Raw genomic sequence first — 894,971 nt, 5'->3', positions numbered from 1 at the left:
TCCCTAAAGCTTTAATAGCTTGTATGGTTCTGTGTAAATGGGTGCAAGCCTCGTAATGTACGGTTAAGATATGAGCGCCTAAATTTGCAAACTCTTCTAGATATCTGTCTGGGTCTACAATCATTAAATGTACGTCTAAAGGCTTAGTGGCATATTTATGTATTGCTTTGACCACAGGCATACCGTAAGATATATTTGGCACAAAAACTCCGTCCATAACATCGATATGGTGATATGTTGCTTCACTGGCGTTTACCATTTCTACATCGCGTTGTAGATTTCCAAAGTCTGCTGCTAAAAGTGATGGCGCTATACTTGCCTTTTTCATGATATATAACCTTTGTAATTCAATACAAAAATACGGATTTGTATTTCGTTCAACAGTCGTTTTTAAATTAGCTTTAACTCTATTTAATCAATTTTACTTCCACCATATTTAGTGAGTATGGGATTAATTTTTGACTTGTATTGCTTCATAATAGTATTCAACTTGTTCAATTCAACATCTAGTTCTGCCGATAATTCTTTGTAAACTTTGTAAGCTCCGCTTGTAGGTTTTGCTTCACCTGATTCTACACTTCTTCTTAATGATGCTAATCTATTATTTAGTTTTATTGGAAAGTTTAATGGATCCTGACCTGATTGATTTTTTACTTGGTACAGACTTTCCTCGACTTCGGTTAACTCGTTTAAGAAAGGGGTGATGTTCTTATCGTAGTCCTTAATAGCATCTTTTGCATCACCAAGGATCTTTTTAATTTCTCTAATCTTAATAACCGCTTCATTGGCAGCCGAAGTTTTACCCATTATTTTGTTGGATAACTCAAATTGTTCATCTAAATCTTCTTTGGTAATCCCTTTAAGATTTGGATCCATTTTTATTTCAAACGCATATGTTTTTTCATAATCCCCTGATTTCATTTTTACTTTATAAGTCCCTAAAGGAGCTTTTGGTCCGCGTGCAGGTCTTGCGCTCCAAATGATCATTCCTTCAAAAGTAGTAGCACCTTGATACCTCATGTCCCAAGTAAAATTGTTTATTCCTTTTGCTGTGGTAGGTTTTGTAGATCCTCCTTTTAACCAATAAGGTATGTTAGGGTCAACTTCATATTTGGGTTTACTACCGGTAAACGTATTTATGAGTTTATCATTAGTGTCGTAAATTTCAAAGGTGATGGTGTCTTTTTCTTCCTTTAAATAATATTGAATAGAAGCATTTGTCAATCCTCTTAAAGCATTGGTTGGTTTAAAAAGTACGGCTTCTTGATTTTCCATTTCAGAAGTATACTGTCTTAAGGGTTGAATATCATCAAGAATCCAAAACCCTCTACCGTGGGTTCCTAAAACGACATCATTATCTTTTATGACTAAATCCCTAACTGGAGTATCGGGTAATTCCAATTGAAGACTTTGCCATAATTCCCCGTCGTTCATTGAAAAATATACTCCGTGTTCAGTTGCTAAAAATAGAAGTCCTTCTCTAACAGGGTCTTCGCGAACCGCTCTTGCAAAGTGCCCATCTTCTATTCCGTTAATAATTTTTGTCCAAGTTTTTCCATAATCATGTGTCTTAAAAACATAAGGTTGTCTATCATCTACTTGGTATCTATTTGCTGCAACGTATAATGTTCCTGGATTGTGAATAGATTCATCAATAATACTAACTCTAGAGAATTTTGGTAATTCTTTAGGAGTAATGTCTGACCAATTTTTACCGCCATCTCTAGTAATGTGAATTTTACCATCGTCTGAACCTGCCCATATAGTATTAATGTCGTGGTTAGATGGAGCAAGAGCAAAAACCGTAGCGTAAATTTCAGGTCCGTTCATATCCATGGTAATAATACCACCCGTTTTACCTAAGGTGGATGGGTCTGCATAGGTTAAATCTGGACTGATTTTCTCCCAAGATTGTCCATCATCCGTAGTTTTCCAAACATGCTGTGAACACGTGTACATTACATTTTCATCTTTTGGTGCAAACATGATAGGGAACGTCCATTGCCAACGTTCAGGTAATGCGCTAGCAGGCTCGCCCGAGAAAAATCGCGGATATACCTGTATGTCTCTAGATTGACCATTACTTCTGTCATATCGTGTCAATAGTGCACCTTGACTACCTGCATAAAATATGTCTAAATTGGTTGGGTGCTGGGTAATCCAACCACTTTCACCACCACCAACAGCGTATGCCCAACCATCACCTTGGCCTCTTGCTTGCATATGCCCCCAACCATCGCTTGGTACAGCAATGGTACTGTTGTCTTGTTGTGCACCTGCCACATGGTAAGGTACATCGTTAGTGGTCATTACATGGTACAACTGTGTTGTTGTGTAGTCTTCTTCTGTCCAGGATTCTCCTCCGTTTAAACTAACAACGCCACCGCCATCATTAGAAGAAATCATGCGGTCAGGATTATTAGGGTCTATCCAAAGATCATGATTGTCTCCGTGAGGTACCTTAATTTTTGTATCAAATGTTTCGCCTCCGTCTGTAGATTTCCAAAAGTTTACATTGAGTCCGTAAACTATATCTTTATTCAACGGGTCGGCATAAATTCTAGAATAGTAAAAAGCACGTTGTCTAAGTTTACGCTCATCATTTGTTCTTTTCCAAGTTTTACCCGCATCATCCGAACGAAATACTCCACCTTCATTAGCTTCAACAATTGCCCAAACGCGATTAGAATCTGCAGGAGAAACGGTTACTCCAATTTTTCCTAAAGGACCTTCTGGCATACCTGGATTTTTTGAAAGATCTGTCCAGGTTTCACCAGCATCTGTAGACTTCCATAGTTTACAATCTGGACCGCCGCCCCACATTTTCCAGGCTTTACGTTGCACTTGCCAAGTACTGGCATATAATACACTTGGGTTGTTGCGGTCAATGATCAAATCTACGGCACCAGCCTTATCACTCACATAAAGTGTTTTGTTCCATGTTTTACCACCGTCAGTACTTTTAAAAACACCACGTTCTTCATTATCGCCATATGGGTGACCTAATGCGGCGACATATACAATTTCAGGATTTGTGGGATGAATTCTAATTCTAGAAATAGCCTGAGTTTCCTCTAGTCCTAAATGCTTCCATGTTTCACCGGCATCAATAGATTTGTATACACCATTGCCTTGCGTTATGCTACCACGTAATTGTACTTCGCCCATACCGATGTATACGATATCAGGATTTGTTTCAGCTACCGCTACAGCGCCAACAGAAGAGCTGGTTATTTGACCGTCTGTAACTGGTTTCCACTCATTACCGCCATCAGTAGTTTTCCATAATCCACCACCAGTTGCACCAAAATAATATTCATTGGGTCTACTAGGGCTGCCGGCAGAACCTAAAGAACGCCCACCACGTACAGGTCCAATATTACGCCATTCTAAATTGTCATAAAAAGCTTTGTTGAGCGTTGTTTGCGAGTGGATTTTTTTATTTTTCTTTTTTTGAGCGATTAAAGAGCTGCTAATAAATAAAAGAGATAAAATAAAAAGGAGAGATGATTTTGAGTTCATTGTAGTCGTTGTTTGTTTGGTAGATTGATTTATTACTAGCTTGAAAATAATAATTTAATCTGCCAATAATAAGCGATAGAAAAATTTTAACGAGGATAGCACTCATTTAATATGGTAAGCTTATTAAATGATGTTTGTCTTAAGAATACTCTTAGAATACACTAATTATTTTGCTATTTCCATAGTTATGAAATGTAGCTATCAGCAAACAGCGAATAAATAATATGACTATAGAATTACCACGACAAAATAATCAAGAAGGTAATAGCTGCTATTCTATTTGTCTTAAACCTTCGTAAATTGAAATAGCAACTGCATTGGCTAAATTAAGACTGCGGATATGTTCACTGTATAAGGGAATTTTTACAGCTTTATCCGCATTGTCATTTAAAATAGATTTTGGCAAGCCAACAGATTCTTTGCCAAAGACTAAAAACATATCTTCCTCAAAATCAATTTCCCAATGATTTTTAGTTGCGCTGGCAGAAAAGAAAATCATTTTCTTTTCTTTATTCTGCTCAAAGAATTCATCAACATTCTCGTACATAATTACATTTAAATGCTGCCAGTAATCAAGCCCTGCCCTTTTTAAGCGTTTGTCTGTAAGTTCAAACCCAAAAGGTTTTACCAAGTATAGTGTAGAACCTGTGCCAAGTGCTAGTCTTCCAATATTTCCTGTATTATTAGGAATTTCAGGTTCTATAAGTACAATATTAAATCCCATTATTTTTTAAAAGATTGAAGGTATAAATGTTCCACTTTTTCACGTGCCCATGGCGTTCTGCGTAAAAACTTCAAGCTAGATTTTATGGAAGGATTACTCTTAAAACAGTTTATATTGACCTGACCGGCTAAATCTTCCCATGAATACTTTTCTGTAAGTTCTTCTAGAATAGTTGCCAATTTTACACCGTGGAGGGGATTGTTGGGTTGAGAATCTGAGCTCATGATAGTTTTTTATTTAGTAGGAATTACTTTTATTTTTGAAAAGCAATGTACATTGATAGTGCTGGAACCTTAATATGGTTTTTCAAAAAAGTTGAACCTTCAAAATCAAAGGTACTACCAGAAACCGCTTCTTGCCAAATTCCTTCTATTTTATAATCTATTATTTTGTTGGATGCATTGTATATGACTAAAATTTTCTCCCAGCTATCGGCATTTGCATTGTCTTCCAAAGTAAATGAAACCAGCGAATCATCAGTCTTTTGAAATATTAGGTGTTTACGAACATCTGAGCCTGTGGTCATATAAAAAGCCGGGTGTTCTTTTCTAAGTTGAATTAGATTTTTATAGTATTCAAAAACCTCCTTATGTTCATATTTCCTGTTCCAATTTATTTGGTTAATACTATCAGGTAAATTGTATGAATTGTGTTCGCCATTTTTTGTACGAAGCATTTCTGAACCCGCATGTAAAAATGGAGTTCCTTGTGATGTGAGAACAATGGCATTTGCCAATTTATCCATAGCAATTAAGGTCTTAGGATCTGTATTAGGTCTTGAGATTTTTAGTTTGTCAAAAAGCGTATGATTGTCATGACAAGAAACGTAGTTTACAGATTGCCAAGGTTCGTTAGCCCAGGGAGCTTCAGAATAGTTTACACTGTTATAATTAATTTGGGGATGTTGAATAGCACCTACAATCCCGAATTTTATTGATTCTTCCGTTTTTACAGCTCCACTCACAAAACCTAAGCTTTCATCTTCAAAAACAGAACCTTTTAATCCGTCACGTAAATCATCACTAAAGGCGGCAAATTTTGGAATTTTTTGCATGTGTTTTTTGAGCGTTCTTTTTTCTTCGGGTAATGGGGAATCTTTGGCAGTCCATCCTTCGCCATATAATAGTGCGTCTGGATTAATTTTTAAAATTTTCTCAGCAATGATGTTCATGGTTTCAATGTCATGAATGCCCATAAGATCAAAACGAAATCCATCAATATGATATTCTTTAGTCCAGTGTAAAACAGATTCAATAATGAATTTGCGCATCATTGGGCGCTCAGAGGCAGTTTCGTTACCACAAGCAGCAGCATCTGAATACGAGCCATCTTCCCAATGTCTGTAATAATAATTTGGCACTTCTTGATTAAAGTTAGATTCATCCGTTTTGCCAGTATGGTTATAGACAACGTCCATAATAACACCGATGCCATTAGCGTGAAATGTTTGAACCATTTGTTTAAATTCTTTAATACGAACTTCTGCATTAAAAGGATCGGTAGAAAAGGAACCTTCAGGAACATTATAGTTTTGAGGGTCGTATCCCCAATTAAATTGCGGGGTGTTTAAGTTGGCCTCGTCAATGGAATAATGGTCAAAAGAAGGTAAAAGATGTACATGAGTAATGCCCAATTCCTTTAAGTGGTCTATGCCCGTAGTAATTTGGTTAGGGCTTTTAGTTCCGGTTTCAACTAGGCCTAGATAGGTTCCTGGCATAGAAGACCCAGATTGGGGATGAATTGTCATGTCTCTAATATGAAGCTCGTAGATTATAGCTTCGTTTTGGTAATTGAGCGCTGGGGAGATATCACTTTGCCAATTCTTAGGGTTGGTTTTTTCCATATCAATAACCATAGCTCTATTTCCGTTTACTCCAACAGCTTGTGCGTAAATTCCTGGAGTTTCATTAAGCCATTTGTTATCTGATTTAACTTGAAAAGTATAGTAAATTCCGTTTAAATCGCCATCAACGTTAATTTTCCAAATACCCTCGTCTTCCTTGTTTAGGGAATATTTTGCATATGATTTGGACTTGTTTCCGGTTCTATAGAGTCTTAAGATAACTTCTTCTGCCTTAGGGGACCAAAGTTTAAATAAAGTTGATTTTTGACTGTATTGCGCCCATAAATTTTCTTTAACGGGGGTAGGGTAGCTGCCAAAATCAGTATTATTTTTATGGTGATTACAAGAATTAAAGCACATGAAAACTATTGAAATTAGTAGTGTGTATTTCATTGAAATGGTAATGATGCTCTAAGATAAGGAAAGAAATTTTGGAGATAATTATTGTTTAGGGTTAGCTAAGTAAATAATAATGAAACTATTATAAATGAAAAAACTCCGGTAATCAGCCGGAGTTTATTCATCAATCAAAAAACGAACAGTCATGATAAACTGTTGTTACCGTTAAAATTACAATTAATATGCCATATTACCAATTTAGGGAATATTTAACGTGTAATTTTTATAGCTTGAACGCTAAGGGTTTTTAACCCAAATACGTTTTTAATATTTTACTTCTAGAAGTATGCTTTAAACGTCTAATTGCTTTTTCTTTAATTTGACGAACTCTTTCTCTAGTAAGGTCAAAAGTTTCACCAATTTCTTCTAAGGTCATAGAATGCTGGTTAGCAAGACCAAAGTATAGACGAATTACATCTGCCTCACGTGGCGTTAATGTTTCTAAAGCACGCTCAATTTCTGTACGTAAAGACTCATGTAACAATTCTCTATCTGGATTAGGAGATTCACCACTACGAAGTACATCATAAAGGTTAGAATCTTCACCGTCAATAAGAGGCGCATCCATAGATACGTGTCTACCTGAGTTTTTCAATGATTGTTTTACGTCATCAACAGTCATGTCCAATTCTTTTGCAATTTCTTCAGGAGAAGGCATTCTTTCATGCGCTTGCTCAAGGAAAGCAAAAGTTTTATTGATCTTGTTGATAGAACCAATTTTGTTCAATGGCAAACGAACGATACGAGATTGTTCTGCCAATGCTTGTAATATAGATTGACGGATCCACCATACGGCGTAGGAGATAAATTTAAATCCCCGCGTTTCGTCAAAACGCTGTGCAGCTTTGATTAATCCAAGGTTACCCTCGTTAATCAAATCTGGCAAAGTAAGGCCTTGGTTTTGGTACTGCTTCGCAACTGAAACCACGAATCTGAGGTTGGCTTTGGTGAGTTTTTCAAGAGCGATCTGGTCGCCTGCCTTGATACGTTGTGCCAACTCTACTTCTTCATCAGCGGTAATCAAGTCTACTTTTCCAATTTCTTGTAAGTACTTGTCCAAAGATGCGGTCTCTCTATTGGTGACCTGTTTTGTAATCTTAAGCTGTCTCATTAAAATAAATTAAGTTCAGTTTGCATAGACTGCATATACTTATACGTAAAAAACTTCCGAATGTTACAATTCAATCAAAAAAAGTTCATTTTTCCGTTGAACTACATAAAAAAGCCTCGACTGATTAGTCGAGGCTTTAAGAATTACCTTACAAAAGAATTAATCTCTCCTTGGTTTTCTATCGCGATTACGATCGTTTCCACGACGGTCATCTCTTCTTTTATCATCACGTGGTGGTCTTTCAACAAAACCTTCTGGTTTTGGTAAAAGTGCTTTACGAGAAACTTTTTCTTTACGAGTACGCTTATCTATACCGAAATACTTAACGTCAAATACATCGCCCATGTTTACAACATCAGCTACATTTTCCGTACGTTCCCATGCTAGTTCACTTACGTGTAATAATACTTCATTACCAGGAGCATCCATATATTCTACAACTGCACCGAAATCAAGCATCTTAATAACTTTTACTTCGTAAACGCTACCAACTTCTGGCTTGAACAAAATAGAATCTATTTTTGCCATTACAGCATCAATACCTTTTCTACCAACACCTAATATTTCAACTATACCTTCTTCAGTAACTGGATCTTCGTTTATAACGATAGTTGTCTCAGTTTCTTTCTGCATTTCTTGAATCACTTTTCCTCCAGGACCAATTAATGCACCAATGAATTCATTAGGAACACGTCTAGATACCATTGTAGGAGCGTGATCTTTAACATCTTCGTTAGGTGTAGAAATAGTTTCAGTAATTTTTCCTAAGATATGTAAACGACCTTCGCGAGCTTGTTTTAAAGCATTAACAAGAATCTCATAAGAAAGACCTTTTACTTTAATATCCATTTGGCAAGCCGTAATACCGTCTGCAGTACCTGTTACTTTAAAATCCATATCACCTAAGTGATCTTCATCACCTAAGATATCTGATAATACAGCATACTTTCCAGAATCTGCATCAGAAATTAATCCCATTGCAATACCTGATACTGGTTTTTTCAATTGAACCCCAGCATCCATCATTGCCATAGTACCAGCACAAACAGTAGCCATAGAAGAAGAACCGTTAGATTCTAAAATTTCAGAAACTACACGTACTGTGTAAGGGCAATCTTCAGGAACCATTCCTTTCAATGCGCGTTGAGCCAAGTTACCGTGACCAACTTCTCTACGAGATGTTCCACGAATAGGTCTTGCTTCACCAGTTGAAAAAGGAGGGAAGTTATAGTGTAAATAGAAACGCTCTTCACCTTCGTAAGATGGCATGTCTATTTGGTTTGCTTCTCTACTTGTACCTAAAGTAACTGTAGCTAAAGCTTGAGTTTCTCCACGAGTAAAGATAGAAGAACCGTGTGTAGATGGTAAATAGTTTACCTCACACCAAATTGGTCTGATCTCATCAGTCTTACGACCATCTAATCTTAAACCTTCGTTCAATGTTAAGTCACGTACAGCGGCTTTTTCAGCTTTACTGTAGTATTTAGAAATTAATCCGCCAAAATCAGCTTGCTCTTCTTCAGAGAAAGAAGCTTTGATTTCTTCTTTGATTTCGCCAAAAGCAGCGCTACGCTCATGTTTTGCAGAACCTGCTTGAGCAACAGCGTATACTTTATCATAAGCCATGTCATGAATTTTCTTAGCTAGATCAGCATCTTCACGTTCTGGCTCGTACTCACGTACATCTTTTTTACCGAAAGCTTTCGCTAAAGCTTCTTGAGCAGCACATTGAACCTTAATAGCTTCATGGGCAAACTTAATAGCTTCGGTCATTTCTTCTTCAGAAATCTCATCCATCTCACCTTCAACCATCATTACAGAATCAGCAGAAGCACCGATCATCATATCAATGTCAGACTCTAATAATTGAGCACGGGTTGGGTTGATAACGAATTCACCGTTTACACGACCAACTCTAGCTTCAGAGATAGCACATTCAAAAGGGAAATCTGATAATTGAATAGCGGCAGAAGCTGCTAAACCTGCCATTGCATCTGGCATAACGTCTTCATCATGAGACATTAACTGAATCATCACTTGAGTTTCTGAGTGATAATCTTTAGGGAATAACGGACGTAAAACACGATCCACTAAACGCATGGTTAAAACTTCACCGTCACTTGGTCTTGCTTCTCTTTTGAAGAAACCACCTGGGTAACGACCTGCAGCTGCAAATTTTTCACGGTAATCTACCGTTAGTGGAAGAAAGTCCACATCACTTTGTTTGTAGTTGGAAACAACTGTACATAATAACATACATTTTCCTGATTGAACAACAACAGAGCCGTGTGCCTGTTTTGCCAATTTTCCTGTTTCGATAGAAATTTCTCTACCGTCACCAAGGTCTATGACCTCTTTAAATACTTTTGGAATCATAAAATTCGATTAAAATTTGCATCATGCAAATTTGTTAAACAATGGTCTTTCCGACTGAAATTTCTCTGGTCGGAGTTGTTGTGTTGTTGTGTTGACCAATGAAAAACCGTGTGTAGCTTTTTGTTCTCCTTTGCCAAATATTTGGCTTAAACTCCTAAGGCGGGAGTATTAAAAAAGGGGATAGCTAGCTATCCCCTTTTGCAATATTATTTTCTAATACCTAGCTCTTTAATTAGCTCTCTGTATTTTACAATATCATTTTTAATCATGTAATCAAGAAGACTTCTTCTTTTACCCACGAGCTTTACTAATGAACGCTCAGTGTTGTAATCTTTATGGTTCTTTTTCAAGTGACCAGTTAAGTGATTAATTCTGTGTGTAAACAAAGCAATTTGTCCTTCTGTAGAACCAGTGTTTGTTTCGCTACCGCCGTGTTTTTTGAAAATTTCGGCTTTTACTTCTTTTGATAAATACATTCCAATATTATTTTAAATGATTTTTATGTACGTGATTGATTTTCAATCAAGCCGCAAAGGTAAGATATTTTTTGAAATGTTTAATTTAAATTTTAAAAATTTAAAATCAAAAAGCACAACCATTTGGTAATGGTTCTACGTTTTCTAGTTCTTTAGCAAATTCAATATCCAATTCATAAGAAGAGAAGCCAGTGTCAATAGCACCTTTAAGTACCGCATTTGAATAGCTTGTAGTATTCATGTGTACTCTAATATATACTTCTGTGGTACTTTCTAGTGGAATGTTGCTTCCTGACCTTGTAAAAGGTTGTTCATCTACATGACTATGTGCCAAAACTCTTCTATAGATAAGATTACCTTCTAAATCTATAATTTCCCACCAGTCGGCATACTGATCACATCCTGTATCGGGACTTGAAACTGTAGTATTGATAGTGTATGCATTTGGTTCTCCTGATATGCTTACTTGGGTAACTTGTGCATTAGAATTAAAAATGCTCGCCGAATCTGATTCTTCGACGAGCACTTTTTCTTTATCTGTAGAACAGCATAAAAACCAAAAAGATAGTATAGTGAATACTAATGATTTCACGCTGTTGCTTTTTCTGCTCTTACGGGGTTGTTCTGAATTAAGTCGATATATAGGTTCACTTTTTTCTTTAAATCTCTTCTATGTGAAATGAAATCTAAAAAGCCGTGTTCCAATAAAAACTCAGATGATTGAAAACCTTCGGGCAAATCTTTACCAGTAGTATCTTTTACGATTCTAGGACCGGCAAAACCTATCAATGCTCCTGGCTCTGCAATATTAATATCGCCAAGCATAGCATAAGAAGCCGTAGTACCACCCGTTGTTGGGTCGGTACATAAAGAGATGTATGGTAAACCAGCTTCAGATAACTGAGCTAATTTAGCTGATGTTTTTGCAAGTTGCATTAATGAAAGCGCTGCCTCCATCATACGAGCTCCACCAGATTTAGAAATCATCATAAATGGTGTTTTCTTTTTAATGGCGTAGTCTATACCACGTGCAATTTTCTCACCAACGACACTACCCATAGAACCACCAATGAATTTAAAATCCATACAGCAGATTACGATGTCTTTACCGTAAGACTTTCCGTATCCTGTTCTCACAGCATCTTTAAGTCCGGTTTTTTTCTGCGCCGCTTTTAAACGTTCGCTATATTTCTTGGTATCCTCAAATTTTAAAGGATCTTTAGAACTAAGGTTTGCATCAAGTTCAGTAAACTTATTGTTATCAAACAAAATTTCAAAATACTCTTTACTGCCTATTCTTACGTGATAATCATCTTCAGGACTTACATAAAAGTTCTTTGCAAGATCGTCAGACTCTACTATTTTACCTGTTGGCGATTTATACCAAAGTCCTTTAGGTGTATCTTTCTTTTCCTCTGTAGAGGTTTGAATACCTTTTTCTTTTCTTTTAAACCAAGCCGTCATATCATCCATTTTTTGGTTATCCAATAAGGTTATAGTGTATCAACATTGTTTAAGTCTTCAAAGGCTTTTTTCAAACGCTCTATGAAAGAGGTTTCACCTTTTCTCAACCAAACTCTTGGGTCGTAGAATTTCTTGTTAGGTTCGTCAGCACCTTTAGGGTTGCCAATTTGTGCTTGCAAGTAGTCTTTATTATCTTGAATATAGTCACGAACACCTGCTAAGAAAGCATATTGTAAATCGGTATCAATATTCATTTTTATAACTCCGTAGCTAATACCTTCTCTGATCTCTTCAACTGTAGATCCAGAACCACCATGAAATACGAAATCTATATGGTTGTGCTCAACACCATACTTCTTAGAAATATATTCTTGAGAGTTTAAAAGGATTTTTGGAGTCAATTTAACGTTACCTGGCTTGTAAACACCGTGTACGTTACCAAATGCAGCAGCGATAGTGAATTTAGGGCTAACTTTAGAAAGCTCTTCATAGGCGTATGCTACTTCTTCTGGTTGTGTGTATAATTTAGAATCATCTACATCAGAATTATCAACACCATCTTCTTCACCACCAGTAATACCTAGTTCAATTTCTAGCGTCATGTTCATTTTGCTCATGCGTTCTAAGTACCCTTTACATATTTCAATATTCTCTTCTAAAGGCTCTTCAGAAAGATCGATCATATGCGAGCTGAATAAAGATTTTCCTGTTTCAGCGAAATGTTTTTCACTAGCATCTAAAAGACCATCTATCCAAGGCAATAATTTTTTTGCACAATGATCTGTATGAAGAATAACTGTTGCACCATAAGCTTCTGCTAGTTGGTGAACATGTTTGGCTCCGGCAACAGCACCTAGTATAGCTGCTTTTTGCCCATCGTTAGAAAGACCTTTACCAGCATTGAACTGTGCTCCACCGTTAGAAAATTGAATGATAACAGGAGCGTTTAAACTTGCAGCTGTCTCTAAAACACCATTAATAGTATCTGAACCTATAACGTTTACTGCAGGTAATGCGAACCCTTTTTCTTTTGCGTAGTTGAAGATTGCTTGAACTTCATCTCCGGTTGCAACTCCCGGTTTAATATTGTGAGCCATAATTATGTTGTTGTTTGTTTCTTAAAAAAATGAAAAACAAATGTAATAAAACAATTATATTTAAAAGGGATAGTTAATACCTATTTGCAACACGGAGTTCGCAAAATTATAATCTCTGAACCATCTTTTAGACTGAATTTCAGCAGGGTTATAAGTTTTGAAGCCCAAATCTAGTCTAAATAGGAAGTAGGTGAAATCGTATCTTATACCAATACCTGTTCCTAAGGCAATATCCTTTAAAGAACTAAATCCGTCAAAAGTAGCATCTGGATCTTCTACATTATCCAGCACGTTCCATATATTTCCTGCATCTGCAAATATGGCTCCGTTAATATCACCCGCTACCGGAAATCTGTATTCTAAGTTCAAGGCTAATTTTAAATTCGCTTCGTTAAAATCATTAATTGCTGAAGTGCTTCCTGGTCCTAATGAGTATGGGAACCAAGCTCTGTTGTCATTTGATCCACCACCAAAATAACTACGAACAAATGGGATGTTGTCAGAATTACCGTAAGGAATGGCAATACCGAAGAATGCTCTTGCAGCTAATACATTAGAGCGTTCTAGGTCCCAGTATTTTACGTATTCAAACTCATTTTTAATGTATTGTGAAAATGGTACTCCAAATACCAATAACTGATCATCGTCATTTTTGTTGAATGGTATAAAAGAAGAGAAAGCCGATAAAGCATTACCTGCACCTTCAATTTTCCAACGGAATTGATAAAAAGAATTATCTATAGGTCCGGTTCTATTTGTTTTGTTGAATGTGTAATTAGATGCGAATATTAAATTATTCTCGGTTAGTCTAATTCTTCTTTCTTCAATAGTGTTTACATCATCAAAATCGTCACTTGAAGAAGATACATCACCATCTAAGATTGCATTTGTAAATCCGGTTGTGCCTGAAGGAATTATTAAGTTAAGTTCATCATCATCGTCACCAGTTTCAAAGAATGATGCCAATTCTGGATACAATGTAGCATCTTCATAAGAGTCTGCGATGTCATCTAAAAGTTCATAAGTATTAGTATAAACATTATAGAATCTACTACTATTTACATTTCTTACAAACTGAATGTTCAATAACTCAACATCATGATTTACAAAATCACTAGGTACCCAGTTGTAGCCTAAAACGGTATTGAAAGTTTGTTTGTCCAGACCTATATTGTTTTGGAAATTAGTACCAATGGCAATTCTTGTTTTTGGTAAGGTATAGTTTGGTATTATTCTAGAGGTATTTATAAACGGAAACCAAATTCGGGGAAAATCTAAGGTAATGTCACCACCAAATTCAGAGAAGTAATTTGCTTCAAATGTATTACTGCTAAGAAGACCGTATGATCCATTTGCAGAGATACTTAAGTTTTCTGCACCTTTGAAAATATTTCTTATAAGTAGGGTAGTGCCCAAACCAACACCTAGTCTACGTAAGTTAGAACGACTAACTTCAAAGTTAGTACCAAGAGAATACTTTGTTTTGGGAGCGAGGTAAATGTTTGTGTTCACCTTATTGTCAACAGAATCAGCTTCAAATATGATATTTGGATATTTGAATACGTTCAGGGCATTTAACTGTCTAGATGTTCTAATTTTATCTACATCTCTATAGATACTGTCTTTTTTGAAAAAGATGGCATTAGCCAAGGTTTTTGGCTTAATATCAAAATTCTTGGAGTAATGAATAGTGTAATCTTGGTAGTCTATAGTGTACAGTGAATCTTGTGAATTTGTAGAAAGGTAGTCTGTGTAAATATGTATTTTATTGATTTTTTCTACTTTATATGCAGAGGTGGTCACTTCATTTTCTCCTCTAGTTTTTAAATCGCCAATATTTAAAGTGATGTTCATTTGCTGATCATCAGCAGCTTTAATAGTATCTCTTAAAATATCGAAGGTAATAGAGCTTTCTTGAAAATTACGAATTCCACTATTTCTAAAAATACCTGTTAATCGTTCACGCTCACCATTAAAATTACTTAGGTCAAACTGTTGCCCTTCTTTTATTAATGATTCTGCAGAGTTTAAAAAGTATAAGGAGTCTATTGCTCTAGATGAAATATTATTGCCAAGCGAATCTATTATATACGGGTCGCCAAGTTCAATATGATAATTTACCTTGGCTTTTTTACTTCTTGCGCTATCAATTTCGTACGAAGTGTTATTTGTAAAATAGCCTTTACTTTGATAGTATGCACTAAGTTTTGCTAAGCTTAAACGTGTTTTTGTAGTGTCTAAGATGGTTGGTTCTTCGCCAATATCCTTTAACCAATTACTAAGTCCTTTTACTATAAATGATTCGCCCAAGCGTTCCTCTTGTTTTTCTGAAAGTAGTTTGTCAAGTCTCTTTTTTCTATTCTCTTTTCTGTATAGCCATGCATTATAGGAAGAATCTGGATTTTCTTTTGCAAGGTTGTATAAATTAAGTCTAAGAGGGTAGCCTAATACGGTAGAATTGGATTTTTGGTAGATGAGACTTTCCAATTCTTCATTGTTTACTTTAACAGAATCGGCATAAACGGCGTTTTTGATCACTAAGTATTCATCATCCTCAACTTTCTTTAGCGAGTTACAGGATAACAAGACTATTGCCAGTAGGGATAATAAGCTTAATTTAGCCATGTTGTTTTTGGAGCAAAGTGCCATCCTCATAGAAATCAAAAATACATTATTTGAATGGTTGTCAAAAGTGAATTGAAACTTATCAAAAGTCTACAGCAAAAAAAGTGCCGAAATGAGCACGAACTATTTGTTGTGGAAGGAAAAAAGACTATTGAAGAAGTAGTGAATTCTGATATGAAAGTATATAAGCTTTTTGCAGTTGATCCTATTGGATTGGATGTGGGTGATCTACAAGTTGAAAAAGTAACAGCTAGGGAGCTTAGTCAAATGAGTAGCCTAAAGAACCCGAACGGATATCTTGGGGTATTCTATATTCCAAAACCAACCGAGAAAATAACTTCTGATTGGATTTTGGCGTTAGATGGAGTACAGGATCCTGGTAATTTAGGAACTATAATAAGGCTTTGCGATTGGTTTGGTGTCAGTGATATTGTATGTTCTACGGATACTGTAGATTGCTTTAATTCAAAAGTATTGCAAGCTACTATGGGGTCAATCACTAGAGTGAATATTCAATATTTATCTCTTGATGCATTCTTAACTTCAACCCAGTTACCTGTTTATGGAACTTTTATGGATGGTGATAATGTTAATACCACCGAGTTGCCGAAAAAAGGAATAATGATTATGGGTAATGAAGGAAAAGGAGTTTCTGAAGTTGTCGCAAAACTTTGTACCGATAGATTGGCTATACCACAGTTTGGAGGTGTGACTACGGAAAGTTTAAACGTAGCATCTGCAACTGCAATTTTATTACATGAAATTAGAAAGTAATCAGGTATTGTATACCTAAAAATTTAACTTTTGCTAATTGCTAATTGCTAATTGCTAATTGCTAATTGCTAATTGCTAATTGCTAATTGCTAATTGCTAATTGCTATTCAAAAGTGAAGTTGATGAATATTCCACGAGTTTTTAGGGACTCGATATTTCCGGTAAAAGGACTGTTTGGGTCATTGTCTGGAACTAGCTCATCGGTTATGGCAAAAACACCACGAATAGAAGGGGTGAATTTGAAATACTCTAAGTAAAAATCAATCCCAAAACCAAGTTCATAATTGTAGACCCATTTCTTCATTCTAAAGGTGCCAGATTCATTATCATCAAGACTTTCTTCATTACTTCCTAGGTTAAGTCCTGTAGATACACCACCCAAAAGAAATGGTTTAAAGTTTCCATATCTTCTTGTACTTGCTTTTAGGAGTAGGGGAAAGTTGATATAAGTAGATTTTACCTCTACCAAAGCATCATTTTCATCAATTAAAGGAGATGGGAAGCCTAATAGTCTAGATCCATAATGCAATCCAGGTTCAAAACGGACATCTAAGAATTCGTTAAGCCGCACTTCGCCAATTAACCCAACATTAAATCCAAAGGACTTTGCAACTTGGATAGTGGTTAAATCTTTACCTGTAGAATCAAATCCTAATTCTTCTTTGTAGTCAAATTTAAAATCATATTGGTTTAAACCAAGGAAGTAACCCCAGTTTAAGAGTTTCTTATCTTCGTTTTGTTTATTCAATATGGGACTTTCGTTGAATTGAGCACTCACTAAATTCGTAATCAACAACGTTAGGCTTATAAAAAACCACTTCTTCATATATCCTGGTTTACGATTGTAAAACGTCAAAAATATATTGTGAGTATGCTAAAGATATAGATTAGCCTTTTTTCGCAACATAAATTGATGCAACCCCAAATGTTTGAGGTTTATTCGTTACATCTATAAACCCAATTTCGCGTAAAATATTGTTGAAGTTTTCGCCATGTGGAAAAACAGAAGCAGATTCACTTAAATAGCCATAAGCAGAATCGTCTTTTGAAAATAATTTTCCAATTAAGGGAAGAATATTTTTAGTATAAAAATTGTAACCTTGTTTGTATGGGGTTTTAGTAGGTACAGAAGTTTCTAAAACAACCAGTGTTCCATTTGGTTTTAAAACACGTAATATCTCTGCCATACCGGTATTCAGCGTTTCAAAATTTCGTACTCCAAAAGATACAGTAACCGCATCAAAGGAGTTGTCTTCAAAAGTTAGTTTCTCACTATCACCAACTACCATTTCTATAGTGCTGTCCAATTTCTTGTCCGTTACCTTTTCTTTGCCAACAGCTAACATGCCTGGAGAAATATCTAGACCTACAATTTTTTTTGCGCCTGTTTTAACTAGGGCAATAGCTAAATCTCCGGTACCTGTGGCAATGTCTAAAATGGACTGCGGTTGTTCTTTTTTTAAGATTTCAACCACTTTTTTGCGCCATTTAATGTCTATTCCAAAAGAAATTACACGGTTTAGACCATCGTAATTTTTAGAAATAGTGTCAAACATTTGAGTAACCTGTTCTTTCTTACCTAATTCGGAATCTTTATAAGGAGTAACTTTTTGGGGCATTTTACAGCTATTTTTTTGGCAAATATACAATATAGCTATTGCTTAATTACTTTTTAATCAGTTAGGTTGGTAATTGATGGGTTAAAGAATTGAAAATAAAGATTAAACTAATTTAATTATGTAATTTTGCCCCATAATAAATGCTATTGTTTTCAAGACTACTTTTAAGTATAGGTAATAGTTAAGAGAAGAAAATTGGTGCTTGATGTTTAGCGGACTAATAAAATAAATGAAGATTATAATTGCTGGTGCTGGGGAAGTAGGCTTTCATTTAGCCAAGTTGCTCTCCTATGAGTCACAAGATATTACCTTAATCGATTCTAAAAAAGAAAGTCTTGCTTACGCGGATAATCACCTAGATATACGAGTTTTAAAGGGTGATGCAACTTCTATTGCGGTATTGATCGATGCTCAGGTGAAGGATTCAGATTTGGTTATTGCGGTAACTTCTTCTGAAACTACGAACTTGACCCTATGCATGCTGGCTAAGCAATTAGGTTGTAAGCGAACTATTGCCAGAATATCAAATACCGAGTTTATAAAGAATAAAGATCTGTTGAGGTTTTCAGATTTAGGTATAGATGAATTGATTTCTCCAGAAGCTTTAGCGGCAACTGAAATTCAGATGCTTTTAAATAAGTCGGCCTTTAACGATACCTACGAATTTGAAGATGGTGAGTTGATAATGGTGGGTGTATCATTATTAAAGTCTGCACCATTTGTAGGTAAACAAGTAAAAGAAGCTGCAAAAATTTTCCCGGAATTACACTTTATGCCAATTGCTTTACAGCGTACAGGTACACAGTATACAGTAATACCAAGAGGTGATACCCTTTTTAAAGAAGGTGATCAGGTATACTTTATAACTGTTAAAAAAGGTGTTGACGAACTATATAAATTAACAGGTAAGAAGAAAGCGGAAATCAAGAATGTAATGATTCTTGGTGGTAGTAAAGTAGGTTACAAAACCGCTAGAGATCTTTGTGCTAACAAATTCAATGTAAAGTTGATTGAGAAGAACAAAGAGAAAGCTTTTGATCTTGCAGATGAGCTACCAAATGCATTGGTGATCAATGGTGATGGTAGAAATGTTGAATTGCTAGATGAAGAAAGTTTGGAATCTATGGATGCCTTTATTGCGGTAACCGGAAATTCTGAAACCAATATTATGTCATGCTTGGTGGCTAAGTCAAAGTATATAAAGAAAACTATTGCCTTGGTTGAGAATATGGATTATTTTCAGTTATCTCACTCTATTGGTATTGATACGTTGATCAATAAAAAGCTTCTTGCCGCAAATAATATATTTAGACATATACGTAAGGGGGAAGTAGTAGCTTTAATGCGTTTGAATAATTTAAATGCTGAAATTTTAGAATTCATTGTAAAAAGAAACTCTAAGGTAACAGGAGCAACCATTAGGGAGTTGGATTTTCCTAAAGCTGCTACAATTGGTGGAGTTGTAAGAGATGGACAAGGTCATATTGCTCTTGGTGGGTTCAAAATACAGGAAGGTGATAGGGTAGTGGTTTGTTGTCTGCCTTCAGAGATACCTAAAATAGAACGAATGTTCCTTTAAGATGCGACTTAATTTAAGAATCATAATTCATATAATGGGGCTTCTGTTGTTATGCAATGGGGGCTTTATGCTTTTGGCGGCAGTGGTCAGTGGTATATACCAAGATGGCGCAACGTTAAGCATTGCACTTGCATCTATAACCACTATGTTCGTAGGGGTTTTTATGATGTACTATACTAGAGGTCATAAAAAAGAAGTAAAACAGAAAGAAGGCTATATTATCGTGACCTTTGGGTGGATTGTTATGTCCATTTCTGGGATGTTACCATATTTATTTTCAGGTGCATTGCCCACTGTAACTAACGCTTTTTTTGAAACTATATCCGGTTATACAACAACGGGTGCTTCTATTATGGATGATATAGAAGCAATGCCAGAAGGTATCTTGTTTTGGCGTAGCTTAACCCATTGGATTGGCGGTATGGGTATTATTGTTTTGGCGATTGCCATATTGCCCTTATTGGGAATCGGGGGAATGCAGTTGTTTTCTGCCGAAGCACCAGGACCTACGGGAGATAAATTGCACCCAAGAATTACCGATACGGCAAAACGACTATGGTTGATCTATTTTGGTTATACGGTTGCTGAAACTATTCTGCTTCAAGTTGCGGGGATGTCATTTTTTGATGCTATAAATCATGCAATGGCAACATTGTCCACTGGTGGTTTTTCAACCAAAAATGCGAGTGTGGCTTACTATAACGACCAGCCCATGATACAATATATCATCATATTCTTTATGTTTTTGGCAGGTAGTAACTTTGTATTAAGCTATTTTGCTTTCAAAGGAAAAGTACAAAAAGTAATACAAGATGAGGAGTTTAAATATTATTCCGGTTTTGTAATTGTATTTACCATCATAGTAGCATTGGTAGTTTATTTTCAGGCAAATATCACTGAGCTGACTCCTGGGTATCCTATGGTGTTGGGTAAGGCGGAAAGTGCATTCAGGCATTCCTTGTTTCAAATAATTTCGGTGATAACTACAACCGGATTCGTAAGTGCTGATTTTACGCAATGGACACCTTTCTTAACTGTGTTTTTCTTCGGATTGTTCTTCTTAGGAGGTTCGGCAGGATCAACAGCAGGTGGTATCAAAGTAATGCGTCACTTATTGATTATCAAAAATGGGGTATTGGAGTTTAAGCGAACATTGCATACAAATGCTATTATACCTGTACGATATAACAACAAGACCGTAAAGGAGAAAATAGTTTATAATATTATTGGGTTCTTTGTGCTATACATGCTGCTATTTATAATAGGGGCTTTGGTGTTAGGCTTTTTAGGGTTAGACTTTGAGTCTGCCATTGGTGGTGCGGCATCATCTTTAGGTAATGTTGGTCCTGCGTTGGGGAGTTTGAACCCTGTGAGCAATTTTAATAGTTTACCGGCTCTGGCAAAATGGTGGTGTGGATTTTTAATGTTGGCAGGTAGGTTAGAACTTTTTACGGTACTTATCTTATTGACACCATATTTCTGGAAAAGAACTTAAATAAACTAAAATGTTTCAAGCATAAAAAAGTCCCATCATTTGATGGGACTTTTTTTATGTTCTAAAAAGATGTTGAGGTTTATTTCAATGCTTCTTTTATTCTCGATATAGCTTCTTTAATTTCTTTTACTGATGCTGCGTAAGAAATACGAATACAGTTTCCGTTGCCAAAGGCGTCACCTGTTACGGTGGCTACGTTTGCAGCTTCTAATATGTACATTGAAAAATCTGAAGCGTTATTAATGGTAGTACCATTAAATGTTTTACCAAAATAAGCGGTTACATCTGGGTATACATAAAAAGCACCTTCAGGCTCATTACATTTAAAACCTTCAATTTCGTTCAACAGACCTAAAATTAATTTACGTCTTTCCTTAAATTCATCTACCATGTATTGGATACGGTCTGGTGATTCCTCTAAAGCGGTAATAACGGCACGCTGAGCAATACAGTTTGCACCACTTGTCACTTGACCTTGTAGCTTGTTTGTTGCACGTGCAATATATGCAGGGGCACCAATGTAACCAATACGCCATCCGGTCATTGCAAATGCTTTTGCAACCCCGTTTACGGTAACGGTACGATCATACATATCGTCAAACTCTGCCATTGAAGCATGTGCGGTAACACCATAATTAATATGCTCGTAAATTTCATCACTTACTACAATAATTTGAGGATGGTTCTTAAGAACATCCGCAAGTGCACGTAATTCCTCTTTGCTATAAATAGATCCGCTTGGGTTACAAGGGGAGCTATACCATAGCATTTTTGTTTTAGGTGTAATTGCTGTCTCTAACTGTTCAGGAGTCATTTTAAAATCGTTCTCTAAAGAAGTAGAAACTTCAACTGGTACACCATCTGCTAATTTTACAATATCGCTATAGCTAACCCAGTAAGGACATGGCAATATAACCTCGTCACCTGGATTCAAAATAACCTGGGCAACATTATATAGAGCCTGCTTTGCTCCTGTAGAGACTACAATTTGAGAAGGTTCATAGCTAAGGTTGTTATCTCTCTTGAATTTAGTGATAATTGCCTTTTTAAGCTCTACATAGCCATCAACGGGAGTATAGGAATTATAATCATCATTTACTGCTTGTATTGCAGCGTCCTTAATATAATCTGGAGTGTTGAAGTCCGGTTCCCCTAAACTCAAACCAATAATATCTTTTCCTTGTGCTCTTAATTCACGGGCCTTAGCGGCCATTTCCAAAGTAGCTGACGGTGTAACGCTGTTAATTCTGTCCGAAAGTTGATTGCTCATGGTTGCTTTAAATTTCTAGTATTGTAATGTAGGCTCCTTGCCTAATTCTTTTAAATGTTTAAAGTGCGAAATTATAGCTTTTCTAGTAGTTTTATACTCGTGATATGGTAAATTAAATTCTTGTGCCGTCTGTTTCACAATTTTCGAAATATTTGTGTAATGTACGTGGCTTATGTTAGGGAATATGTGGTGTTCAACTTGGTGATTTAAACCACCGGTAAACCAATTAACAATCTTGTTCTTAGTCCCAAAATTAACCGTGGTAAACAATTGGTGAATTGCCCAAGTATTTTTCATTGTACCGGATTCATCTGGTAAAGGAGTGTCTGCGTCATCTACAATATGTGCCAATTGAAAAACAACACTTAAGATTACCCCCGCAACATAATGCATTAAAAAGAATCCTATTAAAATCTTCCACCATGCGATGTCTAAAATCAACATTGGCAATACGATCCAAATAGTTATGTAAAGTAATTTTGTAATGATTAAGGTGCTCCAGTTCATAGTGGCGCTAGGCAATTTACCATAAGATAATTTGCGTTTCATATAACGGTACATCTGTTGAAAATCTGTTGTAATTGCCCAGTTGAACGTTAGTAGACCGTAAAGAAAAACAGAATAAAAGTGTTGAAATCTATGGTGTTTTTTCCATTCCGCATGTTTAGAAAAACGTAATATTCTGCCCGCTTCCATATCTTCATCATGTTCGTGAATGTTCGTATATGTATGGTGAAGTACATTGTGCTGTACTTGCCAATTATATACGTTACCAGCAAGAATGTAAATGCTGCTACCCATTAGTTTGTTAACCCACTTCTTATTGGAATAAGCGCCATGGTTACCGTCATGCATAACGTTCATGCCAACACCCGCCATACCAATACCCATAACAATGGTTAAAAGAATATTGGCCCAATTAGGTAGCCCTAAGGTCAGTATTAAAAAATAAGGAGCAAGAAAAAGCGCAAACATTACCACGGTTTTCAAGTGTAATTTCCAGTTGCCTGTTTTCTTTAATTTGTTCGTTTTAAAATAATCGTTAACTCTACTGTTCAAAGTTTTAAAAAACTTTGCAGAATCTGTTCTAGGGAAACGAATGATATTTTGTTCCATAATTCGGTAATCTTTTACTTAATATAATGTAATTGAATCTATAATAGTTTGATAGCTTAATTAAAAGCTAAATCTTTGCATTAGTGATAATACTAATAATATCTATTTACAAATATACGGATGACTGCTGAAATCATATTTGAAAATTTTCCCAATTTATCTGAACATCAGAAACAATTGTTTGAAAAACTAGAGGAATTATATAAAGATTGGAACCAGAAAATTAATGTGGTTTCAAGAAAAGATATAGATGAGCTCTACTTAAGGCATGTTTTGCATTCCTTAGGAATAGCAAAGTTTATAGAATTTAAGGATGGCTCATCTATACTTGATGTTGGAACAGGTGGTGGTTTTCCCGGTATACCATTAGCAATTTTATTTCCTGAAGTACACTTTACATTGGTGGATTCTATAGGAAAAAAAATAAAAGTTGTAAATGAGGTGGTTGATGGTCTACAATTAACAAATGTTACCACCATAAACGCTAGGGTAGAAGAGATACCTGGTAAATTCGATTTTATTGTCAGTAGAGCTGTGGCTGCTATGCCCACTTTTGTACATTGGATAAAAGGGAAAATTAAAAAGGAATCTAAACACCCTATTCGTAATGGGATATTGTATTTAAAAGGTGGTGATTTAAAGGAAGAATTAAAAGACTATAGAACGGCTGAAATTTATAATTTGACCGATTATTTTAAAGAAGATTTCTTTGAGACAAAGAAAATGGTCTATTTGCCGTTAAAGTATAAAGGGTAAGTCTTTTAAAGTAGAAAAGAACTGTAATAAGCTTTCTTGTATTTACGGGCAAACTCTTTTAAATAATTCCAAGTGTGAATCTGAATGCATGTAATGTGTAATCTAATACTATCGATAGTCATAAACAATTGATTTTAAGTGAGGTACAAATCTCGGGAAATTACCCTGAGTTTACAATTAATTAACGTTAAATTTACATTGATATTGTATTCGTTAGGTGTTAATGTTTCTTAATTAATATAAAATGCCCGTTAACTTTTTAGTTAACGGGCATTTTTTTAGGATTTATAAAAGCTTATTTACTCCATGGTGGTACCACATTATTACTTCTTGCATAGGCAATAAGTTGACCTTTGTGTTCTCCGTTATGCTCCATGATAGCTAATAGTCCGCCTAATTTGTTAGACTTCATAAAACCGAAATCAACTTCGTCGTTTAAAGTTCCATCTTCTACTTTAATGATATTTTCAAGAACGAATTCGTTTGATTTTTTAAGTGCTGCAATGATGTTTTCTTTTCCGGTGATTTTACCAAGATTCATAACATCAACATCTTCTGGTGGTGCAAATCCTAATTTAGAAGCTAAAAAATAATTACCACCCGCAACATGTAGCAAAGCTTCGCCCACGGAACTGATGCCTTCTGCTGGTCTCCAATCATATTTATCTTCAGGGAAAGCTTCGGCTAGTTGTATCACTTGAGATTGATTTCCAGCTAAAACTGCTTTAATCGTGGTTTGTGTTAGTTCTTCTTGTGCATAAGAAAAGCAGCCTGCAAATAAGACTACTACGAGTAATAACTTTTTCATAATTAGTGTGTTAAGGTTGTTAAAAGTAATTTGTAATACATGTAATTTAAGCTAAAAGTAGCGCTATATCAAAAAAAAGGCTGAATTTACATTCAGCCTTTAAAGTTGCTTTTTTTTATCCTAAAAACGGATACCTGTAATCTACAGGGGTAACAAAAGTCTCCTTGATCAATCTTGGAGAAACCCAACGTAAAAGGTTTTGAGCTGATCCAGCCTTATCATTTGTTCCAGATGCTCTTGCTCCACCAAATGGTTGTTGGCCAACAACGGCACCTGTAGGTTTGTCGTTAATATAGAAGTTACCTGCACAGTTTTGTAATGCTTTTGTAGCTTCGTCAATAGCATATCTATCTTGTGAAAGTACAGCGCCAGTAAGTGCGTACTCAGAAGTACCATCAATTAATTGTAATGTTTCGCTCCAATCTTTATCATCATAAACATAAATTGTAACTACAGGACCGAATAATTCAGTTTCCATAGTAGTGTATTTAGGATCTGTTGTTAAGATAACCGTTGGTTCAATAAAGTACCCTTTAGATTTGTCAAAAGAACCACCTGCATATATTTCGGCATTTTCATCTTCTTTAGCCTGCGTAATGTACTTTGCCAATTTGTCAAAAGAACCTTCGTGAATAACAGCGGTGATAAAGTTGCTCATATCTTCAGGCGAACCTGGTTTGTTGAAAGATGCAATATCCGCTTTAACAAATTCTAGAATCTCTTTAGAAGTAGATTTTGGTAAATATACTCTTGAGGCAGCACTACATTTTTGACCTTGAAATTCAAATGCACCTCTAGATATAGCCGTTGCTACTTGTTTAGTGTTAGCGGTAGGGTGTGCAAGAATAAAATCTTTACCACCAGTTTCACCAACTATTTTAGGGTATGTTTTGTAGGTGTGTATGTTGTTTCCTATCTGTTTCCAAAGTTCTTTAAAGACATGTGTTGAACCCGTAAAGTGTAGTCCGGCAAAGTCAGGGCTACTTAGTACAGTATCAGTAATCATAACAGGGTCGCCGTACACTACGTTTATAACTCCGTCAGGTAAACCTGCTTCTTTGAAAATATCAACAATAACTTTTGCTGAGAAAATTTGAGAATCACTTGGTTTCCATATCACAACGTTACCCATCATAGCAGCACTTGCAGGAAGGTTACCGGCTATAGCCGTAAAGTTAAATGGCGTAATAGCGTATACAAACCCTTCTAGTGGACGATATTCCACTCTGTTCCAAATACCTTCGGCAGAATCTGGCTGCTCGGCATAAATTTGAGACATGTATTCTACGTTAAAACGTAAAAAGTCAATTAACTCGCATGCGGCATCTATTTCCGCTTGGTGAATGTTTTTAGATTGTGCGATCATAGTGGCCGCGTTGATCTTTGCACGGTAAGGTCCGGCAATCAGCTCGGCTGCTTTTAAGAAAATTGCAGAACGCTGCTCCCAAGTTAAGTTTGCCCATGCATCTCTTGACGCTAAGCAATTATCAATGGCAGACTGTACATTTTCTTTGTTTGCGGTGTGGTAAGTACCAACAATGTGCTTGTGGTCGTGTGGTGGGGACATTGGCTTGGTGTTGCCAGTGCGTACCTCTTCAGAACCAATGTACATAGGTACATCTATCTTGTCGTTGAAATATGCTTTATATTGTTCCAAAACTGCTTCTCTTTCAGGAGATCCAGGAGCATAGCCTTTAATTGGTTCGTTAAATGCTGCAGGAACTTGAAAAAATCCTTTACCCATTGTCTAAATTTTTATATTAAAAAGTTAACCAAAGGTACTAAAAGGGTATTGGACTAAAAACTATTGGAGGTGTATTTGGATTTAGTTTAAAGCAAAAGGCGCGCTAAATTTGAAAGTAGGAATATAGACTCTAAATTTCTCCGCACTATCCATGGTAACCATGTTATAATGTCCTTTCATTGCGCCAATAGGCGAAGTAAGTAAACAACCAGAATTGTAAGTGTGAGATTCCCCTGGCTGAATTACTGGTTTCTTACCAATAACACCTTCACCGTCTAAAGTTTCCATATCATTTAGGGAGTCGTATATTTTCCAATGACGAGAGGTTAATTGTACGGCGTCTTTACTTTGGTTCTCAATAGTAATAGTGTACCCAAATGCATAATGCATTTTGTAGTTTTTGAAGAACGTGCCTTCAAAAGTAGTTTGAACCGAAATTTTTATGCCTTTAGTAACCTGTGTTATCATCATATTTAATATGTAAATACGCTTTGTGCTATTAATATGGTTATTGCTAATACCCCTAAGATAAAAAATATAGTGTTTAGGAAAAGATACTTTATAACCGTTTTAACTCTTCCTTGTTGATAGAAATTGCGCATTGCTTTGTAAAGGTAAATAGCGAATATTAAAATAAACAATCCTTCGCTACTAATATTGAACACTGCGTTGATCAAATTGCTAACAATGAGCAAGATAAATAATAATGACTGATTGTGAAAACTAAAGATTAAATGATCGGTATAAGTGTATTTTTTTCTGATATAGACCATCCATATGAAAAAAGAAAAGAACGGTAGAAAGAAAAACGTAGTGAATGGCAGTTTTGAAATTAAGGAGTTTACGAACGTCCCGGGTCTTTTTTCTATATCTACCAAACTATTGGCTAAATTAAAAGACATTTCATTTTCCCTGTTTTCAGGTATTTCAAATTTGGTTACACCTTGTTCAAAATAATAGATAGTGTCGTGTTTAATAATGGTATTGAAGAAGTCTATTTTTCCAAAAAATCTACGTGTTAATTCTTCGGTGTTTATTTCTTTAAAATATTTCTTCGGATTATTTAAAATGGTCGAATCTTTATCGCTGATTTCGTTTTTAAAAAACTTGTTCATTTTAAGCGAATCCATTTGAACTAAAGCTAATTGCCTTTCCTCTTCGCTGTCAAATTCAATTTTTTCAAACTCTTTGTTCAGGTCGAAAATTGGTTTTTGATTGTTGTAACCATACTTATTAAAAGATTCAAATTCGCTGTTGAAGCTAATAATCAAAAAATAAATAATAGATAAGCTTAATAGAAAGCGAAAAGGGTTGGTGTAAGTAAGGCGTTTGCCACTAATATATTCTCTTGTTATTTTACCTGGCCTTAGAAGTAAAGCGGTTAACGTTTTCCATAATTTAGAGTCGTAAGAGAAGTAATTTGCAAGAAATTCTTCAAAAAAATCTAAAAGAGTAAGTTTCTTTGTGCTGTTTGCTTGTGAGCAATTGGGACAGTACTTGTCACTTAATTCCAGCGGGTGACCACAATTTAGGCAGTCTACACCTCTGTATTTTAGTTCAAATCTTCCTTTGGGTTGAGTGGTTGGTTTGTTTTCCATAAATGATGAAAAACGTAAATATACAGCTAGTTGGTGATATTTCTAGAATTAGCAGATCCAATACCGATAATACTGTCGTACATGTCTCCAAAGTTTCGGTAATATACCAGTACCAAGTACGTGTTTTCGGTAAAATGAAAGTTCCCTCCAACGCCGTTTAATTTAATATTATCACCGCTTTTAACAGCGTATTTATAATTGTAAAATCCTTGTTTCATTTTTAAGGTAGCCTCTAACATCCCATTTTTTTCATTGTAGACCATCTTATTTTCATTGGTTAATGCATAGTTGTTGAATTTCCCAAAAATATAAACATCATCAAGGGCTATGAATTCAGTGTAGGGTAGGCTAAAATAAACATTGGTGTATTCAGCTTCTCTAGAGGCATTATCACCCTGTAAGGTTCTAACGACAAAATCACCATTAATGTCAGGAAAATAGGTGTAAGGTTTGTCGTTTCTGAAATTGTCAGAAAACAAGTAATGGTTGTAAAGGTCGGTCAGGTCAATACTTGATATTTGTGAGCTTGGTGCTCTAAGGTCACTAGTGTCAAAAAGTAGATATTCGTTACCACCATAAAAAGCAGTTTCTTGGTCGTATTTATAAACTAGTTCATTTCCCATGGTATATTGTGGTGCAATATCGGTAATGGCCGTTGGCCAATAATGATTTTGAAGAATGGCTACTTTTACTTCTTTCTTTGGGTTTATTAATCTTAACGAGCCAGAAGTAATACTGAATTGAACCACTTGTTTTTCATTGATAAAATTAAAATCTCTAGAACGTTTTACTTCCGTAGCTACAGAAACAATGTCTTTGTAAACTACAAACCTTCTTGAAAACTGCAGTTCGTTGTAGCTGTTGTAAATTTCTATTAAATAATTACCGCTAACTTTTAGTCTAACATTATCATTGGGTATAGTCAGTTGATAATTAGAATATGACTGTAAAGTGCTATAACTGTTTTCGTAATCTGTGATGCGTTGGTTGTCCACACCATCAATATATTGAGATTTCAATAGGGAAGAAGGTGTCCAGTCATAATCGCAATGTATTACCTTATAATAGTAGTCTTGCTCATTGGCTAAAATGTCATCGAACTCAAGATAAATAGGTTCTCCTATTTTAATTACGGGAAATTGATCTTCAGTAGGTCCTTTGAAAACAATGGATTTTATGTTTTCTGGCGGATTTATCTCTGTCTGAACTTGTGCAACTAAATTTTGTAAAAATAATAGACAAATAAAATGTTTGAAGAAAATGCGCATTATACCCCGTTTTTTTAAGTAAAGGTAAACAAAAAGGGTGCCTAAAAAATATACCTCGTTCTATTGTCTAATTTATGGGACAATAATTATGAAAACGAACTTTTTGTACTTAAATTTGCTCAAATTTTGATAACCTAAAGGTCTAAACGCACATGTCAAAAGACATTCGAATTAAGAAAGGGCTCAACATTAACTTGGTGGGCGCCGCAGAACAGACTACTTCAAAAGCTGTTTTAAGTAATGTTTACGCAATACAGTTAAGTGATTTTCACGGAATTACTCCAAAAATGATGGTAAAACAAGGTGCCGAGGTAAAAGCGGGAGAACCTTTGTTTTATAACAAGAACATGGAAAACATGCTTTTTGTTTCTCCTGTAAGTGGTGAGCTTATAGAGATTGAAAGAGGGGATAGAAGACGTATTTTGACCTTAAAGATATTGGCGGATAAAACTCAAGAATCGTTTTCAGGTTCAGCATTAGATGTTGAAAAGGCATCTAAAGAAGAGTTGAAGGAAGTTTTGTTGAAAAGTGGCTGTTGGCCATTTATTAAGCAAAGACCTTATGATGTAGTTGCTAATCCTGATACTACGCCGAAATCAATTTTTATTTCCGGTTATTCAAGTGGACCTTTACAGGCAGATTTGGATTATGTTTTGCAGGGTAAGGAAAAAGAATTGCAAACGGCAATTACTGCTTTGGGTAAGTTGACACCCGGTAAGGTTCATGTATCCGTAGGTTCAGGTAAATCACCGTTATCCTCAATGAATGGTGTTGAACTGCATAATGTTTCTGGACCACATCCTTCAGGTTTGGTTGGAACACAGATTAATAAACTAGATCCTATTAATAAAGGAGAATTGGTTTGGACAGTAACACCTCAAGATTTAATTATTATAGGTGAATATTTATTGACAGGTAAATTCAATGCGGAGCGTACAATAGCTCTTGCAGGTTCATCGGTTAAGGCACCTAAATATTATACAACTAAAATAGGAGCGGAGATTTCTACGTTTTTGTATGCTAGTGGTGTAAACGAAGAAAATTTTAGAGTTATAAACGGAGATGTGCTTACGGGGTCTAAAAGTAAGCCAGACGGTTATTTGGGATACTATAATAATACGGTAACGGTAATTCCGGAAGGAGACGATTATGAGTTGTTTGGATGGAATAAACCGGTTTTCAATAAGATTTCGGCAACCAGGGCATTGACTTTCTCTTGGATGCAACCAAATAAAAAATATGATTTAGATACCAATACCAATGGTGAGCATAGGGCTTTCGTGGTAACGGGACAATATGAAAAAGTTTTTCCGATGGATATTTTTCCAATGCAGCTTTTAAAGGCTTGTATGGTTAAGGATTTGGATGAAATGGAGCAATTAGGTTTGTATGAAGTAGCTCCAGAAGATTTTTCGTTAACTGAGTTTATATGTATTTCTAAACAACCACACCAGAAGATTATTCGTGAGGGGTTAGATTTATTGCAAAAAGAAATAGGATAAGAAATGAGTTTAAAAAGCAAATTACACGAACTTAAACTGAAGTATCAGGGTAAGAAAATGGCTCCTGCCTTTAATGCCTTTCATACTTTTTTGTTTTCGCCAGATGAGACTACTCATGCAGGTGGTACACATGTTAAATCTGCAGATGATTTAAAGCGTACAATGAACACGGTAATAATGGCACTAGTACCAGTGTTGATATTTTCTATGTTCAATGCAGGTTATCAACACTATTCTGCTATTAATGGTTTTCCGGCAGATTTTTCTTTAATGAACGATTTCCTTACTTGGGATAATTTCTGGATCGGAATAATCAAGGTATTGCCACTAGTAGTGGTTTCTTACGCAGTTGGTCTTATCGTGGAATTTATTTTTGCGGTAATTAAAGGACACGAAGTTGAGGAAGGATATTTGGTTACCGGTATGTTAGTGCCGTTAATAGTTCCTATTGATACTCCACTTTGGATGTTATCCGTTGCTGTGGTATTCGGTGTAGTTATAGGTAAAGAAGTATTTGGAGGAACGGGGATGAATATTCTTAATCCGGCATTAACAATTAGAGCATTCTTGTTCTTTGCTTATCCGACATGGATGAGTGGTGATAAGGTTTGGGTTTACGGAGCACGTGAACGTTCAGAAGAAATATTAGCTGGCGCAAACGTCGATGCGATATCCGGTGAAACTATTTTAGGATATTTGGCTCAGAATAAAGGAGCTGAAATGACCTATTCTGTTTCAGATATGTTTTTCGGTTTTATACCAGGTTCAGTAGGTGAAACATCGACATTTCTTATTCTATTAGGAGGTTTGTTTTTGATATTTACAAAAATTGCTAGCTGGAGAATAATGCTAAGTGCTGTTATAGGTTCATTGGTAATGGGCTTAATATTCAACCAAGTTGTTGATTTAGGTTGGGTTGGCGAATCAAGTAAGTTTTATGGTTTAATGAGTTTCGATTTCTGGAAACATTTAATTGTAGGTGGTTTGGCATTTGGTATCGTTTATATGGCTACCGATCCTGTAACTGGTTCACAAACAAATAAGGGGAAATGGTATTATGGTTTCTTTATAGGGTTTATCTCTGTGATGATTCGTGTATTCAACCCAGCGTACCCAGAAGGAGTTTTCTTGGCTATCCTTTTAATGAACGTATTTGCACCAACAATTGATCATTATGTTGTTAGGGGTAATATTAAGAGAAGAATGAACAGATTAAAAAATGCAACTATCTATCCAAAAGATTCAGATGGTAAGGCAGAAGAACTTAAAGCTGAAACAGTTTAATTATGGCACTAAAGACAGATAGTAACGTTTATACAGTAGTTTTTGCTGCTGTTATGGTTGTGGTAGTTGGGTCAATACTTGCGTTTTTGGCTTCATTTTTAAGTCCTAACATCAAAGAGAATGAACGTTTTGAGAAGCAGCAAAACATTCTTTACGCTATGGGTGTTAATGAAAATGGAGATGATACGGGTAGTGTTAACTTCATTCCAACAGATGTTGTTGAAAATGAGTTTGCTAGTTACGTCAAAGAGCAATTGGTTATACAGGGTGATAAAATCACTGAGGACAATGAAGCTTATTTGATTGATTTAAAAAAGCAATTAGCTGCCATGAAAAAGGGTGAGGATTATAAATTACCTGTATTCATTGGAGAAAAAGATGGTGAGAAGTTCTATATCGTTCCTATGTACGGTAAAGGTCTTTGGGATGCTATTTGGGGTTTTATCGCCTTAGATGATACAATGACTGTTCAAGGTGTATATTTTGATCACAAAGGGGAAACTCCAGGTCTTGGTGCTAACATTAAAATGCGTTATTTCATGGACGATTTTAAAGGGGAAACCATTCTTGATGGTGCCAAATATGCTGGTATCTCTGTTGCTAAGGGTAACAATGATCCATTGAACAAAACAAAAGATGATAATGAAGTAGATGCCTTAGCTGGTGCTACCATTACCGGTAACGGTGTTTCAGCTATGATCAGCGAAACTGTCAAATTATACAAACCTTATTTAGAAACAATTAGAGTAAAGTAATATGGCACTACTATCAAAAAAAGATACAAATCTTATTACGGATCCATTAGCGGACAATAACCCAATTACTATACAGGTATTAGGTATTTGTTCTGCATTGGCAATTACAGCAGAATTAAAAGCATCGTTGGTGATGGCAATTTCTGTAATGTTCGTATTAGGTGCAGGTAACGTGGTAATCTCATTAATGAGAAATATTATACCATCAAAAATTAGAATTATCGTTCAACTTATTGTTGTTGCAACGTTGGTAATTATTGTGGATCAGGTACTAAAAGCTTTTGCTTATGAGTTAAGTAAAACCTTAGCGGTATTTGTTGGTCTTATTATTACGAACTGTATTATTATGGGGCGTTTTGAGGCATTTGCATTGGCAAACGGACCATGGCGTTCATTTTTAGACGGTATTGGTAACTCTTTAGGTTATGGTGTAATCTTAATAATAGTCGGTTTCTTTAGGGAACTATTAGGTTCTGGAACATTATTCGGTATTCCTGTATTAGGAGATCCAATCGAGAAAACAGGACTATATGCTACAGGTTATGAGAATAATGGATTTATGATTATTCCGCCAGCGGCATTAATCGTAGTTGGAATCATTATTTGGGTACAACGTTCAAGAAACCCTGCGCTTGTAGAAGAAAATTAAACGACATTTAAGTAGAAATTATGTTAGAACATGTAGAATTATTTTTTAAGTCCATCTTTATCGATAACATGGTGTTTGCCGTGTTCTTAGGGATGTGTTCTTATTTAGCGGTATCCAAAAAAGTAGCTACTGCGGTTGGTTTAGGTGCAGCTGTTATATTCGTATTGGCGGTAACTGTACCAATGAACTGGTTGTTAGATAAGTATTTATTACAAGACGGAGCCTTAGTTTGGTTGGGTCCTGAATATGCGGATTACAACCTTAGCTTTCTATCTTTTATCCTATTCATTGCTACCATTGCAACAATGGTACAACTGGTAGAGATTGTGGTAGAGAAATTCTCACCTTCTTTATATAACTCATTGGGTATTTTCTTACCATTGATTGCGGTAAACTGTGCAATTCTTGGTGGTTCTTTATTCATGCAGGCAAGAGAAATTGAAACCTTCGGATTGGCATTTAATTATGGAGTTAGTTCTGGTATTGGTTGGTTCTTGGCAATTTTAGCAATTGCGGCTATTCGTGAAAAAATTAGATATAGTAATGTTCCTGCTCCTTTAAGAGGTTTAGGTATTACATTTATTATTACTGGTTTAATGGGTATCGGCTTTCAAAGTTTTGGAGGTATGTTAACCGGCGGTGGAGATGAAACTGAAGAAGCTAACGAACAAGTAAATCAGGCGGTTCAACCAGAAATAGTGACTCCTGTAGAAGAAGTAGTAGTAGATAAGAACGAAGAAATTGACGAAAAGGTGATTTCTTATAACGACGTAAACAAATAAATATGATTTTAGCTGCAAGTACTGGCGGAACAATACTAATAACTGTTGTCGCATTTCTAATACTGTTGATGGTGTTAGTGGCATTGCTTCTGTTTACCAAACAAAAACTTTCTCCATCTGGTCCAGTGACCATTACGATTAATGGAGAAAAGAAAATTGAAGTTGCATCTGGTGGATCTTTGCTATCTACTTTAGGTAACCAAAAAGTATTTTTACCATCTGCCTGTGGTGGTGGTGGAACATGTATTCAATGTGAATGTCACGTGCTTTCTGGTGGAGGTGAAGCTTTGCCTACGGAAACTCCTCATTTCTCTAAAAAAGAATTGAACCATGGTGCTCGTTTAGCCTGTCAAGTTAAGGTGAAGCAAGATATGGAGATTACCATTCCAGAAGAGGTGTTTGGTATTAAGAAATGGCCTGCAAAAGTTGTTCGTAATTATAACGTAGCATCTTTCATTAAAGAATTTGTAGTTGAGATTCCTGAGGATATGGGCTACAAAGCCGGTGGTTATATTCAAATTGAAATTCCTGAGTGTGAGGTTAAATATTCTGATATTGATATTACAGCACACCCAGAGGAACATGAAACTCCGGATAAATTCCAGGCAGAATGGGATAAATTCAACCTTTGGCCTTTGGTAATGAAGAACCCAGAAACGGTAGAAAGAGCGTATTCAATGGCTTCTTTCCCTGCAGAAGGTAGAGAGATTATGTTGAATGTTCGTATTGCTACTCCACCATGGGATCGTGCTAAAAATGGTTGGATGGATGTAAACCCTGGTGTTGCATCATCTTATATTTTTAACCTAAAGCCTGGTGATGATTGTACTATTTCTGGACCTTATGGTGAGTTCTTTATCAATGAGTCAGATTCAGAAATGCTTTACGTAGGTGGTGGTGCAGGTATGGCGCCAATGCGTTCTCACTTATATCACCTATTCAAAACATTAAAAACGGATCGTAAGGTAACGTATTGGTATGGAGGTCGTTCTAAAAGAGAATTATTCTATTTAGATCATTTTTATAAATTAGAGGAAGAATTTCCTAATTTCAAGTTCTACTTGGCACTTTCAGAGCCTCAAGAAGAGGATAACTGGAAAGTGAAAGAGAATATAGATGCTCCTGGTGATGGTTTTGTTGGTTTCATTCACAATTGTGTAATTGATAACTACTTAAGCCTTCATGAGTCTCCAGAAGATATTGAACTTTATTTCTGTGGACCTCCATTAATGAACAAAGCTGTTCAGAAGATGGGTGAGGATTTCGGTATTCCAGATGAGCATATACGTTTTGATGACTTTGGAGGATAATCTTTTAAGTCTTAAATAAATAGTATAAAAACCGATATGTAATGTATCGGTTTTTTTATAAAAAAGATATTTAAATGCATGTACTAACAGAACAAGAACTTCATAATTTAGCCATGAATATTGTTGGAAAACAATTGGAAGAAGCGGGATTTGAATTTTTAGCCGTTAATAGTGAATTGCGTAAGAATCCACAATTTGTGTGCACTAAGGACAAAAAGATGCGCTTTGTTGTTGTAAAGGCTATTGAATATCCTGGCGACCCAAAGGAAATGGACTTCTTTATGTCTGACCTTAAAAAAATGAAGGATCATGCCATTAAATTTGAAGCTACCACATTTTATGCAGGGGTAGGTTTGGTTAATGCTACAGATCACAATTTACCGGTTTACTTAGATGAAGAATATATAGTGGACTATGATGGTCTGGTTGAGATATGAAAAGATACATTTTAGCTATTTTAGTAACTGTAGGCTCTTTGCAGTCATGTAAACAGGATAAGGGAGATTATGTACGCAATCAGAATACTGGCGGAGCCCTTGGTACTTCTTACAATATTATCTCCATTACTTCTGAAAAAAATGATTTACAGAGTGAAATAGACTCAGTATTTGCTGTAGTAAATCAATCTTTGTCAACTTATATTCCCGAGTCCGATATTTCAAGAATTAATAGCGGAGATACTACCGTTGTTGTTGATAGGATGTTTCAAGAGGTATTGAATCTATCTAAATCCATACATCAAGAAACTGGCGGTTTCTTTGATCCTACAGTAGGTACGTTAGTCAACGCTTGGGGTTTTGGACCTGAACGCCAAATCTCTATGGACAGTTTAAAAATTGATAGTTTGTTGAACTTTGTTGGGTTGGATAAAATTACTTTAGATGATAATAATCGTATTGTAAAAGCTAATCCTAATATCTATTTGGATTTTAACGCCATTGCAAAAGGATATGCTATAGATAGGTTAGCGGCTATGTTAGATGCTAAAGGTATTGATAATTATCTTATAGAAGTAGGTGGTGAATTGGTTGCAAAAGGTAAAAATACAATTAAAGATAAGTTTTGGACAGTTGGTATTGATGATCCTGAAATGGAAGGGAGTAGAGCTACTAAAATACTAATTCATTTAAACGATAAAGCATTAGCTTCTTCAGGTAATTACCGTAAGTATAGGGTAGATGAAGAAACCGGTAAAAAGTTTGTGCATACCGTAAATCCAATAACAGGATATACACAGATTTCAAATACGCTTGCGGTTACCATTTTAGCTGATAATTGTGCTACTGCCGATGCGTATGCTACTGCATTTATGGCTATGAATATAGATGATGCTTTTAAACGTATTAATGAAAATGAAAAGTTAGAAGCTTATATCATTTATGTAGACGAGAATGGCAATACACAAGAGTTTTCAACAGAAGGTTTTAAATCGGTTGTAGTTAAATAGCTATTTTTTTACAAGCGGAATAATTTCTCCCTGAGCTAAACGATATCTATCTATTTTTTCTTGGCTCATAATTTTGGTAAAGTCTATTTCTTCTACCGTAAAACCTATATCTCTTAATTTATCAAAGTAATCTCTACCATAAATACGAACGTGATCATATTGGCCAAATATTTTAGCGCGTTCAACTTTGTCGGTTATGGTATCATCTTCATAAGTCGCTTCTCTGTTCAAATCTTGCGGAATTTGAAAAATACCCCAACCACCAGGTTTAAGAATTCTATATAATTCAGACATTGCTTTCGTGTCATCTGGTATATGCTCTAATACATGGTTACATAGAATAACATCAAATGTATTGTCTTCAAATGGTAGATTGCAAATATCTGCCTTGACGTCTGCCAATGGTGAATTAAGGTCTGTGGTAACGTAATTTAGATTCTTTAGTTTTCTAAATCTTTTATAGAAAGCTTGCTCTGGTGCAAAATGTAATACATGCAGCGGAGCTGTAAAAAAATCAGTCTCCTCTTTCAGGAATAACCACAGCAAGCGATGACGTTCTAAAGATAGAGTGGAAGGAGAAAGTACATTTTCTCTCGGACTTTCATATCCATAAGGTAAAAAGCTACGAAAAGTATTTCCGTCAATAGGGTCTTCGTAAGTGCTACCACGGTAATATGCTTTAAAGAAAGGCTTTACCAAATAGCTAAGGGAAATTAATACAGGCCTTGGAACAAGGTTAAGAAAAAATTTAAAAATTTTCTTCATCTGTATTTTCTAACTTTTCATGGTAGATGAAGTAAACTCATCTTCCTCATCACTAACAATACCTAATGCCTCATAAATGTATTTGAAGGTAGAAAGTAACTCTGGTTTTCCGTTTACAATAGCAACATCATGTTCAAAGTGAGCGCTAGGTTTACCATCTGCCGTTAGAATTGTCCAACCATCTTTAAGTTGTTTAATGTTCTTTGTTCCCATGTTTGTCATAGGTTCAATGGCAACGGTCATTCCCTCAACAAATTTCTTTCCTCTGCCACGTCTTCCATAATTTGGCATTTCTGGACCTTCGTGCATTTTTCTACCAAGACCATGACCTACTAATTCTCGTACCACACCATATCCGTGATCTTCAGTGAATTTTTGGATAGCATATCCAACATCACCAACACGGTTACCAACTTTAAATTCTCGTATGCCTACGTACAACGATTTTTTAGTGACCTCAAGTAGTTTTTCAATTTCAGGACTAACTTCTCCTACCTTAAAAGTATACGCATGATCTCCGTAAAACTCATTTTTTAAAGCTCCGCAATCAATAGAAATAATATCCCCTTCAACCAAAGGGGTGTTATTTGGAATACCATGTACCACCTGAGCATTTGGGCTCATACATAGAGAATTTGGAAAATCATATAAGCCTAAGAAACCTGGCACTGCACCATGGTCGCGGATAAAAGTTTCAGCCAAAGCGTCTAACTGTAGTGTGGTAACTCCTGGTTTTACCTCAGAGGCAATCATTCCTAATGTTTTAGAAACAATCAGTGCACTTTCACGCATTAATTCAATTTCTTCGGCTGTTTTTAATTTAATCATAAAACGAATTACTTTCGGTTGTGCCCAAATTTAAACCAATGAATTTTGGGTCATATATTTTGATTTTTCTACACCCATTAATTTTAAGATTGTAGGTGCTATATCTCCTAAAACACCATCTTTAATTTGGTGAATATCTTTATCCACTAAAATTAATGGAACAGGGTTAGTAGTGTGTGCCGTATTTGGAGTGCCGTCTTTGTTAACCATTGTTTCGCAATTGCCATGATCTGCAATAACAATAACAGAGTAATCTTTATCTATAGCTGCTGTAATGACATCTTTAGCACATTCATCTACCGTTTCGCAAGCTTTTATTGCAGCCTCCATAACACCTGTATGACCAACCATATCAGGATTTGCGAAGTTTAAACAAATGAAATCAACATCTCCTTTTTGAATTTCAGGAATAATTTTATCCCTAATTTCATAAGCACTCATTTCTGGCTGAAGGTCATATGTAGCAACTTTTGGCGACGGGCATAGTATACGCGATTCGCCTTCAAAAGGAACTTCTCTACCACCATTAAAAAAGAAAGTAACATGTGGATACTTTTCTGTTTCGGCAATACGTATTTGTTTTTTGCCAGCATTGGCTAAAACCTCTCCTAATGTCTCAACAATATTATCTTTATTGTAAACAACGTGAACATTATTGTAAGACTCGTCATAGTTTGTTAACGTAACATAATACAAGTTTAGTTTGTGCATGTTCTGTTCATGCATATCAACCTGACTTAATACTTGTGTTAATTCTCTTCCACGATCCGTTCTAAAATTAAAGAAGATAACAACATCGTCTTCTTTTACAGATGCTACAGGCGTACCATCTGTATTGGTCATTACAATAGGTTTTATAAATTCATCTGTGATATCGGCATCATAACTTTTTTGAATAGTTTTGCCAATGTCAGTAGATTTTTCTCCTTCTGCATTTACAATAACATCATAAGCTTCTTTAACTCGTTCCCATCTTTTGTCGCGATCCATTGCGTAATATCTACCAATAACCGTAGCTAGTTTTGTGTTTTTATCAGCACCAAAGTGTACAATATCCTCTAAAAAACCTTTTCCACTTTTTGGGTCAACATCCCTACCGTCTGTAAACGCATGTAGATACATGTTTTCAACTCCAGATTCTTTGCCCGCAGCAATTAACCCTTTAATGTGATTGGTATGGCTATGAACGCCACCATCACTTAAAAGACCTAAAAAATGAACATCTTTATTGTTCTTTTTAGCATATTCAAAAGCGCTCTTTAAAACAGGTTCAGAACTTAAAGTATTCTCTTTAACCGCCTTATTAATCTTAGCCAAATCTTGATAGACAATTCTGCCGGCACCTAAATTCATATGACCAACTTCGCTGTTACCCATTTGTCCTTCAGGTAGCCCTACATTCATACCATCTGTAAGAAGGTTAGAATTAGCATATTTGGTATATAAACTATCTATAAACGGAGTATTGGCTTTATCTACGGCAGATACGGATGGGTCAGGAGATTTACCCCATCCATCTAATATCATTAAGATTACTTTTTTGTTCATCTTCATAAGGTTTTAGGAGTACAAAAATACTATGATCTACCAAGTTAAGCTACTAGATGACCTACCTTTTTTATTTTGATAGCGTAACACAACATTTTTCCAATTTCAATGAAGATTTGTTTGTTAAAGTTTAGTTATAACATTGTTAAAGGATGAAACAATTTGTGCTGACCGGCGTCTTTTATTTGTACACTATTGTACTCATCAATTAAAATTAATCATCATGAAAAAAGTAATTCTAACATTATCTATGGTAGCTCTTACCATGGGCACGACAGTAATGGCTGCAGAAAATACAAATCTTTCAACAACAACTGAAATTGACCTTGTATCACGAGTTGATATCAGCTCATTTTGTAAAGCGGTAATAAAGGGCGATTTGGAAACTGTGAGTCGTTTAATAGATTTAGGGGAGGATGTAAATCAAAAATCTTTAGGAATGACACCTGTAATGTTTGCCGCACGTTACAATAAAGTTGAAATATTACAGATCTTAATTAAGAATGGAGCCGATTTAAAAATACAGAGTAGTCATGGACATACAGCAAAGCGATATGCTGAATTATCTAATGCCACAGAGGCTCTCAAATTAATCGAAACGTCGATAGGAAGTTAATTCTATTCTGATTTTTCTCTACTTGTACATACGAATCCTTATGCCTGGTTTTTAAATATAATGGGTCATAGGGATTTTTCTATATTTACGAATTGTTAAATATTTATTATTTCTTTCTTAAAATAGTGTTATTAATATAATTGTATACGTAAATTTACGTTATCAATAAAATTATTAATTAAAACAACATAAATATTATGAAAAATTCAATTTCAATTTTGTTATTCATTAGCGTGTTCACTTTAACTGGGGCTTATGCAAATACAAATAATCTTATCAATTTAAACGAAACTATATCAGTTTCGGCAAATGATGAAATTAGCTCATTGTGCAAGGCGGTAATGAAGGGGGATATTGACAAAGTTAGAAGTCTTATCGCTATAGGGGAAGAATTAAATGAAAAGTCTTTGGGGCTAACACCTGCAATGTACGCTGCCAGATATAATAAGTCAGAAGTTTTAAAGGTGTTATTGTTGAATGGTGCTAATTTAAGTATTAAAAGCGACCAAGGTTATACCGCTAAAGATTACGCTAAGATGTCTAATGCAAAAGATGTGTTAGAGGTAATAAAACAAGATTCTTAATTGTAAAGAACAAACTAAAGAAAGGCTCATTGAAATTTCAATGAGCCTTTTTTAATACTAATAATTCTACTCCAAATAGTGTTCAGGTAAAAGAGTAAAACGAATTAAAAATCAAATCCATTTGCCGCTCTGACAACAAATGCATACATTGCCGAAAATATCATTAAGGCACAAAATACAGAGTAGACTTTTAAAAGTGTAACCAATATTATTGGCCTACAGTTCTCAAACGCCTGCACGTACAAGTTTCTGAAATGTGTAATTGTTCCCATTATAGTGTTCTTCTATGATTAAATCATAGCTATAAAAGGTAAATGATAAATGGTAATATTAACTTGGGACTTCGGCAAATGTATACAAATATATGTACCGAGTATGGTCATATAGACCAAGTGTATAAAAAAACCGATTAACCTTGGTTTTTGTACTTGTCTATAGCTTCTTTAATTTTTTCGATTCTATTTTCAGGATCAGGGTGGGTACTTTGAAACTCGGGAGTACGGTTTGGACCACCTGCTGCCTTTAAAATTTCCATCACCTTGATCATTTCATAAGGATCATAACCAGATTGAATCATAAATAGTACGCCTAGTTCATCGCTTTCTAATTCATCACCACGACCATTTTTTAATAAGGTATTCTGACCTATGCTTCCTAGTATACTACCCATATCTCCAGCACCAACTGTGGCGCCCATAGTAGCGGTTTGCCATGTTTGGCTGTCTGCAATTCTTTCTGCGGAATGCCTACCTATTACATGACCGATCTCATGACCAAGAACTCCGGCTAGTTGAGCTTCGTTAAGTTGGGAAAATAATGCATAGGTTATAAAACACTGTCCGCCCGGTAAAGCAAAGGCATTTATAGTTTGGTCATCTGCCAACAAATGAAAATCATATTGATATGGTGTTTCTCGTGCTATGCTGTTTTCAACTAATTTATTACCAACAGATTCCACAAAAGCCTGTAAACGTTGGTCAGGGTAGAGCCCGCCATGTTGTTGTGCCATTTCTGGGGCACTTTGTAAACCAATAGCGATTTCTTGATCAGAAGACATGGTAATATGTTGCGAGCGACCTGTATATGGGTTCTCTTCGGTATTACTACATTTTTGTATAAATGCAAAGGCAACAATTGCCAAACCGATAAATATTCTAATTTTCCAACTTCCTCTTCTCATGGTAATGTGTTATTGTACAGGTTCTAATGTACGAAATGCTTATAATAAGTTTCTATTGATATCTAATATATTATTTTGAATGTACGTTTTTAAAAAGTTCATGGTAAAATGCTCTGCCCCGTAATAATCTTCTCTAATTATAATTGAAGCGACATTTTTACTTCTAAATTGTTCAAGCATTGGTACTGATAGAGGGGCGTAGCTGTAATGCCAAGGCTCATATTTAAAACCTCTTCTTTTTGGTTCGTCTGTGTAAACTAGAAAAAAGCCATAAGTTTCAGAATTTTCATCCATCCACTTTTTAAAATCTACGTAAGGGCCGTCACCTTCATATTTATGAGGCACCAATACATCCCCGTCCACTTTTCTATAGCCGTCTACTACATCAATGTCTGTACCCCAATGATGTCTGCTGGTACCAGGTATAGTAGAATATTCTATTATTTTATTAATAGCATCTATTGGGTTCATGCCATCGTCATCTGTATATCTTAAAAACTTACGTTCAAAAATAGCTGCTTGTCTATCATAACTTCTAAAACTTGAAACTATTTTTAGATCAATACCATCTTTATATGCGGCCTTCTTCATTTCCAGAAAAGCATCATGAGCTTCTTTTCTAAGATTGATGTCTTTACCGTACAACTTAATATCTTCTTTGCCCATGAGTTCTAATATACCATACTCGGTTTCTTCTTGTATAAAGAAATTAGGGGCAAGGGCAAGGGCTAAAGCTGCCGAACTACTTCTATTGATAAATGTTCTTCTCTGCATAATTATATGTTGTGTTATTCAATGCAAAAGATTTGCCAAACTATACCAAAAGAGAAAAACTTTTGAAAGTTGTAAATCATGCAATCTTAAAGTAAAAGTAATAAATATTGAGTGGAATAGAATTTAACATCAATTTTCCGCGTAGGAGGTAAGATATAAATAGCCTTGATGCTTATATTTTAAATCATTCAGTTTTACAATATAAAAATAGATGCCTGAAGGTAGGCCGGTATTTCTAGTTACTACGCTGTTTACATTAGAAATGCCGGTAAACTGATCCCTATATCCATTCATTGAAAAAACGAGTCTACCATACCTATTATAAATTTGTAATTCGTTATTTGGTGAACCTTCAATACCTTCAATCTCTAAGAAGTCATTTATACCATCACCGTTAGGAGTCATGTAATAATTATCTAACATAATGTTATCTAAGACTCCTAAAAGGTCAGCTTTACCGCCAATAGTTATAATTTCATAATCGCTAGGTATAAATTCTTCGGAAGTTATTGAACCATTGGTAAAATCACCTTCAACATTTGTATTGCCTAAATCAACCCAAATTTTATCATCAACACTCCAGCCTACCACTTTTATATCTGTAATGTCAACTCCAAATAAGTGAGCATAACTTTCTTCGTCCCAAGTTAAGGTCACTTTTGATGGGATCATACTTTCTAAATGCCAAAATTCATATTCACTAATAGCTAATGCTTCATTCTCTTTGATGAACGTACTAAAGCTTGTTGCAAATACACTTGGTGTATTTGGGTCTTCATAATAGTAAGCAGCTTTTGCGTAATCGTTAGCAGTGGTTGATTCTATGGTCAAAGGACGTATTTTATCAAAATGCCCTATTGGAAATGTAAATTTAGATTTATTACTAATGGCAGTGTAGCCATCAACCTTTGTGAAATTAGCTTCTCCTGTATAAAAGGAATCATTTATAAAATTTATATTTATTTCGGATGCTGCTCTTGATGTAACAATATCGCCCACAATAAAGTTTGCGTTATTTTGAACTCCTACAGTATTATCAATATACAGGTCATAATCTACTGCAACTTCAAAATCGTAAAAAATAGGATTAGACCCGCCTGAAATGGTCAAAGCCTTATCAAAAGAATAAAAACCTACTAGTCCTTTGTTTTGATTAAATGCACCATTATTGATAACATCCATATGAAAACCAACAATTCCATCATCATGAATTTGAATATTACCATGATTATGCACTGCATCTTGTGCTACAATTGTATTTTGTAGTAGTAAGAAGGCAAATATGATTTTGAATAATTTCATGATTTTAGTAGGTCATTGTTATATTAGAAATAGAGGCATCTACACCGTGAAATGACGAATCAAAATACAGTGGGTTGGTAGCTTTTTTAGATGAAGAAAATATGACAATATCGTTCTTCAAATAAGTTACGTTACCTAGACAATCTATATTTATGGTTAGCTTATCTCCTGCAGAATAACCGCTAACATAGCCTAAGCTTGCTCCGTTTTCTCTAATTTGAATATTGCTGTTCGTTACCATATACATGGCGTAATCTAAATTAGTATAGGATGCACTTGTAGAAGGGGTAGTACTTAAACCGATCATAACGTATTTGTTAGATTGATCGGCAATCCAGTCTAAGTGACCGCCAGTTGTTGCGCTAATTGCATGTGCTGGAGAATATCCTTGCGCATTCCAACCAGCAGTAGCTGTCTTTGTCAGTGTATTTCCATCATAGGTCATAGAGCCTGTCAGGACCATATCTGCAATGGCTATACTATTGGTAGTTAGATTTGTTGATGCCTGCAGTACAAACCCTCCAACTAATGTGCTGGCACCCGCATTGTTAGTTACTGTAATATCATAGTTGCCAAACGAAGAACCAGAAGTAACATTTGCAGTTATTTGAGAAGAACTGTTAATAACTACTGAATTTACTGTCTGTCCTGTAATAGCAACTGTAGAAGCACCGTCAAAGTAGGCACCTTGAATGATAACATTTCTGGTTTCATTAGTTCCGAATAAAGTACAATTGCCGGTTCCGGCATCAGAATTTGAAACAATAGGAGTATTACCTGGAACAGTTGGCAAGAAGTCTACATCTGGGTCAACACCATTAGAAAATGTAAAAGAACCATCAGGGTTGGTAGTAAAAGTTGGTTTAAATGACGATACAATATAGGGATCTGCCGAAGTCCCTGAACCGGATATGCTAACATTTCCGTCAGATATTATTTTAGTTTCATTCCCCTCTGGGGTAAGTTTTTGCCATGAACTACCTGTAAATTGATACAGAAAGCTGTCATCGGAATTGTAAATTAATGATCCCTCGTGCGGACTTACAATTGCATTTATTTCAGCTAAAGTAGCCGAGTGTATAGCTACCAAGTCACCTGCGGTAGGTGCTTGTGAAAAACCTAACCTGGCAATTGAAATTAATAATATAATCAGTATTTTTTTTATCATTTATAAGCTTCAAAAATTACAACTACACCATCAGCAAAATTGTCGGCATTTAAACTGAATCCATCAGCATTAAAACTAGTTACCGTTGCTGTGGTTAAACCTAAGTTATCTCCATTTTGATTTGAATATCGTAAACCTATACAGTGTGTACTAGAGGCGTATCTTGAAATGTCGTTTATAGAATTACCGCTACCTCCATTATATATAACCTGTTCAGCAAACGATCCATCGTCATCTCTTGCGAAACCACTCATGCTTCCATAAGCATTAGGTAAACCTGTTTCATTGTTTATGGTTCCATTATCAGCGTCTAAGTTGTAATCTTCAACATTGGCATACGCGGAAAATGTAATAGATGTAGGCTGAAAAGGGATTCCGGTAATGGTAATAGCTCCGGTACCAGTAATTCTGAAAGTTCCGGCATAGGTGTTTTTTCTCTCCATCGTATTCCACGAACTGCCATCAAAAACATACACTTTATTATCGTCTGTGTTAAAAACTAGAGCGCCTTGAGCAGCGTTTGTCGTTGCATTAATTTCGCTAGTAGTGCCCGTTGTTAAACCAACAAGTAATCCGCTATCTAATTGGGCGTAGGTTACTATGCTAAAAAGAAGTGTTATAGTATATGTGATATTTTTAAATAAACTCATATTATAAATCTAAAACAGTAAACATAAATTCAGAATCGAAACGACTTCTATCTGTGCCACCATTATCGTTATCACCAATGATTACCTCAAAACTGGTCGCGGTTTGGTTAGAGTAGGAGATACCTGGGTCATCATTACCTGCACCTGCTCTACCTGGTTGTGTTAATTGAATAATATAATCTGAATCAGACACTGAACCTGCTGGTAATGTTACTCTGTAATAGCCAATGCTTATTCTTGTAACCGTAACTCCGGTGGTTGCTTTAGTAATTGTACCGGTAGAACTAATTTTGCCTATTGCTTTAACAGGGTTGAAATTGTCTACCCATTCCGTACCTGTAGCGGTAGATGTCAGTACTTGTCCTGCAGTACCGGCAGAATCATTTTCATCTAATACTGCACCTTCTAATTCTAAAGTTTCGTTTACTATTACAGAAGTGTTGTTAGATGTTTCTTCAACTTTTAAAGCTTCAATACCGCCAACACTAAATGAAATTTCGTCTGCAGCCGGTCTGTACATACCCGTATTGGTATCATTTGAAAATCTGTAAGAAGGCTCGCCAACAGTTCCATTTGAATTAAGCATGCCCTGAGAACGAATTGCACCAGAAACCTCTAACTTATTTGATGGTGTATTTGTTCCAACACCAAAACTATTGCTACTATTATTCCAAAATAATTCCGAATTGTTTTCAGTGGCAGTTCCGTCAGTATCAGCAAAGAAAACAGAACCTGTAGTGCCGGTTAATTTAAATCCAGAAAGGTTTACACCTGTTGCTCCGGCTTCCGCATTGGTTAAGGTAAGAATGTTAGAAGTAGCATCTAAGTTCAGATCAGAAAGTTCGTTCGTTGCCGAGATATCTTTGTCGGCACTATCGTGCGCTGCAATTGCAGTTGCATTGGTCGAGATATCGGTAGCATTTGCAGCTATTGCGGTATTCTGTGTAGTTTGTTCCGCTTCAAGAGTATCTATATCTGTAGCATTTGCAGCTATAGCGGTATTCTGTGTTGTTTGTTCCGCTTCAAGAGCATCTATATCCGTAGCGTTTGCAGCTATTGCAGTATTCTGTGTTGTTTGCTCCGCTTCAAGGGTATCGATATCAGTTGCGTTTGCGGCGATAGCGGTGTTTTGTGTAGTTTGTTCCGCTTCAAGAGTATCTATATCCGTTGCATTTGCAGCTATAGCGGTATTCTGAGTTGTCTGCTCCGCTTCTAAAGTATCGATATCGGCAGTATTCTGATCAACATCCGCTCTTATTGCAGTGTCGTCATAAGCCAGACCGCTAATGTCTATAGTTTGGTCACCACCAAGATCCGTGACCGTAAGGTCAGTTCCGTCGAAACTGATACCTGTATTGTATTCGTTAGAATCACTTAAATCCCCATCTGCAGTATTGTGCGCTGCAATTGCAGTTGCATTGGTCGAGATATCCGTTGCGTTAGCAGCGATAGCGGTGTTTTGTGTAGTTTGTCCCGCTTCAAGAGTATCTATGTCTGTTGCGTTTGTGGCTATTGCAGTATTCTGTGTAGTTTGTTCCGCTTCAAGAGTATCTATATCCGTTGCATTTGCAGCTATAGCGGTATTCTGAGTTGTCTGCTCCGCTTCTAAAGTATCGATATCGGCAGTATTCTGATCAACATCCGCTCTTATTGCAGTGTCGTCATATGCAAGTCCGCTAATGTCGATAGTTTGGTCACCACCAAGATCCGTGACCGTAAGGTCAGTTCCGTCGAAACTGATACCTGTATTGTATTCGTTAGAATCACTTAAATCCCCATCTGCAGTATTGTGCGCTGCAATTGCAGTTGCATTGGTCGAGATATCCGTTGCGTTTGCAGCTATAGCGGTGTTTTGTGTAGTTTGTTCCGCTTCAAGAGTATCTATATCCGTTGCATTTGCAGCTATAGCGGTATTCTGAGTTGTCTGCTCCGCTTCTAAAGTATCGATATCGGCAGTATTCTGGTCAACATCCGCTTGGATAGCAGTGTCGTCATAAGCCAGACCGCTAATGTCTATAGTTTGGTCACCACCAAGATCCGTGACCGTAAGGTCAGTTCCGTCGAAACTGATACCCGTATTGTATTCGTTTGAATCACTTAAATCACCATCTGCAGTATTGTGCGCTGCAATTGCAGTTGCATTGGTCGAGATATCCGTTGCGTTAGCAGCGATAGCGGTGTTTTGTGTAGTTTGTTCCGCTTCAAGAGTATCTATGTCTGTAGCGTTTGCAGCTATAGCGGTATTCTGTGTTGTTTGTTCCGCTTCAAGAGCATCTATATCCGTAGCGTTTGCAGCTATAGCGGTATTCTGAGTTGTTTGTTCCGCTTCAAGAGTATCTATATCTGTAGCGTTTGCAGCTATAGCGGTATTCTGAGTTGTCTGCTCCGCTTCTAAAGTATCGATATCGGCAGTATTCTGGTCAACATCCGCTTGGATAGCAGTGTCGTCATAAGCCAGACCGCTAATGTCTATAGTTTGGTCACCACCAAGATCCGTGACCGTAAGGTCAGTTCCGTCGAAACTGATACCCGTATTGTATTCGTTTGAATCACTTAAATCACCATCTGCAGTATTGTGCGCTGCAATTGCAGTTGCATTGGTCGAGATATCCGTTGCGTTAGCAGCGATAGCGGTGTTTTGTGTAGTTTGTTCCGCTTCAAGAGTATCTATGTCTGTAGCGTTTGCAGCTATAGCGGTATTCTGAGTTGTCTGCTCCGCTTCTAAAGTATCGATATCGGCAGTATTCTGGTCAACATCCGCTTGGATAGCAGTGTCGTCATAAGCCAGACCGCTAATGTCTATAGTTTGGTCACCACCAAGATCCGTGACCGTAAGGTCCGTTCCATCAAAACTGATACCTGTGTTGTATTCGTTCGTAGCGCTCAAATCCCCATCGGCTGCATTATGCGTGGCGATGTCAGTAGCGTTTGTGGCTATTGCTGTATTCTGAGTAGCCTGATCCGCTTCAAGTGTATCGATATCTGTAGCGTTTGCAGCTATAGCTGTATTCTGTGTTGTCTGCTCCGCTTCTAAAGTATCGATATCGGCAGTATTCTGATCAACATCCGCTCTTATTGCAGTGTCGTCATATGCAAGTCCGCTAATGTCGATAGTTTGGTCACCACCAAGATCCGTGACCGTAAGGTCAGTTCCGTCGAAACTGATACCCGTATTGTATTCGTTTGAATCACTTAAATCACCATCTGCAGTATTGTGCGCTGCAATTGCAGTTGCATTGGTCGAGATATCCGTTGCGTTAGCAGCGATAGCGGTGTTTTGTGTAGTTTGTCCCGCTTCAAGAGTATCTATGTCTGTAGCGTTTGCAGCTATAGCGGTATTCTGAGTTGTTTGTTCCGCTTGAAGAGTATCTATATCTGTAGCGTTTGCAGCTATAGCGGTATTCTGAGTTGCTTGCTCAGCTTCAAGAGTATCTATATCCGTTGCGTTTGCAGCTATTGCAGTATTCTGTGTTGTTTGCTCCGCTTCAAGGGTATCGATATCAGTTGCGTTTGCGGCGATAGCGGTGTTTTGTGTAGTTTGTTCCGCTTCAAGAGTATCTATATCCGTTGCATTTGCAGCTATAGCGGTATTCTGTGTTGTCTGCTCCGCTTCTAAAGTATCGATATCGGCAGTATTCTGATCAACATCCGCTCTTATTGCAGTGTCGTCATAAGCCAGACCGCTAATGTCTATAGTTTGGTCACCACCAAGATCCGTGACCGTAAGGTCAGTTCCGTCGAAACTGATACCTGTATTGTATTCGTTAGAATCACTTAAATCCCCATCTGCAGTATTGTGCGCTGCAATTGCAGTTGCATTGGTCGAGATATCCGTTGCGTTTGCAGCGATAGCGGTGTTTTGTGTAGTTTGTCCCGCTTCAAGAGTATCTATGTCTGTTGCGTTTGTGGCTATTGCAGTATTCTGTGTAGTTTGTTCCGCTTCAAGAGTATCTATATCCGTTGCATTTGCTGCTATAGCGGTATTTTGTGTTGTTTGCTCAGCTTCAAGAGTATCGATATCTGTAGCGTTTGCAGCTATAGCAGTATTCTGTGTTGTTTGCTCCGCTTCAAGGGTATCGATATCCGTTGCATTTGCGGCGATAGCGGTGTTTTGTGTAGTTTGTTCCGCTTCAAGAGTATCTATATCCGTTGCATTTGCAGCTATAGCGGTATTCTGAGTTGTCTGCTCCGCTTCTAAAGTATCGATATCGGCAGTATTCTGGTCAACATCCGCTTGGATAGCAGTGTCGTCATAAGCCAGACCGCTAATGTCTATAGTTTGGTCACCACCAAGATCCGTGACCGTAAGGTCCGTTCCATCAAAACTGATACCTGTGTTGTATTCGTTCGTAGCGCTCAAATCCCCATCGGCTGCATTATGCGTGGCGATGTCAGTAGCGTTTGTGGCTATTGCAGTATTCTGAGTTGTTTGCTCCGCTTCAAGAGTATCTATATCCGTTGCGTTAGCAGCGATAGCGGTGTTTTGTGTAGTTTGTTCCGCTTCAAGAGTATCTATGTCTGTTGCGTTTGTGGCTATAGCGGTGTTTTGTGTAGTTTGTTCCGCTTCAAGAGTATCTATATCCGTTGCGTTTGCAGCTATTGCGGTATTCTGTGTTGTCTGCTCCGCTTCTAAAGTATCTATATCTGTAGCATTTGCAGCTATTGCGGTATTCTGAGTTGCTTGCTCAGCTTCAAGAGTATCTATATCCGTTGCGTTTGCAGCTATTGCAGTATTCTGTGTTGTTTGCTCCGCTTCAAGGGTATCGATATCAGTTGCGTTTGCGGCGATAGCGGTGTTTTGTGTAGTTTGTTCCGCTTCAAGAGTATCTATATCCGTTGCGTTAGCAGCGATAGCGGTGTTCTGTGTTGTCTGCTCCGCTTCTAAAGTATCGATATCGGCAGTATTCTGATCAACATCCGCTCTTATTGCAGTGTCGTCATAAGCCAGACCGCTAATGTCTATAGTTTGGTCACCACCAAGATCCGTGACCGTAAGGTCAGTTCCGTCGAAACTGATACCTGTATTGTATTCGTTAGAATCACTTAAATCCCCATCTGCAGTATTGTGCGCTGCAATTGCAGTTGCATTGGTCGAGATATCCGTTGCGTTTGCAGCGATAGCGGTGTTTTGTGTAGTTTGTCCCGCTTCAAGAGTATCTATGTCTGTTGCGTTTGTGGCTATTGCAGTATTCTGTGTAGTTTGTCCCGCTTCAAGAGTATCTATGTCTGTTGCGTTTGTGGCTATTGCAGTATTCTGTGTAGTTTGTTCCGCTTCAAGAGTATCTATATCCGTTGCATTTGCTGCTATAGCGGTATTTTGTGTTGTTTGCTCCGCTTCAAGGGTATCGATATCCGTTGCATTTGCAGCTATAGCGGTATTTTGTGTTGTTTGCTCAGCTTCAAGAGTATCGATATCTGTAGCGTTTGCAGCTATAGCGGTATTTTGTGTTCTTTGGTCAGCTTCAAGAGTATCGATATCTGTAGCGTTTGCAGCTATAGCGGTATTCTGAGTTGTCTGCTCCGCTTCTAAAGTATCGATATCGGCAGTATTCTGATCAACATCCGCTCTAATAGCAGTGTCGTCATATGCAAGTCCGCTAATGTCGATAGTTTGGTCACCACCAAGATCCGTGACCGTAAGGTCAGTTCCGTCGAAACTGATACCTGTATTGTATTCGTTAGAATCACTTAAATCCCCATCTGCAGTATTGTGCGCTGCAATTGCAGTTGCATTGGTCGAGATATCCGTTGCGTTTGCAGCTATAGCGGTATTTTGTGTTGTTTGTTCCGCTTCAAGAGTATCTATATCCGTTGCATTTGCAGCTATAGCGGTATTTTGTGTTGTTTGCTCAGCTTCAAGGGTATCTATATCCGTTGCGTTTGCAGCTATTGCGGTATTCTGAGTAGTTTGTTCCGCTTCAAGGGTATCAATATCGGTAGCGTTTGCGGCGATAGCGGTGTTTTGTGTAGTTTGTTCCGCTTCAAGAGTATCTATATCCGTTGCATTTGCAGCTATAGCGGTATTCTGAGTTGTCTGCTCCGCTTCTAAAGTATCGATATCGGCAGTATTCTGATCAACATCCGCTCTAATAGCAGTGTCGTCATATGCAAGTCCGCTAATATTAGTACTAACATCCCCACCGGCATCCGTTACTGTTAAGTTTGTTCCGTCAAAAGAGATTCCTGTATTGAAATCATCTGTAGCATCTGTGTCTAAATTTGCAGGTAGGTCATTTAAATCGTTGAAGCTACCTGAAAAATCATCAGCTGCATTTTGGTCAAATGCTGATAAATCAACTGTTGTGGCATTTGGATCGTTAGACAGTGTTAATACTCCCGAGGTATAATCTAAAGTCTGAATTTCGTTTTGGTCATCTGCATCTGCATCGTCTACATTGATTGCAATTGCATTACCATTGTCAATACTAATATTCCCAGGCGTATTGTCCGTTTGTAAATTTTGGTTGTCGGTTTCTGCAATGGCAATAATCGTTTCTAAACCGTTTTCATTGGTGTAAGTGTATGTACCGTCACCATTATCTGCAAGAGTGGATATAGTTTGTGCTGCTCCATTGAAAGTTACATTGTTTCCGTTTCCGTCAGAAAGTGTAATGGTACCATCGCCGTTATCAGTGAATGAAAATGACGGAGAAGAATTACCGTCGCAAAGGTTTGTCCAGATCAAACCGTTGTAATAATGAACACATTGGGTGTCGGTATTATAAACTACGGCTCCGTTCAGCGGGGTAATGGCTTGCATTTGTGCAGTAGTGAGTCTGGTAAGTACAAATGCTTTATCTGTACTTTCTAGCTCTACAATGGAAGCGGAATCAATAATATTGGGATTTTCGCCAATTTTTACCTGGGCATTTGCACAGAGGGAAATTAATACGAAAAATAGGAGCAATTTAATTTTTGTAGACATCGTAATATTAGGGGAATAGTTAACATTCACAAAAATAGAACGACTTTTGTAGGAAAATTAGAATTTGTTGTGTAGGTAGACAAATTTGTTGCCAAACAAGAAAGGTCTGTAGCTACAACGTTTATACTTGTATTTCATCGATTTAATATACTAGCAAAATCTTGTAGGAATTTAACAAAATAAGATAATTCTTACATTTATTTTGTAAGACTTGATTTTTAAATTGTGATTATTATCTTGTTAGATATAAGAATCCTTGATAGTTTAAATCGTCTTCTGGAATATAAATAGTATAGAAATATACGCCGGTTGGTAGACCTTCTGATTCACCAAAAGGGATGTTGTTTAAATTAGAAAATCCAACAAAATCATTTACGTAATCTGTCTTTTCGAATACTTTTAGTCCGTAGCGATCATAAATTTGAAGAAAGTTACTGTCATATTCTTCTAATTCTTCAATGTAAAAGTTATCATTAATACCATCTCCGTTTACAGAAACATAGAAATTATCTATAAAAAGTACATCTCTAGATAGCGGTTCAAACGGACTTTTAGATGATCCAAGCGTAATTGCTTCATAGTCATCTGGTATAAATGATTCCGTGGTTACAAAACCTTCGGTTAAAGTACCTACGGGTACACTACCCACTAAATTCACCCATTGCTGTGATGCTTTGCTAAAACCTACAGGAATGACTTCATCCACGTTATCCGTTAAACTTTCAATAGTGCTACGCAAATTCCAACTTAAGGTAACCGTTGAAGGAACGGTACCTTCTAACCTCCAAAACTCAAAGGTATTTACCAGTTCTACATCTAAATCTGTTGCGCTGGTATCAAAAGAGGTAAGTGGTGCAGGTGCGTTACTTGGGTTCTCGTAAAAGTAAGCGCATTTAGCAAAGAGGTTGACACTTTCTGAATTTATAATTAACGGTCTTAGAAATTGCACATCACCTACCGGGAAACCAAAATTCTGCTGATTGGTAATAGCAGCATACCCCTCAATTTTACTAAAGTCATTCTCGCCGCTGTAAAATGAATTGTCTACAAAATTGTAAAAAATATCTGGTTGTGCAGTTGGGGTAAGAATACTACCAAAAATGAAATTGGTGTTATTGGTATTGTCCATACCAAGGTTCAGCTGCATATTGTTTTCTAGGGCAATTTCCATATCATGGAACTGCGGAGTTACATTACCCGAAACAGTCAAAAGCTCAGACCCATAAAAACCTGCTAACCCAAGATTATTATCTAAAGGAGATTCATTAATGAGGTTGGTATGAAAACCAATTTGCCCACCTTCGTGAATACGTAAGTTGCCGTTATTGTATAATGCTGTTTGGGCAGTAACAGTTGCCGCAAATAGGATGAATAATATGTGTATGTATGCTTTCATTAGTTGTTCTCCTTTTCTAATAACATGGTTTTGATCTCTGCCATTTGAGCTTTTAACCCCTCTAATTCTGTACTCATGTTAGTATTGGCACTTTGTAATTCTTTAATTTTCTTTTCTTGCTCAATAGTATGCAAAAATAATTCTTCTATTTTTTCTAGGTTAACTCTAGAAGATTCACTCAAATTCCAAAAACCTTGTTCTTTTACTGCAGCAGCAGATTGAATACCTGGTAAGTGATTGTTCTCTTTCACAAAAGCTTCTATTTCAGCTAAATCATTAAACTCATAGTTAGGGTTTAAAATGGAATTGCCTAAAAAGTATTTTTGGAAAACGTAGTCGGGAACTCCAATTGCTGGGTCAATAGATAGGAAACTCATGTCCGTTCTAATATTACCGGCAACATGAAGGTTTTCTTCAGGAGCGGTGACGCCTATTCCTACATCTCCATTTCCAATTATTCTTAATCTTTCTAAACTATTTGTCGAAAATGCCAATTCAGATTCAGCAGGTAACCACATTCCAGAGTTTAAATCATCTTGAAAACGATAAGAGGGTAAACCTACAGAGCCATCACCATTTGCAATAGTACTCGCTCTAATTTGACCGTTTACATCAAGTTTTGAATCTGGGTCAACAGTACCTACACCTAATTTTAATGTTGAATTATCCCAAAAAAGTTGATTATTGTTCTCTGCAATACCTCCAGAACCATCTGAAAATAATATTGATCCTGTATTTGCTGGGTTAGTTAGGTCTTGCCATTCAACATTTGTTCCGTTAGTAGCAAGAATTTGTCCTGTAGTTATACTCGGTTCTATTTTTGCTGGAGTAACGGCTTCTGCCGCAAGTTCAGCTGTATCGATTCCTAATGGGGCAACGTCTAAAGCCAATGGGTCGGCATTTGTTCCTGCACCTGTAAGAACAAGAGTTGCATCTGCGGCTATAGAAACTTCATTACCAATAATACCATCTACTTCTGTAACAGTGGCCGTGATATCGGCTTCAGTAATATATACCCAATCATTTCCGTCCCATTGCAAAAGTTGACCCGCAGCGGTTCCGTCAGCCATTTTAGGCAATGTTACTGCACCTGCCGCAAGTTCAGCAGTATCGATTCCCAACGCGGATACGTCCAAAGTTAATGGGTCGGCATTAGTACCTGTCCCTGTAAGTTCAAGAGTTGCATCAGCTACAGCAGAAACCTCGTTTCCTAAAATACCATCGACTTCCGTTACTGCAATATCTGCCTCAGTTATATATACCCATTCAGTTCCGTCCCATTGTAGAAGTTGCCCAGCTGTAGTTCCATCTGCCATTTTAGGCAATGTTACAGCACCTGCCGCAAGTTCAGCTGTATCGATTCCCAATTCAGATACATCCAAAGTTAATGGGTCTGCATTAGTTCCTGTTCCTGTAAGTTCAAGAGTTGCGTCAGCTACAGCAGAAACTTCGTTTCCGACAATTCCATCAATTTCCGTAACTGTAGCCGTAATATCTGCCTCAGTTATGTATATCCATTCGGTTCCGTCCCATTGAAGAAGTTGCCCAGCTGTAGTTCCATCAGCCATTTTAGGTAATGTTACTGCACCAGCAGCAAGTTCGTCTGTGTCAATTCCAAGTGCAGCAACGTCCAATGTCAAAGGGTCTGCTGTTGTACCTGTCCCAGTAAGTTCAAGAGTTGCATCAGCCACAGCAGAAACTTCGTTTCCGACAATTCCATCAATTTCTGCTATTCCTGCAAGTTCATCAATAGCAGCCTGTGTTGTAATTGCCGTTAAACCGGAAGTGGTATTGTCGTAGTCAACTTCGCTAGCATTTTGGTCGGTACCACCACCGCCTCCAGGTGTGTAATCTGTCCATTCAACAACTCCGGAAACAGTTGTGATTAACACTTGGTCGTCAGTTAAAGGCAAAGTAGCCGGTGCTATTGTAAAGGGTGTAAGTGTAGTTCCATTACCAGATATTGTAACACCGTCCGCTATTTCGGTAGTTCCACCTGTAGCACCTGGAGGAGTTGCCCAAACAACATCTCCATCTACGTTAGTGCTAAGGAATTCTCCATTGGCTCCGGGTTCAATAGTAAAAGGACTTGCAGCTGTTCCTACACCGGTAATGGTAGTTTGGTCAGCTACTTCGGTTGAACCACCTCCAGTTCCGCCCGGAGCAGGTGCCCATGTAACTGCGCCACCTACAGTACTTAAGAATTGACCGTCTAGGCCTGGTTCAATTTTTAAAGGTGTTACTGCAGCTTCTTCAATAGTAAGCAAACCTTGATCATTCATAGTGGCATCGCCATTTATAAAAGCTTCAGCTGCTTCCCCGGTACCATTTCCAATAAGAATATTGCCATTATTTAATTCAATAACTTCAGAAGCATTAATAATATATGGGTCATCATTAGATCCGTCACCAGTAATGGTTACATTAGTTCCGTTTTGAAGAATTGTTTCGGTACCATCTACAACAGCTCCATCCGCAGCGTTTATTATATAAGGTGTGGCGGTTGTTCCGTTTCCGGTAATTGTTATATTGTTTCCTTCGGTCACTATTGTTTCGGATCCGTTAGCAACCACTGCATCATCGGTACTGATTATATATGGAGAGGCTATTGTTCCGTCACCAGTTACTGTGATATTGTCACCTTCTGTGACTTTAGTTTCAGAGCCGGTTGTTTGCGGTAAAGTTATAGTTCCTCCATTCGTCAAGCTAATTTCATTTGCCGCGGTGTCAAAACTTAGTTCTTGCAAATACGTAGATAAATCAACCGTATTTGGGTCATTCTCTATACTGAGAATATTGTCTGTAAGATCTAATTGTTGATCGTCAGAACCAATTAAAGCACCTAGGCTAATAGTAGAAACTCCCGCAATTGTAGATCTTGCAATAGTTAATGTGGTATCTAGTTTATTGAACGTTAGATCGTAAAGTCCGTCAGAATCTTCCCATTGTACAATTCCGTTTTCATCGGTAGTCAATACTTGTCCAGGTACAGAGTTGGCAATATCTGCTGGGGCAATGCTACCATCTCTAATCTCTTCAGACCCAACGGAGTTCTGTCTAAGTTCACTAGAGCCAACAGATTCGGCAGCTAGTTTTTCTTGTGTAATAGAATTGTCTTGAATATCATCTGGTCCTATGCCACCATCTATAATGTTATCGCCCAGAATACTGTTCTTTGCAACTTCTAAATTAATGCTTCCAGCAGTTTCGGTAATTTCAATGGTACTTCTACCATTTATTATGGGATCATTGGTAATAGAAAAATCAACAGCATCACATAAATTAACCCATTGGGTGCCGTCGTAATAATTTATACACTCGGTATCTGTATTATAGACCATACCACCACGTTGTGGCGTAATAGCTTCCATTTCTAATGTAGTAACACGGGTAATGACCAAAACTTTAGAGGTGCTTTCAAGCTCCAAAACCGATGAAGCATCAATATTTTGGGGATTATCTCCTATTTTAATTTGTCCATGTACAGTAGAAACCGTGAGTACCGTAAAAAAAAGAAAGAAAATTATTGCTTTCATACTTAGTGTCTTATGACGAGAATATAGTGATAAACAAAAATAGAATTATCTTATGAATACCCTTTATTTATAAGTTGAAATAATAGGGTAATGGGTTAAAGAACATCTAACCTCGTTGAACGGCTTATTTTATGGCGCCGAAAATAAGCAAAGCACTTCCAATAAATTTTTTCTAAAGATGAAGAAATTAACAAAAGTTTATTGGCGCAGTTTTTTTTATGAAGATTACAAATCTTTTCTTTATCTTTTGAATGCACTTTAATAAGAGTGTAATCAGTTTTAATATACACTAAATGACCAAAAAATTACTTTTTTTACTCGTATTATTTACCACAATATCAGGCTTTTCACAAGATGAAACCAGACGACCTTTGAGTGGTTCCGTAATTTATATGAACATTGGGGTGCCCAATGAAAATGTGATCAATGTCACTGCTGAACATGCCACCATAACCAATGATCAAGGTTTATTCAGAATAAATGTAAAGGTGGGTGACCAAATTGCTTTTTCTGCCGTTAATTACAAAATAAAAGTAGTGACCATTACAGAAGAAATTTTAGCCAATAATCGTTTGGTGGTAGAGGTAAACGAAAAGGTGACGGAATTGGACGAGGTAGTAATTACCCCAGAACAGCAAGAACGTTTTTTAGAAGTAAAGAACCAAGAGTTTAAAGAGTACGAATACGAAATTGATCGTGGTACAGGAGTAGATAATATAGCGATGTCAGATGCTGAAAAAGGGATGCAAGACGGTTTAAATTTTGTAAACATATTTAGGGCTATTTTTAAATCTCAAAACGAAAATGTAGAGGAAGCGCCTAAATTGAAGGTAAGCGAAGTGCTACGTCAAGTTTATGATGATTCTTTCTTTGTAATGGATTTACAGATACCACAAGATAAAATAGATGAGTTTCTATACTATTGTGATGATCAAATGCCTGCAACATCGCTCCTTAAAAAGGAGAATGAATTTCAGTTAATAGATGCGATGGTTAATCACAGCAAGACTTTTCTTAAAGATTTAAATGAGGAGTAGACTCCTTTTATTATTACTTTTTTCTAGTGTCTTTTCATGGGCGCAAATTGGCGAGTTTAAAAAATTAGAGGGTAGGGTGTATAGTGATGACGGTGATGTTGCCGCTACGCATGTACTTAACCTTACTTCTAAAAGAGCCAGTATAACAGATGAATACGGGTATTTTGCTATTCCAGTAAAATTATATGATACCTTGGAGTTCTCAGCCGTTCAATACAAAAAGAAAATTATAGTAATCAGTTCCGCAATTTTTGAAAGTAAGTTGATTTCTGTTGGGCTAGAAGATGCTTTAACGGAATTAGATGAAGTGACGGTAACACCATATAGTCTTAGTGGCAATTTATTAACGGATCTGTCTACGTTAGATATAGATCCAGTGGTTACGTCGTCTACATTGGGTTTGCCAAATGCATATGTAAAAATACCTACTAAGGCTGAGCGGGAATTAAAGGCTGCCACGGGAAATCCTATTATGAGTTTTGATCCCTTGATCAATGCCATAAGCGGACGTACCAAAATGTTAAAGAAAAGGGTAGAGCGTAATAAGCTTTATGATCGTACAGAACGTGTAAGAGCGTTTTATGCCGATAGCGTGTATGTAAAACAGCTATCTATTCCTGAAGATAAAATTGATGATTTCTTATATTACTGCGAGGTAGACCCTAGATTTCAACAAATAGTAGATACCCATAGCAAAATAGAGATTTGGGAATATTTACGAAGGAAAAGTTTGTTATACAGAGAAAATAATTCTTTAGATTAGTCGCCAAATCTTTGGCATATGCTTTGTAATAAGGTGATGAAACAAAACAATATGAAAATTTTTAAACCGGTACTACTATTATTTATACTTCCACTTTTTGCATTTGCCGGAGCACATAAATTTTACATTAGTGTTACCAATGTTGATTATTCTGAGAAGGATGAGGCAGTACAAATAATTACCCGTGTATTTATAGATGATATGAACCTGGTGCTGAAAGAGCGTTATAGTTACCCCGCAGTATTAGGTACAGATGAAGAGTCATCCGTAGATAAAGAGTTTTTGGAGAAATACCTACGTACCAAATTCTTGGTAGAGATCAATGGTAAAACTGTTACGTATGACTTTATTGGGCATAAGTACGATTCTGATATGGTCATTTGTTATTTAGAAGTGCCAAATGTTCCTTTAAAAACTTTAAAGCAAATAGGTATTACCAATGAGGTTTTGACCGATATATATGACGATCAGCAGAATGTGGTGCATATGAAGGTAAATGGCAAGAAAAAGAGCCATGTGCTCATAAAGTCACGTATTAAAGGAATGTTAAATTTGTAACATACATTAAGATATCCCTATAAAAACTTTATTTTTCCATCACTAAATAACTATGAAATGATAAGAGTAAAGTACGCGTTCGCGTCTGTTTTATTCCTTTTCGCAGCAGTATCTTTTGCACAAGAGGCTGTCACTAAAGAAAAGGAGCCTGGGCACTACAACCAGAGCAAGTTTAAACAATTATATGAAGAGTTCGCTACGCCGAACACCTATAGGTCGGCATCTGGTGCTCCTGGTCCTGATTATTATCAGCAGCAGGCAGATTATGTAATGGATATTCGTTTAGACGACAAGAATGCCAAATTGTTTGGTGAAGAAACCATTACATATACCAACAATTCTCCAGATGATCTAGAGTATTTATGGGTACAGTTAGATCAGAATGTGAGAGAAAAAGATTCTAAAGCTGCATTAAAGAACGGTAGCGGTATTTCATTAGGTGATTCTCCTGAAAAATTTGTTGGGAATTACATGACAGAGTCCTTCGATGGTGGATTCAATATCGATTATGTAAAAGATGCTTCTGGGAAAGCATTGCCATTTACGATCAACTTTACTATGATGCGTGTAGATTTACCAACACCGCTTAAAAGTGGAGATAAGTTTTCTTTTGATGTAAAGTGGAACTACAACATACCTGACCACACAGTAAATAGAGCTAGATCTGGTTATGAATTTTTTGAGGAAGATGGCAACAGAGCATATGTAATTGCTCAATTCTTTCCAAGAATGGCAGTATATAATGATGTAGAAGGATGGCAGAACCACCAATTTTGGGGTAATGGCGAATTCGCACTTCCATTTGGTGACTATGAAGTAAATATTACGGTACCTGCAGATCATATCTTAGATGGAACAGGTGTACTTCAAAATAGAAAAGAAGTTTACAGTAAGGAAATGATGAGCCGTTATGAAAAGGCTAAAAAATCTTATGACAAGCCTGTTATTATCGTTACTCAAGCAGAAGCGGAAGCAGCAGAAAAAGGATTTTCAGAGAAAACAAAAACATGGAAGCTAAAGGCTGAAAATGTTCGTGATTTTGGCTTTGCAACCTCAAGAAAATTTATTTGGGACATGCAAGCCGTTAAATTGGGAAACAGAGATGTAATGGCTGTTTCTATGTACCCTAAAGAAGGCAACCCTTTATGGGAAGAGTATTCGACTAAGGCAGTTGCGCACACATTGAAATCATATTCATCGCATACTTTTGATTACCCTTATCCTAAGGCAATTTCTGTACACGCTAAGCGTCAAGGAATGGAATACCCTATGATTTGCTGGAACTACGGTAGACCAAACAAAGATGGTAGCTACTCTGATAGAACTAAATACGGTATGATCAGTGTAATTATTCATGAAGTAGGTCATAACTTCTTCCCAATGATCGTAAACTCAGACGAACGTCAATGGGGATGGATGGATGAAGGTCTAGATACCTTTATGCAGTACATGGCAGAGCAGGAATTTGGCGAGGCATACCCTACGGCAATAGCTCCAAATGATAAATACCCATCTAGAAGAGGCGATCCAGCAAAGATCGTACCTTACATGAGCGGTGATCAAAGTACTATATCTCCGATTATGTCAAATCCTGAGAATGTATTTCAATTAGGTCCAAACGCGTATGGTAAGCCAGCAACAGCTTTGAATATATTAAGAGAAACTGTAATGGGGCGTGAGTTGTTTGATCATGCTTTTAAAACATATTCTCACCGTTGGAAATTTAAGCACCCTACCCCAGAAGATTTCTTTAGAACAATGGAAGATGCGTCTGCCGTTGATTTAGATTGGTATTGGAGAGGATGGTTCTATACTACGGATTATGTTGATATGGCCGTAAAGGGTATCAAGAAATATTATGTTAGTGATCAGCCAAACAAAAAAATGAAGGCGTATTTAGCTGAGCGTGGTATTCCAGAATCTAATTTGCCACCAATGGTATATTTAGAGGAGTATGATGATGCAGCTATGGTTTCACCAGAATTGAAAGATAACTTGCCATCTGAAACATCTAAAACTTTAAAAGAGTTTATGATGGATAACATGACAGCGGCAGAGAGAGCGGCAATAAAAGAGCCTAAGTTTTTCTATGAAGTAACATATAACAGTCCGGGTGGCTTACCAATGCCATTGATCGTAGAATATACGTATGCAGACGGTTCAGTTAAGAATGTTACCTATCCTCCAGAAATTTGGAGAAAGAATAGCAAAGAGGTAAGTATGGTAATTTCATCTACTTCTGAGTTAAAAGGAATTAACATTGATCCTAAAATGGAAACGGCGGATATTGATACAACGAACAATAGCTGGCCTAAGAAAGAGCAAGAGAGCGATTTCGATAAAATGAAGAATGGAGTAAAAGGAAAATAATTAAGAAAATAATTATTGTTAAAAGCCTCGTATAACTACGGGGCTTTTTTAATTTTGGTTGCGAAACTTGTTTATATTTGTAGTATGATTGCTATGTATTCATTATTTATTAGTGGCGCGGAAATTTTCTTCATTATGTTTATTGTAGTGATGGTTTTTGGCGCGGACAAGATTCCTGGTATTGCCAAGGGTTTAGGTAAAGGTATGCGTCAACTTAAAGATGCTACCGAAGATATTAAACAAGAAATTCAGAAGAGTGCTGACAAGCAGGGTATAGATACTAGTTTTGTGACCGATATCAAAAAAGATATCGACGATATGAAAAAAGACATTAGCTCTGGTTTGGGTAGTGATGTTAAAAAACAAATTACGGATGTCAGTAAAAATATCAATGAAGTAACGGGCAGCATCAAGCGAAAGTAAACTTCTATGTTAGATGACATTTTACAATGGGACCGAGATACCTTTGTCTATCTAAACAGTCTTGGTATTGAACAATATGATGCTTTTTGGTCAACGGTAACCAAATTTCCACCTTGGATTCCCTTATTTGCACTTATCGTTTTTCTTTTCTTTTTTAAGTTTCCAAAACGTGAGGCCATAACAATGATTTTTACCATTTTGGTCATGGCGGCTTTTGTAGCTACCATAACCGATTTAACAAAACATGTTGTTGCACGACTACGCCCTAATAATGATGAGGAACTAAATACCTTAATTCGCATATTGCGTAGTCCATCTGGCTTCAGTTTTTTCTCAGGTCACGCATCATCATCTTTTTCGATTATCACTTTAACGGTGCTTTTTCTAAGACATAAATTTAAGTGGGTTTACCTATTTTATACTTGGCCCCTATTATTTGCTATGAGTAGAGTGTATGTGGGTGTACATTTCCCCATTGATCTAATGGTGGGTGCTGTGGTAGGTATTGTATCAGCTTGGCTGTTCTATAGGTTATATTGTCTACTTATTTTACCCTACTTAAGGTCAAGCCGTCACGTATAGGCAACAAAACGGTTTCTAAAAGCGGGTGTTCGCTTAGTTTCTTATTGTAATCCAACAATACTTTTGTAGTAACATCCTTAGGGTCTAACGGTTCAACTACTTTTCCGGACCACAATACATTATCAGAAAGAATAACAGATCCAGATTTGGTTTTAGGTAAAACGGCCTCTAAGTATTTATCATACTGTTTTTTTTCGGCATCAATAAAAATAAGGTCGAAAGTAATATCCATTTTTGGGATGATATCTAATGCATTGCCCACGTGCTGAAAAATCTGAGAACCGTAATCGCTTCGGTCAAAAAAGGAACGCTGAATTTGTTCTAGTTCTGCATTGACATCAATGGTATGTAATTGTCCGTTTTTCTGTAAGCCTTCTGCCAAGCATAAAGCAGAATACCCGGTATAAGTGCCAATTTCAAGAATATTGGTGGGATTCATCAATTTAGAAAGCAAGCTAAGAACACGTCCTTGAAAATGCCCTGTAAGCATACGTGGTTGTATGACTTTTAAATGCGTTTCGCGTGTAAGCTCCTGTAATAATTTAGGTTCAGCTTGTGAATTATCGGCTAAATAGTTTTCTAAAAGGGGTGATAGAAAATGCATGCGTTTCTTTTTGCAAAAATAGGGTTTTAAGCCTTAATTTAAAGGACTGAAAAAGAGTAGAGCGATGAATACTGAAATTACGATTAGGGAAGCGGTAAAAAGTGATATACCTGTTTTGTTACAACATGAGCAGGAAGTTGTGAAAGCAGAACGCCCAATGGACCCTACCATTAGAAGTAGCGACGTTACTTATTATAATTTAGACATGTTAATGGAAAACCCTAGAGCAACAGTTATGGTTGCTTGTGACGGAGATAAAATTGTAGCAACTGGCTATGCCTTGGAAAAACCGGCTAGACATTACCTAGATCATGAAACATATGCTTACTTTGGATTCATGTATACAAAACCGGATTATAGAGGTAAGGGTATAAATGGTAAAATAGTAAGTGCATTGCAAGATTGGTCAACAAAAGCAGGTTTAACAGAAATACGGTTGCATGTGTACAATGATAATGATCCTGCTATTAGAGCTTATGAGAAAAAAGGATTTAAAAGGCATATGATAGAAATGCGCTTAAGAACAGAATCGTAGTACCCAATTATTGAATAGAGTCTATAGAATTATAGGCTTATGATTACTTTTATACAAAATTAGTTATGGAATTTAAAAATACGTTGGCGTTTGCACAGTCTTTAGATGCGCAAGACAACTTAAAAGCATATAGAGATGAGTTCATTTTTCCTAAAATTAAGGGGGAGGAAGTTATCTATTTTACAGGGAACTCTTTAGGTCTGCAACCAAAACGAACAAAGGCTTTTGTGGATGAGGTTATGAAAGATTGGGGGGAATTAGCGGTAGAAGGTCACTTTTATGCTGAAAAACCTTGGTGGGATTATCATGAGCGGTTAGCGGCACCTTTGGCAAAAGTGGTTGGAGCATTGCCGGAAGAGGTATCGGTAATGAATACCTTGACCGTAAATCTTCATTTGTTGATGGTTTCATTTTACAATCCCACAAAAAAAAGATTTAAGATTCTATGTGAGGAAAAGGCTTTCCCTAGTGATCAATATATGTTTCAAAGTCAAGTTCGCTTTCACGGTTTAGAACCAGAAAAAACTATCGTAGAGATTAAAAAGCGTGAAGGTGAGCATCACTGGAGAACAGAAGATATACTTGCAAAAATAGAAGAGCTAGGCGATGAGCTGGCACTTGTTTTAATAGGTGGGGTCAATTATTACAACGGACAAGTGATGGATATGGAAACCATAACAAAAGCCGGAAAAGCCGTTGGTGCCAATGTTGGTTGGGATTTAGCACATGCCGTTGGTAATGTGGAATTAAAATTACATGACTGGGATGCCGATTTTGCATCTTGGTGTAGTTATAAATACATGAATAGCGGACCAGGAAATGCATCGGGAATTTTTGTGAACAAGAAACACTTGAACAAAAAAGACATACAACGTTTTGAAGGTTGGTGGGGAACGAAGAAGGAAACCCGTTTTCTTATGAAGCCAGAATTCGAGCCTATGGAAAACGCTGATGCCTGGCAAATAAGTAATGTACCTATTTTATCTGTAGCACCATATCTAGCATCACTGACCATGTTTGAAGAAGTGGGCATGCAAAAGCTGATAGAAAAGAGAAAGTTAATTGTTTCGTATCTGGAGTTCATTTTACATGAAATAGATAAAGAAGTAGATAGTTCTTTTGAAATTATCACTCCCAAAGATAGAGGTTGTCAACTATCTGTTTTCTTACACGGGCAGGGAAAATCTTTGTTCAATTATTTAATGGAAAACGGCGTAGTGACCGATTGGCGAGAGCCTAACGTAATCCGTTTAGCACCGGCACCTTTTTATTCTACCTACGAAGATATGTATCGTTTTGGTCAGATCTTAAAAGCAGGGGTACTTGCAAATTAGATTTTATAGATTTTTAGAATATAGAATTTAGAGAATAGAAAATAGATTATTTTAATAGTTAACGGACACTTGTGCTGAGCGTAGCCGAAGTAACCAACAACCAACTAAAAGTGAAGTCATTACTATTAATTTTAGGGAATGCTAGATACTTTGGTCCCTCGTGGGTTTTCGCTAGTATAAATATTCTATTTGGTACATGGGCAATCTATATACCTACGGTAAAAGATGCTTTGGAAATTAGTAAATCTGAATTAGGTATAGCTATATTCTTTTTGGCATTGGGAGTGTTTACCGTATTTCCGTTTGCTTCTGGTATTGTCAATAAGTTTGGAGTAGGTAAGGTTACTTTTTATGGTGTAATGATGAGCTGTACCGCGGCTATTTTGCCCTTATTGGCACCTAATTATTATGTGTTGATGGTGGCATTATTTCTTTTTGGAGCGGCAAACGGTATTACCGATATCGCTATGAATACTTTGGTAACCGAGATCGAAAAAAAAGACAAGGTAAAATTTATGGCAGCTTCCCATGGTTTTTTTAGTCTAGGTGGAGTATTGGCTGGTTTGGGTAGTTTTTTAATTGGTCCGTTATCAATTCCCGTTTTACACATGTCACTTGCCGTCTTGTTGGTAGTATTGGTCAATTTAAAATTTAGGAGTCAGTTTTTTTCGGAAATAGCGGAGGAAATTGAAAATGAACCATTTAGCTTAGGGCTTTTAAAGCCATTATTGTTACTAGGTCTAATTTCATTTATAGCAATGGGTAGCGAAGGAGCTATAGTGGATTGGAGCGGATTGTATCTAAAGGAAGTAGCATTAGCTCCGGAAGCTTTATGGGGAATTGGGTTTTTGGGTTTTCAAATTACCATGACCTTAGGTAGGTTTTTAGGTGATGGTATTAGTGATAAAATTGGGTCTGTGAAAATTGTGGCTTTGGGAGCTGTTTTCGCGATACTAGGTTATTTTTTAGTGCTTTCGGCAGACATTACTTTAAGTATTATTGGTTTCACCTTAAATGGATTAGGTTTTTCTGTAATGGTACCCGAAGTTTTTAGAATAGGAGGGAATGTAAAAGGAATTGAATCTTCTAAAGGCATTGCATTTATAGCAGGTACGGGTTATGCGGGGTTTTTATGTGCGCCACCGATTTTGGGTTTTCTAGCAGAGAATTACAGTTTAACTAGAAGCTTCGTTGTGTTGTTAATCTGCGCATTTCTCATACTATTATTTACACTTTTGTTGAAGCGAAAAACTGCTTAGCTTTTCTTAATTTTTAATATTACTCTTGATTTTAAATTCACTGGCGGGATCTTGAACTATCTCAATAAATTCTAGCATCTCATCAGTTAAAAGCAATTGGTTTTGTGCATTCCAGTAACTTTGGTCATACGGGTAGTTTATCTTGAATAAGTCTTTGGATGTGCTCACGTTTTTCTTGACGTCAAAATCACCTTCGTTGTCAGATGTGGTTAGAATAAATGAAACATCGTAAAAAGAGGTAAAAGAGTTCTCTTCATCTGTCAGTTCTACTTTTACATCGTACTTAGCGGAAGCTATGTAATATTTACTCGTATTGGAAGATTTAGAAAGAGATATTTCCTTTTCATAGGACACTGTTCTATATCTAATATGCTTACCACTATTTTTAAAAGGCTTATCATAAAGTTCTACTGTCATTTTAAACCTTTCCATTGCGTAGTCTTCTGTATTTATAATATAATATCCATAAAAATCTTCATCTTTTATAGCGGATTTTGATTGAAAATTAATGCTGATTTTATTACCATTATCGAAACTAGATTCAGTCAAATCAAAATCATCTCCTGTTGCGTTCATAGGAATTAGATTCATGAATAGACTATTGAACGATTCGAAAATAAAGTAAACATCATTTTCATCTTTGACTAAACCAACTTTACGCATATTGGTTAACTCTACTTTAAAGTCTTTTTTATCAGGATCTATCTCTTTAGTGTATAGAAGTGTTCTCCTTTCCAACTTTCCTTGTAAATCTTGTATACGGGTAATTTCACCATTATACCGTAGTACGCCTCTTAACAAAAATTTCTCTTTATAAGGATAAATAGGGTAGTTTGATCTCACGGAATCTCCAACCTTTTGCCATAGCGTTTTTTCATTAGTTACGGTAACTTCGTTTAGTTCTAATACACTTTTGTTGAGGTGAATAGTATCTCCCACTTTTTGAAAAGTGGTGTTTAATTTATCATAGCCAACTCTGTAAATTGTAACGGAATCTAATGATGATGAAAACTGAAACCTTCCGTCAGCATTGGTCATAGTATGGTCTTTACTATTGTAAACGCCAACAAATTCTAATGGTGTATTATCTACACTATCCAAGACAATAGCGCTAGTACTGTATTGGGTATAGCCGAAAAAGGAAAAAAGAAGTAATGTGTAAAGTGATAATTTCATAATTGGTTAGTTAGTTCTGAACAATATCAAACTCCGTACCTAATTATCTCACCTCAACACCTGTAAAGAAAAGAGAGAAATCAGCATCTGGTCTTTTGTGCATCATACTAATGTGCAATCCATTTAGGGTTTTATAGTCTTCCCAAGTGGTCGTCATATTAGGTTCAGATTGATTTTCTTTTCTATACACCCATTCTTTAATAATATAATCATCACCAAAATAATAATCATAAGCATCACCAGGTGTATAACCGCCTTCATTATTATAGACAGTAGTCAATTTATGCATAGTAGCTTTGCTTATTGGCGCTTCTACATTTTCTGTAAGCTTGTGGGTAAAACTATTTTGGTCCCATACCAATTGATATGGTGCCAACAACCAAAACTTATCATTTACAAATCCGCCATCGGTCGCGGTCATAGTACTGTCCACAGATTTTCTGTTGTATGTAATGGTATCTTGTCTGGTCATCATGGTTACGTTGTTAGGTGCCGTTTCCCATAACCAGGTACGTTCAAAGTGCTCATCTTCACGATCTACATTGAAAGTGAATTTAATACTTTCTACATTTTTCCAGTTTTCAAAACCGTTCGCATTTGCGATTTTTTCAAGAACTGTCAATTGCGTATCTTCGGCAACAGCAATTTTAGGCTTTTTTTGGTCGGTTTTACATGCTGTGAAAACGCTTGATATAAGAACGGAGAGAATAATTAATTTTTTCATTTTCGGCAGATTTTCAAGTAAATATATCAATTACAGTATCTTTAACCTACTTTTATTTTTTGTAAACCATCTATCAAAGTGACATTTCTTAAAAAGCTATGTTTTATTATTATCGGAAACCAATTCAGTGGAAAATCGGTTTCTGGTGGTAAGAAGGAAGAATATACCGATTTAGAGTTAGTAGAACGCATTGTTGCTAACAATGACTCTATGCTCTTTGGTGTGCTCTATGATAGGTACTCGAAATTGGTTTACAATAAGTGTTTGGGTTTTGCCAAATCTAATAAAGAGGCAGAGGACTTGACCCAAGATATTTTTCTAATGCTTTATGTAAAATTGGGTTCGTTCAAAGGAAATTCAAAATTTTCTACCTGGTTATATTCTTTTACCTATAATTTCTGCGTTAATTACGTGAATAGAAATAAGGAGCGAAAAATAAATGATAATTCGGTTAAGTTTGAAACACATGAAGATGTTCCGGTAGAGGTGACAGATAATTTGTTGCTTGAAATGCAAGTGGATAAACTTAAGAAAGCCTTAGAACTTATAGCGCCTGAGGAAAAATCGATATTACTATTAAAATATCAAGATGGTGCATCTATTAAAGAGTTGGAAGATATTTTAGAATTAAAATCAAGTGCTATTAAAATGAGGCTCAAAAGAGCAAAAGCAAAAGTTACGGAAATGTATAAAACCCTACCTTAATGTTAGAACAGGACAAAAATCCATTTAAAAACTTACAAGGAGATCTTAAAGATGTTCCACCAGAACTACGTAAAAAAGTTATGGAAGACGTTGCTACGGCTAAGTTGATAATGGAGTTGTCTCATTTATTCACAGGTAGTTTTGCTTCTATTATTGAAGGTATGCTAAATACAAAATCGAAAAACGAATAAAAATAAAGTAGAAAAGTTATATGGAAACAATGGATAAGTGGAAAGACCTCACCTTCGATTCTTTAAGCAATATATTCAAGGATATTGCTTCTGCATTGCCAGGTATATTTGGGGCATTTATCGTAATTATTTTTGGGTGGATCATCATTAAGGTGGTCACCTTCGTATTAAAACGAATATTTAAAGCGATCAAATTAGATAAAGCTTCTGAAAAAATTAATGAAGCAAAATTATTTGGAGATGCCGATATCAAAATAGACTTACCTAAAATAATCGTCACTTTTATAAAAGTGCTATTATGGTTGGTATTTATAATCGTTGCATCCGATATTATGGGCTTAACCATTATATCTACCGAAATTGCTAACCTTTTAAGGTACTTACCTATATTATTATCAGCGATGATCATTTTTATGATCGGTCTGTTTTTAGCCAAAACTATAAAAGAAACTATAGTCAAGGTATTTGACTCTATAGGTTTAGGTGGTGGTAAGCTTTTAGGTAACGTATTATTTTACTTAATTATCATATTTGTAAGTATTACGGCTTTAAACCAAGCGGGTATTGATACACAAATAATCACTAATAACTTTACAATCGTATTAGGTGCATTTTTATTGGCTATAGCATTGGCATTAGGTTTAGGGTCAAGAGAAATTGTAGGTGATTTGCTAAGAACCTTTTACTCAAGAAAAATTTATGAGGTAGGGGATAAGGTGAAAATTGGAGATTTACAAGGTACGGTAATAGGTATCGATAATATTTCAATGATATTAAAAACAAAAACCGGTAAAGTAGTTATCCCGATTAAAAAGGTGGTAGAGAAAACAGTTACCGTAGAAGAACAATCCTAAACGAATATTAACGTTTTTTAATTTATAGAAACAGGTTTGGTAATAATCTAAAGGATTATTGCTAATCATGTTTATGATTTAATTCATTAATTTTGTTAGAGATAAATAAACTTAAAATATGAGTGCTAAAAAAGGAAAAATTCAGGAAGCCATAGATGAAAAAATGCTGGAGGAAAGAAAAGTCTTTCTATGGGGTATGGTTGATGACGATTCTGCAAAACATGTAATTGACAGGTTGTTATATCTAGATATGCAGAACAATAAAGAAATACAACTATATATTAATAGTCCGGGTGGTTATGTTACTTCTGGTTTTGCAATGTATGATACTATAAAAGCCTTAAAGAGTCCGGTTTCAACTATCTGTACAGGTTTGGCGGCATCAATGGGTTCTATTTTATTATCAGTTGGTAAAAAAGGTAGAAGATTTATTCAGCCACATGCACAGGTAATGATTCACCAACCAAGTGGTGGCGCAAGAGGTCAGGCTTCTAATATTGAAATACAGGCTAGAGAAATTATTAAGACCAAAGAGTTAAGTGCACAAATATTAGCAGATAACTGTGGTCAAGATTTTGACAAAGTTCTAAAAGATTTCGATAGAGATTATTGGATGAATGCAGAAGAGTCTATTAAATATGGTATCGTTGACGGTATAATGGAATAGATTACAAAAAGCTATTAAAATTAAAAAGTCCTTTACCAAAATGGTAAAGGACTTTTTTGTGGTTGGTAGTTAATTTTGGATAACAAAATACTATCCGGTCTTATCTTAAAAAGACAAGGTTGTTGTTGAATTTATGAGGTATGCTTAAAAAAATCATTTGGATGCCAAGACACCTTTTTTAATCTGTAATATTGGGAATTCCGTTCTTCTGTTCAGCTCCAATTCTTCAGGAGTACAATCTTCTTTACTCGTGCATTTATTAATAGGTACACGTTTACCAAAGCCTTTATAAGAAACAATTCTATCTTGTGATACTCCGTTTTCAATGAGATATTCATAGGTAGATTTTGCCCTTCTTTCAGAAAGGTCATCATTGTATGCATGACTACCAACGGGATCGGTATGTGCTTCTAGTTTTATTATCATATCTGGGTAGGTACTGTTCATAACACGTACCACTTTATCTAGCTCTCTTGCAGCATCTGGTCTAATATCACTTTTATTAAAATCGAAGTATATTTTATTTAGTCCCGCTAATAATTTAAGGTCAAGTACAGGTTCAAGAACAATATCTTGTCTCATTATCTTTTGTGCCTTTGGTGTCTTTGATGTATTGAAAAATACATTTTTATGAGGGTGCGTTTTACGTACGGCCTCAATCATATAAGCGGTCTTTCTATTGACAGGGAATCTGTAGTACCCATTTTCATCTGTAGTGGTCTGTGCAACCAATGTATTTGTTACTTGATCATATAAAGTTACTTTAACACTGTCTAACATTTGGTTGTTTACACCATCTACAACATAACCTTCAACATCTAAGGCAGGGGTAAATTTAAATTTGTAAATATCATCACTACCAACGCCACCTTCTCTATTAGAACTTACGTAACCGTCTAAACCGTTTGGTAAACCATAATACGCGAAATCATCACTAGAACTATTAATAGGAGTACCTAAATTAATAATGTCGATAACCTCACCGTCTTCATTAGAAATGGTTGAGAAAACGTCTAGCTGACCAAAACCAACATGACCATCAGAGCTGAAGAATAATTTGCCTTCTTCATTAATGAAAGGGAACATTTCGTTGCCTTCTGTATTTACAATAGGTCCGGCATTAATAGGTTCTTGTACACCACCACGCTCATGAATTTCAGCATAGTAAATATCGGTACCACCATAACCACCAGGTCTATCCGATGCAAAATAAATGCGTGTTCTCGCAAGATTCACAGACGGATGCCCGGTGGAATAGTAGTCACTATTAACCCTGAGGTTACTGTTTTCTTCCCACTTACCATCAATAAATTTAGCCGTGTATATTTTTAAATTAATTTCATTTGATACTCCGTACCCAGCTTTTTTGTCATAGAAGTTATTACGGGTAAAATACATAATTGTATCATTCTTGTAATCTGTAGAAAAGGCTACTGAGCTTTCATGGTACTTTGTATTGATATTCCCTTTTACGCGTTTAGGTTCAGACATAGGGTTGTCTTCTTGAACGGCAAAAAGGTCTAGCCAAGGTTCATCGTTCCAACCATAACTTTCACCTGTAACCACATCTCTTCTTGAAGAGCTGAAGTATAAGTTTCCCATAAACCGATACACACCAAAATCACTATCCGTAGAATTGAAAGCAACAGGTTCCACTTCGTAACGTTGTCTACTGTTAAAGACTACGGAGGCTAAATTGCCATCTTGTAAAAATCGTTTAACACGAGAATCGTTCTTATGGTATTTCTTATATTTTTTTAACCAAGCTTCAGACTCATCCATATCACCATTGGCATATAGCGCCATGGCATATTTAAAATAATAATCAGTAGGTAATGTTGCATTATTGATTACGGCACTAAAATGCGGAATAGATTTTTTATAGTCACGTATTAATAAATAACATTCCGCTAATTGCTGATGAGCATATTCTGCATTGAAATCTGTTTCCACCATTCTTTCATATTCTGGTATTGCCAATGAATATGAGAATTTACTGAAATAATAATCTGCTTTTTTTTGTGATGCTACCTGAGCAATAGATATTTCAGCTACTAGTAAAAGCAACATCAATACCACAATATTTTTATAATTTTTCATCTTATCGATTTTAAATTATTAGAAATATCTAGGAGACTTTACAGGGCCTAACACCTTTTTGAAAAGTTCATAGATCAATATAATTTCATGCGTACCACCAGTGTAAGGTCTTACCGTTGAGGTAGGCAGATCATAGGCATAACCTACTCTAAAATCTCTTGATACTTGGTAATCCATCATTGCACCAAAATTAGATGCGTCGTTAACGCGGTAAGAAGTACCGATCCAAAACTTTTCGTTGAATAAAAAGTTTATGGTAAAATCGTATGTAGCCGGTGCACCATTGGTGAATTTTGTAATAACGGTGGGTTTAAACTTTGTAGTTTCAGAAAGGTCAAATACCATACCGCCAATAGCATAATAGCTATTACGTTCTATAGCTTCAAACTCACCATCGTTTAAATCTGTATTCAGTATTCTTGGTGAGGATATACCAGCATACCATCTGTTAGAGCCGATATAAAAACCAGCACCAAAGTTAGGGTTGATACTATTAAAATTAGCATTGAAGAACTGATCGTTAGGATCAGGATTTTCTAAGTTGTAACTGGTGAAGCCACCTTTAAGTCCAAAACGCATATTTACTTTTTGACTTACTGGAACTGTATAAGAGAAGTCACCATAGAAATAGTTGGTACTTTCAAAACCTAGTTTATCATTGATATAAGAAACACCAATACCTACTCTTTCATTTTTCATTGGAGAATGAATAGATAGGGTACTAGTTCTTGGATTACCTTCAAGACCTGCCCATTGGTTTCTATGCAAAATTGTAGCATTCAGAGTTTCTCTACTACCGGCATATGCAGGGTTTACAGAAATAGTGTTATACATATACTGTGTAAACTGGGGTAACTGCTGTGCGCTTACAAAGGCACCTGTTAAAAGTAGAATGGCTAAAAGTAGATTAGCTTTTTTCATGGTTGTGTTTGGGTTTAGCTTTTAAGGCTATGTGTTAATGTATAAGTAGGTTATCTTAATAATTACAAATTTAATAGCTGTACTCAAGTATCTGAAAAATAACGGCTGACACCCCAGATTATTCGTTCTGAAACCGCAAATTCGTTCAATTGATGTATTTATCGGACGAATTAAATTGACCTTAAAAAGTCTCCTTTTTAGTGAATTTTAAAAGATCATATATGAGTGAAATACAAAAGCCTCACCATGAAAATGATGAGGCTTTTTAAATTTAATTTAGTTTTTATTAGTTAGTACCTAGATAGATATAACCATTGAATGGTTCTAAGATTGTACCACTGTTTTTATCTGTAGCTGTAATAATGTAATAGTAGGTACCTGTAGGTAACATTCCAGATTGCCCGAAAGAACCATCAGGAGATTCACCGCCCCAGTCGTTTTGGTAATCTTTAACCTCGGCAATTTTAGTTCCCCAACGGTTAAATATCATTACATCAAAACTAAAGGCACAATACTCCACTCCTGTAATTTCAAAGAAATCGTTAACACCATCACCATTTGCTGTAACCGCCTTAGAGATAATAATATCACCTTTTCCGCATGGTACACATTCCGTATCTACTATAACCGTAAAGTCAACATAGTATTTACATGTACCTTCGGTAGAGCTGTAAGCAATTTTATACTCGCCAGGTTCATGGTTCATTGGGTCAAATATGTTTTCCTCTAAAACCACATCACCTTCAAGAATCATAAATGTACCGTTGCTGTCAAAATCTGCCGGTAAGTAATTCAATAAATCAATTGGTTCCTCTTCAATACAAACGTTGATTGTAATTTCTTGCAATTGAGGCTGAAGAACAAAAATGATTTGTTCAAAAGAAGCAGTGTTGCCACAAGAATCTGTAACGTTCCAAGTTCTTATGATCATATAATCATCAGAATCATCAGCTTGTTGCGTTTCTTCGTTATAAATCACATCAAAGTCACCACAGCCACCTGTAAAGCTCATTTCTGGCGCTTCAGGAATATCATCACCACAAATTATGGTTATTTCTTCTTCATAAGGTTGACTCATGATAGGACCTGTTGGTTCTACGGTAATTACCTGAGTATGTTCTGTAGAATTGCCTGCGCAATCCGTAGCCGTCCATGTTCTGGTAACCGTATACCCTAAAGCACAGTTTTCGTCATTTGTAATCGTTTCTTCAAAAACAACATCAATATTAGGCTCACAAGAGTCTGTAGCGGTAAGTGTAGATGCATCTGGCACCATATTACACTCAACCGTCATATCTTGTGGAAGCGCTTCATTAAATGTTGGTGCAACCGTATCTTCGATTATAATTACCTGTGTATGTGTACGCACATTACCGACACAATCCGTAATGGCCCATGTTCTAGTAATAATATACTCTGTAGCACATTCATCATCTTGACCTTCAACTAACTCAGTGTAATCTACCGTGATAGCGCAATCGCTATCAGAAGTAATTAAAAAAGCATCAGGTATTTCATCACAAGCCTCAATAGTAATATCTGTTGGCCAGCCCTCGTCACCGTCATTATCGATTATGGTAACGGTAGCGATATTGTCAGATAAAATACCTACGATAGGACTTGAAATGTTCTCAAGAATTACATTGAACGTTTCTGGGTCTTCGATAAGAATATCATCTATTATAGGAATTACTATTGGCTGCATGTTAGGATTGGTACCACCAAATGTTAACGTCTGGGAATTACGAGGAACACCCGTGTAATCACTAGCTTCTGTAGCAGAACCGTCTACTGTATAGAATTCTACCGTAAATTCATCTTGCACATCTGCGTTAAGCACCACATTTAAGGTAACCGTACCAGCATCTTCATTTACCGTAACAGAAGCAGTATCAAATTGAACACCGTATAAAGATGGGTCAGCATCATTATCTATAATATTAACGGTCGTTGTATCATTTGAAAGAATACCTACGATAGGAGAGGAGATATCTTCCAGTACAATATTAAAGTTTTCTGTAAATTCAATTAGAGTATCATCAATAATAGGAATTACAATAGTCTGTGTATTGCTATTTGTACCGCCAAATGTTAATGTCTGCGTATCTTGAGGAACACCGGTGTAATCACTACCATCTGTAGTAGTTACGTCTACAGTATAATATTCTACCGTAAACTCATCTTGCACATCTGCATTAAGCACAACATCAATAGAAACGGTACCCGCATCTTCGTTTACATCAATTGAAGTAACATCGAACTCTACACCATATAAAGTTGGGTCAGCATCGTCGTCTGTTATAGTACCTATAGCAGTATCATCGATCATATTCAATAATGGATGCGATATAGCGCCTAACGTAATGGTTAGGTCTTCGCTAAATTCTATAAGCGCATCATTTACTATGGTAACAGCTACATTCTGTATATCTGAATCAGTTGTACCTGCAGGGAATGTTACATTACCAGAGGCAATAACAACAGAATAATCATCAGGAGAAATTGCCGTACCATCTGTTACGTTAAAGTCTACTGTAAATTCTTCTTGTATTGTTGGTCCTGTATAGGAAACTTCAAAATTAGCCGTTCCGCTTGTGATATCTTCGGCTACCGTAAAATCAGCAACAGAAATACCTTCACTTGCGTCTGGCAAGTCGTTATCCGTAATAGTACCAACGGCGTTATCATCAATCATATTTACCAATGGATGAGATATTGTACCCAACGTAATATTTAAATCTTCGCTGAATTCCAATACAAGGTCATTTATAATGGTCACCTCTACAACTTGCGTATCATTATTTGTTGTACCCGCAGGGAATGTTACATTACCAGAAGCAATAACAACTGTGTAATCGTCAGGAGAAATAGCGGAACCGTCCGTTACCGTAAAGTCTACGGTAAATTCATCCTGTATGGTTAATCCCGTGTATGTGATTACAAAATCTACAGCACCACTAGCGATATCTTCGGTAACCGTAAAGTCGGCCACGGAAATACCTTCACTAGCGTCAGAAGCATCATCATTTATAATTACTCCCGTAGCAGTATTGGTGGTGTCACCATCTACAAAACCTGTAACAAAGCCATTATCAGTAGTAATATTAGAAAGTACCACTGTGAAGTCTTCATCGGCTTCAATGATTGTTTCTTCGGTAACCTCAATAGTTATTGTCTGAGAACTTACGGTATCAGTAAAATCTAATGTACCATTTACCGGAGTAAAGTCTGCTAAATCTGCAGAGCCTATATTGGTGGTATATTCTACCGTTACCGTTTCACCTGCAGGAATAACGCCTGTATAGGTTACCTCAAAAGTAATTTCAGTAGCATCTGCAGCAATATCCCCTTCCTGTTCAGAAACTGTAAGTTGTGTAAATGAAATACCATCACCTGGTAAAGCATTATCATCGTTAAGAATGATTCCTGCCGCAGTGTTCGTAGTGTTTCCATCAACAAAACCTGTAACAAAACCATTGTCCGTAGTCAGGTTTGAAAGTACAACGGTAAAGTTCTCATCAGCTTCAATAACGGTTTCTTCAGTGATATCAACCGTTATAGTCTGTGATTTTACGTCCTCTGTAAAAGTAACCGTACCATTTACCGGAGTAAAGTCAGCATTATCTGCAGAACCTAAGTTGGTGGTATATTCTACTGTTACGGTTTCACCTGCAGGTATAGTACCTGTATATGTTACCTCAAAAGTAATTTCAGTAGCGTCAGCAGTAGTATCACCTTCCAGTTCAGAAACAGTAAGCTGGGTGAAAGAAACTCCATCGCCTGGCTGGGCATTATCATCGTTAATAATTACACCAGTTGCAGTATTTGTAGGATTGCCATCTACGAAACCGGTAACAAATCCATTATCTGTGGTAATGTTAGAAAGTAACACTGTAAAGTCTTCGTCAGCTTCTATATTGGTATCTTCGGTAACCTCAATTGTAATTGTCTGAGAGTTTACAGTATCTGTAAAGTCTACCGTGCCATTTATAGGTGTAAAGTCCGCAGCATCAGCAGTGCCTACATTGGTCGTATATTCAACCGTTACGGTTTCCCCTGCAGGTATAGCTCCTGTATAGGTTACTTCAAAATTGATTTCAGTAGCATCGGCAGCTGTATTACCTTCTAATTCGGAAACATCAACTTGTGTAAACGAAACCCCATCGCCCGGTAGTGCATTATCATCATTTAGAATGATACCTGTAGCTGTATTTGAAGTATCTCCGTCAACAAATCCAGTAACAAATCCGTTAGCGGTAGTTAGGTTAGAAAGAACCACAGAGAAATCTTCATCAGCTTCAATAACGGTGTCTTCAGTCACCTCAATAGTAATGGTATGACTATTAACACTATTTGTAAAGTCTATTGTTCCATTGACCGGTGTATAGTCTGTGATATCTGCAGAACCAACATTGGTAGTATATTCAACCGTTACGGTCTCTCCTGCAGGTATCACCCCTGTATACGTTACTTCAAATACTATTTCGGTTGCATCTATATTCGTATCTCCCTCAAGTTCAGAAACTGTAAGTTGTGTAAATGCTACCCCGTCTCCAGGTTGCGCATTGTCATCATTAAGGATAACACCCGTAGCAAAACCATCTACAATATTTATTAGTGTTGTTGATATGCTAGTTAAAGTGATGGTTAAATCTTCATTGGGCTCAATGATATTATCATTTATGATGGTCACCTGAACCTCTTGTGTAGCTGTGGTTGATGTACCTGCTGGGAATATTACGTTCCCTGAAGCCACAACAACAGTATAGTCGTCCCCTTCAATAGCCGTACCCTCTGTTACGGTAAAGTCTACCGTAAATTCATCTTGTACAGTAGGACCTGTATAAGTAATTACAAAATCTGTAGTTCCACCTGCAACATTTTCCAATACGCTGAAATCTGCAACAGCAATACCCTCACCGGCATTTGGAGCATCGTCATCGTTAATAATACCATTAGCCGTTGCGTTATTAATTGGGACAAGCGGATTGGTGGTACTATTAAGTGTAACCATATATGCTTCTTGTGGCTCTAGTATATCATCGTTTAAGATGGTTACTGCTATCTGTTTTACTTCATTATCGTTTCCGTCAAAAGAAATAGTTCCATTTGTTATGGCAGTGAAATCTGACGCGGTTGCACTATCAAAAGCAGTAGAGAAATCCACATCAAAACCAGCGGCGAAATCACCACTTAGGGTTACGTCAAAAATTGCTGTAACTCCAGGTCCTTCTGTAACTATTACATCTGTCTGAACTATAGATATACCTGTAGTTCCTGGGATGTTATCATTATCTGTAATACTGATTGTACCTTGGTCGTCATTAATATTTACCAGACTGTTAGAGAAGTTGGAAAGATCTACAAATAAACTTTCTAAGTTTTCTATGACGTCGTCATCTTCTATTGGAACTGTGATTGGCAGTATTTCCGTATCGCTAGTTCCGGTAAAGTTTAAGGTTCCGGATGTTGTTTGGTAATCGCCAGGTTCTATTGCAGAGTCGTTATTAGTAGTGTAATCCAAGCTTATTCCTCCTTGCACTTTTCCTGTTAGCATCACATTTATAGTTGCCGTACCATCTGCTTCACTAACAATAATATCATCATTCTGGAATGAAATACCATTACCGGCTAAGTTATCATTATCATTAATGGTACCTGTAGCAGTGTTTGTGGATTGTTGATCTACAAAGCCAACTCCAATATTTGATTGTACATTGGAAAGTGTTAGGTCAAAAACTTCTGTATTCTCTATAAAGGTGTCATCTATTATAGGTACATCAATATCAATTGAGCTTGTGTTTTCATCAAAGCTTAATGTACCTACAGTTTCGGTATAGTCATTAGGATTATCCGCAGAATCATCTGCAGTAGCATAATCAACAGTTACGGTTTCACCTGGTGCAATAGTACCGGTGAAGGTAACAGTGAATCTGGCAAAGGTATCTGTGCCTTCTGTAACTATGACGTTATTATCAGCAAAAGAGACACCTGTGCCGGCAATATTATCATTGTCATTAATTGTACCAGTAGCTGTGTTTGTTGGTTGCTCATCCAAGAAGCCAACATTAATATTAGATTGTATATTAGACAAGGTAATGGTGAAATCTTCTGATGGTTCAATAATAGTATCATCTAAAATTGGAACATCTATGTTCACGGAATTTGTTGTACTGTTAAATGAAACCGTACCTGTAGAAGATATATAATCACCTGGTGCTATGGCAGAATCATTATCTGTATTATAGTCCACGGTAACTGTTTGTCCTGGTGCAATATTACCTGTGAATGTTGCCGTAAATCTGGCGAATGTATCTGTGCCTTCAGTAACGATAACTACGTCATTGGCAAAAGAAACACCTGTGCTGCCAGGTACATTATCATTATCCGTAATTTGAACAATACCCTCATTGTCATTAATGGTAGGAGTGTTTGTACCGCTGGTAAGTTGTACAAAGAATTGCTCTGTAGTTTCTATAATATTATCATCATTGATGGTAATGGTTACTTCTCTTGTCTCATTATTAGTACCGGCGAACGAAACTGAGTTGCTAATTGAAACGTAGTCATCTGTTTGTAGGGCAGAATCATCTGCGGTAGCGTAATTTAAGGTGAAGCCTCCAGAAACCGTACCGGTATGTACTATTTCTAGAACTGCGGTTCCATTATCTTCATTAACCGTAACATCATTAATACTTATACCAATAGGGTTACCGCTCTCACTTACAAAAATGTTTTGCGTGTGACTTGTGGTGTTACCTGCACAATCATTAGTAGTCCATGTTCTAATAATTGTATAATCAGTACTTGTATTATCACCATCATAAGTTTCAGAAAAAGTAACCGTAGAATTAGAATCACAGTTGTCATTAGCAGAAAGTACAGGTGCTACAGGAATATTATCATGAGCAGCGTAAGAATCTTGTGGTAACGACTCGTTAAAAGTTGGAGCTTCATCATCTTCTATGGTTATAACCTGGGTGTATGTATCACTTACTCTACCACAAGCGTCTGTAAACGTCCATGTGTTGGTGTATGTACCTTCTGTAGGACATGCGCCAGATTGTACAAAGTTACCAGCTGTTTTATGTAAAGTGAAATCACAGGAAGCAGTTGCCGGTACCAATGAATTGGCATTGTTCAAAGCGGCAATGTCGTCACAGTCAATAGTTCTGTCCAAGGCATTTGGTGCAGTAGACCAGTTTACTTGTGCAGGTTGCTCAACATCTATAATGGTAGGTGTGTGCGTACCAATACCACAAGAATCTGTAGAAGAAGAACTATTGGTGGTAATTGGGTCGCCATTAATAACACCACTGTATGTGGCAGTAGCTTGTAATTCAAAACTCGCCGTACATGCAGTTTCTAGGAAATAGCAAGCTTCAATTATTTCTATATTAAAATCAAGGTCATAGTTGTCGCCCATATCGGTTAAACCGTTCTGAGCTGTAAATGTCAATGTTTTAGTTACAGGATCATAAGAATGTGTAATTCCTGTTGGTAAGGTACCTACACTAGAGAAATTAGCCTCAGCCGGTAAAATCGTGATGATTTCAAGATCTTGAATGTCATCATTACCAATATTTGTAACGTTTAAAGTTAATGGCACAATATCACCTGCGTTTGATGGACCAGTGGTATTTGCAGTTAAACTCAAAGCACCTAAACTTGGCTTATATACATCAACACTTAGTCCCATTAAATACAGACCGTATGATTCTTGATCGGTAGTAATTTTAAAACGGGCAAAAGTTTGATCGTTGTCAATATATCTGTTGGATGTATTCGCCAATGGAAATACGGTAGCATCATAACCTAAGGTATTGGTACTTGCGGCATTTCTATCCGTATAATCGAATCCGTCAATAGTAATACGGCTATTAAAGAAGTTATCTTCATCTCTTAGCGTAGTAGATAGTTTAGACCAGTTATTAGTAGTGTCAAAAATTAATAGTTGGTCACCGGTAAGGTCACGGTCCCCTTCTAGAGCACCTAGCATTACATTAGCATTAATAGTGCCGTTAGGGATAGTTTCAAAACCACTAAAGTTAAATTCGGTTTCACCGGCTCCATCAGAGGCAAATGTGTGTACATAACCGTCATATAGCGTAATATTCTTTGGATCTAAGGAAACATTTTCATAGACAAATACTATTTGCCATCCACCTGATGTACCTGTAATGTTAGCTATACCGTGAGAACGTAAATCCATTTCAGTAGCCTTTACATTACCAACTTGGTAAGAACCAAAAGGAGTAGAAAGTGCATTTATATCATCGGTAATATCTTTAACACATACATATGGGTCATTTTGGAAATGATCATCACGACCTCTATAGATTACCTCGTCCGCAGAAATAGTTGAATAAGAAGATTGTCCAGGTAACATTAATTTTACTTGGTCATAGTTCCAAGAAGGTTCAGTTGCACCACCACCAGTAGTACCATCATATTCTTTATCTGCGGCAGCCCAGTATAAGTAAGCCTTCTTAATATTTAAACAACTTAAGCTAGGCTCTGGGTTGGCTAAATTTGCACTTGTGGAATTAAAAGTGGTTGGGTCAGAATCTATATCGACAAATACATTATCATTAAAATCATGGTTACCAGCTTCTCCGTTATAGTTTCCGGTAGAATTTCTTGATAAGACATTATTGGCGATCATGGTAAAATCTCCATTAATACTACCAGAATAACGTATTTCAAAATCCTTTTTAAGATTGGTATCGTTTACGAATATATTAACAACGGCTTCATCTTCAGATCCATTGGAATCTACTATTTTATATCTGAAAGAATCGTTACCATTAAATGACGCACTAGGTTGATATTCAAAATAGTCATCTGTAGCATCACTAGGTGTACCGTTATTCATAAGGGTGACAGTACCGTTTATAGGGCTGTTCACTATTTGTAATGCATTGGCAGTTGCGGGTCCGTCAAAGCCATAATCATCATTGTCCAATACCGTTATATTGGCAGAACTTTGGTTCTGGAATACAACAAAAGAATCATCTACGGCAGTTGGTAAATGGTCAATATCTATAATTGTACCAATAGCAGTTGGGGTAGTTGCTGTAATTATATTAGGTGAAATTGAGGTTATGGTAAGTCTTAAAGTTTCATCTCCCTCAATTATTGCATCTTGAATTATAGTTACAGGAACTTGTATAGTTTCTGTTGCCGCGCCAGAAAAATTAAGTGTACCGGTTAAGGTTGCCGAATAATCACTGCCAGCTGTAGTGGTATTATCGGTTATTTCGTAAGTGGCAGTAAAACCACCATTTACTGGGTCACCTGTATAGGTAATATCAAAATAGGTAGTAGCGTTAATTTCATCTTCAGAAAAACCGGTTACTTCAATTGTACCCGTATCATCATTTGTAATAGTACCTATGGCTTCAGCATTAGTAATACTTATTTTTGAGGATACTGATGGGTCAGCGTCATTATGCGGATTAGAAATAACAATTCGCAAATTTTCATTATTTTCAATGAAATCATCACCTACTACATTAATTTGAACAGAACGTACCTCGGTATCAACACCGCTAAAACTTAATTCTCCTGTAGTAAAAGGGGCCGTGTTCAATGTATAATCATCGGTAACAGTAGTAGAAATATCAATTATGGCGTACTCTAAGTCAAAACCACCGTTTAATCTATCGCCCGAATAGGTTACATCGAAATTGATGCCGTTTGTTTGTTCAATAATACTAAAACCGGTTACTGAAACAGCACCGCCATCATCATCGGTAATAACCCCTCTAGCTTGGTTGTTTAATAAGTTAATACCAACATTAGAACGAATGTCAACTAAGTTTACAAAGAAATCTTCCTCATCTTCAATTACGTCATCACTAATGATTGGAACAATAATATCCTGCGTTTTTATAGCATTGGTGAAAATTAAAGTTTCTATAGTAGCATTAGGGTTGAAATCTGTCGCGTTATTAGCGGTACCATTGTTTACAAAGTAATCAACTTCCACAGTTTCGTCAGTATCAATATCGCCAGTGAATTCTACAACGAAAGTTGCATTTACATTGTCTGCAGGGTCTCCTTCAACAACGGTAATCGTAGCATTTTGAAAATCTATACCGCTTGTAGCAGTATTATCATTATCGGTTATTGCACCCGTACCTGTTGGTTCTACAATATTGATTAAAGCCGTGGATAAGTTTGAAAGCTGAATGTTCAAATCTTCCGTAGCTTCAATAAAACTATCTTCTAAAATATCAACGGTTACAGATTGATTGTCACCATCTTTTGTATTTGCGGGAAAAGTTAATTGTCCGTTTAATAATGTAGATGGCGTTGTGGTATAGTCCTTACCTTCAGAAGCTGTACCGTCTGTAATGGCATAATCTACTGTAAATTCATCCTGAACATCTGCACCTTCATAAGTTACGGTAAATGTGGTAGTACCTACATTTTCGTTAACACTGAAATTTGATACACTTAAACCTGTTGAGGTAGTTTTAATATCATTGTCAACAATAGTTGCAATAGCAGTCCCATCTACTAAATTTATAAGAGTTGTAGAAAGGTTGGATAATTCAATATTAAGGGTTTCATCATCCTCTATAATGGTATCGTCTTCTACTATAAAACTCACGTCAATAACTTGTCCGTTTGTTGTACCTGCAGGAAACGTAATGTTACCGGTAAGTTGTAAGTTACCTCTATAATCATCTCCGCTTGTTGCTGTGCCATCTGTAATGGTATAATCTACTATAAAAGATTCTTGAACAGTTGCACCTTCATAGGTAATTGCAAAATTGGCAGTACCTACGTTTTCATCCACATTTATATCTGCAACGGATAAACCTGTAGCTGGCGTCTTTAAATCTTGATCTGTAATAGTGCTGACCGCATCTGGATCAACCAAATTTATTAATGGGGTAGATGAATTTGATAATTGAATAGTTAAGTTTTCATCACCTTCAATAATATCGTCTGGTAAAAGAGTTATCGCTATATTTTGAGAATTACCTTCAATTGTTCCTGCAGGAAAGGCAACATTGCCTGTCATAGAAGAAACTGTGTAATCTAAATCTCTTATTGCGGAACCATTGGTTATGGTGTAATCTGCGTTAAAAGCATCTTTTACATTACCACCACTATAAGTAACTACAAAGTTAGCGGTACCAAGATCTTCGTTTATTGAAAAATCTGCAACCGATAAACCTGTTGAAGCATTAGTATCGTTGTCTTCTATAACTCCGGTGGCGTTACCGTTTACAATAGATAAATCTGTGTTTGAAATAGTGGTCAACGCTATGCTAAAACTTTCGTCACCTTCTACAATAGTATCATCTGTAATGGCAACGGTTAAGTTAACAATATCATTATTTTGCGTATTTGCCGGGAAAGTTATTTGACCGGTAGCAATATTAAAATCAGATCCAGTAGTTGCAGTATCATCTGTAATGGCATAATCTACTGTAAATTCATCCTGAACGGTAGGTCCCTCATAAGTTACGGCAAAGCTTGTGGTAGATATATCTTCTTCCACTGAAAAACCAGCAATTGAAATACCTTCACCGGCAGAAGGTGTATTTATATTTCTAATAGTTCCAATAGCGGTGTCCGTAATATCTCCTGCATTTGAAGATCCGTTGGTCATACCTAACGTAAAATTTTCATCCACTTCAATAGTGTTATCATCTAAAGCGGGTATAGCTATGCTTGTGTTTAGGGTATTGCTTGGTATTGAAAAACTGGGCAATGCCGTATAATCTGTATTTGTAGTAGAGTTATCCACGTACGTTAAATTAAAGCTTACTACTTCATTAACGGTATGAGAAAGACTAACGGCAAAAATAAGATCGTTACCTTCATCAACTGTAGCATCTGCAATGGTAACATTTGGTCTAATAAATAAATCTACAGCATTAGAATAGGTATATGGTGTACAAAGGTTTCCACTATCAAAAGCACTAAAACGATATTGATTTCCGCTTTCAGCCGTAGTAATATTGGTAAGGGTCAACGTTGTTGTGGTAGCACCAGAATAAACGCCGCCGTTAGATATAGGATTCCAAGTAGTTCCATTATCAGTACTAACATCCCATTGGTAAGTTAGTGCCGTACCGTTTACAGCTGTTGTATATGTAACGGTTTCACCTAAATTAGCTACTACATCAGTAGGTTGAGAGGAGATACTAACGTTTTGAAAAGCTGTTGTTACTTTACTATCGGTACCAGTATAACCACCTTGACCAATCACTCGACCAGTAGAAGCATCAACAGTACCATCAGCAACAGATAAAGGAGAAGTACCTAAATAATCATCGTCATCTGGGTCTGTATGGCCTGCTTCTACAGCATCTGGGCAACCGTCATTATCAGAATCGGAATCTAGGCTATCTATGATTGAATCGCCATCAGCATCTCCACTACCTTCGTTAACATCGGTAATACCATCATTATCATCATCTTCATCAACTAAGTCATTAACACCATCAAAATCAGTATCCAAGTCATCATCAGTAATTGTGATACGACCTTCACCAGCAACGAAAACGATATTCTGTGGCACATAATTGGTCATTGCATTAGCAGCTGGAGTATAAGAAGGAACTACGGTGAAAAACTCTGTAGGTTCAATAATTGCATCATTAACAATACTGAAATCTTCTATTAAATTCTGTCCATGAGATCCACTGAAGTTTAATGTTCCCGTAGTTATAACGTAATCTGAAGTTTGGGTAGCAGAATTATCTGATGTTGCAAAACCTATGTCAAAAGCATTCTGTACCTCACCATTTAAGGTAAATGTAATAGGGGTATTTGGAGCAGATTCTAAGACTGTTGCGTTACTCAAATTAACCGTAGCAATATCGTTATCATGAATACGTAATGCAGAACGTTCAGTATTGATACTTACCCTAGATGGGGAAGTGCCATATTTTGTAGCCTCTGCCGCATTTCTAGACTTAACTCCATTAAATTCTTCAGAAGGTTCAACTATAGTATTGTTAATTGTTGGTATAGGTATGACTATTTCAGTACCAGCGACAGATCCGGCAGGAAAAGTAACTGTAGTAGCAAAAGAATTAAAATCAGAACCATCTGTTGCCGGGCTTGTTGAGGTAGGGGCTGTTTCTGTAGTAAAATCAACATTATAGGCGTCTTCAATACCAACATATTGTTGTCCACCAGAATTTGTGCCGGTAGATAATCTTAAAACATACTGTATTTCATCACCCTCGGTAATATCGTAATTGCCGCCTGTAACATATGCTACATCGGTATCGATTACGGTACCGGTTGCGGTATCGTCTGAAAATGAATAAGTACCGGAAGGATCACTTAGGGTCAACGTAAATTCTTGTTGGGTATCTTCTACCCAGTCATCATTTAGAGCTTCAACTGTAAATGTTCTACTCGTACTTAATAAAAAGCTAAGGGTTACCGAAGTAGGTCCATTATAATCTGGAGCTATTGCAGTTCCAGGAGTATAAGCTATATCAAAAGTATAGTTACCGGTAAGTGGTGTACTAGAGGTAACAGTGAAAGTCATGTCAGATCCTTCGTCAGCACTTGCATCTGAAACTGAAAAAGTTTGTGCCATTACATTTGCAGACCCAATAAAGAACCACATGACAAATAAAAACAATGTCGATTTTATGAACGTTGAATTTTTCATTATAGGTTCTTTAGGTTATTTGAAAATGTATGATTTGAGAAAACAGAATAGTTTTTCTTCAATAAAATTGTAGAAGAACTATGGTGGAAATTCAGCATATTGTAAATACTAATACTAGAGCGGTCTGAGGAACGAACAAATTCATCTTTATTTGAAGTACAGAAAGCGTGATTGAAACAAGATGAATTATCTAATGTTTCATGTATTCCGGTAGTAGAAAGTACAGGAACTGATTCTCTGTAAAGGGTGATGATGTTGTTAGAAGTGTCAATTGACTTCATAATAATGGTTAAGTTTAATTCTTAATATTAATCCTTAACCTTATCAGAAATGATTGCAAGTAATATGCAAAAGATTACTGGCTAGCAGGTTAAGAAAAGTTTTTAGAACAGATTTGGGATCTAATTCTGATACAAAATTAGCACCTAACTGTTTAAAAACTAAATTTTATAGTCCACACGGTGTCATTCGTCGATGAACATACGTTGGCAAAATAACGTTGATACCTTATGAATATTTAATTCTTGTTGTGAAGCCCTCTTATTCTGTGGTAATTAGTTTGTAATCTGTTTCTTTCATTTATTATGTAATTTTGTTTTGTTTAAATATTTAGTAATTATAAAAGACTGAAAATCAATATTTTATAATTTATATTTCATTTAAAACAGTAAGAAGTTTAAACAAAAGTTATTTTTTACAATTCATGTATAATTGTTGTAGACTGTTAAAATTGTTGTTAAAGAAGTGATTGAAATCACTTAAAGTGGATAAATGTATTTCATCGATAAAATCAATGTATTCAACCTATTAGAGATAATCATAAGGTTGATAATGAAGATTGAAAAGTGTATTTGTTTTTATGATTTAAGACGAAACAAAAACACCTTTTCATTTAAATGAAAAGGTGTTTTCTTTATATAGGCGCTCTCGCGGAATGTTCTATTAATTTTCGCTTCAAAAGTATGAATTAGAACGTTTTACGATGTTAATTTTAGTTTAAATAACTATTAAAATGCATCGGGATTTTTAATTATTTCGGCAGCTCTTTCTTGAATTTCAGCTAGTTTGTTTCCGTCCATTTTATTTAAAAGAGCCATCATCATGTTCATACGTTGATTATCTTTAAAATGTTCCTTTTTATCAGATAGAAAATTCCAATATAACGAGTTGAAAGGACATGCTTTTTCACCAATTTTTTTGGTGTGGCTATAATGGCAACCACTGCAGTAATTACTCATTTTGTTTATATAATTAGCGCTACTAACATATGGTTTAGTAGCAACAATGCCGCCATCGGCAAACTGGCTCATACCTCTAGTATTGGTGATTTCTACCCATTCAATAGCATCTATGTAAACACCTAAATACCACTTATCAACTTCATCTGGGTCTATTTGGGTCAATAAAGAAAAATTACCGATAACCATAAGGCGCTGTATATGATGAGCATAAGAAACATCTAAACTTTGACCAATAGCCTTTTTTAAACAATTCATTTTTGTGTCACCTGTCCAGAAAAACTCAGGTAATTTATTGGTATTGTTTAATGTGTTCAGTTCTTTGTATTTGGGCATTTCTTTCCAATAAATACCCCTCATATACTCTCGCCATCCTAAAATTTGTCGTACAAAACCTTCAACTTGAGATATGTTTATATCGTTGGATTTATCGTAAAAATGGTCTAAGACAGTATTGATAACTTCATTTGGTGCTAATATCTTAGCATTCATTGCAAATGATAGGCGTGAGTGAAAAAGAAACTTCTCATCTGTATGCATGGCATCTTGGTAGTCACCAAAATGTGGTAGTAATTCATTACAGAAATAATCTAATGTATTCAAGCATTCTTCTCTTGATACCGGCCATGGAAATTCTGTGGAATCTATATTGCCAAATGTTTGAACATTTTTATCGTTCAACATTTGAACTATTTCATCTACATTTTTAGAAAACTCTTTTTCTTTAGGTATAGGTGTTTTGCCCTTCCATTTATTTCTGTTGCTCTGGTCATAGTTCCATTTACCGCCTTCAGGCTGGTCATTAGTTACCATAATACCATGTTTTTTTCGCATCATCCTATAAAAACTTTCCATGACCATTTGCTTTTTGCCGGTATAGAAATCTTTTAACTCATATCTGGTGGTGTAAAAATGTTCGGTATCAAAACTATCGGTAGCTATGGCTAGCGAACTGCAAATTTTTTGTAATTGTTGATCTAGTCTATATTCGTCTGGTAACTGATATTCAAATTTTTCAGCATTTGTTTCTTTGATAGTGTTTGAAATTATCTGTGCTAAATCTTGTGGATTGTTTTTATCGTCTAGTTTGTAATAGATAAATCGATGCCCTTTTTGAGAAAGGTCATTTTTAAAACTTCGCATAGCCAAAAAGAACGCGACCACTTTTTGAATATGGTGTTTAACATAATCGGTTTCTTGTCTCATTTCAGCTACTACATAGGTAATGTCGTCATTTACGTTTGAGAACCAAGAGTGATTTTGATTTAATTGATCACCTAATATTAAGCGTACTATTTTCATTATTTCGTGTCTTTTTGGAAGTTGTGATTAGAACAATGTTTCTTGTAACCACAACAGTTGATATTTACCGGAAGCATCATATCGTTCAGCTTGGCTTTTGATATTGAATTTTCGGTTTCTAGGGTCATTTCCTACACCGCTGTTGTACATCCAATTTCCCCAATTACTATGCACATCATAATCAATTAACATACTTTCAAAATAGGCTGCACCAATTCGCCAATCTTGTTCTAATTCTTTAGACCAAAAACTAGCTACGTTTTGTCGCCCTCTATTACTCATCCATCCGGTTTCTAATAGTTCTTTCATATTGGCATTTACGAAAGGTTCTTTAGTTAAACCATTGATCCAAGTATGTTTGGCTTTTTCGTTGGTTTTAGGATCGTAAGTATTATTTAATATACCATCCAACTTAAATATAGCATCGTGATGTTTAAGAGAAATATATTTAAAAAAATCTCTCCAAATCAATTCGAAAATTAACCAATAGGTATCTTGGTTTTTTACAATCTCTTTCTCGTAATTCTTTATTTCCCAGTAAATGGTTCTTGGAGATATACTACCGTTAGCCAGCCAAGAAGAAAGTTTTGAACTGTAATCCGTACCAATTAATCCGTTTCTGGTTTTCTTATAAAAACTCAGTTTTTTCGTTTCCCAAAAGTAGTTCTGTATTCGTTTCAACGCCTCTAATTCTCCGCCTTTGAAAGGGAATGCGGTATTTATATGGTTAGTATAATTGTCTAAACCTAAATCATTTAAAGTAGGGGTTTTGGTTTTAGTGTCAATTAAATTTTCACTAGGCATTTGATTAGGTAACGAGGTAATTGGTCTTACTTTGGAGTTTGCTTCGCACTTTTTTCTGAAGGTGGTAAAGACATTAGGAATTGAACTAAAATCATCATAAGGAATATCATCTGGGTGAAATAAAAATTGATCATATACTTCTTGAATATTTATATTGGGATCTAACCTCTTCTTTACATTGTTTAGTATAACCTGTTCATCTCTAGTCCATTCTTTTTGTAAGAAAATAGAATTGATGCAATGATTTCGAATTAAATCTGGTAAGTAATCTGCTGAATTACCGTGAAAAATAAATAATGGTATATTGATTTTTTCAAGTTCCTGTTTTAATTGCTGAACAGTCTCAATTAAAAATTTTGCCCTATACTTTTCAGTTCTTTTAAATCCGAATTCATCGGTTTCAAAAAATTTAGATTCAAAACAGTAAAAGCCAATAATATTAGACCCTTTCATTGCTTCAGTTAATGAAGAGTTGTCTTGCACCCGTAAGTCGTTTCTAAACCAAATTAGATTATTCATGAATTGTTGTTTTCAATTTATTTCGTCTACATTTTTCTCCGCAGTACTTTACATCGTCCCAATTGCGTTCCCACTTTTTACGCCATGAAAATGGTTTATTACACGTTGCGCAAATTTTTGTTTGCAGGTTTACTTTTTTATGAGCCACTATTATATAGGTTTACTGGGTTCATCTGGTTTTGCATATGCGAATCTTGCTAAAAGCTGAGGTAAGGCATAAGCATCCAATCCATTAATAGCGACAGTCTGCGCCTTATCTAATTGCAACCAACCGTCATTTTGTAAAATATCGTCTGGTAAATAGACATGCTCAATAGCACCGATTATCAGTAGGCAACCATTCTCTTTAATTTCATATTCGTTTACATAGCTGCACCCCAATTTTATAGCACTTTCTTTTACGTACGGAGCCTGAAAATTATCTAAATATGTTTCGGTTAATTTGGTTTTTGAAAACTCTGAAATATCTTCATCATAACTGGCCGCAGTATGATGCGCATCTTTTATGATAGATTCGTTTACCTGGTTTACTGTGAAGAATCCACTTTCTTTAAAGTTAGCATAGGTATTTCTTTTAACGGTTAAAGGTCTAAGAATAAACCCTAGCATAGGTGGTGTACTACCAATATGAACCACCGAATTGAAAATAGCCAAATTACTTATACCCGCTTCAGATTTAGAACCTAATAAGTTGGCAGATTTATAACCGGTACAACTATTGATTAAATGAGCTCTGTATCTACTAGGCATTTTGCCTAGTTCTTCTTTACCAAAATGTTTCAAATTGTATATTTTGTTTAACAAAAATAATTAAAAATTAAACAGATATGGACTCAATAAGGTAAATGATTTGCTTAGTTTATCTGTTTATACAAGAAATGAGGGCATAATTTCCTATTTTTAACATTGAATTAATGTTGGCTTAAAGCCATATACATGACGCAAGAAAAAAAGAATATTGCCATTATTGGCTCAGGCTTAGTAGGATCCTTGCTAGCCATTTACCTTAAGAGGTACGGACATCAAATTACCGTTTTTGATCGCAGACCAGATATTAGAAATGTTGAATTTTCTGGACGATCCATCAACCTTGCAATGAGTAATAGAGGTTGGAACGCGTTAAAGGCGGTTGGCATAGAAGAAGAGATTAAAGAAATAGCCATACCCTTAGATAAAAGGGCGATGCACGTCATTGGAAAAGAGCAGTATTTTCAAAAATATGGCAAAGACGGTGAGGCTATTTGGTCTATATCGCGTGGTGTGCTTAATAGACGCATGATTGATCTTGCCGAAAAGAACGGAGTAGAATTTCGTTTTGAGGAAAAGGTCTGGGATATTAATTTGCCCGAAGCAAAAGTTTATACGGGAGAAAGCGAAAAAGGGGAGTGGATAGAATACCCTTTTGATTTGGTATTTGGATGCGACGGTGCTTTTTCAAGAGTACGTCATAAAATGCAAAGGCGAAGTAGATTTGACTATTCGCAAGATTTTATTGACGTAGGATATAAAGAATTAACTATACCTGCAAATGCGGATGGTTCACATAAATTAGATAAGCACTCATTTCATATTTGGCCACGTGGTAAGTTTATGTTCATAGCAATGCCAAATTTAGATGGCAGTTTTACCTGTACTTTATTTATGCCATTTGAAGGTGATGTTTCTTTTGAAAGTCTGAAGACAAAAAAGGATGCGGTACATTTTTTCAATACGTACTTCCCTAACGTAATGGATGATATAGAAAATTTAACGGGAGACTTTTTTAAGAACCCTACCAGTGCCATGGTAACTATGAAGTGCTACCCATGGACCTATTGGGATAAAGTAGCTCTTGTGGGCGATTCTGCGCATGCTGTAGTGCCTTTTTATGGTCAAGGCATGAATGCTGGTTTTGAGGATATTTATGTCTTAGATCAGATTATACAGGAGTTAGGTGATGACTGGCAGCGTATTTTTGAAATCTATCAAGAAAGGCGCAAGCCAAACGCTGATGCTATTGCAGAGCTAAGCTATCGCAACTTTGTAGAAATGAGCAGTAAAACTGCAGATGTCAATTTCTTGTTACAAAAGAAAATTGAAAAACACTTTGCGGCAAAACATCCAGAGAAATGGATTCCTGCTTATAGTAGGGTTACATTTTCAAATAGACCTTATGCAGAAGCATTAGCAGAAGGAGATGCTCAGGAAGAGATTATGAAAAAAGTCATGAGCACAGCAGGAATAGCTGAAAAATGGGATAGTAAGGAGGTAGAAGAGCTAATGCTTAAGTCACTGGGGTAATTACTTATTGGACTTCATTTCACTTCTGCGCATGGGCATACTGTCAATTAAGTCAGTCAGCTGTTGTATTTTAAAAGGATAGGGGCTTTTGGCTTTAATGCCACCATCTTTTCCAATTAATATATAGCCATTATAGGATTTTGGTGGTGTGCTAGATTTTTTAATAGCTGTCGCTTTACCTTCCGTAGTATATAATACATTGTCTATATAGGTGAAAACAATAATATCTCTTTCATTAATTTTTGAAGCATTACTTTCAGTAGTTTCTAAGGCAGATTTTACTTCGGTAATATTACTCTCAGTTTCGTAAAGAATAACTATTCTATTTTTCCATTTGTAGTCCGATAAATCTTGAGCTTCTATATTAAGACTAGACATCATTATAAAAATTAAAAGGATTTTAAAAGATTTCATAGCCATGAATGTAAACAAAAAAAGCCATCTTTAAAAGATGGCTTTTTTAATATATGTTAGATGTTTGCTATTATAATTTAGCGAACATTTTTTGCATTTTTTCACTTTCCTCTTCAGCAAGGGTAGGGTCAACTAAAATACGACCACTATGCTCATCAGTAATAATCTTCTTTCTTGAAGCAATTTCAACCTGTACCTGAGGTGGAATAGTAAAGAAAGAACCACCAGAAGCACCTCTTTCAATTGGCACAACAGCTAAACCATTCTTAACATTGTTACGAATACGTGCATATGCCTTTACCAAACGCTCTTCAATTTTATCTTGAAATTTGATAGACTCTTCTAATAACGCTTTTTCTTCTTTCTCAGTTTCAGCAAGAATAGCGTTCAATTCGCTTTTCTTATGCTTAAGGTGAGCTTCACGTTCAGATAAACGTTCTTTAGTTTCAGAAATAACAGATTTCTTCTGATCTATTTGAGCTTTGAATTCTTTAATGTTCTTCTCAGCTAATTGAATTTCCAATTCTTGAAATTCCAATTCTTTACTGATAGAATTAAATTCTCTACTGTTACGAACATTCTTTTGTTGCTCGCCGTATTTTTTAATTAAAGTCTTTGCTTCCTCAATAAGGTTCTTCTTAGCACCGATTTCGAAATTGATATTCTCTAAATCAGTTTTAAGTTTATCCATTCTCGTTTTTAGGCCAAGGACTTCATCTTCCAAGTCTTCTACTTCTAAAGGAAGTTCACCACGAACGTTCCTTATTTCATCAACCCTAGAATCAATTAATTGCAAATCATATAATGCTCTTAACTTTGCTTCTACAGACGAATCTTCTTTTTTTGCCATATTAAAAATAATTGATGGGATTTGTTATACTTTCCGATAAATGGATTGCAAAATTAGGAATTTTTTTCGTAAGATAATCAACTAAAAGGTTTTTTGTAAACTGCTCAGTTTCAAAGTGTCCTATATCTGCCAAAACTATTTGGTTTTCAGCCTCGTAAAATTGGTGATATTTAAGGTCTGCAGTAACAAATACGTCTGCTCCGTCCGCTTTGGCAGCACTAATGGCAAAAGAACCACTTCCTCCCAGTACTGCTACTTTTTTAATCGGTTTATTTAAAAAATTTGAATGACGTACCAATTTGGCGTTCATTTTAAGCTTTAAATGTTCAAGAAATTGGGTTTCCGTAACCTCTTTGTTCAATTCACCTATCATGCCCATACCAATATGTTGGTTGGTATTTTCTATAGTTTGTATGTCATAAGCCACCTCTTCGTACGGGTGAGATGACAATAAAGCTTTGATGACTGCAGATTCCTCATTCTTGCCAAAAACACATGTAAACATTATTTCACTTTCAGTATGCGTGGTACCAATACTTCCTTTTGTAGGGTTGGCATCTTCATTTGCTTTATAAGTACCATTACCTTCAATAGTGAAACTACAGTCAGAATAGTTTCCTATGTTACCGGCACCAGCTTTGAACATAGCATTTTTTACCTCTTCTAAATTATCTTTAGGGATATAGGTGGTTAATTTTTTAATCGTATTTTTTTGAGGAAGTAATATTTTGGTATTAGAAAGTCCAAGTACTTCGCAAATTTTTGCGTTTACGCCTTCTTTTGCATTGTCAAGCGCCGTGTGGTTAGAATAGATGGCAATATCGTTTTTGATTGCTTTGATAACTACACGCTCCACGTAATTTTTTCCCGTTATTTTCTTCAACCCACCAAAAATAATAGGGTGAAAGCTAACAATCATGTTACACTTTTTAGCAATGGCTTCTTCTACCACATTTTCTAAAGTGTCTAATGTAACTAATACTCCGCTTACTTCATTGGACGCGTTGCCAACTAGTAAACCTACGTTGTCAAAATCTTCGGCATAAGTTAATGGGGCAAATTCTTCTAATATTAGGGTGATGTCTTTTACGGTCATTTTATAAGAAAATAAGATATTCAAAGATAAATTATTATAATTTCGTTCTAATGCAGGTGTTACGAAAACTTCTTTTTCCTATTTCATTAATTTACGGACTGATTGTCTTTCTTAGAAATCGCTTGTATGATATGGGTATTTTCTCTTCTCGATCATTTGCCGTAAAAACTATTTGTGTGGGTAACCTAAGTGTTGGTGGTACGGGTAAGACACCAATGATCGAGCTATTGATACGGGAGCTTTCTGAGAATTATAATGTAGCTATTTTAAGTAGAGGCTATAAAAGGAAATCAGAAGGCTTTTTGCTTTCAAATGAACAAACCACTGTTGAAGAATTGGGTGATGAACCATTTCAGATAAAAACCAAATTCCCTAAAATTACTGTTGCTGTTGATGCGGATAGAAGAAACGGAATTAGTCAGTTGGAGAAATTGATTAGTCCAGATGTTATTCTGCTAGATGATGCTTTTCAACATAGAAAAGTAAAAGCTGGGTTTTCAATTTTGTTGACTTCCTATGATAATTTGTATATGAAAGATTGGTACCTGCCAACGGGAGATTTAAGAGATTCTAAAAGAGAGGCGGGTAGGGCAGATTTAATTGTAGTAACTAAATGCCCTGCTAACTTGTCGCCATTAGAAAAAAATAAGATTAAGGAAAGTATACATCCTAAACCCCATCAAAAAGTATTGTTCAGTTATTTATCTTATAATAAAGAACTAAAGGGTGATATCTTGACTTTAGATACGCTAAAAGAAAAAAATGTGACTTTGGTAACCGGTATTGCCAATCCTACTCCGTTAGTAAAGTTTTTAAATTCCGAAGGAATTACGTTTGAGCATTTAAAATATAAGGATCACCATTTCTTTACTGATCAAGAAATTGATGTTTTAAAAGAAAAAGAATGTATTCTTACTACAGAGAAGGATTTCGTGCGTTTAGAAACTAAGCTAACGAACTTAAGTTATATAGAAGTAAAACATGAGTTTTTTGATAATTCCCGCGAACTAATGAAGAAGGAATTATTAAAATTTATGACAACGATTTCTTAGCTCTTTTATCAAAAATATTCTCACCTATCTTTTGGTAAAAAACATCTGGTTTAAATGGTTTGGTAACCACATCATCACAACCCGCGGCATAAAAACTTTCTAAGCTATCATCTAAAGAAATAGCCGTTAATGCAATTATAGGTGTGTCTTGATTGAACTTTCTAATTTGTATTGTAGCTTCTTCACCACTAATACCTGGCATATGAATATCCATTAATATGGCGTCATATACATTTTCTTGAGCGGCTGTTACGGCCTCATGACCGTTATTGGCTATGTCACTGGTCATATCTCGCTTAGAGAGCATTTTTTTGGTGATGACTTGGTTAATTTTGTTGTCTTCAACAATTAACAAGTGTAGTCCTTTAAAGTCGTAATCTTTAGGCGTAATCTCAAATGATACATCTTCTGATTCACTTTCAAGACTCTTCATTTTAACTTCAAAGAAGAAAGAGCTTCCCTCGCCTAATTCACTCTCAAGCTCAATTTTACTTTCAAATAAGCTCAATAAACTTTTAACAATAGTAAGACCTAGACCGGTACCACCATACTCTCTATTTATTTGAATGGAACCTTGTTCAAAACCTTCAAAAATACTTTTTTGCTTCTCTTTTGAGATACCTATACCATTATCCTTAACTTCAAAATAGATGGTGATATCATCTTCAACTTTGTTCAATAATTTTGCAATCACCTTTACCTCGCCACCTTTGGTAAATTTGATAGAATTACCAATTAAATTCATGAAAATTTGAGAGAGCTTTAATGGATCGCTCAATAAGCTATTTGGTATATCTGAGTCGTATTCTAAAATCAGGTTTGTTTTATTGGACTTAGCACTTTGACCAAGAGAATTGATAACTTCATTAATGACCTTATTAAGGTTGAACTCCATGTTAAGGGGTTCTAATTTATTCGCATCAATTTTGTTGATGTGTAGAATGTCATTAATAAAATTAAGAAGATAGTCGCCAGAGAATTTTAATGCCTTTAAATGTTCTTTTTGGTGCTCTTCTGGGTTTTCCTCTAGCAGTAAATGGGTAAGTCCGGTAACCGCATATAGCGGAGTTCTAAGTTCATGACTTACGGTAGATAGAAAGTTTGTTTTTGCTTCCATTGCCTGTACGGCACCATCACGAGCAATTTGTAGCTCTTTGTTCTTAGTCTGTAAAAGATCGTTGGTTTTTAATTTTATCTGGTTATTTCTATATAATGTAACCGCTAGTAATGAAATAATAATTAAAAATGCAGAGGTTAAAATTGCCGTAAGTTCAGACCTGTTCTGAGATTCTGTAAGTTCTTCTATTTTCTTTTCTTGGCGTGCAATCTCTTCCGTTTTATAATCATCTCTTATCTTATCAGCTGTTTTGGCTTCAATTATATTTTTATCAATATTAAATATGGAATCTTTTAATTGTACCAGATTTTGGGTATTTACAAGAGACTTTTGGTATAAACCCAGTCTTTCATAAACAGAAGATAACAAGGTGTTGGAGTTTTTAATGTCTTCTAAAAATCCATTATCAACAGCTAGGGTTAACGCATTTTCCCCATTTTTAGCAGCTTCGGATAAATTATCGATTTTTAAATTTAATTCAGCAAGTGTTAAGTAGGCTTGTGTTGTCAGGTATTCCTTTTCGTAAAGATCAGTATTTACAATAAGTGAATTCAAATTTTTTGTAGCACTGTCATATTTCTCTAAACTGAGATATACTTTAGCTTCTGTCAATAATAAGTTATTGTAAAAATTACGGTCGTTATTTAGTTGCTTAGCTTCGTTTAGCATAAACAGCGCTTGAAAGTTTCTGTTACTTCTATGTAAAAGAATAGCCTCTATATATTTATGCATACCATCACCGTAAGGATATTCAATGTCTTTTAACAGAACACTTGCGCGATCCCAATAAAATTCAGTGTCCCCTTCTTTATCTATTTTTAAATACAATAATGCTAGTTCGTGAAGGCTATCTATAAGTCCTTTTACATCTTCGCTTTTTTCGGCTTCGTTTGCGGCTGTATTCAGTGTTTCTAAGGCAAGTTCAATTTTATCTTGATTTCTGAATTTTCTTGCTTGATCAAAGTATGGCTGTATGTCTTTATGTGGAACCGGATTTTGCGAGTATAGGGCAGTGGTAGCCGCCAAAATTAGAATGGGGACTAGTAAAAATTTAAGCGTTTTATTTAAAAATAAAATCTTCAAATATAATTTTTAGTACTTATAAAATTAATCAAATCAATGATCCTGCTGCTATAGCCGGTTTCGTTATCATACCAGCCAATAATTTTAACCATTTTTCCTATTACGGAGGTCATCAAAGAATCAAACGTACAAGAATAACAACTATTGTTTATATCAATGGAAACTATTGGGTCGTTAGTATAATGTACTATATTTTTAAACTGGTTTTTAGACGCTTTTTCAAAAGTAGAGTTTATTTCCTCAATACTTGTTTCCCTTTTTACATTTAGCGTAATGTCTGTTAATGAGCCGTTTGGTACAGGGACTCTAATGCCACAACCACCAATGGTATCTGCTAGTTCAGGAAATATTTTGGTCAATGCTTTTGCGGCTCCGGTTGTAGTAGGTACTATAGATTGTGATGCTGCCCGTGCCCTTCTTAAATCTCTATGCGGTTGGTCATGCAAACTTTGATCTGTAGTATATGAGTGTATCGTTGTAATATACGCCTGCTCAATACCACATAGGTCATTGACTATTTTTATCATTGGTGCAGCATTGTTCGTAGTACATGATGCGTTGGATATAATATCGTCAGATGTGGTCAAGGTATTTTCATTAATGCCAAAGACAATCATTTTAATATCATCTTCAGTAGGCGGTACGGACAAAATAACTTTTTTGGCACCATTTTTAAGATGAAAAGATAAGGTTTTCCTATCCTTGAATTTACCGGTACATTCAACAACTAAATCAACTGCAGAAGAAGACCAATTTATTTTAGACGGATGAGATTCGTTAAATAGTGCTATGGCTCTATCATTAACGATAATGTGCTTATCGTCATGAGAGATGTTTAGCGGAGAAGTACCGTGAATACTATCATATTTTAATAGATGCGAAAGAGTACGGGTATCTGCCAAATCATTAATGGCAACCACATTTAAATTTTCATGTGCTTGCATAAGACGAAATAGGGTTCTGCCTATTCTTCCAAAACCATTAATGCCTATGTTTAGTTTTTGCATTGGTTACTGATGAATGTGTTCAGTTAATACAGATAATTCCACTTAAATTAGAACTATCAAATTATGTTAGCGTAGTAGCTAAGAAGTAAGTTCTTGAGATTTTATAGAATATGCTTGTGTGCTTTATAAGAAGATCTAACCAAGGCACCACTTTCAACATGTCTAAAGCCCATTTCAAGACCTATATCTTCATATTTCTTAAACTGCTCAGGAGTAATAAACTCTTTAACAGGGAGATGTTTTTTAGATGGCTGCAGGTACTGTCCTATAGTAACAACATCAACATCTGCATTGCGCAAATCTGCCAATGTGGTAATTACTTCATCTTCATGTTCGCCAAGACCTAACATAATACCAGATTTGGTTCTGTTGATACCTTGTTTTTTCAAGTAGTTCAAGGCTTCTAGGCTACGTTCGTATTTTGCTTGTATACGCACTTCTCTTGTTAGTCTCTTAACAGTTTCCATGTTGTGAGAAACAACTTCAGGAGAAACAGCAACAATTCTATCTAAATGCTTTTCTATACCTTGAAAATCGGGAATTAAAGTCTCTAGAGTAGTAGTTGGGTTCATTCTGCGTATGGCCTTTACGGTTTCTGCCCAAATGATAGACCCCATATCTTTAAGGTCATCTCTATCTACCGAAGTAATAACAGCATGCTTAATACCCATAATTTTTATGGATCTAGCTACTTTTTCAGGTTCTGCCCAGTCAACGTTCTCTGGTCTTCCGGTTTTAACGCCGCAAAAACCACATGATCTGGTGCATACATTACCTAATATCATAAAAGTTGCTGTACCTTCTCCCCAGCATTCTCCCATATTAGGGCAACTTCCGCTGGTACAAATAGTATGTAAGTCATACTTATCTACCAAACCTCTAAGCTGAGTGTATTTTTTACCCGTAGGTAATTTTACCCTTAGCCATTTCGGTTTACCTTTTGGTGGAGCAACATTTTCTTTTAAAACTGTAGACATGCTTTCAATTTTATTACAAATATACGAACTAATAAAGTGTGGGTAAAGTAGAATTACATCCTACACAAATGAGTTCCAAATTATGAGAAATTTACTATTAGTTTGTTGATTACTTTCGTTCCTTGATAATTTCTGAAAGTAATTTTTTAGCCCTTAGAAGTTTTACTTTTACACTGTTTATGGGCTCGTTTAATTGTGTGGCAATATCGGCATAACTTAACTCATTAAAATATCTTAGATTGATGACTGCTTGGTAGTGGGGCTTTAGTTTTTTAATATCCCTGAGTAAATCTGCTAAATTCTGTTCTTGGATCAATTGATCTTCCATAGAAGGCGTAGCGTCTAAAGCGCTGGTAATAGCATCAGAATTGCTGCTAGAATCTAACAAATTCTTTTTTCGCTTTCTAACTAGATCAATATGTATATTCTTTGAAATAGCTATTAGCCAAGTTTTAAATACGTAAGAATCGTTATAGGTATTAATCTTATCAAACGCCTTTGAAAATGTCTGAATGGTTATATCTTCAGAATCGTTTTCATTTTCCGTACGCTTTAATTGAAATCCATAAACATCGTTCCAAAACATATCTAACAAACGACTAAAGGCAATCTGTTTGCCTTGCTTCGCTTTAATGATTGTTTCTTCTAAAGTATCTATGTTGTTCAAATATTAATTTTGGTAAGCGTATGTTTTTGATTAGGTACTAAATTTATTCGGAGATTAAATCTTTCTTGCAATCTTGTTCGTTTGGCATTTTACCGCACATACCACAAGCTTGTCCGTCTTGATTTAAAAAAGGACTTTGACTTGCGCAAGTTCCTGCAAATTCCCCATCTTTTTTAGACCATATTTTAATTGCAATACCTGCAAAAGCCAATGCTAACAACCCAATGGTCAATAATACTAGTTTCATATGCTAAATTTTAAACAAAGATAAAAAATAAAGCCCCAAAAATGGGGCTTTAAGAATACTTTATGTGTGCAAGCTTAGTAAGCTATGTTCGCAACTATATTTTCTACGTTAGGGGCGTGGTTACCTCCCTTTTGTTCAATTGTAATATAACCAACGGCATTTTCAGCGTATGGTAGCGCTAGCAGCTTTTGCTGATCGCCAGCTTCTTCAATAATACCTAGGTTTATCATTTTACCGTTAACCTCTGCCCACATTTGAAAACATTGGCTTTCTGGAATATGAGGTAATTTGCTCACATTGATATATGATAATTTCTTAACTGGATTTATATAGGCCACAGCTTTTAAATCTTTTGCTTTCTGGTTCCCTTTAACATTATACTTTTTAGTTTGTGGGTTGTTTAGAACAATGAACTGATTACGTACATCTTCTAACTGCTCTTTCATGTTTTCCTCAAGCAATTTTATTTTATTGCTAACAACGCTGTTCTCTTCTTGTAAACTCTGGTTTTGGTTCCAGAAAAAAGTAGAGATACCTATGAACATGATAGCGGTAATACTTGCTGCAATAGCATAACTATAGAATCTTTTTCTGCCCTTACGTTCAGCTTTTATTCTAGAGTTGATTTTATCCTTTAAACCTTGTGGTGCTTCAATAGCATGAAGCTTAGCGAAGATTTCAAGATTATCCTGTAATTCGCTGTATGTTTCCCTAACCTCTGGGTACATGGCAATATAGCGCTCTACCTGAAGGCTTTCCAACTCGGTAGTTGTTCCCAAAAGATACTTTTCTAATAAATCAGAATCAAGGAAAATTCTTATTTTGTCTTTCATAATACGAAATTTAATAACATGGCAACTACGGCTGGGCCATAGATTTTGCCTAATTCGCGTAATCCAATTTTAAGTCTAGACTTAATAGTTCCTAAAGGTATATCCAACTCATCACTTGCTTCTTGTTGGGTCATGCCTTGAAAGAAAAGAGCTTCTAGAACAATTTGATATTTATCTTCAATTTTGTCTAGATGTTCTCTTACATCCATTAACTCTGGCCTTGTACTTTCCACGCCTAAAGTATATACGTCAGAAACGTCTATTTGGATTTCTTTATCGGATTTTGTGTTGACACTTCTTAATTTGTCAATGGCAGTGTTACGTGTAATTCTAAAAAGCCAAGTAAACAGTTTCGCTTTTTTAGGGTCATAAGAGTCTGCTTTTTTCCAAATCTTTACAAAAGATTCTTGAACAACATCTTGTGCTAGATCAGGATCACGCACTACCTTATTTGCCACACCTAATAGGGTATCGGCATAATTATCATACAAGAGAGAAATCGCTTTTTCGTTTCTTTCCTGTAGTAATTCAACAATATGGTTTTCTAATAGAGTGCTCATAATTTAAAAGATGTACATATTTTTTTTATGATGGACATCCAAATGCTAACATTGAACCGTATATGATTAAACGCTAAATTATAAAATTGATTGTTAAGGAAGCGTTTTCTGAAAATATATATTGAATAAGTGGTCAGCTGGTAACTGCCCACTTTGTTTTTGGTTGGTTTGGTTTGGTAATAACCCCTGTAATTTTTACAGGGGTTATTTTATTAAATTAACCTCAGGACTTATTTCAATATGGAACTTTGTTTTTACGGCATCAATAATTTTTGCCGCTAAGTCTAAAATATCTTTACCTGTTGCTTTATCGTAGTTTACAAGAACCAAGGCTTGATTTTTGTGTACACCTGCATCACCAAAACGTTTTCCTTTAAATCCGCATTGCTCAATTAGCCAACCTGCCGGAATTTTATAAAATTCATCTGATACTTTATAAAAAGGAGCTTCAGGATTTTTACGCGTAAATTCTTCAAATATTTCTTTATCAACTATCGGGTTTTTAAAGAAGCTACCACTATTACCTAAAACTTTTGGGTCAGGTAGTTTACTTTGTCTAATAGCAATAACCGCATTGGAAATATCTTTTATAGTAGGGTTGGTTATCGCTTCTTTTTCTAATTGTTGTTCAATTGCTCCGTAGCCAGAGTTGATTTTGTGGTCTTTTTTGGTGAAGGAAAAAGTTACCGACGTAATTACAAATTGATCTTTTCCTTCATTTTTAAAAAATGAATCTCTGTAGCCAAATTTACATTCCTCTTTGGTTAAGGTAATTAATTCTTGGTCTTCTATTCTAATAGCTTCACAACTAACAAAACAATCTTTTAACTCTACACCATATGCGCCAATATTTTGAATAGGTGCGGTACCGGTATTTCCAGGTATTAAGGACATGTTCTCCAATCCTCCAAAATTATTCTCAAGGGTCCACATGACCATATCATGCCAGTTTTCGCCTGCCATCACCTTCACTTGTGCGCTGTTTGCAGATTCTGATACAATTTTCTTTCCCTTTAAATCTACATGAATAAACAATGCTTCAATATAATCTGAAAGCAACATATTACTACCGCCACCTATAATGATTTTTCTGTCATAATCATGATTACCAAGAATATCCTGTAATTCTTCAATAGACGTAACTTCAACAAAGAATCTTGCTGTAGCATCAATACCAAAAGTATTATAGTTTTTTAGGGAAAAGTGTTCATGTACGATCATTAACCTTTGTAGCTTTTAAGTGCTTCTTTTAAAATTTGAACAGCTCTTTTTAAACTATCTTGGTCAAGAACATATGCAATTCTAATTTGATTTTTGCCTAGTCCTTCTGTAGCGTAAAACCCTGCTGCAGGTGCTACCATAACAGTTTCGTTGTCTATGTTAAATTCCTCTAGCAACCATTGAGCAAAGTGATCGGCATCTTTAATAGGTAGTTCTGCTATACAGTAAAAAGCACCTTGGGGTTTAGCAATTTTAATACCTTCAATTTTTTCTAATTCCGCAATAAGCAGATTCCTTCTTGCAACATATTCCGTCTTTACTTCTGCAAAATAGCTATCTGGTGTATCTAAAGCCGCTTCACTTGCAATTTGTGCATATGTAGGTGGTGATAGTCTAGCCTGTGCAAATTTCATTGCCGTAGCAATAAACTCTTTGTTCTTTGATACCAAGTATCCAATTCTAGCACCACACATGCTATATCTTTTAGAAACCGAATCAATAACTATAGCATGTTCCTCTAATCTTTCTTCTTTTAAAATAGAAGCATGGGTTTTATTGTCATATGTGAATTCTCTGTATACTTCATCTGCAACTAGATAAATATTGTGTTTTTTAACTAGGGTAGCTAATTTTTGAATTTCTTCCTTGCTATATAAATATCCTGTAGGGTTACCAGGGTTACATATTAATATAGCCTTGGTTTTAGGTGTAATTAGTTTTTCGAAATCCTCAATAGGAGGTAGTGCAAAATTATCTTCTAATTTAGAAACTACAGGTACTACGGTTACGCCACATGCAGTTGCAAATCCGTTGTAATTCGCATAAAAAGGTTCAGGGATGATGATTTCATCATCTGTATCTGCAATGGTGTTCATTGCAAAAGACAAGGCTTCTGATCCACCGGTAGTAACAATAATATCTGTAGCACTTACTTGAATGTCGTTTTTAAGGTAGTACTGCGCAATTTTGGTTCTAAAGGTCTCAGAACCTTCGGTACGGCTGTATTCCAATACATTTATATCATTATTTTTCACAGCGTCTAAAGCTTGCTGCGGAGTCTTAATATCTGGCTGCCCTATGTTCAAATGAATTACATTAACTCCTCTCTTTTTTGCATTTTCAGCAAACGGAACTAACTTTCTTATAGGTGATTGAGGCATGGTAAGCCCCTTATTTGATACAGATGGCATATTATTCGAATTTTTCACAAAAGTGATAAATGATTATGGTTCTTACAAAGTAATTAAGCTTTTATTTGGTTTTGCCTATCGTGTTAAAATTAGGTACTGTATCAAATTATTGTGTATCTTAAAAAGGGTTAACTAATTCATACATATTATGTTACGTAAATATAGGATGCTATTGATTCTTTTGTGTTGTTGTTTTTCCTTTTCAGGAATAGCACAAACCTATCAATTACCTGCCGGAAAGAAATTTCATAAAGTCAAGTTTCAATTGATTAATAATCTCATGGTCATACCTATTGATGTTAATGGCACGGAGTTATCTTTTGTGTTAGATTCTGGTGTTGGCACCCCAATTTTATTCAATTTGGCGGATCAAGATTCTATTCAATTAAATAATGTAACCGAAATTACAATTAATGGGCTAGGGGAAGGGGACCCGATCAATGCATTAAAATCTACCGGAAATTTTGTGCAGTTAGGTAATGTCAAGAATACTTCCCAAAACATTTATGTAGTAATGGATGCTGGTGTCAACTTCTCGCCAAGCCTTGGTGTGCCTGTGCATGGTATAATTGGATATGATCTATTTAGAGATTTTGTAGTTGATATAAACTATGTAAAGCAAACTATAAAATTTCATGATCCTGAACTTTATAGGTACAAAAAATCTAAGAACACTAGGGTTGTAGATATGTCTGTCATTAGAAAGAAGGCATATTTAGATGCATTTGTTATGATAAGTAAGAATGAGGAAATACCTGTAAAAATGTTATTGGATACGGGTAGTAGCGATGCAGTATGGTTGTTTGAAGATGAAAGAATTCAATTGCCCGAAAAGCATTATCAAGATTTTTTAGGAAAAGGGTTGGCAGGTGATATTTTTGGGAAGCGAACAAAAATCAGTCATTTAAAGATTGCAGATTTTGTACTGAGTGATGCAAAGGCGGCTTTTCCTGATATGGAGACGTTCACGACAATTTCAGATTTTGGAGGTAGAAACGGAAGCTTGGGCGGTGAGGTGATAAAGCGTTTTAATGTGGTATTCGATTATAGAAATGAAAAATTGATAATGACTAAGAATACCAATTTTGATAAACTATTTCAATATAATATTAGCGGTATTGATTTGCAACATGCGGGTATGCGTTATGTTTCAGAACGAATTACCGATTCAAACGGTGTGTTAAATAGCAGTGCCAAGACGTATGGAAATGTACAAATTATACTTCAGGGTGCCACAAGGTTAAGTTTGGTGCCAGAGATTATAGTTTCGGGCATACGTCAAGGAAGTCCGGCACATTCGGCGGGCTTACGAGAAGGCGATGTCATTCTGGCAGTGAACGGTAAGCGAATCCATCGATATAAATTACAAGAGATTATGCATATGCTTAATTTTAAAAAGGACAAAAAAATTAAGGTTTTGGTAGAAAGGTATGACAGCGACCTGCTCTTTAGTTTTGTCTTAAAACCTTTATTTGACGAACAGTAAAGCATAAAAAAAGCCCAACTTTTCAGTTGGGCTTTTAATTTTTAAAAAGTTCTTTTATTTGGTACCAGTAGTAGCTTGAACTTCTCCTTTGATTTTTAAAACCTTAGTAGGAGTGTCCGCGTTAGAAATAACCGTAATTGCTTTACGGATAGGACCAACTCTATTGGTATCATATTTCACTTGAATTTCACCTGTTTTACCTGGTAAAATTGGATCTTCTGGTTTTTTTGGAATGGTACAACCACAACTAGAACTAACTTTACTCACTATAAGTGGTGCAGTTCCTGTGTTTGTAAATTCAAAAACTCTTACTCCGTCAGATCCTTTAGCGATTTCGCCGTAATCCACAGTTTCAGATTTAAACTCTATTTTGGCAGCTGCGTCCTGTGCAGTTAAACTAAAACCTAGTAAGCCAACAAATAATACAAGTACTATTTTTTTCATCATTTATAATTTTGGGTGGATGTCAAAATTAAATCTTTTCAGATCAACCTCAAAATCCTTTTGTTATACTCTAACGTTACTTATTTTTGTTTCGTATTTATCTTTGGGTGAAATTTAGCTGAAATGACCGTTAGAATGTCAGTTCGGCTTTAATTTTTAATAACCCAGTTTATTATTATTCAAAAACTGTTCCAAAAAATGGAAATTCCTTCAAAATATAATCCGCAGGCCACAGAATCACAATGGTATGATTACTGGATGAAAAACGGCTACTTTCACTCAGAACCAGATGAAAGAGAACCATATAGTATCGTAATACCACCACCAAACGTAACTGGTATTTTGCATATGGGGCATATGTTGAACAATACAATACAAGATGTACTCATAAGAAGAGCCCGTCTTTTAGGAAAAAATGCATGTTGGGTACCGGGTACGGATCATGCCTCTATTGCAACCGAGGCAAAGGTAGTTGCGAAATTAAAAGAGCAAGGCATCAATAAAAACGATCTTACCAGAGATGAGTTTTTAAAACACGCGTGGGATTGGACAAATGAATATGGTGGAATCATTTTAGAACAGTTGAAAAAACTAGGTTGTTCTTGTGATTGGGACCGTACTGCGTTCACCATGGATCAAGAGCGTTATGATAGTGTTATTAAGGTTTTTATTGATCTCTATAATAAAGGGCTGATATACCGTGGGTATAGAATGGTGAATTGGGATCCTGAAGCACAAACAACCTTGTCTGATGAAGAAGTTATCTATGAAGAAAAACAAGGTCTTTTATACTATTTGTCTTATGCTATAGAAGGATCAGATGAAAAAGTAACCATTGCAACCACAAGACCGGAAACTATATTAGGGGATACCGCAATTTGTATTAATCCGAACGATGAGCGTTTTACACATCTAAAAGGTAAAAAAGTAATTGTTCCTATCTGTAATAGAGTAATTCCTATTATAGAAGATGAATATGTAGATGTGGAATTTGGTACAGGGTGTTTAAAAGTAACGCCTGCACATGATATCAACGATAAAGCATTAGGAGAAAAACATAATCTAGAAACTATCGATATTTTTAATGATAATGCAACCTTAAATAGTTTTGGATTGCATTACGAGGGTAAAGATCGTTTCGTAGTAAGAAAAGAGATTTCTAAAGAATTAGAAGATTTAGGTATTCTGGTTAAGACCGAGACCCATATTAATAAAGTAGGTACTTCAGAAAGAACCAAGGCTGTTATTGAACCTAAATTATCTGATCAATGGTTCCTGAAAATGGAAGATTTGGCAAAACCTGCTTTAGAAGCGGTGATGGAGAGTGGTGATGTAAAGTTGCATCCAAAGAAATTTGAAAACACATACCGTCATTGGATGGAGAATGTTCGGGATTGGAATATTTCTAGACAACTATGGTGGGGACAACAAATACCGGCATTTTATTTTGGAGACGGACAAGAAGATTTTGTTGTAGCGGCTAATGTAGCAGATGCATTAAAACTGGCAAAAGAGAAATCAGGTAAGTCAGATTTAAAAGAAAGTGACTTAAGACAAGATGCCGATGTTTTAGATACGTGGTTTTCATCGTGGTTATGGCCAATGAGTGTATTTGGCGGTATTATGGAGCCAGATAATGAAGAGATAAACTATTACTACCCAACAAACGATTTAGTAACCGGGCCGGATATTTTATTTTTCTGGGTAGCTAGAATGATAGTTGCCGGGTATGAGTTTAGAGGAGAGAAGCCTTTTGAAAATGTTTATTTCACCGGATTGGTAAGAGATAAGCAACGAAGAAAAATGTCAAAGTCATTGGGTAATTCACCAGATGCTTTAAAATTAATAGAGGATTATGGAGCTGACGGAGTTCGTGTAGGTCTTTTGTTAAGTTCAGCTGCAGGTAATGATTTAATGTTCGATGAAGATCTTTGTCAGCAAGGAAAAAACTTTGCCAATAAAATTTGGAACGGTTTCAGATTGGTGAGAGGATGGGAAATTGCAGATATTCCTCAACCAGAGGCTTCAAAACTTGGTTTAGAGTGGTATGAGTCTAAGTTAAATAAGACATTATTAGAGATAGAAGATCATTTTAGCAAGTTCCGTATTTCAGATGCTTTAATGTCAATATATAAATTGGTTTGGGACGATTATAGTTCTTCTTTATTGGAGATTATTAAGCCTGCATATCAACAGCCTATAGATAGAACTACTTTTAATAAGGTAATAGAGTTGTTTGAGCAGAACCTTAAATTGTTGCATCCTTTTATGCCATTTTTGACGGAAGAAGTTTGGCAACATATTGCAAAAAGAGATGAAACTGAAGCTTTGGTCATATCAAAATGGCCAACCGTTGGTAAAATTGATGAAGAGTTAATAGCTCAGTTCGATTTTGCTGCTGAGGTAATATCCGGTGTTAGAACTATAAGAAAGAATAAGAATATTCCAATGAAAGAATCATTGGAGCTGTCAGTTCTAAATTCTGAAAATGCAAGTAATCTTTGGGATGTGGTAATTTCCAAACTTACCAATGTATCTGAAATCAGTTATTTAGATGAACAGTTAGAAGGTGCATTGACTTTTAGGGTAAAGAGTAACGAGTATTTTGTGCCTATGGAAGGTGCTATTGATATAGAGGCAGAAATCATTAAGATCAATGAAGAGCTAAAATATACTAAAGGCTTTTTAACATCAGTTCAAAAGAAACTTTCTAATGAACGATTTGTAAATAATGCTCCTGAAAAGGTTATAGCTATAGAACGCAAAAAATTAGCTGATGCCGAAGCTAAAATAGAAACATTGGAAAAAAGTTTAGCTAGTTTAGGCTAACATTTCATTCCATAAATTACGAAAGCCTCATTCCTAAACAATTAGGAGTGAGGCTTTTTCTATTGTTAAAAGTATTTAGGTAGTCATGTTGTTTTCGTATTTTTAAATAGAACAAAAAAGCTAAGAAAATGAAACCACTAAAAAAAGAAGATATTAAGCAAGAGGTATTTGATTTATATGATGCCTATGCCCATAATAAACTAGAACGTAGAGACTTTGTGCAGAAACTGTCCATGTACGCCGTAGGTGGTCTTACAGTGCCATCGTTAATGAGTTTTCTAATGCCAGATTATGAGAATACTTTTTTGGTGGATAAAAACAATCCAGATTTGGATTCGGGTTTCATTACTTATAATTCTGATAAAGGAGGTGGTGAAATCAATGCATTACTATCCAAGCCAAAATCGGCAGAAGACAAATTGCCAGGTATCTTAGTGGTTCATGAAAATAGAGGTTTGAACCCCTATGTTGAAGATACAGCGAGAAGAGCAGCTTTGGCTGGTTTTATAACTATAGCACCAGATGCTTTGAGTCCTTTAGGTGGTTACCCTGGTAATGACGATGAAGGTCGAGCTATGCAACGTAAAAGAGATAGAAATGAAATGCTTGAAGATTTTATAGCGGCATTCGAGTATTTGAAAAATCATGAAGATTGCAATGGTAAAATCGGTGTAGTAGGTTTTTGTTTCGGTGGATGGATTTCTAATATGATGGCAGTAAAAGTATCGGATTTATCTGCTGCAGTACCTTTTTATGGAGGACAACCAACAGAGGGTATTGAAAACATTAATGCACCATTAATGTTACAGTATGCCGGATTGGATGAACGCGTGAATGCGGGTTGGCCAGCATATGAAAAAGCATTGAATGAATTAGGTAAAGAGAATGTTGCTTATTTCTATGACAATGTAAATCATGGTTTTCATAATACGTCTACACCTAGGTATGATGAACCAGCGGCAGAATTAGCTTGGTCACGTACCATGGATTTTTTCAAGAAAAAGTTAGTATAAAGCACTGGTTTTAAGGACTTGTAGGTGTGATTGTACTAGTGAAGTTTCTGATATAGAGCTAGTAATCAATTTGTTTGAGTTAAGCTAACACGGCTAATCCCTTTAGTTTTGTAGTATAAACAATCTAAAAACACACACATTATGAGAAGTCTATTATGGTTAGTAGCAGTTATTTGTATAATTATATGGTTATTGGGAATGTTAGGTATAGTACCTGGTCTTGCAACCGGTAGTTTAGTTCACATTTTATTAGTAATAGCGGTTATCGTTATTCTTTACAATATCATTTCAGGTAAAAAGGTCTTGTAAGTTCAATTTTACAAACCAATTTTATCAAAAAAATATATGAACCCTTGATTAATGTCAAGGGTTTTTTATGCTTAAATAGTATCTTTAGTACTATGATTAGACCTTATGTACTTGCCGAAACCAATTGGGAACATTTAAAAGATGAAAAAATAGAATTGGCAATTTTGCCGTGGGGAGCCACAGAAGCTCATAATTATCATTTACCCTATGGTACGGATAATTATCAAGTGCAAAGTATGGCTGAGTCTGCAGCTGGTGTCTCTTGGGAGAAAGGAAGAAAGGTAATGGTTTTGCCTACTATACCTTTTGGTGTTAATACAGGTCAGAGTGACATATATTTAGATATGAATTTGAATCCGTCTACTCAATTGGCTATTTTAAAGGATTTGGTAACCGTACTAAATAGGCAAGGCATAAAGAAATTATTGCTGTTCAATGGTCACGGAGGTAATAATTTTAAACCGATTATAAGGGAATTAGGTTTATTGTTCCCAGACATGTTTATCAGTTTTTGTTTCTTTCCTCCCATGTTCGATAAATCTAAATATTTTAAGGAAGAGGGTGATCATGCCGATGAAATGGAAACGAGTTTAATGCTTTATTTAAGACCTGATTTAGTATTGTCAAAGGAGAAATGGGGTAGTGGTAGTGCTAAAAAGTTTAGGATAAAGGCTTATAATGAAGGTTGGGCTTGGGCAGAAAGGCAGTGGTCAAAGGTTAGTAGTGATACGGGTATAGGTAATCCGGAGTTTGCTACTACAGATAAAGGAGAGCGTTTTTTTAATGATGTGTGTGCAAAGTTAGATGATTTATTTTGCTCACTTTGCGACGCTGATTTGGAAGATCTTTATATTTAATTTTTTATAACAATTAAATGTTCTGCTGTAGATTCTTTTATTGCTGCTCGTTTTAAGTGAATATCCAAATCAATTTTTAAAGAAAAAAGGGCACTTAGAATAATTATATTTTTAAATATGTATTGCCCTGCTAAAGTAAAAACCAATTCACCTTTTCCAAAAATCTCCTCTGGCATTAAAAATAGAGGTGTAAATGTGAATAGAATATGAATTATAGCAATACTGATAATAATTCTAGGTTTCCAATTAAGTAGAAGAAAGATGCCTATCAATGTTTCGCCTACTGCTAATAATAGTAACCCTAATTGAGAAGGTAGAAATCCTAATGTTAGTATACCAATAGTGTCTTTGGCTAAATCTTCAGCCGGACTCAAATGTGGTATAAACTTAATACATCCAAAAATTAGGTAAACAACTCCAATAGAGTTTCGAAGAATATTGGACTTTAATTTTTCTAATCTTTTCATCGAATGTTAGACATTTGTTTAATGATTATTTTAGACCATATATAGGCAGCATTTACTAAACACCAAGATAATGGTTAATTAGTATTTAATTCTTTGTTGGCTAAATCAATATAAGACTGCATGGCTTTTTTCTTGCTCATGTTCTTTGCCTGAATTAGTGCATTTGCTTTAAAAGCATTAATTAATGGAGTTTTACTGCCAGGATTGTCAAAATTGGCATTTGCAATCTTATAGTAAGCATATAGTTTTAAAAGTATATCTGCCGGTATTGGTTCAGTATAGTTATTGACCAAGGCAACGGTCTCCTCAAATTCAATACGTAATTTCTTCATTTTCGTTTGGGTCAACAAAAGTAGCTATACAAGTCTCATTACCTTTAACCTTTTGGTTTAGCTTTACATTAATTTGGCAATCTAAAGGTAAAAACAAATCGACTCTAGAACCAAATTTTATAAATCCTGCATCATCTCCCTGTTGTACGCTTTCTCCTTTTTCGGCATAATTTACAATTCGTCTGGCAAGTGCACCAGCTATTTGTCTGTATAGGATTTCGCCAAACTTAGGGGTTTTTATAACTACAGTGGTTCTTTCGTTTTCTTCACTTGATTTTGGGTGCCAGGCAACTAAGAATTTACCAGGGTGGTATTTGGAAAAAGTAATTAAACCACTAGCGGGATATCTAGTTACGTGAACATTGACCGGAGACATAAAAATAGAAACCTGTCTTCTTTTTTCATTAAAATATTCTTTTTCTAAAACTTCTTCTATAACTACAACTTTCCCATCTACAGGTGAAAGAATTTCATTGAAATCCTTTCTTGCCAATCTCTTTGGATTTCTAAAGAATTGCAAAATTATAATGAGTAAAACTAGACCAAGAATTTGTATAGCTAATTTTAGCCATGCTATGTCAATAAAGTAGTGGGCCAAGATTATACTTGAACCTATAATCAAAAAAGAAAACAATATTATTTTTTGTCCCTCTCTATGAAACATAACTGAATATATTTAAAGTTAAATAAGCAAATGGGGCGGCAAAGACCAAGCTGTCCAATCGATCTAACATACCACCGTGGCCAGGTAATATGGCTCCGCTATCCTTTACACCTGCAGCTCTTTTAAATTTAGATTCTATTAAATCACCAAGGCTTCCGGCTACTACAATAACCGTAGCAAGTATCATCCATTGAACAGGACTTATAAGAGCTTCAAAAGTAGCCATTAAATAAGCTGCCGCTAGTGCAAATATAAAACCTCCTAAAGTACCTTCAATGGTTTTTTTAGGAGAAACTGAAGGAAAAAGTTTAGTTCTGCCAATACTTTTGCCTACTAGGTATGCAAATGAGTCGTTTACCCATATTAAAATAAAAATACCCATAATCAATAGTTTGGCAAACGCATCGTTTTTATAAGGTATCATTGTTAGAAAAATACAACCTCCGCCTATGTAAAAAAGACCGATTAAGAATTTTAAGGTCGTATTAAGTTTTAAAGGTTTTTTAGCAAATAGATTATATAATAGATAAATATCTATTGCTATGGTAATAACCATAAGAATATTAATGATCTGCTGGTCTTTGACTAAATAAATATAGGCCCACCATAGTGCTAAATAGGCTGCAAAAATATGATAGCCTTTTAAGTGTACTAATTTTTTATACTCGTATAAACAAGCAAGTCCAAAGGTCATGAATAAAAAATCAAAGGCATCAGAACTTAAAAAGACTGCTGACAATAATAGGATTATGTACACAGCCCCTGTTAGTGACCTTCTTAGAATTTCTTTCATACTATAAATCTTCCAGAAGTAAAAGATAAAGATTTTTAGTACTACTACCATAGGTTAGAAAATCATCTGAATTCTCTGCGGTAGCTTTAAAGTGTTTTAATGTAGTTATATTGGCCGGTATTCTTTGGCCATATTTTTTCTTGATGGTCTTTAAACCTTCTCCTATAGATTCTATTAACTGGCTAGTAGTGGCAAACACCACAACATTGCTAGGTAGTTCGTTTACCTTTTTTTCTAATAGTTGGTTGGAGCAAACTAGAATACTGCCGTTTTGGGCTATAAGATGCTCACAAGTGGTAAAAAATACTTCGCTGTCGCGAGCATTATCAGTAAACGTAATAGATTCCTTAGAAAATTTTTGGGCTAGCCTTTCATTGAGAACAAAGAAAGGCTCACTTTCCCAATTATTTTCTGTAACAATATTTCTAATTGCTTTTGAAACTTCTGCGTCAGAATCGCAATAAATGAACTTACCTCCATTCTGCTTAAAATGAATTGTAAATTTTTCATCAACGGGAATATTTAAATCAGGCATATGATCGCCGCGCGTTTCTGCGGTTTCTTTCGAAACCTTCTTCTTGCCACCACCAAATAAAATATCTAAAAACCCCATTTATGTTGTTGAAATAATTGCTGATCTAAAGTATTGCAATATTACTTATTCTCTGTAATTTCTTGCTCTTCTGTAGATTTGTTGTTCTCTTCTTCTTTCAGTTTCTTTTCGTTTTCCAAGGCTAAAATATCCTTTTCGAAATTTCGCTTACCAAAGATTTTTTCTAAATCTTCCTTAAAGATAACTTCTTTCTCTAACAATCTTTCAGCTAAAGTTGTAAGTTTATCCTTATTGTCAGTTAAAACCTTGATAGCGCGTTGATACTGCTCTTCAATTATTTTAGAAATTTCAGCATCTATCTTACGAGCGGTGTCCTCACTGTAAGGTTTTGAGAAACCATAAGAATCTTGACCAGAAGAATCATAATAGGTAATATTACCTATTTCATCATTAAGACCATAGATAGTTACCATTGCCCTTGCTTGCTTGGTAACTTTTTCTAAATCACTTAAAGCACCGGTAGAAATTTTATTGAAAATAACTTTCTCTGCAGCTCTACCACCCATAGTTGCACACATTTCGTCCAACATTTGTTCAGGTCTAACAATTAAACGCTCTTCAGGTAAATACCATGCAGCACCTAATGATTGCCCTCTTGGTACAATAGTAACCTTCACTAAAGGAGCAGCGTGTTCTAACATCCAACTAGTAGTTGCATGACCAGCTTCGTGATAGGCGATAGTTTCTTTCTCACCCGGGGTAATAATTTTATTTTTCTTTTCAAGACCACCTACAATTCTATCTACAGCATCTAAGAAATCTTGCTTGGTTACCGCTTTTTTCTCGTTTCTAGCTGCAATTAATGCCGCTTCGTTACAAACATTTGCAATATCTGCACCAGAGAAACCAGGAGTTTGTCTAGCCAAGAAATCAAGATCAAGAGTCTCTGCCGTTTTAATAGGTCTTAAGTGAACTTCAAAAATTTCTTTACGCTCGCGAATATCCGGTAGGTCAACATAAATTTGTCTATCAAATCTACCTGCACGCATTAATGCTTTGTCCAATACATCTGCACGGTTGGTTGCTGCAAGTACAATAACATTTGTATTTGTACCAAAACCGTCCATTTCAGTTAATAATTGGTTCAATGTATTTTCACGTTCGTCATTAGAACCTGTAAAGTTATTTTTACCTCTAGCTCTACCAATGGCATCAATTTCATCAATAAAAATAATGGCTGGAGATTTGTCTTTTGCTTGCTTGAACAAATCACGTACTCTAGATGCACCAACACCTACGAACATTTCTACGAAATCTGAACCGGATAACGAGAAGAAAGGCACCTTAGCTTCACCAGCAACGGCTTTGGCTAAAAGGGTCTTACCCGTTCCTGGAGGTCCTACAAGCAATGCTCCTTTAGGTATTTTACCACCTAATGAAGTATACTTATCAGGATTTCTTAAAAACTCAACAATTTCTTCAACCTCTTCTTTTGCACCTTCTAAACCGGCAACATCTTTAAAGGAAGTTCTAGTATCTGTCTTTTCGTCAAATAATTTTGCTTTAGACTTACCAATATTGAAAATTTGACCTCCTGCGCCACCGCCGCCACCGCCGGACATTCTGCGCATTAAGTATATCCAAATACCAATAATCAATACAAATGGTAATAGAGATAACAAGAAATCTAAAATGGCTGTAGACTCTTTACCAAATTCAATAATAGTATCTAAATTATTTTCTTTTTTGATTTCGGTTATTTCATTCTGAAATATTTGAAGATCACCGTAGTCTAAGGTATACTGAGGAACATTACCAGAAGATGGTAGAAATGATTTCTCGTTCACATCTTTATGTACCTCTTTAGCAATAGCCTCATCGGTTAAAAATACTTTAGCCTGATTGGTGTTCGTTATAATTAAAATCTTCTTAACATCACCATTTCGCAAATACTGCTGTAATTCTGAAGTAGTCGTTTTTTGGGTACTAGCTAAATCATCACTATTGAATAATTGAAATCCAATTAGTAATACTGCTACCAATCCATAAATCCACCAAGAACTAAATTTTGGTTTTTTCGGATTTGTTTTGTTTTCTTTTGCCATTTTAATTTTTTATTAGTTTACGCTACTTTCTATGGTTGTGAATTTTGCATCTCCCCATAAACCTTCTATGTCATAAAACTCTCGAACTTGCTTTTGGAATATATGAACAACTACATTTACGTAGTCCATTAGTACCCATTCCGCATTGTCCTCGCCTTCTACGTGCCAAGGTTTATCTTGAATCGCTTTACTTACTGTTTTTTGGATAGAACCTACTATAGCATTTACATGCGTATTTGAAGTACCGTTACAAACTATGAAGTAATCACAAACGGTATTCTCAATTTCTCTTAAATCTAATAGGTTGATATTGTGACCTTTTACTTCGTCAATTCCCTGAATTATTAATGCAATTAACTCATCTTTGCTAGTTTTACTTTCCTGCATTCAAAAATTTTAGTTTTTACAAAGTTATTATTTTTTTGTTCTTTTAGGACTAGTTTTTAACAATACATTAAAGATTCACAATAAGAACAGTAAATGCAAATAATCAAACTTGATGCCACGCAATCTACAAACACCTATTTAAAAGACTTGTCATTTAAAAAAGAACTTGATGATTTTACTGTGATTACCACAAGTAATCAAACTTTAGGTAGGGGGCAAATGAGTGCTAAATGGGAGTCTGAACCGGGTAAAAACTTAGCATTCAGTATGTTGAAAAATAATATTAACATACCAATACAGCGTGTTTTTTTGGTGAGTGTTTGTGTATCTCTTGCCATTGTAGATGCTTTAAACCGTTTGGGAATACCTGATTTAAGCATTAAATGGCCTAACGACATTCTGTCAGGTAATTCTAAAATAGGGGGAATATTGATAGAAAATATTTTGTCTGGATCTAAAATTAAACGAACTATTATAGGATTTGGCTTAAATGTGAATCAAGAAGTGTTCAAAAACGCACCAAATGCATCTTCATTGAAAAATATTATGGATGTAGATTTTGATCTTGATTCGGTTTTTTATTCCTTAACAGAACAGTTGCATTTGTATTTAAACAAACCAATAGATTCTTTAGAGCAAGAATTGTACGCACAATATCATTCTTACTTATTTAAAATAGGAGATAGGAGTAGTTTTAAAAATCAAGACAGTTCACTATTTACCGGCACAATAGAAAAAGTTTCAATTGGCGGTAAACTTATTGTGAGACATGAAGATGGTGATCTTCAAGAATATGGGTTAAAAGAAATACAGCTAATGTATTAGACCTTTGCCAAATTCGTTGATAATGTATTGATGAAATTGGTAATAGGTTTTTTGATCATCATTGCCATCATAGCATTGAATTCACCTTTAAAACTTAAAACAACTTCACTCTTATTCGCATCTATTTCTATGATATCCGCTGTTAAAGTAAAAGGTAATTTTTCACTAGCGGCACCCAAAACAATTTGACTGAAAGGTGTTTGTTCTTTCTTTTCCAAAACAATTTCTGGCATACCTTTTAAAGCAAAAAGAAATCTATTCTCATTTAAAACTTCAAATTTGTCAATATTTTCAGGCATTAACAATCTAAAATTAGGCAGGTCATTTAAGAAGTTAAAAGTGTCTTCTGTATTTTTAGATATTTCTGCCTTAGGTGTTTCTATAAACATAATTATTTATTTGTCCATTTAGAAGGGTCTTTCCTCCATTCCATTAATGTAATCAACTGCTCTTCTTTTACGTATCCCGTTTCAGATGCTTGTTCAATTAAATATTCGTAGCTACTTAAAGTGTGTAGCTCTGTATTTTTTTCTTCAAAATTTTTGGTAGCGGTTTCAAATCCGTAAGTAAAGATTGCCAACATGCCCTTTACGTTCGCGTCAATAGCTCTTAGGGCGTCTACGGCATTTAAGCTGCTTTTTCCTGTGCTAATTAAATCTTCTATAACAACAACCGTTTGGTGCGCTTCTAAATGACCTTCTATCTGATTTTGACGACCGTGGGATTTAGGCTCAGGCCTTACATATACGAAAGGTAAATTTAGTTTGTCAGCGACTAAAGCCCCAATTCCTATTGCTCCTGTAGCTACACCTACAATACAATCTGGCTTACCATAAAGTTGTTCTACTTGCTTTGCCATTTCATCGCGAATATAGTTTCTGATGATAGGATAGGATAGTAAAATTCTATTATCGCAGTATATTGGAGATTTCCAACCCGAAGCCCATGTAAAAGGATTTTCCGGTGTCAATTTTATTGCATTAATTTGCAAGAGAAGCTCTGCTGTTTTTTTTGCAGTGTTTTTGTCTAAAACCATGACGCAAATGTATAAAGTTTTTGTTAATGAATTGCCTTTGATTTTGACAAATAAACTCTCTGATACAACAAATGGAGAGTATTTTTCATTAAATCAAGAATCAATAGAAGAGGCAATAAGTTCATTGAGGAAGGGGAAGTTGAGGGAAGCGTTTATTTATCATCCTAATTACGATGAAATTTTAAAAAAGTTTACTCAAGTTATACCCTTAGTGATTGCCGGTGGCGGTGTAGTAAGAAATAAAGAGGGAAAAGTACTTTTTATCTACAGAAACGATAAATGGGATTTACCTAAAGGTAAATTGGATAAGGGTGAGTCCATAGAGGAATGTGCCATACGTGAGGTAGAAGAAGAAACTGGTGTTAGAGGTCTTGTTATAGATAATTATATTAGAACAACGTATCATATCTTTAAGCGTAACGGAATCAATAAACTTAAACAGGTTTATTGGTATGATATGAGTACCGATTTTGATGGCAAATTAAAGCCAGAGAAAAAAGAAGGCATTTTTAAAGTACGCTGGAAAGGACCAGAGAAAATTAAAAAGGCCCTGGAAAATTCATACGTAAACATCAAAATACTATTCGGAGAAGATTAAAAGTTACTTTTTTATCTTATAAACCGGATATTGTAAATGTGCTTTTTCGTAAAGATCACTTTGCTTAAAAAGCCAATCTAATTGCTTGTACCAGTTTTCGTTGAAATCTGAGTCAAGCATTTTTTTATCCTCAAATTTTGCTTTAAGAATAGTGTCGTTTTCTAAAATTTTAAGGGCGGTATCTTCAAACACATAAGGGGAGAAGCCCTCTTTTTGTTGAAGAATGGTATCAAAGAAATTCCAGTTGAAAAATGAATCCACCGCAGATGGTTCTAATGTTTCTAGAATATATCTAAAACCAGGCTGATTTGTAGGTATTATGATGTCTCCTGCATGAAATTCTTTTGTTTCATACGATGTAGTCACAGTAGTATTATAGTGTGGGTAGTGGCCTTCATAAGGTGATGAATATGTTTGGTATTCATGTATTTTATAAGATTCTACAGATATGGTTGAATCTTTTTGAAGAGTGGTATAGGTTATCTTATTTAAATGTAATTTTTCAATGATATTATCCCACTGTCTTCCTATCACGTATGCTTTAGGAATTTTAATAGAATCTGAGGCAATGAAATAATCTTGATAGGCTACTTCGGTTTCTATTGGTACTTCTCGGTTGTATTTTAATCTTTTTAAACCTGTAACTTCACTAATTATGGTATCTGCCTTATAGCCCTTAAATATATACTTGCTAACATTAGTAGTGTCAACTTCATAGGCAATGGGGTAATATTCTTTTGTGTTGTTTTTTAAGAATGCGGCATCTCTTAAAGATTTTATTCTACTTCCGTCTTTTTCGGCAATGGCAATCATTTTTCGCATGAGTTCATAAGTGCCTTCTACACGCATGTCGTATGGCTTTAGCATATGAGTTTCTACCATCATACCAACAGTATTAAATAATGTAGTGTAGCCTGTAGAATATCTAGGGTGATCCATGAACTGTTTAAAACCTTTTTCTGGCGGACTATTGAAGACATTTACATAAGGTGTAATATCCCAATTAGATTTGGATAAAGAATCATGTAATTGAGGCATTAATGAACTATGAATATATTCACCTAAATCACCGCCCATTTTATTATGTTGTGTAAATAAATGTGTAAGGGTATATTGGTAATCTGCACCGTTGCTTACATGGTTGTCTATAAAAACATCAGGATTTATGAGGTGAAAGATTTCTGCAAAAGTTTCTGCATTCTTGGTGTCCGTTTTTATAAAATCTCTATTTAAATCGTAGTTTTTGGCATTACCTCTAAATCCATATTCCAAAGGTCCGTTTTGGTTTGCACGTGAGGTGCTATTCCTATTTAGTGCGCCACCAACGTTATAAATTGGTATAGTGGCAATTATAGTTTCTTTTGGAGTTTCAATCTCATTGCTTGCCAAATCGCGAAATAATAACATGGTTGCGTCAATGCCATCACTTTCACCGGGGTGGATACCATTGTTGATTAACATTATAGTATTGTTTTCGCTTAACTTTTTAAAGTCAAAATCGCCCTTTTCGCTGAAAGTAACTATATGCAACGGTTTACCGCTATCTGTAGTACCAATGGTTTGTATGTTGATTGAAGAAAATTCTTTTGATAATTTTAGGTAAAAATCTATGACCTCCTCATAGGTGGCAGTTTCTGTTTTGTTCGATACTTCATAAGGAGTAGGGAAATCTGTCTTTGTATTTTCAACTTTACTTTCACAAGAGAAAATTATAAGCGCTAAAATGAGGATTGATATATTTTTCATGTACAGACAATTATAATGGTGATGAATTCCATTCACTGAATGTAAAAATAATCAATACTTCTATTGGCTTAAGCTACTTGGGTAATTTCTGTAATTTTATTTCTGTCAATTGGTTTTTGGTTGAAAGTAATTAAGTGGTGGCTTTTGTTTTTGTAATATTCCCATTGTTTCTTGTCATAGGGGTCTATAGAAGAGGTTACAATGTTAATTCTGATTTTGTTGGTTATTGGAAGTTCAATAAAGGCCTCTAAAAACTCCCAGCCGTCCATAATGGGCATATTGATGTCCAAAAATATAACCTGTGGAATTGCCTTTTTATTTGTGTAGAAATCCGTTATTGCGTCTAATGCAATTTTACCGTTTTCATATGATTGTATTGAATTGCATTCAACACTTGAAGATATTAATTTACGTAAACCAAATACTGTTATAGCATCGTCGTCAATTATAGTGATGTCACTAATTTTTTTCATTAAAGAAAATTTTAAATTTTGTTCCTTTTCCTACTTCACTACTAACTTCTACTTTGCCGTTCATAGCGTCTATTTGGTTTTTTGTCAAGTACAGACCAATGCCTCTTGCATCTTTGTGGTCATGAAAAGTTTTGTACATGCCAAAAAGTTTTTCACCGTATTTATCTAGGTCAATACCTAGCCCATTATCCTTTATGGAAAGAATGGAGTAACCCTCCTTTTTTTCAGCACTTAGAATAACATGTCCGCCTCTTTCTGGATGTCTGTATTTAACTGCATTGGTAATAAAGTTGGTTATGATACTGTCTAAGTATGCCGGTACTGCTTTTATGTTGAAATTCGCAGGAATATTATTTTCAATTTTACTTTTGTTGTTAGAAATAAATGGAGATAGATTTTGGCATACATCAACAACCTTGTTATATAAGTTTATTTCTTTAATTTCAATATTGGTATTTGTATTAATTGAAACAACCTCGTTCAAATTATCTAAGGTTTCTAATAGATTATTTGAAGCTTTAGTTAACATTGAAACTATATTGTTCTTTTCAACTTCATCTTCTTCGCTTTCCAAAAAGTTTAAGAGCATGGAGAAATTAGCAGAGTGAGAACGTAGATTATGTGAAACTATATGCGCAAAGTTCAACAGTTTTTTATTTTGAACCGATGCAATGTTTATGATATTCCTAAGCTCTTTTTCTTTTTCTTTTAATGTTGAAATATCTAAGCTGATTCCTACAATACCATATGCTTCACCTTTATTGTTTAAAAGAGGTATTTTAGAACTTAGAAAAGAGGTTTCTTTACCATCTAAAGTGGTTTTTACAGTCTCTTTCCCTATTACAGGTCTAAGCGTATTCATTACCTTTAAATCTTCTTTCCTAGACTTTTTAGCGGCATCGTATGAATACAATTCAAAATCACTTTTTCCTATAATTTCCTTTGGGTCATTAATCCCTAAATACTCACATTCAGCTTTATTGACTAAAACCTTTCTAGATTCGGTATCTTTTATATAAACATTTACGGGTAGGTTATCAATCAGTGTTCTAAGTAATTTTTCATTGTCAATAGTCTTTAAATCCGCTTCTACTTGCTCATGAATATCTTGAAATGTACCTATTAAACCAACCATTTCGCCTTTATTGTAAATAGGTTTTCCGCCGGCCATTACCCATTTTTCTTTACCTGTGGCCGTTATGATTTGCAGCTTTAGATTGCTCCAGGATTTACCTTTGTTTTGAGCTTCAAATAATGCCATTGAAATAGCGTTTCTACTGTGACCTTCTTTATAATAAAAAAGGGCATTTTCAATATTTGGATGAAAATCTGGAGAAACCTCATGAATAGATTTTGTGGTGGAGCACCAAAATAATCGGTTGTCTACAATATTATATTCCCATCTTCCAATTTTGGTAATTTCTGCTTGCTGTTGCAAGAGTAACTCTTTCTTGTTGAGTTCTAGCTCATTGTTTACAGCTTCGGTAATGTCACTTAATTGAATTATAGCCCCAACTATATTTTCATTGGTGTCGTACCACGGCGCATTTGTCCATTCAAACCATAGCTCTTGACCATTGGCGTCAATAGTTTGGTGAATGCCCATAGGTTGTGGGTTTCCTTTAAAACAATTATCTAAAACCATTTTCCATTTATGACTTAATTTGGGAAAAACCGCAAATAAGCTTTTAAAGCTGTTACGCTCTTCATTTAAGTTGAAAATACTCGTCCACTTGTCAGATGTTTGAACAATATTATAATTAGTGTCAATGAATGCCGTTGGTGACGGTAATTGTCTAATTATGTACGAGGTATTTGATTTTAGGGGAACCTTTACCATGCTGATGTAATTTCTTACGAATGTAAGGGGATTACTGCGTTTTATTACATATTTGTTGTGAATACTATCATTAACGTTGTAAATAGATTATTACATTGCATTAAGTTTAGTTTTTTACTTTTTATTAAAATAGAACTTAAAAGTTGCACCTTGTCCAGGTGAGCTGTCAACAGTAATTTTTCCGTTCATGGCATCCATTTGGTTTTTGGTAATGTAAAGACCAATTCCACGAGATTCCTTATTTCTATGAAAAGTTTTATAGAGTCCGAATAATTGATCACCATATTTTTCCAAATCTATACCTAGACCATTATCTTCAATACTTAGTATGGTATAATCCTTGGTTTCTTTAGTACTCAGGATAATAATAGGTGGCTTGTTGTCGCTTCTATATTTTATTGAATTTGTAATGCAATTTGTTAGTATACTATTTAAATAGGCAGGCAGGGCCTTTACTTTAATATCATCTGATATTTCGTTTATAATTTTACCATTGGTTTGTTTTATTAGACCGGCTACATTTTGTTCAACAATAAAAACACTTTCATTTAAGGAGAGTAATTTTTTCTCGTTATTTAGATTTGATTTTACAGCAACGATTTCTCTTAACCCTTTTATAGTTTCTGATAAGTTGTCAGATGCGTTAAATAGCATTGTCATGTACTTATTACGCTGTGTTAGTCCTTTTTCATCGTTTAAGAAATTTAATAACAGTGAAAAGTTGGTAGCGTGTGTTTTAAGGTTGTGAGAGACCATATGGGCAAAATTTAGAAGTTGATCATTTTTCTCTCTAGAAGTAATTATGGTATTTTTTAATTTCTTCTCTAATTTAGTTTGGGTGGTGATATTTTCAATAGTACATAAAATACTTTTCTTATTATTTAATCCCTTAACTAGGTTGCCGGTAACCTTAAGGTTCAGTGTATGTTTTAATTTGTTTGAAAATGTAAATTTTACAGGATTAAAAGATTCCTTTTCTATTAACTGTGCTACCAGGTCTTGTTCTTTGTTTAGAAAGGATTTGCCTATAAATTCTTTAAAGTTCTTATTTATAAAGTATTCTTTTTCAAAACCGGATAGCTTTATGAACTGTTGGTTTACATTTAAAAAGTTACCATTTTCAAAATCTATAATAGCTAAACCTAAAGGCACTTTTTCAAATAAGGGGTATTCACTTAATTCAGCTTCAAGAACGGTTTTTTTAACTTCTATTTTATTTTCTTCATCAACCTGTTGTATCGTTCCAATTATTCTAGTGCAAGTGCCATCTTTAAATTTAGGTCTGCCTATGGTATTAACCCAAATAATGGTACCATCTTTTTGTCTCAATTGCGCTTTTACATTCCAAGGTTTTCCTAGATTAATAGCGTCATTTACAACATTTTTAATGACCTCTTGAGATTCATCTACATAAAATTCTATAGCATTTTCTAGACTAGGTTCAAAATCTATAGGTAGACCGTAAATCTTGTTTACTATTGGTGTCCAGAGCAAAGATTTATTTACAGCATCCAGTTCCCAACTACCAATCTTGGCTACAGAAGTTTTGTTGTTAAGTAATAACTTGGTCTTATTGAGTTCTATTTCTAATTCTTGAGTTTTGGTTATAGGTTCAATTTTTATGATTACACCTATAATATTGCCATACCCATCTTTCCATGGATTAAGGTGCCAAATAGAATCATTAGATGAATACTGGCAATCTTTAGCATTATATTTAAACTTTATGTCACGTAGCCCATCTAAACTATATTTTAACCTAGTTTTAAGTTCTTGAGCTATTTCGGGAAACAAGTCAACAATATATTTACCTTCTATCTGCTCTAAATTTAACTGAAAATTAGCCTCCCATCTTGGAGATGCGCTAATGAGCTTAAAATCGGTATCTATAATAACAATAGAAGATGGAATTTGCTTGATCCAATCTAGTGAAAATGATGAGTTATTTTGATATCTAAACATAGGTGGAAAGAATTTTCTTACGAATTTATAGGAAAATTGTAGTTTGCCCACCTAAATTGTTGTGTTTTTACAAAAAGTTGTGGTTGAAAGTGCTATTCCTGTTGTCAGGCCGACGAACTACACTTATTTTCTTACAGAATCGGGTACTAAACCCGTATAATCACCACCATTGCGTATAACGTCTCTAACAATAGAGGAGCTGATGTATGATTTGCCCGATGAGGTCAATAGAAACACGGTTTCTATCTCAGATAGTTTTCTGTTGGTATGTGCAATTGCTTTCTCAAATTCAAAATCTCCAGGATTTCGTAATCCTCTTAAAATAAAATTTGCATCGACTTTCTTACAAAAATCCACTGTTAGTCCTACATATGATTTCACGGTTATAGAAGGTACATCTTTAAAAGCTTCTTCAATAAATTGAATACGTTGTTCTAAGCTGAACATGTACTTTTTATCGGCATTTTTTCCTATAGCTATAATGACCTCGTCAAATAAAGTTATGCCACGCATAATTATATCATGATGTCCTAAAGTCAAAGGATCAAAAGAACCGGGGAAAATTGCGCGTCTCATAAGTGTATTTTTCTTTTTAAATATAGGCAATTTATGACAATGCCTCATTAATGGCGTACTCGAATAACATACCTAGCTCAATACCAGCTTCTTTTGCTTGTTGAGGTAAAATGCTCTCAGTAGTTAAACCTGGTGTAGTGTTCATTTCTAACAAGAAAGGTTCATTATCTATGAATATAAATTCACTTCTAGAGAACCCTGTCATTTTTAGTACATCATAAATTCTTTTTGATGCTATGGTTACTTTTTCTAATTGTTCAGCGTTTATTCTTGCAGGAGTTATTTCTTGAGATTTACCTTCGTATTTTGCTTGATAGTCAAAGAAATCATTTTCAGATACAATCTCTGTGATAGGAAATACCGTGGTTTTTCCATTTAGTTTCAATACACCAACTGAAACCTCTATACCATCAAGAAAACCTTCAATAATAATTTCATCATCTTCTTTATAAGCTGTTTCAATAGCGGCTTTAAGCTCTTCTGATTTATAGACCTTAGTAATGCCAAAACTACTACCAGATTTATTAGCTTTTACAAAACAGGGCAATTTGACTTTATCTATAATTTCGGTTTCATTTATTTCGTCGCCTAAGTTAAGATAGTAAGATGGTGCTGCTTTAATTCCGTAAGGTTTTAAAACGCTCAGCAAATCTCTTTTATTAAAGGTTAAAGCAGCTTGGTAGAAATCACAAGAAGTGTGTTTTATTCCCAATAATTCAAAATAAGCTTGCATGAGTCCGTCTTCCCCGGGAGAACCATGAATAGCATTAAAAACACAATCAAATGTTATAGAATTGCCGTTCAAAGGGATTGAGAAATCATTACGATCAATTGGCGTTTCGTTACCTGCATCATCTACAAAGACCCATTTGTTCTTGAAAATATGTATTCTATACAGATTGAATTTTTCTTTGTTCAGGTAATCATAAACCACATTTCCACTTTTAAGCGATATTTTATATTCACTAGAATAACCGCCCATTATAATTGCAATATTTTTTTTCATGTGTATGGTCTATTAAGAATGTTAAAGCAAAGATGGAGTATTGAAATAAAATAAAAAAGAAAACATACAGCATTCACTAATTAAGAATTAATTTTTATGATACTCATAACTATAAACCAATGCTGTAAAATGGTATGAGGGCATTTACTATATTTGTCGGGTCAAATAATACGTATGAGGAATTTTTTCAATTTTTTAAAAAGTAAGACTTTTTTAATTCAGCTTGGTCTTGCGTTGTTGGTATTGATTATAGTGATTTTTGTCACATTAAGATACCTAAACAGTACCACCAATCATGGTGAGTTTGTAGAAGTACCGGATTTTTCTAAAAAATCTGTTATGGATATGAGAAAATCAATTGAAGAAGCTGGCTTGCGATATGAAGTTTTAGACTCTGCAAACTACAATCCAGATTACCCTAGGTTCTCTATTATAGAACAAAACCCTTCTGCCGGATCAAAAGTTAAGGAGAATAGAAAAATATATTTCACTGTTAATCCATCGGGATATAAAAAAGTAACCGTTCCTAAAATTATTCAAGTAACCAAGCGTAATGCATCTTCAATGTTGAAAGCCGTAGGTTTAGATGTACAACGTGTAACCTATGTAGATGAATTGGGTAAGGATATGGTATATCGTATAAAGTATAAAGGAAAAGATATTAAGCCAGGCGACAAACTACCTAAAACCTCTAAAATAGAATTGGTTTGTGGTAATGGTAGTATTACAGAAAGAGCAATAATTAAAGCGGAATCTGAAGATTAGATGGAGGATAATATTGAGCGGCCGGAAAATGAAGATGGAGAACTTTTTGAGCATCATAAGGTTGTAGCTTCTAAAGGTCAAGTTCCTTTGCGTGTAGACAAATTTTTAATGAATTTCATTGAAAATGCAACACGAAATAAAATACAGCAATCGGCTAAAGATGGTCACGTTTGGGTCAATGACAAAATCGTAAAATCCAATTATAAGGTTAAGGCAGGTGATGAGGTTAAGGTGTTATTTGAACATCCGCCACACGAATTTTTGTTGGTGCCAGAAGATATCCCTTTAGATATCGTTTACGAAGACGATGTTTTAATGGTGGTGAATAAACCTGCGGGCATGGTAGTGCACCCAGGGCACGGTAATTATTCTGGTACGTTGATCAATGCATTGATTTATCATACGGATAATTTACCATCAAACAGCAATGAAAGACCGGGCTTGGTGCATCGTATAGATAAAGATACCTCTGGTCTGTTGGTAGTTGCAAAGACAGAGGCAGCTATGACACATTTAGCAAAGCAATTTTTTGATAAGACTTCTGAGCGTGAATATGTTGCTTTGGTTTGGGGTAATATTGAAGAAGATGAAGGTACTGTAATTGGTAATGTGGGTAGAAATCCTAAAAATCGCCTACAAATGCATGTTTTTCCTGAAGGGGAAGAAGGTAAGGAAGCGGTAACCCATTTTAAGGTATTGGAGAGATTAGGTTACGTCACCTTGGTATCTTGTAAATTAGAGACCGGCAGAACACATCAAATTCGTGTGCATATGAAATACATTGGGCACACATTGTTTAATGATGAACGTTACGGTGGAGAGAAGATTTTAAAAGGAACAACCTTTACAAAGTACAAGCAATTTGTAGAGAATACTTTTAAATTACTGCCAAGACAAGCATTGCATGCCAAGACATTAGGCTTTGTTCATCCCGTCACAGGAGAGCATATGAGCTTTGATTCTGAAGTACCAGAAGATATGACCAGTGCCATAGAAAAATGGAGGGGTTACAGTAAAAATAGTACAGAATAAGATTCTTCAATACCACTATTTAAACTCTTTTTTGTCTTTTGTAGGTCTTCCTGTTAATCCTGTTTATTTTTGGAGTATTAAAATTGCACTATGAAAATTGTTATTTCTCCGGCTAAGTCATTGAATTACGAAAGTGAGTTGCCAACAACTAAATATACTTCTCCAGAATTTATAGAAGATGCTGAAAAGCTGAATAAGGTTTTAAAGAAAAAGAAACCGAAAGCGCTTTCTGAACTAATGTCTATTTCAGATAATTTGGCGCAATTAAACTGGCAACGTAATCAAGATTTTACAGTACCGTTTACACCAGATAACGCAAGGCCTGCGGTTTATGCCTTTAGCGGAGATGTATACCAAGGTTTAGATGCGTACACGTTATCCGAAGAAAAAATTGAGAAGTTGCAACAAACCCTTAGAATTTTATCTGGACAGTACGGTATTTTGAAACCATTGGATTTAATGCAACCATATCGTCTAGAAATGGGTACTTCTTTAAAATTTGGGAGAAAGAAAAACTTGTACGAATACTGGGGAGAAAGACTTACCGATCATTTAAACAATGAGATGGTAGAAGATGAGTTGTTGGTGAACCTAGCAAGTAATGAGTATTACAGTGCTTTAAAACCTAAAAAAATAAAAGCGGAAATTATTACTCCGGTTTTTAAAGATTGGAAGAACGATAAGTTAAAGATTATAAGTTTCTTCGCAAAAAAAGCTAGAGGGGCAATGGTTAGGTATATTATAGATGCCGATGCCAAAACATTAGAAGATATTAAAGGGTTCAATTTAGATGATTATCAATTTAGTCAAGAACATACCTTAAAGGAAAACCAACCTGTCTTTATTAGATAAAATATAATCTTCTCTTTTTCGTTCTTAAGTATATATAAAATACGTCTATGAAAAGGGTTATTTTGCTTGCTGTTATTTGTGTTGTTGTATTGTTCTCTTGTACAGATAGAGATGATGAGGTTAACTTAGTCAATATTCGCGTTCAAAACAGTACAGAACTTTTTTTTAGCGAAGTGCGTATAGTTGAAAATGACACTGTTTATGAGAATATTGAAGCAGGTGAATTTTCAGAATATATGGAATTTGAAAGGGCGTATGCGTTTACGGCAATATCAATTCTTACAGATTCTACTAGCTTAAATTATGTGCCTGTAGAGATGTCAACAGACACTTTGCCAATAGGTTTTTATACGTACGAGATATCTTTAGATGAAGAGAATCAAGTAGACTTAACCTTTAGAATAGACGATTAGGGCTACTTCTTTTTATTGATTTTTATTTTTTCTTCAATTGTAGGTCTCTTTTTAATTTTACGTGGTCTTCTAGTACCATAAGAATTATTCGATATTTTTCCTTTTCTAGATTTCTTATCTCCTTTTCCCATATCTCGTTTTCTTTGATTTCTGTTTAAGTTAGTAAATTAGAGAAGATTTATCTGTAAAATAGGCTCATGAGAATAAAACACTAATGCAAAAGAAATTTCAACATACTCACCCGTATGAACCTTTTATAGATGAATTTACTGAAAAGTTAATTGTAGGAACATTACCGCCGCCCCGTTTTACCATTGGAGATTTAAAAGCGGGTGATGTCAATTTTTGCTATGGAAGTCGTGATGGTCAGCTGTGGCCTATTTTAGATAAAATATTTAATTTAAATCTAAAGTTTGAAACTACATTAGAAGCCATAGAACAACGCAAAACATTTCTAAGGGAAAGGAAAATAGGAGTTTGTGATATTGTTGCTTCTGCAGAAAGGGAAAAAATAGATGCTTCTGATATTGGTATGCAAAATATTCAATTAAGAAATGTTTTAGAGTATCTAGAAAAGTATACTAAAGTAACCACCTTATTATTTACTGGAGGCAACAGTAAAAATGGACCAAAGTATTTCTTTAGAAAACTTTTAAAGGAGCATAACGTAGTATTGCATTTAATTTCTAACAATGTGCCACGAATACATGAGTTTAAACATCCTACCACAAAAACTACAATTAGGACGGTTTCTTTAATTGCTCCTTCTGGAGCTGCAAATAGGGCAGTAGGTAGTCTTGAAAGTTATAAGAGGATGAAAAAAGAAATCCCTAAGTTCAATACATTGGATTTTAGGATACTTCAATATAAGAATTACTTCTAAGAGGTGTCTAGTTTTAAAACTTCTTAAAACTAAAAAGAGTCCTGTTTTTAAAACAAGACTCTTTTACGAGAACACTATATGAAAATGAAAATTTTTATTTCTTATTAACACTGTAAAGGTAGACAGCTTATACAGTATTTTGAATTATTTGTTGTCAATACACACAATTTTGTGGTATACTGCTAGGAATATGATATTTCACAAAAATGATTCTCTAAATTCTCTTGGAATAGCGATATTTATGTTCGAATTTTAGAAAGTTTGCCGTAATGGTACGGCGTAAAGTTTTTGATATATGCAACAACAAGAAAGGTTGGCAGAATTTAAGAAGTCTGTCCAAAATAAATTTAATGTTTATAATAGTCTATTCTTAAACCTACCTTACGAGAATATTGAGAATGTGGGTATGCTAATACCGTTATTACTCAGTCAATCTGAAAAGGGATTGAGTGATGGTCTTAACCCGAAGGAAATATTAGAGAATTTTTTCGAAAATTTTGTAGATATTAAATCTGAAAAAGAACAGATAGATTTCATGTTCCGCATTATACAATATGTAGAACGTCAGGTGGTACTTTATGATAGTGTAGAAGATGCTGCTTTCCCAAAACTGCAAAAGCATTCTAGCTCGTTATCATTGAAAGATTATTTTCAATTAGTCGAAAAAAATAATTCATGGGATACCATTTGGGATAAGTTGAGCACTTTCAGTGCGCGTATTGTTCTTACGGCACACCCAACTCAATTTTATACTCCAGCGGTTTTAGATATTATTACGAACCTTAGAACATTAATTTTAGAGGATAAAATTGATGAGATAGATGTTGGATTGCAGCAATTAGGATTAACTTCTTTGATTAATGCTAAAAAACCTACCCCTTTAGACGAGGCAAAAAATATTATTTATACACTAAGACATGTGTATTATGATGCTATTGGTGATATGTACGCGTATATAAAAGGAAGTACAGGTTCCCAACAATTTGAAAATCATGATATAGTAAAATTAGGTTTTTGGCCAGGTGGTGATAGAGATGGTAACCCGTTTGTAACAGCGGATATTACAAGAGATGTCATGAACGAGCTTCGTTTAACCTTAATGAAGTGTTATTACAATGATTTAAAAGGCTTAGTTCATAAACTTACATTCAAAGATGTCCAAGAACCCATTCAGAAATTGAGGTCTAACTTGTATACCGCAATGTTTGATAGTTCTAAGGATATTGGTTATGAAGATTTAATTATCCCTTTAGAAGAAATTAGATTAATTCTTATTGAAAAATATCAAAGCCTTTATTTAAAAGATTTAGAGAACTTTATTGATAAAGTGAAAATCTTCAAAGTACACTTTGCAACAATAGATATTCGTCAAGACCATAGTATGCATACCAAGGTTATGGTTGAGGTTTTGAAAAAGAACGGATTAATAAAAGAAGAGCTTAGTGAATTATCTGAAGAGAGATTAATAGATATTTTAATACATGAGAATTTACAGTTAGTTCCAGATGATTACAAGGAAGATATTGTAAAAGATACTATTAAGAACATACTACAGTTACAGACAATACAAGAGAAGAACGGTGAAGAAGGGTGTAATAGGTACATCATTAGTAATTCTGAAGATAAGTTCTCTATACTTTTTGTTTATGCATTGTTTAGATGGTGTGGTTGGGCAGATAAGAAAATTACTTTTGACATTGTGCCATTGTTTGAAACTATGAATGGCATGGACACTGCACAAGACACCATGCAGTTCTTGTTCAATTTACCTGAATATAAAGCACATTTAGAAAACAGAAATAAAAAGCAAACCATAATGCTTGGTTTTTCTGATGGTACTAAAGATGGTGGTTATTTAAAGGCAAACTGGTCTATATTAAAGACAAAAGAAGAACTTTCAGAAGTGTGTGATCAGCACGGTATAGCAGCAGTCTTCTTTGATGGTAGAGGAGGACCACCGGCAAGAGGTGGTGGTAAAACACATCGTTTTTATGCAGCACAAACAAATAAGGTAGCGAACAACGAAATTCAACTTACTATTCAAGGGCAGACCATTACCAGTACCTATGGTACAAAAGAACAGTTCATTTACAACAGTGAGCAGTTATTGACCGCTGGTCTTTCTAATACTATTTTAGAAAAAGAAATTGTTATTTCTGATGCCGATAGAGATTTGATCGAAGAATTATCTGAACTGAGCTTCAAGAAATATGATGACTTAAAACATCATGACAAGTTTATGCCATACTTGGAAAATATGAGCACCCTTAAATACTACACCAAGGCGAATATTGGAAGTAGACCTGGAAAAAGAGGGAACAAAGCTAAATTAGAACTATCAGATTTAAGAGCTATTTCTTTTGTAGGTTCATGGAGCCAGTTAAAACAAAATGTTCCTGGGTATTACGGTATAGGTACCGCTTTAAAAACGTTGGAAGATGATGGTAGATTAGAAGAAGCTAAAAGATTATATAAAGACGTACCGTTCTTTCAAGCTTTGATGATGAATAGTATGATGAGTCTTACAAAATGTTATTTTGAATTGACCAGTTATATGAAAGAGAATAAGGAGTATGGCGCATTTTGGGAAATTCTTCATGCGGAATATGAATTATCAAAATCAATGCTTTTAAAACTTTCAGGTATGGAGATACTAATGAAGAAAGAAGCAATATCTAGAGAGTCCATTAAAATACGTGAGAATATTGTTCTGCCATTATTGGTAATACAGCAATATGCGCTACAGAGAATTGGCGAGGGTACGGAGTTTAAGGAGTTGTACGAGAAAATTGTTACAAGATCTCTTTACGGAAATATTAATGCCAGTAGAAACTCGGCATAATAATTAATGTCATTAAAGTAAAAAGGCTCTGTAATTATAATTACAGAGCCTTTTTCATTACAAGTATTTATGTTTAATGAACTTTACGTACAACTTCTATGGAATTAGAAATATCAAAGCAACCATTGAATTCATCAAATGTCCAGCCAGGTTCCATACCTGTTAGTCCGTCTTCATATCTAATGTAATATATAAAACATGTTCCTTCGCCAGCAGCATTAAAGTCTACAGACTTAAGATCTGCAATAGTTGGCGGAAGACCAAGTATTTTACCAGTTTCATCGGTAATGATCCAAGAGCTATTGGCGCCAGAAGCATTTTCATTGTTTATAGCGATACCGGTTACAAAATCAGAAGTTTCATCGACTATAAACTCAAAAGGACCTCCAGTAATCGTTCCGGCGTGTGGGGCTGTTCTTACCACTGTTAATGGGTTGGATAAAGCAAAATTTCCAGAAACATTGTTTGCATTCATGTCAACCTCTAGTCCTGTAATTTCACCATCGTATCTAGCGTACCATATAAGACAAGTTCCAGCACCTGCTCCATCAAAATTAACTCCTTCAACAGCTGCAAGAGTAGGCGGTAATCCTAATATTTTTCCTTGGTCATCAGTAATTACCCAAGTACTCTGTGAACCTGTAGCATTAGAGTTATCTAGAGAAATACCGTAAACATTGTCTACTTCACCATCAACACAAAAGCTAAATGGACCGCCTTCTAGCGTACCTGCACTTACACCCTGTAATCTTTCTACTTCAATGGCGTTAGACAGATCAAAGCACCCTGTTAAGTCTGCCGCATTACTACCCATGGTAGCACCTTCTAAACCATCTTCATATCTTAAATACCATATAAGGCAAGTGCCAGCACCTGCAGCATCAAAATTTACACCCTTTACAGCATCTAAAGTTGGTGGAAGTCCAAGAATATTTAAATCTTCATCAGTAATTACCCATGTACTATTAGTGCCCGAAACTTCAGAACCATCTAACATAATATCGGTAACAAAATCAGCCTCGCCATCCACATAGAATTTGTATGGACCGCCTATTAATTGACCGGCTTCTGTTTTGCTACGTACTACTTCTATAGCGTTTGATAGATTAAAATTACCCTGTAGGTCGTTTGCATTCATGTCTACCGCTAGTCCGTTCAATTCGCCTTCATAACGTAAATACCAAATTAGACAAGTACCTTCGCCTGCTCCATCAAAATTAACTCCCTCAACTGCATCTAATGTTGGTGGCAATCCTAATATTTTACCTTGCTCATCTGTAATTACCCAACTACTATTGCTTCCTTTGGCGTTAGAACTATCTAAAGTGATACCGTATACATTATCTACTTCCCCATCAACACAAAAGTTAAAAGGTCCGCCAGAGATAGTACCGGCATTTGCTGCATCCAATCTTGTAACTTGAATAGAGTTCGATAAACTAAAACATCCTTCAAGTTCGCCTGCGTTCATACCGGCTTCTGCACCTACAAGACCATCTTCAAAACGAAGGTACCAGATGAGGCAAACTCCAGCTCCGGCCATATCAAAATCAACTTCTTTGACTGCATCTAGAGTAGGCGGTAATCCAAGAATGTTAAGTTCGTCATCGGTAATTACAAAAGTGCTATTCGTACCTAGTGCACCTTCGGAATTTAATGTAATATCAGTAACGAAATCTGCATTGCCGTCAACTGTAAATTCATATGGTCCGCCAGAAAGAACACCTGCAATGGTTTCGTTTCTTTGAACTTCTATAGAATTGGATAGATCAAATGAGCCTTCAAAATTATTGGTGTTCAAGCCCATTTCCAGTCCTGCCAATCCTTCTTCATAGCGCAGATACCAAATAAAGCAAGTGCCTGCTCCAGCAGCGTCAAAGTCAACACCGTAGACCGCATCTAAAGTAGGAGGAAGGCCAAGAATGTTATTTTGGTCATCGGTAATAACCCAAGTGCTTAAACTGCCTGCAGAGCTTTCGCTATTTAGGGCAATACCATTTACCATATCTGGTATTCCATCTATACAAAAAGTAAAGGGACCACCGGCAATATCACCAGATGCGGGTATGATAACATCGGCAACGGCATTGTCGTCATCTGAACAACTTGCCATAACTAGCAATAGCATTAAAAAGGATAAAAAGTTGAAATTTTTCATATGTTCTGTTTTTTTTGGTTACAGACAAATGAATGAAAATGGTATAACAGGGTAATCACAAGAATATCAACATGTTGTGATAACTTCTGTGATGTTTTTGTGATAATTGATGAAATTTTCCGAAGATACTTAGTGTGGTGCTAGCTTATTGAATTTGAGATCTTTAAAGAATATAGTTCTATAAGACATAAAATATTTAAGAGGTTTGCTTAAAGATTGTATTATTTAAAATAAACAAGCTGTAAGGCAGTTTATTTTGAAAGTAAAGAGGTAATCTTCTGATTATAGATGGCTCTTTTTTATGTTTAAAATATAGCCATAAGTTTTTTGTAACCAGACCATCTGCATGTACTGTCGCTATATTTAAAAGATTCGTAGTTGTTAGTAAGAACATAAGTGTCTACGGTTGTGCAGCCGCCTAATTGTAAATCTCTTAATTGAAGCTCAAAATTAATAAGTTCTTTTATGTCTGATGGAGACAAAAGTTTTCTTTTATTATTAAAGTGTGCAGTTAAAATACCTTCATTATTTATGATTGTAATAGTTTGGCGTTCGTTATGAAAACAGCCAATAGATTTAATTTGAATGGTAAAATGATTTCCATTTTGTAATGATTCTACCATGGTTGGAAATCGTTCTACTGAATATTTGTATTCTTCGATAGCTTTAGAATCACTTAATGAAAAGCTACTTGTTAGTATAAAGATAGAAAGAAGGAAAATGTTTAATTTAAATATCATAAAAACTTAGTTTCAAATATTATGCCGATAATTTTGCTGATGGTAGGCAAAAGAATCGGCATTTATAAAAAGACCGTGAAAAGTTTCTATTGTGGCAGAATATTACATTTTAGTGCTCAAGAGGGCATAAAATGTTTCGATACCATAAGCAATCTGACCTATTTTTAAATTCTCATTGGGGCTGTGTTGATTGTTATCTGCGTTAACCATTGGTACAATAAACGCCGGAATCTTCAGTTCGTTTATGAAAGGGGAAATAGGAACTGTACCACCCATTATTCTTATTTGAACAGGCTTTTCTCCAAATTTTGCTTCCATTGTTTTTACAATACTATTCCCAAACGGATTATTCAAATCTGTACGAAAGGCATCTGTAACCGTACCTTCTTTTATGGTAACAATTTTATCATATTTAAGTCGGTCTTCCATAGTTGGTTCTGTACTCATAACATAAAAGCCTTGATTTTTAATATGCTCTGTTACTAATTTTTTAAGTCTGTTGCCATCAGATTCTGGTACTAATCTTAAATCTAATTCTGCGGTTGCTGTAGCAGGTAAAATTGTTCTTGCCTGATCACCGATCCATCCAGAGCCCAAACCTCTTATGTTTAAAGAAGGGTATTGTAAAGCTTCTTGATAAAAACTACCTACTTTTTCAGGAGTTAAAATTGCTAGGTTTTTATTGATTTCTTCAATATTATCTGGCACACTCTTTAAAACTTCTAATGTAGTTTCATCTAAGGTTATTCCGTCATAATAACCTTTTATTAAAACCTTACCATCAACATCTTTCATAGTGGCTAGAAGTTGCGCTAATTGAAAACCGGGGTTTGGAGCGTAATTTCCGTAATGGCCACTATGCTGAGGTTTAATAGGTCCGTGCGTGGTAATGGATAATGTTGTAATTCCTCTGCAACCATAAATTACAGTTGGTTTGCCAGAAACATGAACCGGACCATCATTGATAACTAAAAAATCTGCTTTAAGTAAGTCTTTATAGGTGCGCACAGCTTGCGGTAATGGGGCACTACTTTTTTCTTCTTCACTATCTAAAATGACTTTTACATTATACGGTATGTCGATACCATCTTTTTTAAGCGCATCAATAGCATTTAAGAACATAATAATAGGTCCTTTATCATCAGAAGTAGATCTGCCAAAAAGTCGCCAATCATAATTAATATCATCATCTAATTCTGAAAATGATTCTTTTTTCCAACCATCGTTAGATTTAGATTTTAAAACTACTTTGTAAGGGTCCGGTTGGTCCCATTTAGTAGCATCAACAGATTGCCCATCTAAATGCATATAAAACAAGATGGTAGGTTTATTATCATCCATTGGTAAAGCTGCAAAAAATAGCGGTAGACCTTCTGTCTCTAAAATAGTACTGTTAAAACCTCGTTCTGTAAATTTCTTTCTAAGCCAAAAAAGGTTAGTATCTATATCATCTGCGTTTAAAGCATCATTAGGTATGGCTACAAATTCTCGTAATTCTGTAATAGCATTTGCTACTTTAGATTTTATTAAAATGGAGTCCTGTGAGTAGCCGGAATAAAGAGTTATAGTTAATAAAAGGGTAAGTAGTTTTTTCATGTTAGTTCTCGTGGATATATTCTTTAAATGTAAGCAAATTGAAGGGAACTGTACTCTAATTATAAGGTAGCATTTGTTAAGGTTTTCTATATAAAAAATGAATAAACTTGTTAAGGCTGTTTTAGAAGTAGGGTAGAAAATGAAAAAGGTTGCCCAATTAAGACAACCTTTTTCATTTTCTCAATATAGAATGAGCTAACAATTATGTAAATGACTAAAAATTGTCAATTTAATCCGAAGTTTTTGAGTTGATTATCTTCATGATAATTAAACGAATTAAAAGTATAAAAGGAAAGCCGTGTAAAACTACATCAAACCAATCCATGAAGACCATTCCTTTTGCTCCACCAAAAATCCATTTCAGTTTACCCCAAATATGGGGTTCGGGAAAAAACGGTGCTAAGCCCAAGGTAAGGCATAGTAGAATAATTAATTTCCAATTATTTAAAAACTCTTTCAAATTAGCGTATTAAATTAGTGAACTCAGCGGTTTTTTCGGTTCCATTAGCAGTCAAATGCTTAATAAAAGCAGAACCGATAATAGCACCTTTAGCAGTTTTAGTTGCCTGCTTAAAAGTTTCTTCGTCTTTAATACCGAAACCTACTATTTGAGGGTTCTTTAAATTCATTGCGGCAATACGTTCAAAATAACTTTCTTGTTCTTGCCCAAATCCGGATTTTGATCCTGTAACACTTGCAGAACTTACCATATAGATAAAGCCATCTGAAGCCTTGTCGATCTGATCAATACGTTCGTTACTAGTTTGTGGTGTAATAAGGAAAACATTTAAAAGTCCGTATTTTTTAAAAGTTTCTTCATAATATTCCTGATAAACATCTAACGGAAGATCGGGTAGAATAAGTCCGTCGATACCAATTTCCTGACATTTTTTGCAAAAAGCCTCAACACCGTATTGTAGCATGGGGTTAAAATATCCCATGATAATCAATGGTATAGAAACCGTTTTACGAATATCTTTCAATTGATTGAAAAGTACTTCGGTAGTCATTCCGTTTTTCAATGCAGCAGTAGAGCTTTCTTGAATTGTTGGTCCGTCTGCTAAAGGATCACTAAATGGTAATCCTATTTCAATCATATCAACCCCATTCTTTTCTAAATCTTCAATGATTTTAACGGTATCGTTGAGTGCAGGGTAACCAGCCGTAAAATATATGGAAAGAAGCTTTTTGTCTTCTTGTAATTTTGTTGTAATTCTATTGTTCATAATAGTATTATGCTAGCTTAAAATAATCTATATATGTATTCAAATCTTTGTCTCCACGACCAGAAAGGCTAATAACGACAACATCATCTTTTTTAAATTTTTTATGTTCAAAAATTGCAAACGCATGTCCCGTTTCAATAGCAGGAATAATACCTTCTAATTGTGAAAGTTCCAATCCTGCAGCCATAGCTTCATCATCTGTTGCCGAATAAAATTCTGCGCGACCAGATTTGTAAAGATGCGAATGCATTGGACCAACGCCAGGATAATCCAATCCTGCGGAAATAGAGTAGGGCTCCGTAATTTGACCATCTGTTGTTTGCATCAACATGGTTTTACAACCATGAATAATACCTACTTTACCAAGTGCGGAAGTTGCGGCACTTTCGCCAGAATTTACTCCTTTACCAGCAGCTTCAACGGCAATAATACCAACCTCAGGTTCATGTAAGAAATGATAGTACGTACCAGCTGCGTTACTACCGCCACCAATACAAGCCACTACGTAGTCAGGGTTTTCACGACCTTCTTTTTCTTTTAATTGCCATTTTATTTCTTCTGATATTACAGATTGAAAACGTGTCACCATATCTGGGTATGGATGTGGACCAATAGCTGACCCAATAATATAATGGGTATCTACCGGATTATTGATCCAATCTCTAATAGCTTCGTTCGTGGCATCTTTTAAGGTTCTACTTCCGGATTTTGCAGGTCTTACTTCTGCGCCTAACATTTTCATACGAGCCACGTTAGGTGCTTGACGGGCAATATCAATTTCACCCATATAAACAATACATTCCATGCCCATTAGGGCACAAACGGTAGCGGTGGCAACACCATGTTGCCCAGCACCGGTTTCGGCAATAATTCTTGTCTTACCTAGCTTTTGAGCCATTAGAATCTGACCAATGGTATTATTTACTTTGTGCGCACCAGTGTGGTTTAAATCCTCTCTTTTTAAATATATTTTACAGCCGTGCTTTTCAGAAAGACGTTTAGCAAAATATAGGGGAGAAGGTCTACCAACATAGTCTTTTAAAAGTTGATTGAATTCTTTCTGAAAAGAATCTTCATACATCAGTTTTAAATAATTTTGTCGTAGTTCTTCAACGTTTGGGTACAACATTTCGGGTATAAAGGCACCGCCAAATTCACCGTAGTATCCTTTTTCGTCAGCATTATAATTCATAGCGCTTCTTTAAACTTTTGTAATTCTTCAATATTTTTTAAACCCGGTTCTATTTCAAATCTGCTATTTACATCAATGGCATAGCAATACTTAGACTCGGGGCTTTTTATAAATTCATTAATCTTATCAAGATTGTTCAGCCCAATTCCACCGCTTAAAAAGAAAGGTTTGGTAGAAGGGTAATTTTTAAGAACAGACCAATTGAATGTGTAACCATTACCACCTGGTAATTTTCCTTTGGTGTCAAAAAGAAAATAGTCGCACACATTTTCATAAGGTGTTAGTACATCAAAATTGAATTCCTCTTTAATAGAAAATACTTTTATAATGTCGACTTTATGATTCAATTTCTTTAATTCAGCTGCAATTTTAGTACAATAATCTGGAGTTTCATGACCGTGCAATTGCAGTCCTTGTAATTGATATTTCTGAACTGTATTAATGATGTAATCTAACTCAGCATCAACAAAAACTCCCACTTTACTAATCGTATGTGGAAGTTCGGGGATTTTACCTTCAAAAAACCGAGAAGAAGGTTCCCAGAAAATAAAGCCCAAATAGTCTGGTCGCAATTGAGCAACTTCAGTCGTATTCAGTTTCATTCCACAAATTTTCAGTTTCATTAGTTTTTTAAGTTTTTGATGAATTCAATGGCGCTTTTGCCTGGGTTCTCTGTCTTCATAAAATTCTCACCAATTAAAAAACCTTCATAACCATAAGGTTTTAATTCTTTGATTGCATCAATAGAACTAATACCGCTTTCAGAGACTTTGACGAAATCATCTGGTATCAATTTCGATAAGGATTTGCTAGTATCTAAACTAACCTGGAAAGTTTTTAGGTTTCTGTTGTTAACTCCTAACATATCTAAGCTTGGCATTATAGATTTATGAAGTTCTTCTTCATTATGTACCTCTAATAAAACATCTAAGCCTAAGCTTTTAGCAAGTTCAGAATAGGTCTTAATTTCTTGTTTTGTTAGAATTGCTGCGATAAGTAAAATAACATCTGCGCCATATGATTTAGCTTCAATTATTTGATATTCGCTAATAATAAACTCTTTCCGCAATAATGGAAGTTGAGCCGATGCACGTGCTAGAATTAAATCTTCAATAGCACCACCAAAATATTTAATATCTGTTAGTACGCTCATTCCGCAAACTCCTGCTTTTTCATAACCCATTGCTACCTGACCAACATTTGCGTTCTGGTTAATACTTTCTTTAGATGGCGATCTGCGTTTAAATTCAGCAATAATACCCGTATCACTATTTTTAAGTGCTTGTGCTAAAGAGTTGGTTTTTCGATTAAAAAGTACAGATGCTTCATATTGCGACACCGGAATGATCGATTTTTTCAATTCAACCTCTTTGCGTTTATCGGCTACTATTTTATCTAGAATATTCATGAAATATATGTTCTTTATTCCCTCGTCATTCCAAGGTATGAAGTAATATGCTTAATTTCTGCTTAGTTCTTGTATTTTCTTCAAAGCCGCTAGTCCGTGTCCTCCCAATAAAGATTCTTTAGCTTTTTCAAAACCCTCAAGAGGAGTTAGGTTTTCTACCGTAGCAATGGCGATACCTGCATTGGCACATACCACATTGTTTTGCGGCTCAGTACCTTTGCCTTGTAAAACGTTCATGAAAATTTGAGCGGATGATTCTATACCATCACCACCAACAATATCCGATTGTTTAATTTCTGCCACACCAAAATCAGATGGTTTTAGCATTGCCTCGGTAGTATTTGAAATGGTCTTGGTGCTACCTGTCAATGATATTTCGTCATAACCGTCTAAAGCATGTAGCACAGTAAAATTCTTATCGGTTTTCTGATAAAGATAGCCATACATACGAGCTAGCTCAAGGTTAAAAACACCCACCATTTGGTTTTTTGGAAATGCAGGGTTTACCATTGGGCCTAACATATTAAAGAATGTTTTCACTGCTAGATCTTTACGAATAGGAGCCACATTTTTCATAGCAGGATGAAATAGGGGAGCGTGTAATACACAAATACCTGCTTCATCAATACATTTTTCAAGGAAGCCGGCATCGTTGCTGAATTTTATCCCTAAAAATTCCATTACATTACTACTACCGCATTTAGAAGATACACCGTAATTACCATGTTTAGTAACTTTGATACCAGCGCCAGCAGTAACAAAAGAAGAAAGTGTAGAGATATTAAATGTGTCTTTACCATCACCTCCAGTACCACAAAGGTCAATAGGATTGTAGGTGGATAAATCTACCGCTAAACATAAATCTAGCAATGCATCTCTAAATCCTTCAAGTTCTTCAATAGTAATACTACGCATCATATATACTGTTAAAAAAGCAGCAATCTGACTTGTGTTGTAATCACCTTTAGCAATATTTACCAAAATGCGTTTCGCATCTTCTTTGGAAAGTATTTCGTGATTAATAAGTTTATTAAGTGTCTCTTTCATAGGCCCCACCTAACCTCCCCAAAGGGGAGGAATAAAGGTCTCCTTATTTGTTTTTATTCGTGTTAGTCTTCATCCTTTTATTTAGTTTCCCCTTAAGTAGCTAGGAACGTAACCAATTTTCTAACATTTTTTTACCCTGTAGCGTAAGTACCGATTCGGGATGAAATTGCACGGCACGTACATCATATTCCTTATGGCGTAAAGACATTATTTGTCCGTTTTCATCAACCGACGTTGTTTCTAAAACTTCTGGTAAATCAGTATTTACCACCCAAGAATGGTATCTGCCAACTTCCATTTCATTTGGCAGCCCTTCAAAAATAATATCATCTTTTGTGATTTTTATTTTAGTTGCAATACCGTGATACACTTCATCCAAATTTATTAGGGAACCACCAAATACTTCAGCGATTGCCTGTTGCCCTAAACAAACACCAAAAATACTTTTAGTAGGTGCATACTTTTCTATGATTTGTTTTAATAATCCAGCTTCATCAGGAATACCTGGACCTGGAGAAAGTACAATTTTATCAAAAGCATCAACCTCTTTTAGGGTAAGCTGGTCATTACGTTTTACAATAACCTCGCAACCTAATTCCTCTAAATAATGCACTAGGTTATAAGTGAAACTATCGTAATTATCTATAACTAATATTTTCTTCATCTTAAATGTCTTCAGCTATTTCTAATGCCTTGGTCAAAGCGCCTAGTTTGTTATATGTTTCTTGTAGTTCGCTTTCTGGGTTTGATGCAGCGACCAATCCGGCACCAGCCTGATAATGTAGTTTATGATTTTTACTTAAAAAAGTTCTAATCATGATGGCATGGTTGAAATTTCCATAAAAATCCATAAAACCTATAGCGCCACCATAATACCCACGACTGGTTTTTTCATATTTTTCTATAAGTTGCATGGCCATGTGTTTTGGAGCTCCACTTAATGTGCCAGCAGGAAAAGTGTCAGCTACCACTTTCATGGTAGGTATATCACTTTTCTTCATTCCTGTAACCTTAGAAACTAAGTGTATGACATGGGAGAAGAATTGCACCTCTCTATAGTTTTCTACCTTCACAACACTACCGTTTCTACTAAGGTCGTTACGGGCAAGATCTACTAACATAACATGCTCACTGTTTTCTTTATCGTCGGTCTTTAGTTCTTTGGCAAGTTGCGCATCTTGTTCATCGTTTCCGGTTCTTTTAAAAGTACCCGCAATAGGGTGTATTTCAGCTTTACCTTCGCTAACGATCAGCTGCGCTTCTGGTGAACTGCCAAATATTTTAAAATCACCATAATCAAAATAGAATAAATATGGAGACGGATTAACAGAGCGTAAAGCTCTATACACATTAAACTCATCACCTTTAAAACCTTGAGAAAAACGACGGCTTAAAACTAGCTGAAAAACATCGCCACGTTGACAGTGTTTTTTAGCTAGTTCTACATGTTCCCTGTATTCCTCATCTTTTAAATTAGATTCTCTATTGCCCTCTATTTTAAAATTATAAGTAGCAAAATTTCTAATACTTAATAGTTGCTCTAATTCAGGAATATTATTCTCTGTATTGTAGCAATGTGCAAAAAGATAAGCTTCGTTCTTATAATGATTTATAGCAATGATATTTTGATATACGGCATAGTAAATATCTGGTATATGAACAGAGTCATCTTTAACCGATATATCTACATCTTCAAAATACCGAACGGCGTCGTAAGCCATATAACCGAACAAGCCGTTATTAATGAATTTATAGTCGTTGTTATCTGCTTTGAAAGTTTTACTGAAAGTATCTATAATCTCTACAACATTAGTATCTGCTGTAACCTGAATTTCTTCAGTAGCCCCATCAGGAAATTGTTTGACAATGATTTCATTCTCCACTTTAATAGAAGCGATTGGGTTGCAACATATATAAGAGAAACTATTATTGTTAGCATGATAATCGCTGCTTTCTAATAAAATACTATTCGGAAAACGGTCTCTTATTTTTAGATAAACACTTACCGGCGTCATGGTGTCGGCAAGAATTTTTTTGTGATATGTCTTAAATTGATAGGTCATAGGTACTTTTATAAAATAAAGAAGGCTTGTCGTGATGACAAGCCTTTATATAGTTTTACTACAATGATGCTTTGCTCACGATGTTTTTCGTAAGTTGTTCCACCACCAAGTATTTGCGATTAAATTTTTCATTGAGCATCAAATATAAAAAGGAAATTTAAACTATCAAACTTTAGCTTGTCAAAAATAAAAATCCCTTTGAAATTTATCAAAGGGATTTTAAATTGTTGTAATTTGATTGTATTAAAACGATTATAGTGCTAAGTCTACAACCAAATCAAAATCATCATAGATAGCTTTATCACCTAGGTTATCGAAAAAGCTTCCAGAACCATACTTGATGTCATATTTTGTTCTGTCTACCTTAAGAGTTGCAGTAGCTTTATTTTCAAACATAGAAACCACAAGAGTTACAGGCTTTGTAATACCTTTAATGGTTAAGTCGCCAGTTACGGTGTATGAATTGTCGTTCATGGCTTTAACAGAAGTAAAAACCATTTTTGCAGTTGGGTTACTTTCTACACCAAAGAAATCAGCGGATTTTAAGTGACCTTCAAGCTTTTCTTTTCCTTTACCGGCTTCTAGGTCAGTATTGGAAATTGAAGTCATATCAACAACAAATTCTCCACCTATTAATTTTTTGCCTTTCATTTCTAAATGACCAGATTTTAGATTGATGGTTCCTTCATGAGAACCAGTAACCTTATAACCTTTCCAAGTCACTGAACTTTCGCTGACTTTTACTTCTTTTTTCTCTGAGTCGATAGGATTAGAAGCTGTTGCTGTAAATCCAAAAACGGCAACGAATACTAAACTTAATAATGATTTTTTCATGTGTCTAATTTTAAAATGATTGTGTTTAATTTATATATGTGTAATAATTTGTTCTTTAGAATATCTCACTTTAGGGTAGTTTTGCGTCTCGTCTTCAGGAGATCTATAGCCAACAGCTAAAACTACCGCAGCATTTAAACCTTTATCGTTAAGACCTAAAATTTCGTTGTACTTTGCATTTTCAAAACCTTCCATTGGGCAAGTGTCTATTTCCATTTCTGCCGCTACCGTCATTAAATTACCTAATACAATGTATGCTTGGTTTGATGTCCAAGAGCTTTTTTGGGCATCTGGTAAATCTAATAAAGTTGATTTCATTGTCTGTGAAAAACCTTCAAGATCTTCTTTGGAAAGACCTCTAGTTGCCATAATATTAGCAATATATTCATCTATCATAGTGCTATCAAAAGTAGGTTTGTTGGCTAAAACAATGATGTAGGATGCATCTGTTATTTGAGGTTGGTCATAAGAAGCTTTTCTTAGTTGAGTTCTTATGTCCGCATTTTCAATAACGTATATGTGGTAAGGCTGAAGACCGTATGATGAAGCTGTCAATCTTGCTGCTTCTAATAAGGTTTCTAAATTCTCTGTGCTCACTTTTTTAGAGCTGTCGAATTTTTTGGTGGCATAGCGCCAGTTTAATTTATCTATTAATGTGTTCATTATAGTTCTTAAAATTTATTTAATAGTTCATTGAGTTCGTGTAATTCTGTCTCGTCAAAATTTTCAAGCATTTTCTTCTCGGCTTCAAAAAGTATTCCATCAATATTGCTTAGCATTTGTAAGCCACTTTCTGTGATTACAATTTCTACCTTGCGCCTGTTTTTTAGGCAGATAGTTCTATTGACTAAACCTTTTAAGATTAATTTATCTACTAGGCGAGTGGTGTTGCTCATCTTTGTAACCATTCTTTCGTTGATGGTAGAAAGATTAGCTGGTTTGCCATTTTGACCTCTAAGAATTCTTAAAACATTAAATTGTTGAATAGAGACATCAAAAGGTTTAAGTACCGTTGCTATTTCTTCGTCAATTTTATTAGCAACCAAAGCTATATGTATAAGCGTCCGTTTCTCTAACGGCATCTGTTGGTTGGTTTTAATGATTTCCTCTACATTCATGTTGATACAATAATTGTATATACAAATGTATAATTATTTTTAGTATTCCAGTTTAGGTGTAGATTAAAAATTTGTTAAATTCGTGTGTAGTATTCTAATAAATAAAAATCGATTATTTTTACTACTTATAATATATACTATGGCAGATTTATCACAACAAGATTGGGAAGAGCAATTAGAGAAAGATTCTAATGCAGTAATACTAGATGTTAGAACAGAAGAAGAAATAGAGGATGGGATTATACCTAATGCAATAAACATTGATATTTATAAAGGACCAGAGTTTGTAGCGGAAATAGAGAAGCTAGATAAAACTAAAAATTATTATGTGTATTGTAGGTCTGGCGCAAGAAGTGGTCAAGCATGTGCAATTATGAATAACTTAGGTTTTGACAAGACATTTAACCTTCAAGGAGGGTTTATGAATTGGGAAGGCGAAACAGCTTAGTTTTATTTCTTTTAAAAAAATGACCCGCTTAACGGCGGGTTTTTTATTTTTATAGAATGAAGGAAGACTTGCTTCATTTTATTTGGAAGTACAAGAAATACCCCTTAAAGGGACTTGTGACTACGTCTGGCGAAGTAGTGCATGTAGTATCTGCAGGTCTGCATAATCATTTGAGTGGTCCAGATTTTTTTAATGCTCAAATAGAATTAAACGGGCAATTATGGGCAGGTAATGTTGAAATTCATATAAAATCATCAGATTGGTATGCACATAATCATCAAGAAGATGATAACTACAATAATGTTATTTTGCATGTGGTATGGGAAGATGATGTAGCTGTTTTTAGAAAGAATGGAACAGAAATACCAACTTTGTCTTTAAAAGAAATCATACCCTTAAAGTTACTGCATACCTATCAAGGACTTTTTAATAGTAAAAATTATAAATTCATTAATTGTGAAAACGAGTTTAAAGATGTTGATGAGTTTTTAAAGAGCAATTTGCTTGATCGTTTATTTGTGGAGCGATTAGAACAGAAATCAATTTTTATTAATCAACTATTAAAGGAAACAAACAATGACTGGGAGCAGGTGTTGTTTTTAATGCTTTTAAAAACCTTTGGTTCTAAAATTAATAGAGAATCGTTTATTGAGATCGGAAAGTCAATTGATTTTTCAATTATCCGTAAGTTGTATGGAAAACCCATACAAATGGAAAGCTTGTTCTTTGGGCAAGCAAATTTATTGGATAGAAAAAATAGTAATGACACCTATTTGGCGGAATTAAAAAAGGAGTATGAATTCTTAAAACATAAGTTCGGTTTAAGCCCTGTTTTTAAGTCTCCAGAGTTTTTTCGTTTAAGACCATCAAATTTCCCAACTATTAGACTAGCTCAATTGAGCGCTCTATATTCAGAAAATAATAACCTATTTCATTTATTGATAGAAAGTGCTCAGACTGACTTTTCTGAAATCTTAAATATAGGAACATCTGAATATTGGGAAACCCATTTTAACTTTGGTAAGGTTTCGAAAAAAAGTAAAAAAAGAATTTCAACTTCGTTTTTGAATTTACTGCTTATAAATACTATAATTCCTTTAAAGTTTGCTTTTAGTAGGTATAAAGGTGGTTTAGATGATGAAAGGTTTCTAAAAATGATGTCAGAAATTAAAAAGGAAGAAAACAGTATTATAACTAACTTTGGTAAGCTAGGCGAAAGGCTTGAAAACGCTAAGGATTCTCAGGCATACCTTCAGTTATATACTAACTATTGTGTAAAAGACAAATGTTTAGATTGTGCGGTAGGGGCTTCATTAATGAATATAAAAGTCTAATTTTATAGCCCATGAACGTATTTTATAAATTACTACATTATTTTCAAAAACGGGGGTATGAGGTATGCGGTAGAATCGCGGAAAGATTAGGTATAAGGGCTAGAGTGGTAAGAACATCATTCATTTATCTCACCTTTGTTACCGTAGGCTTTGGGTTTGCACTTTATCTGTTCTTGGCTTTTTGGCTTAGAATAAAAGATTTGATTTATACAAAACGAAATTCGGTTTTTGATCTTTAGCATATGATGAAATTATTTAAGTCTAAAATATATTTAGCATTGACTTTAATGCTGATGGTTTTGGCTTTTGGGGTTTTAGGGTATCGTTTTGTGGCAGACTATTCTTGGGTCGATGCATTTTATATGACCATAATAACGGTAACCACTGTTGGTTTTTCAGAGGTTAGGCCAATGGGTCCCGAAGGAAAAATTTTTACCATAATTCTTATAGTTACAAGTGTATTTATAGTTGGTTTTGCTATTACAATAGTTACCGACTACCTCCTCTCTAGAAATTCTGTAGAACTACTTAAAAAGAAAAAAATGAAAAACGCTATAGCAAATTTAAATCAGCATGTTATCGTATGTGGTTTTGGTAGAAATGGTATGCAAGCTGCTGAAAGGCTAAAAGCATACAAAAGACCTTTTGTAGTTATAGAGAAAGATAAAGAGGTGATAGAGCGTTATGAAGATGATGTTTTATTTATTGAAGGCGATGCCAACGATGATGACATATTGTTAGAGGCGGGTATAGAAAGAGCTCAGTATTTAATTGCTACTTTGCCAGATGATGCAGCCAATCTTTTTGTAGTATTGTCCGCAAGGCAAATGAAAAAGAATCTTTTTATTATCAGTAGGGCCTCTTTGGTTAATTCACAAAAGAAATTATTCTTGGCAGGAGCTAATAAGGTAATTATGCCAGATAAAATAGGTGGAGACCATATGGCATCTCTAGTGGTAATGCCAGATCTTATTACATTTATGGACAAGCTCTCTATGGAAGGTGAACATACTACTAATTTAGAAGAGGTTGCTATAGAGGATTTTGCGGATCAGATTGAATGTAATTCTTTACGGGATTTAGATTTACGAAGAAAAACAGGATGTACCATTATAGGTTATATTTCACCTGATGGTGAGTATACTATAAATCCAGAAGCGGATATGGAATTACAGCCAAAAAGTAAGGTTATAGTATTGGGCAGACCAGAACAAATTAAGAAATTGAACGAAATGTTTAATATAGAATAATCATCTTTCTACCATATATATTTGATTGCATCCATTATTTTTAGGATATTGCTAGACAAACTAACTCAAAAATAAATTCTAAACTTATGAAGTATAAACTTCTAAACCTGTTTACCTTTTTATTTCCCTTTTTAATATTTTCTCAAGAACAAGGATTGGATCAACAAATTGATCAAGCTTTTCAACCTATTTCCGACTTCTTTTCAGCGGTAATTTTCTTTAATGTTTGGCATGATCCAGACATTCCATTTGTATTAGTGCTATTGGTAGGTAGTGCATTATTTTTTACTATCTATTTTGGATTTCCTAACATTAGATTCTTTGGTAAAGCCATTAATACTGTTCGTGGTAAGTATGAGGATATTGAAAAACATGGAGCGCAAAATCTTTATGGTGAAGATGGTATTGCTCAAGGTCAAGATTTGACCAACGTAGATATTGAAGACCATCTAGTTAGTATGGAAAATGATTTGGCTATAGATGGTGATATCATTGATACTATTAGAGATGAAAGTTCTGAAGGAGAAGTTAGCCATTTTCAGGCATTGGCAACTGCAGTTTCCGGTACTGTTGGTAACGGTAATATTGCAGGTGTAGCTTTAGCTATTGCTTTGGGTGGACCTGGAGCTACCTTTTGGATGATTGTATGTGGACTTTTAGGTATGTCCTCAAAATTTGTGGAATGTACACTTGGTGTTCAGTATAGAGATGTAGGTGAAGATGGTACCGTTTATGGTGGACCAATGTATTATATTAGTAAAGGTCTAAAGGAAAGAGGATTTGAAACTATAGGAAAAGTTGCCGCGGTTATATTTGCAATTTTTTGTATTGGAGGCTCTTTTGGTGGTGGTAATGCAGCTCAGTCAAACCAAGCTACAATTGTTATCAAAGAACTTTTTAATTGGCAGAGTACTGCTGCTGGGGCTATTGTAGGTCTTGTGCTTGCTATCCTTGTTGGGGTTATTATAATAGGTGGTATTAAGCGTATTGCCCAGGTAACAGAAAAAGTAGTGCCTTTCATGGCGGTAATGTATATTGTTGCTTGCTTGTATATTATTCTTAGCAACTTTACCCTTGTAGATGATGCAATTTCTTTAATAGTTGCAGAGGCATTTAAGCCTACGGCAATTGGTGTAGGTAGTCTTATTGGTGTGCTGTTGGTTGGTTTTAAAAGAGCGGCATTTTCAAATGAGGCCGGTGCTGGTTCAGCATCTATTGCGCATTCTGCGGTAAGAACAAAATATTCAGCTTCTGAAGGTTTGGTGGCTTTGTTGGAGCCTTTTATTGATACAGTTGTAATTTGTACAATGACGGCAATAGTTATTATCATCTTTAATTTTGGTGGCGCATTTACGTACGGTGGTGATGGTACAGGTGCAGTTTTAATAGATGGTATGCCTTATGAGGGTGCTGGTATTACTGCTGTTGCGTTTGCTGAGTATATTCCTTATTCTAATATATTCTTGACTATAGCGGTAGTATTATTTGCTGTTTCTACCATGATATCTTGGTCTTATTACGGACTGCAATCTTGGAAATATTTATTTGGTAGAGGTAAAACAGCTGATATGGTTTATAAATTGTTATTCTGTACGTTTATAGTGATAGGAGCTGCAGCAAGTATGAAATCTATTTGGGCTTTTTCAGATGCAATGATATTTGCGATGGTATTCCCTAATATGGTAGGTCTGTTCTTCTTGTTTCCAGTTGTGAAAAAGCAATTGAATAGATATTTAGATGCGATCAAACTAAAGTATGACGCTATAGAAGATTAAGAATTATCATGAATTCATTTAAATCCCACTTTAAGTTCAATAAACAAGAACGAAGTGGGATTTTCTTTTTGCTATTTTTTCTGATTAGTATACAATGTGGTTATTATCTGTACAAAGCAAAGGCAATAGATCGATCTACGCCCCTACAAATTGATAGTGTGCTTCAATCTGAAATTGATTCTTTGAAAATTGTGGCGTTAGAAAAAGATACTGTTCGCATATATCCTTTTAATCCAAATTTTATTACTGATTTTAAAGGGTATACATTAGGTATGTCTGTTGCTGAAATAGATAGGTTGCATGAATTTAGAAGTAAGGAAAGATTTGTGAACTCAGCTCAAGAATTTCAAAATGTAACAAAAGTTTCAGATTCATTACTAAATACCATTTCTCCATTTTTTAAATTTCCTGAATGGACTCAAAATAGAAAAACGAAATCTACATTCAAATCAAACACATTTACTCAAAATAATAAAGTAAAGAAAATAGTGTGGAAAGATTTAAATACTGCAACGGCAGAAGACTTGAGGCAAGTAAGTGGAATAGGAGAAAAATTGTCTGCTAGAATAATTAAGTTTAGAGATCGTCTCGGCGGATTTTTAGTTGAGGAACAGTTGCAAGATGTATATGGTCTAGAGGCAGATGTAGTTGAAAGGGCTTTAAAGGAGTTTAAGGTAGTTACGAAGCCTGATATTTTAAAAATAAATGTAAATACTGCGACTGCTGAAGAATTGTCTAAATTGATATATCTGCAAAAACACGTCGCTAAGAGCATTGTAAATTATCGTAATCTCAACGGAAGTATCAATTCTTTGAACGAATTAGTAAAAATTGAGGAATTTCCGTCAGAGCGTATTAATAGAATTGCTTTATATTTGTCATTATAAAAAAAACGCTATGCAAAGTATGTACTTCACAGAAGAACATCAATTATTTAGGAACAGCCTAAAAGATTTTTTACAGAAAGAAGTGGTCCCTCATATAGATAAATGGGAAGAAACTGGAACTATAGAAAGGTTCATTTGGAAGAAATTTGGAGATATGGGCTATTTTGGTCTGGCAACGCCTGAAGAAGATGGTGGTTTGGGTCTTGATCTTTTCTATACTATTATTTTGTTAGAAGAGTTGCAAAAGATAAATTCTGGAGGATTTGCGGCGGCTATTTGGGCGCATGCGTATTTGGCAATGACCCATTTGAATAAGGAAGCAGATTCTTTTTTAAAGGAAAAGTATTTGCGACCAAGTGTAAATGGTGATAAAATTGGCTGTCTTTGTATTTCAGAGCCTTTTGGCGGTAGCGATGTTGCTGCGATGAGGACCAGTGCTGTAAAGCAAGGTGATCATTATGTATTAAATGGTTCCAAAACTTTTATTACAAATGGGGTATATGCCGATTACATGATCGTGGCGGCAAAAACAAGTCCTGAGCTGGGTAATAAGGGAATTAGCATTTTTGCTGTTGATAGAAAAAGTGAAGGGGTTACAGCTAACAAATTAAATAAATTAGGTTGGCGAGCGTCTGATACTGCAGAATTGGCTTTCGACAATGTTAAGATTCCTGTAGAAAACCTAATGGGTGAAGAAAACATGGGCTTTTCATATATAATGGAGCATTTCTCTTTAGAAAGATTGATAATGGGGGTTAATGCGCATGCGAGAGCAGAGCATGTTTTAGACTACGCTTTAAACTATATGTCAGAAAGGGAAGCTTTTGGTAGGTCTATAAATAAATTTCAGGCACTTAGACATCGTGTAGTTGATTTGCATGCGGATATAGATATGTGTAAAGAGTATAATTATTCCGTAGCGTATCGTTTAGATAAAGGACAGTATGTTGTTAAAGAGGCGACCATATCTAAATTAAAATCTACAAAAGTCTCTGATGAAGTAGCTTATGAATGTTTGCAGTTTTTAGGAGGTTACGGATATATTGAAGATTACCCAATGGCACGTAACTTTAGAGATAGTAGGCTGGGGCCAATAGGCGGTGGTACATCAGAAATATTGCGAGAAATTATTTCTAAGATCATTATTGATAAGAAAGAATACAAACCAGCTACGGTATAGTTGGTCAAATTAAATTTTTAAATATTAGTTTAAAGGTTGTTGGTTTAAATATAGTTACTATATTTGCAGCCTTAATCACAAAAGAGAGGAGGTTTAGCCCATGTTAATAATACCAGTAAAAGAAGGAGAAAACATCGATAGAGCTTTAAAGCGTTTCAAGCGTAAGTTCGATAAGACAGGTACAATGAGACAGTTACGTAAGCGTCAACAGTTCAATAAGCCGTCAGTAGTTCGTAGAGCACAGATACAAAAAGCAGAATATATTCAAGGTCTAAGAGATCAAGAAGAAGTTTAGACTTTGTCGTATAAGATATGAAATCCCGCAATTTGCGGGATTTTTTTTGCTCAAATTTTACTAAACTCAAAACTTTGATACCTTTAGATAATGTTTTTAAGTGAATTTATTTCTTATCTCTCTTTGGAGAAAAATTATTCTAAACATACGGTTAAGGCGTATGAGAATGATTTGCTTGAATTTAGTAATTTTTGCTTATCAAGTTATGATATCCATGATATTGATATTATAGAATATAATATTGTTCGGTTTTGGATAGTTGAACTGTCTGAAAGTAAAATTAATAATAGGTCGATCAATAGGAAAATAGCATCGCTAAAAGCTTATTTTAAGTTTCTTCAAAAAATAGAAGTGACAGATGTTAATCCTTTGAACAAGCATAAGGCATTAAAGACTGCTAAGAAAGTTGAGATTCCTTTTTCTGAATTAGAGATGGAGAAGGTGTTATCGCAAATAGAGTATAAAGAAGATTTTGAGGGTAAAAGAGATGAGTTGTTAATACATGTATTGTATGTGACAGGTATGCGTAGGGCAGAGGTTATTGCTCTAAAAGTATTAGATGTTAATTTTGAAGCAATGACAATTAAGGTCTTGGGTAAACGTAATAAGGAGAGAATTATACCTATGCTTTTAGAGACCAAAGAGAAATTTATAGATTATTTAAAAGGGCGTGAAAGCTTGAGTGGAGTGGTTGACGAAGAAACTATGTTCTTAACGAAGTCAGGCAATAAATTGTATGAAACACTTGTTTATAGGTTAATAAAAAAGTATTTTAGAGAGGTTTCCTCAAAGGTGAAGACGAGTCCGCATATTCTGAGGCATACCTTTGCTACGCATCTTTTAAATAAAGGCGCGGATTTAAATGCTGTTAAAGAGTTGTTAGGCCATTCTAGTTTGGCTTCTACTCAGGTTTACACACATAATAGCATTGCAGAGTTGAAAAAAGTTCATGCAAAAGCTCATCCTAGGGGGAACAAATAATTATTGTTAAATCAGGCTAAATTCTTAAAGCCATAAATTTTCTGACTATGAAAGTAAATACGCAATCGGTAAATTTTAATGCAGACGATAAGTTGATTAATTTCCTTCAAAATAGACTTGACAAAGTGGAAACCTTTTATTCTAAGGTAATTAGCTCAGATGTTTATATGAAAGTGGAGAACACAAGTGCCAAAGAGAATAAAATAGTAGAGATTAAAATTTCTGTTCCTAAAGATAAATTTGTGGTAAAAAAACAATGTAAATCATTTGAAGAGGCTGTAGACTCTGCTTGTAGTTCGCTGGAACGTAGGCTGATAAAGCAAAAAGAAAAAATAAGATTACATGCTTGATAAAAATTTTTCAAAATTTGTTTTGAATAAACAAAAAATACTATACATTTGCAGTCCGTTAGAAATAGCGGGCTTTTTTATGACAGAAAAAGTCGTGAAATAAGCCGATGTAGCTCAGCTGGCTAGAGCAGCTGATTTGTAATCAGCAGGTCGTGGGTTCGAGTCCCTCCATCGGCTCTTAAGTTCTTTAAAATATTAGTTTGAGGGGAGATACTCAAGCGGCCAACGAGGGCAGACTGTAAATCTGCTGACTACGTCTTCGCAGGTTCGAATCCTGCTCTCCCCACTAAACTATTTTCTAAGGAATTTTATTGAAATATTGTAATATTATAAGCGGGAGTAGCTCAGTTGGTAGAGCGTCAGCCTTCCAAGCTGAATGTCGCCGGTTCGAACCCGGTCTCCCGCTCTATAAATTTGACAGTAATGTCATCCCTGCGAAGGCAGGAATCTATCTTTTGGGTGGGTTCAACACTTTACGCCGGTGTAGCTCAGGGGTAGAGCGTTTCCTTGGTAAGGAAGAGGTCACGAGTTCAATTCTCGTCATTGGCTCAATTAAGGTATAAATTTGTACACTAATATAAACTAAGAATAAAATACATTAAACATGGCAAAGGAAACTTTCGATCGTTCCAAACCGCACTTAAATATAGGTACTATTGGACACGTGGATCACGGTAAAACTACATTGACTGCTGCTATTACTACTGTTTTGGCAAATGCAGGTCTTTCTGAATTGAGAAGTTTCGATTCTATCGATAACGCTCCTGAGGAAAAAGAAAGAGGTATTACAATTAACACTTCACACGTAGAGTATTCTACAGCTAACCGTCACTATGCACACGTTGACTGTCCTGGTCACGCGGATTATGTAAAGAACATGGTTACTGGTGCTGCTCAAATGGATGGTGCTATATTAGTTGTTGCTGCTACAGATGGTCCTATGCCACAAACACGTGAGCACATCTTATTAGGTCGTCAGGTTGGTATTCCAAGAATCGTTGTATTCATGAACAAAGTGGATATGGTTGATGATGAGGAGTTGATCGAGCTTGTTGAAATGGAAGTAAGAGAATTGCTTTCTTTCTATGAGTATGATGGTGATAATGGACCTGTAATCGCTGGTTCTGCATTAGGTGCATTGAACGGTGAGCAAAAGTGGGTTGATACTGTAATGGAATTGATGGCTGCTGTTGATGATTGGATCGAGCTTCCTAAAAGAGATGTTGATAAGGATTTCTTAATGCCTGTTGAAGATGTATTTACTATTACTGGTCGTGGTACTGTTGCGACTGGTCGTATAGAAACTGGTATTGCTAACACTGGTGATCCTGTTGAGATTATTGGTATGGGTGCTGAGAAATTGAACTCTACTATTACTGGGGTTGAAATGTTCCGTAAGATATTAGATAGAGGTGAGGCTGGTGATAACGTAGGTATCTTGTTAAGAGGTGTTGAAAAATCTCAAATTAGCCGTGGAATGGTAATCTGTAAGCCAGGTTCTGTTAAGCCACATGCTAAATTTGAAGCTGAGGTTTATGTATTGAAAAAAGAAGAAGGTGGTCGTCATACGCCATTCCATAATAACTATCGTCCTCAGTTCTACGTAAGAACAACGGATGTAACAGGTAACATTGCACTTCCTTCAGGAGTTGAAATGGTTATGCCTGGTGATAACTTAACTATTACAGTTGAATTGATTCAGCCAATCGCATTGAGCGTAGGTCTTCGTTTCGCTATCCGTGAAGGTGGTAGAACAGTAGGAGCTGGTCAAGTAACTAAGATTATAGATTAATTTTAATCTAAAATAAGTATTGTGTATAAGGGTGTCCTGCTCAAGCGGGACACCTTTACATGCAAATAATAGAATACGTGATTTAATTATCGCTATTCATACGGGTGTAGCTCAGTTGGTAGAGCACTGGTCTCCAAAACCAGGTGTCGGGAGTTCGAGTCTCTCCTCCCGTGCCACAATAGAATTTGGAATATAGGTATCCTATTTGTTGAAATTGTAAAAAGCATTTAAATGTTCACATATATAAAAGAATCCGTTGAAGAGTTGAGGAATAATGTTACTCTTCCATCACGTGCAGAATCATCTAACTTGATGGTTATTGTAGCTGTGTTTTCTATCCTTTTTGCTTTGGCAACTTGGGGAGTGGATACGGTCTTTAGTAAAGTGATTAAATCTTATTTCAACTTCGTATTAAACTAATAGGACTATGTCAGAAGTATTGGATAAAAAGTGGTACGTTGTAAGAGCTGTTAGTGGTCAAGAGAATAAAATCAAAGGATACATTGAGAGTGAAGTAGAGCGTCATGGTTTCTCTGACTATTTAGAAGATGTTCTTGTTCCTACCGAAAAAGTTGTTCAGATCAGAAACGGAAAGAAAATAAACAAAGAAAGAGTTTATTTTCCTGGTTATATCATGATTAAAGCAAACCTTGGTGGTGAAATGGTTCATATTATAAGGTCTATTACGAATGTAATAGGTTTCTTAGGTGAAACTAAAGGAGGGGATCCTGTTCCTTTAAGAAAGAATGAAGTGAACAGAATGCTTGGTAAAGTAGATGAGCTAGCTGTAAATACAGATAGCGTTGCAATTCCATTTGTATTTGGTGAAACGGTAAAAGTAATTGATGGTCCTTTCAATGGCTTCAATGGTACTGTTGAGAAAATAAATGAGGAAAAACGTAAGCTTGAGGTTATGGTTAAGATTTTCGGAAGAAAAACACCATTAGAGTTAAGTTACATGCAAGTAGAGAAAGTATAAGTATTAGAATAAGTGTTACATACATATAATTAAAGTAGTGTTGCTTCCGTAAACACACTTTCAATTTAATTTTAAACAATGGCAAAAGAAATAGGTAAAGTAGTTAAACTACAAGTTAAGGGAGGTGCAGCGAATCCATCGCCACCGGTTGGACCTGCCTTAGGAGCTGCTGGTGTTAACATAATGGAATTCTGTAAGCAGTTTAATGCTCGTACGCAGGATAAACCAGGTAAGATATTACCAGTTGTTATCACCGTTTACAAGGATAAGTCTTTCGACTTCGTTGTAAAAACTCCACCGGCGGCAATTCAGCTATTGGAAGCGGCTAAGATTAAAAAAGGATCTGGCGAACCTAACAGAGTAAAATTAGGTAGTGTTACCTGGGACCAAATCAAGGCAATAGCCGAAGATAAAATGGTTGACCTTAATGCATTTACGGTAGAATCTGCTATGAGTATGATAGCTGGTACTGCGCGTTCTATGGGTATGAAGGTAGCAGGAAAAAAACCTTTTTAAAATCTTAAAAGTAATTAAATGGCAAAGTTAACTAAGAAGCAAAAGGAAGCGCACTCCAAAATAGAGAAAGATAAATTATACTCTGTTACGGAAGCTTCAGCTTTAATTAAAGAGATAACCAATACAAAATTCGATGCATCTGTAGATTTAGCTGTTCGTTTGGGTGTGGATCCAAGAAAAGCAAATCAAATGGTTCGTGGTGTGGTAACATTACCTCATGGAACTGGTAAAGATGTTAAGGTTTTGGCTTTGGTAACACCAGACAAAGAAGCAGAGGCTCAAGAAGCAGGTGCAGACTATGTTGGTTTAGATGAGTATTTGGAGAAAATTAAAAGCGGTTGGACAGATGTTGATGTAATCATCACTATGCCAAGTGTAATGGGTAAATTAGGACCTTTAGGTCGTGTATTAGGGCCAAGAGGTTTAATGCCTAATCCAAAAACTGGAACTGTTACTATGGATGTAGCGAAAGCTGTATCTGAGGTTAAGGCAGGTAAAATAGATTTTAAAGTTGATAAAACCGGTATTGTACATGCTGCGATAGGTAAGGCTTCTTTTACTGCTGATAAATTGGCAGATAATGCTAAGGAGTTGTTGGATACTTTGAATAAGATGAAGCCAACTGCGGCAAAGGGTGTTTATATGAAATCAATTTTCATGTCTAGCACAATGAGTCCTAGTTTGCAATTAGATCCAAAGTCAGTTTAACAACTGGTAGTTAAAAATTAATAGTATGACAAGAGAAGAAAAAGCAACGGTTATAAAAGATTTGACTACGCAGTTGGCAGATAGCAGCACTATTTATGTAGCTGATATCTCAGGTTTAGATGCAGGAACAACTTCTGATTTAAGAAGAGCTTGTTTTAAAGCTGATATTAGACTAGCTGTAGTTAAAAATACATTGCTTGCAAAGGCAATGGAAGCTTCTGATAAAGAATTTGGTGAATTACCGGAAATATTAAAAGGGAATACTTCTCTTATGTTTTCTGAGGTTGCCAATGCTCCGGCAAAATTAATAAAGAATTTCAGAAAGAAATCTGATAAGCCTTTATTGAAAGGAGCTTTTGTAGAAGAAGCAATTTACATAGGTGATGAAAACTTGGATGCTTTAGTTAGCATTAAGTCTAAGGAAGAAATGATTGGAGAAATCATTGGATTATTACAATCTCCAGCTAAGAATGTTATTTCTGGACTTAAGTCTGGTGGTGGAAAAATCGCTGGTATCCTTAAAACATTATCTGAAAGATAAGTACGCACAATAAACTAAGTATATTTTAAAAATTTTATTAAACGATAGAAAATGGCAGATTTAAAAGATTTCGCAGAACAATTAGTTAACTTAACAGTTAAAGAAGTAAACGAGTTAGCTGATATATTAAAAGATGAGTACGGTATTGAGCCTGCAGCAGCAGCAGTAGCAGTAGCTGCCGGTGGTGGTGGTGAAGCTGGTGAAGCAGCAGAGGAAAAAACTGAATTCGATGTAATATTGAAAGCAGCAGGTGCTTCTAAATTAGCAGTAGTTAAATTGGTTAAGGAATTAACTGGTTTAGGTTTGAAAGATGCGAAAGATATCGTTGATAGCGCGCCAAAAGCTGTTAAAGAAGCAGTTACTAAAGATGAGGCTGAAGGTATCAAAAAATCATTGGAAGAAGCTGGAGCAGAAGTTGAGCTTAAATAATAGCAACAACCATATTACTTTTGGTTTAGGTCTTTGCGCTTTTTGCGTTTAGACCTAAGCCATTTTATAGAATTAGGTATATTAAGAGGTATACTACTCATTTAGTACTCACGATCAAAACACTGTCCGTAGATGTTCACAAATAATACTGAAAGAATAAGCTTCGCTTCCGCAAGAAACACACCGGATTACCCGGATTTCTTAGATATTCAGATTAAATCTTTCCAAGACTTTTTTCAACTAGAGACTAAATCAGATGAAAGAGGTAACGAAGGTCTTTATAACACCTTCATGGAAAATTTTCCAATTACTGATACAAGAAATCAGTTCGTATTGGAATTTTTAGATTATTTCATAGATCCACCAAGATATTCTATTCAAGAATGTATCGAACGTGGTCTTACTTACAGCGTTCCTTTAAAAGCACGTCTTAAATTATATTGTACGGATCCTGAGCATGAGGATTTCGAAACAATTGTACAGGATGTTTATTTAGGTACGATTCCTTACATGACTCCAAGTGGTACCTTTGTTATCAATGGTGCTGAAAGGGTTGTTGTTTCTCAGTTACACCGTTCTCCTGGTGTATTCTTTGGACAGTCTTTCCATGCAAATGGAACAAAATTATATTCTGCTAGGGTAATTCCTTTTAAAGGTTCTTGGATAGAATTCGCTACCGATATTAATGGCGTTATGTATGCTTATATCGATAGAAAGAAAAAATTACCGGTTACTACATTGTTCAGGGCTATTGGTTTTGAGCGTGATAAGGATATATTAGAGATTTTCGACCTATCGGAAGAAGTTAAGGTTTCTAATGCCGGACTTAAAAAAGTACTTGGTCGTAAATTAGCGGCAAGAGTTTTGAACACTTGGCACGAGGATTTTGTTGATGAGGATACTGGTGAGGTTGTATCGATCGAGCGTAATGAGATTGTACTTGATAGAGATACCATTCTTGAAAAAGAGCATATAGCAGAAATTATTGATGCAGATGTAAAAACTATTCTTTTACATAAAGAGAATAATGCGCAATCTGATTATGCTATTATTCATAATACATTACAGAAAGATCCAACGAACTCTGAAAAAGAAGCAGTTGAGCATATCTATCGTCAATTACGTAATGCTGAGCCGCCAGATGAGGAAACAGCACGTGGTATTATAGATAAATTATTCTTCTCTGATCAACGTTACAACTTAGGTGAAGTTGGTCGTTATAGAATGAACAAAAAATTACAGTTGGATATTGGAATGGACAAGCAAGTCTTGACTAAGGAAGATATCATAACTATTATTAAATATTTAATTGAGTTAATTAACTCAAAAGCAGAGATCGATGATATTGACCACTTATCTAACCGTCGTGTTAGAACAGTTGGTGAGCAATTGTCTTCTCAATTCGGTGTTGGTCTTGCGCGTATGGCAAGAACAATCCGTGAGCGTATGAATGTTCGTGATAATGAGGTGTTTACACCTATAGATTTAATTAATGCGAAGACGTTGTCTTCAGTTATTAATTCTTTCTTTGGTACAAACCAATTATCTCAGTTTATGGATCAAACAAATCCGTTAGCAGAGATTACGCACAAAAGAAGATTATCTGCATTAGGTCCAGGTGGTTTATCTAGAGAGCGCGCAGGTTTCGAAGTACGTGATGTTCACTATACACACTATGGTCGTTTATGTCCTATTGAAACTCCAGAAGGTCCGAACATTGGTTTGATATCTTCTTTATCTGTATTTGCGAAAGTAAATCCGATGGGCTTCTTAGAGACACCATATAGAAAGGTTACAGATTCTGTAGTAGATTATAAAAACTTTACATATCTAAGTGCTGAAGAAGAAGAGGGAATGAAAATCGCGCAAGCGAATATTCCCATGAAAGAAGACGGTACTATTGATGCTGAAAAGGTTATTGCAAGAGAAGAAGGTGATTTCCCTGTTGTAGATCCATCAGAAATTCAATATACGGATGTTGCTCCTAATCAAATTGCATCTATTTCTGCATCTTTAATTCCTTTCTTGGAACATGATGATGCAAACAGGGCTTTGATGGGATCTAACATGATGCGTCAGGCAGTTCCGTTGTTAAAACCGCAATCGCCAATTGTTGGTACAGGTTTGGAGCGTCAAGTAGCTTCAGATTCAAGAGTATTGATCAATGCAGAAGGTGATGGTGTTATTGAGTATGTAGATGCACAAAAAGTTACTATTAAGTATGATAGAACTGATGAAGAAAGATTAATCAGTTTCGAAGACGATAGTAAGACTTATTTCTTGGTGAAGTTTAGAAAGACCAACCAAGGAACGAACATTAACCTGAAACCAATTGTACAAGTTGGTGATAGAGTTAAAAAAGGTCAAGTTCTTTGTGAAGGTTATGCAACTGAAAAAGGTGAATTAGCATTAGGTAGAAACTTAACAGTGGCGTTTATGCCATGGAAAGGATATAACTTTGAGGATGCAATTGTAATTTCTGAAAAAGTTGTTCGTGATGATATTTTCACGTCTATTCACGTTGATGAGTATTCTTTAGATGTTAGAGATACTAAATTAGGAGCAGAAGAGCTTACGCATGACATACCTAACGTTTCAGAAGAGGCTACAAAAGACCTTGATGAAAATGGTATGATTAGAATAGGAGCAGAGGTTAAGCCTGGTGATATTCTAATTGGTAAAATTACTCCTAAAGGAGAGTCCGATCCAACTCCAGAAGAAAAATTACTACGTGCTATTTTTGGTGACAAGGCTGGTGATGTAAAAGATGCTTCTTTAAAAGCTTCACCTTCGTTAAGAGGTGTTGTAATCGATAAGAAATTATTCTCTAGGTCAGTTAAAGACAAGAGAAAACGTTCTGAAGATAAAGAAGAGTTATCTAAACTGGAATTAGAATACGAAGTAAAATTCCAAGAATTGAAAGATGTTCTTGTTGAGAAATTATTTACTATAGTTAATGGTAAAACCTCTCAAGGTGTTTTAAATGATTTAGGTGAAGAAGTATTACCTAAGGGTAAAAAGTATACGATGAAAATGTTGAACTCTGTTGATGATTTCGCTCACTTAGTTGGTGGAAGCTGGACAACGGATAGTGATACTAATTCATTAGTAGCTGATTTGCTTCATAACTATAAAATTAAACTTAACGATTTACAAGGTAACTTGAGAAGAGATAAGTTTACAATATCTGTTGGTGATGAGTTACCAGCTGGTATTATGAAGTTGGCTAAAGTCTATATTGCTAAAAAGCGTAAGCTTAAAGTTGGTGATAAAATGGCAGGTAGACACGGTAACAAAGGTATTGTATCTAGAATAGTGCGTCATGAGGATATGCCGTTCTTGGAAGATGGAACTCCTGTTGATATCGTTCTTAATCCACTGGGTGTACCTTCTCGTATGAACATTGGACAGATTTATGAAACTGTATTAGGTTGGGCTGGGCTTAAACTTGGTAGAAAGTACGCGACTCCAATTTTTGATGGTGCTACTTTAGATCAAATTAATGCTTATACTGACGAAGCAGGTATTCCAAGATTTGGTCATACATATTTATATGATGGTGGAACTGGACAACGTTTTGATCAACCTGCAACGGTAGGTGTGATCTATATGTTGAAACTTGGACACATGGTAGATGATAAGATGCATGCTCGTTCAATAGGACCATACTCTTTAATTACACAACAACCATTAGGTGGTAAAGCTCAATTTGGTGGTCAGCGTTTTGGAGAAATGGAAGTTTGGGCACTTGAGGCATATGGTGCATCTGCAACTTTACGTGAGATTTTAACGGTTAAATCTGATGATGTTATCGGAAGAGCTAAAACCTATGAATCTATTGTTAAAGGTGAGACAATGCCAGAACCTGGTTTACCAGAATCTTTCAACGTTTTAATGCACGAACTTAAGGGATTAGGTTTGGATATTAGACTTGAGGAATAGTTCAATATTACATATTGAAGAACTATTAAGTAAAACAAATTAAAACATTATCAGCACGCTATTATGGCTAGAATAAAAGATAATAACCCAGTAAAAAGGTTCGATAAAATTTCAATAGGATTAGCTTCGCCAGAATCTATTTTGGCAGAGTCTAGAGGTGAAGTTTTAAAGCCTGAAACAATTAACTATAGAACTCATAAACCAGAACGTGATGGTTTATTCTGTGAGCGTATTTTTGGTCCTGTTAAGGATTATGAATGTGCTTGTGGTAAATACAAGCGTATTCGTTACCGTGGGATTGTATGTGACCGTTGTGGTGTAGAGGTTACAGAGAAAAAAGTTCGTAGAGATCGTGTAGGTCATATTAACTTGGTAGTACCGGTTGCTCATATCTGGTATTTCCGTTCTTTACCGAATAAAATAGGATACTTATTAGGTTTACCTTCCAAGAAATTGGATATGATAATTTACTACGAACGTTACGTAGTAATTCAGCCAGGTATAGCTAAAGGTCCTGAAGGTGAGGAAATCCAAAAAATGGATTTCTTGACTGAAGAGGAGTATTTAAATATTATTGATACTATTCCTCAAGAAAATCAATACTTAGAAGATTCTGACCCAAACAAGTTTATTGCTAAAATGGGAGCAGAGTGCCTAATTGATTTGTTAGGTAGAATAAATCTTAAAGAGCTTTCTTTTGAGTTAAGACATAAAGCGAACACAGAAACTTCCAAACAACGTAAAACGGAAGCTTTAAAACGTTTACAAGTTGTAGAAGCTTTAAGAGAATCTCAAGAAAATAGAGAAAACGAGCCAGAATGGATGATCATGAAAGTAATTCCGGTTATACCTCCAGAATTACGTCCATTAGTGCCATTAGATGGTGGTCGTTTTGCAACTTCAGATTTAAATGATCTTTACAGAAGGGTTATTATCCGTAACAACCGTTTAAAAAGATTAGTTGAAATAAAAGCACCAGAAGTTATTCTTAGAAATGAGAAACGTATGCTTCAGGAAGCTGTCGATTCTTTATTTGATAATACAAGAAAGGCATCTGCTGTAAAAACTGAATCTAACAGACCGTTAAAGTCACTTTCAGATTCATTAAAAGGTAAGCAAGGTCGTTTCCGTCAAAACTTACTTGGTAAGCGTGTTGATTATTCTGCACGTTCGGTAATTGTTGTTGGACCGGAATTGAACTTATACGAATGTGGTCTTCCAAAAGATATGGCTGCTGAATTATACAAGCCTTTTGTAATCAGAAAACTGATAGAAAGAGGTATTGTAAAAACAGTAAAGTCCGCTAAGAAAATTATAGACAAAAAAGAGCCTGTAGTTTGGGATATTTTAGAGAATGTATTGAAAGGTCACCCAGTTTTATTAAACAGGGCTCCTACATTACACCGTTTAGGTATTCAAGCATTCCAACCTAAATTAATAGAAGGTAAAGCAATTCGTCTTCACCCATTAGCATGTACTGCATTTAATGCGGATTTTGATGGGGATCAAATGGCGGTTCACTTACCATTAGGACCAGAAGCAATTTTAGAAGCACAACTATTGATGCTTGCTTCTCAAAACATATTAAACCCTGCGAATGGTTCACCTATTACGGTACCATCACAGGATATGGTCTTGGGTCTGTATTATATGACCAAAGAGCGTAAATCAACACCAGAAGTACCAATTATTGGTGAAGGTTTAACATTTTATTCAGCAGAAGAGGTGGAGATTGCTTTTAATGAAGGCATGGTAAATCTTAATGCAGGTATTAAAGTTAGAGCTAAAGATTTCAATGAAGAGGGTGAGTTGGTTTATAAAATTATACCTACTACCGTAGGTCGTGTATTATTTAATAATCACGTACCAGAGGAAGCAGGTTTTATTAACCAAGTATTAAATAAGAAAGCCTTAAGAAATATTATTGGCGATATTTTAGCGGTAACTAGTGTTCCTGTTACAGCTGCATTCTTGGATAAGATTAAGACTATGGGATATGAATTCGCTTTCAAAGGTGGATTGTCCTTTAGTTTAGGGGATATTATTATTCCTGCTGAAAAAATGGACATGATTGGTGAAGCCAATGTTCAGGTTGATGGTATTATGGCCAATTATAATATGGGTCTTATTACTAACAATGAAAGATATAATCAGGTTATTGATGTTTGGACATCTACTAACGCTCAATTAACAGAGTTGGCTATGAAACGTATCCGTGAGGATCAGCAAGGTTTCAACTCGGTGTATATGATGCTTGATTCTGGTGCAAGGGGTTCTAAAGAACAAATTCGCCAGTTAACAGGTATGCGTGGTTTGATGGCTAAGCCTAAAAAATCTACTGCCGGTGGTGGGGAGATTATTGAAAACCCGATTCTTTCTAACTTTAAAGAAGGTCTTTCAATTCTTGAGTACTTTATTTCTACTCACGGTGCACGTAAGGGTCTTGCGGATACCGCTTTGAAAACTGCAGATGCTGGTTACTTAACAAGAAGATTGGTAGATGTTTCTCAAGATGTAATTATTAACACTGAAGACTGTGGAACATTAAGGGGTGTAGAAGTTCAGGCGCTTAAGAAGAATGAAGAAATCGTTGAAAGCTTAGGTGAAAGAATTTTAGGTCGTGTATCATTACATGATGTTTATAACCCAATGACCGAAGAATTAGTACTTCAAGCAGGTCAGCAAATAATGGAAGCTGATGTGAAGAGAGTTGAAGCATCTCCGATTGAGAAAATCGAAGTACGTTCTGCTCTTACTTGTGAAGCTGAAAAAGGAATTTGTGCTAAATGTTATGGAAGAAACCTTTCAACCAATAAAATGGTACAAAGAGGTGAAGCCGTAGGTGTTGTTGCTGCTCAGTCAATTGGTGAGCCTGGTACACAGCTTACACTTAGAACATTCCACGTAGGTGGTATTGCAGGTAACATTTCTGAAGATAATAAATTAGAAGTGAGATTCTCCGGTGTTGCTGAAATTGAAGATTTAAGAACAGTTACTGGTGAAGGTTCAGATGGTAAGCCAGCTGAAATTGTAATCTCTAGAACTAGTGAGATAAAAGTTGTTGATGCCAAAACTGGTATTACTTTAAGTACAAGTAATATTCCTTACGGTTCTCAATTATTTGTTGAGAATGGAGCTAAGGTTACTAAGGGTGATGTTATTTGTTCTTGGGATCCATATAACGGTGTTATCGTTTCGGAATTCCCAGGTAAGATAGCTTATGAGAATATTGAACAAGGTGTAACTTATCAAGTTGAAATTGATGAGCAAACCGGTTTCCAAGAAAAAGTAATTTCTGAATCTAGAAACAAGAAGTTGATACCAACATTATTGATTCAAGATGCTAAAGGTGAAACTTTACGTTCGTACAACCTACCTGTAGGTTCTCACATTATGGTAGATGATGGAGATAAGATTAAGGAAGGTAAGACGTTGGTTAAGATTCCGCGTAAATCTGCTAAGGCAGGTGATATTACGGGTGGTCTTCCAAGAGTTACTGAATTATTCGAAGCAAGAAATCCTTCAAACCCAGCTGTAGTATCTGAAATTGATGGTGTAGTTTCTTTTGGTAAGATTAAAAGAGGTAATAGAGAAATTATCATTGAATCTAAATTAGGCGAGGTTAAGAAATATCTAGTGAAACTTTCTAATCAAATCTTAGTACAAGAAAACGATTATGTTAGAGCTGGTATGCCATTGTCTGATGGTTCTATTACTCCAGAAGATATCTTGGCAATTAAAGGACCATCTGCTGTTCAACAGTACTTGGTAAACGAAGTTCAGGAAGTTTATAGATTACAAGGTGTGAAGATTAATGACAAACACTTTGAGGTCGTTGTTAGACAAATGATGCGTAAAGTAAGAATTCAAGATCCAGGTGATACAATCTTCTTAGAGAATCAATTGATTCATAAAGATGATTTCATTAGGGAGAATGATGAAATCTTTGGTAAGAAAGTGGTAATGGAAGCAGGTGATTCTGATAACCTTAAACCAGGTCAAATTGTTACTCCTAGAGAGTTAAGGGATGAAAATTCTTTATTAAGACGTGGAGATAAGGCATTGGTTGAAGCTAGAGATGCTGTTTCAGCAACTGCAACTCCAATATTACAAGGTATAACAAGGGCATCGTTACAGACGAAATCATTTATTTCTGCTGCATCGTTCCAAGAAACAACTAAGGTGTTAAATGAAGCTGCTGTAAGTGGTAAGATTGATACATTAGAAGGTCTTAAGGAGAATGTTATTGTTGGTCATAAGATTCCGGCTGGTACGGGTATGAGGGACTATGATAGCATTATTGTAGGGTCCAAAGAAGAATATGATGAAATAATGGCCAGAAAAGAGGCATTAAGATTCTAATTTTATACTAACCCTCAAATTTAATTTGGGGGTTATTTTTTTAATAAAACTATAATATGAGTGACAATAAGAATCCGAGTCAAAAACAAATTAATATTGAATTGGATGAGAAGATGGCAGAAGGAATTTATTCTAATCTAGCTATTATTAATCATTCAGTTTCTGAATTTGTAGTTGATTTTATTAGTATGATGCCAGGAGCTCCAAAGGCAAAGGTTAAGAGTAGAATTATACTTACCCCGCAACATGCTAAGAAGTTTTTAAAAGCATTGAATGATAATGTACAACGGTTTGAAAAAGCTAATGGTACAATAAAGGATTATGAACAGCCTTCAATACCAATGAATTTTGGTCCGACTGGTGAAGCATAAAAAAAGCCCAACTTATAAAGTTGGGCTTTTTTTTATTCGAATTCAGAGGTAAAGTGTAGTTTTACAGAGGGATATTTTTGCTGCGTCATTTGCAGGGAGAATTGGGAATCTGCTAAAAACACTAATTGACCTTTTTTGTCCTTTGCCAAGAATTTTTGCTTTACACGTTCAAATTCTTTGAACTCATCTGTTTTTCTGTTTTCTGTGCCTACCCAACATGCTTTATAAACATTAAAGTTCTCGTAACTACATTTAGCTCCATATTCATGTTCCAGTCTATATTGAATAACTTCAAATTGTAAAGCACCTACAGTTCCAATAACTTTTCTGCCATTTAATTCTAAAGTAAATAATTGGGCTACACCTTCATCCATTAATTGGTCAATGCCTTTGTAGAGCTGTTTGGACTTCATAGGGTCGGCATTGTTGATATACCTAAAGTGTTCGGGAGAAAAGCTTGGAATGCCTTTGTAATGTAGACTTTCGCCTTCTGTTAATGTATCTCCAATTTTAAAATTACCTGTATCATGCAATCCTACAATATCTCCTGGATATGAAATATCTACAATTTCTTTCTTTTCGGCAAAAAATGCATTAGGACTCGAGAACTTTAATTTTTTACCATTTCTAACATGTAAATAAGGCTTATTTCTTTCAAAGGTGCCAGACACGATTTTAATGAAAGCTAACCTATCTCTATGCTTAGGGTCCATATTTGCATGGATTTTAAAAACAAATCCAGTCATTTCTTTTTCATTTGCTTCAACAAGGCGCTCTTCTGCATTTTTTGAACGTGGGGTAGGTGCTATTTGAACAAAACAATCTAATAGCTCTCTAACGCCAAAATTGTTTAACGCAGAACCAAAGAATACAGGTTGTTGGTCTCCTTTAAGATATAGTTCTTTGTTAAAATTTGGGTAAACACCCCAAACCAATTCTAAGTTGTCTCTTAATTCAGATGCTGCTTTACTTCCTATAATTTTATCTAACTCTGGATTTGCAACATCGTCAAAAGCAATAGTCTCTTCAATGTTCTTTTTACTATCGCCACTAAAAAGGTTTATATTTTTTTCAAAGATGTTATAAATACCTTTAAAATCGTAACCCATGCCAATTGGAAAACTCAGAGGAGTAACGGAAAGTCCTAATTTTTGTTCCAATTCATCTAATAGGTCAAAGGCATCTTGCCCTTCTCTATCCAACTTATTGATGAATACCAGCATTGGTATTTTTCTCATCCTACAAACTTCAACCAGTTTTACGGTTTGCTCTTCAACACCTTTGGCAACATCAATAACAACAATTACACTATCAACTGCAGTTAAAGTTCTAAAAGTATCTTCAGCGAAGTCTTTGTGACCTGGGGTGTCAAGAATGTTGATTTTCTTGTCCTTATAATTAAAAGCAAGAACAGAAGTGGCTACAGAAATACCTCTTTGTCTTTCAATTTCCATGAAATCACTTGTAGCGGTTTTTTTGATTTTATTGTTTTTAACAGCTCCCGCTTCTTGAATTGCACCACCAAAAAGTAATAATTTTTCAGTTAATGTAGTTTTACCTGCATCTGGGTGAGAAATTATTCCAAAGGTTCTTCTACGTGCTATTTCTTGCTTAAAGGTCATATTCAAAATTTGTGCAAAAGTAATACAAATTCAATTCTTAAGATTTATGAATTGCTGTAGGTAGGGGAAATTTATTTTATTGTGTATGAAACTGATTAACTGTGAGTTATGTGCGTGGGTATATATAAGGTTAGGATTATTTAATTTTTTATAATCTTTTATTCAGAATTTCTCGTAAATAATATTGAAATGTTAAATATTCTTAATTAATTATTGCGCGTTTTCTGCCGATTACCCCTTTATTTCCTTGGTTAATCGAAAAAGAATTTGAGTTGATTTAATAATGATATATCTTAGCACCGTTAAATAAGACAGCCCCACTTTCTTATAACGAACACGTAAAAACACTACAAAATGCCATGGTGATTAGTAAAACACTAACACTTATGGGTAAAATTACTTTTAAATTACGCTATCCTTTTTTGATAAAAGGTTTTCTTCTTATTACTACGTTATTTTTAACGTTTTCTTTCTCTTCCGTTAATACGGTAGAATACAATTCTTTAAATATGTATTCAGTGGATACCGATGGGGATGGGATTTTTGATTCGGAAGATATTGATGATGATGGCGATGGAATAATTGATTCGAAAGAAGACATGAATCTTGACGGTGATTTCAATCATCTAACAAATTCAACTGATACAGACGGGGACAATATTCCAGATTATTTGGATATAGATTCTGATAATGATGGAATATTAGATAGTATTGAAGCTCAGGTTTCAAATAATATAATTTTACCATCAGGTATAGATGTTGACCAAAATGGCTTGGATGACGGATATGAATCCTCGCCTGGAAGCGGTGAAGGTCTTGTTCCTGTAGATACTGATTTAGATAGTATTCCTGATTATTTAGATGTAGACTCAGATAATGATGGTATATTGGATAGTCTTGAATCTAGTAAGCTTAGTACAGATTTTGATTGTGATACGGTACCAGAGTTAAATTTTAGTAATGTTCCTACTTTGGAATCTGGAGAGAGCCTAAGTGAAGGTGCTATTTATAGGTTTTCAAATATATCAGAAAATCTTGATGCGTTGGTTACAATTGAAAAAATTGTAAATGGTCAAATAAGTACTTTAGATCAAAATTCTGTTGATCCAGAATTCTTCAAACCAGAAATCCAATTTACTACTACCGATTTGGTAAGAAGGCCTTATGTTGATTTACGTATTTCAATGGTAAAAACAGGAACTACTGAAAAAGCTTTTTTAGACGAATTGATAGCTAATTTTATTGATGTTGATGGTAATAATCAATATCAAGAATTTAATAGATTTGATACCCCGGCTAGTTATACTTACGACAATCCAACTGATGTTGGTATTAATTATACCTCAGGAGGTTTATTGATAAATGGTGGAATGAGTGAATATGATGGTATTTCAAATTTAAATCCTTCGGTAAATGTAGCAGTAGAATTTGTAAATATAAATACGTTTGTTTTTCGCTTTGGTATAGAAACTCAGACTTTAGATAATTTCACTACTAACGTGCCTAGGCAATCAGGAATTCAATTTTCTTGTTTAGATAATTTTGTAAACCCTCAAACGGTATCTTTTAGTGAAGATGTTGATTCTGATAATGATGGTTATCCAGATAGAGTGGATATTGATTCTGATAATGATGGTATCCCTGATAATGTAGAAGCTCAGACTACTGAAGATTATGTATTACCTATAGGTCTTGATGATGATGGTGACGGTCTTGATAATGCTTATGATACAAGCGATGTGGAAGGACTTACACCTGTAAATACGGATGGTACGGACAATGATGATTATATCGATCTGGATAGTGATAACGATTCTGTACCTGATAACAACGAGGGTAACGATTTCAACTTTGACGGAATTCCCGATCAGACCTTTACAGGTGTGGATACGGATGGTGACGGACTTGACGATGGTTACGAAGGTTCTGATGTCTACGATGGTTTCGATGTGAACGATGAGATAGACGATCCTGCGAACGACTTACCCGATACGGATGGTACGGAGGATGTTAATTACCGTGATCTTGATGATGATGGCGATGGTATCGATACTCCGGACGAGGACGCGAACAATGATGGCGACCCTACCAACGATGATAGCGATAATGATGGTATACCTGATTATTTAGATCCTAACAGTCCTGGACCTGATACCGATGGGGACGGGGTTCCTGACAGTGCTGACCTTGATGATGATAACGATGGTATCTTGGACAGTGTCGAAGACCCTAATTTAGATGGTGACAACGATCCGTTGACAGATCCTTTGGATACTGACAATGATGGAATACCGAACCATTTGGATATCGATAGCGACGATGATGGTATTCCGGATAATGTTGAGGCACAGACAACGGACGGTTATATAGCGCCAAACGAGGACGATGCCGCAACGTATGCTTCTAACGATGGTGTCAATAGTGCATATCCTGATGGACTTACACCTGTAAATACGGATGGTACGGACAATGATGATTATATCGATTTGGATAGTGATAACGATTTGGTTTTTGATAACAACGAGGGTAACGACTTCAACTTTGACGGAATTCCCGATCAGACCTTTACAGGTGTGGATACCGATGGTGACGGACTTGACGATGGTTACGAAGGTTCTGATGTGAACGATGGTTTCGATGTGAACGATGAGATAGACGATCCTGCGAACGACTTACCCGATACGGATGGTACGGAAGATGTAAATTACCGTGATCTTGATGATGATGGCGATGGTATCGATACTCCGGACGAGGACGCGAACAATGATGGCGATCCTACCAACGATGATAGCGATAATGATGGTATACCTGATTATTTAGATCCTAACAGTCCTGGACCTGATACCGATGGGGACGGGGTTCCTGACAGTGCTGACCTTGATGATGATAACGATGGTATCTTGGACAGTGTCGAAGACCCTAATTTAGATGGTGACAACGATCCGTTGACAGATCCTTTGGATACTGACAATGATGGAATACCGAACCATTTGGATATCGATAGCGACGATGATGGTATTCCGGATAATGTTGAGGCACAGACAACGGACGGTTATATAGCGCCAAACGAGGACGATGCCGCAACGTATGCTTCTAACGATGGTGTCAATAGTGCATATCCTGATGGACTTACACCTGTAAATACGGATGGTACGGACAATGATGATTATATCGATCTGGATAGTGATAACGATTCTGTACCTGATAACAACGAGGGTAACGATTTCAACTTTGACGGAATTCCCGATCAGACCTTTACAGGTGTGGATACGGATGGTGACGGACTTGACGATGGTTACGAAGGTTCTGATGTCTACGATGGTTTCGATGTGAACGATGAGATAGACGATCCTGCGAACGACTTACCCGATACGGATGGTACGGAGGATGTTAATTACCGTGATCTTGATGATGATGGCGATGGTATCGATACTCCGGACGAGGACGCGAACAATGATGGCGACCCTACCAACGATGATAGCGATAATGATGGTATACCTGATTATTTAGATCCTAACAGTCCTGGACCTGATACCGATGGGGACGGGGTTCCTGACAGTGCTGACCTTGATGATGATAACGATGGTATCTTGGACAGTGTCGAAGACCCTAATTTAGATGGTGACAACGATCCGTTGACAGATCCTTTGGATACTGACAATGATGGAATACCGAACCATTTGGATATCGATAGCGACGATGATGGTATTCCGGATAATGTTGAGGCACAGACAACGGACGGTTATATAGCGCCAAACGAGGACGATGCCGCAACGTATGCTTCTAACGATGGTGTCAATAGTGCATATCCTGATGGACTTACACCTGTAAATACGGATGGTACGGACAATGATGATTATATCGATTTGGATAGTGATAACGATTTGGTTTTTGATAACAACGAGGGTAACGACTTCAACTTTGACGGAATTCCCGATCAGACCTTTACAGGTGTGGATACCGATGGTGACGGACTTGACGATGGTTACGAAGGTTCTGATGTGAACGATGGTTTCGATGTGAACGATGAGATAGACGATCCTGCGAACGACTTACCCGATACGGATGGTACGGAAGATGTAAATTACCGTGATCTTGATGATGATGGCGATGGTATCGATACTCCGGACGAGGACGCGAACAATGATGGCGATCCTACCAACGACGATAGCGATAATGATGGCACTCCGGACTATTTAGATCCTGATAGTGTACCTATGGAAGATTTAGATACTATTGATGATATAGTTTCAACACCAGTAGACACTCCAATAGAAATCGATATTCTTGACAATGATTTTGGGATTCCTACGGATGGTACGTTAACGGTAACCGATCCGTCTAACGGAACGGTTGAAATCAACGACGGAGGTACACCTGATGATATTTCAGATGATACAATTACGTACACTCCAAATGATGGTTTTGAAGGAACCGATGTAATAGAGTATACAGTGTGTGATGCGGAAGGTAATTGCGATACTGCTACGGTAACTATTACTGTAGGGGAGCCTATTGCTCTTGATGTTGTAGATGATTCTGTTTCAACGCCAATAAATACTCCAATAATAATCGATATTCTTGACAATGATTTTGGGATTCCTACCGACGGAACGTTAACGGTAACTGATCCGTCTAACGGAACGGTGGAAATCAACGATGGAGGTACACCTGATGATATATCTGACGATACGATCACATATACTCCAAATGACGGATACGAAGGAACAGATACTATCGAGTACACTGTTTGTGATGCTGAAGGAAATTGCGATACGGCTACGGTAGATATATTAATTGTAGATAACGATTCTACAGAAACAGATGATAGTCCTATTGAAGTAAATCAAATGGTGACTCCAAATGGTGATGGTAGAAATGAATTCTTATTCATAAGAGGTGTAGATAAAATCCGTAGTAGTACCTTAAAAATCTTTAATAGATGGGGTGTTGCTGTTTACGAAGGTGAAAATTATAATAATCAAAATAACGTATTTGATGGTAGATCAAGAGGTAGGTCTACTTTAAGTACAGATGATTATCTTCCAGCCGGAATATATTTCTATATATTTGATTATACTACCTTTGATGGAAAAAGTAAAGTAGATAGTGAATATCTTTATATTAGTAGATAATAGTTTATAAAATATGAATATTAAAAATAAGTTCTTAATTCTATTTGGAGGTTTGTTGCTAATATTTAGTAGCGCCATTGCCCAACAAGATGCCCAGTATACTCAATATATGTTTAATACAATGAGTATTAATCCTGCTTACGCTGGCTCAAGGGGTCAGTTGAGTATAACAGGTCTACATAGATCCCAATGGGTAGGTTTGGAAGGTGCACCTTCAACACAGACATTTAATATTCAGTCTCCTATTAGAAATAGTAAATTAGGGTATGGATTTTCAATTGTTAATGATGAAATAGGGGAAGGTGCTGTTCAAGAAACTTATTTTGATGCTGTTCTTTCCTATACCATTGATGTATCTGCTGAAGGTAAATTATCATTTGGATTGAAAGCAGGTGGTAATTTAATGAATTTAGACTTTAGTCAGCTTCGAAATTTTGATGAGGAAGTTGTAAGAACTGATAATATTGAAAACCGGTTTTCACCAAATGTAGGTGTGGGTCTATACTACCATTCATCTAAGTTTTACGCAGGTCTTTCTGCACCTAACTTATTTGAAACGGAACATTTTGATAGTTCTCAACAAGATGCAAATGATACTCAGTTTTTATCTAAAGATAGAATCAACTTCTATTTAATTACGGGTTATGTATTTGATTTAAATGGAAATTTAAAGTTTAAGCCAGCATTATTGACTAAAGTAGTAGGAGGAGCTCCTTTGCAAGTTGATTTTTCTGCAAACTTTATGTTCAATGAGAAGTTTACTTTTGGCGCAGCCTATAGATGGGATGCCGCAGTTAGTGCAATGGCTGGGTTTCAAATTTCAGATCAATTCATGATTGGTTTAGCTTATGATAGGGAAACTACAGATTTAGGTGGTACACAATTTAATGATGGATCATTTGAAGTACTCTTAAGATATGAATTGGTAAAATCATTTCAAAGATTGGTTTCACCTCGTTTTTTCTAAATGGCAAACTTACATATGAAGTATACAGTAAAATTATTAATAGTAGCCTTATTGTCCATCCAAGGATTGGTTAATGCTCAAGAGCGATTAATTCAAAAAGGTAATGAAAAGTTTGACTCATATTCTTTCAGTCCTGCTATAGATATCTATAAAAAAGTGATGGATAAAGGGTATGTTTCAGCAGACTTACTAAGAAAGTTGGGTAATTCATATTATTATAATGCGGACTACACGGATGCTGCGGAGACATACAAGAAATTAGTGGCAGATTATGCTTTAGAGGTTACCCCTGAGGATTATTTTAAATATGCTCAGTCCTTAAAGACAATAGGAGAGTACGATACTTCTGAAACTATAATGGATAAATTCATAGAAGTAACCAAAAGTGATGGTCGCGCTACGGCATTTGATGAAGATCGAGATTTCATGTCAGAAATTGAAGAGAATTCAGGTAGATATAATTTAGGACCTTTTGAATATAATTCTCCTTATTCAGATTTTGCACCTTCTTTTTATAAGGAAGGATTAATTTTTTCTTCTGATAGGGATACAGGTAATTTTGCAAGATATCGTCATACTTGGAATGCAAAAGACTTTTTGGATTTATATGAAGTAAATGCAGATAGTTCATCGATAGATCATGTAAAAAAAATAGATGAAAATATAAATACACGCTATCACGAATCTACATCAGTAGTAACAAAAGATGGTCAGACAATGTATTTTACACGTAACAATTCTGAAAAGAGAAAAACTGTAAAGGATGATAAAGGTATTGTTAGATTAAAAATTCTAAGAGCTGTATTAACTGACGAAGGAGTATGGGGAGAAGTGGAAGAGCTACCTTTTAATAGCGATTCTTATTCTACTGCTAATCCGGCTTTAAGTCCAGATGAGAAAACTTTATATTTTGTATCTGATATGCCTGGTACCCTCGGTGCATCAGATTTATTTATGGTTGCCATTAATGAAGATCGTACCTTTGGTACACCTCAAAATTTAGGTTCAAATATTAATACAGAAGCTAGGGAGACATTTCCATATATAACTTCAGAAGAAATTTTGTATTTCTCTTCAGATGGGCATCCAGGTTTAGGAGGGCTAGATGTATTTGCAACCAAAATTAAAAGACAAGATTTTACAGGTAAGGTTTTAAATGTAGGTAAACCTGTAAATAGTAATAGTGATGATTTCACCTTTATTTTTAATGAGGAATTAAGAACAGGTTATGTAGCATCTAACCGTGAAGAGGGTATGGGTTATGATGATATTTATAGCTTTACAGAAACAAGACCTCTAGTTTTTGATTGTTTACAAAAAGTTACCGGTACAGTTAGAGATAAAATTTCTAATGAAGTTTTAGTTGGCGCGACTATTAAGGTTATCGACGAGAATAATGAAGAGATATTATCCACAATTACAGATTCTGATGGTAATTATTCTTTGGAACTTGATTGTAATAAAGGAAATTTTGTAAGAGCTTTAATGGAGGGTTATGTGCCTTTTGAAGAGTATATAGGAGTATCTGATGGAAAACCAAAAATCATAGATTTTTATCTTGAAAGAGATAATATTACGGCTGGGTTTGGAGATGATTTAGCAAAGCTTCTTCAATTGAGTACCATTTATTTTGATTTTGATAAATACAATATCAGAAAAGATTCTGAGGTAGAGATTGAAAAAGTGATTGCTGCTATGGAAAAATACCCTAGTTTAAAAATAAAAGTTAATGCACATACAGACAGTAGAGGAACAGAAGCTTATAATTTGTGGTTATCAGATAAAAGGGCAGAGTCAACTGTAAGTTACATGATTAAAAAAGGCATATCGAAGGACAGATTAATAAGTGAAGGTTTTGGTGAAACTAAATTACTTAATGAGTGTTCTGATGGAGTTAAATGTTCGGCAGTTAAACATGATGTAAATAGAAGATCAGAATTTATAATATTAGAATAATAAATATTTCTTACCATATAAAAAGCAACCAATAAATTGGTTGCTTTTTTAGTTTTATCATATGAGTGTTCGACTTTAAATAATCGAGTAGCTACTATCTATATTAGGTTGTAATCGATGAATTGCAGCTAAATAATAATGTTACTTGTTATTTTTAAACAGCACTATTAACCTACTACATGTGGTAATACCACCAGTTCACAACAAATATTAGTGGCGGGCTGTCCTTCTAGCTATTTTTACGGATGATATTGATGGTAGAAAGTTTTTACTTTTCAATACCCCCATTTTTTAGTTATGAGTTTAAGACAATTTTGTTATTTCATATTTTTAATGATTTCTACAGGTTTCTATGCCCAGGAAACCTATTTAGACACATTTACCAGTACCTTTTACGGAAGTAACGAAGGAACACAAAATTTCAGTTCAGATTGGATAGAGCAGAATGATGACGGTAATGCTTGGGGTGGAAATATTAGAATTACTGGTGGTCAGCTAAGATTTAGAAATAGTGATGCTGGTTGGATTTATCGTTTCGCACCATTATCTGGTGCAAGTTCTGCAACTTTAACATTGGATTACGATGCAAATTCCGCAGGGGGTGAAGCTATTGATGTATATATTTATAATGCTGATACTAATAATTGGAATTTCATTCAAAGATTAAATGCAGGTTCAGGATCTTTAACCTATAATTTAACCGCTGCTGAAATTGCTTCCAATCCTGCCGTTATATTTTATCCTAGTGATACTAATTGGCAGGGCACTGATACTATATTTATTGATAACGTGCAATTTTCTGCAACATTTGGTTCAGAAGTACTTGTTGATGATGTTACTGTAAATGAAAATGCCGGTACAGCAACCTTCACAGTAAGACATGGCGGTAGTGCTGCTAGCGGACCTTATAGTGTTAATTATACAACAACTAACATATCTGCAACCGCCGGTCAAGATTATACGGCATCAAGCGGAACTTTAAATTTTGATGGAACCATTTGGGATACAGAAACTATAACTGTTTTTATAACAGATGATACCATTTTTGAAGGCGATGAAACCTTTGAATTTTCGTTTACGTCAACTTCAGATCCCAATGTAGATATTACAGATACGGCTATTGGTACAATTTTAGCTAATGATGCCTTAATTATTACAGATGGGGGCTCTGCAAATACTTGTGATGATATATTTTTAGATTCTGGCGGTATCAGTAATTATTCGGATAATGAAGATTTGGTGTATACTATTTGTCCAGATATTGCTGATAATTATACTCAGGTAAACTTTGATCAGTTTGATGTTATACCTGGTGACATTCTCTATGTGTATGATGGTAATAATACTAGTGCTACTTTAATTGGGCAGTATGATAATGATAATATACCAACTCAAATTTTCGCCACAAATGCAAATGGTTGTTTGACGTTTAGATTTACATCTAATAACAATACTACGGGTAATGGTTGGCAAGCAACTGTTAGTTGTTCTCCTCCAGGACCAAAAATTGTGGTAGAAGATGTATACGTAGATGAAGATTCTGGTAGTGCTATATTTACAGTGACTCACGTTCGTGACCGTCATGGTTTTAGTTGGTTTTTTGGCTTCGTTGAAACTCCATTTACCGTAGAGTATATGGTGAGTGATGGTACAGCTACAAATGGTAGTGATTATATTTCCGTAAACGGTACACTTACATTTACAGGAGAAGTAGGTAATGTTCAAACTTTTTCAGTGCCTATCGTAGATGATGGGATACCGGAGTTAGTAGAATTTTTTACTGTTGGGTTCTCTGATGCTACAGCGCAGTATGCTACTGTAGATTATAGTGATACTGCCAATGGGTACATAAATTCACAAATTTTAGCCAATGATCCATTAACACTATTTCAAGAGTTTGATGGCTATTATGATTATTCTACAACAGGTGGTTCATTAAGAACAAATGATAACAATACGGATGCTTGTTCAATTACTACATCATCCTCCAATACACTTATTGCACCTATTCCAAACACAGGTACTATTAAAAAAGCATATCTATATTGGGCTCATTCAAGTACAGTAGTTGATGGTAGTGTAACTTTTGAAGGACAAACGGTTAACGCTAACTTTCAGTATCAAACAACACTTACCAATAGAAATTTTTATGGCTATGTTAGTGATGTCACAGATATTGTAGCGGGTGTAGCAGATCCGTCAACTAACGTTTTTGATTTTTCTGGTTTATCCATAGATAACTCGAATACATATTGTTCATCGGCAACTGTTTTAGGAGGGTGGACATTATTTGTATTTTATGAAGATCCTAATCTACCTGCGGTAAACATTAACTTATATCAAGGTTTTGATGGCTTAAGTAACGATGGAAATTCATTTACATTGGATGGTTTTTATGCCATTGCCGGTGCTGGTGCAAAAGCATCATTCTTATCATGGGAAGGGGATTCTACATTAGACGGTAATAGTTCAGGTACAACCAATCCTAATGGGGAAAGATTATCTATTACAAATCAGGCAAATCAACCTCCTTTTGTATTGTCAGGGGATGGTGGACAAACAGGCAATAATGCCTATAATTCAACTATGTATGATAATACTACAACACCAGATTATAATGTAAATACAACATATGGCGTAGATTTAGATACCTATGATATTTCAACATATATCTCTCCAGGTGATTCTCAGGTTACTGCAAATGTAGATGTAGGCCAAGATTTCTTGATATCTGCTGCGGTAGTGCTCAAAGTACCATCTAATCTAATTGCAGGTACTGTTTTTGAAGATGTTAATTATGGTGGTGGTCAAGGTAGAAATATGACGGATGCCAATGGTGTTGGTATAGCAAGTGCAATTGTAGAATTATATGAAGATGATGGTACTTTTGTAAGAAGAACGACTTCAAAAGTAGGTGGTGATTACAGTTTTGGTGGTATGGCCGATGGTGATTATTACGTTAAATTGGTGAATTCTACAGTTAGGTCTAACAGAGATAATGGTATTAATTGTACTACTTGTGTACCAATACAAACATTTAGAAGTTATGGTGATGTCACTAATAACATTGAAGTTTTAAATGAAATAGGAGGAGCTGACCCTACTGCATTTTCAGATTCTGCATTGGGTGTATTTTCAGATTCTCAAAGTTTATCTTTAGTTAGTATAGCAAGTAGTGGTGTTGCAAATATTGATTTTGGATATAACTTTAATACAATTGTAAATACGAATGTATTTGGTCAAGGTTCATTAGAACAGTTTATTTTAAATAGTAATACCTTGGGTGAAACAATTCTAGATATTGAAGCGAATTCAATTTTTGATCCTGGAGCAGGAGAAGATGTGTCTATTTTTATGATACCACCAACTGGTGATAGTTTTAGTAGAACCGCAGACGTTAATTTTACAAATGGTTATTTTGATATCGAAATTTCTAAAAATGATCCTCTATCGGTAATAACAGGTAGTACTACCATTATAGATGGTAGAACGCAAACTGCATATTCTGGTGACACAAATACAGGTGTAGTAGGTTCAGGTGGAGATGCTGTAGGTATTTCCAATACTATATTACCAACATATGAAAGACCGGAAATTCAAGTTCATCGAGAAGATGGCGACGTTTTCATTAATGAGGGTGAAAATGTGATGATAAGAAATTTAGCGATTTATTCAGATAAGTCCTCAGCCATAGTTGCAGAAGATGGTTCACTAGAAGTCACTCAAAATTTAATTGGCGTGAATGCATTAGGTAATAATTCGGGAGATATAGATGTTGGTGTAGAAAATAAAGATGGGCAAATTAATGTTAATGGAAATTATCTTGCAACAATTTTGGAATCAGCAGTATTAATAGATGGTGGCAGTTCAAGTTTAATTCAAAATAACCATTTTGAAAATAATGGTAGTTCACCATGTGATGACGCTATTTTACTGGAAGATGGTTCAGGTGTTGTTATTCAACAAAATCTAATAGAAGCATCAGCTTCCACAGCAATTGATGTAGAAGATAAAGTAACCGGTGTTTTAATAACAGAAAATTCCTTAACAACTTCAGGTCAAGATGGAGGTAATTGTCAAGGAAATCCACAACAAATGGCAATTAAGATAGAAAGTGATGGTTCATCTATTTCTAATAATGTTATTTATCAAAATGGTGGAGCGGGTATTGCAATTGTTGATGGTACGTCAAATTTAATAAGTCAAAACTCCATTTATGCAAATGGAACGGTAACACCAAGTTTGGGTATAGATTTAGATATGGACGGTGTAACATTAAATGATATTTCAGATTCAGATTCAGGTCCAAATAATTTAGAAAACTTCCCTGTGATTAACTCTGCTTTTATTTCTGGAACAAACCTAGTAGTAACCGGCTGGGCATCTCCTGGAACTTCGGTAGAGGTATTTTTCACGGATGTAAATGAAGGTACGGCGACCTTAGGTGATAATCAGTTAGGTTTAACACAAGACTATGGTGAAGGTCAAACATATATAGGTACAGCAATAGAAGGTAGTGGCGATGATCAAGATGGCACAACTTCTTCTTATGCGGATATTGATGGTAACGCTGATAACACCAATAAATACAAGTTTGTTTTTCCTTTACCTTCAGGAACTGTTGTAGGAGATTTAATAACAACTACAGGTACTAGAAGTAATTCAACTTCAGAGTTCTCACCAGAAATTATTATTAAAGCGTATACGGTAATTACCAACAGAAATATTACGTATCGTATCAAAGGAAATTAAAATTACGAAAGTAAATTCATACAAATAATTTTTGTTAGCTCTGTGTTTTACTAGGGTTTACAGCTTAGGCAACAGTTTATAGATTGTTGACCTTGTTCTGAATACCATTGGCAACATTAATTTTTAGACCTCACTTTATTGGCTGATTTTTATAATATCAAATCATGCTAAATAATTCCCCCATATTGGCAGTGTAAAAACTATTCAATGAGGGCGTCTCTCTTTACGAGGATAAAATCTAGATATGTAGGTTTAGTAGTTTTAATCTTATTATCTACTAAGGTAACTTTAGCACAAACGACTTTTACAGAAAGTGCAGCTTCGTTTGGTCTTGATTTAGGTCAACCCAAAGATGGTGGACACGCTTGGTCAGATTTTGATAACGATGGTGATTTAGATGTTCTCGTTCTAGAGAATAACAATAACCAAAATATAAAAAGCTTTTTAATGCGTAACAATGGTAACAATACGTTTACCAATGTACAAGCAACCTTAGTTCCCGGCATGTTGGGTGATTGGGCAGAAAGACAAGCGGTATGGGGAGATATTAATAATGATGGAAAACCGGACTTTATTATCAACTCATCTGGTAATAATAATGCCAGAAAAGCAATTCAAATATTTATTCAGAATACTAATGGCACATTTGGGGATGGTATAGGTGGTTCAGCTCCAATTACCATTGGTAGATCGGGAGCAACTATTGTTGTTCCAGGAGTAAATTCTGAAGGAGTAGGTTTCTTTGATTTTGAGGGAGATGGTGATTTAGACATTTTCTTTGATAATCATGATATGGGAATAGAATTGTTAAGAAACAACTTTATTGATCATACCAATCATGCAGTCGCCAATCCGGCGCCAAATCTATTGTTTACCCATATTACAACAGGTAATGGTAACAATGTAACGGAATATGGTTTAAATCAATTTGCTACAGATGGAGATTATGGTACCGCTGCCGATGTAAATGATGACGGTTGGGTCGATATTTTTATGCGTAAGCGTGATGAAAATGACTTTTTTTTAAATCAGGGAGGGTCATTTTCTAATGGTGCGGATTTAGGGCAGGCAGCAAATAATAACAAAGGTGGCAACGGACTTTGGGATTTGGATAATGATGGCGATTTAGATGCTGTTTGGACGGAAAATGGTCAAACTCAAATTCATAGAAATGATGGAGGCGGAATATTTACCGCTTTAGGTGCCGGCTCTTTTCCGGGTTTACCACAACCTGGTAATTTAAACAATGGTAGTTCAGGCGCTAGAATAGATGCTTTAGCCGGAGGTGATATTGATAATGATGGTGATATAGATATTATTCTAGTTGGTAATAGCAGAAGCTATTTATATATCAATCAATTGAACAGTCCTACACCAGCTCCAGGGGTAATAGGTAGTGGTTCGGCAATGAACTTTTCCTTAGACTCCCAACAATTCAATTCCGGTAGAGATGGGGAAGGTACTACCATGGTAGATGTTGATGATGACGGCGATTTGGATATTTACATCAATATCAATAATAATAGTAATCAATTATATATTAATAATTTACCTGCGGCAAATAGAAATAACCACTTACTAATAGATGTTACGGAAGATAGGGGAGCAAATGGTTCTACTGGCGGATTTTTAGGTAGAGTTGCCATTGGTACCAATGTGCTGATTAGAGATTGTTCTGGTAATATTGTTAGTGGTTTAAGACAAGTAAACGGAGTGTATGGTCATGGTACACAACAACCAGAAGAAGTTCATTTTGGGTTACCGTTAGGTGAAGGCGAAACCTATATTATTGAAGTGCATTATCCTAATTTTTATGATCCTTCTGACTCAAATGGATATTCAAGATTAATTGCAACTGCCATTGCACAACCAAGTACCATTGCAGGTACCAATCATTATACCCTGACCACTACAGATGCAGAGCTTATAGAGAATCCAAATGCCCCAATTGCAAAAGATGATGAGGTTGAGGTAGTTTATGGAAATTCTGTTTCTGTACAAATTCAATTATTTACGAATGATGAGGAACCAGATGGTGAAAATTTTTCAATAGAAAGTATTACGCAACCAGCTATAGGGTCAGTAGTAATCAATGATGCGGAAAACGGACTGGTAACTTATACCTATAGCGGTGCTAATCCATTTCCTGGGGAGACCACTTTTGACTATACTATTACTGATTCAACAGATTCGTTATGTCCATCTTTAGGTAAGAGTGATACTGCAACGGTTAGAATATTTGAACCATGTACAGATCCAACAGGTATAGATACTGATGGTGATGGTATAAACGATATTTGCGATTTAGATAATGACAATGATGGTATTTTAGATGCTGATGAATGTTCTCAATCTTCAGGTATAGTAAATAATCACGATTTTGGTTATTGGATTTTTAACTCGCCAGGTTGGACAGGTTCAGGACAACAGTGGAATAGAAATGCCAATAGAGCTTGGTTTCCAGAATGGAACGGTACCGGTACGGCAAGTTTTTATCAAACGATCAATGTTACGGTCGGTGCGGTAAACACCATAACTTTTGATGTTGGTGCAGATAATAGCTACGGTAAAGAAGTTACCTTAAATGTCTTGGTTGGTGGTATTACCCAATTAACGGAAACTTCAAATCAAATTGTAGTTAATAACGGTGGTCGTTCTCAAAATGGTAATGAAGCATTGAATATGACAACGCGTTCTTTTTCATTTGTTCCAACTAGTAGTACGGTAGAACTTCGCTTTAACGGTGTTGCCACACAAACAAACCACGACAGAATGTATATTGATAATGTGACATTAAATACGGGATGTAGTGATTTAGATGGAGATGGAATCATAAATATTTATGACTTAGATAGTGATGGCGATGGTTGTTTTGATGCATTGGAAGGAGATGATAATTTAGATTTTTCTGATTTAAACGGTAATGGTAGCATTTCTGGAGCTGTTGATGAAAATGGAGTTCCAACCTTGGTTACAGGTGGTCAGGGAATAGGTAGTGCTTCTGATTATACGGTTACTTCGGTGTTGTGTGATGATGATGGTGACGGAGTCAACAATGCAAATGACAAATGCCCATATTTTGATGACGCCATAGATAGCGATAATGATGGAGTGCCAGATGGCTGTGATGTAGATGATGATAATGACGGAGTGTCAGATTGCGAAGAATCAATAGATAGTGTTACCAATGAATTTGCGTGGACCTTAAATTCACCAGCAGGTAATTTAGAAATGGATACCGATTACGATGCAAAAATTAAAGATTGGGTGTTAAGTGACACTGAAACAATGCTATTGAACGGTTTAAAATTTTCAATATCAGGTAGTAATATTAGAATAGAGCCAATTACTTCTTTAACTAAAGAAGAGGCTGTTCAGAATGAAGATTATATAGAAGTTGCATTTACCACAAGTTCAGATATAGCTTCAATAGTTTTAAATGAAGTTAGATCAGGTTGGTACCTGCCAAATCAAGGTGATTCATATTATACGACCACGGCTTATACCAGAGTTGGTTCCAATGCTTGGACAACTTTATCATCAGATGTATTACATACGGATAATGGAGCTAGTTATGCATCTTTTCAACATTTGGATAATGGTCCAGTTTACTTAGATGGGAATACCCAATATATATTTAGATTCTATGTCTATGGGCAGATAAATGACTCTTCACAAGACTTTTCCATATTCGATGATATTGCATTTGGTATTACGGCATGCAGAACAGGTAATTTAGATGGTGACGAAAATCCTAATCATTTAGATGATGATAGTGATGGCGATGGCTGTAACGATGCTGATGAAGCCTATGCTGATCCAACTGCCGATTTGGATAATAATGGAATGTATGGCTCTGGTTTACCAACAGTAAATGTAGATGGTTCTGTAATTGCGTCAACTTATGATACACCGGCAGATGGTGATGGTAATGGCGACTATGATTTTTTACAAGTTACGGCAACTCTAGTTGTTACTGATCAACCACAAAATCAAACTGTATCTACAGGAGAAGATGCAATTTTTAATTCAACTGTTACTAATGCAGATATCTATCAATGGCAAGTGAGTATAGACGGTGTAAATTATACTAATTTGGAAAATAACTCGGAGTATTCAGGTACTGAAACTTCAACTCTGACAGTTTTGAATGTATCAAAACAAAAAGAAGGATATTCATATAGATTACTCGCTTCTAATTCTAGTAATATATGCGTGGAAATAGTTTCAAATGCAGCTTTACTTTTTGTAAAAGTTAGAACCGTAATTACAAATAGACGAATTACATATCGTATAAAGGCAAATTAAAAACAAGTATTTGGATACATAAAATTCTGTAATAAGTAAGTTAAATATTATTTAAATGTAGGAATAAACGTATTAAAATATAATAAGATTTCCACTAATATTAAATGATTTTTATCAATAAGGTTTTACATATTTTGAATTTTAATAGTGAAAAAAACTACCCGAATAACCGTACATCTTCGACGAACAACCGTCCATTTTTATAAAAAATTAACATACCTAAACCTCATCTTTATGCTTGTATATGGTGTTAATAATGCGTTACACAACATTTATTTTAATGAGCACTGCTTATAATCAATATTTGTGCATTGTGAATACCATAGATCCATCTTGTCGAATTTAATGACGAGTAAATTTTTGGAAAGCACATTTTGAAAATCCTATATGACCAACGAATTATTGAAGGTGGAATTGAATATTAAAAGTATGAAGAGTCAAGCTAATACAACCCTAGGTAATACCATAAAATTTATAATGGTGTTATTTACTTTACTAATATCAGGTATCTCTATGGCACAGACAACTGTGACTCTAGAAGATCAATGTAATTGTGAAGTATTGCAGGGGATAGATGTATCAGCGCCAGGGGTAACAACTCCAGCAGGTGCAGATTTAGGAGATTTGTATGTAAATACAGATACAGGAACTATTTACTATTGGAATGGAACCACCTGGGAGTTAACGTCTACGGATGATCAACAATTGCAAAATTTCACTTTTAATGATACGACAAATATTTTGTCATTAGAGATTGAAGATGGAAATGTAGTTACTACAAATTTATCAAGTTTGAATCTGGTTGAAACACTAACTACTATTATTGCCAACACTGACGGAACGTTCACATATACGGATGAGGATGGCGTTGATACGATCATCGATGTTACGGATCTAGAGACATTGACGACAATCGCTTTAAATGCGGATAATACAAATATCGATTATACGGACGAAGACGGATTAGTAACCCAATTAGATCTATCTGCGATCGTTGCGAAACTGGAAGCGTTGACTACGGTAGTAGCCAATACGGACGGTACATTTACGTATACGGATGAGGATGGCATTGATACAATCATCGATGTTACTGATCTAGAGACATTGACGACAATCGCTTTAAATGCGGATAATACGAATATCGATTATACGGACGAAGACGGATTAGTAACCCAATTAGATCTATCGGCGATCGTTGCGAACCTGGAAGCGTTGACTACGGTAGTAGCCAATACTGACGGTACATTTACGTATACGGATGAGGATGGCATTGATACGATCATCGATGTTACTGATTTAGAGACATTGACTACAATCGCTTTAAATGCGGATAATACGAATATCGATTATACGGACGAAGACGGATTAGTAACCCAATTAGATCTATCGGCGATCGTTGCGAACCTGGAAGCGTTGACTACGGTAGTAGCCAATACTGACGGTACGTTCACATATACGGATGAGGATGGCATTGATACGATCATCGATGTTACTGATTTAGAGACATTGACGACAATCGCTTTAAATGCGGATAATACGAATATCGATTATACGGACGAAGACGGATTAGTAACCCAATTAGATCTATCTGCAATTGTTGCGAACTTGGAAGCGTTGACTACGGTAGTAGCCAATACTGACGGAACGTTCACATATACGGATGAGGATGGCGTTGATACGATCATCGATGTAACGGATTTAGAGACATTGACGACAATCGCTTTAAATGCGGATAATACGAATATCGATTATACGGACGAAGACGGATTAGTAACCCAATTAGATCTATCGGCGATCGTTGCGAACCTGGAAGCGTTGACTACGGTAGTAGCCAATACTGACGGTACGTTCACATATACGGATGAGGATGGCATTGATACGATCATCGATGTTACTGATCTAGAGACATTGACGACAATCGCTTTAAATGCGGATAATACGAATATCGATTATACGGACGAAGACGGATTAGTAACCCAATTAGATCTATCTGCAATCGTTGCGAACTTGGAAGCGTTGACTACGGTAGTAGCCAATACTGACGGAACGTTCACATATACGGATGAGGATGGCGTTGATACGATCATCGATGTAACGGATTTAGAGACATTGACTACAATCGCTTTAAATGCGGATAATACGAATATCGATTATACGGACGAAGACGGATTAGTAACCCAATTAGATCTATCTGCAATCGTTGCGAACTTGGAAGCGTTGACTACGGTAGTAGCCAATACTGACGGAACGTTCACATATACGGATGAGGATGGCATTGATACGATCATTGATGTAACGGATTTAGAGACATTGACGACAATCGCTTTAAATGCGGATAATACGAATATCGATTATACGGACGAAGACGGATTAGTAACCCAATTAGATCTATCGGCGATCGTTGCGAACCTGGAAGCGTTGACTACGGTAGTAGCCAACACTGACGGAACGTTCACATATACGGATGAGGATGGCATTGATACGATCATCGATGTAACGGATTTAGAGACATTGACGACAATCGCTTTAAATGCAGACGATACGAATATCGATTATACGGACGAAGACGGTGTAGTTACCCAATTGGATCTATCGGCGATCGTAGCGAACCTGGAAGCGTTGACTACGGTAGTAGCCAATACTGATGGTACGTTCACATATACGGATGAGGATGGCGTTGATACGATCATTGATGTTACCGATTTAGAGACCTTAACGACAATCGCTTTAAATGCGGACGATACGAATATCGATTATACGGACGAAGACGGTGTAGTTACTCAATTAGATCTATCGGCAATCGTTGCGAACTTAGAAGCGTTGACTACGGTAGTAGCCAATACTGATGGTACGTTCACATATACGGATGAGGATGGCATTGATACGATTATCGATGTTACTGATCTAGAGACATTGACTACAATCGCTTTAAATGCGGATAATACGAATATCGATTATACGGACGAAGACGGATTAGTAACCCAATTAGATCTATCGGCAATCGTTGCGAACTTAGAAGCGTTGACTACGGTAGTAGCCAATACCGACGGTACGTTTACATATACGGATGAAGATGGCATTGATACGATCATCGATGTTACTGATTTAGAGACATTAACTAACATTGTTAATAATAACGATGGAACTATAACTTATACTAATGAAGATGGTGTAGATCAAACAATAGATTTAATAAGTAATGAAGCAAATAATGATATTGTAGTTGGTACAGACGGAGGTTTATATTTGAATGTAGCTTCAGTAACAATTTCAGAAACAATTACATCTCTAACAGATAATGGAGACGGTACTTTTACTTATGAAAATGAAAGTGGGTCTACAACTACGTTTGATGCAAAACGTTCAACTGTTTTGGATAATGGCGATGGTACGTTTACCATTACAGATGATTCAGGAAATTCAGCGACCGTAGATACAAACAATACGGTAACAACTTTGGTCGATAATGGAGATGGTAGCTTTACCTACACCTCAGAGAATGGTACGGTAACTACATTTACAGAGACCTTATCTACATTGGTTGACAATGCGGATGGAACATTTACGTATACCAATGAAGATGGTGTAGTAACAACATTCGATGCAAAACGTTCGACTATTTTGGATAATGGCGATGGTACGTTTACCATTACAGATGATTCAGGAAATTCAGCGACCGTAGATACAAACAATACGGTAACAACTTTAGTAAATAATGGCGATGGTAGTTTAACCTACACATCAGAAGATGGTACGGTAACAACATTTACAGAAACAAACTCTACATTGGTTGACAATGCGGATGGAACATTTACATACACAAATGAAGACGGCGTAGTAACTACATTTGACGCTAAACGTTCAACAGTATTAGATAATGGCGATGGTACGTTTATCATTACAGATGATTCAGGAAATTCAGCGACCGTAGATACAAACAATACGGTAACCACATTGGTAAATAATGGCGATGGTAGTTTAACCTACACATCAGAAGATGGTACGGTAACAACATTTACAGAAACAAACTCTACATTAGTAGATAATGCGGACGGAACATTTACGTATACCAATGAAGATGGTGTAGTAACAACATTCGATGCAAAACGTTCAACTGTTTTGGATAATGGCGATGGTACGTTTACCATTACAGATGATTCAGGAAATTCAGCGACCGTAGATACAAACAATACGGTAACAACTTTAGTAAGTAATGGCGATGGTAGTTTAACCTACACATCAGAAGATGGTACGGTAACAACATTTACAGAAACAAACTCTACATTAGTAGATAATGCGGACGGAACATTTACGTATACCAATGAAGATGGTGTAGTAACAACATTCGATGCAAAACGTTCAACTGTTTTGGATAATGGCGATGGTACGTTTACCATTACAGATGATTCAGGAAATTCAGCGACCGTAGATACAAACAATACGGTAACAACTTTAGTAAATAATGGAGATGGTAGCTTTACCTATACCAATGAAAGTGGAACTCCAGTTTTATTTCGAGCATCTACAATTACTGATAATGGAGATGGTACTTCAACAATTGTATTAGCTGATGGCGGAACAATTATTGTTGACAACGACGGAGTAGATAATGTTGATGATGCGGATAATTTAATCGGAAACGAATACAACACAGGAAGTGCTATTACCGACGGTAGTTTAGAAATTACAGATGGTGGCGGTACAGAATCAATCAATCTTATTAGTGGAAACGCTGATAATGATCTTGCTTTTGGTACGGACGGTGCTTTGTATTTAAACGTTGCATCTGTTACAATATCAGAAACGATTACAACATTAGCAGATAATGGTGATGGTAGCTTTACATACACGAATGAAAGCGGAGCACCAGTGTCATTTCAGGCTTCTACAATTACAGACAATGGCGATGGGACTTCTACAATAGCTTTAGCCGATGGTGGAACAATCACTGTAGATAATGACGGAGTAGATAACGTTGACGATGCGGACAACGATCCAAGAAACGAGATTACCACAGTAGCGGATAATGGCGATGGTACCTCGACTATTGAGGATATCGATGGTAACTCGGTAACGGTTGATAACGACGGAGTGGATAATGTAGACGATGCGGATAACAATCCAGCTAATGAAATACAGACAGTAGCATCTGGTGATGGTTCTGTAGCGGTAGTAAGAACCGATGATGATTTTGATTTATCGGTTACTTTCCCAACGAACAATGACAACGATCCAAGAAATGAGATTACCACAGTTGCAGATAATGGCGACGGTACTTCAACGATTGAAGATATCGATGGTAACTCGGTAACAGTTGACAACGACGGAGTAGATAATGTTGATGATGCGGATAACAATCCAACCAATGAGATACAGACAGTAGCATCTGGTGATGGTTCTGTAGCGGTAGTAAGAACGGATGATGATTTTGATTTATCGGTTACTTTCCCAACGAACAATGACAACGATCCAAGAAACGAGATTACAACAGTTGCAGATAATGGCGACGGTACTTCAACGATTGAAGATATCGATGGTAACTCGGTAACGGTTGACAACGACGGAGTAGATAATGTTGATGATGCAGATAACAATCCAACTAATGAAATACAGACAGTAGCATCAGGTGATGGTTCTGTAGCGGTAGTAAGAACGGATGATGATTTTGATTTATCGGTTACTTTCCCAACGAACAATGACAACGATCCAAGAAACGAGATTACAACAGTTGCAGATAATGGCGACGGTACTTCAACGATTGAAGATATCGATGGTAACTCGGTAACGGTTGACAACGACGGAGTAGATAATGTTGATGATGCAGATAACAATCCAACTAATGAAATACAGACAGTAGCATCAGGTGATGGTTCTGTAGCGGTAGTAAGAACGGATGATGATTTTGATTTATCGGTTACTTTCCCAACGAACAATGACAACGATCCAAGAAACGAGATTACAACAGTTGTCGATAATGGTGACGGTACCTCGACTATTGAGGATATTGATGGTAACTCGGTAACGGTTGATAACGACGGAGTGGATAATGTAGACGATGCAGATAATGACCCAAGAAATGAGATTACAACAGTTGCCGATAATGGTGACGGTACCTCGACTATTGAGGATATTGATGGTAACTCGGTAACGGTTGACAACGACGGAGTGGATAATGTAGACGATGCAGATAACGATCCAAGAAACGAGATTACCACAGTTGCAGATAATGGCGACGGTACTTCAACGATTGAAGATATCGATGGTAATTCGGTAACAGTTGACAACGACGGAGTAGATAATGTAGACGATGCAGATAACGATCCAAGAAATGAGATTACCACAGTTGCTGACAATGGCGACGGTACTTCAACAATTGAAGATATCGATGGTAACTCGGTAACGGTCGATAATGACGGAGTAGATAATGTTGACGATGCGGATAATCTAATCGGAAACGAATACAACACAGGAAGTGCGATTACAAATGGTAGTCTTGAGATTACCGATGGTGGCGGTACAGAATCGGTAAATCTTATTAGTGGAAACGCTGATAATGATATTGCTTTTGGTACAGACGGTGCTTTATATTTAAATGTAGCTTCGGTTACAATATCAGAAACGATTACAACATTAGCGGATAATGGTGATGGTAGCTTTACTTATACAAATGAAAGCGGAGCACCAGTTTCATTCCAAGCATCTACAGTTACAAATAATGGAGATGGAACTTCAACAGTAGTATTAGCCGATGGTGGTTCAATCATACTAGATAATGACGGAGTAGATAATGTAGATGATGCGGATAGCGATCCAAATAATGAAATAGAATTACCAACAGGTGGTACTAACGGACAAGTTTTGTCTACCGACGGTTCGGGAATATATTCTTGGGTTGACGCAGATACAGGTCCGGCTGGAACCAATGGAACAGATGGTGATGACGGAAACGGAATAGCATCAACAGCAGATAATGGAGATGGAACCTTTACGTTGACCTATGATGACGGAACAACATTTACGACATCAGATTTAACAGGACCTCAGGGAACTGCAGGAACAAACGGAACCAACGGAACCAACGGAACAGATGGTGATGACGGAAACGGAATAGCATCAACAGCGGATAATGGAGATGGAACCTTTACGTTTACCTATGATGACGGAACAACATTTACGACATCAGATCTAACAGGACCTCAGGGAACTGCAGGAACAAACGGTACAAATGGAACCAACGGTACAAATGGAACCAACGGAACAGATGGTGATGACGGAAACGGAATAGCATCAACAGCAGATAATGGAGATGGAACCTTTACGTTGACCTATGATGACGGAACAACATTTACGACATCAGATTTAACAGGACCTCAGGGAACTGCAGGAACAAACGGTACGAATGGAACAAACGGTACCAATGGAACTAACGGAACAGATGGTGATGACGGAAACGGAATAGCATCAACAGCAGATAATGGAGATGGAACTTTTACGTTGACCTATGATGACGGAACAACATTTACGACATCAGATTTAACAGGACCTCAGGGAACTGCAGGGACAAATGGTACGAATGGAACCAACGGAACCAATGGAACTAACGGAACAGATGGTGATGACGGAAACGGAATAGCATCAACAACAGATAATGGAGATGGAACTTTTACGTTGACCTATGATGACGGAACAACATTTACGACATCAGATTTAACAGGACCTCAGGGGACTGCAGGGACAAATGGTACGAATGGAACAAACGGTACCAATGGAACTAACGGAACAGATGGTGATGACGGAAACGGAATAGCATCAACAGCAGATAATGGAGATGGAACTTTTACGTTGACCTATGATGACGGAACAACATTTACGACATCAGATCTAACAGGACCTCAGGGAACTGCAGGAACTGCAGGAACAAACGGTACAAATGGAACCAATGGAACTAACGGAACAGATGGTGATGACGGAAACGGAATAGCATCAACAGCAGATAATGGAGATGGAACTTTTACGTTGACCTATGATGACGGAACAACATTTACGACATCAGATCTAACAGGGCCTCAGGGAACTACAGGAACAAATGGTACGAATGGAACTAACGGAACAGATGGTGATGACGGAAACGGAATAGCATCAACAGCAGATAATGGAGATGGAACTTTTACGTTGACCTATGATGACGGAACAACATTTACGACATCAGATCTAACAGGACCTCAGGGAACTGCCGGGACAAATGGTACGAATGGAACCAATGGAACTAGCGGAACAGATGGTGATGACGGAAACGGAATAGCATCAACAGCAGATAATGGAGATGGAACCTTTACGTTTACCTATGATGACGGAACAACATTTACGACATCAGATTTAACAGGACCTCAGGGAACTGCAGGGACAAATGGTACGAATGGAACAAACGGTACCAATGGAACTAACGGAACAGATGGTGATGACGGAAACGGAATAGCATCAACAGCAGATAATGGAGATGGAACCTTTACGTTGACCTATGATGACGGAACAACATTTACAACATCGGATTTAACCGGTCCAACAGGCGCACCTGGAGCAACAGGTCCTGCAGGTGATCCTGCAACAGATGACCAAACATTGGCAACAACAGGTGCTGCAGGTCAAATATCAATTACTGGAGGTAATGCAATTACTTTAAATGTAAATGATGCCGATTCAAATGCAACGAACGAGATTCAGACCTTAACTTCGAATAACGGTTCTGTTACCTTAACACCTTCAGGAAATGACTACGACTTAGCAGTTAATTTCCCGGCGAGTAGTGATAATCAAAATATTGAAAACCTTGCTATAAATACAAGTTCAAATGTGCTTACGGTTGGTATTGAAGATGGTAATAGTCAAACTGTTAATCTATCTCATTTAGATAATTCAGGGACTGATAACCAAAGTATTAGAAATCTAACATTTTCAGGTAATACTTTAACGGTAGGTATTGAAGACGGTAGTTCTGATACGGTAAGTTTAGCTGCTTTGGCAGATAATCAAAGTATACAAGGTTCTGGTTTGTCAGGTACTACGTTAACTATTGGTATTGAGGATGGTAGCAGTGAAACTGTTAATTTATCAAGCTTAGCAAATACAGATAATCAGCAAATAAGCCTATCTGGTGACATTATTACTTTGGCTAATGGAACAGGTTCAAATACAACTGTAGATCTTTCTAATTTATCAGACCATGATTGGTACGAAGTAGGTGGAACATCCGCGCCAGATAATATAAACGATAACATTTTTACCCAAGGCAATGTTGGTATTGGAACTACTACCATAACTAATAATAGAGCTTTAGATGTAGAAGGTAACCTTGAAATAAATGATTATTTGTACATGAATGGTAAGGAAACCCTTAGGGCATCTGACGATTGGTTAAGAATTAATACGAATAATTCCAATGGTTTTACTAATGGAAATCTATTTAATAAATACACCAGAATTGACAATAGGCTAACTATTAATGAAACTGCAGGTGATTTTGATTTTAGGGTTGAAGGTACTGCCGATACTCATTTATTATTCACAGATGCACTTAATAATGAAGTAGGTATAGGTACGAATACACCAGATGCTAAATTAGATGTTGAAGGTGGTACGGTAAGATTTTCAGATTATGGATCTAATGCCGTTTCAGGTACACCAACAACTTTATTAGGTGTTGATGCAGATGGAGATGTAGTGGAAGTAAATTCATTAAAATCTTCAAAAATTTTCTACCCACCTTCAATAGAAGTTGATGTAGCGACAACAGGTACGGGAAGAACAATCGATTTACATGATGAATACATTAGTCAATATGGTACGCCAGCGGTAGCTAGTGCTGGTGCACCAGCAGCAATACCAACATATATAAATACCGAACTGTACTACTATGTAACTTATTTTGATCCTACTGTATTCGCAAATGTAAGTGTTAGCGCAACAGGTGTAATGACCTATGATGTTATTGCGGCACCAACAGATTACAATACATTAATCAACGTAGTTTTTGTTGTTAAATAATTAGCGAATTAAAGCTTAGATCCCAAATCGATTTGAAAAAAACGCACATATATAAAACCATATTTCTCAGTATCGTTACTACGATACTGGGAGTGCTGGTATCTAACGCCCAATTCTTACTGCAGGCACCTACGGATAGTGATCAAAATAACTTTCGTTGGTATGAAGCTTCGGACACGGCAACGATACTCGGTACAGATTCTTTTTACGAAGTAACCCAACCGGGTATTTACTTTGCAACCTATGACGGTACCTTATGTGGCTCTAACGCAACAGGATATTTTATTGTAACAGATTGTAATAATCCAGACAATGAAGTAACTATGGATATCACTTCTAACGTACCAAGCACAGCCTCGGTAAGTTGGAGTCCGCCATTAACAGGGGATCAATTAAGTCCCATGGTAATTGCTACAGATGCAGTGGTAAAATATACTGCACTGGTAACAAAAGCAGGTAATACGTTTAGTCTACCAAATTTTACAGTGGTGTGTTTGCCTGAAGCTGCAGATTTAGAAGATGATTTAGTAACTACAGACGAAGAAGTACCGGTAATTATAGATATTTATGGTAATGATGCCGATTTACCAGATGTAGGTGCTTTGACAACCACAGATCCAGCAAATGGTACGGTAACTATTGATGATGGTGGTACACCAAACAATCCTATGGATGATATAGTAACCTATACTCCAGATATAGATTTCAATGGTACTGACACTTTCGATTATACCATTTGTAATGCTTACGGAGATTGTAGTACGGCAACTGTAACTGTAGAAGTATTACCAATATTAGATACTAATGATGATTCTATTGCAATTGATATCAATGCAATCACCGCAATAGATACATGGCAAATAAACGATAATGATTTACCTACAGATGGTACATTTAGCGTAACGCAACCAGCGAATGGTTCTGTAACTGTTGATGATAATGGTACACCGAATGACCCATCGGATGATATTCCGACATATTTCCCGAATAATAATTATTTAGGAACAGATGTATTTGATTATACGGTTTGTGATACAGTAGGTAATTGTAGCACATCGACCATAACAATTCTTATTAACCCGTTAGGTGTTGATATGGATAGTGATGATGATGGTATCGTTGATAGTTTTGAAGATTTGAATTTAGATGGCGATAATGATCCTTCTACCGATCCAACGGATTCTGATGGTGACGGCTTTCCAGATTATCTAGATATTGATGCTGACGGTGATGGTATACCAGATAATGTTGAAGCTCAGGCGACGGCAGAATACATTCCACCTTCTGGGATCGATGCGAATACCAACGGTTTAGATGATGCGTATGAAGCTAATGGTTTAACTGGATTATTCCCAGTGGATACAGACGGAGATAACCTACCGGATTACTTAGATGAAGATAGTGATAATGATAATGTACTAGATGCTATTGAAGCGCATGACTATGATCATGATGGTATTGCAGATGTTGTTATGATTGGTTCAGATAAAGATAATGACGGATTGGATGATGGTTATGAAGGTGCAATTGCTGTTGATACAGATGTAAATGATGAAATCGATGATCCTTACGCACAACTGCCAAATACGGATAATGATGAAGAGTCGGATTATAGAGATACCGATGATGACGACGATGGTATAGAAACCCGCGATGAGGATATCAACCTTAATGGAAATTATGTTGATGATGATTCTGATGGTGATGGTATACCAAATTACTTAGATTCAGATTTAGGTCAGCTAGAAGAAGAAATTGAAGTTTTCAACGTTATTACACCTAACGGTGACGGTATTCATGATGTTTTAAGAATTGACGGGTTAGAAAATTACCCTAACAATTCATTGAAAATCTATAATAGATGGGGTGTAGCGGTATACATGACGAAAGCATATGATACCGAGGGCAATGTCTTTGATGGAACATCTGAAGGAAGGGTGACTGTAGACATGGACAGTAAATTACCAGTAGGTACCTATTTCTATATTCTAGACTATGAATTACCTAATGGAGAAACAGAATCATTGTCAGGTTACATTTATATAAATAGATAATTAGAATGTTTAACACATATATAACCATACTTAAAAAGAATGTACTAAGGCAAGTAGTCGTTATCGCGGCAATTTGTTTCGGTGTATTTTCTTATGGGCAGCAAGATGCACAGTATACACAGTATATGTATAATACTATTAGTGTAAATCCAGCATATGCTGGATCAAGAGGTCACATAAGTATAGGTGCTTTGCATCGTTCTCAGTGGGTTGGTTTAGATGGTGCACCAACTACCCAAACAATTAATGTGCATTCGCCTATAGGATATAGAGGTGTAGGTTTAGGCTTGTCGATAGTGAATGACGAAATAGGTCCTACTTCAGAAACTAATTTTGATATTGATTTCTCGTATACGGTATGGACATCTACAGAGGGTAGACTAAGTTTTGGTTTAAAGGCAAGTGCTAACTTATTAGATGTTAGATTTTCTGAATTAAACCAGTATACCACTGATCCAACTTTGCAACAAGATATTGATAACAGACTTTCTCCCAACATTGGTGCAGGTGTTTACTATCATACAGAAAGATTCTATGCAGGTTTATCGGTACCTCGTATTCTAGAAACATCACATTTTCAAGAAACCAACCTTTCAACGGCTAAAGAGCAAATGAACCTTTACTTAATTACTGGTTATGTTTGGGATTTAAATGAGTCTCTAAAATTTAAGCCGGCATTATTGACAAAAGTGGTACAAGGAGCACCGTTACAAGTAGATTTATCGGCAAACTTTATGTTTAACGAAAAGTTTATTTTAGGAGCAGCCTACAGATGGGATGCGGCATTTAGTGGAATGGCGGGTTTCAATGTATCCAATAAGTTTTTAATTGGTTTAGCGTATGATAAGGAAACAACAGACCTTGGTAATACTGCATTTAATGATGGGTCGTTCGAGATAATTTTCAGATACGATTTCATTATGACCAAGAACAACTTAAAATCTCCACGTTTCTTCTAGATTTTTCTTTTTATATATTCATCATTACGAAAAATACCTAAAACGCCTTATTTTTACCTAATGAAGGAAGAACAGGTAATTCTCGTAAACGAAAATAACGAGCAAATAGGCACTATGGCCAAAATGGAAGCCCATGAAAAGGCAGTTTTGCATAGAGCATTTTCAGTATTTATAACAAATGGCAACGGTGAAATTATGTTGCAACAAAGAGCAGCATCTAAGTATCATTCTCCGTTATTATGGACAAATACATGCTGTAGTCATCAACGTGTAGGTGAAACCAATATTGAAGCTGGCAAACGTAGACTTCAAGAAGAAATGGGGTTTCAGGCAGAATTAAAAGAATTGTTTTCCTTCATTTATAAAGCTCCTTTTGATAATGGTTTAACCGAACATGAACTAGATCATGTAATGATCGGTAGTTATGATGCTGAACCAAACATTAACCCAGAAGAGGTAGAGGCATGGAAATGGATGTCGCCAGAAGATATAAAAGAAGATATCTCTAATAACCCCAATGAATACACAGCATGGTTTAAGATTATCTTCGATAAATTTTATGAACATTTATTTAAAATGCCAACGAAATAATGAAAGTTAAAGTAAGTAGAAAGGCGCATTTTAATGCTGCGCATAGGTTATATAAGAAAGATTGGGACGACACTAAAAACACTGAAATATTTGGAAAGTGTAATAACCCTAATTTCCACGGTCACAATTATGAATTAGTTGTAAGTGTTACAGGAGAGATAGATCCCATAACTGGTTTTGTTATGGATATGAAGGTGTTAAAAGATCTGATCAAAGTAGAGATTGAAGACTATTTAGATCATAAGAATTTAAATATTGAGGTTGAGGAGTTTAAAACTTTAAACCCTACTGCGGAAAATATTTCGGTAGTTATCTGGCAAAAGTTAAGACCACATATTTTAGAATCACAAGATCTGGAAGTGGTACTTTATGAAACGCCCAGAAATTTTGTAACATTTTCTGGATAATTAAAAGACTAATTTTGTAAGAAAAATCTTTATTTTACGTTGTTTAACTGATTAGCAAATACCAATACATAGAAAATACAATGATACATCCTTTAAAATTTAAACCAATATTAAAAGAAAGACTTTGGGGCGGTACCAAGCTTAAAGAAGTTTTTGGTAAGCCTATAGAAAGCGATATTACTGGCGAAAGTTGGGAGTTATCTACTGTTAAAGGCGATATCTCTGTCGTTGCCAATGGTAGTTTAGAGGGTAAGTCACTACAAGATCTTATAGATTCGAATGCAGAAGAATTGTTGGGTAAAAGTGTTGTGGAACGCTTTGGAAAAGAATTTCCTATTCTTATAAAGTTTATTGACGCTAAACAAGATTTGTCCATTCAATTGCACCCAAATGATGCTTTAGCGAAAGAGCGTCATGATTCTTTTGGTAAGACCGAAATGTGGTACATTATGGATGCAGATCCTAAAGCAGAACTAATTGTTGGCTTCAACAAAGATGTTACCAAAGAAGAATATGCTGAAAGTGTTGCTAATGATACCTTGCTTGATCTTCTTAATTATGAGCAAGTTAAAGAAGGTGATACGTTTTTCATAAATACCGGTAAAATTCATGCCATTGGGGCAGGGGTGATGTTGGCGGAAATACAACAAACTTCAGATGTTACGTATCGCGTTTTCGATTTTAATAGAAAAGATAAAGATGGTAACCTTCGTGAGTTGCATACAGATTTAGCTTTAGATGCAGTTGATTACGAAAAGAAAGATGATTATAAAGTTTCTTACGGTCAAGATAAGAATGAGGTGAATACAATGGTAGATTGCCCATACTTTAAAACTAACTTCATTGAACTAACGGAAAATTTAGATTTAGATACGGCTCAGCGAGATTCGTTTACCATTTTTATGTGTGTTGGTGGTGAAGCTACCATTAAAACCGCTGAAGGCGAAGTTTCAATTAAAAGTGGGGAGACAGTATTATTACCAGCGTCAACACAAAAGATTTCCTTACAATCAAAAGGGGCTAAATTGTTAGAGGTTACTATTTAAGGCCTAATTAACTTTACAGCAGTGTAAAAATTGTATTTTTGCAGAAAATAATTAGAGATGGCAAGTATTAAAAATTTAAAGAAAGATATAAATAATGTTCTCGGAGACATTATAGAAGGAGTTGATATAGTTGAGGCTACTAAAGGTCATACAACTTACTCTAAAGAAGGTAATGCTATTATAAATGAGGCGTTTACTACTTTTGACGAATTAGTTGCTAAAATCAACAAAAATGATGTTGAGAATAAAAAAGCACATTTCAAAGAAGTAAGAAAAGACTTAGAAACAAAAGCCACTAAATTGGTTGATGACCTGAACAAGTTGGTATAGTTTACAATTTCGTTATTATAAAAAAGCATCCTAATATTTAGGATGCTTTTTTATTTGATACAAATTCAGTTGTACTATTTATTTCTTTAAAAGAGTGGCTAACTCTTTACCATATTTAGATTCAGCTACCTCTGGTGATAGTACGCTGTAGATAGAATCTAAGTATTTGACGTTTGCATCAGGTATTTCTTTTAAAGCGATGTATGGGGCTACAAATGACGATTTGTTATTTAATGCAAAATTGATTGCGAATGCATAACCTCTTTGTGTATTTCTATTGCTGATATTCGCTAATGAATCTACACTTATTTGGCTCAATTCTCCATCTACTTGGGCGGCATTCATCATTATTTCAACATTTCGCTTGTTGATACCGCTCATGGTCTGTTTGTATTCTTTTAGTTTTTCGTTAGATTCCGAACCTGTAATTTTTGCCGTAGTATCAAACGTATTCCAATCGGTATTGATCGTTATAGTACCTGGTTCGGCAAAAAAAGTAATGCGGTCGTTGATATCGTTATTATCTTTTTTATCTAAGTATAAATAGAATATCTCGGGACTCGTTAATTTAGTTTTAAAAGAAAAATTTCCATCTCCGTTTATAGCAAGGGAATCAACAGTAATTAGTACTGAGTCTGGTACATGTTGTAAATATAGTGTCCCTTTTTTTAGTCCTTTTATTTTACCGTTTACAATCATCGTTTCTTCTGTATTATCTCCACATGAGCTCAATGCCAACAGTGCGGCAACAACAAATAGTATTTTTTTCATTCTTATTATTTAGGGCGCAAATATCTATAAAATTTGATAATAAAGAACGCCAACCCTTTATTTTGTTAGTAACTATGATTTTTTATAAGCTTGAGGCTACCTCCATTAAATAAGCACAAAGTAAGGCACCACCGGTACCTACAACATAGCCTAAAACAGCTAATAGGACACCAACCGAAGTTAATGATGGATGAAACTCTGCAGCAACCACAGGAGCGGAAGCGGCACCACCAACATTTGCTTGACTACCTACTGCTAAAAAGAAATAGGGAGCTCTTATGAGTTTTGCGACCAATATCATTAAACCTGCATGAATGGCAATCCAAATAAAGCCAACTGCTATTAAGCCTGGGTTTTCAAGTACCTTGTTTAAGTCCATTTTCATACCAATAGTTGCTACTAGAATATAAATGAACATACCTCCAATTTTACTGGCACCTGCCCCTTCGTAATTTTTGGCTTTAGTAAAGGAAAGCGCTATACCTAAGCCGGTTGCGATAACCACCATCCAAAAGAAAGCAGAACCTAAGAATGAAAGGAAACTTTTTTTGTCGCTTACAGCATCAAAATTACTTTCCAAATAAGTGCTTATATGGTCACCAAAAAAATGAGCTATTCCAACAGCTGTAAAGGCTAGGGCCAGCATAATCATATAATCGTTCAAAGTAGGTACACGTGTAATTTTTTCAGTAAACTCCGTCACCTTTACTTTTAAAGTTTCAATAGCTGAGGTATCCGCTTTTAACCATGCATCAATTCTTTTCGTTCTACCAACTCCTAAAAGTACAATCGCCATCCAAACATTCGCAACCACGATGTCTATCAAAACCATACCACCATATTTCTCCGGATTATATTGAAATATTTCTAACATGGCAGCTTGGTTGGCGCCTCCACCGATCCAACTACCGGCGATAGTAGAAAGTCCCCTCCAAATGGCATCAAAATCATTTCCGCCAACAGTATCTGGAGAGAAAATTGAAACAATAAGTATGGCAATGGGTCCGCCTATAATAATACCTGCACTACCGGTTAAAAACATGATAATAGCTTTAGAGCCCAAGTTTGATATTGCTTTTATATCAATGCTCAATGTCATAAGAACAAGCGCTGCAGGTAGTAAATACCTACTTGCCATAAAATATAAATTTGAGATCTCATCAGAAACAATACCGGTACTGGTCAATATTGCCGGTAACAAATAACACATAAGTACTGCTGGTACAATGGAATAAAATTTACTCCAAAAGCCAGTTTTTAAACTAGATGTATAAAAGATAAAACCTAGGCAAAGTGCCAATAGCCCGAATACTACGGTATCATTTGTAATAAGAGGTTGAGTAATAAGATATGGCATAAAATATAAGTAAGTTGTATTTTCAAATATAATTAATAAACCAAGTTGTTAGCTATGTAATGTGCTACTCCGTCTGCGGTATTTTCTAATGTGATATCATTTGAAATAGCTTTAACTTCATCTCTTGCATTGCCAACGGCAACACCGTAGCCTACGTTTTCAAGCATTTCAATATCGTTGTAATTATCACCAAAGGCAATGATATCTGTTAGTGCTTCATGTTCTTCCATAAGTAGTTTAATTGCAGAAAGTTTAGAAACGGATTTTGGGGCAATTTCTATTAGGGTGTCATTAGAACGATACAGATTAAGATCTTCTCCGAGTTTTTCTTGTAGAATTGGCATCAATATATCTGCACTTGTTTTTGTACACATCAACATGATTTTGTGAGCGCCGATTTTACGCTCTTGCCAATTTTGTAATGTTTGCTCGGTATCTTGAAATACGGGAGTAGATTTGGTGTATTTAATTTCTTTTTCTACACGTAGAGAAGTTTTAGGTACAAACCATTCATTACTATAATACAATCCTAAATCGGCTTCTAGTCCTTCACACAAATCACTGATGGTGTTTAAAATATCAATAGGGATAAACACAGAATTAAGTTCTTTATTACCTGATAGAACTAATGCTCCGTTATAGCAAATGATGGGCTGGTCCGTAATACCAAGATCTTCTTGTATATACCACATTGCACTGGGCATTCTAGCGGAAACAAGTATGATTTTGGTTTCATTTTTTATTTTACCTATTTGCTCTATAGCCTTTAGAGAAACATCACTTTTTGTAGAAAGTAGGGTTCCGTCTAAATCTGAACACAAAATTTTATACTTCATATTAGATATTTAACCAGTAGGTCAATTTAAGATTGATCGATCTATATTTTGGTTCAAAAGAGTTGACAAAGTAATTATCGTTATAAACGATAAATAAGTCAGATAAGGGAGCAAAACGCCATTGAAGTCTAGAATTAAAACCTAAATTATCTCTTTGATTACTATACTGTACTAGTGTTGACCAAAAAATAGACTTACTAAAGGTAACGTCTATTTTTGGACTAATTAGCCAAATATCTGTACTTGGATAGGGATCAGGTAGCGATATTTTATCATAGTTCATGGCTAATGATAAAAATACTTTTGGTTGAAATCTCAAATACATTTCTGCCCCTACCGAGAACCTATCGCCATTAAAAAAGCTTCCCATAGTAGGAGATATAGAATAGGCGAACCTTTTTCTACTATCAGATTGATATTCTAAAGAAACATAATTGTAATGATAACCTACCTCATTGGGTAAGGGTATGGCATCATCTATATCGGTTGGGTCAAATTCATCAAAAAGGTAGGTGTAGGTATGTGTATAGGACACATTGATTTCTGATTGGTCGTTAAATTTCGACTCCCAAGCACCCATTAAATCATAATCCGTATGAAGGAAGTCATTTTCAGGGCTCCAAGTTAAAACAGGGAAAAATTGAAAACTATGGTTTTGTAAGGCACTATCTTCTGGCCAGAAAACACGCTCAATCATTGTTGCCGATTTAAAAATATCCGTTCTACGAATAAAGCCAAGGTCTGACCTGAAATCTTCACCAATGTAAACCATGTCTTCAAAAAAGTTCCAGTTTCTAGAGTTATACTGCATAAATGCACCTGAAGAAAGATTTGCTTTGCCAGCGTTATGAGCAAAAGATTTATGCAGATAGAATTTACCGTTCCAGATATTATTATCTGATATTAAATTATAATCTATACCTGCAACCCTATTATAACGGTCTTCAGGATCTTGAAATTCATAATCCTCAAATGATTGTCTATTGATAAAGAAAATACCAATATTGGATCGCCCAAAAACATTTTGCTGCAGGGCGAACATGGTATTGTTATTAGATGCAATTTGTTCATCTAAATCTTCAGCCGTCTGTAAATTTAGAAAGCCCAATCTTAGACCTTTGTTCAACTTTCCACTTAAACGAACGCCACCTATAATTTTATTTTCAATAGCATTGTCAGCTGTGTCTTTAGCGATACCTATACGCCTAGAGAAAAACGGATTAGCATCTCTGCCGCCACCAAAACTGCCAAATAAATCGCTGTTATCTATGAAAAACTGTCTCTTTTCGGGCAGTGAAACTTCAAAACGTGTTAGGTTGGTTACCTGATCATCAACTTCTACTTGAGAGAAATCTGGATTTACGGTAACATCCAAATTCATGCTGTTGCCAATAGCTATTTTAGCATCACCACCTATATTAATTTTAGTTTCAGATTCATTCAATTCAAAGTCTTTTTGCGAACCAAAATTTACATAAGGGATTACGGTAAGCGGAGTACGGTATTTACCCAACGGTTTCTCAAAAACCATATCGCCCATAAATGTGAGTCCGTATATATTTTGATTTTGAGGGATATTCGTCCACGTACTGTTCTCGTTAGATTGGGTATCAAAACGGTAACTATTAAATCGCCATTTGGTTTCACCTTCTTTAAATTTAAAAGCGGTTAATGGTATAGTCATTTCAGCCGTGTAGTAGCCGTCATAAATTTTAGAATCTCCGCGCCATTTTACATCCCATGAAATGGTAAATCCGTTAAGGTTCAATCCACCGCCGGAAACTAGTCCTTCACGACGAACTCCATACGGATTGATGCCAAATAGAAAAGCATTATTGCCGTCGTTGAAGGTGTCAAAAAGTAAAGTGATATTATCACTGTTTCCTGCCCTAAAGTCTCGTTTTAAGGACTGAATGGAAAAATCTGAACCAGCAGTATGTACGGTAATACCAATATATAGGTTAGATTCATCATATAGCATTTTAATCTCTGTCTGCTTTTTAGATTGAACAGTATCTAGGGGGAAGTATTGCCAAAATTCATCAGCCTGATCTGCAGTTGCCCATACAGGTTCATCAAGAATTCCGTCAGGAGTAATCTTAGCGTTAGTTTCGTTTATAACGAAAGATTTATCTGAAATTTGCCCATGTAAAGAGTAGCAAAAAAGTATAAGTACAAGTGTACTTAAGTAATTGGTCATTTTGGTAAATGTTTGGTGGTCAGCCAAATTTAGGTGTTTGTTTTGTTAAATAAAATGCCAAAACGAAATAAACAGGCAAATTATATAACTAAATACCAAATCAAATTAAGATTCAATTATCCATTGAACTTTTTGCTTTTCTTTTTATTGGGATTTTTAAAAAGTCTTTTGAAGAATCCGTCACGTTTTACAGGGTCACAATTCAATGCTTCTTGAACGGTAGATGACGGTCTTGGAAATTTCGATTTGGTGTAACTGTCAAACTCGGTGTCCTTGTTCAATTCTTGCATCCATAGCCCAAATAGGGGTAGAGCGGCATTTGCACCTTGCCCGATACTCGTATTACTGAATCCGATTTCATGTTGATCAAGACCAACCCAAGTAATGTGAACCAACTTAGGGGTCAAGGCAACAAACCAAGCATCTTTATTATTTTGGGTAGTACCTGTTTTACCGGCAATGTCATTATTGAGTCCGTATGTATTTCTAAGTCGAGCTGCCGTTCCAGAATTGACAGTAGATTTCATCATTTCAATCATTATCTGACTAGTTTCTTTAGAAAAAGCGGCTTTTTCGTTCAATTTGGGCTTAAATTCGGCTAAAACGGAGTCTTTATGATTAGAAATGCTTTTGATCAAATTTGGTTGAATATGTTTGCCATTATTTGCATAACTGGAATACGCTTGTGCCAAATCGATGATTTTGATTTCACCAGTGCCAAGAGCAATAGAAGCTTCCTTTGGTAATTTATCTTCAATACCCATTTTTTTGGCCATGGTCAACACATTGTCAATACCGGCTTTTTCCAAAACTTTTACAGCAATGGTGTTGATGGAATTGCTAAGACCTTCTTCCATTGAATAGTTGAGGTACGCTTCGTCTTTATTACCAGAATTAGAAGGTGACCAGCCTTTTAAATTATCATATTCAATTTCTTCGGCAGAGAAATAGGTGCATGGAGAAACACCTTGTTCTACAGCAGTTGTGTAAACAATTGGTTTGAACGTAGAGCCGACCTGGCGTTTACTTTGTGAAATATGATCATACTTATATTGTTCAAAATTAATACCACCGATCCAAACTAAAATGTCTCCGTTCGTTGGGTCTACAGCTAAAGAACCCGTATTTAAGAATTTGGTATAATGTTGAATACTATCCATAGAACTCGCAGTTGTTTCTTCATTTTCTTGCCAAGATTTGAAAGTCCTTTTTTGTTTGTCTTTAGATAAGCTATCTATAATTTGCGCATGGGACAAACCCGAACTCTGCAGTCTTTTATATGTAGGTGTTCGCTTGGCTATTTTTTCCATTAACTTTTTATCTTTTAACCAAGGTGCTTTAGAACCGTAACTTTTTTCAAAACTATGCTGCAATTTGGTCATGTGGTCAACCATAGCTTCTTCAGCCAATTTTTGCATTTTGTAGTTTAGTGTGGTGTAAATTTTTAATCCTGAAGTGTAAATGTTGTAATCCGTATCAGCTTCGTTTTGTTCTGTGATCCAGTTTAGCATTTCCTTGCGGACCTCTTCTCTAAAATAAGGTGCAATTCCGGCATTGTAATCAAACTCCCTATAATCAAGACCAAGACCTTCTTGCGAGAATTTCGTTACCTGGTCTTCGGTGATAAAATCATTGTTATACATGGCACGCAATACTAAATTACGCCTGCCCAAACTTTTCTCTGGGAATATTCTTGGGTTGTAACCATAAGTAGCTTTAAGCATACCCACTAATGTTGCTGCTTGGGGGGCGGTTATATCTTTAGTTTTGGAATTGAAAAATTTTAGTGCGGCACTTTCAATACCAAAAGTATTATCGCCAAAGGAAACCGTATTTAAATAGTTAGTTAGAATTTCATCTTTAGTAAAAATCTTTTCCAGCCTTTTGGCAATGATCATCTCTTTGACCTTATCGACTACTATATTCGTTTTATTCCTTTCTTTTCTAGGATATAAATTTTTTGCCAACTGTTGGGTAAGGGTACTGCCACCACCAGAAGAATTATCGCCTAATAGTACGGTTTTAAAACCAACTCTAACCAGACTTCTGATGTCCACACCAGAGTGCTCATAAAAACGCTCATCTTCAATGGCAACTAATGCATGTATCAAATGTTCTGGAAAATCTTGAAAGGTAACAGGTTGTCTATCGTACAAATAATATTTACCGATCAATACACTATCTGCGGTAAAAACCTCAGATGCCATTTGATATTGAAAATTTGAAAGTTCTTTTTTAGAAGGGATTTTCCCCCACAAACCAATATTAACACTAACAATGAATAGAATGAACAGGGCAAAAAGACCCAGAATACCTAAGCCGATTATTTTGCGGATACTAAATTTTCGTTTAGATGATTTTCTCGTCTTCTTCTTCATGCCTGCAAGTTCAGATATAAATTTAATCTTACCAAGTTTTAACAATGCCTTAAAATTTGATGTACTATTTTTGGGCAAAATTTTAGTGATGAAAAATTATATTATTTTACTTTTTTTGGTATCGAATTTCACTTTTGCAAATGATATGTATTGGTCAAAAACCGGACATAGGGTTGTTGGTGAAGTTGCGGAACAGCATTTAAGTAAAAAGGCAAAACGTGCTATTGAAGATTTATTGGAGGGGGAGAGTTTGGCTGCTGTTGCCAATTTTGGTGATGAAATAAAATCCGATCGAACATACCGTAAATTCAGTACATGGCATTATGTAAATATTCCGTTTGGAAAAACCTATGAAGAAATAGAGAAGAATGAATATGGGGACTTGGTACAAGGGGTTAATACATGTTTGGAAATTATAAAGGACGAAAACAGCAGTAAAGAAGATAAAGCCTTTTATCTGAAATTCTTGGTTCACTTAATTGGAGATCTACACCAACCTATGCATGTGGGTAGGGTAGAGGACAAAGGTGGTAACGATATTCAGCTACAATGGTTTGGTAACGGAACTAACTTACATAGAGTATGGGATTCTAATATGATTGATGAAAACGGAATGAGTTTTACGGAACTTGCTACGGAATACCCAGAAATGTCAAAGGAACAAATAAAATTTCTACAGAGCGGAAGTTTGCTTGATTGGGTTGAGGAATCTCACCAATTGGCAGAGAAAGTTTATGCTTCTGTTGAGTCAGGTGAAAAATTAAGCTACCGTTATAGTTATGATTGGTGGCATACTGTAGAAGATCAATTGCAAAAAGGCGGAGTTCGCCTTGCTGCAGTATTGAACGAGGCATTTAAATAATTATCGTTTAGATATTTTATTTCCTGTAATGTGGCGTTGTCTAGAACATCTAAATCGGTCCATTTCATCGGATCTTAATTTAGCATGTTTTGTAGCGCGACCTTGAACACGTTTGCGCCACATTCTAAAACTACTTGGTTTCATTTCGCGACGCATGACTTCAATAGTCTCCTGTTCGCTAATACCAAATTGAAAAGTAATGGCTTCAAACGGCGTACGGTCTTCCCATGCCATCTCAATAATACGATCTAATTCTCTTTCTGTAAATTCTTTTATCATAGCGGTATAAAGGTACTACATGAAAATAAATTGTGAAGAACACGTATCCGTTTTTTTATAACTCAAAAAGAATAGGGCAAAAAAGAAAGCTTCTAAATGAGGTGGAAATTACCATTTAGAAGCTTTAAAATTTTAGTACTATATATAAGGTATAACTTTTACACCATAACATTCTTTAACTCGTTCCTGTACTCTGACGGATTTTGACCTGTAAATGCTTTAAAAGATTTATTGAAGTGAGAAAAGTTATTGAATCCGCATTCAAAACAAACCTCCGTAATACTCATAGGCTTTTCTGCAAGTAACTTAGAAGCATGTACCAATCTATATTCATTTACGAATTGTACGAAAGTCTTATTCGTAATCTTTTTAAAGTACCTACAGAAAGACGGTATAGTCATACTTACCATAGAAGATATCTCCTCTAGGGTAAGTTCTTCTCTAAAATTATTTTTAACGTGATTGAATACAATGTTAATACGGTCATTATCCTTAACGTCTGTGGTAAATGAAAAACCTTCCGCATTCAATAACCGCATATCATCTGAATTACCGAGTTCGTTTAATATATTAAGGATGGATAATAGTCTTTGAAAATCTGTCTGATATTCCAAAACCTCCATTTTATCTCCTATTTTTCGTTTTGTCTTCCCAGAAAAAGCAATTCCGCCACTAGCGCTATTAAACAAGCTTGCAATTTTTTTCATCTCGGGAAGGCTAAAGAAGTCTGGTCCTAAAAAATCTAACTTCATTTGAACAACCGTTTCACTAGTATTGCCGGTAAGGGCATCTGTAAAGCCGCAATGAGGTAGATTGCTACCTATTAATATAAGGTCACCATTCGTATAATATGATACATGACTACCAATTTGCCTTTTACCAGAACCACCGTTTACATATACTAACTCCAATTCTGGGTGGTAGTGCCAAAGGTTATTTTTATTCAATCGATGTTCATCAAACTTCTGATAAGTGAAAGAATGACCAAAATCTGGTTTAATAGCTTCGAATGTAGGTTTTTGTTTTACCATGATACTAGGGGATTATACTATAAAATTAAACCTTCTAATTTGTATGTTCTTTGCAAAATTAACTAAAATATGTGGAATCTTAACCATAGGGTAATAATGGATATATGAAGTGGTTAAAATAGCACACAAATAGGGAAAATATGATGTAGTGAGAGCTTTATAACGGCTGTATGTTTGTAGTGTAAATTATCATTAACCCTTAAATAATTTATATTATGAAAAACCTAGTAAAATTCACAACAGTTGTTGCCTTTATGTTAGCTACAGTAGCAGGCATGGCAAGAGAGCCAAAATTAAACCTATTATCTGCGGGTAAAGCCAAGAGTGTGGTTTTAACAATGGATGCATCTACAAATGGTGTACAGGTTAAGTTAATGGATTCTGATTTAAATGTTATTTATTCAGAAAAAATGACCGAAGGTCAGTTTAGCAAGAAATTAAACCTTAAAGATTTGACAGATGGAGTATACTTCTTATCTGCCGATGATAATATGACAGCATATTCATATACAATCGTTTTAGATAACGATAATGTGAAAATCGTAGAATCTGATGAAGAGATCAAGCCTTTCTTTAGAAAGACTGACAATATGATCTTTATGAACTATTTAAACTTAGATAGAGCAGATATGTCTATCAAGATTTACGATACAGAAAGTAGAACAGTATTTACACAAGAAGTAGCAGATGAGTTGATTGTTGAAAAAGCATTCAATTTCACAGATGCTTTCCCTGGTACTTACACGGTTACCGTTAAGTCTGCAGGTAAAACATATACTGAAGAGTTTGTTGTTAATTAAGTTGATTTAAGTTGATTTAAGAAGGGGACGGGAGCGTCCCCTTTTTTTTTGCTATAATTTTAAGTACATAAAAGCCCAATACATTAAAGCAAATTGTATTGGCAATCTCAGTAAAAGTGCCCACCTTGGTAATCCTGCACTTGCCTTTTCGCTAGACAACATATAAAAGTGCACCAATAAGAATACGGCAAGCATAGCAATAATGCCATAAATGGAAAAGTTTTTGGTCTCTTTAAAAAATAGACCAATACCTAGAACAATCTCTGCTACACCGCTTAGCAGAACCAAAGCTTTGTGAGCAGGTAAGTAGCGTGGCATAATTCTAAGATATATCTTAGGTTTTATAAAATGCATAAAGCCCGCAAAAATATAGATCGCGCCCATTACATATAAGTGCCACGGATAAGTCATACGTATTTTAAAGTTTAATATGTTAAGCTTTGGTGTTTGCGGAAATCCAATTCATGATTTTTTCTTCAAGTAACGCTAACGGTACGCAACCTACTTCTAAAACTTTCTCATGAAATACTTTAATGTCAAAATCTTTACCAAGATTAGCTTCAGCTTTAGCACGAAGTTCCATGATTTTTAGCTGACCTATTTTATAGGATAGTGCCTGACCAGGATTTGCCATATATCTTTCTATTTCTGCGGTAATACTAGCCTCGGATTCTGCTTCGTTATCTAAAGAATATTGAATTGCTTTTTCTCTAGACCATCCTTTAGAATGCAAACCAGTATCTACGACCAAACGAACAGCACGGTGCATTTCTGCCCCTAGCATTCCAAAATATTGATATGGATCTGTGTAAAGCCCTAATTCTTTACCTAAAGATTCTGTGTACAAAGCCCAACCTTCACCATAGGCGCTGTACCAAAGTGTTTTTCTGAATTCGGGTAAATTTTCATTTTCCTGTGTCAGTGAAATTTGAAAGTGGTGCCCCGGTATAGCCTCATGTAAGAACAAATCTTCATCTGAATACGTGTTGTAAGAGGTAACGTCTGGTATAGGAACATAAAATATTCCAGGTCTGGTACCATCTAAAGAACCAGGGTTATATTCTGCACTGGCAGAAGCTTCTCTAAAAGCCTCTGTACGTCTTACCTCAAAAGGAGTCTTAGGTTGTTTGCTAAATAAAGCATTTACCTTAGGCATCATTCTTTTGTGGATGTCATTGAAATTATCGATAACCTCTTGTGGGTCTTTAAAGGGCATCAGTTCCTTTTTGTTACGAACTTCATTAAAGAACGCTTTTAAGTCACCTTCAAAACCTACTTGCTTTTTAACGGCTTCCATTTCAGAGCTAATTCTAGCGACTTCTTTTAATCCAATTTCATGGATTTCTGAAGCAGTCATATTAGTTGTAGTGTATAATTTTATTTGATGTGCATAAAATGCATCGCCATTTGGTATTCCTTGTATACCACTAGTTTCTCTACCTGCATTTAAATATTCTGTAGCCATAAAATCATGAAGTTCTTTGTATGCAGGAATTATTTTATTGGTAATCACTGCTGTATAAACTTCGGTTAATCGTTGTTTGTCTGAGTCGGAAAAATCTGCAGGAAAGTTTTTAATCGGACTGTAGAATAAGTTGTCTACAAGTTCGGTGTTAGCAACACTGGCTAGTTGCGGTAATACTTTTTTGATAAGCGATTTAGGTAATACATTTTTAGATTTGATACCTTCTTGCATTTTAGATTTGGCTGAGTGTAACCAGACTTCATAGTCTTCTAAACGCTTGCTCCAGTTTATATAATCTTCCGTAGTCTTAAAAGGTTGTGCACTTGTGCCACCGGCTAATTGACCCATCATTAAATTCATGGACCACATTTGGTCTATTGGAGTGTACTGCTCAAAAGCCAGTCCCTCTAAATTTACTTCACATTCCCATTTTAATATAGATTTGGACATTAGCTCACTTTCAGAAAGTTGGGCATTGTCAAATTTCTCCGCTTTTTCTAAATAAGTTTGGTAATAGTTGACCAGTTCTTTCTTGTAATTATCAGAAAGGAAATTTGGTAAAGTATCATTGTATCTATTATCACCTTGAAAAGTAGCGTTTAATGGATTCAATTTTAATCCGTCATCATAATAATGAGCCAATAAGGTTATAAAGCCAATATTATGTACCGTGGGGTTGGTAGAAATTTCGCCGTTCGTTCTTAGTTGCGCTTGCGTATGTAGCCCAATAGTTAGGGCAAGTAGTATAACTAATTTTTTCATTGAATTGAATATTAAAATATTATAGGTATTTCTTGAACCTGTCCTTTTTGTATTGCGGTACAGCTTCGTTGGTCATGAATAGTTCCAGCAAATCTTTTGATTTTTCTTTTGCGAACATCAATTCATAAAATTGTTGAGAGGTAAATGTATTTTCAGATTGTTCCACTAATATCATTTCATCACCGGCAGCTACAAGACCTTCTTCTAGTATTTTTACGTAGGTACCTGGATGATTATGGGTAATAAATTCTTTAAGTATTTTTTGCGTTCCAAAACGGATGCCTAGTTTATAGCAAGGCTCACGTGGCTGAGAAACTTGTACGAGCGCTTTGCCTAATTTATAAATATCGCCGACGCGAATTTTAGATTCATCAAGACCTTCTACGGTTAAGTTTTCACCAAACATACCCCAATCCCATTCTAAATCTGGGTAAAGATTCTTCCAATAATCATAATAGTCGGCAGAGAAAAGATAGCATGCTTTATTGGTGCCACCATGGTGAACACGGTCTATTACAGTGTCATCTTTAACATCATTTTTAGTTAGAAATAAACTTTTAGAAGTTGGGTATTTGAAGATACCGGTTTGCTCTTTGGCGCCGTTCCATTCAAAAGTTACTGCATCTCCTATGTTCGTTGAAATCACCTTCATGTGGTGAAGATAAAAAAAGCACTAGTATTTATAATTAAAGGTTTACCTAAAGTTGACCAAACTGTTACTAAATTGGTTGAAAACAGCTTGTGTAAATGATTAACTATAGATTTTTATGCTTCATATTTGCTAATTTCTAAATTTAGAAATAAGACTATTTGTATTGATTAGTTGTCACAGTGTCTAGTAATATGCCAGTATTTTGAACATTTTGTGATGAGCTATTTTCTGGGAAGTACCAGAAGGGGATGGTGACTAAAACTTTCTCAATGGTTTTGGATTTTGGGTCTATTTGATTTTTTTTAGCAGGACCTGTTATGGTTAAAATGTGTTTTCCTTGATCTAATTTTTTGATATTTAAATAGGTTTCAAAGCCTAATCTTTCTTTAGTATTTGAGCTTATTATAAAATCACTTTGGTATTGATTTGAATCTATTTTAATAGTGTAAATTTCATTTACTGTTTTAAGATATTCTTTTAAATTTAATGAATCTTTTATTCCAGAAGCATCATTCATTCCTCTTTTAAAATCAATGGTTAATGAAGATTGAAAACCTCTTTTGTCGTCTTCAGGTTCTAGGTTGTTATTTTTGTCAAATATAAAATCTTCTATTTCTTCATTATATATTAAGAAAAGAGGTAGGTATTTAGTTTCTATAATTTTTGAAGGTATTGAGGCTGTGTTAATAAATTTCCCTTCTTCGATTGATAAATTATCATAGTGCTCACTTAATATCTGAAATTCAGAAGAATCATTTGTAGAATTCACATAATTCGAATTTCTATATTGTAACGAAGAAACAGTAACTATTATAAGATATACAGGGAGTATTATAAAACTTAAGCGTTTGCCTAATTTGTTATCTAAAAAATTATATGCTAAAGGTCGATATAAAAAGGATAACGTTAGTTTGCTGAATACCCAGTATATTGGAAAATATATTGTTGATGTCCATTTTTTCTTTTTCAAAAATCCTTGACCTAAAAAGTCAATAAAAACTACTAACGATGAAAGAATAAAAGGTATAACTAGTGCTATAATTAGAGTTCGTATTGCCCATTTTGGAAGAAAAGTAAGAAGTTCGAAACTTTGAGTAATTAAAACGAAACTAAATGTTACGGTAAAGAATCCGATAACATAAAATATCATTAAAAATGAAGCTGCAAAAATGATACTACAATAGGTTTCGAGATTGGCAATATATTGATCAAAAGACCCAACCTTTCTTTTTAAATAGGATGTAAATTTTTCCGAATAATTAAGAGTTTTATAATTAATATCACCAGATACATATCTTAAGCCTATGGCACCTATCCATAGCCCTCTTAATAGGACATGTACGACCAAGTTAAAAGTAAATATTTGACAGCATATAAGAATAACAGCCCATAGTATTCCAAATTGATCCGATTCTGTAACAGAGCTTGCTGCGGCTTTTAATTCTAAAGGTTCATTTGCAGCAAACAAACCATAAATAGCAAAACCAGAGATAATTAATTCTAATTGCCAACTTTCTTGTTGTAACTTATCAAGTAGCTTTTTGAAATTGACGCTGCGGTAGTTGGTGCTCATTTAATTCTAAGTTTCTATGCTGAAAGATAACAACATTTAACAAAAAAGCCACTACAAAAAATGTAGTGGCTTTTCTTAAGATTATAGGAAATGGAAATTACTTCACCATCTCGTAGCTACGCTTAATGAAATCTGTTAAAGCTTTACCTTTAAGTAAGCCTTTAGATAACTTCGCCAAGTCAAGTGATTGATTGATCAATCGCTCCTTTTTCTTCGCTGTCTTTGTATTTAAAAACTCACTAACCAATGGGTGATTCGTATTAACGATCAGGTTGTACATGTCTGGCATAGAACCCATACCAAACATACCACCGCCACCGCCAGTCTGTTGCATTTCTTTCATACGACGCATAAACTCAGGCTCTGTAATAGTGAACGGAGAAGAATCGCTATCCATAGCTTCTAATTGAACTGTAAAGCTTTTATCAGTAATAGCTTCTTCCAATTCTTTCTTCAAGGTTTCTTTTTCTTCTTCAGATAATTTAGAGATTTGAGTTTCTTCCTTTTGAATCAATTTGTCAATATGATCAGCATCTACACGAGCAAAAGAAATATTCTCTTTAGAACTTTCTAGCTTCTGCATTAAGTGACCGATAATTGGCGAATCTAATAACAACACTTCGTAACCTTTAGCCTTTGCAGTTTCAATATAACTGTGTTGTGCTTCTTTGTCAGATGCGTAAAGAATAACTGTTTTTCCGTCTTTATCTGTTTGTGTGTCTTTTATTTTCTCTTGTAGCTCTTCAAACGTAAAGTAAGAACCATCTACGGTTGGGTAAAGTGCAAACTTATCTGCTTTGTCAAAGAACTTATCTTCAGAAAGCATTCCGTATTCAATAACGATTTTAATATCGTTCCATTTTGCTTCAAACTCGGCACGATCATTTTTGAACAGCGAGTTCATTTTATCAGCCACCTTTCTAGTGATGTAAGAAGATATTTTCTTTACTGCACCATCAGCCTGTAAATACGAACGAGACACGTTTAACGGAATATCTGGAGAATCTATAACACCACGTAGCATGGTCAAGAATTCAGGAACAATACCTTCAACGTTATCAGTAACGAATACCTGGTTTTGGTATAGTTGAATTCTATCTTTCTGCTGATTTAAATCGTTAGAAAGTTTTGGGAAATATAAAATACCCGTAAGGTTAAAAGGATAATCTACATTTAAATGAATATGAAACAAAGGCTCCTCAAATTGCATTGGGTAAAGCTCTCTGTAAAAACTCTTATAGTCTTCTGGCTTTAAATCTGCAGGTTGCTTTGTCCATGCTGGGTTAGGGTTGTTAATGATATTGTCAACCTCTTGCGTTGGCGCAGGATCTTCTTCTTTTGCACCTTCAGGTTTTGGTAAAGTTTCAGTCTTCATTCCAAATTTGATCGGAATAGGCATGAACTTATTATACTTTGTTAAAAGCTCGTTTATTTTACCATCTTCTAAAAACTCGGTAGAATCATCTGCGATATGAAGAATGATTTCCGTACCACGCGTTTCTTTTTCAGCTGGTTCCATGATAAATTCTGGAGATCCATCACATGACCAATGAACCGCTGGCTCATCTTTAAAACTCTTGGTAATGATCTCTACTTTATGGGCAACCATAAATGCAGAATAGAATCCAAGTCCAAAATGACCAATAATTCCTGAATCTTTAGCAGAGTCTTCATACTTGTTCAAGAACTCTTCAGCACCAGAGAAAGCTACCTCATTAATGTATTTCTTTACTTCTTCTTCTGTCATACCAAGACCTTGGTCAATGATATGTAGTTTTTTGCCTTCTTTGTCTGCTTTAACCTCTATAATAGGGTTGCCATATTCAACCTTTGCCTCGCCAATTGTGGTCAAGTGCTTCATTTTTAAGGTTGCATCTGTTGCATTTGAAATTAATTCTCTTAGAAAAATTTCGTGATCACTGTACAAGAACTTCTTGATCAGTGGAAAAATGTTGTCTACGGACACATTAATTTTACCTGTTGCCATTTTTTATATTTTTTATGCCACAGTCAGTGCGGCCATTGTTAATAATGATTGTTCGTTGCTATTGGTCAAAAAAAATACCATAATAGCTTATTGTGACAAACTGACAGTTTACTGCCGATAAAAGTTTAACATATATTTTTGTTTATGAAATATTGAAAAACGTTAAACATAATGTATATTTGTATTGTGGTTATGAAAAAGTGCTATGAAAAAGAATTTTAAGCATAATCACATGTTGATTATTTATTGGTTAGGTTGTTTTGAAAACGTGCTATTTTTAAATAGCACGTTTTTGCTAAATAAAAGCTAATGTTTCATGAAAACTTCTAACTATGAAATCTGCATCGTACCTTATATAAAAATAATTTGATATGCCTGCAAAAGCCAAAAAAGTAACAAAAGAGACGATTATAACAATGTTTATGGACTACGTTTTAGAAAACGAGAAGTTACCTAAAACAGTCTACAAATTTTGTAAAGTAAATGCTATTGAAGAATCAGATTTTTATCTTCATTTTGGATCAATAGATGCCATCAAGAAAGGTATTTGGAATACGTTTTACACCAACACAGTTAGTGTAATAGAGAAAAATAAAGAGTATCAGGATTTTACAAATAGAGAAAAGATGCTTACGTTTTTCTATACCTTCTTTGAAGTATTGACATTGAATAGAAGCTATATTTTATTTATAATGGATAGTGCTTCTGGTCCGTTCAAAAATATGGAGCAGTTAAAAGGATTAAGAAAAAATATTAAGGAATTTTCTAAAGGCTTGATTGCAGATGGCAATGCAGACAAGAATTTAAAAATTACGAAACACAACCCGCAATTGTTTTCAGAAGGGGCATGGTTACAGACCATGTTTTTAATGAATTTTTGGAAATCGGATGATTCTGCCGCATTTGAAAAAACAGATGTTGCTATTGAAAAATCTGTAAACACCATTTTTGATGTATTCGATAATACGCCATTGGAGAATATTCTTGACTTTGGGAAATTTCTTTATAAGGAAACCTTTGCCTAATCTAAATCATACGATTTGAAAACACTTGATAAAATACCTACCGGAAAAATAGAGCGTGCAAGTAAGCTGGTGAAAACCGGAGCTAAGATTGGTGGTAATTATGCCAAGTATTTGGGTAAGAAAATCATAAATCCCGACACGACTAAAGACGAGTTGAACGAAGATAATGCCGCAGATATATATGACGGATTAAAATCATTAAAGGGTAGTGCGCTTAAGGTTGCACAGATGTTGAGCATGGAGAAAAATTTACTGCCTAATGCTTATGTAGAAAAGTTTTCACTTTCACAATTTTCAGTTCCCCCTTTATCGGCACCGTTGGTTAGAAAGACTTTTAAAAAGTATTTAGATAAGTATCCAGAAGAAGTTTTTGATACGTTCGATAAAAATTCTATTAATGCCGCTAGTATAGGACAGGTGCATAAAGCAACTAAAGACGGTAAAAATTTAGCGGTAAAAATTCAGTACCCAGGTGTAGCACAAAGTATAAGCAGCGATTTGGCGATTGTAAAGCCAATTGCTATTCGTATGTTCAATCTTCAAGGCAAAGATTCAGATAAATATTTTAAAGAAGTTGAAAATAAACTGGTAGAAGAGACAGATTATATTTTAGAAGTAGCACAAAGTAAAGAGATTACCGAAGCATGTTCGCTAATACCGAATATCAATTTCCCCAAATATTATACAGAATTGTCTAGTTCACGTATAATAACAATGGATTGGATGACCGGTAAGCACTTGAGTGAATTTACAAAAACTGATTTTTCTCAGGCAACAGGAGATAAATTAGGTCAGGCATTGTGGGATTTCTATATGTTTCAAATTCACGGATTAAGAAAAGTACATGCAGATCCGCATCCAGGTAATTTTTTGGTGAATGATAATGAAGAGCTTATCGCTATTGATTTTGGATGTATTAAAGAAGTACCGGATACTTTCTATGTACCGTATTTTGAATTGGCAAGACCAGAGGTGATATCAAATGATGAAAAGTTTACAGAAAAGTTATACGAGCTTGAAATATTGATGCCTAATGATACTCCAGAAGAAATATTATTTTTTAAATCGATATTTCATCAATTGCTAAGTTTATTTACATCACCTTTTCATAAAGATGATTTTGATTTCGGCGATGAGGTTTTTTGGGGTGAAATTGCGGCATTGGGAGAACAATTCTCTTCAGATAAGCAAATACGGAAAATGAATGGAAATAGAGGTTCAAAGCACTTTTTGTATATGAACCGTACCTTCTTTGGTCTTTATAATCTTCTTCATGATTTAAAATCAAATATCAAAGTAAACGACTACCAGAAATATTTGAGGTTGTAATTTCACGCTCCTTTGTAATAATAGATGATTGTTATATTTTCAAAAAAATTTCTTAATAGTTGTTTATATTGCAACACTAATTCAACCTGAGCTTTATCAGGATTAAAAAATTACTATGTATAATTCAAAAATAATCGGCTTAGGTCATTATGTACCTGAAAACGTAGTGACAAACGATGATTTGTCAAAAGTGATGGATACTAATGATGCTTGGATTCAAGAAAGAACCGGTATTAAAGAAAGAAGACATGTAGTTAGGGGTGATGGAGACACCACCACAACTATGGGTGTAAAAGCTGCTAAAATTGCTATTGAAAGAGCTGGTATAGATAAGGATGATATTGATTTTATCGTTTTTGCTACTTTGAGTCCTGATTATTATTTCCCTGGTCCTGGTGTATTGGTTCAACGAGATTTAGGTATTAAAACTGTTGGTGCATTAGACGTTAGAAATCAATGTTCTGGTTTTGTGTATGCTGTTTCTATTGCAGATCAGTATATAAAAACGGGTATGTATAAAAATGTACTAGTTATAGGTTCAGAACTTCACTCTCATGGTTTGGATATGACCACAAGAGGTAGGGGAGTTTCAGTAATTTTCGGTGATGGTGCCGGTGCGGCAGTATTAACTAGAGAAGAAGATACTACCAAAGGTATATTGTCAACGCATCTACATTCAGAAGGTCAGCATGCAGAAGAACTTTCTTTAATTGCACCTGGTATGGGTAATAGATGGGTGACCGATATCATTGAAGATAACTATCCTAATGACGAATCTTATTATCCGCATATGAATGGTCAATTTGTATTTAAAAATGCAGTTGTTCGTTTCAGTGAGGTTATTGTAGAAGGTTTGGAGAAAAATAAATTGAATGCGACCGATATTGATTTATTGGTTCCGCATCAAGCTAACTTGAGAATATCTCAATTTATTCAAAAGAAATTTCAGTTAAGTGATGACCAGGTTTTCAATAATATTATGAAATATGGTAACACTACAGCTGCATCTATCCCTATTGCACTTACAGAAGCATGGGAAGAAGGTAAGGTGAAAAGTGGAGACTTAGTTGTTTTAGCTGCATTTGGTAGTGGTTTTACCTGGGGCAGTGTAATTATTAGATGGTAAAAATAAAGCACCCATAGTTTTGGCTATGGGTGCTATATAGTTTTACTTAATAAGAAAAAACCAACCAATCTTCTTTATTGAACATCCCTATATAAAGTAATAGACGTAATTATGTTCTAAATGTTACTTCTTCATTCGTTATATCGAAAAAATGAAGAGCGGTTAATATGGTAAGTTTTTGTCAAGTGTAAAAAAGAAGAAACCCGAACATTCCAAAATAAATTGGAAGCCGGGCTTCAAATGCTGATAGGCTATACTAAACACTAACCATTAACTATAAACATATAGCGTTACCAACAATATTTTTAAACTCATAAGAGTATCTAACTTTACTAATAGACGAAATATTGTCTTATTAGTTACATATTAGCGCTCTTTTAACATTTTTTTATCATGAAAAAGACCCTAGTGTTCGGAGCCTCCTTAAAACCAAATCGATATAGCAATTTAGCGATACATAGACTTGTTGATTCGGGGGTTGAAACCTTAGCTTTTGGATTAAGAGAAGGTGAGGTTTCTGGTGTCAGTATCAATAACACTTTAGACAAAATTAGTGATATTCATACAATTACCCTATATATTAATCCAAAAAGACAAGAAGAATATTATAATAGTATTATTTCTTTGGCACCAAAACGAGTGATTTTTAATCCTGGAACGGAAAATCACGAGTTTTATAAGCTATTGGAAAATAGCGGTATAGAGGTGGATGTAGCTTGTACTTTGGTACTTTTAGGAACTGGTCAATACTAAGTAATATCGCTAATACTGGCTACAGCTTTTTTTTACGAATGAGCCATAATCCTACAAAGGTTAGCAGACCATTCAACGGTAAAAGTTCATATCCGAAGACATAGCCACCAAAATAGTCACTAGGTAGCTTCGCTAAAATGAGAATTATGGAGACGCAAACCAGAGCTACGACCCATACATATTTATCTTTTACTTGATGTTTGGTGAAAATCCCGAAAGAGAATAATCCTAGTAACGGTCCGTAGGTGTATGAGGCAACAGTGAGCAGCCCGTCAATTACATTTTTGTCCAATATATATTTAAAAGAAATAACCACTAAAATTAATAGAGCGCTCATGCCTACATGGGTCATTCTACGGGTCTTTTTTGCTACTTGTTCAGATTTTTTCTCTGTTCCAAGAAAATCTATACAAAATGATGTGGTCAAAGAGGTAAGTGCACTGTCTGCGCTACTGTAAGCAGCTGCAATTAAACCTAACATAAACGTAACTGCAACCGTTATGCCTAAACCACTATTTAGTGCTATTTCTGGAAATAAAAGATCAGACTTTGGTGAGCCGTCCATAAGAGGTAGTGCAATGTTATGCGCATCTGCATAAATAAATAACAGAGCACCAAGAAGCATAAAAACAAAAGTAACTACCACCAGTACAATACTGAAGCTAACCATATTTTTTTGAGCCTCACCTAAGTTTCTACATGTTAGGTTTTTTTGCATCATATCTTGATCAAGTCCCGTCATGCATATGGTAATGAACATTCCACCTAAAAACGATTTTACCAGATGGTTTTTAGAAGAAAGATCGTCAATAAAAAAGGTTTTGCTATACTGACCTAATTCAGGAGAGTTTAGAAACTCCATAAAAGTCCAATCCATTTTTTCGAGTATAAAATAAATGGATAACCCCACTGATATCAACATAAACAAAGTTTGCAAGGTATCGGTCCAAACAATTGTTTTAATTCCGCCTTTAAAAGTATAGATCCAAATTAGTAGTATGGATAGAATAACAGTAATTTCAAAAGGAACATTCCAAGCATCGAACACGAATTGCTGCAGAACAATAGCTACCAGAAATAAACGAAAAGCAGCGCCAAGAACTCTTGAGATGAAAAATGAAATAGCGCCCACTTTATAACTTACAAAGCCAAATCTATCATCTAAATACTGATAAATAGAGGTTACATTCTGCTTGTAATAAATAGGAAGCAGTACAAACGCGGTAACCATGTAGCCTAAAAAGTACCCAAAAACAACTTGCATATAGCTGAATTCAGAAGCTTTTACCCAACCTGGTACAGAAATAAAGGTAACACCAGATAAAGAGGCGCCCACCATACCAAATGCTACCAAATACCATGGCGACTGTTTACCTGCCTTAAAAAAATCTTCGTTAGAATCGTTTTTACCAGTGAAATATGAAATAATCAACAGCAAAACAAAGTAGCCAGAAATTAAAAGTAAAATATGAAAGGCGTTCATGGTGTAAAATTTGCGGCAAATTACAAAAAGTTAAAGGAGCTTGTGAGATAACTTAAAATCTTGGAGCTTAATTTGAGAATACTTTAATTAAGAAACGATAAAGGTGGTTTACATTTCATTACCGATTTAATTTTGATACCTTTTCGAATATCGAATTCTAAATAAAAATAATTATGAATAAGGGGCATTTTTTGAAAAATAAAACCTTTTTAGGTTTACTGATTTTCGGCTTGCTATTAAGTAATGTATTAAAGGGTCAAGAGAGTGTAGTTGCGGATAAGAAAATTGATAAGGCAGTCGGTAAGCTTCTAAAAGATAAAAAAATAAAAAATGCTTTTAAGATTATAGATGCTATCGAGGATGAAACAGAACGTGATTTAATTACGTTAACAGAAATTCCTGCTCCACCTTTTATGGAGGCTGAGAGGGCAGAAGCATTTAAGGAAATGTTTATGGAAGCAGGTTTAGATGAAGTTTCAATAGACGAAGTCGGTAATGTTATAGCAATAAGAAAAGGAACAATTGGCGGTAAAATAGTTGTTTTAGATGCTCATTTAGATACCGTATTCCCAGAAGGGACAAATGTAAAAGTGGTAAAAAAAGGAGATACTTTAGTTGCACCAGGCGTTGGAGATGATACCAGAGGGTTGGCAATGTTACTAGCTATTTTCAAAGCTATGAAGAAAGCTGATGTAAGTACTGAGGCAGACGTTTGGTTTGTTGGTTCTGTAGGTGAAGAAGGATTAGGAGATTTACGTGGGGTAAAGCATTTGTTCAGAGATGGGGCTACAAAAATAGATTCATGGATATCTATAGATGGTGGTACGGTAGGCAGAGTCAATAATGCAGGTTTAGGTTCTGTAAGGTATAAGGCGCTGTTTAAAGGAAAAGGAGGGCATTCATGGGGTGCATTCGGATTGGCAAATCCACATCACGCACTTGGTTTTGCTATTAAGGAGTTTACTGAAAATGCTAAAGCATTTACCGATGAAGGAGCTAAAACAAGTTTTAATATTGGTAGAATAGGAGGAGGTACTTCGGTTAATTCTATTCCTTTTGAATCTTGGATGGAAGTTGATATGCGGTCTGTTGATAGTGGTCGATTAAAAGAAGTAGAAGCTATTTTTAAAGAATCTATGGAAACTGCTTTAAAGGCATATAATAAAACAGGTATTGATGATGAAATATCATTAGAGCTTATAAAAATTGGCGATAGACCATCGGGCGAGCTTTCATTAGACACTCCTTTAGTACAACGTGCCATTAGTGCAACCAATTTATTTGGATATAAGCCAAGTCTTACTAGGGGTTCTACAAATAGTAATATTCCTATTTCTATGGGCATACCGGCAATTACTATTGGTAGAGGAGGTATTGGCGGTGGTGCACATTCACTTCATGAATGGTGGCTTAATGAAAATGGTGCAGAAGCTATTAAATTGGCAATGTTGCTTACTGCTATTGAAGCTGGTTATGTAAAATAGCGGTTGTTGGTAAGATTTTTTCGATAATTTTTAAATGTTAAATAATTTTATGAAAACCGTAAGAGTTGATTTTCAAGTTTAGTTGTAAATTTATCCCGACAAAAACTTATGGATTTCTCATCTAAATTATTGGAAAACGCAGTGTATGAAGTTTCGCAATTACCAGGTATTGGTAAGCGTACTGCATTACGTTTGGTATTGCATTTATTAAAACAGCCAGAGCAGCGTACAGAAAATCTTTCTACGTCTTTGGTAGATTTAAGAGGTAGAATTCAATTTTGTGAAAATTGCCATAATATTTCAGATACAACCATGTGCGAAATATGTGCCAACCCTAAAAGAGATGGCGCATTGGTTTGTGTCGTTGAAGATATTAGAGATGTCATGGCAATTGAAAATACAGGTCAATTTAGGGGTAAGTACCATGTTCTTGGTGGTAAAATATCCCCTATGGAAGGCATTGGTCCGCAAAATTTGAAAATAGGAACTTTGGTGGATAAAGTGAGAAAAGGCGTAATAAAGGAGTTGATTTTTGCGTTGAGTTCTACCATGGAGGGCGATACCACCAATTTTTATATTTTTAGACAGATAGAAGGATTGGATGTAAAAACGTCTACCATAGCAAGAGGAATAGCGGTTGGCGACGAATTGGAGTATGCAGATGAGGTCACTTTGGGTCGTAGTATCTTAAATAGGGTGCCATTTGAAGGGTCGTTAAGACAAGATTAGTACTTGATTTTCGTTTAAATATCAATAAAAAGGTATTTATTTTATTATTTTTGCAAAAAACATAAACAAAACAAGCTTTAAATTATCGATATGTCAAAATTTGAATTGAAACTACCACGTATGGGAGAGAGTGTTGCAGAAGCAACATTGACGTCATGGTTGAAAGAGGTAGGTGATACGATTGAGATGGACGAGGCCATTTTTGAAATTGCTACGGATAAGGTTGATAGTGAAGTGCCAAGTGAGGTTGATGGTGTTTTAATTGAAAAATGCTTTAATGTTGATGATGTGGTAGAGGTCGGTCAAACAGTAGCAATAATTCAAGTAGGTGGTGATGTTGATGTTAGTGATGCTACAGATACCGTTCAAGATATAGCAGAACCAGAGCCGGTTCTTCAAGAAATGGTTGCAGCGGCAGAATCAGCGGTGATGCATGCAAGAGCAGAGACATCTACGGCGCAATTAAATGGAACTTCTGATCGTTTTTACTCTCCTTTAGTTAAGAATATAGCAAAAGAAGAAGGTATTTCTTTTGAAGTTCTTGAAACAATTTCAGGAACAGGAAAGGACGGCAGAGTAACCAAAGATGATATATTAAACTACGTTAAAACCGGAGAAAGTAAGCCGGTTGCAAAGGTAGCGACTCCAGAAAGAGTTGTTGTACAAGATAGGGTTGAGGCACCGGTTAAGGTAGCTGCCCCTGCACCTGCACAGGAAAAAGTTGCAGCGCCTGCAGTGACGGCTAAGGCGGCACCGGCCGCTCCGGCAAGTGCTCCAGCGCCAACGCCAGCTAGTGCCCCTGCTCCAGAAAAACCAAAAATGCAGGTTTCTCGTGGCGATGAGGTAATACCTATGACAAGAATGGGCAAGTTAATTGCCAAACATATGACGGATAGTGTTACTACATCTGCACATGTACAGAGTTTTATAGAGGTAGATGTAACCAATATTGTTACATGGCGTAATAAAATTAAAGATGCATTCTTTAAAAGAGAAGGTGAGAAGTTTACGTTCACACCAATTTTTATGGAAGCTGTTGCTGTGGCATTGAAGAAATATCCTATGATGAATATTTCAGTTGATGGTGATAATGTTATAAAAAAGAAGAATATAAATATAGGTATGGCAGCAGCTCTGCCAGATGGTAATTTGATAGTTCCGGTAATAAAAAATGCGGATCAATTAAATCTATTAGGTATAGCTAAAGTTGTAAATGATTTGGCAGACCGTTCTAGAAATAATGCACTTAAGCCAGATGAGGTACAGGGTGGTACTTATACGGTAACCAATGTTGGTACATTTGGTAGTGTGTTTGGAACTCCTATAATCAATCAGCCACAGGTAGGTATTATGGCATTGGGAGCTATAAGAAAAATTCCTTCAGTTATTGAAACTTTGGAAGGTGATGTAATTGCAGTACGTAGTAAAATGTATTTATCTCATAGCTATGATCACAGAGTGGTTAATGGCGCTTTAGGTAGTATGTTCGCCAAAGCTGTTGCAGACTATCTGGAAGGTTGGGATGTTAATAGAGAGGTGTAAACCTAAAGAGATATTATAATTATAGTACCCCATTATACAAAATGTATAATGGGGTATTTTTTTTCTAATTGTATAGTTTGTAATTCATTGTACATGTTGGTTTAGGTAATATAAAATGGATTAACTATTTAGGTAAATCCGTATTTTCTTCAGCTTTTTGATTTGAAATAAAATTAATCCCAAGTAATTTTATGTGTCTAAAAAACGAAAGTGTATTTTTGTTAAAAGTTGAACACTTATGGAATTAAAGCTTACCAGACCTATTTGTTTCTTTGATTTAGAGACAACTGGGATCAATGTAGCAAAAGATCGTATTGTAGAAATAGCGATTTTAAAAGTATACCCTAACGGTAATAAAGAAAGTAAAACATGGCTGGTGAATCCTGAAATGGTGATACCGGAAGAGGTAATTGCCGTTCATGGTATTACTAATGAAAAGGTGGCTAACGAGCCAACCTTCAAAGAACTTTCTAAAGAAATTTATAAGATTATAAAGGATAGTGATTTAGGCGGATTCAATTCTGACCGATTCGATATTCCTTTGTTGGCAGAAGAATTATTGCGTGCAGATATAGATTTTGATATGAAAAATACGGTATCTGTAGATGTACAGACCATTTTTCATAAAATGGAAAAACGTACACTAGAAGCTGCTTATAAATTTTATTGCGATAAAGACCTTACCGATGCCCACAGTGCCGCGGCAGATACCAATGCTACTTATGAGGTGTTACTTTCTCAGTTAGATAGGTATCCTGACTTGGAAAACAATATTAAAAAACTATCAGAATTCTCAAGAAGAAAGCAATCTGTAGATTTCGCAGGTTTTATAGCAATGGATGAAGAAGGAGAAGAAGTTTTCTCTTTTGGTAAGCATAAAGGTAAAAAAGTACATGCGGTTTTAGAAAATGAACCAGGTTATTTTGGCTGGATGCTAAATGCAGATTTCCCATTGTATACTAAAAAGATTCTTACTCAAATTAAACTGAGCAAACTCAATAATAAATTAGGTTAAAATGCGAATTTGTTTAGTATTATTTTTATTGATAATGGGTATTGGTCACGCCCAAGAAGTTTTGGTTGAAGGTCATGTATATGATGATAAAACCAAAACCGCAGTACCGTATGCCAACATAAGTTTTCTAAAAACGCTCAAAGGAACTTCTAGTGATGAAGAGGGTTATTTTTATATAGATGTTCCAGAATCATATTTAGAGCGCGACGTGCATATTTCAGCATTAGGATTTAAAGACACCATAATGTCTGCCAGAGTTATTTCTGAAAAGAAGAAAATCTACATGAAAGAAGAAACCTTTGAGCTTGAAGAGGTGGTGGTTTCTCAAAGTTTGGGTGATTCACAGGTGTTAAATCCTGTGAGTTCCTATAGTATTAAAAGTGGATTCTCGTCTGCAGAGACCCCTTGGGTATTGGCTTTGTATTTTCCCAATATAGGTGCTGCCAAAAAGTATCTGCAGAAAATAACTATTCATGTACAACAGAATAGCAAGTTTAAAAGAGCTTCGTCTAAATTTAGACTTCGTGTTTATGATGTAGATAAAAAAACACGTAAACCAAATCACGATTTAATTCGTAAAAGTATCATATTAGAAAGCTCTACAAAAGAAGATTATGTTTCCATAGATCTTTCAAGCATGGGTATAAGAATGCCAGACGAAGGTGTGTATATTGGGCTTGAGTGGATTTTCCTTCCTTATAATTGGTATACAAATACGTACAAACACGCCATTACAAATAAGAATGTAGTGGAAGATCGTTTTGCACCTACATTTGCTGCGGTGTATCAAAAGAATCAGAATTTTAAAACTATGGTTTACGGTATGGGCGAGTGGAATGAATTTGGGATAAAGGCACCTGGTAATAATGAAAACTTAATACCTGCCATCAGTTTAAAATTATCTAAGAAAAAATAAGTCCGGATGAAAATTATATGCATAGGTAGAAATTATACAGCTCATATTGATGAACTGAAGAATGAGAGACCGGAAGAACCGGTGGTTTTTATAAAGCCAGATTCATCTGTTTTGCCTAAACAGCAAGATTTTTATATTCCAGAATTTACGGATAATGTGCATTATGAGGTTGAGGTATTGGTGAAAATTAAAAAAGTAGGTAAGCATATAGCTAAGGAATTTGCACCTACTTACTATGATGAAATAGGACTGGGTATAGATTTTACTGCAAGAGATTTGCAATCTAAATTAAAAGATAAAGGCTTGCCATGGGAAAAATCGAAAGGTTTTGATGGTGCTGCTGTGATAGGGGAATGGCTTCCTAAAACTGATTTTGAGGATATTAATAACCTAAATTTTAAGTTGTTAAAGAATGGTGAAGTCGTTCAAGAAGGCAATACCAGTTTAATGCTTTGGAAGATAGATGAAATAATTGCTTATGTTTCAACGTTCTTTATGTTAAAAAAAGGAGATATTGTTTTTACCGGAACACCTGCGGGTGTTGGGAAAATAAGTCCAAATGACTATCTTACGGGTAGTTTGGAAGACAAAGAGCTTTTTAACTTAAAAATTAAGTGATGATTTATAGCCTGGATAAGATTAATGAGATGGCAGAGGGGGATCAGGATTTTATAAATTCTGTTATATCTGTTTTTTTGGAAGAAGTACCTGAAGATTTAGAGGCTCTAGAAAAAGCCCTTCAAGAAAAAGACCATGATCAAGTATATAAACTTGCTCATAAAATAAAGCCAAATGTTGATCTGCTAGGAATGGAACAAACACGTGCCATAGCCTTGGAGTTAGAAACTTTAGGTAAGCAAGAGGCTAATATGGCGGAGATCGAGAAAAGATTTCCAATGCTAAAGACCGATATCAATCAGGTTGTGGCAGAATTAAAAAATGACTTCCAGTTATAATGCTTGCAGAAATTATTACTATTGGCGATGAAATTCTCATCGGTCAAGTTATTGATACCAACTCTGCATTTATAGGTAAGGAGTTAAATAAGATCGGTATCTCGGTTTATCAAATTACTTCTATTCAAGATGAACGTAAACATTTATTAAATGCTTTTAAAGATGCATCAGAACGTGTAGATGTAGTCATCATCACAGGTGGTCTGGGTCCTACAAAAGATGATATTACCAAACACACTTTATGCGAGTTCTTTAATGATACCCTTGTTGAGAATACAGAGGTATTGGCGCATGTAGAAGAGCTGTTCGCTAAATATATAAGTAATACCCCAATATCCGATATTAATAGGATGCAGGCTCTAGTACCTAGTAAGGCAGAAGTCTTGCATAATGCAAATGGTACCGCTCCTGGTATGTTGATAAGGGAAAATGAAGTTACGTTTATTTCTATGCCGGGTGTGCCTTTTGAAATGAAGCACCTAATGACAGAATCTGTGATTCCTAAACTGGCATCCTATTACAAAAGACCACATATTATCCATAGAACTGTAGTTACTTATGGTTTGGGGGAAAGTGCAATTGCCAAACGTATAGAGGCTTGGGAAGATGCATTGCCGGTTAATATAAAATTAGCTTATTTACCTAATCTAGGTAAAGTGAGGTTGCGTTTATCGGGTAAAGGACCTAGTCTTGATGAGTTGGAAACGGCGATGAACGCTGAAATTGAAAAATTACACCTTTTAATCGATGATATTATATTTGGTCTTGAAGATGACGAAAGTATAGAAGATATTGTAGCGAAATTATTGACTAGCAAAAATTTAACCTTATCCACTGCAGAGAGTTTTACAGGTGGTAAAATTGCCGAGAAGATTACTTCAATACCTGGTGCGTCCAATTATTTTAAAGGAAGTGTGGTCAGTTATGCTACAGAAGCAAAAATAAATGTATTGAATGTGTCTAAAGAAATTGTAGATGAATATTCTGTAGTTAGTGCAGAAGTTGCTACGGCAATGGCAAAAGGGGCAAAAGAATTGCTAAAAACCGATTATGCAATAGCAACAACTGGTAATGCAGGACCTACAAAAGGAGATTCAAATGCAGAGGTTGGAACGGTATTTATTGCGATCGATGGTCCGAAGTCAAAATATGTACAAAAATTTCAAATGGGAAGCACCCGTGAGAGAGTTGTGGAAAAGTCTGTAAATAAGGCATTTGAGCTTCTTCAAAAAGAAATTTTAAAAATGTGATCTTTATTGTTGTTGGAACGATAAAAAAGATATAAATTTGCACCCTGTTTAAAAGAAAAAGTCAGCACGATGTCAAAAGTTTGTGAAATTACGGGTAAGAAGGCGATGTTTGGAAACAATGTTTCGTTTTCCATTAATAAAACTAGAAGAAGATTTGATGTAAATCTATCTAAAAAACGTTTTTACATTCCAGAGGAAGACCGTTGGATAACTCTTAAAGTATCTACAAGAGCTTTAAAAAGTATCAATAAGAAAGGTATATCTGCTGTTTTAAAAGAAGCAAAAGCAAAAGGATTCGTTATTAAGTAATCTGGAAAATAGAGCGATAAGATGGCAAAGAAAGGTAATAGAATACAAGTTATATTAGAATGCACTGAGCATAAAGAATCTGGTCAACCAGGTACTTCAAGATATATCACTACCAAGAATAAGAAGAATACTCCTGAGAGATTGGAAATTAAAAAATTCAATCCTATTCTTAAGAGAATGACCCTTCACAAAGAAATTAAATAGATTTTCACTTTAGAGAATCACAAAAAATATAAGTCATGGCTAAGAAAACCGTAGCAAGTTTACAGACAAGTTCTAAAAGATTGACAAAAGCTATAAAAATGGTTAAGTCACCAAAATCAGGTGCTTACGTTTTTGTAGAACAAGTAATGCCACCAGAATTGGTAGATGCTTGGATTGCCAAGAAATAAGAAATATAACTTTTAGTAGTTATTGAGCCCCTTTCCTACGAAAGGGGCTTTTTAATTTTTTATATTTGACTAACCATACAATCAAAAATGAGTTTATTTAAAAAAATATTTTCTTCTCAGAAAAAGGAAACCTTAGATAAAGGTTTGGAGAAAACAAAAACTAGCTTCTTTTCTAAATTAGGAAAAGCAGTTGCCGGTAAGTCTAAAGTTGATGATGATGTTCTAGATAATCTTGAAGAAGTACTGGTTTCTTCAGATGTTGGTGTAGATACTACATTGAAAATTATTGAAAGAATAGAAGCAAGGGTAGCTCGAGATAAGTATGTAGGTACAGATGAGCTTAACTCTATTTTAAGAGCTGAAATTGCTGGTCTGCTTTCAGAAACTAATGACAGCGAAACTGGGGATATTCAGATACCAAAAGATAAAAAGCCCTATGTAATAATGGTCGTTGGTGTAAATGGTGTTGGTAAAACAACCACTATTGGTAAGTTGGCACATAGATATAAAAACCAGGGTTTAAAAGTAGTGTTGGGTGCTGCAGATACATTTAGAGCAGCTGCAATTGATCAGTTACAAGTTTGGGCTGATCGTGTAGATGTGCCCATTGTAAAACAACAAATGGGAAGTGATCCTGCATCCGTTGCTTTTGATACGTTGAGTTCTGCCGTTACCCAAGATGCAGATGTAGTTATCATAGATACGGCTGGGCGTTTGCATAATAAGGTGAACTTAATGAATGAGTTGACCAAGGTTAAACGTGTAATGCAGAAGGTAGTTGAAGATACGCCGCATGAAGTATTATTGGTGTTAGATGGTTCTACGGGTCAAAATGCATTTGAACAAGCAAAACAGTTTACAAAGGCTACGGAAGTAACTGCCTTAGCCATCACCAAATTAGATGGAACGGCAAAAGGTGGTGTTGTTATCGGAATTTCTGATCAATTCAAAATTCCGGTGAAGTATATTGGTGTAGGTGAAGGTATTGAAGATTTACAGGCATTTAATAAGCACGAGTTTGTAGATTCATTCTTTAAAATTTAAAATTGAGATACGGCTGGTTCATACTTCCTCTTTTAATATGTAGTCTGAGTTGGGGGCAAATGAACCACCCTAAAGCTAGTCCGTTTGCTAAGATTGAACAAGAAGTCGGGCTTTCAAAAATTACTATAGCATATTCAAGGCCATCTGCTAAGGGTCGCACTTTATTTGGCAATCAACCTAATGGTGAACCTGGTCTAGTACCTAACGGTCGTATTTGGAGGGTAGGAGCAAATGAATCTACCAAAATTACTTTTAGTACTGATGTTTTAATAGATGGAAATAAACTTTCTAAAGGTACTTATGCCCTATATGCTTTTCCTGAGGAAGAAGAATGGCAAATAGTTTTTCATAACAATACTACACATTGGGGAGATGGCAGGGCGAATTACAATGCTGAAGAAGATGCATTACGGTTTGTGGTTAAGCCCACACATAAAAACGATTTTCAGGAGACATTTTTAATTTCGTTCGATAATATTGATCACAACCAAGCATCAATTTTTTTAAATTGGGGAACTACTCAAGTAGTAATTCCTATTATGTTTGATACAACATCTATGATGCAAGAACAGATAGATGAATTATTATCAAAAGAACCCACTGCACAAACTTATTACGAAATTGCACGATATTATCAAGAGCAGGGTTTGTACCCCAAAAAGGCACTTGATTATGTTGATAAAGCAATTGAATTGGAAGGTGATACATACTACTTTCATAGGGTGAGATCTTTAATATTGGGAGATTTAAAAAAATATGAAGCTGCCATCAATGCATCTAACATTTCCATAAGTCTAGCCGAAAAAGAAGGTAAAGATGAATTTGTTCGATTGAACAAGAATGATATCATGAAATGGAAAACTATTCAAACAAATAAATAACAGTATGAAAAAACTTGTATTATTATTAATCATCATTGTTATAAGTGCATGTAAGAACAAGCAGGAAACGCAAAAAGAGGAAGTAGTTCTTTGGACTTCCTATAATGATTCTACTGAAGTTGCTGACAATGCTGATCACGAGAATGGACGTATGCAGTACAAGCTGATTCAATCTAAGGTATTAGATAAGAATGAGGTTTTTATGCCTTTGTATGAAGAGGTTTCTAAGTTTACTGAGGCTCAATATAAAGAGTTGCTTCCCATGATTTTGGAACAAGATATTTTTGTTATTAGAAATCATATAAAAGAGGGTAGGCTTACTTATGAAAATCTAGTGTTGTTTTATTTACATCGTATTTATAAGTATGAACTGGATAATACGACAACTTTAAATACTGTCATCGCTCTTAATAAAGATGTAGTAAACCAAGCCCAAGAATTAGATAGGCAGAATGAAAAAGGAATAGCGGCTCAAGTTCAGCACCCAATTTATGGTATGCCTATTTTGCTGAAAGACAATATTAATACATTGGGTATGAAAACGACAGCGGGTTCAATTGCTTTAATGGATAATGAAGTTGATGATTCGTTTATGGTTCAACAATTAAAAAAGAACGGAGCTTTAATCTTAGGTAAAGTTAATTTAAGTGAATGGGCGTATTTTTTATGCTCAGGTTGTCCAGTAGGGTATAGTGCTTATGGTGGTCAAACACTAAATCCTTACGGGAGAAGAGTCTTTGAAACAGGTGGTTCAAGTTCTGGAAGTGGTACGGCCGTTGCGGCAAATTATGCAGTTGCAGCAGTAGGTACGGAAACCTCGGGTTCTATTTTATCACCAAGTAGTCAAAATTCTGTAGTAGGCTTAAAACCAACTATAGGCTTATTGAGTAGGTCAGGCATAGTTCCTATTTCTAGCACATTAGATACTCCCGGTCCTATGACAAAGAACGTTAAGGATAATGCCATTTTATTGTCTGCTATGTTGGGTTATGATAAATTGGATGCCGCTTCTGTAGAAGATAATTTTCCGGGTGTATTATCTGCAGGATTACATCCCATACCTTTTTCAGAAATGAGATTGGGTGCTATCAAAGAACTGATGGAGACTGATAGTATTTATAAACAAACCATTGAAGATTTAAAAGAAGCTGGTGCAACAATTGTAACTTTTACACCGCCAGAAGTTGCCATGGATGGCTTTCTAAGTATTTTAAATATTGATATGCGGAATGATTTAAAGTCGTATTTAAAAGAATATACCAACCCTGAGTTAGTGAAAATTTCTTCAATTACAGATGCGGTGGCATTTAATAATACAGATTCATTGGTTAGAATACCATATGGTCAAGCATTATTCAATGGTATACTTTCAGATTCTACTACAACGACCGAATTAGAGGAGATAAAATCTAATCTTGAAACAAATGGACGAACTTTCTTCGATACAGCGATGGATAAGTACAAGCTGGATGCTGTTTTATCTATTAATAATTACCACGCAGGTTATGCTGCAGTTGCCAAGTACCCTGCTTTGACGATACCTATGGGGTATAAAATATCGGGCGAACCGATAAGCTTAACTTTTATAGGAAAACAGTTTTCAGAAGCGCAACTGTTAAGGCTGGGAAAATCATATGAAGACAAATTTCAAAAGCGTGTGACACCTAAAGACTATCAAAACTAAATTTATTCACTTAAAATGAAAAGAAGAAACTTTGTCAAAAAGACTTTTCAGTGGGTAGCAGGGCTAGGTTTGTTAACAGGATTGTACAGTTGGCAAATAGAGCCTTTTTGGATGCAATTTGTGTATGTAAATATGCCTTTGAAGAACTTACCGGATTCACTGGTTGGTAAAACGGTAATGCAAATAAGTGATGTGCATATTGGGAATTCTTTTGATTATCAATACATCATAGATTCATTTAAAGAAGCCCAAGAATTGAATCCTGATTTTGTAGTGTATACCGGTGACTATGTTACCTATGAAGACAATGAACAACTAAACCAGTTGCAAGAGGTATTAAAATTTGTGGTTAAAGGCACTTTGGGTACTATTGGTATATTAGGTAATCACGATTACGGAATTGATTTTGTAGAAGATGATGTCGCGCAAAAAATCACGAAGAGTTTAGAAGATGTAGGGGTAACGATGCTGCGTAATGATGCAATAGAAATAAACGGACTCAATTTTTTGGGTATGGATGACTTTTGGGGAAGTAATTTTTATCCTGAAAAAGCCATTGCAAAATACAATCCTGAGAAAGCAAATATTACCCTATGTCACAATCCGGATGTATGTGATCTTCCCGTTTGGAATAATTTTGAAGGTTGGATACTTTCTGGTCATACTCATGGCGGACAAGTTAAACCACCTTTTTTGCCGCCACTTATTTTACCCGTTAAAAACAAAAATTACGATGCTGGTATAAAAGATTTAAAAGACGGAAGAACACTGTATATTAATAGCGCATTAGGTTGTTTGCGTCAAGTGCGTTTTAATGTAAGACCAGAAATTACGGTATTTGAATTGGCTAAAGAAGTTTAAAATCTTAGACTAATCAATTGATTGAATCACGGTATCTGCAGCCAATCTAGATTTACCTATTAAATTAGGTTGTGTAGTATCATTTTCATCTCGGTAGCCAATTGCCACAGAAAATAAAACCTTGTGATCTTCGATACTAAGTATGTCCTTGTATTTAGTAGCGTCTATACCTTCCATAGGAGTCGAGTCTATTTCCATAGATGCACATGCGGCCAAAAAGAATCCTAACGTAATATACACTTGATGAGATAACCAATTAACCGTTTTCTCTTTTGATTGCGTTTTTATGTATTGCTTGTAAAACTTTATAGAATTTTCAAGTAAATTTTCTTCAACACGTTTTTCAAATTCCTCAAGATTATCCATAACACTAAAAACGACCAAATGACTAGCATTTTTTATTTTAGGCGCATTAGAATATGAAGCATCAGCTAAGGCATTTTTCACCTGTTCATTAGAAACGAATGTGAATAACCAGGGTTGACTATTAATAGAAGACGGACTTAATTTTAGAATGTGTTTTAAATCTTCAATATCTGAATTTGAGATTTTTCTAGATACATTATATTTCTGTGTAGTGTATCTTTTTTCTGCAATACTTCTAAAATCCATTTTACAATTTTATACAAAAGTAAGCATACTTATTTGCTAAGTGTAGACTACGAATATAAGATGTGTTTAAATAGAAAGAAAAACTAATCGATGATAGCATTGATTAGCTCCCATATTTCATTATCGAAACTAGAAGGTCCTAAAAGTTCTTCATTACTAGCACCGCCCATACGTACGACTACCAAATCTAGGCTTGGCACCATATATAATTTTTGGTCGTTTAATCCAAGTCCGGCATACATATCGGCAGGGGCATTAGGTATTAAGCTACCTGTAAATTCTTCTACAGTACTTGGTAGTCTAAAACTACTTTTACCGTTTAACCAATACAAATATCCGTAAGAAGGATTTAAATCTTGAGAACTATTGATCATGGCGTTAAAGTAAATCTGGTCAGATAGAATGGGTGTTCCGTCCCAGTTACCTTGATTCAAATTTAAAATTCCGAAACGAGCCATACTTCGTGCAGAACTAAAGAATACATTATTGTATCCTACTTTAAAGAACAAACCTTGCATGCCAATTGGTTCTTTGATTTTTTCTGAGAAATAGGAATTAAAATCGGTTTCGGTAGCATTGGCAATGACATCATCCAATAATGTATATGGTGCATTATGATAATACCAAAATGTGCCAGGATCATTTAAGTAAGACAGACATTCTGGTTCGGTACAGAAAATATCATCCCCTGTATAATCTAGACCAGTAGTCATCGTCAATTGATTTTTTATGGTAATGTTCAGTTCTTGTTCTAAAGACATGCTTGACCAGCCCTCACCTAAATAAGTAGATGTAGCATCTGTAATTTTAAGATATTCCTCTTCTTGTGCAATACCTGTAAGCATTGCCGTTAAATTTTTTCCGGCAGAGTTCCATGCATGATTGTCATCAGACTTAAAATCGCCAAAGTATTTTTCTATTACTATTCTGCCATCCTTTAGGATAATAAAAGCATCGGTGTTATTGTTTTCTAGGAAGAAATATAGATTACTTACTTCATCTTCGTTCCAACCTAAGGTTTCCATTGATATGGTTTCCCATTCGTTGGCTCTTGAAATTGGAGGGAAATAAGTTTCTGTAGGTATAGGTGATACCTCGGGTGGTACGCCACTTTTACCAGTTTCTGATGTAGGTTCAGAATCTTTGGAGCATGAAGCTACAATTAATGATAGGGCAAATAGCCTGAAATATTGGGAGAATTTCATGGTTAATTTAAGATTTGGGTCTTGATAAACTGTAATCAAATAAAGATTACAAGTAAATTTGTCCATATCTAACGTTTTTAAGTACCCAAATCGTATTTTTGCACCCCAATTTAAATTATGAGGACAAAAACCCTTAAGAAGAACAAAATCAACGTAGTAACTCTAGGTTGTTCAAAGAATGTATATGATTCTGAAGTACTCATGGGCCAATTGAAGGCAAACGACAAAGAAGTTGTTCATGAAGAAGAAGGAAACATAGTTGTAATTAACACCTGTGGCTTTATTGCCAATGCTAAAGAACAAAGTGTTAATACCATTTTAGAATATGTTCAAAAGAAAGAAGTAGGTGCGGTAGATAAAGTTTTTGTTACTGGTTGCTTGAGTGAGCGTTACAAACCAGACTTACAAAAAGAGATTCCTAATGTTGACGAATACTTTGGTACCAGTGAGTTACCAGGTTTGTTGAAAGCACTAGGCGCAGATTATAAACATGAGTTGATTGGTGAGCGTTTGACGACGACACCTAAGAATTATGCGTATTTGAAAATTGCAGAAGGTTGTGATAGACCTTGTTCTTTCTGTGCAATTCCTTTAATGCGTGGTAAGCACAAGAGTACTCCAATTGAAGAGTTGGTAACAGAGGCTGAAAAACTTGCTGCAAAAGGTGTAAAAGAGCTTATTTTAATTGCTCAAGATTTAACCTATTACGGGTTAGATTTATATAAGAAAAGAAATCTTGCCGAGCTTTTAGAAGCTTTGGTAAAGGTAGAAGGTATAGAGTGGATACGTTTACATTACGCGTTTCCTGCAGGTTTTCCGATGGATGTATTAGATGTAATGAATAGAGAGCCAAAGGTTTGTAACTATTTAGATATTCCATTACAACACATATCTGACCGTATTCTTAAAAGTATGCGTCGTGGTACCACAGAAGCTAAAACAACCAAGTTGTTAAAGGAGTTTAGAGCTGAAGTACCGGAAATGACCATTAGAACTACTTTGATTGTTGGTTACCCTGGTGAAACTGAAGAAGATTTCGAGATTCTTAAGAACTGGGTAATTGCCATGCGTTTTGAGCGTTTAGGTTGTTTTACCTATAGCCATGAAGAAAATACTCATGCCTATACTTTGGTAGACGATGTCCCAGAAGAAGTAAAACAAGAGCGTGCCAATATTATCATGGAAATTCAATCCCAAATTTCTTGGGAATTGAACCAAAAGAAAGTAGGGGAGACGTTTCGTTGTATTATAGATCGTAAAGAAGGTAATTACTTTGTAGGAAGAACAGAATTCGATTCTCCCGATGTTGATAACGAGGTTTTAATAGATGCAGCAAAGCATTATGTGAAGCAAGGTGAGTTTGTAAATATTAAGATTACAGAAGCGGCTGACTTTGATCTTTACGGTGAGCCTGTTGTATCATCTAATTAAATAGAAATCCTGTTTTAAAACCGCCCCATTTGGCAGAATTACCAAACGTGAACTCTTTGGTAATTGATGTTCGGCTATATTCTAGATATAATTTTCTGTACTTTATAATGAGTCCGTAGTCGATTTGTGCGGTTAACCTTTCTATATTTTTTGAAGATATGGTATAAGGATTGTCATTGGTGAAAATGCCGCCTTGCAAGGTGGCATCAAAACCAACGACATGAACTGTTGGCTGTACAAAAGCATAAAATTTAAACTTTGAAGGTGTACTGTTTCTAGAGAACGGATGATCTAATAGTCCGATAGTAGAATTAAATCCCACCGATGCATTTGTAAATAAAGTTCCTAGTTGTAGCGAAGTTATTGCTTGTGTATTTACTATGTTTTTATAATTGAATATTTGTTTCTCGTAGCCAATTTTATAGTTCAACACTAAATCGTTCTGAATTTGATTGTCCCAACCACCGGGAGTTTTGTTTTCAATAAGTTTATGAATTGCTGTTTGCATTTCTCTACCAAATGCCCCCGGACCAATAAGTCCTAAACTTAACGATTGAGATAATCTTGATTTTTTAATGGTATTTGCTGCAACAGCAAAACTCTTAAGGTATATAGCAGCAGCAAAGGGTCTATCATCAATTTGTATATCTGCACTAACAAAATCACTAGGTGTATAGCCGATATGTTCTAGTGATAATCCGTAAGTGAAGTGATTACCTTTAGGCTTGATGAAAATATGGTTTACTGGATTTTTCTTTAAGTTTGGATTTGCATACTCAAAACTATAGCCTTGCGTGTAATTTTTATCTGATGCAGCGAAGAAATCATTGTCATAATTAAATCGGAAATAGCTTTCACTACCCATATCTCTGAAAGAGGCAAGATGGTCTATTTTTTGACTTAAAAGAACTGTTGGAAGTAGAAGCAGTAATAGAATGTAATATTTCATCAAACTACTTACGATGTAATTTCATGAAGGTTTTGCCTATTGATAAGTTAAATTATATTAACCACTTTTACATCAGATTATAATTTATATAGCAATGGTTTAGTTATTGATTCCCAGATCAGAGAGATTTGTTTGAACTTAGTTATGTAACTAGTTAATATTTGATTTTAAAAATTAGTTGTGTCCACTTTATATAGTAAATCATTTGATAAAAACAATTAAAGCTCCTTCTTCATCATCCCAATAGTGAAATACCCTAGCAAAGCGATTACAACACCAATAATAACCCACAACCACCATTTGTTTTCAAATAAAGGATTGGTTGTTGCAGTTTCTGGTTTAGGTATTTCTACCACGCTACCAAAATCTAGTTTTGTAATATTATCTGGTAAAGTAACCGTGGTTTTTGATATATCATAATTAGGAAAGTTGCCATTAGGTTTACCGTAAACCAGATAGTAAGTAGCCGGTTCTGTAAAACGTGTGGTTAACGTGTGTAGGTATCCTTTAAGTTTCACATCAGAAATTTTTAAAGGTTGATTATCATTGTTTAAGATGATAACACGTAGTTTTTGTGTTAATGTACCAGGTAATTGAAAGCTGTTATCTTCCATTGAAGAAAGCGTCTTTGTAGCTAAAGGTCTGTAATTGTGGTAATAACCTTTTTCAGTCTTTACGCTATCAACCAAATACTGAATAGAAATTGATCGGTAGTAATCAATTTTATCATCGACCGTAAACTCTAGTAGGTTGAGGGGTACACGGTTTTTTAAATCAATGTCTATAATCGTTTTTTTGTCTTCTTTAGAAATTTTAAAATCACTAACCTCATAATCGCGATAAGTGGCCGCCTTTTTAGCCTTTTTGGTAATATGTACAGATGTCAGATTTGGCTTTTCTTTACTCTTTATCAATACTCTATAATATCTAAAGCTAGCATCTGGAAACTTTAATGTGGTAAACGAATAGTTTGTCTGGTCATTATTAATAGATAAAATACGATAGTCTTCTAGAATAGTAAACCATTGTTTCTGATGTTGACTACCTTCAAGTGTAATTTCCCAATTAAAATTAGGGTCCCCTATGTTTAGTAGTATCTCATTAATAGTTTCCTTTTGGGGTAGCTCATAAGTATAAAAGTAACCTTTAGAATTATTAACGCTATTTATTAGATTGAAAGAAACCTCTGAATTGGAAACTTCAGCTTTAGAAACTTTATGCAGGTACGGTGCTTCAATAGTATCGGTAGCGGTAACCCCATAAACGCGAATATCGCTCATGTTGGCATTTACATCTTCAAATACTTGATTAGGTACTTCAATAGTATGCCATTGATTTTCGATACCCATCAACGCTATCTTTTTAGAATAGGAATCCATCTGTCCGAAACAAACTGAAATAGATAAAAAGGCAAGTATTGTTAAAACGCTATTGTTCAGTCTCATCTGAAATAATGTATTTGTATTTGTTGTAAAGAAATGAAATAATCAATAATAAGACACCCAGTGATACAAATACGATTGTCTTAGAAATAGTATTCAAAGATGAAATATCATAGAAGAACAACTTAATTAACGTAATAGAAAATAGTATAATAGCACCAATTCGCAAGTATTTTTTCTTTTTCCAAATACCTAATGCGATTAGAAGTAGCGCATATACGCCCCAAAGAATACTAAGACCTAGCTTATAAGATTGTTCAGATCCAGATATATCCATCCAATTTAATAATTCACTACTTGCCACCCATATAATTGTGGTATGCATTAGAATTTCAAACGGAATTTTATAATTGAATTTTAAATACTCTTGCTGTGCTAATTTATAAATGGCGAATAGAAGAAGTGTAAGAAATGCAAATGAAATATAACGTATGTATATGTTATATGCTCCTATATTGTAAAATTCTGTAAGTTGCTGTGAAAGGTAATTTTCACGAAGCTCGCTTAAGGTATAAAGTCCGATAGTAAGGAATATTATAGTTATTAAAAGCGCGGAGCCTAAGGCTACAATTCCTAATATTTTGTTTTTGATTTTTAAAATATTTACGAAACTTAAAACGCTAATGAAAAACATAGTATATAGAATCAACCAAATAGCTTCAAAATCTATGAGATTGTAGTTGTACTCAGGGTATTCGCCAGAGGTACTTGATATCTCTATTTTAGATAACTGAAAGGCATTGTTCCAATATTGTTCAATTTCAAGATAGAAGGCAAAGTAGAGGGTTCCTATAAACAAAGCAGGAATACCAAATGTCATTATCTGTTGAACTATTGAAGGTTTTTCAGTGCTGAATTTAGTTTGAATCCAATTCATGAATCCGAAGACAGCAACACAAAGTATCGAAGTCAAAAACGTAGTGTTTAATATAAGACTCCATTCGTCTGTGGTATTCATATACGAGTACCTTGCTGCCCAGTCCATTGTTAAGCTTAAGAATGCTAGAGCAACCAAAATATAGGAAAGGTATTCATAGAATTTGACTTTTTTGGTGCGCCCGATCCAAAATAAAAGTGCGGCTTCAAAAGCCCAAAATAATGTTACCCAATTGCCATCTAATTGAACAGGTACCGCTATGGTAATAAACGTAAGTACAAACCCAGAGGTTAAGAAGAATAGCTTTCGATCGGCTAATTTTCTTTTGAAGATAATTACCGTTATCACAAAATGAATAAGTGCATTCAATAGGGTGAATAAACCTAAATAAAATTCTCCACCTTCATAATCATAGAGCCAGGCAATACCAAAGCCGTAAAATATGAACGAATTCAGCATGATCAGAATAATATCAGCAACTTGGAATTTTTCGGATTTTATTAATTTAAACGCTAAAAACGTAGCGTAGAACAATGTGAAGAATAGCACTAAAAAGCCAAAGCCAATATAGAAATCTACATCATTGCTTGAGAATATATACCAAGATCCATAAATAAGCCAGGTGAATGCAAAGGCTACGTAATAAAGTGCTTTCCAATATTTTTTAAACGAAATAACTAAGAGACCGATATTAATTAGGGCGATATAACTAAATAGTGCAGTAACATTGCCAGAATCATTGCTTAAAAGAAAAGGTACGGCGTAAGCCCCTACTAGACCAATATGAGCAATAATCTGCTTGTTGTAACTCAGTGCGGCTACAACCCCAAAAATGGTAAATAATAACATAATACCAAACGCTACCATCTGTGGGAATAGTCCATAAAGGTCGTAAGCGATATAGGTTAAGAAATAAAGGATAGCCAAAGCACCACTTACAAGAACAGCACTGTAGCTTACGTACTTTGCTTTTAACTTAAATCCGAATCCTAATAAGCCTATGCCTACTAAATACCCAAGTATAATTCTGGTTAGCGGACTAATTAAGTTATTTTCAATAGAATATTTTGCACCAATACCAACACCGATTACGGTAATAAGTATCCCAATTTTATTGATAAGGTTTTCCCCAATAAATTTCTCAAGATTAGATTTACCTTTTGGAAGTTTTATTTTCTTTTCAGGAATTCTCTTAGGTTCTTCTTGTATAGAAGCAATTTCTATTGGAGCTTGAACAGGAGCGGGAGTTTCAATTTCTACTACTTTATCAGTTATTTCAGCCTCTTTTTCAATACTTACCGCTTCAGGTTTAGTTGTTTGTTCGGTAGGCTCTTCGTTGAATTTTATTGCCTGGGTATTTCTAAGAATTTGAATATCCCTACGAATTTCATTTACCTCAATATTAAAGTCTTGCTGCTTTTTTAAAAGCAGTTCTAACTTTTGCATTAATGCATTTATTTGATCTTGATTGTTTGGCATTGGTGGTGGTTTTTGCACTAACAGGTTAGTGTCTCCTATTATAAACGCAAAAGATGCGAATTTGTTGGGAAAAGTACCATGTAGCAATAAAATAAAATATCCCTAAAACGATTTTAGCTGTTTCAGGGATATCTAAACTAGACGTTTATTTGTGTTATTTTACTTTTCAAAATACAGATAAACATACATATCCATACTATATTCTGTAGTATTGGTCGATACTAAACGCCATCCATTTTTAGCATACTCGTCTAGTTTTTCTTGAATTGCTATATTTGATGACTTCGCTAAATGATGTCTATCAAAAGTTAATTTAGAACGAAAAAGGAGGGTTTCAACTTTATATTCTTTCATATTGTTTTTATTTAACCATAAATAACGCATTGGCGAAAAATAGTTTTCCATTTTCCCAAAAACCTCTAAATAAAGGGTTGTCTACCATGTATATTACTTGTCCGCGACCCATATCTTCTGTCCCAAAGATCAAGGTTTCGGCAATCTTCTTCTTTGCTTCACTACCTGCAAATCCAGATACGGGTTCATTGGCACCTTCACTTAAATAAACAGCACTTCCGTTTTCTAAGTAATTATAAGCACGAGATCCTAGTTTAAGCGTGAAATAAGTGTCGTCATACCCATAAGCCAACGGATTTGTATTATCAACCGTTGCTTTAAAAATAGCGCCAGTAATTGCTGATTTGATCTGTTCTCTTTCAGAAACCTCAAAAGATTCAATAGTAGTAGAAGTATCTTTTGGCATTTCTTTTTCAGATAGTTCAAAATCTTTATCAGAAGCAGTAATACCATCAATTGCGCCACCCATGGCAATTAATTTTCCGCCACGTTTAACCCAGTCCATGATTTTCTCTTTATTATATGTGCTTAAGAAACTGTTGTAGCCACGTCCGTCAGGTAATATTAAAATATCATATTTCGCAAGGTCAACACGACTAAAATAAGCCTCGTCCAATACAGAAATAGGGTAATCTAGTTGTTGTTCAAAAAAGTTCCAGATTTCTCCAAAACGTAGGGTAGAGGTAGGCTCTCCAGATAGTACGGCAATTTTTAAATCTTGTAATACATCAACATAACCAGAACCAAAATCTTTACCGATTTCTACAAAACCTGTGTTGGTAGAAGTTAAATTTTTAGAGTGGTTGGTAGATGCAGTTCTAAGAATTTCGTTGAAATTCTTTAGATGCTTGTTATCTCCTTTTGTGATGATCAATGTACCACGATCATGAGAAATACCATCTAATGTAAATGGTTTGTGGGCATAACGCACACGTACCTTGTTGCGTAATAATTCAGCCAAGAACCTAGCGTCTTTCATACTGTTCCAGTCCGCCAAATAAGCGTACTTGTCTGCCTTGAAACTATTGACTTCAGATTTATTTAGTGAGGAAGCTGAACCGTTTAAATTGCTTTCACTTGCAATAGCATCTAATCCGTAAGCATAAGGTAAAGACCATGCGGTAATATCATAGGTGACAGAATCACTTAATTTCGCCATTGGCTCAAATAGTACTTTAACCAAGGTGCTTTTTGGCTGATTTGAAGAAATTACTAAACTCTTGTCAGTACTTTTTAATGAACCAGATTTGCCTGTAGCATAGTTGTAGCCTTTGACTGTAGCGTTTGAACCTGCTTGGTATTCAATTTTATGCTTGCTTAATAAATCTGCTAGAGCTTCAATTTTATCTGGATTACCGTTCAATACATAACTTTTGTATTTGAAGTTTTTGTTAAGATAGAATTTCTTGAATTCATCATTTAATTTGGAAATGTTTTTAGATGCTACTTCTACGGTAGATAAACCTGTAGTTAGATGATGCGCTATTCTATCTTTTAAAGAAAGGGTGTCTCCAATACTTGTTGTAATGGCTAAGCCAGCACGACCGCTACCACCTTGTTCATAAGTCATGCCAATACCACCATTGTAGGTTGGGTAGGTATCACCATAACTTGGGTAAAGTAAATCGAACACCTCTTTTGTAAAATAGAACCATCCGTTTTCGTCAAAATATTTAGCGTGGTTTCTACCTATGGTTTCTTGAAACTCTCTTTGGAAATCCGTAATTACTTCATGAAAAGGCTCTGCTGCTGGGGCAAAAAAATATGGGTTGTCAACTCCTTGCTCATGAAAATCTACGTGTACATGAGGCAACCATTTATTAAACTGCTTTAAACGTTGCTGACTTTCTACTTGTGTTAACCAAGCCCAATCTCTATTAAGATCGAACATATAATGGTTACTGCGACCACTCCACCAATTCTCATGATGCTCCTTGCTATTAGGATCTACCTGGTTGGGTGAATTTTTAAATTGGTTGTACCAATTTACATAACGATCTCTACCATCTGGATTAATACACGGATCGATCAATACTACTATATTATCTAGGTAACTGCTCTTAGTAGTGAAAAGGTCATATATAGTCTGCATTGACGCTTCTGTACTTACGCTTTCATTACCATGAACATTATAGCTAAGCCAAACAATTGCTTTATCTGGTGATCCTTCGCCATTAATACCTTTCATGTGCTCTTCCTTAATTTTATCAAGGTTTTGCATATTTTCCTTGGTAGAAATAGTAGCCAATAATAAAGGTCTTCTTTCATTAGTTTTACCGTATTCCATAAGGTTCATGCGCTGAGGTTCCGCTTCGGCTAAATATTGGTAGTAATCAACAACCTCATGATGTCTGGTAAATTGAGTTCCTAGTTCATAACCTAAAAATTCTGATGGGGATTTTAATTGGGATAAACCAAGAAAGGGAATTAAAAATAATGTGTAGCGTAGAATTAGTTTCATATAGCGTTGTTTGTATTCAGAGTCAGCCAAATCTATTAAAATAAATGCAAAATAATCTCCATTTGCAGCGTATTTTGACGAGAATTCGAGTATTTAATACTAACGGTAATTAACTTATATTTAGGAAATGTAAGACGAAAGGGTTTTATATTTACCAAGTATTTACTTTTTATATGGATATTGATTGTTTGCCCTTAGCAAAAACGGGTTATTTTTCGAAATTAATTTGCGATTACACTGCAGCGGATACTAAGCTTAAACCATTATATAATCGGTTTCCCGATATTGAAGGTTTTAAAGAGCAGATAGAAGAAAAAGGTGAGCATTTTACCCAAGCCCAAAGAGATGTGTTGCATTCTTCAATGCAAAATCAATATAAAAATACGGATACTTCTAAGGGTACGGCTGCTAATATAGCGTTGTTAAAAGAAAAGAATACGTTTACTATTGTTACCGGTCATCAGTTAAATCTCTTTACGGGTCCGTTGTATTTTTTATACAAGATCATCTCTACTATCAACTTGACCAAGCAATTAAAAAAGGAATTTCCAAATAGTAATTTTGTACCTGTCTATTGGATGGCTACGGAAGATCATGATTTTGATGAAATCAATTATTTTAATTTCAAAGGATTAAAATTTCAGTGGAATAAAGAAGCATCTGGGGCAGTAGGGCATTTACCTACGGATGGGCTAGAGGAGGTTTTTTCATTGTATTCAAGAACCATTGGTGATAGTAAGAATGCCAAGGTGCTGAAAGAGCTATTTGAAAACGCCTATCTAAAGCATGATAATTTAACGGATGCAACCCGGTTTCTGGCAAATGAAATTTTTAAGGATTACGACCTAGTCATTGTTGATGGTGATGATATAGATTTGAAAAGGACATTAGTGCCTTACATGAAGAAAGATATTTTTGAACAAACTGCGTTCAAGAAAGTATCTGAAAGTATAACTGAGATTGAAAATATATCATCGGATTATTCTGTACAGGTTAATCCGCGTGAAATTAATTATTTCTATTTAGTAGAGGGTGTTCGCGAAAGAATTATAGAAAGTAAGGGCAACTACCTAGTAAATGAAACGAATATATCATTTACAAAAGAGGAATTGGTTGCAGAGATGAATGCTCATCCAGAGCGTTTTTCTCCCAATGTAATAGCTAGACCTTTATACCAAGAAGTAATTTTGCCTAATCTATGTTATATAGGTGGTGGCGGTGAGATTGCCTATTGGTTTGAATTAAAAGCGGCATTTGAGGCTATGGATGTTCCTTTTCCAATTTTGCTGGTTAGAAATTCCGCGCTGATCATTACTGAGAAACAAGCCGAAAAGTTAGAGAAAATGAATATCTCTAAATCTGATATCTTTTTAAAGCAAAACAGTCTTATCAACAAAAAGATTAGAGAAATTTCAAATATCGATATCGATTTTTCGCCACAGAAGAAATTACTGGAAGAACAGTTTGAAGATATGTACGTACTTGCCGAAAAGACCGACAAATCTTTTCTAGGAGCTGTGAAAGCACAAGAAGTAAAGCAGAAAAAAGGACTGGATGCTTTAGAAAAACGCTTGTTGCAAGCGCAAAAAAGAAAGTTAAAAGATCACGTAGTTCGTATGACAGAATTGCAAAATGAAATATTCCCAAACCAGTCACTTCAAGAACGGCAATCTAATTTTTCTGAGTTTTATTTGGCTTATGGCGAAGACTTAGTGCCTATGTTATTTGAAGCTTTAAATCCGCTAGATTTAAGTTTCACGGTTATTACCCAAAAATAAGCGATGGGCAAGAACGCATCTCTAAATAAGATAACCGTCCTTGCTTTTTTATCATTTTCAGCTATAACCTTAATTACATTTTTTAAAAGTGCCTTAGAATTAGAAGACGCTGAACAGGCATATTACTCGCAATGGTTTCGTTGGGGGTATGATGATCAACCACCACTTTATACATGGTTGCAGTATGGCTTCAATACCATATTTGGTGTTAGTAAAATTTCATTCTCTATACTAAGGGGATTATTATTTGCTGGTATAATACTGCTATTGTATCAATTTTCAATACTTAGAATACCTGATAAGTATACATCAAAACTTCCTGTATTAGCATTGGTCTTCATACCAGTATTCATAGATTTTACTTTTAGAAGGCTTTCACATACCAGTCTATTATGTTTAAGCTTAGTTGCGTCTTACTATTGCATACAGTTATTGATGCAACGAAAATCCATATTAAATTATCTATTACTAGGTTTTGTTGTGGGTGTAGGATTCATGTCTAAATACAACTATGCATTTTTTCTGGTAGCGTTTGCTTTGGTTTCTTTATGGGACTCAAAATTGCGGGCTATAGTTTTCAATCCCAAAATACTGATAACTATGCTGCTTTCTTGCCTGTTAGTTGCTCCACATGTATATTGGCTATTGGGTCCTGACGGATTTCAAACTTTTTTGGCTTCTAGTATTGAAGAGAAAATAGGAATAGAAGATGTTGAATCGGGGTTTTCGTTGATACCGATTCTAATTTATGTAAAAGGATTATTTGCTTTGTCATTCCCTTTGTTATTGGTAATAGGTATCGGTTACTTCTCTAAGTTGGTCACTTTTAATAAGCAAGATTTAAACTGGTTTTCTAAAATGTTCTTGGCGCAGTTAGTTGTGGTTGGCTTGTTCTTTCTTGTTTTTCAAAGTCAGAAAGTAGAAACAAGATGGCTATTACCCCTTTTTATTCCTTTTGTAGTTTTATTATTAGAGTCAGTTAGTTTTAAAAATGAAAAGAAGTTTGTTACTGTTGGATTTTGGTTTTTTTTAGCTGTAATTTTTATCCAAACAATTAGAACGCCAATAGAGAAAGTGCTGAACATACCTTCGTCTGTTCATTTTGGTTTTGATCCTATTGCCAATAAGTTGAGCGAGAATTATGATCATTATCAATGGGTGCTTCCTAATGTAACCTATGCAGGTAATGTACGATTACTGGATCCTGAACGAACAATATTTTCGGCAGATGACTATTCGTTACCCCTTATAGAATTGAAACATGAAAGAGAAGTTGAAATAACGATTGATAGATCTGTAATGAAACAGACCGCACCAGTAGATAGTTTAATTGTTTTTGGAAAGGATATGGAAAATCTTTATTTCTATATCAATTAAGGAACAAGAAATTCCCCGTTCCAAGAACTATCTACATTTTTGAATAACGCTCTAATATGATTAGGACGTTTAAGCTTTAGGTATTCGATGTTTGTGGGTGTAATATCAATGATGCTGAAATAATTCTTCTCTTCAATATATTCAACATTATCTGGGTTTTTAATAAGGCTTCCAGGTGTAGTTTGGGTAATGTAGTCTTTTCTACTATTAGGCTGTATAGTTTGCCAAGTAGTTTTTAATCTCTCTGTATTGGTTACTATTTGTGCGGTACCTTCAACTTTTAACTGTAGCATTTTTTCAGGATGATAAAGTAGAAAGCTAACCTGATTGTTTTGGGTAATATGTTTCATTTTTTGCGTACGGCTATCGGTATATATTGTTATTCGCAAATCTTCGGTAATCTCACGTAACACTACAGTACGCAAACGAGCGATAGTTTCATTGCCAACTGTTGCCATGGTAATGAATCTGAACGGATGCCCTTTTTCATTTACTCCGTTTTGTAATTCAGTACTTAATTCTTCAAAAAATGAATGGATCATACAGTTAATTTATCTAAAGGTAAAAATAAATGAATTCTATAATAGGGTAGATGACTAGTTAGTTGTTAAATAAGTAATGATCTTGAAAAAAAATTAATTAAGGTCAATTTTTGAGCTTTAGCTTGAATTTGGTTTTTGATGTATTAGAAAGCTCAGTGTTATTCCTGAGTTTTTTTTTGAATGAATGTAAGGTAAATAGAAAAGTATCGACTTAAAGTTTGAATACAGATTGTTATGAAAAAGTTTTTTGAGTATTCGGTTTGATAATTGGTTGAATGAAAAGCCCGGGTGATTACCGGGCTTTTATATTTAAAGAATTAATATTATTTAAATTATTCTTTCCCAGATCACTATGTAATATTGATCAAAGTAACACTATTACTTTACTTTGTATTCTAGGCGCATGGTAATAGATGCTGTTTTATTTTTAGAAGAAGTATTGTATGCACCGCCCCAGCTATAATCTTCTCCAGAATTTTGACCTGTAATTTGAAAAACCCCCATATTGGCAGAAACTAGATCTCCCAAATTACTACCCGCATTTTCAGCTATTTTCTCGGCACGTATTCTAGCATCTTCGGTGGCTTTAGAGATCATTTCAATTTTAAGGTCGGCTAATTTTGTGTAGTAATATCTTGGTGGTGAAGAGTTGAATTGGACCCCTTTGTTCAATAATTCGGTAATTTCCCTAGATACACCTTCTATCAAAGCAACGTTTTCAGATTCTATTTTTAGAGTTTGAATTAATTGATAACCTCTAAAAATACTACCAACATAATTTCCATTCTCATATTGGTTATCTCGCATTTCTGTAGTCTGTACACTATTGAAAATTATGCTGTTCGCATCAATACCTTTTGAGGTTAAATATTTGCGAACAATATCCTTGTCGCGGTTTAATTGATCAAAAGCTGTTTTTAATACGGTACTGTTTGTAGAAAATTGACCTTCCCAAACAATGAGGTCAGAGGTGAAATTTTCATTGCCTAAACCGGTAACGGATATCATTTGTGGCGGGTTCGCCCTTTGTATATATGCGTTGCCTAAAAAATATGCAGCGATAACAATTGCTGCTCCAAAAATAATTGCACTAATGTGTTTCATGAAAAAATAGTATTGTCAAATCATCTTATGCTAAGCTAGTCATTATTTTTATGTTCAATAGAGGTATTATAGCAATAACTAATCTTTAAGATCAATAACCTTTTCAGTAACACTGTATCCAGAAAAAACACCAATGGCACCTTCATCTAAAATGTTGTTAGGAGCAATCACATATTCTACAAATGGATTACCATCTGCATCACTATTAGTTTCAGAAGCTTTTAGATTATCAAAAAGTACTTTCTCGGTATGGGCAACTTGTAAGGTTACCGATACATCAGAGTAGTATTCGCTATCGGCATAAATTAGGGTTTTGCCATTTAACTGTGTGCCATTGCCTAAATTGTCCGTTAAGAACTCATCGTCATCAAAAAATAATGGAAAAATATCTTCAAATGGTTCTTCATTCTCAAATTGAATGGTACTACTGATATATCCACCTAAAATGTAATAATTGTTTTCATCTGCAAAATCCATAAAGTTCAAATTAATAACAGCAAATTCATAGCCATATTCATCTTCTTGAAACTCAACGATTTCATTTATTGCCTCTAGCTGTTTAGGAATTTGGCAGGACGCATTAAACTCTTTTTCTGCTACAATTACTTTTAAGTTATAAGTATCACCATGTGTAATCTGTAAATTTGTAGCACTGGTTACATAAGTATTTATTTCATTATCATAATCTAAAACAACACTTTGTCCTTCGGTATTTGATAAGGTGACCAAAGCGTCTTTAATTAGAAATTCTTCGGGAAATTGATAATCTTGGTTTACTTTAACCGGAGTTCCTATGGCGGGTAGCGCTTTAGTGACAGATATTTTTAAGATAGTATCATGTGGTGAGATATACCCAATGATAGAAACCTGCTCTTCTGTGTCTAAAAGTTCATCGGCATCTACAACTTTTTGGCATCCTATTAATAAAAAATATAATCCTAATAATGCGAGTAATGCTTTTCTCATATCTTAAAATTTGAATATATAATTTATTGAAGGAATTAGAATAAGAACAGAAGTTCTTGTAAGCTCTTTTTCTTCTGTTGCGTTAGGGTCGTTAAAATCGTAGTTGTTGTAGTCCACGGTATAAATAAATGGGTTTTGTCTCGCATAGGCATTATATAGTGAAATAGCCCAAGTGCGTTCTCTTCCTTTCTTTTTCTTTTTATGAAATTGCCATCCTAAATCTAATCTATGACTTGTTTCCCCTCTAAAGTTATTACGTTGTGTAGTAATATCTTGTACGCCTCTATTAAAATAGTTAGAACCACCAATGGGGAAGGTGCCTTCTATTCTTTGTAAATTAGGTAAGGTATAGTTGTTACCCGTAGATAAGACCCAAGTAGCAGAAAATGTAAATCTATCGCTAGGTTTGTAAATACCCACCGCAGAAATATCATGTCTTCTATCGTAACGGTCATAAAATTTATTGCCAAAGTTCAGTTCGTCAAATTGTCTTTCTGACCATGAAAGTGTGTAACCTAACCAACCTGTTAGCTTGCCAGTTTGCTTTCTAAAAAGTATTTCTGCACCATAGGCCCAACCTTCGCCGGCGGTAATATTCTCTTCCCAATCTAAGTCTGCACCAGATTCTAGATTATCTAATGCTAAGAATGATGCGCCCTCTTTGTAGGCAATAATATCATTCATGTTTTTATAATATCCTTCAAGGGATAGGGAATAATCTTTTTCAAAAAAATCTTTGGCAATACCTACGGCAAATTGCTGGGAAGTTTGTGGTTTTACGTTATCTGTAGAGGAGACCCATAAATCTGTTGGTAGTCCAATTCCAGAGCTAGATAATAAATGAATGTATTGATTCATTTTAGCGTAAGAAGCTTTTAGTGCTAAATCTGGTTTTAAACTATATGATAAACCCAACCTTGTTTCTGGGTTAATATAGTTTGTGTTATTATAATTAAAATAACTTAGTCTTAAACCAAGCGAAGACCTAAGCTTATCGGTTATTTTCCAATCATCTTCCATATATAGAGCCCCTTCCAAAGAATTAAGTTCTTCTGTTTTATCTATATTATCAGCGAATGTATCTTTTAAAAGAACGCGTTGTGGTGTAAAGCTGTGATTAGTAATTTCTGCTCCAAAACGCAATGTATTTTTGCTGTTAGGGTAATAATCAAAGCTGCTTTTAAGGGTAAAGTCTTCTATACCGGAATTGGTCTTAAATAAATACTCAACTACATTATCATCAAAAGTGTCTGTATATTCATCAGAGATATTGAAGTCGTAATTACTATATATTAATGAGGTGTTTGAGAATAATTTATCGTTGAACTGATGATTCCAACGTAATGTAGAGGTGATGTTTCCCCACCCCAGCTTCACTTTTTCATCAGTAAACTGGTCTTTGAATGAACTATAAAATTTATCTCTGCCATAATAGTTGCTCCAATATAGTTTATCTTTTTCGCTAAAAATATGATGTATTTTAAAATTTAAATCGGCAAAATAGTATCCGCCTTTACCATTTTCCTCAGAAAGGAACGGTTGAGCCAAAACATCTGCATAGGTGCGTCTTCCACTAAAAATAAATGATGTTTTACCTTTATTAATTGGTCCTTCTAAAAGCATAGATGAAGATATAAGACCAATATTTACTTTACCCGATAGCTTTTCTTTATTTCCATCTTTCATGTCTATCTTAATGACAGATGATAATCTACCTCCAAATCTGGCAGGGAATCCTCCTTTAAATGCTTCTACAGATTTTATGGCATCACCGTTAAATACAGAGAAGAATCCAAATAGGTGATTTGAATTATATACAACTGCATCATCTAGAATAATTAGGTTTTGGTCTGGTGTACCACCACGTACAAAGAAACCAGAGCTTCCTTCAGATCCCGCTTGTATGCCGGGTAATAATTGTAATGTTTTTAATACATCTTTTTCACCCAGTAATGCAGGTATATCAGCTACCGTAGAAGGGTTAATCTGTATTTTGCTCATTTGGGTGACCTTACTTTCTTTTACTTTACTGTCAGCACTTACAGTAACTTCGTCAAGTGATTGTGTGTCTGTTTCAAGAGTGATATTTAAAGAGAGGTCATTGTTAATAACAATCTCTTTAATTATTGTAGTGTACCCAATTGTAGAAATGTAAACGGTATGCTTTCCTTTTGGCAGTGAAAGCGAATAAAAACCGTAGTCATTTGTAGTTGTTCCTCTTTTTAGCTCAGGAACATAAATAGAAGCACCTAAGAGATTTTCTCCACTACCGCTCTCGGTAATGTAACCACTAATGGTAAAGTTGTTTTTTGGTTCTTGATAATTGTTGATATCTACATTAAAGCGATTTTCAGTAGAACTTGTGTGGGCTACTTTTCCATAAGACTTGCAAATAAGTCCTAGGAAAAATAAGCTGTGGTATATCTTATTTTTCAAAAGGCTAGTGTTGTTTATTAATGGTGCCTAAAAATAAGTAGATTTTTCCTACACTGATTGTTAAGAAAAATACAATTCATCTTTTATTATGATTTGATGGGCTGTAAGGGAATTTCAATTTTAAAACTATTTGTTAAAAAATATAACCGAAATAAGATGGTTTCAACATTTGGTTTTTGCTATTTTTGCCCATGCAAAATAAAGTCCTGATACTAGATTTTGGTTCACAATACACCCAATTGATTGGAAGACGCGTACGTGAGCTGAATATTTTCTCTGAAATTAAACCTTATAATAAATTACCAAAAGACCTTTCTGAGTATAAAGCGGTGATTCTTTCTGGATCTCCTTTATCGGTTAGGGGCGAAGATGCCGTTCACCCGGATCTGTCTGAAATACGTGGTAAAAAACCATTATTGGGCGTTTGTTATGGTGCACAGTATTTGGCACATTTTCATGGTGGTAGTGTAGAAAAATCCAATACAAGGGAATATGGTCGTGCCAACCTTAGCTTTATTAAGGAAAACGAACCATTTTTTGATAACGTAGATACAGGCAGCCAAGTTTGGATGAGCCATGCGGATACTATTAAGCATTTGCCAGAAAATACAACCTTGCTGGCAAGTACCCATGATGTACAAAATGCAGCTTTTAAGTTTCAGGGAGAAGAAACATATGCAATTCAGTTTCACCCTGAAGTATATCACTCTAAGGACGGAAAACAGGTTTTGGAAAACTTTTTGGTGCATATTGCCGGAATGGAACAAACTTGGACTCCAGATGCCTTTGTTGACAAAACCGTAGCGGAGCTGAAAGAAAAGATTGGTGATGAAAAGGTGATTTTAGGATTGTCTGGTGGTGTAGATTCATCTGTAGCAGCTGTATTATTGCATAAGGCGATAGGGAAAAACCTTCATTGCATATTTGTAAACAACGGTCTTTTAAGAAAAAATGAGTTCACCGATGTATTGAAGCAATACGAGGGTATGGGCTTAAATGTAAAAGGTGTAGATGCTTCGGCACGTTTTTTGGATGATTTGGCTGGAGAGAGTGATCCAGAAACAAAAAGAAAAACAATTGGTCGTGTATTTGTTGAAGTTTTTGATGATGAGTCACATTTAGTTGAGAATGCAAAATGGTTGGCACAGGGTACTATTTATCCAGATGTTATTGAATCTGTGTCTGCAACTGGTGGTCCATCACAAACTATAAAGAGTCACCATAATGTTGGTGGTTTGCCGGATTATATGAAATTGAAGGTGGTAGAGCCTTTGAAGATGTTATTTAAAGATGAGGTAAGAAGAGTAGGGGCTAGCTTGGGTATCGATAAGGCATTGTTGGGTAGACATCCTTTTCCAGGTCCTGGTTTGGCAATTCGTATCCTTGGCGATATAACGCCAGAGAAAGTGGCTATTTTACAAGAAGTAGATGCCATTTTTATAGACGGATTAAAGAAATGGGATTTATACGATAAAGTATGGCAGGCAGGTGCCATGTTATTACCTGTAAATAGTGTTGGTGTAATGGGCGATGAGCGTACATATGAAAAATGTGTTGCACTTAGAGCTGTAGAAAGTACGGATGGTATGACTGCCGATTGGGTGAATCTGCCGTATGAGTTTCTGCAAAAAACATCAAATGATATTATTAATAAAGTCCCTGGGGTCAATCGTGTCGTATATGACATAAGTTCAAAGCCGCCAGCAACAATAGAATGGGAATAGTATGAAATATATGTTTAATCAAATTTACTTAATAGGGTCGTTTTGTTTATTGGTGTCTTGCACGGCAATGGCGCAAAAATTCGATACCCATCAAGTAAAATCAGGAGAGACTTTAGAAAGCATTTCTAAAATGTACGGAGTTTCAACATCAAGTATATTACAGTATAATAAAGAAATTAAGGAAGGTCAGAAGTTAAGATCCAATACCATATTGGTAGTGCCTGGTAAAAAGATTGTGGAGCAGACAAGTGCACCTATATCTAATACGCCAACTTCTACTACAGTAACGACGACTAGGAATACTACGGTTGTTCAGGACTCTGTTAAGGCAAGAGAACCTATAGGTTATACGGAGCATCGTGTCAAGAAAAAAGAAACCATTTTTGGCATCACTCAAATGTATAATATAACAGAAGATGAGCTGAAAAAATATAATCCAAAGTTGTACGCTTCACCACTTCAAAAGAAGATGGATTTACGTATTCCTAAATACCGCGCTCCTAAGGTGGAAGCGGTTACAGGTAATACTGATGATTTAGAAAAGTACATTGTTGCGGCAAAAGAAACAAGGTGGAGTATAGCGCATAAATATGGTATAACCATAGAGCGAATGCTAGAGCTAAACCCTGGGTTGTCTACGGCGAATAATTATTTATCAGAAGGCTACGAATTAATGATGCCTAAAATTGCGGGTAGTACCGTAAAAAATCAGGTAACTCAATTATATACTTCATATACAGTGCCTGCCAAAATGAATTTCTATCGTTTGGAAAAGGAATTCGGAGTTAAATCAGACGAGATAGTTCGTCTAAATCCTGAGATTACTGAGAGAGGAGGATTGAAAGAAGGTATGATTATTCGTATTCCTGAGCAAAAAGTAGAGACCGGGGAAATTAATACGGATAACTACATTTTTTATGAGGTGAAACCAAAGCAAAATGAATTTCGATTAACTAGAAAATTCGGAATGACTTGGGCAGAGTTGGTTGCTTTGAATCCTGATTTAAAAGATGGTCTAAAAGCAGGAATGGTTTTAAAATTACCAAAAGACAAGGTTGGTGATTTTGAAGTTAGAAATGCGTTAGTATTGGATAAGGTAAATTTATTGGATAGTATAAATGTTACTGTAAAACCAAAAGTATTGTTCTTATTACCTTTTAGATTAGATAAACTTGATCTAAGTAACAAAGCGGCAACTGAAAAAATCATTGATAATAGAAATAGCTTAAAATATAGTTTGGGGCTTTATTCTGGAGCATTGGTAGCAATTGATTCTATGAAATCATTAGGGGTTTCTATAGATGTTAAAACTTTTGATAATCAATTGGATTTAACTAGGACAAAGCAGGTTTTACAAGGCGAGCAATTAGGTGGTTATAGTGCTGTTTTTGGTCCTTTAGATATGCCATCTTTGAAAGAAACCGCGGTACAGGCATCTAAATTTAATGTTCCTGTTGTAGCGCCAGTACCTGCTAAAAGCGAGTTAAGTTTAGATAATGTTTTCTTTTCATATACCGATGAAGAGGTATTGTGGAAACATATGCTAGATTATGTAGAAGCCAACCATACGGAAGAAACACTTTTGATTATAGCGGATGAGGATAACAAAAAGGAGAAAGATGCTATTCTTAAAAGATTTCCGACAGCTAAAGTAGTTGTTGTAAAAGAAGAAGAGAAAAATATTGGTATTAACAGAGATAAATTGCAAACTCTATTATCTGATCAAGTACCTAACTGGGTCTTTGTAGAATCTGATAATTATAAATTGATTGCCAGTGTGGTATCTATATTAAATTCATTTAATAATACCGCTTTTGATCCATTATTAGGTAAGGATAAGGTGAGTGTACGTATGTTTACAACAGATATGAATTCGGCATTTGAAAAAGATGTAATTTCAAATACGCATTTATCTAACTTAAAATTTACATATCCTTCTGTAAATCGTCAGGTAGCCAATAATTCATTTGTTGAGCGATATAGAAAACGTTTTGGCGATGATCCAGATAAATATGCGGTAAGAGGATTTGATCTTACTTATGATCTTTTGTTGAAACTAGCATATAATAATAACCTAATAGATGTTTCAAGATTTATTGGTGAAACGGAATACAGTGGTAATAAATTCAATTACCAGAGAAAAGGAGTAGCTGGTTATTATAATCAGTCGTCTTATATAATGATGATGGATGATTTAAGAATAAAAACAATAGAGTAGAATGACATCAAAGGTTACTTACAACGGCGAGTTAAGAACAGAATGTATTCATTTACAATCGAACGATTCTTTTGTTACGGATGCACCGGTAGACAATAACGGATTAGGACAGGCATTTTCACCTACCGATACTGTTGCTGCAGGTTTGGCAAGTTGTATGTTGACAATGATGGGCATTAAGGCAAACGGATTGGAAGTAGACCTAAAAGGCACTACAGCATCTGTCACCAAACATATGGCAGCTTCACCAAGAAGAATTTCTAAAATAGAAGTTGAGGTTCATTTGCCAAAAGAAATATCAGATAAGAACAGAAAAATTTTGGTGCACACGGCAAACACTTGCCCTGTGCATTATAGTTTACATCCAGATATTGAGAAAGTAATCACTTATAATTGGGACTTATAAAAAAGGTACATTTTATTATATTTCTTTTAGCGCTACTGAGCATCTCTAATGTTCAGAGTCAAGAAGTAGTGTCTTGGGAACCTGATTTTAGATTTACTTGGGACGATTTTAAAGGAGCTGCTCCCATGACTTCAAGAGCAGCAGCAACCACGGCAAGTGGTATAACCTACCGTTTTTCCACTTTTTACGAGAATAATGAATTACAAGTAGATTATAAGGTATTTGCCTATTTTTATCCAACAAAGTCATGGTATAAACCGGCGCTCTGTAATGACATAACCTTACTACACGAACAATTGCATTTTGATATTACCGAACTTTATGCACGCAAATTGCGAAAGAAATTGGAAGAGACGAAATTTACCAAAAACGTAAAAGAAGAGATTCGTAAAATCTACAAGGCCACCATTCGCCAACTAAATGATTTTCAAAATAAATACGATTCAGAAACCAACTATTCTAGAAATCTACCTGTACAAGAACGTTGGGTAAAAGAGATAGAAGATGCTTTAAATCAATAAGACTTAAAATTTTTCGGTATAAAAAAGCACTTCTTAGAGAAGTGCTTTTTTATTGATTCGAGCATTTAGACTACACTCTAATTGATATTTTAGAATTAAGAAAAGTTATTATTAAAACTACACATCACAAATAGTAACGCCTTGTTTTAAAGCATCTATTTTGTTTTCCCAACTAGGTACAAATTCTTGTGCTACGTGACCGGTATAACCCGTTTTTAAAATAGCCTTCATTACGGCAGGGTAGAAAATTTCCTGTGTTTCATCGATTTCGTGTCTGCCAGGGTTTCCGCCAGTATGGTAGTGTCCGTAGTATTGGTGGTAATTTTCGATATTTCTTATAATGTCGCCCTCCATAATTTGCATATGGTAAATATCATATAGCAGTTTAAAATGTTCAGAACCTATAGCTTCGCAAAGAGTTACGCCCCACTCAGAAGTATCGCACATATAGTCTTTATGGTCCACCTTACTGTTTAAAAGTTCCATTTGTAAAACAACACCGTGCTTTTCAGCCAAAGGCATTAATTTTTTTAATCCAATGGCACAGTTACGTAAACCAACTAGGTCGTTCATTCCGTTTCTATTACCACTAAAGCATATAAGGTTGGTGTACCCGGCTTCAGCTACTAACGGAATAACACGTTCGTAGTCTGCAATTAATTCATCATGTAAAGAGAGGTCGTTAAAACCTTTTTCAATACCCATGCCAGCACCCCAACACATGGCAGCGTGGATATTATATTTTTTTAAAAGCGGAAATTCATCCGGTCCCACTAGATCTACAGAACGTATTTCTAGTTCTACCAAATTTTTAAGAAAATCTTCAAAAAGGATGCTACCATAGCACCAATAACAAACACTATGGTTAATATTGTACTTTAGTTTGGCGGTAGCTTCGTTTTTATTGTTATTTGCTACTGCAGCTGAGGTGGTTAAGAATCCGACAGAAGCAGCCGCCGAGGTTCCAATAAAATTTCTACGTTTCATGTTGTTGTGAGTTGTTGATTTTTTTAAAGATAATTTTTTTAGATTAAAAGATGGAAATAAATCCTGATAAGGAAAAATTAATAGAATTGGCACATTACAGAATGCCATTTGGTAAGTTTAAGGGGAGGTATCTAATAGATTTGCCAGAACCTTATTTAGTTTGGTTTAAACAAAAAGGATTTCCTGATGGTAAATTGGGAGATTTGTTGCAATCTATGTTAGAAATTAAAATAAATGGCTTAGAATCGATAATTCGAAAAATACAAAAACATTTTCCTAAGGAAACCCGTTAAGTTCTCACCTCAATTTGTAACTTTGTGTCCCGTAACATAGAAATTGATACATGGCACAAACCAAATACATCTTCGTTACGGGAGGCGTTACTTCTTCGTTAGGAAAAGGCATCATTGCTGCATCTTTGGCGAAATTACTGCAATCTCGCGGCTACAAAACTACCATTCAAAAACTAGATCCTTACATTAATGTAGATCCAGGAACTTTAAACCCTTATGAGCATGGCGAATGTTATGTAACTGATGATGGTGCGGAAACAGATCTAGATTTAGGTCATTATGAGCGTTTTTTAAATGTTCGTACCTCTCAAGCGAACAATGTTACTACAGGTAGAATTTACCAAAGCGTTATTGAAAAAGAACGTAGAGGGGAATTTTTAGGTAAGACCGTACAAGTGGTTCCCCACATTACAAATGAAATTAAAGAACGTGTTCAGGTTTTAGGTAAAAGCGGTGAATATGATATTGTGATTACTGAAATTGGTGGTACGGTAGGGGATATTGAATCTTTGCCATATATTGAAGCGGTTCGTCAACTTCTTTGGGAACTTGGAGATAACAATGCTATTGTAATTCATTTAACTCTTGTACCTTATTTATCAGCTGCAGGTGAATTAAAGACCAAACCTACACAACACTCTGTAAAAACACTTATGGAAAGCGGTATAAAAGCCGATATTTTGGTGTGCAGAACAGAGCATGAGATTTCTAATGATATTAAAGATAAACTAGCGCTTTTCTGTAATGTAAAGCGTGAAGCGGTCATACAGAGTATTGATGCATCTACAATTTATGATGTGCCGTTATTAATGCAAGAAGAAGGTTTAGATACCGTAACCTTACAGAAATTGGCATTGCCTAATGAAGTAGCTCCAGATTTAGGTCGTTGGAACGAGTTCTTGGCGAGACATAAGAACCCAAAAGATGAGGTTACTATAGGTTTAGTGGGTAAGTATGTAGAGTTACAAGATTCATATAAATCTATTCTAGAAGCTTTTATACATGCGGGAGCTGCTAACGAGGTAAAAGTAAAAGTAAAATCTGTTCATTCAGAATACATTACAGCTGCCAACTATGAGAACAAGCTAAAAGGATTGGATGCTATTTTGGTAGCACCAGGCTTTGGTGAACGTGGTATAGAAGGTAAAGTGAAGGCTGTTGAATATGCACGTGTAATGAATATTCCATTTTTGGGTATATGCTTAGGTATGCAGATGGCAGTTATTGAATATGCACGTAATGTGTTAGGTCTTGCAAATGCAAATTCTACAGAGATGGATGAAAACACTCCTGATCCGGTAATTAGTATTATGGAAGAACAAAAAAGTATTACCGATAAAGGTGGTACAATGCGTTTAGGTGCTTGGGATTGTGAATTGAAGGAAGGTAGTCTTGTTAAAGAAATGTATAATGGTGAGTCTCAAATTTCTGAGCGTCATCGTCATAGATATGAGTTTAACAACGCATATTTAGAGCAATTAGAGAATGCAGGTCTAAAGGCAACAGGTTTTAACAAAGAAACCAATTTGGTTGAAATTGTAGAGTTAGAAGATCATCCTTGGTTTATTGGCGTGCAGTATCACCCAGAATATAAGAGTACGGTAGCTAATCCACATCCTTTGTTTGTTGGCTTGGTTAAGGCTGCATTAGAGCATAAAAATGCACAAACTAATGCCACATTGGCATAAACATCATATTTGGACATATATTTGCTTTCTTAAAAACTCAAAATATTCCCAATTAATTAGAAATACCACATGGAAGAAAAGAAATTTGATGTACAATCCATAATTGGCTTCGTGCTTATTTTTGGAATACTCATCTTCATGTTTTACCAAAATCAACCAACTCCAGAAGAGTTAGAGGCAGAAAAGGCAAAGCAAGAACAAGTAGAGGCTGCAAAGGCATCAGAAAATTCAGGAACAGAAACTGTTATCAATGATGTACCGCAATTAGATTTACAAGATTCTACTGCAGTTGCCTATTACCAAGGTAAACTTGGTGCATTTGGTTTTACAAAACCTTCTAATGACATTACTACTTTTGAGAATGAAGTACTTTTATTAAAGATTAGTAATAAAGGTGGACAAATTGTAGAAGCGAAAATGAAACAATTCGTTACCTATGATTCTGTGCCTGTATATTTAATAAAGGATGGTAATGCTTCTTTCGGATTGGATTTTGCCACTTCTGATAATAGAACATTGAATACCCGAGATTTATATTTTGAGCCAACAATGTCAAATGACAATGGTAATAAGGTATTATCATTAAAAGCTAAGACATCTGGTAATCAATATTTAGAGTATAGATATGTTATTAAGCCGAACGATTATTTAGTTGACTTTACGATCAAGTCTAAAGGTTTGGACAATGTTATTAGCACAAGTAAGCCCGTAACCTTAGATTGGAAATTAAAAGGGATACGCCACTCAAAAAGTATTCAGTATGAAAACAGGTATACGCGTTTAACCTATAACCATGAAGATGGTAAAATAAGTAAACTTTCTGAAGGAAGTGATGACGAGGAAACTGAAGAAGATATAAAGTGGATTTCATACAGACAGCACTTTTTTAGTAGTATTCTAGCAGCTGATGAGCCTTTTAAAGGTGGTGATCTTACTTCTGTTAATTTAGTGGAAGAAGAAAGTAGAACTTTTGGTTTTACTAAAGAATATGCATCTGCTTTACCTGTGGAATTGGAAGGTGGAGAAATATCTAAAGATTTACATTGGTATTTTGGTCCTACCGATGTTGATACCTTATCTCAGTATGAAGATTTAGGTTTAGTAGATTCTATTCCTTTTGGTTGGGGTATTTTCGGGTGGATCAACCGTTATGTGTTTACACCTTTCTATGGTCTAATCAGTACCTATTTCCCTTACGGTATAGCAATTGTTATTATGACGATCTTAGTTCGTTTGGCAATGTCGCCGGTAACCTATAAGTCGTATTTATCTCAAGCGAAGATGAAGGTGTTGAAACCTGAAATCACGGAGTTAGGGGAGAAGTACAAGGACAATGCGATGAAGAAGCAGCAAGAAACCATGAAATTGTATGGTAAGGCTGGGGTCAGCCCCATGAGTGGTTGTATACCCGCGGTCATTCAAATGCCTATTTTCTATGCGCTTTTCATGTTTTTTCCAACATCGTTCGCATTACGTCAAAAATCATTTTTATGGGCAGATGACCTTTCGTCTTTTGATACTATTTATCAGTTCCCAGAAGGGTTCTCAATTCCTTTCTATGGAGACCACGTAAGTTTGTTTCCAATATTAGCTTCCATAGCAATTTTCTTTTACATGAATATGACTACGGGTCAGAACATGCCAACACAACCTGGTATGCCTAACATGAAGTTTATCATGTATCTAATGCCATTTATGATGTTGTTTTTCTTTAACAACTATGCGAGTGGTTTAAGTTTGTATTATTTTGTGTCTAACTTAATTACCATAGGTATTATGCTGGTCATTAAGAATGTTATCATAGATAATGATAAGATACATGCTCAAATACAAGAGAACAAGAAGAAACCTAAAAAGGAGAACAAGTTTCAAAAGAAAATGCGTGAAATGATGGAGCAAGCAGAAGCGCAGAAGAAGAATTAAAAAAACTTCATATACTCATATAAAAATAAAAGCCCTTTCAATTTTGAAAGGGCTTTTGCCATTGGTTAAGGCTTGGTTTGGTAAGATTTGGGATGTCAAAGATGTAATTAATTAAAGGTTCTATAAAAAGTTAGTTGTCAAGGTTGATTAATTGTATGTTAAAAGAGTGTATAATGATGTTAGCCATTTTAAGGCATAAAAAAACCTTCCTATTTCTAGGAAGGTTTTCTTTTGTGTTGAATTGAATCGTATTTATTATAGGGCATCAAGTGCTGCCTGTGGTAAAAGTACCTTGTTGATTACATGAACTACGCCGTTACTAGCTTCTACATCTGCCATAACTACAGTAGCATTATCTGCACTTGCATCCTCAACATGTACAGTACCATCTTCTTTAATATTAATACCTACATTTTCACCTTGAAAAGTTGTAATAGACTGTCCGTTACTTAAATCAGTTGAGAAAGCTGCAGTACCAGAAACAACATGATATGTAAGAATGGTCACCAATAAATCCTTTTCAGCTTCTGTGTCAAAATCCGCCAAACTATTGTAATCCTCACCTAAAGAATCTAATAAAGTAACAAAAGCATCGTTGGTTGGGGCAAATACCGTAAATGGGCCGTCGCCACTTAATGTTTCTACCAAACCAGCATCTGCTTGACCAAGAGCGTCTACTAATAAACTTAAATCGTCTGTTTCAACAGCAATCTCTACAATTGTTTTTAAACTCATTGCGGCTAACATATCTAAAACCTCTTGTGGCAAAATTACTTTATCAATAACGTGTACGACACCATTAGTTGCTGCTACATCTGCCAAAGCAACATTTGCATTGGTTTCGGTTGCATCCATAATTTGAACACCATTGTCGGTTAATACTACTGTTACGTTTTCACCTTGAACGGTTTCAATAGCTTGCCCGTTAGTTAAGTCAGTTGAAAAGGCAGCTGTACCGGCAACCACGTGATAAGTTAATACTTTGGTTAAAAGTGCTTTTTCCTCTTCAGTATCAAAATCTGCAAGACTATTAAAATCATCACCTAATGTTTCTAACAAAGCGGCAAAAGCGGCATTTGTTGGTGCAAAAACAGTAAAAGGACCGTCACCATTTAAAGTTTCTACTAAACCGGCATCAGCTTGAACCAGGGCATCTACCAATAAACTTAAATCATCTGTAGCAACAGCGGTATCAACGATAGTTTTTAATTGTAGACTGGTAACGAAATCTATAGCCGCTTGTGGTAATAAGACTTTATCTATTGTATGTGCAATACCGTTAGATGCCATAATGTCTACACCTGTAATATTTGCGTCAGTATCAGAAGCATCGCCTATAACAAACGTGTCGCCCGAAGCTATAATTTCAACGCTATTATTTTCCAACGCCGTAGCAACTTGCCCCGCAGCCAAATCAGTTGATTTTACTTCTGCAGCAACCACATGAAATAATAAAATATTCTTTAATAGAGCAATTTCTTCATCGGTATCAAAATCATCAAGACTATTGTAATCATTACCTAGAACCTCCAATAACGCAACAAAAGCATCATCGGTAGGAGCAAAAACGGTAAACGGGCCGTCAGAACTAAGAGTTGCAACCAAATCAGCTTTGATTACTGCAGCTTCTAATAGCGATAGTGGTTCTGTAGCTACTACTATATCAACTAAAGTTCCATTTTCCTCAGGCATTTCTTCGCCATTTAAGGCGTCGATAATAGCTTGTGGTAACATTACTTTATCAATAACATGAACCACTCCGTTACTTGCTTCCACATCAGCAATAACAACTTGGGCGTCTACCTCAGTTGCATCATCAATAAATACATCACCATCTATATTAATAGTCAAATCTTCACCTTGAACAGTGGTAACTGTCATTCCGTTGGTAAGGTCTGAAGAACTTGCCGCAACACCTGAAACAACGTGATAAGTTAAAATAGAGGTTAAAATTGCTCTTTCTTCATCTGTGTCAAAATCGGATAGTGATTCAAAATCATCTAATTGATTTAATAATGCTGTAAAAGCATCATTTGTTGGGGCAAAAACGGTAAAAGGACCTTCAGAACTCAATGTACCAACTAAATCTGTTCCTTCAGAATTATCTGCAGTAGTAAGTGCGGAAACCAATGAAGAAAGAGCATCTTCTGCCTGGGCAGTTTCAACAATGGTTAATTCGTCAGATGTCATAGGTTCCACATCATCATCGTCACTACAAGACCATGTAACCATTGCAATGGTGAGTAGCAGTAAAAAGTTTCGTAATCTCAACATTTTTTTCATAACTGTGTTTTTAAATATTGTTTAATTAAGTGTGAAAGATGTTTAACATTAAATGCAATAAAATACATTTATGGTAATAAATCATCTACAATGCTAAAAATACGACAGTTACTTATTGTTTAACTAAATTTTAAAAAAGTTTAACAAAATATTTTTAACTCAAAAAAATATGTAAGTAAAAAGGAAATTGGCTGAGCAACGAATTTTACTATGCTTATCGTTAAAGGTTTATGGGAAAAGCAGTGTTTGAAAAAAATAGACTTTGAAATGAAATTTCGTAATTTTGTATCGACCAAGAAGAAGAGATGAAAAAAGTAGTAATAGGACTTTCTGGAGGAGTAGATTCAAGCGTGGCGGCATACCTTTTAAAAGAACAAGGTTATGATGTCATTGGTTTGTTTATGAAGAATTGGCATGATGATTCGGTAACGATATCAGAAGAGTGTCCGTGGTTAGAAGATAGCAACGATGCATTAATTGTCGCTGAAAAATTGGGTATTCCATTTCAAACAGTTGATTTAAGTACTGAGTATAAAGAGCGTATAGTTGATTATATGTTTAAGGAGTACGAGATGGGACGCACCCCAAATCCTGATGTGCTTTGTAATAGAGAAATCAAGTTTGATGTCTTTATGAAAATAGCTATGCAGCTTGGAGCAGATTATGTAGCTACCGGTCATTACTGTAGAAAAGGCACTATCAAAAATACAGACGATACCGAAACCTACCAGTTGTTAGCGGGGAAAGATGGTAATAAAGATCAGTCTTATTTTTTATGTCAATTATCGCAAGAGCAATTATCAAAAACATTATTTCCAATAGGGGAGTTGACCAAGCCGCAGGTTAGGGAAATTGCAGCAAAGATGAATTTGATAACTGCTGATAAAAAAGATTCACAAGGTTTATGCTTTATAGGTAAGGTTAGATTGCCGGAGTTTTTACAACAACAGTTAAAACCAAAAACAGGTAAAATTGTTGAAGTTCCTGCCGGGTTTGATGCTTACGAACGTGTAACACCTCATTTCAATGATAAAAACTCGGAATTAGAGTTTTACGCGGAGAAACCTGTATACCATTTAACAGACGGTAAGGTTGTTGGTGAGCATCAAGGTGCACACTATTTTACCAAAGGGCAACGGAAAGGGCTGCACGTAGGTGGAACAAAAGAGCCTTTATTTGTAATAGATACCGATGTTAATGAGAATATCATTTATACAGGTCAGGGTAAAGCACACCCAGGGCTGTATAGAAGAACTTTATTTGTAAAGGATGAAGAAATACATTGGGTGCGTACAGATCTAGCCTTAGATATTGATGAGAAATTAGAAGTAAAAGCACGTATTAGGTATCGTCAAGAACTTCAAGAAGCTACTATTTATAGAGTGGAAGGTGGTATGTATGTAGATTTCAAAGAAATGCAATCCGCAATTACCGAAGGTCAGTTCGTGGCTTGGTATTTAGATGATGATCTAATAGGATCTGGTGTTATATCTTAGATAAGAGTTTACATTTTAAGAAGCATAATAGTATCTTTAAAATGAAAGCTTTTATGCGATATTCGAGATTTTTATAATTTATCAAATACATGCAAAATAGAATTACCGAACTTTTCAATATTGAATTTCCTATTATTCAAGGAGGAATGATTTGGACCAGCGGATGGCGACTAGCCAGTGCTGTATCAAATGCTGGAGGATTGGGAGTTATTGGTGCCGGGAGCATGTACCCTGATGTTTTACGAGAGCATATTCAAAAATGCAAGAAAGCCACCTCAAAACCTTTTGGAGTAAACATCCCTATGTTGTATCCTGATATTGATAAGTTGATGGATATTATCATTGCCGAGGGTGTAAAAATTGTGTTTACATCAGCAGGAAATCCTAAAACTTGGACCTCCTTTCTAAAAGAAAAAGGTGTTACCGTGGTGCATGTGGTAAGTAGCTTGAAATTTGCTTTAAAAGCTCAGGATGCCGGTGTAGACGCAATTGTTGCGGAAGGCTTTGAAGCAGGCGGTCATAATGGTAGAGATGAAACAACAACTTTGGTTTTGATTCCTGCAGTGAAAGAAAAAATAACTATACCTTTAATTGCAGCAGGAGGTATTGCCACAGGTAGCGCCATGTTAGCTGCAATGGTTTTAGGTGCAGACGGAGTGCAAGTGGGTAGTCGATTTGTAGCTAGTGAAGAAGCATCGAATCATATGAATTTCAAAGAGGTAGTAGTCAATTCCAAAGAAGGGGATACGCAGTTGACATTAAAAGAATTAGCTCCTGTTCGTTTAGTTAAAAACAAATTCTATAACGAAGTGCAAAAAGCATATGCTCACGGAGCAACTACCGATGAGTTGAAATCACTCTTAGGTAGAGGTCGTGCTAAAAAAGGTATGTTCTTAGGTAACTTAGAAGATGGCGAACTAGAAATTGGTCAAGCATCAGCTTTAATACACGAGATTAAACCTGCAGGTGAAATTGTAAAACAGTTGATGAGAGAATTTGAAAAGAGGAAAGCAGAACTTTCCTCTTTTTAGATAATCCTAATTTAATATTAGTAAAATTAGATTTTATTTTTTCAATATTTTACAAGTTGTTTAGAATCAATAATTGAAACTTCTTTTATATTTGATTACTTATCAAACCAATAATTATATGAATACTATAAAAACAGCTGCTTTCATTTTTTTGATGGCTTTCAATTTAAACCTACTACAAGCCCAAGAAGGTCATCCGTTAGAAGGAAAATGGAATTTGACAATTGATCAAGAAGGCAAAAAATTACCATCATGGTTAGAAATTAGACATTCCGGCACCAATACTTTGATCGGTAGATTTACGTATGCTTTTGGTAGCGCAAGACCAGTTGCTGAGATTGAAAAGCATGGAGAATTATTTTCATTTGAAATTCCGCCACAATGGGAGCCAGGAGCTTCTAATATGGAATTTGAAGGTAAAATAGAAGGAGAAGGTTTAACAGGAACCATGATTTATGTAGATGGAAAAACGTATAATTGGAAGGCTACAAAATCCCCAAAACTACCGTATTATGACAATGCGAAAGAGGGCAAGACCGTGAAGCTTTTTAATGGTAAAAACTTAAAAGGATGGGAGATGAAACCAGGAAATCAATGGGCGGTTTTAGATGGTATATTGACTAGCTCAAAACCCGGAGTAAACTTAGTGTCAGAAGAAAAATTCAAGGATTTTAAATTACATGCAGAATTTAGATACCCAGAAGGGAGTAACAGCGGTTTGTATTTACGTGGTCGCTACGAAGTTCAAATTGCAGATAATATAGGATTAGAGCCTTCTTCAATTTATTTTGGAGGGATTTATGGTTTGCTAACACCTAACGAAAATGCGGCTAAGAAAGCAGGTGAATGGCAAACGTATGACATTACTTTAATAGGTAGGAGAGTTACCATTGCCGCAAATGGAAAAACTGTAATTTCAAATCAGAATATTGAGGCGATGACAGGTGGCGCTTTAGACAATAATGAAGCTGAAGCTGGACCAATAATGATTCAAGGAGATCATGGTCCAGTAGAATTTAGAAAGTTAGAGATTACACCTTTGAGTAAAGGATAGATTTATAAGATATGTTTAATAAAAAAGCCTCCAATTTTGGAGGCTTTTTTATTCATTTTAGTTGATTTCGGTAATTATAGCCAAGGCTCTAACTTCTTCATCTTTATTCACAAATATTTCGACCAACTCGGGTAAAGGAGTACCAAAACCTGCTAAGCGTGCAGATTCAGTTTCATCTTTAAGAATAGGTTCAATATTATTTTCTTTTAATGCAAGTTCTACGCGTTGTGCTGCAATGCTATTGCCACCGAATACTTTTATATAATTTGAGTCCATTGTAATTAATTTTAGTTAATGGTTTTTAAGAACATTCTATTTTTTGAAATGAGTAAATAGTTTCAAATTCGAATCTAATGGTATGTTTTAATTAACACTAATAGTGTGTTCTTGAATGTCTTCTTGTTCTAACGAATTAGTATTAATTGTAAAATAAAAGGTACTACCTACATTCTCTTCTGACTCTACCCAAATTTTGCCTAAGTGATGGTCTACTATTTTTTTGCTACCGTACAGACCTATACCGGAACCTTCAAATTTAGATTGATTATGTAGTTTATGAAACGCATTGAAAATATTCGCTTGCTGTTCTTTTGGGATACCTATACCGTTATCAGAAACACTAAAAAGATATTCATTCTCTTTTTTCTCAGATGCTATAGTAATTACTGGGTCTTTGGTAGCGGTTCTAAATTTTAATGCGTTATGTATCAAATTTTGAAAGAGCATTCTAATATCATTTGATCTTGCCGTTATTGTCGGCAATTCACCAACGGTAATAGTAGCATTTGTCTCTTTTATTCTTTCTGAAAAATCATCTATAACATGTTGAACTATATTTGAGATATCCACACTTTTCATTTCGCTAGAATTCCCTATTTCGGCATATTTTAAAAGTCCCTCCACCAAATTTGTCAGTCTTGTAGAGCTGCCTTGTAAATGCTTTAAATAGCTGTTGAAATTTTCATAATTGGATAAAGCATGTTGTTTTTCCAACTCTGTAGCAATAACATTGATATTGTTTAGTGGTCCTCTTAGGTCATGTGTTACTATAAATGTAAACTCCTCAATATGAGTGTTTTTTAATTCTAGTTCATTGTTTAAAACGGCTAATTTACTGTTTTGAAGTTTTAAATCATTTTGAGCTTTTTTTAAATTTAACTCACTTTCTTTTAAAGCTTCAATATGATTTTCTAAATCTGTTGTGTATGTTCTGGTTTTATTTTGGTCATACATTCTAAAGGTTAATGAAAGCCAGCCTAAACAGGCTAAGAAAGCAAATATTTCATCAAAGGGTACATCAATAGTTCCTAAAATTGGTCCGTAAATAGAGATATAAACGGTAGGAATAATAAATGCTAGAATATCAAAAACAATTATCAGGTTTCTTAATCTAGGGTTTCTTCTAAAACCAATAAATGCTAAAAAACCCATAGTGGCAAATGCAACTGCCTGACCAAAAAAGCCTCCTATCAAAAATATTAAGGTCATGAACATCACCGGCGGAAACAACGTCATGTAAATTCTAGTTGCATGGTGAAGTTTTAAACGATTTAATAAGAACCCTATTCCGAAACCAATAGCAACGATACCTGCTAAAATCTGCTCGGTATATGAATGAAACATTAGCGTATATATAAACACTACAAAAGTGAAAATACTTGACACGATGGTTATAAGACCAAATTCGTCCAAAAAGTTTCTGCTTTTCTGACTGTTATTTTTTGAAGTCGTATTAAGTTTTGGCAAACTATTTAATTTAGTTTATAATGACGTTTTCAATTTTTAAGATTGATTTCTAATTATGTGTAGAAACTTGCTTAAGAATCAATTAATCTATGATTTAAGTTAAATCTGATTTAAAAAAATACGACTAGTTGGGGGAGATATTAATCACATCATATTTTACTTAAATATAAGAAAGTAGCAGCGTTTATTACTAAAAAAGACACCTTTATTTAGTGTCTTTTAGTATATAACCATTTAAAAAGAAGATTCTAAAGTACCTTTTAAAATGTCATAGGAACTTCCATGAGAAGTATTTTAGATTTTCTATTTATTTTGAAATTAAAAGTATCAGTTTCCCAAATTCCAAATCCGTCACGTTCATTTAATTTCTGATTTGCAATTTCTATTTCTCCATTTAGTACAAAAATATATACTCCGTTCTGTTTTTGTTTTAAATCATAAGAATCTGTTATTCCAGATTCATAATCACCAAGATAAAACCAAGCATTTTGATGAATCCATACACCTGCATCATCGGCGTTAGGTGAAAGTACTTGATACAAGCTGTTCTTGGTAGCAATATCAGCAATAGAGATTTGATCATAACGAGGTGTAACCTCTTCTTTATTTGGGATAATCCAGATTTGAAGGAACTTAACCTCTTGATCCTTGTTCTTGTTATACTCGCTATGTGAAATTCCTGTACCGGCACTCATTACTTGAACATCACCAGACTTTATAACAGTTGAATTACCCATGTCATCCATATGTTGAAGGTCACCTTCCAAAGGAATGGATATAATTTCCATATTTCTATGAGGGTGAGTTCCAAATCCTCGACCTGCAGCTACTGCATCATCGTTTAATACACGTAGTGCTCCAAAGTTCATTCGTTCTGGATTATGATAATTTCCAAAACTAAAACTATGGTATGAGTTTAACCAACCGTGGTCTGCATGACCTCTGGTGTTAGATGTATGTACTATAGTTTTCATTTTATTTACTTTTTTAGATAGATTTTTAGTCGTGATTTAGGAATAAAATTTACTATGGTCTACTGCTTTAAAATTACAATTAAATACTTGGGTTTTTATTAATGCCTTTTGTTGGCAAACATACTTTTCTTTAAATAAAAACGTTATTCACAAAAATCCCCTCGTTAAATGAAATACGTAATTAGTTTAATTTTAGTATTCTTTTTTTATAGTTCTTACGCCCAAACAAGTGCTGATGCTGCCAAACATTTAGGTGCAGGTATAGTAGTTGGTGGAGTAGGTGGATACGCAGCTCACAAGCTTTCTAATGGAAATACAGTTTGGCGATGGACAGGAGCTGTTGGCAGTGCTTTTGCTGCAGGTCTGGCAAAAGAGGCTATCTATGATTCTTCTAGAGGAGCAGATTGGGAAACAAGAGATGTTGTATTTACCACCTTAGGCGGAGTAATATCTGCTTTGGCTTTGGAGGTTTTTACTGGGAGCGGAAGTAATGGTAGAGGAGGTAATAGAAGAGGTAAAAGCTGTGGTTGCTTGGTGGCACAAATAGACCAAACCAATCAAATTCAGTTACCCGTATTCGTAGAAAACGGAACTGGTGATATTTCTTCAGAATTGCAGGCGGCTTATCTTCTTCGGTAGACTATAAAAGTCCCTTCGCTTTTATTTCTAAATATTTATTAATTGTATTAATGGTTAAATCCTCAGGTTTAGTTAAAATAGTCTGTATACCATACTTTCTTAGTTCATTTACTATTAATTGTTTTTCATAGATGAATTTCTCTGCAATAGCTTGTTCGTAAACTTCAAGAGTACTATTTGGTTTCTCTTGTGCAAAAGAAAATAACTCTGTATTCTCAAAGAAAATGACCACCAATAAATGTTGTTTGGCTATTGCCTGTAAATAAGGTAATTGACGATGTAAAGCATCTAAGGTTTCAAAATTAGTGTATAATAATAGCAGGCTTCTTTGAGGTAAATGCCTTTTTGTGTCAATGTACAATCTACTAAAATCACTCTCAACAAAATTAGTCTCCAGATTATATAGTGTTTCTAAAATAAGGTTCATTTGAGAACTTCTACGTTCGGCAACAACCCTATTTTCAATTTTATTGCTAAAAGAAAACATACCCGCTTTATCATTCTTTTTAAGTGCAATATTGCTTATTACCAAAGTGGCGTTGATGGCATAATCTAATAAGCTAAGGGACTTAAAAGGCATTTTCATTACTCTACCTTTGTCTATAATAGAATAAATAGGTTGCGATTTTTCGTCTTGAAATTGGTTGACCATTAACTGACCTCTTTTTGCCGTTGCCTTCCAATTTATATTACGAATATCATCACCTTGTATGTAATCTTTAATTTGTTCAAACTCCATCGTATGGCCAATACGTCGAATTTTTTTAATTCCGAATTCAAATAAGCGATTGCTAAAAGCTAAAAGGTCATATTTACGAAGTTGTAAAAAGGATGGATAAACAGGTACTTCTTTATCTTGGTCAAATGTATATTTCTTGGCCAAAAAACCAATGGGGGATGTAGCGAATACGTTTAAATTTCCAAAACTATAAACTCCACGTTCAACAGGTCTTACATTATAATTATAAAACTTTTGTTCTCCTGATTTTAATACGCTATGAAAATTAAAATCGCGTTTTTGAAATTGGAAAGGAAGTTCATCTATGATGTTTACATGGCTTGTAAATAGGTATTGATTAGTGACCTTGATTTTGATTTTATTTTCATCGCCATTAGAAAGTTTGTCAGGTACAATTCTATCGGCAATTATGGTTCCTTTAGACAAAAATAAAAGGATAATGTCTACAATTGTAAGGGCTAAAAATAGATAAAAGAGAAGCTTGGCTACAAAAGATATATTTTCAAAAATATAGGATACTAAAAAGCACAAGATGATTACTGTCAAAGCCAGAAAGAATCTTTTTTGAAGAAATATATTTTTGAAAACCTTTTTCACGATAATTATCTTGGAATTTCTATAGTTTGAATAAGGTCGCTAATCATCTTCTCAGCAGTATAGCCTTCCATTTCCCTTTCAGGGGTCAAGATAATTCTATGACCTAGAATAGGACCTACTACTTTTTTAATATCATCGGGAGTAATAAAATCTCTTCCGTTGATGGCTGCAACTGCTTTAGAAGCATCTAAAATAGCTATAGAAGCTCTTGGCGATGCACCTAGATATAAATTAGCATTTGTTCTAGTATTGTTGACAATAGCGGCAATATACTTTAGTAAGTTATCTTCAACGATAATATCTTTTATCACTAATTGATAAGCTGCAATCTGTTCGGCTGAAAGAACGGAATCTATTAGTGCTTCAACGTTCGTATTTTTCTGTTGATGTTTGTTTTCAAGTATCTGTATTTCTTCTTCTAAAGTTGGGTAGTGTACATTTATCTTAAATAGAAAACGGTCTAATTGAGCTTCTGGCAGTCTATATGTGCCTTCCTGCTCAACAGGGTTTTGTGTAGCAAAGACCAAAAATGGAGGCTGCATTTCAAATTCATTTCCATCAATAGTAATCTGTCGTTCCGCCATAGCTTCAAAAAGAGCGGCTTGGGTTTTGGCTGGTGCTCTGTTTATCTCATCAATTAGAATAATATTAGAGAATATAGGACCTTTTTTAAATTCAAATTCTGAGGTTTTTACATTAAAAATGGAAGTACCCAAAATATCGCTTGGCATTAAATCTGGCGTAAACTGAATTCTACTAAAATCTACGTTCATTGTTTTTGCCAAAAGCTTTGCGGTCACTGTTTTGGCAACACCGGGTACGCCTTCAATAAGTGAATGCCCATTTGCCAAAATAGAAACAATCAGTAACTCGATCATATCTTGTTGACCTATAATTACTTTTCCTAATTCAGATTTAACCTTGGCTACAGATTCTTGTAATTTAGAGAGATCAATGCGTGAATTAAATTCTACGTTGTTTTCATCCTGTGTATTATCTTCCATAAGATTGTTTAAATGTATTTATTTTCTGAACTAGGGTTAGAGAATCCTGTTCAGTATGTACCGTTTTGTTTTTTAGACTAAGTATGAGTTCAATTAAAGCTTTTGTTTCTTCTTTAGGTTTACCTGCTTTAGCACTTAATTGGGTTATTAGATTCTCATCTAAAACTGAAGTGTTTAGGTAGTACTTATTTCTAATGTGCGTTAAAAAATAAGTTATCTTTTTATTGTTCAAATTAGTATAATCCCTATGCTGATAATATAGTGATCCAACAGTTTTTGCAAATTCTACAGAAGAGTTTTCTAAAGGTTTAATAATAGGTATGATTCGCTGTTCTCGTTTTGCTCTAAATATTACAAAAAGCAGCAGACCTATAACAAGTAAGTAATAACTCCATTTTAATGCTGGCTGGTTCAATATAAACCGCATAGGTGAAGTAATAACTTTTCTGCCAGATTTCTTGTAATCGTCCCAATACAAAAGTTTGTCGTTTAGGTAGGAAAAACTTTGAACACTGTAATTACTATTATCACCCAAAACGTAAAAGTTGGTATAGGCAACTGGTAAGGTATTTATCAAGAAATTTCCCTTGCCAAAACTTGTTTTAATAAAGTTGGGTCTAACTTTAATTTCATCTACGTTATTTTCTAAAAAGGTAGAAGACTTAAACTGTAGGTGTCCTAGAATTTCTGTTTTTAAGGTATCTACACTTGCAAAATAACTAGGGTCAACACCTCTTGTAAAATAGAAATGTTCTTGTTCAAAATTTTGATTGGTAAACGAAGCTTTTACAGAATCTTCTTGAATGTCATATTGTTGTCTGATTTCAATATTTAATGTATCAGCTAATTGACCTGTAAGATTGTTGCTAGCTATAAAAACTTGATTGCCGTCAGCTACATATTTTAAAATTTGATTAGTCTCTTGCTCATCTAAATAGACAAAATCGTTGATGATTAAATAATTGGAGCGTATGGAGCTATCTCGTTGAATTAGAATATCGTACATGCTATTTTCGACAGATTCAATTTCGTTTTTCGAAAATATGTTTGGTAGTTCGTTAAACAGAACAAAACAGCCAAACGGAATTTTAGAAACCGATGTGTAAGAAGGTCTCCAATTTATGGGTCTAGGACGCACAATTTCTGTCACGATGATACCAATTAGCACCGCAATCAAAAGCCCAAGTATTATTTTAGAACGCTTACCCAAGTTATGTTTGAATTTGTTTGTTGATCGATTCAAAATCCAAAACCGATTTCGTGTATTTATTATTATCTATAGTTTGCTCGCCATACCATATGTAATCGTATAGGTAGGCTATTTGCTTAAATCTCTTTTGTATTTCTGGCTGTTCTATTTCAGAAAGGTAGTCAGAGTTTGTTTTGTCAAAATGCCATTCTATAATATCACTTTTAGATAATTTTTGTAATGTGAGTAGAAACTGGTAGCGTATAGCCAGTCTATAATCCTTGTTCTCAATAGCTGTGTTCAGTAACTTGTTTATGTCAATACCCTCTATATGCTCTTCTGTTAAGTTGATGTCATTAATGGTCTTTGCTTTTTTCTGAAAAAGTGAATTAAAATTTTCGTTGATCAGCACCTTAACGATGAGGTAAATGGCAAGAATTACCAGTAAAAAATAAATGAGATATTCAATGATTTGTAATACTTGCGGTGAAATGTTAATACCGAAAATATTACTTAATCCTTGTCCCACCCAATTTATGAATCGCGCCAGCAAGTTTTGAGATTCTCCAGTTTTAAATGTATAGTTAAACTCATCACCAGTATATTTTTTTGACAAATCTTCTTTATTGGTCCTAATGTTCAATATTGACGAAGAATCAATTTTTATGATACTATCATTTGAACCCTGCGCAAATGTGCAGAGAATGGTTAATTGGAAGAATGTGATGAGAAAAATATACTTCAATTTAATCGTTTTGACCTATTTGTTCTATGGTAGCTCTAGTATTTTCGTTGTATGTTTTTTCATAAAAGGCATAATATAAAACACCATTTACAAATTGACTAAGGCATTGACCGTACACCGCAATTATTAGTACAATACACGTGCCTAAGGTGTATACAATTGTTGAAACTATGGAATGTGAATAGTCTACGTTATTTTCAACAACATGAAAGGTATAGATACCTATGATAATACCAGGTACTATTAAAGCGATCATTAGTAAAATACCTAATAAGAGACCTAAGATAAAGTTGACACCTACAGATTTCCAGAAGTTAGTGGTTACTAATTTCCAACCTTCACCTAAAGCTTCTGTTACTCCTTTTTTCTTTTGTAGCATGTCAAAAAAAGAGACCCCTACCCATGCGGTTAAAAAGAATTGAACTATATATTGCCCAATAAACCCTACAATTGGGATTATAGCCAAAATAATGGCGGCAATGAGAAACACAAAATAAATAGGAATAAGTAATAATACGAATAAAAAGATATTTCCAAATTGACTCTTTGCCAGTTGCCAAACCACTTTTTTATCAACGTTTTTATCCCTAGTCTCAACGTATTTAATCATGTAACTAGTAGATAACGAATAGTTCAAGAAAGCGACACCTAAAAAAATAATGACGAATAAAAAGCCGCCAATGCCTAAGTAGATAAAATAGTCTTGTTCAAACTCTGTACCGTTGGCAAAAGAATTACTGCTAGATTCTTGTGCGATCATCCCTAAAAAACCAGATACCAATAGGTAACTAGTAATTAATAGACCTATTAAAAAAACACCATTGTAGCTTATAAAAACATTGGTAAAGTTTTTAATATTCTGTTTAAAAAAGTCGAAATAAACGGATACGATTCCGCCAAAATCACGGTTTACCCGTAACGGTATGTAATTGTCTTTCATGTTGGTGGTTGAGTATGATCGGGTATGCGATATAATAAAATATGATTAAAAATAAAGACACGCCTATAATAAGAAATGCCAACCAATTTGGCATACCTGTATATCGTGTAATGAAACCTTCGATAAAGCCGGCAATGATAAAAAACGGAATAGTGCTGACAACAACTTTTAGTCCATCTTTTGCACCTTTCATAAAGGAAACACGTCTAGAGTACGTTTTGGGAAATAGTATGCTATTGCCCATTATTAAGCCAGCGCACCCCGCAATGATAATAACTGAAATTTCTATGGTACCATGTAGCCATATTTGTTTATTAGCTTCAAAGAAAACCCCTTTTGTATAAAAGAAGGTGATGAATGCACCAAGCATTACTCCGTTACTGAAAAGAATATAGCCAGTACCAATACTGGTTATTACACCAAAAGCAAAGGCAAGAAATGCAACTCTTATATTGTTTATAGTAATACCTAAAAAAGAACCAATTTCACTACCACCTTTATAGATAGCTGCAGGATCGCCGTTGGCAATATTATTTAAGGTTTCATTTACGTATGCATCACCTAAAATTAAACGAACAAAGGTAGAGTCGTTCAAAGCAGATAATGAACCAATGGCAGAAGCTATTATAAATATTAAGAAAGCGATACCTAATGTGTAATGATATTGCTTGAAAAAAAGTGGGAATTCATAAAGCCAAAAGCTAAGAATTCGGTTTTTGCTTTCTTTTTTATTCTTATATATTTTTTGATGAGCTTGAGAAGCTAATTCATTTAAATACAATAAAGTCTTACTTTCTGCGTAATACGTTTGCGCGTAGGCTAAATCATTTGTTAGTTGAATGTAGCCATTGGCAAGTTCATCTGGGTTAGAAGCAGCACCAAGGTTGATAGCTTTTTCGAATGCTATCCATTTTTCCTTATTTTGCTTTACAAAAGCAGCTTCGCGCATAAACTATATTTACCTTGTTAAATTTAAGACTTAATGAATAACCTTCAAATCAATACAACGCAAAATGTTAACCTTAATTATACTATTGTTGGTATTGGTGAGCGAATTGTGGCATTTTTTATAGATGCATTTATATTATATCTCTATTATATTCTGGTCGATTTAATTGGCGATGCAGTGGGTTATGTTTATAATGATGGATGGACACAGAGAGGTATTGTGGGCTTAATTTCTTTACCAGCAATGTTTTACAGTTTATTGATGCATATTATATTTAATGGAAGAACTGTTGGTAAAATGATTATGAAGATGCGGGTAGTGTCAGTTGATGGCTCGCCGGTAAACTGGAGCAATTATTTAATTCGTTGGATGCTTCGTTTGGTAGATATTTGGATTTTTGTAGGCTCCATTGGTATACTTTCTATTTTATTTTCAGAAAAAAGACAACGCTTGGGTGATGCCGCAGCTGGTACTGTGGTCATAAGTACTAAGAACAAAACAAAGGTTTCTCATACCATTTTAGAAGAAGTAGAGGATACGTATGTGCCCACATTTGTTAACGTTACCATGTTGACAGATAAAGATGTAAGACTGATCAAAGAAACCTTTGGTATAGCTAAAAAAAGTAATGATTTTAAAACACTAAAAGCACTTAGAGACAAAGTAGATAGTATATTGCAGACCAATTCAGAATTGTATGATATTCCATATTTGGATACCGTGCTAAAAGATTATAATTACTTTACCCAAAAGATATAATCAATGTTTTATTCTATCATTGATATTTTAGGAACTATCGCATTTGCCATTTCAGGAGTTTTGGTTGCTATGGATAAAAAGCTAGATGCATTTGGTGTCTTTATCATTGCATTTGTAACAGCCGTTGGTGGAGGTACCCTGCGTGATCTATTAATTGGTATTAGACCTGTTGGTTGGTTGAATGCACCTATGCACTTGCTTATAATCGTAATTACAGTATTACTTGCGATTATTTTTGTAAAGCAATTGAAATATATAAGAAAGTCACTATTTCTTTTTGATACTATTGGTATAGGTTTATACACCATGGTGGGTATTGAAAAAGGTTTAGCAGCAGATTTACCAATTGTTATGTGTATTGCTTTAGGTACGATCACAGCTTGTTTTGGTGGAGTAATTAGAGATATTCTATGTAATGAAATACCGGTAATATTTAGAAAGGAAATTTATGCAACCGTATGTATTTTGGGCGGATTGGTTTATTTTCTTTTAATTCAATTTCCAATACAAAATACCATAGCCTATTCTATGGCAATTGTAACCATAATCATTATGAGGATATTGGCGGTACGTTTTAAAATTTCGCTCCCAAATATTTATCGCAAAGAAATGTGAGTTTTTTAGAGTATTTAGCTTCGCTAAATAATTGTATTTTAACCAACAACCAACAACCAACAACCAACAACCAACAGCCAACAGCCAACAGCCAACAACCAACAGCCAACAGCCAACAGCCAACAGCCAACAGCCAACAGCCAACAGCCAACTACTACTCTAAAATTTCGGCTTTTTCAATGTAAATGTTCTGTAAAGGCCAATCACCTTTTTCAACCGGTACATTATTAATTTTATCAACCACGTCCATACCTTCTATAACTCTACCAAAGGGAGTGTATTCGTCATCTAAATGATAAGACCCAGGATTGGTTACCACTATAAAAAATTCAAAAGGGCTGGCCAACATATGAGGGTTATCCATTTCGCTACTAGGCATAGAAACAGTACCTCTATGATGTTTATGACCTTTTCGGGTGTCAGGTGGTAATAAATATCTTCCTAAATCATTTCTTTTCTTTCCGGTTCGTTCATCATCAGAATTTCCACCCTGAATAATGAAATTTTTCACAACTCTATGAAATTGAGTGTAATCAAAATAACCTTTTTCGGTCAGATAAATGAAATTTGCCCTATGATAGGGCACGTTCTCAAATAATTCTATGGTAAAGCTACCTAGGTTTGTAGTGATTTTAACCTTATTCGATTTTAAAGTTTTTTCGTAGTTAAAAAAGAAATCTATAGCATTGTCTTCGGTCAGTTCAAAAGCTTCTTCTTGCTCCTCTATTATAACTTCTTTTTCTGTAATTTTAGTAGAGTCTAATGCAGTCGATGATTGAGAAGTTGTATTGTCAACCTTCTTAGGGGTATCTTTGCAGCTAGCAAAAGCTACAATAGCAACGAAAAGGAATATATTGAATTTAAGTGAACGCATGGATTTCAATTTTTTTGAACAACGAATATCAAAAATAAAGGATCTACCGCTACCTGGAGAAGCTTCACAGTACAAAATGGCACCAGAAAGTCGTATTGAAGATTTGCAGCGAATTAACCTTTCAAAGAAGAATCCAAGAAAGGCGGCAGTTATGGCATTGTTTTATCCAACGGTAAATCAAAATACCAATCTTCTGTTGATATTGAGAAAAACGTATGAGGGCGTTCATTCTAATCAAGTAGGTTTTCCAGGCGGTAAAGCGGAAAAGACTGATGATGGTTTGTTGAACACCGCACTACGAGAAACCTATGAAGAAGTAGGGGTAGAGCCAAATGATGTTACTCTGGTAAAAGAAATTTCAGAAATTTTTATACCGCCAAGTAATTTTATTGTGCAACCATATATAGGACTTTATAAAGAGCCTAAACCCTTTGTAAAACAAGAGACTGAGGTAGAGTTGATTCTAGAAGTTCCAATACTGGATTTCTTAGATGAAGCAAAAGTGGTCTCTAAAAAAATAACTACTTCTTATGCTGTAGATATTGAAGTACCTGCCTTTAAATTAAACGGTTATATTGTTTGGGGTGCTACGGCGATGATGTTGAATGAGATTAAAGAGTTATTAAAACAAGTGTTATAAGGCATATTTATTTATTTTAGCATTCTATGGGATTATTTGATAAAAACCCTTTTGGGCATAACTTATTCATTAAAAAATGGCTAATTCGTATTTTGGCCGTGCTTTCGCATCAGCGTTATAAGGGTTTTAATACCTTGGAAATTGAAGGCTCTGACATTATTAGAAATCTGCCTGATAGAAATGTGCTATTCGTAAGTAATCATCAAACTTACTTTGCGGATGTAGTAGCTATGTTTCATGTATTCAATGCTAGTTTAAGCGGTAGAGAAGATTCAATTAAAAACCTAGGTTACATATGGCAACCAAAATTGAATATGTATTATGTTGCGGCTGCAGAGACTATGAGAAAAAGTCTATTGACTAAAATTATGGCATATGCCGGTTCTGTTAGTGTAGAAAGAACATGGCGTTCAGAAGGGAAAGATGTAAAGAGACAAGTGAAAATGAGCGATATCTCTAGTATTGGTAAAGCTTTAAACGATGGTTGGGTAATCACCTTTCCTCAAGGAACTACAACACCTTGGAAACCTTTAAGAAAAGGAACTGCGCATATTATTAAAAAATATAAGCCGGTTGTGGTACCAGTAGTTATTGACGGATTTAGACGCTCTTTTGATAAGAAAGGTCTTCGTGTTAAGAAAAAAGGAATTCTTCAATCAATGGTCATTAAAGAACCATTACAGATAGATTATGAGAATGAATCTTCTGAGTCTATAATTGAGAAATTAGAATATGCCATTGAGCAACACCCTTCATTTTTAAAGGTGATTTCTAAAAAGGATTTATTGGCAGTTGAAGAAGAAAACAAGCAGCGAAAGTGGAAACAGTCTTAGATTGCTAAATGTTTTAATTCACTGTAGTTGTGCTTCAATTTTCTAAGTAATAGGCCATAAAGTAAAAAGTAGATTCCACCAACTGCAAGCGTTAAGATGACACCAAAAATACCTATAGATAGCATAATGGTAATTTTTAGCTTTTCTGCAGATATGTTTTCTAGACTATCTTTTAGTTCAGGGAAAGCTGAGATAATATTATCGTTCAGGTAAACACCAATAATCATTACTATTATTGTTACCATAATCATAGATAAAGAAAAGATGACGTAGTGTTTAACGGTTTTTCTGGTCTTTATTATTTTCTTCATCAGGTTTTTAGAATTATCTAAAACTGAGATTTCCTTAAATCTTTTATAGAATTGGAAGATGAAGTAAAATGCTACCAAATAGGTTAAGCCAGATAATACTTTTAAGTATTTGGCAATACCTATATTTTCATAAATTTCCATTCCATCTCTAAATGAAGGTACAAAGTATAAAAGTTGAGGTACGGTAAACTCTAATATGCTAATAATAAGTATCCATTTAACGATAGAGGAAGATTTCTTCCATATCATTTTATGAATTTCATCATAGCTCAATTTAGGAACGTTAAATTCCTTTTTCTGCCAGTCTTTTTTCAATAATTCCAGTTCGTCCGTCATACTCTTATGGGTTCAAAATGGTTCTTAATTTTGTTTTGATACGATTCATCTTCACTCGTGCATTTACTTCGGTAATACCCAAAGTTTCTGAGATTTCAGTATAATTTTTATCCTCCAGATATAAAAAAACCAATGCTTTGTCAACATCGTTCAACTGCTTTACCGCTTTGTACATCAGCTTTAATTGCAATTCTTCGGTTTCATCATACTCATCTGCCTTGATTTTAAAAATTATAGACTCATAATCGGCGGTATCAATTCTTCTTTTATTTTTTCGGTATAAAGTGATGGCGGTATTCAATGCCACACGATACATCCATGTACTAAACTTTGCATCGCCCCTGAATTTAGGGTAAGCTTTCCATAATTGAATAGTGATTTCTTGAAACAGATCATTGTGAGAGTCGCGGTCATTTGTGTACAGTGTACAGACTTTATGGACAATATTTTGATTGTCCTGTAGCTCGGTCACAAATTTGTGTTCAAGGTCTTTCTTCACTATTGGTTGGTTGTTGTTAGCATGTTAGTCTAATAAAAGTTTCATTTGTTACAAGAATTCTTTAATAAAATAAAAAAAGTGCCAAAATTGACTTTGGCACTTTTTATAGTATATTCTTTTAGAATTATTTTCTGTAATCTAGTGCTGGAGCTCTATCCCCCAAAAGCGGAATATACTTGAAATCTGCACCTCTTTTTTCTAAGAACTCAGCTTTGGCAGATGCTACCAATTTTTTATCCTTGAATAAATCAATTGCGGTCATCGTCAATGTTTTTGCAGCGATCATCATACCTTTGTTACCTATAGATGTTCCGCCAGCGGCAACTGCTTGCCAGCTATGCGCCGGCGTGCCTGGTACCCAAGTAGCAGTACTAAAACCAACAGTTGGTACGGTGAAACTAACATCGCCAACATCTGTAGAACCAAATGCTTTAGCTTCGGTTTTGTATGGTTGTACGTTCTTTGCCGTAGCAAGATCAGCCTTTTCTTGACCTAATGTTTTTGCGATTTTATCGGCAAAATCCTTTTCTTCTGTTGTATATTCCATTCCGCCTACTTCAGATAAGTTTTGGTGCATCACTTCCTGTAAAGTAAGATTTGGTAGTAACTCATGCGTACCACCGATCATTTCATAATCCATAGTGGTACCTGTACCTAAAGCAGCACCTTCTGCAGCTTTTACCATACGATCAAAAATTTCTATAACGACATCACGTCTATTGTGGCGGGCATAGTAATATACTTCTGCAAAATCAGGAATAACGTTAGGTGCTTTACCACCATCTGTAATTACATAATGTATACGAGCTTCTTGTGGTATATGCTCACGCATCATATTTATCATCATATCCATAGCTTCAACACCATCTAATGCAGAACGACCTTTGTCTGGTGATGCCGCGGCATGAGCAGAAATACCGTGAAATCTAAATTTAGCCGATTTGTTAGCCAAAGCTGCGCCGGCACTTGCTGCATTTTGTGCTCCAGGGTGCCAATGTAGAGCAATGTCTACATCATTAAAAAGTCCCTCGCGAACCATATATACTTTCCCTGATCCACCTTCTTCCGCTGGTGTACCGTAAAAACGTATAGTTCCTTTAGACTTGTTGGCTTCTAACCAATCTTTCGTTGAAATGGCAGCAGCTGTAGAAGCCGTACCAAATAGATGGTGCCCACATGCATGACCTGCCGCCGCACCGGCAGATTCCTTTTCAGAAACCGCTTTTTGAGAAAGACCGGGTAAGGCATCGAATTCGCCCATTATGGCAATTACCGGACTGCCACTACCGTATTCAGCTATAAATGCAGTTGGTATACCGGCAACACCTTTTTTTATAGTAAAACCAGCATCTTGTAACGTCTTTTGAAGAAGACCGGAGCTTTGTTCTTCTTGGTATCCCATTTCTGCGAATTCCCAAATATTTTGAGCTATAATTCCGTATTCGTCACTTTTTTGCTCTAAATTTTTAATAATATCTTTTTCGCTCTTTTGAGCATTCATCGAATAAAAGGAAGTACCGAGTACTGCCAATAAAATAAGGGTTTTACGCATTTTGGTGATTGTTTGAGTTAGATCTTAAAGATACTAAAAACACATAATTATTTTAAAGTAGAAGTCCATTTGTTTAATTTCGCATTTAAGTATTCATACTATGAACATACCTCTTTCGAGCTATCCTAGAATTGTGATAATAGGTGGTGGTTTTGGCGGAGTCTCTCTAGCTAAAAAATTAAGTAAACAAGAAGTACAGGTCGTTCTTATCGATAAGAACAATTACCATACTTTTCAACCATTATTATATCAAGTATCTACAGGCGGTCTTGAGCCAGATTCTATAGCATACCCGTTGCGTAAAGTTTTAATAGGATATGATAATTTCTATTTCCGTTTAGCTGAAGTAGATAATATAGACACGGCTGCCAAAAAGTTGAATACTAATATTGGAGAAATTAGTTTTGACTATTTGGTTGTAGCAACAGGTTCTGAAACCAACTTCTTTGGTAATAAGGAGATTGAAAAGAATGCAATGTCTATGAAGTCAATTCCGCAATCGTTGAATCTTCGTAGTTTAATATTAGAGAATTTTGAACAAGCGCTTCTTACAGATGATTATCATGAAAGAGATGCGTTAATGAATTTCGTAATTGTAGGTGGTGGTCCAACAGGGGTAGAGTTGTCTGGTGCCTTGGCAGAAATAAAGAAAGGTATTTTACCAAAAGATTATCCGGATTTAGATACTAGAAGGGCACAGATAAATTTAGTGCAAGGAGGAGATTGCTTATTGCCGGGTTTTAGTGCGCAAGCATCAAAAAAAGCAGAGGACTTCTTAGAAAAATTAGGAGTGCAAGTATGGAAAGGAGTTAGGGTTACCGGGTATAATGGTAAAACGGTTACCACAAAAACAGATCTTAAATTTGATGCAGCTACTGTAGTTTGGGCTGCAGGGGTAAAAGGAGCCGGTATAAAAGGTTTAGATGCAGAAGGTGTAATTGCTGGAGGAAATAGAATAAATGTAAACGAATATAATCAGGTAATAGGTCATCCAGATATATTCGCTATAGGTGATATAGCTTGCATGGCAACAGAAGACAATCCTCGTGGGCACCCAATGGTAGCGCAACCGGCAATTCAACAAGGAAATTTATTGGGTAAAAACTTAGTGAACCTAATAGAGAACAAGCCTATGAAGCCATTTGTCTATTTTGATAAAGGTAGTATGGCTACTATTGGAAGAAACAAAGCGGTTTGCGATATTAAGAAATTCAGGTTCCAAGGTATTTTTGCTTGGTTTGTTTGGATGTTCGTACACCTTTTTTTCTTGATCGGATTTAGAAACAGAATGGTCGTATTTATCAATTGGGTATATAACTACATTCGATTTGATCGTGAAGCACGTTTAATCATTCGCCCATTCAAAAGAGATTACAGTCAGTTTAAAGATTAGGAGTATTTTAATTTATGTAGGATAGAAGTTTTCTAAATGCTTGGAAGTTAAATTTTTGCCAAGTATTTCGTTGGTTCTTGTTTTTAAAATATCTTTTGTAGGAATTTATTTCAATAATCGATATTTGACCTATGAAAATTCTTGTACAAAGTTTTCTATTTTTGTTTGTAGTTGTTTCTAAAGGTCAGGCAGTAGAAGAACCGCTAGGAGCAAATTTACCATCGTCATTAACCGGATTATCTATAACTGGGCACGCATATCCTGCTTCTGTAATTGGTGATGTTCATAAGTCGTTTATGTTGCAATACGGAGTTTCAAAATCGTTTCAATTAGAACTTCAAGGTTTTTATGATACGTATATTTTAAGTGAAAGATTTAGATCCAGTGTATTAGCTAAAGTGTACTTGAATAAACGATTATATTTACTTGGTGGGCTAGAAGCAGAGATAGCTACGGAAAATGCAGGTGTTGGACAAACACCATATCGTATTGGTTTTGTTACCGGAATAGGATATGATGTTGATCCTGATTTTATGATTGAGTTGAAAGCTAATGTACAATTCAACAACTCGAGCATAGGTGCTTTTGGTGAAAAGCATGTAGTAACACCCGCTGCACTTACAATAGGTAGTAAGTGGAAATTTTAATGATTTGTTCTAGGGTGATACGTATTCATGACCTCTGCTAAATGCGAACGGTCTACATGCATGTAAATTTCTGTAGTAGTAATACTTTCATGACCTAGCATTTGTTGAATAGAGCGTAAATCAGCACCGTTTTCTAGTAAGTGAGTAGCAAAAGAGTGTCTGAAGGTGTGGGGACTAATACTTTTCTTTAAATTAATTGTTATGGCTAAGTTTTTTACGATGGTAAATATCATTGCTCTGGTAAGTTGCCTGCCACGTCGGTTAAGAAATAGAATATCTTGAAATCCTTCCTGTATTTTTAAGTGAACTCTAATTTCATTTCTATAAATATCAATGTATTTTTTGTTCACCGCACTAATAGGTACAAAGCGTTGTTTGTCTCCTTTGCCGGTTACCTTTATAAAATCTTCCTCAAAAAACAGATCAGATATTTTTAATCCAATTAGTTCAGAAACTCTTAGTCCGCAACCATATAAAGTTTCAAGCATAGCCCTGTTACGTTCTCCTTCGGCAGAGCTTAAATCAATAGCGCCAATCAATTTATCTATTTCATTTTCAGAAAGTGTATCAGGTAATTTGCGACCAATTTTTGGTGATTCTATTAAATCTAATGGGTTGTCTTTTCGGTAATCTTCAAAAATCAAATAGTTAAAAAAACTTTTGAGTCCAGATATAATTCGCGCTTGTGATCTAGGATTGACCATTTTGGCAATTTCATAAATGAATTGTTGAACAGTACTTTTGTCAATTAGAACAGGTGTAGCGTTTATATTGTGGTTTTCAAGAAAAGACATTAGCTTTTCAATATCCATCGTATAGCTTTGAATAGAGTTTTTAGACAGCCCACGTTCAAGTTTAAGATAAGTGGTGTAATCTTTAAGCGCATGTTTCCAATTCATAGTTTAAAGATAGAAAATACATTAATCTTGTAGTGTTATTATAAAAATGTAATCATTTAATATTTTTTTGATAACACTAAGAAAATGTAAAAATTATATATTTACTTAAGAGTAAATCATTGAATATTAGATTTTTAATTTTATTCATTTTGAAATTTAATTAAAGTCATTAAGATTGAACAAAAATGAATAGAGCATTAATTATAGTAGTAATTTTTATTTTAGATATGAATACTTCATATGCACAATCTGATTATACTATCGCTGTTGGCTTAGGTGTTGATACTTTTGTGGAGGATACGGCTACCTTGGTTGGACCAAGTGCAAAATATTTTTTGGAAAAAGCACATGCTGTTCAGGGAGAAGTGATGTTCGAATCTGATTTGACGACCATAACGGCATTATATGAATATCATGGTAATATTTCTATTGCGACCGGACTTAAATGGTTTGCAGGAGTAGGACCATCATTTCTAGTATATGGTGATGGCTATGGAACAGAAATAGCCATTAGACCAATTGCGGGTCTTGACTATAAAATTAATGGAATACCATTGGCATTATCTTTAGATTGGAGACCATTTTTAGGTTTTGGATCTTTTTTAGGAAATTATGCAGGTGCATTCGGCGTTGGTATTAGGTACGTAATCAAATAAAAATATTAAAATTCATAATGTAAAAAGGGAAGCTAAGCTTCCCTTTTTACATTTTTACAACCTATATTTTCTAATTTATATAACGTATAACCTACCTAAATGTAAAATGTACAACTACTTTCATGGTGTTCACAACAAAGATGCCTGTAAGCTTAGTCTTACCTTTATTTTTGAAGAAAATAAACCAACCATACCATGAATAAGTATTTCATTTTATTATTTGCCTTATGTCTTTCTACCGGAATTTTTGCTCAAGAAGGCTTTAAATTCGGTATTCAAGGAGGTATTCCGCTAGATGATTATAATGAAGCGGTAAGTATTGTGTTAGGAGCAGATTTTTCATACATGTATCCGCTTGGTGAAGTAGTGGATATAGGACCGGCAGTAGGTTATATACATGGTTTTGCGGAAACCTTTCAAACAACTATTATTAGAGAAGAGCAAGAGGCTGTTCAGTTTTTGCCACTGTCTGCAGGGGTTCGTTTTTGGACATCAAATTATTTCTCATTTGGAGGTAATGTAGGTTATGCAATGGGCATTAATGATGGTAATGAGGGTGGTTTGTATTACAGACCTACAATAGCTTATTTAATGAGTTCAAGCGTTGAGGTCAATTTTTCTTATACAGGTATTGATATTGAAGAGACTACATGGTCTACAGTAACCTTGGGAATCGTTTACAATTTTGAGCCTAAATATAGAACTCGTCGCTAGAGAAATACTTTAATTTACTTCTCATATTTCTAATTCATTGTAAGGTAACATTCGTTATTTTTGATATATGAAGATTATCATTATAAATGGTCCCAACTTAAATTTATTAGGAAAAAGGGAGCCAGAAGTATACGGTTCAGAAACTTTTGAAGATTACTTTTCAAAACTGCAATTCAAATTTAAAGATGTTGAATTGGAATATTTTCAATCAAATATAGAAGGGGAGTTGATTTCTAAAATACAGGAAACCGGCTTTTCTTATGATGGTATCGTTTTGAATGCCGCAGCGTACACACATACATCTGTAGGTATTGGTGATGCCGTAAAAGCAGTTGAAACACCTGTGATAGAAGTTCACATATCTAATACTCACCAGCGCGAAGAGTTTAGGCATATATCTTATATATCACCAGTAGCAAGTGGTGTTATACTTGGTTTTGGTTTAAAAAGCTATGATTTGGCTATTGAAAGCTTTTTATTTTAAGTAGCGTAATTATATCAATAGCACTTTTGGTACTTACTTCTATATTTTTAAAATGGTACACTAGTGCCATTTTTAATAGATTTTTATAAAAGTGAGTCGTGATTTAATTGGAAATGAGCCCTAAGCGTTGTCTTCAGGTCTTAAATATTTCTCTTCTACATAGAAAGTAGCAAAAGGTAGCAATGAAGCTATACCAAAAATAAATATCTTTTTAAAACTCCATTTGTGTGTAAACCCTACTATTAAAGTTAGAGCGATAAAGGCAATGAAAAGTACGCCATGTGCGTAACCAACCAATTTATTAGGTTCTGGTATTTCTGCCCAATATTTTAAAGGCATGGTTACTCCGAACAACGCCAAATAGGAGATTCCTTCTAAAATTGCCGTTGCTCGAAATAATTTTAACATGCTATAATTTATTGTAATTAATTATAAATGGATAACCTCGTCATAAGCTGCTGCAGTTGCTTCCATAACAGCTTCGCTCATAGTTGGGTGTGGGTGAATAGCTTTTAGTACTTCGTGTCCTGTAGTTTCAAGTTTACGACCAAGAACCGCTTCGGCAATCATATCTGTAACACCTGCACCGATCATATGGCAACCTAGCCATTCGCCGTACTTGGCATCATAAATTACTTTAACGAATCCTTCATAAGCACCGGCAGCTTTTGCCTTACCACTTGCAGAGAAAGGAAATTTACCAACTTTAATTTCAATACCTTGTTCTCTAGCTTGCTTTTCGGTTAAACCAACGGAAGCAATTTCAGGAGAACAGTACGTACAACCTGGTATGTTACCATAATCTAATGGTTCAACGTGCATTTCCGCTAATTTTTCAACACATAAAATACCTTCTGCAGATGCCACGTGTGCAAGTGCAGGTCCTGGTGTAACATCACCTATGGCAAAATATCCTGGTATGTTTGTTTGGTAATAATCATTTACCAAAATCTTATCTCTATCGGTAGCAATACCAACATCTTCTAATCCTATATTTTCAATATTGGTTTTAATACCAACAGCAGATAATACGATATCAGCTTCAAGAACTTTTTCTCCTTTTGCTGTTTTTACCGTAGCTTTTACACCACTACCAGAAGTGTCTACCGAAGTAACTTCAGCAGATGTCATAATCTTAACTCCCGCTTTTTTGAAGCTTCTTTCTAGTTGTTTAGATACATCTTCATCTTCAACTGGTACAATGTTCGGTAAATATTCAACAACGGTAACTTCGGTCCCCATAGAGTTGTAGAAGTAAGCGAATTCAATACCAATAGCTCCACTACCAACAACAATCATTTTCTTTGGTTGCTTTTCTAAGGTCATTGCCTGTCTATACCCAATAATTTTCTTACCGTCTTGTGGTAAGCTAGGAAGTTCACGACTTCTAGCGCCAGTAGCTATAATAATATTATTAGCACTGTATTCCGTAGTAGAACCATCTTCAGCCTTAACAGAAACTTTCTTTCCAGCCTTTAAAGTTCCGTAACCTTTAATTACTTCAATTTTATTCTTCTTCATCAAGAACTGAACACCTTTGCTCATTCCGTCAGCAACGCCACGACTTCTTTTTACAACCGCATCAAAATCTTTATCGGCACCTTTAATTTTTAAACCGTAATCTTCTGCATGTTTCAAGTATTCAAATACTTGTGCAGATTTCAACAAAGCTTTGGTAGGTATACAACCCCAATTTAAGCAAACGCCGCCTAAACTTTCTTTTTCAATAATGGCAGTCTTAAAGCCTAATTGTGCAGCCCTAATTGCGGTAACATATCCGCCAGGACCACTACCTAAAACGATAATATCGAAAGTGCTCATATTTTGATTTTTTGTAGTTTTTATTGAAGTGCAAAAATACAAAACCTAATTGAGATTGATTGTAGGATTTTAAAATATGACCTTTATTATGAAATTGTGATATTTTGAAATAGGTCTAGTAAGTTTGCTATGAATGTTATAGAAACGAAAAAGAGGCCTTTAAAGGCCTCTTGTATCTAATATATTTTGTGGAAAATTATTCTGCAGGAACAAAATTTAAAGCCACACCATTTATGCAATGGCGTAAACCTGTAGGATTTGGTCCGTCTTCAAAAACATGACCTAAATGACCTCCACAAGTGGCGCAATGTTCTTCGGTTCTTTTGTAGCCAATTTTATAATCTACATCATAGGCTACGTTGCCTTCAATCTCTTCATAGAAGCTTGGCCATCCCGTACCAGAATCGAATTTTGTATAACTTTTAAATAGGGGAGTGGCACAGGCGGCACAAACGTAGGTCCCTTTTTCTTTATTCTCTAAAAGCTCACTAGTAAATGGGTTCTCAGTAGCAGCTTCACGAAGTACGTAATATTCAGAATCTGTCAACTCTTTCTTCCATTCGCTATTCGTTTTCTGTACAGCAAATTCTTTCTTATCACTCGTTTTTGTTGCGCTGGCCATCTCTTTTTCTTGAGAGGTTCCTTTACAGCTTACAAAAAGTACCAATAGGGCAATTGCAATATTAATTTTCATCTTTTCAATTTTTTTAATTCTGTCGGTGAAATTACCTATTCCTTTCAAGGTAATATATCTACGAGGTTTTTTGAGTTAAAGTTTTAATAAATGGAAATAAAAAAGCCTTTGAGAAATGCTCAAAGGCTTTAGCTTAAATAGGTTAATTACCCAGGGATATTATTGTAATGTTACTTTCTGTACTTCTTGTTCCGTAACACCTAAATGTGCCATTACGGAATTAATGTTTGAAGTGTCTAATTTGCCTGTTGTTGATTCTGCCGGTAAAACTGCAATTCTAAAAACCTGATTGTCAGTATCACCTGCTTGTAAGGTGGATAGGTCGAAATCAGATTCTAAGAATATATTGACATCTAAGAAGGTATAATCAAAGTTGTATTGTAACAAACCTTGATCTAAAATTCTGGTTTGTGGCATTAATCTCCAAATATCAACAGATTCACCATTGCTGTCTTCGGTAACATCCCAAAGCATGTAAACCAAAACAACATCAGTTTCAAAAACTTCTATTGTTTGTGGAAACTCGTAAAATATGGAATAGTCATTATCTAAGGTAAAGGTACCTTCAATATCCACTACTTGCCCTAAGATATTAATCCCATCTGCACCATCCGCACCGTCTACTCCATCAAACCCATCAAATCCTTGTGGCCCCTGTGGTCCTTCACATGATATAATAAATAAAGCTGCAAGTGCTCCAATAAATAAATTTAGTTTTCTCATAATGTTATAATTTTTCGGTTTGAGTTTTAATTTTGAAATGTTGTTTCAAAAAGCGTTCCATTTTTGGTATTTAGATATTTAAATCGGATATTAACTGCTAAATTATCAACAAAAATGAATTGAAGTCGGTTGTCTTTAAAAGATGATTAGCTTTACAAAAATAAACACTCCATATGCCCAACGTTCAAGTTCACTCACTTTTTACTGATTTTGATATTGATCTTTTTAAAGGAGGTAAGCATTATCGACTTTATGAAAAATTGGGATCACATTTGGTAGAAGTAGATGGAATAGCCGGTACTTACTTTGCTGTATGGGCGCCGTCCGCAAAATCTGTATCTGTTGTTGGTAATTTCAATTCATGGAACGTGGAGGAACACCAATTAAATGTTAGATGGGATTCTAGCGGTATTTGGGAAGGATTTATACCTAATATTGGAAAAGGTGAAATCTATAAATATAAGATACAGTCTAATAACAATGATATTTGGACAGAGAAAGCAGACCCTTTTGCAAGATATTGTGAGCACCCACCAAATACAGCATCTATAATTTGGACTGCCGAGCATGATTGGAAAGATGATGCTTGGATGGGGTATAGAAAAGATAAAAACGGATTGGATAAGCCATACTCCGTTTATGAAGTGCATTTAGGGTCATGGAAGAAAAATGCCGAAAATAAGTTTTTGACCTATAAAGAGTTTGCAATAGATCTTGTTAATTATGTAAAGGAAATGGGGTATACCCATGTTGAATTTATGCCTGTTATGGAGTATCCTTATGATCCATCTTGGGGCTATCAGCTTACGGGTTATTTCGCACCAACATCAAGATTTGGTTCTCCAGAAGAATTCAAGTTTTTGGTAGATGCCTTTCATCAAAATGATATAGGAGTAATTTTAGATTGGGTACCTTCTCATTTTCCAGAAGATGCGCATGGGCTAGGTTTTTTTGATGGTTCAAATTTATATGAGCATCCAGATAGAAGAAAGGGGTATCATACAGATTGGAAAAGTCTGATCTTTAACTACGGTAGAAATGAAGTTAGGGCCTTTCTTATAAGTAATGCCATTTTTTGGTTAGATCAGTTTCATGTAGACGGTCTACGAGTAGATGCTGTGGCTTCTATGCTGTACTTAGATTATTCTAGGGAAGATGGAGAATGGGAGCCAAACATGTATGGTAACAACGAGAATTTAGAGGCGATGTCATTTATACGTGAATTGAATGAGGCCGTATATTCTAATTTTGAAGGTGTGCAGACCATTGCTGAAGAATCTACTGCATTTACTGGTGTGTCTAAGCCTGTGGAACACGGAGGATTGGGTTTTGGTATGAAGTGGATGATGGGTTGGATGCACGATACGTTGCAATTCTTTCAAAAAGAACCCATTTATAGAAAACACCACCAAAATGATTTAACCTTTAGTATGACCTATGCGTTTACCGAGCATTTTATGTTGCCTTTTTCCCATGATGAGGTTGTTTATGGTAAACAGTCATTAGTATATAGAATGCCAGGAGACGAATGGCAACGTTTTGCGAATCTACGATTGTTGTTTGGGTATATGTTTACACACCCGGGTACCAAATTAATGTTCATGGGTGGTGAATTCGGTCAAACGGCAGAATGGAATTTTGAGCAAAGTTTAGACTGGCATTTATTGCAGTACGATGGGCATAAAGGAATTCAAGATTTTGTAAAGGACTTAAACCATTTATATAAAAGCTCACCGGCTTTGTATGAAAAGCAATTTAGTCCAGAAGGTTTTCAATGGATAGATTACGGTGATCACGAAAATTCTGTATTGACTTATGTACGTAAAGGTCATGATGAAAAGAACGATTTAATTATAGCGTGTAATTTCACCCCTGTGCCAAGAGAAAATTATAGAATAGGAAACCCTAAAAAGGGAAAATTAACAGAGGTATTAAATAGTGATGATGCCAAATATGGTGGTGGCGGTAATGTCAACGGCAAAGTAAAATCATCTAGTAAAGCATCTCATGGTTTTAAAAAGTCTATAGAAATTACTATTCCGCCTTTAGGTATTGTAATACTGAAATAACTTAAGGCAATTGCACGATATTTGGGCAATTTTAAAGTGTTTCTGTAGTTCTAATAATTTGATATTTTTTAATTTATAAGTTCATGATTACAAATACAGAGCTTGAGTATAAAGGTAATTTATACCCAAACCATATCGTTGAATTTTCACAAGACTCAGATAAATTATACTTCACTACAGACAACGGTGTTGTCTTACAGATAACCATTTTAAGAGGTAGCATTATTCGTTTTAGATATGCTACAAATTATAATTTTGAACCAGATTTCTCATACGCTATAGACCCAGATGCTACTATGGGGTATAGTAAGCTAGAAGTTGTAGAGAATGACACGGAGTATATTATATCTACTGCAAGACTGAGTGTTTTGGTAGATAAGATGACCCTAAGAACCCAGATTTCTGATTTAGAGGGTAATATCATCTGTGAAGATGAGCTAGGTTTTCATTGGGAAGAGAATTATGAGTACGGTGGTAATACCGTAAAATTGAGCAAAATAACCCAATCAGGAGAAAGTTTTTATGGTATGGGTGATAAGGCCATGCATAGTAATCTAAAGGGTAAAAGAGTAGAGAATTGGGTAACCGATCAATTTGCATTTGCAAAAGAGCAAGACCCACTTTATAAGGCAATACCATTTTATGTGGGCTTGAATAAGGGTAAAGCTTACGGTATTTATTTTGATAACAGTTTTAGAACAGGTTTCGATTTTTCTCAGGAACGAAGAAATATAACCAGCTTTTGGGCAGATGGTGGTGAAATGAATTATTACTTCATTTTTGGACCGGATATGTCAAAAGTAGTTAGCTCATATTCAAGTCTTACCGGTACGCCGGAGTTACCGCCAATGTGGGCATTAGGTTTTCATCAATCTAAATGGAGTTATTATCCAGAAAGTAATGTAAAAGATATTACAGGTGAGTTTAGAAGATTGCAAATACCTTGCGATGCCATCTATTTAGATATAGATTATATGGATGGTTTTAGATGTTTTACTTGGGATAAAGAACATTTTCCTGATCCAAAGAGAATGATCTCTGAACTGGAAGAAGACGGTTTTAAAACTGTAGTGATGATTGATCCGGGTATAAAAGTGGATCGTGATTATTGGATATATAATGAAGCATTAGAAAATGATTATTTCTGTAAAAGGGGAGATGGTCCTTTAATGCATGGTAAGGTGTGGCCTGGGGAATGTAATTTTCCAGATTTTACAAATCCTGCCGTGCGTGAGTGGTGGGCAGAGTTATATAAAGAGTTTATGTCAGAATTAGGTGTACATGCCGTTTGGAATGATATGAATGAACCGGCAGTAATGGAAGTCCCCACAAAAACGGCACCTTTAGATACGCGTCATGATTATGATGGTCACCCCTGTACACACCGTAAAGCTCATAACGTTTACGGTATGCAAATGGTTAGGGCAACCTATGAAGGCGTTAAGAAATATGTATATCCAAAACGACCATTTGTAATAACAAGAGCCGCATTTGCCGGTACACAAAGATATTCTTCTACTTGGACAGGAGATAACGTTGCTACTTGGGAGCATTTATGGATAGCCAACGTACAGGTACAGCGTATGTGTTTAAGTGGATATTCTTTTGTAGGGTCAGACATAGGAGGATTTGCCGAACAACCAGACGGAGAGTTATTTGCGAGATGGATCCAGTTGGGTATTTTTCATCCGTTTTGTAGAGTACATTCAAGTGGCGATCATGGTGATCAAGAACCATGGTCATTTGGTACAGAGATTACAGATATCGTTAGAAAATTTGTAAATCTACGTTATCAATTGTTGCCGTATTTATACACTATGTTTTATAAATACACAAAAGAGAACATACCAATGATCCAGTCTTTGGTGTTCTTTGATCAAGAAGACAATCAAACCCATTTTAGAACGGATGAGTTTATATTTGGAGAAAAAATATTAGTTTGTCCTATACAAGAACCTAATGCGCAAGGGCGTAGAATGTACATCCCTAGAGGAGATTGGTATGACTTTTGGACTAACGAACATGTAGAAGGAGGAAAAGAGAAGTGGGTAACGGCGGAAATAGATATGATTCCTATTTTTGTAAAAGCCGGATCTATAATTCCTAAATACCCCATTCAACAATATGTGGGAGAAAAGAAGATAGAAGAATTAGTTTTAGAAGTGTATTATATTGAAGGTACTGAAGCTTCAGAGGTATATGAGGATGCAGACAATGGTTATGATTATAAAAAAGGGCGATATTCTTTAAGTAATTATAAGTTGACCGGAAAAGATAATTCTTTGACTATACAGTTATTCAAAGATGGTACTTATGACACGGAGTATTCTAAAATGAAGCTTAATTTTCATGGTCTTCCGTTTGAGATTGAAAAGGTGATGATAGATAATGAAGAGGTGTTGTTACATACCATATCAACCAATGATAATCACGATTTGCTAATAGACAAAAATTTTACGCTATTGCATTTATCCGGAAAACAATAACTTTGTAGCTTATAACCGTTAACTAAAAATAATAATATGAGAAAATTAGTATTAATACTTTTCGTCTTTATTGGCGTTTCTGCTTGTAAGGTAAACCCCTTTACAGGTCAAAAAACTTTGAACTTTTATCCAAATAGTCAGGTGTTTCCATCAGCATTTGCGCAATATGATCAATTTTTAACCGAGAATAAGGTGGTGACTGGGACAGCAGATGCTCAAATGATTACAAGAGTTGGTCAGCGTATCTCTAGTGCTGCAGAGCGTTGGTTGACAGCAAACGGACATCCGGGCTATTTGGCAGATTATAAATGGGAATATAATTTGGTGAATGATGAAACTGTAAATGCTTGGTGTATGCCAGGGGGTAAAATCGTTTTTTACACAGGTATACTGCCTATTACACAAACGGAAACAGGTGTTGCCGTGGTAATGGGTCATGAAGTAGCACATGCTTTAGCTGATCATGGTGCACAACGTATGAGTGCTGGTACTTTGCAACAAGTAGGTGCAGTTGCAGGTAATGTGGCAATCAAAAATCAACAAACTTTAGGATTGTTCAATCAGGCTTATGGTGTAGGAACACAGTATTTAGGTATGTTGCCATTTAGTAGAAGCCACGAAACGGAAGCAGATAGAATAGGCTTACAGATTATGGCCATAGCAGGTTATGATCCTTATGAAGCTGCGGAATTGTGGAAAAGAATGAAAGCTAACAGTGGAGGAGAGGCACCGCCAGAATTCATGAGTACGCACCCTTCTAATGACACAAGAATAAATAACTTAACAGCTTGGGCTCCAGATGCGGAAGCAGAAGCTGCTAAATTTGGTGTAACCAGTTTCAAGTAAACAATAAGGATTATTGTATATTGAAGCCGTTCAGAAATGAACGGCTTTTTATTTTTATATATGGGAAAAACTATAGTTGCAAAAGGGAGTAAAAAATTATTGAACGCATGGGCCTTTTATGACTGGGCAAATTCAGTGTATACCCTGACGATAGCCTCCTCTATTTTCCCTATTTATTATTCTACACTCTTTGCTTCTAAAGATGAGTTGGTTTCTGCTTTTGGTTTTGATATGAAACAGACCGTACTCATTTCTATAGTTACGGCCTTTACCTTTCTTGTCGTTGCATTTTTATCACCTGTATTATCAGGTATTGCAGATTATGTAGGCAACAAGAAAATGTTCATGAAGTTCTTCTGCTATACCGGCAGCATAGGTTGTATGGGTTTGTATTGGTTTGATCTTGAGCAAATTCATTTAAGTCTTTTATCTTATTTCATGGGATTAATAGGATATTGGGGAAGTCTTGTTTTCTATAATTCTTATTTGCCCGACATTGCTTTTGAAGATCAGCAAGATAGTATTAGCGCAAAAGGATTTTCATTGGGGTATTTTGGTAGTGTTCTTTTATTGTTGTTGAACTTGGCCATGGTCATGAAACCGGAATGGTTTGGATTTGATATAGGGGAAACAGAAGACACTTTAAATTTGGCTAAGGTAGAAGCAATGAGAATATCGTTTATAACGGTTGGGGTATGGTGGTTGCTTTTTAGTCAATATACATTTTGGGTATTGCCGAAAGGAGTAGGGAAAGGGCATAAAATAACGCGTGATGTTTTCTTTAATGGTATTAAAGAACTTAAAGTGGTTTGGAGTCAATTGAAACAAAATGAAAGACTAAAACGTTATTTATACGCTTTTTTTGTATTCAGTATGGCTGTTCAAACAATTATGCTCGTTGCGGTATATTTTGGAGAAAAAGAAATTGCTTGGGGTACGGAAAGCGAAAAAACTACAGGTTTGATCATTAGTGTATTGGTTATACAATTGGTAGCAATTGTTGGTGCTGTAATCACCTCTAGGGCATCTGATAAATATGGTAATATTAAAACCCTGATCGTAATAAATGCAATTTGGATGTTGCTATGCGTCTATGCGTATTTCATGGTTACACCTACGCAATTTTACATAGCTGCGGGTTTTGTTGGTTTGGTAATGGGTGGTGTTCAGTCGTTAGGGAGATCAACTTATTCAAAATTTTTACCGGAAACAGAAGATACTACCTCGTACTTTAGTTTTTATGATGTTGCCGAAAAAATTGGAATAGTCATTGGTATGGCACTTTTTGCTATAATAGATCAGGTCAGTAATATGCGATATGCCATTTTGTTTTTGTTCGTATTCTTTTTAGGAGGGATTTTGTTATTGTTACGTGTGCCAAAAGAAAAGGTTGAACCTGAAAATTATTAAGTATATTAGCATTAATAAAATAACCTAGTACAACCAGTAAACCATTAACAATGAAATATTTATTTACTCTTTTAAGTTTGTCGCTATTATTAGTCTCATGTGGTACGGATAGTGTTGATTTAGCTATTGATAATCCAACTACAGAACCTGTTATCATCAAAGTAGACACATTAGAGGTAGAAATACCGGCAGAGCAAGTAGTTTGGGTTGAGATGGGCAAAGGAATGCATTCATTGACCTTAAAAAACGATAGTATTGTTGATTTTAATTTTCAATCTGATGTTTACATGGTAAATCCGACTTTGACCGAATACTTAATGACGGGCGAATACTACGGTGATAATAATTCATATGAAATATACCAATTAACAAATAAAAGAACTGTAGAGTTTTTAGGTATTGAGCTTGAAGGTGATTACGCTATTGTAAATGGATTAATTAATCCTGTTACTTGGGATTATGGACCACGAGAAAGTTTACCTGAAACAGTACAAATGGAATCTACTGCAGGTTATGAGGTGCTTCAAAAATTATTTTCTCCTATAGAATTCATTAATTTGGTTTCTGCATCAAGAGAGCAAGAGTAATTAAAACTTAAATCTTTAAATTTTGTTTATAGGTATTCATGCTACTTGGGATGTTTATAATTGTAATGCTGAAAAGCTTTCTTATGTCCCTTACATAAAAGAATCATTACATACTATAACGGCTACACTTAACTTAGAAGAATTAAATGAAGCTTTTAAGCAATTTGAGCCTATTGGGGTAACAGGTTTTATTCTTTTGGCAGAAAGTCATATTAGTATACATACTTGGCCAGAGCATAATTATGCGGCTGTAGATGTATTTTCTTGTAAAGAATTTGATGCAAATGTAGTTACCGCTTTGTTGAAAAAGCTTTTTGAATCTAACAAAATAGAGCTAAACAAATTGAACAGAGGCTCGTTGGATTTGGTGAGATCTTCCAGTTTGGATATTAAATGATATAGTGAGAAATAAATTCACAATCATCTGATATTATTGGGTTTTCTTCGGCACGCAGGTTTAGGGCAGAAGGTTTATCTGTAAAGAACAAACCTGTTTGATAATAATAATTCTCCATATCTTTTTCTAAAGGATAATATTTTTGATATACTTTATCTTGATTTGCAAAATCACCTTTAGATTTAGAATTCAATTTGCCGTTAATGTCTATATTTTCACCTAATCTACCGTAAACTGGTTTACTTACAAAATCATTAAAATTAGGTGTGTTCAGATATGTCTTTGCTATAATATCATTAGGGAAGTGTTCCGTAATATAGCTCATGAATTTTTTATTTTGCCAAATAGCGCTATAAGGCGGATTCAAAACCGAACATAGGTCTTTACATATGATATTAGATAATTCTTTGGCTAGTTTGGGTTCTTCATTGAACATCCAATCCCATGGAATCATTTTAAACCAAACATCTACCATTTGGTATTCGCCATTTATTTCATATAGAATTCCATTTTCTTCAGAAAAAATAACATCCTCGAGATTTACATAAAATGCTTTGTACCCCTTTTCATGGGCTATGTCCAGTATAGAATTTACATTTAATACATCTTCTTTATAACCGAAGGATGAGCCAAGAATAAAAGGGTTTGAGTGATCTATGGTGCTTTTTAAATTGTGTAATATGTTGCCAATATCTTTAGATAAGTTATTGAATTGACTATCATTATTGCCCTTTAGTTCCTTGTTTTGTAAAGATTGCCAATGAATGGTTTCTGGTAATGTGCTACAGGTGTCTGCATTAAATTCTATTACATGCGTATCCCTTTGTTTAATACCGCCATTGATATCAAATCTTCCATATAGAAATGGATGCTTGCTTCTGTCTCTCCAAGTATGACGAATACAGTCATGAAAAAAGTCAGGGATACCTAAATCACCTAATTTATTCTCATTAATTATTTTCTCAGTTGCTTTTTCGAATAAGGTAAAAGTCGCTGTGCTAGTTTTTTTAAAATTTTCTACTTCAAAATTATAAAGTCCTAGTAATTCTTCAGTAAAATAATCTTGTTTTAAATACCAGAGTAAATGATGAGATACATCTTTTTTTTTAAGTCGTTTTATTTCTTTAAAACGACTATCCTCCAAACGATCTAAACGATCTTCCACTTCCGTATCCTTTTGATGATGCTCCTGCAACTCTAATTTTTCTAGAAGTGGCAGAGCTTTTTAAATCCTTTTTTAAATCTGTTGATTTGTTGTAAGCAGTAGAATTCTTGTAGTAACTTGAATTTGGAGTTACGTTAGATAGATTTCTATTAAAATAAGATGACGCTAATGAGTAGTATAAAATTGATCTTAATCCAGATCTGTTTCGGTAACTACTTTCATTAGAATTATTATCAATTTTCGCTAATGATAAAGTATCTATTTGTCCATCTAAACCATGCACTATGGCAATGGAATTTTCTTTTTTATCAATGATGCGTTCATCGATTATTTTATAATCATCACCTGGTTCAATTTCTTCAACTTCAGTTACGGTGCCTTTAGTAGCCTCGTATATTGTTTTTTCTTCAGAATCCTTAATTCTAGGGCTTCCATCATTATCACCACAACTGGTCAATAAAATAGAACTACTTAAAGCGGTGGTTAACATCAATTTTCTTGAAAATGCCAATCCAGTCATCATTTTTTTATTCATCTTTGAAACTGTTTTCTGTAGTAGAATGAGAATCAAACTTAACTAAATTTTATGAGAAATAGAGTACTTATTTCGTTTGCTGTTTTTATTGCTGGGCTTTGTTCTATTATATATGAACTTTTGATCAGTACAACGGCAACATATTTTTTAGGTGATGGTGTTAGACAGTTTTCTGTTATTATAGGTGTTTATCTGTTTTCAATGGGTATTGGAGCGTTCTTGTCCAAATATTTAAGAGACATGCCTTTAAAGTTTTTTGTGCATATCGAATTTTTGTTAGGTCTAATTGGGGGTATATCAGTTCCTCTACTTTTTTATTCCTTTGTTTCGGTTAATGCCCTGGCGTTACAAATTATATGTTTGGTTATTATACTGCTAATAGGTCTTTTAACGGGTATGGAAGTTCCGTTACTAACATTTGTCTCTAATGAAGTTGACTTTAAAAATAATTTATCTAATGTTCTGTCTTTAGATTACATAGGTGGATTAATTGCTACATTATTATTTCCATTTATTTTATTGCCTTTTGTGGGGTTGTACTATTCCTCGTTGATTTTTGGTATAATCAATATTGTTTTAGGTTTAGCATTAAATCATTTCCTATTACAGAAATCTAAAAAAACATTATTGTTAGGCTTAGCTTCAATGACCGTACTTATTGTGCTGGTCGTTTTTGGAGGTAAATTTTTAAAAATTTGGGATCAAGCAATTTACAAAAACCCAATAGTATTAAATGAACAAACACCATATCAGAAAATTGTTGTTACAAAAAAGCAGGAAGATGTAAGGTTATATTTAAATAGAGTTATTCAATTTTCATCTTCTGACGAGTATAGGTACCATGAGCCTTTAGTTCATATTCCAATTTCATTACATGATAACCCAAAATCTGTATTGATTCTTGGTGGAGGTGAAAATCTAGCTAGTAGAGAGGTTTTAAAGCACCCAGGTATCACACAGGTAGATGTTGTGGACATAGATAGTACAATGTTCCATTTGGCTAAAAGAAACCCTTATTTCATGAAAATAAATAATGGTGCAGCTAAGGATAAGCGTGTTAATTTAATAGCGGAAGACGCATTTACATTTCTTCATACAGAAGCTAAGGGTTATGATATTATAATTGCTGATTTGCCGGACCCTACAAACGAAGCTTTGGCAAGATTGTACAGCAAACAGTTTTTTTTGCTTGCCAAACAACGTTTGAATAAAAATGGATTATTTGTAACTCAGTCAGGCGAAATATACTTTTCAAATTCTGTTTTCAGTTGTATAAATAACACATTGTCGCCAATTTATAAATATGTAAAGCCATATCACTCTTATATACCGTCTTTTGGTGATTGGGGTTTTGTAATAGCCAGTGATGATAGAATAGAAGAGGAGAATATGAAATCAGCCCTACCAACGGATTTGAAATTTTTGACAGATAATCAGTTTCAAATGGCCTTTCAGTTTCCTAAGGATATTACGATTAAAGAAACAAAAGTGAATACTTTAGATAGTCCTATTATTCTAAATTATTTTATTGATGATTGGAATAAATGGAAAACCGATTTACAGTCTGGTACAAAATAAAAAGACTTCTTTTAAAAAGAAGTCTTTTTTAGCTGCTCGATTTTTGATTGCCTAGTATTAGTCTTTTGAAATATTACCAGACCCTGAAGTTTTGGTATTTATTTTTTCAGGATTGCCTCTGTAGGTAATGTCACCAGAGCCCGATACACGAGCTTTAATAGATTTTTTTGCTGTTACTTCTATATCTGCAGAACCAGAAACTGTGGCTTCTACGTTGTCTGCTTCCAGATCAAAAGCCTCTATATCTCCACTGCCAGAGATTGTAGCTTCAAAGTCGCCTGTAGTTCCGCTTAGGTTAATGTTTCCTGATCCGGACATAGATGTGGAAATTGAATTAGAATCTATATCTAAAGTAATATCTCCTGATCCTGACATTGCGGTACTGAATTTATCTGCTTTAATTTTTGTTTTTCCAACGATATCACCAGAACCAGACATAGCAACATGGCTAATTGATTCTACTGGTATTGTAATATGAATTCCAGATTTCCAATTACTTGATTTTAAGTTAACGCCTTTTTTTGTTTTAATGACCAATTTGCCGTCATTTACTTCGGTAATAATGTATTCCAATAGATTTTCTTCTCCTTCTAAGGTAATTTCTCCTTCGTTGCCAGAAACCAAGTCAACATCGAACCAGCCAGATACGGCTACCCCATCATAATCACCGGTGTTTCTTTCAATAGTAACATTGTTTCCATTTCCTTTAATGGTCTTTCCCCATTGTGCTGAACAGGAAAGGGATATGAATCCCGCACATAATAATAAACTTAATTTTTTCATGATTTTCATTTTTAATTGATTGATTGATATTTATTTTTTTGTAAAATTTATTCCACCATAATCACTGGACAATGTCATTCTATTACCACTTCCTTTAGAGCCGTAAAAGCCTTCGTAATGTTTATCGGAAGATTTTTCAGTACTGATGTTAATAGTAAAATCGTCTTTTCCGCTAACTCCAGAATAACTAGTAGATATGTCAAAATCAAAATGATATCCGCTGTTGTACCCAATTTTTATTCCCGTATAGTCTGTTCTTATTTCTACGTTACCGGCATCCGCCGCTAGTTCGTTGATACGTACAGAACCATAGTCGGCACGGATGGACACATCACCATGAACAACACCTAGTTTTACGGTTATATAGTCGCCGTTACCATCTATATCTTTTAATTCAGAAACATCCATATTTCCATAATTACTGGTGTATTCCAAATTATCCATAGTACCAATGTTGGCGTCTGTGTAATCGGCATTTATAGCAAGGTTTCCGGCTTTGTCAATAGTAAAACCAGAGTAGTCAGCTCTAATTTCGGCACTGTTGATATAGCCTATTGTAGATTTAGAAGTATAATCGAAATTTAATTTATTGTTGCGCCCTCTAAGCTCTCCTAATTCTAGTCTACCGTAGTCACAACTAATTCTGGCATGACCATCTATTCTATCTAATATGATATTACCATAGTCGTTACTAAGGTCTACATTGTTTTTAACCGGCACTTTAATAGTGTAGTTGATCTGCATATTAACATTGTTATTATTCCCCCAGCTCCATCCCCAGCCATTACTACTTTTGTTAAAAATAGTTTCTGCAGATACGCGTTCGCTACTAGCTTCAAAGTCAACAGATATTTCATCCAATTTTTTCTGAACTTTATCTTCGTTGTTTCCGTTGGTCTTAATATGAACTTCAATAACGACCCTATTCTCGTTCCATGAAGTAATATTTAAATTTCCATAAGAGTTATCTATTTTGAGTAAAGCGTTGGCGTTAACGTTGAACTCTTTTTTTATGGTTTTCTCTCTTGTATGCTTACCGTCAAAAGAGGTGTTATTGGCAGTAGCGACTGTTGTGAAGGCTAGCATTAATAGCCAAGTATATTTATATAGTAAAGTTTTCATCATTCGATTTTTTAATTGATTTAATATTTTCAATCTGTATCATTACCTCGTTTAAAAGGTCTATTCTAGTTTGGAAATTGGTGATCATAGCGCTTAGTATTAATTTACTGTTACCACCGTTTAAAAGGTCTTGTTCCATTTTTGTATAGTTCAATTGAAGTTTTTTCAATTGCGCCATAGTATCATTAATAATTTTTTCTGTTTCTGGTGATTTTTCAGAATTCAGTTCGTTGATTTGCTCTTCGATTAGGTTTGCAAAATAAAATTGGGTCTTAGAAGCTTCAGGTGAAATCTCTGCAACCTGATCTTCAATGCTACTAGCCGTATTAAGTTGAAATATTCCAACAGATAATAGAATAGCAAAAGAAGCGGCAACGGATAAAAATAGCACCCAAGGATTCTTTTTCTTAGGAGCAAGCGTTGCCACACCTTTAGATTCATTTAGTTTTTCTAAAAAACGTAGTTGGTGACCACTGGTGGGTTCCGCATAATCCATTTTGTCCTGTAGCTCAATAAAAAGCTCGTCAATAGTATCTTTCTTCATTAGACAGCGAGTATTAATTTTTTTCTAAGACTTTCTTTAGCTCTTGAAACAGTAGTTCTGCAATTGGCATAGCTAATGTTCATGATTTCGCAAATTTCATCATAATCAAACCCTTCAATTAGATGTAAGGTCAAAGAAATTCTGTAATTGTCTTTTAAATCTTTCATGGTTTCCATCACTTTTTGAGCCTTTAGTTCTGTAAACACATGGTCAGATGCAATTCCGTCATTATCTTCGACCTTGTACAATACTTCATCTAAAGCAACTTCATTCTTTTTTTGTTGCTTTCTATAATGATGAATGCTGTTGTTGATTACAATACGTTTCAACCAAGATCCAAAAGTTACTTCCCCTTTAAAAGTATGCAGTTTCGTAAATGCGCTTAAAAACGATTCTTGCATAATGTCTTCTGCTTGGGCAGTGTCTTTTACGATTCTTAGAGATGTATTGAACATAGCCTTGTAATACCTGTTGTACACTTCTAGCTGTGCACTCTGTTTACCGGCTAAGCACAATTGCACTAGCTCATCAATATGTTCCTTTTGTTGGCTCAAAAAGTGATTGGTTTATTGAAAGATGATTCAATTTACGGTTTGTTACAGTTTGTTAGAATTATTATCAAAAATTCTTTCTTTTTATAAAGTTCAATTTTTAAAATGAAATAAATCAGTTGGCACAAGAATTGAAATACATATGTGCAATTGAAGGTGTAAAAAGCTGTATTCGCTTAGTTTTCATTGCTATTACAGTATTTATGTATAATTTATAAAAATAAAGTTCTGTTCTTTTAATGACAGAATGACCGATATATGAGTATGGAAGATTCTAAATTTTCAAATTTTGACAATATGTCTTTACAAGGAATAGATCAAGATTCTGAGCTAATACCACTTTTGACCCCAGAAGATGAGGAGCAGATGAATAGTGAGACTTTGCCAGAAACATTACCTATTTTACCTTTAAGAAATACAGTACTTTTTCCAGGTGTGGTAATTCCTATTACTGCAGGTAGAGATAAAAGTATACAATTGATAAAAGATGCTAATAATGGCTCTAAGGTTATTGGAGTGGTTTCACAGAAAGATGAGGAAACTGAAAATCCAGATGTGCAGGATATCAATACCTTGGGTACTGTTGCAAGAATACTACGTGTGCTACAAATGCCCGATGGTAACACTACAGTAATTATACAAGGTAAAAAGCGTTTTGAGATTGCTGAGGTATTGACCAAAAAGCCATATTTTACAGCAACGGTAAGGGAGACGGAAGAAGTAAGACCGGAAAAGAACGATAAGGAATTTTTGGCGATAATAGAGTCTATCAAAGAATTGGCTTTAAAAATCATTAGGGATAATCCAAACATTCCTAGTGAAGCATCTTTTGCTATAAAGAATATTCAAAGTAATTCATTCTTGATAAATTTTGTGTCCTCTAATTTGAATTTAGATGTAAAGGCAAAACAGGATTTATTGGAAATTGGTAGCTTACAGGAAAGAGCATTGGCAACATTAAAGTATATGAATGTTGAAATGCAAAAGCTAGAGCTTAAGAATGATATACAGTCTAAAGTTAGAAATGACTTAGATCAACAACAAAGAGAATACTTTTTGCACCAGCAGATGAAAACCATTCAAGAAGAATTGGGTGGCGTTTCTTATGATGAGGAATTAGAGGAGATGAAAATCAAATCTAAAAAGAAGAAGTGGGGTAAAAAGGTAAAAGAGCATTTCGATAAAGAATTAGCTAAAATGAAGCGAATGAATCCCCAAGTTGCGGAGTATTCTATTCAAAGAAACTATTTGGATCTTTTGTTGGAATTACCTTGGAAAGAATATTCTAAAGATAAGTTCGATTTAAAAAGAGCACAGCGCATATTAGATCGTGATCATTATGGTTTAGAAGATGTAAAGAAAAGGATCATTGAATATTTAGCAGTATTAAAACTGCGAAATGATATGAAATCTCCAATTTTATGTCTTTACGGACCTCCGGGAGTTGGTAAAACATCTTTAGGTAAATCTGTTGCGGAGGCATTGGGTAGAGAATATGTACGTATGTCACTTGGTGGATTAAGAGATGAAGCTGAGATTAGAGGTCACCGTAAAACTTACATAGGTGCAATGCCAGGTAGAATTATTCAAAGTCTTAAAAAGGCAGGTACTTCAAATCCTGTATTCATTTTAGATGAGATAGATAAACTATCCAACAGCAATCAAGGTGATCCATCATCTGCAATGTTGGAGGTATTGGATCCTGAGCAGAATAGTGATTTCCATGATAACTTCTTAGAATTGGGTTATGATTTATCTAAGGTTATGTTCGTTGCTACCGCCAATAATCTAGGAAGTATTCAACCGGCACTTAGAGACCGTATGGAGATTATAAATGTTAGTGGATATACCATTGAAGAAAAAGTGGAGATTGCTAAAAAGCATTTATTACCAAAGCAATTAACAGAGCATGGTTTAGATGCTAGTCACTTAAAAATAGGAAAACCACAACTTGAGAAAATTGTTGAAGGGTACACGCGCGAATCTGGAGTGCGTTCTTTAGAAAAGCAAATAGCCAAAATGGTTCGTTATGCGGCTAAATCTATTGCTACGGAAGAAGATTATGATATTAAGGTGAGCAATGAGGATATTATAGAAGTATTGGGCGCGCCAAAAATGGAGCGTAACAAATATGAAAATAATGAGGTTGCAGGTGTGGTTACAGGTTTAGCTTGGACCAGTGTTGGGGGTGATATTTTGTTTATTGAATCTATACTGTCAAAAGGTAAAGGTTCTATGAGTATTACCGGTAACTTAGGTAAAGTCATGAAAGAGTCTGCTACCATTGCCATGGAATACATAAAATCTAATGCAGAACGTTTTGGTATAGATCCGTCTGTATTTGAAAAGTACAATGTACATATTCACGTGCCAGAAGGCGCTACACCAAAAGATGGACCAAGTGCAGGTATTACCATGTTAACTTCTTTAGTTTCTTTGTTTACTCAAAAACGAATAAAAAAGAGTTTGGCAATGACGGGTGAAATTACCTTACGTGGTAAGGTGTTGCCTGTAGGCGGAATAAAAGAAAAAATTCTTGCAGCTAAAAGAGCAAAGATCAAAGAAATTATTCTGTGTGCGGATAATGAGCGTGATATTAAGGAAATTAAAGAATCTTACTTGAAAGGACTTACTTTTCACTACGTAAAAGAAATGTCTGAAGTAATTGATATCGCAATCACAGATGTCAAAGTTAAGAACGCAAAGGAATTATAATCTAGCTTTTCTTTATATTTTTGATACAATGAAAAAAATCACCATTGCAATAGACGGATTCTCTTCTACGGGAAAGAGCACTTTGGCTAAACAACTAGCTAAAAAGTTAGAATATGTATATGTAGATACAGGTGCTATGTACCGTGCTGTTACATTATTTGCTATGAAGTCAGGTTTTATAGATGCAGGTAAAGTAAATGAAGATGCATTGGTAAAATCCTTAGGTGATATTGAACTGAATTTTATTTTTAATTCGGATTTAGGTTTTGCCGAAATGTATTTGAATGGTGAAAATGTAGAGAAAGAAATTAGAACCATGCCGGTATCCAAGAATGTAAGTCCGGTTTCTGTTATAAAAGCTGTACGCGAGAAGTTGGTTGCCATGCAACAGGCAATGGGTGTAGATAAAGGTATAGTTATGGATGGTAGGGATATTGGTACCGTTGTTTTCCCTGATGCGGAACTTAAAATTTTCATGACGGCTTCACCAGAAAAGAGAGCGGTAAGAAGATATAAAGAATTGCTGGATAGGGGAGAAGATGTAGAGTATTCAGATATTCTTGAAAATGTTCAAAAAAGAGATTATATAGATAGTAACCGTGCAATTTCACCTTTAAAAAAGGCAGAAGATGCTATTGAGTTTGATAATAGTGATTTAGGGCTAGAAGACCAGTTTCAAAGAATCTATGAACATTCGCTTCGGGTTATTGAGAAGCAGGCATAAAAAAAGAGGTTAGCATTGCTAACCTCTTTTTATTTATATTCTATTGAATATTATTTGTTTGGAATAACCAATACTTGATCTGGATGAATTACATCCGGATTTTTCAAGATACCCGTATTCGCTTCAAAAATATCTTTGTATTTCATTGCATCACCGTAATAGTGCTTTGCTATTTTACTCAAAGACTCACCGCCTTTTACAACGTGTCTATGATAAACAGAATCATCTTCAACAGAGATATTAGCTTTAATGTCAGAAGGACTTTCACCACCTAGTTGCTTAATTTTATCCCACATTAGGTCTTTTTCATATGGCGTTTTTGCTTGTCCTTTTACTTTAAGAACATCACCTTCAACAGTTACATTACCGTCTTTTATACCTAATTGCTCACCAAGATCCAATACACCTTGATATTTTGCCTTAACACTCATAATTTTACTTTTTTTTAATGGTTATTATAATACTTCTAAGATAAGCATATTTAAGATGTATAACTCTAAAATCATGCCATAATCCATAAATGAACGTGTAATAAGTAGTTCTGTTGTCTAATTTAAATAAAATGATTATTTTTGCACACCTTTTTTGCAAGGAAGTCAAGAGAAAAAGGGATTAGATAAGCAAATAAATATAACTACTTTCATAGTTGTTGCCTAAGTCTTGATAAGGTTATGGAATACAAATTATTAATCAGCAAATGGCTGAAGAAAAAACAAACGCAGAGGTAGAAGCTACTACCGAAGCAACACAACAAGCTGTTGAAACTCCACAGCAAGATCCAAAAGAATTCTTAGAAAACTTTAACTGGGAAAAATACGAGCAAGGTATTGAGCGTGTTGATGATTCTAAATTAAAGGAATTTGAAGAATTAGTTGCCGAAAACTTCGTAGATACTGCCGATGAGGAAGTAGTAGAAGGTAAGGTTGTTTATATTACTGATAGAGAAGCTATCATTGATATTAACGCAAAATCTGAAGGTGTAATTTCGTTAAACGAATTTCGTTACAACCCAGGTTTAAAAGTTGGTGATAAAGTAGAGGTATTGATCGATATTCGTGAGGATAAAAGTGGTCAATTAGTATTATCTCACAGAAAGGCGAGAACTATTATGGCTTGGGATCGTGTTAACGCGGCTCATGACAAAGAAGAAATCGTTAGTGGTTTTGTTAAGTGCAGAACTAAAGGTGGTATGATCGTTGACGTATTTGGTATTGAAGCTTTCTTACCAGGTTCTCAAATAGATGTTAAGCCTATTCGTGATTACGATCAGTATGTAAACAAAACAATGGAATTCAAGGTTGTGAAAATCAATCACGAATTTAAGAACGTTGTTGTTTCTCATAAAGCGCTTATTGAAGCTGATATTGAAGAACAGAAGAAAGAAATCATTAGCCAATTAGAAAAAGGACAAGTATTAGAAGGTGTTGTTAAAAACATTACTTCTTACGGTGTGTTTATTGATCTTGGTGGCGTTGATGGTTTAGTTCACATTACTGACCTTTCTTGGAGCAGAATCAACCACCCGAACGAGGTTGTTGAGCTTGATCAGAAATTAAATGTTGTAATTCTTGATTTTGATGAAAACAAATCTAGAATTCAATTAGGTCTTAAGCAATTAGAGAAGCACCCTTGGGAAGCTTTATCTGATGAAATTAAGATTGGTGATAAAGTAAAAGGAAAAGTAGTTGTTATAGCTGATTACGGCGCATTCATTGAAGTTGTTGAAGGTGTTGAAGGTCTTATCCACGTTTCTGAAATGTCTTGGTCTACGCACTTGCGTTCAGCTCAAGATTTCGTAAAAGTTGGTGATGAGGTTGAAGCAGTTGTATTGACATTGGATCGTGAAGATCGTAAAATGTCTCTTGGTATCAAGCAATTGACCCCAGACCCTTGGACTGATATTACTACTAAATACCCTGTAGGCTCTAAGCATAAAGGTATTGTAAGAAACTTTACAAACTTTGGTGTTTTCGTTGAACTAGAAGAAGGTATTGACGGTTTAATTTACATCTCTGATCTTTCTTGGACTAAGAAAATCAAGCATCCATCTGAGTTTACTAACGTAGGTGATACTTTAGAAGTTGAAGTATTGGAATTAGATGTTGATGGTCGTAAATTAAGCTTAGGTCATAAGCAGACTACAGAAAACCCATGGGATAAATATGAAACTGAATTCGCTTTGGGTACAGTTCATACAGCAACCATTTCTGATGTAGTTGATAAAGGTGCAACAATTGAATTTAACGAAGATATTACTGCATTCATTCCTCAACGTCATTTAGAGAAAGAAGATGGTAAGAAACTAGGTAAAGGCGATGAAGCTGAATTCAAGATTATTGAGTTCAATAAAGACTTCAAACGTGTAGTAGCTAGTCATACTGCTATATTCCGTGAAGAAGAGCAACGTAATGTAAAAGCAGCTGTCAAAAGACAAGCAGCTAGCGCAGATGAAGCTAAGCCTACTTTAGGTGATGCTAACGATGCACTACAAGCGTTGAAAGACAAAATGGAAGCTGATTCTAAGAAGAAGTAATTTCATTAGTATATATCCTTGAAAAAGGATAATAAGTAAAAGCCTGGATTTATATCCGGGCTTTTTGTTTTTCAAAATTATGGAGTTTGATAGCGCTATTGTACCTATTAAAACAATTTATATTGCCCAATAAGATGAAAATAAGAAGCTTGGAACAATAAGTTAGTTGCAATTTATAATTAGGAAATAACTAATGTATCTAGGCTCCTACAAGTAGATGTAAACAAAATTCTAAAAGCCTCCAAAGTTATGGATGGTTGGGTTTGATATGTGCCAAACTTAACTAATGTGCGCTTAACAAGCTTAAATACAAAAGCCCAGATTATTCATCTGGGCTTTTTTTAATATCCACAATTTCAGTTCCTATTAGGGTTCTAAAAAAATGAATTACTAATGGAGGTCTTAATTAACTTCAATTTTTATTTTAATCACTATTAGTTACGGTACTTAAATTAATACACTTTTTTCTTTACAAACCAGATGTCTTCTAAGCTCAAGTTTAAGGTTACTAAATGAAATTTCTCTTTCACCAATACATTTTGTAAAAGTCCTTTAGAGCCATAACTATACGAAAGATTGATCATGGAGTGTGTACCTCTACTTGTTGGTATACCTATACCTGCGGTAAAGTTGTAACCTTCCACTTTATTATCGCCTATTGCCAAGTAACCATTATCATAATTGTACCCTAATCTATAGGCAAGTCTTTGACCATATTTGTAGCTGGTAGGGTCTTGTATAAATTCTAATCCGAAGGCATAAATATCTTGGTCTACATAACTGCCAATGTTTTCAGATTGATTGGTGTCTGTCCAAAAGTTTTTCTTATAATCTGCACTAAATGTCAGTTCTTCAATAGGTTTTATGCTAAGACCAAAACCCATTTCAAGAGGTAGTTTAAAATCAGAAACATTATCAGAACTTTCATCTTCAACAGAAATATCTATTCCAGATATAGATTTGTCTACAGACCTTTTTAGATTACCGTTTAAGCTTGTAGGTAATTGAACGGTGCTACCAATGGTTATCTTGTCATTAATATCATATTGAAGACCAAACCCTAGTCTTGCTCCGCTGTAATTTGTTTTCTCAATAGATTCAAAGGTAGATGAGTTGTAGATGAAAGATTCGGTCTCTTCTATATTTCCAAATAGAAATGAAGCACTTAGGCCTAATCTTAATTTTGGGATGATTGCATAACCAACATTAAGTTTAATATCGTTAAGGCCTCCCAATCCAGTAACGTTACTTTTAAAAGAATCTGTTGATCCCTCAATATTGCTACTTACGCCAAGTATTGAATATCCAACATCGCTATAAGGAACCATGGTAATACCAGCACCTAAATTTTCCATTATTCTAAATCCGAAAGCTAGGTTGGAAAAGTTTACATTTGATTTCTCTTCCGCTGAAGAAGTATTACTGTAGCTATTAAACTCACCCGTAACTCCAATATCGTACAAGAAAGAGTTTTGAGGTATTAAGGCATAATTTGCCGGATTTAGATTGTTTAGCTCATAAGGAGATTTTATACCTATACCGCTGTAACCTAAGCTATTGAATTTGCCAATACTGGTTTGGTTGATTACTCCTAATCCGTAAAGCGAATATGGTGAGCTGGTTAAAGCTTCAGACTGTGCCGAAGACTGGTAAAAAGCTAACAGTGCTGCTATGGTAAAAAATATTATTTGGTTAATCTTCATCGTATATACCGTATGTTAATTCTAAAATTGTTTCGTTTTCTCCATTTCCATTCCCACTCATAATAAATCGATCAACAGAAGAATTATAGTCTACAGGAAGTAGAATTAATGCATCGTCTAAATCTCTATCTCTCAATTGTAGCTCCTCTAAATAATAGCTTAATGATATCTCATAGTAGATGTCATTAAATTCTTGATTATCCCTATTAAGAATAGCGTAAGAGGTAGAAGACAAGGTTTCTGTTAATTCATTGTTTTGGTCAACCACATAGACGGCAAGAGTGTCCCTTAGTTTTAGATTGTCATTGTAAGATTGTGCTACGGGTTTAATTTTAAGAGTACCATCTAAAATAGTGCCGCTGCCAGGTATATCATACAGGCTAAGTATACTTGGAAATTGTACCCGCATGGCAATACCTACGCCAGACTGTATATAGCTTTTGTTGTCAGAATCCGAGCTGGCTAAATTTACCTTACTATCTGTAAGCGTTTGTAAAGGTGTTATTGGGTCTTCTGCCGTAATTCTATTAAAGAAGGGGATAGGAGTCGTTGCAGCATTTATTTGCACATCTAAATAATCTTGCTCAGACTCATATTCGGTATCTGTACTGTAATACAGTCTTAAGTATGTGTTTTCTGAAGATTTGGAAAAACCGATGATAGAACCGTTGTCCGTTTCGTCAGGTATAATGCCTATACCTTTAAAATAATCTCGGTACTCGTCAGAATTTACAATGTTCTTTTCTTGAAGTTGAGAGAATACATCTGTTCCAAAATCATCTACAAGCTTTATGGTAATAGAATCACCTGCCAACGGTCTAGGAGTGTATTCATAAAACCCAAGATCAGCTTCGTCATAGCTTATACTACTTGTATTATAGAAGTAATCATCACTTTCTGGATTAAGGTTTTCGGTTATTTTTTTAATGTGTAAGGTGTTTTTCTGTAGTGTGTCATTGTAATAATAATTGTCATAGCCCAAGACCATAACTAAACTGTCAAATACCGCTTCTGAATCTATGGTATAGGTTTCTGGTAAAAATTGCATGTAACTAGAGGCGGTTACGGTTCCAAAAACATCATCGATATATTTTCCTGTTAGTATTCTGGTAGATTCTGAAGTAACAAGGCTGTCAAACTTCATAGTAGACGTATTAACCGTTAAAGTGTCTATTAGAATAAGGCGAATGTTACTGTCAGTGAAAGTTTCACCGGCAACAAACTCTGAATCATTATAAATATCGTCGCTGCAAGAATGAACAGCAATAGTGAGGAAACCGCCTACTATAATGATGTAGAGCGCACGTACTTTGTTTAATAACACCTTCATTTAGAAATTAATTTTTCTCAAAACTAAATACCAAGCGTGGTTGTAAAAACCTGAATAGACGAATCGTAAATGTTAAGGGATGAACTCTATTATTTGAACTATTAATGAAATGTTTGTGTTGGTAGATAAAAACTAGGGTTTGGTATGTTAAAAACCAATCTTAATCTATTGTGTTTTTTTGAACACTAGGGTCTCTAGTAGATTTGATCTTGAAAAGAAAGAACCTTAAAACAAAAAGTAATGAATAAAAGAAAATCGTATGTGTACAAAATTACTGGTATGGCGTTATTGGCCATGGTAATTACAAGTTGTTCAAGTGATGATGACGGTGACGATTTAGGAAACTGGGTAGATAAATCTGTATTTGATGGTAGCCCAAGAAGTAGCGTATCTGGCTTTACAATTGACAATGTTGGTTACATGGGCGTAGGATATGATGGTGACGATTACTTAGCTTCATTTTGGGCATATGATATTGAAGGTGATTACTGGTCTCAAAAAGCGGATTTTCCCGGTGTTGCTAGAAACGCAGCAGTAGGTTTTGAAATTGACGGTACAGGTTACATTGGATCTGGTTATGACGGTGTTGACGAATTAACTGATTTCTATAGTTATGATACCGCAAATAATACATGGACGGAAATTGCTTCTTTACCAACTGCAAGAAGAAGTGCTGTTGGTTTTGGTGTCAATGGTTTTGGTTATGTGGGTACGGGTTATGATGGAGAAAACGATAGAAAAGACTTCTATAAATATAACCCAGCGAGTGATACTTGGTCAGAATTAGTGGGTTTTGGAGGAAATAAAAGAAGATCAGCTACGACATTTACTATAGACGGGTTGGTGTACTTAGGTACAGGAATTTCTAACGGAGTTTATCTAGATGATTTTTGGGTGTTTGATCCTGCTACTGAAAGTTGGACCTCAAAACTGGATCTTGATGAAGAAGATGATTACGCTATACAAAGAAGTAATGCCGTTGGGTTTACTTTAGATGGTTACGGCTATATAGCAACTGGTGAATTAGGTGGCGCAACCAATACGGTTTGGGAATATGATCCGGTATCTGATGAATGGGGGCAAAAAACTTCTTTTGAGGGAGCAACAAGACAAGATGCGATAGCATTTTCTAATGGTAGTCGTGTATTTATTGGTATGGGTAGAACTGGTACTTTATACCTAGATGATTTAGATGAATTCTTTCCTCAAGATGAGTACGAAGAGGAAGATTAATTTTTCATAGTGAGTGCAATTGTTAATTTTTTGGGTCAATCTGTGTGGATTGACCCATTTTTAAACATTTATTTATGAGTTCTACTATAAAATACTCGATAGTTATTGTGCTATTTTTGGCACTTGGGCTTGGCTATTCTATTTATAATCAAATTACAACAGATAATAATCAACAATTTCATGGTCAGGTAGTAAGTCTAAATGATGGCTTTGGCTATCAGATAATGAGCGGAGAAAAGATTGTGATTTTACAAGAATATATACCTGGTTTTCCGGGCAAGCAAAAATTTGTGTCTGAGGAAGATGCCCAAAAAACAGTAAATCTGGTATTGTCAAAATTAGAGGATGGTAAATCACCTGTTTTATTGCCGTCAGATTTGGTGGAATTGAATATTTCTACTGCGGTAGTTCAGTAATTTCTTTATGGAATCAATCATTAAAAATAGGGTTCAAATAGTTGTCCATATTAGTTTATGGATATTGTTATACGGACTCACATTTTATCCTATTTTAAATGATGCAAGACCCATTCCATCAGACGTATTCCCAAAACTTATTGTAATTATCATTCTTTTTTACTTCAACTACTTCTATTTGGTGCCGGAGTTTTTGTTGAAAAAAAGTGTGTTGTCTTATTTGATGATTTCGTTGGGTCTATTAATTGTCTCTGCTTTGCTGTTGAATCATTTTTATGAGCCCAGATTTCCCGAGAATTTTTTTATGGATAGGGAACGACCAAGGGGTTTTATGATTATGCCTTATTATAGATCTTTCGTTAGCCTTGGTATACCATTTGTAATCAGTGCCATCTTAAGAATGTATGTAGAATGGAAGCGTAATGAGAATTTACGTTTGTCGGTTGAAAAAGAGAGTATTAAGTCAGAGTTACAGTTTTTAAAGGCACAATTGAATCCACATTTTTTATTCAATTCACTTAATACAATTTATGCGCTTTCCGTAAAAAAGTCACCAGATACATCAGAAGCAATTGTAGACCTGTCTGAGTTGATGCGGTATATGATTTATGAGGCAGATAAAGATTTGGTTCCTTTAAATAAAGAGCTAGACTATATTAAAAGTTATATACAGTTACAACGCTTAAGATTATCTGATAGTGAAAATGTATCCTTAAAAATTACTGGAGAAGATAGGGGTAGGGCAGTACCTCCCTTACTATTTATTTCGTTTATAGAAAATGCTTTTAAATACGGTACAGACTATAAAGGTAAGACTTATGTAAAAATTGCCTTGATCATTACGGATACATCTGTTTATTTAAATGTTAAGAATAAAATAGGAGTGTTTAAAGAGCCTACCAAAAATTCTGGTATAGGCTTGGAGAATATTAGAAATCAATTAGAATTGATTTATCCAGGGTTGCATAATCTTGAAGTTGATAATGACGGTAAAGATTATGAAGTATCATTAACTATTTACCAAAAACAATCAAGCCTATGAAATGTATAATTATAGATGATGAGCCATTAGCAATTGAAATACTTTCAAGCTACTGTGAAAAACTAGATTTTATAGAATTGGTAAATACCTATACCAATCCGTTAGATGCTATAACAGAAATTAAGGAGAAGAAAATAGATTTAATTTTCTGTGATATAGAAATGCCACAAATCAATGGAATTGATTTTATGGGCACATTAGACAATAAGCCCTTGTTTATTTTTACAACTGCATATTCTCAGTATGCCGTTGATGGTTTTGAATTGAATGCGGTAGATTATTTGGTAAAGCCAATACCATATCATCGTTTTATAAAGTCGGTATCAAGAGTACAAGATTTAATTTCTAAAAAACAAAAAACTATTATGGAGGCAAATGTTTTTTCATCGACAGGCGATAATTCAGTAGAAAAGAAGTTCATTTTTGTAAAGGCGGAATATGAGAGTATAAAAATTGATTTAGATCAAATTGAGTACGTACAGGGTTTAAAAGATTATTTAAAAATTCATATTGCCAATACTAATAAGACCATTCTTACCTTAATGAGTTTTAAAGAAATCATGAGTAAGTTGCCTTCTAATCAGTTTCTTAGAGTGCATAAATCTTATCTTGTTAATGTAAATTATATTAAAACCGTTCAGCGTAATAGAATTGTTATAAACGATATGCGCATACCCATTGGTGAAAGCCATAAAGAAGCTTTCTTTTCCATTTTGGGCTTATAGAATATGGTTTCAGCTCATTAAATTTAATTTTTCGAATTTACTTCATAATTTAAGCAACCAAAGTTTAGATAGAATTATCTATTTTTGTTTAGCTAAAAGCACGGGTGCCTATTATGAGTCAAAAAGTTTTACTCTCTTCCAAAGAAATAAATATCATCCTGCATCGATTGGCTTGTCAGCTTCTTGAGAATCATTTAAATTTTGAAAATACTGTATTAATAGGTATTCAGCCTAGAGGTAAATTTCTTGCTGAACGTTTAAATAAGATTCTTAAAGAGGAATATAAGGTAAAGCACATAGACTTAGGTTTTTTGGATATCACTTTTTATAGAGATGACTTTAGAAGAGGAGAGAAAACTTTAGAGGCAACAAAAACCAAAATCGATTTCTTGATTGAAGATAAGAATGTAGTCTTAATTGATGATGTTTTATATACGGGTAGAAGTATAAATGCAGCATTGAATGCGTTGCAATCTTTTGGTAGGCCCAAAGATGTAGAATTATTGTGTTTAATAGACCGTAGATTTAGCAGGCATTTGCCCATACAGCCTAATTACAGAGGTCGTCAGGTAGATGCGATTAATGATGAGAAAGTAAAGGTGATGTGGGAAGAAAATGACGGGGAAGATATTATATATTTAGTAAATAGATAAGAAAATGAGCGAACTGAGTGTTAAACACTTACTGGGAATTAAATACCTAAAGGAAACCGATATTCAGCTTATTTTTGAAACTGCCGATCATTTTAAGGAAGTGATCAACCGATCGATAAAAAAGGTTCCTTCGCTTAGAGATATTACTATCGCCAACATATTTTTTGAGAATAGTACCAGAACAAAATTGTCTTTTGAGCTTGCAGAAAAACGATTGTCTGCAGATGTTCTTAATTTCTCTGCCAGTCAGTCTTCTGTAAAAAAAGGAGAAACTTTAATAGATACCGTAAATAACATTTTATCTATGAAAGTAGATATGGTGGTTATGCGGCATCCAAACCCTGGTGCGGGTATATTTTTATCCAAGCATGTAAATGCATCTATTGTTAATGCTGGAGATGGTGCGCATGAGCATCCTACACAGGCATTACTGGATTCTTATTCTATACGAGAAAGACTTGGTGATGTTGCTGGTAAAAATGTAGTTATTGTAGGTGATATTCTTCACTCAAGGGTGGCGCTCTCAAATATATTTGCTCTCAAATTACAAGGAGCAAATGTTAAGGTATGTGGACCTAAAACTTTGTTGCCTAAACATATAGAATCTTTAGGTGTAGGTGTAGAAACCAATTTAAGAAAAGCTTTGGAGTGGTGCGATGTAGCTAATATGTTACGTATACAGAACGAAAGATTAGATATATCCTATTTTCCGACAACAAGGGAATACACCCAACAATTCGGAGTCAATAAAAAATTACTTGATAGTTTGGATAAAGAAATTGTAATCATGCACCCGGGTCCTATAAACAGAGGTGTAGAAATTACAAGTGACGTTGCAGATTCAAAACAATCAATAATTCTGAATCAGGTTGAAAACGGAGTAGCCATACGTATGGCAGTGATTTATTTGTTAGCATCTAAAATTAAATGATATGATTTTTACTAAAGAAGGATCGTTGATAATCGTCTCTCAGGAAGAAATTTCTATTGAGCGTTTTTTGGAAAATTTGGATAAGGAATATGCCAAATTAAAGAATGATAATTTGGTGTTAGATTTATTGAGTTTTTCTGAGCTTACGCCATATAATGTTATTTCATTTTTAGAAATAGCTAGAAAACATAAAGAGAATGAACAGTCTTTTGTGTTGGTTTCTGATAAGGTGTCTTATGATGATGTACCAGAAGAAATCAATTTAGTGCCTACACTTCAAGAAGCTAGGGACATTGTTGAAATGGAAGAAATAGAACGTGATTTGGGTATTTAAAACAATCCTGAATTGCAAATAGAAATACTTAAGTACTTTTTTATGCATCTTACTGTATTGGGTTGTTATGCGGCAACACCAAGAACACTTACTAACCCAACATCTCAAGTGCTAGAAATCAACAACCATATTGTGTTAATTGATTGTGGTGAGGGTACTCAAGTAGAGCTGAGAAGGCATAAAATAAAGTTCTCTAGAATCAATCATATTTTCATTTCTCATTTGCACGGAGACCACTTTTTTGGGTTGCCCGGTTTTATTTCTACAATGAGATTGTTGGGAAGGGAGAAAGAGTTGCATGTTTATGGTCCTAAAGGAATAAAAGAGGCGATAACTTTACTGTTAAAGTTGGGAGATTCTTGGACCAACTACCCTCTGTTGTTTCATGAACTATCAAGTAAAGAATCTGAACTTATTTTTGAGGATAGTAAAATTAGTGTTACTACAATACCGCTAGATCATAGAATTTATACAAATGGTTACTTGTTTCAGGAAAAAATTGGAAAGCGAAAACTGAATATTGAAGCTGCTGAGGAATATGGTATTGATAAGGCATATTATCAAAACATAAAAAATGGTAAGGATATTACTTTAGATAATGGAGAAGTGATAGCCAATAGTACATTAACTTTTGATCCGCCAAAGCCAAAATCATACGCTTTTTGTAGTGATACTGTTTATGATGAAAGCTTAGCTGAGAAGATTAAAGATGTTGATGTTTTGTATCATGAATCTACCTTCTTAGAGTCAGAGGCAGAATTGGCAACAAAAACTAAGCACGCTACAGCTATGCAGGCGGCAAAAGTAGCAAGAGACGCTAATGTAAGAACCTTAATATTAGGTCATTATTCTACTCGATATAAATCTATAGCCCTATTTAAAGAAGAAGCTACAACAATTTTCCCTAATGTACTTCTTGCCGATGATGGTAAGACTTTTGATTTTTAACCCATTAAATACATTTTTATAACGTTTATTTTCCTTTCTTTTTAGAACTTTGTTTATCTTGTTTTTAACACGAAAATGATGCAAAAAGATTTAGGCGATTACAGGAAATCTTACGAGAAAAGTGCGTTGATTGAAGACCGTATATCTGACAATCCAATTCAACTTTTTCAAACATGGTTCTATGAGGTTGAAAAATCTGATGGAGTAGATGAACCAAATGCCATGACGGTATCTACAGTTGGTTTAGATGGTTTTCCTAAAAGTAGGGTAGTACTTCTAAAAAAATATACTCACGAAGGTTTTATCTTTTATACGAACTACAATAGTGAGAAAGGTCGTGCCATTAGCGAAAACCCAAATATCTGTATTTCTTTTTTCTGGGCAAATTTAGAACGCCAAGTAATCATAAAAGGAATTGCGGAAAAACTGCCTAAAAATCTATCTGATGGTTATTTTGATTCAAGACCAGACGGAAGCAAGTTAGGAGCGATAGTTTCTAATCAAAGTACGGTAATAGACTCAAGAGCTGTTTTAGAGGATCAACTTACCAAATTGGAGAAGGAATATGAAGGTAAGGAAATTGAAAGACCAGACCATTGGGGCGGCTATTTAGTAAGACCGGTTTCTATGGAGTTTTGGCAAGGAAGACCAAATAGATTGCACGATCGTATTAGGTACACCCTTACAAATGAATATGATTGGAAAATTGAGCGATTAGCTCCTTAAATAAGTAAGATGAAAAATCTATTTTTAATGCGCCATGGTAAATCTTCTTGGGAGCTAAATGTTGGCGATGAAGACAGGGCATTATTGCAAAGAGGAATTTCTGACGCCCGTTTGGTAGGCGAAGAAATTTCCAAACTAAATTTAAAAATAGATCATGTATATACCAGTCCGGCAAACAGGGCGTTTCATACCTGTATGATTTGTTTGCGAATTCTGAATTATCCGTTAGAGAATTGTAGTGTAGATGCTCATCTGTATGATTTTTCAGGGAATCAAGTATTCCAGTTTATTAAAGATTTAGATGATAATTTAGATAATGTCCTTCTTTTTGGACACAACCATACCTTTACCCATTTAGCAAATTCTATGGGAGATAAGCATATTGATAATGTGCCAACTAGCGGATTTGTTCATTTGCAATTCAATGAAAATACCTGGGCTAATGTTAATAAAGGCTCAACAATACAAACCATTTTTCCGAAGCAACTAAAAGCATGATAAAAAATAACAACCAGTACGTAAATAGAGAAATAAGTTGGTTATGGTTCAACGAGCGTGTATTACAAGAAAGCGCGGATAAGAATGTTCCATTAATTGAAAGACTTCGTTTTTTAGGTATTTTCTCAAATAACTTAGATGAGTTTTTCAAAGTTCGTTACGCAACTGTAAAGCGAATAGTTGAAGCCGGTAAAACAGGTAAAAGTGTTTTAGGAGGTGAAAAAGCAAAAGACCTTTTAGAGGAGATTACAAATATTGTAATTGAGCAACAAACCAAGAGTTTGACTATTCTAAGAAGAATTGAGCATGAGCTTGAGGGTAAGAATATTTTTATCATCAAGGAAACGGAATTAAACGAAAATCAAAAAGAATTCGTAAAAGCTTATTTCTTAAAAGAAGTAAGTCCGCAGTTAATGACTATCATCTTAAACGATCTTACGCGTTTTCCTACTTTAAAAGATACGGCAGCGTATTTAGCTGTAAAAATGGTTATTAAAAGTGAGGAAAGTAAGAAAGAGAAACGCTATGCATTAATTGAAATACCTAAGGGGATAGACCGTTTTGTGGTGTTGCCAGATGAAGGAGATAAAAGTTATATCATTATACTAGATGATTTAATTAGATATTGTTTGGGGAATATTTTCACCATGTTTGAGTACGAATCTATTTCTGCTCATATGATTAAAATAACCAGAGATGCAGAGCTAGATATAGATAATGACTTAAGTAAAAGTTTTATAGAGAAAATATCGTCAAGTGTAGAGCATAGAAAAATCAGTGATCCCGTTCGTTTTGTCTATGATAAAAGTATAGGTAGGGATACTTTGACTTTTCTTAAAGAGAAGATGAATATAGAAGATACGGATAGTGTTATACCAGGTGGTAGATATCACAACCGTAGAGATTATATGGGTTTTCCTAGTTTAGGTAGAAAAGATTTACTGTACGATAAGATAACACCCTTACCGGTAAAAGGTCTTAGTGTTGAAGGTAGTATTTTGGAAAGCATAGCCAAAAAAGACTATTTACAGTATACTCCTTATCACACTTTTAACTATGTACTGAAGTTTTTGCGTGAAGCTGCATTAGATCCTAAAGTGCGTACTATTAAGATTACGGTATATAGATTGGCAAGTAATTCTCAAATTGCGGCCTCTCTAATAAACGCGGTTAAAAATGGAAAACAGGTAACGGTACAGATTGAGCTTCAAGCTCGTTTTGATGAACAGGCGAATATTGAATATGCTGAGCATCTCCAAGCAGAAGGGGTGAAACTTATTTTCGGAGTGCCAGGTTTAAAAGTACATAGTAAAATATGTTTGATTGAAAGAGAAGAAGGAAATTCTTTAAAACGCTACGGATTTGTAAGTACAGGTAACTTTAATGAATCAACGGCAAGAATTTATACTGATTTTACACTATTTACGGCAGATGATTCTATATTAAAAGAGTTGAATAAGGTCTTTGATTTCTTTGAGACTACTTATAAAATCAATAAATACAAACACCTTATTGTTTCTCCGCATTATACTAAAAATGCATTCATGAAATTGATTGATAATGAGATAGCAAATGCCAAGCAAGGTAAGGTAGCTTTTATCAAGATTAAAATGAACAGTTTTACCTCTTACAAGATGGTAGACAAGCTATATGAAGCAAGTAGGGCAGGGGTAAAGATCCAGTTGATCATAAGAGGTATATGTTGCTTAATACCAGGGGTTGAAGGTATGAGTGAAAACATAGAAGCGATAAGTGTTATAGATAAATTTTTAGAGCATACCCGCTTCTTTGCATTCGCTAATGGGGGTGATACAAAAATGTATATTTCCTCTGCAGATTGGATGACTAGAAATCTTGATTATAGAGTTGAAGTAGGTTGCCCTATTTACGATGAGGATATCAAACAAGAATTGATGGATACTTTTGATATCTGCTGGAAAGATAATACGAAAGCGCGTGTATTTAATGCGGCACAAGATAATGCATATAGAAAGACAACATTACCTAGAATAAGGTCTCAATTTGCTACGTATGAGTATTATGCGAATAAACAAGAATCTTAAAAAAGAGGTCTATTGAAGGTAAGAAAATTTGCAGCGATAGATATAGGCTCTAATGCCATTAGGTTGCTTACACACAATGTTATTGAGGATAAGGGTAAAAAGACTCAGTTTAGAAAAAGTGCTTTAGTAAGGGTACCTGTACGTTTAGGTGAAGATTCGTTTACAGTAGGTGAAATATCTGAAGTTAATGAAGCTAGACTCATTAAGACCATGAAGGCTTTTAAGCTTTTGATGGAAGTTGCTGGTGTTGAAAAGTATAGAGCCTGTGCGACATCTGCCATGAGAGAGGCTAATAATGGGAATGAAATAATAGAGAAGGTTGTTCAAGAATCTGGAGTTAAAATAGATTTAATAGATGGTAAGCAAGAAGCTGCCATTATTGCCTCAACAGATTTAAAGAATTTAATAAAAGATGATCAATGTTATTTATATATAGACGTTGGTGGAGGTAGCACGGAGTTTACCTTATTTTCAAATGGCAATATCAAAGTCTCAAAATCTTTTAAGTTAGGTACGGTAAGACTTTTGAACGATATGGTGAAACCAGAAACTTGGAAAAAATTAGAAGAATGGATAAAGGTGAATTTAAAGGACAAGCCTAAGTTATCCATCATAGGCTCTGGGGGTAATATCAATAAGTTGCATAAGTTATCAGGTAGAAAAGAAGGCGAACCATTATCTTATATATGGCTGAATGCCCAATACCATTTTTTAGATAGCTTAAGTTATGATGATAGAATATCAGAACTAGGCTTAAACCCCGATAGGGCAGACGTTATCATTCCGGCAACTAAAATATTTCTTTCAGCGGCAAAATGGAGTGGAGCAAAGAAAATTCATGTACCTAAAATAGGACTATCGGATGGTATAATTAAAGATTTATACAATTCTGAGAACAACTAAGTTAAGATTTAACCGTGAATAGATTCCTTAGTTCCTAGGTCTTTCATGATTTGGGCTTCATATTCTAAAAGGCTGTCCCATTTTTTGTTCACTTCTTCTAGTTCACCATATTTACGGGCAAATTTTAAGAACATGGTATAGTGTCCAGCTTCACTAATCATTAATTTATGATAGAAATCGGCTAATTTTTTATCTTCCAATTCTTCGGAAAGCAATCTAAAACGCTCACAACTACGGGCTTCAATTAGTCCGGCATAAAGCAATCTATGAACCAGTTGGGTAGTTCTACTTCCTCCCTTTGGAAAAAATTTAATGAGTTCAATTACATAATCATCCTTACGGTCTCTACCTAAAGTATTGCCACGTTGTAAAATAAGATCGTGTACCATTTTAAAATGACCCATTTCCTCCCTGGATAAAGCTACCATCTCTGTAACTAGCTCAGTGTATTCAGGAAAAGAGACTATTAAAGAGATTGCCGTACTAGCCGCTTTTTGCTCGCAGTACGCATGATCGGTCAATATTTCGTCAATATTTTTTTCGACAATATTAACCCATCTAGGGTCGGTAGGTAGTTTTAAGCCTAGCATAATTTACTTTTTTCCAAAATTAGAAAGATTTTGAAGACCTCACCAATTTTAATCAAAAACCTAGACGACTTACTGCTGAATAATAATTATTTTTGAAGTAAGATCAATCCTATTTTTAAAAATGCACAATCAAGAAGATATTCAGAATATATTAATAAAATATGGAAATGCAGAAAGTGTTGCTTGGTTAAAGGGTAAAATTGAAAAATTGGCAGATGATAAGTCTTCAAAAGACTTGTTTATGACTTACAGCCTTTTGAATGTAAAGTTTGAAGGGGTGAAACCAATTTCATTTAAAAGTCAAGATACTGAAAGTGCCCGTTATTTTAGCGCGCATAGCGCAAATATTCTTCAGGTTGCGCGTATTTATTTATTGTCAGAAGTTTTAAGGCATGATGAGGAATATTATACACCCAAAGTAGCGAATATTATACAGGTGGCTGATACAAGTGAGTTAGAAACATTTCTCAAGTACTTGATTTTATTACCAAATCCTGAGGCCTACAAACAAACAGCGGTAGAAGCTTTAAGAACAAATATTGCTACTATTTTTGATGCCATATCATTGAACAATCCTTACCCTGCAAGGTTTTTCAATGACCAGCAGTGGAACCAAATGTTTTTGAAAGCGGCATTTATGGAGCGTGACCTTTCTCAAATAGAAGCTGTTGACGAAAGGGCAAATCAAGATTTAACAAGAATAATATCTGATTATGCACATGAAAGATGGGCTGCGGGTAGAAAAATAGACCCATTATTTTGGAGGCCAGTTTCAAAGTTTTTGAATGAAGAACTTTTGAATGATATGAAGAAGCTTCTTAATAGTGATGATGTAATAGAAAATAATGCCGGAGCACTTTGTTGTTATCTATCAGAGAATGATAAAGCAATGGCACTTTTGAATAGTAGACCAGAGCTAAAACATAAAATAGCGGACGGGCAGATAACTTGGAATACGATTAAACAACATTAGAATGGAAGATAAAATGATGATTATTGACCCACATGTTCACATGACGTCAAGAACAACAGATGATTATGAAGCAATGGCGGCTGCGGGTGTTGTGGCGGTAATAGAACCTTCATTTTGGCTTGGTCAACCAAGAACTCAAGTAGGTTCTTTTCAAGATTACTTTAGTAGTCTGGTAGGTTGGGAGCCTTTTAGGGCTAGCCAATTCGGTATTAAACATTACTGTACTATTGGTTTAAATTCAAAGGAAGCCAACAATGAAGCCTTGGCAGAGCAGGTAATTGAATTATTGCCTTTATACCTTCATAAAGAGAATGTAGTAGCTATTGGTGAAATAGGTTACGATGATCAAACCCCTGCAGAAGATAAGTTCTTTAGAATGCAACTAGATATGGCTAAAGAATTGGATATGACTGTACAAGTACATACACCGCACCGAGATAAAAAAGCAGGAACCATAAAAAGTATGGAAGTATGTTTGGAGCATGGTTTAGATCCTGCCAATGTAATTATTGACCATAATAATGAAGAAACGGTAAAAGAAGTTCTTGACCGCGGATTTATTGCTGCATTTACTATTTATCCAAAAACTAAAATGGGTAATGAACGTATGGTAGAAGTAGTTAGAAAATTTGGTAGTTCTAACATTATCGTAGATAGCTCTGCAGATTGGGGTGTTAGTGACCCTCTAGCAGTGCCAAAGACAGCTAATTTAATGCTGAAAAGAGGTATTTCTATGGAAGATGTAAGAAAGACCTGTTACCAAAACGCTTTAGATGCGTTTAGTAAAAACGGTAAAATGAAAGAAGCACATTGGTTACAGCCAGATAGCATTAACCAATCACAACTATTTAATGATAATAGTGTTTTAAGAGGTCAGAAACCAAGAATAGACGAAGACCAAATTACCTAAAATGAAAGATAAATTATTGGGTTTTGCTCGTTTAGCGAGACCTGCAAATTTGCCAACTGCAGCAGCGGATATATTGGCAGGTATTGCCATTGCATTATATTTAAGTAACATAGATGTACTTGGTTTTCTAACCAAGCAAAGTGGAGATGTACTTTTATTGGTCTTTTCTTCGGTAGCATTGTACGCTGGCGGAGTGGTTTTTAACGATGTTTTCGATGCAGCGTTAGATGCTGTTGAAAGACCGGAAAGGGCTATACCTAGCGGACTGGTACCAAAACGTGAAGCTATTTATTTCGGTACTATACTAATGTTAATCGGGATTACTTTGGCATTTAAGTGTACTGTGTTATCCGGACTCATTTCAGTTGCATTAACCATTGCAATTTTAACCTATGACGGGTATTTTAAGCAATTTGGATTTGCCGGGCCTTTGAATATGGGTATTTGTCGGGGATTGAACCTTTTAATGGGAATGTCAATTTTAGGAACTCTTACAAATTGGTATATAATATTGGTACCAGTAGTTTATATTTTTGCCATTACATTAATAAGTAGAGGAGAAGTACATGGTAACAATAAAAAGCATATTGTTTGGGCTGGTATTTTGTATGCAATAGTTATACTATCTATTACGTTAATTGTAATGCAACAGAAAGACAGTATCGTGGTCTTATTGCCGTTCTTATTTTTATTCGGGTATTTGATTTATAAGCCATTATTACAAGCATACAAGGAGAATTCCCCTAAGAATATTAAGAAAGCGGTTATGGGAGGTGTTTTATCGTTAGTCGTAATGAATGCTTGCTGGGTAGCCGGTTTTTCTAATTGGTATCTGGCGTTAGCAGTATTATTGTTATTACCGATTTCAATGCTATTGTCTAAATTATTTGCAGTAACATAAAATTCGTATGCAATTAAAACCTATAAAACAGTCTTTTCAAGTACAATATAATTATCAATTGTATTTTACTTCGGGACTCTTTGATTTAGAAAATCTTTTGTTCGCAAACTTAATTGCAGACTATAAAGATTTTGAGCCTGTTAAGCTTCTTTTTGTATTGGATGACGGAGTTGAAAAGCATCATCCTGCATTAATAAATCAGATTGAAAAATATTGCGAAAAACATCAGCAAACTATAAAGTACAGTAATACGCTAGTTTTACCGGGTGGCGAACAGGTAAAGAACAGTGATGATGCCATTAAATCCGTTTTAAAAGGAGTCAACAAAAATAAAATTTGTCGTCATTCATTCGTTGTAGTTATCGGTGGTGGTGCGGTGATAGATATGGTTGGCTATGCTACAGCTATTGCACATAGGGGAGTAAAGTTGATCAGAATACCTACTACGGTTTTATCTCAGAACGATTCTGCCGTTGGTGTAAAGAACAGTGTAAATGCATTTAAGAAGAAGAATTTCTTAGGAACATTTGCTCCGCCATTTGCCATTATTAACGATAGCAATTTTTTGGAAACTCTAGAACAACGAGATTGGATTTCCGGTATATCCGAAGCTATAAAAGTAGCATTAATTAAGGATAAGACCTTCTTCAAATATATAGCAGATAATGCTACGGCTTTGAAAAATAGGGAAATGGAACCTATGCAATATGTCATTTATAAATGTGCAGAAATGCACATGCACCATATTGCCCAAGGTGGTGACCCGTTTGAATCGGGATCATCAAGACCTTTGGATTTTGGACATTGGGCTGCTCACAAGATGGAATTCATGACCAATTATGAATTGAGACATGGAGAAGCTGTAGCAAAGGGCATCGCATTAGACGTCACCTACGCACAACTTATTGGCTTAATTTCTGAAGAAGATTTACAATACGTATTAGATGTAATGATTGCTATAGGTTTTGATCTATCGCTTCCTGTTGAAAGTGAAGAAGAAATTCAGTCTTTATTAGATGGTATAGAAGAGTTTAGAGAGCATTTGGGTGGTCAGTTAACAATTACTCTAATTTCTGACTTAGGAATCAAGCATGATGTTCATACCATTGATATGATGCTAATGGCACAGGCGATTACAAAATTGAATCATCAATTCGCATTAAATTAAGTTCAATGCAGCTACTAGATAACTTTCATTTAACCTATTGTACTAACATTCACCCTGGGCAAGATTGGAAAAGTACTTTTGAGAGTATTAAAAGCCATGTACCGGGTATAAAGCAAGAAGTTTCAAAAGAACAACCTTTTGGTTTGGGACTGCGATTATCTAATAAAGCAAGTGAGGAACTTGATTTAGGTGATAATATGACTCATTTTAAAAGTTGGTTACACGACAATAATCTTTATGTATTTACCATGAATGGATTTCCTTATGGTAATTTTCACGATGAACGTGTAAAAGATATGGTGCATGCTCCAGATTGGACTACTAATGACCGTTTAAAGTATACAAAGAGATTGTTTCGTCAATTATCGGAATTGATACCAGAAGGAATGAATGGCGGAATTTCAACTTCTCCAATCACTTACAAATATTGGCATAAAACAGAAAGCGAAACACAAAATGCATTTGAAGTTGGTGCTAAAAATATGCTCAAAGTTGCTAAGCAATTATTTGAAATTGAACAAACTACAGAAACATATTTACATCTAGATATTGAACCAGAACCGGACGGATTACTAGAAAATAGCGATGAGGTATTACTGTTTTATTCTGATTATCTAGTGCCTTTAGGGATTGCATATTTTAAGCAGGAATTAGGATTAAATTCCGATGAAGCAGAAGCATTAATTAAAAAGTACATCACGGTTTGTTATGACGTTTGTCATTTCTCACTAGCTTATGAAGAGCCAACGGATACCTTTGCAAAGCTCAAGGCAAACAATATTGGGGTAGGAAAAATTCAAGTAAGTGCCGCATTGAAAATTCTTTTTAATGGAACCAATGATGAACGTATTTGGGAAGAATTATCCCAATTTAATGAACCTACCTATTTACATCAGGTAACCGAAAAGCTTAATGGCAAAGTAAAAACGTATAGTGATTTGCCTTTAGTTTTAGAAGGGGAGAGAAATCATAAAGAACTACGTGCGCATTATCACGTTCCTATTTTCTTGGAAAAATACGGCAAGTTGTTTTCAACACAGGACCATATTTTAAAAACTATGGATTATCTAAAAATTGATCCTATATCTGAACATCTAGAAATAGAAACCTATACTTGGGATGTTCTTCCGTCAGATTTAAAACAAGATTTATCAGTATCCATAATTCGCGAAATAGAGTGGTTTAAATCACACATGTAATATGAAGAAAACGGTAGTCATAAATGTAGTAGGATTAACGAAACGATTGATAGGTGAACACACTCCGTTTATAAAATCATTTTTAGAAAAAGGTCAGTCATCATATATAGAACCTGTACTGCCAGGTGTTACCTGTGCTGTACAATCTACCTATGTTACCGGTAAATGGCCGTCAGAACATGGTATTGTTGGTAATGGTTGGTATTTTAAAGATGAGTGCGAAGTAAAATTTTGGCGACAATCTAACAAATTGGTGGAGCAGTCAAAAATTTGGGATGATATTAAAGAGCAACATCCTAATTTTACTTGTGCCAATCATTTTTGGTGGTACAATATGTATAGCAATGTTGACTATAGTCTAACGCCAAGACCAAATTATTTGGCAGACGGCAGAAAAATTCCAGATGTGTATTCTCATCCCGCGCAGTTGCGTGACGATATGCAAAAAGCATTAGGTACTTTTCCATTGTTTGAGTTTTGGGGACCTAAAACAACTGTAAATTCATCAAAGTGGATTGCAGATGCTGCTTTATTGACGGATAAAGAGCATAATCCAGATCTAACCTTTATTTATCTACCGCATTTAGATTATAATTTACAGCGATATGGACTTGATTTTAATATCATATCCAAAGATTTAAATGAAATAGATGCTGTAGTAAAACAATTAGTGCAACATTATGAAGCACTTGATGCCAGAGTGATACTGCTTTCTGAATACGGAATTACAAATGTAAACAGACCCATTCATCTTAATCGCGTATTACGTAAAGAAGGTTTGATAGCTGTGCGTGAAGAAAGAGGATTAGAGCTCTTAGATGCAGGGGCAAGTGATGTATTTGCCGTTGCAGACCATCAAATTGCACATGTGTATTGCAAGAATACCCAAGACATTGAACGGGTTGTTACATTGATTGAAGCTGTCGAAGGTGTAGAGAAAGTACTTTACGGAGAAGATTTAAAAACTTATCATATAGATCATGAACGCTGTGGCGATATAGTGGTGGTGGCTGATAAAGATTCTTGGTTTACGTATTACTTCTGGCTGGATGATGCAAAAGCACCGGATTATGCAAGAATGGTAGATATTCATAAAAAACCAGGCTACGATCCGGTTGAAATGATGACAGACCCAAAAGATAAATTGGTAATGGCCAAAGTAGTTGGCAAGCTGCTAAAAAAGAAGATGGGTTTTAGAACCGTCATGAATATCATCCCTATTGATGCAACTCTAATTAAAGGATCACACGGTCGTTTAACTGAAGAAGAAGAAGATTTTCCTATCTTCATTAGTAACCATTTAACTGGTGATAACGATCAGATAATTAGTGCAGTACAAGTGCGTGATCTTATTGAAGATCACTTATTAAACTAAATTCAAATGAATCTATTATTTAAGATCTTAGGCTACGTTTTTGCCATTTTATTTTCTGTTGGCGCTGTTTTACAATACAATGATCCAGACTCGTTACATTGGATTATCATCTATGGCGTTGCGGCTTTAATGTCTTTGTTGTTCGCATTAAATAAAATAGGCTATACAGTACCGTTGATATTAGGAATATTTGCTTTTATTGGCTTCGTTTACCTTTATCCTTCAGATTTTCAAGGATTCGATTTAAATGATGGAGATATCGTTACTGTAGAACTAGGGCGAGAGGCTTTTGGACTTCTGATTATTTCAATAGTTCTTTTAGTATTTGCTTTTAGAATTAAGAGAAAGCTATAAGAACAAATCGAATTCCTGTCTCAATAAATCAATCACCGGATTTTTTTCTCTTAGTTTCTCGTATTTCTCTTCGGGTGTAAAAGCAAATTTAGTTGCTGTTGTTTCATTGACTTTAATAACTAAATGAACGAAATGGTTGTTCAGTTTAGCACGTAAATACTCCATTAATTCGAACTGTTCACGTTCTATTTCCTTTTTCATTGTACTGTTTGGAAGCTCTAAATGAATAGCGAAGCCCTCTTTTAATTTAGGAATATCTGAATGCAAGTTAGAAGCAAGGATTTTTTGACCCTTCTTATCTATGATTTCAATAAAATCTGCCCAATGTTTACGAAGTTGTTCTTCAGTAAATGGTTCTTTAGGTAAGTTATTTTCGTCAATAACAACCTCAATTTTGTTTAGTTCGTGTTGTTTTTTGGCGTTTAAGCTAGAAATTGAAAGTCCAGAAACCCTTTTGGTAGGACGATTAATAATTGGTTTTTTAACGTCAGTACTGGTTTCCGCTGATGTTGATTTTTCAATATTTTGTTGAGGTTCTTTAGTTTTAATCGGTGCCACTTGTGTCTCAACAGCTGCTACAGGTTTTTTGCCTTCTATCGTAGTTTCAGAAGTCTTGTTTACAACATTTGTTTCTTTAGGAACATTGTTTTGGGTAACAGCCGGTTGATTTCCGCTTACAGGCTTAACCTCAGATTCTTTTTTAGGCGCTTTTGGAGCTTGGTTGTAAAACGCGGAAGGGGCAATGAAATCAATAGTCTTATTGTTAAGAGCTACGGATTCAGGATTTTTTTTTTCTCCATCAAAATTGATAGAGGCAAGTTTCATAAGGGTAAGCTCAACAAGTAAGCGTTGATTTTTACTTGTTTTATATTTTAAATCACAGTCGTTTGAAATTTCCAAACCTTGTAATAAAAAGGAGGGAGCAGTCTTTTTACTTTGATCTCTATATAATTGTTGCGCTGCTTCGCCAACTTCTAACAAGTTAATGGTATCAGGATGCTGGCATACCATTAAATCCCTGAAATGAGATGCTAGTCCAGATATGAAGTGGTGTCCGTCAAAACCAAGAGATAATGTCTTGTTAAATAATATAAGTAAGCCAGGTATATTATGCTCTAAGATTAAATCTGTAGCTTCAAAATAAGTATCGTAATCTAAGACATTTAAATTTTCGGTAACTGCTTTACGAGTAAGTTCTGAACCGGAAAAACTGACTACTCTATCAAAAATAGATAAGGCATCACGCATAGCACCATCTGCTTTTTGGGCAATGATATGTAGTGCATCATCCTCAGCATTTACACCTTGGTTTTCAGCAATATATTTTAAATACTCGGCAGCATCTTTAACGGTAATTCTTTTGAAATCGAAAATTTGACATCTAGAAAGAATAGTAGGTATGATTTTGTGCTTTTCTGTTGTTGCCAAAATAAAAATAGCATGCTTTGGTGGCTCTTCTAAAGTTTTCAGAAATGCATTAAAAGCAGATTGGGACAACATGTGCACCTCATCAATGATATAAACCTTGTATTTACCTACCTGTGGTGGTATACGTACTTGGTCGATAAGATTACGAATATCGTCTACAGAGTTGTTAGAGGCAGCATCAAGTTCAAATATATTGAAGGCAAAGTCTTCATTTTCCTTTTCGGTACCATCAGAATTTATCTGTTTTGCCAAAATACGTGCGCAAGTAGTTTTACCAACACCTCTGGGTCCACAGAATAGTAAAGCTTGTGCTAGGTGATTTTGGTCTATTGCATTTTGTAGTGTATTGGTTATAGACTGTTGGCCCACAACATCTTTAAATGTCTGGGGTCTATACTTTCTAGCCGATACAATAAATGGTTCCAAAATTCTATCTCTAATTAAACTTATACAAATATAATTATAGCCATTAATTCTAACGAGAATAAAGAAAAGAGATCATCCTTAGTTATCAACAATTACAGTACATTTGCGCTCAGCAGGCCACCTTATCGCTGCCAATTAATTGGGAGAGGAAAGTCTGGACACCATAGTGCAGTATAGCGGGTAACGCCCGTCCGCAGAGATGTGAGGACAAGTGCAACAGAAAGCAAGTACAGTTCGGCTGTAGTGAAACCAGGTAAACTCTATACGGTGAAACGTCATGTAAATCGGTGTTTGAGGGCTGCACGCTCAAGCCGAAGGGTAGGCGGTTAGAGCTCTGGGGTAACCCATTGCCTAGATAAATGATAAGGAATTCTGATTTTTCAGAATACAGAATCCGGCTTATGGCCTGCTTTTTTTATTGAAATGGTAAGTGTGAAATTTACCTAATGGTAACAACCTTGAGTGTAGTTATGATTCTTTACATTTAAGAATTAAGGCTGGTCTTTTAAAAATTACTTCTCAAAAAAGCTAAAAACGCTTCCGCCGTATTTTCTAGAATTTTTATAGTGTGGAAATTCTGCTAAAATGGTACGGTTAGAATGTTCAATAATTAATACGCCGTCTTCAAGGAGAAGATCATTTTCAAAAATTAGTTTGGGCAATTTTTCAAAATCGGCTAATTCCATATCGTAGAAGGGATCGGCGAATATGATATCGAATTTCTCTGTATTTCTTTGAAGAAAACTAAACACATCACTCTTTAAAGTACGAATATTCATGTCTAGCAATTCAACTGTTTTGTCAATGAATTGAATACAGCCAGAGTGTGCATCAATGGCAAGTACATCTTCAACACCTCTAGAAGAGAATTCGTAGCTAATATTACCGGTGCCTGCAAAAAGGTCAAGAACTTTAAGGTCTGGAAAATAGTAGCTATTGTTCAAAATATTGAACAAGCTTTCTTTAGCCATATCTTTTGTAGGTCTAACAGGTAGTTTTTTAGGGGCCATTAAATGACGACCTTTATGTTTTCCTGATATGATGCGCATTATATAGTATTAATGAGAGTGAAATCTATTGAGCCTGTTGAAGGTTCTCCAAGTTTTAATAGTTGAGCTGCTGATGGTTCAAAAATGCTGATGTGCTGAATATACGTATAGCAAAGTTGATAAGTTTCATCATCTTCTTCAATATCTCCAAATAGTTTTACAACTACGGTTTTTGGGTCTAATTCTAATTGCTCGATTACGAATAATAGGTAATAGACAAAGTCTTCTTTTGTTTGATATTTAAAGCTGTTGTACAGAAGAAGTTTGCGTTGGTTTAGAACGGTAATATCTAGTTGCTCTTTGTTTACATGTACAAAACATGTAATTTCTTGATTCTGTGTTTGGTTGTTTAGCAAAGATTGTAATAACACCGTGCCATTATGCATAAAATCGAACTCGCCAAAAAGATCGTATATGTAATTGTTGATGTTCACATAGGGCACATACACATTTACCAAATCATGATTTTCTACCTCGTCATAAGCTAAAACATCATTTGCTAATACCTTGGTATTGAATTTAAGGTATTCATTTAAATGATTAGGGTTGAATAATGATTTTGGCACCAGACCAAAAAGTGTATTTCTATGAACAGCAACTACTTCATCAAACTGCATGTTTTCTATATCATGCTTCTGAAAAAGCTTTTCCAATTCATCTTTAGCGGTCATCGGGTTTTTTTCATCAGAAAAATCGATTCTGTCAGAAATCAACAATTTTTGCGAAACAGTATCTGCTACACAAAAAGAAAGTCCATTCAAGCTAACCTGAATGGACAATTTTTTAAAATTTTTATCCGCTATATTTAAGCTACTATTTTTTAACTTTTTTGTCATATATGGAAGGCCAGTTACCGCTTGTGCTAACTTCATCTAAAGAACCTACATAAATAGTTGGTCCATTTACTTCTTCTACACTTAAGGCTGCTTTTTCACGAGATAATAAATCTTTTGGCTGATCGTAAAGAACAACTTCCTTATCAACTTTTGCCTCAAAAACAGGGGCTTTATATCCACTTTTTTCTACAAATCCAGCTTTCATTGTAAATTTTTCACCATTTGCTGCTGTAGGTACATCCATTAAGCTTTTGTATCTACCATCAGATTTGAAAAGTGAATCTTTTACAGAAACAGTTCCTAGTGTATCAATGATTTTCATTTCTTTCAACATATCAATACCGTATGCTTTGTCAAACTCCATGAAAGAAGAATCTCTCTGCTGGGTAATAACATATTTACCAGTGTCGATAAAACGAATAAGACTATTGAAGTCATTTGCGTATTTGCCATTCACTGTTTTGTAAGCCTCTTGAGAGTTTTTGATGTCTTTCAATTTGGCGATAACCTGCGAATAACGCTCTATTTTTACTTCTTTAAATTTGATTGGTCCAGTAATGGAGTTGTAAATAAAGTATCCTAAAGCGATACATCCAATCCAAAGTACAATTTGTATTATGGTCTTCATTTCGTATGTGTTATTTTTATTTAGTGGTCTTCACAAATCTACAATTTTTTTTTAATCGTAAAAGTTTTTAGGCTAAAAATCATCTTTATCTTTGAAGGCACATGAAACCAACTACACCCGCATCATTCTATAGTATACTAGAAACCAAATTTCCTCACACACCAACTGCCACACAATCAGTGGCTTTGCAAAAATTGGCTGAGTTTACACTTTCAACGGTTAAGGATGAAGTTTTTTTGTTAAAAGGTTACGCAGGTACCGGTAAAACTACTTTAATAGGTACTTTAGTTAACAGTTTATGGAAGGTTCAGAAGAAAGCTGTGCTCATGGCACCTACCGGGAGAGCGGCAAAAGTGATGTCAAATTATTCAAAAACACAGGCATTTACCATCCATAGAAAAATATATTTTCCGAAGAAACAAAGTGGAGGAGGAGTACAGTTTGTTTTGGCACCTAATAAACATAGGGATACTTTATTTATAGTTGATGAAGCATCAATGATACCAGATACGGCTGCAGATTCTAAATTATTTGAAAACGGTTCGTTATTAGATGACCTAATGATGTTCGTATACTCTGGTCACAAATGTAAGTTGTTATTAATAGGAGACACCGCACAGTTACCTCCGGTTCATTTAGTTTTGAGTCCGGCTTTGGATGGCGATAAACTTTCACTTAATTATAATAAAGAAGTGGTTCGTTTAGAATTGAATGAAGTAGTTAGGCAAGCAGGCGATTCAGGAATTTTAGCAAATGCTACCTTGTTAAGAGAGCAATTACAAAGTGAATTCTTTGAAGATTTTAAATTTGATGTAGATCCGTTCACTGATATAATACGCTTAATAGATGGTAATGAAATTCAAGAAGCCATTGACAGTTCATACTCAGAAAACGGAAAAGAGGAAACGGCATTTATTGTACGCTCTAATAAACGTGCAAATCTTTACAATCAGAATATTCGAGAACGGATATTATTTTTAGAGAATGATATTGCCGTAGGCGATTTTATGATGGTCGTTAAGAATAACTATTATTGGTTAAAGCCAAGCACAGAAGCTGGTTTTATTGCAAACGGAGATATTATAGAGATTCTAGAAATATTCGATATCAAGGAGATTTTTACGTTTAAGTTTGCCGAGGTTAAAGTGAAGATGGTAGATTACCCTAATATGCCACCTTTTGAAACCGTATTATTGTTAGATACCATAACGGCAGAATCTCCGTCGTTGTCTTATGAAGATGGCAATAGGTTGTATCAAGAAGTCATGAAAGACTTCGCACATGAAAGTTCAAAGTACAAGAAGTTTTTAGGGGTTAAGAATAACAAGTACTTCAATGGTTTGCAAGTAAAGTTCTCGTACGCCATAACCTGTCATAAATCTCAAGGGGGACAATGGAATACCGTTTTTGTTGAGCAACCATATTTGCCTAATGGGATAGATAAAGAATACTTGCGTTGGTTGTATACCGCGGTAACCAGAGCAAAGAGCAAGTTGTATCTTATTGGTTTTAAAGATGATTTTTTTCTTGATTAAGAAAAGGTTATTTTAGTAATTATTGATACAACAAAAAAATTAGCAAATAGTATATAGGATATGACAACAGATACGGTTTTAAGTATTTTTTTAGGGATAGGATTAGCCGCATCTGTGGGTTTTAGGGTATTTCTACCCTTATTTGCTTTGAGTTTGGCTTCCTATTTTGGAGTATGGGAATTAAATGATAATTGGCAATGGATAGGAAGTTTGGTAGCTGTGCTAACTTTAGGTGTAGCTACATTGTTAGAGATATTCGCCTATTTCATCCCTTGGTTCGATAATTTGTTAGATAGTATTGCAGTACCCTTGGCGGCAATTGCAGGTACAGCGGTTATGGTTTCAACAGTTGCAGATTTAGATCCAGTAATAACTTGGTCATTGGCTATTATAGCTGGTGGCGGTACAGCCACGGCAATTAAAGGAGCAGGGGCAACAGGAAGATTGGCATCTACAGCCACAACAGGTGGTTTGGCGAATCCGCTGATTACCACAGTAGAAACAGGTACTGCCGCTGTAGTATCGGTCGCGTCGATATTTGCACCTATCTTAGCAGCGGTTTTGGTCATAATCATTTTGGTTGTCATTTTTAGGATATACAGAAGCTTAAGACCAAAGGCAAAAACATAAAATAAAAGTAGTTGAAGAAAATAGCAATGATACCTGCCCGTTATGCGGCATCAAGATTTCCTGCGAAGCTAATGCAAGATTTAGCTGGTAAACCGGTCATTTTAAGAACATATCAAGCTGCAGTACATACCAAATTGTTTGATGAAGTATATGTGGTTACAGATAGTGAGGTTATCTATGATACTATCGTTAAAGCAGGTGGTTTGGCGATTATGAGTAAAAAAGAGCACGATTGTGGTAGTGATCGTATCGCAGAGGCCGTTATGCAGATGGATGTCGATATTATCGTAAATGTTCAAGGAGATGAGCCCTTTACTGATAGGGAAAGCTTAGAAGGGGTGATGAAGGTTTTTGAAGATGATATTCATAAGGAAATTGATTTAGCTTCTCTAATGGTGAAAATTACAGATGAGGAAGAAATCAATAATCCGAATACGGTAAAGGTAATAGTGGATAACAGAGATTTTGCACTGTATTTTTCAAGGTCACCTATACCTTATCCAAGAGCAAAAAGTGACAACACCATATATTATAAGCACAAAGGTATATATGCTTTTAGAAAAAGTGCTTTAATGGATTTTAAAAGGTTACCTATGTTGCAATTGGAAGCAACGGAGAAAATCGAAGCCATTCGCTATTTGGAATATGGCAAAAAAATTAAAATGGTAGAAACGAATGTTCAGGGCATAGAAATTGATACTCCTGAAGACTTAAAGAAAGCTCAAGCAGCATGGAAATAAATTTTGACGGAATTAATGTAATCGGTTTTGATGCTGATGATACCTTGTGGGTAAATGAGACTTACTTTAGAGATACTGAAGATAAGTTTGCCAATTTATTGGAGAAGTACGAAACCAAGAATAAGATAGATCAAGAGCTTTTTAGAACGGAAATAAAGAATTTAGATTTATACGGATATGGGATAAAGGGTTTTGTGCTTTCTATGGTAGAATGTGCTTTAGAACTTTCTAATAATCAAGTTTCATCCAAAACCATAAGTGCACTATTAGATTTGGGAAAAGATATGATTACCCAGCCTGTAGAATTATTGGAAGGAGTAGAAGATGTTTTAAAAAGCTTAAAAGATAAATACCGATTAATTGTCTTGACTAAAGGAGATCTTTTAGACCAGGAACGAAAACTGGAACGATCGGGATTATCGGAATATTTTCATCATGTAGAAGTATTGAGCGATAAAAAGGAAAAGAATTACAGCGATCTTTTAGAGCATTTGCAAATAGCACCAAGTGAGTTTTTAATGATAGGTAATTCTCTGAAATCAGACGTTTTACCTTTAGTAGAATTAGGTGCACGTGCCATACATGTACCCTTTCATACTACATGGGAACACGAAGAGGTAAAAGGACCAATAGAGAATAAGGGATACATGACAATTTCTGCACTAACGGATATTTTGGAATATGTGTAATGGAGATGGACGTGAATAAACAAATGACATTGAAGAAAATACCAACAAAAGCATCGGAGGAGTTTAGAAATTTTCCAATGGTGCCAAGAGTAGTTTATGGAAAAGGAAGTTTTAATACCCTAGGCGATATTTTAATGCCTAAAAGAAAGCATTCAGAAGCACCAATGATTTATTTGGTAGATGATGTTTTTGAGAATACTGAACTTATAAGTAGGATACCCAGTATTTTCTGTGATCAGATTATATTGATTTCTGCAGAAGAAGAGCCCAAAACAGAACAAGTGGATGCTCTTGTTAAAATGATACAGGAAAAGTTTACAGAATTGCCATCGGGTATTATAGGTATTGGTGGTGGTACGCTATTAGATTTAGCAAAAGCAGTGGCTATTATGCTAACCAATAAAGGTAGTGCATCAGAATATCAAGGCTGGGATTTAGTGAATAAGCAATCAATTTACCATGTAGGTATACCCACAATAAGTGGAACCGGTGCAGAAGTTTCAAGAACTACCGTGTTAATGGGACCAGAAAAGAAACTGGGTATAAATTCGGATTATACCACTTTTGATCAGGTTTTGTTAGATCCAGATTTAACTAAAGGCGTATCAAAAGAACAATGGTTTTATACCGGTATGGATTGCTATATACATTGTGTAGAATCTTTGAACGGAACATTTCTAAATGCTTTTAGTCAAAGTTATGGCGAGAAATCATTAGAACTTTGCAAAGAAGTATTTTTAGAGGATATAGAAGAATCGGAAAGTAGAGAGAAGCTGATGATGGCATCTTGGCATGGTGGTATGAGTATTGCATATTCACAAGTGGGCGTAGCACATGCTATGAGTTATGGTTTGGGTTACGTTTTAGGTGTAAAGCACGGAATAGGTAATTGTCTTGTTTTTCAATACTTAGAAGAGTTTTATCCAGAAGGAGTGGAGGTGTTCAACAAAATGCTTGAGAAGCATGATATAGTATTACCAAAACAGGTATGCTCAAAATTGACAACAGCAGAAATGGATACTATGATTTCTGTTGCTATGGGTATGGAACCTTTATGGGAAAATGCGTTAGGGGAAGAATGGAAATCAATCATTACTCCTGAAAAGCTTAAGGCTATTTATCAAAAAATATAGTTTATTTCATTTATTTAATCAGTAGGTTAATTAATATCATAGCCTACATCTTAGTCTTATGCAGCAAATAGCAAAATTTATATATTTTAAAATGCTAGGGTGGAAACTTAATGGTGAATTCCCTTCACATCTAGATAAGTTTGTTGCTATTGTAGTGCCACATACTAGTTGGTGGGATTTTCTCTTGGGGTTGTTAATACGAGCCGTTTGGCAAGAAGAAATAAACTATGTTGGAAAGAAAAGCCTGTTTAAAGCCCCTTTTGGTTGGTTTTTTAGGTGGACAGGTGGTGCTCCAATTGATAGAACAAAAAATAGCGATACGGTAAAAGCTACAGCAGCCATATTCAGTGAAAGAAAAAAGTTTAGGCTGGCACTTTCTCCTGAAGGCACACGAAAGAAAGTAGAAAAATGGAAAACAGGATTCTACTATATAGCTAAAACTGCTAATGTACCCATAGTACTAGTTGCCTTTGACTATGGCAAAAAAGAAATAAAATTATCAGAACCTCTTATCCCAACAGAAGATAAAGAAGCCGACTTTAAAAAATATCATGCTTTTTTTGATGGGGTAGAGGGGAAGCATTGAATGAGAGGTTTTTAGATCATTTAAAATAAATACCCACCTATCGTAAACAATCTTAAATTGGGTTTGATTTTATAAAACAAAAATGCAAACATATCCTCTAAAGTGGAGATGGTATATAATAAGATTATGACTTTTGGATCTTAGTTTTTTAAATAGAATTATAAAGTGCAGACTTGGTTTTGAAGGTTTTAATGGTTTTTAAATAAAATTTAGTCTTATAGATTTGTGCATTTTGTCGATTTTTTTAAACGTTAGTCGTAAATAGATTTTACGAATGTTGGTTTCTAAACATAAATACATATTCTTGTCTTGAATATATTTTTTGAAATTTTAGCTACTCTTGCTTTAATTTCCCCCTTCAGAAAAGGTATTTATTTCGTACCCCACTTACGATAATAAATTAACCTTATAGTGCTTTGGTTATCCTTTAACCAAACCTATACAAATGACCAAAATTCATCTATTAAAAATTAGAGGACTAACCATTAGTTCTTTGGGTATTTTATTTCAAAAAAGTATTATCAAATATTTTTGGTATTCATCCTTTCCTTGCAAAAACAAGAGAATCTTTTCTTTTCGATCTAATACAATTATTTATTCATCCATCATCCTAAATTCCACACACTATGCTTAAGTTTTTACACAAACTTATTGGATCCTTAAATCCAATTAATTTAGTTCAAAATATTGGTTTTAAAAGAGAATTTGCTGTTGTATTAGTGTTATTTCTTTGCTATAGTACCTCTCTTTTGGGACAAGTTCAAATAGTTACTGATCCAACAGTTGTAATGGTGGCACCCAATCAAACATTTACTGTTACAGTGGGAGTCAATACTGATCAGAATGTAGACGCAACTGAAATTCATATGGGTTTTGATCCAAACATTATTGAAGTAGTTAGTGTTAGTTTACCTCAATCAAACCCTCTGCCAGTGCCTATTATAGGAGCTGGTTTTGATAATATTTCAGGAACTATTGATTATGTTGCGGGTACTTTTTCCGATTTCCCAAATACTAATTTTGATTTTCTGGAAATTGAATTTATTGCTCAAAATTTAGGAACTACCGAATTAGAATTTACTGGACTACCTTCAAAAGTCACCTATAATGGATTCAATATATTAAATGATAATACCGGGTCAACAATTACAGTAGGTGTTATAGATACTACTCCGCCTATAATTACATTAACAGGAGATGAAATTGTTAACCTGATTATTGGTGATGTTTATGTTGAACAAGGAGCAACAGCAATTGATGAAACAGATGGCGATATAAGTAACAATATTATAATCGGAGGTGATTTCGTGGATAGCAGTATAGAAGGTGATTATATAGTAACATATAATGTTTTTGATTTAGCTAGTAATGCAGCATTAGAGATATTTCGTACTGTAAGAGTTACTCAAGAGTCTATTAATACTTTTACCATAGCAACGAACTCAGGCTTAAATGGCACTATTTCTCCTGCGACTACCTTAATTGATCAAGGTGATAATATTGTATTTAATATAGTCCCTGATATTGGATTTGAAATAGAAGATGTATTCATTGATGGTAATTCAGTTGGTGCTGTTTCTATGTATGAATTTTTAAATGTTCAAGCATCCTCAACAATTAGTGCCACTTTCATAGAAGACGATACTTTTCAATTATGTATTGCAAGTGGAAATGAAAGCTTAACAGCTTTTGGTCGGTCTTTTGAGGGTGACCCTAATACAGATGCTCCAGATGGAGCTCCTTTTATTCGTACAAGCGGAAGTACTTATTTAGGCTATAATGGAGCAATAGATGGAATTTCTACTACCGCAGAACAGAATTTATTTCAAAAAGAGATTTATGGAGGTAAAAATGTAGCAAATCCTCCAGTTTCTTATGAAGTTCCTGTCCCTAATGGTTATTATCAAGTTGATTTATATTTTGCAGAGGTTTATCACACTAATCCTGGCGGACGAGTTTTTGATGTACTATTAGAAGAGAATATAATTTTAGATGAGTATGATTTAGTTGATCCAATTAAAGATGGTATTCCTAATAATAAGACTGCCATAGTTAGAACCTATTATGTTCAGGTTAATGATGGTAATTTAAATGTACAAATTGGACCTGCAACTGTAGATAATGGAAAAATATCTGGATTTTGTTTAACCAAGACACCAATCACAAATTTACATCCTACAGCAAACATAGCTAATCTTCAGTTTGAGGTAGGTGAGAGTGTAACTGAGATTATTGATATTCAAGAAGATAATGAGTTATTGGTTACGTTTAATAATTTACCAACTTCTTTGAGTTTTGATGCATCTAATAGTTATTTAGTGGGAACACCTTTAATTGAAGAAATAGGCGAGTATAAAGTTAATGCTATTATATCTGATGGATTTAGTTCTCCAATTACTGCAGAATTTACCATTACAATATATCCTTCTGGTGCTAATTTACCGCCTACTATAGAAACAATAGGTAATGTTGAAGTTGCTGAGGGATCAACTATAGAAACAAATATTGCAGTCAGTGACGACAAAAATATATTTAACACCAATATAGTCATATATGATAAGAGTAATGGTGGCTCTAATGATCCTTTCTTACCGTCTACTACAGTACCTGATAATACTTATACCTTGACAGATAACGGGGATGGTAATTACACATTTAATTGGAATACAGTTTCAGGAGATGGTCGTTCATATATAGCTGAGGTTATAACTGATGACGGCGTTAATTTACCTGTAAAGCAAACATTTTCAATTGATATAGCACAAACTATTCCTGCAAATATTTTAGCTAATACCTTTACAAATCCTTTACCATGGTATAAAGCATCTTCAGATACTGCTCCGGTGATACCTTTTACAGTTGCTATTGAAGATAATGTTGCGCAAAATGTAGGTTATATAGATGCAGGTGATTATATAGAATACTTAATAGACGTGCCAACGCCTGGTATATATGACATAGAGCTTTTAGCGGCTAAAGGAAACAATGGTACTACTGTCGTTAGTATTTCCGAAGAAATTGATGGTAATTATTTACCGGTTGGTTCGTTCAATGTTACAAAGTCGGCATGGCAGACCTACAACACATATTTTACTTCGGTAGATTTCAGTAATTCAGGTTTACAGTCTATTCGTTTTGATTTTAACGCAGGAGTAAATATCAAGAATTTTATTATTTCACAATCACCAATAGCTTCTTGCAATACAGCATTTAGAGTAAATGCGGGAGGCTCTTTATTTGGTTTAATAGGTGGTGATTTTGAAGCAGATCAATCTGCAGATCAAGCTGGTGGCACTGCCGAAACTGGAACTCCATCTATATATTATAAAGGAGCAATTGATAAAACTTTTGGGTCAAATGCAGCTTTAGTTTCTAATAATACAGGTTATCCGGATGCTATTTTTCAAACAGAAAGACATATTGAAGGCGGAACTTTAATGAATTGGGAGTTTCCAGCAAATGGTACTTATGAGGTTGATTTTTTGTTTAATGAAAATTGGACGGGCGAAAATAGTAACCCTAGAGTATTTGATGTAGAAATAGAAGGAGACTTGGTGTTAGATGATTATAGACCTTCAATAGCCGCAGGTGGTGTTAATATTGCCATAGTTGAAACCTTTACTGTTGTTGTTGAAGATGGTGTAATGAATATCAATTTCATCCAGGGTACTCAAAATCCATCAATTAAAGGATTTAGTATTTGCTTAATATCAGAACCTGAAAATACGGCACCAATAGTAACTATAAATTCACCGTCAGAAGATAACTCTATTGTAAGAGGTGTAAATGTTGATTTAGTAGGAACAGCTTTAGATTCTGAAGATGGAGACATTTCCGGATCAATTAATTGGAGTTCTAATGACACTAGGTTTACTACAGTGCCATTAAATGGTATTGGTTCTAATATTAACGGGATGTTTGTAACCCCTGGAATTCAGACACTAACTGCGTCAGTTACAGATAGCGATTCTGAAAGTAGCAGTTCAGAAATTGAAATTGATGTTTCTGGACCAGCAGTATCTATAGTTGCTCCTTTAGATAGTGAAGAGTTGTATTCTACTAACGTTAGGTTGGAATGGTCAGGTACAGATGTATTATTTGATTTGACCGAACATTATCATCTTTATATTAACCCGCCAGATATAAATAATATTAATACTGCAACCAGAATTTCAACAGCTTCACAAATAGGACAGGAGTTTTGGGAATTAAACGAATTGGACGGTATAATTGAAGGGTTAAACACTATAGTGGTGGTAGTTGCTGATCCAACTCATGCTGAGTTTACTAATTCAGAAGCAAAAGATGTTATTAATTTTACAGTTTCCTTACAAGACAATACGTCACCTATAATAACCTTATTGGATACTGACCCCTTGCAAATTGAATTAGGTTCTCCATATGTTAATTTAGGAGCCAGTGCTACTGATGATTTGGATGGAGATTTGACCGATGAAATTATAATTGGAGGTGATGTAGTCGATGTAAATACCATTGGCAATTATATTATCACATATAATGTTTCGGATGAAGCTGGAAATTTGGCAACAGAGGTTACTCAAACAATAACAGTATCGGATAATGTTGCACCTATTATTACTTGTCCGGCAGATATAATTACTTCCACGATCCAAGGTCTTTGCGGTGTGAATTTGAATATTTCGGATATGTCCGCAATTGATTTAAGTGGTGAGATTACTTATGAGTCCACTCGAAGTGATGGTTTGCTTATGTCCGAACCATATACCTTAGGAGAGACTACCATTACATGGGTAGCATTGGATGCATCAGGTAACATGTCTGATTCTTGTTTTCAGACAATTACGGTAAATGATGAGGTAGGACCAAGTTTTGATTGTCCTGTCAATATTAGTGCTACTAGTTTAAATGGAAACCCAATGGTACTTGAAATAGTAGCTCCAGCGGTATTTGATTCATGCTCAGAATTAGATATTATATTAAAAAGTACTCGTAACGATGGTTTAGAGTTGGACGATGCGTTTCCAGTTGGTGAAACCCAAATTGAATGGATAGCTTTTGATAATGCTAATAATCTAACTAGTTGTATACAAACCGTAACTGTCAACTACGCGGGCTCTTCTGAGAATAATATTGTGTTCTTCTCTTTTGAAGAACAATCTGAGCCAGAAATAATTGATTATTCTTCTGGACTAGTAGAGGTTAGCGTTGTTACGGGAACAGATTTGACCACGCTAGAACCAAATTTTGGTGTTTCTTCAAACGCAAATGTGAATCCAAATTCTGGAGATGTTATGGATTTTACCAATCCGGTAAATTATACAGTAACCGCCGAAGATGGATCACAAAAAATTTGGACCATAATAGTTACAGTAGACGATAATGACGATCAACTTAGTGTTAATGCATTTACATTAATAAACGCAGACACAGATCAAGACATAATGATATTGACCGAAGGGCAATTAATCAATGCAGCTAACTATGTAAACACAAATTTAGCTATTCGTGCAGATACCTCTTCTGACGTAGGTAGTGTACAATTAATGTTAAGCGGTGATAAGTCTAAAAATCAAACAGAAAGCTTGGCACCTTTTTCACTATATGGGGACGATGTACTAACAGGAGATTACGGGGGAGAGCTTTTTGCGATTGGTAGTTATACTATCACTGCAACACCATATATAAACGTAGGGCTAACTGGCGAACAGGGAGAAACCAAATCTGTAAACTTCCAATTTATTGATCAAGATCCTATATGTATAAATTTTGATGCTAGTATTGCAAATAAAGTTAATCCTAGTAGTTGTAATACTAATAACGGCTCAATAGTGATAAATACGATAGGGTTTGAAGGTTCACTAACCTATGATTGGAGTCACGATAGCAATTTAAATTCTTCTACAGCCGTAGGTTTAGAGGCTGGCGCATATAATGTTACAGTTTCTGATTCTAATGGATGCTACGAAAATTTGTTAATAACTTTAAATGAACCAGAACTTCCTTCTGTAACCTTAGAACCCTTTAGCGATATTCTTATTACAGATAGTCCGATAAATTTAATTGGTGGAATGCCATTAGGAGGTGAATACAGTGGGATAGGAGTTAATGAAAATATTTTTGATCCTTCAATAGGTGTAGGTGAGTTCTCTATAACCTATACTTATACAGATAGTAATGGTTGTTCAAATAGCATTTCTAACTCTATAAAAGTTTTAAACGCCCCAATAGACAATGCAACATTGTTTATATTGAATGCGGATAATGACAGTCAGTTGTATGTGCTGACCGATGATCTTCAGATCACCAAGTCCGATATCGGCGATACCCCATTGGGCATTATTTACAATGCAGATTTGAATCCGGGAAATGTTACGTTCAAGCTAACGGGTCCTGTAAATCAGAATAAGTCTGAAGGACCTTCCGCACCGTATTCCCTGTTCGGTGATATTGGGGTCGATATTCAAGGTAAAGAGTTCCCAGTTGGTGATTATACCTTGGCTACCACTACCTCTTCCGGGGTAAGCCAAACGGTTAGTTTCTCCGTTATTAGTGGACCACCTGCGAATATTCCGCCGTTGGTGTCTTTATCGGGTAATGCAGACGGTAGTATTCCTTTTAGATTGAATTTCACCAGTTCAGGGTCTACGGACAATGATGGTAACATCACGGGTTATTTATGGGATTTTGGAGACGGGAATACTTCAGACGAACAAAACCCATCTCATACCTATGCGACAGGTGGAGATTACGATGTTTCGTTGACATTGACCGATGATGATAATGCAACAGGTACTGAGAGTATTGTTGTTACTGCGGTTGATCCTACTATAAACCAGTTACCGAGTGCTGTAGTTAATGCTTCGCCTGCAAATGGTACTTCTCCATTGACAGTTGAATTCTCAAGTTCGGGATCTTTTGATCCTGATGGTAACATAGTTATGTACGAATGGGATTTTGGAGACGGATCAACTTCTACTCAGACCAATCCTGATCATATCTTTACAAATGAAGGAGATTTTATGGTAACCCTTACGGTAACCGATAATGAAGGGGCAATGGACACAACAAGCATAAATATCGCGGTAAACGCCCCAATAGACAATGCAACATTGTTTGTATTGAATGCGGATAATGACAGTCAGTTGTATGTGCTGACCGATGGTCTTCAGATCACCAAGTCCGATATCGGCAATACCCCATTGGGCATTATTTACAATGCAGATTTGAATCCGGGAAATGTTACGTTCAAGCTAACGGGTCCTGTAAATCAGAATAAGTCTGAAGGACCTTCCGCACCGTATTCCCTGTTCGGTGATATTGGGGTCGATATTCAAGGTAAAGAGTTCCCAGTTGGTGATTATACCTTGGCTACCACTACCTCTTCCGGGGTAAGCCAAACGGTTAGTTTCTCCGTTATTAGTGGACCACCTGCGAATATTCCGCCGTTGGTGTCTTTATTGGGTAATGCAGACGGTAGTATTCCTTTTAGATTGAATTTCACCAGTTCAGGGTCTACGGACAATGATGGTAACATCACGGGTTATTTATGGGATTTTGGAGACGGGAATACTTCAGACGAACAAAACCCATCTCATACCTATGCGACAGGTGGAGATTACGATGTTTCGTTGACATTGACCGATGATGATAATGCAACAGGTACTGAGAGTATTGTTGTTACTGCGGTTGATCCTACTATAAACCAGTTACCGAGTGCTGTAGTTAATGCTTCGCCTGCAAATGGTACTTCTCCATTGACAGTTGAATTCTCAAGTTCGGGATCTTTTGATCCTGATGGTAACATAGTTATGTACGAATGGGATTTTGGAGACGGATCAACTTCTACTCAGACCAATCCTGATCATATCTTTACAAATGAAGGAGATTTTATGGTAACCCTTACGGTAACCGATAATGAAGGGGCAATGGACACAACAAGCATAAATATCGCGGTAAACGCCCCAATAGACAATGCAACATTGTTTGTATTGAATGCGGATAATGACAGTCAGTTGTATGTGCTGACCGATGGTCTTCAGATCACCAAGTCCGATATCGGCAATACCCCATTGGGCATTATTTACAATGCAGATTTGAATCCGGGAAATGTTACGTTCAAGCTAACGGGTCCTGTAAATCAGAATAAGTCTGAAGGACCTTCCGCACCGTATTCCCTGTTCGGTGATATTGGGATCGATATTCAAGGTAAAGAGTTCCCAGTTGGTGATTATACCTTGGCTACCACTACCTCTTCCGGGGTAAGCCAAACGGTTAGTTTCTCCGTTATTAGTGGACCACCTGCGAATATTCCGCCGTTGGTGTCTTTATCGGGTAATGCAGACGGTAGTGTTCCTTTTAGATTGAATTTCACCAGTTCAGGGTCTACGGACAGTGATGGTGACATCACGGGTTATTTATGGGATTTTGGAGACGGGAATACTTCAGACGAACAAAACCCATCTCATACCTATGCGACAGGTGGAGATTACGATGTTTCGTTGACATTGACCGATGATGATAATGCAACAGGTACTGAGAGTATTGTTGTTACTGCGGTTGATCATATCGATATTAATAAAGTTGTAAGCTTTACATTAATGGATGCTACCAACCAAAGTGAGTTGTTCGAGATACAGAATAATATGAATATTAACGCTACTGATGCAATAGGCGTTAATATTCGAGCTAATACAAATCCTTTAATTGTCGGAAGTGTCAAGTTTGAGTTGTCTGGTACACTAGATAGGACTTGGGTAGAGACTAATTCTCCATATGCTCTTTATGGTGATTTAAATGGTGAGTTCATACCGGAAACATTTCCACTTGGATCATATACTTTGAAAGCAACACCGTATACCTTGGGAGGTGCTTTAGGTGAAATTGGGCAAAGCTTGACGGTTAAGTTTAATGTGGTACAATCTATTTCAACAGCGAAGACTGCTGAGACTACTATGAGTATTTTTCCAAACCCAGCCTCAGAAAGGACAACTGTTTCTTTTGATGAACCTACGCGTCTTACACAAATCTACATATATGACATTACCGGTAAATTGGTACAAACCTTAAATATGGATGCTAGTCAAGATGTTGGTACATATCTCCTCGGAGTTCAAGATTTACCTACAGGTTCTTATTTTGTCAGAACCATAGATACAGAAGGTAAACAATCACAACAGCAAATGGCAATTAAGAGATAATCTAGTCCCAAAAAAAATTAAAAGATGGAAAATTTCAATTTTAAACAAAACAGACTACTTGAAAAGACGAAATATTTTAGCTCATTTAGATTTAAGATGTTGCCATTGGCAAACGAAATTAATTCTGTAATCATAATCGTATTTCTATTGATATGTGGGGCTAATAATCTTAATGCGCAAAGCTTTGGTCAAAGTAATCTTGATTTCAATGGTAATGGTGCAGTTAGTCAAGGTACATCCTTAATGTATGGTCCAGATGGCAGATTATATGTGTTGAATTTAAATGGTACTATAGATATTTTTACTGTTCAAAAAAACGGGACTAATGATTATGTAGTGACAGCCTCTGAGAAGTTATTAGATGTTAAAAATATACCTAATCATAATGACGACGGAAGCTTTAATAGTGGAGATAATAGGGAAGCTACAGGTTTGGCAGTTGCAGGAACAGCTCTAAATCCAATAATCTATGTTACATCGAGTGATTCACGTGTGGGTGGACCCAGTGGAGACCTTAATCTTGATACAAATTCAGGTGTAATTACAAGATTTACTTGGACAGGAGAATCGTGGGACGTTGTTGATATTGTAAGAGGTTTACCTAGGTCAGAAGAAAACCATGCAACCAATGGATTAGAGTTTATAACAATTGGTGGGGTAGATTTTCTGATAGTAGCTCAAGGAGGGCATACCAATGCCGGATCGCCTTCCGATAATTTTGCTTGGACAACTGAATATGCATTATCTGCTTCAATACTTTCAATAAATTTAGACTTAATAGAAAGTTTAGGGATTAAGAATGATGGTAGAAACTATGTTTATGATATACCTACTTTAGACGACCCAACTCGTGATAATATTAACGGAATTGAAAATCCGGATGCTTTTGGTTATGATGGAATAGATGTTAATGACCCCTGGGGCGGTAACGATGGCTTAAACCAAGGTAAAATTGTATTAGGAGGACCTGTGCAAATATTTTCTCCCGGTTATAGAAATGCCTATGATTTAGTTATCACTAATTCTGGTGCCGTCTATGTTACAGATAATGGAGCCAATGGTGGCTGGGGAGGATTTCCCAATAATGAAGGAACAGCTAATGTTACCAATGAATATAATTCAAGCGAGCCAGGTAGTAGTTCATCTATTGGAGGAGAACAAGTTGATAATAAAGATCATTTAACCTTGATTACTAACAACATTCAAGGCTATTCTCATGGGACATTTTATGGAGGTCATCCTGCGCCAATTCGTGCTAATCCTTTATCAGCGGGACTTTATACTAATCCTTCGGTAAATAATACTAATAATGCAGTTTATAGAACTTTAATATATGATCCTACTGGTTCTAAGGGTGTTGGATATACCGCTGATAAAGATTTGGCATTACCAGTTGATTGGCCACCAGTTCCTTTGAGTTTGGCAGATGCTGACCAAGGTGATTGGAGGGGACCTACCGTATCAAATCCTGATGGACCAAATGATGCAATAGTTGCTATCTGGGACAATAATACTAATGGTATAGATGAATATACTTCTACAATATTCACCGGTTCAGAAAGTATGGAGGGAGACCTTATTGCGGGTGAAAATAATGGAGGCATTTTAAAAAGAGTTAAATTAAATCCGGATGGAAGTTTAAACGATTTAACAGATCCATTTGCTTCGGGTCTTGGAGGTAATGCATTAGGTATTACCTGTAATTCAGATAACGACCCATTTCCAGGAACGATTTGGATAGCCACATTTAATGGCACTATTAAAATTTTAGAGCCACAACCAACGGTAGTTTGTTATGATCCAACAGACCCTTTATACTCTAGTGCAGGAGATACAGACCAAGATGGTTACACAAATCAAGATGAGGTTCAGAATAATGTCGATTATTGTAACGGTGGTTCCCAGCCTAGTGATTTCGATAAATCTGCAGGAGGTGTATTAGTTTCGAATTTAAATGATAATGATGATGACAATGACGGAATTTTAGATGCAAACGATCCATTTCAAATGGGTGACCCTTTAGATGCTGGTAGCGACGGATTCGATTTACCAGTATTAAACGATTTATTTTCTGACAACCTAGAGTTGGGAGGTTATTTAGGACTTGGGTTTACCGGGCTTATGAATAATGGAGCTGCTAATCCTAATTGGATCAATTGGTTAGATATTAAGGATGCAGGTCCAAACCCTAATGATATTTTAGGAGGAGCTGTAGGGGCAATGACTATGCAAATGACTTCTGGTTCAGCACTTGGGTTTTCTAACAATCAAGAAAAGGCATTTCAATATGGTGTCAATGTGGATCAATCATCTGGTTTATTTACGGTATCAAGTAGAATATTTGGCTTTATGAATCCTACACAGATTTATGGTAATCTTTCGCCCGCTAATAGCGAATTGGGAATTTTCATTGGTGATGGTACACAAAGTAATTATATAAAAGTAGTATTAACCAAGAATGGAATTTTAGCGCTACAAGAAATTAACGATGTACCTCAAACTCCTTTAAATGTGACCTTTACCACACCAAATAGACCTTCAAATAACGTAGTCTTTTCATTTAATATTGATGCGATTACGGCAGATGTTGAGATATTATATAGTATTGATGGTAATACATCTATTTCATTAGGAACTATTGCAGCTTTAGGTTCAATTAAAACAGCCATACAAGAATCTTCAGAAATTTTGGCGGTCGGATTTATTGGCACGTCAAATGAAGTAGGTAAAGAGGTTGAAGGTACTTGGGATTTCCTAAATGTTACAGGTAGTAAACCAATAGTGTCTCAAACTTTAGCCGATTTAGATAAGCTAATTGATTCTCCAAATCTAGAGATTGATTTAACTCAATATTTTGATGATGATCAAGGTATAGGGAACTTAAATTTTACAGTTGAAAATAGTTCTAATAATGCTATCGGAAATAATATTTCAGGAAATTTATTGATCTTAAGTTTTCCTGATTCAGAAGCAAGTTCCACTATAACGATTAGGGCAACAGATTCTGATTTGTTATTCGTAGAGCAAATGTTTACGGTAAATGTAACCGAACAACCAGCGGTCTTATTTAGGGTAAATGCAGGTGGTACAACTTTAGTTGCTACAGATTTACCTAATCCTGATTGGATAGGTAATGATGTTGTAGGGGCCTCTGGAGGTGCTAATTTCAGTGTTAATTCAGGAAATATTTCTACATATACTGGTACTACTTTGCATTCTTCCGTTCCTGACTACGCACCTCAAGCGATATTTGATGGAGAAAGATGGGACCCAACAGGTCTGCCAGAAATGGAATGGGCTTTTAATACTGGTGATGGAACTTTTACTGTAAATCTTTATATGGCTAATGGTTATGCGGGAACTGGGTCTCCTGGTCAGCGTGTTTTTGATGTTAATATGGAAGGAGCTTTGGTCATAAATGACAAAGATTTATCTGCTCAATATGGGAATAAGATTGGTGCAATGGAAAGTTACCAAGTTACTGTGAATGATGGTGTTTTAAATCTAGAGTTTATACGCCAGACCGAAAATCCATTGATTAACGCTATAGAAATTTTAGGTGCCGGTAGCATTGTAAATTCACCTATAATGATTGATCCGATTGTAAATCAATTCAACAATCCTGGAGAAACGCCTAATCTGAATGTAACAGCAAGTGGTGGTGATCCCAATGAGAACTTTACATTTTCAGTAACAGGTCTACCTCCTGGGTTAAGTATAGAGCCTACACAAGGCGCAATTCTAGGAACGATTTCTTCTTACGAAACCGATGCTGGTCAATATGATGTTACAGTTACTGTTAGTAAGCCATCTTCTACACCTTCTAATTTAAATTTTGCCTGGACTGTCAACAATCCAAGTACACCCAATACGGTATTGTATCGTATTAATGCAGGAGGTAATATAGTTACCTCTAATGATTCGTCACCATTAAATTGGACAGAGGATCAAGCTATGACAGGTGCAAATGGAAATGCTGAAAATGGAACACCTTCTTCATATGTAAATACTGCTAATGACGATAAAACCTATGGAGTTGCATTACCAGGAAGCTTCCAGAATAATACAGGTTACCCTGATAGCTTATTTTCTACAGAAAGATATAATACGTTGGCTGTTCCAGAAAATTTGCAATGGGATATTCCGTTATCCCAAGGTACTTATACAGTTAATTTATTATTTGCAGAGATATATACAGGGGCGAATACAATAGGTGCTAGAGTCTTTGATGTGGCAATTGAAGGACAGATAGTTTTAGATGATTTTGATCAAACAGCTACATTTGGTTTTGCTACAGCGGGAGTAGAAAGTTTTACCATAGAGGTCAATGATGGTAATTTAGATATTGATTTTATACAAGGAATTGAGAACCCAAATATTAAAGGAATTGAAATTATTTCTAGTGATGGTAGTATAAATAGTAATTGGACTAATGTCACCAATCTAACGGAACATACACCAAGGCATGAAAATTCGTTTGTTCAACTAGGTGATAAATTTTACTTATTTGGTGGTCGTGAAAGTGCGGATAAAATGGATATTTATGACTATAACACAAATACATGGTCACAGGCAGCATCTACGGCACCATTTGAGTTTAATCATTTTCAAGCAGTTGCATATGAAGGATTAATTTGGGTGATTGGGTCTTTTAAAGATAATGGCTATCCAAATGAAACCCCTGCAGATAATATATTTATGTATGATCCTATTTCTGATACATGGATCCAAGGTCCCGAGATTCCGAATAGCCGAAAGAGAGGCTCGGCAGGGTTGGTTATGTATAATAATAAATTCTATGTAATTGCAGGTAACACTATTGGTCATAATGGAGGTTATATTCCTTGGTTCGATGAGTTTGACCCAGCTACTGGTCAATGGACTGCTTTAACGGATGCACCTCGCTCAAGAGATCATTTTCACGCGACTGTTGTAGATGATAAACTAATTGTCTTAGGTGGGAGATTAACTGGTGGTGAGGGAGGAACCTTTGCACCAGTTATTTCTGAAGTAGATGTTTACAATTTTACAACTGGCAGTTGGTCGACTTTACCATCTTCTTCTAATTTACCTACTCCACGTGCTGCATCTGCGACTGTCAATTTTAATGGAAAAGTAGTTGTGATTGGAGGAGAAGGAAATGGACAGGCGTATGTTAATACTGATGAATTGGATGTAAATACTAATATATGGTCATCTTTAAGCGATCTTAATTATCCACGTCATGGAACCCAAGGTATTGTTTCTGGAGATGGTATATGGATATCTTCTGGGTCTCCTAATCAAGGTGGGGGGAATCAAAATAATATGGAGGTTTACGGGGTAGATAATCCAACGGGAACATCTGTACTACCAAGCATTTTAACAGTACCATCTTCACTGGCATTACAAGAAGAAGGAACTGAGGATTTATCCATTGAAGTATCTGGTGGAAATCAAGGTGTTTATATTCAATCAATGACATTGACAGGTTCAAATACGGCTAATTTTAATGTAGTTGGGCCAAGTAGTTTTTTAATAGAGGCAGGATCAACTGAAATTATTCAAATTGAGCATACTGGCACCCAATCTGGAGATGCCGCTACTTTGGTTTTGACATACGGAAATAACAATACTTCAGCAATTAGTATCTCAAGCGGAGAGGGTAACCCAACCTCTGGGTTACCTCCAGTAGTTACTAATCCTGGAGCTCAAATGAATGTAGATGGTGATACTGTTAATTTGCAAATTGTTGCTAATGATGAAAATACAGATTCTTGTGGTTCATTAAGCTACTCAGCTACAAATTTACCGCCGAATTTAACGATTAATTCTGCTACGGGTTTAATTTCAGGGTCCATTGTAGGTGGATCTGGTAGTGGTACGGCCGGTGCTTTTATAGAAAATAATGGAATAGTCATTCTAGAAGCAGAAACCGATTTTGTCGATACTTCTGGGGGATGGAATATTGAGACTGAATCTGGGAATACCTATATGGTAGCAAGTACGGATCATTTTGGGAATCTTAATGGACAAAGTATAAATTATAATGTAGAAATAACCACTCCTGGAGTCTATCGCTTTCATATGAAATCTAAAATTTCCGGACCATCCTCTACAGATCAAAATGATACATGGTTCAAAATAGAAAATACTTCAGATGTTCATTTCTTTACAGTTCAGGGAGGAACACTATCTAGTACTCAACAATTTTTAAATGAATTGAATGATACTCAAAGTACATCTAAAACTCTTTATTGGCCTAAAGGTAATGGTGAAGGTAGACCAGATCATGGTGATGAGAATCCGGGCAATAATGGTTTTTTTAAAGTATATACCAATACTGTCTCTAACTCTTGGACAGCAAAAACTATAGATAACAATGGGTGGCCTATATATGCTTATTTTCAAAATCCAGGTACATACGAACTAATTATGAGTGAGCGTTCAGAGGGGCACATGATTGACCGTCTCGCATTAACATTAATAGACGGTAGTGCCGGAACGGGAGTTAACAATTCTATATTAAATGGCTCACCTTCGGAACAGAATATTGGTGCTACTCTTGGAGCCTCTGAAAGTAGTCCCTACAATGTTTCAATAACAGTAAATGATGCTTGTGAACCTTCTTCAAATACGGTAGTAGCTTTTAATTGGAATGTTACGGCACAACCCGTTGGAAATCCTGAAGCTATTGTTCAAGTAACTCCAGGGGATGAATTAGGAGCATCAACCTATGGTGATAACTCTTTTATTGTTAATAATACCGGTGACGACGATATTTTAAATGTTACTATTAATACAGCTTCTAGTTTTATGATGGATGTTGTATTTGATCCTGTGGGTACTGCAGGAGATAGTGTTGCAAAATGCTTATCTTCCGGAAGTTCAGGAAACACCCCAAATACCGTTGGTTTAACGGTACCTGGAAATGGCGGTTCTGATAGTGCTGATTGTATAAGTGTATTTGAACAACCTCATAATGGTGTTAATAATGCTGAAGGGTTTGATGTTCTAACTTTGAATTTTACGGATTTTAATCCTGGGGAATCATTTGCCTTTGGTGTTGATATTGATCCTACAACCATTAAAGGCGATTTATCATCGGGTGATGCTGGTTCAATTTCTGGATTTGAATTGATAGGGGCTACAGTTAATGTAGAATTTGCAAGTGGGGTGATTTATACTACCAGTTTGTTTGATGAAGGTTCTATTGGAGGGTCAGATGCAATAATTAATAGTGAAAGTAATAGTTTGGTAGCACCATCAATACTTGTTGAAGGGTCATCAAATTCGAGATTGGTAGCACAGGAAAATCAGGTGGTGCAAATCATAGGAGAGCCTAACGCAATGGTTAGTTTAATTCGTGTTGAAGGAAGATTACATATTGATGCGGGGAATCCTTCCATTGGTTATGATATTGATCCATTTGAGGCTAATGAAGCCATGGTCAAAGAGTTATATAAAGCTCAGCTTGATGCTTCTGGGATTGCAAATATTCCTGTGTTATTAACTGAAACAATAGGTGCTGTCGGAACACCTAATGGGGGAATTAATCATTTTATAGCTGTGGTTACTGGTGATAATGATATAAACAGTGTAGCTTCTAATTCTATAGTTCTAGATTATGACCCATCTGCTGCGCAATCTGATTTAACGGTTTCATATACCTTACAAGGTCGTACAGATTATTCAATTGACTTATCTGTCGGTATTTATGAAATAGGTTCTACAATTCCATTATTAGAATTTACACCAACAGGTACTATTAATGGAGAAGCTCAATTAACGGGGATTCCATTAGGTACTTATGAAGTAGCCATTAAGTCAGGGATGCATTTACAAAAAGTTTCGATTCTAGAGTTAGTTGCTGGTGAGAACAATTTGAATATTGGTGAACTTAGGGTAGGGGATGCTAATAATGACAATTCGGTAGGTTTAGAAGATTATTCTTTCTTGGTTACAACGTTTAATTTAAATACAGGTAACGGTAATTATAATCCTCAAGCAGATTTTAATGGAGACGGATCTGTCAGCTTGGAAGATTTTTCGCTTTTAGTAACTAATTTTAATGTTGAAGGGGAAATGCCAAGTGGGCTTTAAGTTTTAATCTAAATTAGCTATATAAAAAAAAGGAGACCAACTAGGTCTCCTTTTTTTATATAACTTGATAAATCTTATTCCTGCATAGAGTGATATACATTCTGTACGTCATCATCTTCTTCTAGTTTTTCTAGAAGCTTTTCAACATCGGCAGTTTCTTCTTCGTTAAGTGCCTTTGTTACTTGTGGTATACGTTCAAAGCCTGATGATAAAATTTCAATTTCACGGTTCTCCAATTCTTTTTGAAGTGCACCAAAACTTTCAAAGGGTCCGTATATTAGAATTCCATCGTCATCAACGAAAACTTCTTCTGCACCAAAATCAATTAATTCTAATTCTATTTCTTCAGGGTCTAAACCTTCAGCTGGAATACGGAAGTTACAAGTATGATCGAACATGAATTCAACTGAACCCGAAGTACCTAAATTACCGTTGCATTTATTGAAGTAACTTCTAACGTTAGCAACCGTTCTTGTATTATTGTCAGTAGCGGTTTCTACTAGAACAGCTATACCATGAGGAGCATATCCTTCAAAAAGAACTTCTTTGTAATCACCAAGACTTTTATCACTCGCTCTTTTTATAGCGCGTTCCACATTGTCTTTCGGCATGTTGACCGACTTGGCATTTTGTATAACCGCTCTTAATCGCGAATTTGAATCAGGATCTGGTCCTCCTTCTTTTACGGCCATCACAATATCTTTGCCAATACGAGTAAAGGCTTTGGACATTGCTGACCATCTTTTCATTTTACGTGCTTTTCTAAACTCAAAAGCTCTTCCCATGGTAAATTATTTTAAACAAATGTACAAAAACGGTCAATGTTCAGAAATCATTAAATAAATTTCATGAATACCATTTTTAACTATTAGTATTGGTTATTAAAATTCACTTTCTATAATATCTTCTATAGTTCTAGCTAGAACAAAATCTTTTTCGGTAACACCATTGGCATCATGAGTGTTTAAACGAATATTCAAGGTGTTGTACACATTGCTCCAATCTGGGTGGTGATCTTGAGCTTCGCACTCAAATGCAATTCTTGTCATTACAGAAAAGGCTTCTTTGAAATTTTTAAATTCAAATGTGGTTTCTATGGCACCATCCACATATTCCCATCCGTCTAATTGACCCAAATAATCCGCTATTTGCTGGTCAGTAAATTTTTCCATTTCTTTCATAATTGCTGCTAATTTAAAACATGATGGTCAATAATATCTTGAAAAGTAAACTGTAAATTTTTAGGTAATGTATTGGTCTTTGGTAAAACTGCCAAATATCTATCTTCATTGGTAGTATATACCCTTTTGATTATTGGGTTGAAATTGCCAACACGTTCTAATATTTCTTTAATAAAATCTTCGTGATGTGTTAAGTCATTACTTCCTAAATGATAAATACCTGTTTTGTTTCTATTTATAAGATAATGAATTTGCTGGGTTAGCTTATCATCATTAGAGACATTTAATATCAAATTAGGAAAGACCTCCACAGGTTCGTTAGCTATAATCGCTTTTTTCATATCCTTTACTCTTGGAGAGCTGTTACCAAAAACCATAGGAACTCTTAAAATAGCCATTTTATCTTTTGGTAACCTAAGCAGCATATTTTCAATCTTAATTTTCAGTCTGCCATACACACTTTCAGATAAAGTCTTGTCCATTTCATAGGATGGATATTTACTATAGGCATCAAAAACATTCGCAGAGGATATAAAGTAAATTTTGCAGTCTTCTTTTAAAACATACTCGGCTAAATGGCTGTGTGCAATAACAAGGGCTGCAAAATTACCTCTTAATGCGGAAACTATAACCTGTGGTTTCAGTTCTTCTAATATTTCAACAATATCATCTTCCTCTAAATTATAATGTATAAATTGTTTGTTAGATGAAAAAGAATTTGCGGCATGACAATAGGTGCCATAGGTGTCGAAATAATTACAAAGCTCTTTGTAAATTGCATTACCTATGAATCCGCTTCCGCCAAGAATCAGTATTTTTTTAGAGTCTAATTTCAAAAAATAGAAAGTTCAGTTTCTGTGGTTAATTTTTCTAGGGCAAGCATTCCTAATTTAGAATTTCCTTTAGGATTGAGACCGGGAGACCATGTAGCTACACAGAATTTATTTGGTAGTAATGCTACAATACCGCCACCAACACCACTCTTGCCGGGTAAGCCAACTTCAAAAGCAAATTCACCTGCTTCATCATAGAATCCGCATGTTAGCATTATGGCATTAATTCGTTTTACTTGAGATAATGTTAAATATGTTTTGTTTCTTCTACATTTACCATGATTCATGAAAACGTAGAATATATGTGTTAGCTGTGCACAATTCATGGCAAGTGAACATTGATGAAAATAGAAGTCTAGTACAACATCTACCTCATTATTTAAATTACCATAAGATTTTAATAAGTTGGCAGCTGCAAAATTTCGAAATCCTGTTTTCTTTTCGGAAAGTGCTACGGTTTCATCATAATCTATTGTGTTATCACCTGCAATATTCCTAACGTAGTTTAGAAAATCTTCTTTCGGATTCTTCAATTGTGAAACCAGGATATCTGCAATGACTATAGCGCCAGGGTTTATTAAGGGATTTCTTGGAATTCCGTTTTCTAATTCTAATAGCGATAAATGGTTAAATGGATCACCAGACGGTTCAACATCAACACGTTTCCAAACGTTTTCACCAATAAGGCTTAATGCCATAGATAATGTAAGAACTTTAGAAATACTTTGAATTGAAAACAGTTCGTTTGAATTTCCTGCAGAAAAGTCGTTCTGCAGACTGTCAATGAGGTGTATACCAAAATTGTTTACATCTACTTTTGCTAACTCTGGAATGTAATCAGCAATTTCTCCCCTTTCCTTCTCATTGGATGCAGCTTCATTTATAGCGGTAAGAATACGTTGAAAATCTATCATTTACTTTTTGTAAAATGGTAATTTAACTATAGTTGCAGATACAGCTTTCTTTCTTATTTGAATATTGATTTTACTACCTACTTCCGTAAATATCGGTGGAACATACCCTAGTCCGATTCCGGTACCCATAGAAGGCGACATCGTACCAGATGTTACTACGCCAATAGTTTTTCCGCTACCATCAACTATATCATAACCATGTCTTGGTATGCCACGTTCATCTAATTCAAAAGCTACTAATTTGCGTTCTGGACCGTGTTGCTTTTCTTTTGCCAAAGCCTCAGAGTTTACAAACTCTTTGGTGAATTTGGTTACCCATCCTAATCCGGCTTCAAAAGGAGATGTATTATCATCAATATCATTCCCGTAAAGGCAGTATCCCATTTCTAGACGAAGTGTGTCTCTAGCTGCCAGTCCTATTGGTTTAATTCCAAAATTTGCTCCGGCTTCAAAAACCTTGTCCCATATTTGTTTAATCTCTTCATTTTTACAATAAATTTCAAATCCACCAGATCCAGTATATCCAGTTGCAGAAATAATCACATTGTCTATTCCTGCAAAATCGGCAACTTCAAAATGATAAAATTTTATATCGGCTAAATTAACAGAAGTCAAAGATTGCATCGCTTCAACAGCCTTAGGACCTTGAATAGCTAAAAGCGAATATCCTTCAGAGATATCTCGCATATCTGCTTTTAAATCTGTATTATAAGATGAAATATGATTCCAGTCTTTTTCAATATTTGAAGCGTTCACCACTAGCAAATATTGTTCTTCTTTAATTTTATAAATGATAAGGTCATCTACTATACCACCAGTTTCATTAGGTAGACAACTATACTGAGCTCTACCAATGGTCAATTTAGATGCATCGTTAGAAGAAACTTTCTGAATCAAGGCTAAAGCATTTGGTCCAGAAATTAAAAACTCGCCCATATGCGATACATCAAAAACCCCAACATCATTACGAACAGTTTCATGTTCGGCATTTACACCTTCGTATGAAACGGGCATGTTGTAACCGGCAAATGGTACCATTTTGGCACCAAGTGATTCGTGTGTTGTGGTAAGCGCAGTATTTTTCATCTTATTCTATTTATTAGCGATACAAATTTATCGAAAATAAATAGAAGCAAATGTGGCTAAACCTTGATTTGGGAAAATATTGTAACCTTTAATTAGGGTCTACGATTTTAATAGAAAATCTTTGAGTCCTTCATAGGTTGAAATCTTAATTGATTTTTTCGTTTTACCCATTACTTTTTCAATTTGTGTTGGGATTTCCAATTTCTCATTTAAGGTTTCCTCAACAATATCTAAAAATTTAACTGGGTGTGCAGTTTCTAGGAAAATACCATAAGTGTCAGGGTGTGTTTCTTGATATTTCTTTAGACCCAAGTAACCTACAGCACCATGAGGATCGGCAATGTATCCGTTGATATTATAAATTTCCTTTAAGGCTTCTTTTGTTTGATTGTCATCAAAAGGATAGGAAGAAAGGTTCTCTTTTAATGCTTCAAAATTATCCTGAAACAAATGCCTGATTCTTATAAAATTACTAGGGTCGCCTACATCCATAGCATTGGAAATTGTAGCTGTGGATGGTTTAGGAGTGTACTCTTTTGTTAGCATAAACTGAGGTACGGTATCGTTAACATTCGTAGAGGCTACAAAATGTTTTACAGGCATTCCTAGACGTTGAGCTACTAATCCTGCGCAAATATTACCAAAGTTACCTGAAGGAACAGAAAACACAATTTCCTTACCTTTTGATTTCGCTTGCTTGTAAGCAAAAAGGAAATAGAATAATTGTGGCAACCAACGGGCAACATTAATAGAATTCGCAGAAGTCAGCTTCATATTGTCCAGAAGTTCTTTATCTAAAAAAGCATTCTTAACCATAGCTTGGCAATCATCAAAAGTACCATCAACTTCTAAAGCAGTAATATTTTTATCCAAAGTTGTTAGTTGTCTTTCCTGAATATCGCTCACTTTTCCGCTAGGGTAGAGTATAACTACGTTCACACCTGCTACTCCTAAAAATCCATTAGCTACTGCGCCACCAGTGTCACCAGAAGTAGCTACAAGTACGGTAACCTCATTTTTTGTAGACCTGGAAAAGTAACCTAAACATTGCGCCATAAAACGAGCACCAACATCTTTAAATGCCATCGTAGGACCGTGGAATAGTTCTAGTGTGGCAATATTCGGTGTAATTTCAACTACCGGAAAATCAAAGTCCAATACTTCTTTTAAAATATCTTTTAATACATCGTCAGGCACTATTCCTTCTACAAATTGTTGTATTGCCTTAAATGCGATTTCTTCGTTAGAGAAGCTTTCTATGTTCTCGAAAAAAGAACTTGGTAGCGGATTTATTTTTTCAGGATAGTACAAACCTTTATCAGGAGCAATACCATTAATTACGGCGGTATCAAAAGAAACCTGGGGCGCTGAATTATTTAAACTATAGAATTTCAAGCTGAATATTTTTAATTGTTATGATTGTAGTGATGTCCAACTTATAATAGTTTAACACCTTCCATATTAATTTTTGATACGTGTATTTCGTAAGCAATACCGATTTTATCGTAAACGGTTTTCATTGCATCACCAACTTTTATAGCTGTTTCGTTTCCTTTGCTAAATGCAAAAATTGATGGTCCAGACCCAGAGATGCCAGAGCCTAAAGCACCGGCTTCTAAAGAAACTTTTTTAACTTCATCAAAACCAGGAATTAAGATAGAACGGATGGGTTCTACAATATGGTCTTCTAAAGAACGACCAATTAAGTCGTAATCTTCTTTGAATAATCCTGCAACCAAGCCACCTACATTACCCCATTGTTTAATTCCGGTTTCCATAGAAATAGTAGTTTTTAAAATCTTTCTAGAATCTGAAGTTTTTATTTCTATTTGCGGATGGATTATGGTTACATATAATTCCGATGGTGCGGGAATGTCTATAACGTCTAGCGGACTATAGCTACGTACAAGTGTAAAACCACCGAATAGGGCAGGGGCTACATTATCTGCATGAGCAACATCACTTGCCAAACGTTCGCCTTCCATGGCAAATTTCACCAGTTCGGTCTTACTGAATGGATTTCCCAATAAATGGTTCATTGCCCATACGGCACCTGCAGAACTAGCGGCACTACTGCCAATACCACTGCCTGGTTTTATTTTTTTATCTATTTCAATTTCAAATCCCCCATCATAATCAGAAGCCAATAAAAAAGCGTTTCCGGCTACACCAGCTACGTTGTTTAAAGTTTCTTTTGGTAGATCTTGCCCGGTAAGTTTGGTAATATAAATACCTTTTTCAGATACCTTTCTAACGATCATGTCATCACCAACCGAGTCTAGGGCAACACCTAGAACATCAAATCCGCACGAAACATTTGCAACCGTTGCTGGGCAAAAAACTTTTATTTCATTCTGGTTCATAATGAATATATTATCTATGAAATTTAGAAATTACCAATTCGTATGATATCCGCAAATATACCTGAAGCCGTTACAGCTGCACCAGCACCAGCACCTTTAATGATCATTGGCTGGTCTGGGTATCTTTCAGTATAGAATAAAACAATATTATCGCTACCCTCTAGGTTGTAAAAATCGTGTCCCCTAGGTATTTCCTGTAAACCAACACTAGCCTTGCCATTATCAAACTGAGCAACATATTTCAATTTGCTATCTGCAATTTTTGCGCTAGTAAATAGAGATTGAAAATGAGCTTCGTTTTGTATTAAAGAAGCAAAGAACTCATCATTATTAGCTGTGTTTAAACTTTCTTCAGGTAAGAATGGATTGTTGGTAATGTCGCTGATTTCTAATTGATTTCCACTCTCACGAGCTAAAATTAATATTTTACGCATTACGTCAACTCCACTTAAATCAATTTTTGGATCAGGCTCCGTATACCCCTCTTCCTGAGCTTGTTTTACCACATCATGAAAGGTAGTTTTGTCATTGAAGTTATTGAAAACAAAGTTCAAGCTACCGGATAACACAGCCTGAATTTTCAATATTTTATCTCCTGATGCAATTAGATGTTTTAACGTATCAATAATTGGTAAACCGGCGCCAACATTAGTTTCGAATAAAAAGGGCGCATTATAAGTTCTTGCCAATGATTTAAGATTTGAATAGTTCTCGTAGGCAGAAGAACATGCAATTTTATTACAAGTAACTACTGATATGCTATTACCTAAATATTCGCTATATGTTTTAGAAACCTCTTCACTTGCTGTGTTATCAACGAAGATGCTATTTCTATAATTTAAACTATTTACTAATTCTAAAAACTTGACCTTATCGGCTTTTTCACCTTCGGCAAGTTTTGCTGACCAATCATTTAAGTCTATTCCTTTTTCATCAAAAAGCATAGTTCTGGAATTAGACATACCAATTACTCGAATATTCAATTTTAAATTCTCTTTCAAGAATTTACGTTGCTCTTTAATTTGCTCTAAAAATTTAGCCCCAACATTACCAACACCCATTACAAATAGGTTTAATTGCTTAATGTTTTCTTCAAAAAACTCTTCGTGCAATGCATTTAGTGCTTTTTTTACATCCTTTTCATCTATTATACACGAAATGTTTCTTTCAGATGCACCCTGCGCAATGACTCTAATATTTACATTGTTTTTACCAAGAGTGCTGAACATTTTACCGCTCAATCCTTGATGGCTTTTCATGTTGTCACCAACTAGCGCAACAATGGCTAAATCTTTTTCAGGAATTACTTCTTTTATACGACCTCTTTCAATTTCATATTCAAAGGCTTCATTTACTATGTGTACTGCATTTTCAACATCGTCCGCAGATATGGCTACACAAATGGAATGTTCAGAAGAAGCCTGTGTAATTAATACTACACTAATATCCGCTTGTGAAAGTACTTCGAAAAAACGTTTAGAAATCCCTGGTATGCCTACCATTCCTGGTCCTTCTAAGGATAGCAAAGCAATATTGCCAATATGACTTATTCCACGAACGGTCTTTCCTTTTTCGTTTTTAGATTTTGTAATTAATGTTCCTGCCTCATCAGGGCTAAAGGTGTTCTTAATAACAATGGATATGCCTTTAGATAACACGGGCTGTATTGTTGGTGGGTAAAGCACTTTAGCGCCAAAATGAGAAAGTTCCATGGCTTCCTCATAAGAAATATGTGGTATAGCTTTGGCTTGTTTCACCATTTTAGGGTTGGCAGTGTACATTCCACTTACGTCTGTCCAGATTTCTAGAACATCCGCATCAATGGCGGCGGCATAAATTGCAGCGGTATAGTCAGATCCACCTCTGCCTAGTGTAGTAGAAATTCCTTCTTCAGAAGTAGCTATAAATCCAGGGCAAACAGTTATTTTTTTATTTGAAACTTTAAAATAATCTACGCAGTTAGCATTGGTTTTTGCGAAATTAACCACATTTTTACCGTTAAGCTTATGCGTTATTATAAGTTCTCTACTATCTTTAAACTCAGCATCCAGTTTTTCACTTATTAGATATTCGCTAATAATATATGAAGATAGAAGTTCGCCGTAGCTAACTATTTTGTCAGATAATTTCGGAGTTATTTCTCCGATAAAAAAAGCACCTTCTAAAAGAGTTTCCAATACATTGAACTCGCTTTTTACTTTGCTAAGTACCTTGCTTTGTGCTGTAACCGGCATAAGTTCTTTAATGGTAGAAAGATGTCTTTCTTCTAATGTGCTTAGAATCTTTTTATAGGATTCATCTTGGACAGAAGCTAAGGATCCAGCCTCTAGTAAAAGATCCGTTACACCACCTAATGCAGAAACAACCAGAATTATAGGGTCGTTGTACTTAGAGATGATATTTTTAATTTTAATTATATTTTCAGGTTTGGCTACAGATGAACCACCAAATTTTAGAACTTTCATGATATGAAATATTGACTTTGTAATTTAAGATATGGTGTAATTAAACACGGGTACGGAGATATATAGTATTTAACCCCAAGGGGTGAAACAAGCCGTAGTAGTACCATAAGTAATAGTAGCTGAAGTGAAATCGAATGTTATGTCTGTTTTATAGCAGTCCATAAATACTAATGGTTGAAAATCAAAAGTAGTACATTTGATAACTTAAACAAATCATTCCACAATTTTTTACGGAATAGTTATTTTTTAGATATAAATACAATAAAGAATGAAATTATATAGCGCAAAACAGATTTATAAAGCAGATCAGATTTCTATTAAAAAAGAGGAGATAGAAAGTAATGAGTTAATGGAACGTGCTGCTTTACAACTCTTCAATTGGATGCATTTACGTATGCAAGGAGCACCCGTTAAAATACATTTATTCTGTGGAATTGGCAATAATGGGGGTGATGGTATTGCCCTTGCTAGGCATCTAGTAGACCATGGTTATAATGTAGAAGTATACGTTATAAATTACAGTGAAAAGCGATCAAAAGATTTTCTGATAAATTTAGATAGATTGAAAGATCGTAAGGTATGGCCTCATTTTATGAATTGTGATGATGAGCTACCAGAAATTGGCAGGGAGGATATTATTGTGGACGGAATTTTTGGAATTGGATTAAATAGAACACCAGACGCTTGGGTAACAAAAGTAATTCAGTATTTAAATAATTCTCAAGCTTTCATTCTTTCTATTGATATTCCGTCAGGATTATTTACAGATAAAGGTCCCGAAGATTTTGAATCTATAATAAAGTCAAATTATGTATTAAGTTTTCAAACTCCAAAATTGGTGTTTTTTTTACCGGAAACAGGTAGGTATATTGAACAATGGGAGGTTTTGGATATAGGTTTGGACCCAGAATATCTAAGAGTTACGGAAACCGATTATGAATTAATAGGTAAAAATGAAGTTCTAACTTTATATAAACCTAGAGAGAAATATGGTCATAAAGGTACTTACGGGCATTCATTACTAATTGGTGGTAGTTATGGTAAAATGGGTTCTATATGTCTTTCATCTAAAGCGGCATTGTATTCAGGTAGCGGTCTTGTAACGTCATATGTTCCAAAAATAGGATATAACATTTTACAGACCTCATTGCCAGAAATTATGGTTTTAACGGATACGGATGAAAATGAACTCACGGATATTAAGTTTGATTTAGAGCCGTCAGTTATAGGAGTAGGTGTTGGTATTGGGACAAGTGAACCTACAGTGAAAGCCTTATCTAATTTTTTAAAAGGTAATAAGGTTTCATTAGTAATAGATGCGGATGCGCTAAATATACTTTCTCAGAATAAAGAGTTATTAAAAGATTTACCTGAAGATGCTATATTAACTCCGCATCCAAAAGAGCTAGAACGATTAATTGGAAAATGGAAAGACGACTTTGAAAAATTAACCAAGGTCAAAAAGTTTTCAAAAAAATATAAGTGTATTATAGTTATTAAAGGTGCACATACTATTATAGTTCAGAATGACAAAGGTTATGTAAATACAACCGGAAACCCCGGTATGGCTACTGCAGGAAGTGGCGATGTCTTAACTGGTGTGATTACAGGTCTAAGAGCTCAGGGTTATCCTGCTTTAGATGCTGCAATATTTGGAGTCTACTTGCATGGTAGAGCCGGTGATATTGCTGTAGAATCTACAGGTTTTCAATCGTTAACAGCTTCTCATCTTATTGATAATATTGCTGGTGCATATTTGGATTTGTTTAAACTACCTGAACAACCTGTAGTGGAGGAAGAAAATCAACAAAGTTGATTCTCTTTAAGAATTAACTCTTCTTTTAACCCATTTTAATGCATTGTCAAATTCAATGAAAAACTTCATTGGTTTTTTGTAAAACAGTTTTTCAATCTTAAAGTTATGCATGTCTATTTCTTTTACAGAAACTATTGCAAAAGCTTTAAGGTTGTCTAATTGCTTAAGATAGTTATATATAGTAGGGTCTATGGCAAAAGAGTTTTTACGTAAACTTATGAAGCCAAAGTTTCTGTCTCTAAAATGAATTTCAGATATACCGATTATCTGATATGCTCTTTCTAAAGTTAGTGTAGCTCCCTCGTCAAAGATGGATACCATATAATTATCATAAACTTGAATTTTTCCGGTTTCTAATTCGTACTCCCGCACAATTACCTTTTTCTTGGTAGATCCTAACTTCATTCTTCTTGTATTATATAGTGTGTCTGAAGCGAAAGTAAAAGGAACTGCATTTTCTAGGTAAATTTTTAGTTTAAACGCGAAAATATCGTTCATACTGCGTATGCCTACCAATCAGTGTATTTGTATTCTTACAATTGAAATTGAATTGTACGAAAAAGGAGCCCTACAGAGGGCTCCTTTTTTATATGATAGTAAAGTAAGAATACCTATGTTTTAGGTGATTCTTCCTCTGCTTTTTCAATTTTTATAGTCAATTCTTCACTTTTCTTGTCAAGATCGATATAAATACTATCTCCTTCTTTAAGTTTAGAATTCACTATTTCTTCCGCAAGTGCATCTTCAATATATTTTTGAATTGCTCTTTTTAGCGGTCTAGCTCCATACTGTTTGTCAAAGCCTTTCTCTGCAATATAATCCTTAGCTTCATCAGTAAGATTCAAGTGGTAACCAATATCCTTGATTCTCTTGAATAACTTCGCTAATTCAATATCAATAATCTTATGAATGTCTTCTCTTTCAAGAGCGTTGAAAACAATTACATCATCAATTCTATTTAAGAATTCAGGAGCGAAAGCTTTTTTCAAGGCATTCTCAATAACACCTTTTTGATGCGCATCTTCTTGTGACTTTTTGGCAGAAGTACCGAAACCAACACCTTGTCCAAAGTCCTTTAATTGTCTAGCGCCAATATTAGAAGTCATTATAATAATGGTATTTCTAAAATCGATTTTACGACCAAGACTATCTGTTAAGAAACCATCATCCAATACTTGTAACAACATATTGAATACATCTGGATGTGCTTTTTCAACTTCATCTAAAAGAATAACAGAGTAAGGTTTTCTTCTAACTTTCTCGGTTAATTGACCACCTTCCTCATAACCAACATATCCTGGAGGTGCACCAACTAATCTAGAGATGGCGAATTTCTCCATATACTCACTCATGTCTATACGAATAAGTGCGTCTTCAGAATCAAAAAGTTCTTTAGCCAAAACTTTTGCCAATTGTGTTTTACCAACACCTGTTTGACCTAAAAAGATAAACGAACCAATTGGCTTGTTTGGATCTTTAAGTCCGGCTCTATTACGTTGTATAGCTTTAGAAACCTTGGCAACTGCATCATCTTGACCAATTACGTTAGATTTAATAAGTTCAGGTAAACCTGCCAACTTATTACTTTCTGTCTGTGCAATTCTATTAACAGGAATTCCACTCATCATAGAAACAACATCTGCAACATTGTCTTCACTAACGGTCTCTTTGTTAAGCTTACTGTCATCTTCCCAGCGCTCTTGAGCAATAGCAAGTTCCTTTTCTAGACTTTTTTCGTCATCACGAAGCTTCGCAGCTTCTTCATATTTCTGCTTTTTAACAACACTGTTCTTAAGCTCACGTACATCTTCTAATTTCTTTTCCAATTCAAGAATTTGTTTTGGAACATCCATATTTACAATGTGTACACGAGAACCAGCTTCATCTAAAGCATCAATAGCTTTGTCCGGTAAAAAACGATCCGTCATGTATCTATTAGTCAACTTAACACAAGCTTCAATAGCTTCATCAGTGTAAGTTACATTATGGTGATCTTCGTATTTACCTTTTATGTTATGAAGAATTTCAATTGTCTCATCAACAGAAGTTGGTTCAACAATAACTTTTTGAAAACGTCTTTCTAGAGCACCGTCCTTTTCAATATACTGTCTGTATTCATCTAGTGTAGTGGCACCAATACATTGAATTTCACCTCTAGCTAATGCTGGTTTAAACATATTGGAAGCATCTAAACTTCCGGTAGCTCCACCTGCACCTACAATAGTATGAATTTCATCAATGAATAAAATAACGTCGTCATTCTTTTCCAATTCGTTCATTACTGCTTTCATTCGCTCTTCAAACTGTCCACGGTATTTTGTACCGGCAACTAAAGAAGCAAGATCAAGTGTAACAACTCTTTTGTTATAAAGAATTCTAGAAACTTTTTTATCTATAATTCTTAAGGCAAGACCTTCTGCAATGGCACTTTTACCAACGCCGGGCTCACCTATAAGTAATGGGTTGTTCTTTTTTCTTCTACTAAGAATTTGAGAAACCCTTTCTATTTCTTTTTCTCTACCAACAACTGGGTCCAATTTATTTTCCTCAGCCATTTGGGTAAGGTCTCTACCAAAATTATCTAACACCGGAGTTTTGGATTTCTTGGTACCTTTTTGACTAGAAGAAGCACCGAAAGTACTTTCTTTACCTTCGTTCGTATCTTCAGAATCACTAGGGAAAGATTCGGCCGTTGGGCCGTCTACCATATCGTCATCGCTTGTAATCATAAATTTAAACTGTTCCTTAACTCCGTCATAATCCACCTTTAGTTTATGTAAAAGCTTCGTAGTAGGGTCATTTTCATTTCTAAGAATACAAAGTAAAAGGTGCGCTGTATTTATAGAAGAACTTTGAAAAAGTTTAGCTTCTAAAAATGTGGTTTTCAATGCACGCTCTGCCTGCCTTGTTAAGTGTAAATTCTTTTTATCTTTTTGTACGCCACTGGCGTTAGGGTTAGAAGGACTAAGTATTTCTACTTTTCTACGTAGGTGTTCCAGATCAACTTCCAAAGCATCTAAAATGCTTATAGCCTTCCCGTTTCCATCTCTAAGAAGCCCTAGCATGAGGTGCTCGGTACCGATAAAATCGTGACCAAGTCGCAATGCTTCCTCCTTGCTATAAGCAATTACATCCTTAACTCTTGGGGAAAAATTATCATCCATATACTATATTATCTACTATAAAATTACTAAATATGATTCAATCAATGGCAAATACCGTACCTATAATCGTTAAAGTTATTGTAAAACCCATTAAATGCGGCTTTAATAGTACCTAAATACTGATATAAAGTAAAAATTAACATAACTATGCCAAGTGTTAATAAAAAATAATATTATTAAATCCACTTATTCTTAAAACGCTTAGGATTTAAGTATATTGGCATGCTTTTTTACTAATTAAAAAACAGAAGATTTTAAAATGGCTGACGGTGAAAAATTGATTCCCATTAATATTGAAGAGGAAATGAAATCTGCCTACATTGATTACTCAATGTCGGTCATTGTGTCACGAGCCCTGCCAGATGTCAGGGATGGATTAAAACCCGTACACAGAAGAGTTCTTTTCGGAATGCATGAATTAGGAGTTAGAAGTAATAGCTCACATAAAAAATCTGCACGTATTGTTGGGGAAGTTTTAGGTAAGTATCACCCACATGGTGATACTTCTGTATATGATGCCATGGTACGTATGGCTCAAGAATGGAGTTTGCGTTACATGTTGGTAGATGGTCAAGGTAACTTTGGTTCTGTTGATGGTGATAGCCCTGCGGCAATGCGTTATACGGAAGCCCGTATGCGTAAGATAGCAGACGATATGCTAATTGACATAGAAAAGGAAACCGTAGATTATCAATTGAATTTTGATGACTCTTTAAAAGAACCAACGGTTCTGCCTACTAGGGTTCCAAGTTTGTTGGTGAACGGTGCATCTGGTATTGCTGTAGGTATGGCAACCAATATGCCGCCACATAACTTATCTGAGGTAATTGATGGTACGGTTGCATATATAGATAATAACGACATTGAGATAGATGAGCTCATAACACATATTAAAGCACCGGATTTTCCAACTGGTGGTACTATTTATGGTTATGATGGTGTAAAAGAAGCTTTTCATACAGGAAGAGGACGTGTAAAAATGCGTGCAAAAGCAACTTTTGAAGAAGTTCAAGGTCGCGAATGTATTGTTGTTACCGAAATTCCTTATCAGGTCAATAAGGCAGATATGATTAAGAAAACTGCCGATCTTGTCAATGATAAAAAATTGGAAAGTATAGCCAATATTAGAGATGAATCCGATAGAAACGGTATGCGTATCGTTTACATTTTAAAGAGGGATGCTATTCCTAATATTGTGTTGAACATGCTTTTTAAGTATACAGCATTACAAACATCTTTTAGTGTCAATAATATTGCATTGGTCAATGGAAGACCTCAATTGTTGAATGTCAAGGAAATGATCCATTATTTCGTTGAGCATAGACATGAAGTGGTAGTTAGGCGTACACAGTTCGAATTAAAGAAGGCTGAAGATCGTGCTCATATCTTAGAAGGTTTAATTATTGCATCAGATAATATCGATGAGGTAATTGCTATAATCAGAGCCTCTAAAAATGCGGATGAAGCAAGGGCGAACTTAATTGAACGTTTCAAATTAAGTGAAATTCAAGCGAAGGCAATCGTAGAGATGAGACTTCGTCAACTTACTGGTCTGGAGCAAGATAAGTTAAGAAGCGAATATGATGAAATCATGCTTCTTATAGCAGATTTAAAAGATATTCTTGATAAGAAAGAACGTAGAATGTCTATTATCAAAGATGAGCTTCTTGAGATTAAAGGTAAATACGGAGATGAAAGAAGATCTGTAATTAATATTGCAGGTGGTGATCTTAGCATGGAAGATATGATTCCAGATGAGCAAGTAGTAATTACTATTTCTCATGCGGGTTACATTAAAAGAACTCCTTTAAGTGAATACAAAACACAAAATAGAGGTGGGGTTGGTCAAAAAGCATCTTCTACAAGAAATGAAGATTTTTTAGAGCATTTATTTGTAGGTACCAATCACCAATATATGTTATTCTTTACCCAGAAGGGTAAATGTTTCTGGATGCGTGTGTTTGAAATTCCGGAAGGAAGTAGAACATCAAAAGGACGTGCAATTCAGAACCTTATAAATATTGAACAAGATGATAGTGTAAAAGCTTTCATTTGTACACAAGATTTAAAGGATGAAGAGTATATCAATGCACACTATGTTATTATGGCTACTAAGAAAGGTGTTGTTAAGAAAACATCTTTGGAGCAATATTCAAGACCACGTCAAAATGGTATTAATGCCATTACCGTTCGTGAAGGTGATGAATTGTTAGAGGCTAAATTAACTACAGGTTCTAGTGAAATTTTCTTAGGACTTAAATCTGGTAAAGCTATTCGTTTCGAAGAAAGTAAAACACGACCAATGGGTAGAAATGCTTCTGGTGTTCGTGGTATTACTTTAGCAAATGACGAGGATGAGGTAATAGGTATGGTTTCTGTACATAATTTTGAAGATGAAATATTAGTTGTTTCAGAAAAAGGTTATGGTAAGCGATCAAGTATTGATGATTATAGAGTTACCAATAGAGGAGGTAAAGGGGTTAAGACTATTAGTGTGACCGATAAAACGGGCGGATTAGTAGCAATTAAAAACGTTACCGATTCTGATGATTTAATGATTATCAATAAATCTGGAATTGCAATACGTATGAGCGTAGAAGATTTACGTGTAATGGGTAGAGCAACACAGGGTGTTAGGTTGATTAATATTAAAGGTAACGACTCTATTGCTGCAGTAGCGAAGGTTATGAAGGATGAGGATGATTTGGAAGAAGCTGAAATACTTGATATTGAGGTAAATGCAGAAGATGGCACGGAGATTGATAATTCTGATTCCGAAGAAAGTACAGACACGGATAATCCTGAAACTGAAGAGTAACATCATTTAAAAGTAAACACTAATAATTAATATATTAAAAATGAAGAATAGATTATTACTTGTAGCGGCACTGACATTTACAATGGTCGGTTTTGCTCAAAAGAATGAAATAAAAGCTGCAGAAAAGGCATTGAAAGCTGGTGATTCAGCTACTGCACAAACAGCTTTAGAAGCTGCTTCAGGTACAATTGCCGCTGCAGATGAAAAAACCCAGGCGCAGTATTATTTTACAAGAGGTAAGATATATAATGATTTAGCCAAAAAAGGAAATAATGATGCGTTTGAAAAAGCGGCATCTTCTTTTAAGAAAGTCGTAGAAATAGAAGAAGCTTCCGGTAAGCAGAAATATACTTCTGAAACCAACCAATACATGGCTGCATTGACTGCTGATCTTGTAAACTCTGCTGTTAGTGATAACGGTAACAACAAATTCAAAGAAGCTGCTGAGAAATTGTACATGAGTTATACACTTAGTCCAAAAGATACTTCATACTTGTACTATGCTGCAGGTAGTGCTGTAAACGGTGGACATTATGAAATGGCTTTGGACTATTACAACAAGCTTCAAGAAGTTGGTTATGATGGTGGCGGTATGATTTATAAAGCAACCAACGCTGCTTCAGGTGAAGTAGAGGAGATGGATAAAGTTCAACGTGACCTAATGGTTAAGTCTGGTACTTATTCTAATCCTGTAGATGAGAAAACGCCATCTAAAAAAGCTGAGATCGTTAAAAATACTGCATTGATTTATACGCAATTAGGTCAAGATGAGAAAGCTTTAGAGGCTTATCAAGAGGCAAGAAAGAATGATCCAGAAGATGTAAATCTTATTTTGAACGAAGCTAACTTATATTTCAATCAAGGAAATAAGGATAAGTTTAAAGAATTGATGGCTCAAGCAATTGCATTGGCTCCTGATAATCCAGATTTACACTATAACGTTGGTGTTATTAGCATGGAGCAGGAGAATTATGAAGATGCTCGTGTATCTTATAAAAAAGCAATTGAGCTTAATCCTGAATATACTAATGCTTATTTAAATCTTTCTACTACTTATGTTAACGAAGGAAATAAGTTAATTGATGAAATGAATTCTTTAGGGAACTCTAGAGCTGACATTGCAAGATATGATGAGTTAAAAGAAAAGAAGGATGGTTTGTTCAAGCAAGGTGCAGATGTATTGGAAGATGCGTTAAAGAACAATCCTGAAAACGAAAATATAATGACTCAGCTTAAGAATATTTACGGAGCAATGGGTGATACTGAAAACTTCACGAAGATGAAGAAGATGTTAGGAGAGTAATTGTAAACTTACCTATAAAATTAAAGGCCCTATCTAGGGCCTTTTTTTATACTATCTTTTTAATAACCCTTAATTGGTGGGTGTATGTTCTAAGGTCGTTGTTGAATATGCCGGTGTGATCTAAACGGTCAATTCTAACTTTTCCATTCACATGAATAACATAATTGTTTTCCATGATAATACCCACATGGTCAATTTCACCTTGTGCGTTATCAAAAAAAGCTAAATCTCCAGCTTCGCTTTCTTCAACAAAACTTAACGCAGTACCTTGAGTAGATTGAGTCTCTGCAGTTCTTAAAAGATGGTATCCATTTATTTGGTATACCATTTGTGAAAGACCTGCGCTATCAATCCCAAAAGGAGATTTTCCACCTTTTAGTTCGGGGGAATTTAAATAAAGCAATGCCGTTTTAACCAAGTTCTCTTTGGTATTAATTTCGCCACTCAAATTACCATCAAAATCAAACGGTAATGAAGGGGTTTCAAACAAACAGGAGCCAATTAGTATTGGCGTCAAAATTTTATTTGAATCTTCAACAAAAGATACTAATTGGGAGACATGCTTTGATTTTTTATTTGCTTGGATGGCATTAAATTCTTCTTCCGGTATAAAAACTAACTGGCTGTTCATTATCCATCCTTCGCATTTGTCAGCAACAGTCTTTATTCTAGACCAATTCTTCCTGCATTCAAGTATCTTATAATGTTCACCGAACAAAAGTTGGGTAATCAGTTCAGATGCCTCGTCTGGAGTACTTCTTACAGGAACAATGCTTAATTGACAAATACCGTATTGCATATACAAATTTTATGCGCTTATGCTTTTTCAACAATTATAGCTGAAGCACCTCCACCACCGTTACATATTGCGGCAGCACCTAGTTTAGCATTATTTTGTTCCAATACATTTAATAATGTAATTAGAATTCGTGCACCAGAGCAACCTAATGGATGTCCTAAAGAAACTGCGCCTCCATTTACATTGACATTTTTATCATTTAAGCCTAGTATTTTCATATTGGCAAGGCCAACTACAGAGAAAGCTTCGTTAAATTCAAAGAAGTTTATCTCTTCTAATTTTAGATTAGCTTTTGCCAAAGCTTTTGGTAATGCTTTTGCAGGGGCTGTAGTAAACCACTCAGGTTCATGAGCTGCATCAGCGTAACTTTTGATCACAGCCAATGGTTTTAGGTTTAGCTCTTCTGCTTTTTCTTTGCTCATTAAAATTAATGCAGCAGCGCCATCATTAATTGTAGAAGCGTTGGCAGCGGTTACCGTTCCATCCTTTGAAAATGCAGGTCTTAAATTCGGAATCTTATCAATATAAACATTACTGAATTCTTCATCTTTAGTAACCATTTTAGGTTCTCCGCGTCTTTGTGGAACAGCTACAGGAATAACTTCATTGTCAAATTTTCCGTTTTCCCAAGCGTCTGCAGATCTTTTGTATGATTGTATGGCATAAGCATCTTGATCTTCTCTACTGAATTCATATTCAGTAGCACATGCATCGGCACAAACACCCATAGCATTTTCATCATACGCATCTACAAGACCGTCTTTTTGCATACCGTCAATTAAGGAAGTAGGTCCAAATTTAGTACCTGTTCTCATGTGAACATAATGAGGTATTAAGCTCATATTTTCCATGCCGCCTGCAACAACAATTTCGGCATCGCCTAAAGCAATTGCTTGTGCACCTTGCATTACTGATTTCATACCAGAGGCACAAACTTTATTGATGGTTGTACAAGGAACAGTATTTGGTATGCCGGCAAATATAGCAGCTTGTCTAGCAGGTGCTTGACCTGTACCGGCTTGCACTACATTTCCCATTATTACCTCATCTACTAATGTAGGTGAAAGGTTGATTTTTTTTAATGCGCCTTCAATAGCAATTGCTCCTAATTTTGGAGCAGGAACTGTTGATAATCCACCCATGAAACTTCCTATTGGAGTTCTTACGGCTGATACGATAACGACTTCTTTCATGTTTTTAATTATTTGATTACACGAAATTACTAAATTCTATAGCAACCCAAGGGATATCGATTCAATTACTAGTTATCAGCTTATTATTTTCTATTTTTGAAGAACCTAATACAATTTTCTTTTGGATAATCTTTACAAACAGCAATCGCTCATATTCAAGTATATACTCTATTTTGTAGCAGTTGCATTTATTGTGTTTTTCTTGCCTAAGGGAGGAAAGTTCAAGTACGAATTTCAAAAAGGGAAACCTTGGCAGTTTGAAAATCTATATGCGCCTTTCGATTTTTCCATTCAAAAAACCGATGCAGAAATAGCGAAAGAAAAGCAAGTAATAGAAAGTAATCAGTTGCCTTATTATAGATATGATCAGGCTGAGGTGAGTAGTGTTGCAAAAGAATTTGAGCAAAAATTTGAAAATAAATGGGATAGAGCCACACTTGGTGAAAATCAAAAATCGCGTTTAAAGTACTTTTCAAAAGTGGTGTTAGATTCGGTGTACGCCAAGGGTATTTTGCAAAATAATGGTAAGCAAATTCAGCGGAGTTATATTTATTTGGTTAAAGATAATGAAGCAAGAAAAGTTAGGGTTTCAGATTTCTATAGGGTAAACGAAATCAATAACTTGGTAAGTAAAGTTCTTGCAGAGAATAATTTAGCTGCATTTGAGAAAGAAACTCAAGCACTTTTTTTTGATATTATTGCTCCCAATGTAAGTTTTGATAATAGTCTTACCCAAAAAGCTAGGGCAGAAGCATTGTCTAAATTATCATATACAAGGGGAACAGTAGATCAAGGAAGATTGATCATTGCTAAAGGAGAAGTTGTAGAGGCAGAAAATCTTAAGATATTAGAATCGTTAAAATCTGAATACGAATCTGAGTTATGGACTGCAAATAACTATTATTATATATTGATAGGGTATACTGTTCTGGTGGCACTAGTACTTATTATGTTGTTCTTGTTTTTGAAAAAATACCGAAGAACCGTTTATGATAATAATGTAAAGGTCACTTTTATATTTTTCAATATCTTATTGATGGTATTTATTACCACTATGGTTATAAAGTACAATGACCAATTAGTGTTTGTTGTGCCGCTATGTATACTTCCGCTAATCTTAAAAACGTTTTTTGATGCTAGATTAGGATTGTTTGTACATGTATTGACGATACTGATTTTGGGTTTTGTAGTACCGAATAGTTTTGAGTATATATTTCTGCAGATTATTACAGGTATAGTTACAATTTTGACGGTATCAGAACTGTATAAAAGAGCAAACCTTTTTGTTAGTGTCGGTCAAATAACTTTGATTTATATTATTGGATATTTAGCTTTTCATACCATACACGAAGGAGACTTAAGTGATATTGAATGGTACACATTGGGGCTTTTTCTGTTAAATGGTATGATTACCCTTTTTGTACAGCCTTTAATATATATCTATGAGAAAGTTTTTGGGCTGGTGTCAGATGTGTCGTTATTGGAGTTGTCAGACACCAATTCTAAGCTTTTAAAGGAATTATCTAACAAGGCACCAGGAACTTTTCATCATTCGTTACAGGTCGCCAATTTAGCTGAAGCAGCTGCTAATGAAATTGGAGCAAATGCTATGTTGGTTAGGGTAGGGGCATTATACCATGATATTGGTAAAATGAACGATCCAACTTACTTTACGGAAAACCAGGTGACAAATGTGAATCCGCATGATGAGCTTAGTCCTAAAGACAGTGCTCGTATTATAATAGATCATGTCATAAAGGGAATAGAGATAGCTAGAAAGAATAATATACCTGATCGTATTATAGATTTTATACGTTCTCACCATGGTACCACATTGGTATTTTATTTCTACAAGAAACAGAAAGAATTAGAAGAAGATGTAAATGAAGAGGATTTTAGGTATCCTGGTCCGTTGCCATTCTCTAGAGAGACTGCAATATTAATGATGGCAGATTCTGTAGAAGCGGCATCAAAGAGTTTAAAGAATCCTACTTTTTTAATTATTGATGAGTTTGTTGATAAAATAATTTCGGGTCAAATGAAGGCAAATCAATTTTTGAATGCAGACATTACGTTCAAAGAAATAGAAACAATCAAGAAAATATTCAAACAAAAGCTCATAAATATTTATCATTTGCGAGTGGAATATCCTGAGTAACAGTGATGTATTTTTTTATTAAAAAAAAACATTAAAAATAGTTGTGTATAATCAGTAATACTTACTACATTTGCATCCGCTATTTAGAGCAACAGTTCATTGAAGAATTACTGGAGAGGTGCCTGAGTGGCCGAAAGGAGCGGTTTGCTAAATCGTCGTAGGTGGAAACATTTACCCAGGGTTCGAATCCCTGTCTCTCCGCAACAATATGTTGAGAGACATATTTTTTGATAACCAATTCGGGGTGTAGCGTAGCCCGGTTATCGCGCCGCGTTTGGGACGCGGAGGTCGCAGGTTCGAATCCTGCCACCCCGACCAATTTTAATTACCCTCGTAAATCATTTGATTTGCGAGGGTTTTTTCATTTTAAGGATGTCTGTTGTATTATTTGTAAGATAAGTGCAGATATCCGCTAAAACCGGTTAAGTGTAGACGGTTAAACGCTTAAACTATACCTGACATTGCCAATTGAATAATAGTAATTAAAAAATTCCCATAAAGATTAGCGTAGTTCAAGTAAAACATGAACTACAAATTTTCTGTAGCGAAGGTTGATTCTTTGTTTTTCTATTGTTCAGCATAAATATCCATAATCTCAGTGCTAAACTTCTCTCTTATGACCCTACGCTTTAATTTAAGGGTAGGTGTCAATTCTGCAGCGGCACCATCTGCATGCACTGGTAACCATTCACGAGCAATGAGTTTAAATTTTTTAATTTGTTCTACATGGCTAAATTCAGGGTTGTATCTATCAATTATTTTTTGATATCGCTTTAGTACCTTGGGGTGCTTTGCTATTTCATCTAAACTGGTCCAAGGAATATCCTTTTTATGGCAGTAGCTTTTCAATGCTTCCTCTGCAGGGACAATCAAAGCGGATACAAATTTTTGTTTATCACCAATAACCATCATTTGTTCTACCAAAAACTCCTCTTTTATTCTATTTTCAATAGGTGCCGGTGCAACATATTTACCACCAGAAGTTTTAAGTAATTCTTTCTTTCTGTCAGTAATTTTTAAAAATTCTCGTCCCGTTGGTCCTTTTACTAGCGTACCAATATCACCAGTGCGAAACCAACGTTTACCATCTTTTATGCAAAAAACTTGAGTATTGACTTCTGGTTTTTTGTAATACCCCATCATAACATTTGGTCCATGGGCTAAAATCTCTCCTTCGCCTTCTCTATAATCTCCATCTTCTTGGTCTATTAATATTTCTACACCATCAATGAGCGGACCTGCAGAACCTAAAAGGGCTCCGTCTGGTTCCATAGTATTTACACTTAAAGTAGGTGAAGTTTCTGTTAGTCCATATCCTTCACGAATAGGTATACCGGCAGCACAAAAAACACGCATAACCTTAACCGGGCAAGGAGCAGCACCTGTAACTACTGCTTTTACATTTCCTCCAAGGGCATCTCGCCATTTAGAGAAAATCAATTTATCGGCAATTTTCCATTTTAGTTTGGTGACAAAAGATAATTTTTGATTTAGTTCATAATCATCGGTCAATGACAAAGCCCAAAAGAATAGCTTCTTTTTTGTACCATCTAATGCCAATCCTTTGTTGTAAATAGCTTCGTAAATTTTTTCTAGCAATCTAGGGACAGTAGTGAATGTTGCAGGTTTAACTGCAGCTAAGTCACCTTCAGGACCACTTAGATTGTCGGTGCCAGCAAAAAATATTTTAGCACTTTTGTAATAGTACACAAATGAAACAGAGCGTTCGTAGATATGGCACAAGGGTAAAAAACTTAATACATTGTCTCCTGGTTTCGCTTGTAAATGAGGAGAAGTATTTAGAACGATGTGCATTATGTTTTTGTGCGATAGCATAACCCCTTTTGGGTTTCCTGTGGTACCGGAGGTATAAATAATGGTTGCTAAATCTTCATTTGTAATCCCGCTTTTAATTTTTTCTATTTCGGTAATATGAGAATTGTCAAATACGTCTTCCCAATACGGAATATTAGATTGCTTATCTAATGTATAAATGTGCTCAAGGGTGACTACACTTTTTCGTGTTGCATTTAATTTGCTATATAAATCTCCGCCACCGCAAAAAGCTACTTTTACCTCCGCTTCGTTTAAAATATATTCATACTCGCCAACACTAATAGTAGGGTATAAGGGAATACTTATGATACCTGCCATTTGCATAGCAAAATCTAAAATCATCCATTCCGGTCTATTTTTATAAACAACTAAAGCAACTTTATCACCTGGTTTTAGACCAAGATTTAATAATCCTGATGCCATATTTTCGGCAGTTTCTTTAACTTCTTGCGAACTATACGATTTCCATTTTCCAGAGGCATCTCGACCATTTATGGAATTTTCTAAAGGATGATTTTCAAGTTGATGGTATAAAAGGTCAAAGAGTCTGGTCATTGCTTCTGTTTGTTTTTGCTAGTTTAAAATACGAAAAATTTACAAGAGATTTTATTTACATAACTATGATTATTAAGGTCTTATGAGAACATAAGACTGATAAATTCTGCTACACAGGCTGGTTTTTCTGAACCTTCAATTTCAACGGTACAGTTCCATGTAACTTTTAATCCGGTATCGCCGTATTCTTCAATGTTGGCAATATTGCCTACTAATCGAAGGCGGCTATCAACCAATACGGGACTAGGAAACCGAACTTTATTCAATCCGTAATTAACGCCCATTTTAACTGACTTTACCGAAATAAGATCTTCTAACATTTTTGAAAGCATAGAAATCGACATAAAACCATGTGCAACAGGTTTTTTAAAAGGGGAGTACTTTGTAGCTTTTTCAACATCTACATGAATCCATTGATGGTCACCGGTCGCTTTGGCGAAATCGTTGATCATTTCTTGGGTTACCACCATCCAATCACCTTCAGGAAGTGGTTTGCCCTCTAAAGTTCTAAATACCTTAAAATCCTCTATCTCTAATTTTGCCATGTTATTATCTTGAAGTTCCACCATCTATTGTTAAACAAATTCCTGAAACAAACCGAGCCTCGTCTGATGCTAGGTATAGATATCCATAGGCAATATCAATTGGCTGTGCAACGGTCTTTAACGGTATACTTGCTTCAATTGCAGCAAAATGTTCTTTTGGTATTTTGGCAACCATGTCTGTCATGGTGAAACCAGGCGCAATTGCATTGGCCGTTATCCCGTGTTTACCAAGTTCCATAGTCCATGTTTTTGACATTGCAATAACTCCTGCCTTTGTTGCGGCATAATTAGTTTGACCAAAATTTCCCCTTAAACCAACATTAGAAGCTGCACTTACTATTCTACCATATTTATTGGCTTTCATATAAGGTGCTGCAGCCTGGGTGCACAAAAAGACTCCTTTTAGATTTACGTTTACTACAGAATCAAATTCTTCTTCACTCATTTTTTCAAGAGTTTTATCTCTTGTAATCCCTGCGTTATTTATTAATATATCCAGTTTTCCGTGCTTTTCGTTTATAGATGCAAAAAGACTTTCAATAGCCGTTTTGTCTGTAACTGACACGGCGTGAAATTCTGCTTTACCGCCACTAGCGTTAATACCATCTGCTACGGTTTGTCCTTCTTGCAATAAATCAACTATTATTACGGTTGCACCTTCTTTTGCAAAAAGTTCTGATATTGCTTGTCCTATACCTCTAGAACCGCCTGTTACTACTGCTATTTTGTTTTCTAATCTCATGATGTTCTGTTTCTTTATTCTTATATTTTTAATAGAATTGTTATGTTAAGAATGCTTCGCTGTTTGTTACTTTCTCTTTCAGGTTTTAACAATCAATTTACCCTTCACTTTTCTGTCGGTCATTTCTTCAAGTGCCGTGGCAGTATCTTCCAAATTATAAATGGCGTGGATATGTGGTTTTAGTTTACCTTCAGCATGCCATTTCATTAAAGCCATTGTATTTTGCATATTCGCTTTAGCATCTTTCATGGCAAATGCACCCCAAAAAACACCGACAATTGAAGCTTCTTTTAAAAGCGGAAGATTAAGCGGAATTTTAGGGATATCGCCTGCGGCAAACCCTACTACCAAATACCTGCCATTTCGTGCTATACCTCTAAAAGCGGCTTCTGAATATGTTCCGCCAACAGGGTCATATATAACATCTACACCTTTACCATCTGTTAATTCCTTTATAGAAGCTTTAAGGTCTTGTGTGGTGTAATTTATTATTTCATCGGCACCATATTCTTTACATAAGGCCAACTTTTCATTAGTAGAAGCTGCTGCAATAACCTTGGCTCCCATAAGCTTCCCTAATTCAACAGCTGCCAAGCCTACACCACCAGAGGCACCTAAAACCAAAAGTGTTTCTCCTTCTTTCAAATTACCTCTGTCTTTTAATGCATGATATGACGTTCCGTAAGCCATCAAAAATGAAGCTGCAATAGGGAAATCCATTTGGGAAGGTTTTGGAAAGCATGCGTTAGCAGGTATTAATACCTCTTCTGCCAAGCCACCATGTGCTACAAAACCAAATACTTCTTGACCCACTTTTAAATGCGAGACTCCGTCGCCAACTTCTTTAACGATACCGGCTACATCACTACCCGGGGTAAAAGGTAATTCTGGTTTAAACTGATACAGACCTTGAATAATCAATGTATCGGGAAAATTTAATCCACATGCTTTTACTTCTACTAAAACTTCTTTTGCTTTCGGACTTAAATTATCGACCTCTTCTAGTGATAAAGAAGAGGGGGGACCAAATTTTTTACACCGTATTGCTTTCATACCTATTAAAATTCAAAATTTAAAAGTCAAACTCAACTACCAATTCAAATTTCAGCTTTTGTCTTTCTGAATTTGATTTTTGTATTTGTGCTTGTATTTTATTATTTATTCCTCTATTATTTTCAACACCAATTTACCCATCTTGTCACCAGAAAAAAGACGGCTATAGGTTTCGGGAAAATTTTCAATTCCCTCGTAGATGTCCTCTTTACTTTTTAGTTTGCCTTGAGCCATCCAGCCACCTAAAATTTTAGCACCTTCAGCATATCTATCCGCATAATCAAAAACAACCATACCTGTCATGCTTGCTCTGTTTACTAATAAGGATAGGTAGTTGCTAGGTCCTTTTATTTCGGTTTTGTTGTTGTATTGTGATATGGCGCCACAAATAACTATTCTTGCATTCATGCGCAATCTACCTAAGGCTATGTCAAGTATTTCGCCACCAACATTATCAAAATAGATATCTAACCCTTTAGGACATTCTTCCTTTAATCGTTGTTTAACATCTTCATTTTTATAATCAATACAGGCATCAAAACCTAGTTCATCAACAACGTATTTGCACTTATCAGTACCGCCTGCAATCCCTACTACTTTACATCCTTTTATTTTAGCAACCTGCCCAACAATACTACCAACGGCACCGGCTGCACCGGAAACTAAAACAATGTCACTTTCTTTTAATTTGCCAACCTCTGTAATGCCAAAGTATGCGGTCATACCAGGCATTCCTAAAGTGCCAATGTAAGTGGGTAATGGTGCCAGTTTTGGGTCTACTTTGTAATAGCTGTCTGCATTTGTAGCAATATATTGTTGCACACCGGCATAACCGGCAACATAATCACCTACTTTGAATTCTGGGTGATTGTTAGCTTCTATAACCTGACCAACAGAACCCGCTCGCATTACCGAATTTATTTCCATAGGTGGTATGTATGATTTTGCTTCATTCATCCAACCGCGCATGGCAGGGTCAAGAGACACAAAATGCTGTTGTATTAATACTTCTCCTTCTTTTATTTTAGGGATAGGATTAGACACTAACGACCATGTAGAAGCGTCTGCGTCACCTGTTGGTCTTTTTACAAATAATAATTGTTTGTTCATGAATTAGTAATTTTATAATCATTCTAATGTTAGTCAGAATCTGATTTACTTTAATTTAAGTTAGTTGCTTGTTTATTTTTTTTTGGAGGAAAAGCTTTCTACATAGGCTTTCATCTTTGCTCGTATTTCGGGTTTCCACCAAAGTTCTGCTGCTTCCTTTAGGGAGTTTTCTCCATTTACATCTAATTTTTCAAGAAGATGTTTTCGTATTTTCGCTTTGGTATTTCTCCAAATTTGCTGGTCTGCTTTCATGTAAAGTCGCATTTGCTTTTCAGCACGTTCCAAAACATTTTCTAACGGAACCAATTCATCTACCAAACCGGCAGAAAGCGCTTCTTTACCAGTTAACAATTTTCCCTCTAAAATATATCTGCTTGCTAATCCGTCACCCATCCAAAATGCATAGACCTCTGTCAGGTTTTGACTGATCTGAATATTTACGGCAACCTCGTTGAGTCCTATAACATATTTTTCCCCATCTGCCATGTACCGATTATCGCTGGCAACTGCTAAAACACATCCTCCAGCAGGAGAATAACCGGTTATAGCAGATATAAAAGGTTTTTTAAATTCTACCAGTTCTAAATACAAACTACCAAAGGCGGAAAAGAAATCACTAATTTGATTTTTGTCATATTGAAATAGTTCAATTAAGTCTAGCCCTGCGGAAAAATAGTGAGGTTGACCGGAAAGTATTACACCTTTTACCTGGTCATTTACAGCTATAGATTTGAAGGTTTCTCTCATTTCTGAAACCATTTCCGCATTAATAGCGTTTACCTTTCCACGGTTCATTTGCACTATAGCGTACTCGTCTTTATATGTAATTTCTAATGTTTCCATAATTGTTATAAGGATGTTCCTCCGTCTAGTGTTAATGTTTGTCCTGTCATAAATTTAGAATTATCAGAAGCCAGATAGCAAATGCCTTCTGCAATTTCATTGGCTTCACCAAATCTCTTCATAGGGATCATTCTTTTTAGCAGATCTCCCATGTCAGGTCTAACGCTTAGCAGTTGGTCTAATAATGCAGAATGTGTGTAACCTGGGCAAACCGCGTTAATGCGAATATTTTTACTACCATATTCCAAAGCTGCGGATTTGGTCATACCCACCACGGCGAATTTACTTGCACTGTAAGAAAGATTATTTCCGGAAGCTTTAAGCCCCGCTAAAGAAGCTACATTGACTATGTTGCCATGACCTTGCTTCGTCATTTGTTTAAGAGCTGCTTGCATGCAGTAAAAGACCCCTGTTTGGTTCACGGCAATAACATTATGCCAATCTTCATGTGTGTGCTCTGCAGTTTTTAATTGATGCTTGCCACCAATGCCGGCATTGTTTACAATAACATCAACACGGTCGTATTTTGATACTGTTTGAGATATCAGTTCTTCTACCTCTTCATATTTTGTAACATCGGTTTTAATGGCAAATGCTTTACCGCCGTTTTTTTTGATTTCTTCAGTAATTTTTTCGGCGTTATCCAGGTTGATGTCTGAAACCACTACGTTTGCTTTGCGTTCACCTAACAGTCTAGCCGCTGCTGCACCAATACCGCTTCCGGCACCAGTTATAATTACTACTTTATCTTCTAAATTCATTTCTTCTATTTTAACCTTAGTATTCTAAGTGCTTATATTTTAAATCTCAAATTTTCAATGGCATTGAATTAATCTGGAATCCTCTAAAGACTGATCTCTTAAATGTGCGGGATAGCCTTTTGCTGTAATCATTGTTAAAAAATCAACTGGAGTTTTATATCTTATAAGTAATATTTTGTCCCATAAAACTTCGTATTCAGGTCCAATCAATGTTCGTTGAGGTTTTCCCATATAAAGAATTTCAGCGTTCGCTTTTTGAAAGAAGGGCATGGCCGCTTTCATATACTCTTTATATGATTCTGCTCCAGATAATCCGGTTTCTGCAACCGTATCTTTAAATTTTAGCAAGTTCATCATCACCACAGGTTTACCGGCAGGTAATAGCGAAAAGGCTTTTAACTGTTCTAGATTAATTTTATGATATGATGTTGTTTTCAAATATTTTAAAATAAATTATCGATTTGTTTTTTTTGAATTGCTTCCCAAGCTGTTTTACAGCATAATTCAGATGCTTTGTTTAGGTGCGCAAATTTTGGGTCGCTCGTATGTCCATTTTTATAGCGATAGTAGATTTGCTGAGCGATTACGGCAATTTTGAACAATCCGTAGGCATAATAAAAAATTAGGTTATCTACATTTCGTCCACTTTTTACGGCATACTGCTGTACAATTTCTGCACGAAGAGGATTACCTTCCATAACCGTTGGAGACTGTAGACCTTGCTTCATAAAATCTGGGTCTGCATACGTGGTCCAATACCCCAAAGAAGTACCTAGGTCCATTAAAGGGTCACCAAGTGTACACATTTCCCAATCTAGAATAGCTGTAATTTCTTTCCAGCTATTGTCCTTAAAAACCACATTGTCATATTTAAAATCATTGTGTATTAAAGTGTGGTCATAGGATTTGGGTTGATTTTCTGCCATCCATTTCATGACTTTCCCGGCAGTAGGGACATCATCTGTTGCGGCAGCTACATATTGTTTGCTCCAATTGGTTACTTGTCGCTCCACATAACCTTCAGGACGTCCCAAGTTTTCTAATCCTGCTGCTTTGTAATCTATTGCGTGAAAAGCTACAAAAGTATCTAGCCATGTATTGGAAATGGTCTTAAACTCTAGTGGAGTAATTTGTAGTTTATGTGCTTCTCTAGCAGTCAGGATAATCCCTTTTACTTTACTCATGATGTAAAATGGAGCTCCAATAATTGTAGTGTCTTCAGTATATGTATATGCTTTAGGGGTTTTATCGAATACAGTATTTAAGTTTGAAATAACCTTGTATTCGCGACTCATATCGTGTCCTCGTTTTGGTGCAGCAAATGGAGGTCGGCGTAAGACGTATTCCTTATTTTCAATTTTTAATAAGTAAGTAAGATTAGAAAAACCATTGGCAAATTGTTCTACTTGAAGTGGACTATCAGTATGTGCAATTAAGTTGTGCTCAAGAAGAAATTTCTTAAGATTAATTTCTTGTAATTCTTCACCTTTTCTAACCGGTTTTATATTCATATTGTTATTTTCTTTCCCAAGTAGGAGGGAAGCTTTTAAATTTTGATTATCGTTTTATTTATTTGGCATATCTTTTTATGACATTTTTACCAAGTTGGCTCATATGCACCTCATCGGGTCCGTCTGCCAACCTAAGAGTTCTTGCAGCAGCATAAAAGTGTGCTAAAGGAGTGTCGTTGCTAACACCCATACCACCTAAAATTTGAATAGCTCTGTCAATCACTTTTAAGGTCATTTTTGGTGTAACAATTTTTATCATCGCAATTAGATCTTTTGCTTCTTTATTACCTAGTCTGTCCATTTTGTCCGCAGCAGATAGTACTAGTAATCGTGTTTGTTCTATTTCGCACGCAGAACTGGCAATATCTTGTCGTATGCTACTATAGGTGTCTAATGTTCTACCAAAAGGCTTTCGTTTTGTAGTGCGCTCTGCCATAATTTCTAGAGACCTTTGTGCCATACCGATCAGGCGCATGCAATGATGAATTCTACCTGGTCCCAATCTACCTTGAGCAATAGCAAAACCTTGTCCTTCACCTACCAATAGATTTTCTTTTGGTACACGAACATTTTCCAATAAAATTTCAGCATGCCCTTCTGGAGAATCAGAATACCCAAAAACAGGTAAGTGTCTAATTATTTTGAGACCTGGAGTATCCATAGGAACTAAAATCATACTCTGTTGCTGGTGTCTTGGGGCATCAAAATCTGTTTTTCCCATTACAATACTAATTTTGCAATTGGGGTCCATAGCACCTGACGACCACCACTTTTTACCATTTATAACATATTCATCGCCATCGGCAACAATAGAGGTCTCAATATTTGTAGCATCAGAAGATGCAACTTCTGGTTCAGTCATTAAAAAAGCAGAACGTATTTCACCATTCATTAAAGGCTTTAACCATTGTTTTTGCTGAGCGGGAGTGCCATACTTAGCAAGTACTTCCATGTTTCCCGTGTCAGGGGCATTACAATTAAATATTTCTGGAACCCATATGGTACGACCCATTATTTCAGCTAACGGTGCATATTCTAAATTTGTTAATCCTGGACTTAAATCGCCGTAAGCTTTAGGTAGAAATAAATTCCATAAACCAGCATCTTTTGCTTTTTGCTTTAAGCCTTCTAATCCTGGCCATTTTTTCCAGGCATTATCCGGATGGTGATGAAAAGCATCAACCTCAGCTTCTACTGGAAGAATGTGTTCATCAACAAAAGCTTGTACTTTTTTCTGTAATGCAATTGCTTTTTCGCTATGTTCGAAATTCATTAGCTTATTCTTTTATCAACTTAATATTGAGTTTTTTTATCCTGAGATTAAATAACCACCATCAACGGTATACTCTCCGCCTGTCATATAAGAGCCCGCATCTGAAGCTAAAAGCATGACCACTCCCGCTAATTCATCTGGTACCGCAATTCTTTTTAAAGGTACTACCGCTTTATAACCTGCAGCCAATTTATCATTTGACCAAAGTGCTTCACTAAGCTTCGTTTTCACCAATCCAGGGCAAACTGCATTAGAACGTATACCATGTCTTCCCCATTCTTTTGCTTGATTCTTTGATAGCATTATTAATGCTGATTTGGAAATACTGTATAATCCAAGATTAAAACCGGGGTGAATTCCTTCTACGGAAGAGATATTGATAATGCTGCCACCACCTTGTGTTTTCATATGCGGTTGTGCTAAGTTTGAAAGCAGCCAAGGCGCCTTTACATTTACATTCATGATTTTGTCAAAAACTTCGTTATCGGAAGCTTCTAAAGGACCATAGTATGGGTTGATAGCAGCGTTGTTTACCAAAATATCTATTCTGCCAAATTTCTCTATGGTTTTATTGATTAAAGCTTCACATTGGTCTGGGTCACCAATATGGCATGCAATACCCACTGCATCAAAGCCAGCTTCGTTCATTTCTTTTGCTATGGCATCAACAGCATCTTGTTTTCTGCTGCTGATGACTACTTTTGCACCGTTTTCAGCTAATCCTTTTGCTATAGAAAGTCCAATTCCTTTACTAGAGCCTGTTATTATTGCTACTTTGCCAGTAACATCAAATCTTTGTTTTATACTCATTTTATATTATTGGTTGCTACTTGTTTAATTAAATAATGATTGCAGAAGGGCACCTTGGTAAGATGCCTCTCTGTCTGCGTTCATGCTAATGGTTAGTGTAGTAAATTATGCAAATACTTCTTTATCTGTACCTATGGTTAAGGCTTCCCTATTATCTTTTAAAATTTCTGCTAGCCCTGAAGTTTTTGGTAGCTCATATTTAAAATAAAACTGCATGGTATGGATTTTACTTTCGTAGAATTCTGTGCTATTATCGGTATTGCCCGTTACTAGGGCGTTTTGCGCTTCCCTGGCTAAATCTAGCCATAACCAACCTATTAAAATGTTGCTGAAAAATTCCATAAATGGAGTAGCATCAGCTAAGAAACGTTGATAATCACCTTTCATGGCAAAGCCCATTAATGATTGTAATACCTCTTGTGTTAATTCTAATTTAGAAGCTAATTTCTTAGCGTAAGGTGCTAAAGAATCATGAGCCATGCTAGCTGTAATGGAGTTTTTGATTTCTTCGGATAATAATTGTAAAGCTTTACCATTGTTCATGGTAATCTTTCTGCCCAATAAATCTTGAGATTGAATCCCTGTAGTACCTTCGTAAAGTGCAAAAATTCTAATATCCCTTAGGTATTGTTGTAATACATAATCTGAACAGAAACCATATCCGCCTAAAACTTGTACGCCATTATCTACAGATGCTTTGCCCATTTCTGATGGATAGGTTTTAACAACGGGAGTCAAAATTTCCAATAGCAATCTATATTTCTCTCTGTCATCAGCTGTTGTACTTGATAATGAAAGATCTTGATATTTAGCAGCTAAAAAGATAAGGCTCAAAGAACCTTCTGATACTGCTTTTTGTAGCAATAACATTCTTCTTACATCCGGGTGGTTGATTATCAGTGTTTGCTCTTCATTGGCATCTTTTTTACCCGTACTTGTCAACTTACGTCCTTGAGGTCTTTCATTTGCATAATTTAAAGAAGCGTGGTAAGCTGCGGTTGCAATTGCTGCACCACCTCTACCAACACCAATTCTGGCACCGTTCATCATCAAGAACATATATTTAAGACCTTGGTGAGGTTCACCCACTAACCAGCCTTTACAATCCTCTTTATCACCAAAGAACAGGTGTGTAGTACAATAACCTCGCTGTCCCATTTTCTGAAAATCAGCCACTGTGGTCACATCGTTTGGAGTTAAGCCTCCGTCTTCTGTTGGTCTCTTTTTAGGTACTACAAACAGTGAAATTCCTTTAGTACCGGCCGGAGCACCTTTTATTCTAGCTAGAACCAAGTGAACAATATTTTGCGCACCAGTGTAATCTCCTCCAGAGATAAATATTTTTTGTCCGTGAATTTTATATGAATCACCATCTGGGGTAGCAGAAGTTACAATATCCGATAATGAACTACCAGCTTGTGGTTCTGTTAAACACATGGTGCCGCCCCAAGTACCTTCCATCATTTTAGGCACATAGGTTTCGTTTAATTCTTTATTTGCAAAATGGGTTATTAATTCGGCAGAACCAACCGTAAGTCCTACATAACCAGGTAGGTGATTGTTAGCTGCTTCTTGAATAAAAGCAGAAGCATTTAAGACCATTTGCGGTAATTGCATACCACCATCTTTATAAGAAAAAGAGCCGGAAATAAAGCCCATTTCACCAGCAGCCTTCATGTATTTGTTTACCTGTGGATGTACAACAATTTCACCATCTTTGAAATGGGCAGGTTGTTCATCCATTTCTCTGAAATATGGAAAGAGTTCTTTATCAGAAAAGTCCTTAACAGAATTCAAGAGCATTTCTATAGACTCTTTGTCATACTCTGCATAGCGTTCTTGATCAAGAACTTCTTGCACGTTATGTACTTTATATAATAAAAATTTAAGGGTTTCTAAATCTACATATTGGTTTGCCATATCTAATTTTGTCTTTGAAATTATCGTACGACAATTTAGAATTAATTCATATGAAACTTATTAAACCAGTTTAATAAAATAAAAATATTAAGTTAAAATTTTGCGATTATGATAATATAAAGGGTGTAAAACAGGCTTAAAATGAGTAGTTCTTAATATAATTGGCTTTATTGAGAAATGCTAATTCGCTTTCTAATCTTTGAAAGTCCTACAGGTGTTAGCCCTAAATATGAAGCAATTAGGTACTGTGGCACCCTTTGGAGTAAATCAGGTCTTTTCTCTAGTAAGCGCAAATAACGTTCCTCATTGGTTCTGTTGCTTAATCGCTCTACCCGAGTAAATATTTTCATAAAGGCTTCCTGCATTGACAGGCGACCGAAACGTTCCAGTTGATGGGATTTTTTAAAGGAGTTTTCACCATCGGTCTTTAGTATGGCATAAACGACTGTATTTTCAGAAGCTCTTAAATAATAGTCTGAAGGTTTTTCTTTTACGTAAGCGGGTAAGTCTGTAAAGAAGATATCCTCTGTATAGAATTCAAGCACTTTTTGCTCACCTTCTTCCAATTTATAATAGTAAATACAGCCTTTTGCAACATAGTAAAAGTGCTCTACCATTTGCCCGGGAGAAATTAAGGTATCACCCTTTTTAACATCTATTCTCTTATAATAGCGTAGCCAGTGATTCAAAAGTTCTTCGTCCACCTCTGTATATGAGAGAATTTTATTTTTAAGATTTTTAAGATAATCTATGGAAGCGGATGCAGTCATTATTTATAAATACCTTTTGGGACTTTATAAATATAAGAATTTTGTTGAATTTAGAAATTTCTTAATGAGAGCGGTTAAAGAAATAACATGTGTCCTACAAAATAATTGACCGATCCGTCAACCTATTACATTGAAAATAAAAAGATTATCAGCTAGTAATTCTACCGGTCTTTTTTTTAATTTTTATTGCCGCCGAAGTTATACGTTAATTTCGCAATAACTCTTCTACCGATTGCAGGCATATTGACCAAAGCTCTATATTCATTATCAAATAAGTTTTGAGCCGATACGTCTATAGCTAAACCGTTGTCAAATGCATAACCTATACCAGCATCTACTAAGTTTTTTTCTTGTACTTCCCCAGAAAATTGTCCGGCACTTGCGGTAAACGCATCATCATGTTGAAAAGATACGTTAGCTCTAATTCCTTTTTCTGCTCCATAATTTGCTCCTAATCGATATTTATTTGCAGGTGCGTTTAAAAAGGTAGTAAATGGGGCGGTACCGTCACCTTGTTCCCTTTCAAACTCAGAAGCGTTAACCCAAGAATAGTTGCCGAAGAATGTTAACTTATCCGATGCAAAATATTGCAGACCTAAATCTGCGCCATATCTCGTATAAGGAGCATCAAAAACTCTGTAACCTGCAGCAACATGTAAGATTCCATCATCTTGTGGCACTCTATTGGTTTCAACACTACCAGTAGAATAAAAGTTTGGGATTAAAGCGGCAGTACCTGCATATGCTTGCGAAACTAATCCAGTTGCTACTTCTTGAGATAATCCTGCTTCGACCAAAGCGCCAATTAATTCCCCGGTCTTAGCTAAGAAAGGGTCTTGGCTAAATTCGGTCAAACCAATTAACGGAGCAATTGCTGTAAAGTCAAAACCGCCTCTTTCTGTAATAGCATACAAATCAAGAGAAGCAGAAAATTTATCACCTATAATTCCTTTGTAACCAACTTCATAAGTCTTAGAAGTTGCTATTACCCCACGTACTGTATTGGTTAAATTATTATTAGGTGCACCGCCTTCCAATGCGTTGATTCCAAGAAATGTTCCGTTATTTCCAGTAGGGCTATTTGCCAACACGCCTTGAATATCATCAATAAAATCTTCTAAACCATTGGCTTGCATAGCTGCAAGTAATGAGCCTGACGCAAATTGATGTACAAATTCATTTGTAAGACCTCCAGTACCTAATAACTCCTTTGGTAATTCTTGTGGAAGTGCACCGGCAAGAGGTGTTAGGGACTCAATGGGTATACCGGTCGCCGCACTTATACCAGCAGCCGTTACATTATGATTTAAAAATTCGATACTTGTTGCATTATCAAATGAATGAATGTCATTTGACCCAGCTAACCAAAAATCAAAAAAGCCCGGAACAGGAGAATTTACTGGGAAATCGTAATTCCATTCAGAAGCAGAAGGAGAGAAGCTAGCATTATTAAAAGAAGCTCTAAAGGTATGTTTTGGACTTGCCTTATACACTAATGCAATTCTAGGAGCAATGGCAGTCTCGTCAGGAATATTAAATTTATCAAAACGTCCTGCTAAAACTAAATCTAACTTTTTCGCCAATTCAAATTTACCCTGAGCATAAATACCGAATACATTATAATCATCATCATCTTCATTTCTACCATGCACTAATCCTTCAGTATCTGTTTTAGTAAGTCGGTAATCTGACCCAACCGTAAAATTTGAATTTAAAAAATCAGGAATATCGAAGTTGTATTGCAATTGCCCTTCGTATTGTTTTAGAGCTAATGGGGTTCTATTTCCTGTTTGATATAAGAATATAGGTCTGTCTTCAGGACCAAAATTAGTGTGAGTAGTATAAAATTGAGCAAACAATCCACCTTTTTGCATTCTTGCCTGTCCCCAAATTTCTTGCGGTTGTGATAGACCTTCACCTAAATCATTATAAAACACAGAAGAAGATTGATTTAATCCACCTGCTACAATTATACTTAAATCATCTTGCGGACGGAATTCCAATGTGATATCTGAACCCATATTCCAATAATAATCTTGCATCACATTTCCATCTGCTCTAGGGGTTAATTCTAGTATTGTTTTACCAGGACTACTATCATCTACTACACCTGTAGATGTTAATGAAGGTTGTACAATGGTAGATTGAAACTTATCTATTTGCCTAGTAAATGTTCCATCAGCTGCGGTTGTGCCTTCAGAACCATCAAGTGTAAATTCATCACCTCTATTGTATTGGAGATTTATTTTGAAACCGAATTTATCAGAAACTTTGGTAGCATGTCTTAAGGCGGCTCCATATGTATTTAACTCACCACCATAAACTTGAAGAGTGGTACCAGGGTTGTCTATTGCGCCTTTGGTTATAAAATGTATTACACCAGAAGTTACTCCTGGTCCATAAAGTGCAGAACCTGCACCTCTAACCACTTCAATTCGTTCAATATCAATATTACTGAGTCCAGATTTGTCTGATTGAAAGGTATTATTTCCTGGAGCCACTAAACTCCTGTAATCTTTAATAGGAAAAACTCTTGTACTAAAGGTACTAGCAGCTGCCCTCATTTCAAAATTCATTCTAGAGCCAGATTGCTGTTGAACGGTAACACCAGGTACATTCACCAAATTTCTTGCGGCATCAATTTGTGGTGAGCCTACTAATTTTTTAGCTGAAAGGACGGTGACCGAAGCGGGTGCCTCCTGTACTTTTTCTCTTCTACGTGAAGCAGATATTACAACTTCATCTACAATAAAAGCTGTTTGTTTTAAATCATATTTTAAATTGGTGTTAGCACTTGTTACCGGCATAATTTTAGAAGCATAGCCGGCATAACTAATCGATAAGTTCCAAGGTAACGGTTCATTGCTGGTTATTGAAAACTTACCATCATAATCTGTACTTGCACCTATATTAGTTCCTTGAATTATAACGTTGGCACCAATTAAGGGTTCGCCTATTTCTGAATCTGTAATGACCCCAGAAATTGTGGTTTGCGCTGTAAGAGCGAGTGTTGAAAGTGCAAAAATTGCCAATGTTGTTAAGAGGAATTTTTTCATTTTGGTTGATTGGTTTAATGTTCGCCCTAATATATGTCAATTATTGAATAATTAAATTAAACTAGTTTAATAAATTAATTTAATAATTTTTATATTAAAATTTTATGTAAATGATAATTATAAGGTCTTTTTAGTGACATAAATTAAAACTGATGATATTGTAATTTGTATAAGGATTCACAGCTAAGCAATTGCTTTTGGAATCTATTTCATTGAGGAAAATAATTCTATTAACTAGAGGATGTGGAATTGTTTAAAATGTGGTTAGATGTAGAAAATCGTGTTATTAGTATACTTTTAAAGTGCAGAACAAAAAAGCTTGTCTCTGTAATTAAAGTATCATTTGTCTTCATAAAAAAACCTCGCTGAAGTAGCCGCGAGGTTTTTTTAATATCATAAATAAATATTGGTAGTATTAGTTACATTGTAGAATTGTATTATACCACCTCAAAAAGACCGGCGGCACCCATACCGCCACCAACACACATAGTAGAAACAACATATTTTGCACCACGTCTTTTTCCTTCTATTAATGCATGTGCGACCATTCTTGAGCCCGACATACCATAAGGGTGACCAATGGAAATAGCACCGCCGTTAACATTCATTAATTCATTGGGAATTCCTAATTTTTCTTGACAGTACAGTACTTGAACAGCAAAAGCTTCATTAAGCTCCCAAAGTCCGATATCACTCATTTTTAGTCCATGTGCCTTTAATAGTTTTGGAATGGCATATACAGGACCAATTCCCATTTCGTCTGGCTCGCAACCGGCAACCGCAATACCACGATAAATGCCCAATGGGGAAACACCACGTTGTTCTGCTAATTTTGAATCCATTAAAACACAGGCAGATGCACCGTCAGACATTTGGCTGGCATTACCTGCAGTTATAGTACCACCTTCATTCACTAAACGCAAACCTGCAAGACCTTCGGCAGTTGTTTCAGGTCTATTGCCTTCATCTTTATTTAAATAAGCAGGATGAAACCTCATTTCTTTGGTTTCCTTATCTACGATAGCCTTTACCGTTTCTATAGGAATGATCTCATCGTCAAATTTGCCGGCTTCTTGCGCAGCTGCGGTTCGCATTTGAGATTGAAGTCCGTAAGCATCTTGCGCTTCGCGGCTAATTTTATAACGTTTGGCAACCACTTCTGCTGTTTGCAGCATTGGCATATAAACATCTTTATGGACTGCCTTTAATTTTTTGTCTACCATATGAAACGTATTCATATGGTCGTTTTGTACCATAGATATGGATTCTACTCCGCCACCTATAGTAATACTCATGCCGTCATGTAAAATTTGTTTTGCAGCTGTTGCAATGGCCATCATACCAGAAGAACATTGACGGTCAATGGTCATGCCAGAAACGGTTACAGGTAAACCGCCGGCAAGTGCTGCCATTCTGCCAATATTCATGCCAGATGTTCCTTGAGGTAAAGCACAGCCCATAATAACATCATCTATTTCTGCGGGGTCTACACCAGCACGTTTTACTGCTTCGTGAATGGTCCAGCCTGCCATTGTTGGAGTTTGTGTGGCATTCATAGCGCCTTTATACGCTCTACCCATTGGAGTTCTAGCGGTCGATACAATTACTGCTTCTTTCATTTTTAGGATTTTAGTTTTTTACATATTTATTAATAGCGCTGAGACCAAATCTTTATGCGATATTTTAGAGATTAAATGAATTCACTTTTAATTAGTCATTAAAAGATATGCACTTGTAGATTTTTGTTTAGGTAGTCTAGACTTATTAATAACAATGGTATATAAACATTGATAATTAATCAATATTTTAACATTATATCATTGATTTAATATAATAGTTTAATGAAATCTTGTTTATTCATAAGAATTTTGTTCTTAGCTTATGCGTTATTTTTTTTATCAAAGTGTTTTTGAATGCATAGATTATCTCGTTTCCAAAATTAAAATTTGGTAATGTTTGCTATGAGTTTAGAAATGTAAAGTCCGGTTCTTCTAGATTATTTTCAAAAGGGAATAGGTTTAACCACGAACATTTGTTTTTTTTATACTTAAATTGTTCCACTTACAATCAGTTACTATACATGCAGACAATTAAGGAATTAGTAGAGTTGATAACTCTAAAAAAAATAGAAGAAACCATATTTGAAGGGCAGAACTACCAAGCACCTTGGGGAAGGGTTTTTGGAGGGCAAGTATTAGCACAATCTTTACATGCTGCTTATCAAACTGTTCCGGAAGATCGCATAGCCCATTCGTTACATGGTTATTTTATTTTGGGTGGAGACTTAAGATATCCTATCCGTTATGAGGTAGATACCATAAGAAATGGGGGGAGTTTTACTACCAGAAGAGTAGTGGCGAAACAAAATGGAGTAGCTATTTTTAATATGGCGGCATCTTTTCAGGTAAAAACTGACGGAGTAAACCATCAATTTCCAATGCCCAATTTAATTCCGCCAGAGAAGTTGACGACAAGTTTAGAACAGGTTGAAGAGATAAAAGAGCTACATCCTACAGCATATAAAAGACTTAAAGCGATACAGCCTAAGGTGTTCGAATTTAAGCCAGTAGAAAAATTTACCACACAGTTGGTAGAGAATGGTTCTCCATTCTTTAATACTTGGCTTAAAACTTCTGATGTTACTGAAATTAGTTTGCCTATGCAGCAACAGTTATTAGCCTATGCCTCTGATTATAATTTGCTGACGACGGCAACTTTGCCACACCGAGAAGAGTTGAATAAAGGAGAAACGTTTTACGCCAGTTTAGATCATGCCATCTGGTTTCATAGAGACTTTGATATTACAAAATGGTTGTTATATAGTATGGATAGCCCAAGTGCATCTAACTCTCGTGGTTTTGCAAGAGGTAGTGTTTATGATAGAAAAGGCGTTTTGGTTGCTTCTGTAGCCCAAGAGGGATTGATGAGGCAGAGTGTATAACTAAAATACTATTTTAGTTTATAGGTATAATTGAATTAGGTTTTTAATAAGATACTAAATTAGGATTGTGAAGATACTCATGATTTCAATTGATTAATTTACTCTTATACTTTTAATACGTTAAAAATACTACTTTGATAGAAGATAGTTCTAGGGTGGAAATGCTGAAAAAAAAGAGGAAAAACAATTTTGTTTTTCCTCTTTTTTTTAAATAATATCGGTAATCTAAATAATTATTGAACCTATACTAATACTTCGTTTTATCATGTTTAGAAGCCCAGTTATTGAAAACTTCGACAGCTTCGCCTTGTAACATTTGTTTAAAGTGAATTTGTCTGTCTTGCATTTCAACTTCTAGTTCATCATAAATAAATTGATCATCAAAATCAATGGCTTTTGCATCAGCTTTATCACAACCATAATACACAGCTTTAGGTCTAGCCCAATATATAGCACCAAAGCACATAGGGCATGGCTCGCAAGAAGTATAAATAATACAATCGGTTAGCTGAAAAGAATTCAGTTTTTTGCAGGCATCTCTAATCACCACCATTTCTGCATGTGCTGTGGGGTCATTGGTAGAGGTTACTTTATTATGTCCTTCAGCTATAATTTCTCCATCTTTTACAACAACGGCACCAAATGGTCCACCGGCGTTCGAGTTCATTCCCTTTGCTGCCATTTCAATGGCTCTTCTCATAAAAAACGCGTGATCTTTCATCATATTTATAAAATTCCAATGGTATGTATTCCATTATTTGGGGGTGCAAATTACGTCTTTTATATAGAATTCTAATCACATCTATTTTGAAAGAAAATGCCCTTTTTAGATAATTGTTAAAAAAATTATGAAAGATTTTGATTTTTATCCGACTTAATCTAGAACCAACCAATTGTAAAAAAATAGAAAAACTATTTATCAAAGCATTTTTTGCATTTATAACTACTAAAATCTACTCAACTGTCGTCTAAAGTAACTCTGTGAGTTTTATAGTTTTTGCATACTGTTGATAATCAGTAATATTGGTTTTTATTAAAAATAGATATTGAAAGCAATTACGAAATATTGGTTCTTAGAAGGATTTAGCCTTTTTCAAAAATTAGGAATGCCTTCTATGATGAAACTTTGTGATCTTCTAGAGATGGATCATGTAGATAAAGGCAGCATCATTGAGATAGGAGCAAGAGATAAAAAATGCATTTTCTTTTTAAAAAATGGTTCTGTTAAAATCATGGACTCTGAAAATGACATTGTAAAATACGTCGTTAAAAAGGGTAATATTTTTGGTGAGCTATCTATTTATGATAAGGATAACTCGTCTAAAGAAGTAGCCCTTGCTTTAGAAGATGTGGTAATCTGTTATATAGAATCTGACATGATGGAAGGCTTAATGGAAGAGTATAAGTCTTTAAAAAATGGTCTGTTAAAAATATATGGTCTTCGTATCAGAAAATTAGAAACAAGACTACAAGACCTTTTATATAAGGACAGTAAAACGAGAATCTCTGAATTTATAAAAGCTTTTATAGAGGAGTTTGGTGAAATAGAAAATAATAGGGTAGTGGCAAAAAACCTACTCTCTCATAAAGACATTGCCAACTTGACCAACACCTCTAGGCAGACAGTTAATAATGTATTAAGCATAATGCGAAAAGATAAGGTCATTGACTACGATTCTAAATGTATATCATATTCTAAGAAATTCATATAACTAAATAATGACACGTTTAAATAAACCAACTATAATGAAAAAGTTCTCCCGTTTTCTCCTAATATCTTCATTAGGATTATTTACAAGTATCGTTTTTTCTCAAGAAATAGAGCAGTCTATTTTTATTACTGGTAACACTTGGGATGCTACAAATACTGAGGTTCTCACTGAAATTTCAAAAGAATCGCAGTTAGCTAAGAAACCTACAGTATTAATAATAGGAAACACTGCACCTAAGACTGAAATAGAAAAGTCATTAGATAAGCAGTTGTCAATCATGTCTAACCTGGGTAATGATGTCATTTTTATATCTGGTAATAAAGAATGGGCAAATGGCCATAAAGGTGTTTCTGATATTGAGAATTATATTCAGAAAAATAGTAAAGCCAAATTTTCTCCAGATGATGCTGAACCTATTAAGCATCAAGATTTAGGAGAAAACGTAGAATTGATTACGGTAGATTCTCAATGGTTCTTAGAAAACTGGGACAATCATATTTATATCAATGAAGATTCTGAAATTCAAAATAGGAACTTGTTCTTTTTAGAATTTGAAAATCGAATTAAAAAAGCACAAGGTAAAATCGTATTTGTTGCATTATATCATCCAATAAAAACAAATAGTAGGCAGGGATTTTTTAGTAATATCGGTGGCTTCTCTACTCAAGAATTTCAAAACAAGCAGTACAGAACGCTTAGAAACAGGTTGAAAACAATAGCTAGAGGTGCAGACAACGTTATTTTCTTGTCGGGTCAAGGTAAAAATTTGCAATATATTAATGGTAGTGTTCCTCAAATTACAAGCGGTGCTGCGGGTAAAATCGAATCCGTTAAACATGGTGAACCAGATGATTTTTCTATTGCCAAAAAAGGTTATGTTCGCCTAGATGTTACTACCGCTGGTAGTGTAAAGGCAAATTATTACGCTTTAGAAAATGGTTCGTTTAATGAAGTTTTTAAGACTACTGTACTAAAAAGCGAAACTGAAGATTTACAGGTATACAACTTCGATAAAAATCTAGGAGCTAAAAAATCAGCGGCTATTTATACGAAAGAAGCTGCAACAAAAAGCGGATTCTATAAAGCGCTTTGGGGTAATCATTACAGAGAATTCTATGGTAAAGAAGTTAACGCACCAGTAGTTTTCTTAGATACTTTAATGGGAGGTTTAACCCCGTTGAAGCGAGGAGGCGGACAACAATCAAAATCACTTAGATTAGAAGATAAAGAAGGTAAGCAGTATGTTATGCGTGCCTTAAAAAAGAGTACCATAAAGTTTCTACAAGCGAATGCTTTTCAAGAAACTTATATTGGAGATGTTTTAGATGGTACAACCGTAGATAAATTTTTAGCCGATTTTTATACGACTTCAAATCCATATACTCCTTTTGTTGTAGGTGGGTTATCTAATGCCGTTGGTGTCAATCATACCAATCCTATTTTATACTATATTCCTAAACAAGAAACATTAGGTGTTTATAATGATGAGTTTGGTGATGAATTGTATATGATTGAAGAGCATGTAGGCGATACTCAAGTAGAAGCTGAAAGTTTTGGAAAACCGTTAAAAATATTAAGTACTGCAGATGTTTTACAAGAAATAAACAGATCGGGTAAATCGGTAGTAGATGAGTCTTCTTATATCCGTGCAAGAATATTCGATATGCTTTTGGGAGATTGGGACAGACATGAAGACCAATGGCGTTGGGCGCTTTATAAGAATGAAGACGGAACGGAGTATTGTAGTCCAATACCAAGAGATCGTGACCAAGCATTTTCAAAGTACGACGGTACTTTAATCAGTTTTCTGACAAGAGTAATACCAGGGCTACGTAAAATGCAAACTTATGATGAAGACCTTAGAAGTGTAAAATGGTTTGCATCATCTCCTTATCATTTAGATTTAACTTTTATTCATGCTTCTGGTTGGGAAGAGTGGGAGAAGCAAACCAATCATATTCAAAGCCAGTTATCAGATGCTGATATTGAAAATGCTTTTGAAGCAATTCCTGATGAGATAAAAGGACCGATCATAGATGATATTAAACAGAAATTAAAAGGTAGAAGAGATAATCTTAAAAAAATAACAAAAGCATATTATCTTTATTTGAACAAGTTTCAAGTTGTTACGGGAACACAAAAAGCAGATGATTTTACCATAACTAGATTAGCGGATGGTAAGACTACGGTAAAAATAGACCGTAAAGATTTAGGTCTTTTAAATCATACATTTTCGAATGACATTACCAAAGAAATTTGGCTATTTGGCTTGGATGGAAAAGATACGTTCACGGTAGAAGGTGAGGGAGACCATCCTATAAAAATTAAAATAGTAGGTGGAAAGAAAAATGATACATACGACTTTAAAAACACGCGAAAGGTAAAACTTTATGATTACAAGGATAAGGAGAATACCATTGTAAATAAAAGATCTAAAAAATGGTTGGTAAATGATTATGAATTAAATAATTACGATCATAAAAAAGTAAAATATAATTTTAATCAGTTGTTGCCTATAATAGCATTCAACCCAGATGATGGAGTAAAATTAGGAGTAATAAGCAATCATACATCATATAGTTTACAACGTAATCCATTTACGTATAAGCATAGCATTAATGCTGCATATTACGGCAGTACATCAGGTTTTGATTTGTCATATAAAGGGGAGTTTTCTAATATTTTTCATAACTGGAATTTTGGTTTAGAAGGTTTATACACAAGTCCTAGTTTTTCAGAAAATTTCTTCGGCTTTGGTAATGAAACGCTTTATGACGCTGATGAGGTTGATTTAGATTTTAATAGAATTAGAATTAGTAAATTTAAAGCAGCAGTATCACTACAATGGGAAGGTATTAACGGAGGTTCTTTCTATTTTAAACCTTTAATAGAATCTTTTGAGGTTGATAATACAGCTGATCGTTTTGTAGCACAACTACCACAGACGAATACAATTTTTGATAGGCAAACCTATGCAGGTGTAGAAACTGCTTATAACTTCAAAAATAAAAATAGTGCCGCTTTTCCAACCTTGGGGCTAGATGCAGGGCTGACTATTGGTTATAAAACGAATATAGATAATACCGAAGCAGATAATAGTTTTGCGTACATACAACCACAACTGGTCATAGACCACAAGTTAACTAAAAGTGGAAGTATCGTTTTTGCAAGTAAGATTGCAGGTGAAGCATTGATCGGTGATAATTTTGAATTTTATCATGCAGCAACTATTGGCGGTATCAATAGTTTAAGAGGATTTAGAAATGAAAGGTTTACAGGAAAACAGTCTTTTTATCAGAATACAGATTTAAGATTTCCTTTAGGAGGGTTACGAACAAGCCTTGTCCCTTTTAGATTCGGACTTACCGGTAGTTTTGATTATGGTAGGGTATGGGTTGAAGATGATACTTCAAATAAATGGCATAATTCAATAGGTGCATCGGCTTGGCTTATTGGGGCTGAAGCATTTACGGCTAACGTAGGATATTTTAATAGTGCAGACGGTGGTAGAATAGTTTTTGCATTAGGCTTCAGTTTTTAAGATAACGACTTACCAAGAAATATTATACTAGTTTCTACGTTTGTTAAAATGTAAGAAAAAAGATACAAGATGTAATTTTGTAAAAGCGTTAAAAAGATCAGATTAAAAAATTAAAAAGAGAGTAAAGAGAGAAGCAAATTAATTGAAAAAATGGCTTAAGCATTAATGGGCGTTATTTTCAGGCATAGCCTTATGCTTAAACAAGCATATGCAGTACAAGTGCTTATTTTGTCTCTTCAACTTTAATAATCAACAATTAGAAAAACTCATGAAAAAACCAATTGCAATTGCCCAAGTAGATACTTTAGAAAACAAAAAACCAGAACATGCATTAGTCAATGGTTTAGATTTAGTTATCGTAAAATTTGATGATGATATTTCTGTATTATATGGTAGATGTCTGCATAGAGGGGCATTAATGTCAGACGGTCATGTAGATGGTCATAACCTTATTTGTGGTGTTCACGGTTGGGATTATAGAGTAGATACCGGAGTGTCAGAATACAATAACGCTGAGGTATTACATAAGTTTACTACTAAAATAGAGGGTGGTAGTCTTTTTGTAGATGAAGAAGAGATAGATGCTTATTTAGTAGACAGTCCGCAACCTTTTAATAGAGATGCTTATTTGGGCGCTTACGCAGATACACATCCTGAAGAAACAGAACCATATACAGGGTATATAAAAGAATTAGCTACTAACGGACTTAAAAATTTAGGGCATCACGGATTTTCGGCATCCATGGGTGTAGATAGAAATACCTTACCTAAATGGAGCGATATTCAATTTCTGCCAGCGCAATTAGCTAGTAGACCGTTGCTAGATGAAGATGCTGTAGCAACAAAGGTTGTAATTGGACCTAAAGCCAAAAAGCCTTTACATTTAGACATTCCACTTTTTGTAAGTGATATGAGTTTTGGTGCTTTGTCACGCGAAGCTAAAATAGCCTTGTCTAAAGGAGCAGAACTGGCTGGTACAGGTATTTGTTCAGGAGAAGGCGGTATGTTACCTCAAGAGCAAGAAAATAATAGCAAGTATTTTTACGAATTGGCTTCGGCAAAATTCGGCTTTACTTGGGATAAGTTAGATAATGTACAGGCATTTCATTTTAAAGGCGGGCAAGGAGCAAAAACAGGTACGGGAGGTCATTTGCCAGGTGCTAAAGTAAGTAAGGAAATTGCTGAGGTAAGAGGTTTAAAAGAAGGAGAGACTGCAATTTCACCAGCCACTTTTCCAGATTTTCATGGTGTAGATGATTTTAAGTCCTTTGCAGCTCAGGTAAGAGAACGTACAGGTGGTATACCGATTGGATTCAAAATTGCAGCAAGTCATATAGAAAAAGATATTCAGTTTGCATTAGATGTGGGTGTCGATTATATCATTTTAGATGGTAGAGGTGGGGGAACAGGTTCCGCACCAACTATTTTAAGAGATAATATAAATGTACCTACAATTCCTGCTTTGGCAAGAGCAAGAAAATATTTAGATAAAGTTGGTGCTACAGATGTCACTTTGGTAATTACAGGAGGTTTACGTATTGCAGAAGATTTTGGAAAAGCCCTTATGTTAGGTGCGGATGCTATTGCCGTATCTAATTCGGCTTTACAGGCAATTGGCTGTTTAGGTATGCGTGCTTGCGGAAGTAACAACTGCCCTGTGGGTATTGCAACCCAAAAAGAATCATTGCGTAGTAGGCTGATAATAGAATCTTCTGCAAAACAATTACATAACTATTTTGATGCCACAAATAACCTTATTAAGGTTATTGCGAGAGCTTGTGGTCATGATGATATTTCAAAATTCAATTTTGATGACCTATCTACTTTTAATCATGACATGCATCGTTTAACAGGAATTAATTACGGCGGTGTTAACGCTTAAAAAAATATAAAGATGGATAAAATGATGCATTTAGCGGCACAGTATTTAGCTGCTGCAGGAATAAGTTTTGTAGAGAAGAAAGCAGATGATAGTCATACTAATCTTGGCTGGTCAACAGATAAGCAACGTTTAGAAACACACCCGTTATCAACAGATGGGGACGTTCTTTCTTTAAACTATAATAACTTTTCTTTAGAATGGAATTCCCCTAAGAACAATGCTTCTTTTGCTTTAGATGGTAAAACCCATCAGCAGGTATTGGAGTGGTTGACGAATTCTGCGGATACATTTTTGGGTAAGACATATACCTATGATTTTCATTACGACCTACCGTATTCAATTGATGATTCTTTCACCTTTGTATTAGATGCATCTAAATTAAAGGAACTTGCAGATTTAAGAAGTTTGACGCAATCTGGTCTAGAAAAGACGCTTGAGGTAAATGGTTTGGAATCGGACATTCGTATTTGGCCTCATCACTTCGATTCAGGTGCTTACGTTATTGTTTCAGATGATCTATCCATTGGTTTTGGCTTAGCTGTACCTGATACGATGATCAATGAACACTATTTTTATATCAGCGGATACAAAGGTCATAACGGTTTAGATACTTCTAAGTTTGATTCTCTTTCATTAGGTGAATGGAAAAACGACGGATTTAAAGGAGCAGTTTTACCTGCTACAAAAATTAATGAAGAACAAGTGGTACAGTTTTTCACGGAAGCTATCAATACCTACAAAAAGTAAATATGCAAGTAACCAGTCTTTCATTAGAAGCCTTTAAAGAGATGGATTATTGGGCGGTTGAAAAATTCAACCTGTCCATTGAATTGATGATGGAAAATGCGGGGCTTCAACTAGCAAGATTAATCGCCAAAAAGGCAACTGAGACCTCTGTTATCACTATTGGCGTTGGTAATGGAAACAATGGCGGCGGCGGTTTAGTAGCTGCTCGCAGACTTGCTGCTTGGGGGTTTAATGTGAATTTAGACTTGGTAGTTCCTATTACCAAACACCTACCAAAAGCACAATTAGAAAGAGCGTTGTTATTTGGAGCTAAAGAAGGTATTCCAGAAACAACGGATATTTGGGTAGATGCCTATTTAGGATTCTCTCAAAGATTACCGTTGTCAGATGCATTTGTAAAAAGTATTGCATTAGCAAACGCATCAACGGCATTTAGAATATCATTGGACATTCCCGTTGGTATTTCTAAAGATGGTGAATTATCAGGGTTTAAAGCACACCAGGTAATGACATTGGCAGCTCCTAAAATTCTTTTGGAAAAATTACCAAGCGGAGTAGAAGTATTTATGGCTGATTTGGGAATTCCAAAATTGGTTTATGAGCATTTCAATATTCAAATGCCAGATTTTAAAGAATACCAATTGATAAAAATTAAATAACCGGAAAAAAACCGACCCATGGAAAAGAAAGTAGTGTGGCATAAAGTGTTAGATAATAAAAAGAGATTGGCAGAAGGTCGTGTAATGACCGTTACTGCTGCTCATAAAGGTATTTGCTTAACACATTTTAAAGGCAAATTTTCTGCTCTAGATAATAAGTGTCCGCACCAAGGTGGTCCTCTAGGCGAAGGTTCTATTGAAAACGGATTGTTACGTTGCCCGTGGCACGGTTGGGATTTTGACCCATGTACCGGTGTCCCGCCAGGTGGTTTTGATGATGGAATAGAAACTTTTCCAACAAAGGAAGAAGGCGATGAAATTTTTGTGGGTATTGAAGAGGAAGAGAAGCACGCAGAAACTATTTCTGATGTGATGATAGAAACCATGATAAATTGGGGCGTTGATACCGGTTTTGGCATGGTTGGTCATTCAAACTTAGGGGTTGCCGATGCCATGATGCGTCAAGAAGAAAAAGGAAATTTCAGGTTTTTTGGAATACGCCATGAAGGCGCTGCAGCATTTGCGGCATCTGCTTATGGTAAACTAATGGGGAAACCTGCAGTCTGCTTTGGTATTGCAGGTCCGGGTTCTACCAATATGTTTACCGGTATGTGGGATGCTAAAGTAGACCGTTCACCAATGTTGGCACTTTCTGGACAGGTGAATACACAAGTACTGGGAACAGGTGCTTTTCAAGAAGTAGATTTGGTAGGTGCTTTTCAAACCGTAGCCAATTTTAACCATAGTGTGCAACAAAACTCTAAGCATAGTGAGTTAATGAGTTTGGCTATTAAAAGCGCATTGATAAATAGAGATGTATCTCATATTACTTTCCCAGATGAGGTAGCCTTTATGCCAAAGCCAGATAACGAAAAGGCACAGACTCCAGAAGATAGAATTACACCTTTTAATATTTCACCGCCAAGACAAATGGTAGCAAAAGCGGTGGGTATGATTACAGAATCTGAACGACCTGCAATAATCGTAGGGCATGGTGCTCGTTTTCAAATGGATGCTATAATCGCATTTGCAGAAAAATTAAACTGTCCGGTAATCACCACCTTTAAAGGAAAAGGACAAATTTCTGACCATCATGAATTAGGTTGTGGAGTACTTGGTAGAAGCGGAACGCCCATAGCTTCATGGTTTATGAACGAAAGTGATTTATTGATTGTTTTTGGAGCATCGTTTTCTAATCATACAGGTATTACCCCTAAAAAACCTATTATACAGGTAGATTATGACCCAGCAGCTTTAAGTAAATTTCACAAAGTTGATGCTGCCTTATGGGGAGAGATTTCAGAAACCTTGACCATTATAGAAGAACAAACGGAAGGGAAAATAAATACGGTAGATAGACGCCCAGAGATTGCAAAACGATGGGAGATATGGCAAGAAGAAAAAGCTAGTCGATTAAAAGATGAAAGTGCCGTGGGTCTAAGCTCCATTGCAGTATTTGATGCAATGAACAAAGTAGTACCAGACAATGCGGTTATTGCCGTAGATGTTGGTAACAATACCTATTCTTTTGGTCGTTATTTTGAGCCTAAAAATCAATCTGTATTGATGTCGGGTTACTTGGGTTCTATAGGTTTTGCATTACCTGCAGCAATGGGTGCTTGGGCTGCTCAAGGCAACGAAAGACCTATTTGGTCGGTCTCAGGTGATGGTGGCTTTGGTCAGTATTTAGGTGAGATGATGACTTTGGTGAAATACAATATGAACATTAAGCATGTGCTTTTAAACAATTCGGAAATCGGTAAAATTTCAAAGGAGCAAAAAGCGGCTGAATTGGATGTTTGGAAAACTTCTTTACACAATGCTAATTTTTCAAAGTATGCAGAGAATTGTGGAGCACTTGGTATTAGAGTTACCAAAATAGAAGAATTAATACCTGCTTTAGAAAAACTAAAAGCACATGATGGTCCGGCATTACTGGAAATAATCACTGACGCTAGTTTGATTTAAATAAGAAAACATGTTTCAATCATTTAGTATCATATTCTTAATTGCCGCCTTTTTTAGTTACGTTAACTATAAGTGGTTAAAATTACCATCAACCATTGGGTTAATGATTTTAGCTTTGTCAACGGTCGTTTTAATTACATTGACTCAAAATATATTTCCTGCATTTTACCTTTACTTCTGCGATGTGGTAATCAATACAGATTTTAGAAGTCTGTTAATGGACGGTATGTTGAGTTTCTTGCTTTTTGCAGGATCTTTACATGTTAACATAGATGACCTAAAAAAAGAGCGGAAATCCATATTATTGTTTGCAACATTCGGCGTGCTTATTTCTACTACAATAGTCGGTTTTTTAACCTATTATCTTGCTCAATCTTTAAGTATAGAATTACCGTTAATACATGCTTTGCTTTTTGGAGCATTAATTTCGCCAACAGACCCCATAGCGGTAATGTCAATTTTGAAAAAGGCAAATATTCAGAAAAGTTTGGGAGTAAAAATTGAAGGTGAATCTTTGTTTAATGATGGTATTGGTGTTGTAGTGTTTTCTGGTTTGTTAATTGTAGCACGTTTAGATGAAAATAGCAATGAATCCGTAAGTAGTGCAATTGGCGAGCTATTTTTAATGGAAGCCGTTGGTGGAATTGTCTACGGTTTAATTTTAGGTTATATAGGATATAGAGTTATCAAATCTATTAATGAAAATCCGCAATTAGCGGTTTTAATAAGTTTAGCCATTGTCATAGGTGGTTATGCAATAGCTTCGTTACTTCATGTATCCGGACCGTTGGCTATGGTAGTTTCGGGTATGGTCATTGGAAATAAAATTAATATAGCATCAAATAAAGGAATGACTCGCAAAATGCTGAATAATATTTGGGAAGTTCTAGATGATGTATTTAATGCTATTCTGTTCGTTCTAATAGGGTTGTCAATACACCTTCTTAAATTTGACTCGTTATATCTAACATTAGGCTTCTTGTCTATATTCGTGGTGCTTTTGGCTCGTTTTATATCGGTATTATTACCATATAGTTTACTAAAACATGAAGAAAGTAAACCTATAAAAACAGTGGCTATTTTAACCTGGGGAGGCTTACGCGGTGGTATATCCATAGCATTGGCACTTAGTTTGTCAGAAGACCTTTCTGCAGAAATTATATTGTATATCACCTATGTTGTGGTACTGGTGTCGGTACTTGTACAAGGGTTGAGCGTCGGTAAAGTAGCAAAGAAAATATATAGCTAGTAAAATTATTTAATGATGGAAGAATCAGAAAAAGTAATAAAAAAGCAAGAAAAAGCGATTGATAAGCAATTGATTGCCGAATTGGGTATTGATAAAGAGAAACTAAAAGAACTGAAGAAGAAACTAGCAAAAGTTGAACCTCGTTCTGAACGAGGTGCAGAAACTTTGTTTCGTTTGGTATCTAAAAATCAGTATACTTTGAACGCGATGATTGATAGAAAATCGAATATTCTTATTTCCATCAACGCACTTATTTTATCAATTATCCTGGGAACCGTATTAAGTCAGTTAGATAAAGATCCACATCTTATATATCCGGCAATCATAATGTTGGGAACCAATCTCATATCTATAGCTTATGCAGTATTTGCTACTAGACCAGAACTTACACATGGAGATAGAAGCACCAATAACCTTTTGTTCTATGGTAATTTTAATACTATGAATGAAGAAGAGTACACAGAAGAACTTACAGGTCTAATGTACAAAGGGGACGAACTTTATAAGACCATTGCAAGAGATACGTTTCACTTAGGGAAGACAATTGATAGAAAGTTTAAACTACTTAGAACTTCTTTTCATGTTTTCTTAGTAGGTATTATTTTGGCAGTGGTAGGCTTTATAGCTTGCCATATTATGTTTGCTATGTAATCTTAATTTAATGGACCAGCGTTCGTTTTAATTCTAAAGCAACGCTCTTCACCTAAGAAAAGCGGATTTCCATGTTTTTCAGACCAAAATCCGTCTAAAATATCTTTGCTGATACATTGATAAACAGCAACACCTTTATAAATATTACGGTCTTCACCAGTGTATCTAAAGTTGATAACTAGAATATTGTTTTTAAAAAATCCAGTGCCTGTTTGTTGTTGATTAGTGCCTATAGTCCAGTTGGCATTTATTCTGGCATTATCATCTAAAGACAAAATCAGTTTTCCTTTGTAAGAATGCTGTTCGGCATCTTGGTTGCCTCCTAAGATATTGTATTCTCCAACTAAATCTTCAATGGTCATATATGCTGTTTCCTTTTTCAAAAGTATTAAATATTAAATGGATTTATTTTCTGATTCTGTTTACTAAATGAATGGCATAAACTTAGTATACAACATATACTATCAACATGGCAATTTTAAGAATACACAATCAAAGTAAAAGCTTCAATTTATTTTGATGATAGTTATACTGGTAGTAGTTTATTATTTGAAGGAAATGACGATGCTGATATTCCTTTAGAATAAAATGTAAAATTTAAAGTTGTCGTAAAAACAAAAGGACACATTTGGTAGAAGTATATTACCAGTTATCTAATAGTGATCTATCGCTGATATCTACAAAAGAAACTAAGCCATCAACATCTACATTTAAAGTTCAAACTTTTCCTCACTAAAATGGTACTGAAGTATATGTTCATTTTACTTCTAATTATGAAAAAATACATCATAATTTGTACTATGTAAATGCTAAAAATGAAAAAGTGTGGTTGGGTAAAACTCCAGCTCAAGATTTCTATATTTCAGAAATTCTTACAAAAAATGGCATTATTTACTTAGAAGTTCAATTTGAAAGTTTTGAAGGTGCAAATGGTAAAATAATCAGAAAAAGGGTGAATTTGAGGAAGTGATCAAAGTTGTGGTTTAAGTGAAAAATATAATGCTTCGGTTAATGTGGTTTTAGCTAGTTAATTGAGGTAAAACTACTTAAGACATTGTTAATTTAATTAGAAAAATAACGTTGAGGTTCATAGTGGGTTATTATAAAAAATAACTTATGTAAAATCTCCAAAAAAAATATTTTAAAAAAGTTTTAGCTGAAGTATTTCTTTAAGGTTATTTCATATCTATATTCAAATAATTTATTTTAAAACATTGAATTACAGTATTTTATGTTTTATTTTTTAAAGAGATTTTGGCAACTGATTTTGGGCTGAATTTCAAATTGTTGATAACCCTGTTAAAAGCTTAACCGGGTAAATGTAAAATTAAGGTGATTAATTTTCGAACTTTACACCTCGCTTATTACCCACAACATTAACTTTATATTAACATGAAAATCACAGAAGTCATAAAAAGGGATTTTTCAACAAAACCCTTTCATTTACACAAGATAACAAATGCCATTTTAAAGGCTATGACAGCTGTTGAACATGGAGGTCCCAGTGAAGCTGAAACTATCTCTAATAATGTTCATTCAGCACTTTTAGAAAGAAAGGAAGCTGATATCAACTATATTCCTACAGTAGAGGAGGTTCAGGATTTCGTCGAGAATAAATTAATGGAAGCTGGTTTCTTCGATGTTGCTAAAGGATACATTCTTTATAGAAACGAACAAGCACAAAGAAGAAAGTCTAATGTCTTTGAAAAGCGTGTAAATCTTAAGCCATATGAATACCCTGCATTATATGAATATGTGTCTGCAATAAGGCATTCATATTGGATTCATACAGAGTTCAATTTTACAAGTGATATTCAAGATTTTAAAACAGGGTTGACGGATATTGAGCGAAATGCAATCAAGAACACCATGTTGGCAATTTCTCAGATAGAAGTTGCGGTAAAAAGTTTTTGGGGAGATATCTATCACAAAATGCCTAAGCCAGAAATTGGATCTGTAGGTGCAACTTTTGCGGAAAGTGAAGTAAGACATCATGATGCTTATTCACACTTGTTAGAGATATTAGGGTTGAACGAAGAGTTTAAGAATTTGAAGAAGAAGCCTGTTATAATGAAAAGGGTTCATTATTTAGAAACGGCTCTTAAAAACTCTAAGAGTGAGGATAATCAAGAATATGCAGAATCTGTTTTATTGTTCTCTTTATTTATAGAACATGTGTCTTTATTTTCTCAGTTCTTGATCATTATGGCTTTTAATAAGCATAAGAACATGTTTAAAGGTATTTCAAACGTGGTAGAGGCTACTTCTAAAGAAGAGCAGATTCACGGTGATTTTGGAATTGATATAATAAATATTATTAAGGACGAAAATCCTACATGGTTCAGTAAAGAATTCCATGGGTCTGTACAAGAAATGTGTAAAGAAGCATTTGTATCAGAAAGTGATATTATAGATTGGATTTTTGAAGCTGGTGAAATAGATTTCTTACCTAAGAATTTGGTGAAGGAATTCATTAAAAAGAGATTTAACGATTCTATTGAAAGTATAGGAATCGAAAAAATATTTGACGTAGACGAAGAATTACTGTCGCAAACAGAATGGTTCGATGATGAAATAATCGGAACTAAACATGGCGATTTCTTCGTAAAACGCTCTATCAACTATAGCAAAAGAACACAAAGTATAACCAGTGACGACTTATTTTAAATGAACGATTCAAAAATTAAATTAGAGACTAGCATACAAGAAGAAGTAAAACTGAATGGTTCAAATGAACTGGTACAGGCTAGGAAAGAAGCGCTTAAAAGCCTAAAAGAAGATAAAAAAGAAGGTTTTAAGTGGTTAAATGAAGATAGCCGTAACTTTTTAGGTTCTGGTTACTTATCACCGGGTATTTCTGCGGAAACTCGTATTCGTGAAATTGCTGATAGAGCAGAAAAGATATTGGGCATGCCTGGTTTTTCAGACAAGTTCTATGGTTATATGAGTGAAGGTTTTTACTCTTTGGCTTCACCGGTTTGGTCTAATTTCGGAAAAGAAAGAGGATTGCCAATTAGCTGTTTTGGTTCTAATATTGCTGATGACATGGGTAACATTCTGTATACACAGTCAGAAGTAGGTATGATGTCTAAATTAGGTGGTGGTACATCAGGTTACTTTGGTAATATTAGGCATAGAGGGGCAGAGGTGAAGAATAATGGTAAAGCTTCTGGAGCGGTACACATTATGCAGCTTTTTGAATCTATGGTAGATGTTGTTAGTCAGGGTTCTGTTCGTCGTGGTCGTTTTTCTCCATATTTACCAGTAGAGCATGCAGATATTAAAGAGTTTTTGGAAATTGGTACTGAAGGGAACCCAATTCAAGAGCTTACTCATGGTGTTACCGTAACTAATGAGTGGATGCAAGAGATGGTAGATGGCGATAATGAAAAGCGTTCTATCTGGGCTAAAGTATTACAGAGAAGAGGTGAAATGGGGTATCCGTACATTTTCTTCAAGGATAACGCTAACAATGGTGCTTCAGACGTTTACAAAGAAAAAGGACATAAAATTCATGCAAGTAACCTTTGTACAGAAATCATGTTACCATCAAGTGACGAATGGTCTTTTGTATGTGTATTGTCATCTGTAAACGTTCTACATTATGACAAATGGAAAGATACCGATGCAGTAGAAACAATGGTATTCTTTTTAGATGCTGTTATTACTGAGTTCTGTGAAAAATTAGAGGTATACCGTGATTCTGAAAGTCGTGAAGATCGCCAAACGTTCATGTTTATGGAGCGTGCTTATAACTTTGCAAAAGATAACCGTGCTTTAGGTTTAGGAGTATTGGGATGGCATTCATTGTTACAATCTAAGATGTTGCCTTTTAACAGTCAAGAAGCATACAACTTGAATAGTGAAATATTCAAAACAATTAAAGATAAATCATATAGTGCCTCTGCAGAATTAGCTGTTAAATTTGGTGAGCCAGAAGTATTAAAAGGATATGGTAGAAGAAACGCAACGTTGAATGCAATTGCACCAACAACATCTTCTGCGTTTATCTTAGGTCAAGTATCTCAAGGTATTGAGCCAATATGGTCTAATACATATGTAAAGGATATAGCGAAGGTAAAAACTACTATTAGAAATCCATTCTTGGTAGAGCTTTTAGAGGAAAAAGGAATGAATACCACAGCAGTATGGCATAGTATTCGTGATTTTGACGGTTCGGTACAGCATTTAGACTTTCTTTCAGATTTAGAGAAAGACGTATTTAAAACGTATTCTGAAATAGACCAGATGGATATTATCTATCAGGCAGCGAACAGACAAAATCATATTGATCAAGGGCAGTCAGTGAATATTATTGTTCACCCAGATATGCCGGTTAAAGAAATCAATAAGATTCACGTAACTGCATGGAAATTAGGTTTAAAATCATTGTACTACCAACATAGTATGAACGCAGCACAAAAGTTTAAGCAAAAGAAAGATTGTGCAAGTTGTGAGGCGTAGAGTCTTACAGGTTCAAAAATAGACTTTTAGAAAGTGGTGTATTGGCAAGGTGTTAAAGCTTTGTTTATACACCATTTTTTTATTTTTAACTATGAATTTATTTTATTTAAAAATCATTATAAAATTGATTATTTTTTCTTTTAATTAATCAAATTTACTGCACTACAAAACTTTGATTTTTTGTAAGAATTTTAAAATTTAACCCTTTTCTACATATTGAAATCCCAATTAATATTAGAGAAAAAACATTCTTTATCCGTTTAATAACATGATAAAGGCGGTATATTTTCTAATTTTTATTTGAAAATAAAAATTAGTCGTTAAGTATTGAATTTAAAGGGCTTATCGATAAAATGCTCTTTTTATCTTATTATTGGTATACAATAATTGCAGTTTTACATACACTTCTCTCTTATCTCACAACATTTTATCTTCTTATACATGTGTCGGTAAGTATCTTTAAAATAATAACATATTTTTTGTAGTCTAATTTATATTTTATTAAAAAACTATACATCTAAAAAATCCCCTGCTATGAATTTTTTCGATTTTCAATTATTATCATTTTTGTCCATTACGGTCAAAAGAAACTTTCAGTTTACTGGTCGATACAAAACGACATATTGGTCTTCAAATATAAATTACTTAAATAAAATTTGATTTTTTTTAAAAGGTCAAATTCTTCTAGCTGTTATGCTATTGAATGAATCTGACGTAATTAAAAGTTAGAATACTATAATATTTTACACATTACCAACAAGATTTTAGAATCTAGTTTAGGTCTTCAATAAATTGCCATGAATATAAAGACTTCCATAATTAAGAACTGTATAACATTTCTTTTTTTATTTTTTATAACTGCCGCATCTTATGCACAGCTTAGTGATTTGCATTACTTACCGCCTTTGAGACAAAGAGCTGCGGATATGAATAATCAAGCTGTTTATTTATCTACACCAGAAACGACACCTTTCGATGTATATATCTATCAAGGCACATCTACAGTACCGGTTATTGTCAGTGTATCCAATTCCAATCCATATGTTTATGCTTTGCCAAATGGTAATAATGATATCACAATGGTAAATGCAACCAATGTAGGAATTGTTTTAAGTGATAGTGGACTTCGATTTGAAGCTCCGGGAGGAGGAAAATTTTATGTCAACTATAGAGGAAGAAATAGTGCGCAAGGTGCGTCATTGACTGCAAAAGGTAGAGCCGCATTTGGTACGCATTTTAAATGGGGAGGGGTTCCATTAATACGAAATAGAAATATTCATAATGCCACTTTGGGTATTATGGCAACTGAAGACAATACAACGATTACTATTTCTGACTATGATCCAAATTGTGAATTTAGATTACAAGCGGATGTTTTTGGGCTCACAGATGACACTATTACAGTAACCCTTAACAAAGGTCAGAGTTATGTTGTTGAAAGTAGAGGTGCTGGTGTAGATGCCAATAAAGACGGTTGGCTTGGTGCAGATATTCTTTCTGATAAAGATATTGTTATCAGTAATGGTAATATTTTAGTAGGTGTAGTTGAAACGTCTAATGCTCAAGATGCGGGTATTGATCAACCTGTGCCCATAGAGAGTGTAGGTAGAGAATATGTTTTTGTAAGAGGTGGTGGTTCAGATAGATTAGAATTTCCAATAATAATAGGTACAGTTAATGGTACTGATATATTCGTTAATGGATCTTCAACACCAATTGCCACAATTAACGAAGGAGAATACTATTTAATTCCAGGTTCTAATTATTCAGGTTCAACAGCAGGTAGCAATATTACGGTCACAACTTCTAATAATGTGTATGCCTATCAGAGTTTAGCGGGTAGTACTAGTGTTGCAACTACAGGATTAAACTTTATTGCGCCTGTCAACTGTTTGTTGCCTAATACATTAAGCAATATAGTAAATATAGAAGATTTAGTTGGGGTTAATATTTCGGGAGGACTTACAATTTTGGCATCGACAACGACTTTAGATGAAAATATAATCGTAACAGATGGTACAGGTACAGTAACTATGCCTGCTGCTCAAATGGCTTCAGGGTTACCGTGGAAAAGTTTTTACTTACCTAACCTTTCAGGAAATGTTTCCGTAGAATCTACTGGACCTATAGCAGTAGGTGTTGTAGGTCTAAGTGGTGCATTGGGTTTAGGTGGATATTTTTCTGGTTTCGATACGGTTCCGGTAGTAGATTATACTATTTCAGGAGGCGGATGTTTAGGTGGCGAAATAGAATTACTTAGTAGTTTTGATACCTATCAATGGTATAAGGATAATGTACTGATTCCAGGTGCTAATTCATCGACAATCACCCCAACCGAAATTGGTGATTACTTCGTTAAGGTTTCAGCAGGTGGGTGTTTTTATGACTCTAATGTAATTAATATGTATTACTGCAACCCAGATATAGCGGTTGTAAAAACAGCTGATAAAAATGTTTATTCGGAAGATGAATCCGTAACATTTACAATTACAGTTGAAAGTTTAGGTATTAATGATGTTACAAATGTTGTTATAAATGATGTTTTACCTTCAGGTTTGTCATTAACTAGTGCAACGCCATCTTCAGGATCATGGACTTCTCCAAATTGGAGTATTGGTACCATGACAAAAGGAGAACAACAAACGTTGACCATTGTAGCCACACCAGATGTAATTGAGGCGACTACAAAAGAGATAACAGTAACTAATACGGTTTCTAATAGTCAAGATCAGGTAGACTCCAACGAGACATTAGACGATTTAGAAGAAACTATAATAATAGAAAATAGTGATGATGACGGGGACGGAGATCCAGATACAAGTGATCCTGACCCTAACGATCCTTGTGTATATAGTTCAAATCAAAATACAGCAAATGTAGATCCAATTTGGAATGCTACTGATTGTGATGGTGATGGAGAAACAAATGGAACAGAGGTTTCAAATGGTACAGATCCATCAGACCCTTGTTCGGTTACCAACGAAACAGTTCCTTTGACTACAGCTGAAAATTATGCAGTTTGGGCAGCTGCGGATTGTGATAATGATGGAAATATAAATGATACGGATCCAAATCCTTTTGCGCCAACTGCTACAGATGATTATACTAATGCAGATGTAGGGGTAGCAAAAGTATTCAATATTTTAAATAACGATGATTTTTTAGTTGGTAGCACTATTACAGATTTAGGTACAGGTACTGCAGCAGGTATTATAGCTATCAATCAAGCAACAGGTGAAATAACATATACAGCTTTAGTAAGCGAAAATCCTAGTACGGTTACCATAGATTACCGCGTATGTAACGGTAGCGTATGTGATACAGCTACATACTTCATTACTATTCCTGCTTGTGCAGATGCAGATGGTGACAATGTTTGTGATGTTGCTGAAGATGCATCTACTATCAACGATCCGTGTGCTCCTCAAAGTGATTCATATTGGCAACCTCAAGGTACCAATGATTGTGATGGTGACGGCTTAACAAATGATGAAGAAGCAACGGCAGGTACTGACCCCTATAATGCAGATAGTGATGGAGATGGTATTGATGACGGTACAGAAGTAAATACAGATAATACAGATCCAACAAACGATTGTGAGTCTATTGGTGGTACTCCTTTAAGTACAAGTGATTGTGATAATGACGGATTAACGGAAGCCGAAGAGGCAACGGCTGGTACAGACCCAACAAATCCGGATTCTGATGGAGATGGTGTATTGGATGGTACGGAAATAACCGTAGATGGAACCGATCCTTTAAACCTATGTAGTTATGATATTGCTAGCGCAACGGAAACTCCTTCTGTAGCTTGGAATACAGCAGATTGTGATGGTGATGGAATCGATAACCAAACTGAAGCTACCAATAATACAGATTCTCTTGACCCTTGTGATCCGGTTCAGGCCGCAGGTTATACAGGTTACGACGCTAGCAATGCCATTTGGGCAGCAGCGGATTGTGACGCTGACGGAGTTACCAATGGAACGGAAGATACCAACGGAACAGATCCATACAGTGGCGACACTGATGGCGATGGTGTTCCCGATAATACGGATTCAGCTCCTTTAGATCCTTGTGATCCAGTTCAGGCCGCAGGTTATACAGGTTACGATGCAAGCAACGCTATTTGGGCAGCTGCTGATTGTGATAATGATGGCGTGACCAATGGAACAGAAGATACCAACGGAACAGATCCTTACAATACGGATACCGATGGTGATGGTGTTCCCGATAATACAGATACAGATGCTTTAAATCCATGTGATCCGGTTCAGGTCGCAGGTTACACAGGTTACGACGCGAGCAATGCCATTTGGGCAGCAGCGGATTGTGATGGTGACGGAGTTACCAATGGTTCTGAAGTTACCAATGGTACCGATCCTTATAATACGGATACCGATGGTGACGGAGTTCCCGATAATACGGACAGTGATGCTCTAGATCCATGTGATCCGGTTCAGGCCGCAGGTTATACAGGTTACGACGCTAGCAATGCCATTTGGGCGGCAGCGGATTGTGACGCTGACGGAGTAACAAATGGAACGGAAGATACCAACGGAACGGATCCATACAGTGGCGACACTGATGGCGATGGTGTTCCCGATAATACGGATTCAGCTCCTTTAGATCCTTGTGATCCAGTTCAGGCCGCAGGTTATACTGGTTACGATGCAAGCAACGCTATTTGGGCAGCTGCTGATTGTGATAATGATGGCGTGACCAATGGAACGGAAGATACCAATGGTACGGATCCTTACAATACGGATACCGATGGTGATGGTGTTCCCGATAATACGGACAGTGATGCATTGGACCCTTGTGATCCGGTTCAGGTCGCAGGTTACACAGGTTACGACGCGAGCAATGCTATTTGGGCAGCAGCGGATTGTGATGGTGACGGAGTAACAAATGGAACAGAGAATACCAATGGAACGGACCCTTACAATACGGACACCGATGGTGACGGCGTTCCCGATAATACGGATTCAGCTCCTTTAGATCCATGTGATCCGGTTCAGGCCGCAGGTTACACAGGTTATGACGCTAGCAATGCCATTTGGGCAGCAGCGGATTGTGATAATGATGGAGTAACAAACGGAACGGAAGATACCAACGGAACGGATCCATACAGTGGCGACACCGATGGTGATGGTGTTCCCGATAGTACGGATACAGCTCCTTTAGATCCATGTGATCCGGTTCAGGCCGCAGGTTATACAGGTTATGACGCTACCAATGCCATTTGGGCAGCAGCGGATTGTGATGGTGACGGAGTTACCAATGGTTCTGAAGTTACCAATGGTACCGATCCTTATAATACGGATACCGATGGTGACGGAGTTCCCGATAATACGGACAGTGATGCTCTAGATCCATGTGATCCGGTTCAGACCGCAGGTTATACAGGTTACGACGCTAGCAATGCCATTTGGTCAGCAGCGGATTGTGATGGTGACGGAGTTACCAATGGTTCTGAAGTTACCAATGGTACCGATCCTTATAATACAGATACCGATGGTGATGGTGTTCCCGATAATACGGATTCAGCTCCTTTAGATCCTTGTGATCCAGTTCAGGCCGCAGGTTATACAGGTTACGATGCAAGCAACGCTATTTGGGCAGCTGCTGATTGTGATAATGATGGCGTGACCAATGGAACGGAAGATACCAATGGTACGGATCCTTACAATACGGATACCGATGGTGATGGTGTTCCCGATAATACAGATACAGATGCTTTAAATCCATGTGATCCGGTTCAGGCCGCAGGTTACACAGGTTACGACGCGAGCAATGCCATTTGGGCAGCAGCGGATTGTGATAATGATGGAGTAACAAACGGAACGGAAGATACCAACGGAACGGATCCATACAGTGGCGACACCGATGGTGATGGTGTTCCCGATAATACGGATTCAGATGCTTTAAATCCTTGTGATCCAGTTCAGGCCGCAGGTTATACAGGTTATGACGCTAGCAATGCCATTTGGGCAGCAGCGGATTGTGATAATGACGGAGTAACAAACGGAACAGAAGATACCAACGGAACAGATCCATACAGTGGCGACACCGATGGTGATGGTGTTCCCGATAGTACGGATACAGCTCCTCTAGATCCTTGTGATCCTGTGCAGGCTGCAGGTTATACAGGTTACGACGCGAGCAATGCCATTTGGGCAGCTGCGGATTGTGACGGTGACGGAGTTACCAATGGTTCTGAAGTTACCAATGGTACCGATCCTTACAATACGGACACCGATGGAGACGGTGTTCCCGATAATACGGACAGTGATGCTTTAGACCCTTGTGACCCGGTTCAGGCCGCAGGTTATACAGGTTACGACGCGAGCAACGCTATTTGGGCAGCAGCGGATTGTGACGCTGACGGAGTAACAAATGGAACGGAAGATACCAACGGAACAGATCCATACAGTGGCGACACTGATGGCGATGGTGTTCCCGATAATACGGATTCAGCTCCTCTAGATCCTTGTGATCCGGTTCAGGTAGCAGGTTATACAGGTTACAATGCAAACAATGCTATTTGGGCAGCAGCTGATTGTGATGGTGATGGAGTGACCAATGGAACGGAAGATACCAACGGAACAGATCCATACAGTGACGACACTGATGGTGATGGTGTTCCCGATAATACAGATTCAGATGCTTTAAATCCATGTGATCCGGTTCAGGCCGCAGGTTATACAGGTTATGATGCAAGCAATGCCATTTGGGCAGCTGCGGATTGTGATAGTGATGGAGTAACAAACGGAACAGAGGATACCAATGGAACTGATCCCTATAATACCGATACCGATGGTGATGGTGTTCCTGACAACACAGATGCTGATGCTTTAAATCCTTGTGATCCGGTTCAGGCCGCAGGTTATACAGGTTATGATGCTAGCAATGCCATTTGGGCAGCAGCGGATTGTGACGCTGACGGTGTAACAAACGGAACGGAAGATACCAATGGAACAGATCCATACAGTGACGACACCGATGGTGACGGCGTTCCCGATAATACGGACAGTGATGCATTAGATCCATGTTTGCCAGCACAAGCTCCTGGTTATACAGGTTTTGATTCTAGCAATGCTATTTGGGCAGCGGCCGATTGTGATGATGATGGAAATAATAATGGTACAGATCCTAATCCTTTTGCTCCAACAGCAACAGATGATTATACAACAGCCACAGTATTGGTTGAGAAAACAGTAAATATTTTATTCAATGACGACTTTTTACCAGGTAGTATAATTACAGACCTAGGTACAGGTAGTGCAGCAGGTATGATTGTAATAAATCAAACAACAGGTGAAATTTCTTATACGCCTACCAATGCAGAAAATAATACCACGGTAACTATAGATTACCGAGTTTGTAATGGTACAATTTGTGCAGATGCTATTTTCTCTATTGAGACGCCTGAATGTCAAGATTTGGACAATGATAATATTTGTGATTTAGCAGATATTGATGACACTGACCCATGTGTAGATAATGGGCATCCAGATTGGCGTCCTCAAGGGACCAATGATTGTGATGGAGATGGTCTTACCAACGATGAAGAAACTACAGCAGGAACAGATCCGGCAAATCCAGATACTGATGGCGACGGAATTTTAGATGGAACAGAAGTGAAAACTGATTTAACGGATCCGTTGGATGATTGTAATTCTAATGGAGGAAGTCCATTAGGAACAAGCGACTGTGATAATGATGGTTTAACAACAGATGAAGAAACTACTGCAGGTACGGATCCTACAAATGCAGATTCTGATGGCGATGGTGTCTTGGATGGAACTGAAATTAATATAAATGGAACAGATCCTTTAGACTTATGTAGCTATATTATCGGTAGTGCAACAGTTGCACCTTCAGCAGCTTGGAATACTGGTGATTGTGATGGTGATGGAGTGAATAATCAAACAGAGGTAACCAATAATACGGATTCCCTTGATCCATGTGATCCGTTACAGGCAGCAGGTTATACAGGTTACGATGCAAGCAATGCTATTTGGGCAGCAGCGGATTGTGACGGAGATGGCGTGACCAATGGAACGGAAAATACCAATGGTACCGATCCATATAATACCGATACCGATGGTGATGGTGTTCCCGATAATACGGATAGTACCGCTTTAGATCCTTGTGCTCCTGTTCAAGCAGCAGGTTATAAAGGTTACGATGCAAGCAATACCATTTGGGCAGCTGCTGATTGTGATAGTGATGGAGTAACAAATGGAACAGAAGATACCAATGGTACCGATCCTTATAATACAGATACCGATGGAGACGGAGTTCCTGATAACACGGATAGCGATGCATTAGATCCTTGTGATCCAGTTCAAGCAGCAGGTTACACAGGTTACGATGCGAGCAATGTTATTTGGGCAGCTGCGGATTGTGATAGTGACGGAATTGCAAATGGAACGGAGGATACTAATGGTACTGATCCTTATAATACGGATACCGATGGTGATGGTGTTCCCGATAATACAGATAGTGACGCTCTAGACCCTTGCGATCCAATACAGACAGCAGGTTATACAGGTTATGATGCAAGCAATGCTATTTGGGCAGCTGCAGATTGTGATAATGATGGCGTGACCAATGGAACGGAAGATACCAATGGTACGGATCCTTACAATACGGATACCGATGGTGATGGTGTCCCTGATAATACTGACAGTGATGCTTTAGATCCTTGCGATCCGGTACAGGCAGCAGGTTATACAGGTTATGATGCAAGCAATGCTATTTGGGCAGCTGCGGATTGTGATAATGATGGCGTGTCCAATGGATTAGAAGATACCAATGGTACCGATCCTTATAATACCGATACCGATGGTGATGGTGTCCCTGATAATACTGACAGTGATGCTTTAGATCCTTGCGATCCGGTTCAAGCGGCTGGTTATACAGGTTACGATGCAAGCAATGCTATTTGGGCAGCTGCTGATTGTGATAGTGACGGAATTGCAAATGGTACTGAAGTAACTAATGGTACCGATCCATATAATACAGATTCCGATGGTGACGGTGTTCCCGATAATACGGATAGTGCCCCTTTAGATCCTTGTGCTCCGGTACAGGCAGCAGGTTATACAGGTTACGATGCAAGCAATGCTATTTGGGCAGCAGCGGATTGTGATAGTGATGGAGTAACAAACGAAACGGAAGATACCAACGGAACAGATCCATATAATACCGATACGGATGGTGATGGTGTCCCCGATAACACGGATAGCGATGCTTTAGATCCTTGTAATCCAGTTCAAGCAGCAGGTTACACAGGTTACGATGCGAACAATGCTATTTGGGCAGTAGCGGATTGTGATGGTGACGGAATTGCAAATGGAACGGAGGATACTAATGGTACCGATCCATATAATACCGATACCGATGGTGATGGTGTTCCCGATAATACGGATAGTGATGCTTTAGACCCTTGCGATCCGGTACAGGCAGCAGGTTATATAGGTTACGATGCAAGCAATGCTATTTGGGCAGCTGCGGATTGTGACTCGGATGGAGTAACAAATGGAACAGAGGATACCAATGGAACGGACCCTTATAATACGGATACCGATGGCGACGGCGTTCCTGATGATATTGATTCAGATGCATTAAATCCATGTGATCCAGTTCAAGCGGCTGGTTATACAGGTTATGATGCAAGCAATGCCATTTGGGCAGCTGCGGATTGTGATAGTGATGGAGTAACAAATGGAACAGAAGATACAAATGGTACCGATCCTTATAATACAGATACCGATGGTGATGGCATTCCCGATAATACGGATAGTGACGCATTAAATCCTTGTGATTCAGTTCAGGCAGCAGGTTATACAGGTTATGATGCAAGCAATGCTATTTGGGCAGCAGCTGATTGTGATTCTGATGGAATAACGAATGGGACGGAAGATACCAATGGCACCGATCCTTATAACAATGATACCGATGGTGACGGCATTCTTGATGATATTGATTCAGATGCTTTAGATCCTTGTGATCCTATTCAAGCAGCAGGTTATACAGGTTACGATGCAAGCAATGCTATTTGGGCAGCTGCAGATTGTGATAACGATGGAGTAACAAATGGAACGGAAGATACCAATGGTACCGACCCTTATAATACCGATACCGATGGTGACGGAGTTCCTGATAACACGGATAGCGATACTTTAGATCCATGTGACCCAGTTCAGGCTGCAGGTTATACAGGTTATGATGCAAGCAATGCTATTTGGGCAGCAGCGGATTGTGATGGAGACGGAATAATCAATAGTATAGAGGTAACTAATGGTACCGATCCTTATAATACGGATACCGATGGCGACGGCGTTCCCGATAACACGGATAGTGACGCTTTAGACCCTTGTAATCCAGTTCAAGTAGCTGGTTACATAGGCTATGATGTTAGTAATGCTATCTGGGCAGCTGCAGATTGTGACGGAGATGGTGTAAGTAACGGAGTAGAAGATTCTAATGGTACAGATCCATATAATACGGATACTGACGGAGACGGTGTTCCTGACAATGCTGATGCTGAAGGAACCAATCCTTGTGATCCAATTCAGATTGCAGGTTATACAGGTTACAATGCAAACAATGCCATTTGGGCAGGTGCTGATTGTGACGGAGACGGGATAACAAATGGAACAGAAGATTCCAATGGAACGGATCCTTATGATACCGATACTGATGGTGATGGTGTTCCTGACAACACAGATGCAGATGCTTTGAATCCTTGTGATCCAGTTCAAGCTGAAGGTTATACAGGTTACGATGCAAGCAATGCTATTTGGGCAGCTGCGGATTGTGACGGAGATGGAGTCACTAATGATACTGAAGTGGCCAATGGTACAGACCCTTATAATAATGATACTGACGGCGACGGAATCCCTGATGATATTGATTCAGATGCTTTAGATCCTTGTGATCCAGTTCAGGCAGCAGGTTATATTGGTTATGATGCAAGTAATGCTATTTGGGCAGCTGCAGATTGTGATGGTGACGGAGTTACTAATGGTACTGAAGTGGCCAATGGTACGGACCCTTATAATACGGATACGGATGGAGACGGAGTTCCAGATGATTTGGATTCAGATGCATTAAATCCATGTGATCCGGTTCAAGCGGCTGGTTATACAGATTACGATGCAAGCAATGCTATTTGGGCAGCTGCTGATTGTGATGGTGATGGAATAACTAACGGAGTGGAAGATACGAATGGTACAGATCCTTATAACACGGATACCGATGGCGACGGAATTCCTGATGATATTGATTCAGATGCTTTAGACCCTTGTAATCCGGTTCAGACAACAGGTTATACAGGTTATGATGCAAGTAATGCTATTTGGGCAGCTGCTGATTGTGATGGTGATGGAATAACTAACGGCGTGGAAGATACAAATGGTACAGATTCTTACAATAATGATACAGATGGTGATGGTGTTTCAGATAATTTGGAAACAGTTAATGGCTCTGATGCATTGAATCCTTGCGATCCTATTCAAGTAGCTGGTTATACTGGCTATGATGCAAGCAATGCTATTTGGGCAGCTGCAGATTGTGATGGAGACGGAATTATTAATAGTACAGAGGTTACTAACGGCACAGATCCATATAATACGGATACCGATGGAGATGGTGTTCCTGATGATATTGATACTGATGCGTTAAATCCATGTGCTCCAGTCCAGGTTGCAGGTTACACAGGTTATGATGCAGATAATGCCATTTGGGCAGCGGCTGATTGTGATGGTGATGGAATTGATAATGGAACTGAATTTACAAACGGAACCGATGCATATAACACAGATACAGATGGAGATGGTATAACTGATGGTTTGGAAGATTCGAATGGAACGGATCCTTTAAATCCTTGTGACCCTATTCAAGTAGCAGGTTATGATGGTTACGATGTAAGTAATGCTATTTGGGCAGCTGCTGATTGTGATGGTGATGGAATCGATAATGGTACTGAAGTTACCAATGGTACCGATCCTTACAACAATGATACTGATGGAGATGGTGTTTCAGATGATTTAGAAACAACAAATGGTACAGATTTATTAGATCCATGTGATCCAGAACAAGCAATTGGTTACACAGGGTATTTCGAAAGTAACACCATTTGGGCTTCTGCAGATTGTGATGGAGATGGTATTGTAAATGGAACTGAAGTTACTAACGGTACAGATCCTTATAATGAGGATACAGATGGAGATGGTATTTCAGATAGTCAAGAAATTTCTGACGGCACAGATCCATTGAACGATTGTGATTCAAATGGAGGAGCTCCATTAGGGACTTCGGATTGTGATGAAGATGGATTGACAACTGATGAAGAAGCATCTTTAGGTACCGATCCTAATGATCCTGATTCAGATGATGATGGTATTTTAGATGGACAGGAATTATTGGATGCAACAAATCCTTTAGATGATTGTGACCATGTAGGTGGTACAGCATTGCCAGATAGTGATTGTGATGGAGATGGATTGACTACATCCCAAGAGGATGCGATAGGAACAGATTCTTACAATGCGGATACCGATGGTGATACTATACCGGATGGACAAGAAGTTGAGGATGGCACTGATCCATTGGACCCATGTGATTCAATTGGTGGTGTTCCTACCTTAGATGCTGGTTGTAATGCAGAAGTAGTTGACTCTGGTATAGCGGTTGCCAATGAGGTTATTACACCTGACGGTGACGGTACGAACGACTTTTTCAGAATAGAAAATATCGAGTCTTTCCCTAACAATACGGTACAGATTTATAACCGTTGGGGAATCGTGGTATACGAGATGAGCGGCTACGATAACAACACCAATGTATTCAGGGGAGCATCTGATGGTAGAGCTACCATTGGTCAAGATGAAGAATTGCCAGTGGGTGTCTATTTCTATGTAATCAAGTATAATAACAACGGAGATAACTTGGACAAGTCCGGCTACCTATACATCAACAGATAAAAAAATCCCCTTTAAAAAAGATACGATGAACAAATATTTTCTAACCATTATAATTACCGTTGCGGGACTCTTTATGGGTCATGCGCAGCAAGATGCGCAGTACACGCAGTACATGTACAATACGATATCGGTGAACCCTGCGTATGCAGGTTCACGGGGAGTATTGAGCATAGCGGCACTCCATCGTTCACAGTGGGTGGGGCTTGACGGCGCACCTACGACGCAGACACTTAACTTCCATACCCCGGTATCCGAACATGTAGGATTGGGATTGTCCGTAGTGAACGACGAAATCGGAAACGGTACCAACCAGGATACCTATATCGATGCGGCGTTCAGCTATACGGTAAAGACCTCAGAGGAGGGGAAGCTGTCGTTCGGTCTAAAAGCGGGCGGACACCTGTTCAACGTGGACTTTACGAAACTGAGGAACTACGGGGCGGAGAGCAACCTGCCGAATATCGACAACAAGTTCTCGCCGAACTTCGGTGCTGGTATCTATTACCATACGGACCGTTTCTATACGGGACTATCGGTACCGAACTTCCTGCAAACCGAACATTTCGACAGTTCCGATACGAACAGTTCCAGTTTGATCGCGCAGGAGCGTATGAACCTCTATCTGATCACGGGCTATGTGTTCGAACTAAAGAACGATGTAAAGTTCAAACCTGCGGCACTTGTAAAAGCTGTAAAAGGCGCACCGTTACAGGTAGACCTGAGCGCGAACTTCCTGTTCAACGACAAGTTCTCCTTGGGAGCGGCGTATAGATGGGACGCGGCGATCAGCGCACTGTTCGGTTTCCAGCTGAACGACCAGTTGATGCTGGGTCTGGCATATGACAAGGAAACGACGGACCTTGGAGCTACCACGTTCAACGACGGATCCTTCGAGATCATGCTGAGGTACGAGTTCTTGAACAAATACAAACGAGTGATCACCCCAAGATTCTTTTAATAAAAAACGACATGAAAAAAACAGGATATATTTTTTGTGGCTTGGCGGTAATGGCTATGATGGCAAACGCACAGGACAAGAAGATACAGAAAGCGGACACGAAATTCACGAACTATGCCTATGCCTCCGCGATACGATCGTACGAGCAATTGGTAAAGGACGGGAATACGGAGGAGGATATCTATAAGAACCTCGGCAACGCGAACTATCTGAACGCGAACTACGAAGAGGCATCTAGCTGGTACGGCAAACTGTTCGCATTGGAAGGCGCGGATATCGACCCGGAGTATATGTACCGCTACGCACAGACCTTGAAGTCATTGGAGAACTATACGGAATCCGACACATGGATGAACAAGTTCAAGAACGCAAAAGCGAACGATCAACGTGCCATCACTTTTGGAGAAAACCAGGATTATCTGGAACAGATCGAGGAACGCTCGGGCAGGTACGAACTAAAGAACATCGGGCTGAACTCGAAGGTATCGGACTTTGCGCCCTCTTTCTATGAAGACGGACTGGTGTTCTCTACGGCAAGGGACAGCGGACTGCTAACGAAGAACATCCATAAATGGAACAATGGTTCTTTCTTGAACCTGTACAAAGCGGCACAGGACGATCAAGGTAACTTTACCAATGTGGACAAGCTGAGCAAGCAACTGAACAAGAAGACCCATGAATCGTCGACGGCATTCACCAAGGACGGACAGACAATGTACTTTACAAGGAACAACTCCGACGAGGGCAAGTTCGAAAGGGACGAAGAAGGGGTAAGTAGGTTAAAGATATACAGGGCTACCAAAGAAAACAATGAATGGAAAAATATAGAGGAACTGCCTTTCAACGGTGACAGCTATTCGGTAGCACATCCTACGCTGAACAACGATGAAACCAAATTGTATTTCGCCTCGGACATGCCGGGAACGAAAGGGGAATCGGATATCTATGTTGTGGACATCAACACGGACGGTACTTTTGGTACACCGAAGAACCTAGGACCAAGAATCAACACGGAGGCAAGGGAGACCTTTCCGTTCGTAACGGAATCTAATAAACTATATTTCTCTTCGGACGGGCATCCGGGACTAGGGGGACTTGACGTCTTCGCAACGGACCTGAACAATGAAAGGGGAGAGATCTACAATGTAGGACGTCCTTTGAACGGGGAGGAAGACGACTTTTCATATATTATCAACGAAGAGACCAAGAAAGGCTTTTTCGCGTCGAACCGAAAAGGAGGACAGGGCAATGACGATATCTACGGTTTTGTGGAAATGACCCCGCTCGACTTCACCTGTCATACAAATATTACGGGAATCGTAAAGGACGAGAAGACCAATGCACTGTTAACCGATGCATCGGTAACGGTATACGACAAGGACAACAAAGTGGTATCTAGCTCGAGTACGGATGAGAACGGAGCATTCGAAATGGAAGGCAACTGCGCAGAAGGTAGTTACAAGGTAGTAGCTACCAAAGCGGACTATGAAGAAGGCAACAAGACCTTTATGACGGTAAAGGCTGAAGACGCCATGGGCATAGAGATCGTATTGGCACAGGTAGACCCATCGGCACCTGTAGGCACCGACCTTGCGAAATACCTGAACATAGAGCCGATCTACTTTGATTTTGACAAGTACTTCATCAGGGAAGATGCCAAGATCAGCATAGAAAAGGTATTGGCATACCTTAACGAATACCCAAGTGTAAACGTACAGGTACGCTCGCATACGGATTCACGTGCTAACGATGCGTACAACATGCGTTTATCCGCAAACAGGGCAAAGGCAACAGCCGATTACCTAATAGCAGCGGGCATCCCTAGCGATAGGATCTCATATGAAGGCTATGGCGAAACGGAGCTTACGAACGACTGTAGCAACAATGTACCATGTAGCAAAGAGAACCATCAACTGAACAGAAGATCGGAGTTTATTGTGGTAGAGTAACTCTTATAGCAAATAATAAGCTATTTTATAATATGAAGATAGTTAAGAGGACTTACTTAATAAGTAGTCATAAGTAGTATATAATAGTGAATCCGATATTTTAGAAAAACATAATCGTAATTCTAAAGTATCGGATTTTTTATGAATTTAAATTGGCTGAATTAACATTCGTAATTCGTTAAAAAAACATCAGAAATAATTCTCGGCAAATATCTAATGCTTTAGAATTTTGAAACAAATTCTATTTAATACTTAAATCAAGTCTAATGAAGAGTACTTAATTACAGAAAGTTTAAAATTCTTTTGTACTGCGCCTTCTTTTACTTTTAATAAAATCAAGTAGCTTACCGGAAAGGAAAGTAATAACTAAACTTTTAATAGTCCCTTTTTGACTAAAGGCAGCTCCTAGTCCCTGTCTTAGTTGATGTGGTACTAAATCTGTTTTAGCGCTATTAAATTGTAGTTTAATGCTTTCCTGTGCAATTAGACGCTGAAGATTAAGAACTTTCAAGCGTTCATCTATTTCTTCAAAAGAATGGTATTGCTTGCTCATAATCAGTCAAAATAATATTTGGATAATTTTTTAAGTACAGGTTTGTTCAGCTGCTCTCTAAATATATAGAGCATTATTGCTAAGACTATATAAAACCCGGCTACTATGATAAAGCCAATGAAATAACTATTCATTAGTTCAGACAGCCATAAACAGGCTGCAAATGACAAAAATAAAATTGCAAAAAGACTACTTAAACCTATTAAGAGAAACTTTAATATGCCGGTAGCATTTTTAGATAAGACTTTGAAAATTTTAAGTCTATAGTATTCGTCACTATGTTCTAAATATGACCCCATTTCGGTTTTTAGCCCCATGAGGTCATTTTTGAATTCTTCAAAAGCCATAACTGCTATTTATGTAGTTGAGCGTTTTGTGCTTTTAATTCTTCTAATTTTTGTTCTAACTTATCAATGATATCATCAGCTTTATAACTCATCGTTGAAATAGCCTCGTCTAATTTTTTATCAAAAGCATCTTTCTGTTCATTAGCGGTTTTTGTTAACTCATCTTTTGCGTGAGAAACTCTTTCAGCTATATCATGACTGGTGTCTTCAACCTTTCTTTTGATTCTATGACGTGTTTCAATTCCTTTATCAGGTGCATATAAAATTCCTATTCCAGCACCAATAGCAGCTCCAGTTAATATCGCTAATAAAGTATTTCCATTATCGTTTTGCATAGTATTAAATTTAATATTTCAAGATAAATTTAAACACTTAAAAATGCTTGACATATGATTTAAATCATATACAAAAATTATACTAGCATAAACAGAAAAATAAAATTGCGATTACATTTCACTGAAAATTAGTGAAGTAGCTCATAGACCTGCTTTGCAATTTCTAATTCTTCATTTGTAGGGATGACTAAAATTTTGACTTTGGAATCTTCTGTATTTACTTCTCTAGTATTTTTTGATCTCAGCTCATTTTTAGAATCATCTAGATGAAAATTAAAGTAATCCATATCCTTGCAAACTAATTGACGCATAAGGCTGGAATTTTCTCCAATACCTGCAGTAAATATGATGGCATCAAGTCCGTTCATTGTAGCAGTATATGCTCCGATATATTTCTTTATACGGTACGCATTCATTTCTAAAGCTAGAATACAATTTTTATTACCGTTACTAGCTTCCTCTTCAATATCACGCAGGTCATTAGAATTGGTAAGACCAAGCATTCCACTTTTTTTGTTTAATAATTCGTTGACATCACTTAAGCTATATCCTAAGGTATTCACCATATAATAAATGATAGAGTGATCGATATCTCCACTACGGGTACCCATTATAAGTCCGTTTGAAGGAGCGAACCCCATACTGTGATCAATACTTTTTCCGTCCTTAATTGCTGTAATGCTACACCCGTTTCCTAGGTGGATTGAAATTAACTTTGTGTTTTTTTTATGTAGATAGTCATTTGCTTTTTCTGAAACATATTTATGGCTAGTACCATGAAATCCATAAGCTTGAATTCCGTCTTTCTCATATAGTTCATTAGGAATAGCATATTTTTTTGCTTTAACAGGAACAGTACCGTGAAAGGCGGTATCAAAAACAACTACTTGTTTTGCCGTAGTAAAAATTTCTTCTGCCATAACGATACCTTGCAAATTAGCAGGGTTGTGTAATGGAGCTAAACTGGAGAGCATTTTAATCTTACTCTTAACCTCTTCGTTTATTAAAGTGGTTTCTGTATAATCGCTACCACCATGAACAACGCGATGCCCAATAGCATCAATTTCTTCGGTACTCTTAAGTACACCTATTTCAGCATCTAATAAAAGTGAGGTAATACGTTCTAGACCGGCTTTGTGATTTGCTATTTCATAAATTTTTTCAACTTTATTGTTATCGGTTCTATAGTTGGATATGGCATCTGTACTACCAATACGCTCTATGGAGCCAACGCAAATAACCTTGGTAGAAGGCATTTCTAAAAGTTGATATTTTATAGAAGAACTTCCGGAATTTATAATTAAAATATTCATGAAAATTGGTTTAAAATCCTTCTGCTTGAATAGCAGTTATTATTACGGTATTAAAAATATCATCTACGGTACAGCCACGACTTAAATCATTAACAGGTTTGTTTAAACCTTGTAACATTGGTCCGATGGCCAAAGCACCAGTTTCACGTTGTACGGCTTTATACGTGTTGTTACCTGTATTTAAATCAGGGAATATAAAGACGCTAGCTTGCCCTGCAACTTCAGAATCTGGCAATTTACTGAGTCCTACTTTAGCATCTACCGCAGCATCATATTGAATGGGACCTTCTACTTTAAGATCAGGTCTTTTCTCTTTAATAATTTCAGTAGCCTTACGTACACGATCAACATCTTCACCAACACCTGAAGCACCTGATGAATAGGAAAGCATAGCTACTTTAGGTTCAATTCCAAAGGCTGCACTTGTAGCAGCGGATGATATGGCAATTTCAGATAATTGTTCAGAATTAGGATTAGGATTAATGGCACAATCGCCAAAAACGGTAACCCTGTTAGGTAAGCACATAAAAAATATAGAGGATACTATAGAAACCCCTGGTTTTGTTTTAATGAACTGAAGAGCTGGTCTAATCGTATGTTGGGTGGTATGAACTGCACCGGAAACCATGCCGTCTGCGTGCCCTTTATGAACCATCATAGTACCGTAATAAGAAACGTCTTCCATTAAATCTTGAGCCATTGCCAAGTTTACATTTTTATGCTTACGCAATTCAAATAGGGTAGTGGCGTAATCTAAAAATTGTTCAGAGGTTGTTGGGTCAATAATATTGATAGTATTGATATCTAAATCAATATCTAGTTCAGTGATTTTTGAAATAATTTGCTCTCTATTTCCTAGAAGGGTAATATTAACGGCATCGGCATCAATTAGCATTTTGGTCGCCATTAAAATTCTTTCATCTGAACCTTCTGGTAGAACAATATGTTTTTTAGAAGATTTAGCTTTCTGCAGAAGATTATATTGGAACATTCTAGGGGTAATGCCCTTAGCCTTGAATGTAATTAACCGTTCAGCCAATTCTTTGGTAGGCACATGTTTCTCAAATTCTTGTATAGATGTTTGTATTTTCTCAGTGTTTTCAGCATATATACGCGGTCTAATAGTACCGATTTTGTTGGTAACATAGAATGTACCTCTTGCAACCGATAGAATTGGGATAATATCTGAAAGTCCTTCTATCAGTTTAATAATAGAATCTTCTGGAAGTAGACCGCCGGTTAGGACAATCCCGGAAAGGCTAGGGTAATTTGTTGAGATGTTCGCCTGTAGCGCACCTAGAATAATATCTGCACGGTCACCAGGTGTAATTACCAGGCTATCATCTTTTAAATGTGTAATGTAATTACGTAGTTGCATGGCACCAACGCTAAAGCTTCCTACTTGATTATTAATGTAACCTTCACCAAAAAGAACTTTAGCATCTAGCTCTTGTGCAATCTCTTTCAATGTTGGGCTGCCTAAAACATTGTTTACAGGTATGGTACCTACCAAAATATCATCAGGTAGTTTTTCTTTTAATCCATTAGAAACAATAGTTACATTTTCTGGTTGTACTTTATTGGCTACAATTAGCAGTACTTCAACACCTTTCTCTTTAAATGAATCGTAAGCCATGTAAAGGTTGCCAACTAACTCATCTAGAGTTTTATTTTTTCCACTTGCCAGGATAACTGCCGGTATACCTAAGTTTTTAGCGATAAGCACGTTTATATCCCACTCAATAATTGCACCTTCTCCAGAAAAATCGGTTCCTTCCACTAAAACGAAATCGAATTTATTTTCAATGGTTTTATACTTGTGTATAATATGCCCTACGATTTCGTCGTCTTTGTCCTGGTTTTTTAATTGGACCACTTGGCTACGCGTGTATGCATAAGCTTCTTCTGGTTTCATATCTACATTAAAGTAGCTTAGAACAGTATCAATGTGGTTATCAGTTTTACCATTGGGTACATCGTCAATAATAGGTCTGAAATAGCCTACTTTGGCAGTTCTACCTAAAAGAAGTTGCATTAGACCTAATGAGACAATAGATTTTCCACTATTGGGTTCTGTAGTAACAATATATATAGCTTTACTCACGTGTAAAAAGGATTAGTGTTTAACAAATTTATAGGATTCTTTGCGGATTGGGGCTTACATTGTAAAAATCTGACACTTTAGTTTAAAGTTGATAATTCTAAAGTTGTATTTGAAGTCATGGTTTTTACAATTTTAATAATACAAGAAGCTTAAGCATCACATTTAAGGTGTCAAAAATAGCTAGGATACGCCTGCTTAAAAATGACATATCTCATATTATAAACATGAGATAAGTCATTTTCACCGTTGGTCGTATCAACTACATTTGGTTTAATAATAATTCTTTGAACCAAATGCAGAGCGAAATAAAAACAAATTCTAATTCCTTCTTTTTAAGCGAAGAACGCGCTTTTCTTGACGGACCACGAAGTAGGTTTAAAGAATTATGGTTTACGTTTAAGGTACAATATCAGTTTATTAGGGCGTTTAGAAAACTACATTTTATTGGTCCGTGTGTTACCGTATTTGGATCAGCCCGTTTTAAAGAAGATAATCCATATTATAAACAAGCAGAGGAAGTAGGCAAAGCTTTATCAGAAATGGGCTTTACGGTAATGACAGGTGGCGGACCAGGTATTATGGAAGCTGCTAATAAAGGTGCTTACTTAAATAATGGCTATTCTATTGGGTGTAACATAATACTGCCGCATGAGCAAAAACCAAATCCGTATTTACATAAATGGATAAATATTCCCTATTTCTTTATTCGTAAATTTTTACTGCTCAAGTACTCCTTCGCATTTGTGGTGTTGCCTGGTGGCATTGGTACCTTAGATGAGCTTTTTGAAGCGGTTACCTTAATACAGACCAAAATGATTCAAGATTTTCCAGTGGTTATTTTCGGAAAAGAATATCATAAAGAATTATACCATCACATACAAACGATGGCAGAAAATGAAAGTATATCTAAAAAAGATATGGACTTAATGTTCTTGACCGATTCTGTTGAGGAGATGAAAGAACATTTAAAAGAACATGCCGTCAAAAGATTTAAACTCATTAAAAAACCAATGCGAACCAAGTGGTGGTTTGGCGAGAAAAAGTCAGTTAGAACTACTTAAAAACATTGTTCAAATCTTAATGTTTAAGAATTATCAAATAAGAATACCACATGCTTAAAATCAATAGTATAAAAATAGTTTTAATCATTTTCACCACAGTAGTGTTTATTTCTTGTCAGTCTAAGAAACAGACAGATATTGGAGCTTTACAGATAGATAGTACAGCAGTACTATTACCACCTAAAGAAGTGGCAAAAAAGATTGAGAGCGTAAAAATTTTAAAGAATATTAAGGTTGGAAACTATTTTGAATTCATGGATTCTGTAGTGAGCAAGTACGATACATTGGTGCCATATGCGCTATCTGAACATCTATTGGTACGTAATAATCCTTGGATTATTGATACTTTGGCGAATACGGATTATTATAGAATGATGGCGCGTGATTCTTTTGTTTATGACCAGAAGCAAATGATTGTTTTGCCAAAAGGTAGCGAGTTGATATTGCCAGATTCAATAACCGCTTGTAAAATATTAGAAGATTTTGCAACTACTGAAATTGATGTTAACATACCAGAATACAAATTACGTATTTATCAAGATTCTGTTTTATTGGAAACTTTTCCGGTTAGGGTGGGGCAATATAGAGAGCGGTATTTAAAGTTTGGAGATCGGGTAACAGATTTAAGAACAAAAACAGGAAAAGGTACCATAGTAAGGCATGCAAAGCATCCAGATTTTTATAATCCCGTAAATGGTAAACGTTTTTATGTAACCAGAAGAGATGATGGCAAAACGACCTTAATGCCACAAATACCTTGGATTGAAACTGAGATAAATAATATTAGAAATGGACAAATGATTCATCCCACTACAAATCCTAGAACCTTAGGCAAAGCATATTCTAATGGGTGTATAGGTATTGGTGAAGGGGATGCTTGGCGGGTATATTATTATGCACCATTAGGCACAAAAATTAAAATTAGGTATGATTTAAAAACATATGATGAGGGCATGGTCATTTCTGTGCTACGAGATGTGTACCATTTATCTAATAAGGATTGAAATCAAATTATGTTTTAATTCGCCATTTAGTTTAAACTGAGTTTAAATAATAGTACTTATAATTTTATTAATTTTACTAACGTGAACAAACTGTTTTCCATACTGTTATCATCGCTCATCATGCTGCAAAGCTTTGGTGTGCATTATGATGATATTGTTCAGTTAGATGAATTAATAGAGCACGCTCAATTTCATAATGAACAATATGGCGATAATATCATTGTTTTTCTTTCTAAACATTATGGTGAATTAAAAGCGGATCATCAACGCGAACATCAAGAAGAAAAGAAAGATCACGAAAAGTTACCTTTTAATCATAATGGAACATCGCATATTTGTGTTGCAGACATAATTTTCAACACGTATAAATCAGAATTAAACGAAGTAGATTTTTCAGATTACACAGACGCAAATTTCTATTACCAAGCACCATCTTCTTCATTACACTCACAAGGCATTTTACAGCCGCCCCGCATTTCATAATACAATCGATTTTTTAATTTATTAGTTCAGATTCATCTTTATGAATTTGAGCGCTTCACATTGATTTATATGAAAAGATGCTATCACATATCATTAATTTCAGTTTAAAGAATAAGCTTATTGTTCTTCTATTTACCGTATTTATTATTGGGTACGGTTTATTTGCACATTCACAAATACCTATTGGGGCTGTACCGGATGTTACCAATAATCAGGTTCAGGTAATTACGACATCACGTAATTTATCTACACAAGATATGGAGCAATTCATAACATATCCGGTAGAGCTTGAAATGGCAAACTTACCGGGAGTCAAAGAAATTCGTTCAGTATCTAAGTTTGGTTTGTCTGTTGTTACTATTGTTTTTGAAGATGATTTGGGAACGTATTTGCCCAGGCAGCTTATTGCCGAGAAAATTGCTTCAGCTTCAGAGAAAATACCTGCAGGTTTTGGTACGCCACAAATGGGACCTATTACAACTGGGCTGGGTGAAATTTATCAATACGTTTTAGAAGTGGAACCAGAGTACAAAAATGAATATACGTCTACTGAATTAAGGACCATACAAGATTGGATCGTAAAACGACAATTATCAGGTATACCCGGTGTAGTAGAAGTGAACACATGGGGCGGATTTCTAAAACAATATGAAGTAGCTATAAATACCCAAAAACTAAATGCCATGAATATCACAGCAAGTGATGTTTTCAAAGCATTGGAAACTAACAATAGTGTTTCGGGTGGCGGTTATATTGAAAAGGTGAATCAGGCTTTTTTTATTCGGGGTGAAGGGTTGCTTTCATCACTTGAGGATATTGGAAATATCGTAATAACAACTAAAAATGGACTACCCATTTATATTAAAGATGTAGCTACAGTTGACTTTGGTAGCGCAGTTCGTTTTGGTGCTATTACCGGTAATGGCGAAGGTGAGAAGGTACTGGGTCAAGTAATGATGTTGAAAGATGCGAACTCTAAAAAAGTAATTGAAGCGGTTAAAAAACGTGTTACTGAAATTTCAACTTCGTTACCTAAGGGAGTGTATATTAATCCGTTTTTAGAACGAAGCGAGCTTATTGCAAAAACTACATTTACGGTAAGCGAGAATTTAATTTTAGGGTGTTTAATTGTCATTTTTGTAGTGGTATTACTGCTTGGTAATTTTAGATCAGGTTTGGTGGTCGCCTCTGTAATTCCCCTGTGTTTATTATTCGCATTATCACTCATGTACATATTTGGTGTAGATGCCAATTTAATGAGCTTAGGGGCTATAGATTTCGGTATTATTATAGATGGCGCCGTAATTATTGTAGAATTTATAGCCTTTGAAATCACAAGAAAACAGCAGGAAATAAATGATTTGCATAAAACTGAGCAGCAGCAGCTAAAAGATAAAATTACATTTAATGGAGCTTCTAAAATGATGAATTCTGCCATTTTTGGGCAGTTGATTATACTCATTGTTTTTATTCCCATTCTATCGTTGAGCGGAGTAGAAGGTAAAATGTTCAAGCCTATGGCATTGACTTTTAGTTTCGCATTAATTGGGGCAATGATTTTATGTTTTACCTATGTACCTGTTGCGGCATCAATCTTTTTAAAACCATCAAAAGAGTCGGACAAAAATATATCTGTTCGTTTAATGAAATGGTTGAATAAGAAATATGAGCCTATTATAAACTGGGCTTTGCAAAGCAAGAGAGTTGTTCTGGGCATTGCGGCCATACTGCTTATTGGGGCTACAATTTTATATACGAATATGGGCAGCGAGTTTGTACCAACTTTAGATGAAGGCGATTTTGTTATTCAGCCCGTATTAAAAACAGGAACTTCATTAAGTAAAACGGTTGAAATTACGACTGAGATAGAGAAAATTTTACTAGATAATTTTCCAGAGGTTCAGCAGGTAGTCACTAGAATTGGAGCTGCCGAAGTACCAACCGATCCTATGTCTATGGAAGAAAGTGATGTCATCATAAAGTTGGCACCGAAAGGGGAGTGGACAAGTGCAAAATCTAAAGATGAGCTAGCCGATAAATTCAAAGAGGCATTAGCCATTATACCAGGTATGGAAGTAGAGTTTACGCAACCTATAGAGATGCGTTTTAATGAACTGATTACAGGTGTTCGTGCAGATATTGCCATAAAGATATTCGGTCCTGATTTAGATGTTTTGGCTAAAAAAGGAAATGAAATCGGAGCATTGATTAAAGACGTTGAAGGAGCTGCAGATATTAGTGTAGAGAAAATAGCAGGTTTGCCTGAAATGAGTGTTGATTATGACCGCGCAAAAATTGCACGTTTCGGATTAAATATTCAAGAACTGAACGATATGGTTTCTATGGGATTTGCCGGTAAAACTGCGGGTAATGTTTTTGAAGGTGAAAAGCGGCTCGATTTAGTCGTGCGATTAGATAAAGCAAAACGACAAGATATTGACGACCTTAAAAACCTGTATGTTGATTTGCCCGATGGAGGAAAGATTCCCTTAAGCGAGCTGGCAGATATCACGTATAAAAAAGGTGCTGCAAAAATATCAAGAGATGATACCAAGAGAAGAACAGTGGTAGGTGTAAATGTCCGTAATCGAGATTTACAATCGGTTGTAGATGATGTTCAAAAATTAATTAACGACAATGTAAAATTACCAGCAGGGTATACCATAACCTATGGCGGTCAATTTGAAAACTTACAAAGTGCCCGAGACCGACTTTTAGTGGCAGTACCTATAGCACTTGTACTCATTTTTGTATTGTTATACTTCGCATTTAAGTCGGTAAAAGAAGCCCTAATGATTTATTCGGCAATTCCGCTGGCAGCAGTTGGTGGCATATTGTTATTATGGCTGAGAGGATTGCCGTTCAGTATTTCTGCGGGAGTAGGGTTTATCGCGTTATTCGGTATCGCAGTATTAAATGGTATTGTTTTGATAGAGCATTTTAAAGAGCTGAAAAAATATTCTTTTGAGAGTTTAGACGATTTAATAAAACAAGGTGCAAAAGATCGGTTGCGAGCAGTATTATTGACAGCATCCGCAGCTGCTCTGGGTTTTTTACCTATGGCAATATCTACCAACGCAGGTGCGGAAGTACAACGACCATTGGCAACCGTAGTTATCGGTGGTTTGTTTACGGCAACCATATTAACTTTAGTAGTATTACCGGTGTTGTATTCCATTTTTGCTAAGCATGAGAATTCAAGAAAGCCAATACCAAAAACCACATTGCAAAATGGTATTGCTTTTATTGCATTGCTTATTTCAATTGGCGCATCGGCACAAGAACCGAAAGGGCAAAATCTCGATGAATTAATTCCCTTGGCTATCGAGAATAACATGAGGTTAAAAGCTGGTCGACTGAAAGTTGATGAATCTGAAGCATTGATCAATAGTGCATTTATGTTCAATAAAACCCATGTGTATTATGAATATGATGAAAATAACCTTGCCATCAATGATGTACCGTTAAAAGTATTTGGTGTTCAGCAAGATTTTCGTTTTCCAACTGCTTATTTTTCTGAAAAGAAAGTCAATAAGGTGAAAACTACTTTGGTGCAAAGTGAATATGATATTCAGAGTAAGGCAATTACTAGAGATGTTACCAGAGGTTATTACGAGTATCAAATTACACGAGAAAAAGTTAGAGTGTATAAACAGTTGGATAGTTTATATGCTAATTTTTCTAAGGTAGCAGCTCGTAGATTTGAACTTGGTGAAACCAATTATTTAGAGAAAATAACCGCAGCTTCTAAGCAGAGAAAAATCAATCTGGACTATCAGCAAGCTATTCAGGAAAAGTTTGCTGCGTATTCCAATTTACTGCAATTAATTCAGGTAAAGGATAGTTTGGTTATTTCTGAAGAAATGAACTTGAAAATTGACATTAATGAAGTAAATGTAGATGCTTCTCCAGAGTCTGTGTACTATGAGAATAATATGCAACTTATGGCTGCAGCCCATAAACTAGAAAAACAGCAACTATTGCCAGATATCAGTTTAGCCTATTTTCAAGGAACAAATTCAGAATTGAACGATAATCTTTTGGGTTATCAACTAGGGCTAAAAATTCCGCTAATATTCAGTGGTAATGCCTTTAGAATCAAGGCATCTAAAATTGCCAAAGAAAGAGCGGTAGCTGAGTCCGTTGCATATAAAATCCAGATAAAATCAAAACAAGAAATTTTGAGGCAACAAATCCTTCAAATTCAAAATTCACTGAATTACTATGAGAACGAAGGTGCAGAGCTATCAGATGAAATATTGAAGACCGCGAACATCAGCTTTAGAAATGGTGAAATTGATTTCTTTCAATATATACAAAGTTTAGAAAGTGCATATGATATAAAATTGGGCTATCTAGATGAGTTAAAAGCGTATAACGAAATCGCTACAGACATTAATTTCTTAACATTATAAATAAGGGCATCATGCAAAAATATATATTCAAAATAATAATGCTTTTCATGTTCATCATAATTTCAAGTTGTGGGGGTAAGGCAAATAAATCAAGTGAGAATGGCGTATCTGAAGTACAAACAGATGATCGAATTCGTATTACGCAAGCACAATTCGACCAGAATAAAATGGAGATTGCTAGTATGACTGAAAGTGATTTTCCAGTAATGGTAAAGACTTCGGGTATGATAGACGTACCACCAGAAAATAGAGCGGTGGTTAATGCAACTATGGGTGGCTATATTAAAACCACACCTTTGTTAATAGGAGACAAAGTACGTAAAGGGCAGTTGTTGGTTACCATTGAAAATCCGGAGTTCGTATCCTTACAACAGCAGTATATGGAGGTGAACGGGCAGTTAAGTTATTTAAAGGCAGAATATGAACGTCAGCAAACAATGGTAGCGGAAAATATAACATCACAAAAAAGCTTTTTAAAAGCAGAGAGCGATTATAAAACAGGAGTAGCAAAATATAACGGACTTCGAAAGCAATTAATCATGTTGAATATATCACCTGAGCAAGTAGAAAAAGGAAATATAAGTTCCGTAGCTACCATTTTTGCGCCTATTGCTGGCAGTATAACGAGTGTAAATGTTTCAAAAGGCACCTATGTTTCTCCCGCAACTTCTATCATGGAAATCATTAATAATGACCATATTCACCTAGAACTTTCGGTTTTTGAAAAAGATATTATGAAAGTGAAAAAAGATCAGGTGGTAGAATTTAAAATACCAGAAGCTTCAAAAGAGGTGTATATAGCAGAAGTCCATTTGGTAGGTACCTCAATTGGTGAAAATAGAACCATAAAAGTGCATGCACATATAGAAAATGAAGATGAAGCTAACTTTTTAACTGGCATGTTCGTAGAGGCGAATATTATTACAGAAACATCAAAACAAATGTCATTGCCTTCAGAGGCTATTGCAGTAGTAGATAACGAGGCTTATGTATTGGTATTAGATGAAAAAAAAGAAGGTAATTATTATTTTAAGCAAGTACCTGTCGAGTTATTAGGTAGTTATGGAAAAAGAACCTCGTTCAGTAATTCATCGACTTTTAAACAAGATGCACAATTTTTGGCAAAAGGTGCGTTTAGCCTGATAGGAGCGTAACTTTAATATAGTAGTAAAAAGAAAGTTATTGATGGAATAAATGACTTAGTTCAAGTTAATTTAATAAATAGATATGAAAAAATATATAGTGTTACTGTTATTTGCAGTGATTAGTGTTGGTACAATAACAGCGCAAGACTGGAATACAGATTTTACAACAGCTAAAAAGCTTGCCGAAACTAATGATCTGCCAATAATACTAGTTTTTCAAGGTTCAGATTGGTGTGCACCTTGTATAAAATTAGATAGAGCAATTTGGTCAACAGATGAATTTAAAGAATATGCAAAAGAGCATTATGTAATGTTACAGGCAGATTTTCCTCGTAGAAAAAAGAATGCGTTGGCAGAAGAGCAATTGAACAAGAATAAAGCATTGGCTGAAAGTTATAATAATCAGGGAATTTTTCCTTTTGTTGTGGTTATGAATGCCAATGGTGAAGTATATGGAGAAACCAGTTACAAGAAACTGACACCCAAAGAGTACATAGAAGAATTAAATTCATTCATAAAATAGATTGAAGAAACTAACTCTCATAGTATTATTTTTTTCTGTTGGTATGCTGTATGCTCAGGAGCCCTATAAGCGTACCCTTAAATTAATGGGTAGCCGTTTTGATATTACCGTAGTGGCTAAAGATCCTGTTGAAGGCAATGTATATATTGACATGGCTATCAGTGAAATAACAAGAATAGAAAAGCTGATTTCTTCTTGGGATCCAAACTCGCAGACATCAAAAATTAATAGAAATGCTGGCATTAAGCCAGTGCAAGTTGATATAGAATTATTCAATTTAATACAACGGGGAATAGGTATTTCTAAGCTGACCGATGGGGCTTTTGATATTAGTTATGCCTCTATGGATAAAATTTGGAAGTTTGATGGTAGCATGACCGTTATGCCTTCAGAAGAGTCCATTAAAGCGTCTGTAGTTAAAGTAGGGTATCAGAATATTATATTGGATAAAGAGAACCATACCGTTTTTCTGAAGTTAGCCGGAATGAAAATCGGTTTCGGAGCTATTGGTAAAGGGTATGCCGCAGATAAGGCAAAAGAGCTGTTGAAATCTAAAGGCGTTGTTGCAGGTATCATTAATGCATCTGGCGATATGAATACTTGGGGAAAACAGCCTGATGGTAAAGAGTGGAAGGTTGCCATAACCAACCCTATGAATAAAAATAAGGTTTTTGCATTATTACCAATACAAAATGGGGCAGTAGTAACATCGGGTAATTACGAGAAGTATGTGAATTTCAATAATATTCGATATACCCACATAATTGATCCTAGAAGTGGTTATCCGGCAACTGGGATTATTAGTGTTACCGTATTTGCTCCCAAAGCAGAATTAGCTGATGCCTTGGCAACATCGGTATTTGTTATGGGTAAAGAAGTCGGCTTAAATAGAATAGAACAATTACCACAAGTTGAATGTATTATTATAGATAATAAAGGAAATATTATCACATCAAAGAATATAGAAATAGAAAAGTCATGATGAAGAAGATTTTAATTTTTACATTGATAGCAGCTTCTTTTACTAGCTGTACCGTGCTGAAGGAGTATGAGAAAATTAATATTAATGATCCAGATATGGTTTTGCAAGATAAAAAGGCAGACCGGAATTTAACTACTGCTCATTCTTACAGAGAAGCTGCAGCAGGTGCAAACGGAGGTAAAACTGGTGGTGGCTGCGGCTGTAATTAGTATAGCATATAATTTTTGTAAAATGAAGATATTCAAAATAACAGTTTCTTTAGCTGCTTTATTCGTGTGCACGATGAGTTATGCTCAACAAACTCAAGATTCTGTAAAAACATACAAAAAGCGTGTTTTAGAAACTACTGAGGTAGATTTTTTAACAAGTTACTATTCCCAAGATGGGGACAATGCTGCGGTAAGTGGTGGTTTGGGTACGGAAGAGTTGACAGATTTCACAGGTACTTTCATAGTTTCTATTCCCCTAAACGATGACGATGTTCTAACCATAGACGCCGGTGTTTCAGCATATACCTCGGCTTCTTCAAGTAATGTTGGTCCTTTTGATGGTGGCGAGCCGGCAGATCCGTTTGTAGCAAGTTCTGGCGCTTCTAGTTCAGATACTTGGGCAAGTTTATCTGGTTCTTACAGTCATAGTTCAGATGATAGAAATACAATTGTGTCAGGTAAACTATCGGTATCAAGAGAATACGATTATTTCTCATTAGGTTTCGGTGGTGGATTAACAAAGTTGTTTAATGAAAAGAATACGGAGGTTAGTGTAAATGCCAATGTCTATTTAGATAGCTGGACGGTAATTTATCCTACTGAATTAAGACCTTTTGCAAGTGGAGCGAATGGTTTGGCGAATGGACTATTTAGTAATAATACAATTACGGGTAATACCAATTACAGCCCCATATTCAATGAATTTTCTGATGAAACGAGAAATTCTTATTCTGTGGGATTCGGTTTTTCTCAAATTTTAAGCAAGAATCTACAAGGTTCATTAGCATTAGATTTTATTCAGCAAGAAGGTTTGTTGTCCACACCTTTTCAAAGGGTTTATTTCAGCGATGTCGCAGATTCGTTTATAGATAATTTTCAATTGGCAGATGCCATAGAGCAATTACCGGATACCAGATTTAAGGTTGCTGCAGGCGGTCGTTTAAACTGGTATATTAATGAAACGGTGGTTGTAAGGAGCTTCTATAGGTATTACTATGATGATTGGGGTATAAACTCCCACACTGCAAGTGTAGAGGTGCCTATTAAGCTTACAGATAAGTTTACGGTTTATCCCTCGTATCGATTTTACCAACAAACTGCCGCAGATTATTTCTTTGGTTATGAAGAAGCACTTTCTACAGATACGTTTTATACATCAGATTATGATTTGTCAAAATATTCGGCAAACCAATTTGGTATGGGCGTTTCTTACACAGATATTTTCACGAAAATGCATATCTGGAAACTCGGACTTAAAAGTATTGATTTAAAGTTCTATAAATATGATAGGGATACAACCTTTAGTTCTAGTATCATCACCGCAGGGTTTAAGTTTGTTATGGATTAAAAATTATAATGATTGATATATAAAAAGCTGGTCTAGAGACCGGCTTTTTGTTTTTATAATATGGTTTTAATTTCTGGTTCGTTCAGAATTAACCAAAAGAAATAGTTAACTTTTCAAGCGTATAAAGCTGTAATAAAATTTGATTTTGATGGAATTGAGAAAAGAATATGATCTTATTTGTGTAGGTGCGGGTATCATGAGTGCTACGCTAGCATTATTGGTAAAACAGTTAAAGCCAGATCTTAATGTGCTGATCGTTGAACGATTAGATAAAGTGGCGCAAGAAAGTTCTGCAGCTTGGAACAATGCCGGCACAGGTCATTCCGCCTTATGTGAACTTAATTATACGCCAGAAGATGATGATGGTCATGTCAATATTAAAAAGGCAATAGACATTTGTACGCAATTTGAAACCTCTAAACAATATTGGTCTTTTTTAGTAGCAGAAGGACTTATTAAGGATCCAAAATCATTTATTACTCCGGTACCACATCACAGCTGGGTAAAAGGGAAAGATAATGCCGACTACCTTGAGAATCGATTTAAAGCTTTTAAAGAGCACTTCATGTTCAATACCATAGAGTTTACAAGAGAAGTTGAAAAGATGCAGCAGTGGTTTCCGTTGATGATGCACAATAGAACCGATGATGAGGTTATGGCGGCTTCTAGAATTGATAGAGGAACAGAAATGAATTACGGTTCGTTAACAGAGCAATTATTCGATATACTAGAAAAACAATATGATACTAAAGTCTTGTTCAATACCGAAGTAGAAGATATTGATCCCGATTATGATGTAGACTGGTTGGTAAAAATGGAAAATCTGAACACAGGTGCTAAGAATACGGTAGATGCCGAACATGTTTTTATAGGTGCTGGTGGCGGTAGTTTGTTATTATTGCAAAAAGTAGAGATTGATGAAAAGGATGGTTATGGTGGTTTCCCGGTAAGCGGGGAGTGGTTGGTATGTAAAAATCCAGATATAATTAATCAGCATAATGCCAAAGTGTATAGCAAAGCAGGTATTGGAGATCCACCAATGTCGGTTCCTCATTTAGATACACGGTTTATCAACGGTAAAAGAGAATTGTTATTTGGTCCGTTTGCAGGTTTTAGTCCCAAGTTTTTAAAGGAAGGCTCGTATTTAGATTTATTGAAATCTATCAATTTTGATAATATACCATCAATGTGGGGTGTGTTTTGGCACAATTTACCGCTAACAAAATATTTGGTAGAACAAGTAGCTATGAGCTTTGAAGATAGAATGGATTCGTTAAGAGTATTTCTTAAAGATGCCAAAAATGAAGATTGGGAAATTATGGTTGCCGGGCAGCGTGTGCAGACCATAAAGAAAGATGAGTTTGAAGGTGGCTCATTAGAATTTGGTACACAGCTAGTAAGTAGTAAAGATGGTAGAATTACTTGTTTGTTGGGTGCATCGCCGGGAGCATCTACATCGGTGAAGATTATGTTAGATGTACTTGAAAAGGCATTTCCAGAATTAACAACATCTGAAAAAGGAAAAGAACAATTGAATAAAATGGTGCCTTTTTATAAAAAAGAAGTTACCAAAGAATTGTTTGATGCTCAGCTTGAACGCGTAACCCAAGTTTTAGAATTGTAGACACCTTATTTTATTTAAGATAGTTTTATGCTTAATAGCACTAAGTCAACACAATAAAAAGATAGTACTTGCATTATCATTATTCAGAGCAGATACTTCAAATAGAAAATGCGGTTTAATTTCTTATTATTTTTTCTTTTCATAACTAGCTTTACGGCGCAAGCGCAATTAAGTGATTTGGCTCGTTTAGATTTTACATTTATTCCTAATAAAGGGTCAGATGTAGAATATACTCGATCAAGATTTCTTGTCAATTACCCAGTAAAACTTAAGAAAGAAGGGCAGTATTTATTTTTAGGAGTAGATTATAGTAATGTTCATCTTCGCTTTAAAGATGATGAGCTTCCTTTTGATAGGGAGTTATTAAATGATTTTAAACTTTTAGACTTTACTATTGGCTTTACCAAACCATTAGAAAATGGATGGCGTTTAGGAGTACGTCTACAGCCGGGTATTAGTACAAATAATGCAGCAAAACATTTATCAACAGAAGATGTTGTTTTTTCAGGAGATCTGGTTTTTATAAAAAAGTTTGAAAGAGATTTAGAAAAGCCCTCTCGTTTAATAGTAGGTTTATCTTATTCTCAAAATAGGGGGTATGTTTTCCCTTTACCGTTTATTAGCTATTACAAAAAGTTTAGACCTGATTGGTCGTTTAATATTGGTATTCCAAAATCAAATTTACAGTATCATCTTGCGGAAAAACATCGCTTCAAACTTTATACGCAATTAGATGGTTTTACCTCTAACATTCAAAATGGGGCATTGGTAAATGGCAACGAATATGCAGAAATAATAAATATGTCCTTAATTAATGGTGGTCTACAGTATGAGTATCATTTTACGGATCATTTACAATTAGACTTACGTGCTGCCTATAATTTTAGTCTAAATAATAAATTAAAAGACGGTAGCAACAATACCTTACTGACTATAGATAATGACTCTAGAAGTTATTTTAGAGCAGTTTTAAGATTCAAGATATAAATTTACTAAAGGAAAATAAAAACGCCGAAATCTAAGATTTCGGCGTTTTCGTTTACAATAGCATAAGGGTTTTAACCTATTACAGATTTCTCAGTAATAAACGGTTGATTATAATGTCTTTGACCTGTTGCTTTGTATAGGGCGTTTGCTAAAGCTCCAATTATAGGTGGCAAAGAAGGTTCCCCTAAGCCGGTTGGGTCTATTCCATTATCTACAAAAAAGCTTTCAATTTCTTTCGGTGCTTCTTTATGTCGTATTAAGCGATAAGTATCAAAATTCTTATGTTGAGGTTTACCGTCTTCAAATGTCATTTCACTATAGGTAGCGTGACCTATGCCATCAATGATTCCACCTTCAATTTGATTTTTTGCAGCCATTGGGTTAATGACAATTCCACAATCTACGGCACACCATACTTTATTGACAGTTGGTGACTTTGTATCGGTAGACATGTCTAAAACTTGCGCAACATAAGAGTTGTGGCAGTAGTAAGCTGAAACTCCTCTTGCGGTACCGTTCTTTTGACTTCCATCCCAACCAGCTTTATCTCTCACTAACTTAAGTACACCCGCATAACGTTCTGGATCGTAGTCGTTCTTTTCAGGTTCGCCAACAGGATCTTTTATCGCTCTGTCAAATAAGTTTAATCTAAACTCAATAGGGTCTTTACCTGCAGCTTCGGCAACTTCGTCTAAAAATGCTTGTTCAGCACCTGCAACAAAGTTAGAACGTGGCGCACGCCATGCACCTGTTGTGACATTTGTTTCTAAGCTGAATTTTTCAGCTAGGTAGTTATCGACGGCACCAGCCGGAAATCTATTTTCAAAAAGTAGATCATCATTAGATCCCGCACCCTTAACGTGCCATGCAATTAAATTACCTTCTTTATCTAAACCTGCTTTATATTTTACTTTATATGTTGGGCGGTAGGTACCCTGGGTCATATCATCTTCACGCGTATACACCAATTTAATAGGTGCTTTCATATGTTGTGAAATTACCGCAGCTTCTACACCGAAAGTTCCATAGAGACGACGACCAAATCCGCCACCCATACGACTCATTTTAATATCAATTTTTTCAACTGGCATACCTAATCTAGAAGCCAGTGTTTTTTCTAAAAACTCAGGAGTTTGTATAGGTCCGTTAAGCAAAGCTCTTTCAGCAGTAACATCTGCATAAAAGTTCATTGGTTCCATGGTATTGTGTGCTAAAAAAGGAGCACTATATGTGCGTTCTATAACCTTATCCGCTTTTTTAAATGCACTAGCTACATTACCATCTTTACGAGCTGGCTGTTTAGAAGAAGTATTCAATAATTTAGTCAATGCTTGATCATGTCCTTCTGTACTTTCCAAAGCCGAAGATTCTTCCCATTCCACATTCAATGCTTTTTTAGCCTGCATACATTGCCAAGTAGATTCACCAACAATAGCTACAAGTTTATTTATGCCTCCAGCATCAGACCATTGTTTTTCCGTATCATCTTTATACGCATCAATTGGGAAAACATCTTTAATACCTGACATAGATTTTACAGCATCGGCATTCATTGATTTATAGGTCATGCCAAACGCAGGCGGGTGAACGATCATGGCAATCATCATTCCTTCTTCTTGAATATCAATACCGAATAAAGGTTTCCCGGTAACAATATTTGGACCATCAACATTTCGTCTATCGGTACCTATGATATCAAAATCATTTGTTTCTTTAAGTTTCACCTCTTCAGGAACAGTCATCGTAGCAGCTTTAGAAGCCATATCACCAAATCCGGCTGAGTTGTTTGATGCGGTATGACTGATAAAACCTGCATCAACTGTAATTTCAGAAGCATCAACCTGCCATGCGTCTGCAGCTGCGGCAATTAACATATGTCTAGCAGTAGCACCGGCCATTCTTAGTCCAGACCATCCAACACGGATAGACTGACTACCACCTGCCAATTGTCTTTGAAAAATATCGGTATTCAAAGGAGCTTGCTCTACAATTACATTTTTCCAATCCACACCAAGTTCATCTGCCACGATCATGGGCATTGAGGTCTTTACATTTTGTCCTATTTCTGGGTTAGGCGACATAATAGTTACCATACCGTTATCGCCAATTTTAAGAAAGCTATTAATATCAAACCATTCTTTTGGTATGTTACTTACTTGCTCAGGGGTTGGTTTGCAAGATGCTAGCCAACTGAATCCTAAAATCATACCACCACCGGCAAGCGTACCGCTTTTTAAGAAAGAACGTCTATTATATGTTGTTTTAATGAGTGTCATCTGTTTGTTTTTTGAAGGTTAAAATCCCAACATTGTGGGGTTGTAATTACACGTTAGAAATACTTGAAGCATTTTTAATTGCTTTTTTGATTCGCGTATAAGTACCACAACGACAGATATTACCGTTCATAGCATCTTCAATTTCAGTATCTGTAGGATTAGGATTTCGCTTTAAAAACGCACTGGCATTCATAATTTGACCTGCCTGGCAATAACCGCATTGGTACACATCTTCTTCTAACCAAGCCTTTTGAACAGGATGATCTCCGTTTTCAGAAAGTCCCTCAATAGTAGTGATTGATTGTTCACCCACTGCAGAAACCGGAAGCTGACAAGAGCGAACGGCATTATCACCTAAATGAACGGTACATGCACCACATTGGGCAATACCGCAACCAAATTTTGTGCCTACCAATTTTAAATGATCTCTTAATACCCAAAGCATTGGTGTAGTGGGGTCTACATCTACTTCTTTGGTTTCTCCATTAACTTTTAAACTGAAATTTGCCATTCGTTTTTCCGATTTGTTTAAGTTGTCTGAAATTAGGTATTTTTTCAGAAAAATGACCGAGAAAAATTCTTAAAATTTATTTTATAAAATATAAATCACCATAATCTAAAGATTTGTGTAATCAATTGGTAATGAGATGTGTGTGGTATTTATTGGGAATTTAAATGAAAATGTCTTTTTCCGTTGTCTTTTTTAACTTAAAACCGAAAGAGTTATTTAATTATTGAATAGTGATATTTAAAAAGTGTCTATCCAAGTATTTTTAGTCAAGTTGACAATCCTTGTTTTTTACATAAATACTAATCTATTGAATATGATAACACAACATATAGCGGACACTGTATCTGAATCTATAATAAGCACCATTGGAAATACACCTTTGGTTCAATTAAATAAAATATTTAAACATAATAAGTTTAACCTTTTTGGTAAACTAGAAGCAGCAAACCCTGCGGGGAGCATTAAAGACAGAACTTCCCTTTTTATATTACAACAAGCACTTGCAGATGGTAGAATAAAAAAGGGAGATACAGTTATAGAATCAAGTTCAGGAAATATGGCGGTAGGTTTGGCTCAGGCATGTTTATACTATGGTCTTAAATTGATTGTAGTTGTGGATCCGAAATTAAATATACACACAGAGAAAATTCTTAGAACATATGGTGCTCGCATAGAAAAAGTTACAGAACCAAAAGAGGATGGCGGTTTTTTAGCGGCAAGATTGGCACGCGTACAATACCTGTTAATTAGTATTCCTAATAGCTTTTGGTCTAACCAGTATGGCAATAAAGACAACCCGTTAACACATCATAAAACCATGACAGAGATCATGGATTCCTTGGAAGGGGAATTAGATTACTTATTTGTGGCTACAAGTACCTGTGGTACATTAATGGGCTGTGCAGACTATATTAAAGAAAATAACCTAAACACTAAGATTATTGCAGTAGATGCCGTTGGTAGTGTATTATTTGGTGGTCCACCTTTAAAACGCTTAATTCCGGGGCATGGGGCTGGCGTACCATCCCAGTTTTTAGATACGAACAAGATTCACGATTATGTATATGTAGATGATGTTGACTGCGCAAGAGGATGCTGGTCATTGCTGGAAAATGAATCTATTTTATGTGGTGGTTCTTCTGGAGGTATGATAAGTGCCGTTAAAAAGTACAGTAAAAAAATAGAGGATGGTAGTAACTGTGCGTTGTTCTTGTGTGATCGTGGAGAACGCTATTTAGATACCATTTATAATCAAGAATGGTTATTAAAAGAATTGCCGGAAAGTAGAAATGCTTTTACTCCGTTAGGAGGGTGGAAGGTAGCCTAGTCTATGAATAACAATAGCAAATATAAAGTTGGTATTATAGGTTTTGGACCTAAGGGTTTTTATGGTTTTGAAAGATTGATAGCTTATTTAAATGAAGCCAAAATTTCGAGAACCGTACAAATTCATATTTTCAATAATACATCATTTTTAGCGTCAGGCGATGTATATAGGTCAGATCAGCCAGAATATCTCATAATGAATTACGCCAACCGTAATATCAATAGTTGGGTTTTAAAGGAACCTTTTTCATCGGCTACAGAAACCCCGGATTTTGTCACATGGCTAACGGATAATGGACATAACGCTGTTGCTTCTGGAACATATGCTCCAAGAGCTCTAGTAGGTGATTATTTGGTAGATTGTTATCAATTCGTATTAGAGCAATTGCCAATGAACATTGAGGTAGTTACCCACATTGGTACGGTAACTAATATGATAAAAAATAATGATGATTATCAGGTGTTTTATACGGATAAGACAAGCGGTGAACAAGAAGCTATTACTTGTGACAAAATCCTATTTACAACGGGTCACCATTCTTTTAAGACTCAAAAAAACCAAAGTGATAATTCAGATAATAAGATTGATTTTATTTATCCTACAAATGAAAAATTAAAGCATATATCTTCACCATCTTTGGTAGCAATAAAAGGTTTCGGGTTAACGGCAATAGATGCAATTTTGGCTTTGACAGAAGGCAGAGGGGGGAATTTTGAAAAAAATGATATCGGCAATTTAAAATATGTTTCTTCAGGGAGAGAGCCTCAAAAAATATACCCGTTCTCAAGAACAGGTTTACCTATGATACCAAGGAATGGTTCAGCTACGGCTGATACGGATTTGTATTTTTTAAACGAAGAGGTTATAGTGAGACTAAAACAAAATAGACCTATTAATTTTCATAGTAGGCTGTTACCCCTAATTAAGAAAGAATTTTATTTTTCATATTACACTGTACTGTTTAAAAATTATGGTCATCAGTTTTATTTTGATACCGATTTTTCTGTAATGGAAAAACAGGTGAAATATTTTCATGAGGACTATCCAGACGCTCCTGTTTTCAATTGGGAAACTATAGTAAATCCGTTTAAAGAGAAGTCTGTCTTATCAACTGATGAAATACAAAATTACATGCAGTATTTGATTGATGAGGTTAAAAATGGAGAAGAAAAAAGTCCGCTCATGTCAGCTGTTGCCACATGGCGTAAAATTAGTCCTGTTTTTAATGAATTGTATAGTTTCGGAGGTTTAGATGCGGTTTCGCACAGGGAGTTTGATTCGCATTATTTCGGCTTGTTCAATCGCATATCTTACGGTCCGCCAGTTAAGAACATGCAAAAAATGTTAGCCTTAAGTAGAGCAGGGGTTTTAGATTTTTCTTATGCTAAATCTGCAACTATTTCTACAGACGATTCCGATAATAATTTTAGTCTACAGATGGAAAACCGTCAGAGAACGGAGATAGATTATGTAGTAAATGCTACAATTTCAAGGTCAAAGGAAGGCAGATTTGAAAATGAACTTTATCAGAATTTATTAGAACACGGACTAATTCGTGAATTCGAAAATAAATCAAAGACTAGTTATAAACCAGGTTGTGTAGAAATTAATAAAGCAGGAAATGCTATTGAAGTTAATGGTTATGTCAACAACGACATTTCATTTTATGGAACCCCTACAGAAGGCATAACCTGTGATAACGATACCCTGTCAAGAACCCGAAACGATTTTGCATCTATTTGGGCAAAATATGTTTGTGAAGCAATTAAAAAGAAAGATGAAAGGATTGAAAAATATGAAAGACCAGAAAATGTATTTTAAGGGAAAACCTGAATATCAATTAACCCCAAAAACTTCTGACTGGATGCATGAACTATTTAATGACCAAGCGGTTGTTAGAGGTTTGGTGGAAAGATATGGTTCTCCTATAAATATACATCACTTACCATCTTTCAATAAAAATTGCGAAAACTATCAGCAGGTTTTTCAATCGTACGGATTAAACTATAGAATTTTTTATGCCAGAAAAGCGAACAAATCCAAAGGTTTGGTAAAACAGGCATTTGCATCTGGTATTGGTGTAGATACCGCTAGTTTTAAAGAATTGGAACAATCTCTGGCATTGGGCGGAAATGCTGAAAATTTAGTATTGACTGCAGCCATAAAAACCGAAGCACAGATAGTACTGGCAATCAATAATGGAGTACCTATTATCTTAGATAATGAAGATGAATGTAGATTGACCCAAACTGTAGCCGCTAAATTGAATAAAAAGGCAAATGTTGGCTTTCGAATTAGCGGATTTGAAGTTGATGGCGAGAAACTTTATAGTCGTTTTGGATTTGATGTAGATGAGGTGGTAGATTTTATTGCTTCTTACGTAGGTGACGGTAAAACTTTTGATTTACTAGAAGTAATTGGGCTTCATTTTCATTTAGATAGTTATTCTACACATCAACGTAGTATCAGTTTAATTGCTAGCACTCATATAATATCAGCTTTAAAGGAAAAAGGATATCCTGTCTCTTTTATTGATATAGGTGGCGGTATTTTAATGAATTATTTAGAGGATGAGGAAGAATGGACCAATTTCATCGAAAAATTAAAGGAAGTAGTATTAAATCAGAACAATGATATTACGTTCAATAATAACGGATTAGGCTTTAGATTGGAAGATGGTAAGTTAAACGGAAAGCTCAATACCTACCCGTATTATAATAAAATAAATAAAGGTTCCTTTATAAAAGAAGTACTGGATTTTACGGATGATGTATCCAGATTATCGGTAGCATCTTTATTGCTCAAAAAAGATATAGAAATACGCATTGAACCTGGTCGTTCTTTATTGGATCAAGTAGGTATGACGATAGCTAAAGTCATCCACAGAAAAAAAGATGCAAGAGGACAATGGTTGGTAGGTCTAGAAATGAATATGAGTCAGATGATGAGCTCTAGCGCAGATTTTCTATTAGATCCATTTATGCTCTATAATTCTGAAATTGAAGAAAATGAACATGTAGATGTATATTTTACAGGAGCTTATTGTTTGGAAAGAGATGTATTGTTGAAACGAAAAATAACCCTACCAAGATTGCCGGCAATAGGGGAGTATGTAGCCTTTGTAAATACGGCAGGTTATATGATGCACTTTTTTGAAACGGAAGCACATCTTTTTGAATTGACTACCAATTTAATTTTTACCGGGTCCAATGAAAAATTATCGTTCTTTCAGTTTATAGATGATAATAAGATTGTGCTAGAATAGTATTATTAAATGCATCAATAACTAAGCGTTTAAAGACAAAGCGAATATTGGGTATTAAGTAAATTGTATAAAAACAAATTATCATGAAAACACAAGCATATTTAGCCTTCAACGGCAATTGTCAAGAAGCATTGAACTTCTACGGAAACCTATTCGATGCAGATATTAAAAACAAACAAACATACGAGGATAAGAAAATAGATGTACCGTCATCTTTTCGTCAAAAATTACAACACGCAGAATTAAAAGGAAAAGGTGTGCATTTTATGGCATACGATGCTGCACCGGATACACCATTGAATAATGGAAATCAGATTAATATGAGTGTTGATACCAATAGCTTGGATGAAGGGAAACAGTTATTTGAAGATTTGTCTAGTGGAGGACAAATTCATCACGAGTTTAGAGAACGAGAATGGGGACATTTTGGTAGATGTACCGATCGCTACGGTATTGGGTGGATGGTCAACGTAGATAAATAGATTATTCTTTAAGAACATTAGAAATAAAAAAAAACTAAAGTATCGAGGCTAGGCTCTTAAAGGGTACAGTCTCGATTTTAAATTAAATATAATTATGGATATAATATATGAGTACGATGGTGTAACTGCCAGTGATAGATTAGAAGGGTATATAGAAGAAAAGGTAAATAAACTACACACAAAATTCGACGATATTATTAGAGCAGATGTTTTTCTAAAACAAGAGAACACATCATCAGATGAAACAGGGATGATTTGCAATATTAGATTAAGCTTACCTGGTCCAAGAATTTTCGCAGAAGCCAGCAATCAAAATTTTGAGGAGTCGGTTAATGAGTCCGTCAGTGAATTGGAACGACAGCTGAAAAAGCGAAAAGATAAAATGAAAGCTTATTAATGAACATAAAAAAGCCCTTGCAAAGTGCAAGGGCTATTAAGTTTACTGGGAAATGATTTTAGATATGAGTTTCTAAAATTTCAGTAGTTTCTAAATCATTTTGCAATAATTCTTTCTGTGCTCTAATGATTTCCTTTAAACGGTGTGGCATCATAGTTTCAGCTAAAGCCTTGTCGTAATCATCTATGGCTGCTTTATCGCCTCTTACAGCTTCTTCCAACATGGCTTCATCATTATCTTCTGCAAAGAATGCTTTTACATCCATCCATGTTCTATGCAAAGTACCTGCTGCACTACCTTCAATTTCGACTCTTCCTAAATCTAGTTCTGGAACCGCTGCTCTAAGTTCTCTTAAAAACTTCATGCGGTCCACTACTTTTTTTTCAAAGTAGCTTTTAATTCCTACTTGTTTAGAATTTTCAGATGCTTTCTCAAATCCTTTAATGGCATCTTCATTTTTACTTACCAAGTCTTTTAAATGGTCTTCAATTTTCTTTATATCAGTATTCATATATTAAATTTTAGTAGACGGTTACGCCTATGATTAAACAAATTTTCTATAAGCAAGATACAGGCATTAGACGGCATTGCTTAGTTATAAAAAATAGAACTTTTGCTGTATTGAATAAACAAGTAAATACTATAGTATTAAAGAGCTATTGACATACCATTTCAATGGATAGAGTTAAGCTAAAAAACGGTTGAATGTTATTTTGGACGAGAACAATAAAAAAATATTATGGGATTATCACCACTATTTGGAGTAGCAAAAATGTTAGTAAGAAGTAGAAAATTAAAAATGGCAGCTGTAGGTTTACAATTGGCTTATTTAGGATACACATACATTTCAGACAAAAGAAAAAATAAACAGGTAAAAAAATAAATTAATATTTTATGTAATTAACTGAATTTCAATAGTTTGATTTGTTTTTTGGATTTATTAGTTCATAAAATTTTTAAAAACCTATGAATTTTTATTAATAATCAATTGAATGAGTTACAAGACCTTTGGAGTATTAATCCCCAAAATCTAGTAACATGAACAATTCAATTAAAATTAGCCTTTTGTTTGCTTGTATGGCAACCATGGGTTATGGCCAAGATTTGGCCTACAATGACAACAGTACAAGTTTTCAACAAAGAAAGGTTGAAGAAGTAACTAACCGTACAGAGAACTACAATAAACTAAAGACGCTTGGTTTTACTGATGCAGAAATTTTTGAAGATTTAGGTAATGCCAATTTCCTGACCAAAAAATATGCAAATGCATTATACTGGTACGGTAGGCTTATGGAAATTTCTGAAGATGGTACATTGAAGAAGAGCTACCAGAAAAGATTTGATCATGCCGTATCTCAGTTAGGTAAAGAAGTACAAAATGAAATAGCCGATGAAAATTGGACGGAGTTGGTAAAAGATGATTACAAAATGACACGTTCAGTTGTGCCATCTAGACTTACCTCTAATAATAGAAGAAACTTTTTACCGTGGGATGACCAAGGTTCTGTTAAAGAGTTTGCATCTAACAATGCTACCCCAACAAAAACTACTGGTGAGTATGCACCACCGGTAGCATTGACAAATGGAGGAAGAACTGCATATTATAGTAAAAAAACATACCAAAAGCCCACAACAGGTATGTTCTCAAAAAAGAAAGAAATACACAAAATTTATAAAGCCGATAAAGTGGGTGGTGAGTGGAAAAAAATTACCGAAGTGGCTGTTTGCCCAGGTGATTATTCGGCAAAACATCCGGCGATATCACCAGACGGTAGTCGATTATTCTTCGCGTCAAACATGCCGGGTACTTTTGGCGAGTATGATATTTATGTAGCAACAATTCAAAAAAACGGTATGTTGGGTCAAGCTAAAAACTTGGGTTCAAAAGTAAATACAGCGAAGAATGATGTTCTTCCAAATCCTATTTCAAATGGTAGTTTGGTTTTTGCGTCAGATGGTAGAGATGGTTATGGTGGCTTAGATGTCTATATGGTGGAAGTTGGGCAACGTAGCGTTGGTCTAGCAGTAAATATGGGCAATACAATCAATAGTTCTTATGATGAGTACTCGGTAAATCTTTTACAGAGCGATGGTTCTGGTTATGTAGTGTCTAACAGAATGGCACAAGGTAAGCATACGCAAAATGTAGCTTTCAATTTAAGTGATAAGCCTATAAATGATAAAGATAGAGACGATCGCTTCTTAGAAGCCTTTAACTCAGATAGACAGACACAGTATTCTAGTTCTGTATTTGAAGATGAATAACCACCCATTATTCATTTCCCCCAATTCAAAGACAAATTCAAATTTAATCGTAAAAATCAATCGTTATGGAAAGTCCTTATAAAATCAATAGTTTTCTTATTGCTTTATTCTTATTGGCTCTTGTCCAAACAGTAAAAGGTCAAGAAACCAATGCAAATTTAGGATCAAGCAGTACGTACCACAACCAATTATTCTTCAACAGGTTTTTTATAAACCCAACGTTCTCTTTGGTACGTGAGAACAAATCATATTTAAACATTCTACATAGAAATCAATATGCAACCTTTGATGATAATAGCCAAAACTATTTTCTAGGGTTCAGCAACAAATTAAACGAAAATACCGCAGTAGGTATTGGTGTTTACAGTCAGTGGTCTGGCGTTGTGCAAGAATTTGGATTCAATGCCAACTACGCATCATCAGTACAATTAGGAGAGAAATCTGTTTTAACCTTTGGTACCAACGTTACTTATTTTAATCAGGGTTTGGATAAAAATAGAATTGTAGTGAGTGAAGACGATCCACAATTGGCAGATGCACGTAAAGAGAGTAAAATTGCCATACAGCCAGGTATGAACTTGTCTTTAGGTAAGTTCGATTTCGGTTTGTACGCAGAAGACCTTTTAAAATACAATCAAACAACGAACGAATTTTTAACCGAATTGTCTACCAAGAGTGTAAAGGCATCGTTACAGTATACTCATTCATTTGAACATTCAAGAGGACTATTTGAAAATGCCCGACTAATGCCAATGGCGCAAGTAGGTCAGAATTATGATGGTAGCCTGTATTACTTTGGTTCCTTGTTATTAGACATGCCAAACTACGGCTGGTTACAAACTACGATAGATGAAGAGTATGGTGTAGCGGCAGGCGTTGGTTTTAACCTTAGTGAGAAAATGTCTCTAGGTTATTTAATGGAGAAAGACTTATCAAATGAAGATGCCAATTTAGGTTGGAATCATGAAATAACTTTAGCCTATAAATTTAAAGATGATGATTTGGCGATATCGGTAGCAGATAATTCATCAGACAATCAAATAGATAATATAGTACGCAATTATGAAGAGCAGATAGCTCATTTAATTGAAGAACGTGATAATGCAAGAAAATCTGGTCGTAAGAGACAAGAGGCAACTGCTAACTCATCTGCTCCAGTTTCAGAAAGCAGCTTAGCCTATGAGAACAAGATTATATTAGATGAATTGATTCTACGTCAAGATTCTATAGAGGTAGAAAGAATAGCAGCATTTGAAGAACGATTCGAGTTAATTGTTAGAATGTTACGTAATGATATTGATACAACGATTAAAAGCTCTTTACAAGACTTTAGCGTAGAGGAAAACACATCCTATGCTTCAAATGATCTAAATGATGACGCCATGGATTTTGTAACAGAACCTGCAGATGCATTTGCAACGGCAACGGCATCAAAAGAAACTTCAGTAACAACTACAACCGCGGCGGCTGAAAAAGCTTCAAGAAGAGCGAATTTTAAAGAATTACCTTCTACAAGGGATAACTTTAAGCAGATGCCAGTAAAGATGATGGTAGATTCTGATGTTATAGATATGAACTCTGGTTACTATGTAATTGCAAATGTGTATAGCCAAACAAAGTATATGAATGCGTTTATGAAAGAATTACTTGAGAAAGGATTAGATCCTAAACAATTCTACAACAAGGAAAATGGTCTGTATTATGTATACTTAGCAGACTACGATTATAAGAACGATGCTCAAATGGCAGCAAGTACAGATTTAAACGGAAAATACAATCAAGAGAAATGGATCATGCAGGTTAGTGAAACAACAGCTACCGCGTCTAATACTTTTGAAGATGATGATATAAGTATAGAATAATATTTAAAATCTATAAGCCTTTACGGTTATATGGTTGATTTGAATTGTCAAAAAGGAGGGGTTGTTGTCCGGGGGGATAACTGGGTTCCCTCCTTTATTTTTTGGTTTACAATTGTGGTAATTCTCGGTTTTAACTTTATGTTAACTATCGACGAATTACCTTATTTTTTATAAAAAGTTGGTATTTGAACGAAAATTCTTATGTTTTCATCGGGTATATTATATTAATATATATATTTCGATCACCAAAAAGATTCAAACCCAATTGTATAACCCCAAATCCCCCCACAACCATGAATGAATTTTCCCTACTAAATTCCGGTTTCAAAACACATTTTTTTCTTCACAAGATTTCTATCATTTTAGAACTCCGAAATCTCATTAATCCAAAGTTTGGCAAACGCCTAGGTTTTCAGAATTGACTCATTAGCGGTAATCCGTTTTTTGATTTAATTTTTACTAAACAATTGCGAAGTACAATCTCCCTATTTTGATTGTTCTTCAGGGCATTCTTTGTCATTACATATGTAAAAGGTGAACGTATAGCATACACTATTGGTTCATAATACATGCCTATTGTTTAGTTATTTAATCCAGGTAAAAGAGGATTGAAATTACTCAAAACTAACTTTAGCTATTGTTCTTTTTTAGAATGATCGCTTCAAAAACTATGGAGATTATGAAAAATTCAAATATTAAAATAATTGTATTAGAAAAAGATACCTCATTACATTCCGTTTATAAAAATCACTTCGAAGAAATTGATGGTTATGAAGTGGTAGGCAGCTATACATCTGCCAAAAATGCTATTAAAGATTACAAGTTTACCAAACCACATATTGTACTTTCAGAAATTGAATTAGATGATATGAATGGGGTAGATGCTATTAAGCTTTTCAAGAAAAAAGACTGGGAAGTAAAAATCATTATGTTTAGTGAGATCAATGATTTTGACATTATTAAAAATGCGTTCAAGAAAGGAGCAAACGGTTATTTGACAAAACCATTGACCTTGGATAAATTGGAACATGCTTTACGTAGTATAGAAACAGAAGGTGCCGCTATGAGCAATGATATCGTTAAGAAAATCATTAGCAATTTTCATAGAAAGACATTTGCGTTTTTCTCGGAAAGAGAGAATCAGATTGTAGACTTTTTATGTCAAGGAGCAACTTATAAAATGATTGCGCAAAAGTTATTTGTAACGCCAAGTGCAGTGAATTTTCACATTCAGAATATTTATTTAAAGCTAGATGTAAATTCAAAATCTGAAGCACTTTCAAAATTAGAGCAGCTTCAAAATCAGTTAGAACAGTATTAAAAAACGAATTCTTATGTACTGATATTAAGGGTAGTACGAAAACCCTTTCGAAAATAATTAATTAATAATAAAGAATGTAATTAATTGATAATCAGTTTATTAAAATTTTAAATTATACGATTAGATTTTTTGAAAAATCTAATTACGATAATATTTCGTGATGCAAATATCGAATGGTCGGTATAGTAACTATTTTTGGTTTAACTTATTACAGCAAACCAATTTATACTATTTATGTACCATTTAGGATTAGATATCGGAAGTTCATCTATTAAGATTGCTTTGGTAAATGCTTCAACAGGAAAAAGTGTTGGAGTAGTAACAGAGCCAGAGACAGAAATGTCTATGGAAGCTGTGAAAAATGGCTGGGCAGAGCAAAGTCCAGGAGATTGGTGGCGCTACGTTTGTAGCGGTATTGAGAAATTATGTGAACAAGAAAATATTAACAAATCTGATATTTCAGGTATCGGAATATCATATCAAATGCACGGTCTAGTGCTTATTGATAAAGAAGGAAATGCCCTAAGAAAATCTATAATTTGGTGTGATAGTAGGGCGGTAGGCATTGGTCAAACAGCCTATGAGGAAATAGGTGCAGAAACTTGTGATACGCATCTTCTAAATTCACCTTCAAACTTTACGGCTTCTAAATTAAAGTGGGTCAAAGAAAATGAGCCCGAGATTTACGCGCAGATTTATAAGATGATGCTTCCTGGAGATTACATCGCCTATAAATTATCTGGTGTGGTAAATACAACCGTATCTGGTTTATCAGAAGGTATTTTTTGGGATTTTAAAAAGGATACAATTGCTGATTTGGTATTAGATGAGTATGGTTTGGATAAAGAAATGATTCCTGATATCGTAGATACTTTTTCAGTACAATCTAAAGTAAATGAAAAAGGGGCAACAGAAAGTGGATTATCAACGGGTACACCCATATTATACCGAGCAGGCGATCAGCCAAATAATGCATTGACATTAAATGTTTTTAACCCTGGTGAAGTGGCGGCTACTGGTGGTACCTCTGGTGTCGTATATGCCGTAACAGATAATCTTTCAGTAAAAGAAAGCTCTCGTGTAAACAACTTTGCACACGTAAATTATTCTCCGGGAAAACCAGCCAGAATTGGCAAACTACTTTGTATTAATGGAGCGGGTATTCAATATAGATGGTTATTGAATAATCTTAATGTTGTTTCGTATGAAGAAATGAATACGTTAGCAGATGAAGTGCCAATTGGCTCAGATGGTGTTACGTTGATTCCCTTTGGTAATGGTGCTGAAAGAATGTTGAAAAGCAAAGATGTAGGTACAAGAATTCTTAACCTAAATCTAAATAATCACGGTAAAGGTCATTTGTGTCGTTCTGCATTAGAAGGCATTGCTTTTTCATTTGTCTACGGAATGGAGATCATGGAGTCAGACGGTATAAAAGTGAATGTTATGCGTGCCGGTAACGACAATCTTTTTCGTTCAGAAATTTTTTCGAATACTGTGGCAACCTTAATAGGGTATGATATTGAAATTTATGATACTACTGGGGCAATTGGTGCGGCAAGAGCTGCGAATCTCTATAAAGGTGATTTTGAGGTATTCGGTAAGGCAATTTTAGATAATGATTACGTAATGACATTTAGTCCGAAGAAAGATAAAAAAGCATACCAAGAAGCATATGCAACTTGGAAAAAGGAATTGGAATTAATATTGAACAACTTATAAAATCAACATAATGGCAAACAAGGAATATTTTAAAGGAATAGACAAAATTAAATTTGAGGGCAAAGAATCTGACAATCCGTTAGCTTTTAAATACTATAATCCGGATCAAGTAGTGGCTGGTAAAACCATGCGTGATCACTTTAAGTTTTCAACGGCATACTGGCATACGTTCTGTGGACAAGGTTCAGATCCATTTGGTCCAGGTACGCAGAGTTTTGAATGGGACAAATCCTCTGATGCTATACAAGCAGCAAAAGATAAGGCAGATGCCGCTTTTGAATTTTTTGATAAAATCGGTTTTGATTACTACTGTTTTCATGATTTCGATTTAATTCAAGAAGGGTCAACATTTGCAGAATCTGAAAAAAGATTAGCAACGATTACTGACTACTTAAAAGAAAAGCAAAAAGAATCTGGTAAGAAATTACTTTGGGGTACGGCAAACTGTTTCTCAAACCCAAGATATATGAACGGTGCTGCTACCAATCCTGATTTTAACGTCTTGGCAAGAGCAGGCGGACAAATTAAATTGGCTTTAGATGCTACAATTGCTTTAGGTGGTGAGAATTATGTTTTCTGGGGCGGTAGAGAAGGGTATATGTCTTTGTTGAATACCGATTTAGGTCGCGAAGTAGATCATATGGGTCAGTTCTTGACAATGGCAAGAGATTATGCACGTGCTCAAGGGTTCAAAGGAAATTTCTTTATTGAGCCTAAACCAATGGAGCCAATGAAGCATCAGTATGATTTTGATTGTGCTACTGCAATTGGGTTCTTGAAAGAATATGGTTTGGAGAACGATTTTAAAATGAATATTGAAGTAAATCATGCAACATTGGCACAGCATACTTTTCAGCATGAAATTGCAGTAGCTGCAAAAGCTGGTATGCTAGGTAGTATGGATGCGAACCGTGGTGATTATCAAAATGGTTGGGATACCGATCAGTTCCCAAATAACATTCAAGAAACAACAGAAGCCATGTTGGTATTCTTAGCAGCTGGCGGATTACAAGGTGGTGGAGTAAACTTCGATGCCAAAATAAGAAGAAACAGTACAGACTTAGAAGACGTGTTCCTTGCACATATTGGTGGTGCTGATACTTTTGCAAGAGCTTTGATCACTGCAGATAAAATTATCGAATCCTCTTCATATAACAAGTTACGTGAAAACAGATACAGTTCTTTTGATTCTGGTAAAGGAAAAGATTTTGAAAACGGTAAATTAGATATGAAAGATCTTTACAATATCGCCAAAGAAAATGGCGAGTTAGAATTACAGAGTGGTAAGCAAGAGTTGTTTGAGAACATCATTAATCAATACATATAAATATTTTATCCCTTTAAGTATCGTAGCTTTTTGGGTATTAGAATTTATTCATAAGGAATTAAAATGTCCCTAGGTTTTTACCTCAGGGACATTTTCATTTTTATGTATAATTTAAATGTCAATTTAAATCTGTTATTTTGCAGTACAAATTATGAAAAAAGTAACCTTAAAGGATATTGCCGGGCATTTTGGCGTTTCTATCTCTACCGTTTCAAAAGCGATAAATGATAGTCATGAGATTAGCAATGACCTAAAGGTTAAGATTCAGGCATACGCAAAAGAAAAGCATTATAAGCCTAATAGGTTAGCACTTAATCTATTGAACAAAAGCACAAAGACCATTGGCGTTGTTGTGCCCAATATTTTAAATTACTTTTTTGTTCAGGTGCTATACGGAATTGAAAAAGTGGCAAATGAAAGTGGCTATAATATTATTAGTTGCATTAGTAACGAGTCTAAAGCAAAAGAAACAAAGACGCTAGAATTTTTTGATGCCGGTACTGTAGATGGTGTTATTATGTCCCTAGCGGAAGAAAGCCAGAATGAAGACACGCATGAAGCATTGATTGATGTAATCAATAATGATATTCCTGTAGTGCTTTTTGATAGGGTTTCGGACAATGTGCAGTGCGATAAAGTAGTTGTAGATGATCTTGAAGCAGGCTATAAAATTACTAAGCATTTAATTAATATTGGCTGTAAAAATATAGCGGTAGTAAATCCTATTTCTAGTTCAAGCGTTGGTAAATTAAGATTGCTAGGGTATAAGAAAGCGTTAGAAGAATTAGATATTCCGTTTGATCCTAAGTTGGTTATTAATTTGACGGTTAAAGATGATTTAGATTTATTGATGTCCTTTTTACTGAATTATAAAACCATAGATGGGATTATAGGTATAGATGAACTCATTGCTGTTCAAGTTTTAGAAGTGGTAAAGGCAAGAGGATATAACGTGCCAAATGATATTTCAATCATTGGTTTTACCAACGGACAGTTATCTAAATACGTAACTCCGTCATTGACAATGGTAAGTCAGCATGGTAAATATATAGGTGAGCAAACAGCTAAACTGCTGATAAACAGAATTAAAAATCCTGGTTTGCCATATGAAACTAAGGTTGTGAAAACCAGCTTATTGGTAAGGGATTCTACCAAAAAACTACAATAATTTAGATCGTATCTGGGTGTGGGTGTTCCCATTGTCCACGATAGTCTCGTTGCAATAATGCAGTAGCTTCTGGGTCGTTTATTACCGTTCTACTTTGAGGGTCATACACTAAAGGTCTTTTCAAATCCATCGATAAATTTGCCAAAATACAGCTAGCGGTAGAAATGTGTCCGTTTTCAATATCGGCAACGGGTTTTGTATTGTTTTTAATTGCATTTAAGAAATCTATCATATGCCTACGAGTTGCGGGTGCGGCATGTAATTCAATGTCTTTTTCAGATAAGTCTTCAGGGTATTTCTTTTTTTCATAAAGAACATCAAAAAGAATAGATTCACTGCCATCTACGGGTACAAATTCAGCCTTCATCACATCACCTTTTAGAACACCTTTTTCTCCATAGATTTTAAAAGCCCAAGGATATTCCGGATCATTAGGGTTTCCCCATGTTCTATGTTGCCAATTACAGTTAAGTCCGTCATATTCAAACACTGCAGATTGTGTGTCAGAGATGTTAGATTTACCATCCTTCTGAACAAATATTCCACCTTCAGAGCTAATACGTTTGGGCCATCCTAAATTTAGCATCCAACGAACGGTATCTAGCATGTGTACACACATATCACCTGTAATTCCGTTTCCATATTCTCGAAATGTACGCCACCATCTTTTGTGTGGTAGACCATCATAAGGTCTCATAGGTGCGGGACCTGTCCACATATCATAATCAAAGAAATCGGGTACTTCTTGCTCTGGCGGATTCCCATTTGCACGCATGTGATAATAGCAGCACATATCTACATGCCCTATTTTTCCAAGTAAACCCGTATCAATAATTTTCTTCTTAGCTTCTATTAAATGCGGTGTACTTTTTCGTTGAGTACCCACTTGTACAACTCTGTTGTATTTTCTAGCGGCAGCGACCATAGCCTCACCTTCCATAACATCAACACTTATGGGTTTTTGAACATACACATGAGCTCCAGATTTAAGTGCTTCAATACAGGTTAAGGCATGCCAATGATCAGGTGTGCCAATAAGAACAATATCTAATTGATTGCTTTTCAGCATTTTTCTGTAATCAGTATATAGCTTTGGTTTTTTACCATTTTTTTGCCGCTCAGAAACTAAATGTGCCGCAGTATTTAATTGATTGGCGTCAACATCACACAGCGCAATCACCTCTACATTAGCTACTTGAATAAGACGTAATACATCACCGGTACCATACCAACCAGTGCCAATAAGTGCTACTTTTTTTGGCTTTTCGTTCGCGAAAAATTTGAATCCGAAGGCGGGTAATGAAGTAAATAGTAAAGAAGCCGAAGCAGCTTTAATAAAATTTCGACGTTTTAGTAATGTTGGCTGGTTAGGCATGACAAGTTGAGTTTAAGTAGATTACAAACAAGACAAATAATGTAGTTAAGATAGCGAATACTTTAAAAATAGCATTGATTGATTATGAATTTGTTAATATGGTACATATTTAATTATATTTAAATCAAAATAGTATTGACTACATGAATTTGCGCTATACCTTGATGTTGCTGTGCTTGGTGATGACAACTTTTGCCAAGGCTGAAATTACACTTCCTAAAATATTCTCTAATGAAATGGTATTGCAACGCGAAACCGATGTGTTGTTGTATGGTTGGGCAGATCCTAATGAAGAAATTACGATTTATACAAGTTGGAACGATGAGATTGTTGACGTCAAAACAGGCAATGATGCAAAATGGGAGATTTCAGTAAAAACACCCAAAGCAGGCGGACCATTTCAAATAATCTTTAAAGGGAAAAGCAATGAAATTACTTTGAAAGATGTCTTAATAGGTGAGGTGTGGCTTTGTTCAGGACAAAGTAATATGGAATGGAGTGCAAATAGTAAAATTGCAAATAGAGATTTTGAAGTTGATAATGCCAATTACCCAAATATCCGATTGTTCACGGTTGCGAAAAGAACAGCTAAATATCCTCAAGAAGATGTAGCGGGAACTTGGGTAGCTTGTTCACCTGAAACCATGCAAGACTTTAGTGCTGTTGCCTATTTCTTTGCGAGAAAAGTCCAAAAAGAATTAAATATTCCCATAGGATTAATAGATAACGCATGGGGTGCATCAAGCGCTGAGGTTTGGACACCAGACAATGTTTTCAAAGCACACCCAGAACTGGTTGAAGCGCATAAAAAGGTTGAGACTAATAAATGGGTGACGGTAGAGAAATCTACTTTATATAATGGAATGACGGCACCTTTAACCAAGTTTAAAATAGCAGGTGTTCTTTGGTATCAAGGCGAAGCCAATACAGCAAACGCAGAAAGCTACCATGAACTTTTTAGTAAAATGATTACATCTTGGCGAGCAGAATGGAATGACGATTTTCCGTTTTATTACGTGCAAATAGCGCCATTTAAGTATAACCAAGAGTTTGCGGGTGGTATGGTACGCGACCAGCAGCGAAGAACTTTGGCGTTGAAAAATACAGGTATGGCTATGACGAGTGATATTTGTACGACCGAAAACATTCATCCTTTAAACAAACAAGATGTAGGTCTTCGACTAGCAAATATTGCACTTAAAAATGAATACGGATTATTACAAGATCAAGAAGTTTATGGTCCGCTTTACAAATCATTTGAAGTAGACGGTAATCAGTTAAAAGTGAGCTTCAGCAACGCGGACGGATTATATAATAAAGGAAAGAAAATAACACTTTTTGAAGTTTCAAATGCAGCCGGAGAATGGTTTCCTGCAAAGGCAAAATTGAAAAATGAAGAATTAATATTAAGCTCAAAAGAAGTGAAAAATCCGACAGGTGTACGATATGCTTTTAAAAGTACAGATATAGGAACTTTGTTCAATGCTGCTGTATTGCCAGCTTCAACCTTTGTAAGTGAATAACCAAATTGCTTTAAACGGACTATGGTGCTTAAAAAATATCCGTCCGTCCAGTAACACATGTTATTCAGCTAAAAACAAGGCTCTTATTTTAATAAAGAATTAAATTGTAATCATCAACTAATCTCAAATTATGCAAATAAAAGAATCTTCAGAAATCTTTGATGTTATCATCGTAGGTTCAGGAGCTGGTGGTGGTATGGCTACCAAACAATTGGCAGATGCAGGTTTAAATGTAGCTGTTGTAGAAGCCGGTCCATTTTTTGATCCTGCCGATCCAAAAACCATGACCCAACTAAAACAACCATATGATTCGCCAAGAAGAGGAGCGGGAACAACTCGTGCTTTTGGTGAATGGGATATGTCTTGGGGAGATTGGGAAGTAGAAGGAGAGCCATATACGCATGCAGAAGGCACTGAATTTAAGTGGTGGCGAGCAAGAATGCTTGGTGGAAGAACTAATCACTGGGGACGTATTTCTTTAAGATTCGGACCAAAAGACTTTAAAGGGAAATCCCGTGACGGTCATGGAGATGATTGGCCAATAGGATACGAAGATGTTAAACCATATTATGATAAATTAGACAAGTTAATTGGTGTATTTGGCACCAATGAAGGTAGAGAAAACGATCCTGACGGATTTTTTCTTCCTCCCCCGAAACCAAGATTGCACGAACTGTTTTATATCAATGGCGCTAAGAAGTCGAACATACCTGTAATTCCCGGGAGACTTTCAATGTTGACCAAAAGAATCAACGAAGATCGTGGAGTTTGCTTTTATTGCGGGCAATGTAGCAGATCATGTCAAATATATGCTGATTTCTCAGCAGGTAGTTGTTTGATCTTTCCCGCTCAAAAGAGTGGCGGTCAAGTAAAACTATTTGTCAATTCAATGGTACGTGAGGTTCTTACCAACGAAGAAGGTAAGGCTACAGGTGTATCGTACATTAACAAAGAAGATAGAAAAGAATATACACTAAGAGGTAAAGTGGTCGTGCTGGCTGCATCTGCATGTAGTTCTGCACGTATACTCTTAAACTCTAAAAGTAAGCAACACCCTAACGGATTAGGAAATAGTAGTAACCTTGTTGGTAGGTATTTACATGATTCAACAGGATCAAGTGCGTCGGGTGTAATACCTGGTTTAATGAATAGAAAGACTTCATATAATGAAGATGGTGTAGGTGGTATGCACGTTTACTCACCATGGTGGGGAGATAATTCTAAATTAAATTTCCCCAGAGGATATCACATAGAAGTTTGGGGTGGTATGGGTCAGCCAAACTACGGTTTTGGTTGGGACCCGAATGCCATGAACCAATACTTCGGATTAAAATCAGGAGGGTATGGAGATAGCTTACGTGATGATGTAAAGAAATATTACGGTTCTGTAATAGGATTTGGTGGTCGTGGCGAAGCGATTGCTTATAAGGACAATTACTGTGAAATCGACCCTACGACCGTAGATCAATTTGGTATTCCTGTTTTGAAATTTAACTATAAGCATTCAGAATACGAGGTAAATCAGGCGAAGCACATGCAAGATACCTTTGAAGAGATTATTCATAATATGGGTGGTCATTATTTAGGTGAAAAGCCAGGTAAAGATAAAGATTACGGATTAAACAAACCAGGTGAGATTATTCACGAGGTAGGTACCACTAGAATGGGAGATGATCCTAAGACATCGGTTACCAATAAGTTTCAGCAGTTACATGATGCGGACAATGTATTTATAGTAGATGCAGGAGTTTTTGTTTCTCAAGCAGATAAGAACTGTACCTGGACGATCATGGCGCTTTCTTGGAGAGCATCAGATTATATCATTGAACAATTAAAGGCACAAAATATTTAGGATGATGGATAGAAGAAAGAGTTTACAAACTTTAATTCTCGGTGGTGCTGCGGCAACATCTGGGCTAGTCTTCAATTCATGTAAGACTGAAAATGGAGAATCTGTAGATCAAGATATAGTATCGAGTAGCGAAAAGTATTTTGGTAGAACACCGGCAGAATTAGAACGTATAGAAAAGTTAAATGCAGAACAATTGTTCAACGAGCATGAGATTGAAACTATTGCAGCTTTAAGTGTAGTGATATTACCTCCAAAAGAGCCACATGGTGGTCCTATAGAGGCAGAAGTGCCCTCGCTTGTAGAATTTATGGGTAAAGATATTCCAGAAATGGCTCCTATACTATTAGGAGGACTAATGTGGTTGGATCATAAGAGTAATACTGAATTTGGTACTGAATTTAAGTCCGCCACCTTAGAGCAGAAAAAACAGATTTGCGATGAAATTTGCTGGCATGATACAGAGAAGCCTTTAAGCGAGCAACCACTGGAAATTCAGTTTTTCTATACCATGCGCGGTTTGACCGTTACAGGGTACTATACTTCTAAAGTTGGTATTGCGGATTTAGGTTATAAGGGAAATTCACCAAACGTTTGGGATGGTGTGCCGCAAGATGTATTAGACCAACACGGTGTTGCTTATGACCCAGAATGGATAGCCAAGTGCGTAGACCAAAGTCAGCGTAATGTTAAGGCAGAGTGGGATGACGAAGGAAATTTACTTACGTAATTGATAAATGATGATAAAAAAAATAATGATTGCCACTATCCTTTTGGGTAGTGGTTTTTTAGCGCAAGCCCAAGAGGTAGGTTTACAGTTATATAGCCTTAGAAATCAATTTAAAATGGATGTTTCTAATACCCTAGGATTGATTAATGAGTGGGGAATAACCAAAATTGAAGGTGGCGAAACCTATGATATGCCATTAGAAGATTTTAAAGCTTTACTAGATGAAAATGATTTAGAGGTGGTGAGTGTAGGTGCTGGGTTCGAGGACTTGGAGAATGATGTAGACAAGGTCATAAAAAATGCCAAAGATTTTGGGGCTAAATATGTAATGTGTGCATGGGTACCTCATGATGATAACAAATGGGATTTAGAAGAAACCAAACATGCCACGGAAGTCTTCAATAAAGCCGGCAAAATTCTAAAACAGAACGGACTCGTATTGGCTTATCATCCGCATGGGTATGAATTTAGACCATATAAAAATGGAACATTGTTTGACTATATGGCACAGAATGCTAAGGACTTTACTTTTGAACTAGATGTATTCTGGGCACAACATGGTGGTGCAGATCCGTTGGCGTTAATGAAGAAATATCCTAAGAAAATTACGCTGTTACATTTAAAGGATATGGAAAAAGGTATTGAAGGTAATAATACCGGTCATGAAGAAGATGATACCAATGTTGTCTTGGGAACAGGACAAATAGATATTGCCGGCATAGTTGCCGAAGCTAAAAAATTAGGTATTGAATACATGTTTATAGAAGATGAATCTAAAAATGTGGTGACCCAAGTTCCAAAGAGCTTGACGTATTTAAAAACCTTGAAGTAAACCAACTACCAACTTGAATGCAAAACCTTCTATTTTTAATTGAATAGGAGGTTTTTTTATTTATCTAGTTTTTAGAAAAACATACTAAAAAAACAATAGCAAGTAGTAGAAAGAATAAGTAGAATTCTCATTTTTAATAATTCTAATATAGTTATTTAGGTTAGCTCTGTTTTGTTATTTCTGCAAAAGATTATAATATAATTATTGAAGTAAGAATCTTGTGGTTACAATAGTTATCATGCATACTACGTTATTCTTTATCAATGAATCCATTTGGGTATTTTTAATCCTTAGGAAAATCATAATGGATTAATATTAAATAAAAAATCAATATTTCAAAGATGAAAATAATTAAATATATATCGGTTCTATTAGTATTGATTTTTACAAATTGTGACAAAATTGAAGAGACAAATCAAATAAGTCCTGAATTAGAGTTGTCAAATGAAATAACATATTTTACCTATAAGCCTAATTCTTATATTGAAACTTCGGAATCAGACAATTGGTTGGTTATTCACAATCAAAATGGAAAGTTATTAGATTATCAAGCTTATGAAAAAGACGATGTTTTAGTGTTTACCGCTCTTGATACTACTCTTATTGCAACTGAGAGTTTAGTAATAACTTCACTTACATTATCTCAGAATAATAATTCGACTATTAACAGATTACAAACTTATACCGATATTCCTATCGGTATGGACTGGAGTTTTGCAACCCATTCTGATTTTGAATTTAATGGTGCAATGGATAACTTGAAAAGTGATTATAATAACAAAAAGCTAGAAATTAATAGTTCTAAAAGTAAATCCTATTCAATTACCGTAACGAATATTCCTGGTGTAAAGAAATATAATATTTATGGCGAACAACGTGTGGTGACCGCAAATTACAATCCAATTGACTCAGATGAAATAATCCTCGAAAATATTGAACTTACCCCCAACAATAATTATTTATTTTATATTGGAGATAATGAAGGAAGTCAGAAATATATTTTTTTCGAAGTTGATGAAACAACTGATGAATTAGTTTTAGACTATAATGATTATCAGAATTTCACAAGTACTTTGGAAACACAATTACCTGAGAATTCATACTTGTTTAGTGTATCTAGAGGTTTCGAAACTAAGAGTGAATTTGGCAATAAATTTGAAATGGTAGTTGAGCTTGATTTTAGTTCACCTGAAATGTCCCGAATTGGTTATATTCCAGGTTTTGACTATTATACAACTTCTTTTCATCTTACCATGAATAGCGGATATGCTTATCGATATTATGAAAAAAGTCAATTGCCTTTAGAGAAAATTAGAATTTTGGAAAAACCTACTTTCTCGGTGAAAAACCAAACTGTTTATGACTTTAGTTTTGATACAGATATAAGTTTTATTAGGTCAGGAAGTAATTGGAAATACGAAGAAAATTTTCAAGATGGAAGTTATGTTTACACCGATTGGACGGTAAACACTACAAATAAAAAGATACATACAGTAGGTAAACTACCAGAAGAAATTATTGAAAAATATTCAAATCTTTTTTTAGATAAAATAAATTTATATTCCATTTCCCTTGAAATTCAAGGAAGAACTTACCAAAGTTTATTAGATAATATTTTAGATTCTTCTAATAATCAACCAGATATTTTAGAAACAATAGTCCTTTTTCCTCCAGATAATTAATAGTTAAAAATCTGTATCTTGAAACCTAAATAAAATTAGAACATGTTTAAGATTAGATTTTTAGGAGTATTGATATTGTCAATTTTTATGTTTAGTGTTGGGTGTAAAGAAGAAACAAAAGATACAAGTACAACTGCCAATACAAAGCAAATTTTAGAAACTGTAATAGATTCCATAATAGAACCTAAAGTAGAGAAACCTGTATTTAAAAGCTTAGAAGGAGTTGCAGATACTACATTCGTTCGTTTAGCAGACTATAGCGATGGCTTTGCGTATGACTTAAGATATGCTACAGATAATAATTTCTTGAAAGAGCAGGTATACGATTGTGGTGAATGCTATACAAGAGCAAAAACGGTAAAGGCATTATTAAAAGCAAATGAAGAATTTAAAAAGCACGGCGTAAAAATTAAATTTTACGACTGTTACAGACCTAATTCCGTACAGTATAAAATGTGGAAAATTGTTCCTAATCCGCAATACGTAGCAAACCCTGTAAAAGGCTCTATTCATAATAAGGGTGGAGCAGTAGATATTACTTTGGTTACACTAGATGGTGATGAAGTGAAAATGCCGTCGGATTTTGATTTTTTTGGTAAACGCGCATATCACGATAATTTTGACTTACCTCAGGAAATTTTAGATAACAGAAAGTTACTTAAGGAAACCATGGAAAAACATGGGTTTTGGTCCACCAGAACAGAGTGGTGGCACTATAATTTACAAGGAGCATCGCATGACCCTATAGCCAACTTTAAATGGGATTGCGAATAACCTAGTAGACTACATATGAAAAACACACTATTGATGTTAATGCTGATTGTTATGGGTGATGCCGCTGCGCAAGATACCATTATGCAATTATGGCCAAAAGATAAAATTCCTAACCAGATAAAGAGCTTAGAAAAGGAAGTACATGAACAAAATGAAATTTTACGAATTAGTAAAGTTCAAGTCCCTACTATTGAGGTGTATTTACCATCAAAACGAGATGCAACAGGAGAAGCAGTTTTAATTTTTCCTGGTGGCGGATATGGAATTTTAGCCTATGATTGGGAAGGTACGGATATTGCAAAATTTTTGAATAGCAATGGTATTGCCGGGATAGTGGTAAAATATCGTTTGCCGTCAGATGTATCACAGACCGACAAAAAGTACGTGCCACTTATAGATGCTCAAAGAGCGGTAAGGCTTGTTCGTGCTAACGCAGAACAATTTAATGTAAACTCTGATAAGATTGGAATAATTGGGTTTTCAGCTGGCGGGCATTTAGCATCTACTTTAGGTACCCATTTTAATGAAAAGGTTTATGAGCCAGTTGATGGTATAGATGAAGGAAGTGCACGACCAGATTTTATGGCGTTAGGGTATCCAGTAATATCATTTGGTGAAGTGACACACCAAGGTTCAAAGAATAATTTAATAGGCGAGAACCCTATGATTGATATGGTAGAGTATTTTTCGAATGAAAAACAAGTTACAGCACAAACACCACCAACTTTTTTACTCCATGCCACAGATGATACCGTAGTACCTGTAGAAAATAGCTTATTATTCTATAAAGCGGTAAAAGACAAAGGTATTTCTGCAACGATGCATATTTACCCAAAAGGCGGTCACGGATTCGGATTAGGTTTGCATGATGAGCATTTGAAAGATTGGGGAGATAGAATGATAGATTGGATAGTTTCGTTGAGATAACTAATTTAAGTTTTAGGAAAAGATAGATTTTAATTTATAGAACTTCTCTATTTTTGCAATCGGAATTTTCGGGATTTAGCACTTCGATTATGCTCAGGATAAACTGCACTACAGCGGATCTTAGGCAGTTGAAAAACTATATAAAATCAGGGAGATTTTCTTCCATTAAATTTTCGGGATGTAGCGCAGTCCGGTAGCGCACTCGGCTGGGGGTCGAGTGGTCGCAGGTTCAAATCCTGTCATCCCGACAAAAAGGGTGTCAAATGATACCAAAATTATATTAATCATATGAATACCAAGGATTTAAAAATCCCTTGGTTTCATTTGAATAGTTTTGAAACCATATATGTAGGTGTCCTAATCGGTGTCCTATTTTTTATTGATATTTTTGACTAATATTATATCGCAATAGATTTTTCACAGCGATTTGACTTTCGTTTAACTGATTTAATAATCTTTAAAAACGAGAGTTATGAAAACTTCAAAAACTTTTAGTTTACACTTTTGGCTTAAAAAGAAGTCAATAAAAAAGAATGGGGCTATGCCTATATATGCTCGGATTACCGTTGACGGTGTTCGAGCCGATGTTAGCATGAAGAGAAGTACATTTCTGGAACATTGGCGTTCGGAATTCGGAAGAGTAAATCCACGTATCTCTGGAGCAACATCAATCAACGATTACCTCGATGGTGCGTATTCAGATTTTTTGGAATGCCACAAACAGCTTTCTTTAGAGCATAAGCTGATTACTGCCCAAGCAATTAAATTTCGCTATCTAGGCGAGGATGAAAATTCTAAGACTCTGATGGATTTGCTTAAATACCACAGGGAAAAAGAGACTATTAAGCTTGAATCTGGAACTTCTAAGAATTATAAAGCCACAGAAAAGTATCTACAACGCTTTATTGAAAAGGAATTTAAAACGTCAAATATATTCTTAGTTCAAGTGGATTATCATTTTGTAGTTAATTTCGAGTATTTCCTAAGAACGGCTGCGCCTCTTCTAAAATCCAAACCATTAACCAATAACGGCGTTATGAAGCATATGGAGCGTTTTCACAAGATGATTAATATAGCATTGGATTTTGAATGGCTTATAAAAGATCCATTTAGTCGTTATAGATTAAGTTTTGTGCCGTTTGACAGACCTTTTTTGACAATTGAAGAATTGAAGAAAATTCAAGAACTGCCATTGTTCGACATTGGAATGAAAAGGGTCAGGGATGTTTTCGTTTTTGCCTGTTATACCGGTTTAAGTTATATTGATGTAAAGCTTTTGAAACCAAAGCAAATTGTGCTTGGAATAGATGGGGCGGAATGGATATTTATTAGACGAAAGAAAGGTAATACAACGGTTAAAGTCCCACTCTTAGATGAGGCGAAAGCAATTATTACTAGATATTCGGAATGTATACTTGCTAAAAAAAATGGTTCTGTTTTACCAGTATACTCTAATCAAAAATCCAATGAATATTTAAAAATATTAGTAGCTAAATGCAGAATTGAGAAGAACGTTTCTTTTCATGTTGCACGACACACATTCGCTACAACGATAACTTTAGCAAATGGTGTTCCTATAGAAACTGTATCGAAATTGTTAGGTCATACAAAGCTTTCTACTACTCAGATTTATGCAAGAGTATTAGAACAGAAAATCAGTAATGATGTGGCTGTTCTAAAAAGTATACTAAAATTAAGTAGCGAAAAATTGAGGGAAGCTACGTAAATAGGAATATCTCATTTTAAATATTTAAGTCCTACAAAAATGCGTAATCGATAGTTTTTGTAGGATTTTTTTGTATTTTAGAATAAGCACACTAACCTAATCTTCCTACCATTATGCTAATTTACATTGGCATATCTCTCTGTTGTAAGGTTTCACAGTAGTAAGTTTTATTGGTTTTAAAGTGCTTTGTTTAATACGTTTTAATAGCTCATGGTTTTTACCTTCGCTATTATTAAGGGCATTTTATGAAAATAAGAATAATCACAACAGGCGGAACTATCGAGGGTTTAGAATTTGAAAATGAGGACGATAGACTCCAAGAAGTGAATGTGGATTTAAGAGGGTTTTTGGAAGCTTCCAATGTCTCTTTTGAATATGTATTTGATTTTGCCTTCCAGAAAGACAGTCGGTTTATAAGTAATGAGGACAGAGCACTAATAGTTAGCAAAATAGTAAACTCACAAGAAGACAAAATATTAATTACCCACGGAACGCTAACTATGATTGAAACTTCTCAGTTTCTTGGCGGTCATAATTTAGATAAGGTAGTTGTATTGGTAGGATCGTTTATTTTGGGGTCAGCGGAGAATTCAGACGCATCTTTTAATCTTGGATATGCAATACATGCCCTTCAAACTTTAGATGTTGGTGTTTACATTGCTATGAACGGTCAAGTCTTCTCATGGAAGAATGTAAAGAAAAATAGTATCGCTAGTCAATTTGAAAGAGATCACTAATGCAGGAAAAATATGTTTGGAACATCGTTACATTGGACAACGTTCTTCTACCTTTTGGTAGATGTCTTTATTGTGCTCTTTGCTATATTCCAATCTAAAAGAATTCGGCATAACAACCTGAATAGGTTTATAGTTTTGGGTTTATTATTTATCTTTTATAATTTAACCGGTGGACTGCTTCCCATTAATAATTTCCCTGGCCCATTCATTTTGCAGTATATTATTACTTATGGTGTTGCTATAGCTATGTGTGTTTATGTAGTGCAATATCTGTATAATGAATATGATATTGTCTTTTTGAAATTTCATTTAACGGTAACCAATATTGCTTATTATGTCGTCGGATGTTTTGTTATTTTGTTTTTAACACCTTATTTCTTTACAAATTCTATTGACTTGGGTCGTGTTTATTTCTCGATTCCTGTATCTGCAATTTGCCTTTATATTTGTTGGGCATTTTCTAGACGTATCTCTAATCTCCCTAACGCGAATACTCATATTGTAAGGCGTAACAAACTTTCTTTACTAACCATTACTTGCATAGCTATTTTGCCAATCCTAACTGTTATTGGGGATTATCAATGGTTGACCTTTTCTGTAATAAACCTAGCTTTTTATACAATCACAGCAATAGAAATAGATCGTTACCTATATCTCTTGGAGCATAAAAGTAAACTTGATCAAGTGCTTTTGTTTTATCAGGATAATCAAGAAAAATTTCTAAAACCAAAATTTCTCAATAAAGGTTTAACTAGAAGGGAAATTGAAATTACGATGTCAATCTTAGATAGGAGAACATATAAAGTAATAGGAGATGATTTTTGCATTGCAGAAAGTACAGTTTCTAAACACGCATCAAATATCTTCAAAAAGATGAATGTGAAAAGTAGAGCTGAGTTTGAAACCCGTTTTATTTCTAAAAAATAACAGATTATGTCTCTATTTTAAAATCCGTAGGAAAAATACGGGGTATCCCGTAGTGAAATACGTATCGAATTATTGGGAGTTATAGTGGTGTTTTATAAATTGAAATGATTATTTGATTTTGCCATAAAAACTAAGTGTAGAAAGTGACCCCTATCAAACTGTAACATAAGCTTACCTAGTCGACCTCTCTATACATTTTGAAAAAAATTGTAACAAGATACGCTATGGACTTTAAACCCTTTATCGATGGCCTACAGAACGATTTAAAGGAGGCGAACCTTATGATTTCTAACCCTATTAAGCGCGCTAACAATGCCATTCGTCTCAGTCATACCTTACTTAGTCTTTTAAGGAAAAGTGTTGTAAAAGATGGATTTGAGTCCATCGATAAGGAGATAGCGTTTTTTAAGACCATCAAAACTGTGCCATCGGCTAAACTTATCTACCATTCTCAAATACGATCTTTCGAGTTGGAGTTCCCTAAAGGTAATACTAACACTCAGCGCAAATTCATTAAAAAACGGTTAAACAGATTAAATCGTTTCTATCACCAGCATATGGACTTTGGTGAATATATAGAGTCAGGAAGGACACATTTTGACGAACAGTATTTTACTAGAAAATATTTAAATTCTTTCCCAATAGTTTCCCCACATTTCTATTTTCACGACCCAGAATTTAACACGCCAAAAGATATGCTATTGGCAGAATTTATGGGGTTTAACTCATTTTTATCGTATTTGCAAAACAGAATGATTGACCAGTCTAAAATCGCAATAGGAAAACCTTTCGACTTAAATACGCAAATCAGTCTTAAATGGACAGCTACTAAGTCGGCACTTACAGAATTGATTTATGCTCTTCATTACAATAAAGTGATTAATAATGGAAACACCGACATAAAAGAAATAGCCTTGGCTATGCAACAGGTTTTTCATTCTGATTTGGGTGATTTCTATAAAATATTTTCTGAAATTAAGTCGAGAAAAATCAGCCGAACCAAGTTTTTAAATGATTTGGCCTCTGGCCTACAATCTCATATGGATAATGCCGAAGAATAAATTACTACAACCCCTTTATCTATTGATTTTTTTCACCGTACTCTGGTTGACCTCTGGTTATATCATAAATCAGCTCTAATTGGTCAAGATTAATCGATTTTCTGCTCAAGCAATAACAATAGCAATTGTGATGTCAAAATAGAACAAAACAGCACAAAACTTCAAATGTTAAATTTTCACCGTACTCTGGTCGTACTGGTGAACAAAATCAATTAAACCTGCTCAAATTTGTTTTCGAAAAGTCAAATTGCTGTAATCCCATCGCTCTTAAAAACTATAATCCAGCGGTGGGATTTTAAAAAACGAAAAACATGCCAACAAGTATCATCACAACTGACGATTTACGAGATTTTAAAATTGAATTGCTAGAGGAAATAGCAGAGATTCTTTTCAAACTCAATAACAAGCCGATGCCAATTAATTGGCTTAGATCGGTTGAAGTAAAAGAGAAACTGAAAATAAGCACTGGAACCCTTCACAATCTGAGAAAGAAAAAGATAATCAGGGGCCACAAGTTAGAGGGTATCATTTTCTACGATGCTTCGGAAATCGATAGGATTTTATTAGAAAATGTGGTTTTAAACGAGGAAAAGGATACATGAACTACATAAAACATTTAAATGCCGCTCTTCACGAATTTTACAAGGATTCTCGTTTGCATACCGGTCATATCAGCTTGTATTTAGCACTCTTTTTTTATTGGAACCTTCATCATTTTCCTGATGCATTTTATGCAAATCGTATTGAACTTATGAAGATGGCCAAAATTGGTTCACGATCTACATATCATCGTTTGGTTAAAGACCTGGCAGAATGGGAATACATTCAATATTTACCAACGCAAAGCCCTAATCAAAAAACAATGGTCAAAATGTCTCAATTCTGTACTAGTGGTAGTACAGAAACAGGACTTACTGGTACACTTATGCAACGTTACTGTCCTATACATGTACCACTCTCCTTATATAATAAACACCACAAACAATCTAAACTCTCTGAAAAGAGAAAGCCAAAAAATGAACTTGAAGTATTAAATTTTTTTAAAAGCAAAAACTGGGCATCTATGGATGCTTCTAAATTTTACAACCATTACCAAGGGGTAGGGTGGAAGATTGGTGGAAAAGTCCAAATCGAAAATTGGACTGCCATTGCAGAAAACTGGATGTTAAAAGCAAATGAAATAAGAAAAAATCCAGTTCTGAAGATAGTCGCTCAAACTAACGATCATCTTCAGACGAATAATCAAAAGAACTATGGCGAACCCCTCTAAAATTACCGAAGGCGGCGTTGTCTATTCCCTAGGGGAATTTGACGGGAAGAAGATGAACTATGATTTCTCAAAAATGATCATTTATCTAAATGCAAAAGGGAAACTTTTGTATGGTAAGAAATTTCATATCTGGGAAGAAAATATGGATATAGTATACAGATTGTGTTTGTATATGATAGGAGATGCTGAAGCATGCGAAAAATTTGAAATTGATGTTGACAAAAGTATTCTCCTTAGTGGTCCTGTCGGATGCGGTAAAACGAGTTTGATGAAGCTTATACGGCATTTAGTTCCCCATAAGCGGTCTTATGAAATAATTCCTGCACGAAATATCACTTTTGGTTTCAACAATATCGGATACAAGATTATCGAGGACTATGGGAATAATGGTTTTTACTGTTTTGATGATATAGGAGTTGAACCTATTGGAAGGCATTTTGGGAAGGATTGCAATGTCATTGGAGAAATTCTGCTTTCAAGGCATGAGCTGTTTCTAAAACATGGAACGAAAACCCATGGAACAACCAATTTAAATGCAGATGAAATTGAAGAACGCTATGGTAAAAGGGTGCGAAGTAGAATGCGGGAAATGGCCAACTTGATAGCTTTCAAAAAGGACGCAAAAGATAAAAGAAACTAAAATTTAATATACTTATGAAAATCGCAACGTTCAATATTCAAAACCTCTTTCATAGAAATAGGCAATTATTCGAGAATTTAAATAAGAAAAATGGGAAGGATTTAATTTCTGAACTCGACAAACTATTGAATAAACTGCACAAAGACCCAAATGATGATGCACGCATACGCGACTTGTCTTTTTTGCTTGGTTTTGAAAAAACCTATGATGTCCCGTATGCTATATTAAAACGGCAATCAGGTGAATTATATTACAAGAATAAGAGTTTCGAGAATTCTGTAAAAGCTTCTTTTTTATCCGACTGGGAAGGTTGGGTAAAGCTTGGGAACATCCCTTTAAATGATAAAGCACTTTTTGCCAAGGCCTACGTTATTGGTGATACGAATCCCGATATACTTATTCTTCAAGAAGTAGAGGATAGAGCTTCTTTAATGGAGTTCAATACCTCATTTCTTCCAACGATGAAAATACTTCCATATGAGGAAGTTATGGTTTTTGAGACCAATAATACGAACGGCTTGGGTATGGGCATACTCTTAAAGAATGGATACAAACTAGACGGCTTTAAAAACCACCTACACGATTTGGATGGTGAGGGATTTACTATTTTCGATATAGATTGCCAAGAATACTCGATTATTACTCCCGACGGAGATACCGTTCATATAATTTCAAACCAATTTTCTTGTAACGAAGCAGAACGAAAAGTACAAGCCAAAAGAGTTGCTGAAATTTATGCGAAAATGCGAGGAGAAGGGAAAGAAAACATTGTTGTATGTGGAACTCTAAACGCTGTATCGTATAGTGATTGCCTTTCTTTATTAGTACGAGAAACTGATTTAATGGACGTATCCAAACATGAAAAATTCAATGTTGATGTGGACTCAGGAAAAGATGCTGGCTATTTTAGATTAGGTGCATATAGTATGGGTGTGAATTTAAAACAGAAAGATTACTTGATGTTATGTCCAGACTTGTTTAAAAAGATAAAAAATACAGGCATGAATCGCAAAGGTACTTGGGATGATAAAAAACCAAACTGGCAGCTTTATTCTTCAATAATAGCTAAGAACCATGCGGCTAGTGAGCATCCCTTACTTTGGGCTAAAATATTCTAAGCTTGAATGTTCATTTCGGTTATTCTTTTCTTGTCATTTTCCAACCATCATTTGGAACGCCCCAAAAGCCTAAAACATCCATTATTTAAATATCGTACCACTAGGATAGCGATAATAAAGTGTAACTTTTTTGTTGTCTCATTCAACATAAAAACCATCTAACCCAATAGGCTTCATTTCTGACAGTCCTGCATTTTCTAATGTACATTCGTATCTCACCTTACCAATTTCTATCAGTAATTGCCGAATGGCATTATCGTTATTTTGAAATATTATTTTGGATTTAATCCAAAAAAAATACAATAATTCCTAATATTTAATTTTTAAGGATTCTAATTTTATTTAAAATTTCGAAAGGATTATTATTAAATATTACTTGTGCAATAGTATAAGATTTTTTTTTCCTAGTAATTATTTTCGACTTTAGATAAGTCATTAATTTTCTGAAAAATTCTTATTTGTAAGAATTTTATATAAGAATTCAAGGCAGGTTTTCAGTAAGATCCTAAAGGTGCTATCTGTAATAAACATAGTGGTGGAAAGAACATATGTTATATGTAAACTTGTTATAGATAATTATAAAAATAACTTGAATATTATGGAAACTATACTAAATGTTAAGTAATCTGAAAATCAATTACTATTTATATTAGAATACCATTTGGCAACGGAATTCTCAGCAGGTCTACCTTTGATTTCAAAATCGCTGTTATTCCATTGCCAAATGTAGGTTCCAGCGAACCATTTTTCTTTCCACAGTTCACTGTACAAAGCTTCAAAAGCCAGATACTGCGTCTTATTTGATTTTTTCTTAAAAAGACGCCTCCAAAAGACAGATTCCCATTCCCAAGGTTTCTTTGTTCCGTTTAAATCAGGTCTATAACCAACTTCTGTAAAAAGAATTTTCTTTTTATACTTTTCAGATAATTTTTGTAGCATCTCTTTATGAGATTGCCACCCTTTTTGAATTGATACTAAACTTGGATTCGATTCTTCAGTCAATGGAAAATATCCTTGAATTCCTATGTAATCTAGTTCATCCCAAAAATCAATATTATCGAAATTATCATCCCAATTAGCTGCATATGTCAATTCTCCAGAATAAATTTGCTTGATCTCTTTAATAAGTGTTTTCCACTTCTCAGGCTGATGTCTTACTGAACTTCTCAATTCGGTTCCGATACAATAAAGCTCTGTCTTTGTTTTTTCGGCCAATATAGCATAATGTAATATGGTTTTTCTGTAAGATTCAAACCAAAAATTCCAATCTTCTTCATTGTCAAAATTGATGTTTGAACGCCAACCAGAAGACATCCATAGATGCGGTTTTAATTGTACACGTATATTTTGAGTATGTAATTGCTGAATACTTTTAATAAATGCTGAATCTCTTCGAGACCAGACACCCAATTCTTTGATATTCTGAATCTCATTTGTCGTTTCACTTTCTTGATAGAAATAAGGCAAGATTTGAACCCATTCAATATTCGTTTTAATCAATTCATTATAGGTTGTTCTATTGCTTCTACCAAAGTCATACACGCCCATTCCTCGATGCTTTCCATCAATAGCATATAAATCTTGTACAGTATCTGTTTTATTCTCTACAGCATAATTCCATTGGTAATCAAAATCTTCATTATTGTTGATGTATAGAAGTGATTTTATTAAAACTATAATCAATAGAATGGGAGTAGCCAAACGAAAAGTAAATCGTTCGGTAAAAGTCTTTAATCCTTTTTTTCTATAAACTCTAATAAAATATTGAGTAATTAAAAAAATTATATAAAAGAGAAAAATGATGATATGTAGAAAAGTGAAACCTGAAGTACTTGATATAATTTGCACATAATTCTCCCAAAAAGCTTTAAATGTTACTTGTGGGTCTAATAGATTTAGTAAAAACAATAGAAATGTAAATATCCAAGTAAAAAGGTATACTATTAAAAAGGATTTAATTTCTTTTTTCAATGTTTGAATGATTTATTAGTATGACGCTTGTCGATGTGAAAAGTTACAGTTCCTTTTTTAATTCATAATTTGTTTTTTGAATTGTAGTGTTTTTGTAATGAAATTTATAGCAACTTCTAGAATAAAACTTATCCTATTTTTAGCTCCCGTTTTTATGAATACGATTCATTTAATCACTAAATTAAAAACTACAATTCAAGGAATTTTTTAAATGAAATAGGGAAAGATATGAGTATTACTAACATTGGTATTGTGGTTGATTTCTAAACTTAGAATTTATTTATTTTGAGATTAGCGTAAATAGAAACGTATTACTTTTATCTGTTTCAGATTTAATCCATATTTTGCCATTAAAGTTTTTACTATTTTTTGACAATACAATTTTAATATCAGGGATAATTCTAAAACTCAAGTTCTAGGATGTGTAAATTACTTGTAGGCTTACCTAAAAATAGGACAGTTCATAATTCGAATTTACTAAAGTTAAATTCAAACTGTCACGATGAAAAACAGTAAATTTAGCGAGAGCCGTAATCGAAACATTGGATTATTTAAAAGATGAAATAGAAACACCTAAATACGTGAGGTGCGATAATGGTCCGGAGTTTACCTCTAAGACTTTTATGAACTGGTGTAAAAAGAACTTTATAGAAATTAAATATACACAACCGGGAAAGCCAATGCAAAACGGATATATAGAACGATTTAATCGTTTTTTTAGGGAAGATATATGGATGCCTATTATTTCAATGACATTTATCAGTTTCAAAAGAAAAGCGATAACTGGCGAGAGGATTATAATTTTAACCATCCGCATAAATCATTAGGCAATATATCACCTAAAAAATTCAAGCCCAGATTTGATGAAGAATTTAAATACTTCATCAAATCTGACCTAAATAATAATTATTTATCGATTTTAGAGGTGTCCTAAAAAGGGGAAGCCTACACATGCAATAGATATATCTCCTAATATGATTGAAATTGGAAAAGAAAAAGCATCTGTAAGCAAAGTCAAAAATGTAGACTTCGTACAAATAGATATTTATGATACACGATACAAAAAAGAGTCGTTTGATGTGATTCTGGCTTTCAACATGTTGCACACAATATCTAATCCACAGAATATTCTGCAGAGAATATCTGAATTATTAAAACCAGAGAGCCTGTTTATTTCTGTGACACCTTGCCTGGGGGGTAAGCTATCATTTTTACTTACTATCCAGATTCTGCTTGTTCGGATATTGTGGAAAATTAGAATAATTCCCATTCCCATAAGAAGATTTAAAAGCGTTGAGTTAGATGATTTATTGGCAAATGGGAATTTTCATTCTATTGATACTGAAAAGATATATAAAGGGGCATCAAGTTATTTTATGGTAGCAAAGAAGAGACATGAATCATAGTCTAAAAAATTTTCTCAAAACACTTATGCAGTCTGTCCTATTCTGGACAACAGCAATGTTCTGTTATGCTATATTCCGTTATTTGGGTGTGGAAGATGAAAATGCCTTGACTTTAAACCCTGATGTTGATGCTAAAAGACTACTTATTGAACCTCTTATAGGAATAAGCGCTCTGGGGTTTGGGCTTGGCTTGATATATTCTCTTATTGACTTTCTGCTTGAAAAATATATGGTAAAAAAAACACCCTTGGGTATTAATCTATTGTTAAAGACTACATTTCATTTTATTGCGACCATCCTATTAGCAACTATTATTGGAATGGCTGCATCTCAGGTGCTTAAATTGAACTATGATTTTAAATTTGGATGGTGGGTCTATGATAAGCGATTTTGGAGTATTATGTTTTATATCATTATTTTCTCCATTATCTTTTCATTAATTAAAATTGCCGTCCAGCGATTTGGTAAAGGGCAGTTTTTAAAAACACTAATGGGCTCCTATAAAAATCCAAAAGAGGAAAAACGTATTTTTATGTTTTTAGATTTGAAGGGTTCTACTGCCATTGCAGAGAAATTAGGACATCATAAGTATAGTCAATTAGTTCAGGATTGTTTCTTAGACTTAAATGAAGTTGTCCTAAGACATGCTGCTGAAATATATCAATATGTGGGGGATGAAGCTGTTCTAAGTTGGCCATACAAAATAGGCTTGGCAAACAATAATTGCATAGGATTATTCTTTGCATTTCAAGAGCAACGCCTAAATAGAAAAAAATACTATATTCAAAAATATGATATTTACCCTGAGTTTAAAGCAGGTCTTCATGGTGGAATACTTATGGTAGCCGAAGTTGGTTTTGTGAAAAAAGAATTGGCGTACCATGGTGATGTTATAAATACATCGGCAAGAATACAATCAGAATGCAACGCCCATAATGTTAGCCTATTGCTTTCAGAAAGTTTATTGAGTGATTTAAATATTTTGGACTCCTTTACGGCTAAGTCATTGGGAAAAGTCTCCCTCAAAGGAAAACTCGAAGAAGTGAAAATTCATAGTATTGAAATGAATTTTGAGTAGACAAAAATCAATAAATGACGAAAGCACAACAAAGCATAAAACGGTCATGTGCCCGAAACGGACACACGTCGTTTATGCAAACCGTGATGCCCAATTAACCAAAAAATGAACAGACTAACTCGAATAACAGCAATTCTAATCCAATTACAGTCAAAAAAGATTGTAACTGCGAAAGAAATCGCGGAACGATTTGAAATTAGCTTGAGAACTGTTTACAGAGATATAAAAACACTTCAAGATGCTGGAATTCCAATAGGTTCTGAAAATGGAGTTGGATATTTCATTGTGAACGGTTATTCATTACCACCAATAATGATAACAGAAGAAGAAGCCAATGCTTTGATAATCTCTGAAAAACTCATTCAAAATCAAGGAGATTCTTCCTTAATTAAAGATTTTAATTCATTCTTGCTCAAAATAAAATCTACTCTTAAAAATTTTGAAAAAGAAAATATTTCAAAACTTGAAAACAGAATTGAACCTTCAACAAAGATTGATAAAAATAAAAGTAATTGGTTATCAAAAATTCAGAAATCCATCACAAACGCAAATGTGATACAAATCGATTACTTCTCAATTCACAAAGAAGAAAGTACTAAACGAAACATTGAACCTTTAGCCATTTATTTTACAGAAAACGCTTGGGTTTTAGTTGCATTTTGTCGTTTAAGAAATGAAGAGCGTGAATTTAGATTAGATAGAATCTTAAAACTAAATATCACTTACGAAATCTTTACATATCAACAGAATTTTACACTTAAACAATATTTAGAAAAATATAGTGAAGTATAGTTGACATAGGGTTGTCAGTCATCCGTTTTATTTTTGCATTATGAAAACAAAATTTATAATAGCAATAACGTTCTTTATTATTTGCAGTTGCAGTAATTCAGAAAATAAACAAAGCAAAATGACTAAAAAAGCAACAATTGTAGAAACGGTATTATTCAAACCAACCGAAGGAATAAATCGAAAAGAAGTAGAAAACCAAATGTCTGAACTGAATGAATTCATTAGTAAACAAGATGGATTTATTTCCCGAAAAACTGCTGTATCTGAAGATGGACAGTTTTTAGACCTTGTATTCTGGTCTGACTTGGAATGTGCAACAACTGCATCTGAAAAGGCAATGGAAAATCCGAAAACCTTAAAGGCATTTCAAGTAATTGATGAAAAAACTATGACTTTTAAGCATTTTTCAATCTTTAATGAAATTCAAGAATGAAAGCAATGACAACAGACGAAATTATTCAAGAGGTTCAGAATAGTTTCAATGGTCTTGTGAAAAATAAAAATTGGGGAGAAGTCGGACTTTTTTACAATCCTGAAAATAAATTGAGCAAAGGAATTTACCTATTGACATTTAAAGAAAAAGATGGAGCGAACGACAAAGCATCGAGCGTAAACAGAGAAGATGTTTATAGATTAAATTTAGGAATATCAAAAGAAAGTTTCTGTCAATTATTTGGCAATAAACCGAAAAGACCAACAGCAGGTCAAATAATCGATATGCCATTTGATTTTACCGAACTGAATAAAATAATGCCTCATCCTGTTTATGGCTGGATGAGTTGGATTTTTGTCTTAAACCCAACAAAGGAAACTTTTGACAAACTGTTTCCGCTAATTGAAGAAGCCTATAATATGGCATTGAAGAAGTATGAAAAGAAAATAACTGGGCATAACAAAGAGATAAAAAATAACCATTTGAAGTCTAAACAATAGCTGATAAAGTTTAAATAAAGGTGTTTTGCATTAAATAAACTAAGTTCAATAATACCCACCATTAAATAGACTATCATAAACTGATAACCAGAATATGAACTGCCATTACTACTTTTTATAGAATGTACCTTCTGTAAAAATTTTCATTATTGAAAATCATTTCCGTTTCAAAAGCTCCCAAACTATTTCAACCAACGCTATTAGCATATTCTTCAAAAGCAGAGCCAGGTTTTTAAAGATTTCAACCATTGCCAATTAATTTTAGTAGTGTTTCTAGAATCAAAAGCGCATATCCAGAAATAGTACTACCTTTTTCGTTGTGTTCCGCCTCTTCGTAATTCGACAAAAATCCTAATTCCAAGAGTACACTAGGATATGCTGTAGTCTCTCGAAGCACCTGAAAATTCCCATATTTAAGTCCTCTATTTTTAAAACTCAATTTTTGATTTAGTCCAGCAGCAAAAAGTCGGGCCAATTCTTCAGATTGCTTATTGGTTTTGTGAATATAAACTTCAATGCCTTGCGCTGCTTCACGACCCGCTTGGTTACAATGAATTGAAATAAAGACTTTAGGTTTCAATGCTGTTACAAGTTTTGTCCGGTGCCGCAATGAAATTAGCGTATCGTTATAGCGTGTACTATAGATGTCCAAAGTATCTGAGAACAGTTTTTTGTTCAGCCGTAGCACTTCTAGCGCTATTTTCAACACCACATCCTTTTCTTGTAGCCCATTAACGCCAATCGCACCAGAATCAGAACCACCATGACCTGGGTCTAATACAATAATAGGTTTAGGAATTTCCTTTTGTCCATAGACTGAATGAAAAGAGCTGGATAGCATCCAAATAAAAAAGTAAATACAGAATCGCTTCATCTCATAGAATTTTTAAGTGCGTGTTGCGCAATTTTTATCCTTTTCGACAATTCTGTCAGAATCCACGAAATTTTAACGTTGATGACTGTTAATTTTTAGTCAATTCTCTGCGTTTGCTCCTATTCTCCTCAAATTCGGCAACAATAATTCATCAACCGCCCTAATCAGGCATCTAAAACGAACAGTTATGAAAAGACTTAAAAAATCACTTTTTCTGCTACTATTGGCAACCGCCCCAACCTATGCCCAAATTGGAGGTATCGAAGATTCCGTAGCCGACATTTCGGATACTATTAGAACCATTTTTCCTATTATTTTAGGGGTTATTTTCCTTGTCGGTTTCCTTTTTAACGCCGGACACTTTTTTGGCGAGAATGCAGATTTAAAAAAGGGAATTACCCGAGTATTGGTCTTTGTACTGATAGCTGGTGCCGTAGTTGGCATCTTCACCTACTTGATAACTATTGTTGTATAATGAAGAGCTATCGAATTTATCGAAATATTCGTAAGCGGGCATTGATATTCGGGCTTCCGGTATCATTGTTCGCTTTGCAAATGTTAGGCGTTATCGGCTCTCTTTTGGTTGTTATTTTCTCTTTTAATCTTGTTTTGGTGCTAGGAGCTGCTCTTATAAACGGCATGCTCTACGTGGTGCTGTTAAAGCTTACGAACCGGCCTCATGTATTGCATATCGGCAATGTATTTCCTAAGGCAATCTCCAATAAGAAAACATCCGTTTTGAACTATGAGGATTAATTTGACACAACAGTATCCGATTGCGGATATCCAGGGTAATTTGGTCTTTGCGAACAATGGCAACATTGTACTGTGCTACAAGGCCAACCTTCCAGAAGTGTATTCCCTTTCCGAGAAAGATTTCGAGGATCTGCATGGTAGCTGGTTTCAAGCATTGAAATCACTCCCATCAGTAACGATCATCCACAAACAGGATCTATTTCAAAAATTACAATACGCCGCAGACCAGTTGCCCAACTCCACTTTTTTAGAGAAAGCCACACACGCACATTTTAAGGGTAGGGGACATATATCACATGAATCCTACTTGTTTTTTATCTGGCCAAAGAACAAAGGGCTTAACAAATCGAAATACGTCAATCCGTTTAAAGGTGTTCCAAAAAACCTACCTCAAAAAATGAGTGATGCCGTAATGAGTTTCACGGCCGCTGTACGAGATTCGGTAGGTTTTCTGAACAACAGCTATAAGTTCGATTTCACACCTCTTGTAGAAAAGGAAATCCTAGCCCTGACCGATGACTTTTTTAACGGGTTTAATGAAGGCTTTGATACTGATATTGTTCTGAACAAAGACCATGCGCAAATTGGAAATCACTTCTTTGATGTTTTAGCGGTCAATAATGAGCTATGTTTTGGTGAGGGTATCGCTAGCAGTAAGACTAATGAGGCATTTACCTCGGACGATTTCATTTTCCATCAAGGTTTTATAGATGGACTAGGGCTTAATTTTAACGAAAACCATATCGTCAACCAGATTATCTATTTGGACGACAAAAACAAATGGCGAAAACTATTGGAAAAGCGTATCGAGGAACTGAGTAAAAGCTCCAGTTTCGGTTCACAGAACAAGGTCGTTCACGAAAAGATAAATGTCATCCTGGATCAAATCAATCAGGACGATAATGCCAGAATTGTACGAGGTCATTTGAATGTCGTGTTTTGGAGTTCAAAAAAAGAAGCACTCCCTAGAATTGCCTCTAAAATCAAGACCGAATTCAAGGAGCTAGATATTGTTCCCTACTATCCAAAAGGGGAGGAGCGCAAAAATTACCTACTCAATAGTTACTGTTGTTTCTCTTCCAATTTTTCAGATGAAGATTTGTATGTAACCGATTTGAAACATGCACTTTGTCTATTGGTCAACAACACCAATTATAAATCGGATACTACGGGTATTATCTTCAATGATAGACAACATAACATCCCTGTTCTAAAGGATGTTTGGGACGAGAAAAAAAAACGCATTAAGGCACGTAATTTTGCCATATTCGCTCCCACAGGAGAGGGTAAGTCATTCCTAGCCAATAACATCCTTCGTCAATATTTTGAAAGTGGCGTTCGGCTGGTAATTATAGACCTAGGAGGAAGTTATACCAAGTTTGCAAAACTATATCCTGATGATTACATCACTTTGAGATATGAGCAGGGAAAGAACTTAGGTATCAATCCCTTTTACATTAGCAGTATACATGACCTAAGCCCGGAGCGGTTGGAAGACCTCACGGTCTTTCTTTTAGAGCTCTTCGCTTCGGGTCTTAAGGTCGCCAAAGCACAAGAGGTCGCTTTAAAGAAAATCTTGCAGTATTATTATAAAAGCAATGCCGATAAGACCCACTCGCTCGATGCGTTTTACAATTTTGTAAGGGACGAAAAAGATAGTTTATTACAGGATTTAGGTATTGATACCACCTACTTCAACACGTCCAATTTTCTACACATCATGTCGGAGTATGTTGGGGAGGGCTTATACAGTTTTCTCTTTGAGGTCAGCGAAGATCAATCGTATAAAATCGAGGACAAGCGCTTAATTGTTTTTGAGCTGGACGAAGTAAAGGACAATAAGGAAGTTTTATCCGTAATGCTCAAGCTTATCATGTCTGCTATACAACGCACCATTTGGCGCAATCGGGACGAAAAAGGAATCATTTTGTTCGATGAGTTTGCCAAGCAACTCAAATTCGACAACGTACTGGAAAGTGTCGAATTCTATTATCAGGCCATCAGGAAGCAGAACGGGGCTATTGGTATCATACTGCAATCCATCAATCAGCTTCCCGACAATTCCACAACGGCCAGTATTATTGAAAATACTCAGGTCATCTATAGCCTTAAAAACGAAAAGGGCTATGATGAACTAGTCAAACGGTTGAGCCTTTCAAGTCATGACTTAAATCAATTAAAGTCCATTAAAAACGATTTAAAGGGTGCACGAAAGTATACCGAAATCTTTATCAAGATAGGGAAGGAGAGCAACATTTTCCGATTGGAAGTACCACTAGAAGTATACGCCGCTTATCTCACGGATGGTGCAGAGAACGAGGCCATAATGGACAATTATAAAACAACTCAAAACATGGAAGCCGCCATAATCCAATTCGTCAAACAGAAATTTAATTCATCTAATTCACTCACTTAACATATAAAATCATGAAAAATACAAACCTAATTGTTCTATTTATTTTGGCTTTAGCCTTTTTGATACCTAAAAGCGCTCTTGGCCAAGGGATGCCCGTATACGATAATACAAGCTTTATTTCGTTGGTGAAGCAGCTGGTAGAGTCTGCCAAACAGACTTCAGAAATGATTAAAACCGTTCAATTTCTAAAAGATGCAAAGGAAACTATTGAAAAAGTCAATAATGCAGTTAGACAATTTGAAGCTGTCCGAGAAATTAATGAAAATAACCAAGCTTTAGTCGGTATGGTGCGAAATGATCTGAGAGGGATTTTAAACTCCCCATATATCCATACAGATGAAATAGATGCAGTCTCCAATGCTTTTAATACCATCATAGACGGTTCACTTCGAAACTTGGAGTTTATGAATCAGGTAATTTCCAATGATTTTTTAAAGCTAAACGATGCGGAGCGACTTGCCATTTTAGAAGGCCATCGAGCAGATTCAAAAAAGATGGTCGCCGATATCACCTTAAAAAGTAAACGATATAAGATGATTATCTCTTTTAGGGAAATGCAGGATAAGATTAACAATAGAGAAACCAACTACTAATTCCATTCCTTATGTTTTTGTCAATAGGCTTGGATTATGTAGATGCCGTCTTTCAGACCATAAAGGATAGCGACTTTGCCAGCTATACCATCGGTGGAATGAAGGGGCTTGCCGTATTATTTTTTTTATTAAATATTTTAAAGAAATACTATGAGGGAGGCGCTAACCGGGAAGGACTGACGTGGGGATTGACCCCTTCCGATTTGATTAAAAACTTTGCCGTTGTTCTGGTGGTCATTTTCTCGACCGAAGTACTTGGAGCTTTCGATTCGATATTGGTAGCTGTAGAAAATCAATACAGGGATACTGCGCCCATTTTGTTACCCTTGGAAATGCAGGATATCGCCGTTGAGGAAGATTTGGGTTTGTTGGATGCTACCGCCAAGGCAATGGGATTACTATATGAATACTTGGCTACCCCATTTTTAGGAATTCGGAGTTTAGCTTATGCCGTGGGAATGTTCTTGTGGATTCTTGACCTTTTCATTTATCCCTTGTTTTTGGCAGAGCGGTATTTTCTCCTAGGGATCATGCAGACCTTTTTTCCTTTGGTTATTAGCATGGCAGTTTTTGAAAAGTTTAGGGAAATGGGGTATCGGTTTTTTAAGCTATATGCTGCCGTATATATGATAGTACCAGCTTTCTTTCTGGTCAATGTTTTTGTAAATGAACTGTATAAGGAAATCACGGAAAATTTTTGGCCCAATCTGTTTGGAACCGATTTTGGCAGTGAACTTTTTGCACCTGTCATTGAACTCGCAGGAGTAGGCTTTATCATTCTTATAAAATTTAAACTGTATAAACGAGCGAGCACTTTTACTTTACGATTGTTTGTACACTAAACTAAAAGCAATGAAAAATAGAATAACACCTTATAAGAATATTTACAGCGTATTGAAAATTAACCGCTTTATAGTTTTAGCGGCAGTAGCGGCCTGTTTACTGACCTGCGTTTTCTCCATCATAACCGTGTATCGGTTTAACCGAAACATGTTAAACAGCTCTTTTGCAGTAAATACCGACGGTTCTATTATTCCGCTTAAACTGGTTTCGCAAAAAGAGAATATGGAAGTTGAGGCACTTTCACACCTAGACCTATTTCACCAATACTTCTACGGAATCGATGAAAGTAACTACGAGAAAAATCTAGAGAAAGCGTTGTGGTTGGGCGACAGTTCTGTGGATAATGTGTACCGGCAGAAAAAAGCTGATGGAGTATACAATAGATTACTCCAATACTCTCTGGTTCAAAAAGTTATTTCCGTCAATACAGAATTGACTTTAACTTCAGAAAGTACTTCATTTCGGTCAGAAGTTATTTTTGAGATCAACAGAGGGTCTATCGTTGACAGATACCAACTAATTACTTCTGGTACTTTAATTCCTGTAGACAGGAACTTTCCAAATAATACCCATGGACTATTAATAACCAACTTCTATGAAAATTCTCTTAAAAAGATTAATAATCAACAATAAATTTAAATGAAACTAGATAGAAATAAACTAATATTTATCACGGTAATCGCTTCAATGGTCCTATTCATTGTCTGCTATGCCGTTTTTGTTATGGACGAGGGAGAAGAAACGCAAACTGAACTGACCCAACCTTCGGTGCCGGAATTGAAAGAAGAACAAAAAAAGTATTCCTCTAAAATAGAAGCCATCGATGACCTAAAGGAGGTGCGTGAATCAAACGCCCCAAGTATCTATGATGAATCCCTTTTGGATTCTACAGGATTATACGACCCTTTATTTCAGGAAAAGGAACGACAACGAATTGTAGATAGTATTTATTCAGAAGGAAGAATAAACTACGAATCTGGTGATTATAGAAATGCTTCTAATAACAACCGTACTGTCACAATAAAAAACGCTGTTAAAGATGAAAATAAAAAAACTCCTATTGATTTTAGCAAGGCGCATCAAGAGTTTTTTGACTTTGAACCTAAATCTATTTCTGCAACTATATCTGAAGAATCAAACCGAACCACAGATGATTTTATAGTTGTTGAAGTCAACGGGGAACAAACGGTAAAAACCGATAGTAGATTGGAATTACGATTGGCGGTAGATGCGTTAGTTGACGGAGACTCTATTCCAAGGAATTCATTGGTCTATGGTTTTGTGAGTTTCAAGGCCAATCGGGTATTTATAAATATCAGCAACATCAATCATAACCCTGCTGATTTGAAAGCTTTCGACCTGTTGGATGGCAATGAGGGTATCCACGTTAAAAACAGCTTTACAGCAGAGGCTAGGGGTGAAGTCTTGGATGATATTGTCCAAGATATTAATATTCCAGGTGTTCCGCAAGTAGGTGGAATCAAACAAGTATTCCGCCGAAATAACCGTAATGTGAAAGTTATCATTTACAATCAATATCAGCTCATCTTAAAACCTAGTCTATGAAAACCATAGTAATCATTATCTCAATATTCTCATTAGGTCAATTAAACTCCCAAGGTTTAAAAACTATTTATACCAATGAAAACAAGGCTGTAGCCTTATTTTTTCCTGATGAAATTCAGCAGGCGGTAGTAGGGTCACCAAACTTTACTTTTAGTTATAATAAAGAAAAATCGCAGCATATAGGTTTGTTACAGGGGGTTAAGGGCAATGAAAGTAATCTCTTGGTCATTACCACCTCTGATGAGGTTTTTTCGTATGTGCTTAAGTATCGTAAAGCATTGGATACTTTAACGTATTTCATTCCCAGAAAAGAACGAATAGGCTTGGAAAAACCTATTATCATTTCACCCATTAATAATACGGTCTCGATAAAAATCGATTCTCCGCCAACTAAATCCCCACAAACTGATTCGCAGAATCGATCAGAGTATTTTAAAAAATTCAGCGAATTTCATTTAAGGCATAACCTAAACAGATTGCAGCGAAAGTGGAAGAATGGTATAATACTTCTCCTTAAAGAAATGATTTACGACCGAACGGAAGTATATGCCATTATTGAAATCAAAAACAAATCTGGGATTGATTTTGAAATGGATTACCTGAAACTTTTTAAGGTACATGGAAACAAGCGAAAGAAATCATCCTATCAAAAGATAGAACTAAAGCCTATTTACAAACATAATCTTCCAAAAATCATTAAAGAAGGGGAGAGCCGTAACTTCGTATTAACTGTACCCAAATTTACCTTTGGGGATGAGGAAAAACTACTGTTGGAACTTAAAGAGTATAGGGGTGGTAGATTACTGCAATTGCTGCATGATTGACACATTCTATAACGAATCATTTTGGGGAGGTAGTATACAAGTTAGCAATTTGAGTTTTAGATTTATTTTATTGTTTGATAGCTTCTTCGATTCAAAGAGGATAAACAATTCTAGTTAAAATTTATATTTTCCGTTCAAAGAAAAAAGGCTAGAGGTACCGTAAGTTCCAATTACCGACTTGTTGAAGTGCAGGTCATGTTCAATTTTTAAAAAGAAGTTTCGTTTCACATCATAACCCAATCCATTTTTAATTTTAAATTGTGGAGGAGGGAGATTTAGAAGCATTTTGTCGCTTTCTGATTTTATTTGTAGTACGGAAATGAGATAAACGTTTTCCGTAATGTAAAACTTGGTTTTAATAGGTAATTTAAAAACATCCGATATAAAGTCTTTGATAAATACTTAAATGCCATGTCATATGATTAGTTTATTGTTACTGATAGCCTAACAAAACTCCTTAATACTGTTTCCATAAATTTGTCTTTTTATGAGTTTATAAATTTGATTTATACTCTTTAGACAAAATTGGAGTTGCTAGTGTGACATGGTTTTGATGTTTTTTTAATTTCGGACAAAATCACGTTTATAAGAACTAGGAAGTTAGTATACACTAACTTCCTAGTTCTTTGTTTAAATATGCGTCGTTGTTATAGACTTTTATTTCTTTTTTTAGCTCAGTTCCTCTTAGTTACCAAAAGCTCTTGTCCATCCTATTCCAATCTGATATCCAGATTGCGCTTTGTCATTAATGAGCGGTAAAAAGCTGTAAAGCCCAATACTGTTAGAATTGTTAATTTTATATTTTGGAGAAAAAGAAAGACCGTAATTAAAAAAGGTTTCTTTGTTGGAATAATCTCTTTCAAAACCTATTCTTTCATTAACTAAAGTGCCTTTTGTATAGGCAAAACTTAATCCTACAGGAACTTCAAAATTTAGTTGTATTTTATTGAAATTTAACGAGTAACCGATATTTACTGTTGGTAGTATTCGCATATCTATATCATTCTTTAAATAAGCATCTGGTTCAGACTCTCCTTTAAAGTCAAAGTAAGCCGTCAGAGCAAAAGAAAGTGTAAAATGATGTTGGTTTTGCGATAGTGGTATGGTGTACTTTCCGTAACCACCATAATATAGGGCTTCATCTCCTGCCGCAAGTACGCCTATTTCCAATGAATTATTATTTGTTCTATCATTTTGAGAGTATAGAGTCGTTCCAATAAACAATAAACAAATGATTATAATTTTTCTAATTGCTAAAAACATAGTTCAATCCTTTTTTAAAATTTTTTTCTGCAGAACCACTATGTCCGCTTTCTTCTATTAATTCGTTTTTATGCATAAAATTTGGAAAATTTCTACTATCCATACGCACATTCATTTCTTCAAAAGAAGCCAGCATAACCGCTCCTTCTAAAGTCCCCATTCCATTGTAAAATTTCACTGCTAAATTTGTATTTGAATCCGCATAGGTTTGTTCATACTCGAAGATAATTCCTGAGTCAAACCAATACGATGTTCCGCTTGCTATAAACTTATTAAATGGATTTGATATCCTATCCTGAGCCATCACGTACTGTGTGAATAATCCACCAAAAGAATGGCCAATGAGTGTTTTATTATTAGTTGTATCTATATTGTATCGTGACTCTAGTTCTGGTATTAATTCATCTTTTATAAATTGATAAAAATTGCTAGCACCGCCAGTACCATGGGCATAAACTGTTGGTGTATAATCTCTATTTCTTTCTTTATTATTACCTATGGCAATAAAAATACAAGAAGGAATACTACCATTTAGAGCTTTTTCAGAAATGATATTGGCAATGGTATTAAATCTAGTGTCACCATCTAAACCAATTATCAATTGATTGGATGAATCATTTGCATAATTCTCGGGTAGATACACATATATGGGATAACTATCGTTTGTTATAGTGGATTCTATACTAAACTCTTCTGTGGTGCCTATGATACCGGGACTATCGTCATTTGAACAATTGCAAAAGACGATTGGAAATAATAAAAAGCGTATTAATTTCATGTTTTTGTTTTAAATTTTCGGCAAAGGTCTAGAAACTTTAAAACTTAAAACTTATTCTAAATCAAGAAATCACCCATTATTAACTTTTCTTTTTTAGGTACTCTTTTTTCACTCTACTATACGTTTCAGGTGTCATACCTAAATAATTTGCAATTAATTTTTGAGGTATTTCTTCAAGAAAATCTTTGGATTTGACAATCGTTTTAAAAAAAAGCTCATACCTGTTATAAGCATTTTTGTGTTGCAATAGTAAAGACCTTTTTTCACGTTCTAAATGAACTTGTTCAAATAACTTAGTATAGATATAACAAAACGGTTGACTTTCTAATAATAATTTTTGAATAGCTTTTTTTTCGAAATATAGAATGTCAACATCTGTTAATGCCACTTGTATTTGGTTTGAAGGTGAATTCTCCATATAACTAGTAAAGTTGTTAAAACTCATACCTGTAAGTGAAAAATCGATTGTAAATATCTCGTGTTCAATAATTACGTATTGATGAACCGTTCCCTTTAGGATGAAACTTGTTTTAGTTTCTATTTGTCCAATATTCAGAATAGCTTCCCCTTTTTTATAGCTTTTATTCTTTAAAACTTTAGAAATGGGTTCAAATTCCTCTTCAGTTATAGGGTAAACCTGATTAAAAAAATCAAATAAAATCCTTATTTCGTTTGGATAGGCCTTTTTCATATGTTTGATTGTTTTTACTGCCGATTAGTATATGTCGAGTAGGGCAGAAGTAAGCGGTTGGCTTTCAATATTGCACAGAGTCAAAGCGTTATATTTTGTTTTTAATTTATTCATGCTTAAAAAGCCATATTTAAAATTTGGAGGTAAATGAAAATAAGCACAAAGCTTCCGATTTGTACTTATTAGAAATGTTTTACACACCTTTGTTGCATAGTTTTTTTATTCAATCGGGATAAACAAATCTACAATGAATTTATTCTCTGGATGTTCTCTGTAATCATTTTGATAAATTTCAAAAGGGTTTTCCACGCTTTTTTTTTATCCATTTTCATTCATCCAAATAAAAAGACCTGTCCAAGATTTTTCAAATTCATTAGGCGTGATTTCAAAACGACCAACAATACATTTTCCTTTATTAATCGTCAACTTATTAATCTCGCCTTCTGCTTCAAAAGGTTCATTAGTTGTCAAAAAAATACTCATACGAACCTTGTCCGGCGCAGTAACTTTGAGACTGTCGTAAAAAATTCTACCCATCTTAGCTTCTGAATCCTTAAGTAAGCCTTTTGGTATTGCCCACATTGTAAGTTTTTCAAAAGCGTTTTCAATTCCGTTTATTCCAACATGAGTTACTCCGGCTATAGCCAATTTTAGATTATTTAAAATTTTAATTATTAAGTGTTGTCATTCTAAATATCTTATTCTTAGCAACTTCATAGATAACTATTGCTTCGTGACTACTGGTTTTATCAGATATTATTTCTTTATCTATAACAGTATTTCCGATGACAATTCGATTGGAGATTTCACAGAGCAAATTTGGGCTTCGTGTGAATAATTCAGAGAATAAATCATATAACTGCTTTTGACCATCGACATAAAGCTTTTTCCGAAATTCATAAACTTTTATTTCATCACTAAAAGTTTTTACAAAAGCATCAATATCCTTTTCATTCCATGTGTCAAATTGTTTTTGCACAATTGCTTCAACTTCTCCAGACCCCCGTTTTTCAGGAATAAGATACATTTTAATAATTTTGCCATTTTTTATTTCATAGAGTGTAGCTTGACGGTGCTCCTTACCATCAATAGTAACAAGTTGCTCATCAATTACAATATTTCTGTTACTAATTCTTTTCACGACTTTAACTTTGCATTTAGTGCTCTTAGAAAAGATGTTTTTATAGTTTGACTTTAGAGCAGAGTTACCCTTATAGAGTGTATCATTGGGGTAATTTATAACTACTACTTGTTCGGAATAACATGAAGTGAAAGTTTTTAAGTCACCTTTATTAAATGCCTCAATTTGTTTTTGAACTATAATCTTCGGGGATTCTTCTGAAACAAGAACCAAGTACTTATTGTCAGGACTTACTGAAATTCTTGAAATTTCGTTTATCTCCTCCTCTTTAAAACTATATAAGTTGCTTATACTTTCGTCACTTGTGTTTAATTGAGCAATGGTTTTACCGTTAGGTATTAAAATTATGCTTTTCGTAAGCCAATAAATATCCTCAATTGGAATAGGTAGCGATTTTATGGTTTTGATATTTCCAGTTATAGGATTTAAGGATTTTATTGTCGTGGAATTGTTTTCGATACTTATGAAACTAATTAAATTAGAATTTGGAATTTTTTGTAATGAACGACCTATGTTTTTATGCACTGTTAGATTAGTATTATCTTTTAAATTAGAGGTAACTAAGTCCATTCTGTCATCGACTAAAACTGATGAAACCAAGATGTCTTGATTGTGCCAGGCGTGATACCCTACTTTTAAATCATTTAAAATGACTTTAGACATTCCTGTTGAAAAATCATATTGATATAATCGTTGTAATCCGTTTTCATCTAAACGAATAGCGGAAATTGTTTCTTTATTGGGGATTTTTAAAGGGGAATATTCGCTCCCGAAAGGAGTATTTGTTTTCCAAGTAGTCTCGCCACTGCTAAGCGTATAACTTTTAATATCAGTTTGATTGTTTCTTTTAGAAGAGAATAGAACAGTATTATTATCATAAAATGAAGGTTGATTATCAAAGCCGTCATTATTTGAAATATTTTTAAGATTAATCAATTTAATTTTATCATTATTCTTTACTATGTCCAATAAAAAAATTTCTGTATTGGATTGAGCAAAAAAGTTTGTTGAAATTACAAGTAAAACTAGTACTGTTATTTTTTTCATTTTCTATTTAATTTGATTAATGAATTCATTATTAACGTTATCATGTAAATTAAATAACGATTCTTCCGTAATAATTGTTAGATCATTAGGTTCAATAGTGTAATCTTCGTTGGAGCAGTTAGTTAAAATCAGTAAGGTAATAATTGTTCTAAGGGCTAAAGAGACTTTTTTAGCGATAAAAAAATAAAAAATCAAGGCTGTACAAAACTTTTGAAGCAGTATACAGTTCAATCGCCATATTTTAGAAAGGTTTTGTTAGTTTTAATAAAGTTTTCGGAGACCAAATTTACCAACGTTACCAACAGTTTATTATTCTATTTTCCTAATTTACAGTTGCGATTTTAAAGTTTTTCAATACGATTCAACATCGCTCTGGCATTTTCTCCAACACCTTCTGGATCCATTTTAATTACTTTATTGTAATACAGAATTGCTTTTTCTTTATTATTTAAGCCTAAATAGGTCTCTGCGAGGCTATCCCAAGTATTAGCCGAATTAGGAAATAACAACGTATTACTTTTAAAAATAGATAAAGCAATTTGTGGTTTACTTTTTTGAATGTAAGAATAACCGAGATTATTTATTTCTGCTTCATCTATTATGTTTGCTTTAACTAGGATACCCAGTTTTTCATACAATCTATTATCTTTTTGATTTATTTCTTTTTTACTTTCTAAATCAGCCAAGACTTTTTCTAATGGTTTTAAAAATGAATCTTTATATTCTATGGCTTTTGCCTTTGCCAATTCTTTTGCTTTTTCTAAAGCATTATCTGCTTTTATTTTTATATCTGGTTGTACTCCTATACCTTCCCAATTGGTTTTTGTAATTGGGTTTATGGTTCTGGCAAAAGGTATTCCTATGCTATAACCTTTATTAAGTGGAAAAAGCTGTGTTGGATGTGCGCCACCTCCTGTAACCTCTCCTATTATTATTGCTCTGCCTTGACTTTGCATGGTATATGAAAAATCCTCAGCTCCAGAAAAAGTATAATCACTAATTAATATATACACAGGCACTTTAGGTCTTTTTAGTCCTTTTACTTCCTCAACCCATAATTCTTGAGTATGATTATTTACTCGAGTATAAATAGTATTTAGCAATAATTTTTCATTAAAAAAATAACTGCTTAAATAATTAACAATTCTTGGATACCCGCCACCATTTCTTCTCATATCAATAATTATGGCATCAGCAATTTGCATTGCATTCATAACCATATCTATACGCTCTGTAGAACCAGCAAAATTTGCAAAATCAATGTACCCTATATTTGATTCCAAAAGTTGAAAACCTCTTAACATAGGATTATACCTGCTTAGATTTTGTGTTAATGAAGTATTTGTATTTTCTGATAATTGTTTAGAACCTGATGATGAAAAGGAAAGATGTTTGTCTTTTGTGATTTTTTGAAGCTCTTTAGTCATTCGATATGCAAAATCAGTTGATGACAAATTATTAAAAACACCTTTTTTTATTAATACATCTAAATGAGCATTGGTTTCCTTTGCTTTATCTAAGAAAATATAATTTTCTTCCAGTAACTCCTGTGCTTGTTTTACGATATCATTATTTGACTGGGCAAAATGATGTGTAGTGGCGAAAAGAAATAAGATGAGTACTATATTTTTTCTTAATACTGTTTGTGTCATGAAAATTAAATTATAATTCCAAGCAATTACAAATTGCCTATATAAATTAAATGTTAATAATGATTCAAAGTAATGAAGGAAAAGTAATAGAAAATAGGATGAAATTAGCCCGTAGATACTATTATTACAAAAGTCTAAACTCTTTTGGTTTAAATCCTGTATTAAATTTGAACGTTTTAATAAAATGACTTTGGTCCGAAAAACCACAGAGAAACGCAATTTCTGTTAAAGAGATATTACTATTTTTTAGTAATAAAATTGCTTTTTCTATTTTAATCCTACGCATATATTCACCAAGAGTACAATTAAAATATTTTGAAAAGTATTTAGAAATGGTAACCGGATGAATTTGAAGTTCTTCTGATAGTTGTTTTAATGTAATAAACTCATCCCATCGATCACACAATAATTCTCTAATCGTATCAACCCATATTGGTTTCTGATCAACTATGTTTGCATTACCGGAAAAAAATGTTAGTAACGAAGAATGGATGGAATCTGAAGAAAACAGGTCATTAACTTTTAATTCTTTATATATTTTTAATAATTGAAACTGAACCGCTGTATTTTTATGTATTGAATCTTTAAAATCTGAGGTGGATAGTTCATTTTTTGTAAAAAAACTATCATTAATTTCTATATTCAAATTCTCAGATGGAAATACGGTGTGTCTATTGCGATGCACTTCGTTTTTATTATACAACATAATGCTACCAGGAAGTACTTCAATATCTTTTCTTTTTCGAGATTCTAAATTCCCTCCTTGTAATATTAAAGACAGATGGTACTTTTCATGTGAGTGCCAATCTTCTGAAACAGGTTTTTTATATTTCACCATAGAAATATCATAATCTTGTAGAGAAAATTGCTCCGTTGTTTTACCTAAAAATTCTTTTGAGCTTAATAGCATAATTTCTTACGTCATTGATAAATGAATTTAGTAAGCCTTCCCATTTGTTTATTCATTTAAATCAATATTTTTCTTGGGATAAAGTTATATTATAACAATCACCAAAGTTAAAACCGGGTAAAAGAAAAGAGTGAATCAGATTTTTTTATTCACTAATCATTAACGGATTCGACTCAATGACTTTGGCTTGATTCCAAGTTTTCGTCTATAAATTCAAAAACTCGGTTAATTCGATTTTTATAATCAGCTTGTATCTCTGTATTCATTATCATCAAATTTCTTGTCCTGAAATGTAGCTACAATTTAAAAAATGGACGTCTCTCCAAAGATGCTCGAACGTTTTTGTTGGCAAAGACTCACTCTATGTTTTTTGCCTCAGTGCATTGTTACTAAATCGCTTTTCCGTCCATTTATCAAACGAGCGAACAAATTTTTTCAATTCACTTACTGATGTTTTACTATAATCGACTAGTTCATCTGCTCCCCAGCTTCTGACGGCATTGGCTTTTTTTTCGGAACACATTGCCGTTACATGAGCACCTCGTGTCTTCGCAATCTGCACGGCAAAAGAACCAACTCCTCCTGTAGAACCATTAATCAGGACTCTATCACCTGGTTTAATGGCGCAGAGAATTAATCCCATCATTGCTGCTTGCCCTGAAATTGGTGTGGCTGCTGCTTGTTTAAAAGATACATTGGCTGGCTTTTTAACCAAATCTACAGCTCTTACAATAGCGTACTCTGCAAACCCTCCACCAAGTATTTTTCTGATATCGGCAGCTACTTCGTCTCCCAATTGAAATCCTTCAACTTCACCACCCACTTCCTGAATAGTGCCAGCAACATCCATTCCCAGAACGCTATTCTTTTTGGCTGGTCTAAACAACCCAAGAACTAATCGGACAATTAGAAAATTTGCTCTAACCATGTGGTTATCAGCAGCATTTATAGAAGAACACATTACTCTTACAAGTACTTCATTTTTTTTTGGTAGAGGAATTACCCGATTTTTTACAAACTTCATCACTTCTTTGGGTGAGCCATATCGGCGAAATTCAATAGCACGCATTATATTAATTTTATTTTTCAAGATTCTTTTTAGCATTTTCCTTGAACTCTACCGATTTATTATTTTCTTCATAATTCTATTGTTCAAGTTCCTCTTTATTAAAGAAGCAATAAATTAAATTGTCAACACGAGTCAAACCACTTGTAGAAGTGAAGACTTTTCTCGCTTTCGTTGCAATAATTAGTCCGGCAAAACTTCACATAAAAACCATTATTTTGCATTAATTGAATGACATCTTTCTCTAACAGTTTAGAGGAAAGAACGCGAAGTACATTGTCAATATCTTCGGTATCTACCGACCACTCTATAATGAATGGATGCGAGTTGAAATAGGGGGTTATCCATTCAATTAAAGGAGGGGAACTAAGGTTTGTTTTAAACACCAATACATTCATATTCGGTTACTTTATCTTAAGCTTTTTGATTTTTTCAAAACTCAGCGATCGCCTTGGAAATTTGTTCTGGAATACTGACTTTGATGTTTTTCGAAACATTTGTCGAAAAAGTAACTTCATTAGTTGTCAAAAACGTGTGCTGAAAATGTGAATAATTCATGATGGGCATAAATGGATGACCCAATAAAAGAGCCTTGCTTTGTGGCAAACCATACGTAATATTTTCCGTATCGAAGCCGAACCAGGTGTTGATTGTTAAGAAATCATCATTGCATTTACCCAACAACATAGCTAACATCGGACTTATAATTTCCTTTTTAAATTGTCTGACACCTTCATATACATAAAAATTGTCGTAGACTTTTTGATTTTTCAATGTTCCACGGATAGCGGAATGAATTGATTCAATCGTTTTAAATAGATTGTGAGGATAGATTGGAACCTCATGAATTTCAACGCCAGAAGCTCCATTGCCAATATAGTAATCTTCAAATACTATATTCCCTTCATCTGATCTCATTCTTGAACGTATATCAACAATCAAATTAAACCCAATCACTTTATCTTCTTGATACATTGACATATACACCATAGCCAACATCACTTCAAAACTAGAACACCATCTAAAATCGTTATTATAGGACTTTTTGATTTTATCGATTTCTTTGCAGTTTAATCGAAACTTAACTTCCCTAAACCTAATCCCAGCACCCCAGAGTAGACCATTAACAATCATTTTTGCTGAATAAAATCCAAGGTTCGAATTGTACGTGTTCACCTTTTTAGACAATTCCTTATCTGAGTCTATTTTATCAAATATTTGCTTATTATTCAAAGTGTGCGAAAAGGAAAGTCTATTATTAACGTCAGTGTACTTTTTTTTCAATTTTTCTGTATCATGTATACATGTACTCGTTTCTGACAATAATTTGAGAAAGATATTAGCTGAGTATGTATCAAAAACAGTGTGGTCCATGTAGAAAACGATAGAGAATTCTCCATACTTGACATAATGATGAATAGTCACCAAAACAATTGGGATATTCAACTTTTTTATTTTAGAAAAAGGGTTATGTGCAATAAAGCCAGGAAATTGCTTCCGTAGAATTTTTGAAAATCTTCTCTTATCATTAAATAGATCACTTGGCGGCTTTTCGTATGTTTTTTTATCTTCAAAGAATTGATACATAATGCCATCATTATTGGATTGGGAAATTGAGTACCCAGGAATTGATGTGGATTCAGTATCGTCCTCCCATCTTGATGAAACGAATTGGAATTTAGAGTTATCCACTAAAAACTGTAGAGAATCCTTGAGACAACTCAGGAAGTCTCTCATTTCCTCACTATTTTCAATATTGAATACCCATTGAAAAGGGGAATGAGCCCTAGAATTATTAGTATCTAATGCACATGTCTTTTTCTCAACCATAAATGCATTATTTCCTCTATGGATATAAGCCTCTTCCACTTTCTTTATCATTTTTACAACTTTTATTTACAAAAGATTTAAAATGCCAATACAAGTCTAATCACTTTTAAAAGTGAAGACTTTTTTGTTTTCATTTCAATTATTAGTCTGGCAAAGCTTCACATACAAAACCCTTACTTTGCATTAATTGAATGACATCTTTCTCTATTAAATTTAAAGAAACAACACGAAGTACATTGTCCACATCTTCCATATCTACCGACCACTCTGAAATACATGGATGTAAGTTAAATAAGGGGGCCATCCATTCAATTTTAGGAGGGGAGCTAAGGTTTGTTTTAAACACTAATACATTCATATTTGTTTACTTTTTCTTTCGCTTTTTGAATTTGTTATTTAACGGATAGTATGTGGTTATTTCGTCAAGATTTACATTAAGCATTAGCAATTCTAAAGGCTAATTGCAGAGTAGGGGAGTGCTTCCCACGCTCTACGGCTGTTATTGTTTATTTGGTAACCACCGCTTCATCTGCCATCTGCTGTCGAGTCATTTCACCTTTTTTAAAAAGGTACATTCTTATCTTATTTTCAACATGGTCTTTGCTTATGGCAAACCCTTTTTTTATAGAAATAGATTTTCCAAACTTCGCACATCACTCCCGACACAAATTGGAGGTTCAAAATCTTTAGAAATAACAAGAAGATTTAGTAGACTTGTATACAGTACTTCAACATAACTATTGGAGTTAGTCTTTTAACTGTTGAAGCGTTAATTTGCATATGAATATATTCTACATGACTTGATTATTATCCGCTATCCAAGTTCCGTTTAAAGCTACTTCTCGAAGGCTATTCTGTTTTATTCTTTAACGGATATAAAAGTTTCAACTTCGGCATTGTCTCCATCAAAGTATTTTTTTCCGTGAATCGTGAAATCATTATTATAGGTTCGTTTTAAGTCTATATTTTGCCAAATTTCCATCCAGGTTGCGAGGACAGCCTCTGGCATTTTGCCTTTAGAAACAAATTTTTCGTACATATCTCTTTCAATTGTAATGCCGACAAAATCTTCTGGAATATTTCCTAATGAGCTTACTGGTAACCCAATAATTAGCGTATAAGGTCCATTGAAGTCTGTTTCATAATCTGTGTAAACTGCGTAAATGTCATCATTTACTTTGTTGGGTATTTGCTTTTGAATTTCTTCGCCCCAAAATTTTACCCACAATGCCTCGATGTCTTTGGCAGACTGACCATTTTCATTGGTTGTTCTTACAGAAATGCCGATAACATTAAATTTTTGAATGATTTTATTGTTCATAGTTTTGGAGTTTTTTGTTTGTGTTACAGCTATGCTAGAGAATAGTAAAGATGTCGTAAGTATCAAAACCTGAAATTTTTTCATGGTAACTACTGTCGATTGTTGTTAGTTACTTTCATCTTTATCTAAAGTGATCGTAACATTCGCTTTTTCTGTTTTAATGCTCTTGATGTATGGTCTTATTTTGGTCTTAACTCATCAATAATTTCTGTACTCACCCAATACAAATTACCTGTCCCGTCTTCTTGGTCTCTTCCAAAAAACATATATTTCCCATCTGGCGTGATACTCGGGCATCCTTCGTTAAAATTAGAATTCACTTCATTTCCAAAGCTAATTGGCCTTGTCCATGTCCCGTCTTTTTCCTTAAAGCAGACATATATATCGTGGTCTTTTCTTTTTTCATTTTCTTTGTTTCGAGTATAAACCAGCAAATACTCTTGAGATGGGGAAATAAACCCGTGATGACCAAATTCAAGTTTAACTTCCTGTACATCGGGAAATTCACCGTTTTTGTTGGGTGCATAATACATTTTCCCGTTTGAAATACTTGTATAAAAAAGATTTCCGTTTTTAGCTTGATTAATATAAAAAACAAGGTCCTTATTAATAGGTGAATCAAGTTGCACTGCATCACTCCAGGAATCCTCTAAGCGGTTTACGTACCAAATTTTCTCATCCGAAAAAATAGAATCCAAAGCCGTGAAGTAAATCCTTTTGTCAATAAGGCTAACGAATGGATATAATTCCTCATTCTTCCCTCCATTGGTAAAATTTGCCTTTTTAACAGGAGTCCATTTATTACCTCTAAGTTTTGAGAAATAGATAGAGGATATATCTTCTTCTTTTTGATGAACTGAAAAATATACTTCATCTAAATTTGGTGAAAAAGAAATATTCGATGCATTCCTAACAATTCCAGGAGCAAAAACTTCTGGAACCAAGCCCGGCGGTTTTTGTCCAAAATAGGCGGTTTCAATATTTGTCGGATTATTGTCGTTCGCTTTTTTATTTTTAGTAATGCACGCATTTAATAATAGTGTGAATACAAGTATTAGAAACATATAATAGTAATTTCTCATTATTTAAATTTTTAAAATGTTTGCCAACGGGTTCGCATCTGATTATTTGCCTATCGTTTTAGTCTTTTATTTGAGCAAACAAACTCCTTCATTCGGTTACATAATATACAAGTTGTGATTCTTTAATTAATCCATCTTCTATAGTGGACCTTTCTGAACCAAGATTATTTTCTAAATCTTCTACATTAAATTTGCAATTATAAAGAACGATTGACCCATCATTTTCTGCAATTTTATAAACTTCTACCCAGTTAAAACTTTCCCTAACTCTTTTGTTGTTTCTAAAAACTCAGCTTTCGAATAATCTTCTTTTGTTTGATTTTCAAACTTCTCATCATAAGCCAATAGAGCGATTGTTACAGGTAGTTTTTCAGGATTGTTTTACCCACTTAAATATGTCTTTACTATTTTACTGTTTGCCTTGATACATTTGTTTTTTATGAATTTTTTTAAAGAGATAAAATTAAACTTCTGCAATCACAATATCATTAACTTAAGTTAAAACCGGGTTAATGAAAAAGAGTGAATCGGATTGTTTATTCACTAATCAGTAAAATGTATTGTGTGTTTTTTATTTGTTTAAGTTTTATGCGTTTTTTACTCGATCTTTTGACCTACTAACTCTTGTCCGCCTTGAAGTAGTGTTAAGCTTTTAACATTACCTCCTTTTAGTTGGAAAGAAATTTTAGCTTTAACCACGGTATAAAAATAATAGGGTGTCATTTTCAGGGTATATATTAAATCTCGCTTGACCGGTGGCTCTCGCAAATAACTGTGCGTTCTCTTTTATTATAGTTATTTTGAAATCTGGTAGCACTTCATAAACCCCCACATATTTCAATAGAGTGGATTCTGGTATTTCAACTGCATCACTTTTAAATTTTAAGTTTGCTAATTCAGATTCAGGGTCGAGTATATGAAAACCAATATCATCTGAGCTTTGAGATGAGTTTGTCAGAATTACAACGCAGGTCATTACCGACATGTACTCACGCAAAATAGTTGGGTATGACCTAAGTGATAGTTTAGAACTAAAAGGCTGTGTAAGGACCCTTAATAAAGCCATTTATAATGTCAAGAACATTGACCGGCTTATTCATCACTCCGACAGGGGTATTCAATATTGCAGTAATGTGTATACTCAAATATTGAAAAGAAAGAAAATAGAAATCAATATGACAGAAGAGAACCATTGCTACGAAAACGCCCTAGCCGAAAGAGTAAACGGTATTCTAAAAGATGAATTCTATCTTGACCAAACCTTTACCAGTGTGGTCCATGCTAAAAAAGCAGCCAAAAACGCAATCAAGTTATACAACTCTAAAAGATTGCATTTATCTTTAGATTATAAAACACCTAATTACGTGCATCAATATGCCGCTTAAAAATAATATTAATCTGTAGCCGTATTTTAGGACGTGACAAAATAGAAATTCCGAATTTGATATATTACTAAGGGTTGAAATTATATCCTATTCTGCAATAATTTGTGGGAATTCATTTGGAAAGCCATACCAGCTAATAATAATCACTATTAAATATAAAGGTCCAAGAATAAGGGCTATTTTTCTTGGGTTAGTATTAGTTTGAATTTTCAATACGTTTTTTGCCATAGATATTGTTGAATACTTTAAAGGTGTTTTGATTTCATATTAACAATGCGAATCAAGAGTTAAAAAATTAAAGTTATAAAAGCTGCAGCGATCCTTCCATAGGCATGAAGAATCAAACCTTTTGTAGACCTTACCTTGCTTGCTCTCTGTATATCAGATTTTTCAATCAGCCAACTAAATAAGGCTTCTATTGGCTGTCTAATTTTGGATACAGCTCTTGAGTACAAGTCATTGCAGGCTCTATCAAATTTTCTTAAAACATCGGCCATTCCTTTTACAGCCTTTACTGTAGTTAACATTTCAGAGTTAAAGTTATGCTTCATATTTTGAAAAAGCCCAGTGTCATTGTATATTTTATCTCCAAAAAATGTACGGTTTTCAATTTCAGACCAAGCCTCTTTATAAAGGCTAAGGTCATTGACACAAGCAGGTGTAAATATTATCTGTTCTGAATGTGGTAGCCTACCGGCATTGCAAAAACCAAGATCATGCAATTTCATTCCATAGTAATACATCCTTTTTGTTGAGCAATACCCTTTGGCCGTAATCTCTTGGGCTACTTTTCCTTGACGTTTTCCTGAGCAGGTAATAATTGGCATTGAATCTAGCACACTAAAATTTTTGGCGCACTCTTTTGGGGCAAACTCACTTAATAGTGTTTCTAAAAACAAATCCATTGCACAAGATATCCTATTGAGCCTATTGTTAAAGGCCTGATAGCTTCCCAAATCAGGAAACCAATCCAATAAATATTCTCTTGCAAACTGATGTATTTTGTTCATTTTAAAAATTCCGTGATGCTGCATCACGAACAGATATATAGTTATAATTTCTTGGTCAGTTAATTTAGGTGCGTTATTGTTGCTAAAACGCTGACATCTAAATTGTAGGTTGTCCTCGAATTTTTCACAGACATAATAATATATTTTCACTAAATTGTAATCCTTGTTATTGGTCTTTGTATTCAAAATAATCTTGTTGAAATTGATTATTAAAACACTTAAAATCAATAGCTTAAACAATTTTTAGGTGTTGTTTTTCAACAAATTAAGCTTGTTTTTTTATTGTTCTCAACCCATGATTCGCATTAGTAACAAATAATTAAAGATTAAAACCTTACTACATGGGAAGTATTATTTGTAATAAAAGGTTTAATGACCAGGATATTGCGTACAAGTACAGTTACTAATACCTTGTAAAAAGTTTACACCAATAGTTACAGCATGTGTGCCAGAATTAAATGCCGACAATTCGTTAGTTGTAATTTGGTAAGCATAACCAAAATAAAACATAGATTTTTGAAAGCCTACCATTGGCCCTACATTTAGAGGTTTAAGAAACTGGTCGTTTAAGATACGATAAGATATTCCTGCCCAGAAATAATCATCATTTCTGTTATATTTTCTGAATTTGAAGTTTAAATCTGTACTCGATCTTTTATCTCTACTAAACATTTGGTAGTATATAGATGGCTCATACTCTATTCTACTATTTTTTGGGCCTTGTATAGTCAAACCAGAATAAATTTGATAGTTTAAAAGTAAATTTGGTTCTGAAACCCGAATAGCTTCATCAAGTTTTTTCTCAAGAATATTATTAGCGTTAAAACTAAAAAAGAATCCATCATTTCTGTACAACACACCAACATCAAAATTATTGTTTGCAGTACGTCTATCATTTGTAACAAAAGGATCAAGTGTTGGGTTTTCTGTTGTTGTATTAAAATTATTAATGTCTATTCTAAAGGTATTTATGTTATATGAAATACCAAATGATAAATATTGTTTGGTATAATAATCTAGTATAAGGTGATGCGCATACGAAAACTTAACGCCCGTTTGTTTTGTGTTTCCATTTTTGTCATTGTATAATGACAATCCTATACCTGAACGATCAGCAATTCTAAAATCACCATAAAGCGATTGGTTTTGAGGTGCACCCTTTATGCCCACCCATTGCGTTAAACCGTTGGCTCTTATTTTTAAATTATCGCCTATTCCCGCGTAAGTTGGTGACAATACAAAGTTATTATCCGCCAAATATTGTGTAAATACAGGTAGATTTAATTCTTGACTATAGCTGTTAGCTACGACCAGAAAAAATAGATATATGATTATATTTCGCATGTTTTTAATTTTTTCGTAGTTCATCATTATCTATAAAGTGTAAAGTGTCCTACAAATTCTCTATTATCTCTTTGGTCATTTAGTTTTACTACATACCAATAATCTCCAGAAGGAAGTTCAACGCCGTTATACTTTCCATCCCATTTTTGGCTGACTCTTAATTTAGAGACCTCGCGTCCATATCTATCAAAAATATTAACTGTTAAATTTGGATATTGATCGGTACAACCCGGACCCCATTCATCTTGTCTACCATCATTATTAGGTGTGAAATAGTTGGTTATACATACATCTATATATTCAAAGAATGCTGTAGCTACAGCAACACAACCATTACTATCAGTTACGGTTATCGTATAATTACCAGATTCATAAATAGGAAATGTGCTTGTACTTCCTAAAAATTCACTACTTGATGAGTTTTCAAATTGAACTTCATATTCATAAACACCAGACCCTCCAGTTGAAGATGCTATAATTTCATTTATACTACCTTCTGCAATTACAAGTTGTAAAGGATCAAATTGTTCAATTTCAAAATCTATAATTGACTCACAAGTATTCGTGTGCCTAACGGTTATAAAATGATTCCCTGGAAGAATATCTATAAAAGTATTGTCACTTTGGAAGGTTCCTCCGTCTAACGAGTAATCTAAATCAGTAAGATCAACTAATGTATCATCTACCATGGCTGTTACCATGTTAATGGATGCATCGTTCAAATTATCTGTACAATAAGTAATATCTAGTTCTGTAACTATGCGTACAGATTCTGGGAATGTAATATTCCATTCAGATTCACAACCTAAATTATCACGTACATATATAATATGATCGCCACCAGCTAAACCAGTAAAATCAAATTGTGTTTGTGTTAAAGTTCCTGTTGTGTAAGTGCCATTAATATCATCTAAGCTTAGGCTGTAAGGCAAGTTTCCGCCAGTAAGATCAACACTAAAATCACCATCTAACTCATCTATACAAACCTCTGGAATAATTGAATTTGGCACTAAACTCAGTATTACTGGATCTGGCTGATCAATAACAAAATCTATAAGAACAAAACAGCCTAATTCATCTTGTGCGATAGCTTGATAAGTTCCGGCAGGTAAATCTTCAAAAATAGCTGTCTCAAAAAATTGATTCAATTGTGGTGAAATAGCATATTTAATTATACCTGTTCCACCTGTAGCTATAATTTCTAAAACACCATCATTACCTCCACTACAAACTACATCGGTAACTGTATAAGATACTTGTAAAGCAAAGTCTGGTGCGGTAACATCTAATGTTGTATCACAACTGTTTCCATCTGTGACTGTGATAGTAATATCTGTTCCTGAAGTAATAGCATCTATTGTCCAGTTATCTGAACCATTATCTGTCACTGTTCCTGAAGTGCTTGTTACTACGCCTCCTGAACTTACATCTATAATTATACTATAAGTTAATAAATCTACTGAGCATGTCGCGGCTGTAGATACTGTTATTGTTGGTAATGCATTGATCGTTACCGATTGGGTACTGCTGTTTGGACAGGTCCCTGCTGTGGTATAGGTTACCGTGTAAGTACCTGGGGTGGAAGCGCTCACATCGATAGCGCCTGTGCCTGCGGTTATTGATAAGCCGGCTGTTGAAGAATAGCTTCCTCCTGTCAACGTCGCTGTTGGTGTTGGGTCTGCAGCATCTACACAATAGGCTGCGGCATCATAATTAAATGTCGCGTCGTCCAATGCATTGATCGTTACCGATTGGGTACTGCTGTTTGGACAGGTCCCTGCTGTGGTATAGGTTACCGTGTAAGTACCTGGGGTGGAAGCGCTCACATCGATAGCGCCTGTGCCTGCGGTTATGGATAAGCCTGCGGTTGATGAGTAGCTTCCTCCTGTCAACGTCGCTGTTGGGCTTGGGTCTGCTGCATCGACGCAATACGCTGCGGCATCATAATTAAATGTCGCGTCGTCCAATGCATTGATCGTTACCGATTGGGTACTGCTGTTTGGACAGGTCCCTGCTGTGGTATAGGTTACTATGTAAGTGCCTGGGGTGGAAGCGCTCACATCTATGGCGCCTGTACTTGCATTGATACTTAAACCTGCAGTGGATGCATAGCTCCCGCCTGCCAAGGTTGCCGTTGGAGTTGGGTCTGCCGCATCTACACAATAGGCTGCGGCTGCGTAACTGAATGTCGCGTCGTCTAAAGCATTAATTGTTACCGATTCCGTACTGCTGTTTGGACAGGTCCCTGCTGTGGTATAGGTTACTGTGTAAGTGCCTGGGGTGGAAGCACTCACATCAATCACGCCTGTGTCTGTGGTTATGGATAAGCCGGCTGTTGATGAGTAGCTTCCGCCTGCCAAGGTTGCCGTTGGAGTTGGGTCTGCCGCATCTACACAGTAGGCTGCTGCACTGTAACTGAATGTCGCGTCATCTAATGCATTGATCGTGATCGTTACATTCTCTTCACTGAAACAGTTCGGAGTCGTTCCCGTCCCATCATAGATGAATAAGGTCGTGGTCGTGGTAATGGCTGTACCTGCTGCGATGGCCGTTCCTGTACCACCTGCACCTGTATAATAGGACTCGCCACCGGTTAAGTTTGTTCCCGTAATGGCTGGTAAGGTAAACGTATCACAAGCCGTGACATCGGCCAGGTCATTGACTACTGGCGTGTCATTGATCGTGATCGTTACATTCTCTTCACTGAAACAGTTCGGAGTCGTTCCCGTCCCATCATAGATGAATAAGGTCGTGGTCGTGGTAATGGCTGTACCTGCTGCGATGGCCGTTCCTGTACCACCTGCACCTGTATAATAGGACTCGCCACCGGTTAAGTTTGTTCCCGTAATGGCTGGTAAGGTAAACGTATCACAAGCCGTGACATCCGCCAGGTCATTGACTACTGGCGTGTCATTGATCGTGATCGTTACATTCTCTTCACTGAAACAGTTCGGAGTCGTTCCCGTCCCATCATAGATGAATAAGGTCGTGGTCGTGGTAATGGCTGTACCTGCTGCGATGGCCGTTCCTGTACCACCTGCACCTGTATAATAGGACTCGCCACCGGTTAAGTTTGTTCCCGTAATGGCTGGTAAGGTAAACGTATCACAAGCCGTGACATCGGCCAGGTCATTGACTACTGGCGTGTCATTGATCGTGATCGTTACATTCTCTTCACTGAAACAGTTCGGAGTCGTTCCCGTCCCATCATAGATGAATAAGGTCGTGGTCGTGGTAATGGCTGTACCTGCTGCTATGGCCGTTCCTGTACCACCTGCACCTGTATAATAGGACTCGCCACCGGTTAAGTTTGTTCCCGTAATGGCTGGTAAGGTAAACGTATCACAAGCCGTGACATCCGCCAGGTCATTGACTACTGGCGTGTCATTGATCGTGATCGTTACATTCTCTTCACTGAAACAGTTCGGAGTCGTTCCCGTCCCATCATAGATGAATAAGGTCGTGGTCGTGGTAATGGCTGTACCTGCTGCGATGGCCGTTCCTGTACCACCTGCACCTGTATAATAGGATTCGCCACCGGTTAAGTTTGTTCCCGTAATGGCTGGTAAGGTAAACGTATCACAAGCCGTGACATCGGCCAGGTCATTGACTACTGGCGTGTCATTGATCGTGATCGTTACATTCTCTTCACTGAAACAGTTCGGAGTCGTTCCCGTCCCATCATAGATGAATAAGGTCGTGGTCGTGGTAATGGCTGTACCTGCTGCGATGGCCGTTCCTGTACCACCTGCACCTGTATAATAGGACTCGCCACCGGTTAAGTTTGTTCCCGTAATGGCTGGTAAGGTAAACGTATCACAAGCCGTGACATCGGCCAGGTCATTGACTACTGGCGTGTCATTGATCGTGATCGTTACATTCTCTTCACTGAAACAGTTCGGAGTCGTTCCCGTCCCATCATAGATGAATAAGGTCGTGGTCGTGGTAATGGCTGTACCTGCTGCGATGGCCGTTCCTGTACCACCTGCACCTGTATAATAGGACTCGCCACCGGTTAAGTTTGTTCCCGTAATGGCTGGTAAGGTAAACGTATCACAAGCCGTGACATCGGCCAGGTCATTGACTACTGGCGTGTCATTGATCGTGATCGTTACATTCTCTTCACTGAAACAGTTCGGAGTCGTTCCCGTCCCATCATAGATGAATAAGGTCGTGGTCGTGGTAATGGCTGTACCTGCTGCGATGGCCGTTCCTGTACCACCTGCACCTGTATAATAGGATTCGCCACCGGTTAAGTTTGTTCCCGTAATGGCTGGTAAGGTAAACGTATCACAAGCCGTGACATCGGCCAGGTCATTGACTACTGGCGTGTCATTGATCGTGATCGTTACATTCTCTTCACTGAAACAGTTCGGAGTCGTTCCCGTCCCATCATAGATGAATAAGGTCGTGGTCGTGGTAATGGCTGTACCTGCTGCGATGGCCGTTCCTGTACCACCTGCACCTGTATAATAGGATTCGCCACCGGTTAAGTTTGTTCCCGTAATGGCTGGTAAGGTAAACGTATCACAAGCCGTGACATCGGCCAGGTCATTGACTACTGGCGTGTCATTGATCGTGATCGTTACATTCTCTTCACTGAAACAGTTCGGAGTCGTTCCCGTCCCATCATAGATGAATAAGGTCGTGGTCGTGGTAATGGCTGTACCTGCGGCGATGGCCGTTCCTGTACCACCTGCACCTGTATAATAGGACTCGCCACCGGTTAAGTTTGTTCCCGTAATGGCTGGTAAGGTAAACGTATCACAAGCCGTGACATCGGCCAGGTCATTGACTACTGGCGTGTCATTGATCGTGATCGTTACATTCTCTTCACTGAAACAGTTCGGAGTCGTTCCCGTCCCATCATAGATGAATAAGGTCGTGGTCGTGGTAATGGCTGTACCTGCTGCGATGGCCGTTCCTGTACCACCTGCACCTGTATAATAGGACTCGCCACCGGTTAAGTTTGTTCCCGTAATGGCTGGTAAGGTAAACGTATCACAAGCCGTGACATCGGCCAGGTCATTGACTACTGGCGTGTCATTGATCGTGATCGTTACATTCTCTTCACTGAAACAGTTCGGAGTCGTTCCCGTCCCATCATAGATGAATAAGGTCGTGGTCGTGGTAATGGCTGTACCTGCTGCGATGGCCGTTCCTGTACCACCTGCACCTGTATAATAGGATTCGCCACCGGTTAAGTTTGTTCCCGTAATGGCTGGTAAGGTAAACGTATCACAAGCCGTGACATCGGCCAGGTCATTGACTACTGGCGTGTCATTGATCGTGATCGTTACATTCTCTTCACTGAAACAGTTCGGAGTCGTTCCCGTCCCATCATAGATGAATAAGGTCGTGGTCGTGGTAATGGCTGTACCTGCTGCGATGGCCGTTCCTGTACCACCTGCACCTGTATAATAGGACTCGCCACCGGTTAAGTTTGTTCCCGTAATGGCTGGTAAGGTAAACGTATCACAAGCCGTGACATCCGCCAGGTCATTGACTACTGGCGTGTCATTGATCGTGATCGTTACATTCTCTTCACTGAAACAGTTCGGAGTCGTTCCCGTCCCATCATAGATGAATAAGGTCGTGGTCGTGGTAATGGCTGTACCTGCTGCGATGGCCGTTCCTGTACCACCTGCACCTGTATAATAGGATTCGCCACCGGTTAAGTTTGTTCCCGTAATGGCTGGTAAGGTAAACGTATCACAAGCCGTGACATCCGCCAGGTCATTGACTACTGGCGTGTCATTGATCGTGATCGTTACATTCTCTTCACTGAAACAGTTCGGAGTCGTTCCCGTCCCATCATAGATGAATAAGGTCGTGGTCGTGGTAATGGCTGTACCTGCTGCGATGGCCGTTCCTGTACCACCTGCACCTGTATAATAGGACTCGCCACCGGTTAAGTTTGTTCCCGTAATGGCTGGTAAGGTAAACGTATCACAAGCCGTGACATCGGCCAGGTCATTGACTACTGGCGTGTCATTGATCGTGATCGTTACATTCTCTTCACTGAAACAGTTCGGAGTCGTTCCCGTCCCATCATAGATGAATAAGGTCGTGGTCGTGGTAATGGCTGTACCTGCTGCGATGGCCGTTCCTGTACCACCTGCACCTGTATAATAGGACTCGCCACCGGTTAAGTTTGTTCCCGTAATGGCTGGTAAGGTAAACGTATCACAAGCCGTGACATCGGCCAGGTCATTGACTACTGGCGTGTCATTGATCGTGATCGTTACATTCTCTTCACTGAAACAGTTCGGAGTCGTTCCCGTCCCATCATAGATGAATAAGGTCGTGGTCGTGGTAATGGCTGTACCTGCTGCGATGGCCGTTCCTGTACCACCTGCACCTGTATAATAGGACTCGCCACCGGTTAAGTTTGTTCCCGTAATGGCTGGTAAGGTAAACGTATCACAAGCCGTGACATCGGCCAGGTCATTGACTACTGGCGTGTCATTGATCGTGATCGTTACATTCTCTTCACTGAAACAGTTCGGAGTCGTTCCCGTCCCATCATAGATGAATAAGGTCGTGGTCGTGGTAATGGCTGTACCTGCTGCGATGGCCGTTCCTGTACCACCTGCACCTGTATAATAGGACTCGCCACCGGTTAAGTTTGTTCCCGTAATGGCTGGTAAGGTAAACGTATCACAAGCCGTGACATCCGCCAGGTCATTGACTACTGGCGTGTCATTGATCGTGATCGTTACATTCTCTTCACTGAAACAGTTCGGAGTCGTTCCCGTCCCATCATAGATGAATAAGGTCGTGGTCGTGGTAATGGCTGTACCTGCTGCGATGGCCGTTCCTGTACCACCTGCACCTGTATAATAGGACTCGCCACCGGTTAAGTTTGTTCCCGTAATGGCTGGTAAGGTAAACGTATCACAAGCCGTGACATCCGCCAGGTCATTGACTACTGGCGTGTCATTGATCGTGATCGTTACATTCTCTTCACTGAAACAGTTCGGAGTCGTTCCCGTCCCATCATAGATGAATAAGGTCGTGGTCGTGGTAATGGCTGTACCTGCTGCGATGGCCGTTCCTGTACCACCTGCACCTGTATAATAGGATTCGCCACCGGTTAAGTTTGTTCCCGTAATGGCTGGTAAGGTAAACGTATCACAAGCCGTGACATCCGCCAGGTCATTGACTACTGGCGTGTCATTGATCGTGATCGTTACATTCTCTTCACTGAAACAGTTCGGAGTCGTTCCCGTCCCATCATAGATGAATAAGGTCGTGGTCGTGGTAATGGCTGTACCTGCTGCGATGGCCGTTCCTGTACCACCTGCACCTGTATAATAGGACTCGCCACCGGTTAAGTTTGTTCCCGTAATGGCTGGTAAGGTAAACGTATCACAAGCCGTGACATCGGCCAGGTCATTGACTACTGGCGTGTCATTGATCGTGATCGTTACATTCTCTTCACTGAAACAGTTCGGAGTCGTTCCCGTCCCATCATAGATGAATAAGGTCGTGGTCGTGGTAATGGCTGTACCTGCTGCGATGGCCGTTCCTGTACCACCTGCACCTGTATAATAGGACTCGCCACCGGTTAAGTTTGTTCCCGTAATGGCTGGTAAGGTAAACGTATCACAAGCCGTGACATCCGCCAGGTCATTGACTACTGGCGTGTCATTGATCGTGATCGTTACATTCTCTTCACTGAAACAGTTCGGAGTCGTTCCCGTCCCATCATAGATGAATAAGGTCGTGGTCGTGGTAATGGCTGTACCTGCTGCGATGGCCGTTCCTGTACCACCTGCACCTGTATAATAGGATTCGCCACCGGTTAAGTTTGTTCCCGTAATGGCTGGTAAGGTAAACGTATCACAAGCCGTGACATCCGCCAGGTCATTGACTACTGGCGTGTCATTGATCGTGATCGTTACATTCTCTTCACTGAAACAGTTCGGAGTCGTTCCCGTCCCATCATAGATGAATAAGGTCGTGGTCGTGGTAATGGCTGTACCTGCTGCGATGGCCGTTCCTGTACCACCTGCACCTGTATAATAGGACTCGCCACCGGTTAAGTTTGTTCCCGTAATGGCTGGTAAGGTAAACGTATCACAAGCCGTGACATCGGCCAGGTCATTGACTACTGGCGTGTCATTGATCGTGATCGTTACATTCTCTTCACTGAAACAGTTCGGAGTCGTTCCCGTCCCATCATAGATGAATAAGGTCGTGGTCGTGGTAATGGCTGTACCTGCTGCGATGGCCGTTCCTGTACCACCTGCACCTGTATAATAGGACTCGCCACCGGTTAAGTTTGTTCCCGTAATGGCTGGTAAGGTAAACGTATCACAAGCCGTGACATCGGCCAGGTCATTGACTACTGGCGTGTCATTGATCGTGATCGTTACATTCTCTTCACTGAAACAGTTCGGAGTCGTTCCCGTCCCATCATAGATGAATAAGGTCGTGGTCGTGGTAATGGCTGTACCTGCTGCGATGGCCGTTCCTGTACCACCTGCACCTGTATAATAGGATTCGCCACCGGTTAAGTTTGTTCCCGTAATGGCTGGTAAGGTAAACGTATCACAAGCCGTGACATCGGCCAGGTCATTGACTACTGGCGTGTCATTGATCGTGATCGTTACATTCTCTTCACTGAAACAGTTCGGAGTCGTTCCCGTCCCATCATAGATGAATAAGGTCGTGGTCGTGGTAATGGCTGTACCTGCTGCGATGGCCGTTCCTGTACCACCTGCACCTGTATAATAGGATTCGCCACCGGTTAAGTTTGTTCCCGTAATGGCTGGTAAGGTAAACGTATCACAAGCCGTGACATCGGCCAGGTCATTGACTACTGGCGTGTCATTGATCGTGATCGTTACATTCTCTTCACTGAAACAGTTCGGAGTCGTTCCCGTCCCATCATAGATGAATAAGGTCGTGGTCGTGGTAATGGCTGTACCTGCGGCGATGGCCGTTCCTGTACCACCTGCACCTGTATAATAGGACTCGCCACCGGTTAAGTTTGTTCCCGTAATGGCTGGTAAGGTAAACGTATCACAAGCCGTGACATCGGCCAGGTCATTGACTACTGGCGTGTCATTGATCGTGATCGTTACATTCTCTTCACTGAAACAGTTCGGAGTCGTTCCCGTCCCATCATAGATGAATAAGGTCGTGGTCGTGGTAATGGCTGTACCTGCTGCGATGGCCGTTCCTGTACCACCTGCACCTGTATAATAGGACTCGCCACCGGTTAAGTTTGTTCCCGTAATGGCTGGTAAGGTAAACGTATCACAAGCCGTGACATCCGCCAGGTCATTGACTACTGGCGTGTCATTGATCGTGATCGTTACATTCTCTTCACTGAAACAGTTCGGAGTCGTTCCCGTCCCATCATAGATGAATAAGGTCGTGGTCGTGGTAATGGCTGTACCTGCTGCGATGGCCGTTCCTGTACCACCTGCACCTGTATAATAGGACTCGCCACCGGTTAAGTTTGTTCCCGTAATGGCTGGTAAGGTAAACGTATCACAAGCCGTGACATCGGCCAGGTCATTGACTACTGGCGTGTCATTGATCGTGATCGTTACATTCTCTTCACTGAAACAGTTCGGAGTCGTTCCCGTCCCATCATAGATGAATAAGGTCGTGGTCGTGGTAATGGCTGTACCTGCTGCGATGGCCGTTCCTGTACCACCTGCACCTGTATAATAGGATTCGCCACCGGTTAAGTTTGTTCCCGTAATGGCTGGTAAGGTAAACGTATCACAAGCCGTGACATCGGCCAGGTCATTGACTACTGGCGTGTCATTGATCGTGATCGTTACATTCTCTTCACTGAAACAGTTCGGAGTCGTTCCCGTCCCATCATAGATGAATAAGGTCGTGGTCGTGGTAATGGCTGTACCTGCTGCGATGGCCGTTCCTGTACCACCTGCACCTGTATAATAGGACTCGCCACCGGTTAAGTTTGTTCCCGTAATGGCTGGTAAGGTAAACGTATCACAAGCCGTGACATCCGCCAGGTCATTGACTACTGGCGTGTCATTGATCGTGATCGTTACATTCTCTTCACTGAAACAGTTCGGAGTCGTTCCCGTCCCATCATAGATGAATAAGGTCGTGGTCGTGGTAATGGCTGTACCTGCTGCGATGGCCGTTCCTGTACCACCTGCACCTGTATAATAGGATTCGCCACCGGTTAAGTTTGTTCCCGTAATGGCTGGTAAGGTAAACGTATCACAAGCCGTGACATCCGCCAGGTCATTGACTACTGGCGTGTCATTGATCGTGATCGTTACATTCTCTTCACTGAAACAGTTCGGAGTCGTTCCCGTCCCATCATAGATGAATAAGGTCGTGGTCGTGGTAATGGCTGTACCTGCTGCGATGGCCGTTCCTGTACCACCTGCACCTGTATAATAGGACTCGCCACCGGTTAAGTTTGTTCCCGTAATGGCTGGTAAGGTAAACGTATCACAAGCCGTGACATCGGCCAGGTCATTGACTACTGGCGTGTCATTGATCGTGATCGTTACATTCTCTTCACTGAAACAGTTCGGAGTCGTTCCCGTCCCATCATAGATGAATAAGGTCGTGGTCGTGGTAATGGCTGTACCTGCTGCGATGGCCGTTCCTGTACCACCTGCACCTGTATAATAGGACTCGCCACCGGTTAAGTTTGTTCCCGTAATGGCTGGTAAGGTAAACGTATCACAAGCCGTGACATCGGCCAGGTCATTGACTACTGGCGTGTCATTGATCGTGATCGTTACATTCTCTTCACTGAAACAGTTCGGAGTCGTTCCCGTCCCATCATAGATGAATAAGGTCGTGGTCGTGGTAATGGCTGTACCTGCTGCGATGGCCGTTCCTGTACCACCTGCACCTGTATAATAGGACTCGCCACCGGTTAAGTTTGTTCCCGTAATGGCTGGTAAGGTAAACGTATCACAAGCCGTGACATCGGCCAGGTCATTGACTACTGGCGTGTCATTGATCGTGATCGTTACATTCTCTTCACTGAAACAGTTCGGAGTCGTTCCCGTCCCATCATAGATGAATAAGGTCGTGGTCGTGGTAATGGCTGTACCTGCTGCGATGGCCGTTCCTGTACCACCTGCACCTGTATAATAGGACTCGCCACCGGTTAAGTTTGTTCCCGTAATGGCTGGTAAGGTAAACGTATCACAAGCCGTGACATCGGCCAGGTCATTGACTACTGGCGTGTCATTGATCGTGATCGTTACATTCTCTTCACTGAAACAGTTCGGAGTCGTTCCCGTCCCATCATAGATGAATAAGGTCGTGGTCGTGGTAATGGCTGTACCTGCTGCGATGGCCGTTCCTGTACCACCTGCACCTGTATAATAGGACTCGCCACCGGTTAAGTTTGTTCCCGTAATGGCTGGTAAGGTAAACGTATCACAAGCCGTGACATCCGCCAGGTCATTGACTACTGGCGTGTCATTGATCGTGATCGTTACATTCTCTTCACTGAAACAGTTCGGAGTCGTTCCCGTCCCATCATAGATGAATAAGGTCGTGGTCGTGGTAATGGCTGTACCTGCTGCGATGGCCGTTCCTGTACCACCTGCACCTGTATAATAGGACTCGCCACCGGTTAAGTTTGTTCCCGTAATGGCTGGTAAGGTAAACGTATCACAAGCCGTGACATCCGCCAGGTCATTGACTACTGGCGTGTCATTGATCGTGATCGTTACATTCTCTTCACTGAAACAGTTCGGAGTCGTTCCCGTCCCATCATAGATGAATAAGGTCGTGGTCGTGGTAATGGCTGTACCTGCTGCGATGGCCGTTCCTGTACCACCTGCACCTGTATAATAGGATTCGCCACCGGTTAAGTTTGTTCCCGTAATGGCTGGTAAGGTAAACGTATCACAAGCCGTGACATCCGCCAGGTCATTGACTACTGGCGTGTCATTGATCGTGATCGTTACATTCTCTTCACTGAAACAGTTCGGAGTCGTTCCCGTCCCATCATAGATGAATAAGGTCGTGGTCGTGGTAATGGCTGTACCTGCTGCGATGGCCGTTCCTGTACCACCTGCACCTGTATAATAGGACTCGCCACCGGTTAAGTTTGTTCCCGTAATGGCTGGTAAGGTAAACGTATCACAAGCCGTGACATCGGCCAGGTCATTGACTACTGGCGTGTCATTGATCGTGATCGTTACATTCTCTTCACTGAAACAGTTCGGAGTCGTTCCCGTCCCATCATAGATGAATAAGGTCGTGGTCGTGGTAATGGCTGTACCTGCTGCGATGGCCGTTCCTGTACCACCTGCACCTGTATAATAGGACTCGCCACCGGTTAAGTTTGTTCCCGTAATGGCTGGTAAGGTAAACGTATCACAAGCCGTGACATCGGCCAGGTCATTGACTACTGGCGTGTCATTGATCGTGATCGTTACATTCTCTTCACTGAAACAGTTCGGAGTCGTTCCCGTCCCATCATAGATGAATAAGGTCGTGGTCGTGGTAATGGCTGTACCTGCTGCGATGGCCGTTCCTGTACCACCTGCACCTGTATAATAGGATTCGCCACCGGTTAAGTTTGTTCCCGTAATGGCTGGTAAGGTAAACGTATCACAAGCCGTGACATCGGCCAGGTCATTGACTACTGGCGTGTCATTGATCGTGATCGTTACATTCTCTTCACTGAAACAGTTCGGAGTCGTTCCCGTCCCATCATAGATGAATAAGGTCGTGGTCGTGGTAATGGCTGTACCTGCTGCGATGGCCGTTCCTGTACCACCTGCACCTGTATAATAGGATTCGCCACCGGTTAAGTTTGTTCCCGTAATGGCTGGTAAGGTAAACGTATCACAAGCCGTGACATCGGCCAGGTCATTGACTACTGGCGTGTCATTGATCGTGATCGTTACATTCTCTTCACTGAAACAGTTCGGAGTCGTTCCCGTCCCATCATAGATGAATAAGGTCGTGGTCGTGGTAATGGCTGTACCTGCTGCGATGGCCGTTCCTGTACCACCTGCACCTGTATAATAGGACTCGCCACCGGTTAAGTTTGTTCCCGTAATGGCTGGTAAGGTAAACGTATCACAAGCCGTGACATCCGCCAGGTCATTGACTACTGGCGTGTCATTGATCGTGATCGTTACATTCTCTTCACTGAAACAGTTCGGAGTCGTTCCCGTCCCATCATAGATGAATAAGGTCGTGGTCGTGGTAATGGCTGTACCTGCTGCGATGGCCGTTCCTGTACCACCTGCACCTGTATAATAGGACTCGCCACCGGTTAAGTTTGTTCCCGTAATGGCTGGTAAGGTAAACGTATCACAAGCCGTGACATCGGCCAGGTCATTGACTACTGGCGTGTCATTGATCGTGATCGTTACATTCTCTTCACTGAAACAGTTCGGAGTCGTTCCCGTCCCATCATAGATGAATAAGGTCGTGGTCGTGGTAATGGCTGTACCTGCTGCGATGGCCGTTCCTGTACCACCTGCACCTGTATAATAGGACTCGCCACCGGTTAAGTTTGTTCCCGTAATGGCTGGTAAGGTAAACGTATCACAAGCCGTGACATCGGCCAGGTCATTGACTACTGGCGTGTCATTGATCGTGATCGTTACATTCTCTTCACTGAAACAGTTCGGAGTCGTTCCCGTCCCATCATAGATGAATAAGGTCGTGGTCGTGGTAATGGCTGTACCTGCTGCGATGGCCGTTCCTGTACCACCTGCACCTGTATAATAGGACTCGCCACCGGTTAAGTTTGTTCCCGTAATGGCTGGTAAGGTAAACGTATCACAAGCCGTGACATCGGCCAGGTCATTGACTACTGGCGTGTCATTGATCGTGATCGTTACATTCTCTTCACTGAAACAGTTCGGAGTCGTTCCCGTCCCATCATAGATGAATAAGGTCGTGGTCGTGGTAATGGCTGTACCTGCTGCGATGGCCGTTCCTGTACCACCTGCACCTGTATAATAGGACTCGCCACCGGTTAAGTTTGTTCCCGTAATGGCTGGTAAGGTAAACGTATCACAAGCCGTGACATCGGCCAGGTCATTGACTACTGGCGTGTCATTGATCGTGATCGTTACATTCTCTTCACTGAAACAGTTCGGAGTCGTTCCCGTCCCATCATAGATGAATAAGGTCGTGGTCGTGGTAATGGCTGTACCTGCTGCGATGGCCGTTCCTGTACCACCTGCACCTGTATAATAGGACTCGCCACCGGTTAAGTTTGTTCCCGTAATGGCTGGTAAGGTAAACGTATCACAAGCCGTGACATCGGCCAGGTCATTGACTACTGGCGTGTCATTGATCGTGATCGTTACATTCTCTTCACTGAAACAGTTCGGAGTCGTTCCCGTCCCATCATAGATGAATAAGGTCGTGGTCGTGGTAATGGCTGTACCTGCTGCGATGGCCGTTCCTGTACCACCTGCACCTGTATAATAGGATTCGCCACCGGTTAAGTTTGTTCCCGTAATGGCTGGTAAGGTAAACGTATCACAAGCCGTGACATCGGCCAGGTCATTGACTACTGGCGTGTCATTGATCGTGATCGTTACATTCTCTTCACTGAAACAGTTCGGAGTCGTTCCCGTCCCATCATAGATGAATAAGGTCGTGGTCGTGGTAATGGCTGTACCTGCTGCGATGGCCGTTCCTGTACCACCTGCACCTGTATAATAGGACTCGCCACCGGTTAAGTTTGTTCCCGTAATGGCTGGTAAGGTAAACGTATCACAAGCCGTGACATCCGCCAGGTCATTGACTACTGGCGTGTCATTGATCGTGATCGTTACATTCTCTTCACTGAAACAGTTCGGAGTCGTTCCCGTCCCATCATAGATGAATAAGGTCGTGGTCGTGGTAATGGCTGTACCTGCTGCGATGGCCGTTCCTGTACCACCTGCACCTGTATAATAGGACTCGCCACCGGTTAAGTTTGTTCCCGTAATGGCTGGTAAGGTAAACGTATCACAAGCCGTGACATCGGCCAGGTCATTGACTACTGGCGTGTCATTGATCGTGATCGTTACATTCTCTTCACTGAAACAGTTCGGAGTCGTTCCCGTCCCATCATAGATGAATAAGGTCGTGGTCGTGGTAATGGCTGTACCTGCTGCGATGGCCGTTCCTGTACCACCTGCACCTGTATAATAGGACTCGCCACCGGTTAAGTTTGTTCCCGTAATGGCTGGTAAGGTAAACGTATCACAAGCCGTGACATCGGCCAGGTCATTGACTACTGGCGTGTCATTGATCGTGATCGTTACATTCTCTTCACTGAAACAGTTCGGAGTCGTTCCCGTCCCATCATAGATGAATAAGGTCGTGGTCGTGGTAATGGCTGTACCTGCTGCGATGGCCGTTCCTGTACCACCTGCACCTGTATAATAGGACTCGCCACCGGTTAAGTTTGTTCCCGTAATGGCTGGTAAGGTAAACGTATCACAAGCCGTGACATCGGCCAGGTCATTGACTACTGGCGTGTCATTGATCGTGATCGTTACATTCTCTTCACTGAAACAGTTCGGAGTCGTTCCCGTCCCATCATAGATGAATAAGGTCGTGGTCGTGGTAATGGCTGTACCTGCTGCGATGGCCGTTCCTGTACCACCTGCACCTGTATAATAGGACTCGCCACCGGTTAAGTTTGTTCCCGTAATGGCTGGTAAGGTAAACGTATCACAAGCCGTGACATCGGCCAGGTCATTGACTACTGGCGTGTCATTGATCGTGATCGTTACATTCTCTTCACTGAAACAGTTCGGAGTCGTTCCCGTCCCATCATAGATGAATAAGGTCGTGGTCGTGGTAATGGCTGTACCTGCTGCGATGGCCGTTCCTGTACCACCTGCACCTGTATAATAGGACTCGCCACCGGTTAAGTTTGTTCCCGTAATGGCTGGTAAGGTAAACGTATCACAAGCCGTGACATCGGCCAGGTCATTGACTACTGGCGTGTCATTGATCGTGATCGTTACATTCTCTTCACTGAAACAGTTCGGAGTCGTTCCCGTCCCATCATAGATGAATAAGGTCGTGGTCGTGGTAATGGCTGTACCTGCTGCGATGGCCGTTCCTGTACCACCTGCACCTGTATAATAGGACTCGCCACCGGTTAAGTTTGTTCCCGTAATGGCTGGTAAGGTAAACGTATCACAAGCCGTGACATCGGCCAGGTCATTGACTACTGGCGTGTCATTGATCGTGATCGTTACATTCTCTTCACTGAAACAGTTCGGAGTCGTTCCCGTCCCATCATAGATGAATAAGGTCGTGGTCGTGGTAATGGCTGTACCTGCGGCGATGGCCGTTCCTGTACCACCTGCACCTGTATAATAGGATTCGCCACCGGTTAAGTTTGTTCCCGTAATGGCTGGTAAGGTAAACGTATCACAAGCCGTGACATCGGCCAGGTCATTGACTACTGGCGTGTCATTGATCGTGATCGTTACATTCTCTTCACTGAAACAGTTCGGAGTCGTTCCCGTCCCATCATAGATGAATAAGGTCGTGGTCGTGGTAATGGCTGTACCTGCTGCGATGGCCGTTCCTGTACCACCTGCACCTGTATAATAGGACTCGCCACCGGTTAAGTTTGTTCCCGTAATGGCTGGTAAGGTAAACGTATCACAAGCCGTGACATCGGCCAGGTCATTGACTACTGGCGTGTCATTGATCGTGATCGTTACATTCTCTTCACTGAAACAGTTCGGAGTCGTTCCCGTCCCATCATAGATGAATAAGGTCGTGGTCGTGGTAATGGCTGTACCTGCTGCGATGGCCGTTCCTGTACCACCTGCACCTGTATAATAGGACTCGCCACCGGTTAAGTTTGTTCCCGTAATGGCTGGTAAGGTAAACGTATCACAAGCCGTGACATCGGCCAGGTCATTGACTACTGGCGTGTCATTGATCGTGATCGTTACATTCTCTTCACTGAAACAGTTCGGAGTCGTTCCCGTCCCATCATAGATGAATAAGGTCGTGGTCGTGGTAATGGCTGTACCTGCTGCGATGGCCGTTCCTGTACCACCTGCACCTGTATAATAGGACTCGCCACCGGTTAAGTTTGTTCCCGTAATGGCTGGTAAGGTAAACGTATCACAAGCCGTGACATCCGCCAGGTCATTGACTACTGGCGTGTCATTGATCGTGATCGTTACATTCTCTTCACTGAAACAGTTCGGAGTCGTTCCCGTCCCATCATAGATGAATAAGGTCGTGGTCGTGGTAATGGCTGTACCTGCGGCGATGGCCGTTCCTGTACCACCTGCACCTGTATAATAGGATTCGCCACCGGTTAAGTTTGTTCCCGTAATGGCTGGTAAGGTAAACGTATCACAAGCCGTGACATCCGCCAGGTCATTGACTACTGGCGTGGCATTGATCGTGATCGTTACTTATCTATCCACCATTGCTCATTTATGAAGTTAGCATTATCCAATCCTGTAATAAATTGAATACGCGTATTAGCCCCGCCTAAATGGACTGAGGAGGGTATAAGAATACTAACATTAACTGCAGGGTTTGGAGAAAAATTTGCTGTTGGTGTTATGGTTTGTAAGGTTACATAAGTGCCGTCATTTTCTGGATCAATTTGAATTAGAAGTTGCTCATCACCCTCCTTGTCATTATCATAATCATAATCAAAAGTTAGTCTAGCACAAGTTGCTGAGCTAAAATCAATTAATCTGTAAGCACCGGCATCATTATCATCTAATTGAAGTAAATTACCTCCAATATTATCGTTTCCCTGGGAAGTGGTGATTACTTGAACATCACCCGCGTTACCACTAGCTCCAAATCTTACCCAACTATCATTCGCCCAACCTGTACCACTAAAGCCACCACCAAATACATCTACTATAGGATCAAAATCTTCAGTTGCGGTTTGACCAAATACATTAGAAGAAAAAGAAATTACAAGAATTAAAAAAAGGTAAGGGTTTATTTTAGGCAATTTCCAGGTTTGTAAATTGATTTTCATAGAGTAAGAGATATGGTTATTCAGAATATCTTGGTTGTCTGATGTGACTTGTTTAACTTTTATATATTGCAACTATTAGTTGATGAGAAAAGAGCCTTTGGTTATCGCCCCATATGATACCTCTAGCTCTTTTTGTACCTAACAGTGAAAAGTTTCTTAAGAATTTTCTATTAAGTATTCTTCATCAATTTCAGGATTACCACTGCCAGATTGGATTAGCTTTTATTTATAATCAAACCTTTTAAATAATTTAGCGCGGTATACTATATATTATTATTTCTTTTGGTCATGGAGTACCTTTGCCTTAAATCTTTAAGACTTTAGGTCTTCCATTTTTATCATTTTTCAATCCTACAGCTTCGGACATTTATATCAAATAGAACTAACAATTTTGATTAATTTTTCTTCCATATTTTCTTTCCCTGCAACAATTCGAAGTACTTTGTCAATATCTTCTAAATGTATCGATCAATGATTTTTTTTTGGTAATAAAAATTCCGGTGATATTATTCCATTCAATGAAAAAATTAATATTTGCTTTAATTGCAAATATTTTTAAGTCACAATTCAGCATTATTAGAAGCAAATAAAAAACAGGTTTTTATTATTTTTGATTGTATAATAAACAAGCTCTCTCAACTTTTTGGTTAACTATTTTCATCCAGTTATTTTCGATTATATTTTCGTTAACAATTTCCCACTCTTACTTATCGTCTAGAAATGCTATTGTTCCTTTTAGTTGACCTATAGATTATTGGGTAAGCTTGGAATTTAGCAGAAAGAGTAACGGTTATTGAATGATTTTAAAATCCGGTCTTTAAAAATATTATTTGAGTTAATTTCTATTTTTCAAATTTCCAATAAAAACGAAAATTATAGTTATCTTAAAAGCTCAATTGTTTATCTGAAAAGTTTAAACGGTACTCGGTTGGTGGGACGCCATATTTAGATTTGAAAACTCTTGATAAATGTGGTAGGCTATTGAATCCACATTGATATCCTATTTCTGATATTGATTGATTAGATAGTTTCAGAAGATTTGCAACTTTTTCGGTTCTTTTATCAATTATATAAGCATTGGGAGTACTATTATATATTTTCTTGAATTCTTTCTTGAATGTAGAAAGGCTCATATTGGTTAATTGAGCTAAATCTTGAATCGAAACAGGCAAACAAATATGAGCATCTACTACTTCTTTAAAGCTAAATACTCTTTCCGAAAGCAAACTTCTAATAATATTGATAATTTCCGGAGAGCTTTTGGTTTGCAAAAGAATAAGAATGATTTCTTTCAATTTTAGAATAAGAATTTCCTCTGTAATGGCTTCTTTGTTCTGGAATAGATGTTTAATGCCTTCAAAGTAAGAGGAGACTAGATTGGTAGCAGCTGTTTGAACAATATACTGCGATACAGGGGATTCAATTTCCTCCCAAAATGGTGGCTTTGTACTATCATAAAGTTTTTTAAGTTGCTTAGGATGGAAATGGATTATAATAGAATTAACATGCCCTTCTTCCTGTTCATTGACTATCTGGCCCATAGTTTTTCCGCAAAGCGACAAAATAACATGTCCTTTTCGTGCATAAATTTCTGCTTCTTTATGAAATAAATGGTTGTCTCCCTTTATAATATAAGCATAGCAAGCTTCTGATGGAATTGGAAGAGCTTCATCTTCACCTAAAGGAGTTCTAAAAGTCAACCATGAGAATAATGGTAGACCGGATAATTCTATAGATTGGTGATAATTTATCATACTTAGTTATAATTTTATTTAGTCTTTGAAGAGTTTAATAATTATGCATATCGTGTTCGAATATGAATAGCAACAAATGATCATACACTATTTTAATTAATGATTATGGTATATGTTATGTAACTGTTAGTATAATAGCAGTAGCAGGTTTTTTACACTTACATTACAAATAGGGAGATATTTAAAAAAAGCAAAACGGTTTGAGATTAACCCAAAACCGCTTTCACCTTTACACTAATTTATTAATCGTTTTAATCCTTCATTTGAGCAAACACTTTCCACCATTTAGTTGCGTCATACACAAGCTGTGATTCTTTAATTAACCCGTTTTCTATTCTGAACCATTCCGAACCAAGATTATTCTCTAACCCTTCTATATTGGATTTAAAATTATAGAGATCGGCGACAGATTCATTATTTTCTACCATTTTAATAATTTCTATACCAGTTAAAACTTTCACTAACTCTTTTGCTGTTTCTAAAAACTCAGCTTTAGAATGATTTTCTTTCGTTGAATCTTTAAATTTGTAATCATCAGCCAATAGAGCGATTGCTTCAGGCAGATTTTTAGGATTATTAAATCCACTTAAAAATATTTCTACTATATTAATTTTTGTCAAGATGATATTGTTTTTCAACGAATTTTTTTGAAATGGTAAAATTAAATTCATAAAATAACACTGTTATTCACTTAAGTTAAAATCGGGCAAAAAAAGAGTGAATCAGATTTTTTTATTCACTTATCATTAGCATATGCGACTTAATGACCGTGACTTGATTCCAAGATAATAGGCTACTTAGTTTTGTAGAATACAACTTAGCAGAGGTGGCTTTCTTTGAAGTAAATTTCAAAACCTATCTTCCGGTAAAGAAGATATAAATTCCCTCTAAAAATTCAATTGTTTGTTTTAGTATCTAACTGAGTTTCTTTAGGTGGAGAATGGTGCTTTAACGTATAGTAAAATAGTAGTAGCTGATTGAATATACTTAGCTTAAGAATAGAAAGACATTTAAAAAAAGCAATAGCGGTTTGAGTTTTAACTCAAACCGCTATTGCTTTTATATCCTTGTTAGAAGTAGTTATTGTTTCATTTGCGCATAGAATTTTCTCCATTCAGCAGTGTCATATATTAAATTTGATTCCTTTATAAGTCCATCTTCAATCCTAAACCACTCAGTTCCTGTGTTTGATTCTAGACCTATTACAGATGATTTAAAATTATAGAAGACAGCTGTCCAATTACCCTTTTCAGCAATATTTACAATCTCTATTCCTGTAATTACAGCACCAATTTGTTCAGCTAATACAATAAATTCTTCTTTTGAATTAAGTTCAACCATCGGGTTTTTAAACCTATAGTCGTCTGCCAATAAAGCCAAAGACTCTTGAATCTCTTCTGGTTTATTAAACCCATTTAAAAACTTTGTTACAATTTCTTCATTTGTCATAGTAGAACTTTTAATTTGTTGTGCATTGCTTTGGATTGAAAATATGGTCAATCCAATAATAAATGCTTGTTTTAATAATTTCATCATTACATTTTAATTTTATGATGAGACAAAGTTGCAACAGATCAAAGGTTCTATTCTTGGTAAAAACCAAGATTTCTCAAATTTTAATTGTATTGATTAATTTACTGAAGTTTGTAGGGTCTATCCGTAAATATGAAGCAATATCTTTCTGTGAAAGCATATTTATCAAATGCGGACTTCTCTTTATAAATTTTTTAAAACGAGTTTCGGTGTTGAACGCCATTAATTGGTGATGTCTTTCGATAATACCTATTAAAAACTGTTCTGTGATTATTCTAAATAAGGTTTCAAGTTCCCTATGCTCTTTTATTAATTGAGCATGTTTAGAGTAAGGTATTCGTAAGAATGTGCTTTCCGTAATTGTTTCAAGATAGTATTTGGAAGGTGTCTGCGTAAGAAAAGATTCTACTATACCGCTAAACGATGGGGCATAGGCAAAAAACATAACGTGCTGTTTTCCGTCATTTAAGTAGTATGATTTTTGAATTCCATCCTTCACAAAATAGAGATAGTGTTCGGTTTTATCACACTCAGTCATTATCGATTTTTTTGGAACTGAATATTCTGACCAATGAGAGATGTATTCTTCTAGAATTTCTTCGCTAATATTATAAAATGATGCTAAAAATTTTTTCAAGATTATATTTAATTATTTCCAACGGCTGGGTTATGAAAAGTACAGGAGTAAAATAGCGTTTGCTTTCCACTACGAACATAGCATTTTTTTATTTTATTGTTTAAAGCGAAATCCCAAATATTTGGCGGACTACATAAAAGTACACAAACCTTTCGATTAAGCACGAAGCCCTTATTGTTTATTGGTTTTGTTGTAAAACTTTTTTTCTACACGGATGCTCCAAGTAGCTATTACTCTTTAAATTCAATACTTTTACTTTTCAGATATTCCCAGATTAACAGCATATCCTCAGTCTTTGATATTTCTGAAAAACCCTTTTGAGACATACAAAATGTTAGAAATCCGTCAATATTAACTTCAGGAATATCCAAATTTTCAGACATTGTTTTCTTTGAATATTTTGCGATTATTTCTTTTTCTAACTCCAAGTTAGCATCATTAACAACCATATTTTCAAATACTTCAGTTCTACCGGAAAATCTGTTTGTTATTTTGTCAGAGTTTATAATGGTGCCAATCATGAAAAGCCCTAAAAGAGATTGACTCTTAAGTTTCTCTTCAATTGTCATGAATCTTGTATATTCACCCCTATCTGCCACTAACAGCAACCGTTCGCTCTGGGATAATATCTTTACCTCTGCATTTGGCAGACCCAATGTTGAAGAAGTAATTGCGGGTTCAATACCTAACCTTGTAATATCTTGCTCTATTTTTCCTGATAAATTATAAGGCGTTACCGTAACTTCATTTAAATTTATAACGTTTTCTACAAGATTAACTTCTACTGAATTTTTGAGATAGATTCTCTCCGTAATAACAATATTTTTAGTTTGATATTGGACAGCTGTAAATTGAATTGAATCATTCAATTTAGCCTCAATGGTAAACACCCCCAAATAATCAGTAATTGTGGACTCGTCTGAATTTAAATTGATTATTAGTACGTTCGAAACATCATTGGTAAGGTTTTTTACCCTACCATGAATATGTTTGGTTATCGGAATATTAGTTTCTGTTTGAGCAAATCCTGAAGTATTAAAAAGTGCTAAAATGGAAATTAGAATGAGTAGTTCTATTTTCATAGTAAGTGATTGCATAGGGAACCAAATTATCGATATTCTTTTTTCTTATTCTTAAAATACATATAATTATCATGGTTTTAACGCAGTAAATTATAGCTTTTCTTCAAAAGGTGAAGACTCTTTCTATGGCTGGCTCAAAAGGTTTTACAACTGTTCATTACACGCATTGATAGTTTTTTTTTATCTGTAATATCCGCTTCATTAGGAGTAAATATTGTTTAAGCTTTAGAAGTTTCATTTCTGCTTGTAAGTCTTTCGCTACAATCAATCCTCACCCAAATTAAGGAAGATAAAACCCTATAATTTATTATCAACATTAATAAACCCAAATCCATTATTATGAAATTTGTTAATTAAATGAAACCTTTTCTCCAAATTGGTTTCCATGTAAATGTTCTCTTTTTTTTAATGAATTCAAGAGAAATTAATAGTGTAAAGCATGAGTTATTCCAACAGCATGCTTTATTATAAGAATTACATCGATATTTTTTGTTGATAAATTTTAAAAGAACAAATACAAGTAAAATAGAAAAACTGTATTGATTTTCGTGGGCAGTCTTGTGTTGGTAGTTAATTTTATCTGGTGTTAGCTCTAGTTTTTATTCATCTATTAGCCGTCTATGATAATTTATTTGTCCAAGATGATAAGCCAAATGTTTTATTAAATGAACTAGTAAGTACTCATTTGTTTCTACTTTGGAAAATTTCAAAAAAGGGTAATCATTTTTCAATTCTTCGTTTGTAATAGAGAGTAGTGATTTTTTAACCATCTCTAAGGTGGCATTTACATTGTTAATCAACTCAATTCTAGGAATATTTTTTTGAGTAAATTCAAGTTCTCTATTTCTAACATAGTTTGTTTTTCCAATTTCTTTTCCAATAAATGTGTGTAAGTTCCCAATTAAATGCAAAGTTAAATTTCCTGCTGAATTAGAGATGCTTTTTTCTATTTGCCAAATATTTTCTTCATTCTTATAAAGTCCTATTTCAGTTATTAAGTTGTTCAGATCACTTTCAAAAAAGGCTATTAATTCATTTTTATTCATATCTAAAATCTATTGATTTTAATTATTATTTAAGACTCATTTATCTAGAAGCGTAATTTAAATTCTGAAGTTGTTTAATTACACCAACAGTTGAGTAAACGTATTGGTAGGTTAATTTCTTTTTTATCCGCAATATCCGCTTCCATAGGAGTAAATATTATTTGGGACCCACTTATTCACTTCACCTAAAACCATTCTAGCACTTTTTTCACCTTCATTTAATCCCATTTCCTCCAGTAATTGTATTCCACTTTGATTTTCAATTGGCAACAATGTTCTTTTTCCTTTCTTGGAGTGTTTCAATTTTAGAAGTTCAATTCCTGCTTGTTTGTTTTTAGATATTACCAATCCTCGCCCAAATTCAGGAAGATAAAACCCTAATAATTCATTGTCATCATTAAAGAATCCAAATCCATTGTTATAAAATTTGTCAATTAAATGAGCCCTGTCTTCCATATTGGTTTCCAAATCTAATTTGTAAACGTTTTTTAAATCTGATAATTCTAGTTTCTGGATAGAATCAGATAAATTGAAATCATTATCTACCGTTGAGTCAAAGCTTTGATACTCTGTTAATTTTTTAAAGCCAAGTTTTTTATAGACAGATTCTCCAAGTTCAGTCGCTATTAATAATTGTGTTTCACATCCTTTTTTATCTAAAAAGTCAACAAGAAATTTGGTCATTTCATAACCTAATCCCTTTCCTCTGCAATTTTTGTCCACTATAATGTTTCCAAGCCACCCAACCTTACCTTTTAATAAAATGTTACCAGTTCCTACAATTTTATTATCTTGGATTTGGATAAAAGCATGAAAAAAGTCTTCATCAATAAATTCTTTTAAAAAAGTCTCATAGTCAATTTGCCATTCCTGAGGAGGAAGGTGGTTCAACTCTTTAATGTCTGACTTTTTTATTTTCTTTATCATGTAGACTGTCGTTATTTTTAATTGCTGTTGGTTAAAAAGGCTACTATTTTTAAGTATGGTTTGATTATCACGCTTGGAGGATTAGCCAATTCAAGTTGGTGAAACGGAATCTCCTTCTTGTCATCGCTGGGTCCAATGTGAAAGTCTAATTCTTGTCAATATGAGTACATTAAAACGTCGTTATATCAAAAGTATCCAAGCCTTGGAGTTTGCAAGAACTCGTTTTGCTTTTTATATGAATCTTTAATAGCACCTGTTTTTTATTTATAGATACTTTCAGTATTCAACTCTTCAGTTACCATTTCTTGCAGCGTTTTCAATTCCTTATTGTAATCTATAATATCTTCTTTTTTCTTTTTTAATTCTGATAAAACTTCAAACACAAAATTTTCCTCTCCATACTCATTCCAATCATTTTGGAAACTGCCATTCCTGTGATTACCGAATTTCAGCTCCATTTTATGTCTGTTCCATTTTGATTCCATATCTACACTATGGTCAATCAAAACTTTATTATTTTTAATATTTTTTATTTGAAATACTCCCATTGGAATATTCATTTGCTTATACTCTTCTTTAAGTTCTTTTTTTGTTTTCATATTACATAAATCCTAATTGTTTCATAACAGTTAATCTGTCAAAAACTTGAGTATGTCCATTAATTAAATTGTCTTTGAAATGATAGATAGTGAGCCCTTTTGTATTTATAGATTTTTTGGTAGGTGGATATCCGCCAATCATACCGAGGTTTGTTCCAGTTAATATCCAAGTTATTGCAACGTGATTTTCTTCTGGAATTGCAGATGTTATTTCAAAATTCATATCTGGAAATGAATTGAATGAAAATTTCAATCGCTCTTTAAATTCGGAATGGGTTAAGGTTTTTCCTTCCCATGGGTCAGTAGTGTCAAGATGAATTGTATATTCTTTATGAACATATTGTTCAACTTTTTCAAAACCCTGTTTATTCCAAATTTTGTCCATAAATTCCCGAAGGAATGATTCTTTGTTCATTGTGTTTATTTTTTTTTAAGTTTGTGCAAACGGTTTTGAATATGACCAGTCCGACCTTGGGTAAATTGGTTATATTCCTTGTTGTAAATTGGTTTTATTTTCATTGAATTTAATATCATCCAATACCCATTCTAAATTTGAATCTATTCCTTTTTTAAAGTCTTCCCAATTTGGTTTGATATAAATATCTGGAAGGATTCCTTTGGAAACAGTATCCTGAAACCTATAATATCTCCTTGAAAATTGTACTCGCAATTTTGAATTTGGTAATTGAAATGTCTGTGCATCTTGATAATCATTTGGGTTTGCTCCTGTGGGTTCTCCAATAATTTTTGCGTTCAATAATTGTTTAAAGTGAGCAGTATTGCTCATTCCTGCTGAATATGTTTTTCTGCTAGTTAAAACGTAAACACCATTCTCCCAGATAATTTGGTCGAGAAAAGACAACAATTTGACTAATTCTAAACCTACATAAAAATCACCTCCGCTATTATCTCTAACATCAATAATAATATTTTTGATGCCTCTTCGAATAATATCTTTGGAAATAGCTATCCCAAACCGCTTCATTTGCAAAGCATTTGGATAGCTTGAAAAATGGATATAACTGGTTTTTAGTTCATCATTTGGTTGATACCATAAATAAGATGTACCTATCAATGATTTTTCATATTGAAAAGGGCTTTCTAAATGCAGAGCATTTCCAAGATAACTGTCATATTCTGTATTTGGAAGTGCTTCTAATTTAACAGTTTTTTGAGTCCCATTTTCCAGTAAAAACTGAAAGTTAGCTGTCGATTCCTTATCCGCGATTCCAGTGTATTTGAGAATTTTAGAGTGCTTTAAATAGCTAGCCAATCGTTCCCTTTCGGAATGCCAATTGTCAGCACATTGTATAATGAGGAGTAATTCTTTTATAACCTCATTTAGCATCGTATTGTCTATACTAATTAATTTGCCCCCCACAAGTTCTGGATGATTTTTTGGAGCATGTAACACCCTAATTTCACTATCATCAAAAACAAAAAACTCTATAGGGTAACTATCATAAAATTTTGGTAGCGCCCATATTCCAGTATGACTATCATCCAAGGACCTGATAATTTTTGAAAGGCTTATAAAAACAGCATCGTCGGAAAGATTAGATAGGTTATTTACTAAGTTAGAAATATTTCTCCTTACCGTATCTTTGGAACTGCTGTGATATAGATTTATGTGTTTTCTTTCCAGATTTTGAAATAAGTAATCAATATCATTTTCCCATTTAGCAACACTCATACTTGAAAAGGATTCCCTTTTTTCCTGACAACCTATAAAAGGGAGTATGAAAGAAATTAAAAGCAAAACCTTAAATGTGTTCAATAGTTTATTCATCAGAGGTTTTTAGAAATAAAATGAAATTAGGGCATTAGGCAAATACACAATCATGAGAGCCAAAGTGATACTTAAAATAAATTCAATTAAATGTGTTTTTTTCCTTTGTAAATATTTTAAACCAAGGCTTATTATAGATATAAGAGAAGTGAAGAAGAGAATGTACTTTGTAGTATCGTCAATACTTTTGACAAAATAAATAGCCTCATTCGCGTATACTTCTAACAATGACGAGAAGCTAAGAATTAATAAAAAAAGAGGAGCTTTTTTCGATTTAAATAAGGTGAGAATTCCAGCTAGAAATATTAAGACATAAATTATCCAACTACTTATATAGAGCAATATCGAGTAATCCACATACCTTTCTTTAAACTCAAAATTTATTGGAAGGAGAAATAGTTTTTCATATTCAAGAAAGGCTAAAATGAGGGAAATTAAAACCAAAACACTACCATAAATCTTGTATATCTTATCTTTATTAATATTATTCAATTTTAGAGGCATTTTGTTTTCAGCTTGTTTACAACGTGATTGTTTATGGTTATTTTTATTTTATTAATAATCCATTTCCCCATGTTGCAATTAATAGTTTATTATTTACTTCTAATAGATTAGAAATCTCATAAAAAGGTAATGCAATTTTAGAATTCTGAATTTTATTGTTTGAAAGTTCATACAACCCTTTTTGCCCTCCCAAATAGATTTGAGTTTCAGTATTACTAATGCTTACAAAACTTCCAATTATATCGTCTACAAGATTCTCACGAAGTTCAAAACTATTTCCTGAGTCTTTGGAATGATACAATTTACCTGAATTGAAATTCGTACTAGAACACCAGATTTCATTTTCATCTACAAATCCAAATCCAAAAAATAACATTTTTGGCTCGTCGATAATCTTCTTCCAAGTTTTTCCAAAATCTTCAGATTTCTGGAGTCCTTGTCCTATGCACAATGCATACATCACATTTGGATTATATGGTGATTGAACAAGATTCCATAAGGATACAAAATTTGATTTAAGATAATCAGCACCTTTAACTTCCCATGTCTCTCCATTGTTCTGGGTTTCAACTATTCCATGAGAAGTAGTTGCTACCAGAATATGATTTCTATTTTTAGGGTGATAAATTATTGCTCGTACATCTTTACTAGGGAAATTCTCCATCTTCAAAAATGAGTTCCCTGAATCCGTACTTTTAAAGAGCCCATTTTTCCAAGTTCCAGCATAAATCAAATTTTTATCAAGAGGCGATGATTCTATCGTCTGAATATCTTCTGTTTCTTTTGATAAGGGTTTGCCTTGATTTAAATAAGTCCATGAGTACCCGTAATCCATACTCATTGCTGCCTTTCCGTCACCTGGGTTATTTCCTTTTAAACCTGCAAAAAGTATATTTTCGATTCGAGGATTTTTAGAGATGCTTCTGATTATCCTATTTTCTAATTTAGGTTTAACTACATTACCCTTTTTATCTCTAATAATAAAGTGATAGTTTTTATCTTTTAACGTAGAATCTGCTAATACTTCTTTCCAATTTTTAAACCTTTTCGTCTCTACTATCTTTTCTAAGCTATCAGTAACGTTAATATCAATATTTGAATACTCAGTTTGAGCATTTACATATTGTGAGATTATGATGAAAAAAGCTACTAATTTAGTCAATTTCATTATTTTCATTTTATTTCTTTTAATTGTACACAACGGTTTGTGTATGAAACGTAGCGTGTAAAAAGACGTTAACTTTTCGGATTAACACAGAGCCGAATTTTTATATTTTGTTTTACTTTTTCTATTTTAAAAGCCAAATTTTTAAATTTGGAGGTCTTTGTAAATAAGCACGAACCTTTCGATTAATCACTTACTAGCTATGTTTTATACACCTTATTATAGCAAGTATTTATTTTAATTCATTGTTATCGTTTAACTTCAAATTCAACTGCAAAGCAACATTCCATAAATCAAAATCACCGCTATAATACTGCAGTGAATTACCACAGTGAACAATCACAGTTTCTTTATGAGGGATAATATAAATATTCTGACCAAGATTTCCATTTGCATAGAAATTGAAAGTACCATCTTTATTTGCATGACCCCACCATTGATAATTATAATAAATTCTTTTGTCGCTTCTTCCAAACCATTTTGGGTAAATATCTCGAGGAATTGATTTGTTTTCTAACGTAGACTCCTGAATCCAATCTTTTGATATAATCTGATTGCCATACCAATCTCCTTCATTAAGCATAAGCTGACCAAAACGTGCATAATCAATCGCTCGGGCAATCAAACGACTTGGCATATATTCAAAATTCGATTCTTTGCTATCTATGGAGAAAAGCGCATCATATTCCATTATTCTTGACCACAATTTCTGCTCCAAATAATTGGATACAGTTACGTTAGTAGCTCTTTCAAGAATCAAACCCAAATAGCTTGTATTGTAATTAGAATATTGAAAATCTTTTCCTGGTTCAGATGAAATTTCTACATTTTCAAGTAGCAACTTTCGAACATTAGGGTGATAATAGCCAACTGCTTCATCATGCCAAGGAGAATGAATGTTAGTGAAAGGTATGAGGCTTGTATTGTATTTAAGCCCAGAACGCATTTCAAGTAAATGCTTGATGGTTATTTTTTTGAAACTTGAATCTCGCTCTAATAACTCAGGGATATAATTTGTTATTGGGTCATTTACACTTTTGATTAAACCATCATCAATGGCAGCTCCAATTAAAAATGATATAAACGACTTTGCCATAGATTGAGAATGAAAATAGGAATCTCTATTAAAACCATTAAAATATTTCTCATAAATGATTGTATCTTTTTGTATGACAATTAGTGCCGTAGTTTGAGACTCAATAGCCCAATCTTCAAAACTATTAAATCCAGTTTTTGTTACTAGTTCGTCAAATAGTGACTCAACATATTTCTCTTTAGGCTGAGAAATGAATGTATTGGTACTTTTTGCTCCCTGAATCTCGTGATTTTCAAAGTTCTTATAATCATAAACATCGGCTACATTCATTGTTATAAGTCGATAAACATAGGTAGGTGTATATTGAATGGAAAGAAGTACCAAGAGGAATAGAACAAATGAAATTATTGTAAGAATTGTAATTTTTAGTTTTTTTCTCATCTAAGTTTTTTACTATTGAAGAATGTTCAGGATAATTGGCTGTAAAAATTGGATAACATGATTAATCTTATCGCAATTAATTGTATAGTTTGTTAATTCGTTACAAAGTCAACTTAGTTATTTAAGTAATCTTTTTGATTTCATGTTTTGTAATTCAGTTCTTATTAACAGCTACTACACGGTGTAAAATCTTCATTCTTGTATTCGCATCCTCACTATTCCAGAATAACAATTAAAAAATAGAGGTACGTTTCTTTTTAGATTTCCTTTTTTTATTTTTTTATACCTAAGTTCAAATTTGAACTCCTCTAGTTTAAGAAAAGCCAACAAATAGTTGTAAATCAGCAAAAATTGTAAACCCTTTATATATTTCATTTGCTATTTATTACTGTTCAACAAGGTGATTTCCTCCCTTGATGCCCGATTGGTCGTAAAAAGATTATCTAATATAAATTGCTTGTAATCTGGATCAGTATGGTAAAAATAGTCCACCTTATTAGAAGTTTTAAAAGACTCGGATACCATTAGATAAGGTTTTACTTTTTTTAAGGACCATAACCGTGAATCATTTTTAAGCTCAGAAATTTGGACGGGTATATCCTGATACATCTGCATATAATCACTATTAATAAAGCTCCCTAGGGTAATGGCATCAAAAGGGATAAACCCTTCTGTAGACCCAATACCTATCCGCCAAATCTTCAGCCATTTACTCAGCTGTTTATATAACCAACGGTCTCCTTTATGTTCACTGTTCCTCAAAGGGGCAATATCAGTTTTCGATAAATATATGTTGGATGCAGGCTCATAACCGGCAAGAGTTACATTTATGTCCGCTGCAATAAGAACTTGTGCTGCTTTTGGATCTTCTTCAAAATTACAGTCGCATACATTCACCTTCCCGCTTCCTGGTGCAATTTTTTGACCAGGTTGCCTGCCAGCACACCAGACTACCTTCTTTATACGTGTTGCGAGTTCCGGATATTTTTGTAGCATTAATGTAATATTGCTCACCGGTCCTAAAGCTATTATAGTCATTTCATGCTTTCGCAGGGCTTCGGCCATGGCATCTACGGCTTCATTTTGGTCATAATTGGTTACATCGGCGGACGTAACTCCTTTATAAACAGGAATCTCAGGCCCTTTATTATACCAGCCCAAAATCTTTTGAGTAACCTTATAACCATAGTTTGGCCACCTTACCAGGCTAATACCCATTATCTCTAGTTTATCAGATTTAAGGGCCATAATTAAAGCAATGCCGTCATCTACATCTCGACCAAACTTGCCTATGGCAATATCTGTGTCTATCCATACCTTCTCTGCGTCTTGGACTTGGGCATTGCCTATTTCTGTAAGTATAAAACAGATTATTAGAAGTATATTTTTCATTATTAATTCACCTTTTATTTTAGTCCGCCAGATTTAATGGGTAGGTCAAGCATATGTAGCATGTGGTAATGCCGAACAGTTTGATTTACTTTTTGGATTCTCCCAGGTTTATAGCAACTTATTATTTTGGATAGAATATTTGTTGAATAACCCCTTTTGACACTCCTTATCTTAAAACACCCTATTTTCTATGCTATAGCCATTTTTCACATCTTTTCTTAAAATCTGATAAAAAATTATTTAACTCCCATCGAATCCTTCTTTTCTGGAAATAAGCGTGGTAGCTAGTCTCATGACTTTTATAGGAAATCAGAAGCTCTAACTCAGTTTGCGAATGCTCTCGATTGCTAGTTCGGATCATAATAGTAGCATATGAATCTAGCATTTTAAATTTTCCAATGTGGTTCAATTTTAGTGCAAATAATTGTTTATCAAGAGAAGACAGACTATAAGCAACACCATCATCAAAAGCTTCGAAACTATTTGCGATAGCATCAGCAACATCCTCAGAAGGCTTGTCAATCAATAGATATTCATGTATCAAGCGGTAATTGGCCATATTGCTATGAGTGGTATTCAATTGGTGGTCAAACTTAAAATAGGTGTCTATTTTGTTTGACAATTTTCACGTGGTAAAATTAGGATACGATTTGCACTATTTTATTCACTTAAGTTAATGGGGCAGAACTTTTTCAAACTACTGGAAGTATTATGAATATGAGTTTTAGTCGATTCAGTATAATGACATCACAATCAAAAAAGGAAACCTATCCATCTTCAAGGTCGTTTGTAACTTAAGTGAATAATAATGTGATTGTTGTAATATAATTTTGCTTGGATTGGTAAAACCTAACCACATAAAATCCTTAAAAAGAAAATTGGGTGATAGTAGAGAAATTAAGTTTGAGAAATCAATTAATATGATAAAAAACAAAACTCAAGCTCTTCCTATGCTACGTGAAGCTTTAATATTTTGGATTTCGAAATTTTTATACTAACTGAATCGAGTCAACTATGATACATCTAAAAAAATCAGAATGGTACATTTTGGTCGGATTACTACTATTGAGCCTGATACCGAGTGTCGGCGCAATATTAAGATTGGTGGAGTTGGGTAGTGGTGATTTAGAATTCATACCTGAAAACCCAAGGATACAATCGGCTCCAACTCCAGTGATTTTCCACCTATTTAGCGTTGTTCCATATTGTATTCTTGGAGCCTTGCAATTTCTTCCAAGCTTTAGAAAGAAGTATTTGAATTGGCATCGGTTAGTAGGTTGGTTATTGGTCGGTGCAGGTATTGTTTCCGCTCTTTCGGGATTATGGATGACCCATTACTACTCCTTCCCCAATCACCTTCAAGGAGACCTCCTATATGTTGTGCGTATTTTGGTAGGAATAGCTATGCTCACCTTTATAGTGTTAGGGTTATCATCTATTTTGAAAATGAGAATGATACAACACGAAGCTTGGATGATTCGTGCTTATGCCCTTGGGCAAGGAGCTGGAACCCAGGTATTAATTACAATTCCGTGGTTGTTAACTGTGGGAGAACCGATGGGGCTTACGAGAGATATTCTAATGTCGCTTGCGTGGTTAGTTAACATTTTTATAGGAGAATGGACTATTAAAAATATGCGGAAATATTGAGTTAGAAGCCATGTAAGTTGCGGTTAAGGCAATAGCATCGCTATCAGTTGAAGCTATATGTGCCATTTCATTCGGGATAGAAATATATCAAATTATATTAATGTGATGAGCATTTTTCAAACTAGAAGTAGAATTATTAATAGTTTTTTTAGTAGCAACAGTAAAATGATTTCATAACCAACAAGTGAACCCTTTCGTCTTCAAAGACGATTGTAACTTAAGTGAATGACTAAGTGATTGATGTACAATAATTTTGTGTCGACAAAACTATTGTTACTTATGAATATTAAAAAAATAACATTTACTAGACTCATTTTATTGTTTGGATTCGTGATTCTCTTTCTACAAAGCTGTCTGTCAGCGAGGGATAGAAGTATTAAAGAATGGGAAAAGCATGAGTGGCATGTAGTTAAAGTGGATAAAACAGAAGAACCTACCTGGAAGATCTATAAACGAAACCTTAAAGGGACGAATTTTTTAGAGTACAAAATTGAAGGGGATATACAATCATCTCCTGAAGCTTGTCTTGATGCCTTTAAGAATGATATTCATAAACTAGCTAATGGTTCTGAAGATAAAAAGTATCCAACCTATAATATTTCTGAGGAGTCTGAGCAGAGTCTCACGACCTATGTAATTCACAACGAACCTTTCCCTTTTAGAGATACAGAATTGAGTATCAGATATATGTTTCATGATAAAGCGAATGGAAGTAAAGGCGTAAGTTGGAAAGAATCGTGGGATGACTCGTATATTTTTTCTTCAAAAAAGCTAAAGCGCGTTGAGACTTTTAGGGGTTCATGGAGCTTCACCCCAATCACCGAAAACTCAAGTTATGCATATAACAGCGTACAATTTGACCCTAAAGGAATGCCACTATGGTTGGTTACTCCTATGGTTTCTAAATTTTTAAAAGAAGGATTAGAAGATATTAGAATTACTTCAAAGTAAATATAAATTAGATGATGAATAATAAAATTAAACCTCAAACGCTGCTGTCAACTTTATGGATTTTTGTACTGTTTAATATAATTTTTAGAGACCTGCATCAAATGGTAAAAGTAGACTTTATAGAAGAGGTGATAACTGGATCTGTCAACGGTATTAGAATAACAGACGAGTTAATGTTATTGGGTGGATTTTTAGCAGAAATACCCATTTTGATGGTACTTCTCTCCAGAATATTAAATAGAAATGCAAATAAATTTGCAAACATAATCGCTGGCGTAATCACAATTGCGGTATTTGCAACAGGAATACCTTACTTAGATATCGATGATGCATTTCATATGGCTATTGAGACTGCAGCCATTTTATGGATATTCCGAATTGCCTGGAAATTACCAACTCAGGATAATATGAATAATACAGAATCTCATGCCTAATATAAAAAAGATGAAAGCAGTTATTTGTACAAAATATGGAGATCCCGAAGTTCTAAAACTCAAAGAGGTTGCAAAATCTGCCCCAAAAGCTAATCAAGTTCTTATAAAAATTCATGCCACAACGGTAAGTGTAGCTGATAGCAGGGTACGAAGTTTTAATTTACCTATTTCAATCTGGCTTCCTGCACGATTGATGGTAGGGCTTAGAAGGCCAAGAAAGTCTATTTTAGGAATGGAACTTTCTGGTGAGATTGAAGCTATCGGAAAGGATGTTAAGTTATTTAAAAAAGGTGATAAAGTTTTTGCTGCAACACTACAGACTTTTGGCGCCTATGCAGAATACATATGTTTACCTGAAGACGGACCAATTGCATTAAATCCAATTAATATTAGCTTTAAAGAAGCTGCGGCTATACCTATTGGTGCTAGAACGGCATTTCATTATATTAAAACAATTGGAAATGTGAAACCAGGGCAAAAAGTGCTCATATATGGAGCTTCTGGAAGTGTAGGGACGTATGCAGTACAACTGGCCAAATACTTTGGGGCAGAAGTAACTGGTGTGTGTAGTACTTCTAATTTAGATTTGGTGAAATCTTTAGGAGCGAATAAAGTGATTGATTATAAGACTGTTGATTATATAAAAAGTTTTGAAACATATGACATCATATTTATTACAGTTGATAAATGCCCTTTTATGGTCTGTGAAAAAGCACTAAGTGACAAAGGAATCTATTTAAATGTTGGTAGACCAATGAAAAGTTTTCAAATGATATGGACTTCATTAACAAGCAGAAAAAGAATTATTGTAGGAGAAAATTCCCCTGAGACCGCAGAAGTACTAATTAAACTCAAGAATCTTGTTGAAGAAGGAAAACTTCAAGTCGTTATTGATCGGATATATTCAATTGATAAAATTGTAGAGGCACATCGATATGCTGATAAAGGACATAAAAAGGGGAATGTTGTAATAACCGTAAGTCAAGATTTTAGCTAACTAAATTACAACAAGTAAAAAAAAGGGTTGTTTGAATCTGCTTAAAGCAAGTTTTTAACTGAAATCTAATTCTGAATATTAGAATTTAAACATACAATTATAAATTTATGAAAGGCATTGTTTTCAAACTCAATGGTAAAGAGGTCGCTAGCAAATCGGACCACGATAAGCCACTACTTTGGGTCCTAAGAGATGAATTTAATTTGATGGGAACAAAGTACGGTTGCGGTATTGGTCAATGTGGCGCCTGTACCGTTCATCTAAATGGAAATGCCGTACGTAGTTGCCTACTTCCTATTTCTCAATTAAATGGTATGGAAATCACAACTATAGAGGGGCTTTCCAAGGGTGGTACTCACCCTGTCCAGAAAGCATGGAAAGAAGTAGATGTACCGCAATGCGGTTATTGCCAAGCTGGCCAAATTATGACCGCTTCGGCATTCTTGGAAAAAAAACCTGACCCATCAGTAGACGAAATCGATGATGCGATGCACGGTAACATTTGTAGGTGCGGCGCTTATCACCGAATTAGGAAAGCGGTCCGGATGGCTGCAAAGCAATAAATTATGTCAAAAAAAATAGATTCAAAATTTAGCAGAAGGGATTTTCTTAGAACTTCTTCTTTAGTTGGGGGTGGAATGCTCATTGGCTTCAATCTTTTTACGGCATGTAAGTCTGAGGCAGAGATGCCGGTAGATATAGTGTCTTTAGATTACAACGATTTTAATGCTTTCATCAAAATTTCGGATAGTGGAATGGTGACCATATTTTCACCAAATCCTGAAATCGGCCAAGGAATAAAAACGGCGATTCCCATGATAATTGCAGAAGAATTGGATGTTCCTTGGGAACACGTAAATGTGGTACAAGGTGCATTGGACACAAAAAATTATGTGCAACAAAGTGCTGGGGGAAGTAGGGCTATCCGATTGGGTTGGAATTCTTATCGAGAAACTGGAGCATTGGCCAAACAAATGTTGATCAATGCCGCGGCTAAAAAATGGGGGATTGACTCATCTCAATGTGTCGCAAGAGAGGGAAAGATTATCAATACAAATGGAAATATATTAGGTTATGGGGATGTGGTAAATGAAGCAGCTGCGCTAGAAAAAGAAAGAATGGCCAAGACTACTGAATCGGATAAAAAAGAGAATACTAATATTACCGAAAAACCTATATTGAAGAATCCAATGGATTTTACCATAATAGGCAAAGATGTTAGGAATGTAGATGTTGAAAAGATCATTACCGGAGTACCACTATATGGAATAGACCATACCGTAGAAGGGATGGTCTATGCGTCCGTTTTAAGACCACCTGCATTCGGAAAAGTATTAAAATCATTTGATGCTATGGAAGCATTGAAAATGCCAGGTGTAATAGATGTTATTAGAATCGGCAAGAAAGCGAGCAAGATAGTTGAACAGTTAGAAGAACCCAACGTATTGCTTACTAAAGGTGTGTTGAACAAGAGCGACAAAATCGCCGTAATAGCCAAATCAATCTGGCAGGCCATGAATGCAAAAAAAAGCATAAAAGCAGTCTGGGTCGATGATACAATTCCCGAAAGCACCGAAGATCATCATGAAATTTTAAATAGTCTTCTGAATGGTCCAAATTTTGTGACCCTGCGCAAAGATGGCGATATAGAAAAAGCTTTTCAAAACGCGGACCAGATCGTGGAGCGTACTTACGAATCGCCTTTTCTCCCCCACAACTGTATGGAACCAATGAATTTCTATGCCAACGTTACCGACGACAAAGTATATTTGGTCGGTCCTACACAGACTCCCGGATGGGCAGCTGATCTTGTGGCCCAATTGTTAGATCGCAATTCAGAGGAAATAGAATTGGACATTACACGTGCCGGGGGTGGCTTTGGGCGCAGACTATTTGGGGATTTCGTTTTGGAAGCTGCAGAAATATCCAATGCAATAAGAAAACCTGTAAAAATGATTTCCAGTAGAGAAGACGATATGACCACTGGAACATATCGCCCAGCAATAAATTATCGTTACAGGGCAAGTATCAAGAATGGCGAAATTACGGGGTACCATATTAAGGAGGCGGCCATAAATGGTAATATGCATCCAACGATACCGCATTTTTTTCCAGTAGGTGCCATCGATAATTATCAAGTTGATGTGGCTTACTACCAAAGCAATATAAGCACTGGGCAATGGCGTGCTCCTCACTCAAATTTTCTTGCATTTGCGGATCAAAACTTTTTTGATGAATTGGCCGAGATTCTGAAAAAAGACCCTGTTAAAATGCGTTTGGATATGCTTAAAAAAGTTGAGGGTAATACTGATGAAACCATAAAGTATTCGGCTGAACGACTTAAAGGTGTAATTGACCTGGTTATTGACAAATCAGACTATTACTCCGAGCAAAAGGGGGTCTATAAAGGATTTACTGCATATTATTGTCATAATACATATGTTTCGGAAGTTGTTGAATTGATAATGGAAAACAATAGTCCGCAGATTAAAAAGGTCTATGTAGCGGTAGATTGCGGAATAGTTGTGAACCCACTCGGTGCCAGGAATCAAATCGAAGGTGGTATCATAGATGGTATCGGCCACTCAATGTATGCTGATTTTGGGTTTCAGAACGGAGTTCCATCAAGTAAGAACTTTGATTCGTATAGACTGATAAGAATCAAAGAGGCTCCTGAAATTGAAACTTATTTTGTAGACAACAATTTCAATCCATCGGGTTTGGGAGAGCCATCTCTACCACCCGCAGGTGCTGCCGTTGGAATAGCCTTAAAAAAGGCGATAGGGATTAGAATGATGAAACAACCATTTATAAAATATATGCCCATTCAGAAATCTACAAACAAACAAAATTCATAGCAAGTATTCACAAAAATACTATCAATATCTGACTTAATATATTGTTGCAATTTCTCAATTGTGGGTACTAAAAGTTAAACCAAGTTCTTTGAAATTCACTGTATATCTTATCCTCGGCGATTTTTGATGGCGTAACGATTTGCGCGAAAATTAAAATTGAACATTTCCTCTCTTTCCAATCCCACCCCCCTTAAGGAACGGAACAAAGTGGAAACCCCGATGCTAAAGCATCGGGGAATTATTAGAAAAATATAGGAAAAAGAACTACAAAAAGGGGAGGGCTACGGTCAAAACTCAGCGATCGCCTTGGAAATTTGTTCTGGAATACTGACTTTGATGTTTTTCGAAACATTTGTCGAAAAAGTCACTTCATTAGTTGTCAAAAACGTGTGCTGAAAATGGGAATAATTCATGATGGGCATAAATGGAATACCCAATAAAAGAGCCTTACTTTGTGGCAAACCATAGGTGATATTTTCCGTATCGAAGCCGAGCCAGGTGTTGATTGTTAAGAAATTATCATTGCATTTACCCAACAACACAGCTGACATGGGACTTACAATTTCCTTTTTCAATTGTCTGACACCTTCATAAACATAAAAGTTGTCGTAGACTTTTTTATCATTCAATGTGCCACGGATAGCGGAATGAATTGATTCAATAGTTTTGAATAGATTATGAGAATAGATTGGAACCCCATTAATTTAAACGCCAGAAGCTCCATTGCCAATATAATATTCTTCTAATACTATATTCCCTTCATCTGATTTCATTCTTGAACGTATATCAACAGTCAAATTAAACCCAATCACTTTATCTTCTTGATAAATTGACATATAGACCATAGCCAACATAACCTCAAAACTAGAACATCATCTTAATTCATTTGTTATAAGACTTTTTGATTTTATCGATTTCTAGCCGATTTAAACGAAACTTAACTTCCTTAAACCAAATCCCAGTACCCCATAGTAGACCGTTAAAAACCATTTTTGCTAAATAAAATCCAAGGTTCGGATTGTACAAATTCACTTTTTCAGATAATTCCTTATCTGAGTTTATTTTATCAACTATTTGCTTATTATTTAAAGAGTGCGAAAAGGAAAGTCTATTATTAACGTCAGTGTACTTTTTTTTCAATTTCTCAGTATCAGACATACATGTGCACGTTTCTGACAATAATTTGAGAAAGATATTAGCTGAGTATGTATCAAAAACAGTATGGTCCATATAGAAAACGATAGAGAATTCTTCATGCTTGACATAGTGATGAATAGTCACCAAAACAATTGGGATATTCAACTTTTTTACTTTGGAAAAAGGGTTATGTGCGATAAAACCAGGAAATTGCTTCCGGAGGATTTTTGAAAATCTTCTCTTGTCATTAAATAGTTTACTTGGTGGCTTTTCGTATGTTTTTTTATCTTCAAAAAAAGTGAAACATAATGCCATCATTATTGGTTTGGGAAATTGAGTACCCAGGAATTGATGTGGATTCAGTATCGTCCTCCCATCTTGATGAAACGAATTGAAATTTAGAGTTATCCACTAAAAATTGTAGAGAATCCTTAAGAGAGCTCAGGAAGTCTCTCATTTCCTTACTATTTTCAATCTTGAATACCCATTGAAAAGGGGAATGAGCCCTAGAATTGTTAGTATCCAAAGCAAATGTCTTTTTCTCAACCATAAACGCATTATTTCGTCTACTGATATAAGCCTCTTCCACTTTCTTTATCATTTTTATAACTTTTTATTTGCTTTATTTTAGTGCAAAGGAAAGCGATTTGACAATTAAAATTGTTTACTTAAGTTACTAAGCATATTTTTCTTATTCACTGATTTTTAGCGAATTCTACTTAATGAAATTGGCTTGATTCCGAACTGACTGACCACCTACTTTTGCAGGATATTATTCAGCAGATATGGTTTTGTTTCCAAGTAATTTTAAAACCTATATTCTGGTGGAGACGATGTAGATTAAATATAAAAATTCTAACTTTTTTTTAAAGAATTAATAGAGTTTTTATAATGAACGTGGTACTTTAATTTTGTTGAGCCAAAACATCAATTGCATAAACTCTAAAATGATTACTTAAATTAGGAAATGTTTCAAAGGCAATTGGTACACATACATTAGAACAATGAATTAGTATAATTGGAGGATTGGTTGATTTTCCAGTTGTAATAATATTGGTATCTCCAAAAGAAGAATTAATCTTTAAGTATTAAAAGTCAATATTAAGTTCATCTAATTTTTGGTCATATAAACTTAAAATGTCCTTCTTTACTTTTTCTGTTTTAAAAAGGGACTTCATTGATTTCGTTTAAAGTTTTACAACGGTTTTGTTTAAGAATAAGAGGACAGAATAATTCTCAGTTCTTCGGATAGGATAATAACTTAAACTTTTTGATTTACCTAATTGGCAATAGTCAAATTTAGTTAGAACAATTATTATTAATTAAATCATCGAGTGTAGGGTTAAAATTATTAAATCTAGCTGAGTAATTAATTGTCTGACTAGTTTCTTGTGCAAATTGAACTAAAGAACAAAAATTAATAAGCTTATCATTAGAAGTTATACTTATGATATCAGAAGAACTAATGCCTTCTAAACCATTCAGACTAACTAAATTAATATTATTCAGAATTATTATTTGAGGGATTGTCTCTAAATTTTCTAAACTACTTATGCTGGTCAACGCACCATTGTTACCAAGAAAAAATTGAGTGCCAATTTTAGTTAAACTATATAAAGCGTTAAGAGTTTTTAATTTACGGTTCTGGGAAATACTTAAATTATTGGCTATACTAGTTAATTTCTCCATGCCAGATAGCGATAAAAGTTCAAGGTTGTATTCAATTTGTAAAAAATCTAATTCGGTAATATTTTCTAAACCTTTGAGAGATTTTAAGTTGTCATTATATCTGATGAATACACCACCATTAATTACTTCTAAATTTTCTAATGCGTTCAGGTCTTCAACATCATCTAAGTAGTTGATAATTAAATTTCCATTAATTGTTTTGTAACCCTTTATAACTGGGTCTTCCAAATCTTCAAGTGAGTTGATTTCTAAATCTCCATCCAGTTCAGTAATTAATTCCATGTTTTCATCATTTGAAGAACAAGAACTTATTAGAAAAATAGTCGCTACTACTAACAATTGTTTTTTTAGCATAAAAGTGTTTTTTTGAAAAGAAATTAGCAAATCATTATTTTCAAATTGTTTTCAATTCAATTTATATGGTTGCTGAAATTTTCTTTGATTAATGGATTATTCAAATTATAGCTGTTTTTGTCATCGCCATTAGTGCTAATGTTTTATTTCAATCGACTTTGTTCTAATAAAAACTAATGAAAGCAAGGCAATTAATGTTGGTACAATTAGAACGGAAGGAATTATCGCACTAGGTCTAAAAAGTGCTGATTGCGCTATGGCTGTGTCCTTCATATTTTTCAATTGTTCAGCGATTAAGTTGGGGTCAGTATTTACAGCAATTAGATTTGCTTCTTTAAGACTTAATACGGAACTAAACCAATCTGGGTTTAGAAAGTGATGATAAATGTATAAGAAAGGATCGTAAATAATAAACGAAATTATGCCGACAAAAATGGCGATTAAAATTCTTTTAAAAAGATTGATTTTTTGTTTTTGATTTTCCTGCTTTATCGCCCAGAATATCATTAAAACTGGTAAGATTATTATTGCCATGTCAAAATATTGGCCGATATGCAAATAAGTAGTGTCTAACCTCGTCAACCACATGAAAATCGTATAAAAACAGAAGGCTAAGCCCATAATGACACCCTGCACAAGGGTGTTTTCTAAGTGATTTTGAAGTTTCATATTGTCTAAGATTTAATTAGTTGTCTGGTTGCAGCAAAATTAGACACTAATCATTTTCATTTATTAACTAAAGTGAATGTGATTTTATTTTTTATTTTTTGAAGGATTAATAAATATTTAAAATTTTCTTCTTTCTTTACTCGGATTTGAATAATGACGCCAATTCACTGTTATTAGGAAAGGTAACAAATCTTTTAGCTCTTTAGTTTTCCAAGATGCTCAATGTAAGCTCTTATTTCTGAATATATAATTGTATTTAATTGGAAATCTAAAGTTCAGTCTCGTTTAAATCGTCATAGTCATTGTATAAGCAAGAGAAAACGCTCTAAATGATACTAGTAAAAATTACATTAGTTAGTTCTTTCTAACTTCTTGACCTCTTACTGGCTCTCCACGTTCTACAAAAATATCATCTTCATAGTAATTCAAAAATTGAGTAGGAAGTCCTAGCCCTCCTAATTGACCGGATGTCCCTTCTAATTGATAATGCAAGTGTGGTCTATCTGAAGCACCACTATTTCCGGCTTTACCAATTTCTTGACCCTTAACTACGTTATCACCTTGAGCAACTATAATTGACCCTTTTTTTAAGTGTGCCAGTATCGAGGTTTCCCCGTTTAAATGGTCTATAATAATATAATTACCGCCAGGTTGATCATTATTGGTAGAGCCTACTTGATTATCATCAATAGTATTTACAACTTCTAGTATTTTTCCATCACTTGGAGCATTTAAGCGTTTACCAAAACAATAATGGTTTTCATTTTGCCTAAAATCTCCTGCATAATTTTTCTTTCTTAAGGTTCCATCAGGTAATATTGTATCCTGTACGATAAGAAAATCAATTGCGTATCGTTCCCCTCCACCGCGACTAGTAAAATGGTGAGCACCTTCAAAATGCGTTTTCCCTCCATTAACAACAAACCATTCGTCTTCAAAAGGCAATTCTAAGTCTGTTACAGTTTGGTAATTTAGATAAATGTCTTCGTCTAGTTTTCCTTCATCACCCATTAAAGTATCTGAGCAAGATGTTATAACTAAAGTTAATAAGATATAGGCTACTGTTTTGAGATGTTTCATAATTAAAATTTATAATTAATTCCTAGGTTAATTTGATGTTGTAATTCTCTAAACGCATTAGATATTTGAAGCCTATCATAATTGAAGCTATAGTTTGCTTTTACATCTAAGTTTTTTGACAGCGTGTATTTATAGTCCGTAGTCCATAAAATACTTTGGTATTTACCTACTGAGTAAAAGTTTTCATCAAAAGTTGAAGTTCTAAACATAACCAATGGAATTGTTAATTTAGATGATAGCGATTGTTTGTCATCTATCTGATAAGTAAAACGCCCTGCAATTCCAAGTTTTTGTTGAAAATCATATTGTTTCCAATCGTTAAAAGAAGAGACGTTTGTTTGGGTCTGTAAACCTAAGTGTATTTTAAGCTTTTCATTTTTATAAATTTCTTTCAACGAAGAAATGTTAAGTACGATTTTTGAATATTGAGGATTTGGCTCTGGAATTATATTAGTTTCTAATTCCGTAGTTAGATAATTTAGTTCTACTTCAAAAAGCTTATCTCTTTTGGTAGTACGATTATATTTTAATTGATAGTTTAAACCACTATAGTCATAACGTGCAACAGGGGCGAAGGATAAATTTTTTAAATAGCCAATAGTATAACCAGTTGAAAATTCTAAACTGATTTTTTTAGGTATTAAATCTTCTTGAGAAAAGGTATATGTAATTGACAATAGAAAAATTAGGGATAAAATTATTTTATTCATGAGGCTTATGATATAAATTTAGATATAGATGTTTTTGATTTTACCTTTTTAAGTTATATTACTCAATTCCAAAGACCTCTTTTAATATATTTACTCCGGTTCCTATAGCGTCATCATGAGTTCCTCCTTCAACGTGGCCTATACTTGCGCCTTTTTCATTTAGAAATTCAAGTTCTTGAGCCGAAAGTGGTCCTGCTACTTCATCTCTATCACCATAGATATAGGTTACTTTTGAAAGGCTTGAAACATTACTGAGTTTATCAGTATATCGGTTAAAAGCTAATCCTGCTAGTAATCTTCCCATGTTTCTTTCTTCTATGGTGTCAAATTCAGGGTCATTTTCTAATTCAATAGTATAATTACCATCATTGTCATAAATATGATATGGAAATTTACCTTCACTAAGAGCTTGCCAAGCTGCGTCGTCCACATCTAGGCGATTACCCAGAATAAGGTAGCCATCAGCAACATCAGCTCCATATGTAGCTATTAATTCTTGAACAATCAAACTGCCATAAGAAACCCCAAGTATATAGACTGTTTTTGCTTCCTGATTATTAAAGAAATCAACAACACGTTTAATATTAGAGACACTCTGCAGATTATAATCTTTTGCTTGTTGAAAGGTGATATCAGAACTTGTAAATAACGTGGGGTTTTTTGTTTGAACCTGATGCACCATTACATACATTGCTGATTGAATTCCTAGTTCAGCTACTATTTGATTGGAAGTTTCAGCGTCATCAAGTTCTAGTCCGGGACCACCCTGAGCATGAATAACTACAATGTCTCCTTCTAAATTTCCATAGAATTCAGCAATATCTGAAATTTCATCAAGTGAGTTGGTAGGTGAGGTAGCGTCATCGTCATTATTACAGGATATAAAAGCCGTGAATACGATGATGTAAATAATTAAGTTTAAGCGATTCATGTTTATCATATTAGTTTATTTTGAAAACAAAAAAAAAGAAAAAGAAACTTCAATAAGTAATAATTTGATAACCGTAGGATAGTTGTTGATAAGCGTGGATAATTAACATAGCATTAATAAATAAAATGTTTCTTTGTGAAAACATTCGATATGAATACTTCCAAAATAACTGTAATTACAGGACATGTCTTGTTCTGGTTATTTAATTATTGGGTTATTGCCATGGGGTCAGAATTCAACTGGAATGGTTTTACAACTAATTCTGGTAGTTTTGGGTATGCCTACATTTACGGACTTTTTTTCAACGCTTTTCTATTTTACGCACAGGTTTTTTGGCTTTACCCGATAGTATATAGAAATAAAAAAAAGCTTAAATTTTACGTATTATCCATCATAACAATCATAATAATTACAATAATTGAAACATATTTTGATTACTTACTACTAGGTATTTACAATGTGCGAAGTGAACAGTTATTATCCGCAAATCTTAACACTAATTTTATAGTTCATATAATTTATACCATCGCGGGCTTTTATTATAGTCTTAAGTTTGCATTAATAACATCCAAAAAAGCTAATCAAAAACTTTTAGAAGAATCCTACAAGACGGAACTAAAATACTTGAAGGCTCAGTTAAATCCTCATTTCTTATTCAACGGAATTAATAGTGTTTACCATTTGATTGGAAAAAACAATGACTTAGCTAAAGAAACATTACTTCAATTTTCAGGATTACTGCGCTATCAATTATACGAAACTAACACCCATATTCCACTAGAAAACGAACTGGATTATGTTTTAAAATACATCAAAATTGAAGAAACTCGAAGAGGCTCAGATATTCGATTGGATTATAATATCCAAACAAATAGCCATCAATTGAAAATAGCCCCCTTATTGTTGATTCCTTTTATTGAAAATTCCTTTAAACATTGTAGCAATTATTTGGATAGTAATTTCAACACTATTAAAATATCAATAAAAGAAGCAGGAGGGGAGATTCATCTTAATGTTACAAATAGTTATGATAAGTCCGCCAATGAAGATCTAGTAGGCGGAATTGGATTATTTAATGTTAAAAAGCGATTAGTGTTATTATACCCAGATACGCATGAGCTTAAAATCTTTAAGGAAGAGAACAATCACATCGTAGACTTATCAATTCATTTATCAAACGCAAATCATGAAGCAACTTAACTGTTTAATTATCGATGATGAGCCCATCGCCCGAGAAGGTATTGAGTATTATTGTAGAGAGGTTACCTTTCTAAATGTAGTTGCATTATGTAAGAATGTCTTGCAAGCCAATCATTATCTAGAAAAGAATCAAATTGATTTAATATTTTTAGATATTAATATGCCTATAGTATCAGGTATCGATTGGTTAAAAGACTTAAAAAATGCCCCTTCAATTATTATGACTACAGCATACGAAGAGTATGCATTAGAAAGTTTTAGGTATAACGTTTTAGACTATTTAATTAAGCCAATTTCATTTGAGCGTTTTTTACGCTCAGTAAATAAAGTTTATCACTATTACAACCATAAAACTGAAAAAGCAGTCTTATTTATTAAAAGTGAAAACCAGTTAAAGAAGATTAAAATAGATGATGTATTATTTGTAGAAGCAATGCAAAATTACATCAAAATTGTAACTATGGAAGAGTCGTTGGTTACACATATGCCCTTAAAGGAAATCAAAGATATATTACCTGATGATTTTATTCAAACCCATAAATCATATTTGGTATCAAAATTCAAAGTAGATGAGATTATAGGGAATGAAATTATTATCGAGAATTACAAAATTCCAATAAGTGTACGCTTAAAAAAGGAAGTATTAAGTAATTTTTAATTGTAACTATTTTAGATTTTATGTAAATTATTATAATGTTGATTTTTACTTAGGTGAAGAGGTTGCAAAACCGTCTCAGGGAATATTTTTAAAACAATAAACATAATTATCGACTATTTGGTAGATATTTTGCAATGGTGGTGTTTATAATGTAACATCATTTAGTTTTTAACTTTATCCAATCAACTTTTGCATTGCATTGGCTTATCAAAAAGTTCAGATTTTTTCATTATTAAAGTATCACCGGAACTTATTCGAATAGATTAAATTCTAACATAATTATTTACTTCTTCTTTGAAAATAATTGATATTAAAACTACCGATGGACAGAAACTGGGGTTGTTTAATATTTTGATAGATTATCTAAAATTCTTTTACGTATTCTACTAAGCGACTGTGGTTTCATACCTAGATAACTAGCAATTTGGTGATGCGGTACTCTATTAAAGAGATTGGGTTTTGTTTCTAACAAGTGCACGTACCTTTCTTCTGGAGAAGAAGATATAAAATGACTCCATTCTGCTTTTGCATTATTCAATTTTTCTAATGCAATTTGGCTAAAAACGGCATCTAATCTCGGAAGTGCTGACCGAAGTTCATTTTCAAAACTTTTGTTGCTTATGGTCAAAACACAATCTTCGACACATTCCCAGTAATGGTCGGAGGGTATGTCCTTTCCAGCACTGGCTGCAGGTGAGAATGTATCTCCTTCAGTAAAGAAAGCTGTAGATTTTTCAGCACCGTCCTTAATTAAATATTCTCTTACACAGCCTTCTACCACCATATAGCATTTTTTAGGAATTTGTCCTTGCCGCAATAAGATATCATCTTTTTTAAATTGTTTAACAATTGTTTTTTTTACAATAAGATTTATTTCATCTTCGTTTAATAAATTAGTTCCACTAACTACTGCTCTAATTTTATCTTTTAAGTCTATGTCCATATCTAAAACTTCAAGTCCGCTTCTGCCTTAATTTTAAGTATGCAAGATATGCTATATATAAACCTATACATGTGAGAGGAACGTTAAAGTATCATTTTATTATAAAAATGATCAGTTAGTTGGATTAGGTTGCTGTTTTTTAAACCAATACAGATTTAAATAAACAAAAAACTTATAGAAATTAATTCATTTTCATGCCGCAAAACACTGCTAAAGATTAGTATTAGTTTTAAGCTACTTAAAATACATAAATCTTCAGTTTATTTTTATCAGCTTTTCTATTTTTCAGTTTTTGTTGGGTTTTTTAAAAAGATGAAAGCAAAGAGTAGCGCAAAAATCACATATACTATTGTGAGTGAAATAATAATTTCTTGATGAATTTGGATATTAGAAACAACTTTGACTAATGCAATTGCCCCAACTCCAAAGTGCATTAGATTTGCAATGGCAATTGGTCTATTATATATTCCTCCGATTATAGTTCCTTTAGCCATCCAATTTAATAGTGCAAAACCCAAATATAATGCGCTTATTAAATTAAAAAACAGTCTTGTAATGGCAATTGATTCTATACTTAGATAGTCCATTACCTCATTTGGTAGAAAGGAAAAAAGGATTCCAATACTGGCTAAGAATATGACACTTGAGGTCATTATTATTTTTGTATTCATGATTATATTTTTTTAATCTGTTAATTGTTCTTTCAAATCTTCTAATTGAGCTATTAATTTGTTTAATCTAGCTTCTTGTTTTTTTATGGCTTTCGGTCTAAAATAAAACGCATTTAGAGCGATCCAGAAAAGCACAAGACCATAAGATAAAATAGCCCAAGGCAGCGTCATTCTAACAGCATACTCGTACATATAAAGACCAAGGCCTAAAGAAAGTAGAAAGAAGTAACCATTTAAAAGCGTGGTCTGTTGAAAACGCTGCTTTTCTTTTAGTTTTAATAGTTGTAGCAACTGCTCTTTAGCGTTCGCCTGAATATTCTTGGTGAATAGAAGCGACGTTAACGAGCTTTGGAATACTACGTATATCAGAATAGCTATGATAATGATGATAATTCCAATTTTAGTTGTCAAGTACTCGGGTTGATAATAGAACCAAACAAAACTTATAACCATACAAGTTAAGAGTAAAGCAATGTTGGCTATAATGAGTTTAATTCGTGTTTTTCGTTTAAACTCATTAGCTTTTTCTATAAGTTCCTTTGGGGATTGAGTTTCAATCTTTTGCTTATTCCAGTATTTTTTAAAGTCTATATTATCTGTCATGTTTCTGGAATTTTTTGGTTAACTTTTCCTTAATTCGGTGAACTTTCACTCTAACATTACCTTCTGAAAGACCAACAATTTTTGCTATTTCTTTCTGGTTTAATTCTTCCAGTTCCAATGATATGATGATTCGTTCAACTTCAGGAAGCTCCGATATACATTTATACAAAAACGCTACTTGAGGTTCAATATTTACACTATTTTCTTCAAATATTTCATGTGGTAATTCAGATTTTGGCATCTTTTTATCTTTCCTAATTTGAACTAGGCAGGAGTTTACGGCAATTCTAAATATCCAAGTCCCTATTGAAGAACGATACTTAAATTTGGGTAATTGTTCCCAAACCTTTATGAAAGTTTCTTGAGCAATATCCTTGGCTGTATCGTGGTCGTTCATATATCCCATACATTGTCGATACACTTTTGGCCAATATGCTTTATGAATTTCTTCAAAAGTTAAAAGTGTATCCATGTTTTTAATGAGGTTATAAATTGATCTTGTTGATCAATAAAGACATTGTGAGAACAGTTCTCCATGTATATTAAATTATTTTTTGATAGTATTCCTTTGATTTTCTCAACATGTACTTTTGAATATAAACCATCTTCGGTACCGTAGAGTCCAAAAATTTCAATTTTATGTTTAAGTACATTTTTTAAGTTTTGTGTCAGATTTATTGAAGTATACTTTTCATTTTTCCAAAAGCCTGTTGGTGCTTCAATGGTCATTTTTGAATCCTCACCTTTAAATATAGTATCTGATTTAAATTTTGAGTAAATGGCTAAGGCTTCTTTAGATGCTGCTTTTGGCGTATAAAAACCATTTTGCATGGCATGTCCAAAACTGTACGAACTATATTCCAATGAGTTTTTATCCATGGTCTCAAGCATTCCAATGTATCTTAGGTTGGTACTATCATTATTGCTTTCGTAGATGCTTTTGGAAGTCTTTATAATGGTGCTTAATGTTTCTTTTATAGAAAGTGGAACGGCTACCAGTACTAAAGATTTTGTTTTATTTGGATATTTCTCAGCGTAAAGAGTTCCAACCACTCCTCCAAAACTGTGTCCTATAAGGGTCGCATCTTTTAAATTGAATTTTGCATAGATAGCATCCAAATCATCAAACGTTTCTTGAAATGTGAATTTTGCATTTTCATCTGAAGATCGCCCCTCGCCACGTCTATCATAAATAACGACGAAAAATCCATTTTCGCTAAGTTTTTTTGCCGTTGTTATTTCAAAACCTATTGAATTGTATCCAGGGCCACCATGAAGGTAAATTAGTGGTTCATTGCTTGGATCACCAAATGCTTTTGAATAAATTGTTTGAGAGCTAATTGAAAGTGTTGTTATTAGAAATACGAATACTACAATAGTTCGTTTCATTTTGTTTCTTATGTTTTCATTTAGATACCAGAAATAACAAAATGTTACAGATTATTTTTTGATTATGATTAATGAACACCTTTTATAAAACGTAGTGCAGTAAATAAATGGTTCCGTTTTGGGTTACACACAAGTTAGGTTTTATATAAGAATTAGTACTTACCACCCTAATTAAAAAATTAGCTTTAGTATTAGTTTATTGCTCGCTCCGGCACCCATATAAATATCACATTTTGCTTAATTGAACCACATTTAAGAAAGCCACTTTGATGACTTTAAAAAGTACGAAATTTCGAGAATATTTCAAAACAAGATTTGCTATTAATATATTATATATCAGTAGATTAAAAGTCTTAAAATAATTGCCTTACCTGTAGGTGTATACGTTGATAGTTCGCAAGTATTTCCGCATCGTTATAGGCGTATCTTGGCTTGGGTAACGCTCTTTGGATATCAGGTTTTTTAAACTTGACCCGTTTGTCTTTTCCGTCGGCAAAGGATATGAATTCCCCTCTTTTCAGCCTAAAGAATACATCTGAGCGTATCTTACTGACTTCCCTTTCTCCCTTGGTGACTCTGGCATCAAAATTCCAATTACTACTATTACTAACACTCTTGGTCTGTCGTTTTACGATTTCAAAAAAGCGTTCGTAATAGTTAGCCGTATCCGGGTCATTGGCCTTACCAAAAAATTGATAGGAGAGATTACTTAGAATTGCTTTACTGGCTTTATCACCATACATCAGATCGTTTTGAATTTTGTCCTGAAGTACATACACCGTTAGAATATCATAACTTCTTAACGTAGCAGGTATGCGTTGCATATTCAGTAATCGAAACGTAGATGCCTCTTCGGCCAGAAAAAAAGAAGGTAGGCGATTGCGTACGCTCATCTGTTTGGCGATGGTATGAAGTATTGTAGCGATAGCAGGGGAGTAGGCTGTCTCGAATTTGGGATTGTTAACCACGCAAACAACGGATGGATTTTCAGGATTATTAATATCCAATGGAACGTCATCTGCAGAAAGCGCCATAAAGAGACGCTGCGTACTTATTTTTTTTAGGGCATTGGCCAAGGTACTCATGACACCCGCAGTTTGACGTTCAGAATCTATACCAGAAATAAAGGCCTGCGCCATCGCTTTCGAAGTGAAATCAGAACTTAGAAAGGAAACTAGGTTTTCAGCATCCAAATATTGGTACATCGCAATTAAATGGGGGAGTGTACAATGATTAGGGAAAGCGGTTTTCATCTTCCAAATCATTCCTCCCAACAATCCTTCCACCGCATCGTTGAAAAATTTTGAAGGCCCTGAAGCTACTGCCTCTTTTTGCTCTAATAGGTTTTCCAGTAAAACCCGTGAAATTTCATTTACACTCTCTTCATCCTCCAAATAGCGAGGTGCAATAGGATTGACACGTTGGTATATAGCATCAAAGGAAATAATGTGCAAGGGTATTTTGGACTTTTCGAATAGGGGGTATACCATTTCCGTTATTTCAAAATGCTTGTAATCATGGATAACACCACAAAATTCATGGTGGCGAAAGTGTTTTAGTAAATTATAAACTACCGATTCGGTCTTTCCACTTCCTGCAGAACCAATGATGGATATGCCTCTTCGGATATTCTTTAGTTGGAGAATACCATTTTCAAGAAAAAATCGAACAAGGTATCTTTTATGTATAGCATCACTATCGATTTTATCCGATAAGGAAATGAAAAACAGAAAACTTAGGAGCTGTAAGGGGACTAGCCACTTTGATATGAACGCAATGGAATATAGAAAGCTGTGGGAATAGCATCCAATGAATCCCATGTACAAAAGTAATAGCGGTACTAAAAGCAATGCGTTTCGCTGATAGCGATATATCAAAAGAATACCGCCCGAAGCGGAAACGTAGTATAGTAGCATTGTAGCGATAGGGTGTATCATAGTTTAAATTCCGATAGAGCTGGAGGATCTGGCCACATCCATCGCTTTTTTAAATTGCTTAATTGTCTTTAAGGCTAATTGTACTTTGTTCGTGGGTATGTTCACTCGCGGTATAGGAACACCTGCCTTGCCTAAAATTTTGAAGGCTGCGCTTCTCTCATTGGTTGGAAGTTTCAATAGCTTTGCGAAATATTTGTATGGGTCTTTGATATAGTTCTTTCGTGCCTCGTAGGTTTCGACAAAATTCCTTTTGTATTTGAATAGTGTATCGAATTTCTTTTCGGCATTATCAAAAAACTGGTTTCGATTAAATCCGCGTTTGACCAGCTTACCATTAAGTTTTGATTCCGATTGCATGTATTTACTACCAGGGGAAAGGCTGTATTGGTTCGTGACATTCTTGCGGCTCACTACAATATGGATATGGGTTTGAAGACCTGGCTTCTTCATACCCTGTTCTATTATTTTTCCATCTACCCAATGCGGAACTAAGGATTTCACATCTTCCAATTCTTTTTTAATAGCGCTAACGTTTCCTCGAACTTCGCCTCTTTCAACCTTCCGAATCTGATTCTCCAATTTTGCTATTTGTCCTTTGAATGGTTGATTTTCTTTTACCTCTTTATCGAAGCCCTTATAGGTTCGTTCATACTCGATTTTTGCGTAGTATTTGATGTCCTTTACCAAAACGTCTCTGTCTCTATGGAAGGATGAAGCATAATCCTTCATTATAACACGAACATATTGCCTTAACTTTTCAGCGTCGTTGTTGATGTGTTTTAATTCTCTTTGACTTGGATTAATCGTCATGGAGTAAAACTTAGGCTCTGTTTTTTTGAGCTTGGCGGTATTCCCATCAATTTCTTTAACTACTTGTTCCCGGGGAACCTTGTCTTCGTTTTGGTTAAAAAAATGCTCCTGCAGTTCCGGCTCCTTTCCTTCGTTCTCCTTTTCCAGATAATCGACTAAATCAGCTGAACTTTGTGAAAAGGTCTTATCCAAATTCTGCGGCGTAATGGTGATATACATGTTATGCTGTTTTGTAGTTTGATTTGAGCAATTCAAAATCGGAATGCTTCATATCTAATTTTAAGGTGGTCTTTCCCAAACCACTTTTATGGATAGTTACTTTGGTCAGAAAGTGCACTAAATCCCCTTTAGTTTGAACCAGGTCTGTTTTTAGAATGGTATTCTGTTTTTGAAGCTCAATAGCTTCTATTGCCGATGTGAAAAAAGCATCGTCCCTTGGCTTTTCTTTTGATTTTTTATGTTCACCCAAACGCTGTTGTTTATCTTTTTGTGGCGTATGCTCAAAGAGTAATTGCATCATAGCGGTGGTTGGTTGGGTCTGGTGCTTCTCTATATCCCTGATAATGGATATCAGCGCATTGATTCGCTTTTTGATGTAGTTCTCCAAGGTTCGGGCATTTGGTCCTAGTGTTTCTTTTGGCGAAATCTCGTTATAGAAGAAGAAGTCTAGCATGGTCTGTAATGCTTCCGTATGGGTCTTGAAGAATTGCCTTGAAAATTCTTGGAATCTCCGAGCCGTATTTTTCTTGAAACGTATGTTGCTAAATGTGTTCACCTGATTCTTTTATTAATCTAGTTTGCCGCAAATTCTTGCCTGTTTACTGGGGTTTTGAGGCGATTTGCCGCAAAAAGTAAGTTCTTGATGAGTCGTATCTTCACCCTTACCACTCATAAACGTCTTATATCCATGTGTTTATATGAAAAGGTAATAATGCAAGAGCGCGTGAGCGTGTTGCCCTCTTGCTATTCCTTTTTTCCGCAGGAAACTTTTTAACCTTCAAATGAATTTAGTTTTCCGATGTGTAGCTGTAGTTTGAATGTGAAATTTTAAGAGTTTAGGAATTCTGTTTTTAGGGAATATGCAACGATTCAATTAAAACCATGGGAATTTCGAAATGTCCTTTTTCGTTTGACATCCTGATTTCACAAAAACTAGGGCATAAAAAAACCTTTGATTACTCAAAGGTTTATCGTCTGGATTAGAATTGGTTTAGACCGTAAATTTAAACTTATGGTTGTATAGGTTTTTAATGGCTTCCTCTTCCAAAAGTTCCTCGTAGACTAAATCATTTTCTTCGGCATAGGTTTTTATAGCTGAGCCATACGTTTGTTCTACTTCATGCATAGATTGTTGCATAAGTTTGTCCTGTGTTTCTCCATCCAAATTGTTGAAATTTAGACGAAAGGGTATGTCTATAGTTATATTGATGTCCATGATATTTTAATTTTCCATCATACCGTTATCCCTAAAACTAAAATAGGTACCATCGGGAAGAATTATGATGTGATCTAAAACTCGGATATCGAATAGCTCGGCAGCTCTTTTTATTTTCTTGGTTAAAGCAATATCGGCACCGCTTGCTTTGTTAGTTCCCGAGGGATGGTTATGGGCTAGGATTATACCTGTGGATACTGTTTTCAGAACTACCGCAAAAAGTAATCTCAAATCAACTAAGGTACCGGTTAATCCTCCTGTGGATGCTTGATAACTGCCTTTTACTATATTCGCATTGTTTAATAAAAGTACTTTGAAGGTCTCATGTAGTCCGATGGTGTTTTTATCCCAATTTTCAAACAGTATTTTCGCTACTCGGTCCGATGAGTTGGTAGGTTCGGAGTTAAGCACTCCCAATTTTTCGCAATAGCTTACTTGAATTTCATTAACTTCGTTTTTCATTGTTTTTCTATTAAGGTGAGACGATGAAAAAGAGGGCGTAACTTTCCACGGTGTCGCCCTCTTTCTTTTTAATATTCGCTAGGTAACATCAGCGTATTATTTGTAAAGAATAAGCGGATTGTTTCCAATGGAAAATCCGTTAGGTGGTACTTGTGCGTTTCTAGAATAGTGTCGTTACCATCGCTATATTCGATAACTGCTTCATATCCCAAAGTATCATGCATTTCTGCATTCAGCTTCTTAAAGTCAACCGTTATAAAGTGGCTTCGGTTCATCAAACTTTTTGCTATAACCGATACATCCGTAACTAACCAAAAACAGTCTGCTTCATTGGCTAGATATTGGATTCCGTCTGTTATGACCGTATTTAAAAGTGGTATTTTATGGAAAGATTCCGTTCCGCTAAATACAGCCAAGTGGTTCTTCAATTCCTGTGGTTTTATTTGTGTTTTCATATTTACTATTTAAGGTTTTAAAAAGCTGCTATCCTTTACAGACAACAGCTTTCGCAATTCGGATTAACTAATTTGACTCCCTATCGTTTTTCCCACCTAACAGCAGAATTTCATCGGCTACCACTTCGGTTACATAGCGTTCATTACCTTCTTTTGGATCGGTATAGCTTCTTGTCTTTAGCTTTCCCACCACAGCCACTTGCTTGCCTTTATGGGCATAATTTTCGACTATTTCAGCTGTTTTGCCCCAAGCTACGATTGTATGCCAGTCGGTGCTTTGCACTTTGTCGCCTTGTGCGTTTTTATAGTTTTCGTTTGTTGCCAATGAAAACCTGACTACTTTTTTACCATTTTCAAGATTGGTTACTTTAGGTTCGTCTCCTACGTTGCCTAACAAATGCACATAATTTTTGATACTACTCATAATTGAAAAATTTAGAATTAATTAATATTCCTGCCCGAACTCTTCGACCAGCTTTTAAAATCGATTTACTTATTACACCCATAGCGTTTTCCTTTTTGTTGTTTTTTAACTTTTGTTTCGCTTCATTTTTGAGGATTTGATATGATTTCATGATTTTTAGTTTTGATTTACTTCCCACAGAGCCGTCGCTGTTACCTTTTTTGTTGCTTACGATTTCACAATATTCAAGCTTGGTAAGAATTATAAAAGGAGTGAGTGTAGCCTGCGCTGAGCGCAGTCGAAGTGAGCCCGATTATGCAGTCGTCCATGAATGAATGTTGTTTTTTTGCCGTCAAAAAAGAAGAACGGTGGCGGTTGGGGCAGTAGGTTATAACGGGTATACGTGAAGTTTCAAACTCCTCTTGAAGCGGAACAAAACACTACATAATAATTTTAGTTCAAGCGAACTCTAGACCAGATTATTAGGATAGGAGTGGAGTGTTCCTGCCAAGCGGCAGGAGAAACGGAATGGAAACCCTAAAATTTGGGCTTGTGTTCAAGATAAATGGGTACGAAGGGTATTGCCCGGAATGGAGAGCAGCGGAATGAAGTGGTAATGTTCTGAGGGGTTTACTTATAATTCAGTTTATTGAAGCAAGTAGTTAAACTAAACTTGATTAAAATCGAGAAGATTTATTTTAGATTATAGACTATTAGTATAGGGTGGATTCTGATAAGAGTTTGTAAAGGATTTAGAACAAGTATTTATAAAATTTAATTAATTATCAACTTATATCTGTTTAATTGATTTGGTGCTTTAAACTTTATGAACTTAACGAATGTATTTTTCTTAGAGAATTTATAAACGATAGTTAAAATGAACTATTAATGAATCGACAAGTTGTCTATTGTAAATGTTTGTTAATACATCATAGTTTACTAATGAGTTAACATAGAAAAAAATAATAATTACCAACATTATTTATATATGTAGAATCACACTTAGCCGGATTGAGCAAAAGCCTTATACAGTGGTTTGTAGATTGATATATTTTACATGTTTTAGTTTCGGTACTATTGTTTAAATACTCTCGACTTCAACTTTTTTTCGATTCACTTTAATCCGATTTCATCAGGATACTATTTCCAATTTTACGTTTTAGTGTTTCACCGAAATAACCTTCATATATTCAAGTTTCCCAATTAATCCCCAACCATTTGCTTTCTCCAGTACTACGGCATGGATAATATTCAAACCTTTCTTTAATGGAAGTTCTACACTGTTTCGGTCTATAGCCAAATGCCCTTGGTAGCCGATGCCTTTGCTACGGAATGAGTTGTCTCCTTTGAAAATTTGATTGCCGTTGAGGTACAGCATTAACTTGTCACTAAAATCAAAAAATAATTTTTTGGATTGTACTTTAGTGGATTCTATTATTAATCTTGCGATAACATAATCTTCTTGATTGTTTTCAAAGGCGCCCTTCGAAGGCTTTACCACATATTTACTGATGGGTAGCAACCCTGATGCCTCAGTAGTTGCCCAAGTATATTCCTCACTTTTGAAATCTGACGGTTTAAATACCTTATCGCTTTCATATACGTGAGGCCTTGAAAGTTCCCAAGCGGTGACTACTCCTTTTTTTGGTTTTTTAGGATATAAAACTTTACTGTTCTTAATTGTTTCGGAACTTACGGTCATTCCAGAAAAAACATTGCCGAAAAGTGCCCAAAGTCCAATTGTGCCCTTACCATTTTCTGATTTTAGTTTTGGCACCTCTAACACGAATTCGTCGTTTACAAAAATACGCGCCGTGTAATTGAGCACTTCCACCCTCAGCATATTCCAGCCAGCACTCTTAAATGTTATATTGGCTTGATGTTCCTTATACAATTGCCAATTACTTTCTCCGTTGAATATTGGGGTATATTGCAATGCATCTGGCTTTCCACTCTTATGCATTCTCATATAGACTTCATCTCCGTGCCCTTTCTGATGTCTAAAAAAAATACCTGCAAAGCTTCTAGCCGTTTTGGCGTAAACAGCGACTTGTATACTTCCGTTTGTAAACGATACATCTTTTAAGGTAGCTCTCCCATCTAATTCTAGAGATTGACGTTCATCTACTTTTTTGAACTCATACTTTGCGTTTTGCGAAAAGTTCCATTTATCCAAAGTGAATTGGATTTCTTTTTCAATTTGCCCAAACGCAAAAACGCTGATGAATAAGCTGGTAATTAGAATGAAGACTCGTGTCATAGTATTTCTATTTTTTACAAAATTCGATTAGAAAAACTATTGGCTACCTATCACATTCGTGCCATTTTGGATCATTTTGCTTTTCTGAACTCAGAGGGCGATATATTTGCCAGTTTAACGAAGAATCTGGAGAGATTGTTGGGTTCGCTAAAATTCAAATCCATTGCAATTTCAGAAATAGTTTTATCGGTATACAACAGTTCTGTTTTAATTTCCTGTAATAATCTATGGTGAATCATTTGTTGTGCCGTCAATCCGCTGTACGACTTTAAAATTTTATTTAATTTATTGCGGTCAATATTCATAAGGGCAGCGTAGGCTTCAACCTTATGCATGCTTCTAATATTAATTTCGAGGACCTCTTTGAAGGTATATATTTCAGGATTCCCTTGGGTTTCTTTAGATAAACAATATTGTTTGGAGTAGCAACGATTCAGTTTGGTTAATACAAAATATAGTAGAGAACGAATAATATGTTTACTATCGGAGGTATAGTTTTTTATTTCGGCAGTTATTTCATTTAGACAAATCTTAATAAGTTCGTAATCTGCCGTATCTATTTGAAAAAATTGGGGCTGGGCAGCATTATAAAAATATTGCAATCTGTGTACGAATAATTTATCCGAAAAAAAGTTTGCCAAAAAATCGTCTTTGAATACCAAGTGGAATCCCCTTGCATTGGTGATTTTGTTTCTCTTTTTTTGATGTGGAGAAGCGAAAAGAATCATCAATGGGGTAAGTTGGGTTTTCTGATTGTTAAGTTCCACGATTCCTTTACTTTCCTCTAGGAACATGATTTCATAGAAGTCTATAGTGTGCGGTTTCGATTCAAAATCCAAATTAGGATTGGTCTCGAACCGGTGAAGGTCCATCATCAGCTCAAAACCGTATTTTTTACTATCGAATTCAAAAACTCTCATTTTCTTAAAGGATTACTAGCTTATATAATCATAGATTATCAAGTCAAATATAAAACAAACACTTGTTAGAGATATTGATTCTAGTAATTCCGTGCATCTTAATATATTCCATGGTGACCGTAACCTATTTTAAAATTATGAGTACTTTGTTGAGTGTTAATTTGAGTTTGGATAAGCCGGTCAGTTATTTCTTGCATATTCGAGTTGCTCTTTCAATTGAATAATTTTATCTTCCCATTCCTCCATAGATATTGCATCATCGTTTAAATCACTTGCTTCTCTTGTTGCCTCTTTTATTTGGTTTTGCCAAGCATCCAACATTTGATTTACAGAAGCTTCCGACATAGGACCATTAAGCAATTGAAGTTTTTTTTCTATGTATTTATCGGAGTACGACGCCCATGTAGCTGTGAGTTTGTCACAGGATGCTGACCGTTGTACTGCCAATAGGTGCTGAAAGGGTGCACAATTGTTGGAAGTCTCTCCCCATTCATCTGCAATTGGGGTAATTGGATTTGCATTGTTTATGATGTTTGCAAAAGCATTGTCAAGATCCCATGCGATTAAATGTAGTTTTTCTTCGTTTGGTTCTTCGTACCAGTAGTAATTATGATTACTACAATCGTTATCGCTACAGTACCAATGAAATGGGCCATCATCGTGTTTAATTGTTCTGTCCACTACCGAATAGGACATTATCTCATCCATATCCAAGAACTGCTCTACAACATCTCGCGCTGACGATAATGAGGCATCGGCTATCCCTTGCCCTAGATTTTTTATTAATGTAACACTAGGATTATTGTCCTCATTTGTTTTTAAAGCATCGATATACTCCTGATTACTGTACGGGACTCCATCGGCGTTTAATGGCCAAATTTCTTTGTATAGATTCCCTTTATCATGATCATAGTTCTCCTTTATGAATCTATTGTCTATTTGCTCTGTTAAAGCGAATAAGCCTATATAGTTACCATTAATATTCAGTTTCGCATGTACAGACCTTGGAGCGGGTACACCCATTTCTCGGAACAACCAATAACCAAGTCTTTCATGCATTTGTGAAGGATCACTGTTCATAGAATGGAACTGTAATTTTTTTAGCTTGAAAAACTTCTCATCCCTACCTTTCCAATTTATTTTAACCTTCATAGAGAGTTTAGTGCAGGTCTTAGTGCCTGAAGGATTAAATACATCAATACCGGAAACACAACCGACCCATGCCCCAATAGATCCCTTATATCGAATCCCTACTGGGCTTATAGTATCTCCTTCAAAGACCAATGCTCCTTCCACATACTCCTCAGCAGTTGGATCTTGATCTAATTCCGTTAATGAACTCTTTGGAAGTAATAAATTATAGGTCCGCAGTTTATCTTGGTCATATATATAATCCGATCCATTGTTCAGATAATATTCGTCGCCTGAGGGGGTCAAATTAGGCACTGTAAATTCAGATATGTTGTCGGTGTCCTGTTTACTGCAGCCAGTAAATACGAATAGTGCGGCCATTATTATAATTACAGGGTATAGTTTCATAGCATTATAATTTATATTTAACAGTAAATTGCTACTAGATTGTTGAGAATACATCCCAATTTCATGATGGGCAATTGTTTCAACTGTTTTGTTGAGCATTTTCATTTCGGTTAGCTATTCAGTATTGTGATTATTTCATTTAGGGAGGTTTGGGCCTCTTTCATTACAGGTAGTAAAGGCCAAATATGTGGCATGTTCTTTCCTTCAATAATTTCATGATTAACTTTAGCTTTAATCAGTTTTTTGACTGCCAATTTTTGATCTGGATATGTAATGTCATTTTCTGCAAGAAAAAGTATTGTTCTAGGGAAATTTTCGAAACTTCCGTATAACGGTGAAATCATTGGATTTTTCAAATCATTGGTTTCGGCACACATTTTTTTAGCACTCAATATGCCTTTTTTAGAAATCATTGGGTCAATATTGTCTACTTTTTCAATTTCAGGATTAGACATTGTGGCGTCCATAACTGGTGATACTAGAATTATTTTACTAGGTACTTCTATATTTTTTTTAACTAGGCGTTGCATTAAACTTATAGCTAAAGTTCCACCTGCGGAATCTCCTATAATAGTAATTTGATTTGGCACATAGGCTTTTAATGCTAATTCATAGACTGAATCTATATTTTCTGATATAAATGCTATTTTATTCTCTGGCGCTTTAGGATAATTACACATCCATATCTTATAATCCGTTTGTTGTGCGATTTTTTTAATAGTGTCCCAGTGATGTTGTGCTGGACCAGAAATAAAAGCACCTCCGTGAACGAATATCAATAGTTTTTCATTTTTTTTGATTAATCCTACTTCATGAATTACGGTATCTGAAACTTTAAATTCCCGAAGTAAATTAGTTTTAAAAAAAACACCTTTCGGATGATATACATCCTCTTTTCTAATTTTGGTATAATCGATAGGGTCTTTACTAAAATCTCTTTTAAGACCTTTTAGTTTAATAACTAGTAGCGTAATATAGTAGGTTAAGCTTTGTTTCATTTTAATTTTATATTTTTTTATTTAACCAAAACATTGTTAAGTTCATTAGCATTTTTTTTAGACGATACTTGGTAAATGAACCACATATAGAAAGTACGCTAGTACATTTGTAAATAGGCTAAAAACACGCAATTAATTATATACGTTATTAGTTATTGTTTATTTCAGATTCTATAATTTACCCATTTAACTTGCCAATTCTTTTCAAGATGTTCTCCAGTGGTAAAAAAAAATTATTATAAGGTGTTACATATGGGTTTCCTTATCCATAATTATTGATTTTTATATTCAGTTTTTTAGTATTTGTCCGTTCGCCTTTTTCGTCATTATAGCTAATCATTAAGTCAAGTTCGTTTCCAATTGAAGCAAATATTAGGTAATCTCCTTTAGGCGAAACATATGGCGTGCATTTTCCTAATTTTGAATTTATTCATGTACTTAGATAATGGCTTTTATCCTCGATATGACATGTAACAATCAATAAAAAAAACTGTCTTTTGGATAGAACTCAAGTCTTATTTCCAAACCTGCCTACCGGCAGTCAAGAATGGCAGAACCTCTATGTTTGATTATGAAACTGTTTCTTTTATTTTATGCTCATTTTTGTCTTTACGCAAAATTATCCAAATTAGACTTGCAGAAATTAAGGTCCATAAGGTAAAAACCTTTTCGAAATTAGTCTTAGCGAATAAATTTCCAATAGTATTCAACACGAATAACACCAAGAATATCCATAACGCAATATTGACAATTTTCATTGGTATAAACTCTCTTATATCTCTCCTTTTCATAAGTTAGGATGGCACATAAAAAAAGATTTATTAATATCGATATAGATTCAAAAACATACATCTCAGCGTCAGTTTTAAGCCTTCCTCCCCATGTTATTTCGTATGGAACTATTTTTAGAACAATACTTAGATGAAATAATATTACAGATATTAGCATCCATAACATTACTTTAATGGCAGTTTTTGAACTCATTCTTTTCTTTCTAATAATGTCACACTACAGCACTGATATAAGGTGAACGGCATGTTTTGTTTAATCAACTAATTGTGATAGGGCAAACAATTGATTATAAAAAGTTTAATATGCCTGCCTAATTTTGGTTCTTGCCTTAGATTTAAAATTTGTAACCCATTGAAATTTGAAACACACTATTTTTAATATCTGGATTTTCTACAACTGTTGTTATGCTATAATTATATCTAATTTGGGCGAATAGGTTAGAATTAATATTGTAAGCAAAACCTATATTAAGTCCGAAATCAAAACTTGAGGCATCTACATCAGCATCAGGAATTGAGCTATCATTAAACTCAGCTTTATCATTAACTAAAAATGATAATTGTGGTCCAGCTTCTAGACTAAATTTTTCAGTTACATAATATTTTGCCATCAATGGTATTGCCAGATAGTCTACTTTAATTTTTACAGAATTTTCAGCTTCTGAACCTTGTCTGGAATACAATAATTCTGGTTGAAGTGAAATTTTTTCAGTTATCTTAAATTCGGCTAGTCCGCCAATATGAAAATCAAATAAATTATTTCGACCTACATCACCTCCAGTAAAATTTGAAATATTAAGACCTGTTTTAAACCCAATATCAACATTTTGCGCGTTGATTAAATTGATGATTCCGAACATGGCAATAGTTAATGGAGTAATAAATTTTTCATAATAGTTTGTTTTTTAGAGACCTCTCCTAAATACCTTTGAAGGATATCACTTAATTAAGCATTTATTGTTGTTAAATATGTTTTCAAAATTAGCAATACAATAAACCTTAAATATTAACTTAAGTTAATATTTAAGGTTTATTGAAATAATTTAATCCTGTGCTTTAACGCCTAGATATTTATGTCACATTTTTTGATTGTGTGCTGATATATTTTAATCTAGCTTTATCAATGCGTCTTAATAAGATATTTTATCTGCTTTAGATAGTCGGTTATAATCATTCAAAAAATAAAAGCATGAATGCAACCTATTTCCAGTGGATTGAAAACAAATTAGTCAAAACCTTGATGAGTCTAAATACAGCGTTTAATTTTAGACTAATAAGGATGTCACCTATGATTTTAAAATACGTTGAATAAATTTGAATAGATTTAAATCAAATTGTACTGTTTTGATATACCTTTCTTATATTTATATTGCGAAAGCATCAAAACGCTGTTAAAGGTGCCTTAATCGGTGTCCTGCTTTGATATATTGCGATAAAGTATTGGTTTTTAGGGATATAGGAATAGGGTGTTAACTCTGTCATCCCGACCAAGCGATAAAGTGAACCATGTGAATGGTTCACTTTTTTGATTACAAAAGTGTCAAAAACATAGTTTTTGTAAACGATTGGAATCAAAAAAGTGAGAAGGCGTTAGCCTTCACTTTGTCATTTGCACCGAGGGTTTATTAGGATTATCTAAATCCTTTTATGTCCTGCTTATGTAAGCGATTGGAATCAAAAAAGTGAGAAGGCGATAGCCTTCACTTTGTCATTTGCACCGAGGCTTCATCAGAATTATCTAAAACCCACTTTTATCAATAAAACCTTTATAAAGGGCTTATTTGTCTTAAATAGCATTTTATTTCCTAATTGCTTATATTTCATTTATATGTAAACAAGTCGCAAGTGTAGCATTAATCACACACGATTTGTTCTTTGGATAAGAAGCCACAAATGAAAAATATTTTTCCGTTTTTAATTCTACTGGGTATCACTGTTTTATTAGGATGCTCAAGTTCAGAAAATTCAGTAAATAATGATTCTTTAGGTGAAATAGACACCGTTGAAACACCAAATGATAATAGTATACCAGATGAAGTCTTTAATGATGATATGCGAGATTTATCGCCCAAAGAATTTGTGCTGGACATGGGTTCTGGTTGGAATTTGGGTAATACTCTAGATACTGAAGATGTAGATAAGACAGCATGGGGAAATCCCATTACGACAAAAGCAATGATTGATGCAGTTGCTGAAAAAGGATTTAAAACTTTAAGATTACCTGTTACTTGGCGGTTTCATACAGGCGATGCGCCAGATTATATTTTAGAATCTGACTGGTTAGATAGGGTAGAAGATATTGCAAACTTTGCTTTAAGTAATGAAATGTATGTCATCATCAATGTCCATCATGACGATGAGTGGATCATACCTACGTATGAAAATGCACCAGCAGTAAAAGATCGATTAACAAAAACATGGACACAGATAGCCAACAGGTTTAAACCTTATGGAGACTATGTATTATTTGAAACTTTAAATGAGCCACGCCACGAAGGGTCTCCTGAAGAATGGGAAGGTGGTACTGCCGAAGGTCGAGATGTTGTAAATCAATATCACCAAGTAGGCGTTGACGCAATTCGTGCAACAGGTGGCAACAATGCTGTTCGTAAAATTATGGTTTCTACTTATGCGGCCGGCACTGGTGACAATGTCTTAGAAGATTATCTAGTTCCTAATAATGATGAAAATATAATTGTATCTATTCATAGTTATTCCCCTTATTTATTCTCTTTAGCGGGTACTGATCCAACATGGGGTACCGATACTGATAAAGCGGAGCTAACAGAAGAATTCAACATCATTCAAAATAAGTTCAATAACGAAGGTAGGGCAGTAGTAATGGGAGAATGGGGCTCTACATTTGCAAATAATGTGGCAGATCGTTTAGCACATGCAGAATATTATGCTGAATTATGCGCTGAGCGCGGTATTTGTCCCATTTGGTGGGACAATGGTAATGCCGATGAATTTGGTCTTTTTAATAGGAACACATTAGAATGGGTTTACCCAGAAATTGCAGACGCTATAGTCAATGCTACAAGGTGATGGTATAATCAGAAAAAGATTTTGACATTTAAATGTTATATGTAAAGCTTAAGCCTTTTTTTAAATAGAGCAAGAACATATACCAACAAATATTCTAACTCCGTCGTTTCTTCTCAACTCCCTGTTTACGGCTTTCGTACCCGCTATGTAAAGGCACTTCTTTAAGAGGGATTGCCCCGGCCTCTTCCATTTTATCAATAATAATTTCAAGATCTTCATCAGCCAATAAGGTTCTTATTTGGTCAATATTATCGCACCATGTTTCTTCTTCATTTTTATCGAGACTCGGCGATCTTTCGTTACTTCGGCTTTCATCAGCTACCACACGTGCTTGTATTCGGCTGAGGTTTGTTGGACTCATAATTTCAACTCCGTAAAGTGAATTTGATTCCTTTTTAACAACTAGGCGCCCGTCTTCAACCCAAGCAGTTTGCATATTATCATTTATAGTATATCCAGCTTTCTCTAAGGAAGATGTAATGGCAATTCTTCTTGCTTCTACAATTTGGCTTTCAGAGGTATTTTCATAAAATGTTCGGGCCTTTTCTGCTGTTTCTAATACAAGATCAAGTTCTAAAGATTGAAGTGTTTCTGTCCATTTTGGTACAAATTTAAAATCTTCGCCAAGTGATTTTATTAGGAGTAAACTATTGTTGAGGTCTTCACGAGCTTCACGAAGTGCAAGTTCATTTTTAGTAAAGTCCGCAGCATCTATAATAAGGGAATCTAATTGCACCTCATAATTAAAATCGTTGGCATCAAGTTGTCCACAACGATCAATTAACTCCTGTATTTTTACTTGAGACATTTCATGAACGTACATTTCTTTGAGCGTGTCTTCTAGTTTTTTAAGGCGAGATTTGGTTCTTGGTAGTTTGGCTTTCCAGTCAGTAACCAATAACATACTTTCGCCTTCAGACAAACGCTCCTGTAATTCCAGTTGCTCCTCAGATAACGCGTCAGCCTTGGAAATTGATTTTTGTAGCAGTTCATATAAGTTATCTACTTGTGACTTATATGTTTGTAAATGACTTTTTGTTAGGATACTAGGAGCATCAAAAGGGGCAAAAACAATTTTTTTTTCTTTCGAAAGCGCTTTCAACTCATTATGGGTGCTTTTAAGTTGCCTAAATCTATCCCAATCTGAAGTTCTTTCGCTGGCGACTTTATGTTTAAGTTTCTTAAGTTCTGCATTTAAGTAAGCTATCTGCTGCGGTACTTCTTGCTCAATTTGTCGGTAATCATCTATTGTTAATTTGGCATAATGTTCATGGGTTTCTAGAAGCCCTTTCTCCAAATCATTATCTAATAGATTATTTTTTTGAGCATAATCTTCAGTTCGTTTTAAGGCATGTGAGAGTTTCGTGAGCCATCGATCTTTTATAATTTGACGTTCTTGAGGTGTAACAATACGTACTACTTTAGGTCCGCTCATGTATTTTGAATAAGTGCCAATTCAATGGCGTTTTTTAATTTTAATTGCTCCTCTTGTGTATTCTCAAGCCACTGATAAGAGGTGGTTCTGTGAATATGTGGAATAGACCTTTTTAAAACTTTAGGTCGCCACAATTCTCTATAACGAGCCTGCTTTAAAAGACTGTCATACGGGGCGTCACATTCTATACCCAAAATAAAATGACCACGTTTTTTGTCTCTAATGGCAAGGTCCATATAGAATACGGAGTTCTCATTATCTTCTACAGTTTCATACCCTAAGCTTTCAACGAATGCTTTAACGATATTTTTAAATCCGTCATTTCTAACCTTTGTTATTTGCTGATGATCACTAGTAGATAAAAGACGTAAAGTTTTGGTAGCAATATCTATTTGCTCGTTAGAGTGTATTTCCGCGTAGTTAAGATAGGTTTGTATATAGTCCCGTGGTTTAGAGGCTAGTCTACCTGTAGACAAAATATCTGATATTGCTTGGGTAGGCATAGAGGTGGCAATTACCACTTTGTTTCTTGCTCTGGTAATAGCCACATTAAGACGGCGTTCACCACCGCGATGACCTAATGCACCAAAATTACGACGGAAAGCACCTAAAGGATTAATACCAAAAGTGGTACTGAACAAAATCATATCTCTTTCGTCTCCTTGAACATTTTCTACATTTTTAACAAAGAAGCCCATGTCTTCTCCATCTTGCTGCTTATTTCTTGCAATGGTAAGCGCACGACCAAAAGTGGCATTTTCTGCAGCGTATTCTTCAATAGTATCTTCTATGAGTTCCGCTTGTTTTTTATTGAAGGTAACAATACCGGTGCTTTGTCTTTCAGCTTCGGGTAGCGCCCAATGTTCGGCTAAATATTCAATTAGTGTATTTGCTTCTGCAACATTGGTTTGTTCGTCATAGATTCCGTTAACACGAAGAACTTCAATAGGCTTTACCACGGCAATTTCTTCTTTAGGGTGATATGCAGGAATATGTAGCATGGCATCATAGAATGCATAATTGGAAAAATTGATGAGCGCCTTGTATTTTGATCGATAATGAATTTGTAGGGTAGTGGTAGGCAAAACTGTTTTAGCCAGTGATAAAAGATCCGGACTGTCTTTCACTTCTTTCTTATTCCACGCATCTTCATAATTTTCAAGCTCCTCTTCAGAATGGTCTTCGTCAAGTTCTGCCTGATCTAGTTCATCATCATTCTCTTCTAATTTTTTAGTGAAAAATCCTGTTGGGGGCATTTGTTTTTCATCACCACTTATTATCACCCGTTTTCCTCTATAAAGTGCAGGTATGGCATGATCCACTAGCATTTGCGATGCCTCGTCGAAAATAACAACATCAAACATACCGGCTTGTAGCGGTAATGCCTGAGAAACCACTTCTGGATTCATAAGCCAAACAGGTCTTAATTCTAATAGGCCTAAAGGCTCACCTTCCGAAATAAATTCACGGAGTTTTTTGTAATTCTTACCTCTTAATCTGGTAATACTGTTCCATGCGGTTTGCGATTCTATATCATCAAAATTATAGTTAAGGGCTAAAATATTCCGATTAAGCACTTTCATTGCCTCTAGATTTTCTTCTAGATCACTAATTTTATTTAGTACCTCACTCTCGGCCATAAGCATAGATGGGTAAGACTTTTCTATACGCTGCTTCCAAGCCAATAAACCTTCACGATGTAGTGAAGTGGCAATGATAGTTGACCATTTTTCCTGAGAAAAACTAGATATTTCTTTTTCGTAGTTTCTTAGAACTGCGAATATTTCTATGAGCTTATTTTTAGACGGACTGTCATTGAAGCGTATTCTGAATTTTTGATAGAAAACAAAAACAGTCATATCAGCAATGATATTCTCCATTAGGTCTAGGTCGGTGTCGTTTTGCACTATTGCACCATTAAATGCTGAGACGGATTCTGGTGTTAACCATTTTTCTAGCACCTGTAACTTTTCAATAGATTGTTGCCTGTTTTTATAACGTTTGCTGGCACTTTCTAAAGCAACTGAAAATTCTGTATACCCATTTTCATTTCCGGTTTCTAAAACTATTCTTGCTTCTTCTTTCGCTGGGCAGCTTCTTAAAATGCGTACTAATGAGCTGGCTTGTTCAAGTTCACGCGCAGTTGATTTTATGTCTACGGCTAGTCGTCTTGGTTCTTCTATAACGAGCGAATTGGTTTTTAGCTTTACCAGATGTTGGGCATATTCATTACGGTAAGCTCTAAAATTGTTCTCATGGCTTACTGCAGTTTGTAATTCTCTAACGGTTTTTTCGGTTAATTGAAGATTGTGCTTATTCGCTACTTTTTTAAGTTGCGATTTAGATAGCCAATAGAAAGGATTGAGCACTTTTAAACTAGAAGTGCTCAAGTAGGTAGCACAAGCTTTATTTAATTTCAATACTTTTTCATCATCTAAAGAATCAAAATATTGAGCGAATCGGTCGTCTTGATAATTAGAGATGAGCTGTTCTACTTGCGCTAATAAATTGAGTAGTTTATCATGAATATCATCGCCTATAGAACGATTATCAAATTCATCATAAAGAAGGTCTAGCCAGAGTTGACTTTGAGAAGCCTGCGGTTTTGATACATTAAGTAATACTTCTTTATTTTCAGTTAACCATTCACTATAATGGGCGGCGTTTGGGGTGTCTAACTTTCCAGAGGTTTCTTTAATGAATTGTACACGCTCTTTCTCTGCTTCGTAAAAGGTCTTTAAGTCATTGTTCAATACATTTTCTGTAGTGCTGTCAAAAGAAGTGACTTGTAGGTTTTGAAGATGGTTGTTTTCATATTTAGACGGAACCCAGTCTGTTATTAAACTACTTATTTCTTCAATATGGATGTTAAGCTTATTTCTAGTACTGTTTTCAAAAAGCATTCTCAGCTCTGGAACTTCAATGTATTCTTTAGAGGTAATATCAATTAATTCTGAAAGTACATTGCGATAGCTTAAACCAGAAGTTTCATCTACAAGATGAATTTGATGCGATAGTACATCAAGATTAGTCTCTATTCGATCTATTTTTTTACCTAAATTTTCGCGTTTCTGAGCAAGGTTATCTAATGTATTTTGATTGTAAGGTTGAGAATAATAATGCGCTACTTGTTCTCGAATACCTTGTATGATGGGTTGGCGGTCTCTTGCTAAGTCTGTAATCAACAAAGCTCTCTTTTCTAGACCTACAGCCTGTAATCTTTTTAGAATAACTTGTATTGCAGCTCTCTTTTGAGAAATGACCAATACTTTTTCTTTACGACCAATACAATCTGAAATAATATTTACAATGGTCTGACTTTTCCCTGTACCTGGTGGACCTTCTATTACAATACCTGGAGCTGTTCTACTTTTTAGTACGGCATTATCTTGAGATGGGTCAATTGCCATTGTAGTGTAGCGGTCATTTTCTGTACTATCGGCAACCTGTTCTATAATTTCAGGTTCAGATATTTTTAAGATAGGCTCCATTGACGAACCTGTATGCGGTAATTTTTGTAATAGTCTTAAGTCTTCACTAATAGCCTGACCTGTAAAATTAGCATTAAAGAATACTGCAGATGCATGAAGCTCCGTTCCAACTTCATCTCTTTTAAAATTAACGCTAGGGTGGGCGGCAAGCTCGTTACTCTTGGCAGGAAAACATGCGCTAAAAGCATCTATAATTTCAGAACTATGCAGAGATTGTCTCCCAAGAATCTCACGGCTAATTTTTTCTATTTTTTTGTAACTATCAGGATCTAATGTATTTGCAAGAGCAGGATTCAGTCTTACTTCACCTTGGGCATAATCAAAACTTATTTTTAGAGATGTAGTTGCCCGTGAGCTAAAGTCTAGATGAACGGGCCATAATAAAATAGGCATTATGCGCGGCCTGTGGGTCATTTTCTGTTGTGCGATCAAAAAAGGAAAACCCATAAAGAGGGAATCTAGCCCCGTATCTCTTTTAAAATTGGCAGCTTTAAGCAGCATTCTTCTAGTGCGTCTTGCTAATAGTGCATTCTTATTGAAAGCCAAGGGGTCTACATTTTCAGTACCTGTAGACCTTTTAAGAATGTTTTGAACAAGTTTTTCCGTAGTTTTTAAACTTGTACCCAGTTCATTTAAATCTATACGAGCAGAGTGTTTTGATATGATTAACCTAACCAACGGTCCTCTAGAGGAGGCATAAACAACCTTTTTCTCAAAATGACGTAACAAGCTAGAGCCGTATTCATGTTTTGGAGGGGCGATCCATTGATTCTTGGGTACAGAAAGACACAATACCGAAGGTATTATGGGTAATCGTTTTTCAATTCTAAAACGATCTGCCCATCTATCTAGCGCTTCATTATTACAGCGAGAGAAACCTTCTAAATGGTTGTTGAGCATTTCAAAAATCTCTAATCTATACTTTACAAGGCATGCTTCATAAAAAGGAATATTGAGTTCTAGATCATGCTTTTTTGCAAGTTTTTTCGTTTTATTTAAAAGTTCTTCAAGTGTAATAAACTGATCACGATTGGCACTTAAAACAAGTATCATATCTTCTTCCCGCACACGTAGATTACTCATGACATCTGAGAGTCCACCATTATGAGCATCGGGGTAGAGTCGGCGTAAGAAATCTAATTCAGACTTAAGTTTAACTCGAGAAGAACTAAGGCTGTAGATTAAAAACTTATCGTTGTCTAATTGAATTGCCTGATTTTTGGCTTTACGCGCAATGTTAGCTTTTCTTTCTTTAAGTTGTGTAAGCCACTTTTCTCGTTGGATACTTGCCAGATAATCGGGCACTTGGCTTTCAACAAGTTTGATAGCTTCTTTTGTATTCCCCATTAGCCATGCCGGGATTACGATCTGTCCACGCCAAGTTAACGGTAATGACTCGTTTAGAACCATTAAGGCTAGGGGGTAGCGCCACTCTAGCTCAATGTCTTCTTTGTTTCTAAGATTACGTACGGCAGCAGATTTTTGGTCATTACCAAGTACTTCACTTACCCAACTTGCAAGAGAACCAGAATTAAAAAGCGATAAGCCTTCTTCCCAATGTTCTTCTTCGGCAGCGGCCAGTGCAAAAAAAGCAACATTGGTGTAGCTTTCAGAACCTAACGTAATCTTCTTTTCTTTTTTTGTAGTTGTTGTATGCTGTTCTACAGGAGCTAAGACCTCTTCATTTTTGAGCCATTTATCAACCTGTTCCCAATTCCAACGTTTAACTGGGTCTCTGTAAAGTAATCCCTTAAGTAAAAGTAAAATGCGCTTATCAATAGAAGGCGGAATATTCACACCCCTAGTGATTAAATGTATCATAAAGGCTTTGTCATTGATATTGTCAAAGAAAGCCCCTTTGGTAATGTGCTCAAGAACGATCATACCTAAACTCCACCAATCTGAAGCAGGACTAATGCCACCAATAATAGCTTCTGGTGCGGTATATCTTGTGAGTTCAATAGGGGTGTCGGTATCTAGGTCATAATCAGACAAACGTGCAGAACTGTAATCTATAATTACAACATCAAAATTTTCAGAATCTCTAAGTAGTAGATTTTTAGGACAGATATCGCGATGGCGAATACCAGCCTTAGAAAAATCGTGTATTGCTCTGCCAACTTCATCTACTAATTTTTCAATTTTATCAAGCTCTAGGTAACCGAGTTTATCTATGGACCCACCATCTATACATTCGGAAACTTCAAAAAAGCGACCGTTCCATTCGCCAGTTTTTATAAGTGTGGCAATATGGTCGCTATCCATTTTATCCAATACCTTATAAATACTTTTGTCGGGCTCGCTATTTTCAAAATATAAGGTGAGAAAGTACTTTTTACCTGCTGCATCTTTAACAATAAAACACTCTTTGGTAGTGCGTTCTGCTTGTACTGTTTTTACAACTTTATATTCGTCTATTTGCTTAGCATTATCATTTTCTTGTGGTACGGAAAGCGTTTCAATATCTGCGCCACATTCCATACACATAAAATCATTTGGCTGTACTTCGTGTCCGTTAGTACAGTGGCGTGCATTAACAACCTCAGGGGTATTTTCAATTTCTACCTTGCCGCCCTTTGGTGTTTGGGTAACGTTCATGAGCAGCCAACTACATGTGGCATCATTCACCGTATTTTGGCAGTACATTTCTTGAACCGAGCGTTCACTATCACAAGCGGGGCAGCGTCTTACAAATTCCATAACTATTAATTTTTAATCACTGCTTGACTGTGAGATAGGGTTACATTATTTTCTTTACTTGCTTGAGTTATCTCATTCATTCCGTCAATGGGTATGCCTGCCATCCATATAGTCTCTGGGGTTATATGAATATCTAGTTTTTTTTCTATGGGTTGTTCTAAGTACGTAGTAAATTCACTTTTTCCTAACGCTGTTAAAAAATTCACTTTTTGATTGTCACTACCAAGAAGCCTTTTGGTCTGATTTTCTTTGTGGTCATAAGGCTCAGAAATTAAAACATCTATTAATCCGCTTTGTACAAGTTTTTTATCCTTCAAAACATCAAAAGAATATCCACTATAAATCAATATGCTCTTGTTATAAGAATTTAAGAATACAAGTAGTTCTTTTAGTGCATTTTCTTGGTCAAAAGGTTCGCCACCAGTGATGGTAATTCCGTCACACTGCGGTAACCAAGCTTTTAAAACTTGCTTTAAATCATTAATAGCTACTTTGTTAATGTTAAATTGCCAAGTATCCATAGAAATACAACCTTCACAGTGTATAGAACAGCCTTGCAGCCAAATACCTATCCGTTTTCCAGGCCCTAGTGTTGTAACGGGATAGTGCACTCTAGATATATGAATATCCATAAAGGTTATTGTTTTTGCAGGGTGATAGTTGTGCCAGTATTATCTACGGTAATAGCAGTAGCTTCCAAAACATCATTTGGTGAAGGGTCAAGACTAAAAAGAGAGCGGGAAATAGGGGTAATGAAGTGATATTCTATTTTATTTCGAATACCTCTACCACCATTACTTAAGTCTTTTAAGGCTAATCCTTTGAGACTCTTTTTTACAGATTCGTCTAGATTCAGGGTGATATTTAGTTGCTTTTGAATGGCCTTTAAATGATTATCAAGCATCATATCAAAAATCATCTCGCCAACATGTGGTCTTATGTAGTCAAAAACGATAATATTATCACCAATACGATTTAGAAGTTCAGGTCTGTTCAGTTCAAACTTAAAATAGTTCTCTATTTCATATTTAATTTTTTCTTGAATGGTTTCAAAGGGATCTTCATAAGAAGTATGCGCTATACGACCACCAGTAGCTGTTTTCTTGTAAATACCAAGGTTAGAGGTAAAAATGATAAGTGTTTCTGAAAAATATACTTTATCACCACGACCACTGGTTAGAACCCCATCATCAAGGATTTGGAGAAATTTATCTAATATTCGCGGATGTGCTTTTTCAATTTCATCAAATAGAAGAACGCTAAAAGGTTTTTCGCGTACTGCATTGGTCAATTCACCACCAACATCATAACCCACATACCCAGGAGGTGCGCCTAAAAGTCGCTGATCAGAATGCTCTGCGCTGAACTCAGACATATCAAAGCGTATGTACGCATTCTCATCTCCAAAAAGCAAGCTGGTCAATGTTTTTGCCAATTCCGTTTTACCAACACCCGTTGGTCCTGCTAAAAATACTACACCTCTAGGTCGACTATTTCGTTTAGAAGAACCCACACCGGTAATAGCCCTTTTAACAATATCCATTATATGTTGCACGGAATGATCTTGCCCTTTTACACGGGTTTTAATAAAGGTTTCTCCCTGTACAATTTTCTCTCGGTCAATATTGATCCAAGGATCTTCTGTAACCCCAACTTTGTATCTACGTACTGCATCGGCAATATGGGTGATAGGTATAGATTCTGCCCTGGTAAGCTCAATTATCGCTACAAGGTCTAAAAGTAATAGACCTTCAGTTTCATTTACAAAATCGGTCACAATTTTATCTACATCTTCATCCTTTTTTCCAAAACCCTGTATCAATGTATCTACAAGTCTTCTACGTACAATGTGGTCTGGTTTTTCAATGGGAATGTGACGTATTTTAGGATTGTTTACCACCATCCAATCAGGTAGATCACCTTCTTTATCTACGATCCAAATTACCGAATTGTAAAATGGACAGGGAGGAGTACCGTGGGGTCTTGTATTTGTGGTTTGTGAAAGTACGTTTGCAAGACTAAAAGTATCGTGTTCCGCTTTTACCAAACTTTCAGGATTCATAAGCAGTTGCGATGCAAAATCTACAATCAATGCAATAGGACTTTCTTTAAAGTTGACTATAGATTGAAGTACTTTATTAAAAGTATCTAGGTTATTAAAACTAGCGGGACTGCTTAGCGGTATGTTCAGTTTGTTGAACAGGGCTTTTTTCTCATTGGCGTTCCCGGTAAAAAAAGGAATATCAAATCCGTCTAACGGATTGTAGTACAATACTTGGGCGTACCCTAAACTTTTGAGTTCAATATCTATTGCATTTTCTAGCCGATGCCAGTTGAAACCGCCAAAACCATTGTCAATAAGTTGTAAGTCTTTGGTGTTTCCAGAAAGTATAAATTGGCTCTTAAGTGTAACAAATCTTCTAAGGTCTTGTAGCCATCTTACTTTGGTATCTTTCATATATGTTTGACTTGAAATTTATGAAGCTGTATAAAAGCTTTTTAATTGAACGATATCAGTTGTTTAATATTTTAAATAAAAGACAATTACAACTACGCCGAGTGTACTCAAATATAATTGATTCTATTTGAAAATAGTTTGTGTAACGTAGTATTTAGGTTACGTTTTTGCGAAAGTGAAAAACAGTACAGTAATAACCAGTTAGAAGTAATCCACCTAATCAGGTACTGAATATGGCTTAATAAAGTATAAATAGTGGTGAAGGAAAATACTCTTTACTACGTTGTATGATTTTGGAGTCTCGCTAAATTTAGATAAGCGTTAAATACAAAAAGAGAGAATGCAAATTATGTTACTTAGTTACTTGTTATTAAGGTAATTAAGTTGAATTTTTTTAAGGATGATAAGTGATGTAAAAATCAGTGACGATATATAACACATAGGTATTCCTGAATCAGTTTTAGGGCATTCTGCATTACCTATAAACTGCATTACCGATGCCACTAAAGCAATTAGTGCTGCAATACCGGTAAATAAGAAATAAATGAGATTACATTTTTTAAGCAAATGCGAAATAAAGGGAAGTATAAAACATATTAAGATGATTAAACAAGCAGGCACAGCCCCAAATTTGGGGCAGCCATCACCTGTTGTAAATTCTGTAATAACTAGACTACCCGCACCAAAAAGACCGATGAGGAATAGTATATTTATAACCCAGAATAAAGTAGTACTAGCTTTCATTTTTAGGGGTTATATGACAAGTGGGGCACTCTAGACCGCTAACCTTACTTTTTAGCTGTATACCTGTTAAATGGGTAACCACAAAATTTTGAATAAAGGCATGTTTACTACTGTGATTATTAACTTCAATCTGTAAATCCTTATATTTTTTACGAACTACGTTTCCATATTCTTGGTCACCCCAACAATTAGGACAAACACCTTCCGGAACTTTATCGAATTCGTCTCGTCTTTTATTGAACATTCTTTTTAGAGATTCTATCATTTTTTTGTTTTCAAGGTTGTTACTACAGTATCATTTGCCATTTGTAGATTACGTTCTTTGATAACATCTACAACCGAATTAATTTTAGGCGAAATAATCTCGTCTTTATTACCATTTGAATAGGCTACCGTTATTTTATCTATATGCTGAGTTTTGCCTAATCCAAAGTGCAGTAATGCAGTTTGATCACTCGCTAATCCTTCACCGGTTACCAGCCAATCTGTATAAGTTTCATCTGGTGTAACAACGGTAACTTTAGCTCCCATAGCTTCTGCAGCATCTGCTAAATCTACTTGTACAAAATTGTTAGCATTTCCTTTATTGATAAAAGCATTTGAAGGGCCGTCTATATTGGTCCAAATAAGGTCTAAATGTCCATCAGCATTAAAATCACTTACAAGTGCGGTTATACCATACAAAGGATTCTCAACACCACTTTCTGTTTCTGTTGGTACAAAAGTGTGGTCTTCTTTTTGAATCAATAATCGCCCAGGTAGTTTAAATATTTTACTGAAAGGAAAATCGACATAATTTTCTGCAACTATCAAATCTTGTAGTCCGTCATTATTCATGTCGGCAAAAGTGCATCCCCATGAAAACTCATAATCAGCAATTTTAGCCTCTTCTGCGGCATCGGTAAATTCAAAATTGCCCTCATTTTTAAACAGAATCCATTTATCATTAAAAAGGGATTTATCTTTAATGTCACCGCTTGCCATAAAATTTGGGGCGGTAGTACCAACATTAGAGAACATAAAATCTACTAAGCCGTCATTATTATAATCACCAACTGCAAGTCCCATAGGGTAAGCGAACTTACCAGTTAACGGATTCGATTTCATAGTAAAAGTCAAATCACCGTTATTTTTATATGTTCTAGCTTCGCCGGTATCATGAACTACAACAAGATCTAACCAAGAGTCATTGTCTATATCTACTAAAACCCCTTGAAAAGTGTTATGTATGTAGTCTAAGCCAGCAGCTTTCGTAATACTCTTAAAAGTATTATCACCGTTGTTTAATAATAATTCACTTGTAGAGCCATAATCATAGCGTTCAAAAATGTTTTGCCCCTCCATCAGTTCTTTGTGCAGGTAGGTAGCTAAGAAAATATCTAAATCTCCGTCCTTATCAATATCGCCAAGGGTAATTCCTGCAGGAGATGATTTTTTATTTACAGGTGTATTAACGATTGTTTCTGTAAACGTTTTACCATCATTATAGTAAATACGAAGACCATCTTCGCGAGCAATAATAAGGTCAGTAAAGCCATTATTGTCCATATCTCCAGAAACAACTCCTAATGAAGTTGTGGTGTTGCCTTTTTTTGGTAAACCAACTTCTTCTGAAACTAGTACGAATTCATTATTTCGATATGCGTAAATGGCATCTTCTTGACTCATTCCTCCACCAAAAAATACTTCATCGATGTTGTCATTATCAATATCAATAAGTGCTGACGGAGCTAATGGAAGTGATTTTTCACCAGTGTATTTATGAATAAAGTCTAGGGGTACATTTGAAAATTCAGGTATTTTATCTGATTCAATACTAACATCGTATTTATCAGAAACAGAATCTCGCCAGAATCTGAAAAAGACTAAGATTATCATCATCAATAGGAGTGTACCTATTATTGTTAGTGTTTTTTTAATCATTATGTAAAGGTTTTATAAGAATATGTAGTTGGTATAGCGATAAGCTAAAAAGTATAAAATGAGTAATGTTCATAAGAATTGGTAAGGTATGTTGACCAATAGACGGGATTGCTAAACCAACAAGTGCCACAGCAATTAAGATAACAATTGGACTAAAAATTGCCATCCATTTTTTATAGTACGTACCGCCTTTAAGTATTGCAACGATGAAAACAATAGATAGCAATGCAACTATAACCCTTAGTGCTTGCACTAATACTTCCATATGATTTGTATAATGCGCTAGCAGATCTTTATAAACTTCTGGGTTCATGGAATCTTTAAGATGTACAATGTTACCTATAGAAGAGCGAGATCCAATCCATATGCCTCCAACGGCAAAGGCAATAAAGCCAATGGCGAGTACCAATCTGGCTAATATTTCATTACCTGATCTTAACATTAGATATATATGAATGTACCCAGCAAAATAAAAAGGTAGACCAATGACCGCTAAAAAGTGCCCTAAAGTCATATGCTCTAGGTCTACAAAGGCAAAGAATTCATAATTTTCTGAATGACCTAAAATATTAGTAGAGTAGTGGAGTAAATATTCTCCTATACCGACTAGAATTGATCCGATTAATCCTAGATATCCTAGAAATTGAATTGTTTTGTTTGTACTCATTTGGTTGATTTAGAATCTTTGACGAAAAATTTTAACATTTCTTTCAATAAAAAGTAAAAAAATATTGAAGCGGGTAAAATAGTTAAGCCCCAACCTACAAAACCACAGAGTAATTCATATGAAAGTGAACTTAGCGTATTCCAAAAACTAAGGTCATAACTTGCTTTTATAGCCTCAAAAGTTAATAGGGTATGTGCCGTTCCAAAAAGTGTTTCGCCAATATTGATAAAAGGAATAAAAAGAAGTGCCTTAATAGGCTCCACAACATAGCTCAATGCAATCATTATGGGTAGATTTAATTTGTACCTGACAGCAAGTGCAGTAAGAACTATTGTTGAAATACCAAAAATAGGAAACAGAGAAACAACTATTGCGACAGTAATACTTAATGACAATTGCTTAGGAGTAAGCCCTTGTTTAAAAAGTTCTGTGAACTTATTCCAAGTTTTTTTAATAAAATTCATTCCATAATTATATTCAGATGAGCTTTAAGTCGTAAAACGAACTCAAAACTTTTAATACAATTTTGAAAGTAGTATTAATTATATAGGAATCTTACTAAAGATTTTTGAGAAGTTACTACAGGCGACATTTGTAAATTATATAGTTTAATTCTGAAATTTAGAAGCAATAATTTCATTTAGCAATCACAGCATATAAAAAGCCAACTACAATAATACCTGCAAAAGTATAGCCCACTAATTTACCAGTTACTTTAGAACCTTTAAATAGGGCAATTCCTAATTTAACAAGCATATTACTCATTACGGCGGTAACAATTACAGAAGATGCCAGTTTGATTTTTTCTGGGTCAGAAGCAAATTTTGCTAAACTAATAGTGATGGCATCGGTATCTGCTAAACCGGCAATTAAAGCAGAATAGTACAATCCACTTTCTCCAAAATATTGATTACTATAAAAAACAGCAAAGAGTATTACCACATAAATAACACCGAAACCAATGGCATTAAGAAGATTCATTGGGTTGCCAAGGTTGATATTCGTGTCTGGTTTATTGGTATCTTCTTTAATTAGAATTAAAGAAACTATAAGACATATTACTGAAAACACAGCAAAGGGTATTGCTACATACATAAATAACGCACTATTAAAAATGTAAGTCAATAATGCGAGTCTTGGAAACATAATTGCCGATGCAATGATGATACCCGCAGCATATTTTCTAGACAATTCTGGAGATTCAACACTTCTAGATGCGTAGCTCCATGTCACTGCCGTACTTGAAATGAGTCCGCCAAGAATAGCAGTCAATAAAATTCCTTTTTTAGAGCCTACAAATTTGACCAGAAAATAACCAATGAAGTTTAAGAACGATACAATGACAATAATAGACCCAATCTCAAACGGATTTATCAACTCATTAGGACCGTAGTTGTTATTAGGTAAAAACGGTAGAATCAATAAAGCGATTATAGAAAATTTTATCAACGCAAAAAGCTCGTCAGAAGTAATGTTTCTAATAACGGTATGAAAACGAGTCTTAAGAGAAAGCAAGGTCACGATAATTACCGCAGTTGCAACTGCATTTCTATAATATTCGGCAGAAACCATTAAACCTAATATTAGGGTAGCAATTAAAGCAATGTTGGTAGTAAAGCTCCTTTCATACTCAACAGTCTCTTTATATAAATGATTGAAGCCTAAAAAGAAAATGAAGGCACCTAAACCAATAATAGGTAACCAGGTAGAGTAGGTTTCGGTTAGGCTACCTAAAGTAAAACCTATAATAGCAACGATAGGGAAAGCACGTATACCTGCAAACCCTTTATCTTCTTTTAAGTTGTTATACTCTCGCTCAAGTCCAAGAATTAGACCTATGCCAAGACTTAATAGTACCCCTAAAATATAAGGGTCAAATACTTTTAGTATTTTATCAACTTCATCCATTTATCAACTGTTAAAATTGATCATTTCTGAAAATAGAAATGATAATATAAAAACCCAAAATTGCAGATAGTACAAACCCAATAGCACCCAAAAGAGGTATGCCATTTATTAACGGTGGCATTTTTGCCATTACCAATAATGATGAGCCTATTGAAAGTGCAGCGATTATTACGGCGAAAACTAAACGGTTTACTGCCTTGCTAGTTGCTGTCTGAAATTCTTTAAGACCTTTGTGTTCATGTATAATTTCTAATTTACCATCTTTTATTTTTTTTACGATGGTGTTTATATCATCCGGCAGTGTATCTGCTAAGGCATTGATATCTTTTAAACGATTCAGATTCTTTTTGAACAGGTATTTTAAACTAAATCTCTTTCGTAAAATCTTTGCTGTATACGGTTCTAGATTTTCAGTGATATTAAATTCAGGATCAAGTTTAAGACCTACACCTTCAATAAGAATAATACCTCTAATAAGCATATAAAGGTAATGTGGTATTATAATTTTATTCTCGTACAAAACAATCTTAAACTGCGATAAGGTATCGCCAAGTTTAATATTTTGGATGGCGGTATTACTAACACCTTCAAGTAATTGATATAAATCTTGTTCTAGTTTTTTATAATCGGGTATGTTGGTTCTAATGGCAATTTTCTCTAGTAAAGTAATTATTTTTTTAACGTCTTTACTTAAAAAATAGAGCAATAGATCATTTATAGATTCTTTTTCATTTGGCAAAATAGTACCCATCATTCCGAAATCTAAAAAGCATATTTTTCCACTTTCCGGAAGTATAAATATGTTACCAGGATGAGGATCTGCATGAAAAAAACCAAAATCCAATATTTGTTCAATATAAAGGTCTACACCAATTTTGGCAACCGCTTTTGGGTCTATGTTTGCGGTAATCAATGCTTCTACATTAGATACTTTAATACCATCTATAAACTCCATACAAATAATTTTATCTGTAGAAAGTTCTTTATAGACTTCAGGAACATGAATAAACTCATTACCCGCAAAATTTTGGGCAAAACGTTCAGTATTGTCTATTTCCCTTGCAAACTGAAGTTCTTCTTTTATACTGCGTTCAAAAGATTCTATAATACGAATAGGTTGAAAAGCTTTTGCCTGTGAACTATATTTCTCAAGACTATCTGCAACCTGTTTCATGACCATAAGGTCGGCTTCAATAATCTCAGTGATATTCGGTCTTTGAATTTTTAAAATTACCGTTTCGCCGTTTACTAGTTGTGCACGATGTACCTGTGCTAAAGATGCGGCAGCTAATGGCTCTAATTCAATTGTAGCAAAATACTTGAACTTTTCAATACCTAATTCTTCTTCAACAGTAGCTAATACATCAAAGTCTTTAAGCTTGGGTACATGATCTTGTAATTTTTCTAGCTCATCTATGAGCTCCAGCGGCAGCATATCTTCACGAGTACTAAAAATCTGCCCAAGTTTTATATAGGTAGGTCCTAATTCCTCTAACACCATTCTTATACGTTCATATTTAGAAAAGGAAAGATTTGTTTTCGTTTCCGGATGTTTTTCTAAATATTTCTTTGGAATTATTTTAAGAATGGGACTATGAGATAACACATCTTCAAAACCGTATTTAACCAGTACATTGAATAGGGTAGCGTACCGCTTTATTTCTTTTTGAGTTGGAATTCTTAATATGGCCATTTAGTATTGGTCTATTACGGTCTGTTGTTTTTATAAATATAAAGTAAGAACAAAAATTTATCCAAGCATTAGCGGAGTATTCTTTTACTGTTACTTAGAACTTTTATGCTCTTCAAGATAATGATTCAGCATTTGTTTTAAGCTTTCTAAATATTCTTGCATTACAACCTTGTCCATATGTGGGTGTTGACTAACAGGCAAGGTCATTGGGTTTTCATCCAATGAGCGATAAAGCTCTGGGTAGTTGGTTTCAATATCTGTAGTCAGCGCTGTAATTTCATTTAAAACTTTATGTAATTGCTTCATATCCTTGATTTTAATTATTTGACTTGTGGTAAAACTAATAATGGAATTTTTGTTTTAGCACTTAGATTTTTAATGATATTTTCTCTTAACAGTTGTTTGAAAAAGCCATGTTTGGTTTTCAAAATCACCATGGTGTCAATACGCTGGTTTTCCTTTTCAATTTGGTAAAGAGTGTACGCCACATTGTCTTGAAGTTCAATTTCAAAAAAATGATTTTTGACTTCTTTCAATTCACTTTTCAATAATTCTTTGTTCGCTTTTTGTTCATCGCTTAAAACTTCTTCGGTTTTAACATGCGCGATATTTAATGTAGTTTTTTTTAAGTTAACCATTTTTAAAAGAGGAGATAACTCTGCATTTGTAAACGTATGTTTATAATCGGTAGCAAAAACAATTTCTTTTGAACTAGTGCTCTCATATTCTGGAGGAACAATAATTAAAGCCGAATTTTCTAGATGCTCAATTAAATCTAAAGCATTGCTGCCAATAAAGATCTGACTTAAGTTAGAAGCACCTCTTGTACCAATAATAATAAAATCTGCATTGATGATTTTTTGAGATTGGTTCGTTAAATTCAAAACAGATTCCGTTTTCAAAATACCTTCAAAATAGAACTCTTTATCAGCATTTTGCAATTCTAAACTTTTAACCAAAAGGTCTAATTTTTTTACAGTGGCAGATTTAGACATATCTGACGAAGGAGCATTATGGTAGCCATGAAGAATATAAAAGGTGCACGTCTCATTTTTAAAAAGATCAAGAGCGTAATCTATTGCCTTTAGCGCATTTAAAGAAAAATCTGTAGGAATAATAACTTTTTTCATAGTTGAAAAGCTTTGAGTTTTAATAGTGAATACTTTAATTTTTATACCCTTGTAATACCTAATCTTCTTACCATTTCTTCGCCATCGATAACATGTTCGGTAATAGCAAATACTTCTTTACGGTTTGCTCTAAATTGCTTTACAAATAGTGTAAGATCGTCTTCTAGCTGCTCATGTTCAGTTCTAAAGATGTGAGAATCGTAGGCAAAAGGGTTATCTATTAACTCAGCTAAATGATGTAGGTGCGTATCAATCTTTTTAACTAGTGTATCGCATTTTTTATCCGTATCAATAAGGCTTACTTCAATTTCTCTAACCATATCGATATTATCTTTCTTAGAAATCCACATAAAGTATTTATCTATTAAATGATGTAAAAACTTTAAGTCTTCATTGTAGAAAGCCAGATCAGATTTCCAATGCTCGGTCAATACATAGAGAGATTTCCAGTCTGCTTCATGAATATAATTGTCATTTGGTCTATTTCTAAAATTGCTCATTTCTACACTTTTAAATTAAAGTATAAAGTTATTGCCCTAAGGGTTGAAAATTTATGACCAAAATCATGATTACAATAAAGTTAACTATCATTCGTGCGTATTATAAGATAAATCATTCCTATTTAAGATGACTTCCAATTTACGTGATGAAATTTAGTAGACATGATGCTAATCATGTTTTTTTGTTTTGATAGTCAATACTTTAGATAAAACATTTAAAACAATTATCTCGTGAAGACTATACTATATTGTACTGATTATTCTGAAAATTCTATAGCAGCATTAAAATATGCGTACCATATGGCTAAGCAAATGGAAACCCGTTTGGTCATTAGTCATGTATTTGATTACCCCACCATATTGGGTACAGATAATCTTGACGAACCTTTTCCGCATCTAGACCAAAATGCACATAAATCACACAGGTTTAAACTTGAAAAATTCTGCGATGAGCATTTGGGGAGTTCTTGGCAAGATCCTAATGTTGTATTGGAAGCATATGAAGATAAATCTGTTGTACAAGGTATCATTTCAGTTGCAGTAGAATGGCATGCTTACCTAATTATACTTGGTATTAAAGGGGGCAGCGCCATTAGGGAAATGATAATGGGCAGTACTACTAGAAACTTATTAGAAAAAGCTCCTTGTCCGGTATTGAGTATACCGTCAGATGCTTCCTATATGCCTATTAAGAATATAGTATATGCAACTGATTTTGAAGAAGAAGATATATATGCCATTCGTAAGTTGGTAGAAATGGCTCAACAATTAAAAGCAGCTATAAAAGTGGTTCATATTTCTACTAAAGATGAATACAAAGGAGAAATGCAGCTAGAGTGGTTTAAAGAGATGCTCAATGAAAAAGTAAGCTATAACAAAATTGATTTTGAATTATTGTTTACAGAAGATGTATTTGAAACGCTTAGAATGTACCTAGGTGATACAAATGCAGATTTAGTGGTAATGCTTGAAAGAGAACATAAGGGAATTCTAAAAAACGTATTTCATAGAGATTTAGTGAAGAAAATGGAATCTTACGGTAGAGTACCGCTCTTAAGTTTTAGAGGATCAAATCATCAATTATTTTATTTCAAACAAGCACTTTAAAAAAGTAAGTCATGGCAAGAAGAATTTATAGTATTATAATAGCGATTGCATTAGGATTAGGTTTTTATTTGTTCGCCATTAGAGACACACATTCAAAAGCATATTTAATTACAATTTCAGCAATCATTTTCACTTTGTTTAGCATGGGTATTCACGGTCTGCTAGCTCATTCTTTAAAACCAAAAGTTAAAGGAGATATTATAATTTACCCACTTCTTATGGGGGTTCTATGGGCTGTTTTGTTCTTTTTGTTTGTGTTTGTATTTCTGCCGATTCTCTGCCCGGATTTCTTGCTGCAGTTATAGTTAAAAGGTTTAATAAAGGTTGACTTAAATAGTGTAAATCAATATTTAAGCAAATTATGCTTGATATAGAATACCCATAGATAGTATAACCTTAAGATAAATTAAAACGCGCTATAGATTTGTCTTATGTAAATTTAATGTTAATTTTGTGTATATAAATAGTAAATAGAATAATGGTGGTAGAGAATAATAATAGTGTGTCAAATAATGAACAACCATTATCAAAAGAAAGTACGGTGGTACAAGAGCAGGGTGTAACCATAGTTGATGCTATTGAAAATCTAGAAGCGGATTTAGATGCAGAGCTTACACCTGAAAATTTAAAAAAAGAGAAATCCAAGAAAAAAACTACTTCTAAAAAGAAGAAAGAAAAAAATAATAAGAGGAAATCAAGTAAAATTAAATTAACTAAAAAAATGAAAGCAGAGATTAAACAAGTTACAAAATCAGCTAAGAAGGTAGAAAGTCTAAAGAGCAAGTTGAAGAAAGCTAAAAAGAAAGACGCAAAGAAAAGTGAGATTAAAAAAATGAAAAGCAAGTTAAGCGCATCGGTCAAAAGACTGAAAAATAAAAAAGCAAAACTTAGAAAAGCTTTAAAATAATATAGAAAAAACCAACTTCATTATAATTTTAAGAGATTACTACTTTAATCTTCACGTGGTATATCTATAAAATTTTATAATGTTTATACCAAGATTCCTCTAGGTATGATTTTACTCATATAATACCACAAAGATTTTCTATTATTTTGAATTATAATAATCTATAATTCATGCGATATCTGAACCTTAGTGTACTATTTCTACTTTTTCTTTCCTGTGGAGAGAAACAAGAAAAGGTACTTCCGCAAAAATCTCAATTGATATCTTCGGTATATGCGTCTGCCACTGTTCAACCAGATAGTATATATCAAGTTTATGCTGTTGTAGCTGGTATTTTAGATGATAACCTAGTAGAAGAGGGAGATTTGGTCAAAAAGGGAGATCTTATTCTGCAGGTAAATAATCGCACTCCTAAATTAAATTCAGAAAACGCATATTTGACCTTACAGCAGTCCAAAGAAAACTTTCAAGGAAATGCCGCTATTTTAAAAAGTATTGAAGATGATATTTACGCAGCAGAACTAAAGTTCAATAACGATTCTATCAATTTTGCTAGACAAAAACGACTTTGGGAGCAGAATATAGGATCAAAAGCGGAGTTTGATACTCAAAAGTTGAACTATGAGCTTTCAAGAAATCAACTAAATCAACAAAGGTCTAGTTATGAAAGAACAAAAAATGATTTAGAGACTGCTTTACAGCAAGCTAAAAACAGTTATTCATCCTCTAAAATTATAGCAGAAGATTATACTATTAATAGCAAGATCAACGGTAAGGTTTATGCTTTGTTTAAAGAACCTGGTGAACTAATTAGCACGCTAGAGCCATTAGGTGCAATTGGTAGCGCTACCGACTTTAAAATAGAAATGTTGATAGATGAGGTAGATATCATTAAAATTAAATTAGGTCAGAAAACATTGATAACCTTAGATGCTTACCCAATGGAAGTTTTTACGGCTACGGTGAGCAAGATATATCCTCAAAAAGATGAAACATCGCAAACATTCAAGGTTGAGGCACTATTTAAAAATCCGCCCAAGGTATTATATCCCGGTCTTGCTGGCGAGGGTAATATTGTAATTTCAGAAAAAGAAAATGCACTTACCATACCCAGAGATTATTTAGTGGATGGTAATAAAGTAGTAACAGAAGAGGGTACCGTAACGGTAGAAGTAGGAGCTGAAAACTTAGAAAGGGTTGAAATTATTTCTGGTATTACCGAAAATGATATGATTTTAAAACCAGTTCAATAATGAATTGGCCAGTTATACTAAATATCGCTAAAACACATCTTCTTACGAAGATGAAATCTACAGCAACGGCAGCATTAGGGGTTACGTTTGGTATAGGTGCTTACATTACTATGGTAAGTTTTATGACCGGTCTAAACGATATGTTAGATGACTTGGTATTAAACCAAACACCACATATTCATTTGTATAATGAAATAGAACCCACCATAGATCAGCCAGTTTCGCTGTATGAGCAGTTTAATAACGCGGTTCAAATGATCAGTTCTATAAAACCGAAAAACGGACAAAAAAAGATTCATAATGCGCTTCCTATTTTAAATCATTTAAAGCAAATGGATGAGGTAAAAGGAGCAACGGCACAAGTACGCGCACAGATATTTTATTTATCGGGTTCTATAGAATTATCGGGTAATTTAATAGGTGTAGATATTATGGAGGAAACACGACTTTCTAATATGCGCGATTATATTGTTGAGGGATCACCAGAAGCTTTAAATACTATGGATAACGGAATTTTACTAGGTTCTGGTCTTGCCAGTAAAATGTCATTGAAGATTGGTGATAGAGTACAGATAAGTACCGCCCAAGGAGCTGTATTTCCTTTGAAAATAGTAGGTATCTACCAGAGCGGAGTAGCTGATATTGATAACTCTCAAAGCTATTGTAACTTAAAAACCGTACAGCGAATTTTAGGAGAGGCGCAAAACTATATCACAGATATAAATATTAAATTAAACAATATTGAAAATGCCCCGATATTGGCAAAGGGTTTCGAAAAACAATTTGCTGTTACAGCAACAGATATTAATGAGGCAAATGCCCAATTTGAGACCGGTACCAACATTCGTAATTTAATAACCTATGCGGTTTCAATAACACTTTTAATAGTAGCAGGTTTTGGAATATATAATATTCTAAATATGCTTATTTATGAAAAAATGAAAGATATCGCCATTTTAAAAGCTACCGGTTTTTCAGGTAAGGATGTGCAGTACATTTTCATGAGCCAGGCAATGATTATTGGTATAATAGGTGGCGTTTTAGGTTTGATTTTAGGTTTTATTCTATCTGTTATAATTGATGGTGTTCCTTTTAAGACAGAGGCTTTACCTACAATGACAACATATCCTGTTCATTTTAGTGCCATGTACTATATAATAGGTATTGTCTTTGCGTTAATTTCAACTTTTATAGCAGGATGGTTGCCCTCTATTAAAGCGAAGCATATTGATCCTGTAAAAATTATTAGAGGTACTTAATAAATAGTAAATGGACATTGTATTAGAAGCAAAAGATATAAATAAGCACTTTCATAAGCCTAAGGATTTTCATGTTTTAAAAGATATTTCCTTTAAAATATTTAATGGGGAATTTGCTTCTATTATGGGGAAGTCAGGTTCTGGAAAATCTACATTGCTGTATATTTTATCAACTATGGATACCGAATATACCGGCGAATTATTATTGAACAATAAATTGATAACCGGTTTGTCTGCAACTGAGTTATCACTTATAAGAAATGAGAATATTGGATTTGTATTTCAATTTCATTACCTATTATCTGAATTTAGTGTGGTTGAAAATGTAATGTTACCGGCAAAAAAATTAGCTCGTAAAAGTCACCAAGAAATTGAACACGATGCTATGCAGAAATTGAAAATGTTAGGTATTGAATCTTTGGCTAAACAAAAGGCATCTCGTATTTCTGGTGGGGAGAAACAACGTGTTGCTATCGCTAGGGCATTAATTAATAATCCCTCCATACTTATGGGAGATGAACCTACGGGTAATTTAGATAGTTACAATTCTGATAATGTTTTTAATATTTTCAAGCAATTAAAAGAAGAAGAAGGGTTGTCTTTGCTTATTGTTACGCATGATGAAGACTTTGCCAAACGAACAGATTACATCATTCAAATGGAAGATGGCCGTATTGTTGGTAAATCTAGTAACTTGTAACAAATCACATGTAGCATTTTTCAACTAAATAGCATTAAAGCCAAATGTGATTTCTAGAATACGAACTCTATGTGGACTTCAATTTTTATTGGTATATATGTATTAATAGCATTGTCTATAGTATTGTCGATTTTGTTATATGGGGCAAAGCCTACCAAAAGTCTGGCTTGGCTTTTAACCATTTTTGCACTACCTGTGGGTGGTATTTTTCTTTATTTATTATTAGGTCGAAATAGAAGAAGGTACAAACTTATTCAAAATCAAAAAGACTTATTCAAAAGATTACCTAAGCCAAATGCAGAACAGAAAAATGTATTTGAGGGTAAGTATGGTAAATTGATGACACTTAGTTATAAGAATTCTCATTTTCCACCAACTTCAGGTAATAATCTGAAAATATTGAAAGATGGCAGAACAACCTTTGAAACAATATTTGAGGCATTAGAAGGAGCAAAAGTCAGAATACATATTCAATATTACATTTATGAAGACGGAGATCTCGCTAATAGACTATTGGCATTATTTGAAGAAAAGATAGCTCATGGTGTATCGGTACGAATGATTTATGATGGTATTGGTAGCTTCTCCTTAAGTAAAAAATACCTAAAGAAACTTATAGAAATTGGTGTAGAAGTATATTCGTTTTTACCATTTAAATTTGGCAGGTATTTTTACTCATTGAATTTTAGAAATCACCGAAAAATAATCGTTGTAGATGGTAAAATTGCTTTTACAGGTGGTATTAATGTTTCTGATAAATATTTAAAAGGTCAAGTAGGTCTGGGTAAATGGCATGATATGCATTTAAGGCTTAAAGGTTCTTCTGCTACACAGCTAGATCAAGTTTTTATGACAGATTGGTACTTGGTGAGTACACAATTATTAGAACCTATAAAACTTCCATTACCTGCTGAATCAGATGCCAATACTAATGAATTGGTACAAATTGTTGCCGGTGGTCCGGATGATGATTTTCCAGTGTTAGAGCAGACTTATTTTTCTATGATAAATATGGCCAAGAACTATATTTATATTACCAACCCATATATTATACCAGGGCAGGCATTGGTAAGGGCATTGCAAACTGCAGCATTGAGTGGGGTAGATGTGAGGTTGCTAGTTTCTGAAAAGGCAGATAACCAGGTGGTAAGTTGGTCTGTACATTCTTATTTTGAGCTGTTTTTAAAAGCAGGTATTAAGATATATCTTTTCCCTGACGGCTTTCTACATAGTAAAATTATGGTGAGTGACGATGCCATTTCTTCCATAGGTACAGCAAACTTAGATGACCGAAGCTTTGAGCAAAATTATGAGGTAAATGCAATTATGTATCACAAACAAATTGCCAAACAATTGAAAGAAGATTTTCTAAATGATTGTCTTATCAGTAATGAATTAATCTATGATGAATATATAAAAAGACCTTGGAGCAAAAAGCTTAAAGAAGGTGTTGGCAAAGTACTGAGTCCGTTGTTCTAGAGTTGTTTATTCAACTTGAGAAGTAAAAACCAAATCTTGATCTTCCATCGCAACGATAATCATTTTAACGTAATCTTTAATTGCCTTATCAATATTGTTAGGTTCAGTGATTTCGATGATTCCCCTCCATATCATAGCTCTTTCTTTACCTTCACAAATGCAATATAAAGTAGTCTCTGCATGGTAAATAGTATATTGGTCATAGTAGTTGTCATCGTAATAAATACCTTGATGTTCTAAATAATCATCGTTGAATCTAGACTGGTGGTCATCCCATCTAGAGATTGATTTTACAAAGTTCTCACGATTTTCAGACCCTATAATTTTGGTAAGTAAAATAGCGTCAAAATCTTTGTCTAATAGACTTTGTTCCACATCGTCTAGTTCTTTTTCGGTCTTACGGGAATCGGTCAGGGACAGGTCAAAAATGTCTATACTGCGCCATGCTTCTACATCTCTGCTAGTAAATTCTTTTTGTAATTTGGTTTCAAAGTCTTCTCGTGTATCATCATTCTGTGCCATACCTACAATTAGAACCTTGTTGGCATTGAATATTACGATATCTGGGTTTTTCCAGTTTTCTACTAAACTAATAGAAGAACAACCCATAAACATCAATGATAATATTACAATTAACTTTTTCATAAGGCAGGTGTATTTAATACTAATATTTTTCGAAGATACTATTTTGTAAAAGTTAGGGATATGACGATTGTCAGTCTATATACTTAGCAAATTAGAGTAGTAATGGCTGCTATACAAGCAAATCTATTGTTTCTTCTAATTTGGGTATATGACAGTTCCACCCTTTGGTATCTCTTATTTTTACTTTAAAAGCATCTAAAGCCCCTGGTTCACCATGAATTAAGAAAACATTTTCTATGGTATTTTTAATACCATCAATAAAATGAAGAAGCTCAGCTTGGTCTGCATGTGCAGAAAGGCTCTCAATAAAATGAATACTAGCTTTTACCGGATAATATTTTCCGAATAATTTGAGTTCATGCGTACCCTCTAACAATTGTCTGCCACGTGTACCTTCTGCTTGGTAACCAACTAATAGAACCTTTGTTTTGGGTTCATCTATCAACTGTTTTAAATAGGTGAGTACGCGGCCGCCAGTAACCATGCCGCTACCTGCAATTACAATTTTAGGTCTTGGGTCATCTATAATTTTCCAAGTATCTGCGTATGATGATGTAATGGTAAAGTGATTGCACATAGCTTGGAAATCATTTTGGTTGAGCTTATGCCAATCTGTAAATTGCCCAAATACATCTAGAACATTACTACCCATTGGGCTATCTATAAATATGGGTATGTTGGGTATTTTGTTCTTTTTATATAAATCCCAAAACAAAAACATGAGTAGTTGTAATCTTTCAACGGCGAAAGAAGGTATAATCAACGTACCACGTTCATTAATGGTTTTTTGAACCAAATCACTTAAAATTTCAGTAATGTTTTCTTTAGGATGTAGTTTGTTGCCATAGGTACTTTCTAAAAATAAATAGTCTGCCCATTCGGGTCTTTCTGGAGGCATTAATAACTCATCGTTCAATCTGCCTACATCGCCAGAGAAAACGAACATTTTTCCGAATATCTCCAATTCAATAAAAGTAGAACCAATGATATGGCCGTTATATCTATATTTAAAGCGAATGTTTTCTGAAAGTTGAAACCATTCATCTCTTTTTCTTCCAGAGAATAATCTAATGGTTTTTTCAGCTTCTATAATATTATAAAAGGGAAGCGCTTTAGGGTGTTTAGAAAAGCCTTCTTCATTTGCCTTTTTAGCTTGTTCTTCTTGTATTTTGGCACTATCAAGCAAAATAACACGAGCAATGGCTAAAGTAGGGTATGTGCCTATGATATCTCCTTTAAAACCTTCTTTTACCAACCTAGGTAAGTAGCCGGTGTGGTCTAGGTGGCCATGTGTTAGCATTACCACATCTATTTTACTAGCGTCTATAGATAAAGGCTCCCAATTTTTTTCACGTAACTCTTTAAGACCTTGAAACATGCCACAATCTATCATGATATTCAGTTCAGGAGTTTCTAGATAAAATTTAGAACCTGTAACTGTACCAGAAGCGCCTAAAAATTTTATACGTACTTTTTTCATGTTATTGAGTTTTGCAAAGTTGTGAGATTTCGTCTAAAATTTTGGATTTTCGTTCGGTAGAAATACCAAGGTGATCTAGGTAAAATTTGTCTTTTACAAGTTGTCTACACAGTACCACATTTCTGCTTAATAGAAATTGTTTTTCTCTTTTAGATAACAAGCTAGAAACCGTAATAGGGTAGAGCCCAAGCCTATCAATTCTGTCTTTTAGTCCGTCGTCTTTTGGAAAATCCCAACTTAAAAGATAAAGACCTGCACATTTACCGTAGGTTAAGGCATCTTCAGTGAATCGGGTGTTTGTAACTACCCAACCTTTATTTAATGGTTTGTTATTTTTATTTGTTATCCAGTGTGCTTTTACATCATTATATCTAGAGTGTATGTAAAGCGGAATTTTAACGTTGCAATTACGCCCCTCTTCATTGTGAAATTTACATTCTATAAGAGTTGCCGAACCATTTTTTTCTGCAATAACATCAATTTCATGGGTAACGCAGGCACCATTTAATATGATGTCTACGTCAACTTCATAACCTGAATATTGTAATATAGCGGCTATAAAACGTTCAAAAGGAAAACCAGTTGGACCCAATTCATAGATAGCCTTTTTGAGTTTGTATTTAGAGGCGAATACGGACTTGTTTTTTTTAAGCAACGAATACGCTCTATTATAGATTTCATTAGAGGTAATACCTTCAAAAAGTTCATCATATACCTTGCTAACAATTTCTTCTACCAGTTCATGGTTTGCGCCACTGTGCTTAAGAGAGTTACGAAGTTTGTCTAACGAGAACTTCATTTTCTGCCCAGAAGATTTTATAATGTCAATAGATTCTTTAATATCCATATTACTTTTTTAAATTAACATTAAGCGGTGGTACCTCAAGTAATTGTAATGTAGTAGAAGCTAGGGTTACTTTACCATTTGTATTAGAAATCGCTTTTTCAATATGTTGAAATAGCGTGTGTTTTGTATTTCTTCTTCTTTTATAATCTGTTATATATCTTAAATTTAATTGTACCCAATTATCGGTAAGGCTCATGGCTATCGTTGGTTCGATCGTTGCATCTTCTATATAATAATGAGCTACCATTTGTTGCCAATTAGCTTTTGATTTTTCTGTGTAATCAGATAAAAATGCATTGGCGGTTTTCAGCATAATGGTTTTGGCAAGTTCAGTATCAGAATTATAAGTAATGAGAATATTTAGTTCATCCCAAACGAAAGGGAAATCCATTGAATAATTCTTTATCGGACCTTTAAAAACAAAAGCATTACTGATTTTTACTATTCTACCTGAATAGTTGTCACTGCTAACCCATTCTCCCATCTCCATAATAGTGGTGTAAATACTGTCAATATCAATAACATCACCTTTTATATTATTGATTTCAATGCGGTCACCAGGTTTATACACGCGAACAAAAAATATATAGAAAGAGCCTGCAATACTAAGTATCAATTCTTGTAGGGTAAATGTGATACCAGCGGTAAATAAGCCGATAATTATGGTATAATCTTTAATGCTATCAACAGTAAATGCCATTAGAACTAAGAAAATAATAAGTACATAACCTATAAGTTCAACACCTTTTTGCGCCTTGTACCTTATAGAAATATCTTCTATCCTTTTTTTAAGCGCTTTTCTGATAAAACTGATAATGAAAACTATAAAGAGAATCCACGCAATTAACTTGATTATTTTAATTAGCGTAGGGTTCTCTAATAAGTTAGAAATTGTATCCATATGAATTGTTTAAAAAAACCGCCAATGAAGCGAATTCTTTGACGGTTTAACTTTAGGCATCAACCAACCAAGGATGTCTAAAATATGTTATGATAATTTTATTTGTAGGTACGTATCAATTCTAAAGCATCTTAATGTAATGCTAGTATGGGAACATCACTATCATAACCAATCTCTTTAATTAATGGTCTAGAGAAAACATTTCCAAAAAAGAAGTGTTTACGGTTTATGAAAGACACCATGTCGCTTTCTCTACTTTCAACAAAGCTCTGTATACCTTTACCTAGGTTTTTTTCGGTAAGTGTGTGAAATTGGTGTGCGGTATCACTTAATATTAATGATAACAATTGCTTGTTGCTCTGTTGAGTTTTAGTAAGTTCTTTATTCTTTTCTAGATGTAAAATGGTAATTTCAGCATGATGCATATTAGCCAATTCTATAAGGTATCTAAATTCTGATCTTTTGTATACATCTTTATAATCTGTAGGAAAAACAATTTCTTTAGGAGACATAAATGATACATGCTCAGGTATTGCAAGCACAGGGCATTCCCTAATTTTTTCCATTGCCATTACAGTATTACTACCAAATAACACACCTTTAGATCCGGTAGCCCCTTTTGTTCCCATAGCCACCAAATCAATATCTTTTTCGCTTATAATTTTCTTTATTGCTTCTGATAGAAAATTAGATGTAGATTCGGTATAATAATTATGCTTTAGGTTTTCTGGGTGTAAGGACAAGGTATCTAATAGCTTCACAAAGTTTTTTTCAGAATCCTCTTTTGCCTGCTCATATACGGCGCTCCCTTCTTCTGGTATATTTAAGCTATTGGTAGTGTACTTTTCAAAACTGAATACATTTAAAAAATAAAAGTCACAGTTTAATTTGGCGTACAAATCAACAGTATATCTAATTGCGTTTAAAGCATTTTTAGAAAAATCGGTAGGTATTAAAATACGCTTGTTCATTGTTAAATGATTTAGATTGTTCTATAAATATATTGTCCAGTTAACTCAATTACTATGATAAATATCAGTCTTGTACCGGTAGAATCAGAAACGGAATAGTGGCATAGATACTTAAATCCATAATTACGGGCTCATGTAAAAAACGTTCAAAGAATTTTCTTCTATGATACGCCATTGCCAACATATTGATCTCTCTTTCAGCTATGAAATCTTGAATAACATTTGCCTTATCGGCATAGTTCCAAATCTCATCATAGCTGTGCGGTGTATTTAATAAGCAGGTATCTAATAGTTTTTGATTGGATACTTGTTTAGAAGTCATTAATTCCTCTTCATTAATATGCAGAACTGCAACTGAAGCATCTGAAATTGACGCGATATCTAACAGCATAGAAATAGAATTTTTAGTACATCCTTTTTTATAATCGGTAACAAAAGCGATTTCTTCAATAGGTTTAAAGGCAATTTCTCTAGGTATGGCCAGAATGGGGCATGTAGTAATAGTATTGGCAATTTGAATGGTATTGCTGCCCATAAATAATTCTTTGGCGCCCGTTTTACCTTTGTTACCCATTACTACCAAATCAATATCATGAGTATCAATCGTTTTGGATATTACACTGTCAAGACTACCATTACTAGAAATGGTATTGAATTTGTGTATTTCATTACCCGTGTCAAGTACAATTTTATGTGCTGTTTTCGTCAAGTTTTCTTGAGATTGGTTTTGTAAATGCTCCATCTCTTTCTTACCTGTAAATAGTGCGTTTTTAGCACTCAAAATAATATCATCATAGGCATGAACTATATGAAATGTGCATGCTGTTGACGCAAAAATTTGGGTAGCATAAAAAAGCGCGTTATAGGCTTCATTAGAAAAATCTGTTGCTACAAGTATGTTTTTGGTTTTCATAGTTATTATTGTGGAATTACTAAAAATGGCACTGTTACATGAAAGCCTATTTTCTTGATTACAGGCTCAATAAACAAACGTTCTAAAAAGGTATGTTTGTTTTGTACCATGACTAATAAGTTTATTTTTTGCTTAATCTGAAATTCATTTATAGCCGCAATAATCTCATTACATTTAACTTCATGGAAAAATCCGCTTTCAGATAATACGTTACTCAATTGTTTTTTATTATTTTCCTGCGTAGGAGTAAGAACGTCGCCAGTATCTACATGCATTACATTTACCTGCGATACGTGAGAATTGGTGATCTTTAATAATTGTGCCAAACTTTTTTTATCTAATGACACTTCAAAATCATTTGGGAAAAGTATTTGCGTAGGTGCTTCGTATTCAAATTTTGAAGGAATGACCAGAACTGGACATTTAGAATTTTTGATAACGTGCACTGTATTGGTACCTAACAAAATTTCTTTGGCACCTGTAGCGCCTTGGGTTCCCATTACAACAATATCTATACCCTCGGCTTCCACCGTTCTGGTAACTTCACTAGAAAGCACGTTTAGCGCAGAATGAGTAATGAAAGTATGTAAAGGATTATTAAACTCTTTTTGCAAATTTGCTTTAAGATTTTCAAGGTTGTCTTGAGAATTTTGTTGAACGATATCTCCTAGACCTATTTGTGCCGGGCTCCCCATTAAATATTCAGTATGGTATACAGGCGGCATGTAACTATTTAAAAGATAAAAAGTACATTTTAAATCTTTATACAATTTCAGCGCATAATGTATTGCCGTTAAAGAATTTTTAGAGAAATCTGTGGGTAATAAAATACGTGTCATAGTACTATAATTTTGATATCTTAAAATTAATCAGAGTAGATTACAAATAGTATGATATTCGTCATCAGGGAAGATTTTATTAATAGCTATTATTAAATAGTAAACAACCTTGAAGTAAGCCCACGAGGTATGGAAAAGTAAAATGATTTAAAATAACAGGTGTACCCACTTTAATATTCTTTAGAAACGGTACACACCTTTGGCAACATACAAGCGTATTGCCAGTTGAAAATATAAGAATAGCCATAAAAGAACATTTATGATTCTTTTATTTTAGCTGTTGCATATTATTCGTGAATGACTAAAAATGGCACTTTGGTATGGTAGCTAATTTTTTCAACAGTAGGTCTAAATAGAATACGCTCTAAAAAATTAAGGTTTTTGGCGACCATTATCAACATATCTAGATTTCTACTTTCTGTAAAACATTGAACGGACTCATCTATATGCTTGCCGGTAACTTCATGAAAAGTACATTCCGTTTCTTTATAATAGTCAAGTAATAAGTTTTTAATTTTTATTTGATTGGCATTTAGTTCTTCTCCTTTGCTAGACACATATAACAATCTCAAAGCAGATTTTTTCAAGAGAATGATATCTTTAATGGTGTCTAGTATTTTTACATCATAAGCCAAATTTAAATCAGACGGAAAGCCAATTTCTTCAATTTTTTCATAGGTAGCATCTTCTGGTACGGCCATTAGAGTACAGGGCACTTTGGTTATAACATTACCGGTATTACTACCTATAGAAACAGATTTTAGACCAGAAGCCCCTTTTGTACCCATTATGATAAGGTCAATATTCTTTTTTTTGACCAAATCTTTAAGTTGATCCGTCAAAAAACCATAAATAGCTTTAAAATGAAATTCATGCTTAACATTTAGTGGTAACTGCTCTATTCTATGACTAAGGACCTTAAGCTGTTCTCTACTTTCCGCCAATATTGTGGATTCTAAAATTTCTGGAGATACGTACATAGCAGCTTCTCCACTAGCATTGGTATTTATAGCATTAACGTGAACAATATGAAACGTACAGTGTGTCTTTTTAAAAAAGGAAATTCCGTAAACCAATGCATTCCAGGCATTATCGGAGAAATCTGTAGGTATTAATATATTTTTCATTGTAATAGTTTAAATATTAGAAAAGCTGCGATACTATTGGGGAAGGAATAGGACAGGTATTTTTGAATGAAATGCTATCTTGTTTACAACAGCCTCACCAATAACTTTTTCCCAAAAAGTATGCTGATGGCGTAATATGGCCAAGATGCTATCATCTTTATTTTCGGTATACATGTCAATACTTTTAGAAGTATTGATTTCAAAAGGTATATTCTTAAATTTAATATCAAACCCAGCTAAACGTTCTTTTAAAACTTCTTTATGAGCTTCTTGGTTATCGTTTAAATCATATTCCATGGCTACGTGGACCACTTCAATATCTGCTTTCCATATTTTGGCAAATTCAATAATGGAGTCAAATAAATTTTTCTTGTATGGCGCACTAAAATCAGTTGCAAAAAACAAAGTCTTTAAACTTTGAAAGTTATAACCGTTGGGCACTGCAAGAATGGGTATACTTTTTATAAGATTTAAAACCTTAACAGTATTACTGCCTAAGAAAACTTCTTTGGCGCCTGTAGCACCTTGTGTACCCATAAATAATATGTCAATGTCATTCTCGTTTATAACGGTTTCTACGGAGTCTTCTAGATTTCCTGGTTTAGACAATGTTGTAAATTGATGCTTTGGGTTTTTATGGTTTTTTTCTAGATATGAGAGCACCTCTTGGAGTTCTTCTACAGAATATTTTGAAAGAGAATCATATATAACACCCATCCTTTGTTGGCTTTTGGAGCCCATTAAATTTAAAGGTGTTGGTTCATAAGCATGCAGTAAGTAAAAATGACAATCTACTTCTGTGTACACTTTTAATGCAGTAAAAATGGCATTCCATGCATTATCTGAGAAATCTGTTGTAATCAGTATCTTTTTCATAGTAGAATAACTTTAGTTAGCGGGGAAGATTTTGCATTACCATAAACGGAATAGTAGAGGAAAGGCCCATTTCATCAATAGTGGATTGGTATAGTAAATCTTCTAAAAAAGAATGTCTTGAGTTAACCATTACTAGTAAATCTATATCATGCTCCTTTATATATTTGGTAATCGCATTTGCCCTGTTCTTGACACCGGTTCTTGTAAATGATAATCTAGCATGGGGTAAAGATTCTTCTAAGAATTTTTTGTTATCTAGTTGTCTAAGACTTAAATCTTCAAAGTCAGAGATGTATAAACTAATAACCTCTGCCTTGAATTCTCCTGCCATAATATCCAGCAGTTTTAATTCTCTACGTTTATAAGGGAGCATATAGTTACTTGGAAATAGTATTTTCTTAGGTTGGTTATAACTATATTGATCGGGTACGGCCAAAACCGGACATTTCACATACTTAAATACTTGCACGGTGTTACTGCCAAAGGTGATTTTAGAACTAGCGGTTTTACCTTTGGTACCCATAATTATTAAGTCGATATTTTTTGAATCGGCAAAATCGTTAATGGCATCAACCAGAGATTCAAAAGATGAAATTGCCTCGTATTTATGAAGTGGGTTATGTGTTTCTGTTTGCGTATCCGCAACAAGCTTCTGTAATTTATTCTCAGATTCCTCAGCAATACTATTTTTTTGTTTGTCGAATGTATCCTTGTCTACATTATGATATGGTCCATATACTTCATCTGCATATGCATGTATAAAATAAAAATTGGTACGCTCACACTTAAAAATATTAAGGGCATATGCAATCGCGTGATCAGCATTGCTCGAGAAATCTGTAGGAATGAGAATATTTTTCATAGCTTTCTTTTATTGATACTTTAAAAGTATTGGAGGGTGTGAAAAAAACCTATGATAAATATCATGAGGAGTAAAAGCAAAACATAACTTTTATTTTTAAGACATTAATTTTCAATATTTTAATAAAAATGAAAGACAATCGTAAATCTAGATGAAGAGGGTATGGGGAATATATTGTCGTCTACTATTTCATTATATTTTTATAAAACTTGAGGTCGTTAATAGTCATATTCATAATGACAAGTTTTATTTTTGAAAGCAGTACCTTAGAATTAAAATATAGCATTCATGATCATTCATAATTTAGGCGACGAAAATTCAGTTCTCAATCAGTTTATTTCAGAAATACGAGACACACAAATACAAAAAGATGCAATGCGCTTTCGTAGAAATATTGAGCGTATAGGAGAAATTTTAGGTTATGAATTTAGTAAAGAGCTTGCTTATAATTTTAAAAATATAGAAACTCCACTTGGCACAAAATCTATGCATTTAAGCCAAGATCAAGTAGTTATATGTTCTATATTAAGGGCAGGTTTACCATTGCATCAGGGACTTTTAAATTATTTTGATACTGCAGAAAACGGATTCATATCCGCATTCAGAAAACACGAAGACAATGAAGATGATTTTGAAGTTGTAGTCGATTATTTTGCTGCGCCATCTTTAGAAGGTAAGGTTCTTGTACTTACAGATCCTATGTTAGCAACAGGCAGAACCTTAGAAAATGTATTGGAAGGTCTAAAAAAACATGGAACGCCCAAACAAATTCATATTGTCTCTGTTATAGGCTCTCAGCAAGGTATTGACTTTGTAAAAAGTGTTTTCCCAACTGATACTCATTTATGGATTGCCGCAGTAGATCCAGAACTGAATGCTCGCGGTTATATTATACCAGGTATAGGCGATGCTGGTGATTTAGCATATGGCGAAAAGCTATAGTTATATCTTTTTCTTAGTGCGTTTTGCTGCTTTTACAAATTCGTACCAAAGAACGGAGATGGCACCTATAAGAATAGTCAAACCTAACTGAGATAGCGTTAGACTTTCAAATTCAAAAAAGGCGGCTAATACAGGTATATAGATTATCGCTAAGGAAATAATAATCGTTAGGCCTATAATTAACGGAACCAAATTATTCTTGTATTTCAAGGTTGTAAATATGGAATAATAGAAAGAACGATTGACCAAAGTCAAAAAGATATTGGCGACTATTAACACCGTAAAAACCATAGTTCTAGTCGTATTCTCAGAGAACCCAACAGCCACTGTATATTGATAAATTACTAATGCACCTATAGTTATTGCTAAACCCTGTAAAACACTTGTAAATAGTTCTTTGTAGTTAAAAAAAGTAGTAGAAAAAGGTCTAGGTTTTTTGAACATAAGATTTTTCTCTAGAGGTTCATTTTCAAAGATGATAGAGCAGGTGGGTCCCATAATCAATTCTAAGATAATAACATGGGAGGGTGAGAATATATTTGGATAGATCCATCGTAACGCCAAGGGTATAAATACAGTAAGAATGATGGGTATGTGTATAGAAATGATATACTGAATTGCCTTTTTTAAGTTGGTGTATATTTTTCTACCCATAGCAACGGCATCTACCATTCTAGAAAGGTCATCATCAACCAAAATAAGGGATGCCGCTTGCTTGGCAATTTCAGTACCTTTTTTACCCATGGCGATACCAATATGTGAAGCCTTTAAAGCAGGGCCGTCATTTACACCGTCGCCAGTCATGGCAACAACTTCATTGTTTTTCTTTAATGCATTTACAATTCTCAGTTTCGCATCGGGAAACATTCTAGAGAATACGTTGATGTGCTTTACTTTTTCTTGTAATTCGGTATCTGTTAGTTGCATTAACTCATCGCCAGAAATACATTTTTCATATCCTTTAAAATTAATTTGTTTGGCGATTGCCATAGCGGTATTAGCATTATCACCTGTAACCAGTTTCACTTGTATGCCAGCACTATCAAAGTCCTTCAAAACTTGTGTAATATTCTCTTTTGGTGGATCGTAAAAAGCGATAATTCCATTAAAATCAAATGTAAAATCTTGTTGTTCTTTTGGGTAATTTTCTCCTTCAAATATTGCCATGCCCACGGCAAGCATTCTAAACCCATCCTTACCTAATTCGGTAAGTGTGTTTTGTATCATTTCAATTTCAGAAGTACTAAGATTGGCTACTGCTATAATAGCTTCAGGTGCACCTTTAGCGGCAATAATTTGGTTGCCCTCATCATCCTGAAAAACATGGGTCATCATTGGCGGTTTACCACCTAAGGGGTATTCATGAACCATTTTATAATTGGGGCGCTCATCGTTATCTGTTAAGGTACCATATGCATTATGTATGGCAATTTCCATAGGGTCAAATGGTATTGGTTCACTTGCCCACATAGAAGTAGTTATAAGCTCTTTTTCATTATCGCCTAAAATATCTTTAGTGTTTACTATGTTACCGGTCTTTAATATGAACAGTTTGGCTAAAGCCATTTTGTTTTGGGTAATAGTGCCGGTTTTATCAGTACAAATAACAGTTGCACTACCTAAGGTTTCAACGGTCTTCATCTGTTTTACGACGATTCCCATTTTCATTAATCGCCACGCACCTAATGCCATGAAAGTGGTAAATGCTACAGGAATTTCTTCAGGTAAAATACTCATGGCTAAGGTCAATGCCTTTAGTAAACTGTCTAGTACAATACCAGAACGCAGGTAATTTATTCCCCAAACGAGTAGAAATACGACGCCGCCCAAGATGGACATTAATTTTACGAAGTTGAAAATCTTCAGTTCCAAAGGTGTTTTTTCTTCGGTGATGTCTTCAAGGCTTTTGCCTATTTTTCCCAGTTTGGTTAAGTTGCCAATTGCTGTAATTTGGGCAATTGCCAATCCGCTAGCAACGGTACTTCCTGTAAAAATTAAATTATCTGTACTTGTGGCGTCCTTATATACAGAAAGTGATTCGCCGGTTAATATGGATTCATTTACAGAAAAATCATTTGAGTGAACTATAACACCATCCGCAGAAATGGTAGTACCTTCTTCAACCATAAGAAAATCACCAACAACAATATCTTGGCTATCAATTTCTACAACGGCACCATTACGTATGACCTTGCTTTTTGGGTGGGTAAGGTTTTCGAGATTTTCTAGAGCCTTTCTACTTCTAGAATCTTGATATAGCGATATGGAGCCAACAAGAACAATGGCAGAAGCCAAAAAAACGCCATCACCATAATTACCGGTTATAAAATATATAGATGAAGCTATGAGTAATAATATAACCATGGGCTCTTTAGCAATGCTTTTTAGGGCATTTAAAAAGCTATTTTCTTTCTTATAATTAAAAGAATTTACGCCGTGTTTTTTTTTAGAAGCATCAACCTGTTGGTCTGTGAGTCCGGTAATTCCAAAGTCGGTAGGGTTGATCATACTATTGTTTTTCGGTATTAATTTGTAAAAGGCATATCAAGTACTAAATTATCTGAAATCTTTAGGCAACTCACTGACATTTATCATATGATTTACGCCTATAAGTTTGCAATTTTATAATGTAATAATCTTAAAAGTAAACTATTATGGAAGCTACCATGAATGATATAAGAATAATAATGAAAGAAACGTATTCTAAACTGGTCTCTTATAAACGAAAAGAGAATAGAGAATCTTTCAATACAGAACTATTAAAGGTACTCCCTCAAATTTACAGATATGTGTCTAAAAGGTTGAATAGTGCCATAGCAAATGGAAAGTTAAATAAAGGTATGTTTAACCCGAGCGATTTTACAGATCAACTTTTTATAGAAGTGTATGATCATATCGATGATATAAAAAGTGAAAATGAATTGCATGTTTTTCTATTCAAAAAAGTAGATGAGTTATTAGAAGATAGTTTGGTAGAGGAGGAGTTTGACCATGTATTTTTTGATAATATAGATACTTATTCTAAACCAGAATGGGATGCTATGGAAGAGAACTATACACAAGACGCTGATGGTGATTTTTTACTTTTAGATGAGATGGATGATAAGTCTTTAGATAAAAGCAACTATTCTCTTAATCATGTATTTATAACCGAGGAAGAAAAGAAATTGGCGGATAAGCTAGATGCTACATTAGATAAAGAACGTATATATAACCATGTACAATTGATTTTAGATAAAATGAACCTGCCAATGAGAACGGTATTTGAACTTTTTACTAACGAGGGTTTAACTACCGAAGAAATAGCGGACATACGTAAAACAACACAAGAACAGGTAGAAGAGTTATTAGCGTCTGCAAGACAACTGCTTAAAAATAGTTTCGAGAAACGATTTCTTATAGATAGCAATTAAAAGTAAAAATGCTCTCAACTATTGTTGAAGAGCATTTTTTATTTTTTACTCGATAATTATGATTTGAATGCCTCGAGCAAATTACTATGAAGGTATTCTAGTCGGTACTCCTTAATTTCCCAGCTAATTCATTGATTTTTATACGAAAGACAATAGATGATTCTTCAGTATCTATTTTTGCAGAAAACTCACTTATACATTTAGGGTTTTTACCGTAATTCTCTGATATTACTTCTTTAACGCCCTCAGAGAATTCATGAAGCATATGCTTGGCGTCAATACGCGAAAGTTCTTCAAAAGTGCCTTGAACCAACACAGATTTCCAATTAGAAATAGAGGTAATATTATCTATAGATAAACACACAGATGGGTTTTTTCTCATTTCTTGAATCTTATGACCTTCAGAAGAATAGCTTGTTAGGGTGTTGGTATCTGCATCATAGAAATAGGTGATAGGTACAATATGTGGGCATCCACCAGAAATATAGGCTAGTCTACCAATGTAGTTTTGCTTTAGTAATGCTGCACATTCCTTTTCATCTAAATTTCTTCTCATGACCTTATTGTTGTTTGTTGATGCGATAAAAGTATAAATCATTGAATTAGTGGTACATGATATTCGTCAGTAGTTGAAAAGCTATAGTGAACTACGAATTCTAGTTCATACCCAACGAATACTAAAAGGCACCCATTTTACGAGTAGTACGCAGTTAGATTTGACTTCAAATAATAATAATAATAATCTAAAACTACGATCATGAAACTACTTTACACCTTTTTACTGTGTTGCACCATCTTCACAGGCTTTTCTCAAGATAATGACAGTCCGTATTTATTGGTATCTACAGAAGATGCGGTTATTCCTTTAAAATCTTCAAAAACAGAAGTTGAAATATCTGGTACTATTGCTCATGTTCGGGTAACGCAGGTATATCAAAATAAGGGAGCAGGGGCAGTAGAAGCAAAATATGTATTTCCGCTTTCTACACAGGCAGCGGTACATAAAATGCAGATGACTATTGGCAATAGAATTGTCAATGCCAAAATATTTGAAAAGCAAGAAGCCCAAAAAGTATATGAAACCGCTTTGAGCGAAGGCAAGCGAGCAGCGAAGTTAGACCAAGACAGACCCAACGTGTTTAAAATGAATGTGGGTAATATTATGCCTAGTGATGAAATTGCCATAGATATCTATTACACAGAAATATTGGTACCTGTAAATGGGGAATATCAATTTATAGCACCAGGTGTTGTTGGTCCTAGGTTTACGGGAGAAAGCTCTAAAAATGAAGAGAGTTTCAATATGGCATATACGGCAAAAGGAATAGCTGACAGTTTTGATTTTGATATGACAGTAACCCTAAATGCGGGTATGATCATTCAGAATATAAAAAGTACAAGTCATAAAGTAACTGTAAGGCATCCTGATGCAAAAACAGCTGAAGTTTTTTTATCCGAAGGGAATAAGAATCCGTCAAACAGAGATTTTATCTTGAATTATAACCTAAGAGGTAACCAGATACAAACGGGATTGTTGATGTATGAGGGGGAAGATGAGAACTTTTTTACGTATCAAATGGAGCCAAGTAAAAATGTGGAGTTAGAAGATATTCCGTCACGTGAGTACTTATTTATTGTAGACGTATCAGGTTCTATGAACGGATACCCTTTAGAAGTATCAAGACAATTAATGCGAAACCTACTTTGCAATTTACGAATGAGCGATACCTTCAATGTTCAGTTATTCGCTTCTAGTTCAACTGTTTTTAGCCCCACACCGGTAGAATCGACCGAGCAGAATATTGAAGCAGCCATTCGTTTTTTATCCGATGGTCAAGGCGGTGGTGGCACCCAATTATTAAGTGCATTACACGAGGCATATAAATTACCTAGAAAAGATATGGGTAGTGCCCGTTCTATGGTCATTATTACAGATGGCTACGTAAGTGTAGAAAAAGAAGCTTTTGAGCTGATAAGTTCAAATTTGGATAAAGCCAATGTATTCACATTCGGTATCGGCTCTAGCGTCAATAGGTATTTAATAGAAGGTATGGCAAAGGTTTCTAATAGTGAATCTTTTATCGCAACCACATCTGAAGAAGCGGCAGAAGTAGCCAAAGACTTTGCGAAATATATTGCTACACCATTATTGACGAGAGTAAAAGTAGAGGCAAAAGGCTTTGAAATGTATGACCTAGCCCAAAAGAGTATACCAGATGTTTTTGCGGCAAGACCAGTTGTTATCCATGGAAAATATAGGGGCAAGGCAGAAGGGAAAATTATAGTTACCGGTTACCAAGGCAAGAAGCGATTTAGAGAAGTATATAATGTATCTGACGGACAATTAAGTAAGCAAAACAAAGCATTACGTTATTTATGGGCAAGAAAGAAAATAGCGGAGTTAGATGATTACAGCAACTTATTTAATGAAGACGTAAAAGCAGAAGTAATTGAATTGGGATTGAAATACAACCTACTTACCAACTACACTTCTTTTGTAGCGGTAGATGAAGCCATTGTAAATGAGGACGGCTCATTGACCAAAGTGAAGCAACCGTTACCAATGCCTAACAATGTAAATAATTCAGCCGTTGGTGCAGAAGCAGAGGTAAAAGAAAGTAGCAAATTCAAACGCACCTTTACCATAGATTTTGAAAACGAAATAGAGAAGAATGTAAAAAGACAATTGACGATGGAGTTCAAAGTGATGTATACCAAACTAATAACCGAGTACTTAAAAAAGTATGAAAGCTTACGCATAAAATTCAATGCACAAGGCAAGGTGATACGTGTAGAGAAATTAGAAAATGGTAGCTGGACGATAGATGAAACTATGCAATTGGAATTGGAGAAAATCAGTTTACAATCCGTTAAAAAAGAAATTACATTAACATTGAAAAAATAGGTAGTTAGTTTTTGTTAATTGGTTCTCCTTATGGAGAAGAAAACCTGTAAGATGTGTAACATTTTGCAGGTTTTTCTTTTACTATAATTCCAAGTTAGAACAGATCGTATCTGAATAAATACGGGTATTTCAACGAATTCTAGATGAGGTGCTACGAATACTAGAACACCCTCATAAAAGCGCTGTCTCTGCTGTAATTTAGTAGTGTAGAAAGAAAACAACTAAAAATAACAGTATGAAAAATTTAATCCTATTCGCCTTTTTATTCAGCATTTGTATCACCAATGCACAGGAGTTTCAATTAACGGATACCTACGATATCACGAACCAAAGAAGTAGTGGTCAAGAAGAGGAAGACACCTGGTTGGTAGACGTAATCGAATCAAACAATCCAGAAAGTCATGTAGCAACATTGTCCATTACAGATTTCGGTTTATTAGATGAAATACGCATTTCGGTTTTAAGTAATCCGGATCTAGAAGATATCAATGAAATCTTAAAAGTAACCCTAGAATATAACGCTTGCTGTTCAAGCACAGAAGAATTCTATTATTTGGTAAGTAATGACAATGATTTTATCGCGTTGCCAAGTATAAAAAATGAGTATGCCTACGAACCTATTTTAGACATACACTACATTTTTCCTAACCAATTATTCGGTAAAGAAGGAACCATACTAAGAGCAGCATTAGAATACACAGAAACAGCTACTATTAAAGATATTAAAGTACTTAGAAGCATTGCCTGGAACGACGATGATTTTGATACTGAAGACGCTATAACAGCAATTAATTATTAATAACCCTTAAAATTTAGAATTATGAAAAATTTAAAGAAAAGTGCCTTATTCCTATGCTTATTTGCATTTGTAAACATGTTCGCCCAAAGTATAGAACAAGTAGAATTTGAAGTGATGGATAAAGATATTCCTGCAGAAGAACTGACTTATGAGTATTTATTGGCTCACAAAGTATTTCTTCGTGAAAAGCCATCTGTTAGAAGTAAAAAAGTAACACTTCTAGATATTGGAACTAAAATGGTACTGTGGGAAAAAAGCATGTACTCTAAAGAAATAGATGGCATCAATAGCCACTGGTACCGAGTAACTACAGGCAACGAAACCGGATGGGTTTGGGGAGGTATGATCGCTCAGAAATCCTTCGGGAGTATTGCAGACAACCAAGTGAAGTTTGTGTATGGTTATGAAAGTAGTGCCAAAAACGAATCAGGTATTACAGAAGTAAAATACCAATTACGTGCCTTTAAAAACGGACAACAATTAGACAAAATGGTGTTAGATAGTTTGGCTGCGATTCCGGTTCATATTGAAAACCATGGTAGTTTAGGTCTGTTCAATGTAGAAGATGTGATTACAGTAGATTTAGCTGATAAAGACACAGGTTACCAAGTAGGTAAGAGCTACCTGTTTTGGAATAATGGTAGATTCAAGAAAGTGGCAGATTTAATAGATTATGCAGACACCAATTACTTAAAGACCGAGTCTTTTGTTTTTCCGTCGGATATGCAAGGCGTTAAGAGTACTATTTTACTGAAAACGACCATTACCAAAAACATCAAAACACTTGATGATGCATTGGCTCAAAACAACGTAGAATTCATTACCACTTCTTATGTGTGGAACGGCTCTAAGTTGACAGAAAAAGAACAAGTTCGTGAGGTTAAGGAAGATGCTGTAGTTAGTATAGACTTTTAAAAAATAATTATGAATAAGTGTTTAATTATAGTATTGGTTAGTGTGCTAATGCTAGGTAGTAAGAAGCCGTTTTCGCAACAGTCGGAGGCGGCACTTGCTTCACCTACCAAAAAAGAAATGGTACAAGAAGCTATTGTTTTTATTGCTGGTTTTGATGAAGGTGATAACACCTATTATAGTAATGCCAAGCAGTATTTTGAAAAACAAGGAATGCCAATTGTAGATAGTTTGTATGCTATTGATGAGATTTTAAGTTATCTAAATAGTGCAGGAGAAAATCAAGTGCGTTTTAAAGAAATACACATTGTAAGCCATAGCAATGCATGGTTGGGCATGTCTTTAAAGACTACAAAAATAGGAGAGCGAATTACTGTTTCCACTTTACAAAATGCAATACAAGATTATAGTATAGAAACGATGTGTGAGAACATTGCTAGTAGTTCTAAAATCATATTTCATTCGTGCGGATTAGGGGAAAATCAAACCTTACTTCAAGAATTGAAAAATACGTTTAAAGCAGAGCAAGTAGTGGCGTCCTCATATTTTAATGTATTCGGTGGTAAATATGCAGATCACTATTTGGCAAAGCCCTACTACGGCTATTATCCAACAGCAGAATCTAAAGGACCTGCGCATCTTGCAAAGGAGTTTAAGCAAGCATACCCTGATGTAGCTATCGATTGGTTTACTGCGTCAAAGACAAGGCAAGAATCTTCGTTTGGTAAAGCCTATAGTTTCAAGTTTAATATTCCGATAGATTGGGAGTTTACTTTTGATGCTGTTACCGATATTCCTACTTTAGAAGACAAAGAAGCAATTATGGATTGGATTTCAGAATCTCCAGAAATGGCTGAGGTACTGTTTAAATTGAACATTCCGATAGAAAAATTCCGTTGGAGAAGTAGGGTACAAGGAAATAAATTAATAATAAAAGGAAAAACAACCGTACTCTGCGTATTGGCACCTATTTTGCAGCCTAATGATACCACTGAGTACCAAAACACAAACATACAAGACCCTTTATTATATCAAATATTATAGGCATAACAACGTTAGATAATTACTTAAAATAGAACACATATTTGAATCTGCTTAGAACATACGTCTTATCGGTATTTTGTTTTTTAGGAACAATGTATGTAGCTGCGCAAAATAGCCAGTTACGAGCATATACCATTGCAGATGGTTTACCACAGTCTCAAGTCTATGATATTGTACAAGATGAAATGGGTTATCTGTGGTTGGCAACCCAAGGTGGCGGATTGGCAAATTTTGATGGCGAAACCTTTGAAGTATGGAATGAAAGTGACGATTTACTCTCTAATTATATTGATGCCTTATATACCGTAAATGACTCTCTTTTTGTGGGGACCAGAAAAGGACTTTCTATAAAAGTAAAGAACAACTTCCTAAATTTTAATTCCCCACAAATACTTGAATTCTACACAACTGAAAATGTGCTGTATGTAGGTACTAAAAAGGGACTCTATAGCTATTCTAAAAATAAAGAATTAAGTAAGGTTACTATTAATCCTGAAATAGATTCTAGCGAAATTAATTCCATTCTTTTTGATGGAAATTACTATTGGTTAGCAACCAATAATGGCTTATGGAAACTTAATGAATTAAGCGATTCAGCAACAGAAAAAACAAAATTAGAAGTCAATAATTTTAAGTCCGTTATTGCACATCAAAACAAAATTCTTGCGGCTACTTTTGATGATGGTGTATTTATCATCAATCAAGATAATAACGATGACAGGTTTCTAATGCCAGAACCATCGCGTATAAACTCCATGTCAATTCAAAATACAGATGAGTTATGGGTAGCTACTGACAATGAGGGTATTGCTATTGTAGAAACGAACAAATTTGCAGAGGTAAAACAATTGAATACAGCTAGTGGTTTAGCAACTCCGCATATTAGAAAAGTAGTAAAAGATGACAATGGCAATTTATGGATTGCTACATCTGGTGGCGGATTTTACAAGTACTTTCAGAATAACTTTAAGCACTATAATCAAAGATCAGGTCTAAAGGGAAATCGGGTTTATGCGGTACATAATGCTGCAGACGGATTATGGTTTTCTACATCAGAAGCTGGTTTGGCAAAAATCGATTCCTCGGGTATTCACGCATTACCAAGTAAGGGTACATTTTTCGATGTTAAGATCAAGACAATCGATAGCGATTCAAAAGGCAATATTTGGGCAGGATCAGACAATAGAGGGCTGTTATTTCGAGAAACTAAAATGGTAGACAGTTTGGTGTTTTTTTCAAGCGAAACCTTTTTAATACAGATTGATACCGTTTCCGTTGAAAGAACTACTAATCATATCATTGATGAGAGTAAAGGCTTTCCTTCAGATTGGGTGCGTACCGTAATTGCAGATGATGATTATATCTGGGCAGCTACCTATGCCAATGGTATAGTGAAATTCAATTACTATTCAGATAATGACAGCCTTGTGGTTAGAAAAACCTTTTCTAAGCGCAATGGTATTACCGATATGCTGATAAAAGGCATGGTAAAAGCACCAGATGGTAAGCTGTGGTACTCCACGCAAAACGGTCATTTAGGCTATATAGAAAAAAATAAGGTGACCAGTATTGAAACTGGTTTAGAACAACAAACTGCAGTTAATACGATTTTGTTTCATGATGATACTATTTTCTTAGGTACATCAGGTAAGGGTATTTGGTATGCGAACAGCACTAATCCTGTAAATTTTCAGCAATTAAAAGGAAGCAAGAATTTATTTTCCAATAACATCTATCAGCTCATTTTCGATGACCAAGGGTACTTGTGGGCAGGCTCAGAAAGGGGAGTGGATAAAATAGAATTAAATCCTGATAACGAAATTGTAGACGTCTATCACTTTGGTAGAAATGACGGATTTCTAGGGATAGAAACCTGTTTAAATGCCGTAGATAAAGATGACTATGGAAATCTATGGTTTGGTGCCATTTACGGATTGACTAAACATGTGCCAAGTGAAAGCAAAAAGGCATCGTTACCACCAACAGTTTATTTTACTGGAGTAGAGGAGCGGTATAAGAATATTGATTCCTTAATTTTAAAAGACTGGACAAATAGTAACAAGGTACTACAACTAACACCAGAGCAGACACAATTAGGTTTTTCATTCAGAACGGTAGATGTGGATCACCCAAATGAAATTGAGTACAGAACACGATTAGATGAAACGGAGTGGAGTCCGTGGGTAAAAGAGAACAAGCAAAATTTTGCAGGTCTGGCTTATGGATCCCATACTTTTCAAGTGCAATCTAGAAATTACAGATGGCAAGAAAGTGAACCTATAGAATTCGGTTTTTTTATTGATAGTCCGCTGTATAAAAAAGACTGGTTTCAATGGTCGGTTTTAGCATTGGCAATTTTTGTATTGTTAGGTGTTGGGTGGTTTTACATTCGTAAGATAAAAGCAAAGAACAAAGCGGAGCAAGAACGATTGAAAACACAAAATTACTTGTTGACCTTAGAGCAGAAAGCATTGCAATTACAAATGAATCCACATTTTATATTCAATGTTTTAAATGGGATAAAAGCGATGGCAGGCAACAAGCCAGAAAAGATGGATACCACCATTAATAGCTTTGCCATATTATTGAGAGAAACACTTCAGAATTCAAGGAAAGAACATATTAGTTTAGATCAAGAAATAAAGGCATTACGACATTATGTTGAAGTAGAGCAGTTAATGGCACAGAAACCTTTTGAGTATACTATCAGGGTAGAAACTAACCCTGATGCCGAAGAGATATTGATTCCGCCAATGTTAATTCAGCCATTTGTGGAAAATGCCATTAGACATGGTATTTTAAAAGGCGATAAACCGGGCAAACTTAAGATAGGTTTTAGTACTAGCGAGACCCATTTGCAATGTAGTATTATTGATAACGGATTAGGTATTTTTAAGTCGAAAAACGAAAAGCCGAAGACCGACCATCAATCTATGGCATTGACCGTTACCAAAGAAAGATTGGAATCTATTGCCGGGAAGAATACCTTGCAGATCAGTGAAATCAAAAATGAAGATGGTAGTATTGAAGGTACCAAGATTACTTTTAAAATACCTTTACTAACAGATTATTAAACACCTATGCATACAGCGATAATAGTAGAAGATATGATTGACGCGTTAACCCTTTTAAAGAAGGATATTGAGACGCAACACCCAGAAATTGAAATTATCGCAACGGCACAGAGTGTAGTGGAAGCCGCCAAGGTACTGCGTAAGAATCAGCCAGATATTCTGTTTTTGGATATTATGTTGGGTGATGGTACGGGCTTTGATATTTTAGAGATTTTTCCGGAATTAAAATCCAAAATCATATTCGTAACTGCAAGTGATGAATTTGCAATTCGTGCTTTCAAGTTTGCCGCAATCGACTATGTATTAAAACCTTATTCAAATGCCGATTTAAGCCTAGCCATTTCACGAGCAAAAGAGCAGTTACAACCCAATAAAGAACGTTTACAGATTTTAAAGGAGACTATTGCAGCGCCAGAGAAAAAGCCGAACAAGATTTCGCTACATACGCTAGATCAAATTATCATTGTCAGTTTAGATGATATTATTAGGTGCGAATCTGATAGTAACAACACCATTTTCCACCTTCAAGATAAACGCAAAATTTTCGTAACAAAGACCTTAAAGTACTTTGCAGACCTTTTAAGCAGTCACGATTTTGTTCGTGTGCACCAAAGTCATCTGGTCAATCTACAATGTATTAGTGCCTATATAAAAACCGATGGCGGTTATTTAATGTTGAAAAACGGAGAAAATGTACCAGTATCTGTTAGAAAGAAAACCGAGATTATTGAGATTTTAGATAAGATGCATAGGTAGGGGGTAGGTTGAGGAGAAATGATATTATATTTTGATAAATGTTTTATATGGGATACAACTTGACAATTAACCGTCTTAATGGTAACAAAATTACAAAAACTGAGTGGATAGAATTGATTGAATCTGATGCAGAATTTAAGCTAATTCAGGAAATTTCTGGAGAAATGCCTAATGGTAATATTCTTAATGTACCAACGCCAGACGCTGGACTTTGGGAGTATCAAGATAGAGCTATACCTTTTACCTTCAATGAAAATTGGGGAATTTCTGTGAAAAATCCTGATTTACAAATAATAATAAAAATGATTTCCATTGCTGATAAGCTTAAAGCTCAAGTGCAGGGTGAGGAGGGTGAATTATATGATGAAAAATTTTTACAAGAACAAATAAAAGAAGGTTCCTTAAATGAAAAAAAATGGTGGCAGTTTTGGAAATAAAGACATTTGCTAACATAATTTATAAATGGAAATGGCTTCAAGCTTAACCTTAAGGTTTGAGTTTTATATAAAAACTTTAAATTTTTAGAATACCTACTTGACATAAAAAAGGAAAAATACTCTTTACAACACAGGCTACATCCAATAAGTGGTTACTTGCTAACTTGAAAAGTTAATTTTCAAAGAGGTCTGAAATATAAATTGCTAGATGAATGTATTTAGCTTTTAAAAAGGTGAAAATAAATTAAAGTTTTAACTGTGAACAAAAAGCTATTTTATTTCATTCCTCAACATAAGGCTTTGATAAGTTGATACCAATCATTTCAAGCAATATCAATAATCACTGAACGTTAATTAATTGTATTTATTGGTAATAAACTTCAAAAATGAAGACTTCATCCCAACTTATTTACTTTGGCTTATTTATAACACTTTTAGGTTTTGGAGATAATTCAAGCAAATTAATACCATCTTGGATAACATTTTTAATTGGTGGTTTAGCTTTATTTTATGGTATTTATTTACACAATAAAGCAGAGAACAAACTTTTCTCACTTAATAACGATTGGAAATTTGATTGGAGAGCATTATCATCTAAAGTATATATTGTTATTGGAATATTGATTTTAAGGATGAACAGATTTATAGATTCAATAAATGAAAATTTTATTTTAGATACACTTCGCTTATTGATAGGATTTGCATTAATGCTTTATGGTTTGAATCTATTTTTGAAAGAAAAGAGAGAAAAGAAGGGTAGTGGTAATATTGAATAATATTTTAAATCAGTTGCATCGCTAGGGAGAGATTGAAAATTATAGCTATCTCAAATCTTTATAGCATTTAAAATAATTTTTATAATTGGTAGAAACACTTCATTTTATTTCCGAAATACTAAGAGTTGATATAATCATTGCATTCGGATTCTATACGGTAGCATTCTTTTTGGTTCGATACTTTTCAAAGCATAAAGGATTATTAAATGGCTTTGATAGAACCGCAATTAAAGTGGTAATATTTTCAGGTATAGTTTTCGGGATATTATGGATTTTTAGACTTTTTATTTCTTACTTAGAAATAGAAAATGAGATGGACAAAATTGCTTTTACTCAAAGATTAACAGGGAAATACTCTTTTGGGATTTGGCTACAACCACTATTCTGGGTGTTTTTAAGTCAGTTGTTGTGGTATAAAAAAATAGCCAATAATTTAATTTATAGATTACTATTAAGCCTAATGTTTTTGGTTTCATTTGAAAGGATGGTTGTTATAGCAACTTCATTACATCGAGACTAATTACCTAGTAGTTGGAGTTTAGGAATGAATTTTGGACAAGTATTAGTTGGAATAACTGGTAAAGTGTTAGTCTTTATTTTGATTGTTGGTGTAGTACATCTGTTGCTTAGTTGGAAAAAAAACGAACTAAAAAAATGAGAGAAATAGATATACTCTTTGTGGATTGGGGTTTTTCAAAAAATGATATTTCCAAAATTATTTCTGAAACTATGAACCTACAAATATTTAATATTCAAAACATAATTAGAAAAGAGTCTCAGAGTAAAAGTGAAATAGGTGGTGAAGTAAAGAAAATTATAAATAATGAAGAACTTCTTGATGGTAAGCTTATCGAAAAATTAATCACCAAAAATCTAAGAGAATCTTCTGAAAATTTATTGTTTATATTTTATCCCAATGTCTTGGAGCAGTTTTATGAATTACAAAAAATTCTTGTTAATGAAAATATAGTCTTAAACAAGATTTGGTTTTTTAGGCATAAAGACTACTTGGAATTTATGAAATATCATTTCGAGTTTCCAATCAATAAAAAGTACCTAGATAAATTCGGTAATAAACTAGCGGACGAATGGATAAACATGTTTCAAAAAAGAAGAGAAAATATAAATATCATTAAAGGTGTTGCTACATCGGTGGAATGGAAAGAAATTGAATTGGATTATTTATCTCTTTTAAATTCTGAATATATAAACAAGCGAATAAAAGAATGTATTTAACATTTACTCATCTAGAATGTTATCCTTAATTATGAAAAAACAGTTTCTGTTTTCGATTTTTGTATTGATTTGTATGCAACTATTTGCACAAGATACTTTAGTTTTTAATCAGGTTAAATCAGAGTATAAAAAGGAGACAGGCAAATACTTTGTTCACAAGGACTGCAAAGACTTATCAAATAGTTGGGATAATAATTCATGTTCGAAGAAAAAAATTACGGACTATATTTTCAAATACTTTGATTGGGAAATAATAGAAAGTAAAGAGATAGAATATAAAATTTGGTTTAAATTTTACTTTAATGAGGAAGGATTAATTTCCGATTATGAAATTCAAACTGATGAAATAACAGTAAAATCTCAAATTGTACATCTATTGAATCCATTGTTACCAGATTTTTCATTGGTTGACAAAAATAATAAACCGATTGCGGGTCAGTACGGCTTTCCTTGTCGAATCAGTTTAGTTAAATAATTATCCTTACATCCAATTTTCAATTTCCTTTCCTACCCTTCCGAAGAACAAAAAATCAATGCCCCATTTTTATATTATTCTCAAAAGCGGTATTGAATGTTATAATTTATGTTAAGGTTAACATAATAGTTTCAAAAGCCTAACTATTTTTAGAGGGCACGAATTCAGTTACATATTTCAAACTAACCGTAAAAAGGGATATTCGCGAGTTGTCCTTATTACATATGGTAAGCTTAGAAATAGTTGTTTTCTTAAAGAACAACGCTAACAACATTGAAACACTATAAAACTAACACATGAAAAGAAGAGATTTTGTACAGTACGCCGGGTTGGGTGCCGGAGCACTAATGATGCCATCATTATTGCTAGGAAATGACATCCCCACGGAGGCTTTACTAGAACCTGGTATGGATACCTTGGTAAAAAAGAGAATGGCAGATGTGGCATTGAACACAGCCAAATCTTTAGGAGCAACATATGCAGATACCAGAATTGGTAGGTACCTGAACCAATATGTATTCACTAGGGAAGATAAAGTACAGAATGTTGTAAATACAGAATCTTTCGGTATCGGTATTCGTGTTATTGCTAATGGAACTTGGGGTTTTGCCTCAACCAATAGCGTTACCGAAGACGGTATTAAAAAAGCAACAGAACAAGCTGTTGCAATCGCCAAAGCAAATTCTAAAATTCAAAAAGAGCCGGTAAAACTGGCTCCCGTAAATGCTTACGGAGAAGTTTCTTGGAAAACACCGATCAAGAAAGATTTTAAAGAAGTTCCTGTTTCAGAAAAGGTAGACCTTTTATTAAGCGCAAATGCAGCCGCTTTGGATAACGGAGCAAACTTTGTGAACTCCGCTTTATTCATGGTAAATGAACAAAAATACTTTGCATCTACCGATGGTTCTTATATAGATCAAGATATACATCGTTTGTGGCCTACTTTGAGAGTTACTGCAGTTGATAAAGCTGCGGGTACTTTTAAGACTAGAGAGAATATGAGTGCACCCGTAGGTATGGGGTATGAGTATTTAGACGGATTAGAATCTGAAAAACTTGAAGGTCCTGCAGGGTTACGTTTATACAGAAATAGTTATGACATGGTAGAAGATGCTACTATGGCAGCGAAACAAGCTAAAGAAAAACTAACGGCAAAGTCCGTTGATGCCGGTAAATATGATTTGGTATTAGAGCCGAATCACCTTGGATTGACTATTCACGAATCTGTAGGTCACCCATTAGAATTAGATCGTGTATTAGGCTACGAAGCAAATTATGCCGGTACTAGTTTTGCCTCTTTAGATAAGTTGAAATCGGGCAATTTTAAATACGGTAGCGATATTGTAAACCTTGTTGCAGATAAAACGCAAGTTGGTTCTTTAGGAGCTGTTGGATATGATGATGAAGGAGTGAAAGCCAAGAAGTGGGATTTGGTACGTAACGGAGTATTGACGAATTTTCAAGCGATACGTGACCAAGCACATATGATTGGAGAAGAGGAATCTCACGGTTGTTGCTACGCACAAAGCTGGGACGATGTTCAGTTTCAACGTATGCCTAATGTTTCTTTAGAGCCGGGCAAAGAGAAATATTCTATTTCTGAAATGATCAAAGATGTAGAGAAAGGTATTTATATAGCGGGTCGTGGATCATATTCAATAGATCAGCAACGTTACAATTTCCAATTTGGTGGTACTGTTTTCTATGAAATTAAAAATGGTGAAATCGTGGGCATGTTAGAAGATGTAGCATACCAATCAAATACCCAAGAGTTTTGGAATTCATGTGTTAAGATTTGCGATAAAGATGATTACCGTTTGTTCGGTACATTCTTCGATGGTAAAGGGCAGCCTTCACAGGTGAGCGCAGTATCTCATGGTAGTTCTACTGCCAGGTTCAATGATGTAAACGTAATTAACACTGGTAGAAACATTTAATTGTTTCACCCAAAAAAGAACAACAATGGCAATTTATACAAAAGAAGAAGCAAGAAAAATATTGGAGAAAGCATTGAGCTTTTCCAAAGCCGATACCTGCGAGATAAATTTAAGCGGTTATAACAGCGGTAATATAAGATATGCACGAAATACGGTATCTACATCTGGGTACAGTTCTAATCAAAGTTTGGCGGTACAATCTAGTTTTGGTAAAAAATCAGGTACGGCAACTATAGATGAATTCGATGATGCATCATTGGAAAAGGTAGTAAGAAGAGCCGAGGAATTGGCGCAATTATCTCCTGAGAATCCTGAGTTTATGGAACCTTTAGGTCCGCAAATGTATGATGAAGCAATTACATATAGTGAATCAACTGCCAATGTAACTCCGGAATATAGAGCAGAAGTAGCGAGCAGCAGTATTGTTCCTGCAGATGCAAAAGATGTTACTGCAGCAGGTTTTTTAAATGATTCCGCTGGTTTTAATGCAATGATCAATTCTAAGGGATTGTTCGCTTACAACCAATCTACAGATGTCGATTTTACGGTAACCATGCGTACCAATGACGGTACCGGTTCTGGTTGGGTTAAAAGAGATTTTAACGATGTTGATAAGTTCGATGCTGATGAAGCTGCAAAAACCGCAATCGACAAGGCAGTATTATCTAGAGAAGCAAAAGCAATAGAGCCAGGTAAATATACAGTGATATTAGAACCGGCTGCCTCGGCAGATTTGTTGCGTAATATGTTTAGATCATTAAATGCACGTTCTGCAGATGAAGGTAGAAGCTTTATGTCTGCACCAGATGGTAAAAATAAAATTGGCGAGAAAATAGTTGACGAACGCGTTAATATTTATTCAGATCCATTGAATCCGGAAGTGCCTACAGCAACTTGGAACGGCGAAGGGCAACCAATTAAAAAGACAAGCTGGATTGAAAACGGAGTCGTTAAAAACTTGGCTTATGATCGTTTTTGGGCAAAGGAGAAAGGTGTAGAGCCAGTTCCTTTTCCGTCTAACGCAATTATGACCGGTGGCGATGCAAGTTTAGAAGAATTGATCAAAAGTACCAAAAAGGGAATTCTGGTAACACGTTTATGGTACATACGTAGCGTTGACCCACAAACCTTATTATATACGGGACTAACAAGGGATGGAACGTTTTACATAGAGAACGGAGAAATTAAATATCCTGTAAAAAACTTCAGGTTTAATGAGAGTCCGATCATCATGTTAAACAATTTGGAAACCCTTGGGCAGCAAGTACGTATCAATGGTAATCTAATACCATATATGAAGGTTCGTGACTTTACGTTCACCAGTCTTTCAGATGCCGTATAAATGACATTATGAATATCTAAACTGGTTGTTTGTGACACGTCACGACAACCAGTTTTTTCTTTTTTCTATCGGAATAAAAACACAAATCAATTGCCCTTGAGCAACGAATTTTTCTTCACGAGATTACAGTATGAGTCCGGCGATTGGGATGTGGATCAACGTATGCCTTCTAATTTGTTGAATTCATTGGTAGAGTACACCACCTTGAAAGTAGACACCCAAGAAAAGATAATCACACTAGCGAGCGATGATATTTTTAAGAGTCCGTTTTGCTATATCTCAGGACATAAATTGGTGGAGTTCACTAAAAAGGAACAAGAGAATTTTGAGAAATATGTGCGTAACGGAGGTTTCGTTTTTGCAGATGATTGCAATCATGATATAGACGGATTGTTCGCTAAATCTTTTGAAAGGCAGATGGAAGAAATATTTGGTCCGTCCGCATTAAAAAAAATACCCAACGACCACGAAATCTATACCATATTCTTTGACTTTGAAGATGGACCACCAACCACATCACAAGAGCTGAACGGTTGGGGAGATGATTTAGTGCATGATTATTTAAAGGCAATTGTCATCAATGGAAGAATAGGGGTGTTGTACAGTAATAAAGATTACGGCTGCGAATGGGATTATGATTTTAGAAATAAACGTTGGTATAAAATAGACAATACACGGTTTGGGGTAAACATCGTCATGTACGCCCTAACCTCATAAACACATTTTTGAATGGATAAAGAATTACAGCGTATTGCAGATGAGGTAGAAATGCTTTCCGGTAAATTGAATGCTTTAAGGCAAGAAATAGGAAAGGTGATTATAGGTCAAGAAGAAACCGTATCGCAATTATTGATTACGTTTTTAGCCGGTGGTCATGCTTTGTTAGAAGGAGTACCCGGTTTGGCAAAAACCTTAATGATCAGAACTTTGGCAAATGCAATCGATTTAAATTTTAAAAGGATACAGTTTACGCCCGATTTAATGCCTTCGGATATTATAGGTACAGAGATATTGGAGGAAGATCATACCACAGGTAAAAAGTTATTTAAGTTCAATAAAGGACCTATATTTTCTAATATCATACTAGCGGATGAAATAAACCGTACACCGCCAAAAACTCAGGCGGCATTATTGGAAGCAATGCAAGAATTTGAGGTTACTTACGGAGATAAAACGTATCCCTTAGATAAACCGTTCTTCATTCTAGCAACACAAAACCCTATAGAACAATCGGGAACCTTTGTTTTGCCAGAAGCACAGCAAGATCGTTTTTTGCTATATATAAAAATTGGATATCCTACTCAAAAAGATGAGGAAACCATATTAAAGGCAACTACCGGAGGTATAAAAAAGAAACTGAATAAGGTTATTTCTGGTGATGATATTGTACGATTGCAGCAGTTAGTTCGCGAAGTTTCTATAAGCGATGCACTCATCAGTTTTGTGAGTGATATGATTCGTGCTACGAGACCGGAAACCACAACAGATTCTTATGTTAAAGACTGGGTAGACTGGGGTGCAGGTCCGCGTGCAGGTCAAGCAATGATCTTAACGGCAAAGGCTAATGCATTGTTATCAGGTCGGTTATCGGTTACGTTAGACGATATTAAAAGTGTAGCGTTACCAGTGCTTCGCCATAGAGTTTTGGTCAACTTTAGAGCAGAGGCAGAAGGCATAACTTCAGATAAAGTAGCATCACATTTATTGAATGCGATAGAAATAAAAGGCAAGTAACGAACGCTCCATTATCGAGTACATGGCAAAACAGGACTATCACAATTTATTAAAACCAGAGGTCATCAATACGGTTGAGGGACTTTCCTTGATATCACGTATTGTGGTAGAGGGCTTTACGTCCGGTTTAAATAGAAGTGCCAGTGTGGGTCCTGGTATGGAGTTTAGTCAATACAGAGGTTACGAACCCGGTGACGATTTACGATTGCTGGACTGGAAAATGTTGGCACGTTCGGGCAGGTATTACATTAAACAGTCAGAGATAGAAAGTCAGGTAACCATTAAGTTTATTGTCGATGCCAGTGCTTCAATGCTGCATAAAGAAAAGGACTTGTCTAAAGTTGACTTTGTACGCGTCTTGGTGGCTACACTAGCATATATGGCTCATAAGCAAGGAGATTCTGTTGGTCTATTTGCGCTCAACGATAGTGATGTGGTCAGTATTTACCCTAAAGCAGATAAAAAGCATTACAACAGGTTGCTGCTAGAATTAATTAATCTTTCTAATTCTGGTAAATGGCCAGAAACCCATATTTCTAATAAGCGAATTCCGAATAGAGGAGGAAAAGAATTGATTTTCTTTTTGACCGATATGTATGAAACAGGAGCGGAGATTTCAAAGTTTATCAAAGGATTAAAATCCGCCAGAAATGAAGTTGTGGTACTACAAGTGATGGGATCAGCTGAAATGGATTTTAATTACGGTCCAAACATCACTTTTGAAGATTGGGAAACAGGGGCACGAGTAAAAGTAGATACCGAAAAAGCTAAAACAGAATATTTGGCTGCTCTAGATAGTAGATTGAAAAAAGTTAAGGACGAATTACTTTCAAACGGCATTGATCACCATGTCTTTCGTATGGATGCACACTTGGGTGAAGCATTACAATTATTTTTAAAACAACGTAAAAGACTCGGTTAATATGTCATTCGCACAACCTTCGTATTTATGGGCTTTATTGGGACTTTTGGTTCCGATAGCCATCCATTTATGGAGTAAAAAGGAAGCGAAAACTATAAAAATTGGTAGTGTTCAACTGCTATCAGAATCAAAATCAAGACAATCTAGTAGTATTCAATTAAACGAATGGTGGTTGCTGCTACTTCGTATGGCAATTATTTCGCTCATCACTTTGGTCATGGCAAAACCGCAATGGCAATCAAAGGTGAACAATAGTAAACTGACCTATGTTATTGAACCTGAATTAGCCCAGAATGAAAATTTTATGGCTCGTTTTACTGATTTGCAAGCTAATCAAGAAATAAGATTGTTACAATCAGGTTTGCCTAAGAACGATGTTGAATATGCCAATTCACAAGATTTTAGAAGTGCAGATTACTGGTCATTAGCATCTGAAATGAATGCATTGAAAACTGATAGTATTATTGTTTTTACCCATGGATATGCAAAAGGACTAAAAGGAGCCAGACCAGAAACCAATCATGATATCAATTGGATAGTTTTGGATTATGCTAAAAATCTTGAGAAGCCTTTACTAGCATATCAGACTGAGGAAAGTGTTACATTATTTACAGCTAGCAATAGTTCGGTAATTTCAAAAATAGCAAAGAAGACTATTGAAATAGGAGATGCATACCAAGTGACATCAAATGGTGATAGTTTACAGGTTTTAAGTTCAGTAAAAATTCCTTTAATTCAACAATCTGCTTTAGAAGTTTCTTTGGTGTATACCGATAGTCTAAGTACAGATAAAAGGTATATTGAAGCAGCATTGGCAGCTTTATCGACTTACTTAAATAGAGAAATAAAAGTCGAAAGTTTTTTAGATAGCGAACTATTGGAGAATAAGGAAACGGATTTAATGATTTGGTTGAATACTAAGCCTGCTCCGGTTTCAGCTAGAAAGACACTTATATTTAAGAACGATTCCATTTCTAATTCACTTATAACAAATGGTGAAAATGAAAATACATTTTATATATCAAAAAGAATCACTACAGAAAATGCGTTATCTGGGCGATTAACAGAGAACCTACTAAGCATTTTAGATGTCGATGAAGAGCTACGTGAACTACAAGCTAATACTGATATTCGCTCGGTTACGGAAGCAGATTTAGAAACGAATTTTATAGAAAGTAGCACATCTAAAACCCACCAAGCCAGCTGGAGTTTGAATCCATATTTGTGGATTGTTCTGCTAGTATTATTGATTGTAGAACGCTTTGTGGCTTATAAACGAAAACAGTAATGGAATCAGGTAAACTACACTTGATGAAATTTCACAGGCGATGGCAAATCTTGTCATACGCAGAAGCTGTCTTGTATGCTGTTGGTATTGCCATTCTTTTTTATTTAGCATCTAAAAATCTATGGCTTGGCGTTTTAAGCTTTGTAGTTGCGGTAGTCGCAGTGCTTTTTATACAGAAGCCTTGGAAACATAATTTAGCTACCACAGGCACTTATGTGGATGCACATGTAGATGAAGCATCGTTTAGTACAGGACTATTGTTGCAGCCAGAAGATTCATTATCAAATCTCGCCAAATTACAACGCTATAAAGTATCAGAAGAGCTTAGCAAAAGGCTAGGTGCTATTCATCCGCCTAACAAATTAAAACAAGCGGTATTGGTTACGCTAGGGTTGGTATTACTTGGTATTGTGGTTCAGAAATTAGACTTGTTTAAAAGCGTAGAAAACGTTTTAGGGAATGCTACTAATGAAACACAAATTCAGTTTATAGCAACAGATAGTATTAGTGAGAAGTCCATCATTCCAAAAATTTCTAGTCAAGATATTAGTGTTACTTATCCATCCTATACCCGAAAAGGTACAATTGCTTTAAGTGACCCAAACATAAAGACGATTGCTGGTGCTACGGTTCAGTGGCTGTTGGAATTTGATAATCCTGTTCAAGAAGTCTATCTAGACCGAATGGGGGAGCTAATTCCGTTGCAAAAAGGTGAAAAAGGATATCGCATTAAGCAAGTGTTATCAGCATCGGGTTTTTATAGTTTTAAATTCAAGAATGAAGACAATATTGAATTTACTTCGGATTTGTTCTCGTTGGAAGCAATACCCGATAATCCGCCAGAAATAGAGATTTTAGGATTGGAGCAGTACACGTATTTTGATTTTTCTGATAAAAAGGTGGTACAACTGCAAAGCGCAATTACTGATGATTACGGAATTGACGAAGCTTATATCATAGCAACCGTAAGTAAAGGATCGGGAGAATCGGTCAAGTTCAGAGAAGAAAAATTGAATTTTAAGGAAACTATTTCAAAAGGTGTGAAATCGGTGAGGGCTACAAAAACACTAGATTTAAATGCCTTGAAAATGGAAATGGGCGATGAACTCTATTTTTATATTGAAGCCTTTGATGAAAAACAGCCTAAACGAAATGTGTCGCGTAGCGAAACCTACTTCGCTGTAATTAAAGATACGGTTGGTGAGCAATATGGTGTGGAAGGAACCTTGGGCGTAGATCAAATGCCCGATTATTTTAGAAGTCAGCGTCAACTTATTATAGATACCGAGAAGCTAATAAAAGACAAACCGAGCATTACGATGACCGAATTTAAGTCGAGAAGTAATGAACTGGGGTTTGACCAAAAAGCGTTGCGCTTAAAATATGGTCAGTTTATGGGCGATGAATCTGAAATGGAAGAAGCTCCAGCTGAGATCGAAAGCGATGAAGAAGGTGAGGATCATGATCATGCTGAAGATCAAGAAAATGTAATAAAAGAATTCATGCATGACCATGATGGCGATAACGAGCATAACTTGGTAAAACAGCATGAACATCATGAAGAAAATGATCCCGAAGAAACAGAAGATCCATTACACGACTATCTTCATAATCATGATGATCCTGAGGAGTCTACTCTGTTTGAAGAATCTTTGAAAACAAAATTAAGAAAGGCATTAAGTATCATGTGGGATGCCGAATTACACCTAAGATTAAACGAGCCAGAAAAGTCATTGCCATTTCAATATGAAGCTTTAAAATACATTCAAGAAATAAAGAATAGTGCCCGTATTTATGTACACAGAATAGGCTTTGATCCACCACCAATAAAGGAGGACAGCAGACTTACCGGTAAAATAAAGGATATTGAAAATTACAGAAAAAACGAATCTCAAGAGGTGGAAAATCCTTTTGAAGCACTTGAGAGTACAGTTGCTCGCTTAGAACAGTTTATACAGCAAGAAAGCACTTTTAATGAGGCTGATAATGCCCTTTTTGCAGCTGCAGGAAATGAATTGGCTCAATTGGCCATAGCTAACCCAAGTAAGTATTTACGAGTGTTACAGGGTTTAAAAAGAATTGAAAATAATACGGAGCGAACAATGGCTAATTATAAATTCGTGCAAAAAGGATTATTAGCAGCCTTACCCAAAACACCACAAATACCTGGGACTAAAAAAGAATATACAGATGAAATCAATTCACTATTTCTAAAACAACTAAAGGTGTATGATTGATGGCTTCTCATTTATGCAAAAAGAGCTCATGATCTCCATCTTACTTGGCGGATTAGTAGTTTTTAATAGCTATGTTTGGAAAGAATGGAAGACCAAGCGTAGTGGTCGGTTTGTAGTAAATACTATTGTTGCTTTAATGACTGTCTTAGCACTGGCTATGTTAATTCTAGAGCCTACACAAGAGGTGGAAATTAATGATAGTCAGGCAGTAGTGTTGACCAATAATTTTGATGCCGTAGTAAAAGACAGTCTTTTAAACCGTTATGAGGGATTAAAGGTTTTAGATTATAATCCTAAAAAATCGATTCGTAAAGAGCTTGATTCACTTACCAATGTTATTGTACTAGGTGATGGTATTGAACCGTATGATTTTTATTTGTTCGATAGTATTCCAACTACCTACATTCCTAATGCTGCTCCAATGGGAGTAACACAACTGAACTATACGGATCAGCTTGTATTAGGTGAAGAATTAAAGGTTTCTGGCAGTTATTCTCAACCAATTGAAAAGTCATTTTTAATACTACAAGATTCAAGGAATAACGGGTTAGACTCTATTCAGATTACTGAAGATAAGAATGCAGATTTTAACCTGAAGACTTGTCCAAAAGTAGCTGGAGCTTATATATATCAATTAGCTGTTAAAGATAGCACAGGCGTTGTTTTAGAAACGAATTCGATACCTATAGAGGTGATGAGAAAAGAACCGTTACGGGTTTTGATTTTAAATACCTTCCCCACGTTTGAGACCAAATACCTAAAGAATTTCTTGGCTGAATTTGGTCATGAAGTTATTGTTAGAAGTCAGTTGACAAAAGGGAAATATAAGTTTGAATATTTCAATACGCCTACGCGACCTATATATCAGTTTACGAAAGAGACCCTTAAAACTTTTGATATTGTAATTGTTGATGCTGAAACTTATACGGGATTTGGAAATACGAATAGAAAAAGGTTTGAAACAAGTATTGAAGAACAAGGTTTAGGACTATTTATTCAACCAAGTGATTTTCTGTTTAATAGCCGCAGAAGCGAGGCTTATTTTAAATTTAAACGTGATAGGATAAACACTGTGAAATTACCAGTTTATGCCGCAGAAACAGAAAAGTACCCGTATCAGTTTAATGAACAATTATTAGTAGAGCCAATTCATTTAGGTGGAACATCAAACTTGGCAGCGTATAGACAAATAGGAAATGGTAAAATTGCAACAACTACAGTATTAAATAGTTATCAGCTTTTGTTGAATGGTAAAAGTGAAGTATACCATGGTGTATGGACCACCATTTTAGATAAGATAGCAAAAAAGAAAGGGCAGGCAGTTTCATGGCAATCCAATACGAAATTACCTAGAAAAGACGAGCCTTTTCATTTTGAGATTCGAACAAATTTAGAGGAGTTCGGTATTATAAATGAAGATAGTATTTCAGTGTTGCTTGTTCAAAATGCATTGCTTCCTAGTCACTATTCAGGTACGGTTTATCCGAAGAAAACAGGGTGGAATTCAATACAAGTAGAAAATGATAGTACGAACTTCTCATACTATGTTTTTGAACATAAAGATTGGAAGGCTTTAAAAAGTACCGAGAACATAGCAGCAAATAAAAATCAATTTGAAAAAGAAACGCTAAAAAACAGAACGGTTGTTGTGGACCGTCCTGTTTCTCTATTAGTATTTTATATCCTCTTTTTATTAGGGGTAGGGTGGTTATGGCTTTCACCAAAACTATCCGCCGAAGGCTGAACCACTTTATTAATTTAATGAGGTAATTTATTTTTTACCAATCCGTAAACGAAAGTACCTAAAAGAGCTCCACCAATAACAACCAGAATAGAGTAGTAGCCAGCACCTACAAGTACATACATTGGTCCGGGGCAAGCACCAGCCAATGCCCAACCTAATCCGAAAATAATACCACCAATTAAATAACGGGCAATACTTTTAGTCTTAGGGTGTAAATTCATTTCATTACCACCAATCGCTTTTATCTTATATTTTTTGATGATTTGCACACCGATTACTCCGATAACAAGGGCAGAGCCTATAATCCCATACATATGGAAAGACCCAAACTGAAACATTTCATAAATACGAAACCACGATGCAGCTTCAGATTTATACATGATGATACCGAAAAAGATACCTATGGTCAAATAACTTATATATTTCATATTAACTGAATATTAGAGGGAATAACAAGTGAATCATGACTAGACCACCAATAAAGAAACCGATAACGGCAATTAGGGAAGGCAACTGTAAATTACTTAAGCCAGATATGGCATGCCCACTGGTACAACCCCCAGCATAACGAGCACCAAAGCCAACTAAGAATCCTCCAATAATTAAAACAGCCAATACAAAAGGGTCGCTAAGGTTTTCTGTAGCAAAAAGTTCAGTTGGTAAATATGCTTCGTCGGCACTTTCAATTCCGTAATCAGTTGAAAGTTGTTGCGCAACATCAGGGTTTATAATAACCTTGTTATTGGACATAAATTGAGAACCGATAAAGCCGCCAATTATAGCACCGATCACAACAACTAAATTCCATCGTTGAGCTCTCCAATCGAACTTAAAGAAATCAGAGTATTTGCCTGCACCGCCAATGGAACACATGGTTCTAAGGTTAGATGACATTCCAAATTGCTTGCCTATGTACAATAAGATAAACATGGTTAAGGCAATTAAAGGTCCGGCCACATACCACGGCCATGGATCATATAGTAAATTCATTCTCAATTTAATTCAAGTTCAAAACCGCTAAAGAAAGCGCAAAGAAAGTCATTCTTATGTAACTAAGGTTACATAAGAATGACATTAACTAAAATGAATTACTACTTTTTGAAAAGAAACCTTAGTGCGATATAAGGTTAAGTCAGTGTAAAATTCTGAAATATGGTATGTTATGAGAAGATATGTTGACTTGCGTTTTATTTTTTTAAAATAAAACGTGCATTGCAACTTTAACAAAGTACTAATCACATTTTATAGCACATGAAATAATACTACTACTAATTTTTAATCCCGAATTTTTTAAGAATTGTCTCTAATAAGCACCATTTCGTAAAAGCCGACTGTATAATATTTACACCTATAAATACTGTAAACCATAACCAGTTTATATCTACATAAACAGCTAATACAACACTTAATAAAACCATTGTACCTACTATAACTCTAAAATATGTGTTTAACATGTTGTTCTATTTTTAGAAGATTCAACAACACAATAGTTGCGCTGTTGAATCCTATTTTTTTTATTTATTAATTTCTGTGTTATCCGTTTCTGGATAGTTTTTCTTTTCGATCATATAATACACCAATGGTACCACCAATAATGTAAGAACTGTAGATACAATAGTACCGCCCATTAAAGAGATAGCCAGACCTTGAAAAATTGGATCGAATAAGATTACGAAAGCGCCAATTACCACGGTGCCGGCAGTTAATAGAATAGGAGTTGTTCTTACTGCACCAGCTTCAATAGCAGATTGCTTTAAGGGCACACCTTCGGCTAAACGAAGATTAATGAAATCTATAAGTAGTACCGAATTCCGCACCATAATACCTGCAAGGGCAATCATACCAATAAAAGAAGTAGCGGTAAAAAATGCTCCCATGATCCAGTGACCTAAAATGATTCCTATTAGAGATAATGGTATGGCAACCATCATTACTATAGGTGCTTTAAAGTTTTGAAACCATCCTACAATTAAAATATAAATTAAGATGATGGCACCCATAAAGGCAATACCTAAATCACGAAATACTTCAAGTGTAATTTGCCATTCGCCATCCCATTTAACGGTATAGTCATCTTCAAACTCAGGTTGACCTAAGTACATTTCTGTAATTTGATATCCTTTTGGTAGCACAATTTCTTTAAGCTTTTCTTCCATACCTAATATTGCGTATGCGGGACTCTCTAATTCTCCGGCCATATCTGCCATTACATATACAACACGCTTTTGGTTCTTACGGTAAATGCTCTTTGCGCTTATAGTTTCTTTAATATCTACTAAATCGGCAATAGGCACCATGTTACCCTGTTTAGAGGTAATTTTCAGTTGTGAAATATCTGTAATAGTAGATTTTTCTTTTTCATCTAAAGCCAGTACCAAACCAACTTGGTCTATTGTATTCTCATCATATAAATTTGTGATTGCTCTATTAGATAAAGCCATGTTCATAGTATAGGCAATTTGTTGTGGCGCCACGCCATAAAGCATTGCTTTCTCTTTGTTAATTTCAAATTTATATTCCGTTTGGTCAGCTTCCACCAGCCAATCGATATCAACAACATCATCAGTGTTTTTCAAGATATCTTGTACACTATTCGCAATTCTAATCTGTTCCTCATAATCAGGTCCGTATACTTCTGCTACAATGGTAGAAAGTACAGGAGGTCCTGGTGGTACTTCAACCAACTTAACATTGGCGTTGTATTTAGCAGCTATTTTTTGGATATCCGGTCTCAGTAAACTCGCAATATCATGACTTTGAGCAGAACGTTCGTCTTTATCAATAAGGTTTACTTGAATATCTGCCATATTGCTACCACCACGTAAATCATAATGACGTACCAATCCGTTAAAGGTAATAGGGGCAGAGGTACCAACATAGTTTTGATAATTAACAACCTCTGGTCTAGTAGATAGATATTGAGCAATTTCTTGAGCAACTACACCTGTACGTTCAAGGGTAGTACCCTCTGGCATATCAATAACCACTTGAAACTCGTTTTTGTTATCAAAAGGCAACATTTTAACAGCTACAGATTTGGTAAAGAATAGTACCATTGATCCCATTAGCATTAAAAAAGTCAAACCTAAAAACAACCAACGTTTGCTTTTGCTTTCAATAAGTGGGCGTTCATATTTATTATAAATTTTGAAGATAAATGTATCTTCTAAAGGTTTCTCTACCTTTTCTACTTCACCTTTTTTATCCTTTTCTCTCAAGAAAATATACCCTAAATAAGGTGTTATTGTCAATGCTACAAAAAGTGATAAAATCATGGCAATAGAAGCTCCTATTGGCATAGGTGCCATATATGGACCCATTAATCCAGATACGAATGCCATTGGTAGTACAGAGGCAATTACAGTAAATGTTGCCAAGATGGTAGGATTACCAACTTCGTTAATTGCATAGAGGGCTGCCTGTTTAAAGGGTAAGCGCTTCATTTTAAAATGCCGGTGCATATTCTCGGCTATAATAATGGAATCATCTACCACAATACCCGTTACAAAAACTAGAGCGAATAATGTAATTCTGTTCAATGTATAGTCAAGCATATAATAGCTTAACAATGTTAAGGCAAACGTAATAGGTACCGACAAGAATACTACCAAGCCACCACGCCAGCCCATAGCCAGCATCACAACTAATGTTACCGCAATTATAGAACCTATTAAGTGTAATAAAAGTTCAGACACTTTGTGGGATGCCGTTTCACCATAATTTCTAGTGATTTCTACATGAACATCATCAGGAATTAACGTAGTACGTAAGTGTTCAACTTTATCAATAACGATGTCGGCAATTTTCATTGCATCTGCACCTTTTCTTTTTGCTACCGATATTGTAACGGCAGGGTATTCAGATTTGTAATCTGATACCTTATCGCTTGCTTGACCAAAACCTAATGAAACATAACTTTGAGGAATTTCTGGTCCGTCGATAATGCTAGCAATTTGCTTTAAATAAATAGTTTGGTTTTGTTGAACACCAACTACAAGATTTTCAACATCAGTAACCGATGCCAAAAAATTACCTGTATTAACTAAGAACTCCGTATCATTTTTATCAAAACTACCAGAACTCAATTGAGCATTATTTGCCTTTATCATTTCAGAAACAGATAAGAAATCCAATCCGCTAGCGGCTAGTTTGTCTTTATCTAAAACCACGCGTAATTGACGGTCTTGATTTCCTATTTTATGAGTTATAGCAACATCATTTACTTTCTTGATTTCACCTTCTAGTTCTTGAGCCATTTGGCTTAACTGATACCCATCATAGTTTTCACTCCATAGGGAAAGTCCCAGCATAGGTACATCATCAATAGCACGGGTTTTTACCAACGGAAAGGTTACGCCTTGCGGCATAATATCCATATGCTTATTAATTTCGTTGTATAGTTTTACAAAAGAACGCTCTATATCTTCGCCCACATAAAACTGAACGATGACCATACCTTGTTCTTTCATAGATGTTGAATACACATACTCTACACCTTTGATGTTAGAAATTAATTTCTCTAAAGGTTTGATTACCCGCGATTCTACTTCTTCGGGACTCGCGCCAGGGTAGCCTACAAAAATGTCTGCCATAGGCACATCTATTTGTGGTTCTTCTTCCCTTGGAATCAAAAACGAACTGTACACTCCAATGACCATGAATACGATCATTAAAAGTACCGTTAACTTACTGCCTATAAATAATTTGGCAATTTTACCAGCTAAACCTTCCTTCATTATTTCTTAATTTTATTTGTGTGTTCCCACCTGTAAAAAACAGGCGATCGGGCTTTTTGCTCTTACTCCTCGGCATAAAAATGCTTGTGGGGTATTCGCTGTAACTTGCCTGCCGTAAGGCAGGTCCCTAACCCAGACTCGTTTATTGATTTGAGATTTTGGCGCCGTTAAATAATTTTCCTTCAGCAGAAACTATATATTGCTCGTCTGCCGATAACCCAGATAATACTTCAACTTGATCACCAAAAGTTCTTCCCAATCGTAACCAACGTAATAAGGCAGTATTGCTTTGGCTAACCGTATAAATGCCAGATAGTTGACCTTTCTTAACTATAGCTTCTACCGGAATCATTACAGCAGAACTTGTTGTTTTGCGTGCAATAGGAAATTGTACCGTAGCGTACATGCCAGAAAGTATTTGTACATCTGTTTTATCTAAAATGACCTTTACCAAGTATTGACCACCTGTGTTCTTAGAAGAAGTGCTTACTTCGGTAACTTTTCCTTTTATACTTTTATTCAAAGCTTTGATCTGTACGCTAACTTCAGTATCATTTTTAACAGCAAGAATTTCAGATTCAGGCACCATAGCAAGTACTTGGTAGGTACCAGGAGATTCTACTTCCATTAAAGACATACCTGGGTTTGCCATATCGCCTGCATTTATAAATTTATTGGTTACCACACCGTTAAAAGGAGCACGAATATTGGCATAGCCCATTTGAGCGTTGACACCGTTTTTCATTTGCTTGGCAGATTCTACTCTCGCTTTTGCCATATTGTAATTGGCGGTAATATCATCTAGCTCTTTCTGAGAAGCACTGTTTTCTTGAAATAAGGCCGTAAAACGGTTAAAATCTTTTTCTGCATTTGTATATGCAGCTTCAGCTTCGGTAATACCTGCATTTACTTGTGCCAGTTGTGCAGAAACATCTGCATTATTAACACTAATTAATAATTGACCTTTGGTTACTTTATCACCAACACCAACATATATTTTATCTACGTACCCCATCATTCTAGTGCTGATGTTTGCACTCTTGGCAGCTTCAATTTTACCACTAACCGTTAAAAACGGACTACTACTATCTTCCGAAACGGTTTTTGTTTGAACGGCAATAGCAGGTGAGTTGTCAACTACTGCTTTTTTATCATCGCTGCCACAACTAGCGAGCAAGATTGTAGCACCTAAAATAGCTGTGATTATATATTTATTATTTTTCATCTTTATGAATGGTATTTAGTGATATTAGGGTTTTATTCTTTTGTTAAAAACTGTACATACGCCAAGGCGTAATTATGTTGAAAAACTGTAGCATAATACTCTAATTGCTTTTGAGAATATTGCGTTTCAGAGAGTAATAGATCAGTAGTTTTTTCTAAACCTTGCTTAAACCTATTGGTTCGGATACGCAATGATTCTTCAGATTGTTCTAGTGCCAGCTTTGTCAGCTTCAGTTTATTTTGTGCATCTTCAAAACCTCTTTTCGCTTTGTTAAGTTCTAATTGACTTTCAGATTTGTACTGCTCTAATTGCAATTTAGATTTGTCATATTCAGCCTTGCTTTTTTGAGATTTGCCAAAACGCTTACTACCTTCAAAAAGGTTCCATTTTAATTCTGCACCAAATAGGTAACCTTGGGCTTGACCTTGAAAAATATCATCGTCATGTAACTCGTAAGTACCAAAAGCATTTAAACGAGGTAAAAAAGCCATTTGGTCTGCCTTATGCATTTGTCTATAGGCTTCGGTAGCAGAATTCATTGCTAAAATATCTTTTCTGTTTTCCGATAAGTTTATGTCCGTAGTACTAGCATAACTAGTAATTGAAAGTGAATCAGAAGGTTTTAAAATTTCACTTTCATCAGTATTCATTAGAACAGACAAATAGTTGCTGGCATTTAGAATGTTACTCTTTGCATATTGTAATTGATTATCGATTTCGGTAACTCTTACTTCTACAGAAAGAACATCAGATTTTTGTAAGTAACCTTGCTTGTAACTATTGTTAGCAATACGTTTATTTTCTAAAGCAGTTTCTTGAGCTTTCTCTAAGACCGATACGGTTTTATAAGCAAGTTGTAATTGCATGTACGCCTTTTCAACCTCAAGAGCCAAGTAATCTTCTGTTCTGCCAGACTGAAGTTCTGTAGCGGTCAATTTTGCCTTTGCCGCTTTACGCTGGTAGATGCCATCGAAGTTTATTAATGGTTGTTGAACTTCAACACGAGTTGCAAAATCTTCTATTTGACTTGGGTCATTTAATACATCAGGATTAAAATCTGCAGCGGTCAAAATTTCTTGATTAAGTTTAGATCCAAATGCCATTAATGGGTTAGTGGTAGCAATACCAGTATGGGATACGCTAATGTTAGGCAATAGAATAGCATTGGTCTGATTGAAATCACCCCTGGCAACTAACACATCTTGTTCAGCCATTTTTAGTGTGTTATTACTTTCTTTTACCTTGGTCAGCACTTCATCTTTTGTAATAGATTTTACTTCTTGTGCCAAGCCAGAATAAAAGACGAACAACAATATCCATCCTAATTTATATTTCATGGTATTCATTTATTTGAGACAAAATTAAGGTGGTAAAACAGCCTGCACAGTAACTAATGTTACCGAAGGAAATTTCTTTCTCAAAAAACAAATTTTTAAAAATGAAAAGGCACCCTTTTATAAAGAGTACCTTTTACTACCAATTGAAAAATAAATGTAAATTCAGTTTACTTTTTAGGAGATTTAATAAATGTATTAGCAAGTAAACCACCCATTAAGCTACCATATAAAGTGCTATTTAGGGGTTTAGATGTAATTGCACAAGTACCACTTAGACAGCCTATTTCAGTATAATATAAGTAACCGGCAATAGCACCAATGACTATGCCTATAGTGGTAATAAGAAGTGTTTTCTTATTCATTAATAATTAGCTTTCCTAGTACCGCCGTGACCACCGGCAACTACTAACATGATTTTTATACTTAACCAAATGAACTTAAAGAATTGGATTATGGGGTTCATCATATAAAAGCGTTTCGATTTCGATATTCTCTGTGTCATTATTCTAGATTTTAAGTTTTATTCTTTCAAATTTGAAAGATGTGGAATTTGAAATTATTCAGGAATTAGCCACCAAAAAGGCTTCATTTTTGCCTTGTAAATAAAAGCATAATGCAACGCTAGTTTTAGCCAGTGACCAGCTAGACCTATTTCTCCAAAGGTTTTACCTAATTTACGACCTTGGGTATCTGGGTATTTGTTGTAGTCAGGTACAATGGGGTAGGTGGTAATACTTACGCCACTACCTTTTGTCATGCCATAACCAGCAGAAGCAATACAAGCCGCACCCATATTACCTAGAGAACCTTTATGGTGTAAATCTTTTTTTCCGTTAATAGTATCGATGATATTGTCTGCAACCAGCTTTGCGGTAATACCAGAAGGCATGCCCGTACGCGGTGGCGCAGGAGATATCGAAGTACCATTTTTGCTTACGCGAGGTTTTGAAATTGCATGTGGAGGGGCAAATGCGATACCAGGTGCGAATATGTTTTTGTATGATGGATTTTGATAGGTTTCTGGCCAATCTTGTACGCTCCATTCTTCATATGGTTTAGCGGTATAATCGGCATCGACCAACATAAAACCTTTAAATAGTTTTTCGGTAATGTCTTCATTGTTCTTATCAAAGGCTTTAAAACCATGACCAGAAAATGCAGGTATTAACATGGCAAAATCATATGTTTCAGATTTATACTCTCCATCTAATGTTTCATAATGCGCTATACCATCTTCAATTTTATGTACTCCGGCACCAAGAATCCATTTAATTCCGCGGTCTTCAAAAACCATTTCAACCATTTCGCTAGATTTCATAATGTTGTCACCGTAACTAAGTAGCACACCATCCATACCAAAATCGCCCAACTGATACTCATTGGCAATCCATATTACTTCAGCCTGATCACGTACATTATGCCTTCTAAGTTCTTGTTCTACATTTAAAATATATTCAAAAGCAGCACCTTGGCAAGTAGATTTTGCATGCCCTGTACCAATTAAAATTTTAGCTTTTTTGCCCTGTTTCATTTGTTGAATCAAATCATCTAAAGCATGCCACGCATGTTCTGCATGACTATAGGTACAAACAGAGTAGGCTTTATTAGTGCCAGGGTTTAAACCCTCTGTCATGTTAAAAGCTAGTTTTGGTCCGGTGGCATTTATGAGATAGTCATAGGTGACATTTTCGGTTTTACCTTTTTGTTCACCGGTAACGTATTTAATCTTTACATATGCACTTTTAGTTTCTGCATCACCTTCTGGGTGAAATGTAGTAACAAGAGCTTGTTTAAAATTTATATTTTTTTTCTTGTATAATGGAGCCAAGGGAAATAGAATTTGGTCAGACTTCATACGACCGATACCTACCCATATATTAGATGGTATCCATTGGTAATTGCTATTTGGTGAAACAACCAGAACTTCATGTTCTTTTGATAGTTTTCTTCGAAGGTGCGCAGCAGCAACATGCCCTGAAATTCCAGCACCTAATATGACTATTTTTGACATTATGACAAGGTTTAAAGTTTACACGAAGTTCACTTTAAACATAGTGCTACACAGCAACATTTGTTACATATAGCACTTTATTTTACTTGGAGATTTTGAGTAAAATGGCGATGATCAATTTATAGTCTAAAATTGATTAATATCATATTTCTATTTCTATATGATGATTAGTTTTGATTGTATTTTTTAAGATAGATTTAAAATGAGAGGTAGTTCAAATACATTGATTTATATTGTTGCAGGTATTATAGTGCTTCATTTCGTTGTAGGTTTTATTTGGCTTATTTATAAGCTAAACAAGAAAAAAGAAGAGAAAGAATAAATCTGCCCTAAACTGAAAAGTTGGTTCTACAATAAATAGGTTGTGACGTTTAAGATTTATTGAATTTCTGATAGACCTTTTTTGCAATTATAAGACCTAAAACACCGCCAATAGCAGATACTACTAAATTTATGGCTAGGCGAAAACCATCAAAATCTCCATTGTTCATTATAGACCACGGGTTAAAGCCTAAACGACCAAAGGTTTTTATAAATAAGATACTTCCAAAAACACCAATTACAGTATTGCCGGTAAAGCCAAAAGAATACTTCTTTTTAAAATTACCAAAAACGTTAGCGGCAATAATACCTATAAGAATACTGATCAATGATATTAACGTACCTGTCATGATGGTCTCTTTATACTAATGCCCATAATCCATATTGTCGACTTTACCCTTCATCAATCTTTTTTGAATGATCATGTAAATTAATATAAGGAGGAACCCTAAAATACCCCAATAAATGCCCACAGACAACCCGTATTCTGATGCTGCAGTATTATAAATAGTTAACGGTTCATGAGTATCGTTCACTGAAGGTAATATTACAGGGAACAAAGAAGCCAACGACGATGTAATGCCACCAACAATCAATAAAGACGATAGTACAAATGCGTGACTGTCTTTTTTTATTTTTTTGATAAAAAACAATCCTACCAATCCACTTAAGTAAATTAATGGAAATATGAGTAAATATGGTTTGTCACCAAAGTTATCTAATGAATTCGGATTCACTACTTGCCATACAACTAATGAAAAAACGGTAAGAATAGCTAAAACAATATTTAGCTTAAAAATGACCCCTTTAAGCTTCGTGTTTATAGAGGAATTAGTTTTTAAGATAATCCAGTTTGCACCATGTATAGCTAGGGTTACCACAGCTATTAATCCTATAATAATTGTAAACCAATCTATAACTCCAGGGTGCTCGGTCAAAGGGCTAAAGCTACCATCCCATAACGGTAAAAAGAAATAATGTCCTTCGTGAACAGATATTCCATTATCGACACCACCTAGGTTAACACCTCTTACAATATTGCCTAAAGCAATACCAAAGAATAAGGCTAATAGTAAACTAGAAACTCCAAAAGATGTATCCCAGATATCTTTCCACATTTGAAATTTAAACTGACTCCTTAATTCAAGTCCGATAGCTCTAAAGATTATGAGCCATAAAACGAGTATTAATGGCAAATAGAATCCGCTAAAAACAGAAGCGTAAAATGTGGGGAAAGCCATAAAAAGCATACCACCGGCAGCGACTAACCAAACCTCATTAGAATCCCAGAATAAGCCAGCAGATTTTGCAATTACTTCTTTGTCTTTTTCAGTTTTAGCGAAGAATAAATGAATGATTCCTGTTCCGAAATCATAACCATCTAAAATAAAAAATACAGCTAAAACAACGGCTATTGAAATGTACCAGAATATTTCCATAATTAATGTAATTTAGATTTAGGACCTTCGTTAATAGTTTTACCGACTAAGACTAAAAATAGTAGTCCAAGTAGCATATATAAAGCAACAAAACCTAGTAATGTAAACAAGGTGTTACCAGAAGAAACGGTTGGTGAAATACCATCGCTAGTTCTTAATAAGCCATAAACCAAATATGGCTGTCTTCCTAATTCAGCAGTATACCAACCTGTTAGGTTTGCTATATAAGGGAACGGAACTAGAAACATAATTGTCCAAAGTAGTGGTTTTATATTGTATAATTTTTTACGCCATAATAAAAAGGCAGCCAATGCCATGATGCCCATAAACACGGTACCCAAACCAACCATAATATGATACGAATAATATAGGGCAGGAACGTTGTCTGGTAATTCCTCTTTTTCAAATTTATCCATTCCATCAATCTGTTTATCCCAATCTTGATAGGTTAAAAAGCTTAATATGTTTGGTACAGCAATTTTGTTGTCCAATTTTTTTTCAACCATATTAGGTTGTCCTATAAGCACAATTTCGGCACCAGCCTCTTCAGTTTCAAAAATACCTTCCATTGCCGCAAAAGCCGCAGGTTGGTGTTTAGCAACATTTTTAGCATTCCAGTCTCCCGTAGGAAAAGCAACCAAAATACTAGAAATTAAACCAAAAATGACTCCGGTTTTTAAAAACAGCTTACCATGTTCAACTTGCTTATTTCTTAGAATATAAAAGGCACCTATACTTGCTACAACAAACGAAGAAGTAACAACAGAAGCTAGTTGATTATGTAAGAACGCAGGTAAGAGCCACGGGTTGCTAAACAGTGCAGAGAAGTTTTCTAAAACGAATTTACCGTTTTCTAATATTTCGTAACCAACGGGGTGTTGCATCCAAGCATTGGTCGCTAAAATAAACCAACCACTTGCCCAAGACCCTAAGAATACCAGAAAGCCTGTTAAGAGATGGAGTTTTTGCCCCATTAACTTTTCACCAAAAATAAATAGTACTAAAAAGGAAGATTCTAGAAAGAAAGAAAACATGCCTTCCATAGCTAAGGTCTGACCAATTATGCCACCTGTAAGTTCAGAGAATTTTGCCCAGTTGGTACCAAATTGAAATTCCATAGGTATGCCGGTTACGACACCCATGGTAAAATTGATAGCAAAAATTTTCATGAAAAATTTAGCCGAATCATTATATTTTTCAATCTTATTTCTAAGGTATTTCCATTTAAAATAGACTATCATTAAAGATAGGCCCATTGTTAATTGTGGAAATATATAATGGAATGTGATAGTAAAAGCAAATTGCAATCTATCATAAAAAATCATGTCTTCCATAGTCTATATATTTTATAATATGTAGTATGATGACAAAAGTAAACAACACCTGATTTTTAAAGGTAACCAATGTTACATATTTGAAGAAAAACCAAAATAAATAAGAATTTAAATCAAAATATAAGAGCATATAGAATAATGCATTTAAATTCTTATTTGATGCTATGTATTTATGGGCAGAATTCTCCACTCACAAAATTGGGGGCAAAGAAAAATCCCTAGAAATTGAATGAACAAATTCTAGGGATTCAGAGATATCAGCGTTTGACTTAGTCTTTATATGCAGAAAGCATCCAAACTAATTTTTCTTGTTGTGTAATATAATCGCTCATTAGAGAAACGGTACCTTCATCTTCTGCATCGGCAGCAATTTTAAGGGTAGCTCTTTCTTTTTTCAATAAGATACTTAAGCTATCTAAAATATTGTCTACCGCCTTATCGCCATCTACTACATTTTCACTGGCTTTGATTTCAGAATTATCAATATACTTTGTGAACGTATGAATAGGAGTGTTGCTTAGTGTTAACACACGCTCTGCAATTTCATCGACTTTAATTAAAGCGTCATTATACAACTCTTCGAATTTAAGGTGAAGTTCAAAAAACTTCTTCCCTTTAATATTCCAATGAAAACCTCTTAGGTTCATGTAGAACATTTGATAATTAGATAGTAAATCATTTAAATGATTTGCGATATCGTTAGAATCTTTTTTATCTAGACCGATGTTTGATAAATTTGAATTTGCCATAATTATGTATTGTAGTTATTTATTTTTTCGCTTAGGTCGTACACCTGGGTGTTTTTTATTTCTTTTGATACGATACTTGAACCTGCGGCACTTCTATAGCCGCCTGCACAATGTATAACAATTGGTTTGTTTGTCGGAATTTTATCAATAGAATTACGTAATTCATTCAAAGGTATATTAATTGCGCTATCAAAAAAATGACCTTCATTGAATTCACTTTTGTTTCTAATGTCTACAATGGTATAATTTTCTTTGTTTTTATCAAAGTCCACGAAATCAAATTCATCTTCTTTTTCATAAACCTTATCTAACGTTAAAACTGCCTTTACTTGAGTTTCATAACCTATTTTGGCTATTCGTTCTAGTATAATTTGTCTATCGGCTATACTGTCTACAACCAAATAAAACGGTTCTTTAGGTTCAACAATAGACCCCAACCAAGTTTCAATTTTATCATCAATATTTCTAGCCATGATATTAATGGAATTTGGCAAATGATTTTTCTTAAATATAGCCTCATCTCTTGTATCTATGACCAAAATATTCTTTTCAATTTTAAAAGCTCCTATTTGTAGGGGTATCTGAGAAATAGTACTCATAAAATTTTCAGCACCTGTTTTATTAATAGCCACATCATAGCCAAAATACGATGGTATAAATGGCTGATCCTGCAGAATATGCGTTACAAATTCATCTTTGGTTAAGTTTTTAAAAGCCCAATTACCTATACGTTCATTACCTAAGGTGCTAGAAGAGTCACTACTCATATTTTTGCCACAAAGTGAACCGGCACCATGCGCCGGATAAACTAAAGTGTCATCAGGTAAATGATTGAATTTGGTTTGCATCGTGGTAAACATTGCTTCCGCCAGTTGCTCACGTTTTGCTTTCATGTTACCAACTTTCTCTCTTAAATCTGGTCTTCCCACATCACCTATGAATAAAGTGTCACCTGTAAATATGGCTTGTTTAGCATTTTTATCTTTTGCTAAAATAGTAATTCCGTCAGGTGAATGTCCGGGAGTATTAATTGCCGTGAAGGTTACCTCATTCATTTTAAAAGTAGCGCCATCGTCAAATGTTTTATGCGGATAATCAGCACCTACTAACTCACTCACATAAATTACGGCATCAGTTTCTTTATGAATTTGTAAATGGCCACTAACAAAATCAGCATGAGGATGCGTCTCGAAAATGGCAACAATTTTAGCATCGTTTTCTTCGGCAAATTTATAATACGGTTCTGGATCTCTAGATGGATCCACTAAAGCCATTTCATTACCACTTAAAATTGCGTATGAATAATGAGCCAACGGTTTATCTTCAAATTGTTTAATTATCATAAGAACAGTTTTTAACGATTAAAAAAGAATCGGTTTTGAAAACTGTTCAAAACCGATTTCTATATAATTATAAAGATTTTTTGGCAAGGTACCAATCAACTTTTTCTAAAGTATCATCTTCTATTCGAGCGTTAAGCTCATCTAATGTTTTTGGTGGTGATACAATAACCTTGTCACCTCTTTTCCAATCTAAAGGCATAGCAACTTTATACTTGTCAGAAGTTTGTAAAGCATCTAAAGCACGAAGTATTTCATCCATATTTCTACCTACGTTCAATGGATAATACATTACCAATCTTATTTTTTTCTTAGGATCGATAAAAAATACTGCTCTTACTGCTGCAGTTTCACTTTCGTTAGGTTGTAACATTCCGTAAGCTTTAGAGACCTTCATGTCAAGATCTGCAATAATTGGGAAATCGAAATAAACACCTGTATTTTCTCTTACGTTCTGTACCCATCCTAAGTGTGCATGAACACTATCTATACTTAAACCTAAAAGTTCAGTATTAAGTTCATCAAACTCACTTTTACGCGATGCAAAACCGCTCATTTCTGTTGTACAAACCGGAGTGAAATCTGCAGGATGCGAAAACATAACAATCCATTTATCTTTCGCAAAATCAGACATTTTAATTTTACCCTTAGTCGTTACAGCTTCAAAATCTGGTGCTATATCTCCAATTCTAGGCATTGAAATCACTTGTTCTTGTATATTATTTTCGTTATTCATAATAAATATAATTTATAGTTTTATAATTTTTGATAAAATTAAATTATCAAACAGAATTGTAATGTAACCTTGGTTACACATATAAATTTTTAACATTTTTTTACAAATACAATCAAGCATTACCTTATAGTATAGCTCTGGTAAATAAAAATTAGTACAGTAAAGTTTAAGTTGGCTATGTGACTAATGTCACATTAAAAACCAATTAGGGCACTTAATTTTGCGGCATGAAGTTGTCAAGCTTTACGATAGCAATATTGTTTACATTCATTTCTTTGGCAAGTAGTCTTAAGACTGCCAGCGTTATGGGCTATTATGCTATGTTTACAAATGATTTTGTAGAACGTTTTTGCGAGAATAAGGAACGACCAGAATTAAAATGTGATGGTAAATGTGCTTTGTCGCAAATGTTATCTCAGAAAGCTGATGATGAAAAGACGCCCATTAATTTAGATTTGCTTAAAAACGAAATAGTATTATTTATAGGATCGTTGACTACATACACGTTTGTACAACAACCTAGAAAAGTGCTGCATAATGTAGTGTATCGTGTTCTTTACGATTTTCATTTTTTTGAGCGTATCAAACATCCACCGGAAGTTTAAAATTTTTATTTCAATCTAATGTATCTAATGCCTAATTAATAGGATGTTTGATAGTATTTCAATTATTTAAAAATTTAAACAATGAACCTAAAATATCTTTGGGTGCTTGCGATATTATTATCGACACCCTTATTACACGCACAAAATTTATCAGGAAAAATCATCTCTGAAATTGACCAACAACCACTTGATGGTGCTCACATTTTAGCTAGTAACGGATTAGCAACATATACTAATTTTGATGGTGATTTTGTTCTGAAAAATGTTGAAGAAAATGTGATATTGACCATATCTTATGTTGGGTATAAGACCATACAACAGCAAGTACTTGACATTAATATTCCAATAGTAATCACTTTACAAGAAGCGCCCATTGCCATAAATGGAGTTTTAGTGACAGGAAATATGAAAATTGACCCTGTACTTACCATAGAGACCAATGATTATGTCAAGAGAATAGTTCAGCCTAGAAATGTAGCCGATCTATTTAATGATGTTAATGGCTTTTCGTTGATTAAAAGAGGTAATTATGCAATTGATCCTAGTTTTAGAGCCACACAGTATGAACAGTTAAATGTGCAGTTTGATGGTGGTACAAAAGCCATGAATGCTTGCCCCAATCGTATGGATCCCATTACTACCCATGTGATACCTGAAGAAATTGAAAAAATTGAAATTATAAAAGGACCATACTCCGTTAGATATGGTGCTACTTTTGGTGGTATTGTAAACATGGTAACCCAAAAACCAACTGTAGAAGATTATGGTCTTCATGGTAGTGTAAGTGGTGGTTATGAAAGTAACGGTAATTCTATGGTCTCCATGGCAAGGTTGCAACAGGCAACTGAGAAATATGACGTAGCAGGTAATTTTGGTTTTCGTGATTTTGGTAATTATGAAGATGGTGACGGTACAGAAATTCCGTCTTCTTTTAGAAGCTTGGATTATGGAATAAAAGCGGGTGTTAATTTTACTGAAAATCAAAGACTACAAGCACATTGGCGACAGTCTTTTGGGCGCGATGTTTTGCACGCAGGTCTACCTATGGATACCGAAGAGGATAATAGTAGTATTCTCTCTTTAGATTATAAATTAGGGAGTATGCCAGGTCTTGTTGAAAGCATAGATTCTAAAATTTATTATAGCTATGTAGATCATATAATGACTAATTACAATAGACCAAGCTTTATGATGACATCTGCCATTTCTTCAATTGACGCTACTACGGCAGGTGGTAAAGTAGAATTAAAATTAAAACCAACAGACAATTTAGCCCTATTTACAGGTATTGATGTTTTGCATATTGCACGAGATGGCAATAGAACACGAATAGTGAAAAGAAATGCTATGGGTGTTTTAGATACACCCTTAACATTTGAAGATAAGGTGTGGCAAGATTCATATATAAATGATATTGGATTATTTGCAGAAAGTAAATACCCCTTAACAGAAAAAACCATGTTAACTGCAGGTGTGCGTTATGACAATGTTACTTCTGAAGCTAAAGATCCAGAAGCTGATTTTGCTGCTTTATACACTGATTTAGATAAAAGAACGGAACATAATTTTAGTGGTACAACTTCAATTAAATATGTGTCTTCTCCACAATTTATTATGGAAGTGGCTTATGGTCGTGGTGTTAGATCAGCAAATATGATAGAACGTTTTATTAATCATTTCAGCGTAGGTCAAGACGCGTATGAATATGTTGGTAATCCTAACTTGGATGCAGAAATAAATAATCAATTTGAGGTAGGGTTTAAAGGGAAGATGCCTATTTCAGAAAACACTTCAGATATGTTTAGCTATAGTACATCTTTCTATTACTCGCTTTACGAAAATTATATAGTCGCTATCATAGATGAAACACAGACCAGAAAATTCATGCCAATGAATGAACCCTCTAATGCAAAAGTTTTTAGAAATTTAGATGATGCGTACAAGACAGGTTTTGAAATTATGGCTGGTGTAGACTTCTGTACTAATTTTAACTTTACAACTGAACTTGCTTATGTATATGCTAAGAATAATGACTTAAATGAGTCATTACCCTTGGTACCACCTTTAGTTACAAGATTTAAATTGGGCTATGAAAAAGAAAAGTTTTGGGTGAATGCAGAATATAGGCTCACTGCCCAGCAAGATAATATTGCGTATTCTTTTGGTGAGCAGGTTACACCAGGTTATGAAATAATGGATTTGCGTTTAGGTGTAATACCAATGAAGAACCTAACCTTAGGAGTTGCGGCATTGAATGTTTTTGATAAAACGTATAGTAATCACCTCAATTTTGCATTTAATAATCAGGCTGAATTTGGAACAGAGCCCATCAATGATCCAGGAAGAAATTTATCGGTTTTTGTTCAATATGAATTTTAATAGATGAATATAAAAAAGGGACCAAATATGGTCCCTTTTTATATTTTAGTGCCGGTAAAACGAATAATTGAAGCATTGCCAATATGGTAAAGTCCTTCGTTCAATTCTATATCCTTTTCTTCTAAAATTTTAAAATTTATTCCATTAAACTCATCTTCCACTTCATCAATATTATAGAGCATATCTATATTTTTTGGTCCGCCAGACGGTTTTCCAAGTTGATTTTTAGAGAACGCCTCAAAAATGATATGCCCGTTTGGTTTTAATGATTTTAAAAGATGTTGGTTTGCTTTTTTTCTAATAGCTGCAGGGAAATGCGCATAACAGAAGGCGATTACATCATACTTTTTAGTAGCATTAAATTTAAGGGCATCAATTACTTGATAATCCAAGTTCAAATTATAAGTAGCAGCTAGTTTTTTAGCTTTAACCATTGCAGATTCGCTAAAGTCGAAAGCCAATACTTCCCAACCTTTAGATAGTGCATAGACGGCATTTCTACCTTCACCTTCGGCAGGCAGTAAAAGAGAACCTACTTTTAACTTATCTAGTTGTTGTTTAAAGAATACATTTGGTGAGTTTCCGTAAGCATAACTTTCTTCGTCATAACGCTCGTTCCAAAAATCTTTCATGTGGTAATCATTTATGGCATAAAAATATACCCGTCCATTTGGTAATTGGCAAGTACCATCATTGCAGAAAGCCCTAATTCTGTATTCGGGTTTAAATCTTCAGCGGTAATATCTCTAGCAGCGGTAGCTTGTGCGCACACATAGAATTCTACCCCGTAATCCTTTAATAACTTTATTACCGCTTCATTTGGATTTTCCTTTTCGTATTTAGCCTTGTATTTAGCTTCGTTTAAAGCAGTAAAAGTAGCTCCACCATGCACAGCAGCGATTATATTTACTTTATCGGCAGAAACACCACCTGCACCTAGCATATTTATCATTCTAGCAATTTTAAAATAACCTACATTAATACCATCTAATTCACGTTCATCTTTAAGGTCAAATACAAGATTATATTCTTTGTTAGGGTCTGCCTGAACGGCAACATCCTTAAATTCTTTTATCTTCCCATAACCATCAATAATGGGTGTGGTCCAATCTTGGGCCGTTGTCATTTTTGCTGCCATAAGTACTATTGCAATTAGAAGTGCTTTTTTCATGTGTTCGTCAATTTTAAAAAGAATATAATTTGGTTAAAATAAAATGTTGATTACTACTAATGTCCGCTATTTTTGATTGGAATAAAAGTAAGTTAAAGTATTTAACGTTACTGTAACTAGGGTTACAGTAATAATCATGTGTAAATTATAGTTTCGTTATTTAAATTAGCTTAAGATTACAGTTCTATGAAAGATTTACGTGTATTTGCGAAATTACTTTTTAAGCTATTTTTAATAATCTTCGTTTTAGTCGGTCTTGTATTTATATGGTTATTAACCTATGAACCAAGCACTGAAAATGATGTAATTATTGAAGCTGAAGAAATAGTAGCTAACGATGATTGGCAACCTAAAGATGCCATGGCAGAATTGCCTACTATGTCTGCGACAGTGAAACAGGGGTATTACCTTATTGCAGAAACCTCAAAGTATTTGGGACCAAATGCAGCGCGTGCAGAAGATAGATATAGTGGTAATAATTTGGCTTGTGCCAACTGTCATTTACAAAAAGGGGCACAGGCGGGCTCTGGTTCTTGGGTTGGTATTATTGAACGATTTCCACAATTTGGTGGCCGAGGTAATAAAGTAGGTACTATTGAAGATAGAATAAATGGGTGTATGGAGCGTAGTATGAACGGCAAAATGCTTCCGGTAGATTCTGACCAAATGAAAGCGATTGTGGCATATATGAATTGGTTGAGCGAAGATGTACCCGACAATAGAAAGGCAGAGTTTAAAGGATATCCAAAAATAAAGATACCTGCTGTAGCAGTAAATCTAGAAAAGGGAAGTCAGGTATATAAAAAAGAGTGCATCATCTGTCATGGTGAAAATGGAGCGGGAGTTCTTAATGCGGTCGATGGTAAAAGCTACACTTATCCGCCACTTTGGGGTCCTGATAGTTTTAACGATGGTGCAGGTATGAATAGGGTGATAACATCTGCGGAATTTATTAAAAGCAACATGCCATATCTACAAGCTACTTGGGATAACCCCAAACTGACCGATGAAGAAGCGTATCATGTAGCAGGATATATCAATAGTTTTTCTAGACCGCACAAATTAAATACAGAAAACGATTATCCTGATAAGAAGTTAAAACCGGTTTCTACGCCTTATGGTCCGTGGGTAGACGATTTTTCTCCAGAGCAGCACAAATACGGACCTTTTTTACCGATAATGGACTTTTACAAAAAGGAATACGGAATTACCAAAACAAAGTAACCCCATGCGATTAGTATATCTGTTCATTTTTTGTTTGCCAATTTTTTCTATGGCACAAGATACTGTTGCGGTAAAGAAAAAAGGAACCCTATCTGGGCAATGGCGAACATATTACATGATGACGTCAAATAAAGGGGAATTAAAAGACTTTAATGCTTTAGCGACAGGAGGTAAATTAAAGTACCAATATAATCTACTAGAAAACTTAGCAATAGGTGCTGCATTATATAATGCTACCAATTTAGGATTACAAGATTTAACCATACCAGATGCAACAACCGGAAGAATTAGTAGATATGAAGAAGGATTGTTCGATAGGATAGATTTAGAAAATGATGTTGTTTTTTTATTAGGAGAACTGTATGCGAAGTATCAACTAGCTCAGCATTCATTTACGCTTGGGCGGATGAAAATCAATACGCCTTTAATTAATCCTGAAGATGGTAGAATGATACCCACTTTGGTACAAGGGTTTTGGTATAAATACAATAAACAAAAGACATCTTTTCAGCTTGGAATATTAAATGAAATAGCACCACGCTCCACAGGTGAGTTTTATGGTATTGGTGAAAGTATAGGTACATACCCTGTAGGTAGAAATAAGCTTGGTAGTGCATCTCAATATACAGACAACACGACATCTGATTATATTTTATTGGCAAATGTCGATTTTGAAGTAACTAACGATTTTAATGTGAAAATATGGAACCAATATGTAGACAATATATTCAATTCGTTCTATATAAAACCTGCTTATAAAATATCTAAATCGTTGACGTTAGAAGGGGAGTGGCTACACCAAAATAAGATGGGTGATGGTGGTAGCAGTGTAGACTCACTTCGCTATTATAATCAGAAAACTGCAGATGTCTTAGGGTTGAAAATTGGGTATAAAAATAAAGTAGGACTGGTTTCTTTGGCATATAATAGAATATTACCGCATGGTCAATTTATATCGCCAAGAGAATGGGGTAGAGAAAATTTATTCAGTTTTCAAAAGCGAGAACGTAGCGAAGGTTCAGCAGACAATCATGCTTTGGTATTCAATTATAAAAAAGACTTTACCATTTCAAAAGATTTAAATCTTATGTCGATCTTAAGTGTTGGAAAACATTGGAAACCAGATCCAACCGATGCAACTTTAAATAAGTATGCTATGCCAGATTATACGCATATTAATTTAGATGTTTTCTTCGATATTAAAAAGTTGAAACGCTTACGGCCAGAGCTGTTGTTGACCTCTAAAATTGGTAATGGTGATATACCGGACAATGCCAATCTCTATTTCAATAAGGTAGATATGTTTCACCTAGATTTCATTCTTAATTATAATTTCTAAAGGGCATAAAAAAATCTCTGTGTAAACAGAGATTTTTAAAATTAAACATCTTGACCTTTCATCATTTTGTTCCAGTATAAGTAGGGTAGTCCGTATTTTTTTAGCACCCATAATCTCCAGTGCTCTTTAGAAGAATCATTTATGAGCATTCTTTTTAATTTGGGATCTGGCGTAAAGTTATTGTCATAATCAAATTCTGCCAATACCATTTTTCCATAGTCCGTTACTAATGGGCAAGAAGAATATCCGTTATAAGATTTAGTTCCCATTTTATGACTATTCATTAAAAGGTTTAAGTTGTCAACTACAATAGGCACCTGCTTACGAATTGCGGCTCCTGTTTTAGCGGTAGGTAAGGCAGCGACATCTCCTAAGCCGAAGATGTTGGCATAGCTATTATGTTGCATAGTTTGATGGTTAACATCTAACCAACCCGCAGCGTTGACTAATGTTGAATCTTTTACAAATTTAGGAGCTACAGAAGGTGGAGCGGTATGCATCATATCATAATGAATTCCATAACGGTTGCCATCAACGCTAACTTTTACGTCCTTATAATTATATTGAAATTTTTCGTCTAATTTTAAGTCATCGACCTTGTTGCTAGAGATAACCACACAACCACCAGCGGTAATTTCTTGACCCATTTCATACCAGGCAATTTGTTTATCACCATCAACAGCCACAAGTTTGTGATGAAACCTAAGGTTAATATCCTTTCGGTCAACTACCTCCATTAAGGTTTTTGCTATTTTCTTTACGCCAAAAATAACAGTACCACCAGTAGCGAAAATGACATCGGTTTTTTTACGAATTCCACTTTTTCTAAAATGACTTTCTGCCAAGTACATTATTTTTTGGGGTGCTCCACCACATTTAATCGGGGTTGTTGGTTGCGTAAAAAGTGCGGTACCACCTTTGAAGTTTTTAATAACATCCCAAGTATGTTTAGGGTTTGTATAATTACTGCATACAACCCCTTTATCTATAGCTTTGCCTAAGCCAGGTACTAAGCTGAAATCATATGCAAGACCTGGTGCAACTACTAAGTAATCATATGTAATATCACCTTTTGTGGCAGTGTGTACAATATTATTTTCGGGGTCAAAACCTGTTGCCTTATCTTTTATCCAAGTAGCATTACTTGGGATAACCGATGACATTGGGCGGGCAGTTTTGTCAAAGTCATAGGTGCCGGCACCTACTAGAGTCCATGCAGGTTGGTAATAATGCGTATCTGCGGGTTCAATAATTGCAACGTCTTTTGCTTTCTTTTGAGTAAGAAGCTGTGCTGCTACCATGATACCTGCAGTACCTCCCCCAATAATTAATACCTGATGATGTGAACTCATTTTGCTGTTATTTTTATGAATTTGATAAATATAACAGATACAAAATAAATATTATGTAACAAATGTTACATAGAATAATGAAGCTCATAATTCATAATGATGTATTTCTACAATAAAACATTATGATTAGGCTAGCCTTATTTTTTTATTTTACAGGTATTAGCGCCAAATAGTGTATACAGAGGGCAAAAACTAACAAAAGAAGTTAAAATGAAAATAGCTGCTATTGCTAATGCCACATAACCCAAAACGCCTGTTATGGCTTCTGTGAAAAATGCAATCAGAAGTATCGCTGCAATAATAAATCTTATGAATTTGTCTGTGGTTCCCATATTCTTTTTCATGATACTAGTTTTTAAATGTTATTTGTAATGTTGACACTATATAGTAGACATACTCTATAGTTATGTACTTGATACATCTTATACTCTACCAAAGTACTATAAACTAAGAAATTGACATATGACATTGGTCAGCTCAAAACTAATGGCTGATCGTGGTTTTTAAAGTAACTTTAGTTACAGTAATGCCATAATTATTACATTATTTTTGCAAAAAGGGTTAGAGGAATGGAAGCATATATAGATGCGTTTTTAAATGCGATAACAGGAACTTTAAGTTGGACATGGAAATCAATCATTTTTCAAGTGCCCTGGTATCTTAATTACTTTTGGGGTTTAATATCTATATCGCTTATAGTTTGGCTGTTAGAAATTGTTTTTCCTTGGAGAAAACAACAAGGGGTGTTTAGAAAAGACTTTTGGTTAGACGGTTTTTATATGTTCTTCAACTTCTTTCTATTTGCTATAGCCATAAGTGGAATTTATAAATTATTACAAGTGTTTTTTAGTGATATAGGTGTAAAAGCAAATAGTTTGGCATTAATAGATATTTCTGGTTGGCCAATGTGGGGGCAGTTGTTATTGTTCTTTATCGTATTAGATTTTGTGCAATGGTTTACACATACATTATTACACAGGTACGCCTTTCTATGGAAATTTCATCAAGTACACCATAGTGTAAAAGAAATGGGCTTTGCAGCTCATTTGCGTTACCATTGGATGGAGAATATTCTATACAAACCATTAAAGACTTTTGGTGTAATGATTCTTGGCGGTTTTGAGCCAGAACAAGCCTATATCGTCCATTTTGCCGCTATAGCAATTGGTCATTTTAACCATTCTAATATTAAAATTACATGGGGACCTTTGAAGTATATTTTAAATAACCCGGTTATGCACTTGTACCATCACGCATATGATTTGCCAGAGGGTACTTACGGTGTAAATTTTGGAATTAGCTTAAGCCTGTGGGATTATATATTTAGAACCGATTATATTCCGGAAGATAGCGGAGATGTTAAATTAGGTTATCCAGGAGATGAGAATTTGCCGCAAGACTTTTTAGGGCAGATGACCCATGGGTTTAAAACAAAGAAGAAGTAATACGTAATTACTTCTTCTTTAGATTTTTAAATTTAGTCAGATAGTTTACCTGTAGCGCAGCTTACAAAGGACTTCGCTTTTGATAGTACCGAATTATCTTGATCTAGACTTGGGTAGCCAATAGCCTTTAATTTAGTTTTTGCAGTAGCAATATCTTCCTGTTTTAAAGCATCAAAAGAAACCGATGATGATTCTACTGATACCGATACATTGGTTATGGTAGGGATCTCTTCTAATTTAGAAATAATTGTTTTGGCACAGCCACCACATTTTAAATTTTGAATAGGAATTACTGATGTCATATCTTATTTATTTTATTCGTCTTTAAAACTTATACTCCAAATACCTCTAACCTCATTTTCTTTATAGCCTACAGCTTCGTCATATGGGTATTTATCGTTCAAAAGTTGGGTAACCTTTGGGTCGATATTTGTTTCTGGTAAACCATGGCAATTTAGGCACATGGTATTAGTAACAATAGGGGAATAGAAATTAGTTGTTCCATTCTCATTTGTTACTATAGGTTCGTAAGACTCGTTGTTATTAATTTTTGATTTAAAAAACTCAATATACTCAAGCTCTTTTTTACTTGCTTTATTATTTTGATTTCTAGGTTTATCGCTTACCCTTTTAATTTTAGCATGATGAACAATTACTATACTATCTGTTAGAGGATATGCCTTTTCATTACAAAACGCTACAGCACCTAATGGACCATTTTTTTGAATGTTGAGCATAAGATTCTTACCTAAAACTTTCTGGGTAGTTTGGGCATACATTTTACCTTTTTCTAAAAGTAGGCTATCGTTTATTTTAGTATCTATTTCAGTCAAAGAGGTATTGTCAGTATTTTCTAGAACTTCTTGCTTAACCTTTGGAGAATCTTTACAGCCAATTGCAAAAATAATCGCTAACATTAAAAAGATATTTTTCATAAGTATGACATTTAAACTATGTTGATTGGCTTTAAATTTTATGATCCTCAGTAGATAAAACTGCCAAAAGCTACCTATTAAAGATAGCTTTTGATTTTATTTCCAGGAAGTATAACCTCCTTTAAGATCATATACTTGTGTAAAGCCCATTTTTAATAGTTTACGAGCTGCTTTTTGGCTTCTTGCACCTGATCTACAATATACGTAAATCGGTTTTTCTTTATTTATTTTTTCAAAGTAAGCGTTAAAGTTACCACCGTTGAAAAAATCAACGTTTATAGCGTTTTTAATATGACCGCCATTATATTCAGACGGTGTTCTTACGTCAATAGGTTTGATATTATTAGCTATAATTTGCGTAGCATATTCGTTCTTGTTCAGTATAGTAATATTACCTGCGGTTTCTTCCTTTTTACCAAAGAGTGTACTTAAAAATGACATAGTATTTTATTTAAAATTAATATTCAACAATAGAAAGAAACGGTCTTGGTATATGACCGTTCCTTTCTTTAACCAACCAATAAAAATTATAATGTAGTAGGACAAACAAATTCAGTCACTGGTATACCAGCTTCCTTAATTTCTTTAAATCCGCCTTTTACATCTATAAGATTATGAATTCCTCTACTTTTTAAAATAGATGAAGCAATCATACTTCTGTAACCACCTGCACAATGCACATAAAATGAAGTTTTGCTTGGGAACTCAGCTAAATGATCATTTAGAAAATCTAGCGGTGTATTTTTAGCATCGATAATATGTTCAGAAAGGTATTCAGATTCTTTACGAACATCGAATACCGGTACGTGATCGGTTTCAATAGCTTTCTTAAGTTCAACTGCATCTACCTGGCTTACGGTATCATATTCCATTGCAGCTTTTTTCCAAGCATCGAAGCCGCCTTCTAAATATCCTAGCGTACCATCAAAACCAACTCTTGATAATCTAGTAACCGCTTCTTCTTCCATACCAACAGGAGTTACCAGTACAATAGGTTGTTTTACATCTGCAATCAATGCACCTACCCATGGGGCAAAACTACCATCCAAGCCTATAAATATGGAACGTGGAATATGGCCCTTAGCAAAATCATCTTGATGACGAACATCTAAAACTATGGCTCCGGTTTCATTTGCCGCAGCTTCAAAGGCTTTTGGAGAAAGAGCTCTTGTACCACGTACCAAGACTTCTTTTATATCTTCATACCCTTCTTTGTTCAATTTTACATTTAAAGGAAAATATTGAGGTGGTGGCAGTAAGCCGTCTATGACTTCATCAATAAATTCTTCTTTCGTCATATCTGCACGTAAGGCATAATTCATTTTCTTTTGGTTGCCCAAGGTATCTACTGTTTCTTTCATCATATTCTTACCACATGCAGAACCGGCACCATGAGCAGGGTAAACGATTACGTCATCTGCTAAAGGCATAATTTTTTCACGTAGACTGTCAAACAAGAATCCGGCAAGGTCACGCTCAGTTAGTTCGCCCATTTTCTGAGCAAGATCTGGTCTGCCAACATCACCTAAAAACAAGGTGTCTCCGCTAAAAATAGCATAGTCCTTACCTGATGCATCTTTTAATAAATACGTGGTGCTTTCCATTGTATGACCAGGTGTATGCAAAGCGGTAATACTAATATCTCCTAATTTAAATTCTTGATTATCTTTTGCAATAATAGCTTCAAAAGACGGATTCGCTTTTGGTCCATATATGATTTCTGCACCAGTTTCTTTGGCCAAGGTTACATGACCACTTACAAAATCTGCATGAAAATGAGTTTCAAAAATATATTTGATTTTAGCATTGTCTGCAGCAGCTTTTTTAATGTAAGGCTGTACTTCTCGTAGAGGATCAATAATGGCGACTTCGCCATTGCTTTCAATGTAATAAGCACCTTGCGCAAGACAACCAGTATATATTTGTTCTACTTTCATAAGTTCATATTTATTATTGATACAAAACTACATTGGTAAAAAGGACTACACAGTAACTTAGGTTACATAGGTATTTAGAAGTAAAACAGCACTGAAAAATCAGCGCTGTTTTAGTCTTGAATATTACAAAAGTGTTGATGGGCAAACATATGCGGTTTTAGGTAGTGTTGTTTTTGAAATAGCTTCAAAACCACCTCTAACATCAGTAAAATCTTGCCATCCTCTTTGCTTTAAAATTGAAGCTGCGATCATACTCCTATACCCACCGGCACAATGTAAAACAAAGGGCTTGTCTTTTGGAAACTGAGATAGATGCTGGTTAATTTCATTTAATGGCACGTTGATTGCCCCAACCACATGTTCAGAATCAAATTCGCTCTTTTTTCTAACATCAATGATTAAAGGTTTATCCGTTTTATATTCAGCTTCTAATTCATCGGCATTAATTCTTTTGCTTACCTCAAAATCTTTTCCTGAGTTTTTCCATGTATTAAAACCACCATCTAAAAAGCCAACGGTATGATCATAGCCAACTCTTGCTAAACGGGTAATGGCTTCTTCTTGTTTGTCTTTGTAAGTGACCAATAAAATTTCTTGTTTAATATCTGGTATCATTTCACCTACCCATTGCGCAAAACTACCTTCGAGTCCTATATTGATACTATTAGGAATAAAACCTTTAGCAAAATCTTCTGCATTTCTGGTATCTAAGACCAAGGCGCCAGTTTCATTTGCAACAGCCTCAAAAGCTTCGGGAGTGTATGGGGTAGTGGCACGATCCATAATCTTATCTAAACTCTCGTACCCTTGAATGTTCATTAAAACATTTTTAGGAAAATACCCAGGAGGCGTTGTGAGTCCTGTTAAAAGTTCTTTGATAAACTCATCTTTGGTCATATCTGGTCTTAAGGCATAGTTTACTTTCTTTTGATGCCCTAACGTATCGGTAGTTTCTTTACTCATCATTTTACCACAAGCAGAACCTGCACCGTGATTAGGGTACACAATTAAATCATCGCTCAGTGGCATAATTCTATTGCGTAGAGAATCGTATAGGTAACCAGCGAGCTTTTCTTCGGTTAAATCCGCTACTACGTGTTGTGCTAAATCTGGTCTACCAACATCACCGATAAACAAGGTGTCGCCAGTGATAATACCATGCTCTTTTCCTTTTTCATCTATTAATAAGTAAGTCGTACTTTCCATTGTATGACCAGGCGTATGAATCACTTTTACCTTGTAATCACCCACTTCAAAGATTTGATTATCCTTTGCCGTAGTAGCTTTATAATTAGGTTTTGCACCAGGACCAAATACAATTTCTGCACCTACCTTTTTTTGTAAATCTAAATGTCCACTCACAAAATCTGCATGAAAATGGGTTTCAAAAACGTATTTGATTTTCGCATTGTCTTTTTTTGCACGGTCAAGGTATGGCTGTACTTCTCTTAACGGATCAAATACTGCAGCTTCACCATTACTTTCTATATAATAGGCAGCGTGTGCCAAACATCCTGTATAAATTTGTTCTACTTTCATGTTGTTTTATATTTTGATTTACAACATAAAATTACCCTTTCTTTAAAACGTGTACAGTGACATTAGTCACATAAGCGAAATTTTATTTAAAGAATTCCATGTAGAAAATAAAGACCGCCATAACAAGAATAAAATAGCCGAAACCTTTCTTCAGTTTTTTACCATCTATGAAGTTACTGAGGTAACTGCCAATAAAAATACCAACAAAAGATAGCGATGTGAAAATGGCAAGAAACTTCCAATTGATAAGCATGTTCATTGCATCGCCTAAAAAGAAACCCATTAAAGATTTAATGGCAATTATGATTAAAGAAGTACCTACGGCAACTTTCATTTCAACATTCGCCAATATCACCAATGCGGGAATAATTAAGAATCCGCCACCAGCGCCAATTAATCCGGTTATGCTACCTACTATGAGTCCCTCTAATAAGATTAATGGATAGTTATAAGAGACATTTCCAACTTTGGTCGTATTCTTTTCAGTTTTAAGCATAGAGTAAGCAGCAGGAATCATTAAAATGGCGAAGAGTCCGAACATCGCCATTCTACGTGTAAATTGAAAGTGTTCAATTTGAAATAAAACATCGGGCATTGCAGGGACTACATAGTATCTTACCAGAGTAACACCAATAATAGCGGGAATACCAAATACGATAGCTGTACGCCAATCTACATAACCTTTTAAATGTTGTTGCCAACCGCCAACCAATGCACTTGCACCAACAATAAACAGAGAGTAAGCGGTTGCAGCTTTTTCATTAATTGAAAATAGATAAGCTAAAACGGGAACCGCCAAAATGGAACCGCCACCACCAATTAAGCCTAATGAAATAGCTATAATTAAGGCACTGATATAACCAAGAATTTGCAAAATTTCCATGTGATGTATTTGATATCACAAAAGTAGAACGGTGCGGAAACCTTCGCAGTAACATTGGTTACAGTGGCATTATAAATCTAATATTTCTAAATAGTTACGGTGAAGTTTAATTTTGCCCATTTCTTCAAGCTTCTTTAAAAGCCTGGAAATTACGACTCTAGAACTGTGTAGGTCGTATGCGATATCTTGATGGGTACTATGAATTATATTGTCTTTTGTTACCCTGGCTTTTTCTTTTAGATAGCCAATTAGGCGTTCATCCATCTTTTGGAAAGCGATATTATCTAAAGTGCTTAAAAGTTCATTTAATCTAACATGATAACTATTGAATACGAAGTTTCTCCAAGATTTATATTTGCCTGTCCATTCTTCCATTTTCTGAATAGGTACCATAATCAATTTGGCATCTGTTTCGGCTATAGCTCTTATTTCACTTTTTTTGTCGCCCATACAACAAGCCATGGTCATAGAACAGGTATCGCCTTTTTCTAGATAGTACAGCAATAGTTCATCGCCATCTTCATCTTCTCTTAAAATTTTAATGACTCCAGATATCAATAAAGGCATACCTCTAATGTAGTCACCTATTTCCATGAATTTATAACCTTCCGGAACTTCTTTAAAAGTACCTACCTGTACAATTTCATTGATCAGCTCTTCTTCAAAGATATCTCCGTATTCTTCCTTTAGGTCTTGAATCATTCTTGGTTAATTAATGTTCTTTGCTATTTCTTTATCAAATTTAAAAAATATATTCGCCCAAATAGATTTAGAAACTGCAGCGATCCAAGGCATTGCCAATACCAAAGCGGTAACTATCACTACAAATAATGCGCCTATAGAAAGCTCTAAACCAAAAATCAAGGTCAAAACATATGCAGCAACAGCTACAGCAATACCAACTGCATAAGACACGTACATGGAACCCGTGTAAAAACTAGGTTCAATGCTATATTTTAAATCGCATTTTGGGCAACGCTCCTTCACTTTATTGAAGTTACTTAATTTATAAGGATTAGCCTCAAAGAATTCACCTTTGTGGCATCGTGGGCATTTCAAAAAAATAATACTGTACAATTTAGAACCCTGTGGTAACATGCTTTTAAATTTAAAAACAAAATTATTAGATCTTACTTTTTAGTATTGTAACATTGGTTACATAAGCCGGTCTATTGGTGCTTTAGTTTCTCTGGAAAGTTATCTTTTTTCATAAATACCTGAACTGATATAAATCATATTTTTTACAGGCAATGACATGTATGTTTGTGACTAAATTAAAAGTTTATGTGTTCGCTTGTTCAAAAGTATAATGTACCAGGACCTAGATATACTAGTTACCCTACAGTTCCTTTTTGGGATATTAATACCTTTTCAGGAAAAAAATGGGAAGCTTCGGTGAAAAAGAGTTTTCACGTTAGCAATTCTGTATCGGGTATTAGTCTGTATATACATTTACCATTTTGTGAAAGTATGTGCACGTTTTGCGGATGTCATAAGCGTATTACAAAAAGACATGATGTTGAATTGCCTTATATAAAATCTGTTTTAAAAGAATGGAAACTATATAGTGCTATGTTTGATGAAAAGCCAATTATTAAAGAGTTGCATTTAGGTGGGGGAACACCAACCTTTTTTAACCCAGAAAACTTAAAATATTTAATTGACGGCATTTTGAGATTGGCGGATAAAGCAATTGATGCCGAGTTTAGTTTTGAAGGTCACCCAAACAATACTACCAAAGAACACTTACAAGCTTTGTATGGTGTTGGTTTTAGAAGAGTGAGCTTTGGTGTTCAGGACTACAATGAAACGGTACAGAAGGCAATACATAGAATTCAACCGTTTATAAATGTAAAGAATGTAACAGAATGGTCTAGAGAAATAGGCTATGAATCTGTGAGTCATGACATCATCTTTGGTCTTCCACATCAAAAATTAGAACATGTGGAATACACTATAGAAAAAACTAAGGAATTAAAACCTGACCGAATTGCTTTTTATAGCTATGCTCACGTGCCTTGGTTAGCAGGTAATGGTCAACGTGGATATAACGATGCGGATTTGCCGGCAGGAGATGAGAAAAGAATACAATATGAAGTAGGCAAAGAACTGTTGTTGAAATTTGGTTATCATGAAATAGGAATGGATCACTTTGCCTTACCTACTGACGGACTTTACAAGGCTATGGAAAATGGTGATTTACATAGAAATTTTATGGGTTATACCAGTTCTAACACTCATTTAATGGTAGGTTTAGGGGCATCTAGTATAAGTGACAGTTGGTACGGTTTTGCACAAAATGTAAAGAATGTTGAAGAGTACCAAAATTTAGTGGAAAACGATATTATTCCATTATATAGAGGTCATATTTTATCGGATGAAGACCAAATCATAAGAAGGCATATATTAAATTTAATGTGTCAGTTTGAAACCTCTTGGAACGAATATAAATTACATCTGCCGCAAATGAATAGTATTCTTGACAGATTAAAGGAAATGGAAGAAGACGAATTAGTGACCATTACCGCAGGCAGTCTTCAAATTACCGAAAAGGGTAGACCGTTCGTTAGAAATGTGTGTATGGCTTTTGATTTACCATTGCAAAAGAAAAAACCAGAAACCAAGTTGTTTTCTATGACAATTTAATAATAATAAAAAGTCTCTAATCTTAATAATCGCTAAATAAAATTACCATGAAAAAAATAATCGTACTTACAGATTTTTCACAACAATCGGAACAAGCACTTAAAGCAGCTGCAGATTTAGCTAAAAAACATGATGTTGAGCTATTGGTAGTTCATATGCTAGAACTAAATCAGGCTATTTTATCATCACCAGATGGTATGTATATAGAGCAGACCGTTTTTCTAGTGAAATTGGCAGAAAAGAATTTAAAAGAATTTTTGGAAAAGCCATATTTAGAAGGCTTATCTGTAACTCCGGTAATTAAACATTATAAAGTATTTAGTGAGTTGGATAGCATTGCAAAAGAACATGATGCAGACTTAATAGTAATGGGTTCTAATGGAGCTAGCGGACTGGAAGAAATGTTTATTGGTTCTAATGCTGAAAAAGTAGTTCGTAACGCTACCGTACCGGTTTTAGTAATTAAAGGAGAGATTACAAATTTAAGTTTAGATCGTTTTGTATTTGCATGCGATTTTAATGATGATAATTTACCTGCCTTTCAAAAAGCAAAAGAATTTGCGGAAATGTTAGGAGCTAGTATGGAGGTTGTTTTCATTAATACGCCAAACGATGAGTTCTTGAGCAATAGAGATGCCTATCAAAAAATAAATAAGTTTTTAACCAAGGCCAACTCGGCACAGCAAGTAGAAATTTACAACGATTACAGCGTAGAACAAGGTATTCTTAATTATGGAAATACCATTTTAGCAGATGCCATAGCGATGCCTACTCACGGTCGTAAGGGTATTTCGCATTTATTTAATGGCAGTATTGGCGAAGATGTAGTAAACCATGCTAGAATACCGGTTATCACTTTTAAAATATAGATACTAACCTAATCTGTAAACAAGAATAAACCCAAGGCGAAAGCTTTGGGTTTATTTATTTAAGGCGGTTTCTAGAAACACTTAATGTTTGCCTAAATGCTCATTATAGAATTTCCATGCCTGTGCCGCAACATCTCTGCCTAATTCTAAACCGGCTATGTTGTCCGCTTGAATATGATAACCGCCCATAACTCTAGATATACCAGCCATATTTGCTGCTTCTGTAAATGTGGGAAAAGTTATGGTTACTGGTTTTCCGAAAAAAGTAGAATCAATTTCAGTTAAAGTTCCAGGTGTTAATTCTACAGATTCACCAAAGTACTCATCTCCGGTAAATAGACGTAGCACTTCTGCGCAACCACCGCTTATGGTACTATGCCCAGAAGTGTAACTAGGGAAAGGTGGGCAAAGAAATATATCTGGAGAGTATGGTCTCCATTCTTGTCCTTTCATTTCTATAATTCCAACTCCGGGTCCGCCCCAAGCTTTTATAGTTTGATCTTTATAATATTCATGAACCAAAGCATAAGGGCGTGCATAGTCGTAAAACATTTTAGAATCCCAGGAAGCTATAAAGGCATCCATAGCGGTAATTTCAGTTAAAAAATACATTTTTACATCTTGATCAAGATTGTGATTATCACGACGAGAAACGTCCTGTGCAAACTTTAACCAATGTCCAGCTTGTTGAACAGATTGTGGTCCATCACGCATAAACTCTACCAACGCTTTATCTTCATCAGAAAGGTTGGCTTGCAGGTCAACCACTTCTTGAACCTCTTTTTTCAATTGCTCAGAACCGTACATTGGTGGTGGTCCTGGTCTAAACTGGTCGGCAGATGTCATTGTAATCGGTGTTACTTTTTGCCAGTAGGGCGTAAGGCATCCGGGTGCATATTGTCCACCATTTCCATCAGAAAAATATTTAGGTTGCCAACGGTTAATGTCGGTATTTTCATCTGCCGAATTTACTGGGGAATAATTGCTATAATCATAATATGGCATTCCTTTAGAACCTTCTACTTCACCATATTGGTTGCTCCCGTCATTTTTTCTAGCTTCAATAGTTGCTTTCGCAGCTAAGTTTCCTATGCCCTCAGGAGTAGTAGGATCTAGTGATGTATTATCAGGGTCTAAACCTAATTCAACCATAAACTTTCTAAACATTTCTGTATCAGAATAATAGTATTCTTTCATGGCCCCAAAAGCGGCATAACTAATAGCAATTTCTTTATTAGAAAGTGTTTGCTCTGCTATAGGTCTTCTTTCGGTATTTTTTAAATAAACCGGAATTGCGTTTTCGTCGTAGCGTGACCACGCGTCAAAAATAGATATGAAAATTAATCCTAAATAACGAGAAGTAATTGTTGGTCTGGGTTTAAATTTTTCAGTATCTGATGCTGTTGCATCCAAAGCCATTTTACCCCATTTATAGGCAACATTTTCAACACCTTTTGGTTCTTCTTTTTTTTGTTGGGCAATAGTAATTTCTACACTAAAAAATAGTAGTGTTAGTACTAATAGTAATATATGTTTCATTTGTTTGTTCATTAGTTATTCTGGTGTTTTAAATATAGTGAGGAGTTTAAAAAAATTAAAATTTATGCTGTAAGAACATTCTGCATTAAGTCCAGTAATTGCTGCATTTGTGGCTTGCCTTTCTTTTTACCGCTTCTACCGGCAAAATACAACACAAACCATATGAGTACCAATAGTACCATAAGACCAACTTGTATGTGGTAATTTTTATCTAAAGATGCACTTGAATATGCCCAAATACCTATAATTATAAATAAGGTAGCCACTATAAAGTGTACAAACATAAAGAAGGTCCATAGGGTAGGGTTAGGACCAAAGACACCATATAATTTACAGCTGATATCATCTACTTCATCTATTTCTAAATGTAATTGTGGCGACCAAAAGTGATGCTCTTTTTGATTGAATTTGATAAATACATGCTCATCTAGTCGTTTCACTAAAAAAGGGTCCTCTTTTAATCCTTCAAACTTGCTAAGAACATTTTCTTTATTTTTTGGTATCTGCAATTGAAACCTGGGGCGAAGTACAATCTCGTTCGGTAACGGTTTCATATGAATAGATTTATTTGGATATCGCCATTAATTATGACATTCTATGGCACTAGATACTAATTGTGTAACAGGAGCAGGGGATACATAAGGAATACCCAAGCCAAGACCTCTAAGGATAAAAAGTGAACCAATGATAATGACAAAAACAGGAATGGCTTTTTGTACTTTTTGTCGGATGCCTCCTTTCAATAGGTTACTAAAATATATGGCGGCCGTCATTAGTGGTAAAGTACCTACCCCAAATAGGATCATGTATAAACTACCTTGTAAAGCATCACCCATTGCAATAGATCCAAAAAGAGCCATGTATACAAGACCGCAGGGTAAAAATCCGTTTAAGAAACCTATGGTTAAGAAGGTATCTGGAGATTTTTTTTTAAGCTCTTTGCCTAATTGATTCTTAACCTTTGATATGACTTTGTAAATGGGTTTTGAAAGATTGTATTTATTGAAGGTGTTATACGGAATTAAAACAACCAGAATCATTATAATACCAATAGCGATAGAAAGTTTTTGTTGTATTCCAAAGATGGACAATCCTTTTCCTAATAGACCAAATACAAGACCAATGATACCATAGGCTAGTAAACGCCCAAAGTGATAGATAAATATCTGTCCGAATTTTTTGTAATTATTGGTTCTATCTACCGGAAGCATAAAGGCAATGGGTCCGCACATACCAACGCAGTGCAAACTTCCCATAAGACCTAATATGAGGGCAGATAATAACATAATTTAAAATGTAATACTCTCTTTATGAAGAAACTCTTTTTCTTCGTGTTCCCAAAAAACTTTTATATCCCAACGACCATCCAACAATTGATTGTCAGGTATGAGCAAATGTGAATTGGATAAACTAATGGGCAAGTTAAAATCCAAATTCTTGTTGGATGGTCTATATAGGGATATGATACCTTTAACATTGGTATCATCATATCCATCAGGAAAAATTACGAGTAAACCCTCTGGAGATTTTTTGATTTCTATTTGTGAAGCGGCAATACTGGCATTTCTTTCAGCATCTATTTCTTTCTGGTAACCAAGTTCGGCTTTATAATATTCTTCAGTAACCAAATCATGATTAGCATCATGACTGGTAGTCATTGTAATTACAAAAAACATAATAAAGCTAATGAATGCTACTATGGCAATTACAATACCGGTACCCCAATTAATCTTCATAATATTTCTGTTTAAGCATTATTTATAACTACGTGGTGCTAAAAAGCGAGCCGTAGTGGTCTCAATTAACTTATCATTACTGTACACCCCAATTTTAAGGTTGTTCTTATCTCCGCTTAAGGCAGACTGGTTAATCTCAATGAACAGGGTACCCTCTGCTAAAGCCTCTGCATCTACATCAAAATTCTCATTACGCACCAATTTAATTTCTCCTTTAGGTGAAATCAACTCAAAATGAACGTCTTCGACTGTCTTAGTAGTTTTATTCAATAATTTATAGGTGTATACATTACTAATGATATTACCTTCTTTGTGTTCGTAAAGTTGACCAGGTAATCTTAAAATATTAGCCTCTAAATCATTTCTCAAGAACATCATACCAACAAGAACTCCCGTTAAAATTACAAGAACAGCGGTATAGCCTTTTAAACGTGGTGTAAATTTGAACTTCTCTTTCTTGGTAATCTCATCTTCACTAGCATAGCGAATCAAGCCTTTTGGTAGATTCACTTTTTCCATAATAGTGTCGCACTCATCAATACAGGCAGTACAGTTTACACATTCTAGTTGCGTTCCGTTTCTAATATCTATTCCTGTAGGGCAAACGTTTACACATTGGTTACAATCTATACAATCGCCATTACCTAAAGCTTCACGATCTTCGTTTTTACGCCATTTTTTTCTGCCGTTTTCAGCTTCGCCACGTTCATAATCATAAGCAACTACGATAGATTTATTATCAAGAAGAACCCCTTGCATACGACCGTAAGGGCAGGCAATGATACAAACTTGTTCTCTGAACCAGGCAAATACAAAATAGAAAACACCTGTAAAGATTAATAAGGATACCATGGTGCTTAGATGCTGAGCAGGACCATCCGTTATATATTGTATTAAACGGTCACTACCTATAAGATATGCAAGAAAGACATTGGCAATAACAAATGAAATGATAAAAAATATAAACCATTTTAATACACGCTTACGTATTTTTTCGGCATTCCATTCTTGTCGGTCTAATTTTATTTGAGCACCACGATCACCATCTATCCAATACTCTATTCTACGGAAAACCATTTCCATAAAAATAGTCTGTGGACACATCCATCCGCAGAAAATACGTCCAAAGGCAACAGTAAACAGCGCTATAAAAATCACTCCTATAATCATTGAGATGACAAAGAGGTGAAAATCTTGAGGATAAAATGGAAACCCGAAGATGTTAAAACGTCTTTCCAATACATTGAACATCAAGAATTGGTTGCCGTTTATTTTTATAAAGGGAGACGCAATCAAGAAAATGAGTAACACGTAACTTACATACTTACGGTATTCATAAAGCTTACCACTTGGTTTTTTTGGAAAAACCCAAGCCCGTTTACCATCTTCTTTAATGGTACCGATGGAATCTCTAAAATTATCTTGATCTTGTGACATTGTTTCTCTCTTTATAAGCTTTGAGAGGTATTACCCTCTCACTTTACTCAGTTCATTGTAACCGCAGCAGAATCAATAACTACCTCTGTTGCTTCTACTTCAACCGGAGCTTCTTCTGCAGGCGCATTAGGGTCTACCCAAATATCACCTTCTGGAGCTTTAGGATTGGCCGGCGTAGTACCTTGAAAACTTAAAACATAACTAGCTACCTGAGCAATCTCGGCAGGTTTTAAGTTCTGTTTCCAAGCAATCATACCTTTACCGTCACGACCACCTTCAGAAATGGTATGGAAAACATTTTTAATGCCACCTCCAAGAATCCAGTTTTGATCGGTTAGGTTAGGACCAATACCACCGCCACCATCTGCCATATGGCAAGCAACACAATTACTTTCAAAAATACCTTTACCGGCACTTAAATCAGATGCGTCAGTTAATAACTCTACCGTATTGGCATCAACAAGGCCTTTTGCAGTTTTCTTATATGCTTCAATCTCTAATTGCGCCGCTGCAACTTCTTGTTCGTATTCCAATTTTTGATTGTAGTCGTTGAAGACATGAAAACGAAGCAGGTAAACTACTGCGAAAACAATAGAAGCATAGAAAAGGTATACCCACCAAGGTGGTAATTTATTATCTAGCTCACGAATACCGTCATAATTATGATCAAGGATAATTTCACCTTCGGCTTCCATAGGTTTACTGCCCAACAACTTGTTGTACATGTTTTTACCCCATGTCCATTCCCATTTCTCTTCTTTAGCTTCTAAGTAGCGCAGTTTTGCTTCTTCATCAAGCGTGTTATATAGTACATTCTCAATAGCTTGAACTATAAAGGCAATTGCTATTAAAAGCAATAAGATAAGTGCCATAAAGCCAAACATCATTGTTGGGTATGTTATAAAAGCTGGTTTATCACCACTATCAATGTAAACTTCCATAAGTACAATGACCAAGAAAAAAGCTACTGTTATTCTTAACCACCAGGCTGTATTGTTTTTCATAATTGGTTGTTTTGTTGGTTATCTTCTTCTAAAGGCAATTCGCTAACTTCTTTGATGTATGATTTTGAGGCTGTAATTACCCACCAAAATAATAAGGTGAAAAACACAAAGAAGATTAGTAATGATATCATGGGGTAGGTTGCTACGCCATCTATAGTTTCCATGTAACCTTTTACAAATTTGAACATGATTTTTTGTTTTAGTTATCAGATAATAATTCACCAGTTTCCTTGATCTTAATATCGGTACCCAAACGTTGTAGGTATGCAATTAAGGATACAATTTCACGGTCTCTCATTTCTATGAATTCTTCACCGTTTTCGGCAGCATATTTTTTATCTGCCTCGTAAGATTTTGCAAAATCGGGATCACTATATAAGTTCTTTTCAATTTTTTCTGCTTGTGCATCCATAAGAGCATCGGCATTTGCAATTTCTTCTTCGGTATATGGAACACCTAAAGTTACCATCGCTTCCATTTTGGTTTTTATATTGCTACGGTCATGCTCGTCACGAACCAACCAGGCGTAAGCAGGCATTATAGAACCAGATGAAGTACTTTGTGGGTCGTACATGTGGTTTAGGTGCCAGTTGTCTGAGTATTTACCGCCAACTCTTAGTAAATCTGGACCGGTACGTTTACTACCCCAAAGGAATGGGTGGTCATAAACGAATTCACCAGCCTTGGCATATTCGCCATAACGTTCTACCTCACTTCTAAAAGGACGAACCATTTGTGAGTGACAACTAACACAACCTTCACGAATGTATAAGTCACGACCCTCTAGTTCTAAAGGTGTATATGGTTTTACACTTGTAATGGTTGGTATATTGGATTTTACCAAAATGGTAGGTACAATCTGTATAAGACCACCAATTAAGATAGCTACAGTAGCCAAAATAGTTAACTGAATAGGCTTACGTTCTAACCAAGTATGAAAAGTTTCACCTGCAGTTCTTCGTTTAGAAACTGTTGTAAGTGCTGCTGCTTCTGCCAATTCATCTTCTATAACACTACCAGATTTAATAGTACGTACCACATTGTAGATCATAACACATGTACCAACAATGTAAAGGCTACCCCCAATGGCACGCATCCAATACATAGGCATAATTTCGTGTACAGTTTCTAGGAAGTTACCGTAAACTAAAGTACCATCTGGGTTAAAGTCTTTCCACATTAAGGCTTGCGTAAATCCGGCAACATACATTGGTAGCGTATATAGAATAATACCTAGTGTACCAATCCAGAAGTGGAAATTAGCCAACCCAATAGAGAATAATTTATTCTTCGTCATTTTAGGAACTAACCAATAAATCATACCAAAGGTCAAGAATCCGTTCCATGCTAAGGCACCTACGTGAACGTGAGCAATGATCCAATCACTAAAGTGTGCAATTGCGTTTACATTTTTAAGTGAAAGCATTGGTCCTTCAAAAGTTGCCATACCATAACCGGTAATTGCAACCACCATAAATTTAAGAACAGGATCAGTACGTACTTTATCCCATGCACCTCTTAAGGTTAATAGACCGTTGATCATACCACCCCAAGATGGAGCCAACAACATAATTGAAAAGGCAACCCCTAAATTTTGTGCCCAATCTGGTAAAGCAGAATATAATAAGTGGTGTGGACCCGCCCAGATATATATAAAAATCAATGACCAAAAGTGAACTATAGATAATCTATAAGAGTAAACCGGTCTATTTGCGGCTTTAGGTACAAAATAGTACATAAGACCTAAGAAAGGTGTAGTCAAGAAAAATGCAACCGCATTATGACCGTACCACCATTGTACTAATGCATCTTGTACACCAGCATATACGGAGTAACTTTTTAATGCGCTAACAGGTAATTCTAAATTGTTGAAAATATGCAGTACCGCTACAGTCACAAAAGTTGCTAGATAAAACCAGATAGCCACATAAAGGTGACGCTGTCTTCTTTTTATCATGGTACCTATTAGGTTAACACCAAAAGCTACCCAAATTACTGCGATAGCAATATCAATAGGCCATTCAAGCTCGGCATATTCTTTAGTACTAGTATAACCTAGAGGTAGGGTAATAGCTGCAGAAACAATAATTAACTGCCATCCCCAAAAATTAAGTTTACTAAGAAAGTCGCTGAACATACGCGCCTTTAGCAAACGTTGGGTGGAGTAGTAGACTCCTGCAAAAATTGCATTACCTACAAATGCAAAAATTACTGCATTGGTATGTAAAGGACGTAAACGACCAAAACTTAACCACGGTATACCATCGGTTACATTGGGGAAAATGAACATAAAGGCTAACAATAAGCCTACAGACATACCCACAATACCCCAAAACATAGTGGCATAAAGGAAATTTTTCACGATTTTGTTATCGTAATAAAACTGCTGTACTTCCATAATTATACTTGTTTATTTAGTTGGATTTTCTCTTGTTTGAGCTCTTTGGTACTGGTCGTTTTAGGTTTTACCAGTTCATCTTCAAAAAGCATACGTACAGAAGGTGTGTAAGCATCATCATATTGTCCTTGCCTGACCGATACGATAAAAGCGACAAAAAAGATAATTGCCACTACAAGGCTAATCGCCAATAAAATATAAATAACACTCATACCTACCTGAATTATGATGTAAAAATAAGAGGGTTGTCAACCTTAGAAAATGACAATTGTCATACTTTTATTATTTTCTTAAAAAAGAAAAAAGAATTAGTTGGCTATAAATTGATTTGGTATTTGTTAAGTGCTGATTTTGTTTGTTTTATGAGTGTGTGGAAAAGAGTGGTAAAGACTGATAAATTGTTAAAAAGAGCGATTTTTTTTTGGGATGTTATTTTATAATAACCAGATCATTTTGTTCTTACAAAAGATGATAATCATGTTGCTTAAAACCGTTTTAAGAAAGTTTTCTGCCAATTAGGTTTGTCATTAGCGTAGTGAAAATAACGATGCTGATAGAGCTTAAAGGCATTAAAATAGCGGCTATTACTGGTTCTAACTGTCCGGTAATGGCAAAATAAAGTCCTACACAGTTATAAAGTAAAGATAAAACAAAGCTCATTTTTATAATGCGCATTGCTTTTTTGGACGCAAGTATATAACTGTAAAGTTGCTGAAATTTAGAGGCATCTAATATGGCATCGCAAGCAGGGGAGAATACATTGATATTTTCAGATATGGCAATGCCTACGTTACTTTGTGCCAATGCTCCGGCATCATTTAATCCATCGCCTACCATTAAAACTTTTTTACCTTGTTCTTGTAACGATTTTATGAAGTCTAGTTTTGTTTCTGGTTTTTGGTTAAAGTATAACGGAGTCATTTTTGGTAGTAATGCTTCTAAGCGTTCTTTTTCCCCTTCGTTATCACCAGATAGTATGGCCAGATTCATTGATGCTGACATGTTTTTGAATACAGTTGAAAGTCCGTCACGATATTGATTTTGAAAAACATACCTTCCTTTATAGGCATCGTTAGAACTGATGTATATAGAGGTATCCAATAGATTTTCTGAACTGCCCTTACCTACGAAATTGGCAGAACCGATCTTCATGTTTATATCGTCTTTAGAGCTTTCAAGTCCTTTGCCTATATGTTCTTCGTACTCATCTAAAGTAATGATATTCTGATCTTTAAGTAGATCATATAAAGATCTGCTTAAAGGGTGGTTAGAAGCTCTTATAGTGTTCTTTAAAATAGATTCTTCTTCAGGAGATAAAGGCATACCTTCATAATGGGCCGTACTTTTTTGAGAAGTGGTAATGGTACCCGTTTTATCAAAAATGGCAGTATCTATTTTTGACAAACGCTCAATAGTTTGGGTGTCTTTTATATAGAATTTCTTTTTACCGAAAATACGCAGCATATTACCTAACGTAAATGGTGAGGCCAATGCTATGGCACACGGGCAAGCAATAATCAATACCGCTGTAAAAACGTTCATAGCTTTAGACGGATCATAGTATAGCCAAAAAGCGGTAGCAATAAATGCAATAGAAAGTACGGCAATGGTAAAACGTTTACCAATGCTATCTGTAAGATTTTGAAAAGCGGTTACCTTATCCGTTTTAAAAACAGCGTTGCCCCATAATTGGGTTAGGTAACTTTGAGAGACAGATTTTAAAGCAATCATTTCAATAACACCGTTCAGTTGCTTTCCGCCGGCAAAAACCTGTTCTCCAATTTCTTTGGCCACAGGTTCAGATTCCCCAGAAACAAAGCTATAATCTATTTGTGCGTTACCATATACCAAAGTACCATCAACGGGAATCATCTCTTCATTACGGATCAATATTCTATCGCCCTTTTCAATTTCCTGAACGGGAACGGTTTCTTCTTTCCCTTTTAAATTTAGTCTGGTAATTGCAATAGGGAAATATGATTTATAATCGCGCTCAAATGACAAAAAGCTATAGGTTCTTTGTTGAAAAAACTTTCCTAGTAGTAGAAAGAATACGAGTCCGGTGAGGGAATCAAAAAAACCGCTCCCCAAGTTAAAGGCGATGTCATACGTACTTCTTAGGAATAGTACTAAAATACCAAGAGCAATAGGTACATCTATATTTAAAAGCTTAGCCCGTAACCCTTTATATGCGGATACGAAATAATCCCAGCCGGCATAAAAGACAACGGGTAGAGAGAAGATGAACATCATCCATCTAAATACATCTTGATATTTATTTAGCCAATATTCGCCGCCAGAAGCAGCACTGGATCCAAGGTCAAAATAGTCTGGAAAAGATAAAAACATCACATTACCAAAAGCAAAGCCGGCAACGCCAAGTTTATAAATCAGACTACGGTCAGATACTTTCTTTTTACCTTCAAAATCTTCTAGTGAGATATAAGGTTCATATCCTATTTTTGCTAAGAGCAAGACTAAGTTCTTTAAGCTGAAATCTTCATTTTTATAAGTAACCCTAATGGTTTTCTTAGGAAAATCTACCTGAGAGTTAGTAACGTGCTTGTTCAGTTTATTCAAATTCTCTAAAATCCAAATGCATGAACTACAGTGAATGGTTGGTATATAGAGGTTAATGATTTGAATGTTACCATCATTAAATTCTGTAAGTTTAGCTATGATTTCTTCATTATCCAGAAAATCATATTTTCCTTCAATGGCTTTAGGTGTAGAGCCTGCGGCTTCTTGTAGTTCATAATAATGAGATAGATCGTTGGTAGAGAAAATTTCATACACAGTTTTGCAACCTGTACAACAAAATGATTTTTCATCAAATGTTATAAGTTGTCTATCACAAGGGTCACCGCAATGAAAACATGTATCTGCCTGCATAATTATTAACTAATATATTACAAAGGTGAAAATGAAACACTTTCTAAAACATGATAATTGTCACTTATTACAATTATGGGCTTGTGTAATTTTGCTTCATATTTAAAAATGTAGCCATGGAAAATAGATGTAAGAATTGTATCATTAGACAATTTAATTCTCTCCGTGCATTGAACAAAGACGAATTAAAAAGGGTATCGGACTCTAAAATATCCAAGAAGATTAAAAAGGGAGAAGCTTTATTTATAGAGGGGCAAAAGCTAGATGGCGTTTTTTGTGTTAGAGACGGTGTTTCAAAGTTATCTAAATTAAGCAGCAATGGTAAAGAGCAAATTGTAAAATTGACCAATAAAGGCGAGATAATGGGGCAACGTTCTGTTATTGCTGAAGATTTTACCAATTTAAGTGCTACCGCCATTAATGATATGGAAGTATGTTTTATACCAAAGGAAATAATATCCAATACCCTGAATACGAATCCTAATTTTTCTTTGGAAGTATTGCGTCATTTGGCTCATGATTTAAAAGAGGCAGATGATGTTATTGTGAATATGTCTCAGAAAACGGTAAAACAACGCCTAGCGGAAGCCTTTATATATTTAAAGAAAAACTACGGAGAAGATGAAAATGGATTTTTGTCATTGACCCTAAGTAGAGATGATTATGCCAATATTGTAGGTGCCGCAACAGAATCTTTAATACGTATGATTTCTGAGTTTAAGAAAAAGGGACTTATAAAGACAGAAGGCAAAAAGATTGGAGTTTTAGAAGAGGATACTTTACAAGAACTTGCCGATGGTTTTTAAATAATTGTGGAAGTTGATAAATGTCATAGTTTCAATTCATTGGTGAAACTATTTTTATCATCAAATGATGAGCCTCATTTATGAAAAATATTCTAATACCGACCGATTTCTCGTTAGCAGCATGGAACGCTACAAAGTATGCCTTGCAATTGTTTGCAGAATCTGAATGTGTATTTTACTTCCTAAATGCCTACACACCAGAAATGCACAGTAATCGCTTAATGGCAGGTAGGGTTTCAGATATGAACAAGGGTTGTTCTGCTAAATCCGCTTCAGAAAAAGGATTGCGTAGAACTATACATCGTATAAAAAAGGAATACAGAAATACGCAACATCAATACACCTCTATTTCTACTTTTTCAATGTTGGTAGATGAAGTACAAGAAGTGGTAGAAGATCGGAAAATTGATTATATAATTATGAGTGCTAGCGGTGGTGCTGATGATGAAACTATATTTTTTGGAAGAAATACGGTAAGAATATTAAATCATGGCTATCAGTGTCCTGTAATGGTGATTCCGCCAAGGGTTCCATTTGAAAATTTGCATTCCATCTCCTTAATATCAGAACAAAATCATTTATTTAAGGGAGATGAATTAAACCCTGTGGTACATTTAGCTAAGTATTTTAATAGCGCGGTACAAATTGCAAGTATGCAAAACACAACTGCTCAAGTAACGGAACTACAGCAGATAAATCATCAAATTATTACAGAAAAGTTAGGCGGTATCTCTCATGATTTCTACAAATTGGATACAGAAACTTCTTTAAGCCCTACTTTAAAAAGCTATGTTGATCATACTAATTGCCAATTACTTGTTATGTCTAACAATGCAAACAGTTATTTGAGAAATTTGTGCAATGATTATATAGTAGGTAGGTCTACATTTTGCTGTCATGTTCCTTTATTATCATTACAGCTTGTTGAGAATAACATCAGTATTAGCCGTTAAAACTTTTTTTGTTAGCGAGGTTTAAAAGGTCTAAATCGCAAAATTTTGAATATTACTTTATAGTTAGGGTAATGCTATCTATTATTTCTAAATATCTTTAGCACCAGATAAACTATAATTGATACTAAAAGTGAGCGTGGTAAACGAAAAAAAAGTAGCAGCATTAGAGGCGGTAAAATATGTAAAGTCAGGAATGACGGTTGGACTAGGAACAGGTTCTACAGCATTTTTTATGATTGAAGCAATTGGTGATATGGTGCAAAACGGCATGGAGATTAAAGCCGTGGCAACTTCCAACGAGACAGAGAAATTAGCAACTAAGCTGGGTATCAATGTAATAACACTTGCAGAAGCTAAAATACTGGATGTTACCATAGATGGTGCAGATGAGGTTGATGAGAATTTTCAATTGATTAAAGGAGGAGGCGGAGCATTACTACGTGAAAAAATCGTTGCCCATAATTCTAATTTGAATATTATAATTGCAGATTCCTCTAAAAGCGTTTCTAAACTGGGTAAGTTTAAGTTACCTATTGAGACCATACCGTTCGCAACCCAATTGATTATTGAAGAATTAAGAGGAATAGGCTTGAGTCCGGTACAACGAAAGAACGGCAATGATGACTATAAGACCGATGAGAACAACGATATTGTTGATATTGATATTTGGGACACCGATATAACGTTGACCGATTTAGAGCAACAATTAAAGACCATACCCGGTATAGTAGAAACCGGTTTATTCTTGACTTCGACTGATTTGGTAATTATAGGAAAAGGGGACCAGGCTATGGTGAAAAAGAGATAGCGATTAGGCTTCTTATATGCTGTCTGAATAAACATATACAGGTAAAACCAATCACAGGTTACGGTTTTCTGTACTTTGAACTGTATTCATTTTAGCATTCACATGTCATAGGTTTGATGTTGAAATAGCTGAAAATGCTTTTTTTCAAGGATACAGAATGTCTATATAATGTGATATTACTTTTTCAGATGATAATGACTATCATACTGCTTTAAACATTTGGGTACAATATTTTTCAAATCCCGTAAAATGAAAATCAACTAGTACTAACTGGTAACTCCTTAATTTATAGGAGCTAAACTACTATAGAGTCAAAATCAAGAAGATATTGCATTTTCCGAAAACCCTTTCGAGAGAGGTATTGTGTTAATTAAGAAGTAATCAGCGGTTTAATACTTGAATACTATAGAATTATGTTAGTTGAAATATTTTAATTAGCGCCTATTATAAAGTATCTTTGGGGGAGAATTTTGTAGATAGTAAAATAAACACGAACCTGAAAAATAATCTAATAATATAATGAACAAGGAACTAGATCAATTAGCAGCCGACAATATAAGGGCATTAGCTGTAGCGATGGTAGAAAAGGCAAATTCTGGACACCCAGGTGGGCCAATGGGAGGAGCAGACTACATGCACATTTTATATTCTGAATTTTTCAACTACGATCCTTCTGATATGAAATGGCCGTTCCGCGACCGTTTTTTCATGGATGCAGGGCACTTATCTACTTTGATGTACGCTCAATATTACCTTTTGGGTAATTACTCTAAAGACGATGTATCTAATTTTAGACAATGGGGGTCGGTAACTCCTGGTCACCCAGAAGTTGATGTTGCAAGAGGTATTGAAAATACATCCGGTCCTTTAGGTCAAGGTCATACCATGGGTGTTGGTGCAGCAGTAGCTGCTAATTTCTTGAAAGCACGTTTTGGAGATTGGATGAACCATAAGATATATGGTTTTATTTCTGATGGTGGTGTACAAGAAGAAATCTCTCAGGGTGCAGGTAGAATTGCAGGTCACTTAGGCTTAAGCAACTTTATCATGTTCTACGATTCTAACGATGTTCAATTATCATCTAAAACTGATGAGGTAACTTCAGAAGATACTGCCAAGAAATATGAAGCATGGGGATGGAAGGTAGTAACTATTGACGGTCATGATCATGATCAGATAAGAAAAGCACTTACAGATGCCAATGCAGAAACAGAAAAGCCAACTTTAATTATCGGTGAAACGATTATGGGTAAAGGTTGTGTAACTGCAGATGGTACTCCGTACGAAGGGTATACAGAACTACACGGTAAGCCAATTGGCAATACTGGTGCAGATTATGAGAAAACTTTAGTGAATTTGGGTGCAGATGTAGATAACCCTTTTGATATTTATTCAAAAGTAGAAGAGTACTACGAAGGCATTATCAATAAGAAGAAAGACGAAGCACAGGCTAAGAAAAGAGAGATCGATGCATGGCGTTCAGAAAATGCTGAGCTTTCTGCAAAATTAGATGGTTTCTTAGAAGGTAAATTACCTAACCTAGACTTCAGTTCTATTGAGCAAAAAGAAGGTCAGGCGACAAGAGCGGCTTCATCTAATGTATTGGCTTACTTGGCACAGAACGTAGAGAATATGATTGTTTCTTCTGCAGATTTATCCAACAGTGATAAAACAGATGGTTTCTTAAAAAAAACCAGTGTTTTAAAGAAAGGTGATTTCTCTGGAGCATTCTTACAGGCTGGGGTTGCAGAATTGACCATGGCAACTATGGCAAACGGTATCGCGCTTCACGGCGGGGTAATGGCAGTAGTAGCAACATTCTTTGTATTCTCTGATTATATGAAGCCAGCTATTCGTTTAAGCTGTATTCAAGAATTACCGGTGAAGTTTGTTTGGACACATGATGCCTTTAGAGTAGGTGAGGACGGACCAACACATCAACCAATTGAGCAAGAAGCACAAATACGTTTGTTAGAGAAATTAAAGAACCATAGCCACGAGCAAAGTTTCGTAGCATTGCGTCCTGCGGATTCTCAAGAAACCAACGTAGCTTGGAAAATGGCAATGGAAAACCAAAAAACTCCTACCGGACTTATTTTATCTCGTCAAGGGATAAAAGATCTACCAGCTAAGAGCGGTAACCGTTATGAAGAAGCATTAGGAGCGGAAAAAGGAGGTTATTTGGTACAAGAAGTAGCCGATCCAGATGTTATCTTAATCGCAAATGGTTCTGAAGTAGCAACATTGGTAGCTGCAACAAAATTATTGGAAGAAAAAGAAGGATTAAAAGTGAATATCGCTTCTATTCCGTCAGAAGGTATATTTAGACAACAGTCAGAAGCATACCAAGAAGCAGTGATTCCGCCAAACAAACCAGTATTCGGTCTTACGGCAGGATTACCTGTAAACTTGGAAGGTTTAGCAGGACCAAACGGAAAAGTATTCGGTTTAGAGCATTTCGGTTATTCTGCACCAGCAACGGTACTTGATGAAAAATTCGGATTCACCGGTGATCAAGTATACCAACAAGTAGTAGATTTTTTAAAGTAAACGATCTTTAGGGGGTGCCCAAAAGACATTCATAATAAATTTAAAATAAGACAAAATGAAATTTTTTATAGATACAGCGAATTTAGACGAGATCAAAGAAGCTCAGGATATGGGTATTTTAGATGGTGTTACAACAAACCCGTCTTTAATGGCTAAAGAAGGTATTACAGGTGCAGACAACATATTGGCACATTACAAGAAAATATGTGATGTAGTTGACGGTGACGTAAGTGCTGAGGTTATTTCTACAGATTACGAGGGTATGATTGCAGAAGGCGAGAAGTTGGTTAAAATTAGCCCACAGATCGTAATTAAAGTACCAATGATCAAAGAAGGTGTAAAAGCAATTAAATATTTCTCTGATAAAGGGTATAGAACAAACTGTACGTTGGTATTCTCTTCTGGTCAAGCATTATTGGCAGCGAAAGCAGGAGCTACATACGTATCGCCTTTCATTGGTCGTTTAGATGATATCTCAACAGACGGATTAGGATTAATTGCAGATATCCGTATGATCTATGATAACTACGGTTACCAAACTGAAATATTGGCAGCATCTGTACGTCACGTAATGCATATTATAGACTGTGCTAAAATTGGAGCTGATGTTATGACCGGCGGTTTAAGTTCAATTACTGGACTATTAAAGCACCCATTAACCGATAGTGGTTTGGCAAAGTTCTTGGCAGATTACCAAAAAGGAAACTAAATCGTAAGATTTAATCAATTTAATATTAAAAACCATCACCGAAAAGTGATGGTTTTTTTGTTTTATATTAGTAGGGATATTAGTGTATAATGAACATATGTTCATTATACCTACGTTGGCAATAATTTGGGTAATTAATTATCATCTATAGAACTTAATAAATAAATTTCTAATGAAAAAAACATATTTCTTAATTAGCTTTTTTATTTTGTCAATGTGCTTTTTTTCATGTGCAATAAAACAGCCTAATTCTAATTTAAATATTGAAAAATGTGAATGCACTCTTGATTCAGCTTCTGTTGATTCGGTTTCATTGGAACAACAAGAACTTGACCTTTTTTATTCCTTAATGGCATATGCAGTAGTTCATAAAGATTGGCAAAATAACGCTTTTGAAGGTAGAGGATATAACATTGGTTCTGTTTTAGTTGATAGTGATAAATATGTTGTTAACTGGGCGAGAAATTCGGTAAATATGAAAATGAATGGAACGCAACATGGAGAAGTCCGAGTGATACAATCCTATTTAGACAGTGTTCAATCCTTTTCTTTAAAAGGCTTTTCAATATATACAACATTAGAACCATGTGCAATGTGTTCTGGCATGATGAAATTGACTAATGTGTATAGAACCATTTATGGTCAAACAGATCCCGCCTACGGAAAGGCACTGGAAAGACTCCAATTAGAATCAGGCTCATGTTGCAGAGGTGGTTATTCCCCATATCCACGACCTGTAATTTCAGATAAATCACCTGACCCTGTATCAGTGGAAATAGATTCGGCATATGCAAAGTACAAAGGAAAATATTTAGTTGATTTTTTAATAACAGCTGAAGCTGAAAAATTTTTTAAGAAAGCATCTGAAATGTTTCAACAATATAAAAAAGCTAAATATGTAGAAAATCAAAAGTATATTGATAGTGCTCATAAATTTTATAATTTAGTTGGTACCTCCATTAATTAGCAAATAAAAAACTATTGCCAACACAGGCTATAATAAATAGGGCAAAAAGCACTATTCTTAAAGGCTTGGACGTGTTTACTGAGTCCGCCAAATCTTTTGGATTTGGCAATTAAAAGAAAAAAATAATTACAAAACAAAAAGCTCTGGCTCGTAGACCAGACGGAAACGAAAAGTTTCCTTACCTCCCTACTTGCCATAGCCGCGACCGTTGTCATTAATATATAGAAAATGAAAAAACTAATCGCCATAATCGTTTTGCCGTTACTTTTTATTAACTGTCAAAATAACGAACGGACAGCAAAGTTAGAGGCGGAAATCGATGGATTAAAAAGACGGAATGATTCACTCGTGAACATTGTGAATGGAATAAAGGAAAAGTATGTGTTCGATAATGTTGCGGTAAGAACAATTCCCAGCTATAAGAATACGGATAAGCTCAATTCAATATCCAGAAACGAAATTGTATTTATAGCGTATAATGATGAAGGAAAAAGCAGAGTTATGTTTAATGAATCCCAAGAAAAAGGGATTAAATACAAGGACACTCTTCAAATGGAAAATGGAGCTTTCATACTTGAACGCAAATTGACCGAAGAAAAAAACTTTTTTAGTGGATTCGTTGAAACTCAAAACGATTATGGAAAGGTCTTTGGGACTAACATATCGATAGGAGTTTTAGCGCAATAAAACTAATGACAACAAAACCTATAAACAATACGGGCTTAGGGCTTAAACGAAAGGTTTACGTATTTTTATGAGGTCGCAAAATCTTATGGATTTTGCTTTGGAATAAAAAAATAAAACTAAACAATAAGCTTTAGCTTCGTGCGCAGACGGAAACGAAAGGTTCCCTTACTTCCGCACTACGCTTAGCTCAAGCGGTGGTAATTTAAGAAAAATATAGACCATTACTTAGAAATTGACTTTCGCAAATAAGTCCCAAAATGACTACCTTTCTTTAATTAAACAGGCACTAAGATGTAATTGTTGTTGTTTTACTGTTTTTGTTCCCATAAACATTTCATAGTTCAATTTTCCATCATTAAAAATCCATTCTCTTTTAGAAGTTTGCATCCTTTCATCATTAATAATTAATCTTGATTCGAATAAAAGCTGATAAGAATCTTTTGATACCTTAATTTCATTCAAATTCATACACTCCATTCTACCATTTTCATGTACATTGTTCATAAAAAGTTGTTCATCATTTTCGAATGAAATAAACCCAGATTCCCAATGAGAGCTTCTTCTTTTTTGTGATGAACTTGGTTTAAGCCAAGTTCTTTGTTCATAATGAATAACAGCCCTTTCCTCATCCTTTTTAAACACTAAATGCTCTATAAACTCAAAATTTTTAATTGTTGGAAATATTCCTGAACCTTCACCTTTCCAAGTACCAACAATACTGTTAGCAAACGACTCAAAACTAAATTCGTTCATATCTAACTTTTATAAATTGTTGTTGCAGCGCTTTGCGCTGAAGGAAAAATGGTCATATCGGCAATTTGAACATGTTTCGGTAAATCAATACAATAAAAAATAGATTTTGCTATATCTTCGGCAACTAAGGGTTGGTAATTTTTATAAACAGCATCCGCACTTTTTTTATCTCCTTTAAAACGGGTTAATGAAAATTCTGTATTCACCGCTCCTGGAGCTATATTTGTAACCTTTATCCCAAATGGAACAAGTTCTAAACGCATGCTATTACTAATTGATTCTACAGCAGCTTTGGAAGCACAATAAACCATTCCGTTCTGATATGCTTGTTTTCCTGCAATCGAACTCATATTAATTATTTGACCTTTATTATTGGAAATCATATAGGGAATTATCAATTTTGAAATATAGAGTAGTCCTTTTACATTGGAATCAATTGTTTTTTCTAAATCAGTAATTTCACTATTAATAAAGCTACACAAACCATGAGCTCCACCTGCATTATTTACTAAAATGTCTACATTCTTAAAATATTCAGGTAAGCTATCGATGTTATCTTTTGTTTCTTCAAAATTTTGAACATCAAAACATAAGACATGTACTTTTACATGCTCGCTAAGTGTCGATGCTAATTGTTCTAGTTTTTCTCTGCTTCGACCACAAATAATTAAGTCTATATTATTCTTTGCAAAAATATTGGCAGTCGCCATACCAATACCTGATGATGCACCTGTTATAAAAGCTATTCTATTCATCTGTCTTAAAGTTTAAATTAAGTGCCAAAATTCTAACTTTTAAATAGAAAAAAACAGATTCAGATTTTTATATTTACACCATATCAGATTTACTGTTATGAATAATTTTAAGTTTGAAAAAATAGCACAATCCATTGAAGAAAAAATTCATCGTGGAATATTTGAAGTTGGTCATAAATTACCCTCTGTAAGAGCAGCCTGTAATGAATTTGCGGTGAGTCCATCTACTGTATTCAAAGCCTACTACGAACTTGAAGCTAAAGGTTTAATAGAAGCTAGAAATAAATCGGGTTACTATGTAAGTTTAAGTGCAACGCAATTAAAAAAAGTAAAACACTTAAATGAAAAAGTCACTAGCACTAAAAATTCAGCTACAAAGGCAAAAAATGTAGATGAAATGATAGAGGAAATGGAACGCTCAAAATTAGGTGATATTAAGGTCGATTTTAGCTCCGCAACTCCCTCAGTAGAAATGCTACCCATAAAGAAATTATATAAATCGCTACAAACTTCTATCTTACACGAAAAGTATAATTTAATTCCATATGAAAATCCCATTGGTTCTATTGAATTGCGCAAGCAAATAATATTGCAAACCATTAGAGGAAGTAAAGTCAACCCAGTTGATGATGTAGTAATTACAGCTGGTTGTTTAGAAGCGATTGGAATATGTATAAATATTTTAACTGAAAACGGAGATAATATTCTAATAGCAGACTCTAGTTATTATAATATCATTTCATTATTAAAAAACAAGAATGTTAATATACATACATATGACTTTAACCAATCATTGAATTTTGACAGTAAAGCTTTTGAACAGGTATTAATTGAGAAGAAAATTTCTTTATGTTTAATCACTTCTAATTTCCACAACCCTACCGGGGCAACCTTAGATACTTCTGCCAAACAAAAAATTGTATCTATAGCAACACAAAATAACATTAATATTATAGAAGATGATGTTTATGGCGATCTATATTTTGAAAAGAATAAGCCAACTACTTTAAAGCAGTTTGATACAGAAGGTATTGTCTATTATTGTTCTTCCTTTTCAAAAACTCTAGCTCCCGGATTTAGAATTGGGTATTGTATAACTGGACGAAAATCACAAGAATTTGCTAAGCAAAAACGCCTATTATCTTTAAGCACAAATAGTATTACACAAGCAGCTTTAGTAGATTTTATGAAAACAGGTCGTTTTGACTTGAATTTAAAAAATCTTAGAAAACAGCTGCATTTGAATATGTTAAAATATGGAAATGCAATTTTAAATTACTTTCCTTCTGAAATTAATATTGAAATTCCGAAGGGTGGATATGTTTTTTGGATAGAATTTTCAGCGTCTTTTGATGGTTACGAATTTTATAGAAAAGTGTTGAAAGAAAAAATTCTAATTACTCCAGGCGAAATTTTTTCAGCAAATGGATATTATAAAAATTTTATTAGAATAAGCTATTCTAAGCCATATAATGAAAAAATAGATGGTGCACTAAAACAAATTGGCAACTTAGCGAGAAAGCATGTGATAACAAAAAAAAACTACCACTAGCAATGTATAAAAAACATAGGGCGGTTTAGGCTTTTCGAAAGGTCTGTGTTTATTTATAAAAGTCGCCAAATATAAAACTTGGCATTTTCAACAAAAAAAGATAAAAGCAAAATATTATATTTGGCTTAGTACCAAACCGCAACGTATCGCTTATAATATGTCCTACGTTTCGTACATTAAACGTTGATAACAATTTCTGAAAACACCAAAATTTGAAAGAATTACACACCTTTTTTAATACCATTTCACCAATTGAAGAGTCTACTTGGCTTGCGGTGAAAAGTGTTTTTAGAGAACACTCATTAAAAAAAGGAGACTATTTTGTTAAGAGTGGTGATATCGCTACAAAAGTGGGATTTCTTAAAAGGGGTGTCATTAGAGCCTTTTATAGAAATAATGAAGGTTCTGAATACAACAAACATTTCTTTGTTCAAAATAATATGGTTGGAGGGTATTCCTCATTGGTAAGTCAACAACCAAACAAAATAAATCAACAAGCTCTAACAGATTGTGAATTGCTCATTGGTGACTACAAAAGGATAACTGCACTATTAAATCAACATCAAGATTTGGAAAGGCTTTTGAGAAAGATAGCAGAAGGCTATTTTGTTGACAAAGAAAAACGTGAAGTAGAAATAGTACTGCTTGATGCCAATAAAAGATATGCGATATTTCAAAAAGAATATCCACAATTAGAACAACTAATTCCTCAATACCAAATAGCATCTTACCTTGGTATTACTCCAACACAACTTAGCCGTATTAGAAGTCAGAAATAAGCTGGATAAGTTTTCTTTACATACGTAAATGTATTCCAATAAAGGGTGTACTTACTTTGTTTCATCATTTAAATAATAAATATGATACAAAGAATAGTTTCTATTCTAATGCTAACCGTTTTGTTGGCGTGTACAGCATCAGAAAATGTAACCTCTAAAAAAGCGAATACGATGGAAAAGGAAGAAATCAGTTTTATCAATCCTAATGAATTATTTAATCCGCAGCAAAACGGATTTTCACATGTTGTAAAGATACCACAAGGAAAAGAACACTATTATTTTTCTGGTCAATGGGCTTCAGATAGTGACGGTAAATTAATTTCCAAAGACTTTAAAGAGCAAGTAAGTAAAACCGTAGTTAATGTTAAAGCTGCTCTTAATGCTGCAGGATTATCATTAAATGACGTAGTAAAGCAGACGGTTTATATTGTTGATTTTACTCCAGAGAAAAAAGAAATATTGGTTCATGTTGCAGCTAAAGAATGGAGAGTTAAAAATTTTCCGGCTAGCACCATAGTCCCGGTGCCACTACTCGCTACAGCACCTAATTGTTTAATAGAAATAGAAATTATTGCTGCCAAATAGTTTTATGAAAATACTAATATTAATAACGACTTTTATGGCTAGTATTTCAATTGCTTCACAAAATAAAAAAGTATTGTTTGTTCTTAGCGCAGCTGATACTTTAGAACTTAATAATGGACAGAAAAAAAGGCAAACAGGTGTTTTTTTAAATGAGTTTTACTTGGCTTACAAATCTGTAGTTGCGCATGGATATAGGGTAGAGTTTGCAACGCCTAACGGACTCATTTCTACAATTGATGAAGAAAGTATAAATGACAAATACTGGAAGAACCAGATAGAAGTCAAGAATGAAGCTTTAGCGTTTGTCAAAAAAGACAGTGCTTATAACAACCCTATAACCCTTGAAAGGGCTATTGAAAATGAGAGTGATTATATTGGTTTGCTCATACCTGGTGGCCAAGGATTAATGATGGATTTAATGTATGATGCATATATTCCGATTTTGCTAAAGCAATTTGCAAAAGACAATAGACCTACGGGACTCATTTGTCACGCTCCAAGCTTACTACTTACTATACCAATTGATGAAAACCCGTATATAGGCTACAAGGTCAATTCCGTTTCTCCCATAGAAGAATTTGTTATTGAAAAATTTATAATGAAAGGTAAACCTTCAAATAGAAAAATAGCCAAACAATTGAAGAAACTAGGTCTTAAATATAAAAGCGGTCTACCGAAAGCAAATTTTGCGGTAAAGGATAGAAATTTAGTAACCAGTCAGAATCCATTTTCTAGTAGTAGTTTCAATAGGCTTTATTTACAAGCATTAGAAGAGTATTAAATAGGTATTATGTTCTCAAATATGAGCTTAAAGAAGTTTTTGATTTTATAATTATTCTATCAGTATATGCTAACTTATACATTACTTTTATAGCCTAAGCTGATTTCAAAAAATATTGCAACAAAAGCTTTAACTAGCTGGTAGATTTTAATAAAAAAATGAATAAGTACACTCTAGTTTTTATCCTATTGATATTCCTCTCTTGTTCTAATAAATCAACACCTAAACAAACGGTTGAACAGGATGAAAGTAGTGGTGTTGAAAATACCTCCATTGTAATTCTAGGTAATGTTCAAGATGCTGGTTCTCCTCAAATTGCTTGCAAAAAAGAGTGTTGTGCAGCGCTTTTTGAAAATCCGGATACTAAGAGACGAGTTGTGTCATTAGGTGTAATAGATACCGACAATCAGAAAACCTATCTTTTTGATGCTACTCCAGATATTGCCCAGCAAATGAAAATGCTTACGCAATATGAACCCAAAAGCGATAATGAAGTAGTAGATGGTATTTTTCTAACTCATGCCCACATTGGGCATTACACCGGTTTAATGTATTTGGGCAAAGAGGCTATGGACGCTAACGCGACTCCAATTTATGTTGTGCCAAAAATGGAGGAATTTCTTCTTAACAATGGACCATGGGATCAGCTTGTAAAAAGAGAAAATGTGGTTCTTAGCGCAATGGTTGATCAAAATGCGGTTGAGCTGTCGCAAGAAATTATGATAACGCCGTTTTTAGTACCGCACAGAGATGAGTATTCAGAAACGGTAGGGTATCGTATTCAAGGTCCGAATAAAAGTGCCCTATTTATTCCTGATATCGATAAATGGGATAAGTGGAAAAAAGATATCGTAGAAGAAATTCAAAAGGTAGACTATGCATTTTTGGATGCTACTTTTTATAGTGGAAAGGAAATTAATAGTAGAGATATTAGTGAAATACCGCATCCCTTTGTGGTTGAAAGTTTAGAGAAGTTTAAAGGGTTGAATGATAAGGAGAAAAGTAAGATAGTTTTTATTCATTTCAACCATACAAATCCGTTATTGAATCCTAATAGTGAAGAAACCCAAAAGGTACTTGATAAAGGTTTTAAAATAGGACGAATCAATGATGTGTTTGAATTGTAGGAACAGTGAAAATCTAATTTTCCGGTTTAGATAAAAATTTCAAAAAATCAATTTTCTCATATTGAATATACTAGCCCCAGATAGCCTTTGTTTTTGGTTATAATAAGTATATTTAAATCTATGAATAAAACCTTGGTTCAGCTTCGAAAACAACTACACCAAAACCCTGAGCTTTCAGGTAAAGAGCATAACACGGCAAAACGTATTATTGAATTTGTAAAAGAATATAACCCTTCGGAAATTATTAGCGGTATTGGTGGGGCAGGGGTAGCGGTTGTTTTTGAATTTGAAGAAAATGGACCAACCGTTGCTATACGTTGCGAGTTAGATGCCTTACCGATAATTGAAGCGAATACATTTGAGTATAAATCTGATAATTACGGAGTGTCTCATAAATGCGGTCATGACGGTCATATGACTATAGTAGCTGGGTTAGCTGAGTGGTTGTCGGTAGCTGAGTTTAAAAAAGGAAAAGTGGTATTACTTTTTCAACCTGCCGAAGAAACAGGAAAAGGTGCTGCTAAGGTTTTAGAAGATGAGCGATTTTTTAACCTCGATCCAGATTATGTTTTTGCACTGCACAACCTGCCTGGAGAAAAGATGCATTCTGTCATTGTAAAATCAGGTTACTTTACCGCAACGGTACAAAGCTTCAGCATTCAATTAACCGGAAAAAAATCCCATGCTTCTGAGCCAGAAAATGGAGTGAATCCTGCAATTGCAGTAGCTGAATTAGTTCAGGAAATACATGCTTTAGCAGATACGAATGTAAACAGTGAAAACTTTGCGCTGTTAACTCCCATTTGTATTGATTTAGGAGAAAAGAATTATGGTATATCTCCTGAAAATGCAGAACTACATTATACCATACGCACTTGGAGCGGTGCTGTAATGACAACTTTAGAAGAAAAAATAAAGCAGCTTGTAGGTACTATATCTAGCAAACACGAATTAAAAGCGGAAATGGGTTGGTTTGAATTTTTTCCGGCTTCGGATAATAACACCGAGTGTGTAACAATAATCAGAAAAGTAGCGAATCAACAACATATTACGTTAGTTAAACATCCGAGGGCATTAAAATTTGGAGAAGATTTTGGATGGTTTTCATCTAAATACAAAAGTGCCATTTTTGGTATAGGAGCAGGGGAGCATCAACCAGCCTTGCATCATTCCGATTACGATTTCCCCGATGAGTTAATAAATACCGGATTCTTAATGTTTAAAGGCTTGATTTCTGAAGTTTTAGAGAATTAGTCCAATACGTTAAATTCATATAAAATATCAGAATTTAAATAGGAGAAAGTATATTTAGGGTATGAATAAAAAAGTACAGTTTTTAGGCTTGGGTTTGCTGTTATTAAGTATGGTTAACTGTAAGCCAGAAACCAAGAAGAACGTATTAAAAGAAGAAGCAAAAGCCAAGGTAGAAAAGCGTGCTCCTACAGTTGAACATACAGTGTTAGGTGAAAAACCTGAAGGAGTTACCACGCCAGAAGGCATGGTCTGGGTTTCTGGGGCAACTTTTAAACAAGGAGCGGTAAACGGCGATAAAATTGCAATGGATCATGAAAAACCGGCTATAGATGTTATAGTTGACGGATTTTTTATGGATGCCACAGAAGTAACCAACGCACAATTTGCCGCATTTGTAAAAGCTACAGGTTATGTTACGGTTGCAGAAAGGGGAATAGATTGGGAAGAGTTAAAAAAGCAAGTGCCTGCTGGGACTGAAAGACCACATGACTCTATTCTAAAACCAGGTTCGTTGACGTTTAAAAAAGCAAAATCTTCGGTACCTAATTCATATGATTTCTCTCAGTGGTGGAACTGGACCATTGGTGCGGATTGGAAACACCCAAACGGGCCCAAAAGTAGTATTAAGGGCAAAGATAATTACCCGGTGGTACAAGTATCTTATGAAGATGCGCTGGCATATTGCGAATGGGCAAATAAACGTTTACCAACAGAAGCGGAGTGGGAATTGGCATCTAGAGCAGGTTCTTATGGCACCATCTACAATTGGGGCGATGATGTATCTGTTTTAGAAGAAAAAGCAAATACTTGGGAGGGCGAGTTTCCAGTAGAAAACCCAGTTGCGGACGGTTTTGAGTTGCGTGCGCCGGTAAAATCATATCCACCAAATGCATATGGACTGTACGACATGGCAGGTAATGTTTGGGAATGGACGAGTGATTGGTATAATACTAATTACTATAAAGAAACAAAAGCTACAAATACAGTATTGGTGAATCCTAAAGGAGCAGATAGTCCGTTTACACCAAATAATCCACTAGCAAAAGAACGTGTCATAAAAGGTGGTTCATTCTTGTGTAGTGAATCCTATTGTGCTAGTTACCGAGTATCTGCTAGAATGGGGTCTAGTATGGATTCTTCTTTAGAGCATACCGGGTTTAGAACCGTGGCAACAGTTGATATGATAGCTGAATAATACCTTAATCTAGACAATTTAATAGCTGGTCTAATTCTACAATTTTAGCTCGGCTAATCGGAATTTTCTTGTTTTTGATTTCAATGAATTCGTGGTTATAGCGCTCTACCATTTTTAAATTAACAATATACGATTTATGAATTCGTATAAAATTCTCAGAGCCAAGTCTTTTATTAAAAGCATTCATAGTAGAGAGGATAATGTAGTTACGTTCTTCTGTCACTACTTTTACATAATCGCCCAATGCTTCCACATATAAAATACCATGCACATTAAGTTCAACTTGTTTAAGATTGTGTTTTACTACTAATTTACTTTCCGGTTGTTTCTTTTTAATAGACTTTATCTTATCAATAGCTTTGGTAATAGCGGCATCAAATCTAGCAGTGCTGTATGGTTTTAAGAGAAAATCAGTAACATTGAACTCAAAGGCTTCAAGAGCATATTTTTGGTCATGACTGGTGATTATAACTTGTGGGGTTATTTTCAATCCGGCTAAAAACTCAAATCCGTTCATAACTGGCATTTCAATATCAAGAAACAAAAAATCTACCGTCAGCTCATTTACCTGAACCAAACTCTCACTAGTTGCACTTGAAGAATGTACAAGTTTCAAGTTTTTATTTTTATCAATAATTTGCTCTAGAAGTTTCCTTTGCGTGTTGGAATCTTCTATAATAGCACATTTAAAGGTTTTCATTCGATATCAATATAAGTTCTACTATACATACGTAAAGAATGGGGGAAAGTTCATTTTTTCTTAATTTAATACTATCTTAAAGTTAGAAAAACAGGCGAAAAATAGTAAATAGTTATCTTCATAGCTAATATTCGTATAAAAACTTTTGATAACTATATTGTAAGTTTTTAGCTCAAAAACCTACTTTTGTAGTAGAGAATTTAATACAACCACTTGATATTATGTCTGAAAAAATAGAACGTGTAAAAACATTGATTATAGGATCTGGTCCTGCAGGGTATACAGCTGCAATATATGCTGCCCGTGCAGATTTAAAACCTGTTATGTATACAGGTATGGAGCCAGGAGGTCAATTGACCACCACAACTGAAGTAGATAACTTTCCAGGATATCCAGAGGGTATTGACGGACCTACGATGATGGTACAATTGCAACAACAAGCTGAACGTTTTGGTACGGAAGTAAGAATTGGTATGATTACTTCGGTAGAGTTTTCAAAGGAAAAAGGAGGTATACATAAGGTAGTTGCAGATAATGACAAGCAAATAGAAGCTGAGACTATCATTATTTCTACAGGAGCATCCGCTAAATATTTAAATATACCTAGTGAGCAACGTTTACGTGGCGGCGGGGTATCTGCTTGTGCGGTTTGTGACGGCTTTTTCTATAAAGGACAAGATGTGGCAATTGTTGGTGCGGGTGATACTGCGGCAGAAGAAGCATCTTACTTGGCTAACATTTGTAACAAAGTAACAATGTTGGTACGTAGAGATGAAATGAGAGCTTCCAAAGCAATGCAACATAGAGTGCATAGCATTAAGAATATAGATGTACGTTACAATACAGAAGTAGACGAAGTTTTAGGAGACCAAGTTGTTGAAGGTTTACGAATGATAAACAATCAAACAGGCGAAAAAGAAGAAATAGCTATTACGGGTATATTTATCGCAATCGGTCATAAACCGAATACCGATATTTTTAAAGGTCAATTAGATATGGATGAAACAGGTTACCTTATTACACAAGGTAAGTCTACAAAAACTAATTTGCCAGGTGTTTTCGCAAGTGGAGATGCACAAGATAAAGAGTACAGACAAGCAGTTACGGCAGCTGGATCAGGTTGTATGGCAGCTTTAGATGCAGAACGCTATTTAGCTTCTATTGGTTCTGTTGAAGAAGCAGTTGCAGACCAATATAAATTGTAAAAGATAATTTTATATATAAGTAAGAGCCCATTCATTTGAATGGGCTCTTTTTTTAGATTGATTTTAGTTAGTCTATTCTTACGTAGTTTTCAGAAAAGGTTCTGTTTCCTTCTTCATCCAAGCTAATTTGACTGAACCTGTCATCACTAAGTTGAAGTTCAAAGGTGAAAATGCGCATGGTATCCATAGCTTGTATCATTTCGTTATCTCCGTATTCCAAAGTTTCCATGAGTTGGTCATCTGTGATATTATATGTGCCGTAACCAAATCTACCTACTTTGTCTACTGGTACATATCTAGACCACATAATCTTACCGTTGTAGTACATTTTAACCTGTCTATACCCATCTGCTGTAGGTACGGTGTCAATAACTTGTTGTCCGTCGTAATTATAAAAACTTTCTAGCTCCCAAGTACCTTGTATGGTGTGCATGTAGTTTTCATTGATAGAATTTGTAGAGGCTGCTGAAACCAATATGAGCATCAACAATACCAAACCTATAATTTTTTTCATAGTGATAAGGTGTTAGTTAATAAAAGAGTTGAATGTGTAGTAAAAAGATACGAATTAAATATCAGAATTTAATAAAAAATATACGCTAATATTAAGAATAACATAATGATATATAGGTAATTATAATAATTACTATAGATTTAGAGAGTGTGAGTTAAGAATAGCGCAAAGGTTTAAAATGTCTGTTTTTGTGTGAGAAGCGCTTAAAACTATACGACTCATGAGAGAATCATTTTCTGTAGGATATCTAAAGTTGGTTACTATAATACCATTATCCTCTAAATAATTGGCTAATGCTTCATTTTGAAAATTAAAGGTAGGGTGCCCTTTTGCAAATACAAAAATTGAGGAATCTGATAATTTTGATATGAAAAGCTCGGTATTCTTATATAATTGAGCTCTTTTAGAACTGATAAGTTCTTCAGCATCCTTCAAAGTTGCTAAAGAAGCAGGTGTTGCGGGACTTGCACCTCCGAAAAACTGTGTGTTTTTTAACGCATTAATTATATTATTACTGCCAAATATTGCACCAGCTTGAATACCGAACCCTTTTCCTAATGAGCAAGAAACCAATAGCTCTTTTGGTTGAAGTGTTTGTAAAAACCTAAAACTGCCACCGCCATCTTTTCCGGTAATTCCAATTCCGTGAGAATCATCTACGACAAGAATAATATCGGTTAAGTCGAGATTTTTAAGGAAAGTATAATCGGGATAATTATCGCCATGAAAGTCAATACTATCTAGAAAAAGTACGGGAGATTTCGAAGTTTTTTTATCGAGGGCAAATTCTAGGTCGTTCCACTGTTCAAATACCTTTTGTTTGTTTCTGTATAATGCCGAGTGTGTATTAGGGGCATAGAATAACTGATAATCGTTATTACTGAAATAATCACAAACCAATTGTCCTGCTAAATACCCAGAGGACACGGTTACACAACTTTCACTAACCGCTATTTCTGCTAGGTGGGCATCAACTTCATCAAAGATGGAAATTCTAATATTAGATTTACGGGAAGCACTGTAAGCTGTGCCATATTTTTTGATGTTCTTGATGAATATGGACTGGAAATCAGCATCGGTCTGTAATCCTAAATAGGAGGTACCACCAAAGTATAGGTATTCTTTACCGTTTATGACAATAGTTCTATCAGGAAATTCATCAATCGTAAACATCAATCTAACAATTGTATACCGCTACCGGCAAGTTTTGAGAAAATAACTTTACCGTTAGGTTCAATATGAACTCCCGTAGCAATATCACTTTTTAATAATAAAGCACCGTCCATATCTACATAATCTAATTGCGGAATCAACTGCGCTATAGCTGAAATGCCTACGGTAGATTCTGTCATGCAACCAACCATAACACTAATACCTAATTCCTTGGCCTTTTTTATCATACGTAGGGCAGGGGTGAGTCCGCCACACTTGGTCAGTTTAATATTTACACCACTAAAATGTAGCGCACATTTTTCTACATCGCTTTCTACAATACAACTTTCATCGGCAATTACGGGTAACACACTATGGTGCATAACCTCTTCCATACCAGACCAATCATCAGCTTTTAATGGTTGTTCTAAAAATTCCACTCCCAAATCTTTTAAGAGCGGAGCGTTAAAAATAGTTTCTTCTGCCGTCCAAGCACAATTGGCATCTATTCTAAAGATAGCATCTGTATGTTTTCGTAATTCGCGAACAATAGCAACATCATCACTAGTGCCTAATTTTATTTTATAAATAGGCCAGGGCATCTCCTGCATTTTGGCTAACATAATGTCAATTGATGCAATACCAATAGTGTAATTTGTAGTAGGGTATTTTTCAATACTGGTACCCCAAATTTCATATAGCGGCTTACCTAGTAATTTTCCATACAGGTCATGAGCAGCCAAGTCTAAAGCGCAGATAGCGAAATTAGATAACCCTTTACTTATTAAAAATGCATGAAAGACTTCTGGCTTTGTGAATTCAAATGCTGCTATTTCAGAGGATATGGCGTTAATTTCATCCATCATACTCTGCGTGGTAATTTTGTAATACGGATTAGAGGTCGCCTCTCCATATCCTGTTTTTCCGTCTAAAGTTAAAGAAGCAATCATAGTATCTTGAAAATCATGAGATTCTCTTGAAATACTGAAGGTGTGCTTTAATGGTAATGTATATTTTTTTAAGTGTACTTGCATACTACTAATATACAGATGAGTTCATTAACTAAAAAATGAAAACCCGCTGATATTTCAGCGGGTTTTAAAGTTGAATTGATTGATGTGATTTTTAGTATTTGTGCACGCTACCAGAAACCGATTTGTTCTTTTGAACAGAAGGATCACCTTTGTATGATATATTAGCGCCACTAGAAGCTTCAGCTGTTAAATTGTCTGTAACATCAATGCTAATATTTGCACCACTACTAGCATCTGCATTAGCAACTAAAGTTGTTAAGTCTTTGGCTCTAATATTTGCTCCGCTACTTGCGTCTACATAAACTTCTTTTGCTGTACCTTCTAAAGAGATATTTGCACCGCTACTGGCATCTATATCCATATTGGTAACAAGCACGGTTGCATTGATAATGGCACCGCTACTTGCATCTACCTCTAATTTATCTGACTGAATTTTATTTTCAGTAGTTAAGTGAGCTCCACTAGATGCACGTAAGCTGGTTACATTAGGCATGGTTACGTATACTTTTTTGGTTGCTCTACCAATATTCTCAATACTGTGAATTCTTAGTTTTCCGTTTTTAATATCGGTACCGATTAAGTCAATGATATTTTCATCTGCCTCAACTGCAATATCAAAATCAGATCCTTGGGTAACAAATACTTCTAAACCTTCTGAACTGGAAACTTCTGTGAACTCACCGGTAATTTCCCTAGTTTCTTCAACGACTACGCCATTGCCTTTTTCACCAGATCCAAAATCGCCGAAGTTAATGTCAAAGCCACAAGATGAAAGTAATAGGGCTAATACGAGTGCTACTGTTATTCTTACTAAAGTTGTCATGATTGTTCGTTTTTTGATTGATTAATATATTATGATGATGTAAAAATGATTGTTTTTCTATTCTCTTACTACTATTAAATACTGAATTGTTGTTTTAGAGGTCTGAATTGTAATTAATTGATACTATCGTTTGTGTCAACCTTTACACCGTTCTCGTCTAACTTCATTTTAAATGATTCTCCATTATCGTTAACGTCAATGTCTATTCCATTTTCGTTGATGATGATTTTTCCTTTATCACCATTATCGTTGATATTAATGTCTATACCATTTTCATTGATGTTGATGCGATTAGAGCTGTCGTCATCTTCATCTTCCATTTCAATAAATTCAGGACAGTCTAGACATTCAAGCTCTCCGCTTTCGGTCATTTTCCAGATATAGCCTTCTAGGCCTTCAACATCTCTATCAGTATTAACGGTCGTAATCCAATCTCTAGAATTTGTCTGGTCATAAGTTAGAATAGTTCCTACCGGTAAAAATATGTTTACACGAACTTCTTGATCTTTAAACTTAGGAACCTGTGTGGTTAAAAAGTCATCAAAAGAAATCGTATTACCACTTACTTCATATTCATATACGATCTGACTGGCGATATCCTTTGCTTCTCTATTAGATGGGCCGTCCGCTTCTTTTCTAACTTGAACACGAACTAGGGTATCTTTAGATTTACGAATACGAAATCTTACATCATCAGAAACTAAAATTTTATTTCCCGCTTCATCGTAAGAAAGGTAAGTATCACCCAAGTTCATATCATTTTCATGATCATACTCGTCCGTAGAAACCAATTTAATGTTCAAAGTATCAGTTGGTATTACTGTTGTAATCTCCTCTTCTACAGATGTGCTACCGGTATATGCATGTGCTGCAGCTTCTCTAATGCCAAAGATGACCAAACATATAATTGATATCAACCATAAACCCAACAAAGAGAATTTAGCAACCGTACCAATAGACTTTAAGTTGTTTACCAATATTTTTAATCCTAAATACATTAAGAAGAAAAACGGAATACCAATGGCAAAAAATGCCAATAACGATACTACCCAAATAGGTAGGTTGGTAGAGTTTACGACATTGTAAAAGTCAATACCAGGTACATGGATGATATCTAAAATACCAACGGTGAACATGCCTACAAAAAGACCGATCAATGTTGCGGCACCAATGATAACCAAAAGTATACCAATGAATTTACCAAAGATTTTGAATAGGAACATTACAATATCACCAAAGGTGTCAAAAATTGTTTTACCTCCTTTTTTGACGGTGTCGCCTACTTTTTCATAGTCCACACTTTTTACACGATCCGCTACGTCATCAAAACCCTCTTTAACTTTACGCTCAATATTACTGATATTGACCGTTTCACCGCTCATATCTAATTTTTGAGCCGTAGTTTTTGCTTCAGGAATAAGAATCCAAAGTAATCCGTAAATGAAGATGAATCCGCCCCATGTAAAAATGGTCAAGAAAATCCAAAGTAATCTAATCCATAATGGGTCAATGCCAAAGTAATGTGCTAAGCCTGCAGATACACCCGCAACGTATTTCTTTTCTGTATCTCTATATAATTTTTTTACTCTTTCTTTAGTATAAGCAGACTTGGTTTTAGGTTCATCTTCAAAGATGTCCTCATCTACCATATAATCTTCTGGTTGCCCCATTATGGCAATAACTTCATCTACTTCTTTTTGAGTGATAACCTGTCTTTCATTCTCTAATTTGTCATGAAAAAGTTCGGCTATACGAGCTTCTATATCGGCAATGATTTCATCGCTGCCCGGTGTGTTGGCAAAAGAACGTTTTACAGATTCTAAATACCTACGCATTATATTGTATGCCTCTTCGTCTATATGGAAGAGCATGTTCGCTAAATTTATATTTACTGTTTTGTTCATGATTAGCTGTTTTTTGAGTTGGTTACCAGGTTGGTGGCTTTTCTTAATTCGTCCCAAGTGGTATCTAATTCTTTAAGGAATATTTTACCGGTCTCGGTTAATGTATAGTATTTTCTTGGCGGTCCAGAAGTAGATTCTTCCCAACGGTAGTTTAGAAGTCCTGCATTCTTTAATCTGGTCAGTAGCGGATAAATAGTACCTTCTACTACAAGCATTTTAGCATCTTTTAGCGTAGCTAAGATTTCAGAAGCATATTTATCATGCCCATTTAAAATGGACAGGATGCAATACTCCAAAACCCCTTTACGCATTTGTGCTTTTGTATTTTCTACATTCATAATCTCTTTTTGCTTTTTATGCAGTCCCGCTTTCCCGGGAGATTGCTCCATTGTCTCTGTTGTCTGCATAGGTTAACTGTTCGTTTTTTGTTCGATGAATAAACATCCTGATTGATTTTTGATTGATTAATAAACTCTTAAGGGTGTGATGAATACCCAATATAATGTAAGCTGATGATGCTATTTAATAAATTTTATAGTGAAAGGATATTCAAAAACTTCTCCTTCATTTGTTTTTATGGTAGCCAGTATAGTATACACGATATTGATAATGAATAATGCCGATTGTGCAAGACCTAGTAGTGCAACAGGAACCATCCACGGACCAAATAGATCATCGGTGTCAAAATTGATGTTGATACTGTTGAAACTGTGAACATTCACTAAACCGAAATTATCAAAGTCGAAAATGTTAGGTAAAAATCCGCCTAAGAAAAATGGAATACTAACCATACCTACAAGAATAGAGTAAAGTAGTATACTAATTTGAAAATTTAAAGCTTGTTTACCGTTATGATCTACAAACTCATATTCTTTCTTGTTCGCTGTCCATAATACTAAGGGAATGATGAAGTTGCCAAACGGAATAAAGAATTTAGAAAACGTACTTGCATGTATTAATGCAGAGAGGTTTCTTTCGTGTTTTGTTACTGATTCTGTCATGATTGATTCGTTACTGATGATGATTGATTTTAATACTATGCGAAAGCCAATTACTTTGATTACCTATTAACTTCCTATGCAAATATATGTCTAAAAAAAGGTACTATGTAACGCATAGTACTAATATTTAACAATATTTTAACATTTTAGAATGGTGTAAATTATAGCTATTTTTATCCAAATTTTAGAATAAAATGGCGGTAACACCTAGTAAAATCAATATGTTCTCCTTTTTTAAACTACCGTCTGCATGGTGGTGCGGGGTACGTTTAAAGGAAATAGATAAAAACAGGTCAGTGGTGACGGTAAAGCACAGATGGTTCAATCAGAATCCGTTTAATTCTATGTTTTGGGCTGTTCAAGGTATGGCAGCAGAATTGACGACCGGGGCTTTAATGATAGACCAAATTGAAGCAACAGGAAAGAAAATCTCTATGTTGGTAGCGAACAATACCGCAAATTTTTCAAAGAAAGCAACAGGTAGAATTACATTTACTTGTGAAGACGGACACTTAATTAAAGAAGCTTTAGACAAAACGATTGCTACCGGAGAAGGACAAACCATTTGGATGAAATCTGTAGGAGTAAATACAGATGGAGTAGTGGTAAGTACCTTTAAGTTTGAATGGACGGTTAGATTGAAGCAGAAAAAATAGTAGAAATGAGAGCGGATTTACGGTTTAAGGAAACACAAAAATTCACGCAATGGTGGTTGTGGTTGATTATACTTGCGCCTATTGTCTTAACTGCTATAAGTATAATAAGTACCTTAATTAGTTTGTACGGTGGTTCTATTTCTAACGATTCAGGTAATGTCAGTATATCTTGGATATCAGGTAGAATATCAATGGTTCAATTTATATTCGTACTAATTTATGTGGCTACCATATTATTTTTGGCGTTATCAAAACTTAAAGTATTGGTTTCAGATAAGGAAATTAAAATTAGTCATCTATTATTCTTTCAAAAAGTAATCAACCTGAGTGATATTAATGAGGCTAAGAAAATCGATTATGATTTTGTGGGATACGGAATCAGAAAAACTAAAAAGTACGGTACGGTCTATAATGTAAAGGGTAAAAAAGGAGTTGCTTTAACTCTAACCAATGGTAAAAAATACCTTATTGGTTCAAAAAAGCCAACGGAGCTTCTAGCGGCAATTAGCAGTTGATTACTTAGTATTTTACAATGTTCTGATTTTAAATATTTTGATTGATTTTCATTGTATATTTCTTGATTTAAAAGAGTCTAAAACTTTCAGGTTTTAGATGTTTCTTAAGATTTATTAAAATATTTTGTTTGGTAGATTAAATCTACCCATTGCTCTATATACTATTTCTACATATATATTTAGATTGCTGATACTTTAGATAATGTTCACTTTTATGGTGTATAGAATGGCTAAGACCATTCTTGTAATCATAATATAAATATTGTTCAGAGTATGAAGAAAGTATCGATTTTTTTAATGTTGGTTATGGTAAGTTGGGTTTATGGGCAAGAGACGAATGATGTTTATATACAATCAGAGTTTTTGCCAAGTAGTGATGTAACTGATATTTATAGATGGCAAGCTGGTGCAGACATTCCCATGATCAATACTACTACAGAAAAATTTACAGTAGGAGGGAAATTACAAAACACAACATTAAGCTACATAGATATAGATGTACCCTTTGAAACAGGAGAAATTGAAACTTTCAATTCTTTTAGTCTACGATTTACCTATCAAAGAAATCTAAGAAACGATTGGAGCATATATGCCATGCAAGAATCTCAAATATCCTCTAATTTTAGAGATGATAATATTGCATCTGATGATTTGTTTTTTAATGCCATGCTTACCCTGAGTAAGTATAACGGTAGAGACAATAGTATATTAACCTTTGGTGCAGCTTATGATATTAAGTACGGGCTGTACTACCCAATACCAGTGATAACCTATGCTAGAAGATTAAATGATAATTGGGCTTACAAAGTTGGTGTTCCAGATAGCCGTGTTAAGTATACTTTGGCAGAAAATCATGATTTTGAAGGTTTTGCCACATTAAGCGGTTTTACAGGTAATATTAATGACGAAGTGGAGGTCTATAAAGAAGACTATAGTGGTACATTAAGACAAACAAGTGTATTACTTGGTCTTGGCTATAATGTTCGTTTATGGGAAAAGTTTACCGCAACCGCAAAAGGAGGATACACTGCCTATAACCGTATGCAGATACAAGATTATAGTAATAATGAAATTTACGATTTTGATATGTCTAATAGTTTTTACTTCAATGTAGGGGTTAAATATACTTTCACAAATAAGACAAACGACAGAGAGGTGTACTAAAACATACTTGTTGTAAAATTTAAAAGTAGGTTCTGTCATGCCACTTTGATAGTATTTGAGTGAGCTAGTTTTTTAAAGTAAGGTGGTAATTTGTAACAAAGTTGCCACTTTTGCTACTTATGAATTGAAATTAAATGGAGCATGGAATTTAAGGTGTAATAACTGCTTAAAACTATCTATCGGCTTCATTAAATAATTTTAAAACTATGCAGCTAATACAAAAACACAAGTCATTTATTTTGATAATACTTGTTATAGTATTAACTCGTCTACTTCATGGTTTGATAATTTTGTCAACAATGCAATTCGGGTTAAGAAACGAGGAAGTAGACATTATTTCTTTAATAACTATACCAATAGTTACGCTGATTGGCATAACTTATTTATTAAAACAATTCAGAATTCATTTAAACTTTTCATTTAAAAAGGTAAACCCGAAGTTGGTATTCTATATTATGCTTCTTGCGGTTTTTATAATAATTTTTCAATCAGCTTTAGATGTACCTTTTATAAAAGTGTTGTTACAATCTAAAGTTCGTTTTTTTACTTTTACTAATCCATTTCAATATGGTTTACATGGTATTATAATTTTTTTTATAACAGTAATTGCAGCTCCAATTACAGAAGAAATTTTATACCGAAAAATTATCTTCTTAAAGTTAAAGGAGCAATATGGGTTAGCTTTCGGTTTGGTTGTTTCTTCTTTCCTATTTGCTTTAGTGCATTGGAATCTTGAAGGCTTATTTGCTTATTTTGTAATGGGTCTTTTGTTCACGTATCTCTATCATTTAACTAAAGTATTGTGGCTTAATATTTTACTTCATGGTACTTATAATTTCGTAGTAAAGTTTACTGCCATTGAAATGTTTGATTCTTCACATAGAATGTACATGGGTATTTTGCTTTTATATTTAATTTCTGCAGCTGGTATCTATATGATTTTAAAAGAGGTGAAAATGCTTACTAATACTACTAATTGAATTTTAATTGTAACAAAACCTTCTTTTCGTCAACTAATAAGTATCAATCAAAAACAAAATATACATGAACGCACACGAAATAGATTATGAGATTTTTGGAGAAGAAATGCAATACGTTGAAATAGAGCTAGACCCACAAGAGGCAGTTGTTGCCGAAGCTGGTAGTTTTATGATGATGGATACCGATATTAAAATGAGTACCATTTTTGGTGATGGTAGCAATCAAGACAATAGCGTTTTAGGGAAGATTTTTTCAGCAGGAAAAAGAATGTTGACAGGAGAGAGCCTTTTCATGACGGCATTTTTAAATATAGGTCAGGGTAAAAAGCAAGTAAGTTTTGCTTCCCCTTATCCAGGTAAAATTCTACCAATTGATTTATCTGAAATGGGCGGTCGCTTTATATGCCAAAAAGATGCCTTTTTATGTGCAGCACAAGGAGTATCCGTAGGTATTGAGTTTTCAAAGAAATTGGGTCGCGGACTTTTTGGTGGTGAAGGTTTCATCATGCAAAAATTAGAAGGCGACGGAATGGCTTTCGTTCATGCAGGTGGAACTTTGGCTAAAAAGACATTAGCTCCAGGTGAAGTTTTAAAAGTAGATACCGGTTGTATCGTTGGTTTTACCAAAGAAGTAGATTACGATATTGAATTCGTTGGCGGAATTAGAAATACAGTTTTCGGCGGAGAAGGTTTATTCTTTGCAACCCTACGCGGACCGGGAACTGTTTATATACAATCACTACCATTTAGCAGATTAGCAGGAAGAGTACTAGCATCTATACCAAGAGGAGGAAAAGATAAAGGAGAAGGTAGTATTCTAGGTACACTTGGTGACATTGTTGGTGGGGATACTCGGTTTTAAGAATTAAAGACGCGGTACTAGGTACAAGGGAAAAAGTACAAAGTTTCGAGTATTAAGTATTAAGTAGTGTGTTTGTATTGTGAGAAGAGAATATAGAATATAGAGAATAGACTTGTTTTGATTCAGGCATTTTAGGAGAATTTAGCGAAGCTAAATTGTAGTTTTTGCAAAAGCCAAAAGCAAAAGCCAAAAGCAAAAGCCAAAAGCAAAAGCCAAAAGCCAAAAGCCAAAAGCCAAAAGCAGAAGGTACAAAGTATTAAGTACGAAGTACAAAGTTTAAAAACATTTGAATTTGATTTTTGAACTTGAGTTTGTATTTTAATTTTCCAACAACCAACCAATGAGTTTCAAAAATCAAATAGAATTTCTCAAAGAATTACAGAAAAATAATTCTAAAGAATGGATGGATGCCAATCGTAAATGGTACCACCAAGTTCGTGATGAGTATATTGAACGGTTAAATAGTATGAATAGTAGATTAGCTGCTATTGATGATGAATATTACGATACGCCTGGTAAAAAAGGGATTAACCGTATTAATAACAATCTGATGTTTCATCCAAACAAACCGGTGTACAAAGACCATTTTGGAGCCGGATTTGACAAAAAACCTAAGACGGCAGATTTCTATTTTGAACTAGGTATTGAACGTTGCATTTTCGCAGGCGGATTATGGCGACCTGAGTCTAAAGTATTGCGCAGTGTACGTGATGCTATTGATTATGACGGCGAAGACTTTGTCAAAATATTGAATAAAAAAACCTTCAAAACTCGTTTCGGTAATCTATACGAAGATGCAAAATTAACCAACGCACCTAAAGGTTTTGATAAAGATCATAAACATATAGAATTACTCAAAAATAAGACTTTTGCCGTATTCCAAGAGTTTTCCACAAAGGAAGCCAACAAGGCTTCTTTTGATGATGAATTAATAAACGCCTATAAAGAAATGCTTCCGTTTAGGCGTTATTTAAATAAAGCGATTACGGTTTAGTTATTTAGCATCAGCTGCAGGAATCCACCTTACTTTTAAATCTGGTTGCGTCATTAAGCTATCCAAAGGAAACATAGGTCTTTTAATTCTTTTATACCCTAAGCGGTTAAGGTCTTGGTCCACTCCTCCGGGAGTAAGCGCCATGGTCCAATCGCCACGCATATCGTATAACTCAGGAACTAGATAGCCAATTTTTACGACAACAACATCAGTATTTTTAGGGTCTAATCCTAAATTTGTAAAATCACTCATGTGGTGGTAAGGTTTTCTCTTTTTAGTTACGATAACATCAATATTTCCAACCTTAACGACCACTTCAACTTCCGCATTTACATCACCTTCTTCAATGGCTGTAATAGTTCCGTCTAACAATAAAGGTCCGGCAAACCTATGATCTACGGCGGCACCAGCTTCCGCTTTAATTTTCCCGCCAACACCAATTTCTAGTGCTTTTTCTACGAATTCTGGTCCGGGTATAGAAGCATAGATTAAAGACTTTCCGTTTTTGGAAGCAAACTCAGGTCTTGCCAAAAGCTGTTTTAAAGTCCACGTAACATCACCGGCACCACCAGCGGTAGGGTTATCGCCCATATCGCTTATCATATAGGGTTTTTTATCACTTGCCAAAGCAAGTTTTAAGCTTTCCTCCAAGGTTGTGGTTGGCGCTACAAATTCAAATTCATTACGTACATCCCAAAAACTTTGAGCTAATTTCTCGGCACCTTTTTCAACCTTTTCCTTATCATCGCCTGTAACCATTACAACTGCATGGTTACGTGGCTCATCTGCCCAGGCATAACCGATCCAAATGGCGGCATCGATTACACCTTCTTGATCGGCAACCGTAGGTACTTTGGCATAAAGACTTTTACCAGGTTCTATACGTGTACTTGTTTTTTCTCCGGGTAAAAGTATAGGAACGGGAACCCATGCTTTATAAGCAGGTTTTCCCTTGCCATTTTCTAAACGTTCTATTAAATTGGTAACCGCTCTCTTTTTAGACTCAATAGCATCTTCATGCGGCGCCATACGATAGCAAGTAATTAAATCGGTATGTTGAGCTAGTCGTTCAGATACATTACCGTGTAAATCCATTGATGTGGATATCAATACATCGTTACCGAGAACTTCGCGAATACGAGCTATAAAATCACCTTCAGGGTCATCTAGACCAACAACGCTCATTGCACCGTGTATGTCAAAGAAGAGTCCGTCATAGGGTTTGTTTGCCTCCAGTAGTTTTAAACTTTTAGTCACCAACGATTCATAAGCTTCACGGGTTACAGTTCCGCCAGGTAAAGACTTACCCACAAGTGTAGGCACCCATTCCGCTCTTTTTCTATTTATGGAGTCTGGTTGTAAAAATGGGTATCTAGAGAAAACAGAATCACCCACTTTTGCATGAAAAGCCTCTTCGGTGGAAAGAGCAGGAGAGAAGGTACTGCTTTCAATGCCCAAACCGGCAATAGCAATTTTTGGTAGTTCTTTGATTTCCTCAGATGACTTATCGTCTTTACAAGAGGTGGAACATACTAAAAGTAAAATGGCGTAGATGTAGAATTGTTTCAAGGTAGTGGAAGTTTATGTTAGCATTGAAAAGATAAAGAAAAAGAGATTTAAATAGCAAGAGTTTTTGCTGGATAACAATTCTCAGGCTATTAAGGATATATGCGAGAAGACAATACCCTTTTTATTTATGAATTGGAACGTACTAGTTATATCTTTATAATCGAATTATAAATTCAATTGAATTGAAAAACGGAAGCATAAAAGACGTAGAAAAAAAACTACTTTCTGATAATTGGTATACGCTACATAAATATACATTCAAGTATCAACGACCAGATGGTACTTGGGAGACACAAGAACGTGAAGCATACGACAGAGGTAATGGTGCGGCTATTTTGTTGTATAACTCTAAAAAGAAGACTGTTGTGCTTACCAGACAATTTAGAATGCCAACCTATGTGAATGGTAATGAAGACGGAATGATGATAGAGGTTTGTGCGGGACTTTTAGATGGCGATAATCCAGCAGATTGCGTACGCAAAGAAACGGAAGAAGAAACAGGTTATAAAATCAGTAATGTACAGAAGGTATTTCAAACCTATATGTCCCCTGGTTCGGTGACCGAGATAGTGTATCTTTTTGTAGGGGAGTATGATGAAAGTATGAAAGTCAGTGATGGTGGTGGTGCAGATGATGAGACTGAAAATATTGAGGTTTTGGAATTAGATTTTAATGATGCTATGAAGATGGTGGCTAGTGGAGAGATTAAAGATGCAAAAACCATTATGCTGCTACAGCATGCAAAGCTGACTTCGTTAGTTTAAAGTTTCATATGCGACTCTTCTAATATGCATAAAGTCTTTAAAGTCGGATTTGGAGGTGGTTGTCATTGGTGTACCGAAGCTGTGTTCATGGCACTCAACGGTGTTGAAAAAGTGGAACAAGGCTTCATTTCTCCGAAGGAGAACCCAACAGATTTTTCCGAGGCTGTAATCGTCCATTATAATGCTGCGGTTATAGAATTGAAAGATTTAGTAGCTGTTCATTTAGACACCCATAAAAGCACCGAAAATCATTCTATGCGAAAAAAGTACCGTTCAGGTATTTATTATTTTAATAAGTATGATAAAGAGACTTTAGCTGTTATTATGGAAGAGTTACAACAAGATTTTGAAACTCCGTTGATTACAGCAGTTATTCCATTTGGGGCATTTAAATCCTCTGAAGAACGGTTCCATAATTACTATTTTAAAGATACCGAGAAGCCTTTTTGTAGAACACATATTTCCCCTAAAATTCTGTTGTTGAAAGAGAAATATGCCAAACATGTTTCAGCAAAAGTTCAATAGTTAGTAGGTATCTCTAAGTGTTTGAAGCATTTGTTCAAGCCTATTTCGTTCTTCTGATGTAGATTGTTTAAAGTGATTGTTCATAAAACTGAAAATTAATACTTTTCCTGAGTTTGCAACTAAGTATCCGCTAAGGCAGTAGTTATTACTAAGGCTTCCAGATTTTGCATATATATAAGGTTGCTTGTCTCCTACAAATCTATTTTTTAAAGTACCCGATAAGCCCCCGGCAGGGAAAATAGAAAATAAACGTTCTTGAGGTACCATTTCATATAATAGGTCTAAAACCGAGACCATGTTTTGCGGTGTAAACAGATTGTATCTCGAGAGTCCCGATCCATCTACCCACCTAGGTTCTTGTTTTAAATTTTTCAGTTCATTTTCTAAAATATAACTTCTAGTTAGTTTTCCATTTAAGGTGTCTGTGAGAACACCTGCAGATACAAGTAAAAGCTGTTCTGCAATAAAATTATCGCTTTCGTGCATCATGCGCGCGTAGAGCGAATCTACATAACTACCGTATAGTGTTTGCTTTTCGCCTACAGGCATTGTTGTAGCAATACCAATCTTTTCGATAAGCAAATTCTCTAAAATTGATTTGGTAGTCTGATTACTTGTAATAAACGGAGTTTCTAATGTATCCTTTCTTGTTGGTGGATAATAAAATAAATTTGAAGTCTCATTTCTATTATTCTTATGGGTCAATTCTAAAACACTGTCCTTAAAATAAGTAGGAGAAACCAAAACCTCCGGATTCCTATACGTCATCACTACATTACCATTTATGGGTAACGCACTTTTCTCTGCAGAATAATACCACTGGTAATCGTCCCAAGCCCAACCTGGTCCGTATTTTTCATCTTGAAAGTTGTTAGCAACAAATACGAGGTTAGTATGTCTCTGAAGAAATTTCAAAGTTGTGGAATCTTTCATAAAAGGATGCAAAAAAGAAGGGTCTCCAGTACCTTCAAAATACAAAGTGTCATTTGCTTCAATATATTTCAAAGCCGGTATCTGAACTGGCAAGGTTTTAAGCGCTGCGTAAAGTGTAAAAATTTTGGTGTTACTGGCAGGAATAAAATACTTATGACTGTTATTGGTATATATAGTGTCTTTCGTTTCTGCATCTATTACCAAAACACCGGTAAACTGATTTTGATAAAATGAAGATGACAACTGTTGGTTAAAATCTTTTCGTATAATGGATTTTGTTGAGGTACAGGCGGAAACAAGTATTAAAATAACTATAATAAAAAGAAAATTCTTCATGAATTCGAAATTACAAAATTGCATACTTATGAATGTGATAAAAATTTAACATGTAGGTAATTACTTTAACTTTTTGTATACAATATTACCACTGCATTTCTGTTTACCTTTATACAACAACAAATCTATTAATCTAACAACAACATGTCTAAGTCTATGCTAGAGTATAGTAAAACAGTACTTAAAAAGGTTAGTTTTGATACCTTACTATTTTGTAAAGAGTTGAAAAAAGCCTTAACGACGTTACTGCCCGAAGAGGTAGAAGAGTTAAAAGTTTGGTTAGAAAGTTTTATAACTGATAAACCAGAATTACATCAAAGTTTAGTTTATTTAAAAGCATAATAGAGAGCCACGTAAAGTGGCTCTTTTTTTTTTGAGACAACCTTTTACCTATTTTGGTATCTAGTAATAAAAGGAACCGATGAAACTAAAGTTTACTATTATATTTTGTGCACTATTATGTATAGCATGTGAAAGTGATGATGCATTTGATGACACACCAATTGATAACCCAAGTTTAATAGGCGAGTGGCTTTTGACAACATCTTATGTAAGTCCTGGTGGTGCTACGGAATGGAAAGATGTTGAAGAAGGGTATCGCTATTTCTTCGATGAATTCGGTAATTATGAAAGAACCGATTTCAATAAAGAAGTACTGAATTCTGGAGTTTATGAAATTACAGACGACGAGCTTTATCTATACTTTATAACCGAAGGTGAAAAAGATACACTAGGCTATAGCGCAGACTTTAATGAGAGTAAAACAAGATTAACGCTATCGCCATCTTACCCAGGTATTTGCATTGAAGCTTGTTTGTACAGGTTTGAAAAACAATAGGTATTACTTGTGTATAGGACTTATGATCTTAACATCTTGAAAAGCGATTGCACCACGGACAATGCCTGTAATAACATCTCTTAAGGCTTCCGTAATCTGTACCTTTAGCTCTTTTTTGTGGTAAATAAGACTTACTTCACGTGCAGGCGAAGGTTCTTTAAAGTACTTCAAGTTTTTCTTTTTTACATCATCAAGTTCCAACGTATTTAAGTAGGGTAGTAGGGTCATACCCAATCCTTCATTAGAAAGATTGATTAGGGTTTCAAAACTTCCACTTTGTAGACTAAAATGGTCTCCGCCAATTTTTGGAGTTTTACAAAGATTTAAAACACCTTCTCTAAAACAATGTCCATCTTGTAGCAGTAAAATGTCTTCAATATCTAAATCCTCTGGTGTAATCTGTGTACTATTCCCTAAACGATGCTCTTTTGGTACATAACCAACAAAAGGCTCATAATACAACGGTCTTTCGGTAATGAAATCTACCTCTAATGGTGTTGCGGCAATGGCGGCATCAATATGTCCGTCTTCAATATTTTGAATTAAACTCTCTGTATTCTGCTCTTTAATAATAAGGTTTACCTTCGGATATTTCTGAATAAAATTCTTCAGAAACATAGGTAATAAAGTGGGCATTATTGTTGGGATGATTCCCAATACATAATCCCCACCAATATATCCTTTTTCTTGCTCTACAATATCTTTAATACGTGCCGCCTCGTTTACAATATTTTTTGCTTGTGCTACAATTTTTTTACCGACTTCGGTAATGGTAATTGGTTTTTTACTACGATCAAAAAGAAGGATATCTAATTCATCTTCAAGCTTTTGTACTTGCATGCTTAAGGTTGGCTGGGTTACAAAACTCTTCTCGGCAGCGAGTGTAAAATTTTTGTATTCAGCAACAGCAAGCACGTATTGTAATTGAGTAATAGTCATGTATATAGTATAAGGTTATAAAATTACTAAAAACCATTATTATAACCTATTGGCAACAGGTAATCAGACGTTAATTAACCACTAAAAACGAAGCGTTAATTCTTTATCCTCACCTTCTATGGTAAACTTTGCATCATTGAAAGTTGGCGGACCCATTGGTAAAGAATCACCGCTCATGGCATAATCTTCTGTAGGCATGCCATTGGTTGCAAAATCCATTCGGTTATTGTCGTTTGCATCGTGTAATACGGAAAATGCATAGTCTCCCGGTTGTATGTTCTCAAAAGTTAAAATCAACTCTCCTGCTTCAGCTTTGTCTTTACTGGTTTTAATACCTTCCGCTTTCATAAAAGTAGTTTCATTATGCAATCCACTTAATATATGACCTTCATTGTTCAATACATTTTGGATAACTACAGTTAGTGTTATGCCAGTTTTTTCTTGGGCATTCATTGTAAAACTCATTGCAAATACGGTAATTGTAAATAATAACTTTTTCATTTTATAAGGTTTTAAAGATTAATTGATACTTCAAAGATGTCTTATAAATGCATTTATTAAAAAAGCGATGAACCCAATTGTAGAAATGTGTTACTGAACTGTAAAAAGGGAGTGCTAGTATAAAAAACTATGATAATTAAATAGACTAAATTTCTATATCTTTTTGGTAATCAAATAATCAAGTCCAAATTTTCCAGAGCCGAAACCCATAAAAAATAAGCCTAAGCAGAAAAAGATAAATGTGGGCATTATATTCCAAGAACCGTCCCATGGCCTGCACACTATAGTAGTGAACATGGTTACGGTAATAAAGAAGGCGGTCATTCTAGTGTTTAACCCTAATATTAATAGAATACCACCAAGAGCCTCGGTTAATCCCGCAGACCAAGCAAACAGTTCTGGCATCAAGGAGAATGGAATTCCAAATTGTGTCACTAATGCAACAAACCAATCAGAAACCTCAAAATACGCTAAACCCACAGAAGCAGGAGTCCATGGAGTTCCAAATTTATTTATTGCAAAAACAAAAGAAAGAAGATAGCCAGTGATTGCCCTAGGTATCAATATTAGAACATTTGGCAATAATGCATCTACCTTAAACGGAATAATTAATTTTTTAATAGGTTGTAACTGGTGGTACATAGGTTTAAGTATTGGTTACTTAAACTTATAAAAATTTAAGGAATTTACAGATGATAAAAATCAATGTTTAATTTTTTTAAAATGATTAATTTAAATGTGAGTTTCGCATTATTTCAATGCAATACTATCTATTTCAAGCTTAAAATCTTCTTCAACACCATTTTTTATAATGAAAGCGATCTGAGCTAGATAGTCGCCGTGGTAGTTTGGTAATTTTAATTCTTCACCTCTAAAAACCGCTTCCATTTCAGCAAACGGAATCTCAATAGTTTGCCATTCTTTGCTAGATTTAAAATCAAAGCTATAGGTATGTCTTTGGTGTTCTCCAGATTTACAGCGGAAAGCATATTTTTTTCCATCACCCTTAATTTTGATAGTAAATTTAGAAAAGGCATCTACTGGTATACGAGCTAAATCATGTCTAACTAAACAAAAACCACCATTGTTCTCAAGAGATACATGTCCGCTGAAAACACCGTTACCTTCAGGATTCACTTGAATGAGCCCCATAGATAAACCGCCCATAACACCATCATTGACAATTTGCCATTCTTTACGGTTAGAATTTTTATCGAATTTATAAATGGGTTTCACTTTGCTCATTATTATAGGTTTAAAGAAATAATTACTTTAATTAAAAGTAGATGAAATGAGAATAGCATAAACACTCTAAACCATTTTATATTAACTGGTTTAAATGAGTTTAAAGCGTTCGTTTTTTCATTTCATCCGCGACAGCTTTTTCTGGGGCACCTTGTTTATCAAGTTCATTTATGATTTTTGGGTGATCATGCTCTCTACCTTGAGATAGTTTTTTGACAGCCTGTATGTCATTGATTTCAATTTCAAAACCAATGATACCAGTTACCTGTCGCATTGTTTTTTTGGACATGTCATTTAACGAGATAGGATGTTCTGACTGTTGTTCATACTTATCTACCAGCTCATGTAAGGATTGTAGCAACTCTTCTGATGTCTGGATTTTTATGGTACCGTAGACATGAACGGCTATATAGTTCCAAGTAGGAACCTCTTCTTCTTTATACCATGAGGAAGATATGTAGCTGTGTGGACCATTGAAAATACAGAGTACTTCGTCACCATCTACCAAGTTTTTGCTTTGCAAATTTGCTTTGGCAATATGGCCTACCAAGATATCTTTATCTTCTGAATTCTTTGATAGTTCTAAAGGAATGTGCGTACCCCAAGGTTTTCCTTCTATAGTATTGATGAGTATACCGAAACTATTATTTTTCAGAAAATCATGAATCTCTTTAGTGTCCGTATTTTTATAGTGCTCAGGTATAAACATGTGGTCTGGTTTTCTGCGTAAATATAACTGTTTTGAGCAAATGGTTTTAGGACCAATTTTTTACTGTTTCGTGTTACGTAATTAACGAGATACTAATTATCTTGTATGTGAATTTTAAAACGAGAATATGCCTTTTATAACAAATACAAAAGCAAAAGAACAAGTAGATATATTTTATGAAGATTACGGAAGTGGACAACCGGTGATTTTAATACATGGGTGGCCATTAAGTCGTAAGTCTTGGGAACAACAAGTATGGAAGATAGTAGAGGAAGGCTATCGCTGTATTTCGTATGATCGTAGAGGATTTGGAACATCGTCTTCACCATGGGATGCTTACGATTATTCAGCCTTGGCGAGTGATTTAAATGCGATTATAGAAGAATTGGAATTGAAAGATGCAATCATCGTAGGTTTTTCAATGGGCGGAGGAGAAGTAGTTCGTTATTTAACCGAATACGGACCTAGTAGAATTGCCAAGGCTGCATTGATAAGTTCAATAATACCATTGGTTAAAAAGAAATCTGATAATCCTGATGGGGTGCCAGAAGATGCTCTGGAAGGAATTATAGATGCACTTCAAAAAGATAGGGTAGGGTTCTTAAAAGAATTCAGTAAAGGTTTTTACAATTTTGATGAAAATGATGGGGAGAGAATAAGTCAGGCACAATTGGATTATGACTTTACCATTGCTTCATTCGCATCGCCAAGGGCTACGATACAAACAGCTTTAGCTTGGATGCATACTGATTTTAGATCAGAGTTGGAAAATGTTACGGTACCGACATTAATTGTACACGGTGATGCCGACGCAACCGTACCAATTGAAACGTCTGCAAAACAAGCGCATGATGGTATTAAGTATAGTACATTAAAAGTTATTAAGGGAGCTCCTCACGGTCTTAATGTAACCCACCCAGATGAATTAAATGAAATATTGATTTCCTTTTTAAAGAAATAATTTAATACGAATAAAATGTAAATCGGACCCGAACAAGGTCCGATTTTTCGTTTCTGAAAATGGTTTTTAAAAATAAATGAGTTCAAGTACAAAAATTAAAGCTTGTGTTTTTCTATTTCTTATAGTAATGGTGTTTAGCTGTAAGCAAATTAGAAAAGTTGCCGATGTAATTGTACAGCCTACGGCAAGAGAACTCTATGCGCGAGAATTTGAAAACTTAGACTCATTGCGATATAGCAGTTGGAAACTGGCGTTTAAAAATGCAAAGGACGATAGCTTGCAAATACGTCTACCATATTCTGAACATGGGGAATATTATAAAGAACGCATTACGGTGTACAGCTATACCGTTTTTTTAAATGAGGGAGAAATATTCAATGTTGCCATAGAAAATAAGGTTTTGGGAATTAGAAATTTTATTAACCTGATTAAAGTAAACCCAGATAGTAGTTTAACGGATATATTTCAGAATGAATTGGCTGAAAATGAAGTAAAAATATCTATTGATGAAACGGGAATTTATAAAATTACCATACAACCGGAATTAGCTTCGCAAGGGGCGTTCACCTTTCAAATGTATACGTCACCCAGTTTTGGCTTTCCTGTGCTTGGTAAAGATAATAATGCCATACAAAGCTATTGGGGAGCCGTAAGAGATGGCGGTGCACGTAGTCATGAGGGTATAGATATATTTGCACCAAGAGGTACACCCGTAGTAGCTGCCGTTGAAGGTATGGTAAGTTCTACAGGAGAAAGGGGCTTAGGCGGAAAACAAGTTTGGTTAAGAGCCGGACTCTTTGGTAAATCGCTATATTACGCGCATTTAGATAGTATATTGGTGTCAACGGGCAATAAAGTAACTATCGGTGATACTTTGGGTCTAGTAGGAAATACTGGCAATGCCCGAACCACGGCACCACATTTACATTTCGGAATTTATAAGTCTGGTCAAGGCGCAATTAATCCACTTCCATTTGTGAAGCTGACAGAAAAACCAGATGTTCAACGGTTGATTAGTATTTCAAAATTTTTGAAAGTATCGTCAGCGGTTGCCAATATTAGAAATGCACCTGAGGTTGCAGGTATTAAATTGGGTGAAGTTAAACGTAACGATACATTATCGCTTTTAGGATATACCGAAAATTGGGCGCACATAAAACTACCAAGCGGAAACAAGGCTTTTATATACAAAAGTCTGGTATCGGAACTTTAATTGATTTCACTATGTATAAAGAAAAAGCCTCTTATTCTTTAAGATTAAGAGGCTTTATTTATGATTCTATTTTGGATTGATTATTTATCTATTAAAAGCTTTGCAAATACCGGCAAATGATCAGAAATGTGTTTGTTGTTTTCCATTCTATCATCAATATGAATGTATTCTAAAATTTCAAAATTCTCCACAAAAATGTAGTCTATTCGGTTAGACAATACTCGGTTTTGGTCAAATCCGCTAAATGTCCCTGACGGTCCGTAGAATGGTTTTTGCGTACTATGTTGACCATCCGTCAATGTACCCTGTAAGAATTGAATAGGTTTTGTCGAAGGATTTAAATTTAGATCTCCCATTAATACCACCGGAAGCTTATCGCTATTGACCTCCTTTATTTTTGAAACAATAAGTTCGGCAGATTTCTCACGAGCTACAGTACCTATATGATCAAAATGCGTATTGAATACTAAAAATTTATTCCCTGTTTTCAAATCTTGAAATAAGCCATAAGTACATATACGTTCCATGGCGGCATCCCAACCCACAGAAATTTTGCTTGGAGTTTCAGACAGCCAAAAGGTTTCACTCTGTAACAGTTTGTACTTTTTGGTGTTGAAAAGAATAGGGGAGTATTCGCCCTTTTCCTTCCCGTCATCACGCCCAACTCCAATGTATGAATAATCAGAAAGTTGTTCATCTAAATAACTCAACTGATGATGTAAAACCTCTTGCAAGCCAATAATACTAGGGTTATAATGGTTCAATAAGTCTACCATAGCACCTTTACGGTCATTCCAATTGTTTACAGTATCGTTTACATTATCATATTTTATGTTATATGACAATACATCAACTTCTTGACCATATATATTAGACATCGAGATCAATAATCCCAATATTAATACTAATGTTTTCAAGCTATTATTCGGCATCTTTATACTTTTCAAACCAAGCTAATACACTTGCAATCTTTGCAACCAAATTACTAGGTCGGTTCGCAATACCGTGTCCTGCACCAGGTATACGTACCATAGCCGTTTCTACTCCCTCTAATTTTAATGCAGTATAGAATTGCTCAGATTCTGCAATAGGTGTTCTGTAATCTTCTTCTCCGGTTAATAACATGGTTGGGGTAGTTACATTGGCAACGTACATTAGGGGAGAGCGTCTAAAGTAGTTTTCTGGATCTTCCCAGGGTTTCTTACCGAACCAATATTTAGAGAAAAATGCGGCACCATCGGCATATAGTACAAAACTTGTCCAGTTGATAACAGGTTTTGCAACTACGGCAGCTTTAAATCGGTCTGTTTTACCAACGATCCAAGCAGTAAGCACTCCGCCGCCACTACCACCGGTGACATATAAATTATCGGTATCTACATACCCTTTTTCAATAACGGCATCAACACCGCTCATAAGATCTTCATAATCATGATTAGGGTAGTCGTGGTGAATAAGATTACCAAATTCCGCTCCATAGCTGGTACTACCACGTGGGTTACTATAAAGAACTACATAGCCTGCCGCAGCGTATGCCTGTATTTCTGCACTATACACAGAACCGTAGCTAGTAAAAGGTCCGCCATGAATTTCAAGAATAAATGGGTATTTCTTATTTGGGTCAAAGTTTGGCGGAGTCACCACCCAACCTTGAATTTTCTTTTGGTCAAAAGATGATTCCCACCAAATTTCTTCGGTTTTGCCTAAATCTCTAAATGAGAAAAGATCATCGTTTACAAAAGTCAGTCGTTTAGACCCTTTTTTATTGGCAGCTCCAAGGTCAGATGGGTGTTCGGTATTACCTAAAGTATAAGCAAATTTTGAATTGTTAGAAACCGTGAAATCTCCGGCGTTATATGGTCTGCCTAATGATAATCCGCCAAGTCCTTCAACAAGGGTAGTTACTTTACCTTCTAATGTAATATGCCCTATTCTCGTAGCCCCTTCCGTATCATACTGAAAATAAAGACCTTTACCATCATTTGCCCATTGTAAATTGGCAATATCTCGATCAAAATCTCCTGAAATTAACTTTGAGTTGCTACCATCGGTATTCATTACATAAAGGTTTGTGATCTGGTACCCTTGCAACTTATCATCGTTACCGGTGTAGGCAATCATTTTTCCATCAGGGGATACTTGTGGAGAACCATCAGGACCATATCTAGATGTTAATGGAGAAACTTTTGCCGTAGCAATATTCAAGGCATACACTTCGCTATTAGCAGGCTCAAAGGCTTCATCAGGATTAAAATTTGCAGAGAAATAAAGCGTTCTGTCGTTTTTTGCCCATACAGGAGCACCATGGTCAAACTTTGTTGTAGTCAATTGCTTAGGTGTGCCACCATCTATAGATAAGGTGAAAATTTGATTGTGTCCGCCTTTAATGTAACCTTGTCCGTCACCTCTATAATTTAATTTGTCTATATAAGTTGGCGGGGTATTCCACTTTGCGCCTTCTGGTTTTGCCGGTAGTTTTACAATAGATTGTTCAGCTTCTGGTACAAACATGGTAAAAGCTAAGTAGCGGTCATCATGAGACCAACTTACGGCACCAGGTGCTTTTGGAGTATTGGTTAATGGGGCAATCTCTTTAGTATCCATCCACATGAGGTACAATTTCATTTTTTCATCTTCTTTGTTCGATTTAAAGATGATTTTTTTACCGTCGTGCGACCAACGAGGATAGTAGTCGTTTTGGTTGCCAGTAGTCAAAGGTCTATTTTGCGAACCATCATAATTTATAATCCAAAGATTCGATAAATTTCTATCGGTCATAATATCCTTAAAGTTCCTAACATAGATAATTTTACTACCATCAGGAGAAATCTGAGGGTCAGAAACATACTCCATATTAAAAATATCGGTCAGCTCAAGGTTAGAAGAAACTTGGGCGGTAATAGATGTTGTAAAGAATAGAAGAAAGAGTGTTTTAATAATAATTTTCATAGTGTTGAATTTGGTTTGAAACGATGCTATGAAGATAGCGAAATACTTAAAAAAATGAATCGCTATTTTGCAGAATTGAGTAAGTATTAACATTCAGTTTTTTAATCCTTTTTGTATTTTCACAATATGGAAGAAAAAGGATTTTTACATCAAATTCATCCTGTACTGCCGGTTTGGGATGTTGTTGAGGCGCTAGACTTTTATGTGAATAGATTGGGCTTTAGAATTGCTTTTGCCGATGATGCTAAGAACCCTAAATACGCAGGTATATTAAGAGATGATATAGAAATTCATTTGCAATGGCACGATAAAAAAATGTGGGAAGTGGAAATGGACAGACCATTGTTACGTATTGTTTCTCAAAATATAGAAGCCTTATATAATGAATATTCTAGGGTAGATGTTTTTCATGCACATACTTTATTACGAGAAACAGCTTGGGGTACGCGTGAGTTTGGTTTTTTCGACCCATTCAAAAACGGATTGACATTTTATAGAGATGTGTAGCGTGTTATTAAATTGATTATCAGGATAAAAATATAAAAATGAAGGTATTATTTATAGGAGGAACAGGGAATATCAGTACACCAAGTAGCAGATTGGCTGTTGCTAAAGGAATAGAATTATATGTATTGAATAGGGGAAAAGCCAAAGTTGAGATTGAAGGAGCACATTCCATAATCGGCGACATTAACAAACCGGAAGAACTTACAGAACTTAAGAAGCACGACTGGGATGTTGTGGTGAACTGGATAGCTTTCACACCCGATGATATTGAGCGCGATATTAAATTATTCAAAGGGAAGACCAAGCAATATATTTTTATTAGTTCGGCATCTTGTTACCAAACCCCTTTAAGTTATCCAGTAATTACGGAATCTACTCCGCTACATAATCCGCTTTGGGACTATTCTGAGAATAAAATACTATGTGAAGACCGATTACAAAAAGCGTATAGAGAAGAAGGATTTCCAATCACTATTGTTAGACCTTCATTGACCTATGATACTGTAATACCAATTGCAATCGGAGGATTTGATAAATACAACACGGCACAGCGAATTTTAGATGGAAAGGAAATTATTGTTCACGGCGACGGTACATCGCTATGGACGGTTACCCATTCAGACGATTTTGCAAAAGGTTTTGTTGGATTATTAGGATTACAAACAGCAATCGGTCACGCATTTCACATTACTTCAGATGAGGTTTTGAGCTGGAATATGATTTATAAAATCCTAGCGGATGCCTTAGGAAAAGAAGCAAATGTAGTACACATAGCATCAGATTTTATATGTAAAGTAGAACCATCATTTACAGGAACATTATTGGCAGATAAAGGGGAAAGTGTATTGTTCGATAATACGAAGATTAAAACCTTTGTACCCGGTTTCAAGGCCACTATTCCGTTCTCGGAAGGGATAAAGAGGACCGTAAAGTGGTTGTTAGAGAATCCTGAGCATCAAAATATCGATGAAGAAACCGAGGATAAAATTGAGAAGGTATTAAAGGCTTATAAGGGTTTGTAGGTTTACGAGTAAACTAGTAGATTGATTCACCATTCGTATTACCCACCCCTTAATCCCCTCCCGGGAGGGGAGACTCACGTTTTTGATTGGGGTATTTGATTAAAAAGTAATGTAATATCGCCTAGAGAAATTTATCCCAAAGTTTAAATACATGCTCAAACTGTTCCCCTCTTGGGAGGGGCTAGGGGTGGGTTTCGAGTGTATAATTTCACAAGTTGTTCTATATGATTATTTAGGATATTTGTTTGAAAAGAATTAAAAGTTGGTAAGTGGATTTTTAGAATAACTCACCATCCGTATTACCCACCCCTTAATCCCCTACCAAGAGGGGAGATTTTCGTATTTGATTGCGAGTTTGATTAAAAAGTAATTTAAAATCGATTAGTGAAATTTATCGCGAAGGACTAAAAATATGTTCAAGCTATTCCCCTCCTTGGAGGGGCTAGGGGTGGGTTTCGAGTGTATACTTTCACAAGTTGTTCTGTATGATTATTTAGGATATTTGTTTGAAAAGAATTAAAAGTTGGTAAGTGGATTTTTAGAATAACTCACCATCCGTATTACCCACTCCTTAATCCCCTCCCAAGAGGGGAGATTCACGTTTTTGATTGGGAGTATTTAACCAACTATTAATTTGAAGTCGACTAGTAAATTTTTTCACGAAGGATTAAATACATGCTCAAACTGTTCCCCTCCTTGGAGGGGCTAGGGGTGGGTGTTTTATAGCATCAAACTTCTAATAAGTGAATTTATCAATTTAAAAGTATGTCATAAAATTCTAAGCACCACATAATAAACTGCTGTTAATAATAGTAGTATAAGACTAATAGCTAAAAATCGTATAGACCGCTGTACGTTTCTAAACTTCCATGCAGAGATCTTGGAATTGATATATATCTGCTCACCCAATTGCTCAAAAACTTCTTTTTCATTGATACTTACATCATAAAACTTCTGTGAAAACTCTTTAATGGTGCCAAACTTAGTAATGACATCCCCAAAATAAAATACGTTATCACTGTAATTCCCTTCAAGTTTTGGAATAAAGCAGCGTACACTATAAAAAATGGAAACTACGGTGGCTACAAACCACAGCCCAATTAGTATATAGAACAATATGGCATTTGAAACAGAATGCATTACAGGAGCAGCACTTTGATAGATGAAGTTTAGAATGATACCGTAGAAAGAGAGTATAAGTCCCGCCTTCAATTCCGAAGCCTTTATGAGTCCCGAAACATAATTAATGGTGCCCCAATAATGATCTACTAATTCTTCTGCATGTCCCTTAGATTTTAATTCATCTAACAGCCCTTTCTCGAAAGCCGTTAAGGTATTTTGAACTTCCACTTTTGTAGTTTTTTCCTTTTTATTGTTTGTTGGTTTGGTCATGGCTTTTCGTTTAATATCACAAGCTATTCTATCACATTGTACACGGTAAGCGGTTGCGATTTATTTTTCATATTGATACTTCCTAAGTTTTCACATTTAAAGGCTTCTTTCACTTGCTCATAACAACTTTCACAGATAATAATTTGATTTTCTTTTGCCGCATCTTGCAACCTGGCGGCAGTATTTACCGAATCTCCTATAACGGTGTAATCTAGACGCTTAAGAGTAGCCGAACCAATATTTCCCGAAATCATTTCCCCACTTTTAATACCTATAGAAACTTTTGGTTGGTAAGTTTCTTTGCCTTCCTCCTTGGGTAAGCTGTTCACTTGATTTCTAATGGCCAATGCGGCATCAATGGCACGGTCTAAATGATATTCACCTCTAAATACGGCCATAACGGCATCACCTATAAATTTATCTATTATTCCGTCCTGCTCCATGATTTCTTTTACCATAGTGTCGAAATAAGTATTTAGCATGGAAACGACGACATCGGGACTCGTGGTTTCGCTAATTTTTGTGAATCCACATACATCAACAAACATTACGGTTCCCTCAATACTTTCGTTAGCCATTATTTTAGACTCATACTCTTGACCTCCCATAAAATTGAGCACATTTTCGTCAACATACATTCTAAGAATATTATTCTCTTTTATTGCCTGTAAAGTCTTTCGAATTTCCATGGCATGTTTCAAGGTTTTCTCCATGGTCAATGTAAGATCTTCAAAATTGATAGGTTTGGTAATAAAATCGAAAGCACCACGATTCATGGCAACACGAATATTTTCCATATCTCCGTATGCAGAAACAATGACCGCTTTAATTAGCGGACTAGATTCATGTAGCTCAGAGAGTAAGGTTAGACCGTCCATCTCTGGCATATTAATATCGCTCAAAACAATATCTATTCCGGGATTTTTATCAAGCTTTTCAAGTGCGTCTCTACCATTAATAGCAAATACAAACTCGTATTCGTTTTGCCGTATTTGCTTTCTGAATTTCTGTTTGATGAGTATTTCTAAATCTGTCTCATCATCTACTACCATTATCTTTGCCATAGTCTTAGGTTAAGGTTATCAGCTTATTTTTTAATAGTGAAAAATCTAAAGGCTTGGTAAGAAAATCATCGGCTCCCAAGTTTTTAGCCATTGTTCTATTCTCATCATCTCCATAGGCAGTAATCATCATGACCATTGGTGGCGGTTTTACGTAATTTTTTTTGATATTTTCCAACAATTCCAATCCGCTCATGCCAGGCATGTTGATATCGGATAATATCAACACGGCTTCATGTTCCATGGTTTTCATGACTTTTAATGCATCTTCCCCAGAAAAGGCAAAAACAAATTCAAGTTCGTCTTTACGTATCTCTTTTCGGAAACGTTGTTGAAATAGCACTTTTACATCTTGTTCGTCATCTACAACTAATATTTTCATAATGTCTTTTTTTTATTAATTACTTATAATGAGGGAACATTATTTCATTGGTAATGCGATGGTGAAGGTGGTACCCTCTCCTTGTATTGTGTCAACCGTTAGTTCACCTCCATGTACTTTAACAATATCATAGCTTAATGATAGTCCTAGTCCGGTACCTTCCCCAGATGGTTTTGTGGTGAAAAAGGGCTGAAAAATTTTATCTAGCACTTCTTTGGGTACACCGTTACCGTTATCGGAAACTTTAATCAAAACCAAATTACCCTGCTTCTTTGTACTTACAGATACCGTTGGTTCATACCCTTTAGAATTTTGTTCTTTCTTCTTTTTTACCACATAAAAGGCATTGGTAATAAGATTAAGAATTACCCTGCCCATATCTTGAGCGACGATATTTAATTTACCGATGGAGTCATCAAAATCGGTATTTAACGTAGCATTGAAAGATTTGTCTTTTGCGCGTAGGCCATGATAGGCTAGGCGTAGATATTCATCTGATAAGGTATTGATATCGGTCATTTCTTTTTGACCGGTACTGCTTCGGCTATGTTGTAGCATCCCTTTTACAATACCATCGGCACGTTTACCATGAAATATAATTTTGTCTTCGTTGGCAGAAACATCTTTTGCCAGGGCTTTTACTTCATCATAATTTCCATTAACTATTTCTTCCTCTAGTTCTTCAAGAAGTTCTTTGTTTACTTCAGAGAAGTTGTTGACAAAATTTAACGGATTTTGGATTTCATGGGCAATGCCGGCGGTAAGTTCACCAAGGCTTGCCATTTTCTCGGATTGGATGAGTTGTGATTGTGTGGCTTTTAAATCATCTAAGGATTGATTTAATTCTAATGTTCTTTCTTTAACTAGTTGCTCTAAAGTATCTTTTTGTTGGGATAAAATGGATTCTTTTTCTTTAGATAATTTTTGAACACGTTCTAAATTTAACCTTAAATCTTGGCTACGTTTTCCAAAAGCATAACCTAAATAAATAGCTAAAACAACATTGGTGAGCATAAAAGCAAAAGGAATAAATTTCTCTATGCGCTGCTCTACTAAACCCATATATAAACATAGTATTAAAGTCCAAAAGACAAGTTCAATACAGCTAGAACTCAAAAATAAAAAGCTGGCAATTTTATTTTTATTCCAAGATTTTAAACTTAAACGTATTATAGCAGCATAAAATAAAATTGACCAGATTGGAGCCAACACGTCAGGGTCATATAAAAAATAACAACCTATAGTTAAAAAACATAAAACACTAATAGTTTTAAAAACAATGTCTATAGGCTGTTCTAAAATTTTATAAAAACAGAATAAAAGAATAAGGCATGATATAAGAATGCAAGTGTCAAAATAAAACGTTAGCCAAAAATAATTACCAGTGTTAGGATAGAATGACAGTACTCCTAAAGTAAATAGAATTAAGAATAATAAAGAGGCAGCAAAATAACCGTTAATTCTCTCTTTAGGAAAGAAGATGAAAAACGATAGGAAAATAATAAACATTAAAATAGCAAGACCTAGTGAGATATTATAATTATTGATAAATTGTCGATAAAAAGCTACACGGTAATTCTTTACAAGGTCAGTTGAATTGGCATTACGCAAAGACGATAAATAAATTCTAAATAGTCCGTTATAATGGAAATAGATAGGGTATTTGAATTGGGCATTGACAAAACGTACAGCTAAAATTTGTTCTTTGCTTTTCTCTATAGGTATATGAAGTATTTGTCGAAATGGATTATTGTAAATAACTTCATCTTTGTTTGAACTTACGTTACCCAATTGGTGAATTAGTTTGCCATCTAAATAAATTTCTGAAGCTCCTTCTTGATATATATTTAAGACTAGAGCATCATTTAACGACTGGTCTGCCATAATACGTTTACGAAACCATACAATCTCACCTCTATCTGCAATAACGTTTTTACCATCAAGAAGATTTAAGTTACTACTAGAGAATTCATTCCAGGTAGAATCATCAAATTCTGGGTTAGCCCATGACATATTATCTCCTTTTTGATAACGCCAATTGTCACCAAGAATCATCCATTTATCAGCAACAGTAGTATCTGTAATGACTAACACTTTGTCTTCTTGACTAAAAACTGTCAACGGTAGTAGAAAACCAATAATGTATAATATATGTTTCATTATCATTTAAATTATGGGAAAAATGATTTTAAAAGTGGTTCCTTCACCTTGTTGTGTTGTCATCAGCAATTCACCACCATGCCCCTTAGTAATAATATCGTAGCTCATGCTTAAGCCCAAGCCGGTACCTTGCCCAGTAGGTTTGGTGGTGAAAAAGGGTTGGAATATTTTCTCTTTAACGTTTTCAGGAATACCGTTACCATTGTCAGAAACACTAATGGTGATATGTTGATCAGACTTTTTGGTACTGACAGTAACTATCGGCTTAAAACTAACATCTCTTTGTTTTTTCTCGTTTACCGCATAAAAGGCATTGGTAATCAAATTGAGAATTACCCGCCCCATGTCTTGTGGTACAATGTTTACTTTTCCAATGCTCTCGTCAAAATTTGTAATGAGTTCGGCATTAAAAGTTTTATCCTTTGCCCGCAGACCATGATAGGCCAAGCGCAAATACTCATCTGCAAGGACATTGATATCAGTTGGTTCTTTTGTGCCGCTGCTGCTACGACTGTGTTGTAGCATACCTTTCACAATATTGTCCGCGCGTTTACCGTGATGGTTTATTTTTTCTAGGTTTTGTTTGATATCCAACGAAATAGCCTTCACTTCTTCAAGATCTCCTTTATCCAATTCCTCGTTCATTTCATCAATAAGTTCATTACTTACTTCAGAAAAATTATTAACGAAGTTTAACGGATTTTGAATTTCATGGGCAATACCAGCAGTTAACTCTCCAAGAGAAGCCATTTTTTCTGATTGGATGAGTTGAGATTGGGTGGCTTTTAATTCTTCTAAAGATTGATTTAATTCTGATGTTCTTTCTTTAACTTTTAATTCTAACTTTTCATTTTGAGAAGTAGTAAGCGCACTCTTTTCAGCTTCAACCTTTACAAGTTCCATTGCATTTTTACGCATATTCTCATTTTTCTCTCTCATGCGATAAGCGACAAATGCCAACATTCCAAAATAAAAAATTCCCTTACCAATTAAGTCACTATTTACAGAAACTAATCTTAAACTAAGATGATCACCAGAAGCGAGCCATCTAAATATAAGTCCTAGAAAAGAAGTAGTAAAAGATAAAAATAAACTAAACATGACTACCCTGACAGACATTACTTTTTTTCTGGATTTTAATGCGAAAATGAGTAAAAATATGGCAATCCCTATTACCGTAATTAGGTAGGAATAAGAACTGAAATACATTGCTAAAGATGCTATTATACAGAATAGAATCAACAATTTATGAAGGTTTCCATATAACATCCTATAGCCCAATAAAAGACATAATATAGGGAAGAAGAAAAATAAAATATTACTTACATAATCTAATGTAATCATGATGTTAGAAGGTAGGGTGAAAAATAAACTATCTCCACCAAAGAATGCCGATGCAATGGTTTCTAGTAACATTACAGTGCAAAAAAGAGCTATAATTAATAACTCCTTTTCATCTCTAATTAGAATATAGAGAAGCCAGAAAAGAATTGAGAATATAAAAGAGCTGATCAAGTCAAATAAAGCTTTAAAACTCAATAAACTCATATAGTCAAAATACGCGTTGGATACAATTCTGGTTGAACCCACTAGAGCTTTGGTTATGTTTCCATAAGTGCTATAGTCAACATAGTGTATCGTTAATGTATGTACTGTATCAGGTTCTAAAAATATTGGGGTTCTTATTTCAAAATCTTGAATGTGTTCTTTAAATGAGGCTCTATCGTTCCCTTTTTCGCCAAATTGGCGGAACAACTTTCCATTTAAATAAATATCCTCTGCAGCATGATCTTCTTTATCTAAATAGAGAGGAAGCTTTGCTATAGCACTATCAATAGTAAACTGCAATCTGAACCATCCTTCAAATTTTCCAGAATTATCTACCATATCATTAGTTATCTCAGAAGGACTTAATCGTTCCAAGCCAGCTAAATCAATCTCTACAGGAGATAAATCTTTTTCATTGCCCGATTTAAAAATCCAACCTTCTATATTTTTCAACGTTAAACCAAATAGTGGATCTACATCTGCTTTCGTAAAATGTATAATGGTATCGAGTGCCAATCCATTTTTATCTACCGGGTTTTCTTGCCCACTTGCCGTAAATAGCATACAGAATAATAGCGTGATGAATAGTAGGGATTGTCTAATCATTGATTTTTAAATTATTAGTTGAACCTAGTTCAAAAATGGTTCTAAAGAAATTAGAGGTAGAAGAACGAATTAAAAACACCTCTTTGACCATGGTACCGTTAAAACAAGTGTCATCATTAAAAATGGTAGCATAGGATTTTACATCGTCATTTAAATAACTTGGTAACCATGTGTTATAATCTTCTACGACTTGTTTTTCCCTTTTTACAGCTAATTTCATGCACAATTGGTGGTTGGTTAAAAAAAATAGCACTGATTACAACTTCATGTTCGCATTTAATGTTTTGAATTAAACACAAGACAAATCGGGCTGCACATCAGGGGGCGATGAGCAACATATTGTGAATCAGAAAAATAAAGGGGAATTTTACACCCTTAAAGTACGTAATAACTTTTACTTTAAAAGTGTTTTATTGAGAATCTTAGATGCAAGAGATGAACTAGAATTCTAAATAAGGAATTAGCACAAAAAATATAGTATTAGATTGAAGTTATGTAATAACGGTACTCGGTATCAACTCTTCAACAATTTCACCATCTTTTAAATACATGTAATAAGAATGGTTTTCTTCGTTCAAGGAAACGGAAGTATGAACTTCGCCATCTATAAAATGAATAGCAGAACGGTCGTCGCAGGCGTAACCGTCGGATAGTTTGCCGGTCTTTATGTTTTCAAAGTATAAGGGTCTACGTGAAGTTTCAGAGTTGTAATGAGGACAGTGGCTTTTGTCAATAAACGCCATACCACCAACGATACTTAATTCCTTGGGTCTAGAATCTGTAGTACCGCCATTAAACCAGCATAAAGAACCAGCGCTACCGCCACCCATAACTACACCATTGTCATAAGCTTTCTTAAGTGCAACATCAATACCTTGGGCTTTCCAGATGGCAAGCATATTTAAGGTGTTTCCGCCGCCAACTATAATAGCATCCATACGAGAAATGATTTCCTCGAACGATTCTTTTTGGTCGTAAGAATTAATCCAAACTGATAATACATGCGGAGTAACATCTATTTGCGAACACACTTCATGAAAAGAAGCAATATACTGCTCGTCTTCTCCACTGGCGGTAGGAATAAAACACATATTCGGTTTTTCCTTGCCAGTAGCTTTAGCAATATAATTTAAGAATGGTACGGTATGGCGACCGCTACCGTAAATAACCATTTGCTTTTTCATAATGAGAAGTATTAGTATGAATATGATGCTAACAGGAGCTATTCGCTTCTGCTAGAGTCATTTCTTTTTTTTGGTCTACTTGTATTTCTATTGTTCTTTCCTCTAAAGTTGTTACCACCAGGTCTATTTCTGTTTCTATTTTTGTTTCGCGAATTGCCTTGCTTTTTTTTCGGTGGCATCGGTTGATCATCAGAAGGCGTATCGGCATCTACAAATTGATGTTCTGGCATACGTGGTACAGATTGTTTTATCAATTTCTCAATATCACGTAAATAAGCTCTTTCTTCCTTATCGCAAAATGAAAGTGCTATACCACTAGCATTTGCACGCCCTGTTCTACCAATACGGTGAACATAAGTTTCAGATACATTAGGTAAATCGTAGTTTACTACTAGAGATAAGTCCTCTACATCTATTCCCCTAGCGGCAATATCGGTAGCAACTAAAACTTTAAGATCTCCTTCTTTAAAAGCTTTTAATGCCTTTTGTCTTGCCGTTTGTGATTTGTTACCATGTATGGCAGCAGAACGTATACCGCCTTGGTCAAGTTTCTTTACGATCTTATTAGCGCCATGCTTGGTTCTTGAGAATACGATTAAAGTATTTTCAGGATTCTCCTTTATTAGGTGAATTAAAAGTTTAGGCTTATTTGCTTTGCTAACAAAATAAACTCCCTGTTCAACCTTCTCTGCTGTAGCTTGTTCTGGCTTAATAGTAACGCGTTCAAAATCGCCCAACATTTTTCTAGAAAGTTCCACGATATCTTTTGGCATGGTAGCCGAAAAGAACAATGATTGTCTTTTAGGAGGTAATTTTGCAATGATTTTTTTGATGTCGTGAATAAAGCCCATGTCCAACATTTGGTCAGCTTCATCAAGAACTACGTGCTCTAAATCTCTAAAAGAAATAAAACCTTGATTCATTAAATCTAATAAACGACCCGGAGTAGCCACTAAAATATCTACGCCACCTCTAAGTGCGTTTACTTGTTTTCCTTGTTTTACTCCGCCAAAAATAACGGTATTTCGTAGCCCTGTATACTTACCATATGCGGTAAGACTTTCGCTAATTTGAATAGCTAATTCACGGGTAGGTGTTACAATAAGAGCTTTTACTTTTCGCTTTGTCTGTCTTAAGCTGATACCCTCGTATAACTGATGTAAGATCGGAATACCAAAGGCGGCTGTTTTACCAGTACCTGTTTGCGCAACTCCCAGAAGGTCTTTGCCTTGGAGTAATATAGGAATGGATTGTTCTTGAATTGGAGTAGGGTGAGTATATCCTTCAGCTTCTAATGCTTTTAAGATTGGTTCGGCTAGGCCGAGTTCTTTAAATGTCATAAAATATTAATAAGATGCAAAGGTACGGTTTAATGTGGAAGGAAATATAAAGTGAGATTAAAGTACGAAGTGCAAAGTGCAAAGTACAAAGTAATAAGTATTAAGTAAGTAGTGCTAGGTCGTTCAAAGTAAGAAGTATTAAGAGTTTAGAAAATAGAATAAAGAGAATAGACTTTTTTAATAGTTCTTGATCAAGCGTATTTAGCGTAGCTAAATTTTATAGTTTTCAACAACCAACAACCAACAACCAACAACCAACAACCAACAACCAACAACCAACAACCAACAACCAACAACCAACAACCAACAACTCACTCTAAACTTAAACGTGCTTTTTGAGTTTGCGCTTGTATTTGAACTTGTATTTAAAACATCATTTGTCGGTTAACGACATCAATTATCGGTAAGGTGTTTTTTGGGGTCTTGTCGTTTATCGATTCGATTTTACACTTTACCCGAACTTGTGTCAAGTAACGATTATTAGGGGTTTTTCAGCGATTCACCACCTAGTAAAACAAGGCCTGCAGCGTTCTATTATTGTAACAAACGCAAGTCATGAAAACAATAATCGCAACAATCTTTATCATCTTTTTAAGCTTCACTGCTCAAGCACAAAACAATACTGAAGAAGTAAAGGTTGAAACTATTGAAATGAGTATTGTTACAGAAACTGTCAATGAGGTAAAAGCTGAATCTAATACAGAAGTAGCTAGACTATACAAATTCAAAAACTCAAGAATCAAAAGAGATTTGAACTTTTTGACTAAAGCTAACAAGCCAAAGATGGCATAAGTTTTAGTGTTCAGTGTTCAGTGTTCAGTTGCCAGTTACAGTTTACAGTATTAAGTATTAGGTACAAAGTATAAAGTAGAAAAGAGAAAATAGAGTAGAGAGGAATGACTACAGGCAATAACAATTTAGCTACGCAAAATTTTATTTTCCAACAACCATCAACGGACAACCAACAACCAATTAAAGTCCTGCCATTGCAGCTTCGGCACAACGTTCTCCGTCCATAGCTGCAGAAACGATTCCACCAGCATAACCACCACCTTCACCACAAGGGAAAAGACCTTTAATAACAGGGTGTTCTAATTTTTCATTTCTTGGAATACTTACGGGAGATGAGGTTCTAGATTCTACTCCCACGATATTTGCTTCAGCCGTATAATAGCCATGCATTTTATCTCCAAAGGCTTTAAAACCTTGGCGTAATCTACTACCTATAAGTTTGGGTAATAGTGAATGTAGTGGAGCAGAGTTGAGTCCGGGTTGATACGAAGTCGGATTTAAATCTACAGAAAGGTTTCCTTCTACAAAATCTGTCAATCGTTGGGCGGGAGCAGTTTGTGTTCTTCCGCCGGATGTAAATGCTAATCGCTCTAAAGCTTTTTGATATTCTAGTCCTTTAAGCGCTCCAAATTTCTCGTACTTGGGAATATCTTTATCTACGTTAATTTCAACCACGATACCCGAATTGGCATATAGGTTGTTTCGTTTGGATGGAGACATTCCGTTCACCACGACCTCGCCAGGTGATGTTGCAGCAGGAACTATGAAACCGCCAGGGCACATGCAGAATGAATATACGCCACGTTCTTTTACTTGTTCCACCAAGCTATAAGAAGCCGCTGGTAGCAATTCGCTACGGTCACCAGAACAGTGGTATTGAATACTATCTATAATATGCTGCGGATGCTCTACACGCACTCCCATAGCAAATGACTTTGCTTCAAGTGCTATATCTTTTTTATGAAGTAAATCGAAAATATCACGAGCTGAATGTCCCGTTGCCAAGATTACTCGTTCCACAGCCATTTCATCGGTTTCGTTTAAAACAATTGCTTTTAAGGTATTGTCTTTAATAACGAAATCGGTCACCTTAGTATTAAAATGAATTTCACCACCGTGATGCTGTATCACTTCACGAATATTCTGAACAATTTTAGGAAGTTTGTTCGTGCCAATATGCGGATGAGCATCAACCAAAATTTGGTCTGTGGCACCGTGAAAAACTAAACTTTCAAATATGCGACGAACATCGCCACGTTTAAGGCTACGTGTATATAATTTTCCGTCAGAATACGTGCCGGCACCACCTTCACCAAAACAGTAATTGCTTTCAGGGTTTACCTGATGGTCTTGGTTGATGGCTTTCAAATCTCGTCTACGATCCTTTACATTATTACCTCGTTCAATAACAATGGGTTTGTAACCCATTTCTAAACAACGCAGCGCCGCCCACATACCAGCAGGTCCGAAACCAACAATATGAATTGGTTTTGCGTTCGAGACATCTTTGTATTTGAAGTCAAGGGCATCGCTAGGGGCGGGTTCATTAATATAAATTGCCAGTTTATAATTAAAGAAAATTTTAGGTTTACGAGCGTCTATAGATTTTCGGAGAACCTTAATTTTAAAGGTGCCATCTTCGAGTCCTAAGTACTTTGCCGCACGAATTTCTAATCCGTTAGGTGTGCCTTCTTCTTTTAATGTTAACCGCAACTGTACATTTCTGACCATGCTGCAAAATTAAATGAAATTATATTACTGATTTAATTATCCAGACATTCCTTTTTAGGTAATTTGAATTATAAATTTATTTAGATATTTCATTTAAAGCTTGTTTAAAAGAGTTTACGGAACGGGTAATATCAGATGCAGTTGTTGCCCAAGAACAAACACTGATTCTGATTACTTTCTTGCCATTCCAGACAGAACCGCCTGCCCAACACTCTCTTAGGTCTTGAACCCTTTTCATGACTTTATCCGTTAAGTCATCATCAGCACATGAAATTAGTACTTGATTAAAAACCACATCGTTCAAAACCGAAAATCCTGCTACTTCCATAATCTCCGTTGAAAATTGAACAGCCCGTTTGTGCATTTCCAAAATCATTTCATCAATACCTTTTTTACCCAAATATTTCATTGTTGCCCAAAGCTCAATAACTCTGGCTCTGCGTGACATTTCTGGCGTGTAGAACATTCCATCTCTTTTATCACTTGTAACAATATAACTTCCCGCCATGTGTAGGGCAGATCTAATTGCAACTTCATCTTCGCAAAGAACAATACCACAATCATACGGAGTGTTTAGGGTTTTATGTCCGTCAACAGCCCACGAGTTGGCTCCTTCAATACCATTTGTTAAATGCTTTAATTTATTTACGGCACCGGCCCACAGACCAAAAGCACCATCAATATGTACCCATGACCCTGCCTTTTTTGCAATTTTACATAGCTCGGAGAAATTATCAAAAGAACCGCTATTCACATTCCCAGCTTGTAGAATTAATATAGTTCTATCATCTAATTGGGGTAAACTTGATAGTTCTAGTCTACCTTGATCATCCACATCTACCCATTCAATATTTTCTTTACCAAATCCTAAAAGTCCGATTGCCTTAAGAATAGTTGAATGTGCATGTTTACCAGTAACAATTCGTAGTTGAGGAGCATTGAACAAACCTTTATCGTTAATATCCCAATTTAGGTTGGATAGTAACCTAAAGCGCGCAGCTGCCAATCCGCAAATATTAGCCGTAGATGTTCCGCTAACAAAACCAGCAACCGTACTTTCAGGAAGATTAAAAATCTCTTTTAACCATTTCTCAACCACAGTTTCCAGTGCAGATCCAATAGGTGAGAGCACATGCATGGCCGGTGCTTGATCCCAAAATGTAGATATAACTTTTGCGGCTAAACTTACAGGAATTACAGCACCAGAAACAAAGCCAAAATATCTGGCACCTGTTGTGGTAACTGTCGCAGGAGAACCGTATTCATTTAAAAATTGGATTACATCATTCGCATTGGTAGAATCTAGCGGCATAGATTCATCGAATTTATCTAAGTCGGCTAAAGCCTCTTCTGTGGGATATACATTTCGTTCAAAAACACTTTCTAGGTATTCTTTTGCAAATTGTGACGCTTTTTCAAAAATGATTTTCTCATCCACTTCTTTATACATTTGGTTCTGTACTAAATTTGTAATGCTCATTCTTATATGTTTTTAGAATTGTTACTTATTATCACATTCAAAATTGAACAATTTATAGATACCATAACAGATTCAGTTTTTGTAAATTTAACCAGTACAGATAAAAAAAATCATATTGAAATCAATACCCACAAAAAGTTATAAGTACATTGAAATCGCTAACAGTATAGAGCAACAAATTTATGACGGAGTTCTTAAGTTAGGCGATAAGTTACCTTCATTACGTGTATTGCAGCAAGAATACGGCGTTAGTATAAGTACCGTTCTACAGGCGTATTATCAATTAGAAGCAAAAAGTTTAATTGTGCCTAAAGCAAAATCTGGATATTTTGTCATTTTTTGCTCACCGGATATTCCAAAGAATCCTGTTAAGAGTAATCCGGATCAATCATCTGTAAAAAGTAGTTCAACAGAGATTATCGTTGATTTTTTTCAAAACCTTTCTATTGAAAAAGGCGTTGATTTTTCATTGGGTGTACCATCAAAAAAGTTGTTACCAATTGCGAAGTTAAACAAGGTAATGCATGAGGCAGTTATATCGTTGCCGCTAGGTGGCAGTGCGCAAGGCGATATTTTAGGACGTGAGAATTTACGAAGACAAATAGCGAGAAGGTCTATTTTATGGGGAGGTAAACTTACCGAAAATGATGTAATCATAACATCTGGTTGTACCAGCGCATTATCATTTTCTTTGATGACCGTAACAAAGCCAGGAGATACGATTGCGGTGGAAAGTCCTGTTTATTTCGGATTGTTACAACTTGCAAAGACATTAAGGTTAAGGGTTCTGGAGTTACCAACAGATCCCCTTACGGGTATAGACTTGAATGCCTTAGAAAAAGCGATCGATAAGAATGATATTAAAGCAATTGCAATAATTTCAAATTTTAATAACCCAATGGGGAACACCATGTCTGATGATGGTAAAAAGGCATTAGTGAAAATTATTCAAAAACATAACATTCCGCTTATAGAAGATGATATATATGGTGATATTTATTATGGCGAAAGTAGACCTACTACTTGTAAAACCTATGATGATACAGGTCTTGTAATTCTATGCGGCTCTTTTTCTAAAACTCTTGCTTCTGGTTATAGGGTGGGATGGCTGGCACCAGGTAAATACTTCGATGAAATCGTGAAACTAAAACTTTATTTGTCTTCAACCACGGCAACAATTACCGAAGAAGCATTGGCATTGTTTTTAGAAAAAGGAAGGTATGACCACCATTTAAGAAAGCTACGGCAAACACTACATGCAAACAGTTTAAAATTTTTAAAAGCTATTGTAGCATATTTCCCTAAAGATACACGAGTAAGCAAACCCAAGGGAGGGTTTTTATTATGGGTAGAATTAGCTTCAACTATAGACACAGAGGTACTCTATAAGTTAGCGGAATGTGAAGAAATTAGATTTTTTCCTGGAAAAATTTTTACACTCCAAAATCAGTACACCAATTGTCTTCGTCTTAGTTACGGACTGGTTTGGAATGAAGAAATAGATAATGCTTTATACCGTTTAGGAATGCTCATTAAAAACTATGAGCAGATAAAGAACTAAGTATTTATCTGTTTAAAATCACTTTTCTACAATTGTCCTAAAAGTCAAATTTACTCTAGGATTCTTGCTTTTAGTTGTTGGCGGCAATCGATGTAACCAATTTGTTTGCGTTTCATCTTTCATAATCAATAAGCTGCCATGTTCTAAAACCAATTCTACTTTCTCTTTAGTTTCTTTATGTTTAAAAGCGAATTTGCGTTCATCGCCAAAACTAAGAGAGGCAATGGCGCCGTTCTTCTTTAGGTCTTTTTCTCCATCGCTGTGCCAAGCCATGCCTTCGCTACCGTCGTGATATAAGTTTAGTAGGCACGAGTTAAACATTTCTCCCGTTTCTTGTTCTATTTTATGTTTCAGTTCCAGTAACTCCGTCGTCCACGGTAACGCCAGTTTTGTAGTATTAGAGTAAGTATATTCGAATGGTTTTTCGCCATACCAAGCTACTTTACGTTTGGTGATAATCTTTTTTCCAAAGATGATAGCTTCATCATTTTTCCAAACAATGTTGTTTAGTAGTTTATCTAGGTAATTCTCAGCTTCCTGTTGGGTAAGTATTTTCCCGTAGTAATTAACTGTTCCACCCTTCGGAAGCAAATTTTTACTATGGTCAACCTTTATATCAAATAATTTCATTTTCTAATTCATGCTCATGTGCTTTTACAAGCTAATAAAATTTTAATGCTTTAAAAAACAAAAGCGAATAGCTAACCTTTTTTTATAAGATTATCTACTCGCCTTTATAATTAAAGAGAACTCTGTTGATATATACTAATTGCTTTTAAGCAAGTTCTTAATCACCTTGTCCCATTTTTCTATAGACTGAAACTCTCCGCTCAATTGATAGTTTACTTCAGCATTATAGAATTCAAAAACAGTATCGGGTTCATTTGCCTTTTTAGAAAAAAGTTTTAAAAGTAAACGCTCTGTTATTTTCTCTTTTCTAGCATACGATTTGCCGATGTTGGCAATTTCAGAGGTCTTAATAGTAGATAAATCGGTGTATTGCTGATTTAAAACATCACCATTTTTAGAAATAAAGAATACGAATTTTTTCTGTGCATCAACGCCTATGGCGTAGTGACCAAAAATTTCATGTTCCGTTATTTTACAATTATGTTTACTGGCAACATCGTTTAGAGATGTCATCATTTGTTTTTCTTTCGTTTTTCTACTTCTGCTAGTTACAACAAAAGGCATTGCACAAAGTGCAACAGATGCTAAACCAATAGCGGCTATTCCTAATTCCATTTTCTAATTTTTAAAATATGATATATTGTTTTCTGTATGATGTTTTAAATAACACCATATCAAATAGTTACATGTGGTTACCAAAACGATAACCTTTAAAAAAATGGATTACCAGAAACTATGGAAAGGGAAGATGAGATCAGACTTTCTATGTCTTATCAATAACGTATTGGCGAACAGTTGGTACTGCTTTATTCTTGCTACAAAGCGTAACTCACTATTATTTAAATGTGAGCTGAAACTTGTGAACGGTAATTTGTAATTCGGTGATGATACTTCCGCAACATCAGAAACTGAAATTTCAGATTGCTGCGCATGCGGAGATAATGTCTTTGTAGATTCTTTAAATAAGGATTGCTTATTACTGCTAAGGCTTATTACAACCTCATTAGAAAAGGGTAACGTATTTGCAGAACTATATATCCCGAAACAATAAATTGTAACGAGTAAAAGAACTCTAAATATGTTATTTGTACTTTTCATATTAAGCAATAACCGCTTGGTTTAGAATTACATTTACTTCTTTTAAACTTTCGTCATTATCTAGCAGCAATACTAGAGTATCATTAGCTTCTATAATGGTAGAACCTCCGGGTCTAACAAAAGTTCCATCTCGTTTGATCATAACAATAAATGCAGCCCTTGGTAAGTGCAAATCTATTATACGTTTATCTACCGCAAAACTATTTGGCAAAATTATAACTTCTTCCATAGCAGATTTCGGTAGATTGAGAATATATCTATCATTTTCTGCTATAGGTTTTACTTCGTCAGGCAAAGCAACATTCAGCCATTTTGCAAAAATAGACAATGTAGTACCTTGAATTAGTACTGATGAAACCGATATAAAGAATACAATGCTAAAAATGATATTCGCCTTGTCAATACCTGCCAATAGGGGATAGGTAGCAAATACAATAGGCACTGCTCCACGTAAACCTACCCATGAAATATAAAACCGGCGTCCCATTTTCATTTTAAAGAACATGAGGCTCAATAAAACACTAACCGGTCTTGCTACTAGAATGAGGAATACTGAAATTAGTAATCCGATGCCTAAATATGGAATAATTTGTGACGGAAAAACTAATAATCCTAAGGTTAGGAACAATACAATTTGCATTAACCAAGCCATACCATCGAACATCTTTAAAATGGTCGATTTATGTATTAAATCTTGATTACCTAAATACACGGCGCAGATGTAAATGGCTAAGAATCCGTTACCACCAAAGGCATCTGTAGCTGAAAAGGTGATGAACATTAAAGCGATAACCAATACCGGATACAAACCTTCAAAACCAAGTTTAATTTTGTTGATGATAATCTCGCTCAATTTACCAAAAGCAAATCCACCTATAGCCCCCAGTATCATTTGTTGCAAAAATAGGGGTATGATGGAAAGTACACTTAAATCTTGATTAATGACCAAGGTTAGAAAAGCAAGTGTAAGTACATAGGCCATAGGGTCGTTACTACCACTTTCTAGTTCTAATGTAGGTCTAAGGTTGCTTTTTAACGCTAAGTTCTTTGAACGTAATATGGAGAAGACAGCGGCGGCATCGGTAGATGAAACTATAGATCCCAAAAGCATACTCTCGTAAATGGTGAAGTCTGTAATGTAATACACAAAAGTACCTAGTGTAAGTGCTGTAAGTAAAACACCTAAGGTAGAAAGTACCAAACCTTCTTTTAAAATCGGTTTTACAGCTTTCCAGTTGGTATCCAGCCCACCAGAAAAAAGAATGAAGTTAAGAGATACTATACCAATGAATTGTGCAAGCTTGGGGTCGTCAAACTGAATGCCACCAATACCATCAGAACCTGCCAGCATACCAATTGCCAAGAAAAGGATTAAGGTAGGCACCCCAAACTTGTAGGAGGTCTTACCTACTATAATGCTAATAAATAGCAGAATAGAACCTACTAAAAGTATGTTTTCTATGGTGAGATTCATTGATGGTTATTAATCTTGATTTTAACGTAACAAAGTTAAATCTTTTATTAAAAAACCAATGTAAATGCTAAGGTTTGGCACAATGTTAACATGTTGTATTAATACCTAACATTTATAAAAAAAATTAATTTGTTTTTCTGATTAGGGCAATTATAATATTTACGAGATACAAAGACTGTATACAACCTGCTACAAGTGCGGATAAAGTAATAGTTACTTGTGCATCAAAATATAAAGAGGTAATACCTTGATTGGATTCCGGTAAGAAAAATGGGGTCAATAAAATTAAGCATAAACTGATAACTGTGATGATTAAATGAATTATGGTAAGCCAATTTACCAACCTTCTGTTTAATTTAATTACTACCCAATAGCCTAATCCTATAATTCCACACATAATTGAAAGTAATACACCTAAATTAAGCATTGTGATTACAAAATAGGTATCATGAATATTGATGGCGATAGTTTCATTTGAATCTATATAGCCAATTAAAAGTAAAACGGGAATAAGAATCCAGAATACGAAATGAGGTTTTTGAGTAATTTTCTTCATCTATAGTTGTAGTATTATTCTTAAGGTCAAGTTAATCATTATTAAGGTCTTCCCAATTTGTATTTTAAATTAATATTTATAAATACATTTGCATGTATCAATATATTAAACACATCATGGAGCTAAAACAGGTTGAGAAAATTTCTAAAGCATTAAGTGATGTAAATCGGTTGAAATTGTTGCGGTACATGCAAAAGAATCAAGGTAAGGTAGAATGTACTAAAGCCTGTAATTTGCTTGATTTAGCACAACCATCTATTAGTCACCATGTAAAAAAGCTTGTAGAAGCAGGCTTGATAAACAAACACAAAATAGGTCGTAATTATAATTATACCTTGAATCATGAAGTGTGGGATAATTACTTGTTGAGGTTACAAAATCTGTAATTTTTTTAAATAGATATATAGATACTTTTAAATATATAAATGAATTTATCTACATGAAAAATATAAAATATTCTATATTGGATTTAGCCATAGTATCTGAGGGTACTACGCTAAAAGACACTTTTGATCATTCCGTAGCTCTTGCGCAAGCAGCGGAAGAATCTGACTATACCCGTTTTTGGTTGGCAGAGCATCATAATTCCATAGCTATTGGTAGTAGCGCAACATCTATATTAATAGGTAAGATTGCCGAAGAAACGAAAACGATACATGTAGGGTCTGGCGGAATTATGTTGCCAAATCATTCCCCATTAATTGTAGCGGAGCAATTTGGGACATTAGGAATTCTATATCCGAACAGAATAGATTTGGGTCTAGGTCGCGCACCAGGTACAGATCAGTTGACGGCACAGGCTATACGTTCAGATTTTTTTCAGGCAGCACAGTCGTTTCCTTTAGAAGTTGAAAAAATACAACGTTACTTTTCTACTGAAAATGCTAGTGCAAAAGTACGTGCTACTTTGGCGGAAGGGGTGGAGGTGCCCTTGTATATTTTAGGTTCAAGTACAGATAGTGCTCACTTAGCAGCTAAAAAAGGATTGCCTTATGCATTTGCCAGTCACTTCGCAACGACACACTTAATGAATGCCTTGCAAATTTATCATCAAGAATTTCAGCCATCGAGTGAGTTAGAAAAGCCATATACTATGGCAGGGGTGAACATTATCGTAGCCGATACTGATGAAGAAGCAGAACGTATTTCAACATCGCTTTACAAAATGATTGTCGGCTTGTTGACAGGAAATAGAGGTTTTATGCAGCCACCAGTAGATATGACTGAAGATATACGCGAGTTAAGTCAGAATCCGTCTGTACAACAAATGTTGAAGTATTCCTTTATTGGTAGCAAAGAGACCGTTAAAAAGCAGGTACAACAATTTATTGCAGATACCCAAGTAGATGAACTTATAGCGGTAACCAATATTTATGATGGCAAAGACCGCATTAAATCTTACCAATTGTTTGCTGAAATCATGAATGAACTGAATGGAGAGCAGAAATAACTGCTCTATGTTTTAATCTTTTATTTCAACGGTAGATTGTCGCTCTCTATTAACGGTAAGTTTTGTTACATCTGGTCGTGAATAATGCCCAACGGAATCAAAATTCTGTCTTTCTTGAAGCACCCTATTAAAATCTATTGTCGTTGTAATAAGACCTTCTTTGTCAATAACCGGTGGTAAGATCCATTCTCCATCCGGTCCGGCAATACAAGAACCTCCGTTTGCCAGAGTATCTGGACAGTTTTCAAGAATAGTATCTAAGTGCGGTATGTCTATAGGGAAATCGGTTTTGCTCATTAAACTAGAAACGGAAACTACAAACGATCTAGATTCCCTCGCAATAAATCGTGTAATATCAGCAGTGTTGTAATCGGAACCCGGCCAGACGGCAATATGCAAATCTTCTCCCAAACCGTATAAAGCGGTGCGTGGAAGAGGCATCCAATTTTCCCAACAATTTAATCCGCCAACGGTGAAGTTTTTTAACTCGTGAACTCGTAAACCATTACCATCACCAGGTGCCCATGTAAGTCGCTCTTCGTAGGTTGGTTGTAATTTTCTGTGAACAGATTTAATTTCACCATCACTATTTATGTAAACTAGCGAGCAGTAAATACTGTGACCACCTCTATTCTTTGCACGCTCCATTAATCCTAAGTAGATGGCAATTTTATGTTGCTTTGCAAGTGCACAAATGTCGTCTAATTCTCCCGCTTCAATTTGAATGGAATTTTTAATATAATGAGCGTGAATTTCTTTCTGCACTTTAGAATCAAACTGAGCACCATCCGTCATGGAAACCCAAAAAGGATAGCCAGGTAATAGAGCTTCACCAAAAACTACAAGCTCACAATCATCTTCACCAGCTTTAATGATATAATCCTTGATTTTATCAATAGTCTTCTCTTTATTTAGCCAAACCGGTGAGATTTGAGCCATACCTATTTTAAGGTTGTTTTGTTCTGGAGTATCTATTATTTTAGTCATTACTGATATTGGAGTTTAATTTAGTTTGGAGCTGTTTTTTAAATCGTTGTGCGAAAATATGATTAGGGTCTAATTCAAGTGCTTTATCAAGGTTTGAAGTTGCTAAAGACAAACTATCCATTTTTAAATAAATACTACCGTATAACACATAAGGTTGAGGTATATTCGGGTCATTGATCTGGGTATTAAATTGGTCGGCAATAGCGAGTGCTTTTTTGAAATTCCCCAAATCAGATTCCAAGGTAGCTGCATAGCTAATAAAAAATGGTATTTTCTTTTGTTTAGGTGTGGTAAGAATGTGTAACGAATCTAAGGCTAATTCAGGTCCGTAAATAGCATTCAATACCTCAATGTATTCTGCCTTTATATATGATTCGTTGGGGTATTTATGTATAAAAGTACTATAGTTTTTCTCAGCTGTTGACAAGAAATTTGATATAAAATCTTTCTCTAATTTTATTTGTTGTTCACGTGCATTAAATAGTTCTAGCGTAATCATGGTAACTTCTAAAATCAGTTGGTCGTCTTCACGAACCTTAATTTGAGAATTGTTTAGGTCGTTTAAAATTTGAATTCTTTCCTTGAGATTGGTCGTGTTTTTACCAACCAACGCCTGCCCGACAATAAAAGTAGAATCTACTGTTACGGCTTTTCTAAATGCTTTTTCAGATAGCGTCCATTGACCATAATCTAGAATATGCTCCCAACCTTTATTAAAGTAAAAAACAGCAGAATCGTTTTTAGCGCCGTAAGTGTAAACGGCCGGTTGGTTAGATGATTTATTTTGTTTTTGCTGACATGAAGTAAACAATACAAAAGCTAGTACATAAAGGGAATACTTCAATGACATGGAAAATAGGTTTAATCGAAAATATTGTTTTTAATTTCATTCGAGCCATTCCAAGATCTAAAATATATTACTGAATCGGCTTGCCCTACAATTTTTATTAAATCATCAATAGCTTCTGGTAAATATTGAGATTTATGACAATCTGATGCGGTATGACCAAGCAATAAATCTTCCTTGTTGAATGGTATTCTATAGGTTAGAAATCTCTTTTGAGTTCTTTTTAAATTATCGTTTAACCATTGTACTAAATCAGTATTAAAGCTAACATTCGTGTTACCTATTTCTTTCGGATACCCGTAATACAAAAGGTTTTGTAAAGATTCTGATGTTTCTCGTTGAAAAACCTCGGTAACCACGTTACTAACAATTCTATGGTCTGGGTGACCATATTGGCCACCAGGTCCAAAACTAATTACAGTATTGGGTCGGTATTTCGTAAAAAGGCTATCAATTTTTTCGTCTAAAGAATTAATGTTCTCTTTTTGCGCTAAATCTCCGTCTATATAACTAAGAAATATCGGTGAATTAATACCTAAGGTTTTTGTAACACATAATGCCTCTTCTGCACGTGTTTTTGCCAATAATTCACCCGCAGGAATATTTGCATGAGGTGTAACTCCTTTTGAGCCATCGGTAACAATTACCAAGTGAATATTTTCCCCTTCTTTTTGGTACTTCGATAGCATAGGGGATATAACAATCTCATCATCTGGGTGGGCAAATATTGCCATTAGTGTTTTGCCGTTGTTGGAAGAGATTTCATTTTTAATTGATTTCTTCTTATGATTGCCACAGGATGACAATAGTAGAATAGTTAAAAGAATCGGTAATAGTATTCTCATTATGTTGGTTAAGAACGATAAAGTTCAATTAACGAATTAATTCAATCAACTTCAAATTTAATTCCTCTGTCAATTCGGGTATGGTTCTTATATGATCCGTATTAGTTTCCCAAAATAGTTTTGGTTCTTTAGCAGCATTAAAAATGTTCTGTCCTCTTTCGAATGGAACTGCCCTGTCTTTGGCACTTTGTATAATAAGTTTAGGTATATTTTTAATTTCAGTTATGTCTCTAATGGCAATATAATCTTGATTATAGTCTTGGGCGTTATTGGTAAATGATCTTAAATAAAACGCTCTAAAATTATCTGTAATAAAGCTATGAGCAGATTCTAAAGAGCCGTCTAGAACTAACGCATCTACTTTAGGTTGATTTTCTTTGGTCAGCTTTGCTGCCAATTGACCACCTAAAGACATACCATAGACGATTGTTTTTATACTATCATTTTTTGTTCGATTCAAAAAATCAGCGAATGCTATTTCTGTATCTTTCATTAAACCTTTGTAAGTCGGTACTCCATTAGATTTTCCATAGCCTCTCCAGTCTGTAGAATACACCTTAAAGCCATTATCTACAAGAGGTTTAATTAGTTCTTTACTTTGGCTGGTGTTTCCACTGTTGCCACGAACTAAAAATATGTTTGCTTTTGCTTTAGTTGAGGGATGAAATAAATAAGTATGAATATTTATAGAATCTTCTACGGTAAGTATTTGTTCTGAAAAATTTAAATCATCTAAAGTCTCAATTTCTGAAGAAGGTCTATAGAAAAGTTTAGTTTCATTGTTTTGTACCAATGCTTTTATGTATGGATCTGATATGTAGATGAATAAACCGTAGGAGGTTGCTAGAATTACTAAAATTAAAATTGATCGGATGATAAATTTGATTGGTTTTTTCATATTGGGTGCAACGTATTTGTAGATGTTTTGTTGTTGAAAGAAGCTTTTTAGATTACTAATGGTCTTAGATATACCGTATATTCAATTGAATTGTAGTTTTACCTTTTTAAAATCAATTTAGAGCTTTGGTAAACACTAAATTTTTACATCAATTTTTACTACTTTAACTGACTACTAAATAGTAGCTACATGAAGTGTTTAAAGTATTTAATGGTATTTGTATTGTTTACAGCATGTAAATCATACGAAATAGGTAAAATAGACACTCCAAAAGGTGAAATTTTGGTATGGTTGCATGATGAGACTCCCAATCATAAAGCAAGTTTTATAGCATTAGCAAATGAAGGTTATTGGGATTCGTTGACCTTTAATAGGGTAATTCCAGATTTTGTAGCACAAGGTGGTTGCCCAGATACTCCGGAAGGATTTAATGACCCCGAATATTTGTTAGCGCCAGAATTTGATTCAAAACTTACACATACGTATGGTGCAGTAGGAGCAGGGCGAGATGGCAATGCCGAAAAATTATCGGCTCGTTGTCAATTTTATATTGTACAAAATAAAGATGGTCTACATCGCTTAGATGGTGATTATACTGTGTTTGGTAATGTTTTAAAAGGGATGAATGTAGTTGACGAATTAGTTGGTGTACCAAAAGATTCAACTGATACACCGATTACACCTTTATCATTAGATATTTCAATAGTAAAGATTTCTGCGAAAAGGTTAAAAGAGCTACGGTTAAATAATAACTAATTCATCAATAATTTTTATTTTGAACTAGCCTACAGAACAAATGCTTATTGCTTTATTCATCTACTTTTAATTCAATTTTACTGGTAGTTGTAACCAAGGTTTTAATTTGGTCATCAATACTTTTTTCAATTACAAATACTAACGTATCTCCAATAGCTAAGTTATTCTTCTCTTCTTTGAAAGTAATCATATAATCTTCAGATAATCGATAAGATTTTCTGTCATCTAGTTCTGTTTTGTTGATGTCTATACGGTGTGGAACTCCTTGGTAAACTAATTGTTTTGCACCATTACTATTTTCGAACCGATTAGCTTCTTCATTAAAGCACTCTAAATCTACAGAAGTAACTTCATCAGAAAAACCAATTATCTGTACATAATACTTGTACTTTTTTGAAAAATTCTTCCATTTTTCCATTTCTGGCGGAATGTTATTTTTTATGATACTATCTATTTCTTTACTGTTAGCATCAAAGTCTTCAGGTAAAGAATTTAAGAGTTCATCTCCAAAGGCATTCCAATTATAACTATCAAATTCGTTTGCCTGATACGTAGCAATCTCTTTTTGAAAATAATATTTACCCGATGCCCAAAGTGTCACCATGCCACCAGGCGCAATACCTACTCCAAATTCATATCCATAAACATCAGATCCACCGTATGGACTAAATGAGTGCATTTTTGATTTTTCTAACTTAAATAAACTATCTATTGTTTTATGCGGAAGCTCAAAAGTGCCTTTATATATTTTACGTTCACGAAGAGAAACCCAATGGCAGGATAAGGTATATGGCGGAGGGAAATTTTCAAATTCATAATTACCTGCAAACCCCCAGTATGCATTATCTTCTTTATAGTCCTCGGAAATAGTTATAGATTGATTTTTATTTTCAGTTACAAGTTCAAACCTGCCCATAATAGGGTGGTGTTCAGCTACACTAGCACTAAAAGAGTAATTTTCTCGAGCGTAGGTTTGGTATGCTACCATTCTCCATACATGCAATGCAATAAGGATTACGGTAATGATTAAAAAAGATAAAGTTAGTTTATGTATTCTCATATTTAATGCTTAAAAGCCGCTGCAAGCCCTGTTAAATAAGCTATAGCTAGTGCCACTAGTAATGAGATTACTACGGCTATTATACCAAGAATTTTAAATGTTTTTTTATTCTTAGAAGTATCGAAATATGCTATCAAAAACAGCTGAATTGCAACTACTACCCAAAATAAATTGAAAATATAGAATAAGTGGTTTTCATGACTACTCATTTCTAATAAAAAACTAAAAAGTAATATGGTGTTTACAATAGCTATTAGAAATGTCAAAGAGCTATTAAACTTTGGTATGGTTTTGATCATATTTTAAATTTTGATTGCAAAATTATTTTAGTTCACATCTTACATCTGCCATATACCCAGCTTTCTGTTCAAGCCAATCGTTTAATTCTAAGGTGTCATTATCGGACATTATAAAAACCCTGTCCCAAGATTTTCTTTGAATTAGTCCTTTAGCAATAAGTTCTTCGGTAGTTCTATCTAGAATTACAACCGTATCTCTTTCTTTTCCTTCAAAAAAAACATGATTATTTCTACCATAATAGTTTTCAATATCAAGCATATAAAGAAAACTGCCTATAATTCCCGTAACTACGAATACAAAAACAATGGCTAGTTTTGATAAACGTTTATAGAATAAAAAAGTGATAAATATAAGAATGAAAATCAGTGCAATTAGTGACATTAAAAAATGTTTTTTAGCTTTTTAGAAGGATTTGTTTTTTTCTCCAAAGCTAAATCTATTATCGATAGCTATTGGGGTTAGCGACTTTATAAACCCGTCTGCCGGCAAGCAGGTATACACAGACCTTTTGGTTTTGCCCTTAAGCCCGCATTACCTTTAGGCGGTGTTGGTAATAGCTTTTTATAGCAAAGTCCACCAAAATAACGTTGTGACCAAAAATATTATGACCAAATAAATAATTCCGCGTGTTTTTTGAACTTCGAATTTCTCTAAAACCTTTGCTCTGTTGATAAAAATCACAATTCCCAACAGAATGATAAATCGAAATATAATACTCAATATACTTGGTCTAGGAAAAAAACTATCCAATTGTTCAAATATTCCTCCATTTCCATCAATTGAATAACGATAGGAACTAATTCCAGAGTATATCGTTGAGAACGCATAATATGTCAAAAGTCCAGCAGTCAAATACCAACCATACTTTTTACTTTTCCAGAGTCCAAATATCCCAATCGGGAATAAGAAGTAGGGGACAAGAAACTCATATACACTGAAGTCCCAATCTCCAAAGTCCGAAAAGAATGATAGCAGTAATCTTAAGTCCCGAATAAAATAGAATAAGTATGAAAGAGTCAAGAAAATACAAAGGGATAAAAAAGTTTTAGAAAGTGTGTCTTTTTCAGTTGGCACGAAAAGCTTTCCTATATCCAAAACCTTTTTCTTCAGTTCAGTTTTTTGATTTTCCTTTTTCCTTTTTAGGTTGTTGGTAGATTCGATTTTTTGTTTAAACTCAGTGAGTTGGTCTTTATCTATTTTTCTAGATTCAAATTCCTTTTTTGCTGCTAATAAGGCTTCTGGTTTGTAGTTGTCTTTTTCGTGATTGATAATTTCAAAAAGCTCAAAATCCGATCTTTCGGACATTACTTTGTCAAATTCACTCATTGCGTGGTTATATATTTTTTAAATTGTGGCTAACGGTTGGGCTATGATTAGTGTGGGGCGGAAATCCGACGGATTTCCAACTACGCGCTAAGCAAAAACTTTTTGTTTTTATCTTTTTCATTTTAAAAGCCAAATCCAAAATATTTGGCGGTTTTAATAAGTAAAACCAAACCTTTAAATACAATACTTTATGCCCTATTTGCTATAGGTGTTGTGGTAATAGTTATTATGTTCTAGGTGATGTAAAGGAAATCCATCTATTATTTACTCTGAGCATTTCACCAAAAGAAACAGTGTATATTTTTTCATTAACTTTTATTTTGAAATAGAATTGAGTCGTTTCAAGAGCGCCATTACCTCTTGGAGAAATAATACTTGAATTTCCTTCATAATTTTTTAAGAACCCCAAATACTCTGTTCGTATGGTTTCGTTTTCTAGAAGTTCTATTTCTATTCTATCATTTTTATTAACTTTATTTAGTAAGTTTATAAAAGAAGATGCGTAGTTCTCCTTGTTCTGATTTAGAGCATTTTTAATTTCTTGTTCACTTTTCTTTTCAAACACCTCAGGAATTCCTCGATAGTATAGTTTATTTGTTTTAAAAAAACGAACTGTATTTATACTTGGACATAGTTCATAAGCTAGTTTTTTCAAATTTGCACTGTCTTTTGCTTTAAAATATATGATAAACTTATCTATAAGTTCTTCCAATTCATTTTTGTGAAATTTAATTGTTTTTTTAGATGGTATTTTTATTAATTTAAAATCACCAAGTACTGTTTTAGGAAGAATTTTGGATAATAGTTGGTCTATTTTAGGATTCAAAATTTGTTTTCCATTACAATACCAATAATTAGCATATTCAGCAGGGTTTTCTGTCCTTGATACCTTAATATTTTCGTTCCCTTTAATTAATTCAATCTCAAGGTCAAATGGAGTAGTTAAAACTTTTTGATTACTGTAATTATCTTTGTGTACTTCATTTTGAAACAACTCAAAGAGTTTTTGAAAATCTTTAAGTTTTACTTCACTTTTAGTATTGATTATATTTTTATCGCTATTAGATATTAGGATAGTATCTGAAGTCGCTTTGTAATTAGAACTATACTTAATTATTTCTGAGGATGTTAGATGATTGTTTAAGGACGAATTCTTATAAATTAATTCATACCTTATAGAATTATCTATTATTGTATCATTAGTATTAAGACTTTTAATAATTTCTGTTTTTCTATAATTAGAATTAACATTCAAATGCAAATCCACCTGAGCTTGAGAACTAAAAACGCAAAAAAATATAATTATTAGTATTATTCTCATTTTTGTCATAATTATTACGAACGTTTGAGCTATGAACAGTACGGTAGCAAACTAGCGTTTGCTTTCCGCCACGCACGTAGCGAAATCTTTTGGTTTTGTTTTTTCTTTTTTTGTGTCAAAGCGAAATCCCAAAGATTTCGCGACATTCTAAAAATACGCAGAACTTCGCATTTATAACCTAAGCCCGTATTGTTTATAGGTTTTGTTGTACACAGTTATTTTCCGACCAGCTCGCGAATTTCATTCAAGTCCGTTTCTTTTAAGTCTATTTCAATTTGCTCATCAGTAATCTCGGATAAGTTAATTTTGTCCATATAAAATTTCCCATCAGATTTTCCAACAATTATTAGATTGGTCTGGTTCTTTACTGGGATGTTTTTAAATACTAGATTGTCAACTGTCCGATGGTCAGAAACAAATGAATTAAGGTTGCTGTAAAGAAAATAGATGTTTAAATTTTCTAACTCATCATCTCTCGGTATTAGTTCGAAGTTTGCTAAACGGTCCGGAAATATGACAAAATCGATATTTATCCATTTAAAACGATTTAAGAAAACTGACCCTGTAATATTAAAAAAGTCATTTTCAGTTTGACCAGGAATCGTTTCAGGGATATCTTGATAATAAAACTCCAACGAATCACGTGGTATAATTTTTAATACTTCTATGGCATATTCCTGATTGTAGTGCTTAACACCAACAAAGATTTCCTCTTCATTCCAGGTGAATTGATTTAGTGTGTCTACAGTACCTGAATAAATATTGTTGTTTTTCAATCTATTATCGGGAAATGAAACACCAATTCGTCTATTCTTTTTTAGTTCTAAACTTTTTCCATCAGCTTTAAAATCCAAGTAGATTACTCCAGATGATTCTAATAATTCTCCTTTATTTGTGATAGTATTTATGTTATTGAAAATTAATTCTTTAAAATCATAAAACTCTTTTAGCTCTAATGTGATTTTTTGATTTTCCGCTACCTCAAAAGCTTCTCTGATAAACCAGATTTGTGTTCCATTTTTTCCTTTGATTTCGGAGAGTGAAATTGTGTCTAATTCAAAGGTTTGTAATTCAACCTCGCTTATTTGTTGTAAATAGTTTTCAGGTTTGAAGTCTACTTTTCTATCATCTTTACAGCTTATTGAAAAGATTAGAATTAATGAAATAATCGATATTGCTAGAAGGTTTTTCATAATTGTGCACAACAATTGTATATATAACATTAATGTTATATATACCTCCAATATAGAATATATCAAACATATGTTATATATATCTTTTATAAATTTTTAATGATCAAGTAGATTCTATATGAATTAGATAACAAAAGTTTCAGTTAGTTTAAAATACAGTTCAGCTAGTAGATAGTACAATTCAGAATATATTTTTATTAATTGAGTAGAAAAAGTTTCATGTTTGCTTTTATTAGGGCAAGTATAGAAATAAATAGACTTCTAAAAGTAAATCCCTAATTTTAAAAATTAGAAAGCAATCAATTTTAAGCTTACAAACATGAGTAGTTTTTTAAAGGTAGTAAGGACAGCAATAATCATAGCCTTGGTTATGGAACTAGTTCGGTTGCTTCTATCTGATTGGGAAAGCATAACATTATATGGCGAATTACAATTTACTGGTATAGCCTTACTGTATTCTTTTGTGCTATCTATGGTTAATATGTATTTCAGTGACTATATCTCTCAAAAGTATACATGGGAGAATGAAACGCAAAAACGGTTATGGTACGGTGCCGCTGGCTCTATTGTACTTACTGTATTGGCTTTTGGTGCTGTACGTGCGTTTACTGAAATCTATATATTTGGTAAAAGTTTTGAACAGTACGTAGCCGGAGAAAGGATACAATATTACTTCTATGCGCTGTTGGTTACCCTAGTAGTTTCATTGTTTTTACACGCTTTCTACTTCTATAAAGCCTTACAAGATACCAAGGTAAAAGAACAAAAAATTATTGCAGGTTCAGCATCTGCAAAGTTTGATGCTTTAAAGAATCAGTTAGACCCTCACTTCCTTTTTAATAGCTTAAATGTATTGACCAGCCTTATAGAAGAAGATCCTATGCAGGCGCAAAAATTTACTACTTCGCTATCTAAGGTGTATAGATATGTATTAGAGCAGAAGAGCAAAAATCTTATTTCTGTTGACGAAGAACTAAAGTTTGCAAGAACCTATGTGCGACTTCTAAAAATGCGTTTTGAAGATAGTATCGTATTTGAAATTCCTGATGAGGCACTGGATCCTGAGGCTAAAATAGTACCATTATCCCTACAGTTGTTATTAGAGAATGCAGTGAAGCATAATGTGGTAACTTCTTCAAAACCACTGCACATTAGAATATATGAAGAAGACGGGTACTTATATGTGGTCAACAATTTACAAGAAAAACAAGTAGTTAAAAAGAGTAGTGGTGTGGGGTTACAGAACATTCGTCAGCGTTATGCCATTCTTACAAAAAAGGAAATGCAGATTTTTAAGACCGCTAAAGAGTTTAAGGTGCGTTTACCTATGCTTACAAATACAATTTCTTTTCGAGAAACACAAGATTCCCATATAAGCGCCAAGCGCTATGAGAAAGCAAAAGAAAGGGTAGAACTCATTAAGGGATTCTATGGTAACCTTACTTCTTATTGTATTGTTATACCTTTTCTTGCCTATATAAATTTTAAGACTACCAGTTTTGTTTGGGTTATTTTCCCCGCTATGGGTTGGGGTATTGGTTTAATTGCCCATGGTTTAAAAGCATATGGTTATAATCCGCTGTTTGGTAAAGGCTGGGAAGAAAGAAAAATAAAACAGTATATGGAAGATGATAGATTCTGAATGAATTTTAAAGGAAAACACTATGAAGCTAACAAAAAAGATAAAAGCAGCTATAAGCGATAGTGTATTATGCTGGTTGGCAACATCTTCTGCTGATAACATACCTAATGTGTCTCCCAAAGAAATATTCAGTTGTTTTGGAGATAACATGATTATAGTAGCAAATATAGCTTCACCACAAACAGTAAAAAATATTCAACAAAATAAACACATCTGTATCAGTTTTATAGATATTTTAAAGCAGAAAGGCTTTCAACTGAAAGGAGAGGCTGAAATTATTACAGCAGCTAGTAAAGAGTACGCTGAGATGCAAAATGTATTGTTGGTGCTAACCGAAGGCAAATTCCCTTTTAGTTCAATAACTAAGATTAGTATTGCTAGTGCTAAGCCTATAATTGCTCCTAAATACATACTGTTCCCCGAAACTACAGAAGAGGACCAGATTGCCAGCGCAAAGAAAAACTACGGATTTTAAGGTCTCTCAATAGCCTAAGAACATGCTTTTTACAATTCAGTCGTAAAAAATTACAACTGGGTATTTCATTTTTTCAAAACCTGTATGATCTGCCGAAATTTGAAGTATAGAAATAAATTAGTAATCACTAAAACTTTAAAAAGATGGAATCAAACTTCACAACAGACAGCAATTATAAGTATGAAAAGGCAAAAGAAAGAGTACAAGCTATAAAAGGCTTTTACGGTAATTTATTGGCCTACTGTATCGTCATACCATTTTTGGCATATATCAATTATAATACTACAAGTTTTCTTTGGTTTATTTTTCCGGCACTTGGTTGGGGGTTTGGTCTATTAATGAACGGACTTTATGCCTTTGACTATAACCCATTATTCGGTAAGAATTGGGAAGAAAGAAAGATCAAAGAATTCATGCAAGAATAATAACCTAAAAGACTAAAGATCATGGAAAACACAAAATATACAAGAGCAAAAGCAAGAGTTGAAGAAATTAGAAAATTTTATAGAAAAGTAGCGTCGGCTATCGTAACCATTATAATTGTAGCGACAATCAATTATTATTTTAATGAATGGAGGAATGCCTGGTTTCTTTGGGTAGTATTCGGTTTAAGTATTAGCTTATTTTTTAAAGCAAATAAAATCTTTAACTTGAATCCGTTTACGGGCAGAGACTGGGAAGAAAGAAAATTACAAGAGTTTTTACAACAAGAGGAAAATACAAGAAGATGGAGCTAAACGAATTTGAACAATCAGATAAATTATTAAGAGCCCAAAAGAAGGTCAAAGAGATAAAGGGGTTTTATATTCACTTACTTGTTTACGTACTCGTAAATCTGTTTATTATGACAATTACCATTATGGGGATTATGTCTGGCGGAGCTTCGTTCACAGAGGCTTTATTTAACATCGGTACTTTAACTACTCCGTTTTTCTGGGGAATAGGTTTGGCATTTCATGCCGCTAAAGTATTTGGATATAGTCCTTTCTTTAGCAAAGATTGGGAGCAGCGCCAAATCAATAAATATGTAGAGCAAGATGAACGAGATGCTGAAAAATATAGATAATATGAAAACTGAACGATCAAACGATTATCTTTCTAATGGAGAGGACAGTAGTTTTTCTAAGTATGAAAGAGCAAAAGAGAAAGTGGCAAGTATAAAGCGCTTCTATAATCATGTATTGGTTTTTCTGATCATAAATATCATGTTGTACTTCTTAAGACATAAGTTCGTTTTCATTTTAGTAAGTAAAGAAGCATTCGGTAATCCTGAGTTTTTAGAATGGATAAACTGGAATGTCTACGGTACAACCATTGTTTGGGGGATGATACTGGCTATTCATGGAATTATTGTTTATGGCAATATCTCAGGGTACATGAAGAGGTGGGAGGAACGTAAGATTCAGAAATACATCAATTCATATAACGATTAAAGCATACAATTCTAGTAAACCATAAAACCAGACCATGAAGACCATTATAATAGAAGATGAAAAACCGGCAGCACGCAGGTTGGGTAGAATGTTAGATAGTTTAGATTTGACCGTTTCTACAATGCTACATTCTGTAGAAGAGGCCATAGATTGGTTTCAGACCAATGAACACCCAGATTTAATCTTCTTGGATATTCAATTATCGGACGGACTCTCATTCGAGATTTTTGATGTTATAGAGGTTCACAGTGCTATCATCTTCACTACCGCTTTTGATGAGTATGCCCTTAAAGCATTTAAGCTGAATAGTATAGACTATTTATTGAAACCTATTGATGATGAAGATCTAGAGCAGGCGGTCAATAAATATAGAAAGCTGTTTAAATCTGCCAATGAGCCTAGTAAAATCGCTTTAGATTTTGAAGATATCAAAAAATTATTGGTCAATCCGCTCGAGCGCGAGTATAAAAAGCGATTTACAGCGAAGGTAGGTCAGCATTTAAAAATTATAAATGCAGAAGATGTTGAGTCTTTTTATAGTGAAAACAAAGGTACATACGCGGCTACTAAAGATGGTCGCAATTATTTGTTAGATACTACTTTAGAACAGTTAGAAGAGGAACTAAAACCACAGATGTTCTTTAGGGTCAGTAGAAAGTTCTTTGTGAATATAGATCACATAAAGGACATTGTTTCATACACCAATTCTAGATTACAGATCAAGCTAAAGAACAATCCTGATCATGAAATTATAGTGAGTAGAGAAAAGGTGAAAGACTTTAAGCTTTGGTTAGAGTAGAATAATTAATATTCTGATAATAAGTTATTTACGATACAAATCTTCTTCTTCGTCAATTCTATTTTCATCAAATGCCGATGGTAATAGCTTGGGAATCAGTTTAATAAATATTGGAAGTAAGATAGCTCCACCAGGTAGTATGAATATAGCCAAAGACGGAATACTTTTAAAAATATCTAAAAGTTGATTCTGTACTTTTTTCTTTTCTTCATTACTTAAATCCCTAACCGTAGATTTTGATAACAGGGCAACTAACTCTGCACTTTGCGAAAGCTCCTTAAGCAGGCGTTTACTATTTCGTAGAATCAACTTCTTTACAATTTTACCCATACTGTCGTAAAACTGTTGTGCTAGGTTCTTTTCCTTTAAATAGGGTATAACATCAAAATTAAGTTTAAAGAACTCGGTAACATCGGTAATTGAAGTAGAGATAACAGTTCTATCGAATCCTAAGTCTTTTCCTATTCCGAAAATAAAATCAGATTCGGTGTAATCTAAAGAGTGATCTTCCCAAACCGTAAGGCAAGCCATATCTAACAGATAGCGATTCTCCCAATTCTCTTTATTCAATAAAAGTCGTTCTCGGTAAGAACCATCAAAACTACTCTCTGCACAATTAATATAGGTTAACGAAGAAGCCAATAACTGAGAAAGCTTATTGTCGTTTCTATCAATTTCTTTTGAGCTAAGGGCGTGGTAGGTAATATTGATAGCTAAATATTCTATTTCTGCAGCCTTTTCTTTTAAAGCGGAATGTTTATTTAGATAATGCTTAAAAAGCAAAACATCTATAAAAAGGAGGGAGTTGGTAATAAGGCTATTAAATGTTTTACTGATAATATTGTCTTCAATATAAATTCTTGAAGTCATTAACTTTTCAAGCTTGGCAGAAGTTTTACTTCCGGTAAACCATTTGTCAAAAAAACCTGCACGGCTAATATTCAGTATTTCGTAAAACTTAAATACTTCTTCGATAAAAGTGGTGTAGTCATTACCACCCTTAATTCTATAGGTGAAATAGAGTGCGTGCAGTAAATTAATTTTCGCCTTTTCGTCTTCAGATAAGGTATGCTCCAATTCAATAAACTCTGGTATACTAGAATTTAGCCCATATACGAATCCACTTTTTTTAAGCGTATCATACAAAGCTTCAAAGGTGGGGAAAGCGTCTTGGTGTTTTTGAACAACCGAACCATATTTCTCGATCCAACCAGAGGAAGACGGGTTCATATCTTAATTATTTAAGGTTGTAAAGTTAGCTAATTATTACTTTATAGATATTTCTAAATGGTTACTTAAAAGCTTAATAAGGATTTTTTAATAGTTCCTAATAAGGGAACAACATATAAAATGTAATTTTTTTTTAAGAAAAAATGAACCTTCTCTTTTTTACCTCGTAAGTAGGGGTGATTCTAATCTAAAAAAAGAGATAATGAAAAAATCAAAATTATTTACGGGACTTGGGGCTTTAGCCTTAGTAGGAGTTCTTTTAGTGGCAGCAGATCATATTGATGCGCCAGGTGCTATGGGAACATCGGCGGATATTGCCGACTTTTATGCTTTTGAACCTACAGAAGGTTCGGACAATACTGTATTCGCAGTAGACCTTCAATCTAATGTATTGCCAGATTTGGCCTATGGTACATTTGATGAAAATGTATTATTGGAAATCAATATCGATACCGATAATGATTTGGTAGAAGATTTAGTAATACAGGCAATACCAAGAGATGGTAAAATGTATTTCTTTGGTCCGGTTGCACCAAGCGAAACAGGATTAAATGGTGCTATAATGGCCGATGCTCCATTAGGATCGGTAGATATTTCTGCTGAAACTGCTATTGTTGAAACTACGACAAACGGAGTTTCTTTGTTCGCAGGTCCAAGACAAGATGCTTTTTTCTTTGATTTCTTTCAATTCAATGAAGTTATTGGCGGTACAGCTCCTTTAGGTTTTAAACCAGCTGGTGATCCAAATTCTACGGACGACGATGATGAAACAGCTGTTGATACTTTTGACGGTTCAAATACGATGTCTATAGTTGTAGAGCTTCCAAATAGTCTTTTAGGTAGTACAACAGGACAGAATGCACTTGGTTTAGAAGTGTACAAAACTTGGGTAACCACAAACGTTAAACAATAATCATAACCTTATAAAAATATTACGATGAAATATAAAAATATAAAATATACGTTTTTGTCTCTTATAGCAGTGGTAGCCTTGGTTTCCTGTAGTGATGATGATGACAATACACCAATAGTTGTTACAGAAACCTGTGACGATGGAATTATGAACGGAGATGAAACCGGAGTAGATTGTGGTGGTTCTTGCACACCATGTGAAGAGGCAATGGCACCAGATTTTACAGGAACTTATGCACAGGTTGATTTTATGGGTAGACCGGGTATCAACACCGTATTAAGTGCAGATGGTACTATTAAAGATGCTCATAACGTGTCTATTCCTTCTGAAATGGCAGCTACTTTTCAAGCAGATTTTGAAGCGAGATTAGAAGCATATCATGATGTATATGCAAATATATTAGGAGCTGATCCAGCTGCCGTAAATTATGAGAACAACATTTTAGGTTTAGATGCACCAACATTAACAGGTTATTTAGCTGCCGATGTTTTAGAAGTAGCTCCAAACTTACCGACTACATACTTTAACCCAGGTACAGATGCAGATGATGATGGTAGAATTTTGGTTCCAGATGGTGATGAGGTTGCTTTAACGGGTAGAACACCACAAGATGATGTTATTGATGTGTCATTGATATTACTGTTTGGTGGTATGGAAGGTGATCGTTTTAGTGGTCAAGATACCGATGGTGATGGTGTTGCAGATTTACCAAGATTAACCTCAGATGGCGTTGGGCTAACCGCTTCTGTAGGTACAACGTTCCCATACTTGGGCGCACCAGAATAAAAAGTTGCTTTCACCTTATCTATTGATAGGTTAGATAAGACAGGCACATCCCTAAATTGTTTATGAAAAAGAAGGGGAGTTAAATAACTCCCCTTATTTTAAACGATCCACAAAAAAACAACCTTATGAAATTATTGAAGCTTTTAATAGTAGTGATACTGGTATCATCATGTGGTACCAAAAATCAGGACGCAATTGCACATAAAAAAGATTACAACAAATTTTTAGTCTCCAACGAGATGAAGACCACATCAAAATATTTTGATCTCTGGAATTCTAAAATAAGACCAGATAGCATGCAGCTTACCAGTTTTGGTGTAGTAGGCGGGGAGTACAACAGATACTTTAAACAAACCGGAGATATTGAGTTTTTAAAGAAGGCAGAAAAGAGTTTAAAGAAAGCTGTTGATATCGCAAATATTGGAAAGCCTGGTTTTTACAGGTCTTTAGCTAGAAATTATATCTCTCAACATCGCTTTAAAGAAGCATTGCAATTGGCAGATTCTGCGGCGGCAATTGGCGGTGATAAAAGTGAAACACAAAGCTTATACTTTGATGTGCATATGGAATTAGGTAATTACCAACTGGCAGAAAGCTATTTGGACAGTTTAAAGAATATGTCAGATTTTGGTTATATGATCCGTGTAGCTAAATGGAACGATTATAAAGGAGATTTAGATACGACCATAAACTTTATGGAGAAGGCCAGAACTAAAGCCGAGTTGGCAAAGAATAAAGACTTAATGCTGTGGAGCTATACCAATTTGGGTGATTACTATGGTCATGCAGGTAGAATAAAAGATTCTTACTATCAATATATAAAAGCTTTAGAGATTGATCATAATAATGCATATGCTAAAAAGGGAATTGCCTGGATCGTATTTTCAAACGATAAAAATGCGGCTGAAGCAATCCGAATTTTAGATTCAGTGACCAAAACATATAATGCTCCAGATTATTTCTTGTTAAAAGCTGAAATAGCAGATTATATAGGTGATGATTTGGTAAGGACCAGAAGCTTAGATGAGTACTTTACTAGAGTAAAGAATACAGCATATGGTGATATGTACAATGCATACAACTTAGGCTTGTACATAGGCGAAACAAAACAGTATGATAGTGCATTGATTTTGGCACAGAGAGAAGTGGATAATAGACCAACGCCAGAATCTTACAGCTGGTTGGGGTATAGTCTTCTAAAGAACGGAGACAAAGAGAAAGCAATGGAAATTATGAACACCTACGTATATGGTAAAACATTTGAACCTGCATTGTTGTACCAAGCTGCTGAAGTATATAAAGCGAATGGAAAAGAAGAAAGAGTTAAAGAATTAAAAGGAGAATTAATAGGGGCTATTTATGAATTAGGTCCCGGTATGGAAAAGCAAGTCCATGATTTGTAATTGATTGCCCAATTATATTCATTTCATGTTTGTTTTAGGTTGGATTGTTTTATTTCAACGTCACGATATAAAGTCGTGGCGTTGTTATTATTACGCATTTCATCGAAAATTTGGTTTTTTTTAACAGGCGCATAGATGAAATGCATATATTTATCGACCAAATACATTTAAAATGCCCCAGCATCTTAAATAAGTGAACTAAAAATAGTAACCAAGTAAACCAATTAGTGTTATGGAATACCTACTCTTTACATTATGGATTAGCTTAATGATTTTAATGGTTGGCAAAACAATATTTGCCTACAGGTCTCTACAAAAAACATTGGACCGTACCAATAAGGCTAACTAAATCAGTTTTCTTAGTAATACCGGTAGTAATAGCAGATCTAGTATCAATGCTGTTACCAAGGTTACACTTATAATCAACCCTATAGTTACACTAGGTTGATGTATAGAAAATAACATTACCATAAACCCGAAGAAGAGGATAATGGTTGTAATAACCAATGCTCTACCGGTTTGTGCAAATGTTTTTTCAAGTGCAGCCTCTTTATCCAATCCTTGGCTAATACCTAGCTTATATTTTCCTAAAAAGTGAATGGTATCATCAACGGCAATACCAAAGACGATAGCAAAAACTACAGAAAGTGAGGCTTCTAATGGTATGCCTAAGAAACCTAACATACCGCCGGCAAATAATATAGGTAGTACATTTGGTACTAGTGATATTAGAAAGATTTTAATGTCTCTAAAGACAAAAGCCATAATTACTCCAATCAATAATAATCCGTAAAGGAGTCCTTCTAACAAACTACTTCTAATATATTCAGAGTTTTTATCGAGCAAAATACTTTTACCGGTCACCTTTATGGTAACAAGAGAAGTGTCTAATTGCGTTTTAGCAAAGTTATCTATATCGCTGTAAACCACTTTAAGCTTATCGGTACCAATATCTTGCAGTCTACCATTGATACGGGCAATACTTTCATCTGCATTTATAAACTTAGCAAGTTGTTTACGCCCTAATTTACGGGCATCTTTCTGATACTTTAAAAATGTTTTCTCATCACTAGGTAGGGTAAAATATGCAGCGCTATTTAAGTTGTTCGCTTTATTGAATATTTTATAAGGTAGATTGGCAGACTGCACGTTGCCTATACTTTTAAATGTTTTTAAATAAACTAGAAGTTTTTCTATTTCCTGAGCTACTTTAAAATCCGTCACCTTATTACCATCAGTACTCATAACGGCAATTTCTAAAGGTCTGAACCCTGAAAAGTTGTTTTGAAAGTAATCAAAGTCTTTGGCTATCTTACTCTCTGCAGGCAACGTATTTTTTAATTCTTGATTGGTTTGTACCATGTAAATACCTAACACACAAAGGGCAGTGAAAACAACTGTACCTACTATAATGGATTTGGGATAGTTCTTTGTAAACGTGTTCACTTTCAAAAGATAGTTTACCCAATTCTCAGAGATACTTTTACGGCCGATCAATGATTTTTCGGGTAAAAAGATCAATAAAGAACCCGTTAAGAAAATAACCGTTATATAAGCGACAAGTACACCGATAGCAGCGTTTATTCCAAATTCTTGAATACTTACCAATCTAGAGGAAAGCAAGGTGACAAAACCTACGGCTGTGGTTATAGAAGTTAGTAGGGTGGTCATACCTACTTCTTTAAGAGAAGAGGTAATTGCTTTATATCTTGCTATACCAGTTTGTAATTTTCTAATGTAACTATCCGTAAGGTGTATAACGTCAGAAGTACCCACAATAAGCATAAGTACAGGGTAGAATGCAGCCATGGCATTGAGTTCTTTACCTAGCCAACCCAATAGCCCCATAAATAACAAGAGCGACATTGCTATAGAAAAAACAGATATTAAAACCACGGGCATACTTCTGTATACCAGTAAAAGAATTATGAAAACTAAAATAGATGCTACTATAGTGGTTGTAAGTACCTCGCTCTTCTGCATTTCAACAATAGCTTCATAAAAAAAGGCTCTACCTAAAATATGGTAATCGGGTAAATTATGTTCTTTTAGAGAGGTTCTTATGCTATTTAAAAGAAGCTCGGACTGCTTGTAATCTAAGTTATCATCAGTCTGTAGAGCCAACACCAAAGAGGTTCTTTTTTCATCAACAAGTACATTTATAAAAAGGGAATCCTCTTCAATTTTTTTCCAATCTTTCTCGTATTGCGAGGGGTCGTTAATATGAATGATGGGTAAAGTGGTATAACCAAAAGAGGTTTTAAGCGGGTAAGAGAGTGAGGTCAATGAACTACTTTCTAAAACATATTCGAAAGTTTTACTCTCTTCAGAAAATGCTTGAAAACTTTTTAGAAAATCTTGTTGTAATACATCTGGCTTGTTCTTAACGGCAATTAGTAGAAAATTGTCATCAGTACCAAACTCTTCTACATATTTGTCATAAAAGGCTAGATCAGGATCTTCTTCTGGGAAAAACTGACTAAAATCGAAAGAAAACTGTAGCTCATCCAACTTAGAAGCAGCTAATACGCCTAACAGGACAAACAGAACAATGAAAAGCTTTTTGAGAAAGCCAAAGTTAACCTTCATAGAATGTATAAAATCTATTTCGGTTGCAAATTTACCACTCTACATTGTAATCATGGTAAAAAGAAACAATTAAGAGCGAAGTAAATTTCATTAAAACATATCTTTCGCTCTTAAGTGTCTAGTTCAAATTATAGATCTATGAAATTATCAAGATATAATGTCCAGTCATAATTGGTATATTCAATATCCACACCCTTAGTAGAAGGTATAATTTCGTTCTCTTTTAGAATTTTCTTGATACCGCCTTTTCCACCAAAATCGCCTCTAAACCAACTGAATAACGAAGTAACTTTAACCACATTTGTTTCGCTATTGTATTCACTGGTTTTCTCTAAAAGTCTTTTGGTACCTTTTTGTAATTGTTCTTGTAAACGTTCCCATTCGTAAATAGCCACTGGCGGACAATCTTTAGCGCCACAATTAAGGGCAAAATGTACATTAAAAACAGGCTTGTTTACTCTCAATTTACGTTCAAATTTACCGGGGAACCACTTACGTATATAGCCTAAGCCGTATTCCCATTGCGATTTTCTAATAATACCATGTTCTATTTTAGCAAATGAGACCATTTCACCAGCAATTTTTATTTGCTCTAATTTGAAAAAACTACCACGATCATCATACAATTCCGGATTTTTCTGTAAAATAACTTGAATGTAGCCATTATAAATGTTCAGCCAAAAAGCCAATCGCTTATCATTGGTATCTAAAGCGTTGTCTAATTCTTCAATAGATGTGTTGGCAAGAATATCTTGTATTTCTTGCGTATCTTTTTCATCTATTATTCGTTGTAAAAACGATTCGGATAATTCGTTAAAATCGGTTTTGGTTTCAGCTTCTGCTTGGGCCTGAAGATTGGTTTTTGCTGTACAGGATAATGCAAATAACGTAAGAAGAAAATAAAATTTAAGTTTCATAGTACTATTTTAGGTTACCTATAGCTACGTAATTATAGTCTAAAGGTTCGTGCAAGCTTGGTCGAATTTTTATTTAATAGATTACAGTAATTTATTTTAAAAGTTTTAAGGTGGTTTTAAAACTATTTTTCTCAATTTGCGTAAGTAAGGCGTAAAACTAGATACTATTCAGGTATTGTTTTACTTTTTAATATATATGCCTTAGCTATTGCCATGATAAGTATTATAATCCCAGCCCATAATGAATATGATAACTTGCAACGACTTTTTAAAGTTGCTTGTTTTATTGAGCATGAAAAGCTCTTGGAAATTATAGTTGCCGTTTCCCCAGGTAATTCTGATACCATTGAAAAGCTAGACTGTAGTCAGAAAGTTAAAATATTACATTGTAAGAATAAGGGTAGAGCAGCTCAAATGAACGAAGCTTCTCAAATTGCTTTGGGCAATACCTTTGTTTTTTTACATGCTGATGTAGTACCACCTGCTGGATTCGTTGATGATATTCTCATTAGTTTAAAGAATGGATATGATGCAGGTTTTTTTTCATATAAATTTGATAAAGACGCATGGTACTTACGGGTAAATGCTTCGTTTACGGCTAAAGACGGTTTATTTACCGGTGGCGGCGATCAATGCCTTTTCATTAAAAAAGATGCTTTTAATCAGCTGGGTAGATTTGATGAGGAGCAAGTATTGATGGAAGATTTTGAATTTTTCCGTCGGATGAAAAAAGAGAACGTACCGTATACAATCGTTAAAAATGACTTGATAGTTTCTGCTCGTAAGTATGAGTCTAATTCGTATCTCAGGGTAAATTTTTCTAACTTTCTTTTAGTGGTACTTTTTAAATTTGGGTATCCAGGTAATAAACTCAAAACACTTCATAATAAATTGATACGCACCCCATACAATGGTTGAGATTATAAACGGAATTCAGCAAATTGGGATAGGCGTTCTCGATGTAAAGAAAGTATTTAATTGGTATAGAAAGCATTTGGGTTTTGATATTTTGTTGTTTGAAGATGAGGCAGTTGCTTCGTTGATGACGAGGTATACCAATGGTAAGGCTGAAAAACGAGAAGCCTACTTATCGTTAAATATGACGGGTGGCGGCGGATTAGAAATTTGGCAGTTCAAAGATCGGACTCCTACTGCTGCTATTAATCCAATTCAATTTGGGGATTTAGGTATTTATGCAATGAAAATTAGATGTGAAAACCTGATTGAAATGCATTCGTATTTGAGGGATTTAAAAGTGTCTAGTCTCTCAGAAATCAGTCAGTCTTATCGTTCTAGTTTCTATTTTACCGATCCTTTTGGTAACCGGGTTCAAATGGTTGAAGATCATTATGTTTTTTGTGAGCAATCATCAAAAAATGGGGGAGTGCTAGGCGCTGTAATTGGCGTTGGTAATATGGAAAATTCAATCGACTTTTATAGTTCAATGTTAGGGTATTCAATTAAAAAGTACGATAGTATTGTAACACTTGAAAGCGATAATACCACAGGAAAATATAGAAGGGTAATTATTTCTCAAGAACGAAAGTCTGTTGGCGGATTCGGAGATCTTCTTGGTCCTACACAACTAGAGCTTATTCAGGTTTTAGATAGAACACCAATTAAGATATTTGAAAATAGATTGTGGGGAGACTTGGGGTATATACACTTGTGTTTTGATGTATCAGGTATGAGTTTGATTAGGGAAAAAGCTAAAACCAATGGTTATCCTTTTACCGTAGACAGTGCCAATAGTTTTGATATGGGCGATGCAGCGGGTCATTTCAGTTATATGGAAGATCCTGATGGTACATTAATAGAATTAGTAGAAACGCATAAAGTCCCTATTCTAAAATCATTAGGATTGTTCCTGAATCTTAAAAAGAGGAATCCGCATAAAACCTTACCGAAATGGTTGGTAAAAAGTTTAAGCTTAAGTCGGGTAAAAAAAGATAAGTAATCTAAAACATTTGCCGTTTTAGTTCTTACTGGTATTTCTGATCAACCCTATTCCTGAGAAGAAAAATATAGCGCCTAATACGCCAAAAACGATTAACTGTTTAGTGGTACCAGTGCTATTACCAAATAAAATTGCAGTATAAACAAGTCCGCCAATACCTAATAGGGTTAAAACGGTTCCGAAAAGTTTCTTTAAATCCATGGCGGCAAAATAGTAAAAAAAATGGGCAGTTTTTAAAAACTGCCCATTATACTTTAAATTTTAATGTATTATGAACTAGCTACAACACCTAGTGTATATAATTGCTCTAGGTTTGGCGATTCACTACCACCTGCCGGCTCTAATGTAATACCAAATGCTTCAGAATCGTTCGGATTATTCAGCGCGAAGACTTTGTTCTCATCGGTAGCAAAATCTTCTAGCAGCCCCATACTAGTAGGGGTAAGCGGAGAAAGTTTAAGAGACCAAACTTGGTATACAAAACCATCTGGTGGTTCAGGTAAACCTTTGGCATCTATGAAAACTTTTTGGTCTTCCTTGTTCCAATATGCTTTGGCGTAAGAAGTAGGTGATACTGCTTGACCACCTAATGCAATTACACTAATGTTTTGGTCACGCAGTGTATTCAAAAGTTCTTGAGTTTGTTCTAAAGAAGAATCGGTATCTGCAATTTGCTGTTCCAAATCTACATTCTGTTTTTCAACAACCTCTATATTAGATTTTAAATCTTGGTTCTGCTGATACATCCAAAATAGACCAACTGCCAATAGAACAGATGCTGCCCAACCAATATATGATAGGAACGGTGAACTACGCTTCTCATTAATATCAACTACCTTAACTTCACCGTTAATTCTATTCATTAATGCTGCAAATGAATAGTTATAACCAGGTGATGCCTTTCTTGATAACTCTAATATTGAGGCTTCAATAGCTTCAATTTCTTTCTGAATTTGAGGATACTCTTTAGCGTAGTTGGCAATTTCCAGATTTTCCTTCTCTGAAAGTGTACCGGCTACGTAAAGCTCCAAAATTCCCGATGCTATGTATTTTTCTACATCCATACTATCTTACGGCCATATTTTCCCTTAGTTGGGAAATGCAACTTCTATTTCTTGTTTTTACAGTACCGATCGGAATTTCCAATTCTTCGGCAGCATCTTTTTGAGTGTATCCTCTAAAGTATAACAGTTCAATGATCTGTACACATTTTTCCTTTAAATTTTTAACGAGGTTTCTTACTCCCTTGGTGTCCACATTAGAAGTTTCTTCTTCTTCCTTGTGCTGTAAAATATTTACGAAGTAATCTGCACTAAGGTTCTTTTTTTCATTTTTATACGACCTACTGCGTATTTCATCGATAGCAGCATTTCTTGCAATGTTCAATACCCAGGTAAAGAATCTTCCTTTAGATGAGTTGTAACTTTCACAGTTGTTCCATATTTTAATGAATACATCTTGACAAATTTCTTGGGAACGTGCATCGTTCTTAACGATGGTGTTTATTACACCACAAATATTTTCGCTATACATACCATATAGCTTTTCGAAAGCCGATTGGTCTTTCTTTTTAAACTGATCAACCAAAAGGTCTAGTTGCATACGTAATTTTTTAAAACGGTTAAAAATAGAAAAAGCTGTTCCAAGAACAGCTTTTATTAAAAAAATTATTAACCCTATTCAATTATACCGGCACAACTTACACGTGCACCAGCAGCACCGCTTGGTTGAGAAGTATAGTCATCTACACCTTGGTGTACAATAACACCTTTGCCCAAAATATTTTTGTTTTCATCATCACAGCCAATGCACCATTCTTCTGTTTCAAATTCAACTTTTGCATTACCATCGGCATCTGCGGTAAAGTTACCAATATCACCTTTGTGATACCCTTCAGAAGCTCCCCATTTACCATGTGGTTCATTGGTTGGGTTCCAATGACCGCCTGCAGAAGATCCGTCTGCAGCAGTGCAATCTGCCGTTTGGTGAATATGAATGGCATGCTCACCTTCAGATAAGCCAGATAGCATGGCTACCATTTCTACCTCGTCATCATCTTGGGTAAAGGTTACTTCACCTTTTACATTACTATCGCTTTTTGGTTCCAGCATAAATTTCACGACAGTTTCCTCATCGTTCATTTCTTCTTTAGCCTCATCCATTAGTTCTTCAACTTCTTCTTTAGCTTCAGACGCCTCTTTTTTTACCTCTTTGCAACTAAAGACAGCTAGTAGCGCCAATAGTGCTAATTCAATTTTAAATATTTTCATTTTGATAGTTTTTATTGTGAATAGGAAAATTATAATTTAAAACAGTCAATATCAAATATTTACATGATATGAGCAATCCTTTTAATCTTTAGGGCAAAAAAAAAGAGGTACTGAAAAGGACCTCTTTTTTAAATATGATAAAATTGAATTTTTATTTTGTCAATAGCACTTCTGCTTTAACGGCAACCTCGCTCCATGTTTTACTGACACCATCCTTACCTGTATGCAAAATTTCACACGCTTTGTTAATAGAAGCAACGGCATCCATTGCATTCCAATTTGCCAAATCCATAGTACCTGTGAAGGTGATTTTATAATCACCGTTCATTTCATATGCAAGCGGAATGTTTTGTGTTTCTCCGTTCAAGGTAACATCTATAGAACCTTGGTCTCCATCAACTTTAAAAACACCAGAGATTAATTCTGTATCCTTTAGTACGCCAAAGAAAAACTCTAATAATTTAGGATCTCTTGTTCCTGTTGGGTCGTTAGTGAATAAGCTACTAACAGGAATGCTAAATTCAGTTCCGTTTAAGGCTTCCATAGCAGTTGCACCGCTATTTGTTTTTGTGAAGTTGATCTTTTTGAACATGCCACCAACTGGTACTTTATCTGTTGTCTTGTAAGCGGTAAAACTTACTTTTGTTGAATCTTGTACTAAGCTGAACATTTCAGTTGCTTCGCTTGTTGCTTCAACGCTTTTAGACTCTTCACTTTTTTTAGCGTCTTTACAACTTGCAAAAACGATTAAAAGTGCACTAGCGAATGTAAGTGCTATTTTTTTCATGATAATGTGTTTTAATTATAGTATAAATTTACTTCTTCTTTTTAAAAATGCCACGTAAATCAGTGTTATAAAATAATCCTACTTGAAAACGATCAAAATTAGTCTCGCTAAAGTGATTTTTTAAATAGCCCACCTGCATGCTCAAACTCTCGGTAACATTGACACCAAGCGCTGCATAAGCTCGGTTTTGACCAAAAGCATCATTTTGTAGATTGATAAAAATTTCATCGTAAAAGTTTAGAAAAAAGATATCGGTTAGGGGCAAGGTCATTTGAATTCTATACCTCGCTCTGTGCAATGTATTACTGATTCCAGAAAAATTATTTTGAACAAACCGTTGTTCTAAACGATAGCGATGCTCGAAATTAAATTCCCAGATTTTGTTTTTAAGAATGAATTGCTCAAATATGCGATGTTCAGAAATGGAGTTATTTTTGATAAGAGCATCACCCCCAATAACGTCAAATTCACTGAAAGTTGGGTCGGTTTCAATAAATCCATAGCCTAAGGTCGCAATAGCATCAGGGTTAATATGATAATTTATACCTGTACGCAGCAATAACTGGTTAAAGTTAGAAGCCATTTCATAATATCTAAATTGTGCTTCGGTATGTATACTCCATTTATCGGCAATTTTATTGGTGCCAAAATACATAAACCAACTACCAAAATCATCTTCTCCTGTACCACCACTTTGTGCATTTGCTTGATTAATAGTAGCTAATAATACTAGTAACGTAATAACTTTCCTCATTCTTTAATTTAATGTGTAACTAAAATAGTGGCTTTACTTATCGCCGTCTTCAATAGGTGCTTCTTTATCCTTCTTTAAATACAAATCTAAAAAATCTAAAACCCTACTGTAAGCTTCGATCTGATTTTCTTTTTTGACAAAACCATGTCCTTCATCTTCAAAAAGAACATATTCTACAGGAACTCCGTTCTTTTTTACCCCTGCAACAATCTCATCAGATTCAACTTGTAACACACGTGGATCTTGCGAACCTTGCAGAACAATTAAAGGCTTGGTCACCTTATCGGTATGAAACAAAGGTGAGATTTCTTTTAAACGTACCGAATCTGCACTGTAGGGATCGCCCAATTCTAAATAAAGAGCATCTTTAAAAGATTCCCACCATGGTGGTATACTTTTTAGAGTTCTTATCCAATTGGTTACTCCGAACAAGTTAACACCAACTGCAAATTCTTCGGGAGTGTACGTCAATGCTGCCATGGTCATATAACCACCATAAGAACCACCTATGATCCCAATTTTATCGGCATCGATTTCAGGTTGCGCCGCAAGCCAGTTTTTACCTTCAACACAATCTTTTAAATCTTTATCGCCATGGTTTAGATCATCCATTTGGTAAAACGTTTTTCCATAGCCGCTACTACCACGGTTGTTTACAGCAAGTACTGCATACCCATGATTGGTAAGGTATTGAATGAAAGAACTAAAATTTTGTCGACTTTGTCCGCCCGGTCCTCCATGAACCCAAACCAAAGCGGGTACTTTTGCATCGGCACTTGCTTGGTGAGGCTTATAGTAAATGGCAGGTATTTCTACTCCGTCAAAAGACTTATAACGAACTACTTCAGCAGAAACAAGATCGTCTGCTTTAATTTCAGGATTTAAGACTTCCGTTAATTGTTTCTGTTCTTTCGTTTCTAGGTTATAGACATATAAATTACTTGGAGTATGCGAGCCACCTGCGTAAAAACGCATCCATTTTTCGTCTTTTGAGAAATCTACATTGGTTATTGCCATAGCATCAAACTCAGGTAAATCAATATTCTCCATAGTGGCTACATCCATCACTTCAATAGTGTTCTTTGCATCTTCATTGATATAGGTGACCAAATAACTACCATTATCTGTAAAATAACTACCCAAAATATCCCAATCACGGGTAATCACTTTTTCGGTCGTGCCAGATGCAATGTTATACTTCATTAAGTATGAAAACTCACTGCCTTCATCTGTGGTATAATAAAGTTCATCGCCAGAGGGAGAAAAATCTTGACTGCTATTCGCACTCTGCGTTTTATTGATCTTAATTTTCTTCTTTGTGGATAGGTCATATAGGTATAAGTCTGAATCGTTGGTATTTAAAGATTTGCCCAACGTCAAATATTTTTCATCCTTACTAAGGTTTCCAATTTCGTATCCTTCTTCATTCTTAAAAATTAATTTAGGCGAATAATTAAGAAAATCCATTTGATACAGGTCCATGTATTTAGGATCTCGCTTGTTCGATGTAAAAAAGAAACTTTGGTCATCTTCTGCCCATCCTTGAAAACTAGCCCTAGCACCTTTGGCAGGCGTAAGATCTGTAAGGCTACCATTTAGATTACGGATGTAGATATGGTATATTTCATCACCATTACCATCCATACTAAAAAGCATTCGCTCATCTCTAGGAAAATATGAAATTGCAAAAATAGAAGCACTGTCAGATTGTGTTATGGGCGTTAACTCACCACCTGTGGTAGGCACGGTGTACATGTTATATATACCAGACCTATTACTTGAAACCAATAATTTAGAATTATCACGATAAAAACTACCTCCAGAAATAGCTTCATTATCCATCATTTGTTTAATGGAATATTGATCTGGAATTTTGGTGATTTCTACTTCTTTTTGCTCTTCCTTTTGAACTTCTTTTTTTTCTGTACAACTCCAAATAAGAGCTATGGCAAAACAAGCGAATAATTTTTTCATAATTGATGGTTTTAAGTGAGTATGCCTAATATTATGAGAATTAATTTAAACTAAAGGTGTCTACTTCCTTGAATGGAGAAAGCTTTAAGCTTTCCATAGTTGATCTGTAAGCTTTCCAGTTAGTAGAGAAAAATGAATTCGTTTTTTCTAGAGCCCCTTCTAGTTCCTCTTTTGCAAATTGCATAAGCTGCTTTTCAGTAGCTGTCATACCTGCTTGTCTAGAACCAACATAACGTCTTGCAATTTGTAAACGCTGCATTACCGTCATCTCTTTGCTACGGGTAATACCTTGTCGCTTATCAACTTTGCCTAAATAGATTGCAGTTACAGAATCTATTTGTTTGATGATATCTTTTGAAGCATCTATCTGCTCTTTGTATTTTTTATCATCTTCCTTCTTTAGTTCTTTTTGAAACTTTTCTGCGGTTTCTTTACTTTTTGCTAATTGCTGTACGGCATCCGCAGCTTTTTGCATGTATGATCCTAGAACTTTTCCGTTGTCATACGCTTCGTTGATAGCTACGGTAGAAACGTTTAAACGAGGGTCAGAAGCTACTGTAATTTTAGTTTCTTCTTCCATGTCACCATAAAGCATTTTGATAGTGTAAGTTCCTGGTTTTACATCTAAACCGCCAGATTCTTTCTTTTTGGTAATTACTTTTCTTGAAGGTCTGTCTGCACCTTTTTCATCCATTCTCCAGTAAATTCTATGGAAACCTGCTTTTTCTGGAGTCTTGTATTTTAAGGTACGAATTAATCTATCGCCATCATAAATATCGAACTGGACGGAGTCTTTCTTTTGTACTCCGGTTAATTCTACTTTCTCTGTTTTTTCTTCGGATGTCTTTTCAGCATCTTTCTCTTTCTTATCTCCCTTTGGATTTCCTTTTTTAGCAGCTTTCTTACCTTCTTTTAGATAATAGGTAATCATAGCCCCAGACTTTTTGTTTTCACCTTGATATAGTCCGTCGCCACCAAAACGACTTCCTGTTGGTTGTTGATAAGCTGCTTGATATGCCGTTGGAGGCGTAAATAATTCGATATCTTTATTTAGAATGGTTGCATCAGCTGCCAAAGCGCGTAACGGACGAATATCGTCTAATACCCATGCAGCTCTACCAAACGTACCGATTACTAAATCATGTTCTCTTGGGTGAATAGCTAAATCTTTTGTAGAAACCGTTGGGAAACCTTCGGTCCATTTTTGCCATTTTTCACCTGCATTGAAAGAAACATATAAGCCATCATCGGTACCTAAAAATACCAAATTCGGATTCTCAGGGTCTTCTATGATTGATAACGTATAGCTTTCTACATCAGAAGCATCAACAATTCTTGTCCAGCTTTTACCATAATCTTTAGTGCGGTATGCATACGGAGTGTAATTGAATCTTCTATAATCATTAGCGATTAAAAGTGCTTCCCCTTTATTACGGGTAGATGCTTTTATTTGCGGGATCCAGCTTCCTTTTGGTAAGCCTTTAATATTTGCGGTTACCTCGGTCCAAGTTTCTCCACCATTTTGAGTGTAATGTACACGACCATCATCAGAACCTGTCCATAACATATCTTTTTCAACAGGTGATGGCTCAATTACCAAAATAGTAGTGTGGTTTTCTGCTCCCGTTGCATCCATGGACAATCCGCCACTTTCACTTTGTTTTTGCTTTTCAGGATCGTTGGTAGTTAAATCCGGAGAAATTACTTTCCACGTTAGTGCCTTGTCTGTACTCTTGTGTACAAACTGACTACCAAAATAAAGGGTACTATTATCAAAAGGGTCTTGGCTAATTGCCGAATTCCAGTTGAAGCGAAGTTCAGTTTCAGCATCTGGTGGAGTAGGGCGTACAATGTAATTATTACCCGTAACATGATCAAAACGCTGTACGTTACCTTGCTGACTCATGGTATAACCATATCTAGAATCTACAGGATCGGGTACCACATCAAAACCATCACCAAAACTTATTTCTTGCCAGTAGCTATTACGAATTCCTTGAGCTTTCCAAACATAAGCAGGTCCTCTCCAGCTACCATTATCTTGCATACCACCGTATACATTATAAGGATACTCATTATCAGTTGCTATATGGTAAAATTGCGCAACCGGTAGGTTACCTACAAAACGCCATGTTTTTCCACCATCTTTAGAAATATTCAATCCGCCATCATTACCGTCCATCATAAACTGTCCGTTTTCTGGGTGAATCCAGAATGCATGGTGATCAGGATGAACACCGTTATCTGCACGATATGCAGGCATTAATTGTGTAAAGTTCTTACCACCATCTTGCGAAACGTTCACGTATGTAAATACTGAGAAAACTCTATTTTCATTTTCAGGATCTACATATATTTCGGAATAATAGAAAGGTCTATTACCGATATCATTCTTATCATTAATTTTTTTCCATTTAAATCCGCCATCTTCAGATTTGTACAGCGCATTCTTTTTCGCTTCCACTAAAGCGTAAATAACATCGGGCTTACCAGGAGCAATGGCAACACCAATTCTACCCAAATCGCCAGCAGGCAGACCATCTTCTTTACTAAGTCTTTTCCAATTCTTACCACCATCATGGGTAATGTATAGACCACTACCAGAACCACCAGAATTAAAGAACCAAGGCTCACGCTTATGTTCCCAAATGGCAGCGATTAACTTGTTTGGGTTTGTTGGATCCATAATAAGGTCTGCAACACCCGTTTTATTATTTACGAAAAGCACTTTCTCCCAAGTCTCACCACCATCGGTAGTTTTAAAGACTCCGCGTTCAGGGTGCTCGCCCCAAGGAGAGCCAATGGCACCTACATACACGGTATTCGGGTTCATTGGGTCAATTTTAATTCTATGAATATGTCTCGTTTTTTCAAGACCCATAGATTTCCAGGTTTTACCGCCATCCAGAGATTTATATACTCCGTAGCCACCATTCAAACTATTTCTAGGATTACCTTCTCCGGTACCTGCCCAAATTACAGACGGGTTACTTTGCTGAATGGCAACGGCACCAATAGAAGCAGTTACTTCTTTATCAAATATAGGATTCCATTTTATACCACCAGATGTAGATTTCCACAATCCGCCAGAAGCGGTACCTACATACATAATATCAGGATTGGAATTCACGACATCAATACTGGTAACACGACCGCTCATACCACCGGGACCTATGTTACGGGGTTTCATGTCTTGTACCATGTCCATTTTAAATTCTTGAGCAGAAACGAAAAAAGATGCAAAAAGCACCAGCAAGGAGAGTAATCTTGAAGTCATTTGAGTGGTTTGTTAGTTATGTGCTTAAAAATAGCGGAAAAGAAAGGGAAGTATTCTTAAAAGGATGTTAACAGTAGTTAGTTTTGAAGAATCCGTAATCCTTTAACACTTTTGCGGTTCAGTGTTCATTTGGCAGTTACAGTTGGCAGTATCAGTTCTCAGTGTTCAGTTTTCAGTAGGCAGTAACAGTTCTCAGTGTTCAGTTTTCAGTTGCAGTTATACTATGTGATTATCGTAAACGTCTTTGCGAGGAGCTTTTTTCGATGTGGCAATCTGTTTAATTAATGATTTAATGATTATTGGTTACAGCATTGTCTAGGTCACTGAGCGTATTTCAGTAGGCAGTAACAGTAACAGTTTGCAGTTTTAAAGACGTCTTTGCGAGGAGCTTTTCGCGACGTTGCAATCTGTCAATTTGGGACACAAATAGTTCTCGACTGCGCTCGAACGGACACGATTTTAGTCAGGTCACTGAGCGAAAGCGAAGTGACCGGATAACCAACAACCAACAACCAACAACCAACAACCAACAACCAACAACCAACAACCAACAACCAACAACCAACAACCAACAACTAAATTTTTACAAAAATACCAAACAATTCATTGCCCTGCCTAGGCTTAATAGAGTTATAACAGGGATCGAAAGTGATCATTTTAAAATAGGGTGATAAATAATTGGTGTACAGATCTTTGTTTCCGCCAAATGGTCGTTTTTCCATATTGTCGGTTAAGGGAATATTAAACCAGAGTCCCACTAACTTACCAGTTGGTTTTAGTAGTTCGGCCATGTGTTTGGCATAGGTATTTCTATTTTCGTCAGTGGGTACAAAAGAGCAGAAAAAGGTCTGTTCTAGTATAAGGTCGTACTGTCCTTTGAACTTGAAAAAATCTGCTTGATGCATATTTCCGTCCGGGAAATCGGGATTCCTTTTTTTGAATTCTTTTAGCGGAATTTGAGAGATATCTAGAATATGAACATTTTTAAATCCTGCTTTCCACAGGTATTCCGCTTCATACGCATTTCCGGCTCCCGGTATTAAAATCTGAATAGTCTTGTCAGTTAACTGATCAATGTATTCTTTAATAGGGGTAGAAGGGTAGCCAATATCCCAACCTGTTTGTTTTTCGGTATAACGTTGCGTCCAATAATTTTCTTCTTCTTTCACTGTGGTATCATGATTATCTGCGATAGTAAATTTATACAGATTTGTTCGGTTTTGGCAAAGTATGTACAAAAGCATACCAATGACCATACATAGATTGTAGCAAACAATTGTAATCCTTATCTTTCGAAACTACTATAGACCAACTAACTAAACGTATGAAATATTCTTTTTTGACCGCCTTAACGGTATGCTTAACTTATGTATGCACGGCACAAACTAATCCTAAATGGGCACGTTACCCAGCAATTTCTCCCGATGGTACTACAATAGCATTTACTTATAAAGGCAATCTATTTACGGTACCTGCAGAAGGTGGTGTAGCAAGGCAGTTAACCTATCATTCTGCCTATGATTATAAAGCAGTTTGGAGTAAAAATGGAAAGAAGATAGCATTTGCCTCTAATAGATATGGCAATTTTGATGTTTATGTGATGGATGCCCAAGGCGGCGAAGCAACACGATTAACCTATCATAGTAATGACGAAACTCCCTATAGTTTTTCTGCCGATGATTCAGATGTGTTATTTGGTGCAAATCGGTTAGATATAGCGGAACATCGCCAATACCCAACAGGTTCGCAGCCCGAATTATATAGCGTTCCTGTAAATGGTGGGCGAGTTGGTCAAGTATTGACCGTGCCTGTAGAAGATGCACAAGTAAATACCGATGGTAGTAAGATGGTGTATCACGATAAAAAAGGATATGAAGATACCTTTAGAAAGCATCATACTTCTGCTATAACTAGAGATATTTGGTCGTATGACCCATCCACAGGAAAACATAAACAACTTACTGATTTTAAAGGAGAAGATCGTAATCCGGTATTTTCAAAAGATGGCAGTGCCATTTACTATTTAAGCGAGCAAGAAGGTACGTTTAATGTCTTTTCCATGTCGTTGACGGGAGCACCTGAAATTGCTGCACATACCAGTTTTAAGACACATCCGGTACGCTCCTTAAGTATTGGTGGCAATACTTTGGCATTTGGTTATGATGGAGAAATTTATACGCTAAAAGTCGGTGAAGGTGCTAAGAAGGTAGAAATAATAGTAAGAACACAAGAAGACAGTAATCCTATAAAATATGTATCTGTAAACGGTGGAGTTCAAGAAATGGATGTTGCACCTAATGGTAAAGAAATCGCTTTTATCAGCAGGGGAGAAGTATTTGTAACCTCGGTAGATGGTTCGTTGACTAAACGTATTACCAATACCCCAGAACAAGAGCGATTTGTAAAGTTTATGCCCGATGGTAAATCTATTGCATACTCTAGTGAACGCAATGGTAAATGGAGCATCTTTACATCTTCTAAAGTCCGAAAAGAAGAACCTTATTTCTTTGCGGCAACGTTGTTCAAAGAAGATACATTAGTCACTTCAAAAGAAGATATCTATTTGCCCGAATTCTCGCCAGATAGCACCTATGTTGCCTATGTAGAAGGTAGAAGAACGATAAAGGTGAAGAACTTGAAAACGAAAGAAATTATCACCTTAATGACTCCCGATAAAATGATTCACATGAGAGACGGTGATCAGTACTATCAGTGGAGTCCGGATAGTAAGTGGCTGTTGGTAGATTGGAGTGTTTCGTTGAATAATACCGAGTTACTGTTGATTTCTAAAGATGGTAAACAGCGTAAAAACTTGACCCAGAGCGGTTATTATGATTTTTCACCTAAATGGGTCAACGATGGTAGTCAGATTATCTATTTCTCGAATCGTGACGGATTAAAAAGTTATGCCACCAGTGGTTCTTTTGAAACAGATGTGTATACCATGTTCTTGAACCAAGAGTCTTGGGATAAGTTCAATAATACAAAAGAGGAGTACGATTTGTTGAAAATGATAGAAGAGGCTGCCAAAGAAAAAAAGGACGAAGCCAAATCTGATGATAAAAAGAAGAAAGATAAGAAAGACGAAAAAAAGGAAGTAAAATCGGTGAAATTCGATTTGGAAGATGTAGAACGCAGAAAAGCACGTTTAACCATACACTCCTCTAAACTGTCAGATGCTGTACTTTCTAAAGATGGAGAAAAACTGTATTACCTGACCAAGTTTGAAAAAGGATTGAACCTTTGGGAAACCGAAATACGTACCAAGAGTACAAAAATGCTTATAGCCTTAGATGCGAAATCAGGAAGTTTACAGTGGGATGCCAAGAAAGAGCAACTGTTCTTATTATCTGACGGTACCATATCTAAAGTTGATGTAGCCACTAGTAAGACAGAACCGGTAAAAGTAAAGGCAGAAATGGTTTTAGATGCCGATGCAGAGCGTAAGTATATGTTCGATCATATTTGGTTGCGTACCAACGGTATTTTCTACACCTCAAATTTTCACGGTATAGATTGGAAAGCGATGCGTACCGAATACGAAAAGTACTTACCGCATATTGGGAATGGTTTTGAATTCTCTGAAATGGTTTCAGAAATGTTAGGCGAGCTGAATGTGAGTCACGCCGGAGGTCGTTTCTCTGACAATATCGAAAACGGAGATCAAACAGCTTCGTTAGGTGTTTTCATGGATTACGATTATAAAGGTGACGGATTAAAAATTACGGAAGTCATTAAAGGCGGACCGTTAGATAAAGCAGGATTTGATATACAGCCAGGTACTATAATTGAGAAAATCAATGGTGTTTCTATAGGCGAGTCTACCGATGCCGCTTTCTACCTAAACCGTATTGCGGGCAATTTTACCTTGTTAGATATTGTTGATGAAAAAGGTAAGCGCAAACAGCTAACTGTTAAACCTATTTCTTTACGCGTAGAAAACGGATTGCTATATGATCGTTGGGTAAAAAATAATGAAAAAGAAGTATTGGCAAAAAGTAACGGTACCTTGGGTTATGTGCACATACCAGGTATGAGCGACGGACCATACCGTACCATTTATGAAGAAATGTTGGGTAAATTCAATGATAAAAAAGGAGTTATTGTAGATACCCGCTTTAATGGCGGTGGCGACTTGGTGGCAGATTTGGCTATGTTCTTTACCGGTATACCATTTTTATCGTATGAAACCGAGGCTAGGGTAGTAGGTGGCGAACCAACCTCTAGATGGACAAAACCGACCTTGGCAATGTTCAATGAATCTATGTATAGCGATGGTTCTTGTTTTGCAAGCGGCTATGTAGATTTAAAGATTGGTAAAACAGTGGGTATGCCTGTGCCGGGTACCTGTAGCTTTGCTGGTTGGGAGCGTTTACCCAATGGTGGTGTTTGGGGCGTAGTACCTGTAAGCGCTAAAAACAAAGCAGGCGAGTGGATGGAAAACAACGAAACCGACCCAGAAATTATGATTAAAAATCAGCCGGAAGTAATTACAAAAGGCATTGATGAGCAATTGGAGAAGTCTATTGAGGTGTTGATGAAGGAGGTGAAGTAGCCTTAGAATTTAGTAAATAAGAGACAATTACAATAGTACATATATAATAGTTGTGCATTCATTTCAAGAGCCGTAGTAAAATGAGATACTTTAGTATAACGATATTGATCATTTTGACTTTAATAAGTTGCAATTCACAAACGAATAAAAAGATGGAATCAGATTATACCATTTCAACAGCAAGTGAAAGTGATGAAAGAGCGAAAAAAGCATTACCATTTGAAGGAAAAGAGGATAAAAGTGATATTCTAAAACTTAATATTAGTGTTCCGAATTATCCTGAAGAGCCTGATTCGATTAAGTACTTTGCCAACACGAAATATGATTGGATAATTACAATTGAAGCAAATCATTCCAACTTGTTTCATAGAGATTCGGTTGAAAAATATATAAGTAACGATTGGCGCAAAAAGGTAATGTATCCTACAGTTTACTGTCTTCCTGAAAAAAGTAATAATTGGAGATATTTATACGCTGGAGATAACGAGGCTAATACTTTTAAGAAAATTGCATTAGCTTGGATGCTATATGACCCTATCGAAGAATCACCAACAATATATGACGAAAGGACTCTTTCGAAATTTGACAATTTGGTTAAAAAGAGAATTAAAAAAATCAAAGCAGATAAAATAGAATATAACTATTCAATTCAAGAAGCTTCTTCTGTCTCAAATGGGTTATCTGATTTTGTTACAAAAAATAACCAGTGGGCTATTATAGTTCTTAAAGCAGATAATAAATTTGATGGTAAAGAAATTTGGGATGTAATGATGTCACTTGGATTGAGGTGGGGTGATATGGATTTATTTCATTGGAACAATTCAGACCTTGAATTTGGAGACGACCAATTATTAAGCGTTTGGACAAGTACAGCCCCTGGATACTTTTTTCCAGAAGAAATTGCTGCCGGTAATGTTAAGACTGAGGACTTAATTTTTGGGTTTTCAATACCACGCTCAGTTGCACCACAAGAAGTCTTTAAAGTAATGTGCGAAGTGACAGATTATGCGCAAAAAAGACTTGGTGGGGAAATACTAGACGGAAATGGTAATAAACTTGACAAAAACACAGAGTTAGATAGAATTGATTTAATTCTTAAAAACTTGGATAAAGAATCAATTAATAGTGGAATTGGAGATGCATTATATCTATTCCAATAAAAAATGAAATGCCAACAATGGGTATAGTAAATAGCACCCTGCGGGATGCTAAGGCACCATACCCGTGTCGTTGGGTGTTGTTTGACAAACCCGACAAAAATAAAAATCAGAATGAAAAAACACAATTACGAAATAAAAGTTGAATGGACTGGAAACGAGGGAAACGGAACTCTTAATTATAAGTCTTATAACAGAAACCATACGATCAAAGCTGATGGAAAGTATAACGTTATTAATGGTTCGTCTGACCCTTCATTTTTAGGAGATAAAACAAGATACAATCCAGAAGACCTTTTTTTATCTTCCTTGTCTGCCTGCCATATGCTTTGGTATTTGCATTTATGTTCTGTACATAAAATTATAGTAACTGAATATATAGACAACGCTACAGGAATAATGGAAGAAACAAAAAATGGAAGCGGAAAATTTGCTGAAGTTACACTAAACCCAAAAGTAAAAGTTACAGAAGAAAATATGATTGCAAAAGCAAATGAATTACACGAAGAAGCTAATAAAATGTGCTTCATCGCAAATTCTTGTAACTTTAAAATTGGACATATACCGAATACAACAATTCAATAAAAACGGCATAAAGTAAGTTGTTTAGATAATAGCTAATTAGTGATAAACCAATAGATTATTGCCTATTTAAAAAGAGAAAATTAAGAACAAAGTATAAATACTCGGAACTGTGTTAATTTGAAAAGTTTGTGTCTTTATAGACGCTGCGTTACATACACAAGATCGTTAGCAGTAATAAGAAAAAATTATAGAACTAATTAAGAGCATATGAAAATAGTAAAGAAAATAGGGAAGTGGTTTTTGATTTTACTGGGAGCAATTGTTATGTTTATTTTAGTTGTATTGTTAATAATTAGAATCAATAGTTCTGGAGAAGAAGAACCTTTTTTAGACGAAAAGGGAGATGTACTACCAAATAGTATTGCCATGCATGAGGACATGACAATAAATGGAGTACCTCAAAGGATTACAATTAGGGGAAAAGACAAAAATAATCCTGTACTTTTAATTGTACACGGCGGACCAGGTGCGCCAATTTTACCAGTCATTTATAAACTGGCAGGGGTTGATTTGGAAGATTTATTTACGGTATGTTATTGGGATCAAAGAGGGGCTGGATTAGCTTATAATGATAGTATACCTGATTCTTCCATTACCTTAAACCATATAGTGGATGATGGTTTGCAATTATCGGAACATTTAAAAAAGACTTTTAAAAAGGATAAGATTTACATTGAAGGTTTATCATGGGGCACAGCTGTAGCTGCTTATATGGTTAAAAAACAGCCTGAGTTATACCACGCCTATATTGGTAGTGGTCTTATGGCGAATCAATCGCTTTCTGAAGAACTATCTTATGATTTTGCAATGTCAGAAGCTGAGAAATATAATGACACTCTTTCTATTACTCAATTAAAACAAATAGGACGACCACCTTATTCGAATAATATAAACAATACCGTAACAGAGGCCTTTGAAATAGAACGAAATATTGTACTGAAATATGCACCTTTTAAATTAGACACCGATTATTCATTTCTTAAAGATATGTTTATGGATAATGGCTTGACGTTTAAAGAAAAATTTACCGATATGCTGAATAGTCCTGAATCCTACTATCCTGCAGCCAAGATTTTACAACCTACCGCAATAGATATTAATTTAATGCGTGATATCCCAGAATTTAAAGTACCCGTTTATATATTACAAGGAAACAATGACCATTTTACCGAAACATCTGTGGCAAAGATGTATTTTGATTCCATTGTTGCACCATCCAAAAAATGGTTTTTATTTGAAAATGGAACACACGGTGTGCAGATTGAATATCCAGAAAAATATCGTTCAATATATATTAATGAAATATTGAAAAAATAACTGCTTGGAGATGAAAATGAAAGGTTTGCTTACTTTTACATTAAGCTAACAATTGCCCTACTTTTCTTACGGAGCTGTAAGTAATAATAGCATTTGAACGGAAATGGAAAAGAAAAAGATACATTTTGACAATATGAAAAGTTGGATTTGGATATTCATTCTATTCCTTTCTTTATTTTTTATTTTGGTGGGTATTTTTGAATTATTTGAATTTGTTAATCCAAAACTGAACAAAAGAATAAGTGCTATTGGTTTTTTTCTACAAGTGATATATTTCAGTAAAATGTTTTGGTATAAAAATTATGTTCAATGGAACAAAAAAGGAGCTGTAATAAGAATTAACTCTTGGGCTTCAAAATCTTTGAGTTTTAATCAAATCAAAAAGACAGAATTGTTTGAGAAAAAGTTAATAATAACAAAAGACAGCGGCATTACAGTTACGTTTGACTTGAATGAAATTAAGGAAGCTGATTCTCAAAAACTGAATGAAATAATAGTAAAAAATACTATTGCAAATAACGTATAACGCAAGTAACACAAATTGGACAATGTTTGAATCTGCTCGAAATGACTAACATTAGTTCTTTACCTAATCCACCACAAAATGAAAAACTTATTTACCCTTCAAAATTTAAAATTCGTATAAGGTTTCGCTACCGGTTTTATAATTTATGATGCCTTTGCAAAAGATGAAATCGACTGGGTTAAAGCAATTGTAGTGGCTATTCTGTCAGTGGTTATCATGTTTGTTATTGAGCGGGTGAAAAAATAAAATTGTGTCAGCCAACTGAGTAGACTAATATTTTAGCTCTGTTCTTAAACAAATATGAGTTTTATAAATTTAAAGTCAGAATTAGTCCGAAAAATAGCAGCTTAAATACCTTAAAAAACTGATAGAATGACCACAACTGACCTTTTCAGAGTTATAATTAAAATCTTTGGAATTTATTGTTTTACAACTCTTATATATCGATTACAGCCAAGAATGACGGTTAATTTTGGATTTGATTTTTTCGAATTTATAATTAGTATAATTCACTTGGTTCTTATGGGATTAATTGTTTTCTTTTTTCTGTTCAAAACGGATAGATTAATTAAACTCTTTAGACTTAGTAAAGGGTTTGATTCCCAAATAATTGATATGAAAAATCTAAACGAGGTTGGACTTTTCAAATTTGGAATAATAATAATTGGACTTTTAATGATCGTTGACAATATTGCTCCCTTTTTAAACTACTGTTTTTTAGAGTTTAAAAAGCAAGTTTGGACAAACAAAATGGACGAAAGTTCAAGGATAATCTTGAACTTATCTATCGACTATAACAGGTGGTTTACTTGTGGATTTAATATTTTTATTGGAGCTATATTTTTAACCAATAAAAATAGAATTTCAAAATTATTAATGAAAAAAGGGAAAAACTTTGGGTAAAAAACTAAACGTAATGTGGTCTTTAGAGTAAAACCAAAAACAAGTACATTTTAATATCTACTATACTTACCGTTACAATACACTAAAAAATGCTGCAATTTAAAACAAGGTTTGTTATAATATTTTCACTCTTTAGCACATTGTCTTTTTCTCAGACTAGAGATGCGATAACATTTGCTTATATGAGTGTTCAAAATTATGAAATGAATCTATCAGAAATCAAGAAAATAATTAACCCTAAAATGATGGATTATGAAGGTAGTTATCATTTCGGTGAGTCTGAGGGTGAATCTAATTTAGAAATAATCTTTAGTAACGGTAAATTGTATGCAAGAACTGAATATGTCGATTGGGAAAATAATACATGGGTTGGAAAATCTGATAGACGCTCTGTTGAGTATTCCAATTATAAAATTGTAATAGAAAAAACTGAATATGAATTATCAACTTCTGATAATGAAAAAGGATTAGTATCTCATTACTATGAAAGTGTAGAACAAAACATACAACACGATATTCAATTTAATCCGAATACTAATATAGAGAGACCCGAGGGCAAATATCCAGAAGCTAGTTTTGTAAAACTGACCTCAAAAGAACTATCTGAATTATCAATAAGCGAATTAAAAATAATGCGAAACGAAATATTTGCTAGAAAAGGATATGTTTTTAAAGCTGGTGGAAAAATGAATAACTACTTCTCAAAAAAAGAGTGGTATAAGCCTATAAAGAAAGATGTTATCGAATTTAGTGATATTGAAAAGCATAATATTGAGCTAATCTTGAAATTAGAGAAGTCATAAATGTATGGTAACAGAGTGTATAAAATATAGTTATCACCTGCTAGTCCGAAAGTTGATGTCAATTAATTGAGTCCGTCAGATGTGCCATTTGGTTAAGTAAAAAGCAGAAATTTATCAAATAATTAGAATTTAAAATTGAAAACCATCCTAAAGTCAATCTTAATTATACTTCTATTTGGGCTCTTAACCGTAATAACTCAAATTGGCGGAATTGTTTATGTATTAAGTGTATTGATTTCCAGAAATTGGAAGAAAAAACTGAGATTTAAAACCACTTTAATATTCATTGGCTTATATCTATTCTCAACGTTTTTAATAGTTCCTTTTGTAGCGCCAATCTTTGGGCGAGAGAAAGTGAAGCACGCTATAAATATAAGTGCAACAAACTGCATGACGGTTTTATTAAATAGAAATTATGTAAAACCTGAGCTGAATAAATTATTGCTGAATACAGCTAAAAATTTAGAAGGAACAAAAATTGAAATTCATTATTTAGATGCAAGTTTTCCTTTCATAAATAAATTTCCTTTACTGCCACACTTAAGCCATAATGACGTTAAGAAAATAGACATAAGTCTTATTTATGAATCTAAAGGAATCATTAAGAAAGGACAAAAATCTGTCAGTGGTTATGGGGTCTTTGTGGGTCCTAATTCAAATGAATTTGACCAAATTAGTAAATGCATAGACAACGGTTATTTTCAGTACGACTTTCCTAAATATTTGACCTTTGGAAGTATCAATGATGATTTCGTCTTCTCTGAAAAAGGAACAAGAAAACTGATTACTAATATCTTAAATAATCAAAACTTAGGGAAGCTATTCATTGAGCCACATTTGAAAAGAAGAATGAATTTAAAAGATAAGAGAATAAGGTATCATGGGTGCAAAGCAGTAAGACACGATGACCATATTCATGTACAATTAAAATAAGCGGTAATACACCACAAACCTTGGGTAATTATTACTTTAGTGCAATAATTATTTATAGTATAAAATTGATTTTTTTTTAGGAATATGAATATGTCTGAATCGAATATTTAACACATTGAAAACCATCAACTAAAGCACCCTCATGATTACATTTATTACCTCCATGGTCTTATTGGTATTGGGTTATATCATCTACGGTAGATTTGTGGACAAAACGTTTAAACCGAATGAAACAGAGGAAACTCCCGCACATACCATGGAAGATGGGGTGGACTTTGTACCCATGAACAGTAATAGAAATGCATTTATTCAAATTTTGAATATTGCAGGTGTAGGTCCCATTTTTGGTCCCATATTGGGCGCTTTATATGGTCCGATCGCATTTATTTGGATTGTGCTTGGATCTATCTTTGCAGGTGCAGTGCATGATTACCTAACCGGTATGATCTCATTACGTTTTGGTGGTGCACACTTACCGGCATTGGCATCTCGTTTTTTAGGAAAATCGTTTAGCCACGTTGTAAACTTCTTTGCGCTATTACTGCTAATTTTAGTAGGTACTGTTTTTGTAACTGCTCCCGCAAATATGATTAATGATGTTATAGGTTCAGAAACAAGCTATTTGACCATAGTACTTTTTGCCATATTCCTCTATTACATAGTTGCAACCTTATTACCAATAGATAAAATCATAGGTAAAATTTATCCTGTGCTTGGTTTGTTGCTCATATTAAGTGCCATTGGTATTTGCATAGGCATGTTCGTTGTAGGCAATCCTATTCCAGAGCTTACATTTCAAAATATGCATCCGCAGAACATACCTTATTTTCCGGTAATTTTCTTGACCATTTCATGTGGTGCCTTGTCAGGTTTTCATGCTACGCAATCTCCCATAATTTCACGTACCATCAACAATGAAAAAGATGGAAGAAAAGTGTTTTATGGTATGATGATACTTGAAGCCGCTATTGCCATGGTCTGGGCGGCGGCGTCTATGAGTATTTTAGATGGAGATTCTTTAAATGAGCTTTTGCAAAATGGCGGACCAACCGCTGTGGTGAATAAAATAGCTACCATTTCTTTAGGAACCATTGGCGGTACCATTGCCGTTTTAGGTGTAATTGTATTACCTATTACATCAGGAGACACTTCATTTAGAGCGGCACGCATGATTATTGCAGATTATTTGAATATAGACCAGAAAGTATTAAAGAATAGATTTATGGTGGCTATTCCGCTCTTTATCGTTTCATTTATACTTACAAATATGGATTTTCAGCTATTATGGAGGTACTTCTCATGGGCAAATCAAGTAACTGCTGCCATTGCTCTTTGGATCGGTGCTGTATATTTATATCAAAAGAAAACGCATTATATCATTGCTTTAGTTCCGGTATTTTTTATTACGTCCGTGGTTGGTTCCTATATTTTTTATGACCCTAATGTTGGTTTAGGATTGGACATTGAAATTTCTAATTGGATTGGTGTTGGAATTTCTACTGTACTAACAGTGTTATTTTTTAGAAAGTTGAAAGATGAAAAAAGTGCGACGTAATTACATGATATTTTAATACCAACTAAACTTACAATATGAATAAAACTATTTTAGAATTTTTCAAAGAGATACTTACAATTATTGTCGGTATTTTGATAGCACTTTTTATCAATAATTGGAATGAAGATCAAAAAGATACAAAGTATATGAATAAAATCTTTGTATCAATGGAAAAGGAACTGAAGGAAACCAACGAAGACATTAAGAAAAAAATACCTCAACAGCAGACACTTATCGACACTTTAGGTTTTTACAAAAAGAATGATACAATTTCTATTTTCGATGTCATGATGAAAGTCAATGGGGTTCAAATACCTCAAATTAGAATTAGTTCATGGAAAGCTATTTCTAGTTCAAAAATTGAATTGTTGGAATACGATAGAGTTTCCGCTTTGGTAAATATTGAAGAGCAAAAAGAGTTAATACTATCGAAAACGCAATATTTAATAAATTTCCTTTATCCAAATATAAAAGACACCAGTACTGACAAAAAAGAACTTGTAATGTTAATGATGCAAGATATTATGGTTTCAGAAAAAGATTTACGAGAGGAAATTGAGATGGTCATTCAAGAGTAATTATCAAGTAAGCATACTGTCCGTAACACTTGGACTTAAGATTTAAAGAATATAAATTGATTAAAATACTTAGAAAGCTATTCTGGTTCATACTTTATATCCTGTTCAATGCAGTGCTATTTCTTATTGAAATAAGAGTATTGTTCACTACGAATGACGGTTTTACGAGTGGTAGCGGATTTGAATTCGTAGATTCTATTTTAGAAGCTTTTAGTGCAATTTTTGAGCTTCTGGAAGGTGTAACAATTGTTTTTTATTTTTATGCAGCGATAGGTTTAGCGCTTATGGCATTGCTACTTTATATTCCGGTGCAGGTGTATTATATTAATCGGAAATTCAGTAACCACAGAAAGAAGTATTGGTACAGTTTATTGGCATCCTTCGGTGTAGTAGTGCTCTTGAAATTGTTGATGTATTCTTGGATGTATATTGATATGAATTATTTATAAAATTTTAAAGCAGACAGTTATAATAGCAACTTAAATAATTTAAGAATGGACATCACTCAAGACTGGAAAAAGATACGAACGCATTTCAATAAATGTTTCAGTTCTAATTTTCATATTTCTGTTGCATCTGTAGACGCAGAGAATAACCCTACGGTTACTCCCATCGGGTCCTTGTTTTTAAACGATAACCAAACAGGGTTTTATTTTGAAAAGTTCCCTAAGAAATTACCATTACACGCAAAAACGAATAAAAATGTATGTCTACTTGGGGTCAATAGTAGTCGGTTCTTTTGGCTTGGTGCATTGTTCAAAGAAAAGTTTTCAGACTATCCGGGTGTAAAATTATACGGAGAACTTGGCGAAAGAAGATTAGCGACCGAAAAAGAAACAAAACGACTGAACAGAAGAATGCGGATGACCAAAGGTCTTAAGGGAAACACCTACTTATGGGGTAAAATGGAATATGTACGAGACATCATATTTGTAAAGGCTGAGATGATAAATCTTGGTAAAATGACATCAGAATTATAAAACAATAATATAATAACCATTTGAATGGCTTTAACACCAATATGATTACGGATTAAAACATTCAACTAAAACAAAAATAATATTGAAACAATCCATAGCACGTATAGCACTAGTAGTAGATGACTACGATAAAGCCATTGATTTTTATACCAATAAACTTGATTTTTTACTTGTAGAAGATACTGACTTGGGCGATGGTAAACGTTGGGTTATTGTGGCACCACAAGGATCAAGAGAATGTTCTTTGGTACTGTCAAAGGCAGATGATGAAAAACAGCTGGCAAGTGTTGGAAATCAAACAGGTGGTCGCGTATTCTTGTTTTTGTATACTGATGACTTTTGGAGAGATTACTACAAGATGATGGAGCGTAAAATTAAGTTTGTACGTTCTCCAGAAAAAATGCCTTATGGTATGGTAGCGGTTTTTGAAGACCTTTATGGCAACCTGTGGGATCTGTTAGAACCAGTAGAAATGCAGCAACAACAGCAGCAACAATAGAATTGGCATTTCGTTGCTATGTGGAAATTTCTAAAAGACATATTTAATTTTAAGGGGAAAGAATCTTCATTGAATTCTAATAGGTCTTTAGAGTTTTTCAATGCTAAAAAACTACTATGTGGTATTGGGAAATCTGAAATACGGGAAAGTGAAATTGTAATTACTAAATATCCATTTGAACCATCCATAGCCTACCCAACAGCTATAATTTCTGCTAAGGATATAGATTGCATGTCGGTTGATTTTACAGTTTGCAAAGTGCATGTAAAAAACGATATCATATTTATTTCGTCAGAACTCAAAGAAAAACTAAAACAGTTTGCAGATAGTAACAATATTAGACTTATACCACAAAATTGGAATTGGGATTGGATTCTAGAGCCTTATCTAGATACAGAATTTACCAAAGAAAATGAGCAACGAGCTTTAGAACGACTTCTAGAAAACGGATTCACGGCAAATGAAGTAGATACTATAAGAGCCGAGGTGAAAAATCAAATGTACGCCTATAATTTTGACACCATGCTGTGGGATTGGTGCAGCCTTGGTCTATCTGATGTACTATCTGCTATGCGGGCAAAATATAGTAAAGAGCAATTCCGTGAGTTCTACAAAAGAGCTTTGGAAATAGAAATGCGAACAGGCAGCGGTACTAATTCTAGCCAAGTTTAATACAATACAAAAGGGCAAAAATCTTGATAGATTTTTGCCCTTTTGTATAACTAAAAATGTAGCTTATTCTAATGTAGATTTAAGCATCCAGATTAATTTTTCTTGTCCGGATATTAAATCACTAACTAAAGTTGCAGTACCTTCATCATTGTTATCAGAAGAGAATTCTAAAATTTCTCTTTCCTGAATTAATAACTCGTTCAAGTTATCTATAAGTAAAGAAATACCGGTAGCGCCATCAGACACTTCTTTGATAATTCTAATGGTTTTGTTGTCCAAATAATCTTCAAACGTATGCAAAGGCTGTTGGTCTAAAGTTAAAATACGTTCTGCAATCTCATCAACGGTTTCCGTAGCTTCAGTGTATAACTCTTCAAACTTCTCATGTAATAGAAAAAAATTGCTCCCTTTTACATTCCAGTGCATACCTCTCAAGTTCATATAATGAATTTGATAATTAGCTAAAAGAACATTTAGTTTATCACTGATTTCTATTTTATAATCTTGACCTAATCCCACGTTTTTATTTAAAGTTTCCATAATTCTGTTGTTTTAATTATAGTGTAAAATTACGCACAAAGTCAATGTTTATGGGTAACAAAAGTTACATAAGCTATATGTTTTGCTTATACTATTATTGAATTTTATGAATGATAATTGTTGCCTTTTAAAGTAATTGTAGTTCACAGATTAGATTCGTAAATTAGGGAGGTTAATATGACATTATATAAGCATGCAAATTCCTGAAATCCCTAATTTAATACACTATGCCATTCCGTTTTTTACGGTGACCGTTATCTTGGAAGTTATACTATCGGTAAAAATAAAATTACATGACTACGAGTTTAAAGATGCCGGTACATCTATTGTAATGGGCTTGGGTAATGTTGCTATAGGTTTAATTACCAAAGGTATTGCATTGGGGTTTTTCTACTTGTTGTATAATTTTTGGCATCTATTTGAAATCCCTTTTGCGTGGTGGTCTTGGTTAATACTTCTTTTTGCAGAAGACTTATGTTATTATTGGTTTCATAGAACTAGTCATGTTAGTCGTTTTTTTTGGGCGAGTCACGTTGTGCATCATTCCTCAAAAAATTACAATTTAAGCACCGCATTACGGCAATCGTGGTCTGGAGGATTTTACACCTTCATTTTTTGGACGCCATTAATTCTCATTGGCTTTCATCCGGTGATGGTTTTGGTGCAGATGTCCGTCAGTCTTATCTATCAATATTGGATCCATACGGAGTTCATTACTAAAATGCCCAAGTGGTTCGAAGCTGTTTTCAATACGCCAAGTCACCATAGGGTGCACCATGCTACCAATCCGCAATACTTAGATAGAAACCATGCAGGAATTTTCATTATATGGGACAGGTTATTTGGCACTTTTGAACCAGAGGTGGAAAAACCGGTTTACGGTTTGGTTACAAATATCGATACCTACAATCCTATAAAAATAGCTTTTGGAGAGTGGTACAAGATGCTGGGAGATTTTTTCACTTCTAAAACCTCCATTGTAAACCGCTTTAAGTATTTGACAAAACCACCAGGCTGGAAACATGATGGCACCAGTATGCTTTCTACAGATTTGAGAAGGGAGTGGGAAGAGCATAATAAGGCAGAAGTATAATTTTTATGTAACATAAAGGTCTTTTGAGCGTCATATAAAAAACCAACCACCAGTAGAATGACCAATAAACTAGTAGCATTTATAGGAATTTTAGGAGGAAGTTTATTTGCGATAGCCGCCATCGTTGGTCCATTATTAATAGAAGATTACAGTGTAGTAAGTCAGTACATAAGTGAATCTTTTGCAATAAACACTGAGTACGGACGATACTTGCAGTACTTCGGATATATACCTAGCGGAATTCTCATTACCATTTTCTGTTTTAGTGCCCCCAGAAAACTACCAAGTTCAAAACTCATCGTAGCCGGTTTTTTCGGGTTAGCATTATTCTACGGACTAGGAACTATTTTGGTAGGAATATTTCCGTGTGATGCCGGGTGCCCAACAGATGTCATCAACTCTAGTCTTGCACAACTTATACATAATGCAGTTGCTTCATTGACTTATATCTTTTTTCCAATTTGTTTAATTGGCATAGGATTAGGGTTAAAGAAATTTGAGAACTACGAGCGTTTATCTCAAATAGCAATGATCACGGGAATAATAAGTGGCATTTTTATATTCTCTCTATTTTCTGACCCCAATTCAGGTTACAGAGGAATTTTACAACGGATAATAGAAACCTCTTTTATTGTATTTATGGTTTGTAGTGCCTTGAGAATTGGAGTCGGTGCTGAGGTTAAATTGTAGTATTAGGTTTATTTCTTACGTATTGGTACCATCCATATTAAAATTTTTACTTTTGAATACCATTAATAATATTTGAGTATGAAAAAGTTAGCCTTATTACTTGCCTTAATTACATTTTCCATTTCGTGTAAACCTGATAAAAAAGTTGATGAAAAAACTGAGGAGGTATTAGCACCTACAACAGAAGATGTTGAAAAAAAACAAGAAGCTAAAGAACCAAATACTGATAAGCCAAAGGACGAATTATTTACTGATAATTTTGATTGGACTGTAATACCTGTATCGTCTGTTCATATTGGTGAGTTTCCTTACATGTCACCACCTAAAGGTTTCTTTGTAAAAACAAAACAAGGAAAGCCGGCAAAAGACGGAATGACCAAGTTTTCTGAATTTGGTAAGTTAATGATGTATACTGGCGATGCGTTTTATAATGCCGAAGGAAAAATGGCTAAAATGCTTTATGGAATGGCAGAAAAAGGAAAAGCTTTTAACAAATTAATATTTGATAAGAGTGTAGATGGTTATTTGGAAAGTATAGGTGCAGAATTGATATTTAAAGGAAGTGTACCTAGAAAAAAAATGTATGCACTTGATAAAATTAACCCAATGGCACAGAGCGATTATATTGTTGGTCGTGCCTATAATAGTGATCCAATTAGGCATTACGCATTAAATCACAAAAGCGGTAAAATAATGTTTCAGGTTTGGTCTAACAATTATGGGGCAGAGGTAGGAGTTGTTGAATTAGAAGACTTTGTGCAAACAATTAAAGCACCTACGGCATCTGAAATGAAAGAGGATATAGATACAAATGGTAAAGCTATTTTAAATATAAATTTTGATACGGACAAGGCATCTTTAAAACCAGATGCTCTAGAAATTATAGATAATATATTTATTCTACTAGATACCAACCCAGATTTAAAATTATCTATAGAAGGACATACGGATAACACGGGAACAGATGAAAGAAATAAGGAGTTATCCAAACAAAGAGCAAATACGGTAATGTATGCTTTAGCGGGTAAAGGAATTGATATTTCACGATTAAAAGCAGAAGGTTTTGGGTCAGAAAAACCAATGGTCGTAAATGATAGTGATGAAAACAAGGCTAAAAATAGACGTGTAGAATTAGTAAAGATGTAATGGGCACTGATTAAAATATAAAGTAATAAGTACAAAGTAATCTGTAGAAGATATGAAATTTAAAGGTCACTGAGCGAAAGCGAAGTGACAACCAACAACCAACAACCAACAACCAACAACCAACAACCAACAACCAACAACCAACAACCAACAACCAACAACCAACAACCAACAACCAACAACTAATCCAAATAAACTACCCCATCTTTCATTACAAAAGATACATTTTTCACAGAAGAGATATCCTCTACCGGATTCCCTTTTACGGCAATAATATCAGCTAAAAACCCTTCTTTAAGGCTTCCTAATTGGTCTAAATGAAACATACTGGCATTACCAGAGGTAGCAGATTTTAAGACCGCTAAAGGCTTCATTCCGTAATCTACCATCAATTCCATTTCACGATAATTTTCTCCGTGCGTAAAAACACCTACATCACCACCAAATACAATTTGTACACCAGAATCCAGCGCCATTTTAAAAGACTTGCGTTTCTGTTGAATACGCTCAGGCTCTGGGTCGGTCGCTTTGTTCCATCCTCTATACTGTGTTATGGCATCGCCTGCGGCTAGAGTAGGGCACAAGCCAATTCCTTTTTCTTTCATCATTTTAAAAATCTCCATAGTTCCTCCGTCACCGTGTTCAATGGTTTCCACGCCACCAAGAATAGCTCTTTTCATACCTTCAGGTGTACCGGCATGTGCAACTACATATTTACCTGCTGTAGTAGCGGTCGCAACCATAGCATTAATTTCTTCCTGTAAAAATGTCGCTTTAGAATCGGCACCAGGAGTCCAACGATAATCGGCATATATTTTTATTAAATCGGCACCGTTACCCATTTGTCTACGAACGGTTTCAATACACTGATCAACGCCACTTGCAGCTTCAGCACCTAAGGGCACAGTTACTCCGTCATGAAATCCTTTTGGGCCGTATGCTCCTGTAGCTACAATTGCAGGTCCGGCAACCAATAAACGTGGTCCGTCTATAATTCCCTTGTCAATAGTTTTCTTCAAATAAACATCAGTATAACCGGAACCTTCCGCACCCAAATCTCGCATGGTGGTTACACCGGCCATTAAAGAATTCTTTACATGAACAGTACCTCTAACTGCACGTTCAACAGGCGATTCTTTTAGAACCTGATCATTCCAATCGGTTTCGTTGTATGGGTGTAATAAAACATGGGAGTGACCTTCAATAATTCCAGGCATTAAAGTACTGCCGGTCAAATTTATTTCTCTGGTGTTGTTCGGCAGGGTTATTCCGTTAGCACTACCTGCATACGAAATTTGATTTCCTTCCACTAAAACCACCCAATCATTGTGCATTTCGGTACCATCGAATATGTGGTCTGGTTTTAAGAGTGTTTGAGCAAAACAAGCATATGAAGAGAAAATAAAAACAAATAAAAATGATTTCATAATTGAGTTGAATTTAGTTGGCAATTGCAGAGGTCAATAAATTATCTAAGTCGGTTTTTGTATGTTGATTTCCATTGGAAAGAACCATAAAGATGTCTTTGGTGCTTTTAATATCTTCTAAAGGATTCCTATTGAGTAAAACAATATCAGCAATTTTACCTTCAGAAATAGTTCCATAATCAGCATCTTGCTTTAAAAACGTAGCACCATTATATGCAGAAGATTTAAGCGCATCTAGTGGAGAAATTCCTGTAGCTACCATAGCTTCCATTTCTTTATGTAATGAAATACCAGGGTAGGTGTAACTATTGTAAGCACCACTATCGGAACCTGCCAAAAGAGATACTCCGTTTTCATTCAGTTTATAAGCAAGTTTACCAAAGAATTGGTCCAAAGCTTTTCTATCGGCAACTTGTTTATCTGTTGCATTTTTTACACGGTCAATTCTACCTTTATAGGTTTGCCGAATACCGTCGCTCATATACTTTAAATAGGCATCATTCGTATGATTAACTTCATCTAAATAGCTAAGCACTCCGCCAATATGTAGTGTAGGTACCGCAAATACGTCATTCGATTTTAAATGCTCGAATGTTTTTAAAGCGGTCGAGTCAGAAAATGAAGATTGGAGTAGGGGCATGGCATCCCAAAACCCTATTTCTTTAGCTATCAGTTTTTGGGTGATTTCTTTCTCATTGTTAGAACACCCTTTCATAATGTAATATAAATGTTCAACAGCATCAATACCTGCATCAATAGTAGCGTCAAGCTCCACTGTAAAGGGCATGTGTCCCGATGTAATTAAATTTCGTTTTTCGGCTTCTTGTATCACCTTTAAGTAATCTTCACCAGAAATACGACTATCATAAATCTTTACGAAATCAGAAGGTATAGATTGCAAAGAATCTAAAGCTTTAGTAATAGTTTCATCAGTATCTACTTCTAACGAGCCAGCCCAAGTACCTCCTGGTCCATCAATTTTTGGTCCCGATGTAAAAATGGTGGGTCCTACTAATTCATTGTTCGCAATAGCCTTTCGCCACTCTAAAACCGATGAGGTAAGATCACCACCAGCATCACGAACTGTTGTAATGCCATTTGCCATAAAGAGCTTTAAGAAGTTCTTATTTGCATTGATTAAAGAATCTCCACCTCTAAAATGAGTGTGATTATCCCAAAAGCCTGGTACTATAAATTTACCTGTAGCATCAATAGTAGTCTTTGCCACAATATTAGTTAAATTAGTATCAGTACTGATTTTGGTTATTCTGTTGTCATTAATCAGAATATTGGAAATAGATATAGAACCATCTTCCAGGTCTATAAGATTACCATTTTTTATTACAATATCATATGTTACGGTTTGCTTCTCTTTACAACTGGTAAATGCTATTAGTAATGAGAAAGCAAGCACTTTCATCACATTCAATAATCTCATAGTAGTATGGTAGTTTAGTAAAGGGAAGGTAAAAAGAATATGTGGTAAATTTTGGATTATGTCTTATTATCCAAATTGAATTATTGCATTGATAATGAACGTATGGTCTTTTTATAATGTAATAGTAAAAGACCTATAATTTTTATTTTTTAGCAGATTGCCAACCGCCACCATCTCGGTATTTAATATTTTCAGTGGCGTGTTGAATGATTCCCTCAATTCTTTTGTTTCTTGTTTCTTCGCGCTTTGCTTGGTTTAACCAATAGAGGTAGCTTTTACGTTGGCTTCGTGTAAAGTTGTTGAAGTTGGTAAAAGCTTTAGGGTTTTTATCAAATGCCATTTGTAGCTCTTGGGGAATAACACCGTTCTCAACATCATCTAAAGAAGACCAAGAACCGTTGGTTTTGGCAACGTTTATTGATGCTAGTCCTGCTGCGTGCATTAGTCCGCTAGATTTCAATTCTTTAATATGATCTTTGTTTACCTTGCTCCATACACTTTTAGGTTTTCTAGGACAGAAATATTGCCGTCTTTTGCCATCGCCTAAACTTTTAACCGTACTATCGATCCAGCCATAACATAATGCAACCCGTACAGCTTCTTCCCAACGCATACTTTCTTTTTCATGGGCAACGGAGTAAAAAATGAGATGAACACCTGTATATTCCGTATGGTTATTGTGCAACCAATCCTTAAATTCAATGTCATTTTTAAAATACAGCTCCGGTATTTTTAGCATAATAGTACCATATGGTTAATAATGTATCATAAAAGTACAATGATTAAAATAAAGTATTGGTAAATAAAGTAACTCGCCCTATTTTTAGCAATATTTTACTCAACTTAACAACAACTAACGTATGAAAAAAATCTTCAATGCGCTGCTTTTAGGCTTTGCGCTTATTATTGTCTCTTGCGGTGGCAATAAAAGAGAAGGAAAACCCAAGGTATTGATATTCTCAAAAACTATGGGATTTGAACACAAATCCATACCTGCTGGTGTTGCAGCCATTCAAAAGCTGGGAACAGAAAAAGGATTTGCAGTAGACACCACTAAAAATGCAGCTCTATTTACAGATGATAATCTAAAAAAATATGCTGCGGTAATCTTTTTAAGTACAACAGGTAATGTTTTAGATCAATACCAAGAAGCAGCTTTTGAGCGCTACATACAAGCTGGTGGTGGTTATGTAGGTGTACATGCCGCGGCAGATACCGAATATGATTGGGGTTGGTATAATGATTTGGCAGGAGCACAATTTTTGAGCCACCCAAAGGGAATGCCAACGGCTGATTTCATTATTAAAGACAAGAACTTTAAAGCTACACAGTTTTTTACCGACTCTGTGTGGACAAGAACAGATGAATTGTATAACTACAAAAACATCAATCCAGATGTAAATGTATTAATGACTTTAGACGAGTCTTCTTATGAGGGTGGGCAAAATGGAGATTTTCATCCCATTGCTTGGTACCATGATTTTGATGGTGGTCGTGCATTCTACACAGGTGGCGGTCATGCCGATGCCAGCTTTTCTGAAGATTTGTTTTTAAAGCATCTTTTAGGCGGAATCGAATATGCCATAGGTGAAAATTTGGAATTAGACTATTCTAAAGTGACCTCTCAAATACCACCGGATGCAGATCGTTTTGCAAAAGTAACTTTGAGCGAAGGTCAGTTTTTTGAACCTACTGAAATGACGGTTTTACCTAACGGAGATGTACTTGTGGCTCAGCGTAGGGGAGAAGTAATACTATACAATGATGAAACAAAAGAGCTAAGTGAAGTATTAAAATTAGATGTCTATAGCAAAACTTTAAATACGCCAGGTGTTAATGCAGAAGAAGGATTAATGGGATTGCAAAAAGATCCGGATTATGCGAATAACCATTGGATCTACTTATACTATTCCCCAACAGGTGATAAGTGGATTAATCGTTTGTCAAGATTTAAATTTGAGAATGGAAAGTTTGATGAAGCGTCTGAACAAGTAATAATGGATGTAGACAGTCAGAGAGAAATTTGCTGTCATACGGGAGGTTCAATAGCCTTTGGTCCAGATGGTTTGTTATATCTTTCTACAGGGGATAATTCAACACCATTTAATGAAAAAGGAGTGAAGTATGTAAATAACGGATTTGCGCCTTTAAATGATATTCCAGGTCATGAGCAGTATGATGCTCGTCGTTCTTCAGGAAACACCAATGATTTACGTGGAAAGATCTTAAGAATTAATGTGAAAGAGGATGGTACGTACGATATTCCAGAAGGAAATTTATTTCCGGTAGGAACAGATAAAACGAGACCAGAAATCTATACCATGGGTCACAGAAATCCGTATAGAATATCTATAGATATGAAAAGAGGATATCTGTACTGGGGAGATGTTGGTCCTGATGCTAGAGCCGATAGTTTAGGTGTAAGAGGACCTAGAGGGTATGATGAAATGAACCAAGCTAAAAAAGCGGGTAACTTTGGTTGGCCATTGTTTATAGGTAACAATTTTGCATATAATGCATACGACTATGAAACAGGTAAAACAGGTGAGGCATTTGATCCTGAAAAGCCTATAAATAACTCTCGTAATAATACGGGTTTAACAGAATTACCACCTGCAATGCCAGCGTATGTATATTATCCGTACGTAGATTCTCAAGATTTCCCGCAAACAGCTACAGGAGGTAGAAATGCAATGGCAGGACCTACCTACTATTCAGATATGTACCAAGGTGACGAAAAACTACCGAGTTATTATGACGGAAAGGTAATTATCTATGATTGGATGCGAGGTTGGATGTTTGCCGTTCATTTAGATGAAAATGGGGATTTCAGTAAAATGGAACCTTTTGCTCCTGAGATTAAGGTTAATAGTTTAATTGATATGGAAGTAGGTCCTAAGGGTAAAATCTATTTGTTGGAATACGGTAGCGGTTGGTTTTCTCAAAATGCAAATTCTTCTTTAGGATATATTGAATTTAACGGAGGTAATAGACCACCGTTGATCAATGAAGTAACCGTTAGCAAAACAGCGGGAAAAACTCCGTTGACCATTTCTGCTACTATAGAAGCAAGTGATCGTGAAGATGATGCCATAAAATATATATGGGATTTTGGTAACGGCGAGACCAAAGAAACTACAGAGCCACAAGTCAGCTATAACTATGAAGATGCAGGAGTCTATAAGTTAAAGGTAACTGTTGCAGATGATAAGGGAGAAGAGGCAATTAGTGAAAGTACTAGTATAGTCGCAGGGAACTCAAGACCAGAGGTTACTATTTCTTTAGGTGATAATGCACCGGCATTTTACTTACCAGGTCAGAAAATTGCATACGATGTTTCTGTAACTGATGCAGATGGTACTGAAATTGATGCCGACAATATATTTGTAAGTGTGGACTATTTGGAAGGAATGGATAAGGTGGCTATGAGTATGGGACACCAACAAGTCTCTGCCACCGTTACTGGAAAAGCGCTGACCCAAGCAATGGATTGTAAAACATGTCATAAAGAAGCAGAAGCTTCTATAGGACCAAATTATAAGGATATTGCAGCAAAGTACAAAGAGCGTAAAGATGCCTTGAAATACTTGCAAGGTAAAATGAAAACAGGTGGTTCAGGAGTTTGGGGAGAAGTAACTATGCCTGCACACCCAAATATTACAACGGATGAAACTAGACAGATCGGATTGTATATTCTTTCATTGAATGGAGATGATAAAAAAGAAAAATCATTACCATCAAAAGGTACTATAACGGCAGAATCATCTGCACCGGGTAATATGTTGGTGATTACGGCTAGCTATACAGATGCAGGTGCCGAAGGTACTATACCGCTTACAGGTTCTAAATCTGTTGTCATACCTGCCAAAAAGGAAAAATAATAACAATTTTAACCAATTAAAAAGCCCGCTAATCAGCGGGCTTTTCTTATTTATAAGAGTGAGAATGTTAGCTTAATTTTTTGCTTATTAATTCACCAATTTGCATGAGTAAGTCCATCTCGGTTTCGGTAAAATCATAAGGTACCGGTTTAGCAATACCAATAGTTCCGTATAAATTGTCATTGTACATTAACGGTGCAGCTAATGATCCTTCTACTTTGGTATCTTTTGCCGATGGTCTAGCAACACCAGAATCATCAGTCTGTAGATTACACATTTCAACAGGTTTTCTTCTTTCTGCCGCAATACCCGCCATACCTTTACCAATAGGAATAGTAGATAGTTTAGGAATTAAAAACTCAGGAATACCTACTTGAGATTGAAGCTGTAGTAAAGACGCTTTATCTAAAAAATGTAACGTACCGGTAGCGCATTTAAAATGCTCTAAAATCAATTTTAGAAGATTGTCCCAGTTGGGAGTATTCTCCTTTAGTTCGGCGCTAACAATAGCTAAGAATTCTTTAGAGTTGTTCATATGGTTTTATGCTAAGTATTTCTAAGTTCAAAATTAATGATTTCGCTGATTTCATTTGCGTTATCTACAATCATAAAATGTTCTCCACCTTCAATAAGCTTTGTTCTGGTAGTACCTTTGGGCGGAATCAATTTGTCTTTTGTACCGTTTATCTTAAGAACTTTTGAGGATCGTGCTGTGTTTTGCCATGCAGTAAATTCTTGTAACGCCCATTTTACAAAGCTAAAATCCGTATCATCCAATATTTCATAAAACAATTTAGAATTTTTAGCTCCCATGATATATTTAGCAAGAAACCTTGGTGGGTTAAATAGAAACTTAGGAATAAATTTTAAAATTCTAGATTTGCCGACCCATTTATAAATCGGTCTTAACTCATCTTTTGTTTGTGCAGAAGAAATAAGAATTACTTTTTTCGGTTGAAGCATTTTACTTATTTCCGTTGCAATTAATCCACCGAAACTAACACCTATCAAACAGAACGCTACATTGGTGTCAATAACACTACTAAGCCTTTTAGAATATTCTTTAATATGTTCGTTTTGGTGGGGAGTAATCCAATCTATAGTGATCAATTCAAAATCTAGAGTTAAATGATTAAAAACTCTTTGGTCAGCACCTAAACCACTAATAGCGTATATTTTCAAAAAACCTTTTATGTAACGATTATAAAACTATTGATAAAGGTACGCTTAATCTCTTTTTTAAGTAATCTACATTAAACTATATTGTCTTTACTGGGTAGTTCTCTATAGGCGTAATATGCTAAAACGGCATGGATGGCCTTCTCTATTGCAATTCTTATTGGGAACAATTCTTCTCCTAAAGATTCATCTATAGAGCGCAACTGCATATAGTAATTACTAATAAGTGGATAATTTTTATTAGCTGCAATATGAGCATTGGCCTTATTAAAAGCTTTGGTCTTTTGTTCTTTAATAGGTTTGCAAGTAACTAATATGGGTTTATTGTTTTTGTGCAACATAGCAGAAAAACCAAACAGTCTACAAATGAGTCCGCGATGCGCATATTCAGAACAATAGCCTTTGGAGTCAGGTGTGATGATTTCGTTTAATACAGGACATATTTTATTGTCTTTATTATTTTGAAGTTTTTCTAACCATCGCTCCGTCTCCCCATGTATTAATAGGTGATAGGCTAGTGGTAAAAACTCTAATGCAGTAGCATTGATGTCCGGTTTTAAACAACATAGACCACAATTGGCTACACAGCTAAGTCCTGTAGATTGCTGAAAGGAGCCTAACTCCTTATCCAATTGGTTGAAAATACGATCTACCGCTTGAACTTTTTGATATATTGTCACTTATGAGATTAAGGTTGTACGAAGGTAGTCTATGTTTTCACACCCCTAACAATTAAAAAAAATATTAATGATTTTAGGTAAAACGGAATTATTTAGCTCTGTTTAAAGAGCTGAAAATTTATGATGTAAACAGTATGTAATCCTAAAATTTTGAGGTTTTGAGTCGCAAAGGATTTTGATCGGTTCTAGTTTTTATTTCAAAGCCTATAACACCTAATACTTGTTCTTCTTCGGTAAGCACTTGAACTTCCCATTCACCAGGTGTAACATTGGTTTTATAAGTATATCCTCTAAAGCCACCATCTCTACCGCCAGTAATATCGTAACCAATATCATCAACGTTTTCCCATTCTTTGGTCTTTGTATTATACCTTCTCCATCTATGAAAAATGGACTTCTTTAAGTCCGTAGGCGCAAAAATGGAAGAAAAAATATACACACGCTGGTCTGGAGAATAACTAAAATCCAATTTATGTTTACGCCAAAAAATTAAAGATTCCTCAGACTCATAAGTAACCTCATAGTTTCCGTTTTTTTGAATGACTTCATGAGCCACAATTCCTTTATCTAATGCCAAAGGTACGGGCGGAATCAATTTTAGGAAATAGAATAGGTTAATAATAGCGTAAATGGCAAAGATGATAAAAACCATTTTACCCAGTTTAATCTCCTTTCTGGTACTTGGGCTTTTACCATAGATAATAGTGAGAAGAATTAATGTACTAATTAAACTGACTGCTCCTGAAATCAAGAAAATTGTAGTATTCAGTTCCTTTAAAAATACAGGAATCATAAATGTGAAAAACGTGAAGCTAATAAAGTAGTATACCCCAATTTGAAGGTATTTGTTTGAAATTCGTTTTTTTAAAAACTCATTTGCAATCAGTAGCAAAACAAGAATGATAAAGAACGATGCTGTTTTGGATAAAGAAACACTTCTTGAGAAATAGATGACATAGGCACTAGATAACCCTCCGAAAAAAAATTGAATGGCAAGGGGTAAATATTCTTCGTATCGTTCTAGAAAGGTATTTTTCCATTTTCCATCGTCCACAAGATTGTAGAGATATAGCGTAATCGATAATGAGGTCATATGCAGACATAATACCGTTAAGTCATAGGTACGGTCAATACGACCAAGGGTCAGGGTGTCAAATATAAATCCGCCAACGAAAAATATAATTGGCGCATATTTTGAGTGCCTTCTTATAAAATTTCTGAAGGTACTATTTCTATATCTGGCAAGTGCTTTTTTCATGTAGCGTTAAAAATGACAGCAGCAAAACTACTGTAATTAAAAAAAGAAATTGACCTTATATAAATTAAGATGAACGCTAAATATCAATACGAAACAAAAGGTAATCTAATTTTTGGTTTCAACATAGAAATTTGGATCTACTCGTAATGAAGTTAAATTGCCTTTTATTTTCTCGGTTTTCCATTCCGTACTAGGTTCTATCCAAACTGCGATGTCGTTGATGTACACTTTTAAGGGTATGGAAAAATTGTCAACGGTATTGGTAAAGCGATACGCTATTTTTTTGCCCTTTACATTGTATTCGAAAACAGGGATTTTTGTGGTTCGTAAATACTGATCGAAGAAAGGTTTTAAATCTCTTTTCATACCTATGGCGATGACATTTTCGATTTCATCGGTAGTTACGGTTTTATGGTAAAACTCTGAATTTAGACCGCGTAAAATGGTTCTCCATTTTCTGTCATCATTTACAATTTGGCGTAAGGTGTGCAGCATGTTTGAACCCTTATAATACATATCGCCACTGCCTTCATGGTTTACATTATAAATACCAATAATCGGTTTATCATTTCTGATGTTGTTTCTAATACCTTGTACATAGGCATTTGCAGCTTCAGTACCGTAATGGTAGTCTAAAAATAAACTTTCGGAATAACAGGTAAACCCTTCGTGGACCCACATGTCTGCAGCATCTTTATAGGTGATGTTATTGGCAAACCATTCGTGACCGGCTTCATGAATAATAATGAAGTCGAACTTTAGGCCCCAACCCGTATTGGATAAATCTCTACCCAAATAACCTTTTTTGTACTGATTGCCATAAGTAACTGAGCTTTGGTGTTCCATACCTAAATATGGTACTTCAACTAGTTTGAAAGAATCTTCGTAAAACGGATACGGACCAAACCAATACTCAAAAGATTTCATCATCTTCGGAGCATCTTTAAAGTGTTCTTTAGCTTTCTCTAGGTAGTCCTTTAAAACATAATAATTCATATCAAGAGCACCTTTTTCTCCTTGATATATTTCATCAAAATGAACGTAATCGCCAATATTTACATTAACACCATAATTATTAATAGGGTTAGAAACAAACCAGTTGTAAGTATTGGTTTCTTTGTCCACACTTCTAAGACGACCATTAGATACGTTCATTAATCCCTTAGGAGCTTTTACACTGATTAACATACTATCAACCTCGTCATACATATGGTCTTTGTTTGGCCACCATACACTAGCGCCCAGACCTTGGCAAGAGGTTGCTACAAAGTCTTTGCCATTTGAATCTTTTTTCCAAGAAAATCCACCATCCCAAGGAGCTCTCACCGCTTCTTTTGGGTGACCGGAATACGTAACAACAACTTCATTGTAATCGCCTTCTTTTTGGGGTTTTACAAGTTGAATAAAATGAGCATTTATGTTATGTACAACTTCCAATTCTTCACCATCTTGAGTTACTTTTTCAATAGCTAAAGGCGGTTGCAGATCCACTTGTAAGACTTGATGAGGTTCTAATACTTTATAGCGAATGGTATTGCTTCCGCTGATAAATTTATCATCAGGATTCACGTCAATATCCAAATGGTAATAATTTAAATCCCACCATTCACGTTCAGGGGTAATACTGCCTCTAAGGGTATCTTGTTCGGTAAAGGTTTGTGCCTGTGAAAAAGAGCATATGCCTAAAGCTAGTGTAGCTATAATTTTTTTCATGAGTAACGTGGTTTTGGTTTATCTGAAAATTCCGTTAGGAAAAACGACCGGACTCTCAAATCCGTCTTCACTAACCGCAGAAACTCCAAAGAAGAAGTTATCGATAACAATGCCTTCCAAAACAAATTCAGAAACATCGCCCACATACCTGCTATAATCCCATGTTGGGGATGTCGTATCTCTCCAATATATTTTATATCCTTTGGAACCATCAACTTTGCTCCACTGAAATTTAGCTGAAGGTTCAACAATACCGCCAATTTTAACGGTTTTAGGGGCAGGAGGGGCCCAAGCTATAGATGCCATATTTATAGCATTAACAGCCGTTAATTTTGCGGCATACTCAAAATTTACATGTTCAAGAACATCGCCATAAGCAATACCATCTTCAACACGAATATCTTGGTGCTGTTGTGTATAGTTTTCATGAGCTTCCATAATACGAATACCAGGGAAACCAGCATCGTTGAAGGGTCTGTGGTGACCACCACGACCAAAACGATCTAAACGATAGATCATCATTGGATTCATTTCTGGCATGTATTGCTTTACGTTTTTATGAACATAACGTGCCAATTGTCTAGATACACCATCTACTTCGCCACCGTAAAAACGCCTAGCTTTACGTTGTTTTTCTGTTTCAGTAGGTGGTACGGGCTCAGAGAAAATTCTAACGTCAACATTGCTAATGGTACCATCCACACCTTTGATGTTACCGATCATATCATTATTGAATATACCAATAACCTCCCAGCCTTGGTCTTTAGCGTATTGGGCAATACCGCCACCGCCAAAAAGACCTTGCTCTTCACCTGAAAGCCCCATATAAATGATACTGTTTTCAAATTTATATTTAGACAAAACACGAGCAGCTTCTAATGTACCTGCCATACCGCTGGCGTTATCATTGGCACCAGGCGAATCATCTGTATAGTTTGTAGGGTCGCTAACACGAGAATCAATATCGCCACTCATAATAATATAGCGATTAGGGTATTTTGTTCCCTTTTGTATGGCAAGAACGTTCACTACTTCCACATCTTTTACAATGCGATCGTTTGCGCCTTTTTTGACTAAATCTTTTTGAAAGAAAACGTTTAAGCAACCTTGACATTCAGTAGAGGTTTTTTCGAATTCACTTTTGATCCAACGTCTAGCAGCTCCAATTCCCCTTGTAGTTGAGACAGTGTCACTTAAAGTATGTCTTGTTCCAAAATTGGCAAGTTTGGTAACATCGTTTTCAATACGCTCAGCAGAAACGGCATCGATAATATCATAAATACGTTGATCTGTTTGCGCTGTTAGCGTAAAAGCTGAGGTTAATAGAGTGAGTAATAAGAACTTTTTCATTGCAAGTTTTTTGGTGAGTAATGTTAGTATAGGTAATCGGTTTCTAAATTTAAGTAAAATATAGGGCTGACCATAATTATCATAAACAAAGTATGTAGTCATTAAGTATTCTTTTTTGCCAGTAAATAGTATACTCCTAACACCGGTCCAATAGCTAAAGGGATAAATAAAAGAGTTATAGGAATGATCGATTGAAGTGATCCTAGAAGTTGTATACTGATGATCGTAATAGCAAAACCAATGCAATTTACCAATGTAAGAGCAGTGCCTTTTAATTCTGGAGCTACTGCGGATGCCACTAAATTTGAAAATTGGGGTGAGTCTGCAGTAACTGCAATACCCCATAAACACCAACCTACTAAGAATAAATATATGGGAAGCGAAAATAGCAATGGCGAGATCAAGCATATAAAGCCGGATGCTATTAAGGCTGCAAGAGCCACTTTCTTACTACCTATGCGCTGAGAAAGTATGCCACCATAGGCACAGGATAATCCGCCGAGCGCTATTACGATTCCAGACCATAATGATACGGAAATATTACCTCCGGACTTTATAGCAAACCATTGAATTGCAATAGGTGTAAATGCCCAAAAAGCATATAGTTCCCACATATGCCCAAAATAACCGAATGCAGCTTTCTTAAATTCAAAATTTTGGAAAAGCTTGGGTCCTGCATTTAACTTCAATGTTGCGCTTGCAACTCTGTAAGGTCCATTAGGTACAAGTATGAAGAGTAATAATCCGCCAATAGCAGTTATACCAGAGGTTAACATAATTACTTTATCTGGATGACTTGCAAATGGACTTCCTTTAATCAAAAAAGGAAAAGCAGTACCAAGAACTAAGGCACCTACCAAATAACCCAGTGCTTTGCCTAAACCCTTCTCATAATAATCTGCGGCTATTTTCATACCTACGGGATAGATGCCGGCCAAAAAGAATCCTGTACTAAATCTTGCTAATAGCAATCCGCCCACGTTTAATTGTGGGTAGATTAAGGATAGATTTGAAATAGAGGCAAGAAATGCACAGATCATAAATACCCTTGAGGGTGAAAAACGATCCGCAATCATAAGAATGCCAAAAATTAATGTACCTACTATGAATCCGAATTGAACCGATGATATGACATAACTAATTATTTCAGGACCAAAATCTAACTTTTTGGTCAGTGATTCAATAATCGCATTACCGGCAAACCAGGTAGAAGTGCAGGCAAATTGCGAAAGAATTATGATGGGGAGAATATGTAGCTTTTGCTTCAATAGATTAATGTAAAAAAGTAACCTTGGCTATTTTATTATTTTCAATTTCATAAATACCTATTGCAGTATAAGAATCCCCTTGTATGGTTATGAATTCTTCATCAATAACTATATTACCGATTACGATCCTATTCTTAGTTTCACAATGAAGGTCTGTGGTAGTACTAAAAAAGCGTTCATAGTCATTTCGCATATTTTCAATACCCTCTGTTCTTAGTTCGCCGTTAGCACCATAAACTTTCACGTCTTTAGCGTAAGGACTTAAAAAGGCATTGATGTCTTTAGCATTATAAGCTTCAAGTTGATGTTGTACAGGTACTTCTGGATTTTTATCGACAGAAGTATCTTTTAAGAAAGTCATGCTATTTATAAGTCCGTCAACCTCATAAATGGCAACTTGATGAAATTGTCTATCGCCAATGGTTATCTGTTCTTGATCTATAATAGTCTTTCCCAAATGAATTCTAGAAGATACTTTTACATCAATATTTGGCGTACGGTCATAAAAGTTTTGATACTTTTCTTTTAAAATTTCCCGCCCAACGTACAGAGTGTCCTTTGGGTAGTTTTTTACCACAACATTTTTGGAAAAACAATTGGCAAATGCTTTTACGTCTCGCGCATTAAACGTTTCTACTTGCTTGTCAACAATTCTTTTTTGTGAATCTTTAGAAACAAAACTTAGGTAATTTCCTTTTGGACTAATCGCTAATCTAGAGATTCCGTTGACATCTGGATCATTGATTTGGGATGCTAATTTCCATTCTGTATCCACTTTGGGATCAAAAGACAGAATTATGGATTCATAGGCATTAATCAATCGACCATCGTTCATCCAAGAAATATCTTCGCTATCCCCTAAAATGTTAATAATATCCTTTGTTTCTTTAGAATTTGGATTTAATGATTCAACAATGGCATTTTCGCCACGTTTTGCTATAAAACTAATTAGCTCGGTATTAGGGATTTTATGCAATGACCTACCTACATTTTTTTGTGCAGTATAATAGGTGTTCTCCTTTAGGTTATACACTACCAAATCCATACGATTTTCAATTAATACCGTACATACTATGATATTTTTAGTATACCAAACATGATAACCCACTTTTAAATCTGGTATTAAAACCTTTGATTCACCTGTCTTTATATTATACTCATATAAACGTTGTAAACCATCTTCATCTAAGCGCACGGCTGAAATAGCCTCTTTCTCAGGAATTTTTAAAGGAGAATATTCACTGCCATTGGGTGTATTGGAAAGCCAAGTTGTCTTTTTATCGTTTATATCATATAGAATAATATCTGTTTGACTATTTCTAGTTGAAGCAAAAAGAATTTTTTCATCAGAAAAAAATGAAGGCTGATTATCATAGCCTTCATTGTTAGAAATATTTATTGGAGTTCCAATTTTTAAAGAATCATTTGACCAATTTAAATCTGTCAGATAAACTTCAGTGCCTTGTTGGGCATAAGAGTTAAGGCAGAAAAAAACGCTTACAAATGCAAAATTGAGAATTTGTTTCATTGTATTGTGGAATATGAATAGCGTTATCCTTCGTCGGCAAATCTTTTTAAAATTGTACGGACATTTTTTGTGTTATCAACAAAATACCTTGCTTGCGTTTTTTGGCGTCCTACTTTCACGGTAATAGAATCTTCAGGCAGTTCTTGAAACATAAACTCATCTGTCCAATCATCACCAATAGCGAAAACAAAATCGTACTCATGTTCCGTGTATACACGCATAGATGCTCTACCTTTATTCACATTACTACTTTTTATTTCCATTACCTTATTACCGTTTAACACGCTTAAATCGTCATTGGCAATTAGGCTAGTTAGTACCGTATTTAATTCAACAGAACGCTTTTGACCAAAATCGGGATCTGTTTTTCTGTAATGCCAAGCTAAAGAGTAATTTTTCTCTTCAATAAAACTACCGGGAGTACGATCAACAAAAGATTCCAATACCGGTAAAATCTTCTCCATCCAGTCTTTCTTTACGGTTTCCAGCATTCTAAACTCTTCGCCACCTTGCGAGATCCACACACCATGCTCTACGATCATGTTGTATTTTTTTGGTAAGAACCATTTTGTAAACGTTTCTTTATCACGACCACTAATTAAATACATATCTGTATTTGGCTGAGATGAAATCTGGTCTAAAAGTTTGTACAATTCTTCATCCGGAGATGCCTTTTGTGGGTCTGGGTGAAAACCTGCCAAAGTACCGTCATAGTCTAAGAATACTAATCTTCTTTTGGCTTTTTTATAATCATCCATTACTGTATCCATAAGATTTGCAGATAGTTTTTTGGACTTATAGGTTTGATCTTTCTCCTTTTGTCCCACTAGGGAATTCATGAAGTCGTTAGCCCATCTTTCCACATTATAACGTTCTAATCTCTTTTGTAATAGGGTATTTCTAGAAATTTGCTCTTCTTCAGGCATATTGATAGCCTCATAAAGCGAATCTGCTATTTGTTCAAAGTTATTAGGGTTAATTAGTAAAGATTCGTTCATTTCATTGGCAGAACCAGCCATTTCGCTAAGAATTAGTACTCCCGTCTTATCCGTTCTTGTAGCAATATATTCTTTGGCTACCAAGTTCATACCATCTCTAATTGGCGTTAACCAAGCAATATCTGAAGAAGTGTATAAATCAATTAAATTATCGAACGGCATAGATCTGTAGAAATACCAAATTGGGGTCCAACTAACGGTTGAAAGTTCTCCGTTTATACGACCAACCAATTCATCTACTTCACGTTTTAGCAATTGGTATTGTGGTACGTTAGATCGGGAAGGAACGGCAAGAATTATTAACCTCACTTTCTCTTTGTATTGTGGGTATTTATTTAAGAAATATTCAAAAGCATTTAAACGTTTTGCAATACCCTTGGTATAATCTAATCTATCAATAGATAAAAAGAATTTAGCATCTGGTGCAGATTTTTTATGTGTGTCCAATCTTTTTTGCAGTTCGGATTTTTCCTTTTCGCTGCGTTGGGAATGTTCTTTGGCTGCTTCACTGAATTTTTTATAATCAATACCCATTGGGAAGGAGTCTACTTTAATCACCCTATCATCAAGATAGATATCATTAAAACTTACCTCTAAGCCTAATAATCTACGTACAGAGCTTAAAAAGTGACGTTCGTAGTCATAGGTATGGAAACCAATTAAATCTGAACCCAGCAAACCTTGTAATACTTCTTGTCGCCAGGGTAATGTTCTAAATATCTCATAGGAAGGAAAAGGAATGTGTAAAAAGAACCCAATAGAAATATCCGGTCTTTCTGCGCGTACCATCTGTGGTACCAACATTAGCTGGTAATCATGAATCCATATGGTATCTTCATTATCCGCTTTAGCTAGAATGGCATCGGCAAACTTCTGGTTTACCGCTTTATAAATTTCCCAACTTTCCAATTCAAACTCAGAATACTCTAAAAAGTAATGGAATAGTGGCCAAATGGTTCTATTGCTAAATCCATAGTAAAATCCCTCGACTTCTTTTTCGGTCAAGTTAACTTTAGAAGAACCATGTTCCGCAAGTGCGCTATCAATTTTTGGTATCAACTCTTCTGGTATTTCTTCATCCGTCAATCCGCTCCAACCAATCCAAAGGCTATCACCGCCAGAGTGTACAGATTTCATTCCAGTAGCCAGTCCACCTACACTTGGCATTGCAGTAATGTCTCCATTGCTAATTTGTAATTGTACAGGTAGTCTATTTGAGATAATGATAGTTTTCGCCATAAAAGAGTTTTTTTTGCTACTTTTTGATATTTATTTCTCTAAATTTCGGGAAAAAGGAGGGCAATACCAATTGAAACCTCATATGAATCAAGATTTTTATTGAATGGATAATTTAGACTACGGAATAATAGGGAATTGTAGAAGTGCAGCATTAATTTCAAAGACAGGAAGTATAGACTGGTGTTGTTTACCAGAATTTGATAGTCCGTCGGTATTTGCCAAATTATTAGATGAAAATATTGGTGGTAGTTTTGAGATTAATGTAGATGACAGCTATGAAATCTCACAGAAATATGAACAGTTTACAAATATTTTAATCACATCATTCAAATCTGGTAACGACCATTTTGAAATTCATGATTTTATGCCTAGATACCGTAAAGAGGAGAAAAAATATCATTCTCCACCAGAACTGGTACGCTATTTTAAGCATATATCAGGTAAACCTAGCTTTTCTGTATTGTATGATCCAAAGTTAGAATATGCAATGGGTACTACAGAAACCTTTATTAAAAAAGATTTTATAGCCAGTCTTACCCATGATGTAAAATTTGATACCGTTTTCTTATATACGTCATTTGATAAAAATGCTGTTGTAGAAAGTACTACCATCACTCTTACAGATGATGAGTTTATGATGATGGGTTATAATGAGAAATTGTTATTGCCAACAACAGATAGAGCTTACCTAGATTTACAGAATACAAAGGTATATTGGTTAAATTGGGTAGACTTAACACCGACATATAAAAAGTTCAACGAGGAAATTACCAGAAGTGCATTGACCTTAAAACTTTTGAGCTATGATAAAACTGGAGCCGTACTTGCAGCGGCAACGACTTCATTACCGGAAACTATTGGTGAAGTACGTAATTGGGATTATCGTTTCTGTTGGATACGTGATGCATCTATGGTAATTAAGGTTGTATCTGAACTAGGGCACAAGAATGTAGCTAGACGCTATTTACAATTCATTATAGATTTAATTCCGGATAAGGCAGAGAAGCTGCAAATTATGTACGGAATTAATAAGGAGAAAAAATTAACAGAAGAAACACTAGAACACTTAGCAGGTTATAAAGGCTCAAAACCAGTACGTATTGGTAATGCGGCATACCACCAAAAACAGAATGATATTTATGGTATTCTGATGGATGTGATATATGAGCAGATGGTGAAATTCAGCATTGATATTGAGAATGGTGAAGATTTATGGGCGATAACAAAAGGAATCGTTTGGATCGTTAGCAACAACTGGAAAGATGCCGATAAAGGTATTTGGGAGTTTCGTGCGGAAGACAGGCATTTTACCTTCTCTAAGGTTTTATGTTGGACAGCCTTAGATCGTGCTATAAAAGTGGCTGAGATGTTAGGTAAAAAACATAAAATTGAAAAATGGGAACCAATTAGAGCTGAAATCTGGAAAGATATTTATGATAATGCATGGAATGAGGAAGTAGGGGCATACACGCAATCTTACGGTTCCAAAGAGCTGGATGCTTCCGTATTACTGATGGAATCTTATGGTTGTGTAAAAGCTAAAGATGAGCGCTATGTAAAAACGGTTAATGCAATTGGTAAAGAATTAAGTAATGATGGATTACTATACCGTTATAAGAATGAAGATGATTTTGGTTTGCCATCATCATCATTTACGGTATGTACATTCTGGTATATAAATAGCTTGTTCAAAATTGGAGAACGCAAGAAAGCACTTGAATATTTTGAACGATTATTGAGTTATAGTAATCATTTAGGTTTGTTCAGTGAAGACATTGATTTTAAGACCAAAAGATTGTTAGGAAACTTCCCTCAAGCATACTCACATTTAGCACTAATAGAGTGTGCTATAAACTTCTCTAAAAAAGAAAGTGAAGATCAAATGATGGAGTCTCTAAGAGAATAATCAATTGTTGACATAAGCCTTAATTTTATTAATTAGGGTTTTGAAATGTTGCTCTGTGGTAAAGGGATTCATAACAGTAATACGTAAATAATGTATTCCTTTTAACTTCGTTTGTACAATATAAAATTCGCCATCTTCTAAAAGAAATTGGCGAATTTTTATATTTAAGGAGTTTAGGTTTTCTGTATCTGAATTTGGCGAGAAGTATCTAAAACATACTATGTTGGACATGGGTTGAAGTGCCAATTCAAAATTTGGCTCTTGTTCAATTAAATTTGCAAATAGCGCACCCATATCATAAAGATGTGTGACATTAGCGTCAAAGACTTCTTCTCCGTATAGTTTTAAGAGTGTGAACCAGTGAATACCCATCATGTTTTTGGTACATTCAAACGTGCGTTTACCAGAGTTGTACCAATCTTCATGTTCAGAGTCAGACAATAGGTAATCTGCTTTTTGACTAAAAGTAGTTTTTGCGTTGATCTCATTTTTAAAGAGTAGGGCAGTGGTCAATGCTGGCATCATCATCATTTTATGTCCATCAATAACAATAGAGTCCGCTTGCTCAATACCTTTAAGGGTATACTTATATTTTTTAGAAAAAATTCCCGCTCCACCATGGGCACCGTCTACATGGAACCAGATATGATGTTTTTTAGCAAACTCACCTATGATTTCAAGATTATCAAATATTCCAGTTGCAGTGGAAGGTGCACTACCAATAATGGCAAATACTTCAATACCATTTTCAATTGCTTCATTAAGTTTGGTTTCTAGAACATCGGTATCCATGCTAAACCCTTTTGTCACAGGAACTTTAATAATACCTTGTTCGCCTAATCCCATGATTCTAGCGGCCCGATCAACGCAGTAATGCGCTTCTTCGCTCACCATAATTCCCAGTTGATTTTGATTGCCTTCATTCCAGATATCTTGCTTTGTAATGGCTTTTCTAGCACTCAATAATGCAGTCAGGTTCGCTAAGGTTCCCCCAGAAGTTAAAAATCCTCCTGAAAAATCATTGAAGCCAATTTTTTGGCATATGAACTCTACAATAATTCGCTCAATTGCATTGGAGGACATTCCCATTTCATAAACCGCTGTTCCATTATTTAATAGAGAACTAATTAAACTTGTTAATGCTGTAATTGGCGCAGGCGGACTCACTTGATGACCAATATAATGTGGGTGGTGAATATGTGTGGTTCTATTGGTGATTTCTTTGAACAAATCCTCACTATTTCCGTTAGATAAAAAATCTCTCCAAAATTCAAGTTCATTTTCAGGATTGTTCCAATCAATAGCATTACGGGAAGATGTATGTAGCTTATCCTCTAAATGCGAAGTCAGTTGATCAATTAATTGATGCCCGTTTAAATTAAAATCTGAAGTGTTATAAACCTGCTCTAGTAATTTCTTGTTCATAGTTTAAAAATAGTCGCAATATCAATGTTTACCAAACAAAAAAACCGCCCCAGTTGGGACGGTTTAATATTCAAGTTACCAAACAACAAAAGGTAATCTGAATTAGTCAAACGTATAACCGTTGTCTGCAGCAACCTTATCGGCAATTTGTGTGCGTAAGGCAACTACATTAGGGTAGTTTGTATATTTTGTAAAACGTTTAAGTCCCATTAACATCATTCTTTGTTCATCACCTTCAGCAAAAGAAATAATAGCTTCTTTTCCTTTATTGATGATGGTTTCAGTTGCATTGAATAAATATAATTTAGACATAGCTATTTGTGTAGCTTGTGCTTCTTCGCCAAAACGTTTTGCATTTTTCTCTGTTCGTAATAAAGCAGATTCTGCCATATATACCTCAATAAGAATATCAGACGCCGCCAACATTAATTGTTGGTGTTTCTCTAATTCTGGTCCATATTTCTGAACGGCAGAACCAGCAACCATTAAAAATACCTTTTTTAATCTTTTTAGAATGTCTTTTTCCTCAGCAAATAATTCTGAAAAATCAGGAGTATCAAAAGAAGGAATACCCATTAACTCTTCACCAACAGCAGTTGCAGGACCTAAAAGATCAACATGACCTTTCATCGCTTTTTTAACAAGCATACCTACCGCCAACATTCTATTGATTTCGTTGGTACCTTCATAAATACGTGCAATTCTAGAATCTCTCCAAGCAGATTCCATAGGCGTATCGGCACTAAAGCCCATACCACCGAAAATCTGGATTCCTTCATCTGTAGTATTTTGACAATCTTCAGAAACTGCTACTTTAAGAATAGAACATTCAATAGCATATTCTTCAACACCTTTCAATTCTGCTTCTTGGTGTGTATTCCCTTCAGCTTCGCGAATAGCAATACGATCTTCAATATTTTTGGCAGCTCTATAACTCGCAGATTCATCAACATAAACACTGGTAGCCATATCAGCAATCTTAGATTTAATAGCGCCAAAGTTCATAATAGGAGTTTTGAACTGAATACGCTCGTTAGCATATTTAGTAGCTTCTCCAATAACTCTTCGTTGTGCATCTAAACAAGCAGCAGCTAATTTAATACGACCAACATTTAAAGCGTTCATTGCAATTTTAAATCCGTTTCCTCTAGTAGAAAGCATATTCTCTACAGAAACTTTTGTTTCATTGAAGAAAACTTGACGAGTAGAAGAGGAGTGAATACCTAATTTCTTTTCTTCGTCACCTAAAGTAATTCCGTTACTAGGGTCATTTTCAACAATAAAACCAGTAATGTTTTTATCGTCTTCAATACGTGCAAATACGATAAACATGTTACAGAAACCTGCGTTTGAAATCCACATTTTCTGTCCTGAAATACTGTAAGATTTACCATCTTCAGAAAGTACAGCTTTCGTTTTTCCTGAATTTGCATCAGATCCAGCACCTGGCTCAGTAAGGCAATAAGCGCCAAACCATTCTCCAGAAGCTAATTTTGGTACATATTTTTGTTTTTGCTCCTCAGATCCATAAAGGGTTATTGGCATTGTACCAATACCTGTATGTGCACCAAAAGCAGTACTGAAAGAACCAGTAGCTCCAGAGATGTAATCACATACTAACATAGTAGAAACAAAGCCCATTCCCATACCACCATAAGATTCTGGTACAGCAACACTTAATAATCCTAACTCACCAGCTTTACGCATGGTTTCTTCAGTGAAAGCATAATCTTTATTTTCAAAACGCTCCCAATGTGCCCAAAGCTCTCTGTCAACAAATTCTTTGGTACTCTCACGCATCATGCGTTGCTCTTCGTTCAAATCTTCAAGTGTGAAAACATCTTCACAATTGGTCTCTTTTACAAGGAACTGTCCTCCTCTAAGAATATCTTTTTTTGCTGTATCTGTACTCATGTTGTTAATTGTATTTAGAAGTTAGAATTGAGAAAATAGAAAAGAGAATTACGATAGGCTATTTTGAAAGCCCATGGTCATTTTCTGAAATTCTTCAATTTTGTCTTCAAGTAATTTTAATTTATTATCAGTTATATAATTTCTATTATTCGCTATTAATAATTGTGTTCCTAATTCAAAAGATGAACCTAAAGAGATACTTAGAAAATGACTAAAAGATTTATCTGTTCTAGCTGAACCTTCCGCAATATTGCTTGGGATTGAAATTGAACACCTACTCATTTGAGAGCTTAAATCGAATCTTTCATGATTAGGAAAACTTACTAATACATCTGAAACATCATTAGCTATTTCTAAACCTAGTTTCCAAATCTTCAAGTTTTTATAATTGTGCCTCAAAGCCGTATAGCATTAATCTTTAATCTCTTTTCTTTCTTCTAGATTCTAATTATTTAATTTAAAAATTCAAATATTCCTGCAGCTCCTTGACCTGTACCTACGCACATGGTAACCATACCGTATTTGCCCTGCATATCTCTTTTACGCATTTCATCAAATAACTGAACAGATAACTTTGCTCCGGTACATCCTAAAGGATGACCAAGTGCAATAGCGCCACCATTTACGTTTACGATATCTTGATTTATATTCAATTCACGCATTACGGCTAACGACTGTGAAGCGAAGGCTTCGTTTAATTCTATTAAATCTATGTCGTTTAGTTTTAATCCTGCTTGCTTCAATGCTTTTGGAATAGCGGCAATAGGTCCTATACCCATTATTCTTGGTGGTACACCTGCAGCTGCATAGTTTACCAATCTAGCAATAGGTTCAAGATTTAACTCTTTTACCATTTCCTCGCTCATTATTAAAACGAATGCTGCACCATCACTCATTTGAGATGAGTTACCGGCAGTAACACTTCCGCCAGCGGCAAACACAGGACGAAGTTTATTTAGAACCTCTACCGAAGTTCCTTTTCTAGGTCCTTCGTCTTTAGTAACTGTATATTTACGATGTGCTTTTTTTCCATTAGCATCTAAATAGGTTTCCTCAACTTCAATAGGAGCTATTTGACTCTGAAAACGGTCTTCTGCTTGTGCTTTTAGCGCTTTCATATGAGAATTGTAGGCAAAATTATCTTGATCTTCTCTAGATACTTTGTACTCATTTGCTACAGCTTCAGCAGTATTACCCATTCCCCAGTAGTAATCTTCATGACCGGAGTTTGCCAAGTCATAATTTAATTCTGGTTTGTTACCGGTCATTGGAACAGAACTCATGCTTTCTGCGCCACCGGCAATAATACAATCGGCCATACCAGCCTGAATTTTAGCAGCAGCAACACCAATAGTCTCCAGACCTGATGCGCAGAATCTATTTACCGTTACACCTGGTACATCTACAATGTCCAATCCCATTAACGAAATTAACCTTGCCATGTTCAAACCTTGAGAACCTTCTGGCATTGCATTACCTACGATGACATCGTCAATACGTTTTTTGTCGAATTGCGGCAATTCCTTCATCATATATTCGATGGTTTCGGCAGCCAATTCATCTGTACGCTTAAAACGGAAAACACCTTTTGGAGCTTTTCCAACAGCAGTTCTATATCCTTTTACTATATATGCAGTTTTCATTTTTTATGCTTTAGGCTATTAGCTATTAGCTATTAGCATTTAATTGTTGTTTTATAATTGACCTCTAGCTTATCACCAGAGGTTAATAGCTACGTATTTCTAATTACGTAACGGCTTACCTGTTTTCAACATATGCTGAATACGCTCCAAAGTTTTTCTCTCGGTACATAGCGATAAGAAAGCTTCACGCTCTATATCCAATAAATATTGTTCGGATACTCGCGTAGGTTCTGATAAATCGCCACCTGCCATAACATAGGCAAGTTTATTAGCAATTTTCTTGTCATGTTCGCTAATGTAATGGCTAGCCTCCATAGAGTCAGTACCAACTACGAACATACCTAACGCTTGTTTACCCAATACTTTAATATCGTTTCGGGCTGCTGGTTGTGTATAACCAGATTCTGCCATTAATATAGCATGCGCCTTGGCAGTTGCAATTTGTCGGTCTTTATTGACCACTACAACATCTTTACCTTTTTGAAGTAATCCTAAATCAAAAGCTTCGTAAGCAGAAGTAGACACTTTAGCCATACCAATGGTTAAGAAGTACTCTTGCAATACATTCAATTCCACATCACCTTTCTTGAAAGTATCTTGAGCACGTAAGGCCATTTCCTTAGAGCCACCTCCACCAGGAAGGACACCAACTCCAAATTCAACAAGACCCATATAAGTCTCAGCTGCCGCAACAACTTTATCTGCATGTAAAGAAATTTCACATCCACCACCTAATGCCATACCATGTGGAGCGGAAATAGTAGGTGTTGAAGAGTAACGCATACGCATCATCGTATCCTGGAAGTACTTAATAGCCATGTTAAGCTCATCATATTCTTGCTCAACCGCCATCATGAAAATCATACCAATATTTGCACCTACAGAGAAATTAGCAGCTTGGTTACCAACAACCAAACCTTGAAAATCTTTTTCGGCCATGTCTATGGCTTTGTTCAGACCATTTAAAACATCACCACCAATTGTATTCATTTTAGATTGGAACTCTACATTTAAAATGCCATCACCTAAATCTTCAACAACAACACCGGCATTTTTAAATACCTCTTTAGATTTTCTAATGTTATCTAATATGATAAAAGCATCTTGACCAGGAATCTTTTCCATGGATTTTTTCGGGATATCATAAAAATAGGTGCTTCCTTCTTTTACTGAGTAAAAAGAATCTTTACCCGCAGATTTCATTTCTTGAACCCAAGCTGCAGCTTCTAAACCTTCAGCTTTAATAAACTCAAGACCTTTATCTAGACCAACGGCATCCCAAATTTGGAAAGGACCATGTTCCCAACCAAAACCAGCTTTCATAGCATCGTCTATCTTATAAAGTTCATCTGTTATTTCAGGTATTCTATGGGATACGTAAGCGAACAACTGTCCAAAACTCTTACGGTAGAATTCACCTGCTTTATCTTTTCCTCCACAAAGAACTGCAAAGCGATCAACCACTTTGTCAATCGTTTTTGTTAGCTCTAAGGTGGCAAATTTTGCACTCTTTTTAGAGCGATAATCCATCGTCTCTAGATCAAGCGTTAATATTTCAGTTTTGCCTTTATCATTTTTAGATTTCTTGTAAAAACCTTGTCCTGTTTTACTTCCTAACCATTTGTTTTCCATCATTGTGTTGATGAAACCAGGTAGTTTAAATAAATCATGACGCTCATCGTCTTTACAGTTATCATAAATACCATTTGCAACGTGCACAAGTGTATCTAACCCAACAACATCAACGGTTCTGAATGTAGCTGACTTTGGTCTGCCAATTACAGGACCGGTCAATTTATCTACTTCCTCAACGGTCATATCCATATCTTTTACCATATGGAAAAGACTTTGAATACTGAATATTCCTATTCTATTACCAATAAATGCAGGAGTGTCCTTGGCAACAACAGAAGTCTTACCTAAGAACTTTTCGCCATACCCATTTAAAAAACTCAATACATCTGCATCCGTTTTTGGACCAGGAATAATTTCAAAAAGTTTTAAATAACGTGCAGGATTAAAAAAGTGAGTACCACAGAAATGCTTTTGGAAATCTTCACTTCTGCCTTCAGACATAAATTTGATAGGAATACCAGAGGTGTTAGAAGTTATAAGTGTGCCAGGTGTACGGTACTTCTCTAGGTTCTCGAACACTTGTTTTTTAATATCCAAACGTTCAACAACAACCTCAATAATCCAATCTACCTTAGATACCTTTGAAATATCATCTTCTAAGTTTCCTGTTGTGATGCGATTTGCGAAATTTTGATGGTAAATAGGAGATGGTTTAGATTTCAATGCTGCTTTTAAAGCATCGTTAACCATTCTATTACGAACAACCTTATCTTCTAAGGTTAAACCCTTCGCTTTTTCTTTATCATTTAGTTCACGAGGAACAATATCCAACAATAAAACCTCTACGCCAATATTTGCAAAATGACAGGCTATACCGCTACCCATTATTCCTGAGCCAATTACTGCTACTTTTTTAATGTGCTTATTCATGTACTTTATGCTGTATTAATTTGATAAGTTGTATTAAAATAATTTTTTGTCTGAAATAAGTTTATTTATGGCATCTGTTACTTCAAAAAAACTGGCTAGTTTTTCTTCGGTCACTTCATCTTTAACTGCTTCATTGAATCTAATAACTGTACTTTTTGAATCATTTCTTTTTTCCAATCCAAAATCAGTAAGGTAAATAAGAACACCTCTACCATCTTTAGGGTTCGGTTTTCTTAATATGAGACCTTTCTGCTCCATACTTTTTAAAATTCGAGAGAGGCTTGTTGCCTCCATTCCCATTTTTGGACCTAATGAAGTAGAAGGTGTACCAGTTTTTGGGTCAATGCTCAATAATGTAAAGCCAACAGCCATAGTAGAATCAAAATTCTTTGCTTCTTCATTATACATTCTTGCTACTGCTTGCCATGTAGCTCTCAACGCATAATCTATCGTTGCATCTTTCATACTCTATCAGTTGGTTCCCAAATATAAGAAAATTTATTATGCATGCATAATAAATTTAGTTTAAATTTTAGTTAAGAAGTAATGTTAGATAATTAGGAGCCTAAAATTATTTCTACTAATATTTTGTCATTTAAATAATATAGAAGTATGTCTATTAACTATATAGAATTAAATTGAAGTTTTTATTATGTAATATTAAGATTAATGTAATCACATATAAAACTATAAACACCCAACTAATTATCATTTCTGAGTCTTAGTTGGGTGTTGTATTATACTAGTTAAAAGCTTTTAAATACTATCAGTGTTCATAGATATCATTATACAGCGCCATATATTTTTGCTTGATGATTTTTCTTTTCAACTTCATTGTAGGGGTAAGGTGTCCACCTTCCATACTCCAAGCATCTGGAGTAAGTCTAAACTGCTTTACTTTTTCCCATTTCGCAAACTTTTCATTTGCTTCATCAATTTCTTGTTGATAACGCTCCAAGACTTTTTCGTTCTCAATAAGGTTAGTTCCTTCTGGTACACTAATGTTATGTAGGGCAGCCCATTCTTTTAAGAATTCAAAATCTGGCTGAATTAAGGCAGCTGGCATTTTCTCGCCTTCACCTACAACCATAATCTGCTCAATAAACCTTGATTGTTTAAAGCGATTTTCTAAAAGCTGCGGTGCTACATATTTACCACCAGAGGTTTTGAACATTTCTTTTTTACGATCCGTAATTTTAAGAAAACCATCACTATCTAATTCACCAATATCTCCGGTTAAGAAATAACCATCAACAATAACCTCTTTGGTTTTTTCCTCATCTTTATAATAACCCAGCATTACTTGCGGACCTTTGATACAAATTTCCCCGTCCGATGCAATTTTAACTTCAGTATTGTCAATAGGCCTCCCAACGGTTCCAATTCTGAATCCGCCTTCACGCATATCATTAACCGATATTACGGGCGAAGTTTCAGACAAGCCGTAGCCTTCCATAAGTCCGAATTCCGCTGCATTGAAGATTCGTGACAATCGTGGTTGCAAAGCTGCACTACCAGATGCTATTAATCCTAGATTACCGCCTAAACCTTCTTTCCATTTGCTGAAAATTAATTTTCTAGCGACAGATAATTTTTTTTCGTACCACCATCCATTTTGTCCGTATGGTTCATATTTTAACCCAAGGTCAACTGCCCAAAAGAACAGTTTCTTTTTAATACCTGTAAGTTCTGTTCCTTTGGCATAAATTTTATCATATACCTTTTCTAAAAGTCTAGGTACGGCTGTCATTACATGCGGACTTGTTTCTTTTAGATTATCACTAATTTTATCTAAGGATTCTGCGTAGTAAATAGAGACGCCTCTATATTGATAAAGGTATATCAACATACGCTCATATACATGGCAAAGTGGTAAGAAGCTTAAAGCTTTTGTTTTACCATCTTCTATAGGAAAACGTTTAGAACTTTCAATGGCATTGGTTACCAAATTGTTATGTGATAGCATAACACCTTTAGGTCTACCGGTAGTACCAGAGGTGTAAATTAATGTAGCCAAATCGTTAGGTGTAACGGCATTCATTAAGCTTTCTACCTCGTCTTGGTTAGATGTATCAGAACCTAATTCAAAAACCTTTCCCCAATGATCACAATTAGAAAGCTCATCAAAAGAATAGACATTTTCTAAACTTTTAACTTGGTCTTTAATTGCAGTTACTTTTTCATGCACTTCATTACAAGAAACAAAACAGAATTTTGCTTCGGAATGATTAAGTACATACGCATAATCATCTTCAGATATAGTTGGGTAAATAGGAACATTCTGCGCACCAAGTTGAAGAATACCAATATCCATAATATTCCACTCCGTTCTATTGGTAAGTGATATTACGGCAATCTTGTCATTAGGTTTAACCCCTAGGCGTAAAAGCCCACGGCTTATGGCATTTGCTTTATCAATATATTCTTTGGTAGATGTTTTTATCCATTCTCCATTTTTTTTTGACACCAATGCCTCTTTTAAGGCATGCTTTTCAAGCTGATAATATGGGAAGTCAAAAAGACGGGTTACTTTCTGCATACTTAATTTCTAATAATAATTGCAAAATAGTGAAAGAACTCCATATTTTAAAATTGTATTGTTAAATAAATCCGCATCTCATTACAATATTCTTAATAAGAGCTTATTAGGTGGTAAAGCATCGAAAAAAACCATTCATCTACAATAAATTGTAATTGAGCGTGTTATGTATACATCTCAAATATTTGTAGGAAATTTCTTTAAATTAATATTATAGATTAGCAAAGAAATATTTATCCTAAAAAGTAGAAATTATGGAAAAAAACTACATCTCTTTATTCTTAAAACAGGTAATAGCTACTGTTTCTGGTCTTATATTATCCTTAAATATGTATGCTCAATCAGAACCATTTAACTGTGACTTTAACGCCTACTTGTTTCAATATAATGATATATATGCCTTGGATTTAGCTTCGGGTAGTTCATATTTGGTTGCCGAAAATATTACTCCCGGTAATGTAAACGGTGTAGGTTACAACCCAACAGATGGATATTTGTGGGGATATCTATCAACCCCTTCCAGTACTATTGTAAGAATTGGAAAAAATTATAATGTAGATCAATATACAATTCCAGAATTACCAACGGGTAATAAATATGTTGGTGATATTTCATCAGATGGTATTTATTATTTTAAAGCAGGAGGTTCCTCTTTTTTTAAGGTTGATGTCAATCCAGATTCTCCTACTTATCTAGAGTATCTAGGAGCCTTTGAGCTAAGTCAAAGTTTAAGTATTGCTGATTGGGCTTTTAATGCTGCAGATGGTAATTTGTACACTGTAGAAGGGAAATCTAGAAAATTATATAAAATAGATCCTGAAACTGGTAAGGTTTATAATTTAGGGGAAGTACCTATTCTTGATGGTTTAAGCTACACCTTTGGTGCGGTTTATTTTGATGTAGATGGTAATTTCTATATTTCTGCTAACCAAACCGGGTCTGTATATAAAATAGAGAATGTTCAAGACATTTCTAATGGAAATATGAACTCTAATATTTTTGCTTTTGGTCCTGCAGCATCCAGTAATGATGGTGCGCGTTGTCCTACAGCGCCTGTGCCGCAAGAAGATTGCATGAACGGATTAGATGATGATGGTGATGGACTAGTGGATTGCGATGACCCTTCATGTTCTGGTGTTGCCGCATGCCCTGTAATCGTTACTACTTCTAGCGCCAATAAAGGTGGATTAGAAAGTAATGATAGGCTGGCGAACTTAATTAGTAAAAGAAACTTCAATAGAGCAAAAACCAATTATGTTTTTGATAAAGTAAATGCCAAGAAGGTGGTAAAGAATACTTTTTATGGTCTAAGATCTAAAACAGCAATTAATGAAATTCCTCTAAATTCCTTAGTGCCATTGGGTGTTGTTGGTGAAACAAGTACCATAGAATCTTCACCAAGCGATTTACTGGATTTAACGAATGCATCAGATATTTACTCTGTAGATTATTTAAACGGTTCTGAAAATTTAGGGTCTTTAATGGTTATTAAAACAGAGAACAAGGTTTATGAGCATAGCAAGTTTATCTGTGACCGTTTTCTTGGGGCGCAATTACTTTCGGTCTCCAATATTCAACTACGTGAAAAGGATTTTATTAAGTCGATCATTAAGCAACCGGATGGTAGCCTTGAGTTTGCTTTGACTTTCTCAGCTAGGGTTAATACAGATGATAATTTTACAATTGAGTCGCATTGGAACATTGAAGCCTATGCAGGCGATACTGCTTATTACAATTTTCAGATATGGTCAAATTCAGTAGATGATTTATTACTGTTGGCAGATGAAATTTTAAATCTACTTGAGGTTAATGCTGATATAACGCAGTACAACGGGTCAACTCCTCCGCCAGTATTCGTAAAGTCTGCCAGTTATAAAAATGGCGAAGTTTTATTGAATTTAGTGAACAATAACAATTCAGAAAGTATTAATCTAGAAGGAGGTTTGAAACTTACTGAAACTAGCGATACTGAAGTATTGGGAGTAACTGCAGATATAGACGGTTATTTAGATTCTGTAGCTTTAAAAACAGGAACCTTGTTCGATTTAGGATTTAGAATAAGCGCAGGTTTGGGCACAACACCAGATGATCTTTTTGTAGCTGATGCTCCATGGGGCTTAGATGATTCTGCAGAAGAGACAACTGTAGGGAGCTATGAAGTGTTGCCTGCAGATGGACCATACGTTGGTGACGGGTATCCTATTGAAAGAAATATAAAATTGCAGGGTTCCACTAGTAATTATTTAGGAGTGTACCGTGCATTGAGTCCTAGGTTTACCGCTGTTGATTTAAGTGATTATGGTAAAGTAAGTTTTGAGGCAAAAGGAACCGGTAATTTAGATGTGCAGTTGATAAAGGGTGACGGTTCAATGTATAAAACTAGTATTGGCTTAGATGGTGAAATGGGTGAATATACCTTATCTGCAACCGATTTTAAAAATGACTTAGATGCGGGTACTGATTTCTCTGATATAAAAGTACTTTCTTTTAATCTAGTTGCCGAAAATGGATATGCAGAAGAGAAGTCTATGGAGCTACAAAATATAGATTTTCATAATCGTGAGCCAGGTCAAGAATTTGTGGACTCTGATTTAAATAAATCAGTTGTGTATCCAAACCCTATGATTGAAAGTTCAAGCTTATTCTTCTATGAAGAAAAGGCAGATACTTATCAATTGGATATTTATTCATTGAGCGGTAGACTTTTAGGAAATCACCATATGGAAGGTGAAAGTGTAACCGGACAAAATGAAATAGTAGTAGAAAGAAAAGATTTAGCCCCCGGGTTATACCTCTATAAGTTGCAAAACTCCAATGAGAAAATATGGAGCGGAAGGCTTTTAGTCAGATAATACGTTTTGGTTGTAAAAAAAGCTGTGTACCCCAGACATGGGAGTGCACAGCTTTTGCTTTTTAATATATTTAAAAGTATTTACTTCTGGTTATCTACCCAAGTTTTGGCATTTTTAAAAGCTTCTAACCAAGGTGAAACTTCATCATTTCTATCAGTAGGGTAATGTGCCCAATTCCACGGGAAAATAGAACGTTCAATATGTGGCATCGTAACTAAATGACGACCTGTTTTATCGCAAAGCATAGCAGTATTAAAATCACTGCCATTTGGGTTTGCCGGGTAACCTTCATAGCCGTACTTGGCTACAATATCATATTTGTCCTCTGATTGTGGTAAATTGAATTTACCTTCACCGTGAGAAATCCAAACACCAAGTTTACTGCCTTCTAAAGAGGAAAGCATAACAGAGTTGTTTTTCTGTATTTCTACAGAGGTAAAATTACTCTCGTGCTTGTGAGAATCGTTATATGTCATTTTTCCGTGAGTCTCGTGCTCCGGATTAATCAAATCCAATTCCATAAACAACTGGCAACCATTACAAATACCAACGGATAAAGTGTCTGGTCGTGCAAAGAAGTTTTTAATGACCGTGTTTGCTTTCTCGTTATATTTAATAGCTCCGGCCCATCCTTTTGCACTACCTAATACATCTGAGTTGGAGAAACCACCAACAGCGCCTAAGAATTGAATATCTTCCAAATTCTCACGCCCAGAGATTAAATCCGTCATGTGAACATCTTTTACATCAAACCCTGCTAAATACATAGCATTAGCCATTTCACGCTCAGAATTACTTCCTTTTTCACGTAGAATAGCTGCTTTTGGTCTACTTGAAACTTCTGAACGGTTTGGTAGTGTTATGGCTGCTGAACTTGGAAATTTGTATTGTAAAGGCTGAACTTTATAATTATCAAATCTATCTTTTGCTAAACCGTTTGCAGTTTGCTGATTATCTAGTAAGTACGATGTTTTGAACCAAGTGTCACGAAGGGTTTCAATGTTTAGTCCCATTTCCATACCGTTGTTTTTAACGGTAAGTGTTGCTTCATTAGTAACTGTTCCAATTTTTCTGACATCAATATTCTTAGACTTCAAAATCCCTTCAATACTATCATCTTTAGATTGAAAAACAATACCTGCATTTTCAGAGAACAATACTTTGATGGTATCGACTTCGCCTAAACCTGTAAGATCAAGATTTGCACCTAAATTGGTATCGGCAAAACAAAGTTCTAATAAAGTCGTAATCAATCCGCCAGAAGCAACATCATGTCCTGCAACTATTTTATCCTCCTTTATTAAAGATTGAATGGTGTTAAAAACAGTTTTAAAGTAAGCCGAATCAGTAATTGTTGGAGTTTCGTTACCTATACTATTTCTAGTTTGGGCAAAAGAAGAACCGCCTAATTTAAAGTTATCTTTAGATAGGTTGATGTAGTAAATAGCACCAGCACCTTTCTGTAAAACCGGCTCAACTACTTTAGTAATATCACTACAATTCCCAGCAGCTGAAATTACTACGGTACCAGGAGAGATAACATCACCATCTTTATATTTTTGTTTCATGGAAAGAGAGTCCTTTCCCGTAGGTACGTTAATACCTAAATCGATAGCAAAATCAGATACAGCCTGTACAGCCTTGTATAATCGTGCATCTTCACCTTCGTTTTTGCAAGGCCACATCCAGTTGGCAGAAAGCGATACAGAAGCTAATCCGTTTTTAAGCGGAGCCCAAACCAAATTGGTCAATGATTCCGCAATACTATTTTTACTACCTGCAGCAGGGTCAATCAATGCAGAAATAGGAGAGTGCCCAATACTAGTAGCGATTCCTTCTTTTCCTTTAAAATCCAACGCCATTACCCCGCAGTTGTTCAACGGTAGTTGTAACGGACCAACACATTGTTGTTTTGCAACACGACCACCAACACAACGGTCAACCTTGTTTGTAAGCCAATCTTTACTGGCAACGGCTTCTAGTTGTAGAACGGCATCCAGGTAATCATGGAAAAATTCCAATGAATACGCTGCATTTTTATAATCGCGTTTTACGGTACTGTCCGTCATCACTGTTTTGGGAGAACTACCGAACATATCGGACAACGCTAAATCCATAGGCTTAGCACCGTTGGTTTTAGATTCAAAAGTAAAACGGTCGTCACCAGTAACATCACCAACTTCATACATTGGCGAACGCTCACGGTCAGCAATACGTTTTAAGTGGTCTACATCATTTTTACCGATTACAAGACCCATACGTTCTTGAGATTCGTTTCCTATAATTTCTTTAGCGGATAGGGTAGGGTCACCAACAGGTAACTTATCTAAATCTATTTTACCACCAGTTTCCTCTACAAGTTCAGATAAACAGTTCAGGTGTCCGCCGGCTCCGTGATCATGGATAGAAACAATGGTGTTTTCATCACTTTCTACCATACCACGAATGGCATTGGCAGCTCTTTTTTGCATTTCAGGATTAGAACGCTGTACGGCATTAAGTTCAATAGCAGAGCTAAATTCACCCGTATCAGCACTAGAAACTGCGGCACCGCCCATACCTATACGGTAATTGTCGCCACCTAGAATTACAATTTTATTATCTGTTTCTGGCTTGTCTTTTATAGCTTGTTCAACTTTACCATACCCAATACCTCCAGCTTGCATTATTACTTTATCGTAACCCAGCCTACGGTGACTGAGCGAAGCCGAAGTCTTGTCTTCAGAAGATTCAAACGGAGTAGAAGCTTCATCATATTCGAACGTCAGAACCGATCCAGAAATTAGAGGCTGTCCAAATTTATTTCCAAAGTCAGAAGCACCATTAGAAGCTTTTATGAGAATATCCATTGGTGTTTGATATAGCCAATCTCTTTCTTGCATTCCCTTTTCCCAAGGTCTTTCTTTTTCTAGACGTGAGTAAGCTGTCATATAAACAGCCGTACCGGCAAGAGGTAAAGAACCTTTACCACCAGCTAGTCTATCTCTTATTTCTCCACCGGCACCAGTTGCGGCACCGTTAAAAGGCTCTACTGTAGTAGGGAAGTTGTGTGTTTCCGCTTTTATGGAAATAACGGAGTCAAACTCTTTCTCTTGATAGAAATCGGGTTTATCGGCAGTTTTAGGAGCAAATTGCATTACTCTAGGTCCTTTTACAAACGCAACATTGTCTTTGTAAGCAGAAACGATATCATTTGGAAACTCTTGAGAAGTTTTCTTTATCAACTTAAATAGCGAAGAAGGCATTTCTTCACCGTCAATGACAAAAGTGCCGTTGAATATTTTGTGCCTACAGTGTTCAGAATTTACCTGGCTGAACCCAAATACCTCTGAGTCGGTTAGCTTTCTGCCTAACTTTTTGCTTAGGTTTTCAAGATAATCAACTTCTTCATCATTAAGGGCTAAGCCTTCTTGTTTGTTGAAGGCAGCGATATCTTCAATATTTAAAATAGGTTTTGGAGCTATATGAATATCGAATACCTCTTGATTTAATTTGCTGTATTTCTGAGAAATCATAGGATCGAATCCTGAAAATTCTTCTGCTATGGCATTAAATTCTTCAATCCGAATAATTCCCGAAACTCCCATATTTTGAGTAATCTCAGTGGCATTGGTACTCCAAGGAGTAATCATTGCGGCTCTAGGACCAACAAAAAAGGCGTCAAGAGACGCCGCATTTATTTTAGGTTGGTTGCCGAACAACCATATAAGTTTACTTATATCTTCAGATGATAGTTCCTTAGCGGTCTGTACCGCAAAAACCTTTTTGCTAGGTTCCCCAAAAAAGTGAATCATTGTAGTGTGTCTGGTATTGATTTTTGAATTACAAAATTAAGACTTTACTAGCTACTATTTACGGTAAATTGAAACACTTTTAAACAGTAATTGTTAATGAAATAAGTAAGATTTTGTTTTATCTTTATTGGCTGACTTTAAAGTGTTTATAAAGCAATACTTTAAAGTCTGAAAATTAGATTTTAACTATAAACATATAAATAGTATGTTTGTTAGACTTAAATTAAGTTTATTAATTTACAGCATAATTTAATTGTTGGAAAATTGCAAATTGTATGGCAAAACAAAATATTGAGACTCAGGCACTTGATTACGGTATGGAAATGATAGGTGGTAAGTGGAAGCCAATAATTCTATATCACGTTAATAAAGGTACTAATAGATTTAATAAGCTTTTTTCGGAAATAGAAGGCATTAATCGGCAGATGTTAAGCAAGCAATTAAAGTCTTTAGAGCGTTCAGGTATTTTGGATCGTACCTTGTACGGTGAAATTCCGCCACGTGTAGAATATACATTGACACCGTTAGGTAAATCACTACTTCCGGTTGTTGAAGCTATAACTCAATGGGGACAGAACCAAATAGTTGAGACGGTAGTAATTTCAGAAGTTGTAGAAGTCGATACAATATCAGAAATAAACGAAGAGCCAGAAATAAAAGAGGTATCAGAAATAAAAGAGGTGCCAGAAGTAAAAGAAGCGCCCAAAGCACAAGAAATTCCGGAGGTTAAAAAAGATGCTGAAATAAAGGAAGCTCCAAAAGTTCCACAAAATCAGCAATTACCGCTTTTTTAGTTATTTGAAAATTATTCTTAGTTTTCAAATATGGATTTTAATGCCGTGTAAAATCCGTATTATTTTAAAATAGATTACTTAGGTTTTGAATTAGACAAAAATTGATTGTTTATGCATATGTAATCATCAATTTATGTAACTTCTAGCAACTAATTCAAAAAACCATCATGAAACAAAGAACTACTCTATTAGCAGTCGCATGCTGTTTACTCACCTTAAGCTTTACGTATGCGAAGCAGAAAAAGTCAAAAAAACAAATTGAAAAGTTAAAAACCGAAGTAGCTGTGTTGGTCGATGACAACAAAAAGCTTGCTCAGGTTATGGTCGATAAGATTTTTAGCTTTTCAGAACTAGGATTTCAGGAAGTGGAATCTTCTAAATACCTAACTGGAATTTTAGCGGAAAACGGATTTGAAATAGAGAACTCCATTTCTGGTATTCCTACAGCTTGGTTCGCCACTTGGAGTAATGGAGAAGGACCAACAATTGCTTTGGGTAGTGATGTGGATTGTATACCTAAGGCATCTCAATATCCAGGGGTTGCTTATCACAAGCCAATAGTTGAAGGAGCTCCGGGGCATGGCGAAGGTCATAATTCCGGTATACCTATGAATATAACTTCGGCCCTTGCGGTAAAGAAAATAATGGAACGGGAAAATATAGGTGGAACCTTACTGGTATGGCCAGGTATTGCAGAAGAGCTAGTGGCTGCTAAAGCATGGTATGTAAGAGATGGGCGTTTTGATGATATTGATATGTGTATTTTCACACATGTCGGTAATAATCTTGGTGTTTCTTATGGACCAACAAGAGGTACGGGGTTAATATCTGTAGAATATTCGTTTGATGGTGAAGCGGCTCACTCCGCAGGCTCGCCATGGAGAGGTAAAAGTGCCTTAGATGCTGCAGAGTTAATGAATATTGCTTGGAATTATAAGAGAGAGCATTTACATCCTTTAAAACGTTCGCATTCTATTTTTACGGATGCTGGTGATCAACCTAACGTGGTACCGTCAAAAGCGGCGGTATGGTTCTATTTTAGAGATATTAAGTATGAGGGAATTATGGAAATGTACGCCATGGCTAATGATATGGCTAAAGGCGCAGCATTAATGACAGGAACTACAATGACTTCTAAGGTTTTGGGTACGGCATGGCCAAGACATTATAATAAGGTCATTGCAGAAACTATGTATTCCAATATAAAAGAAGTAGGATTGCCAGATTGGTCTGAAGCTGATCAACAACTGGCTAAGGCAGTGCAAAAAGAAGTGAATTCTGAAAAGATAGAAGGTTTACCGCTAGAGTTGGCAGAATTAGGACTTCCGGTCTTGGAACCAATTAGTGGGGGATCAGATGATATTGGCGATATTTCTTGGAAGGTACCTACGGTAACGTTGAGGTATCCATCTAACATTCCGGGATTGCAAGGGCATCATTGGAGTAACGCCATAACAATGGCAACACCAATTGCCCATAAAGGGGTAGTAGCAGGTGCAAAAGTAGAAGCTATGACTATAATAGACTTTTTATTGAAGCCAGATTTATTGGAAGGTGCATGGGATTATTTTAATAACGAGCAGCAAAAAGAAACAAAGTACCGCCCTATGATTTCTGAAAGCGATTTACCTCCAATTTATCTGAACAAGGATAAGCAAGACCAATTTAGATCAGAATTAGAAAAATACTATTATGACGAAACAAAGTACGATACTTATTTGGAGCAATTGGGTATTGAATATCCTACTTTGAAAGATTAGGCGCTTAAATGCTACCATTAAAAAAAGCCTTTAAATTCTAATGAATTTAAAGGCTTTTTATTTTATATACTATTAAAGTTTAAATGCTTTTTTCTAGCAAGGCCATATAAAAGCCGTCATAGCCGCTTTTAGAAGCATATATCTTTTTGTCTCTTACCAAAGTAAAATCTTTTCCTTCTTCAGACTTCAAGAAAGACTGCACTTGGTGGCTGTTTTCTTGAGGAAGAATAGAACAAGTAGCATAAACCATTTTTCCGCCAGGTTTCACTATTTTGCTATAGTTTCTAATGATTTCGTGCTGGGTTTTTACAATTTTATCAAGAAATTCAGGCTTCATTTTCCATTTAGAATCCGGATTTCTTCGTAAAACTCCAAGCCCCGTACAGGGTGCATCAATAAGTACCCTATCGGCGCTACCATAAAGTTTCTTGTATACCTTTGTAGAATCTATTTCGCGAACTTCAATATTGTGCGCGCCATTACGTCTGGCACGTCTTTTAAGTTCTTTCAATTTACTGCCATAAATATCCATTGAAATCAATTGCCCTTTGTTTTCCATTAATGCAGCTAAGTGTAGTGATTTTCCACCGGCACCGGCACAAGTATCAACCACACGTTGCCCAGGTTCCACATCTAAGAACTCGGCAACCAATTGTGATGAAGCATCTTGTACTTCAAACATTCCGTTTTTAAAAGCTTGGGTAACAAAAACATTTGCTCTTTCAACTAATTTTAGGGCAGAGGCATACCCTCTAATAGGTTCGGCAACAATATTTTCGTCCAATAACGCTTTACGCAATTCTTCTTTGTTTGTTCTTAAAGTATTGGTACGCAAGATTACTTCTGCAGGCTGATTTAGTTTGGCAAGCTCTTCGGTCCATAATTTTTCACCCAAAGCTTTTTCGCATAACTCATCGATCCAATCCGGCACAGCTTCTCTAAATTTTCTAATTTGAGAAAGCTCGTCGAATTTTCCTTTAATTCTTCGCTCAGGTGTAGGTTCTATCTGTTTCCAATCTGGTAATTTAATACCTTTTAAAACTGCCCAAACAGCCCACATACGAAAAAGATCTGGTCTGCTAAAAGGAGCTTTAACCTCTGCTATTTCAGTATATAAACGTTTGTAGCGTACCATTTCATAAGTGGTCTCGGCAATAAAACCTCGGTCTCTAGAGCCCCATCGCTTATCGTATCGTAGTACTTTTTGAACCACCTTATCGGCATATTCGTTTTCGTTGAAGATGAGGTTTAAGGCGTCTATTACGGCAAACACCAAATTTCTGTGTAATTTCATTAGAGTAGCTATTATTACTTTATCAGAAGGTTTGAAGCCGTCATTGTATTGATTATCGATTAGATAGGCTTATGTCCTTCAAAAATTTATGGCTGCAAAGGTATTGTTTTAGAAGCGATTCCATTTATTTTTGAGCAACTTTATACCATAATCCTATGCGTTATATTTTTCTTTTAATCATTTTGATGTGTTCATGTTCAGAAAGTAAGCATCCAACTACGTTTAATACGGTAGATATTGAAACCATATATTCAGATTCTTTAAGTATTAGGGCTATAGAACTGATGGGTAATAGTTTGGCATTCGCTGCAAATAAAGGCACATTTGGTACTGTGGATTTGGTCACTGGTAAAGTACGGGCGAATATTGAAAAATACCACACTAGTGTACCTTCGTTTAGGGCAGTAGCCCATACGAATACCGATTTTTTTATGCTTTCAATAGAGTCGCCTGCACTTCTTTATAAAACAGGGGAAAATGGTAGAATGGAGCTGGTCTATAAAGAGGAGGGAGAAGGTGTTTTTTATGATGCCATGACTTTTATGAACGATAAGGACGGAATTGCCATAGGAGATTCTGTAAACGGATGTTTAAGTGTTATTATAACTTCGGATGGTGGACTTACTTGGACAAAATTGCCGTGTTCTCAATTACCGGAAGGTATTGATGGTGAAGGAGCTTTTGCTGCAAGTAATACTAATATCAAAACAATAGGGGATACTATTTGGATGGCGACCACATCTGGAAGAATTCTGTTTTCTTCGGATAAGGGAAAATCATGGAAAACTTATCAAACTCCCATCAGAAATGCTGAAGCCACAGAGGGTGTATATTCCATAGATTTCTATGATGAAAATTTAGGATTTGCCATTGGCGGAGATTACACTAATCCGAATAATGCTGTAGCTAATAAAGCGATTACCAAAGATGGAGGAAAAACTTGGAACTTGGTAGCTGACGGAATTGCTCCAGGTTATAAAAGCTGTGTGCAATTTGTTCCGGGTACTAATGGAAATGGGCTTGTAGCTATAGGTTTTACAGGTATATCGTATTCATCGGATATGGGTAAAAGTTGGAAAGAACTATCAAAAGAGCCTTTCTTTACTTTACGTTTTAAAAATGATACTATAGCCTATGCTGCTGGTAAGAATCGTATATCTAAATTAACCTTTAAGTAGTTATTTACCGCCCTTGTTTTGGCGATATTGCTTCATTAATTGGCGCTTAAACTCTTCTTCTGATCTTAATAACAGCAGTGTTTTCTTAGCTGAAATTACTGTACTTACATTTTTAAGGAAATTAGTATCCAAAGCTTCTTCTTCCTCTTCAATTTTAATATGTAATGCTAAAAGGTTCTCGGCTTCTTTTTCTGTTAAAGCATCAGAGTCTTTGATTTTACTTCTAATTTCTTGATGACCTTTTTTACGTAAAGCATTTCTTTTCTTTTGGTACTCATTGTATACAGGCCAAAACTCTTGGGCTTCTTTGGTATTCAAAGAAAGCTTTTCAGTAATGAAAGCTACTTTTAAGGTATTTATTTTCTCCCAATCTTGGTTTCTCTGTCCAAAAGAGAAGGTGGTTACAAATAAGAATATTGTAATTATAAATTTATTCATTGTAGTCAATATTTAGTTCATCAAAATCACTCACATTTTCATTTAAGTAATCTAAAAGGTTATCACTTTCTATAGGTGCGCTTAAAAAATCTGAATATTCCGTATTCGTTACAGGTAATACTTCTGCAATTTCATATGGTGAAAGTTCAAAATCATTATTTTCAAAATAAGCTTCAATATCAGCATTCGCCAAATCGCTAAAAGTTAATTCACTTGAGGAATTCCAATTATAATTTAAAGCTATGAGCACAATAGCGGCAATTGAGGCAGCTACTGCTATTATTTTTTTAATAGGAAAAAGCGGAATCACTTTTGGCTCATTCTCAAGTTTTCCTTTAAGAGTATCATGGAAAGACTCAAAATAATTATCAGGCACTTTAAATGCACTATCCTTTGGGATAATACTTTCAGTTTTAGATAATTTATCCATCAATTTATTCTCAAAGCTATCGAAATAGCTTTCTGGAGTTTTAAACGGATTATTTTTGTTTTTGTTCATGATACTAGTTTGACAATCAATTGTATAAAAGGTTTAATCTTCTTTCAAATACTGTTCTAGTTTTTTAACAGCTAAATGGTAAGAAGCTTTAAGTCCACCAACAGATGTGTTCAATATTTCTGAAATTTCTTCATATTTTAACTCCTGAAAATATTTCATATTAAAAACTAGCTTTTGTTTTTCAGGAAGTGTTGCAATAGCTTTTTGAAGTTGAAGTTGAATTTCATCACCTTCAAAATATACATCTGCTTCTAAGTTAGACACCAATTTATCTTGATAATCAGTATCAGAAACTCCTTGAAGTTTAGCTCGTTTTTTTATGAAATTTAAAGCCTCATTAGTTGCAATACGGTACATCCAAGAAAAAAGTTTACTGTCTCCTTTAAATCCGTCTATGTTTTTATAAACTTTAATAAAGGTATTTTGCAAAACATCATCTGCGTCTTGGTGATTTAATACAATACTTCGTATTTGCCAATACAGTCGCTCTTTGTAAGTATTTACCAATACCTCAAAAGCTTGCGCCTGCTTGTTCTTTGTTTTTAAATCTAATACTAATGCTTCCTCTTCGATCACCTAGAATTGAGGTTTGTTTATCCTTAGACTATGAAGTTATACAAAGGTTTAATCATTCCGTAAGGTATTTGATATTTTTGTTAGGTATCCTAATAATTATGTCATCTATCCGTTGTAAAAGAAACCAAAACTTAATTATATGATTTTAAAGAAAAATTTTTTCTTAGTATGTTTTTTAATGGTATCCATTACAATTATCTCATGTAGCGATGATAATGAAGATGTAATTATTGCGGACTTAACTGAACAAACTGATGAGGGAGAGGAATTAGTAGACGAAGAAGAGGCTGAGAGTGAGGAAGAAGCTGAAGAGGAAACCGAAGAAGAAGTGGAAGAAGAAGTAGTCGAGGAAGAAACTGAAGAGGAAGCTGAAGAATTGTCAAGTTATGCTTTATATGAAAATGTGGAGTTCATAGTTGATACTGATGGCTTGGATACTAAGCGTTTCTTTTCTACAAGTACTGGAAGTTTATACACATATAATGAAATTGATGCTGAAATTGCACCAACTATTGATTTAGCATGGTATGATATGAGTCCGTCAAATCCTGGTTTCTTATTTTGGATGAGTCCTGATGATTTGTTTCAAGATGAGCAAATAGAAGGTGGTGCAACGACCAAAATGGAAAATACAGCAGATCAAATGACGGTTGAGGAATTTGATGCTATAACCGACGAAAGCGCACTTATTGACTTAGTTATTGAGAATGAAGATGAGGCAATGGGTCCTCAAGATTATCCGACTATTGTTTTATTTGAAAATGCAGCAGGACATAAAGGTGCTATTAAAATGAAAAGTAACGACGGTCAAATAATGATTGTAGATATTAAAGTGGCTCGATAGTTTAGAATCATTGATACAAAATGAAAGCCATCTGAAAAGATGGCTTTTTTAATTTATAATCTTTAGGAATAACTTGATGTAAAAATTTATACCAAAGATTGCATTTGTACAAGTTTCTTGTACGTACCATTTAGTTCTAAAAGCTCTGCATGAGTACCCTGTTCAACAATTTCTCCCTTTTGAAGTACAACAATAGAATCTGCATTTTGTATTGTAGAAAGTCTATGTGCAATAACAATAGAAGTTCTGTTCTTCATCATCTTTTCCAGAGCATCTTGTACTAATCGCTCGCTTTCGGTATCTAAAGCAGAGGTGGCTTCGTCCAAAATCATGATTGGAGGATTTTTTAAAACCGCTCTAGAAATAGATAGGCGTTGTTTTTGTCCGCCACTTAGTTTATTACCGCTATCACCAATGTTGGTATCGTAGCCATTAGGTAAATCTATTATAAAATCGTGGGCATTGGCAATTTTTGCAGCTTCAATAATTTCTTCATCTGTGGCATTCTCTTTTCCTAAACCTATGTTGTTTTTAACCGTGTCATTAAATAAGATAGAGTCTTGTGTAACTAAGCCCAGTAAACCACGTAAAGACTTTTTACTAAGGTCTTTAATGTTGTTGCCATCAATGCTAATATCACCCTCATTAACATCATAGAAACGAGTAACAAGATTGGCTATTGTACTTTTGCCACTACCGGATTGCCCAACTAGGGCAACGGTTTTCCCTTTTTCAACTGTTAAGTTGAAGTTTTTTAATACATAATCATCTTCGTATTTAAAAGAGATGTTGTTAATGTTTACAGCTGTATCAAAGGTTTCTTGATTTATAGGATTTGCAATTTCAGAAATAGGATTTTCAGTTTCTAAAATTTCCATTACACGTTCTGCTGCAGCGTTGCCTTTTTTAACGCTGTAAGAAGCCTTACTAATAGCCTTTGCAGGAGTTAATATTTGATATGACAATGTCATGTAAGTAATAAACAAACTGCCTTCAAGAGTTTTTTCCACCAAAACCATTTGTCCGCCATACCATAGAATTACCCCAATGGCTGCAATACCAAAAAATTCACTTGTAGGGGATGCCAAATTTTGTCGATTTAGCAGGCTATTTGAAAAATTAAAAAAACGTTTAGTTGAAGCTTGAAATTTCTTTGCAAATACAGATTCCGAATTAAAAGCTTTTATAACTCGTAATCCTCCTAAGGTTTCTTCAAGAATAGATAGAAAGTAACCTTGCTCACTTTGAACTTTGTCAGATTTTCGTTTTAGTGATTTTCCGATTAAGGAAATCAAAAAACCCGAAAGCGGAAGAAATAGAAAAACGAACAAAGTCAATTTCGGACTAATAGAGAGCATGGCTATAATTGTAAAAATTATAGTTAACGGTTCCCTGACAATCAGCTCTAAAATGGACAAAAATGAATGTTGAATTTCTAGCACATCAGAGGTGATACGGGCTATAGTATCGCCTTTTCTCTTTTCAGAATAATAGGAAATAGGTAATTCTACAGTCTTGTCGTAGAGTTCGTTACGTAAATCTTTAAGTACGCCATTACGTAAGAACGTAATGAAATACATAGCTAGATAGTTAAAAAGGTTTTTTAGAAGGAACATGGTGATAATTATACCAACCATGAACATGAGCACTTCACCAGGGTCACTATCTTTACTTCTTTCCGTTACAAAATAGTTTAGATAATCTATACCGTAATCTTTTATTTCAGATATGCCATTCCATTTTGGTTTAGTGTATACTTCTTCTGTTTTGTCAAATAACACTGTCAACATTGGAAATAATGAAATCATTGCCAATGTTGAAAACAGTGCATAAAAGATGTTAGATATAATATTTAAAATTGCATATATCTTGTAAGGCTTCGCAAAGCGAAGAATCTTTTTGAAATAGTTCATTAAGCTAAATTAAGCTCAGCAAGAATACTCTTGACTTTATTGTCAAGTTCTGCTGCCACTTTTTTATAATCTTCAGTTTTTTCTAATTTCGTATTTGTACTGATGTAGAATTTTACCTTAGGCTCTGTTCCACTTGGTCTTGCTGCTATTCTAGTCCCATCTTCAGTTTCGTAAATTAAAACGTTAGATTTTGGAATATCAATAGTTTTCTCTTCGCCAGTTAAAACGTTCTTAGCAATTGACGTGTTGTAGTCTTCAATCCACTTTACTTTAGAACCCGCTACAGATTCTACAGGGTTTTCTTTGAAATCTTTCAACATTTGCTTAATTTCTTCAGCACCGCTAATTCCTTTTTTGGTAATAGAAACTAAATGCTCTTTATAGAAGCCATAATCAACATAACATTGAATTAAATCTTTGTAAAAAGAACTACCGTTAGCTTTTGCTTGACTAGCAATTTCACATGCCAATAGGGTAGAGGTAACCGCATCTTTATCGCGTACAAAATCACCTACCATATAACCAAAGCTCTCTTCACCACCACCAATAAACTCAGATTCTGGAAAATCTTTGATCATTTTACCGATCCATTTAAATCCGGTAAGAGAAGTTTTAAATTCTACTCCGTATGCCTTGGCCATAGCTTCCATCATTGGGGTGGAAACTATAGTAGTCGCAATAAATTCATTGCCTTTAAATCCTTTTTCTTTTTTCTTTTCTAGAAGGAATTTTGTCATTAAAACCATAGCTTGGTTTCCGTTAACAATTTCCATTTCACCATCAAGATTACGAACGGCAATACCTAAACGGTCACTGTCTGGATCTGTACCCACAACCATATCTGCACCAATTTCTTCGGCTTTTTTAACCGCCATAGAAAGTGCTTCTGATTCCTCTGGATTGGGAGATTTAACCGTAGGGAAATTTCCGTCAGGTTTAGCTTGTTCTTCAATGATAGTTACATTTTCATACCCGCCACGTTTCAATACTTCTGGAATAGCGGTAATTGAAGTTCCGTGTAATGAGGTGAAGACAATTTTAAAGTCATCTTTTCCAGCGGCATTAAAATTACCTGCTGCAACAGATTGGGATATAAAGGCTTCATCAACTTCTTTATCTATTACTTCAATAAGGCTATCGTTGGGGCTGAATTTTATATCTTCAAAATCAAGAGAATTAATTTCAGAAATAATTTCTCCATCTTGTGGTGGTACAATTTGTCCTCCGTCTGTCCAGTACACTTTGTAACCATTGTATTCTGGTGGATTATGTGATGCCGTTAATACGATACCCGCATGGCAATTTAAATGTCTTACCGCGAACGAAAGTTCTGGGGTAGTACGTAAATCTGAAAATAAGTAAACTTTAATATTGTTGGCAGAAAAGACTTCTGCCACCGTTCTTGCAAGCGTGTCACTATTATGACGGCAATCAAAAGCGATAACTACTTTAATTTCCTCGCCTTTGTAGACTTTGTTTAAATAGTTGCTAAGACCCTGTGTACTTTTACCTAAAGTATATTTATTAATACGGTTTGTACCTACGCCCATAACGCCTCTCATACCACCGGTGCCAAATTCCATATTTTTATAGAAACGGTCGTTCAGTTCTTCTTTGTCGTTAGCAATAAGGTGTTCAATTTCTTTTTTTACAGCTGGATCGAAAAAATCGGTTAACCAGGTTTTAGCGGTATCAAGGATGTTATCCATTTGGTTTATAGTTTTATGTGCATTTAAGTTAGTAAGAATTTTACTATTCTAAAAGTGCTGTGTTTAATTCTTCTGAAACGATATATCTTTTTTCTTCTTTTTTAGAACGTATTAATATTTCCCCTATAAACCCTGCTAAGAACAACTGAGTTCCTATCACCATGGCTATCAGTGAAATATAAAATTGTGGGCGGTCTGTAATCAGTCTTCCAAACTTGTTGATGAATAACTTATCTATACCTAAATAGATGGCGAAGCCAAACCCGATTAAAAACATTAAAACGCCCAACGCACCAAATAAGTGCATAGGTCGTTTACCAAATCTAGATACGAACCAAATGGTCAATAAATCTAGAAATCCATTAATGAAACGTTCCATTCCAAATTTTGTTTTACCGTATTTACGAGCTTGATGTTTTACGACCTTTTCTCCAATTTTAGAAAAACCTGCGTTTTTTGCAAGCACAGGTATATATCTATGCATTTCACCAGAGACTTCAATGTTTTTGACAACGTCTTTTGCGTATGCTTTTAAGCCACAATTAAAATCATGAAGTCGTACGCCAGATGTGCGTCTAGCTGCCCAATTAAATAATTTTGAAGGCGTGTTTTTAAAAATGATAGAGTCGTACCGTTTCTTTTTCCATCCAGAAACCAATTCATAGCCTTCATTGGTTATCATATGGTATAACTCCGGAATTTCCTCAGGGTTGTCTTGTAAATCGGCATCCATAGTGATAATTACATCTCCGCTTACGGCTTTAAAACCGGCATGTAATGCTTGCGATTTTCCGTAGTTACGTAAAAAATGGATTCCTTTGACCGAAGGATTTTGATTGGATAATTCTGAAATGATATTCCAAGAATTATCTGTACTACCATCATCAACGAAGAGTATTTCATATGAAAAATGATTGGATTGCATTACAGATACAATCCAATCATGAAGTTCTTTAAGTGACTCTTCTTCGTTAAGTAAAGGAATTACTATTGATAATTGCATGCGCGACTTCTGGTATTGTCTCCAAAAATACTACAATTACTTAGCATTAATAAGCAGCTTCTTCTTTTTTCAAGATTAAACCACCTAAAAGGGAAATTATTAGCCCAAAAAATAAAGCACTGATTAAACTCATTGCAGCACTTAAAAATGGACCAGAAAAGTTTTCCATCATTTTGACAGCTGCGTCAATTTCATCTTGGGTCATACTAGGGTTCTTAGAAATCATTTCCGCTTTTTGGGCAGCCATCATATTAGTCATGAAATCAGGTTCAATAACATTAATAAATATCATTTGATAAATGATTCCTATAATTGCTCCAATCAAAGCAATACCTATTCCAACTTTTATTGCCTCGCTTATGGTCAGTAAATTGTTGTTCGCCTCTCTGAACTTGTAAATTCCAAATACAATTACACCTACCATTATGCTTATATTCACAGCAAATAGCGCAAGACTTTGTTCGTATTGTAAGCCTGCTACATATAGCATTACGGCAAAGGTGATCGTAAGTATACCTAATACTAAGCCGTATGTTCTTGCAAATTTTCCTGTTTTAGGTTGATTTTCTTCCATGATATATAGTGATTATAGGTTGTTTTGTATATTAGTATGCTATTGAGATATTATGTTACAAAAGTGATAAAATTAAATTTTAATATTTTTTTTAGTTTTGTAATTGTCTGTTTGTAGAATTTCACTATTTTTGCAGCCTTAAAATGAGTGCCCGTCGGAATGGGTGCGTTAAAGTTTTTAAAATGAAAAAAGACATACACCCAGAAAATTATAGAATCGTGGCCTTTAAGGACATGTCTAATGAAGAGGTATTTTTAACAAAATCAACAGCGAATACTAAAGAGACTTTAGAAGTTGATGGAGTTGAGTATCCATTAGTTAAATTGGAAATTTCAAGAACTTCTCATCCTTTTTACACTGGTAAATCTAAATTATTGGATACAGCAGGTCGTATCGATAAGTTCAAGAACAAGTACAAGAAATTTGTTAAAGAAGAGAAAAAAGAAGAAGAATAGTATTTTTATTTCTTCTATTAAATATAACGCCTTCGAAATTTTCGAAGGCGTTTCTTTTGCATTTAACTTTTAAATAAAGGAAGTTATCTATAATGTATAGATGCTTTAGGGTTATTTGTTAATTTTGAAAAAAAATCATCTTGTATGAACTTTATTCTTTTTGATGGTCCTCGTAGGAATCATCTTTTGCCTTTTACGTTTACGCGTCCCGTTTCTGAAATACGTATAGGAATAATGACCTTGAAAGAACGATGGGAAGCTTATTTAAAGGTCTCCGTAACTTCTTTAACTGAAGAATATTTGAGTATTAAGTATCCGGTTAAATTAGAAGATTCAAATATATTCATAGATGCATCGATTTTGCCGTCCGATAGTTTAATAAAAACAATTCATTCGTTAAAAGAGAATGAGGTAGTAAAGTCAGGTGATTTAATAATAGCTTATTCTAGTGCATCGGTTAAAAATTCTGATGAGCTAAGTAGTTTTACTGTTGTAGAATTCAAAAATGATTTGGTTCAAATCAATAATACTTGGGATATTTTCGATAAAAATGCAGATATATTACAGTCTGATTTCGATTTTATTACAAAAGGAAGAAAAAGTCAGCCAATTTCAGATACCAATCAATTAATACATCCAGAGCGTATATTCCTAGAAGAAGGAGCGAAGGTGGAATTTAGTATTTTAAATGCTACTGACGGACCTATTTACTTAGGAAAGAATGCTGAAATTTGGGAAGGTAGTCTTGTACGTGGAGCTTTAGCGCTATGTGATAATGCTATAATTAAAATGGGAGGTAAGCTTTATGGTGCTACTACTATTGGACCTTATAGTAAAGTTTGTGGTGAAGTAAGTAATTCCGTCATTTTTGGATATTCAAGTAAGGGTCATGAAGGTTATTTAGGGAATGCCGTACTAGGAGAGTGGTGTAATATTGGCGCGGATTCCAATAATTCCAATCTTAAAAATAATTACGCTAAAGTCCGTTTGTGGGATTACGCAACAGAGCGTTTTGAGCAAACGGGATTACAGTTTTGCGGACTTATGATGGGTGATCATAGTAAGACCGCTATTAATACCATGTTTAATACGGGAACGGTAATTGGGGTGAATTCCAATATATATGTTCCAGGATTTCCTAGAAATTTTGTTCCAAGTTTTAGTTGGGGCGGAGCGTCTGGGTTTACAGCATATCAGCCAGCAAAAGCATTTGATGCCGCTAAGGTAATGATGGCTAGAAGAGGGGTGGAGTTTAATGAAGTTGAAGCTGATATTCTAACCCACGTTTTCGAATTAACAAAGAAATGGAGAAAATATTAAGTAGTTAAGTCTGAAATTCAGCTAATTGGAATTTTATGGCTGAGTTTAGTTTAAGTATTTTTGCGTATTCAAATAGATTATTTAGATGAAGAAGAAGGTGGCTTTTTACACTTTGGGGTGTAAGTTGAATTTTTCGGAAACTTCTACCATAGCCCGTAGTTTTGCAGATGAGGGGTTTGATAGGGTAGATTTTACGGAAGAAGCGGATATGTATGTAATTAATACATGTTCTGTAACCGATAATGCCGATAAGAAATTTAAAACTATTGTAAAAAAGGCACAAAAGATAAATCCCGATGCTTTCGTAGCAGCCGTTGGTTGTTATGCGCAATTAAAACCAGAAGAATTAGCCGATGTAGACGGAGTAGATTTGGTTTTAGGCGCAACGGAGAAATTTAAAATCACTGACTACATAAATGATTTAACCAAAAATGATCACGGCAAGGTTCATTCTTGTGAAATAGCCGATGCTGATTTTTACGTTGGTAGTTATGCAATTGGAGATAGAACAAGAGCTTTCTTGAAAGTTCAAGATGGGTGCGATTATAAATGTACCTATTGCACAATTCCGTTAGCACGTGGTATATCTAGAAGCGATACTTTAGAAAATGTTTTAAAAAATGCTGCGGATATTTCTGAGCAAGGAATTAAAGAAATTGTTTTAACAGGAGTAAATATAGGTGATTATGGTAAAGGTGAGTTTGGTAATAAAAAGCATGAACATACTTTTTTAGAATTGGTTGAAGCATTAGATGACGTAGATGGTATTCATCGTTTGCGTATTTCATCTATAGAGCCAAATTTATTAAAGAATGAGACAATTGAGTTTGTTTCTCAAAGTAAAACTTTTGTACCCCATTTTCATATTCCTTTACAAAGTGGAAGTGATGATCTTCTAAAGTTGATGAAGCGTCGCTATATGACCAATCTTTATAAAGAAAGGGTTGAAAAGATCAAGGAGGTAATGCCAAATTGCTGTATTGGTGTTGATGTAATTGTGGGGTTTCCGGGAGAAACCGAAGAACATTTTCTAGAAACTTATCATTTTTTGAATGATTTGGATATTTCCTACTTGCATGTTTTTACGTATTCAGAAAGAGATAATACTCCTGCTGCTACTATGGATGGTGTAGTACCTAATAAGGTAAGGAGTAAAAGGAGTAAAATGTTACGTGGACTATCAGTAAAGAAAAGACGTGCGTTTTATGAGAGTCAGCTTGGAAATGAATTAACGGTTTTATTTGAAGGGGAAAATAAAGAAGGGTATATTCACGGGTTTACTGAAAACTACGTAAAAGTGAAATCTCCATGGAATCCAGAATTGGTAAACACATTGCATGAAGTAAAGCTTACCGAGATAGATGCAGATGGATTAGTAAGATTCGAATTTGTAAATGAAAAAATAGAAGCGTAAAAAAAAGCCTTTCAATTGAAAGGCTTTTAAATTTTTTAGATTCGAATACCAATTGGTAACATCTCTTTGTACTGTCTTCTGTTCTTACGAAGAAATCCTGCTATATGAGGACTTGTTGGAACAACTCTAAGATTTCTTTCTTGAATAATACTTAGAACGGCTTTGATAAAGTTTTCTCTGAAAGCTTCATCTGTAATTTCTTCTGGAACAACTAATTTGGTAAGGAATACCTTGCGTTCTTGAGAAGAATATTCAATTCTGGCTAAATGACCATCTACGGTAGTTTCGAATTGACGCAGAAAAGAATTGTCATTAATGATAACATCGTTCATATAGATAATTTTAGTGTTGTTATTAGACAAAAAAATTACGATGTTCTCATATCGTAATTAGTCTTTAATAAATGCTGTACGGAATATAACACATGGAAATAGATGTATTTTTCGCATTCTCCTACAAAAGTAGTTAAAAATTACTTAATTTCCTAGTTTTTACTACGTTTCGTAACTATACTAGCTATTATGATTCATGTGTATTGTATGCCTGGTATGGCAGCAGGTCCTGCTATTTTTGAGTTTATAAAATTGCCAAAAGAAAGCTTTACGCTTCATTTGTTAGAATGGAATATTCCTACAAAGGGTATTTCGTTTAGTGAATATGCTAAACATATGTGTAGTAAAATACAGCATAAGAATGTGGTGTTGCTAGGGGTGTCATTGGGAGGGCTCCTAGTTCAAGAAATGACTAATTTCATTGATGTTAGAAAGGTGATTATTATTTCTAGCGTAAAAACAAGATATGAGCTGCCAAAACGTATGTTGTTTGCAAGATATACGAGTGTACATAAACTTCTTCCAACAGGTTTGGTCAATAATGTAGAATTACTTGCAAAGTATGCTTTTGGTGAAAGTGTAACAAAGCGTCTCTCATTATATGAAAAGTATTTATCCGTAAGAGACAAAGGGTATATAGATTGGTCTATAAACGAGCTAGTAAATTGGAAGCAAGAGGAACCATGTGAGAAGTTGGTGCATATACATGGCGTAAAAGATACCGTTTTTCCTATAGAAAATATTAGTAACTGTATTCCTGTATCCAACGGTACTCATACCATGATCATACATAGGGCAAAGTGGTTTAACGAGAACTTGGCAACAATTATTTTGGAATAAAATAGTTCTATATATACCTTTGAAAGACAAGAAAGTTGTTAGAAATAAAATATAAAGATAAAATTCATGAAGACTATTAAAAATATATTGATGTTGTTGGGTGTGGTATTTGTTGCGGGTACATTGATATTTGCTGTGGGAAATACGGATAGTATTGCTAGTAATGACAAAGTTGTTGTAAATGATAGTGTTCAGAAAAATGTAGCTAAAGCATATAAAATATCATCTATAGATATACCAGAGAATTTAAATTTTGCAGGAGAAGTTGTTCCTCAGTCAGATCCTGAAATATTGGAGCGTATAGATCGCGAATTTTTGGTAAACACGTATTGGCAATCTAATGCAGTTCTATTGATTAAAAGAGCAAATAAATTCTTTCCTATCATTGAGCCAATTTTAGCAAAAAATGGCATTCCAGATGATTTTAAGTATTTAGCTGTAGCAGAAAGCGGTTTAACAAATGTAGTTTCGCCAGCAGGTGCAACGGGTTTTTGGCAAATAATGCGAGAAACAGGTAGAGAGTATGGTTTAGAAGTGAACTCAAACGTAGATGAGCGTTACCATTTAGAAAAGTCTACAGAGGTGGCTTGTAAATACTTGAATAGGTGGAAAAATAAATATGGTAGTTGGGCTTTAACCGCGGCAGCTTATAATGCAGGTCCTGGAGCTATTAATAAATATATGGGTATTCAGCAAGTAGATAATTACTGGGATTTGTTACTTGGTAGTGAAACTGGTAGATATGTATTTAGAATTATGGCAATCAAAGAAATCTTGTCTAATCCAGAAAAGTATGGTTTTCATATCGAGAAAGAAGATATGTACGAAGCGGTACCGACATTCAATGTTGAAATAGATAAACCAGTTAGTGACTTTGCTGATTTTGCGCAAGAATATGAAATCAACTATAAAATTTTAAAGCGCCACAATCCTTGGTTGAGAGAGGCGCATTTAAATAATAATTCTCGTAAAAAGTATACTATAGAAATTCCTAATAAAGGATATTATAGAGAAACTAAATAGAATTAGATTTTCTTCATTTGTTGTTGCATCATTTTAATTTGATCCGTCAACATATTATTTTTATCTAATTTCTTAGCCTCGTTTAGTAGCATAGTTGCTTCTCTCTTACGGCGTTTTTGCATTGATATACCTGCTAAGCTTAATTTAGCCATAGCAACATCATAATCCATCGTTAATCCAAGTTTAAGGGCTTTCTTAAAGTACTTCTCTGCTTGGGTTAAATTGGTTTGCGAAAAAATGATGCCGTGTAGGTAGTTGTAGTATCCTTGTTGTTTAACAGTTAATGCCGCTTCAGGATTTTTAATTTTATCTAGCCAATTTTTAGTACCGGTTAAATCTTGCTTTCTCATTCTTAAAAAAGCTAAAAGAATAATCTCGTTTCTAAAATAAAGAAAGATAAAAATTAAGGATAACAAGATTAAAAATATGCCATTTCCAATATTACCCTCTATAAATTGATACACAGAATAGGCGATTATGAGTCCGGCTATGATTAATTTTAAATTTTTATTGAACATATTTTAAGTTTATTAATCTAGTTGATGGTTAAAAAAGCTTTTTGGTTTTTATTGAAACCCTATTAAAATAAAGCGATTACAGCGCTAAATTTCAATTCGGGCAAAATTAATCAAAAGCTTCGTTTTGTGACGTACGGATTTATAAAAATATTTTTTTTCATAACCCTTGCTAAAGCAAAAACTCTTTGTATATTTGCGCCCAGTTTTACCCGTCCAATGAAAAGGGCAAATTTCAAAATTAATACAAAGCATTTAATTATATAGGCGATGAGCAAGAGAACGTTTCAACCATCAAAGAGAAAAAGAAAGAACAAACACGGTTTTCGTGAGCGTATGGCTTCCGTTAATGGAAGAAAAGTTCTTGCAAGAAGAAGAGCAAAAGGAAGAAAGAAATTAACTGTTTCCTCTGAACCAAGCCATAAAAAATAATGATTTCATTGTTTTAAAAATATTTAGGTGTTACTTTTCTGAAAGTAGCACCTTTTTTTTGTCCAATTCCCATATTAAATTGTTATAAAATGCCAAAAAGAAAAGATTTAAATTCCATTTTATTAATAGGATCAGGTCCTATTGTTATCGGTCAAGCATGTGAATTCGATTATGCAGGTAGCCAATCTTTACGTTCGTTACGTGAAGATGGTATAGAGACTATTTTAATTAATAGTAATCCTGCAACGATTATGACAGATCCTTCAATGGCGGATCATGTGTATTTAAAACCATTGACTACAAAATCAATTTTAGAGATTTTGAAAGCACAACCTCAGATTGATGCTGTTTTACCAACTATGGGAGGTCAGACGGCATTGAATCTTTGTATTGAAGCGGATAAAAAAGGAATTTGGGAAGATTTTGGTGTAGAGTTGATAGGTGTTGATATCGATGCTATAAATATTACTGAAGATAGAGAGCAATTTAGAGAACTAATGTTGAAAATTGGTGTTGGCATGGCACCACAGGCAACGGCAACATCTTTCTTAAAAGGTAAAGAGATAGCTCAAGAGTTTGGTTTTCCATTAGTAATACGAGCTTCATATACATTAGGAGGAGCGGGAGCATCAATTGTTTACAAACCAGAAGATTTTGATGAGCAGTTAAGTTATGGTTTGGAGATTTCCCCAATTCATGAGGTGATGATCGATAAAGCCCTTATGGGGTGGAAAGAATATGAGTTAGAGCTTCTTAGGGATAAAAATGATAATGTTGTTATTATATGTGCTATTGAGAATATGGATCCAATGGGTATCCATACTGGAGACTCTATAACAGTTGCACCAGCAATGACCCTATCGGATAGGACTTATCAGAAAATGCGTGATATGGCTATACATATGATGCGTAGTATAGGTGATTTTGAAGGAGGATGTAATGTACAGTTTGCTGTTAGTCCGGACGAAGAAGAGGAAATTATAGCAATTGAAATAAACCCTAGAGTATCTAGATCATCGGCACTGGCTTCAAAAGCGACTGGTTATCCTATCGCAAAAGTAGCAACTAAATTAGCTATTGGTTATACGCTTGACGAGTTAGATAATCAAATTACAAAATCAACATCGGCATTATTTGAACCTACGTTAGATTATGTAATTGTAAAAATCCCACGTTGGAACTTTGATAAGTTCGAAGGTTCTGATCGTACATTAGGATTACAGATGAAATCTGTAGGAGAAGTAATGGGAATAGGGCGTTCTTTTCAAGAAGCACTACATAAAGCCACACAATCCTTAGAGATCAAACGTAATGGTTTAGGTGCCGATGGAAAAGGTTATAAGGATTATAACAAAATTATAAGTAAGCTTACCATTCCTAGCTGGGATAGGGTGTTTGTAATTTATGATGCCATACAAATTGGTATTCCGTTAAGTAGAATACATGAGATTACTAAAATTGATATGTGGTTCTTGAAGCAATATGAAGAACTTTACTTTTTAGAAAAAGAGATTTCTAAGTATACTATTGCCACACTTTCAAAAGACTTATTGTTAGAAGCAAAACAAAAAGGTTTTGCAGATAGACAAATAGCTCATATGGTAGATTGTTATGAAAGTGAAGTTTACAATAAGCGTACCGAGCTAAATATTAATAGAGTTTATAAGTTGGTAGATACTTGTGCTGCAGAGTTCAAGGCAATGACCCCTTATTACTATTCCACTTTTGAGGCGGAAATAGAGAAAGCTGATGGTACGCGTTATGTAGAAAACGATAGTGTAGTAACAGATAAAAAGAAAATAGTGGTTCTTGGATCTGGACCAAACAGAATTGGTCAAGGTATTGAATTTGATTACTGTTGTGTACATGGAGTATTGGCAGCTGCTGAGTGTGGTTATGAGACTATTATGATCAACTGTAATCCAGAAACGGTTTCTACTGATTTTGATACAGCGGATAAATTGTATTTTGAACCAGTATATTGGGAGCATATATATGATATTATACGCCATGAAAAACCAGAAGGGGTAATTGTTCAGTTAGGTGGGCAAACGGCTCTTAAATTGGCTGAAAAGCTTTCTAAATATGGTGTTAAGATAATTGGGACTAGTTTTGAGGCATTAGATTTGGCGGAAGACAGAGGTAGTTTTTCTGATCTTTTAAAGGAAAATAATATTCCTTTCCCTCAATTTGGAGTTGCTGAAACCGCTGATGAAGCATTGGCACTTTCAGATGAATTGGATTTTCCACTTTTAGTTAGACCTTCATACGTATTAGGTGGCCAGGGAATGAAAATTGTAATAAATAAGCAAGAACTAGAAGAGCACGTAGTTGGTTTATTACGAAAAATACCTAATAACAAATTATTATTAGATCATTATTTGGATGGCGCTATAGAGGCTGAAGCTGATGCCATATGTGACGGCGAAGATGTATATATTATTGGAATAATGGAGCATATTGAGCCTTGTGGAATTCACTCCGGAGATTCTAATTCTACTTTACCACCTTTTAATCTAGGTGAATTTGTAATGCAACAGATTAAAGATCATACTAAGAAAATTGCCTTAGCTTTAAACACCGTAGGTCTTATCAATATACAATTCGCTGTTAAAGATGATATCGTTTACATTATTGAAGCGAACCCTAGGGCATCTCGTACGGTTCCTTTTATAGCTAAGGCGTACAAAGAGCCTTATGTAAATTATGCGACTAAGGTGATGTTAGGTGAGAAGAAAGTTAAAGATTTTAATTTCAATCCTCAATTAGAAGGATTTGCAATTAAACAGCCGGTATTCTCTTTCAACAAATTCCCTAATGTAAATAAGAATTTAGGTCCTGAAATGAAAAGTACAGGAGAAAGCATTTTATTTATTGATAGCTTAAAAGATGATGAGTTTTACAACCTTTATGCTAGACGTAAAATGTATTTAAGCAAATAGTCCAGTAATAGGACTTATATTATAAATAGGAGGGAAACTTTAATGATATTAGAGTTTCCCTTCTGCGTATAATCTCCTTATTTCTTTTTTGTCAAATTTACCTACACTAGTTTTTGGTACTTCATCAATAAACTTATAGTTCTCGGGAATCTGATAATTGGCAAAATCCTTAGTTAAATATTCTTTTAGTTCTTCAACAGATACATGATTATCAGTATCAGCTAAAACTAATGTAGCCAAAGGTCTTTCTGACCATTTTTTATCAGGTATGGCAATTACGGCAGCTTCTCTAATTTTTGGGTGAGACATTAAAGCTAATTCTAGAGCAACACTAGAAATCCATTCACCACCACTTTTAATCAAATCTTTAGTTCTGTCGGTTATTTCCATATACCCATTTTCATCAATGGTACTAACATCACCTGTTCTAAACCAACCGTCTTTGGTGAAATTGTCTCTGCTATTGGTCTTAAAGTAAGACTTAATAACCCAGGCCCCTTTTACCTGTAATTCTCCCATCGTTTTACCATCTCGTGGTGCTACTTTTCCGTCATCGCCAACAATGCGCATTTCTATACCTGGAAATTCAATTCCCTGTTTGGCTCGTATTTTAATTTGTTCTTTTTCACTTAGGCTTTCATGTTTTTTCTGAAGTCTACTGGCGGTGCCAAGTGGAGAGGTTTCTGTCATTCCCCAGGCTTGAACCCCTTTTATACCAAAATCTTTTTCAAAGTTTTCTATAAGACTTGCCGACAATGCTGAACCGCCAACTAAATACTCTTCTAATGCCAATTTCTTCTTTGGTGGATTTTTTTTCATTTCCTCATAAACACCTCTCCAAATAGAAGGTACGCCGTTGGCCTTATTTATATTCTCGCTTTCTAGAATTTTAATAATAGCATCTGGTCTTAAGTGTAAAGAGGGCATGACCATATCAGAGCCTGTTAAAAGACACATGTAGGGAAAACCCCAAGCCATGACATGAAATTGGGGAACAATGAGTAGTACAATATCTCTGTTGCTATAATTCCCCGCATTAGGTGTAAGAATCGTCATTGCGTGTAAATAGGTAGACCTGTGGGAGTATAGCACGCCTTTAGGCATGCCCGTGGTACCACTGGTATAGCACATACCGCTGGCATCATTTTCATTTAGTTCAGGCCATTCTATAGATTCTAATTGCTCTCCAATTAAATCTTCATAATGTATAATATTTGGTAGGCTTGTAGTAAAACCTTTTGGGGCGTTGATGATTATGAACTTTTCAACGGTCTCCAATTTAGGTGCAATTTTTTCTAAAAGGGGAACCAAGGTAGCATCAACAAAAATGACCTTATCTTCAGAATGATTGATGATAAATTCGGTTTGTTGAGATGATAATCTAATATTGATTGTATGACAGACGGCACCAATACCAGGAATTCCATAATACAATTCCACATGCTGATAGTGATTCCAAGCAAAAGTACCTACCATATCGCCTTGAGTGATACCGAGTTTATTCCTCAATGCATTAGCAAGCTGACAGCAGCGTTTATATAATTGACCGTAGGTATATTCATGCCGGCTTCCATCTGGTAGATAAGAGATTAATTTTTTGTCAGGAAAAGCACTCCTTGCATAATTTAGTATGGTAGTGGTGGTTAGTGGGTAATCCATTATTAATCCGTTCATAAAAGCATGCTTTAAGTTATAATAATTGCTTGACCAATAAATTTAATGAATTTATAATGAGAAATCATCACTATTTTAACATTATAAATAGCAAATGTATTATAGTTCGCTCATAATGTGGTGTGTACTCTTTTAGATTAAAAAATAATTTTATCAGATAATTCATTACTACTGTTTATCTGTAAACTTGTTTCGAAGCAAAATAAATTTCTAAAGATTGAAAAAAGCAGTATTCATTGTAGTCGTTTTATTATTGATATTCTTGGGATTGACCTATTTGTCATTATCTAGTACTGATAAAACATTTGATACTTGTGAAATTATAGGGGCTGGCGATGTTAATGAGATTGATTTTAAAAAGTATGACTTTGTAATTGTTGCGGCAAGTACTTTATATGAGGGAAATAATTTAAAAAACGTAATGCAGGGCGAGCAGTATAGAAAGGCATGGTCTACACCTGTGAGCGTTCCTATTTTGTACTTAAACGATATTTCTGGTAATGTAAAGGTTTTGGAAGAAGGTGGAGGAAAACAAACTCACTCTTTAAAGCTGCAAAAGGATGATGGTACTTTAATGACGTTGCGTAGTGTATCTAAAGACCCTTCGCCCTTAGTGCCAAAAGTAGCTAAGACATTGGGTATAGAAAATATTGTTGTGGATGGTATTTCTGCACAACACCCTTATGCTGCATTGGTGGTAGCAAAACTATCGGAAAAAGCAAAAATTCTAAACACAAAGCCAAAGTTGGTATTTGTGCCAAAGCAGGAGCAGTTATTAGGTTATAATACTAAATATGGGAACCGACTTTTTCTCTTAGAATATGAAACCAAGGGAAATGCAAACTGGTTGAACATTAAAAATGTTGATTCCTTAATGGATACAGATGACTTACAGGAGTTGAAAATTAAATATCCGAACAGGGTTAGTATTAATGCAAGTTCTTTGGTTAGAGCGCGTTTATTCGATTTGTTGATAGGTGATTGGGATCGTCATGCCAAGCAATGGGGTTGGGCAATAGAGAATGTTGGAGACTCTATAAATGCGATTCCGTTACCATGTGATCGAGATAATGCCTTTTTTAATTTAGAAGGTGTTTTACCAACTATAATTTCTAACAATGCATTTCTGCCAGAAGTGCAATCTTTTGAAAAAGAAATCGATTTTTTGTCTGGTCTCATTTCTCCATTTGATATTTATTTTATGCGAGATATTCCACAATCTGTATTTGAAGAAGAGGCTAAAAAATTACAGCAATTATTAACTGATGAGGATATAGCGTCATCTTTCTCTGTCTGGCCAGATGAGATTTATAAATTAGATGGAAAAGAACTCATTGCTAAAATTAAAAGCAGACGAGACCATCTTATAGACTATGCTATATTATTTCAACAAGAATTAGTAGAAAATAGAGTATTGACCAAAACTTTAAAAGGGTCTGAAGATGTGAAGATGACCGAAGCTCAAATGACATGTTTTAATTGTATTAGCGAGTAGTCTTCGCATAAAATTTTAAAAAGCAACAAACTTGAAGTTATGAATGAAACTACCGTAGCAGCAGCTGAAAAATATATAAAAAATTTGTTGTCTGACCAGATGAACAAGAACTTTCTTTTTCATAGTCAGGGCTATGCAAATAAAACCGTCAACAAAGCCAAAAAGGTATTGGAATTTTCAACTGATGAAAGTATAAATGCAAATAATGTACTGTTGGCTATATGGTTCCTTCACTCAGGTTATGCTATAGATTACGATAATCATATTCAAGAAAGTATACAATTGGCTACTAGTTTTCTAAAAGAAAACAATTGTAAACAAAAAGATATCGATGTTGTAGTTCAATTAATAGAAAGTGCATGGAAAAATGATAAACCTATCAATGATGCCGAAGCAATTGTAAAGGATGTATGTACCTGGTTTTACGCATCTGAAGACTTTGAAGAGCTGCTTCAATTATTGCGACTGGAATTGGAGAATTTTAGTGATAATAATCCTGATTTAGATACATGGAGATTAAACTATTTGGAAAAGCTTAGAATAGAGCATCGATATTATACTGACTTTGCGAAGGAAAATTGGCAAGAGCAGAAAGAAGAAAATATCTTATCGTTAATATCTAGATTACAGAAAGCTGAAAAAACAGAAAAAAAAGAAATTTTAAAGGCTAGGTTAAAAGATGAGAGTCCGCAAAGGGCTATTCAATCCTTATATCGTATAGAGCTTAGAAACCATATTAAATTGAGTGATATTGCAGACACCAAGGCGAATATACTTTTGTCTGTAAATGCAATTATCATTTCGTTGTTATTGGCAAATTTGATACCAAAATTAGATTCGCCTTCAAATTCATATCTTATTTATCCCACGGTAATATTTGTTCTTTTTAGCATTGCATCAATGATTATGTCGGTTTTGGCTACTCGACCTAAAGTGAATAATACAGATGTAGTAGAAGAGGAAATTAAGAAGAAGGATACCAATTTCTTGTTCTTCGGAAATTTTCATACTATGGAGCTGTCTGACTTTAAATCGAAGCTAAGAGATATTATAAAAAGTAAAGAATCTATTTATGATTCCTTGAGTATGGATTTGTATTACCTGGGGAAAGTATTACAAGAGAAGTATAGGTTGTTACGGTGGACGTATACCGTATTTCTAATTGGTGTAATTTTATCTGTTATAGCATTTGGCTTTGCATTGAAATATTACGGTATGGAAGATGAACTTTTAGATGCTGTAACACCGTTGCCAAAATAACCGATTTATTCCTAATTAAACCAAACTGCGTATTTTTTGCGGCGAAGCTCAAGCGCCAGCTGCTCTTCCATTTTTAATGCTTCAGCTCTTGATTTTATAGGATTTATATGATTGAATAGACTGCCACGCAAATACAAACCGTACTTCTGCACGATTTTAGAGGAAATGTTATGCCCTTTTTTGCTTAAAGTACCGTTCTTATGTTGGTTAAAACGTTCTTTTGGTGTTTTACTGGTCATACCAACATATAAACATTCTAATACTCCGTTGAACTGCGGATTAGCTTCCCGAAATTTTCTGTTTTCGGTGAACACTTTTTTAGACAATTCAATAACATAAATAGAATACATGTAGGCTAGTGTGATTATAAGACTTTAGTTTTTTTTTAGTAGTAACAGCTATTCTTCGATAATCTCAATTCCTTCTGTAGTAAAAGAAAAGGCCTGAGCGCCTAAACCGCCAACCATTACAGCTTGAAACAATGGGTTTAATCGTTTTTTAGAATACCAATCAATTAAAAAATTAGCGCCACTACCACCAGAAGTATCTTGTTGTTCAATAACATAATCTATAGATTCCATTGGGGTAAGGTAAATAGGGGAGTCAATATAACTTCTTACCAAATCGCCTTCTGTATTGTAATAGTCAATTTTACTAACGAACAAACTATCCTTTAAGCTGGTATTTCTAATGCTTAAAGTAGCGGTAAGCAAGGTTCTTGAATCTCTAGTCTGATTGTAAATATCAGAATATATAGGAACATATACTTGCCTGGTAAGAGAATCATTTAAAGTAGCATTTGCCGTTCTGTCTAAAGTATGATTGTCCAGTATTTCTACAGGAACCTCTTCTTTAGATTTTTGCTTACAAGATAGTATCGTAGTTACGAAAACAGCTAAAAGGCAAATGCTACTAAAAGATATATTTAATTTTCTCAAATGATGTTATTTAATCTTCCCATTCTGTATGAAAAATACCTTCACGATCCAAACGCTCATAAGTATGGGATCCAAAGTAATCTCGTTGCGCTTGAATAAGGTTTAATGGTAATTTACTTGATGTATACGCATCAAAATAGGTAAGTGAATTTGATAGGCCAGGTAACGGAATACCGTTTTTGGCCCCAAATGCAACCAATTCTCTTGCAGCACCTACCGTTTCTTTTACGTAATCTACAAAATTTGGAGAAAGTAATAGATTTGGCAATGTAGGTTCAGCTTTGAAAGCCTCTGTAATATCAGCTAATAAACCGGCACGTATAATACAACCTGCTCTCCATATTTTAGCGATTTCGGAAATATCTAAGTCATAACCATACTCTCTAGAGGCATCTGCTAATTGGTGCAGACCTTGAGAATAGGTAATTATAAACGAGAAGTACAATGCCTTTTCTGTTAGAGCTTCTAGCTTCTCCTTATCCATATGCGCTACAGTTGGTCTATCATATAGGGCATCGGCCTTAATTCTTTCGTCTTTTAAAGCGGAAAGTTCTCGCATACTAACAGCCACATCTATAGACGGAACAGGAATACCAAGGTCCATTGCATTTTGGCTTGTCCATTTACCAGTACCTTTTTGCTTGGCTTTATCTAATATCTGATCAACTAAGCTACCATCTGTTAAATCATCTTTTTGTTCGAAAATTTCAGAAGTAATTTCAACTAAAAAAGATTGTAGTCTTCCAGAATTCCATTTTGCAAAAGTGCTATGTAATTCATCATTATTATAATCTCCTCCTTTTTTAAGAACATCATAAATTTCAGAAGTCAACTGCATTAATCCGTATTCTATACCATTGTGAACCATTTTTACGTAGTTACCGGCAGATTTTGGGCCTAAATAAGCAACACATGGTTCGCCACTATATTTAGCGGATACAGCTTCAAAAATTGGTTTAATATGCTCGTATGCAGATTTTGAACCACCTGGCATTATACTAGGTCCTTTACGGGCACCTTTTGCGCCACCAGAAACTCCTGCGCCAAAAAAGTTAATTCCTTTTTCTTGCAAATAAGCTTCCCTTCTGTCAGTATCGGTAAAGAAAGAGTTTCCACCATCAATAATAATATCTCCTTTATCAATATGTGGTAATAGTGATTCTATAACTCCGTCTACAATTTTACCTGCAGGTACCAAAAGCATTATTTTACGTGGTTGCTTAAGGTTTTTTACAAATGTTTTTATATTGCTAGATGCACTAACTTTGTCTACATCTCCTCCTAAGGTCTTTAAAGCCTCTACTTTCTCATCATCTAAATCATATCCGTAGGCAGAAAATCCGTTGTCGGCTACATTGAGAATAAAATTTTGTCCCATTACTCCAAGACCTACTAAACCAAAATCGTACATAAATTGAATGTTTTATAATTAGAATACATCAAAATGTTACAATTTTTAATTATTTATTGTTAGTAACATAATGTGAACCAAAAATAATTTAAAATATTGACTTTAAATCCAAATTGTATCTTAATAACGCCCGATAATGGCTTACTTTTTAAGATATTTGAAGAATAAAGAATATCAACCTATAATGAAAAAGACAGAAAATCAAATGCTCGTAATCTTTGGGGCATCTGGAGATTTAACGGCAAGAAAACTTATACCGGCTATATTTAATTTATATAAGGGAAATGACTTACCTGATAATTTTGTGGTGTTGGGTGTAAGTAGGAGTGATTTAGGCGATTTAAAATTTAGAAACAAAGTGGTTCTAGAAAGCCCTTATTTAGAAAAGGAACGTAAAGAATTTGATGCGGATTATATTCAAAAATTTGCAGATAAGCTTTTTTATGAAGATTTGGGTTCGGATTACGATATATCGTATGAGCGTTTAGAAAAGCGTATTTCAGATCTGGATCAGAAATATGGTACGGAAGGCAACCACATGTTCTATTTATCTACACCACCAAGTTTATATGAGCCTATAGCAAAAAACTTATCCGATCAAGGTTTAAATGATGAAACAACTGGTTGGAGAAGAATTATTGTTGAAAAGCCCTTTGGATACAGCTTAGAATCAGCTAAAGAACTAAATGACGGTTTACATACCTATTTCAAGGAAGGACAGATATTCAGAATCGATCATTATTTAGGAAAAGAAACAGTTCAGAATTTATTGGTAACTCGTTTTGCTAATAGCATTTTTGAGCCACTTTGGAACAGAAATTATATTCACCATGTAGAAATTACAAATGCCGAAAGTGTAGGTGTTGAAAAAAGAGGGGGGTACTATGATAAATCTGGTGCATTAAGAGATATGTTTCAGAGTCATTTATTGCAGATTGTTGCGCTAATTGTAATGGAGCCACCGTTGAGTGCAGATGCAGAAGAAATTCGTAATGAGAAACTGAAAGCATTAAAGTCTCTTAGGATTATGGATGACGAGAAAACACTTTTTGAAAATACAATCAGAGCACAATATGTGTCTTCTAAAATTGACGGACAAGAAGTTAATGGTTATCGAGAAGAGGAGGGAGTTGATAAAAACTCAACAACCGAAACCTTTGCAGCCGTAAAGTTCTTTGTGGATAACTGGCGTTGGGCAGATGTTCCTTTTTATGTGAGAACGGCAAAACGTATGCCTACAAAAGTAACCGAGGTAGTCATACATTTTAAAACACCGCATCATCAAATTTTCAAAGAATCTGGTATCAGCAATAAGGATAATAAGTTGGTAATTCGTATTCAACCAGATGAAGGTATTTTAATTAAGTTTGGAGTAAAAGTTCCGGGGCAAGGATTTGAGGTTGAGCGTGCAAATATGGATTTCTATTATTCTAGTTTAACAGAAACACATGTTATGGAGGCTTATGAGCGTCTTTTGTTAGATGCAATGCAAGGAGATGCTACTTTATATGCAAGAGCGGATGAAGTGGAAGCTGCTTGGGCATTTGTTGATCCAATTTTAGATTACTGGAATAACGGTAAGGATGTTAAAATGTATGGTTATGCAGCCGGAGTTTGGGGACCAGAGAATGCTAACGAGCTTATTGAAGGTGTTGGAGAATGGAGAAATCCCAGTGAGAATTTAGCAGATGAGTCTGGTTACTGTGTGATTTGCTAGTTGTTGGAAAGTTAATTAAAGTATTTAGTTAAGATGGAATTAAAAGTTTATCAAAATAAAGTAAAGGTTGCTGAAGAATTTTCTAAGTATTTGATTGAAAAATCAGGTACTCAGAAAGCTTTTCATATTGCCTTATCTGGTGGCAGTACTCCTAAAATTGTATTTGATGTTTTAGCGGAGGAATTTGCTAATGATGTAGATTGGAAGAACATTCATTTATATTGGGGAGATGAAAGATGTGTAGCACCTACTGATGATGAGAGTAACTATAAAATGACCGTTGAACACCTTATTTCTAAGGTAGATATACCAGAAGAAAATATTCATAGAATAAAAGGTGAAGATGATCCAAAAACGGAAGCTAAGCGATATGGCGAGTTATTGGACATAGAATTGCCAAAAGAATTAGGTCTGCCTCAATTCGATTTAGTGATTCTTGGTATGGGAGACGATGGGCACACGGCATCAATATTTCCTCATGAAATTAATCTTTGGGTTTCTCCAGATAATTGTGAGGTGGCTATTCACCCAGAATCCGGTCAAAGACGTGTATCTCTTACGGGCAGAATCATAAACAATGCTAAAACCGTTGCTTTCTTGGTAACCGGGGAAAGTAAAGCTGAAAAAGTGAAGATAATAGTGGATAGGGAAGAAGGATATTTAGATTATCCGGCAAGTCACGTAGCACCTAAAACAAAAGACTTGGTCTGGTTTTTAGATGCTGCCGCGGCAAAGCTTCTTACTTCATTTCAATCTTAATATTTTCAGATTCCAATTCCTTAATGTATTCTTCTGAATTAAAGGATTTAGATTCAAATTTGGTATCTCTTTCTTGAGCCTCTAGCTTACGGTATTTACTACGAGCAAATCGTCTAATACCTTGGTCGTCAGAAATAATTAAACCTGGTACGGGAACATTTCTACCATCTGTTCCCTTTGCTACCATGGTAAAGTAAGACGAGTTACAATGCTTTTTAGTGCCAGATGTAATATTTTCTGATTCTACACGAACACCAACTACCATAGAAGTTCTACCCGTATAGTTTATACTGGCTTTCAAGGTCACTAGTTCGCCAACTTCAATAGGGTTTAGAAAGTTTACTCGGTTAACAGAAGCGGTTACGCAATACTGTTGAGAGTGTTTAGAAGCACATGCAAAGGCAATTTGATCCATTAGGTTCAATATATGTCCACCATGTACCTTTCCTCCAAAATTGGAGTGGGAAGGTAGCATTAACTCTGTAATAGAAACTCTAGACGCTCTTACGCTTTTAAATTTTTCCATAGTCTTTCTATTTCTTTCTTAATTTCTAAAATGAGGTGATTTTTCTGCATGTACCTCGGTAACAAAGTATTTAGTGTCGCCCAACCAAAAGAAAGTTGAATAACGTTCTAAGTAACTTACTTTTACGTATTGACCTTGATATTCCTGTAATTTTTCTATTACTTCTGCATCCTTGTCCAACACGGAAAATGAGAATATTTGAGCGCCTGAAATCCCTTGGCTAATTTCGCCTTCCCAAGTTTTAACCAATACACCTTTGTGACTAATTTTAATAAGTTCTCCTGAACGTACACCTTCACTAAAGGTGACAAAGTAAATAAAGGCATAATACAGCGCTCCAATAACGACTACGCTTAATAAAAGTAATGATACTATCTTTTTCATGTGTTTAGTTTTAATATATAATTAATGGTTGGTATTACATTTTTAATTTAGGTTCTTCTTCTAAATCATCATCTTCAATGGCACGTTTAATTAAAGATTCAGGAATGGATTTTTTTGCTTTTGCACCCATTTTTTTAAGTTTTTCTATACTAGTGATAATATTACCGCGCCCATCGACTAGTTTGTTCATTGCGCCACGGTATTCATCCTTGGCATCATCCATCTTTTTGCCTACTTTCATTAAGTCGCCAACAAAGCCTTCAAATTTATCATAAAGAGCACCAGCTTGCCGTGCTATTTCAATAGCATTTCGTTGTTGCTTCTCATTATTCCACATGCTATCAATTGTGCGCAAGGTAGCAAGAAGTGTTGAAGGAGTAACAATAATAATATTTTGCTCAAAAGCTTTATTGTATAAAGAGCTATCTTGATTAATGGCAATTGCAAATGCGGGTTCAATGGGTACGAACATTAAAACAAAATCCGGACTCTCCATTTCATATAAATCCTCATATTTTTTGGCGGATAGTTGATCTACATGCCTTCTTAATGAGTTTAGGTGGTCTTTTAAAAACTTCTCTTTAAATTCATCTTCAGCATTTACATAACGCTCGTAATCGGTTAAGGATACTTTAGAATCCACCACCATTTTTTTGCCATCTGGTAAGTTTATGATAACATCTGGCAATACACGGCTACCATCTTCACGAGTAAAACTTTGTTGCACGTTGTATTCGCGGTCCTTTTCTAAACCCGATTTCTCTAATACGCGCTCCAATACAAGCTCCCCCCAATTGCCTTGCATTTTACTGTCACCTTTTAATGCTTTAGTCAGGTTCTCTGCTTCTTGGGTAATTTTTATATTCTGGGTCTGTAGATTAAGTAACTGCTCCTTTAAGGCAGAATGAATACTGATGTTTTCTTTTTGACTTTCTTCAACCTTCTTTTCAAAAAGGAGAATTTTTTCATTTAACGGAGTAAGAATGTCTTTGATGTTTTTCTCGTTTCGCTCTGTAAATTTTAAGCTTTTTTCTTCCAGTATTTTATTGGCAAGATTTTCGAATTCCTTCGTAAATTTCTCTTGAAGCTTTTCAACTTCCTCTTTCTGCTCTCTATTCTTAAGCTGTAAATTTTCTATATCCGATTGATAACGAACTATTTGGTTGCCTAACCGTTCTTTGTCTGACTGTAGTTGTACTTTTTGTGTCTCGCTATCTTTTAATCTATCTTGAAAAACAGAAAGGTTATTGAGCATTTGCTGCTCTCTTTCTTCTAATGTGCTTTGCCTAGATTTTGTTTTTAAAAGCTGAATATAATTACCTAAAAAATATCCAATGGCAAGGCAGAGGATACCGATGATCAAGTAAATATAAATTTCGTTCATTAATGTATTGGAATATTCTCAGGTAAAGATACTTGTTTGGGCAGTAAAGATTAAAAGAGGTGGTCTGTTTTTAATTAACATACCTAATTGAATTTCTTATAAATGATGAAATAACTACTTTTTAATTCTAAAAGAACCGGTATTTGCATCAAAAGAAATGGTGTCTTTAGGAAAGAGGGTATCAAAATTTTTATTCTCTATTAATTTACAAGGCTCATCAAATGCATTTTCTCTTCCGTCTAAAATCAACATTTTGTCACATAATTGGATAGCAAGTTCAATTTCATGACTGGTGAATAATATTACTTTATTGGTTTTATGGGCTATAGTTTTTAAAAGCTTTAAAATTTGAACTTTGTGGTATAAATCTAAGTGAGTAGTGGGCTCGTCTAACAAAATAATATCGGTATTTTGAATTAAAGCTCTGGCTATTAGTACACGTTGCAACTGTCCGTCACTCAGTTGAAAACATTTTTTATCTAAAAAAGGTTCTAATTCTAAAAGGTCAATACTGTTATTTATGATACCGATATCATCATCGGCCAATTTACCTAGCCAATTGGTGTATGGTTGTCTGCCCAAAGCCAATAGCTCATAAACAGATAAATTTTTTGAAGCAATAGTTTCTGTAAGAACTACGCTTATTTTAGAAGCTAATTGTATTTCATTATAAGTGGATAAATCTTTTCCCTCAATTTCTATGGAACCGGAAATTTTTGGTTGAAAATTACCTAAGGTGCGTAACAAAGTAGATTTTCCAATTCCGTTGATACCAACAATAGCCGCTAGTTCTCCTTTATTCAATTGAAAAGAAATGTTGGAAACAATAACTTTGTCATCATACCCAACAGTTAATTGATTGATTGAAAGTGTGCTATGTTTTGTGCTTGTAGTGATGATGTCAGTTTAAGATTAGAATATCATTTTTCTTTTACGAACCAATAACCAAATTACTACCGGAGCTCCAAAAATACTAGTAATGGCATTTATTGGTAAAACACTCACCGAGCCAGGTAGTTGAGCTATGGTGTCGCATAGTAACATTAAAATGGCACCACAACAAAGTACGGCAGGAATTTGAATTTTATGATTTGTAGTATTGAATATTTGTTTGCTAATATGTGGCACGGCTAACCCTACAAAGGCAATAGGTCCGGCAAAGGCGGTAATGGATCCAGCAAGTAAGCCTGTGGCTACTATGATGATGTACCGCGATTTTTTTAATCCTATCCCTAGACTCTTGGCATAATTTTCACCAAGTAAAAAAGCATTTAGTGGTTTTATAGATATGATGCTGAGAAAAATACCTGTTAACGTACAGAGCGCAATTATCAATAATTGTATCCATGATAAATTACCTAGGCTGCCAAAAGACCAAAAAATATATTGTTGCAGTTTTTCAGCTTTAGAGAAATAAGAAAGTACGCTCACAATAGCAGCGGTAATACTGCCAAACATAAGCCCTATAATCAATAAAGCCATAGTATCTTTTACTTTTGCCGCAACCATAAGCACTAATGATAATACCAAAAAGCTACCAAGACTAGATGCGATTGCCAAGGAAATATCATTGAAGGTTGAAAAGGTGAATACGCCAGAAAATAGGGATGTCCCCATAATTAATAGGGCGGCACCCAGGCTAGCACCAGAACTAATACCAAGTACATAGGGTCCGGCTAAAGGATTTCTGAACAGTGTTTGCATTAACAATCCGCTAAGGGAGAGACCGCCACCGACCAATATAGCTGTTATGGCTTTTGGTAGTCTATATTCCCAAATGATATAATAAGAAGAATCTTCAGTAACCGTTCCAAATAATGCTTGTATTGTCTTAACAAACGAAATGTTTACAGAGCCCAAACATATATTGATAACAAAGCATAGAAGCAATACTGCCAGCAAGGTTATAAAATGAAAGCTATATGTAGTTTGTTTTGACAATTAAAGCAGTGGTTTAAAAAAATAAGGTACATAATCGGGTAATAATCCAGGATGTAAAATATGGATTAAATCTTTTAATACAAGGTCTGGTCTCTGCGGGGCTAGTTCATAATACAAAGTTCCACCAGTTTCACCTTTTGTATTTGCGGTTGTAAATACTTTTTTATTCTTGAATGCATCAAACTGTGTATAATGTTGACTTGATGCTTCCATTTCTTTGTAAGTGGCTAATTGTGCAGGTCCGATCCAATAGTCGGCATGTTTACCCATATCAAGAACACTCTCCCAGCTTAAAGAAAGACTTCCATTTTCATCCGTAGCGCTCCATAGGTAATTTGCATTGGCATCTTTTAAAAAATTTGCTGCCCAACTTTTTCCGCCAGGTAAATACCAGATATCATTGAACATGGCTCCGCTCAAAACCGTAGGCTTATTTTCAACTTCAGCAGCTAGTTTTTTCGCTTTTAGATAAGAAGTTGCAATTTCATTAAAAATAGCATCGGCTTCTTTGGTTTTATTAAAAAAAGGAGCGAAGAATTTGATCCATTCCGCTTTTCCTAAGGGAGTTTCTTCTACCCAATCGCCATTATATATTACTGGAATATGAGCACGTTGTATAGTTTCATAGGTGCTGTTACCGTCATTGATTGCAAAGCCGAAGATCAAGTCTGGCTGCAGTGCAAGAACAGCTTCGGTATTTAAACTTTCATTGATGCCTAATTCTTTTATTTTTCCGGCATCAATTAATTTTCGTGCAGCTAAAGAAGAAATGTACTTGGTATCTGGAAAGCCAATAAGTTGATGTAAAACTCCCAATTCTTCTAAAGCGGGAATATGAGTGGTAGAGGTCACCACAATATGTTCTACAGGAGTTGCAATTATGGCATCATAATCATTTTTGTTTAAGGTGACGCTTGCTTGTATTTCTTTAGGAACCAAAGCATATGTGTGTGTAGTCTCTGCATTTACCCAAGGTTTTAACACCTTGATGATAGTAATACCATTGCTTTGGGTTTCAATTTTAAAACCGTTGGCATATTCTATAGAAGTACTGCTATCATTAGCATTATTGAAAATTGTTTCTTTTTTCTCCTGCTTGCATCCGCATAACAAAAGAAGGGAACCTATAAAAAGTAAGCGTTTAAACATGGTGGTAGTTCGTCTATTTTTCAAAAGTAGTATTATAAAAGTTTACGTAGAAAGATTAAACTAAATGTTTACTTTCGCCGTGAATTTTGGTTCTCATTACTTTTTGTAATGAGATTAAAAGGGAATCTAGTGAAAATCTAGAGCTGTTCCCGCAACTGTAAGCTTAGTCTTTATTATAAAGATGGCTGCTATCTCTTCAATACCACTGTTATTAATTTAATGGGAAGGTGGATAGTAGTACGTAAGTCAGGAGACCTGCCATATTATTAATATAGATTCGATGGACTTTCGGGTAAAAAGTCGTTGTTGTGATGAATAAAATAATTTCAATAGTACTAGTATTTTGTGCTACAGTAGGGTATGCACAGCGAGATTCCATTTTAAAATTGGATGAAGTTGTGGTGTCTGATAGTAGGGTTAAGCAGTATGCAGAGGGGTATAAAGTAAGTGTATTACAAGATAGTATTATACAACGTACTAACGGACTTCTTACTTCATTACTGGCTTTTAATTCTAACATTTATTTCAAAGAGAATGGATTTGGGATGGTTTCTTCTCCTGCTTTTAGAGGAACCAATGCTTCGCATACCGCTGTTGTATGGAATGGTATTAATATAAACTCACAGTTAAACGGTCAAGTAGATTTTAATACAATAAACCCTTTTAACTACAGCTCAGTAAGTATTCGCAGTGGTGGTGGTAGTGTGCAGTATGGTTCTGGAGCTATAGGGGGTAGTATTCATTTAAATAGCGATTTACTATTTAAAGAACACTTTGATAATCAAGTTTCTGTTGGTTATGGAAGTTATAATACAAAAAAGATAAATTATAATCAGAGTTTTGGTAATAGGTTACTTTCGTACAGTTTAGGGGTTAATTATAATCAATCGGATAATAACTACAAGTATTTAAATACCAACGAGGAGAATAAGAATGGAGAGTTCAATAATATAAATTTAAATTGGAATATAGGTTATGTTCTTTCTGAAAATCAAGTATTGAAATTATATCATCAAACTTTTATTGGTGATAGAAATTTGTCAGGAACCTTGGTAGCTTTAGGAAGAAGTAAGTATAAAGACAACCATTACAGAACGCAAGTAGAGTGGGGGCGTTTTGGAAGAAAAGCGATATCCAAATTAAAACTAGCCTACTTGCAAGAAGAATTTAAATATTTTGAGAATAAAGATGCAGACATTAATTCTTTTGGGAAGGTGTCTAATTTTTTAGCAAGATATTCTTCAGATTATAAATTTTCTAAGTTTTTTAGGGTTAACTCTTTTTTAGAATATAATAACTATAAAGGTTCTGGGGATAGTTTTGGAAGTCCAAAAAGAGATGATTTTTCTGCAACAGCACTTATAAAGCATACTATTTCTTCTAAAATTGCCTACAATTTTAGTGTTAGGCAAGATTTTTCTTCAGATTTCTCAAGTCCTTTAGTTTTTTCTTTAGATGGTAGCTATAGGCTTACGGACAATTATAAGATTAAGATAAATGCATCCAAAAATTTTAGGACTCCCACATTTAATGATTTGTACTGGCAGCCTGGTGGAAATTTAGATCTTGTTCCTGAAAAATCATACCAATTAGATTTTGGGAATATGTTAAATATTGGGGGTGTTTCTATGCAGTATAATGGTTATTATATTTCAACCAAAGATATGATTACATGGTTACCGAATAATGAAGGGTTGTGGTCTCCTATGAATATAGATGATGTTGAAATTTATGGTGCAGAGGTCAAAATAGAAGTAAATTATTCTTTGGGTAAAAACCAAGAGGTAGGTATAAACGCAAATTATGCCTATACCGTTTCAGAGGATAAGAGCACTAATGAGCAGTTAATTTATGTACCATTCCATAGGGCAAACGGTTCATTTGAATATAGAATAGCGGACTTAAATTTGTTTTACCAGCATTTGTTTAATGGTTCTGTCTCTATTATTGGAGGGGAGTTAAAAGAGTATCAAGTTTCTAATCTTGGGGCAACTTATACGGCAGATATTTTGAAAAAAGATTTGAAATACACCATAGGAGTTACAATTAACAATGTGTTTAATACATACTACGAAAACATAGCATTGCGTCCAATGCCTAACAGAAATATACAAACACAATTAATACTAAATTTTTAAAAATGAAATTAAAACACTTTATGTTAACAGCGGCCATCGCCTCATTTATACTTACATCTTGTAGTGATGATGACGATATGCCAACACCAGGAACAATAGGATTATCTGCAACAGAAGATAGTTATGATGAGGGAGAAGGAACAGTAGGAATAACGATCAGTACTACTAGCGTAAATGCTATGGATGTAACCATTAATTATGAAGTTACAGGAACAGCCATTGAAGGGGAAGACTACCAATCTTTATCAGGGTCGGTAGTTTTACCAGCAGGGGAAACATCAGTACAAGAAAGTTTAATTTTAATTGATGATACAGAGGTAGAATCTTCTGAAGAGGTAATTTTTACTATTACATCTACTAGTAATGTTGAGGATATTATAGGAGCTAATAGTTCTATAGTATTAACTATTACAGATAATGATTCTTACCCTTTTGAAAATGGGATATTGGTTTCTCATGAAGGTAATTTTATGCAAGGAAATGCTTCTATTTCTTTTGTTTCTGGTGATTTAACGACAGTGGAAAACAATATTTTTAAAACTGTAAATGATATAGATGTATTAGGAGACAATGCACAAAGTATGTCTTTTTATGAAGATATGGCTTATATAGTAATGAATGGTTCTCAAAAAGTAGAAGTTGTAAACCGATATACTTTTGAATCTGTTGCCACTATTGGAGGACCTACCGAGACAGATTTTTTAAACCCTCGTTATATGGCCATAGCTAATGGTAAAGGATATGTAACAAATTGGGGAGACGGTTCTAATCCTGATGATGATTATGTTGCTGTGATTGATTTGGAGACCAATACCGTTGAATCTACTATTTCAGTACCAGAAGGGCCAGAGAAAATTATTGCGAAGGATAATACAATTTATGTAGCGCTCCAAGGAGGTTTCAATCAAAATAACGGAGTTACTGTAATTGATGCTACAACAAATACTGTTACTACAACCATTACAGTTGGTGATCGCCCTAATTCAATGCAACTAGATGCTAGTGGAAATCTTTGGGTATTATCAAGTGGAAATCCATCTTGGACAGGTAATGAGACTGCCGGACAAATAGATAATATTAATACTACGGATAATACAGTAACTACAACGATAAGTTATGCAGTTACCGAACATCCAGGGAATTTAGAAATTGAAGGAGCAAATCTTTATTACTACTTAGGAGGTTCTGTGTATACAATGGATGCAACAGCGAGTGTATTGCCAACAACAGCAGAAATTGAAGGTCTTAGTTTTTACGATATGGCTGTTATTAATGGTAAACTTTATGGAGTTGATGCTAAAGATTTTACTAGCAATGGCTCTTTAGAGGTGTATGATTTATCTGACAATACCTTATTAGCTTCTAAAACAGTTTCTATCATTCCAGGAGGAATTTATTATAACGAAACAGCAGGAAGATAAGATGTAATTCAAAAAAAAGCTGAACAATAATATCATTGTTCAGCTTTTTTTAATTGTTTAATGGCTTTAAGAATTTTTTAATTCATTAGCTCAGTTATTCTAGCCTTCTTTCTAAATAGTGAATTAAATTTAAAACTCTAAATCATAAACAGTATCATCAACCATTTTATCACTCATAAGGCTATTTTCTTTAGAGCTGCTAAATATGTTGATTGGATATTGAACAGTATAATCACGTTTACCCGTAGCACCCGTAATAACCTCAATCGCTTTAGCTAGCAGAGGTTCGTTTAATTCACCTAAAATACCAAGGTTACTATAATCTTCTTTTAACTCATAATCTGGCTGTAAACCGCTTGTAAAGTCAAAGAAACCATCGGCATTTTCGTTTCTACCTATTAAAGGTTGAATTGCCCATTGGTTATCAGGATTAATGTTATTCACTCTTGATGGAGTGTATAGATATGAGTTATCACGATCATCGACTAGGGTAGTGGAGAATTCATTTTTTCCTCTAGTTACATCACCAATTTGAATGACATCAATATAAGGTTCTAAACTATTTATCAATAATTCGCTAGCAGATGCGGAACTTGATGAGGTTAGTACATACAGTTTGGTTAAACCTAATGAATTTATAGTTTCTCCGTTAACCTTATCTGCAAAATAAATCTCTAATTGGCTGTCGTTGAATTGCTCTTGAAGCTTATCGTTATATCGCTTTCTTAAAAATAAATCAGACGTGTTGGTACCGTAAATCATACTGGCCAATAAGCGTGTAGTATTTACTGATCCACCTGGGTTATAGCGTAAATCCATTACCAAATTGGTAATGCCTGCAGATTTTAAATCTTTAACAGCAGAATATAAATCATCATCATACTCATTAGTAAACTGATTGTATAAAATGTAACCAATATTCTCACCACCAATTGTAAATGATTTAGAAAGTAGCACAGGGTTTTCAGCTAAACCTTCTTCTTTGGTAAGCGTAATTTCTACATCGTTAGGTGTAAAATTACCATTATCAAAATCAGCCATATTTAAGGTGTAAGTATCATTTTCGCCAAAAAGTAAACTAATATAATTAGATGTAGTCAAAGTTTCACCGTCAACTCCTGTAAAAAGGTCTCCACGTTGAATCTCAACCGTTGCAGCGTTTGAGTTTGGAATAATATAGCGAACAAAACCAAAAATCTCGTCACTGTCTTGAAACTGAACAAGGCCAAATTCTAATCCGTTACTTTTAGAAATACCTGCAAGTGAATTGGTTAGTTCACGGTAATCTTCGTTATAAAAACTGAATCTATCATCTATATACTGCAATT

The 894,971-nt window shown here is 35.4% G+C and carries 757 protein-coding genes, 8 tRNA genes, 1 other RNA gene, 2 pseudogenes and 1 riboswitch (2 of these 769 running past the window's edge); of the genes and pseudogenes, 363 read left to right on the top strand and 405 right to left on the bottom strand.

Annotation, left to right across the window (positions count from 1 at the left end):
• The 12 genes from rpe to tamL form a co-directional block, all read right to left on the bottom strand.
• On the bottom strand, window positions 1–328 hold the 5' portion of the coding sequence (gene rpe / locus UH1x_RS04140; protein ID WP_396633612.1) for a ribulose-phosphate 3-epimerase. The gene continues 323 nt to the left of window position 1, outside the view; the window shows 328 of its 651 coding nt (coding positions 1–328); the start codon lies at window positions 326–328; its stop codon lies off the left edge, out of view.
• Between the two features lie 83 nt (window positions 329–411).
• Window positions 412–3,522 (bottom strand): WD40/YVTN/BNR-like repeat-containing protein, encoded by a 3,111-nt coding sequence (locus tag UH1x_RS04135; RefSeq protein WP_482625290.1) that lies wholly within the window; start codon window positions 3,520–3,522, stop codon window positions 412–414.
• A gap of 271 nt (window positions 3,523–3,793) precedes the next feature.
• Entirely contained in the window at window positions 3,794–4,246 is a 453-nt protein-coding gene (locus tag UH1x_RS04130) for a tRNA (cytidine(34)-2'-O)-methyltransferase (protein WP_482625288.1), read from the bottom strand.
• Window positions 4,246–4,470, bottom strand: coding sequence for a VF530 family protein (locus tag UH1x_RS04125; protein WP_036156159.1), 225 nt, complete (start codon window positions 4,468–4,470; stop codon window positions 4,246–4,248). The genes UH1x_RS04130 and UH1x_RS04125 overlap by 1 nt, the downstream gene beginning before the upstream one ends.
• 29 nt (window positions 4,471–4,499) lie before the next feature.
• Window positions 4,500–6,482 (bottom strand): type I pullulanase, encoded by a 1,983-nt coding sequence (gene pulA, locus UH1x_RS04120; RefSeq protein ID WP_482625286.1) that lies wholly within the window; start codon window positions 6,480–6,482, stop codon window positions 4,500–4,502.
• Between the two features lie 253 nt (window positions 6,483–6,735).
• Entirely contained in the window at window positions 6,736–7,599 is an 864-nt protein-coding gene (locus tag UH1x_RS04115) for a sigma-70 family RNA polymerase sigma factor (RefSeq protein WP_036156158.1), read from the bottom strand.
• A gap of 159 nt (window positions 7,600–7,758) precedes the next feature.
• Entirely contained in the window at window positions 7,759–9,975 is a 2,217-nt protein-coding gene (locus tag UH1x_RS04110; protein ID WP_036156157.1) for a polyribonucleotide nucleotidyltransferase, read from the bottom strand.
• A gap of 206 nt (window positions 9,976–10,181) precedes the next feature.
• Window positions 10,182–10,451, bottom strand: a complete 270-nt coding sequence (gene rpsO, locus UH1x_RS04105; protein ID WP_036156156.1) for a 30S ribosomal protein S15 — start codon at window positions 10,449–10,451, stop codon at window positions 10,182–10,184.
• A gap of 106 nt (window positions 10,452–10,557) precedes the next feature.
• Entirely contained in the window at window positions 10,558–11,043 is a 486-nt protein-coding gene (locus UH1x_RS04100) for a hypothetical protein (RefSeq protein WP_482625283.1), read from the bottom strand.
• A complete protein-coding gene (gene accD / locus UH1x_RS04095) occupies window positions 11,040–11,915 on the bottom strand; it encodes an acetyl-CoA carboxylase, carboxyltransferase subunit beta (RefSeq protein ID WP_036158588.1) in 876 nt (291 codons plus the stop codon). Before accD ends, UH1x_RS04100 begins: the two co-directional genes overlap by 4 nt.
• Window positions 11,916–11,944: 29 nt before the next feature.
• Window positions 11,945–13,012, bottom strand: coding sequence for a class II fructose-bisphosphate aldolase (gene fbaA / locus UH1x_RS04090; RefSeq protein ID WP_036156155.1), 1,068 nt, complete (start codon window positions 13,010–13,012; stop codon window positions 11,945–11,947).
• A gap of 60 nt (window positions 13,013–13,072) precedes the next feature.
• Entirely contained in the window at window positions 13,073–15,637 is a 2,565-nt protein-coding gene (gene tamL / locus UH1x_RS04085) for a translocation and assembly module lipoprotein TamL (protein ID WP_482625281.1), read from the bottom strand.
• A 54-nt stretch (window positions 15,638–15,691) separates the two neighbouring features.
• Between tamL and UH1x_RS04080 the strand changes: the two genes are divergently transcribed.
• A complete protein-coding gene (locus tag UH1x_RS04080) occupies window positions 15,692–16,411 on the top strand; it encodes a TrmH family RNA methyltransferase (RefSeq protein WP_482625279.1) in 720 nt (239 codons plus the stop codon).
• Between the two features lie 103 nt (window positions 16,412–16,514).
• Here UH1x_RS04080 and porT read toward each other — a convergent pair whose 3' ends face one another.
• The gene (gene porT / locus UH1x_RS04075; protein ID WP_482625277.1) at window positions 16,515–17,237 is read right to left on the bottom strand and encodes a type IX secretion/gliding motility protein PorT/SprT; all 723 of its coding nucleotides are present in this window, start codon (window positions 17,235–17,237) and stop codon (window positions 16,515–16,517) included.
• 61 nt (window positions 17,238–17,298) lie between these two features.
• Entirely contained in the window at window positions 17,299–18,030 is a 732-nt protein-coding gene (gene ubiE, locus UH1x_RS04070) for a bifunctional demethylmenaquinone methyltransferase/2-methoxy-6-polyprenyl-1,4-benzoquinol methylase UbiE (protein WP_482625276.1), read from the bottom strand.
• Window positions 18,031–18,259: 229 nt separating this feature from the next.
• Here ubiE and trkA point away from each other — a divergent pair, with 229 nt between their 5' ends.
• Both trkA and UH1x_RS04060 read left to right on the top strand, forming a co-directional pair.
• Entirely contained in the window at window positions 18,260–19,609 is a 1,350-nt protein-coding gene (trkA, locus tag UH1x_RS04065; RefSeq protein WP_276494750.1) for a Trk system potassium transporter TrkA, read from the top strand.
• Between the two features lies 1 nt (window position 19,610).
• A complete protein-coding gene (locus tag UH1x_RS04060) occupies window positions 19,611–21,104 on the top strand; it encodes a TrkH family potassium uptake protein (protein ID WP_482625274.1) in 1,494 nt (497 codons plus the stop codon).
• 79 nt (window positions 21,105–21,183) lie between these two features.
• On the opposite strand, the gene UH1x_RS04055 is transcribed toward UH1x_RS04060, so the two are convergent.
• Both UH1x_RS04055 and UH1x_RS04050 read right to left on the bottom strand, forming a co-directional pair.
• Window positions 21,184–22,374, bottom strand: coding sequence for a pyridoxal phosphate-dependent aminotransferase (locus UH1x_RS04055; protein ID WP_482625272.1), 1,191 nt, complete (start codon window positions 22,372–22,374; stop codon window positions 21,184–21,186).
• 15 nt (window positions 22,375–22,389) lie between these two features.
• On the bottom strand, window positions 22,390–23,490 hold the full coding sequence (locus UH1x_RS04050; protein WP_348351188.1) for a fatty acid desaturase family protein: 1,101 nt from the start codon (window positions 23,488–23,490) through the stop codon (window positions 22,390–22,392).
• Between the two features lie 120 nt (window positions 23,491–23,610).
• Here UH1x_RS04050 and rsmG point away from each other — a divergent pair, with 120 nt between their 5' ends.
• A complete protein-coding gene (gene rsmG, locus UH1x_RS04045; protein WP_482625270.1) occupies window positions 23,611–24,246 on the top strand; it encodes a 16S rRNA (guanine(527)-N(7))-methyltransferase RsmG in 636 nt (211 codons plus the stop codon).
• A 295-nt stretch (window positions 24,247–24,541) separates the two neighbouring features.
• On the opposite strand, the gene UH1x_RS04040 is transcribed toward rsmG, so the two are convergent.
• From UH1x_RS04040 to UH1x_RS04020, 5 genes are all read right to left on the bottom strand, one after another.
• Window positions 24,542–25,054 (bottom strand): DinB family protein, encoded by a 513-nt coding sequence (locus UH1x_RS04040; RefSeq protein ID WP_482625268.1) that lies wholly within the window; start codon window positions 25,052–25,054, stop codon window positions 24,542–24,544.
• A gap of 115 nt (window positions 25,055–25,169) precedes the next feature.
• Window positions 25,170–26,798: an L-glutamate gamma-semialdehyde dehydrogenase gene (pruA, locus tag UH1x_RS04035; RefSeq protein ID WP_482625267.1), complete on the bottom strand. Its 1,629-nt coding sequence runs from the start codon at window positions 26,796–26,798 to the stop codon at window positions 25,170–25,172.
• Window positions 26,799–26,879: 81 nt separating this feature from the next.
• Entirely contained in the window at window positions 26,880–27,266 is a 387-nt protein-coding gene (gene apaG, locus UH1x_RS04030) for a Co2+/Mg2+ efflux protein ApaG (protein ID WP_482626484.1), read from the bottom strand.
• A gap of 5 nt (window positions 27,267–27,271) precedes the next feature.
• Window positions 27,272–28,396, bottom strand: coding sequence for a DUF3667 domain-containing protein (locus tag UH1x_RS04025; protein ID WP_482625266.1), 1,125 nt, complete (start codon window positions 28,394–28,396; stop codon window positions 27,272–27,274).
• A 26-nt stretch (window positions 28,397–28,422) separates the two neighbouring features.
• Window positions 28,423–29,664 carry a type IX secretion system plug protein gene (locus UH1x_RS04020; RefSeq protein WP_482625264.1) on the bottom strand — a complete coding sequence of 414 codons (1,242 nt, stop codon included), beginning with the start codon at window positions 29,662–29,664 and terminating at the stop codon, window positions 28,423–28,425.
• A 152-nt stretch (window positions 29,665–29,816) separates the two neighbouring features.
• Here UH1x_RS04020 and UH1x_RS04015 point away from each other — a divergent pair, with 152 nt between their 5' ends.
• From UH1x_RS04015 to UH1x_RS03980, 8 genes are all read left to right on the top strand, one after another.
• Window positions 29,817–31,166, top strand: a complete 1,350-nt coding sequence (locus UH1x_RS04015; protein WP_482625263.1) for a Na(+)-translocating NADH-quinone reductase subunit A — start codon at window positions 29,817–29,819, stop codon at window positions 31,164–31,166.
• A gap of 3 nt (window positions 31,167–31,169) precedes the next feature.
• Complete coding sequence (locus UH1x_RS04010) at window positions 31,170–32,450, top strand: NADH:ubiquinone reductase (Na(+)-transporting) subunit B (protein ID WP_482625262.1); 1,281 nt, start codon at window positions 31,170–31,172, stop codon at window positions 32,448–32,450.
• Between the two features lie 2 nt (window positions 32,451–32,452).
• A complete protein-coding gene (locus UH1x_RS04005; RefSeq protein ID WP_482625261.1) occupies window positions 32,453–33,205 on the top strand; it encodes a Na(+)-translocating NADH-quinone reductase subunit C in 753 nt (250 codons plus the stop codon).
• Window position 33,206: 1 nt separating this feature from the next.
• Window positions 33,207–33,854, top strand: coding sequence for an NADH:ubiquinone reductase (Na(+)-transporting) subunit D (locus tag UH1x_RS04000; protein WP_036156129.1), 648 nt, complete (start codon window positions 33,207–33,209; stop codon window positions 33,852–33,854).
• A gap of 20 nt (window positions 33,855–33,874) precedes the next feature.
• Window positions 33,875–34,636: an NADH:ubiquinone reductase (Na(+)-transporting) subunit E gene (nqrE, locus tag UH1x_RS03995; RefSeq protein WP_482625260.1), complete on the top strand. Its 762-nt coding sequence runs from the start codon at window positions 33,875–33,877 to the stop codon at window positions 34,634–34,636.
• A 2-nt stretch (window positions 34,637–34,638) separates the two neighbouring features.
• Window positions 34,639–35,946, top strand: a complete 1,308-nt coding sequence (nqrF, locus tag UH1x_RS03990; protein WP_482625258.1) for an NADH:ubiquinone reductase (Na(+)-transporting) subunit F — start codon at window positions 34,639–34,641, stop codon at window positions 35,944–35,946.
• 74 nt (window positions 35,947–36,020) lie between these two features.
• Complete coding sequence (locus tag UH1x_RS03985) at window positions 36,021–36,383, top strand: Na(+)-translocating NADH-quinone reductase subunit F (protein WP_482625257.1); 363 nt, start codon at window positions 36,021–36,023, stop codon at window positions 36,381–36,383.
• Complete coding sequence (locus UH1x_RS03980; RefSeq protein WP_482625255.1) at window positions 36,380–37,393, top strand: FAD:protein FMN transferase; 1,014 nt, start codon at window positions 36,380–36,382, stop codon at window positions 37,391–37,393. Before UH1x_RS03985 ends, UH1x_RS03980 begins: the two co-directional genes overlap by 4 nt.
• Here UH1x_RS03980 and UH1x_RS03975 read toward each other — a convergent pair whose 3' ends face one another.
• Genes UH1x_RS03975 through gpmI form a run of 3 tightly spaced genes read right to left on the bottom strand, consistent with a single transcriptional unit; the run spans window position 37,394 to window position 40,534 of the window.
• On the bottom strand, window positions 37,394–38,158 hold the full coding sequence (locus UH1x_RS03975; RefSeq protein WP_482625254.1) for a class I SAM-dependent methyltransferase: 765 nt from the start codon (window positions 38,156–38,158) through the stop codon (window positions 37,394–37,396).
• A 9-nt stretch (window positions 38,159–38,167) separates the two neighbouring features.
• Window positions 38,168–38,986, bottom strand: coding sequence for a type I methionyl aminopeptidase (gene map, locus UH1x_RS03970; protein ID WP_482625252.1), 819 nt, complete (start codon window positions 38,984–38,986; stop codon window positions 38,168–38,170).
• Between the two features lie 30 nt (window positions 38,987–39,016).
• Entirely contained in the window at window positions 39,017–40,534 is a 1,518-nt protein-coding gene (gpmI, locus tag UH1x_RS03965; RefSeq protein ID WP_482625250.1) for a 2,3-bisphosphoglycerate-independent phosphoglycerate mutase, read from the bottom strand.
• Between the two features lie 223 nt (window positions 40,535–40,757).
• On the opposite strand from gpmI, the gene UH1x_RS03960 reads away from it, so the two are divergent.
• Together UH1x_RS03960 and UH1x_RS03955 are read left to right on the top strand one after the other, a co-directional pair.
• On the top strand, window positions 40,758–41,150 hold the full coding sequence (locus UH1x_RS03960) for an ankyrin repeat domain-containing protein (protein ID WP_482625248.1): 393 nt from the start codon (window positions 40,758–40,760) through the stop codon (window positions 41,148–41,150).
• Window positions 41,151–41,347: 197 nt separating this feature from the next.
• Window positions 41,348–41,734, top strand: a complete 387-nt coding sequence (locus UH1x_RS03955; RefSeq protein WP_482625247.1) for an ankyrin repeat domain-containing protein — start codon at window positions 41,348–41,350, stop codon at window positions 41,732–41,734.
• Window positions 41,735–41,838: 104 nt separating this feature from the next.
• On the opposite strand, the gene UH1x_RS03950 is transcribed toward UH1x_RS03955, so the two are convergent.
• From UH1x_RS03950 to UH1x_RS03910, 9 genes are all read right to left on the bottom strand, one after another.
• Window positions 41,839–42,006 (bottom strand): DUF6747 family protein, encoded by a 168-nt coding sequence (locus UH1x_RS03950; RefSeq protein ID WP_482625245.1) that lies wholly within the window; start codon window positions 42,004–42,006, stop codon window positions 41,839–41,841.
• A gap of 137 nt (window positions 42,007–42,143) precedes the next feature.
• Window positions 42,144–42,914: a M48 family metalloprotease gene (locus tag UH1x_RS03945; protein ID WP_482625243.1), complete on the bottom strand. Its 771-nt coding sequence runs from the start codon at window positions 42,912–42,914 to the stop codon at window positions 42,144–42,146.
• Between the two features lie 39 nt (window positions 42,915–42,953).
• Complete coding sequence (locus UH1x_RS03940; RefSeq protein WP_482625242.1) at window positions 42,954–43,688, bottom strand: M15 family metallopeptidase; 735 nt, start codon at window positions 43,686–43,688, stop codon at window positions 42,954–42,956.
• Between the two features lie 129 nt (window positions 43,689–43,817).
• Window positions 43,818–44,990, bottom strand: a complete 1,173-nt coding sequence (locus tag UH1x_RS03935; protein ID WP_482625240.1) for a T9SS type B sorting domain-containing protein — start codon at window positions 44,988–44,990, stop codon at window positions 43,818–43,820.
• Between the two features lie 4 nt (window positions 44,991–44,994).
• Window positions 44,995–46,158, bottom strand: a complete 1,164-nt coding sequence (locus tag UH1x_RS03930; RefSeq protein WP_482625238.1) for a hypothetical protein — start codon at window positions 46,156–46,158, stop codon at window positions 44,995–44,997.
• Window positions 46,155–46,808, bottom strand: coding sequence for a hypothetical protein (locus tag UH1x_RS03925; protein WP_482625236.1), 654 nt, complete (start codon window positions 46,806–46,808; stop codon window positions 46,155–46,157). Before UH1x_RS03925 ends, UH1x_RS03930 begins: the two co-directional genes overlap by 4 nt.
• Before the next feature lies 1 nt (window position 46,809).
• Complete coding sequence (locus tag UH1x_RS03920; RefSeq protein WP_482625235.1) at window positions 46,810–53,733, bottom strand: beta strand repeat-containing protein; 6,924 nt, start codon at window positions 53,731–53,733, stop codon at window positions 46,810–46,812.
• 232 nt (window positions 53,734–53,965) lie between these two features.
• Window positions 53,966–55,129, bottom strand: a complete 1,164-nt coding sequence (locus tag UH1x_RS03915; protein WP_482625233.1) for a T9SS type B sorting domain-containing protein — start codon at window positions 55,127–55,129, stop codon at window positions 53,966–53,968.
• Entirely contained in the window at window positions 55,129–58,665 is a 3,537-nt protein-coding gene (locus tag UH1x_RS03910) for a beta strand repeat-containing protein (protein ID WP_482625231.1), read from the bottom strand. The genes UH1x_RS03915 and UH1x_RS03910 overlap by 1 nt, the downstream gene beginning before the upstream one ends.
• A 293-nt stretch (window positions 58,666–58,958) precedes the next feature.
• Here UH1x_RS03910 and UH1x_RS03905 point away from each other — a divergent pair, with 293 nt between their 5' ends.
• The 6 genes from UH1x_RS03905 (at window position 58,959) to UH1x_RS03880 (ending at window position 64,398) form a co-directional block, all read left to right on the top strand.
• Window positions 58,959–59,702 (top strand): peptidase associated/transthyretin-like domain-containing protein, encoded by a 744-nt coding sequence (locus UH1x_RS03905; RefSeq protein ID WP_482625230.1) that lies wholly within the window; start codon window positions 58,959–58,961, stop codon window positions 59,700–59,702.
• Window positions 59,692–60,465: a peptidase associated/transthyretin-like domain-containing protein gene (locus UH1x_RS03900; RefSeq protein WP_482625229.1), complete on the top strand. Its 774-nt coding sequence runs from the start codon at window positions 59,692–59,694 to the stop codon at window positions 60,463–60,465. The genes UH1x_RS03905 and UH1x_RS03900 overlap by 11 nt, the downstream gene beginning before the upstream one ends.
• Before the next feature lie 51 nt (window positions 60,466–60,516).
• Window positions 60,517–61,023, top strand: coding sequence for a DUF6702 family protein (locus UH1x_RS03895; RefSeq protein ID WP_482625227.1), 507 nt, complete (start codon window positions 60,517–60,519; stop codon window positions 61,021–61,023).
• Window positions 61,024–61,080: 57 nt separating this feature from the next.
• Complete coding sequence (locus UH1x_RS03890; protein WP_482625225.1) at window positions 61,081–63,393, top strand: M1 family metallopeptidase; 2,313 nt, start codon at window positions 61,081–61,083, stop codon at window positions 63,391–63,393.
• Between the two features lie 84 nt (window positions 63,394–63,477).
• Window positions 63,478–63,816, top strand: coding sequence for a Sec-independent protein translocase subunit TatA/TatB (locus UH1x_RS03885; RefSeq protein ID WP_405413411.1), 339 nt, complete (start codon window positions 63,478–63,480; stop codon window positions 63,814–63,816).
• A 6-nt stretch (window positions 63,817–63,822) separates the two neighbouring features.
• Window positions 63,823–64,398 (top strand): phosphatase PAP2 family protein, encoded by a 576-nt coding sequence (locus UH1x_RS03880; RefSeq protein ID WP_482625223.1) that lies wholly within the window; start codon window positions 63,823–63,825, stop codon window positions 64,396–64,398.
• On the opposite strand, the gene UH1x_RS03875 is transcribed toward UH1x_RS03880, so the two are convergent.
• Complete coding sequence (locus UH1x_RS03875; protein ID WP_405413415.1) at window positions 64,361–65,002, bottom strand: O-methyltransferase; 642 nt, start codon at window positions 65,000–65,002, stop codon at window positions 64,361–64,363. The genes UH1x_RS03880 and UH1x_RS03875 overlap by 38 nt on opposite strands.
• A gap of 64 nt (window positions 65,003–65,066) precedes the next feature.
• Here UH1x_RS03875 and UH1x_RS03870 point away from each other — a divergent pair, with 64 nt between their 5' ends.
• From UH1x_RS03870 to UH1x_RS03860, 3 genes are all read left to right on the top strand, one after another.
• Window positions 65,067–65,537 (top strand): GNAT family N-acetyltransferase, encoded by a 471-nt coding sequence (locus UH1x_RS03870; protein ID WP_482625221.1) that lies wholly within the window; start codon window positions 65,067–65,069, stop codon window positions 65,535–65,537.
• 65 nt (window positions 65,538–65,602) lie between these two features.
• Window positions 65,603–66,871, top strand: a complete 1,269-nt coding sequence (gene kynU / locus UH1x_RS03865; protein ID WP_482625220.1) for a kynureninase — start codon at window positions 65,603–65,605, stop codon at window positions 66,869–66,871.
• Window positions 66,872–66,942: 71 nt separating this feature from the next.
• Entirely contained in the window at window positions 66,943–68,130 is a 1,188-nt protein-coding gene (locus tag UH1x_RS03860) for an MFS transporter (RefSeq protein ID WP_482625218.1), read from the top strand.
• Window positions 68,131–68,136: 6 nt separating this feature from the next.
• On the opposite strand, the gene UH1x_RS03855 is transcribed toward UH1x_RS03860, so the two are convergent.
• The gene (locus UH1x_RS03855) at window positions 68,137–69,306 is read right to left on the bottom strand and encodes a peptidase associated/transthyretin-like domain-containing protein (protein WP_482625216.1); all 1,170 of its coding nucleotides are present in this window, start codon (window positions 69,304–69,306) and stop codon (window positions 68,137–68,139) included.
• Between the two features lie 43 nt (window positions 69,307–69,349).
• Complete coding sequence (locus tag UH1x_RS03850; protein ID WP_482625215.1) at window positions 69,350–70,030, bottom strand: hypothetical protein; 681 nt, start codon at window positions 70,028–70,030, stop codon at window positions 69,350–69,352.
• Between the two features lie 78 nt (window positions 70,031–70,108).
• On the opposite strand from UH1x_RS03850, the gene UH1x_RS03845 reads away from it, so the two are divergent.
• The 4 genes from UH1x_RS03845 (at window position 70,109) to UH1x_RS03830 (ending at window position 72,447) form a co-directional block, all read left to right on the top strand.
• Entirely contained in the window at window positions 70,109–70,735 is a 627-nt protein-coding gene (locus UH1x_RS03845) for an RNA polymerase sigma factor (protein ID WP_482625213.1), read from the top strand.
• A complete protein-coding gene (locus UH1x_RS03840) occupies window positions 70,735–70,926 on the top strand; it encodes a hypothetical protein (RefSeq protein WP_482625211.1) in 192 nt (63 codons plus the stop codon). Before UH1x_RS03845 ends, UH1x_RS03840 begins: the two co-directional genes overlap by 1 nt.
• A gap of 29 nt (window positions 70,927–70,955) precedes the next feature.
• Window positions 70,956–71,780: a mechanosensitive ion channel family protein gene (locus UH1x_RS03835; RefSeq protein ID WP_482625209.1), complete on the top strand. Its 825-nt coding sequence runs from the start codon at window positions 70,956–70,958 to the stop codon at window positions 71,778–71,780.
• 118 nt (window positions 71,781–71,898) lie between these two features.
• Window positions 71,899–72,447: a ClpP family protease gene (locus UH1x_RS03830; protein ID WP_036156068.1), complete on the top strand. Its 549-nt coding sequence runs from the start codon at window positions 71,899–71,901 to the stop codon at window positions 72,445–72,447.
• Between the two features lie 153 nt (window positions 72,448–72,600).
• Here UH1x_RS03830 and UH1x_RS03825 read toward each other — a convergent pair whose 3' ends face one another.
• The 8 genes from UH1x_RS03825 to UH1x_RS03790 all read right to left on the bottom strand — a co-directional run bounded on the left by UH1x_RS03825 (window position 72,601) and on the right by UH1x_RS03790 (window position 93,768).
• The gene (locus UH1x_RS03825) at window positions 72,601–74,547 is read right to left on the bottom strand and encodes an OmpA family protein (RefSeq protein ID WP_482625208.1); all 1,947 of its coding nucleotides are present in this window, start codon (window positions 74,545–74,547) and stop codon (window positions 72,601–72,603) included.
• An 18-nt stretch (window positions 74,548–74,565) separates the two neighbouring features.
• Window positions 74,566–75,468 (bottom strand): PorP/SprF family type IX secretion system membrane protein, encoded by a 903-nt coding sequence (locus tag UH1x_RS03820; protein WP_482625206.1) that lies wholly within the window; start codon window positions 75,466–75,468, stop codon window positions 74,566–74,568.
• 286 nt (window positions 75,469–75,754) lie between these two features.
• Window positions 75,755–89,122 carry a Calx-beta domain-containing protein gene (locus UH1x_RS03815; protein ID WP_482625204.1) on the bottom strand — a complete coding sequence of 4,456 codons (13,368 nt, stop codon included), beginning with the start codon at window positions 89,120–89,122 and terminating at the stop codon, window positions 75,755–75,757.
• Window positions 89,122–89,403 (bottom strand): hypothetical protein, encoded by a 282-nt coding sequence (locus tag UH1x_RS03810; protein WP_482625203.1) that lies wholly within the window; start codon window positions 89,401–89,403, stop codon window positions 89,122–89,124. The genes UH1x_RS03815 and UH1x_RS03810 overlap by 1 nt, the downstream gene beginning before the upstream one ends.
• 726 nt (window positions 89,404–90,129) lie before the next feature.
• The gene (locus tag UH1x_RS03805; protein ID WP_482625201.1) at window positions 90,130–91,662 is read right to left on the bottom strand and encodes a cryptochrome/photolyase family protein; all 1,533 of its coding nucleotides are present in this window, start codon (window positions 91,660–91,662) and stop codon (window positions 90,130–90,132) included.
• A 27-nt stretch (window positions 91,663–91,689) separates the two neighbouring features.
• Window positions 91,690–92,985, bottom strand: coding sequence for a DASH family cryptochrome (locus UH1x_RS03800; RefSeq protein ID WP_482625200.1), 1,296 nt, complete (start codon window positions 92,983–92,985; stop codon window positions 91,690–91,692).
• Window positions 92,978–93,133: a DUF2256 domain-containing protein gene (locus tag UH1x_RS03795; protein ID WP_482625198.1), complete on the bottom strand. Its 156-nt coding sequence runs from the start codon at window positions 93,131–93,133 to the stop codon at window positions 92,978–92,980. The genes UH1x_RS03800 and UH1x_RS03795 overlap by 8 nt, the downstream gene beginning before the upstream one ends.
• Window positions 93,134–93,135: 2 nt before the next feature.
• A complete protein-coding gene (locus UH1x_RS03790) occupies window positions 93,136–93,768 on the bottom strand; it encodes a flavin reductase family protein (protein ID WP_482625196.1) in 633 nt (210 codons plus the stop codon).
• A 153-nt stretch (window positions 93,769–93,921) separates the two neighbouring features.
• On the opposite strand from UH1x_RS03790, the gene UH1x_RS03785 reads away from it, so the two are divergent.
• Window positions 93,922–95,265: an FAD-dependent oxidoreductase gene (locus UH1x_RS03785; RefSeq protein WP_482625194.1), complete on the top strand. Its 1,344-nt coding sequence runs from the start codon at window positions 93,922–93,924 to the stop codon at window positions 95,263–95,265.
• Here the strand turns inward: UH1x_RS03785 and UH1x_RS03780 are convergent, their stop codons facing one another.
• From UH1x_RS03780 to UH1x_RS03770, 3 genes are all read right to left on the bottom strand, one after another.
• Window positions 95,266–95,679: a DUF4174 domain-containing protein gene (locus UH1x_RS03780; RefSeq protein ID WP_482625192.1), complete on the bottom strand. Its 414-nt coding sequence runs from the start codon at window positions 95,677–95,679 to the stop codon at window positions 95,266–95,268.
• A gap of 70 nt (window positions 95,680–95,749) precedes the next feature.
• Window positions 95,750–96,529, bottom strand: a complete 780-nt coding sequence (locus UH1x_RS03775; protein ID WP_036156050.1) for a zinc ribbon domain-containing protein — start codon at window positions 96,527–96,529, stop codon at window positions 95,750–95,752.
• Window position 96,530: 1 nt separating this feature from the next.
• A complete protein-coding gene (locus UH1x_RS03770) occupies window positions 96,531–97,625 on the bottom strand; it encodes a Nif3-like dinuclear metal center hexameric protein (RefSeq protein WP_482626483.1) in 1,095 nt (364 codons plus the stop codon).
• 50 nt (window positions 97,626–97,675) lie between these two features.
• Here UH1x_RS03770 and lpxK point away from each other — a divergent pair, with 50 nt between their 5' ends.
• The gene (lpxK, locus tag UH1x_RS03765; protein WP_482625190.1) at window positions 97,676–98,677 is read left to right on the top strand and encodes a tetraacyldisaccharide 4'-kinase; all 1,002 of its coding nucleotides are present in this window, start codon (window positions 97,676–97,678) and stop codon (window positions 98,675–98,677) included.
• On the opposite strand, the gene UH1x_RS03760 is transcribed toward lpxK, so the two are convergent.
• The 9 genes from UH1x_RS03760 to UH1x_RS03720 form a co-directional block, all read right to left on the bottom strand.
• Window positions 98,658–100,877 carry a hybrid sensor histidine kinase/response regulator gene (locus UH1x_RS03760; RefSeq protein WP_482625188.1) on the bottom strand — a complete coding sequence of 740 codons (2,220 nt, stop codon included), beginning with the start codon at window positions 100,875–100,877 and terminating at the stop codon, window positions 98,658–98,660. The two genes, lpxK and UH1x_RS03760, sit on opposite strands and share 20 nt — an antisense overlap.
• A complete protein-coding gene (gene gap / locus UH1x_RS03755; protein ID WP_482625187.1) occupies window positions 100,874–101,884 on the bottom strand; it encodes a type I glyceraldehyde-3-phosphate dehydrogenase in 1,011 nt (336 codons plus the stop codon). Before gap ends, UH1x_RS03760 begins: the two co-directional genes overlap by 4 nt.
• A 101-nt stretch (window positions 101,885–101,985) precedes the next feature.
• Entirely contained in the window at window positions 101,986–102,861 is an 876-nt protein-coding gene (gene lipA / locus UH1x_RS03750) for a lipoyl synthase (RefSeq protein WP_036156039.1), read from the bottom strand.
• A gap of 109 nt (window positions 102,862–102,970) precedes the next feature.
• Window positions 102,971–103,528 (bottom strand): RNA polymerase sigma factor, encoded by a 558-nt coding sequence (locus UH1x_RS03745; protein ID WP_482625185.1) that lies wholly within the window; start codon window positions 103,526–103,528, stop codon window positions 102,971–102,973.
• A 43-nt stretch (window positions 103,529–103,571) separates the two neighbouring features.
• Window positions 103,572–103,775 (bottom strand): hypothetical protein, encoded by a 204-nt coding sequence (locus tag UH1x_RS03740; protein WP_036156035.1) that lies wholly within the window; start codon window positions 103,773–103,775, stop codon window positions 103,572–103,574.
• Window positions 103,776–103,849: 74 nt separating this feature from the next.
• Window positions 103,850–104,608, bottom strand: coding sequence for an anti-sigma factor domain-containing protein (locus tag UH1x_RS03735; RefSeq protein WP_036156033.1), 759 nt, complete (start codon window positions 104,606–104,608; stop codon window positions 103,850–103,852).
• On the bottom strand, window positions 104,605–105,168 hold the full coding sequence (locus UH1x_RS03730; protein ID WP_036156031.1) for an RNA polymerase sigma factor: 564 nt from the start codon (window positions 105,166–105,168) through the stop codon (window positions 104,605–104,607). Before UH1x_RS03730 ends, UH1x_RS03735 begins: the two co-directional genes overlap by 4 nt.
• Window positions 105,169–105,372: 204 nt before the next feature.
• Window positions 105,373–106,389 carry a UDP-N-acetylmuramate dehydrogenase gene (murB, locus tag UH1x_RS03725; protein ID WP_482625182.1) on the bottom strand — a complete coding sequence of 339 codons (1,017 nt, stop codon included), beginning with the start codon at window positions 106,387–106,389 and terminating at the stop codon, window positions 105,373–105,375.
• Complete coding sequence (locus UH1x_RS03720; RefSeq protein ID WP_482625180.1) at window positions 106,389–107,579, bottom strand: pyridoxal phosphate-dependent aminotransferase; 1,191 nt, start codon at window positions 107,577–107,579, stop codon at window positions 106,389–106,391. Before UH1x_RS03720 ends, murB begins: the two co-directional genes overlap by 1 nt.
• A gap of 148 nt (window positions 107,580–107,727) precedes the next feature.
• Here UH1x_RS03720 and UH1x_RS03715 point away from each other — a divergent pair, with 148 nt between their 5' ends.
• Complete coding sequence (locus tag UH1x_RS03715; RefSeq protein ID WP_482625178.1) at window positions 107,728–109,065, top strand: aspartyl protease family protein; 1,338 nt, start codon at window positions 107,728–107,730, stop codon at window positions 109,063–109,065.
• Between the two features lie 54 nt (window positions 109,066–109,119).
• On the opposite strand, the gene UH1x_RS03710 is transcribed toward UH1x_RS03715, so the two are convergent.
• A complete protein-coding gene (locus UH1x_RS03710) occupies window positions 109,120–109,512 on the bottom strand; it encodes a DUF1573 domain-containing protein (protein ID WP_084135100.1) in 393 nt (130 codons plus the stop codon).
• A gap of 195 nt (window positions 109,513–109,707) precedes the next feature.
• Between UH1x_RS03710 and UH1x_RS03705 the strand changes: the two genes are divergently transcribed.
• The 4 genes from UH1x_RS03705 (at window position 109,708) to UH1x_RS03690 (ending at window position 114,517) form a co-directional block, all read left to right on the top strand.
• Window positions 109,708–112,338, top strand: a complete 2,631-nt coding sequence (locus tag UH1x_RS03705) for a valine--tRNA ligase (protein WP_482625175.1) — start codon at window positions 109,708–109,710, stop codon at window positions 112,336–112,338.
• Window positions 112,339–112,466: 128 nt separating this feature from the next.
• Window positions 112,467–113,351, top strand: coding sequence for a dienelactone hydrolase family protein (locus UH1x_RS03700; protein WP_482625173.1), 885 nt, complete (start codon window positions 112,467–112,469; stop codon window positions 113,349–113,351).
• A 141-nt stretch (window positions 113,352–113,492) separates the two neighbouring features.
• Entirely contained in the window at window positions 113,493–113,660 is a 168-nt protein-coding gene (locus UH1x_RS03695) for a lmo0937 family membrane protein (protein WP_027067903.1), read from the top strand.
• Window positions 113,661–113,752: 92 nt separating this feature from the next.
• Window positions 113,753–114,517, top strand: a complete 765-nt coding sequence (locus UH1x_RS03690; RefSeq protein ID WP_482625171.1) for a creatininase family protein — start codon at window positions 113,753–113,755, stop codon at window positions 114,515–114,517.
• Here the strand turns inward: UH1x_RS03690 and UH1x_RS03685 are convergent.
• The 7 genes from UH1x_RS03685 to rsfS all read right to left on the bottom strand — a co-directional run bounded on the left by UH1x_RS03685 (window position 114,514) and on the right by rsfS (window position 119,818).
• Window positions 114,514–114,984 (bottom strand): hypothetical protein, encoded by a 471-nt coding sequence (locus UH1x_RS03685; protein ID WP_482625169.1) that lies wholly within the window; start codon window positions 114,982–114,984, stop codon window positions 114,514–114,516. The genes UH1x_RS03690 and UH1x_RS03685 overlap by 4 nt on opposite strands.
• Window positions 114,985–115,058: 74 nt before the next feature.
• Window positions 115,059–115,316, bottom strand: coding sequence for an acyl-CoA-binding protein (locus UH1x_RS03680; protein ID WP_482625168.1), 258 nt, complete (start codon window positions 115,314–115,316; stop codon window positions 115,059–115,061).
• On the bottom strand, window positions 115,297–115,980 hold the full coding sequence (locus UH1x_RS03675; RefSeq protein ID WP_036156016.1) for a phosphatidylserine decarboxylase family protein: 684 nt from the start codon (window positions 115,978–115,980) through the stop codon (window positions 115,297–115,299). Before UH1x_RS03675 ends, UH1x_RS03680 begins: the two co-directional genes overlap by 20 nt.
• The gene (locus tag UH1x_RS03670) at window positions 115,970–116,773 is read right to left on the bottom strand and encodes a phosphatidate cytidylyltransferase (RefSeq protein ID WP_036156014.1); all 804 of its coding nucleotides are present in this window, start codon (window positions 116,771–116,773) and stop codon (window positions 115,970–115,972) included. The genes UH1x_RS03675 and UH1x_RS03670 overlap by 11 nt, the downstream gene beginning before the upstream one ends.
• Before the next feature lies 1 nt (window position 116,774).
• Window positions 116,775–117,386, bottom strand: a complete 612-nt coding sequence (locus UH1x_RS03665; RefSeq protein WP_036156013.1) for an LUD domain-containing protein — start codon at window positions 117,384–117,386, stop codon at window positions 116,775–116,777.
• 41 nt (window positions 117,387–117,427) lie between these two features.
• Window positions 117,428–119,431: an ATP-dependent zinc metalloprotease FtsH gene (gene ftsH / locus UH1x_RS03660; protein ID WP_482625165.1), complete on the bottom strand. Its 2,004-nt coding sequence runs from the start codon at window positions 119,429–119,431 to the stop codon at window positions 117,428–117,430.
• Window positions 119,432–119,443: 12 nt separating this feature from the next.
• Complete coding sequence (gene rsfS, locus UH1x_RS03655) at window positions 119,444–119,818, bottom strand: ribosome silencing factor (protein ID WP_036156009.1); 375 nt, start codon at window positions 119,816–119,818, stop codon at window positions 119,444–119,446.
• Window positions 119,819–119,911: 93 nt separating this feature from the next.
• Here rsfS and UH1x_RS03650 point away from each other — a divergent pair, with 93 nt between their 5' ends.
• Window positions 119,912–120,643 (top strand): biotin--[acetyl-CoA-carboxylase] ligase, encoded by a 732-nt coding sequence (locus UH1x_RS03650; RefSeq protein ID WP_482625163.1) that lies wholly within the window; start codon window positions 119,912–119,914, stop codon window positions 120,641–120,643.
• Here UH1x_RS03650 and UH1x_RS03645 read toward each other — a convergent pair.
• Both UH1x_RS03645 and pyrE read right to left on the bottom strand, forming a co-directional pair.
• Entirely contained in the window at window positions 120,640–121,032 is a 393-nt protein-coding gene (locus tag UH1x_RS03645; RefSeq protein WP_036156005.1) for a hypothetical protein, read from the bottom strand. The two genes, UH1x_RS03650 and UH1x_RS03645, sit on opposite strands and share 4 nt — an antisense overlap.
• Window positions 121,033–121,034: 2 nt before the next feature.
• The gene (gene pyrE / locus UH1x_RS03640) at window positions 121,035–121,679 is read right to left on the bottom strand and encodes an orotate phosphoribosyltransferase (RefSeq protein ID WP_482625160.1); all 645 of its coding nucleotides are present in this window, start codon (window positions 121,677–121,679) and stop codon (window positions 121,035–121,037) included.
• 7 nt (window positions 121,680–121,686) lie between these two features.
• On the opposite strand from pyrE, the gene UH1x_RS03635 reads away from it, so the two are divergent.
• Window positions 121,687–122,277, top strand: coding sequence for an NUDIX hydrolase (locus tag UH1x_RS03635; RefSeq protein ID WP_405413506.1), 591 nt, complete (start codon window positions 121,687–121,689; stop codon window positions 122,275–122,277).
• 3 nt (window positions 122,278–122,280) lie between these two features.
• Here the strand turns inward: UH1x_RS03635 and UH1x_RS03630 are convergent, their stop codons facing one another.
• The 6 genes from UH1x_RS03630 to UH1x_RS03605 form a co-directional block, all read right to left on the bottom strand.
• Window positions 122,281–124,023, bottom strand: coding sequence for a M14 family metallopeptidase (locus tag UH1x_RS03630; RefSeq protein ID WP_482625158.1), 1,743 nt, complete (start codon window positions 124,021–124,023; stop codon window positions 122,281–122,283).
• 68 nt (window positions 124,024–124,091) lie between these two features.
• Window positions 124,092–124,496, bottom strand: a complete 405-nt coding sequence (locus UH1x_RS03625; protein WP_036155999.1) for a response regulator — start codon at window positions 124,494–124,496, stop codon at window positions 124,092–124,094.
• A complete protein-coding gene (locus UH1x_RS03620) occupies window positions 124,483–126,336 on the bottom strand; it encodes a PAS domain S-box protein (RefSeq protein ID WP_482625156.1) in 1,854 nt (617 codons plus the stop codon). Before UH1x_RS03620 ends, UH1x_RS03625 begins: the two co-directional genes overlap by 14 nt.
• Window positions 126,337–126,450: 114 nt before the next feature.
• Entirely contained in the window at window positions 126,451–128,298 is a 1,848-nt protein-coding gene (locus UH1x_RS03615; RefSeq protein ID WP_482625154.1) for a PAS domain S-box protein, read from the bottom strand.
• 123 nt (window positions 128,299–128,421) lie between these two features.
• Window positions 128,422–128,874 (bottom strand): pantetheine-phosphate adenylyltransferase, encoded by a 453-nt coding sequence (coaD, locus tag UH1x_RS03610; protein WP_276494386.1) that lies wholly within the window; start codon window positions 128,872–128,874, stop codon window positions 128,422–128,424.
• Between the two features lie 31 nt (window positions 128,875–128,905).
• A complete protein-coding gene (locus tag UH1x_RS03605; protein WP_482625152.1) occupies window positions 128,906–129,880 on the bottom strand; it encodes a D-alanine--D-alanine ligase in 975 nt (324 codons plus the stop codon).
• Window positions 129,881–130,054: 174 nt separating this feature from the next.
• On the opposite strand from UH1x_RS03605, the gene UH1x_RS03600 reads away from it, so the two are divergent.
• The 4 genes from UH1x_RS03600 to UH1x_RS03585 all read left to right on the top strand — a co-directional run bounded on the left by UH1x_RS03600 (window position 130,055) and on the right by UH1x_RS03585 (window position 132,942).
• Window positions 130,055–130,645 carry a PASTA domain-containing protein gene (locus UH1x_RS03600; protein ID WP_036155994.1) on the top strand — a complete coding sequence of 197 codons (591 nt, stop codon included), beginning with the start codon at window positions 130,055–130,057 and terminating at the stop codon, window positions 130,643–130,645.
• On the top strand, window positions 130,646–131,677 hold the full coding sequence (locus tag UH1x_RS03595; RefSeq protein WP_482625150.1) for an RluA family pseudouridine synthase: 1,032 nt from the start codon (window positions 130,646–130,648) through the stop codon (window positions 131,675–131,677). It begins immediately after the preceding gene.
• A gap of 90 nt (window positions 131,678–131,767) precedes the next feature.
• The gene (gene yaaA, locus UH1x_RS03590; protein ID WP_482625149.1) at window positions 131,768–132,529 is read left to right on the top strand and encodes a peroxide stress protein YaaA; all 762 of its coding nucleotides are present in this window, start codon (window positions 131,768–131,770) and stop codon (window positions 132,527–132,529) included.
• A 47-nt stretch (window positions 132,530–132,576) separates the two neighbouring features.
• Window positions 132,577–132,942 (top strand): hypothetical protein, encoded by a 366-nt coding sequence (locus tag UH1x_RS03585; RefSeq protein ID WP_482625147.1) that lies wholly within the window; start codon window positions 132,577–132,579, stop codon window positions 132,940–132,942.
• A 2-nt stretch (window positions 132,943–132,944) separates the two neighbouring features.
• Here UH1x_RS03585 and UH1x_RS03580 read toward each other — a convergent pair whose 3' ends face one another.
• Window positions 132,945–133,073 (bottom strand): 30S ribosomal protein THX, encoded by a 129-nt coding sequence (locus tag UH1x_RS03580; protein WP_276494392.1) that lies wholly within the window; start codon window positions 133,071–133,073, stop codon window positions 132,945–132,947.
• An 83-nt stretch (window positions 133,074–133,156) separates the two neighbouring features.
• Here UH1x_RS03580 and UH1x_RS03575 point away from each other — a divergent pair, with 83 nt between their 5' ends.
• Together UH1x_RS03575 and UH1x_RS03570 are read left to right on the top strand one after the other, a co-directional pair.
• Window positions 133,157–133,825 (top strand): uracil-DNA glycosylase family protein, encoded by a 669-nt coding sequence (locus UH1x_RS03575; protein WP_482625145.1) that lies wholly within the window; start codon window positions 133,157–133,159, stop codon window positions 133,823–133,825.
• A gap of 295 nt (window positions 133,826–134,120) precedes the next feature.
• Window positions 134,121–136,667 carry a phosphoenolpyruvate carboxylase gene (locus tag UH1x_RS03570; protein ID WP_482625143.1) on the top strand — a complete coding sequence of 849 codons (2,547 nt, stop codon included), beginning with the start codon at window positions 134,121–134,123 and terminating at the stop codon, window positions 136,665–136,667.
• Between the two features lie 73 nt (window positions 136,668–136,740).
• Here UH1x_RS03570 and UH1x_RS03565 read toward each other — a convergent pair whose 3' ends face one another.
• From UH1x_RS03565 to UH1x_RS03500, 14 genes are all read right to left on the bottom strand, one after another.
• Entirely contained in the window at window positions 136,741–138,825 is a 2,085-nt protein-coding gene (locus UH1x_RS03565; protein WP_482625141.1) for a hypothetical protein, read from the bottom strand.
• A 305-nt stretch (window positions 138,826–139,130) separates the two neighbouring features.
• On the bottom strand, window positions 139,131–139,565 hold the full coding sequence (locus UH1x_RS03560; RefSeq protein ID WP_482625139.1) for a hypothetical protein: 435 nt from the start codon (window positions 139,563–139,565) through the stop codon (window positions 139,131–139,133).
• A gap of 102 nt (window positions 139,566–139,667) precedes the next feature.
• Entirely contained in the window at window positions 139,668–141,161 is a 1,494-nt protein-coding gene (locus UH1x_RS03555; RefSeq protein WP_482625137.1) for a M20/M25/M40 family metallo-hydrolase, read from the bottom strand.
• Window positions 141,162–141,390: 229 nt separating this feature from the next.
• Window positions 141,391–141,621 (bottom strand): hypothetical protein, encoded by a 231-nt coding sequence (locus tag UH1x_RS03550; protein ID WP_482625135.1) that lies wholly within the window; start codon window positions 141,619–141,621, stop codon window positions 141,391–141,393.
• Between the two features lies 1 nt (window position 141,622).
• Window positions 141,623–142,387, bottom strand: coding sequence for a tryptophan synthase subunit alpha (trpA, locus tag UH1x_RS03545; protein WP_482625133.1), 765 nt, complete (start codon window positions 142,385–142,387; stop codon window positions 141,623–141,625).
• Window positions 142,388–142,394: 7 nt separating this feature from the next.
• Window positions 142,395–143,579 (bottom strand): tryptophan synthase subunit beta, encoded by a 1,185-nt coding sequence (gene trpB, locus UH1x_RS03540; RefSeq protein WP_036155979.1) that lies wholly within the window; start codon window positions 143,577–143,579, stop codon window positions 142,395–142,397.
• The gene (locus UH1x_RS03535; protein ID WP_482625131.1) at window positions 143,576–144,202 is read right to left on the bottom strand and encodes a phosphoribosylanthranilate isomerase; all 627 of its coding nucleotides are present in this window, start codon (window positions 144,200–144,202) and stop codon (window positions 143,576–143,578) included. Before UH1x_RS03535 ends, trpB begins: the two co-directional genes overlap by 4 nt.
• Window positions 144,202–144,987 (bottom strand): indole-3-glycerol phosphate synthase TrpC, encoded by a 786-nt coding sequence (trpC, locus tag UH1x_RS03530; protein ID WP_482625129.1) that lies wholly within the window; start codon window positions 144,985–144,987, stop codon window positions 144,202–144,204. Before trpC ends, UH1x_RS03535 begins: the two co-directional genes overlap by 1 nt.
• 51 nt (window positions 144,988–145,038) lie before the next feature.
• Window positions 145,039–146,034, bottom strand: coding sequence for an anthranilate phosphoribosyltransferase (trpD, locus tag UH1x_RS03525; protein ID WP_482625127.1), 996 nt, complete (start codon window positions 146,032–146,034; stop codon window positions 145,039–145,041).
• A 100-nt stretch (window positions 146,035–146,134) separates the two neighbouring features.
• On the bottom strand, window positions 146,135–146,698 hold the full coding sequence (locus tag UH1x_RS03520) for an anthranilate synthase component II (protein WP_482625125.1): 564 nt from the start codon (window positions 146,696–146,698) through the stop codon (window positions 146,135–146,137).
• Window position 146,699: 1 nt separating this feature from the next.
• Window positions 146,700–148,097 carry an anthranilate synthase component I family protein gene (locus UH1x_RS03515; RefSeq protein ID WP_482625123.1) on the bottom strand — a complete coding sequence of 466 codons (1,398 nt, stop codon included), beginning with the start codon at window positions 148,095–148,097 and terminating at the stop codon, window positions 146,700–146,702.
• Window positions 148,098–148,349: 252 nt separating this feature from the next.
• A complete protein-coding gene (locus UH1x_RS03510; protein WP_482625122.1) occupies window positions 148,350–148,931 on the bottom strand; it encodes a YceI family protein in 582 nt (193 codons plus the stop codon).
• A gap of 30 nt (window positions 148,932–148,961) precedes the next feature.
• A complete protein-coding gene (locus tag UH1x_RS03505; protein ID WP_482625121.1) occupies window positions 148,962–149,594 on the bottom strand; it encodes an NAD(P)H-dependent oxidoreductase in 633 nt (210 codons plus the stop codon).
• Window positions 149,595–149,602: 8 nt separating this feature from the next.
• Window positions 149,603–150,049 (bottom strand): MarR family winged helix-turn-helix transcriptional regulator, encoded by a 447-nt coding sequence (locus UH1x_RS03500; protein WP_482625119.1) that lies wholly within the window; start codon window positions 150,047–150,049, stop codon window positions 149,603–149,605.
• A gap of 139 nt (window positions 150,050–150,188) precedes the next feature.
• On the opposite strand from UH1x_RS03500, the gene UH1x_RS03495 reads away from it, so the two are divergent.
• From UH1x_RS03495 to UH1x_RS03375, 25 genes are all read left to right on the top strand, one after another.
• The gene (locus tag UH1x_RS03495; RefSeq protein ID WP_396633720.1) at window positions 150,189–150,497 is read left to right on the top strand and encodes a rhodanese-like domain-containing protein; all 309 of its coding nucleotides are present in this window, start codon (window positions 150,189–150,191) and stop codon (window positions 150,495–150,497) included.
• A 56-nt stretch (window positions 150,498–150,553) separates the two neighbouring features.
• Entirely contained in the window at window positions 150,554–151,831 is a 1,278-nt protein-coding gene (locus UH1x_RS03490; protein ID WP_482625117.1) for a DUF2851 family protein, read from the top strand.
• An 11-nt stretch (window positions 151,832–151,842) separates the two neighbouring features.
• Window positions 151,843–152,070, top strand: a complete 228-nt coding sequence (locus UH1x_RS03485) for a PspC domain-containing protein (protein WP_073247339.1) — start codon at window positions 151,843–151,845, stop codon at window positions 152,068–152,070.
• Between the two features lie 3 nt (window positions 152,071–152,073).
• Entirely contained in the window at window positions 152,074–153,081 is a 1,008-nt protein-coding gene (locus UH1x_RS03480; protein ID WP_482625115.1) for a potassium channel family protein, read from the top strand.
• A gap of 86 nt (window positions 153,082–153,167) precedes the next feature.
• A complete protein-coding gene (locus tag UH1x_RS03475) occupies window positions 153,168–154,856 on the top strand; it encodes an alanine/glycine:cation symporter family protein (protein ID WP_482625113.1) in 1,689 nt (562 codons plus the stop codon).
• An 8-nt stretch (window positions 154,857–154,864) separates the two neighbouring features.
• Window positions 154,865–155,743, top strand: a complete 879-nt coding sequence (locus UH1x_RS03470; RefSeq protein ID WP_482625111.1) for a ComEA family DNA-binding protein — start codon at window positions 154,865–154,867, stop codon at window positions 155,741–155,743.
• Between the two features lie 10 nt (window positions 155,744–155,753).
• Complete coding sequence (locus UH1x_RS03465; RefSeq protein ID WP_482625109.1) at window positions 155,754–156,923, top strand: acyl-CoA dehydrogenase family protein; 1,170 nt, start codon at window positions 155,754–155,756, stop codon at window positions 156,921–156,923.
• 100 nt (window positions 156,924–157,023) lie between these two features.
• The gene (rpsU, locus tag UH1x_RS03460; protein WP_036155953.1) at window positions 157,024–157,218 is read left to right on the top strand and encodes a 30S ribosomal protein S21; all 195 of its coding nucleotides are present in this window, start codon (window positions 157,024–157,026) and stop codon (window positions 157,216–157,218) included.
• 90 nt (window positions 157,219–157,308) lie between these two features.
• The gene (locus UH1x_RS03455; protein WP_482625106.1) at window positions 157,309–158,199 is read left to right on the top strand and encodes a tyrosine-type recombinase/integrase; all 891 of its coding nucleotides are present in this window, start codon (window positions 157,309–157,311) and stop codon (window positions 158,197–158,199) included.
• 47 nt (window positions 158,200–158,246) lie between these two features.
• Window positions 158,247–158,549 (top strand): ribosome hibernation-promoting factor, HPF/YfiA family, encoded by a 303-nt coding sequence (hpf, locus tag UH1x_RS03450; protein ID WP_036155949.1) that lies wholly within the window; start codon window positions 158,247–158,249, stop codon window positions 158,547–158,549.
• Between the two features lie 103 nt (window positions 158,550–158,652).
• Window positions 158,653–158,726: transfer RNA gene (locus tag UH1x_RS03445), tRNA-Thr, on the top strand.
• Window positions 158,727–158,753: 27 nt separating this feature from the next.
• Window positions 158,754–158,835, top strand: a tRNA-Tyr gene (locus tag UH1x_RS03440).
• Between the two features lie 47 nt (window positions 158,836–158,882).
• Window positions 158,883–158,955, top strand: a tRNA-Gly gene (locus UH1x_RS03435).
• 71 nt (window positions 158,956–159,026) lie between these two features.
• A tRNA-Thr gene (locus tag UH1x_RS03430) sits at window positions 159,027–159,098 on the top strand.
• 55 nt (window positions 159,099–159,153) lie between these two features.
• Window positions 159,154–160,341: an elongation factor Tu gene (tuf, locus tag UH1x_RS03425; RefSeq protein ID WP_036155947.1), complete on the top strand. Its 1,188-nt coding sequence runs from the start codon at window positions 159,154–159,156 to the stop codon at window positions 160,339–160,341.
• 100 nt (window positions 160,342–160,441) lie between these two features.
• A tRNA-Trp gene (locus UH1x_RS03420) sits at window positions 160,442–160,517 on the top strand.
• A gap of 55 nt (window positions 160,518–160,572) precedes the next feature.
• Window positions 160,573–160,761 carry a preprotein translocase subunit SecE gene (secE, locus tag UH1x_RS03415; protein ID WP_036155945.1) on the top strand — a complete coding sequence of 63 codons (189 nt, stop codon included), beginning with the start codon at window positions 160,573–160,575 and terminating at the stop codon, window positions 160,759–160,761.
• Window positions 160,762–160,768: 7 nt separating this feature from the next.
• On the top strand, window positions 160,769–161,320 hold the full coding sequence (gene nusG / locus UH1x_RS03410) for a transcription termination/antitermination protein NusG (protein WP_036155943.1): 552 nt from the start codon (window positions 160,769–160,771) through the stop codon (window positions 161,318–161,320).
• 78 nt (window positions 161,321–161,398) lie between these two features.
• Window positions 161,399–161,836 carry a 50S ribosomal protein L11 gene (rplK, locus tag UH1x_RS03405; RefSeq protein ID WP_027067854.1) on the top strand — a complete coding sequence of 146 codons (438 nt, stop codon included), beginning with the start codon at window positions 161,399–161,401 and terminating at the stop codon, window positions 161,834–161,836.
• Window positions 161,837–161,854: 18 nt separating this feature from the next.
• Window positions 161,855–162,544 (top strand): 50S ribosomal protein L1, encoded by a 690-nt coding sequence (rplA, locus tag UH1x_RS03400; protein WP_036155941.1) that lies wholly within the window; start codon window positions 161,855–161,857, stop codon window positions 162,542–162,544.
• Between the two features lie 25 nt (window positions 162,545–162,569).
• Window positions 162,570–163,085: a 50S ribosomal protein L10 gene (gene rplJ, locus UH1x_RS03395; protein WP_036155939.1), complete on the top strand. Its 516-nt coding sequence runs from the start codon at window positions 162,570–162,572 to the stop codon at window positions 163,083–163,085.
• 51 nt (window positions 163,086–163,136) lie between these two features.
• Window positions 163,137–163,514, top strand: a complete 378-nt coding sequence (rplL, locus tag UH1x_RS03390) for a 50S ribosomal protein L7/L12 (protein ID WP_036155937.1) — start codon at window positions 163,137–163,139, stop codon at window positions 163,512–163,514.
• Window positions 163,515–163,646: 132 nt separating this feature from the next.
• On the top strand, window positions 163,647–167,456 hold the full coding sequence (gene rpoB / locus UH1x_RS03385; protein ID WP_405413583.1) for a DNA-directed RNA polymerase subunit beta: 3,810 nt from the start codon (window positions 163,647–163,649) through the stop codon (window positions 167,454–167,456).
• A 63-nt stretch (window positions 167,457–167,519) separates the two neighbouring features.
• A complete protein-coding gene (rpoC, locus tag UH1x_RS03380) occupies window positions 167,520–171,818 on the top strand; it encodes a DNA-directed RNA polymerase subunit beta' (RefSeq protein ID WP_405413585.1) in 4,299 nt (1,432 codons plus the stop codon).
• Between the two features lie 56 nt (window positions 171,819–171,874).
• Window positions 171,875–172,189, top strand: coding sequence for a DUF3467 domain-containing protein (locus UH1x_RS03375; RefSeq protein ID WP_036155930.1), 315 nt, complete (start codon window positions 171,875–171,877; stop codon window positions 172,187–172,189).
• A gap of 32 nt (window positions 172,190–172,221) precedes the next feature.
• Here the strand turns inward: UH1x_RS03375 and UH1x_RS03370 are convergent, their stop codons facing one another.
• A complete protein-coding gene (locus tag UH1x_RS03370) occupies window positions 172,222–173,811 on the bottom strand; it encodes a peptide chain release factor 3 (protein WP_482625102.1) in 1,590 nt (529 codons plus the stop codon).
• A gap of 386 nt (window positions 173,812–174,197) precedes the next feature.
• Between UH1x_RS03370 and UH1x_RS03365 the strand changes: the two genes are divergently transcribed.
• The 12 genes from UH1x_RS03365 (at window position 174,198) to UH1x_RS03310 (ending at window position 206,357) form a co-directional block, all read left to right on the top strand.
• The gene (locus UH1x_RS03365; RefSeq protein ID WP_482625101.1) at window positions 174,198–178,946 is read left to right on the top strand and encodes an Ig-like domain-containing protein; all 4,749 of its coding nucleotides are present in this window, start codon (window positions 174,198–174,200) and stop codon (window positions 178,944–178,946) included.
• A 13-nt stretch (window positions 178,947–178,959) separates the two neighbouring features.
• A complete protein-coding gene (locus UH1x_RS03360) occupies window positions 178,960–179,913 on the top strand; it encodes a PorP/SprF family type IX secretion system membrane protein (RefSeq protein WP_482625099.1) in 954 nt (317 codons plus the stop codon).
• Between the two features lie 15 nt (window positions 179,914–179,928).
• Window positions 179,929–181,869: an OmpA family protein gene (locus UH1x_RS03355; protein WP_482625097.1), complete on the top strand. Its 1,941-nt coding sequence runs from the start codon at window positions 179,929–179,931 to the stop codon at window positions 181,867–181,869.
• 333 nt (window positions 181,870–182,202) lie between these two features.
• On the top strand, window positions 182,203–186,621 hold the full coding sequence (locus UH1x_RS03350; RefSeq protein WP_482625095.1) for a Calx-beta domain-containing protein: 4,419 nt from the start codon (window positions 182,203–182,205) through the stop codon (window positions 186,619–186,621).
• A gap of 207 nt (window positions 186,622–186,828) precedes the next feature.
• Window positions 186,829–190,929 (top strand): FG-GAP-like repeat-containing protein, encoded by a 4,101-nt coding sequence (locus tag UH1x_RS03345; protein ID WP_482625094.1) that lies wholly within the window; start codon window positions 186,829–186,831, stop codon window positions 190,927–190,929.
• Between the two features lie 387 nt (window positions 190,930–191,316).
• Complete coding sequence (locus UH1x_RS03340) at window positions 191,317–200,970, top strand: beta strand repeat-containing protein (RefSeq protein WP_482625092.1); 9,654 nt, start codon at window positions 191,317–191,319, stop codon at window positions 200,968–200,970.
• A 32-nt stretch (window positions 200,971–201,002) separates the two neighbouring features.
• Entirely contained in the window at window positions 201,003–203,024 is a 2,022-nt protein-coding gene (locus UH1x_RS03335; RefSeq protein WP_482625091.1) for a T9SS type B sorting domain-containing protein, read from the top strand.
• A gap of 5 nt (window positions 203,025–203,029) precedes the next feature.
• Complete coding sequence (locus UH1x_RS03330; RefSeq protein WP_482625089.1) at window positions 203,030–203,983, top strand: PorP/SprF family type IX secretion system membrane protein; 954 nt, start codon at window positions 203,030–203,032, stop codon at window positions 203,981–203,983.
• A gap of 60 nt (window positions 203,984–204,043) precedes the next feature.
• On the top strand, window positions 204,044–204,574 hold the full coding sequence (gene idi / locus UH1x_RS03325) for an isopentenyl-diphosphate Delta-isomerase (RefSeq protein ID WP_482625087.1): 531 nt from the start codon (window positions 204,044–204,046) through the stop codon (window positions 204,572–204,574).
• Window positions 204,574–204,981 (top strand): 6-pyruvoyl trahydropterin synthase family protein, encoded by a 408-nt coding sequence (locus UH1x_RS03320; protein ID WP_482625085.1) that lies wholly within the window; start codon window positions 204,574–204,576, stop codon window positions 204,979–204,981. The genes idi and UH1x_RS03320 overlap by 1 nt, the downstream gene beginning before the upstream one ends.
• 83 nt (window positions 204,982–205,064) lie before the next feature.
• A complete protein-coding gene (locus UH1x_RS03315; RefSeq protein ID WP_482626482.1) occupies window positions 205,065–206,027 on the top strand; it encodes a type I phosphomannose isomerase catalytic subunit in 963 nt (320 codons plus the stop codon).
• 57 nt (window positions 206,028–206,084) lie between these two features.
• Window positions 206,085–206,357: a hypothetical protein gene (locus tag UH1x_RS03310; protein ID WP_396633744.1), complete on the top strand. Its 273-nt coding sequence runs from the start codon at window positions 206,085–206,087 to the stop codon at window positions 206,355–206,357.
• 78 nt (window positions 206,358–206,435) lie between these two features.
• Here the strand turns inward: UH1x_RS03310 and UH1x_RS03305 are convergent, their stop codons facing one another.
• From UH1x_RS03305 to UH1x_RS03285, 5 genes are all read right to left on the bottom strand, one after another.
• Entirely contained in the window at window positions 206,436–207,128 is a 693-nt protein-coding gene (locus UH1x_RS03305) for a DUF4369 domain-containing protein (RefSeq protein ID WP_482625084.1), read from the bottom strand.
• Window positions 207,129–207,210: 82 nt separating this feature from the next.
• Window positions 207,211–208,485, bottom strand: a complete 1,275-nt coding sequence (locus tag UH1x_RS03300) for a DUF819 family protein (protein ID WP_482625082.1) — start codon at window positions 208,483–208,485, stop codon at window positions 207,211–207,213.
• A 32-nt stretch (window positions 208,486–208,517) separates the two neighbouring features.
• On the bottom strand, window positions 208,518–209,321 hold the full coding sequence (locus UH1x_RS03295) for a Cof-type HAD-IIB family hydrolase (RefSeq protein WP_482625080.1): 804 nt from the start codon (window positions 209,319–209,321) through the stop codon (window positions 208,518–208,520).
• 1 nt (window position 209,322) lies between these two features.
• Entirely contained in the window at window positions 209,323–211,521 is a 2,199-nt protein-coding gene (locus UH1x_RS03290) for a DUF5916 domain-containing protein (protein WP_482625078.1), read from the bottom strand.
• A 116-nt stretch (window positions 211,522–211,637) separates the two neighbouring features.
• Window positions 211,638–213,899 carry a transglycosylase domain-containing protein gene (locus tag UH1x_RS03285; RefSeq protein WP_482625076.1) on the bottom strand — a complete coding sequence of 754 codons (2,262 nt, stop codon included), beginning with the start codon at window positions 213,897–213,899 and terminating at the stop codon, window positions 211,638–211,640.
• Window positions 213,900–213,987: 88 nt separating this feature from the next.
• Here UH1x_RS03285 and UH1x_RS03280 point away from each other — a divergent pair, with 88 nt between their 5' ends.
• Window positions 213,988–214,761 carry a S1/P1 nuclease gene (locus tag UH1x_RS03280; RefSeq protein ID WP_482625075.1) on the top strand — a complete coding sequence of 258 codons (774 nt, stop codon included), beginning with the start codon at window positions 213,988–213,990 and terminating at the stop codon, window positions 214,759–214,761.
• On the opposite strand, the gene UH1x_RS03275 is transcribed toward UH1x_RS03280, so the two are convergent.
• Together UH1x_RS03275 and UH1x_RS03270 are read right to left on the bottom strand one after the other, a co-directional pair.
• The gene (locus tag UH1x_RS03275; protein ID WP_396633752.1) at window positions 214,762–215,040 is read right to left on the bottom strand and encodes a TIGR03643 family protein; all 279 of its coding nucleotides are present in this window, start codon (window positions 215,038–215,040) and stop codon (window positions 214,762–214,764) included. It abuts the gene before it with no gap.
• A 158-nt stretch (window positions 215,041–215,198) separates the two neighbouring features.
• Window positions 215,199–216,071: an AraC family transcriptional regulator gene (locus tag UH1x_RS03270; protein WP_396633753.1), complete on the bottom strand. Its 873-nt coding sequence runs from the start codon at window positions 216,069–216,071 to the stop codon at window positions 215,199–215,201.
• 215 nt (window positions 216,072–216,286) lie between these two features.
• On the opposite strand from UH1x_RS03270, the gene UH1x_RS03265 reads away from it, so the two are divergent.
• Window positions 216,287–216,871, top strand: coding sequence for a hypothetical protein (locus UH1x_RS03265; protein WP_396633754.1), 585 nt, complete (start codon window positions 216,287–216,289; stop codon window positions 216,869–216,871).
• A gap of 51 nt (window positions 216,872–216,922) precedes the next feature.
• Here the strand turns inward: UH1x_RS03265 and UH1x_RS03260 are convergent, their stop codons facing one another.
• The 5 genes from UH1x_RS03260 to htpG form a co-directional block, all read right to left on the bottom strand.
• Window positions 216,923–217,282 carry a DoxX family protein gene (locus UH1x_RS03260; RefSeq protein WP_482625072.1) on the bottom strand — a complete coding sequence of 120 codons (360 nt, stop codon included), beginning with the start codon at window positions 217,280–217,282 and terminating at the stop codon, window positions 216,923–216,925.
• 22 nt (window positions 217,283–217,304) lie between these two features.
• A complete protein-coding gene (locus UH1x_RS03255) occupies window positions 217,305–219,098 on the bottom strand; it encodes a DUF885 domain-containing protein (RefSeq protein WP_482625070.1) in 1,794 nt (597 codons plus the stop codon).
• Window positions 219,099–219,117: 19 nt separating this feature from the next.
• Window positions 219,118–219,750 carry an MOSC domain-containing protein gene (locus UH1x_RS03250; protein ID WP_405395898.1) on the bottom strand — a complete coding sequence of 211 codons (633 nt, stop codon included), beginning with the start codon at window positions 219,748–219,750 and terminating at the stop codon, window positions 219,118–219,120.
• A gap of 154 nt (window positions 219,751–219,904) precedes the next feature.
• Window positions 219,905–221,323, bottom strand: coding sequence for a hypothetical protein (locus tag UH1x_RS03245; protein ID WP_482625068.1), 1,419 nt, complete (start codon window positions 221,321–221,323; stop codon window positions 219,905–219,907).
• A gap of 97 nt (window positions 221,324–221,420) precedes the next feature.
• Window positions 221,421–223,310 carry a molecular chaperone HtpG gene (gene htpG / locus UH1x_RS03240; RefSeq protein WP_036155888.1) on the bottom strand — a complete coding sequence of 630 codons (1,890 nt, stop codon included), beginning with the start codon at window positions 223,308–223,310 and terminating at the stop codon, window positions 221,421–221,423.
• A 371-nt stretch (window positions 223,311–223,681) separates the two neighbouring features.
• Here htpG and UH1x_RS03235 point away from each other — a divergent pair, with 371 nt between their 5' ends.
• The 4 genes from UH1x_RS03235 (at window position 223,682) to UH1x_RS03220 (ending at window position 227,543) form a co-directional block, all read left to right on the top strand.
• The gene (locus UH1x_RS03235; RefSeq protein ID WP_482625066.1) at window positions 223,682–224,335 is read left to right on the top strand and encodes a TetR family transcriptional regulator C-terminal domain-containing protein; all 654 of its coding nucleotides are present in this window, start codon (window positions 223,682–223,684) and stop codon (window positions 224,333–224,335) included.
• A gap of 15 nt (window positions 224,336–224,350) precedes the next feature.
• Entirely contained in the window at window positions 224,351–225,664 is a 1,314-nt protein-coding gene (locus UH1x_RS03230) for an ABC1 kinase family protein (protein WP_482625064.1), read from the top strand.
• 115 nt (window positions 225,665–225,779) lie between these two features.
• Entirely contained in the window at window positions 225,780–226,790 is a 1,011-nt protein-coding gene (locus UH1x_RS03225) for a 3-oxoacyl-ACP synthase III family protein (protein ID WP_482625062.1), read from the top strand.
• A 393-nt stretch (window positions 226,791–227,183) separates the two neighbouring features.
• Complete coding sequence (locus UH1x_RS03220; protein ID WP_482625060.1) at window positions 227,184–227,543, top strand: CoA-binding protein; 360 nt, start codon at window positions 227,184–227,186, stop codon at window positions 227,541–227,543.
• A gap of 19 nt (window positions 227,544–227,562) precedes the next feature.
• On the opposite strand, the gene UH1x_RS03215 is transcribed toward UH1x_RS03220, so the two are convergent.
• Window positions 227,563–229,026: a sodium:solute symporter gene (locus UH1x_RS03215; protein WP_482625059.1), complete on the bottom strand. Its 1,464-nt coding sequence runs from the start codon at window positions 229,024–229,026 to the stop codon at window positions 227,563–227,565.
• 173 nt (window positions 229,027–229,199) lie between these two features.
• Between UH1x_RS03215 and UH1x_RS03210 the strand changes: the two genes are divergently transcribed.
• The 15 genes from UH1x_RS03210 (at window position 229,200) to UH1x_RS03140 (ending at window position 242,089) form a co-directional block, all read left to right on the top strand.
• A complete protein-coding gene (locus UH1x_RS03210) occupies window positions 229,200–230,510 on the top strand; it encodes a M20/M25/M40 family metallo-hydrolase (RefSeq protein ID WP_482625057.1) in 1,311 nt (436 codons plus the stop codon).
• Window positions 230,511–230,618: 108 nt separating this feature from the next.
• Window positions 230,619–231,239, top strand: coding sequence for a recombination mediator RecR (recR, locus tag UH1x_RS03205; RefSeq protein ID WP_405413656.1), 621 nt, complete (start codon window positions 230,619–230,621; stop codon window positions 231,237–231,239).
• A 90-nt stretch (window positions 231,240–231,329) separates the two neighbouring features.
• The gene (locus tag UH1x_RS03200; protein ID WP_482625056.1) at window positions 231,330–232,781 is read left to right on the top strand and encodes a dihydrolipoamide acetyltransferase family protein; all 1,452 of its coding nucleotides are present in this window, start codon (window positions 231,330–231,332) and stop codon (window positions 232,779–232,781) included.
• 238 nt (window positions 232,782–233,019) lie between these two features.
• A complete protein-coding gene (locus UH1x_RS03195; protein ID WP_405413661.1) occupies window positions 233,020–233,796 on the top strand; it encodes an exonuclease domain-containing protein in 777 nt (258 codons plus the stop codon).
• 1 nt (window position 233,797) lies between these two features.
• Complete coding sequence (locus UH1x_RS03190) at window positions 233,798–234,712, top strand: carboxypeptidase-like regulatory domain-containing protein (RefSeq protein ID WP_036155870.1); 915 nt, start codon at window positions 233,798–233,800, stop codon at window positions 234,710–234,712.
• Between the two features lie 6 nt (window positions 234,713–234,718).
• The gene (locus tag UH1x_RS03185; RefSeq protein ID WP_482625054.1) at window positions 234,719–235,330 is read left to right on the top strand and encodes a fumarylacetoacetate hydrolase family protein; all 612 of its coding nucleotides are present in this window, start codon (window positions 234,719–234,721) and stop codon (window positions 235,328–235,330) included.
• The gene (locus UH1x_RS03180; protein WP_036155865.1) at window positions 235,330–235,668 is read left to right on the top strand and encodes an Hpt domain-containing protein; all 339 of its coding nucleotides are present in this window, start codon (window positions 235,330–235,332) and stop codon (window positions 235,666–235,668) included. The genes UH1x_RS03185 and UH1x_RS03180 overlap by 1 nt, the downstream gene beginning before the upstream one ends.
• Entirely contained in the window at window positions 235,668–236,918 is a 1,251-nt protein-coding gene (locus UH1x_RS03175) for a competence/damage-inducible protein A (RefSeq protein WP_482625051.1), read from the top strand. The genes UH1x_RS03180 and UH1x_RS03175 overlap by 1 nt, the downstream gene beginning before the upstream one ends.
• A 69-nt stretch (window positions 236,919–236,987) precedes the next feature.
• Window positions 236,988–237,227 carry a 50S ribosomal protein L28 gene (gene rpmB, locus UH1x_RS03170; protein WP_036155860.1) on the top strand — a complete coding sequence of 80 codons (240 nt, stop codon included), beginning with the start codon at window positions 236,988–236,990 and terminating at the stop codon, window positions 237,225–237,227.
• Window positions 237,228–237,248: 21 nt separating this feature from the next.
• Entirely contained in the window at window positions 237,249–237,431 is a 183-nt protein-coding gene (gene rpmG / locus UH1x_RS03165; RefSeq protein WP_027067805.1) for a 50S ribosomal protein L33, read from the top strand.
• 35 nt (window positions 237,432–237,466) lie between these two features.
• A complete protein-coding gene (locus tag UH1x_RS03160; RefSeq protein ID WP_071340023.1) occupies window positions 237,467–237,619 on the top strand; it encodes a DUF4295 domain-containing protein in 153 nt (50 codons plus the stop codon).
• Window positions 237,620–237,706: 87 nt separating this feature from the next.
• The gene (gene ftsY, locus UH1x_RS03155) at window positions 237,707–238,663 is read left to right on the top strand and encodes a signal recognition particle-docking protein FtsY (RefSeq protein WP_482625048.1); all 957 of its coding nucleotides are present in this window, start codon (window positions 237,707–237,709) and stop codon (window positions 238,661–238,663) included.
• Window positions 238,664–238,722: 59 nt separating this feature from the next.
• On the top strand, window positions 238,723–239,544 hold the full coding sequence (locus tag UH1x_RS03150; protein WP_482625046.1) for a DUF2911 domain-containing protein: 822 nt from the start codon (window positions 238,723–238,725) through the stop codon (window positions 239,542–239,544).
• Between the two features lie 4 nt (window positions 239,545–239,548).
• Complete coding sequence (locus tag UH1x_RS03145) at window positions 239,549–241,228, top strand: amidase family protein (RefSeq protein ID WP_482625045.1); 1,680 nt, start codon at window positions 239,549–239,551, stop codon at window positions 241,226–241,228.
• A 15-nt stretch (window positions 241,229–241,243) separates the two neighbouring features.
• The gene (locus UH1x_RS03140; protein WP_482625043.1) at window positions 241,244–242,089 is read left to right on the top strand and encodes a metallophosphoesterase; all 846 of its coding nucleotides are present in this window, start codon (window positions 241,244–241,246) and stop codon (window positions 242,087–242,089) included.
• A gap of 9 nt (window positions 242,090–242,098) precedes the next feature.
• Here the strand turns inward: UH1x_RS03140 and UH1x_RS03135 are convergent, their stop codons facing one another.
• A complete protein-coding gene (locus tag UH1x_RS03135; RefSeq protein WP_482625041.1) occupies window positions 242,099–242,701 on the bottom strand; it encodes a nitroreductase family protein in 603 nt (200 codons plus the stop codon).
• 83 nt (window positions 242,702–242,784) lie between these two features.
• A complete protein-coding gene (locus UH1x_RS03130; protein ID WP_482625039.1) occupies window positions 242,785–243,972 on the bottom strand; it encodes a serine hydrolase domain-containing protein in 1,188 nt (395 codons plus the stop codon).
• A gap of 51 nt (window positions 243,973–244,023) precedes the next feature.
• Between UH1x_RS03130 and rimO the strand changes: the two genes are divergently transcribed.
• Window positions 244,024–245,337, top strand: coding sequence for a 30S ribosomal protein S12 methylthiotransferase RimO (gene rimO / locus UH1x_RS03125; protein WP_482625038.1), 1,314 nt, complete (start codon window positions 244,024–244,026; stop codon window positions 245,335–245,337).
• Here the strand turns inward: rimO and UH1x_RS03120 are convergent.
• The 5 genes from UH1x_RS03120 to UH1x_RS03100 all read right to left on the bottom strand — a co-directional run bounded on the left by UH1x_RS03120 (window position 245,330) and on the right by UH1x_RS03100 (window position 252,899).
• Window positions 245,330–246,286: a lipid A deacylase LpxR family protein gene (locus tag UH1x_RS03120; protein WP_482625036.1), complete on the bottom strand. Its 957-nt coding sequence runs from the start codon at window positions 246,284–246,286 to the stop codon at window positions 245,330–245,332. The genes rimO and UH1x_RS03120 overlap by 8 nt on opposite strands.
• A gap of 218 nt (window positions 246,287–246,504) precedes the next feature.
• A complete protein-coding gene (locus UH1x_RS03115; RefSeq protein WP_482625034.1) occupies window positions 246,505–247,731 on the bottom strand; it encodes a DUF3999 family protein in 1,227 nt (408 codons plus the stop codon).
• Window positions 247,715–250,084 (bottom strand): DUF2339 domain-containing protein, encoded by a 2,370-nt coding sequence (locus UH1x_RS03110; RefSeq protein ID WP_482625033.1) that lies wholly within the window; start codon window positions 250,082–250,084, stop codon window positions 247,715–247,717. Before UH1x_RS03110 ends, UH1x_RS03115 begins: the two co-directional genes overlap by 17 nt.
• A 159-nt stretch (window positions 250,085–250,243) precedes the next feature.
• The gene (locus tag UH1x_RS03105) at window positions 250,244–250,438 is read right to left on the bottom strand and encodes a DUF4177 domain-containing protein (RefSeq protein WP_036155842.1); all 195 of its coding nucleotides are present in this window, start codon (window positions 250,436–250,438) and stop codon (window positions 250,244–250,246) included.
• Between the two features lie 7 nt (window positions 250,439–250,445).
• Complete coding sequence (locus UH1x_RS03100) at window positions 250,446–252,899, bottom strand: M14 family metallopeptidase (RefSeq protein WP_482625031.1); 2,454 nt, start codon at window positions 252,897–252,899, stop codon at window positions 250,446–250,448.
• 173 nt (window positions 252,900–253,072) lie between these two features.
• Here UH1x_RS03100 and bshC point away from each other — a divergent pair, with 173 nt between their 5' ends.
• Entirely contained in the window at window positions 253,073–254,677 is a 1,605-nt protein-coding gene (bshC, locus tag UH1x_RS03095) for a bacillithiol biosynthesis cysteine-adding enzyme BshC (RefSeq protein ID WP_482625030.1), read from the top strand.
• Window positions 254,678–254,680: 3 nt separating this feature from the next.
• Window positions 254,681–256,054 carry an ArnT family glycosyltransferase gene (locus UH1x_RS03090; RefSeq protein ID WP_482625028.1) on the top strand — a complete coding sequence of 458 codons (1,374 nt, stop codon included), beginning with the start codon at window positions 254,681–254,683 and terminating at the stop codon, window positions 256,052–256,054.
• Here UH1x_RS03090 and UH1x_RS03085 read toward each other — a convergent pair.
• The 4 genes from UH1x_RS03085 to UH1x_RS03070 form a co-directional block, all read right to left on the bottom strand.
• The gene (locus UH1x_RS03085; protein ID WP_482625026.1) at window positions 256,051–256,596 is read right to left on the bottom strand and encodes a pyridoxamine 5'-phosphate oxidase family protein; all 546 of its coding nucleotides are present in this window, start codon (window positions 256,594–256,596) and stop codon (window positions 256,051–256,053) included. The genes UH1x_RS03090 and UH1x_RS03085 overlap by 4 nt on opposite strands.
• A 378-nt stretch (window positions 256,597–256,974) precedes the next feature.
• Window positions 256,975–257,700, bottom strand: a complete 726-nt coding sequence (locus UH1x_RS03080; RefSeq protein WP_482625024.1) for an SIMPL domain-containing protein — start codon at window positions 257,698–257,700, stop codon at window positions 256,975–256,977.
• A gap of 78 nt (window positions 257,701–257,778) precedes the next feature.
• The gene (locus UH1x_RS03075; RefSeq protein ID WP_482625022.1) at window positions 257,779–258,666 is read right to left on the bottom strand and encodes a DUF4249 family protein; all 888 of its coding nucleotides are present in this window, start codon (window positions 258,664–258,666) and stop codon (window positions 257,779–257,781) included.
• A 3-nt stretch (window positions 258,667–258,669) separates the two neighbouring features.
• Window positions 258,670–261,102, bottom strand: a complete 2,433-nt coding sequence (locus UH1x_RS03070; protein ID WP_482625020.1) for a TonB-dependent receptor — start codon at window positions 261,100–261,102, stop codon at window positions 258,670–258,672.
• 191 nt (window positions 261,103–261,293) lie between these two features.
• On the opposite strand from UH1x_RS03070, the gene guaA reads away from it, so the two are divergent.
• The 4 genes from guaA to UH1x_RS03050 are packed head-to-tail and all read left to right on the top strand — an operon-like array spanning window position 261,294 to window position 265,971.
• A complete protein-coding gene (gene guaA, locus UH1x_RS03065; protein ID WP_482625018.1) occupies window positions 261,294–262,826 on the top strand; it encodes a glutamine-hydrolyzing GMP synthase in 1,533 nt (510 codons plus the stop codon).
• Between the two features lies 1 nt (window position 262,827).
• Complete coding sequence (locus tag UH1x_RS03060; protein WP_482625017.1) at window positions 262,828–265,044, top strand: LysM peptidoglycan-binding domain-containing protein; 2,217 nt, start codon at window positions 262,828–262,830, stop codon at window positions 265,042–265,044.
• A 1-nt stretch (window position 265,045) separates the two neighbouring features.
• Window positions 265,046–265,450, top strand: coding sequence for an OsmC family protein (locus UH1x_RS03055; RefSeq protein ID WP_482625015.1), 405 nt, complete (start codon window positions 265,046–265,048; stop codon window positions 265,448–265,450).
• Window positions 265,438–265,971 (top strand): DUF922 domain-containing protein, encoded by a 534-nt coding sequence (locus UH1x_RS03050; RefSeq protein ID WP_482625013.1) that lies wholly within the window; start codon window positions 265,438–265,440, stop codon window positions 265,969–265,971. Before UH1x_RS03055 ends, UH1x_RS03050 begins: the two co-directional genes overlap by 13 nt.
• A gap of 117 nt (window positions 265,972–266,088) precedes the next feature.
• On the opposite strand, the gene UH1x_RS03045 is transcribed toward UH1x_RS03050, so the two are convergent.
• On the bottom strand, window positions 266,089–266,958 hold the full coding sequence (locus UH1x_RS03045; RefSeq protein ID WP_482625012.1) for a hydroxypyruvate isomerase family protein: 870 nt from the start codon (window positions 266,956–266,958) through the stop codon (window positions 266,089–266,091).
• Window positions 266,959–267,008: 50 nt separating this feature from the next.
• Between UH1x_RS03045 and UH1x_RS03040 the strand changes: the two genes are divergently transcribed.
• The 3 genes from UH1x_RS03040 to yidC all read left to right on the top strand — a co-directional run bounded on the left by UH1x_RS03040 (window position 267,009) and on the right by yidC (window position 270,862).
• The gene (locus tag UH1x_RS03040) at window positions 267,009–267,251 is read left to right on the top strand and encodes a DUF3820 family protein (protein ID WP_482625010.1); all 243 of its coding nucleotides are present in this window, start codon (window positions 267,009–267,011) and stop codon (window positions 267,249–267,251) included.
• Window positions 267,252–267,301: 50 nt separating this feature from the next.
• Window positions 267,302–268,939: a CTP synthase gene (locus UH1x_RS03035; protein ID WP_405413719.1), complete on the top strand. Its 1,638-nt coding sequence runs from the start codon at window positions 267,302–267,304 to the stop codon at window positions 268,937–268,939.
• Between the two features lie 69 nt (window positions 268,940–269,008).
• The gene (gene yidC / locus UH1x_RS03030) at window positions 269,009–270,862 is read left to right on the top strand and encodes a membrane protein insertase YidC (protein ID WP_482625008.1); all 1,854 of its coding nucleotides are present in this window, start codon (window positions 269,009–269,011) and stop codon (window positions 270,860–270,862) included.
• Between the two features lie 255 nt (window positions 270,863–271,117).
• Here the strand turns inward: yidC and UH1x_RS03025 are convergent, their stop codons facing one another.
• Window positions 271,118–273,145: a fasciclin domain-containing protein gene (locus UH1x_RS03025; RefSeq protein ID WP_482625006.1), complete on the bottom strand. Its 2,028-nt coding sequence runs from the start codon at window positions 273,143–273,145 to the stop codon at window positions 271,118–271,120.
• A gap of 305 nt (window positions 273,146–273,450) precedes the next feature.
• Between UH1x_RS03025 and mnmA the strand changes: the two genes are divergently transcribed.
• The 3 genes from mnmA (at window position 273,451) to UH1x_RS03010 (ending at window position 276,726) form a co-directional block, all read left to right on the top strand.
• A complete protein-coding gene (gene mnmA / locus UH1x_RS03020) occupies window positions 273,451–274,641 on the top strand; it encodes a tRNA 2-thiouridine(34) synthase MnmA (RefSeq protein WP_482625004.1) in 1,191 nt (396 codons plus the stop codon).
• A gap of 89 nt (window positions 274,642–274,730) precedes the next feature.
• Entirely contained in the window at window positions 274,731–275,672 is a 942-nt protein-coding gene (locus UH1x_RS03015; RefSeq protein WP_482625002.1) for an NAD(P)H-dependent flavin oxidoreductase, read from the top strand.
• Window positions 275,673–275,790: 118 nt separating this feature from the next.
• Complete coding sequence (locus UH1x_RS03010) at window positions 275,791–276,726, top strand: 3-keto-disaccharide hydrolase (protein ID WP_482625000.1); 936 nt, start codon at window positions 275,791–275,793, stop codon at window positions 276,724–276,726.
• 57 nt (window positions 276,727–276,783) lie between these two features.
• Here UH1x_RS03010 and UH1x_RS03005 read toward each other — a convergent pair whose 3' ends face one another.
• The 3 genes from UH1x_RS03005 to UH1x_RS02995 all read right to left on the bottom strand — a co-directional run bounded on the left by UH1x_RS03005 (window position 276,784) and on the right by UH1x_RS02995 (window position 279,446).
• The gene (locus UH1x_RS03005) at window positions 276,784–277,002 is read right to left on the bottom strand and encodes a putative signal transducing protein (protein ID WP_299324561.1); all 219 of its coding nucleotides are present in this window, start codon (window positions 277,000–277,002) and stop codon (window positions 276,784–276,786) included.
• Window positions 277,003–277,089: 87 nt separating this feature from the next.
• Window positions 277,090–278,349 carry a sensor histidine kinase gene (locus UH1x_RS03000; RefSeq protein ID WP_482624998.1) on the bottom strand — a complete coding sequence of 420 codons (1,260 nt, stop codon included), beginning with the start codon at window positions 278,347–278,349 and terminating at the stop codon, window positions 277,090–277,092.
• Window positions 278,350–278,732: 383 nt separating this feature from the next.
• Window positions 278,733–279,446 (bottom strand): pirin family protein, encoded by a 714-nt coding sequence (locus UH1x_RS02995; protein WP_482624996.1) that lies wholly within the window; start codon window positions 279,444–279,446, stop codon window positions 278,733–278,735.
• A 168-nt stretch (window positions 279,447–279,614) separates the two neighbouring features.
• Here UH1x_RS02995 and UH1x_RS02990 point away from each other — a divergent pair, with 168 nt between their 5' ends.
• Window positions 279,615–280,085, top strand: a complete 471-nt coding sequence (locus UH1x_RS02990) for a hypothetical protein (RefSeq protein ID WP_482624994.1) — start codon at window positions 279,615–279,617, stop codon at window positions 280,083–280,085.
• Between the two features lies 1 nt (window position 280,086).
• Here the strand turns inward: UH1x_RS02990 and UH1x_RS02985 are convergent, their stop codons facing one another.
• From UH1x_RS02985 to UH1x_RS02960, 6 genes are all read right to left on the bottom strand, one after another.
• Complete coding sequence (locus tag UH1x_RS02985; protein WP_482624992.1) at window positions 280,087–281,421, bottom strand: DUF58 domain-containing protein; 1,335 nt, start codon at window positions 281,419–281,421, stop codon at window positions 280,087–280,089.
• Window positions 281,422–281,426: 5 nt separating this feature from the next.
• Window positions 281,427–282,425: an AAA family ATPase gene (locus UH1x_RS02980; RefSeq protein WP_036155797.1), complete on the bottom strand. Its 999-nt coding sequence runs from the start codon at window positions 282,423–282,425 to the stop codon at window positions 281,427–281,429.
• On the bottom strand, window positions 282,415–283,575 hold the full coding sequence (locus UH1x_RS02975; protein WP_482624991.1) for a DUF4350 domain-containing protein: 1,161 nt from the start codon (window positions 283,573–283,575) through the stop codon (window positions 282,415–282,417). The genes UH1x_RS02980 and UH1x_RS02975 overlap by 11 nt, the downstream gene beginning before the upstream one ends.
• A gap of 61 nt (window positions 283,576–283,636) precedes the next feature.
• Complete coding sequence (locus UH1x_RS02970) at window positions 283,637–284,359, bottom strand: DUF4129 domain-containing protein (protein WP_482624989.1); 723 nt, start codon at window positions 284,357–284,359, stop codon at window positions 283,637–283,639.
• A 1-nt stretch (window position 284,360) separates the two neighbouring features.
• Entirely contained in the window at window positions 284,361–285,299 is a 939-nt protein-coding gene (locus UH1x_RS02965; RefSeq protein ID WP_482624987.1) for a hypothetical protein, read from the bottom strand.
• Window positions 285,262–286,248, bottom strand: coding sequence for a stage II sporulation protein M (locus UH1x_RS02960; RefSeq protein ID WP_482624985.1), 987 nt, complete (start codon window positions 286,246–286,248; stop codon window positions 285,262–285,264). The genes UH1x_RS02965 and UH1x_RS02960 overlap by 38 nt, the downstream gene beginning before the upstream one ends.
• Window positions 286,249–286,281: 33 nt before the next feature.
• On the opposite strand from UH1x_RS02960, the gene UH1x_RS02955 reads away from it, so the two are divergent.
• Both UH1x_RS02955 and UH1x_RS02950 read left to right on the top strand, forming a co-directional pair.
• Window positions 286,282–287,007, top strand: coding sequence for an RDD family protein (locus UH1x_RS02955; RefSeq protein WP_482624983.1), 726 nt, complete (start codon window positions 286,282–286,284; stop codon window positions 287,005–287,007).
• Window positions 287,008–287,010: 3 nt separating this feature from the next.
• A complete protein-coding gene (locus UH1x_RS02950; RefSeq protein WP_482624981.1) occupies window positions 287,011–287,622 on the top strand; it encodes a trimeric intracellular cation channel family protein in 612 nt (203 codons plus the stop codon).
• 154 nt (window positions 287,623–287,776) lie between these two features.
• On the opposite strand, the gene UH1x_RS02945 is transcribed toward UH1x_RS02950, so the two are convergent.
• The gene (locus UH1x_RS02945) at window positions 287,777–288,496 is read right to left on the bottom strand and encodes a peptidylprolyl isomerase (protein WP_482624979.1); all 720 of its coding nucleotides are present in this window, start codon (window positions 288,494–288,496) and stop codon (window positions 287,777–287,779) included.
• Between UH1x_RS02945 and UH1x_RS02940 the strand changes: the two genes are divergently transcribed.
• Window positions 288,495–289,136, top strand: a complete 642-nt coding sequence (locus UH1x_RS02940; RefSeq protein WP_482624977.1) for an NUDIX hydrolase — start codon at window positions 288,495–288,497, stop codon at window positions 289,134–289,136. The genes UH1x_RS02945 and UH1x_RS02940 overlap by 2 nt on opposite strands.
• 26 nt (window positions 289,137–289,162) lie before the next feature.
• Complete coding sequence (locus UH1x_RS02935; RefSeq protein ID WP_482624975.1) at window positions 289,163–289,969, top strand: lysophospholipid acyltransferase family protein; 807 nt, start codon at window positions 289,163–289,165, stop codon at window positions 289,967–289,969.
• Here UH1x_RS02935 and UH1x_RS02930 read toward each other — a convergent pair.
• From UH1x_RS02930 to UH1x_RS02920, 3 genes are all read right to left on the bottom strand, one after another.
• Entirely contained in the window at window positions 289,966–290,616 is a 651-nt protein-coding gene (locus tag UH1x_RS02930) for a hypothetical protein (protein ID WP_482624973.1), read from the bottom strand. The genes UH1x_RS02935 and UH1x_RS02930 overlap by 4 nt on opposite strands.
• A gap of 4 nt (window positions 290,617–290,620) precedes the next feature.
• Window positions 290,621–291,115 (bottom strand): RNA polymerase sigma factor, encoded by a 495-nt coding sequence (locus tag UH1x_RS02925; RefSeq protein ID WP_036155776.1) that lies wholly within the window; start codon window positions 291,113–291,115, stop codon window positions 290,621–290,623.
• A gap of 124 nt (window positions 291,116–291,239) precedes the next feature.
• Window positions 291,240–292,667, bottom strand: a complete 1,428-nt coding sequence (locus UH1x_RS02920; RefSeq protein ID WP_482624971.1) for an amidohydrolase — start codon at window positions 292,665–292,667, stop codon at window positions 291,240–291,242.
• Between the two features lie 100 nt (window positions 292,668–292,767).
• Between UH1x_RS02920 and UH1x_RS02915 the strand changes: the two genes are divergently transcribed.
• Together UH1x_RS02915 and UH1x_RS02910 are read left to right on the top strand one after the other, a co-directional pair.
• Complete coding sequence (locus UH1x_RS02915; RefSeq protein ID WP_482624969.1) at window positions 292,768–294,060, top strand: NAD(P)/FAD-dependent oxidoreductase; 1,293 nt, start codon at window positions 292,768–292,770, stop codon at window positions 294,058–294,060.
• 131 nt (window positions 294,061–294,191) lie between these two features.
• Window positions 294,192–294,707, top strand: a complete 516-nt coding sequence (locus UH1x_RS02910) for a hypothetical protein (RefSeq protein ID WP_482624967.1) — start codon at window positions 294,192–294,194, stop codon at window positions 294,705–294,707.
• On the opposite strand, the gene xerD is transcribed toward UH1x_RS02910, so the two are convergent.
• Window positions 294,704–295,606: a site-specific tyrosine recombinase XerD gene (gene xerD / locus UH1x_RS02905; RefSeq protein WP_482624965.1), complete on the bottom strand. Its 903-nt coding sequence runs from the start codon at window positions 295,604–295,606 to the stop codon at window positions 294,704–294,706. The genes UH1x_RS02910 and xerD overlap by 4 nt on opposite strands.
• A 185-nt stretch (window positions 295,607–295,791) precedes the next feature.
• On the opposite strand from xerD, the gene UH1x_RS02900 reads away from it, so the two are divergent.
• From UH1x_RS02900 to aroQ, 3 genes are all read left to right on the top strand, one after another.
• Window positions 295,792–296,262 carry a hypothetical protein gene (locus UH1x_RS02900; RefSeq protein WP_482624963.1) on the top strand — a complete coding sequence of 157 codons (471 nt, stop codon included), beginning with the start codon at window positions 295,792–295,794 and terminating at the stop codon, window positions 296,260–296,262.
• 195 nt (window positions 296,263–296,457) lie between these two features.
• Complete coding sequence (locus UH1x_RS02895) at window positions 296,458–296,976, top strand: outer membrane beta-barrel protein (protein WP_482624961.1); 519 nt, start codon at window positions 296,458–296,460, stop codon at window positions 296,974–296,976.
• Window positions 296,977–297,043: 67 nt separating this feature from the next.
• Window positions 297,044–297,460, top strand: coding sequence for a type II 3-dehydroquinate dehydratase (gene aroQ / locus UH1x_RS02890; protein ID WP_482624959.1), 417 nt, complete (start codon window positions 297,044–297,046; stop codon window positions 297,458–297,460).
• A 120-nt stretch (window positions 297,461–297,580) separates the two neighbouring features.
• Here the strand turns inward: aroQ and UH1x_RS02885 are convergent, their stop codons facing one another.
• The 4 genes from UH1x_RS02885 to UH1x_RS02870 form a co-directional block, all read right to left on the bottom strand.
• Window positions 297,581–297,868 carry a DUF3817 domain-containing protein gene (locus UH1x_RS02885; protein ID WP_482624957.1) on the bottom strand — a complete coding sequence of 96 codons (288 nt, stop codon included), beginning with the start codon at window positions 297,866–297,868 and terminating at the stop codon, window positions 297,581–297,583.
• Window positions 297,869–297,889: 21 nt separating this feature from the next.
• Complete coding sequence (lpdA, locus tag UH1x_RS02880) at window positions 297,890–299,281, bottom strand: dihydrolipoyl dehydrogenase (protein WP_482624955.1); 1,392 nt, start codon at window positions 299,279–299,281, stop codon at window positions 297,890–297,892.
• Window positions 299,282–299,477: 196 nt separating this feature from the next.
• Complete coding sequence (gene msrB / locus UH1x_RS02875) at window positions 299,478–299,975, bottom strand: peptide-methionine (R)-S-oxide reductase MsrB (RefSeq protein WP_482624953.1); 498 nt, start codon at window positions 299,973–299,975, stop codon at window positions 299,478–299,480.
• 159 nt (window positions 299,976–300,134) lie between these two features.
• A complete protein-coding gene (locus UH1x_RS02870; protein ID WP_482624951.1) occupies window positions 300,135–300,698 on the bottom strand; it encodes a collagen-like triple helix repeat-containing protein in 564 nt (187 codons plus the stop codon).
• A gap of 173 nt (window positions 300,699–300,871) precedes the next feature.
• On the opposite strand from UH1x_RS02870, the gene glgB reads away from it, so the two are divergent.
• The 6 genes from glgB (at window position 300,872) to speD (ending at window position 308,493) form a co-directional block, all read left to right on the top strand.
• A complete protein-coding gene (gene glgB, locus UH1x_RS02865) occupies window positions 300,872–302,767 on the top strand; it encodes a 1,4-alpha-glucan branching protein GlgB (RefSeq protein ID WP_482624948.1) in 1,896 nt (631 codons plus the stop codon).
• 83 nt (window positions 302,768–302,850) lie between these two features.
• Window positions 302,851–305,253, top strand: coding sequence for a glycoside hydrolase family 31 protein (locus UH1x_RS02860; RefSeq protein ID WP_482624944.1), 2,403 nt, complete (start codon window positions 302,851–302,853; stop codon window positions 305,251–305,253).
• A 36-nt stretch (window positions 305,254–305,289) separates the two neighbouring features.
• On the top strand, window positions 305,290–306,099 hold the full coding sequence (locus UH1x_RS02855) for a M48 family metallopeptidase (RefSeq protein WP_036155747.1): 810 nt from the start codon (window positions 305,290–305,292) through the stop codon (window positions 306,097–306,099).
• Window positions 306,100–306,159: 60 nt separating this feature from the next.
• The gene (locus UH1x_RS02850; RefSeq protein ID WP_482624942.1) at window positions 306,160–307,509 is read left to right on the top strand and encodes an MFS transporter; all 1,350 of its coding nucleotides are present in this window, start codon (window positions 306,160–306,162) and stop codon (window positions 307,507–307,509) included.
• A gap of 50 nt (window positions 307,510–307,559) precedes the next feature.
• Entirely contained in the window at window positions 307,560–308,096 is a 537-nt protein-coding gene (locus UH1x_RS02845) for a hypothetical protein (protein WP_482624940.1), read from the top strand.
• A gap of 22 nt (window positions 308,097–308,118) precedes the next feature.
• Entirely contained in the window at window positions 308,119–308,493 is a 375-nt protein-coding gene (gene speD, locus UH1x_RS02840) for an adenosylmethionine decarboxylase (RefSeq protein WP_482624938.1), read from the top strand.
• On the opposite strand, the gene UH1x_RS02835 is transcribed toward speD, so the two are convergent.
• Together UH1x_RS02835 and UH1x_RS02830 are read right to left on the bottom strand one after the other, a co-directional pair.
• On the bottom strand, window positions 308,486–309,688 hold the full coding sequence (locus UH1x_RS02835) for a glutathionylspermidine synthase family protein (RefSeq protein WP_482624936.1): 1,203 nt from the start codon (window positions 309,686–309,688) through the stop codon (window positions 308,486–308,488). The genes speD and UH1x_RS02835 overlap by 8 nt on opposite strands.
• Window positions 309,627–310,193, bottom strand: coding sequence for a Cj0371 family chemotaxis-regulating polar lipoprotein (locus UH1x_RS02830; protein WP_482624934.1), 567 nt, complete (start codon window positions 310,191–310,193; stop codon window positions 309,627–309,629). Before UH1x_RS02830 ends, UH1x_RS02835 begins: the two co-directional genes overlap by 62 nt.
• A 51-nt stretch (window positions 310,194–310,244) precedes the next feature.
• On the opposite strand from UH1x_RS02830, the gene UH1x_RS02825 reads away from it, so the two are divergent.
• Window positions 310,245–311,771 (top strand): polyamine aminopropyltransferase, encoded by a 1,527-nt coding sequence (locus UH1x_RS02825; RefSeq protein WP_482624932.1) that lies wholly within the window; start codon window positions 310,245–310,247, stop codon window positions 311,769–311,771.
• A 57-nt stretch (window positions 311,772–311,828) separates the two neighbouring features.
• Here the strand turns inward: UH1x_RS02825 and UH1x_RS02820 are convergent, their stop codons facing one another.
• Genes UH1x_RS02820 through UH1x_RS02805 form a run of 4 tightly spaced genes read right to left on the bottom strand, consistent with a single transcriptional unit; the run spans window position 311,829 to window position 314,774 of the window.
• On the bottom strand, window positions 311,829–312,554 hold the full coding sequence (locus tag UH1x_RS02820) for a head GIN domain-containing protein (protein WP_482624930.1): 726 nt from the start codon (window positions 312,552–312,554) through the stop codon (window positions 311,829–311,831).
• 30 nt (window positions 312,555–312,584) lie between these two features.
• Window positions 312,585–313,676, bottom strand: a complete 1,092-nt coding sequence (locus UH1x_RS02815) for a DUF4097 family beta strand repeat-containing protein (protein ID WP_482624928.1) — start codon at window positions 313,674–313,676, stop codon at window positions 312,585–312,587.
• Entirely contained in the window at window positions 313,657–314,220 is a 564-nt protein-coding gene (locus UH1x_RS02810; protein ID WP_036155746.1) for a hypothetical protein, read from the bottom strand. Before UH1x_RS02810 ends, UH1x_RS02815 begins: the two co-directional genes overlap by 20 nt.
• Window positions 314,220–314,774: an RNA polymerase sigma factor gene (locus tag UH1x_RS02805; RefSeq protein WP_396633835.1), complete on the bottom strand. Its 555-nt coding sequence runs from the start codon at window positions 314,772–314,774 to the stop codon at window positions 314,220–314,222. Before UH1x_RS02805 ends, UH1x_RS02810 begins: the two co-directional genes overlap by 1 nt.
• 261 nt (window positions 314,775–315,035) lie before the next feature.
• Between UH1x_RS02805 and lon the strand changes: the two genes are divergently transcribed.
• Window positions 315,036–317,486: an endopeptidase La gene (gene lon, locus UH1x_RS02800; RefSeq protein WP_482624926.1), complete on the top strand. Its 2,451-nt coding sequence runs from the start codon at window positions 315,036–315,038 to the stop codon at window positions 317,484–317,486.
• A 28-nt stretch (window positions 317,487–317,514) separates the two neighbouring features.
• Window positions 317,515–318,210, top strand: coding sequence for a (d)CMP kinase (gene cmk / locus UH1x_RS02795; protein WP_482624925.1), 696 nt, complete (start codon window positions 317,515–317,517; stop codon window positions 318,208–318,210).
• A 50-nt stretch (window positions 318,211–318,260) separates the two neighbouring features.
• On the opposite strand, the gene UH1x_RS02790 is transcribed toward cmk, so the two are convergent.
• Window positions 318,261–318,641 carry a LysM peptidoglycan-binding domain-containing protein gene (locus UH1x_RS02790; protein ID WP_405413775.1) on the bottom strand — a complete coding sequence of 127 codons (381 nt, stop codon included), beginning with the start codon at window positions 318,639–318,641 and terminating at the stop codon, window positions 318,261–318,263.
• 266 nt (window positions 318,642–318,907) lie between these two features.
• Between UH1x_RS02790 and rpsA the strand changes: the two genes are divergently transcribed.
• Complete coding sequence (gene rpsA, locus UH1x_RS02785) at window positions 318,908–320,743, top strand: 30S ribosomal protein S1 (protein ID WP_036155742.1); 1,836 nt, start codon at window positions 318,908–318,910, stop codon at window positions 320,741–320,743.
• Between the two features lie 452 nt (window positions 320,744–321,195).
• Here rpsA and bamG read toward each other — a convergent pair whose 3' ends face one another.
• Window positions 321,196–322,446 carry a BamG family beta-barrel-assembly machinery protein gene (gene bamG, locus UH1x_RS02780; RefSeq protein WP_482624923.1) on the bottom strand — a complete coding sequence of 417 codons (1,251 nt, stop codon included), beginning with the start codon at window positions 322,444–322,446 and terminating at the stop codon, window positions 321,196–321,198.
• Entirely contained in the window at window positions 322,436–323,776 is a 1,341-nt protein-coding gene (locus UH1x_RS02775; protein ID WP_482624921.1) for a DUF4270 family protein, read from the bottom strand. The genes bamG and UH1x_RS02775 overlap by 11 nt, the downstream gene beginning before the upstream one ends.
• Window positions 323,777–324,016: 240 nt before the next feature.
• On the opposite strand from UH1x_RS02775, the gene UH1x_RS02770 reads away from it, so the two are divergent.
• From UH1x_RS02770 to UH1x_RS02715, 12 genes are all read left to right on the top strand, one after another.
• Window positions 324,017–325,009: a Kelch repeat-containing protein gene (locus UH1x_RS02770; protein WP_482624919.1), complete on the top strand. Its 993-nt coding sequence runs from the start codon at window positions 324,017–324,019 to the stop codon at window positions 325,007–325,009.
• A 74-nt stretch (window positions 325,010–325,083) separates the two neighbouring features.
• Window positions 325,084–325,425 carry a DUF4907 domain-containing protein gene (locus UH1x_RS02765; protein WP_482624917.1) on the top strand — a complete coding sequence of 114 codons (342 nt, stop codon included), beginning with the start codon at window positions 325,084–325,086 and terminating at the stop codon, window positions 325,423–325,425.
• A 7-nt stretch (window positions 325,426–325,432) separates the two neighbouring features.
• Window positions 325,433–326,467: a sensor histidine kinase gene (locus UH1x_RS02760; RefSeq protein WP_482624916.1), complete on the top strand. Its 1,035-nt coding sequence runs from the start codon at window positions 325,433–325,435 to the stop codon at window positions 326,465–326,467.
• The gene (locus UH1x_RS02755; RefSeq protein ID WP_036155732.1) at window positions 326,464–327,192 is read left to right on the top strand and encodes a LytR/AlgR family response regulator transcription factor; all 729 of its coding nucleotides are present in this window, start codon (window positions 326,464–326,466) and stop codon (window positions 327,190–327,192) included. Before UH1x_RS02760 ends, UH1x_RS02755 begins: the two co-directional genes overlap by 4 nt.
• 113 nt (window positions 327,193–327,305) lie before the next feature.
• A complete protein-coding gene (gene pyrR / locus UH1x_RS02750; RefSeq protein ID WP_482624914.1) occupies window positions 327,306–327,845 on the top strand; it encodes a bifunctional pyr operon transcriptional regulator/uracil phosphoribosyltransferase PyrR in 540 nt (179 codons plus the stop codon).
• A gap of 4 nt (window positions 327,846–327,849) precedes the next feature.
• Entirely contained in the window at window positions 327,850–328,776 is a 927-nt protein-coding gene (locus UH1x_RS02745) for an aspartate carbamoyltransferase catalytic subunit (RefSeq protein ID WP_036155728.1), read from the top strand.
• Window position 328,777: 1 nt separating this feature from the next.
• On the top strand, window positions 328,778–329,110 hold the full coding sequence (locus tag UH1x_RS02740) for a ribonuclease Z (RefSeq protein WP_482624912.1): 333 nt from the start codon (window positions 328,778–328,780) through the stop codon (window positions 329,108–329,110).
• Between the two features lie 42 nt (window positions 329,111–329,152).
• Window positions 329,153–330,058: a ribonuclease Z gene (locus UH1x_RS02735; RefSeq protein WP_482626481.1), complete on the top strand. Its 906-nt coding sequence runs from the start codon at window positions 329,153–329,155 to the stop codon at window positions 330,056–330,058.
• Between the two features lie 78 nt (window positions 330,059–330,136).
• Window positions 330,137–330,784, top strand: a complete 648-nt coding sequence (gene pdxH / locus UH1x_RS02730) for a pyridoxamine 5'-phosphate oxidase (protein ID WP_482624911.1) — start codon at window positions 330,137–330,139, stop codon at window positions 330,782–330,784.
• 9 nt (window positions 330,785–330,793) lie between these two features.
• On the top strand, window positions 330,794–331,282 hold the full coding sequence (locus tag UH1x_RS02725) for a SixA phosphatase family protein (protein ID WP_482624910.1): 489 nt from the start codon (window positions 330,794–330,796) through the stop codon (window positions 331,280–331,282).
• Window positions 331,279–333,345, top strand: coding sequence for a polyphosphate kinase 1 (gene ppk1, locus UH1x_RS02720; RefSeq protein WP_482624908.1), 2,067 nt, complete (start codon window positions 331,279–331,281; stop codon window positions 333,343–333,345). Before UH1x_RS02725 ends, ppk1 begins: the two co-directional genes overlap by 4 nt.
• 12 nt (window positions 333,346–333,357) lie before the next feature.
• Window positions 333,358–334,248 carry a Ppx/GppA phosphatase family protein gene (locus tag UH1x_RS02715; protein WP_036155718.1) on the top strand — a complete coding sequence of 297 codons (891 nt, stop codon included), beginning with the start codon at window positions 333,358–333,360 and terminating at the stop codon, window positions 334,246–334,248.
• Window positions 334,249–334,256: 8 nt separating this feature from the next.
• Here UH1x_RS02715 and UH1x_RS02710 read toward each other — a convergent pair whose 3' ends face one another.
• A complete protein-coding gene (locus UH1x_RS02710; protein WP_036155715.1) occupies window positions 334,257–334,838 on the bottom strand; it encodes a MiaE family protein in 582 nt (193 codons plus the stop codon).
• A 121-nt stretch (window positions 334,839–334,959) separates the two neighbouring features.
• On the opposite strand from UH1x_RS02710, the gene UH1x_RS02705 reads away from it, so the two are divergent.
• From UH1x_RS02705 to UH1x_RS02675, 7 genes are read left to right on the top strand one after another with little or no spacing between them, the layout of a single operon-like run.
• Entirely contained in the window at window positions 334,960–335,811 is an 852-nt protein-coding gene (locus tag UH1x_RS02705; protein WP_482624906.1) for an EboA domain-containing protein, read from the top strand.
• A 1-nt stretch (window position 335,812) separates the two neighbouring features.
• A complete protein-coding gene (locus tag UH1x_RS02700; RefSeq protein ID WP_084684702.1) occupies window positions 335,813–336,721 on the top strand; it encodes a TatD family hydrolase in 909 nt (302 codons plus the stop codon).
• A 1-nt stretch (window position 336,722) separates the two neighbouring features.
• Window positions 336,723–337,622 carry a UbiA-like protein EboC gene (gene eboC / locus UH1x_RS02695; RefSeq protein WP_482624904.1) on the top strand — a complete coding sequence of 300 codons (900 nt, stop codon included), beginning with the start codon at window positions 336,723–336,725 and terminating at the stop codon, window positions 337,620–337,622.
• A gap of 7 nt (window positions 337,623–337,629) precedes the next feature.
• Window positions 337,630–338,790: a 3-dehydroquinate synthase gene (locus tag UH1x_RS02690; protein WP_482624902.1), complete on the top strand. Its 1,161-nt coding sequence runs from the start codon at window positions 337,630–337,632 to the stop codon at window positions 338,788–338,790.
• 5 nt (window positions 338,791–338,795) lie between these two features.
• Window positions 338,796–339,989: a metabolite traffic protein EboE gene (gene eboE, locus UH1x_RS02685; RefSeq protein ID WP_482624900.1), complete on the top strand. Its 1,194-nt coding sequence runs from the start codon at window positions 338,796–338,798 to the stop codon at window positions 339,987–339,989.
• A gap of 1 nt (window position 339,990) precedes the next feature.
• Complete coding sequence (locus tag UH1x_RS02680) at window positions 339,991–341,364, top strand: alkaline phosphatase family protein (protein ID WP_482624898.1); 1,374 nt, start codon at window positions 339,991–339,993, stop codon at window positions 341,362–341,364.
• 6 nt (window positions 341,365–341,370) lie between these two features.
• Window positions 341,371–341,718 carry a transmembrane 220 family protein gene (locus UH1x_RS02675; protein WP_482624896.1) on the top strand — a complete coding sequence of 116 codons (348 nt, stop codon included), beginning with the start codon at window positions 341,371–341,373 and terminating at the stop codon, window positions 341,716–341,718.
• Here UH1x_RS02675 and UH1x_RS02670 read toward each other — a convergent pair.
• Window positions 341,713–343,572, bottom strand: coding sequence for a DNA polymerase III subunit gamma/tau (locus tag UH1x_RS02670; RefSeq protein WP_482624895.1), 1,860 nt, complete (start codon window positions 343,570–343,572; stop codon window positions 341,713–341,715). The genes UH1x_RS02675 and UH1x_RS02670 overlap by 6 nt on opposite strands.
• 109 nt (window positions 343,573–343,681) lie before the next feature.
• On the opposite strand from UH1x_RS02670, the gene rnpB reads away from it, so the two are divergent.
• Window positions 343,682–343,989, top strand: an RNA gene (gene rnpB, locus UH1x_RS02665) — RNase P RNA component class A.
• Window positions 343,990–344,084: 95 nt separating this feature from the next.
• Here the strand turns inward: rnpB and UH1x_RS02660 are convergent.
• From UH1x_RS02660 to UH1x_RS02650, 3 genes are read right to left on the bottom strand one after another with little or no spacing between them, the layout of a single operon-like run.
• On the bottom strand, window positions 344,085–344,621 hold the full coding sequence (locus tag UH1x_RS02660; protein ID WP_482624893.1) for an RsmD family RNA methyltransferase: 537 nt from the start codon (window positions 344,619–344,621) through the stop codon (window positions 344,085–344,087).
• Window positions 344,621–345,457, bottom strand: coding sequence for a DUF3822 family protein (locus UH1x_RS02655; protein WP_482624892.1), 837 nt, complete (start codon window positions 345,455–345,457; stop codon window positions 344,621–344,623). Before UH1x_RS02655 ends, UH1x_RS02660 begins: the two co-directional genes overlap by 1 nt.
• Window positions 345,435–346,085, bottom strand: a complete 651-nt coding sequence (locus UH1x_RS02650; protein WP_405413805.1) for a hypothetical protein — start codon at window positions 346,083–346,085, stop codon at window positions 345,435–345,437. Before UH1x_RS02650 ends, UH1x_RS02655 begins: the two co-directional genes overlap by 23 nt.
• A gap of 101 nt (window positions 346,086–346,186) precedes the next feature.
• On the opposite strand from UH1x_RS02650, the gene UH1x_RS02645 reads away from it, so the two are divergent.
• The 8 genes from UH1x_RS02645 (at window position 346,187) to UH1x_RS02610 (ending at window position 368,659) form a co-directional block, all read left to right on the top strand.
• Complete coding sequence (locus tag UH1x_RS02645; protein WP_482624891.1) at window positions 346,187–347,620, top strand: ATP-dependent DNA helicase; 1,434 nt, start codon at window positions 346,187–346,189, stop codon at window positions 347,618–347,620.
• A 60-nt stretch (window positions 347,621–347,680) separates the two neighbouring features.
• Complete coding sequence (locus tag UH1x_RS02640) at window positions 347,681–348,250, top strand: DUF4126 domain-containing protein (protein WP_036155695.1); 570 nt, start codon at window positions 347,681–347,683, stop codon at window positions 348,248–348,250.
• 26 nt (window positions 348,251–348,276) lie between these two features.
• A complete protein-coding gene (gene kdsB, locus UH1x_RS02635) occupies window positions 348,277–348,990 on the top strand; it encodes a 3-deoxy-manno-octulosonate cytidylyltransferase (RefSeq protein WP_482626480.1) in 714 nt (237 codons plus the stop codon).
• Entirely contained in the window at window positions 348,981–349,679 is a 699-nt protein-coding gene (locus tag UH1x_RS02630) for an HAD family hydrolase (RefSeq protein WP_482624889.1), read from the top strand. Before kdsB ends, UH1x_RS02630 begins: the two co-directional genes overlap by 10 nt.
• Before the next feature lie 23 nt (window positions 349,680–349,702).
• Entirely contained in the window at window positions 349,703–350,812 is a 1,110-nt protein-coding gene (locus tag UH1x_RS02625) for an iron-containing alcohol dehydrogenase family protein (RefSeq protein ID WP_482624887.1), read from the top strand.
• 58 nt (window positions 350,813–350,870) lie between these two features.
• The gene (locus tag UH1x_RS02620) at window positions 350,871–351,398 is read left to right on the top strand and encodes a 1-acyl-sn-glycerol-3-phosphate acyltransferase (RefSeq protein ID WP_482624886.1); all 528 of its coding nucleotides are present in this window, start codon (window positions 350,871–350,873) and stop codon (window positions 351,396–351,398) included.
• 626 nt (window positions 351,399–352,024) lie between these two features.
• Window positions 352,025–360,577 (top strand): PKD domain-containing protein, encoded by an 8,553-nt coding sequence (locus UH1x_RS02615; RefSeq protein ID WP_482624884.1) that lies wholly within the window; start codon window positions 352,025–352,027, stop codon window positions 360,575–360,577.
• 24 nt (window positions 360,578–360,601) lie between these two features.
• Entirely contained in the window at window positions 360,602–368,659 is an 8,058-nt protein-coding gene (locus UH1x_RS02610) for a malectin domain-containing carbohydrate-binding protein (RefSeq protein WP_482624882.1), read from the top strand.
• 74 nt (window positions 368,660–368,733) lie between these two features.
• On the opposite strand, the gene UH1x_RS02605 is transcribed toward UH1x_RS02610, so the two are convergent.
• The 8 genes from UH1x_RS02605 to thrA form a co-directional block, all read right to left on the bottom strand.
• Window positions 368,734–369,444, bottom strand: a complete 711-nt coding sequence (locus UH1x_RS02605) for a YebC/PmpR family DNA-binding transcriptional regulator (RefSeq protein WP_396633866.1) — start codon at window positions 369,442–369,444, stop codon at window positions 368,734–368,736.
• A 96-nt stretch (window positions 369,445–369,540) separates the two neighbouring features.
• Entirely contained in the window at window positions 369,541–369,831 is a 291-nt protein-coding gene (locus UH1x_RS02600) for a 4a-hydroxytetrahydrobiopterin dehydratase (protein ID WP_036158489.1), read from the bottom strand.
• 17 nt (window positions 369,832–369,848) lie between these two features.
• Window positions 369,849–370,676 (bottom strand): sugar nucleotide-binding protein, encoded by an 828-nt coding sequence (locus tag UH1x_RS02595; RefSeq protein WP_482624881.1) that lies wholly within the window; start codon window positions 370,674–370,676, stop codon window positions 369,849–369,851.
• Window positions 370,673–371,587, bottom strand: coding sequence for a glutaminase (locus UH1x_RS02590; RefSeq protein ID WP_482624879.1), 915 nt, complete (start codon window positions 371,585–371,587; stop codon window positions 370,673–370,675). The genes UH1x_RS02595 and UH1x_RS02590 overlap by 4 nt, the downstream gene beginning before the upstream one ends.
• Window positions 371,588–372,673, bottom strand: coding sequence for a glycine cleavage system aminomethyltransferase GcvT (gcvT, locus tag UH1x_RS02585; RefSeq protein WP_482624877.1), 1,086 nt, complete (start codon window positions 372,671–372,673; stop codon window positions 371,588–371,590).
• A 99-nt stretch (window positions 372,674–372,772) separates the two neighbouring features.
• A complete protein-coding gene (gene thrC / locus UH1x_RS02580; protein WP_482624876.1) occupies window positions 372,773–374,068 on the bottom strand; it encodes a threonine synthase in 1,296 nt (431 codons plus the stop codon).
• 41 nt (window positions 374,069–374,109) lie between these two features.
• Window positions 374,110–375,036, bottom strand: coding sequence for a homoserine kinase (locus UH1x_RS02575; protein ID WP_482624874.1), 927 nt, complete (start codon window positions 375,034–375,036; stop codon window positions 374,110–374,112).
• A gap of 23 nt (window positions 375,037–375,059) precedes the next feature.
• Window positions 375,060–377,501 (bottom strand): bifunctional aspartate kinase/homoserine dehydrogenase I, encoded by a 2,442-nt coding sequence (thrA, locus tag UH1x_RS02570; RefSeq protein WP_482624873.1) that lies wholly within the window; start codon window positions 377,499–377,501, stop codon window positions 375,060–375,062.
• A 268-nt stretch (window positions 377,502–377,769) separates the two neighbouring features.
• On the opposite strand from thrA, the gene UH1x_RS02565 reads away from it, so the two are divergent.
• Window positions 377,770–379,317 (top strand): NAD(P)H-hydrate dehydratase, encoded by a 1,548-nt coding sequence (locus tag UH1x_RS02565; protein ID WP_482624872.1) that lies wholly within the window; start codon window positions 377,770–377,772, stop codon window positions 379,315–379,317.
• Between the two features lie 6 nt (window positions 379,318–379,323).
• On the opposite strand, the gene UH1x_RS02560 is transcribed toward UH1x_RS02565, so the two are convergent.
• Window positions 379,324–379,722 carry a hypothetical protein gene (locus UH1x_RS02560; protein WP_036155664.1) on the bottom strand — a complete coding sequence of 133 codons (399 nt, stop codon included), beginning with the start codon at window positions 379,720–379,722 and terminating at the stop codon, window positions 379,324–379,326.
• Window positions 379,723–379,928: 206 nt separating this feature from the next.
• Window positions 379,929–382,481: an ATP-dependent Clp protease ATP-binding subunit gene (locus UH1x_RS02555; RefSeq protein WP_482624870.1), complete on the bottom strand. Its 2,553-nt coding sequence runs from the start codon at window positions 382,479–382,481 to the stop codon at window positions 379,929–379,931.
• A 259-nt stretch (window positions 382,482–382,740) separates the two neighbouring features.
• Here UH1x_RS02555 and gyrA point away from each other — a divergent pair, with 259 nt between their 5' ends.
• Window positions 382,741–385,299, top strand: a complete 2,559-nt coding sequence (gyrA, locus tag UH1x_RS02550) for a DNA gyrase subunit A (RefSeq protein WP_482624868.1) — start codon at window positions 382,741–382,743, stop codon at window positions 385,297–385,299.
• A gap of 40 nt (window positions 385,300–385,339) precedes the next feature.
• On the top strand, window positions 385,340–386,602 hold the full coding sequence (locus UH1x_RS02545; protein WP_036155659.1) for a tetratricopeptide repeat protein: 1,263 nt from the start codon (window positions 385,340–385,342) through the stop codon (window positions 386,600–386,602).
• A 46-nt stretch (window positions 386,603–386,648) separates the two neighbouring features.
• Here UH1x_RS02545 and UH1x_RS02540 read toward each other — a convergent pair whose 3' ends face one another.
• Both UH1x_RS02540 and UH1x_RS02535 read right to left on the bottom strand, forming a co-directional pair.
• Window positions 386,649–387,401 (bottom strand): C40 family peptidase, encoded by a 753-nt coding sequence (locus UH1x_RS02540; protein WP_482624866.1) that lies wholly within the window; start codon window positions 387,399–387,401, stop codon window positions 386,649–386,651.
• A gap of 17 nt (window positions 387,402–387,418) precedes the next feature.
• A complete protein-coding gene (locus UH1x_RS02535) occupies window positions 387,419–388,594 on the bottom strand; it encodes an acetyl-CoA C-acyltransferase (RefSeq protein WP_482624865.1) in 1,176 nt (391 codons plus the stop codon).
• Between the two features lie 121 nt (window positions 388,595–388,715).
• Here UH1x_RS02535 and UH1x_RS02530 point away from each other — a divergent pair, with 121 nt between their 5' ends.
• The 3 genes from UH1x_RS02530 (at window position 388,716) to UH1x_RS02520 (ending at window position 391,070) form a co-directional block, all read left to right on the top strand.
• A complete protein-coding gene (locus UH1x_RS02530) occupies window positions 388,716–390,752 on the top strand; it encodes an HD family phosphohydrolase (RefSeq protein WP_482624863.1) in 2,037 nt (678 codons plus the stop codon).
• A 112-nt stretch (window positions 390,753–390,864) separates the two neighbouring features.
• Window positions 390,865–390,953 (top strand) — tRNA-Ser (locus UH1x_RS02525).
• A gap of 39 nt (window positions 390,954–390,992) precedes the next feature.
• Window positions 390,993–391,070, top strand: a tRNA-Pro gene (locus tag UH1x_RS02520).
• A gap of 249 nt (window positions 391,071–391,319) precedes the next feature.
• Here the strand turns inward: UH1x_RS02520 and UH1x_RS02515 are convergent.
• The 15 genes from UH1x_RS02515 to UH1x_RS02445 all read right to left on the bottom strand — a co-directional run bounded on the left by UH1x_RS02515 (window position 391,320) and on the right by UH1x_RS02445 (window position 409,156).
• Window positions 391,320–393,143: an AMP-dependent synthetase/ligase gene (locus UH1x_RS02515; protein ID WP_482624862.1), complete on the bottom strand. Its 1,824-nt coding sequence runs from the start codon at window positions 393,141–393,143 to the stop codon at window positions 391,320–391,322.
• A gap of 80 nt (window positions 393,144–393,223) precedes the next feature.
• Window positions 393,224–393,688 carry a MaoC family dehydratase gene (locus tag UH1x_RS02510; protein WP_482624861.1) on the bottom strand — a complete coding sequence of 155 codons (465 nt, stop codon included), beginning with the start codon at window positions 393,686–393,688 and terminating at the stop codon, window positions 393,224–393,226.
• Between the two features lie 4 nt (window positions 393,689–393,692).
• Window positions 393,693–394,430, bottom strand: coding sequence for an SDR family NAD(P)-dependent oxidoreductase (locus UH1x_RS02505; protein WP_482624860.1), 738 nt, complete (start codon window positions 394,428–394,430; stop codon window positions 393,693–393,695).
• 78 nt (window positions 394,431–394,508) lie between these two features.
• The gene (locus tag UH1x_RS02500) at window positions 394,509–395,483 is read right to left on the bottom strand and encodes an NADPH:quinone oxidoreductase family protein (RefSeq protein ID WP_482624858.1); all 975 of its coding nucleotides are present in this window, start codon (window positions 395,481–395,483) and stop codon (window positions 394,509–394,511) included.
• 105 nt (window positions 395,484–395,588) lie between these two features.
• Complete coding sequence (locus tag UH1x_RS02495; protein WP_482624856.1) at window positions 395,589–396,593, bottom strand: NADP-dependent oxidoreductase; 1,005 nt, start codon at window positions 396,591–396,593, stop codon at window positions 395,589–395,591.
• Window positions 396,594–396,665: 72 nt separating this feature from the next.
• Entirely contained in the window at window positions 396,666–397,436 is a 771-nt protein-coding gene (locus UH1x_RS02490) for an enoyl-CoA hydratase/isomerase family protein (RefSeq protein ID WP_482624855.1), read from the bottom strand.
• Window positions 397,437–397,441: 5 nt separating this feature from the next.
• A complete protein-coding gene (locus UH1x_RS02485; protein WP_482624853.1) occupies window positions 397,442–398,197 on the bottom strand; it encodes an SDR family NAD(P)-dependent oxidoreductase in 756 nt (251 codons plus the stop codon).
• 54 nt (window positions 398,198–398,251) lie between these two features.
• The gene (locus tag UH1x_RS02480; protein ID WP_482624851.1) at window positions 398,252–398,635 is read right to left on the bottom strand and encodes a hypothetical protein; all 384 of its coding nucleotides are present in this window, start codon (window positions 398,633–398,635) and stop codon (window positions 398,252–398,254) included.
• 5 nt (window positions 398,636–398,640) lie between these two features.
• Window positions 398,641–399,708 carry a phosphotransferase family protein gene (locus UH1x_RS02475; RefSeq protein WP_482624849.1) on the bottom strand — a complete coding sequence of 356 codons (1,068 nt, stop codon included), beginning with the start codon at window positions 399,706–399,708 and terminating at the stop codon, window positions 398,641–398,643.
• Window positions 399,709–399,766: 58 nt separating this feature from the next.
• Window positions 399,767–400,981 (bottom strand): acyl-CoA dehydrogenase family protein, encoded by a 1,215-nt coding sequence (locus UH1x_RS02470; RefSeq protein ID WP_482624847.1) that lies wholly within the window; start codon window positions 400,979–400,981, stop codon window positions 399,767–399,769.
• A gap of 36 nt (window positions 400,982–401,017) precedes the next feature.
• Entirely contained in the window at window positions 401,018–401,791 is a 774-nt protein-coding gene (locus UH1x_RS02465) for a glucose 1-dehydrogenase (RefSeq protein WP_482624845.1), read from the bottom strand.
• Window positions 401,792–401,896: 105 nt separating this feature from the next.
• Complete coding sequence (locus tag UH1x_RS02460) at window positions 401,897–403,711, bottom strand: acyl-CoA dehydrogenase family protein (protein ID WP_482624844.1); 1,815 nt, start codon at window positions 403,709–403,711, stop codon at window positions 401,897–401,899.
• 167 nt (window positions 403,712–403,878) lie between these two features.
• Window positions 403,879–404,481: a Crp/Fnr family transcriptional regulator gene (locus tag UH1x_RS02455; protein ID WP_482624842.1), complete on the bottom strand. Its 603-nt coding sequence runs from the start codon at window positions 404,479–404,481 to the stop codon at window positions 403,879–403,881.
• A gap of 176 nt (window positions 404,482–404,657) precedes the next feature.
• On the bottom strand, window positions 404,658–407,537 hold the full coding sequence (locus tag UH1x_RS02450) for a TonB-dependent receptor domain-containing protein (RefSeq protein ID WP_482624840.1): 2,880 nt from the start codon (window positions 407,535–407,537) through the stop codon (window positions 404,658–404,660).
• Window positions 407,538–407,974: 437 nt separating this feature from the next.
• Window positions 407,975–409,156 carry an acetyl-CoA C-acyltransferase gene (locus UH1x_RS02445; protein ID WP_482624838.1) on the bottom strand — a complete coding sequence of 394 codons (1,182 nt, stop codon included), beginning with the start codon at window positions 409,154–409,156 and terminating at the stop codon, window positions 407,975–407,977.
• Window positions 409,157–409,617: 461 nt separating this feature from the next.
• On the opposite strand from UH1x_RS02445, the gene UH1x_RS02440 reads away from it, so the two are divergent.
• A complete protein-coding gene (locus tag UH1x_RS02440; RefSeq protein WP_482624836.1) occupies window positions 409,618–410,478 on the top strand; it encodes an acyl-CoA thioesterase in 861 nt (286 codons plus the stop codon).
• A gap of 247 nt (window positions 410,479–410,725) precedes the next feature.
• Here UH1x_RS02440 and UH1x_RS02435 read toward each other — a convergent pair whose 3' ends face one another.
• Window positions 410,726–411,199, bottom strand: a complete 474-nt coding sequence (locus UH1x_RS02435; RefSeq protein ID WP_482626479.1) for a nucleoside deaminase — start codon at window positions 411,197–411,199, stop codon at window positions 410,726–410,728.
• Window positions 411,200–411,524: 325 nt separating this feature from the next.
• Between UH1x_RS02435 and UH1x_RS02430 the strand changes: the two genes are divergently transcribed.
• The 8 genes from UH1x_RS02430 (at window position 411,525) to UH1x_RS02395 (ending at window position 422,887) form a co-directional block, all read left to right on the top strand.
• Complete coding sequence (locus UH1x_RS02430; RefSeq protein ID WP_482624834.1) at window positions 411,525–412,190, top strand: Crp/Fnr family transcriptional regulator; 666 nt, start codon at window positions 411,525–411,527, stop codon at window positions 412,188–412,190.
• A 34-nt stretch (window positions 412,191–412,224) separates the two neighbouring features.
• A complete protein-coding gene (locus UH1x_RS02425; RefSeq protein ID WP_482624832.1) occupies window positions 412,225–415,731 on the top strand; it encodes a ShlB/FhaC/HecB family hemolysin secretion/activation protein in 3,507 nt (1,168 codons plus the stop codon).
• 268 nt (window positions 415,732–415,999) lie between these two features.
• Window positions 416,000–417,613: a glutamate synthase-related protein gene (locus UH1x_RS02420; protein ID WP_482624830.1), complete on the top strand. Its 1,614-nt coding sequence runs from the start codon at window positions 416,000–416,002 to the stop codon at window positions 417,611–417,613.
• A gap of 12 nt (window positions 417,614–417,625) precedes the next feature.
• Window positions 417,626–418,360, top strand: coding sequence for a hypothetical protein (locus UH1x_RS02415; protein WP_482624828.1), 735 nt, complete (start codon window positions 417,626–417,628; stop codon window positions 418,358–418,360).
• Window positions 418,361–418,362: 2 nt separating this feature from the next.
• Entirely contained in the window at window positions 418,363–419,019 is a 657-nt protein-coding gene (locus UH1x_RS02410) for an NAD(P)H-hydrate epimerase (protein WP_482624826.1), read from the top strand.
• Window positions 419,020–419,037: 18 nt separating this feature from the next.
• Window positions 419,038–420,987 (top strand): thiamine pyrophosphate-dependent enzyme, encoded by a 1,950-nt coding sequence (locus UH1x_RS02405; RefSeq protein ID WP_482624825.1) that lies wholly within the window; start codon window positions 419,038–419,040, stop codon window positions 420,985–420,987.
• Window positions 420,988–420,997: 10 nt separating this feature from the next.
• Window positions 420,998–422,236 (top strand): cation:proton antiporter, encoded by a 1,239-nt coding sequence (locus UH1x_RS02400; RefSeq protein ID WP_482624823.1) that lies wholly within the window; start codon window positions 420,998–421,000, stop codon window positions 422,234–422,236.
• Between the two features lie 15 nt (window positions 422,237–422,251).
• A complete protein-coding gene (locus tag UH1x_RS02395) occupies window positions 422,252–422,887 on the top strand; it encodes a Pycsar system effector family protein (RefSeq protein ID WP_299323992.1) in 636 nt (211 codons plus the stop codon).
• 2 nt (window positions 422,888–422,889) lie between these two features.
• Here UH1x_RS02395 and UH1x_RS02390 read toward each other — a convergent pair whose 3' ends face one another.
• Window positions 422,890–423,249 carry a hypothetical protein gene (locus tag UH1x_RS02390; RefSeq protein ID WP_482626478.1) on the bottom strand — a complete coding sequence of 120 codons (360 nt, stop codon included), beginning with the start codon at window positions 423,247–423,249 and terminating at the stop codon, window positions 422,890–422,892.
• Between the two features lie 1,030 nt (window positions 423,250–424,279).
• Between UH1x_RS02390 and UH1x_RS02385 the strand changes: the two genes are divergently transcribed.
• The 5 genes from UH1x_RS02385 (at window position 424,280) to UH1x_RS02365 (ending at window position 443,256) form a co-directional block, all read left to right on the top strand.
• A complete protein-coding gene (locus UH1x_RS02385) occupies window positions 424,280–425,554 on the top strand; it encodes a ribonucleotide-diphosphate reductase subunit beta (protein ID WP_482624821.1) in 1,275 nt (424 codons plus the stop codon).
• Window positions 425,555–427,351: a ribonucleoside-diphosphate reductase subunit alpha gene (locus tag UH1x_RS02380; protein ID WP_482624819.1), complete on the top strand. Its 1,797-nt coding sequence runs from the start codon at window positions 425,555–425,557 to the stop codon at window positions 427,349–427,351.
• A 797-nt stretch (window positions 427,352–428,148) separates the two neighbouring features.
• Complete coding sequence (locus UH1x_RS02375) at window positions 428,149–440,349, top strand: T9SS type B sorting domain-containing protein (RefSeq protein WP_482624817.1); 12,201 nt, start codon at window positions 428,149–428,151, stop codon at window positions 440,347–440,349.
• A 25-nt stretch (window positions 440,350–440,374) separates the two neighbouring features.
• Window positions 440,375–441,307, top strand: coding sequence for a PorP/SprF family type IX secretion system membrane protein (locus UH1x_RS02370; protein WP_482622705.1), 933 nt, complete (start codon window positions 440,375–440,377; stop codon window positions 441,305–441,307).
• A gap of 11 nt (window positions 441,308–441,318) precedes the next feature.
• Window positions 441,319–443,256, top strand: a complete 1,938-nt coding sequence (locus UH1x_RS02365; protein WP_482624815.1) for an OmpA family protein — start codon at window positions 441,319–441,321, stop codon at window positions 443,254–443,256.
• A gap of 292 nt (window positions 443,257–443,548) precedes the next feature.
• Here the strand turns inward: UH1x_RS02365 and UH1x_RS02360 are convergent, their stop codons facing one another.
• The 5 genes from UH1x_RS02360 to pta form a co-directional block, all read right to left on the bottom strand.
• Window positions 443,549–443,809, bottom strand: coding sequence for a hypothetical protein (locus UH1x_RS02360; protein ID WP_482624813.1), 261 nt, complete (start codon window positions 443,807–443,809; stop codon window positions 443,549–443,551).
• 2 nt (window positions 443,810–443,811) lie between these two features.
• A complete protein-coding gene (locus tag UH1x_RS02355; RefSeq protein ID WP_482624811.1) occupies window positions 443,812–444,156 on the bottom strand; it encodes a phage holin family protein in 345 nt (114 codons plus the stop codon).
• Window positions 444,157–444,161: 5 nt separating this feature from the next.
• Window positions 444,162–444,491, bottom strand: a complete 330-nt coding sequence (locus tag UH1x_RS02350) for a YtxH domain-containing protein (protein WP_299323934.1) — start codon at window positions 444,489–444,491, stop codon at window positions 444,162–444,164.
• A 128-nt stretch (window positions 444,492–444,619) separates the two neighbouring features.
• A complete protein-coding gene (locus UH1x_RS02345) occupies window positions 444,620–445,804 on the bottom strand; it encodes an acetate/propionate family kinase (protein WP_482624809.1) in 1,185 nt (394 codons plus the stop codon).
• Window positions 445,805–445,814: 10 nt separating this feature from the next.
• Window positions 445,815–447,908, bottom strand: coding sequence for a phosphate acetyltransferase (gene pta / locus UH1x_RS02340; RefSeq protein ID WP_482624807.1), 2,094 nt, complete (start codon window positions 447,906–447,908; stop codon window positions 445,815–445,817).
• Window positions 447,909–448,201: 293 nt separating this feature from the next.
• Here pta and UH1x_RS02335 point away from each other — a divergent pair, with 293 nt between their 5' ends.
• The 11 genes from UH1x_RS02335 to UH1x_RS02285 all read left to right on the top strand — a co-directional run bounded on the left by UH1x_RS02335 (window position 448,202) and on the right by UH1x_RS02285 (window position 461,689).
• Window positions 448,202–448,969: an LOG family protein gene (locus UH1x_RS02335; protein ID WP_482624805.1), complete on the top strand. Its 768-nt coding sequence runs from the start codon at window positions 448,202–448,204 to the stop codon at window positions 448,967–448,969.
• A 50-nt stretch (window positions 448,970–449,019) separates the two neighbouring features.
• Window positions 449,020–449,973: a L,D-transpeptidase gene (locus UH1x_RS02330; RefSeq protein ID WP_482624803.1), complete on the top strand. Its 954-nt coding sequence runs from the start codon at window positions 449,020–449,022 to the stop codon at window positions 449,971–449,973.
• Window positions 449,974–450,054: 81 nt separating this feature from the next.
• Window positions 450,055–450,456: a hypothetical protein gene (locus tag UH1x_RS02325; RefSeq protein ID WP_482624801.1), complete on the top strand. Its 402-nt coding sequence runs from the start codon at window positions 450,055–450,057 to the stop codon at window positions 450,454–450,456.
• A 77-nt stretch (window positions 450,457–450,533) separates the two neighbouring features.
• Window positions 450,534–454,871 carry a CusA/CzcA family heavy metal efflux RND transporter gene (locus tag UH1x_RS02320; RefSeq protein WP_482624799.1) on the top strand — a complete coding sequence of 1,446 codons (4,338 nt, stop codon included), beginning with the start codon at window positions 450,534–450,536 and terminating at the stop codon, window positions 454,869–454,871.
• A 47-nt stretch (window positions 454,872–454,918) separates the two neighbouring features.
• Entirely contained in the window at window positions 454,919–456,025 is a 1,107-nt protein-coding gene (locus tag UH1x_RS02315) for an efflux RND transporter periplasmic adaptor subunit (RefSeq protein WP_482624797.1), read from the top strand.
• A 73-nt stretch (window positions 456,026–456,098) separates the two neighbouring features.
• Window positions 456,099–456,539 (top strand): thioredoxin family protein, encoded by a 441-nt coding sequence (locus tag UH1x_RS02310; RefSeq protein WP_482624795.1) that lies wholly within the window; start codon window positions 456,099–456,101, stop codon window positions 456,537–456,539.
• A gap of 43 nt (window positions 456,540–456,582) precedes the next feature.
• Window positions 456,583–457,521 carry an FAD:protein FMN transferase gene (locus UH1x_RS02305; protein WP_482626477.1) on the top strand — a complete coding sequence of 313 codons (939 nt, stop codon included), beginning with the start codon at window positions 456,583–456,585 and terminating at the stop codon, window positions 457,519–457,521.
• Window positions 457,518–457,730: a DUF4266 domain-containing protein gene (locus UH1x_RS02300; protein ID WP_482624793.1), complete on the top strand. Its 213-nt coding sequence runs from the start codon at window positions 457,518–457,520 to the stop codon at window positions 457,728–457,730. Before UH1x_RS02305 ends, UH1x_RS02300 begins: the two co-directional genes overlap by 4 nt.
• A gap of 22 nt (window positions 457,731–457,752) precedes the next feature.
• The gene (locus tag UH1x_RS02295; protein ID WP_482624791.1) at window positions 457,753–459,078 is read left to right on the top strand and encodes a DUF3570 domain-containing protein; all 1,326 of its coding nucleotides are present in this window, start codon (window positions 457,753–457,755) and stop codon (window positions 459,076–459,078) included.
• Window positions 459,079–459,226: 148 nt separating this feature from the next.
• Window positions 459,227–460,702: a malate dehydrogenase (quinone) gene (gene mqo / locus UH1x_RS02290; protein ID WP_482624790.1), complete on the top strand. Its 1,476-nt coding sequence runs from the start codon at window positions 459,227–459,229 to the stop codon at window positions 460,700–460,702.
• 108 nt (window positions 460,703–460,810) lie between these two features.
• Complete coding sequence (locus UH1x_RS02285; RefSeq protein WP_482624788.1) at window positions 460,811–461,689, top strand: DUF6268 family outer membrane beta-barrel protein; 879 nt, start codon at window positions 460,811–460,813, stop codon at window positions 461,687–461,689.
• A gap of 71 nt (window positions 461,690–461,760) precedes the next feature.
• Here UH1x_RS02285 and UH1x_RS02280 read toward each other — a convergent pair whose 3' ends face one another.
• Together UH1x_RS02280 and UH1x_RS02275 are read right to left on the bottom strand one after the other, a co-directional pair.
• Window positions 461,761–463,965 (bottom strand): xanthine dehydrogenase family protein molybdopterin-binding subunit, encoded by a 2,205-nt coding sequence (locus tag UH1x_RS02280; protein ID WP_482624786.1) that lies wholly within the window; start codon window positions 463,963–463,965, stop codon window positions 461,761–461,763.
• A 46-nt stretch (window positions 463,966–464,011) separates the two neighbouring features.
• Complete coding sequence (locus tag UH1x_RS02275) at window positions 464,012–464,476, bottom strand: (2Fe-2S)-binding protein (RefSeq protein ID WP_482624784.1); 465 nt, start codon at window positions 464,474–464,476, stop codon at window positions 464,012–464,014.
• A 313-nt stretch (window positions 464,477–464,789) separates the two neighbouring features.
• Here UH1x_RS02275 and sbnA point away from each other — a divergent pair, with 313 nt between their 5' ends.
• The 5 genes from sbnA (at window position 464,790) to hpf (UH1x_RS02250) (ending at window position 469,947) form a co-directional block, all read left to right on the top strand.
• Window positions 464,790–465,803: a 2,3-diaminopropionate biosynthesis protein SbnA gene (sbnA, locus tag UH1x_RS02270; RefSeq protein WP_482624783.1), complete on the top strand. Its 1,014-nt coding sequence runs from the start codon at window positions 464,790–464,792 to the stop codon at window positions 465,801–465,803.
• A 3-nt stretch (window positions 465,804–465,806) separates the two neighbouring features.
• A complete protein-coding gene (locus UH1x_RS02265) occupies window positions 465,807–467,624 on the top strand; it encodes an FAD/NAD(P)-binding protein (protein ID WP_482624781.1) in 1,818 nt (605 codons plus the stop codon).
• Entirely contained in the window at window positions 467,581–469,068 is a 1,488-nt protein-coding gene (locus tag UH1x_RS02260; protein WP_482624779.1) for a type III PLP-dependent enzyme domain-containing protein, read from the top strand. The genes UH1x_RS02265 and UH1x_RS02260 overlap by 44 nt, the downstream gene beginning before the upstream one ends.
• A gap of 83 nt (window positions 469,069–469,151) precedes the next feature.
• Window positions 469,152–469,550 (top strand): VOC family protein, encoded by a 399-nt coding sequence (locus UH1x_RS02255; RefSeq protein WP_036155525.1) that lies wholly within the window; start codon window positions 469,152–469,154, stop codon window positions 469,548–469,550.
• 94 nt (window positions 469,551–469,644) lie between these two features.
• Window positions 469,645–469,947 (top strand): ribosome hibernation-promoting factor, HPF/YfiA family, encoded by a 303-nt coding sequence (hpf, locus tag UH1x_RS02250; protein ID WP_036155524.1) that lies wholly within the window; start codon window positions 469,645–469,647, stop codon window positions 469,945–469,947.
• A gap of 58 nt (window positions 469,948–470,005) precedes the next feature.
• Here hpf (UH1x_RS02250) and UH1x_RS02245 read toward each other — a convergent pair whose 3' ends face one another.
• Complete coding sequence (locus tag UH1x_RS02245) at window positions 470,006–470,458, bottom strand: ferritin-like domain-containing protein (protein ID WP_482624777.1); 453 nt, start codon at window positions 470,456–470,458, stop codon at window positions 470,006–470,008.
• 228 nt (window positions 470,459–470,686) lie between these two features.
• On the opposite strand from UH1x_RS02245, the gene UH1x_RS02240 reads away from it, so the two are divergent.
• From UH1x_RS02240 to UH1x_RS02210, 7 genes are all read left to right on the top strand, one after another.
• The gene (locus UH1x_RS02240; RefSeq protein WP_482624775.1) at window positions 470,687–470,830 is read left to right on the top strand and encodes a hypothetical protein; all 144 of its coding nucleotides are present in this window, start codon (window positions 470,687–470,689) and stop codon (window positions 470,828–470,830) included.
• A 155-nt stretch (window positions 470,831–470,985) separates the two neighbouring features.
• Window positions 470,986–472,212, top strand: a complete 1,227-nt coding sequence (locus UH1x_RS02235; protein WP_482624774.1) for a TolB family protein — start codon at window positions 470,986–470,988, stop codon at window positions 472,210–472,212.
• 65 nt (window positions 472,213–472,277) lie between these two features.
• Complete coding sequence (locus UH1x_RS02230) at window positions 472,278–474,074, top strand: PorP/SprF family type IX secretion system membrane protein (protein ID WP_482624773.1); 1,797 nt, start codon at window positions 472,278–472,280, stop codon at window positions 474,072–474,074.
• Between the two features lie 679 nt (window positions 474,075–474,753).
• On the top strand, window positions 474,754–475,395 hold the full coding sequence (locus UH1x_RS02225; protein ID WP_482624771.1) for a response regulator transcription factor: 642 nt from the start codon (window positions 474,754–474,756) through the stop codon (window positions 475,393–475,395).
• Between the two features lie 234 nt (window positions 475,396–475,629).
• On the top strand, window positions 475,630–477,117 hold the full coding sequence (locus UH1x_RS02220) for a xylulokinase (protein WP_482624769.1): 1,488 nt from the start codon (window positions 475,630–475,632) through the stop codon (window positions 477,115–477,117).
• 10 nt (window positions 477,118–477,127) lie between these two features.
• Window positions 477,128–478,444, top strand: coding sequence for a xylose isomerase (gene xylA / locus UH1x_RS02215; RefSeq protein ID WP_482624768.1), 1,317 nt, complete (start codon window positions 477,128–477,130; stop codon window positions 478,442–478,444).
• A gap of 151 nt (window positions 478,445–478,595) precedes the next feature.
• Window positions 478,596–479,612, top strand: a complete 1,017-nt coding sequence (locus UH1x_RS02210) for a LacI family DNA-binding transcriptional regulator (RefSeq protein ID WP_482624767.1) — start codon at window positions 478,596–478,598, stop codon at window positions 479,610–479,612.
• Between the two features lies 1 nt (window position 479,613).
• Here the strand turns inward: UH1x_RS02210 and UH1x_RS02205 are convergent, their stop codons facing one another.
• Entirely contained in the window at window positions 479,614–480,987 is a 1,374-nt protein-coding gene (locus UH1x_RS02205; protein ID WP_482624765.1) for a Gfo/Idh/MocA family protein, read from the bottom strand.
• Window positions 480,988–481,130: 143 nt separating this feature from the next.
• Here UH1x_RS02205 and UH1x_RS02200 point away from each other — a divergent pair, with 143 nt between their 5' ends.
• From UH1x_RS02200 to UH1x_RS02125, 16 genes are all read left to right on the top strand, one after another.
• Window positions 481,131–482,510, top strand: a complete 1,380-nt coding sequence (locus tag UH1x_RS02200) for a sialate O-acetylesterase (RefSeq protein WP_482624763.1) — start codon at window positions 481,131–481,133, stop codon at window positions 482,508–482,510.
• A 130-nt stretch (window positions 482,511–482,640) separates the two neighbouring features.
• Complete coding sequence (locus UH1x_RS02195) at window positions 482,641–484,362, top strand: GMC family oxidoreductase (RefSeq protein WP_482624762.1); 1,722 nt, start codon at window positions 482,641–482,643, stop codon at window positions 484,360–484,362.
• Window positions 484,363–484,366: 4 nt separating this feature from the next.
• The gene (locus tag UH1x_RS02190) at window positions 484,367–485,089 is read left to right on the top strand and encodes a gluconate 2-dehydrogenase subunit 3 family protein (RefSeq protein WP_482624760.1); all 723 of its coding nucleotides are present in this window, start codon (window positions 484,367–484,369) and stop codon (window positions 485,087–485,089) included.
• 10 nt (window positions 485,090–485,099) lie between these two features.
• On the top strand, window positions 485,100–485,921 hold the full coding sequence (locus UH1x_RS02185) for a sugar phosphate isomerase/epimerase family protein (protein ID WP_482624758.1): 822 nt from the start codon (window positions 485,100–485,102) through the stop codon (window positions 485,919–485,921).
• A 341-nt stretch (window positions 485,922–486,262) separates the two neighbouring features.
• Window positions 486,263–487,603: a hypothetical protein gene (locus UH1x_RS02180; protein ID WP_482624756.1), complete on the top strand. Its 1,341-nt coding sequence runs from the start codon at window positions 486,263–486,265 to the stop codon at window positions 487,601–487,603.
• Window positions 487,604–487,645: 42 nt separating this feature from the next.
• Window positions 487,646–488,377 carry a M15 family metallopeptidase gene (locus UH1x_RS02175; protein WP_482624754.1) on the top strand — a complete coding sequence of 244 codons (732 nt, stop codon included), beginning with the start codon at window positions 487,646–487,648 and terminating at the stop codon, window positions 488,375–488,377.
• Window positions 488,378–488,392: 15 nt separating this feature from the next.
• The gene (locus tag UH1x_RS02170; protein ID WP_482624752.1) at window positions 488,393–489,304 is read left to right on the top strand and encodes an alpha/beta hydrolase; all 912 of its coding nucleotides are present in this window, start codon (window positions 488,393–488,395) and stop codon (window positions 489,302–489,304) included.
• 174 nt (window positions 489,305–489,478) lie between these two features.
• Window positions 489,479–489,552: transfer RNA gene (locus tag UH1x_RS02165), tRNA-Pro, on the top strand.
• 224 nt (window positions 489,553–489,776) lie between these two features.
• Window positions 489,777–491,030 carry a site-specific integrase gene (locus UH1x_RS02160; protein WP_482624750.1) on the top strand — a complete coding sequence of 418 codons (1,254 nt, stop codon included), beginning with the start codon at window positions 489,777–489,779 and terminating at the stop codon, window positions 491,028–491,030.
• A 245-nt stretch (window positions 491,031–491,275) separates the two neighbouring features.
• Window positions 491,276–491,767 carry an asparaginase domain-containing protein gene (locus UH1x_RS02155; RefSeq protein WP_482624748.1) on the top strand — a complete coding sequence of 164 codons (492 nt, stop codon included), beginning with the start codon at window positions 491,276–491,278 and terminating at the stop codon, window positions 491,765–491,767.
• Between the two features lie 135 nt (window positions 491,768–491,902).
• A complete protein-coding gene (locus tag UH1x_RS02150) occupies window positions 491,903–492,694 on the top strand; it encodes a response regulator transcription factor (RefSeq protein ID WP_482624746.1) in 792 nt (263 codons plus the stop codon).
• A 224-nt stretch (window positions 492,695–492,918) separates the two neighbouring features.
• Complete coding sequence (locus tag UH1x_RS02145; RefSeq protein ID WP_482624744.1) at window positions 492,919–493,755, top strand: RteC domain-containing protein; 837 nt, start codon at window positions 492,919–492,921, stop codon at window positions 493,753–493,755.
• A gap of 311 nt (window positions 493,756–494,066) precedes the next feature.
• Window positions 494,067–494,357, top strand: coding sequence for a helix-turn-helix domain-containing protein (locus tag UH1x_RS02140; RefSeq protein WP_482624742.1), 291 nt, complete (start codon window positions 494,067–494,069; stop codon window positions 494,355–494,357).
• Window positions 494,354–495,025: a hypothetical protein gene (locus UH1x_RS02135; protein WP_482624740.1), complete on the top strand. Its 672-nt coding sequence runs from the start codon at window positions 494,354–494,356 to the stop codon at window positions 495,023–495,025. Before UH1x_RS02140 ends, UH1x_RS02135 begins: the two co-directional genes overlap by 4 nt.
• Window positions 495,009–495,665 (top strand): ATPase, encoded by a 657-nt coding sequence (locus UH1x_RS02130; protein WP_299801197.1) that lies wholly within the window; start codon window positions 495,009–495,011, stop codon window positions 495,663–495,665. The genes UH1x_RS02135 and UH1x_RS02130 overlap by 17 nt, the downstream gene beginning before the upstream one ends.
• 14 nt (window positions 495,666–495,679) lie before the next feature.
• Entirely contained in the window at window positions 495,680–496,783 is a 1,104-nt protein-coding gene (locus tag UH1x_RS02125) for a hypothetical protein (RefSeq protein ID WP_482624738.1), read from the top strand.
• Window positions 496,784–497,416: 633 nt separating this feature from the next.
• Here UH1x_RS02125 and UH1x_RS02120 read toward each other — a convergent pair.
• Entirely contained in the window at window positions 497,417–498,754 is a 1,338-nt protein-coding gene (locus UH1x_RS02120; protein WP_482624737.1) for a glycoside hydrolase family 113, read from the bottom strand.
• 542 nt (window positions 498,755–499,296) lie between these two features.
• Between UH1x_RS02120 and UH1x_RS02115 the strand changes: the two genes are divergently transcribed.
• From UH1x_RS02115 to UH1x_RS02085, 7 genes and pseudogenes are all read left to right on the top strand, one after another.
• Window positions 499,297–499,581, top strand: a complete 285-nt coding sequence (locus tag UH1x_RS02115; RefSeq protein ID WP_482624735.1) for an integrase core domain-containing protein — start codon at window positions 499,297–499,299, stop codon at window positions 499,579–499,581.
• Complete coding sequence (locus UH1x_RS02110; protein ID WP_482624733.1) at window positions 499,485–499,688, top strand: integrase core domain-containing protein; 204 nt, start codon at window positions 499,485–499,487, stop codon at window positions 499,686–499,688. Before UH1x_RS02115 ends, UH1x_RS02110 begins: the two co-directional genes overlap by 97 nt.
• Before the next feature lie 13 nt (window positions 499,689–499,701).
• A pseudogene (locus tag UH1x_RS02105) lies at window positions 499,702–500,160 on the top strand (class I SAM-dependent methyltransferase); the annotation flags it as partial.
• Window positions 500,150–501,238 carry an adenylate/guanylate cyclase domain-containing protein gene (locus UH1x_RS02100; RefSeq protein WP_482624732.1) on the top strand — a complete coding sequence of 363 codons (1,089 nt, stop codon included), beginning with the start codon at window positions 500,150–500,152 and terminating at the stop codon, window positions 501,236–501,238. The pseudogene UH1x_RS02105 and the gene UH1x_RS02100, both read left to right, overlap by 11 nt.
• A 105-nt stretch (window positions 501,239–501,343) precedes the next feature.
• Complete coding sequence (locus tag UH1x_RS02095; protein WP_482624730.1) at window positions 501,344–502,030, top strand: helix-turn-helix transcriptional regulator; 687 nt, start codon at window positions 501,344–501,346, stop codon at window positions 502,028–502,030.
• 118 nt (window positions 502,031–502,148) lie between these two features.
• Window positions 502,149–502,463, top strand: a complete 315-nt coding sequence (locus UH1x_RS02090) for an antibiotic biosynthesis monooxygenase family protein (protein ID WP_299801204.1) — start codon at window positions 502,149–502,151, stop codon at window positions 502,461–502,463.
• Window positions 502,460–502,963 (top strand): DUF6194 family protein, encoded by a 504-nt coding sequence (locus UH1x_RS02085; protein ID WP_299801205.1) that lies wholly within the window; start codon window positions 502,460–502,462, stop codon window positions 502,961–502,963. The genes UH1x_RS02090 and UH1x_RS02085 overlap by 4 nt, the downstream gene beginning before the upstream one ends.
• Before the next feature lie 241 nt (window positions 502,964–503,204).
• Here the strand turns inward: UH1x_RS02085 and UH1x_RS02080 are convergent, their stop codons facing one another.
• Complete coding sequence (locus UH1x_RS02080) at window positions 503,205–503,837, bottom strand: N-acetylmuramoyl-L-alanine amidase family protein (RefSeq protein ID WP_482624728.1); 633 nt, start codon at window positions 503,835–503,837, stop codon at window positions 503,205–503,207.
• 187 nt (window positions 503,838–504,024) lie between these two features.
• On the opposite strand from UH1x_RS02080, the gene UH1x_RS02075 reads away from it, so the two are divergent.
• The 7 genes from UH1x_RS02075 to UH1x_RS02045 all read left to right on the top strand — a co-directional run bounded on the left by UH1x_RS02075 (window position 504,025) and on the right by UH1x_RS02045 (window position 510,835).
• Window positions 504,025–504,312: a hypothetical protein gene (locus tag UH1x_RS02075; protein ID WP_299801207.1), complete on the top strand. Its 288-nt coding sequence runs from the start codon at window positions 504,025–504,027 to the stop codon at window positions 504,310–504,312.
• A 270-nt stretch (window positions 504,313–504,582) separates the two neighbouring features.
• Entirely contained in the window at window positions 504,583–507,009 is a 2,427-nt protein-coding gene (locus tag UH1x_RS02070; RefSeq protein ID WP_482624727.1) for a TraG family conjugative transposon ATPase, read from the top strand.
• Window positions 507,010–507,020: 11 nt separating this feature from the next.
• On the top strand, window positions 507,021–507,602 hold the full coding sequence (locus tag UH1x_RS02065) for a conjugal transfer protein (RefSeq protein ID WP_482624725.1): 582 nt from the start codon (window positions 507,021–507,023) through the stop codon (window positions 507,600–507,602).
• A gap of 11 nt (window positions 507,603–507,613) precedes the next feature.
• A complete protein-coding gene (locus UH1x_RS02060) occupies window positions 507,614–508,444 on the top strand; it encodes a hypothetical protein (RefSeq protein WP_482624723.1) in 831 nt (276 codons plus the stop codon).
• 10 nt (window positions 508,445–508,454) lie between these two features.
• A complete protein-coding gene (locus UH1x_RS02055) occupies window positions 508,455–509,078 on the top strand; it encodes a conjugal transfer protein TraK (RefSeq protein ID WP_482624721.1) in 624 nt (207 codons plus the stop codon).
• Between the two features lie 90 nt (window positions 509,079–509,168).
• Entirely contained in the window at window positions 509,169–510,011 is an 843-nt protein-coding gene (traM, locus tag UH1x_RS02050; RefSeq protein ID WP_482624720.1) for a conjugative transposon protein TraM, read from the top strand.
• Window positions 510,008–510,835, top strand: a complete 828-nt coding sequence (locus UH1x_RS02045; RefSeq protein ID WP_482624718.1) for a DUF4138 domain-containing protein — start codon at window positions 510,008–510,010, stop codon at window positions 510,833–510,835. The genes traM and UH1x_RS02045 overlap by 4 nt, the downstream gene beginning before the upstream one ends.
• A 114-nt stretch (window positions 510,836–510,949) precedes the next feature.
• Here UH1x_RS02045 and UH1x_RS02040 read toward each other — a convergent pair whose 3' ends face one another.
• From UH1x_RS02040 to UH1x_RS01975, 14 genes are all read right to left on the bottom strand, one after another.
• The gene (locus UH1x_RS02040; protein WP_482624717.1) at window positions 510,950–511,120 is read right to left on the bottom strand and encodes a hypothetical protein; all 171 of its coding nucleotides are present in this window, start codon (window positions 511,118–511,120) and stop codon (window positions 510,950–510,952) included.
• Window positions 511,121–511,519: 399 nt separating this feature from the next.
• Window positions 511,520–512,098, bottom strand: a complete 579-nt coding sequence (locus UH1x_RS02035) for a hypothetical protein (RefSeq protein WP_482624715.1) — start codon at window positions 512,096–512,098, stop codon at window positions 511,520–511,522.
• Complete coding sequence (locus UH1x_RS02030) at window positions 512,082–512,876, bottom strand: alpha/beta hydrolase (RefSeq protein ID WP_482624713.1); 795 nt, start codon at window positions 512,874–512,876, stop codon at window positions 512,082–512,084. Before UH1x_RS02030 ends, UH1x_RS02035 begins: the two co-directional genes overlap by 17 nt.
• Before the next feature lie 79 nt (window positions 512,877–512,955).
• Window positions 512,956–513,567 carry a Crp/Fnr family transcriptional regulator gene (locus UH1x_RS02025; RefSeq protein WP_482624711.1) on the bottom strand — a complete coding sequence of 204 codons (612 nt, stop codon included), beginning with the start codon at window positions 513,565–513,567 and terminating at the stop codon, window positions 512,956–512,958.
• 318 nt (window positions 513,568–513,885) lie between these two features.
• The gene (locus tag UH1x_RS02020; protein WP_482624709.1) at window positions 513,886–514,215 is read right to left on the bottom strand and encodes an AraC family transcriptional regulator; all 330 of its coding nucleotides are present in this window, start codon (window positions 514,213–514,215) and stop codon (window positions 513,886–513,888) included.
• A gap of 19 nt (window positions 514,216–514,234) precedes the next feature.
• Window positions 514,235–515,755 carry a nuclear transport factor 2 family protein gene (locus UH1x_RS02015; RefSeq protein ID WP_482624707.1) on the bottom strand — a complete coding sequence of 507 codons (1,521 nt, stop codon included), beginning with the start codon at window positions 515,753–515,755 and terminating at the stop codon, window positions 514,235–514,237.
• Between the two features lie 341 nt (window positions 515,756–516,096).
• Complete coding sequence (locus UH1x_RS02010) at window positions 516,097–517,407, bottom strand: S41 family peptidase (protein ID WP_482624706.1); 1,311 nt, start codon at window positions 517,405–517,407, stop codon at window positions 516,097–516,099.
• Between the two features lie 124 nt (window positions 517,408–517,531).
• Entirely contained in the window at window positions 517,532–518,317 is a 786-nt protein-coding gene (locus UH1x_RS02005) for a helix-turn-helix transcriptional regulator (protein WP_482624705.1), read from the bottom strand.
• Window positions 518,318–518,678: 361 nt separating this feature from the next.
• Complete coding sequence (locus UH1x_RS02000; protein ID WP_482624703.1) at window positions 518,679–519,407, bottom strand: NAD(P)-dependent alcohol dehydrogenase; 729 nt, start codon at window positions 519,405–519,407, stop codon at window positions 518,679–518,681.
• A 408-nt stretch (window positions 519,408–519,815) separates the two neighbouring features.
• Complete coding sequence (locus UH1x_RS01995; RefSeq protein WP_482624701.1) at window positions 519,816–521,264, bottom strand: acyltransferase; 1,449 nt, start codon at window positions 521,262–521,264, stop codon at window positions 519,816–519,818.
• 91 nt (window positions 521,265–521,355) lie between these two features.
• Window positions 521,356–521,571, bottom strand: a complete 216-nt coding sequence (locus UH1x_RS01990) for a hypothetical protein (protein WP_482624699.1) — start codon at window positions 521,569–521,571, stop codon at window positions 521,356–521,358.
• 501 nt (window positions 521,572–522,072) lie between these two features.
• The gene (locus tag UH1x_RS01985) at window positions 522,073–522,534 is read right to left on the bottom strand and encodes a GyrI-like domain-containing protein (RefSeq protein WP_482624698.1); all 462 of its coding nucleotides are present in this window, start codon (window positions 522,532–522,534) and stop codon (window positions 522,073–522,075) included.
• Window positions 522,535–522,713: 179 nt separating this feature from the next.
• The gene (locus UH1x_RS01980) at window positions 522,714–523,616 is read right to left on the bottom strand and encodes a TolB-like translocation protein (protein ID WP_299801352.1); all 903 of its coding nucleotides are present in this window, start codon (window positions 523,614–523,616) and stop codon (window positions 522,714–522,716) included.
• A gap of 691 nt (window positions 523,617–524,307) precedes the next feature.
• Window positions 524,308–524,682, bottom strand: a complete 375-nt coding sequence (locus UH1x_RS01975) for a hypothetical protein (RefSeq protein ID WP_482626530.1) — start codon at window positions 524,680–524,682, stop codon at window positions 524,308–524,310.
• Between UH1x_RS01975 and UH1x_RS01970 the strand changes: the two are divergent.
• Window positions 524,615–524,752 (top strand): annotated as a pseudogene (locus UH1x_RS01970) (hypothetical protein); the annotation flags it as partial. The gene UH1x_RS01975 and the pseudogene UH1x_RS01970 overlap by 68 nt on opposite strands.
• A gap of 12 nt (window positions 524,753–524,764) precedes the next feature.
• Window positions 524,765–525,001: an integrase core domain-containing protein gene (locus UH1x_RS01965; RefSeq protein ID WP_482626476.1), complete on the top strand. Its 237-nt coding sequence runs from the start codon at window positions 524,765–524,767 to the stop codon at window positions 524,999–525,001.
• A 287-nt stretch (window positions 525,002–525,288) separates the two neighbouring features.
• On the opposite strand, the gene UH1x_RS01960 is transcribed toward UH1x_RS01965, so the two are convergent.
• From UH1x_RS01960 to UH1x_RS01875, 18 genes are all read right to left on the bottom strand, one after another.
• Window positions 525,289–526,035, bottom strand: coding sequence for a transposase (locus UH1x_RS01960; protein ID WP_482624697.1), 747 nt, complete (start codon window positions 526,033–526,035; stop codon window positions 525,289–525,291).
• 345 nt (window positions 526,036–526,380) lie between these two features.
• Complete coding sequence (locus UH1x_RS01955) at window positions 526,381–527,355, bottom strand: PorP/SprF family type IX secretion system membrane protein (RefSeq protein WP_482624696.1); 975 nt, start codon at window positions 527,353–527,355, stop codon at window positions 526,381–526,383.
• Between the two features lie 26 nt (window positions 527,356–527,381).
• Entirely contained in the window at window positions 527,382–529,715 is a 2,334-nt protein-coding gene (locus tag UH1x_RS01950; RefSeq protein ID WP_482624694.1) for a T9SS type B sorting domain-containing protein, read from the bottom strand.
• Window positions 529,716–544,738: 15,023 nt separating this feature from the next.
• Window positions 544,739–545,329 carry a hypothetical protein gene (locus UH1x_RS01945; RefSeq protein WP_482624692.1) on the bottom strand — a complete coding sequence of 197 codons (591 nt, stop codon included), beginning with the start codon at window positions 545,327–545,329 and terminating at the stop codon, window positions 544,739–544,741.
• 884 nt (window positions 545,330–546,213) lie between these two features.
• Window positions 546,214–547,083: a helix-turn-helix transcriptional regulator gene (locus UH1x_RS01940; RefSeq protein WP_482624691.1), complete on the bottom strand. Its 870-nt coding sequence runs from the start codon at window positions 547,081–547,083 to the stop codon at window positions 546,214–546,216.
• Between the two features lie 251 nt (window positions 547,084–547,334).
• Window positions 547,335–547,754 (bottom strand): nuclear transport factor 2 family protein, encoded by a 420-nt coding sequence (locus UH1x_RS01935; RefSeq protein WP_482624689.1) that lies wholly within the window; start codon window positions 547,752–547,754, stop codon window positions 547,335–547,337.
• Window positions 547,755–548,163: 409 nt separating this feature from the next.
• Window positions 548,164–548,619: a nuclear transport factor 2 family protein gene (locus UH1x_RS01930; protein ID WP_299801316.1), complete on the bottom strand. Its 456-nt coding sequence runs from the start codon at window positions 548,617–548,619 to the stop codon at window positions 548,164–548,166.
• Window positions 548,620–548,692: 73 nt separating this feature from the next.
• A complete protein-coding gene (locus UH1x_RS01925; protein WP_299801315.1) occupies window positions 548,693–549,253 on the bottom strand; it encodes a Crp/Fnr family transcriptional regulator in 561 nt (186 codons plus the stop codon).
• 230 nt (window positions 549,254–549,483) lie between these two features.
• A complete protein-coding gene (locus tag UH1x_RS01920) occupies window positions 549,484–550,335 on the bottom strand; it encodes a hypothetical protein (protein WP_299801314.1) in 852 nt (283 codons plus the stop codon).
• A 599-nt stretch (window positions 550,336–550,934) separates the two neighbouring features.
• Window positions 550,935–551,381, bottom strand: a complete 447-nt coding sequence (locus UH1x_RS01915) for a DUF1572 family protein (protein ID WP_299801313.1) — start codon at window positions 551,379–551,381, stop codon at window positions 550,935–550,937.
• Window positions 551,382–551,504: 123 nt separating this feature from the next.
• Complete coding sequence (locus UH1x_RS01910) at window positions 551,505–552,308, bottom strand: GNAT family N-acetyltransferase (RefSeq protein WP_482624686.1); 804 nt, start codon at window positions 552,306–552,308, stop codon at window positions 551,505–551,507.
• Between the two features lie 260 nt (window positions 552,309–552,568).
• Window positions 552,569–552,907 (bottom strand): GIY-YIG nuclease family protein, encoded by a 339-nt coding sequence (locus UH1x_RS01905; RefSeq protein WP_299801311.1) that lies wholly within the window; start codon window positions 552,905–552,907, stop codon window positions 552,569–552,571.
• A gap of 1 nt (window position 552,908) precedes the next feature.
• Window positions 552,909–553,322 (bottom strand): ester cyclase, encoded by a 414-nt coding sequence (locus tag UH1x_RS01900; protein WP_299801310.1) that lies wholly within the window; start codon window positions 553,320–553,322, stop codon window positions 552,909–552,911.
• Window positions 553,323–553,391: 69 nt separating this feature from the next.
• The gene (locus UH1x_RS01895) at window positions 553,392–554,696 is read right to left on the bottom strand and encodes a S41 family peptidase (RefSeq protein ID WP_482624684.1); all 1,305 of its coding nucleotides are present in this window, start codon (window positions 554,694–554,696) and stop codon (window positions 553,392–553,394) included.
• 547 nt (window positions 554,697–555,243) lie between these two features.
• On the bottom strand, window positions 555,244–556,377 hold the full coding sequence (locus tag UH1x_RS01890) for a WD40/YVTN/BNR-like repeat-containing protein (RefSeq protein WP_299801308.1): 1,134 nt from the start codon (window positions 556,375–556,377) through the stop codon (window positions 555,244–555,246).
• A 220-nt stretch (window positions 556,378–556,597) separates the two neighbouring features.
• Window positions 556,598–557,842: a serine hydrolase domain-containing protein gene (locus tag UH1x_RS01885; protein ID WP_482624682.1), complete on the bottom strand. Its 1,245-nt coding sequence runs from the start codon at window positions 557,840–557,842 to the stop codon at window positions 556,598–556,600.
• Window positions 557,843–558,220: 378 nt separating this feature from the next.
• Window positions 558,221–559,234, bottom strand: a complete 1,014-nt coding sequence (locus tag UH1x_RS01880; protein ID WP_482624680.1) for a nucleoside hydrolase — start codon at window positions 559,232–559,234, stop codon at window positions 558,221–558,223.
• A gap of 193 nt (window positions 559,235–559,427) precedes the next feature.
• Window positions 559,428–559,856, bottom strand: a complete 429-nt coding sequence (locus UH1x_RS01875) for a hypothetical protein (protein WP_482624678.1) — start codon at window positions 559,854–559,856, stop codon at window positions 559,428–559,430.
• A 392-nt stretch (window positions 559,857–560,248) separates the two neighbouring features.
• Between UH1x_RS01875 and UH1x_RS01870 the strand changes: the two genes are divergently transcribed.
• The 6 genes from UH1x_RS01870 to UH1x_RS01845 all read left to right on the top strand — a co-directional run bounded on the left by UH1x_RS01870 (window position 560,249) and on the right by UH1x_RS01845 (window position 566,124).
• Window positions 560,249–560,884 carry a DUF2306 domain-containing protein gene (locus UH1x_RS01870; protein WP_482624676.1) on the top strand — a complete coding sequence of 212 codons (636 nt, stop codon included), beginning with the start codon at window positions 560,249–560,251 and terminating at the stop codon, window positions 560,882–560,884.
• Window positions 560,885–561,214: 330 nt separating this feature from the next.
• Entirely contained in the window at window positions 561,215–561,835 is a 621-nt protein-coding gene (locus tag UH1x_RS01865; protein ID WP_482624674.1) for an SRPBCC family protein, read from the top strand.
• Between the two features lie 11 nt (window positions 561,836–561,846).
• Complete coding sequence (locus UH1x_RS01860; protein ID WP_482624672.1) at window positions 561,847–562,269, top strand: DUF6326 family protein; 423 nt, start codon at window positions 561,847–561,849, stop codon at window positions 562,267–562,269.
• A 10-nt stretch (window positions 562,270–562,279) separates the two neighbouring features.
• A complete protein-coding gene (locus tag UH1x_RS01855; RefSeq protein WP_482624670.1) occupies window positions 562,280–563,266 on the top strand; it encodes an NAD(P)-dependent alcohol dehydrogenase in 987 nt (328 codons plus the stop codon).
• A gap of 107 nt (window positions 563,267–563,373) precedes the next feature.
• Window positions 563,374–563,829: a (2Fe-2S)-binding protein gene (locus UH1x_RS01850; RefSeq protein WP_482624668.1), complete on the top strand. Its 456-nt coding sequence runs from the start codon at window positions 563,374–563,376 to the stop codon at window positions 563,827–563,829.
• 3 nt (window positions 563,830–563,832) lie between these two features.
• On the top strand, window positions 563,833–566,124 hold the full coding sequence (locus tag UH1x_RS01845) for a xanthine dehydrogenase family protein molybdopterin-binding subunit (protein WP_482624666.1): 2,292 nt from the start codon (window positions 563,833–563,835) through the stop codon (window positions 566,122–566,124).
• Window positions 566,125–566,411: 287 nt separating this feature from the next.
• Here UH1x_RS01845 and UH1x_RS01840 read toward each other — a convergent pair whose 3' ends face one another.
• The 8 genes from UH1x_RS01840 to UH1x_RS01805 form a co-directional block, all read right to left on the bottom strand.
• Window positions 566,412–566,753, bottom strand: coding sequence for a hypothetical protein (locus UH1x_RS01840; protein WP_482624664.1), 342 nt, complete (start codon window positions 566,751–566,753; stop codon window positions 566,412–566,414).
• Between the two features lie 253 nt (window positions 566,754–567,006).
• On the bottom strand, window positions 567,007–567,576 hold the full coding sequence (locus UH1x_RS01835) for a hypothetical protein (RefSeq protein WP_482624662.1): 570 nt from the start codon (window positions 567,574–567,576) through the stop codon (window positions 567,007–567,009).
• Window positions 567,551–567,862 carry a hypothetical protein gene (locus UH1x_RS01830; protein ID WP_482624660.1) on the bottom strand — a complete coding sequence of 104 codons (312 nt, stop codon included), beginning with the start codon at window positions 567,860–567,862 and terminating at the stop codon, window positions 567,551–567,553. Before UH1x_RS01830 ends, UH1x_RS01835 begins: the two co-directional genes overlap by 26 nt.
• A 698-nt stretch (window positions 567,863–568,560) precedes the next feature.
• Entirely contained in the window at window positions 568,561–569,304 is a 744-nt protein-coding gene (locus tag UH1x_RS01825) for a hypothetical protein (protein WP_299800302.1), read from the bottom strand.
• Window positions 569,305–569,439: 135 nt separating this feature from the next.
• Window positions 569,440–569,973 (bottom strand): DUF4199 domain-containing protein, encoded by a 534-nt coding sequence (locus UH1x_RS01820; protein WP_482624658.1) that lies wholly within the window; start codon window positions 569,971–569,973, stop codon window positions 569,440–569,442.
• A 354-nt stretch (window positions 569,974–570,327) separates the two neighbouring features.
• Complete coding sequence (locus UH1x_RS01815; RefSeq protein ID WP_299800300.1) at window positions 570,328–571,053, bottom strand: M23 family metallopeptidase; 726 nt, start codon at window positions 571,051–571,053, stop codon at window positions 570,328–570,330.
• A gap of 2 nt (window positions 571,054–571,055) precedes the next feature.
• Window positions 571,056–571,763 (bottom strand): hypothetical protein, encoded by a 708-nt coding sequence (locus UH1x_RS01810; protein ID WP_482624657.1) that lies wholly within the window; start codon window positions 571,761–571,763, stop codon window positions 571,056–571,058.
• A 58-nt stretch (window positions 571,764–571,821) separates the two neighbouring features.
• A complete protein-coding gene (locus UH1x_RS01805) occupies window positions 571,822–572,703 on the bottom strand; it encodes a hypothetical protein (protein ID WP_482624655.1) in 882 nt (293 codons plus the stop codon).
• A 141-nt stretch (window positions 572,704–572,844) separates the two neighbouring features.
• Here UH1x_RS01805 and UH1x_RS01800 point away from each other — a divergent pair, with 141 nt between their 5' ends.
• Both UH1x_RS01800 and UH1x_RS01795 read left to right on the top strand, forming a co-directional pair.
• Window positions 572,845–573,894 (top strand): sensor histidine kinase, encoded by a 1,050-nt coding sequence (locus tag UH1x_RS01800; protein WP_482624654.1) that lies wholly within the window; start codon window positions 572,845–572,847, stop codon window positions 573,892–573,894.
• Window positions 573,881–574,552, top strand: coding sequence for a LytR/AlgR family response regulator transcription factor (locus tag UH1x_RS01795; RefSeq protein WP_482624652.1), 672 nt, complete (start codon window positions 573,881–573,883; stop codon window positions 574,550–574,552). Before UH1x_RS01800 ends, UH1x_RS01795 begins: the two co-directional genes overlap by 14 nt.
• A 343-nt stretch (window positions 574,553–574,895) precedes the next feature.
• On the opposite strand, the gene UH1x_RS01790 is transcribed toward UH1x_RS01795, so the two are convergent.
• The 19 genes from UH1x_RS01790 to UH1x_RS01700 all read right to left on the bottom strand — a co-directional run bounded on the left by UH1x_RS01790 (window position 574,896) and on the right by UH1x_RS01700 (window position 591,028).
• The gene (locus UH1x_RS01790; RefSeq protein WP_482624651.1) at window positions 574,896–575,495 is read right to left on the bottom strand and encodes a Crp/Fnr family transcriptional regulator; all 600 of its coding nucleotides are present in this window, start codon (window positions 575,493–575,495) and stop codon (window positions 574,896–574,898) included.
• Between the two features lie 278 nt (window positions 575,496–575,773).
• Window positions 575,774–576,166, bottom strand: a complete 393-nt coding sequence (locus UH1x_RS01785; protein WP_482624650.1) for a hypothetical protein — start codon at window positions 576,164–576,166, stop codon at window positions 575,774–575,776.
• A 12-nt stretch (window positions 576,167–576,178) separates the two neighbouring features.
• A complete protein-coding gene (locus UH1x_RS01780) occupies window positions 576,179–576,769 on the bottom strand; it encodes a hypothetical protein (RefSeq protein WP_299800293.1) in 591 nt (196 codons plus the stop codon).
• Window positions 576,759–577,241 carry an RNA polymerase sigma factor gene (locus tag UH1x_RS01775; protein ID WP_299800292.1) on the bottom strand — a complete coding sequence of 161 codons (483 nt, stop codon included), beginning with the start codon at window positions 577,239–577,241 and terminating at the stop codon, window positions 576,759–576,761. The genes UH1x_RS01780 and UH1x_RS01775 overlap by 11 nt, the downstream gene beginning before the upstream one ends.
• Complete coding sequence (locus UH1x_RS01770) at window positions 577,226–578,158, bottom strand: alpha/beta hydrolase (RefSeq protein ID WP_482624648.1); 933 nt, start codon at window positions 578,156–578,158, stop codon at window positions 577,226–577,228. Before UH1x_RS01770 ends, UH1x_RS01775 begins: the two co-directional genes overlap by 16 nt.
• Window positions 578,159–578,511: 353 nt before the next feature.
• Window positions 578,512–580,095 (bottom strand): type IV secretory system conjugative DNA transfer family protein, encoded by a 1,584-nt coding sequence (locus UH1x_RS01765; RefSeq protein WP_482624647.1) that lies wholly within the window; start codon window positions 580,093–580,095, stop codon window positions 578,512–578,514.
• Between the two features lie 3 nt (window positions 580,096–580,098).
• On the bottom strand, window positions 580,099–581,124 hold the full coding sequence (gene mobB / locus UH1x_RS01760; protein ID WP_299800289.1) for a MobB family relaxase: 1,026 nt from the start codon (window positions 581,122–581,124) through the stop codon (window positions 580,099–580,101).
• 1 nt (window position 581,125) lies between these two features.
• On the bottom strand, window positions 581,126–581,680 hold the full coding sequence (locus UH1x_RS01755) for a BfmA/BtgA family mobilization protein (RefSeq protein ID WP_363323227.1): 555 nt from the start codon (window positions 581,678–581,680) through the stop codon (window positions 581,126–581,128).
• 435 nt (window positions 581,681–582,115) lie between these two features.
• Window positions 582,116–582,340 (bottom strand): hypothetical protein, encoded by a 225-nt coding sequence (locus tag UH1x_RS01750; RefSeq protein ID WP_482624645.1) that lies wholly within the window; start codon window positions 582,338–582,340, stop codon window positions 582,116–582,118.
• 6 nt (window positions 582,341–582,346) lie between these two features.
• Entirely contained in the window at window positions 582,347–582,802 is a 456-nt protein-coding gene (locus UH1x_RS01745; RefSeq protein WP_482624644.1) for a JAB domain-containing protein, read from the bottom strand.
• A gap of 68 nt (window positions 582,803–582,870) precedes the next feature.
• Window positions 582,871–583,257, bottom strand: a complete 387-nt coding sequence (locus UH1x_RS01740; RefSeq protein ID WP_482624642.1) for a DUF6876 family protein — start codon at window positions 583,255–583,257, stop codon at window positions 582,871–582,873.
• Window positions 583,258–583,324: 67 nt separating this feature from the next.
• The gene (locus UH1x_RS01735; protein WP_482624641.1) at window positions 583,325–583,681 is read right to left on the bottom strand and encodes a single-stranded DNA-binding protein; all 357 of its coding nucleotides are present in this window, start codon (window positions 583,679–583,681) and stop codon (window positions 583,325–583,327) included.
• Window positions 583,674–583,832, bottom strand: a complete 159-nt coding sequence (locus UH1x_RS01730; RefSeq protein ID WP_482624640.1) for a hypothetical protein — start codon at window positions 583,830–583,832, stop codon at window positions 583,674–583,676. The genes UH1x_RS01735 and UH1x_RS01730 overlap by 8 nt, the downstream gene beginning before the upstream one ends.
• A 987-nt stretch (window positions 583,833–584,819) precedes the next feature.
• A complete protein-coding gene (locus tag UH1x_RS01725) occupies window positions 584,820–585,920 on the bottom strand; it encodes a 3-keto-alpha-glucoside-1,2-lyase-like domain-containing protein (protein ID WP_482624638.1) in 1,101 nt (366 codons plus the stop codon).
• 71 nt (window positions 585,921–585,991) lie between these two features.
• Entirely contained in the window at window positions 585,992–586,840 is an 849-nt protein-coding gene (locus UH1x_RS01720; RefSeq protein WP_482624636.1) for an AraC family transcriptional regulator, read from the bottom strand.
• 180 nt (window positions 586,841–587,020) lie between these two features.
• Window positions 587,021–588,478 (bottom strand): CotH kinase family protein, encoded by a 1,458-nt coding sequence (locus tag UH1x_RS01715; RefSeq protein WP_482624634.1) that lies wholly within the window; start codon window positions 588,476–588,478, stop codon window positions 587,021–587,023.
• A gap of 11 nt (window positions 588,479–588,489) precedes the next feature.
• On the bottom strand, window positions 588,490–589,377 hold the full coding sequence (locus tag UH1x_RS01710) for an alpha/beta hydrolase fold domain-containing protein (protein ID WP_482624632.1): 888 nt from the start codon (window positions 589,375–589,377) through the stop codon (window positions 588,490–588,492).
• A gap of 569 nt (window positions 589,378–589,946) precedes the next feature.
• A complete protein-coding gene (locus tag UH1x_RS01705) occupies window positions 589,947–590,168 on the bottom strand; it encodes a hypothetical protein (protein ID WP_482624630.1) in 222 nt (73 codons plus the stop codon).
• Between the two features lie 335 nt (window positions 590,169–590,503).
• Entirely contained in the window at window positions 590,504–591,028 is a 525-nt protein-coding gene (locus tag UH1x_RS01700; RefSeq protein WP_482624628.1) for a porin family protein, read from the bottom strand.
• Window positions 591,029–592,061: 1,033 nt separating this feature from the next.
• On the opposite strand from UH1x_RS01700, the gene UH1x_RS01695 reads away from it, so the two are divergent.
• Window positions 592,062–593,216: a glycoside hydrolase family 5 protein gene (locus tag UH1x_RS01695; protein ID WP_482624626.1), complete on the top strand. Its 1,155-nt coding sequence runs from the start codon at window positions 592,062–592,064 to the stop codon at window positions 593,214–593,216.
• A 94-nt stretch (window positions 593,217–593,310) separates the two neighbouring features.
• Here the strand turns inward: UH1x_RS01695 and UH1x_RS01690 are convergent, their stop codons facing one another.
• The 14 genes from UH1x_RS01690 to UH1x_RS01625 all read right to left on the bottom strand — a co-directional run bounded on the left by UH1x_RS01690 (window position 593,311) and on the right by UH1x_RS01625 (window position 611,865).
• On the bottom strand, window positions 593,311–594,651 hold the full coding sequence (locus UH1x_RS01690; RefSeq protein ID WP_482624625.1) for a hypothetical protein: 1,341 nt from the start codon (window positions 594,649–594,651) through the stop codon (window positions 593,311–593,313).
• The gene (locus UH1x_RS01685) at window positions 594,648–600,842 is read right to left on the bottom strand and encodes a protein kinase domain-containing protein (protein ID WP_482624623.1); all 6,195 of its coding nucleotides are present in this window, start codon (window positions 600,840–600,842) and stop codon (window positions 594,648–594,650) included. Before UH1x_RS01685 ends, UH1x_RS01690 begins: the two co-directional genes overlap by 4 nt.
• Window positions 600,843–600,847: 5 nt before the next feature.
• A complete protein-coding gene (locus UH1x_RS01680) occupies window positions 600,848–601,474 on the bottom strand; it encodes a 4Fe-4S single cluster domain-containing protein (RefSeq protein ID WP_482624621.1) in 627 nt (208 codons plus the stop codon).
• A gap of 5 nt (window positions 601,475–601,479) precedes the next feature.
• Window positions 601,480–603,300 (bottom strand): AAA family ATPase, encoded by a 1,821-nt coding sequence (locus UH1x_RS01675; RefSeq protein WP_482624619.1) that lies wholly within the window; start codon window positions 603,298–603,300, stop codon window positions 601,480–601,482.
• A 360-nt stretch (window positions 603,301–603,660) separates the two neighbouring features.
• Entirely contained in the window at window positions 603,661–604,044 is a 384-nt protein-coding gene (locus tag UH1x_RS01670) for a hypothetical protein (RefSeq protein ID WP_482624617.1), read from the bottom strand.
• Window positions 604,034–604,309, bottom strand: coding sequence for a hypothetical protein (locus UH1x_RS01665; protein WP_482624615.1), 276 nt, complete (start codon window positions 604,307–604,309; stop codon window positions 604,034–604,036). The genes UH1x_RS01670 and UH1x_RS01665 overlap by 11 nt, the downstream gene beginning before the upstream one ends.
• Window positions 604,306–605,967, bottom strand: coding sequence for a CRTAC1 family protein (locus UH1x_RS01660; protein ID WP_482624613.1), 1,662 nt, complete (start codon window positions 605,965–605,967; stop codon window positions 604,306–604,308). The genes UH1x_RS01665 and UH1x_RS01660 overlap by 4 nt, the downstream gene beginning before the upstream one ends.
• Window positions 605,960–606,634 carry a DUF6796 family protein gene (locus UH1x_RS01655; RefSeq protein WP_482624611.1) on the bottom strand — a complete coding sequence of 225 codons (675 nt, stop codon included), beginning with the start codon at window positions 606,632–606,634 and terminating at the stop codon, window positions 605,960–605,962. The genes UH1x_RS01660 and UH1x_RS01655 overlap by 8 nt, the downstream gene beginning before the upstream one ends.
• A complete protein-coding gene (locus UH1x_RS01650; protein WP_482624609.1) occupies window positions 606,631–607,098 on the bottom strand; it encodes a DUF2062 domain-containing protein in 468 nt (155 codons plus the stop codon). Before UH1x_RS01650 ends, UH1x_RS01655 begins: the two co-directional genes overlap by 4 nt.
• A gap of 172 nt (window positions 607,099–607,270) precedes the next feature.
• Window positions 607,271–608,542: an MgtC/SapB family protein gene (locus tag UH1x_RS01645; RefSeq protein ID WP_482624607.1), complete on the bottom strand. Its 1,272-nt coding sequence runs from the start codon at window positions 608,540–608,542 to the stop codon at window positions 607,271–607,273.
• A 10-nt stretch (window positions 608,543–608,552) separates the two neighbouring features.
• Complete coding sequence (locus UH1x_RS01640) at window positions 608,553–610,235, bottom strand: ABC1 kinase family protein (RefSeq protein ID WP_482624605.1); 1,683 nt, start codon at window positions 610,233–610,235, stop codon at window positions 608,553–608,555.
• Between the two features lie 90 nt (window positions 610,236–610,325).
• Entirely contained in the window at window positions 610,326–610,541 is a 216-nt protein-coding gene (locus tag UH1x_RS01635) for a hypothetical protein (RefSeq protein ID WP_405396279.1), read from the bottom strand.
• A gap of 14 nt (window positions 610,542–610,555) precedes the next feature.
• Complete coding sequence (locus tag UH1x_RS01630) at window positions 610,556–611,365, bottom strand: universal stress protein (protein ID WP_482624604.1); 810 nt, start codon at window positions 611,363–611,365, stop codon at window positions 610,556–610,558.
• 41 nt (window positions 611,366–611,406) lie between these two features.
• A complete protein-coding gene (locus UH1x_RS01625; protein WP_482624603.1) occupies window positions 611,407–611,865 on the bottom strand; it encodes a hypothetical protein in 459 nt (152 codons plus the stop codon).
• A gap of 231 nt (window positions 611,866–612,096) precedes the next feature.
• Here UH1x_RS01625 and UH1x_RS01620 point away from each other — a divergent pair, with 231 nt between their 5' ends.
• From UH1x_RS01620 to cls, 7 genes are all read left to right on the top strand, one after another.
• Entirely contained in the window at window positions 612,097–612,972 is an 876-nt protein-coding gene (locus UH1x_RS01620) for a universal stress protein (protein ID WP_482624602.1), read from the top strand.
• 11 nt (window positions 612,973–612,983) lie between these two features.
• Window positions 612,984–613,277, top strand: a complete 294-nt coding sequence (locus UH1x_RS01615) for a hypothetical protein (RefSeq protein ID WP_482624600.1) — start codon at window positions 612,984–612,986, stop codon at window positions 613,275–613,277.
• A 173-nt stretch (window positions 613,278–613,450) separates the two neighbouring features.
• Complete coding sequence (locus UH1x_RS01610) at window positions 613,451–613,879, top strand: hypothetical protein (protein ID WP_482624598.1); 429 nt, start codon at window positions 613,451–613,453, stop codon at window positions 613,877–613,879.
• A 170-nt stretch (window positions 613,880–614,049) separates the two neighbouring features.
• Complete coding sequence (locus UH1x_RS01605) at window positions 614,050–615,132, top strand: efflux RND transporter periplasmic adaptor subunit (protein ID WP_482624596.1); 1,083 nt, start codon at window positions 614,050–614,052, stop codon at window positions 615,130–615,132.
• Window positions 615,129–616,391, top strand: a complete 1,263-nt coding sequence (locus tag UH1x_RS01600) for an ABC transporter permease (RefSeq protein WP_482626475.1) — start codon at window positions 615,129–615,131, stop codon at window positions 616,389–616,391. Before UH1x_RS01605 ends, UH1x_RS01600 begins: the two co-directional genes overlap by 4 nt.
• Window positions 616,392–616,401: 10 nt before the next feature.
• Window positions 616,402–617,091, top strand: coding sequence for an ABC transporter ATP-binding protein (locus tag UH1x_RS01595; RefSeq protein ID WP_482624594.1), 690 nt, complete (start codon window positions 616,402–616,404; stop codon window positions 617,089–617,091).
• Between the two features lie 69 nt (window positions 617,092–617,160).
• Window positions 617,161–618,570, top strand: coding sequence for a cardiolipin synthase (gene cls, locus UH1x_RS01590; RefSeq protein WP_482624592.1), 1,410 nt, complete (start codon window positions 617,161–617,163; stop codon window positions 618,568–618,570).
• Between the two features lie 6 nt (window positions 618,571–618,576).
• Here cls and UH1x_RS01585 read toward each other — a convergent pair whose 3' ends face one another.
• The 10 genes from UH1x_RS01585 to UH1x_RS01540 form a co-directional block, all read right to left on the bottom strand.
• Entirely contained in the window at window positions 618,577–619,215 is a 639-nt protein-coding gene (locus tag UH1x_RS01585) for a hypothetical protein (protein ID WP_482624591.1), read from the bottom strand.
• 109 nt (window positions 619,216–619,324) lie between these two features.
• A complete protein-coding gene (locus UH1x_RS01580) occupies window positions 619,325–620,695 on the bottom strand; it encodes an MBL fold metallo-hydrolase RNA specificity domain-containing protein (protein WP_482624589.1) in 1,371 nt (456 codons plus the stop codon).
• 1 nt (window position 620,696) lies between these two features.
• The gene (locus UH1x_RS01575; RefSeq protein ID WP_482624587.1) at window positions 620,697–621,542 is read right to left on the bottom strand and encodes an ATP cone domain-containing protein; all 846 of its coding nucleotides are present in this window, start codon (window positions 621,540–621,542) and stop codon (window positions 620,697–620,699) included.
• Window position 621,543: 1 nt separating this feature from the next.
• Complete coding sequence (locus UH1x_RS01570; RefSeq protein WP_482624585.1) at window positions 621,544–622,443, bottom strand: mechanosensitive ion channel family protein; 900 nt, start codon at window positions 622,441–622,443, stop codon at window positions 621,544–621,546.
• A gap of 131 nt (window positions 622,444–622,574) precedes the next feature.
• A complete protein-coding gene (locus UH1x_RS01565; RefSeq protein WP_482624583.1) occupies window positions 622,575–623,414 on the bottom strand; it encodes a universal stress protein in 840 nt (279 codons plus the stop codon).
• Between the two features lie 64 nt (window positions 623,415–623,478).
• Window positions 623,479–624,327: a universal stress protein gene (locus tag UH1x_RS01560; RefSeq protein WP_482624582.1), complete on the bottom strand. Its 849-nt coding sequence runs from the start codon at window positions 624,325–624,327 to the stop codon at window positions 623,479–623,481.
• Between the two features lie 5 nt (window positions 624,328–624,332).
• Window positions 624,333–625,166: a universal stress protein gene (locus UH1x_RS01555; RefSeq protein ID WP_482624581.1), complete on the bottom strand. Its 834-nt coding sequence runs from the start codon at window positions 625,164–625,166 to the stop codon at window positions 624,333–624,335.
• Between the two features lie 287 nt (window positions 625,167–625,453).
• Window positions 625,454–626,293 carry a universal stress protein gene (locus UH1x_RS01550; RefSeq protein WP_482624580.1) on the bottom strand — a complete coding sequence of 280 codons (840 nt, stop codon included), beginning with the start codon at window positions 626,291–626,293 and terminating at the stop codon, window positions 625,454–625,456.
• Window positions 626,294–626,326: 33 nt separating this feature from the next.
• Window positions 626,327–627,169, bottom strand: coding sequence for a universal stress protein (locus UH1x_RS01545; RefSeq protein ID WP_482624578.1), 843 nt, complete (start codon window positions 627,167–627,169; stop codon window positions 626,327–626,329).
• Window positions 627,170–627,185: 16 nt separating this feature from the next.
• On the bottom strand, window positions 627,186–628,031 hold the full coding sequence (locus tag UH1x_RS01540) for a universal stress protein (RefSeq protein WP_482624576.1): 846 nt from the start codon (window positions 628,029–628,031) through the stop codon (window positions 627,186–627,188).
• A gap of 288 nt (window positions 628,032–628,319) precedes the next feature.
• On the opposite strand from UH1x_RS01540, the gene upp reads away from it, so the two are divergent.
• Complete coding sequence (gene upp, locus UH1x_RS01535; RefSeq protein ID WP_482624574.1) at window positions 628,320–628,973, top strand: uracil phosphoribosyltransferase; 654 nt, start codon at window positions 628,320–628,322, stop codon at window positions 628,971–628,973.
• Here the strand turns inward: upp and UH1x_RS01530 are convergent, their stop codons facing one another.
• Complete coding sequence (locus tag UH1x_RS01530) at window positions 628,974–631,481, bottom strand: cation-translocating P-type ATPase (RefSeq protein ID WP_482624572.1); 2,508 nt, start codon at window positions 631,479–631,481, stop codon at window positions 628,974–628,976.
• A gap of 146 nt (window positions 631,482–631,627) precedes the next feature.
• Between UH1x_RS01530 and UH1x_RS01525 the strand changes: the two genes are divergently transcribed.
• On the top strand, window positions 631,628–632,386 hold the full coding sequence (locus UH1x_RS01525) for a sigma-70 RNA polymerase sigma factor region 4 domain-containing protein (RefSeq protein ID WP_482624570.1): 759 nt from the start codon (window positions 631,628–631,630) through the stop codon (window positions 632,384–632,386).
• Between the two features lie 97 nt (window positions 632,387–632,483).
• On the opposite strand, the gene UH1x_RS01520 is transcribed toward UH1x_RS01525, so the two are convergent.
• A complete protein-coding gene (locus UH1x_RS01520) occupies window positions 632,484–632,942 on the bottom strand; it encodes a pyridoxamine 5'-phosphate oxidase family protein (protein ID WP_482624569.1) in 459 nt (152 codons plus the stop codon).
• 201 nt (window positions 632,943–633,143) lie between these two features.
• On the opposite strand from UH1x_RS01520, the gene UH1x_RS01515 reads away from it, so the two are divergent.
• The 19 genes from UH1x_RS01515 to UH1x_RS01425 all read left to right on the top strand — a co-directional run bounded on the left by UH1x_RS01515 (window position 633,144) and on the right by UH1x_RS01425 (window position 656,004).
• A complete protein-coding gene (locus UH1x_RS01515) occupies window positions 633,144–635,291 on the top strand; it encodes a VIT and vWA domain-containing protein (RefSeq protein WP_482624567.1) in 2,148 nt (715 codons plus the stop codon).
• Between the two features lie 235 nt (window positions 635,292–635,526).
• A complete protein-coding gene (locus tag UH1x_RS01510; RefSeq protein WP_482624566.1) occupies window positions 635,527–636,090 on the top strand; it encodes a hypothetical protein in 564 nt (187 codons plus the stop codon).
• Window positions 636,091–636,111: 21 nt separating this feature from the next.
• Complete coding sequence (locus UH1x_RS01505) at window positions 636,112–637,005, top strand: SH3 domain-containing protein (RefSeq protein ID WP_482624564.1); 894 nt, start codon at window positions 636,112–636,114, stop codon at window positions 637,003–637,005.
• A 9-nt stretch (window positions 637,006–637,014) separates the two neighbouring features.
• Window positions 637,015–638,046 (top strand): hypothetical protein, encoded by a 1,032-nt coding sequence (locus UH1x_RS01500; RefSeq protein ID WP_482624562.1) that lies wholly within the window; start codon window positions 637,015–637,017, stop codon window positions 638,044–638,046.
• A 41-nt stretch (window positions 638,047–638,087) separates the two neighbouring features.
• A complete protein-coding gene (locus UH1x_RS01495) occupies window positions 638,088–641,120 on the top strand; it encodes a ligand-binding sensor domain-containing protein (protein ID WP_482624560.1) in 3,033 nt (1,010 codons plus the stop codon).
• 6 nt (window positions 641,121–641,126) lie between these two features.
• The gene (locus UH1x_RS01490) at window positions 641,127–641,876 is read left to right on the top strand and encodes a LytR/AlgR family response regulator transcription factor (RefSeq protein WP_482624558.1); all 750 of its coding nucleotides are present in this window, start codon (window positions 641,127–641,129) and stop codon (window positions 641,874–641,876) included.
• A gap of 47 nt (window positions 641,877–641,923) precedes the next feature.
• Window positions 641,924–642,313 (top strand): hypothetical protein, encoded by a 390-nt coding sequence (locus UH1x_RS01485; protein ID WP_482624556.1) that lies wholly within the window; start codon window positions 641,924–641,926, stop codon window positions 642,311–642,313.
• Between the two features lie 386 nt (window positions 642,314–642,699).
• Window positions 642,700–643,089: a hypothetical protein gene (locus tag UH1x_RS01480; RefSeq protein WP_482624554.1), complete on the top strand. Its 390-nt coding sequence runs from the start codon at window positions 642,700–642,702 to the stop codon at window positions 643,087–643,089.
• 85 nt (window positions 643,090–643,174) lie between these two features.
• Complete coding sequence (locus UH1x_RS01475) at window positions 643,175–643,609, top strand: hypothetical protein (RefSeq protein WP_482624552.1); 435 nt, start codon at window positions 643,175–643,177, stop codon at window positions 643,607–643,609.
• A gap of 134 nt (window positions 643,610–643,743) precedes the next feature.
• Window positions 643,744–644,325 (top strand): nucleoside monophosphate kinase, encoded by a 582-nt coding sequence (locus tag UH1x_RS01470; RefSeq protein ID WP_482624551.1) that lies wholly within the window; start codon window positions 643,744–643,746, stop codon window positions 644,323–644,325.
• Between the two features lie 31 nt (window positions 644,326–644,356).
• Window positions 644,357–644,800, top strand: coding sequence for a hypothetical protein (locus UH1x_RS01465; protein ID WP_482624549.1), 444 nt, complete (start codon window positions 644,357–644,359; stop codon window positions 644,798–644,800).
• 296 nt (window positions 644,801–645,096) lie between these two features.
• A complete protein-coding gene (locus UH1x_RS01460) occupies window positions 645,097–646,737 on the top strand; it encodes a TldD/PmbA family protein (protein ID WP_036155444.1) in 1,641 nt (546 codons plus the stop codon).
• A 25-nt stretch (window positions 646,738–646,762) separates the two neighbouring features.
• Window positions 646,763–648,079 (top strand): TldD/PmbA family protein, encoded by a 1,317-nt coding sequence (locus tag UH1x_RS01455; RefSeq protein WP_405413975.1) that lies wholly within the window; start codon window positions 646,763–646,765, stop codon window positions 648,077–648,079.
• A gap of 96 nt (window positions 648,080–648,175) precedes the next feature.
• The gene (locus UH1x_RS01450; protein WP_159301521.1) at window positions 648,176–648,796 is read left to right on the top strand and encodes a DUF4159 domain-containing protein; all 621 of its coding nucleotides are present in this window, start codon (window positions 648,176–648,178) and stop codon (window positions 648,794–648,796) included.
• Between the two features lie 12 nt (window positions 648,797–648,808).
• Window positions 648,809–649,813, top strand: a complete 1,005-nt coding sequence (locus tag UH1x_RS01445; protein WP_482624546.1) for an AAA family ATPase — start codon at window positions 648,809–648,811, stop codon at window positions 649,811–649,813.
• Window positions 649,814–649,835: 22 nt separating this feature from the next.
• Window positions 649,836–650,735: a DUF58 domain-containing protein gene (locus UH1x_RS01440; RefSeq protein ID WP_482624544.1), complete on the top strand. Its 900-nt coding sequence runs from the start codon at window positions 649,836–649,838 to the stop codon at window positions 650,733–650,735.
• 1 nt (window position 650,736) lies between these two features.
• A complete protein-coding gene (locus tag UH1x_RS01435) occupies window positions 650,737–652,023 on the top strand; it encodes a BatA domain-containing protein (RefSeq protein WP_482624542.1) in 1,287 nt (428 codons plus the stop codon).
• A 23-nt stretch (window positions 652,024–652,046) separates the two neighbouring features.
• Complete coding sequence (locus UH1x_RS01430) at window positions 652,047–654,260, top strand: tryptophan-rich sensory protein (RefSeq protein ID WP_482624540.1); 2,214 nt, start codon at window positions 652,047–652,049, stop codon at window positions 654,258–654,260.
• Window positions 654,253–656,004 carry a hypothetical protein gene (locus UH1x_RS01425; protein ID WP_482624538.1) on the top strand — a complete coding sequence of 584 codons (1,752 nt, stop codon included), beginning with the start codon at window positions 654,253–654,255 and terminating at the stop codon, window positions 656,002–656,004. Before UH1x_RS01430 ends, UH1x_RS01425 begins: the two co-directional genes overlap by 8 nt.
• Window positions 656,005–656,018: 14 nt before the next feature.
• Here UH1x_RS01425 and UH1x_RS01420 read toward each other — a convergent pair whose 3' ends face one another.
• The 14 genes from UH1x_RS01420 to UH1x_RS01355 all read right to left on the bottom strand — a co-directional run bounded on the left by UH1x_RS01420 (window position 656,019) and on the right by UH1x_RS01355 (window position 671,232).
• Window positions 656,019–656,432 (bottom strand): DUF6691 family protein, encoded by a 414-nt coding sequence (locus tag UH1x_RS01420; RefSeq protein ID WP_482624537.1) that lies wholly within the window; start codon window positions 656,430–656,432, stop codon window positions 656,019–656,021.
• A 1-nt stretch (window position 656,433) separates the two neighbouring features.
• On the bottom strand, window positions 656,434–656,994 hold the full coding sequence (locus tag UH1x_RS01415) for a YeeE/YedE family protein (RefSeq protein ID WP_482624535.1): 561 nt from the start codon (window positions 656,992–656,994) through the stop codon (window positions 656,434–656,436).
• A gap of 278 nt (window positions 656,995–657,272) precedes the next feature.
• Window positions 657,273–657,458 carry a YgaP family membrane protein gene (locus tag UH1x_RS01410; protein WP_299800202.1) on the bottom strand — a complete coding sequence of 62 codons (186 nt, stop codon included), beginning with the start codon at window positions 657,456–657,458 and terminating at the stop codon, window positions 657,273–657,275.
• A gap of 60 nt (window positions 657,459–657,518) precedes the next feature.
• Window positions 657,519–660,740, bottom strand: coding sequence for an efflux RND transporter permease subunit (locus tag UH1x_RS01405; protein WP_482624533.1), 3,222 nt, complete (start codon window positions 660,738–660,740; stop codon window positions 657,519–657,521).
• 142 nt (window positions 660,741–660,882) lie between these two features.
• Complete coding sequence (locus UH1x_RS01400) at window positions 660,883–661,965, bottom strand: efflux RND transporter periplasmic adaptor subunit (protein ID WP_482624531.1); 1,083 nt, start codon at window positions 661,963–661,965, stop codon at window positions 660,883–660,885.
• A 32-nt stretch (window positions 661,966–661,997) separates the two neighbouring features.
• A complete protein-coding gene (locus UH1x_RS01395) occupies window positions 661,998–663,302 on the bottom strand; it encodes a TolC family protein (protein WP_482624529.1) in 1,305 nt (434 codons plus the stop codon).
• Window positions 663,303–663,469: 167 nt separating this feature from the next.
• A complete protein-coding gene (locus UH1x_RS01390) occupies window positions 663,470–663,664 on the bottom strand; it encodes a DUF6132 family protein (protein WP_482624527.1) in 195 nt (64 codons plus the stop codon).
• Window positions 663,665–663,858: 194 nt separating this feature from the next.
• Window positions 663,859–665,313 (bottom strand): NAD(P)/FAD-dependent oxidoreductase, encoded by a 1,455-nt coding sequence (locus tag UH1x_RS01385; RefSeq protein WP_482624525.1) that lies wholly within the window; start codon window positions 665,311–665,313, stop codon window positions 663,859–663,861.
• Window positions 665,314–665,684: 371 nt separating this feature from the next.
• On the bottom strand, window positions 665,685–665,984 hold the full coding sequence (locus UH1x_RS01380) for a hypothetical protein (RefSeq protein WP_405396367.1): 300 nt from the start codon (window positions 665,982–665,984) through the stop codon (window positions 665,685–665,687).
• Window positions 665,985–665,999: 15 nt separating this feature from the next.
• On the bottom strand, window positions 666,000–667,073 hold the full coding sequence (cydB, locus tag UH1x_RS01375; RefSeq protein WP_405396369.1) for a cytochrome d ubiquinol oxidase subunit II: 1,074 nt from the start codon (window positions 667,071–667,073) through the stop codon (window positions 666,000–666,002).
• 2 nt (window positions 667,074–667,075) lie between these two features.
• The gene (locus tag UH1x_RS01370) at window positions 667,076–668,407 is read right to left on the bottom strand and encodes a cytochrome ubiquinol oxidase subunit I (RefSeq protein ID WP_482624523.1); all 1,332 of its coding nucleotides are present in this window, start codon (window positions 668,405–668,407) and stop codon (window positions 667,076–667,078) included.
• 269 nt (window positions 668,408–668,676) lie between these two features.
• Window positions 668,677–669,156 carry a Dps family protein gene (locus UH1x_RS01365; protein WP_303599932.1) on the bottom strand — a complete coding sequence of 160 codons (480 nt, stop codon included), beginning with the start codon at window positions 669,154–669,156 and terminating at the stop codon, window positions 668,677–668,679.
• A gap of 2 nt (window positions 669,157–669,158) precedes the next feature.
• Window positions 669,159–670,499, bottom strand: coding sequence for an MBL fold metallo-hydrolase (locus UH1x_RS01360; RefSeq protein ID WP_482624521.1), 1,341 nt, complete (start codon window positions 670,497–670,499; stop codon window positions 669,159–669,161).
• A 67-nt stretch (window positions 670,500–670,566) separates the two neighbouring features.
• Window positions 670,567–671,232 (bottom strand): peroxiredoxin, encoded by a 666-nt coding sequence (locus UH1x_RS01355; RefSeq protein WP_482624519.1) that lies wholly within the window; start codon window positions 671,230–671,232, stop codon window positions 670,567–670,569.
• A gap of 227 nt (window positions 671,233–671,459) precedes the next feature.
• On the opposite strand from UH1x_RS01355, the gene UH1x_RS01350 reads away from it, so the two are divergent.
• Together UH1x_RS01350 and UH1x_RS01345 are read left to right on the top strand one after the other, a co-directional pair.
• Window positions 671,460–671,837 carry a hypothetical protein gene (locus tag UH1x_RS01350; protein WP_482624517.1) on the top strand — a complete coding sequence of 126 codons (378 nt, stop codon included), beginning with the start codon at window positions 671,460–671,462 and terminating at the stop codon, window positions 671,835–671,837.
• Between the two features lie 81 nt (window positions 671,838–671,918).
• Window positions 671,919–674,216, top strand: a complete 2,298-nt coding sequence (locus tag UH1x_RS01345; protein WP_482624516.1) for a TonB-dependent receptor domain-containing protein — start codon at window positions 671,919–671,921, stop codon at window positions 674,214–674,216.
• Window positions 674,217–674,254: 38 nt separating this feature from the next.
• On the opposite strand, the gene UH1x_RS01340 is transcribed toward UH1x_RS01345, so the two are convergent.
• Together UH1x_RS01340 and UH1x_RS01335 are read right to left on the bottom strand one after the other, a co-directional pair.
• Entirely contained in the window at window positions 674,255–674,848 is a 594-nt protein-coding gene (locus UH1x_RS01340; RefSeq protein ID WP_482624514.1) for a class I SAM-dependent methyltransferase, read from the bottom strand.
• Between the two features lie 11 nt (window positions 674,849–674,859).
• Window positions 674,860–675,387 (bottom strand): DsrE family protein, encoded by a 528-nt coding sequence (locus tag UH1x_RS01335; protein ID WP_482624512.1) that lies wholly within the window; start codon window positions 675,385–675,387, stop codon window positions 674,860–674,862.
• Window positions 675,388–675,573: 186 nt separating this feature from the next.
• Between UH1x_RS01335 and UH1x_RS01330 the strand changes: the two genes are divergently transcribed.
• Window positions 675,574–676,611, top strand: a complete 1,038-nt coding sequence (locus tag UH1x_RS01330) for a c-type cytochrome (protein ID WP_482624510.1) — start codon at window positions 675,574–675,576, stop codon at window positions 676,609–676,611.
• A gap of 4 nt (window positions 676,612–676,615) precedes the next feature.
• On the top strand, window positions 676,616–677,950 hold the full coding sequence (locus tag UH1x_RS01325; protein WP_482624508.1) for an OprD family outer membrane porin: 1,335 nt from the start codon (window positions 676,616–676,618) through the stop codon (window positions 677,948–677,950).
• A gap of 41 nt (window positions 677,951–677,991) precedes the next feature.
• Here the strand turns inward: UH1x_RS01325 and UH1x_RS01320 are convergent, their stop codons facing one another.
• Window positions 677,992–679,302 carry an NAD(P)/FAD-dependent oxidoreductase gene (locus UH1x_RS01320; RefSeq protein ID WP_482624506.1) on the bottom strand — a complete coding sequence of 437 codons (1,311 nt, stop codon included), beginning with the start codon at window positions 679,300–679,302 and terminating at the stop codon, window positions 677,992–677,994.
• Between the two features lie 137 nt (window positions 679,303–679,439).
• The gene (locus tag UH1x_RS01315) at window positions 679,440–679,646 is read right to left on the bottom strand and encodes a YgaP family membrane protein (protein WP_482624505.1); all 207 of its coding nucleotides are present in this window, start codon (window positions 679,644–679,646) and stop codon (window positions 679,440–679,442) included.
• A 225-nt stretch (window positions 679,647–679,871) separates the two neighbouring features.
• Here UH1x_RS01315 and UH1x_RS01310 point away from each other — a divergent pair, with 225 nt between their 5' ends.
• The gene (locus UH1x_RS01310; RefSeq protein ID WP_482624503.1) at window positions 679,872–680,747 is read left to right on the top strand and encodes a sterol desaturase family protein; all 876 of its coding nucleotides are present in this window, start codon (window positions 679,872–679,874) and stop codon (window positions 680,745–680,747) included.
• Window positions 680,748–680,779: 32 nt separating this feature from the next.
• Here the strand turns inward: UH1x_RS01310 and UH1x_RS01305 are convergent, their stop codons facing one another.
• From UH1x_RS01305 to UH1x_RS01270, 8 genes are all read right to left on the bottom strand, one after another.
• Window positions 680,780–681,049, bottom strand: a complete 270-nt coding sequence (locus UH1x_RS01305) for a cation transporter (RefSeq protein ID WP_405413997.1) — start codon at window positions 681,047–681,049, stop codon at window positions 680,780–680,782.
• A gap of 12 nt (window positions 681,050–681,061) precedes the next feature.
• Window positions 681,062–681,682, bottom strand: a complete 621-nt coding sequence (locus UH1x_RS01300) for a Tll0287-like domain-containing protein (protein ID WP_482624501.1) — start codon at window positions 681,680–681,682, stop codon at window positions 681,062–681,064.
• Window positions 681,683–681,778: 96 nt separating this feature from the next.
• Complete coding sequence (locus UH1x_RS01295; protein WP_482624499.1) at window positions 681,779–682,123, bottom strand: rhodanese-like domain-containing protein; 345 nt, start codon at window positions 682,121–682,123, stop codon at window positions 681,779–681,781.
• Between the two features lie 86 nt (window positions 682,124–682,209).
• Entirely contained in the window at window positions 682,210–683,619 is a 1,410-nt protein-coding gene (locus UH1x_RS01290; protein WP_482624498.1) for an MBL fold metallo-hydrolase, read from the bottom strand.
• A gap of 123 nt (window positions 683,620–683,742) precedes the next feature.
• Window positions 683,743–685,158 carry an MBL fold metallo-hydrolase gene (locus tag UH1x_RS01285; RefSeq protein WP_482624496.1) on the bottom strand — a complete coding sequence of 472 codons (1,416 nt, stop codon included), beginning with the start codon at window positions 685,156–685,158 and terminating at the stop codon, window positions 683,743–683,745.
• A gap of 82 nt (window positions 685,159–685,240) precedes the next feature.
• Window positions 685,241–686,041 (bottom strand): sulfite exporter TauE/SafE family protein, encoded by an 801-nt coding sequence (locus UH1x_RS01280; RefSeq protein WP_482624495.1) that lies wholly within the window; start codon window positions 686,039–686,041, stop codon window positions 685,241–685,243.
• Window positions 686,042–686,110: 69 nt separating this feature from the next.
• A complete protein-coding gene (locus UH1x_RS01275; RefSeq protein ID WP_073245282.1) occupies window positions 686,111–686,743 on the bottom strand; it encodes a Crp/Fnr family transcriptional regulator in 633 nt (210 codons plus the stop codon).
• A 6-nt stretch (window positions 686,744–686,749) separates the two neighbouring features.
• The gene (locus UH1x_RS01270; RefSeq protein ID WP_482624494.1) at window positions 686,750–687,139 is read right to left on the bottom strand and encodes a DUF983 domain-containing protein; all 390 of its coding nucleotides are present in this window, start codon (window positions 687,137–687,139) and stop codon (window positions 686,750–686,752) included.
• Between the two features lie 186 nt (window positions 687,140–687,325).
• On the opposite strand from UH1x_RS01270, the gene hemN reads away from it, so the two are divergent.
• Window positions 687,326–688,687 carry an oxygen-independent coproporphyrinogen III oxidase gene (gene hemN, locus UH1x_RS01265; protein WP_482624492.1) on the top strand — a complete coding sequence of 454 codons (1,362 nt, stop codon included), beginning with the start codon at window positions 687,326–687,328 and terminating at the stop codon, window positions 688,685–688,687.
• A gap of 47 nt (window positions 688,688–688,734) precedes the next feature.
• Window positions 688,735–689,556 (top strand): universal stress protein, encoded by an 822-nt coding sequence (locus UH1x_RS01260; RefSeq protein ID WP_396634036.1) that lies wholly within the window; start codon window positions 688,735–688,737, stop codon window positions 689,554–689,556.
• Between the two features lie 81 nt (window positions 689,557–689,637).
• Here UH1x_RS01260 and UH1x_RS01255 read toward each other — a convergent pair whose 3' ends face one another.
• The 10 genes from UH1x_RS01255 to UH1x_RS01210 all read right to left on the bottom strand — a co-directional run bounded on the left by UH1x_RS01255 (window position 689,638) and on the right by UH1x_RS01210 (window position 700,562).
• Window positions 689,638–691,095, bottom strand: a complete 1,458-nt coding sequence (locus UH1x_RS01255) for a vanadium-dependent haloperoxidase (protein WP_482624490.1) — start codon at window positions 691,093–691,095, stop codon at window positions 689,638–689,640.
• Window positions 691,096–691,157: 62 nt separating this feature from the next.
• Window positions 691,158–691,649, bottom strand: a complete 492-nt coding sequence (locus tag UH1x_RS01250; RefSeq protein ID WP_482624488.1) for a GTP-binding protein — start codon at window positions 691,647–691,649, stop codon at window positions 691,158–691,160.
• Window positions 691,650–691,676: 27 nt separating this feature from the next.
• Window positions 691,677–692,381 carry a sulfite exporter TauE/SafE family protein gene (locus UH1x_RS01245; RefSeq protein ID WP_482624486.1) on the bottom strand — a complete coding sequence of 235 codons (705 nt, stop codon included), beginning with the start codon at window positions 692,379–692,381 and terminating at the stop codon, window positions 691,677–691,679.
• A gap of 3 nt (window positions 692,382–692,384) precedes the next feature.
• Complete coding sequence (locus UH1x_RS01240; RefSeq protein WP_482624484.1) at window positions 692,385–692,831, bottom strand: FixH family protein; 447 nt, start codon at window positions 692,829–692,831, stop codon at window positions 692,385–692,387.
• Between the two features lie 18 nt (window positions 692,832–692,849).
• The gene (gene ccoG, locus UH1x_RS01235) at window positions 692,850–694,268 is read right to left on the bottom strand and encodes a cytochrome c oxidase accessory protein CcoG (protein ID WP_482624482.1); all 1,419 of its coding nucleotides are present in this window, start codon (window positions 694,266–694,268) and stop codon (window positions 692,850–692,852) included.
• 47 nt (window positions 694,269–694,315) lie between these two features.
• Window positions 694,316–695,272 carry a cbb3-type cytochrome c oxidase N-terminal domain-containing protein gene (locus tag UH1x_RS01230; RefSeq protein WP_482624480.1) on the bottom strand — a complete coding sequence of 319 codons (957 nt, stop codon included), beginning with the start codon at window positions 695,270–695,272 and terminating at the stop codon, window positions 694,316–694,318.
• The gene (locus tag UH1x_RS01225) at window positions 695,269–695,460 is read right to left on the bottom strand and encodes a cytochrome C oxidase subunit IV (protein ID WP_076550414.1); all 192 of its coding nucleotides are present in this window, start codon (window positions 695,458–695,460) and stop codon (window positions 695,269–695,271) included. Before UH1x_RS01225 ends, UH1x_RS01230 begins: the two co-directional genes overlap by 4 nt.
• An 11-nt stretch (window positions 695,461–695,471) precedes the next feature.
• Window positions 695,472–697,670 carry a cytochrome-c oxidase, cbb3-type subunit I gene (gene ccoN, locus UH1x_RS01220; RefSeq protein ID WP_482624479.1) on the bottom strand — a complete coding sequence of 733 codons (2,199 nt, stop codon included), beginning with the start codon at window positions 697,668–697,670 and terminating at the stop codon, window positions 695,472–695,474.
• Between the two features lie 2 nt (window positions 697,671–697,672).
• The gene (gene ccoS, locus UH1x_RS01215) at window positions 697,673–697,882 is read right to left on the bottom strand and encodes a cbb3-type cytochrome oxidase assembly protein CcoS (protein WP_482624478.1); all 210 of its coding nucleotides are present in this window, start codon (window positions 697,880–697,882) and stop codon (window positions 697,673–697,675) included.
• A 283-nt stretch (window positions 697,883–698,165) separates the two neighbouring features.
• The gene (locus UH1x_RS01210; RefSeq protein ID WP_482624476.1) at window positions 698,166–700,562 is read right to left on the bottom strand and encodes a heavy metal translocating P-type ATPase; all 2,397 of its coding nucleotides are present in this window, start codon (window positions 700,560–700,562) and stop codon (window positions 698,166–698,168) included.
• Between the two features lie 116 nt (window positions 700,563–700,678).
• On the opposite strand from UH1x_RS01210, the gene UH1x_RS01205 reads away from it, so the two are divergent.
• The 7 genes from UH1x_RS01205 to UH1x_RS01175 all read left to right on the top strand — a co-directional run bounded on the left by UH1x_RS01205 (window position 700,679) and on the right by UH1x_RS01175 (window position 708,042).
• On the top strand, window positions 700,679–701,368 hold the full coding sequence (locus tag UH1x_RS01205) for a Crp/Fnr family transcriptional regulator (protein WP_482624474.1): 690 nt from the start codon (window positions 700,679–700,681) through the stop codon (window positions 701,366–701,368).
• Window positions 701,369–701,448: 80 nt separating this feature from the next.
• A complete protein-coding gene (locus UH1x_RS01200) occupies window positions 701,449–702,321 on the top strand; it encodes a universal stress protein (RefSeq protein WP_482624472.1) in 873 nt (290 codons plus the stop codon).
• A 136-nt stretch (window positions 702,322–702,457) separates the two neighbouring features.
• Complete coding sequence (gene rpiA, locus UH1x_RS01195) at window positions 702,458–703,129, top strand: ribose-5-phosphate isomerase RpiA (RefSeq protein WP_482624470.1); 672 nt, start codon at window positions 702,458–702,460, stop codon at window positions 703,127–703,129.
• 519 nt (window positions 703,130–703,648) lie between these two features.
• A complete protein-coding gene (locus UH1x_RS01190) occupies window positions 703,649–705,679 on the top strand; it encodes a transketolase family protein (RefSeq protein WP_482624469.1) in 2,031 nt (676 codons plus the stop codon).
• Window positions 705,680–705,734: 55 nt separating this feature from the next.
• Window positions 705,735–706,388 (top strand): fructose-6-phosphate aldolase, encoded by a 654-nt coding sequence (gene fsa / locus UH1x_RS01185; RefSeq protein WP_036155370.1) that lies wholly within the window; start codon window positions 705,735–705,737, stop codon window positions 706,386–706,388.
• Window positions 706,389–706,560: 172 nt separating this feature from the next.
• Entirely contained in the window at window positions 706,561–707,355 is a 795-nt protein-coding gene (locus UH1x_RS01180; RefSeq protein ID WP_482624468.1) for a nucleoside deaminase, read from the top strand.
• A gap of 228 nt (window positions 707,356–707,583) precedes the next feature.
• A complete protein-coding gene (locus UH1x_RS01175; protein ID WP_482624466.1) occupies window positions 707,584–708,042 on the top strand; it encodes a hypothetical protein in 459 nt (152 codons plus the stop codon).
• A gap of 261 nt (window positions 708,043–708,303) precedes the next feature.
• On the opposite strand, the gene UH1x_RS01170 is transcribed toward UH1x_RS01175, so the two are convergent.
• Together UH1x_RS01170 and UH1x_RS01165 are read right to left on the bottom strand one after the other, a co-directional pair.
• A complete protein-coding gene (locus UH1x_RS01170) occupies window positions 708,304–708,795 on the bottom strand; it encodes a heme-binding beta-barrel domain-containing protein (protein WP_482624464.1) in 492 nt (163 codons plus the stop codon).
• A gap of 2 nt (window positions 708,796–708,797) precedes the next feature.
• Window positions 708,798–709,550: an SDR family NAD(P)-dependent oxidoreductase gene (locus tag UH1x_RS01165; protein WP_482624462.1), complete on the bottom strand. Its 753-nt coding sequence runs from the start codon at window positions 709,548–709,550 to the stop codon at window positions 708,798–708,800.
• A 97-nt stretch (window positions 709,551–709,647) separates the two neighbouring features.
• Between UH1x_RS01165 and UH1x_RS01160 the strand changes: the two genes are divergently transcribed.
• From UH1x_RS01160 to UH1x_RS01130, 7 genes are all read left to right on the top strand, one after another.
• Window positions 709,648–711,102 carry an aminotransferase-like domain-containing protein gene (locus UH1x_RS01160; RefSeq protein ID WP_482624460.1) on the top strand — a complete coding sequence of 485 codons (1,455 nt, stop codon included), beginning with the start codon at window positions 709,648–709,650 and terminating at the stop codon, window positions 711,100–711,102.
• 212 nt (window positions 711,103–711,314) lie between these two features.
• A complete protein-coding gene (locus UH1x_RS01155) occupies window positions 711,315–711,881 on the top strand; it encodes a Crp/Fnr family transcriptional regulator (RefSeq protein WP_482624458.1) in 567 nt (188 codons plus the stop codon).
• An 81-nt stretch (window positions 711,882–711,962) separates the two neighbouring features.
• Window positions 711,963–712,466 (top strand): RidA family protein, encoded by a 504-nt coding sequence (locus tag UH1x_RS01150; protein ID WP_482624456.1) that lies wholly within the window; start codon window positions 711,963–711,965, stop codon window positions 712,464–712,466.
• A 4-nt stretch (window positions 712,467–712,470) separates the two neighbouring features.
• Window positions 712,471–713,247, top strand: coding sequence for a DJ-1/PfpI family protein (locus UH1x_RS01145; RefSeq protein WP_482624454.1), 777 nt, complete (start codon window positions 712,471–712,473; stop codon window positions 713,245–713,247).
• Between the two features lie 158 nt (window positions 713,248–713,405).
• Window positions 713,406–714,374, top strand: coding sequence for an MBL fold metallo-hydrolase (locus UH1x_RS01140; RefSeq protein WP_482624452.1), 969 nt, complete (start codon window positions 713,406–713,408; stop codon window positions 714,372–714,374).
• A 120-nt stretch (window positions 714,375–714,494) separates the two neighbouring features.
• Window positions 714,495–715,628, top strand: a complete 1,134-nt coding sequence (locus tag UH1x_RS01135) for an amidohydrolase (protein ID WP_482624450.1) — start codon at window positions 714,495–714,497, stop codon at window positions 715,626–715,628.
• A gap of 61 nt (window positions 715,629–715,689) precedes the next feature.
• On the top strand, window positions 715,690–716,823 hold the full coding sequence (locus tag UH1x_RS01130; protein ID WP_482624448.1) for a formylglycine-generating enzyme family protein: 1,134 nt from the start codon (window positions 715,690–715,692) through the stop codon (window positions 716,821–716,823).
• A 4-nt stretch (window positions 716,824–716,827) separates the two neighbouring features.
• On the opposite strand, the gene UH1x_RS01125 is transcribed toward UH1x_RS01130, so the two are convergent.
• Window positions 716,828–717,523 carry a LytR/AlgR family response regulator transcription factor gene (locus UH1x_RS01125; protein WP_482624446.1) on the bottom strand — a complete coding sequence of 232 codons (696 nt, stop codon included), beginning with the start codon at window positions 717,521–717,523 and terminating at the stop codon, window positions 716,828–716,830.
• A gap of 221 nt (window positions 717,524–717,744) precedes the next feature.
• Here UH1x_RS01125 and trxB point away from each other — a divergent pair, with 221 nt between their 5' ends.
• Entirely contained in the window at window positions 717,745–718,728 is a 984-nt protein-coding gene (trxB, locus tag UH1x_RS01120) for a thioredoxin-disulfide reductase (protein ID WP_482624444.1), read from the top strand.
• A 67-nt stretch (window positions 718,729–718,795) separates the two neighbouring features.
• Here the strand turns inward: trxB and UH1x_RS01115 are convergent, their stop codons facing one another.
• The 7 genes from UH1x_RS01115 to UH1x_RS01085 all read right to left on the bottom strand — a co-directional run bounded on the left by UH1x_RS01115 (window position 718,796) and on the right by UH1x_RS01085 (window position 725,156).
• The gene (locus UH1x_RS01115; RefSeq protein ID WP_482624442.1) at window positions 718,796–719,242 is read right to left on the bottom strand and encodes a hypothetical protein; all 447 of its coding nucleotides are present in this window, start codon (window positions 719,240–719,242) and stop codon (window positions 718,796–718,798) included.
• 132 nt (window positions 719,243–719,374) lie between these two features.
• A complete protein-coding gene (locus UH1x_RS01110; protein WP_482624440.1) occupies window positions 719,375–720,415 on the bottom strand; it encodes an aminotransferase class I/II-fold pyridoxal phosphate-dependent enzyme in 1,041 nt (346 codons plus the stop codon).
• On the bottom strand, window positions 720,415–721,428 hold the full coding sequence (locus UH1x_RS01105; protein ID WP_482624438.1) for a dipeptide epimerase: 1,014 nt from the start codon (window positions 721,426–721,428) through the stop codon (window positions 720,415–720,417). The genes UH1x_RS01110 and UH1x_RS01105 overlap by 1 nt, the downstream gene beginning before the upstream one ends.
• A 91-nt stretch (window positions 721,429–721,519) precedes the next feature.
• On the bottom strand, window positions 721,520–722,251 hold the full coding sequence (locus tag UH1x_RS01100; protein WP_036155331.1) for a head GIN domain-containing protein: 732 nt from the start codon (window positions 722,249–722,251) through the stop codon (window positions 721,520–721,522).
• A 113-nt stretch (window positions 722,252–722,364) separates the two neighbouring features.
• Window positions 722,365–724,155, bottom strand: coding sequence for a PspC domain-containing protein (locus UH1x_RS01095; protein ID WP_482624436.1), 1,791 nt, complete (start codon window positions 724,153–724,155; stop codon window positions 722,365–722,367).
• A gap of 2 nt (window positions 724,156–724,157) precedes the next feature.
• Window positions 724,158–724,493 carry a PadR family transcriptional regulator gene (locus tag UH1x_RS01090; protein WP_036158368.1) on the bottom strand — a complete coding sequence of 112 codons (336 nt, stop codon included), beginning with the start codon at window positions 724,491–724,493 and terminating at the stop codon, window positions 724,158–724,160.
• Between the two features lie 180 nt (window positions 724,494–724,673).
• On the bottom strand, window positions 724,674–725,156 hold the full coding sequence (locus UH1x_RS01085; protein ID WP_036155328.1) for a DUF4870 domain-containing protein: 483 nt from the start codon (window positions 725,154–725,156) through the stop codon (window positions 724,674–724,676).
• Between the two features lie 194 nt (window positions 725,157–725,350).
• Here UH1x_RS01085 and UH1x_RS01080 point away from each other — a divergent pair, with 194 nt between their 5' ends.
• The 6 genes from UH1x_RS01080 (at window position 725,351) to UH1x_RS01055 (ending at window position 730,327) form a co-directional block, all read left to right on the top strand.
• Entirely contained in the window at window positions 725,351–725,812 is a 462-nt protein-coding gene (locus UH1x_RS01080; protein ID WP_276472913.1) for a DUF4442 domain-containing protein, read from the top strand.
• Between the two features lie 5 nt (window positions 725,813–725,817).
• Window positions 725,818–726,327 (top strand): hypothetical protein, encoded by a 510-nt coding sequence (locus UH1x_RS01075; RefSeq protein WP_482624434.1) that lies wholly within the window; start codon window positions 725,818–725,820, stop codon window positions 726,325–726,327.
• Window positions 726,328–726,600: 273 nt separating this feature from the next.
• Complete coding sequence (locus UH1x_RS01070; protein ID WP_482624433.1) at window positions 726,601–727,491, top strand: DUF6268 family outer membrane beta-barrel protein; 891 nt, start codon at window positions 726,601–726,603, stop codon at window positions 727,489–727,491.
• Window positions 727,492–727,790: 299 nt separating this feature from the next.
• On the top strand, window positions 727,791–728,471 hold the full coding sequence (locus UH1x_RS01065) for a CPBP family intramembrane glutamic endopeptidase (protein ID WP_482624431.1): 681 nt from the start codon (window positions 727,791–727,793) through the stop codon (window positions 728,469–728,471).
• A gap of 64 nt (window positions 728,472–728,535) precedes the next feature.
• Window positions 728,536–729,333, top strand: a complete 798-nt coding sequence (locus tag UH1x_RS01060) for a TIGR00266 family protein (RefSeq protein ID WP_482624429.1) — start codon at window positions 728,536–728,538, stop codon at window positions 729,331–729,333.
• 340 nt (window positions 729,334–729,673) lie between these two features.
• Window positions 729,674–730,327, top strand: coding sequence for a DUF2461 domain-containing protein (locus UH1x_RS01055; RefSeq protein WP_482624427.1), 654 nt, complete (start codon window positions 729,674–729,676; stop codon window positions 730,325–730,327).
• Here the strand turns inward: UH1x_RS01055 and UH1x_RS01050 are convergent, their stop codons facing one another.
• Window positions 730,328–731,896 carry a M81 family metallopeptidase gene (locus tag UH1x_RS01050; protein ID WP_482624425.1) on the bottom strand — a complete coding sequence of 523 codons (1,569 nt, stop codon included), beginning with the start codon at window positions 731,894–731,896 and terminating at the stop codon, window positions 730,328–730,330.
• Window positions 731,897–732,078: 182 nt separating this feature from the next.
• Between UH1x_RS01050 and nudK the strand changes: the two genes are divergently transcribed.
• Together nudK and UH1x_RS01040 are read left to right on the top strand one after the other, a co-directional pair.
• Window positions 732,079–732,660 carry a GDP-mannose pyrophosphatase NudK gene (gene nudK, locus UH1x_RS01045; protein ID WP_482624424.1) on the top strand — a complete coding sequence of 194 codons (582 nt, stop codon included), beginning with the start codon at window positions 732,079–732,081 and terminating at the stop codon, window positions 732,658–732,660.
• A gap of 24 nt (window positions 732,661–732,684) precedes the next feature.
• On the top strand, window positions 732,685–733,185 hold the full coding sequence (locus UH1x_RS01040; protein WP_482624422.1) for a peptide-methionine (S)-S-oxide reductase: 501 nt from the start codon (window positions 732,685–732,687) through the stop codon (window positions 733,183–733,185).
• Here UH1x_RS01040 and UH1x_RS01035 read toward each other — a convergent pair whose 3' ends face one another.
• Complete coding sequence (locus UH1x_RS01035; RefSeq protein WP_482624420.1) at window positions 733,186–734,454, bottom strand: D-alanyl-D-alanine carboxypeptidase/D-alanyl-D-alanine-endopeptidase; 1,269 nt, start codon at window positions 734,452–734,454, stop codon at window positions 733,186–733,188.
• A 144-nt stretch (window positions 734,455–734,598) separates the two neighbouring features.
• Here UH1x_RS01035 and UH1x_RS01030 point away from each other — a divergent pair, with 144 nt between their 5' ends.
• Both UH1x_RS01030 and UH1x_RS01025 read left to right on the top strand, forming a co-directional pair.
• Window positions 734,599–734,796, top strand: a complete 198-nt coding sequence (locus tag UH1x_RS01030) for a hypothetical protein (RefSeq protein ID WP_036155302.1) — start codon at window positions 734,599–734,601, stop codon at window positions 734,794–734,796.
• A gap of 79 nt (window positions 734,797–734,875) precedes the next feature.
• Window positions 734,876–735,292: a lipocalin family protein gene (locus UH1x_RS01025; RefSeq protein WP_482624418.1), complete on the top strand. Its 417-nt coding sequence runs from the start codon at window positions 734,876–734,878 to the stop codon at window positions 735,290–735,292.
• Window positions 735,293–735,295: 3 nt separating this feature from the next.
• Here the strand turns inward: UH1x_RS01025 and UH1x_RS01020 are convergent, their stop codons facing one another.
• The 5 genes from UH1x_RS01020 to UH1x_RS01000 all read right to left on the bottom strand — a co-directional run bounded on the left by UH1x_RS01020 (window position 735,296) and on the right by UH1x_RS01000 (window position 738,686).
• Entirely contained in the window at window positions 735,296–736,231 is a 936-nt protein-coding gene (locus UH1x_RS01020) for a LysR substrate-binding domain-containing protein (RefSeq protein ID WP_482624416.1), read from the bottom strand.
• A gap of 81 nt (window positions 736,232–736,312) precedes the next feature.
• Window positions 736,313–736,732, bottom strand: a complete 420-nt coding sequence (locus UH1x_RS01015) for a DUF2141 domain-containing protein (protein WP_482624414.1) — start codon at window positions 736,730–736,732, stop codon at window positions 736,313–736,315.
• Window positions 736,733–736,885: 153 nt separating this feature from the next.
• Entirely contained in the window at window positions 736,886–737,374 is a 489-nt protein-coding gene (locus UH1x_RS01010) for a DoxX family membrane protein (protein WP_482624412.1), read from the bottom strand.
• Between the two features lie 108 nt (window positions 737,375–737,482).
• Window positions 737,483–737,977: a CIA30 family protein gene (locus UH1x_RS01005; RefSeq protein WP_482624410.1), complete on the bottom strand. Its 495-nt coding sequence runs from the start codon at window positions 737,975–737,977 to the stop codon at window positions 737,483–737,485.
• Window positions 737,978–738,077: 100 nt separating this feature from the next.
• The gene (locus tag UH1x_RS01000; RefSeq protein WP_482624409.1) at window positions 738,078–738,686 is read right to left on the bottom strand and encodes an FMN-binding negative transcriptional regulator; all 609 of its coding nucleotides are present in this window, start codon (window positions 738,684–738,686) and stop codon (window positions 738,078–738,080) included.
• A 127-nt stretch (window positions 738,687–738,813) separates the two neighbouring features.
• Between UH1x_RS01000 and UH1x_RS00995 the strand changes: the two genes are divergently transcribed.
• The gene (locus UH1x_RS00995; RefSeq protein ID WP_482624408.1) at window positions 738,814–739,647 is read left to right on the top strand and encodes an alpha/beta fold hydrolase; all 834 of its coding nucleotides are present in this window, start codon (window positions 738,814–738,816) and stop codon (window positions 739,645–739,647) included.
• 76 nt (window positions 739,648–739,723) lie between these two features.
• Complete coding sequence (locus UH1x_RS00990) at window positions 739,724–740,860, top strand: peptidoglycan DD-metalloendopeptidase family protein (protein ID WP_482624406.1); 1,137 nt, start codon at window positions 739,724–739,726, stop codon at window positions 740,858–740,860.
• An 80-nt stretch (window positions 740,861–740,940) separates the two neighbouring features.
• Here the strand turns inward: UH1x_RS00990 and UH1x_RS00985 are convergent, their stop codons facing one another.
• Together UH1x_RS00985 and UH1x_RS00980 are read right to left on the bottom strand one after the other, a co-directional pair.
• Window positions 740,941–741,738, bottom strand: a complete 798-nt coding sequence (locus UH1x_RS00985; RefSeq protein WP_482624404.1) for an endonuclease/exonuclease/phosphatase family protein — start codon at window positions 741,736–741,738, stop codon at window positions 740,941–740,943.
• Between the two features lie 43 nt (window positions 741,739–741,781).
• The gene (locus UH1x_RS00980; protein WP_482624402.1) at window positions 741,782–743,809 is read right to left on the bottom strand and encodes a S9 family peptidase; all 2,028 of its coding nucleotides are present in this window, start codon (window positions 743,807–743,809) and stop codon (window positions 741,782–741,784) included.
• Window positions 743,810–743,935: 126 nt separating this feature from the next.
• Here UH1x_RS00980 and UH1x_RS00975 point away from each other — a divergent pair, with 126 nt between their 5' ends.
• Together UH1x_RS00975 and UH1x_RS00970 are read left to right on the top strand one after the other, a co-directional pair.
• A complete protein-coding gene (locus UH1x_RS00975) occupies window positions 743,936–744,316 on the top strand; it encodes a glyoxalase superfamily protein (RefSeq protein WP_482624400.1) in 381 nt (126 codons plus the stop codon).
• Window positions 744,317–744,354: 38 nt separating this feature from the next.
• Window positions 744,355–745,338, top strand: coding sequence for an SDR family oxidoreductase (locus UH1x_RS00970; RefSeq protein ID WP_482624398.1), 984 nt, complete (start codon window positions 744,355–744,357; stop codon window positions 745,336–745,338).
• A 768-nt stretch (window positions 745,339–746,106) separates the two neighbouring features.
• Here UH1x_RS00970 and UH1x_RS00965 read toward each other — a convergent pair.
• The 8 genes from UH1x_RS00965 to UH1x_RS00930 form a co-directional block, all read right to left on the bottom strand.
• Window positions 746,107–746,730 (bottom strand): Pycsar system effector family protein, encoded by a 624-nt coding sequence (locus UH1x_RS00965; RefSeq protein WP_482624396.1) that lies wholly within the window; start codon window positions 746,728–746,730, stop codon window positions 746,107–746,109.
• Between the two features lie 23 nt (window positions 746,731–746,753).
• A complete protein-coding gene (locus UH1x_RS00960; protein WP_482624394.1) occupies window positions 746,754–747,794 on the bottom strand; it encodes an adenylate/guanylate cyclase domain-containing protein in 1,041 nt (346 codons plus the stop codon).
• 4 nt (window positions 747,795–747,798) lie between these two features.
• Window positions 747,799–748,173, bottom strand: a complete 375-nt coding sequence (locus UH1x_RS00955; protein WP_482624392.1) for a response regulator — start codon at window positions 748,171–748,173, stop codon at window positions 747,799–747,801.
• A gap of 39 nt (window positions 748,174–748,212) precedes the next feature.
• On the bottom strand, window positions 748,213–750,333 hold the full coding sequence (locus tag UH1x_RS00950) for an ATP-binding protein (protein WP_482624390.1): 2,121 nt from the start codon (window positions 750,331–750,333) through the stop codon (window positions 748,213–748,215).
• Window positions 750,334–750,339: 6 nt separating this feature from the next.
• Window positions 750,340–752,487, bottom strand: coding sequence for an ATP-binding protein (locus UH1x_RS00945; RefSeq protein ID WP_482624388.1), 2,148 nt, complete (start codon window positions 752,485–752,487; stop codon window positions 750,340–750,342).
• Window positions 752,480–752,707 carry a hypothetical protein gene (locus UH1x_RS00940; RefSeq protein ID WP_482624386.1) on the bottom strand — a complete coding sequence of 76 codons (228 nt, stop codon included), beginning with the start codon at window positions 752,705–752,707 and terminating at the stop codon, window positions 752,480–752,482. Before UH1x_RS00940 ends, UH1x_RS00945 begins: the two co-directional genes overlap by 8 nt.
• Before the next feature lie 271 nt (window positions 752,708–752,978).
• A complete protein-coding gene (locus UH1x_RS00935) occupies window positions 752,979–753,671 on the bottom strand; it encodes a Type 1 glutamine amidotransferase-like domain-containing protein (RefSeq protein WP_482624385.1) in 693 nt (230 codons plus the stop codon).
• 38 nt (window positions 753,672–753,709) lie between these two features.
• Window positions 753,710–755,011, bottom strand: coding sequence for a DEAD/DEAH box helicase (locus UH1x_RS00930; RefSeq protein ID WP_482624383.1), 1,302 nt, complete (start codon window positions 755,009–755,011; stop codon window positions 753,710–753,712).
• A gap of 555 nt (window positions 755,012–755,566) precedes the next feature.
• Between UH1x_RS00930 and UH1x_RS00925 the strand changes: the two genes are divergently transcribed.
• A complete protein-coding gene (locus UH1x_RS00925; RefSeq protein WP_405396523.1) occupies window positions 755,567–755,803 on the top strand; it encodes a hypothetical protein in 237 nt (78 codons plus the stop codon).
• A 180-nt stretch (window positions 755,804–755,983) separates the two neighbouring features.
• Here the strand turns inward: UH1x_RS00925 and UH1x_RS00920 are convergent, their stop codons facing one another.
• Both UH1x_RS00920 and UH1x_RS00915 read right to left on the bottom strand, forming a co-directional pair.
• The gene (locus UH1x_RS00920; RefSeq protein ID WP_482624381.1) at window positions 755,984–757,534 is read right to left on the bottom strand and encodes an NAD(P)/FAD-dependent oxidoreductase; all 1,551 of its coding nucleotides are present in this window, start codon (window positions 757,532–757,534) and stop codon (window positions 755,984–755,986) included.
• 76 nt (window positions 757,535–757,610) lie between these two features.
• The gene (locus tag UH1x_RS00915) at window positions 757,611–759,014 is read right to left on the bottom strand and encodes a pyridoxal phosphate-dependent decarboxylase family protein (protein WP_482624379.1); all 1,404 of its coding nucleotides are present in this window, start codon (window positions 759,012–759,014) and stop codon (window positions 757,611–757,613) included.
• A gap of 115 nt (window positions 759,015–759,129) precedes the next feature.
• On the opposite strand from UH1x_RS00915, the gene UH1x_RS00910 reads away from it, so the two are divergent.
• Window positions 759,130–760,575 carry an aminotransferase-like domain-containing protein gene (locus UH1x_RS00910; RefSeq protein ID WP_482624377.1) on the top strand — a complete coding sequence of 482 codons (1,446 nt, stop codon included), beginning with the start codon at window positions 759,130–759,132 and terminating at the stop codon, window positions 760,573–760,575.
• An 18-nt stretch (window positions 760,576–760,593) separates the two neighbouring features.
• Here the strand turns inward: UH1x_RS00910 and UH1x_RS00905 are convergent, their stop codons facing one another.
• The 5 genes from UH1x_RS00905 to UH1x_RS00885 form a co-directional block, all read right to left on the bottom strand.
• A complete protein-coding gene (locus UH1x_RS00905; RefSeq protein ID WP_482624375.1) occupies window positions 760,594–761,205 on the bottom strand; it encodes an alpha-ketoglutarate-dependent dioxygenase AlkB family protein in 612 nt (203 codons plus the stop codon).
• 135 nt (window positions 761,206–761,340) lie between these two features.
• Entirely contained in the window at window positions 761,341–761,820 is a 480-nt protein-coding gene (locus tag UH1x_RS00900; protein ID WP_036155260.1) for a hypothetical protein, read from the bottom strand.
• Between the two features lie 108 nt (window positions 761,821–761,928).
• Window positions 761,929–762,303 (bottom strand): hypothetical protein, encoded by a 375-nt coding sequence (locus UH1x_RS00895; RefSeq protein ID WP_482624373.1) that lies wholly within the window; start codon window positions 762,301–762,303, stop codon window positions 761,929–761,931.
• A gap of 1 nt (window position 762,304) precedes the next feature.
• Window positions 762,305–763,777 (bottom strand): potassium/proton antiporter, encoded by a 1,473-nt coding sequence (locus UH1x_RS00890; RefSeq protein WP_482624372.1) that lies wholly within the window; start codon window positions 763,775–763,777, stop codon window positions 762,305–762,307.
• 124 nt (window positions 763,778–763,901) lie between these two features.
• Window positions 763,902–764,333 (bottom strand): hypothetical protein, encoded by a 432-nt coding sequence (locus UH1x_RS00885; RefSeq protein ID WP_482624370.1) that lies wholly within the window; start codon window positions 764,331–764,333, stop codon window positions 763,902–763,904.
• Window positions 764,334–764,449: 116 nt separating this feature from the next.
• Between UH1x_RS00885 and UH1x_RS00880 the strand changes: the two genes are divergently transcribed.
• Window positions 764,450–764,719: an ArsR/SmtB family transcription factor gene (locus UH1x_RS00880; RefSeq protein ID WP_482624368.1), complete on the top strand. Its 270-nt coding sequence runs from the start codon at window positions 764,450–764,452 to the stop codon at window positions 764,717–764,719.
• A gap of 47 nt (window positions 764,720–764,766) precedes the next feature.
• Entirely contained in the window at window positions 764,767–765,783 is a 1,017-nt protein-coding gene (locus tag UH1x_RS00875) for an LLM class flavin-dependent oxidoreductase (RefSeq protein ID WP_482626474.1), read from the top strand.
• 12 nt (window positions 765,784–765,795) lie between these two features.
• Here UH1x_RS00875 and UH1x_RS00870 read toward each other — a convergent pair whose 3' ends face one another.
• The 4 genes from UH1x_RS00870 to UH1x_RS00855 are packed head-to-tail and all read right to left on the bottom strand — an operon-like array spanning window position 765,796 to window position 769,360.
• Window positions 765,796–766,770 carry a carbon-nitrogen hydrolase family protein gene (locus tag UH1x_RS00870; RefSeq protein ID WP_482624366.1) on the bottom strand — a complete coding sequence of 325 codons (975 nt, stop codon included), beginning with the start codon at window positions 766,768–766,770 and terminating at the stop codon, window positions 765,796–765,798.
• Window positions 766,763–767,620 carry a tetratricopeptide repeat protein gene (locus UH1x_RS00865; RefSeq protein ID WP_482624364.1) on the bottom strand — a complete coding sequence of 286 codons (858 nt, stop codon included), beginning with the start codon at window positions 767,618–767,620 and terminating at the stop codon, window positions 766,763–766,765. Before UH1x_RS00865 ends, UH1x_RS00870 begins: the two co-directional genes overlap by 8 nt.
• Before the next feature lie 11 nt (window positions 767,621–767,631).
• Entirely contained in the window at window positions 767,632–768,462 is an 831-nt protein-coding gene (locus tag UH1x_RS00860; protein WP_482624362.1) for a PIG-L family deacetylase, read from the bottom strand.
• A 28-nt stretch (window positions 768,463–768,490) separates the two neighbouring features.
• Window positions 768,491–769,360: an alpha/beta hydrolase gene (locus UH1x_RS00855; protein ID WP_482624360.1), complete on the bottom strand. Its 870-nt coding sequence runs from the start codon at window positions 769,358–769,360 to the stop codon at window positions 768,491–768,493.
• A gap of 189 nt (window positions 769,361–769,549) precedes the next feature.
• Here UH1x_RS00855 and UH1x_RS00850 point away from each other — a divergent pair, with 189 nt between their 5' ends.
• Window positions 769,550–770,116 (top strand): peptidylprolyl isomerase, encoded by a 567-nt coding sequence (locus tag UH1x_RS00850; RefSeq protein ID WP_482624358.1) that lies wholly within the window; start codon window positions 769,550–769,552, stop codon window positions 770,114–770,116.
• Window positions 770,117–770,168: 52 nt separating this feature from the next.
• Here the strand turns inward: UH1x_RS00850 and UH1x_RS00845 are convergent, their stop codons facing one another.
• The 6 genes from UH1x_RS00845 to UH1x_RS00820 all read right to left on the bottom strand — a co-directional run bounded on the left by UH1x_RS00845 (window position 770,169) and on the right by UH1x_RS00820 (window position 775,316).
• Window positions 770,169–771,176: a DUF2931 family protein gene (locus tag UH1x_RS00845; RefSeq protein ID WP_482624356.1), complete on the bottom strand. Its 1,008-nt coding sequence runs from the start codon at window positions 771,174–771,176 to the stop codon at window positions 770,169–770,171.
• A 2-nt stretch (window positions 771,177–771,178) separates the two neighbouring features.
• Window positions 771,179–771,475, bottom strand: a complete 297-nt coding sequence (locus tag UH1x_RS00840; protein WP_482624354.1) for a hypothetical protein — start codon at window positions 771,473–771,475, stop codon at window positions 771,179–771,181.
• A gap of 22 nt (window positions 771,476–771,497) precedes the next feature.
• On the bottom strand, window positions 771,498–771,857 hold the full coding sequence (locus tag UH1x_RS00835; RefSeq protein ID WP_482624353.1) for a hypothetical protein: 360 nt from the start codon (window positions 771,855–771,857) through the stop codon (window positions 771,498–771,500).
• A 180-nt stretch (window positions 771,858–772,037) separates the two neighbouring features.
• Entirely contained in the window at window positions 772,038–772,802 is a 765-nt protein-coding gene (locus tag UH1x_RS00830) for a hypothetical protein (protein WP_482624351.1), read from the bottom strand.
• Between the two features lie 226 nt (window positions 772,803–773,028).
• Window positions 773,029–774,123 (bottom strand): hypothetical protein, encoded by a 1,095-nt coding sequence (locus UH1x_RS00825; RefSeq protein ID WP_482624349.1) that lies wholly within the window; start codon window positions 774,121–774,123, stop codon window positions 773,029–773,031.
• A 215-nt stretch (window positions 774,124–774,338) separates the two neighbouring features.
• A complete protein-coding gene (locus tag UH1x_RS00820) occupies window positions 774,339–775,316 on the bottom strand; it encodes a hypothetical protein (protein WP_482624347.1) in 978 nt (325 codons plus the stop codon).
• A 319-nt stretch (window positions 775,317–775,635) separates the two neighbouring features.
• On the opposite strand from UH1x_RS00820, the gene UH1x_RS00815 reads away from it, so the two are divergent.
• The 7 genes from UH1x_RS00815 (at window position 775,636) to UH1x_RS00785 (ending at window position 779,665) form a co-directional block, all read left to right on the top strand.
• Window positions 775,636–776,958, top strand: a complete 1,323-nt coding sequence (locus UH1x_RS00815; RefSeq protein ID WP_482624345.1) for a 2TM domain-containing protein — start codon at window positions 775,636–775,638, stop codon at window positions 776,956–776,958.
• Window positions 776,959–776,980: 22 nt separating this feature from the next.
• Window positions 776,981–777,433, top strand: a complete 453-nt coding sequence (locus UH1x_RS00810) for a pyridoxamine 5'-phosphate oxidase family protein (RefSeq protein WP_482624344.1) — start codon at window positions 776,981–776,983, stop codon at window positions 777,431–777,433.
• Window positions 777,434–777,576: 143 nt separating this feature from the next.
• The gene (locus tag UH1x_RS00805) at window positions 777,577–777,858 is read left to right on the top strand and encodes a 2TM domain-containing protein (RefSeq protein ID WP_482624342.1); all 282 of its coding nucleotides are present in this window, start codon (window positions 777,577–777,579) and stop codon (window positions 777,856–777,858) included.
• Window positions 777,859–777,879: 21 nt separating this feature from the next.
• A complete protein-coding gene (locus tag UH1x_RS00800; protein WP_299317926.1) occupies window positions 777,880–778,170 on the top strand; it encodes a 2TM domain-containing protein in 291 nt (96 codons plus the stop codon).
• Window positions 778,161–778,499 (top strand): 2TM domain-containing protein, encoded by a 339-nt coding sequence (locus UH1x_RS00795; RefSeq protein WP_303599808.1) that lies wholly within the window; start codon window positions 778,161–778,163, stop codon window positions 778,497–778,499. The genes UH1x_RS00800 and UH1x_RS00795 overlap by 10 nt, the downstream gene beginning before the upstream one ends.
• A 1-nt stretch (window position 778,500) precedes the next feature.
• The gene (locus UH1x_RS00790) at window positions 778,501–778,866 is read left to right on the top strand and encodes a 2TM domain-containing protein (RefSeq protein WP_482624340.1); all 366 of its coding nucleotides are present in this window, start codon (window positions 778,501–778,503) and stop codon (window positions 778,864–778,866) included.
• A gap of 34 nt (window positions 778,867–778,900) precedes the next feature.
• Window positions 778,901–779,665 carry a LytR/AlgR family response regulator transcription factor gene (locus UH1x_RS00785; protein WP_303599811.1) on the top strand — a complete coding sequence of 255 codons (765 nt, stop codon included), beginning with the start codon at window positions 778,901–778,903 and terminating at the stop codon, window positions 779,663–779,665.
• A gap of 24 nt (window positions 779,666–779,689) precedes the next feature.
• Here the strand turns inward: UH1x_RS00785 and UH1x_RS00780 are convergent, their stop codons facing one another.
• Window positions 779,690–780,895 (bottom strand): LETM1-related biofilm-associated protein, encoded by a 1,206-nt coding sequence (locus UH1x_RS00780; protein WP_482624339.1) that lies wholly within the window; start codon window positions 780,893–780,895, stop codon window positions 779,690–779,692.
• Window positions 780,896–781,097: 202 nt separating this feature from the next.
• Between UH1x_RS00780 and UH1x_RS00775 the strand changes: the two genes are divergently transcribed.
• The 3 genes from UH1x_RS00775 (at window position 781,098) to UH1x_RS00765 (ending at window position 783,997) form a co-directional block, all read left to right on the top strand.
• A complete protein-coding gene (locus UH1x_RS00775; protein WP_482624337.1) occupies window positions 781,098–781,808 on the top strand; it encodes a DUF4331 family protein in 711 nt (236 codons plus the stop codon).
• 24 nt (window positions 781,809–781,832) lie between these two features.
• Complete coding sequence (locus tag UH1x_RS00770; protein WP_482624335.1) at window positions 781,833–782,594, top strand: DUF4331 family protein; 762 nt, start codon at window positions 781,833–781,835, stop codon at window positions 782,592–782,594.
• Between the two features lie 125 nt (window positions 782,595–782,719).
• Window positions 782,720–783,997, top strand: coding sequence for a tetratricopeptide repeat protein (locus tag UH1x_RS00765; protein WP_482624333.1), 1,278 nt, complete (start codon window positions 782,720–782,722; stop codon window positions 783,995–783,997).
• Between the two features lie 345 nt (window positions 783,998–784,342).
• Here the strand turns inward: UH1x_RS00765 and UH1x_RS00760 are convergent, their stop codons facing one another.
• Both UH1x_RS00760 and UH1x_RS00755 read right to left on the bottom strand, forming a co-directional pair.
• Window positions 784,343–786,586, bottom strand: a complete 2,244-nt coding sequence (locus UH1x_RS00760; protein WP_482624331.1) for an efflux RND transporter permease subunit — start codon at window positions 786,584–786,586, stop codon at window positions 784,343–784,345.
• 128 nt (window positions 786,587–786,714) lie between these two features.
• The gene (locus tag UH1x_RS00755; protein ID WP_405396606.1) at window positions 786,715–787,503 is read right to left on the bottom strand and encodes a DUF547 domain-containing protein; all 789 of its coding nucleotides are present in this window, start codon (window positions 787,501–787,503) and stop codon (window positions 786,715–786,717) included.
• Window positions 787,504–787,716: 213 nt separating this feature from the next.
• Here UH1x_RS00755 and UH1x_RS00750 point away from each other — a divergent pair, with 213 nt between their 5' ends.
• Window positions 787,717–788,421: a glycosyltransferase gene (locus tag UH1x_RS00750; RefSeq protein ID WP_482624330.1), complete on the top strand. Its 705-nt coding sequence runs from the start codon at window positions 787,717–787,719 to the stop codon at window positions 788,419–788,421.
• Window positions 788,414–789,460, top strand: a complete 1,047-nt coding sequence (locus UH1x_RS00745; RefSeq protein WP_482624328.1) for a VOC family protein — start codon at window positions 788,414–788,416, stop codon at window positions 789,458–789,460. Before UH1x_RS00750 ends, UH1x_RS00745 begins: the two co-directional genes overlap by 8 nt.
• Window positions 789,461–789,478: 18 nt before the next feature.
• Here UH1x_RS00745 and UH1x_RS00740 read toward each other — a convergent pair whose 3' ends face one another.
• The 9 genes from UH1x_RS00740 to UH1x_RS00700 all read right to left on the bottom strand — a co-directional run bounded on the left by UH1x_RS00740 (window position 789,479) and on the right by UH1x_RS00700 (window position 799,691).
• On the bottom strand, window positions 789,479–789,661 hold the full coding sequence (locus tag UH1x_RS00740) for a hypothetical protein (RefSeq protein WP_299317897.1): 183 nt from the start codon (window positions 789,659–789,661) through the stop codon (window positions 789,479–789,481).
• A gap of 68 nt (window positions 789,662–789,729) precedes the next feature.
• On the bottom strand, window positions 789,730–790,524 hold the full coding sequence (locus tag UH1x_RS00735; protein WP_405396611.1) for an anti-sigma factor: 795 nt from the start codon (window positions 790,522–790,524) through the stop codon (window positions 789,730–789,732).
• 1 nt (window position 790,525) lies between these two features.
• Window positions 790,526–791,062 (bottom strand): RNA polymerase sigma factor, encoded by a 537-nt coding sequence (locus tag UH1x_RS00730; RefSeq protein WP_299800069.1) that lies wholly within the window; start codon window positions 791,060–791,062, stop codon window positions 790,526–790,528.
• 74 nt (window positions 791,063–791,136) lie between these two features.
• Window positions 791,137–791,730, bottom strand: coding sequence for a superoxide dismutase family protein (locus UH1x_RS00725; protein ID WP_303599821.1), 594 nt, complete (start codon window positions 791,728–791,730; stop codon window positions 791,137–791,139).
• A gap of 151 nt (window positions 791,731–791,881) precedes the next feature.
• Window positions 791,882–792,517 carry a hypothetical protein gene (locus UH1x_RS00720; RefSeq protein WP_482624325.1) on the bottom strand — a complete coding sequence of 212 codons (636 nt, stop codon included), beginning with the start codon at window positions 792,515–792,517 and terminating at the stop codon, window positions 791,882–791,884.
• Between the two features lie 28 nt (window positions 792,518–792,545).
• Complete coding sequence (locus UH1x_RS00715) at window positions 792,546–793,271, bottom strand: DUF2490 domain-containing protein (protein WP_482624323.1); 726 nt, start codon at window positions 793,269–793,271, stop codon at window positions 792,546–792,548.
• A 33-nt stretch (window positions 793,272–793,304) separates the two neighbouring features.
• Window positions 793,305–795,245 (bottom strand): S9 family peptidase, encoded by a 1,941-nt coding sequence (locus UH1x_RS00710; protein ID WP_482624322.1) that lies wholly within the window; start codon window positions 795,243–795,245, stop codon window positions 793,305–793,307.
• Between the two features lie 40 nt (window positions 795,246–795,285).
• Window positions 795,286–798,522, bottom strand: coding sequence for a VPS10 domain-containing protein (locus tag UH1x_RS00705; RefSeq protein WP_482624320.1), 3,237 nt, complete (start codon window positions 798,520–798,522; stop codon window positions 795,286–795,288).
• Between the two features lie 575 nt (window positions 798,523–799,097).
• Window positions 799,098–799,691: a methyltransferase domain-containing protein gene (locus UH1x_RS00700; protein ID WP_482624318.1), complete on the bottom strand. Its 594-nt coding sequence runs from the start codon at window positions 799,689–799,691 to the stop codon at window positions 799,098–799,100.
• A gap of 155 nt (window positions 799,692–799,846) precedes the next feature.
• On the opposite strand from UH1x_RS00700, the gene UH1x_RS00695 reads away from it, so the two are divergent.
• The 14 genes from UH1x_RS00695 to UH1x_RS00630 all read left to right on the top strand — a co-directional run bounded on the left by UH1x_RS00695 (window position 799,847) and on the right by UH1x_RS00630 (window position 813,585).
• The gene (locus tag UH1x_RS00695; RefSeq protein ID WP_482624316.1) at window positions 799,847–803,077 is read left to right on the top strand and encodes a S41 family peptidase; all 3,231 of its coding nucleotides are present in this window, start codon (window positions 799,847–799,849) and stop codon (window positions 803,075–803,077) included.
• A 152-nt stretch (window positions 803,078–803,229) separates the two neighbouring features.
• Entirely contained in the window at window positions 803,230–804,237 is a 1,008-nt protein-coding gene (locus UH1x_RS00690; protein WP_482624315.1) for a cell division protein ZipA C-terminal FtsZ-binding domain-containing protein, read from the top strand.
• Between the two features lie 111 nt (window positions 804,238–804,348).
• Entirely contained in the window at window positions 804,349–804,819 is a 471-nt protein-coding gene (locus UH1x_RS00685) for an OsmC family protein (RefSeq protein WP_482624314.1), read from the top strand.
• Between the two features lie 207 nt (window positions 804,820–805,026).
• The gene (locus tag UH1x_RS00680; protein WP_482624313.1) at window positions 805,027–806,136 is read left to right on the top strand and encodes an alpha/beta fold hydrolase; all 1,110 of its coding nucleotides are present in this window, start codon (window positions 805,027–805,029) and stop codon (window positions 806,134–806,136) included.
• A gap of 103 nt (window positions 806,137–806,239) precedes the next feature.
• Window positions 806,240–806,662, top strand: a complete 423-nt coding sequence (locus tag UH1x_RS00675) for a hypothetical protein (RefSeq protein WP_482624312.1) — start codon at window positions 806,240–806,242, stop codon at window positions 806,660–806,662.
• A gap of 372 nt (window positions 806,663–807,034) precedes the next feature.
• Window positions 807,035–807,565, top strand: coding sequence for a hypothetical protein (locus UH1x_RS00670; protein WP_482624311.1), 531 nt, complete (start codon window positions 807,035–807,037; stop codon window positions 807,563–807,565).
• 203 nt (window positions 807,566–807,768) lie between these two features.
• A complete protein-coding gene (locus tag UH1x_RS00665; protein WP_482624309.1) occupies window positions 807,769–808,368 on the top strand; it encodes a YARHG domain-containing protein in 600 nt (199 codons plus the stop codon).
• A 135-nt stretch (window positions 808,369–808,503) separates the two neighbouring features.
• Window positions 808,504–809,301: a hypothetical protein gene (locus tag UH1x_RS00660; RefSeq protein WP_482624307.1), complete on the top strand. Its 798-nt coding sequence runs from the start codon at window positions 808,504–808,506 to the stop codon at window positions 809,299–809,301.
• A 142-nt stretch (window positions 809,302–809,443) separates the two neighbouring features.
• Window positions 809,444–810,856: a carbon starvation CstA family protein gene (locus UH1x_RS00655; RefSeq protein WP_482624305.1), complete on the top strand. Its 1,413-nt coding sequence runs from the start codon at window positions 809,444–809,446 to the stop codon at window positions 810,854–810,856.
• 35 nt (window positions 810,857–810,891) lie between these two features.
• Window positions 810,892–811,434 (top strand): hypothetical protein, encoded by a 543-nt coding sequence (locus tag UH1x_RS00650; RefSeq protein WP_482624303.1) that lies wholly within the window; start codon window positions 810,892–810,894, stop codon window positions 811,432–811,434.
• Between the two features lie 56 nt (window positions 811,435–811,490).
• Window positions 811,491–811,883 carry a hypothetical protein gene (locus UH1x_RS00645; protein WP_482624301.1) on the top strand — a complete coding sequence of 131 codons (393 nt, stop codon included), beginning with the start codon at window positions 811,491–811,493 and terminating at the stop codon, window positions 811,881–811,883.
• 45 nt (window positions 811,884–811,928) lie between these two features.
• A complete protein-coding gene (locus UH1x_RS00640; protein ID WP_482624300.1) occupies window positions 811,929–812,414 on the top strand; it encodes a hypothetical protein in 486 nt (161 codons plus the stop codon).
• An 82-nt stretch (window positions 812,415–812,496) separates the two neighbouring features.
• Entirely contained in the window at window positions 812,497–812,913 is a 417-nt protein-coding gene (locus UH1x_RS00635; RefSeq protein WP_482624298.1) for a VOC family protein, read from the top strand.
• A gap of 18 nt (window positions 812,914–812,931) precedes the next feature.
• Window positions 812,932–813,585, top strand: coding sequence for a DUF7079 family protein (locus UH1x_RS00630; RefSeq protein ID WP_482624296.1), 654 nt, complete (start codon window positions 812,932–812,934; stop codon window positions 813,583–813,585).
• Window positions 813,586–813,648: 63 nt separating this feature from the next.
• Here the strand turns inward: UH1x_RS00630 and UH1x_RS00625 are convergent, their stop codons facing one another.
• The gene (locus UH1x_RS00625) at window positions 813,649–814,125 is read right to left on the bottom strand and encodes a Dps family protein (RefSeq protein WP_482624294.1); all 477 of its coding nucleotides are present in this window, start codon (window positions 814,123–814,125) and stop codon (window positions 813,649–813,651) included.
• Between the two features lie 193 nt (window positions 814,126–814,318).
• Here UH1x_RS00625 and UH1x_RS00620 point away from each other — a divergent pair, with 193 nt between their 5' ends.
• The 3 genes from UH1x_RS00620 to UH1x_RS00610 all read left to right on the top strand — a co-directional run bounded on the left by UH1x_RS00620 (window position 814,319) and on the right by UH1x_RS00610 (window position 817,054).
• Window positions 814,319–815,218, top strand: coding sequence for a sterol desaturase family protein (locus UH1x_RS00620; RefSeq protein ID WP_482624292.1), 900 nt, complete (start codon window positions 814,319–814,321; stop codon window positions 815,216–815,218).
• A 57-nt stretch (window positions 815,219–815,275) separates the two neighbouring features.
• Window positions 815,276–815,908: a DUF998 domain-containing protein gene (locus UH1x_RS00615; RefSeq protein ID WP_482624290.1), complete on the top strand. Its 633-nt coding sequence runs from the start codon at window positions 815,276–815,278 to the stop codon at window positions 815,906–815,908.
• A gap of 78 nt (window positions 815,909–815,986) precedes the next feature.
• Window positions 815,987–817,054, top strand: a complete 1,068-nt coding sequence (locus UH1x_RS00610; protein ID WP_482624288.1) for an OmpA family protein — start codon at window positions 815,987–815,989, stop codon at window positions 817,052–817,054.
• Window positions 817,055–817,236: 182 nt separating this feature from the next.
• Here the strand turns inward: UH1x_RS00610 and UH1x_RS00605 are convergent, their stop codons facing one another.
• From UH1x_RS00605 to UH1x_RS00595, 3 genes are all read right to left on the bottom strand, one after another.
• Window positions 817,237–818,481, bottom strand: coding sequence for a metal-dependent hydrolase family protein (locus tag UH1x_RS00605; RefSeq protein WP_482624286.1), 1,245 nt, complete (start codon window positions 818,479–818,481; stop codon window positions 817,237–817,239).
• A gap of 13 nt (window positions 818,482–818,494) precedes the next feature.
• Window positions 818,495–819,919 (bottom strand): amidohydrolase family protein, encoded by a 1,425-nt coding sequence (locus UH1x_RS00600; RefSeq protein ID WP_482624284.1) that lies wholly within the window; start codon window positions 819,917–819,919, stop codon window positions 818,495–818,497.
• Window positions 819,920–820,061: 142 nt separating this feature from the next.
• Window positions 820,062–820,658 (bottom strand): YdeI/OmpD-associated family protein, encoded by a 597-nt coding sequence (locus tag UH1x_RS00595; protein WP_482624282.1) that lies wholly within the window; start codon window positions 820,656–820,658, stop codon window positions 820,062–820,064.
• 121 nt (window positions 820,659–820,779) lie between these two features.
• On the opposite strand from UH1x_RS00595, the gene UH1x_RS00590 reads away from it, so the two are divergent.
• On the top strand, window positions 820,780–823,800 hold the full coding sequence (locus tag UH1x_RS00590) for a ThuA domain-containing protein (protein ID WP_482624280.1): 3,021 nt from the start codon (window positions 820,780–820,782) through the stop codon (window positions 823,798–823,800).
• Between the two features lie 67 nt (window positions 823,801–823,867).
• Here UH1x_RS00590 and UH1x_RS00585 read toward each other — a convergent pair whose 3' ends face one another.
• From UH1x_RS00585 to UH1x_RS00545, 9 genes are all read right to left on the bottom strand, one after another.
• Window positions 823,868–824,335 carry a GAF domain-containing protein gene (locus tag UH1x_RS00585; RefSeq protein ID WP_482624278.1) on the bottom strand — a complete coding sequence of 156 codons (468 nt, stop codon included), beginning with the start codon at window positions 824,333–824,335 and terminating at the stop codon, window positions 823,868–823,870.
• Window positions 824,336–824,346: 11 nt separating this feature from the next.
• Window positions 824,347–824,982, bottom strand: coding sequence for a YqiA/YcfP family alpha/beta fold hydrolase (locus UH1x_RS00580; protein ID WP_482624276.1), 636 nt, complete (start codon window positions 824,980–824,982; stop codon window positions 824,347–824,349).
• A 71-nt stretch (window positions 824,983–825,053) separates the two neighbouring features.
• Window positions 825,054–825,659 (bottom strand): YkgJ family cysteine cluster protein, encoded by a 606-nt coding sequence (locus UH1x_RS00575; RefSeq protein WP_482624274.1) that lies wholly within the window; start codon window positions 825,657–825,659, stop codon window positions 825,054–825,056.
• A gap of 142 nt (window positions 825,660–825,801) precedes the next feature.
• The gene (locus UH1x_RS00570; RefSeq protein WP_482624272.1) at window positions 825,802–826,917 is read right to left on the bottom strand and encodes a DUF2914 domain-containing protein; all 1,116 of its coding nucleotides are present in this window, start codon (window positions 826,915–826,917) and stop codon (window positions 825,802–825,804) included.
• Window positions 826,918–827,022: 105 nt separating this feature from the next.
• A complete protein-coding gene (locus UH1x_RS00565; RefSeq protein WP_482624270.1) occupies window positions 827,023–828,630 on the bottom strand; it encodes a M1 family metallopeptidase in 1,608 nt (535 codons plus the stop codon).
• An 18-nt stretch (window positions 828,631–828,648) separates the two neighbouring features.
• The gene (locus UH1x_RS00560; RefSeq protein ID WP_482624268.1) at window positions 828,649–829,980 is read right to left on the bottom strand and encodes a M28 family metallopeptidase; all 1,332 of its coding nucleotides are present in this window, start codon (window positions 829,978–829,980) and stop codon (window positions 828,649–828,651) included.
• 101 nt (window positions 829,981–830,081) lie between these two features.
• A complete protein-coding gene (locus UH1x_RS00555) occupies window positions 830,082–831,248 on the bottom strand; it encodes an MFS transporter (protein WP_482624266.1) in 1,167 nt (388 codons plus the stop codon).
• Between the two features lie 4 nt (window positions 831,249–831,252).
• Window positions 831,253–832,776 carry a nuclear transport factor 2 family protein gene (locus tag UH1x_RS00550; protein WP_482624264.1) on the bottom strand — a complete coding sequence of 508 codons (1,524 nt, stop codon included), beginning with the start codon at window positions 832,774–832,776 and terminating at the stop codon, window positions 831,253–831,255.
• A gap of 23 nt (window positions 832,777–832,799) precedes the next feature.
• Entirely contained in the window at window positions 832,800–835,013 is a 2,214-nt protein-coding gene (locus UH1x_RS00545) for a bifunctional alpha,alpha-trehalose-phosphate synthase (UDP-forming)/trehalose-phosphatase (RefSeq protein WP_482624262.1), read from the bottom strand.
• 103 nt (window positions 835,014–835,116) lie between these two features.
• On the opposite strand from UH1x_RS00545, the gene UH1x_RS00540 reads away from it, so the two are divergent.
• A complete protein-coding gene (locus tag UH1x_RS00540; protein ID WP_482624260.1) occupies window positions 835,117–836,919 on the top strand; it encodes a glycoside hydrolase family 15 protein in 1,803 nt (600 codons plus the stop codon).
• Here UH1x_RS00540 and UH1x_RS00535 read toward each other — a convergent pair whose 3' ends face one another.
• The 7 genes from UH1x_RS00535 to UH1x_RS00505 all read right to left on the bottom strand — a co-directional run bounded on the left by UH1x_RS00535 (window position 836,920) and on the right by UH1x_RS00505 (window position 846,945).
• On the bottom strand, window positions 836,920–838,344 hold the full coding sequence (locus UH1x_RS00535; RefSeq protein WP_482624258.1) for a pyridoxal phosphate-dependent decarboxylase family protein: 1,425 nt from the start codon (window positions 838,342–838,344) through the stop codon (window positions 836,920–836,922).
• A gap of 102 nt (window positions 838,345–838,446) precedes the next feature.
• Window positions 838,447–840,258, bottom strand: coding sequence for an acyl-CoA dehydrogenase family protein (locus UH1x_RS00530; protein WP_396634161.1), 1,812 nt, complete (start codon window positions 840,256–840,258; stop codon window positions 838,447–838,449).
• Between the two features lie 48 nt (window positions 840,259–840,306).
• A complete protein-coding gene (locus UH1x_RS00525) occupies window positions 840,307–840,636 on the bottom strand; it encodes a four helix bundle protein (RefSeq protein ID WP_245233035.1) in 330 nt (109 codons plus the stop codon).
• A 74-nt stretch (window positions 840,637–840,710) separates the two neighbouring features.
• Complete coding sequence (locus UH1x_RS00520) at window positions 840,711–841,901, bottom strand: acetyl-CoA C-acyltransferase (protein ID WP_276492580.1); 1,191 nt, start codon at window positions 841,899–841,901, stop codon at window positions 840,711–840,713.
• Between the two features lie 99 nt (window positions 841,902–842,000).
• A complete protein-coding gene (locus UH1x_RS00515; protein WP_482624255.1) occupies window positions 842,001–844,406 on the bottom strand; it encodes a 3-hydroxyacyl-CoA dehydrogenase/enoyl-CoA hydratase family protein in 2,406 nt (801 codons plus the stop codon).
• Window positions 844,407–844,439: 33 nt separating this feature from the next.
• On the bottom strand, window positions 844,440–844,871 hold the full coding sequence (locus tag UH1x_RS00510; RefSeq protein ID WP_036155116.1) for a MarR family winged helix-turn-helix transcriptional regulator: 432 nt from the start codon (window positions 844,869–844,871) through the stop codon (window positions 844,440–844,442).
• Between the two features lie 301 nt (window positions 844,872–845,172).
• The gene (locus tag UH1x_RS00505) at window positions 845,173–846,945 is read right to left on the bottom strand and encodes an AMP-dependent synthetase/ligase (RefSeq protein WP_482624253.1); all 1,773 of its coding nucleotides are present in this window, start codon (window positions 846,943–846,945) and stop codon (window positions 845,173–845,175) included.
• Window positions 846,946–847,199: 254 nt separating this feature from the next.
• Between UH1x_RS00505 and UH1x_RS00500 the strand changes: the two genes are divergently transcribed.
• On the top strand, window positions 847,200–849,797 hold the full coding sequence (locus UH1x_RS00500; RefSeq protein WP_482624251.1) for a DUF6923 family protein: 2,598 nt from the start codon (window positions 847,200–847,202) through the stop codon (window positions 849,795–849,797).
• Window positions 849,798–849,877: 80 nt separating this feature from the next.
• Here the strand turns inward: UH1x_RS00500 and purL are convergent, their stop codons facing one another.
• Window positions 849,878–853,591 (bottom strand): phosphoribosylformylglycinamidine synthase, encoded by a 3,714-nt coding sequence (gene purL, locus UH1x_RS00495; protein WP_482624249.1) that lies wholly within the window; start codon window positions 853,589–853,591, stop codon window positions 849,878–849,880.
• A 275-nt stretch (window positions 853,592–853,866) separates the two neighbouring features.
• Here purL and UH1x_RS00490 point away from each other — a divergent pair, with 275 nt between their 5' ends.
• Both UH1x_RS00490 and UH1x_RS00485 read left to right on the top strand, forming a co-directional pair.
• On the top strand, window positions 853,867–854,385 hold the full coding sequence (locus UH1x_RS00490) for a winged helix-turn-helix transcriptional regulator (RefSeq protein ID WP_482624247.1): 519 nt from the start codon (window positions 853,867–853,869) through the stop codon (window positions 854,383–854,385).
• Between the two features lie 167 nt (window positions 854,386–854,552).
• A complete protein-coding gene (locus UH1x_RS00485) occupies window positions 854,553–856,145 on the top strand; it encodes a zinc-binding metallopeptidase family protein (protein WP_482624245.1) in 1,593 nt (530 codons plus the stop codon).
• Window positions 856,146–856,224: 79 nt separating this feature from the next.
• On the opposite strand, the gene UH1x_RS00480 is transcribed toward UH1x_RS00485, so the two are convergent.
• Window positions 856,225–857,439 (bottom strand): RsmB/NOP family class I SAM-dependent RNA methyltransferase, encoded by a 1,215-nt coding sequence (locus tag UH1x_RS00480; protein ID WP_396634170.1) that lies wholly within the window; start codon window positions 857,437–857,439, stop codon window positions 856,225–856,227.
• 155 nt (window positions 857,440–857,594) lie between these two features.
• Here UH1x_RS00480 and UH1x_RS00475 point away from each other — a divergent pair, with 155 nt between their 5' ends.
• Window positions 857,595–858,617 carry a WD40/YVTN/BNR-like repeat-containing protein gene (locus tag UH1x_RS00475; RefSeq protein WP_482624243.1) on the top strand — a complete coding sequence of 341 codons (1,023 nt, stop codon included), beginning with the start codon at window positions 857,595–857,597 and terminating at the stop codon, window positions 858,615–858,617.
• On the opposite strand, the gene UH1x_RS00470 is transcribed toward UH1x_RS00475, so the two are convergent.
• The 3 genes from UH1x_RS00470 to UH1x_RS00460 are packed head-to-tail and all read right to left on the bottom strand — an operon-like array spanning window position 858,618 to window position 860,130.
• Window positions 858,618–859,055 (bottom strand): hypothetical protein, encoded by a 438-nt coding sequence (locus UH1x_RS00470; RefSeq protein WP_036155102.1) that lies wholly within the window; start codon window positions 859,053–859,055, stop codon window positions 858,618–858,620.
• On the bottom strand, window positions 859,048–859,554 hold the full coding sequence (locus UH1x_RS00465; protein WP_482624241.1) for a hypothetical protein: 507 nt from the start codon (window positions 859,552–859,554) through the stop codon (window positions 859,048–859,050). The genes UH1x_RS00470 and UH1x_RS00465 overlap by 8 nt, the downstream gene beginning before the upstream one ends.
• A gap of 33 nt (window positions 859,555–859,587) precedes the next feature.
• Entirely contained in the window at window positions 859,588–860,130 is a 543-nt protein-coding gene (locus UH1x_RS00460; protein WP_482624239.1) for an RNA polymerase sigma factor, read from the bottom strand.
• 139 nt (window positions 860,131–860,269) lie between these two features.
• Here UH1x_RS00460 and UH1x_RS00455 point away from each other — a divergent pair, with 139 nt between their 5' ends.
• The gene (locus tag UH1x_RS00455) at window positions 860,270–860,974 is read left to right on the top strand and encodes a hypothetical protein (protein WP_482624238.1); all 705 of its coding nucleotides are present in this window, start codon (window positions 860,270–860,272) and stop codon (window positions 860,972–860,974) included.
• Window positions 860,975–861,060: 86 nt separating this feature from the next.
• On the opposite strand, the gene UH1x_RS00450 is transcribed toward UH1x_RS00455, so the two are convergent.
• Genes UH1x_RS00450 through UH1x_RS00435 form a run of 4 tightly spaced genes read right to left on the bottom strand, consistent with a single transcriptional unit; the run spans window position 861,061 to window position 866,173 of the window.
• Window positions 861,061–862,887, bottom strand: coding sequence for an ABC transporter ATP-binding protein (locus tag UH1x_RS00450; protein ID WP_482624236.1), 1,827 nt, complete (start codon window positions 862,885–862,887; stop codon window positions 861,061–861,063).
• Window positions 862,887–864,596: a phospho-sugar mutase gene (locus tag UH1x_RS00445; protein WP_482624235.1), complete on the bottom strand. Its 1,710-nt coding sequence runs from the start codon at window positions 864,594–864,596 to the stop codon at window positions 862,887–862,889. The genes UH1x_RS00450 and UH1x_RS00445 overlap by 1 nt, the downstream gene beginning before the upstream one ends.
• Before the next feature lie 43 nt (window positions 864,597–864,639).
• Window positions 864,640–865,599 (bottom strand): glycosyltransferase family 2 protein, encoded by a 960-nt coding sequence (locus UH1x_RS00440; RefSeq protein ID WP_482624233.1) that lies wholly within the window; start codon window positions 865,597–865,599, stop codon window positions 864,640–864,642.
• A 46-nt stretch (window positions 865,600–865,645) separates the two neighbouring features.
• A complete protein-coding gene (locus UH1x_RS00435) occupies window positions 865,646–866,173 on the bottom strand; it encodes a DUF4199 domain-containing protein (RefSeq protein WP_482624231.1) in 528 nt (175 codons plus the stop codon).
• A 182-nt stretch (window positions 866,174–866,355) separates the two neighbouring features.
• Here UH1x_RS00435 and UH1x_RS00430 point away from each other — a divergent pair, with 182 nt between their 5' ends.
• From UH1x_RS00430 to mtaB, 3 genes are all read left to right on the top strand, one after another.
• Entirely contained in the window at window positions 866,356–866,628 is a 273-nt protein-coding gene (locus UH1x_RS00430; RefSeq protein ID WP_036155087.1) for a type B 50S ribosomal protein L31, read from the top strand.
• Window positions 866,629–866,772: 144 nt separating this feature from the next.
• Window positions 866,773–867,948 carry a GlmU family protein gene (locus tag UH1x_RS00425; protein WP_482624229.1) on the top strand — a complete coding sequence of 392 codons (1,176 nt, stop codon included), beginning with the start codon at window positions 866,773–866,775 and terminating at the stop codon, window positions 867,946–867,948.
• An 85-nt stretch (window positions 867,949–868,033) separates the two neighbouring features.
• On the top strand, window positions 868,034–869,362 hold the full coding sequence (gene mtaB / locus UH1x_RS00420; RefSeq protein ID WP_482624228.1) for a tRNA (N(6)-L-threonylcarbamoyladenosine(37)-C(2))-methylthiotransferase MtaB: 1,329 nt from the start codon (window positions 868,034–868,036) through the stop codon (window positions 869,360–869,362).
• A 35-nt stretch (window positions 869,363–869,397) separates the two neighbouring features.
• Here the strand turns inward: mtaB and UH1x_RS00415 are convergent, their stop codons facing one another.
• Window positions 869,398–869,694: a GNAT family N-acetyltransferase gene (locus UH1x_RS00415; RefSeq protein WP_482624226.1), complete on the bottom strand. Its 297-nt coding sequence runs from the start codon at window positions 869,692–869,694 to the stop codon at window positions 869,398–869,400.
• A 189-nt stretch (window positions 869,695–869,883) separates the two neighbouring features.
• On the opposite strand from UH1x_RS00415, the gene UH1x_RS00410 reads away from it, so the two are divergent.
• Together UH1x_RS00410 and UH1x_RS00405 are read left to right on the top strand one after the other, a co-directional pair.
• A complete protein-coding gene (locus UH1x_RS00410; RefSeq protein ID WP_482624224.1) occupies window positions 869,884–870,534 on the top strand; it encodes an alpha/beta hydrolase in 651 nt (216 codons plus the stop codon).
• Between the two features lie 66 nt (window positions 870,535–870,600).
• On the top strand, window positions 870,601–871,557 hold the full coding sequence (locus UH1x_RS00405; RefSeq protein ID WP_036155077.1) for a lytic transglycosylase domain-containing protein: 957 nt from the start codon (window positions 870,601–870,603) through the stop codon (window positions 871,555–871,557).
• 2 nt (window positions 871,558–871,559) lie between these two features.
• On the opposite strand, the gene UH1x_RS00400 is transcribed toward UH1x_RS00405, so the two are convergent.
• Window positions 871,560–872,075, bottom strand: coding sequence for a hypothetical protein (locus UH1x_RS00400; protein WP_036155074.1), 516 nt, complete (start codon window positions 872,073–872,075; stop codon window positions 871,560–871,562).
• Window positions 872,076–872,342: 267 nt separating this feature from the next.
• Between UH1x_RS00400 and rpmH the strand changes: the two genes are divergently transcribed.
• Window positions 872,343–872,504 carry a 50S ribosomal protein L34 gene (rpmH, locus tag UH1x_RS00395; protein ID WP_036155072.1) on the top strand — a complete coding sequence of 54 codons (162 nt, stop codon included), beginning with the start codon at window positions 872,343–872,345 and terminating at the stop codon, window positions 872,502–872,504.
• 89 nt (window positions 872,505–872,593) lie between these two features.
• Window positions 872,594–875,446, top strand: coding sequence for a carbamoyl-phosphate synthase large subunit (gene carB, locus UH1x_RS00390; protein WP_482624221.1), 2,853 nt, complete (start codon window positions 872,594–872,596; stop codon window positions 875,444–875,446).
• 48 nt (window positions 875,447–875,494) lie between these two features.
• Here carB and UH1x_RS00385 read toward each other — a convergent pair whose 3' ends face one another.
• Complete coding sequence (locus UH1x_RS00385; protein ID WP_482624219.1) at window positions 875,495–877,120, bottom strand: long-chain fatty acid--CoA ligase; 1,626 nt, start codon at window positions 877,118–877,120, stop codon at window positions 875,495–875,497.
• 217 nt (window positions 877,121–877,337) lie between these two features.
• On the opposite strand from UH1x_RS00385, the gene UH1x_RS00380 reads away from it, so the two are divergent.
• Window positions 877,338–878,615: a type 1 glutamine amidotransferase family protein gene (locus UH1x_RS00380; RefSeq protein WP_482624217.1), complete on the top strand. Its 1,278-nt coding sequence runs from the start codon at window positions 877,338–877,340 to the stop codon at window positions 878,613–878,615.
• Window positions 878,616–878,654: 39 nt separating this feature from the next.
• On the top strand, window positions 878,655–879,875 hold the full coding sequence (locus tag UH1x_RS00375) for a Pycsar system effector family protein (protein ID WP_482624215.1): 1,221 nt from the start codon (window positions 878,655–878,657) through the stop codon (window positions 879,873–879,875).
• An 11-nt stretch (window positions 879,876–879,886) separates the two neighbouring features.
• Here UH1x_RS00375 and UH1x_RS00370 read toward each other — a convergent pair whose 3' ends face one another.
• From UH1x_RS00370 to gndA, 3 genes are read right to left on the bottom strand one after another with little or no spacing between them, the layout of a single operon-like run.
• A complete protein-coding gene (locus UH1x_RS00370) occupies window positions 879,887–880,225 on the bottom strand; it encodes a GIY-YIG nuclease family protein (protein ID WP_482624213.1) in 339 nt (112 codons plus the stop codon).
• Between the two features lie 48 nt (window positions 880,226–880,273).
• Complete coding sequence (locus UH1x_RS00365; RefSeq protein ID WP_482624211.1) at window positions 880,274–880,813, bottom strand: DUF3124 domain-containing protein; 540 nt, start codon at window positions 880,811–880,813, stop codon at window positions 880,274–880,276.
• A gap of 10 nt (window positions 880,814–880,823) precedes the next feature.
• Entirely contained in the window at window positions 880,824–882,224 is a 1,401-nt protein-coding gene (gndA, locus tag UH1x_RS00360; RefSeq protein ID WP_482624210.1) for an NADP-dependent phosphogluconate dehydrogenase, read from the bottom strand.
• Between the two features lie 184 nt (window positions 882,225–882,408).
• On the opposite strand from gndA, the gene zwf reads away from it, so the two are divergent.
• A complete protein-coding gene (zwf, locus tag UH1x_RS00355; RefSeq protein ID WP_482624208.1) occupies window positions 882,409–883,941 on the top strand; it encodes a glucose-6-phosphate dehydrogenase in 1,533 nt (510 codons plus the stop codon).
• 33 nt (window positions 883,942–883,974) lie between these two features.
• Window positions 883,975–884,700, top strand: coding sequence for a 6-phosphogluconolactonase (pgl, locus tag UH1x_RS00350; protein ID WP_482624207.1), 726 nt, complete (start codon window positions 883,975–883,977; stop codon window positions 884,698–884,700).
• On the opposite strand, the gene UH1x_RS00345 is transcribed toward pgl, so the two are convergent.
• From UH1x_RS00345 to UH1x_RS00320, 6 genes are all read right to left on the bottom strand, one after another.
• Entirely contained in the window at window positions 884,681–885,226 is a 546-nt protein-coding gene (locus UH1x_RS00345; RefSeq protein ID WP_482624205.1) for an acyl-CoA thioesterase, read from the bottom strand. The genes pgl and UH1x_RS00345 overlap by 20 nt on opposite strands.
• An 18-nt stretch (window positions 885,227–885,244) precedes the next feature.
• Complete coding sequence (locus UH1x_RS00340) at window positions 885,245–885,610, bottom strand: 6-phosphogluconate dehydrogenase (RefSeq protein WP_482624203.1); 366 nt, start codon at window positions 885,608–885,610, stop codon at window positions 885,245–885,247.
• Window positions 885,611–885,644: 34 nt separating this feature from the next.
• Entirely contained in the window at window positions 885,645–886,994 is a 1,350-nt protein-coding gene (locus UH1x_RS00335) for a DNA recombination protein RmuC (protein WP_482624201.1), read from the bottom strand.
• 114 nt (window positions 886,995–887,108) lie between these two features.
• Window positions 887,109–887,810 carry an ABC transporter ATP-binding protein gene (locus UH1x_RS00330; protein WP_482626473.1) on the bottom strand — a complete coding sequence of 234 codons (702 nt, stop codon included), beginning with the start codon at window positions 887,808–887,810 and terminating at the stop codon, window positions 887,109–887,111.
• A gap of 96 nt (window positions 887,811–887,906) precedes the next feature.
• Window positions 887,907–888,935, bottom strand: coding sequence for a FecCD family ABC transporter permease (locus UH1x_RS00325; RefSeq protein ID WP_482624199.1), 1,029 nt, complete (start codon window positions 888,933–888,935; stop codon window positions 887,907–887,909).
• A complete protein-coding gene (locus tag UH1x_RS00320; protein ID WP_482624197.1) occupies window positions 888,936–890,108 on the bottom strand; it encodes an ABC transporter substrate-binding protein in 1,173 nt (390 codons plus the stop codon).
• A 46-nt stretch (window positions 890,109–890,154) separates the two neighbouring features.
• A riboswitch (cobalamin riboswitch) is annotated at window positions 890,155–890,361 on the top strand.
• A gap of 34 nt (window positions 890,362–890,395) precedes the next feature.
• Here UH1x_RS00320 and UH1x_RS00315 point away from each other — a divergent pair.
• Together UH1x_RS00315 and UH1x_RS00310 are read left to right on the top strand one after the other, a co-directional pair.
• Entirely contained in the window at window positions 890,396–892,222 is a 1,827-nt protein-coding gene (locus UH1x_RS00315) for a TonB-dependent receptor plug domain-containing protein (protein WP_482624196.1), read from the top strand.
• A gap of 2 nt (window positions 892,223–892,224) precedes the next feature.
• Entirely contained in the window at window positions 892,225–893,643 is a 1,419-nt protein-coding gene (locus UH1x_RS00310; RefSeq protein WP_482624194.1) for a Calx-beta domain-containing protein, read from the top strand.
• A 129-nt stretch (window positions 893,644–893,772) separates the two neighbouring features.
• On the opposite strand, the gene UH1x_RS00305 is transcribed toward UH1x_RS00310, so the two are convergent.
• Window positions 893,773–894,971: the 3' portion of a S41 family peptidase gene (locus tag UH1x_RS00305; RefSeq protein ID WP_482624192.1), read on the bottom strand. 271 nt of this gene lie beyond the right edge of the window; the window shows 1,199 of its 1,470 coding nt (coding positions 272–1,470); its start codon lies beyond the right edge, outside the window — the gene reads right to left on this strand; its stop codon occupies window positions 893,773–893,775.

Source organism: Maribacter sp. UH1, assembly GCF_056839145.1.
This window is presented reverse-complemented; position numbering and strand designations above follow the sequence as displayed.

Coding starts and splice junctions, on each gene's coding strand:
- UH1x_RS04135 (WP_482625290.1), bottom strand. CDS start 3,522: ATGAACTCAAAATCATCTCTCCTTTTTATTTTATCTCTTTTATTTATT.
- UH1x_RS04130 (WP_482625288.1), bottom strand. CDS start 4,246: ATGGGATTTAATATTGTACTTATAGAACCTGAAATTCCTAATAATACA.
- UH1x_RS04125 (WP_036156159.1), bottom strand. CDS start 4,470: ATGAGCTCAGATTCTCAACCCAACAATCCCCTCCACGGTGTAAAATTG.
- pulA (WP_482625286.1), bottom strand. CDS start 6,482: ATGAAATACACACTACTAATTTCAATAGTTTTCATGTGCTTTAATTCT.
- UH1x_RS04115 (WP_036156158.1), bottom strand. CDS start 7,599: ATGAGACAGCTTAAGATTACAAAACAGGTCACCAATAGAGAGACCGCA.
- UH1x_RS04110 (WP_036156157.1), bottom strand. CDS start 9,975: ATGATTCCAAAAGTATTTAAAGAGGTCATAGACCTTGGTGACGGTAGA.
- rpsO (WP_036156156.1), bottom strand. CDS start 10,451: ATGTATTTATCAAAAGAAGTAAAAGCCGAAATTTTCAAAAAACACGGC.
- accD (WP_036158588.1), bottom strand. CDS start 11,915: ATGACGGCTTGGTTTAAAAGAAAAGAAAAAGGTATTCAAACCTCTACA.
- fbaA (WP_036156155.1), bottom strand. CDS start 13,012: ATGGCTCACAATATTAAACCGGGAGTTGCAACCGGAGATGAAGTTCAA.
- tamL (WP_482625281.1), bottom strand. CDS start 15,637: ATGGCTAAATTAAGCTTATTATCCCTACTGGCAATAGTCTTGTTATCC.
- UH1x_RS04080 (WP_482625279.1), top strand. CDS start 15,692: ATGGTTGTCAAAAGTGAATTGAAACTTATCAAAAGTCTACAGCAAAAA.
- porT (WP_482625277.1), bottom strand. CDS start 17,237: ATGAAGAAGTGGTTTTTTATAAGCCTAACGTTGTTGATTACGAATTTA.
- ubiE (WP_482625276.1), bottom strand. CDS start 18,030: ATGCCCCAAAAAGTTACTCCTTATAAAGATTCCGAATTAGGTAAGAAA.
- trkA (WP_276494750.1), top strand. CDS start 18,260: ATGAAGATTATAATTGCTGGTGCTGGGGAAGTAGGCTTTCATTTAGCC.
- UH1x_RS04060 (WP_482625274.1), top strand. CDS start 19,611: ATGCGACTTAATTTAAGAATCATAATTCATATAATGGGGCTTCTGTTG.
- UH1x_RS04055 (WP_482625272.1), bottom strand. CDS start 22,374: ATGAGCAATCAACTTTCGGACAGAATTAACAGCGTTACACCGTCAGCT.
- UH1x_RS04050 (WP_348351188.1), bottom strand. CDS start 23,490: ATGGAACAAAATATCATTCGTTTCCCTAGAACAGATTCTGCAAAGTTT.
- rsmG (WP_482625270.1), top strand. CDS start 23,611: ATGACTGCTGAAATCATATTTGAAAATTTTCCCAATTTATCTGAACAT.
- UH1x_RS04040 (WP_482625268.1), bottom strand. CDS start 25,054: ATGAAAAAGTTATTACTCGTAGTAGTCTTATTTGCAGGCTGCTTTTCT.
- pruA (WP_482625267.1), bottom strand. CDS start 26,798: ATGGGTAAAGGATTTTTTCAAGTTCCTGCAGCATTTAACGAACCAATT.
- apaG (WP_482626484.1), bottom strand. CDS start 27,266: ATGATAACACAGGTTACTAAAGGCATAAAAATTTCGGTTCAAACTACT.
- UH1x_RS04025 (WP_482625266.1), bottom strand. CDS start 28,396: ATGGAAAACAAACCAACCACTCAACCCAAAGGAAGATTTGAACTAAAA.
- UH1x_RS04020 (WP_482625264.1), bottom strand. CDS start 29,664: ATGCGCATTTTCTTCAAACATTTTATTTGTCTATTATTTTTACAAAAT.
- UH1x_RS04015 (WP_482625263.1), top strand. CDS start 29,817: ATGTCAAAAGACATTCGAATTAAGAAAGGGCTCAACATTAACTTGGTG.
- UH1x_RS04010 (WP_482625262.1), top strand. CDS start 31,170: ATGAGTTTAAAAAGCAAATTACACGAACTTAAACTGAAGTATCAGGGT.
- UH1x_RS04005 (WP_482625261.1), top strand. CDS start 32,453: ATGGCACTAAAGACAGATAGTAACGTTTATACAGTAGTTTTTGCTGCT.
- UH1x_RS04000 (WP_036156129.1), top strand. CDS start 33,207: ATGGCACTACTATCAAAAAAAGATACAAATCTTATTACGGATCCATTA.
- nqrE (WP_482625260.1), top strand. CDS start 33,875: ATGTTAGAACATGTAGAATTATTTTTTAAGTCCATCTTTATCGATAAC.
- nqrF (WP_482625258.1), top strand. CDS start 34,639: ATGATTTTAGCTGCAAGTACTGGCGGAACAATACTAATAACTGTTGTC.
- UH1x_RS03985 (WP_482625257.1), top strand. CDS start 36,021: ATGCATGTACTAACAGAACAAGAACTTCATAATTTAGCCATGAATATT.
- UH1x_RS03980 (WP_482625255.1), top strand. CDS start 36,380: ATGAAAAGATACATTTTAGCTATTTTAGTAACTGTAGGCTCTTTGCAG.
- UH1x_RS03975 (WP_482625254.1), bottom strand. CDS start 38,158: ATGAAGAAAATTTTTAAATTTTTTCTTAACCTTGTTCCAAGGCCTGTA.
- map (WP_482625252.1), bottom strand. CDS start 38,986: ATGATTAAATTAAAAACAGCCGAAGAAATTGAATTAATGCGTGAAAGT.
- gpmI (WP_482625250.1), bottom strand. CDS start 40,534: ATGAACAAAAAAGTAATCTTAATGATATTAGATGGATGGGGTAAATCT.
- UH1x_RS03960 (WP_482625248.1), top strand. CDS start 40,758: ATGAAAAAAGTAATTCTAACATTATCTATGGTAGCTCTTACCATGGGC.
- UH1x_RS03955 (WP_482625247.1), top strand. CDS start 41,348: ATGAAAAATTCAATTTCAATTTTGTTATTCATTAGCGTGTTCACTTTA.
- UH1x_RS03950 (WP_482625245.1), bottom strand. CDS start 42,006: ATGGGAACAATTACACATTTCAGAAACTTGTACGTGCAGGCGTTTGAG.
- UH1x_RS03945 (WP_482625243.1), bottom strand. CDS start 42,914: ATGAGAAGAGGAAGTTGGAAAATTAGAATATTTATCGGTTTGGCAATT.
- UH1x_RS03940 (WP_482625242.1), bottom strand. CDS start 43,688: ATGCAGAGAAGAACATTTATCAATAGAAGTAGTTCGGCAGCTTTAGCC.
- UH1x_RS03935 (WP_482625240.1), bottom strand. CDS start 44,990: ATGAAATTATTCAAAATCATATTTGCCTTCTTACTACTACAAAATACA.
- UH1x_RS03930 (WP_482625238.1), bottom strand. CDS start 46,158: ATGATAAAAAAAATACTGATTATATTATTAATTTCAATTGCCAGGTTA.
- UH1x_RS03925 (WP_482625236.1), bottom strand. CDS start 46,808: ATGAGTTTATTTAAAAATATCACATATACTATAACACTTCTTTTTAGC.
- UH1x_RS03920 (WP_482625235.1), bottom strand. CDS start 53,733: ATGTCTACAAAAATTAAATTGCTCCTATTTTTCGTATTAATTTCCCTC.
- UH1x_RS03915 (WP_482625233.1), bottom strand. CDS start 55,129: ATGAAAGCATACATACACATATTATTCATCCTATTTGCGGCAACTGTT.
- UH1x_RS03910 (WP_482625231.1), bottom strand. CDS start 58,665: ATGAAAGCAATAATTTTCTTTCTTTTTTTTACGGTACTCACGGTTTCT.
- UH1x_RS03905 (WP_482625230.1), top strand. CDS start 58,959: ATGACCAAAAAATTACTTTTTTTACTCGTATTATTTACCACAATATCA.
- UH1x_RS03900 (WP_482625229.1), top strand. CDS start 59,692: ATGAGGAGTAGACTCCTTTTATTATTACTTTTTTCTAGTGTCTTTTCA.
- UH1x_RS03895 (WP_482625227.1), top strand. CDS start 60,517: ATGAAAATTTTTAAACCGGTACTACTATTATTTATACTTCCACTTTTT.
- UH1x_RS03890 (WP_482625225.1), top strand. CDS start 61,081: ATGATAAGAGTAAAGTACGCGTTCGCGTCTGTTTTATTCCTTTTCGCA.
- UH1x_RS03885 (WP_405413411.1), top strand. CDS start 63,478: ATGATTGCTATGTATTCATTATTTATTAGTGGCGCGGAAATTTTCTTC.
- UH1x_RS03880 (WP_482625223.1), top strand. CDS start 63,823: ATGTTAGATGACATTTTACAATGGGACCGAGATACCTTTGTCTATCTA.
- UH1x_RS03875 (WP_405413415.1), bottom strand. CDS start 65,002: ATGCATTTTCTATCACCCCTTTTAGAAAACTATTTAGCCGATAATTCA.
- UH1x_RS03870 (WP_482625221.1), top strand. CDS start 65,067: ATGAATACTGAAATTACGATTAGGGAAGCGGTAAAAAGTGATATACCT.
- kynU (WP_482625220.1), top strand. CDS start 65,603: ATGGAATTTAAAAATACGTTGGCGTTTGCACAGTCTTTAGATGCGCAA.
- UH1x_RS03855 (WP_482625216.1), bottom strand. CDS start 69,306: ATGAAATTATCACTTTACACATTACTTCTTTTTTCCTTTTTCGGCTAT.
- UH1x_RS03850 (WP_482625215.1), bottom strand. CDS start 70,030: ATGAAAAAATTAATTATTCTCTCCGTTCTTATATCAAGCGTTTTCACA.
- UH1x_RS03840 (WP_482625211.1), top strand. CDS start 70,735: ATGTTAGAACAGGACAAAAATCCATTTAAAAACTTACAAGGAGATCTT.
- UH1x_RS03835 (WP_482625209.1), top strand. CDS start 70,956: ATGGATAAGTGGAAAGACCTCACCTTCGATTCTTTAAGCAATATATTC.
- UH1x_RS03830 (WP_036156068.1), top strand. CDS start 71,899: ATGAGTGCTAAAAAAGGAAAAATTCAGGAAGCCATAGATGAAAAAATG.
- UH1x_RS03825 (WP_482625208.1), bottom strand. CDS start 74,547: ATGAAAAATTATAAAAATATTGTGGTATTGATGTTGCTTTTACTAGTA.
- UH1x_RS03820 (WP_482625206.1), bottom strand. CDS start 75,468: ATGAAAAAAGCTAATCTACTTTTAGCCATTCTACTTTTAACAGGTGCC.
- UH1x_RS03815 (WP_482625204.1), bottom strand. CDS start 89,122: ATGAAAAATTCAACGTTCATAAAATCGACATTGTTTTTATTTGTCATG.
- UH1x_RS03810 (WP_482625203.1), bottom strand. CDS start 89,403: ATGAAGTCAATTGACACTTCTAACAACATCATCACCCTTTACAGAGAA.
- UH1x_RS03805 (WP_482625201.1), bottom strand. CDS start 91,662: ATGAAAATAGTACGCTTAATATTAGGTGATCAATTAAATCAAAATCAC.
- UH1x_RS03800 (WP_482625200.1), bottom strand. CDS start 92,985: ATGAATAATCTAATTTGGTTTAGAAACGACTTACGGGTGCAAGACAAC.
- UH1x_RS03785 (WP_482625194.1), top strand. CDS start 93,922: ATGACGCAAGAAAAAAAGAATATTGCCATTATTGGCTCAGGCTTAGTA.
- UH1x_RS03780 (WP_482625192.1), bottom strand. CDS start 95,679: ATGAAATCTTTTAAAATCCTTTTAATTTTTATAATGATGTCTAGTCTT.
- UH1x_RS03775 (WP_036156050.1), bottom strand. CDS start 96,529: ATGGCAAAAAAAGAAGATTCGTCTGTAGAAGCAAAGTTAAGAGCATTA.
- UH1x_RS03770 (WP_482626483.1), bottom strand. CDS start 97,625: ATGACCGTAAAAGACATCACCCTAATATTAGAAGAATTTGCCCCATTA.
- lpxK (WP_482625190.1), top strand. CDS start 97,676: ATGCAGGTGTTACGAAAACTTCTTTTTCCTATTTCATTAATTTACGGA.
- gap (WP_482625187.1), bottom strand. CDS start 101,884: ATGCAAAAACTAAACATAGGCATTAATGGTTTTGGAAGAATAGGCAGA.
- lipA (WP_036156039.1), bottom strand. CDS start 102,861: ATGTCTACAGTTTTAAAAGAAAATGTTGCTCCACCAAAAGGTAAACCG.
- UH1x_RS03740 (WP_036156035.1), bottom strand. CDS start 103,775: ATGAAACTAGTATTATTGACCATTGGGTTGTTAGCATTGGCTTTTGCA.
- UH1x_RS03735 (WP_036156033.1), bottom strand. CDS start 104,608: ATGAAAGACAAAATAAGAATTTTCCTTGATTCTGATTTATTAGAAAAG.
- UH1x_RS03730 (WP_036156031.1), bottom strand. CDS start 105,168: ATGAGCACTCTATTAGAAAACCATATTGTTGAATTACTACAGGAAAGA.
- murB (WP_482625182.1), bottom strand. CDS start 106,389: ATGATCGTACATGAACACTTTTCCCTAAAAAACTATAATACTTTTGGT.
- UH1x_RS03720 (WP_482625180.1), bottom strand. CDS start 107,579: ATGCCATCTGTATCAAATAAGGGGCTTACCATGCCTCAATCACCTATA.
- UH1x_RS03715 (WP_482625178.1), top strand. CDS start 107,728: ATGTTACGTAAATATAGGATGCTATTGATTCTTTTGTGTTGTTGTTTT.
- UH1x_RS03710 (WP_084135100.1), bottom strand. CDS start 109,512: ATGATGAAAAAAATAGTACTTGTATTATTTGTTGGCTTACTAGGTTTT.
- UH1x_RS03705 (WP_482625175.1), top strand. CDS start 109,708: ATGGAAATTCCTTCAAAATATAATCCGCAGGCCACAGAATCACAATGG.
- UH1x_RS03700 (WP_482625173.1), top strand. CDS start 112,467: ATGAAACCACTAAAAAAAGAAGATATTAAGCAAGAGGTATTTGATTTA.
- UH1x_RS03695 (WP_027067903.1), top strand. CDS start 113,493: ATGAGAAGTCTATTATGGTTAGTAGCAGTTATTTGTATAATTATATGG.
- UH1x_RS03690 (WP_482625171.1), top strand. CDS start 113,753: ATGATTAGACCTTATGTACTTGCCGAAACCAATTGGGAACATTTAAAA.
- UH1x_RS03685 (WP_482625169.1), bottom strand. CDS start 114,984: ATGAAAAGATTAGAAAAATTAAAGTCCAATATTCTTCGAAACTCTATT.
- UH1x_RS03680 (WP_482625168.1), bottom strand. CDS start 115,316: ATGAAGAAATTACGTATTGAATTTGAGGAGACCGTTGCCTTGGTCAAT.
- UH1x_RS03675 (WP_036156016.1), bottom strand. CDS start 115,980: ATGTTTCATAGAGAGGGACAAAAAATAATATTGTTTTCTTTTTTGATT.
- UH1x_RS03670 (WP_036156014.1), bottom strand. CDS start 116,773: ATGAAAGAAATTCTAAGAAGGTCACTAACAGGGGCTGTGTACATAATC.
- UH1x_RS03665 (WP_036156013.1), bottom strand. CDS start 117,386: ATGGGGTTTTTAGATATTTTATTTGGTGGTGGCAAGAAGAAGGTTTCG.
- ftsH (WP_482625165.1), bottom strand. CDS start 119,431: ATGGCAAAAGAAAACAAAACAAATCCGAAAAAACCAAAATTTAGTTCT.
- rsfS (WP_036156009.1), bottom strand. CDS start 119,818: ATGCAGGAAAGTAAAACTAGCAAAGATGAGTTAATTGCATTAATAATT.
- UH1x_RS03650 (WP_482625163.1), top strand. CDS start 119,912: ATGCAAATAATCAAACTTGATGCCACGCAATCTACAAACACCTATTTA.
- UH1x_RS03645 (WP_036156005.1), bottom strand. CDS start 121,032: ATGTTTATAGAAACACCTAAGGCAGAAATATCTAAAAATACAGAAGAC.
- pyrE (WP_482625160.1), bottom strand. CDS start 121,679: ATGGTTTTAGACAAAAACACTGCAAAAAAAACAGCAGAGCTTCTCTTG.
- UH1x_RS03635 (WP_405413506.1), top strand. CDS start 121,687: ATGTATAAAGTTTTTGTTAATGAATTGCCTTTGATTTTGACAAATAAA.
- UH1x_RS03630 (WP_482625158.1), bottom strand. CDS start 124,023: ATGAAAAATATATCAATCCTCATTTTAGCGCTTATAATTTTCTCTTGT.
- UH1x_RS03625 (WP_036155999.1), bottom strand. CDS start 124,496: ATGAAAAAAATTAGTGACATCACTATAATTGACGACGATGCTATAACA.
- UH1x_RS03620 (WP_482625156.1), bottom strand. CDS start 126,336: ATGGTAAAGGTTCCCCTAAAATCAAATACCTCGTACATAATTAGACAA.
- UH1x_RS03615 (WP_482625154.1), bottom strand. CDS start 128,298: ATGTTTAGATATCAAAATAACTCATCATTTTCACTAGATTGGATCAAG.
- coaD (WP_276494386.1), bottom strand. CDS start 128,874: ATGAGACGCGCAATTTTCCCCGGTTCTTTTGATCCTTTGACTTTAGGA.
- UH1x_RS03605 (WP_482625152.1), bottom strand. CDS start 129,880: ATGAAAAAAAATATTGCAATTATAATGGGCGGTTATTCTAGTGAATAT.
- UH1x_RS03600 (WP_036155994.1), top strand. CDS start 130,055: ATGAGGAATTTTTTCAATTTTTTAAAAAGTAAGACTTTTTTAATTCAG.
- UH1x_RS03595 (WP_482625150.1), top strand. CDS start 130,646: ATGGAGGATAATATTGAGCGGCCGGAAAATGAAGATGGAGAACTTTTT.
- yaaA (WP_482625149.1), top strand. CDS start 131,768: ATGAAAATTGTTATTTCTCCGGCTAAGTCATTGAATTACGAAAGTGAG.
- UH1x_RS03585 (WP_482625147.1), top strand. CDS start 132,577: ATGAAAAGGGTTATTTTGCTTGCTGTTATTTGTGTTGTTGTATTGTTC.
- UH1x_RS03580 (WP_276494392.1), bottom strand. CDS start 133,073: ATGGGAAAAGGAGATAAGAAATCTAGAAAAGGAAAAATATCGAATAAT.
- UH1x_RS03575 (WP_482625145.1), top strand. CDS start 133,157: ATGCAAAAGAAATTTCAACATACTCACCCGTATGAACCTTTTATAGAT.
- UH1x_RS03570 (WP_482625143.1), top strand. CDS start 134,121: ATGCAACAACAAGAAAGGTTGGCAGAATTTAAGAAGTCTGTCCAAAAT.
- UH1x_RS03565 (WP_482625141.1), bottom strand. CDS start 138,825: ATGAAAAATTTCAACTTTTTATCCTTTTTAATGCTATTGCTAGTTATG.
- UH1x_RS03560 (WP_482625139.1), bottom strand. CDS start 139,565: ATGATATTTAAATTAAACATTTTCCTTCTTTCTATCTTTATACTAACA.
- UH1x_RS03555 (WP_482625137.1), bottom strand. CDS start 141,161: ATGAAAAAACTACTTACCCTTTTATTAACTATAACTCTTTATTCCGGC.
- trpA (WP_482625133.1), bottom strand. CDS start 142,387: ATGAACAATAGAATTACAACAAAATTACAAGAAGACAAAAAGCTTCTT.
- trpB (WP_036155979.1), bottom strand. CDS start 143,579: ATGAATTATAATGCTGACGAAAAAGGATACTACGGTGAATTTGGCGGT.
- UH1x_RS03535 (WP_482625131.1), bottom strand. CDS start 144,202: ATGAAACTGAAAATTTGTGGAATGAAACTGAATACGACTGAAGTTGCT.
- trpC (WP_482625129.1), bottom strand. CDS start 144,987: ATGAATATTCTAGATAAAATAGTAGCCGATAAACGCAAAGAGGTTGAA.
- trpD (WP_482625127.1), bottom strand. CDS start 146,034: ATGAAAGAGACACTTAATAAACTTATTAATCACGAAATACTTTCCAAA.
- UH1x_RS03520 (WP_482625125.1), bottom strand. CDS start 146,698: ATGAAGAAAATATTAGTTATAGATAATTACGATAGTTTCACTTATAAC.
- UH1x_RS03515 (WP_482625123.1), bottom strand. CDS start 148,097: ATGACCTATCAATTTAAGACATATCACAAAAAAATTCTTGCCGACACC.
- UH1x_RS03510 (WP_482625122.1), bottom strand. CDS start 148,931: ATGAAAAAATCATTATTAAGTTTAGTATTCGTTGCCGTTTTTGGATTT.
- UH1x_RS03505 (WP_482625121.1), bottom strand. CDS start 149,594: ATGAACACATTAATAGATAAATTAAACTGGCGCTATGCCACCAAAAAA.
- UH1x_RS03500 (WP_482625119.1), bottom strand. CDS start 150,049: ATGAATGTAGAGGAAATCATTAAAACCAACCAACAGATGCCGTTAGAG.
- UH1x_RS03495 (WP_396633720.1), top strand. CDS start 150,189: ATGGCAGATTTATCACAACAAGATTGGGAAGAGCAATTAGAGAAAGAT.
- UH1x_RS03490 (WP_482625117.1), top strand. CDS start 150,554: ATGAAGGAAGACTTGCTTCATTTTATTTGGAAGTACAAGAAATACCCC.
- UH1x_RS03485 (WP_073247339.1), top strand. CDS start 151,843: ATGAACGTATTTTATAAATTACTACATTATTTTCAAAAACGGGGGTAT.
- UH1x_RS03480 (WP_482625115.1), top strand. CDS start 152,074: ATGATGAAATTATTTAAGTCTAAAATATATTTAGCATTGACTTTAATG.
- UH1x_RS03475 (WP_482625113.1), top strand. CDS start 153,168: ATGAAGTATAAACTTCTAAACCTGTTTACCTTTTTATTTCCCTTTTTA.
- UH1x_RS03470 (WP_482625111.1), top strand. CDS start 154,865: ATGAATTCATTTAAATCCCACTTTAAGTTCAATAAACAAGAACGAAGT.
- UH1x_RS03465 (WP_482625109.1), top strand. CDS start 155,754: ATGCAAAGTATGTACTTCACAGAAGAACATCAATTATTTAGGAACAGC.
- rpsU (WP_036155953.1), top strand. CDS start 157,024: ATGTTAATAATACCAGTAAAAGAAGGAGAAAACATCGATAGAGCTTTA.
- UH1x_RS03455 (WP_482625106.1), top strand. CDS start 157,309: ATGTTTTTAAGTGAATTTATTTCTTATCTCTCTTTGGAGAAAAATTAT.
- hpf (WP_036155949.1), top strand. CDS start 158,247: ATGAAAGTAAATACGCAATCGGTAAATTTTAATGCAGACGATAAGTTG.
- tuf (WP_036155947.1), top strand. CDS start 159,154: ATGGCAAAGGAAACTTTCGATCGTTCCAAACCGCACTTAAATATAGGT.
- secE (WP_036155945.1), top strand. CDS start 160,573: ATGTTCACATATATAAAAGAATCCGTTGAAGAGTTGAGGAATAATGTT.
- nusG (WP_036155943.1), top strand. CDS start 160,769: ATGTCAGAAGTATTGGATAAAAAGTGGTACGTTGTAAGAGCTGTTAGT.
- rplK (WP_027067854.1), top strand. CDS start 161,399: ATGGCAAAAGAAATAGGTAAAGTAGTTAAACTACAAGTTAAGGGAGGT.
- rplA (WP_036155941.1), top strand. CDS start 161,855: ATGGCAAAGTTAACTAAGAAGCAAAAGGAAGCGCACTCCAAAATAGAG.
- rplJ (WP_036155939.1), top strand. CDS start 162,570: ATGACAAGAGAAGAAAAAGCAACGGTTATAAAAGATTTGACTACGCAG.
- rplL (WP_036155937.1), top strand. CDS start 163,137: ATGGCAGATTTAAAAGATTTCGCAGAACAATTAGTTAACTTAACAGTT.
- rpoB (WP_405413583.1), top strand. CDS start 163,647: ATGTTCACAAATAATACTGAAAGAATAAGCTTCGCTTCCGCAAGAAAC.
- rpoC (WP_405413585.1), top strand. CDS start 167,520: ATGGCTAGAATAAAAGATAATAACCCAGTAAAAAGGTTCGATAAAATT.
- UH1x_RS03375 (WP_036155930.1), top strand. CDS start 171,875: ATGAGTGACAATAAGAATCCGAGTCAAAAACAAATTAATATTGAATTG.
- UH1x_RS03370 (WP_482625102.1), bottom strand. CDS start 173,811: ATGACCTTTAAGCAAGAAATAGCACGTAGAAGAACCTTTGGAATAATT.
- UH1x_RS03365 (WP_482625101.1), top strand. CDS start 174,198: ATGGGTAAAATTACTTTTAAATTACGCTATCCTTTTTTGATAAAAGGT.
- UH1x_RS03360 (WP_482625099.1), top strand. CDS start 178,960: ATGAATATTAAAAATAAGTTCTTAATTCTATTTGGAGGTTTGTTGCTA.
- UH1x_RS03355 (WP_482625097.1), top strand. CDS start 179,929: ATGAAGTATACAGTAAAATTATTAATAGTAGCCTTATTGTCCATCCAA.
- UH1x_RS03350 (WP_482625095.1), top strand. CDS start 182,203: ATGATTTCTACAGGTTTCTATGCCCAGGAAACCTATTTAGACACATTT.
- UH1x_RS03345 (WP_482625094.1), top strand. CDS start 186,829: ATGAGGGCGTCTCTCTTTACGAGGATAAAATCTAGATATGTAGGTTTA.
- UH1x_RS03340 (WP_482625092.1), top strand. CDS start 191,317: ATGACCAACGAATTATTGAAGGTGGAATTGAATATTAAAAGTATGAAG.
- UH1x_RS03330 (WP_482625089.1), top strand. CDS start 203,030: ATGTTTAACACATATATAACCATACTTAAAAAGAATGTACTAAGGCAA.
- idi (WP_482625087.1), top strand. CDS start 204,044: ATGAAGGAAGAACAGGTAATTCTCGTAAACGAAAATAACGAGCAAATA.
- UH1x_RS03320 (WP_482625085.1), top strand. CDS start 204,574: ATGAAAGTTAAAGTAAGTAGAAAGGCGCATTTTAATGCTGCGCATAGG.
- UH1x_RS03310 (WP_396633744.1), top strand. CDS start 206,085: ATGGCAAGTATTAAAAATTTAAAGAAAGATATAAATAATGTTCTCGGA.
- UH1x_RS03305 (WP_482625084.1), bottom strand. CDS start 207,128: ATGAAAAAAATACTATTTGTTGTTGCCGCACTGTTGGCATTGAGCTCA.
- UH1x_RS03300 (WP_482625082.1), bottom strand. CDS start 208,485: ATGCCATATCTTATTACTCAACCTCTTATTACAAATGATACCGTAGTA.
- UH1x_RS03295 (WP_482625080.1), bottom strand. CDS start 209,321: ATGAAGTATAAAATTTTGTGTTCAGATTTAGACGGAACCCTACTTTCT.
- UH1x_RS03290 (WP_482625078.1), bottom strand. CDS start 211,521: ATGACCAATTACTTAAGTACACTTGTACTTATACTTTTTTGCTACTCT.
- UH1x_RS03285 (WP_482625076.1), bottom strand. CDS start 213,899: ATGAAGAAGAAGACGAGAAAATCATCTAAACGAAAATTTAGTATCCGC.
- UH1x_RS03280 (WP_482625075.1), top strand. CDS start 213,988: ATGAAAAATTATATTATTTTACTTTTTTTGGTATCGAATTTCACTTTT.
- UH1x_RS03275 (WP_396633752.1), bottom strand. CDS start 215,040: ATGATAAAAGAATTTACAGAAAGAGAATTAGATCGTATTATTGAGATG.
- UH1x_RS03270 (WP_396633753.1), bottom strand. CDS start 216,071: ATGGTAAAACAAAAACCTACATTCGAAGCTATTAAACCAGATTTTGGT.
- UH1x_RS03265 (WP_396633754.1), top strand. CDS start 216,287: ATGAAAAACCTAGTAAAATTCACAACAGTTGTTGCCTTTATGTTAGCT.
- UH1x_RS03260 (WP_482625072.1), bottom strand. CDS start 217,282: ATGACTTATCCGTGGCACTTATATGTAATGGGCGCGATCTATATTTTT.
- UH1x_RS03255 (WP_482625070.1), bottom strand. CDS start 219,098: ATGAAAAAATTAGTTATACTACTTGCCCTAACTATTGGGCTACATACG.
- UH1x_RS03250 (WP_405395898.1), bottom strand. CDS start 219,750: ATGAAGGTGATTTCAACGAACATAGGAGATGCAGTAACTTTTGAATGG.
- UH1x_RS03245 (WP_482625068.1), bottom strand. CDS start 221,323: ATGAGCACCAACTACCGCAGCGTCAATTTCAAAAAGCTACTTGATAAG.
- htpG (WP_036155888.1), bottom strand. CDS start 223,310: ATGGCAACAGGTAAAATTAATGTGTCCGTAGACAACATTTTTCCACTG.
- UH1x_RS03235 (WP_482625066.1), top strand. CDS start 223,682: ATGCCTGCAAAAGCCAAAAAAGTAACAAAAGAGACGATTATAACAATG.
- UH1x_RS03225 (WP_482625062.1), top strand. CDS start 225,780: ATGTATAATTCAAAAATAATCGGCTTAGGTCATTATGTACCTGAAAAC.
- UH1x_RS03220 (WP_482625060.1), top strand. CDS start 227,184: ATGAAAAAGACCCTAGTGTTCGGAGCCTCCTTAAAACCAAATCGATAT.
- UH1x_RS03215 (WP_482625059.1), bottom strand. CDS start 229,026: ATGAACGCCTTTCATATTTTACTTTTAATTTCTGGCTACTTTGTTTTG.
- UH1x_RS03210 (WP_482625057.1), top strand. CDS start 229,200: ATGAATAAGGGGCATTTTTTGAAAAATAAAACCTTTTTAGGTTTACTG.
- recR (WP_405413656.1), top strand. CDS start 230,619: ATGGATTTCTCATCTAAATTATTGGAAAACGCAGTGTATGAAGTTTCG.
- UH1x_RS03200 (WP_482625056.1), top strand. CDS start 231,330: ATGTCAAAATTTGAATTGAAACTACCACGTATGGGAGAGAGTGTTGCA.
- UH1x_RS03195 (WP_405413661.1), top strand. CDS start 233,020: ATGGAATTAAAGCTTACCAGACCTATTTGTTTCTTTGATTTAGAGACA.
- UH1x_RS03190 (WP_036155870.1), top strand. CDS start 233,798: ATGCGAATTTGTTTAGTATTATTTTTATTGATAATGGGTATTGGTCAC.
- UH1x_RS03185 (WP_482625054.1), top strand. CDS start 234,719: ATGAAAATTATATGCATAGGTAGAAATTATACAGCTCATATTGATGAA.
- UH1x_RS03180 (WP_036155865.1), top strand. CDS start 235,330: ATGATTTATAGCCTGGATAAGATTAATGAGATGGCAGAGGGGGATCAG.
- UH1x_RS03175 (WP_482625051.1), top strand. CDS start 235,668: ATGCTTGCAGAAATTATTACTATTGGCGATGAAATTCTCATCGGTCAA.
- rpmB (WP_036155860.1), top strand. CDS start 236,988: ATGTCAAAAGTTTGTGAAATTACGGGTAAGAAGGCGATGTTTGGAAAC.
- rpmG (WP_027067805.1), top strand. CDS start 237,249: ATGGCAAAGAAAGGTAATAGAATACAAGTTATATTAGAATGCACTGAG.
- UH1x_RS03160 (WP_071340023.1), top strand. CDS start 237,467: ATGGCTAAGAAAACCGTAGCAAGTTTACAGACAAGTTCTAAAAGATTG.
- ftsY (WP_482625048.1), top strand. CDS start 237,707: ATGAGTTTATTTAAAAAAATATTTTCTTCTCAGAAAAAGGAAACCTTA.
- UH1x_RS03150 (WP_482625046.1), top strand. CDS start 238,723: ATGAACCACCCTAAAGCTAGTCCGTTTGCTAAGATTGAACAAGAAGTC.
- UH1x_RS03145 (WP_482625045.1), top strand. CDS start 239,549: ATGAAAAAACTTGTATTATTATTAATCATCATTGTTATAAGTGCATGT.
- UH1x_RS03140 (WP_482625043.1), top strand. CDS start 241,244: ATGAAAAGAAGAAACTTTGTCAAAAAGACTTTTCAGTGGGTAGCAGGG.
- UH1x_RS03135 (WP_482625041.1), bottom strand. CDS start 242,701: ATGGATTTTAGAAGTATTGCAGAAAAAAGATACACTACACAGAAATAT.
- UH1x_RS03130 (WP_482625039.1), bottom strand. CDS start 243,972: ATGGACAAATTTACTTGTAATCTTTATTTGATTACAGTTTATCAAGAC.
- rimO (WP_482625038.1), top strand. CDS start 244,024: ATGAGGACAAAAACCCTTAAGAAGAACAAAATCAACGTAGTAACTCTA.
- UH1x_RS03120 (WP_482625036.1), bottom strand. CDS start 246,286: ATGAAATATTACATTCTATTACTGCTTCTACTTCCAACAGTTCTTTTA.
- UH1x_RS03115 (WP_482625034.1), bottom strand. CDS start 247,731: ATGAGACTGAACAATAGCGTTTTAACAATACTTGCCTTTTTATCTATT.
- UH1x_RS03110 (WP_482625033.1), bottom strand. CDS start 250,084: ATGCCAAACAATCAAGATCAAATAAATGCATTAATGCAAAAGTTAGAA.
- UH1x_RS03105 (WP_036155842.1), bottom strand. CDS start 250,438: ATGAAAGAATATAAAGTTGAAACCCTCCTTTTTCGTTCTAAATTAACT.
- UH1x_RS03100 (WP_482625031.1), bottom strand. CDS start 252,899: ATGAAACTAATTCTACGCTACACATTATTTTTAATTCCCTTTCTTGGT.
- bshC (WP_482625030.1), top strand. CDS start 253,073: ATGGATATTGATTGTTTGCCCTTAGCAAAAACGGGTTATTTTTCGAAA.
- UH1x_RS03090 (WP_482625028.1), top strand. CDS start 254,681: ATGGGCAAGAACGCATCTCTAAATAAGATAACCGTCCTTGCTTTTTTA.
- UH1x_RS03085 (WP_482625026.1), bottom strand. CDS start 256,596: ATGATCCATTCATTTTTTGAAGAATTAAGTACTGAATTACAAAACGGA.
- UH1x_RS03080 (WP_482625024.1), bottom strand. CDS start 257,700: ATGAAACACATTAGTGCAATTATTTTTGGAGCAGCAATTGTTATCGCT.
- UH1x_RS03075 (WP_482625022.1), bottom strand. CDS start 258,666: ATGAGAAAAGCATTACTCGCATTATTAGGATTATATTTTTTATTAATA.
- guaA (WP_482625018.1), top strand. CDS start 261,294: ATGCAAAATAAAGTCCTGATACTAGATTTTGGTTCACAATACACCCAA.
- UH1x_RS03060 (WP_482625017.1), top strand. CDS start 262,828: ATGAAATATATGTTTAATCAAATTTACTTAATAGGGTCGTTTTGTTTA.
- UH1x_RS03055 (WP_482625015.1), top strand. CDS start 265,046: ATGACATCAAAGGTTACTTACAACGGCGAGTTAAGAACAGAATGTATT.
- UH1x_RS03045 (WP_482625012.1), bottom strand. CDS start 266,958: ATGAAACGTAGAAATTTTATTGGAACCTCGGCGGCTGCTTCTGTCGGA.
- UH1x_RS03040 (WP_482625010.1), top strand. CDS start 267,009: ATGGAAATAAATCCTGATAAGGAAAAATTAATAGAATTGGCACATTAC.
- UH1x_RS03035 (WP_405413719.1), top strand. CDS start 267,302: ATGGCACAAACCAAATACATCTTCGTTACGGGAGGCGTTACTTCTTCG.
- yidC (WP_482625008.1), top strand. CDS start 269,009: ATGGAAGAAAAGAAATTTGATGTACAATCCATAATTGGCTTCGTGCTT.
- UH1x_RS03025 (WP_482625006.1), bottom strand. CDS start 273,145: ATGAAAAAAATGTTGAGATTACGAAACTTTTTACTGCTACTCACCATT.
- mnmA (WP_482625004.1), top strand. CDS start 273,451: ATGAAAAAAGTAGTAATAGGACTTTCTGGAGGAGTAGATTCAAGCGTG.
- UH1x_RS03015 (WP_482625002.1), top strand. CDS start 274,731: ATGCAAAATAGAATTACCGAACTTTTCAATATTGAATTTCCTATTATT.
- UH1x_RS03010 (WP_482625000.1), top strand. CDS start 275,791: ATGAATACTATAAAAACAGCTGCTTTCATTTTTTTGATGGCTTTCAAT.
- UH1x_RS03005 (WP_299324561.1), bottom strand. CDS start 277,002: ATGGACTCAAATTATATAAAAGTATTCGGTGGCAATAGCATTGCAGCA.
- UH1x_RS03000 (WP_482624998.1), bottom strand. CDS start 278,349: ATGTTTCATTCATATACCGAGCAGATTTTAGCAGGTATCGTTGCTATT.
- UH1x_RS02995 (WP_482624996.1), bottom strand. CDS start 279,446: ATGAAAACTATAGTACATACATCTAACACCAGAGGTCATGCAGACCAC.
- UH1x_RS02990 (WP_482624994.1), top strand. CDS start 279,615: ATGAAATACGTAATTAGTTTAATTTTAGTATTCTTTTTTTATAGTTCT.
- UH1x_RS02980 (WP_036155797.1), bottom strand. CDS start 282,425: ATGGAAGATAATACACAGGATGAAAACAACGTAGAATTTAATTCACGC.
- UH1x_RS02965 (WP_482624987.1), bottom strand. CDS start 285,299: ATGAAAGACAATTACATACCGTTACGGGTAAACCGTGATTTTGGCGGA.
- UH1x_RS02960 (WP_482624985.1), bottom strand. CDS start 286,248: ATGCGCGAAGCTGCTTTTGTAAAGCAAAATAAGGAAAAATGGATAGCA.
- UH1x_RS02955 (WP_482624983.1), top strand. CDS start 286,282: ATGAATAACCTTCAAATCAATACAACGCAAAATGTTAACCTTAATTAT.
- UH1x_RS02950 (WP_482624981.1), top strand. CDS start 287,011: ATGTTTTATTCTATCATTGATATTTTAGGAACTATCGCATTTGCCATT.
- UH1x_RS02940 (WP_482624977.1), top strand. CDS start 288,495: ATGGATTTCAATTTTTTTGAACAACGAATATCAAAAATAAAGGATCTA.
- UH1x_RS02945 (WP_482624979.1), bottom strand. CDS start 288,496: ATGCGTTCACTTAAATTCAATATATTCCTTTTCGTTGCTATTGTAGCT.
- UH1x_RS02935 (WP_482624975.1), top strand. CDS start 289,163: ATGGGATTATTTGATAAAAACCCTTTTGGGCATAACTTATTCATTAAA.
- UH1x_RS02930 (WP_482624973.1), bottom strand. CDS start 290,616: ATGACGGACGAACTGGAATTATTGAAAAAAGACTGGCAGAAAAAGGAA.
- UH1x_RS02920 (WP_482624971.1), bottom strand. CDS start 292,667: ATGCGTAAAACCCTTATTTTATTGGCAGTACTCGGTACTTCCTTTTAT.
- UH1x_RS02915 (WP_482624969.1), top strand. CDS start 292,768: ATGAACATACCTCTTTCGAGCTATCCTAGAATTGTGATAATAGGTGGT.
- UH1x_RS02910 (WP_482624967.1), top strand. CDS start 294,192: ATGAAAATTCTTGTACAAAGTTTTCTATTTTTGTTTGTAGTTGTTTCT.
- xerD (WP_482624965.1), bottom strand. CDS start 295,606: ATGAATTGGAAACATGCGCTTAAAGATTACACCACTTATCTTAAACTT.
- UH1x_RS02900 (WP_482624963.1), top strand. CDS start 295,792: ATGAATAGAGCATTAATTATAGTAGTAATTTTTATTTTAGATATGAAT.
- UH1x_RS02895 (WP_482624961.1), top strand. CDS start 296,458: ATGAATAAGTATTTCATTTTATTATTTGCCTTATGTCTTTCTACCGGA.
- aroQ (WP_482624959.1), top strand. CDS start 297,044: ATGAAGATTATCATTATAAATGGTCCCAACTTAAATTTATTAGGAAAA.
- UH1x_RS02885 (WP_482624957.1), bottom strand. CDS start 297,868: ATGTTAAAATTATTTCGAGCAACGGCAATTTTAGAAGGAATCTCCTAT.
- lpdA (WP_482624955.1), bottom strand. CDS start 299,281: ATGAGCACTTTCGATATTATCGTTTTAGGTAGTGGTCCTGGCGGATAT.
- msrB (WP_482624953.1), bottom strand. CDS start 299,975: ATGAAAATTAATATTGCAATTGCCCTATTGGTACTTTTTGTAAGCTGT.
- UH1x_RS02870 (WP_482624951.1), bottom strand. CDS start 300,698: ATGAGAAAACTAAATTTATTTATTGGAGCACTTGCAGCTTTATTTATT.
- glgB (WP_482624948.1), top strand. CDS start 300,872: ATGCCCAACGTTCAAGTTCACTCACTTTTTACTGATTTTGATATTGAT.
- UH1x_RS02860 (WP_482624944.1), top strand. CDS start 302,851: ATGATTACAAATACAGAGCTTGAGTATAAAGGTAATTTATACCCAAAC.
- UH1x_RS02855 (WP_036155747.1), top strand. CDS start 305,290: ATGAGAAAATTAGTATTAATACTTTTCGTCTTTATTGGCGTTTCTGCT.
- UH1x_RS02850 (WP_482624942.1), top strand. CDS start 306,160: ATGGGAAAAACTATAGTTGCAAAAGGGAGTAAAAAATTATTGAACGCA.
- UH1x_RS02845 (WP_482624940.1), top strand. CDS start 307,560: ATGAAATATTTATTTACTCTTTTAAGTTTGTCGCTATTATTAGTCTCA.
- UH1x_RS02830 (WP_482624934.1), bottom strand. CDS start 310,193: ATGAATAAAAAAATGATGACTGGATTGGCATTTTCAAGAAAATTGATG.
- UH1x_RS02825 (WP_482624932.1), top strand. CDS start 310,245: ATGAGAAATAGAGTACTTATTTCGTTTGCTGTTTTTATTGCTGGGCTT.
- UH1x_RS02820 (WP_482624930.1), bottom strand. CDS start 312,554: ATGAAAAAATTAAGTTTATTATTATGTGCGGGATTCATATCCCTTTCC.
- UH1x_RS02815 (WP_482624928.1), bottom strand. CDS start 313,676: ATGAAAACTTTACTATATAAATATACTTGGCTATTAATGCTAGCCTTC.
- UH1x_RS02810 (WP_036155746.1), bottom strand. CDS start 314,220: ATGAAGAAAGATACTATTGACGAGCTTTTTATTGAGCTACAGGACAAA.
- lon (WP_482624926.1), top strand. CDS start 315,036: ATGGAAGATTCTAAATTTTCAAATTTTGACAATATGTCTTTACAAGGA.
- cmk (WP_482624925.1), top strand. CDS start 317,515: ATGAAAAAAATCACCATTGCAATAGACGGATTCTCTTCTACGGGAAAG.
- UH1x_RS02790 (WP_405413775.1), bottom strand. CDS start 318,641: ATGAGTGTTAAGGCAAAATATCAAGGTGTATTGGATCTTGGTGAGCAA.
- rpsA (WP_036155742.1), top strand. CDS start 318,908: ATGGCTGAAGAAAAAACAAACGCAGAGGTAGAAGCTACTACCGAAGCA.
- bamG (WP_482624923.1), bottom strand. CDS start 322,446: ATGAAGATTAACCAAATAATATTTTTTACCATAGCAGCACTGTTAGCT.
- UH1x_RS02775 (WP_482624921.1), bottom strand. CDS start 323,776: ATGAAGGTGTTATTAAACAAAGTACGTGCGCTCTACATCATTATAGTA.
- UH1x_RS02770 (WP_482624919.1), top strand. CDS start 324,017: ATGAATAAAAGAAAATCGTATGTGTACAAAATTACTGGTATGGCGTTA.
- UH1x_RS02765 (WP_482624917.1), top strand. CDS start 325,084: ATGAGTTCTACTATAAAATACTCGATAGTTATTGTGCTATTTTTGGCA.
- UH1x_RS02760 (WP_482624916.1), top strand. CDS start 325,433: ATGGAATCAATCATTAAAAATAGGGTTCAAATAGTTGTCCATATTAGT.
- UH1x_RS02755 (WP_036155732.1), top strand. CDS start 326,464: ATGAAATGTATAATTATAGATGATGAGCCATTAGCAATTGAAATACTT.
- pyrR (WP_482624914.1), top strand. CDS start 327,306: ATGAGTCAAAAAGTTTTACTCTCTTCCAAAGAAATAAATATCATCCTG.
- UH1x_RS02745 (WP_036155728.1), top strand. CDS start 327,850: ATGAGCGAACTGAGTGTTAAACACTTACTGGGAATTAAATACCTAAAG.
- UH1x_RS02740 (WP_482624912.1), top strand. CDS start 328,778: ATGATTTTTACTAAAGAAGGATCGTTGATAATCGTCTCTCAGGAAGAA.
- UH1x_RS02735 (WP_482626481.1), top strand. CDS start 329,153: ATGCATCTTACTGTATTGGGTTGTTATGCGGCAACACCAAGAACACTT.
- pdxH (WP_482624911.1), top strand. CDS start 330,137: ATGCAAAAAGATTTAGGCGATTACAGGAAATCTTACGAGAAAAGTGCG.
- UH1x_RS02725 (WP_482624910.1), top strand. CDS start 330,794: ATGAAAAATCTATTTTTAATGCGCCATGGTAAATCTTCTTGGGAGCTA.
- ppk1 (WP_482624908.1), top strand. CDS start 331,279: ATGATAAAAAATAACAACCAGTACGTAAATAGAGAAATAAGTTGGTTA.
- UH1x_RS02710 (WP_036155715.1), bottom strand. CDS start 334,838: ATGCTAGGCTTAAAACTACCTACCGACCCTAGATGGGTTAATATTGTC.
- UH1x_RS02705 (WP_482624906.1), top strand. CDS start 334,960: ATGCACAATCAAGAAGATATTCAGAATATATTAATAAAATATGGAAAT.
- UH1x_RS02700 (WP_084684702.1), top strand. CDS start 335,813: ATGGAAGATAAAATGATGATTATTGACCCACATGTTCACATGACGTCA.
- eboC (WP_482624904.1), top strand. CDS start 336,723: ATGAAAGATAAATTATTGGGTTTTGCTCGTTTAGCGAGACCTGCAAAT.
- UH1x_RS02690 (WP_482624902.1), top strand. CDS start 337,630: ATGCAATTAAAACCTATAAAACAGTCTTTTCAAGTACAATATAATTAT.
- eboE (WP_482624900.1), top strand. CDS start 338,796: ATGCAGCTACTAGATAACTTTCATTTAACCTATTGTACTAACATTCAC.
- UH1x_RS02680 (WP_482624898.1), top strand. CDS start 339,991: ATGAAGAAAACGGTAGTCATAAATGTAGTAGGATTAACGAAACGATTG.
- UH1x_RS02675 (WP_482624896.1), top strand. CDS start 341,371: ATGAATCTATTATTTAAGATCTTAGGCTACGTTTTTGCCATTTTATTT.
- UH1x_RS02660 (WP_482624893.1), bottom strand. CDS start 344,621: ATGCGCATCATATCAGGAAAACATAAAGGTCGTCATTTAATGGCCCCT.
- UH1x_RS02655 (WP_482624892.1), bottom strand. CDS start 345,457: ATGACAAAAAAGTTAAAAAATAGTAGCTTAAATATAGCGGATAAAAAT.
- UH1x_RS02650 (WP_405413805.1), bottom strand. CDS start 346,085: ATGAAGACCATAATACAAATTGTACTTTGGATTGGATGTATCGCTTTA.
- UH1x_RS02645 (WP_482624891.1), top strand. CDS start 346,187: ATGAAACCAACTACACCCGCATCATTCTATAGTATACTAGAAACCAAA.
- UH1x_RS02640 (WP_036155695.1), top strand. CDS start 347,681: ATGACAACAGATACGGTTTTAAGTATTTTTTTAGGGATAGGATTAGCC.
- kdsB (WP_482626480.1), top strand. CDS start 348,277: ATGATACCTGCCCGTTATGCGGCATCAAGATTTCCTGCGAAGCTAATG.
- UH1x_RS02630 (WP_482624889.1), top strand. CDS start 348,981: ATGGAAATAAATTTTGACGGAATTAATGTAATCGGTTTTGATGCTGAT.
- UH1x_RS02625 (WP_482624887.1), top strand. CDS start 349,703: ATGACATTGAAGAAAATACCAACAAAAGCATCGGAGGAGTTTAGAAAT.
- UH1x_RS02620 (WP_482624886.1), top strand. CDS start 350,871: ATGCAGCAAATAGCAAAATTTATATATTTTAAAATGCTAGGGTGGAAA.
- UH1x_RS02615 (WP_482624884.1), top strand. CDS start 352,025: ATGCTTAAGTTTTTACACAAACTTATTGGATCCTTAAATCCAATTAAT.
- UH1x_RS02610 (WP_482624882.1), top strand. CDS start 360,602: ATGGAAAATTTCAATTTTAAACAAAACAGACTACTTGAAAAGACGAAA.
- UH1x_RS02605 (WP_396633866.1), bottom strand. CDS start 369,444: ATGGGAAGAGCTTTTGAGTTTAGAAAAGCACGTAAAATGAAAAGATGG.
- UH1x_RS02600 (WP_036158489.1), bottom strand. CDS start 369,831: ATGGAAAAATTTACTGACCAGCAAATAGCGGATTATTTGGGTCAATTA.
- UH1x_RS02590 (WP_482624879.1), bottom strand. CDS start 371,587: ATGATAGATTTTCAACGTATTCTTACCGCTATAAATGAAGCTGCATCC.
- gcvT (WP_482624877.1), bottom strand. CDS start 372,673: ATGAAAAATACTGCGCTTACCACAACACACGAATCACTTGGTGCCAAA.
- UH1x_RS02575 (WP_482624874.1), bottom strand. CDS start 375,036: ATGAACCAGAATGAAATAAAAGTTTTTTGCCCAGCAACGGTTGCAAAT.
- thrA (WP_482624873.1), bottom strand. CDS start 377,501: ATGAAAGTTCTAAAATTTGGTGGTTCATCTGTAGCCAAACCTGAAAAT.
- UH1x_RS02565 (WP_482624872.1), top strand. CDS start 377,770: ATGAAATTATATAGCGCAAAACAGATTTATAAAGCAGATCAGATTTCT.
- UH1x_RS02560 (WP_036155664.1), bottom strand. CDS start 379,722: ATGAAGTTAGGATCTACCAAGAAAAAGGTAATTGTGCGGGAGTACGAA.
- UH1x_RS02555 (WP_482624870.1), bottom strand. CDS start 382,481: ATGGATGATAATTTTTCCCCAAGAGTTAAGGATGTAATTGCTTATAGC.
- gyrA (WP_482624868.1), top strand. CDS start 382,741: ATGGCTGACGGTGAAAAATTGATTCCCATTAATATTGAAGAGGAAATG.
- UH1x_RS02545 (WP_036155659.1), top strand. CDS start 385,340: ATGAAGAATAGATTATTACTTGTAGCGGCACTGACATTTACAATGGTC.
- UH1x_RS02540 (WP_482624866.1), bottom strand. CDS start 387,401: ATGCAATACGGTATTTGTCAATTAAGCATTGTTCCTGTAAGAAGTACT.
- UH1x_RS02535 (WP_482624865.1), bottom strand. CDS start 388,594: ATGAAAGAAGTCGTTATCGTATCAGCCGTAAGAACTCCAATAGGAAGT.
- UH1x_RS02515 (WP_482624862.1), bottom strand. CDS start 393,143: ATGACCAGACTCTTTGACCTTTTATACCATCAACTTGAAAATCATCCT.
- UH1x_RS02510 (WP_482624861.1), bottom strand. CDS start 393,688: ATGGCAAAATTAGAGATAGAGGATTTTAAGGTATTTAGAACTTTAGAG.
- UH1x_RS02505 (WP_482624860.1), bottom strand. CDS start 394,430: ATGAGATTAGAAAACAAAATAGCAGTAGTAACAGGCGGTTCTAGAGGT.
- UH1x_RS02500 (WP_482624858.1), bottom strand. CDS start 395,483: ATGAAAGCAATACGGTGTAAAAAATTTGGTCCCCCCTCTTCTTTATCA.
- UH1x_RS02495 (WP_482624856.1), bottom strand. CDS start 396,593: ATGAACAAACAATTATTATTTGTAAAAAGACCAACAGGTGACGCAGAC.
- UH1x_RS02490 (WP_482624855.1), bottom strand. CDS start 397,436: ATGGAAACATTAGAAATTACATATAAAGACGAGTACGCTATAGTGCAA.
- UH1x_RS02485 (WP_482624853.1), bottom strand. CDS start 398,197: ATGAATTTAGAAGATAAAGTAGTAATTATAACTGGTGCCGGAAGCGGT.
- UH1x_RS02475 (WP_482624849.1), bottom strand. CDS start 399,708: ATGAATATAAAACCGGTTAGAAAAGGTGAAGAATTACAAGAAATTAAT.
- UH1x_RS02470 (WP_482624847.1), bottom strand. CDS start 400,981: ATGAATTTCGAACATAGCGAAAAAGCAATTGCATTACAGAAAAAAGTA.
- UH1x_RS02465 (WP_482624845.1), bottom strand. CDS start 401,791: ATGAGTATAAAACAAAGATTTGATGTTACTGGCAAAGTAGCAATAATA.
- UH1x_RS02460 (WP_482624844.1), bottom strand. CDS start 403,711: ATGGCAAACCAATATGTAGATTTAGAAACCCTTAAATTTTTATTATAT.
- UH1x_RS02455 (WP_482624842.1), bottom strand. CDS start 404,481: ATGACTGCATCCGCTTCCATAGATTATCTTAAAAATCTTAAAAATAAA.
- UH1x_RS02450 (WP_482624840.1), bottom strand. CDS start 407,537: ATGAAAAAATTCCTCTTAACAACATTGGCAATTTTTGCACTTTCAACA.
- UH1x_RS02445 (WP_482624838.1), bottom strand. CDS start 409,156: ATGAAAGAAGCAGTAATTGTATCGACCGCTAGAACTCCAATGGGTAGA.
- UH1x_RS02440 (WP_482624836.1), top strand. CDS start 409,618: ATGCAGACAATTAAGGAATTAGTAGAGTTGATAACTCTAAAAAAAATA.
- UH1x_RS02435 (WP_482626479.1), bottom strand. CDS start 411,199: ATGAAAGATCACGCGTTTTTTATGAGAAGAGCCATTGAAATGGCAGCA.
- UH1x_RS02425 (WP_482624832.1), top strand. CDS start 412,225: ATGAAAAAGTTCTCCCGTTTTCTCCTAATATCTTCATTAGGATTATTT.
- UH1x_RS02420 (WP_482624830.1), top strand. CDS start 416,000: ATGAAAAAACCAATTGCAATTGCCCAAGTAGATACTTTAGAAAACAAA.
- UH1x_RS02415 (WP_482624828.1), top strand. CDS start 417,626: ATGGATAAAATGATGCATTTAGCGGCACAGTATTTAGCTGCTGCAGGA.
- UH1x_RS02410 (WP_482624826.1), top strand. CDS start 418,363: ATGCAAGTAACCAGTCTTTCATTAGAAGCCTTTAAAGAGATGGATTAT.
- UH1x_RS02405 (WP_482624825.1), top strand. CDS start 419,038: ATGGAAAAGAAAGTAGTGTGGCATAAAGTGTTAGATAATAAAAAGAGA.
- UH1x_RS02400 (WP_482624823.1), top strand. CDS start 420,998: ATGTTTCAATCATTTAGTATCATATTCTTAATTGCCGCCTTTTTTAGT.
- UH1x_RS02395 (WP_299323992.1), top strand. CDS start 422,252: ATGGAAGAATCAGAAAAAGTAATAAAAAAGCAAGAAAAAGCGATTGAT.
- UH1x_RS02390 (WP_482626478.1), bottom strand. CDS start 423,249: ATGACCATTGAAGATTTAGTTGGAGAATACAATATCTTAGGAGGCAAC.
- UH1x_RS02385 (WP_482624821.1), top strand. CDS start 424,280: ATGAAAATCACAGAAGTCATAAAAAGGGATTTTTCAACAAAACCCTTT.
- UH1x_RS02380 (WP_482624819.1), top strand. CDS start 425,555: ATGAACGATTCAAAAATTAAATTAGAGACTAGCATACAAGAAGAAGTA.
- UH1x_RS02375 (WP_482624817.1), top strand. CDS start 428,149: ATGAATATAAAGACTTCCATAATTAAGAACTGTATAACATTTCTTTTT.
- UH1x_RS02370 (WP_482622705.1), top strand. CDS start 440,375: ATGAACAAATATTTTCTAACCATTATAATTACCGTTGCGGGACTCTTT.
- UH1x_RS02365 (WP_482624815.1), top strand. CDS start 441,319: ATGAAAAAAACAGGATATATTTTTTGTGGCTTGGCGGTAATGGCTATG.
- UH1x_RS02360 (WP_482624813.1), bottom strand. CDS start 443,809: ATGAGCAAGCAATACCATTCTTTTGAAGAAATAGATGAACGCTTGAAA.
- UH1x_RS02355 (WP_482624811.1), bottom strand. CDS start 444,156: ATGGCTTTTGAAGAATTCAAAAATGACCTCATGGGGCTAAAAACCGAA.
- UH1x_RS02350 (WP_299323934.1), bottom strand. CDS start 444,491: ATGCAAAACGATAATGGAAATACTTTATTAGCGATATTAACTGGAGCT.
- UH1x_RS02345 (WP_482624809.1), bottom strand. CDS start 445,804: ATGAATATTTTAATTATAAATTCCGGAAGTTCTTCTATAAAATATCAA.
- UH1x_RS02335 (WP_482624805.1), top strand. CDS start 448,202: ATGCAGAGCGAAATAAAAACAAATTCTAATTCCTTCTTTTTAAGCGAA.
- UH1x_RS02330 (WP_482624803.1), top strand. CDS start 449,020: ATGCTTAAAATCAATAGTATAAAAATAGTTTTAATCATTTTCACCACA.
- UH1x_RS02320 (WP_482624799.1), top strand. CDS start 450,534: ATGCTATCACATATCATTAATTTCAGTTTAAAGAATAAGCTTATTGTT.
- UH1x_RS02315 (WP_482624797.1), top strand. CDS start 454,919: ATGTTCATCATAATTTCAAGTTGTGGGGGTAAGGCAAATAAATCAAGT.
- UH1x_RS02310 (WP_482624795.1), top strand. CDS start 456,099: ATGAAAAAATATATAGTGTTACTGTTATTTGCAGTGATTAGTGTTGGT.
- UH1x_RS02305 (WP_482626477.1), top strand. CDS start 456,583: ATGCTGTATGCTCAGGAGCCCTATAAGCGTACCCTTAAATTAATGGGT.
- UH1x_RS02300 (WP_482624793.1), top strand. CDS start 457,518: ATGATGAAGAAGATTTTAATTTTTACATTGATAGCAGCTTCTTTTACT.
- UH1x_RS02295 (WP_482624791.1), top strand. CDS start 457,753: ATGAAGATATTCAAAATAACAGTTTCTTTAGCTGCTTTATTCGTGTGC.
- mqo (WP_482624790.1), top strand. CDS start 459,227: ATGGAATTGAGAAAAGAATATGATCTTATTTGTGTAGGTGCGGGTATC.
- UH1x_RS02285 (WP_482624788.1), top strand. CDS start 460,811: ATGCGGTTTAATTTCTTATTATTTTTTCTTTTCATAACTAGCTTTACG.
- UH1x_RS02280 (WP_482624786.1), bottom strand. CDS start 463,965: ATGACACTCATTAAAACAACATATAATAGACGTTCTTTCTTAAAAAGC.
- UH1x_RS02275 (WP_482624784.1), bottom strand. CDS start 464,476: ATGGCAAATTTCAGTTTAAAAGTTAATGGAGAAACCAAAGAAGTAGAT.
- sbnA (WP_482624783.1), top strand. CDS start 464,790: ATGATAACACAACATATAGCGGACACTGTATCTGAATCTATAATAAGC.
- UH1x_RS02265 (WP_482624781.1), top strand. CDS start 465,807: ATGAATAACAATAGCAAATATAAAGTTGGTATTATAGGTTTTGGACCT.
- UH1x_RS02260 (WP_482624779.1), top strand. CDS start 467,581: ATGAAAGGATTGAAAAATATGAAAGACCAGAAAATGTATTTTAAGGGA.
- UH1x_RS02255 (WP_036155525.1), top strand. CDS start 469,152: ATGAAAACACAAGCATATTTAGCCTTCAACGGCAATTGTCAAGAAGCA.
- hpf (WP_036155524.1), top strand. CDS start 469,645: ATGGATATAATATATGAGTACGATGGTGTAACTGCCAGTGATAGATTA.
- UH1x_RS02245 (WP_482624777.1), bottom strand. CDS start 470,458: ATGAATACTGATATAAAGAAAATTGAAGACCATTTAAAAGACTTGGTA.
- UH1x_RS02240 (WP_482624775.1), top strand. CDS start 470,687: ATGGGATTATCACCACTATTTGGAGTAGCAAAAATGTTAGTAAGAAGT.
- UH1x_RS02235 (WP_482624774.1), top strand. CDS start 470,986: ATGAACAATTCAATTAAAATTAGCCTTTTGTTTGCTTGTATGGCAACC.
- UH1x_RS02230 (WP_482624773.1), top strand. CDS start 472,278: ATGGAAAGTCCTTATAAAATCAATAGTTTTCTTATTGCTTTATTCTTA.
- UH1x_RS02225 (WP_482624771.1), top strand. CDS start 474,754: ATGAAAAATTCAAATATTAAAATAATTGTATTAGAAAAAGATACCTCA.
- UH1x_RS02220 (WP_482624769.1), top strand. CDS start 475,630: ATGTACCATTTAGGATTAGATATCGGAAGTTCATCTATTAAGATTGCT.
- xylA (WP_482624768.1), top strand. CDS start 477,128: ATGGCAAACAAGGAATATTTTAAAGGAATAGACAAAATTAAATTTGAG.
- UH1x_RS02210 (WP_482624767.1), top strand. CDS start 478,596: ATGAAAAAAGTAACCTTAAAGGATATTGCCGGGCATTTTGGCGTTTCT.
- UH1x_RS02205 (WP_482624765.1), bottom strand. CDS start 480,987: ATGCCTAACCAGCCAACATTACTAAAACGTCGAAATTTTATTAAAGCT.
- UH1x_RS02200 (WP_482624763.1), top strand. CDS start 481,131: ATGAATTTGCGCTATACCTTGATGTTGCTGTGCTTGGTGATGACAACT.
- UH1x_RS02195 (WP_482624762.1), top strand. CDS start 482,641: ATGCAAATAAAAGAATCTTCAGAAATCTTTGATGTTATCATCGTAGGT.
- UH1x_RS02190 (WP_482624760.1), top strand. CDS start 484,367: ATGGATAGAAGAAAGAGTTTACAAACTTTAATTCTCGGTGGTGCTGCG.
- UH1x_RS02185 (WP_482624758.1), top strand. CDS start 485,100: ATGATAAAAAAAATAATGATTGCCACTATCCTTTTGGGTAGTGGTTTT.
- UH1x_RS02180 (WP_482624756.1), top strand. CDS start 486,263: ATGAAAATAATTAAATATATATCGGTTCTATTAGTATTGATTTTTACA.
- UH1x_RS02175 (WP_482624754.1), top strand. CDS start 487,646: ATGTTTAAGATTAGATTTTTAGGAGTATTGATATTGTCAATTTTTATG.
- UH1x_RS02170 (WP_482624752.1), top strand. CDS start 488,393: ATGAAAAACACACTATTGATGTTAATGCTGATTGTTATGGGTGATGCC.
- UH1x_RS02160 (WP_482624750.1), top strand. CDS start 489,777: ATGAAAACTTCAAAAACTTTTAGTTTACACTTTTGGCTTAAAAAGAAG.
- UH1x_RS02155 (WP_482624748.1), top strand. CDS start 491,276: ATGAAAATAAGAATAATCACAACAGGCGGAACTATCGAGGGTTTAGAA.
- UH1x_RS02145 (WP_482624744.1), top strand. CDS start 492,919: ATGGACTTTAAACCCTTTATCGATGGCCTACAGAACGATTTAAAGGAG.
- UH1x_RS02140 (WP_482624742.1), top strand. CDS start 494,067: ATGCCAACAAGTATCATCACAACTGACGATTTACGAGATTTTAAAATT.
- UH1x_RS02135 (WP_482624740.1), top strand. CDS start 494,354: ATGAACTACATAAAACATTTAAATGCCGCTCTTCACGAATTTTACAAG.
- UH1x_RS02130 (WP_299801197.1), top strand. CDS start 495,009: ATGGCGAACCCCTCTAAAATTACCGAAGGCGGCGTTGTCTATTCCCTA.
- UH1x_RS02125 (WP_482624738.1), top strand. CDS start 495,680: ATGAAAATCGCAACGTTCAATATTCAAAACCTCTTTCATAGAAATAGG.
- UH1x_RS02110 (WP_482624733.1), top strand. CDS start 499,485: ATGGATGCCTATTATTTCAATGACATTTATCAGTTTCAAAAGAAAAGC.
- UH1x_RS02100 (WP_482624732.1), top strand. CDS start 500,150: ATGAATCATAGTCTAAAAAATTTTCTCAAAACACTTATGCAGTCTGTC.
- UH1x_RS02095 (WP_482624730.1), top strand. CDS start 501,344: ATGAACAGACTAACTCGAATAACAGCAATTCTAATCCAATTACAGTCA.
- UH1x_RS02090 (WP_299801204.1), top strand. CDS start 502,149: ATGACTAAAAAAGCAACAATTGTAGAAACGGTATTATTCAAACCAACC.
- UH1x_RS02085 (WP_299801205.1), top strand. CDS start 502,460: ATGAAAGCAATGACAACAGACGAAATTATTCAAGAGGTTCAGAATAGT.
- UH1x_RS02080 (WP_482624728.1), bottom strand. CDS start 503,837: ATGAAGCGATTCTGTATTTACTTTTTTATTTGGATGCTATCCAGCTCT.
- UH1x_RS02075 (WP_299801207.1), top strand. CDS start 504,025: ATGAAAAGACTTAAAAAATCACTTTTTCTGCTACTATTGGCAACCGCC.
- UH1x_RS02070 (WP_482624727.1), top strand. CDS start 504,583: ATGAGGATTAATTTGACACAACAGTATCCGATTGCGGATATCCAGGGT.
- UH1x_RS02065 (WP_482624725.1), top strand. CDS start 507,021: ATGAAAAATACAAACCTAATTGTTCTATTTATTTTGGCTTTAGCCTTT.
- UH1x_RS02060 (WP_482624723.1), top strand. CDS start 507,614: ATGTTTTTGTCAATAGGCTTGGATTATGTAGATGCCGTCTTTCAGACC.
- UH1x_RS02055 (WP_482624721.1), top strand. CDS start 508,455: ATGAAAAATAGAATAACACCTTATAAGAATATTTACAGCGTATTGAAA.
- traM (WP_482624720.1), top strand. CDS start 509,169: ATGGACGAGGGAGAAGAAACGCAAACTGAACTGACCCAACCTTCGGTG.
- UH1x_RS02045 (WP_482624718.1), top strand. CDS start 510,008: ATGAAAACCATAGTAATCATTATCTCAATATTCTCATTAGGTCAATTA.
- UH1x_RS02040 (WP_482624717.1), bottom strand. CDS start 511,120: ATGCTTCTAAATCTCCCTCCTCCACAATTTAAAATTAAAAATGGATTG.
- UH1x_RS02035 (WP_482624715.1), bottom strand. CDS start 512,098: ATGTTTTTAGCAATTAGAAAAATTATAATCATTTGTTTATTGTTTATT.
- UH1x_RS02030 (WP_482624713.1), bottom strand. CDS start 512,876: ATGAAATTAATACGCTTTTTATTATTTCCAATCGTCTTTTGCAATTGT.
- UH1x_RS02025 (WP_482624711.1), bottom strand. CDS start 513,567: ATGAAAAAGGCCTATCCAAACGAAATAAGGATTTTATTTGATTTTTTT.
- UH1x_RS02015 (WP_482624707.1), bottom strand. CDS start 515,755: ATGAAAAAAATAACAGTACTAGTTTTACTTGTAATTTCAACAAACTTT.
- UH1x_RS02010 (WP_482624706.1), bottom strand. CDS start 517,407: ATGACACAAACAGTATTAAGAAAAAATATAGTACTCATCTTATTTCTT.
- UH1x_RS02005 (WP_482624705.1), bottom strand. CDS start 518,317: ATGCTATTAAGCTCAAAAGAATTTTTAGGTAAAACAACGGAGCAATTT.
- UH1x_RS01995 (WP_482624701.1), bottom strand. CDS start 521,264: ATGATAAAGAAAGTGGAAGAGGCTTATATCCATAGAGGAAATAATGCA.
- UH1x_RS01990 (WP_482624699.1), bottom strand. CDS start 521,571: ATGAATGTATTAGTGTTTAAAACAAACCTTAGCTCCCCTCCTAAAATT.
- UH1x_RS01985 (WP_482624698.1), bottom strand. CDS start 522,534: ATGAACAATAAAATCATTCAAAAATTTAATGTTATCGGCATTTCTGTA.
- UH1x_RS01980 (WP_299801352.1), bottom strand. CDS start 523,616: ATGAGAAATTACTATTATATGTTTCTAATACTTGTATTCACACTATTA.
- UH1x_RS01975 (WP_482626530.1), bottom strand. CDS start 524,682: ATGGCTTTATTAAGGGTCCTTACACAGCCTTTTAGTTCTAAACTATCA.
- UH1x_RS01960 (WP_482624697.1), bottom strand. CDS start 526,035: ATGCAGCATCACGGAATTTTTAAAATGAACAAAATACATCAGTTTGCA.
- UH1x_RS01955 (WP_482624696.1), bottom strand. CDS start 527,355: ATGCGAAATATAATCATATATCTATTTTTTCTGGTCGTAGCTAACAGC.
- UH1x_RS01945 (WP_482624692.1), bottom strand. CDS start 545,329: ATGAAAATCAATTTACAAACCTGGAAATTGCCTAAAATAAACCCTTAC.
- UH1x_RS01940 (WP_482624691.1), bottom strand. CDS start 547,083: ATGATAAATTATCACCAATCTATAGAATTATCCGGTCTACCATTATTC.
- UH1x_RS01935 (WP_482624689.1), bottom strand. CDS start 547,754: ATGAATTTAATTTTACCATTTCAAAAAAATTCGTTGAAAAACAATATC.
- UH1x_RS01930 (WP_299801316.1), bottom strand. CDS start 548,619: ATGATGAAATTATTAAAACAAGCATTTATTATTGGATTGACCATATTT.
- UH1x_RS01920 (WP_299801314.1), bottom strand. CDS start 550,335: ATGAAAATAGAACTACTCATTCTAATTTCCATTTTAGCACTTTTTAAT.
- UH1x_RS01915 (WP_299801313.1), bottom strand. CDS start 551,381: ATGAATAAAAATGAATTAATAGCCTTTTTTGAAAGTGATCTGAACAAC.
- UH1x_RS01910 (WP_482624686.1), bottom strand. CDS start 552,308: ATGATAAAGAAAATAAAAAAGTCAGACATTAAAGAGTTGAACCACCTT.
- UH1x_RS01905 (WP_299801311.1), bottom strand. CDS start 552,907: ATGAAAACAAAAAAAGAACTTAAAGAAGAGTATAAGCAAATGAATATT.
- UH1x_RS01900 (WP_299801310.1), bottom strand. CDS start 553,322: ATGAACAAAGAATCATTCCTTCGGGAATTTATGGACAAAATTTGGAAT.
- UH1x_RS01895 (WP_482624684.1), bottom strand. CDS start 554,696: ATGAATAAACTATTGAACACATTTAAGGTTTTGCTTTTAATTTCTTTC.
- UH1x_RS01890 (WP_299801308.1), bottom strand. CDS start 556,377: ATGAAAATAATGAAATTGACTAAATTAGTAGCTTTTTTCATCATAATC.
- UH1x_RS01885 (WP_482624682.1), bottom strand. CDS start 557,842: ATGAGAAAAAAACTAAAAATTACAATTCTTACAATAATTTCATTTGTT.
- UH1x_RS01880 (WP_482624680.1), bottom strand. CDS start 559,234: ATGAAAAATATACTTCTAATAATCTGTTTTATACTTACAGAAATAGGC.
- UH1x_RS01870 (WP_482624676.1), top strand. CDS start 560,249: ATGATACATCTAAAAAAATCAGAATGGTACATTTTGGTCGGATTACTA.
- UH1x_RS01860 (WP_482624672.1), top strand. CDS start 561,847: ATGATGAATAATAAAATTAAACCTCAAACGCTGCTGTCAACTTTATGG.
- UH1x_RS01855 (WP_482624670.1), top strand. CDS start 562,280: ATGAAAGCAGTTATTTGTACAAAATATGGAGATCCCGAAGTTCTAAAA.
- UH1x_RS01850 (WP_482624668.1), top strand. CDS start 563,374: ATGAAAGGCATTGTTTTCAAACTCAATGGTAAAGAGGTCGCTAGCAAA.
- UH1x_RS01845 (WP_482624666.1), top strand. CDS start 563,833: ATGTCAAAAAAAATAGATTCAAAATTTAGCAGAAGGGATTTTCTTAGA.
- UH1x_RS01835 (WP_482624662.1), bottom strand. CDS start 567,576: ATGGCATTATGTTTCACTTTTTTTGAAGATAAAAAAACATACGAAAAG.
- UH1x_RS01830 (WP_482624660.1), bottom strand. CDS start 567,862: ATGATAAAGAAAGTGGAAGAGGCTTATATCAGTAGACGAAATAATGCG.
- UH1x_RS01825 (WP_299800302.1), bottom strand. CDS start 569,304: ATGCTAAAAAAACAATTGTTAGTAGTAGCGACTATTTTTCTAATAAGT.
- UH1x_RS01820 (WP_482624658.1), bottom strand. CDS start 569,973: ATGAAACTTCAAAATCACTTAGAAAACACCCTTGTGCAGGGTGTCATT.
- UH1x_RS01815 (WP_299800300.1), bottom strand. CDS start 571,053: ATGAAACATCTCAAAACAGTAGCCTATATCTTATTAACTTTAGTTATA.
- UH1x_RS01810 (WP_482624657.1), bottom strand. CDS start 571,763: ATGAATAAAATAATTTTATCCCTAATTTTTCTATTGTCAATTACATAT.
- UH1x_RS01805 (WP_482624655.1), bottom strand. CDS start 572,703: ATGATAAACATGAATCGCTTAAACTTAATTATTTACATCATCGTATTC.
- UH1x_RS01800 (WP_482624654.1), top strand. CDS start 572,845: ATGAATACTTCCAAAATAACTGTAATTACAGGACATGTCTTGTTCTGG.
- UH1x_RS01795 (WP_482624652.1), top strand. CDS start 573,881: ATGAAGCAACTTAACTGTTTAATTATCGATGATGAGCCCATCGCCCGA.
- UH1x_RS01790 (WP_482624651.1), bottom strand. CDS start 575,495: ATGGACATAGACTTAAAAGATAAAATTAGAGCAGTAGTTAGTGGAACT.
- UH1x_RS01785 (WP_482624650.1), bottom strand. CDS start 576,166: ATGAATACAAAAATAATAATGACCTCAAGTGTCATATTCTTAGCCAGT.
- UH1x_RS01780 (WP_299800293.1), bottom strand. CDS start 576,769: ATGACAGATAATATAGACTTTAAAAAATACTGGAATAAGCAAAAGATT.
- UH1x_RS01775 (WP_299800292.1), bottom strand. CDS start 577,241: ATGGATACACTTTTAACTTTTGAAGAAATTCATAAAGCATATTGGCCA.
- UH1x_RS01770 (WP_482624648.1), bottom strand. CDS start 578,158: ATGAAACGAACTATTGTAGTATTCGTATTTCTAATAACAACACTTTCA.
- UH1x_RS01765 (WP_482624647.1), bottom strand. CDS start 580,095: ATGATACACCCTATCGCTACAATGCTACTATACTACGTTTCCGCTTCG.
- mobB (WP_299800289.1), bottom strand. CDS start 581,124: ATGTATATCACCATTACGCCGCAGAATTTGGATAAGACCTTTTCACAA.
- UH1x_RS01750 (WP_482624645.1), bottom strand. CDS start 582,340: ATGGACATCAATATAACTATAGACATACCCTTTCGTCTAAATTTCAAC.
- UH1x_RS01745 (WP_482624644.1), bottom strand. CDS start 582,802: ATGAAAAACGAAGTTAATGAAATTCAAGTAAGCTATTGCGAAAAATTG.
- UH1x_RS01740 (WP_482624642.1), bottom strand. CDS start 583,257: ATGAAAACACAAATAAAACCACAGGAATTGAAGAACCACTTGGCTGTA.
- UH1x_RS01735 (WP_482624641.1), bottom strand. CDS start 583,681: ATGAGTAGTATCAAAAATTATGTGCATTTGTTAGGCAACGTAGGAGAC.
- UH1x_RS01730 (WP_482624640.1), bottom strand. CDS start 583,832: ATGAAATCATATCAAATCCTCAAAAATGAAGCGAAACAAAAGTTAAAA.
- UH1x_RS01725 (WP_482624638.1), bottom strand. CDS start 585,920: ATGACACGAGTCTTCATTCTAATTACCAGCTTATTCATCAGCGTTTTT.
- UH1x_RS01720 (WP_482624636.1), bottom strand. CDS start 586,840: ATGAGAGTTTTTGAATTCGATAGTAAAAAATACGGTTTTGAGCTGATG.
- UH1x_RS01715 (WP_482624634.1), bottom strand. CDS start 588,478: ATGCTCAACAAAACAGTTGAAACAATTGCCCATCATGAAATTGGGATG.
- UH1x_RS01710 (WP_482624632.1), bottom strand. CDS start 589,377: ATGAAACAAAGCTTAACCTACTATATTACGCTACTAGTTATTAAACTA.
- UH1x_RS01705 (WP_482624630.1), bottom strand. CDS start 590,168: ATGAAAAGGAGAGATATAAGAGAGTTTATACCAATGAAAATTGTCAAT.
- UH1x_RS01700 (WP_482624628.1), bottom strand. CDS start 591,028: ATGTTCGGAATCATCAATTTAATCAACGCGCAAAATGTTGATATTGGG.
- UH1x_RS01695 (WP_482624626.1), top strand. CDS start 592,062: ATGAAAAATATTTTTCCGTTTTTAATTCTACTGGGTATCACTGTTTTA.
- UH1x_RS01690 (WP_482624625.1), bottom strand. CDS start 594,651: ATGAGCGGACCTAAAGTAGTACGTATTGTTACACCTCAAGAACGTCAA.
- UH1x_RS01685 (WP_482624623.1), bottom strand. CDS start 600,842: ATGGAATTTGTAAGACGCTGCCCCGCTTGTGATAGTGAACGCTCGGTT.
- UH1x_RS01680 (WP_482624621.1), bottom strand. CDS start 601,474: ATGGATATTCATATATCTAGAGTGCACTATCCCGTTACAACACTAGGG.
- UH1x_RS01675 (WP_482624619.1), bottom strand. CDS start 603,300: ATGAAAGATACCAAAGTAAGATGGCTACAAGACCTTAGAAGATTTGTT.
- UH1x_RS01670 (WP_482624617.1), bottom strand. CDS start 604,044: ATGAAAGCTAGTACTACTTTATTCTGGGTTATAAATATACTATTCCTC.
- UH1x_RS01665 (WP_482624615.1), bottom strand. CDS start 604,309: ATGATAGAATCTCTAAAAAGAATGTTCAATAAAAGACGAGACGAATTC.
- UH1x_RS01660 (WP_482624613.1), bottom strand. CDS start 605,967: ATGATTAAAAAAACACTAACAATAATAGGTACACTCCTATTGATGATG.
- UH1x_RS01655 (WP_482624611.1), bottom strand. CDS start 606,634: ATGAGTACAAACAAAACAATTCAATTTCTAGGATATCTAGGATTAATC.
- UH1x_RS01650 (WP_482624609.1), bottom strand. CDS start 607,098: ATGAATTTTATTAAAAAAACTTGGAATAAGTTCACAGAACTTTTTAAA.
- UH1x_RS01645 (WP_482624607.1), bottom strand. CDS start 608,542: ATGGATGAAGTTGATAAAATACTAAAAGTATTTGACCCTTATATTTTA.
- UH1x_RS01640 (WP_482624605.1), bottom strand. CDS start 610,235: ATGGCCATATTAAGAATTCCAACTCAAAAAGAAATAAAGCGGTACGCT.
- UH1x_RS01635 (WP_405396279.1), bottom strand. CDS start 610,541: ATGAAGCAATTACATAAAGTTTTAAATGAAATTACAGCGCTGACTACA.
- UH1x_RS01630 (WP_482624604.1), bottom strand. CDS start 611,365: ATGAAAAAAGTTATTATTCCTACAGATTTTTCTTTAAATGCGCTAAAG.
- UH1x_RS01625 (WP_482624603.1), bottom strand. CDS start 611,865: ATGAGCAATTTTAGAAATAGACCAAATGACAATTATATTCATGAAGCA.
- UH1x_RS01615 (WP_482624600.1), top strand. CDS start 612,984: ATGGCAAGAAGAATTTATAGTATTATAATAGCGATTGCATTAGGATTA.
- UH1x_RS01610 (WP_482624598.1), top strand. CDS start 613,451: ATGGTGGTAGAGAATAATAATAGTGTGTCAAATAATGAACAACCATTA.
- UH1x_RS01605 (WP_482624596.1), top strand. CDS start 614,050: ATGCGATATCTGAACCTTAGTGTACTATTTCTACTTTTTCTTTCCTGT.
- UH1x_RS01595 (WP_482624594.1), top strand. CDS start 616,402: ATGGACATTGTATTAGAAGCAAAAGATATAAATAAGCACTTTCATAAG.
- cls (WP_482624592.1), top strand. CDS start 617,161: ATGTGGACTTCAATTTTTATTGGTATATATGTATTAATAGCATTGTCT.
- UH1x_RS01585 (WP_482624591.1), bottom strand. CDS start 619,215: ATGAAAAAGTTAATTGTAATATTATCATTGATGTTTATGGGTTGTTCT.
- UH1x_RS01580 (WP_482624589.1), bottom strand. CDS start 620,695: ATGAAAAAAGTACGTATAAAATTTTTAGGCGCTTCTGGTACAGTTACA.
- UH1x_RS01575 (WP_482624587.1), bottom strand. CDS start 621,542: ATGGATATTAAAGAATCTATTGACATTATAAAATCTTCTGGGCAGAAA.
- UH1x_RS01570 (WP_482624585.1), bottom strand. CDS start 622,443: ATGGATACAATTTCTAACTTATTAGAGAACCCTACGCTAATTAAAATA.
- UH1x_RS01565 (WP_482624583.1), bottom strand. CDS start 623,414: ATGAACAAGCGTATTTTAATACCTACCGATTTTTCTAAAAATGCTTTA.
- UH1x_RS01560 (WP_482624582.1), bottom strand. CDS start 624,327: ATGAAAACCAAAAACATACTTGTAGCAACAGATTTTTCTAATGAAGCC.
- UH1x_RS01555 (WP_482624581.1), bottom strand. CDS start 625,166: ATGACACGTATTTTATTACCCACAGATTTCTCTAAAAATTCTTTAACG.
- UH1x_RS01550 (WP_482624580.1), bottom strand. CDS start 626,293: ATGAAAAATATATTAATACCTACAGATTTCTCCGATAATGCCTGGAAT.
- UH1x_RS01545 (WP_482624578.1), bottom strand. CDS start 627,169: ATGAAAAAGATACTGATTACAACAGATTTCTCAGATAATGCATGGAAT.
- UH1x_RS01540 (WP_482624576.1), bottom strand. CDS start 628,031: ATGAAAAATATTCTCATTCCTACAGATTTCTCGAGCAATGCTGATCAC.
- upp (WP_482624574.1), top strand. CDS start 628,320: ATGATCATTCATAATTTAGGCGACGAAAATTCAGTTCTCAATCAGTTT.
- UH1x_RS01530 (WP_482624572.1), bottom strand. CDS start 631,481: ATGATCAACCCTACCGACTTTGGAATTACCGGACTCACAGACCAACAG.
- UH1x_RS01525 (WP_482624570.1), top strand. CDS start 631,628: ATGGAAGCTACCATGAATGATATAAGAATAATAATGAAAGAAACGTAT.
- UH1x_RS01520 (WP_482624569.1), bottom strand. CDS start 632,942: ATGAGAAGAAATTTAGATGAAAAGGAATGTGCAGCATTACTAAAGCAA.
- UH1x_RS01515 (WP_482624567.1), top strand. CDS start 633,144: ATGAAACTACTTTACACCTTTTTACTGTGTTGCACCATCTTCACAGGC.
- UH1x_RS01510 (WP_482624566.1), top strand. CDS start 635,527: ATGAAAAATTTAATCCTATTCGCCTTTTTATTCAGCATTTGTATCACC.
- UH1x_RS01505 (WP_482624564.1), top strand. CDS start 636,112: ATGAAAAATTTAAAGAAAAGTGCCTTATTCCTATGCTTATTTGCATTT.
- UH1x_RS01500 (WP_482624562.1), top strand. CDS start 637,015: ATGAATAAGTGTTTAATTATAGTATTGGTTAGTGTGCTAATGCTAGGT.
- UH1x_RS01490 (WP_482624558.1), top strand. CDS start 641,127: ATGCATACAGCGATAATAGTAGAAGATATGATTGACGCGTTAACCCTT.
- UH1x_RS01485 (WP_482624556.1), top strand. CDS start 641,924: ATGGGATACAACTTGACAATTAACCGTCTTAATGGTAACAAAATTACA.
- UH1x_RS01480 (WP_482624554.1), top strand. CDS start 642,700: ATGAAGACTTCATCCCAACTTATTTACTTTGGCTTATTTATAACACTT.
- UH1x_RS01470 (WP_482624551.1), top strand. CDS start 643,744: ATGAGAGAAATAGATATACTCTTTGTGGATTGGGGTTTTTCAAAAAAT.
- UH1x_RS01465 (WP_482624549.1), top strand. CDS start 644,357: ATGAAAAAACAGTTTCTGTTTTCGATTTTTGTATTGATTTGTATGCAA.
- UH1x_RS01460 (WP_036155444.1), top strand. CDS start 645,097: ATGAAAAGAAGAGATTTTGTACAGTACGCCGGGTTGGGTGCCGGAGCA.
- UH1x_RS01455 (WP_405413975.1), top strand. CDS start 646,763: ATGGCAATTTATACAAAAGAAGAAGCAAGAAAAATATTGGAGAAAGCA.
- UH1x_RS01445 (WP_482624546.1), top strand. CDS start 648,809: ATGGATAAAGAATTACAGCGTATTGCAGATGAGGTAGAAATGCTTTCC.
- UH1x_RS01440 (WP_482624544.1), top strand. CDS start 649,836: ATGGCAAAACAGGACTATCACAATTTATTAAAACCAGAGGTCATCAAT.
- UH1x_RS01435 (WP_482624542.1), top strand. CDS start 650,737: ATGTCATTCGCACAACCTTCGTATTTATGGGCTTTATTGGGACTTTTG.
- UH1x_RS01430 (WP_482624540.1), top strand. CDS start 652,047: ATGAAATTTCACAGGCGATGGCAAATCTTGTCATACGCAGAAGCTGTC.
- UH1x_RS01425 (WP_482624538.1), top strand. CDS start 654,253: ATGATTGATGGCTTCTCATTTATGCAAAAAGAGCTCATGATCTCCATC.
- UH1x_RS01420 (WP_482624537.1), bottom strand. CDS start 656,432: ATGAAATATATAAGTTATTTGACCATAGGTATCTTTTTCGGTATCATC.
- UH1x_RS01415 (WP_482624535.1), bottom strand. CDS start 656,994: ATGAATTTACTATATGATCCATGGCCGTGGTATGTGGCCGGACCTTTA.
- UH1x_RS01410 (WP_299800202.1), bottom strand. CDS start 657,458: ATGTTAAACACATATTTTAGAGTTATAGTAGGTACAATGGTTTTATTA.
- UH1x_RS01405 (WP_482624533.1), bottom strand. CDS start 660,740: ATGAAGGAAGGTTTAGCTGGTAAAATTGCCAAATTATTTATAGGCAGT.
- UH1x_RS01400 (WP_482624531.1), bottom strand. CDS start 661,965: ATGAAAAATAATAAATATATAATCACAGCTATTTTAGGTGCTACAATC.
- UH1x_RS01395 (WP_482624529.1), bottom strand. CDS start 663,302: ATGAAATATAAATTAGGATGGATATTGTTGTTCGTCTTTTATTCTGGC.
- UH1x_RS01390 (WP_482624527.1), bottom strand. CDS start 663,664: ATGAATAAGAAAACACTTCTTATTACCACTATAGGCATAGTCATTGGT.
- UH1x_RS01385 (WP_482624525.1), bottom strand. CDS start 665,313: ATGTCAAAAATAGTCATATTAGGTGCTGGAATTTCAGGGCATGTTGCT.
- UH1x_RS01380 (WP_405396367.1), bottom strand. CDS start 665,984: ATGACAGGTACGTTAATATCATTGATCAGTATTCTTATAGGTATTATT.
- cydB (WP_405396369.1), bottom strand. CDS start 667,073: ATGGAAATATTCTGGTACATTTCAATAGCCGTTGTTTTAGCTGTATTT.
- UH1x_RS01370 (WP_482624523.1), bottom strand. CDS start 668,407: ATGGAAGACATGATTTTTTATGATAGATTGCAATTTGCTTTTACTATC.
- UH1x_RS01365 (WP_303599932.1), bottom strand. CDS start 669,156: ATGGCAAATTCAAATTTATCAAACATCGGTCTAGATAAAAAAGATTCT.
- UH1x_RS01360 (WP_482624521.1), bottom strand. CDS start 670,499: ATGATAATTAAACAATTTGAAGATAAACCGTTGGCTCATTATTCATAC.
- UH1x_RS01355 (WP_482624519.1), bottom strand. CDS start 671,232: ATGAATAACGAAAATAATATACAAGAACAAGTGATTTCAATGCCTAGA.
- UH1x_RS01350 (WP_482624517.1), top strand. CDS start 671,460: ATGAAGTTGTCAAGCTTTACGATAGCAATATTGTTTACATTCATTTCT.
- UH1x_RS01345 (WP_482624516.1), top strand. CDS start 671,919: ATGAACCTAAAATATCTTTGGGTGCTTGCGATATTATTATCGACACCC.
- UH1x_RS01340 (WP_482624514.1), bottom strand. CDS start 674,848: ATGAAAGATTTTTGGAACGAGCGTTATGACGAAGAAAGTTATGCTTAC.
- UH1x_RS01335 (WP_482624512.1), bottom strand. CDS start 675,387: ATGAAAAAAGCACTTCTAATTGCAATAGTACTTATGGCAGCAAAAATG.
- UH1x_RS01330 (WP_482624510.1), top strand. CDS start 675,574: ATGAAAGATTTACGTGTATTTGCGAAATTACTTTTTAAGCTATTTTTA.
- UH1x_RS01325 (WP_482624508.1), top strand. CDS start 676,616: ATGCGATTAGTATATCTGTTCATTTTTTGTTTGCCAATTTTTTCTATG.
- UH1x_RS01320 (WP_482624506.1), bottom strand. CDS start 679,302: ATGAGTTCACATCATCAGGTATTAATTATTGGGGGAGGTACTGCAGGT.
- UH1x_RS01315 (WP_482624505.1), bottom strand. CDS start 679,646: ATGAAAAAGAATATGGGAACCACAGACAAATTCATAAGATTTATTATT.
- UH1x_RS01310 (WP_482624503.1), top strand. CDS start 679,872: ATGGAAGCATATATAGATGCGTTTTTAAATGCGATAACAGGAACTTTA.
- UH1x_RS01305 (WP_405413997.1), bottom strand. CDS start 681,049: ATGACATCAGTAATTCCTATTCAAAATTTAAAATGTGGTGGCTGTGCC.
- UH1x_RS01300 (WP_482624501.1), bottom strand. CDS start 681,682: ATGAAAAATATCTTTTTAATGTTAGCGATTATTTTTGCAATTGGCTGT.
- UH1x_RS01295 (WP_482624499.1), bottom strand. CDS start 682,123: ATGTCATTTTTAAGTACACTCTTTGGTAAAAAGGAAGAAACCGCAGGT.
- UH1x_RS01290 (WP_482624498.1), bottom strand. CDS start 683,619: ATGAAAGTAGAACAAATATATACTGGTTGTCTTGCGCAAGGTGCTTAT.
- UH1x_RS01285 (WP_482624496.1), bottom strand. CDS start 685,158: ATGAAAGTAGAACAAATTTATACAGGATGTTTGGCACACGCTGCCTAT.
- UH1x_RS01280 (WP_482624495.1), bottom strand. CDS start 686,041: ATGGAAATTTTGCAAATTCTTGGTTATATCAGTGCCTTAATTATAGCT.
- UH1x_RS01275 (WP_073245282.1), bottom strand. CDS start 686,743: ATGATTCAAGACCTAAAGGAAGAATACGGAGATATCTTTGAAGAAGAG.
- UH1x_RS01270 (WP_482624494.1), bottom strand. CDS start 687,139: ATGTTACCACAGGGTTCTAAATTGTACAGTATTATTTTTTTGAAATGC.
- hemN (WP_482624492.1), top strand. CDS start 687,326: ATGTGTTCGCTTGTTCAAAAGTATAATGTACCAGGACCTAGATATACT.
- UH1x_RS01260 (WP_396634036.1), top strand. CDS start 688,735: ATGAAAAAAATAATCGTACTTACAGATTTTTCACAACAATCGGAACAA.
- UH1x_RS01255 (WP_482624490.1), bottom strand. CDS start 691,095: ATGAAACATATATTACTATTAGTACTAACACTACTATTTTTTAGTGTA.
- UH1x_RS01250 (WP_482624488.1), bottom strand. CDS start 691,649: ATGAAACCGTTACCGAACGAGATTGTACTTCGCCCCAGGTTTCAATTG.
- UH1x_RS01245 (WP_482624486.1), bottom strand. CDS start 692,381: ATGTTATTATCTGCCCTCATATTAGGTCTTATGGGAAGTTTGCACTGC.
- UH1x_RS01240 (WP_482624484.1), bottom strand. CDS start 692,831: ATGAAGATTAATTGGGGTACCGGTATTGTAATTGCCATAGTAGCATTC.
- ccoG (WP_482624482.1), bottom strand. CDS start 694,268: ATGTCACAAGATCAAGATAATTTTAGAGATTCCATCGGTACCATTAAA.
- UH1x_RS01230 (WP_482624480.1), bottom strand. CDS start 695,272: ATGAAAAACAATACAGCCTGGTGGTTAAGAATAACAGTAGCTTTTTTC.
- UH1x_RS01225 (WP_076550414.1), bottom strand. CDS start 695,460: ATGTTCAAATTTGTAAAAGGTTACATGGAAACTATAGATGGCGTAGCA.
- ccoN (WP_482624479.1), bottom strand. CDS start 697,670: ATGGAAGTACAGCAGTTTTATTACGATAACAAAATCGTGAAAAATTTC.
- ccoS (WP_482624478.1), bottom strand. CDS start 697,882: ATGAGTGTTATTTATATTTTATTGGCGATTAGCCTTGTAGTGGCAATT.
- UH1x_RS01210 (WP_482624476.1), bottom strand. CDS start 700,562: ATGCAGGCAGATACATGTTTTCATTGCGGTGACCCTTGTGATAGACAA.
- UH1x_RS01205 (WP_482624474.1), top strand. CDS start 700,679: ATGGAAAATAGATGTAAGAATTGTATCATTAGACAATTTAATTCTCTC.
- UH1x_RS01200 (WP_482624472.1), top strand. CDS start 701,449: ATGAAAAATATTCTAATACCGACCGATTTCTCGTTAGCAGCATGGAAC.
- UH1x_RS01190 (WP_482624469.1), top strand. CDS start 703,649: ATGAACAAGGAACTAGATCAATTAGCAGCCGACAATATAAGGGCATTA.
- fsa (WP_036155370.1), top strand. CDS start 705,735: ATGAAATTTTTTATAGATACAGCGAATTTAGACGAGATCAAAGAAGCT.
- UH1x_RS01180 (WP_482624468.1), top strand. CDS start 706,561: ATGAAAAAAACATATTTCTTAATTAGCTTTTTTATTTTGTCAATGTGC.
- UH1x_RS01175 (WP_482624466.1), top strand. CDS start 707,584: ATGAAAAAACTAATCGCCATAATCGTTTTGCCGTTACTTTTTATTAAC.
- UH1x_RS01170 (WP_482624464.1), bottom strand. CDS start 708,795: ATGAACGAATTTAGTTTTGAGTCGTTTGCTAACAGTATTGTTGGTACT.
- UH1x_RS01165 (WP_482624462.1), bottom strand. CDS start 709,550: ATGAATAGAATAGCTTTTATAACAGGTGCATCATCAGGTATTGGTATG.
- UH1x_RS01160 (WP_482624460.1), top strand. CDS start 709,648: ATGAATAATTTTAAGTTTGAAAAAATAGCACAATCCATTGAAGAAAAA.
- UH1x_RS01150 (WP_482624456.1), top strand. CDS start 711,963: ATGATACAAAGAATAGTTTCTATTCTAATGCTAACCGTTTTGTTGGCG.
- UH1x_RS01145 (WP_482624454.1), top strand. CDS start 712,471: ATGAAAATACTAATATTAATAACGACTTTTATGGCTAGTATTTCAATT.
- UH1x_RS01140 (WP_482624452.1), top strand. CDS start 713,406: ATGAATAAGTACACTCTAGTTTTTATCCTATTGATATTCCTCTCTTGT.
- UH1x_RS01135 (WP_482624450.1), top strand. CDS start 714,495: ATGAATAAAACCTTGGTTCAGCTTCGAAAACAACTACACCAAAACCCT.
- UH1x_RS01130 (WP_482624448.1), top strand. CDS start 715,690: ATGAATAAAAAAGTACAGTTTTTAGGCTTGGGTTTGCTGTTATTAAGT.
- UH1x_RS01125 (WP_482624446.1), bottom strand. CDS start 717,523: ATGAAAACCTTTAAATGTGCTATTATAGAAGATTCCAACACGCAAAGG.
- trxB (WP_482624444.1), top strand. CDS start 717,745: ATGTCTGAAAAAATAGAACGTGTAAAAACATTGATTATAGGATCTGGT.
- UH1x_RS01115 (WP_482624442.1), bottom strand. CDS start 719,242: ATGAAAAAAATTATAGGTTTGGTATTGTTGATGCTCATATTGGTTTCA.
- UH1x_RS01110 (WP_482624440.1), bottom strand. CDS start 720,415: ATGTTTACGATTGATGAATTTCCTGATAGAACTATTGTCATAAACGGT.
- UH1x_RS01105 (WP_482624438.1), bottom strand. CDS start 721,428: ATGCAAGTACACTTAAAAAAATATACATTACCATTAAAGCACACCTTC.
- UH1x_RS01100 (WP_036155331.1), bottom strand. CDS start 722,251: ATGACAACTTTAGTAAGAATAACAGTAGCACTCGTATTAGCCCTATTA.
- UH1x_RS01095 (WP_482624436.1), bottom strand. CDS start 724,155: ATGAACAAAACAGTAAATATAAATTTAGCGAACATGCTCTTCCATATA.
- UH1x_RS01090 (WP_036158368.1), bottom strand. CDS start 724,493: ATGAATGTAGAAAATACAAAAGCACAAATGCGTAAAGGGGTTTTGGAG.
- UH1x_RS01085 (WP_036155328.1), bottom strand. CDS start 725,156: ATGACAGAATCAGTAACAAAACACGAAAGAAACCTCTCTGCATTAATA.
- UH1x_RS01080 (WP_276472913.1), top strand. CDS start 725,351: ATGGCGGTAACACCTAGTAAAATCAATATGTTCTCCTTTTTTAAACTA.
- UH1x_RS01075 (WP_482624434.1), top strand. CDS start 725,818: ATGAGAGCGGATTTACGGTTTAAGGAAACACAAAAATTCACGCAATGG.
- UH1x_RS01070 (WP_482624433.1), top strand. CDS start 726,601: ATGAAGAAAGTATCGATTTTTTTAATGTTGGTTATGGTAAGTTGGGTT.
- UH1x_RS01065 (WP_482624431.1), top strand. CDS start 727,791: ATGCAATTCGGGTTAAGAAACGAGGAAGTAGACATTATTTCTTTAATA.
- UH1x_RS01060 (WP_482624429.1), top strand. CDS start 728,536: ATGAACGCACACGAAATAGATTATGAGATTTTTGGAGAAGAAATGCAA.
- UH1x_RS01055 (WP_482624427.1), top strand. CDS start 729,674: ATGAGTTTCAAAAATCAAATAGAATTTCTCAAAGAATTACAGAAAAAT.
- UH1x_RS01040 (WP_482624422.1), top strand. CDS start 732,685: ATGCATAAAGTCTTTAAAGTCGGATTTGGAGGTGGTTGTCATTGGTGT.
- UH1x_RS01035 (WP_482624420.1), bottom strand. CDS start 734,454: ATGAAGAATTTTCTTTTTATTATAGTTATTTTAATACTTGTTTCCGCC.
- UH1x_RS01030 (WP_036155302.1), top strand. CDS start 734,599: ATGTCTAAGTCTATGCTAGAGTATAGTAAAACAGTACTTAAAAAGGTT.
- UH1x_RS01025 (WP_482624418.1), top strand. CDS start 734,876: ATGAAACTAAAGTTTACTATTATATTTTGTGCACTATTATGTATAGCA.
- UH1x_RS01020 (WP_482624416.1), bottom strand. CDS start 736,231: ATGACTATTACTCAATTACAATACGTGCTTGCTGTTGCTGAATACAAA.
- UH1x_RS01015 (WP_482624414.1), bottom strand. CDS start 736,732: ATGAAAAAGTTATTATTTACAATTACCGTATTTGCAATGAGTTTTACA.
- UH1x_RS01010 (WP_482624412.1), bottom strand. CDS start 737,374: ATGTACCACCAGTTACAACCTATTAAAAAATTAATTATTCCGTTTAAG.
- UH1x_RS01005 (WP_482624410.1), bottom strand. CDS start 737,977: ATGAGCAAAGTGAAACCCATTTATAAATTCGATAAAAATTCTAACCGT.
- UH1x_RS01000 (WP_482624409.1), bottom strand. CDS start 738,686: ATGTTTATACCTGAGCACTATAAAAATACGGACACTAAAGAGATTCAT.
- UH1x_RS00995 (WP_482624408.1), top strand. CDS start 738,814: ATGCCTTTTATAACAAATACAAAAGCAAAAGAACAAGTAGATATATTT.
- UH1x_RS00990 (WP_482624406.1), top strand. CDS start 739,724: ATGAGTTCAAGTACAAAAATTAAAGCTTGTGTTTTTCTATTTCTTATA.
- UH1x_RS00985 (WP_482624404.1), bottom strand. CDS start 741,738: ATGTCTAATATATATGGTCAAGAAGTTGATGTATTGTCATATAACATA.
- UH1x_RS00980 (WP_482624402.1), bottom strand. CDS start 743,809: ATGAAAATTATTATTAAAACACTCTTTCTTCTATTCTTTACAACATCT.
- UH1x_RS00975 (WP_482624400.1), top strand. CDS start 743,936: ATGGAAGAAAAAGGATTTTTACATCAAATTCATCCTGTACTGCCGGTT.
- UH1x_RS00970 (WP_482624398.1), top strand. CDS start 744,355: ATGAAGGTATTATTTATAGGAGGAACAGGGAATATCAGTACACCAAGT.
- UH1x_RS00965 (WP_482624396.1), bottom strand. CDS start 746,730: ATGACCAAACCAACAAACAATAAAAAGGAAAAAACTACAAAAGTGGAA.
- UH1x_RS00960 (WP_482624394.1), bottom strand. CDS start 747,794: ATGGCAAAGATAATGGTAGTAGATGATGAGACAGATTTAGAAATACTC.
- UH1x_RS00955 (WP_482624392.1), bottom strand. CDS start 748,173: ATGAAAATATTAGTTGTAGATGACGAACAAGATGTAAAAGTGCTATTT.
- UH1x_RS00950 (WP_482624390.1), bottom strand. CDS start 750,333: ATGAAACATATATTATACATTATTGGTTTTCTACTACCGTTGACAGTT.
- UH1x_RS00945 (WP_482624388.1), bottom strand. CDS start 752,487: ATGATTAGACAATCCCTACTATTCATCACGCTATTATTCTGTATGCTA.
- UH1x_RS00940 (WP_482624386.1), bottom strand. CDS start 752,707: ATGAAATTAGCTGTAAAAAGGGAAAAACAAGTCGTAGAAGATTATAAC.
- UH1x_RS00935 (WP_482624385.1), bottom strand. CDS start 753,671: ATGAAAAAGCAAATGGTTATTTACGGTAGCGGTCGCCATACCGTACCA.
- UH1x_RS00930 (WP_482624383.1), bottom strand. CDS start 755,011: ATGACATTTAAAGAACTCGGCCTAGCCGAACCAATCTTAAAAGCATTA.
- UH1x_RS00925 (WP_405396523.1), top strand. CDS start 755,567: ATGAAAACAATAATCGCAACAATCTTTATCATCTTTTTAAGCTTCACT.
- UH1x_RS00920 (WP_482624381.1), bottom strand. CDS start 757,534: ATGGTCAGAAATGTACAGTTGCGGTTAACATTAAAAGAAGAAGGCACA.
- UH1x_RS00915 (WP_482624379.1), bottom strand. CDS start 759,014: ATGAGCATTACAAATTTAGTACAGAACCAAATGTATAAAGAAGTGGAT.
- UH1x_RS00905 (WP_482624375.1), bottom strand. CDS start 761,205: ATGAAATTATTTGATATAAAGGTTGACCATAGTAAAAATTTGCTTCCG.
- UH1x_RS00900 (WP_036155260.1), bottom strand. CDS start 761,820: ATGGAATTAGGAATAGCCGCTATTGGTTTAGCATCTGTTGCACTTTGT.
- UH1x_RS00895 (WP_482624373.1), bottom strand. CDS start 762,303: ATGAAAAGTACAAATAACATATTTAGAGTTCTTTTACTCGTTACAATT.
- UH1x_RS00890 (WP_482624372.1), bottom strand. CDS start 763,777: ATGAATCTCACCATAGAAAACATACTTTTAGTAGGTTCTATTCTGCTA.
- UH1x_RS00885 (WP_482624370.1), bottom strand. CDS start 764,333: ATGAAGAAAATTACTCAAAAACCTCATTTCGTATTCTGGATTCTTATT.
- UH1x_RS00880 (WP_482624368.1), top strand. CDS start 764,450: ATGGAGCTAAAACAGGTTGAGAAAATTTCTAAAGCATTAAGTGATGTA.
- UH1x_RS00870 (WP_482624366.1), bottom strand. CDS start 766,770: ATGACTAAAATAATAGATACTCCAGAACAAAACAACCTTAAAATAGGT.
- UH1x_RS00865 (WP_482624364.1), bottom strand. CDS start 767,620: ATGTCATTGAAGTATTCCCTTTATGTACTAGCTTTTGTATTGTTTACT.
- UH1x_RS00860 (WP_482624362.1), bottom strand. CDS start 768,462: ATGAGAATACTATTACCGATTCTTTTAACTATTCTACTATTGTCATCC.
- UH1x_RS00855 (WP_482624360.1), bottom strand. CDS start 769,360: ATGAAAAAACCAATCAAATTTATCATCCGATCAATTTTAATTTTAGTA.
- UH1x_RS00850 (WP_482624358.1), top strand. CDS start 769,550: ATGAAGTGTTTAAAGTATTTAATGGTATTTGTATTGTTTACAGCATGT.
- UH1x_RS00845 (WP_482624356.1), bottom strand. CDS start 771,176: ATGAGAATACATAAACTAACTTTATCTTTTTTAATCATTACCGTAATC.
- UH1x_RS00840 (WP_482624354.1), bottom strand. CDS start 771,475: ATGATCAAAACCATACCAAAGTTTAATAGCTCTTTGACATTTCTAATA.
- UH1x_RS00835 (WP_482624353.1), bottom strand. CDS start 771,857: ATGTCACTAATTGCACTGATTTTCATTCTTATATTTATCACTTTTTTA.
- UH1x_RS00830 (WP_482624351.1), bottom strand. CDS start 772,802: ATGAGTGAATTTGACAAAGTAATGTCCGAAAGATCGGATTTTGAGCTT.
- UH1x_RS00825 (WP_482624349.1), bottom strand. CDS start 774,123: ATGAGAATAATACTAATAATTATATTTTTTTGCGTTTTTAGTTCTCAA.
- UH1x_RS00820 (WP_482624347.1), bottom strand. CDS start 775,316: ATGAAAAACCTTCTAGCAATATCGATTATTTCATTAATTCTAATCTTT.
- UH1x_RS00815 (WP_482624345.1), top strand. CDS start 775,636: ATGAGTAGTTTTTTAAAGGTAGTAAGGACAGCAATAATCATAGCCTTG.
- UH1x_RS00810 (WP_482624344.1), top strand. CDS start 776,981: ATGAAGCTAACAAAAAAGATAAAAGCAGCTATAAGCGATAGTGTATTA.
- UH1x_RS00805 (WP_482624342.1), top strand. CDS start 777,577: ATGGAATCAAACTTCACAACAGACAGCAATTATAAGTATGAAAAGGCA.
- UH1x_RS00800 (WP_299317926.1), top strand. CDS start 777,880: ATGGAAAACACAAAATATACAAGAGCAAAAGCAAGAGTTGAAGAAATT.
- UH1x_RS00795 (WP_303599808.1), top strand. CDS start 778,161: ATGGAGCTAAACGAATTTGAACAATCAGATAAATTATTAAGAGCCCAA.
- UH1x_RS00790 (WP_482624340.1), top strand. CDS start 778,501: ATGAAAACTGAACGATCAAACGATTATCTTTCTAATGGAGAGGACAGT.
- UH1x_RS00785 (WP_303599811.1), top strand. CDS start 778,901: ATGAAGACCATTATAATAGAAGATGAAAAACCGGCAGCACGCAGGTTG.
- UH1x_RS00780 (WP_482624339.1), bottom strand. CDS start 780,895: ATGAACCCGTCTTCCTCTGGTTGGATCGAGAAATATGGTTCGGTTGTT.
- UH1x_RS00775 (WP_482624337.1), top strand. CDS start 781,098: ATGAAAAAATCAAAATTATTTACGGGACTTGGGGCTTTAGCCTTAGTA.
- UH1x_RS00770 (WP_482624335.1), top strand. CDS start 781,833: ATGAAATATAAAAATATAAAATATACGTTTTTGTCTCTTATAGCAGTG.
- UH1x_RS00765 (WP_482624333.1), top strand. CDS start 782,720: ATGAAATTATTGAAGCTTTTAATAGTAGTGATACTGGTATCATCATGT.
- UH1x_RS00760 (WP_482624331.1), bottom strand. CDS start 786,586: ATGAAGGTTAACTTTGGCTTTCTCAAAAAGCTTTTCATTGTTCTGTTT.
- UH1x_RS00755 (WP_405396606.1), bottom strand. CDS start 787,503: ATGAAACTTAAATTTTATTTTCTTCTTACGTTATTTGCATTATCCTGT.
- UH1x_RS00750 (WP_482624330.1), top strand. CDS start 787,717: ATGATAAGTATTATAATCCCAGCCCATAATGAATATGATAACTTGCAA.
- UH1x_RS00745 (WP_482624328.1), top strand. CDS start 788,414: ATGGTTGAGATTATAAACGGAATTCAGCAAATTGGGATAGGCGTTCTC.
- UH1x_RS00740 (WP_299317897.1), bottom strand. CDS start 789,661: ATGGATTTAAAGAAACTTTTCGGAACCGTTTTAACCCTATTAGGTATT.
- UH1x_RS00735 (WP_405396611.1), bottom strand. CDS start 790,524: ATGGATGTAGAAAAATACATAGCATCGGGAATTTTGGAGCTTTACGTA.
- UH1x_RS00730 (WP_299800069.1), bottom strand. CDS start 791,062: ATGCAACTAGACCTTTTGGTTGATCAGTTTAAAAAGAAAGACCAATCG.
- UH1x_RS00725 (WP_303599821.1), bottom strand. CDS start 791,730: ATGAAAATATTTAAAATTGAATTAGCACTATTGGCGCTACTAGCTGTC.
- UH1x_RS00720 (WP_482624325.1), bottom strand. CDS start 792,517: ATGAAAAAAATAGCACTTACATTCGCTAGTGCACTTTTAATCGTTTTT.
- UH1x_RS00715 (WP_482624323.1), bottom strand. CDS start 793,271: ATGAGGAAAGTTATTACGTTACTAGTATTATTAGCTACTATTAATCAA.
- UH1x_RS00710 (WP_482624322.1), bottom strand. CDS start 795,245: ATGAAAAAATTATTCGCTTGTTTTGCCATAGCTCTTATTTGGAGTTGT.
- UH1x_RS00705 (WP_482624320.1), bottom strand. CDS start 798,522: ATGACTTCAAGATTACTCTCCTTGCTGGTGCTTTTTGCATCTTTTTTC.
- UH1x_RS00695 (WP_482624316.1), top strand. CDS start 799,847: ATGAAATATTCTTTTTTGACCGCCTTAACGGTATGCTTAACTTATGTA.
- UH1x_RS00690 (WP_482624315.1), top strand. CDS start 803,230: ATGGAATCAGATTATACCATTTCAACAGCAAGTGAAAGTGATGAAAGA.
- UH1x_RS00685 (WP_482624314.1), top strand. CDS start 804,349: ATGAAAAAACACAATTACGAAATAAAAGTTGAATGGACTGGAAACGAG.
- UH1x_RS00680 (WP_482624313.1), top strand. CDS start 805,027: ATGAAAATAGTAAAGAAAATAGGGAAGTGGTTTTTGATTTTACTGGGA.
- UH1x_RS00675 (WP_482624312.1), top strand. CDS start 806,240: ATGGAAAAGAAAAAGATACATTTTGACAATATGAAAAGTTGGATTTGG.
- UH1x_RS00670 (WP_482624311.1), top strand. CDS start 807,035: ATGACCACAACTGACCTTTTCAGAGTTATAATTAAAATCTTTGGAATT.
- UH1x_RS00665 (WP_482624309.1), top strand. CDS start 807,769: ATGAATCTATCAGAAATCAAGAAAATAATTAACCCTAAAATGATGGAT.
- UH1x_RS00655 (WP_482624305.1), top strand. CDS start 809,444: ATGATTACATTTATTACCTCCATGGTCTTATTGGTATTGGGTTATATC.
- UH1x_RS00650 (WP_482624303.1), top strand. CDS start 810,892: ATGAATAAAACTATTTTAGAATTTTTCAAAGAGATACTTACAATTATT.
- UH1x_RS00640 (WP_482624300.1), top strand. CDS start 811,929: ATGGACATCACTCAAGACTGGAAAAAGATACGAACGCATTTCAATAAA.
- UH1x_RS00630 (WP_482624296.1), top strand. CDS start 812,932: ATGTGGAAATTTCTAAAAGACATATTTAATTTTAAGGGGAAAGAATCT.
- UH1x_RS00625 (WP_482624294.1), bottom strand. CDS start 814,125: ATGGAAACTTTAAATAAAAACGTGGGATTAGGTCAAGATTATAAAATA.
- UH1x_RS00620 (WP_482624292.1), top strand. CDS start 814,319: ATGCAAATTCCTGAAATCCCTAATTTAATACACTATGCCATTCCGTTT.
- UH1x_RS00615 (WP_482624290.1), top strand. CDS start 815,276: ATGACCAATAAACTAGTAGCATTTATAGGAATTTTAGGAGGAAGTTTA.
- UH1x_RS00610 (WP_482624288.1), top strand. CDS start 815,987: ATGAAAAAGTTAGCCTTATTACTTGCCTTAATTACATTTTCCATTTCG.
- UH1x_RS00605 (WP_482624286.1), bottom strand. CDS start 818,481: ATGAAATCATTTTTATTTGTTTTTATTTTCTCTTCATATGCTTGTTTT.
- UH1x_RS00600 (WP_482624284.1), bottom strand. CDS start 819,919: ATGAGATTATTGAATGTGATGAAAGTGCTTGCTTTCTCATTACTAATA.
- UH1x_RS00595 (WP_482624282.1), bottom strand. CDS start 820,658: ATGCTAAAAATACCGGAGCTGTATTTTAAAAATGACATTGAATTTAAG.
- UH1x_RS00590 (WP_482624280.1), top strand. CDS start 820,780: ATGAAAAAAATCTTCAATGCGCTGCTTTTAGGCTTTGCGCTTATTATT.
- UH1x_RS00585 (WP_482624278.1), bottom strand. CDS start 824,335: ATGAACAACTCTAAAGAATTCTTAGCTATTGTTAGCGCCGAACTAAAG.
- UH1x_RS00570 (WP_482624272.1), bottom strand. CDS start 826,917: ATGAAAAAAGCACTTGCCAGATATAGAAATAGTACCTTCAGAAATTTT.
- UH1x_RS00565 (WP_482624270.1), bottom strand. CDS start 828,630: ATGAAAAAAATTATAGCTACACTAGCTTTAGGCATATGCTCTTTTTCA.
- UH1x_RS00560 (WP_482624268.1), bottom strand. CDS start 829,980: ATGAAAAAGTTCTTATTACTCACTCTATTAACCTCAGCTTTTACGCTA.
- UH1x_RS00550 (WP_482624264.1), bottom strand. CDS start 832,776: ATGAAACAAATTCTCAATTTTGCATTTGTAAGCGTTTTTTTCTGCCTT.
- UH1x_RS00545 (WP_482624262.1), bottom strand. CDS start 835,013: ATGGCGAAAACTATCATTATCTCAAATAGACTACCTGTACAATTACAA.
- UH1x_RS00540 (WP_482624260.1), top strand. CDS start 835,117: ATGGATAATTTAGACTACGGAATAATAGGGAATTGTAGAAGTGCAGCA.
- UH1x_RS00535 (WP_482624258.1), bottom strand. CDS start 838,344: ATGAACAAGAAATTACTAGAGCAGGTTTATAACACTTCAGATTTTAAT.
- UH1x_RS00530 (WP_396634161.1), bottom strand. CDS start 840,258: ATGAGTACAGATACAGCAAAAAAAGATATTCTTAGAGGAGGACAGTTC.
- UH1x_RS00520 (WP_276492580.1), bottom strand. CDS start 841,901: ATGAAAACTGCATATATAGTAAAAGGATATAGAACTGCTGTTGGAAAA.
- UH1x_RS00515 (WP_482624255.1), bottom strand. CDS start 844,406: ATGAATAAGCACATTAAAAAAGTAGCAGTAATTGGCTCAGGAATAATG.
- UH1x_RS00510 (WP_036155116.1), bottom strand. CDS start 844,871: ATGAAAGATGCAACGATAGATTATGCGTTGAGAGCTACATGGCAAGCA.
- UH1x_RS00505 (WP_482624253.1), bottom strand. CDS start 846,945: ATGCAGAAAGTAACCCGTCTTTTTGACTTCCCATATTATCAGCTTGAA.
- UH1x_RS00500 (WP_482624251.1), top strand. CDS start 847,200: ATGGAAAAAAACTACATCTCTTTATTCTTAAAACAGGTAATAGCTACT.
- purL (WP_482624249.1), bottom strand. CDS start 853,591: ATGATTCACTTTTTTGGGGAACCTAGCAAAAAGGTTTTTGCGGTACAG.
- UH1x_RS00490 (WP_482624247.1), top strand. CDS start 853,867: ATGGCAAAACAAAATATTGAGACTCAGGCACTTGATTACGGTATGGAA.
- UH1x_RS00485 (WP_482624245.1), top strand. CDS start 854,553: ATGAAACAAAGAACTACTCTATTAGCAGTCGCATGCTGTTTACTCACC.
- UH1x_RS00480 (WP_396634170.1), bottom strand. CDS start 857,439: ATGAAATTACACAGAAATTTGGTGTTTGCCGTAATAGACGCCTTAAAC.
- UH1x_RS00475 (WP_482624243.1), top strand. CDS start 857,595: ATGCGTTATATTTTTCTTTTAATCATTTTGATGTGTTCATGTTCAGAA.
- UH1x_RS00470 (WP_036155102.1), bottom strand. CDS start 859,055: ATGAATAAATTTATAATTACAATATTCTTATTTGTAACCACCTTCTCT.
- UH1x_RS00465 (WP_482624241.1), bottom strand. CDS start 859,554: ATGAACAAAAACAAAAATAATCCGTTTAAAACTCCAGAAAGCTATTTC.
- UH1x_RS00455 (WP_482624238.1), top strand. CDS start 860,270: ATGATTTTAAAGAAAAATTTTTTCTTAGTATGTTTTTTAATGGTATCC.
- UH1x_RS00450 (WP_482624236.1), bottom strand. CDS start 862,887: ATGAACTATTTCAAAAAGATTCTTCGCTTTGCGAAGCCTTACAAGATA.
- UH1x_RS00445 (WP_482624235.1), bottom strand. CDS start 864,596: ATGGATAACATCCTTGATACCGCTAAAACCTGGTTAACCGATTTTTTC.
- UH1x_RS00440 (WP_482624233.1), bottom strand. CDS start 865,599: ATGCAATTATCAATAGTAATTCCTTTACTTAACGAAGAAGAGTCACTT.
- UH1x_RS00435 (WP_482624231.1), bottom strand. CDS start 866,173: ATGGAAGAAAATCAACCTAAAACAGGAAAATTTGCAAGAACATACGGC.
- UH1x_RS00430 (WP_036155087.1), top strand. CDS start 866,356: ATGAAAAAAGACATACACCCAGAAAATTATAGAATCGTGGCCTTTAAG.
- UH1x_RS00425 (WP_482624229.1), top strand. CDS start 866,773: ATGAACTTTATTCTTTTTGATGGTCCTCGTAGGAATCATCTTTTGCCT.
- mtaB (WP_482624228.1), top strand. CDS start 868,034: ATGAAGAAGAAGGTGGCTTTTTACACTTTGGGGTGTAAGTTGAATTTT.
- UH1x_RS00415 (WP_482624226.1), bottom strand. CDS start 869,694: ATGAACGATGTTATCATTAATGACAATTCTTTTCTGCGTCAATTCGAA.
- UH1x_RS00410 (WP_482624224.1), top strand. CDS start 869,884: ATGATTCATGTGTATTGTATGCCTGGTATGGCAGCAGGTCCTGCTATT.
- UH1x_RS00405 (WP_036155077.1), top strand. CDS start 870,601: ATGAAGACTATTAAAAATATATTGATGTTGTTGGGTGTGGTATTTGTT.
- UH1x_RS00400 (WP_036155074.1), bottom strand. CDS start 872,075: ATGTTCAATAAAAATTTAAAATTAATCATAGCCGGACTCATAATCGCC.
- rpmH (WP_036155072.1), top strand. CDS start 872,343: ATGAGCAAGAGAACGTTTCAACCATCAAAGAGAAAAAGAAAGAACAAA.
- carB (WP_482624221.1), top strand. CDS start 872,594: ATGCCAAAAAGAAAAGATTTAAATTCCATTTTATTAATAGGATCAGGT.
- UH1x_RS00385 (WP_482624219.1), bottom strand. CDS start 877,120: ATGAACGGATTAATAATGGATTACCCACTAACCACCACTACCATACTA.
- UH1x_RS00375 (WP_482624215.1), top strand. CDS start 878,655: ATGAATGAAACTACCGTAGCAGCAGCTGAAAAATATATAAAAAATTTG.
- UH1x_RS00370 (WP_482624213.1), bottom strand. CDS start 880,225: ATGTATTCTATTTATGTTATTGAATTGTCTAAAAAAGTGTTCACCGAA.
- gndA (WP_482624210.1), bottom strand. CDS start 882,224: ATGTACGATTTTGGTTTAGTAGGTCTTGGAGTAATGGGACAAAATTTT.
- zwf (WP_482624208.1), top strand. CDS start 882,409: ATGAAAAAGACAGAAAATCAAATGCTCGTAATCTTTGGGGCATCTGGA.
- pgl (WP_482624207.1), top strand. CDS start 883,975: ATGGAATTAAAAGTTTATCAAAATAAAGTAAAGGTTGCTGAAGAATTT.
- UH1x_RS00345 (WP_482624205.1), bottom strand. CDS start 885,226: ATGGAAAAATTTAAAAGCGTAAGAGCGTCTAGAGTTTCTATTACAGAG.
- UH1x_RS00340 (WP_482624203.1), bottom strand. CDS start 885,610: ATGAAAAAGATAGTATCATTACTTTTATTAAGCGTAGTCGTTATTGGA.
- UH1x_RS00335 (WP_482624201.1), bottom strand. CDS start 886,994: ATGAACGAAATTTATATTTACTTGATCATCGGTATCCTCTGCCTTGCC.
- UH1x_RS00315 (WP_482624196.1), top strand. CDS start 890,396: ATGAATAAAATAATTTCAATAGTACTAGTATTTTGTGCTACAGTAGGG.
- UH1x_RS00310 (WP_482624194.1), top strand. CDS start 892,225: ATGAAATTAAAACACTTTATGTTAACAGCGGCCATCGCCTCATTTATA.